The sequence below is a fragment of the Dactylosporangium sp. CA-092794 genome (genome assembly GCF_050948465.1).
In the GTDB taxonomy this organism is placed as follows: domain Bacteria; phylum Actinomycetota; class Actinomycetes; order Mycobacteriales; family Micromonosporaceae; genus Dactylosporangium.
The window spans coordinates 1,771,022-2,693,767 of the sequence record NZ_CP192044.1; the positions used below are offsets into that span (position 1 = coordinate 1,771,022).

Consider the following 922,746-nt stretch of genomic DNA (forward strand, 5'->3'; position numbering starts at 1 on the left):
CATGCGAATCGGGTTCGGACTGCCGGTGTCGGGCGCGTGGGCCACGCCGGGGGCGCTGGGGCGGGTGGCGGCGGAGGCGGAGCGGCTGGGGTACGACTCCCTCTGGACCTTCCAGCGGCTGCTCGTCGGCGTGGAGCAGCGGGTCGACCCCGTCTACCGCAGCGTGCTCGACCCGCTGGTGGCGCTCGGGTTCGCGGCCGCGCGTACCGAACGGATCAGGCTCGGCGTCGCGGTGGTCAACCTGCCGTTCCTGTCGCCGGCCTACCTGGCCAAGCAGGTGGCCACGCTCGACGTGCTCAGCGACGGGCGGGCCGACCTCGGGCTGGGCACCGGCTGGTCGGACGCCGAGTACGCGGCCACCGGCGGCGACGGCGAGCGGCGCGGCGCGCGGGCGCGGGAGTACGTCGCGGCGCTGCGCACCCTGTGGCGGGACGAGGTCAGCGCGTTCGACGGCGAGTTCTACACCGTGCCACCGAGCCGCATGGCGCCCAAGCCGGTGCAACCGGGCGGGGTGCCGATCCTGCTCGGCGGCTCCGTCCCGGGCGCGCTGCGGCGGGCCGGGGAGATCGCCGACGGGTGGGTCAGCCGCAGCGCGCACGACCTGCGGCAGATCGCCAAGGACGTCGAGCTGGTGCGCGCGGGCGCGGAGCGGGCCGGGCGCGACCCGGACACCGTGCGCATCGTGTGCCGGGGCGTGCCGTTCCGGGCCGACCGGGACCTGCTGGCCGGGTCCTACGAGCGGATCCGCGAGGACGTCGCGTGGCTCGGCACGCAGGGCGTCACCGAGGTGTTCTACGACCTGAACTTCGTGCCGGAGATCGCCGGGCCGGACGTGGACAGTACCGCGGCGGAAGCCCGAGCGATGGACATTTTGCACAACCTCACCCCCGTAGGGCTAAGTTGAGGGGCATGTCGCGACCGGTCATCGGCCTGACCACCTATGCCGAGGAAACCCGCTTCGGCCTCAACGACACCTTCTCCGCGGTCCTGCCGCTCTCCTACGTGCACGCGGTGCACGCCTCGGGCGGCCGGGCGGTGCTCGTCACCCCCGACGACCCCGACGTGGACGTCCTCGACGGCCTCGACGGCATCATGTTCACCGGCGGCTCCGACGTGAACCCCGACCTCTACGGCGAGCCCCCGCACGCCACGACCAAGGTGAAGCCGGAGCGCGACGCCGCCGAGCTGCTGCTCATGCGCGCCGCCCTCGACGCCGACCTGCCGCTGTTCGGCATCTGCCGGGGCATGCAGCTCATGTGCGTCGCCTACGGCGGGCGGCTGCACCAGCACCTGCCCGACGTGCTCGGCCACCACAACCACCGCCCGGTCAGCGGGCCGAAGTTCGGCGAGCACCCGGTGCGGCTCTCCCGCGGCTCCCGCGCGGCGCGGATTCTCGGCGACGCGGTGATCGTCAACTCGTTCCACCACCAGGGCTGCGCGGACGCGGGCCGGCTGGTGCCGACCGGCTGGTGCCCGGAGGACAATCTGATCGAGGTGGTCGAGGACCCGGCCAAGACGTTCGCGGTCGGCGTGCAGTGGCACCCGGAGGACACCACGGACTTCCGCCTGTTCGCCGCGTTCATCGAGGCGGCCCGCGCCCGCCGACACAATGTGGCCACACGGCCCTAATCTCTGATATCGTCGCCGCCGTGAGGACAGCCGAGATGTACTTCAGTCTCCCCGACGTGATTCGGCCACCCGGCTTGTTCACGCTCGATGACGTCATCGCCATCGACGCCACCGAAGGCCTCCGGTTCGAGCTGCATGAGGGGATCATCCTGATGGCGCCGCCGCCCAGCCCGGCTCACCAGGAGGTCGACCTCGACCTGGCCCTCTACTTCAGACGGCAGGGTCGCACGGTGTACCAGGGCATCGGCGTCGTCATCGACCAGTTCAACTACCGCATTCCGGACGTCGTCGTGCTCCGGCCGGAGCGCTCGATCGACCCGGACCGGAACGAGCAGTCGGCGGACATCGTGGACATCGCGGTCGAGATCGTCTCGCCGAGCTCGGGCGATCTGGACCGGATCGTGAAGCCCAAGACATACGCCCAGGCCGGGATTGCGCAGTATTGGCGCGTCGAGCCCGGCCCCGGCGGCTACGTCGTCTTCATGCACACCCTGCGCGACGGCGCGTATGCGCAGACCCGCGAGGTGCCGCTGCGCGACCTCGTCCAGTAGGGCGCTGCCGGTGAGGCCGGGTCAGGAGGCGGCCTCGTCGGCGGTGCGGTGCTCGATGCGCAGGTCGGGCGTGGTCTCCCGGTAGTCCTCGCGGTCGTCGGAGTCGTGCAGCACGGCCTCGGCCTGGGCCTGCCAGTCGTCGCTGCCCGCCGCGCGCTCCTCCGGGAGCGGCTCGGCGGCCCGGGCGCGGATGCGGTCGTCGTCGATCATGGTGGTGGGTTACCCAGACCACCGGGTGTTGATGCGCGTTAGGCTTCTGGGCATGAAGGTTCGTGCACCGCTCGCCCCCGGCACGCAGACGCCGTGGCGCCACGTCCCCGCCGCGATCGCGCGCCCCGAGTATGTCGGCAAGCGGGGGCCCGCCAAGCACCGCGGCTCCGATGTGCAGACGCCCGAGACCATCGAGCGGATGCGGGTCGCGGCGAAGCTGGCGGCGCAGGCCACCGTCCTGGCCGGCGAGCACGCGCAGCCCGGCGTCACCACCGACGAGGTCGACCGGGTCGTGCACGAGTACCTGTGCGATCACGGGGCGTATCCGTCGACCCTGGGATACAAGGGCTTCTCCAAGTCCTGCTGCACCTCGCTCAACGAGGTGATCTGCCACGGCATCCCCGACTCCACGGTCATCGAGGACGGCGACATCCTCAACGTCGACGTGACCGCGTTCATCGGCGGCGTGCACGGCGACACCAACCAGACCTTCTGCGTCGGCGACGTCGCCGAGGAGGACCGGCTGCTCGTCGAGCGGACCCACGAGGCGATGATGCGCGGCATCCGCGCGGTCGCCCCCGGGCGGCCGCTCAACGCGATCGGGCGGGTCATCGAGGCCTACGCCAAGCGCTTCAACTACGGCGTCGTGCGCGACTTCACCGGGCATGGCATCAACGAGGTCTTCCACACCGGGCTCTACGTGCCCCACTACGACAACCCGCGGCTCACCACGATCATGGAGCCCGGGATGACGTTCACCATCGAGCCGATGATCACGCTGGGCACCCACGAGTACGACATCTGGAAGGACGGCTGGACCGTCGTCACCAAGGACCGCAAGTGGACGGCCCAGTTCGAGCACACCATCGTGGTGACCGAGGACGGGTACGAGATCCTCACCCTGCCGTGAGTCACCCGGCGGCGGACGATGCGCATCATCACGCCGACGTCTCCGGCGGCTGGCTGCGGGCCGCGGTGTTCGGCGCGATGGACGGGCTGGTCACCAACATCGCGCTGATCGCCGGCGTGGGCGGGGGCGGCGCGGCCGCGCGCGAGATCGTGCTCACCGGCACCGCCGGACTGGTCGCCGGGGCGATCTCGATGGGGCTGGGCGAGTTCACCAGCGTCCGCGCGCAGAACGAACAGGTCGCGGCCGAGGTCTTCAAAGAGCGTCAGGAGCTTCAGCGGTACCCGGAGGCAGAGGCGGCCGAGCTCGCCCGCATCTGGCAGGCCCGCGGCGTGCCCGGGCCGCTGGCCCTCGAGGTGGCCACCATCCTCGGGCAGAACCCGGAGGCGGCCGTGCGCGTCCACGCGCAGGAGGAGCTCGGCGTCGACCCGGCCGACGTGCCCTCGCCGTGGACGGCGGCGGGCTCGTCGTTCGTCTGCTTCTCGGTCGGCGCACTGGTGCCGCTGGCGCCGTACCTGCTCGGGGCGGCGTCGTTGCCGCTGTCCCTCGGCGCGGGCGGCGCGGGGCTGTTCGCGGCGGGCGCGCTCGTCGCCCGCTTCACCCGGCAGGCGTGGTGGTGGTCAGGGACCCGGCAGCTGCTGCTGGGGGCGGCGGCGGCCGGGGCTACCTATCTGGTCGGGCGGTTCATCGGTCTCGTGGCCTGAGCTGTTTGGAGCCCTGAACCGTCTCGGGGGCCGGGTGGTTCCCCGAGACGGCAGGCTCACGAGACGGCGTACTCGTTAACGACGCGGCTGCATCGTCGGACCGGCCCACGCGGTGCGGCGCATGATCGGGTCCTCCTCTCGTTTAGACGCTCGTGGCGTGATGCATCGATCGTCGCGGAGCGGACAGCCCGATGGGGCCTTGCGCCCTTGCTGTGGCACGCTTTCGGGAGTATCGGTTCGCCGTCCGGTTCAGCCTGCTTTGTCGGCGCTCAACACAGCCGCCGACGTGGCATTTTGTCCGGATTTATCGGTACCTATGATGGTTTGCCGGGAAACGCGGCCACCAGCGGCGTCAGGTTGCCCGCCTCGCGGAACCCGGCCGCGCGCGTCGTGCAGTCGATCAGCGCGTCGAGCGCGATCCGCCGGACCTCGCCGTCGGTGGCCGGCAACGCCAGGCGCCACTGCGCCCCCGTGCGATCCTCGAGCAGCACCGCCAGCTTCAGCGCGGACGCCCGGTCGGTGAGCGCGAACGGCAGCTGATAGGACGCGGCCGTCGGCGGCGGCGTCACCCCGGCCGAGGCCAGCCGCACGATGAGCGCATCCCGTCGCGCCCGGTGCGCGTTGTCCGCGTTGTGAGCCAGCCCGACGGTCGCCCCGTCCAGCTTCGGCCCCAGCACCCCGTAGCCGTAGATGGCGGCGTGCTCGGCCTCCAGCGCCGCCACGAGCCGCTCGTCGGCGGGTGTCACGTCAGCACCTCCTGGTGGCCCGCCCGGCAGGCGGCGATCGAACCGAGCAGCGCGGCCCGATACGACGGCGCCGCCAGGCACGCCGCCTCGGCGTCCTGGCGCCCTTGCTTCTCCAGCGCGACCAGCTCGCTCACCGCCGCCCCCTGATCGCCCGGCACCGTCCCCACGGCCGTCGCACTGGTCCCGGCGGACGGCGTACCGGTTCCCGCGGACGGCGTGCTGGTCCCGGCAGACGGTGTGCTGGCCCCGACGGACGGCGTGTTGGTCGCGCCGGTCCCCGCGGAGGTGCTGGCACCGCCGGACGGCGTGCCGGCCCCGGCGGAGGTGCCGGCGCCGGTGGACGGCACGCCGGGCCCGGTGGACGGCTTGGCACCGGCGGACGGCGAACGGCCACCGGCGGACGGCGTGCCGGCTCCGGCGGACGGCGTCACGGACGGGAACGGCCCCGCCTCGGGCAGCCCGATCTCCCGCGCCAGCGCGATCACATGCTGCGCATGGTCGTCCCGCAACGGCCCGAGCCGGTCCCGCAGGCCGGGAAACGCGTCGAGCACCGCCGAATACCGATCCCGCAGCGCGACGGTCCCCGACAGCAGCGGCAGCAGGACGTCGGGCGCACCGTGCCACTCCGCGGGCTCGCCACCACCCACGTCGCAAGCGGCGACCGAGCCGGTCGCCACCACAACGACAGCGGCGAGCAAGGTGCGTCGGCGGATAGGCACGCGCATAGTCAACACCATCCGGGCGTTTTGCCGCGCACCCACCTCGCCGCGCCACCCGGCCCCTAGCCACCCGCGCCCGTGCCTTCGCGCCGTGCGCCGGAACGCACGGTGACGCCCGGCCGGCCGGGCGTTTGTCTCCGTGATCATGACGCCCGCCATGGCCGCGGCGCGTCAGGTTGCCGCGTGCGGGCGGCGCCTCCGGGTTCGGGTCCCAGGTTGTCGCCGGCGGATGGTGCCTTCGGGTTCGGGCCCCACGTCGGCGCGTCCGGGCGGGGGCGTGAGCTGGTCGGCGGCGCCGGCGGGTGGCCTTCGGAGCGCCGCCGGGACGACCCGACTCACCTCGCGTTACGCTCTGCACGAGCCGCCCGCGCGAAGAGACGCAGGCGGCGTTGAGCCGTGCGCCCGAGCGGGTGCCTTGAAGGAGGGGTGTCGATCATGGCCCAGCAGCATCGACAGCGCCTCCTCGCGGTGGTGGAGCCGGTCGTGACGGCGGGCGGGTACGACCTCGAGGATCTCAGCGTCACCCGGGTCGGCCGGCGCCATCTGTTGCGCATCGCGGTGGACAGCGACGCCGGCGTGGACCTCGACGCGGTCGCCGAGCTGTCGCGGGGCATCTCCAGCGCGCTGGACGACGCCGAGGCCGGCGGGGACGAGCTGATCGCGGGGGAGTACGAACTGGAGGTCGGCTCGCCCGGTGTCGATCGGCCGCTGACGCTGCCGCGGCACTGGCGGCGCAACCGGGCGCGGCTGGTGAAGGTGCGCGCGGGTGGGCAAGAGGTGACCGGGCGGGTGGTCGCGGTCGACGACGCGGCAGTGACCCTCGACGTGGACGGGGACCGGCAGACCCACACCTACGGCGACCTCGGGCCGGGCCGAGTCCAGGTGGAGCTCAAGCGCCTCGCCGAGCTGCCCGACCCGGACGACCAGGATTTTGACGAAGCAGAAGACGAAGCAGAAGACGATGAGGAAGGGGAGGACGGGGAGTGAACATCGACCTTGCGGCCCTCCGCGCACTGGAGCGCGAGCGCGAGATCCCGTTCGAGACCATCCTCGCGGCGATCGAGACTGCGCTGCTCACGGCGTACCGGCACACCGAGGGGGCCAACCCGCACGCCCGCGTGGAGATCGACCGTCGCACGGGGGCGGCGTCCGTGCTCGCCCAGGACGTCGACGAGGACGGCGCCATCATCCGCGAGTACGACGACACCCCGCACGACTTCGGCCGGATCGCGGCGATGACCGCCAAGCAGGTCATCCTGCAGCGGCTGCGCGAGGCGACCGACGAGGCGCACTTCGGCGAATACGTCGGCCGCGACGGCGACCTGGTCACGGGCGTGATCCAGGCCCACGAGGCGCGGGCCGAGAAGGGCATCGTCACCATCGATCTGGGCAAGATCGAAGGCATGCTGCCCGCGGCCGAGCAGGTGCCCGGCGAGCGCTACGAGCACGGTCAGCGGATCAAGGCGATCGTGGTGCACGTGGCCAAGGGCTTCCGCGGACCGCAGGTCACGCTGTCGCGGTCGCACCCGAATCTGGTGAAGCGGCTGTTCGCATTGGAAGTTCCGGAGATTGCCGACGGTACCGTCGAAATCGCGGCAATCGCCCGTGAAGCCGGACATCGGACCAAGATCGCTGTGCGGTCGACGGTGGCCGGGGTGAACGCCAAGGGGGCGTGCATCGGCCCAATGGGGCAGCGGGTTCGGGCCGTCATGAGCGAATTGCACGGCGAAAAGATCGATATCATCGACTGGTCGGATGATCCCGCGCAATTTGTCGGAAATGCCCTTTCTCCCGCCAAAGCGCTCAACGTCGAGGTCGTCGACGCGGCCAACCGGGCGGCCCGGGTGACGGTCCCGGACTTCCAGCTTTCCCTGGCCATCGGCAGAGAGGGCCAGAACGCGCGGCTCGCCGCGCGGCTCACGGGATGGCGGATCGACATCAGACCCGACAATGCCGCGGATGGCAACGTCGATCACGTCACCGGACCGGGCGCGGCGCGCGCCGAAAGTGCAGGGTAGACTTCTTGACGGTACGTCGCACGCCCCCGGCTGGCATGCCCGCGATCCCGGCTGCGCCGGTTCGCACCTGTATCGGATGCCGGAAGCGTGCGTCATCCTCCGAGTTGCTGCGATTTGTCGCGATCGAGTTCGGCCCAGGGCAGTTCAGGGCTGTGCCCGATCCGGCTCGCAGACGGCCGGGCCGGGGCGCGCACCTGCATCCCGATCCGGCTTGCCTCGCGCTAGCGGAGCGTCGGCGCGCCTTCGGGCGGGCTCTACGCGTCACCGGGGTCCTCGACACCGGACCGCTGGCCGAAGCCGTCGCTCCGGCGACGGTGACGGAGCCGGAGCATGCGCAGTGACTGGAACCGCCGATGGTGGGAGCGCGACGCCCCACCCGGATCACGCAAGGTAGGACGACGGACATGAGCACACGATGAAGTCCCTGAGATGACCAGGCTTCAAGTGCACGAGTGAGGTCGGAGCGGAACTTGCCGCCCGGCCTCGAGGTGAGGAGTGTAGTGGCAGGCAAGGCCCGCGTACACGAGCTGGCGAAAGAGCTCGGGGTCGAAAGCAAGACCGTGCTCGCGAAGCTGCAGGAGCTTGGCGAATACGTGAAGTCCGCATCCAGCACGGTCGAGGCGCCGGTGGCGCGCCGGCTGCGTGCGAGCTTCGAAAACGGTGGAGGGTCCGCTCCGGCGCCCTCGGCACCTCCTGCGCCGGCCCCGTCGGCCCAGTCGTCGGCTCCCGTACCGACGGCCCCACGACCGACGCCGTCCCCGGCGGCCAAGCCCTTTGCGCCCCCGAAGCGGCCCCAGCCGCAGGCGAGCGGAGGACCCGGCGGTTCCGGAGGCGGGGGCGGCCGTGGCCCCGTTCCCGGCCCGCCGCGCCCGAGCGCGCCCGCGGTCCGGCCGACGAGCGCGCACGACATCGAGGTGGCGGCCGCGGAGCAGCGTGCCGCCGCGCTGAAGGCTGAGCAGGATGCGGCCCTGAAGGCCGCCCAGCAGGCCCGGCAGCGCGAGCACACCCGGCGCGACGCCCCGCAGCCGCCCAGCGGCGGCGGCAGTGGCGGCGGCGGTGCTCCCGCGCCCACGCCCGGTCCGCGTCCGAGCCCGGCGCCCGGCCCGTCCGGTGGTGGCGGCGGTTCGTCCGGCCCGTCACCGCGTCCCGGCCAGGGTCCGCGCCCCGGCGGCGGCCGTCCGCCGGCCCGGTCCCCGGGCAACAACCCGTTCGGCGTGTCCGGCGGCGCGTCCCCGCGTCCGCCGTCGCCGGGCAACATCCCGCGGCCCAACCCGTCCTCCATGCCCCCGCGGCCCAACCCGGCCTCGATGGGCGGCCCCCGGCCCAACCCGTCGCAGATGCCGAGCCAGCGGCCCGGTCGTCCGGGCGGCGGCCCCGGCGGTGACCGTCCCGGTCGTCCGGGCGGCGGCGGTGGCGGCGGTGGCGGCTTCCGTGGCGGCCCCGGCGGCGGCGCCGGTCGTCCCGGTGGTCCGGGCGGCGGCGGCGGCGGCGGCGGTGGCTTCCGTGGCGGTCCCGGTGGGGGCGGCGGCGGTGGCGGCGGCTTCCGTGGCGGTCCCGGTGGGGGCGGCGGCGGTGGCGGTGGCTTCCGCGGTGGTCCCGGCGGTGGCGGTGGCGGCGCGCCCGCGGGTGCCGGCGCTGCCGGTCGCCCGGGCGGCGGCGGCGCGGGCGGTCGCGGCCGTGGCGGCGGCGCGGCGGGTGCCTTCGGGCGTCCCGGCGGCCGGCCGACGCGTGGCCGCAAGTCGAAGAAGCAGCGCAGACAGGAGTTCGACAACCTCTCCGCGCCCACCATGGGCTCGGGCGCCCCGCGCGGGCAGGGTCAGGCGATCCGCCTGCCGCAGGGTGCGTCGCTGTCGGACTTCGCCGACCGGATCAACGCCAACCCGGGCTCGCTCGTCCAGGAGATGTTCAACCTGGGCGAGATGGTGACGGCCACCCAGTCGTGCACCGACGACACGCTCAAGCTGCTCGGCGAGCACCTCGGCTTCGACGTGCAGATCGTCAGCCCCGAGGACGAGGACCGCGAGCTGCTGGCCCGCTTCGACATCGACCTCGACGCCGACGTCGACGAGGAGCGCCTGGTGGTGCGTCCACCGGTGGTGACCGTCATGGGTCACGTCGACCACGGCAAGACGAAGCTGCTGGACGCGATCCGGCAGACCAACGTCGCCGGGGGTGAGGCCGGTGGCATCACCCAGCACATCGGTGCCTACCAGGTGCGCGTCGACCACGACGGCGAGGACCGGGCGATCACCTTCATCGACACCCCGGGTCACGAGGCGTTCACCGCCATGCGTGCCCGTGGTGCGCAGGCCACGGACATCGTGGTCCTGGTGGTCGCGGCCGACGACGGCGTGATGCCCCAGACGATCGAGGCGCTCAACCACGCCCAGGCGGCCGACGTGCCGATCGTGGTCGCGGTGAACAAGATCGACAAGCCCGAGGCCAACCCGGGCAAGGTGCGGCAGGAGCTCACGCAGTATGGCCTGGTCGCCGAGGAGTACGGCGGCGACACCATGTTCGTCGACATCTCCGCGAAGAGCCGGATCAACATCGACGGCCTGCTCGAGGCCGTCCTGCTGACCGCCGACGCCGCGCTCGACCTGCGCGCGCCCATCGACGGCCAGGCCCAGGGCATCGCGATCGAGTCGCACCTCGACCGCGGCCGCGGCCCGGTCGCCACCGTCCTGGTGGAGAAGGGCACGCTCAACGTCGGTGACTCGATCGTCGCCGGGCGGGCCTACGGCCGCGTCCGCGCGATGCTCGACGAGAACGGCAAGCCCGTGCCGCACGCGGGTCCGGCCCGTCCGGTCCTCGTGCTCGGCCTGACCTCGGTGCCCGGCGCCGGCGACACGTTCCTCGCCGCCGACGACGACCGCACCGCGCGTCAGATCGCCGAGCAGCGGCAGGCCCGCCGCCGCGCGGCCGAGATGGCGGCGCGCACCGGCCGGGTCACCCTGGAGACGCTGTTCGACCAGCTCAAGCAGGGCGAGAAGACCACGCTCAACCTCATCCTCAAGGGTGACGGCTCGGGCTCGGTCGAGGCGCTCGAGGACGCGCTGGTCAAGATCGTCGTCTCCGACGAGGTCCAGCTGCGGATCATCCACCGCGGTGTCGGTGCGGTCACGCAGGACGACGTCAACCTGGCCAGCGCCTCCGACGCGATCATCATCGGGTTCAACGTGCGGGCCGAGGGCCGCACGCGCGACCTGGCCGACCGCGAGGGCGTGGAGATCCGGTACTACACCGTCATCTACCAGGCCATCGAGGACATCGAGTCGTCGCTGAAGGGCCTGCTCAAGCCGGTGTACGAGGAGGTCGAGCTCGGCCAGGCGGAGATCCGCGAGATCTTCCGCTCGTCGCGCTTCGGCAACATCGCGGGCTGCATCGTCCGCACCGGCCTGATCCGGCGCAACAGCAAGGCGCGCCTGATCCGCGACGGTGCGGTGGTGACCGACAACCTGTCGATCGCCGGCCTGCGCCGCTTCAAGGACGACGCGACCGAGGTCCGTGAGGGCTTCGAGTGCGGTATCACGCTCGGGACGTACAACGACATCCAGATCGGCGACGTCATCGAGACGTGGGAGCTGCGGGAGAAGCCGCGCACCTGATGTTCGGACAGCCCCGAGGGCCGTGGACGGCTTGCCGTCCGCGGCCCTTTTGGCATCGACTTCGCTCCGGCCGCGGCGTACCGTCGGACGCACTATGGACCTGTCCTGGTGGTCGATCGAAGTCCGCGACGGGGACTACCCGGCACGGCAGTGGCGCGACGCCCACAGCGCCGCACTCATCGAGTCCGCCGTGACCCACGGGGCCTGCGACTGGGCCTGGCGGTCGGAGGACTTCGGGGTCGTCTTCGAGATCGGTTTCGCCGACGCGGACGACTGGCTGCGCTTCCGGCGGCTGCCGGCGGTGGTGGCCGCCCTGGACGCGGTGGCGCCCGACTCCCTTTACGTCTACCGCGGCCGCGGCGGCAGCTCCGGCGCCGTCCAGCCGCGCCGCCGGGGCCCGCTGCCCGCCGCGGGCGCGGCCGCGCTGCCCGTGGAGCCCGAGCCGCAGCTGGTGGCCCGCCCGCCGCTGATGGTCGCCTGACGCTGATGGTCGCCTGACGCCGTCCAGTTCCGGCCGGTTCGGCTTCGGCCGTTTCGGTTCCGGCCGTTTCGGTTCTGGCCGTTTCGGTTCTGGCCGGGTCGGTTCCGGCCGTTTCGGTTCCGGCTGGGTCGGTTTCGCCTGCGGATCGCTCGAAGGGCGGTTTGCCGCTTCTTTCATGACCTGAGCCCCGCGCCCGGGAGCGGAATGGTTGCCGATCGCCGGGGCGGGAATATCAACGGCGAGAACTCGGCGCGCGGGCTAAGATCTTGCGCCGTGTATATCGGTACCGCGGTCTTCGATCTGCTCCTGCCCGGTGACTCGCGATCGCTCAAGACCAAGCGCTCATATGTGCGCCCGCTGATCGCGCAGTTGCGCAAGTTCGAGATCTCCGTCGCCGAGGTCGGGGCCCTGGACCTGGTGGGACGGGCCGAGGTGGGCGTCGGCGTCGTCGCCGCGGAGCCGGGGCATGTGCGCGAGGTGCTCGACACCTGTGAGCGTGCCGTTGCCGGGCGCCCCGAGTTCGAGCTGCTGTCCGTGCGCCGGCGGTTGCACGGGGGCGACGACGAGTAATCCCGCCTTCTCGACGCGGCCTCGCGGGCGGGGCGCGGGTACTGTCAAGGCGTTGGTCAGATATGCAGGTCCGCGACCGGCCGGAAGGCCGCCGGCGGACCGCTTGGCTGCGGAGGTGTTCGAGATGACGGATCCGGCGAAGGTGCGGCGGCACGCCGAGCGCGTGCGCGAACTGGTCGCATCGGTGGTGCGGACGCAGATCAAGGACCCGCGGCTCGGCATGATCACGATCACCGACGCGCGGATCACCGCAGATCTTCGCGAGGCGACCGTGTTCTACACGGTGCTGGGCGACGCCGCGGCGCAGGCCGGCACGGCGGCGGCCCTGGAGAGCGCCAAGGGCCTGCTGCGCTCGACCGTCGGCAAGGCCCTCGGCCTGCGACACTCGCCGAGCCTGGCGTTCGTGCACGACGACGTTTCGGAGCACGCCAAGCACATCGACGAACTGCTGGCGAGCGCCCGCGACGCCGACGCCGAGGTCCAGCGCCTCGCCGCCGGCGCACGCTACGCGGGCGACCCCCAGCCCTACAAGCTGGACGACGACGATCAGGCCGACGCCGACGACCTGGCCGCCGACGCCGCCGACGACGAGGTGGTCGTCGGCCAGGACCGGCGGTGAGCCGGCTCGCGCCCGGCCACGTATCGGGCGCGGGCCACCAACCCGGCACGGCGGCCCCGTCCCGGGCCGCCAAAGTGCCCCGTCCCGCGTCCGCGCCCGCGCCCGGCCGTCCAGGCGCGGAGACCGGCCGCGCTCCCGTGGCTCCGCCTCCGCGCGCGACGGCCGCCGCCACGCCGGCAACGCCCCGCCCCAACGCGGAGGCGGCGCGTCCGCGCGCTGAGGTGGCGGCCCCGGACGGCGAGCGCGGGGAGGCGGTGGCTGCCGACGGCGGCCGCGCGGAGGCGATGACCGTGGGCGGTGGAGCCGTGGAGCCGATTGCCCGCGCGGAGGCCGCCGTGGGCGGTGGGGCCGTGGACGGTGGGCGCGTGGAGGCGGGCGTGGGCGGTGGAGCCGTGGAGCCGATTGCCCGCGCGGAGGCCGCCGTGGGCGGTGGAGCCGTGGACGGTGGGCGCGTGGAGGCCGGCGTGGGCGGTGGAGCCGTGGGGGCGGTGGACGTGGACGGTGGGCGCGCGGAGGCGGCGGGTTCGGGCGGGCCGGCGTCGGCGGCGGGCGGAACGGGGCGGGTGCGGGAGGCCGGCGGGGAGCAGCGGCCGTCCGAGGCCGAGTGGGACGCGGCCGTCGCGGCGTTGCGCGGGCTGCCCGACCGGGCGCGGGTGCTGCTGGCGTGTCACGTGAATCCCGACGGCGACGCGCTCGGCAGCATGCTCGGCTTCGCGCTCGGGCTGGGGCGCATCGCCGGGGAGCTGCGCATCGAGCGGCTGGCGGCGACGTTCCCCGGGCCGATGCGGCTGCCGGCGCCGTTCGACCGGCTGCCGGGCGTCGAGCTGCTCGTCGCCGAGGCCGACGCCGATCCGGCGCCCGACGCGATGCTCGTGTTCGACGTGGCCAGCATCGAACGGCTCGGCGGGCTCGCCGAGCGGCTGCTCGCCGCGCCGGTCGGCATCGTGCTCGACCACCACGCCTCGAACCCGGGGTTCGGCGGCATCAGCCTCGTGGACCCCGCGGCGGCCGCGACGTCGGTGCTGTCGGACGGATTGCTGCGCCGGCTCGGAGTACCACTCAATCCAGAAATCGCCGAATGCCTCTATGTGGCGCTGGCCACCGACACCGGCTCGTTCAAGTTCGCCTCGACCACGCCCGCGGTGCACGAGTTCGCGGCGCGGCTGATCGCGACCGGCATCCCGGTGGGCGAGATCTCGCGGCGGTTGTTCGACACGCGACCCGTCGGCGCGCTGCGGCTCTTCGGCGTCGCGCTCGCGCGGATGGTGCTCGAGCGCGAGGGCGCGGGCGGGCTCGGGTTCGCGTGGACGTACCTCACGCTGGACGACCTCGCCGCCCACGAGCAGCCGCCGTCCGCGGTCGAGGCGCTCATCGACACGGTGCGCGCGGTCGCGGAGGCGGACGTCGCGTGCGTGGTCAAGCCGGTGCGGCCGGGGGAGTGGTCGGTGTCGCTGCGCAGCAAGGGCGCGGTCGACGTCAGCGCCGTGGCCGTCGCGCTCGGCGGGGGCGGGCACCGGTTCGCCGCGGGGTTCAGCTCCGGCGGTACCGTCGCGGAAATCATCGACGCCATCCGGGCACTGCTGCCGGCCGCCGCCCATCAGGGTTAACTCCGGGAGAATCTCCGGGGGACTGCAGCTGGCCGGCGGGCATCCGGTCCGGTGACAATCGATGGATGGACCGCCCCGAGGTCGTCGCGGAGGTTGACCGGGCCTGGGCTCGGCCGGCTGTCCTCACCCCCGTCTTTGCCCTGGTCTCGCTCGTGGGCGGCGCCCTTCCGTCGTTCAGCCAGCGGGCCAACCTGCTGGTGCTCGGCGCCGGCGGCGCGCTGTTCTGGCTGGGGATTTCGGCGGCGGTACCGCGCCGTCCCGCGCCCGCGCGGCTCCCGCGCGCGGCCGCGTGGTGGCTGCTGCCGGTGCTGCTGTTCGCCGTGGTGGAAGGGGCGACGTTCCTCAACGGCTCGAGCGCGTATCCGACGCTGTCCCGCCTGGCCGACCCGGTGCTGGAGCACTACTGGGCCCGCGCGGGCGCGTACTTCGGGTGGCTGTGGGCGTTCTGGGCGATGGTCCGCCGGTGAGCGCGGGTCAGGTGCTCGCCGGCGCACTGTTCATGGTCGCGCTCGGGCTCTTCGCCGCCGTCGAGGTCGCGTCGCGGCGCGAGGGCTCCCGCGTGCCGAGCCTGGGCGAGGTGTGCGGGGTCGTCATGCGTTACCGCGTCGGGCCGCTGCCCGTCGGCCGGATCGCGCTGTTCGGCTTCTGGTGGTGGCTCGGCTGGCACTTCCTGGCGCGCTGAGCCCCGCCGCGGCTTCCTGAGCTGGGGATTGATCGTGACGCCTGTGCGACACGCCGTTCCAAATCGCGGGATATCGTCGCACATGATGGAACTGAACGATAGCTTAGTCCGTATGCGCACAGTACGAATTCTTCGCTGCCCGCCCCGGGCCGACCGCTTCTGACGCGGCTCCCGGCGGCGGGTGACCGGCCCGACCACTTTTCCGCCGGAAGCGAGGAACCACGTGCGCCGCAACCTGTGTGACCAGGCCGACACCACCCACGTCGGTCTCCTTGCCGTGCGTTGCGCGTGTCTACCGGCGACCCCGGCGCGACCGAGCGCGCACCGACCACCAGCACCATGCATCAGAGGAGACCAGCGTCATGGCTGACCAGCCCAAACCCCAGCCCAAGCCGCAGGAGCCGGCCAACGACAGCCGCGAGCGCGCCCGCGCCGCGCTGCAGATGTCGATGGACCGTCGCGGCTGAGCCCGACCCACGAGCCGACACAAGCTCCGGGAAGCCGGGACGCCCCCGCCCGACGTCACGGTTTCCCGGAGGTTGTGCCGTAAGTGATCCACAGCGAAACAGGCCTTACGATAACCGGATGACGGTCGATCAGGCTTCCACCGCGCGCCGGGTCGCCACGCTGGCGCTCCCGGCGCTCGTGGTGCTCGCCGCCGAGCCGCTCTACGTCCTGGTCGACACCGCCGTCGTCGGTCACCTCGGCCGCACCCAGCTCGCCGGCCTGGCCATCGGCGGCTCGGTCATGTCGTTCGCCGTCTGGCTCGGCACCGTCCTGGCCTACGGCACGACCGGCCGCGCGGCCCGCCGCTTCGGCGCCGGCCAGCGCGCGGAGGCGGTCGAGGAGGGCGTCCAGGCGTCCTGGCTCGCCGTGGCCGGCGGCGTCACCATCCTGATCGTCCTCGAGGCGGTCGCCGGCCCGCTCACCCGCGCCCTCGCCGGCGGCGCGGGCGACGTCGCCGACAACGCGGCCCGCTGGCTGCGCATCGCCGCGCTCGGCGCGCCCGGCCTCATGCTCGGCACGGCCGGCAACGGCTGGATGCGCGGCGTGCAGGACACCCGCCGCCCGCTGTATTACGTCCTCGCCGCCAACGCGCTCTCGGCCGCGCTGTGCCCGCTGCTGGTGTACCCGGCGGGCCTCGGCCTCATCGGCTCCGCGGTGGCCAACGCGACCGCGCAGAGCGTCGTCGGCCTGCTGTTCGTGCTGGCGCTGATCAGCGAGCGGGTGCCGCTGCGCCCGCAACCCGCGGTCATCGGCCGCCAGATCGCGCTCGGCCGCGACCTCCTGCTGCGCGGCGCCGCGTTCCAGGCGTGCTTCCTGTCCGCCTCCGCGGTCGCCGCCCGCTTCGGCGAGGCCGCGCTCGCCGCGCACCAGATCGCCATCCAGTTGTTCTTCTTCACCGCCCTGGCCCTCGACGCGATCGCCATCGCCGCACAGGCCCTCGTCGGCGCGGCGCTCGGCGGCGACCGGGTCGCCGAGGCCCGCGACCTGGCCCGCCGCCTCACCGTGGCCGGCCTCGTCGCCGGGGTGGCGTTCGCCGGCCTCGTGGCCGCGGCCCTCCTCGCGGTGCGACCTTGGTTCGGCGCGGATCCGCAGGTGTACTCCGAGGCAAGGCACGCCTGGTGGTTCTTCGTCGCCATGATGCCCGCGGCGGGCGTGGTGTTCGCCCTGGACGGCGTGTTCCTGGGCGCCGGTGATGTGCGCTACCTGCGCAACCTCACGCTGGTCAGCGCCTTGGGCGGCTTCCTGCCCGGAATCTGGCTGGCCTACCTGCTCGACTTCGGCCTGCGCGGCATCTGGGCGGCGCTGACCCTCTTCATCGCGCTCCGCCTGGCCGGCTTGCTGTACCGCCTCGCCGGCGACGCCTGGGCCGTCGGCGGCGCGGTCCGCTAGCCCGCCCTTCCGCGCGTGCGCTTCCGCGCGTCGGCCGCGCGCCTGCGCTTCTGCGTCCTGGCGTCGCTTTCTCGCGTCTGCGCCTCTGTCTTAGGGGTCGGCCCACCGTTCGCCTCCGCGCCCGCGCCTCCGCGCCTCCGGTCGCGCCCGTGCCTTCGCGCCCGTGCCTTCGCGCCCGCGCCTTGCTCTCCACGCTTGCGCGCGGGACTTCGTGTTCGGGGGTCGGTCCCGCGTCCGCGCGTGGACTGTGGCGTTGGCGGTCGGTGACGCGCGGGTGGGGCGGTGGGAATGCGTCTTCCTGAGGGAGGGTCGCGCGCCGGCACTGGCCGCGCGGGCCGTCGTGGCCGAGCCGGCGGTGTGGCGGGCTGAAGGAGAGAGCGGCCGAGGTTCGGCAGCTGCTGAAGGAGCTATGGCGCTGCCTGGTGCGGTTCGGGTGAGCCACTAGGGTGGCGCGCATGGCACAGAAGGTGGCGACCCAGGGCGGCCTCGTGGTCGTCGACAAGCCCGGCGGCATGACGTCGCACGACGTGGTGTCCCGGATGCGCCGCCTCGCTCGGACGCGGCGGGTCGGGCACGGCGGCACGCTCGACCCGATGGCGACCGGCGTGCTGATCATCGGCGTGGAGAAGGCGACGCGGCTGCTCACGTACGTCATCGGCAGCACCAAGCAGTACACGGCCACCATCCGGCTGGGCGAGTCGACCGTCACCGACGACGCCGAGGGGGAGGTGGTCGCGCGCGCGGACGCGTCGGGGGTCGGCGACGAGGCGGTCGCGGCCGCGCTCGGGCCGCTGCGGGGCGAGATCCTGCAGGTGCCGAGCTCGGTGTCGGCCATCAAAATCAACGGCGTCCGGTCGTACCATCGCGTCCGGGCGGGGGAATCGGTCGACCTCGCCGCCCGGCCGGTCACCGTCACGCGCCTCGACGTGCTGGCCACCCGTCGCGCGGGGGCGCACATCGACCTCGACGTGGATGTGGCCTGCTCGTCCGGCACGTACATCCGCGCCCTCGCGCGCGACCTCGGTGCCGCTCTCGGCGTCGGCGGGCACCTGACGGCGCTGCGGCGGACCGCCGTCGGCGCGTTCACCCTGGCCGAGGCCGTCACGCTGGACGAGCTCGCCGAGCGGCCCGACCCGGTGACGCTCCCGCTGCAGGCGGCGGCGGACCGCTGCTTCCCGCGCCGCGACGCCACCGAGGACGAGGCGCGGACACTCTCCCACGGCGGGCCGCTCGACCCGGCCGGCATCCCGGGGCCGTATGCGGTCTTCGCCCCGGACGGCACGGTGCTGGCGATCGTCAGTGAGCGCGAGGGCAAGGCCCGTCCGGAGATCGTCCTGGTCCCGTAACCCGCCGCGACTCGCCGCGACCGGGCGGCGCGGAAGCCAGGAGCGGGTGGCGCGCGGGAGCGCGGACGGGTGGCGCCGCGCGGGGGCCAGAAGCGAGCGACGTGTGTGGAGGCGCGGTCGGCGATCACGTCCCACGCGCAGGGCATCGGCCGCCGCGGAGCACGGCGCAGCGACCGGAAGTCTCCGTGATCATGCGCAACCCGGCATCGACACCAACGGTTTTTCATGATCGCGGAGTGGTGATGTACCCCTGCGTACCACAAGTCTCCGGGATCATGGCAAACCCGGTGTGCGGCCACGACGGGCATCATGATCACGGAGACATACGTCCGGCCCGGGCCGCGCAGATCGGATGGTCCGCCCGACGGGTGCGACAGCCGCAAAGTCCACCCCCACCGCGCCGCCAAGGGGGTCGGCGTCGATGGCCACCGGCGGCTATCGACGCCCAGCCGGCGGCGGCCGCCCGAACATGAACCACCACCATCCGGCGCTGCCCTCATGCATCACGCCAGCGGACGCGACCGGGGGCGGGGGGTGACGTGTGCGGAGGCGCGGGCACGGGCGCCCAAAGAGGGAGGTGCGGGGCGGGTGACGCGCGGGGGAGGGGCGGGGTGAGGCAGTAGGCTCGGTGCCATGCAGCGGTGGCGGGGAACGCAGGCGGCGCCCGGTGGTTGGGGGCGCGCGGTCGCGACGATCGGCGTGTTCGACGGGGTCCACCGGGGGCACCAGCAGATCATCGGGCACGCCGTGAAGCGGGCCGGGGAGCTCGGTGTCCAGTCGGTCGTCATCACGTTCGACCCGCACCCGTCCGAGGTGGTGCGGCCCGGGTCGCATCCGGCGGTGCTGACCGAGCCGGGGCGCAAGGCCGAGCTGATCGAGGCGCTCGGCGTCGACGTGCTGTGCGTCATTCCGTTCACCGTCGAGTTCTCCCGGCTGTCGCCCGAGGCGTTCGTGCACGACGCGCTCGTCGAGCACCTGCACACGGCGCTGATCGTGGTCGGGGAGAACTTCCGGTTCGGGCACAAGCAGCACGGCGACGTGGAGCTGCTGCGGCGGCTCGGGCGCACGTTCGGCTTCGCCGTCGAGGGGGCGAAGCTGGTCGCCGACGAGGGGACGGTGTTCTCCTCGACGTACATCCGCAGCTGTGTGGACGCCGGCGACGTGTTGGCGGCGGCCCGGGCGCTGGGGCGGCCGCACCGGCTGGACGGGATCGTGGTCCGCGGTGACCAGCGCGGCCGGGAGCTCGGGTTCCCGACCGCAAACCTGCTGGTCCCGGCCAACGCGGCGGTGCCGGCGGACGGCATCTACGCGGCCTGGCTCGACCGGGACCGCGACGGCGCGCGGCACCCGGCGGCGGTGTCGATCGGCACCAACCCCACCTTCTCCGGCAAGGAGCGGCGGGTCGAGGCGTTCGTGCTGGACTTCGAGGGCGACCTCTACGGCGAGCGGGTCAGCCTCGACTTCGTCGAGCGGCTCCGTGAACAGCGCACCTACCAGGGCATCGAGCCGCTGGTCGCGCAGATCACCGAGGATGTGGCGCAGACCCGCGACGTGCTGCGCAACGGTCCGATGCGGGGCTGAGCCGACCGGTCTGTTAGCCTTGGATAGACGCCGGGTGACCGGCGGGGGTCAGGCTGCCTGCACGACGCCGCGGGAGCCGGCCGACGAATCCACGGTAAAGGGAGAACATGGCGCTCGATTCTGCGCAGAAGACCGAGATCATGTCGAAGTATGCGACCACCGAGGGCGACACCGGATCGCCGGAAGTCCAGGTGGCGATGCTGACGAAGCGGATCGCGGACCTCACCGAACACCTCAAGCAGCACAAGCACGACCACCACAGCCGGCGCGGCCTGCTGCTGCTGGTCGGCCGTCGCCGCCGCCTGCTCAACTACCTGCAGCGCAGCGACATCGCGCGCTACCGCTCGCTGATCGAGCGGCTCGGCCTGCGGCGATAACGACGCACCGGCGCAGGAGCGGCGACAATTCGCCGCTCCTGCCCGCAGTAGTGACACACTGGAATGGCAGCGCCCCGCCGAGCGGGTCGGCGCACCGGTCCTCGGTAGTGGCTTCCGGGCAGCCCAGCAGGGCTCACCGCCCCGTGAGCTTCGATCGAAGACCGGCCGCAGACAGCTCCGCCGAGGGCGAACCACGACCCAAAGGGAGCAACAAACCAACATGACCGAGCAGAACACTCTCGGTACTCACAGCAGCACCGCGGTCATCGACAACGGCTCGTTCGGTACCCGGGAGATCACCTTCTCCACCGGGCGCCTGGCGCGTCAGGCGGCGGGCTCGGCGCTCGCGCAGCTCGGGGAGACCGTGGTCCTGTCCGCGACCACCGCCGGGAAGCAGCCCAAGGACCAGTTCGACTTCTTCCCGCTGACGGTGGACGTCGAGGAGCGCATGTACGCGGCCGGGCGCATCCCCGGCTCCTTCTTCCGCCGCGAGGGCCGCCCCAGCGAGGACGCGATCCTCACCTGCCGGCTCATCGACCGGCCGCTGCGCCCGAGCTTCGTCAAGGGCCTGCGCAACGAGGTCCAGGTGGTCGAGACCGTCCTCGCGCTGGACCCGGCCCACCCGTATGACGTCGTCGCGATCAACGCCGCGTCGTTGTCGACGAAGCTGTCCGGCCTGCCGTTCTCCGGCCCGATCGGCGCGACCCGCATGGCGCACGTCGACGGCCAGTGGGTGGCCTTCCCGACCGTCGAGGAGCTCGGCCGGGCCACGTTCGACATGGTCGTGGCCGGGCGCGTGCTGCCCGACGGCGACGTGGCGATCATGATGGTGGAGGCCGAGGCGACCGAGCACACGGTCGGCCTGATCGCCGGCGGCGCGCCCGCGCCGACCGAGGAGGTCGTGGCCGGCGGCCTGGAGGCCGCCAAGCCGGCCATCCGCGAGCTGTGCCGGGCCCAGGCCCAGCTGGCCGAGGTGGCCGCGAAGCCGGTCCAGGAGTTCCCGGTCTTCCTCGACTACCAGCCCGACGCCTACGACGCCGTCGCCGGCGCGCTCAAGGACGAGGTGGCCGAGGCCCTGCGCATCGCCGCCAAGGCGGAGCGCGAGGACGCCCTCGACCGGATCAAGGACGCCGCGTTCCAGCGGCTCGCCGGGCAGTTCGAGGGGCGCGAGAAGGAGATCGGCGCCGCGCTGCGCTCGCTGACCAAGAACGAGGTCCGCGCCCGCGTGCTGCGTGAGCAGGTCCGCATCGACGGCCGCGGCCCGCGCGACATCCGGCCGCTGACCGCCGAGGTGCAGGTGCTGCCCCGGGTGCACGGCTCGGCGCTGTTCGAGCGCGGCGAGACCCAGATCCTGGGCGTGACCACCCTGAACATGCTGCGCATGGAGCAGACGCTGGACACCCTCGCCCCCGAGAAGTCCAAGCGGTACATGCACAACTACAACTTCCCGCCGTATTCCACCGGCGAGACCGGTCGTGTCGGCGCTCCGAAGCGGCGCGAGATCGGCCACGGCGCGCTCGCCGAGCGGGCCCTGATCCCGGTGCTGCCGGCCCGCGAGGAGTTCCCCTACGCGATCCGCCAGGTCTCCGAGGCGCTGGGCTCCAACGGCTCGACCAGCATGGGCTCGGTCTGCGCCTCCACCATGGCGCTGCTGTCCGCCGGTGTGCCGCTCAAGGCTCCGGTCGCCGGCATCGCGATGGGCCTGATCTCCGACGAGGTCGACGGCAAGACGCAGTACGTCACCCTCACCGACATCCTCGGCGCCGAGGACGCGTTCGGCGACATGGACTTCAAGGTCGCCGGCACCCGCGAGTTCGTCACCGCGCTGCAGCTGGACACCAAGCTCGACGGCATCCCGTCCGACGTGCTGGCCGGCGCCCTGCAGCAGGCCCACGACGCGCGGCACGTCATCCTCGACGTGATGGCCGAGGCGATCGAGTCGCCGGCCGGCATGAGCCAGTACGCGCCGCGGGTGACCACGGTCCGCATCCCGGTCGACAAGATCGGCATGGTGATCGGGCCCAAGGGCCAGACCATCAACGCGATCCAGGACGAGACCGGCGCCGAGATCAGCATCGAGGACGACGGCACGATCTACGTCGGTGCGACCGACGGCCCGTCGGCCGAGGCCGCGGTGGAGCGGATCAACGCGATCGCCAACCCGACCATGCCGAAGGTCGGGGACAAGTTCCTCGGCACCGTGGTCAAGACGGCCGCGTTCGGCGCGTTCATCTCGCTGCTGCCCGGCCGCGACGGCCTGCTGCACATCTCGAAGGTGGGCAACGGCAAGCGGGTCGAGAAGGTCGAGGACTTCCTCAACGTCGGCGACAAGGTCGAGGTGCAGATCGCGGACATCGACAACCGCGGCAAGATCTACCTCGACAAGGTGCTGGCCGAGGGCGAGGTCGCGGCGGCGCCCGCCGAGGGTGCCGAGCGGCCGCCCGCGCGTGACCGCGGCGACCGCGGCGACCGGGGCCCGCGCCGCGACCGCGGCGGTGACCGGGGCGAGCGCGCCCCGCGCCCGGCCGCGGCCGAGGGCGGCGGCGAGGACGCCCCGGCCGGTGACGAGGGCGAGGGCGGGGAGTTCCGTCGCCGGCGCAACCGGCACAGCAGCTGACCCATGGCGAGCCGAGCAATCACCCAGACGCTGTCCGACGACCCGCTGGGCGGCACCGTGCGCCGCACGGTGCTGCCCAACGGGCTGCGGATCCTGACCGAGTCCATCCCGGCGATGCGCAGCGTGTCGTTCGGCGTCTGGGTCGGCATCGGCTCGCGGGACGAGACGCCCGCCCTGTCGGGCGTCTCGCACTTCCTCGAGCACCTGCTGTTCAAGGGCACCAAGCGGCGCTCCGCGCTGGACATCTCCGCGGAGATCGAGGCGGTCGGCGGGGAGACCAACGCGTTCACCGCGAAGGAGTACACGTGCTACTACGCGCGGGTGCTCGACGCGGACCTGCCGCTGGCCATCGACGTCGTCTGTGACCTCATCACCGACTCGGTGCTCACCGAGGCCGACGTGGAGACCGAGCGTGGCGTGATCCTCGAGGAGATCGCCATGCACGACGACGAGCCCGGCGACGAGGTCCACGACGTCTTCACCGAGGCCGTGTACGGCCACCACCCGCTCGGCCGGCAGATCTCCGGCACGGTGACGAGCATCTCGGCGCTGAGCCGCAAGCAGATCGACGGCTTCTACCGCAAGCGGTACCGCCCGGAGACCATGGTCGTCACCGCCGCCGGCAACCTCGACCACGCCAAGGTCGTGCGGGCCGTGCGCGCGGCGTTCGACCAGGCCGGCTGGGGCGACACCGCGGGCGTGCCGGCGCCGCGGCGCGTCCGCGCCAACCGGGTGCCGACCCGCTCCGGGCAGGTCGTGGTGCGCAACAAGGACACCGAGCAGGCGCACATGGTGCTCGGCTGCACCGGCTACCCGCGCCAGCACGACGACCGCTTCGCCCTCGGTGCGCTCAACAACGTGCTCGGCGGCGGCATGTCCAGCCGGCTGTTCCAGCAGATCCGCGAGCAGCGCGGACTCGCCTACTCGGTGTACTCCTTCACCTCGCAGTACAGCGACTCGGGCCTCTTCGGCGTCTACGCCGGGTGCGCCCCGGGCAAGGTCGAGGAGGTCCTCGCGATCACCCGCGACGAGCTCACCCGGGTGGCCGCGGAGGGCGTCACCGACGCCGAGGTCGAGCGCGGCAAGGGCATGCTCAAGGGCGCCGTCGTGCTCGGCCTGGAGGACACCGGGTCGCGGATGAGCCGCCTGGGCAAGGGCGAACTGCTCTACGACGAGCTGCTCTCCGTCGACGAGATCCTGCGCCGGGTCGACGCGGTCACCCCGGAGCAGGTCCGCAAGGTGGCGGGTGAGCTGCTCAACCGGCCCATGTCACTCGCGGTGATCGGCGACTTCGAGGACGGCGCGTTCGACCGGGCTCTCCTCTGACGATAGGTTGAGCGGCGTGACCGAAGACGTAACGCCGATCCGGGTCGCAGTGCTGGGCGCCCGCGGCCGCATGGGTGCCGAGGTGTGCCGGGCCGTCACCGCGAGCGACGGCCTGGAGCTCGTCGCCGCCCTTGACGCCGGTGACCGGCTCGACGACCTGACCGAGGCCCGCACCGGGGTCGTCGTGGACTTCACCACGCCCGACGTGGTGATGGACCACGTGCGGTGGTGTGCCGAGCACGACATCAACGTGGTCGTCGGCACGTCGGGCTTCACCGCCGAGCGGATCGAGCGGGTGCGGGGCCTGATCGCCGGCAAGCCCGGCCTCGGCGTGATCATCGCCCCGAACTTCGCCATCGGCGCCGTGCTGATGATGGAGTTCGCCGCCCGCGCCGCCCGGTTCTTCGAATCCGCCGAGATCGTCGAGCTGCACCACCCGCAGAAGGTCGACGCGCCCAGCGGCACGTCGCTGCGCACCGCGCAGCTCATCGCCGAGGCCCGGGCCGCGGCCGGCCTGGGCGCCGTGCCGGACGCCACCAAGGAGGAGATGGCCGGCGCGCGCGGCACCGACGTCGAGGGGATCCGGGTGCACTCGGTGCGCTCGACCGGGCTCGTCGCCCACCAGGAGGTGCTCTTCGGCACCGCGGGCGAGACCCTCACGATCCGGCACGACTCCTACGAGCGGACGTCGTTCATGCCGGGGGTACTGCTGGCCGTCCGGTCGGTCGTCAAGCGCCCCGGGCTGACCGTGGGACTCGGGCCGCTGCTCGGCTGAGTGTCCCATTTTGTGGGATATGACGGCTTCAATTGCGTCGCAACAGCGTCACGTGCCGGTAACGGGTTCCTCGGAAAGCGACACGTGCCACCTGATTTGCGGTACCAGCAAATCATCGACATCTAGCGATCGAGTGACGCCGTCGGGTGCCCACCCGGCACCTTCCAGAAACCGGCCTGTTACACGGTCGTCAGCGAACGTCCAGGCCAGCGCTGTCGTGAATCCGTCAGTTCGCCATAAATCCACACTTGCCGCCAGCAATCGGCTGCCGTGTCCGCGCCGCCCCCAGCGCGGCTCCACCAGCACGTCCGTGATTGCCGCGGTGGCCTCAAATGCCTTGTCAAGGGTGGTGTGATCTTCATTGGGTGCAAGGACGCTGTCGTCTGCCGGACCTGACGCCGCGAACCCCACCACGTATGCTGATTCGGGTCCGGCCGCCGGCTCCGAAACGGGCGAATCGACCTGTTCGATCGCCACGAGGACCCGGTGCGCAGGACTGGGCGGCTCCGCGATTGCGTCCCGCCACCTGCGGGTAATCCAATCCTCGTCCAGCTGGTCGAGGATGTGTTTGGGCAGCAGTCGTCGGTAGGCGACCCGCCAGGTCGTGAGTTGGATGCGCGTGATCTCGGCGACGTCGTCGAGTCGCGCCGGACGGACGAACCCGAGCGTCATGAAGCAGCAGCCTACGGATTTTGTGTGAAGCGCGACGCGGCGGGGTAGCGCCCGCTCGTCACAGTTGGACCTGCGCGAGCGTTGAGTCTGACGGGGTAACTTCCGGCGAGACCGAGCAGTAGCGAGTGGGAGGGCAGAGCAGGTGGCGGAGCGAGGGCGAGTCGCCGTTTCGACGGCCGTCCGGCCCAAGCTGCGGCCCGGAGTCAGGAAGACGCTCATCGTGGTGGCCGTGTGGGCCGTCGTGTGGGCGTTCCTGTCCGTGGCGGCCGCGCACAACGGGTTCTTCGACCTCAAGGTCTACTACGGCGCGATGGACTACTGGGTCAACCGCGGCGGCGACATCTACGACTACCTGACCCCGGGCACGCCCTACGGCTTCACCTACCCGCCGTTCGCGGCCGCGCTGATGACACCGATGTCGCTCATCAGCTGGAACACCGCGATCGTCATCAGCGTGACCATGAACGTGCTGGCCATGGCCGCCATCCTCACCTGGCTGCTCGGGCCGGTGATCAAGCGGCAGGGCTGGTCGTACTGGTATGCGATGGGCATCGCCGGCGCGCTCGCCGCCGCCTTCGAGCCGGTCCGCGAGACGGTCAACTTCGGGCAGGTCAACATCCTGCTGCTGTTCCTCGTCGTCGCCGACGTGATGGTGCTGCTGCGCCGCGGCCACAAGCTGGCCGGCATCGGCATCGGCCTGGCCACCGCGATCAAGCTCACCCCGGGCATCTTCATCCTCTACCTGCTGCTCACCCGCCGCTGGCGGGCGGCCGCCGTGTCCGCCGCCACCGCCACCGCCGCGACCTGGGCCGCGGCCACGTTCGCCCCGGACGCCTCGCGCGTGTTCTGGACCGACGCGATGTGGAACACCGACCGGGTGGGCTCGCCGACCTTCGTGTCCAACCAGGCGCTCACCGGCCTCGTCGGGCGGATCTTCAACCCCGACCCGATGAAGCCGCTGTGGGCGCTGCTCGTGCTGCTCACGCTCATCGTGTGGTACTGGCGGGTCCGCCGCGCGATCCGCAACCGCGACGAGGTCGCCGGCCTCGCGCTCACCGGCATCGTCGGCTGCATGGTGAGCCCGATCACCTGGATCCACCACCTGGTGTGGGTGCTGCCGTCGATCATCGTGCTCTTCGACTACGCCACCGACCGCTCGCTCGACCAGCGCCGCCGGCGCAACCTGGCGATCGCCTTCGGCTTCTCGTTCGCGCTGCTGTGCAGCCGCACCCCGTGGGCCTTCCACGAGAAGTTCGACGGGCTCGGGCTCGTCGGCAGCAACGCGTACATCCTCCTCATGATCGGCCTGCTCTTCGGCCTGCCGATCCGGGAACCGGCCGACACCGGCTCGGGCCAGGGGCTCTCCAGCGAGCCCGGGCGCTCCAGCGGGCCCGCCGTCGAGGACGTGCCGGACCTCGTCGAGATCGACCGGAACGTGAACGCCGCCTTCCACGCGGTCGGTGCCGGTGGCGCAGTCCGGGGCGAACCCGGCCCGGGCGTAGAACCGGCGCGCCCGCTCGTCGGCGCCTAGCACTTAGCAGCCTGACCCGACCGGCGGCCCAGCGCAGCTCGCGCAGGGCCGCCGGCCGGGTGTCGTGGCCGAAATTTTGTCGTACCCCCGCGTTAGCCTCCTTGGCGATGACCGACTTTCTGACGCTCACGCAGGCACGGCGGGTCGCCCTCGCCGCGCAAGGCTTCGCCGACCGCGCTCCGGCCGGCCCGCCGGAGCGGCGCCACCTGCGCCGGGTGGTGGAGCGCACCGGCCTGCTGCAGATCGACTCCGTGAATGTCGTCCAGCGGGCGCACTACCTGCCCGCCTACAGCCGGCTCGGGCCCTATGAGCCGGCCCTGCTCGACCGGCTCGCCTACCGCCGGCCCCGGGAGCTGTTCGAGTATTGGGCGCACGAGGCCTCCCTGGTCCCGGTCCACCTGCACCCGATGCTGCGCTGGCGGATGCGCTCCGGCGCGGCCTGGGGCCGGATGGTGCGCATCGCCCGCGAGCAGCCCGACCTGGTGCGCTGGGTGCTCGAGGAGATCCGCGCCAAGGGTCCGGTCAGCGCCGCCGAGGTCGAGGGCGACCTGATCCAGCCGCGGCGCAAGGACCACTGGGGGTGGAACTGGTCGGACACCAAGACCGCGATCGAGTGGCTGTTCTACTCCGGCGAGGTGAGCGTGGCCCGGCGCAACTCGTCGTTCGCCCGGGTGTATGACGTGCCGGAGCGCATCCTGCCGCCCGACGTCATCGCCGCGCCGACGCCCGAGCCCGCCGACGCCTACCGGGAGCTGGTCCGGGTCGCCGCCCGCGGCCTGGGCGTGGCCGCCGAGGCCGAGCTGCGCGACTACTTCCGGCTCCCGCTGGCCGGCGCGCGCACCGCGATCGCCGAGCTGGTCGAGGCCGGGGAGCTGGTGCCGGTCGAGGTGGAGGGCTGGACACCGCGCGCCTACCTGCACGCCGAGGCCCGCATCCCGCGCCGCATCGCGGCCGCGACGCTGGTCAGCCCGTTTGACCCGCTGATGTGGGAGCGGGCCCGGGTCCAGCGGCTGTTCGGGTTCAACTACCGGATCGAGATCTACGTGCCGCCGCTGCAGCGGCTGTATGGGTATTACGTGCTGCCGTTCCTGCTCGGCGACCGGCTGGTCGCGCGCGTGGACCTGAAGGCGGACCGGAAGGCCGGGGTGCTGCAGGTGCCGGCGGCGTGGGCGGAGCCGGTGGCAGGCCGCGGGGCACCGTCGGGCGGGGAGGTGGCGGAGCGGCTGGCGGGTGAGCTGCGGCGGTTCGCGGGGTGGCTGGGGCTGGGCTCGGTCGAGCTGCCGCAGCGCGGGGATTTCGCGGAGGCGCTGTCGAAGGCGCTGGCGGCCGGGGCTTGAGCTCGACCGCCAGCATGCTCTAGCCCGCACCGACCGAGCGGAGGCCCTCGCCGGGCGGGGTGAGGCGGCATCGGGACGGGCGAGGCGGCATCGGCGCGGCCGCGTTGCTGCGTATGCGGTCGGTGTGGCTGGCCCGCGGCCGCCGTGCCGCGCGCCGCCCCGCGCCGACCCGTTCCGGCCCGCGCGCGCCGGACCTGCGCGCCCGACCCGTCCGTGCCCTGCGCCGGCCCGCGAGAATTCGCGCCGCCCCGCGCGCCCGACCCGTGCCCGGCCCGCGCGCACTCGCTCCGACCCGCGCCGGCCCGCGCGCCTGACCGCGCGCGCCTCGTTCCGGCCCGCACGCCCCGCGCAGGCCCGCGCACCCGACCCGTGCGCGATCCGCCCCGACCTGCGCCGACCCCCGCGACCCGCGCCGCCCCGCGCGCATCCGCGCCGCCCCCCGCGACCCGCGCGCATCCGCGCCGACCCGCGTGCCGCCGTGCCGCGCGGACCCCGCCGCCCCGCGCCGAGCTGCGCGCACTCGCGCCGAGCCGCCCCGGCCCGCGCGCACTCGCTCCGACCCGCGCCGGCCCGCGCGCCTGACCGCGCGCGCCTCGTTCCGGCCCGCACGCCCCGCGCAGGCCCGCGCACCCGACCCGTGCGCGATCCGCCCCGACCTGCGCCGACCCCCGCGACCCGCGCCGCCCCGCGCGCATCCGCGCCGCCCCCGCGACCCGCGCGCATCCGCGCCGCCCCCGCGACCCGCGCGCATCCGCGCCGACCCGCGTGCCGCCGTGCCGCGCGGACCCCGCCGCCCCGCGGCGAGCTGCGCGCACTCGCGCCGAGCCGCCCCGGCCCGCGCGCATCCGCGCCGACGCGCCGGCGCCGCCGGCCGGCGTGCCGCGCGTATCCCGCCGCCCCGCGCCGAGCCGCGCGCATCCGCGCCGTGCCGCGCGCCGCCGAGCCGCGCGCACCCCGCCGCCCCGCGGCGAGCTGCGCGCACTCGCGCCGACCCGCCCCGGCCCCGCGTGTATACCCGCCCCGGCCCCGCGCGCATCCGCGCCGACGCGCGCCGGCGCCGCCGGCCTGCGTGCCGCGGTGCCGCGCATCGCGCCGACCCGTGCCGAGCCGCGCACTCGCGCGCATCCGCGCCGGTCTGTTCCGGCCCGCGCGTGAACCGCGCCGGCTCGCAGCCGCCGTGCCGCGCGCGCCCCGCGCCGGCCCGCAGCTATCCGGGAAGCGGCACCACCTGGCCGTCGTGCCCGCCGATGACCGCGATGTCCGGCCTGCGCGTCGCGCCGGTCACGGCGAGCGCGGGCGGCGGGTCCCGCGCGGGGGGCTCCACGCCGCGGAGCACGGCGCAGTGACCGGAAGTCTCCGCGATCATGCGGCACCCGCCGCCGACACCAACGGTTTTTCATGATCACGGAGTGAACGTGTACCCCTGTGTACTACAAGTCTCCGGGATCATGGCAAACCCGCGGTGCGGCCACTACGGACATCATGATCGCGGAGACATTCCGTCCGGGCCCTGCCGCGCCGGCTTTCTCCGTGACGGCCGGGGTGATGCCGGCCTGCCCCAAGCGCTGGTCGACGGGCTCGGCGGGCTGGTCCACGAGACGCCGCACGCCGACGATATGTCCGAAGTCGCTGCACATGATCGTGCTGGGCCGCTCCATGGCCGAAGCCGTCGTCGCGGCCGGCCTGGGACGAGCGGGCCGCCGGGCGGCACCCGGGGAGGCTCACGGGTGGGGTGAGGGGTCGACCTTGGGGTGTAGCTTATTGAGCGTGACGTCACCTCTGCCTGCCGTTGTCCCGGGTGTGCTGCCCGAGATCGGGCATCAGGATGTGCAGGAGTCCGCCGGGGTGTTTCCGCCCGGGTTTGTGCCGCCGGTGTATCAGTATGCGTACCAGCCGCCGCCCAAGGGGCGGTTTGCGCGGTTCGTCGACCGGCTGCCGGGGTGGGTGGCGCCTGCCGGGCTCGGGGGCGTCATTTCCGGCGGCATTGCGTACACGCTGCTGATGAAGCCCGCCTCCGCCGGGGCCAGCGACTCGCCGACGTGCATCGTGAAGCTGCTCACCGGGTTCGACTGCCCGGGGTGCGGTGGCACGCGGGCCGCCTGGTATCTGTTGCACGGTGACATCCCGGCGGCGGCGCATCACCACGCGCCGTTCGTCTTCGCGGTGCCGTTCCTCGCGTATTTGTACGTCGCCTGGACGGTGAATCGGCTCAACCTGCCGTTCAAGCTGCCGATGCTGCGGATCTCCAACCGGGCGCTGATCATCTTCCTGGTGGCCTGGCTGGCGTTCTCCGTGCTGCGCAACCTGCCCTGGGCGCCGTTCACCTACTTCTTCGTTTAGGGCGGGTACGCTCGGCGAATGCTGTCCGTCAGAGCGATCGCCTGGACCCACTTCGAACCGCCGGCCGACGTGCCCTGGTCGACTGACGCCGACGGAGGGCAGGCGCTGGCCGAGTTCGCGGGGCGGGCCTGCTACCAGTCGTGGGGCAAGCCGAATCCGGCCACCGCCACCAACGCCGGCTACCTGCGGCACATCCTGGAGGTCGGGCACCTCTCGGTGCTCGAGCACGGGTCGGTGACGTTCTACCTGACCGGCGTGTCGCGGTCGTTCACGCACGAGCTGATCCGGCACCGCCACTTCTCGTACTCGCAGCTCTCCCAGCGCTACGTGCCGGGGCGGGAGACGCAGATGGTCGAGCCCGCCGTCGTCGCCGAGGACCCGGCGCTGCACAAGACGTTCGTCGAGGCGAGCGAGGCGGCGCTGCGGGCGTACAACGAACTGCTCGAGGGGCTCGAGGCGAAGTTCGCCGACGTAGAGAACGGCACGCTGCGGCGCAAGCAGGCGCGGCAGGCGGCGCGGGCGGTGCTGCCCAACGCGGCGGAGACGCGGGTCGTGGTGACCGGCAACTACCGGGCCTGGCGGCACTTCGTGACCATGCGGGCCACCGAGGCGGCCGACGTGGAGATCCGCGAGGTGGCCGTCGCCTGCCTGCGGGAACTGCAGCGGATCGCGCCCAGCGTGTTCGGGGATTTCACGATCTCGGTGCTATCTGACGGGACAGCGGTGGCGTCCCCGCAGTACACCTGGGAATCTTGAGAAATGCTCGGCGCGAGCTTCCGCTAGGTTGTGCGTATGACACGCACCGGTTCCGTCCCCGGCCGGCCGTTCGGCCGGTTGCTCAGCGCGATGGTCACGCCCTTCGGGCCTGACTGCTCGCTCGACGTCGACGGCGCCGCCCGACTCGCCACCTGGCTGGTCGACGAGCAGGACCACGACGGCCTGGTGATCAACGGCACCACCGGCGAGTCGGCGACGACCAGCGACGCGGAGAAGGACCGGCTGCTGCGCGCCGTCGTGGAGGCCGTCGGCGACCGGGCCACCGTGATCGCCGGCGTCGGCACCAACGACACCGCGCACACCGTCGAGCTCGCCCGGGCCGCCGAGAAGGCCGGCGCCGACGGTCTGCTCGTGGTGACGCCGTATTACAACAAGCCGCCCCAGGCCGGCCTGGTCCAGCACTTCCGGACCGTCGCCGACGCCTCCGGGCTGCCCGTGATGCTGTATGACATCCCCGGCCGGGCCGGGGTGGCGATCGAGACCGAGACGCTGTGCCGGCTCGCCGAGCACGCGCGGATCATCGCCGTAAAGGACGCCAAGGGCGACCTCGGGGAGAGCGCCTGGGTCATCAAGCGCACCGACCTGGCGTACTACTCGGGCGAGGACAAGCTCACGCTGCCGCTGCTGTCGGTGGGCGCCGTCGGCGTGGTGGGCGTGCCCACGCACGTGTTCGGCCCCGAGACCAAGCGCATGATCCTCGCCTACGAGTCCGGCGACAACGAGCAGGCCCGCGAGCTGCACCTGAAGCTGCTGCCGGCGTTCTGCGGGTTCTTCCGCACCCAGGGCGTCATGCTGACCAAGGCGGCGCTGACGCTGCTCGGCCTGCCGTCCGGCCCGGTCCGCCCGCCGCTGGTGCCGGCGAATGCGGCGGAGCTCGGCCGGTTGCGGGAGGATTGTGCCGAGGCGGGGCGAACGATCGGTACCGCCGAACAAATGGCCCACCACAACGAACTTGGAGTGGCCCTATGACGGTGCAGCACGTCGAGCTCGATCCGCCGCCCCCGGCCGGGCCCGGCACCCTGCGGGTCACCCCCCTGGGCGGGCTCGGCGCGATCGGCCGCAACATGACGCTGCTGGAGTTCGACGGCAAGCTGCTCGTCATCGACTGCGGCGTGCTGTTCCCCGACGTGGAGCAGCCCGGTGTCGACCTCATCCTGCCCGACTTCTCCTCGATTCTCGACCGGCTGGGGGAGGTTCAGGCGATCGTGCTCACCCACGGGCACGAGGACCACATCGGGGCGGTGCCGTATCTGCTCGCCCACAAGCCCGACATCCCGCTGGTCGGCTCCAAGTTCACGCTCGCGCTGGTCGAGGCGAAGCTCGCCGAGCGGCGCATCGAGCCCTACTCGCTCACCGTCCGTGAGGGGCAGGTGGAGCGGCTCGGCCCGTTCGAGTGCGAGTTCTTCGCGGTCAACCACTCGATCCCCGACGCGCTCGCGGTCGCCGTCACCACGCCGGCCGGCACGCTGCTGCACACCGGCGACTTCAAGATGGACCAGCTGCCGCTGGACGGGCGCATCACCGACCTGGCCGGGTTCGCCCGGCTCGGCGCCGACGGCGTCGACCTGCTGCTGTCGGACTCGACCAACGCCGAGATCCCCGGGTTCGTCGCCCCGGAGCGGGAGATCGGGCCGGTGCTGGCCGGCATCTTCGGCCGGGCCACCGGGCGGATCATCGTCGCCTCGTTCGCCTCCCACGTGCACCGCGTGCAGCAGGTCTTCGACGCGGCGCACGCGCACGGGCGCAAGGTCGCGCTCATCGGCCGGTCGATGGTGCGCAACATGGGCATCGCCCGCGACCTGGGCCTGCTGCGCATCCCGCACGGGCTGGTCATCGCGATCGACGAGGCGATGAACCTGCCGCCGGACCGGATCGTGCTCATGTCGACCGGGTCGCAGGGCGAGCCGATGAGCGCGCTGGGCCGCATGGCCAACGGCGACCACCGGCACGTGGTCATCGGCGACGGCGACACCGTCGTGCTGGCCTCGTCGCTGGTGCCCGGCAACGAGACCGCGGTGTACCGGGTGATCAACCAGCTGTCCCGGGCCGGCGCGATCGTCGTGCACAAGGACGTCGCGAAGGTGCACGTCTCCGGGCACTCCCCGGCCGGCGAGCTGCTTTACCTGCTCAACGTCGTCAAGCCGCGCAACTTCATGCCGGTGCACGGCGAGTGGCGGCACTTGCGCGCCCACGCCCAGCTGGCCCGGGAGGCCGGCGTGCCCGACGAGCGGGTGGTGCTGTGCGAGGACGGCGACGTGGTCGACCTGGTCGACGGCGAGGCCAAGCTGGTCGGGCACATCCGTTCCCGTTATGTGTACGTCGACGGCCTGGCCATCGGCGATGTCGGCGAGTCGCTGCTGACCGAGCGGCGCATCCTCGGCGACGGCGGGTTCATCGCCGCGACCGTGGTCATCGACTCGGTCACCGGCAAGGTCGTCGCCGGCCCGACGGTGTCGGCGAAGGGCTTCTCCGACGATCCGGCGGTGTTCAACGCGGTGCTGCCGCTGGTCACCGAGGCGCTGAACAAGGCGGCGACGGAGGGCATCACCGACCCGCACCAGCTGCAGCAGATCGTGCGCAGAACGGTCGGGCGCTGGGTCAACGAGGCCTACCGGCGCCGGCCGATGATCGTGCCCACGGTGGTCGAGGTCTGAGTGGTCGAGGTCTGAGATGTATGCGGCACTCGCCACGACGGTGCTGGTGCTGCACTTCTGCTTCCTCGCGTATGTCGTGCTCGGCGGGTTCCTCGTCTGGCGGTGGCCGACGGCCTTCTGGCCGCACCTGGCCGCCGCCGCGTGGGGGCTCGCCGTGGTCTCCATCCCGCTCACCTGCCCGCTGACCGTCCTGGAGCACTGGGCCCGGCGGCGGGCCGGGCAGAGCGTCGACGAGCGCGGCTTCATCGACCACTACATCGAAAACGTGCTCTATCCCGAGCGCTACACCCACTTGCTGCAGGTCCTGGTGGGTGTGCTCGTCGTCGGGTCGTATGCGGTGGCGCTCGCGCGGTACCGGCACCGGCGTGCCGAGCGAAAAATGTCGTAGCCCCCCGCTACGGTGTGACCATGGCGGGCCGCACCTCCCAGGCCGGCCGCGGCGGAGGTGCGTCCAACGCCCGCGGCGGTTCGAACACGCGTGCTACCCCGCAGAAGCGCGCCGCACCGCGCACCCGCACCGCGGCGCCGACCCCGGCGGCGAAGGCCACGCCCGCCGCCCGCGGCCGCGGCCGGGCCGCGCCCCGGGCCACCACCCGCACCGCGACCCCGGTCCGCCGCCGGCGGACCGGCGCGATGGTCGCCACCCCGCTCGGGCTGTTCGGCCGGGGCATGATCGCGGTCTGGATGGGGCTCGCGCACAGCGTCGGCTGGGGCGCCCGGGCGATCGGCCGGCAGGCGGCCACCGCCCGCGAGCTCGACCCGGAGCACCGCCGCGACGGCGCCGGCCTGGCCGTCATCGGCCTCGCCGTGCTGCTCACCGCGGCCCTGTGGTTCCAGGCGGCCGGGCCGGTCGGGCGCTGGCTGGCCGGCATGTGCCACACGTTCATCGGCGCCGCCTCCGCCGTGCTGCCCGTCCTGCTGGTCATCGGCGGCGTCCGGATCATGCGCTCCGGCGGCGACGCCGAGGAGCACCGCGGCCGCGGCATCGTCGGCTGGGGCGCGCTGTTCATCGGCGGCACCGGCCTGATGCACCTCGCCGCCGGCAGCCCCACCCTGCCCGCGCGGATGGACCGGGCCGGCGGCCTGCTGGGCCGCGGCGGCGGCGGGCTGCTGGAGATGGCGGTGACGTCCTGGGTGGCGGTGCCGCTCCTGCTGCTGCTGTCCGGCTTCGGCCTGCTCGTCGTCACGTCCACGCCGATCAGCCGCATCCCGCACCGCTGGCGGCAGCTGCGCGACCTCGCCCTGGGCCGGGTCGAGGACCCGGCGCTCGCCGACGACGAGGAGTTCGACGACCTCTACGACGAGCCGGAGGAGACGCCCGCGCGGCGCTCGCCGGCCCGGCGCCGGCAGGGCTCCCGGACCGGCGAGCCCGAGCCGCTGCCGCACCCGCTCGGCCTCGACCCCGACGAGTTCGACGCCGCCGCGCCCGACCTGGAGCCGGAGCTCATCCACGACACCGTCGTGCTACAGCGCATGCCGACCCCGGCGCGGAAGGCGAAGAAGGAGCCCAGGGAGAAGGAGCCGCCGGAGCACTCGCCGCAGCCCACCCGGGCCGAGCAGCTCGCGCTCACCGACGCCGACTACAAGCTGCCCCCGCCCACCCTGCTCGGCACCGGCGACGCCCCGCGCGGGCGCACCCGGGCCAACGACGAGGTGATGGGCGCGCTGCAGGGGGTGTTCGAGCAGTTCGGCGTCGACGCCATGGTGACCGGCTTCACCCGGGGGCCGACGGTCACCCGCTACGAGGTGGAGATCGGCCACGGCGTCAAGGTCGAGCGGATCACCGCCCTGTCCAAGAACATCGCCTACGCGGTGAAGTCGGCCGACGTGCGCATCCAGAGCCCGATCCCGGGCAAGAGCGCGGTCGGCGTGGAGATTCCCAACCCCGACCGGGAGAACGTCGCGCTCGGCGACGTGCTGCGCTCCCGGGTCGCGACCGGCGACCACCACCCGCTGATCGTCGCGCTGGGCAAGGACATCGAGGGCGGCTACGTGGTGGCCAACCTGGCCAAGATGCCGCACATCCTCATCGCGGGCGCCACCGGCGCCGGCAAGTCCTCCTGCCTCAACAGCCTGCTGGTGTCGCTGCTGACCCGAGCCACGCCCGACGAGGTCCGGCTGCTGCTGGTCGACCCCAAGCGGGTGGAGCTGACCAGCTACGAGGGCGTCCCGCACCTGGTCACGCCGATCGTCACCAACCCGAAGAAGGCCGCCGACGCGCTCGACTGGGTCGTCGGCGAGATGGACATGCGCTACGACGACCTGGCCGCGGCCGGGGTCCGGCACATCGACGACTACAACCGCAAGGTCCGGGCCGGGCAGATCACCGCGCCGCCGGGCAGCGAGCGGGTGATCCGGCCGTATCCGTATCTGCTGGTCGTCGTCGACGAGCTCGCCGACCTGATGATGGTCGCGCCGCGCGACGTCGAGGACTCGGTGGTGCGCATCACCCAGCTGGCCCGTGCCGCCGGCATCCACCTGGTGCTGGCTACCCAGCGGCCCAGCGTCGACGTCGTGACCGGCCTGATCAAGGCCAACGTGCCGTCCCGCCTGGCGTTCGCCACGTCCAGCCTGGCCGACTCGCGGGTCATCCTCGACCAGCCCGGCGCGGAGAAGCTCATCGGCCGCGGCGACGCGCTGTTCCTGCCGATGGGCGCGTCGAAGCCGATCCGCATCCAGGGCGCCTGGGTCTCCGAGACCGAGATCAGCGACGTCGTCAAGTTCTGCAAGGACCAGCGCGAGCCCGAGTTCCGGCCCGACGTCACGGTCAAGCGCGACGAGGGCAAGAAGAAGATCGACGAGGAGATCGGCGACGACCTCGAGCTGCTCGTGCAGGCCATCGAGCTGGTCGTGACCAGCCAGTTCGGCTCGACCAGCATGCTGCAGCGCAAGCTGCGGGTCGGCTTCGCCAAGGCCGGGCGGCTCATGGATCTCATGGAGACCCGCGGCATCGTCGGGCCGTCCGAGGGCTCCAAGGCCCGCGACGTGCTGATCAAGCCGGACGCGCTGCCCGAGGTGCTCGGCGCCCTCCAGGCCGCCGAAGACGACGACTGACGCGTGCTCGCCGCGTTCGTGCCCATCTGGGCGCTGACCGCGGTCGGCTATCTGACCGGCCGCACCCGGGTGCTCGGCCCGGCCGCCGTCGACGTGCTCGGCGCGTTCGTCTTCTACGTCGCCATGCCCGCGGCGCTGCTCGACACGCTGACCCGCCAGCCGCTCGGCGGCCCGGCCGGGCGCGCGGTCGCCGCCTTCGCGACCGCCACCCTGATCATCGGCGCCGTCGGCTTCTGCGCCGCCCGCTGGGTGTTCCGCCGCTCCCTGGCCGAGCAGACGGTCGCCGCGATGGCCTCCGCCTACGTCAACGCCGGCAACCTGGGCATCCCGGTCGCCGTGCGGGTGCTGGGCGACGCGAGCTTCATCGCGGTGGTCCTGCTCATCCAGACCACCATCCTCACCCCGATCATCCTCGGTACTCTGGACATCGCGCAGAGTGAGCATTCGGCCGGTCGCTGGCGGCGCCTGCTGACCGTGCCGCTGCGCAGCCCCGTCATGCTCGCCTGCCTGGCCGGCGTGATCCTGGGCGCCGCCGGCGTCCACCTGCCCAGTCTGATGGGCGACACCGTGGCGCTGCTCGGCGACGCCGCGGTGCCCTCGGCGCTCATCGCTCTGGGGCTTTCCCTGGTACCGCGTGGTCCCGCCGACGGCGAGCCCCGGCGCCCGGCCGAGGTCGCCCTCTCCGTGCTGCTCAAGTCGTGCGTGCAGCCCGCGCTGTGCTTCGCGCTGGGCCGGTTCGTGTTCGGCCTGAGCGGTCCGGCCCTGCTCGCGGTGGTGCTGTGCTCGGCGCTGCCGACGGCGCAGAACACGTTCGTCTACGGCCGCGCGTACGGCGTCGACGGCACGTTCGCCCGGGATGTGATCGTCGCCTCAACCGCCCTGTCGATGGCGACCCTCAGCATCACCGCCGCGCTGCTGCGGTAGCCCGGCGTCGCCCGTGCGGACCGGACCTGGAGCGGATCCGGCCCGCAAAATGTCAGCCCCGGTCGGTACCCTCGACAGCATGTCCACCAACGCCGACCGCCGCGTAGCCCTGCTCACCCTGGGCTGCGCCCGCAACGAGGTGGACTCCGAGGAGCTCGCCGCCCGCCTCGCCGACGGTGGCTGGCAGGTGACCACCGACGGCACCGACGCCGACGTCGTGCTCGTCAACACCTGCGGCTTCGTCGCCAAGGCCAAGCAGGACTCGATCGACACCCTGCTGGCCGCGGCCGACACCGGCGGCGCCAAGGTGGTCGCCACCGGATGCCTCGCCGAGCGCTATGGGGAGGAGCTCGCGGGTGAACTGCCCGAGGCCCACGCCGTGCTCGGCTTCGACCACTACCCCGACATGGCGGCCCGGCTCGACGCCGTCCTGGCCGGCGAGACGATCCCGTCCCACGCCCCCCGCGACCGGCGCACCCTGCTGCCGATCACCCCGGTCGCGCGGCGTACCGCGCCCGTCGTGACGCCCGGTCACCTCCCCGCCCACCTGCGCGGGGTGATGCGGCAACGGCTCGACTCGGGGCCAGTGGCGCCGCTGAAGCTGGCCAGCGGCTGCGACCGGCGGTGCGCGTTCTGCGCCATTCCGTCCTTCCGCGGCGCGTTCGTCTCGCGGACCCCCGACGAGGTGCTCGCCGAGGCCGAGTGGCTGGGCGCCAACGGGGTGCGCGAGCTCGTCCTGGTCAGCGAGAATTCGACCTCCTACGGCAAGGACCTCGGCGACCCCCGCCTGCTGGAGAAGCTCCTGCCCCAGCTGGCTGCCGTCTCCGGCATCGTGCGGGTTCGGGTCTCCTACCTGCAGCCCGCCGAGACCCGCCCCGGCCTGATCGAGGCGATCGCGACCACCCCGGGCGTCGCGCCGTATTTCGACCTGTCCTTCCAGCACTCCAGCGAGCCCGTCCTGCGCCGCATGCGCCGCTTCGGCTCCACCGAGCGCTTCCTCGACCTGCTCCGCTCGGTCCGCCGCCTCGACCCCGACGCCGGCGCGCGCAGCAACGTCATCGTCGGCTTCCCCGGCGAGACCCGCGAGGACATCGACGAGCTCGCCCGCTTCCTCACCGAGGCCCGCCTGGACGCGGTCGGCGTCTTCGACTACAGCGACGAGGACGGCACCGAGGCCGCCGGCCTGCCGGACAAGGTGCCCGCCGACACGATCAAGAAGCGGTACGACTGGATGAGCGCCCTGGCCGAGGAGCTGTGCGCCCAGCGCGCCGGCGACCGCGTCGGCACCGTCGTCGAGGTGCTCGTCGACACGGTGGACCACCACGCCGACGGCACCGAGGTCGAGGGCCGCGGCGCCCACCAGGCCCCCGAGGTCGACGGCTCCACCACCCTCGTGCCCGGCGGCGCCGTCGACCCGGCCACCCTCCGCCCCGGCGACCTGGTCCGCGCGAAGGTCACCGAGAGCATCGGCGTCGACCTGATCGCGACGCCGATCGAGCTGATCGGCCCGGCGGCGCGATGACGGCGGCCAAGCCCGTCCCGCTGCTCAACGCGGCCAACGTCCTCACGGTCGCGCGGATGGTGCTCGTCCCCGTCTTCGTCCTCTGCGTCGTGGCCAGCCGCATGACGCACGACGCCTGGCAGATCGCGGCCGGCCTCATCTTCGTCGTGGCCTCCGCCACCGACTACGTCGACGGCTGGATCGCCCGCGCGCACAACCTGGTGACGTCGTTCGGCAAGGTCGCCGACCCGATCGCGGACAAGGCCCTCACCGGCGCCGCCCTGGTCCTGCTCTCCATCTACGACCGCCTCCCGTGGTGGGTGACGCTGGTCATCCTGATCCGCGAGTGGGGCGTGACCGCGCTGCGCTTCTGGGTGCTCCGCCACGGCGTGATCGCGGCCAGCCGCGGCGGCAAGGTCAAGACCGCCCTGCAGATCCTCGGCATCGGCTGGTACCTCGCACCGCTGCCCGCCGCCTTCGCCGCCGTCGGCCCCTGGATCATGTTCGCCGCCGTCGCCGTGACCGTCGTCACGGGCCTGGACTACGTGGCCCGCGCGATCCGCATCCGGCGCGCTTCGCTCTCCACGGCCGGTGGCGCCCCCCACCCGGCGCCGGCGGAGGCCCCGGCCGTCGCCCCCCAGGCGGACGAGCCGGTCGCATGACCCCGGGCCGCCCCGCCCGGCCCGCGCCCGCGGCGAGGCGTCCAGCGTCGCGAGCGGTGCGGCCCGCCTCGTCGGGTGGTTTCGGCGAGACGTTTCCGCGCCGAACGGCCGTGGTCGTGCTCGGGCCTGGTGCGTTGCCGTCGTGCTCGGCGGGCTCTTCGGCGTTTCCGTTGCTCGGGGCGGCGTTTCCGGGTTTCGCCGCGGTCGTGTTCGGCATCGCCCAGTGCGGCGCGGCCACCCGGGAACGCCCTCCGGCGAGAGGCCGAACCGGCGGCGTGGTGCTGCCCGGCGTGCTGCAGGCTGCGCGATCATGTGGTGCGTTCGGAGCGGATATGTCCGCCACTTCGTGACGGACATATCCGACATTTCGGTTATCTGAGTTTTGGCGGATAGACAGTGCTCTGGGTGTGCAGGTCCTTGGGGCCCGATGATGGTGCGCGGGAAAGGGGACGGCGTGACTGATAGTTCGGGGCGGGACAAGCGGGCGGGCGCGATTCTCGAGGCGCTCGAGCGGCGCGGGGAGACGCTGGCCGTGGCCGAGTCGTTGACGGGCGGGTTGCTGGCGGCCGCCTTCGTGGAGGTGCCGGGGGCGAGCCGGGTGTTCCGGGGCGGGATCGTGGCGTACGCGACAGAACTCAAGGCGAAGCTCCTCGGGGTGCCTCCGCCGCTGCTCGCGGCGCACGGGCCGGTCGACCCGTCGGTCGCCGCGGCGCTCGCCGCCGGGGCGCGGGAGCGGTGCGGGTCGGACTGGGCCGCGTCCACGACCGGGGTCGCCGGGCCGGACCCGCAGGGAGGCCAGCCGGTCGGGCGGGTGTATGTGGCGGTGGTCGGGCCGCCGCCCGTCCGCGGCGAGCCGGACCGCGTTGAAGTGCGCGAACTCACCCTGCCGGGCGATCGCGCGGCGGTGCGGACGGGCGCGGTGTCGGCCGCCGTGATGCTGCTCGCAGATACCCTCGCCGTCTTGTAACGGCGGGGCAGGGTGTCGATCGGCTCCGCACCAGGTACCGTGACGAGTACCAGTTTTTCGCGGTCTTGCCAGCTGCGTCAGAGGGGGTGCCGCCGTGCTGCTTCGTCGGGTGATCGGTGACGCGCTGCGAGCGCGACGGCAGGCCCAGCATCGGACGCTGCGGCAGGTTTCGACCGCGGCCAATGTGAGCCTGGGGTATTTGTCCGAGATCGAGCGGGGCCAGAAGGAGGCGTCCAGCGAGCTGCTGGCCGCGATCTGCGAGGCCCTGGGAGCGGCGCTGTCCGAGGTGCTGCGTGACGTGAGCGACACCCTAGCCCTCGCCGAAGACCTGCCGCCGGTGCTCGTGCCGGTCGGCGCCCCCGAGCCGGGGCCCGACGAGGCGTCGACCTCGGCCGTCGCGCCGTCCACCGCCTCGGCTCCCGCCGGCGTGCCGGTGCCTGTGCCGGCCGGGGCTCCGTCGGGCGATGCGGCCGCGAGCGGGCCGGCCGACGGGCCGCAGGCGCGCCTGGTGCGCAAAGCGGGCCGGCCGAAGATCGCCGCCGATGCCAAGCTGTCGGTCGCAGTGCATCACGACGGGCCGCTTCGCACGACGCTGCGGGCGACTCGCGGGACGTCCGACCGGGAGCGCGACGTCGTCTTCGCTGCCTGAGCTCGCCGCCTCCTGGGTCGCGGGGTCGGCCGTTTCCGGGGCCGGGGAGGGCCGGGGGAGAGGGTGGCCCGGGCCGGGTCGGGGAGAGTGCGGGCCGGTCAAGGAGGAGTCCGCGGTCGGGAGTTGAGTCCTCGAACGCCGAGTGGCGCGGTGCGGAACCGTAGACGATCACGAAACCCTGCGGCGGCCCTACAACGGCCTTGACCGTCCGTGATCACGTGGCCAATAGCGGGCCGGTTGGCGGGGAATTCGCCACTATCGGGCGCACGCCGCCCCGTCGCGCTGCGCACGCCGCCCCGTCGCGCTGCGCACGCCGCCCCGTCGCGCTGCGCACGCCGCCCCGTCGCGCTGCGCACGTCCTCCGCCGCGAGCGCGTTCGCTGCCGCGCTTCGCAGGGCTTCCGCTACGGTTCGCACGGCAGACGTTGCGGTGTGTAGCACTTCCACCGCTGTCGCGGCCCGCGCTCGGGACTGGGCGGACGTAAGTCTCCGTGATCATGAGGTGCTCGCCCCGAAAGTGGCGGTTTGCGGTGATCTTGGAGACATATGGTACCTATAGGTACATTTTCGCTCCGCGATCATGAAAAACCCTTGGTGCTCGGGCGAGTTCGGCATGATCGTGGAGAGTTCTCGTCGCGGGCTGGTTGCCGCGCGGTGAACGGGCGGGTTCGACGTGGTCTGACACACTGGGGCCGCGCCCGTTCCGGGCGATGAAAGCGCGCAGCAGCGTGGAGGCGAGCGACCCGTGAGCTACCCGGCACCCAACCGGCGGCGTAATCCACTCCCGGTCGTCATCGCTGCGGTGATCGGCGTGTTCGCGGTCTGCGGTGTGTACCTCGTGCTGGCCAACCGGGGCGGGGACGACAACGGCGGGCCGGCCGGTGCGCCGCGGCGGGAAGGGTGCATCGCGCTCAACGTCACCGCCTCCAGCGAGAAGGCCGCGCTCATGCAGGAGCTGGCCAAGAGCTACATCCGGTCCGACCGGCGGTTCGACGGCAAGTGTGCCGACCCCGTCGTGCAGTCCAAGGCGTCCGGCGCGGCGCTCGACGCGCTCGCCAGCGGGTGGGACGTGGGGCGCGACGGGCCTCAGCCGGCGGTGTGGACGCCCGCTTCGGCGTCGTGGGTGGCGCTGCTGACGCAGCGGCTGGCCGGCGGCGACAAGGGCGCGCTGGTACCGGACGGGAAGCTGCCGATGATCGCGCAGTCCCCGCTCGTGCTCGCGATGCCCAAGCCGATGGCCGAGGCGCTCGGGTGGCCGGACAAGCCGATCGGCTGGGGCGACGTGCTCGGGCTCAGCAACGATCCCAACGGGTGGGGCGCCAAGGGACACCCGGAGTGGGGGCGGTTCAAGCTCGGCAAGACCAATCCGCACTTCTCGACCTCGGGGCTGAACGCGACCGTCGGCGCGTACTTCGCCGCCACCGGGCGGTCGACCGACCTCACCGAGAAGGACCTCGCCGACCCCAACGTGCTCAACTACGTCAAGTCGGTCGAGTCGGGCGTGGTCCACTACGGCGACACCTCGCTGACGTTCCTGTCCAACTTCGCCGCCGCCGACCAGGCCGGGCGCGGGCTGAACTACATCAGCGCGGTCGCGATCGAAGAGAAGTCGGTGTACGACTACAACACGGGAAACCCCACGGGCGACCCGGCCCTGGCCGGCAAGGGGCCCAAGCCGCGGGTGCCGCTCGTCGCGGTGTACCCGAAGGAAGGCACTTTGATCAGCGACCACCCATATGTGGTGCTGACCAACGCCAGCGACGAGCAGCGGGCGGCCGCGGCGGACTTCCTGGCCTACGTGCGCGACGCCCCGCAGCAGCAGCGGTTCACCGACCTGGCCTTCCGCTCCTCCGAGGGCAAGGCCGGCGCCGGGCTGACCCGGGAGAACGGGCTGACGCCCGACGCGAAGTACACCGTGATCGACCCGCCGGCGCCGCAGGTGCTGGAGAAGGCGCTGAGCACGTGGGACGCCCAGCGCAAGCGGGCCAAGGTGCTGCTCGTGCTGGACGTCTCCGGGTCGATGACCACCCCCGCCGGCAACGGCCAGACCCGTATCGAGCTGGCCAAGCAGGCCGCGCTGCAGTCGCTGTCGCTGTTCGCGCCGGACGACGAGGTCGGGCTGTGGACGTTCTCGACCGAGGTCGGCGGGGCCAGCACGCCCTACACCGAGCAGGTGCCGGTCGGGGCGCTGAGCGGCAACCGGGCGCCGCTGGAGCAGGTGATCAGGTCGCTGAGCGCGGAGGGCGGCACGGCGCTGTACGCGACCACGCGGGCCGCCCAGTCCAAGATGGCGGAGCTGGCCGACCCGGCCCGGATCAACGCGGTCGTGGTGCTCACCGACGGCAAGAACGAGTACCCGAAGGACAGCGATCTCGACGCCCTCATCCGTGACGTGGACACCGCCGACAAGGAGATCCCGGTCCGGGTGTTCACCATCGCGTACGGCGGGCAGGCCGACCTCGGCACCCTGCAGAAGATCTCGGCGGCCTCGCGCGCGGCGGCCTACGACGCGAGCGACCCGACGACCATCGACAAGGTGCTCGTCAACGTCCTGAGCAACTTCTGATCCGCATCCGGACAAGGCACACTTACGGCGTGGGCGTCAAGGAGCAGCTGACCGAGCCGTGGGGTCTCGTCGCGGCCGGGGTCCTGGGCGGCATGGGCGGAGCGGTCGCGGCCGCCCTGGCCCCGGCCGGCCTGCTGGTCGGGTTGCCGGTCGGCATCGTGGTCGCGGGCGCCGTCTACGGCGTCAGGGTCGGCCTCGGCGCGCTCGCCGACCGCGGCCGCTCGCCCCGCCCGCTGACCGCGCCCGCCCCGCAGAGCCTGCCCACGCCGCCGCGCGGCAGCGACGCGGAGCGCTGGCTGCGCCGGGCCGAGGCGGCGGTGCGCACGCTGCGCAAGCAGTCCGAGGGCACCGGCGACCCGCTCCTGGGCGCACAGGTCGCGGAGGTCGACGACCAGGCCGCGGGCGCGCTCGCGGACCTCGCCCGGTTCGCCGGGCAGGTGACGCTGATCGCGCAGACCGAGTCGGGGATCAACGTCCAGCGGCTGCGGCAGGACCACAACCAGCTGCAGCGCGGCCTGTCCGGCACGCCGGCCGGGCCGCTGCGCGACGAGCGCGAGCGGGCCCTGCGGGCCGTGTCCGATCAGCTCGACGTGGGCAAGCGGCTGCGCGAGGCCCGGGAGATGCTGCTGGCCCGCATGCAATCGGCCGTTCTGGGCATGGAAGGTTTGGTGGCTCGCATGGCGGAGCTGGTGGCGTTGCATGCGACGACGGTCGGGGGTACCCCGCTGACCGCGACGAAGGTGGCGGAGCTCACCAACGACCTCGAGGGGTTGCGGGCGGGACTGGCCGAGGCCGAGCGACTGTCCCGCTCGGCGCTGTCCGGCGGGGATCCCCCGGGTGGACAGCCCTGACTTCTCCCTGACTTGCGTCCGGATTGGTGGGTTATGGTGGTAATTTCCCGCCTATTGCCCTACCGGTGGGCGTGACGCTCTAGCGCGAGCCTGACACCATGGAAGCCTGCACGTTCAAGTGCTGGCCGAGAGAGGACCGCGAGATGGCGAATCCGTTCGCTAAGGGCTGGAAGTACCTCATGGCGCTGTTCGGTGCCAAGATCGACGAGTACGCCGATCCGAAGGTGCAGATCCAGCAGGCGATCGAGGATGCGCAGCGTCAGCACCAGGCGCTGGTCCAGCAGGCCGCGGCCGTGATCGGCAACCAGCGCCAGCTGGAGATGCGGCTGTCCAGGCAGATGTCCGAGGTCGAGAAGTTGCAGGGGTCGGCCCGCCAGGCGCTGGTGCTCGCCGACAAGTCGCGCGCCGAGGGTGACGAGGCCAAGGCCGCGCAATATGAGCAGACCGCCCAGGTGTTCGCCACCCAGCTGGTCGCCGCCGAGCAGGGCATGGAGGATCTCAAGACCCTCCACGACCAGTCGCTCAACGCGGCCGCGCAGGCGCGCAAGGCGGTCGAGAACAACGCGATGATGCTCCAGCAGAAGCTCGCCGAGCGCACCAAGCTGCTCAGCCAGCTGGAGCAGGCGAAGATGCAGGAGAGCGTCGCCAAGTCGCTGGAGTCCATGAGCGGCCTGGCCGCCCCGGGTAACACCCCGTCGCTCGACGAGGTCCGGGAGAAGATCGAGCGGCGGTATGCCAACGCCATGGGCCGGGCCGAGCTCGCCTCCAACTCCGTCGAGGGCCGCATGCTGGAGGTCCAGCGCTCGAGCCTCGACATGGCCGGCAGCTCCCGCCTCGACCAGATCCGCGCGAGCATGGCCGGCGAGCAGCTCGCGGCCGCGCCCGGGTCGCCCGCCGTGGCCGCGTCGGGGCAGAAGGACGCCAGCGTCTCCCGCCTGGACGAGATCCGCGCGAGCCTCAAGGACAAGCAGGCGGGAGACTCGGCCAGCGCCAGCTGACCGGACGGGAAGCGAACCGGGGGCGGTCATGACCAGCGATCGGACCAGGCACCTGAAGCGGCTGCGGAAGCTGCACCGCTCGGCGCGCGGCTGGTCCGTGCGCGCCGGGCTGCTCACCGGCGCGACCGCCGTCCTGGTGCCCTACAGCGGCCTCGGCCTGCCCGACGCGTTCTGGGCGGCCGCGGCCGGCGGCTCGATCGCCATCACCTGGTGGCGATGGCTGGACTACCGGGCGTTCCGCGCGCTGCCGGTCCCGCCCGAGCCCGACCCGGCCCTGGCCGGCGCCCTCGCCCGCGAAAAACTCGTCGGCCTGGTCCAGCGGCTCCCGGCCGGCCGCACCGCGATCGCCGAGTTCGACCGCCAGCGCGATTCGTTCAAGCTGCGCGGCCTGACCGTCGCCGAGCCGTGGCGCCGCCTCGACCGCGCCGCCACCATGCTCAGCGGCCTGGTCGGCCGCCTCGGCCCGGCCGCGGAGTCGGCCGTCCTCGACGCCACCGTCGCCGAGCGCCAGCTCCGCGACCTGGCCCAGCGCTGCGCCTCGGTCGAGCGCGCGATGCGCATCGGTCCGGCCGGCGACGGCCTGCGCCCCGCCCACCAGGCCCTCGCCCAGCAACTGGAGCAGGGCGTGACGGCTTATGAGCAGTTCGTGACCGCGGCCGCCGGCTGCGTGGCCGAGGACAACACCGCGGTCGGCAACCTCACCGACGCGACCGCCTTCCTGCGCGGCGTCGCCGAGGGCCTCGCCGACCTGCGCGGCACGACCCCGACCGCCCACCCCCAGACCGCCTGACCTCCGCCACGTCCGCTCCGCCCCCCCCGTCGGCCGCCCCCCGTCGGCCGCCCCCGTCGGCCGTCGCGCCGTCGGCCGCCCCCCGTCGGCCGTCGCGCCGGACATTTCGGATTTGTCCGAAAAATATGGACTCGGGTCCGCGTCACTTCCAGACCGTTGCTCCCGCCAGACACCGGGCCGGGGCCTGCCCTGAACGGGCGGCCCCGACCCTGCCAGGTCCGCGGTGCCAAGGTGCACCGGTGGGCGCGGCCTGGCCGGCTGTATGTCTCCGTGATCATGATGCCCGCGGTGACCGCACACCGGGTTTGCCATGATCCCGGAGACTTGTGGTACACGGGGGTACATCAGCACTCCGTGATCATGAAAAACCGTTGGTGTCGATGCCGCGATGCTCATGATCACGGAGACTTCCGGTCGCTGCGCCGTGCAGCTCCCGACAGGTGGGACGCGATCGCCGGCCGCGCCACAAGTGTCGGGAAGGGCACCACGTGATCGCCGGCGGGCATCGCGGCCAGCGGTGCCGGTTCCCGGGCGTCGCTGGCCGGTGCCGCGTCGCTCATACACCACGTCGGCGGACGTGACCTGCGCGGTGGCAGGGCCCGGCCGGGTCCGGGGTGCCGACTAGGGGCGGCTACTCGTTGGGGAGCAGGTAGCGCCAGCAGGCGCGGACGGCGGTGCCGTCGGGCAGCTGGTAGGAGGGCCAGGCGCCGCGCTGGTCGAGGTCCCGGGTCAGGATCCGCATGGCCGCGCGGGCCGGGTCGCCGTCGAGGTCGGCCTGGCGCAGGCCCTCCGAGTTGGGCGGGGGCAGCTGTACGCCGGTGGGCCACGCGGCCAGGGTGGGCGACGCGCTCGGGTCGCCGGTGGTGATCGGGGAGCCGCCGCCGGTGCCCGACGTGGTGTCCAGGGCCGGGACGGCGACCACGCGGACGCGCGTGGCCAGGTACGGCTGCGCGGTCGCGGACACCGTCTTGTGCACCGTGGCCAGGCGGTCGCGGGCGTTGTAGAGCACGTCGGCGTACACATGGTCGGGTTTGAGCTCGTCGAACGCGACCGCCGTGAACGACAGCGGACCGGTCGGCGTCCACACCGTGACCCTGGTGACGGGGGCATCCATGATCGTCGGGGTCACCGTCGGCTGCTTCTGGGCCGCGTCCGAGCGCAGGTCGCCGGTCAGGCCGGTGGCCAGGGCCTGCAGCTTGTCCGGGTCCAGGCGGGACAGGTAGGCGGCGTCGGCGATGGTGTCGCCGTCGCCGTACACCACCAGGCGCGGCGGGCGCAGGGCCGCGATCCCCGGGGCGGTGAGGCCGCCGGTGAGCTCCCACACGGCGAGCGGCACGTCCTCGGGCGGGACCAGCGACGGGGTGGGCGAAGGGGCGGCCGCCGGGGCGCTGTCGCAGGCCGAGAGGGCGGCCGACGCGAGCACGCCGGCGAGCAGGCCGCGGCGGGTCAGCCGGAGGTGCACCGGCTCGCCGCCCCGTGCGCGGTCGCGGACCCCGTTGTGCACATCGCCCCTCCCCATGAGACGTCATCCGCACGCACACTATCGCGCGTCACCGAATCGACGGGCGCCGGTAACCCGACGGTCCCACTTGGGCGGGTGATAAGGGAGCGTGAAGTGTTCCTTAGGCATGGTGCCGCCGGCGCGCCCGATGCATACCGTTTGGGCACATGGGGTACCACAACCAAGGCTTTTGGCTTTTGAACATCGACGCCGATGGCGACCTCGCCCTCGTCTGGCAGCGCGATCAGTCCGGAAGCGGCTCGGGTCCCGGCTGGCAGGCGGGGCACCAGTATGTGATGCGCTCGTGGTCGCCGCCCGTCCAGCGCCGGATGACGGTGCGGCACCTGCGGCAGGGCTGACCGGCGCGCTCGAACACCCAGTTGGTCTCGCCCCGGCGCAGCGACCCGGTCGTCGCCTGCGTCCAGCGGCCGCGGTTGGCGTTCATCAGCGCGTGCGCCCGCGCCACCAGGGCGGGCAGGTCGGCGACCTCGCCCACCGGCGTCCACGGCCACACGCCGCGCAGGAACAGCGTCTCGGCCTTGTAAAGATTGCCGATGCCGGCCAGGTTGCGCTGGTCGAGCAGCGCGTCGGCGATCGGGCGCTCGGGTCGCGCCTCCAGGCGCCGCACCGCCTCGGCGGCGTCCCAGTCGGCGCCCATGAGATCGGGGCCGAGGTGCCCGACCAGCCGCGCCTCGTCGCGGGTCGGCACGATCGCCAGCTCGTGCAGGTGGTAACCGACGGCGACGACGGCCGGGGTGTGCAGCGCGACCCGGATCAGGTGGGCGGGGCGGCCGGTCCAGCGCTCGCCCGGCGCATACGTGCGCCAGGTCCCGTCCATGCGCAGGTGCGAGTGCAGCGTGAGCGGCTCGCGGCCCTCGCGGGTGAAGCGCAGCAGCAGGTGCTTGCCCCGGCAGGCGGGCTCGGCGACGGTCCAGCCGGACAGGTCGCTCGTGGCCAGCCGCGGCACCCGGAAGTCGCTGCGCGTGACGACCTGGCCCGCGATCGCCTCGCCCAGGATGCGCGCGGTGTTCCAGACGGTGTCACCCTCGGGCACGGCTCACTCGCCGGCCGGCGCTACCGAGTAGCGGTCCAGGTGCCCGCGCGCCTCGAGGGCGGCCACCACCGACTCCGCGTCCGCGCGGGACTCCAGGCGGGCCACCTCGTACGGATCGCCGTCGTCGCCCTGCCGCAGCACCAGCCACAGCCCGGCCTCGACCTTGGCCTGCACCTTCCGCGCGCCTTGCTCGGCCTGGCGGAGGTGGTCGGCGGCCTGCTGCTCGGCCAGCCGGAGGATCTGCTCGACCCGCGTGCCCAGCCCGGGCAGCGCCGGCCGGTTGTTGTCGGGATCGGCGGGGTCCCACGGCGGCTCGGGCTGGCTCGCCGCGAACATGACCAGCCCGACGACGGTGGCGGCCACGCCGACCCAGAGCGCCGCCGTGTGCGCGCTCGACGAGGCGAGCTGCGACCCGGCGAACAGTCCGGCGCCCAGCCCGATCACGAGTATTGACCAACGCCTCATAACGGTTTGAGGCTAGCGGCAACGGGCAACGCGCGGGGGCCCGCGTCAGGTGGTCAGCACCTGGCGCGCCAGCGGGGTGAGCCGCTGGCAGTGCGCGGGCGGCGGCCAGGTCACGCTGCGCAGCTCGTCGGCGTAGGTCATCCAGTAGTGGCCGCTGCCGTCGTGGTCGAAGTACGCGTGCGACTCGTAGGCCACGCGGTGCACCGGGTCGCGGATCCACGCCGTCGGGTGCATCTCGCCCCACGACGGCGGCCCCATCGGCACGTACCCGCTGACCAGGATCGCCCGCCGGTCCCCGTTGGCGCGGATGGCGTCGACCGCCTCCTGGGCGGCGCGCTCCCAGATCAGCGCGCCCGCGCGCCCGTCGGCGGCCAGCCGGGTCGGCTCGTTGAGCAGCCCCAGCCCGATGACGGCGGGGTTGTCCACGGCGGTGCTCATCCGCCGCCAGAAGTCGGCCAGGGCGGTCGTGGGCAGCCGGAACTCGCCCAGCCGGAGCATCCGCGGCGGCCCCTGCGGACCGCCCCCGAGCGCGTAGTCGCCGTAGTTGTGCAGGTCGATGATCACCGCCAGGCCGGCCTCCCGCGCGTGCCGCAGGGCGGCGCGCACCCGGGCGAGCTCGGCCTGGTCCAGCGGCCCGAACGGCCGGGGCTGCAGCCGCTCCCAGTTCACCGCGAGCCGCACCAGCCGCACGCCGCGCCCGGCCAGGAATGTGTAGCTCGACGGGGTCTCGTACGTGTAGTCCTGCCCGTAGTGCCCGGGGTTGCCGGTGCCGAAGCCGCCGTTGCTGTCCGAGGCGGCGAACGACCCGGCGGCGAGGTTGACGCCGCGCAGATATCCGGGGGTACTGCCGTGGTTCTCGACGATGCGCGCCTGCGGCCCGGCCACGTCGACCTGCAGGCCGTGCGCGACCGGGCGGTACACCGCCATCGGGTAGTTCGCCGGCCAGGTGCCCGCCGCCCACGCGGTGACCGGCAGCCCGACCGCGTCAGCGGCCTCGTACCAGGCCTCGGCGACGCCGCTCCACTGCGCCGCGTCCTTGTCCGACGGCCACCCGATCTCGCCGATGAACCCGGTCGCGTGGTTGCGCCGCAGCCAGGCGGAGAAGTTGGCGAGCCCCGCCACGGCTCGGGCCTTCACGTCATCGTCCACGCACAGCACACGCTCCGGCCGTGGATTCTGCAGTGGTACCGCCAGTGCCGCCACGATCAGCACGCCCACCGCCAGCAGGGCCGCCGATTTGCGCACGACGACGTGCTTGCGCGGGATCGGCCGCCTCGTCCCGACCCGCCCCGGCGGCCTCCGCCCGGCCGCGTTTTCCGGCCCGTGCTCTTCCGGCCCGTGCTCTTCCGGCTCTTGCACTTGCGGGCCGTGCTCTTCCGGGCTCTGCTCTTCCGGCTCTTGCTCTTGCGGGCCTTGCGCCGCCGCGGCGCTGTCCGGCAATGCGGCCTCGTCCGGGTGGGTGGACTCGGGTCCGGTCGGCGTCGTGTCTGTCGGGGGCGGTTCGCCGGGTGGCGGCTCGTCGATCGGCCCCTCACCCGGCGGCGACCCCTTCCGCGGCAGCACCACGCGCGGTTTCTGCCCGGATTTTTCGTGACTTACCCGCCTTCGACCCGATTAGCGTGGCCGTGCGGCCTCGTGGCCGTGCGGCCTCGCGGCCGCGGGGTCAGGGCAGCAGCGGCGCCACCTCGGCCGCGATCAGCTCCACGTGCTCCAGGTCCCGCAGGTCGAGCAGCTGCAGGAACGCCCGCGACGCGCCCGCCTTCACGAAGCCGTGCAACTGCTCGGCGATGCGCTCGGGCGTGCCGTACAGCTGCCCGCCCTGCGGCCCCTTCGGGTCCAGCCCGACCGCCTCGGCCCGGCGCCGCACCTCGGCCTCGGTGGCGCCGCACACGATCGTCTGCGCGAACGAGAACACGATCGGCGCCCGACCGTCGCGCCCTTCGCGCTCGATCGCATCGACCACCCGCTGGTACTGCGCCTCGGTCTCGCCCAGCGTCGAGAACGGCACGTTGAACTCGTCGGCGAACCGCGCCGCCAGCCGCGGCGTGCGGTTGGGCCCCTTGCCGCCGATGATGATCGGCGGCCCCGGCTGCTGCACCGGCTTGGGCAGCGCCGGGGAGTCGACGAGGTCGTAGTAGCGCCCCTCGAAGGTGTATGTCGACCCGGCCGGCGTGGACCACAGCCCGGTGAGGATCTCCAGCTGCTCGCTGAGCCGGTCGAACCGCTCGCCCCGCGGCGGGAACGGGATGCCGTAGGCGGTGTGCTCCCGCTCGTACCATCCGGCCCCGAGCCCGACCTCGACCCGCCCGCCACTCATCGCGTCAACCTGCGCGACGGCGATGGCCAGCGGCCCCGGGTATCGGAACGTGGCCGAGCTCACGAGCGTGCCGAGCCGAATCGTCGACGTCTCCCGCGCCAGCCCGGCGAGCGTCACCCACGAGTCGGTCGGCCCCGGCAGCCCGTCACCGGAGAAGTTGACAAAGTGATCGGACCGGAAGAACGCCTCGAACCCCAGCCGCTCAGCCCGCTGCGCGATGGCAAGCTGATCCTCATACGTCGCGCCCAGCTGGGGCTCGACGAACACGCAAAGCCGCATGAGACCCGACACTATCGTGATGACGCCCAGCATGATCTCGTTCACCACCGACTACGGCCTGTCGGACGGCTTCGTCGCGGCTTGTCACGGCGCGATCGCCCGCCTGGCCCCCCAGGCCCGCGTGCTCGACGTCACCCACCTGATCCCCCCGGGCGACGTCCGCCGCGCCGCCGCCGTGCTGGCGCAGACCGTCCCGTCCTTGCCGCAGTCGGTCCACCTGGCCGTGGTGGACCCCGGCGTGGGCACGTCCCGCCGCCCGATAGCCCTGCGAACCGCGGACGGCAGCCTGCTGGTCGGCCCGGACAACGGCCTACTCCTCCCCGCCGCCGACGCCCTGGGCGGCCCGACGGTCGCGGTCCACCTGACGAACCGGACCTGGTTCGCCGACCGGGTCTCGCACACCTTCCACGGCCGCGACATCTTCGCCCCGGTAGCCGCCCGCCTGTGGTCCGGCGCCGACCTACGCGAGGCCGGCGCGGACATCGACGACCCGGTCCGCCTCCCGGCGCCGCTCGTCTCCCGGTCCGAGGGAACCTTGACCGCGGAAGTCCTGACCATCGACCACTTCGGCAACGTCCAACTGGCCGCCACCGCGGACCTGCTGGCCGACACCCCACGCGAACTCCAGGTCAACGGCGAGCCGGCCACCCGCACAACAACCTTCGCCGAGGCCCCCGAGGGCACCCTGGTAGTCCTCGCGGACTCGGCCGGCCACGTAGCGGTAGCCGTCAACGGCGGCAACGCGGCAACCCGCCTGGCCGCAGCCCCTGGCACGCCGATAACCCTGACCTGGCCCAGCCCGACCCCGCACCGAACCTGACAGCGGCCCGCGAACGCCGCCACCGCGCTCCGCGCCGGCCGTGACAGGGCGCACGACGAACCACGCCCATGCCCGTGTGTGGGCGCGCCCCCGCCCTGTCCTGGCCCCTGAGCCCCCGCTCCGAGCATCACCCCCGCAACCGCAAACCCCGAGGCGTGCTGCGGAACCCCGCCCCCGCCAGCGCGTCCCGCAGCGGCGAGTGCAGGATCGACTCCCCGTCCGCCCGCTCCACCGACAACGCGCCCAAGGCCCCGCCGTGCACCGCGTCCGCGAGCGCCTTCGCCGCCAGCGCCAGCAACTCCGGATCGTCCGCGTAGGACAGCAAGGTGCGCCCACCGCGCTCGACGTAGAGCACCAGGTCGCCGCCGACGGTGACGACCAGCGCCCCGGCCTTGCGCCCGGCGCGGTGCCCGGCCCGCTCCCCGTCGCCGGCGTCGACGACCCGCTCCGGCCACGGCAGGGCCGCGCCGTAAGGGCTCGCGGGATCCGTGGCGGCCAGCACCAGCGCGTCGCGGTGCTCGGTGCCGCCCCGCAGCCGGTCGACCGCGCCCGGCAGCGCGAACTGGGCCGCGCCCAGGCCCTCCACGAAGTATCCGCGGCGGGCCGCGCCGCGCTCCTCCATGGCGGCCAGGACCGGGTAGACACCGGCGAACGCGCCCGGCAGGTCCTCGGCCATGACCGCGCCGCGGGTGACCACGCCGTGCCGGTCGAGCAGCAGCTCGGCGTTGGCGGTGGCGCGCCGGGTCGGGTCGAGGTCGCGGCCGGGCAGCAGATACCACCGGCCGGCCGCCTGTGGCGGGCCGGTGCGCGCGACGGCCAGCGAGGCCCGGTTGAGCGACAGGCCGCCGGGGCGCCGGTATCGCGAGCGGGGCGCCGACGGCCGTGATCGGTGCGCCCCGCCCCCGCCGAGCTTGGCGCGCAGCGGGGCGACGGTGTCGTTGGAGATCCGGCCCGCCCAGACCAGATCCCACAGCGCGGCGATGAGCTCCTCGTCGGGGGCGTGGATGTGCTCGGCGAGGTTGCGGAAGAACAGCGCCTGCCCGCCCTCCAGCGCGCCCAGGACGGCGTCGTGCAGCGGCCCGCCGACGTCGGACGGCGGGGGCAGCAGCAGCGGCGCGGCGTCGGCGAAGGCCAGGCTGACCCAGCCGTCGTGCTCGCCGATGGCGCCGCCGCCCGCCCACAGCAGGTCGCCGGAGGCGGTCAGCTCGTCCAGATACGCCGCGCTGTAGTCCGCGACCCGGGCCGGCAGGATGAGCCGCTCCAGCGCCGAGGCCGGCATCGCGATCCCCTGCAACTGCTCGATCGCGGACGCGACCGCCTCGACGCCGCGGGCCCGCGACGAGCCGATGTGGTGCCACTGCGGCAGGAACCGGGCCAGCGCGCGGGGCGGCACGGGCTCGATCTCGCGGCGCAGGGCGGCCAGCGACCGGCGGCGCAGCAGGCGCAGGATCTCCGCGTCGCACCACTCGGTGCCGGCACCGCCCGGGGAGAACTCGCCGGAGACGACCGACGGCAGCCGGCGCAGCGCCTGCTCGACGACGAACACCCCGAGCCCGAACCGGGCCGCGCCGGCCGCGGCGGTGAACGGCCCGCGGGTGCGCGCATAGCGGCCGACCAGGTCGCCGAGCGGGTCGGCGACCGGCTCGAGATAGGCGGTGGGCAGCCCGACCGGCAGCGCCACGCCGAGCGCGTCGCGGTAGCGCCCGGCATCCTCGACCGACACCCAGCGCGGCTCGCCGGCGACGCGGACCTGGATCGCCCGGCGCTGGGCGGCGAGCTCGGCGGCCCACGCCGGGTCGGCGCCGCGGGCGGCGAGCTCGGCGTCGGACAGGTCGCCGAGCACCCGCAGCATCTCGGCCACGTCCTCGGCGTCGCGCGGCGTGCGCTGCGCGCCGAGCCACTGCAGGGACAGCTGGGTCTCGGCCACGACCGCGGGGTCGAGCAGCTCGCGCAGCTCCACCCGGCCGAGCAGCTCGGCCAGCAGGGTCGGGTCGAGCGCGAGCGCGGCGGCCCGCCGCTCCGCCAGCGGCGCGTCGCCCTCGTAGAGGAACGCCCCGACGTAGCCGAACAGCAGCGACCGGGCGAACGGCGACGGCCGCTGCGTCTCCACCTCGACGAGGCGCAGCTTGCGCCCGGCGATGTCGCGCATGACCCCGACGAGGCCGGCGACGTCGAACACGTCCTGCAGGCACTCCCGGGCCGCCTCGAGCGTGATCGGGAAGTCGGCGTAGTCGCGGGCCACGTCGAGCAACTGCGCGGAGCGCTGCCGCTGCTGCCATAACGGCTGCCGCCGGCGCGGGTCGCGGCGCGGCAGCAGCAGCGCCCGGGCCGCGCACTCGCGGAACCGGGCGGCGAACATCGCCGAGGTGCCGACCGTCTCCTCCACGATCCCGGCGATCTCGTCGGGGTCGAACGCGACCAGGTCGGCGCCGGGCGGCTCGTCGGCGACGTCGGGCAGCCGGACCACGATGCCGTCGTCGCTGGGCATGACCTGGGCGTCGAGGCCATACCGCTCGCTCAGCCGGCGCCCGATCGCCAGGGCCCACGGCGCGTTGACCCGCGCGCCGAGGACGCAGTGCACGGTCATCCGCCAGTCGCCGAGCTCGTCGCGGAACCGCTCCACCAGCACCGTGCGGTCGTCGGGCAGGTGCCGGGTCGCCTCGCGCTGCTCGCGCAGATAGGCCAGCAGGTTGTCGGCGGCCCAGTCGTCGAGCCCGCCGGTGCGCAGGTGGGCCCGGGCCGCCTCGTCGCCGGACTTGACGAACCCGCGCAGCCGCGCGCCGATCGCCCGGCCCAGCTCGATCGGCCGGCCCGGCGAGTCGCCCTTCCAGAACGGCATCTTGGCGGCTGCGCCGGGCGCGGGGGAGACCAGCACCCGGTCGGGCGTGATGTCCTCGATCCGCCACGACGTCGAGCCGAGCAGGAACACGTCGCCGACCCGCGACTCGTAGACCATCTCCTCGTCGAGCTCGCCGACCCGCGCCGCCTTCTCCGCGCCGGCCAGGAACACCCCGAACAGTCCCCGGTCGGGGATCGTGCCGCCGCTGGTGACGGCGAGCCGCTGCGCTCCCGGCCGGGCGGTCAGCACGCCCTCCGAGCGGTCCCACACCACGCGCGGGCGCAGCTCGGCGAACGCGGTCGACGGATAGCGCCCGGCCAGCATGTCGAGCACCGCGAACAGCGCCGAGTCGGGCAGGTCGGCGAAGGCCGCGGCGCGGCGCACCAGCGCGGCCAGGCCGGCCACCGGCCAGGGCTCCATCGCCACCATCGCCACGACGTGCTGGGCCAGCACGTCGAGCGGGTTGCGCGGATAGCGCAGCTCCTCGATGCCGCCCTCCACCATCCGCTCGGCGACCACCGCGCAGGAGACCAGGTCGCCGCGGTGCTTGGGGAAGACCACGCCGCGGGAGACCGCGCCGACCTGGTGCCCGGCCCGGCCGACCCGCTGCAGCCCGGCCGCGACGCTCGGCGGCGCCTCGATCTGCACCACCAGGTCGACCGAGCCCATGTCGATGCCCAGCTCCAGGCTGGAGGTGGCGACCACGGCCGGCAGCTGCCCGGACTTGAGCGCCTCCTCGATCTGCTTGCGCTCCTCCCGCGAGACGCTGCCGTGGTGGGCGCGGGCCACCACCGGCGGTGCCCCGTTGGCCTGCCCGGCCTGGGCCATCATCTCCGCCGGGGTGCGCGGCGACGCCGGCTGCGGTATCCCGGCCCGCGCCCCGGCCAGCTCGTTGATCCGCGCGCAGAGCCGCTCGGCGCCGCGCCGCGAGTTGGTGAACACGATCGTGGACCGGTGACCCTCGATCAGGTCGAGCACCCGCTCCTCGACCGCCGGCCAGATCGAGGCCTGCCGCGGTGCCCCGTCGTCGTCCTCGCCGGGCGCGGTCTCGCCGAGCGCCGTCATGTCCTCGACCGGCACCTGCACCTCGACCTCGATCGTCTTCGCGCTGGGCGGCTGGACGATCTCGACCGGCGCGGCCCCGCCGAGGAACCGCGCGGTCTCGTCGATCGGCCGCACCGTCGCCGACAGCCCCACCCGCTGCGCGGGCCGCTCCAGCAGCGCGTCGAGCCGCTCCAGCGACAGGGCCAGGTGGGCGCCGCGCTTCGTCGCGCAGACCGCGTGCACCTCGTCGACGATGACCGTCTCCACCCCGCGCAGCGCGTCGCGCGCCTGGGAGGTCAGCAGCAGATACAGCGACTCGGGCGTGGTGATCAGGATGTCGGGCGGGGTGCGGCTGAACGCCCGGCGCTCGTCGGCCGGCGTGTCGCCGGTGCGCATGCCGACCCGGATGTCGGGCGGCTCCTGGCCGAGCCGGGCGGCGGCCTGCCGGATGCCGGCGAGCGGGGCCCGCAGATTGCGCTCCACGTCGACGGCCAGTGCCTTGAGCGGGCTGACATAGAGCACCCGGCAGCGCCGGGCCGGCTCGGCCGGCGGCCGGGCGGCCAGCTGGTCGAGCGACCACAGGAACGCGGCCAGGGTCTTGCCGGAGCCGGTCGGCGCCACCACCAGCGCGTGCCGGCCGGCGCTGATCGCCTGCCACGCGCCCGCCTGCGCCGCGGTCGGCGCCGCGAACGCCGCGCGGAACCACTCGCGCGTCGCCGCCCCGAAGCCCTCCAGCTCTGCCATGCCCCCATCCTGCCGCGGGGGTACGACATTTTTTGAAGCCCAGTGGCGATTTGCCGGAATTGAACCGGTTAGCTACTGTGTCCCCACCCAACTTGCCTGGCCGGGCAGCGAAGGGGTCCCCTGCCGCGGCAGGGGACCCCCAGTGCGCCTCGGTCACGCCGAGCGCGCCGCCAGCGCTCCTGTCAGCCGCTCCCGCGCGGCGGGCCATTCGCCGGCGATCATGGAATACAGCACGGTGTCACGCTGACTGCCGTCGGGACGGCGCCGGTGGGCCCGCAGCACCCCCTCCCGCTGCACGCCGAGCCGCTCGATCGCCGCCTGCGAGCGCGCGTTGCGGATGTCGGTGTGCCACTCCACGCGCAGCGCGCCGAGCGTGTCGAACGCGTGCGCCATGAGCAGCAGCTTCGACTCGGTGTTGACCCCGGTACGCCACCAGGGACGGCCGAGCATCGTGTGTCCGATCGCGATCGAGCGGCTGTGCGCGTTGGCGCTGTAGTAGGACGTGCTGCCGATCACGCGCCCGGTCGCGGCCTCGAGCTGCACGAACGGCACCCGGTCGGGATCGGCCAGGGCCGCCGCCACCAGCTGCGCCATCTCGGCCACGGACGCGGGCCGGGCGCTGGTCAGGTGCGTCCACACCGCCTCGTCGTCGAGCGCCGCGAAGAGCGCGGGAGCGTGCGGGTGATCCAGCGGTTCGAGCACCACGTGCCGGCCCGCCAGCCGCGCCGGACGATGCCAGGAGTCCTGCTGCGCCCGCAGATAATCCGGCAGCGGTACTCCGAGTGCGTCCGCCGGTTCCGGTTGCCCCCGGGTGAGCTTGAGCGGTACCACTCCGGCCCAATGGGGCAGATCGAGGTCTTCGGGGTCGTCGTTGACGCCGCCCGTGCGCACCTTGGCGGAGACCTCTGCCAGCGGCAGCGCCAGCACGGCCGTCTGCGCCGACTCCTTGCGGTCCGGCGGCCGGCTGTCGGCGGCCCGCCCGGGCGCGACCTTGTCGACCAGCGCCGTGAACGCGCGCGCCCGCTCCGCCTCGTCGGCGACCAGCCGCGCCGTGCCGTGCACGACCACGGAGCGGTAGTTGACGCTGTGGTGGAACTGCGATCGGGCCAGCACCAGCCCGTCGATGAGCGTCACCGTGACGCAGACCGGCAGGCCGCCGTCGCGGGCCGCGAGCAGCGCCCGGCTGCCGGTCGATCCGTGCAGGTAGAGCGTGTCGCCGACGCGGGCGTGCAGGGTCGGCAGCACGCGCGGCTCGCCGTCGGCGACGTAGCCGAGGTGGCACACGTACGCCTCGTCGAGCACGGCATGCACGAGCGCGACGTCGTAGGTCGCCCGCTCGGGCAGGCGCCTGGGAGTGGTCCGGGCCGTCTGCTGGAACATGCTGGCCTCTTTTGTACTAGTACGAAACTCGGACTGTGCCGGCACAATAGCAGTCCGCCCCTGACCAGCGACAACCAAAAATGTCAGACCCTCCCGCTACTGTCCCCAGGCATCGGGCACCGCCCGCAATACGGGGGCGGGCGGTGCCTCACCCAGGGGAGGAACGACCGTGAAGACCATCCTCGGCAGCTCCATCCGGCCGACCCTGATCGGCCACGCCGGCGACGTATGCGGCCCTCGGTGCCCCGGTCGCGCCCCGGCTCCGGCCGCGTCCGCGGCGGCCTATGAGCTGTTGAAGGGTTCATAGGCGGCGACCGCCGCGGGGCCCGGCCACACGCCGGTCTGGCCCGGGGCCGCGCCGCACGCTCATTCAAGGAGGAAGAGCTTGCGCCACGACTGCCCCCCGCCGCCCGCACCTGCCGCCGCGTCGCCCGCGCCCGCGTCATCCGCGCCCGGGGCCGCCGTCACGTCGCCCGCATCTGCGTCCGCGTCGTCCAGGCCCGCGCCGGGGGCTGCGTCCGCGTCATCCGCGCTTGGCGTCGCCGCCGCGTCGTCCGCGCCCGGGGTCGCGTCGTCCGCGTCCGGGGTCGCGTCGTCCGCGTCCGGGGTCGCGTTGTCGGTCGGATTTGGTGGCGCGTCGGCTTCGGCCGTGTCGCCGGGCGTCGCGTCGTTCGCGTCCGGGCCGCTCATCGGGCCGCAGAGTCCGGGGAGTGTGGCGGCGTCGCCCGCGCCCGGCGGCGTGCTGCCCGCGTCCGGGCCGGCGTTGGTTGGTGCGGGCGGGCGCGGTGGCGTGGGTTCGGCGGGGGTGCAGGGTGCGCTGATGGCTCGGGCAGGCGACGACGTTGCCGGGGCCGTGGCGGTCGCGGTGGGCGAACCGGGGGCGCTGCGCGAACCGGGCGCGGTTGGCGGGTTCGGGGCGGCTGGTGGGTCGGGGGCGTCGGCTGGGTGTGGGAGGGCGGCGGTTGTGGGGGAGTTCTCCGCGCCAGTGGCTGGGCGGCCGGGGTCGAGGTGGCGCGGGCTTGTGGGCGTCGTGGTTGCGGTGCTCGCGGTGCTGGTGGCCGGTGGGTGTGGCGGCGGGGGCGAGCGGGGCGGGGCCACGTCCGCGGCCGCGTCGCCGGAGGGGCGGGGGCGGCAGGTGCTGGTGGCGGCCGTCAAAGGGCTTGAGGAGGGCGGGTATTCGTACACGATGACGATCGACCAGGGGACCGTGACGGGGGCGGTCGATCCCTCGGGGAAGCGGCGGGCGCGGCTGGAGTCCGTGGCGTCGGGGGTGCGGTTCTCGCTGGAGGGGATCGTGCTGGGCGGGGGTGAGCGGTACTTCCGCACCAGCATTCCGGCGAAGGGGGTCAGCTCCGCCAAGTGGTACCGGTTCGATCGGACCAAGGTGGCCAAGCTCGGGATCATCGGGCTGTTCGAGACCGACGATCCGACGAGCAGTCAGCAGCTGGCCGACCGGGTCAGTGGGGCGCGGGTCGACGGGCAAGGGCGGATCGTGGGCGAGTACGACCTCACGCGCGGCGGGGATCTCGGGGTGGCGGACGGGGAAGGGCTGGCGGTGCTCGGGGAGCGGGCGAAGGGGGTGCCGTTCGTGGCGACCGTGGATGGGCAGGGGCGGCTCGGGTCGGTGCGGATCACGGTGCCGGCCTACGGGCGGCATGCGGCGCGGACGATTGCCGTGGACTACCGCGACCAGGGGCGGCCCGTGGCGATCGTCGCGCCCAAGGCCGGCGAAGTGTTGCCGGCGACGGCGGCTGTGTACAGCCTGTTGAACAACTGAACTTTGGCTTTGCCCGGTCGGCTCGGTCGTTCGCGCCGGGTACGCTCCCGCAGCTATGAGGTGGAGCGCCGTCGTGGGCGTGGTGCTGGTGGCAGCGGGGATGGCCGGGTGCACCGGCGGCGGGCCCGGTGGCGGGGGCGCCGCGCCGCGGGTCAGTGTGCGGGCGTCGCCGAGCGGGCTGGCGGCCGGGGCCGGCGGGCTCGCGCTGAGCAGCTACCGGTTCCGGGTGACCGCGAACGAAGGGAGCTACGCCGGCGCCATCGACCCGATCGCCGACGTGCTGGACGCCTCGGTGAGCGTGAGCTCGGGCGGGAACTCGCTGAAGATCGATACCGTGTCGGTGCGCGGGGCCGTGTACACGCGGCTGACCGGGCTGCCGTTGCCCGGGTTCGACGGCGGGACCTGGTATCGGGTCGATCCGGCGCGGGTGACCCGGCCGGGGGCGCTCGGGCTGAGCGCGATCAAGGACCCGACCGGCGTGCAGGCGCTGGTGGCGGCGACGCACGACGTGACGCGGGGCGGCCGGAAGTACACCGGCACCGTCGACATGACGCGGGTCGCCGCGTGGGGGCCGGTCAACGTCGGCCAGGTGCTGCAGCTCGGCGACGCGGCGCGGGCGGTGCCGTTCGAGGCGGCCGTCGACGACCGGGACCGCCTGACCGCCCTGACGGTGAACATCCCGGGGGACACCGTCGCGGCCACGTACTCGGACTTCGGGGGGCCGGTCACCGTGGAGGAGCCCAAGGGCGCCGAGCCGCTGCCCGACCACCTCTACGGAATGCTGGGGCTTTAGGCGCACACTGGCCCGTATGGAGCAGCACCTGTACGAGGCCGAGCACCGCGCGTTTCGAGACCTCTGCCGCGAGTTCCTGGCCCGGGAGGCCGTGCCGCACAACGACGAGTGGGAGCAGGCCGGGATCGTCGACCGGGAGGTCTGGCGCAAGGCCGGCGCCGCCGGGCTGCTCGGCATGGACGTGCCCGAGGAGTACGGCGGGGGCGGGCAGAAAGACTTCCGGTTCAACGCCGTGCTGGTCGAGGAGATCATGGCCGCGGGCGCGTTCGGGCTCGGGTTCGGCCTGCACAACGACGTCGTCGCGCCGTACCTCACCGAACTGACGACGCATGACCAGCGCAAACGATGGTTGCCCGGGTTCTGCTCCGGCGACATCGTGACCGCCATCGCCATGAGCGAGCCGGGGGCCGGCAGCGACCTGGCCGGCATCCGGACGACCGCCGTGCGCGACGGCGACGCCTGGGTGCTCAACGGGCAGAAGACGTTCATCACCAACGGCGAGATGGCCGGCCTGGTGGTCGTCGTGGCCAAGACCGACCAGGCGAAGGGCGCGCACGGCATCAGCCTGTTCGCGGTGGAGACGGGCACGCCCGGCTTCAGCCGCGGGCGGCGGCTGGAGAAGGTCGGGCTCAAGGCCAACGACACCGCCGAGCTGTTCTTCGACGACTGCCGCATTCCGGCCGACCACCTGATCGGCCAGGAGAACGCCGGTTTCTACCACCTGATGGCCAACCTGCCGCGGGAGCGGCTCGGCATCGCCGTCGCGGCCGTCGCGGCGGCCGAGCACATTCTCAAGATCACGCTGGAGTACGCCACGACGCGGGAGGCCTTCGGCCGGCCCATCGGCACGTTCCAGCACAACCGGTTCCTGCTCGCCGAGCTCGACACCGAGGTCACGATCGCGCGCACGTTCCTCAACCACTGCATCCTGGAGCACAACGCGGGGCGGCTGAGCGTCGCCGACGCGGCCAAGGCGAAGTGGTGGACGACCGAGCTGCAGAACCGGGTCGCCGACCGGTGCGTGCAGCTGCACGGCGGCTACGGCTTCATGCTGGAGTACCCGGTCGCCAAGGCGTGGCTCAACAGCCGGGTCCAGACCATCTACGGCGGCACCACCGAGATCATGAAGGAGATCATCGGGCGGAGCCTCGGGCTGTGACGTCGGCGAGCGCGGCCAGGATCAGCGCCGTGGACGTCGCGCCCGGGTCGGGGTGGCCGATGCTGCGCTCGCCCAGGTAGGAGGCGCGGCCCTTGCGCGCCTGCAGGGGCACGGTGGCCAGGACGCCCTCGGCCGCCGCGTCCGCCGCGGCCCGGGCGGCGGCCGCCTCGCCCGCGCCGGCCGCGGCGGCGTAGGCGGCCACCGCCGGGGACAGCGCGTCGACCATGGTCTTGTCGCCCACGACGGCCTTGCCCAGCTTCTGTACCCCGTCCAGCGCCGCCCGCAGGCCGTCGGCGAGCGAGCCGCCGTCGCGCAGGGTCTTGCCCAGGGCGCGGAAGACCGTGCCGTACAACGGCCCGGACGCGCCGCCGACCTTCGACAGCAGCGTCGTGCCGGTCTTGCCCAGCACGTCGCCGGCGGTGGTGGACGGCAGCGGGCCGAGCGCGGCGACCGCGGCGTCGAAGCCGCGGCGCAGGTTGACGCCGTGGTCGCCGTCGCCGATCGCCGCGTCGAGGTCGGTGAGCCGGTCCGCCTCCGCGCGCACGACCTCGGCGGCGGCGGCGATCCAGGCCCGGGCCAGCGCCTCGTCCATGCTCACGCCCCCCAGCGCAGCGCCGGGGTGCGGACGGGTGCGTCCCACAGCCGCAGCAGCTCGTCGTCGGCCCGGCATACGGTGAGCGACAGGCCGGCCATGTCGAGGCTGGTCACGTAGTTGCCGACCAGCGAACGCGCGATCCGCGCCCCGGCGTCGTCCAGCCGGCGCGAAATCTCGCCGAACATGAGGTACAACTCCATCAAAGGCGTGCCGCCGAGGCCGTTGACCAGGACGATCAGCGGCTCGCCGGCAGCCACCGGCTTGGCGCCCAGCACCGCGTCGACGACGAGCGCGGCGACCTCGCGCGCCGGGCGCATGTGCTGCCGGCTGCGGCCGGGCTCGCCGTGGATGCCGACCCCGACCTCCATCTCGTCGTCGGCGAGGTCGAAGCCGGGCTTGCCGGCGGCGGGCGTGGTGCCCGCGGTGAGCGCGACCGCGAACGACGCCGAGCGCTCGTTGACGGTGCGGCCGATCTCGGCCACGGCCCGCAGCGAGCCGCCCTCCTCGGCCAGCGCGCCGGCGATCTTCTCGACCAGGAGCGTGGCGCCGGTACCGCGGCGCCCGGCGGTCCAGGTGGAGTCCTCCACGGCCACGTCGTCGTCGACGAGCACCGTCTCGACCTGGATCCGCTCCTCGTCGGCCAGCTCGGCGGCCATCTCGAAGTTCATCACGTCGCCGGTGTAGTTCTTCACGATGTGCACCACGCCGGCGCCCGCGTGGACCGCCAGGGTGGCGGCCAGGATCTGGTCCGGCACGGGTGAGGTGAACACCTCGCCGGGGCAGGCGGCGTCGAGCATCCCCGGCCCGACGAACCCGGCGTGCAGCGGCTCGTGCCCGGAGCCGCCGCCCGAGACCAGCGCGACCTTGCCCGGGCGGGGCGCGCCGGCCCGCGCCACGAACCCCGCCTCGACGTCCACCCGCAGCTCCGGGTGCGCGGCGGCGAGCCCGGCGAGCGCCTCCCGGACCACGTCGGCCGGGTCGTTGATGAACTTCTTCATGCCTGCCATTTTGGCGGTACGGCGGGCACATAGCATTGCCTGACATGGGGCAACTCGTTGGGATCGTGCTGGTCTCCCACAGCGAACGGCTGGCGCACGGGCTGCGCGACATGCTCGTCCAGGTCGCGGGCGAGGAGGTGCCGATCGAGGCCGCGGGCGGCACCGACGACGGCGGGCTGGGCACCAGCTACGACCGCATCCTGGTGGCCATCGACCGGGCCGACCGGGGCGCCGGGGTCCTCGTGCTCACCGACCTGGGCAGTGCCGTCCTCACCGCCCGCACGGTGCTGGAGGACCGGGTCGCCAACGACGCCGTGCTCGTCGACGCGCCGTTCGTCGAGGGCGCGGTCGCGGCGGCCGTGCTGGCCGGGACCGGGGCCGGCCTCGAGGAGGTCACGCAGGCGGCGGTGGAGGCCCGCGATGTCCGTAAGCTCTGAGCGGTCCGTGGTGCTGCCCGGGGATCTGCACGCCCGGCCCGCCGGGGCGCTGGTCCGGGTGGTGGCGGGCTTCCGCAGTACCGTCGAAGTGATCTTCGGCGAGAAGCGGGCCAATGCCCGCAGCGTGCTCGCGATCATGGGGCTGAACGCGACCGCGGGCTCCACGGTCCTCGTGCGGGCCGCCGGCGACGACGCGGCCGAGGCGGCCACGGCGGTTGTGCTGCTACTGTCCTCGACCGGATGACCCTCGTCGAACCGGCCGTCGGTGTCGCCGCCCTGCAGCGACGCACCCTCGGGCTGCTCGTCGGCACGCAGATCGTGGGCGGGCTCGGCGTGGCCAGCGGCGTCTCCGTCGGCGCCCTGCTCGCCGCGTCGCTGGCCGGGCCGTGGGCGGCGGGGCTGACCGGCAGCTGCTCGGTGATCGGCGCGGCGCTGATCGCGATCCCGGCGACCCGGCTGATGCGCTCCGGCGGGCGGCGGCCCGGGCTGGTGTTCGCCTACGTCGCGGGCACGCTCGGGGCGCTGCTGGTCGGGCTCGCGGTGTACCTCGCCAGCGTGCCCTTGCTGTTCCTGGGCTCCCTGCTGTTCGGCGGGGCGAGCGCGGCCAACCTGCAGGCGCGGTACTCGGCCGTGGACCTCGCCGCGCCCGACCGGCGGGCCCGCCACCTGTCGATCGTGGTGTGGGTGAGCACCGTCGGCGCGGTCGCCGGGCCCAACCTCGCCCCGCTCACGGATCGGCTGCTCGGGCGGTGGGGTGTGCCCGAATACGGCGGGCCGTACCTGTTCAGCGCGGTCGCCTTCGGCCTGACCGGGTTCGTGATCTTCCTGGCGCTGCGCCCCGATCCGCTGCTGACCGCGCGCGCCCTCGCCGGCGGGCCGGTCCCCGCCGGGCGGGGCGTCTGGCGGGAGGCGGCCCGGACCGTGCGGGACAGCGCCGGCGCGCGGACGGGTGTCGCCGCCGTCGCCGTCGGTCACGTGGTGATGGTCGGAGTGATGTCGATGACCCCGGTCCACATCGGTGGGTACATCCACGATCACGGCGACCTGCTGCGCCTCGTCGGCCTGGTGATCAGCATCCACATCACCGGCATGTACGCCCTGTCACCGCTGGCCGGCTGGCTCGCCGATCGCTTCGGCCGCCGCCCGGTGATCCTCGGCGGCGTGGGGCTGCTGGTGCTCGCCTGCGCGCTCAGCGGCGCCGCCGGGGACCGGACGTGGCTGCTCTCGATCGGCATGTTCCTGCTGGGGCTGGGCTGGAGCGCGACGATGGTCGCCGGTTCGACCCTGCTTTCCGAGTCGGTACCGGTGGAGCGGCGCGCCGGCGTCCAAGGACTCTCCGACGTCGTCATGGGCGTGGCCGGCGCCTCGGCGGGCGCCCTGTCGGGGCTCGTCGTCGACCTTTTCGGGTACCCCGTGCTGACCATCCTCGCCGGGGTGGCGGTGGTACCGCTGCTCGCCCGGGTCCTCCGTTAGCGTGGTCGTGTGCGTCTGACGGATTTCTGGCAGCGGCTGGAGCAGGTGTTCGGGGTGGGATATGCGCACAGCATCGCCCACGATCAGGTGTTTTCGCAGCTCGGCGGCCGCACCATCGAGGAGGCGCTGGCGGGCGGCGTCGAGACGGCGGACGTGTGGCGCGCCGTAGTCGCCACTTACCCGGAGCGTGTTCCTGCCCGCCTACGATGAGGTTTTTCGGCGTGTCGCCGTGCGAATCGTACAGATGTACGGGTAACCTTCTCGCTCGTTGGGCGCCCGCGGCAGATTTTTGTCATACCCGGCGCTTAGCGTGTCAGCGTGACCAAACGAACGCCGACGAAGACCGCGAACGCAGGGGTGACGAACATGGCAGTGCAACCTGACCGGGAGAAGGCGCTGGGGCTCGCCCTCTCACAGATCGACAAGCAGTTCGGCAAGGGCTCCGTGATGCGGCTCGGCGAGCGGGTCCAGCAGCCCCAGGCGGTGATCCCGACCGGCTCCATCGCCCTCGACGTGGCGCTGGGCATCGGCGGCCTGCCGCGCGGCCGGGTGATCGAGGTCTTCGGCCCGGAGTCCAGCGGTAAGACCACCGTCGCCCTGCACGCGATCGCCAACGCGCAGGCCGCCGGCGGCATCGCGGCGTTCATCGACGCCGAGCACGCGCTCGACCCCGACTACGCCAAGGCACTGGGCGTCGACACCGACGCGCTGCTGGTCTCCCAGCCCGACACCGGCGAGCAGGCGCTCGAGATCGTCGACATGCTGGTGCGCTCCGGCGCCCTCGACATCATCGTCATCGACTCCGTCGCCGCCCTCGTGCCGCGCGCCGAGATCGAGGGCGAGATGGGCGACAGCCACGTCGGCCTCCAGGCCCGCCTCATGAGCCAGGCGCTGCGCAAGATCACCGGTGCCCTCAACAACTCCGGCACCACGGCGATCTTCATCAACCAGCTGCGCGAGAAGATCGGCGTGATGTTCGGCAGCCCCGAGACCACGACCGGTGGCCGCGCCCTGAAGTTCTACGCCTCGGTCCGCCTCGACGTGCGCCGCATCGAGAGCCTCAAGGACGGCACCGACGTGGTCGGCAACCGCACCCGCGTCAAGGTCGTCAAGAACAAGGTCGCCTCGCCGTTCAAGCAGGCCGAGTTCGACATCATGTATGGCAAGGGCATCTCGCGCGAGGGCTCCCTGATCGACGTCGGCGTCGAGCAGACGATCATCCGCAAGTCCGGCGCGTGGTATACGTACGACGGCGACCAGCTCGGCCAGGGCAAGGAGAACTCGCGCAAGTTCCTGCGCGAAAACCCCGACGTCGCCGCCGAGATCGAGAAGAAGATCAAGGAAAAGCTCGGCGTCGGCGTCGGCCAGGCCTCCGACGCGGCCAGCGGCCCCGAGGTCACCCCGGTCGACTTCTGACCACCGCCACCCAACTGCCCGGTGCCGGCCTTCGCGGGCCAAGCCGCCAAGGCCGGCCCCGGGTCCTTGCCCTTGCCCTTGCTCGCTGCTCGCTTGCGGGTTCGCGGCCTTGCGGGTTCGCGGTTCCGCGGGCCTGCGGGTCGTGGCTCCGCGGCTCGGCCGCGGTGCTGGAGGTCGGAGTGGCTCGTGACTGCGGGTTCGTGGGCTTTGTGATTCGTGGGCCTTGGGGTCGGTTTGCTGTGCTTGAGACGGTTTCGCGGCCGGAGGTGTGCTGATGTCCGGCGGGGATGACGCGACCGCTGCCGGTCTGCCCTGGGATTCCTCGGGCGACGAGGAGAATCCGTGGCTGGCCGCGGGCGACCCGGCGCCGGCCGCTCGGCCACACCGTCCTGCGCCGCCCGCGCCGCCACCGTCATTCGAACCGTCCGCGCCGGCGGCGCCGTGGGACGACCCGGGCGGCGAGAACCCTTGGACGACCACCGGTGACGTCGGCGCGTCCGCCCCGCCCCGGCCGGCTTGGCAGCCCGGCCCCGGCAATCCCTGGGCCGCCACCGAGGAGCCGCAGCCCGCGCCGCCACGCTCTCAGCCTGAGCCATCGCGCGGCCGGTCTGTCCCATCCGGCTCGGGGTCCGCGCCGTCTCGCTCGGAGGCTGAGCCGTCGCGCGGCCGGTCTGTGCCACCTCGCTCGGAGGTTGGGTCGTCGCGGGGTGGATTTGCGCCGTTTCGGCCGGACTCTGCGTCGTCGCGTTCGGAGGCTGGGTCGTCGCGGGGCCGGTCTGTGCCGTCTCGGTCGGAGGCTGTCCCGTCTCGTGCGGAGTCCGCGCCGTCGCGTTCGGAGACCGGGTTGTCGCGTGGCGGGTCGGGGCCGTCGCGTTCGCGGGCTGCGTCGTTTCGTTCGGGGCGTGTGCTGCCCGGCTCGGAGCCTTCGGGTGCGCCACTTTCGGACATTTCCGATAGTTCGGAACCGGCCCGAAAGCCGCGGGCGGAGGAGCGGCGCGGTGACGGGGCGCCGGCGAAGCCGGTCGATCCTCGGCAAGCAGCGCGGGACTTCTGCCTGCGGCAGTTGGCGGCGCGCCCCCGGACCCGCGCCGAGCTCGCCACCGCGATGCGCAAGCGCGGGGTGGAGGACGAGATCATCGCGGAGATCCTCGACCGATACGACGAGGTCGGCATCATCGACGACGCGGCGTTCGCCCAGGCGTGGGTCACCAGCCGCCACCACGGCCGCGGCCTGTCCCGCCGCGCGCTCGCCGGCGAGCTCCGGCGCAAGGGCGTCTCGCCCAACGAGGTCGGCGAGGCGCTGGAGCAGGTCGCCCCGGACGTGGAGGAACAGACCGCCCGCGAGCTGGTCGCCCGCCGCCTGCGGACCGAGACCCGGGGAGCACCGGAGGCCGTGTTCCGCCGGCTGGTCGGCATGCTCGGGCGCAAGGGGTACCCGCCCGGCCTGGCCTTCCGCCTGGTGAAGGAGGCGATGGCCGAGCGCGAGGACGCCGCCGAGTTCGCGGACGGCATCGACCCCGACGCCCTCGCCGACGCCGCTTCCGACCCTGACGCCGCCTCCGACCCCTCCACGCAGTAACGCCTCGTCCGCGCTCCGCGCTCCGCGCTCCGCGGTCCGCCGTCCTGCCAATTGATGCCAGGCGGCCGTCGCGGGCTGGGCGTCGGTGGCCACTAGCGGCGACATCACCATGGCCGTTGCCAATGCGCGCGGCGACAGTGCGGCGCGGCGCGGTGCGGCGCGGTGCGGTGCGGCGCGGTGCGGTGCGGCGCGGTGCGGCGCGGCGCGGTGCGGCGCGGTGCGCCCGGACGGCGCGGTGCGCCCGGACGGTGCGGTGCGCCCGGACGGTGCGGTGCGGCGACAGTGCGGCGCGGCGCGCCCGGACGGTGCGGATGTCGCACCGGCCGGGCCGGACGTATGTCTCCGTGATCATGATGTCCGCGGTGGCCGCACACCGGGTTTGCCATGATCCCGGAGCCTTTCGGTACACAGGGGTACATCACCACTCCACGATCATGAAAAACCGGTGTGTCGACGCCGGGTTGTGCATGATCACGGAGACTTCCGGCCGCTGCGTCACAGCCGTGCGGTGCCGGTGCCGGTCCGCCGCCGTGCGCGTCCGTCGTTTGTTGCTCGTCCGGTTGTCGTCCGGATGTCAGCTGTGGGAGCGTGCGTTTGCCTTATGGCGTTCTGCTCGGTGGCGAACGTCGCGATTTTGTGACTGGTCGGCGAGGTCGGGGCCGTGCCGGTTCGTGGTTGGTGGTGATGATCGTCGATGGATTGGTTGGCGGCGCCACGCAGTGTGGTGGAATGACTGCGCTGTTCGGCTGGCGGTCGCTTCGCTCTGTGTGTGCGGCGTTGCGGCGGGTTGATGCTGGCGGGAGTTGAGCGGTTGACATGCCGGAAACATCCGGCCAAATGTTGCCGCTGGGACGTTTCGGCTGGCGACGGTACTTGGCGGACTTACGTCCCGTATGGTGCCCGATCATGAGTCCTTGACCGAAGCGCCCTTCAAGACCTAGCCTCGGCGTTACCAGATGGAGACCGCCCAACCACCGCGGGTTTACCGCACAACATAGATCGCGTCACAGATCAGCAACACTTACTCAACGTTCATAGCGGACACGAGCGCCACGCCTTGCGGGAGGCGATGGCGCTAGCGGCGACCCAGCAGCGGGGCTCTCTACGCCTCAATATCGACATACCTTGATGCGCGGTTGGTCGGGCGTCTCCTCCACATCACCCGCCGTCGCAGATGCGCGGCGCTGAGCGGAGCGAGGTGACGTCGTGACGGAGAGCGCCCGTGTCATCCTCTGCGACCCCGAAAACCCCTCTGGCCTCTCGGCCGGGCGAGGCCGTGCCGGCGAGCGGTCCGGCGGTGGCCAAGGAGCCTCCGATGGCGACGGCGACGAAGCCGGCGAAAGAGGCCGGCCTCCGGCCGCGCGGCGCCGGGCGGAGGACCCGGGAGGGCGGGGAAGCCTTGAGCCGCGTACCCGGACGGCCGACCCAAGTAGGGTTGCAACCGGGGGCGGGACCGCCCGGATCGACAGGGCGGCGGTGGCTGTGAACGAAGCGTGGGGTGCGAACCGGTCGAATGCCGGCCGGCCGGACGCGCGCCGCAACGGCGCGGGCCCGGTCGGTGCGAGCGGCGACGGCACCACCCGGGAGGCCGCCGACCGCGTGCGCGCCGACCGCGCCGACCGCGTGCGCGCCGACCTCGGGCGCATGGGCCGGAACGGTGCGGGCCGGAGCGGCGTGGGCCGGAGCGGCGTGGGCCGGAGCGGCGTGGGCCGGAGCGGCGTGGGCCGGAGCGGCGTGGGCCCGAGCGCTGTGGGCCGGAGCGTTGCGAGCTGGAGCGGCGTGGGCCGGAGCGGCGTGGGCCCGAGCGCTGCGAGCCGGAACGGTGCGAGCTGGAACGGCGTGCGCCGCAGCGCTGTGAGCTGGAGCGGCGTGGGCCGGAGCGCTGTGAGCTGGAACGGTGCGGGCGGGCGCTACGCGACCGGGAGCTGGGCGGCGGGGCGCTCCGCGGACCGGGTGCGCGCGGGTGGGCGCGGCGGGTGCCGCGCGGCGGTTGGTGAGGTGGCGGCGTGAGCGGGTTTCAGATTGCGATGACGGTGGCGATGACCGTGCTCGGGGTCGTCGTGATCGTCGCGCTCGTGGTCGCGCTCAAGGTGGTGCGGCGGCTCGGGGTGAGCGTGCCGGGCACGGTGTCCGCGACGACGGTTGACGATCCGGTCTTCCTCGCCGAGAAGGACCGGCAGGAGCACTCGCTGGCCTCGCTGCGGACCGCGGCCGAGGACGCTACGGCGGCGGTGGACGAGGCTCGGGGGGCGGCGGCTGCCGCTCGTACCGAAGCGGCGGCGGCAAAGGCCGAGGCGAGCGCCGCGCGGTCGGAGGCGCGGCGGATTCTGGATGGGGCGCGGGCCGATGCCGACTCGTTGCTGGAGCGCGCGCACCGGCAGGCCGAGGCCGACGCCGAGCAGGCGCGGGCCACGGCGCGGCGGGCCGGGGAGCGCGAGGTCAGCCAGCTGACCGCGGTGGCGAAGGAGCAGTCGCAGGACGCGGAGCGCCGGCAGCGCCGATTGGACGAGCGGGAGCGGCTGCTGGCCGAGGAGGCCGAACGGCTGGCGGAGCGGGATCGGCGCATCAGCAGTACCGAAGCGGATCTTTTGGACCGCGAAGCGTCCTTCGCGCGCCGGGAGGGCGAGCTCGCGGAGGGCGAGGAGCGGCACCGCGAGGAACTCCAGCGGATTGCCGGGCTGACCGCCGACGCGGCGCGGGTCGAGGTCGTGGAGGGGATCGAGGCGCAGGCCAAGCGCGAGGCGGCGCTGCTCGTGCGGGACATCGAGAACGACGCGCGCAACACCGCCGAGCAGCGGGCCCGGCACATCGTCGTCGACGCCATCCAGCGGGTCGCCAGCGAGCAGACCGCGGAGAGCGTGGTCAGCGTCCTGCACCTGCCCAGCGACGAGATGAAGGGCCGGATCATCGGGCGCGAGGGGCGCAACATCCGGGCGTTCGAGTCGACGACCGGGGTGAACCTGATCATCGACGACACGCCGGAGGCGGTTCTCCTCTCCTGCTTCGATCCGGTGCGCCGGGAGATCGGGCGGCTCACCCTGGAGAAACTGGTCCTCGACGGGCGGATCCACCCGCACCGTATCGAGGAGGTCTTCGAGCAGGCCAAGCACGAGGTCGAGCGGCTGTGCCAGCGGGCCGCCGAGGACGCGCTGGTCGAGGTCGGCATCACCGACCTGCACCCGGAGCTGATGACGCTGCTGGGCCGGCTGCGGTATCGCACCTCGTACGGCCAGAATGTCCTCAAGCACCTCGTCGAGACCGCCCACATCGCCGGCATCATGGCCTCCGAGCTGCGGCTGGATCCGGCGCTGATCAAGCGGTGCGCGTTCCTGCACGACATCGGCAAGGCGCTGACCCACGAGGTGGAGGGCAGTCACGCGCTGATCGGGGCGGACGTGGCGCGCAAGTACGGCGAGCACGACGACGTGGTCCACGCGATCGAGGCGCACCACAACGAGGTGCTGCCGCAGACCATCGAGGCCGTGCTGACCCAGGCGTCGGACGCCTGCTCGGGCGGCCGGCCGGGCGCGCGCCGGGAGAGCCTCGAGGCGTACGTCAAGCGGCTCGAGCGCATCGAGGAGATCGCCGGCGGCAAGTCCGGCGTGGAGAAGGTCTTCGCGATGCAGGCCGGGCGCGAGATCCGGGTCATGGTCCGGCCCGACGACGTCGACGACATCGGCGCGGCGGTGCTCGCCCGCGACGTGGCGAAGCAGATCGAGGAGGAGCTGACCTACCCCGGCCAGATCCGCGTCACGGTCGTGCGCGAGTCGCGCGTCACCGAGATCGCCCGCTGACGCCTTCGTACCGATTCACCGCCTACCCTCCCGCCGGGCGCGCGGAGTCCGCCTACCCGGCTGCCGGACGCGTAGAGTCCGACTTTCCACCCGCCGGGGTATAAATCCGAAATGTCGGGCGCGCCAGCGCCCGACATTTCGGTTATTGCGGGTTTGAGCGCTCCTGCCCCGCTTGCGGGGCACGTCCTCCGGCGTGGGTGTTTGCGGTGGCCAACGCGTGATCGTGGTGGTTCCTGCGGCCACCGGCGGAGCGCAGTGCTCGTCGACCGGGTGCGGCAGGGCTTCTGGATGCGTCTCCGTCCGGGCGGAACGTCCATGGCATGGCCGAGGCGGACGGATGTCTCCGTGATCATGATGCTCGCGCGGTCCGCACCAACGGTATTTCATGATCCTGGAGAGTCTTGGTACACAGGGGTACATCAGCGCTCCGTGATCATGAAAAACCGTTGGTGTCGCGGCGAGTTCCGCATGATCACGGAGACTTCCGGTCGCGGTGCTGTGCTCCGCGGCCGGCATCGGGGCGCGCCCGCCGGGCGTCACCGGTCGTCGGGTGGCGCGGACCAGCGCGGGTGCCGCCGCAGCGAGACCGGGGGTCAGGAGGGCTTGATGACCGAGTCGCTCACGACGTAGTCGCCCTTGATCTTGTAGGCCCAGATCAGGGGGTCGGGGGCGGAGAGGTTGCCGCTGCCGTCGAACTTGATCTGGCGGCCCGTGGTGGCGCCCTTGGCGTTGTAGGTCGACAGGTATTTCAGCATGTCCGCGCGGGTGCCCTTGCCCGCCAGGAAGCCGGCCAGGAAGACGCCGGCCGCGTCGTACGCCTCCGGGCCGTAGTAGCTCGACGGTGCACTGAACGCTGCCTGGTACTTCGCGGAGAAGTCGGCGCCCGCGTCCTTCGATGGGACGCAGGGGCAGGTGACCACGACGCCCTCGGCCTTGGTTTCGGTCTTGGTCACGAAGCTCTGGGTGAACAGCTTGTCCGAGCCCACGATCGGCATGTCGGACTTGGCCGTGCGCATCGCCTTGACGAAGAGGATGCCGTCGTCGGACTGGCCCGCGAAGTACACCGCGTCGGCGTTCGCTTCCGTGACCCGTTTGACGGCCGAGGTGAAGTCGGTCGTGTCCTCGGTGATCTGGACGTTCGCCCCGACGGCGGTGCCGAGCGTGTCGGAGACCTGCCGCTGGCCGATGGTGCCGTAGTCCGAGTCGTCGTAGACGATCGCGACCTTCTTCGCCTTGAGCGTGTTCTTCAGGTACAGCGCGCCGGCCTTGGCCTGGTCGGAGTCGGAGCCGATGATCCGGTGGAAGACCTCCCAGCCGCGCGCGGCGAGCTTGTCGTCCGGCGCGAACGGCGTGATCATCGGCAGCTTCGCCTGCTCCAGCAGCGGGCCCGCGGCGAGGATCTCGTTGTCGTAGACCGGGCCGACCACGCCGATGACGTCTGGGTCGTCGATCGCGTTCTGCGCCTTGGCCTTGCTGCCGTCGTCGGTGCCGGTGGTGTCGAACTCCTTGAAGTCGACGTGGCAGGACGGGTTCTTCTCGTTGAATTCGTCGATCGCCAGCTTGACGCTGTTGCGCATCATGACGCCGTCGTCGGAGTTGTCGCCGCTGGACATGCCCAGGTAGCCGATCTTGTGCCCGCAGGCCGGCGACACCGCCGGGCCCGCCGCCTGGCCGGACGGGTCGCCGCCCGGCTCGCCGCCGCCACCGCCGGTGAGCCGGACGACCAGGACGATGACGAGGATCAGGGCGAGCACGCCGCCGCCGACGCCGGCCAGCAGTGCCCCGGTCCTCCGTTTTGGCGGCGGGGGTACCACGGGAGCCGACACCGGCTGGCCGAACCCGCCCGACACCGGGAGCGCCGACACCGGCTGGCCCGGCAGGCCCGAGACCGGCATTCCGGACACGGGCTGGGCCGGAGTCTGCCAGGCCGTGACCGGCTGCTGCTGGGGATACGCCGGCGGCTGGACCGGCGGGCGGTGCTGCGGCGGGTAGCCGGCGGGCGGGGGCGAGGTCGGCGGCACCGGCGGCACGGCCGGCATCGTGCCGGTCTGCAGCAGCGGCGGCAGGTGCGGCGTGTTGGACGGCATGCTGAACGACGGCGACACCGGCTGGCCCGAGACCGGCGAGCCGGACACCGGCGCCGCGGCCACGTCGCCGCTGGGCTCCAGGCCCGTGCCCGAGATCGGCGGGCCGGAGATCGGCGAGGAGGAGCCGCCGGCGGCGCCGGACACGGGAGCGCGTCCGGTCGGCGGGGCCAGGTGCAGCGCGCCCTCGGCGACGACGAGCTCCGGCTGCTCGATCGCGGTCGGGGCGAGGCCGAAGCCGCGGTGCAGCAGCGTGGCGGCGAGCGGGATCCGGCTCGAGCCGCCGACGAGGAACACGGCGGAGACGGGCCGGCCGCCCAGGGCCGCGGAGGTCACCGCGATCTGCGTCGCGGTCACCGTGCGGTCGAGGATCGGGCGGGCCAGCTGCTCGAGCTGCTCCCGGCCGATCGGGACGCTCTCGTCGAAGAGGGGCACGTGGACATACGTCGTCGCGGCCCGGCTGAGCATCTCCTTGGCCAGCCGCGCGTCCTCCCACAGCTGCCAGGCGGCCCGCCGGTCGGCCTCGCTCTCCGGGTTGGTCAGCCGGCGCCACCGGTCGTCCTCGCGGCCGGCGAAGTTGCGCCCGAGGTAGGCCACCACGGCCGCGTCGACGTCGAGCCCGCCGGCGTCCGGCAGGCCCTCGCTGGCCAGCACGTCGAAGCCGCCGCCCGCGTTGCGGCGCACGACGCTCGCGTCGAAGGTGCCGGCGCCGAAGTCGTAGACGACCGCGACCCCGCCGACCGGCACGTGGGTGCCGACGGTGCCGACGAAGTAGGAGGCGGCGGCGACCGGCTCCGAGGACAGCAGCGGCGCGGGGAGTCCGGCGGCCACGGCGGCCTGGGCGAGGGTCTGGCGCCGCTGCGGCGGCCAGGTCGCCGGGTGGGTCATCATGACCTGGCCGGGCTTGGCGCCGGCGACCCGCTCGGCCTCGGCCGCGACCCGGCGCAGCACGCTGGTGACCAGCTCGCTCACGGGGACGTCCCGCTCGCCGAGCCAGACGGTGCCCTCCTCGATCCGGCGCTTCGGGTAGGGCTCGAACCGGTGCGGCTGCAGCCGCGCGGAGTGCACGGCGTCGCGGCCGGTCAGGATGGTGCCGTCGGCGTTGACGTAGACCGCCGACGGCAGCAACGGGGAGCCGTCGAAGAGCAGGGGCTTGGTGCGCCCGTCCGGCCAGCGCAGGACCGCGACCGTGTTCGAGGTGCCGAAGTCGATGCCCAACCTGAAGCCGGTGTCCGCCACTCGCGCAGCGTACGCATCGGGCGCAACGTTGCCAATCGCCTCAGACGACCATGCCCGCTCCCATCTCGGTGGTCAGCGGAACCTCCTTGGCCGTCGTCCGGCGGCGCGGGCCTCCGGTGAGGCGTTTCTGCAGCCAGAACGCGAACCAGGACAGCAGGCCGCAGGTTGTGATGTAGATCGCGGCGACCACCAGGTAGCTCGGCACGTACGGCAGGCCGAAGGGCAGGCGCCCGCCGATCTGCTTGCCGACGTACAGCAGCTCCGGCAGCTGGATGATGAAGCCCAGCGCCGTGTCCTTGAGCAGCACGACGACCTGGCTGACGATGGCCGGCAGCATGGCGCGCACCGCCTGCGGCAGCAGGATCGAGGTCATCGCCTGGGTCTTGCGCAGGCCCAGTGCGTAGGCCGCCTCCGACTGGCCCTTGGCCACGGCCAGGATGCCGGCCCGGAAGATCTCGGCCAGCACCGCGCCGTTGTAGAGCGTGAGGCCCACGACCAGCGGCCAGAACGGCCCGACCTTGTAGTTGAGCTGGATCGGCCCGTAGTAGGCGAAGAAGATGAGCACCAGCAGCGGGATCGCCCGGAACAGCTCGACCACCAGCGTGGCCGGGGCCCGGAACACGGCGTGGTCGCTCAGCCGGCCGGTGGCCAGCAGCGCGCCGAACACCAGCGCCAGCACGGCCGCGGTGCCCGCCGCGCGCAGTGTGGTCAGGTAGCCGTCGAGCAGCTGTTTCTGGATTTCGGTGTACTCGAACTGCTCCCACTTCACCGCATCGAACTGGCCCGTCTCGTAGAAGCGCCAGACGATGTACGCCAGCAGCGCCACGATCGCCAGCCCGCTCACCACGCCGATGAGCCGGTAGCGCAGCCGCGCCCGCGGGCCGGGCAGGTCGTAGAGGACGTTGGTCATCGGGCCACCTGCCAGCGCCGTTCGAGCACCCGTTGCAGCGCGACCAGCGGTACCACCAAAATCAGGAAGCCGATGGCGACCCATAGCAGCACGTAGATCTGATTCTCGCTCCGCTCGGAGAGGTAGGCCTGGATCGCGCCCGCCTCGGCGACCGAGAAGCCGGCCGCGATGGTGGTGTTCTTCAGCATGGCGTTCAGCACGTTGATCATCGGCGGCACCACGCTGCGGAACGCCTGGGGCAGCACGACCGAGCCGAGCACCTGGATGAAGGTCAGGCCCAGGGCACGGGCGGCCTCGGCCTGCCCGACGGGCACCGTGTTGATCCCGGAGCGCAGCGCCTCGCACACGAACGCGCTGGTGTAGGCGGTGAGCGCGACGCACGCGCTGGGGAAGTAGTCGAGGTTGACGTCGAGCTTCGGCACGGCGAAGACCAGCAGCGCGAAGACCAGCGTCAGCGGGCAGTTGCGCAGCAGCAGGACGTAGGTGGTGCCGAAGCCGCGCAGGGCCGGCACCGGCGAGACCCGCATCGCGGTCAGCAGGGTGCCCAGGACCAGCGACCCCACCGCGGCGATCAGGAACAGCTCGATCGTCGTGAGGAAGTGTGGCCCGATGATGTCCCAGTTGTCGGTCAGGACGTGAAGAAAGCTGTTCATCCACTGCCCATCGGGGGGAAAGAAGGGCGGGACGCCGCCCCCGTTCGCTGGGGCGGCGTCCCGGTCTGCAGGGTCAGTACTTCTCGAGCGCCGGGGGCTTGGCCGGGGTGCCGGACTTGCCCAGCGTGCCGTTGTAGATCTTCTGCCAGGTGCCGTCCGACTCGGCCGACTCCAGCGCGGCGTTGACGAAGTCGCGCAGCGCCTTGTCGTCGTGGGGCAGGCCGATGCCGTACTTCTCCGGGTACGGCTGCCCGGTCTGCGGGTTGATGAACGGCTTGCCGACGACCTTGAGCGCGCTCGGGTTCTGCGCCGCGTAGCCGGCGAGGATCGCGTCGTCGGTGGTGACCGCGTCGACCTTCTTGTCGATCAGCTGGGAGACGCATTCCGAGTACGTCTTGAACTCCACGATGTTGCTGTCCTCGGTGAGCTTCTGGTCGCGCACCCGCTGGATCGGCGTCGAGCCGGTCGCCGAGCAGATCTTCTTGCCCCTGAGCGAGTCCCCGCCGGTGATGGACGTCTCGTCCTTGCGGACGAGGAGATCCTGGGCCGCGACGAAATAGGGGCCGGCGAAGGAGACGTCGGCCTTGCGCTTGTCGGTGATCGAGTACGACCCGACGTAGTAGTCGACCTCGCCGCCCTTGATCGCCGTCTCGCGGTTGGCGGAGACGATCTCCTTGTACTCGATCTTGGCCGGGTCGACGCCGAGCTTCGACGCGATCAGCTGGGCGATCTCGATGTCGAAGCCGCAGCGCTTGCCCGAGGCGTCCTTGTAGCCGAGGTTCGGCTGGTCGAACTTGACGCCGATGACGACCTTGCCGGCCGACTTGATCTTCGCGAAGGTCGGGCTGCCCGCGATGTCCACGCCGCTGGCCGGCGTGAACGTCGTGCCGGACGAGGTGCAGGCGTCGCTCTGGGCCGCCGGGGCGCCGGAACCGCCACCCGTGCTCGGAGCGGGGGTGCCCTCCTTGCCGCAGGCGGCGACGCCGAGGGAAAGCGTGGCGACTGCGGCGATTGCCGCGATCCGCGTGATTCGCATGATCGTGCTGCTCCTTCCATTACCTCATGGCCGCTCGGTGGTACGGCGGCCTGATCTCGAATGCGGAACGTCAGTGCGTGAGGATCTTGGACAGGAAGTCCTTGGCCCGGTCGCTGCGCGGGTTGGCGAAGAACTCGGCCGGCGCCGCCTCCTCCACCAGTTGGCCGTCGGCCATGAACACGACCCGGTTGGCCGCGTGCCGCGCGAAGCCCATCTCGTGGGTGACGACGACCATGGTCATGCCCTCGCGGGCCAGGCCGGTCATCACGTCGAGCACCTCGCCGACCATCTCCGGGTCGAGCGCGCTCGTCGGCTCGTCGAACAGCATCGCCTTGGGCTGCATGGCCAGCGCCCGCGCGATCGCCGCCCGCTGCTGCTGGCCGCCGGAGATCTGGGCCGGGTACTTCTGCGCCTGCTTGGCGATGCCGACCCGCTCCAGCAGGGCCATCGCCCGCTCGCGGACCACCGCCGACTTCTCCTTGCGCACCTTGACCGGCGCGAGCATCACATTCTCGAGCACGGTGCGGTGCGCGAACAGGTTGAACGACTGGAAGACCATGCCGACCTCGCTGCGCAGCCGCGCCAGCGCGCGGCCCTCCTCGGGCAGCCGGGTGCCGTCGAAGATGATCTCGCCCTGCTGGATCGGCTCCAGGCGGTTGATCGCCCGGCACATCGTCGACTTGCCCGAGCCCGACGGACCCACCACGACGACGACTTCGCCACGTTCGATCGATAGGTTGATGTCATTCAATACGTGTAATTCGCCGAACCACTTGTTCACGCCTCTGAGCACGATCAACGGCTCGTCCGTCATCCCGTCTCCCTTTCCGGTGCGAACGACGTTAGCGGCGCGAAGGGACCTGATTCGCGACACAGCGGTCACGGGCGGATAACGAAGGGTGGTTTGTCCGACGTGCCCCTGACGGGTTCCGCCGCATACGGCCGCTGACCTCAGCGCGGGCTAGTATTCGTCCTGCCATGACTGAGAACCGCACCTTCCGCGTGATCACCTACGGCTGCCAGATGAACGCGCACGACTCCGAGCGCATCTCCGGGCTGTTGGAGGAGGCCGGCTACGTGCCGGCGGCCGGCGACGGCGATCCCGACGTCGTCGTGTTCAACACGTGCGCGGTGCGGGAGAACGCCGACAACCGCCTCTACGGCAACCTCGGCCACCTGCGCCCGACGAAGCTGGCCCGCCCCGGCATGCAGATCGCCGTCGGCGGCTGCCTGGCGCAGAAGGATCGCGGCGAGATCGTCAGGAAGGCGCCCTGGGTCGACGTCGTCTTCGGCACGCACAACATCGGCTCCCTGCCCGTGCTGCTGGAGCGGGCCCGGCACAACGCCGCCGCCGAGGTGGAGATCCTCGAGTCGCTCGAGGTCTTCCCGTCGACGCTGCCCACCCGCCGCGAGTCGACCTACGCCGGCTGGGTGTCGATCTCCGTGGGCTGCAACAACACCTGCACGTTCTGCATCGTGCCGGCGCTGCGCGGCAAGGAGAAGGACCGCCGCCCGGGCGACATCCTGGCCGAGGTCCGGGCGTTGGCCGCCGAAGGGGTACTCGAGGTGACGCTCCTCGGGCAGAACGTGAACTCCTACGGCGTCGAGTTCGGCGACCGCTACGCGTTCGGCAAGCTGCTGCGCGCCTGCGGCGACGTGGAGGGCCTGGAGCGGGTCCGGTTCACCAGCCCGCACCCGAAGGACTTCACCGACGACGTGATCGCGGCGATGGCCGAGACCGCCAACGTCTGCCACTCGCTGCACATGCCCCTGCAGTCGGGTTCCGATGCGGTACTGCGCGCCATGCGCCGCTCGTACCGCTCGGAGAAGTACCTCGGGATCATCGACAAGGTCCGCGCCGCCATGCCGGACGCCGCGATCACCACCGACATCATCGTCGGCTTCCCGGGCGAGACCGACGCCGACTTCGAGCAGACCCTGGAGGTCGTGCGGGCGGCGCGCTATTCCAGCGCGTTCACGTTCCAGTACTCCAAGCGCCCAGGCACGCCAGCGGCGACGATGGAGAGCCAGGTGCCCAAGCAGGTCGTGCGGGAGCGGTACGACCGGCTGATCGACACCCTCGAGGACATCAGCTGGGCGGAGAACAAGCGGCTGGTCGGCGAGACGCTCGAGGTCCTGGTGGCCGTCGGCGAGGGCCGCAAGGACACCAGCACCGGCCGCCTCTCCGGCCGGGCCCGCGACGGCCGGCTGGTCCACTTCGCCGCCCCGGCGGACGCGGGCATCCGCCCCGGCGACATCGTCCACACGACGGTGACCTACGCCGCCCCGCACCACCTCAACGCCGACGGCCCGCTGGTGTCGCACCGCCGCACCCGCGCCGGCGACGCCTGGGAGGCCGGCCGCGTGACCCGCACCCCCGGCGTCTCCCTGGGCATGCCGACCATCGGCGCCCCGCCGCCCCAGCCCGCCGCCCACTGCTGACCCGCCCGCCCGCCCTTTCCGGTTCGCGGCCGGAGCGATTTCCGGCCGCCCTCGCCGGTGGCGGCTCGGTGGCGGCTCGGTGGCGGCTCGGTGGCGCAGCCGTCCTCGCCGTCTCGTCGCCAGGCGCCGTGGCCTGTCGGCCGCGGGCCGGAGCGGACGAATCTCTCCGTGATCATGCGACTCTCGCCGGCGCGCGGCGAGTTTCTCATGATCGCGGAACCTTAAGGTACCTCTGGGTACATCGACTATCCGTGATCATGAAAAACGCGTGGTGCGGGTGCGACTACGGCATGATCGCGGAGAGTTCTGGTCGCGATGCCTGCTTGAATCAGACCGATCGACGGGCTGGCCCGAAGGTGGGCACCACTCGGCCGTCAAAAGGGCCAACCGCCTGGCCGCTAACCGATAAGTCGGGCACTTCGTGCCACGACTTATCGGATTTATCTCCTGACGGGGTATAAGTCCGAAAAGTCCGGACACGAAGTGTCTGGACTTTTCGTCCGGAAGCCGGTCGACTGGTCGGAGCTTCTCGTCCGGAACCTGGTCGACGGGTCACGACTTCATCGTCCGGAACCTGGTCGACGGGTCACGACTTCATCGTCCGGAACCTGGTCGACGGGTCACGACTTCATCGTCCGGAACCTGGTCGACGGGTCACGACTTCATCGTCCGGAACCTGGTCGACGGGTCACGACTTCATCGTCCGGAACCTGGTCGACGGGTCACGACTTTATCGCTCGAAGGCCGGTCGACGGGTCACCGACTTTATCGTTCGGAGGCTGGTCGACGGGGTCAGCGCTTTCGTCCGGAGGCCGGTCGACGGGTCAGGGGGTCGGCGCCACGTCCGCGGCGTCGAGCAGGGCCTGCAGCTGGTCGCGGCAGCGCAGCAGCCGCCCGGCGATCTCGTCGAAGGTCGCCGCGTCCACCCGGCCGTTGTCGAACCACATCGCCCGCAGGGCCGTCTGGCTCTGGGTCAGGTACATGGCCGCGGCCTCGACCAGCCCGATGAACTGGTCCCGCTGCGGCGGGGGCGCGAACTGGACCGACCCGCGGGCGGCCCGCAGCGGCTCGCCAGGCGTCGCGAACACCGCCGCCGGATCGCCGCCGGCCTGGTCGGCGCCGATCCAGGCGAGGATGTACTCCAGCTCGGTCGCGGCCAGGGTCAGCCGGCCGACCGCCAGGACCGTCTCGTCGGTGAGCCGCCGCACCGGCTCACCCTACCGACTGCGGCGGGCGGGGCCGAAAACCCGCGCCGTTGCGCGGTAAAGTACCTGTTCCGCGCCGGCCGGAGCGGGGGCGGCGGAGCAGAGGGGGGGTGCGTGATGGCGCGGGTCTTCAGGGGCCGGACCCTGGAAGCGGCGTACACCGGGCGGGACAACGCGCTCAACTTCATGCGGCTCTGCTTCGCGCTGCTCGTCATGGTCGGCCACGCCGGCGTGATCGGCTGGGGGCCGGCGGCCAATCCGGTGCGGTTGCCGATCGACGCCGGCGGCGTCGCGGTCACGGGCTTCTTCGGGCTGTCCGGGTTTCTGATCTCGCGCAGCGGGCGGCGGAGCGGGGCGCTGCGGTTCGTCTGGCACCGGGTGCTGCGGATCTTCCCGGGCTACTGGGTGTGCCTGGTGGTGACGGCGTTCGGGCTGGCGCCGCTGCTGTTCTGGTACGAGCACGGCACGACCGGCGGCTTCCTGCACAGCGGCCCCGGGCCCGCAGGCTACGTCTACCACAACTTCCTGACCGACCAGCTGCAGTCCGACGTGTCGCGCGTGACCGGCGACGCGCCGTTCGGCAATGCGCTGAACGGGTCACTGTGGACGCTGAAGTCCGAGCTGAGCTGCTATCTGCTGGTGCTCGTGCTCGCGGCGACCACGCTGCTGCGCCGGGCGCGGTGGGTGGTGCTGCTGCCCGGCGCGGGGCTGCTGTCGGTGATCGTCTGGGACACGTTCCACGAGCCGGTGGTGCCGGGGCCGATCGCCGCGGTGACTCCATTCCACGTCCCGGTGCTCGGCTGGTACCTGCGCTACTACGTGGTCGCGTTCGGGCTGGCGTTCGTGCTGGGCATGGCGGCGGACGTGTACCGGTCGGTGATCCCGCTCAACGACGTGCTCGGGGCCGCGTCGCTGGCGCTGACGGCGGTGTCGCTGTGGCTGGGCTGGCCGCTGTTCGGGCCGTTCATCGTGGCCTACGTGTACCTGCTGCTGTGGGCCGGCGCGCGGCTGCCCGGGCCGCTGCGGCGGATCGGGCGGCGCAACGACTACTCCTACGGCGTCTACATCTACGCGTTCCCGATCCAGCAGGCGCTCGCGATCCTCGGGGTGCCGCGGTTCGGCTGGACGGTGTACCTGCTGACCTCGGTCGCGGCGGTGGCCGTCGTGGCCGGCTGCTCCTGGCATCTCGTGGAGCGGCCGGCGATGACGGCCAGGAACTGGACGCCGCGGCGCTTCCGCCGGCCGCCGGAGGCTGCGGCCACGGCACCCGCTCCGGCACCCGATGTGCCGGCGCCGAGGGCGCCCGCTCCCGGCGATCTCGAGCCGGTCTGAGGGCCACCGCCGGGGTAAAAGCCGGTCTGAGGCCACCGCCGGGGTAAAAGACGTTGACCACTACACGCAGGCGGCGTGTAGTGGTCAACTTTTCTATGTCGGACGGGTGGCCCCGTCACTGGGGAAATGCGTCAGCCGGTGTGCTCCGCCATCGCGAGGAACTTGCGCTTGGACTCCAGGGCCTTCTCGGCGTCCTTGATGCGGCGCTGGTCGCCGGCGGCCTGGGCGCTGGCCAGTTGCTGCTCGGCCCGCGCGACCTGCTCGCGCATCTGGGCCAGCAGCGGGCTGGCCTCCGGCGGGGTGCGCCGCCAGGCGGCGTCCATCGCGGACTTGACCTTGTCCTCCACCGTGCGCAGGCGGCGGTCCAGGCCGGCCTGGGCCTCGCGGGGGACGCGGCCGACATCGTGCCAGGTGCCCTGGATGTCGCGGAGCTTGTTCTGCGCGGCCTTCGGGTCGGCGTCGATGTCCAGCGCCTCGGCCTGGGCCAGGAGCTCCTGCTTGCGCTCCAGGTTGCCCTTGAACTCGGCGTCGCGGGCCGAGAAGACCTCGCTGCGGCGCTTGAAGAAGGCGTCCTGGGCGGCCCGGAACCGCTCCCAGAGCTTCTGCTCGGTGTCCTTCGCGGCGCGCGGTGCGGCCTTCCACTCGGTCATGAGGTCCTTGAGCCGGGCGGCCGTGGCATTCCACTCGGTGGACTCCGACAGCGACTCGGCCTCGACGACGAGCTCCTCCTTGCGGCCCTGCGCCTGCTTGCGGCTGGCGTCGAGGGTGGCGAAGTGCGCGCCCCGGCGGCGGGTGAAGGCGTCGCGGGCGGCCGCGTAGCGCTTCCACAGCTCGCTCTCGGCCTTCTTCTCCACGCCGTGGATCGACTTCCACTCGTCGAGGATCTCCTTGAGCCGGTCGCCGGCCGTCTTCCAGCCGGTCGCGTCGGCGGCGATCGACTCGGCCTCCTCGACCAGGGTGGTCTTGCGCGCGAGGGCCTCGGCGCGGGCCGCGTCGCGGGCGGCGCGGGCCGCGCCCGCCTTCTCCTCGGCGATCCCGGTGAGCTTGTCGAGCCGGGCGGCGAGCCCGTCGATGTCGCCGATGACGTGGGCCTCGTCGAGGCCGCTGCGCAGGCGCCGGATGGTGGACAGGGACTGGCCGGCGTCGGCGGCGCCGGTGCCGAGCCGGGCCTCGATCAGGTCGACCTCGGTCACCAGGTCGGCGAACCGGCGGGCGAAGTGGGCAAGGCCCTCGTCGGGCGTCCCGGCCTGCCAGGACCCGATGGCCCGCTCGCCGGAGGCAGTCTTGACGAAGACGTTGCCCTCGGCGTCGATCCGTCCAAACTCAGTAGGGTCGCTCATCTGCCCATCCTCGCTCCCGGCGCCCGCAGGATCGGGTATCCCACCGTCACGCCGCCATCGCACAGCAAAGTTCCCCAGGGCATTCTCACAGGTGTGCCCCGGGGCCGGTCGAGTGCCTGCGGCCGAACCGTGACCATTCCGGTGCCATTCACGGGTCGCGCGGCTGCGCAGAGACCGTCCCCGATAACGTTAGGTCGTGTCACTCGTCGTCGCCGCGGTCTGCCCACATCCGCCGTTGCTCGTGCCGGAGGTGGCCGCTGGAGCGGCGAGCGAGCTCGACGACCTACGGGCTGCCTGCCGCGCCGCGGTGGCGCACCTGGCGAATGCCTCGGTCGACTCGCTCATCGTCGTCGGTTCCGATACCACGACGGTACGCCGTGTGCCCCCCTTCGGGGGAACCCTGTCCCCGTGGGGTATCGATCTGCCGGTGGGTGACCCGTCGGGCGATCCGCTCCCGCTGAGCCTGCTCATCGGCGCCTGGCTCGTCCCGGCGGCGTCGAACTTCCAGTCCGTCGCCGCCGGCGCCACCCCCGCCGAGTGCGCTGAGCTGGGCCGGGAGCTTGCCGGCGAGGCGGCGCGGGTCGGGTTGCTGGTGCTCGGCGACGGCTCTGCCCGGCGTACCGAAAAGGCTCCCGGATTCTTCGACGCCCGCGCCGAAGGCTTCGACGCCGCCGTCGCGGATGCCCTGGCCCGGGCCGACGCCGCGGCGCTGGCCGCGATCGACCCCGGCGAGGCGGCCGAGCTGATGGCCGCCGGCCGGCCGGCGTGGCAGGTCCTGGCCGGTGCGGCGGGCCCGGCCACCACCGATGCGCTGGCCGGTGAGCTGCTGTACGACGCCGCCCCCTACGGCGTCGGATACTTCGTGGCGTGCTGGAGATGAACAGTTCATGAAGCGGGTCGTGGCGGTCGTCGGGCCCACCGCCGCGGGCAAGTCGGCGCTGAGCCTGCGGCTGGCCGAGGCCCTCGGCGGCGAGGTCGTGAACGCCGACTCGATGCAGCTGTACCGCGGCATGGACATCGGCACCGCCAAGCTCACCCCGGCCGAGCGGGCCGGCGTGCCGCACCACGTCCTGGACATCTGGGACGTCACCGAGCCCGCCAGCGTCGCGGTCTACCAGCGGCTGGCCCGGGCCGCGATCGACGACATCGCCGCCCGCGGCCGGGTGCCGCTGCTCGTCGGCGGCTCCGGGCTCTACGTGCGCGCTGTCCTGGAGGACTTCGACTTCCCCGGCACCGATCCGGGCCTGCGTGCCGAGCTGGAGCAGGAGCTCGCCGAGGCCGGGCCGGCGCCGCTCTACGCCCGGCTGCGGGCCGCGGATCCGGTCGCCGCCGGGCGCATCCTGCCCAGCAACGGGCGGCGGATCGTGCGGGCGCTCGAGGTCAACGCGCTGACCGGCACGGCGTTCACCGCCGAGCTGCCCGAGCCCCGGCCGGTGTACGACGCGGTGCAGGTCGGCGTCGACGTCGACACCGCCGTGCTCGACGCGCGGATCGAGGCGCGGGTCTCCTCGATGTGGGCGGCGGGCTTCGTGGCGGAGGTGCGCGGGCTGCTCGACGCGGGGCTGCGGGAGGGACGCACGGCGCGTGGCGCCCTGGGGTACCGCCAAATCATGCAATTTCTGGACAGAGAGTGCGACGAACCGCAGGCCCGCGCCGAGACGGTGCGCGCCACCCGGCGGTTCGTGCGCCGGCAGCGCTCCTGGTTCCGGCGTGACCAGCGGATCGTCTGGCTCGACGGGGCGGCGGCGGACGTCACGGCAGCGGCGCTGGGCGTGGTGGGGCAAGATTGACGCCATGCGCTTCGCGAAAGGCCACGGCACGGGCAACGACTTCGTCATCCTGCCCGACCCCGACGGCACCCTGCCGCTGACCCCGGCCCTGGTCGCCGCCCTGTGCGACCGGCGCCGCGGCATCGGCGCCGACGGCGTGCTGCGCGTGGTGCGCAGCGCCGCCCACCCGGAGGCGGAGGCGTCCGCGGCCGGCGCGGAGTGGTTCATGGACTACTGGAACGCCGACGGCTCGCAGTCGGAGATGTGCGGCAACGGGGTGCGCGTCTACGCGCGATACCTGGCCGAGGCCGGCCTGGCCGACCCGGAGGGATCGTTCGACCTCGTCACCCGCGCGGGTGTGGTGCCGGTCACCATGGGCGAGGAGATCACCGCCGGAATGCCGGTTCCGCGGGTGTACGTCGAGAGTGAGGCCGCGACCAACGGGGCGACCTTCCGCGGCACGGCGGTCGACGTCGGCAACCCGCACCTGGTCTGCCCGGTCGACGAGCCGACGCTGGAGGGCCTCGACCTGGCCCGCGCGCCCTCGGTCGACCCGCTGATCTTCCCGGCCGGGGTCAACGTCGAGTTCGCCGCGGTGGGCTCGGCGCCGGTCGGCGCGGACCTCTACCGGCGGATGCGCGTCTACGAGCGCGGCTCCGGCGAGACCCAGTCCTGCGGCTCCGGCGCGTGCGCGGTCGCCGCGGTGGCGCTGCACCACGCGGGCCTCGAGGCCGGCGTGGTCGTCGTCGACCTGCCCGGCGGGCGGCTGACGGTGACCTCGACGCCGAGCGAGTGCCTGCTGCGGGGGCCCGCGGTCATCGTCGCCCACGGCGACGTCGACGCGCAGGCCATCCGGCAGCTCGCGCCCACCTACTCCTCGTAGGGCTTTTCGATCCCGTCGGGGGTCGAGTCCAGCACCGGCCCCTTCGCCGCGGCCCGCACGGCGGCGGCGACGGCCGGTGCCACGCGCGCGTCGAAGACGCTCGGCACGATGACCGTCGGGTTGAGCTTGTCCTCGCCCACCGTGTCGGCGATCGCCCGGGCCGCGGCCAGGGCCATCGCGTCGGTGAACTCGCGCGCCTGCGCGTCGAGCATGCCCCGGAACACCCCGGGGAAGGCCAGCACGTTGTTGATCTGGTTCGGCTGGTCGGAGCGGCCGGTCGCGACGATCGCGGCGTGCTCGCGGGCCTCCCGCGGGTCGACCTCCGGGTCGGGGTTGGCCAGCGCGAACACGATCGAGTCGGGCGCCATCGTGGCGATGTCGGCGCCGGTGAGCAGGTTGGGCGCGCTCACCCCGATGAACACGTCGGCGCCGCGCAGCGCCCCGCGCAGGTCGCCCGCGTAGTTGTCCTTGTTCGTGTTCTCCGCCAGCCACTGCCAGGCGTCGCTCAGCCCGGTCATGCCGCGGTGCAGCGCGCCCGGCCGGTCGGTGGCGATCACGTCGCCGACGCCCTGCTTGAGCAGCAGCTTCATGATCGCGGTGCCGGCCGCGCCGGCGCCGCTGACCACCACGCGGACCTGGCCGATCGGCTTGCCGACCACGCGCAGCGCGTTGGTGAGCGCGGCCAGCACGCAGATCGCGGTGCCGTGCTGGTCGTCGTGGAAGACCGGGATGTCGAGCTGGTCGCGCAGCCGCTGCTCGATCTCGAAGCAGCGCGGGGCGGCGATGTCCTCGAGGTTGATTCCGCCGTACGCCGGGGCGATCGCCCGGACGATCGAGATGATCTCTTCGGTGTCCTGCGTGTCGAGCACGACCGGCCAGGCGTCGACCCCGCCGAAGCGCTTGAACAGCGCGGCCTTGCCCTCCATGACCGGCATGGCGGCATAGGGCCCGATGTTGCCCAGGCCTAGCACCGCCGAGCCGTCGGTGACCACGGCGACCGTGTTGCGCTTGATGGTCAGCCGGCGGGCGTCGTCCGGGTTCTCGGCGATGGCCAGGCAGACCCGGGCCACGCCGGGCGTGTACGCCCGGGAGAGCTCGTCGCGGTTGCGCAGTGCGACCTTGGGGGCGACCTCGATCTTGCCGCCGAGGTGCAGCAGGAACGTGCGGTCGGAGACCTTGCGCACGTCGACCCCGTCGAGCTTCTCCAGGCCGGCGACGACCTGCTCGGCGTGGGAGGAGTCGGCGGTGTCGCAGGTGAGGTCGACGACGACGTTGTTGCTGTCGGAGTCGACGACGTCGACGGCGGTCACGATCCCGCCGGCGTCGCCGACGGCGGTGGTGAGGCGGCCGATGGCGGTGGCGTCGGCGATGACGGAGACGCGGATGGTGATCGAAAACCCGGCGCTGGGCAGTCTGTGTGTAACAGGTGTCACGGACCCATTCTCACCCCGCCGATCACCCGCCGGCCGCACCGGGTGGGCGCCGTGTGGATATCAAGTGCCACCACGGGCCGGAGGTGTCAGGATTGACGGGTTGAGCGTTACCCCACCGAGGAGATCATCTTGCGTTTTTCCGCGGACGCCTACGACGCGACGGACTTCGTCGACGACGTCGAGCTCGATCTGGAGCTCGAGGAGCGGCACGCCCTGCGGCGGGTCGCCGGACTGTCCACGGAGCTCGCCGACGTCACCGAGGTCGAGTACCGGCAGCTGCGCCTGGAGCGGGTCGTGCTCGTCGGGGTGTGGACCGAGGGGACCGTCACCGACGCCGAGAACTCCCTGACCGAGCTGGCCGCGCTTGCCGAGACCGCCGGCTCCCAGGTGCTCGACGGCCTCATCCAGCGCCGCGGCCGGCCCGACCCGTCCACGTTCATCGGCCGGGGCAAGGTCGACGAGCTGCGCTCGGTCGTGCGGGTCAGCGGCGCCGACACCGTCATCTGCGACGGCGAGCTGTCCCCCTCGCAGCTGCGCACGCTGGAGTCGCAGGTCAACGTCAAGGTCATCGACCGCACGGCGCTGATCCTGGACATCTTCGCCCAGCACGCCAAGAGCAAGGAGGGCAAGGCCCAGGTCGAGCTGGCGCAGCTGCAGTATTTCCTGCCGAGGCTGCGCGGCTGGGGTGAGGCGCTCAGCCGCCAGGCCGGCGGCTCGGCCAGCGGCAACGGCGGCGTGGGCCTGCGCGGCCCGGGTGAGACCAAGCTGGAGATCGACCGGCGGCGCATCCGCACCCGCATCGCGCGGCTCAAGCGCGAGATCGCCGCGATGGCGACGATCCGCGACACCAAGCGCGCCACCCGCCGGCGCAACCGGGTGCCCGCGGTGGCCATCGCCGGCTACACCAACGCGGGCAAGTCCAGCCTGCTCAACCGGCTGACCGGGGCGGGCGTGCTGGTCGAGGACGCGCTGTTCGCCACCCTGGACACCACCACCCGGCGGGCCCGCGCCGCGGACGGGCGGATCTACACGCTGTCCGACACGGTCGGGTTCGTCCGCCACCTGCCCCACCAGCTGGTCGAGGCCTTCCGGTCCACCCTGGAGGAGGTCGCCGAGGCCGACCTGGTGCTGCACGTGGTCGACGGCTCGCACCCGGACCCCGAGGCCCAGGTGCGGGCGGTCCGCGAGGTGCTGGCCGAGGTCGGCGCCGACGCGGTGCCGGAGCTGCTGGTGATCAACAAGCTGGACGCCGCCGACGAGGAGACCCAGCTGCGGCTCAAGGGCCTGTGGCCCGAGGCGGTCCTCGCCTCCGCGCGCACCGGCGCTGGCATCGACGACGTTCGCGCGGCGGTGGAGCGCAAGCTGCCCTGGCCGGCGATCGAGCTGACCGCGGTGGTGCCCTACGAGCGCGGCGACCTGGTCGCCCGGGTGCACTCGATCGGCGAGGTCCTGGAGACCTCCCACCTGGCCGAGGGCACCCGCATCCGGGCCCGGGTCACCGAGGGGCTCGCCGCGGAGCTTGCCCCATTTGCCATGTCCTCATAGCGTTTTCCCGATTACCGTGGGTGACAGCCGGACCGCGTGCCCCCAATCCCGGTCCGGCTCTGCCAAACTTGTGCGATGCGAGTTCGGGTGGTGCTCTGTGCGAGTGCGGTGATTTGTCTGTCGGCCGGGGTGTCCGCACCGGCCGCGGCTCACGCACCGTCACCCGCGGCGGGCACGTCGGTCTGCGCGCCCAACCCGAAGGACGTCAATGAGATCTCCGGGCTGGTGGCCACCCAGAGCGGCTACTACGCGGTCCAGGACAGCCAGCTCGCCCCGGCCAAGCCCAAGATCTATGTGCTGGACAACGCCTGCAAGCTGACCAAGACGATCGCCTATCCGTTCCCGGCCCGCGACCCCGAGGACCTCGCCCTCGACAAGAACGGCACGCTCTACATCGCCGACATCGGCGACAACGACGAGGCGAGCGGCGGCCAGAAGGAGGCCCGCTCCTCGGTCGCGATCTGGACCATGGCGGCCAACGCCGGCCAGCCCACCATCAACCGCCTCACCTATCCGGACGGCAAGAAGCACGACGCCGAGGCCCTGCTCATCAACGGCGACGGCCTGCCGGTGATCATCACCAAGACGCCGCCGATCGAGGTGTATGTCCCCGAGGGCCCGCTCGTGCCCGGCGTCGAGAAGCCCAGCTCCGCGCAGATGGTCAAGCTCAAGAAGGTCGGCACCTTCACCACGCAGGACACCAAGACCGCCAACCCGTTCGGCCTGGTCGGCGAGAAGGTGGTGACCGGCGCGGCGGCCTCGCCCGACGGCTCGAAGGTCGTCGTGCGCACCTACTCGGACGCCTACGAGTTCGACGTCCCCGGCGGCGACGTGGTCAAGGCGATCACCAGCGGCAAGCCGCGCATCACCCCGCTGCCCAACGAGCCACAGGGCGAGTCGATCACCTACACGCCGGACGGCAAGAACTACGTCACCGCCTCCGACCAGGACACGACGAAGAAGACGCCGCTGTTGAAGTACACGCCGACGGACTTCCAGGTGGCTGCCGCCGGCACCGGCACGGGCGGCAGCTCGCCGACCTCCAAGCCGAAAGACAAGTCGTTCCTGCAGTCGGTGACGCTGCAGGACATCACCTACGCGGTCTCCGCCATCGGCCTGCTGGGCCTGGGCCTGGTTATCGCCGGCGTCATCGGCATCCGCCGCTCCCGCGCCGCCCGCCGCCTGGCCGGCCCCGCCACGCCTTCCCGCACCCCCGCCGACGACCCGGAGCACGAGTTCGGCATGCCGGCCACGGTCGGCGGCCCTCCCGGCGCCCCCGGCGGCAACGTCTACGGCGGCTCCGCCCGCCCCGCCGCCAACTCGGCCCCCGGCAACGTCTACGGCGGCGCCGCCCCCGCCGGCGCCCCCGGCTCCCCTGGCGCCGCCGGCGGCAACGTCTACGGCGCCGCCTCCCCGGGCAACGCCCGCTCCTCCGGCCGCGCCCCCACCGCCCCAGGCCCCGGCGGCCCCGGCGGCCCCGGCGGCGGCAACGTCTACGGCGGCTCCTCCGGCAACGCCCCACCCGGCGGCCGCAGTCCCGGCAGCGGCGGCGGCCCGGGCGGCGGCGGTCCCGGCCCGGGCGGCGGTGGTCCCGGCGGCGGCGCGGGCGGTGGCGGCGCGGGCGGCGCGGGCGGCGGCAACGTCTACGGCGGCGGCTCTTCCGGCAACGCCCCGTCCGGCGGCCGAGGCGCCGGCGGTCCGGGCGGAGGTGGCCAGCCGGGCAGCGGTCCCGGCGGCGGCAACGTCTATGGCGCCGGTCCAGGAGGCGGCGGCGGTGGCTCGGGTAGCGGCCGCGGCTCTGCCAGCGTCGGCGGAGGCGGCCGCGGCTCCGGCTCCGGTTCCGGCGGCGGTCGCGGCTCCGGCGGCTCCGGCTCTGGCGGCGGTCGCGGCCCGAGCGGCGGTGGCTCCGGCGGCGGTCGCGGCGGCGGTGGCTCCGGCGGCGGTGGCTCGGGCGGCGATGGCGGTGATGGCGGCCCTGGCGGTGGCGGACCGACGGGCGGCAACGTCTACGGCGGCGGAGGCAGCCCAGGCGCCGGCGACCGCGGCGGCTACGGCCCACAGTCCGACTACGACCGCCAATCACCGCGCGGCTTCGCCCAGGGCCCTCCGCCGTCGAACCACGACCAGCGCGGCGGCTACGCCCCTCACCGCTGACCAGCCACCCTCCACCCGCGAGCCCCGTGCGGGAGGCGCCGCTCGTGCGGGCGGGGCGTCGCTCGTGCGGGCGGGGCGTCGCTCGTGCGGGCGGGGCGTCGCTCGTGCGGGCGGGGCGTCGCTCGTGCGGGCGGGGCGTCGCTCGTGCGGGCGGGGCGTCGCTCGTGCGGGCGGGGCGTCGCTCGTGCGGGCGGGGCGTCGCTCCGTGTGGGCGGCGTCGCTCGCGTCAGAGGTGTCGCCGGCGGTTGGGGTTGGCCTTGCGCGAGCTGACGGCAGGACCCGGCCCGTTGAGGCGAGCCGGTTCCTTGAGGTCTGCTCCTTGAGGGGTGCGCGCCTAGCGGGTCTGCCGTCGCTGCGGACCGTTCGACGGCGTGACGCCGGTGCGGTCTCTCAGCGGCGCCGCGAGGTCGCTGAGCCCGGCCGACCAGAAGTCTCCGGGATCATGCGTGCCACCATCGCGGAACGGCGTTTTGCGCTGATCTTGGAGACATAAGGTACCTATGTGTACACGTTCGCTCCGCGATCATGAAAAAGCCGTGGTGCGGGCGCGCGTGCGGCATGATCACGGAGACTTTTGGTTGCGCGGGACCTGCCCGGCCGATGCTGGCTGACGGACGGCCATCCAATCGCCGCGGCATGAGGGGCGCACCGGCGGCCGCTGGTGTAGCAGTGTGCCCGGCGACAGAACGGTGCCGCCCAGGGATGGATGGTGAGGCGGGGCTCGGGCGGCGGCTGGGGTGTCCGGCGTGCAGTGGTCGCGGCGGTGGGCCCAGGCGCGTATGGCGTGCGGCGGCCGCTTGCTGGGCCGGGTCGCCTGAGGGCGGGCGGCCCGCTCCGGGGGTGACCTCGGCGGTCGCGCTCGTCGCCGAGCCGATCGCAGCCGCGGCCAGCACGCCACGCCGCCGCCCTGTCGCGCCTGCCCCACGGCGGGTCGGCGGTGCGCTGCGCCCCACACTGGCGGTGCGCTGCGCCGCGGTGGGCGGTGCGGTGGGGCGGCGGTGCGCCGGGTCCGGCGGGGCTAGGCGCTGGCGGTGCGCTGCGGTGCGGTGGTGCGCTGCGCCGCGGCGGGGCGGGGCGGGGCGGTGGGGTGCGGCGCGCCGGGTCCGGTGGTGCGGGGCGGTGCGGCGGTGCGGTGCGCCCGGTCCGGTGGGGCGCTCGGTGCTGGCGGTGCACTGCGGTGGGCGGTGCGGGGGCGCTGGGGGTCGGTAGGGCGCGGCGAGCCGGCCGGGTGCTGGGGCCGGGGGCCCGGGGCCCGGGGGGGGGGAGAGAGAGAGAGAGGGAGAGCCCCGGGGTCAGATGCGGCGGACGACTGTGACGACGCGGCCCAGGATGGTGGCGTGGTCGCCGGGGATGGGGTCGAAGGCGGCGTTCTGGGGCATGAGCCAGACGTGGCCGTCGCGGTTGCGGTAGGTCTTCACGGTGGCCTCGCCCTCCAGCATGGCGGCGACGATGTCGCCGTTGTTGGCGGTGGGCTGTTGGCGGACCACTACCCAGTCGCCGTCGCAGATGGCGGCGTCGAGCATTGAGTCGCCCTTGACTTGCAGCATGAAGAGGGTGCCCTCGCCGACCAGTTCGCGGGGGAGGGGGAAGACGTCCTCGACGGCCTGCTCGGCGAGGATCGGGCCGCCGGCGGCGATGCGGCCGAGGACCGGGACGTAGGCGGGAGCGGGGCGGGCGGCGCGGGCGGCCTCCTCGTCGACGGTGACGAGCTCGCTCGGGGGGCGGACGTCGACGGCGCGGGGGCGGTTGGGGTCGCGGCGCAGGTAGCCCTTGCGCTCCAGTTCCTTGAGTTGGTAGGCGACGCTGGACGGGGAGACCAGGCCGACGGCCTCGCCGATCTCGCGGACGCTCGGCGGGTAGCCGTTGCGCTCGACGGCGGCGCGGATGAACTCCAGGATGCGGCGCTGGCGGACGGTCAGGTCGGCGGCGAACAGGTCGGGGAAGGCGCTGACCACGGCGGTGACCGCGCGCATCTCCGGCTCGCCGCCGCGGCGGCGGGTGGCGCGCCGGGAGCCGGAGCGGCCGCCGATGGCGGTGACCTCGGCGCCGGGGGCGTCGATCATCTCGTCCGGCTCGCTCGCGGATGCGCCGGTGATGTCGTCGGCTGACACGTCGTCCTCCCTCGTGTTGGCAGGGCGGGCCGGCGCCGCGCCTGCGGACGGGCCGTGGGGCGGCCCGTCACCCGGGCTCCGCGGCGGGTGCGACGGAGCCGGTTGTCGCATTCGGTCGTGTTGTCCAGTTTGCTGCGGTACTAGATGCGGTTGTGCCGATCGCGATGCGCGCCGGACGAGTTGTCCGATCCGCGTTGGGATCGTGTGTGGATCACCGTATCGCCGAGGTACGACAGTTTCAAACATCTGTACTACGTGGCGCGCCAAATTTTCGGCGAGTTGGCTCGACATCGGTCTCCCCGCTCTGGTAGACCATCGTACGGCTGTTCTATCGAACGGATGTACGGACGAGGGGGCCGACATGGGACGATGGGCCGCAAACACGCATGAAAAGCCGCCGATCCGGCTGACCCGGCGGGGGCGGGTCGTCCTGTTCTGCCTCCTGCTCGGTCTCGTGGGCGGGCTCGCCGCGCTGCTGTCGGCGCCCGGTCAGGCGGCCGACCCGCCGGGGCCGGCTCCGGTGGTCATCGTCCAGCCGGGCGACACGCTGTGGGACATCGCGAGCCGCAGTCGCGGACGGCAAGGGCGCGACGCGACGGTCGAGGAGATCCGCCGTCTCAACCATCTGGACGGCTACAGTATCGACGCCGGGCAGCGGCTCGTCCTGCCTCGCACGCGCTGACCTGCGGTGATTCCGCGCCGGTGGCGTCCGGCCTGTTGAGACGCGCGACACAAACGGGTCGGTATCGGCGTTTGACTTGCGCCGGCGTAGGCGTCGGCATAGCGTCTACCCCTAGATGTAGTAGTTACAGGGGTGTAAGTCGACCACAGGTTGTGGAATCGGCAGACACCGATCACCGACCGTAGTTGTTCGGCGGAGTTCGCCTCGGCGGGCGCCCGCCCGGCTCTGCGTGCCGTCAAACCGGATATTTCCGGCGTACTATGAGAGAGGTCCATCGACATGCGGTGTCCGTACTGCCGGCACGCCGACTCGCGAGTCGTCGACTCGCGGGAGGCCGAGGATGGCCAGATCATCCGTCGGCGCCGGTCCTGCCCGGAGTGCGGCCGGCGGTTCACCACCGTCGAGGAGGCGGTGCTCGCCGTGGTCAAGCGCAGTGGGGTGACCGAGCCGTTCAGCCGGTCGAAGATCATCGCCGGGGTGCGCAAGGCGTGCCAGGGCCGGCCGGTCGACGAGGATTCCATCGCGCTGCTGGCCCAGAAGGTCGAGGAGACGGTGCGCGCCCGCGGCGCCGCCGAGCTGCCCAGCCACGAGGTCGGCCTGGCCATCCTGGCGCCGCTGCGGGAGCTCGACGAGGTCGCGTATCTGCGGTTCGCCAGCGTCTACCGGTCGTTCGACTCGCTCGGCGACTTCGAGCGCGAGATCGCCGCCCTGCGGGCCGGGTCCCAGGCGGCCAAAGGGCCGGGTCGCGAGGCTGGGGCGGGTCACGAGGCCGGGGCGGCCAAAGGGCCGGGTCACGAGGCCGGGCCGGGTCGCGAGGCTGGGGCGGGTCGCGAGGCTGGGGCGGCCGGCCGGGGCGAGCCGCCGAGCCACCATCCACACGACGGAGGGCCGCCGGTCGACGGGGCCTTGAGCGCCGCCGGGCGCGGCGGGCGCGGGGCGGGCTGACGCGGCGACGCAACACGGGCCGCACTCGCGCGAGGCGGACGAAACTTCACGAGAGCGAACGGGGCCGGCCCGGTGACGGGCGGGCCTTTGCCGGGGGAGCGCGGAAGAACGAGGGGCCATGGCCGGGCGGGAGACTGTCCCGGCCGCGGACAAAAGCGAAAAACGCTCACAAAGTGAGCATGCGCGGCGGTAGGCAGTGGCCGTACCGAAGCCGCGAAAACGAACAAACGTGAACACAACGCTGATGAGGGGGCCGCGGATGGCGGGGGAGACGAAGACGAAGGCGTCGGCACGCAAGGATCAGCGGGAGGGGCTGCGGATCGAGCGGGTCTGGACGACGGCGGGTGTGCACCCGTACGACGAGGTGGCGTGGGAGCGCCGCGACGTCGTCATGACGAACTGGCGGGACGGCTCGATCAACTTCGAGCAGCGGGGGGTCGAGTTTCCGACGGCGTGGAGCGTCAACGCCGCCAACATCGTCACCACCAAGTACTTCCGCGGTGCGGTCGGCACCCCGGCGCGCGAGCAGTCGCTGCGCCAGCTGATCGACCGGGTCGTGTCGACCTACCAGCGGGCCGGGCAGGAGTACGGCTACTTCGCCACCGAGCAGGACGCCGAGATCTTCGGCCATGAGCTGACCTGGATGCTGCTGCACCAGGTGTTCAGCTTCAACTCGCCGGTGTGGTTCAACGTCGGCACGCCGTCGCCGCAGCAGGTCAGCGCCTGCTTCATCCTGGCCGTCGACGACTCGATGGACTCGATCCTCGACTGGTACAAGGAGGAGGGCTTGATCTTCAAGGGCGGCTCCGGCTCCGGCGTCAACCTGTCCCGGATCCGCTCGTCCAAGGAGCTGCTGACCAGCGGCGGCACCGCGAGCGGGCCGGTGTCGTTCATGCGCGGCGCGGACGCCTCCGCCGGCACCATCAAGAGCGGCGGCGCCACCCGGCGGGCGGCGAAGATGGTCATCCTCGACGTCGACCACCCCGACGTGGAGGAGTTCATCGAGACGAAGGCGCGCGAGGAGGACAAGATCCGCGCGCTGCGCGACGCCGGGTTCGACATGGACCTCGGCGGCAAGGACATCGTCAGCGTTCAGTACCAGAACGCCAACAACTCCGTGCGGGTCTCCGGCGAGTTCATGCGCTCGGTCGAGGACGACACCGAGTTCGGGCTGCGGGCCCGGCTCGACGGCAGCGTCGTGTCGACCGTCAAGGGCAAGCAGCTGTTCCACAAGATCGCCCAGGCGGCGTGGGAGTGCGCCGACCCCGGCATCCAGTACGACGACACGATCAACGACTGGCACACCTGCCCGGAGACCGGGCGGATCACCGCGTCGAACCCGTGCAGCGAGTACATGCACCTGGACAACTCCAGCTGCAACCTGGCCTCGCTCAACCTGCTGAAGTACCTGGGCACCGACGGCACGTTCGACGTCGAGAAGTTCGTCAAGTCGGTCGAGCTCGTGATCACGGCGATGGACATCTCGATCTGCTTCGCCGACTTCCCGACCGAGAAGATCGGTGAGACCAGCCGCGCGTACCGCCAGCTCGGCATCGGCTACGCCAACCTGGGCGCGCTCCTCATGGCCAGCGGCCTCGCCTACGACTCCGAGGGCGGCCGGGCCGTCGCGGCGGCGATCAGCAGCCTGATGTCGGGCACCGCCTACCGCCGCTCGGCCGAGCTGGCCGGCGTGGTTGGCGCCTACGACGGCTACGCGCGCAACGCGACCGCCCACCAGCGGGTCATGCACAAGCACGCCGCCGCCAACGATGCCATCGGTACCGTCGGTGCCGTCGACATCGCCGTCAAGGAGGCCGCGACGGCGCAGTGGGCCCTGGGCAACGAGATCGGCGCCAAGAACGGCTGGCGTAACGCGCAGGCCAGCGTGCTCGCCCCGACCGGCACCATCGGGCTGATGATGGACTGCGACACCACCGGCGTCGAGCCCGACCTGGCCCTGGTGAAGTTCAAGAAGCTCGTCGGCGGCGGGTCGATGCAGATCGTCAACCAGACCGTGCCGCGGGCGCTGCGCACCCTGGGGTACCAGGAAGAACAGATCGAAGCGATCGTCGAGCACATCTCGTCGCACGGCCACGTCGTCGACGCCCCGGGGCTGCGCCCCGAGCACTACAGCGTCTTCGACTGCGCCATGGGCGAGCGGACCATCGCGCCGATGGGCCACGTGCGGATGATGGCGGCGATCCAGCCGTTCATCTCCGGCGCCATCTCCAAGACGGTCAACATGCCGGAGTCGGCGACCGTCGAGGACGTCGAGGAGATCTACTACCAGGGCTGGAAGCTCGGCATCAAGGCCCTGGCCATCTACCGCGACAACTGCAAGGTCGGCCAGCCCCTGTCCGCGGTCTCGTCCAAGAAGGCGGAGGAGCCCGCGCCGGTCGTCCAGGAGGTCGTGAAGACCGAGAAGGTGATCGAGTACCGCCCGGTCCGCAAGCGGCTGCCGAAGAAGCGTCCGAGCTCCACGGTCTCGTTCTCCGTCGCCGGCGCCGAGGGCTACCTGACCGCGTCGTCCTACCCGGACGACGGCCTCGGCGAGGTCTTCCTGAAGATGTCGAAGCAGGGCTCCACCCTGGCCGGCGTCATGGACGCCTTCTCGGTGGCGATCTCGATCGGCCTGCAGTACGGCGTGCCGCTGGAGACCTACGTCACGAAGTTCGTGAACATGCGCTTCGAGCCGGCCGGCATGACCGACGACCCGGACATCCGGCTGGCCAGTTCGGTCATGGACTACATCTTCCGCCGCCTGGCGCTGGACTTCCTGGACTTCGACACCCGCTCGGAGCTGGGCATCCTGACGTCGTCCGAGCGCTCGGCCCAGCTGCGCGCCGAGGCCGGCGGCGGCGAGTCCGACATCGACCTGACCGAGATGCGCAACTCGGCCCCGGTGGAGAAGCACGCACCGGCGAACCCGAAGCCGGTCGAGGTGGCCATCGAGTCCCCGCGCCGCGCCGGCTCCTCGACGGAACTGCTGGAACTGGTCCAGGGCAAGGCCGCCGACGCACCGCTGTGCTTCACCTGCGGCACGAAGATGCGCCCCGCCGGCTCCTGCTACGTCTGCGAGGGCTGCGGCTCCACCAGCGGCTGCAGCTGACGCCCAACCCCGCCGACCGCCCGGGCCCGCACGGGTCCGGGCGGTCGCGTCGCCGGGCCGCCAGCGGCCCGGCTACCGCTCGATGCCGCAGCGCTCCAGGTCGAACGGCGGCGCCGATCGGAGCTGTTCGACCATCGGTCCGGACGGGCCGAATCCGGGATTGATGTGGCGGCCCAGCACCACGGCCGCGACGGCGGCCGCGCCGGCTTCCTTGAGCGCGGCGGCCAGCGACTGCAGCCGGCCACCACTGGTCCAGGTGTCGTCGAGCAGCAGCACGCGGGCTCGCGCCGCCGCTCCCGGGGCGACGAAGAAGCGGTCGCGGTGGAAGTCTCGGTTGTCGTTGGAGTAGGCCGAGCTGGCCGTCGCCCGGACCAGCGGCAGGCCGACGCGCCCGGCGAGAACGGTCTCCAGCGGATGCGGACCCGACCGTCCCCTCGTCGAGGGGACGGTCGCCGCGTGCGTCAGCGCTCCGCCGGTGGCGGCGGTCAGGCATTGCCAGTGCCGCCGGAGGAACATCAGGCCGAGCGCCGAAAGGCTGAACTGGGCCCGGCGGGACGGATACGGCGCCTTGTAGGCCGCCAGATTGTGCGCGTGCTGCCCGTTCTTGATGGCATAGGCGACGGGCACCACGACGTCCGCCAGGTCGCTGCCCGCCGCATTGCGATGCTGCCGACATTGGTAGCACAGGTCGTAGCGTGGGTCGATCGGCCCGCGGCAGACCGCGCAGATGCCAGGGCCCGCCGGAAGCGGATTCCGCAGGAAAATGCGCTGCGTTTCGACGGACCGCCGGGCGACGGCCCAGTATTCGTCGTTATTGGCGGTGGACAAGGGGCGGCAGGCCCTCCAGCGGATCCAAAGGATCGGGGATCTGGCTGACGATGTCGTCGACGGCCGCGAGCAGCTCGTCCACGTTGCCGACCACATACACGCCGGGCCGGGTGGCGTAGTCGCGTGCCCAGTCGTGCTCGAGCAGCGAGTCGACCAGCACGACCGGGCGGCCGTGCTGGAGGGCCAGCCGGGCCTGCATCCGGGCGCCGCTCTGGTAGGTGGCTTCGACGACCACGGTCGCCGCGGCGTATCCGCTCATGACCGCGTTGCGCATCGGGAACGTCTGCTTCGTCGGAGCGGCATCGGGCCAGAATTGGCTCAGCACGAGCCCTTCTCGCACGATGCGGTCCTGGAGCGGCCGGTTCGCCGCCGGGTAGGAGCGGTTGACGCCGGTGCCGATGATCGCGACCGTCCGGCCGCCCGCCTCCAACGCTGCCTCGTGCGCGGCGGTGTCGATGCCCTTGGCCAGGCCGGACACGACCGTCACGGCGCTCCGGGCGAGCGCGGTCGCCGCCCGCCGCGCTGTCCGCACGCCGCGCTCGGACGGGTTGCGCGTGCCGACCACGGCGACCGCGCGCCGGTCGTCGGCCAAGCTTCCGCGGGTGAACACCACCGGCGGCATCTGGTGGATGTCGCGCAGGGGAGCCGGATACGACTCGTCGAAGAGGCAGTGCACGGCGATGCCCTCGGTCAGCCAGCCGCGGACCTCGTCGGCGGCGGCATCGAGCGCCGCGTCGAAGGCGTCGTCGTCATCGAACAGCGTCGCGCCCGAGTACAGCGCCCGGCGCAGCACCGGCATGGCCCGCCCCTCGGCGAGCACGTCCGCCGCGATGTCCGCCCAGCGGGCGCCCGGCCGCCGCAGCAGCGCCACCAGGGCGGCGGCCTCGGCCAGGCGATCTTCCGGCATGGTTCCGATCTTAGGAGCCATACCGGCTGAGGTCAGCGGCACGGCGCTCATGGCGGCTCCTTTCCGCGGCTGAAATCACCACCTTCGGTATACGCCTTGGCACAAGTGTTCGACAAGATCTCGGCTAGCTGGACCAGGCGGTGGCGAGGCGGGTGAGGTCGGGGCGGTACTCGATGCGGGAGTACCAGTCGGCGGGCCAGGCTTCCTCGCCGTGGATGGCGCCGGCGAAGGTGCCGGTCAAGGAGGCGATCGAGTCTGAGTCGCCGGAGGAGGCGGCGGCGCGGGCTATGGCGTCCACCGGGGCGTCGGGGAAGAGCAGCAGGCAGAATACCGCGGTGGCCAGGGCCTCCTCGGCTACCCAGCCGGCGCCGGCGGCGGTGCAGGGGTCGGCGTCGGGGCCTACGTGGCGGGCGGCGTCCTCCAGGCCGGTCAGGGCCTGCTTGCACTCGTCCCAGCCCTGGGCGATGAAGTCTTCCGGGGTCTCGATGCCTGGGCGGCGCCACAGGGTGTCGCCCAGCCAGTCGGCGCGGTAGAGCTTGCGCTGGGTGTCGCAGCGGGCTCGCAGGGCGGCCGGGAGCTCGGCGACCGGCAGGCCGTCCAGGAGCCAGCGGACGGCCAGGGCCGTCAGTTCCGAGGCGGCCAGGCCCGTCGGGTGGCCGTGGGTCAGGGCGGCCTGGAGCTGGGCGGAGCCGGCGCGTTCGTCGTCCGTCAAGGTTGGCGCCAGGCCCATGGGGGCCACGCGCATGTTGGCGCCGCAGCCCTTCGACTCGGCGACCGTCGCCTGCCACCAGGGCTTGCCGTCGGCCATGGCGGCGCAGGCGTCCATGCAGGTGCGGCCGGGGGCGCGGTCGTTCTCGTCGGAGCTCCACCACTGCAGGAAACGGCCGCGCAGGCGGGGCTCCAGGCGCTCGGCGGTGAACGGCGGCGCCTCCTGGGCGCTCAGCACGGCGTCGGCGACCGCCAAGGCCATCTGCGTGTCGTCGGTGACCGTGGCGCGCGGGGGCAGGTCGTGGGGGCCCCTCGGGCCGTACCGCCGCAGAATCTCCTCGTAGCTCAGGAACTCCGTCGGCGCGCCGAGCGCGTCGCCGAATGCGAGACCGAACAGGGAGCCTTTCACCTTCGACATGGCGACCTCCACAGGGACAGCCGTCGCACGCTATACCCGGACGACCTCGATGCGCGACCCCGGATGGCGGGCGCGGGTCGCGCGGGCGCGCCGCTCGGCGGCGTCGGTGAGAGCGAGCAGACGGACCGGGCCGCGGACCGAGGTCACCGAGGCGTCCAGGCGGCCGGGGGAGGTCACCGGCAGGTGGTTGTAGATCGCGCCGGCGGTGTCGCCGCTGGTGCGCTGGAGGGTGGAGAGGAACAGCGTGAGCCGGTACGACTCGTAGCCGGGGTCGTCGCCCACCACGATCGTCGGGATCGGGGCCGGGAAGCGGGCGGCGGCGGCCAGCAGCAGCGCCGCCTGGGCGGTGCGGGCCGGGTCCGGGCCGTCCAGCCAGGCCCGGGCCCAGTCGGTGGCCGGTTGCGGGCGGTCGGCGCGGGCGGCGCCGGTGAGCGCGACGATCGCGATCAGGGCCGGGACCGCGGCCGGCAACGACCGGCGCCGGCGGGCGGCGGCGGGCGAGGGCAGGTGCAGGGCGACCGCGCCGGCGCCGGCCAGCAGCAGGGCGAGGACGAGGTACAGCGCCTTGCTCGCGTAGTAGCCGCTGCCCACGCCGAACAGGCGCTGGCCGGCCAGCAGGACGCCGGCGAACGCGGCGACCGGGACGAACGTCACGGCGTACCCCCGCCAGATCCGGCTCCGCCGGGCCCGCCCGGTGAGCAGCCCGGTGGCGATGAGCGCGGCCAGGGCCAGCAGGGTGCCCCGGCCGAGCACCAGGTAGCCGGTCGCGAACAGCGCGCTCGCCTGGTCGGCGACGAGCACGCCGTAGGTCATCGGGGCGGCCGCGGCGGCGCCGCACAGCGCGGCCAGGACCAGCGCGACCGGGCGGCGGGTCAGCCGGCGCCACCGCAGCGCCAGCCAGATCAGGGCGGCCAGGGCGACCGGCGGCAGGTACAGGTAGTAGACGAACCCGACCGCGGCCAGCAGCGCGGCGACCAGCAGCAGCTGGTCGCGGGTGCGCGCGACCGGGCGGATCAGCACCGCCAGCAGCAGCACCGCGGCGGCCAGGCCGAGGACCTGGCTGGGGTACCCGAAGCTCAGCAGCTCCAGCATCGGCCCGGCGGCGCAGGCGGCGGCGACGAGCGCGGCGAGGACCAGCCGCCGGGCCGTGGTCAGCGCGCCCGCGCCGATCCACTGCGCGGCCCAGGCCAGGGCCAGGGCGAGCACCACGTACCCGCCGAGGACGTAGGCCAGGTAGTGGGTCAGCATGCCGGTACCACTGCCGAATGAACGATCGGACGAGCGCACGAATCCGTCGAGGAGCCCGGCCAGCAGGTGCGAACCCTGCGGGTAGTCGATCATGCCGCCGTAGACGAGGCGGCCCGCCCGCGCGCGGTCGGCGAACAGGTAGCCGCCGGTGTGCCGGATCGCGTCGAACACCGCGGCGTGCCGGGCCAGGTCCTCGCCCTCGAGCATGATCGCCAGGCGGCGCTGCGGGCCGGCGTGCCAGACCGGCCACGCGGCGACCAGGCCGACGCCCCCGGCCACCGCCGCCGCGACCGCGTCCGGCCAGCCGGGCCGGGGCAGGTTCGGCCGGCGGCCCGACCACGCGGCCAGCAGGATCAGCGCGGTCGCGGCGGTGCCCGCGACGGCGACCGGGTGCAGGCCCCACGGCCACACCGCGAAGACCAGCCCGGCCGCGCAGGTCGCGCCCAGCAGCAGGCCGAACGCGAGCATCAGCCGGTCGAGCAGCGTCCGGCCGCCGCGCAGCAGCGACGCGGTGGCCAGCAGCAGCAGCGGCGGCAGGGCGACCGCGGCCCCGGCGGTGTACAGGGCGGCGACGATCAGCCAGGCGAGCGCGATCAGCGCGAAAGTCCGCACCTCCATATAACGACATGTCCGAAAACTTCGTTATACCCGCGTGGCCACCCTTCGCGACCGGTACGACCCCCGCAGCAACGGACTCGGCCTGCTGCGGCTGCTCCTCGCGCTGTCCGTGCTCGTGGCGCACGCCTGGCCGCTCGGGTTCGGCGCCCCGAGCCCGGGCCAGCGGATCAGCCGCGGCCAGACCGACCTCGGCGCGCTGGCCGTCGACGGGTTCTTCGTGCTCTCCGGCTTCCTGGTCGCGGCCGGCCGCGGCGGCGCGCTGCGCTTCGCCTGGCACCGGTTCCTGCGCATCTTCCCCGGCCTGTGGGTGTGTCTGCTCGGCATCGCGCTGGCGGCGACGCTGACCGGCCACGCGGGCGGGCTCGAGTTCGCCCGGCGGAACTGGTCCGGCGCGGTGCACCGGTGGGGGATCGGCACGCTGTTCCTCGACACGCCCTACGGCCGGCTGGTGCACGGCAGCGTCGTCAACGGTTCGCTCTGGAGCCTGGTGTACGAGCTGCTGTGCTACTGCGGCCTCGCCGCGCTGGTCGCCGCCGGCCTGCCCCGCCGCGCGCCGTGGCTGGTGCCGGCGCTGGCCGGGGCCGCGTTCGCGGTCATCGTCGCCGACGCCCTGCACGACCCGACCACGCCGCGCTACCACGGCGGCCTCGGCCCGCTGCCGGTGTTCGGCTACGTGGACGCGCAGCTGGCCTGCTACCTCGGGTTCCTGTTCCTGCTCGGCGCGTCGGCCCAGCTCTACGCCCACCGCATCCCGCTGCACCCGGCGCTCGCCGCGGCGAGCGGGCTCGCGCTGGCCGTCACGCTCCTCGGCGGCGGTTTCTCCGTGGTGGGGTACCCCGCGCTGGCCTACCTGCTGCTGTACGCCGCCTGCGCGCTCCCGCGCCGCCTGCACCGCATCGGGCGGGAGCGCGACTACTCCTACGGCGTCTACATCTACGCGTTCCCGATCCAGCAGCTGGTGGCCCACTACGGCGGGGCGGCGTGGGGCGTGCTGCCGTACCTGGCGCTGTGCCTGCCCGTCGTGCTGCTCGCCGCGGCCGCCTCGTGGCACCTGGTCGAGCGGCCGGCGCTGTCGCTGAAGGACATCCGGCCCGCGGTCCGGCTCCTAACCTTGGCCCGGTGACCATCTCCTACGCCTGGCGCGCCCCCTTCACCTCCGCTGAGCTGTCGGCCCTGCACGCCGAGGGCTTCGGCCACCCGGACGACCGGGAGGAGCACCGGTGGGAGCGGGTGAACCGGCACAGCCTCGGCTGGGTCTGCGCCCGCGCCGCCGGCGGCGGGCTGGCCGGCTTCGTCAACGTGGCCTGGGACGGCGGCGAGCACGCCTTCGTCCTCGACACGCTGGTCGCCGCCGCGCACCGCCGGGCTGGCGTCGGCACCCGGCTGGTGGAGCTGGCCGCGTCCGGGGCGCGGGCGGCGGGCTGCGCCTGGCTGCACGTGGACTTCGAGCCGCACCTGACCGGCTTCTACCTCGACGCCTGCGGCTTCACCCCGACCGGGGCCGGGGTGCAGCGGCTACGTGGTCTTTCGTAGGGCCTTGAGGTCGGTGTGGGCCGTGCGCGCGGCCTGGCGGACCGGGGCGACCTGCCCGCGGATCGCCTCGCCGTCCGGGCCCGGCTTGACCGCCAGCAGCGCGTCGGCCTTGCCCTGCAGGGACTGGGCGATCGCGTCCAGCTTCGCGGTGTCCGCGCCCGGCTCGGCCTTCATCTTCGCGACCACCGCCAGTTCGGTGTCGATCGCCGCGGTGAGGCGCACCTTCGGGCCGGTCAGCAGGAAGACCCGGTAGTCGTACACCATGCTCTGCGCGTCGGCCTTGACCGCCGCGACGGTGGTCTCGCCCTGCACCTTGGTCTTCAGCGCGGTGAGGCCCGAGCGCTGGTCGGCGATGAGCCCGGTCAGCGCCGACTTGTGGCCGGAGGTCAGCTGGCCGGCTTTGCCGACCGTCGCCTCGAACTTGGTCAGGGCGTCGAGCCGCTTGTCGATGCGGGCCACGACGGCGTTGCGGGCCGGGTCCAGGCCGGCACCGGGCGACGGGGCGGCACCCGCGGGCGCGGCGGCCACCAGGGTGGCGGCGAGCGATGCCGTCAGGACGGCGGCGGTACGTGCGAATCGGTGCATGGCTTCAGTCCTCGTCCTCGGCGGGCTGGGCGTCGTTGCTGAGCTGCTGCCCTGCCTGATCGAGCAGCTGATCTACGTCGTCTTGCGCGGGATTACCGGCTTTGTTTTTGCTTGCCGCCGGCGCGGGCACCGAGACGGCCGGGGCCGGGACGGAGCCGGCCGGAGCGGCCGGCTGGTGGATGCGCGCCCGGCCGCAGCCGCCCAGGAAGAGCAGCCCGGCCGCCAGCGCGATGGCGAGGGTTCGTCTCATGCGGACCATGCTGCGAGCGGCGGGTAAGCATGAGCGTCGGCCCGATGTAAGAGCATTGTCATTTTGCTCGGCGGTACCGTCCGAGGCGACATGACGACATCAACGATCCTGGTCACCGGGGCCACCGGGCGGCTCGGCCGGGTGCTCATGTCGGCGACTCGGCGACTCGGCGACTCGGCGACTCGGCGACTCGGCCGCGAGGGCTTCCCGGCGACGATGGGGCGGCTCGGCTACGGCGGGGGCTCGGCTGCGGCAGGGCGGCTACTGCGGGCGGTTCGGCTTCGGCGGGGCAGCCCGACGGCTCGGCTATTGCGGGGTGGTTCGGTGGCTCGGCTACTGCGGGGCGGCTCGCGTGCTGTGGCCGGGTCGGGGACTCGCGTGCTGTAGCCGGGTCGGTGAAGAGCCAAGGGCGGCCGGCGTTTCGGTGAATCGGCCAAATCGGGCGTAGCGGTCACGGGATTCGCCTGCGCGGCTGTTGCTCGCGGACGCTCCGCGTTCGTTGCTCCGGATTGCCGCTGGAGCCGGTTCGGTGTGCTTCGCGGCGGTGCTACCGATCGTGGGGAGCGCGGCCCCGCACGGCTGTGGCGGCAGGAAGTCTCCGCGATCATGTTGGAGCCGTCGTCGGCACCGCCGGTTTTTCGTGATCGTGGAGCGATTATGTACACCTGTGTACCAAATGTCTCCGTGATCATGGCGAACTCGTGGTGTGGCTGGGGTGAGACGCATGACGCTTCTATAGGGAAGGTGATCGGGCCCGGGGTTCGTGATCCGCTAGGTTCGATGCCGGTGATCTTGGATGACTCTTCCGTGATCTGACCACCGTGTGGTGTGTCTTTCGCATGACGTGTCGACAAGGTCACCGGCGTCGGCCCAGCTCGCTGTCCCTTGGCCTGATCAGAAGCCTGTCCGTGCTCAACCACGTGACTCATCACAGATGTGCCATGGCCAGCACCGTGTTCCCGGGCCGACGCCGTTGCAACGGCAGCGCTCATGGAAGGAACCACCGTAATGACCATGGTGACAGATCGTCGGGGCCGGCGTCGCCGGGCAGCGCCCGCCGGCCAGGGCGGCCGGGCTGTGTCCACCGCGTGGGTGGTCGGGGTCGACACCCACACCGACACCCACACCGCGACCCTGGTCGACGAGGTGAGTGCGGTCCTGGCCCAGACCGAGGTCCCGGCCACCCCGGCCGGCTACGCGCAGGTGCAGGCCTGGGCGCAGCGGCAGATCCCGGCCGGGCAGCGGATGTTCTGGGCGGTGGAGGGCACCCGTTCGCACGGGCACGGCCTGACCCGGCACCTGCAGGCCGCCGGGTACCGGGTCGTGGAGGCCGTGAAACCCGAGCCGGCCCGCCGGCGGCGGGGCAAGTCCGACCCGATGGACGCCACCCACGCCGCCCTGGCCGCGCAGGCCGTGGAGCGGGACCCCGCCGCCCGGCACGCCGAACCCCGCGCCGACGGCCGGCGGGAGGCGCTGCGGATGCTGCTGGTCACCCGCCGGCACGACTCCGACGTGCGCACCGCCACGGTCAACCTGTTCAAATCGCTGCTGCTCGGCGCCGGGCAGCTGCGCGAGACGCTGCGCGGGCTGACTACCACCCGGCAGGTCCGCGCCGTGGCGGGCCTGCCCGACGACCCGGCCGCCGACCTGGAGACCCGGGTCCGGCTGCAGGCCCTGCGCCGGGCCGCGGCCACCATCGCCGAGCTGGACCGGGCCATCGCCGCGGCCGAGAAACAGCTCGCCGGGCTGGTCAAGCAGGCCTGTCCCGGCCTGCTCGACCAGCCCGGCGTCGGCCCGGTCACCGCCGCGACCCTGCTCACCGTCTGGTCCCACCACGGCCGTATCCACAGCGAGGCCGCGTTCGCCGCGATCGGCGGGATCAGCCCCCTACCAGCCAGCTCCGGCCGGGTCGTCCGGCACCGGCTCAACCGCGGCGGTGACCGCGCCCTCAACACCGCCCTGCACACCATCGTCACCGCCCGCCGGCGGATGAAACACCCACCAACCAGCGACTACATCACCCGCCGCACCACCGAAGGCCTCTCCAACAAAGAAATCCTTCGATGCCTCAAACGCTACGCCATCCGCCAGCTCTACCGCTTCCTGGAAGCCAACGCCGTCGACGCTTGACAAAACCCTTCACAGATCACGGAGAGTTCGTGCCGGGCCATCGGATGCTTTATAGGGACTTAATGGGATATGTCGTGTGTCGGGGTATATGTCCGAAAAGTCGTGGCGCGGAGCGCCCGACTTTTCGTGTGTTCTTGGCGGCTCGGGGCTGGCAGGGAGGGCCGCCAGGCCCGAGTGGTGTCTGGCGGGAGCTACGGTCTGTATGTGATGCGGCCCGAGTCATCGGGTTTTGGCGTTTATAGGGGGGTTTCGGGGTTTTCTGGGTGGTGGAGGCGGCGGAGGCCTACGGCGGCGGAGACGCCGGCGGCGGCTACGTCGGCGATCGTGAAGAGCAGGCGGGAGACCAGCGTGAGCGCCCAGGCGGTCGGCCACGGCACGCCCAGGCCGGCCAGGGCGATCGCCATCAGGAACTCGCGGGCGCCCAGGCCCGAGGGGGCCACGATGACGAACGTGCTGATGCTCATCGCCAGCGCCATCGCGAAGACGCTGCCGACCAGGCCGTGGAAGCCGGGCAGGTGGGCCCGGACCAGCAGCCAGACGTGCAGGCCCGCGGCCAGGTAGCCGACCGCGCACCAGCCGCTGCTGATCAGGATCGGCCGCCAGGTGATCGGGCGGTCCAGCGCCGGGCGGCGCAGGATGCGCATCGCCCGGCCGACCAGCCAGGTCAGCAGCGGCGGGTAGCAGCAGGCCAGGCCGAACGGCAGCAGGACCACCGCGCACCAGACGGCGATCGCGGCGAACTTGCGGTGCTCGCTCGCGTCGGCGCCGTCGAAGGCGATGCCGAAGCCGGGGGAGGTGAGCACCAGGCCGACGGTCACGCCGAGGCCGGTGACCACGGCCGAGCCGATGAAGACCTTGGCCCGGGAGACGCCGACCCGCCGGCCCAGCTCCATCTGGACGACGTACGCCCACACGGTCCCCGGCAGATACTTGCCGAGGGCGCCGATGAGCTGGATCGGCGCCGCGTCGCGGATGCGCAGCGGATGGTCGAGGCTGCCGACCATCGCCCGCCAGGCCATCATCGTCGCCCACAGGCAGGCGACGGCGGCGGCGAGCGAGGCGGCCAGCGACGGCCAGGACAGGTGGCGGAACGTGGCCGACACGTCGGACCACTGCTGGACGGTGGTGGCGACGATGAAGTAGGCGATGCCGATCGCGGCCAGGATGCGCACCGCCTGCACGGCGCGGCTCCGCCACGGCCGCTTCGGCCGGGTGGCCGCGGGAGCGGGGATGACCAGCTCGTCGTCCATCGCCACTCCGGTCGTCGCCTCGACCTCACTCACGGTCGGTCACGCTAGCACGCCGCCCCCGGGCCCCTAAGATGCAGCGAACCGCCTTCGAAGGAGTCAGCGTGCGGTACGTCGTCATCGGTGGGGGAATTGTCGGGCTGGCCACCGCGCACCGGCTGGTGCTCGACCACCCCGACGCGCGGGTCACCGTCGTGGAGAAGGAGGCCGGCTGGGGCGCCCACCAGACCGGGCACAACTCCGGCGTCATCCACGCCGGGGTGTACTACAAGCCGGGCAGCCTCAAGGCGACGCTGTGCAAGGCCGGCAGCGCCTCCATGGTGCGGTTCTGCGAAGAGCACGACATCGAGCACAAGGTCACCGGCAAGCTGATCGTCGCCACCGACGACGCCGAGCTGCCCCGGCTGCACGCGCTGTTCGAGCGGGCGGAGGCCAACGGGCTGCCGGTGCGGATGGTGAGCCAGGCCGAGGCGCGCGAGTTCGAGCCGGAGGTCGCCTGCGTCGAGGGCATCCACGTCGCCTCCACCGGGATCGCCGACTACAAGGCCGTGTGCCGCACCCTCGCCGCGATCGCCGAGCAGGCGGGCGCGACGCTGCGGCTCAACACCGCGGTCGTGGGCATCCGGGCCGGCGAGCACGAGGTCGTGGTGCGCACCACCACCGGGGACATCGTCGCGGACGTGCTGGTCAACTGCGCCGGGCTGCAGGCCGACCGGGTCGCCCGGATGGCCGGCATCCACCCGCCGGCGCGGATCATCCCGTTCCGCGGGGAGTACTACGAGCTGCGCCCCGACCGCCGGCACCTGGTCAACGGACTGATCTATCCGGTGCCCGATCCGCAGTTTCCGTTTTTGGGGGTACACCTCACAAAAATGGTCGACGGGAGCGTCCACGCCGGACCGAACGCCGTGCTGGCGCTGGCCCGGGAGGGGTACACCTGGGGCAAGATCCGGCCCCGCGACGTCGCCGACGCCGCCACCTACTCCGGGCTGTGGCACCTGGCGCGCAAGCACCTGCGGTACGGCATCACGGAGGTCCGCCGCTCGCTGTCGAAGCGGCGCTTCGCGCAGAGCCTGGCCCGGCTCGTGCCGGCGGTGACCGCCGCGGACCTGGTGCCGGCCGAGGCGGGCGTGCGGGCGCAGGCGATCACCCCGGCCGGCGAGCTCGTCGACGACTTCCTCATCGTCGCCGAGGGGCGTCAGGTGCATGTGCTCAACGCCCCGTCGCCGGCCGCGACGAGCTCGCTGGAGATCGCCAAGTACATCACTGCGCGCCTGCCGGTATAGGGTGCCCGCTGTGCGCAGGCTGCCGCTCGCCATCCTTGCCATTGCCCTGTTGGTCGCCGGCTGCGACGACGCCGGCGCGAGCCCGGCCGCCCAGGGCTCGACCGCTCCCGCCGCGTCCGCCGGCGGAGCCTGCCAGCTGCTCGACTTCGGCATGGTCAACGCCAAGCTGGGCCTCGACCTGAGCGTGGCGGCCGGCGCGTCGCTGGACAACACGTTCACCTGCGTGCTGCAGGCCAAGGGCGTCAGCTACCCGGACCTGGTGCTGGCGGTCAGCTCGACCACCATCGACGCCGACGTCTTCGGCGACATGATCCAGCCGAAGAACGCGACGGCCGTGCAGGGCCTGGGCGTGGCCGGCTACCAGATGCCGACCCCGGCCGCGGGCAAGGCCGGCCCCGGCGTCGAGGTCGGCTGGCTGGCCGGCAACAAGCGGATCATCGAGCTGTCGCTGCGCTTCGCACCTGGCACCCCCGACCAGCGCGCCGCGGACGCGGTGCCGAAGGTCGTGGAGCTCGCGAAACTCATCGATCTGAGCAGCCTCTAGCATCGTGGTTACGCTGTGTGACGCGGTCGTACGGCGATTTGTCGGCACGGGGTAAGGTGAGGAGTCACGACGGGCCGCACCACCGGGATGCGCGGTGTTTCCTCTTTTTTCCTGGTCACGTCCCTGGTCACGGCGTCAGCCCGACGGCCCGGCGAGCCGAGGCGAACTGTTTCTCGTGATCGCCGAAGTAGCGCCACGGCCACACGGCGGCCCGGTCGCCGGACAGCTCCAGGTGCGTCCGGGCCCGGTGAGCGTCGCCGGCCTGGTGGTAGAGCGCCGCGAACGCCTGGTGCGCGCTCATCGTCCACGGGTGCTGGGCGTATTCGTCTGCCCCGGCCAGCAGCCGGTCCGCGGCCGCGTCGACCTCGCGGCGGATGGCGCCGTCGGCGAAGTAGCGCCACGCGCGCCAGAACCGTCCGACCAGGTTGCCGTGGAGGACCCCTTCGACGTAGCCCTCGAGGTGCGCGAGCGCGATGAGGGCGTGGAGCGGATGGCCGTCGGGCCGGTCCTGGGCGCGGAGGCGGGCGAAGGCGAGGACCTTGTCCTGGTTGCCGTACCACTTGCCGCTCAGCGTGACCAGGTGGCGGGTGTGCGCCCGGTACAGGTCGTTGCCGAGCACGACGGCCCGCCGGAACACGTCGTCGGGCTCGCTCGGGTGCTGCGGCGCGGCGAGCACCACCCCGGTCAGCTCGCTCCACGGCACCGCGTCGTCACGCCCGAGCGCCGCCGCCTGCCGCAGCGCGCCGCGCGCCTCGGCGACGAGTTGCTGCTGCCGCTGGATGCGCCGGTCCACCTCCCGGTCGCGGGTCCGCGCGCGGCGCCCGGAGCCGCGCGCCTCCCAGGCCGCCGCGGCGAGCGCGGCGCCGAGCAGGAGCCACCGCTCGCCGTGGTACGCCCGCTGCCGGGTCAGCTCCCGCAGTTCCTCCAGCCGCCCGGCGCCCGCCGCGCCGAGCACGCTCACCGCGTGTTCGCGCCGGTGGACGTCCGCCGCGCCCGCGATCAGGTCCAGCGCCGGGCGGGCCTGGCCGTCGTCCGCGAGGGTGTCCGCAGCGGTTTTGAGGGATTCGTCCGCAAATGCGAGGTCGTGCACCACCAACTCAGGCTAGGCACGACGGGCCGTCTCAGGAGGCGTGGCCGTCGTATCGGAGCCGCGATATCACCCTGAGCCGCCGCGCTGTGGCCGGGCCGGCGCTTGATCGTGGTGGTTGCGGACGACGGCCAGGCCCGCCCGGCGCTGGAGCCGTCCGGTGGCCCCGCTGCACGCCGCGCAGCGCGGTGCAGTGACCAGAAGTCTCCGCGATCATGCCGAACCGGGCGCCGACACCAACGGTTTTTCATGATCACGGAGTGATCATGTACACCTGGGCACCAGAAGTCTCCGGGATCATGGCAAACCCGTGGTGCGGTCGCGGCGGGGATCATGATCACGGAGACATACGTCCGTCCCGGCCGCGCCGCTCGGCTGTTCGCGCCCGGCGGGCGAGGCATCCGCGACGCCCGGCTGACCGCGACGCCCGGCTGACCGCGACGCCCGGCTGACCGCGACGCCCGGCTGACCGCGACGCCCGGCTGACCGCGACGCCCCGCTGACGGCGACGCCCGGCTGACCGCGACGCCCCGCCGGCCGTGCCGCACCCGGGGGCACCGCGCGGGGGCGGGGCCGATGACCCCGCCGTGCCCCAGTGGCGGCCATCGATGCCCGGCTGCGGTCGCTGCAACATCAACCAGCACGATCAGGGGCTGGCCGGCTCATGCACCACGCCAGCGGGCTTGACCCGCCGTCACGAGGTGGGCGAGACCCGCCGCCACTAGGCCGGGGCGCCGGCGGGCTTGACCCGCCGTCACGAGGTGGGCGAGACCCGCCGCCACTAGGTCGGGGGCGCCGGAGGCGCGGGCGTTGGTCGGGGCCGCGGCGGCCCCAAGACGCTGGTGCGCATTCAGGCGGTGCGGCCGTCGTATCGGAGGCGTGCGGCGGCGACGTCGGCCTGGTGCCGGCGCGCCCACGAGGCGAGGGCGGCCAGGGCGGCCTGCAGCTCGAAGGCCATGGGGGTCAGTGAGTACTCGACCCGGGGTGGCACGGTCGGGTAGGCGGTGCGGACCAGGAGGCCGTCGCGCTCCAGGTTGCGCAGCGTGAGCGTGAGCATCCGCCGGCTGATCGGGGCGACGGCCCGCTCGAGCTCGCCGAACCGGATCGGGCCGCCGGCCGCGGCGAGGAGGATCCCGACGCTCCACTTGGAACCGACCCGGTCGACGAGGTCCTCGAAGGAGCACACCGCGGAAGCGGCAGTCGAATCGTGCCCCGGTGCCGCGTCGGGCCAAGGAGCGTGCGTGGCCCCCACCTCCCCTGGATCTGCCCCCCCCCGGAGCTCAGGCGGCCGCGACGAAGACCCGCGACGCGACCTCCCGGGGTAGCCGGATCCGCTCGCCTTCGCGGTCGATGCTGACGCCGTCGCGCTCTTGGGCCACCGTCACCGTCGCGCCCGGGTCGATGCCGGCGGTGTGGAGTTGGCGCAGGACGTCGGCGTCGGTCTGGACGCTTTCGCAGATGCGGCTCACCACGACCGAGCCGGCCAGGCCGGGGAAGGCCAGGTTGCGCTCGCGGTCGCCGGCCTCGTCGCTGGTGCCGGCGCCCTGCAGGGCGTCCAGGCCGGGGATCGGGTTGCCATACGGCGAGCGGGTCGGGCGGCCCAGCAGCTCGTAGACCCGCTGCTCGACGGCGTCGCTCATGACGTGCTCCCAGCGGCACGCCTCCTCGTGGGCCTCCTCGTAGGGCAGGCCGATGACGTTGACGAGGAGCAGCTCGGCGAGGCGGTGCTTGCGCATGACGGCGACCGCGTGCTCGCGGCCGTCGTCGGTCAGTGCCAGGTGGCGGTCGCCCTCGACGATGAGCAGACCGTCGCGCTCCATGCGGGCGACGGTCTGGCTGACGGTGGGCCCGCTCTGGTGCAGCCGCTCCGCGATTCGGGCGCGCTTGGGAACGACGCCCTCCTCCTCGAGCTCGAGGATCGTCTTCAGATACATCTCGGTGGTGTCAACCAGGTCGTTCACTGCCTTGCCCTCCCGGTACGCGATGCTACCCGCTGCGTACGACAAGATTGGAACGTGACAGCCAACCGGGCGATCTTGAACGTATCCGTGCTCGCCGAGCTGGTGCGGTCAGCCCAACCGCCGACTCTTCTCGATGTGCGCTGGACCCTTGCGAAGGACGGCCGGGCCGCCTATGCGGCCGGACATCTGCCTGGCGCGGTCTTCGCCGATCTCGACGAAGACCTGTGTGGGCAGCCGGGCGCCGGTGGCCGGCATCCGCTGCCCGATCCCGCAGCCCTCGAGGCCGCGCTGCGGAGACTGGGGGTCCGCGCCGGGCACCCGGTGGTGGTGTACGACGCAGGCGGCTCCAATCCTACCGGTGCCGCGGCGCGCGCCTGGTGGACGCTGCGCTGGGCGGGCGTGGACAATGTCCAGGTGCTTGACGGCGGCTACGCGGCGTGGGTGGCCGCCGGGCAGCCGGTGACAACCGACACGGTGGAACCGGTCGAAGGGAACATTACGGTCACGCCCGGCGGAATGCCAGTCTGGACCGCGGCCGAGGCCGCCGATCCGGCCAACACGCTGCTCGATGCGCGGATTCCCCAGCGGTACCGCGGAGAGATCGAGCCGGTCGATGCCGTCGCCGGCCACATCCCGGGCGCGCGCAACCTGCCCGCGGCCGAGACCGTCGACGCCGGCGGGCTGCTGCGCCCGCTGGACGTCGCCGGGGAGCGCGTCGGCGCCTACTGCGGGTCGGGGGTCACCGCCGCGCAACTGGTCCTGGCGCTGCACGAGCAGGGGGTGCCGGCGGCCCTGTACGTGGGCTCCTGGAGCCACTGGATCACCGACCCGGCCCGGCCGGTCGCGCAGAGCCGGCCAGAGAAGGGCGAAACTCCATGAACTCGCTGGTGGTGTGGGACGAGCGGCTCCTGAAGTACGACATGGGGGATCATCCGATGGATCCCGTCCGCGTCGAGCTGACCATGGACCTCGCCCGCCGCCTCGGCGTGCTCGACCGGCCCGGCGTCGTCGTGGAGCGGCCGGAGCCGGCGACCGACGACGTGCTCGCCACCGTCCACGACCCCGACTACATCGCGGTGGTCAAGGCCGCCTCCACCGGGCGGCGGATCGGCGTGATGGGGCTCGGTACCAGCGACAATCCCACGTTCGTCGGCATGCACGACGCCAGCGCCCTCATCGCCGGCGCGACCCGCCGGGCCGCCGAGGCGGTGTGGCTGGGCGAGGCCGAGCGCGCGGTGAGCATCTCCGGCGGCCTGCACCACGCGATGCCGGACCGGGCGTCGGGCTTCTGCGTGTACAACGACCCGGCGATCGCGATCAAGCGCGTGCTGGAGCTGGGCGCCGAGCGCGTGGCGTACGTCGACATCGACGTCCATCACGGCGACGGCGTGCAGCAGGTCTTCTACGACGACCCCCGGGTGCTCACGGTCAGCCTGCACGAGTCGCCGCGCACGCTGTTTCCCGGCACGGGGTACCCGGACGAGACCGGCGGCCCGGCCGCCCCCGGCTCCGCGGTGAACGTGGCCCTGCCGCCGGGCACCGACGACGCCCGCTGGCTGCGCGCGTTCCACGCCGTCGTGCCGGGCGTGCTGCGCGCCTTCCGCCCCCAGTTGCTGTTCACCCAGTGCGGCGCCGACACCTATCGTGACGACCCGCTCGCCAATCTGCAGCTCACCGTCGACGGGCAGCGCGCGGCGTACCTGGCGCTGCGCGACCTGGCCGGTGAGGTAGCCGGCGGCAAGTGGGTGGCCAGCGGTGGCGGCGGCTATGCGGTGGTGGAGTGCGTGCCGCGGGCCTGGACGCACCTGATGGCCGTGCTGACCGGCGACCCGATCGACCCGTCGCGGCCGGTGCCGGACGAGTGGCGGGCCCTCGCCGCGAGCCGCCGGCCGGGCCGGCCGCTGCCGGCCACCATGACCGACGGCGGCGCCACCGCGTGGGCGCCGTGGATCCCGGGCGACTCACCGGACGCGGTCGACCGCACGATCATGGCGACCCGCAACGCGGTGTACCCCTATTTCGGCCTGGACCCGCACGACCCCCGCGACTGAGCGCCGGCTCAGCGCTGGACGACGGCCTCCAGGCGGGCCAGGCGCTGCTTGATCCGGTCCAGCTCGGCGAGCATCTCGGTCTCGGCGGCCGAGGAGGTGCCGAAGGCGCTCTCGCGGGTGGTGCCGCGGCCGCCACCGCGCAGCGTGGCGATCTCGTCGTGCAGCGCGGTCAGGGTCTGCGCGACCACGTCGATGAACTGGTCGACCTCGTCCTCGTCGTAGCCGCGCTTGCCGAACGGCGCCTTGGCGAACCGTAGGGCCTGCACATCCGCCGGGGTCAGCATCATGCGAGACACGGTAACCCAAACGGGTGCGAGACTAGGCGAGTGAACGACGTTTCGGAGCGCGCCGCCGACGTGCTGCTTTCGGACGGCACCACCGTCCACTTGCGACCGATCCGCCCGGACGACGCGGACCGGATCGTCGCGCTGCACTCGCGCTTCTCCGAGCGGACGCGGTATCTGCGGTACTTCTCGGCCTATCCGCGGATCCCGCAGCGGGACCTGGACCGGTTCGTCAACGTCGACCACCACGACCGCGAGGCGTTCGTGGTCGAGCACGCCGGCGAGCTGATCGCGGTCGGCCGCTACGACCGGCTCGGCGCGGGCTCCCACCAGGCCGAGGTGGCGTTCGTGGTCGAGGACGCGCATCAGGGCCGCGGCATCGGCTCGGTGCTGATCGAGCACCTGATCGCGGCGGCGAGCGGGGAGGGCATCACCGAGTTCGAGGCGGATGTACTCCCGGTCAACCAGGCGATGCTGCGCGTGTTCATGGCGGCCGGATTCCACATCGAGCGCGAGTTCGCCGACGGGGTCGTGCACCTGTGGTTCCCGATCGCGGCCACCCCCGACTCGCTGCGCGTGCAGCAGGCCCGCGAGCAGACGGCCGACGCCCGCTCGATCGGCCGGCTGCTCAACCCGCGCGGGGTCGCGGTCTACGGCGTCCGCGCCGACGGCTCCGGCATCGGCGCGGCCCTGCTGTCGCACCTCAAGGGCGCCGGCTTCGCCGGCGAGCTGGTCCCGGTCCATCCGAGCGCCGAGGTGGTCGGTGGGTTGCCCGCCGTTTCGAGTCTTGGGGGTACCGCCGGAATCGACCTCGCCGTCGTGGCGGTCCCCGCCGACGCCGTTCCCGGTGTCGTCGCCGACTGCGCCGCGGCCGGCGTGCACGGCGTGGTCGTCGTCTCCGCCGGCTTCGCCGAGGCCGGCCCGGACGGCGCGCAGGCCCAGGCGGCGCTGCTGCGCGCGGTGCGGGACTCGGGCATGCGGCTGGTCGGGCCGAACTGCCTCGGCATCGCCAACACCGACCCGGGCGTCCGGCTCAACGCGACCCTCGCGCCGCTGCTGCCGCGCGCCGGGCGGGTCGGGTTCTTCAGCCAGTCCGCCGCCCTGGGCACCGCGCTGCTGGCCGAGGCCGACCGCCGCGGCCTGGGCCTGTCGACGTTCGTCTCGGCCGGCAACCGGGCCGACGTGTCCGGCAACGACGCCCTGCAGTACTGGCGCGAGGACCCGCACACCGACGCCGTCCTGCTGTACCTGGAGACCTTCGGCAACCCGCGCAAGTTCGCCCGGATCGCCCGCGAGCTGGCCCGCCGCAAGCCGGTGGCCGCGGTCGCGAGCCCGGTCCGCACGCCGGCCCTGGCCGCCGTGACCACCGGCCCGGACGCCCGCGGCGTCGCCGCGCTGTTCGCCAGCTCCGGCGTGATCCGGGTGGACACCGTCGCCGAGCTCTTCGACGTGGGCCTGCTCATCGCCGGCCACCCGCTGCCGACCGGCGACCGCATCGCCGTGGTCACCAACGCCGCCGCCCTGGGCGTCCTCACCGTCGCCAAGGCTCCCGCGGCCGGCCTGCGCATCGCCGAGGGGTACCCCCGGGATCTCGGCCCGGCCGTCACCGACCTCGACTTCGTGCGGGCCGTCCACGAGGCCCTCGACGACGAGGCCGTCGACGCGGTCGTCGCCGCCTACGCGCCGGCCCTGGCCGAGGGCGACAAGCTGGGCGTCGCCGAACTGCTGCGCGTCTCCACGGCCGGCGCCCCGCGCCCCCTCGCCCTGGTCGCGCCGGCCGACCCGGCGTTCACGGTCGCCCCCGCCTACAGCGACGACGACCCGGCCCCGCTGCCGATGTTCCCGGCGATCGAGGAGGCGGTCCGCGCCCTGGGCCGGGTGGCCCGCTACGCGGCATGGCGCCGCGAGCCGATCGGCACCGTCCCGCCCCTGCCCGGCGTCGACACCGCGCGCGGCACCGCGATCGCCGCCCGCCTGGCCGCGGAGGGCCTGGGGGAGCGCGGCGAGGCCGACGAACTGCTCGCCGCCTACGGCGTCACGGTCGTGCCGTCGCGCTGGGCCGCGGGCGAGCGGGTCGCGCCGGTCGCCGCGGAGATCGGCTTCCCGGTGGCCCTCAAGGTCGCCACCCGCCAGTGGCGGCACCGCATCGACCTGGGCGCGGTCCGGCTCAACCTCACCTCGGCCGCGCTGGTGGAGGAGGCGTACCGGGAGCTGGAGCGCCTCTTCGGCCTCGGCGTCGAGGTGGTCGTCCAGCCGATGGTCGCCCCCGGCGTGGCCTGCGTGGTCGAGGTCGTCGACGACCCGTCGTTCGGCCCGGTCGTCGGCTTCGGCCTGGGCGGCGAGGCGGCGGACCTGCTCGGCGACCGCGCGTGGCGCCCGGTCCCGCTCACCGACCGCGACGCGGCCGCGCTGGTCCGCGCCCCGCGCGCCGCGCCGCTGCTCACCGGCTACCGCGGCGCCGCCCCGGTCGACCTGGACGCCCTGGCCGACCTGCTGCTGCGGGTCGGCCGCCTGGTGGACGAGCAGCCGTCCCTGTCGTCGCTGACCCTGAACCCGATCCTGGCCCGCCCGTCGGGCCTGGCCGTCCTGCACGCGACCGCGAAGCTGGCCCCGCACCAGCCCCGCCCCGACCAGGGCCCGCGCCGCCTCTAGCGCCGGCCCTCCGCGCGGCGCTTGAGCGCCTCGTTCATGGTGTGGAAGCCCGCCTCGCTCTTCTCCACCAGGTGGAAGACCAGGCCGGTCAGCACGCCGGAGACGCGCTCGCCCTGGACGAACCGGGTCGACGCCGGCGAGAGCGCCTCGGCCCGGAAGTAGTGCGTGGCGTGCAGCAGGCCGGGGACCGGGAGCTTGACCTCCCAGCTGAGCTCCGGGAGGTCCACGTTCACCAGGGTCGCCTTGAGGTCGCGCTGGCCCAGCCGCGGGGTGTGCGTGACCGCGGTGACCCGGCCGCCGCGCACCAGGGGAGCCGCGATCGATCTGATGTACTCGTTCCAGTTGTCCCGCGCGTAGCTGGGAAAGTCGGTGAGCGCCTGCCAGACCGTGCCGGCGGGCGCCGCGATGTTGATGTGGGTCTCGATCAGTCTCATGGTCCGTGCCGCCTTCGAAGAAGTGGGAGTGGTACTTCCATATCGAAGGTAGCAGGGAAGTGGGAGTAGTACTTTCATTTTGTGGTGGGGGTCATGCGGAAGGATCTGGTGCGCAACCGGCAGCGCCTCGTCGAAGCCGCGGCGGCGGCGTTCGCCGAGGCGGGCCCGGGGGTCAGCCTGGACGAGGTCGCGCGGCGCGCCGGGGTGGGGCCGTCCACGCTGTACCGGCACTTCCCGGCCCGCGACGACCTGGTCGAGGCGGTGCTCGATCACCTGGCCGGCGGGGTCCGGGAGCGCAGCGCGCGGGCGGGGGCGATCGACGACCCGCGCGAGGCCTTCCGGGTCACACTCGCGGAGATCTGCGTCAACGAGGGCCCGGACGTCGACGCCTTCGCCCGGCTGGCCGCCACCAGCCCTCGCGCCGGGACCCGCGCGCGCGACATCGTCGCGGACCTGGTGGGCCCGGCCACGACGCGCCTGCGCGACGCCGGGGGCCTGCGTGCCGGCATCACCACCGACGACATCGTGACGTTCCTGCGCATGGTCGAGTCCGTCCCGAGCACCCCGGACCAGCGCCGGAAGGCGATCGAAGTCCTGTACGAGGGCCTCACGAAGCTCTAGCCGGCTGGTCGCGGCCGCGTTGTGGCGCAGCGGACAGAACTCTCCGCGATCATGCGCGCCCCCGCGTCGAAACCGCGACTTTTCATGATCGTGGAGACATATGGTACCCATGGGTACATTAACATTCCGCGATCATGGAAAACCCGTGGTGCGCGAGGCGATCGGGCATGATCGCGGAGACTTGAGGTCGCGTCACCGGCTGTCGGCGGCCCGGCCCCACGGCGCCGACTGGAGCGGCGACCCGGCGGGTGTGGGCAATGGGGCTGACACGGTCGCCGGTTGGGCGCCGACGGTGACAGTGTCACGGTCGTTCGTTCGCGCCGACGGTGACAGTGTCACGGTCGCTCGTTCGCGCCGACGGTGACAGTGTCACGGTCGCTCGTCCGCGCCGACGGTGACAGTGTCACGAGGTCTGTGGGTAGCGACGGTGACAGTGTCGTCGCGGCGGTGGCAGTGTTGCGAGGGTGTTGGCGCTGGTTGTGGGGGTGTCGGGCGGTTGGGGCCGTGACCGCGACGGTGACAGTGTCACGGTCGTTCGTCCGCGCCGACGGTGACAGTGTCACGAGGGCTGTGGGCAGCGACGGTGACAGTGTCACAAGGGCTGTTGGCGGCGACGGTGACAGTGTCGTCGCGGCGGTGGCAGTGTTGCGAGGGTGTTGGCGCTGGTTGTGGGGGTGTCGGGCGGTTGGGGCCGTGACCGCGACGGTGACAGTGTCACGGTCGTTCGTCCGCGCCGACGGTGACAGTGTCAGGGTCGTTCGTCCGCGCCGACGGTGACAGTGTCACGAGGTCTGTCGGCGGCGACGGTGACAGTGTCGTGCGGGTGTGCGTGGGGCGGGGCTGTGTGGGGCGGCTGGCGGGAGTGGCGGGCGCTGGTGGGCGCGGCGGACGAGTAGCTTCGGCGCATGCGTGCGCTTGTGCAGACCGTCAGCCGGGCCAGCGTGACGGTGGACGGGTCGGTCGTCGGGGCCGTCGAGGACGGCCTGCTGGTGCTGGTCGGCGTCACCCATTCCGACACTTCCGAAATTTCCGTCACGCTCGCTCATAAGGTGCACGAGCTGCGGATTCTCGACGACGAGCGGTCGGCCGCCGAGACCGGAGCGCCGGTGCTCGTCGTCTCGCAGTTCACGCTGTACGGCGACGCGCGCAAGGGGCGGCGGCCGACGTGGGCCGCGGCGGCCCGGCCCGAGGTCGCCGAGCCGCTGATCGAGGCCTTCTGCGCCGCGCTGCGAGAACGGGGCGCAACCGTACAAACCGGCAGATTCCGCGCCCACATGCTGGTCGAAAGCGTGAACGTCGGACCGCGGACAGTACTGCTCGAGCTGTAAGACTCACGGTTTCGTGCCACGGCTCCGCCGCCTCACCGCCACTTCACGCCCGCTCAGCGAAGCTACTTCTCGCAGGAATGATCGCGCCACTTGTCAAACCACGGGAGGCGAGCGAAAGTGGCCCAGCCGCTGAGTGACACCACGGAGTTCAACGCGATCGACGTCGAGGTCGACGAGGAGCACGAGCAGGAGCCCGGTGCGCTCGACAACGCGGGCGTCTCAGCGGATCTCGTTCGCGCGTATCTCAACACGATCGGCCGCACCAAGCTGCTGACCGCCGAGCAGGAGGTCGAGCTCTCGAAGAAGATCGAGGCCGGCCTGTATGCCGAGGAGAAGCTCTCCACCGGCATGGTCCACCCGGCGTGGATGCCCACGTACGAGATCGTGGTCCGCGAGGGCCGCGCCGCCAAGGCCCACCTGCTGGAGGCGAACCTCCGCCTGGTGGTGAGCATCGCCAAGCGGTACACCGGCCGCGGCATGGCCTTCCTGGACCTCATCCAGGAGGGCAACCTGGGCCTGATCCGCGCCGTGGAGAAGTTCGACTACACCAAGGGCTACAAGTTCTCCACCTACGCCACCTGGTGGATCCGCCAGGCCATCACCCGCGCCATGGCCGACCAGGCCCGCACCATCCGCATCCCGGTGCACATGGTCGAGCAGGTCAACCGGATGGTCCGGGTGCGCCGCGACCTGTCGGCGTCGCTGGGCCGGGAGCCGGTCGTGGCCGAGGTCGCCGCGGCGCTGGGCATCGAGGAGTACCAGGTCATCGAGCTGATCTCCTACGACCGCGAGCCGGTCAGCCTCGACCAGGCCGTCGGCGAGGACGGCGAGAGCGCCCTGGGCGACTTCGTGGCCCGGGTCGACCCGCGCGAGGAGCCGGGCGACAGCGTGTCGCAGGGCATGCTCCGCTCCGAGGTGGAGATCGTGCTGTCCACCCTCTCCCAGCGCGAGCAGGCGGTCATCCGGCTGCGCTTCGGCCTGGACGACGGCCGCCAGCGCACGCTCGACGAGGTCGGCCGCGAGTTCGGCCTGTCCCGCGAGCGGATCCGCCAGATCGAGAAGGTGACCCTGCTCAAGCTGCGCCACCCGTCGCGCGCCAAGCGCCTCGAGGCCTACGCCTCCTGAGCGACGGCGAACGGAAAGAGGCCGCCCTCCGGGGCGGCCTTTTCGCCGTCGTGGGTCAGGCGGGCCGGAGGATCCCGCGTTCGACCAGGTGCGCCACCAGGGGGACGGCGACCTCGGCGAGGACTTCCGGCGGTACCGAATGCGCGGCCGCCAGCAGGTCCACCTGGGCCTGCAGGGTGACCGACCCGTCGCACCCGCCGACCAGGGACAGCGCCACCGGGTCGACCTCCTCGATCCAGCGCAGGCCGTCGGGGAGCACGAGCAGTTGCCGCTCGACCTCCCAGCCCTCCGCGCCCAGCCCGGCCTCCTGGCGCAGCCGCAGGCCCGGCGCCGCGGTCAGCCGGCTGGCCAGCAGGTCGGCGTGGCGCAGGAAGTCCTGCCGGTCGAACCAGTCGCCGATCAGCGGGCCGAGCGGGCCGTCGACGCCCTGCCGCAGGTCCTCCAGCCGCACCGTCGGGTCGTCGTGCCCGGCCGCGCGCAGCGTGATGAGGCCGAACCCGACCGCGTCGACCTTCTGCGCGTCGAACCAGTCCAGCCACGCCGCGGCCAGCGCCGGCTGGGCCGCCGGGTCCTCGGAGGCGTCGGCGAGCCACAGGTTGACGTAGGCGAGCGGGTCGGACACCTCGCGCTGGATGACCCAGGCGTCCAGCCCGGTGCCGGCCAGCCAGTCGTTGACCCGGTCCCGCCAGTCCTCGCCGGCCACGTGCAGCCAGTTGGCCAGGAACTGCATGTGCCCGCCCTCGGCGAGCAGCCCGGGCGCGGCGGTGACCAGCTCGGCGCAGACCGCGTCGCCGGGGCGGCCGGAGTCGCGGTAGGTGTGCGCGGTGGTGCCCGGGCCGGCCACGAACGGCGGGTTGCTGACCACCAGGTCGAAGCGGCGGCCCGCGACCGGGCGGGTCAGGTCGCCCTCCAGCAGCTCCCAGTCCAGCCCGTTGAGCGCGGCGGTGGTGGCGGCGAAGCGCAGCGCCCGGTGCGACAGGTCGGTCGCGGTGACCCGGCCGGCGTGGGTGGACAGGTGCAGGGCCTGCACGCCGCAGCCGGTGCCGAGGTCCAGCGCGGTGCCGGCCGGGCGGCGCAGGGTCGCCGCGGCCAGGGTGGTGGACGCGCCGCCGATGCCGAGCACGTGGTCGGCGGGCAGCGGCCGGCCCGGGCGCATGCCGGCGGAGAGGTCGGCCACCACCCACCAGTCGCCGTAGGGCTCCAGCTCCAGCGCCGCGCGCACGCCGTCGCCGTCGGCCTCCAGCAGCGCCGCGGCGGACTCCAGCGGCAACGGCGCCAGGGCCGCGGCCACCCGGTCCAGCGGCTCGGTCTGCCCGCAGATGAACAGGCGGATCAGCGTGGCGAGCCGGTCACCCTGGGCCTGCGTGATCCGCAGCGCGGCGCGGAAGTCGTTGCGCGCGCACGCGGCGGCCGCTTCCTCGCCCAGGTGCCGTTTGATGCCTTCCGAGGTGTACCGCGCTGAGGCCAGCGCCTCGCGCAGGAGCGCCACGGCGGCGGGGTCGAGCAGTGTGTCCACCGGCCCATCCTGGTACTTCAGCGTTGGTCGATGCCTATGCAGGCCACCACCCGCGAGGCGTCCGCGGTCAGGAACAGCTGGAAGTGGGTCGGCGGATCTTCGATCCTCGCCTCGCCGACCCGCAGGAGCCGGTCGCCGGAGGTGCGCAGCTGCTCGATCGCCTCGGCGCCGCCGAGCATCGGGTTGCCGATCTTCGCCAGGTGCTGCGCGCGCCTGGAGTAGCTGCTGGCGAGCTGGTCGGCGGGCAGGGTGTGGTCCCACACGACATATTCCGCACCGGCGCGGATCGCGGCGCGGCACGCCTCGAACGCCGCTCCCGGCTCCTCGGCGAGGAGCCGGAGCAGTGCATCACGCTCCATGGCCTATATGACCATAACGCGAGGATTTGTACCAGACCTCAGCCGCAGTTCTTGAGCTCTTTGCGGATCTCCGCCGGAGCCTTGTCGCATGCATTGGACGTACCCCCCGCAAGCGCGAGCCACATCTTCTGGGCGGTGTCGTAGTTGAACAGCACCGTCGCCCGGTCGCCCTCGGTGTGTGCGGTGGCGTAGTCCTGCGCGCAGCTGATGTCGGTGAGGCCCTTGCCCAGCTGGACGGCGGAGACGAGCTGCGCGTTCGCGGCGAGGGCCTTCTCGAGGGTGGCCGCGTCGACCGGGCAGCCGGCCTGCGGGCTCGCGCCGGGCTTGAGCGGCGCCGGGCCGGTCTGCGGCGGCGGGGACACCTCGGCGGGGCTGAACGTAGTGCTGGGGATGGGCGACCCGCCGGAGCAGGCCGCAAGGGTGGCGGCCGCTCCGGCGAGCACAGCGAGGAGTGTGTATCTCACCCCGGCAATCTACGACACTCGATCCACTAGTTCTGGCATCCCTTGAGGTGTGTCGCGATGTCCGCGGGCACCCCGTACCGGCATACGCCGTCGGTGCCGCCGCTCTGCGCCACCCACGTCTTCTTGGCGGCGTCGTACTTGAAGACCACCACCGCCACGTCGACGTCGGTCGGCTGGGTGTTCGCGGTGGCCCACCCCGCGTAGCAGCTGATGTTGTTGAGCCCCTTGCCGAGCACCAGCGCGCTCATGATCTCGGGGCTGGCCTTGAACGCCTTCTCCAGCACGGCCGCGGTGACCGGGCAGCCGGGCCCGGACGCGCCGGCCGACGGCGCGGCGCTGGTGGGCGCCGCGCTGCTCGGGGCGGCCGCCGGCGCCGGGCTCGACGCGGGCACCGTGGTCGCGGGCGGTTCGGCGATGTCGACCGGCGTGTCGTCGGAGCAGCCGGCCAGGGCGACGGCCGCGAAGATGCCCGGCACGACCATCGATAACGCAATGCGTGTATTCACACGCGGCATCGTGCGGCCTTACCGCCGCAAGCGCCTTATCGGGATCACGACACCTGGCCGAGGAACCGCCCGAGCACCTCCACGACCAGCGCATGATCGTCCGCCTGCGGCAGCCCGGACACGGTGACCACGCCGACGACGCCCACATCGCGGACGCGGATGGGGAACGCGCCCCCGTGCGTGGCGTAGTCTGCGGGATCCACGCCGTACGCCGCGTCGAACACCCGGCCGCGCGCCTCCAGCCGGCGCCCGACCAGGAACGAGGAGGCGTGCAGCCGCTCCACCACCCGGATCTTGCGCTCGATCCACCGGTCGTTGTCCGGCGCCGTGCCCGGCCGCGCGGCGTGGAACAGCTGCTGACCGCCCCGGCGCACGTCGATCGTGATCGGCAGCGACCGCTCCTTGGCCACCTCGACGAGCAGGCAACCCAGCGCCCACGCGTCCTCGTTGTCGAACCGGTCGAACAGCAGGCGCTCCTCATGCGCCTCCAACTCCCGGATGAGATCCTCCATGCGCCGTTCCTCCGTGTGTCGCGTCCTGGTCTGTGTCGGGTTTCTCGCGCCGCTGCGCAAATAGATCTCAAGTTTGTGCCAAGCGGAGCACGGAAGATTCTGCGGTATGCGTACCCAGACCTTCACGCTCTACATCGCCGCCACGCCCGACCGGGTCTGGCGCGCCCTCACCGAGCCGGACGAGACCCGCCGGTACTACCTCGGCCTGGCCGTCGAGTCGCAGTGGTGCCCCGGCGCCCCGATCGTGTTCCGCACCACACAGGGGCCGGTGCCCGACGCGCTGCACGGCGAGATCCTGCACGCCGCGCCCGGCGCCCAACTCGTCCACAGCCTGCTCACCGGCGTCGGCCCGGAGCCGGACGCGCACTGCTGGCTGACCTGGGACCTGTCCGCGGCGGAGCCGGGCCTCACCCGGGTCGCCCTGACCTGTGACGACCTCGATCCGCGGCCGGATCCGGAGCGCGACGAGGCGTGGGCGCGGGTCCTCAGCGGCCTCAAGACCTTGCTGGAGACCGGGGCCTCGCTGCCGAGCCAACCATAGGCCGGACATCGGCCCAGCCAAGCACCCGGCGACGCAATGTCCGGCGTAGATTGACGCCATGATCCAGCTGTTGGCGCCGGACGGCACGCTGCGTGCCGACGAGCGCGCGCCCCTGGAGGTAACGCCCGAATTGTGCCGCGCACTGCTGCGCGACATGGTCCTGGCCCGCCGCTTCGACGAGGAGGCGCTGGCCCTGCAGCGCCAGGGCGAGCTGGGCCTGTGGCTGATGTGCCTGGGTCAGGAGGCCGCCCAGGTCGGGTCGATCCGCGCCCTGGACCCGGGCGACTACGTCTTCCCCAGCTACCGGGAGCACGCCGCCGCGCGCTGCCGCGGCGTCACCCCGGCCGAGTTGCTGGCCCAGTGGCGCGGGGTGACCCACGGCGGCTGGGACCCGGCGCGGTACCGCTTCCACATCTACAGCCTCGTGCTGGGCACCCAGGCGCTGCACGCCGCCGGCTACGCGGTCGGCGTCCGCCTCGACGGCTCGTCCGAGGTCGTCCTGGCGTATTTCGGCGACGGCGCGAGCAGCCAGGGCGACGTGAGCGAGGCGCTGAACTGGGCCGCGGTCGCCGGCGCCCCGGTGGTCTTCTTCTGCCAGAACAACCAGTGGGCCATCTCCACCGCGACGACCCGCCAGATGGCCGCCCCGCTGCACCGGCGGGCCGAGGGCTTCGGCCTGGAGGGGTACCTCGTCGACGGCAACGACGTGTTGGCCGTCCACGCGGTCACCGCGGTTGCTGCGGAGTCGGTGCGCCAGGGCGGGCGGCCGGCCTTCATCGAGGCGACGACGTACCGCATCGCCGGGCACAGCACCTCGGACGACCCGCGCCGGTACCGCTCGGAGGACGAGGTGGACCTGTGGCGCGCCCGCGACCCGATCGCCCGCGTGGAGCGGCTCGTGCGCGCCCAGGGCTGGGCCGACGAGCGGTTCTTCACCGACCTGGCCGACGAGGCGGCGCAGGTGGCCGCGGAGACCCGCTCGGCGTGCCTGGCCCTGCCCGACCCGCCGTCCGAGCAGATCTTCAGCAACACGCTGGCCGAGGAGACCGACCTGATCCGCGAGCAGCGCGACTGGATGGCCTCCTACCGGGCCAGCTTCGCCTCCTCGGGCTGACGCTCTTCGGCGCTCACTCCGCCGTCCCGGTTCTTTACTGCTGAGCATGCGCATTTGGAATTGGTATGTGTGATCGTCGTCGCCGTTTATGGCGCGGCATTGTTCGGTGACCGCGGAGCATCAGTTCTGGCGCAGGGCGGGCAATGGGATCGGGATCTGGTACGCCGTCGCGCCGGCTCCCACACCGCCCTCGCAGGTGTTCGGCGGAATGGTGCCGACGCCCCGGGTCGAGGGCTTTTCCGCGGCCCAGAACATGTAGCCGAGCATGCCCGTCGACTGCACGAAGGAACCGGTCGACTGCTGCAGCGAGGCGGCGAAATCGTTGCACTCGGGGCGGACCTTGCTGCCCTCGGCGACGTACAGGCTGCCGGTGAACTTCGCCGGGGACAGCGGCGGGATCGGGGGCGAGTACTGGGGCTTGCCGTCGAGGTGCTCCTGCCAGTTCGAGGTCGCGCCGCCGGCCGCGGGCTGCTTGGAGGGCACCATCGCGTTGGCGTAGTCGAGGACCGGCGCGTCGGTGCGCAGCCAGTCGGCGGTCGCCTTGCGGTCGAGGTCGATCAGCCAGTGGTTCTTGCTGTCGAACTCGGCGACCGTGCGCACCGTGCCCCACGTGCAGGCGTCGTTGCCGCAGTGCCACGCCCCGTAGACCTGGACCGGGTAGGTCGCCGCTGATGCCGGTACCCCCGGAATCACGACGAACGCGGCGAAGAACAGGAGAACGGTCAGGAATCGGCGCATTGGGTGCTCCCTTGACCGCAAACCGTTAAGTGGAAAGAAGGTTAACGGTTTGCCTGCCGCCCGTCACCGGCCTGTGAAATGTCCCGCAAAGCCGTAACGCCGGGGCGGTATCCATCGCCGTTTATGGTTTCGGGTCACGGGTGGTCGCGGGGTTGTCCTGGTGAGCTATCTGCGGCTCGCCGACCCCGCGCTGATCGGCAGTGAGCGCAGCCGCTCCGCGTAGTGCCTGGTGAGTGGCTCGAACCGCCCGCGCGCTTCGTCCAGTAGCTCACCGGCCCAGGTGGCCCGCATACGCTCGACGGTCTCGCGGACAGTGCCGACCGTCGCCTCGGGGTCCTCGCCGATCCGCTCGGCCATCCGCCGGAAGTCGTCCGGCGTGATTCCGTTGGGCTCTTTCTGGCCGTTGATGCTCAGCGAGAGCGGTTGGTACCGGTACCGGCTGTAAATCGTGAGTGAGTGAAAGTCGTACACGGGCGCGAGGCTGGGCGTCCGTCCGTCGGCGTAGCGCAGTGCCCAGTTCTTGAGATGAGCGTCGGTGTTGCCGATGACGATCATTGCGGTCAGGCGCCGGATGAAGTCGAAGTACCCCTCCGGGCCGCACAACCGGGCGATGGCCGCGCCGAGGCCGTCGTAGGACTGGCCGGGCTCGCCGTACTTGAACATCGGCCCGACGTCCGCGACCTGCGCGAAATCCTCGACGTGTACCCGCCCGGCCGGGGTCCGGTCGAACCGCTCGATGATGTAGAGCCGCTCGCTCGGGTCCGCCAGCCCGTCCGGGATGCCCGCGATGTCCTTCGCCGCCACGAGGTCGATCGCCGGCACCTCGCAGCCGATCGCGGCCAGCCACCGCATGGTCAGGTACTCATTCGCGGGCAGATCGAGGAACGTCCGGTCGGGCAGCTTGACGATCCACCAGCCGCCCGCTCCGCTCACCCGCGTGGTCAAGCGGTCGGTGGAGACGGAGAACTTCAGCTGAACCCCCGCGAGCGAGTGCCGCAGCGGATAGTCCGGCACGTCGCGCGGCGCCTGGAGTGCGACGTCGTCGGCCGGCACGGTGTCGGAGTGGACCGTGACCGCACCAGGCAGGTCTGCGCCCAGCTTCAGCAGCAGGGTGAAGTTCCCGATGTTGCCGCCGCCCAACTCGCGGATGATCTGCCGGCGGAGCGCGCCTTCAGGCAGCAGGTTCGCGAACCAGTCGGGAACGCCTGTTCTCGCCCGGCGCACGGTCCGCGGGTCGTCCTCGAAGATCTGCCCGAGCGTCCGGTGGCTCGGGGAGTCGAGATCGTCTTCGTACACGAATTCGGTGCGGCCCTTGTTGTAGTGCAGAAGCCCGACGTGCCGTCCGTGCAGGCGGACCTCGGCCGTCGTCGTCACTCAGCCCGTCCTCAACAGATCGGCGATCGACCGGCCGTCGCGCGCCCCCCACTCCGCCATGCGATCGACATGTCGTTCGAACGCGGCGGTCAACGTGTCGGCGCGCCGTTCGAGAAATGCGGCGGGTGACGGCTTGGCCAACAGATTCTGGGTCCTTTTGTCGAGCAGGTGGCTCTCGGCCACCTCAGGGGATGCCTTGGCCAATTCCTTCCGCAGGATCGAAGCCGGGCCGGAGGCGGCGCCGATGATGCGGTTGGCGATCGTGCCGGCCAAGGCGAGGTTGGTGCTGTCGAAGATCGGCCGTAGTGGGTTGCCCTCGTCCAGCAGCCGGGCGATGTCGACCGGTATGCCGGTTGTGGGCTCGCGTGGCTCGGCGGACCAGAGGCAGAGTACGTTGATCTTGGTCATCGCCTGGTTGAAATGAACCTTGTCAAGCTCGGCGGTGAAGCGGATGTCGGTGGGCACTCGTTCGAGCAGGGCGCCGGCGGCTGCCACCGGATCCGATCGCTTCACAGCGCTGATCTGCCCGCGCATGTCGGCGACACTCTGGCCGCGGGCACGGGTGCCGACCACCGCGCCGCGCCAGACCCACCGCCGCAGCAGCGTCGCCGCTCGGCCCTCCGGGGCGCCGTGCAGCCTGACGAAGCGGACGAGCACTGGGACCACGTGGGAGTACGGCAGCAGCTTCACGTGCGGGATCTCGGCCACGTCTCGCAGGAACGCGACCACGTCCCGCAGGTTCGCGGCCAACGCGCGGAACGTCTCGGCCTGGTCCGCAGCCGACTCGAACTCGCCCTCGAAGTCGGTGCGGAAGATGTCGCCACCGCGGTAGGCGAGCACACAGCGGAGCACGAGTTGGTCGTCGAGCGCACCGAAGCCGAGCTCAGCTGGCCCGCGGCCGATCGCCGCCAGGGTCATCGGCGCGTCGCCGGCGGTCTGGGAGTGCAGGGCCTGGAAGATCTCGGCCTTCGTGAGCCGCTTTCCGGCATTGTTCATCCGGGTGAAGATGTCCAGCAGTGGCTTCTCGTCGTCCGTTGTCACCACATAGGTGGGGATCTGGTACTCCCGGATCGCCTTCGCCGCCTGGTCCGCCAGCTTGAGTTGCTCGTCCGAGAGCCACTCGCCGTTTTCCCGCATCCAGCGCAGCAGGGTCGCGGTGTCGAGCAGGAAGCTGACCGGGATCCAGGTGTTCGGCGGCTGCTGCCGGGTGCCCGCAGTGTGGAATTCGCCGGAGTCCAGGTCCAGATGCACCCGGAAGCGCAGGTCCGTGGCGGCGTGCGCCGCGCACAGGGCACCGACGAGCGAGGTGATGCGCTGCTGGCCGTCCACCACCCACAGGGCCGAGTCGAGCTCCGGCGCCTCGATGGTCAGCGGCCCGACGTGGAGCGTCTGAGCGGGCGCGGGGCGCCGCCACAGCAGGAGGTTGCCGATCGGGAAGCCGCGGAGAATGCTGTCGAACAGCTTGACGACGTCCCCCGCCTCCCACTTGAACCCTCGCTGGAACTGGGGGATCCGCACCACACCGCGCTGGACGTCGCGAACCAGATCCTCCGGGGTGCGCTGTTCGATCCGGGGTCGATCGAGCGTTGCCATGTCACCTCCAGCCTCGTGTGTGCCAAGCGTAGTCGTGAGGTACGGCGAATCACGTGACGATAGGGGCGCCCCGCGGGCAGGATGTCGGTATGGCCATCACGTTGCCGATCGATGACGCCGCGAACGAGTACCTGACCCGCAGCCCCCTCGGGATGCTGATCGGCATGACGCTCGATCAACAGATAACGCTGGAGAAGGCGTTCACGTCGCCGTGGGTGCTGGCGCAGCGGCTCGGGCACGAGCCGACCGCGCCGGAGCTCGCTGGCTTCGACCCCGGCGCGCTGGTCGAGATCTTCGCGACGCCGCCGGCGCTGCATCGCTTCCCCAAGGCGATGGCGGCCCGGGTGCAGGAGGTCTGCCGGGTGATCGTCGAGCGCTACGACGGCGACCCGGCCGGGATCTGGGCCGGCGCCGACGACGGCGCGGAGCTGCTGAGCCGGGTGCTGGGCCTGCCGGGCTTCGGCAAGCAGAAGGCGCAGATCTTCGTGGCCCTGCTGGGCAAGCAGTGCGGCGTGCGGCCGGAGGGCTGGCGGGAGGCGGCCGGGGGGTACGGCGAGGACGGCTCCTACCGCTCGGTCGCCGACATCGTGGACGACTCGTCCCTGGCCAAGGTCCGGGAGTACAAGAAACAGATGAAGGCGGAAGCGAAGGCCGGCAAGGGATAGATCGTCCCGCGCACGGGCGGCTCGCCGGGCGCGCCACGGCGGCATCAGGTGCGTGGCGGGCCGACCGGTCGTAAGGTGCCTACGTGCTGAAGGGATTCCGGGATTTCATCTCGCGCGGCAATGTCATCGAGCTTGCCGTCGCCGTCGTCATCGGCGCCGCCTTCAACGGCGTCGTCACCGCGTTCACCGAGGGCTTCCTCCAACCGCTGATCAAGCTGACCGGCGGCATCGGCATCGAGGGAGCGCAGGGCCTGAAGGTCGGCAAGCAGGTCCTCGACTGGCCGACCTTCATCAATGCCGTGATCACGTTCGTGCTGACCGCCGCGACCGTGTACTTCCTGGTCGTCCTGCCGATGAACAAGCTCGCCGAGCGCCGCAAGCGGGGCCTCGAGCCGGAGCCGGAGGCGCCCAGCGACGAGATCCGCCTGCTCACCGAGATCCGCGACCTGCTGGCCACCGGCACCACGGCCCGCGACGCCGGGGTCGGCGCGGGCGCGGGCGCGGTCGCGGGGGCGAAGCCACCCACGAAACCCACCGACATCTGAGTCATCATCGTCCGGACGGTCGTGGCAGACTCGACGTAATGGCCCGCAGGGTACGTCCACAGCTGATCACCGACGCGCCGCGCAGCCCCGAGCAGGAGCTCCGCGCTCGCGAGGTGAGGTATGTGATCATGATGGTGCTGCGCGCCCTGTGCATCGTGGTCGCCGCGATCCTGGTCGCCACCCGGCCGCCGCTGTTGTGGCTGTGGCTCACCCTCTGTCTGATGGGCGGCGTCGGTCTGCCGATGGTCGCGGTCCTCCTCGCGAACGACGCCGCCCCCCGCCCCGAGCACCAGCTGCGCAACCGGCTCCGGCGGCGGTCGCCGACCTCGCACCCCGACCCGTCGCGGGCCCTGCACGACCGCGAGCACCGGATCATCGACTCCGAGTAGACCGGCCCGTGCCTCCAGCGCCGCGCGCCGGAACCGATCCGGGCTGCGCTGCGCTGCCGTAGGCCGTGGCGAGTGCCGCCTCGGCGTCCGCTGCGACTGGAAGTCTCCGCGATCATGCAGGTGCGCGCCTCGACGGTGCGGGTTTTGCGTGATCTTGGAGAAATATTGTGCCTATGGGTACATTTTGTCTCCGCGATCATGGAAAACGCGTGGTGTGTGCTGCGGTTCTGCGTGATCGCGGAGACTTCCGGTCGCGCCGGAGCGAGGTCACGGCCGTTCGGGTTCCGGTCTGCCGCCCAGCTGGGTCACCGCCCGGGCGCCGAGCTCGTTGCCGCGGCGCAGTGCCGCGGCCGGTCCTTGACCGGTCAGCCAGGCCGCCAGGAAGCCGGCGGCGAAGGCGTCGCCCGCGCCCGTCGGGTCGATCACCTCGGGCACCGCCACCCCGCGGGCGTGGACGTCCTCGTTGCCGTCCGTCCAGGTGGCGCCGTCCGCGCCGGACTTGACCACGGCCGCGTCCGCGTATTGCAGCAGGGCCCTCGCCAGGCGTCGCGTCTCCTCGGCGGTGCCTTCGCGCTCGGCGGTGCCTTCGCGCTCGGCGGTGCCTTCGCGCCCGGCGGCGGCTTCGCGCCCGGCGGTGCCCTCCGGCCCGGCGGCGGCTTCGGGCGCGGCGGCGGCTTCGGGCACGAGGGTGGTTCGCGGCGCGGGGGTGGTTCGCGGCACGGCGGTGGATGGGGACGGGGTCGCTCGCGGCGTGGCGGGGGACGGGGTGGTGGATGGGGACGGGGTGGTTCGCGGCGTGGCGGGGGACGGGGGCGGGGTGGCTAGCACGCGGGCCTCGTCGAGGTTGGCGAAGAGGATGCCGGGTCTGGGGATCGCGGCCAGGAAGGCGCCGGCCCCCAGGCGTTCGAGCGGGGCGGCGGATGCGGCGTCCAGGCTGGTCGTCAGGCCTCGGCGGCGGGCCTCGGCGAGCGCGTAGCGGCCGGCGGGGGCGCAGTCGGGGTCGAAGAGGACGTATGCCGAGAGATGGAGGTGGTACACGCCCGGGGTGTTCAGGGCGCGGTCGACGTCGGCGGGGGCCAGGAGGCGGTTCGCGCCGCGGTCGGTGAACATGGTGCGCTCGGCGTCGGAGGTCAGGACGACGACGGTGCCCGTGGGGGCGCCGGGGGCGCGGCGCACGCTGGTCGTGACGCCGGCGGCGTGCAGTTCGGCTACGCGGGCTTCGCCGGGCTCGTCGTCGCCCGCGACGCCGGTGAAGAGCACGGGGCAGCCGGCGGCGGCCAGCCAGGCGGCGGTGTTCGCGGCCGAGCCGCCGCCGCGGATGCGCACGCTCGCGATCGTGTCCGAGCCGATGGCCAGCGGGCCCTCGTGCACGGTCAGGATGTCCGTGACGACGTCGCCGATGACGACGACCGTCCCGCCCGCCCCGCGGCCCGCGGACCCGCCTGCGCCTGAGTCGGCCGTGGCCGAGGCGGCGGCCCCAGGCCGGATGGCCTCGGCCGCAGCGGCTGGGGTGGCGGCGGCAGAGGTGGCGGCGGCAGAGGTGGCGGCGGCAGAGGTGGCTGCGATCGCGGGTGCGGCGCCGGTCGTCGGTCCGACGCCGGATGGTGGCCCTGTCGTGCTCGCAGGTGCGGGGACAAGCGCGGTTCCGGCGGTGGTCGTTGGTCCCCTACCCGTTGCCCGTGGGGCGGTGGTGGCGGCGCGGGCGGTGGGGGTTGGGCCGCCGGTGGGGGAGGGGGCGGGGGTGGTCACAGGGCGGCGGCGATGCGGGCGGCCAGGTCGGCGTTGCGCAGGATGATGCGGACGTTGACGTCGAGGCTGCGGCCCTCGGTCGCGGTGTGGAAGTGCGACAGGAGGTACGGGGTCACGTCCTTGCCGGTGATGCCGTCGCGCTCCAGGCCGGCCAGGCCCTCGGTCAGGACTCGGTCGTGCAAGGCCGGGTCGAGTTGTTCGCCGGCGGGTAGCGGGTTGGCCACGATCAGGGCGCCGCGGTGCACGTCGTGGGTGCTGGCGGCGCGGATGACCTCGGCGACCGCTTCCGGGTCGTCGGCGGACCAGTCCAGGTCGTAGCCGGCGTCGGTGAGGTAGAAGCCGGGGAAGCGGCGGGTACCGTAGCCGATCACGCTGACGCCCAGCGTCTCCAGGCGCTCCAGGGTGGCGCCGACGTCGAGGATCGACTTCACGCCCGCGCAGACGATCGCGATGGGCAGCCTGGACAGGGCGGTCAGGTCGGCGGACTCGTCGAAGGTGGTGGCGGCGCCGCGGTGGACGCCGCCCAGGCCGCCGGTGGCGAATACGGCGATGCCGGCGCGGGTGGCGATGGCGGAGGTGGCGGCGACCGTCGTGGCGCCGTCGGCGCGGGCGGCGGCGGCCGGGGCCAGGTCGCGCACGGAGAGCTTGACCACGTCGTCGCTGGCGGCCAGGTGTGTGATCTCGGCCTCGTCCAGGCCGACGACGATCTCGCCGCGGATCATGCCGATGGTGGCCGGCACGGCGCCCGCCGCGCGGACCGTCGCCTCGATCTCCTTCGCGACCCGCAGGTTGTCCGGGCGGGGCAGGCCGTGCGAGATGATGGTGCTCTCCAGCGCCACGATCGGCGCGCCGGAGGTGCGGGCGGCCTCGACGTCGGCGCCGAACCGGATGGCGTGGTTGATCACGTGCCCACGATAGCCCCGCCCGTGCGGGCCAATTCTCGCCGAGCCTGGCAGACTGGGACCGTGACGACCACTCCCGAGCACGGTGGCGGGACTCTCACCGACGAGCGCGTCGATGAGCAGACCAGCACCGACTATCGCTACGACGAAGGCGACCACGAGAAGTTCTCGCACTACGCGCCGAAGGACAAGATCATGCAGGCCATGATCGAGGGAACGCCGGTGCGGGCGCTGTGCGGCAAGCTTTGGGTGCCCTCGCGCGACCCCAGCCGGTTCCCGGTCTGCCCGGTGTGCAAGGACATCTACGAAAACGTGGTCCAGAACGACGACCCGACTTCGTGACTTGCGGCTCGGTTCGGCGCGCCGCCGGCCGACGCCCGCTAGGCTGTCAACGCCTTCGCGGTCCGCGCTGACGCGAGGGCGTTTTCATGCGCCCAAGGTCGGACCAAACGGACAAATCACCGATCATGGGCCGGGTAAGTCCGGACCAAACGGACAAACCGTTGATCGCGGGCCGAGTAAGCCTGGGTCAAACGGACGAACTGCCGAGTATGGGCCGAGCACGCTCGGGCCAGCCAGACAAACCGCCGGCTACGGGCCGCGATACGGGAGGGGTGCCGCATGCCGCCGCGGCCGGTGGTGCAGCAAGGGCAGACGCTTCGGGTGTGGCAGCGCAGGGCGCTCATGGAGTATCTGCGTGGCAAGCGCGAGGACTTCCTCGCCGTCGCGACGCCCGGCGCCGGGAAGACCACGTTCGCGCTGCGCGTCGCCCTTGAGCTGTTCGGTGACGGTACCGTCGACAACCTCACCGTGGTCACCCCCACCGAGCACCTCAAGACGCAGTGGGCGCAGGCGGCGGCCCGGGTCGGCATCGACCTCGACGCCGGGTTCCGCAACTCCGACGTGCACGCCGCCGCCGACTTCCACGGGACCGTGGTCACCTACGCACAGGTGGGCATCGCCCCCGCGGTGCACAAGCGGCGCACCCTGACCCGGCGCACCCTGGTCGTGCTGGACGAGATCCACCACGCCGGCGACTCCAAGTCGTGGGGCGATGGCGTGAAGGCGGCGTTCGAGCCGGCGGTGCGGCGGCTGATGCTCACCGGTACCCCGTTCCGCTCGGACGACAACCCGATCCCGTTCGTGGAGTATGAGCGCGGGCCCGACGGCATCGCCCGGTCGCGCTCGGACACCGTCTACGGCTACTCGGACGCGCTGCGCGACGGTGTCGTCCGCCCGGTGATCTTCCTGGCGTACTCCGGCGAGACCCGCTGGCGCACCTCGGCCGGCGACGAGCTGGCCGCCCGGCTGGGCGAGCCGATGACGCAGGACCTCATCGCGCAGGCGTGGCGTACCGCGCTGGATCCCACCGGCGACTGGATGCCGCAGGTGCTGCGCGCCGCCGACGCCCGCCTGCAGAACCTGCGCGCCGGGGGCATGCCCGACGCCGGCGGCCTGGTGATCGCGAGCGACCAGCAGTCCGCCCGCGCCTACGCGAAGGTGCTCGGCGAGATCAGCGGCGAGAAGGCGGTCGTGGTCCTGTCCGACGACGTGGGCGCCTCGGGCCGGATCGCCGCGTTCGCCGCGTCGGCCGAGCGCTGGATGGTCGCGGTCCGCATGGTGTCCGAGGGCGTGGACATCCCGCGCCTCGCTGTCGGCGTCTACGCCACCAGCGCGTCGACCCCGCTGTTCTTCGCCCAGGCGATCGGCCGCTTCGTGCGGGCCCGCCGGACCGGCGAGACGGCCACGGTGTTCGTGCCCAGCGTGCCGCACCTGCTCGAGCTCGCCAGCGAGCTGGAGGCGCAGCGCAACCACGTGCTGGGCGAGCCGAAGACCAAGGACGGCTTCGACGACGACGAGCTGGCCCGGGCCAACCGGGAGGAGAAGGCGAGCGGCGAGCTCGAGAAGACCTTCGAGGCGCTGTCCGCGACCGCCGAGCTCGACCAGGTCATCTTCGACGGGGCCACCTTCGGCGTGCCGGCCCAGACCGGGACGCCCGAGGAGGAGGAGTACCTCGGGCTGCCGGGCCTGCTGACCCCGGACCAGGTCTCCGCCCTGCTCTCCAAGCGGCAGGCCGAGCAGGTCGCCGCCGAGCGCCGCAAGTCCCCGACGACCGCCACCGCGGCCCCGGAGGCCCCGCCCCAGCCGCGGACGGCGGGGGAGCGGCGCATCGTCCTGCGCCGCCAGCTCAACACCCTGGTCGCCGCGCACCACCACCGCACGGGCCTGCCGCACGGCAAGATCCACGCCGAGCTGCGCCGGCTCTGCGGCGGCCCGCCCAGCGCCCAGGCGACGATCGAGCAGCTGGAAGAGCGCATCGCCACGATTCAGACCCTGTAGCCCACGGCGTCGGCTACGCTGCGTAGTAGATTGGTGACGAAAACGTCAGATCTGGCGTAGCTCCCCAAAGGCGCGGGGCCGCCAAGAGCGGCGCAGTGGGGACAGGATCGGCCTAGACGGTCCAAGCCGCCCAAAGCCGGCGCCGAGGGAGCGCCGAAGGCCGAAAAACGACCGCAGGGCATCCCGGAGGGACGCCCTGCGGTAACCGTATCGGTCTCAGCCGGCCAGGAGCTCCGTGCCGCGCCATGAGAAGTCCGGGGCCACGGCATACTCGACGGCGATCTTCACCAGCTGGTCGGCGTACTTGTTGGCGTGATGTCCACAAAAGATCAGATCGCCGCCTTCGGCGAGTCTGACCCGGAGTTTCCCTGCCGCGTTGCAGCGGTCGCACCGTTCCTCGGCGGCGGGGGGCGCCGCCGTCTCCGGCGGCGGCGTGAGGGTCGGGGTCATCGCCTTCCTCCTCTGATCGTCACCGACGAACGCTTCCTTGCGTCGTTCACAGACGGTTCAACACCGTGTTGCCCGACATCGTTCCCGCTCGGTGTGCGGGACCGATGTCACATTTTCCAACGTGCGGCGGGGCCGGTCCAGGTAGGAGACGAATACCCGCTACGTGCTTCCTATCGCGCCGGGCTTGCGATCACAAGTGGGCCGGCGCGCCGCCACGGCTGTTGTAATGCCCGCGGTGACCGGAAACACACCCGGGTCGCCCCAAAGGGGCGACCCGGGTTCGCGCACAGCGGAAAAACGGCCGTTCAGTCGAGGTAGTCCCGCAGCACCTGAGAACGCGAGGGATGGCGCAGCTTCGACATCGTCTTGGACTCGATCTGGCGAATTCGCTCCCGGGTCACGCCATAGACCTGGCCGATCTCGTCCAGGGTCCGCGGCTGGCCGTCGGTGAGGCCGAACCGCAGCCGCACGACGCCCGCCTCGCGCTCCGACAGCGTCTGCAGGACCTGCTGAAGCTGGTCCTGCAGCAGCGAGAAGGAGACCGCGTCGACCGCGACGACGGCCTCGGAGTCCTCGATGAAGTCGCCGAGCTGGCTGTCGCCCTCGTCGCCGATGGTCTGGTCGAGGGAGATGGGCTCGCGCGCATACTGCTGGATCTCCAGCACCTTCTCCGGCGTGATGTCCATCTCCTTGGCCAGCTCCTCCGGGGTGGGCTCGCGGCCCAGGTCCTGGAGCAGCTCGCGCTGGATGCGGCCGAGCTTGTTGATCACCTCGACCATGTGCACCGGGATGCGGATGGTGCGGGCCTGGTCGGCCATGGCGCGGGTGATGGCCTGGCGGATCCACCAGGTGGCGTAGGTGGAGAACTTGTAGCCCTTGGTGTAGTCGAACTTCTCCACGGCGCGGATCAGGCCCAGGTTGCCCTCCTGGATGAGGTCCAGGAAGGCCATGCCGCGGCCGGTGTACCGCTTGGCGAGCGAGACGACCAGCCGGAGGTTGGCCTCGAGCAGGTGGTTCTTGGCCCGCTCGCCGTCGCGGGAGATCCACAGGAAGTCGCGGACGGCCGGGAAGACCATCGGCTCGCCGGCCTCCTCGGCCGCGCGCAGGCGCTCGGCCGCATACAGCCCGGCCTCGATGCGCTTGGCGAGCTCGACCTCCTGCTCGGCGTTGAGCAGCGGCACCTTGCCGATCTGCTTCAGATACGCCCGCACGGAGTCGGCGGACGCGGTGAGCTCGGCGTCGCGCCGGGCCTGCTTGAGCGCCTCGGACTCGTCGTCGTCCCACGCGAAGTCGTCGTCGGTGGCGGTCGCCTCGGCGTCGGCCTCGGCGGCCTTGGTCTCCTCGACCGGCTCGTCGATGACGACGTCCTCGATCTCCGCGGCCAGGGCCTCGGCGTCGAGCTCCTCGATGTCCGGCTCCTCGCCGGGGGCCGTGGCCGGAGCGGCCGGCTCGGCGGCCGCCTCGGGCGCCGCCTTCTTCGCCGGGGGCGGCGGGGCCGCCTTCGCCGGCGCGGCCTTCTTCACCGCCGCCTTCTTGGCCGGCGGGGCCTTCTTCGCCGGGGCCGCGACGGGCGCGGTCGAGGCGGCGGGCGCGGCAGCTGCCGCGGCGGATGCGGTGGGCGCCGATGGCGCGGCCTTCTTCACGGGGACCTTCTTCGCCGCCGCCGGCTCGGGAATGGGCTCGACGGCTGTGAGCGGCATGGCAGCGGGTGCCGCCTTGCGGGTCGGCGCGGCCTTCGCGGTGGCCGCCTTGGACGCGGGAGTGGCGGACCGGGCCGCGGCGACGCGGCGCCGGCCGTTGGCGGAGTCGTCGACCACGACGGTCACGCCCGCCTCGGCCAGGCTCCTCAGCAGCTTCTTGGCATGTGCCGGAGTCACGTCTGCGGTCTCGACCGCCTTCGCGACCTCCGCCGAGGTGAGATGCCCCCCGTTGGCGGCGGCACGCGCGATCAGCGTGTCTGCGAGGGAGCGAACGTCAACGCTGGGCTGGTGAGCTGCTGTCACGAACGACCTTCCGGTGCGATGAGCGAGCGACGGCCGGTGCGGCCGGAGTTCGCGCACGGCGCGGCCGTGCTGAGGTGGCCGGGTTGCTTTGGTAGCGCCCGTGCGCCGTGGGTCCTTGGCGGATTCACTAACGACAGCGGGCAGCGCGTGAATTGTAACGCTCTCTCGCCCCAACATCCCCTCTTGAGGGCGCCGGACGCGCGTCTTGTGACCGAACGGATGGGCTGTGCCGGGCGCGAGGTGGCTTTGAAAGGATGGTGACCATGGACCAATCGGCCGAACTTCTGGCCCTCGCCGTCTCCGTCGCCCGCTCCGCGAGCGACCTGGCCGCCCGCATGCGGGCCGATGGCGTCGCGGCCGTCGCGACCAAGTCGACCGCCACCGATGTGGTGACCGCCGCGGACCGCGCCGTCGAACAATTCGTGCGCGATGCCCTCCGCGAGGCCCGTCCGGACGATGCGGTACTCGGGGAAGAGTACGGCGGCGGCCGCGACGGCGCCCGGGTGCGCTGGATCCTCGACCCGATCGACGGCACCGTGAACTACCTCTACGGCCTGCCACAGTACGCGGTCTCGCTGGCCGCCGAGGTCGACGGCGTGGTGGAGGCCGGCGTGGTCCGCAACGCCGCGACCGGCCGGGAGTGGACCGCGACCCGGGGCGGCGGCGCGTTCGCCGGGGACGCCCGGCTGGCCGTATCCGGCGAGACCGACCTCGGCCAGGCGCTGGTCGGCACCGGCTTCGGCTACGCCGCGCCGCGCCGGCTGCACCAGGCCCAGGTGCTGGCCGGGCTGATCGGGCACATCCGCGACATCCGCCGGTTCGGCGCCGCGTCGATCGACCTGTGCCTGGTCGCCGAGGGGACCCTGGACGCCTACTACGAGCAGGGCCTCAACCCCTGGGACCACGCCGCCGGGGGCCTCATCGCCGCCGAGGCGGGCGCGCTGGTCACCGGGCTGGACGGCGCCCCACCCGGCCCGGACATGCTGGTCGCGGCCCCGCCGGCGCTGCACGGCCAGCTCCACGACCGCCTCAGCGCCCTGGGCGCCGCCGAGGGCCCCTGACCGGGATCCCTCACCCGCCGCGGTCCTGGGACCGTGACTACCCGCGGACGGTGAGGCCACGGGAGTTACGGTCCGGACCACGACGGACATCGCGGTAGCTCTGAAAATCCCCCGGCCCGGATCAGCCCTCATCTTTGGCGCAGGTGCCCTCGGGCAGCTCGGGGTTGCCCAGGGCGGCGATGGCCTGGTTGACCTCGGTCGTCGTGGGCAGCTGTTTGAACTTGCCGCCCAGAATGATCTCCACCTTGTCGTCCTGGCGGGCCTTGTCGAACTCGGGCCGGGCCTGGTCCAGGAAGTACGCCCGCACCAGCCACGCCGCGCCGACCGTCTGCGGTCCGAAGCGGATCACCGCCACCACGTCGCCGGCCTTGTTCACCGGCGGGTTGGGGGCGTTGGTGACCACCTTGGCCTCCTTGAACTGGCGGCTGAGGAAGTCGTTGGCCACATCGGAGGCCACGCCGGTACGGTTGGTGGCGTTGTAAATGGTGACCTTGACTTCTTGCTGCGTGGGCAGCTTCGCGTTGGCCATGACCGCGCCCTCGGCGCACTTGCCGCCCTGCGCGACCGGGCCGGTTTGGTGGTCCTTCACCACGGCCACGATCACGAACACGGCCGCGGCCACGATGAGGACGCCGACCACCACGAGTGCTCTCACTCGCGCAAAACTCATGGCTCGCTCCCCGCGCCCGCCGCATTTCGCCGATCCGTCACCAGAGAAGACGCTCTGGCTGCCCGCAGAGGTTAGCGCCTGGGCGGAGGTGTTGCTGAAGTCCCCACCGGACATACCACGAAGTTCCTCCTCGCTGTTGCGGGACGACTCCCCGCACGAACCGCGAGGGGGCGGTATCGTCGCATCGCCGCGGCGCGGGTCTTGTGGGCACGCCGGGCAAGATCGTTGTGTCGCCTCGGTCACAGTGGGAACAAGTTTCCGCGCGTGGGCGTACAACAAACGGCACAAGAGCGGTAAGGTACGCCGCCCTTGGACGTCACAGACGACGCTGCCAAGGGCGCCCGACCCTACCCGGCGACACGAAATTGGAGTGTGAACACCGATGGCCACCGACTACGACGCGCCACGTCGCGACGAGGTCGACCTCGGGGAGGACAGCCTCGAGGAGCTCAAGTCCCGCCGTACCGACGCGCAGTCCGCGACCGTCGACGTCGACGACTCCGACCTCGCCGAGAACTTCGAGCTGCCGGGCGCCGACCTCGCCGACGAGGACATGACGGTCAAGGTCCTGCCGATGCAGGCCGACGAGTTCCGCTGCTCGCGCTGCTTCCTGGTGCATCACCGCAGCCAGCTGGCCGTCGAGCGCAACGGCGAGCTCATCTGCCGCGAGTGCGTGTGACGCCCCGTCCCGCCTGAGTTGATCAAGCGGAACTGGCGCCGGCGTGCTTCAGTGAGAAGCGGCGGCCGAATCAGAAGCCTCGGAGGTTCATGATGGTCGAGCCGGTGCCCGCCGACGAAGCGGCAGAGAACGCGCCCGTCCAGCCGGAAGGGCAGGCCGGCCCGATGGCCGGCCCGGCTGACGAGGCGGAGCTGTCGCAGGCCGTCGTCGCGCTGACCGAGGACGACGTCCCCGCCAAGGACCGCCGGCGCCTGCTGGGCCGGCTCGTCCGCATCGAGATCGGCGAGCGCGGCGTGCGCGACCTGTTCAAGCCGCGCAAGGCGCTGAGCTGGATCACCGACACGGTGACCCGGGTCGCGCCGCACGTTCCGGTCCGCGACCTGGACACGCTCCGGGCGCACTATCCGGGCCTGGAGGGCGACGCCCTGGCCGAGCGGCTCATCCGCAACGCCTCGCGGGTAACCGCGGGCATCGGCGCGGCCGGCGGCGGGGTCGCCGCGGTCGAGTGGGTGGCCACGCCCACCCTGCTGTCCGCCCCCGTGCTGCTGGCCGCCGAGACGGTGGCCGTGGTGGCGGTGGAGATGAAGCTCATCGGCGAGCTGCACGCGGTCTACGGCCGGTCCATTCCCGGCAGCGGCACGCAGCGGGCGATCGCGCTCGTGCAGGCCTGGGCGCAGCGGCGCGGGATCAACCCGATGCGGGTCGGCGGCAGCGTCGCCGCCGCGATGGGCACCGCGCTGCGCAAGGAGCTGCGCGACCGGCTGCTGAAGCGGTTCGGGCGCAACCTGAGCACCATGGGGCCGTTCCTGACCGGGGCCGCGGTCGGCGGCTTCCTCAATCGCCGGGCGACCGTCGCGCTCGGCAACGACATCCGCAAGGACCTGACCGCACAGCAGGATCAGCGGGTGATCGAGGCCTGAGCCTCGCGCAGCGCCGCCGCCAGGGCTTCCGGGCGGCGGGTGCTGACCAGCCAGTACGGCGTCGGATCGGCGTCGTCGCGGACCTCCACCCGCACCGCGGTCCCGATCCACGGCCGCTGCACGACGAATGCCTCCGGATCCGAGTACGGCCCCAGCAGGTCGTGCTTGTCGTCCGCGGAGACCGGGGTCACCTCGCCGACGTACCGCAGCGGGATGTGCGCGTCGTCGACCCGCAGCTCGCCGTTGGACACCTCGATGCGGATGCGCCCGAGCCACCACAGCCCGGCGCCGGTCAGCGGCAGGAGCACCAGGTAGGCGACCCAGGTCGCCGAGCCCGGGGCGCCCAGCTTGACCTCGGCGGCGAGCGCCGCGGCGATGGCCACCGAGGGCAGCCAGAGCCACCAGGACAAGCTGAGCCGCTCGCGATAGGGATTCGGCTGTGCCATGTGGGCGAGGGTACGTGTTCGCGCCCGCGGCGGACCCGGCAGGATGGAGGCATGGGGATGGACGTGCTCGTGCGGCGGCTCGACCCGGGCCTGCCGCTGCCCGCCTACGCGCACCCGGGTGACGCCGGCGCCGATCTCTACGCGGCGCAGGACGTGACGATCGGGCCGGGCGAGCGGGCGCTGGTCCGCACCGGGATCGCGATCGCGCTGCCCGAGGGGTACGTCGGCCTCGTGCACCCGCGTTCCGGGCTCGCGGCGAAGATGGGGGTGACGGTGCTCAACGCGCCGGGCACCGTCGATGCGGGGTACCGGGGGGAAATCCTGGTGAACCTCATCAATCACGATCGAGTGATACCGGCGAAGATATCCCGTGGTGACCGAATTGCGCAGCTTGTGATTCAGCGCGTGGAGCGGGCACACTTCCTCGACGTCGAGGACCTTCCCGATACTGTGCGCGGGGCTGGTGGCCACGGGTCGACCGGCGGGCACGCCGGACTCGTCCCGGCAGCGAACCTGGAGGCAGAGCAGTGATCTTCTCGCGCAATCGCGGGAGCGGGCGGCACGCCAAGTCCGATGCGCGCGGCCGGCAGGACCGCCTCGACGAGGATCTCGACCTCGACGCGGACGCCGGGCTCGACCCGGCCGACGACGACGAGCCCCGCGCCGCCAAGCCGGAGCGGGCCGAGGGGCCCTACGACATCACCGAGGCGCCCGAGGGCATCGCCCAGCTCGACCTCGGCTCGCTCAAGGTGCCCGCGGTCGACGGCGTCGAGGTGCGGGTGCAGGCCGACAACGACGGCAAGATCCAGCAGATCGTCCTGGTCTCCGGCGAGAGCGCGCTGCAGCTGGGCGTGTTCGCCGCGCCGCGCACCGAGGGCATCTGGGAAGAGGTCCGCGGCGAGATCCGCAAGCAGCTGTTCAACGACGGCGTCGCGGCCGAGGAGGTCTCCGGGGACTACGGCGCCGAGCTGCGCGCCCGGGTCCGCTCGCCCGAGGGGCTGACCGACATCCGCTTCGTCGGCGTCGACGGGCCCCGCTGGCTGGTCCGGGCCGTGTTCCAGGGCCCGGCCGCGGTCGACCCGCAGGTCGCCCCGGCGCTGCTGGAGTGCCTGCGCAACCTGGTCGTCGATCGCGGCCACGAGGCCATGCCGGTGCGCGAGCCGCTGCCGCTGCACCTGCCCAAGGAGGTCGCCGAGGCCGGCGCCGCGCAGGCCGCCGCCGGCGCGGACGATCCGGTCGGCGCGAACGGCGCCGACGGTGCCGCCGCCCCGCGCCGCAAGCCGTCCCCCCGCCCCCGCCGCAAGTGACGAAAGCCGTCATCCCGCCCTCGCCGCAAGTACACCAAAAGCGCGTACCGTCGTAATGAAGGTGTCATGACGGCCGAACGGAAGGGTGGCACCGTCATCATGGCCACGGACAGTGAGAACGCGGTCAGCACGAGCACGATGGAGGAGCGGGGCCTGCGGAAGTTTCTGCGCCGGCTCACCGCCAGCGACTCCGAGCTCGATGCCGAGGAGCTCCAGCGCGATGCCAAGCAGTGCGGCAGCATGCCCGCGCTGACCTGCCGGCGGGGGCAGGTGGTGAGCCTCAAGGGGCGGCTGCGCACGGTGGTGTACACGCCGCGCACCAACCTGCCGACCCTGGAGGCGGAGCTGTTCGACGGCAGCGACCTGGTCACGCTCGTGTGGCTGGGCCGGCGGCACATCGCGGGCATCGAGCCGGGTCGAGCGATCACGGCGAAGGGCCGCATCGCGGTCCGCGATGGCCGTAAGGTGCTCTACAACCCGTACTACGAGCTCGAGACCCCACGATGAGGCCGGATGCAGCCTGGTAACGAGACCGCGACCGAGAAGGCAGCGCCCGAGGAGGAGCCGCTCCCACCGTTCTCGGTCCAGATGGCCCAGCAGCTCGGCGGCGTGCGCGGCCTCATCGAGTCCAGCGTCCCGATCACGCTGTTCATCGTGGTCAACTTCCTGGGCGACCATTTCAACTGGTGGTCGCTGCGCACCTCGCTGATCGTCGCCGTCGGGGCAGCGCTGTCGATGGCCGTCTACCGGCTGGCCCGCCGCGAGCCGACCCGGCACGCGCTCAACGGCGTGTTCGGCATCGCGATCGGCGCGTACATCGCCTGGAAGAGCGGCGACGCCAAGGACGTCTACCTGCCCGGCATGCTGCTGACCGTCGGCTACGTGGTCGGCATGCTGGTCTCGGTGGTCATCCGCCGGCCGCTGGTGGGCTGGCTGTGGTCGGTGACCCTGGACGGCGGCACCACCCGGTGGTACGACAACGTCCGGCTACGCCGCGCCTTCGTCTGGCTGACCGTGCTCTGGGCCGTCGTCTACGCGCTCAAGCTCGGCATCCAGGTGCTGCTCTACCGCGACAGCAGCGCCGACTCCGACGACCTGCTCGGCATCGCCCGGCTGGCCCTGGGCTGGCCGCCCTACGCCCTGCTCGCCGCCCTGACCGTCTGGCAGGCCCGCCGCATCCTGCGCGCCTCGGACCCCTCCCCAACCCCCACCGACCCCGACCCCCGCTGACCCCACCCACCCAAGCGGACCAGGGCCACCGTGGCCCCGGCGGACGCAGGGGCCGCGAAGCCCGAAGGTAAGTGTCCGCGCAGCGGGCATGGTGTATGAGGGCAGCGCCTGCTCGTGATGCTTCATGCCGGGCGGCCGCCGGCGGCCGCCGCGGGCTGGCGGTGCGGATGTCGCACTCTTGGGCCGCACCATCCGATCTGCGCGAGGCGCGGCGGACGTATGTCTCCGTGATCATGATGCCCGCGGTGGCCGCACCGCGGGTTTGCCATGATCCCGGAGACTTCTGGTACACGGGGGTACATCAGCGCTCCGTGATCATGAAAAACCGATGGTGTCGGTGCCAGTTATGCATGATCGCGGAGACTTCCGGTCGCTACGCCGTGCTCCGCCGCGGCCAGCGCCCGGCAGGTGAGACGTGATCGCCGACCGCGCCAGGCCCAAGCGAGTCGGGCCGCGGGCCCCGCCGGTGCTTGAGCGGAGCGAAAGAAAAAAGCTCGAAACAGTGAGTGGACGCAGGGGCGCGTAGCGCAGGAGAAGTGTCCGCGGAGCGGGCATGGGGGGTGTGGGGTGGGAACCCCCCACCGGTGTTCGAGCGAAGCGAGAGCCAGAGACTAGGAACAGCCTAGAAACAGCTATCTCCCTAGGATCACGGAGCGGACCGTCTCCTCCATCTCGGACGTGACGACGAACACCAGCTCGTCGCCGGCCTCCAGCGGGTCGTCAGGGGTTGGCACCAGCACCCGGCGGCCGCGTAGCACCGCGACCAGGGCCGTGTCGTGCGGCAGCGGCACGTCGCGGACCGGGTGCCCGACGTAGGGGGCGTTGTCCGGCAGCGTGATCTCCACCAGGTTGGCCTCGGACTGCCGGAAGGTCATCAGCCGGACCAGGTCGCCGACCGACACCGCCTCCTCGACCAAGGCTGCCATCAGCCGTGGCTTGCTGACCGAGACGTCGACGCCCCACTGCTCGTTGAACAGCCACTCGTTCTCGGCGCGGTTGATGCGGGCCACCACCCGTGGTACCGCGAACTCGGTCTTGGCCAGCAGCGAGACCACCAGGTTGACCTTGTCGTCGCCGGTGGCGGCCACCACCACGTCGCACGAGGAGAGGTCGGCCTCCTGCAGGCTGGACAGCTCGCACGCGTCGGCCAGGATCCACTCGGCGGCCGGCACCCGCTCGGGGCGGACCATCCGCGGCACCCGCTCGATGAGCATGACCTGGTGGCCGTTGTCGACGAGCTCTTTGGCGATGGACCGGCCTACGTTGCCGGCCCCGGCGATGGCGATCCGCATGATCAATGTCCCCCCTCCGGGGCCCGGCCGGTGACCTTTGTCACCGATGTCGTCAGCTCGTCGGTCAGCAGCATGAAGGCCAGGTCGCCGTCCTGGATCACGGTGGACTCCGTCGGCAGCATCGCCAGGCCGAAGCGCATGAGGTACGCCAGGCGGGCCCCGCTGCGCTGCTCCAGGTGCCCGACGGTGTGCCCGATCCAGTCCGGGTGCAGCGGCACCTCCACGATGGACACCGTGCTGGTCGGGTCGCGCCAGATCTCCACGTTGCCCTCGGGCACCAGGTGGCGCAGCATCCGGTCGGCGGTCCAGCGCACCGTCGCCACGGTCGGTATGCCGAGGCGCTCGTAGACCTCCGCGCGTTTCGGGTCGTAGATGCGGGCCACGACCCGGCCGACGCCGAACGTTTCGCGGGCCACCCGGGCGGAGATGATGTTCGAGTTGTCGCCGGAGGAGACCGCGGCGAACGCGTCCGCGCGCTCGATGCCGGCCTGTAGCAGGACATCCCGGTCGAACCCGACGCCGGTCACCGTGGTGCCGTGGAAATCGCCGCCCAGGCGCCGGAACGCGTCCGCGTCGACGTCGACCACCGCGACGGAGTGGCCGCGCTGCTCAAGACTCTGCGCCAGCGTGGAACCCACGCGGCCGCAACCCATGATCACGACGTGCACGTCCCAGCCTCCGTGTCCTGTGGCACTCAACGTCGAGGATGTCATGCGCGGCGCCGACCGGTGCACCGGGAGGCGGGAGGCGCCGTACGCTTAGGCGTCGTGGCCAGTCCCACCTCCCTCATGAAGCGGCTGCTCCTGGGCCGTCCGTTCCGCTCGGACCGGCTGCAACACACGCTGCTGCCCAAGCGCATCGCGTTGCCGGTCTTCGCCTCCGACGCGCTGTCCTCGGTGGCCTACGCGCCGGACGAGATCCTGCTGACGCTGTCCATCGCGGGCGCCTCGGCGTTTGTGATCTCCCCCTGGATCGGCGTCGCGGTCGCAGTGGTGATGCTCACAGTCGTCGCCAGCTATCGGCAGAACGTGCACGCCTACCCCTCCGGCGGCGGCGACTACGAGGTGGCCACGGTCAACCTGGGCTCCCGCTTCGGCGTCGCGGTGGCCAGCGCCCTGCTGGTCGACTACGTGCTCACCGTGGCGGTGTCGACCGCCTCCGGCGTGGCCAACCTGGGCTCGGTCGTGCCGTGGGTCGCCACCCACAAGGTGGCCATATCGATCATCGCGATCGCCATCCTCACCGCCATGAACCTGCGCGGCATCCGGGAGTCGGGCGCGGCGTTCGCGGTCCCGACGTACGGCTTCATGATCGTCATGATCGGCATGGTCCTCACCGGCTTCTTCAAGATCTTCGTGCTCGGCGATCATCTGCAGGCGCCCAGCGCGGGCCTGGTCATCCACGCCGAGCACGCCAACATGACGGCACTGGCGATGGGCTTCCTGCTCTTGCGGACGTTCTCCTCCGGCTGCGCCGCGCTGACCGGTGTCGAGGCGATCTCCAACGGCGTGCCGGCGTTCAAGGAGCCCAAGAGCAAGAACGCGGCCACGACGCTGCTGCTGCTCGGCACGATCTCGATCACCATGCTGCTCGGCATCATCCTGCTGGCCAACAAGACCGGCCTGAAGTTCGTCGAGAACTCCAGCCAGATCGAGAGCGGCCCGGCCGGCTACGTGCAGAAGACGGTCACCACGCAGCTGGGCCAGACCGTCTTCGGCGAGGGCTCGATCATGCTCTACGTGGTCGCGGTCATCACCGCGCTGATCCTGTTCCTGGCCGCCAACACCGCGTTCAACGGCTTCCCGGTGCTCGGCTCGATCCTCGCCCAGGACCGCTACCTGCCCCGCCAGCTGCACACCCGCGGCGACCGGCTGGCCTTCTCCAACGGCATCATCCTGCTGGCGCTGGCCGCCATGGTGCTCATCGTCGGCTTCCACGGCGAGGTGACGCGGCTGATCCAGCTGTACATCGTCGGCGTCTTCGTGTCCTTCACGCTCTCCCAGGCCGGCATGATCCGGCACTGGAACCGGCTGCTGCGCACCGTGCGTGACCAGCAGGTCCGCAACCGGATGATCCGATCGCGGACGATCAACATGATCGGCCTGACCCTGACCGGCGCCGTGCTGATCGTGGTGCTCATCACCAAGTTCCTGCTCGGGGCGTACATCGCCATCATCGCGATGATCGTCATCTACTTCCTGATGGTCGGCATCAAGAAGCACTACGACACCGTCGCCCGCGAGCTGACGCCGTCGGAGGACCGCCCGGTGCTGCCCGCCCGCAACCACGCGGTGGTCCTGGTGAGCAAGGTGCACCGCCCGACGCTGCGCGCGGTCGCCTACGCGCAGGCCACCCGCCCCGACAGCCTCACCGCGCTGACCGTCAACGTCGACGACCACGACACCCGGGCGCTGCAGGAGGAGTGGGAGCGCCGCGACATCCCGGTGCCGCTGACCGTCGTCGAGAGCCCGTTCCGCGAGATCAACCGCCCGATCCTCGACTTCGTGCGCGGCAAGCGCCGCGACTCCCCGCGCGACGTGGTGACCGTGTTCATTCCCGAGTACGTGGTCGGGCGCTGGTGGGAGCACCTGCTGCACAACCAGAGCGCGCTGCGGCTCAAGGGCCGGCTGCTGTTCGAGCCGGGCGTCATGGTGACCAGCGTGCCGTGGCAGCTCAGCTCCACCGGCGACGTGGACATCGACCGCATGGACGCCACCCTCATCCGAGGGCCGAAGCGCGGCCCGCGCACCAGCACCCACGAGCGCTGATGGAGCTCGAGCTCGAGGTCGGCGCGGTCGCGCACGGCGGGATCTGCGTGGCCCGGCACGAGGGCCAGGTGGTGTTCGTGCGCCACGCCCTGCCCGGCGAGCGCGTCCGCGCCCGGGTCACGGACCGGCGCAAGGGCTTCCTGCGCGCGGACGCGGTCGAGATCCTGCTGCCCTCGCCGGACCGCGTGATCCCGCCCTGCCCCTTCGCCGGCCCGGGCGCCTGCGGCGGCTGCGACTGGCAGCACGCCGCCTGGCCGGCACAGCGTGCGCTGAAGTCGCAGGTCCTGGCGGAGCAGCTGGAGCGCCTGGGTGGAATTTCCGATGTTTCTGATTTATCGGTACGGGTGGAGCCGCTCCCGGGCGGGCCGCTCGCCTGGCGCACCCGGGTCCAGTACACGGTCGGCCCCGACGGGCGGCCCGGCTTCCACCGGCACCGCTCCGCCGACGTCATCCCCGTCGACCGCTGCCGCATCGCCCACCCCGCCGTCCAGGCGCTGCCGATCCTCGACCGCACCTGGCCGCCCGGCTCGGTCGTCGAGGCGGCGGTGTCCTCGGAGGGCGACACGGCCGTGCTGAGCCGCTCGTCGCGCACCGCGCCGGTCGCCGGCGGCGCCACCCGGATCCGCGAGCGCGCCGCCGGCCACGAGTGGGCGCTGGACGCCGCCGGCTTCTGGCAGGTGCACCCGCACGCCGTCGAGGCGTTCACCGCCACGGTCCTGGACCAGCTGCGCCCGGCCGCCGGGGAGCGCGCCTGGGACCTCTACGGCGGCGCCGGGGTCTTCGCCGCCGCCCTGGCCCCGCACTGCGGCCCGATCACCGTGGTCGAGGCCGACCGCGCCGCGGTGGCGGCCGGCCGCCGCGCCCTGCGCGACCTGCGCAACGTGACCTTCGCCCGCTCCGACGTCGCCCAGGCCCTGTCGAACCCGGCCTGGCGCTCGGTCGACCTGGTGGTCCTGGACCCGCCCCGCTCGGGCGCGGGCCGCGACGTGGTCGCCGCGATCGCGGCCCGGCGCCCGCGCGCGGTCTCGTACGTGGCCTGCGACCCGGCCGCCTTCGCCCGCGACGTGCGCACGTTCGGGGAGCTGGGCTACGCCCTGACCGCGCTGCGGGCCTTCGACAGCTTTCCCATGACCCAGCACTTCGAGACGATCGGGCTGCTGAGCCCGCGCTGACCCCGGGCTCTAGACTCGCCGTGTCGGGAATGGCTGGGGGAGTGCATGGCAACGCTGCGGGAGCGGCTGGCCGGTGAGGTGCCGATCGTCGCGGTCAGCTTCGGCGACGACGACGCCGAGGGGCACGCGGCGCGGGCGCGCGAGCTGGGCGTCGACCTGGCGGAGCTGCGCATCGACTGGTACGGCGACACCGACCCCGGCCACGTCCGGCGCGCGATCGCGCCGTTCCGGGCGGCCGGGCTGGCGACGCTCGCCACGATTCGCTCGAAAGCGGAGGGCGGTTACTGGCCGGGGGACGACGCGGAGCGGCTGCGGCTCTTCGAGGCGGTGCTGCCCGAGGTCGACGCCGTCGACATCGAGCTCTCCTCGGCCGGGATCCTGCCCGGCGTCGTCGCCGCGGCGCGCACTGCGGACCGCCCGGTGATCGTGTCGTACCACGACTTCGCCCGGACGCCGGAGGAGCCCGCGCTGCGGGCAACCGTCGAGGCGGCCGCGGCCGCGGGCGCCGACCTGGTCAAGATCAGCACGATGGTGCACCGGCCGGCCGACCTGCGGGTGCTGGCCGGCCTGCTCATGCGGTACCCCTCGATGATCGTTATCGGCATGGGCACCGAGGGCGCCGGGTCCCGCGTCTTCTTCCCCCTGCTCGGCTCCCGGATCACCTATTCGGCCATCGGCGGGCGGCCGGCGCCGGGGCAGCTGCCCTTCGCCGAGACGGTGCGGCTGCTGGAGACCTTCTCGCCGGGGTACGCCGCGCGCCGCTCTGCCGGGGTCACCGCGTGACGCTCTTTGTTGCCGGGTGCGCCCGGTGCCGCCGTGTGGGGGTCACCGCGTGACGCTCTTTCTTGCCGGGTGCGCCCGGTGCCGCCGCGCGGGGGTCACCGCGTGACGCGGCCGGATTCCGCCGGGGATGGCGAGGAGGCGCCGCGCGATCCGTGGCGGGCGCTGCGCCGGACCGTGTCGCAGACCGTGGTGGTGTTCACGATCCCGTTCGGGTTCGCCTTCGGCCGCGCCGCGCTGGGCCTGAGCCGGCTGAAGGTCGACCGTACCCCCGCCGCCTGGACCGTGTGGGGCGCCGGCGTGGCGCTGATGCTCGTCGCGTCGGTGCTGGCCGTGCTGGCTTTGCGCGGCCGCGCGCCGCAGCGGCTCGGGAAGGCGACCGCCTGGTGGTGCGCCGGCCTCTGGCTGGCCGGTCTCGTCCTGTCCATCGTGTACTCCGAGATGGTGCCCGCGCCGTCGCGCTGACCGGCGGGGTCCACACGCGTGGCGGGTTGCCCCTATCTTCTGTGTCGTGCCGTACGGCACCGGTCCGCGATACGGAGGCGACATGACCCACCCCCCGACGACACCGGGACCCGACGAGCCGTCCCCTGACGCCGACTTTGTGGCGCCGGCGCCGCCCCCGCCGGGCCCGGACGCGGCGTACGACCCGTCGCAGTCGTACGTGGTGTACCAGGCCGCGCCCGGGGGCTATGGTCCGCCGGCCGGCGGCTACGGGGTGCCGGTCCTCGGCGCGCAGGCCGGCTACGACCCGATGATCAGCCCCGACTACTCCGGCTGGTGGGCGCGCAGCTTCGCCATCCTGCGCAACGCCTGGCCGCAGCTGCTGGTCCTGCAGGCGATCGGCTTCCTGCTGGCGGTGGCCGTGGCGATCCCCGAGGCGTTCTACAGCGTCGGCGTCCTGGACGATCTCAACGCGAGCATGAGCAACTCCAGCGACCCCAACTTCGACGGGTCGGCGCTGTTCGGCGTCTTCGGGCTGGTCGTCCTCGGCCTCCTGGCGAGCAGCCTGATCGCCTGCGTGATCACGGTGGCCGGCAACCACATCGCGGTCTCCGCGGCCATCGGCGCCCCCAAGCGCCTCGGCGCCGCCTTCGCTCTGGCCGGCCGCCGCTTCCTGCCGCTGTGGGGCTGGCAGTTGCTCGCCGGCATCATCACCCTGGTCGGCTTCTGCGCCTGTGTCCTGCCGGGCATTTACGTGTACGCGGCGCTCCTCGTCATACCGGCCGTGGTCACCTTCGAACGCGGCGGCAGCGCGATCGGCCGCTGCTTCCAGCTATTCCACCGCGACCTGGGCAGCTCCGTCGCCCGCGTCGCCACCATCGTGGGTTTGTCGCTGGTGGTGGCTTTCGTGTCGTACCTCGTCGGCCAGATCGTCGAACTGGCGATCGGCGGCTCGACGGTGAGCTCCGTGGGCGCCGACGGCCCGGTCGTGACCACCGCCACGACCACTGCCCTGATCGCCAGCTCGGTCGTCACGGGCCTGCTGGACGCCGGCATGAAGCTGGTCACCGACGTGCTCCTGGTGACCGCGTACGCCGACATGCGCGCCCGCACCGAACCCCTCTCCTCGGCGACCCTGGCCACCGAGATCGGCATTGCGGACGCGGCCACGCCTTCGGCCTGGATCGCACCGCCGATGCCGCCGCTCGCCTGACCCGTTTCGCTCGCCTGACCCGTTTCGATCGCTCTGTGCCGGCCAGCCGCCTTCGGGCGGACTGGCCGGCCGCGCTTGTGGGGCTCACATCGACGGCTCCGGGTCCTTGACGGTCCGCGACTTTTCGGACTTATGCCGTGCCGATGGGCTCCACCGTGCTGCTACCGATCGTGGCGAGTGCCACCCGCCTGTCCTCGGTGACCGGAAGTCTCCGTGATCATGCTGCACCTGCTGCTGACACCAACGGTTTTTCATGATCACGGAGTGATCATGTACACCTGTGTACCGGATGTCTCCACGATCATGGCGAACCCGTGGTGCGGCCGCGGCGCCATGCATGATCACGGAGACATCATGTTCGCCCGGCATCGAGGTTCCTGCCCGCAGGTGAGCAATCCGGCGCGACATCGAAAAGTCGGGCGCTCCGCGCCACGACTTTTCGGACTTATGCCCTGACAGGCGAAAAATCCGTTAAGTCGTGGCGCGGAGCGCCCGACTTAACGGAATAGCGGGGGCCGTCGCGGACCGGCGCCCGGCAGCGCGCCGTAGGCGCCGGGTTTTTCGAGCGGCCCGCCCGGCTGGCCGGCGGCCAGCCGCGGCGAGCAGCGCGCCCGAGTGGTCCAAGGCGTCGCTTCCGCGCGGCGGTGACTTCGGGTCGTCTCGCGTCCGTGCGGTGCCGCGTCCGTGCGGTGCCGCGTCCGTGCAGGGGTGGGCGGCGCGGGGGGCCGGGCGGGGGTGCGACGTGGGCGGGGGCGGTGCGAGGGGTGGGGCGGGGAGGAGGGAGCGGGGCGGGTGCGGGCGGGTGCGGGTTCGGTGTAGGGCGGGTGCCGCCCGATTTGTCGGTCAATACTGCATGAATGGGACTAAGCCGCAGGAGTCTGCTCGCTGCCGGGCTGGCGACGTTGGCGCTGCCCGGGTGCTCGGCGGGCGTGCCGGAAGCGGCGGTCGATCGGAAGGTTGAGGTCTTCTCGTGGTGGGCGGGGCCGGGGGAGAAGGAGGGGCTCGAGGCGCTCGTCGGCGACTTCGCCGCGCACAATCCCGGGGTCGCGTTCGACAACGCGGCCGTCGCCGGCGGGGCCGGGACCATCGCGCGGACCGTGCTGGCCACGCGGCTGGAGAACGGGGATCCGCCCGATTCGTACCAGGCCCACGCCGGGCTCGAGCTCACCGACGACATCCAGGCCGGATACGTCGAGGATCTCCGCGAGTTGTACCAGGAGCAAGGCTGGCTGGCCAAGCTGCCGGGCGGGCTGGTCGACGCGATCACCGTCGGCACGAAGATCTACTGCGTGCCGGTGAACATTCATCGGTCCAATTTGTTGTGGTACAACCCGAAGACCCTGAGCGGGCTCGGGCTTACGCCGCCCAAGTCGTGGGCCGAGTTTCTTGAGCAAGGGGACGTCATCGCGAAGCGGGGGCTCACGCCGCTGTCGATCGGGCCGGCCTGGACGCAGAAGCATCTGCTGGAGAACGTGCTGCTCGGGGAGTTGGGGGCGGACGGGTACACGGGGCTGTTCAGCGGGCGCACCGACTGGACCGGCGTGCCCGTGCGGCAGGCGCTCGACCTCTGCACCGAGGTGCTGGCGCGCTCCGACCTCGCCGCCGCGGCCGCCGACTGGCAGCCGGCGCTCGATCGGGTGGTGGCGGGCACCGCGGCGTACAACGTCATGGGCGACTGGGCGGACGGCTATCTGCGCACCAACGGGCTGACCTTCACCCAGGGCTACGGTTGTATCACGGCGCCGGGGACGGAGCGGGTCTACAACTTCCTGTCGGACTCGTTCACGTTGCCCAAGGGGGCCCCGCATCCGGGGGCGGCGCGGAAGTGGCTGATCGAGTGCGGGTCGGTCGCGGGCCAGGATGCGTTCAACCCGCAGAAGGGGTCGGTACCGGCGCGCACCGACACCGATCGATCGAAATACACCGGCTACCTCGCGTCGGCGGTGGCCGAGTGGGCCGACGGGGGTACCCGGGTGGTGGGCTCGCTCACCCACGGGGTGGTCGCGGGGAGCGCCTGGAACGCCAAGATCGACACCGCGCTCGCCGCGTTCGTGCAGGACAAGGACGCCGCGAAGTTCGCCGCAGCGGTGGCGGCCGGGCGTGCCTGACCGGGCCGCGGGGAGCAGGCGCGCTGGAGGCCGGGGCGATGCCGGACCGGCCCGCACAAAGCGGGCGAGCGGTGGTGGCCAGGGGTGCCGGACCGGCCCGCGTGGAGCAGGCGAGCGGTGGTGGCCGGGGTGCCGGACCGGCCTGAAGGACACGGGTGAGCTGGATGTGGGGAACCTGTCGAGATTCGATCCGCCAGGGTGCGCTGCGGCGCGGCACTACTAGACTCGGCGGGCATGAGCACAGAAGAGATCGAGGCCGCGTCCCTGCTGAGCACGGTCCGGGCCCCGGGCGATCTTCGCAACCTGACCGCCGAGCAGCTCGATGTGCTCGCCGCGGAGATCCGCGACTTCCTCATCGCGAAGGTCTCGCGCACCGGCGGTCATTTGGGTCCGAACCTTGGCGTGGTCGAGCTGACCCTCGCCCTGCACCGCGTCTTCGACTCGCCGAAGGATCGGATTCTCTTCGACACCGGCCACCAGGCCTATGTTCACAAGATCGTCACCGGTCGCCAGGACGGCTTCGACCTGTTGCGCCGGCGTGGCGGGCTCACCGGCTACCCGAGCCGGGCCGAGAGCGAGCACGACATCATCGAGAACTCGCACGCCTCGACCGCGCTGTCGTATGCCGACGGGCTGTCCAAGGCGTTCGCGCTGCGCGGTGAGCCGCGTCACGTGGTCGCGGTCGTGGGTGACGGCGCGCTGACCGGCGGCATGTGCTGGGAGGCGCTGAACAACATCGCCGCGGCCAAGAACCCGCTGGTCATCGTGGTCAACGACAACGGCCGCTCCTACTCGCCCACCATCGGCGGGCTGGCCGACCACCTGTCCAACCTGCGGCTCAACCCCGGCTACGAGAAGGTGCTCGACCTGGTCAAGGACTCGCTGGGGCGCACCCCGCTGGTCGGGCCGCCGCTCTTCGAGGTGCTGCACGCGGTCAAGAAGGGCATCAAGGACGCGGTCGCGCCGCAGGCCATGTTCGAGGACCTCGGGATCAAGTACGTCGGGCCGGTCGACGGCCACGACCGCGAGGCGGTCGAGTGGGCGCTGCGGCGGGCCAAGAACTTCGGCGGCCCGGTGATCGTGCACGCGGTGACCCGCAAGGGCTTCGGGTACCGCCCGGCCGAGGAGGACGAGGCCGACTGCCTGCACGGGCCCAGCAGCGCCTTCGACATCGAGACCGGCAAGCTGCTCGCGCCCGCGTCGCTCAAGTGGACCGGCGTGTTCGCCGACGAGCTGGTGGCGATCGCCGACGAGCGGGCCGACGTGGTGGGCATCACCGCGGCGATGGCGGAGCCGACCGGCATCGCCAAGCTGATGCGGAAGTACCCCGAGCGCGCTTATGACGTCGGCATCGCCGAGCAGCACGCCGCCACCTCGGCGGCCGGCCTCGCCATCGGCGGCCTGCACCCGGTCGTGGCGGTCTACGCGACGTTCCTCAACCGCGCGTTCGACCAGGTCCTGCTCGACGTGGCCATGCACAAGCTGCCGGTCACCTTCGTGCTCGACCGGGCGGGCATCACCGGCCCCGACGGGCCGTCGCACTACGGCATCTGGGACATGTCAGTCTTCGGCGTCGTCCCCGGCCTGCGCCTGGCCGCCCCGCGCGACGCGCAGACGGTTCGCGAGGAGCTGCGCGAGGCGGTCGGCATCGAGGACGGCCCGACGATCCTGCGCTTCCCGACCGGCTCCGTCCCGCCCGACCTGCCGGCGCTGCGCCGCGTCGGCGGCGTGGACGGCTTCGGCGGCATCGACGTGCTCGCCGAGCACGTGCGCAAGGACGTCCTGCTGGTCAGCGTGGGTGCCTTCGCCCACATGGCCGTCGACGTGGCGGCCCGCCTGGCCGAGCAGGGTTACGGTGTCACGGTCGTGGATCCCCGATGGGTACGTCCCGTGCCGGTCGAACTCGTCGCCCTGGCCCGCGATCACCGCCTGGTGGTCACGCTGGAGGACGGCGTGCGCACCGGCGGCGTGGGCGACGCGATCGCCAAGTCCCTGCGCGACGCCGACGTCTGGGTGCCGCTGCGCGACCTCGGCATCCCCCAGGGCTGGCACCCGCACGGCGCGCGCAACGAGATCCTGGCCGACCTCGGCCTCACCGCGCAGGACGTGGCCCGCCAGGTCACCGAGTGGGTCAGCCGCATCGAGCAGCCGGCCCCGCTGCCCGGCGCCCCCTCCGCAAGGGCCCGCGCCCCGCGCCGCTGACCCCCGCACCGCCACCGACCGAACCGCCCCGAACCGCCCCGAACCGAACCGCCCCGAACCGAACCGAACCGCCCGAACCGAACCGGCGCGACCGACCGACCTGGTCGGCCGCGCGGCCGCGCGCGCCCGGCCGACGGACCGAACATCGACGGGGCGGCAACCCGGCGGGTAGGCGTGGGACTCTCTTGTGGCGAGGAGAGGGGACCCGTGCCCGACGCGATGATCGAGCTCGACATCAGCACGCCGTGGGAGCCGGGCCGTGCGGCGGGGGTGCCGGTCGGGCGGCGGGGGCGGCGGCGGGTGGCCGGGGTCGCCGGGATGCTGGCGGTGGCCGTCCTGGTGCTGGGCGCGAGCGCGGCCGGGCGGGGCCTGGCGCCGGTGTACCACGCGGACTTCCAGGTGCTGACGCTCGACGGGGCCGGCGGGCGGTTCTTCATGACGCGGTATCCGATGGGCGGCGGCGGGCGGCAGGTGCTCGAGGCCGTCGCCGCCGGTGACGGGCGGCTGCTGTGGCGGCGGGACCTCGGCGGCGGCGAGTCGTTCGCCGCGGTCACGGACCGGGTGGTGCTGCTGCAGAGCCACGAGGGCGACGAGGGCGGCGACGACGGCGGTGGCGGGCTGATCGCGCTCGACGCGGCGAGCGGGGCGGAGCGGTGGGAGCGCGCGCGGGCGCGGTTCGCCGGGCTGGCCGGCGGGCGGGTGCTGGTCGAGGACCGGGCGTGGCCGCGGGAGGAGGTCGGGTTCGACCCGGCCTACGGGGACCCGGAGGACCCCTCGGTGGCGCTGCCCATGCTGCCGCACCACGAGCGCTACCTCGCGCTGGAGCAGCCGACCGGCGGTGTCGCCTGGAGCGTCGAGACGCCGCCGGGCACGCTGCCGAGCCTGGACGTGCGCGACTACCCGGAAGTCCTCGGCCTGACCGATCTGGATGCCGATGGGGTACTGCGGGTGCGGGACCCGGTCACCGGCGCGCTCAGGGCCACCTATCGGCTGGACGCGCGCGGACCGGTCGCCCGGCACCAGGACGGGGTGCCGGGGCAGGAGGTCGTCTTCCCGGCCGGCGGGCGGGGCGCGGACGTCTACGACCGCGCGTCCGGGCGGCGGCTGTGGCACTGGGACGGGCCCGACGCGGCCTACAACGGGCCGTACCCCTGCCTCGGCGACCGCTACTGCGTCTTCGACGGCGCCGGCACCGCGGTGCTCGACGCGGCCACCGGCGCGCCCGTGCGGCGGATCGACCGGTATGCCGGCCTGCTCGACGGCGCCGGCGAGCGCATGGTCCTGTATGCGCAGGGCATCGTCGGCTACCACCCCAACGACGTCGCGGCGTTCGCCGGGCCGGGCGCCGCGGTCGCCTGGCGGCTCGACGGCTGGTTCGTCGCCGGGGGCTACGGCACGGCCCGCGCCCCGGGCGGGTACTTCGTCTGGCACCCGCTCGGGCGCACCGACTCGATGGTCGGCCGGCTCGACCCGCGCGACGGCACCGTGCGGGTCTTCGGCGTGGCCGACAACTTCTACGGCTCCCCGCAATGCGTCGCGACCGCGGGCCGGGTCGCCTGCCTCGCCATCGGCGCCGTCTACGTCTGGAGGCTCCCATGACCGGCGCTCAGCCCGGGGAAGTCGTGATCGACCTCGGGATGCTCGCGGCGGGGACACCGCCACCGCCGGCACCGCCGGCGGCATGGCGGCCGCGGCGGCTCGGGGCGCGGGGGCGCGCGGTGGCGCTGCTCGCCGTGGTCGCGGCCGGGCTGGCCCTGCCGGGCGCGGACGCGCGGGCGGACGGCGGCCCGGTATTGCACCTCGGCTCGGTGCCCAACGTGCTGCTGGGCGACGGCGTGGTGTATCTGGAGACCTGGACCCGCGCCGGCGCCCTCGACCGGCTGGAGGCCCGCGACACCGCCTCCGGGCGCCTGCGGTGGGCCGTCGACCTGGAGCAGTGGGAGTCGGCGGTGGCCGTGGCGACGGGCGTGGTCGTGCTGGGCCGCCCGAACGGTTCGCCGGACGGGGGGTACTCCCTGCTCGTCCGCGACGGGCGCACGGGCGCGCCGCTGTGGCGGCGCGACGGGGCGCTGATCCTCGGCGCGGCCGGCGGTCTGGTGCTGCTGCAGGACGGTTGGCCGGCGGGGCCGTCGACCGAGGCGCTGCCGGGACTGGACACCCAGCCCGCGGACACCCATGTCTTCGGCGTGGACGCGCGCACCGGCGCGGAGGCGTGGACGGTCGCCGTGCCGGCCGGCGCGGCGCTGTCGTTCGCGAGCGACAAGACCCGGCCGTACGAGCTCGCCTGGTTCGCCGACCTGCGCGCCGGTGGGGAGCTGCGCACCTACGACGTGGCCACCGGCCGGGTGACCCGCACCGACCGGCTGGCGGTGAGCGGCCCCGCCGCCGCGTTCACCGTTGGCGACGCACCGGGCCTCACCCTCGCGCCCGGCTCCCGCGCCGGGCAGGTCCTCGTCTCGGTGCTGGGCCGCCCGGGGGCCCCGCAGCAGGGCGACGTGCCGCAGCGCGTCGAGGCGTTCGACCGGGCAACCGGGCGCCTGCTGTGGAGCCGCGACGCCGCTAGGACGAGGGTCTTCGCCTGCGCGCCCGGGCGCTGGTGCCAGAACGACACCGGCGGCATCGCCGCCCTCGACGCGCCGACCGGCCGCGAGGTGTGGCGGGCGGACGGCTTCGACACGGTGCTCGGCGGCGCGGGGGACACCGTGGTCCTCGCCGGGCGCGGCCTCGACAACCTGCAGCGGGCGGAGCTGCTGCTCGTCGACGGGCGCACCGGCGCGCCGCGGGCGCGCGTCGAGGGCTGGCACGGGCTGACCGCGCTCGGCGGCGCGGTGGTGGTGTGGCGGCGGGCGGCGGAGGAGCGCGACACGACGCTGGGCATCCTCGACCCGGCGACGGGGCGGATCGCGGTGTTCGGCCACGGCGACTCCTGGGCCGGCCAGCCCCGCTGCGCGACGGACGGCCGGGTCGTCGGCTGCATCCCGGTCGGCGACCTGACCGTCTGGAGGCTCCCGGCGGTCGCCCGCCGTTAGCACAATGGATGCGTGCTGCTCAGCACGACGCATACGTTCGATGCCGCCGTGATCGACCTGGGCCCGGTGGGCGAGGCCCGGGCGCCCGACGCCGACCGGGGGCCCGAGGGGCTGCCCCGGGGCTGGGGGCTGCTGCTGGCACTGGGGCTGGTGTTGTCGCTCGTGTCGGCGGTACCACTGCCGGAAGCTCCGCGCGAGGTGACCCGGCAGCCGCTGCGCAACGGCGCGTTCCACCTGGTCGGCGGGGCACTGCTGGTGCTGCAGAGCGACCGCACCCCGACGCCCGTGGCGGCGTTCGACGGCGCCGACGGCAGCACGCGCTGGACCTACACGCCCGACGGGCTGGCCACTCTGTCCTACGCGGCGGCCGGCGGCGACCTCGTGGTGCTCTCGCCCGACCTGTGCCGCTCCGGCGTGACCGGGCTGACCGTCGCGGTCGACCTGCGCAGCGGGGCCCAGCGCTGGCAGGCCATCGGCGTGCCGGTGCGCACCGCGCCGGGCGTGGCCGGCACCGTCGTGCTGCGCAGCCTGTGGTCCGACGGCTGCGGCGCCCTCGCGGCCAACGCCCCGATCGGCGGTGCGCTGCGCTGGCAGGCCCTCGACGCCGACGGGCGCACCCGGTGGGAGATCCCGGTCGACGCCGGCACCCGGGTCGCGGTCGACACCGCCGAGGCCGGCGCGGCCTGGGCGGCGCTGGCCGACCGGCAAGGCGCGGTGAGCGTCGCCGACTTCGCCACCGGCACCCGCACGAGCGCCGGCGCGCTGCGGGCCGGCCCCGACGACCTGGTCGCCGCCGCCGGCGACCTGCTGGTGCTGGCGAGCTTCGACCTGTCCGGGGCGGCGCTGACCGCCTACCGGCGCGGTGCGTGGGCGGCGCCGGCCTGGCGCGCGCGGGTGCCGGCGCGGCCCGCGTCCGGGCGCACCGACCGGTTCACCGTGCGGCCCTGCGGCCGGGTGCTGTGCGTGGCCGGGGAGCGCACCGTCGTGCTCGACCCGGCGACCGGGGCGGTCCTGTGGAGCGCCGCCGACCGGACCGACCTCACCGCCGTGCCCGGCGGGCTGCTCGCCGCGGCCGGCGCCCGCCCGGCCGTGCTGCTCGACCCGGCCACCGGCGCGCCCGCCGCGCGGCTCACCGGCTGGGACGTGCTCGGCGCGGACGCGCACCGGGTGCTGCTCGGCGCGGTCACCGGCGACCGGACGCTGCTCGGGTTCGGCGCCGGCACGGGCGTGGCGCCGTTCGCCACCGTCGATGCCCGGCTCGACGGGTGCGAGCTCGACGGGCCGCTCGTCGCCTGCCGGACCGGCGCCGACGAGGTACTCCTGCTGCGGCTGGCGGCATAGCCCAGCCGCGGGGGACGCTGGAAGGCGTGGGCGAACTGATCGACCTGGGCGAGACGCGCGGCGCCGTCGAGGACCGGCTGGCGGCATAGCTCGGCTGCGGGGACGCTGGAAGGCGTGGGCGAACTGATCGACCTGGGCGAGACGCGCGGCGCCGTCGAGGACCGGCTGGCGGCATAGCCCGGCTGCGGGGACGCTGGAAGGCGTGGGCGAACTGATCGACCTGGGCGAGACGCGCGGCGCCGTCGAGGACCAGCTGGCGGACTGGCCCGAGCGGGGCGCGCCCGGGCGCCGGCAGTGGCCGATCGTCGCCGTGCTGACCCTCGTGGTGCTGTTCGCGGCCGGATCCGAGCCGGCCATCGGCATCGAGGAGGCTGGCGTGCTCGCCGAGCACGCGTCGGACTTCGTCGCCGACCGCGGGGCCGTGTATGCGCTGCGCGAGGAGCCCGCGGTCACCGCCTACGACTGGAGCACCGGCCGGGCCCGCTGGAGCCGCTCGCTGCCCGCCGGCTCCGGGCAGGTGTACCTCGCCGCCGACCGCGCCTACCTGCGCCACCGCCCGTGCACCGAGACCGTCGGCTGGAGCCTGGAGCGGCTCGACCCCGCGACCGGGCGCCGGCTGTGGTCGCGCTCCGGCGGGCCGATCGCCGTGCTGGCCGGCCCGCCCGGCGCGCCGCCCGGGCTGCTCACCATCGACGACCCGGGCGCGGTCTGCCCGCCGGTCACGCCCCTGCGCGGCGCGCCGCCCGCCCCGATCCACCTCTCCGGCCTGGACGCCGAGACCGGCGGCATCCGGTGGTCCTTCGAGCTGCCCGGCGGGGCCCGCCTGGTGGCACCGGACGTGCCCGGCAGCGCCTGGTTCGCGGTGTGGTACCCGGGCGGCCGGGCCGAGATCCGGGCCGCGGCGACGGGCGCGGTGACCGCCGCGGCCGACCTGCCCGAACTCGCCGGCAATCCGCCGACCGGCCTGCGCATCGTCGGCGACCTGCTCGTGCTGGTGAGCGTGGGCGCGGACGGGGCGCTGATCACCGCGTACCACCGCGACGGCCTGCGGTACCAATGGCATCGGCTCTTCTCCTCCTCCGACCCGGCACCGATCGCCGAGATCGCCTACGGCCCGGTCGTCGTGGCCTGCGGGCCGATGGTGTGCGTGCCGAACTGGCGCGACCTGGCGGTGCTCGACCCGGCCACCGGCGATCCGGTCTGGCGGCGCCCGGTGCAGCTCGACGCGGCCGGGCGCGGCGTGCTGGTGGCCCGCGACCGCGACGACTTCACCACCGTGCGGGTGCTGGACTGGCGCACCGGGGCCGACCGCGCGGACCTGGCCGGCTGGGCGATCGTGCCCACCGCGAGCGCCGGCACGGACGACGACGAGCTCGGCACCGCCCCGGTCGGCACCGCCATCGTCCAGCGCCCGGACGGCGACGGCGCCCGGCTGGCCACGATCGACCTGAACACCGGCGCGATCGCCCCGCTCGGGCGGATCGGCGCCGTCCCGGACCGCTGCGCGATCCGCCACCATCGGCTCTCGTGCCTGTCCGCACTGGACTCGGTGCGCCTCTGGCGCTTGCCGGGATAGTTACATTGGCTCCACGGGGCCTTTCACGGGGACTTCACGTCCCCTGCACGAGACTGGCCCGGATCTGGGGGTGAGAGGCGTGCGCGTGCTGGTCATCGAGGACGAGACCAATCTCGCCGACGCGATCGTGCGGGGGCTGCGCCGGCAGGGCATGGCCGTCGACGTCGCCTACGACGGCACCACCGGGCAGGAGATGGCCATGGTCACCCGCTACGACGTCGTGGTGCTCGACCGGGACCTGCCCGGCGTGCACGGCGACGAGATCTGCGCCGACCTGGTCGCCTCGGGCGCGCTGACCCGGGTGCTGATGCTGACCGCCAGCGGCAGCGTCGCCGACCGGGTCGAGGGCCTGCAGATCGGCGCCGACGACTACCTGCCCAAGCCGTTCGCCTTCGACGAGCTCGTCGCCCGGGTGCAGGCGCTGGGCCGGCGCGCCACCCCGGCCGCGCCGCCCGTGCTCACCATCGGCGACCTCGTGCTCGACCAGGCCCGCCGGGTCGCCACCAGGGCCGGGCAGCCGCTCGACCTGACCCGCAAGGAGTTCGGCCTGCTGGAGGAGCTGCTCAAGGCCCGGGGCGCGGTCGTGTCCAGCGAGGAGCTGCTGGAGCGGGTCTGGGACGCCAACGCCGACCCGTTCACCACCACGGTGCGGGTGACGATGATGACCTTACGCAAGAAGCTCGGCGAGCCCGCCCTCATCGAGACCGTCGTCGGCGCCGGATACCGCACGAGACCACCCCGATGAGGCACCCGCGATGACCATCTACGACGCGCGCCGCACCGCCATCTTCCGGCCCACATTGCGGCTGCGCCTCACGCTGCTCAACGGCATCCTGCTGATCGGGGCCGGGCTGGTCCTGGTGATCCTCGCCTACATCCTCGTCGACGGCGCGCTCAAGCCCGCCGACCAGCTGCAGCCGGGCACCCGCGTGGTGCTGGCCAACGGCGCCGAGGTCGACGCGCACACCTGGCAGACCGAGCTGGTCGACGCCGCCGAGTGGGAGCTGCTCACCCGGGGCAGCCTGGCGCTGCTGCTCATCGGCGCGGTCGGGGTGGCCGGCGCCTACGTCGTGGCCGGGCGGGCGCTGCGACCCCTGCAGCGGGTCACCAGCACCGCGCAGCGGCTCTCCGGCGAGTCCCTCGACGCCCGTATCAACTACGACGGCGCCGACGACGAGGTGGCGGAGCTGGCGAAGACCTTCGACGCGATGCTGGACCGGATCGCCACCACGTTCGAGACGCAGAAGCGCTTCGTCGCCAACGCCTCGCACGAGCTGCGCACGCCGCTGGCGGTGATGCGCACCGAGGTCGACGTGACGCTCGACGATCCCGAGGCGGACGTGGCGGAGTACCGCCGGATGGCCACCGTCGTGCGCGACGCCTCCATGCGCGCCAACGCGCTGGTCGAGTCGCTGCTGCTGCTGGCCCGCACGGAGGCGCAGGCCGGCCGCCGGCTCGGCCGCAAGGTCAACACCGACCTGGCCACCGGGGTCACCGTCGCGCTGTCGGCGATGAGCAAGGAGATCCAGCGGATCAACCTCGACGTCAGCACCGACCTCGCGCCGGCCTACGTCGTGGGCGATCCCGGCCTGCTGGAGCGGCTGGCCGGCAACCTGGTCGAGAACGCGGTGCGGTACAACCACCTCGCCGGCCGGATGTGGGTGCGCAGCGGCACCGACGAGACGCTCGCCTGGCTCGTGGTCGGCAACACCGGCTTCGAGGTCGAGCCGGCCGACCTGCCGGCGCTGTTCGAGCCGTTCCGCCGGGGCGGGCGCGAGCGGACCGGGGCCCGCGGCACCGGGCTCGGCCTGTCGATCGTGCGGGCGATCTGCGAGGCGCACGGCGGCGGGGTCAGCGCGGTCGCCCTCGACGGCGGCGGCCTGGAGGTCACCGTGTCGCTGCCGGCCGCCGCGGTCACGCCGGTGCTGAGCGGCACCGCCGCGGTGCGCCCGGCCGCCTGATACGCGCGGGGCATGTGATCATGTCCACACCCGCTCAGTAAGGACCCCGGCGGCGCCGATGTGTGCGGTATCCGCCGGCGGCGGCAGGGGATGGAGGCGTCGATGCGGCTGCGCGGCTGGCTCGTCGCCGGCATTCTCATGGCGCTGCTGCTCGCCGTCGGTGGCGTCGGCCTCTCCGTCAACCGCTCCGCGCTGCGCGCCGCCGAGAACGTGCACCGCGCCGACTCGCTGGCCCTCGCCACCAACAACGGTGGCCTCGCCGCGGAGCTGCTGCGCGTCTCCGCCAAGGAGCTCAACGACTTCATCACCAACCACCCGCTGTCGCTGACCCCGGGCGACGAGGGCGACACGGCCGCCCTGCAGGACTACGCCGCGAAGTCGACGTACTTCGGCTACGGCCTGGTGCTCACCGACCTCGTCGGCCATCCGCTCAACGCCACCGACACCGCGAACATGTTCCCCGACCCGGAGTCGATCGGCTTCAAGCCGCTGATCTCCGGGCTGGCCCTCGGCGAGCCCGGCTTCTCCTCGATTATGACCGTCAAGGACACGCTGGTGCAGGCCGTGGCCGTGCCGATCGTGGTGGGCAGCGCGCCGGTGGCGATCCTCTACGGGTTCATCCCGGTGGTGAAGAGCCAGATCCAGGAGTACCTGGTGAAGCTGCGCGACGACTCGCACGTGTCGATGCTCGTCGACTCCGCCGGCACGGTCGGCGCGTCCAGCAGCCCCGAGCTGGTCGGCACGCTCGTCGACTCGGCGATCATCGCCAGGATCGGCTCCACCGACTCGGTGTTCGTGAGCTACACCGAGAACGGCCGCTCGATGATCGCCACCGTGCACGGCGGGCTGCCCGGCGGCTGGGCCTACGTGCGCACCCAGTCCACCGCCACCTTCGACGGCCCGGTGCGCAACCGCAGCCTCACGATCAACCTCGCGCTGCTCACCATGCTCGTCGTCGCGGTCGCCGGGCTGGCCGTGCTCGCCTACCGCTCGCAGCTCGTGCGCCGCCGCGCGGAGGAGCGCTTCTCGGCCCTGGTCGAGCACGCCCCCGACGTCGTCACCGTCCTCGACGCCGAGGGGCTGGTGGCGTACTCCAGCCCGAGCGCCGAGCGCATCCTGGGCGCCGTCGCCGTGGGCTCCCCTGTGTTCGACCTCATCCACCCCGACGAGCGCGACCACGTCCGGGAGCGCTTCGCCGGGCTGCTGCAGCAGCGCGGCGGGGTGGAGCGCATGCAGGTGCGGGTACGCCACGCTGACGGCAATCACCGCTGGTTCGACCTCACCGCCTCCAACCAGCTGCACAACCCGGCCCTGAACGGGGTGGTCGTCAACGCCCGCGACATCACCGACAGCCGCGAGATGCAGGACCGCCTGGCCCACGACGCCCACCACGACCCGCTCACCGGCCTGCCGAACCGCCGCCGGCTGCACCAGCGCCTCAGCGCCTCGCTGCCGGACACCCCGGTCGGGGTGCTCTTCGTCGACCTCGACGGCTTCAAGCCGGTCAACGACGCCCTCGGCCACGAGGCCGGCGACGAGCTGCTACGCCAGGTGGGCGCCCGGCTGTCCGACTGCCTGCGCCCGGCCGACGTGCTGGCCCGCGTCGGCGGCGACGAGTTCGTGCTGCTGCTGCCCGGCGTCGGCCCGGGCGATGACGCCGGCCCGTTGCTCGAGCGGCTCCGGGCGCAGATCGGGGAACCGTTCGAGATCTACGGGCACGAGGTGCGCATCGGCGCGAGCATCGGGGTGCACCTTGCGGCGGCGGGGGAGCACCCAGACGCCGTCCTGCGCACCGCCGACGAGGCCATGTACGCCGTCAAGCACGGCACCGACCGCCCCGGCCGCCACCGCGCCTGAATCGGGTCGCGCGCGCACCGTCAGCGCGCGCTGAACGACGCCCCCCTGCACGATTTCGATCTCCAGCACCGTGACACGTGTCGGCGTCAACTGGTCCCCTTCGGATCCGTTCTGCACTGTCTACCGCCCCCGGACGTGCGTGCGCACCGTAATCATCATGGGCGAGCGCACCCGAGGAGTTCGCTTACTCGCCGTAGAGTGATCCCCCCTCTACGGACCGTGGAACACGCTCATCAGCGCTCACTACCTTATGGTCTATATCACAGAGCGTTATGTGGGTCCCTGATACGTCGCGTTACCGACGGTCACGAACGCAAGAGCATTCGGGCCTTTTTGCCCATGCGGCGAAAAACCGGGCCGGGGCTACCGGATGGGGCCGTACCACTCCTAGGTTCTGCGGACATGGCCGTGAGCGACGAGGTGGCGCCCGACGAGTGGGAGTGCCGCGTGTTCCTCGCCGTCGCCGAGCACCGCCAGCACACGAAGGCCGCCGAGGCGCTGTCGCCGAGCCGTCCGCGGCACCTGCGCGACCGGCCGTATGCGCGGCAGCTGGTCGGCAAGACGATCCAGCGGATCGAGCGGTGGTGCGGCGAGCCGCTGTTCGAGGGCAGCCGGGGCCAGCTGCGGCTGACCGAGCGCGGCCGCGAGTTCGAGCGGGCCGCGCGCAGCGTCGTGGGGGAGTATCAGCTGATGCGCCGGGTGGCCCGGGAGGAGGGCCTGCCGCGGCTGGCCTGCCTGCCGCACCACGCGGCGTTCGTCGCCCCCGCGCAGGCCCGGCTGCGGGAGCGCTTCGGCCGGCCCCGGATCGCGGTGCAGTATCTGCACGACGACGCCGGCCTGCGCGGCCCCGCCCTGCTCGTCGGCGCGGCGCGGCCGGCTCCGGACGCCCGCGCGATCCCGCTCTACACGGCGCGCCTGGAGGCGATGGTGCCGGCCGGGCGCTTCCCGGCCGAGGGGCTCGCCCTGCCCGAGCTGCTGCAGCGGTACCACCCGTTGCTCCACCTCACCGGCGTGCCCGCCGACCGGATCGACGCGTGGGGGCTGCGCGGCCCGGCGGCGGCCCCGGCGGGCGGCTCGGCCGACATCGCGACCACGGTGGTGCACCTGCGGCACGAGGCCGGCGCGGCGTGGGACGGGCGGATCCTGGTGGCGCCGTCGGACGTGGCGCTGGCCTTCAAGCCCGGCATGGAGTTCGGCGGGCGGCACGCCGACCGGTTCACGTGGGTGCCGCTGGTCCTCGACGGCCCGCTGACCCATGAGGTGCGCCTGACCGTGCGCCGCGGCGCCGAGGACGACGAGGCGGTGCCGGCCGCCATCGTCGCACTGCAGTCGGCGGTCCGCGCCCTGCCCGCCCTCGCCGGCGGCAATCCCTGACATTCGTTGTTCGATACCGGGCGGATCCTGTCCGGTATCGCTCCTAGCGTGGTGCCTGCCAACACCGAGGAGGAGCAACATCATGCACTTCGCGTCAGTCCGCCTGATCACCGACCAGGTCGGCCGGCTCGCCGACTTCTACGAGCACGTCACCGGCCGGGCCGCCCGCCGGTACTCGCCCGACTTCGCCGAGGTCGTCCTGCCCGGGGCGACGCTGGCGATCGGCAGCACCGCCACGGTCAAGCTGTTCGGCGAGGGCTCGGCGGCGCCGGCCGCCAACCGGACCGCGATCGTCGAGTTCCGGGTGGACGACGTGGACGCCGAGTTCGCCCGGCTGCGCGACCTGATCGGCGAGCTCGTGCAGGAGCCGACCACCATGCCCTGGGGCAACCGGTCGCTGCTGTTCCGCGACCCCGACGGGACCCTGGTCAACCTGTTCACGCCGGTCACCGCCGAGGCGATCGCCCGCCAGCACCGCTGAGGGCATCTGGGTATCGTCGGTGCTGTGACCGCAGTGTTCGTCAACGGCAATCCCGAGTCGTCCGCGATCTGGGGGCCACTGCTCGCCGCGCTCGGCCGGACCGATGTCGTGCTGCTGTCGCCGCCCGGGTTCGGCGCCGCGGTGCCCGAGGGGTTCCAGTGCACCCTGACCGGCTACCGCGACTGGCTGATCGGCCGGCTGGAGGTGCTGGACGGGCCGGTCGACCTGGTGGGCCACGATGTCGGGGGCAGCACCGTGGTCTCCGTCGCCATGGCCCGGCCCGACCTGCTGCGGACCTGGGTCAGCGACTCGCTGGGCGTGTTCGACCCGGACTACCGCTGGCATGATCTCGCCCAGCAGTGGCAGACCCCGGGCGCCGGCGAGGCGTCGGTCGCCGAGCTGCTGGGCGGCTCCCTGGGGGAGCGGGCCGAGCGGATGGTCGCGCTCGGCATCCCGCCGGCGGTGGCCGAGGAGCTGGCCGCGGCCCAGGGGCCGGAGATGGGCCGGGCCATCCTCGCGTTCTACCGGTCCGCGGCGCAGCCGGCGATGGCCGACCTCGGCAAGCAGCTGGAGGCGGCCGCGGCCCGGCCGGGCCTCGCCATGATCGGCACCGAGGACCGCTTCGTCGGCACCGAGGCGCTCCGCCGCCGCTCCGCGGCCCGGGCCGGCGCCCGCGCGGAGCTCCTCGACGGCCTCGGCCACTGGTGGATGGTCCAGGACCCCGAGCGCTGCGCGCGCATCCTCGCGGCATTCTGGGCCGGGCAGTAGGCCGGCGACGCCGGGCCTGCCCTCGGACCGGGATGTTCCCGCCGCACCCCGCGCGGGGACCGGAAGTCTCCGTGATCATGCGCAACCCGGCGTCGACACCAACGGTTTTCATGATCGTGGAGTCGTGATGTACCCCCGTGTACCACAAGTCTCCGGGATCATGGCAAACCCGGTGTGCGGTCAGCGCGGGCGTCATGATCACGGAGACATACGTCCGGCCCGGCCGCGCAGATCGCAGGTCTCAGGGGTGGGTGCTCTGGCGCAGCACCAGTTCTACCGGGAAACGCTCCCGGTGGCCGGCCGGGACGTCGCCGGAGAGCAGGAGCCGGGCCGCCGCGGCCGCCATCTCCTCGACCGGCAGGCGCATGGTGGAAAGGGGCGGGTTCGTGCACTCCGCAGCCACGCTGTCGTCGAAGCCGATGATGGCGACGTCCTGCGGCACGCGCCGGCCGGTGGCGGTGATCGCCTGGACCGCTCCGGCGGCCATCAGGTCGCAGGCCACGAACATCGCGTCGAGGTCCGGGTGGCGCTCCAGCAGCCGGCGCGCCGCGCGGTGGCCGTCCTCGCGGCGGAACTCGCCGCCCTCGCCGAGGTCCGCCAGGCCCAGCTCGCGCACCGCGCGCCGGTAGCCGGCCCGGCGGTCGATCGCGCAGGTGTTGGTCGCCGGCCCGTGAATCGCGGCGATCCGGCGGCGGCCCAGCCGGTGGAGCTGCTCGACCGCCGCATGCGCGCCGCCGGCGTTGTCCGCCTCCACCGCCGGTACCGCCGCGGCCGTGGCAACCAGCGACACCACGCGCGGGCAGCGGCGGTGGAAGCGCGCCGCGAGCTCCGGCGTGACGTTGGCCAGCACCGCGCCGACCGTGGTCTCCGCCGCGATCGCGTCGATCGCCTCGCCCGCGCCGTCCCGGCCCACGGCCCGGACCCGCAGGTGCACGTCCACCCGCTCGAGCTCCGACATGAGCCCGGCCAGGATGCGGCTGTAGTACGGATGCGCGCCCAGCCACCCGTGGGCCGGGCCGTAGGCGACGGCGACGATGTCCACGGCCCGCCGGCGGCCGGAGGCGAGCGCCCGCGCGGTCTGGTTCGGCCGGTAGCCCAGCTCGGCGACGGCCGCCCGCACCCGGGCCCGCAGGTCGCCGGACGCGCCGGGCACGTCGTTGATCACCCGCGACACCGTCGCCCGGGAGACCCCGGCCGCCTGGGCGACGTCCTCGATGGTCGGTCTTGACCTGCTCACACACTCGAACGATAGACGAGAGAGCGCTCTCATGGGAAGCGATGTGCTACCTTTGGTTGCACGTTCTTGTGAAAGGAGTCCGTCGTGAACCGCACCACACCGATGCCCGCGATCGTCGACCGCGACGCCTTCCAGGCCGAGCTGGACGCGCTGCGGGTCCGTGAGAAGGCGCACACCCGCGAGGGTGACGCGATCGCCGCGGCGCGCCGGCGCCTGCCCATGGTCGAAGTGGACGCCGGCATCGAGCTGACCGGCCCCGACGGCCCGGTCAGCCTGCTGGACGCGTTCGAGGGTCGCCGGCAGCTGATCGCCTACTACTTCATGTGGTACCCGGGCCGGCCCGCGGCCGAGCAGTGCGAGGGCTGCACGTGGATCACCGGGCAGGTCACGGAGCTGTCCTACCTGCACTCGCGCGACATCACCTACGCGGTGCTCTGCCAGGGTCCGTTCGAGGAGAGCATGCGGTACCGCGATTTCATGGGCTGGCGCCTGCCGTGGTACTCCGCCCAGGCCGCCGCCCCGGCGCTGCTCGCCGGCCGCCGGGTCGGCATGTTCCACCTCGTGTGCTACCTGCGCGACGGCGACCGCGTCTTCGAGACCTACTGGACCACCGGCCGCGGCGCCGAGGTCATGGACTACAGCTACGCGCTCATGGACCGCACCGTCTACGGCCGCCAGGAGCCGTGGGAGGACTCGCCGCCCGGCTGGCCGCAGGGCTGCAGCTACACCCGCACCGCGGCCGGCGAGCCCGGCTGGCCACCGGCGCAGCGTCCAGCTGGGCGCCCGATCGCCCAGTGGTCGCGCCTGTCGGCCGGCCGCTCCGACGACCTCGGCCCCGCCGGTTCGCACGGCTGACCCGGCGGGCGGCGTCAGGCATCGCGCCGCAGCGCGGACAGGCCCCACAGCTCGGCGATGCGGCCGTCGCGCACCCGGAAGATCTCCAGCATGGTCGGCGGCCGCTGTCCCGGAATGCCGTGCACGCTCGTGCGGACAGCGGCCCGGTCGCCCTCGACGATCATTTCCTCGACGACGACCCAGGCGTCGGGATACGCCTCGTGGAAGCGCTGCCAGGACCGGGTGACGGCCTCCGGCCCGGTGACATCGAGCGGATGACTGTAGAAATCGGCGGTGAAGATCTCGTTCGCGGCGGCGTGGTCATGAGCGTTGAAGGCGGCATACATGCGCCGGGCCGTCGCGCGCACGTCGTCGGTCATCGGTTCTCCTGTTCGCTGACGTTCGCGCGAATGCGCCGGAGCACGCGCAGCACGGTTTCCCGCTCGCCGGCCGGGACGCCGTCGAGCAGCCGCTCCTGGTAGGAGCGGTGCGACCGCACCAGCTCATCGGCCGCCCGCTCGCCGGTGGGCGTCAGGGCGGCCAGGGTGTAGCGGTTGTCCGCCGGGTCGAGGCGGCGGCGGACCAGCCCTTCCGCCTCGAACTCCTTGACCAGCCGGGTGACGCTCGCGCCGTCGATGGCGAGCGCCTGACGCAGGTCGCTGTGGCTGGTCTCGCCGTCGCGCCGCAGCCGGACCAGCACCTGCACCCGCTGGGCGCTCAGGCCCACGTGCCGGGCGAACGCCTGCCGCAGCTCGGCGCAGGCGCCGCCGATCTCGCGGAAGAACTCGTCCTCGGCCGTCTCGTCACGCACGATCAATTTATACCGTCAACTCTTGATGCCATCAAGAGATGTATGGTGCTCCCGTGGATGCCAAGACCGACGAGTTGCGGGCCGCGCACGACGTGCTGGCGGAGTTCTATGCCGAGCGCCTGGCCGGGGCGCTGGAGCGGATGCCGGTCGAGCGGGCGGTGCTCGGCCTGTTCGCCGAGCTGACCCGGGCCGCCGGCCTGGGCACCGACGTGGGCGACATCGGCTGCGGGACCGGCCGGCTCGCCCCGTTCCTGGCGGCGCAGGGCCTGTCCCCGCACGGGGTCGATCTGTCTCCCGAGATGGTCCGGGTGGCCCGGCGCGACCAGCCCGGCTTCCCGTTCGAGGTCGGCGACCTGCGCCGCCTGCCCTTCGCCGACGGCTCGCTGGCCGGGGTCGTCTGCTGGTACTCGCTGATCTTCCTGGCCCCGGCCGACCGGGAGACCGCCTTCGCCGAGCTGGCCCGCGTCGTCAAGCCGGGCGGCCACCTGGTGACCGCGTTCAAGGCCGGCGACGGGACGCTGCGCCGCTCCGGCCGCCTGACCGGGCTCGGCGTCGAGTTCGACGCCTACTGGCTCTCGCCGGAGGAGATGCGGCGCCGGACCGCCGAAGCCGGCTTCGAGACGGTCTTCTGGGCCGGTCGCCCCGCCGAGGAGCCGGAGACCACCCCGCAGGGGTACCTCGTCGCCCGCCGGACCGGCCCGTGAGCGAGGCTCAGCCCAGGGGCGGCGGTCGCGCCGCGCGGCTCGTCGAGGGCCTCGCGGGCGAGGCTCAGCGCGGGCGAGGCTCAGGGCGGGCGAGGCTCAGGGCGGGCGAGGCTCAGGGCGGGCGAGGCTCAGGGCGGGCGAGGCTCAGGGCGGGCGAGGCTCAGGGCGGCGGTCGCACCGCGCAGCTCGTCGAGGGCCTCGTGGGCGAGGTCGGCGAAGGCCGCATCGCTCGCCGGCGCGAGCCAGCGGGTGTAGGTCATGGCCAGGGCGAGGTCGCCGAGCTCGGCGGCCACGGTGCTGTCGCTGTCCACCGCGGCCACCGGGCTGTTCCAGGCCGACCATCTCGGCCTGCCGCTGCCCACCATCGACCCGCCCGAGCGCGGCGAGACGGTGCTCGTGTGGGGCGGCTCGACCAGCGTCGGCAGCAACGGCATCCAGCTGGCCCGGGGCGCCGGATACCGGGTCGTGACCACCGCCTCCCGGCGCAACTTCGACTACGTGCGCTCGCTCGGCGCCGAGGCGGCGGTCGACTACCACGACCGGGACGCGGTCGACCAGGTCATCGCGGCGATCGGCCCCGGCCCGCTGGCCGGCACGCTCGCCATCGGCAACGGCTCGGTGCTGCGGACCCTGACGGGCCCGGGTCCCCGGCCCGCGGCGCGTCGCGGCCGCCCAGCCGGCCGTGTTCACCCGCGCCCAGCTGCTCTTCCGCCGCCGCCACGGCGTCCACGTGAGCGCGATCTTGGGGCGGCACGCTGAAGGACAACGAGGTCGGCCCCGGCGTCAACGTCGACTGCCTGCCCGCCGCCCTGGCCGCCAAGGCCTACCGGGCGGCGCCGGAGGCGGTCGTCGTCGGCGACGGCCTGGACCAGATCCCGGCCGCCCTGGCCCAGCTCCGCCGCGGCGTCTCCGCGAAGAAGCTCGTCGTGCGGGTCTGACCCGCCGCGTCAGGCCGTGTGGACCAGGTCGACCAGGCGGGTGAGGACATCGGGGTCGGTCTCCGGGAGGACGCCGTGGCCCAGGTTGAAGATGTGGCCGGGGGCCTTCTGGCCTTCGGCCAGCACCCGGCGGGACTCCTGCTCGACGACCTCCCACGGGGCCAGCAGCACGCAGGGGTCGAGGTTGCCTTGCAGCGGCTTGCCGGGGACGCGGGCGGCGGCGGCGTCCAGCGGGGTGTGCCAGTCGACCCCGATGACGTCGGCGCCGGCCTCGGACATGGCGGGGAGCAGTTCCGCCGTACCGACGCCGAAATGGATGCGGGGGACGGAGGCCTCGAGGCCGGTCAGCACCGCACGGGAGTGGGGCATCACGTAGCGGCGGTAGTCGGCCTCCGACAGCGCGCCCGCCCACGAGTCGAACAGCTGGATCGCCTCCGCGCCCGCGTCGACCTGGACCCGCAGGAAGGTGCGGGTGATGGCGGCGAGGCGGGTGCACAGGGCGTGCCACACGTCCGGTGCGCCGTACATCAGGGCCTTGGTCTTGGCGTGGTGGCGCGACGGCCCGCCCTCGATCAGGTAGCTGGCCAGGGTGAACGGCGCGCCGGCGAAGCCGATCAGGGCCGTGTCGCCGAGCTCGGCGAGCAGCAGGCGGATCGCCTCGGCGATGAAGGCCACGGCCGCGGGGTCGAGCGGGCGGATCGCCTCCACGTCGGCCATCGTGGCGACCGGGTGGGCCACGACCGGGCCGGTGCCCGCGACGATGTCCAGGTCGATGCCGGCCGCCTGCAGCGGCACCACGATGTCGCTGAACACGATCGCCCCGTCGACGCCGTGCCGGCGCACGGGCTGGAGGGTGATCTCGCAGACCAGGTCGGGGCGGCGGCAGGACTCCAGCATGCCGATCCCGGCCCGCAGGGCGCGGTACTCCGGCAGCGATCGGCCGGCCTGCCGCATGAACCAGACCGGGGCGTGCGGCACCGCCTCGCCGCGCGCGGCCCGCAGGAGCAGCTTCGTCGTGTCGTCCATAGCGTGCCCATCGTTTCACTCAGTGCGCATCGGCGGCGCGGCGGCACCCCATGCGCTCGTTTCGGTCTTAGTCTTCCCTTATGGCGCCATCGACCGCGACTCCCCCCACGTTCGCCCGGGCGGTGGAGGAGCTGCGCGCCGTGACCACCCGGCCGGAGATCACGCTCGAGGAGGTCCCGGCCCCGCAGCGGCTGGCCCCGTATTCGTACGCGATCGGCGGCACGGTCCTGCGCCACGGCGACGAGGTGGCCACCGGCCGGCTGATCCTGCTGCACGACCCGGCCGGCCACGAGGCGTGGGACGGCACGAGCCGCCTGGTGACCTACGTGACCGCCGAGCTGGAGGCGGAGCTGGCCACCGACCCGCTGCTGCCCGCGGTCGGCTGGAGCTGGCTGGTGGACGCCCTGGACGGGCACCGCGCGGCGTATACCGCGATCGGCGGCACCGTCACCCAGACCATGTCCACCCGCTTCGGTGACCTCGCCGGGCCGCCCGCCGCGGCCGACCTGGAGATCCGCGCCTCCTGGACGCCGACCGACGACGACATGCAGGCCCACGTCCACGCCTGGTGCGCGCTGCTCGCCTCGACGGCCGGTCTGCCGCCGCCCGGCGTCACCGCCCTGCACGCCTGAGCAAACGCCGAAGGGCCGGCCATATCGAGGCCGGCCCTTCCAAGGAACCGAAGATCAGATGCCGAGCAGGGTCTGTGCCTCGTTACAGGGCTTTTCCAGCTCGTTGAGCTTGTTCTGGGTGGTCGTCTTGTCGCCGTTCGCCGACGCGTCGAGGGCCTCCAGCAGCAGCTTCAGGCAGTTGCCGATGACGTCGCGCTGGCGCTTGGCCTCCGTGCTGTCGGCCTGGGTGCCGCGCAGGTCCTGCTGGGCCTTGGTCAGCTCGTCGGCCTTCGCCTTGAGGTCGGTCTTGGTCTGATCGAGGTCCTTGTTGGTCTGGTCGAGCGCCGCCTGGCGCTGCTGCGAGGTCTTCTCCGACGAGTCCAGCTTCGAGGACTTGTCGACGTACAACCCAACGAAGACACCGGCGGCGATGACCGCCAGCGCCAGCAGGCTCGCCAGCAGCGGCACCGCGACGCCGCGCTTCTTCGGCGGCTGGATCGGCGGGTAGCCGACCGGCTGGCCGGGGAAGCCCATCGGCGGGGCCGACACCGGGCCGTAGGCGGTGGGCGGGCCGGACATCGGCGGGCCCGACATGGGCGGCGCGGACATCGGCGGGACCGGCGGCTGCTGCAGGGGCGCGGTCGGCGGCGCCGAGACCGACGGGTCGAGGCTGTAGGACGCCTCGCCGTAGGCCGGCAGCTGCGACGTGCCCTGGTCGTGGGTCGGCATGGGCTGCGGCGGCACGGGCTGGCCGTAGGGGGACACGGGCGCGGCCGGGTCGACGTAGGACGGCTGGCCCGGGTAGGGCGGCGGGGACTGGGGCGGCGGCCCGTAGCCGGGCGGGGTCTGCTGGGGCGGCGGCGGGTAGGCGCCGGTCGGGGCGTTGGGGTCGGGGTAGCCGTATCCGTCGCCGGGGTTGGGGTTCGGGGGGTATGTCATCGTTCTCTTCTTTCCTTCTCCTGGTCCCGCCGGGGGACGAGGGCCGGGGGGACGGTCAGCAGACGGGCACGGTGTCGCAGACGACCGAGATCGGGATGGCCAGGCCGATGCCCTCGGCCTGCTGGGCCTTGAGTGTGGCTACGCCGACCACCTCTTTCTTGGCGTTGAACACGGGGCCGCCGGAGTTGCCCGGGTTGATGGCCGCGTCGAACTGCATGAGGGACTCGCCGTTGAGCGTGCGGAACGCGCTCACGACGCCGGTGGTGACCGTGTCTTCGAGGCCGAGCGGAGAGCCGATGACCAGGACCGGCTCGCCGACCTTGGGCACGGCGGCGGCCGGGGTCAGCCGCGGGAACACCTCGTCGGTGTGCAGCACGGCCAGGTCCATGTCGGGGTGGACCTCGACGATCGTGCCGGCGAAGCGCTGGTCGGTGCGCTCCAGGCTGACGTTCTTCTCGCCCTTCTCGTAGGCGTCCTGCACCACGTGGTAGTTGGTGATCAGGTCGGTGCCGCCGCCGGCCGGGGCCTTGCCCAGGGCGAAGCCGGTGCCGGTCGCGTACTTCGTGGCGACCCGGAACACGCTGGGGCGCACGCTCGCGGAGACCTCGGCGGCGTCGAGGGAGCCGCCGGTCTTCTGCTCGAGCTTGTCGGCGCGGTCCTCGAGGGCCTTGAGCCGGGAGGCGTCGCCGGCCTGGGCGGTCTTGACCGCGGCGTCGGCGCTGTCGGCCCGCCGCTCCAGCTGGACGATGAAGGCGGTCTGCACGCCGACCACGATCAGCAGCAGGACGACGAGCGTGAGGGCGATGGCGCCGAGCGGGCTGCGGCGGGTCGCGACCGGCATCGGCGGGACGCCGGGCGGGGACTGGGGCGCCGTGGCGGGCGCGGAGACCGGCCACGCGCTGGTCGGCTGCGCCGGGACCGGGCCGGTGACCGGCGGGAACGAGCCGGTCGGGGTGATCCTGGGGGGAAGTGGGCCGAGTCGCTCCGAGTCGTCGCCGGCCGCGTGGCGCGGGCGGTCCTGGTCGTATTCGGAGTTGCCGGAAGCCACCGGGTTGGAGGGGTCATACCCGGCCGTCATGCGTGCCGTTTCCTTCCTGTCACGGTTCACCCGTTTCGACGGACATGTGGGCCTCCTGCAGGAGGTCGTCCGGCGATACCGCGGTCGGCCCTCACCCTAGACGGCCTGCACAAGTGCCGCGACCTCCGAGCCAACCACTGGACACAACCGCCGCCGACATCGGACTGCGCATCGGGGGCCAGCGAACCGTACCGGTAAGGAAGCCCCGCTGTCCGTCCCGTTCCCGGGTCGTTCGGGTCGCCGAAGATCCCAAGAACGCCGACGCGCCGGACCGGCTGCACCGGGGGGCCTATGGCGCAACGTACGGTTGTGGCGTGACCGACGAACCCCCCGCGCGGCGTCGGGACGAGGAGCCAGACAGTCCGGGTAAACCGGACGACACGACCGAGCCCGTCCTGCTGACCGCCCCCTTAGACGGGACCCCCGAGCCGATCACGGACCGGGCCGAGCTCGCGCGCGCCGTCGAACGCTTCGCCAACGGCACCGGACCGGTGGCCGTGGACGCCGAGCGCGCCTCCGGCTACCGGTACACCCACCGGGCCTATCTGGTGCAGCTGCGCCGGGCCGGCGCCGGAACGGTGCTCATCGACCCGATGCCCTTCGGCCAGCTGCCCGAGCTCGACGAGGTGATCTCGCCCACCGAGTGGGTGCTGCACGCCGCCAGCCAGGACCTGCCCTGCCTGACCGAGCTCGGCCTGCGCCCCACCCGGCTGTTCGACACCGAGCTGGCGGCCCGGCTGTGCGGCTTCGAGCGGGTCGGGCTCGCCGCGCTGACCGAGTCGCTGCTGGGGTACACCCTGGAAAAGCACCACTCCGCGGCCGACTGGTCGACCCGGCCGCTACCCCCGGCCTGGCTGACCTACGCGGCGCTGGACGTCGAGCTGCTGCTGCAGCTGCGCGACACGCTCGCGGCGGAGCTGGCCCGGCAGGGCAAGACCGAGTGGGCGGCGCAGGAGTTCGCCGCGCTGGTCGCCTCGGCCGGCGACCCGCCCCGGGTGCGTGCGGACCCGTGGCGGCGCACGTCGGGCATCCACCGGGTGCGCGGCGCCCGGGCGCTGGCCCGGGTGCGCGCGCTGTGGACGGCCCGGGACGAGATCGCCCAGCGCCGCGACGCGAGCCCGGGCCGGGTCCTCGCCGACGCCGCGATCATCGCCGCCGCCGAGGCCGACCCGAAGGACGAGCGCTCGCTGCTGGCCCTGGCCGGGTTCGGCGGGCGGTCGGTGCGCCGGCTCGCCCCGACGTGGCTGAGCGCGCTGTCCGACGCCCGGGCGCTGTCGGACAAGGACCTGCCCACCACGCCGCCCTCGGAGGGCCCGCCCCCGCCGCACCGGTGGGCCGAGCGCGACCCGGTCGCGGCCGGGCGCCTGGCCCGCTGCCGGGAGCTGGTGACCGGGCTGGCCGCCGCGCACCAGCTGCCCCCGGAGAACCTCATCACCCCCGATTCGGTACGCCGCCTGGCCTGGTCGCCGCCGGAGGAGCTCGCCGAGGACGCGGTCGCCGCGGTGCTCGCCGGCTACGGCGCCCGCCCCTGGCAGGTCGCCCTGGTCACCCCCGGCCTCACCAATGCGTTGAAACCGCCGCAATAGCGGCGTGAAGGGGTTCACAGCACGGCGCGACCTACTGGCAAGTAACATTGGCCGTAATTCGTCGCTAGGAGGACTCCCGTGCCCCGTGCTGTCCGCGACGTCGTCTTCGTCGACGGCGTCCGCACCCCGTTCGGCAAGGCCGGTGGGATGTATGCCAACACCCGCGCCGACGACCTCGTCATCCGCTGCATCCGGGAGCTGCTGCGGCGCAACCCGCAGCTGCCGCCCGAGCGGGTGGACGAGGTCGCCATCGCCGCCACCACGCAGACCGGCGACCAGGGCCTGACCATCGGGCGGACCGCCGCCCTGCTGGCCGGGCTGCCCAAGACCGTGCCCGGCTACGCGATCGACCGCATGTGCGCGGGCGCGCTGACCGCGGTGACCACCGTCGCCGGCGGCATCGCGTTCGGCGCCTACGACGTGGCCATCGCCGGCGGCGTCGAGCACATGGGGCGCCACCCGATGGGCGAGGGCGTCGACCCCAACCCGCGCATCCTCGCCGAGAAACTCGTCGACCCCTCCGCGCTGGTCATGGGCTCCACCGCGGAGAACCTGCACGACCGGCTGCCCGGCATCACCAAGGAGCGGGCCGACCGGTTCGGCTACGCCTCGCAGGTCCGCACCGCCGCCGCGTACGCCGCCGGCAAGCTCCAGCCGGACCTGGTCAGCGTGGCCACCCGCGACCCGGAGACGGGCTGGGGCCTGGCCACCGTCGACGAGGCGCCGCGCGAGACCAGCCTGGAGAAGCTCGCCACGCTCAAGACGCCGTTCCGCCCGCACGGCCGGGTCACCGCGGGCAACGCGGCCGGCCTCAACGACGGCGCCACCGCCTCGATCATCGCCGCCGAGGAGGTCGCCCGGGAGCTGGGCCTGCCGATCGGCATGCGGCTGGTCTCCTACGGCTTCGTCGGCGTCGAGCCCGAGGTCATGGGCTTCGGCCCGGTGCCCGCCACGGAGAAGGCGCTGCGCCTGGCCGGGCTCAGCATCGACGACATCGGGCTGTTCGAGCTCAACGAGGCCTTCGCCGTGCAGGTGCTGGCCTTCCTCGACCACTTCGGCATCGCCGACGACGACCCGCGGGTCAACCAGTGGGGCGGCGCGATCGCCGTCGGCCACCCGCTCGCCTCCTCGGGCGTGCGGCTCATGACGCAGCTGTCGCGGCAGTTCGCCGAGCGGCCCGACGTGCGCTACGGCCTCACCGCCATGTGCGTCGGCATCGGCATGGGCGCGTCGGTCATCTGGGAGAACCCGAACTGGGAGGGCGGCAAGTGACCGCGACACTGACCAACCCCAACGAGGTCGTGACCAAGGCGCTGCTGCGCTTCGTCACGCTGCCCGGCCGCGAGCGGGCCGCGCTCATCACCCTCGACAACGGTCTCGACCACACCAAGCCCAACTCGTTCGGCCCGGCCGGGCTGGCCAGCCTCGACGCCGCCATCGACGAGGCGATCGCGGCGGCGCCGAAGTTCATCGCGCTGACCGGCAAGCCCTACATCTTCTGCGTCGGCGCCGACATCACCGCCATGCCGCTGCTCACCGAGCGCGCGCAGGCGCTGGAGCTCGGGCGCTTCGGCCACCGGGTCTTCAAGAAGCTGCGCGACTCGCCGGTCCCCACGTTCGCGTTCGTCAACGGCGCGGCCATGGGCGGCGGCCTCGAGGTGGCGCTGCACTGCCACTACCGGACCGTCTCCTCGGGCGCCGCGGCCCTCGCCCTGCCCGAGGTCGCGATCGGCCTCGTCCCCGGCTGGGGCGGCACCCAGCTGCTGCCCAACCTCATCGGCATCGCCGGCGCGGCGCAGGTCATCATCTCCAACCCGCTGACCCAGAAGCAGCTCAGGCCCGCCCAGGCGCACGAGCTGGGCATCGCCGACGCGATCTTCGAGCCGGCCGACTACCTCGAGCGCTCGCTGGAGTGGGCCGAGGGCGTGGTCGACGGCACGATCACCGTCACCCGCCCGGAGGTCGACCGGGAGATGTGGGACGGCGTGCTGTACTTCGCCAAGCACCAGCTCGACGAGCGGCTCCACGGCGCCGTGAACAGCGCGAACAAGGCTCTCGAGCTGCTGGCGCTGGCCAAGGAGGCCACGTTCGAGGACGGCACCGCGGCCGAGGACGAGGCGCTGGCCGACCTGCTCATGGGCGACCAGTCGCGGGCCAGCCTGTATGCGTTCGACCTGGTGCAACGGCGGGCGAAGCGGCCGGCGGGCGCGCCGGACAAGAGCCTGTCCCGCGAGGTCACCAAGGTCGGCATCGTCGGCGCGGGCCTGATGGCCTCGCAGCTCGCCCTGCTGTTCGTCCGCCGCCTGGAGGTACCGGTGGTGCTCACCGACCTCGACCAGGAGCGCGTCGACAAGGGCGTCGGCTACGTGCACGCCGAGATCGAGAAGCTCGTGTCGAAGGGGCGCCTCGACGCGGGGAAGGCGGCGAAGTACCGCGGCCTCGTCGGCGGCTCCGTCGACAAGGCCGCGTTCGCCGACGCCGACCTCGTGCTGGAGGCGGTGTTCGAGGACCTCAAGGTCAAGAAGCAGGTCTGGGCCGAGGTCGAGGCCATCGTCCGCGACGACTGCGTGCTGGCCACCAACACCTCCTCGCTGTCGGTCACCGAGCAGGCCGCCGACCTGGCCCACCCGGAGCGCGTGGTCGGGCTGCACTTCTTCAACCCGGTCGCGATGATGCCGCTGCTGGAGATCGTGCGGGCGGCGCAGACCGACGACGCGACCCTGGCCACCGCGTTCGCCGTGGGCAAGGCCTTGAAGAAGTCGTCGGTACTGGTCAAGGACGCCCCGGCGTTCGTGGTCAACCGGCTGCTGACCCGCTTCCTCGGCGTGGTCACCAAGGCCGTGGACGACGGCACCCCGATCGAGGTCGCCGACTCCGCCCTCGACCCGCTCGGCCTGCCGATGCGGCCGATGGCGCTGCTCGCCATGGTCGGCCCGGCCGTCGCGCACCACGTCTCGGAGACGCTGCACCACGCGTTCCCGGACCGCTTCGGCGTCTCGGCCAACCTGGCGAAGGTGGTCGGCGCCGGCAAGCGCGGCTTCACCGACGCCGACGGCAACCCCGACCCGGAGGTGCTGGCGCTGCTGGAGGTCGGCGACTCGCCGTCGACCGCGGAGCAGCTGCGGGCGGCCGCGACCGAGGCCCTGGCCCAGGAGGTCCGGCTGATGCTCGACGAGGGCGTCGTTGCCGATCCGCGGGACATCGACCTGTGCCTGATCCTGGGCGCCGGCTGGCCGTTCCACCTGGGCGGCGTGACGCCCTACCTGGACCGCGAGGGTATCTCGGAACGGGTGACCGGGGCGCGGTTCCTGCCCCAAGGCGTGGCTAACGCCCCAATAGGGTGAACAAATCCTGATATTTCGGATCCGGTACCCCGCCGACGCCTAGCGTTGGCGGGGTTCTCGGTCCCCCCGGCCGACCACACGTCGTCCTCCGGGGGTGCACCATGCGCAAAACGATCTTCGTGGTGGCGGTTGTCGCCGCATTGGTACCGTCGGTGAATGCGCAGGCCGCGACCACAGCGGCCACGGTGGTCTCCCCGAAGCGCCCGCTGAACGTGCGGGCCGGCGCGGCGGTGTGGACCACGTCGCTGCGCACGCTGCCCGACGGCACCCCGATCGCCATCGAGTGCCAGGTGCAGGGCCAGCTCATCGACCAGGGCCCGGTCCGGGTCACCGACAAGTGGGACCGGCTCACCGACGGCGCCTTCGTGAGCGACGCGTGGGTGCGGCGGGCTCAAGCGGTACCGCCGCCGTGCGCTGAAGCGCAACGGCAGGCGGCGCCGCAGGCCGCCGCGGCCTCGACCACGGCGGGCGCCGTCGGCTCCGGGACCATCCCGCTCAAGGTCCGCAGCGCCCCCGCCCGCGCGGCGCAGCTGCTGAGTGCCCTCGCCGACGGCACGGCCCTGGCGATCGCCTGCCAGCAGCACGGCGAGCCGATCGCCGGCGCCGTGCGGACCACCGACCTGTGGGACCGGCTCACCGACGGCACCTACGTCTCCGACGCCTACGTGCGCCGCACGGCCGAGCCGCCCGCCTGCCCCGGCAGCGCCCCGGCGCCGCACGCCCCGGCCGCCGAGTCGGCCCAGTGGGTCAGCCCGCTGCCGGGCTTCACCGCGCGGCCGGGCTTCCGCACCCCCACCAACCCCAACCACCTGGGCGTCGACATCATGAGCTTCGTCGGCACCCCGATCCGCGCCGCCTCCGCCGGCACGGTCGTCGAGGTCGTCTGCAACATCGAGGCCGGCCATAGCTGCGACCAGCCCGGCAGCGCGTCGATCGGCGGCTGCGGCTGGTACGTGAAGCTCCAGCACGCGGGCGGCATCTCCACCCTGTACTGCCACATGGTCCGCCGCGGCGCGGTCCGCCCCGGCCAGCGCGTCGCGGCGGGCCAGGTGATCGGCTACGTCGGCAGCTCGGGCAACTCCTCGGCCCCGCACCTGCACTTCGAGGTCCACGTGAACACCCCGCCGACCTCACCGGCCAACGCCGTCGACCCCCTGCCCTTCATGCGCGCCCACGGCGCCCCGATCGGCTGAGCCGCCGGCCCGCCCATGCCTCTAGTGCGGGTGGCCGTGCCTCGATCGGTGTGGCCGGGCGGCCGTATGTCTCCGTGATCATGATGCTCGCGGTGGGCGCACCACGGGTTTGTCATGATCCCGGAGACTTGTGGTACACGGGGGTACATCAGCGCTCCGTGATCATGAAAAACCGCGGTGTCGGCAGTGGGTGCTGCATGATCGCGGAGACTTCTGGTCGCTGCGCTGGGCTCTGCGGCGTGCGGCGTGCGGCGTGCGGCGTGCGGCGTGCGGCGTGCGGCGTGCGGCGTGCGGCGTGCGGCGTGCGCAGTGTGGAACCGCGACCGCGGATCACGCTCGCCGTGGGCGCGTGGGCGCGTGGGCGCGTGGGCGCGTGGGCGCGCAGGCCGGGCATGGCGGCGCTGGCGGCGCTGGTGGCGCTGGTGGCGCCAGCATCCGGGGGGTAGATGTCGGAAATATCCGCCACTTCGTGACGGATATTTCCGACATTTCGGTTATGTGCCGAATGGGGTAAGTCCGCGGAGTGCGGCGGGGGGGGGGACTCAGTAGCGGCGACGCCGGGGGTCTGCGGGCCCGCCGTGGTCACCGGCGAAGCTCGGACCGGCGGGAGGCGGTCGGCAGAGGCGGTCGGGTCGAGGGCCTGCCGTTGTCGGCGGCGGGATCGGACGCGCGGAGTGGGCGCCGTCGGGTGGGCCAGCAGGCCCGCCGTGGTTGGCGTCGGGAGGGGGCGGTGGGGCCCGCCGTGGTCGGTGGGGGAATGGGCGGTGGGAGGGTCAGTAGGAGGGGCGCCAGCGGGGCCAGCCGTGGTCGCCGGCGAGTTGGGACAGGCGGGAGGCCAGCATCAGGGTTGTTGCCGGTTCCGCATACTGCAGGCGGTAGTGGACCTGCTCGGCGATCTCCGGGGCGCGGTACTCCGCGTGCTCCATCAGCTGGAGGGTCACCGACCACCAGTAGCGGTCCTCGTCAGTCGCGTGCGGAGCGCCGGCGCGGAACCAGTCGGCCAGGCCGTCCAGCAGGTCGTCGCCCACGCCGTCCGGGTCGGTCAGGCGCAGGGCGGCGCAGACTCGGGCGACCACGTCGTCGTCCCAGCCGGCGAGGTGGCCGCGGATCAGGGTGTGCAGGGAGGCGTGGCCGAGGGCGCCCGCGGCGTCGATCTCCAGGGAGTACACGTTGTCGCGGGACAGTCGCTCGTGCAGGACCGGCAGGGCGCGGGCGTCGCGGCGGCGGGCCAGGCCCAGCAGGGCCTCGCACCTGGTGTCGTCGTGCGGGTCGTCCAGGCGGGCGACGAGGGCGTCGCGGATGGCCGGGTCGTCGACCTCCGACAGCTGCGTACCGAGGGCGAAGCAGGCCCAGTCGCGCACGTCGTCGTCCGGGTCGGCGCTCAGGGCGAGCAGGGCGCGGACCGTCTCGTCAGGGATCGCCTCGCCCAGCACGCTGGGCAGGGCCTGGGCCACCGCGCGGCGCACGCCCGGGTCCGGGTGGGCGGCCAGGGGCAGCAGCAGGGGCAGGGCCGCGTCGTCGTAGCACCAGGCGACCGCGTCGGCGAGCTCCGCCGGGGACGTGGCCGGGGCGTCCAGCAGCGCGGCGATGGTGCGCGCGGTCGGCTCGAGCTCGTCGGGCGGCACGGAGCCGGGCCCGCGCAGGTCAGCGATGAGCTCATCCGGCAGTGCGGAGCCGGAAGCAGGCGTGGCATCGGGAGCGGACGCGGAACCCGGAGCGGATGCCGAACCGGGAGCGGATGCCGAACCCGGAGCGGGCGCGGAGTCGGGAGCAGGCACCGAGCCGGGGCCGTGCAAGTCGGCGAGGTCGGCGATGACCTCGGCGAGCGGGTTCAGTGCCAACCCGTCCAGGCCGTCCGGCAGCGACTCACCCGGCTCGCGGGCGGCCGGGACGTAGGGCTCCCAGGCGCGCGGATACAGGCCGGAGACATCGGCCGGGCCACTTGGGCGCCGGTCCGGCGGCTCGTCCGGCACGGGGCGGGAGGACGAGAGGTCGCTCATCCCCGAGAGTGTGCGCGCCTTCGGGGCGTTCTTCCAGAGGGGTTCGCCCCCCAGTAGGACATCGCGGGGCGGACGATCACCCTACTCGCCGACATATCGACGCACTTCGGCACCCGAAAACGCCTCAGCGGGAGCGGGTCTCCAGCCGCAGGGACTGCCAGGAGCCGTCGGCCGCCCAGCCGCCGTCGACCGACAGGGAGGCGCCGTTGACGAAGCCGCTGCGGGCCGGGTCGGCCAGGAAGGCCACGGCGCGGGCGATGTCGTCCGGCTGGGCGAAGCGGGCCAGCGGCACGTGGTCGGTGATGTCGTGGTCGCCGTAGGCGCCGGAGGCCTGGGACTCGTCGTCCATCTCCGTCTTGACCCAGCCGGGGCAGACCGCGTTGACCCGCACGCCGCGGCCGCCCCACTCCACCGCCAGGGTGCGGGTCAGGCCGATCAGGCCGTGCTTGCTCGCGTTGTAGGCGACCCGGTCGGCGACGCCCATGAGGCCCGCGACCGAGGCGATGTTGACGATCGAGCCGGCGCCGCGGGCGAGCATGCCCCGGCCGAACGCCTGGCACAGCAGGAACGGGCCGGTCAGGTTGACCTCCAGCACCTGCCGCCACTGCGCGGCGGACGTTTCCTCGGCGGGCGCGATCGAGGCGATCCCGGCGTTGTTGACCAGGACGTCGGCGCCGCCGTAGCGGGCCTCGACCTCGGCCGCGAAGCGCCGCACGTCGTCGTCGGCGGAGACGTCGCCGTGGAAGGTGAGCGCCTCGCCGGGCAGGGGCGGGACCGGCTCGCGGTCGATGACGGCCAGGCGGTACCCCTCCTCGGAAAGGACCTCGGCCGTGCGCCGCCCGATGCCGTGTGCTGCGCCGGTGATCACTGCCACTCGCTGCTCACCCATGCCGCGACAATAGACTGGCGGGCATGACACAACGCGTCGTGGTCGTCGGTGGTGGCATCTCCGGGCTGGCCGCGGCGCACCGGCTGCGCACCCTGCGCCCCGAGCTCGACGTGGTCCTGCTGGAGCAGCGCGACCGGCCCGGCGGCAAGCTGGCCACCGGCACGCTGGCCGGGGGGCGGGTGGAGCGGGGCGCGGAGTCGTTCCTGGTCGGCGGGCCGAGTGCGGCGCTGCGGCTGGCCGAGGAGGTGGGGCTCGGGGCCGAGGTCGTGCACCCCACCACCGCCCGGGCGGCGGTCGCGCTGGACGGCGGCCTGCGGGACCTGCCGGCCGGGACGCTGATGGGCATCCCCCTGCAGGGCGGCGAGACGGCCGACGAGCCCGCCGCGGTGCCGCTGCTGGGCCCGGGCGAGGACGTCTCGGTCGGCGCGCTGGTGCGCCCGCGCCGGGGCGACGCGGTCGTCGACCGCTACGTGGAGCCGCTGCTGGGCGGGGTCTACGCGGGCCGCGCCGACCGGCTGTCGGTGCGCATGGCGCTGCCCGCGCTCGCCGCCGCGGCCGAGCACAGCCACACGCTCACCGACGCGCTGCGGGAGGCCGTCGCCGGGAGCCGGCGCGCCCCGGGGGCGCCGGTGTTCGGGGCGATCGAGGGCGGCATGAGCCGGTTCGTCGGCGCGGTCGCGGCTACGCTGCCCGACGTGCGCTGCGGCGTCACCGTGCGCGAGCTGCACCGGCGGGGCGGCGGGTGGCGGCTCACGCTCGGCTCGACCCGCGACGCGGAGGCGCTCGACGCCGACGGGGTGGTGCTGGCCGTGCCGGGCCGGCCCGCCGAGCGGCTGCTGGGCGGGCTGGCCGGGGTCGAGCCGGTGGAGCTGGAGTATGCGAGCGTCGCCCTGGTCGCGCTGGCGCTGCCGAAGGAGCAGGCCAAACTGCCCGAGCTGTCCGGCTTTCTCGTGCCGGCGACGGAGGGCCTGGCGGTCAAGGCCGTCACGTTCTTCGACCAGAAGTGGGCCCACCTGCGCCGCCCCGGGGTGACCGTGCTGCGCGCCTCCGTGGGCCGCCACGGCGACGAGGAGCAGCTGCAGCGCACCGACGCCGGGCTGGTCGAGGTGGTGCGGGCCGAGGTGGCCCGGCTGATCGGCGTGGACGCGCTGCCCGAGGAGCTCGACCGGGGGGTCTTCCGCTGGGGCGGGGCTCTCCCGCAGTACCAACCCCATCATCAGGACCGGGTGCGGACGCTGCGCGCCGGCCTGGCCGCGCACCCGGCGATCGCCGTGGCCGGGGCGGCCTACGACGGCGTCGGCATCCCGGCGTGCGTCACGTCGGGCCGGGCCGCCGCCGAAGCGGTGCTGGCACAACTGGGAGGATAGGGACATGACGACCACCAACGCGGCGCGCATCCGCGAGATCAACGAGACCATTCGGTACACCATGTGGTCGGTCTTCCGGCTCGAGACGCCCTACGGCACGGATCAGCGCGACGCGACCGCGGTGTCGGCGTTCCTCGCCGACCTCGCCGCCAAGGACGTGGTGGTGCGCGGCACCTACGACGTGGCCGGGCTGCGCGCCGACGCCGACCTGATGATCTGGTGGCACGCGCCGAGCGCGGAGGCGCTGCAGGAGGCCTATGCCGGCTTCCGCCGCACCGACGTCGGCCGCCGCTTGGCGCCGGTCTGGTCGCAGCTGGCCCTGCACCGCCCGGCCGAGTTCAACAAGAGCCACATCCCGGCGTTCCTCGCCGACGAGCACGTCCGCGAGTGGGTGTGCGTGTATCCGTTCGTGCGTTCCTACGAGTGGTACCTGCTGCCCGACGAGGAGCGCCGCGCGATGCTCTCCGAGCACGGCCAGATGGCCCGCGACTTCCCGGACGTGCGGGCCAACACCGTGGCCAGCTTCGCCCTCGGCGACTACGAGTGGATCCTCGCCTTCGAGGCCGACGAGCTGCACCGCATCGTCGACCTGATGCGCGAGCTGCGCGCCTCCCGGGCCCGCCGGCACGTGCGCGAGGAGGTCCCGTTCTACACGGGCCGCCGCCGCGACATCGCCGACCTGGTCGCCAACCTGCCGTAGCGAGCGGAGTCGCCGGTCAGGCCGGGTTGGTCATGATGGTCGACCAGCCCGACCAGACGGCGGGGCCGCGCAGCCAGAGCTGGGTGACCAGGTTGCCGCCGGAGACGGCGTAGATCTCGGTGTTGCCGGTGTAGGGATTGGCGATCACGGCCGGGTCGGTGTCCAGCGCGCCGCCGATCGCGGTCCAGGGCGTCCACCCGCCGCCGGGCATGACGAAGGTGTACTCCAGGGTGCCGCCGTCGCGGGCGTAGATCTCGGTCGAGCGGTACCACGGGTTGTAGAACACCGCCGGATCGCCGCTGAGCGAGCCGCCGAGGTCCTGCCACGCCGACCACTGCGTGCCCGAGTAGTACCGCTGCACGAGGTGCCCGCCGGCGCCGCGGGCGTAGATCTCGGTCGTGCCCCACACCGGGCTGCGGAACACCGCCGGGTCGCCGGCGAGGGCCCCGCCGAGGTCCTGCCACGCCGACCAGCCCGAGGCGTAGAACTTCTGCATCAGGTGCCCGTCGGTCCCGCGCGCGTAGATCTCCGTCGTGCGGTACACCGGGTTGTAGAGCACCTCGGCCGGGTCGCCGGCGAGGTCGCCGCCCAGGTCGGTCCAGCCCGACCAGCCGCCGGCGTAGAAGCGCTGCCACAGGTGCCCGTCGCGGCCCCGGGCGTAGATCTCGGTCGAGCCGTAGCGCGGGCTGTAGAACACCACCGGGTCGCCGGCCAGGTCCCCGCCCAGGTCGGTCCAGTCCGACCAGCGCCCGGCCTGCCAGTACTTCTGCGCCAGCCGGCCGTCGCGGGTGCGGGCGTACACCTCGACCGTGCCGGCCGCGGGGTTCTGCAGCACGTGCGGGGTTCCGGCGATCCCGCCGCCGAAGTTGCTCCAGCTCGACCAGCCGTAGCCGGGGCTCCAGAAGCGCTGGGACAGGCCGTGGCCGGCGTCGGTGTACACCTGTACCTGCTTGGTCGGCGCGTGCGCGATCACGGTCGGCTCGGCGATCAGCGCCGCCGGCGGGTCGATGCCGGCCAGCCGGCGCAGCTGGTCGAGGTCGCCGTTGAACACGTCCTTGTCGTAGTTGCCCGGCTGGGCGTTGTCGCCGCCGGCGTACTGCCACAGCGTCCACTTCGACCAGCCCTTGGGCAGCTTCGGCGCGGTCCCGCTCCAGCTGGCCACGTCGAGCGGGTACTCGGCGAACTGGGTGGTGTCGCCGACGCACTGGTTCCACCAGCCGGCCGCCGTGTAGATCATCGCCTTGCGGCCGATGCGCGCCTGGATCTGGTCGAGGAAGGCCTGGATCCAGGCGCGCATGGCGGCCTGGTCGAGGTTGTAGCAGGGGCCGACGGTCGTGAAGTAGGGCCACTCGAGGTCGACGAACGGCACCAGGGTCTTCGAGTCGTTCGCCCAGGCGGCGTGGTCGACGAAGAGGTTCGCGTCGCCGACCGGGTCGTGGTGGTCGGGCCGGGCGAAGGTGTACGCCCCGGCGAGCAGCCCGGCCCGCTTGGCGTCGGCGATGTCCTTGGCGAAGTACGGGTTGACGTAGTTGTTCGTCTCGGTCGCCTTGACGTACGCGAACGACACGCCCTGCGCGGCCTGCCCGGCCCAGTCGATGGTCTTGAACGTGCTGTGGTCGTGGCTGGACACGTCGATGCCCCGCACGGAGTACTGCGGCCCGGGCGTCGCGCCGGTCGCCTCCGCGCGCGCCCCGGCCTGCGCGTGCCCGCCCCCGTCGCTGGTTCCGCCCGGGGCCGCCGGGTTGATCAGAAGCAGGCTCGTCAGCAGGCCGGTCACGAAAACGCGCACGGCTCAGGTTATCCGGCGATCTGCTCCAAAACCGCCTAAAAGCCACCATCGCGACCCACCGGCCGGCGTCCGAGCGACATGAAGTCTCCGTGATCATGCTGCACGCGCGGCCCCGACCGTGCGTTTTTCATGATCGCGGAGTGTCCGTGTACCCATGGGTACCGTATGTCTCCACGATCGTGAGAAACCCGGTGCGCGCGGCCGTTCGACGCATGATCACGGAGACTTTGTGCCGGGCTAATCGGTATATGACGGATTTATCGCCTGTCGGAGTATAAATCCGAAAAGTCGTGGCGCGGAGCGCCCGACTTTTCGGGCCAAGGCCGGTCAGGCGCGGGTCTTGTGCCGGAAGAGCAGGGCCGCGGCGGCGACGGCGACGATCGCGATGGCGGCGCACCAGGCCGCCGCGCGCCAGGGGGCGGAGCCGACCGGCTGGTCGAGCAGCAGGCCGCGCAGGCTCTCGGTGATCGGGGTGACCGGCTGGTTGCCGGCGAAGCCGCGCAGCCACGAGGGCATGGTGCCGATCGGGACGAAGGCGCTGCTGGCGTACGGCAGGAAGGTGATCACGAAGGTGTAGCCGCTGGCCGCCTCGGGGGAGCCGGCGAGCAGGCCCAGGGCCGCGGACAGCCACGACACCGCGGCGATGGTCAGCAGCAGGATGCCGGCGGCGGCGAGCCACTGCCCGGCGTCCGCGTGCGGGCGGAAGCCGATCGCGAACGCGACGGCGAGGACCAGCGCGCTGGACACGACGTTGCGGGCCAGGCTGGCCGCGACGTGCCCGGACAGCAGGGCGGCGCCGCCCACGTCCAGCGAGCGGAAGCGGTCCACGATCCCGGCGGACACGTCGGTCGCGACCGAGACGGCGGTCATCGCCGAGCCGAACGAGACGCACAGCAGCATGACGCCGGGGACGACGTACGTGACGTACTCGGTGCCGGTCTGGATGGCGCCGCCGAAGAGGTACACGAAGACGACCATCAGCAGCATGGGCAGCGCCACCGACATGATGAGCGCCTCGAGGTTGCGCCGGCCCAGGCGCAGCGATCGGGCGCCGAGGACGGACCACTGGGTGAGGGTGCTAGCGGACACCGGCGGGCTCCTTGCGGGCGGTGAGGGACAGGAAGACGTCGTCGAGGGTGGCGCTGTGCAGCGAGAACCGGCGCACGCCGGTGCCCGCCGGGTCGACCTCGGCCAGCACCGAGCGCACGTGCGCGGCGCTGCCGTCGGTGGTCACGCCGAGCGTGAGCCGGGCCTCGTCGCGCTGCACGACCCGGGCGCCGAGCCGGGCCGCGGCCGCGTCGAACGCGTCCCGGCCGGCGAGGTCGAGGTCGAGGCGCTGGTCGCCGAAGCGGGCCTTGAGCTCGGCCGGGGTGCCTTCGGCGACGACCCGGCCGTGGTCCACCACGGCGATGCGGGCGGCCAGGCGGTCGGCCTCTTCGAGGTACTGCGTCGTGAGGAAGACGGTCGTGCCCGAGCCCACCAGCCCGTCGACCATGTCCCACATCGCCTGCCGGCTGGTCAGGTCCAGGCCGGTGGTCGGCTCGTCGAGGAAGATGACCGACGCCCGCCCGGCGAGCCCGGCGGCGAGGTCGAGCCGGCGCCGCATGCCGCCGGAGTAGGTGCCGGCCCGCCGGTGCGCCGCGCCGGTCAGGTCGAAGCGCTCGAGCAGCTCGTCCGCGCGGCGGCGGGCGTCGCGCCGGGACAGGCCCGAGAGTCGGGCCATCATCCGCAGGTTCTCGGCGCCGGTCTGCAGCGCGTCGACCGCGGCGTACTGCCCGGTGAGGCTGATCGCGCGGCGCACCAGGTGCCGCTCGCGCACCACGTCGTGGCCGGCCACCCGGGCGGTGCCCCGGTCGGGCCGGGTGAGCGTGGTCAGGATGCGCACGGTCGTGGTCTTGCCGGCCCCGTTCGGGCCGAGCAGGCAGTACACCGAGCCGGCCGGCACCCGCAGGTCGACCCCGGTGAGCACCGCCAGCTTGCCGTAGGACTTCGCGAGGCCCGCGGCCTCGATCGCCGGTCCGTCCATCGGTTCCCCCATCTTCTGCGTATGGCGTACGCTTCTGTGTACGTTATACGCAGAAGTAGAATCCGGAGTCAATGAGCGAGCAGGAAGACGACATGCCGCCGGTCCTCGCCGCCGCGTGGGGGCTGCGCGGCCGGGCGGGGAAGGGGCCCCGGCCCGGGCTCACGCTGGAGCGGATCGTCGCCGCCGGCGTGAAGGTCGCCGCGACCGCCGGCCTCGGCGCCGTGTCGATGGCCCGGGTGGCCGGCGAGCTCGGCGCGTCGACCATGTCGCTGTACCGGTACGTCACCGCCAAGGAGGAACTGCTCGACCTCATGGTGGACGCGGCGATCGGGCAGCCGCCGCCGCTGGACCCGGACACCCACTGGCGTGCGGGCCTGCACCGATTCGCCCACGACTACCTCGACCTGCTGCGCCGCCAGCCGTGGATGGTCCGGGTGCCGATCAACAACCCGCCGCTCACGCCCAACCAGATCGCCTGGATGAACTACGGGCTGGCGATCCTGCGCGACACCGCGCTGCGGCACCACGAGCGGCTCTCCACGATCATGGTCATCAGCGGGCTGACCCGGAACTGGGTCCTGCTGACCGCCGACATCACCGCCGCCGCCCAGGCCGGCGGGGGCACCACCGAGCAGGCGATGGCCGGCTACGGCCGGCTGCTGCGGCGGCTGGTCGACCCGGCCCGGTTCCCCGCGATCGGCGAGCTCATCGCCTCCGGCGCGCTGGACCGGCCGGACGAGGTGCCCGACGACGACTTCGAGTTCGGCCTGGCCCGCCTCTTCGACGGCCTCGATGCGCTCATGGCCGGGCGTACCGGGTAGCCGGGAGCAGCGCGGGAGTTTCGTACCCCATCGGGTGGAATTCACCCGGTGCCTCACCCCGCCGTCCGCCGTTGCATACGTTGCGGCAGACACCCATGAGAAACGGCGGGAAGCGTGACAGCGACGGTCGAGAGGCAGACCCCGGTGGCGGTCACCGCCCCCCGTTCGCGGCCGATGTCCGGCGCCTGGGTGCCCCCGGCGCTGCTGGTCGCGCCGATCGCCGCCGGCTTGCAGTTCTACGGCGTGCCGTACCTCACCACGGCCGCCTTCGCGGTGTACGTCCTGGCCGGCATCGTCGCACCCGGCACCCTGATCTGGCGGGCGATCCGCGGCCGCTCCGGCTGGCTGGTCGAGGACCTCGCCGCCGGCCTGGCCATCGGCTACGCGGGCGAGGTGCTCGCCTATATCCCGGCCCGGGCGGCCGGCGCGCCGCTGCTCGTGCTGGCCTGGCCGATCGCGGTGCTCGGCACGTTCCTGGTGGTGCCGGGGCTGCGGCGGTACTGGCGGGGCAGCGCCGCCCCCGACGACCGCACCCCGCTGTGGTTCTCCACCGTCCTGTCCGGCACCGCCGCGGTGGTCTTCTACTGGAGCTGCGTGCGCTTCTTCCGCACGCACGACCTGCGCGAGCCGGGCATGCTCAGCCCCGACGCCGACTCGCCGTTCCACCTCGCGCTCATCGGTGACGCCAAGCACCACATGCCGCTGATGTCGCCGTGGCTGTCCGACCAGCCGGTGCTGTACCACTGGTTCGTCTACGCCGAGATGGCCGCCACCTCCTGGGTCACCGGGATCGAGCCGCACGTGCTGCTGGTCCGCCTGGCCCCGCTGCCGATGCTGTTCGGGCTGGTCGCGCTGCTCGGCGTGCTCGGCCGGCGGCTCACCGGCGTGTGGTGGGCCGGTGCGGCCGCCGCCGTCGTCACGTTCTTCGTGCTCACGCCGCTGCCCTACCACTGGCCGCTGGAGGGCTGGTTCTCCGCCTTCGGCACCAACGCCTACGAGGACGGCTCGTCGCTGCGGGCCCAGCTGTGGACCAGCCCGACCCAGACCTTCGGCGCGCTGCTCTTCGCCGGCCTCGCCCTCGCCCTGGTCGAGGCGATGGCGCTGCCCGGCCGAGCCCGCTGGGCCCTGGTCGTCGTGCTCATCGCCGCCGTCACCGGGGCCAAGGCGACCTTCCTGCCGATGCTGCTGGCCGGGCTGCTGCTCGTGGTCGCGGTGCGGCTGGTGACCCGCAAGCGCGTGTATCCGGGCGCGCTGTTCGCCGCCGGGGTGACCCTGCTCGGGCTGCTCTTCGCCCAGTTCGTGCTCTTCGGCGGCGCCTCGCAGGGCATGGCGGTCGACCCGCTGCACTTCGCGCAGATCTCCGGCGCGCCGTACACGCTGAAGTTCGCCGCGCCCGAGTACCCCCACCCGCTGTGGCGGCTGCTCGTCGTCACCGCCATCACGGTCAGCTGCTGGGCGTGCATCTGGCCCGGCCTGCTCGGGCTGTCCCGGCTCGCGCCGCGCCTGCAGCAGGCCCGCCGGCTGCGCCGCGGCCTGGGCATCACCGCCGACCCGGTGATCCTCATGTTCGGCATCGGCGTCTCCGGCGTCGGCGCGCTGATGGTCTTCGGGCACGAGGCCGGCGCCGAGGGCTGGTTCATGGTCTCCGCCCGGCCCTACCTGTCCCTCGCCTCGGTCGTCGGCCTGGTCCTGCTCACGCCCCGCGAGCTGCCCACGCGGCGCACGTTGCGGCAGGTGTACCTCGCGATCGCCGCCGGTGCGCTGGTCCTCTTCGGCGTGTACAAGACGGGCTCGATGCACACCCCGAAGCTGCAGAACACCGGCAGCCTGTGGGTGACCCTGTGGTACCTCGTCTGGCCCTACCTGCTCGTCTACGCACTCCTCGGGATCGTCGGCTACGGGATGTACCGCCGCGCGATGCCCGCCTGGCGCACGCTCGTCGCCGCCATGCTCGCCGGCGCCTGCATGATCACCGCGGTACAGCACGTCTACCTCATGACCCGCGCGTCGCGCCTCGGCGGCTGGCGCGGGGTCGTGCAGATCGCCACCTTCGTCACGCCCGGCACCCAGGAGGCCGGCCGCTGGCTGCGCGACCACTCCGCCCCGGACGACCTGGTGGCCACCAACGCCCACTGCGTCGGCGACCCCTACTCGCTGCAGGGCTGCGACAACCGGCACTTCTGGTTCTCCGCCTACAGCGAGCGCCGGTTCCTGGTCGAGGGCTGGGGCTTCACCGACCGCGCGCACCGGGAGGCGGCCGGCGCCGGGGTCAACGCCATCTTCGCGCCCTACTGGGACCAGCGGAAACTGGCCGACAACGACGCCGCCTTCTACCACCCGACCGCGCAGACCGTCGGCAAGCTGCGCGACGAGTACGGCGTGAAGTGGCTCATGGTCGACGAGGGCTACCTGCTACTGCCCTCGACCTGGATCCAGGACTACGCGCGGTTCCGCTACCGCGCCGGCCGGATCGCCGTCTACCAGTTGGGGAGCTGATGTACGACACCATCGCCGGCACCCGCCAGGACCGCCTCCTGGAGGTGCTCGCCTGCCCCCGCTGCCGCGCACGGCTCGACGCCTCGCTCGTCTGCGCCGTGTGCGGCACCGCCGGGCGGCGCGACGGCGACCGGCTCGACTTCGGCGGGTTCGGCGCGGCAGAGCTGACCGCCGACCCGCTCAACCGGATCAAGGAGCTGGTCAAGACCCGCTTCCACCGGCTCTACCCGGCCGCGATCCGGCTGCTGTCGCCGGTGCTGGAGCGGCCCGGGCTGATCGCGCCGTTCCTGGCGAGCTTCGACCTGGACCGCGACCTCGTCGCCGACCTCGGCTGCGGCACCCACCGCCGCGACGAGCGGATCGTCTGCGTCGACGGCGGCGCCTACGGCAACGTCGACGTTGTCACCGACCTGCGCCGGCTGCCGCTCGCCGACGGCTGCCTGGCCGGCGGGGTGAGCATCGCGGTGCTGGAGCACGTGCCGGACCCGGCCGCGCACATCGCCGAGATGCACCGGGTGCTGCGCCCGGGCGGGCGGATGCTCGTGTTCGTGCCGTTCATGCAGCCGTTCCACGCCTCGCCGTTCGACTTCCAGCGGTACACCGAGGTCGGCCTGCGCGAGCAGTTCGGCGCCTTCGAGGTGCGCTCGGTGCGGGTGGGCGCCGGCCCGACGTCGGGCATGCTGTGGGTGCTGCAGGAGTGGCTGGCCATGGTGCTGTCCTTCGGCAGCCGCCGGCTCTACCGGGCGATCCTTCCCCTCACCTGGGTACTGTCCCCGCTCAAGCTGCTGGACCTGCTGCTCGTCCACCATCCGATGGCCGCGCAGGCCGCCAGCGGATTCGTGATCGAGGTCGAAAAGCCCGGCTGATAGAACTGGGTGATGGACGACCAGCGCGCGCAGCGGCTCTTCGGCGGGGCCGTGGTGGCCCCGGGCGACCTTTCCGGCAGCCCCTTCCGGGTGGACCGGGACCGGATCGTCGCCTCGCCGTTCTTCGCCCGGCTGGCCGGCGTCACGCAGGTGATCAGCCCCGGCGGCTCCGGCCTGCTGGTGCACAACCGGCTCACGCACAGCCTCAAGGTGGCCAGCGTCGCCCGCGGCATCGCCGAGCGGCTCGGCACCGACACCGAGCAGCGGGAGCTGCTGGACAAGCTCGGCGGCTGCGACGCCGACGTGGTCGAGGCCGCCGCGCTCGCCCACGACCTGGGCCACCCGCCCTTCGGCCACCTCGGCGAGCGGGTCCTGGACCGGCTGGCCCGCGAGCGGCTCGGGCTGCCCGACGGCTTCGAGGGCAACGCCCAGTCGTACCGCATCGTCACCAGCACCCAGGTCCGCGGCGCCGCCATCGGGCTGGACCTGACCGCGGCGGTGCGGGCCGCGCTGCTGAAGTACCCGTGGACCCGCCGCACCTACCCGGACCCGCACCCGATGCACCTGCACCCGACCCCGCGCGGCGCCGGCGGCGACCCGGTGATCGGCTCAGCGAAGTTCGGCGCCTACGTCACCGAGCTCGCCGACGTCCGCCAGGCCCGGGCGCCCTTCGCCGGTCGGCTCGCCGACTGGCAGCAGACCGCCGAGGCGTCGGTCATGGACACCGCCGACGACATCGCCTACGCCATCCACGACCTGGAGGACTTCCATCGGGTCGGCGTGCTGCAGCAGGGCGCCGTCGCCGCCGAGCTGATCGCCTGGCAGCGCGACGCGGTCGTGCTGCGCGCCCTCGGCGAGGTGCAGCTGCGGGCCACCGCCCGCCACCCCGGCCGCTCGGTCGAGCAGCTGCGCCGCGAGATGCACCGCAAGGACGGCTGGATCTGCGACGACGACGCGTTCGCGGCCGCGGTCGAGCACGTGCGCACCGAGCTCGCCGACGGGCTGCTCGCCGCGCCGTTCGACGGCTCGATCGACGCCGAGCAGGCGGTCGCCCGGTTCTCGGCCCGCTGGACCCGCCGGTTCATCGACGCCGTCCACGTGCGCCCCGACCCGGCGGTGCGCTCCGGGCACGTGCTGCTCGCCCGGGCGCAGTGGCACGAGGTGCAGGTGCTCAAGTTCATCCACCACCGGTTCGTGCTGGAGCGGCCCGACCTGGCCCTGCACCAGCGCGGCCAGGCCCGGCTGCTGGCCGCCCTGGTCGAGGCGCTGCACGCCTGGCTCACCGACCCCGACGAGGAGGCGCGGCTGCCGCGCCGGCTGCACGACCTGGTGGAGCTGGCCGAGGCGGAGGCGAGCACGCTCACCGCCGCCGACTACGGCCTGGAGACGCTCGACGTGGCGGCGACGGCCCGCGGCCGGGCGATCGTCGACTTCGTCGCCGCCCTCACCGACGGCCAGGCGGTCGGCCTGCTGGACGCGCTGTCCGGCCGCTCCCGCCAGCTCTGGACCGACGCGTTCGTACTGTGACGGGCTTCGCGGCCAGGCCGAATACATATGTCGAAAGAACCGGCATAGGGCCCGAACCGCCCGCAAGCTTTGCATTGTCACTTCAGCCCCACTAGAAACAACAGGGTGACGACCGTTCCGGGGCGGTTGCGGAGACTGCCGTGGGCGCCGATCGGGGTCGCCACCGGCGGCGTGACCGTGATCTTCGTGGCCACGCTGCTGCTCTACCCGCTGACCCAGCCCGCGCCGCGCCCGCCGGCCGGCGCCGCGGCCGAGCGCACCGCCGAGATGGCCGCGCCGGCCGGCCCGTCCTCCGCGCCGCCCGGCTCCGCCTCGGCATCGGCTTCCGCGTCGCCCGCGCCCAGCCCGTCGCCGTCGCGGTCGGCGACGCCGACCCGACCCGCCCGGCCCGGTGGCCGCCCGTCCGCGGCGAACACCGGCGCCATCCCCGGCGTGGCGCTCACCGTCGTGAACGGCGACCAGACCTTCGGTACCGACGGGAAAATCGTCGAAGACGTCGACATCCACGGCTATGTGCGGATCACCGGCAAGCGCGTCACCATCCGCAACGCGATCGTGCGCGGCGGGGCCGCCCGGTGCGGCGCGGTGGTGCAGATCGAGGCGGGCGCCAGCGCGGTGCTGGAGGACGTCGAGGTCGCCCCGGCCGCCGCCGGGCCGTGCCTCGACGGGATCTGGGCCACCGCGGCGACGCTCACCCGGGTCAACGTCCACGGCGGCGTCAACGGCGTCAAGGCCACCGGGCCCGACGTGCTGCTGCAGGACTCGTGGGTGCACGACGGGGCGTTCTTCGCCCGCGGCGCGCCCGGGGGCGGCGGCACCGAGACCGACGCCGTGGAGAGCGTCGGCGAGCGCCGGATCACGCTGCGGCGCAACGTGCTCGTCGTCGGCGCCCACGGCAACGCCGCCTACCAGGTCCGCCAGACCGGCGGCGGGACCAGCACCGAGCTGCGGGTGGAGGGCAACTGGCTGGACGGCGGGGCCTGCACGCTCAACTTCGCCCACCAGGGCGGGCCGCCGATGACCGGCATCGCCGTGGTGAACAACCGCTTCGGCCACAACACGACGTTCGCCTGCCCGATCCTGGTCAGCACGCAGACCACGCTCACGCAGAACACCGGCAACGTCTTCGACGACACCGGCGCGCCGATCCCCGCCCCCAATCGCCACGACTGACCAGAATGGATCTATGACCGAGCGTCTTGTTGTCATCGGCGGCGACGCCGCCGGGATGAGCGCGGCGTCGCAGGCCAGGCGCCGGCGGGCCCCCGACGACCTGAGCATCGTCGCGTTCGAGCGCGGGCAGCACGTGTCCTACTCGGCGTGCGGCATCCCGTACCTCGTGGCCGGCGACGTCGGCGACCCCGCCGACCTCGTCGCCCGCACCCCGGCCGAGTTCCGCGAGCGGCACATCGACCTGCGGCTGCGCAGCGAGGTCACCGCCATCGACACCGAGCGGCGCGAGGTCGTGGTGCGCGGGGACGACCGGGAGTACCGCGAGCCGTTCGACCAGCTCGTCATCGCCACCGGCGGGGCGCCGCGCCGCCCCGACGTGCCCGGCGCCGGGACGCCCGGCATTCACGGCGTGCAGACCCTCGAGGACGGCATCCGGCTGCTCGGCTACCTCGACCGGCACGCGCCCCGCCGGGCGGTCGTGGTCGGCGGCGGGTACATCGGCCTGGAGATGGCCGAGGCGATGCTGCGCCACGGCCTCGAGGTCACCCTGGTCGACGCGGCCGAGCAGCCGATGCGCACCCTGGACCCGGACATGGGCGCGCTCGTCGCCGACGCGCTGCGGGCCGAGGGCGTGACGCTGCGCCTCGGCGAGTCGCTGGAGGGCTTCGCCGCCGGCGCCGGCGGGCGGGTCGGCGCCGTGCACACCACCGGCGGCGAGATCCCGGCCGACCTCGTCATCCTCGGGCTGGGCACCCGGCCGTACAGCGACCTCGCCCGGGCGGCGGGCATCGCGATCGGCGAGACCGGCGGCATCCGGGTCGACCGCCGCATGCGCACCTCGGTCGACGGGATCTGGGCGGCCGGCGACTGCGTCGAGACGTTCCACCTCGTCTCGCAGCGCCCGGTGGCGATTGCCCTCGGTACCCACGCGAACAAACAGGGCCGCGCCGCCGGCATCAACATCGGCGGCGGCTATGCCACCTTCCCCGGCGTCGTGGGCACCGCGGCCTCGAAGGTGTGCGCGAACGAGGTGGCCCGCACCGGCCTGAGCACCGCCGAGGCCGAGGCGGCCGGGTTCGCCCCGTTCGGCGTGGTGACGGAGTCCACGACGCGCGCGGGCTATTTCCCGGGAGCCAGCCCGATCAAAACCAAGATCATTGCCGAGCGTACGTCGGGACGCCTGCTCGGCGCGCAGATCGTCGGCCGCGAGGGCGCGGCCAAGCGCATCGACGCCCTGGCCGTCGCGCTCTGGCACGGCATGACGGTGGAGGAGATGACGTCGCTCGACCTGTCGTACGCCCCGCCGTTCGCGCCGGTGTGGGACCCGGTCCTCATCGCCGCGCGTAAGGCCGCGGAGGCGCTGCCGCTACATTCGGCACCGTGATCTCGGATTTCGCCGGCCTCGACGCGCCTACGCTGTACCGGCTGCTCAAGCTGCGCTGCGACGTCTTCGTGGTCGAGCAGCACTGCCCCTATCCGGAGCTGGACGGCCGCGACACCGAGCCGGGCACCCTGCACCTGTGGCTCGACGCGCCCGACGGCTCCGTCGCGGCGTACCTGCGGGTGCTCGCCGAGCCCGACGGCACCGCGCGCATCGGCCGGGTGGTGACCGCCGCACCGGCCCGCGGGCAGGGGCTGGCCGGGAAGCTGCTGGCCGCGGCCCTGGAGCGGATCGGGCCGGGCCGGGCCGTGGTGCTCGACGCGCAGACCTCGGCGACCGGGGTGTACTCCCGTTTCGGCTTCGAGGTGTGCGGGCCGCCCTTCGACGAGGACGGCATCGAGCACGTGCCGATGCGCCGGATAGTCTAGGTACTTGTCGATGTCTAGGGTTACCAGGATCGCTCTGATCGCGGGGGCCGGGGCGGTGCTCGTCCTGGTGGCGGTGCGGTGGTTCTTCTGGGGCGGCGACGGCATCTCGCGGGCCGCGGCCGGCGACTGTGTCGACGCCGCGCAGGTGGTGGACTGCTCGTCGGCGGGCGCCCGGTTCAAGGTGCTGGCGGTGCTGCCGGCGGCCGGCTCGTGCGCGGACGTGGCCGGTGCGGTGTCCTTCACCGCGGCGGGTTCGCGGCGGGTGTGCCTGGGCCCGGTCGGCGCCGACCCGGCGAAGGCGGTGAACGTGGCGAAGGAGGGCGACTGCGTGGACCTGGACCCGGCCGAGCCGCAGCGGGTCGCCTGCGACTCGCCGGACGCCGATCATCGGGTGCTGCGCCGCTTGACGAACGTGCCGTCCGCGCAGACCGACGGCGCCTGCCGCGAGGTGGCAGGCGCCGACAAGAGCTACGGCTGGGACCTGCAGGGCACCGACGACGGCGCGACGGTGGACGTCGTGCTGTGTTTCGGCCCCCTGCAGCGTTAGGCCCCGTTTACTCCTTGGGTCCCCAGCTTGCTTATTCCTTGGGCCCCGGGCTTGCTTACTCCTTGGGCCCCAGGCTTGCTTACTCCTTGGGGCTCCAGCTTGTTACTCCTTGGGCTCCAGCTTGATCGACAGCGAGTTGACGCAGTGGCGCGTGTTCTTCGCGGTCATGCGCTCGCCCCGGAACACGTGCCCGAGGTGGGAGTCGCAGCGCGCGCAGCGGATCTCGGTGCGCACCATGCCGTGCGAGCTGTCCTCGATCTCCTTGACGGTGCCGGGGATCGCATCGTCGAACGAGGGCCAGCCGCAGTGCGAGTCAAACTTGGTGTTGCTGTCGAAGAGCTGCTCGCCGCAGGCGCGGCAGCGGTACACCCCTTCGGTCTTGGTATTGACATACTCCCCGCTCCACGGCGCCTCGGTGCCGGCGAGGCGCAGCACCCGGAACTCGTCCGGGGACAGCCGCACCCGCCACTCCGCGTCGGTCGTGGGCAGGCTGACAAGTGGCTCGGTCATGCCTCCACGGTAGGCCGCACCCTGCCCGGCGACCATTACGGCCCACGAACGCCACTCCGCCGCCTGGCTCAGGCGGCTTAGGCGCCGCTCCGCCGCCGGGCTCAGGCGGCTTAGGCGCCGCTCCGCCGCCGGGCTCAGGCGGCTTAGGCGCCGCTCCGCCGCCGGGCTCAGCCGGCTTTTGGCGCCGCTCCGCCGCCGGGCTCACGTGGCTTTTGCCGCCGCTCCGCCGCTTGGCTCGGCTGGCTTAGGCGCCGCTCCGCCACCTGGCTCACCTGGCTCGGGCCGCCACGAACGCAGCTCTACCGCCTGGCTCAGCTGGCTCGGGCCGCCACGAACGCCGTTCCGCCGCCTGGCTCAGCCCCCACGAACGTCGCCTCCTCGCCCGGGGTCTTTGTCCGTTTCGCCCCGAGTCGCCGACGCTCCCCGCTCGTTGGCTCCCACGAAAGCCACGATTCGGACTTTTGTGTGTGCAACGGACGGGGGCGCGATGAGGCTGCTGTACAAGGCCGTGGCGGTGGGCGCGATGGGCGCCGCGGGCCTCACCCCGCTCGGCACCCCGGCACAAGCGGCGGCGATGGGTCCTACCTGGCACCCGGACACAACCCTCGGCCCGCTGACCGGCGCCCTGGAGTTGCTGACGGAGACCTCGTATCCGGGCCCGGCGCCTCAGGACTCGCCGACCGCCACCGGCTACGGCGCCGGCACCCACGCCAAGACCTGGGGCGCCGCGAATGACCACGCCGGTGACTACGGCGCCCCAGTCTTGGGCGGCGGTGGCTCGATGACCAGCGCCGGCCCGACGGCCGGTGGTGGCCTGATGGCCAGTGCTGGCTCGATGACCGGTGCTGGACCGTTGACCGGCGCCGGCTCGACGGTTGGTAACGGTCCGACTGCTGGACTTCGCCCGACTACTGGGCGCGGCCCGACTACTGGGCGCGGCCCGACTGCTGGGCGCGGTGCGGCGGCTGGGCGCGGCGTGGCGGCTGGCGGCGACGGCTCGGCGGCTGGCGGCGACGGCTCGGCGGCTGGCGGCGACGGCTCGGCGGCCGGCGACGACGGTTACGGGAGCGGGGGTGGCGGCACTTCCGGCATTTCCGACTTTTCGGCATCCGGCCCGGTTACCGCGACCTCGGCCGCCGACGTCGGGGTGTCGTCGATGGCCGAGCTCCCGGTGACCGGGCCGTCCTCGTCGCTCATGACGACGATCGGGTTCGCGTTCATCATCGGCGGCGCCGGGATTCTCTACCTGACCCGCCTGGGGGACCGCGATGACGACGAGACCGGGTCACGGCCGACCCGCGTGCCGGGGCCGCGCAGCCGCCGCCGTGACGACCCGGAAACCGACCGGGCCGAGGCCGGCGGCGATCGCCGGCCGCGTCCTCAGCCCAGCCGCCGGGCGCGCTGATCGGCCGCGGAGTGGGCGGCCTCGGGCGTGGGTGCGGTGATCGGGCGCGGAATGGGTGGCCCCGGGCTTGGGTGCGGTGACCTGGGCGGCGGCGGCCGCGGGGCCGGAGTTCGCGGCGTATGGTCCCTAGCATGGCCGATGCGCTGGAGATCGAGGTGGCCGGGCGGGCGGTGCGGCTGACCAGCCCGGAGCGGGTCGTGTTTCCCGACCGGGGGTTCACCAAGCGGGACGTGTTCGAGTACTACCTCGCGGTCGGCGACGGGATCATGCGGGCGCTGGGTGAGCGGCCGACCACGCTGCAGCGGTTTCCCGAGGGCATCGGCGGGGAGGCGTTCTTCCAGAAGCGGGTGCCGACCCGCGGGGTACCACCGTGGATCGAGACCGCGCAGATCGCGTTCCCGAGCGGGCGAAAGGCCGCCGAGCTGTGCCCGGTCGACCTCGCGCACGTGGCGTGGGCGGCGCAGATGGGCACCATCGTGTTCCACCCCTGGCCGGTGCGGCGCGGGCACGTCGACCACCCCGACGAACTGCGGATCGACCTCGACCCCCAGCCCGGCACCGACTTCGCCGACGCCGCCGTGGTCGCCGGCGAGCTCAAGGCCGTGCTCGACGAGCTGGGTTTCACCGGCTGGCCGAAGACCTCGGGCGGGCGGGGCATCCACGTGTACGTCCGGATCAAGCCCCAGTGGACCTTCGTCGAGGCCCGGCGGGCGGTCATCGCGCTGGCTCGCGAGGTTGAGCGCCGCCGCCCGGACCTGGTGACGACGAAGTGGTGGAAGGAGGAGCGCGGCCGCCGCGTGTTCGTGGACTTCAACCAGATGGCCCGCGACCGCACCATCGCCTGCGCCTACTCCCTGCGCGCCAACGCCCGCGCCACCGCGTCGACCCCGCTGCGCTGGGACGAACTGTCCGACGCCGACCCGGACGACTTCGACCTCCGCACCGTCCCGGACCGCTTCGCCAAGCTCGGCGACCCGCACGCCGGAATCGACGAGGTGGCGCACGATATCACGGAGCTGCTGGAGTGGTCCGCCCGAGACGCGGCGAACGGCGAGGGCGACATGCCCTACCCGCCGGAGTACCCGAAGATGGAGGGCGAGCCGATGCGCGTCCAACCGAGCCGGGCCCGCAACAAGCAGGAAACCGCATAGCGCAACGCCTCACCACGGCGCCCCCCTCGGCGACGCGCCGAACCCGGCGTCTCGGTGGCGCCGCCGAGGGCCTGTGTTCGAAGTCGGCGGTGGCGGCGGACCGCTCCGAGGTTCGGGCGTGTCGAGATCGACAATGAGCGAGGTCTCCGGTCGTTGGTTTACCGACCAAGAACCGTAAGGGGCCCCGGCGGCGCTTTCTTTCCGCGATCATGCCGAGGAGCGTTCCGAATGGCGGGATCTCCATGATCGTGGAGCGATGATGTACCAGGAGCGGCACTATCACTCCGCGATCATGAGGATCCCAGCCAGTGGACGCGTCCGGCGCATGATCACGGAAGCAAAACGCCGCACCGGCGCGCGCCGCACCGGTCGCGCGCCGCACCGGCCGCAGGGGGCACCAGCGCCGCGCGCGGCGGGCGGAGCCGCTGGGGGGTCGCGCCGCTCTGGATCGACGGGGTTGAGCCGGCCCCTAGATCTGGCGGCGTGGGAGGGGCGCAAGCCGGCGTCGAAGGTGGCCGGCCAGGCCAGCCCGGCGCGGCCGGCCCTTCCAGGTCCGGTAGGCCGGCGCTCGGTGCGGTGCGGCCGGCGCTCCGTCGGCGGGGCTGGTGCTCCGTCCGGCCGGGTTCGGCGCGTAGGTGGTCGCCACCGCTGCGGACGACGCCGTCGGCCTACTTCTCGCAGGTGGTGCCGGTCGGCGGCACCCTCAGATCGATCAGGTAGCGGTTCACCGCGTCGATGATGCAGCCCGTCTGCGGGTATGCGGTGTGGCCCTCGCCCTTCCAGGTCACGACGGTGCCGACGCCCAGCATCTTGGCCAGGGCCGGGGCCTGCTCGTATGGGGTGGCGGGGTCGTTGAGCGTGCCGACGACGACGATCGGCGCGGAGCCGGTGGCCGGGCCGGTCGGATACGGGTCGCGCTTGCCCGGCCATTGGGCGCAGATCAGGTTCAGCGCCAAGGGGCCCCCGAACAGCGGATACTTCTGGCGCCACTGGCTTTGCAGCGTGCGGGCCGCCTCGACGGTCGGGGTGTCGTCGCTGTCGGCGCAGCCCACGGCGGAGTTGGCGTCGAACATGTTGCTGTAGTGGCCGTCCGGGTCGCGCTCGGCATAGGAGTCGGCCAGCTGGAACATCTTGTCGGGCTTGCCGTTGCGCAGGTCCTGCATGGCCTGGGCGAGCAGGCGCCACGACGACTCGCTGTAGAGCGAGGAGACCACGGCGGTGAACACCCAGCCGGAGGTCGCCGCGCGGCCCTTGCCCTGCACGGGCGACGTGCGGGCGTCGGCGATCGCCTTCATCACCACCGAGCGGGCGTCCGGCCCGATCGGGCACGAGGTGGCGTTGGCGGCGCACCAGGTGTTGAAGTTCGAGAACGCCAGCTCGAAGCCGGCCGCCTGCTTCTCCGCCGATTCCTGTGAGCTCAGCGTCGGGTCGACGGCGCCGTCGAGGACGAGGGCGCGCACGTTCTTCGGGAACAGCTGCGCGTAGACGGCGCCGAGCAGCGTGCCGTAGCTGTAGCCGAGGTAGGTCAGCTGCTGCTCGCCGACCGACGCCCGCAGCGCGTCCATGTCGCGGGCGGCCTGCTCGGTGGAGAACAGCGGCAGCTTGTCGCCGTACTTGTCGCCGCAGCTCTGGGCGAGCTTGCGGGTCAGCGTCACGGTCTGCTGGAACCCCGCGTCGCTGACCGGGTCGGGATCGATGCCGAAGTTCTGGTCGAGGTCGGCGTCGGAGAAGCACTTCACCGGCGAGGAGCGGCCCACCCCGCGCGGGTCGAAGCCGATGATGTCGAACCGCCGCAGGATCTCCGCGGGCAGGTAGACCGACCGGTAGACGCCGTAGTCGAAGCCGGAGCCGCCCGGCCCGCCCGGGTTGATGAACAGCGACCCGACCCGGTCGCGCTGCGTCGTGGACCGGCCCCGCACCATCGCGATGTCGAACGTGCCGGAGTCCTTCGGGTGCGCCCAGTCCTGCGGCACCTTGACCGTGGCGCAGGTGAAGTTCACATTCTGTGGCGCGGACGGGAAGATCCCCTTCCACGCGTCGCACGGCTTCCAGTCGGCCGGCGGAACGTCGATGACGCTGGACGGCCTCGCCGCCGCCGACGGCGTGCCCAGCGCGCGGCCGGACGTCGGCGTGGTGAACCGCGGCGGGCTGGTGCACCCGGCCACCAGCGCCAGCACCAGGAGCAGCGGCGCGAGCAACGGCCGCACCCGTCGCCACCGAACCACCCCGGTCCGAGCGGCGGCGCGCGGCGGCGCGGTGGCCGACGGCCTTGCGGGTCGGAGGGCGACGGCAGACGGCGCGGGCCGACCGGCGGCGAGCGGCAGCGCGGTGATCGGCCGGGCGCTGGCGGGCGACGGCGCGGTGGGCTGGGCGGTGGTGGCGGGCGGCAGCGCGGTGATCGGCCGGGCGCTGGCGGGCGACGGCGCGGTGGGTCGAGCGCCGGCGGGCTGCGGTGCGGCGGAAGGCGGGAGCGCGGCGGCGGGTAGTGGCATGGCGGGTGACGGCATGGCGACTGGCGGCATGGCGGATAGCGGCATGGTGGGTAGCGGTGTTTCGGGCCGGGCGGTGGCGGAGGGCGGCAGCGGTGCGGCGGGCGGCGGCACGGGCGAGGGGGAGTGGGTCACGGACGGCCCGCCAGCACCGACTCGACGTCGAACCGCAAGGGGCGGTCGAGCTGGTCATACGTGCAGGAGCGCGGGTCGCGGTCGGGGCGCCAGCGCTTGAACTGGGCGGTGTGGCGGAAGCGGTCGCCCTCCATGGCGTCGTAGCCGACCTCGACGACCAGCTCCGGGCGCAGGGGGACGAAGGAGAGGTCCTTCTTGCCGGTCCAGCGGCTCACGCCGCCGGGCAGGCGGGTGGCGGCGTCGCCGGCCGGGACGGCGTCGATGGTGGCGGGGGTGGTGCCGGGGGCCAGGCCGGCCCAGTTCCACGGGTGGTCGGCGATGTCCTGGCGATACTGCGCGAGCTCCTCGACCAGCTCGGCGCGGCGCTCGCGGGTGAAGGAGGCGGCGACGCCGACGTGGTGCAGGCGGCCCTCGTCGTCGTAGAGGCCGAGGAGCAGGGAGCCGACGATCGGGCCCTCCTTGTGCCAGCGGAAGCCGGCGACCACCGCGTCGGCCGTCCGCGAGTGCTTGATCTTGAACATGGTGCGCTTGCCCGGCTCGTAGACACCGTCGGCGGGCTTGGCGATGACGCCGTCGAGGCCGGCGCCCTCGAAGCGCTCGAACCAGTCGCGGGCCACCTCAATGTCGGTGGTGACCGGTGTGACGTGCACCGGGGCCTTGACCCCGGCGAGGGCCTCGGCCAGGCGGGCCCGGCGCTGCGCGTAGCCGGTGGCGACCAGCGCCTCGTCGCCGAGGGCCAGCAGGTCAAAGGCCACGAACGACGCCGGGGTCTGCTCGGCGAGCAGGCGGACCCGCGACGCGGCCGGGTGGATGCGCTGGCCGAGCAGCTCGAAGTCGAGCCGCGGGGCGCCGGTGTCGCGGCGGATCACGATAATCTCGCCGTCGACCACGCAGCGGGACGGCAGCTGGGCCCGCACCTCTTCGACGACCTCGGGGAAATACCTGGTCAGGGTCTTGCCGCCGCGGCTGGCGAGCTCGACCTCATCCCCGTCGCGGAAGACGATGCAGCGGAACCCGTCCCACTTCGGCTCATAGCTCATGCCGGGCGCGCTGGGCAGGCTGGGGATGCTCTTGGCGAGCATCGGCTCGACGGGGGGCAGGACTGGCAGCTCCACGAGGGTCAGTCAACCACACGGGTACGACAAGTTTGGCGAGCAGCAGCGGGCGCGGAACCTGGCACGGCGATCCCGGCCGCCGGATGGGCGGCCCGGACGCTGAACTGCGTGCACATCCCGTCGGGCTACCGCGTTTCGCCCGACGGGCGAAAAATCCGATAAGTCCGGACACGAAGTGTCTGGACTTATCGGCAGGCCATCGATCGGCTCATGCGAGGCGTCGGCTGGATGAGGGCGCAGTGGGCGGGCATCGCGACCGGAACTCTCCGCGATCATGCCGGAGCCGCCACCCGCTGCGCGCCAGGGGACTCGCATGATCACGGAGAGATTCGGTCGCTCCAGCGGCAAGCCCAGGCCGAGCGGGCGAAGGGATCAGAAGTGGGCGAAGGAGCGGAGCGGCATCCGCGGGCCGAAGCGTGGCGCGGCGATGCCGGCGGCTGAGATCAGGGCGCAGACCCGGCCCCGGTGCGGCGCGAACGGGGCGAGGAGTTCCAGCATGTGCTCGTCGGTGCCGCGGGCGGCGCCGGTCAGCGCGAACGCCACCTGGTTCTTGATGTTGTAGTCGCCGACCGAGACGGTGTCGGCGTCGCCGTACGCCACCCTGGTGACCTCGGCCGCCGTCCACGGGCCGATGCCGGGGATGCTGACCAGGCGGGCCGTGGCCGTGGACGCGTCGGTGCACCGCTCCAGCGCGACGGCCTGGGCGGCGGCCCGGCGTAGCGTCTCGGCCCGTTTCTGTTCGATGCCGAAGGGGTGGAACGCCCAGTACGGCGTCCGGGCGATCACCTCCGGGTCGGGCGGGAGGAGGAGGCCGGGGCGCGGGCCGGGTGCGGGCTCGGACAGCCGGCGCAGCACCCGCACGTAGCCGTGGTGGGCCTCCTTGCCGCTCACCTTCTGGCCGAGGATCGTCGGCACCAGCGGGTGGAAGATCCTGCCGGTCGCGCCCATCCGCAGGCCGGCGTGCTCGCGGGCGAGCCGATGCACGACCGGGTGCTGCCGGGCCAGTTCGGCGAAGCCGGTGACGTCGTCGCGCAGGCCGGCGATGGCGGGGGCGCGGTCCAGGAGCCAGTCGGCCCCGGGGCCGAACGCCTCCCAGGTGAGATCTGGGCCGGCGAGCGTGAAGTGCAGGGTGCCGGGGCCGTCCGGCGTGCGGGTGGCGAACCAGCCGGAGCCCGGTGACAGGGACAGCGTGGGATCGCCCTGGATCGGGGCGAGGCCGCGCAGGGTGCGGACCAGGTCGTAGCGTTCGGGCACCTTCATGCGGCGGCCCGGGACAGTGCGCGGTGCAGCAGGCGGGCGTCGCCGAGCATGGCGCGCAGCTTACGCTCCAGGCCGGCGATCGGCACCAGGTTCTGCGGCGCCCTCGGGTCCTTGTAGGCCTGGGAGGCGAACCGCGGCAGCGTCACCGCCGACAGGTGGGCCAGGGCCACCGCGTCGGACGGGGTCAGGTCGGCGGAGCACTCCGCGCGCACGATGCCGGACCAGGGGGAGCCGGCCGGGCCGGGCAGCCGCAGGTACCACGCGAAGCGGTGCCAGGACGTGCCGAGCAGGAACACCGGCGTGCGCTGGCCGCCGTGCAGGGAGGTGACCACGGCGGTGAGGGCGGCCGGGAGGTACTCCACCCGGTGCGTCTTGATGTAGCCCAGCGCCCGGGGCAGGTGGGCGCGCTCCTGCAGCGGGCCGTCGACGATGAGCAGGTCGCCGTCGGTGCGCTCGGCGCCGGAGACGCCGACCTCCAGCGCCCGCATGTGGCGCTGGACGCCGAGCGCCAGGTCTTTTGGCTCGCCGCGGGAGACCCGGCGGCCGGGGTACCGCACGCTGCCCGCCACGATCGGCGGCAACGGCTCGACGGGCGTGAACAGCCCCCGCTCGATCCGGGTCGTCGCCACCTGCGCCACTCCCCGGTCGAGCTCGCAGCGCACGACCCCGGCGGCGTAGGAGGCGGCCACGCCCGGGTGGGTGGTGCCCTCGTCGTCGGTGATCCACACCCGGGCGTCGATGCGCTGGACGCCGTCGACGATGAGCACGGTGCCGGGCGGGCGCAGGCCGGCCGGCGGGTCGACGGGGCGCCACGAAGCGGCCGGCAGTTCGGTGTCCGGCTCGATCTGGGCGCTGCTCGGCGCCTGCGGCCCGGACGCCTCGCCCGCCTCGAACGACTGCCCGTAGGCCGGATCCCAGGCGTCGACGTGCAGCTTCACAGGCCCACCCGCTCGATGCGGGCGGTGCGGGCGTCGCGGCGGACCTCGAAGCGCACCGGGATCCGTTCGGCGAGCGCGCCGACGTGGGTCACCACGCCGACCATGCGGTCGCCGCGGGCGGCCAGGTTCTCCAGGGTCGCGGTGACGGTGTCCAGGGTGGTCGTGTCCAGGGTGCCGAAGCCCTCGTCCAGGACGATCGACTCCAGGCTCGCCGAGGCCGTCGACAGGCCGGCCAGCTGCTCGGACAGTGCGAGCGCGAGGGCCAGGGAGGCCTGGAACGTCTCGCCGCCGGACAGGGTGCGCACCGCGCGGCGCAGGCCCGCGTCGTGGTGGTCGATGACGTAGAACTCGCCCTTGTCGTGGCCGAGGTCGTACTGGCCGCTGGACAGCTCCCGCAGGGTCCGCGAAGCGCCCTGCACCAGCGTGTCGAGGGCCTCGGCGAGCAGCCAGCGCTCGAACCGGTCGGCCCGCAGGTGCTGGGCGAGGGCCTTGGCGACCTGGGCCTCGCGGGCCAGGCCGTCGCGCTGCTCGCGCATCCGGTCGGCGTCGGCGCGCCGCTCCTCGATGCGCCGCCGGTCGGCGTCGGCGCGCTCGAGCGCCACCGCGGCCTCGCGGGCCGGGTCGCCGCCGGGCGGGGCCAGGCCAGCCCTGGTGAACAGCTCCGCCAGCTCGCCGCGGACGTCGGCGGCCCGCCGCTCGGCGGCGCGGACCGCGTCCTGCGCCTCCGGGCGTCCGGCCCGGCGCCGCCCGGCCTCGCCGGTCGCCCAGCCGTGCAGCGTGGCCCACGCGTCGCTGAGGTCGTCGCGGTTGGCCGGGGGCGGCCCGAACGCGGCCAAGGCATCGCGGGCGGCGTCGAAGGCCCGCCACGCGGCGCGCAGCCGCTCCTCGGCCCGCTCGGCGCCGGTCGCGGCGGTGCGGTGCGCCTCGCGGGCCTTCCGCACGTCGGTGCCGGCCCGCTCCAGCGACTTCTGCAGCGCGGCGATGCCGTCGAGGTCGCGGCGCAGCGCCTCGGCCGGCGGCGCGCCGTCGAGCTCGGTGTCCAGGGCGGCGATGCGCTTGTCGACCTGCTCGGCGTGGGCCCGGGCGGCGGCCAGGGACCGGTCCAGCTCGCGCACGGTACGGTCGCGGTCGGCGACCACCCGGTCCGCCGCCTCGCTGCGCTTGCGGGCGGCCTTGCCGGCGGCCTCGGCGGCGGCGACGGCCGGCTCGTGCGGCACGACGGGGAGCTCGTGGACGGTCTGCGCGCACACCGGGCACGCCTCGCCGACCCGCAGGTGCGGCCGCAGCGCGACGGCTCGGTCGGCCGCCACCGCCGTCTGGTAGGCCTCCCGGGCCGCCTCCAGGGCGGTGAGCGTGGCCGCGGCGTCGGCGCGGGCCGTCTCCAGCGTGGCCGCCGCCCGCTCGTGCTCCGCGGCCGCCGACGCGACCGTCTCGTGCACGGTGGTGGCTTCGGCGGCGAGGCGGGCGCGCTCGGCGTGGCGGTCCAGCAGCCGGCGCAGCGCCGCGGCGTCGCCGGCCGCCTGCAGTTCGCCGCGGACCTTCTCCTCGCGCTCCTCGGCGGCCCGGGCGGCGTCGACGGCCTCGGCGACGGCGGCCCGCGCTTTCGCGGCGGCCGCGGCCAGGCCGGCCGCCTCCGCGGGCACGGTCACGCCGGCCAGCCGGTCGATCTCGGCGTCGAGGGCGGCCAGCGCGGCCCGGGCCTGCTCGGCGAGCCGGCCCGCGTCGGCGAGCTGGGGCGCGATCCGGTCGACGGCGCCGGCCAGCTCGCGCAGCGCCTCCGCGCGCGCCGTCGCCGCCGACAGCGCGGCGTCGTCGATGCCGGACAGCGCGGCGAGCTGGTCGTCGAGCACCTTGAGCTTCGTCTCGGCGGTCGCGCCCTCGGCCGCGGCCCGCTCCCGGATCTTGCCGTAGACGTCCAGGCCGAGCAGGTTGACCAGGATCTTCTGCCGCTCGGCGGGCTTGGCGTGCAGGAACGCGGCGAACTCGCCCTGCGGGAGCACCACGCACTTGGTGAACTGCTCGTACGGCAGGCCGATCACGGTCAGCACGGCCTCGTCGACCTCGCTCGGCGTGCCGGCCAGGACCTCGGCGATGTCGTCCTGCTCCAGGCCGTGCTCCAGCTTGCCCAGGTCCAGCCCGGGCGCGAGGGCCTCCAGCCCGGCGTGCTTGGTGGTGACGGCGCCCTTGGCGTCGCGGCGGACGACCCGGGTCAGCACGTAGCGCACGCCCGCCGACTCGAACACCAGCCGTACCCGGGCCTCGGCCGCGGACGGCGCGAGCGCGTTGGCGATCGCGCGCCGGTCGCCCCAGCGCGGCACGGTGCCGTAGAGGGCGAAGCAGATCGCGTCGAGGACCGTCGACTTGCCCGAGCCGGTCGGCCCGACCAGGGCGAAGAAGTCGGTGTCGGTGAAGTCCACCGTGGTCGGCTCGCGGAAGACGGTGAACCCGTCGAGGTCCAGCCGGATCGGCCTCATGCGTGCATCACCTCGTCGTGCAGCCGGTGGAACAGGGCCACGGTCGCCTCGTCGGCGTGCCCGCGCTGGACGAGGTAGTCGGCGAAGAGCTCCCCGGCGGACCGCCCGGCCCGGGCCGCCTCCGCCTTGCCCGCGCCCGGGTTCGGCAGCAGCTTCGGATCGATGCGTACCTCGAGAGCCTTGGGCAGCAGCTCCTGCACCTCCTCGCGCAGGCCGGCCCGGGGCGCCTCCTGGACGTACACCCGCAGCCACGCCTCGCCGGTGGTGAGCGTGGCCAGCTGGGCCAGCGTGCCACGGACCGTGCGCAGCGGGGTCGACACGGGCAGGGTCACCTCCCGCACCCGGGCCGCCGTGGTGGCGCTGACGTCCACGACGCACGCGGTGGAGACGTTCTCCTCCTCGCCGAAGTCGATGGGCAGCGGGCTGCCGCTGTAGCGGATCGGGCACGGTCCGGCGACCGACTGCGCGCGGTGCAGGTGGCCCAGGGCCGCGTAGTGCACCGAGGACGGGAACACGGTGGCCGGCACCGCGTAGCCCATGATGGTGTGCGCCTCCCGCTCCCCGCCGCCCATCGTGGCGCCGATGACCGTCAGGTGCGCGGTGAGCAGGTTGACGGTGTCGCCGCCGAACCCCTGCGCGAGGCGGCCGATCAGCTCGCCGACGTAGTGGGCGTACGACTGCGTGACCTCGGCGGCGGAGAGCTCGAACAGCTCGCTGGCGCGCACGGCGTACCGCTGGGAGAGGAACGGCAGCGCGACCAGGCGCCACGGCTCGCCGTCGCGGGTCGTGCCGGACAGCAGGTGCTCCTCGGGCCGGCCGACCGCGCCGCGGATGGTGATCCCGGCCGCGTCGGCCCACGGCCGCAGGGCGTCGAGGGCCTTGCCGTTGTCGTGGTTGCCGCCGATGACGACCACTTCGGCGCCGCTCTTGTGCAGCGCGGACAGCCCGCGGGTCACGATCTTCGTGGAGTCGGCGGTCGGCGTGGCGGTGTCATACAGGTCGCCGGCGACGATCACCAGGTCGGGCCGCTCGGCCTCGGCCACGTCGACGAGCGCCTTGAGCGCCGCGATGTGGTCGTCGGCCCGGGACTGTCCCTTGAGGACCTTGCCGACGTGCCAGTCCGAGGTGTGGAGGATCCGCACGGTACCCCTTCTAGAACGGAATGTCGTCGTCGGAGATGCCGCCGGCGCCCACGCGCGCGACCACGGCGAACGGGTCGGTGGCGTGCTGCGCGATCGAGCGCAGCGTCGAACTGGGCGGAGGCCCGGCCTCGGCGGGGCGGGTGGCCCACGACGGGAACGGGAACTCGATGCACAGCGGCACCGGGATCTCCGGCTGGGACACGAACATCGTGCCGGGCTTGGCCAGCAGGGCGCGCTGGCGCTGGGCGGGCGGCAGGAAGCCGTACTCCGGGCGGGACGCCTCGGCCGGGTCGAGCCGCCCGACGACCCGGATCGCCGAGTTGGCCACGATCCGCCGCTCCACCTCGCTCGCGGTCTGCTGCGCGCCGATCAGCACCACGCCGAGGGACCGGCCCCGCTCGGCGATGTCCAGCAGCACCTCCTTGATCGGGCTGCTGCCCTCCCGGGGGGCGTACTTGTTCAGCTCGTCGAGCACCACGAACAGCAGCGGCTTGGCGGTGCCCGCCTTCTCTTTGCGCTCGAACTCGGTGCGCAGCGTCACGCCGACCACGAAGCGCTGCGCGCGGTCCGGCAGGTTGTGCAGGTCGACGACGGTCACCTGGGCCGACTCGGCGGTGTTGATCTGGTGCGGCCTGCGCGTGGCGAGGTCGCCGCGGATGAGCCGGGACAGGTCCTTCTTGCTGCCGATGAGCCGCCGCGCGAACGCGTTGACCGTGCCGAGCCCGACCGCGCTGCCGGCCCACTGCCCGCGGGTGGCGTCGTCGTTGAGCTGCTCGACCAGGTAGTCGACCAGGTCGGCGTAGGAGTTGAGCCGGGTGCCGTCGACGGCCACGCCGCCCTCCGCCGGCTGCGCGATGCGGGCCAGATGCGCGGTCACCGAGTGCACGACCATGGTGTACTGCTGCCGCTCGTCGTCGGCGTCGGCGAACACGTAGGGCAGCAGCCGGTCGGTGCAGAACTCCTGCAGCGTCCAATAGAAGGCGTCGACGCCGGACAGGCGGCTGCTGACGTCGGGGGTACCGGAGGAGTCGCCGGCCCGCGGCGGGGCGTAGACGCGCACGTCGGGGAAGGGGCCGGCGACCAGCCCGAGCCGCGCGTAGGCGTCCTCGGTGGCCTGGTCGAGCCGGCTGTTGGGGTGATCGAGGAAGAGCAGGTCCTCGCCCTTGACGTTGAAGATCAGCGCCCGGGTGTTGGCGGTCTCGCCGGCGCCGCCCAGGACGCCGGAGCGGAACACGGAGTACAGCAGGAAGGTGGCGAAGCTGGTCTTCGTCGCCACCCCGGAGATGCCGGAGATCGACACGTGGGCGCCGCGCGAGCCGTCGAGGAAGTCGGCGTTGAGGAACATCGGCGCGCCGTCGCGGCCGAAGCCCATCGGGATCGTGCGGTCCATCCGGTCGAAGTACAGCGCGCCGGCCCGGGCGTCGCCCTGCGCCCGGTGCACCAGCGCGCCCGGGGTCGGCGGCACGTACACCTCCGGGTCGACCCGGGTGGTGGTGATCTCGGCGGCCTCCTGGATGGTCGCCGGGAGCGTGCCGTCAGCGACGAGGAACACGTCGGAGTCGAACACGACGCCCTCGTGGCGGGCCCGGACGGCGGTCACCACCCCCGCGATCGTGATCGGATCGTGCTCGGGAAGGTCACGCTCGGTGACGACGACGTCGTCGAGTTGGAGGTACGCGCCGTCCTCCACCGCGACCCAGAAGGTCAGCGGGGTCGCATCGGCGGTGCCGAGCACCCGGCCGACGACGGGACCGCTCGGCGCGGGCGCGGATTCGTCCTCCATGGTCTGGACCCCCAGTACATGTGTTCGCCTGTGCATCGTGCCCCACCGGCGCCCGCCGGTCGAAGACACCACGCCAGATGAGTTCGATTCACGCTGACTAATTGGACATATCGGTGCGCAACACGCCGCTGTCCACAGGGTTCGGGGCAGTTGTCCACAGGCTTGTGGATGACGTTGTGGATTTCCGGCTCACCGGGTGTACCGCAGCAGCAGCAATCCCTCGGCGAGCAACGCGTGACGCAGGGTGAGCGTTGCGGGCGCTTCGAGCGGTGGGCCGTCGGTGATCCGTCCGGCGCCCGGGCCGGCGAGCAGGGGTGAGAGCGTCAGGCACAGCTCGTCGACGAGGCCGGCCGCGGTGAGCGAGCCGAACAGCCGCGGGCCGCCCTCGCTGAGGATCTGCCGGAGCCCCCGCTCCCGCAGCTGTCGTATGGCCTCGGGGAGGTCCAGGCCCTCGTCGCCGGTGGTGATGACGTCGGCGACGCCGGCCAGGTGGCCCGCGTCGGTGCCGGCCCGGGTGATGACGATCGGGCGGACCGGGGCGTCGGCCAGGGCCCGGTGCGTGGGGTCGAGGCCGGCGCGGCCGGAGACGACGACCAGGGTGGGGTACTCGGGCAGCCCTCGTGCGAGTCGCCAGGCCCGGCGCTCCTCGCTCAGTCGCAGCGCGTGGTAGTTCTCCTCACGCACGGTGCCGGCGCCGACCACCAGCGCGTCGCAGAGCATGCGCAGCAGGCCGAAGACCCGCTTGTCCGCCGGGCCCGACAGCGGCTCGCTCTTGCCGCCCACGTGCCCGGCGCCGTCGAGGCTGGACACGAAGTTGAGCCGCAGCCAGGGCTCGGGCGGGGTCCGGTAGAGCTCGACGAGGTCGGGTTCGTCCGCGGGCGCGGGCCAGAGCAGCTGCACCCGATGACCCTACTCGCCAGGTGGCCCCGTCACGGGCGGTGTCGGCTGCGGCGGCTTGTGCTGGCAGTCGCACCAGCTCCCGCCGCGGCAGTCGGCATGCCGCTTCTCGCGGCACGCTTGACAGATCATGGTTCCTATTCTGGCGCGCGGCTTCGCCGCGGGGGCTCCCGGCGCACAGGCCGGGCGCGAAGAACGTGGTGTCATGCTGCGCTTTCAGCCCCCGGCGGTCAACAATGTCTCCACCATGGCTCGCATGATCTATCAGCTGCGCATCGCGCTGGACGGGGTCGACCCGTTGGTCTGGCGCCGCGTCCTGGTGCCCGGCGGCTTCACCCTCGATCGCCTGCACCGGGTGATTCAGTACGCGATGGGCTGGCGCGACCGGCACCTGCACGTGTTCGACATCGACGGCGTGCAGTACGGCGTGCCCGACCCCGACGGCCTGCTCGAGGTGCGCGACGAGCTCGACACCAGGCTGGACGCGGTGGCGCTGAAGGGCACGCGGCTGCGGTACACCTACGACTTCGGCGACTGGTGGGAGCACGAGATCGCGGTCGAGGACGTGGTGCCGGCCGACCCTGACACCCGCTACCCGATGTGCACCGGCGGGGAGCGGGCCTGCCCGCCCGACGACGTCGGCGGGCCGGAGGGCTACCGCGACTTCCTGTCCGCCTACGCCGACCCCGCCCACCCCGACCACGCCGCCATGCGCGCCTGGCTGGGCCACGACTTCGACCCGTCGTTCTTCGACCCGTCCCCGCCCACGACCCTGCTGCGCCGCATGACCTGACCCGACCCGACCCGCCACGACGGCGTCGCCGGCCACGAAAGTTCCACCGCCGCCGCCCGGCTTCCGCCACGACTCGTCCCCGTCACCGCCAGGCGCGGTGGGTGTCGGGCGGGGCGGGGATAAGTGCTGATCACTGCGGGTCGGCGGATGGGCGCGGCGCGGGGAGGGTGAAGGGGCGTGGCGCGATAAAGCGGTACAAAGCCGGGCGTTGAAATCTTGCGGTAACGAAATGGGAACGCTCCCATTGCCCCATTGACACGTCGTCGTTCGCGGTTCAGGCTCATGGGAGCGCTCCCGCGGCTGTGGCCGGTGCCACACCCCCCGGTCGCGGGAGGCATCAATTCGCATGTCCGCCATACCCCGGCGGGGCTCCACCCTGCCCTGCCGCAGCGCATCAACACCCCCCACACCCACACCCATCACGCATCCACCTGAGAGAGGGGTCAGGATGAGCTTCACCTCGCGCCGCATGCGATCCGTCGCCGCGGCTGCGCTGACCGTCGGGCTCGCCCTCGGCATCGGCGCCTGTAGCGCCAAGAAGGACGACGCCGGGTCCGACGGCAGCAACGGCGGGCCGGTCACGATCTCGCTGTCCTACTTCGGCACCCCCGGCTTCACCCAGGCGGTCAAGGACTTCGAGGCCGCTAACCCGAACATCAAGGTCGACGTCAAGAACGAAGGCCAGACCAAGGACTTCGTGCCGAAGCTGGCCCAGCAGCTGTCCGCGGGCAGCGGCGCGAGCGACGTGGTCATGCTCGAAGAGGGCATGCTCCTGCAGTACCTCAAGGACAACAAGCCCTTCGCGAACCTCCTCGACCTGGGCGCGCAGTCGCTGGAGAGCGAATACCTGTCGTTCAAGTGGAAGAACGCGTTCACCGCGGACGGCAAGAAGCTCGTCGGCCTCGGCACCGACGTCGGCCCCCTCGCCATGTGCTACCGCACCGACCTCTTCGCCAAGGCCAACCTGCCGACCGCCCGTGACCAGGTCAGCGCCCTGTGGCCGACCTGGGACGACTACGTGAAGACCGGCGAGAAGTTCAAGGCCGCCAACCCGGGCGCCGCCTGGCTCGACTCGGCCACGAGCGTCATGCAGCCGTACATCATGCAGAACAGCGAGACCTGGTTCTACGACAAGAACGACAAGTACATCGGCGACACCAACCCGGTCGTGAAGCAGGCCTACGACATCGGCATGGACATGGCCGCCAAGGGCCTGACCGCGAAGCTGGTGCGCTGGCAGGCGGACTGGGACACCGCGTTCAAGAACGCCGCGTTCGCGACCGTGCCGTGCCCGCCGTGGTACACCGGCGTGATCAAGGAGCGGGCCGGCGACGCCGGCAAGAACAAGTGGGACATCGCCACCATCCCCGGTAAGGGCGGTAACTGGGGCGGCTCCTACCTGGCGATCCCGGAGCAGAGCAAGAACAAGAAGGCCGCGTTCGAGCTCATCAAGTTCCTGACCGGCAAGCAGGGTGGCCTGGACGCCTTCAAGGAGGCGGGCCCGCTGCCGTCGTCGGTGTCGGCCCTGGCCGACCCGTCGCTGACCGGCGCCACGAACGACTACTTCAACAACGCCCCGGTCGGCCAGATCTACGCCGGTGCGGCGAAGGACCTCAAGCCGATCTACCTGGGCCCGAAGCACCAGGCCCTGTGGGAGAGCGGCTTCGAGCCGGCCATGCAGGCCGCCGAGCAGGGCAAGCTGACCCCGCAGGCGGGCTGGGACAAGGCCATCAAGGACAGCAAGGCGCTGGCCGAGGGCTGATCGGGATCCGATCGACACCGGGCGGAGGCGGCGTCCCGACGCCGCCTCCGCCTCTGGCGAATGCTCGTAACGGAAGGACCACCATGACCACCAACGTCGAGGCCGCCCGGCCTCGCCAGCGGCGAGCGCCGGACCCGCCGTCGCAGCGGCGGACGGTGCGCATCGGCCGGCTGGACCTGAAGGTCTCGCCGTATCTGTTCGTCGCGCCGTTCTTCCTGCTGTTCGCGGTGTTCGGGGCGTACCCGCTCGTCTACACGGCCGTGCTCTCGCTGCGCAAGAACACGCTGACCGGCGGCGACCAGGGCTTCGTCGGCCTCGAGAACTACCGCAAGGTCCTCACCGACGAGCACTTCTGGACCGTCATCGGCAACACGTTCGGGCTGTTCGTCGTGTCCACCGTGCCGCAGCTCATCGCGGCGCTGATGATCGCGAGCTGGCTGAACAAGCAGATGCGCGCCCGCACCGCGATCCGGATGGGCGTGCTGATCCCGAACATCACCTCGGTCGCCGCCGTCGGCATCGTCTTCGGCCTGATCTTCGCCGACCGCTACGGCCTGGCGAACTGGCTGATCCAGTCCGTCGGTCTCCACCCGGTCGAGTGGCGCAACCACCGCTGGTCGTCCTGGACCGCGATCGCGTTCATGGTCGACTGGCGCTGGACCGGCTACAACGCGCTGATCTACCTCGCCGCGATGCAGGCGATCCCGAAGGAGCTCTACGAGTCGGCCGCGCTCGACGGTGCCTCGGCGTTCCGGCGGTTCTGGCGGATCACGGTACCGCTGATCCAGCCCACCATCCTGTTCACGGTGATCATCTCGACCATCGGCGGCATGCAGCTGTTCACCGAGCCGCTGCTGTTCAACTACGGCCGCATCAACGGCGGCTCGCTGAACGAGTTCCAGACGGTCGCCATGTACATCTACGAGACCACGTTCACGAACAACTTCAACGTGGGCCGCGGCTCCGCGGTCTCGTGGCTGCTGTTCCTCATCATCCTCATCTTCGCGCTGGTCAACTTCCTGCTGGTGCGCCGCTCGCTGCGGGGGAACACCCAATGAGCACGATGACTCACCTCGCCCCGTCCCGCCCGTCGCGGAGCACGCCGCCGCCGAAGCGGATCGGCCGCGTGCGCAGCGCTTCGGCCGCGCTGTGGCAGGCCAGCCCGCTGACGTACCTCGCACTGATCATCACGATCGTGCTGTCGGTCTTCCCGATCCTGTGGTCGTTCATCGTCGCCTCGCGCGACAACAGCGCGGTGACGGCGATCCCGCCGCCGCTGACCCCGGGGCCGAACTTCTTCTCCAACGCCTCGCGGGTGCTGCAGAACACCGACGCCAACTTCGTCTACGGCCTGGTCAACTCCGCGATCGTGGCCAGCTGCGTGACGGTGTCGGTGGTGTTCTTCTCCACGCTGGCCGGCTTCGCCTTTGCCAAGCTCAAGTTCCGCGGCAAGAACGCGCTGCTGCTGGTCATCATCCTGACGATGATGATCCCGACGCAGGTCAACATCATCCCGCTGTACCTGCTGATGGTGAAGTTCGGCTGGACCGAGACGCTGCAGGCCGTCATCGTGCCGTTCCTGGTGAAGGGCTTCGGCGTCTTCATGATCCGGCAGTACGCCCAGTCCGCGATCAGCGACGAGCTGATCGAGGCGGCCCGGGTCGACGGCGCGTCGACCTGGCGCACCTACTGGAGCGTCGTGCTCCCGGCGCTGCGCCCGGCCGCCGCCGTGCTGGGCCTGCTGACCTTCATGGAGACCTGGAACGACTTCCTCTGGCCGTACGTGGTGCTCAACGGTGACACCCCGACCGTGCAGGTATCGCTGAACATCCTGGCGACCGGTTACTACAAGACCGACTACGTGCAAGTCTTTACCGGGACAGCGCTGGCGATCGTGCCGCTGCTCATCGTGTTCATCGCATTCGGCCGCCAGATCATCGGCGGCATCATGGAAGGTTCGGTCAAGGCGTGACCATCATCGACCCGCTGACGTTCCCACCCGGTTTCCTCTGGGGGGCGGCCACCGCGTCGTACCAGATCGAGGGTGCGGCCGCCGAGGACGGCCGCACTCCGTCCATCTGGGACACGTTCAGCCACACCCCCGGCCGGACCCGGGGCGGCGACACCGGCGACGTGGCGTGCGACCACTACCACCGCTACCGCGAGGACGTCGCGCTGATGACCGATCTGGGGCTGGCAGCCTATCGGTTCTCCGTCGCGTGGCCCCGCGTGCAGCCGGGCGGACGCGGGCCGATGAACGCCAAGGGCCTCGACTTCTACCGCCGGCTCGTCGACGAGCTGCTGGAGCGCGACATCGTCCCGTGGGTCACGCTGTACCACTGGGATCTGCCCCAGGAGCTCGAGGACGCCGGCGGCTGGCCGGCCCGCGACACCGCCGCCCGGTTCGCAGACTACGCCGCGGCCGTCCACGGCGCGCTCGGCGACCGGGTCCGGCACTGGACGACCTTCAACGAGCCGTGGTGCTCGGCGTTCCTGGGCTACGCCTCCGGCGTGCACGCCCCCGGCCGCCAGCACGCCCCCGACGCCCTCGCCGCCATGCACCACCTGCTGCTCGGCCACGGCGAGGCGGTCCGCGCGATCCGCGCGAACGACCCGGAGGCGCAGCTCGGCATCACGCTGAACCTCTACGCGATCTCGGCCGCCGACCCGGCCAAGCCCGGCGACCTCGACGCCGTCCGGCGCATCGACGGCCTGGCCAACCGCATCTTCCTCGACCCGGTGCTGCTCGGGCGCTACCCCGAGGACGTGCGGGCCGACCTGGCCGGGGTCAGCGACTTCGGCTTCGTGCGCGACGGCGACCTGGAAACCATCGCCGCGCCGCTGGACCTGCTGGGCATCAACTACTACAGCCGGCATGTCGTGGCCGCGCCCGACCCGGACGCGCCCGCCGAGCCCTACTGGCGGGCGCCCACCTCGTGGCCGGGCAGCGAGACCGTGCGCTTCCTCAAGCGGCCCGGCTACTCCGTCACCGACATGGACTGGGAGGTCGACGCGCCCGGGCTCACCGAGACCCTGGTGCGGGTCGCGCGTGACTACCCGGCCGTCCCGCTCTACGTCACCGAGAACGGGGCGGCCTACGTCGACACCCCCGGTACCGATGGCGCGATCGACGACCAGGAGCGGGTGGCCTATTTCGACGCCCACTTCCGGGCCTGCCTCGCCGCGATCGCCGAGGGCGCGCCGCTCAAGGGCTACTTCGCCTGGTCGCTGCTGGACAACTTCGAGTGGGCGTGGGGCTACTCGAAGCGCTTCGGCATGGTGGGGGTCGACTACGCCACCCAGCGGCGCACGGTGAAGGCCAGCGGTCACCGGTACCGCGAGGTCATCAAGCGCAACGGCCTGGCCGAGTAGCGTGCACCGCCCGACACTTGACGAGGTCGCTGCCCTGGCCGGTGTCGGGCGTGGCACGGTCTCCCGGGTCATCAACGGCTCGCCCCAGGTGAGCCCGGAGGCCCGGGCGGCCGTGCGTAAGGCGATCGAGGAGCTGGGCTACGTGCCCAACCGCGCCGCCCGCGCGCTGGTGACCCGCCGCACCGACTCGGTGGCGCTGGTCGTCTCCGAGTCGGAGGAGCGGGTCTTCGGCGAGCCGTTCTTCGCCGGCATCGTCCGCGGCGTCAGCTCGCACCTGGCCGACACCCGGATGCAGCTGTGGCTGGCGATGGCGCAGTCCTCCGCGGAGCGGCAACTGGTCGAGCGGCACCTCTCCGACCAGCACGTCGACGGCGTGCTCCTGCTGTCGCTGCACGACGACGACCCGCTGCCCGGGCTGCTGGCCTCGCGCGGGCTGCCGACCGTCCTGGGCGGGCGGCCGGCGCACATGCTCTCCGGCGTTGCCCACACGCTCGATACCAAGGACGGGCACGGCCTCGCCTTCGTCGACAACGACAACGAGGGCGGCGCCCGCACCGCCGTCGAGCACCTGCTCAACCTGGGGCGCCGCGGCGTGGCGGCGATCGCCGGCCCGCAGGACATGGGGGTCGGCAAGGCCCGCCTGCGCGGCTACCGCGAGGCGCTGCTGCTGGCCGGGCACCCCGACGACGAACGACTCATCGCGTACGGCGACTTCAGCGAGGCCAGCGGCGCCGAAGCGATGTACCGCCTGCTGCATCTCAACCCGGGCCTGGACGCCGTCTTCGCCGCCTCCGACCTGATGGCCGCCGGGGCCATCCGCGCCCTGCGCGAGCAAGGCAAGCGCATTCCCGGCGACGTCGCCGTGGTCGGATTCGAGGACTCCGCCGTGGCCCGCCAGACCCTGCCGCCGCTCACCACCGTGCACCAGTCGGTGGAGGGCATGGGTCGCGAGATGGCGAGGCTCCTGCTGGCCCGCATCGCCGGCGGGCCGGCCCACTCGACCGTGCTCGACACGCACCTGGTGGTGCGCGAGTCGGCCTGACACCGCAGGAGGCACCACGTGCGCTTCGGCCACTTCGACGACGACCGTCGCGAGTATGTGATCGACCGGCCCGACACCCCGCTGCCCTGGATCAACTATCTGGGCACCGAGGCGTACTTCGGCATCATCTCCAACACCGCCGGCGGCTACTCGTTCTACCGCGACGCCCGGCTGCGCCGGATCACCCGGTACCGCTACAACAACGCCCCCTTCGATTTCGGCGGGCGCTACCTGTACCTGCGCGACACCGCGTCCGGCGAGTACTGGTCGCCGACCTGGCAGCCGACGCAGACCGAGCTGGACGACTACGAATGCCGGCACGGGCTGTCCTACACGCGGATCGCGTCGGCCTACCGCGGCATCCGGGCGCGGGTGACGTACTTCGTCCCGCTCGGCGAAACCCTCGAGGTCTGGCGGCTGCGGCTGACCAACGAGCGGTCCGAGCCGGCGGAGCTGTCGGTCTTCTCCTCGGTGGAGTTCTGCCTCTGGGACGCCCAGGACGACGCCACGAACTTCCAGCGCAACTTCAGCACCGGCCAGGTCGAGGTCGAGGGCGGGGTCATCTACCACAAGACGGAGTACCGCGAGCGGCGCGACCACTTCGCCTACTTCGCCTGCAGCGAGCCCCTGGCCGGCTTCGACACGTCGCGCGAGGCGTTTCTCGGGCCGTACCGCTCCTGGGACCGCCCGATCGCGGTGGAGCGCGGCGGCTCGTCGGACTCGATCGCGCACGGCTGGCAGCCGCACGGCTCGCACCACGTGCGGGTCACGCTGCGGCCGGGGGAGACCCGCGAGATCGGCTTCGTGCTGGGCTACTGGGAGAACCCGCAGGACGCCAAGTTCGACCCGCCCGGCTCGCAGACGGTCAACAAGCGGCTGGTCCGCCCGGTCATCGAGCGCTGGCTGACCCGGGACGCCGCCGACGCGGGCCTGCGGGAGCTGCGCGAGAACTGGGACCGGCTGCTCGGCGGCCTGCAGGTGAGCACGCCCGACGGCGACACGAACCGCATGGTCAACATCTGGAACATCTACCAGAACATGGTCACGTTCAACCTGAGCCGATCGACGTCGTTCTACGAGTCGGGCATCGGCCGCGGCATGGGCTTCCGCGACTCCAACCAGGACCTGATCGGCTTCGTGCACCTGGTGCCGGAGCGGGCCCGGGAGCGGATCCTCGACATCGCCGCCACGCAGCTGGCCACCGGCGGGGCGTATCACCAGTACCAGCCGCTGACCAAGCGCGGGAACAACGACATCGGGTCGGGCTTCAACGACGACCCGCTGTGGCTGGTGCTCGGCGTGGCCTCCTACCTCAAGGAGACCGGCGACACCTCGATCCTGGCCGAGCCGGTGCCCTACGACAACGAGCCGGGCAGCGAGCAGCCGCTCTACGAGCACCTGCAGCGGTCCCTGCGGTACACCCTGGAGCGCCTCGGCCCGCACGGGCTGCCGCTGATCGGGCGGGCCGACTGGAACGACTGCCTCAACCTGAACTGCTTCTCCGACACCCCGGGCGAGCCGTTCCAGACCACCGAGAACGCCACCGGCGGGGTCGCCGAGTCGGTCTTCATCGCCGGCCAGTTCGTGCTGGCCGCCAAGGAGATGGCCGGGATCGCGCAGGGCGTCGGGCGGCCCGCGCAGGAGTACCTGGACGCGGCCGAGAAGATGGCCGGCACGATCGCCGAGCACGGCTGGGACGGGGCGTGGTTCCGCCGGGCGTACGACTTCCACGGCAACGTGATCGGCTCGGCGTCCAACGACGAGGGGCAGATCTACGTCGAGCCGCAGGGCATGTGCGTCATGGGCGGCGTCGGGGTCGACGACGGCACCGCCGCCAGGGCCCTGGCCAGCGTGCGCGAGCGGCTGGCGTCGGCGCACGGGATCGTGCTGCAGCAGCCGGCGTACACCTCGTATCGGCTGGAGCTGGGCGAGATCAGCTCGTACCCGCCCGGCTACAAGGAGAACGCCGGCATCTTCTGCCACACCAACCCGTGGCTCATGATCGCCGAGGCGATCACCGGCAACGGCGACGGCGCGTTCGACTACTACCGGCGGATCAACCCCTCCGCCCGCGAGGCGATCAGCGAGGTACACCGCTGCGAGCCCTACGTCTACGCGCAGATGATCGCCGGCCCGGACGCGCCGACCCACGGCGAGGCCAAGAACTCCTGGCTGACCGGGACCGCGGCGTGGAACTACGCGGCGGTCACGCAGTGGATCCTCGGCATCCGCCCGCAGCTCACCGGCCTGCGGGTGGCCCCGGTGCTGCCCGCGGACTGGCCCGGCTTCACCGCCGTGCGCCGGTTCCGCGGCGCGACCTACCGCATCGAGGTGCGGCGGGGTGCACCGTCGCTGACGGTCGACGGTGTCGCTTTTGATCCTGATTCGGTACTTCCCGTGGCCCCCGCAGGCGCCGTAGTTGAGGTGTACCTGACGGTTCGTTGAAAAAGATCGCCGCACCGGCGGGTGGCCCGATGACGGGATGTGCGCACAATGGGGCGTGAGCATCCCGTCCCCGGGCCGCCCGCGCTCCGCCGGCCGGCCGACGCTCGACGAGGTCGCGTTACGCGCCGGCGTCGGCCGCGGCACCGTGTCGCGCGTGGTCAACGGCTCGCCCCAGGTGAGCCCGGAGGCCCGCGCGGCCGTGCAGAAGGCGATCGACGAACTGGGGTACGTGCCCAACCGGGCCGCCCGGGCGCTGGTCACGCAGCGCACCGATTCGGTCGCGCTGGTGGTCTCCGAGTCGGAGGAGCGCGTCTTCGGCGAGCCGTTCTTCGCCGGCATCGTCCGCGGCATCAGCTCGGCCCTCGCCGACACCCAGCTGCAGCTGTGGCTCGCCATGGCGCAGTCCCCGGCCGAGCGCGAGCGCGTCGAGCACCACCTCACCAACCAGCATGTCGACGGCGTGATGCTGCTGTCGCTGCACGACGCCGACCCGCTGCCGCTGCTGCTGGAGCGCCGCGGCCTGCCGGTCGTGCTCGGCGGCCGCCCGGCCCAGATGCTCGCCGACGACGAGCAGCTCAACTTCACCGCCCAGCTGTCGCAGCTGTCCTACGTCGACGCCGACAACGAGGGCGGCGCACGCATCGCCGTCGGCCACCTGCTGGACCGCAAGCGGCGGCGCATCGCGGCGATCGCCGGCCCGCAGGACATGGCCGTGGGCGTCTCCCGGCTCACCGGCTACCGGGAGGCGCTGGAGCGGGCCGGCATCGGCGTCGACGAGCGGCTCATCGCCTACGGCGACTTCTCCGAGGCCAGCGGGGAGCGCGCGATCCACGAGCTGCTGGCCGTCGACCCGTCGATCGACGCGGTGTTCGCCGCGTCGGACCTGATGGCCGTGGGCGCCCTGCGCGGCCTGCGCGATCTGGGCAAGAAGGTCCCGGACGACGTGGCCCTGGTCGGCTTCGACGACGTGGCGATCGCCCGGCAGACCGACCCGCCACTGACCACCGTCCACCAGCCGGTGGAGGCGATGGGCCGGGAGATGGCCCGGCTGCTCATCGCCCGCATCGGCGGCGCCGCGTCGTCCTCGGTGATGGTCGAGACCCACCTGATCCGCCGGGCCTCCGCTTGAGCCGTTTGTGAATCGTTCCCCGGGGGCACCCGGATTTTGGAGGAGGTGGCGCATCATGAGCAACGACTGGAAGCAGCGGCGCCGGCGCGCGGAGAGCGTGGCCGAGGAGGCCTGGGACCATCTGGTGTCGGCCCTGGACAGTGCGAAGTCCTTCGGCGGCACGGTGAAGGGCCGCGCCTACGACCTGAAGGGCCGCGCGTCGGACCTGGCCGACGAGGCCACGGACCGGTATGGCGTGGCGTCGCAGCGGGTGGGCTCGGTGGGCTCGGAGGCGTGGCGCCGGGCGAACCTGGCCCTGGACGCCCTGTCGGGCCGCAAGCCGCGCAAGCCTTGGGGCTGGATCGCGGTGGCGGTGCTGGGCGGCGTGGCGGTGGGCTGGGCGGCGGCGGCCTCGGCCCCGAAGGTCATCCGCGCGGCGACCGACCGGCTGGCCCTCGACCCGGACGAGCCGGACGAGTTCCCGGCCACGGCCGAGCCCCCGGCCCCCTACGAGCCCGCCGGCTGACCCTTCGGCGCCACCTGCGGTCCGGTCCGTTTGCCGGTGGCTCGGGGCAAATCGGACGGCGTCGCCCGCGCTCCGACCGATCCGGATAAGTCATGACACCTCCGGCGTCACGACTTATCCGGATTTTTCGGTTATGTCCGCTTGTGCTGCATCCGCACCCCACTGTGCGCCGCGACCGTATGTCTCCGTGATCATGCGTGCGCCGCTTCGACACCACGCGTTTGCGCTGATCTTGGAGACAAACCGTACCTATACGGGTGCTTTCACTCCGCGATCATGGAAAACCCCTGTTGTCGACGGCGGGTTGAGCATGATCGCGGAGACATTCGTCCGCCTGCCCGGCGACTCCGCCGCGGTCGGGCCAGATAAGCCGCAGCGGCGGGGTTGGTGGTTCGGGTGCGCCGGAGGTGGACCGGCGCGGCACCGCACCGCGCTGGACGGTGGGCGCCGGCACGCCGGGGGTGGTCGGGCGCCGCGCGGCACGGCGCTGGACGGTGGGCGCTGGCGCGCCGGGCGGCTGTGGGAGCTGCGGGTGGTCAAGCCGCGGCGGCGGGGTTGGTGGTCGGGCCGTCGGTCGCGGCGGCGGGGTTGGTGGTCGGGCCGTCGGTCGCGGCGGCGGGGTTGGTGGTCGGGCTGTTGGCCGTGGCGGGTTGGTGGTGGGTCAGCTGTAGCGGCGGAGTTCGCGGCGGGCCAGGGAGGCGCGGTGGACCTCGTCCGGGCCGTCGGCCAGGCGGAGGGTGCGGGCCTGGGCCCACAGGGCGGCCAGTGGCGTGTCCTGGCTGACGCCGGCCGCGCCGTGGGCCTGGATGGCCTTGTCGATCACCCACTCGGCCATGGACGGGACCGCGATCTTGATCGCCTGGATCTCCGTGTGGGCGCCCTTGTTGCCGAAGCGGTCCATCAGCCAGGCGGTCTTGAGCACGAGCAGGCGGGCCTGCTCGATGCGTACCCGGGACTCGGCGATCCACTCCTGGATCACGCCCTGCTCGGCGAGCGGGCGGCCGAACGCCACCCGCTGGCTGACCCGGCCGCACAGCAGCTCCAGCGCGCGCTCGGCCATGCCGATCAGGCGCATGCAGTGGTGGATACGGCCCGGGCCCAGGCGGGCCTGCGCGATCGCGAAGCCCTCGCCCTCGCCGGCGATCAGGGCGTCGGCGGGGACACGGACGTCGTCGAAGATCACCTCGGCGTGGCCGCCGTGTGGGCCGTCGGTGTAGCCGAAGACGTGCATGCCGCGGCGGATGGTGATGCCGGGGGTGTCGCGCGGTACACACACCATGCTTTGTTGTTTGTGCCGCTCGGCCGTCGGGTCGGTCTTGCCCATCACGATGAGCAGGGCGCAGTTGGGGTTCATCGCGCCCGACGACCACCACTTGCGGCCGTTGATGACGTAGCCGGCGCCGACGCGCTCGATGCTCGTGGCGATGTTCGTCGCGTCCGACGAGGCCACGTCGGGCTCGGTCATGCAGAAGGCGGAGCGGATCTGGCCCTCCAGCAGCGGCTTGAGCCAGCGGTCCTGCTGCTCCGGCGTGCCGAACTGGGCGAGTACCTCCATGTTGCCGGTGTCCGGCGCGGCGCAGTTGAGCGCCTCGGGGGCCAGGTGCGGGCTGCGGCCGGTGATCTCGGCCAGCGGGGCGTACTGCAGGTTCGTGAGCCCGGCCCCGTGAGTGTCGTCGGGGAGGAAGAGGTTCCACAGGCCCCGGTCGCGGGCGGAGCGCTTGAGGTCCTCGATGATCGGCGGGCGCGCCCACGGGTCGGCCAGGGCCGCGATCTGTGCCGGCAGGACGTGCTCCGCGGGGTACACCTCCTCCTCCATGAAATCGGTGAGCTTCTCGTGCAGTTCGGCCGTGCGCTCGTCGAAACCGAAGTCCATCAGCTCTCTCCGTTGATCGCTGCGATGCCCGCTTCGAGCAGGGGCGGCACGAGGTTGCCGATCTGGTCGAAGCCGGCGCCGACGGTCTGGCCACGCGTGTAGCGGTAGTGGATGCCCTCCAGTACGACCGCCAGTTTGAAGCAGGCCAGACCGAGGTACCAGTCGAGGTCGTCACTGAGCGGCGCCGAGCGGGCGTAGCGGGCCAGCAGCTCGTCGCCGGTGGGGAAGCCGGCCCCGGCGCCGAGGCCGTCGGCGATCGGGTTGGCGTCGAGGCGGATCCGTTCCAGGATGTTCCAGTACGCCAGCAAGAGGCCCAGGTCGGTGAGCGGGTCGCCGAGCGTGGCCATCTCCCAGTCGAGCACGGCGGCGATGCGCAGCGTGTCCGGGTCGACGATGAGGTTGTCGAGCCGGTAGTCGCCGTGCACGATGGCGGTCCGCGAGCCGGCCGGGATGGACGCGGCGAGCCGGTCGCGCAGCGCGTCGGCGGCGGGCAGGTCGCGGCTGCGCGACTTGTCCAGCTGCGCGGTCCAGCGCCGGACCTGCCGCTCCAGGAAGCCCTCCGGCCGGCCGAACTCGGCCAGGCCGACGTCGGCCGGGTCGACCAGGTGCAGGTCGGCCAGGGTGTCCATCATCGCGAAGGCGACCTTGCGCCGGCCGGCCTCGCCGAGCGGGTCGGTCTGCTCGCGGCGGCGCAGCACCACGCCGGGGACGCGGGCCATGAGGTAGAACGGCGCGCCGAGCACGGCGTCGTCCTCGCACAGCAGCAGCGCCTCCGGCACCGGCACCGGGGTCGGGCCCAGCGCCGAGATCACCCGGAACTCGCGGCTCATGTCGTGCGCCGTGGCCAGCACGTGGCCCAGGGGCGGGCGGCGCAGCACGAAGACCTCATTGATGATGTACGTCAGGTTGGAGCGCCCGCCCGCCACGAGCTCGGCCGTCAGCGGGGGATCGACCAGGCCCGGGGCCTTGTCGTCGAGATATTGGGCGAGCCGGGAAAGATCGAGACCTGGCGGCGTGGTCATCCGCTCAGTCCAGGGCCGATCCGCACACCCTGTCAAGCTTCCGTCCGCCATTTAGGGCCCATTGTCGGGTTTGAGGACGGGCCAAACGTTCCGGCATCGACACCACCGCGAAACGGACAGGAAACCCGGGGTAGGCAACCTGTTCGTCGTACCGGAGAGCAAAAGGCGTACACCAACGGCGGCGTACATCTCAGCCCAGGACGAACGGGAGGTCGACTCTATGCTGCTCAGGCTGCGGGTTGTGCTGCCCGACCGTCCCGGCTCGCTCGGGCAGGTTGCCCGGACGCTGGGTGTGGTCGGCGCTGACATCGTTTCCGTCGTTGTACTGGAACGGGTCAGCGGCCGTGCGGTGGACGACTTCACCGTCGTGTGGCCGGCTTCGGCCCCGGTCGATCGCGTGCTCACCGGCCTCGCGGCGATCCCAGGCGTTCGCGTGGACGGTGTGTGGCGCGGCACCGAGCTTTCGGAGCCGAGCAGCGGCCGCGAGGTCGCGCTGATCGGACAGGTAGCGGCGAATCCCGATCACGGCCTGGCGACGGTCGTGGACGCGACGCCCGCACTGTTCGGCGCGGACTGGGCGGTTGCGATCCTTGTGGGATCCGACTGGGCGGGCGGCGGCGCGCGTGCCCAGGCATGGTCCGACACTTCGGTGGTTTGCGCCTCTTGGCGCGCTCCGGTTGTCCCCCCATCGGTGGACATCGCACCACTCCGGCCCCGTGCGTTGAGCGCAGCTGACGGCGTTCATCTCGCTGTCGCGCCTTTTCAGCGCGGAGGCCTGGTCCTTGTTGTCGGACGCGGCGGGGCGGACGGCGACGCTGGAGCACCACCGTTCCACGGTTCCGAAGTGGAGCGGCTGGCGCAGCTGGTCGGTGCAACAGCATCGGTGCTCGGGGAACGGCTGGCGGGGCCCGGTTTGGCGGAACCGGGTAAAGCGGGCGGCGCCGTTGCCGGCACGCCCGCTCCCGCCGGCACAAGGTCATGGGCGGCCTAGCCGCAGAGGCGGGAGTTCCGGGCATGACGCTCTGGCGTATCCGGGCGACGGTCGACGACCGTCCGGGATTCCTGTCCGTGCTGACCGCGAGCCTCGCGCTGCGCAAGGTCAACATCCTCTCCGTGCAGGTGCACACCACCGAGTCCGGCGCGGTCGACGACTTCCTGGTCGAGGCGCCCGGCGCGCTCACCCGTGCGGACCTCGTCGACGCCGTCCAGCGCGGCCGCGGCCGCGACCCGTGGGTCGCCCCGGCCGACGTGCGCGGGCTGATCGACGAGCCGACCCGGGCCCTGGCGCTGGCCGCGAAGGTGCTCGACGAGTCGGCGACGCTGGAGGAGGCGCTCGCGGCGCTGCTCGGCGACTGCGACATCTCCTGGCGGGCCGAGACGTCCACCGGCGCGGTCGGCTTCACGTCCACCGGCATGCAGCTGCAGGACCCGGCCGGCGGCACCCTCTACGTGCGGCGGCCCGCGCCGGCGTTCACCCCGGCCGAGTATGCCCGGGCCCAGGCCCTGGTGGAGCTGGCCCGCGTCGCCGGGAAGCGCACCGTAGCCTGAGTTTCCGTGTGTGGCGCTACAGGTAGAGTGGCGACACATGGACCCAAGGCTGCTGCGCCTCGGCCCGGTGCGCCGCTACGCGGCGGTGCTCGCGGGATCGGCGCTGCTGGCCGCCGTGCTCGTGGTGGCGCAGGCGGTGAGCCTCGCCACACTCCTGGCCGCGGCCGCGGACGGCAGGCTCGACCGGACCGCGCTGGTGGTCTTTTCGGCGGCGGTACTGCTCCGTGCCCTGCAGGCCGGCCTGCTCACCGCGGCCACCGGGCGAGCCGCCGCCGGGATCAAGGCCCACCTGCGCGAACGGCTGCTCGACGCCGCCGCCCGGCGCGGCCCGGCCTGGCTCACCGGCACGCGCGCCGGTGAACTGGCCACCCTCGCCGGCCGCGGGGTCGACGGGCTCGACGGCTACCTGACCGGCTATCTGCCGCAGGTGTTCCTCGCCGCGTTCGTACCCCTCGCCATCCTCGGCTGGCTCGCCCGCACCGATTTCGCCTCGGCCGTCGTGGTGGCGCTGACCCTGCCGCTCATCCCCGTCCTCGGCGTCCTCGTCGGCAAGTCCACCGGCGCCCGCACCCAGCGGCAGTGGGCGCAGCTGCGCCGGCTCGGCGGCCACTTCCTCGACACGGTGCGCGGCCTGCCGACGCTGCGCGCGTTCGGCCGCGAGCTCGACCAGGTGCGCCGGGTGCGCGAGACCGCCGAGGCGTACCGTAGCGCCACCATGCGCACCCTGCGCCTGGCGTTCCTGTCCGCGCTCGTGCTGGAACTCGTCGCGACCGTCTCGGTGGCGCTGGTCGCGGTGCCGGTCGGCATGCGCCTGCTGCACGGCGGGCTGACGCTGTCCGCCGCGCTGGTCGTGCTGCTGCTCGCACCGGAGGCCTACCTCCCGCTGCGGGCGCTGGGCACCAAGTTCCACGCCAGCCAGGAGGGGCTCGCCGCTTCCGCCGAGATTTTCCGGGCACTCCTGGATGCTCCGCCGGCGACGACCGCCCCACGCCTGCCGCCGCCGGACGCCGGCCTGGTGCTCGAACGGGTCGAGGTGCGCTACGGCGACGTGGTCGCGCTGCGCGACGCCAGCCTCGAAGTTGCCCCCGGCGACCGGGTCGCGCTGGTCGGCCCCAGCGGCGGCGGCAAGTCCACCCTGCTGTCGCTGATCCTCGGCTTCACCGCCCCGACCGCCGGCCGGGTGCTGGTCGGCGGCGCCGACCTGGCCACCCTCGACCTGGCCGCGTGGCGCGCCCGGCTGGCCTGGATGCCGCAGCGGCCGCACCTGTTCGCCGGCACGGTCGCCGACAACATCCGCCTCGGCGCGCCCGGCGCCCCGCTCGACGCGGTGGTGGCGGCCGCGGTGGCCGCCGAGGCGGACGGGTTCGTGCGGGCGCTGCCGGCCGGCTACGACACCGACCTGGCCGCCCACGGCCTGTCCAGCGGCCAGCGGCAGCGGCTCGCGATGGCCCGCGCCTGGCTGCGCCGGGACGCGGCGCTGCTGCTGTTCGACGAGCCGACCGCCCGGCTCGACCCGGCCAGCGAGGCCGCGGTGGTGGCCTCCGCCGCCCGCCTCGCCGCGGGCCGCACCGCGCTGCTGGTGGCCCACCGCCCGGCGCTGCTGACCATCGCCACCCGCACGGTCGCGGTCGACGGCACCCTCACCGAGCTCCGGCCGGCGGTGATCGCGTGAGCCCCTCGGTGGTCGCGCGGCTGCTCTTCGCCGGGCTGCTCGGGGTGCTCACCGAGGCCGCGCTCCGGCCGGCGGTGATCGCGTGAGCCCCTCGGTGGCGGCGCGGCTGCTTTTCGCTGGGCTGCTTGGGGTGCTCACCGAGGCCGCCGGGATCGGCCTCGTCGGCACCGCCGCCTGGATGATCGTGCGCGCCGCCGACCGGCCGCCGCTGGCCGCGCTCGCCGTGGCCATCGCCGCGGTGCGGGCGTTCGCGCTGGTGAAGGGCCTGGCGCGGTACTCCGAGCGGCTCGCCAGCCACGACGTGGTGCTGCGGGTCCTGGCCGGCCTGCGCGCCCGGGCGTTCGCTGCCCTCGCCGCCCGGCGCGGCCCGGCGCCGGACAGCCACGGCGACGCGCTCAGCCGGGTGGTGTCCGATGTGGACGCCGTCCAGGACCTGCTGTTGCGCGCGGTGCTGCCGGCCGGCGTGGCCGCGCTCGTCGGCCTGGCCGCGGTGGCCGGCGCCGGCGCCGTCTCCCCGGCGGCCGGGCTGGTGCTCGCCGCCGGCCTGCTGCTCGGCGGCGTCGCGCTGCCCCTGGCCGGCAACGCGCTCGGGCGCACCGCCGGTGCTTCGCTCGCGCGGGCCCGCTACACCGAGGCGGCCGTCGACCTGGTGCACGGGGCCGCGGAGCTGACCGCGTTCGGCGCCATGCCGGCCGCCCTCGCGGAGGCGGGGGAGCGCGGGCGGCGCCTGGCCCGGCTGGAGGCGCGGGCGGCCGCGGTGGGCGGGCTGGTGGCCGGGGTGGCCGCGCTCGTCCCGGCCGGGACCGCCCTGGCGGTCGCGGTGCTGGTGCGCGGCCCGGCCGCGCCGGTGCTCGCGCTCGTGGCGCTGACCGTCGGGGAGGTGGTGGTGCCGCTCGCGGCGGCGGCCGCCCGGCAGGGCGAGGTACGCGCGGCCGTGCGGCGCGTGCGGGCCCTCACCGACGCCGCTCCGGCGGTCGTCTTCGTCGGTCGGGCCCCGGCTCTGCTGGAAGGCCCGCACGGCCCGCTCGAGGGCCCGCCGGAGGGGCGGGTGCTGCGCGGGCCGGTGAGCGTGCGGCTGTGCGGGGTCACGGTGCGCTACGAGCACGGGACGCGCGCGGCCCTCGACGGGGTGGATCTCGACCTGCCGGCCGGGCGGCGTGTCGCGGTCGTCGGCAGCAGCGGGGCCGGGAAGTCGACGCTGCTGGACGCGATCGCCGGCCGTTTGCCGCTGGCGGGCGGGCGGCTGGAAGGGCCGCCCGACGGGGTCGAGCCGTGGCGCGTGGCCGGGGGCGTCTTCGCCGACGCGCACGTGTTCCACGCCACCGTGCGGGAGAACCTCGCGCTCGGCCGGGACTGGTTCGGCGACGACGACCTGCGGGCGGCGTTGGAGGCGGCGGGCTTGGGGGAGTACACCGGCCGCCTCGACGAAATCGTCGGTGAGGACGGCGGGCGGCTGTCCGGCGGTCAGCGGCAGCGGCTGCTGCTGGCCCGGGCGCTCGTGGACGCGCCGCCGGTACTGCTGCTGGACGAGCCGACCGAAGGCCTCGACCCGGCTGCGGCCGGCGCGGTGCTCGCCACGGCGCTGCGAGCGGCCGGCGGCCGGACCGTGGTCGTCGTCACGCACCGCCACGCCGACCTCGCGCTCTTCGACGAGGTCGTGACCGTCGAGGGCGGCCGTTTGGCGGTATCGCCGGCCGCGGCGGACGGTTGACGCTTGCTTTGGCGGCGTGCCGCCGTCGGTTGACGCGGGCTTTGGCCTGGATGTGGCTCTGGGCGGTCTTTGGTGGTTGGGGCCGGCTTGGGTGGTTGAGGCTTGCTGTTGGCGGTGTGGCTGGTGGTTGAGGCCGGCTTCGGTGGTTGAGGCCGGCTTCGGTGGTTGGGGCCGGCTTCGGTGGTTGGGGCCGGCTTCGGCTTCGGTGGTTGAGGCTCGCTGTTGGCGGTGTGGCTGGCGGTTGACGCCGGCGCCGGTGGGTGTGCGACCCTTGTTCGGGTGGAGGGGGTGCCGCGAAGTATCGCCGACCGTCCGATCGACGACTACGTCGAGGGACTCGCCGCCGCCCTGCGCGGCCCGCGCCGCACGCGCGCGGAGATGATCACCGAGGCGCGGCACAGCCTGCAGGACGCGGCCGCCGCCTTCGAGGACGCGGGCCTGCCGCCGCTTGCGGCCGAGCGCCGCGCGGTGGCCGAGTTCGGCACGCTCCGCCAGGTCGCGCCCGGCTACCAGGCCGAGCTCGCCATCCACCAGGGCCGCCGCACGGCGACCTGGATCGCGCTGGCCCTGCCCGCGGTCAACGTCCTGACGCTGCTGATGTGGTGGGACAGCCCGTGGACCATCGCGGACGCCAGCCACCTGTACCGGACCGTCCTCGAACACTTCCGCTCCACGTCGTTCCTGGCCGCCGCCATCGCCGCGCTCGCGGTCGCCGGCTTCTCGTGGCCCGGCCGCTACCTGGGCATCGGCGACGGCGTGCGGTACTCCCGCGTCGTCGGCCTCGGCACGGTCACCTTCCTGGGACTGCACGGCCTGGTGGGCGCCGCGATGTTCGGCCTGAGCATCTACCAGTGGCCGGCCGCCGCGACCTGGCCGCCGGTGTTGCTGGGCATGGCGGTGAGCGTCGCCGCGTTCGGCTACGCGGGGCTGCTCGCCCTGCACTGCGTGTCGGTCGCACGCACCGCCTTGCGCAACCGCGAGGCGCCGGCCTGACCATCCGGCCACACCAGCACCGCACCGTCTCCCCGCACCGAGTCGTCACTGCGCCGCGTCGCCTCCGCGCGCTGCGCCCGCACCATGCGCTGTCTCCGTGTCCGCGCGCTGTGCCGTTTTCGCGTCCGCGCGCTGCGTCGCCTCAGCGTCCGCGCGCTGCGCTGTCTCCGCGTCCGCGCGCTGCCGCTCGCCGGGCTTGGCTGGACGCTGCGCTGTCTCCGCGTCCGCGCGGTGCCGCTCGCCGGGCTTGGCTGGGCGCGCGCCGTTGCGTGCATTCCCGACATATCCGAAATGTCGGGCGGGGTGCGGACAGAGTGCGGCGACGGTCGGGCGCGGGTGGTGGCTCGGTGCGGTGGGGGTCAGGCGGAGGTGGGTGGGGAGCAGGACGGCGCCGCGTGAACTCCTGGCGGAGGTGGTCAGGCGGAGGCGGGCGGGGGGAGCAGGACGGCGCCGATGGTGGCGGTGAACTCCTGCCAGGCCGAGCGCTCCTCGGCCAGGACCTTACGGCCGGCGTTGGTCAGGCGGTAGGTGCGCCGCTCGCGGCCGCCGACGGTGGACCAGGCGCTCTCCACGTAGCCGGCGCGCTCGAGCCGGCGCAGGGCCGGATACACCGTGCCGGTGGGCAGGGCCAGCGAGCCGCCGCTGCGCTGTTGCAAAGCCTCGATGATGGCGTAGCCGTGGCGGGGTTCGCCGTCGAGCACCGCGAGCAGGAGTGCGTCGAGATGCCCGCGTAGCGCGTCCGCCTTCATGTGTAGCGAGTCTACGGGTTAGCCTCTCGCCGCGCCACGGCAGGGGTTTAGGCGCGCGGGGCGTGGGCAGTCCCGTCGCACACTACGGGGGACGGGAGCGCGGGCGGGCATGGGGGCACAGACATGAGGCGGCGGGCGGAGGCCGCGGGAGACGTCGATCTGCAGTGGCCGACCGGGCTGGGTACCGCCCTCGCCGTCGCCTCCGGGCGCGCCCTGTCCTACCGCCGCGGCGTACCCCGGCCGGTCGTGGCGGCGCCCCGCTGGAGCACGCCCCGTGGCCGGCACGCGCGCCGGGACCCGGAGAACACCCTCGACGCCGGCGCGGTCGCCCGCTGGCTGGTCGGACAGCTGCCGCCGGGGCGCTTCAACGGCCTGGTGCTCGGCTCGCCGCACGGTGCGGCCGTGCACCTCGCCGCGGCGCTGGGCGTGCCCTGGCTGCCGGTGGCGTTCGAGCTGCCCACGCCGGACATCGCGGCCGCCGACGGTACCGCCGCCGGACCGGCCGGCGAACGGCTCGCCCGGGCGGTCCTGGCCGCGAACCCCGACGTGACGGTCCGGCAGGTCTACGACCCGGTGTGGCGGGGCTGGTCGCCGGCCGCGACCGCGTACGCGGTGGTGCGCTGGCAGCGGCTGCCGGCCGCCTACCGGGACCTCATCGCCGACCGGCTGCGGCCCGGGGCCCCGCTCGTGGTGACCCGGGACGTGAGCCGCTGGCTGACCGTGCCGGCCGCAGGCACCGTGGGGTACACCTTCCAACTCGGCGGACCGGCGGCCGGCCTGACTCCGCCCGACTACTACGAGCGCCCCGGCCGCGAGCCGGAGCCCGGCGCCGAGCGGCCCGAGGACAGCGACGGGGAGCGCAGCGTCGATCGGGGTCTGGTCGAGGACCTGCGCCGGTACGCCTCGGCGCACGGCCACCCGGTCCGCCAGATCCTCTACCGCCACCCCGACGTGCTCAGCGGCGCGGTCGCCGACCTCTACCGGGAGTGGCTGCGGGCCGGCGACCGGACCGGCAACCGGCTGGTGGTGGAGTCCGGCCGGCTGCTCGATCCGTGGCACGTGGTGCGGGCGGGGCTGGTGCCCTACTGGTGCGAGTACCCGCTGCGCTCCGTGGTCCGGACGCTGTCGTGGTGGCTGGCCGGCAGCGAGCCGTTCACCGCCATCGACGTGCTGCCCGAACCGCCGGGCGGCCCGCTGCCGACGACCGCGCCGCTGGCCGAGTGGGAGGGGGTGGCCGCGTTCGCGACCCGGTTCTCGCGGGTGGACCCGCGCTGCGCCCGCGTGTATCCCTCGGGTGCGGTGCCGGCCCACCACGCGACGCAGGTGATGCGTTCGTTTCCGCACGACCTGCCGTACCTGCCGTTCCTGGAAGCCGACGCGGCGCTGACCACGCTGACCCAGCGCGGCCAGAGCGACGGGCTGCTGGTGCTGTGACTACGCCGACGTGGTGTCCTCCGACTTCTCCTTGTTCTTCTGGACCTTGCTGATCACGTCGTGCAGGGGCTTGGTACCGCTGCCGACGACCACGCCGGTGATGACCGCGTCGATCCAGACCGGGATGCCCTGCCAGCCGTCGCCGGCGATGGAGTGCAGCAGGTAGAGGCCGCCCGACGCGGAGGCGACGGTGGCCAGGGCGACCGCGATGCCCCATGAGACCAGGCCCCGGTTGGCCCGGCCGCGGTCGACCATCGACTTGGCGTGTGCGACCTGGACGAGGTCGTCGAGGGTGGCGTCGTGGTACTTGTTCGCCATGTTCGCCACCGCCGTCTCCAGTTCGCCCTTGGCGTGCTGACCGGGCATGAACCGGGCGAAGGGCTCCAGCACGCGCTCGACCGCGGTGGCGAACGCGAACAGCACCCCGAAGAGCGCGGTCGCGTCGGGCAGGTGGATCTCGTCGGCGTTGACGTTGAAGTGGTACAGCGCCCAGGAGCCCGCCCCGCCGGCCGCGATCAGCAGGAAGGCGGAGATGAGCGCGCCGATGCTGGCCGGCTCGGTGGCCACGGCGGCGGCCGCGCCACCGGGCGCGGGCGCCGCGTCGCCCCCGATGGCCGCGACAGCGGCGCCGATCCCGCCGGGCGGCGCCCCGCTGGGCGCACCGGGCGCGCCGGGCACCTGCAGCCGCAGGGTGGGGTCGTCTTGCGCGGTGGGCTGCGCCGGGATCGGTGCCGGCGCGAGGTTGGATGGTGCGACCGCGGCCGCGGCCACGACGCGATCGCTGCTGGTGCCGAGGACGGCGGTACGACGGACCAATGCCATGCGCGCAGGTTAATGCCCTGCGCCAAGCCGTTTACTCCGGGTCGCGCGGTCGGTCCTCACCACCGCGGACCTGGCACTCCTTGCCCCGCAAGCCCTGCCCGCCGGCCACGCCCGCACCGCGGCGTCGCGGTCCGGCGATGTCGGCTTCGCGACGGCGCGCTGTCCCGAAAAGTCGGGCGCTCCGCGCCACGACTTTTCGGATTTATACCCCGACAGGTCATATATCCGATTCGGTGACCATAAGGCTCCACGATCATGCACACGACCACGGCGATACCCCGGTTTCTCATGATCGCGGAAAGTTATGGTACCCCCGTGTACATCAGGACTCCGTGATCATGAAAAACCCTTAGTGCGCACCGCCGGTCGAGCATGATCCCGGAGACATAAAGCGCGTTGGGTGACTGGCCGGTTGTTCCGCCGGTTGTCGGTGGCCAGAGCCGCGGCGTGCGGCGGCGCCGGCCCGGCGGCGGGCTGAGGTCGCGGCCCGGGGTGGCTGGGGTCGTGGCCCGGCGGTGGGTGGTGGACGTGCGGCCGGGCGGCGGCCCGGGGTCGCGGCCCGGGGTGGCTGGGGTCGTGGCCCGGCGGTGGGTGGTGGACGTGCGGCCGGGCGGAGGCCGCGGCCCGGGGCGGCGTGGGTCGTGGCCCGGCGGTGGGCGGCGGCGTGGCCCGGCGGTGGCTGAGGTCGCGGTCCGGCGGTGGCATCTCGGCGGCGTGCGGCGGCGCCAGCCCGGCGGCGCGGCCCGGCGGCGCGGCCCGGCGGCGCGGCCCGGGGTGGCTGGGGTCGTGGCCCGGCGGTGGCATCTCGGCGTCGACCGTGGCCGGGGCGATGGCGGGGGTTGCGGCCCCGGCGGCGGATCGTGGCCGGTGAAGTGGCTGAATACGCCCAATAAGGGCTGGGCGCGATAAATCGTGATATGTCCGATAAGTCTGGCGCGCCAGCGCCGGACTTATCGTTTTGGCTCGGGTCCGCGTCACCGGCTGACCGTTGCTCCCGCCAGACACCGGGTCCGGCCTGCCCTGGACGGGCGGCCGGGCCCTGCCGGGTCCGCGGTGCCAAGAACACAGCGGCGGCGGGGCCGCCGTCCGTGGTGGACGACGGCCCCGCCGAAAGCGATTGCTGCCCTTGCGGTGTTCCCTTGTGTTCCCTTGCTTACGCGGCCGGAGCGGACGCCGGTGCCGAGGCCGAGGCCGGCGCGGAGTCCGAGGTGCTCGGCGCCGCGGTGTCGGCCGGTGGCGGCAGGGCGCTGCCCTTGACGTAGTCGGTCCAGGACTTGTCCCAGTCGGTCCAGCCGTTGCCCCACGCGAGCTTGCGGGTCGTGTTCTTGACGATCACGACGTCGCCGATCTTGGTGAGGTTGTACAGGTACTTCGCGTTCGTCTCCGAGACGTTGGTGCAGCCGTGCGAGACGTTGCGCTTGCCCTGGTCGCCGACCGACCACGGGGCCGAGTGGATGTACTCGCCGCCGCTGGTCATGCGCTGCGTCCAGTAGACGGTCTCGCGGTACGGGTCGGAGGGGTCGGTGCCGACGAACAGCTCGGACTGGTTCTTGTCCATGACCACCATGTTCCCGCTGGAGGAGGGGGTCTTGGCCTTGCCGAGGCTGACCGGCATCGTCTTGATGACCTGACCGTTCTGTTCGACCGTCATCTGGTGGGTCTTGTCGTCCGTGGTCATGACGATCTTGTCGCCGATGCTGAACGTGCTGGTGACGTCCCGGGTGCCCCAGCCGTTCTTGGTGAGCTGGAGGCCGCCGACCGCGAGCCGGACGTTGATCTTCGTGCCGGACTGCCAGTACTCCTTCGGGCGGTAGTGCACCTCGCCGCCGTTGAACCAGTACCAGGTGCCGACCTGCGGCGGGTTGGAGGTGACGATCAGCCGCTGCTCCACCGCGGCCCGCATGTCCTGCGGCACGCTGGAGCCGAAGCGCACGACGATGGGCATGCCCACGCCGTAGACCTTGTTGTCGGTGATCGCCGTCGAGACGTTGACCGTCTTGCCGGGTTTTGCCATCGTGGTGAACGTGATCTTCTTGCCGGCGGTGTCGCCGGCCGAGGTCACGGTTGCGGTGTACTGCGTGCCGTATTTCAGCTGCGACCCTGGGATCCAGGCCGTCCCGTCGGCGCGGAGCGCGCCCGCCACCTGCGCACCGGAGCCGTCCGTCAGCGTGACCGCGGCGTTGGAGCCGGGGGCACCCTGCAGGGCGAGTTCGGTGGCGGTGGAGACGTTGTTCGCACCGTCGGCGGGAGCGGCGAAGGCCGCCTTGGGCAGCTCGGCGGACGCGGAAGCCGAGGGGCCGCCGGCACTGCTGTCAGCGCCGGTCCATTTCGGCTTGACCTCGTCGTCGTTGCTGCAGCCCGCTGCGAGAACGACGACGCTGGTGAGGGCGGCGATCGTGGCCAGTGCGCGTGCGGAGACTCCCATGTCCACACCTCCTTCGTTGGGCTAGAGCATGCACCGGTTACAAGGCCGGTGTATCCCTGGTTTGTGCCACTGGTTCACGTTTAACGGAAACCACGCCGTGGCGGGCGATCTTGCCGTGCAACATCGTAGGAAGTAACGGATGATTGCATCCATCCGCTCCTTGGACGTCTTCCCGACCGTCCAGGGTTGCGTGACAGTTCGGTAACAGCGCCGCTACCTCGTGGGATTTGTCACGATCTCACCCTGTAGGTCGCCCGCCGGTACAGACGGTACTTTGGTCGGCACGCAGACAGCGGGCGCGCCCGGCATGTGGTACTGGACTCGAGTACCGAGCATGCAACTTGCGCCCGCTCTTCGCGTACACTGGCAAGACCGCTTCCCAGGGCCGACGTTGTCCCGATTCGCATTCGATGACGTCAGGAGGCCCGATGGGTTACCCCGGACCGCAGCAGCAGGGGCTCTACGACCCTGCCTTTGAGCACGACGCCTGCGGGGTCGCCTTCGTCGCCGACATTCACGGCCGCAAGTCGCACGACGTCGTGTTCAAGGGACTCTCCGCGCTGCGGCGGATGGACCACCGAGGTGCCCGGGGCGCCGAGCCCAACACCGGCGACGGGGCCGGCATCATGATCCAGATCCCGGACGCCTTCCTGCGCGAGGTGGTGCCGTTCGAGCTGCCGCCCGCCGGGCAGTATGCGACCGGCCTGGCCTTCCTGCCCACCGACGACGACGCCGCACGGCGCGCACAGCGGGTGCTGGAGAAGTACGCCCTGGTCGAGGGCGCCCTGGTGCTCGGCTGGCGGGACGTGGCGGTCGACGCCACCGACCTGGGCGCCACGGCGCTGGCCGCCATGCCGCGCATCCGCCAGGTGTTCGTGAGCGCCGAGCGGCTCGGCTCGCCCGGCACCGTGCTGTCCGGCCTGGAGCTGGACCGGGTCGTCTACTGCGTGCGCAAGCAGGCGGAGCGGGAGACCCGGGAGCGGGGCATCGAGCTGTACCTGCCGTCGCTGTCCTCGCGGACCATCACCTACAAGGGCATGCTGACCCCGGACCAGGTCGTGTCGTTCTACCCCGACCTGTCCGACGAGCGGGTCGCCTCGGCGATCGCCCTGGTGCACTCGCGCTTCTCGACCAACACGTTCCCGTCGTGGGAGCTCTCCCACCCGTACCGCATCATCGCCCACAACGGCGAGATCAACACGATCCGCGGCAACCGCAACTGGATGGCCGCCCGCGAAGCGCTGCTGGCCACCGAGAACCTGCCCGGCAACATCCGCCGGCTGTTCCCGATCTGCACCCCGGAGGCGTCGGACTCGGCGAACTTCGACGAGGTGCTGGAGCTGCTGCACCTGGCCGGGCGGAGCCTGCCGCACGCGGTGCTCATGATGATCCCGGAGGCCTGGGAGAACGACCCGCGGATGGACCCGCTGCGCCGCGCGTTCTACCGCTTCCACGCCTGTCTGATGGAGCCGTGGGACGGCCCGGCCAGCGTCGCGTTCACCGACGGCACGGTCGTCGGCGCGGTGCTGGACCGTAACGGCCTGCGCCCGGGCCGCTGGTGGCAGACCAGCGACGGGCTGATCGTGCTGGCCAGCGAGGCCGGCGTGCTCGACCTGGACCCGGCCACGATCGTGGCCAAGGGCCGCTCGGCGCCGGGCAAGATGCTGCTGGTCGACACCGCCGCCGGGCGCATCCGCACCGACGACGAGATCAAGGCCGAGCTCGCCGGGGCGCAGCCCTACGAGGAGTGGCTGCACGCCGGGCTGATGGACCTCGACGAGCTGCCGGAGCGCGAGCACGTCGTCTACACGCACGACTCGGTGCAGCGGCGGCAGCAGACGTTCGGGTACACGGAGGAAGAGCTCAAGATCCTCATCGCGCCGATGGCCCGGGCCGGCGCCGAGCCGCTGGGCTCCATGGGCACCGACACCCCGGTCGCCGTGCTCTCCACCCGCCCGCGGCTGATGTACGACTACTTCACCCAGCTCTTCGCGCAGGTCACCAACCCGCCGCTGGACGCGATCCGCGAGGAGCTGGTCACCAGCGTCGCGGCCACCATCGGCCCGGAGGGCAACCTGCTGCGGCCCGGGCCGGCCTCCTGCCGGCAGATCGCCCTGCCGTACCCGGTGATCGACAACGACGACCTCGCCAAGCTGCTGCACATCGACGAGGACGGCGACCTGCCCGGCTTCAAGGCGGTGCGGGTGTCCGGGCTGTATCCGGTCCGCGACGGCGAGACCGGCCTCAAGCGCCGCCTGGTCGAGATCATGCGCGGGGTGTCCGAGGCCATCGAGGACGGCGTGCGCATCCTGGTGCTCTCCGACCGCGACTCCACCGCCGACCTCGCCCCGATCCCGTCGCTGCTGCTCACCGCCGCCGTGCACCAGCACCTGGTGCGCGAGCAGACCCGCACCCAGGTGTCGCTGGTCGTCGAGTCCGGCGACTGCCGCGAGGTGCACCACGTGGCGCTGCTGGTCGGCTTCGGCGCCTCGGCGGTCAACCCGTACCTCGCCTTCGAGACCGTCGAGGACCTCATCACCACCGGCGCGCTGCCGGCCATCGACCCCGACACGGCGGTCCACAACTACGTCAAGGCGCTCGGCAAGGGCGTGCTGAAGATCATGTCCAAGATGGGCATCTCGACCGTCTCGTCGTACTGCGGCGCCCAGGTCTTCGAGGCCGTCGGGCTCGACCCGCGGCTCGTCGAGCGGTACTTCACCGGCACCCCGAGCAAGATCGGCGGCATCGGCCTGGCCGAGATCCACGCCGAGATCGCCGCCCGGCACGCCCGGGCCTACCCGGCCAACGACGCCGAGCGGGCGCACCGCCGGCTGGAGGTCGGCGGCGAGTACCAGTGGCGGCGCGAGGGCGAGCTGCACCTGTTCAACCCCGAGACCGTGTTCCTGCTGCAGCACGCGACCCGGTCCCGGCAGTACGACGTGTTCCGCCGCTACACCGCCAAGGTCGACGAGCTGGCCGGCCGGGCCGGCTCCCTGCGCGGCCTGTTCGAGCTGCGGGCCGGGCTCCGCCCGCCGGTGAGCATCGACGAGGTCGAGCCGGTCGCGGAGATCGTCAAGCGGTTCGCCACCGGCGCGATGTCCTACGGCTCGATCTCGGCCGAGGCCCACGAGACGCTCGCCATCGCGATGAACAACATCGGCGGCAAGTCCAACACCGGCGAGGGCGGCGAGGACCCGGACCGGCTGCACGACCCGCGCCGCCGCTCCGCGGTCAAGCAGGTGGCCAGCGGCCGCTTCGGGGTGACCACGGAGTACCTCGTCAACGCCGACGATCTGCAGATCAAGATGGCCCAGGGCGCCAAGCCGGGCGAGGGCGGGCAGCTGCCGGGCAACAAGGTGTGGCCGTGGATCGCCAAGACCCGCCACGCGACCCCCGGCGTCGGGCTCATCTCGCCCCCGCCGCACCACGACATCTACTCCATCGAGGACCTCGCGCAGCTCGTCTTCGACCTCAAGAACGTCAACCCCGAGGCGCGCGTGCACGTCAAGCTCGTCTCCGAGGTGGGCGTGGGCACCGTGGCGGCCGGCGTGGCCAAGACCAAGGCCGACGTCATCCTCATCTCCGGTCACGATGGGGGTACGGGCGCGTCGCCGCTCAACTCGCTCAAGCACGCCGGCACGCCGTGGGAGCTGGGCCTGGCCGAGACGCAGCAGACCCTGCTGCTGTCCGGCCTGCGCGACCGGGTCAGCGTGCAGGTCGACGGCCAGCTCAAGACCGGCCGCGACGTGGTCGTGGCGGCGCTGCTGGGCGCCGAGGAGTTCGGCTTCGCCACCGCGCCGCTCATCGTCTCCGGCTGTATCATGATGCGGGTCTGCCACCTCGACACCTGTCCGGTCGGCATCGCCACGCAGAATCCGGTGCTGCGCAAGCGGTTCACCGGCTCGCCGGAGTTCGTCGAGAACTTCTTCTGGTTCCTGGCCGAGGAGGTCCGGGGGTACCTCGCCGAGCTGGGCTTCCGCACCCTGGACGAGGCGATCGGGCACACCGAGCTGCTCGACGTGCGCGCCGCCGTCGACCACTGGAAGGCCGGCGGGCTGGACCTGTCCCCGCTGCTGCACGTGCCTCCCCTCGCCGACGGCGCCGCCCGCCGGCAGACCACCAAGCAGGACCACCGGCTGGAGCGGGCGCTGGACAACCAGCTCATCGCCGCCGTGTCGCCCGCCCTGGACGCCGGCGAGTCGATCCGGCTCGAGGTCGCGGTGCGCAACGAGCACCGCTCGGTGGGAGCGATGCTCGGCGGCGAGATCGTCCGGCGGGTCGGCGGCGCGGGCCTGCCCGACGACACCGTGGACATTACGCTGCGCGGTACCGCCGGACAGTCCTTCGGCGCGTGGGTCCCCCGTGGAATCACCCTGCGGCTGCTCGGCGACGCCAACGACTACGTCGGCAAGGGCCTGTCCGGCGGGCGGCTCATCGTGCGCCCCGACGAGCGCGCCCCGTTCGTCGCCGAGGACCAGATCATCGGCGGCAACACCGTGCTCTACGGCGCGACCGCCGGCAAGCTGTTCATGCGCGGCCGGGCCGGGGAGCGCTTCGCGGTGCGCAACTCGGGCGCGACCGCGGTCGTCGAGGGCGTCGGCGACCACGGGTGCGAGTACATGACCGGCGGCACGGTCGTCGTCCTCGGGCTCACCGGCCGCAACTTCGCGGCGGGCATGTCCGGTGGCGTGGCGTACGTCTGGAAACTCGACCGGACCCTGGTGAACTCGGAGCTGGTCGACCTGCGCCCGGTGGCCGACCCCGACGCCCTGCGCGCCCTCGTCGCCGAGCACCACGCCACGACCGGCTCGCCCGTCGCCGAGCGGCTGCTCGCCGCCTGGGACACCGCGGTCGGCGAGTTCATCGAGGTCATGCCGCGCGACTTCGAGCGCGCGATGGAGGCGATGCGGGCCGCCGAGGCTGCCGGCCGCGACGTGGATGCGGCTGTCATGGAGGTGGCACGTGCCTGACCCCAACGGTTTCCTGCGCTACGAGCGCCGGTTGCCGGCCCGCCGGCCGGTGCCGGTGCGGCTGCGGGACTGGCGGGAGGTGTACCCGTCCGCCTCCGACGAGCTGATCCGGGAGCAGGCCAGCCGCTGCATGGACTGCGGCATCCCGTTCTGCCACGACGGCTGCCCGCTCGGCAACCGCATCCCGGACTGGAACGACCTGGTCCGCACCGGCGACTGGGACTTCGCGATCGAGGCGCTGCACGCCACCAACAACTTCCCGGAGTTCACCGGCCGGCTCTGCCCGGCGCCGTGCGAGGCGGCCTGCGTGCTGTCCATCGCCGGCGGCCAGGCGGTGACCATCAAGCAGGTCGAGGTCGAGATCATCAACCGGGCGGTGGCGGCCGGGCGGGTCATCCCGCGCCCCGCCCCGGAGCCCTCCGGCAAGAGCGTCGGCGTCGTGGGCTCCGGACCCGCCGGCCTCGCCGCCGCGCAGCAGCTGGCCCGGGCCGGGCACGCCGTCACCGTCTACGAGCGCGACGACGAGCTGGGCGGCCTGCTGCGGTACGGCATCCCGGACTTCAAGCTCGAGAAGGAGCACATCGACCGCCGGCTGGAGCAGCTGCGCGCGGAGGGTGTGCGGTTCCGCACCGGCGTCCACGTGGGCGTGACGGTGTCCGTCGAGGAGCTGCAGGCGTCGCACGACGCGCTGCTGCTGGCCTGCGGCGCCCTCGCCGGCCGGGACACCCCCGGCACGCCGGGCCGGGCGCTGCGCGGCATCCACCTGGCCATGGAGCACCTCGTCGAGTCCAACCGGGTGGTCGCCGGCAAGCAGCCCTCGCCCGCCATCACCGCCGAGGGCAAGAACGTCGTCATCATCGGCGGCGGCGACACGGCCGCCGACTGCCTCGGCGTGGCCCACCGCCAGGGCGCCCGCTCGGTGCTGCAGCTCGACCAGTACCCGCTGCCGCCGGAGTCCCGCGACGAGTCCCGCGACCCGTGGCCCACCTGGCCGTGGATCCTGCGCAGCTACCCGGCCCACGAGGAGGGCGGCGAGCGCGCCTTCGCCGTCGCGGTCACCTCGTTCGAGGGCGACGCCGAGGGCAACCTCACCGCGGTGCGCATCGCCGAGGTGCAGGTGTCCAGGGTGGACGGACAGCGGGTCGTCAGCATCGTCGAGGGGACCGAGCGCGAGTACCCGGCCGACCTGGTCCTGCTGGCGATCGGCTTCGAGGGCACCGAGGAGGGCCCGCTGCTGACCTCGCTGGACCTGACCCGCAACCGCCGCGGCGGCATCGACACCGGCGCCGACTGGCAGACCACCGCCCCCGGCGTGTTCGTCGCCGGCGACATGCACCGCGGCGCGTCGCTGATCGTGTGGGCGATCGCCGAGGGCCGCGCCGCCGCCGCGTCGATCCACGCCTACCTCGGCGGCGACGGCACCCTGCCCAGCCCGGTCGACCCCTCCGCGGCGGCCTTGTCGGCCTGAGGTGCCGTTCGGGAGCGAACCAGGTAGCGGGTTCGCTCCCGGGTACCTCCCGGCCATGCGTTTGCGCTGTTTGTTCCTGGCCTGTGCCATCCTCGCCTGGCTCCCGGCCCGTCCCGCCCACGCCGACGACCCGGCCGGCTTCTCCAGCGACGTGAACGTGGCGATCCGCGTCACCGAGCACTACTGGAGCACGAAGATCGTCGGCTTCCGCCCGATCTCCCGCATCATCCCGTACACCGCCGACGGCGAGGTGCTCTGCGGCCTCCAGCCGATCCCCGCGCAGAACGCGGCCTACTGCCCGATCGGCGACTTCATCGCCTACGATGCCCACTGGTCCGAACAGGTCTACGACGAGATGGGCGACGCCTTCGTCTTCTACCTGCTGGGCCACGAGTACGGCCACGGCATCCAGCAGCGCCTGGGCATCCAGTACACCTTCACCATCTACCAGGAACTCCAGGCCGACTGCTTCGCCGGCGCCATGATCGGCGACTCCATCCGCACCGGCGACCTGACCCTGGAGACCGGCGACCTGCAGGAGCTGAAGGCCGGCCTGTTCTCGGTCGGCGACCCCCCGGACGAGCCCTGGTTCCAGGAGGGCGCCCACGGCTCTCCCGCCCAACGCACGGCCTCGTTCTTCGGCGGGTACGACCAGGGCCTGACCGCCTGCGACCTGCCCACTTCCGCCCCTCCAGCCTGACCTTCGCGTCTGCCGGGCGTGCTGGCGGTCGGCGGTAGCGACCGCGCCGGCAACCACGCGGCGATCTCGGCGACGGGGCCCGAGATGGTGGTGGCCGCGCCCGCGGTGGACATCGTCTCGACAAGGCCGTCCGGCAACTACGGCGTCGCTTCGGGCACGAGCGATGCGACGGCGATCGTGGCGGGGGTGGTGGCGCTGGTGCGGGCCAGGTATCCCGGGCTCGCGGCCGCTGAGGTGGTGCGGCGGATCGCGGTGACCGCTACCGACCGGGGGCGGCCCGGGCGGGACGACGAGTTCGGGTTCGGGATTGTGAATCCGGTTGCGGCGCTCACCGCCGACGTCGGGCCGGTCTCGCCCGGGCCGGTCGGGTCGGTGGCCGGCGGTACCAATGTGCCCGGTGAGGGTGGGGAGAGCGCTGCTCGGGCCGGAGGGGTGGGCTGGGTGGTCGGGGCGGGGGTTGTCGTGGTGATCGTGGCCGGGGTGGTCGTGGCGCGGCGGCGTGGGCGGCGAGATTGATCACCTCCGGGTCGGGTGTGGTGGTCACCCACGGCGGGTAAGGCGGGCGGCATGCGGGACACTGTCATCGGGACGCTGGCGCCGCTGGGGATCGCGCTGGGAGTTGCGCTGCTGGCGTTGGTCGTGGTGGAGGTCGTGCACCGGATTCTGCTGCGGGCCGGGCGGAGGTCCCGGTTTGTCACCGAGCTTGCCAACCGGTCGCACCGGCCCGTGCAGTGGGTCGTGGTGCTGTGTTCGGTGTACTACGCGGTGCGGGCCTACGCCGGGCAGACCTCGTGGCGGCACGCGTTTCTGCATGCCGATCAGCTGATCATCATCGGGGCGGTGGCGTGGCTCGCGGCGGCGCTGCTGGTGGTCGGCGAGGAGCTGGCGCTGTCGCGGTTCCGGACCGATGTGCCGGACAACCGGACGGCTCGGCGGGTGCACACGCAGGTAGTGATGAGCCGGCGGGTGACGGTCGCCGTGGTCGCGGTGCTGGCGGCGGCGGTGATGCTCATGACGATTCCGGAGGCGCGGCTGCTCGGGACCAGCGTGCTGGCCTCGGCCGGGTTCGCCGGGATCATCGCCGGTCTGGCGGCGCAGAGCGTGTTGCGCAACGTGTTCGCGGGGCTGCAGCTCGCGTTCTCCGACGCGGTGCGGCTCGGGGACGTGGTCATCGTGGAGGACGAGTGGGGGAGGGTTCAGGAGATCACGCTGACGTACGTCGTCGTGCACGTCTGGGACGATCGCCGGCTGATTCTCCCGACGTCGTACTTCACGGATCGGCCGTTCCAGAACTGGACCCGGACGGAGTCCGCCCTGCTGGGCGCGGTGATGTTCGACGTGGACTGGTGGCTGCCGGTGCCGGAGATGCGCGAGGAGCTGCGGCGGACGCTCGAGTCCACCGACCTGTGGGACGGGCGGGTCTCGGTGCTGCAGGTGGTCGAGGCGACCGGCCCCGCCATGCAGATCCGGGCGCTGGTCAGTGCCTCGGACGCGCCGAAGCTGTGGGACCTGCGCTGCTTCGTGCGCGAGCACCTGGTGTCCTGGCTGCGCGATGCGCACCCGGCGGCGCTGCCGCGGGTGCGGGCGGAGGTGACCTCGGCGATGCCACTGCACGCGACGCTGACCGGACAGACCGTGACGACCGACAGCGACTCGCGGGTGTTCAGCCACAGCGCGGACGGGCGGGCCCGGGCCGAGGCGTTCACCGGACCGGAGCCTTGACGGCACCCGGCGGATCGCCGTGGCGCGGCCCGCCGGCAACCCCACGACGGCGTGACCGGCGGGAAACGGGCCGGTGGACAGAGTCTCAACTGATGGCTTGCGACCGGGGCAGCCGATACGGCCCGTGGTCGAGGGGCTAGCCTCGTGGATGTGACTCGACGCGCCAAAATCGTCTGTACGCTCGGCCCCGCCACATCGTCGGCCGAGCGGCTCCGTGGCCTTGTCGACGCCGGTATGGACGTCGCGCGGCTCAACTTCAGCCACGGCAGCCACGAGGACCACGCCTCGGTGTACAACCTTGTCCGGGAGGCCGCCATTGCCGCCGGCCGCCCCGTGGGCATCCTCGCGGACCTGCAGGGTCCCAAGATCCGGCTCGGTCGGTTCGCCGACGGGCCGCACGAGTGGGCTACCGGTGACACCGCTGTCATCACCAGTGACGACATCCTCGGCACCGCCGACCGGGTGTCGTGCACGTACAAGAAGCTTCCGGAAGAGGTCAAGCCCGGCGACCGGCTGCTCATCGACGACGGCAAGGTCGCCGTCGAGGTGACGAGCGTCACCGGCAACGACATCTCGGTGCTGGTCACCGAGGGTGGCATGGTCTCCAACAACAAGGGCGTCTCGCTGCCGAACGTGGCGGTGAGCGTGCCGGCGCTGTCCGAGAAGGACGCCGAGGACCTGCGCTTCGCGCTGCGGCTCGGCGCGGACTGGATCGCGCTGTCCTTCGTGCGCTCGCCCGAAGACATCAAGCTCGTCCGCGAGATCATGGCGGAGGAGGGCATCCACCGCCCGGTCATCGCCAAGGTCGAGAAGCCCGAGGCGGTGGCGGCGCTGGAGGCGATCGTCAACGCGTTCGACGGGGTCATGGTGGCCCGCGGCGACCTGGGCGTGGAGATGCCGCTGGAGCAGGTGCCGCTGGTGCAGAAGCGCGCCGTGCAGCTGTGCCGCGAGCAGGCCAAGCCGGTCATCGTCGCGACCCAGATGCTCGACTCGATGATCGAGAACGCGCGGCCGACCCGGGCCGAGGCCTCCGACGTGGCCAACGCGGTGCTCGACGGCGCCGACGCCGTGATGCTCTCGGGCGAGACGAGCGTCGGGAAGTACCCCATCCTGACCGTGGCGACGATGGCCCGCATCGTCGCGACGACGGAGGGCGGCTCGCTGTCGGTGCCGCGGCTGCAGCACGACCCGCGCACCAAGGGTGGCGCGCTCACCTCGGCGGCGTCCAACATCGCGCGCAACATCGGCGCGAAGGCGCTCGTCGCGTTCTCCCAGACGGGTGACACCGTGCGCCGGCTGGCCCGGCTGCACTGCGAGCTGCCGCTGCTGGCCTTCACCCCGGAGCCCACGGTGCGCAACCAGCTCACTCTCAGCTGGGGCGTGCAGACCTTCGACGTGCCGTTCGTGCAGCACACGGACGAGATGTTCCAGCAGGTCGATCTGGCCCTCGTCGGCCTGCCGTGGCTCTCGCCCGGCGACGACGTGGTCATCGTCGCCGGCTCCCCGCCCGGCACCCCGGGCTCGACGAACACGCTGCGCGTCCACCAGCTGGGAGCACTGTCACAGGGCTGACCGCGGCCTGGCGAGCCACCACTTGCGTAGATTGTCCGTGTGACCCAACTGGTTAGCGGGCAAGCGGCGGTGGACGCGCTCGTCCGGCTCCTGGATCTCGAGGCGTTGGGGGACGACCGGTTCCTGGGCATGAGCCCGCCGGACGGCCCCCAACGCATCTTCGGCGGGCAGGTCGCCGCCCAGGCGCTGGTCGCCGCCGGCCGCACGGTCGACCCGCTGCGACAGGTCCACTCGCTGCACGGCTACTTCGTCCGCCCCGGCGACCCCACCGTGCCGATCACGTACTCGGTGGAGAACATCCGCGACGGCCGCTCCTTCTCGGTGCGCCGCTCCGTGGCCCGCCAGCACGACCAGGTCATCTTCTTCATGTCGGCGTCGTTCCACCGCGCCGAGCAGGGCCTGGACCACCACGAGCCGGCCCCGGTCGACGTGCCCGGCCCCGACGAGGTGCCCACGATGCTGGAGCGGATGGCGAAGTACCCGGACCGGGCCAGCGTCATCTCCGTCATCGCGCGCCCGATCGACGTGCGCTACGTCGGCGAGTCCGGCTTCGTCCCGGCCGGCGACCGACCGGCCGAGGCCCGGCAGCGAGTCTGGATGCGCCTGGACGGCAAGCTGCCCGACGACCCGCTGCTGCACACCTGCGTGCTGACCTTCGCCTCCGACATGACTCTGCTCGACTCGGTGCTGTCCGCGCACGGCGCCGTCTGGGGCGAGGGCGGCTTCGTCGGCGCCAGCCTCGACCACGCGATGTGGTTTCACCGCCCGTTCCGCGCCGACGAGTGGTTCCTCTACGACGCGGTGAGCCCGTCCGCCTCCGGCGCCCGCGGCCTGGCCACCGGCCGGATGTTCACACAGGACGGCCGGCACATCGCGACGGCCGTGCAGGAAGGCCTGTTGCGCCGCGTGGGAGGATAAGGACATGCGCCTTTCGGCCCGAGTTGACTATGCGCTGCGCGCGGTGGCAGAGCTGGCGGCCATTTCCGCGGACGGCAAGCTGGTGACCGCGGACCGCCTGGCCTCCGCCCAGCAGATCCCCCCGAAGTTCCTGGAGAGCATCCTGCTCCAGCTGCGCCGCGGCGGCATCGTCGTGGCCCAGCGTGGCCCGGAGGGCGGCTACCGCCTGGCCCGCCCGGCCGCCGACATCTCGCTGGCCGAGATCATCCGCGTGATCGACGGCCCCCTCGCCAACGTGCGCGGGCAGCGCCCGGAGGAGCTCGGCTACCACGGCGCCGCCGCCGCCCTGCAGGACGTGTGGATCGCCCTGCGCGCCAGCGAGCGGCTGATCCTCGAGACGGTGACGATCGAGGACGTGGTCACGGGCGAACTGCCCGAGCGGGTGCGAGACCTGGTCGCCGATCCGCGCGCCTGGGTCTGAGCAAATTCTGACTCCGGTCCGTGCAACGCACGACCGTTGCTCCCGTCAGACACCGGGCCGGGGCCCAGCTTCGCTGGCCCTGGCCCTGCCATGTCCGCGGTGCCAAGTGCCAAGAGCCCGGATAAATCCAGCCACTCCGTGACCGGATTTATCCGACATTCCGCATATGTCCGTTTGTCGGCCGCTCGGTCCGTCCCGCCCCGATTCGATCACCAGTCCGCCGCCCCGGCCCCTCTGCCCGGGCCCGAGCTCGCAGCGCTGGCCTCGCCCGGAGCGATTCGCCGCAGCCGAGTTCCACGTGCCGGGAGCGCACCGTGCTGGAGCTGGAGCCGGAGCTGGAGCTGGAGCCGGAGCTGGGGTCGGAGCCGGAGCTGGGGTCGAGCCGGAGCTGGAGCCGGGGTCGGGGTCGGTCTCGGGGTCGGTCTCGGGCGCAGGCCGCACCCTGCTGCGCCCGCTGTGACCGGAAGTCTCCGTGATCATGCCGAACTGGCCACCGACACCATCGATTTTTCATGATCGCGGAGTGAACATGTACACCCGTGTACCAAATGTCTCCACGATCATGGCAAACCCGGGGTGCGGCCGTGGCGACACGCATGATCGCGGAGACTTATGGCCGGTCCATAAGCCGATTTGTGGTGACTTAATCGGATACATCGCCTGTCAGGGTATAAGTCCGATATGTCGTGGCGCGGAGCGCCCGACATATCGTTTTGCTCTTGGCGGTGCGGGTGGTGGGGGGCTTGGTATTCTCTATCGGATTGATAGGAGATAGGATCTCGGCATGATCGTTGTGCTTTCGGGGAACCCGCGCCCGCACTCGCGTACCCTGCACCTCGCCGAGGAGGTCGGCGCCGCGCTCGCCGAGCGGCTCTCGCAGCCGGTGCCGCACACCATCGACGTCGCCGCGCTCGGCACGCGGCTGCTGCAGCCCGGTGACGGGGTCGTCCTCGACGCGATCGGCCGGCTGCGCCGGGCCAGCCTGCTGGTGGTGGCCACCCCGACCTACAAGGGCACCTACACCGGCGTGCTCAAGGTCCTGCTCGACCAGCTCCCCGCCGACGGGCTGCGCGACGTCGCCGCGGTCACGGTGGTCACCGCCGGGGTCCGGCCGCAGGCCGAGGCGACCGAGCGGCACCTGCACGAGCTGCTCACCGAGCTCGGCGCCGTCCCGGTCGTGCCCGGGCTGGCCGTGGTCGAGCCGGAGCTGGCCAACGCCGGCACCGCCGCCGCCGAATACGTGACGCGCATCGGCGACTCGTTCACCGCCGCCGGCGTCTGATCATGGAGCGGCGACCAGCGCGGCGGCCGAGGGCTGCTCGATCAGCTCGTTGAGCGAGCGGGCGATGGAGACCAGCGCGTAGGTCTGCGTGACCTGCAGCGTCCGGTCCATCTCCAGGTTGTCGGCCATGTCCAGCTCGGCGCGGATGCTGTGGAGGAACCCCTCGGCGGCCTGCAGGTAGGGGTCGTGGGCTTTCGACATGATCCGAGCGTAGGCGCCGCCCGGCGGCGCCGCGGCCGGTTGGCGCAGATGGCCGGTCAGCGGGGCTGCCAGGCGGCAGAGGCCGGTCAGCGGGGCTGTCAGGCGGCAGAGGCCGGTCAGCGGGGCTGCCAGGCGGCGGGCGGGGTGGTGAGGCGGCGCACGTGGGCGGGCATCCGGCCGCGGACCACGTCGGCGAGGCTGACCTCGTCGAGCACGTTGCGCACCGCGGCCCGCACCGCCACCCACAGCTGCTGCAGGTGCTCGGCGGTCCCGGAGTACATCGCCTCCTCGGGCCGCACGCCCCGCACCTCCGCCAGCGGTCCGTCGACGGCGCGCAGCACGTCGCCGACCATGATCTCCGACGGCTGGCGGGTCAGGACGTACCCGCCGTCGACACCCCGCTGACCGCGCACGAGGCCGGCCCGGCGCAGGTCGCCGAGCACCGCCTCCAGAAACTTGCGGGGCATGTCCTGTTCGTCGGCGAGGCCGGCGGCCGACACCACCGCCGGATAGGCGGCCGCGAGGCCGAGGGAGGCCCGCACCGCATAATCCCCGCGCGCCGAGATGTGCATCGAAAGACTGCCTTTCCGGCCGGGCTTATGGCATAGGTTGTCCGATACCAATGTAGGGTGCCGGCCCGCGCCTGATCTCCGGGGTAGCGTTGTCGGATTATGCGATCCGATGAGCCGCGCCGCGGCGCCGACCACAACGTGATGCGGGAGGTCAACCGCTCGCTGGTGCTGGCCCTGGTCAAAGAGGGCGGTCCGGTCTCCCGGGCCAGTATCGCGCGCTCGACGACCTTGGCGAAACCGACGGTCTCCGCGATCGTCGACGAGCTCATCGCCGAAGGCCTGGTCCGCGAGATCGGCCCCGGCTCCACCGCGGTCAGCGGCGGCCGCCCGCCGATCCTGCTGGAGTTCAACGCCCGTTCCCAGCTCGTGGTCGGCGTGCACATCGGCGCCCGGCGCACCACCATCGCGATCGGCGACGCGGCGGGCGAGGAGGTCGCCCGGCGCGAGTTCCCCACCCCGCGCCCGACCGGCGGCACGCTGCGCGACGGGCCCGCGCCGGCCGACCCGGCCGTCGTGCTCGGCCGGGTGGCGAGCGAGGCGCGGGCCGCGATCGCCGGGGCCGGGCTGCCCGCCGCGAAGATCGCCGCGGTCGGGGCGGTGCTGCCCGGCCTCACCGACTTCCACACCGGCGTGTGCCTGCTCGCGCCCAACCTGGGCTGGCGGGACGTGCCGGTCCGGGAGATCCTCGCCGCCGGTCTCGATGCTCCGGTGTACGTCCACAACGCCGGCCAGGCCGCGGCCGTCGCCGAGAACCTCGAGGGTGCCGGCGAGCGGGTCGGCGACCTGGCACTGCTCTACGCCGGCACCGGCCTGTCCGCCGGGGTCCTCTCCGACGGCCGGGTCTTCCACGGCGTGGGCGGCACGGCCGGCGAGATCGGCCACAACGCCGTGCCCGGCCTCGACGAGCCCTGCAACTGCGGCAACATCGGCTGCCTGGAGACGGTCGCGTCCGGCCCGGCGATCGTGCGGGCCGCGCGCCGCGCCCTGGCCGCGGGGGAGCGCTCGACGCTGGCCGAGCTCGACGGGTTCGACGCCCGGGACGTGACCGCCGCCGCCCAGGCCGGCGACGCCGTGGCCGGCCGGGTCATCGCGGCGGTCGGCGAGCACCTCGGGCTGGCCGCCTCGTGGCTGATCAACGCGTACAACCCGGCGCTCGTCGTGGTGGGCGGCGGCCTCGCGGCCATCGGCGACCTGCTGCTCGAGCCGCTGCGCGCCGCCGCCGCCCGGCACGCCCTCGCCCCGGCCCTGCGCGGGGTGGAGATCCGGGCCTCGGTGCTGGGGCCCGACGCCGAGGTCCGCGGCGCGGTACTGCTCGCCCTGCAGCACTCCGAGACCTACTACCGCGTGGTCTTCCGCGCCTGAAGCGCCTTGAAGCGCCTTGAAGGGCCTTTGGAGGGCCTTGAAGGGCCCGGGGGCGGGGGGTTAGTTCTGTTCTTGAACTAACCCCGTCCGGCGGCGTAACGTGGCCCCGACACCCGCCAACACCCCGCCCCAAGAGGTAGGTCATGAACGATTACCAGCCCACGCGCGATGACAAGTTCTCCTTCGGACTGTGGACCGTCGGCTGGCAGGCCCAGGACGTGTTCGGCGGGCCCACCCGGGCGCCGCTGGACTCGGTCGAGGCGGTGCACCGGCTGTCCGAGCTCGGCGCCGCCGCGGTGACGTTCCACGACGACGACCTGTTCCCGTTCGGCAGCGACGACGCCACCCGCGACAAGCTCATCGCGCGGTTCAAGGACGCCCTGACCGAGACCGGCGTGCGGGTGGAGATGGTCACCACCAACCTGTTCAGCCACCCGATCTTCAAGGACGGCGGGTTCACCTCCAACGACCGGGCCGTGCGCCGGTTCGCGATCAAGAAGGTGCTGCGCAACATCGACCTCGCTGTCGAGCTCGGCGCCGAGACCTACGTGCTGTGGGGCGGCCGCGAGGGCGCCGAGTCCGGCGGAGCCAAGGACGTGGCCGCGGCCCTGGACCGCTACCGCGAGGGGCTCAACCTGCTCTGTGCCTATGTCCGCGAGCAGGGGTACGACATCCGCTTCGCCCTGGAGCCCAAGCCCAACGAGCCGCGCGGCGACATCCTGCTGCCCACGATCGGCCACGCCCTCGCGCTCATCTCCACGCTCGAGGAGCCGGACCGGGTCGGGCTCAACCCGGAGGTCGGGCACGAGGAGATGGCCGGGCTGAACTTCGCGCACGGCATCGCGCAGGCGCTGTGGCACGGCAAGCTGTTCCACATCGACCTCAACGGCCAGCACGGGCCGCGCTTCGACCAGGACCTGCGCTTCGGCGCCGGCAACCTGCGCGGCGCGTTCTGGACCGTCGACGTGCTGGAGACCGGCGGCTACACCGGCTTCCGTCACTTCGACTACAAGCCCCCGCGCACCGAGGACTACGACGGGGTGTGGGAGAGCGCCCGCGCCTGCATGCGCAACTACCTGATCCTGCGCGAGCGGGTCCGCTCGTTCCGCGCCGACCCGGACGTGGCCGCGGCCCTGGCGGCGGCCCGCGTCGACGAGCTGCACCAGCCGACCCTCGCCGAGGGCGAGACGATCGCCACGCTGCGCGCCGAGGAGTTCGACGTGGACAAGCTCGCCGCCCGCGGCGGCGCGTTCGAGGCGCTCGACCAGCTCGCCATGGAGCACCTGCTCGGCGTGCGCTCATGACCCTCGTCGCCGGGGTGGACACCTCCACCCAGTCGACCAAGGTCCTCGTGTGCGACGCGGACACCGGCGCGGTCCTGCGGGAGGGCCGCGCCGTCCACCCCGACGGCACCGAGGTCGCGCCCGTCTACTGGTGGCGCGCCTTCGAGGAGGCGACCACCGGCGGCCTGCTCGACGGGGTCGCCGCGATCGGCGTCGGCGGCCAGCAGCACGGCATGGTCCTGCTCGACGAGGCCGGCGCGGTGATCCGCGACGCGCTGCTGTGGAACGACACCCGCTCCGCCGGCGCCGCCGAGGACCTCATCGCCGAGCTGCCCGGCGGCGCGGCCGGCTGGGCCGAGGCGGTCGGGCTGGTGCCGGTGGCCAGCTTCACCGTCACGAAGCTGCGCTGGGTGGCCCGGCACGAGCCGGCGATCGCCGCCCGCGCCGCGTCCGTGCTGCTGCCGCACGACTGGATCACCCACCGGCTGCGCGCCGACCCGGCCACCGGCCCGACCACGGACCGCGGCGACGCCTCCGGCACCGGGTACTGGTCGCCGGCGACCGGGCAGTACCGCACCGACCTGCTCCGCCTGGCGTTCGGCCGGGATCTCGCCCTGCCCCGGGTCGCCGCCCCGGCCGAGGCGGTCGGCGAGACCGCCGGCGGCGCGCTGCTCGCCCCCGGCACCGGCGACAACATGGCCGCGGCGCTGGGCCTGGGCCTGCGCCCCGGCGACGTCGTGGTCTCCCTCGGCACCTCCGGCACCGTCTTCGGCGTGGCCGAGGCCCCGGTGGCCGACCCGACCGGCACCGTGGCCGGCTTCGCCGACGCGACCGGCCGGCACCTGCCGCTCGTCGCCACGCTGAACGCGGCCCGGGTGCTGACCGCGGTCGCGGGCCTGCTCGGGGTACCACTGTCCGAACTGGACGATCTGGCGCTGACCGCCGAACCGGGCGCCGGCGGGCTCACCCTGCTGCCGTATCTCGACGGCGAGCGCACCCCCAACCTGCCCGCCGCCCGCGGCCTGCTCAACGGCCTGACCCGGGGCAACGCCAACCCTGCCAACCTGGCCCGGGCCGCCTACGAGGGCATGCTGTGCGGCCTCGCCGACGGCCTGGACGCGGTCCGCTCGCTCGGCGTGCCGGTCGAGCGCATCCTGCTCATCGGCGGCGCCGCCGCGTCGGCGGCGGTGCGGGCGATCGCCCCGTCGCTGCTCGGGATGCCGGTCGGCGTGCCGGCCCCGGGGGAGTACGTCGCGCTGGGCGCCGCCCGGCAGGCGGCCTGGACGCTGCACGGCACGGCCGAGCCGCCGCAGTGGCCGGTCTCCACGGCCGAGGCCACCGCCGCCCCTGCCGAGGGTGTCCGGAAGGTGTACGCCGACGTCCGCGACCGCGCGCAGGCCCTGCTGAAGTGAGCGCACCGGGCCGTTCCCTCGTGCGGCCCGGTGCTGCAACGACTGTGCGGCCGTGGAGTTGCGCGGCGTGGTGTCCACAGGGGAGTGCGCGGGTTGCCGGCGGCGCAGCCGGCGAGGGCCTCCCGCGGCAGCGGGAGACCCTCCGTCAAGCGGCCGGCGCGGCTCAGTCGGGCCAGTCGCCGGTGAGGCGGCGCACGCCGGCGGCGCCGCCGCGGTCGATGGCGGCCTTGATCGCGGCGAAGATCGCGCCCTGCAGTGCGGCGGCGGCCAGGACCTCGCCCCAGCCGTACTCGCGCGAGGTCGCCTCCGGCGCCTCCTCCTCGCCGGAGAGCCGCTTCCACACCTGCTTGAAGACGAAACCCGCCGCTACGCCGCCGGCGACGCTGAACGCGATGCTGAACGGCTTGTACAGGAGCTTGTTCACGGTGGGCCCACTCCCTCAGCAGTCGTTGGCGCGGCGGCTGCGGTAGCCGACGAGCGCGGCCAGTACCAGCAGGGCGGAGCCGACCACCCAGGGCGCCGGGCGCTCCCGGGCCGAGCGGGCCAGCCGCCGCATGCCCTCCTGGAAGCTCTGCCGCGGGTGGGTGCGCAGCTCCCGGCCGGCGTACGCGGCGTTGACCGCCACCTGCTCGGCCCCCTCGCGCAGGCGGAGCTTCGCCGCGGTGACCGAGGATTGCACGGTCTCCTTGGCCCGGGCCTTGACATCGGCCTTCGCGGCGAGCGCCTCCACGGTCCGGCCGAGGCCGGCCCGGGTGCGGGCGATCTCGTCGCGCAGCGCCTCGGGATCGGCCGTCGTGTTGTACCCGTTGGTCGCGGCGTGGCGGCCGTGCCCGGGCTCAGCGGTCATCGGTGGCTCCCGTTCTTGACCGAGGCGGTGATGGTGTCGATGTCGGCGCGCACGCCGGCGACGGTCTCCTGCGGCATCGGCGGCACCGCCTTGCGGACCTGGCCGCGGCCGAGCAGCGCCAGCACCCCGGCGATGGCGAGCAGCACCACGCCGACGATGAGCGCCGACAGCCACGCCGGTATGACCGCCGCGAGGCCGATGATCAGGGCGGCGAGCAGCGCGCCGACGCCGTAGAGCGCGATCAGGCCCGCCCCGCCGAACATGCCGGCCCCGACGCCGGCCCGCTTACCCTTCCGGGTGAGCTCCAGCTGGGCGAGCTTGAGCTCGTCGCGCACCAGCGTGGAAACCTGCTCGGCGGCCAGCTTCACCAGCTCGGCCGTGGACCGCTCACCGACCGGCGGCGCCGGAGCGGTGATCGGATTCTGCACGCGCGGCGAAGCGGCCGGGCGGTCATTCAAGGTGTACGTCATGGCTTCTCCTCTCGGCCGTATTTCCCTGATTCCCCGCCGAGGCCGGGGCTAACCCGCAACTGTGGCCACCCGGGCCCCAGCCGCCTCCCGGCACCCGCCCAGTCCCGCCCGAGTGGCCGGAGCGGCCGACCTCGGCGAACGGTGTTCGTGTGAGTAATATTGCCGCGTGCCAGCCGCCGCCATACCCGCCCCACCGGGGCAGACACCGAAGCAGTTACCGGCCCGCCACGCGAAACGGGCCACCGGCGGCGGGGGAGCGGCATGACCGCCATCGTCGGCCTCGTCCACCGGGGCACGGTCTACATCGGCGGCGACAGCGCCGGCGCCTCGGGCTGGAGCCTGACGGTGCGGGCCGACACGAAGGTTTTCCACAACAATGGGTACCTGTTCGGCTTCACCACCTCGTTTCGAATGGGCCAGCTCATCCGGTACTCGTTGAAGCCGCCGAAACCGGTCGGCGACATCGAGCGATTCATGGCCACGAAGTTCATCGACGCCGTCCGCGAGTGCCTTAAGACCGGCGGCTGGGCCCGCCGCGACAGCGAGCGCGAAGAAGGCGGCACGTTCCTCGTCGGCGTCAAGGGCCGGCTCTTCACCGTGCACGACGACTACCAGGTGGCCGAGGCCGCCGACGGGTATGCCGCGGTCGGCGTCGGCGACGAGATCGCCCTCGGCGCCCTGTTCGCCACCGCCCAGTCCCGCATGTCCCCCGAGCGCCGCGTCGAGACGGCCCTGCGCGCCGCCGAGCGGTTCAGCGCCGGCGTGCGCGGCCCGTTCGTCTGCCTGTCCCAGCCGCCGAGTGTGCTCCCGGAGTAACCATGACGTTCTCGATCGTCGGCCGCTCCGCGGACGGGCAGTCCCTCGGCATCGCCGTGGCCAGCAAGTTCCTCGCCGTCGGCGCCGCCGTCCCGGCCGCCGAGGCCGGCGTCGGCGCGCTGGCCACGCAGGCGTTGGCCAACCTCGCCTACCGCCCGCAGGGCCTCGCCCTGCTGCGCACGGGCACTGCGGCCGCCGACGTCGTGGCCGGGCTCACCGCCGCCGACCCCGGCCGCGCCGAACGGCAGCTCGGCGTCGTCGGCCCGGCGGGCCCCGGCGCCACCTACACCGGCGCCGAGTGTTTCGCCTGGGCCGGCGGGGTCGCGGGCGACGGGTACGCCATCCAAGGCAACATCCTCGCCGGCCAGGCCGTCGTGACCGAGATGGAGCGCGCCTGGCTGGCCGCGCCCGCCCTGCCCCTGGCCCGCCGCCTGCACGCGGCCCTGGCGGCCGGCGACGCCGCGGGCGGCGACCGCCGCGGCCGGCAGAGCGCGGCCCTGTTCGTGGTCCGCCGGGGCGCCGGATACGGCGGCCTGAGCGACGTGGAGGTCGACCTGCGCGTCGACGACGACCCGGACCCGGTCACCCGCATCGGGGCGTTGTTGAGCCTTTGGGAGTTGTACTTCGGCAAGCCCGACCCGGCCACGCTGCTGCCCCTGGAGGGCCCGCTGGCCGACGAGGTGCGCGAGCACCTGGCCGCCCTCGGCCACACCGACCTGGCCGCCTGGGCCGGCGTGGAAAACCTGGAGGAGCGCCTCGTCGACGGCGCGATCGACCCCCTGGTCCTGTCTCATCTCCGTACAGCCGCAGGGTAACCACTCCCGTCTATATCGACTACCATCACTGATGTGCGCATCGTGATGACCCTGACGGTCGCCGCCGCCGGCCTGGCCGTCGCGGCTCCTCAGGCGGCCGCCGCCGCCGACGCGACCGTGAAGGTCATGCCGCTCGGCGCGTCGATCACCTGGGGTACCAATTCCAGCGACGGCAACGGCTATCGCGAGACCTTGCGCAGGCATCTGACCGGCGAGGCCGGCCTGTCGATCGACTACGTCGGCTCGCAGCGGTCCGGCACGGCCGCGGACAACGACAACGAGGGCCATCCCGGCTACCGCATCGATCAGGTCGCCGCCGGCGCCACCGGCTGGCTCACCACCTACCGGCCCGACGTCGTGCTGCTCAACGTCGGCACCAACGACACGATCCAGAACTACGACCTGCCGAACGCCCCGGCCCGGCTGCGCGCCCTGATCGATCAGATCATCGCCGCCGACCCCGGCGTCTCGGTCATCTTCTCCACGCTGGTCCCGTCCCGCGACGCCACCAACAACGCCCGCGTGCAGGCCTTCAACGCCGCCCTGCCCGCGATCGCCCAGGCCGAGGCCGCCGCCGGCCACGACGTGCACCTCGCCGACCTGAACGGCACGCTCACCGCCGCCGACATCGGCGCGGACGGGATCCACCCGACCGACGCCGGCTACGTCAAGCTGGCCGACCTGTGGTTCGCGGCGGCGCGTCCCGTCCTCGGCGCCGGCCGCGACTGGCCGCTGTTCAACGCCGACTTCGGCAACGGCGCCAAACCCTTGCCGACGTGGACGGACAGCGTCGACAGCTCGCTGAACGTCGGCGGCTACTGCTGCAACCTGCCCGGCATGGAGAGCGGCCGCCGGCAGGAGATCGCCCACGGCGGCGTCTACGCGCTGATGTATTCCGGCACCGACACCAGCGCTTCGCGGTCATACTCGTACAACCGGGTCTTCGACGTGCACATCCCGATCGCCTCCGGGACGCGGCTGACCTACTGGATCTACCCGCAGACGCAGAACGCGACCTCGGTCGCCCTCGACCTGGCCCTGCTCGACCACCGCAGCCTGCGCGACTCCGGCGCCGTCGACCAGTGGGGCGTGCGCGCCCACCCCCAGTTCCAGGGCGAAGGCGGCCACCTCGTGCTCAACCAGTGGAACCAGGTGCAGGTGAACCTCACCCCGCTCGCCGGCGGCACCATCGACCAGATCTGGATCGGCTACGACCAGCCGGCGAACACCGGCCAGTTCCGCGGTTACGTCGACGACATCCTGATCACGGCCGGTTAGGCCGGGCGGACGTATGTCTCCGTGATCATGATGCCTGCGCTGGCCGCACCACGGGTTTGTCATGATCCCGGAGTCTTTCGGTACACGGGGGTACATCAGCGCTCCGTGATCATGAAAAACCGTTGGTGTCGATGCCGGTTGCGCATGATCGCGGAGAGTTCCGGTCGCTGCGCCGCGCTCGGTGGCGGCCGGCGCCCGGCGGGTGGGACGTGACCGCCGGCCGCGGCCCCGCTCGGCGCATCGGGACGCGCGGGCCGGGCACCACTCGGCCGCCATGCCCGTCGGCGGCCGGCTGTGCCGGCGGCCGAGTGGTGCCGGCGGCGTGGTGCCGGTGTGCCGGTGCCGGTCCGTGGCGGGCACACCAAGGTCGCTCCACGCCGGGCACCGCCCCATCAGCCGTGGCGGAGGCGGTCCAGGCCGTCGAGGATGAAGTCCAGGGCGAACGCGAACTCGGCGTCGTCGTCGCAGGGGCCGAGGGTGCCGCTGTGGGTGACCGCGAGGGCCATCTCCACGGCGTAGGGGTGGGTCGCGCCGAGGTGGCTCGCGAAGGTGGCGGCCGCCGCCGGGTCGAGGTCGCCGGAGTCGTCGAAGAGCGCCTGGGTGAACCCGAGCGCGCGGCTGCCGAGAATGTGCAGGGCGTGGTGCGCCTGCGCGACGGAGAAGCCGCCCTCGCGGAGGATGCCGAGCACCGCGTTGACGTAGCCCAGCGCCGCCGGGCCGGCCGCGCTGCGCGTCTCCACCGTGCCGGGCGCCCAGGTGTGGCGCAGGACCACCGTGCGCGCGGCGAACACCATGCCGCGCAGTGACGCCTTCCAGTCGGCTCCGGCGGCACTCAGCGGGATCTCGCCGATCACGGCGTCGACCATGCCGTCCAGGAGGTCGTCCTTGTTGCGCACGTGCGTGTAGAGGGACATCGCCTCGACGCCCAGCTCCTGCGCGAGCTTGCGCATGCTGATCGACTCGATGCCGTCACGGTCGGCCAGCTCGATGGCGGCCGCCACCACGCGTTCCCGGGTCAGCTGCGCGCGGCGTTCCGGGCCGGTCTCGCCCGGCGCGGAGAACTTCACATCGTGCCTTCCGTTGACGCCCTTACGATGTAAGGAATAGCCTTACGCTGTATCGTAAACCTTACTACGTAAGGGTACTCCATGATCATGCAGGCCGTCATCCAAGCAGGTTACGGCCCGCCGGAGCGTGTGCTACGGCTGGCAGAGATCCCGGTGCCTCCGGTCGGCGGCGACGACGTCCTGATCCGGGTGCGGGCCACCAGCGTCAACACCCCGGACTGGGCCACGGTCGTCGGCGCGCCGTACATCCTGCGCCCGGCCTTCGGGCTGCGCGGGCCGAGGCGCCCGGTCCGCGGCAGCGACGTCGCGGGCGTGGTGGAGGCCGTCGGGTCGCGCGTCACCGACCTGGCGCCCGGCGACGAGGTGTTCGGCTCCACCGGAGACCGGGCCGGCGCCTTCGCGCAGTATGCGGTCGCACCGGCGGCTCAGCTGCTCAAGAAGCCGGCCGGGCTCCCGTTCGCCGACGCCGCGGCCTCGGTGATGAGCGGGCTCGCCGCCCTGGTCGCCATGCGGGACGTGGCGAAGGTGGGCGCCGGCCAGCGGGTCCTGGTCAACGGCGCCTCGGGCGGGGTCGGGATCATGGCGGTCCAGATCGCCAAGGCGCTGGGCGCGGAGGTGACCGGCGTGTGCGGTACCCAAAACATCGAAATGGTCCGGTCGCTCGGCGCCGACCATGTCATCGACTACACCAGGGAAGACTTCACCCGGGGACGGCAGCGGTTCGACGTCATCCTCGACAACGTGCTGAACCACCCGCCCAAGGCGACCGCCCGGGTGCTGGCGCCGGGCGGAAACCTCATGCCCAACAGCATCGGCAACACCGGCGGCCTCCTCGCCGGCCTGCCTAGGACGGCGCGGGCGGCCCTGATGGGGCTCGGCTCCACGAACGTGAAGCTCGTGACCCCGGCCGTGAACCGCGAGAACCTGGCCGCGCTCCTCGCGCTGCTCGAGTCCGGCGAGGTCAGGGTGGTCATCGACCGGACCTACCCGCTCGACCGGGCGGCGAGCGCCGTCTCGCACATGCTCGCGCATCACGCCAGGGGCAAGATCGCGATCACGGTCGACGGGGGGAGTACCTCATGACCGGCGCGCGGCCGCCCGCGCCCGTGGGCCTCAGCGAGCCGGCGCGGCGCGCCCTCGACGCGCTGCCGCCGGTGCCGGTGCGCCAGCCCGAGCCCGACCTCGCCGACACCCAGGGCTGGCTGCGCTGGATCGAAACGCGCGAGGCGGGCGGCCGCGAAATGCTCGCCCCGCTGATGCCGCCGGAGGATCGGCTCGCGCGCACCCGGGCCGAGCTGAACGGGGTACCCACCTACATCCTCAGGCCGGACCACGTCACCGACGACGGCGCGGCACCGGTCGTCATCGAGATGCACGGCGGCGCCCTCGTCACGGGCGGCGGGGACCTCGCCTGGATGATGACCGCCGGCAAGGCCATGGACCGCGCCGCCGTCACCTGGGTCCCGGACTACCGGATGCCGCCCCTGCATCCGTACCCGGCGGCGCTGGACGACTGTCTCGCCGTCTACCGCCACGCCCTGACCGAACGCCCGCCCGGCAGGATCCTCGTGAGCGGTCTGTCGGCGGGCGGCAATCTCGCCGCCGCGCTCCTGCTGCGGGCCGGGGAGGAGCGCCTGCCGATGCCCGCGGCGCTGGTGCTGCTGACGCCCCAGCTGGACCTCACCGAGTCCGGCGACTCGTTCCGGACCAACGACGGGATCGACGTCCTCGGCCCGCTCATGCCGATGAACCGGCTGTACGCCAACGGCCACGACCTCGCCGACCCGCACCTGTCGCCGCTGTTCGGTGACGTGACCGGCTTCCCGCCGACCTTCCTGCAGACCGGGACCCGCGACCTGTTCCTGTCCAACACGGTCCGGATGCACCGCAAGCTGCTGGCCGCCGGCGTCACGACCGAGCTCCACGTCTTCGAGGCCATGCCGCACGGCGGCTTCGGCGGCAACACGCCCGAGGACGCCGACCTCGCCGCCGAGGTACGCCGCTTCGAGGACCGGCACCTGGATCAGCGCTGAGAATCGGGGCTCTGGACCGCGCGGTGGAGGGTGGCGAATTCCTCGGCCAGGCGGGGGAGGGTGAAGTGGGCGTTGAGGCCGCTCGGGTTCGGTAGGACCCACAGCCTGGTCGGGCCGAGTTCCGGGAGCTCGAGGGACTGCGGGCCGACCCGGGCGGCCGGGGTGCCGAAGGCGGTGCGGAACGCGGTCACGCCCAGGACCGCGAGCCAGCGCGGGGCGAAGCGGGCCACCTTGGCCCGCAGGACGGCGCCGCCGGTGGTCAGTTCCTCGCGGGTCAGTTCGTCGGCGCGGGCGGTGGCCCGGGCCGCCAGGTTGGTGATGCCCAGGCCCCAGCCGGGCAACAGTTCCTGCTCGTCCGGGCGCAGCTGGCGCGGCGTGAAGCCGCCCAGGTGCAGGGCCGGCCAGAAGCGGTTGCCGGGGCGGGCGAAGTGGTGGCCGGTCGCCGCCGACCACAGGCCCGGGTTGATGCCGCACAGCAGCACGTCCAGGCCGGGCGCGATGACGTCGGGCAGCAGCTTGCCGGCGGCGGCGATCAGGTCCTCGCGCGAGGGACCGGAGCGGTTCACTGTCGACGGCATGCGGACAAGCATGCCAGGAGCGGGGCGCCGGACCGGCACAGTGGAGGCATGCAGCCGTACACCCCCGTCGATCTCGATGCGGTCCTCGAACTGTGGGATCGGCCGGTCGGCGACCGGCCGGACCCGGCGGCCGACTTCCGGCGCCACTATGCCGACCCGGTGCCGGTCAACGGCGTGCCGGTCGGCGCGGACGGGCTCGTGGCGCGGGCGCGGGCGCTGCAGGCGGCGTTCGCGCAGCGGCGTACCGAACTCGTCCACCGGGTCGAGACCGCCGATCGGCTGGTGATCGGGTTCTACCTGCACGCGCGGCACGCCGGGGCGTATGACACCGCGCTCGGCCGGGTCGAGGCGACCGGGCGGCCGGTACGCATCCGGGTCAACGACATCCTTACCGTGCGCGACGGGCTCATCACCGACATCTGGGTCATGTCCGACGAGGTGGACCTGCTGCGCCAACTCGGGCGGCTGCCGTCTAGCGTTTGACGCATGGGCGAGCGGCGGCTGATTTCGAGCGGTTCGGTGTTCGAGCGGGAAATCGGGTACTCCCGGGCGGTCGCCGACGGCGACTGGGTGCACGTGTCGGGGACGACCGGGTTCGACTACGCGGCGATGACGATCTCCGGCGATGTCGTGGAACAGGCCGAGCAGTGCTGGCGCAACATCGACGCGGCGCTCAGGGAGGCCGGGGCGGCGGTCTCCGACGTGGTGCGGGTGCGCTACCTGCTGACCGACGCCGCCGACTTCGAGCCGTGCTGGCCGGTGCTGCGGCGCTGGCTGGACGAGGTGCGGCCGGCCGCGACGATGCAGGTGTGCGGGCTGTCCGACCCGCGGATGCGGATCGAGATCGAGGTCACCGCGCGGCGCTCGGGGAGCCGGGTGGCGCCGGGTCTGGGCTGGCCGCGGTAGCTTCCAGCGAAATGCCGAGGCCGGCGGCCAGCAGGCGGGAGAGTTCGCCAAGATCTTGCGCGGCGATCGTGGCCCCGGCCAGGCCGTCGACGCTGGTGAGCGTGCACGCCTCGAAGCGGGCGCCGGTCGCGGTGGCGCCGGTGAAGCGGGCGCCGCTCAGGTCGCACCGCACGAACGCGGCGCCGGAGAGGTCGGCGCCGGAGAAATCGGCGCCGGTCAGGTCGGTGGCGGTGAACACGACGGCGCGCATGGCGGTGCCGCGGTAGACGCTGCCGGCCGCCTGGCAGTCGCGGACGGTCACGTCGCGCAGCGTGCCGTCGGCCCAGTGCAGGCCGGTCAGGCGCGAGCCGCGGACCGCGACCCGCTCCAGGCCGCAGCGGTCGGCGCGCAGGTCGGCCAGGCCGGTGTCCTCGACCAGGCAGTCGGTGAGGGTCGCCTCGATCAGGGCGGTGCCGGCGAGGTCGGCCCGGTTGAACCGGCACTGGACGAACTCGGCGCCCTTCGCGGTGCGGCCGGTCAGGGCCAGGTCGTAGAAGCCGACGGCCCGGTGAACCCCGCCGTCGCGCAGGTCGTCCTCGTCGGCGGTGGCGAGCACCAGGCTCCGTGGCGGCCGGGGCCGGGCCGGGGGCTGGATGGACATACCTGTGACGGTAGTGGCAGAAGTGACGGTGCGCCGAGGCGGGCACCCGGGCGGGGAAAATCACCGGGCAATCCGGCCCGCGCGTGCCTATCCTTGCGAGCGACATGTCTGAGGTCTCCCCGCCCACCACGCTGGGTGAACTGCGCGCTCGTCTCGCCGGGCTGATGCCGCAGGACCAGCACCGGCTCCGCAAGCGCATCGACGGGGCGAAGCGGTCCCGCAACGCCGACGGGATCGCCGAGGCGATCCGGGCCGACGTGGAGCGGGCCGAGCGGCGGGTCGAGGCGCGCCGGTCGGCGGTGCCCGAGATCAGCTATCCCGAGCAGCTGCCGGTCAGCCAGCGCAAGGACGAGATCCTCGCCGCGATCCGCGACCACCAGGTGGTCATCGTGGCCGGCGAGACCGGCTCCGGCAAGACGACCCAGCTGCCGAAGATCTGCCTGGAGCTGGGCCGCGGCGTCACCGGGCAGGTCGGGCACACCCAGCCCCGGCGGATCGCGGCGCGCACGGTCGCGGAGCGGGTCGCCGAGGAACTCGGCACCGAGCTGGGCGCCACGGTCGGGTTCAAGGTCCGCTTCACCGACCAGTCGAGCGACCAGACGATGATCAAGGTGATGACCGACGGCATCCTGCTGGCCGAGATCCAGCAGGATCGGCTCCTCCGGCGGTATGACACCCTGATCATCGACGAGGCGCACGAGCGCAGCCTCAACATCGATTTCATTCTGGGGTACCTCAAACAGCTGCTCCCGCGCCGGCCCGACCTCAAGCTGATCATCACCTCGGCGACCATCGACCCCGAGCGGTTCTCCCGGCACTTCGGTGACGCCCCGATCGTGGAGGTGTCCGGCCGCACCTATCCGGTCGAGGTGCGCTACCGCCCGATCGAGTCCGCGGACGAGGGCGCCGAGGAGACCGACCAGTTCGACGCGATCGGCACCGCCGTGCTCGAGCTGCAGGCCGAGGGGCCCGGCGACGTGCTGGTGTTCCTCTCCGGCGAGCGGGAGATCCGCGACACCGCCGACGCGCTCGGCCGGCTCGAGCTGCCTAACACCGAGATCCTGCCGCTGTATGCCCGGCTCTCCTTCGCCGAGCAGCACCGGGTGTTCCAGCCGCACAACGGGCGGCGGATCGTGCTGGCGACCAACGTGGCCGAGACGTCGCTGACCGTCCCCGGCATCAAGTACGTCGTCGACCCCGGCACGGCGCGCATCTCGCGGTACAGCCACCGCCTCAAGGTGCAGCGGCTGCCCATCGAGCCCGTCTCGCAGGCCTCGGCCAACCAGCGCAAGGGCCGCTGCGGCCGCACGTCCGACGGCGTCTGCATCCGGCTGTACAGCGAAGACGACTTCAACGCCCGGCCCGAGTTCACCGACCCGGAGATCCTGCGCACCAACCTCGCCTCCGTGATCCTGCAGATGATCTCGCTGGGCCTCGGCGACCTGGCCGCGTTCCCGTTCATCGACCCGCCCGACCGGCGCAACGTCACCGCCGGCGTGCAGCTGCTGGAGGAGCTCGGGGCGCTGGAGAGCGGTGCGCAGCCGCGGCTGACCGAGCTCGGCCGGCGCCTCGCCCAGCTGCCCGTCGACCCGCGGCTGGCCCGCATGGTGCTCGAGGCCGAGCGCAACGGCTGCGTCCGCGAGGTCATGGTCATCACCGCCGCGCTGTCCATCCAGGACCCGCGGGAGCGGCCCGCCGACAAGCAGGCCCAGGCGCAGCAACTGCACGCCCGGTTCGCCGACAAGGAATCCGACTTCACCGGGTTCCTCAATTTGTGGGGGTACCTCCAGGAGAAGCAGCAGGAGCTGTCCAGCAACCAGTTCCGCAAGCTGTGCCGGGCCGAGTTCCTCAACTACCTGCGCGTGCGCGAGTGGCAGGACATCTACAGCCAGCTGCGCCAGGTGCTCAAGACGATGGACGTCACGCCCAACGAGGAGCCGGCCGCGCCGCTCAAGGTGCACGTGTCGCTGCTGGCCGGGCTGCTGTCGCACATCGGGCTCAAGGACGCGGAGAAGAACGAGTATCTCGGCGCCCGCAACGCCCGCTTCGCGGTGTTCCCCGGCTCCGCCCTGTTCCGCAGGACGCCCCGCTGGGTCATGGCCGCCGAGCTGGTCGAGACCTCCAGGCTGTGGGCGCGGGTGGCCGCCCGCATCGAGCCCGAGTGGATCGAGCCGCTGGCCCAGCACCTGGTGAAGCGGCAGTACAGCGAGCCACACTGGGAGCGCAAACAGGCCGCCGTGATGGCCTCCGAGAAGGTGACCCTCTACGGCGTGCCGATCGTCACCAACCGCAAGGTCAACTACGGGCGGATCGACCCGGCCCTGTCCCGCGAGCTGTTCATCCGGCACGCCCTGGTCGAGGGCGACTGGGAGACCCAGCACGCGTTCTTCGCCGAGAACCGGCGCCTCCTCGACGAGGTCGAGGAGCTGGAGAACCGGGCCCGCCGCCGCGACCTGCTCGTCGACGACGAGACCCTGTTCGAGTTCTACGACGGCCGGATCGACGAAGAGGTCGTCTCCGGCCGGCACTTCGACACCTGGTGGAAGCGCACCCGCCGGGAGCAGCCCGACCTGCTCACCTTCGACCCGGCGATGCTGGTCAACGCCGGCGCCGGCGCGGTGCGCCAGGAGCAGTATCCGGACGCGTGGGAGCAGGACGGCCACCGGTTCCCGCTGACGTACCAGTTCGAGCCCGGCACCGACGCCGACGGCGTCACCGTCCACATCGGACTGCCGCTGCTCGGCACCGTCCGCGACGCCGACTTCGGCTGGCAGGTGCCGGGCCTGCGCGAGGACCTCGTCACCGCGCTCATCAAGTCGCTGCCCAAGACGCTGCGGCGCAACTTCGTCCCCGCCCCCGACACCGCCCGGGACACGCTGGCCGCCATGCCCGCCCGCGACGGCGACCTGCTCGAGGCCCTGGAGCTGCAGCTGCGCCGGATGACCGGGGTGTCGGTGCCGCGCCAGGAGTGGGACCTCGCCCGGGTGCCGGAGCACCTCAAGATGACGTTCCGGATCGTCGACGACGCCGGCACCGCGCTCGGCGAGGGCAAGGACCTCGCCGAGCTGCGCCGGCGGCTGGCCCCCAAGGTGCGCGAGACGGTCGCCGAGGCGGCCGTCGACGTCACCCGCAAGGGCGCGACCAGCTGGGACTTCGGCACCCTGCCCCGCCGCCTGTCGCGGACCGTCGCCGGGCACACCCTCACCGTCTATCCGGCGCTCGTCGACGAGGGCACCTCGGTCGCGGTCCAGGCCTTCGACCTGCCGGCGCGCAGCGAGCTGGAGATGTGGGCCGGCACCCGCCGGCTGCTGCTGCTCACCCTGCCGCCCGCCGCCCGGTTCGTGCAGGGCCGGCTGAGCAACGCGGACAAGCTGGCGCTCAGCCGCAACCCGCACCGCAACGCCGTCGACCTGCTGGAGGACTGCGCCGCCTGCGCCGTCGACCAGCTGATGACCGACGCCGGCGGCCCGGCCTGGGACGAGGCCGGCTTCACGGCGCTGCGCGACAAGGTCCGCGCCGACGTCGTCGACCTGACCCTCGACGTCGTCGGCAGCGTCCGCAAGATCCTCGCCGCCGCCTACGACGTCGAGCAGCGCCTGGCCCGCACGAAGAACCCGCTGCTGCTGCCCGCGCTCACCGACATGCGCACCCAGCTGGCCCGGCTGGTGTACCGCGGCTTCGTCACCGAGACCGGCTGGCAGCGGCTGCCCGATCTCGAGCGGTACCTCCGCGGCATCGAACGCCGCCTCGACAAGCTGCCCACCGATCCCGCGCGCGACCGCGAGCGGATGCTCACCGTGCAGGAGGTCCAGCGGGAGTACGACCAGCTGGTCGCCACCATGACCATGACACCTCAGCTGCGCGAGATCCGCTGGATGATCGAGGAGCTGCGGGTCGGCCTGTTCGCGCAGGCGCTCGGCACCGCCTACCCCGTCTCCGACGTGCGCATTTACCGCGCGATGGACGCGCTGCCGTCCTGAACCCGCGCCCCCGGCCCCGCGGGCGCGCGCACTGCCCTGTCTCCGACGTGCGTATCTACCGGGCGATGGACGCGCTGCCGTCCTGAAGCCGCGCGCCCGGCCCCGCGGGCGCGCGCACGACCGGCGCGAGCAGCGCGATGGCGGCCCCGAGCCCGGCCAGGCCGAGCAGGGCCGGCCCCAGCCCGGTCATGTCCGCGATCGCGCCGATCAGCGGCGGGCCGACCAGGATCGAGCCGTAGCCGATGCTCGTGACCAGCGCGATCGCCTCCGCCGGCCGGGCCGTCTCCCCGGCGGCGCTCACCGCCGCCGGGAACACCAGGCAGATGCCCAGCCCCCACAGCAGCGCCCCGGCGTAGGTCAGCGCCGTCCACGGTGCCAGCACCGTCCCGGCCACCCCGGCGACCGCGAGCACCCCGCCCAGCCGCACCGCCCCGGCCCGCCCGAGCCGCGCCACCGCGGTGCTGCCGGCGAACCGCCCGCCGGTCATGGCGACGGCGAAGACGGTGTACCCGAGCGCCGCCGACGCCTGCGACAGCCCGCGGCCGGTGTCGAGGTAGAGCGCGAGCCAGTCCCCGGCCGCCCCCTCGGCCACCGTCGAGCAGAACGTGAGCAGCCCGATCAGCAACAGCCCCCGCCCGGCCACGAACCGCCGCCGCCCCCGCCGATCCGCCGCATCCGGCCCGGCCGGAGCCAGCGGGACCGCGCGCTCGTCGAGGTAGCCGGCGAGCCCGGCGCAGGCGGCGGCGAGCGACACGCCCGCGGCGACCGCCAGGTGCGGCCCCGGCGCCAGCCCGGCCCGCGCGGCCACCGACCCGGCCCCGGCACCGAGGATCGACCCGAGACTCCAGCAGGCGTGGTACCGCGGCATCCACTCCCGCCCCACCACCCGATCCACGGCGCTGCCCTGCACGTTCATCGCCACGTCCCACGACCCGAACGCGAACCCGAACCCGAACAGCGCCGCCCCCAGCGCCCACACCCCCGGCGCGAAGCCGGCCAGCCCGAGCATGACCGCGGACACGACGGCGGTGACCCCGACCCACGTCCGGCTGCCGACCCGCCGGCAGACGTGCCCGGTGAGCGGCATCGACAGCAGTGAGCCGACGCCGAGCGCGAACAGCGCCCGCCCCAGCTGCCCGGCGCTGAGGTCGAGGTCGCGCACGACCGCCGGGATCCGCGAGACCCAGGCGCCGACCAGGGCACCGCTCGCGGTGAAGACCAGCGCCGTGCCGAGCACCGCCTGGTTTGGGATGTGGTACCGCCGGAAGCCCCCCATGGGCCCCATCCTCGCCATCGGCGGCCATCGCTGCCACCCCGGCCGCCGCCCACCGGCGCCGATTCGCGGCATCCGCGAGTTTCGGATCCTGCGGTCGCCGGAGCAGCCGGACCCCGTCGCCGGGTCGACGGCGAGATCGTCGTCCCGTCCGTCACCGTCGAGGTCCGCGAAGCGGGCCTGCCGCAGCCCGGCCCCGGTGTCCGCGGTCACGTCCCAGACGGCGGGCGCTGCACCCCGCGCAGCGCGGTGCAGGGACCGGAAGTCTCCGTGATCATGCCCAGCCCGCGTCGACACCAACGGTTTTTCATGATCACGGAGTGCTGATGTACCCCCGTGTACCACAAGTCTCCGGGATCATGGCAAACCCGGTGTGCGGTCACCGCGGGCATCATGATCACGGAGACATCCGTCCGGTCCGGCCGCGCAGATCGCAGGTTGCGCCCGCCCGGTGCGACATTCGCACCGGGGCCCGCGCCGATGACCGCTTGTGCCCCGCATGTGCCGGCGGCGCGTCGAGTCACCGCTTCGGCATAGGCCACTAGCCCACAACGATGGACAGCAACCCGTGGCAGCCGATTGCCGATCATGAGAGTAGGTGCGGGCACTCGATAACTGCCGAGAAGGTCGTCCGGTTCGAGTCGAACCCGCGACCTTGGGATTAGAAGTCCCCTGCTCCGACCTGCCGAACGGATGGCAGGGTGCGGGTGGTTTCGGTCAGGGCGGCGAGCACGGTGGCGACCGAAGGTCGGGTCGCGGCGGTGGCGCGGGCGGCGGCGGTGATGTGGCGCTCCAGCGGGTCGCGCAGCGGGTGGGCGACCACGTCGTAGCGCGGGTCGACCGCCAGCTCCGGCAGCAGGGTCACCGACAGGCCGGCCTCCACGTGGGCCAGCAGCGGGCCGTACGAGGCGAACAACGCCCCGATGTCCGGCTCAAAACCGGACCGGCGGCAGGCCCGAGTGACCAGGTCGTGGGTCCAGGTGCCGGGGCGCTCCGCCGACCAGATCCGGCCGGCGTGCGCGGCCAGGTCGACCGGCGATACGGGCGACGACGAGCCGGAGGCGGTGACCAGCACGATGCGGTCCGTGGCCAGCGGGGTGTGGACGATGTCGGCGTCGATCGGGGACGAGCCGTCGAAGACGTCGGCCGTCACCACCACGTCGCAGTCGCCGCGGCGTAATGCTGGCAGGCTCTCCACCGGGTCGAGCTCCCACACGTCGGCGCGCAGTCGGGGGTGGCGGCGGGCCAGCAGGGACAGCGCCGCCAGGACGAAGGTGTTGGCGGCGCTGGTGAAGGCGCCGATGGTGACGCGGCCGGCGTCGGACAGGGCGGCCACCTCGGCGCGGGCGGCCTCCATCTGGTCGAGGATGGTGCGGGCGTGCCTGGACAGCGCGGCGCCGGCCTCGGTCAGGCGCAGGCGGCGGCCGGAGCGCTCGAACAGGCGGGCGCCCGCCTCCCGCTCCAGGACCGCCAGCTGCTGCGACACCGTGGACGGGCTCAGGTGGGCGGCCTGGGCGACGGCGCGGACCGTGCCCAGCGACGCCAGGTCGCCGAGCAGCTTCAGGCGCCACGGGTCGAGCACAGCACACATCGTCCATTGTTCGGTACGCGCGGACAAGCTGTGCGGGAATGTGCGCTGGAAATGGACAAAGCACCGGTCGTACCGTCGACAACCATGACGGACTTCTGGGGTGACGTCGATCGTCACGTCCTGCGTTACGGCGGCGGCTTCACGCCGGAGATCATCGTGCGGGCCGAGGGCAGCCACGTCTTCACCGAGGACGGCCGGGCCATCCTCGACTTCACGTCCGGGCAGATGAGCGCCATCCTCGGGCACTCCCACCCGGAGATCGTGGCGACCGTGCGGCGCCAGATCGGCGAGCTCGACCACCTCTTCAGCGGCATGCTGTCGCGGCCGGTCGTCGAGCTTTCCCGCAGGCTGGCCGAGTCGCTCGGCGCCGCCGCCCAAAATACGGAACAGCCGCTGGAGAAGGTGCTGCTGCTGACCACCGGAGCCGAATCCAATGAGGCGGCGGTACGCCTGGCCAAGCTCGTCACCGGCGGCCACGAGATCGTCTCGTTCGCCCGCTCGTGGCACGGCATGACCCAGGCCGCGGCCGGGGCCACCTACAGCGCCGGGCGGCGCGGCTACGGGCCGGCGGCGCCCGGCAACTTCGCCATCCCGGCGCCGAACGCCTACCGGCCCGACTTCGTCGGCGCCGACGGCGGGCTGGACTGGCAGCGGCAGCTCGACCACGGCTTCGAGCTCTTCGACGCGCAGTCCGTCGGGGCGCCCGCCGCCTGCCTGGTCGAGCCGATCCTCAGCTCCGGCGGGGTCATCGAGCCGCCGCCCGGGTACCTCGCCGCCCTGCACCGCAAGTGCCGGGAGCGCGGCATGCTGCTGATCCTCGACGAGGCGCAGACCGGGCTGTGCCGCACCGGCACCTGGTACGCCTTCCAGCGCGACGGCGTCGTCCCCGACATCATCACGCTGTCCAAGACGCTCGGCGCGGGGCTGCCCCTGGCCGCGGTGGTCACCACGGCCGAGATCGAGCAGCGGGGGTACGAGCGGGGCTTCCTCTTCTACACCACCCACGTCAGCGACCCGCTGCCCGCCGCCGTCGGCAACACCGTGCTGGACATCCTCGAGCGCGACGCGCTCGACCAGCGCGCCGCCAAGCTCGGCGAGCAGCTGCGGCGCGGCCTGCTGGAGCTGCGGGAGCGGCACGCCGTCGTGGGGGACGTGCGCGGCCGCGGGCTGCTGCAGGGGCTCGAGCTGGTCACCGACCGGGCCACGAAGGCCGGCGCCGACCGGCTCGGCGCCGACGTCACCCGGCGGTGCCTGGCGCTCGGGCTGCACATGAACGTCGTGCAGCTGCCCGGGATGGGCGGGATCTTCCGCATCGCCCCGCCGCTGACCAGCACCGAGGAGGAGATCGCGCGCGGGCTGGAGATCCTCGACGAAGCCCTGACCCAGGCCGTCCGGCACTAGGCGGTCGCGGAGATCCAGGCCTCGGTCATGCCGGCGCCCGCGAGCTCCACGGTGACCGGCCGGAAGTCGGATGCGCGCAGGTGGCGGGGCTCCTCCTGGACCACGTCCCGGTAGAACGCGGGCGACACGGCCACGACGAGGTCCGTGACCGGATCCTCCCGCAGCAGCGCGCGGACCGGGCCGCAGTCGCGCAGCCGGCACGCGGCGATGACGGCCGAGCCGCCGAAGCCGTTGGCGGCCTGCACCACGAGGCCGAGGTGCAGGCCGAGGCGCAGCCGCACCCGCGCCTCGGCCCGCACGAACCGGTTGGTTTCCTTCAACGCGATGCGCAGCTCGTGCAGCAGGTCCGGCACGAACCGCAGCGGGTTGAGCGCGGCCGGCAGCACCGCCAGCAGGCCGTCGCCCTGGGGCTGGCTCTGCCACAGCTCCCGGCCCACGCCGGCGGTCTCGGCCGCGGCGTCGAGCGCCTCGACGAGCCGGCGCTGGGCGTCGCAGTGGCCGAAGGTGCTGCGGGCGCTGTACGACTCGATGTCGACGGCGAGGCAGAGCCGCTGCGCGCCGTCCTCCAGGTCGTCCAAGGGCGGCTCCGCGACGACGGCGGCGGCCGGGGCCGGGGCCGGGGCCGGCGGCGGTGCGTCGGGGAGGCGGACGATGGGCACCTCGAACGGCACCTTCTCCAGCGTCCAGGCGGGCACCGGGCGGCGCAGGCGCACCAGCGGCCGCACCGCCGTCGCCTGCGGCGCCAGCTCGCCCGAGAACGTCGTGCGGTCCCGGGGCAGCTGCACGACGCCCGCGACCACGAAGCCGCCGGCCGGCAGCGCGCCGCCGCGGGCCTGCGACAGCGTCCAGCGCATCACGTTGAAGCCCTGCCCGGAGGTACGGACGGCAATGCCGGGGCGCAGCGCGCGCGGGCTGTCCGCCGGGTCGAACGCCACCGGCACCGGCGCCGGGCCGAGCGCCCGGATCAGCCCGCCGTCCTCGGCCCGCCGGGGCGGCTCGAGGTCCAGGACCACCGCGTCCGGGCCGGGGTAGAGGATCGCGACGGTCGCGTCGCCGAACTCGGTGGCCTCGCCCGCGATCGGGGTCAGCTCGAAGGGGATCACGACCCGCACGAAGCACCAGTCGGCGTAGTCGCTGAGCGCCCGGAACGCGGGCGGGAAGAGCTCCGGGTGTACCTCCCGGGCGTGGATCCGGCCGAAGCGGATCGTGCCCTCCGGGGCCGAGCGCACGCCGGTCGGGCCGAGCACCTGCTCGAACGAGCGCAGCTCGGCGGTGGCGAAGAGGTCGCCGGCGGAGATCGGTGCGTCGTCGGGCTCCGTCACACCATGACCCTAGCCGGGGAGTCCAGACAGGACCGCTAGCCGGGCAGTCCGAACAGGACGAACGGCGCCCAGGCGTGGTGGCGGGCCGTCCGGGCCAGGTCCCGCTGGGCCCGGCGCCAGGCGACGGCGAGGTCGAGGCCGTCGCCGAGCCAGTAGGCGTGCAGCACGGTGAGCAGATCCAGGGCCGACTCCTCGCCGACCTCGCCGAGCGCGGTGATGAGCACGTGCGGGCCGGCGGCCAGGAACGCCCGGCTCAGCCCGACGACCCCGTCGGCCCCGGCGGCGCCGCGCCCGCTGCGGCACATCGCCAGGATCACCAGACCGGCGGCGATGCGCAGGCCGGCGATCCGGGCGACGTGCAACCGCCCGTCGTCGGCGGCGGTGCGGGCCAGGGAGACGAAGCCCTGACCGTCGTCGTCCGCCACGTGGGCGTGCGTGCCGAGGTAGAGCACGGTGCCGCGGCCGCACTCCCGGCGCAGCGTCTCCGCCGACGCCCGCCGGCCGGCGAACACGGTCGCGGCGCCCGGCGGGTACTGCTCGGCGATGTCGGGAAACAGCGCCTCGGTCCGGTCCAGCCGGGGGTCGCCGCCGGCGGTCGGGGCGGGATTGACCAGCGCCACCAGCTCGGGCGGGCGGCCGGCGGCGGCGTCGCGGCGGGCGGCCAGACCGGGCAGCACGGCCAGGGCCGGCAGCACCGCGATCGCGTGCCGCTCGACCAGCGGCCGGCCGCCGGAGCGCAGCGCGGCGAACGGCAGCAGCAGGAGCTCCCGGTGCGGTACGACGACGACCAGGGCGTCGGGGTCGTCGGGCAGCAGCCGGGTGGCCACCGGTCCCCACAGCGTCGCGCCGAGCCGGGTCAGCACCGCCACCAGCTCCGCCTCGGTCGCAGCGCCGGCGACCGGCGCCTCCAGCAGGGCACGGACCGCGTCGACGTCGGCGCGCAGCCGGTCGGGGTCGACGTCGGTCACGGCGGCCTCGAGCGCGCCCCGGCCGTCGCCGGTCCAGACGGTGAGCCGGCGGCCGGACATGAAGTACTCGACGAACGGCCGGTCGACGCCGTCGAGCGTCGCCCGGGTCACCGGCGGCGTCCGGGCCGGCCGGTGCAGCAGGTCGGCGAAGGCCCGCGCCCGGCTCTGCTCGCTCGCGACCAGCGCCGCGTGCGGGTCGCCCAGCGCCGCCAGCAGCCCCACCAGCCGGTCGAAGACCGGTGCCGAGCGCTCCAGCGCGTCGATGCGCTCGGCGTCGGCGGCGAGCATGTCCCGCCAGCTCTCCAGCACGCCGGTCACGTCGGTCAGCTCGCGGGCCGGGCCGCCCCGGGCGAGCTCGACCAGCCGCGGCTGCAGGTCCAGCGCCGCGACGATGCCGTCGACCAGCGCCGGATAGTCCGCCGCGCGGTAGGCGCCGCGGATCCGGGCGTTGGCCATGAGCAGCCGGCTGACGTCGGCGGAGACGTCGTCCCGCGCGGCGTAGAGCGGCTCGGCCGCGGCCCGCAGCGCCGCGGCGACGGCCTCCTGCCCGGCCACGGCCGCGTCGGTGGCGAGGAAGCGCAGCGCGGTGCGCTCCTCGGCGGTGTACTCGCCGGGCGGATCGAGCACCCGCCCCAGCCGCACGGGCGCCCAGCCACCCCCGGCCGCGACCAGCCCGACGGCGTCGTCCACGGTCGCGCCGAGGCGCACGAACCCGCGCGGCGCGAGCGCGGCCCGCTCGCCGTCGCCCAGCCCGATGATGTCCGGCAGTCCCGGCGGCGCCGGCACCCCGGCGATCGGCGCCCAGTCGCCGCGCAGGGAGGGCCTCGCCAGCCGGCGGCGCAGCGCCTCCACCCGGTGGCCGCGCACCCGGCCGGTGTACCGCAGCACCCAGTGATGGCCGCCCGCCTCGGCCCGCAGCTCGCCCTCGACGGCGAGCCGCTCACCGTCGAAGCGCAGTTCGAGTGTTCCGGGTACGTCGAACGCCTGGTCCCAGTCGCGGTAGAGGGTCAGTTCGCCGGTGTCCCGCGGCCCGTCGCCGCCCGCCGGGAACCCGGTGGCGAACCAGCGCACCCAGCCCGGCCCGATCGGCCCGTCCGTCGTCCACGACACCGTCCACGCGCCGCCCTCCGGCAGCAGCTGGAGCGTCGCGGCGAGGGTGGGATGGCGAACGCCGTCCTGCTCCGGGTGTACCACTACATCGAACACCGGCTCCAGCAGGTCTTCCGGCGTCGCGGGCGCGGCGGCCAGGGCCGGCGCCGGGGCGTCCAGCGGGCCGAGCCCGGCCACGGCGAGCAGGGCCGGCGGCACCTCGCCTTCCGGCACCGGGCTCAGCCGCAGCGCCAGCCAGCCGGAGCCCGCCCCGGCCGCGCGCCGGTCGACCGCGGTCCCGTCGAACGCCCACCGGCCCGGCGCGGCCGGCGCGGGCGAGAGGTAGCCGTCCACGGCGCGGCCGGCCCCGCCGAGCGCCAGCAGCCGCTCCTCGCCGTCGCGGGTCCAGCCGCCGGCCAGGTCGAGCGCCCCGAACCGCATGGCCGCCGTGCCGTCGTCGGCGATCACCACCAGTTCGCCGGTCGACGAGCGCAGCGCGAGCATGCTGTGATCCTGGCATGGAGCTGTATTCGCGCGCGGAGCCGGCGCTGACCGTGCGGGCCGGGACCCGGCACACCGAGCGGCTCGCGGCGCGGCTGCGCGAGGCCCGCTGGCACTTCGCCCCGGACGGCCGGCTCGACGTCACCGGCCCGTCGTTCGCCTACGCCGGCCGGTACCGCGCCGCGGACCCGCAGACCCTGATGTTCTCGGTGATCAGCGACTCCGGCGCGACGATGGCCGGCCGGCTCGCCGCCGACCCCGCCGGCGGGACCTGGTCGGCCGAGCTGACCTACCACGCGTCCGGCGACACCGGCGACCACACGGTCGACGTCCGCCACCGGCTCGGCCCGCCCCCGCCCGGCGCGGGCGCCGGCCAGGAGATCGGCGGCATCCGCGTCCCCGCCGCCTACCGGGTCGCGCTGACCGGCCACACCGGCGGCGCCGCGTTCGGCCCGATCGAGCTCGACCTGTCGGTCGCGCGGCTGCCGGCGCCGGACCCGCGCTTCGCCCTGGACCTGACCATCGGCGGCGAGGACCTGTTCCGGATCGGCGAGCTGACCTGGATCGCGTCGGCGATCGGCGGCGACGCGGGCGACGGCGGCCGCTACTCGGTCACGGCCGCGGGCGGCGAGCTGGTCGCCCGGGCCGACGCCCCGGCCGGCACCTTGGCGGTCACGTTCACGACCCGCAACCCGGCGCCGCCGGGCCTGAGCGCGTTCCCGGTCCTGGGCGCGACGCCGGTCTACGCCACGACCGCCGTGATCCGCCTGCGCTTCGCCGGCTCCCGGGTCACCGGCGAGGCGACCGCGACCGGCCTGCTGCCGCTGGGCGGCACCACCCGCTACGAGGCGACCCTGTCGGGCACCGCGACGCCCGGATGACCCCGACACCATTCTGTTACATGATTGCCGATCTGGGGCGGTCGTTACGTTGATACGGTCCCGCGTTGATGGACGCCAATTCCCAGCCACCTGGGCCGCAGCAGCAGGACGTCAATGCGGCCAGGGCGGCCACGCTGCTGCGCCTGCGGGGTCCGCTGAGCCGCTACGTCGCGGGTCTGCTCGCGCCCAACGGCAATCACGTCGAGGACATCGTCCAGGAGACCCTGCTGCGCGCGTGGGTCCGGGCGGCGCACGTCGACTGGCGGGAGTCGCAGCTGCGGCCCTGGCTGTTCCGGATCGCGCACAATCTCGTCATCGACGCGTGGCGTAAGGAGCGCTCGGTGCCGGTCGGGGTCGGCGGCGACGCCTTCGACGAGCCGGCCGTCGGCGAGGACGTCGCCGACGTGGTGGCCGACCGGCACCTGCTGGTCCGCGCGTTGCGCCGGATTCCGCCGGCCCAGCAGGAGATCCTGGTGCACGTACACCTGCTGGACCGGGCCGGCGAGGAGGTGGCGCGGCGGCTCGGCATCCCGGTCGGGACGGTGAAGTCGCGCACCTACACGGCGATCCGTTCGCTACGCCAGGAGCTCGCCGAGGGCGAGGCCGCGGCGTGAGCGGCCGGCCGAGCGCCGGTCCGCTCATCGGCTGGCTGGGCGTCGCCGGCGGCATCATCCTGCTGCTGCTCGCGGTGCAGCTGCTGGCCCGTACCGCGGGCGGCTGGCGGGCGATCCTGCGCGGGCTGCGCCGGGAGCTGGCGCTGACCGGCCGGGCGTTCGCCGAGCCGGTGCGGCGGTGGGTGCGCTACCGGCGCGGCCTGCGCCTGCTGGTGCGGGTCCTGGGCGACGCGCAGGCGTGGCGCGCCGCCGAGCTGGCCGTCGCCCGGGTGCACGCGCTGTTCCCGGCCGCGGCCGACCGGCCGCGGCTGCGCCCCGTGGCCGTGCTCCTCGACCGGGACCTGGTCGGCGTGCTCGTGGCCGGCGCCGAGGTGCCCGCACCGCCGCAGCCCTGGATTCCCGACGACACCGACCCGCGGCTGTGGTGGATCGGCCGGGCCGACGCGGCCGAGGGCGGCGAACCCGGTGCCGGCGGCGTGCTGCTCGCCGCGATCGGGGTGGCCGGCGGCCGGGCCGTGCTGCTGGACCTGCTGACCGGGCCGGCCGTCACCGCGGTCGAGGGCGACCCGCGGGCCGGGCGGGCCGTCGTCCAGGCCGTCGCCGCCCAGCTCGCCCGCCGGTGGCCGGAGCGCACCGCGGTCGGCGCCGGCATCCACCCCCGCTACGCCGGTCCGTCCACTTCGGACACTGTGCGGGCCGCGGCGGCGCTCGGCGACGGCGGGTTCGCGATCTGCGCCGCCCCGGTGCCGCCGGTGGCAACCGGCGTGCGGGTGGTGGCGCTCGGCGCGGGCCGCGGCCGGGTCCGGCGCCTGGTCGTGGACCGCCGGGCCGGGCTCGCCGTCCATGGCCTCCCGCTCGACGTCGACGCGCTCCCGCTGGCCCGCGCGGTGGCGCGGACGATCGAGGGGCTGCCGCCGGCCGAGGCGCCGCCACCGCCGCCCGGCGCGGCGCCGCAGGCGGCGGCCGAGGCGGCGCTGGGGCGTTCGGCGGCGGGCGCGGACCGCGCCGCGGCGGGTGCGATCGCGGCGGCCGGCGCGCTGGCGGCGGCGGGAACGGCGGCGGCGACCACGGCCGTCGCGGAGCACGAGAGAGCGAGCGGCCCGACCGGATGAACCTCACCTTCACGACGATCGACGCCGACGGCACGCGGCGCGACAGCATGGTCCGGCTGGCCGACACGAGCACCGTCGGGGACCTGCGGCACGCGATCGGCGACCGGACGCTCTTCCTCGGCGCCGAGGCCCTGGACCCGGCCGCGCCGGTCGCCGGCAGCGGGATCCGCGAGGGCGTGGTGCTGGGGCTGGACCGGCCCGCGCCGGTGGCCGAACCGGTGTGGGCGGGCGGGCCGACCGGCGGCGAGCCGGTCCTCGCCGAGCTGCACCAGGTCGGCGGCCCCGGGGCCGGGCGCTGCTGGCGGCTGGGCACCGGCAGCTACGAGATCGGCGCCGACGCCGAGTGCGCCATCCGGCTGCCGGGGCCGGGCACCGTCGAGCGCGGGCTGTGGCTGACGATCGGCCTCGACGGCGCGGCGACCTGGCACCTCGACCCGGACACGGTCGGCGAGGGCGACGAGCCGGTCACCCCGGCCGTCGTGGTCGCACCGCCGGACGCCGACGCGCCGCACCTGTCCCGGCCGCCGGACGGCGAGCCGCTCGCCGGGCTCGACGGCGCCGGTGCCGCGCCGGCCGGCGGCGAACCGGTGCCCTGGCCGCCCGGCGGCGACCTGGCGGCCGGCACCGCACTGCTGCGCCTGACCCCGCCGACCGAGCCCGACGCCGCGGTGAGCCGCTCGGCGGACGGCATCGGTATCGACTACAACCGGCCGCCGCGGATCGCGCCGCACCTGGAGAGCGCCCGGATCCGGCTGCCGGGCCGGCCGCCGGCGGCCAGCCGCGCGCCGTTCCCGTTTCTGCTCATGGTGGCGCCGGTGGGGCTCGGCCTGGTGATGGTCGGGCTGTTCAACTCGTACTTCTACCTCGTCTTCATCCTCTTCACGCCGGTCATGGCGGCGTCGAACTGGCTGATGAGCCGGCGCGGCAACCGGCGCAACCAGCGCGAGGCGTGGCGCTCCTACCGCTCCCGGGTGACGGCGCTGCGCCGGGAGATCCGCGCGTCGGTCGAGCAGGAGCGGGCGGTGCGCTGCTTCACCGGCCCCGATCCCGCCACGGTCGGCCTGGTCGCCACCGGCCCCGGCGGGCGGCTGTGGGAGCGGCGCCGCACCGACGCCGACCACCTGCTGATGCGGGTCGGCACGGCCGACCTGCCGTCGGTGAAGGAGATCGAGGATTCCGGCCGCGACGAGCATCAGCGCACCGTGCGGTGGAACGTGCCCGACGTGCCGGTGGCGATGGAGCTGCAGGAGTACGGCGTCGTGGGGATCGCCGGCACCCCGGCGACGGTGCGCGGGCTGGCCCGCTGGTGGGCCGTGCAGGCGGCGGTCCTGCACAGCCCCCGCGACCTGCGCATCGTGGTCCTCACCACGGACACCGACCGGACGTCGTGGGACTGGATCCGCTGGCTGCAGCACGCCCGGCCGGGCGGTGCGGACGGTCCGCTCGTGGCGATCGGCAACGATCCGGAGAGCGTCGCCAACCGCGTCAACGAGCTCGTCGCCGACATCGAGGCGCGGGAGCGGGCGCTCGGCTCGTCGATGGGCCGGGCGATGTTCGCCGATCCCGACGTCCTCGTCATCGCCGACGGCGCGCGGCGGCTGCGCGACGTGCCCGGCATGGTGCGGGTGCTGTCCGGCGGGCCGCGCGTGCGCGTGTTCGCCTTCTGCCTCGACGAGCAGGAGCGGCTGCTGCCCGAGGAGTGCGCCGCGGTCGTCGTGGCCGCCGGCACCGAGGTCACGGTGCGCCGCTCGGGCCTGCCGGACCTGACCGCGATCCGCGCCGACCTGGTCGACGCCGGCTGGTGCGAGCAGGTCGCCCGCGCGCTGGCGCCGATCCGCGACGTCAGCCCCGAGCACGACAGCGGCCTGCCGCGCCAGGTGCGCCTGCTGGAGCTGGTCGAGGCCGAGCCGCCGGAGGCGGAGCGGATCGCCGCCCGCTGGCGGGCGGTCCCGGCCACGACCACGTTCACCATCGGCACGGGCTACGAGGGGCCGCTGCGGCTGGACCTGGTGCGCGACGGCCCGCACGGGCTGGTCGCCGGGACCACCGGCGCCGGCAAGTCGGAGCTGCTGCAGACGCTCGTGGCGGCGCTCGCCCTGACCAACCGGCCCGACGAGCTGACCTTCGTGCTCGTGGACTACAAGGGCGGCAGCGCCTTCCACGAGTGCGCCGACCTGCCGCACACCCTGGGCATGGTCACCGACCTCGACGGGTACCTCGTCCAGCGGGCCCTGGACTCGCTCGCCGCGGAGCTGCGCCGGCGGGAGCGGCTGCTCGCCGCCGCCGGCGCCAAGGACCTGCCGGCGCTGCAGGCGATGCGGCGGGCCGACCCGAGCCTGCCCCGGCTGCCCCGGCTGGTCCTGGTCATCGACGAGTTCGCGACCCTGGTGCGGGAGCTGCCCGACTTCGTGCCGGGCCTCATCGGCATCGCCCAGCGCGGCCGGTCGCTCGGCATCCACCTGATCCTCGCCACCCAGCGGCCGGCCGGCGCGGTCAGCACGGACATCCGGGCCAACACCAACCTGCGCATCGCGCTGCGGGTGACCGACCCGTCGGAGAGCCAGGACGTCATCGACACCAACGAGGCGGCCCACATCCCGGCGTCCACCCCCGGGCGCGCGCTGGTGCGGCTGGCGCTCAAGACGGCGATACCGTTCCAGACCGCCTGGGTCGGCGCACCGCGCGACGACGCCGAGGACAGCGAGGACGCCGCCGCGCCGCCGGAGCCGGAGGCCGAACCGGTGCCGCTGCAGGCGATCGAGATCGGCTGGCAGGGGCTGGGCCGCCCGGTCCGCCCGGCCGCCGAGGAGGCCGTCCGGCAGACCCGCGGGCTCGCCCCGACCGACCTCGGCGCCCTGGTCGCCGCGGTGCGCGACGCGACCGCGCGGCTGGAGGACTTCGCGCCGCAGCCCAGCCCGTGGCTGCCCGCGCTGGCCGAGCGGGTGCTCGTCGACGACCTGCCGGCGATCGAGCGGGGCGAGCGCGACATCCCGCCGATCCCTTACGGCCTGGAGGACATCCCGGCGCTGCAGGAGCGCCGGGTGGCCACGGTGGACCTGTCCGTCTTCGGGCACCTGTACGTCATCGGCGCGCCGCGGTCCGGGCGCACCCAGGTCCTGCGCACGATCGCCGGCTCGGCGGCGCGCACCGTGCCGGCATCCGACGTGCACATCTACGGCATCGACGCGGCCGGTGGCGGCCTGGCCGCGCTCGAGGCGCTGCCGCACTGCGCCGCGGTCGTCTCCCGGCACGACCTGGAGCGGCTGGAGCGCCTGGTGCACCGGCTGATCGGCGAGCTCAACCAGCGGCAGGAGGCGTGCGCGGCCCGCGGCTGCGCCGGCCTGGTGGAGCTGCGCCGAATGCTGCCGGCCGGCGAGCGCCCGCCGCACATCCTGCTGCTCGTCGACGGCTGGGACGCGATCGCCCCGGTCTTCGACGAGCACGACAACGGGCGGCTGCTCACCGAGATGGTCCGGCTGCTGCGCGAGGGCGCGGCCGCCGGCATCCACGTCGTCGCCACCTCCGAGCGGACCCTCCTCAGTGGACGGTTCGCCACCTACAACGACCACAAGCTGCTGCTGCGCCAGGGCGACCGCAGCGACTACCAGCTCGTCGGGCTCACCCCGGCGAAGGTGCCGGTGTCGGTGCCGCCCGGGCGCGGATGGCACCTGGTCAGCCGGACCGAGACCCAGATCGCCCAGCTCGTGGCGGGCGAGGACGGCCGGCGGCAGGCCGACGAGCTGCGCCGCATCGGCACCGTGGCGGCGGCCCGCGACGCCGGGATCCCGGCCGCCCGCCGCCCGGCCCCGGTCGCGCCGCTGCCCTCGTCGGTCTCGTTCCAGGAGGCGTACGAGCGGGTGCCGGCCGCGCTGGTCCGTCCGCTGTGGGGCCTGCTCGGCGTCGGCGGCGACGACGGCGCCCCGGTCGGCGCGGACCTCGCCGCGACCGGATGCTCGTTCCTGGTCGCCGGCCCGGCCGGCAGCGGCCGCAGCAACGCCCTCGCCTGCCTGGCCGTGTCGCTGCTGGCCGGGGGCACCTCGCTGGTCGTGCTGACCCCGCGCGAGTCGCCGCTGCGCGCGCTGGCCCAGCACGCCTCGGTGCGGCTCATCGCCGACGCCGAGCCGACGGCCGAGGCGGTCGACGAGGCGCTGGCCGCGCTGAGCGGCCCCAAGGTGGTGGTCGTCGACGACGCCGACCTGCTCGCCGCCACCGCCGCCGACCGGGCGCTGCGCGCGGTGGCGCTGTCCGGCCGCGACCACAACCTCGGGCTGCTCTATGCCGGCGGGGCCGACACGATCGGCTCGGCGATGAGCGCCTGGCTGACGGCGGCGAAGCGGTCCCGGCGGGGGCTGCTGCTCGCGCCGCGGGGCTTCCAGGAGGGCGAGCTCATCGGGGTGCGGCTGCCCGGCAGTGTGGTGCGCGCCACCCATCCGCTCGGCCGCGCCTGGACCGGCGGGCCCGGCGGCCGGCCGGTCACGCTGCAGGTGCCGCTGGCGGCGCTGCGGGACTGACCCGGCAGCGCCGCCGGACGGGGCCGATCGGCCGGATCAGCCGCCGTTGCGGATGGACGCCGCCATGGTGGTGTCCATCTCCTCCATCTGCGTCTTGATGTTGGTGAACTGTTCGGCGAACATCGTGATGCCGCTGATCGCCTGGGCCAGGCTGGTGTTGAACTTCTCGTAGGCCTCCTGCAGCGCCGGGCTGGAGTGCTCGAAGACCAGCCCGTCGCCGAGCAGCGTGCTCACGTCGCTCTTCAGCGTGGCCAGCATCGGCGTGATGGTCGTGACGGCCGAGTTGAGCTTCCCGGCGGTGGCGGTGATCTTCTCGTAGTCGAGGGAAATGCTGGGCATGCTGACCTCCGTGCTCAGGCGATGTCCGGGCTGGTGCCGGACGGTGGGTGGGGCTCCGGATGGGGCCGGTCGTCGGGCTGGTCGCCGGGCTGGTCGCCGGACCCGCCGCCGACCTCCTGCCAGCCGCTGTCGGGGCCGGACCGCGTGTACTGCGTGACCTTGCCGTCGCTGCCGGTCACCGACATCGTTCCCGACCGGTCGGGGTTGAGATGGACGACCGTCGTGTTGGTCGAGCCGTCGGCGAACGTGGTGACGGTCGTGTAGTCGTTGCGGTCGTTGGTGTAGTTGGTCACCGAGTGGTAGCTGTGCCCGTCGTGGGTGATCCAGCTCTCCTCCCGGATCACGTTGCCCTGGTCGTCGAGGGTGAGCTGGGTGCGCACCGAGCCGTTGCCGGTGCTCGTCGTGACGTCCAGCGGCGGGGCGCCGGGGTCGGTGGCCGAGCAGAAGTAGGGCATCGAGCCGTCCGGCCCGGCCACGCACTGGTCGAGGTGGGCCTGCTTGTAGTCCCACAGCGACTTCTCGTAGCGCCAGTTGCTCAGGCCGAAGCTGCCGCCGAGGATGCCCAGGCCGTCGGCGATCTGCGCGTCGACGTTGAAGTAGGCGTCGGCGACCGCCCCGAACAGGTCGCCGAGCTGCTTGAGGCGCTCCTCGGCCCGGTTCATCGGATCCTCGGCCATCGTGTACAGCAGCCGGAACGACTCGGCCAGCGACGAGTTGCCGAACGTGGCGTCCGACTCGCCGTAGTCCTTGTTGCCCTCGGCGGCGAACGCGGTGTCCTTGAGCTGCGGCCCGATCTGGTCGGCGAGCGTGTGCAGGTTCGACTGGATCTGATACAGCGTGTTGTAGTCGAGACTGAAATCAGGCAATCTGATCCACCCCCAGAATCCACCTACTCGTCACTCACCTCACCTGGACAACGGGACAACCCCCGGTCCGGTTCGTCGAACCGGATGGGAGGGACAAACGTTGTCCGAATGAACGGCGCGAGTCCGGGAGGTGTCACGATGCCGCGTCCGACCGACTGGGACGTGCTCGGCCTGGACAGCGACCCGACCCCCGGCGATCCCGACCGCATCGACCAGGTCATCGCCTCGCTCAACGCCATCGGCGGCGTCGCCAACGACATCGACGCCGGCCTCGCCTCGCTGATCACCGACACCGAGGGCAACTTCATCAGCCAGACCGCCACCGAGCTGCGCAACAAGGTCGACAAGCACCTGCGCGGCTTCGTGCAGAGCCTCGGCGCCGCGCTCACCAGCTCGGCCACCGCGCTCACCACCTACGTGGCGGTGATGCGGGACAAGCAGTTCACCGCCGACAACGCGCTCAGCCAGGCCCGGGGCGTGGCCGAGGACGAGCGGGACTCCTACCGCAACACGGCGCAGACCGCCGGCTCGGAGATGGCCGGCGCCGCCGGCGCCGCGAGCGCGACCATCGGCGACGTCGCCTACGACATCCAGCAGCCGGTGTCGGGGTGCGAGCTGTTCTGGGAGGCGTTCCAGTGGCTCGCGATCATCCTGATCGTCCCGGCGCTGATCTTCGGCGGGCCGGTGGCGCTGCTGGCCATCGCCGTCAACCTGACGCTGTTCATCAAGGCCGCGGTCGACTTCGCCAACGGCCGGATCGGCTTCCTGGACCTGTTCCTGGCCGGGCTCGGCCTGATCGCGCCGACCACCCGGGCGGTACCGATCTTCCAGCTGCTCGGCCGGGCGCTCTCGTTCACCTGGAACGGCCTGCGCGCGTTCGCGATCGGCGCGTTCAACATGTTCCGCGGCATCGCGCAGGGCATCGTGAGCCGCCCGTTCGCGTTCCTGCCCGGCATCCGCGACTTCGCCCGGCTCGCCGGCGGCTGGGTGCGCGATGGCGCCCTGTGGGTCCGCAACGGCATCGGCAACCTGCCGGCGTTCGCCAACATCGCCGTCACCAGGGGCGGCCTGTGGGCGATCAACGGCATCCGCGGCATCCCCGGCATGCTGACCGGCCGGGTGTGGCCGGCCATCCAGAACGGCTGGCGGGCCACGACCGGCTTCCTGGACCGGGAGCTGGGCGGCAACCGCTGGCTGCGGATCTTCCTGCCGGTCGAGGTGGACGAGCTCGGCCAGGGCGTGTGGCGGGCGCTGCGGCTGTCGGTCTTCGAGCGCGGCGTCCTCGGCCAGCATCTCTACGGCATGCCGATCCTGCGCGGCATCGGCACCGCGGTGGGCGCGATCCCGACCCCGCCGGTGGCCGGCCACACCGCGCACGCGCTGGTCGACATGTCGCTGCAGGACCTCTCGCGGATCCGGCTCGGCGACTGGGCGGGCGGCCACGACCTGTCGATGCCGAGCTTCGCGCTGCCCCAGGGCGGCGCGCTGCACGCGCCCGCGCCGCCGTCGCTGACCATCAACACCAGCCTCGGCGACGCGTTCACGCTCGGCCGCGACGCGGTGCGCCGGGTCGATGCGCTGCTGGACATGCCGGTCGCGAAGCTGGTGTCCACGACGATCGGGGATTGGGCGACGGTACGGCTGAGCGCCGCCGGCCGGGTGACGCTCGACGACAGCCTCGGCATCAGCGCGCTCGCGGCGACCCGGCCGGTGGACACCGCCGCGATGAACCTCCTCGGCCCGGCCACGCCCACCCTGCCCACCGTGCACGCCATGCCGTCACCGGTCCTCGCCGGCGGCCACGCCATGCCGGGCCCGGGGCGCCTCGACCTCACCGGCAACGTCACCGGAGCCCACTTCGCCGGCGGCACCCCGACGCTCGACCAGACCCTCGGCGTGCTGCTCAACGCGCCGCGCACGCCCGAGCCGGCCGGGCTCGGCGTCCACCGCGCCGACGGCCTCCACATCGGACAGTCCAGCGTGGCACCGCCGCCGCTCGCCGCCGGGCCGCACCTCACCACGGTCGCCGCGACCGGCGCCGCCGCGCCGCCCGGGCCGGCCCTGGCCGGGCGGATCGACGCCGCGCTCAACCTGCTCGCCGGCGCCGGCCGCCCCGCGCACGCCGCGACGGACCTCGGCGGTGCTGGCCGCGCCGCTACCGACCTCGGCGCCGGCCGCGCCACCGTGGACCTGGGCGCCGGGCGCCCTGGTGCCCTCACGCCGCCGCGCCCGCCGGACGGGCCGGCGGGCGGTCCGGGCCTGCCCGACGCGCTCGCCGGCGCCGGTTCGCCCGGCCCGCTCACCCGCCCGGCGGATCCGGCCCTCGCCGGCGCGTCCCGTGGCACCGCCACCGCGGCGCCGGTGACGCCGCTGTCCCCGATGCCGATGCACCTCGCGGCCGCGCCCGCGCCGCCGCACCCGCCCGGGCGCCCGCCGGCGGACCCGCCCGCCGGGCCGCCGCCGCCCCGCCGGCCGGGCGACGGGCGGACCTTCGGGCAGCTCACGCCGGCCGAGCGGATGCAGGCCTGGGAGTACGACGCCGGCCGGGTCCTGCGGCTCTTCGGCGACGAGGGCGACCCGCTGCGCGAGGTGCGGCTGCGGGCCTGGCGCGGCTACACCGCCGCCCAGACGGACCTGCGGCGGGCCGAGCACCTGGTGGAGCTGCGCGGCCCCCGGCCGGACCCGGGGCAGCCGGTGCCGGGCGGATCGAGCCCCCGGCCGGCCGGCCTCGCCGAGCAACTCGTCGCCAACGCCGCCGACCGCCTCGACAGCCGTACCCGGGCGCTCACCGCCCTCGGCATCGACCCGTCCGCGATGGAGCGGCGCATCGCCGCGATCGCCGCCGAGTCCCAGCTCACCCGCCCGCGGCTCGACGCCGGAATGCTCGGCCGGCAAGACGGGGCCGGCACGGCGGTGGGCCAGCCGAACCCGGGCCTGCCGAACCCGGGCCAGCCGGCGCAGGTCGTGACGAGCCTGCCGCTGGCCGACCTTGGCAACGCCCGCATCGTCCGCGATGCCACCGGGCCGCGCATCGCGGGACCGGGCGGGGGCGCCAGCCCGTGGGTCGTCGTCAGGCATGGGGCCAACGGCTCCGTCCTGCACGTGCACAACCCGGGCACGGGCGCTCGGTTCCGGATAGCGAACGACGCGATCACCCACCGGCTGGGCCCGCCGATCGCCGCGCCCGGGACCGGTGGCATCGCCGGACACCACGTCGCAACCCCCTTCCCCGGCGGTGGCGCGGCGAGCCTCGTCGACGGCGCGGGCGCGCTGCTCGCCACCCACACCGTGCGCGCCGAGGGCGGCAGCTTCGACATCGTCGAGGTGGCCGCCGACTCGCTGGTGCGGGTGAACGCCGACGGTGCGTTCGCGGGGCGGGGGACGCGGCAGATCGCGGGCGCGGGGCCCGGCGCGGACGGCAACCGCGTCTTCACCGGCGCCGGGGCTCCGCGGCTGGTGGCCCAGGACGGCGGGGCGGTCGCCAACGCCCCGCAGGTGCGGGCACTCCCCGGCGGCGGGTTCCGGCTCACCTGGGCCGACGGCCGGTTCGCGCGGCTCGACGGCACCGGTGCGTTCGTGGAGCGGGCGACGCCGCGGATCACCGGCGCGGGGCCCGGGCTGAACGGCCACCGGGTCTTCGTCGCCGCGAACGGTGCGGTCCGCTTCGCCGACAACCACGGCACCGTGGTCGCCACGCACACGGCCGCGGCCGCCGCCGGCGGCGGATTCCGGCTCACTGCGGACGGCGGCTCGCTGGTGCGGGTGAGCGCGGATGGCGCGTTCGTGGAGCGGGCCACGCCGCTGATCACCAACGCGGGACCCGGGCTGGACGGCAACCGGGTCTTCGTCGACGCCAACGGTCCCCGGTTCGCCGACGACCAGGGCAACATGATCGCCACGCATACCGTTGCGGCCGCGGGCAACGGGTTCCGGTTCACGTCGGTGGCCGACAACTCGCTGGTGCGGGTGAACGGTGCCGGGGTGTTCGCCGAGCGGGCGACGCCGCCGATCACCGGCGCGGGACCCGGGCTGAACGGTCACCGGGTCCTTTTCGATGCGGACGGTCCGTGGCTGGCCGACGGTGGAGGCGCCGCGATCGCCGATGCCCCGCACGTGCGTGCGCTCAATGGCGGCGAGTTCCGGCTCACGGCGGCCGACGGGTCGTTCGTGCGGGTGAACGGCACCGGTGCGTTCGTGGAGCGGGCGACGGCACAGATCCGGGGCGCGGGACCCAGGCTGGACGGCAACCGGGTCTTCGTCGACGCCAACGGTCCCCGGTTCGCCGACGACCAGGGCGCCCCGATCGGCACCCACCAGGTCCACGCGCAGGTGGGTGGCGAGTTCCGGCTCGACGGCGCCGCCGGCGACTGGGCCCGCGTCGGCCGCGACGGCCGGCGCACCGCGGTCAGGACAGCACCGGTCAACCAGCCTGGCGGGCTGTTGCACCAGCACCTGATAGAGCAGCCGCGGGGCGGGCCGCCGGTCCTGCTCGACGCCGCCGGCGATCAGGTCCCCGGCGCCGTCGTGCGGCCGGTGCCGGACGGCTCGTTCGACGTCGTGCCGCCACCCGCGGCCGCGCCGGCCGCTGCGCCCGGCCCCGCGCCGGTGCCCGGCCCCGTCCACCGCATCGACGGCGCCGGCACGGTCACCCACCTCGAGGCCGCGAACCCCGCGAACCGCCACCTGCCGCTGCACCAGCCGCGCGGGTTGCTGGACGGTCACCTGATCATCGACTCGACCCAGCCGAACGGCGCCGCGGCCCTGATCGGCGACAACGCCGCGCGGTTCCGGCTCGAAACGCAGGGCAACGGGTTCTTCAAGATCACCGACGACATCGGCGCCGAGGTGTTCCAGCGCCGCCCACGCCCGGCGGGCGGGGTGCTGGACTCGTACCGGCCGATCAACTTCGGCCGGTTCACCCAGCGGGCCCGCTGGGTCGAGGTCGGCGGGAACGGCGTGGAGATCGGCCACGGGGTGCGTCACTACGACACGTCCGGCCGGGCCTGGTACGACATGGACAACCACGGCCACGTCGTGCACGAGTACCGGGACGCCATCGACGGCGGCCACATCTTCGCCACGCGCGAGAACGCCGGGTGGCGCTGGTACCGCTACGGCGCGGACCGCGCGAACATCGCCCACGGCGACCGCCAGGTGAACTGGTGGTGGGGTGGCCAGCACATCGGCGCGTACCGCCGGGGCGGCTGGGTGGACCGGCTACCCAACGGCGGGGGCGTTGCCCAGCAGCAGCGGGGCGTCATGCACCTGCCGGCGCTGGCCCGCACCTACGACGAGCACGTGTTCGACCAGACCGGCCGCACCGAGGACTTCGCCCGGCAGTCGCCGCAGGGCAAGGACATGGGCGGGTCGTCCGTGCTGAACGGGCAGGCGCCGCAGACCCACCGGCTGACCGTGATCCGGTGGGCGGAGCAGCGGTCCCCGGACTTGTTCCGCCGGATCGTGTGGCGCGGCAACGACTCGCGGCTGGGCGGGGAGTTCCAGTGGCTGCACGGCGACAACCGGCCCCGTTACGCGTTCTGGAGCCGCGAGCAGCTCACGCCGCCGCCGGCCCAGGGTGCCGCGCCGGCCCGGGCGCAGGGCTTCCGGTTCATCAGCATCTCCGACTCCCGGCTGGACATCGACAGCGCCGGGAACTTCGCCCGGTACAGCGGCAACCTGCACCACGGCGACCGGCTCCACGTCGGCGACGATCTGGTCGCCGCGAACGGGGCGGCACCGGCGGCGGACGCCATCCCGTGGCGGGAGCAGAACAGCGGGCTCACCGGCTTCCGGGTGCGTATGGGCGACGGCCAGGCCGCGATCGCCCACGGCGGAGGCTGGGGGCGACCGGTGGCCTGGGAGGACCGGTTCACCGACGCCGCCAACCCGGCGCAGTGGCGGGTCGCCCGGCTGGGCCTCGACGACGGCACGGTGGTCGAGTTCGGGCCGCCGCGCAACGCCGCCGCGAACGGCACGCTCGCCAGCCGCCAGCAGGCCTACTGGGAGGCCGGCCGCGACTGGATCCGCAAGGACTTCCACGGCCGCGTCATCGGCCGCGGCGACAGCTGGTCGGATCTGGCCGGTGGGCACGTCCAGATCACCGCACACGGGCCGCAGGAGCGCGGGCGCTTCAGCTCCCTGGTCGGCCGGGACGAGCGGGCCGACCACCGGCGGTGGACCTGGCAGGACGGCCAGGGCGGGCAGGGTGACCGGGTCATCTGGCGGGGCAACCTCGGCAGCCGCCAGCCGTTCGACGACTCCTTCCGCGACTTCAACGCCAACCACGAGGCCATCCGCGACCGGCGGATGCTCGACGGCGGCGAGTACGTGGACGCGTGGCACGACGGGGCCCGCTGGGAGTGGCAGCGCTACGACCGGTTCGGCAACGTCAAGCCGGTGCCGGGCGGCATCGCCGGGCAGCAGATCCGGCGGTGGGCGGGCGTCGACGGCCGGTGGCAGGACGACTGGTTCGCCGGCGCGGTCCGCTTCCGCGACGAGATCGTCACCGGCGACATCCGGCTGATCGCCCGCGAGGTGCCCGGCAACCAGCCGATCTTCCGGATCCGCGAGTACGACACACCCATCGCCGTCCGGGACACGCCGGCGTCGCTGACCTGGCGGGAGCTGGACCACGGCAGCGTGGTGCGCTTCCGCGAGGAGCGGCTGAACCCGGTCGACCCCGCCGCGCCGGCCCGGTTCTTCGAGAAGGACAACTGGTGGGGGCAGTGGCGGCTGTACGACCAGGCCGGCCTGGTCATCGCCAAGCGCACCGACACGCTGTTCGTCCACAGCGGCGACGGCCTGGACAACCTGCACGTCGTGGGCCGGGAGATGGAGTTTCGCGGGCCGCTCACCGAGCTGCGCGGCTGGGGCCGGCGCACCCGCGAGCCCAACCGGATGCAGTGGAGCAACACCCCGGGGCGGGGCGAGGCGCTCTACAAGAGCTACCCCGTCCTGGTGCTGGAGAAGGTGCTCGTCGACCTCGGCCAGGAGCTCGTGCTGGAGTTCGCGGCCAACATCATCATCAACGCCATCGTGGAGAAGATCCGCGGCGGCAAGTTCGACGGCCAGGACGTGCTCAAGTCGTTCGCGAACGCGGCCCTCGGCGGCGTGACCCGCACGGTGACGACCACGCTGCTGCACGACACCAAGTGGTGGGTGTTCGACAAGACCCGCAACCTCAAGCACGGCGTGGCCAACATCGACCTCGGTCAGCCGTACTACCGGCGGCCGATCAACCACGACGACTACTACACCAACGAGTGGGCGACCAACGGGTTCACGCTGCGCTGGCGCGCCGGGAGCTACGACTTCCTCTCCGGCCTGCCGGTCGGCGCGCTCGGCGGCTTCGTCAACGGCTCCTTCAACGCGGCCGTCTTCGGCGTCACCGACTCCAACGGGCAGGTGCACCACCTCCACGGCGGCGACGCGGCGCGCGAGGGGGCGATCGGGATGGCGACGGGCCTCAGCGGGGCGGTCACCGGCGGCGCGCTGCGCTTCGCCGCCTTCGGCTTCGCCGGCAGCCGGTTCTTCGCCCGCCAGGGCCTCAACGACTTCCTGCTCAACCTCGTCGCCCGGCCGCTGGACAAGGGGATGTCGGCGTTCCTGACCGACCTGATCCGCACCCACCTCGGGCTCAAGCAGGACTACGACAAACTTCCGGACGAGTGAGGAAACAACGACAGTGACCGTCTCCGTCACCGGCCAGGTGCACCGGGTCGCCGCCCGCGGCCGGGGCGCCCACCGCGGCATCGCCGCGGCGCTCAAGGCCGCCCGGCCGGGCGAGACCGTCCTGGTGGAGCCCGGCGACTACACCGAGAACCTGCGGCTGGACCGGCGCGTGCGGATCATCGCCGAGCAGGGCCCGGGCACCGTCCGGCTGGCCCCGGCGGCCGGGCACCTGCCGGCGGTCACCGTGACGGTCCCGGACTGCGCGCTGCACGGGTTCGTCGTCACCGGCGGCGCCCCGGCCGCGCCGGCGGTGCTGGTCAGCGGCGCCGCCGGGCTGGTGCTGCAGGACTGCCTGGTGCGCGACGGCCGGGTCGAGGTGCGCGGCCCCGAGCCCGGCGCCGACGGAGCCGGCGCCGGCGGGCTGCTGGTGCGCGAGTGCCGGATCGAGTCCGCACCGCAGGCCGGCCTGCTGCTCGCCGGCGACTGCCGGGTCCAGGTCGCCGACACCGTCATCCGGCAGCCGGACGGCGCCGGGATCTCGGCGTCCGGCGGCGCCCGGGTCGCGCTCGACGGCGTGCGGGTCGAGCGGCCGGCCGGGGCCGGGCTCCTCGCCACCGGCGACGCCGCCGTCACCGCCGCCGACACCACCGTGACCGCGGCGGGCGGAGCGGGCGTGCAGGCCGGCGACGCCGCCCGGGTGGAGCTGGCCGGGTGCCGGATCGCCGGCTCGGCCGCCACCGGCGTGGCCGCCCAGCAGGGCGCGCGGATCACCGCGGACGGCTGCGCGGTCACCGCGTCGGGCGCCAACGGCCTGCTCCTGCTCGGCTCCGCCGCGGCCACGCTCACCGAGTGCCGCATCGCGGGGACCCGGTTCAGCGCGGTGCACCTCGCCGACGCGGCGAGCCTGCGGCTGTCCCGCAGCTGGCTGCGCGACAGCGCCGAGCACGGCCTGCACGCCATCGGCACTGCCGGCGCCGAGCTCGACGGCTGCGTCGTCGCGGGCGCGGCGATGACCGGCCTGCACACCGCCGACGACGCCCGGCTCACCGCCCGGGACCTGCAAATATGGGGCGGGAGCACCGGCGTGCACGCTGGATCCGGCGGTACCACCCTGGAAGGCTTCCTGATCGCCGAGCCGGCCCGGATCGGCATCGAGGTGGCCGCGGGGGCGACGGCCCGGTGCGCCGACGGCCGGGTGGTCGGCGCCGGCGCCGCGGGCATCGTGCTCGACGGCGACGCGACGGCCACCATCGAACGGTGCGGCGTGAGCCGCAGCGCCGGGTCGGGGATGGTGGTCTGGACCGGCGCCGCGCCGGAGGTGACCGACCTGCGCGTCGACGGGCCGACCAAGAACGGCGTCTACTTCGCGGAGCGCTCCGGCGGCACGTTCACCGACTGCGAGGTGACCCGCGCCGGATTCCCGGCCATCCACGTCGGCGAGGGCGCCGACCCGGTCCTGCGCCGGTGCCGGGTCAGCCACTGCGCCGAGGACCTGAGCCTGGACACCGGCGCCGCGCCCGTCTTCGAGGAGTGCACCGTCCACGACGTGCAGCGCTCGACGCTGCCCGCCGGGGGCGGCGCCCGGCTCGCGCAGGGCACGCCCGGTGCGGCATCGAGCGTCGGCCCCGCCCCGGCGCGGGCCGAGCCGGCCGGGCCGGAGCGGCTGGAAGACCTGCTCGCCGAGCTGGACACGCTGGTCGGCCTCGACGGCGTCAAGCGCGACGTCAACGGCCTCGTCAAGCTGATGCAGACGGTCCGCCGCCGGCAGGAGGCCGGCCTGCCGCCGCCCCCGCTCAGCCGCCACCTCGTCTTCACCGGCAACCCCGGCACCGGCAAGACCACGGTCGCCCGCCTGTACGGGCGGCTGCTGCACGCGCTGGGGCTGCTGCGCACCGGCCACCTGGTCGAGGTGGACCGCAGCGCGCTCGTCGGCGAGTACGTCGGGCACACCGCCCCGCGTACCACCGCCGCCTTCAACCGGGCGCTCGGCGGGGTGCTGTTCATCGACGAGGCCTACGCGCTGGTCTCCGCGCCGGGCGGCAACGACTTCGGCCAGGAGGCGGTGAACACGCTGGTCAAGCTCATGGAGGACCACCGCGACGACGCCGTGGTCATCGCCGCCGGCTATCCCGCCGAGATGACCCGGTTCGTGCAGTCCAACCCCGGCCTGTCCTCGCGGTTCGCCCGCACGCTGCACTTCGCCGACTACACGCCGGCGCAGCTGGCCGCCATCATCGAGCAGCAGGCCGCCCAGCACAGCTACGAGCTCAGCCCCGCCGCCCGCGCCGCGCTGACCGACCTGCTGCACCGGATCCCGCGCGGCGAGGGCTTCGGCAACGGCCGCCTCGCCCGGCAGCTGTTCCAGGAGATGACGGTACGCCAGGCCCAGCGGCTGGCCGAGCTGCCCGACCACGACCCGGCGGACCTCGTCGTCGTGGAGGCCGCCGACCTGGTGTACGACCCCCCGATCTCGACCCGCTGAAGGGAAGCCCATGGACACCGACTTCGCGGAGACCTTCCGCCGCCGCCCGGCGCCGCTGCTGCGGGGGCAGTTCGTCCCCGGCCGGCGGGCCTGGGTCGCGCTCGCGGTGGTCGGCGCGGTCGCGCTGGGCGCTCCCTCCGGGGCCCGCTGGGTCGCGGGCGTCGCCGACCGGCCCGGCGCCCCGGCGGAGCGGACGGTCGCGGCCGGGGACACCGACGTCCCGGCCGCCGCGCCGGTCGTGGCGGCGTCCGGGGAGCCCTCGGCCGCGGCGAGCCAGCCGGCCACCGGCGGGGGGACGCAGCCGGCCACCGGTGGCGGGGCTCCGCCGCCCGCGGCCGCCGGGGGCGCACAGCCACCCGCGGCCGGTGGCGGGGCACAGCCCCCGGCGGCCGATGGTGGCGCGCAGCCCCCGGCGGCGGGCGGTGGCACGCAGCCCCCGGCCGGTGGCGGGGCGCAGCCGCCCGCGACCGGCGGCGGCCAGCCGCCCGCGGCGCCGCCGGCCGTCCAGCCGGCGACCGTGACGACGACCGGCGCGCAGGCGGCCGCCCCGAAGACGACGGCGCCGACGACCGCGGCCGCCCCCGACGGCAAGCAGATCGTGGGCCACGCCTCCGGGCGCTGCCTCACCGCGTCGGCCGCCGCCGACGGCTCGCGGCTGATCCTGAAGGACTGCGCGCGGCTGAGCACCCAGCTGTGGACGTTCCGCTCCGACGGCACGATCCGGGTGGCCGGCTACTGCATGGACGCGGCGTGGGGAGACACCGCCAACGGCACCGCGCTGCAGATCGCCCGCTGCAACGGCGGCTCGGCCCAGCAGTTCCGGCTCAACACCGCGCACGACCTGACCAGTTCCTGGAACAAGTGCGCCGACGTCGTGGATTTCAGCACCGGCAACGGCGCGCCCGTGCAGCTGTGGACCTGCGGCGGCACCTCCAACCAGAAGTGGAGCGCCTGACCGGCAGGACGGTTCAGCCGCCCAGCTCGACCGCACGGCGCAGGTCGCCGGCGTAAGCCTCGGGCTGTTCCCAGGCGGCGAAGTGACCGCCTTCCGGGTGTACCACATATTCGCGAACGTTCAGGAACGCCTCGGCGTAGCTTCGCGGCTCCGGTTTGATGTCGCGCGGGAACACGGAGAGCACGGTCGGCGTGTCGATCCGGCCGGGGAGGGCGACCGGTTCGGCATAGGTGGTGAACGAGGTGCCGATCGTGCCGGTGACCCAGTAGGCGGTGACCCAGGTGAGCAGCTCGTCCGCGGTGAAGGCCGACTCGTCGGACCAGGACCGCAGTTTTTCGGCGATCCACGCCGCGAGGCCGGCGGGTGAGTCGCCGAGGGCGACGGCGAGCGTGTTCGGCCGCGTCGACTGCTCGGCGATGTACCCGCCCTCGGTCCGGAACCACTGCGCCGACCGGGCGAGGTAGGCCGCCGCGTCGGGCGCGAGCTTCGCCGGGTCCGCCGTGAGCGCACGCTGCGGGGCGACGTTCGTGAGGTGCAGGGCGGCCACCCGGTCCGGGTGCTCGGCCGCGAGGAGCTCCGCGATGGTGCCGCCCACGTCGCCGCCGGACACCGTGTACCTGGAGTACCCGAGCTCGTCGAGCGCGCCCGCGACGATCCCGGCGATCCGGTTGGCCGACATGCCGGGCGCGGTGAGCGGGGGTGCGAACGGGAAGCCCGGCAGCGCGGGCACCACCACGTGCAGGTCCGCGAGCAACGGCAGGACGCGCTCGAACCGCAGCACCGAGTCCGGCCAGCCGTGCAGCAGCACGACAACCGGAGCGCCGGGATCCGCGGACCGCTGGTGGATCACCCGCAGGCCGGCGCCGCCCGCCGGCACCGTCACCCAGGGCAACGCGTCGATGCGGCGCTCGTGCACGCTCCAGTCGTAGCCGTTCGCCCAGCGTTCGAGCAGTGCGTCGAGGTCGGTGCCGCCGATGCCGCGCGTCCTGTCGTCATTCCACGGCGTCGCGACCCGCCGCGTCCGCCGGAGTCGTTCCCGTATCTCGTCGGTCATGTGTATCAGCGTACACATGATGTGTATGCTCGTACACATGACTTCGCGCAACGCGGCCGCCACCAGGCAGCGGATCCTGGAGCACGCGCAACGCCAGTTCGCCCAGCACGGGTACACGGCGATCACGGTCAAAGGCGTGGCCGACGCGGCCGGCGTGTCGCCCAACCTCATCACGCGCTACTTCGGCGGCAAGGACGGCCTGTTCCTGGCCGCGACCCGGGTGGAGATCCCGGTCTCGAACTCCTTCGACGGCGACCGTTCCGGGCTGGGCTCGCGCCTCGCGGCGAGCATCGTCCAGCGCTGGTTCGGCGCACCCGGGGAGGATCCGCTGCTCGTGCTGCAGCGCGCGTCCGGCGAACGCCCGGAGGCGGCGGAGGCACTGGCCGCCTTCCTCGACACGAACTCGCTGGAGCCGCTGCACCGCTACCTGCGCGACGGCGGCCTGGCCGACGCGGAAGCCCGCGGCCGGGCCGCGGCGATCGACGCCTTCGTGCTCGGCGTCTCGACCCGCCGCCGGGTCCTGCGTGCCGAACTCGGCGACCCCGCCGACCTCGAAGCCTGGCTGAGCACCACCATCCAACGCCTCGCCGACGGCTGACGCCCCAGCGCGGGTGCCGGGGTCAGGGGCGGATGTATGTCTCCGTGATCATGATGTCCGCGGTGGTCGTGCGCCGGGTTTGCCATGATCCCGGAGACATTTGGTACACGGGTGTACATCAGCACTCCGTGATCATGAAAAACCGTTGGTGTCGGTGCTGGATGCGCATGATCGCGGAGACTTCCGGTCGCTGCGCCGCGCTTCGCGGCGTGCAACACACAATGCGCTCCACGATGCCGCGTTCAGTCAACGGCTTCTGTCGATTTCGTCAGTATCTTTTCACCGAATCAACAAAAGTTAACGGTGGTCGAAAAGAAGATGTAGACATTCGAGCGGAAGTTGGCTTAGCGTAGGCGAGCATCGACGGCTGTCTTCGGCAAAGGTGGAGCGGCCGGCGGTGCCCGCGTTGCACTTCGGCGAGCGCGCGGGGGTCCTGGCGGTCCTCGAAGTGGCAGGGGCCGTCCGACAACTGCTACCTCTGGAGCGCCCCGATGAAGCGACGGATGCCCACCTGGCTGCGCCCGCCCGAAATGCTCTGTGCCGCGGCCGTTCTGCTCGCCGGACTACTGACCGCGGCCGGTCCCGCGGCCGCCGACGTCCCGCCCCAGCAACCCGGGGTCACGCTGCGCGTCTTCGACCTGCAGCAGACGCCGCAGGACGCGATCTGCATCCTGAAACCGGGTCAGACGCCCAATGTCGACAAGCTCATGCCGGTGGTCAACTGGACCACCGCGGCCGACTTCGGGCAGGAGGACAACTTCCAGGCCCAGGTGCTCGGCTATGTGAACATCGCGACCGCCGGGTCGTATACGTTCCGGCTGACCAGTGACGACGGGTCGCGGCTGCTGGTCGACGGCGGGACGGTGGTGAACAACGACGGGCTGCACGGCGCGGCCAGCGTTGAAGGCACCGTCAACCTGACCACCGGCTACCACGCCCTGCACATCGACTACTTCGAGAAGACCGGCGGGCAGCAGCTCACCCTCGAGTGGCGGCCGCCGGGGGCCTCCTCGTTCGCCGTGGTGCCCAACTCGGTGCTGAGCACCGACGCGGGCGTGGTGCGGGTGACCGCGCCGGGGGCCAAGCAGTGCGAAGGGGCGGCGGACAGTCCGGGGGACGGGCTGCCGCTGAACTCCGTGTACCCGGGCTACACGCTGACCAACCTGCGGCCCGACGGGTTCCAGCCGCAGGTCAGCGCGATGGACTGGTTCCCCGACGGGCGGCTGGCGATCGCGACCTGGGGCGGCAGCAACAACGTCGTGGGGGAGGTGTACGTGCTCAGCGGGGTCACCGGGAACACCTCGCCGAGTCAGGTCACCTACCAGCGGATCGCGACCGGGCTGCGGGAGCCGATGGGGCTGAAGATCGTCGACGGGAAGATCTACGTCTCGCAGAAGCACGAGCTGACCGAGCTCAACGACACCAACGGCGACGGGGTGATCGACCAGTACCGCACCGTGGCGACGTGGCCGTTCGACGGCAACTTCCACGAGTTCGCGTTCGGGCTGCTCTACCAGGACGGGTACTTCTACCTCAACCTCTCCGTGTCGATCAACGAGGGCGGGGCGACGACCGAGCCGCAGGGGTCGGCGAACCGGGGGACCAGCCTGAAGATCAACCGCTCGACCGGCGCGGTGCAGTACGTCGCCGGCGGGCTGCGTACCCCCGACGGGCTCGGCTGGGGGCCCGGGGGCGGGCTCTTCGTGACCGACAACCAGGGCGGCTGGCTGCCCGCCTCGAAGCTGGTGCAGATCAAGCAGGACCGTTTCTTCGGCCACTACACCAACCCCGACGGGCCGTTCGACGGCCAGCCGATCACCCAGCCGGTGCTCTGGCTGCCGCAGAACGAGATCGCCAACTCGCCGAGCACGCCGCTGCTGCTCGACAGCGGGCCGTTCGCGGGGCAGATGCTCTTCGGTGACGTCACCTACGGCGGCATTCAGCGCGCCTACCTGGAGAAGGTCAACGGGGAGTATCAGGGCGCGGTGTTCCGCCTGACGCAAGGTCTGGAGATGGGGGTACTGCGGATCAGCCAAGGTCCGGACGGCGCGCTCTACGCCGGCGGGCTCGGCGCCGGCGGCAACTGGGGCCAGGAGGGCAAGCTCACCTACGGCCTGCAGAAGCTGACGCCCAACGGCGCGAGCGTGTTCGACATCAAGGCCATGCGGGCGATCGCCGGCGGCTTCGAGTTCGAGTACACGCAGCCCGTCTCGGCCGCCACCGTCGCCCAGCTCGCCTCGCGCTACCAGGCCGAGCAGTGGCGGTACGTGCCGACCCCGGCCTACGGCGGGCCGAAGGTCGACCAGGAGACGCTGCCGGTCGCGTCGGCGACGCTCTCGGTGGACGGGCTGAAGGTGACCCTCAAGCTGTCCGGCCTCAAGCCGGGCCGGGTCGTGCACGTCCGCTCGCCCCGGCCGTTCACCTCGTCCTCCGGCCAGTCGCTGTGGAGCACCGAGGCGTGGTACACCCTCAACAGCCTGGTCGACGGGACCATCCTGGGCTCCGGTCAGCTCGAGGCGGAGTATGCGGGGCTGAGCGGCAGCGCGGGCGTGGCGAGCGACCACGGCGGCTACACCGGTGGCGGGTTCGTGGCCGGCTACGGCAGCACCGGCGCCGCGACCACGTTCAGCGTCACCGTGCCGTCGGCCGGGTCGTATCCGGTGGCGCTGCGCTACAGCAACGGGCCGAACCCGAGCGCGGGCACCAAGACGGTCAGCCTGTACGTCAACGGCAGCAAGGTGCGGCAGGTGAGCCTCGCCAGCACCGGGGACTGGGAGACCTGGGCCACCCAGACCGACACGGTGAGCCTGCGGGCCGGCGGCAACACCGTGGCCTACAAGGTGGACAGCGGCGACGTCGGGCACGTGAACCTCGACAACGTCGTCGTGGGCGCGGCGAGCGGCGACCACACCGGCACCATCACCGGCATCGGCGGCAAGTGCCTCGACGTGGACAACGCCGGCACCGCCGACCACACCAAGATCCAGCTGCACACCTGCAACAACTCGAGCGCGCAGAGCTGGACCCGGATCGGTGACACGCTGCGGGCGCTGGGCAAGTGCCTCGACGTGGACAACGCCGGCACCGCCAACGGCACCAAGGTCCAGCTGTACACCTGCAACGGCAGCGCCGCGCAGGTCTGGCAGGCCCAGCCCAACGGCTCGCTGCTCAACCCGCAGTCGGGCAAGGTGCTCGACGCGGCGGGCGGGGCCAGCGCGGACGGCACGCAGATCCAGATCTGGGCGTGGGCCGACGTCGCGCAGCAGCGCTGGGCGCACAACGGGCCGAGCCGGGTGACCCTGTTCGACGGGGGCGGGCTCGGCGCCTTCCAGAATGCCGACGGCACGGCGCCGGCCTGGCCGGTGTCCGGCGGCTCGGCCGAGGTGCTCGGCGGCGACATCCGCACCAAGCAGACGTACGGCGACTTCAAGCTGCACGTCGAGTTCTGGCTGCCGAACTTCCCGCCCGACGTGACCGGGCAGGCCCGGGCCAACAGCGGGGTGTACCTCCAGGACCGCTACGAGGTGCAGGTGCTCGACAGCTACGGCAAGGCGACCCCGGCCGCCGACGACTGCGCGGCCATCTACCTGAAACGGGCCCCGTCGGTCAACGCGGCGACCGCGCCGGAGACGTGGCAGACCTACGACATCACCTTCCGCGCGGCCCGCTACACCGGCACCACGAAGACCGAGAACGCCCGGGTCACCGTGGTCTGGAACGGCGTGCTGGTCCACGACACCGTGGCCGTGGACGGCCCGACCGGCGCCGGGGCGGCGGAGAGCCCGGCGTTCCTGCCGATCCGCCTGCAGGATCACGGGGATGCCGGGGCGAACGTGCGCTACCGCAACATCTGGATCGAGCCGGCGTAGGAACCGGGGTCAGTACTGGTCGGGGCGGCGGAAGATGACCGTTTGGTCGGCGCCGCCGCCCTGCGGCCCGATGACCTGCGTCGGCGATGACTGCGGGGGCGAGCCGTACACCCCCGGCGTGCCGTAGGTCGCCGGCTGGCCGAACGGCGGCGGGTCGACGTCGGGGTCGTCGCGGTCCTTGCGCCGGAAATAGAACAGGCTGCCGACCAGACCGAGGGCGCCGACGATGGCGACGATGCCGATCCAGAAGCCGATCGACAGGCCGCCACCGCCGGAGGAGGCCCGGTTGGTCGCCGGCTCGGTGGTGGTCTGCGGGATGGCGCCGTTGCCGGCCTGCGGCGGCGCCAGGGTCTCGTCGGGGAAGGCCGGGGTGTCGCTGACCGACGCGCTGGCGGTCCGGGACGGCTTTTCCCGCCCGCTCGCGGTCGGCGTCGGGCCGCCCGAGGCGCGCAGGACGAAGTTGTCGGCGTTGCCGTGCTCCACCTGGACCCGGCCGCCGGCCTGCCCGGCCGTGCGCGCGGTGATCACGATCTGGCCCGCGGCGCTCCGCCCCGCGGCCAGGGCCTCGGTGGAGCGGCAGCTGACGGCGCGCCCGCCGCCGCCGACGGAGCAGCCCGGGTTGTCGGCGCCGTCGACGACGGCGTTGGCCGGCGCCTGCATGACGACGGTGATCCCGGCCACCGGCTGCTTGGTGTTGTTCTTCACCGTGAACCGGACCGGGATCTTGTCGCCGACCTTGCCCTGCACGCTGTTGTCGACCCGGATCTCGAGCGGGTCGGCGGCCCAGGCGGGCGTCGCGACCAGCGCGGACACGCCGAACGCGGCCACGCCGACGGCCGCGGCGGTGACCACCGCCGCGCTCCAGCGCCTCAGTTCCCGGACGTTTCCCATAGCCTCGGCGGACACTAGCAGGATTCGTCAACGATCGCCGAGCGGCGGGGTCTGGAAGAGGCGGAACAGCCACCACAGCGACGGTGCCAGGATCGCGGCGCCGCCGAGCACCGCCCACAGCGTGGCCCGCATCACGGCCGGGTCGGCCGCCGCCAGGGACACGGTCGTGGCGGGCGGCAGCAGGTACGGGTACTGGGCGGCCGCCCACCCGCACAGCACCGCGGCGACCGCGAGCCCGCCGGTGACCCGGACCGCGAGGTACCGCCCGGCGGCGAGCAGCCCGATCGAGGCCAGCCCGGCCAGCGCCGACACCGCGATCAGCGCGGCCGGGACGGGCCGCCACAGCCGGTCGGCGAGCCATCCGGCGTCGAGCGAGACGACGAGCAGGCCGGCCGCGGCGAGGACCCCGGCGCCGGCCCCGGCCCACAGGGCGGAGCGGCGCATGCGCGGTACCAGATCGGGATCCTCACGGCGGGCGTCGAGGGTCAGGAACACCGCGGCCAGGTAGGCGCAGACCGCCACGGCCAGGGCGCCGGTGGCCACCGAGGTCGGGTTCCACCACGAGGTGAGCAGGTCGCCCCGGCCGGCGGTCCACGGCGGCACCCGGCCGGAGGCGATCCCGCCCGCGACCGCGCCGAGGAAGAACGGCGTCACCACCGAGGAGAACGCGAACAGGGCACCGAAGATCCGCTGCCGGGCGAGGGTGTCGCTGGTCTTGCGGAACGCGAACCCGGCGCCGCGGCCGATGATGCCCAGCGCCGCGCCGGTCAGCGGGATGTACATGGTGGCCGCGACGCCCGCGAACACGGCCGGGAACCCGGTCCACAGCAGCACCACGGCGAAGATCAGCCACACGTGGTTGGCCTCCCACACCGGCCCGATCGCGTGCTCGATGAGCTTGCGCCGGCGCAGGCCGGTGCGGGCGCCGCCGGCGAACAGGTCCCAGAACCCGGCGCCGAAGTCGGCGCCGCCGAAGAGGGCGTAGGCGGTGACGGCGGCGAAGAGCACCCCGAGGAGCGCGTCGGTGGCGCTCATCACGGCACCGGAAAGGCGGCGACGTCGGATTCCTGTGGCGCTATGGGTACCGGCTGGTCGCGGGCCAGCCGGCGCAGGACATACACGGTGGCGACGGTGAGCAGCGTGTAGACGACGAGCAGCACGACCAGCCCGGTCCGCAGGCCCGGCGCGGTGTTGACCGCGTCGTGGGTGCGCAGGATGCCGTAGACGACCCACGGCTGGCGCCCGGTCTCGGTGGTGGTCCAGCCGGCCTCGAGGGCGAGGACGGCGGCGGGCCCGCACAGCGCGGCGGCGCGCAGGAACCAGCGGTTGGTCAGCAGCCCGCGCCGCCATCGCCAGATGACCGCGAACGCGGCGGCGACGGCCAGCATCGCGAACCCGGCGCCGACCATGAGCTGGAACGACCAGTGCACGACGTTGACCGGTGGCCGCTGATCCGGCGGTACCGTATCCAGACCGGCGATCTCCGCGTCGGGGTCCCAGTGCGCCAGCAGCGACAGCGCGTTGGGGATCTCGATGGCGTAGCGCAGCTCCCCGTCGACGGCCACGCCGCCCAGGTGCAGTGGGGCGCCGCGCTCGGTCTCGTAGAGGCCCTCCATGGCGGCGAGCTTCACCGGCTGGTAGTCGGCGACGTAGTGGGCGGCCCAGTCGCCGACGCCGACCTGCACGGGCGTCATCACGGCGGCGACGGTGAAGGGCACGAGGAAGCCGAGCCGGTGGTACCGGTCCGTGCGCCCCCGCAGCATGCCGACCGCGTAGACGGAGGCGATGCAGAAGCCGGTGACCATGAACGCGGCGACCATCATGTGCACCGACTGCGGGCCGGTGGCCCGGTTGAACATGGCGCCGAGCGGGTCGACCCCGGCGATCTTGCCGTCGACGAGGTCGAAGCCCTTCGGCTGGTTCATCCAGGCGTTGGCGCTGACCACGCAGAACGTGCCGACGATCCCGGCCACCAGGATCGGCACCCCGGACCACAGGTGCACGCGCGGGGTCAGGCGATCCCAGCCGTACAGATAGATGCCGAGAAAGATGGCCTCGACGAAGAACGCGAATCCCTCGAGGGTGAACGGCAGCCCGATCACCTGGCCGTAGGTGCCCATCAGGCCCGGCCACAGCAGCCCCATCTCGAAGCTCAGGATGGTGCCGGAGACCGCGCCCACGGCGAACAGCACGCCCATCGCCCGGGCCCAGCGGCGGGCCAGCAGCCGGTAGTGCACGTCGCCGGTGCGGTGCCCGCGCCACTCCATGTAGAGCGTGATGGCCGGCATGGCGACGCCGAAGCTCGCGATGATGATGTGCCAGCCCAGCGAGAGCGCCATCTGGGTGCGGGCGGCGGCGAAGTCGCCCGGCGTGGCCGCCTCAGCAAGATAGGTGATGGACGGTGACAGCAGCGTTTCCACGGACGCCCCCCTCGTACCGCACGGATTGCCTGCCACCGTTCTAGCCCCGCGCCGGCCCGGGCCGCTCGTCACCGGCCGCGAAAGCGGCGTTGAACACGTTGGGGAACTTTTCCGGCGTATCAAGAGTAGGGTGGCTACATGTGTCGTGCCTACCGGTAGGGCTTTGCCCGTGCGTGCGGTCGTGATGGAGCCGACCCGGCGCTCGTGGGCGCGCGCGGTCGGCGATCACATCGCACTCGTCGAGCGCTGCACGCCGCAGCGGCCGGAAGTCTCCGTGATCATGCGCAACCCGGCATCGGCACCACCGGTTTTTCATGATCGTGGAGTGGTGATGTACCCCTGTGTACCGAAAGGTTCCGGGATCATGGCAAACCCGGTGCGCGGTCACCGCGGACAGCATGATCACGGAGACATACATCCGGCCCGGCCGCGCAGATCGGCGGTTGCGCCCCGGGGGCGGGCCAGCAGCACCCCGGCCTGCCAGGGCGCGGCGCGTGCTGGGCGCGGGCGAGGCAGAGCGGTTCCTGCGCCACCTCGCGCTACAGACCGGCCCGATCAGGCGAGCGACAGGGCCGCGGCGATGTCCGCGGTGGTGGTGACCGGGTGCAGGTCGCCTGGGCACAGGGGCTCGTACATGCCCTCGGCGTAGTGGCCGGTGCCGTGCACGACCACGTCGCGGTCCGGCTGGAGCAGGCCGCGGTCGGCGGCGTTCAGGAAACCGGTGAACGCCATCACCGTCGACCACTCGTGCAGCCGCCGCAGGTCGGCCGGCAGTTCGACGCCGGCGGCGGACAGCCATGCGCGCAGGTGGGGATACCGCTCGATGCACTCCGCCAGCGACACCACGATCCCGTCGCCGCCGTGCCGGGCGATCAGGTCGTTCATCGCGGCCGAGGTTGGCGGCCGGTGCGTGTAGAAGGTCGGGTCGAGCACCTCGGCCGGGTCGTAGGTCACCGCCGGGTAGTGCGGGTCGTCGCCGACCCGCCGGAACAGCCCGCCGGCCTCGTCGCGCGCGTAGGCGGGCAGCAGGGCCCGGTCCCGCAGGGAGAGCACCATGTCGGGCGCCGCGAGGTGCTGCACGAGGAGGCTGGCCGGGCGGCTGGCCGGGCTGGCCTCGCCGGTCGACTCCAGCAGGGCGCGGCCGGTGTGGTACCCCAGCAGGCCGAAGGCCGACGAGACGGCATGGGCGTGCAGCCGGGGCCGGGCGGCGGCGTCGATCGGGTCGGCCCGCTGCTCGAAGAGCGCCCGCGCGGCGTCGGCGATCATGTAGTTGGCGAGCTCCAGCGAGAACCACACGTCGGTGTCGTAGCGACGGGCATAGTCGGCGGCGTGGTCGCGGGCGAACTCGCGGGCGAGGGCTTTGACGGTTTCGGGGTCTGTCCCGGAGTACGACAGCTGGGGGTTGAGCCGGCGCAGCCGAGGGTCCGTGGAGAGCCGGGTGGCCCGCAGCTTGTGCCGGCCCGTCGTGGGAGCCAGCGTCGCCACGCGCAGCTGCTCGGGCGTGGCGAGGCCGGCGTCCAGGGCCCGCAGGACCGCGTCGCGCAGGGCGACGCCCTTGTTGCCCGACGTCGGGGAGAAGATCAGGATGTTGCGGCCGGTGCGGCGGATGTGCTCGACCGCCCGGGCGACGATGAGCAGCGACGCGTAGGTCTTCGTGGTGTGCGTGCCCGGGTTGCCGGTGAGGTCGAGCAGCGTCACCCGGTGGCCGCGGTAGTCCGCCAGCGGCCGCCAGCGCGCCGTCGCGACCGCGAAGTAGGCCCGCACGGCGTCGTCCAGCTCCGGCAGGGCGAAGCCGGGCGTGAAGGCCGCCGGCGCCGGGTCGGTCGCGCAGCGGGCCACGATCTCGGGCATCCGGTCGTAGAAGTCCAGCACCAGGTTGCCGGTCCCGGTGGGCGCCGCGGTCGAAGTGTGCACCGGATCTACTCCTTGCTTGAGCCGCGGAGCCGCTGGCGCACCGCGTGCAGGGCCGTGATGACGTCGTCGAGGTCGCCGGCCGCGAAGCCCTCGGCATACCGCGGCAGGACGGGAGCGAGCGCGGTGGAGACCGGCGCTGAGAACCGTACCCGTTCGGGCTCGAACGACACGCCCTCGCGCGCCGACCACGCGCGGTTGGCCCGCTCCGCCGCGGCTGCGTCGAGGCCGGCGGGCAGCCGCAGGGTCACCGAACCGCCGTCGATGCGCACCGGGTACCCCCCGGGCCGCCCGCCGACGCCGGGCAGGTGCGTGTCCCGGGCCGCCCCGGTGGCCAGGTCGGCCAGCAGCCGGGCGCAGAGGGCGCCGGTGAGGTCGTTCGTGCCGCGCCGGTCGGCGCCGCGCTGGGCCGAGAGCAGGTCCGCGACGCCGTCGACCGGCAGGTCGTCGAGCCAGGCGAGGGCCTCGTCCTCGGGGTCGGCGGGGCCGCGCAGGTGCAGGTGGTGGGCGAGGACGTGCAGGCGGCCCTCGTCGGGCAGGCCGAGGGCGGCCTGCAGGGCGGTGGCCAGAATGCCGATGTTGCCCGCGCCGGTCAGCACCGGCGCGCCGGCCAGCGCGAGCAGCGGGTTGACCAGGTCGGGCAGGCAGGCGTTGACGACGAACGCGTCCGGGCGGGTCCGCGCGACGGCCCGCACGGTGGCCAGCGCGATCTGGGCCTGCAGCGGCAGGGCGGTGACGAGGCCGCCGGCCCGCAGCAGCTCGGTCCACGCCGACGGGCGGTCCATCGGCTCCCACGGCGACTGGGTGGACGCGCAGACCAGCACCCCGTGCGGGCCGAACACGGCGAAGACCGCGACGAGCGCGGCCGGGTCGGTGGGGTCGGTGACGACCGGGACGAAGCGCAGCGACCGGCCGGCCGCGGCGGCGCGCAGCTGGGCGACGTGGCAGAGGTCGGTGACGGCCGGGCGGTCGCGGGCCAGCACGGCCACCTCGGCGGCGTATCCGTCCAGGGTGGACACCGCGGAGAGGGCCAGGCAGGTGGCGCGGGCCAGCGAGCCGCTGCCCACGACGGCCAGCCGCACCCGCCGGGGCGAGGGCTCAGCCGGACGCTGGGCGAAGGCCGACGAATGCGTGAGCTTGGACGTCGTATTTCTCCACGAACGCGAGTTGGAGTAGCTGGTGCAACTCCGGGTCCTGGCTGTCCACGATAAACAGGTCGTGCAACCGGGACGGGTCGCCGCGCAGGAACACCTGCAGGCGGGCCGGGCGGCGGGCCATCGCGGCCAGGATCTCGGTGTGGATCACGTAGCAGTCGCCCTCGTGCTCGACGTAGCGGGCCTGCAGCTGGCGGGCGGTGTGCTCGTCCTCGACGAGGGTGACGGTGAGGTCGAGGAACTCGGCCATGCCGACCGTGGTCCGGCTGCCCCACAGCTCGTCGAAACGCTGCTGGATGAACTCGCCCAGCGGCGAGCGCATGGTGACCTCGAGCTGGGCGCCGAGCTCGGAGAACCGCCCGATCGGCAGGAAGGACACGAGGGCACGGTCGTCCCAGCGGTACAGCGTGATCGAGGCGGAGGCGTCGTAGAGGCGCACTTCGAAGCCGGACCGCTCGCGCTCGCCGAGGTCGGCGGTGAACCGCGACAGCCGGCGCAGGTTGCGCATGATCTCGCGCTGCACCGACAGCCGCACGTCGCCGCCCTCGAGCTCCTGCTGGCGCAGGTCGGCCGCGATCGAGCCGGGGTTGAGCAGCAGGATGCGCACCCGGGCGCCGCGGCTCAGGGCGGTGCGCACGCCGCGCAGGAAGGCGTCGGTGGCGGCGTGGTCGAGCACGTTGGAGAAGGTGGTCAGGATCTGCACGTGCTGGGTGGCGGTGGCGACCTGCTCGCTGAACCACGCGTAGTCGAGCCGGCCGTGCTCGCGGACGGTGCCTTCCTGGACGTACCGGATGATCGGCCCGATGATGGCGACCGTGATCAGCGCGCCCAGCATGCTGGTGCCCGCGTTGAGGGCCGCGTTGGCCACGCCGTCCTGGGTGTGGGTGGCGCCGTAGCCGAGCAGGCCGCCGGAGACGAGCAGGCCGAGGATGAGCACGAGCACCCAGCCCGGGCGGCGGGCGAGGGCGCGGATGCCACGGACGAAGCGCGTGAGCGACATCCTGCGCACGCGACCCCTCCCCGCCTTCGTGTGCTAGCGACAGTAGCCGATCCGCCACGGGGCACACGATGGGAAGTACCGGCCGAACATTTTCCAACACGAACTATCAAAGACCACCGTGACTACGCATACTGAGGCATCAACGTGCGTCCCTGGCCACCGCCATCGCCCAGGGACCAGCTCCCCCGACCGAAAGAGGTCCTCCCGTGGTCGATCGATCACGCCCACGGCTGCGCCGGCGGATACTGCTCGCCGCCGCCGCCAGCCTGGCCCTCACCGCCGCCGGCCTGGTCGGGCTGCCCGGCCCCGCGCAGGCCGCCGGCCCGCTGCCCTGCGACATCTACGCCTCGGCCGGCACGGCCTGCGTGGCCGCGCACAGCACCACCCGGGCGCTGTTCGCCGCCTACAACGGCCCGCTGTACCAGCTCCAGCGCGCCTCCGACGGCGCCACGCACAACGTCAACGTGCTGGAGGCCGGCGGCTACGCCAACGCCGGCGACCACGACGCCTTCTGCAACGGCACGACGTGCGCGATCATCCGCATCTACGACCAGACCAGCCGGCACAGCGACCTCACGCCGGGCCCGGCGGGCACCGCGGGCATGGGCGCGGACAAGCCGGCCGACGCGAGCGTCATCGCGGTCACCGCGGGCGGCCACAAGGTCTACGGGATCTGGATCTCGCCGCTGCACGGGTACCGCTACACCGGCGTCGCCTCCGGCGTGGCCGTCAACGGCCAGCCCGAGGGCGTCTACATGGTGGCCAGCGGCACGCACGTCGGCTCCGCCTGCTGCTTCGACTACGGCAACGCCGAGTCGACCCCGGCCGACACCGGCAACGGGCACATGGACGCGATCAGCATCGCGACCACCTGCTACTTCCCGCCGTGCACGGGCTCCGGCCCGTGGATCGAGGCCGACCTGGAGAACGGCATGTTCCAGGGCGCCAACGGCTCCAACACCGCCAACCTGGGCAACAGCTCGACGTACGTGACGGCGACGCTGAAGAACAACGGCCAGACCACGTACGCGCTCAAGGGCGGCAACGCGCAGTCCGGCGGCCTGTCGACCTGGTGGAGCGGCGCACTGCCCAACCGGGGCGGCTACATCCCGATGCACCAGGAGGGCGGCATCATCCTGGGCACCGGCGGCGACAACAGCAACTGGAACATGGGCACGTTCTTCGAAGGCGCGATGGTGTACGGCTACCCGACCGACGCCGCCGAGAGCTCGGTGCAGGCGAACGTGGTGTCGGTGGGGTACAGCGGCCAGACCAACGTGCCCAACGGCCCGCAGGGCACGGTGGGTGGCCCGGGCGGCAAGTGCGTGGACGTCGCCGCCGACGACACGGCCGGCAACGGCGGCGCGGTGCAGCTCTGGGACTGCCAGACCTACGCCGAGGACCAGCACTGGCAGCACTACGCCGACAACAGCCTGCGCACCCTCGGCCGCTGCCTGGACATCAACGGCAACGGCACGGCCAACGGCACCCAGGTCGAGCTGTGGGACTGCAACGGCGTCGGCGGCCAGAAGTGGGTCCAGCAGGCCGACGGCTCGCTGCGCAACCCGCAGTCCGGCCGCTGCCTGGACTCGCCCAGCGGCGCCACCGGCAACGGCACCCGCCTGCAGATCTGGGACTGCAACGGCTCGGCCGCCCAGAAGTTCGCGGTCAACGGCGGCGGCACCACCGTCGGCCCCGGCGGCAAGTGCGCCGACGTCATCGGCGACGACAACGGCGGCAACGGCACCGGCGTGAACCTCTGGGACTGCCAGTCCTACGCGGTCGACCAGCACTGGTTCCACCAGTCCAACGGCGCCCTGCGCACCCTGGGCCGCTGCCTGGACATCATCGGCAACGGCACGGCCAACGGCACCCAGGTCGAGCTGTGGGACTGCAACGGCGTCGGCGGCCAGGTCTGGCAGCAGCAGGCCGACGGCTCCCTGCTCAACCCGCAGTCGGGCCGCTGCCTGGACTCCCCGAACGGCGCGACCGCCAACGGCACGCGCCTGCAGATCTGGGACTGCAACGGCGCGGCGGCCCAGAAGTTCGCCCTGAGCTGACCCACCGCGGGGCGCGGGGGACTTCCCCCGCGCCCCGCGGAAATAGCCGGAATGGCATCCTACGATCGTCGATACCCCCCGACCGGGCGCCCGGGTTACGGTCATACGCCGGTAGCGGTGCTCGGCGGATCGGGGGCGAGCACCCGGACGTTTCTACAGGTAGGCGGGCAGGTCCGCGCGCAGGCAGGCGAGCATCGCGGCGCGTTCGCCCGGAGACATGGCGGTCGCGGCCCGGCGGACGCCGGACAGGATGTCGTCGAGCGGGACCGAGGCGTCCGCGCCCGGAGCGTGGTAGCGGACCTGGGCCACCAGGTCGGCCACGTAGGTCAACACGTCGTCGGGGCCGGCGGTGCTCTCCCACAGCCACGCGAGCACGCGGCCGAAGGCCTCGCCGGCGTGCGGCGTGGCGCCCCGGGTCCGCTGGGCCAGCATCGCCGCCGCAGACTCGCAGATCAGCGCGCCGATGAGCTTCTCGAAGATGTGGTCAGGCACCTCACGGGTTCGCACATCGCACTCCCGCCGATCGATGTGTAACGACGGGTGATGTTACCGCCTCAACGTGTCACGGACGAGTCGTCGTCCGTGTAAATCACGACGCCCGCGGGCGGGACGGTCAGCTGCACGGCCCGGCCGTTGCGGGCCGAGACCGACACCCGGCCGCCGGCGAAGGCCGGCTCGCTGGAATAGACGCAGGTCAGCAGGGTGCCCTCGGCGTGCAGGCCGGCGTCGACGGTGACCCAGGTGGTCCGCACCCGGTTCGGGTCGGTGTTGACGGCGACGAGAACCTCGCGGCCGGCGAAGATCCGCGACCACGGCAGCACGCCGGGCGCGGCCGGCATGGCGAAGACGACCCCGTCGGCGGAGGCCGGCCGCAGGTACTGCCGGCCCCGGCGCAGGGCGGGCAGCGCGCGGCGCACCGCCAGGATGTCGCTGAGCTGGCGGAAGGTCTCGTGGTCCTCGTCGAACGCGTGCCCGCCCCGGCTGCGGAACGGCCCGAACTCGCCGCCGAACATGGCCTCGCGGATGTAGCGGTCGTTGCCGCCCTCGCCGTCGAACTCCTGCTCGCTGCCGTAGTAGACGCACGGGATGCCCAGCGTCGTGGCGTTGATCGCGAGCGCCACCAGGGCCAGCCGCCGGCCCGGCTCGCCGGCCGCGAAGCGCGCCTTCCACCAGCCCTTGCGGACCTGGTCGTGGTCGTCGCAGGCGGTCACCACCTTGTCCCGGAACCAGGCGTGCGACTCCCGGCCGACCTGCAGCGAGTTGCGGAACAGCGCGAAGTACCCCGAAGGATCCTCGACGCCCTTGGCCGTGCCCTCCAGCCGGTCCTGCACGTCGGCGAGGCCGAGCGCGGCGTCCATGCCGACCGCGTCGAGGGTGCCGAAGGCGAACGCCCGGTCGCCGGTGATCTCGGCCACGAGGTAGAAGCGCTCCTTGCCGATGGACTGCGCGAACTCGTGGACGGCGGAGGCGAAGAACCGGGCCGCGCCGGGGTCGAGGTGCTTGACCGTGTCGACGCGCAGGCCGTCGAGGTCGGCGTAGGCGATCCAGAACTGGTAGGCGCGCACGAGGGCCAGCAGCGCCGCGGAGGGCCGGTAGTCGTCGGCGGGCCCTTCGCCGAGCGCGATGTCCTTCAGGTTTTCGAAGTCGCCTTCGAGGTACTCCGGGAAGCGGTCCCAGTCGGCGATGCGCCCCTTGCCGGTGAAGGTGGCCGTGCTCTGCAGCTCGGCCGGCCACACCCCGCCGTCGGGGTAGGCGGCCGGCACCGGCCCGACGGGCAGCACCGCGGCGCCGGTGGCGTCCCGCAGGCCCTGCACCGGGTAGCGCTGCCCGGTCCACACCGGCCGCGGATCGCCGGCGTAGGCGAACACGTCGCCGGCATGGTTGAGCACCACGTCGAGGATCACCCGCAGCCCGTTGGCGTGCGCGTCGGCGACGAGCCCGCGCAGCTCGGCGGCGGTGCCGAAGTGCGGGTCGACGGCGAGGAAGTCCTGGATGGCGTACCCGTGATAGGTGGGCTGCCCGGCGACCTGCTTGAGCACCGGGCTGACCCAGATCGCGGTGACCCCCAGCCGGCGCAGGTAGCCGAGCTTGCTGCGCAGCCCGGCCAGCGTGCCACCGGCCCAGCCCGCCCCGGCCTCCCGCCACCGGGCGGCGTCGTCCTCGGTGCGCACCGCGTTGCCGTGGTCGGCCGGGGTGAGCGGCGGGGTGGTGCCCTCGGCGACGAGCGCGCCGTCGACATCGCGGTAGCCGCGCTCGGCGCCGTCGGAGAACCGGTCGACGAGCAGGAAGTAGAGCACCTCGTCGGACCAGTCGTCCGGGGATGGGTGGAACGGCCCTTGGGTGAGCGCGGCGAAGTCGATGTCATCGATGCGGCGGTACGGCACGTACCGATCGTGCCATGGCCCCTGCGTGGAAGACTGCTGGCCATGACGACGCTGGGTACCGTGTTCCTGCCGCAGCGGCCGCCGGAGCGGCTGCGCGAGCTCGTGCAGGCCGCCGACGACGCCGGGCTCGAGGAACTGTGGCTGTGGGAGGACTGCTTCCTCGAAGGCGGCCTGACCACCGCGGCCGCGGCGCTGGCGTGGTCGTCCCGGCTGCGGGTCGGGATCGGGCTGCTGCCGGTGCCGCTGCGCAACGTGGCGGTGGCCGCGATGGAGGCCGCGACCCTGTTCCGGATGTTCCCGGGCCGGCCGGTCATCGCCGCCGGGCACGGCGTGCAGGACTGGATGGGCCAGGTCGGCGCGCGGGTGGAGTCGCCGCTGACACTGCTGCGGGAGTACACGGTCGCGCTGCGCCGGCTGCTCGCCGGCGAGGAGGTCAGCACCGGCGGCCGCTACGTGCGCCTGGACAAGGTGGCGCTGGACTGGCCGCCGCCGGGGCCGGCGCCGATCCTGCTCGGCGCGACCGGCCCGAAGACGCTGCGGCTGTCGGGCGAGGTGTCCGACGGGACGGTGCTGACCGGAGGCACGGATCCCGAAGGGGTACGCCGCGCCCGCGCGCTGATCGACGAGGGCCGCGCGGCGGCCGGGCGGACCGGCCCGCACCCGATCGTCGTCTACCTGCAGGCCGCCACCGGAGAGCGCGCCGAGGAGCGGATGGCGGCGGAGCGGCAGCGCTGGGGCTATGCGGACCGCGACGTGACCCTGACCGGCGACGAGCACGCGATCGCCGACGGGGTGGCCCGCTGGGCCGAGGCGGGCGCCGACCACATCATCCTGCAGCCCAGCCCGGACGACCCGGACCCGGAGGGCTTCGTGCGCTTCGTCGCGCAGCGGGTGCGCCCGCTGGTGGCGTCATGACCGACGGGCCGGACAACCCGGCGGTCGCCGGGATCGCCGCGAGCGGCATCGACTACCGGGTCGTCGAGCACGGCCCGGTGCGCAGCCTGGCCGAGGCGGCGGCGGTGCGCGGCATGGCGGTCGCCGACGTGGTCAAGACGATCGTGGTCCGCGTCGCCGACGGCGACTTCCGCTTCGTCCTCGTGCCCGGCGACCGGGTGATCTCCTGGCCGAAGCTGCGGGCCTTGCTGGGCGTGACCCGCATGTCCATGCCGGACGCCGCGACCGCCAAGGCGGCGACCGGCTTCGAGCGCGGCACGATCACGCCGTTCGGCTCCACCACGGCGTGGCCGGTGATCGCCGACGAGCGCATCCGGGGCCGCGAGATCACCCTGGGCGGCGGCCGGCACGGCGTGGCCCTGGCCGTCGGCGCCGACGCCGCGATCGCCGCGCTGGAGGCCACCGTGGCCGACATCTCGGACCAGGAATGAGCACCCACCCGTCGCCAATTTGCCGGGAAATACCGGGAAAATAGGAAAAATCGGCTAATTTGGCGTCGTCAGCGATCATTGCCCGGGTTCCCGGAGCCGGCGCCGGACGAAGCGGGTACTACCCGCCGCCCTGCGCCGGCCAGCCCGCACACACCGTCGTGCGCGGGCGCCCGGGAAGCGCATGCCGAGCCCCGGGCCGAACGGGGAGCTCCATCTGTCCACACATCCGTTACGCCGCAACATGGCCGCGCTGTTTCTAGCCTGGCGCTCGCTTCGCTCGGGCGCGGCCGTGGGGTTCCCACCCCGGACCCCCCATGGCCGCTGCGCGGCCACCGGCCGCGCTTCGCTGCCGGGCCGCTCACTGTCCGCGCTGGACCGCGTCAGGCTCGTCAGCCTTACTCCGCCCCCCGCGTGCCCGGTCGCTCGTCGGGGACTCCCGCCTCGGACTCTCCGTGCCGCTTCGCGCCACCGGGTGCATTGCTGGACGGCCGCCATCGTCTGCACCGTCCTGGGCGGCGCCCTGATGAGCGCCAACTCGACCCCGGCCACCACGGTGCCGCTCGCCGCCACCCACGACCGCGCCGCCCCGTCCATCACCGGCGCTCTGTCGCGGACCGCCGCCTCGTCCGCGCCCGGCATCCCCGACCGCCTGGCCGAACTCCGCGGCGCCCGTCCACCGGGCCTCGCCGCCGCCCTGGCCGCGCCCGCGACGGTCGGCACCGAGTCCGCGACCACCCGGGGCGAGGCGGCCCGCGCATCCCGCTCGACCGCCACCCGGACCGCCGGCCCGGCCACCGCGGGTCGCGCCGGCCGCACCGCCGGCGCGCGGCCGGGCACGCCGGGACCGGGCCGATCCCGGCCGGCCCGCCGACCGGCGAGCAGCGCGCCGCCCGGCCGCCCGCCGAACCGCACCCGGCCGCCGGCCGGTCCCGCCACCCTGGCGGCCGGCCCGGCGAACTCCGGTGGCGTGGTCGGGTTCGCCCTCGCGCAGGTCGGCAAGGCCTATGCGTTCGGTTCCACCGGCCCGGACGCCTACGACTGCTCCGGCCTGGTGGTCGCCGCCTACCGCCGGATCGGCCTGTCCCTGCCACGCTCCACCTACGCGCTGGCCGGCTGGGGCCACCCGGTGTCGCGCGCCGACCTGCGCCCCGGCGACCTGGTGTTCCCGTCGTCCGGCCACGTCGGCATCTACATCGGCGGCGGCCGCATGGTCCACGCCTCGACCGAGCGGGGCGGCGTGAAGGTCTCCGGCATCTACGCCTTCGCCTTCGCCCGCCGCCCCTGACCACCGGCGGCGCGCCGGTCCCGGCCGGGGCCGGCGCGCCGTGACCACCCGGCCCGCGGCCGCCGCCCGCGGCGCCGCGTGCCGGGTCAGTGCCGCCCGCGACGACGCGTGCCGGGTCAGCGCGGGCCGGGTCAGTGCGGGGAGTCGGCGAGGCGGAAGTCGGCGAAGTCGAAGCCGGGTGCGACGACGCAGCTGACCAGGACCGGATCTTCGGCGGCCGGCGCGGCCGCCTGCCAGACACCGCCCGGGATCAGGACCTGGGGGCGCTGGCCGGCGGTCACGTCGGCGCCGAGCAGGAACTCCGGGCCGGGCTCGGGGCTCTCGCCGGAGCCGCCGAGGCGCAGGGCGAGCGGGCCGCCCGAGTGCCAGAACCACAGCTCGTCGGAGCGGACCACGTGCCAGGCGGACTCCTCGCCCGGGTGGAGCAGGAAGTAGATGGCGGTCGCGGCGCTGCGCGGGCCGTCGTAGCCGGCGGGGGTGAACGTCGCCGCGGAGCGCCAGGTCTCGCGGTACCAGCCGCCCTCGGGGTGCGGTCGCATGTCGAGCTGCTCGGCCAGGTGCGGTCTCATGGGGGTACCGTATCCGGCCTAACGAACCATGCCCGGCGCGCTGATCCTTTGCGATGCTGAGCCGGTGAAACTGCGATCGCGCACCGGGGCCTCCGTCGAGCTGCGGGCGGCGGCCGGGGAGGCCGACGGCCGGTTGACCGTCGAGGGTGTCGTCGACGCGCTGGACGGGCGGGCCTGGTCGTTCCGGGCCGCGTGCCTGACCGGAGGCGAGGCGCGGCGGCTCGGCGAGTGGCTGCTGCGGGCCGCGAAGGGGCGGGCGGAGCCGCAGGCGCGGCTCACGTTCCCGGTGCTGTCCTTCACGCTGGACGAGCACGACTACGGCCAGCCGCGGCTCGTCGTCGGCTTCTCCGGGGAGACGGCGCCGGCGTGGCTCGGCGAGGAGCGGGAGCGCACGTTCGACTACCCGGTGACGCTGGACCTGACGCCGGAGTCGCTGGAGGCCGCCGCCGTGGATTGGGACCACGAGATCAACCGTTCGCGCTCCTGAGGGCTTACCATCGCCCGATGCGACGCTTCGGGGTCATGCTGCTGGTGGCGGCGTTCGGGCTGGCGGGCTGCATCGAGGAGCCCCAGCCGGTCGACTCGAGCGAGCTGCCGCCGATCGCCACCACGGCGGCGGCGGACTCGCCGAGCGCCGCGTCCGCGCCGGCGTCGGCCGCCCCCGAGGTGTACACCAACGGAAACCCGGCCGGCAAAGCGCCGGTGCCGCCGGAGGCCCGGGCGGTGGACACGTCGACGCCGACCTGGGTGGTCGGCGACGGCACGCCGGCCGGCTGCACATCGGAGAAGTTCGTGGCGGCGGTGGCCGCGGGCGGGCTGATCCGCTTCGACTGCGGGCCCGACCCGGTGACGATCGTGGTCAAGGAGACCGCGAAGGTGCACAACCGCGCGCCGCGGGTCGTGATCGACGGCGGCGGCAAGGTCACGCTGAGCGGCGAGGGCAAGCGCCGCATCCTGTACCAGAACACCTGCGACCAGTCGCTGGAGTGGACGAGCACGCACTGCCAGGATCAGGAGACGCCGCAGTTGACCGTGCAGAACATCACGTTCGCCGACGGCAACTCCACCGGCGACAAGACCGAGGGCGGTGGCGGCGGCGCGATCTTCGTGCGGGGCGGCCAGTTCAAGGCGGTCAACGCCCGGTTCGTGCGCAACCGCTGCGACGCCGGCGGGCCCGACCTGGGCGGCGCCGCGGTGCGGGTGCTCAGCCAGTTTCACGGCCAGCCGGTGTACATCGTCAGCAGCACCTTCGGCGGCGCCGCCGGCCAGGGCGGGACGTGCGCCAACGGGGGCGCGCTGAGCAGCATCGGGGTGTCCTGGACGGTGCTCAACAGCGTGTTCTCCTACAACTCCGCGGTGGGCCGGGGTGCCAACCCGGCCCGGGCCGGCACCCCCGGCGGCGGCAGCGGCGGCGCGATCTACTGCGACGGCAACAATTTCACGGTGCGCATCGCGGGCACGCTGATCGAGCAGAACAAGGCCAACGAGGGCGGCGGTGCGGTGTTCTTCGTCAGCAACGACCGCACCGGCACCATGTCGATCGAGAGCTCGACGCTGCGGAAGAACCCGAGCGCGGGCTTCGAGACCCAGGGCTTCCCGGGCATCTTCTTCCAGGGCGCCAAGCCCCCGTCGGTCTCCGGGTCGACGCTGTCGAAGTGAGACCTACGAGCGCAGGCAGGCGCAGAACGGGTGGCCGGCCGGGTCGAGCAGGACCGTGTACCGCCCGGCGCCGGGCTGGAACTCGGGCCTGGTGGCGCCGAGCTTGAGCGCGCGCTCCTCGGCCTCGCCCAGGTCGTCGACGTAGAAGTCGAGGTGGAACTGCTTGGGCACGGGGCCCTCGGGCCAGGTGGGCGCGGCGTAGCCGGGCACCTGGCCGAAGCCGATCGACGTCGTGCCGTCGCTGATCATCGCGTACTCCGCCTGGCTGTGCGTGACGTCCCAGCCCAGCACCTCGCCGTAGAAGCTCGCCAGCACGGGCGGCTCGGCGCAGTCGATGTTCACCATGATGAGACTCGCGAATCCGGTCATGCGCCCATCCTCGCGGGTATTCCTGCCATCTTATGTCAGGAATCGTGGGGCGTCGGCGCCGACCAGTTGCGGCGGATGGCGACCAGCCGCAGCACGAAGGTGAGGGTGGCGGCGAGCGCGATGCCGGCCGGCCGCTGGACGTGCAGCCGGTCCAGGGCCGCCACCGAGGCGCAGCCGAGCAGGCCGGCGACCGCGTAGATCTCGCGCCGCAGCACCGTCGGGATCTCGCCGGTGAGCAGGTCGCGAGCGAGGCCGCCGCCGATGCCGGTGATCATGCCGATGATGCAGGCGCCGATCGGCGGGATGCCCGCGTCGAGGGCCTTCAGCGTGCCGGTGGCGACGAACAGCCCGAGGCCGGCGGCGTCGAGCACGAGCACCGTCCAGCGCAGCCGGCTGACCGCGGGGTGCAGCCAGAACGTGGCGGCGGCGGTGACCACCGCGACGACCGAGTACCGCCAGTCGACGAACGCGAACGGCGGCACGTTGACGAAGACGTCCCGCATGATCCCGCCGCCGAGCGCGGCGACGAACCCGACGAAGACCACGCCGAAGAGGTCGAGCCGCTTGGCCACGGCGGCCGTGGCGCCGGACGCGGCGAACACGGCGATGCCGGCCAGGTCGACGACGAGCAGGGGGCTGAGCGATGCCATCGGGATCATGTATACCGGCCGCCCGGCGCCGCGGATGCCGGCCCACGTCACGGCCGGGGTTTGCCGCGGCGAGCGCCCTGGGTATCAATGCGTCGATCGGAGAAGGAGGTACACAGTGGGCAGGGGATCCTCGATCGGCGGGATCATCGTCGCCGTCTGGCTGATCATCGGCGTGATCGCCGCGGGCCAGCGCGGCTACTTCAACAGCGATGACGCGAACTGCGCCAAGGCCGGCACGATCGTGGTGACGATCATCGCCGGGCCGCTCAACTACGTCGGGCTCAACCCCAAGATCAAGTGCGAGCTGCCGCAGCCGTCGCCGTGAGCGGCGCCCAGGCCGCGGCGGCCCGGCGTTCAGCCGGCTCACAGGGTTCGGCGCTAACGTTCCGGGATGGACGAGTTCGAGGCGCGACGGGTGGTCGACGCGCTGCGTGAGCGGGGCGTGCCGGCGCACCTGGAGATGGCGAAGGCCGGGCTGTCGCAGTTCGGCGTGCGGGTGACACTGTTCGACGGCCGGGTCGCCGTGTGGGACACGGACGGCACGGCCGGGCTCGAGGCACAGGTGATGCGGGACGGGATCCTGGTCGGGTTCGTGCCGATGATCGAGGGGTCGGAGCACTTCACGGAGGCGCAGATCGTGGACGCGATCGCGCGGACCGACTACGACCGCCCGATCGCCCGCCAGCGGGCCACGGCACCCCCGGCCGCCCCTCCGCTACCCCAGGAGGGCGGCTTCTTCCGCCGCTTCCGCAGCGGCTTCCGGGGCTGACGCGCCCTCAGGCGTCGTGCAGCTCGGCGCGCTGGATCTCGGCGAAGGCGCTTTCGAGGTACCCATCCAGGCCACGCGACTGCAGCAGATCGGCGATCAGCAGCGGGGCGTGCGCGGCCAGGGCGAGCGGCGTGACGGGTGACTCCTCGTCCGTCTCGTGAATGCCCAGGGCCCCGATCAGCAGCACCACCATGACCTGCGGGTCGACGTCCCGCCAGGCGCCGGCCGCGCGCACCGCGTGCTCGAGCGCGGCCCGCACGTCGTCGCCGTCGAGGCCGTCCGGGTGGCGCTCCTCCAGCAGGGCCCGGACGACGGCGCCGAGCACGCGGCCGGTCTGCTCCGGGTCGAGGGCGGCGAGCCGGTCGACGGCGGCCGGATAGGCCTCCGGGTCGTGGGCCCGGGCCGCGTCGACGGCCTCGACGGCGGCCACCGCGATCGCCCGGGCGACCGGCGGCAGGTGGCGCCAGGTGGTGGTCATCGTCAAGACATTGCCAGGTGAGGCGGACCACCACCAAACCGGCCCGGATAAGTCGTGCACGACTGAATCGTGCGCTATGGTTCCGGTGTGGACGTCCTCCCGCTCGACCGCCAGGTCTGCTTCGCGCTCTACACCGCCACCCGGGCGGTCACCGCGCGCTACCGGCCGGTCCTCGACGAGCTCGGCCTGACCTACCCGCAATATCTGGTCCTGCTCGCGCTGTGGGAGCGCGACGCGCGGACCGTGAAGGACCTCGGCGCGGCGCTGCGGCTGGACTCCAGCACGCTGTCGCCGCTGTTGAAGCGCCTCGAGGCGGCCGGCCTCGTGGCGCGGGAGCGGCGGGCCGACGACGAGCGGTCGGTCGTCGTGCGCCTCACCGGCGACGGCGCGGCCCTGCGGGAGCGGGCGTCCGCCGTCCCGGCCCGGCTGCTCTGCGCCGACGGGCTCGACGCCGACGAGCTCGGGCAGCTCCGCGACACCCTCGTGCGGCTGACCGCCGCACTCCAGCGACAGGGAGAAATCGATGCAGGTGCTCTACACGGCTGACGTGACCTCTACCGGCGACGGCCGCAACGGCCACGTCGCCAGCTCCGACGGGATTCTCGACTTCAACGTGGCCCTGCCGAAGGAGATGGGCGGCGCGGGCGGGGCGACCAACCCGGAGCAGCTGTTCGCCGCCGGCTACTCGGCCTGTTACCACAGCGCCCTGCGCGGCGTCGCCCGGCGGGACCAGGTGTCGGTGGAGGGCTCGCAGGTCAACGCCCGGGTCGGCATCGGGCCCAACGGCAGCGGCGGCTACGGCCTGGAGGTGTGGCTGACCGTGACCCTGCCCGGCCTGGAGCCCGGCAAGGCGCAGGAGCTGGCCGACGCCGCCCACCAGGTCTGCCCCTATTCCAACGCCACCCGCGGCAACATCGAGGTGCACATCGAGGTCGCCCAGTGACGGTCAACCGGGTCTGGCACCTCGCCAACCGGCCGACCGGCTTCCCGTCGCCCGGCGACTTCGACCTCCGCGAGGAGGCGGTGCCCGAGCCCGGCCCGGGCCAGGTGGTGGTCCGCAACGAGGTGATGTCGGTCGACCCGGCGATGCGCGGCCGGATGAACGACGTGCCCTCTTACGCCCCGCCGTTCCGGCTCGACGCGCCGATGGAGGGCGGCGCGGTCGGCACCGTGGTGGCGTCGGCGAGCGACGCGGTCAAGGTCGGCGACAGCGTCCTGCACGGCCTGGGCTGGCGGGAGTATTCGCTGCTCGACGCCGAGCGGGTGCGGGTGGTCGACACCGCGGCGGCGCCCGCCTCGGCGTATCTCGGCGTCCTCGGCATGCCGGGCCTGACCGCCTACGCGGGCCTGCTCGACGTGGCCCGGCTGCGCCCGGAGGAGACGGTGTTCGTCTCGGGCGCGGCCGGCGCGGTCGGCTCGCTCGCCGGGCAGATCGCCCGGCTGCGCGGCGCCCGGCTGGTCATCGGCTCCGCCGGGTCGGCCGAGAAGGTGCGCTATCTCGTCGACGAGTGCGGCTTCGACGCCGCGTTCAACTACCGCGACGGGGACATCCGCGCGCAGCTCAGGCGGCTCACGCCGGACGGCATCGACGTGTTCTTCGACAACGTCGGCGGCGAGCAGCTGGAGGAGGCGCTGTTCCGGATGAACCTGCACGGGCGGGTCGCGGTCTGCGGCGCGATCTCGCAGTACAACACCCCGGACCGCACCGGCATCCGCAACCTCAGCCTGCTGATCAGCAAGCGGCTGACCCTCCAGGGATTCCTGGTGATGGACCACTGGTCGCGCCGGGAGGCGTTCACCGAGGAGATGACCACCTGGCTGCGGGAGGACCGGATCAAGGTCGCGGAGACCTTCGTCGACGGCATCGACAACGCCGTCGAGGCCTTCCTGGGCATGCTCCGCGGCGCCAACCTGGGCAAGATGATCGTCCGCCTCACCTAGCCGCCCCGGCCCGTCACACCCGGCCCGTCACGCGTGGACGGGCAGGTGGAGCTGGAAGGTGATCTCCGTGTAGCGGATCGTCGGGGGCGGCAGCGCCTGCAGCTGCCGCTCCAGGACGACCAGCAGCTCCCGGGGCGGTGCCTCGGGGCGGGCCATGATGCGGACCTCGACCGGGCGGTTCGGGGCCAGCCGGAACTCGACCATGAGCTCCTCGGTGTGGTGGCGCACCCCGGCGAAGAGCCGGTCGACGACCCGCCGGGCCCGGTCCAGGAAGTCGCTGAGCTCGGCCGGGGTGGTCGCCCGGCGCAGCTGCTCCTCGCTGCTCACCAGCACGATCCGGCCGCGGGCGGGCTCCTGGCCGGCGGCCGGGCCGGACCGGGTGAGCTCATGCAGGTCGCCGCCGGCCATCGTGGTCGCCGCCGGCACGCCGTTGAGCAGCCGCGGCGGCAGGGCGTTGACGGCGTCCGGGCCGGGCTCGGCCTCCACCTCCGGGTCGCCGTCCTTGGCGTCGGCGACCCGGAAGGCGAGCGCCCGGACGGCCCCGCCGGGCAGGCCGATCTCCACCGGGCGGCCGGCCTCGACCGCCTGCAGCAGCCGGGCGTGCATGGCGCCGGTCAGCAGCACCGCGAAGCCGTCCTCGACCTGCCGGGCCGTCGGCTGCTGCCCCGCGCTCCCGCCGCTGCGGACGATCAGCAGGAAGTTGCAGGCGAGCCGGCTGGCCCGCTCGCCGCCGGGCGCGACGATTGCGGCCGGGCCGTTCTGGCCGGGCGCCCACACATAGGTCTTCGGGGTGCCGGCCAGCCCGGGGAGGTACGCACAGACGTCCGGCGCCTCCCGCATCGCCTCCCGCAGCGCGGGCAGCTCCTCGGCCGGCGCCGACAGCTCCAGCCGGTCGCCGTCGTGCACGACGTGCAGGAACGGCAGGTTGTAGGCGGGCGCCCGGGACAGCATGGTGGCGGCGCGGAACTCGGCGTCGTCGAGCACGGGCGCCCGGCCGGGCCGGAACCACCACGGGTGCGGGTAGTAGCGCTCCTGCGCGCCGAGCAGGGCCAGCACCCGGGCGTGGCCGAAGCGCTGCACGACCGCGGTCTCGCCGCCCAGCAGCGGCAGGGCGATCAGCGGCGGCCGGGAAAGATCCACTGTGGACGGCAGGGCGGCCGGCGGGTCGGCGTAGACGAACCCGGTGACCCGCTCGTCGGCGTCGAGGCCGGGGCGGCCGAAGACGCTCACGTCGCCGGCGTCGACCAGCCGCCCCTCGGCGGCGAAGCGGTGCACGGTGCGGGCCATGGTGAACGGGAACCCGGGCGCGGGCGCCCCGGTGCGGGCGACCGCGAACACCATCTCGCGCTGGCCGTGCCGCGCCAGGCCGTCGGTGGTGTACAGCAGCGCGGGCAGCATGCCGCCGGCCGTGCGGATGCCACCCTCGTCGATGGCGACCGACAGCTCGCCGGGGATGAGGATCTCCCGGCCCACGGGTAACGCGGAGCCCACGGGGCCGATCATCCCACTCGCACGCAACCCCTTCGGGCCCCTCGACGGCGGCCCCGGATGCCTGGCGCCGCCCGGCCCGGGCGGCGACGATGAGGACATGCGCGTTGGTGTGATGCGTATGACGTCGGTGCCGCCGCCCGGCTATGTCGCGTTCGTCACCCGCCACCTGGAGCCGCTACGCCGCGACGCGGTGCGGGTGGTCGGCGGCGAGGAGGAGGCCGACCACCTCTACGTGGAGGTGCTCACCGACGTCGCCGCCCACTGGTCGTGGCTTGAGCTGCGGCGCACCCGCCTGCGCCAGCCACGGGCCGCCGACGACTTCCTCAACCAGGTGTTCCGGCGCCGGGCCGAGCGCTTCTACGCCGACGAGCACCCGTACTCCGCCGGGCCGGACGACGACCGGCAGATCACGGTGACGCCGGAGCGGGTGCAGGAGCGCCCGGCCCGCCGGGTCTACGTGAGCACGGCGGTGCGCCTGGCCCCGATCGTGGCCCCGCGGCGGACCCGGACGCTGTTCGTGGCGGGCCCGGTGTCGGAGGCGGCGATCGCCTGGTGGCACGCCTACGAGAACATCCGCCGCCGCCGGCTCGTCTACGTGGGCTTCGTGGCCCTCGCGCTGCTGATGCTCCTCGCCCAGTTCTCCGCCCCGGCCGACCTCTAGTCGCCGGCTCCAACCCTGCTCGCCGAGCGCGGCTGGACCGGGCATCGCGACCGGAACTCTCCGCGATCATGCCGGAGTCGCCGCCGCACCACGCGTTTTTCATGATCGCGGAAGGTCGATGTACCCACTGGTACCTTAAGGTTCCGCGATCATGAGAAACCCGCCGTTCGCCGGCGAGACGTGCATGATCACGGAGAGATTCGGTCGCTCCGGCTGTGGCCGGACGGGGCGGCGGCGCTCGTTGGGGCGGCGGCGCTCGTTGGGTCGGCTGCTCGACGAAAAGTCCGGACACTTCGTGTCCGGACTTTTCGGATTTATACCCTGGCGGGGTGTAAATCAGCGCACGTGTCCGAATTTTCGGACTTATCGGTCCTTGTCAGTCGGTGCCGGATTCCATGGCGGCGGCGTCGAGCAGCTCCGCGTCGGCCGGCTCCGCGCCGCGCGAGGCGATCGCCGCCGCGCCGCCGGCCGGCATCGCGCCGATCAGGTCCGCGGACGGCGTCTGCAGCGCGCCGGGCAGCATGGGGCCGCCGATCACGTTGAGCGTGACGTACTGCTCGAGCTTCGAGCGCGAGTCCGCGATGTCGAGGTTGCGCATGGTCAGCTGGCCGATCCGGTCGATCGGGCCGAACGCCGCGTCCTCGGTGCGCTCCATCGACAGCTTGTCCGGGTGGTACGACAGCGCGGGCCCGGTGGTGTCGAGGATCGAGTAGTCCTCGCCCCGGCGCAGGCGCAGCGTGACCTCGCCGCTCACCGCGGTGCCGACCCAGCGCTGCAGGGCCTCGCGCAGCATCAGCGCCTGCGGGTCGAGCCACCGGCCCTCGTAGAGCAGCCGGCCGAGCTTGCGTCCTTCGTTGTGGTACGCCGCGACGGTGTCCTCGTTGTGGATGGCGTTGACCAGCCGCTCGTAGGCCGCGTGCAGCAACGCCATGCCGGGCGCCTCGTAGATGCCGCGGCTCTTCGCCTCGATGATCCGGTTCTCGATCTGGTCCGACATGCCCAGCCCGTGCCGGCCGCCGATGGCGTTGGCCTCCAGCACCAGGTCGACCGCCGAGGCGAACTCCTTGCCGTTGATCGTCACCGGCCGCCCCTGGGCGAAGCCGATGGTGACGTCCTCCGCCGGGATCTCCACCGCCGGGTCCCAGAACCGCACGCCCATGATCGGCTCGACCAGCTCGATGCCGTTGTCGAGGTGCTCCAGCGACTTCGCCTCGTGCGTCGCGCCCCAGATGTTGGCGTCGGTCGAGTAGGCCTTCTCCGTGCTGTCGCGGTACGGCAAAGCATGAGCGAGCAGCCACTCCGACATTTCCTTGCGCCCGCCCAGCTCGCCCACGAACGCGGCGTCGAGCCACGGCTTGTAGATGCGCAGCGACGGGTTGGCCAGCAGCCCGTAGCGGTAGAACCGCTCGATGTCGTTGCCCTTGAAGGTGGAGCCGTCGCCCCAGATCTGCACGTCGTCGGCGAGCATGGCGCGCACCAGCAGGGTGCCCGCGACCGCCCGTCCGAGCGGGGTGGTGTTGAAATACGCCCGGCCGCCGGAGCGGATGTGGAACGCCCCGCAGGCCAGCGCCGCGAGGCCCTCCTCGACGAGGCTCGCCCGGCAGTCGACGAGCCGCGCGATCTCGGCGCCGTAGGCGGTGGCCCGCCCCGGCACGGAGGCGATGTCGGGCTCGTCGTACTGGCCGATGTCGGCGGTGTAGGTGCACGGGATGGCACCCTTCTCGCGCATCCACGCGACCGCCACCGAGGTGTCGAGGCCGCCGGAGAAGGCGATCCCGACGCGTTCACCGACAGGCAGGGAGTTGAGGACCTTGGACACATGGAGAGCATATACGACGTACTGCATAACCATGCAACCCCTTGCGGGTTTCCCGTAGGTTCCGTCGCCCGAACGGACAGTTGACCTTGCCGGTCCGCGGCGGTGCGATCGACGGTTGTGATGGAAAGTCCTTCGGAAAAGGGAAGCGGTTCATGACGGACGCGCACGACCAGGGCCTCACGCTGCACCTCATCACCCACGTGCCGGCCCACGAGCCGCGCGAGGAGGACCCCCACTACCACCTGTTCGAGCAGGTGAAAGGCAGAATGAAACGCCAGGGCCTGTGGCGGTGCGCGATCGGCGACAACTACTGCGGCGGCAACGTCGAGCTGCACCACTCGCACATCGAGTTCTCCCAGACCGGCAGCGTCGACCTGGACAAGATCAACCAGCAGCTCGGCCTGCACCTCGACAGCGACGACGACTTCCAGGAGTGGATCGAGTCGCCGGGCAACCTGGAGCCGTTGTGCGCGGTCCACCACCGCACGCATTTCGGGGTACACGTGATTCCCGGGCCGCTGTGGGAACCGCTGCGCTACCGGGCCGCCGAGGCCAAGCCGGCGGCCGAGTTCATCCCGGCCGACGACGTCGACGACGACGAGGAGACGGTCGTCAAGACCACCCGGACGACGACGGTCCGCCGCCGCCCCACCAAGTCGGGTGAGGTCGAGGTGGACAAGATCGAGGACGAGAAGACCAAGGTGAAGGTGATGGCCGGCCACCATACGGTCGAGGAGCACGTCGAGCGACGCCACAGCGTGGACAAGGCGGCAGTACCGCGCAAGAGCGCCCCCCGCAAGCCCAAGGCCGGCTTCTTCGCCCGCCTGTTCGGCCGTGACTAAGCCGTTCGGGGACGCGGGGCGTACCGGCTAGTTGGCGCTCTGCTGCGCGGTCTCGTCGTCCGGCTTGCGCAGCAGGGCCGTCACCTCCTGGCGCACGCCGAAGGACGGGCCGCCGATCAGTTCCCAGGCCCGGGAGACGCCGAGCAGGAAGCACACCACCACCAGGACGGCGATCGAGTCGACGATGCCGCTGTCCTGGGGGTGCTCGCCCAGCTGCAGTCCGCGTACCAACTGGAAAGCGAACGCGACGAGCAGCCCGACCAGGAACAGCGCGTCGCGCACGCGCCGCGACCAGAGCAGCCGGAGGCGCGCCAGGGACAGCAGCGCCGCCACGACGAACGCGATCCCGGTCCCGCCCACGGCGACGGTGGCCCAGGCCACGTCATCACCCGGAATCAGCGCGAACAGCGACACCGTCAGCGCGTCGGTGAACGCGGTCAACGCCGCCGCGGCCCGGATGCGATGCACCGGCGCCGCCTCCTCCGTGGCCGCCAGCCGATCCGCGGACACCGACATCGCCACGAACAACAAACCGATCAGCGCACCGGCCACGCCGGCACTCGCGACGAAGAAGTCGCGGAGATCCTCGGGCACCATGCCCTTATCCTCGCACCCACGCCGGGTCGCGGTAGGTCGACGGCGGTCGCTGAAAGCAGGGGCGTCGCCTCGGGTCGCACCGGCCCGCCGGTGGCGGCCCCGGCGTGGCCCGCCCGCCCCGGCATGGTCGCCGCGCTGACCGGGGCGGTCACCGGTGTGCCGCTGGTCCTCGTCCTGCTGGTGCTGGTCGTGCGCGCCCGGGCTACGCGGCGCGGGTGATCACGTCGTTCATGCGGCTGCGGGCGAGCTCCATGCGGATGCGCCGGTCGCTGCGCGGATCGGTCGTCGTCGGGTCGATGGGCTCGCCGATGACGACGACCATCGTGGGCTTGCGGCGGAAGGCCCGGCCCAGTCCCTTCGGCGGGTCGAATCGGATCGACAGCGGCAGGACGGGCACCCGCGCCTGGGCGGCGACGTGGAACGCGCCCCGCTTGAAGTCGCGCAAACCGGTGTCGTAGGGCTTCAGCTCCCCCTCGGGGAAGAAGTGCACGATTCTTCCCTGGGCGAGCAGGAGTTCGATCTCGGAGAAGAACAGCGGCAGTTCCGCCGGAGTGTGTGGTACTGCGACGCCGCCCAGCAATTTCACGAGGCCGCCGTACCACCGGTGCTCGAGGTTCATCGGCGCCGCCGTGAAGACGGGCCGGCGCGGGAACAACGCCAGCCCGACGAGCGCGCTGTCGAGCAGATGCACGTGGTTGCACACCGTCAGTGCGCCGCTGGCGCGGGGGAGCCGGTTCTCGCCTTCGGTGCGGACTCCCAGGATCACCCGGGTGAAGAGAAAGAGCAGCGGAATCGCTATCACGTAGTAGAAGGCGTTCGACAGCAGCCGGTATATGCGCCCGGCGTATCCGGCGGGCGGCTCCGGGGCGTGGCCGGCCCGCGCGTAGACGCGCTCGATCGCCTTGACGCTCCGGTCGACCGCATACAGTTCGGCGTAGCGGGTGTACGTTTCCGACGCGGCTTCGAGCCCCGCCGGGTCGTCGATCCAGCCGTCGATCCGCTCGGCGAGCGATGACGGGTCACCGGCGTGGAAGAGGTTCGCCGGCCCGAGGGCGAACTGGCCGGTGGCGCTGCGCCGGCTGTCGGAGATGACCGGCACGAGTCCGCACGAGAACGCCTCCATGCACGACATTCCCTCGATCTCGACGTCGGAGGCGTGCACGTACAAATCGGAGCCTCGGATGAGCTCGATGAGCGATTCCTGCGAGTAATAGCCGAACTCCGCCGGATTCGGCAGCTTCGCCGCCATCCGGCGGAGGCGTTTCTCCCGCGGTCCGTGCCCCGCGAAGTGCAACTGGATGCGCGCGGCGTGGCGCGATCGGCGTACCGCCCGGATCAGCACATCCTGCCGTTTCTCGGCGGAGAATCGCCCGACCATGAGGATCCGGAACGGCTCGCCGTCGCCCCGGACCCGGGCCGGCCCCGGCCGGAAGCCGCTGCCGACGCCGTTGGAAATCACGTGCAGCCGGGCCCGGTAGCCGTGCTTGCGCAGCTGCGCGGCGATGAAGGTGGAGGGGCAGTGGATGTCGGCGAAGCGCCGGTAGAAAGCGAGCCGCAGCAGGACGTAAACGAGGTGCGCGGCCGGCGGGAACCAGCCCAGGCCGATGTTGTAGGTGATGTTCTCGGGCTGAATGTGGAATGCGGCGATGACCGGCACGCCCAGCCGGCGGGCGACGCGCTCCGCGGCCCGCCCCAGCGGCCAGGGCTGGTAGATGTGGACGACGTCGGCGCCTTCGATGGCGGCCAGCAGTACCTCGCGGACGGGCTTGGCGAAAACGGTGCTCTGGCGGTGTGCGAGGCGGCTCGCGATCGGCACCACGAGCTCCGGAACCCAGAACATTTCGGGTCCGTCACGGGCCGGCTCGGCCGCGTCGTCCGCTTCGCCGCACGCGACCACGCGCACCGTGTGCCCGCGCGCGATGAGACCGGTGGCGAACCGCATCGCCGATATCGTGGTCCCGTTGTTGTTGACCTCGAACGTGTCGATGACCAGCGTGATAATCATTGCCGCGCCGCCGCTCCCCGCGTCGTTTCCGCGCCGGCCCGTCCCTGATGGCCGGCCTGGTCTACTTCCCCTCGACCGATGGATCTTGACAAGCGGTTACGGATTATGGCGGTGGCGCCGGCCTCGGTGAATCGGCTTCGTGCGTGAGGAACATGCGGACATCCCTGGCCGAAACAAGTGATCAGCACGCTATCCAACACGAATCGGCGGGTCAATCCTTCCCGGCCGCCCAGCGCCCGTGATCATCATTACCGTGCACGCCTCTGGCCGGCGCTCGATCCGGCCGGGAAACCGCGCGTCCGGTGATGACCTACCGCCGGGTCGAGCTCGCGGTCACGCGGAATTCGCGCCGCCGTGGCCGGTCCGCCCGGCGCGCCGTGGCGTGGGCAGCGTGCCGTAGGTGATCGCATGGACGATGAACGCCGGGGCGGGTGAGATCGGCACGAAGCCTTGGTGCCCTATGTGTCCCACCCGGGTGACCAGGTCGGACCATGGCGCTCCGCGGGGGCGACCGGAAACCGTGGGCGCGGGTCGTGGTCATAGCTGCGGTCCGACGCTCGGTGCCGCGGCTGGGGTTCTTGCCGCGGCCGGTCACTGCCGCGGCATCGCCGGTGACCAGCGCACCGGTGGCGTCCCGGCCGCCACGAGCGCCGCGTTGATCCGGCTGAACGGCCGGCTGCCGAGAAACCCGGCCGGGTTCATCGGGCTGGGGTGCCCGGCCCGCAGTACCACATGTTGGTTATTCGTCACCAGCGGCGCCTTCATCTTCGCCGCCGCGCCCCACAGCACGAACACGACCCGGTCCGCCTTGTCGTTCAGCGCCCGGATCGTGGCGTCGGTGATGTTCTCCCAGCCGCGCCCCTTGTGCGAGTTCGGGGTGCCGGCGCGGACGGTCAGCACGGAGTTCAGCAGCATCACCCCCTGCCGGCACCACGCGGTCAGGTCGCCGGACGGCGGCGGCTCCACCGCCAGATCGTCGCGCATCTCCTGGTACACGTTGCGCAGGGACGGCGGGACCGGGACGCCCGGCGGCACGCTGAAGCTCAGCCCGTGGGCCTGCCCCGGCCGGATGTACGGGTCCTGGCCGAGGATGAGGACCCGGGTGGCCGCGAGCGGGCACAATCGGTACGCCGCATAGATGTCTTGCTTCCGCGGGTACACCGTGGCGGACCGGTACTGCTCGACAACGAACGAGGACAGCGCCGCGACGACGTCGGGGTCGACATACGGGCCGACCGCCTCGCGCCAGTCCTCGGGCAGGAAGTCCAGGAGGTAGACGGGCTTCGTCGATCCGGTCATGGCCCGCAATCTATCGTCCGGCCGGCTCGCCGCCTCCGGAGGCGAGCCGCCGCCTGCCACCGGGCGCGGACCTCGCGGTCGCGCAGCAGGCGGACCACCGCGCTGGTGTCGATCAGGAACGACGGACGGCCAGCGTCGGCTACTCTGCCGGGGCGGTGACGGTGTGGCCGAGCGTCCGGAGTGCCCGGCGGAACTGTGTTTCGTGTTCGACGGGTACGGCGAGGTGGCGGTCGCCCACCAGGGTGCACAGGCCGCGCAGTTTTCCGTCGCGGGCGATGAGGGTCGCGAGCGGCGCGTCGGCACATTCGATGAGGCGAACGACTCCTCGGTCGCGGACCTTGGAGGCGCGGGCGGTCACGTCGGTGACCAGGGTGGTGAGCGCCTCCGGCAGGTCGTGTGTTGCCCGATCCTTCAGGAAGTCGGTGAGCTGGTCGAGTTGCCGGCCGGCGTCGACCGCGTCGAGCAGCGTCTCGGCGTTGACGGTCCACACCCGGTCGCTCGTGTGCTTGGCGTGCGCGTCGAGCACCAACCGGTCGGTGGGGGAGATGTCGCCGACGGCGACGATGTCGAGGTTGGGCAGGATCTTCAGGGACTGCTCCGGCGGGCTGCTCTTCGCCGGCGGCTGGTAGTCGTCGGCCAGGCCGAGCGCATAGGCGCCGAGCGGGTTGAGGCGTACCGCGAGCAGGCCGTCGTAGCGGCTGAGGTAGTCGAGGTAGTCGGCGCCCCAGTTGGCGTGGTAGTCGGTGCGGGCGCCGGCCGGGTCGGTGTACTCGACGTCGACGAGTCCGAGGGTTGCGGCGTACTCGAACAGCACGGCCAGGGTGTACCGGCCTTCCAGGAGTGCCCAGTCGGCGAAGCCGGTGTATCCGAGGCTGCCGTACTGCGGGTCGATGAGGTAGAGCTTCCACAGTCCGCGCTCGCTGCGGGCGATGGTCGGTGAGGTCTCGCGACGGCGGCACATCATGTTGAACAGGGCGTCGATCGCGATCCACTCGTCGCGCGGACAGCCTTCCAAGGCGTTGACGACGGCTTTGCGGCGGGTCTTCACGGATGTGAGGACGTTCGCGGCGCGCTGGCCCTTGATGTGCTCGACCCGGTTGAACTCGTCGATCACGGTGGTACTGATCCAGGATCGCCACAGCTTGCGGATCGTCGCGGCGGGTGGCTGGGCCAGCGCGGTGCGCCCGCGGTCGGTGAGCCGGAGCCGCCCACCGGCGAGTTCGGCCAGTCCGCCGGCCTGCAGCAGTAGCGGCCAGGCGAACGCCGCGATCGGCTCGGCCGGGTAGAAGTCGCCGCCTTCCAGGACTTCGGTGACCGCGGCCACGGTCGCGGCGGCCGGTCGGCGGGTCGTCTCGCTGCACCGCAGCCGGCCGCTGGCCGTGAGCTGCAGGACCGCGTGAAGGTCGGCCTGCGCCGGAGTGGCGGTCAGCCGTACGGTCTCAGGAACGGTGAGTTGTTCATCGTCGCTGTCCGCGTCGACGGTGGCTTCTTCGATCATCGCCTCGAGATCCGACGCTCGCTTCGATGCCATCGGCGGAGAATAGCCGACCGAGGGACAGCGGCGGTTCGCTGGAGGCACTGCGGAGCTCTCGGGCTGTCCGAGCCGGACTTTCCGCAGAACGGCGGGCGGGCTAAAATCTAGACTGTCTAGATGGTGAGGTGGCATCATGCATTGGCAAGTTCAAGAGGCCAAGCAGCGGTTCAGCGAGGTGCTTCGAGCGGCCGAGTCCGGTGAGCCGCAGATCGTGACCAAACACGGTGAAGAGGTCGCGGTCGTGATCGACATTGCCGAGTATCGCCGGCTGCGCGGTGAGTCGATGACGTTCATGGAGTTTCTTCGCGAGGAACCGGTAGACGACGCCGATATTGACGCCGCGATGGAACGGGCGTCGGATTCGCCACGCCAGGTAGATCTCGCCGGCTGATGGCCTACCTGCTCGACACCAACGTCGTCTCCGAGCTCCGCAAGCAAGCGCCGGACGAGAACGTCGCCGCGTGGCATCGGCGGAATGCCGCTGCGGATGCTTACGTCAGTGTGCTGACCCTGGGCGAAATTCGGCAGGGAATCGAGCGGATCCGCCGACGGGACGCCCCCCACGCGGGCGTCCTGGATCGGTGGCTCGAGCGGCTCGCCACGGTTTACCGGGATCGTGTTCTTACCGTTTCCGCCGACATCGCCGATGAGTGGGGGCGACTCCAAGCGTTCGATCCTCCACCGGCCATCGACGGGTTGATCGCTGCGACCGCGAAGGTCCACCACCTCGTGCTGGTGACGCGCAACGTCCGGGACGTCGCACGTACCGGTGTGCAGCTTGTCAATCCCTTCGAGCCGACGTAGGCCGGTATCGAGGTCTCAGTATGCCGCATCACCATGATCGGTGGTTAGCTGGTCGCCATGGATGTGGTCATCCAGCCGCCGAGGGCGTGGTCATTTGGACGCTACGATGACGGTCACCTGGACGCCGCGGTTCTGAAATCTTGAGCCGCCCTGCGCGTCGACGCCCACAGCCGACCAGTCACCAGCCGACGCCGGGGACGGCTAACCGAGATCGTTTGCGCAGGCCTTGTACAGTAGCTGGCCATGGGCCGATGATGGGGTGACCTCATGAGTGCCAGCTCGTTCCACGTCGGCGTATATCTGACCGGGCTGTTCCTGAAGGACCCCTTTGCCGCTCATCACAACTTGCTGATTCCTCTGTGCACACTGATAGGTGATCGGCTACGGGTCACCGACGAGGGCGAACGAGCCCTTCGGCTATGGCTCGACAGTCCGTTGAGTGAAAGTGCCCAAGGTGCGGTTACTGCGCTCCTCCTGAAGGAGCCGGATTCCGGTGGCGAACTGGAGCAAACCTTTCGCGCACTGATTGATTCGTATTTCGTCGAGGCGACCCCTGCGGCGTCCGGAGCGCCTACCGAGGCCCGGCGCCGGCGCCAACTGTTGGAGTCGATGTCACTGCACGAGCGCACGGCGGAGTTCGACAGATCACGATGGTCCACGGTCGTGCAGCACTTCGCCGCCTTCAGTTCCGATCACAAGCGTGATATCAGCCTGGTCGAGGCCGTGGTCGTCGAGAGCGAGGACCCGGGGGCATTCGCAGCCTTGTGCGATGACGGATCGTCGCTCATTGTTCTGCAAAGCCGCTTCCAGGAGTGGCTGTACTTCCAGGACGATCTGCGGGCGCTTGCACGCTACGGAGAGCCCTGGACGGGCATTCCAAGTTCGAAGCGTAACGCACGTCTGCAGGCAGTCTTCCTCGCCTTGGCCCGGTCGAGGCTGTTTTGCCTTCGTTTCATCAAGGGCTGGGGCCTGGTCATCGACACGGACCAAGCTTTTCGCGCCGAGCGCACTCCGGCAAGCTTTGCCGTGGCGGGTGATGCTCTCAATTTCATTCTGTCGCACGAGATAGCCCATTGCGTGCTCGGCCATGCAGGACATGAGAGGCGCCTGTTCGGGCTGGGTGGGCCGTCGGCTGCGACGCCTGGAAGTGTGTACGCCGAGCTTGAAGCTGATCAGTTGGCAGCCGAGGTCATGAGGAAGTGGTCTCGTGATCGAGCCAAGTTACTGGGAACCCACGAGACCACCGATTATTACATGACATGGATGGCGGCGGTGGCTGCGGCGGTGGCGATTGCCGTGTATGAACGCGGGACGTTCATACGTCTACCCGATACGCATCCTCCGGCAGAACAGCGACTGCAACTGATATCCGACGCTTTTGCTAGAAAGTGGCGGCTTACGCGTCCGCTTCGCACTGCGACAATCCGGCTTCTGGCGGAAGCCTCAGGGCTGCAGGCGGTCTACTCGGCTGCGGACATCGACCAGCCCTTACCGCCGAGCGTGTGGCAGGATGCCATGTCCATGCCTTGCCTGAGTCAGTCGGAGCGAGACGGCCTTGCTGCGGCCGCGGTGGCAGATTATCTGCTGGCCGGCGCCATGGCCTCACCGGAAGCCTTTCAGCAAGATGATCTGCCGCCTCCAGTGACCCCTTTCCCCGCCGGTCTGTCGCGGCATGAGTTTCAGGAGTACCTCACAGACATTGGGGTACCCGAGCCACGGCGGCACGTGCTCTTCGATACGCGGAAACCTCTCTCCTACATGACTGCCGTCGACATCATCTCGGCGGCATCAGGACTGTCCGCAATCGAACCGGAGAACATGCGGCGAACGATCGCGTACTTCATCGCTTCGAGAAACCTGTCGGCTATGAGTTCGAGGGACAACAGTGACCACTCCCGACAATGACCTGGGACGAACGACCGAGCACTTGATTGCCCTGAGTGACGATGATCTTTATCTTGAGCTCGGCAACGTCATTCTCGGACTGGGGCCCGGCGCTTCCCCGAAAGATCCCGAAGCCAACCGCAGATTTGGACTCCAGTGGTTCAACAGCCGGCGAGAGCAGTTTCAACAGACCGTATGTTCGAACGAACGAGTCATAGCGATCCGTCGCTCCAGTGACAGCGAGCAGCTGATCGCCGTAGCGACGATCGCCGACGCGTTGATGGCGATCGTGGGATTGCCCGCGTCAACGGTGGTGAGCATTCTGATCATTCGGCTGGGGTTGGACTCCTATTGCGATCGGTACTGGAGTTAGGTCTTGATCGGGGTTCGCACGCGCGCGTCACCTCGCGACGGCTGGTGACAGCCAGCCGTACGAGGTGAGTGTGCGCAACGCCTGGAGGGTGACAATGCCGCGCCACTCCAGACGCGATGCCTCGCTCGGGGGTGTCCACGTGATGAGCCAGCCGCCGTCAGGCTGCTGCGCCGTGGCGAGGTGGTCGAGGTGGGCCTCGATCTGGCCGTCATCGAACAGGCGCCGCCACGGCGAGTCTGTGGTCGGTGCCACGGTCAGCGGCGACAGCCCGTACTCGCCGTCCTTCGGCACTGCCTGATACGCCGGCGAGGCGGCCATCCGCTCCAGTACGCCCGGGGCGTACCGCTCGGCCCGCTCCCGGTCCGGCACGTGTGCCAGGAACGCCAGCATCTCCGCCAGCGCGTGCACTTCGTCGGGCAGCGCATCGGTTTGGACGGCGTGCCAGCAGAAGCGGCTTGCCGCCTCCCGCCACGGATGGTCGAAGTCAAGCCGGTACAGCAGAGCGGCCAGGCCGGCCGTGGGGTTGACGCCCGGCTCGTAGGTCCAGTCCGACCAGTGTTCGGCGCGGGGGAAGGACTCGATGACCGGGAAGGCGAGCGGAACCGCGCCACCGGCGTCGACCTCGGCCGCGGTACGGCTGAGAAAGTCACACGCCCGGCCGAGCATCCGCGCATCGGCAGCACCGGCGGCGGCCAGCGCCTGGAACGCGACCTCCACGTCGATCGGCAGGCTGGCCGGGCAGCGCTTGTCCGGCTCCAGCCCGTGGCCGAAGCCGCCGTCGGCGTTCTGGTACCCGCGCAGGACATCGACCACAGCGTCCGCGGGCTCGCCCAGGAACAGGGTGGCGAACAGGCGGCGCTCCAGCAGACGCGCCTCGGCCAGCAGGAATCGGTCTGCCGAGAAAAATGCATCGGTCATGTACCGGAGGCTAGGCGCCGGCTCCAGACGCGTCTTGAACAAAACGGACGGCCGCTCGCGCTCGCCGGCTCGGGCAGGGCGCTCGCTTGTCAGGTGATGGCGCCTGGAGGAGCGAGCCACGCGGCCGGCTGACCCGTTGCCTTGACGATCTCGTCGAAGTCGTGGTCGTAGTGCACGAGGGTCAGTCCGCTCAGTTCGGCGGTGGCGGCGAGGAGCAGGTCGACCGCGCCGGCCGAGCGGTGTGTGCCGCGCGCCGTCATGGCGGCCTGGACTTCGGTCGCGCGGCCGTAGATCCCGTCCGGCATCGTGACCCATGCGAATGTGGCGTCGAACAGCTCCAGCCATTCTTCGCGATCGGCCTTCGATCGGGCGCTGTACAGCAGTTCCAGCTCAGTGATAGGGCAGATGCCGATGACGCCGGCGGTGATCTGCGGCTGCCACCGGGCGCGGACCTCGCGGTCGCGCAGCAGGCGGACCACCGCACTGGTGTCGACCAGGAACCGCGCCGGGGTCATGCCCGGTACGTCGACTTGTCCAGCAGCTCGTCGAAGGCGCCGGCCTCGCCGAGCTCGGCGAGGCGCGTGAGCGCTTTGGCTCGACGCAACTGTTGCGCGGTCGATCGCAGCGCGGTGTTGACCGTGTCCTTCTTGGTCTTGGTGCCGAGGAGCTCGGATGCCTCGGCGAGCGCTTCGTCGTCAATGTCGATGAGGACCTTGGTCATGGTGCACCACCTTCGTATATATGTCTACCGCCGGAAGTATATACGACGACGGTGTTACGCGGGTGTTGCCGACGCCGCCGGGGAACACCGGTGGGTCTGAGCGGGCAATAGCCGCTCAGAGGTCGAGGAAGTACCGCATCACCTTGCGGATCTCGGTCAGGTCGTCGTTGCTGACATAGCCCAGTCGGCGCTGGAGACGGCTGGCGTCGATGGCCCGCATGTCCTCCGGTCTGGCGAAGCTGGCTTGGCGAAGGCCCGAGTTGCCGCTGGTGATCCTCGGTTGAGTTACCAAGCCGCGGTCGTGGCTGGTGAGCGGGACCACGATCACCATGTTGATCGGCAACGCGTGCAGCCCGTTTGACGACACCACGACGACCGGGCGACGGCCGCCCTGCTCGTGTCCAACCGTGGGATCGAGTTCGGCAAGCCAGATCTCGCCGGTACGGATGTCGCTCACTCCCACCAGCCGGCTTCGTCATCGGCGGTGAGCGTGTCGCGATCCGTGCCCGCCTGCCAGGACCGCGACTCGGCCCGGTCCGCCGCCCAAGCGGCTGGGTCCTCCTGGCGGAGCCGTTCGAGTTGTTCCTGCGCACGCGCGAAGAAGGTCTGCCGTTCGAGCGTTTCCGTGGCCTCGGCCAGCAGGGCTCCCATGGTGGTGCCGCGCTCCCGCGCCAGGACCGCTAGCCTGTCGCGGACCGCAGAGTCGACCTTGATCGTGGTGCTGCTCATACTCAACAGTCTACCGTGCGGTATACCTGACCAGGTGGCTTGAGGTCGCTCAACCCGGATCTCCACTCGTGGGGGACTTGCGGCCGAGTCGAGGACGCTACCAGCCTCTGGAGCGCCACTCCGGCAGCGACGGGCGCTCGGTGCCGATCGTGGAGTTCTTGCCGTGGCCCGGGTAGAAGGTGACCTCGTCCGGCAGGCGGTCGAAGAGCTTGGTGGTCACGTCGTGGTAGAGGGAGTCGAAGTCCTTCGCGTTGCCGCGGGTGTTGCCGACGCCGCCGGGGAACAGTGACGGGTCTTGAGGGGCAATAGTTAGCTGCGGCCTGTCTGCGCGGACGGCAGGGTGCCCCAGGGAGCCGGCGCCAAGTCTGCTTTCGTCCTCAGTTGACGGAGCCTGTGCCCGCCGCCGGGGATTTCGGGCGATCTTGAACTGGATTCCCCGGCGGCGGTTACTGCTCAGCGGATGGACTGCAGTATTTCGCCGTTGTCGGACAAGATCCAGAAAGACCACCCGTTTCGGTTCGGGTTCACCGACGGGTTGTATGCGGAAACAACTGCGGCCGCAGCGCCGCTGGGTGTGGAGTATGTCCTGCCATTCAGCTTGCCGCTCGTAATCGTTACTCCCTTGGTGTTGGAGTCGTAGACGGCCTCGATCCGGGTGGCCTCGTAGATCGCGTAAATCGGTACCTGGCCGTTCTGGCGTTCGTCCTTGGGTTTCGCCGAGGAGGGCGCATTGGCGAAATGCTCGACCAGGCGGGCAACCGCCTCGCCCTCGCTGACTTCCCAGGCGTTTGCGAGGAGTTGGACCTTGCTGTGAGCGTCGTTGGGAACGTCTTTGATTGTGGCCATGGGGCTCCTGCTCCTCCCCGTGAGCTGATAGCAGCAAAAGTAGCAAATCAGAGTATTTCAAGTCAAACAGAGAACCTAAGATTGCCTCACGTCCCGGCAGATACGGAACTCATGGCATGAAGATGCGGAAGAAAGCTTGCTCAAACGCGGAACTGGTGCCACGGTCCAAGGGTGGATGGTGCACTGACGGGCCTGGCTGACCGCCGCTTGACTGCCGTGCTTACCGATCGGTTGACCGAGGAGCCGACCGTGGTGCTGAACGGACCACGAACGGTTGGCAAGAGCACGCTGCTGAGCAAGTTCGGGGAACACGTTGGTAGGACGGTGATCGATTGTGATGATCCTGCCACCCGTGGTGCGGTTCGTAACGACCCAGGGCGCTTCGTCACCGGCCCGAGCCCGGTGCTCATCGACGAGTTTCAGCATGTTCCGGAACTCCTCGACGCCATCAAGGCCGAGCTCAACCGTGACCTGCGCCCTGGGCGCTTCGTACTTGCCGGATCCACCCGATACTCGACGTTGCCGCAGGCTGGTCAGTCGCTGACCGGCCGGGTCGACATCATCGAGGTGCTACCGCTCGCTCAGACGGAGATCGACGGTAGCCGGGGGGAGCCGTTCGTTCACCAGCTCCTTCGCGGGGCGATGCCAGCCCAATCGGCCGAGCCGTCACCGACCAGCCGGGATGAGTACGCGCGACGGGTGACCTCAGGGGGCATGCCCGTCGCGTTGCGGCGTCCGCCGGGGCGGTCACGCTCACGCTGGTTCAGCAACTACCTCGACCTGGTCATCGAACGCGATGTCATTGAGCTCAGCCGCGTCCGCCAGCGAGAGATGCTTCCCCGGTTGCTGAACCAGCTCGTCGCGAGGTCGGGGCAGGTGCTGAACATTGCAGCGACCGCACAGGCGGTGGGCATGGAGAAGAGCAGCGCGGAGAACTATCTGCGGCTCTTGGAAGCGGTGTTTCTGATCCAGCGGCTGCCCGCTTGGGGAACAACGTTGGGTTCACGGGTTGCCCGTCAGCCAAAGGTCCATCTCATCGATGCCGGCGTCATGGCGTGGCTGCTCGGACTGACGCCCGAAAAAATCTCGAAGTCTGATCCGGCAGCCCTGACCGAATACGGCCATCTCATCGAGACTTTTGCGGTTGGCGAGATCCTCAAGCAGGTCAGTTGGTGGGATTCGCCGGTCTCCGTCGGTCACTTCCGCACTGCGGCCGCTGATGAGGTGGACCTCGTTCTTGAGCGCGACGACGGAGACGTCATCGCCTTCGAGATCAAGGCGGGGACGCGCATCCATGGCGAGGATCTGCGGGGGATGCGAGCGCTCCGGGCCAGGCTCGGCGACCGCCTGATCGCAGGGCTCGTCCTGTACACGGGCGCGCTGCCCTACACGCATGACGATGGAACGCATGTCGTGCCCCTCGACACGCTGTGGAGATAACAGCCTCACCAACCGCGTTGGCGCCACTCCGGCAAGGACGGGCGCTCGGTGCCGATCGTGGAGTTCTTGCCGTGGCCCGGGTAGAAGGTGACCTCGTCCGGCAGGCGGTCGAAGAGCTTGGTGGTCACGTCGTGGAAGAGGGAGTCGAAGTCCTTCGCGTTGCCGCGGGTGTTGCCGACGCCGCCGGGAAAAAGGGAGTCGCCGGTGAAGAGGTGGCCGCCGTCGGGTTCGTAGTACAGGGCGATCGAGCCCGGGGTGTGGCCCACCAGGTGGATGACCGTGAGTTCGCAGTCGCCGATGGTGAGGGTGTCGGACTCCGTCAGGGTGCCGGTCACCACCGGGATCTCCGGGGCGTCGGCCGGGTGGGCCAGGGAGGCGGCGCCGGTGGCCGTGATCACTTCCTCCAGGGCCATCCAGTGGTCCTGGTGGCGGTGGGTGGTCACCACGGCCTGGATGCCCTCCGGTTCGATGAGGGACAGCAGGCGGTGGGCCTCGTTGGCCGCGTCGACGAGCACGCCGTCGCCCGTCGCGCGGCAGCGCAGGAGGTAGGCGTTGTTGTCCATCGGGCCGACCGACAGCTTCGTGATGGTGAGTCCGCTGGTCATTTCCAGGCCTCCAGGCTCGGTAGGTCGCCGGTCAGGCCGGTGCCGTCGCCGCGGCCGGTGAGCCAGGCGGCCAGCAGGTGGGGCGGGCCCGAGACGGTGGGGGTTGCCGACGGTACCGACAACAGAACACTGCCGTCCTCGTCGGTCAGGGTGGCCACGTGGGGCGTGGCCGGGTCGTGCAGGAGTCGCCGGGTGAACGCCGGTGGCCAGTCCGCGGGGGCGTAGCCGGCGGCCAGGTCGACGTGGTGCAGCTCGACCTCGCAGATGCGCGACCACACGACGCGGGCGGCGGGAATCTCGGTGCCCGAGGGCAGCGCTACCGTCGCGGACCAGGCCTCGGCGGGGGTGGCGTCGATCGCGGCGGCCAGGGCGTCGGTGGCGTTGGCCAGGTCCTTGAGCTGCTCGGTCAGCGGGCGGGTGGCGCCCGCCTCGATGGCGGCGTCGCGGGCCGCGGGGCTGGGGTAGGCGGGGGTGCGCACGCCGGTGCGGGCCCAGGTGAGCAGGTTGACGTAGGCGTCGGCGTTGCGGGCCAGGTGCGTGAGGACGTGGCCGCGGGTCCAGCCGGGGCACAGGGACGGGGCCGTCAGGTCGGCTTCCTCCAGCGTGCGCAGCGTGGCGCGCAGGCGGGCGTCGGCGCGCTCGAGCTCGGCGTTGAGGACCAGTGGGTCGGCGGTCACGTCACGACATTATCGCTGGCGTACCCCGACCGCGGGGGGCAGGTCGCCGGCCGCCCAGTGCAGCTCGTCCTCCCAGTCGGCGACGCTGAGATCCAGGGTCTCGAAGGACAGGCGGGCGCCGATGGGCTTTCCGAGGTACCCCGCGAAAAGATCATGGACCACGACGAGGCGCTGGCCCACCGCGGGCGCCGCGGGGTCACGGCCGGCGGCGGCTCTTACCTCGAGCCTTCCGTAGACTCCCATGTCCGCGTCGGTGCCGCGGTCCTCGACGATCACGTCCAGGATCTCGTCCTCGGCGCCGACGTGGAAGCCGTAGGTGGTGTCGCCGAAGGTCAGCCAGAACCGCATCAGCGAGTCGTCCTGGCCGGGTGAGACGTGCCACTGCACGTCGGCCCGCTCGAGGCGGAGTCCGACGGCGCCGGCCAGCACATGCGAGGGGAGCACGCCCCCGACCATAGCCCCGATATTCGGTTTCGCGGCATGGACGCGCTACCTACCGTGGATTTCCGAACGCCAGTTCGGACCAGGGAAGGACCTCATGAGCATCGACCTGTCGGCCCTGGGCTGGGACGACGCCTTCGCCGCGGACTTCGCGCGCGGGTTCGCCGCGCCGGGGCAGCGGCCCGCGCGGGTCAGCCGGGTGGATCGGGGCGTCTGCACCGCGCTCGCGGCGGACGGGCCGGTCCGGGCCAGCCTGGCCGGCGGGCTGCTCGCGCAGGCCGCCAGGGACCCGGGCGCGCTGCCGTGCGCCGGCGACTGGCTGGTCGTGCGGACCTGGCCGGACGGGCGGTTGACGGCCGAAGCGGTGCTGCCCAGACGCACCGCGATCGTCCGCGCGGTGGCCGGCGAGGAGTCGTTCGGGCAGGTCCTGGCCGCGAACATCGACGCGGTGGCGGTCGTGGAGCCGGTCGACCCGTCCCCTGACCTGGGGCGCATCGAGCGGCTGCTGGCCCTGGCCTGGGAGTCCGGGGCGCGACCGCACCTGGTGCTGACCAAGGCCGACCTGGCCGCGGACCCGGAGGCGCTGGCCGCGCAGATGCCGGGGCGTGCGTCGGGAGTGGCCGTGCACGCGGTGAGCGCGCGCACCGGGCTGGGGCTGGACGGGCTGCGGCCGCTGGTCGCGCACGGCCGCACGCTGGGGCTGCTCGGGCAGTCCGGGGCGGGCAAGTCGAGCCTGGTCAACGCGCTGGCCGGGGCGCCGGTGATGCAGACCCGGGCGCTGCGGGCGGACGGGCGCGGGCGGCACACCACGACGTACCGTGCGCTCATCGCGATGCCGGGCGGCGGCGCGGTGCTGGACACCCCCGGCGTGCGGCTCGTCGGCATGTTCGACACGGCGACCGGCCTGGACCGGGCGTTCGAGGATGTGACCGGGCTCGCTCGGCAGTGCCGCTTCCGGGACTGCCGCCACGGCGCGGAGCCCGGCTGCGCGGTGCGGGCCGCGGTCGAGGCGGGCGAGCTGAGCCCGCGGCGCTACGGCAGTTGGCAGAAACTGCAGAAAGAGCAGATGCTGGCGGCGGTACGGCGGGTGAGGCGGGAGAACCGCGAGCGTCGCCGGCCGGCAGGGTCGTAGCCGTGGGGCATCCCCCGTTCGAGCACCACTCGGGCGGGCTGGTGCCGAAAAATGTCATACCCCCTGGCTAGAGTTGTCGGCTGGCACCGTAAGTGTGTTCGAACGGCGCACCGAACCGGACGAATGCCGTTTCACCGGACGAATCTGCCGAGGGGAAGCATGTCCGACCGTTTGATCATCCGTGGCGCGCGGGAGCACAACCTCCGCGACGTCAGTCTCGACCTGCCGCGCGACGCGATGATCGTCTTCACCGGGCTCTCCGGCTCGGGCAAGTCGAGCCTGGCGTTCGACACGATCTTCGCCGAGGGACAGCGGCGGTATGTCGAGTCCCTGTCCTCATATGCGCGCCAGTTCCTCGGCCAGATGGACAAGCCCGACGTGGACTTCATCGAGGGCCTGTCCCCGGCGGTCTCGATCGACCAGAAGTCGACCTCGCGCAACCCGCGCTCGACGGTCGGCACGATCACCGAGGTCTACGACTACCTCCGGCTGCTGTATGCCCGGGTGGGCGAGCCGCACTGCCCGGTCTGCGGCGAGCCGATCACGAAGCAGACGCCGCAGCAGATCGTCGACCGGGTCCTCGCCATGGACGAGGGCACCCGCTTCCAGGTCCTCGCGCCGGTGATCCGGGGGCGCAAGGGGGAGTATGTCGACCTGTTCAGCGAGCTGCAGTCCAAGGGTTACGCCCGGGCCCGGGTCGACGGGGTCGTGCACGCGCTGACCGACCCGCCGAAGCTGAAGAAGCAGGAGAAGCACACCATCGAGGTGGTCGTCGACCGGCTCGCGGTGAAGGCCTCGGCCAAGCAGCGGCTCACCGACTCCGTCGAGACCGCCCTGAAGCTGGCCGCCGGCATCGTGATCCTCGAGTTCGTCGACCTGTCCGAGGACGACGAGCACCGGGAGCGGCTGTTCTCCGAGCACCTGGCCTGCCCCAACGAACACCCGCTGTCGATCGAGGACCTCGAGCCGCGCTCCTTCTCGTTCAACGCGCCCTATGGGGCCTGCCCCGACTGCACGGGCATCGGCACCAAGAAGGAGGTCGACCCGGAGCTCATCGTGCCCGACCCGGAGCGCACGCTGCGCGAGGGCGCGGTCGCGCCGTGGGCGACCGGCCACACGCTGGAGTATTTCCTGCGGCTGCTGGAGGCGCTCGGCGACGAGGAGGGGTTCAACCTCGACACGCCGTGGCGGGCGCTGTCCTCGCGGGGGCAGAAGGCGATCCTCTACGGGTCCGAGGACCAGGTCCACGTGCGGTATCGCAACAAGTACGGCCGCGAGCGCTCCTACTACACCGGCTTCGAGGGCGTGGTGCAGTGGATCGAGCGGCGGCACGCCGACACGGAGAGCGACTGGTCGCGGGACAAGTACGAAGGGTACATGCGCGACGTGCCCTGCCCGACCTGCGGCGGCACCCGGCTCAAGCCCGAGATCCTCGCCGTGACGATCGCCGGGCGCAGCATCGCCGACGTGTGCAACCTGTCCGTGGGGGAGTGCGCGGAGCTGCTCGGCGCGATGGAGCTCACCGACCGGCAGAAGCTGATCGCCGAGCGGGTGCTCAAGGAGATCAACGCCCGGCTGCGCTTCCTGGTCGACGTCGGGCTGGACTACCTCTCCCTGGACCGGGCCGCCGGCACGCTGTCCGGCGGCGAGGCCCAGCGCATCCGCCTCGCCACCCAGATCGGCTCCGGGCTGGTCGGCGTGCTTTACGTGCTCGACGAGCCGAGCATCGGGCTGCACCAGCGGGACAACCACCGGCTGATCGAGACGCTGGTGCGGCTGAAGAAGCTCGGCAACACGCTGATCGTCGTCGAGCACGACGAGGACACGATCCGCACCGCCGACTGGATCGTCGACATCGGCCCGGGCGCGGGCGAGCACGGCGGCCGGGTCGTGCACAGCGGGCCCTACGAGCAGCTCATCAAGACCGAGGAGTCGGTGACCGGGTCGTATCTGTCCGGCCGGCGCAGCATCCCGACGCCGGAGATCCGCCGCCCCCGCACGCCCGGCCGCGAGCTGGTCGTCGTCGGCGCGCGCGAGCACAACCTGCGCAACCTGACCGTGCCGTTCCCGCTCGGGCAGCTGGTCGCGGTCACCGGGGTGTCCGGGTCGGGCAAGTCGACGCTGGTCAACGACATCCTGCACGCGGTGCTGGCCAACACGGTCAACGGCGCGCGGATGGTGCCGGGCCGGCACACCCGCATCTCCGGGCTCGACCAGGTCGACAAGGTGGTCGGGGTCGACCAGTCGCCGATCGGGCGCACGCCGCGGTCCAACCCGGCGACCTACACGGGCGTCTTCGACAACATCCGCAAGCTCTTCGCCGAGACGACCGAGGCCAAGGTCCGCGGCTACGGACCGGGGCGCTTCTCGTTCAACGTCAAGGGCGGCCGCTGCGAGGCGTGCGCCGGTGACGGCACGATCAAGATCGAGATGAACTTCCTCCCCGACGTGTATGTCCCGTGTGAGGTGTGCAAGGGCGCGCGGTACAACCGCGAGACCCTCGAGGTGCACTACAAGAGCCGCACCATCGCCGAGGTCCTCGACATGCCGATCGACGAGGCGGCCGGGTTCTTCGAGGCGATCCCGGCGATCCACCGGCACCTCAAGACGCTGGTCGACGTCGGCCTCGGCTACGTGCGGCTGGGCCAGCCGGCCCCGACGCTGTCCGGCGGCGAGGCGCAGCGCGTGAAGCTCGCCTCGGAGCTGCAGAAGCGCTCGACCGGCCGCACGGTCTACGTGCTCGACGAGCCGACCACGGGCCTGCACTTCGAGGACATCCGCAAGCTGCTGCTGGTCCTGCAGGGGCTGGTGGACAAGGGCAACACGGTCATCGTGATCGAGCACAACCTCGACGTCATCAAGACCGCCGACTGGCTGATCGACATGGGCCCGGAGGGCGGGCACAAGGGCGGCGCGCTGGTCGCGGCCGGCACCCCGGAGGAGGTCGCGGAGCTGCCGGAGAGCTACACCGGGCAGTTCCTGCGCCACGTGCTGGGCCTGTCCGGGCCGGCGAGCGGCGACCCGGCCGCCCGCGACCGGGCGGCGAAGGCCAACGACACCAAGGCGCCGGCCGCGCCGAAGAAGGCCACCGCCCGGGCCGCGACGGCCGAGCCGGCGGCGGCTCCCGCCCGGGCCCGCAAGACCACGACCGCCACCAAGGCGGCGGCCACGACCAAGGCGGCCGCTTCTGCCAGGGCCGCCGCCACCGCCACGGCCGCGAAGGCGGCGCCCCGGAAGGCGGCGGCGAAGAAGGCGGCGGCGCAGGGCTGAGGCTGGCCGCGGTCCGCGGCCGCGGCGGTCGGGCCGGCGGCGGTCGGGCCGGCGGCGGCTCGCGCCCCGGGCCGTAGGAGCGCGAGTGTCACCAATGCGGCGGGCACGGCCAAGGCGGCCGCTTCGGCCGGGGCCGCTTCGGCTCGGGCTGCGGCGGCTCGGGCTGCGGCGGCTCGGGCTGCGGCGGCCCGGGCAGCGCCGCGGAAGGCGGCGCCGAGGGCTGAGGGTGGGCCGCGGGTCAGGGCGCGCCGCAGCCGCGGCCGCGGCGCAAAGCGCGGCGCGGCGCAAAGCGCGGCGCGGCGCAAAGCGCGGCGCGGCGCGGCGACCGGAAGTCTCCGCGATCATGCGGATCCGTCGCCGGCACCAACGGTTTTTCATGATCACGGAGCGGTGATGTACCCCTGTGTACGACAGGTCTCCGTGATCATGAAAAACTCGTGTGCAGTCGCCGTGGACGTCATGATCACGGAGACATTCCTCCGCCCGGGACGGGTGCCGCGCCCGAGGGGTGAGACATCCGCAACGTCCACCCGAACCGCGTCGCCCACGTGGCCGACACCGACGACCACCGTCGCCCACCGGTGTCCGTGTTGACGTCCAGCGCGCGGTGGCGAGGCCGTCCGGCCGCCCCCTCAGTCAGCGCGATCAGGCGTCGGCCTCATGCACCACGCCGGCGGACTTGACCGGTGGGTGCGGGGCTGAGTTCGCAGCGCCGCGCAAGGTGGCGGCGCGGGGCTGAGGATGGGTGCGGGGCCAGGGCCGCGGCGGTGCGGGCGGCGGCGGGCACGACCTTCCCGGCCGGTCGCCAGGGGCGGTAGGTGGCGGCGGGCACGGCCCTGCTGGCCGGTCGCCGGGGGCGGTGGGTGGCGGCGGGCACGGCCTTCCCGGCCGGTCGCCGGGGCGGTGGGCGGCGGCGGGCACGGCCCTGCTGGCCGGTCGCCGGGGTCGGCGGGCGGCGCTGCTACGGTGGCCGCTGGCGAGGCTGATCTCAGGAGGTATACGTGCCGGACGAGAAGGTCTTCAATCTCTGCTCCGCGCGGCGCACGCTGCTGCTCGGCGCGGGCGCGCTGGGCATCGCCGTGCTGACCGGCTGCGGCGGCGACGAGCCCGCGCCCGGCGCCGGCGGCGCGCCCGGCGGGTCCGCCGCGCCGTCCGCGCCTGCCACCACCGGCGGCAATCCGTTCGACGACACCGGATCCGGCGGGGGCGGCGGGCCGCAGGTGCCGTCCGACGCGCTGGTCGCCGCCGACGAGGTGCCGGTCGGCGGCGGGCTCGTCGTCAAGGACACGGTGCTCGTGCTGCAGCCGACGAAGGGGACGTTCAAGGCGTATGACGCGGTCTGCCCGCACCAGGGGGCGGTCGTCGACCCGCCGTACGACGGTAACCCGATCATCATGTGCCCGCGGCACAACTCGAAGTTCAAGGTGGCCGACGGCAGCCGCGTGGAGGGCCCGGCCCCGCGCGGGCTCAAGGGCATCAAGGTCGCGGTGCGCAGCGGTTACGTGGTGCGTGCCTGAACGTGGCCGGCCGGTGACGAGGAGTTGTGGTATTCGTACCGGATTCTCAGTTTTCGTTGAGCATTGAACCGTACCCTCCAGGTTCTGTGTATTCCAGGGCGCAGCCGTATTCCCGGCCCGACGCCGGGACCACGACCGATGGAGGAGCTTGATGAGTGAGACGACCCGCCGCGCGGTGCTCGCCGGGGCGGTCGGCGTGACGGCCGTGTCCGTGCTCGCCGCCTGTGGGAACGACAGCGGATCGAACAACACCGCCAGTGACTCCAGCGCGGGCTCGAGCGGCCCGCTGGCGAAGAAGGCCGACATCCCGGTCGGGGGCGGCAAGATCGTCGAGGCCGGCGGCGGCACGGTGGTGACCCAGCCGGAGGCGGGCACGTTCAAGGCGTTCACGGCCATCTGCACGCACCAGCAGTGCGTGGTGGCCGAGGTGGCGAACAACTCGATCGTGTGCCGGTGTCACGGCAGCGCGTTCTCGGCGGCGGACGGCACGGTCACGAACCCGCCGGCCGTGCGCCCCTTGGAGGAGAAGAAGCTGCGCATGGACGGGGACGACATCTACCTGGCGTCCTGATCGTTGCTCGTGTTTCTTCAGTGTCCGAAAAATCCCGATGCCTGGCGGCATCAGGATTTTTCGGACATATCATGATTTCGCGGTATGTGAGCCAACTCCGGCATGGGCGGGCGGCCCTCCCGATTTTTGTCGTACCCCCCGGATAGTCTCGAACCGTGCCTGACCCGTCCACGTATCGGCCCGCTCCGGGGACCATTCCCGACGCGCCGGGGGTGTATCGCTTCTACGACCCCTCCGGCCGGGTCATCTACGTGGGCAAGGCCAAGAGCCTGCGGCAGCGGCTCAGCAGCTACTTCGCCGATCTGTGGACGCTGCACTCGCGCACGCAGCAGATGGTCACCACGGCGTCGAAGGTCGACTGGGTCACCGTCGGCACCGAGGTCGAGGCGCTCCAGCTGGAGTACAACTGGATCAAGGCCTACGACCCGCGGTTCAACGTCCGGTATCGAGACGACAAGAGCTATCCGTATCTGGCCGTCACGCTCGACGAGGCGTATCCGCGGCTGCAGGTCATGCGCGGCGCCAAGCGCAAGGGTGTGCGGTATTTCGGGCCCTATGCGCACGCCTGGGCCATCCGCGAGGTGCTCGACCTGCTGTTGCGGGTCTTCCCGGCTCGCACCTGCTCGTCGGGCGTGTTCAAGCGGGCCGGGCAGATCGGGCGGCCGTGCCTGCTGGGGTATATCGGCAAGTGCTCCGCGCCGTGCGTCGAGCGGGTCAGCGAGGAGGAGCACCGGCAGATCGTCGAGAGCTTCTGCGACTTCATGGCCGGGCGCACCGACACGATGGTCAAGCAGCTCGAGCGGGAGATGTATCAGGCCTCCGACGAGCTGGACTTCGAGCGCGCGGCGCGGCTGCGCGACGACCTCGGTGCGCTGCGCCGGGCCGTGGAGAAGCAGGCGGTGGTGCTCGGCGACGGCACCGACGCCGACGTCGTCGCGTTCGCCGACGACCCGCTCGAGGCCGCCGTGCAGGTGTTCCACGTGCGCGGCGGGCGGGTGCGCGGGCAGCGCGGCTGGATCGTGGAGAAGACCGAGGACCTGACCGCCGGCGACCTCGTGCACCACTTCTGCACGCAGATCTACGGCAGCGAGGCTGGCGCCGAGGCGGCCGACCTGCCCCGCGAGCTGCTCGTGCCCGAGCTGCCGGCCGACGTCGACGCGCTCGCCGACTGGCTGAGCCGGCTGCGCGGCAGCCGGGTCTCGATCCGCGTGCCGCAGCGCGGCGACAAGAAGGCGCTCGCCGAGACCGTGGCGCGCAACGCCGAGCAGGCGCTGCAGCAGCACAAGCTGCGCCGGGCCGGCGACCTGAGCACCCGCAGCAAGGCCCTGGAGGAGATCGCCGAGGCGCTGGGCATGCAGACCGCGCCGCTGCGCATCGAGTGTTACGACATTTCGCAGATTCAGGGCACCGACGTGGTCGCCAGCATGGTGGTGTTCGAGGACGGGCTGTCGCGCAAGAGCGAGTATCGGCGCTTCGCGATCAACGGCGCGACCGACGACGTGTCGGCCATCTCGGAGGTGCTGCGCCGGCGGTTCGCCCGCTATCTCGAGGCCAAGGTGGAGATCGACGAGGCCGGCGAGATCGACCCGTCCCGCCCCGGGATCGACCCGACGACCGGGCGCCCGCGCAAGTTCGCCTATCCGCCGCAGCTGGTCGTCGTCGACGGCGGCCAGCCCCAGGTCAACGCCGCCGCCCAGGTCCTGCTCGACCTCGGCATCGACGACATCACCATCTGCGGCCTGGCCAAGCGGCTCGAGGAGGTCTGGCTGCCCGACGACGAGTTCCCGGTGATCATGCCGCGCGCCTCCGAGGGCCTCTACCTGCTACAGCGGGTCCGCGACGAGGCCCACCGCTTCGCCATCACGTATCACCGCCAGAAGCGCTCGAAGCGCATGACCGTCTCGGCCCTCGACTCGGTTCCCGGCCTCGGCGAGATCCGCCGCAAGGCCCTGCTGCGCCACTTCGGTTCACTCAAACGGCTGAAAGCGGCGAGCATCGAGGAGATCGCGGAGGTCCCGGGCATCGGCCGCCGCACCGCGGAGGCGATCCTGTCCGCGCTCAACGGCCCCGCCCGGGCCGCCCCCGGAGACGCTCCCGCGGACGCGAACGCGCCCTCGCCTGCCGCGGACTCGGAGCGGTTCCCGCCTCCCGCGGTCGCGGGGCAGGTCTCGCCTTCCGCGGAGACCGACCGGTCCCAGCCTTCCGCGGACACCGAGCCGACGGACGCCGACGCGACGGCAGGGGACCGGCCGCCGGGCGCGGGGCCACACGGGTCGGCGGACGCCGCCGCCAACGGAAAGCCGCAGGCAGCCAGGCCAAACGAGCCGGCCCGGCGCGGCGGCGGCGAGCCGGGCGGGCCGCCTGCGGGCTTCGGGTTGGCCGGGCGTGGCGGTGGGGAGGCGGCGGCGCGGCAGGAGGGCCGCGGGCCGGACGACGGACCGGGCGAGTGGGACGACGGCCGCGCGGTGGCGGCGCGGGAGGAGCGGCACGACGACATGCTGGACGAGGGGCGGATCGAGGCGGCGAGGTTCGCGGCGCAGCGGTTCGGGGGAGGACACGGGACGGAGGGAGCGGATACCGCGAAGTAGTGCAAACCGACTGTCCGTCCGATGCGGCGCGCGCGAAGACATAAACTCGTCGACGTGTCGAGAGAAGGCGACGTGCCGAGTGACGTCAGTGGCGCTCCGGCCGCCGACGTCGGGCCGGGCGACGGCCTGGCCGCAGGGACGGGGCCGGGTGCGCGCGGCGGCCCGGGCGAGGGTCCGGACGGGGTGTCGGGCGTCGGGAACGGCGAGGTGTCGGGCGTCGGGAACGATGCCGCCGCACGGAGCGACCTCAGCGCGACGGGCGACCTGGGCTCACGGGACGAGGCCGGCGCGGGCGGCGAGGTCGGTGCCGGCGGCGATCTCGGTCGCGTCGCCGGTGAGCCTGGCGACCGTGGGCCCGGTGCCGGCGGTGGGCTCGGTGGTGGTGAGTTGGGCGGCGGCGGTGGCGACCGCGGGCCCGGTGTGGACGGTGGGCTTGGGGGTGGCGAGCGCGGCGGCGGTGGCGTCCGTGGGCCCGGTGCCGACGGTGGGCTCGGTGGTGGTGAGTTGGGCGGCGGCGGTGACGACCGCGGGCCCGGTGTGGACAGTGGGCTTGGGGGTGGCGAGCGCGGCGGCGGTGACGACCGCGGGCTCGGCGGGGACAGTGGGCTCGGCGTGGGCGGGGGGCTTGGGGCAGGGGGGCTCGGGGTCGGCGGGGGACTTGGGGCCGGGGGTGTGTTCGGCGCCGGGGGTGAGCTTCGCCGCGGGGTTGGTGGCGACGGGGATGCCGGGGAGGGGAGCGAATCCGGGGGGCTGCCTGGGCGGAACACCACCGATCTGGTCATCGTGACCGGGGTGTCCGGGGGTGGGCGCAGCACCGTGGCGCGGGCGCTGGAGAACGTCGGGTACTACGTGGTCGACAACCTGCCGCAGGCGTTGCTGCTGGACATGGCGGAGCTCGCGTATGCGGCGCGGGGGGCGGCTCGGCGGACGGCGATGGTGCTTGATGTGCGTAGCCACGCCTTTTCCACCGATCTTCCGGGGGCGGTCAAGGCGCTTCGGGAGCGTGGGTTCAATCCGCGGATGGTGTTTGTCGACGCGGATGACGAGGTGCTCATTCGGCGGTTTGAGAGTGTGCGGCGGTCGCATCCGTTGCAGGGGGCCGGGCGGCTCTCCGACGGGATCGCGGCCGAGCGGAAGTTGCTGCAAGAAGCGCGCGAGCAGGCGGATGTGCTGATCGATACGAGCCATCTGAATGTCAACCAGCTGCGTGGGCGGATCGAGGAGATGTTCGGGGAGGAGGACACGACCCAGATCCGGGTCACCGTGCTCTCCTTCGGCTTCAAGTACGGGCTGCCGCCGGATGCGGATTTTGTGCTCGACGCTCGGTTCCTGCCCAATCCGTACTGGGTGCCTGAGCTGCGGGATCACACCGGCAAGGAGACCGAGGTGTCGCGGTATGTGCTCGGGCAGCGGGGGGCGATCACGTTCGTCGAGACGTATGCGCGGCTGATCAACGCCACGGCGCCCGGGTTCGAGCGGGAAGGGAAGCGGTACCTCACGATTGCCGTGGGATGTACCGGGGGCAAGCATCGCAGCGTGGCCATCGCCGAGGAGTTGGCGCGGCGGCTGCGGGAGATGCGGCTCGCGGCCTCGCCGCAGCACCGCGACCTGGGACGCGAATGACGGGGGAACGCGCGATCGATTACGTGAACGCGGGCCGGGATGCGCGGGACGACGCGCGCTCGCGGGCCGGCGGCCGGAAGAGTCCGCACAAGAGCTTGCAGAGGGTGCCGGTGAAGGTTGTCGCGTTCGGGGGTGGGCACGGGCTGTCCGCGAAGCTGCGGGCGCTGCGGATCCTGCAGCGTGACCTGCCGCTCGACATCACCGCCGTGGTCACCGTCGCCGATGACGGGGGGTCCAGCGGGCGGCTGCGGGCCACGCGGGACATCCTGCCGCCCGGGGATCTGCGGCAGGCGCTCGCGGCGCTCGCCGACGAGACGGACACCGCGGATCTCTTCCAGCACCGGTTCTCCGGTGCGGACGAGATCGCCGGGCATCCCGTCGGTAACCTCGTGCTGCTGGCGCTGATGGAGCTGGCCGGGGATCCGGTCGTCGCGCTCGATCGGGCGGCGCAGATGTTGCGGTGCGGGGGGCGGGTGCTGCCGATGTCCCGCGATCCGCTGCACATCGAGGCGGATCTGTCCGAGGGTGGTGAGGTCGTCACCGTTCGTGGTCAGCATGAGGTGGCGGTCACCACGAAGAAGATCGACCGGGTTCGGCTCACGCCGGACGAGCCGGAGGCGTGTGCGGAGGCGGTCCGGGCCGTGCTCGACGCCGACTGGCTGCTCTTCGGGCCCGGGTCCTGGTTCACCAGCGTGATTCCGCACCTGCTGGTGCCGGGGCTGGCCGCGGCGATCCGGGACACCGCGGCCCGGCGGCTGGTCACGCTCAACCTCGCCGCGGACAGCGAGACGGCGGGGCTGACCCTGCCGGAGCACCTCGCCGCGCTGCGTCGTTACCTACCCGGGCTACGCGTCGATGTAGTTCTTGCCGACGGGAAAGCCGTAGGCGACCCCGAACCGGTCCATCGTGCGGCAGAATCGCTTGGTGCCCGACTGGTGCTCGCGCCGGTCGCCGTCGGTGACGGGGCGCCCCGGCACGATCCGCAGGCGCTCGCGACGGCGCTCGGACCGCTGCTGGGTGCCGCCGCTGCGGAGCACAGTTCGACGCAACACGGCGGTGCCGAGTCCGGCGCCGCGGCGAAGGACAGCGCGGCCGCGAAGGGCGGTGGCGAGTCCGGCGCCGCGGCGAAGGGAAGCGCGGCGCAAAACCGCGGTGCCGAGGCCGGTGCCGCCGCAAAGAGCAGCGTCAACGGCGCGGCGCCGCACGGCACGGGCGCGCGCGTGGACGACATGACCTTGAACACGAAAACCGCGAGGTGACGACAGAATGGCGATGACCGCTGCGGTCAAGGACGAGTTGAGCCGCGTGGACGTGGCGAAACCCTGCTGCCGGCGGGCCGAGATGGCCGCGCTGCTGCGCTTCGCCGGCGGATTGCACATCGTCTCCGGCCGGGTGGTCGTCGAGGCCGAGCTCGACACCAACGCCGCCGCTCGACGGCTGCGCCGTGAGGTTTCCGAGGTGTACGGCTACAGCAGCGAGATCCACGTGCTCGCCTCCGGCGGCCTGCGCAAGAACAGCCACTTCATCGTGCGCGTGGTCAAGGACGGCGAGGCGCTGGCCCGCCAGACGGGGCTGCTCGACGTACGCGGACGGCCGGTGCGCGGGCTCCCGCCGCACGTGGTCTCGGCGAACATGTGCTGCGCGGTCGCCGCCTGGCGCGGGGCGTTCCTGGCCCACGGCTCGCTGACCGAGCCGGGCCGCAGCTGCGCGCTGGAGATCACCTGCCCGGGGCCGGAGGCCGCGCTCGCGCTGGTCGGGGCGGCCCGGCGGATCGGGATCACCGCCAAGGCCCGCGAGGTGCGCGGGGTGGACCGGGTCGTGGTCAAGGACGGCGACGCGATCGCCGCGCTGCTGACCCGCATCGGCGCCCACCAGAGCGTGCTGACCTGGGAGGAGCGGCGGGTCCGGCGCGAGGTGCGGGCCACCGCCAACCGGCTGGCCAACTTCGACGACGCCAACCTGCGCCGCTCGGCGCGGGCCGCGGTCGCCGCCGCCGCGCGGGTCGCCCGGGCCATGGAGATCCTCGCCGAGAACGCTCCGGAGCATCTGTTCAGCGCGGGTACCCTGCGGCTCGAGCACCGGCAGGCGTCGCTGGAGGAGCTCGGCGCGCTCGCCGACCCGCCGCTGACCAAGGACGCGATCGCCGGGCGGATCCGCCGGCTGCTGGCGCTCGCCGACAAGCGGGCCCGCGATCTGGGCATTCCGGACACCGAGTCCGCGGTCACCCCGGAGATGCTCGTCGGGTGATGTTCGGGATCCGGCACGCGGCGCCAGCCGGACCGTGACTATCCGCGGAGGGTGAGGCCACGGGAGTTACGGTCCGCACCACCGCGGACATCGCGGTAGCTCTGAAATTCCTGAGAACCGCGGGCCGTTAGGCTGGGAAACGGCGGGCCGTTGGACTCCAAATCGTGGGTTCGGACACCCCCGGGGGATCGTGACCCGTTCGAGACGATAGGGTTTCCTTGTTCGGCGATGAGGCCGACTCGGGTCGCTCCTCGCTGTTCGATCGCCGCCGCACCACGCGGCCGGGACCTGCGCCAACGGGTGGGTCCGGACCGGCGGTTCCAGGGTGGGCGAGCCAATAACACTCATCTGGCGCCCGGCACCGGTAACCACGGCCCGGGGCGCGACGAGACGAGGAGATGTGTCGAAGTGACCATCCGGGTTGGCATCAACGGCTTCGGCCGGATCGGCCGCAACTTCTTCCGTGCGGCCCTCGCCAAGGGCGCTGATATCGAGGTCGTCGGCGTGAACGACCTCACCGACAACGCGACCCTGGCGCACCTGCTCAAGTACGACAGCATCCTCGGCCGCCTGGGCGAGGAGGTCAAGGCGACGGCGGACGAGATCACCGTGGCCGGCAAGACGTTCAAGGCCCTGGCCGAGCGCGACCCGTCGAAGCTGCCCTGGGGCGACCTCGGCGCGGACGTCGTCATCGAGTCCACCGGCATCTTCACCGATGCCGAGAAGGCCAAGGTCCACGTGGCCGGCGGCGCCAAGAAGGTCATCATCTCGGCGCCGGCCAAGAACGAGGACCTCACGATCGTCTTCGGCGTGAACGAGGGTCAGTATGACCCGGCGAAGCACACGATCATCTCGAACGCTTCGTGCACCACCAACTGCCTCGCGCCGATGGCCAAGGTCATCAACGACACGTTCGGCATCGAGCGTGGCCTCATGACCACGATCCACGCCTACACGCAGGACCAGAACCTGCAGGACGGCCCGCACAAGGACCTGCGCCGCGCCCGCGCCGCCGCGCTGAACATCGTGCCGACCTCGACCGGCGCCGCCAAGGCGCTCGGCCTGGTCCTGCCGGAGCTCAAGGGCAAGCTCGACGGTTACGCGCTGCGCGTGCCGGTCCCGACCGGCTCGGCCACCGACCTGACCGTGACCGTCTCGCGCGACACCAGCGTCGAGGAGGTCAACGCCGCGCTCAAGGCCGCCGCCGAGGGCCCGCTGGCCGGCATCCTCACCTACACCGAGGACCCGATCGTGTCGACCGACATCGTCACCGACCCGTCGTCGTGCATCTTCGACTCGGGCCTGACCAAGGTCATCGGCAACCAGGTCAAGGTCGTCGGCTGGTACGACAACGAGTGGGGTTACAGCAACCGCCTCGTCGACGCCGTCACGCTGGTCGGCACCGGCCTGTGATGAAAACGCTCGACGACCTCCTCAGCGAGGGCGTCTCGGGTCGGCGCGTGCTGCTGCGCGCCGACCTCAACGTCCCGCTCGACGGGGAGAAGATCACCGACGACGGCCGGATCCGCGCCGTGCTGCCGACCCTCAACGCGCTGCGCGAGGGCGGCGCCCGGGTGACCGTCGTGTCGCACCTGGGCCGGCCGAAGGGCGCGCCCGACCCGAAGTACAGCCTGGCCCCCGTCGCGGCCCGGCTGAGCGAGTTGCTGGGCGCGCCGGTCGCCTTCGGCGAGGGTGCCGAGGGTGACGTGACGTTGCTGGAGAACCTGCGGTTCAACGCCGGGGAGACCAGCAAGGACGAGGCCGAGCGGGCCGCGTTCGCGCGGGAGCTGGCCGCCTACGGCGACGTCTACGTCGACGACGCGTTCGGCGCCGTGCACCGCAAGCACGCCAGCGTCTACGACGTGGCCGCGCTGCTGCCGCACTACACCGGCTACCTGGTGCGCCGCGAGCTCGAGGTCCTCTCGAAGCTCACCGGCGAGGCCGAGCGGCCGTATGTCGTCGTGCTCGGCGGCTCGAAGGTCTCCGACAAGCTCGCCGTCATCGAGGCGCTGCTGCCGAAGGTCGACAAGCTGCTCATCGGCGGCGGCATGTGCTTCACCTTCCTCAAGGCCCAGGGCCACGAGGTCGGCAAGAGCCTGCTGCAGGCGGAGATGGTCGAGACCTGCGCCGAGCTGCTCCAGCGGGGCGACGGCAAGATCGTGCTGCCGGTCGACGTGGTCACCGCCACCGAGATCAGCGACGACGCCGCCACCAAGACGGTCGGCATCGCCGGGATCCCGGCCGGCGAGATCGGCCTCGACATCGGCCCGGAGACGGTCGCCGAGTTCACGGGCATCCTGGCCGGGGCGAAGACGGTCTTCTGGAACGGCCCGATGGGCGTGTTCGAGAAGCGCCCGTTCGAGGCCGGCACCCGGGGCGTCGCCGAGGCGATCACCAAGGTCGACGGCTTCACCGTCGTCGGCGGCGGCGACTCGGCCGCGGCCGTGCGGGCGCTGGGCATCCCCGAGGACGGCTTCAGCCACATCTCGACCGGCGGCGGTGCTTCCCTGGAGTACCTCGAGGGCAAGACCCTGCCGGGCATCGCCGCGCTGGAGGCCTGAGCCGATGGCCGAGGTCACCGGGCGCCGGCCGCTGATGGCCGGCAACTGGAAGATGAACCTGAACCACCTCGAGGCGATCGCGCTGGTGCAGAAGCTGGCGTTCAGCCTGAACGAGCAGCAGCTCAACGACGTCGAGACGGTGGTCCTGCCCCCGTTCGTGGACATCCGCAGCATCCAGACGCTGGTGGACGGCGACAAGCTGCTCATCGGCTACGGCGCCCAGGACCTCTCCGCGCACCCGTCCGGTGCGTACACCGGCGAGGTGTCCGGGCCGATGCTGGCCAAGCTCGGCTGCCAGTACGTGGTCGTCGGGCACTCGGAGCGGCGGCAGTACCACCGCGAGGACGACGCCCTGGTCAACGCCAAGGTCAAGGCGGCGCTGGCCAACGGCATCGCGCCGATCCTGTGCGTCGGCGAGGGGCTCGAGGTGCGCGAGGCGGGCGAGCACGTGGGGTACACCCTCGCGCAGCTCGACGCGGCGCTGGAGAAGATCAAGACCGACGAGGTCGAGAAGATCGTGGTCGCCTACGAGCCGGTCTGGGCGATCGGCACCGGCAAGGTGGCCACGCCGCAGGATGCGCAGGAGGTCATCGGGGCGATCCGCACCCGGCTGGCCGAGAAGTACACCGGCGGCACCGCCGACCGGGTGCGCATCCTCTACGGCGGCTCGGTGAAGCACGACAACATCGCGGCGATCATCGAGCAGCCCGACATCGACGGTGCGCTCGTCGGCGGCGCCAGCATCGACGCCGAAGGCTTCGTCCGGATCGTGCGCCTGGGTAAGTAGGCAGGTTTTTTCCGTCGGCCACCCGCCGTTTCGCGGCGGGTGGCCGACGCCTATTGTGGCTCCGTCCACCACCCCTTGACCTGGCGTCACACCACCGGACGGGTGACCCCCGCCCGCGGGGCCACGCCGTGAGGACCGGCAGCATGTTGTTCGACGCGCGCCACGGCCGTGCCCTCGTCGCGACCCTGGCCGGGCTGGCGCTGCTGGCGGCCGCCGGGTGCAGCGATGCCGACGCCCAGCATCGGCCCAAGCCCCCGCGGACCGGCGGCACCCTGCGCGTCGTGGTCGCCGCCAAGCCGGCCCACCTGGACCCGCAGCGGGTCGCCACGGCGACCGAGGCCAACGTCAACCGGCTGGTCTCCCGCACGCTCACCACGTTCAAGTCCGAGCCGGGCGCGGCCTCCAGCGAGATCGTCGGCGACCTCGCCACCGACGCGGGCCGCCCGAGCGAGGGCAACCGGGTCTGGGACTTCCAGCTCAAGGACGGCGTGCGGTGGGAGGACGGCACCCCGATCACCTGCGCCGACGTGAAGTACGGCGTCGAGCGGAGCTTCTCCGAGCTGTTGTCGGTGTCCCAGCCGTACACCAAGACGTACCTCAGCGGCACGGACGGCTACGCCGGCCCGTTCGACGGCGGCAAGGAACTCTCGTCCGTGCAGTGCGTGGACACCAAGAACATCCGGTTCGTGCTCAACCAGCCGATCGGCGACTTCGGCTACACCGTGGCGATGTCGGTCTTCGCGCCGGTACCGCTCAAGCAGGACACCAGGGCCGACTACGACAAGCGCCCGTTCTCCAATGGCCCGTACAAGCTGCAGGAGGTCACCGACCAGCAGCTGGTCTACGTGCGCAACCCGTACTGGGACCGGCGTACCGACAGCGTCCGCAAGGCCTACCCGGACAAGATCATTATTGCCGCCGACGACGACCTGCCCACCGTCACCTCCGACCTCATCACCAGCGAGGGCGACGCCGCCGACACGATCGACCTGGACAAGAACATCGCGCCGAACTTCGTCCAGCAGGTCATCAACGACCCGGACCTGTCGGCCCGTGCGGTCCAGGGCAGCTACGGCGGCATCCGGTACCTGGCGATCAACACCAAGCGCATCCCCGACCTGGCCTGCCGCCAGGCGCTGATCTACGCCTTCGACAAGCGCAAGTTCCGGGCCGCGGCCGGCGGCTCGGTCTACGGCGACTACGCGACCACGATGATCGCCCCGCAGCTCAAGGCCCACAAGAATTTCGACGTGTACGACAGCGCCAACAACGTCGAGGGCAAGCCCGACGTGGCGCTCAAGCTCCTGGACGACCGGCAGAAACAGGGCAAGCCGTGCCCGGCCACGCTCACCCTGTCGATCCCCGACCAGAAGGACATCCGCCGGCTGGCCACCACCATGGTCGAGACGTACCAGCAGATCGGCGTCCAGCTCCAGGTCAACGGCATCGACCCGGAGACGTACTTCGACGTCATCGGCGACCCGGCCAACGCCAACGACCTGCTGTGGGCGGGCTGGATTCCCGACTGGGCGAACGGCTCGGCGGTCATCCCGCCGCTGTTCGACGGCCGGCTCATCCCCACCCAGCCGGGCGCCACGAACAACCAGAACTACGCGCTGCTCAACGCCCCGGACATCAACGACGCGATCTCCGCGGCGCTGGCCGAGTCGGTGCCCGAACGGCAGTACCGCCTCTGGGGCGAACTGGACGAGAAGATCCAGCGACAGGCGGTGACGATCCCGATCGTGTACATGAAGGCGCTGCGCATGGCCGGCACGAACGTCCGCGGCGGCTTCATCCACCCGCAGTTCGGCCAGCCCGACCTGTGCGCTCTCGGTCTCGTTTAGTAAGCTCCCCTGGTACTGCCCCGAACACCAGCTTGCGAGAGGACTACCGCGCCATGACGGCGTTCGCCTACACCCTGATCGTGCTGCTGGTCATCACCAGCGTGCTGCTGACCATGCTCGTGCTGCTGCACCGCGGCAAGGGCGGCGGCATGTCGAGCATGTTCGGCGGCGGCGTGTCCTCGAGCCTCGCCGGCTCGTCGGTCGCCGAGAAGAACCTCGACCGCTACACGCTGCTGGTGGGCATCATCTGGTTCGCCTGCATCGTCGGCCTGGGACTTTGGTTGAAAATTGTTGAGAACGGTGGTGCCTGAGCACCTGGGCGAGTCCTAGACTCATGCGCGCGGTCCGTGCCGATACGGGCCGCGCGCAGGTGTTTTCGCCCACACTCCTGCACTCCGCACGACGTCGTGCCCCCCGACGAACAGGAGCGAGCAGCCGTGGCAACTGGCAACGCCATCCGCGGAACCCGAGTCGGCTCAGGCCCCGTGCGCTGGGCCGAGCGCGGTGAACAGGCCCCCCGCCGCAGCGTCACCTACTGGTGCGCCAACGGGCACGTGACCGAGCCGGCGTTCGCCGCCGAGATCACGGCCCCGGACACCTGGGACTGCCCCAGGTGCGGCCTCCCGGCCGGGCAGAACGAGCAGGCGCCCCCGGAGCGTCCTCGGCCCGAGCCTTACAAGACCCACCTCGCGTACGTCAAGGAACGCCGCAGCGAAGCCGACGGCGAGGCCATCCTCCAGGAGGCCCTCACCCGCCTGCGCCAGCGACGCAACTAGACAACGCCCTCTTCAACGGCGCCGGCGCTTCAACCGCACCGGCGCCGTTGCTTTGCGCCCACGCCGCCCCAGCGCCGCGGCCCAGCGCCGCGGCCCGGCGGCGCGGCGGCCCGGCGTGGCGTGGTGGCGGGGCGTCGGTGGCGGCGCGGTGGCGGGGCGGCGCGGTGGCGGGGCGGCGCGGTGGCGGGGCGGCGCGGTGGCGGGGCGCGGCGGGGCGGCAACGGCGGCCCGGCGGCTCAACCCGGTGGCGCGGCTCAGCGGCGGGGCCGGCCCGGCGGCGGTGGCCGGCCCAGCTCAGCCCGGCGGCCCGGCCCAGCTCAGCCCGGCGGCCCGGCCCAGCTCAGCCCGGCGGCTCAACCCGGTGGCGCGGCTCAGCGGCGGGGCCGGCCCGGCGGCGGTGACCGGCCCGGCTCAGCCCGGCGGCCCGGCCCAGCTCAGCCCGGCGGTGCGGAGCGGCCCGGCGGTGCGGCGGGAGGGCCCGTCCGGGCGCGAAGACCCCGAAGTGGCCGCCGTTGTCGGGTGCCAAACCGAGGCGGCGGCGCATTTTCTCTCCGTGATCATGCGAATCGCGCGTCGACGCCATCGGTTTTCCATGATCACGGAGACATATGGTACCTATGGGTACATTAAGACTCCGTGATCATGAAAAACCCCGTGGTGCGGACGATGGTCGCGCATGATCACGGAGAGTTTGCGTTGGGGTGGCCGGCCGCCCAATGGGCCAGGCCGTGGGACCGTGCCGGGCTGAGCCAGGCCATGTGGCTGGGCCATGTGGCTGGGCTGTTGGGTTTGGGCTTTGCGACCCGCAGTCGGCGGGGTAAATCGGGCATTGCCGGAGCAACCGGGCGTCGTGCGGGCGAGGTCGGTGGTTGGTCGGCGTCCGGCGAGGTGGGTTTCGGGGGCGGGCGCTGCGGCGACGTTAGACCAGGCTGCGGAACTTCGGGGGGAGTTCGTGGGCGGCGGCGGAGTCCAGGAGCCACAGCGTCAGGTCCCGGCCGTGGACGCCCGCGGCGGGGACCTGGCGGGGACCGGCGTCGGCCAGAGCGAGGCCGACGGCGCTCGCCTTGCCGGAGCCGGAGGCGATCAGCCAGGCCTCGTCGGTGGTGTTGATGGCCGGCAGGGTGAGGGTGATGCGGACCGGCGGCGGCTTCGGGCTGCCGCGGACCGCCGAGACCGGGCGGGTCTCGAAGGTTACCGGGTGCTCCGGGAAGACCGAGGCCACGTGGCCGTCCTCGCCGATGCCGAGGAGTACCACGTCGAAGTGCGGGAGCTCGGCGCTGCCGGGGCGGGTGGCCTCGGCCAATTCTGCAGCGTAGCGGGCGGCGGCCGCCTCGGCGTCGGTGCCGTCCGGGCCGTCGGACGGTGCCATCGGGTGGACCCGGGCCGGGTCGAGCTTCAGGGCGTCGAGCAGCGCCGCGCGGGCCTGCGTCTCGTTGCGCTCCGGGTCGCCCGAGGGCAGGAACCGTTCGTCGCCCCACCAGAGGTTCACCCGCGACCAGTCCACGGCGTCGCGGGCCGGGCTCTCGCGGATCGCCTGGTAGATCTGGGCGGCGATCCGGCCGCCGGTGAGGACGAGGGTGGCCTCGCCGCGCTCGGCCTGGGCGTCGGTGAGCCGCACGATGAGCCGCGCGGCGGCGGCCTCGGCCAGCAGGCGGGCCTCGGTGTGTACCACCACCTTGCTCTGCGTCATGATGCCACGCTCTCCGGCAGCGGCGCGGCGGCGCTCGCCTCGGGCTGCTCGGCCAGGGCCGGGTCCTTCCAGATGTGCACCCGCGGGGTCGTGCGCTCGTCGAGCCGCCGCTTGCCGGTCCCCGCCGCCAGGGCGGCCGCGTACGGCTGGTCCGGGTCGAGCCGGCGCAGCTCCTCGGCCAGCTCGTCGCCGAGCGGGCGGCGGGCCAGCGGCAGCACCCGGTCCGGCTGGCCGGAGCGCTGCAGGGTGGCGACGCCCGAGGTGAGGTCGCGGATCAGGTTCATGCTGCTGCCGTCCTCCAGCTGCAGCTCGACCGCCTCCATGATCTTGCCGGAGCCGGTCCGGCGGGACGGGTGGACGCCCAGGCGGGCCTCCAGCCAGCCGCCGAGCAGCAGGGCGGTCGGGTCCTTGTCCGGGGCCACGATCGTCGCGGCGCGCACGCCGACCCGGTTGGCGTCGAACGCGCCGGCCAGCAGCGTGCGCCACGGGGTGATCCGCGACCAGGCCAGGTCGGTGTCGCCGGGCACGTAGTCGTCGGAGCGCACCTTCAGCGCGACGACCGGGTCGTCGGACTGGGCGCTGTCGGTGATCCGGCGGTCGGCGACGACGCCCAGGGGGTCGTAGGCGATGCGCTCCGGCGGCGCACACTGCCACCACGTCACCACCGGTACATCCGGGGCGAGCAGCGGCATGACGACCGACTCCGCGTGCAGCGCCAGCCGGCCCTGCATGCGCATCACGACCGCCTCGCACGGGCCGAGCCGGCCGCCGACGACGATCTCCGCGTCGAGCCGGGACCGCTGCTGGGTCACGTCCGCCCGCACGATGATGAGCAGCCGGCACGGGTGCGCGGAGGCGGCGATGGTGGCGGCCGCCTCGGCCTCGCGGACCTGCCGTTCGTCGACCACCGCGATGAGCGTCAGGGCCAGGCCGCTGGTCAGGCCGCCGGCGCTGCGCCGCTCGTTGGCCAGGGCCTTGACCACCTCGATGCCGGTGGTGTCCCACAAACCGATCATGTCGAAAGTCTCCCTCTCAGGCCCGGCGCCAGGCGCGGCCCTCGCGGGCCAGCATCTCGTCGGCGGCCCGGGGTCCCCATTCGCCCGCGCGGTACGGCTCGGGCGTCGATCCGGCCCACGCCTCCTCCAGCGGGTCGACCACGTTCCAGCTCGCCTCGACCTCGGCGGAGTCCGGGAACAGCGTCTTGTCGCCGACCAGCACGTCGAGGATCAGCCGCTCGTAGGCTTCGGGGCTCGCGTCGGTGAACGCCTCGCCGTACTGGAAGTCCATCGCGATGTCGCGGACCTCCATGGTGGTGCCCGGCACTTTCGAGCCGAACTTCAGCATCACGCCCTCGTCCGGCTGGACCCGGATGACGAGCTGGTTGTGGCCGAGCATCTCCACGTCGGCGTCGTTGAACGGCAGGTGCGGGGCCTTCTTGAACAGCACCCCCAGCTCGGTGACCCGGCGCGGCAGGCGCTTGCCGGCCCGGATGTAGAACGGTACCCCGGCCCAGCGGCGGTTCTGGATGCCCAGCCGCACGGCGACATACGTCTCGGTCTTGGAGTCCCCCGGCACGTCCTTCTCTTCGAGGTACCCCGGCACGCGCTCGCCGGCCACCCATCCGGTCAGGTACTGCCCGCGGACCGTGTTCGTGAACACGTCGGTCGGCACCTTGATGGCGTTGAGCACCTTGAGCTTCTCGGTGCGGATCGCGTCGGCGTCGAACGCGGTCGGCTCCTCCATCGCCACCAGCGCCAGCAACTGCAGCAGGTGGTTCTGCAGCACGTCGCGGGCGGTACCCACCTTGTCGTAGAACCCGGCGCGGGTGCCGATGCCGACGTCCTCGGCCATCGTGATCTGCACCGAGTCGACGTAGTTGGAGTTCCACACCGGCTCGAACAGGTTGTTGGCGAACCGCAGCGCCATGATGTTCTGGACGGTCTCCTTGCCCAGGTAGTGGTCGATGCGGAAGACGTCCTGCGCGGTGAACGCGTCATCGACGAGGTCGTTGAGCTGCTTGGCGGAGGCCAGGTCGTAGCCGAACGGCTTCTCCACCACGACCCGCCGCCAGCCGCCGGACTTCGCGTTGTCCGACATGCCGGTGCGCTCGAGCTGCTTGAGCACGACCGGGAACGCCGAGGGCGGGATCGACAGGTAGAAGGCCGCGTTGCCCGGGATGCCGGACTCGTCGTGCAGGTCGTCGAGGGTCTGCGCCAGGTGGTCGAAGGCCGTGTCGTCCTCGAACGAGCCGGGTACGAACTTGATGTTGCTCGCCAGCCGCGACCACACCTCTTCCCGCCAGGTGGTGCGGGCGCCGTTCTGGGCCGCCTTGCGGGCCAGGTCCTCGAAGTCGCCGTCGCCCCAGTCGCGCCGGGCGAAGCCGAGCACGGCGAAGCTGGGCGGCAGCAGACCCCGGTTGGCCAGGTCGTAGACGGCCGGGATGAGCTTCTTGCGGGCCAGGTCACCGGTGACGCCGAAGATGACCAGCGCGCACGGCTCGGGAATCCGAGGCAGTCGCCGGTCCTGCGGGTCCCGCAGCGGATTGGTCATCAGTTCTCACCCTCCGAGGGCGGCCAGGAGTTGTTCGATACCGGTTGCCCGGTCGGTCAGATGCAAACGCAGCGCGGGGCGGTCATCGCCGCGGCCCGGGCGCTCGGCGGCGGCCGCCGACGCCTGCAGCTCGCCGAAGGTGTACGGCCGGCCGGGCACCCGCACGTCGTGCGTCACCGCGCCGGTGATCTGCAGCAGCGAGACCGCGCCGGCCAGGCGGGCGCGCGGCCCCCAGCCGAACGTGACGGCCCGGGCGACCCGCCCGGCGAGCGCGTCGCGCACTTCGGCCGCGGCCGCGTCGCCGTCGCGGTCGAGATGGGCGGCGATCGCCAGGCAGCCGCCCTCCGGCACGCCGTGGGCGAGCTCGTCGATCGCGCCGATGAGCGTCGTGGCGGTCGTCTCGCCGTACACCTCGATGGCCCCTTCGACCAGCGTCGGCGTCGGGGTCTGCGGCACCTCGCCCGGCGTTTCCGCGGGCGGGGCCGGCAGCGGGGGCAGCAGTGTACCGGCCACCCGGGCGGCCTGCGCCCAGGCCAGCAGTTGGGCGCCGAGCGGCCCGTTGACGGACAGGTCGGGTGCGATGCCGCCGCCGGGCATCACGCCCCGGCCGAGCGCCCCGCCCACCGTGACGCTGAGCACGTCTGGCCCGGCATGCCCCCACGACGCCGGGTTTTCCAAGATTATCGGTACTACCCGGGGCGCGGCCACCGCGAACACGTGCTCGATCCACTCGCCGAGCCCCTCGATGCCGGTCCCGTCCGCCGCGACGGCGAGCTTGTCCCGCCCCTCGCGGACCGCAGCGGCGATGGCCGCCCCGAGCGCCACTCCCGGACCGTTCGCTTGCCCGGTCTCGTCGGACAAACCGGAAATTTCCGATTTGTGCGCAGAAGCGACCGGCGGGGCGGTCCCGGGAGTGAAGCTGGCGGACGGCGCGGCGGACGGAAAGCCGGTGGGCGAGCCGGGCGTGGAGCGGGCAGGCGGCGGGCCGGGCGGGAAACCAGGTGGCGGCGCGGGGGCGAGGCCAGGTGGCGACGCCGGGGCAAGGCCAGGTGGCGGCGCGGGGGTGAAGCCAGGTGGCGGCGGCGCGGGCGCGAAGCCGGTGGGCAGCGGTGCGGGCGGGGAGGCCGGCGCCGGCTCCGCGAGCAGTCCGGAGGCCTCGGCGAGCAGCTCGGCCACGTCGGCGCCGGCCAGGCCCGCGGCGATCAGGGCGGGCGCCGGCAGGGCGGAGCGGGACTCGTCCGGGGTGAGGACGAAGGGGTGAGCCGAGGGCTCGGGGGTCGAGTCGGGGGTGGCGACCACGACGAAGTGGCGGGTCGGGTCGGGGAGGCCGGCGGCCTCGAACGCTTGGTGGAACGCCCGGCGGTGGGCGTCCGTCTCGGCCGCCGGGCCCGCCGGTTCGCTCGCCGCGGCGAGGACCACCACCGTCCTGGGCAGGTTGCCGGCCAGGGCCGCATGGGCGCGGTGCGGGTCGGCGGTGTCGAGCACGGTCAGGCGCAGGCCCAGGGTGCGGGCGATCGCGGCGGCCGCCGGGGCCGCGGCGCCGGTGGTGACGAGCACGACCCGGTCCAGGCCCTGCGCGCGCAGGTCGGCCCGCAGGGCGGTGATGCGGTCGGCGAGCCCGGGGCCCGGCAGGGCGAGCGGGGCAGCGGTGCCGACCCGGCCGGGGGCCGGAACGGCACCGAACAGCGTGAGTCCGGCCGCCGCGACGACGTGGTCGAGCAGATCAGACACCGCCACCCCCTGCATGCCCCTCATCTTGGCGCCCGTGCGTGGCGGGCGCGTCAAGAACCAGTGAAACCTCAGGCCCGCGGGCAGCCCCGGCGAAGCGCCCGTGGACGGTCCCCGTGAAACCGGCGAAGCGCCCGCGGACCGTCGCCGGGAAGCCGGCGAAGAGTCCGTGGACGGTTGCCGCCGAACCGGCGAAGGGCCCGCGGGCGGCCCGGGCGCCCGCGCGTGGCGAGCGCCGCGGAACCGGCGCGGGGCCGTGGGCGGGTCAGGACGCGGACGAAGCGTCGAGCGCCTGCTGCACCGTGTCGATCATCTCCTTGCCGCTGACCGTGAACTTCTCCACGCCCTCGCGCTCGAGCACCTCGACGACGTCGTTGTAGTCGATGCCGAGCGCGGCGAGGGAGTCCATGACCTGCTGCGCCTCGGCGTAGCCGCCGGTCACCGCGTCCAGGCGCACCTCGCCGTGGTCGGCGAAGGCGTGGATCACCGACTCCGGCATGGTGTTGACGGTGCCGGGGGCGACCAGCTCCTCGACGTAGATCACGTCGCGGTACTCCGGGTTCTTGGTCGAGGTCGACGCCCACAGCGGCCGCTGCGGCTGGGCGCCCGCGTCGGCCAGGGCCTGCCAGCGCTCGGAGGAGAACAGCTCCTCGTAGAGCTTGTAGGCGAGCTTCGCGTTGGCGATGGCCGCCTTGCCCTTGAGCGCCTTCGCCTCGGGGGTGCCGATCTTGTCGAGGCGCTTGTCGTACTCGGTGTCGACGCGCGAGACGAAGAACGACGCCACCGAGCCGATCTTCGACAGGTCGTGGCCGTTGGCCTTGGCCTGCTCCAGGCCGGTGAAGAAGGCGTTGATGACCGCCTCGTACCGCTCGAGGGAGAAGATCAGCGTCACGTTGACGCTGATGCCCGCCCCGATCGTCGCGGTGATCGCCGGCAGGCCCGCCTCGGTCGCCGGGATCTTGATGAACAGGTTGTCGCGGTTGACGAGCCACCACAGGGCCTTGGCCTCGGCGCTGGTGCGCGCGGTGTCGTGGGCGAGCGTCGGGTCCACCTCGATCGAGACCCGGCCGTCGATGCCCTTGCTGGCGTCGGCGGCGGGCTTCATCACGTCACAGGCCCAGCGGACGTCGTACCCCATGATGGAGCGCATCGCCTCGCCGACCGACGTCTGGCGCAGGGACAGGTCCTTGACCTGGTCGGCGTAGTCCTCGGCCGACGTGACGGCCTTGGCGAAGATCGTCGGGTTGGTGGTCACCCCGACGACGTGCTGCTCCCGGCGCAGCTTGTCCAGGCCGCCGCTGGTCAGCCGCTGCCGGGAAAGATCATCGAGCCAGATCGCCACCCCAGCGGCGGCGAGCTCGGCCAGCCGATCGGAACTCATCGCGGTTCTCCTTCTTCGGGTCTAGTTGCCGGTGGTGCTGCCGGTGATCTCGCCCACCTTGGCCAGGGAGGCGTGCGCGGCCGCGACGACCTTGTCGACGGTGAAGCCGAACTGCTCGAACAGCACCGTGTAGGGGGCGCTCGCGCCGTAGTGCTCGATGCTCACCGGCACGCCGGAGTCGCCGAGCAGCTTGTGCCAGGACATGGCGATGCCGGCCTCGACGGTGACCCGCGCCTTGACGCCGGTCGGGATGACCTGCTGGCGGTACGCGAGGTCCTGCTCCTCGAACCACTCCTGGCACGGCATCGACACGACCCGGGTCGGCGTGCCCTCGGCCTCCAGCCGCTCCTGGGCCTTGACCGCGAGCTGCACCTCGGAGCCGGTGGCGATGATGATCACCTTCGGCTGGGCGTCGGAGGCGTCCTTCAGGATGTAGCCGCCCTTGGCCACGTTGTCGGCCGGGGCGTAGACGGTGCGGTCCAGCACCGGCAGGTTCTGCCGGGTCAGGGCGAGGGCCACCGGCTGGTCGCGGCGCTCGAGCGCGACCTTCCAGGCCTGCGCGGTCTCGTTGGCGTCGCCGGGGCGGACCACGGCCAGGCCGGGGATGGCCCGCAGCGCCGAGAGGTGCTCGATCGGCTGGTGGGTCGGGCCGTCCTCGCCGAGGCCGATCGAGTCGTGCGTCCACACGTAGACGACCGGCTGCCCCATGAGCGAGGCCAGCCGCACCGCCGGGCGCATGTAGTCGGAGAAGACGAGGAACGTGCCGCCGTACGGCCGGGTGGGGCCGTGCAGCTTGATCCCGTTGAGGATCGCGCCCATGCCGTGCTCGCGGATGCCGAAGTGCAGCGTGCGGCCGTACTCGTCGCCGGGGAAGAGCTTGGTGGAGTACTCCGCCGGAATGAACGACGGCTCGCCCTCCATCGTGGTGTTGTTGCTCTCGGCGAGGTCGGCCGAGCCGCCCCACAGCTCCGGCAGCACCGGGGCGAGCGCGTTCAGGGTGTCGCCGGACGCCTTGCGGGTGGCGACGCCCTTCTCGCTCGGCGGGAACTCCGGCAGCGCCTTCTCCCAGTGCTCGGGCAGCCGGCCCGCGAAGAGCCGGTCGAACAGCTCGGCCCGCTCGCCGGCGCCGTCGTGCCACGCCTGGAAGGTCTTGTTCCACTCCTCGTGCTTGGCCTTGCCCCGCTCGATGGCCCCGCGGGTGTGTGCGAGCACCTCGTCGGCGACGGCGAAGGACAGCTCGGGGTCGAAGCCGAGGATCTGCTTGGTCGCGGCGATCTCGTCGGCGCCCGCCGCCGAGCCGTGGATCTTGCCGGTGTTCTGCTTCTTCGGCGCCGGCCAGCCGATGATGGTGCGCAGCGCGATGAACGACGGGCGGTCGGTCACGGCCTTGGCGGCCTGGATCGCGTCCCACAGCGCGTGGACGTCCTCGGCGTAGACGCCGTCGCCCGCGTCGTGGCCCTTGCGCCAGTCGACGACCTGCACGTGGAAGCCGTAGGCCTCGTACCGCTTCGCCACGTCCTCGCTCTTGGCGACCTTCGTGTCGTCCTCGATCGAGATCTCGTTGTCGTCGTAGATGACGACGAGGTTGCCCAGCTTCTGGTGCCCGGCGAGGGCGCTGACCTCGTGGCTGATGCCCTCCTCGATGTCACCGTCGGAGCACAGCACGTAGACGAAGTGGTCGAAGAGGCTCTCGCCGACGGCCGGCTCGGGGTCGAACAGGCCCCGCTCGCGGCGGGCGGCCATCGCCATGCCGACCGCGTTGCCGACGCCCTGGCCGAGCGGGCCGGTGGTGGTCTCCACGCCGGCGGTGTGGCCGTGCTCGGGGTGGCCGGGGGTCAGCGAGCCCCACTGCCGCAGCGACTTGAGGTCGTCCAGGCTCAGGCCGTAGCCGGCCAGGTACAACTGAATGTAGAGGGTGAGGCTGGAGTGACCGCACGAGAGCACGAAGCGGTCGCGGCCGACCCAGGCCGGGTCGGTGGGGTCGTGCTGCATGACCTTCTGGAAGAGCAGGTAGGCGGCCGGCGCCAGGCTCATCGCCGTGCCGGGGTGGCCGTTGCCGGCCTTCTCGACGGCGTCCAGCGCCAGCACCCGGACCGTGTCGACCGCGCGCCGGTCGACGTCGGACCAGGACAGCTCGGGACCCTTGACCTCTTCAACGCTCACGGCGGTGCTGCTCCTGTCGAACGGCGAGGTTGCGGAAAAGCCTCGGAGGGTTTGATCGTCGAATGTTGTCAAGTCGACCCTACCCACGATCGGATGGCGCCACGCGGGGTCGACCGGGTTTCGGACATCGGCGACACTGCCTGCGACAACCGTAGTCGATGGCCACATCCGCCCCGGGCGGCGCGGATGAGCGGCGATGCCCTCGGCCCCGGCAAACCGTGATCGGTTCAGCCCTGAGCGAAATCAAGGGGCCCGCGCCCTGTCCCGGGGGTGCCGTCCGACCTGCGTTGATCCTGTTCTACGATGCGGAGGCTCGCCGGTCTCGGCGGGCCCCTCGCTCCGCCACGCTTCCCCGGGCCACCGAAGCCGGGACCGGGCGTGGCCGATGCCGGAAGGTGGCAATCCAGACGTGACGCAGCTCGTCGACCATGCAGTCGTTGATCAGCGCGCGTCGGGGCCGGTCCGTCCCACCTCGGCGGCGGCCCTGGCCCGGGCACAGCAGGCACAGGCGGCCGGGCGGCGGGCCGGGCTCGCCGCGGTGGTGAAGGCATACATCTCGCTCACCAAGCCGCGCATCATCGAGCTGCTGCTGATCACCACCGTCCCGACGATGTTCCTGGCCGACCGCGGCCTGCCGGACCTGTGGCTGGTCCTCGTCGTGCTCGTCGGCGGCTCGCTCGCCGCCGGCGCCGCCAACGCGCTGAACTGCTACATCGACCGCGACATCGACCAGGTGATGAAGCGCACGTCGCGCCGGCCGCTGGCCACGCACACCGTGTCGCCGCGCGCCGCGCTCATCTTCGGCCTGACCCTCGCCGCCGTCTCCACGGTGCTGATGGGCGCCTTCACCAACCTGCTCGCCACGCTGCTCACCGCCGGCGCGATCGCCTACTACGACCTCGTCTACACGCTGTGGCTCAAGCGGACCACCCCGCAGAACACGGTCTGGGGCGGGGCCTGCGGCGCGGCGCCGGTGCTCATCGGCTGGGCCGCGGTCACCGGCGGGCTGTCCTGGCCGGCGTGGGTGCTCTTCGCCGTGGTGTTCCTGTGGCAGCCGCCGCACTTCTACGCCCTGGCCATCAAGTTCAAGGACGACTACGCCCGGGCCGGCATCCCGATGCTGCCCGTGGTGGCGAGCATGCGCCGGGTGGGCCTGGAGACGGTGGTGTACAGCTGGCTCACCGTCGCCGCCTCGGTCGCGCTCTGGCCGCTCGGCATGACCCCGATCTACGGCGTGGTCGCGATCGTCACCGGCGCGCTGCTGCTGGTCGAGGCGCACCGCCTCGACGGCCGGGCCCGGCGCGGGGAGCCGCTCAAGCCGATGCGGCTCTTCCACTGGTCGGTGACGTACCTGACGCTGCTCTTCGTCGCCGTCGCGGTCGACGCGCTGATCCACTGAAGGCTAGGGCCCGAACCCCGCGCGAAATGGGCGCCTAAGCGAAAGTTAAACCAGAAACGCCCGAATTTTTTGGGTACTCCGGTCACCGTGCACGCCACGTGATCCACGTCTCGCTTTGCGCGCCAGGCAACCCCGAAAAAAATCCGGATATTTGCGGACATAGTCCTCCAAACATCGCGGCGAGTCGGCTAAACCTCTTCGTAACTACGATCACAACCGCCATCTGGTTCACCCGCACGTGGTCAGCAGTGGCTTTAGTGTGGCCGACATGGCAGATGGTTCCGATACGACGATGACCCTGAACCGCCCGGTCCCGGGCGGCCTGATCGCCGGGCTCAAGTCCTTCGCGGAGGACCACGGCGGCGCCAAGGCGGTCATCGAGTACGTCGGCCGGCGCGGTGCCCGCATCGTGCTCGTCGGAGAGGACGGCGTCTGGGGCGACCAGTTCGCCGAGGGCACGGACATCGCACGATCCGCCTGTGCCCAGGCCGGGGTCACGATCGAGAACGCCTGGGAGCGCGAGCTCCTCGAGCAGATGCGACCGAGCAACGACCTCTGGCGCTCGATGGGGCGCCGCACGCTGTCCCGCTAGCGCCGGACCCGCCCCGCCGCGGGTATCTTCCCTGCGTGAATCAAGATCGTCCGATTTCCCCGTCAGCCGCGACCCGGGCCGCCGCCCGGGTCGCTCTCGTTACCTGCGCCGACCTGCCCGGCCTCGACGAGGACGACCAGGCCCTGATCCCCGCCCTCGCTGCCCGCGGCATCGCCGCCGAGCCGGTCGCCTGGGACGCCACCGGCGCCGACTGGACCGGCTACGACCTGGCGATCGTGCGCAACACCTGGGACTACGCCAAGCGCCGCGCCGAGTTCCTCGCCTGGGCGCACGCCGTGCCGCGGCTGGCCAACCCGGCCGCCGTGCTCGAGTGGAACACCGACAAGCGCTACCTGCGCGAGCTCGCCGCCGCCGGCATCCCGGTCGTCCCCACCGACTGGGTCGAGCCCGGCGCCGCCTGGACGCCCGCCGCCTCCGGCGAGATCGTGGTGAAGCCGGCGATCAGCGCCGGCAGCATCGACACCGGCCGGTACGACCTCGCCACCCAGGCGGAGCCGGCCGCCGCACACGTGCGGCGGCTGCAGGACGCCGGTCGCCTGGTGATGGTGCAGCCGTACCTCGGCGAGGTCGACACCGCGGGGGAGACCGCACTGCTGTACCTGGGCGGCGCGTTCAGCCACGCGATCCGTAAGGGCGCCATCCTCACCGGGCCCTACGAGGCGGCGGCGGAGCTGTACCAGGAGGAGCACATCGAGCCGCGCACCCCGGCGGCGGCGGAGCGCGCCCTGGCCGACCGCGTGCTCGGCGCGCTGCCGGGGCCGGCCGGCGACCTGCTGTACATCCGCGTCGACCTGCTGCCCTCGGCGGACGGCCCGGTGGTGATCGAGGTGGAGCTCACCGAGCCGTCGCTGTTCTTCGCCACCGCGCCGGGCTCGGCGGACCGCTTCGCCGCGGCCGTGGAGCGCCGGCTCAAGTAGGGCGGGCCCGCGCCGATGTGTGGTTGGTGACCCGGCGCATCGGCGCGGCGCTCGCGCTCGCCTCGGCCCTGACCGCCTGCCTGGCGGGCTGCGGCGCGCTGCCCGGCGCGGGCGGCAACGGTACCGCCACACCGGCGACGGCACCCGCGACGATCGTCAACCTGCCGGAGGACACGGTGTACCTGCCGGGCGAGGCGGTGAACCCGTCCGCCGGGCTGACCACGGGCGCGCCGGTGCGGGGACCGATCGCCTCGCTCTCCCCGCTGCCCAGCCGGACGGCGTCCACCGCGAGCCCCGGCCCGCGGCCCGACGAGTGCTCGGGCACGGTGCGGACCGGCGTCGTCAACGGCGCCGACGTCGTGCCGGGCACCAACTCCGCAGTGGTGAGCTGGTGGAACATCGGCGACCCGGCGATCGTCGACTACCAGCTCGCCACCGTCCCGCAGGACCTGTACTACGGCCCGCAGCCGGCCTGGACCTGGCAGACCGTCGCGCCGGGCACCGGCTGCACCCGGGTCAGCGCCACCGTCACCGGCCTGACCTCCGGCGCGCCCTACGTGTTCGTCGTCCATGCGCTGCTGCGCAAGTACGAGTCGCTGCCGCCGGTCGCGCCCGAGGTGGCCCGCAGCTCCGCGGTGCGCATGCTGTGAGCCATAGGCTGTCCCGCATGAGTGAGAACCCCGTGCTGCTCGGGGCGCAGGCGCCGGACGGCGTCGACGCGCCCTTGCTGACCTACTGCGACGCGACCACCGGTGAGCGCACCGAGCTGTCCGCCACCGCGCTCGGCGGCTGGGCCGCCCGGGCCGCCGGGCTGCTGCACGAGGGCTGCGGCCTCGGCCCCGGCAGCCGGGCCGCGGTGCTGCTGCCGCCGCACTGGCTCACCGCCGCGGCGCTGCTGGGCGCCTGGTCCGCGGGGATCGCGGTGTCGTTCCGGCTGCGGGCGACCGCCGGGCTGGACCCGCTGGAGCCCGCCGGCGACTTCGACGCGACCTTCGTCGCCGCCGACCGGATCGGCTCGTGGCTCGAGGACATCCCGGAGGCCACGCACAGGTTCTCGTTCTTCGCCGAGGTTCCCGCCGAGGGGTACCGCGACTTCCTGGCCGAGATCCGCGCGTACCCGCAGCACACGCCGGCCTACGGGCGCACCCGCCGTACCGATGCCGCGAGCGTCGACGGGACCAGCTACGGCGACTGGGGCCGGTTGGCCGCCGGCCTCGCCGAGGAGCTCGGCCTGCGGGCGGGGGACCGGCTGATGATCGACCCCGCGGAGCACGAGCACCCGGTGCGGTGGCTGCTCGCCCCGCTGGCCGCGGGCGCCTCGGTGGTGATCTGCGCCGATCCGAATCACAACCATTAGGTTGTAAAAACGATTGGTTGTGGGTACCGTCGCAGCATGACGGTCGTCACCGACGAGCTGAGCCTCGTCTTCGCGGCGCTGGCCGACCCGACCCGGCGGGCGATCCTGGAACGGCTCGCCGAGGGCCAGGCGACGGTGCATCAGCTCGCCGAGCCCTTCGCGATGACCCAGCAGGCCGTGTCCAAGCACCTCAAGGTGCTGGAGCAGGCCCGGCTGATCTCGCGCACGCGCAGCGCCCAGTCGCGCCCGTGCGCGCTGGAGGCGGGCCGGCTGGCCGAGGCGGCCGGCTGGATCGAGCGGCACCGGCGCGTCTGGGCGGACCGTCACGACCGCCTGGCCGCGCACCTGGAGCGGCTGCAGGGATGAGCGACGTCGGAGAGCTCACCTTCAGCCGCATCCACCGGGCGTCGCCGGAGCTGCTGTTCGACTGCATGACGACGCCCGAGCACCTGACCCACTTCTGGGGCCCGACCGGTACCACGACCCCGCTCGACGGCATCGTGGTCGACCTGCGCCCGGGCGGCTCCTTCGAGACCACGATGGTCGGCGCCGACGGCGGCACCTACACCATGCGCGCCGTCTACGCCGAGATCGACCGCCCGCACAAGCTCGTGTGGATCGAGCCGGGCGTCGAGGGCGGGATGCGCACCGAGATCACGTTCCGCGACCTCGGCGACGGGCGCACCGAGGTGATCACCCACCAGACCAACGCGCCGGCCGCCTACCGCAGCGCCGAGGCCCGGGCCGGCTTCGCCACCAGCCTCGACCGCTTCGACGCCTATCTGGCCACCCTGTAGGAGCTGCCATGCCTTTCGTTACATCCGCTGACGGTACCGAGATCGGCTACGACCGGGCCGGCGCCGGCCCCGCGTTGGTGCTCGTGGACGGTGCCATGTGCTACCGCGCCGCCGGCCCGATGCGCCCCTTGGCCGCGCTGTTGCAGGAGCATTTCACGGTGTACTCCTACGATCGGCGCGGTCGCGGCGAGAGCGGCGACACCCAGCCCTACGCGGTGCGGCGCGAGGTCGAGGACCTGCAGGCGGTGATCTCGGCCGCCGGCGGCTCGGCGGCGGTCTACACCATGTCTTCCGGCGGCGCGCTCGCCCTCTCCGCGGCCGCGCAGGGCTCCGGCATCACCGCGCTCGCGCTCTACGAGCCGCCGTTCGTCGGGGCGGATCCCCGCTACACCGCCGAGCTGACCGACCTGCTGGCGCAGGGCCGTCGCGGCGACGCGGTGGCGCTGTTCATGAGCCGGGTCGGCATGCCGGCCGAGGCGATCGCGGGCTTTCGCGCCTCGCCCGGGTTCGCCACGCTGGAGGCGATCGCGCCGACGCTGGCCTACGACGACGCGGTGCTCGACCCGGGCAAGGTCCGGCCGGAGGTGGCGGCCGCGGTCCGCGTGCCCACCGTCGTGATCGCCGGCGGCGCCAGCCCGGCGATGCTGCGGGACGCGGCCCGCGAGACGGCGGCCGCGCTGCCGTCGGCGACGCTCGAGGTGCTCGACGGCCAGACCCACGACGTGGACCCGGCCGCCCTGGCCCCGCTGCTGGTCAAGCTGCTGGGCTGATCACGCCGTCGGCCGATCACCGCGGCGCTCATCGCTTCGCTCCCAGGGCGTCCAGGGCGCGGTCGACCAGCGGGCCGGCGGTAGTGAGGTCGCCGGTCAGGCCGCTGCGGGCCAGGTTCTCGCGCATCACGTCCGGGTTCACCCGCAGCCGGTCGAGGGCCGCGCGCAGCCAGGACGCGGCCGAGCCGGTCGTCACGAGCAGTTCGCGCATCGGGCGCCACTCGGCGTGCCAGGCGCCGGCCGCGCGCTCGTGCTCGTGGGCCATCGCCGCGAGCAGGTTCGCCACCAGCCCGGGCGCGGAGGCGGCGCAGCCCACCGCGCAGATCGCGGCGACCGGGTTGCGCTTGCCGGGCAGCGCCGACGAACCGCCGGGCGCCGCGTCGGCGACCTCGTTCACCTCGTCCTGGGCCAGCAGCGTCAGGTCGCGGGCCACCTTCGCCACCGCCCCGGCCGCGCCGCCGAGCGCGCCGGCCAGGTCCGCGATCCGGGTCCGCTCGGTGTGCCAGGGCAGCGCCGGCTCGGCCAGCCCCAGCATCGTGGCCAGCCCCTCCACGAGATCGGGCCCCGCGTCGCCGAACGCGCCCAGGGTCCCGGCCGCCCCGCCCAACTGCACCGCGAGCCGCTCCCGCTGCACCTGCTCCAGCCGGCGCCGGGCGGCGTCGAGCCCACCGAGCCAGCCGGCCGCCTTCAGCCCGAACGTGGTCGGCGCCGCCTGGCGCAGCAGCGTGCGGCCCACCATCGCGGTGTCCCGGTGCTCGCGGGCCAGCCGCGCCGCGTGGTCGGCGCACGCACCGAGGTCGGCCAGCAGCGGCCGCAGCGCCCGGGTGGCGACCAGCATCCCGGCCGTGTCGAGGATGTCCTGGCTGGTGGCACCCCGGTGCACGGCGCCGGCCGCGGCCTCGGGCACGGCCGCCCGCAGAGCTTCCACCAGCGGGATCACGGGATTCCCGCTCGCCGCCGCGCCCGCACCGATCACCCCCACGGCGAACGTCTCCGGCCGCGCACAGACCGCCGCGACGGCGTCGGCGGCGGCCGGGTCGAGCAGGCCGGTGAACGCCTGCACCTGCGCCAGGGCGGCCTCGACCTGCAGCATCGCGGTCAGCCAGGCGTCGTCACCGACCGCCGCGGCGACCTCGCCACGGGCCAGCACGGCGCCGAACAGGCTTGCAGAAGGGGTCATGGCGATTCCCGCGGGGGTCGTGGTCCGACCCGGTGACTGTACCGAGCCACCCACCCCCGGCGGGCCCGAACGCCCGCCACTCCCGTCGCGCATCCTGCGGCCGCGGAGCGCGCGATCCAAGCCGTTGTATCGGACTTCGCGCCTGGCGGCCTCGATCCGGGCAGGCGTACGGATGTCTCCGTGATCATGCGTGTTGCGCCGCCGCACCACGGGTTTGCCACGATCGTGGAGACATTTGGTACACGGGTGTACATGTTCGCTCCGTGATCATGAAAAACCGGTGGTGTCGGTGGCGGGTCCGGCATGATCGCGGAGACTTCCGGTCGCGGCGGGCCTGCGGGGCGGTGGTCGCCGCGATCGGGTGGCGGTGCGGTGGAGCGTCGCGGTGGTGACCAGCCGCTCGCCGAGGGCCGCGCGCACCGGATCGCCGGGGACGGGCGCGATCGAACGTGGGGGATCGGTCCTCGCGGCGGCGGTGGAGGTGGGCGCGGAGCGTCCCGCGACGGCGGCGGCGGCAGCAGCGACGGCGACGGCGGCGGCGGCGGCGGCGACGGCGACGGCGACGGTGGTGGCGGCGGCGGCGGCGACGGTGGCGGCGGCGACGGTGGCGGCGGCGACGGTGGCGGCGGCGGCGACGGTGGCGGCGACGGCGACGGCGACGGCGACGGCGACGGCGACGGCGGTGGCGGTGGCGGTGGCGGTGGTGGAGGTGGGCGCGGAGCGCCCTGTGGCGGTGGTGGAGGCGGAGCGTCCTGTCGGTCGCGGGGCGTTCACGCTGACTTTTCGCCCGTCGGGCGAAAAATCCGATAAGTCCGGACACGAAGTGTCTGGACTTATCGGTAGGCGGTCGTCAATGTGCGGTGCGCCCAATGTGCGGACGCATGCGCCCAATTTGCGGACACCGGCGGCAAAAATGCGCGGCGCCGGCCCACGATGGCCGGCGCCGCGTTCGTACTGTGTCGTGTTGTGTGGCCTTTTGTGCGGGTCCTACAGAAAGTCGGTGAAGCCCGGGCGGAAACGGTCATCGGGCTTGCCGAATGTGGTGAACGCCAGCCCGCCGCGCGGTTCCACGCCCGGCAGATGTTCGATCATCCGATCGTGCTCAATCACACACGCCAATGCTTGTGTGAGATCGGACTCAAGCTGGTGGACCGCCTCATCGAGGTCCTCTTCCCGCCGTGACCAGTCGATGTCTGCCTCGCGAAGCTGCTGGCCGGCCAGCTTCGCAACGGCCTCCGGATCGGTGACCGCGACCTCAAGGCGGCAGTAAATCTGCATGATGAGCGGTTCCGTGTGCCCCATTGCAGAAGGGTGGCATACCAATGATCCGACTCCATAGAAAGTGCAGATGAATTTACAACTTGGCAATCTGCAGGGCGGCTTCGGGTGATCTCGTGGTGTGAAAGGTTCGTGATGATCCGGTGCACGCCGGACCTTCCGGCCGCAGTCGCTGACAGCATCGGCGCGTGCCTTCCACGTTGCCGACGCATCCGCTTGCCGTTCTGCCGCTGAAGCTGTGGCGGCCCCGCTGGTTCGACGGGGTCGCACTCGCCACCGGGGCGTGCGCGCCCGACATGGCCTATGCGCTCCACGGGATCGGCGTGCGGATCCCCAGCCACACCGTCCCGGCCCTGCTGTGGTGGAGCCTGCCCTGCGCGGTCGCGACCGCCTGGCTGATCCGCCGCGGCGCACCCGCGGTCGCCGCGCACCTGCCGGGCTGGCTGCGGGAGTACGGCGTGCTGGCCGGCGTCCGCCACCGCTGGTGGGTCACCGCCGGCTCGGCGTTGCTCGGTGCGATCAGCCACCTGCTGTGGGACCTCGTCACGCACCCGGGCCCGGTGGCGGCGTGGTGGCCGATCCGCCAGGTCAGCGACGACAGCGCGGTGCTGCTGCTGCCGCTGTTCCTGTGGTACTGCGGGAGCCGTCACCTCCTGCGCGCCTGGCACGGCGACCCGCCGCCGGTGCCGCGCCGCCCCCTGCTGTTCTGGGGCGTCTCGGCCGCCGTCACCGCCGCCGGCGTGCTGCTGACCTGGGCGTTGGGCAACCACCGGCTCGCCTGGCTCGGCTACCCCGGGTATCCGCACGTGGTCGGGGTGCGCCTGATCGTGTCGCTGACCGTGGGGCTGCTGGCCGGGGCGTTCGCCGTACAGTCGGCTCGTGCTGGAGACCGATCGACTGCTGCTGCGCCGGTTCCGAGCCGATGACGCGCCGGTCGTGGCCGCCTACCGCTCCGATCCCGGCGTCGCGCGGTACCAGAGCTGGGAGGCCCCGTTCCCGCTGGCGGCCGCCGAGGCGTTCGTGGCCGGGCTGGCCGGGTGCGACCCGCGCGACGAGGGCTGGTTCCAGTACGCGCTGGAACGCCGCGCCGACGGGGCGCTGATCGGCGACATCGGGGTTCGCCGCCACGACGAGGGCCGGCAGGCGGAGATCGGCTTCACGCTCGCGACCGCCTTCCAGCGCCGGGGGTACGCCACGGAGGCCGTCCGGCGCGTCGTGGAGTACCTCCTCATCGAAGAGGGACTCCACCGGGTGCACGCGTCGCTGGACGGCCGCAACGCGCGCTCGGCGGCGCTGCTTTCGCGGGCCGGTTTCCGCCGGGAGGGGCTGGAGCTGCAGAGCAGCTGGTGGAAGGGGGAATGGACCGACGACCTGCGCTACGCCGTGCTGGCCAGCGAGTGGGTCCGTTCCCTCGACCCGGCCTGAGCCGGCGCTACGCCGTGCTGGCCAGCGAGTGGTCGCGGTCGCCGGATTCGGCCTGAGCCTGTCGCGGGGTCAGGGCGAGCAGCAGGTTCAGCGTCGCCGTCCAGACCAGGCAGGCGCCCAGCATGTGCAGGATCACGACCGGCCAGGGCAGGCCGGTGAAGTACTGCACGAAGCCGACCACCCCTTGGGCGAGCTCGACGACCACCAGGATCGCGGCCGCCCGGGTGACCCGCAGCGGGGCGCCGAGCGCGCGCAGCCCGAACCACACCGCCAGGCTCAGCCCGACGAGCACGAACACGGCGTCGGAGTGCAACTGCGACACCGCCTCGGGGTCGAAGCCGGTCCGGCTGGCCTTGGTGTCGCCGGAGTGCGGCCCGCTGCCGGTGACCACCGTCCCGAGCACGAGCACGACGGCCGACACGGCGGTGACGACGGCTCCGCCGGCGGTGCGCATCGCCCGGGGCGCGGTCCATCGCGGTGGCTCTTCACGGGTGCGGTACCAGAACAGGAACGCGACCGCGATGAGCGCCATGGACAGCAGGAAGTGCGCCGCCACCGTCCACGGGTTGAGCGCCATCCGCACCGTGATCCCGCCCAGCACGCCCTGCGCCGCGATCCCGGCCAGCACCCACGCCGCCCCGCCCAGCGCCCCCTTGGCCCGCCGCCGCTGCCGCCACGCCGCCGCGAGCGCCACCAGCGCGAACACGCTGAGCACGAACGTCAGCGTGCGGTTGCCGAACTCGATCACGCCGTGGTAGCCCATCGCGGCGGTGGTCACGTAGGAGCCGTCGGTGGTGCACTGCGGCCAGGTCGGGCAGCCCAGCCCCGACCCGGTCAGCCGCACCAGCCCGCCGGTGCACACGATCCCGACGTTCGCCACGAGCAGCGCCAACGCCGCCCGCCGCAGCGTGGCGGGCCGGTCCAGCCACTCGGTCACCAAGCTCACGATTCGCCCCACCCGCGCGATATTACGCGCGGCTACATATGGCCCCGCGCGGCGGCGCCCGGTCCCCGCGGTGGGCGCTGTTTCTTGTTGCGCCTTTGGCGCAGTGGTTGGGGTCCGTAAGCTAGCCACGCGCGACTTCGTCGCGGCGCTGTTGGCCGGTGTGCGGGTCCGCGGCCGCCGTGGTCTGCCCGCGCCGGGCACTGGCCAGCGCCACGCGGAAACCGGCACCGCTGGCCGCCATGCCCGCCGGCGACCAAGCGGTGCCTGGCCCGCGCGTCTCAACGCCCCGGGGTGGGCACGATCGGCGATCACTTCCTACACGTTGGGCGACTGCACCGCCGCGGGGCGGGGCGCAGGGACAGGAAGTCTCCGTGATCATGCGCATCCCGGCATCGACACCAAGGGTTTTTCATGATCACGGAGTGCTGATGTACCCCCGTGTACCACAAGTCTCCTGGATCATGGCAAACCCGGTGTGCGGTCACCGCGGACATCATGATCACGGAGACATACGTCCGGCCCGGCCGCGCGGATCGGAGGTTGCGCCCGACGGGTGCGACATCCGCACCGGTCCGCTGCGCCGCCCCCGGGGTCGGCGTCGATGATCGCTGGTGCCCCGCCGATGGCCACCGAGGCCCAGCCCGCGGCGGGCGCCAGCGGCCATTCGACATCAACTAGCACGATCAGGCGCTGGCCTCGTACACCACGCCAGCGGACGCGACCGTCACGGTTCCCTATTGCGCCTGCGGCGCAGTGCGCGCCGTCCTGTGTCGGGCGCTGCCCCTTTTGTCGCGCCTCCGGCGCAGTGGTTGCGGCCCCCTTGTGGCGCCTTCGGCGCGGGGGTTGGGGGTTTTGTTGCGCCTTTGGCGCGTTTGGTTGGGGTTCGTAAGCTAGCCACGCGCGACTTCGTCGCGGCGCTGTGCCTGGGGGGTTCCCACCCCAGACCCCCCATGGCCGCTGCGCGGCCACTTTTTGCCGCGCTGCGCGCCCCTGGCGTCCTTGGCGCGGTTCCCTATTGCGCCTGCGGCGCAGTGCGCGCCGTCCTGTGTCGGCGCTGCCCCTTTTGTCGCGCCTCCGGCGCAGTGGTTGCGGCCCCCTTGTGGCGCCTTCGGCGCGGGGGCTGGGGGTTTTGTTGCGCCTTTGGCGCATTTGGTTGGGGTTCGAAAGCTAGCCACGCGCGACTTCGTCGCGGCGCTGTGCCTGGGGGGTTCCCACCCCAGACCCCCCATGGTCGCTGCGCGGCCACTTTTTGCCGCGCTGCGCGCCCCTGGCGTCCTGCCGCGCTCCGCGGCGCTGGCGTTCTGCCGTGGAACCGCCGCCTGGCGCGCCTGCGGCGTGGGCGGGGGCGGGGTGGTTTGGTTAGGGTTACCTTTCGTGCGGTGGATCACCCGGGCGGTGGTTTGCTCGGTCTCCGCGAATTACGTAACGTTGGTGTTGTGAAAAACGCCGACGCGACGACGCGGGCTGCTGAGGTGCAGTCCGCTGACGGCGCCGAGGTGTGTCCGCCTGCCGGTGCGCTCGACGTGCGGACCCGGGATCGGGTCAGCGAGCTGTTGCTGCAGGAAGGTTCCGCCACGGCGACCGAGCTGGGGCTCGCCCTCGGGCTGAGCCCGGCCGGCGTGCGCCGTCATCTGGACGCCATGCTGGCCGAGGGGCTCGTCGAGAGCCGGGAGCGGCCCGAGCGCGGCCGGCGCGGGCGGGGGCGGCCGGCACGCGTGTTCACCCTGACGGCGGCCGCGCGGGAAGCGCTGCCGCACACCTACGACGGGCTCGCCGCCGCCGCGCTGCGGTGGATCGCCGAGCACGACGGGCCGGGCGCGGTCAGCGCGTTCGCCGCGGCGCAGGTGGCCGGGCTCGAGGAGCGTTGCAAGGCGGCGATGGCCGAGGCCGGCGCCGACCCCCTGGCGCGGGCCGACGCGCTCGCCCGGGCGCTGACCGCGGAGGGCTACGCCGCCGGCGCGACGACCATCGCCACCGGCGGTCAGCTGTGCCAGCATCACTGCCCGGTGGCCCATGTCGCCGCCGAGTTCTCCCAGTTGTGCGAGGCCGAGACCGAGGTGATCTCGCGGCTCGTCGGCACGCACGTCCAGCGGCTCGCCACCATCGCCAACGGCGACGGCATCTGCACCACCCATATTCCGGCCCCGGTACAGCCCGGAGCCCGTCCCGATAGGCAAAGGATCGTGAGATGACGACTGCCGATCAGCTTGCCGGTCTCGGCCGGTACGAGTACGGCTGGGCCGACTCCGACACGGCGGGGGCCTCGGCGCGCCGGGGCCTCGACGAGGACGTCGTGCGCGACATCTCGGCGAAGAAGCACGAGCCCCAGTGGATGCTCGACCTCCGGCTCAAGGGCCTGCGGCTGTTCGACCGCAAGCCGATGCCCGCCTGGGGCGCGGACCTGTCGCACATCGACTTCGACAACATCAAGTATTTCGTCCGCTCCACCGAGAAGCAGGCCGCCAGCTGGGACGACCTGCCCGCGGACATCAGGAACACCTACGACAAGCTGGGCATCCCCGAGGCCGAGAAGCAGCGGCTGATCGCGGGCGTCGCCGCGCAGTACGAGTCCGAGGTGGTGTACCACAAGATCCGCGAGGACCTCGAGGAGCAGGGCGTCGTCTTCCTCGACACCGACACCGCGCTGAAGGAGCACGAGGAGCTCTTCAAGGAGTACTTCGGCACCGTCATCCCGGTCGGGGACAACAAGTTCTCCGCCCTGAACACCTCCGTGTGGTCCGGCGGCAGCTTCATCTACGTGCCGAAGGGCGTGCACGTGGAGATCCCGCTCCAGGCGTACTTCCGGATCAACACCGAGAACATGGGCCAGTTCGAGCGGACCCTGATCATCGTCGACGAGGGTGCCTACGTGCACTACGTCGAGGGCTGCACGGCGCCGATCTACTCGTCGGACTCGCTGCACTCCGCGGTCGTCGAGATCATCGTGAAGAAGAACGCCCGCTGCCGGTACACCACCATCCAGAACTGGTCGACCAACGTCTACAACCTGGTCACCAAGCGGGCCGTCTGCCACGAGGGCGCGACCATGGAGTGGATCGACGGCAACCTCGGCTCCAAGGTGACGATGAAGTACCCGTCGGTCTACATGCTCGGCGAGTACGCCAAGGGCGAGGTCCTGAGCGTCGCGATGGCCGGCGAGGGCCAGCACCAGGACGCGGGCGCCAAGATGGTGCACAGCGCGCCGCACACGTCCTCGACCATCGTGTCGAAGTCGATCGCGCGGGGCGGCGGGCGCACGTCGTACCGCGGTCTCGTGCAGGTGATGGAGGGCTCGCACCACTCGAAGTCCACGGTCAAGTGCGACGCGCTGCTGGTGGACACCATCTCCCGCTCGGACACCTACCCGTATGTCGACATCCGCGAGGACGACGTGTCGATGGGGCACGAGGCGACGGTGTCGAAGATCAGCGACGACCAGCTGTTCTACCTGATGTCGCGCGGTCTCACCGAGGACGAGGCGATGGCGATGATCGTGCGCGGCTTCATCGAGCCGATCGCCAAGGAACTGCCCATGGAGTACGCGTTGGAGCTCAACCGGCTCATCGAGCTGCAGATGGAGGGCGCGGTCGGATGAGCGCACCCGCTCTGGTTCCGCCCAAGACCCGCGCCCAGCAGGTGCGCTCGTTCGACGTCGCCGACTTCCCGGTGCTCACCGGCCGCGAGGAGGAGTGGCGCTTCACGCCGCTCAAGCGGCTGCGCGGGCTGGGGTCGGCGACCGCCGGGCCCGGTGCCACCGCGCCGAAGGCGCTGGCCGGGGAGCTGCCCGCCGGGGTCGAGGTCACGACGGTGGAGCGCACCGACCCGCGGGTCGGCTCGGCGCTGATCCCGTTCGACCGGATCAGCGCCCTGGCCGCCGGCGCGGCCGCGGAGGCGCTGGTCGTGTCGGTCGCGCGCGGCGCGGTCCTCGACGCGCCGGCCCAGATCCGGCTGACCGGGTCGACGACCGAGCTCGCCTACGGCCACACCGTGGTCGACGTCGGGCAGTTCGCCGAGGCCACGGTCGTGATCGAGCAGGTCGGCACGGTCACCCTCGCCGACAACGTCGAGGTGCTCGTCGGCGACGGGGCCCAGCTGACGCTGGTCACCGTGACCGACTGGGACGCCGACGCGGTGCAGGCGCAGCACGTGCGGTTCCGGCTGGGCCGCGACGCGAAGGTCCGGCACGTGCAGGTCACCCTCGGCGGCAACCTCGTGCGGCAGTACACCAGCGTCGACTACGCCGGCCGGGGCGGGGAGATCGACGCCTACGGGCTCTACTTCGCCGACGCCGGCCAGCACCTGGAGCACCGGCTGCTGGTCGACCACTCGGTCCCCGACTGCCGCAGCTACGTCGCCTACCGCGGCGCGCTGCAGGGCGACGACGCGCACACGGTGTGGGTCGGCGACGTGCTGATCCGGGCCGAGGCGACCGGCACCGACACGTACGAGATCAACCGCAACCTGGTGCTCACCGACGGGGCGCGCGCCGACTCGGTGCCCAACCTGGAGATCGAGACCGGCGAGGTGGCCGGCGCCGGGCACGCGAGCGCCACCGGCCGCTTCGACGACGAGCAGCTGTTCTACCTGATGTCCCGCGGCATTCCGGACGAGCAGGCCCGCAAGCTTGTGGTCCGCGGCTTCTTCGGCGAGCTGCTGGCGAAGATCCCGGTCGAGGAGCTGCGCGACCGCCTCGGCGCCGCGATCGAGACCCGGCTGGAGGAGGCCGGCGCATGATCAAGGTGTGTGCGGCCACCGAGGTGGCCAAGGGCGAGGCTGTGCAGGTCACGGTCGAGGGGACCGAGATCGCGCTGGTGCACGCCGACGACGACAACTTCTACGCCGTCTACGACGAGTGCTCGCACGCCGCGGTCGCGCTGTCGGAGGGTGAGATCGAGGGCTGCACCCTGGAGTGCTGGCTGCACGGCTCCCGCTTCGACCTGCGCACCGGCGAGCCGACCGGGCTGCCGGCCACCGAGCCGGTCCCGGTGTACCCAGTCGAGGTCCGCGACGGCGACGTGTACATCGACCCGAACCCGAGCAACGGAGTTACCAAGTGAGCGAGCTCTCGATCAGCAACCTGCAGGTCTCGGTCAAGCTGCCCGACGGTGAGCTCAAGCCGATCCTGCACGGCGTCGACCTGACCGTCCGGGCGGGGGAGACCCACGCCATCATGGGGCCGAACGGCTCCGGCAAGTCCACGCTGGCGTACTCGGTCGCCGGCCACCCGCGCTACCAGGTCACCGGCGGCACGGTGACCCTCGACGGGCAGGACGTGCTCGCGATGACGGTCGACGAGCGGGCCCGGGCCGGGCTGTTCCTGGCCATGCAGTACCCGGTGGAGGTCCCTGGCGTCTCGGTGGCCAACTTCCTGCGCACCGCCAAGACGGCCGTGGACGGGCAGGCGCCGAAGCTGCGCACCTGGGCCGGCGAGCTGCGCGGCGCGATGGAGAAGCTGCAGATGGACCCGGCGTTCGCCCAGCGCAACGTCAACGAGGGCTTCTCCGGCGGCGAGAAGAAGCGGCACGAGATCATGCAGCTGGAGCTGCTCAGGCCGAAGATCGCCGTGCTCGACGAGACCGACTCGGGCCTGGACATCGACGCGCTGCGGATCGTCAGCGAGGGCGTCAACCGGGTCCGCGCGGCGGGCGACACCGGCCTGCTGCTCATCACGCACTACACGCGCATCCTGCGGTACATCACGCCGGACTACGTCCACGTGTTCGTCGGCGGGCGGATCGTGGAAGAGGGCGGCCCGGAGCTGGCCGAGGATCTGGAGAACACCGGCTACGAGCGCTACCTCGCCGGTGCCGGCCCGGCATCCATCGCATAGAAGGACACGTTTCATGAGCGCACTCGATGCCAGTGCTTCCCGGAGCCGGCCGGCGCCTTCGGCGCTTGACCTGGAGACGATCCGCAAGGACTTCCCGATCCTGGACCGCCTGATCAACGGCAACCCGCTGGTCTACCTGGACTCCGGGAACACCTCGCAGAAACCGCGCCAGGTGATCGACGCGGTGCGTGAGCACTACGAGCGGCACAACGCGAACGTGGCCCGGTCGGTGCACACCCTGGGCACGGAGTCCACGGAGGCCTACGAGGGGGCCCGCGAGCGGATCGCGGGCTTCGTCGGCGCCCCGACGGCGGCCGAGATCGTCTTCACGAAGAACTCGACCGAGGCGATCAACCTGGTCGCCCACGCGTTCACCAGCGTCTCCGACGACCCGCGCTTCCGGCTCGGCCCCGGCGACGAGATCGTCGTGACCGAGATGGAGCACCACTCCAACATCGTGCCGTGGCAGCTGCTCGCCCAGCGCACCGGCGCGACGCTGCGCTGGTTCGGCATCACCGACGAGGGCCGGCTCGACCTGTCGAACATCGACGAGCTGATCACGCCGCGCACCAAGCTGGTGGCGTTCGTGCACTACTCCAACATCCTGGGCACGATCAACCCGGTCGACGTCATCGTCGCCAAGGCCCGCGAGGTCGGCGCGCTGGTGCTGCTCGACGGCTCGCAGTCGGTGCCGCACCTGCCGATCGACGTCGTCGCGCTCGGCGTGGACTTCGTCGCCTTCACCGGCCACAAGATGGTCGGCCCGACCGGCATCGGCGCGCTGTGGGGCCGCCTGGAGCTGCTCGACGCGATGCCCCCGTTCCTCGGCGGCGGCTCGATGATCGAGACGGTGTCGATGACCGGCACGACGTTCATGCCGCCGCCGGCCCGCTTCGAGGCCGGCACCCCGCCGATCGCCGAGGCGGTCGGGCTCGGCGCGGCCGTGGACTACCTGACCGCGGTGGGCATGGAGAACATCGTCGCGCACGAGAAGGCGCTCACCGCCTACGCGCTGGACGCGCTCGGCTCCGTGCCCGGCGTGCGGATCATCGGCCCGGCCACGACCGCCGACCGCGGCGCGACCATCTCCTTCGCCGTCGACGGCGTGCACCCGCACGACGTCGGGCAGATCCTCGACGACGACGGCGTGCAGGTGCGCGTCGGCCACCACTGCGCCCGCCCGACCTGCGTGCGCTTCGGCGTGCCGGCCACCACCCGGGCGTCGTTCTACCTCTACACCACCACCGACGAGATCGACGCGCTGATCCGCGGCGTCGAGCGGGTCCGGAAGGTGTTCGGCTGATGCAGATCGACCAGCTGTACCAGGAAATCATTCTGGACCACTACAAGCACCCGCACGGCCGGGGACTGCGCGAGCCCTTCGACGCCGAGGCGCACCACGTCAACCCCACCTGCGGCGACGAGGTGACCCTGCGCGTGCAGCTCAAGGCCGGCAGCGTCGCCGACATCTCCTACGAGGGCATGGGCTGCTCGATCAGCCAGGCCTCGGCGAGCGTCCTCTACGATCTGGTCAAGGGCGCCACGGTCACCGACTCGCTGCGCCGGCACGAGGCGTTCGCCGAGCTCATGGGCGGCCGCGGGCAGGTCGAGCCGGACGAGGCGGTGCTGGAGGACGCGGTGGCGTTCGCCGGCGTGGCGAAGTACCCGGCCCGCGTGAAATGCGCGCTGCTGCCCTGGATGGCCTACAAGGACGCGCTGGCTCGCGCTTCTTCTTCCCCCGAGGAGTCTTCATGACCGCGGCCCTGGCTGACATCGAAGAGGCGATGAAGGACGTCGTCGACCCCGAACTCGGGATCAACGTCGTCGACCTGGGCCTCGTCTACGGCATGCACGTCGACGAGGAGAATGTCGCCACGCTGGACATGACCCTGACGTCGGCGGCCTGCCCGTTGACCGACGTCATCGAGGACCAGGCCCGCCAGGCGCTGTGCACCGGCCCGGGCGGCGGCCTGGTGTCCGACGTCCGGATCAACTGGGTCTGGCTGCCGCCGTGGGGCCCGGACAAGATCACCGACGAGGGCCGCGACCAGCTGCGCTCCCTCGGCTTCAACGTTTAGCGCCTGTTTCCATAGCTGCCTCGGGGCTGCGGCGGGCCCAGATTCCTCGCCCAGGCCGACCCGGCGCGCTGCGCCAGGCCGGGTCGCCCGAGGCGCCGGCGGCGTCCCGGTTACTGAAACAGGCGCTAAATCGCTGGCGGACTCGCGCTCGTGCCGGGCATCATGCCCGGCATGAGTCGTCTCCACGCAGCCGCCACGCGACAGACCGGCGTCCGGGCGGAGGCGAGCCGCAAGCAGCAGGCGTGAGCGCGGCGGTGCTCGGCGGCCTGCTCGCCGGGTATGGCGTCGCCGTGCCGGTCGGGGCGATCGGGGCGCTCATCGTCAGCCTCGCCGCGCGCGGCTCGTGGAAGGTCGGGGCCGCGGCGGCGCTCGGGGTGGCCACCGCGGACGGGCTCTACGCCGTCGTGGCGGTGCTCGGCGGGGCCGCGCTCGCGGGCCTGATCGCGCCGATCTCCGGGCCGCTGCGGTGGATCGCCGCCGTGGTGCTGCTCGGGCTGGCGGTGAAGACGGCGCGCGACGCGCTGCGGCACCGGGGCGAGCCGGCCACCGCGCGGCGCTCGGACGGGCGGATGGGCCGGCCCCTGAGCGCCTATTTCGCGCTGCTGGGCCTCACCCTGCTCAATCCCGCCACCATCGTGTACTTCGGGGCGCTGGTCCTCGGCCGGCGCGCCGACGACGGGCTCTCCGCCGGCGCCGAGGCGGTGTGGGTCGCCGCCGCGTTCGCCGCCTCCGCGAGCTGGCAGCTGCTGCTGGCCGGCGGCGGCACCCTGCTCGGCCGGCTGCTCACCGGCCCGCGCGGGCGCCTGTGGACCGCCCTGACCTCCAGCGCGGTCATCGCGGCGCTGGCGATCCTGCTGCTGGTCCGACGTTCTTGAGCGCCTCGCGGGCGGAGAGGCCGGACAGGGCGGGGTGGGTGGCCACGAAGGCGCGGACGGCGTCCGGGTCCGTCTTGGCGTACTCGCGCAGCGCCCAGCCGATGCCCTTGCGGATGAAGAAGTCGCGCTCGCCGGCCCAGCGGGCGCAGTAGTCGAACAGGCGGTCCCGGTCGGTCTTTTCGCGGTACCGCAGCTGATGCAGGATCGCCGTGCGCACCAGCCACAGGTCGGTGCCCGGCGCGGTCCACTCGTCCATCGTGGACAGCAGCGCCGGGTGGGCGGCGACCATGGGGCCGGCGACGTGGGCGGCGAGGGCGTCGACGGTGTCCCACCACGACTTGGTGGTGACCAGCTCGCGAAGCACGGGCAGCGCGGCGGGGGAGAGCAGGCCGGCGTGGCGGCGCAGGTGGTCGCAGGCGAAGTACTGGTACTCCCGCTCCGGCAGCGCCCAGCACGCGAGCACGATGTCGGCGAGGCCGGCCTCGTCGGGCTTCGGCGCGCCGCGCAGCACCTCGCGGTCCAGCGCCCGCCGGGCCGGGCTGGAGATGCCCAGGAACGGGAACTTGTCCTTCATGTAGGCGCGCATCGGCGCGGCGCGCGAAGGATCCGCGGCCGCGCCGTACACGTTCTGCAGGCGCTCCAGTACAGCGTCGCTCATAGGTTCGTGGCGTGGAACGTGTCGCACTGGCGCGGGTCGCCGGTGTTGAAGCCCTGCAGGAACCACTTCTTGCGCTGCGCGGACGTGCCGTGGGTGAACGCGTCCGGGTTGACCTTGCCGCCCGCCTTCTTCTGGATCGTGTCGTCGCCGATGGACTCCGCCGCCTGCACCGCCTCGGCGACGTCCTGGTCGGTGATGGACTTGAACAGCGCGTCGCCCTGCGGGTCCTTCGTCTCCGTGGCGTGGTTGGCCCAGGTGCCGGCGAAGCAGTCGGCCTGCAGCTCCAGGCGCACCGACGCGGAGCTCGCCCCCTGCTGCGCGCCCTGCTGGGCCTGGGCGTTGATGCCGAGCAGGTTCTGCACGTGGTGGCCGTACTCGTGGGCGAGCACATACGGCGCGGCGAACTCACCCGAGGCGCCGAAGCGGCTGGACAGCTCGTTGTAGAAGGTCAGGTCGATGTAGACCTCGCTGTCGGCCGGGCAGTAGAAGGGCCCGACGCCCGAGTCGGCGGCGCCGCACCCGGTGTTGACGGAGCGGCTGAAGAAGTTGGTCTTGGCGGTCTTGTACTGCTTGCCGAACGCCGCCGGCAGCTCGGTCTTCCAGTAGGCCTGGACGGAGTTGATGTACAGCACGTTGCGGCAGTCGGCGTTCTGGAACCGGTTCGGGTTCGACTTGTCGCACTGCTGGTTGATCTTCGAGTTGTCCGGCGTCTGGCTGCCGCCCCCGCCGAGCATGTTGCGGCCGAAGTACCCTCCGCCGCACAGCACGACCGCGAGGATGACGATCGTGATCAGGCAGCCGACCCGGCCGCCGCCGATCGGGATCGGGATCGGCAGCCCGCCGAGGCCGCCGAAGCCGCCACCGCCGCCGCCACCGCCCGACCCGCGCAGGTCGTCGACCTGGCTGGTATCGAGATCGGCATCGTCGTTGAACTCCATCGCACACCTCGGGGGTTGGGGATCGACCGGCGTCTGCTTGAGCGGCAAGGTACCCGATGATCATGTGACGTAATCGTGTGGCGGGTCTACGGGGGACGCACGGTAGAATATCGCCGTGATCACGCAGAGGGAGTGACCCGCGGTCCCGCACCCGGAGTCTGTATTTTTCCGACCTCTGCCCGAGAGTGAGTCTGCGCTGTGATCACGACCACCGGACTTGAGCTGCGCGCCGGTGCGCGCATTCTGCTCAGCGACATCAACCTGCGCGTGCAGCCCGGAGACCGCATCGGTCTCGTCGGGCGCAACGGCGCCGGTAAGACCACCACCCTCAAGGTCCTGGCCGGCGAGGGCACCCCGCACGCCGGCCAGGTGGAGCGCCGCGGCCCGGTCGGCTACCTGCCGCAGGACCCGCGCACCGGCGACCTCGGCGTCACCGCCCGCGACCGGGTGCTCTCCGCCCGCGGCCTGGACACCATCTACGCCGAGATGAAGGCCCTGGAGGCGCAGCTCGGCGACGACGAGCGGCTCATCCGCCGCTACGGGCAGCTCGAGGACCAGTTCGCCGGCCTGGGCGGCTACGCGGCCGAGGCCGAGGCCGCCCGCATCTGCGCCAACCTGGGCCTGCCCGACCGCGTGCTCGGCCAGACGATCGGCACCATGTCCGGCGGCCAGCGGCGCCGCATCGAGCTGGCCCGCATCCTGTTCCGCGACGCGAGCGCCACCGGCGGCGGCATCCTGCTGCTCGACGAGCCGACCAACCACCTCGACGCCGACAGTATCAGCTGGCTGCGCGGGTTCCTGTCCAGCCACAAGGGCGGCCTGGTCGTGATCTCGCACGACGTCGACCTGCTCGACGCGATCGTCAACAAGGTGTGGTATCTCGACGCCAACCGGGCGACCATCGACTCCTACAACGTCGGCTGGAAGCTCTACCAGCAGCAGCGCGAGACCGACGAGAAGCGCCGCCGCCGGGAGCGGGCCAACGCCGAGAAGAAGGCCGGCGCGCTGCTGGCCCAGGCCGACAAGATGCGGGCCAAGGCCACCAAGACGGTCGCGGCGCAGAACATGGCCCGCCGGGCCGAGCGCATGCTCGACGGCCTGGAGGACGTGCGCACCGCCGACAAGGTCGCCAAGGTGCGCTTCCCCGAGCCCAAGCCGTGCGGCAAGACCCCGCTGACCGCTCGCGGCCTGTCGAAGTCCTACGGCTCGCTGGAAATCTTCATGGACGTCAACGTCGCCGTGGACCGCGGCTCACGGGTGGCCATCCTGGGCCTCAACGGCGCCGGCAAGACCACCCTGCTGCGGATGCTCGCCGGCGAGCTGGACCCCGACACCGGCGAGGTCACCCCGGGCCATGGTCTGCAGCGGGGGTACTACGCACAGGAGCACGAGCAGCTCGACGTCGACCGCACCATCCTGGAGATCATGCGCTCCGCCGCCCCGGAGCAGAACGACACCGAGCTCCGCAAGATCCTCGGCGCGTTCCTCTTCACCGGCGACGACGTCGACAAGCCCGCCGGCGTGCTCTCCGGCGGCGAGAAGACCCGCCTGGCCCTCGCCACGCTGGTCTGTTCGGGCGCCAACGTCCTGCTGCTCGACGAGCCGACCAACAACCTCGACCCGGTGAGCCGCGAGCAGGTGCTGGACGCGATCGCCCGCTACCCGGGCGCGATCGTCCTGGTCACCCACGACTCGGGCGCCGTGCAGGCCCTGAAGCCCGACCGCGCCATCCTGCTGCCCGACGGCGTCGAGGACGCCTGGAGCGACGACCTGCTGGAGCTGGTCGAACTCGCCTGACCCCCTGCGGGCCGTGTTCCACGACCCGGCGGCGCGCACGGGTGCTGCGGGCCGGTCCGGCGGGCGGGTCATCCGGCGGCGGCCGGCCAGGCCGGCGGGCAGCTGCCGGGGCCGGGTCCACTCCGGCGGGCGGCCGAGCGGGGCCGGTCGAGCGGGCGGGTCTGGTCCGGCGGGCGGTCGGGGCCGGTCGAGCGGGCGGGCTGTCGAGCGGGCGGGCTGGCGAGCGGGCGGGCTGGCGAGCGGGCGGGCTGGCGAGCGGGCGGGCTGGCGAGCGGGCGGGCTGGTGTGGCGGGTGGCCGGGCGGGTCCGGTGGTCCGGCGGGCGGTCAGGCGGGGTCGGTCCGGTGGGCGGGTCGGGGTGGTGGGCGGGTCGGGGTGGTGGTCGCTGCGGAGAGCTGGACGATCTTCTGCTGGCGGCGCTGGTTGATCAAGTCGACCTCGTGCGACCGGGTGCGGTGGATTCCGGGCGGATCGTTGGCGGCGCGCGGTGTCCTACCGGTGCCCGGGCAGCTGCCCCGACCGGATGTCTCCGTGATCATGCGTGTTGCCGTGGCCGCACCGGGGTTTTTCATGATCGTGGAGACTTTTGGTACACAGGTGTACATATTTCTTCCGTGATCATGAGAAACCGGTGTGTCGTCGGTGCGTCCGGCATGATCGTGGAGACTTCTGGTCGCCTCGGGTGCCGGGTGATGGCGGCGCGGACAAGTGTGGCTAGGTGCATATAAGTCCAGGTAAAGCCGGATAAGTCCAGACGCTCCGCGTCCGGACTTATCCGATTTATCTCCTGACAGGCGATAAATCGTGATCAGGGCGGTTGCGCGCACTCGCGCCGCACTCGTGCCGCACTCGCGCCGCACTCGTGCTGCGTTCGACGGGTCCGGTCGGCGTGGCCGGTGGGGGTCGCCTGGCATGCGGGGCGCCGTCGCGGGGCGGGCTCCATGCCCGGCGCTACGCTTGCAAGATCGACTTCGGTGGGTCTTGGCACCGCGGGCCTGGCAGGGCCTGGCCGCCCGTTCAGGGCAGGCCGGGCCCGGTGTCTGGCGGGAGCGACGGTCTGTATGTGACGCGGCCCGAGTCATCGGTTTTATTACCAGGGGGTGATCAGGACGCCCTCGACGATCACGGCGACCACCGCGCCGAGGCCGACCAGGAGCAGGGGGCTCGGGGGTGGATCGCCGGCCGGGCGTTCCGGGGCGACGGCGGCCACCGTCAGCCATGGGAAGAACGGTAGCCAGGCGTGCTCGGCGCCGCCGCGGGCCAGGCCGGCCACGATGGAGAAGACGATGGCCGCGCCGGCGCCGACGAGAAAGGGCCACATCGCGGTGTTGCGGACTTTGCGGGCGCTGGCGAAGATCGGAGGGCCGGCGGCCAGGAGGAGTGCCACCACGCTGATGGCGCTCCACCACAGTACCGAGCGGTAGGGCGCCACCCGGTGCGCGTAGTCGGTCTCCGCGGCCAAGAGGCCCTCCGTCCAGCCGAAGCCGAGCAGTTGCACGCCGAGCACCGGTAGCAGGGCGCCGATGCCGCTGAGCATGTTCAGGGCCGGGCGGCGGCGGGCGAAGTACACGCACACCAGTGACAGGCCCAGCCACGGCGCGGAGTAGGAGAACAGCGACGCCAGGCCGACCAGCAGGCCGGCCAGGATGCCCCAGCCGGTGGAGGCCCAGCCGCGCATCCTCCGGCGGCTGGCGCGCAGGCCGGAGACGATCGCGGCCGCCCCGAGCAGGGCGACCAGGCCGTCCAGGCTGACCGCGGTCCAGATGGCGTAAGGGGCCAGCGCGAGCACCGGCAGATACCGGCGGGCGGCCTCCTCGCCGACCGAGTCGCGCACCGCGGCGAGCACCAGCGGAATCGTCAGCACCGATACGGCGGTGATCAGGAATCCCAGGACAATGTGGTCGGTAACACCGATTTTCTGCAGCGCCCACAAAAAGAGTACGGGGCCCGGGGGATGGCCGCGGGACGCGACCGAGTGGTACGCCGCGTCGGACGTGAAATGTCTGAGGTATGTCAGTGGTTCGTCACCCGCCCGCCTTACGTCGCCCAGGTATTCCTCGGGCGAGCCTAGGGCTTTCGTAAGGCCCGACCATCCATCGACAAGCGCCAAAGCAATTGCCCACGCGAGCCCGGCGGTGTACCCGAATAGCTGAATTTCGTGCCACCGTAGCCGGGTGAGGCGGCCGGACGCGGCGGTCCACAGCGTCGCGGCGGCGACCGCGGGCGCCAGGACGGTGCCCGCGCCGACCCTGATCTTGTACCTGCCGAGGAAGGGGGCGCTGGCGGTACCCAGACGGGCGTCCAGCTGCACCGCGAGGGCCGTCAGCGCGAGGCCGCCGAGCGCCAGCAGGAGCCAACACAGCGCATCGCGGCGCTCACGGTGGGCTGACAGCGGTCGGTCGGCGGGCGGTTCGCTCATCACGGCGCATCACGGTATCGGGTAGGCGACAATGCTCTGCGTGTCGGTTGGCGTCCCGTCGATATCTAGCGCATGATCGTTCGAGGCGGTCTAATAGGTGGGACCGCACCAACCGCTCTGTCTGGGACGTGAGGGATCAGCATGGCAGCCACCGCCACCACCAGCACCGAGAAGGGTCGCCGGATCGTCGGCGCCGAAAGGCAGACGCTGGCGAAGGACCTCGTGAAGCGGTACACGAACGGTGAGAGTATCCGCGCGCTCGCCGCTTCCACCGGCCGTTCCTACGGATTCGTGCACCGGGTGCTGACCGAATCCGGCGTTCAGCTTCGTCAGCGTGGCGGCGCCCGGCGCCGCAAGAAGGCGTGAACGCCAACATCTCCTCGGCAAGCGCCGATCCCGGTTCGGGAGAGGCGCGATTCGACCTCAACGGGCCGGTCGCGACGGTGACGTTGTGCCGGCCCCAGGTCCTCAACGCGCAGACCCCCGAGCTGTGGGGCGCACTGCGCGAGTTCGGCCGGTCCCTCCCGGGTGACGTGCGCGTCGTGATCGTGCGCGGCGAGGGCCGGGCCTTCTCGTCGGGCCTCGACACCACCGCCGCGGCGAAGAGCCTCGGCGGGATCCGCGACGAGCACATCGCCGGGTTTCAGGAGGCGTTCGCCTGGCTGCGCCGGCCGTCGATCGTTTCGATCGCCGCGGTGCAGGGGCACGCGATCGGCGCCGGCTTCCAGCTGGCGCTGGCCTGCGACTTGCGGGTCGTCGCCGAGGACGTCTCGTTCAGCATGGCCGAGATCAAGCTGGGCCTGGTGCCCGACCTCGGCGGCACCAAGCGCCTGGTCGAGCTGGTCGGCTACGCCCGGGCGCTCGAGTTGTGCGTGACCGCGCGGCGCGTGCCGGCCGCGGAGGCCGCCCAGATCGGTCTGGCCAATGTGGTGGTACCGCGGGCAGAGCTCGACGGCGCCGCCGACGACCTGGCGGCGGCCGTGCTGGCCGCACCGCGGGACGCGGTGATCGAGATCAAGGCCCTCATCGCGCAGGCGGCCGGCAACACGTTCGCGGCGCAGGAGGCGGCCGAGCGGGCCGCGCAACTGCGCCGTGTGGCCGATCTCTTCGGCCAGGGCGAATAAGCGGCACCCAAAAGTTGTCGTACCCACCGGGCACACTGAGCCCCGGTGGGTACTTCGCCTTCAAGGGATGTGACGCATGGCTTCGCCGATGAGCAGCATGGCCGGGTGGGAGACCCTGCGCGCGCTGCGCAAGGCCGACGAGCTGGCCGGCAAGCGGCTCAGCCGGGACACCACGCGGCGGATCATGCGCTTCGCCCGGCCGTATCGGCGCGACATCGCCGTCTTCCTGGTCACCGTGGTGCTCGGGGCGGCCATCGGCGTCGCCACGCCGTATCTGGCCGGCGACGTGGTCAACAAGATCAGCGCGGGCGGGCCGGGCGCCGGGGCGGCGGTGGTGCGGGTCGCGCTGCTCATCGGCGGCCTCGCCGTGGCCGACTCGCTGCTGTCACTGGCCCAGCGGTGGTATTCGGCCCGCATCGGCGAGGGCATCATCCTGGCGCTGCGCAAGCTGGTGTATGACCACGTCCAGCGCATGCCGCTGCAGTTCTTCACCCGCACGCAGACCGGCGCGCTGGTCAGCCGGCTCAACAACGACGTGCAGGGCGCGCAGCGGGCGTTCACCTCGACCCTGTCCGGGGTCGTCAGCAACGTCATCCAGCTGATCCTGACCGCCGCCGTGATGCTCACCCTGTCCTGGCCGATCACGCTGCTGTCGCTGGTCATGCTCCCGCTGTTCATCCTGCCCGCGCGGCGCGTCGGGCGGCGGCTGGCCGCGATCACCCGGGAGTCGTATCAGCTCGACGCGAAGATGAACGCGACCATGACCGAGCGGTTCGGAGTGGCCGGCGCGCTGCTGGTGAAGCTGTTCGGCCGCCCCGACGACGAGGCCGCCCGCTTCGCCGAGCGGGCCGGGCGGGTGCGCGACATCGGCATCCAGACCGCGATGTACAGCCGCGTCTTCTTCGTCAGCATGCTCCTCGTCGCCTCGCTCGCGCAGGCCCTGACCTACGGCCTCGGCGGCTGGCTCGCCGTGCGCGGCCAGCTCACCGCCGGCACCGTCGTCGCCCTCGCGCTGCTGCTCACCCGGCTCTACGGCCCGCTGACCGCGCTGTCCAACGTTCGCGTCGACGTGATGAGCGCACTGGTCAGCTTCGAGCGCGTCTTCGAGGTGCTCGACCTGGCCCCGTCCATCGCCGAGCGCCCCGACGCCCGGCCGCTGCCCAGGGGCGCGGCCACCGTCGAGTTCCGCGACGTGCACTTCCGCTACCCCAGCGCCGCCGAGGTCAGCCTCGCCTCCCTCGAGGACGTCGCCGCCCTGGACCGCACGGTCACCGAGGAGGTCCTGCGCGGCGTCACGTTCTCGGTCGCGCCGGGCCAGATGGTCGCCCTGGTCGGCCCGTCCGGCGCCGGCAAGTCCACCACGGCGATGCTCCTGCCCCGCATCTACGACGCCACGTCGGGCAGCGTCCTCGTCGGCGGCGTCGACGTCCGCGACGCGACCCTGCAGTCCCTGCGCGACACGATCGGCGTCGTCACCCAGGACTCGCACCTGTTCCACGAGACGATCGCCGAAAACCTGCGGTATGCCAAGCCCGGCGCCACCGACGACGAGCTGTGGACCGCCCTGCGCCGCGCCCAGGTCGGCGACCTCGTCGCCGCCCTCCCCGACGGCCTCGACACCGTCGTGGGCGAGCGCGGCTACCGCTTCTCGGGCGGCGAGAAGCAACGCATCGCCATCGCCCGCCTCCTGCTCAAGGCCCCGTCGATCGTCATCCTGGACGAGGCCACCGCCCACCTCGACTCGGAGTCCGAGGCCGCCGTCCAGCGCGCCCTGTCCGAGGCCCTGACCGGCCGCACCGCCCTCGTCATCGCCCACCGCCTCTCAACGATCCGCGACGCCGACCAAATCCTGGTCGTCGACGCCGGCCGCATCGTCGAACGCGGCACCCACGACGCCCTGGTCGCCGCCGCCGGCCTGTATGCCGAGCTGTACCGCACCCAATTCGCCGTCGCCGACTCCCCCGTACCCCACGACCAACTCCCCCCACCCATCCCAACCCCATAGCCCCGCGTCGGCCCGCGCCTGCGCCTGCGTCGGCCCGCGCCTGCGCCTGCGTCGGCCTGCGCCTGCGTCGGCCTGCGCCTGCGTCGGCCTGCGCCTGCGTCGGCCCGCGCCTGCGCCCGCGCCGGTCTTGGCTTTCGTGTGTTCGGGCCTGCGGCGGCCGGGCTTCTGCTGGTTTTGGCGTGCGTCGGTCCGCGTCCGTGCTGGTCCGCTTCGGTCGCGTCCGCTGGCGTGGTGTACGAGGGCAGCGCCTGATCGCGGTGGTTCGTGTCGGGCGGCCGCCGCCGGCTGGGCGTCGATGGCCGCCGGTGGGGCACAAGCGGTCATCGGCGCTGGCTCCGCGCGGCGCGGCGGGGCGAACGTTGCGGATCCGGCGGCCGGACGTCGTGGATGTCGCACTGTCGGGCGGAACATCCGATCTGCGCGGCCGGGCCGGACGTATGTCTCCGTGATCATGATGCTCGCGGTGCCGCACACCGGGTTTGTCATGATCCCGGAGACTTGTGGTACACGGGGGTACATCAGCGCTCCGTGATCATGAAAAACTGTTGGTGTCGGTGCCGGTTGCGCATGATCGCGGAGACTTCCGGTCGGTGCGCTGTGTTTCGCGGCGGCCAGTGCCCGGCGGGTGGGACGTGATCGCCGATCGTGCCGGGCACCGGCCCGTCGGCAGGGCGCAGCCGCCACCTAGCCGACCGCCGCGTGGGGTGAGGGCCGGCTGGGCGGCCCTCACGACGGGGTGTGGTCAGGCCAGGATGGGCCAGGCGAGTTGGGGCTTGGTGGCCTGCAGGGCTGGGGTCTGGGGGTAGTCCTGGCTCGGGAGGCGGCCGCGGATGGCGCGCATCCAGTCGCGGTAGGTGGCCGTCTCCGGCAGGGTCGCCAGGGCCGACAACGCCACGTAGGTGAAGGCGCCGTTGGGGCGGCCGTCGAAGGTGGCGTCGTAGGAGTATTCGGTGTCGCGGCAGCCCGAGAGGAGCAAGGCCGTGGGGCGCGGGTCGGGCTTGCGGGGGTTGGTGGTGAGCAGGGCGGCGCGCAGGCGCTGCTGCGGGGTCAGGAACGACGACGGCGGCAGGAAGCGGGTGCGGCCGGGGTGGTCGCCGATCGGGTGGTTGAGTCTGGTCAGGGTGCCGGAGTGGCACGAGTCGGAGATGAGGACCGTCCGCACGCCGGGGGCGGCCAGGGCGAACAGCTCGTGCAGTTCGTCGTCGAGGAGCGGGCCGTTCTCCATGGTGTCGTGCGGGCACAGGGCCTCGTCGCGGTGGTCGGGCTCGTCGCCGTTCGCGTCGGGGACCCAGGTGCCGTGGCCGGAGTAGGTGATCACGACCGCGTCGCCGGCTGTCGAACGGGTCAGCATTTCGCGGATGCCGGTGCGGATGGCGGCGCCCGAGGCGGCGCTGTCGATGAGGCGGCGGGTGTCGAAGCCGCGGGCCATGAGCGCGCCGGCCCAGTCGTCGGCGTCGTTGCGGCAGCCGGAGAGGTCGTTCTCGGTGCCCGGGTAGTCGTTGATGCCGATACACAGTGCGAGTTTCATCGTTCCCCCCGTGGGATCGAATCGAGACCTTACGCACAGAAGGCGTTACCGAGGGCATTCGAGGTTTGGCGACGGTACCCCCGGAATCACCATGTCGTGGAAACCGTCAAATGCCGCATCAGGGACCCGGTGGGCGGCGCCGGGGCGGTGGGACCGGTCGCTCCCGGTGCGGCATCGGGTCGGCCAGGGCGATCACCCGGCGCAGTTCGGCCAGCAGCGCGTCGTCGGCGTCGTCGTCGGCGCTCCGGGACTCGCCGGGGTCGGGCGGGACGGCGTGCCGTTGCTGCATGGGGGGTACTCCGACCGTGGAAGCCGATTTTCAGGGGAGTAGAGGGCCGGTCGGGCGGTGCTGATACACAGGATCCGAGATTGCCCGGATCCGATCGTTCGGGCCCGGACAAACCGCGTGATCCGTCGTCAGGGGGCGATGGCGCGGCGGACGCAGTCGCGCAGCAGGGCCCGGCGGCGCTCGTGGTCGGCCTCGGGCTCGTCGGGGGTGGCGGTGTAGATGCCGCTGACCGGCGACCAGGCGCACGACATGGCGATGATCATGGCCATCAGGTCGACCGGGTCGCCGGCGCGCACCGTGCCGGCCGCCTGGGCCGCGGCGATGGCGGCGACCTTCGCGTGGTTCTCGGGGTGGTCGAAGAGCAGGCCGGCCGGGCGGCGCTCCAGCCGGACCCACGTGGTGAGCCGGACCAGCTCGGGATGGATCAGGTACTGGTCGTACAACCGCACTGCCCACTCGGCCAGGTCGTTGCCGTCGAAGGGCGCGGCGGTGGTGATGCGGTCCACGCAGTCGGCGACGACCGCGTCGAACAGGCCCTCCTTGCTGCCGAAGTAGCCATACAGCTGGGCCTTGTTCGTCCGCGCCGCCTCGATGATGCGCTCGACGCGGGCGCCGGCGATGCCGCGCCGGGCGAACTCCTCGGCGGCGGCGTCGAGGATGCGCCGGCTGGTCGCGGTGCCGCGGGCGGTCGACGGCGGTTCGGGCATGCGACCAGCATAACAAACAGACCAGTCGGTTTGTCTTCCGCCCCGGAACGGTCCTATGCTGAGCAGACCGAATAGTCTGTCTAGAACGTCCTGGAGGATCCATGCGCACGACAACCGGGTGGCAGAGCAGCGGAGGTTCCACCGCGCTGGAGCGGGTCGCGCTCGAGCGCCGCGAGCTGCGCGCCGACGACATCGCGGTACGCGTCGACTTCTGCGGCGTCTGCCACAGCGACCTGCACGCGATTCACCGCACGGCCGGCCGGTCGCTGGTTCCCGGGCACGAGCTCACCGGCACGGTGACCGCCGCCGGGCCCGAGGTGACCCGCTTCGCCGCCGGGGACCGGGTCGCGGTCGGCACCATCGTCGACTCCTGCGGGGTCTGCCCGATGTGCCGCGCCGGCCAGGAGAACTACTGCTACGAGTACCCCACCCTGACGTACGGCGGCGTCGACCGCGTCGACGGCCTGCCGACGCTGGGCGGGTACAGCCGCGAGTACGTGCTGCGGGAGGGCTTCGCCTACCCGCTGCCCGAGGGGCTCGACCCGGCCGCCGCCGCGCCGCTGCTGTGCGCCGGGATCACCGTCTGGGAGCCCATGCGCGCGGCCGGGATCGGGCCGGGCGCCCGGGTCGCCGTGGCCGGGCTGGGCGGGCTCGGGCACCTCGCGGTGAAGTTCGCCGCCGCGCTCGGCGCCGAGGTCACCGTGCTCAGCCGCACGCCGGACAAGGCCGCCGACGCCCGCGCGCTCGGCGCCGCCGACCTGCTGCTCACCACCGACGACCAGCAGATGGAGCAGGCCCGGGACCGGTTCGACCTCGTGCTGGACACCATCTCCGCCCCGCACGACCTCAAGCCACTGGTGCGCGTGGTCGCCCTGGACGGCACGCTCAGCCTGCTCGGGTACCTTGCCGAGCTTTCGCTGACCGCCATGGACCTGCTGCCCGGCCGCAAGAAGATCACCTCGGCCGGCACCGGCGGCCGCACGGGCACGGCCGAGATGCTCGCCTTCGCCGCCGAGCGCGGCATTGTCGCCGACGTCGAGGTGCTGCCCTCGGCCAAGGTGGAGGAGGCGCTGACCCGCCTGGAGCGCGGCGACGTCCGGTACCGCTTCGTGCTGGACCTGTCCGACCTGGCCTAGCGCCACCGCGTCGCCCTCGCGGCGCGGAATCTACAAATACGGATATTTCCGAAATGTCGGTTTTGCGGGCAGGGACGGAGGTGCGGCGAAGGCCGCGGGCGCGCGAGCCGCGCAAGCGCGGGGCGCAAGCGCGGGGCGCAAGCGCGGGGCGCAAGCGCGGGGCGCAAGCGCGGGGCGCAAGCGCGGGGCGCAAGCGCGGGCGTAAGCGCGGGGTGCAAGCGCGGGAAGGAGCGGCGGGGCTGGCGGCGTCGGGCGGGGCTAGCGGCGTCGGGCCGTCGGGCGGGGTTAGCGGCGGCGGAGGCGGGCGAGGAGGCCGCGACGGCGGGGGACCGGGGCGGACTCGCCGTCGTAGCGGTAGGCGGCCTCGCGGGCGGCGAGTTCCTCCCGGGCCAGCGCCGGCAGCGCGGAGCCGGCGGCCCGGGCGAAGTCCCAGCCGTCGCGCAGCGAGCCGTTCGGCGGGCGGTCCGCGGCCCAGGCGGCGAAGGCCGGCGTCCAGTCCGCGCCGTAGGAGGCGGCCAGGAACGGCCACGCGCGGGCCACCTCGCCCGCGCGTTTGCGGCGCAGGGCGGCCTTTGTCGCGTGTACCGCCGCCGGATCAAAACCCTCCGGCAGCTCGCCGCCCGCGACCAGGGCCGCGACGAGGGCCTGCTGCCGGGCACCGAGGTCGCTCACGTGATCGCCGGCCAGCCCGCCGCGGCGGCGATCGCGTCGAGCTCGGTGGTCAGGGCGGCGGCCGGCGGGTAGTCGCCGTCGCGCTCCAGCATCAGGGCCGGCGGCGTGGTGCGCGCGCACAGCTCCTTGACCAGGGCCAGCACCTCCGGCGGGGTCGGGTCGGTGTGGGTGTCGTGGTAGTAGCCGCCCCGGTGCGTGCCGCCGGCGACGTGGACGTACGCGATGCGCTCCAGCGGCAGCTCGTCCAGCAACGCGGTGGGCGGTTCGCCGCGATTGCGGGCGTTGGCGTACACGTTGGCGATGTCGAGCAGCAGCCCGCACCCGGTGCGATCGAGGATCTCGACGAGGAACTCGGCCTCGGTCAGCTCGGCGCCGGGCCAGTCGAAGAGGGCCGCGATCGGTTCCAGCGCCAGGGGTACCCCGCCCAGCGCCGCCTGTGCACGCCGGACGTTGGCCACGATCGCGTCGATGGCCTCGCGGGTGCGCGGGACCGGCAACAGGTGCCCGGCCTCCAGCCCGCCCGCCCGCACGAACGCGATGTGCTCGCTCACCAGCGGCGCGCCGAGCCGTTCCGCGCACCGGGCCAGGTGCGCGGCCCGGGCGTCCTCGATCGGCTCGGCGCCGCCGAGGGAGAGCTTGACCCCGTGCGGTATCACGCAGACCCCGCGCCCGACGAGCTCGGCGAGCCCGTCGGGCAGGGGCGCGTGCGTGTGCAGCGACTCGGCGACGACCTCGGTGAACCGCAGGCCGGGCAGGCCGGCCACGTAGCCGGCGATCTCGGGGCGCCAGCCGATGCCGACGCCGTACCCCGGACTCGTCATCCCCCGCATCCTCCGCCGCCGCCGCAGCTGGAACCGCCGCCGCAGCTCGAGCCGCTGGAGCAACTGCTCGACGACGAGCAGCTGCTGGCGGATGAGGAGCCGGAGCCGGAGTCGTAGTAGCCGCTGCCGGACTGCGCGATGTGCCGCTGCAGCTCGGCCTCCTCGGCGAAGGCCGGGTCGGCCAGCCAGAACGCGCCGACGCCGAACAGCCCGACGCTCAGCGCCGCGGCCTGCGGGCCGTAGGTGGCCCAGGACGGCGACTGCCGCGGCGAGAGGTGGCGCACGTCGCGGCGCATCTTGGTGAGCAGCCGCTTGCCGTTGCGGGTCACCCGCGGCACGGCCAGCAGCGCGAACGCGGCGATGAGGACCGGGATGAGCAGCAGCACCAGGTTGCCGACCGGCTTTTCGTTGCTGATCCCGGCGACCAGCCTGGCGATGCCCAGCGCCAGGACGGCGAAGACGACCAGGGCGCCCATCCGCACGCCGCGGCGGGTCTGCTCGTCGAGGATCCAGCCGGCGGAGGCGAGGTCGGCCTCGGTACGGTCGAGCACCTCCCGGACGCTGTGGTGGGTCAGTACCCCGGTGGTGGTGATCCCGCTGCGGGTGACCGCGTGCACGGCCCGGTCCAGCTCGGAGGCGCCGGTGGGCGCGGGCGCGGCCTGCTTGAGGTAGCCGCGCTTGTCGCTCTCGACGGCGCCGGCGGCGCGCAGGGCGGCGAGCGAGGAGTAGACGGCGAGGCGACGATCTCCGTTGATCAGCGCGGCCTGGGTGGCAGTGAGGTCGCGAGCGGTGCGCAGCGACGGGCCGGCGGTGTATCCGCGCCGCCAGACGAGCACACCGATGATCGCTATGGCGGCGAGGCCGAAGTACAGCCACAGGAACTGCGGGCCCGGGATCCCCCAGGTGTCGCCCGGCCCCGCCACGATCGATGTCGGCATGCGCCCAGTGTGGGTGTGGGTGTCGAGTGCTTCATGTCACCCGCCGGACACTTGAGGAAACCTTGTGCCGGCCTACTTGCGGCGCACGGCCCCTTCGACCAGGTTGAGCACGGCCTCCAGGTCCTGCACCGGGCGCCCGGTGGCCAGGTGCAGCACCAGGCCGTCGTAGGCCAGCTCCAGGAACTGGGCGAGGATTCCGATCGGGACGTCGTCGCGCAGTACCCCCGCCTCACGCTGACGCTGCAGGCGCTCCCGGGTGGCCGCGGCCACCGCCTCGGAGCGGGCCGCCCAGCGCTTGGCGAACTCGGGGTCGGTGCGCAGCCGCCGGGAGACCTCCAGCTGGCTGCCGAGCCAGCCGGAGACGTCGGGCTCGCCGGTGTCGGTGGCCGTGGCGGAGGCCGACGCGAGCAGGTCGCGCATGACCTGCACGAGGCCGTGCTCGGCGACGGTCGCTACCATGGTGGCGGCGTCGTCCTCGGCGACGGCCAGGAAGAGCGAGTCCTTGTCGCGGAAGTGGTGGAAGATCGCGCCACGGGACAGGCCGATCTCCTCCTCGAGCCGCCGCACGGTCGCGCCCTCGTAGCCGTGCCGGGCGAAACAGGTCCGCGCGCCGGTGAGGATCTCCTTGCGGCGCGCGTCCAGCTGGTCCTGGCTCACCCTGGGCACAGGGTCGATTATGCAAGCCGTACATACGGTTTGCATACGGGGGCGTTTCGGTCATGTTTCCCTCCGGCGATAGATCCCCGTTTGTGGGGGTTTGCCGAGGCCGGGACAGCGATCAGCGAAAATGAGGATCTGTTACATATCAATCCGGTCACGTAACCTGCCCGCGTGCCCCTGTTGTTGCTCAGCCTGGACGACACCCTGCTCGATAGGGCCGGGGCGTTCCGAGGGTGGGCGAGCGAGTTTCTCGGGCGGCTCGGCGCGCCGGAGTACGACCTGGACTGGCTGCTGTCCGTCGACGCGGACGGCATGGGCTCGGCGTGGGACGTGGCGGAGGCCCTGCGGGAGCGCTACGGCCTGCGGTATTCCGCCCTCGACCTGGTCGAGGAGATCCGCGGCGCCATCATGGAGCGGATCCGGCTGGACCCGCTCAACGCGTGTGCCCTGGCGATCGCCGAGGACTCCGGCTGGGTGCCGGTGGTCGTGACCAACGGCGAGTCACGGCTGCAGGAGGAGAAACTCAGAAAGACCGGGCTCGATCGGTACCTCGCCGACTGGGTCATTTCCGAAGAGGCCGGGGTGCGCAAGCCCAACCCGCGCATCTTCGCCATCGCCGCCGAGCGCGCCCGGATGGGTCTGCGCGGCGCGTGGCTGATCGGCGACAGCCCGGAGGCGGACATCGGCGGCGCCGACGCGGCCGGGGTACGCAGCGTCTGGCTGCACCGGGGCCGCCGCTGGAGCGAGCGGCGCTACGCGCCCACGCGCACCGCCGACGGCGTGATCGCCGCGATCGCCGAGGTCATGGCCTCGCGCTGGTAATTCGGTTGCGTCATCCCGCGGTGGTACGTCATGTTCACTCCGCACGGGTTGCTCCGAGTCGGAAGGGGGTTGGTTCGCATGGTTGCCGTCACGGCGCGCTTCCGCATGCCCAAGCCCTTTCCTTCCTTGACTCAGGAGAACTCGCGTTGCGCGACCATAAGCCCACGTCCCGTCGCCGCCGCTTCGACGACGACGATCTGACCTTTCTGAAGCGCCTCTCCCACGACTTCGACACAGCCTGGGACGCCTCCGACTCTCCCTCCCCTTCCTCGGCTTCGGGCTCGGCCTCCGACGACGGGGAGTGGACCAGCTGGGACTCGCCCGGCGTCCTGCACGGTCCCGACCCCGTGCCCGGCTGGGTGATCACCGAGCTCGCCGCCCGCGACGTCGACCGCGGCGTGCTCAAGACCGGCAAGGAGGCCGACGTCCACCTGGTGGAGCGCGCCGTGCCGGGCACCGAACGGCGGGCGCTGCTGGCCGCCAAGCGGTACCGGGCGGCCGAGCACCGGATGTTCCACCGCGACGCCGGGTACCTTGAGGGCCGCCGGGTCCGCGCCACCCGGGTCACCCGCGCGATGGCCAACCGCACCGCCTTCGGCCGGGAGGCGATCGCCGGGCAGTGGGCGGCGGCCGAGTTCGCGGCGCTGGCTCAGCTGTGGGGCTTGGGGGTCAGCGTGCCGTACCCGGTGCAGCTGCTCGGCACGGAGCTGATGCTCGAATTCATCGGCGCCGCCGACGGCACCGGGGCTCCGCGGCTCGCCCAGACCCGCCCTTCCCAGGCGGAGCTGGAGCACCTGTGGTGGCAGCTCGTCGACGCGCTGCGCATCCTGGCCCGGGCCGGCCTGGCACACGGCGACCTGTCGCCGTACAACTTGCTGGTCGACGCCGAACGGCTGGTCCTCATCGACCTGCCCCAGATCGTCGACGTGGTGATCAACCCGAACGGCGCGGACTTCCTGGCCCGCGACGTCGCCAACGTGGCGCGGTGGTTCACCGGCAAGGGCCTGCCCATCGACCCGGAACCGCTGACCGTCGAGCTCCTGCACGACGCCGGCCTCCGCTGACCCGCCCGGGCCCAGCCACGCACCCCGCGCGATCGGCCCGGGATGGGCCGTGCGCGGGGCGCTGGCTCGGCTCAGCTCAGCTCAGCTCGGCCTGGCCCGGCTCGGCCTGGCCTGGCCTGGCCTGGCCCGGCCTGGCCTGGCTCGGCTCGGCCCAGCTCGGCCCGGGTCAGCTCGGGCCGAGCTGACCCGAGGCAATCTTCAGGGCGGCGGGGCTGGCGCGGACATTTCGGATATTTCGCCTGACGGGAGAAATATCACGATCCGGGTGGCTCGGGGTGGACGCAATGTCTCCGTGATCATGCTCCCCGCTGTAGCCGCATCGCGGGTTTTTCATGATCCCGGAGACTTGCGGTACACGGGTGTACATGTTTGCTCCGTGATCATGAAAAACCGTTGGTGTCGATGGCGGGTTCGGCATGATCGCGGAGACTTTTCGCTTTTCGCGCTCGCTGGGGGCGTTGCGGCGGCGGCCCAACCGTGCGGCGGCGCTTGGGCAGCGCGGTGGTCGCGCGAAGAGACGCTGCGGCCCGCCCGGGTTTGTGGCCGAGCGGGCCGCAGCTACGCGGGTGGCGGGGAGGGTTTACCGCCATCCGCCGAATCGGACAGAAGTCATTTTATGATGATATGTCGGATAAATCTGGACGCGAAGCGGCCGGATTTATCCGGAAAAGCCGACCGCCCGGCGTCCGTCCGACGGTCGCTCATAAAGAGCTTGCGGCACGTCGTCGCGGACGCGTCCGGGCGGGTCGGCCGGGGGTGATGCCCGCCACCCGCCACCCGCCACCCGACGCCTCAGCCGATGTGGGCGGTGGTGCCGGCGGCGGGGGCGTCGCGCTTCGTGGCCTTGATGAACACGATCACGACCACCGCGGCCACCACCAGCAGGGCCGAGCCCCACCAGAACGCGGTCACGTAGCCGTGCACCATCGACTGGGCCTGCAGCAGCTGCATCGACTGCGGGTCGGGGGTCTTGGGCAGGTGGTCGCGGCCGTAAGCGGTCGCCGCCGTGATGGCCACCGTGTTGAGCAGCGCGGTGCCGAGCGAGCCGCCGACCTGCTGGCTCGCGTTCACCACAGCGCTCGCGGCGCCGGCGTCGTGCTCGTCGACGCCGACCAGGGCGACGTTGCCCAGGGGCACGAAGGTGCAGCCCAGCCCGAAGCCGAGGATGAGCATCGCGGGCAGGACGTGGGTGGTGTACGAGGTGTCGACGCCGATGCGGGTCATCAGGATCATGCCGAGCGCCGCGATCACGCCGCCGAAGGCCATGATCGGCTTGGGGCCGAGGCGGGGGAGCAGGCCGCTGGCGAGGCCGGCGGCGGCCACCACGCCGACGGAGACGGGCAGGGAGTGCACGCCGGACTTGAGCGGGCTGTAGTGCAGCACCAACTGGAAGTACAGGCTGACGAAGAACACCGCGCCGATGAAGCCCGCGCCGATCAAGGTGGAGGCCAGGTAGGCGCCGCCGCGGGTGCGCTGGGCGAGGATGCGCAACGGTAGCAGCGGGTTGCGGATGCGCGCCTCCACGATCACGAACAGCGCGAGCAGGACCACCGCCACGCCGACGAACCCGAGCGTGACGGGGGAATCCCAGCCGTACTTGAGCCGCATCTGCGCATCGGTCTCGCCGGCCTTGGTGAAGCCGTAGACGAGCAGGCCCAGACCGAGGGTGGCCAGCACCGCGCCCGGGATGTCGTAGCGGGTGTTGCCGTGCGCCCGGCTCTCCGGCACCAGCGGCACGGCGAGCGCGATCGCCACCAGCGCGACCGGGATGTTGACCAGCAGGCACCAGCGCCAGTTCGCGTACTCGGTCAGCACCCCGCCGAGGACCAGGCCCAGCGCGGCGCCGCCGCCGGCGATCGCGCCGTAGACGCCGAATGCCCGGGCCCGCTCCCGCGCGTCGACGAACAGCACGCTGAGCAGCGCGAGGGAGGCCGGGGCGAGCAGCGCGCCGAACACGCCCTGCAGCGCGCGGGCGGCGAACAGCGAGGCCTCGTTCCAGGCGCCGCCGCCCAGCGCCGAGGCGAGCGCGAAGCCCAGGATGCCGACCACGAACGTGCGCTTGCGGCCCCAGTAGTCGGCGATGCGCCCGCCGAGCAGCAGCAGGCCGCCGAAGGTGAGCGTGTATGCCGTGACCACCCACTGCTGGTTGGAGTCGCTGATGCCGAGGTCCGCCTTGGCGTGCGGGAGCGCGACGTTCACGACGGTCGCGTCGAGCACGACCATGAGCTGGGCGACGGCGATGATCGCCAGGGCGAACCAGCGCCGCGGGTAGGCGTGCAGCGGCGCGGGGGCGGCGCCGGACGCGGTGGCCTCGGCGCGGGCCGCGCCCGGCTCGTGCTTGCCCGGGCCCGTGGAGACGTGACTCATTGCGGCTTCCCCCTCCGCGAGTTTGTGGCTGCGTGACCTTTGCAGGTCTAGCGCGGCAGCGGCTCGCGGATTCGGCTCATGCGCGATATTGAGACCACGGTCACGGAACAATCAGCAGTTTTCCGGTCGTGTGGCGACCCTCCAGCGCCGCGTATGCGTCCGCCACCGCATCCAGCGGATAACGCCCGGTAGCGGTCGCGTCGACAACACCCTCGGCGACCCATCCGAAGAGCGTTTCGGCGCGGTCGAGCAATTCCGCCCGGGTGGCGACGAAATGGGTCAGCGTGGGGCGGGTGAGGAAATACGAGCCGGCCATCAGCCGCCGCGGGTCGAACGGCGGCACCTTGCCGCTGGCGGCGCCGAAGAGCACGAGGGTGCCGCGCGGGCGCAGCGCCTGCAGGCTGGTGTCGAACGTGTCCGCGCCGACCCCGTCGTAGACAGCGTCGACGCCGGCACCGCCGGTGAGGTCGCGCACGGCGTCCAGCGCCGCGGCGTACTCGACGGCGCGTACCGCACCCGCCGCCTCGGCCAGGTCCCGCTTCCGCGCCGTGGAGGCGGTCGCGATCACCCGGCCGCCGAGGTGGGTCACGATCCGGGTCAGCAACTGCCCCATGCCCCCGGCCGCGGCGTGGACCAGGACCGTCGATCCGGGCCGCACGGCGAACGAGTCGTGGGTCAGGTAGTGCGCGGTGAGTCCCTGCAGCAGCACGGCCGCCGCCTGTTCTGTCGTTATTGCCGCCGGTACGGGCACGAGCCGGTCGGCGGGCACGAGCGCCTGCTCGGCATGGCTGCCCGGCACGTTGGTCCAGGCGACCCGGTCGCCGGCGGCCAGCCCCGCCACGCCGTCGCCCACCGCCAGCACCGTGCCGGCGCCCTCGCTGCCCAGCGCCGCCGGCAGCGGCACCTGGTAGACGCCGGCGCGCTGGTAGACGTCCATGTAGTTCACCCCGCTGGCGCCCACCAGCACCAGCGCCTCACCCGGGCCGGGGACCGGGTCCGGGCGATCCTGCACGTGCAGTACCGAAGGATCGCCATATTCGTCGAACACCACGGCGCGCATCGGGTTGCCTCCTCGGTTTGTCAGGTTCTTGTCTACCCCAATCCGCCGATCAGAAATGTCGTACCCCTGCCGTAGCATCCGGGGGTCTTTGGAGGTGAGCGCGTGGGGCCGACCCCGACCCATCGTCTCGCGATCGACCTGGGCACCTGCCACACCGTCGCGGTCGTGCACCGCGGCGACGAGGCGCCCCGGGCGCTGTTGTTCGACGGCTCGCCCGTCATGCCGTCGGGCATCTATGCCGACGAGCATGGCCGGCTGACCGTCGGCCGCGACGCCGAGCGGCTGTCCCAGCTGGCGCCGGAGCGGTTCGAGCCGTTTCCGAAGCGCAGCATCGACGAGGGCGCCGTGCTGCTCGGGCAGGTCGAGGTCACCGTCGTGGAGATGCTGGCCTCGCTGCTGCGCCGGGCGGCGGAGGAGTCGCTGCAGGCCGGCGTCAACCCGGTCGGCTCGACGGTGCTCACCTGCCCGGCCGACTGGGGCGGCCAGCGCCGCGGCGTGCTGCTGGAGGCCGCGCGGGCGGCCAACCTCGGCCCGGTCGTGCTCGTCGACGAGCCGATCGCCGCCGCGACCTACTGCCTGCGCGTCCTCGGCCAGCAGGTCGCCCCGCTGCAGTCCCTGGCCGTGTTCGACTTCGGCGGCGGCACGCTGGACGTGTCCGTGGTGCGCCGCGAGTTCGACGGGCTGCGCGTGCTCGGCGTCGGCGGCCTCGACGACCTCGGCGGCGTCGACATCGACGCGGCGCTCGTCGGCCACCTCGGCCAGCTGATCAACCTGCGCTACCCGGAGCTGTGGCAGCGACTGTCCAACCCGGACAGCACCGCCGCGCACCGCGACCGCCGCGAGCTGTGGACGGAGGTCCGCGCCGCCAAGGAGATGCTGTCCCGCGCCGCCTCCGCGCCCGTGCACCTGCCCGGCACCGACGAGGCGCTGCACCTGACCCGCGAGGAGCTGGAGCGGGTCGCCGGCCCCCTGGTCGACCGGGCCGTCGACGAGACCCGCCGCGTGCTCGAGCGCGCCGGCGTCGACGTGCGCCAGCTCGCCGGCCTGTTCCTGGTCGGCGGCTCCAGCCGCATCCCGCTGGTGGCCAGCCGCCTGCACGCCCGCTTCGGCGTCGCCCCGGTCGTGCCCGAGCAGCCCGAGCTCCCGGTCGCCTACGGCGGCATGCTGGCCGTCGGCACCACACCCCAGCAGCAGTTCGACGCCCCGCCGGTGCCCCGCCCCCGCCCGGTCTCCGGCACGCCCGCCGTCCCGGGCCAGTCCCCGGCCTTCCAGCAGCCCGCGGGGATCCCGGTCTCCAACACCTGGCCGTCCTCGTCGATCCCCACCTCGCCCGGCGCCTACGGCTCCCCGGCCGCCTTCACCTCGCAGGCGTTCCCAGCCGCCCCCGCCTCCCCGGCCACCGCACCCGGCGCCCCGATCACCCCGCCGGGCGGCCAGCCGCCGTTCAACCCGCAGCGCCCGATGAGCCCCCCCGGCGCCCCGGCCGGCCCCGCCGGTCCGGGCGTCATCCCGCCCCCGGCACCCCCGGGGATCGGCCCGATGCCCCCCGGTGCGATGCCACCGGGGACGATGCCGCCGGGTGCGCCGCCGTCATACGGGCCGCCGGTGGTGGTTCGCCCGCGCCGCCGGGTCGGCCCGTGGATCGCGCTCGTCATCGTGCTGGCGATCATCGGCTCATGCGTGTGGGGCGGCAACAAGATCTTCACCTGGTTCGGCAACCAGGTCGACTCGGCCCGCAACAGCATCCCCGGCCTCGGCGGCACCGACGGGCCGGGGAAGGTCGACGGGCTCAAGGCCGGCACGCCGATCCAGCTCAGCTCCGACGGCGCCGCGTCCGCCGTGGCCGGCGCCGGCAGCATCTACACGGCACAGGTCAGCACCGGCTCGACGGTCGTCACGGCCTACGAGACCGCCGGCGGCCAGTCGTGGACCGCACAGGTGCAGATGGAGCCGGCCAAGCTGCAGATGTCGGTCGTCGGCAACCTGCTCATCATCGACGGCGAGGACGACGCCAAGCTCGGCGGCGACGGCAAGCAGGACTCGCGGACCGTGATCGACGTCGGCACCCACCAGGTCAAGTGGACGAAGGCGTGGGACTCCAGCCGGATCGACATGATGTACCTCGGCACCGACGCGATCGTCGAGGTCCGCGACTGGGACAAGCCGAAGGTGGAGCGGGTCAACCTGGCCGACGGCGCGGTCAAGTGGACCAGCAACGGCGACCCGGGCGCCACCTACTCCGCCGGCGAGCGCGGCGCGCGCCCGTCGGTGCACTGGCCGGGCGGCAACGCCCCGGCCGACGTGCGAGTGCCCTCCTACGGCCTGGACTTCAGCGGCCTCCGGCCGTTCCAGGAGTCGCTGTGGGCCGACACCGGCAAGGCGGTGCAGATGATCAGCGACACCAAGGCGCAGACCATCGACCTCAACACCGGCAAGGCCACCGCCAGCGGCACGGTCGCGAAGGACAGCAGCTCCGACTCGTGGCTGGTCTACAACGACCTGGCCATGTTCAAGCCGCAGAACGAGAGCAGCGTCGTGGCGTACCGGATCTCGGACTGGGGCAAGGCCTGGGAGTACAAGGCCAACTCCGGCACCACCGTCGATGACCTGCGCCCGTGTGGCGAGAAGCTGGTCTGTGTCGCGGGCAAGCAGAACAGCGCCAAGGACCTGTTCATCGGCATCGACACCACCAACGGCCAGGCCAAGTGGTCCAACACGGTGACCCGCGACCGCAAGGGCGTCATCACCGGCACCGAGCAGCCCAACTGGTATGTCATGGGCAACGGCAAGCTCGTCGGTGGCCATGGCGTGTTCGACTCCGTCGAGGACGCGGCCATCCTGGACCCGGCCACCGGCCACGACCAGACGATCCTCGGTGAGGGCTTGGCCGCGCAGAACGTCTACGCCGGCTACGGCAACAACGTCGTGATCGAGAGCGTCAAGCCCGGCACCGGCCAGTTCGCCGTCTACGTGGTCTCGCTGGACGGCAAGATCCTTGGCTCCGCCGACATCCGCACCGTGCTGCAGGACCTCTCGATCAGCGGCGACTCCCTGGTCGTGCTAGACACCGAGCAGTCCAAGGTCTACCGGTATTCGATCCCGGACTCCAAGTAGCGCAGACGGCGAGCGGCGGGCCGTGCCGACGGATGCGGTGCGGTCCCCGCGAGCGGCGCGGTGTGCTGGGCTGCGCTGTCGTGCCGGTGCGCGGCCGGGCCGCTGAGGCTGGGTGTGGTGCGGTCTGGCGTTTGCCCGCGCTCGCGGCAGCGAGGAGCTGATCACCCAGTCCTGGCGAACCGGTTCGAGATCTGCCCGCGACATCGACGGCGTCACCGCGCATCATCTCTATCGTCTGGCAGACCTCGACCGGCCGAGACGGCCAATCCGCGTGGGTGGCGCACATGGCACGACGACGACGCAAGACCCTCGGAGTCCGCCGTTCCTGTCACGACGCTACCCACACCGGGCAGCCAACTGACGTCGCCAAGAGCGGCGTAGTGGGAGCACGTTTCGCCATCACAACGACAGTTGACGATGATCTTTCAGTATGATGAGATACATTCATGGCCCTGAGTGGGAGCCTGAACATACGCCAGGCTCTGCTGTGCTGGACTCCAATGATAATCGTGGTGACACTATTGGTGTCTGCGTGCGGAGATTTAGATGTACAACACGCAGCTATGCCTCCCGAATCTCCGGTTCCGTGCCCGCAGCAGGATGTGTCCACACGGGTTAGTGAGCTGAAGTTTGCCAAACAAAGACACAGTATCGCACCCGACGGGGCGGCGCCCGCCAACGCTGGAGACTTTGCATATCCTTCCCTGCCTCAAGAGATCGCGGGTCCCGGAACCTATGTCTTCCGTTTCGGCCCTCTTGCGGCCGACTTCGATTATCCTCGATCACCTAAAGCCCTCGCATTCGACAAGCCATGCGACTTTCCCGGTCGGATGAAGCTGACCTCTCAGCCCACTGTCGTGCGGGGAGACGACGGGCTTCGCTATATTGACGCTGGCTTCAGCATCACTGGGGCATTTTCCAAGGCATCTCCGACTATCGTGGTCTACTGAGGACGGGCTGTTAACGGAACGGGAGGGCTCATGTTTCGAGGGTCGCGCTCGACGCGATGGATTTCCACAGTGGCCGCGTTGACACTCTTTGGTGCTCTGATTCCCGAAGCGGCTGAAGCGGCTGATCCAATGTGTGCTGCCAGCATCTACATCAACGGCTACGTTCCTGCCGGTGACACGGTTTCCGTCCACTTCCCCGGCAGTTATTACGTCACTTCGGTTTCCTTCAACGCTGATGGCGGCCATACAACAGGAATCCTAGCAACCGGCTTTCAGCAATCGAGTCCCCCCGGTGAATACGTTTATTTGTACAGGGCGGACCCCTATGGCGGGGACATCAGTGGTTGGGGCCAGATGATTTACAAGTGCTAAGCGTGTTGTTTACCCGCGGCGGCCGGTGGTGACCTCGGGGGCCTAGCGTGATCGCGCGCCATGTGGCAACGGGCTCACTGCGGGCCGCGTCGACCTGCAGCGGCTGCGGACGTCGCGGCAGGTTGTCACTGCCCGGTCGCGCGATGGACGGCTCATGCTGTGGCGGTCGATGTCAGCCGGTGGCTGTGCCCAAACGCCGTCACCGGCCCGGATCGGCTGTAAGGACGGCCTGCCCGACGAAGCAATTTACGCCCGCAACGAGTACGGCACCCGCGACTCCGGCGGCTCCGCGCCACCGGAGCCGGACGCGCCGCACCGCTGCTGCTTCGTGGCGCACGCCCTGACACCGGCACCCTAGGTGTGGGGCGCGGACGCCTTACCGAACTTGGTCGGCTTCAACCTGACCTTCCATACTCCGGCCCGCGCCATCCTGCCTGAGCGCCAGCGCGGCCTGTGCGTTCGAATTGACGCTGTCCGGCGACCTGCGCGAGGCCAGTTGCCGCCCGGGCGCGAACGGCCGGGAGGTCGTCGAGCAGCGGCGACTCGCTGGTCGTCCTCGACGCCAAGCAGTCCAGGGTCTACCGATACACGATCCCCGCCGCCGAGTAGCGCCCCGACCATAAACCTCGCGTCTGCCGGGCTGCGCCTGTCTGCATTGCGCATGCATTGGGCCTCCCGCGCTGTGTTGGACCCCCTGCGTTGCACCCGGGCTGCGCCGGCGTTGCGTTCGCCTGCGCCGGGTCGCCCGCGTGTTGATCTTGCACCTGTGGTGCCGGCGAAGGCGGACGTTTGCGGACCGCTCGGGCGCGGCAATTGCGAGATCGGCGAGGTGGGCGAGAGCCGCGAACGGCTGCGGCGGGCGTCCGTGGGACGCCCGCCGCTTCGTGGGTTGACGGGTCAGGCCGCGATCATCTTGCGGAGGACGAACTGCAGGATGCCGCCGTGGCGGTAGTAGTCGGCCTCGCCGGGGGTGTCGATGCGGACGACCGCGTCGAACTCGGTGCCCGTGTCGGTGGTCACCTTCACCGTGCGCGGGGTGGTGCCCGCGTTGAGCTGCTCGACGCCGGTGATGGTGAACGTCTCCGTGCCGGACAGGCCCAGCGAGTCGGCCGACTCGCCCTGCGGGAACTGCAGCGGCAGGACGCCCATGCCGATGAGGTTGGAGCGGTGGATCCGCTCGTACGACTCGGCGATGACGGCGCGGACGCCCAGCAGGGCGGTGCCCTTGGCGGCCCAGTCGCGGGAAGAGCCGGAACCGTACTCCTTGCCGGCGAGGATGACCAGCGGCACGCCCGCCTCGGCGTAGGACACCGAGGCGTCGTAGATGGTGGTCTGCTCGCCGGTGAGGTGGTTGACCGTCACGCCGCCCTCGGTGCCGGGGGCGAGCTGGTTGCGCAGGCGGATGTTGGCGAAGGTGCCGCGGATCATCACCTCGTGGTTGCCGCGCCGCGAGCCGTAGGAGTTGAAGTCCTTGCGCTCGACGCCGTGGTCGGCGAGGTACTTCCCGGCGGGGGAGTCGGCCTTGATCGAGCCGGCCGGCGAGATGTGGTCGGTGGTGACCGAGTCGCCGAGCTTGGCCAGGACCCGGGCGCCGGCGATGTCGCTCACCGCGGACGGCTCGGTGGCCATGCCCTCGAAGTACGGGGGCTTGCGCACGTAGGTGGAGTCGCCCGCCCAGTCGAACGTGTCGCCGGTCGGGGTCGGCAGCGACCGCCACTGCTCGTCGCCGTGGAACACGTCGGCGTAGCGGGTGGAGAACAGGTCGGCGCCGATCGCGGCGGCGATGGTGTCCTCGATCTCCTTCGGGCTGGGCCAGAGGTCGCGCAGGTACACCGGCTGGCCGTCCGAGCCAGTGCCGAGCGGCTCGGAGGTGAGGTCGATGTCCATCGTCCCGGCGAGCGCGTAGGCGACGACCAGCGGCGGCGACGCCAGGTAGTTCATCTTGACGTCGGGGTTGATGCGGCCCTCGAAGTTGCGGTTTCCGGACAGTACCGAAACAACAGTGAGATCCTGCTCGTTGACGGCAGCGCTGATCGGCTCCGGCAGCGGGCCGGAGTTGCCGATGCACGTGGTGCAGCCGTAGCCGACCAGGTTGAAGCCGAGTTTGTCGAGGTACGGCGTGAGGCCGGCGCGCTCGTAGTAGTCGGTGACGACCTTCGAGCCGGGGGCGAGCGTGGTCTTCACCCACGGCTTGCGGGACAGGCCGCGCTCCACCGCGTTGCGGGCCAGCAGCGCCGCGCCGATCATGACCTGCGGGTTTGAGGTGTTGGTACACGAGGTGATGGCCGCGATCACGACCGCGCCGTGGTCGAGCTCGAAGTCCTCGACCTTGACCGGCTTGGACACCCGCCCGTTGGATCCGGCGGCGGCCGACACCAGGTCGTGCGGGCGGTCCCCGTTGGCGGTCTGGGTGTTGGCCGGCGGGTCACTGGCCGGGAACGACTCGGCGCTGGCCTCGTCGGCCGGCCCCTCGATGCCGTCGCCGCCGACGTAATCCTTCAGTGCCGAACGGAACAGGGGTTTCGCGCTCTTCAACGGCACCCGGTCCTGGGGCCGCTTCGGGCCGGCCAGCGACGGCTCGATGGTGCTCAGGTCGAGCTCCAGCCGCTCGGAGTAGCTGGGCTCGGCGGCCGGGTCGTGCCAGAGGCCCTGCTCCCGGGCGTAGGCCTCGACCAGGGCGACCTGCGCCTCGTCGCGGCCGGTGAGCCGCAGGTACTTGATGGTCTCGTCGTCGATCGGGAAGATCGCGACGGTCGAGCCGTACTCGGGGCTCATGTTGCCGATCGTGGCCCGGTTGGCCAGCGGCACCGCGCTCACGCCGGGGCCGTAGAACTCCACGAACTTGCCGACCACGCCGTGCTTGCGCAGCATTTCGGTGATGACCAGCACCAGGTCGGTGGCGGTGGTGCCCTCGGGCAGCTCACCGGAGAGCTTGAAGCCCACGACCCGCGGGATGAGCATCGACACCGGCTGGCCGAGCATCGCGGCCTCGGCCTCGATGCCGCCGACGCCCCAGCCGAGCACGCCGAGGCCGTTGACCATCGTGGTGTGCGAGTCGGTGCCCACGACCGTGTCGGGGTAGGCCTGGCCGCCGCGGGCCATGATCACCCGGGCGAGGTACTCGATGTTGACCTGGTGCACGATGCCGGTGCCCGGCGGGACGACCTTGAACTCGTTGAACGCGGTCTGGCCCCAGCGCAGGAACTGGTAGCGCTCCCGGTTGCGGCCGTACTCCAGCTCGACGTTGCGCTCGAAGGCGTCCGGCCGGCCGAAGAGGTCGGCGATGACGGAGTGGTCGATGACCAGCTCGGCCGGGGCGAGCGGGTTGACGCGCTTCGGGTCGCCGCCCAGCTCCACCACCGCCTCGCGCATGGTGGCCAGGTCGACGACACACGGCACGCCGGTGAAGTCCTGCATCAGCACGCGGCCGGGCGTGAACTGGATCTCGACGCTGGGCTCGGCCGCGGCGTCCCACCCGCCGAGGGCACGGATGTGCTCGGCGGTGATGTTCGCGCCGTCCTCGGTGCGCAGCAGGTTCTCCAGGAGGATCTTCAGGCTGTACGGCAGCCGATCGGCGCCCTCGACCTGAGCGATCCGGTAGATTTCGTAGCTCGCGTCACCGACGCTGAGCTGGCTTTTTGCTCCGAAGGAGTCGAGGCTCGCCACGGCGTGCTCCTCTTGTCGTCAGTCTGGTTCCCGTCCGCCAGTCTTCCCCAGCGGGCGGCGGCGCGGGTCGCGGGGTTCGGGATACTCAAGAAAACCGTACGTCCGTCTTGTTAAGAAGGCAAGGTTGTACCAAGCTGTGGACCATGATTCACCACGCCCGGATCGCCTGCCCGGCGGGCTCGGCGGCGGCGCTGCGCGCCACCCGTACGGCAAACCGCCTGAAGTTCGTGGAACCGGCCTAGCCGCTACAGCTCGACGACCTCCCGGCCGTCCGCGCCCGGCCGGAACCCCGCCTCGCGCAGGATGGTGAGCAGCTCGCCGGACGGCGCGGCTTCGAGGCTGCGGGCCGCGGTGGCCCGCAGGGCATCCACCAGGGCCATCAGCACCTGAACGGCGCAGTCCCGCCGCCCCGGCGGCGTGGCGACCGTGACCAGCCGGACGACGCCGTCCTCACCCTCACCCTCGCCCCGCACCGCGGCCAGCGCCGCCGCCGGCAGCCGGTCCTCGGCGGCCGGGTCGACCAGCTCCCACCACTGCAGCGTCGCGTCGCCGGCCAGCCGGCCGTTCCACTGGTGCGCGGTCACCCGGGTGAGTTCGAGCCGGCCGGGCGGCACCCGGCGTACCAACAGCAAAGCGGTCACGACAGCAAGCCTCCACCGCGCGGCTTGCAAACGACTTGCCCCGGCCGCCCCTGGAATTTCCGCGACGCGTCTCCTAACGTGTGCCTCGCCGCGGGGCACGCTGCAGTCCACGACCAGCGCCGCGACAGGCCTGCTGGCCACGACGGCGGACGCGTTCGGCCAGATCGTGCAGCAGCTCACGAGTTCGACGGCGTCGCAGTCGTACACCTACGACGGTCTGGGCCGCCAGACGCGCACCGGCCTGTCGTACACCGGCCTGGACAACGACCTGGCCGCAGACACCACGGCGACGTACACCCGCGATCCGTCCGGCCGCGTGGTCGGAGTGAAGGGCACCTCGGCGCAGTACGCGTTCACGGATCGGCACGACGACGTCACGGGCCTGTTCACCGCGACCGGGACGGCACTGTCGGGCACGACGGTGTACGACCCGCTGGGCAAGGTTTTGGCGACCACCGGGATGCAGGGCAGCCTCGGCTACCAGTCCGAGTGGACGGACACGAGCACCGGCCGGGTCAACATGATGGCCCGCTGGTACAACACGGACACCGGCCAGTTCGACACCCGCGACACGGCGGGCAACAGCCCGGTGCCGGACTCGGTGGCCGCCAACCGGTTCGCCTACGGCGACGACAATCCGCTGACCACGACCGACCCGACCGGCCACTGGGGTATCAGCACGCTGAAAAAGGCGTGGAACGCGACCACCAACTTTGTCAAGGCGGTCACGCCGCCGGTCATCTACAACGCGGTGAGCAGCGTGGTGTCGGCCACGATCAGCCTGGCCAGGGAGGCCATCCACGCGATCGGCAACGTGGTCAGCGCGGTGGCGCAGGTGGCCGCGCCGGTGCTGAACGCGGGCAGGAAGTTCGCCGCGCAGGCCGCTCACACGGCGATGCGCAAGCTCGACAGGGGCGTCGCACTCGCTAGACAGGCGGGCAAGGCCGCGGAGTCGCGGGCGATGAAGGTCGCGTTGGTGAAGAAGATCGCCGACGCCAAGCAGCATGCCGTGCAGTTCGTTCAGGAACACAAAAAGGCGATCATCGAGGGCCTGGCCATCGTCGGTGGCATCGCGGCCGGTCTGGCCTGCACGGCGGCGACCGCGGGCGCCGGGGCCGTGGCGTGCATGGTGGGCGCGTCGGCGCTGATCAACCTGGCCAAGGACGCCGCCGAGGGCAACATCCACAGCTGGAAGGACGCCTTGGGCTCGGCCGGCACCGGCGCCCTGCAGGGCCTGGCCGGCGCCGCGGGCGGCTACCTGGGTGGCGTGGTCGGGGGCAAGGTGGCCTGCTGGGCCGCGACGAAGCTCACCGGCCTGGCGGTCAACACCTTCGGCAAGATCGCCGCTGGCGCTATCTCGGGCGGCCTGAGCGGCGCGGTGAGCGGCGCCGTGTCGGACGCGGTGTCGCAGTTCGGCACGACCGGCCACGTGGACTGGGGTTCGGTCGGCACGAGCGCGGTGATCGGCGGTATCACCGGCGCCTTCACCGGCGGTAGGGCCGGCAAGAACTCGCCGTGTGGCAGACACAGCTTCGATCCGCAGACCACCGTGCTCATGGCGGACGGGTCGACGAAGAAGATCGAGGACGTCAAGGTCGGCGACCAGGTCGCGGCCACGGACCCGGAGACGGGCGCGACGCAGGCCAAGCCGGTCACGAAGCTGTGGCTGAACCACGACACGGAGCTGACTGACGTCACGGTGAAGACCACGGCGGCCGCGGACGCGAAGCCGGTCGCGTCCGCGGGCCGGTCGACGGTGGCGAAGGCGGCGGTGGCGCTGGTCGCGGCGGCTGCGGTGGTGGTCGGCACGACGACGGTGCTGCACACGACCCAGCACCACCCGTTCTGGAACCGCACCACCGGCGAGTGGGTCAACGCGGCGGACCTGAAGCCGGGCGACGCCCTGAAGACCGACGACGGCGCGAGCGTCGAGGTCACCGCCGTCCACAACTTCACGTCCGCCAAGGACATGCGCGACCTCACCGTCGCCGACGTCCACACCTACTACGTCCTCACCGCTGCCGAAGCGGTCCTCGTCCACAACATGGGCTGTGGAGTCGAGGGCGACGGTGGGTCTGCTGGCGGAGGCGCGGACGAGTCAGGGGTCTTTGATCGTGACGCAGACGCAGCCACGCTTCCGCGCTACGAAGAGGGCGATCACACATTTGGCACAGGTGTCGTCTCCACGTCCGACTATTCGCCGGCTAGAGCCACGACGGGCACACGGTACGACGTTACGAGCGGTTCAAGTGACCGTAAGGACCTGCAAGAAGTAGCGAATGAGAGGCTGCGAAACGGCGGGGTGCTACCGGGACGAGCGAAATCTGGAGATGCCCATCACGCGGAGCAAAAGTTCGCGTCTATAATGGCCAGCGATCCCACCATCAGGTCTGGAGAGATGGTCATCAACAAACCGGGCGGACCATGTGGTTCTTCCAGACTCAGCTGCTCAAACGCAGTTAATTCCATTCTGCTACCGCATCAGACGTTGAATGTGCACTGGCGTGACGCGGCTGGAGTTTGGCAGCGCATGCCATTCAGAGGGCGAGGTTGACGTTGCCACGGGTAGAAGCCCGCTATCGAAGCGAGCGCGGCGAGCGCCGAGTGCTGATCACGGCGCCCGAGGATGTCGATGTCCTTGTCGATGGTTTGTTGGCGGGGTCTGCTTACTCGAACGTGGCTGTACTTTATTCGCTAGAACGGACAGAGTTGCCGTCCGGATTTCCTGATCACGAGTTGCGGGTGGGGGTGGATCGGGACCGGGAAGTCGGAGTGGTCGCCTTTATGGATGAGACGGGCAACTGGGTGCCCGACGGCTCGCTGGAAGGGCCAGCGGATATTCGATACTTCCTCGACGGTGAGCCAGTGGAGTTTCCGCCATGTTCTGAGGTTCCGTTGGTTGTCGTCCGGGAGGCGTTGCGGGAGTTTCTGACGACCCGCGGCAATCGACCAAAGTCTATTGGCGCATGGAAAGATCAATATCCGGACGAGTAGGTTGACGCATCCATCGTGCGGGTCCGACCCGATTTCGCTACGATGACCGGTCTGAATTAAATGGATCTTCGGTTTGCCATGAGCGCGATGCCGAACTGGTTAGTGGACGACGTGCTTGTCATGATCGGCCATCCTTGGGGTGATTTCGAGGAGCCGCTGGTCAAGTGGATGGCCAGTAGTCCCGGTCCTCGGCATGGGATTCATCCGGAGTCGGCGCGGTCTCGGTCGACAGGTGGGCGGCGTTGCCGCTGGCGGTGATTCCTCTGGCGTACCGCAATGATCGCGAGTCGCGGGGGCGGCGGGAATTGTCGAATTTGGCGTTCGACGGGATAGAGTTGGCGATTCCCGTGTTTGATCCGCCCTTTGCCGAGTTCTTTCCGCCGGACCGCGTCGCGTTGGTCGCCATGGTGATTGAAGGCAGAAGGCGGCATCCCGACGACTGGTATGTGCGCAATGAGCTCCATGGCGAGGTCCTGGCCCGTTACGACGACCTTGCGGCGGTAGCTGTCCGGCCGTCCGTCGGTCCCTTCAGGTGAGCTCGGGTGCCGGACATGCGGAGAGTCGCTGAGTCGGCATTCGGCGCTCATCGACTCCTACGCGAGAGGGGCCTTTCACACGCAAGCTCGACAGGGGCGTCGCACTCGCTAGACAGGCGGGCAAGGCCGCGGAGTCGCGGGCGATGAAGGTCGCGTTGGTGAAGAAGATCGCCGACGCCAAGCAGCATGCCGTGCAGTTCGTTCAGGAACACAGAAAGGCGATCATCGAGGGCCTGGCCATCGTCGGTGGCATCGCGGCCGGTCTGGCCTGCACGGCGGCGACCGCGGGCGCCGGGGCCGTGGCGTGCATGGTGGGCGCGTCGGCGCTGATCAACCTGGCCAAGGACGCCGCCGAGGGCAACATCCACAGCTGGAAGGACGCCCTGGGCTCGGCCGGCACCGGCGCCCTGCAGGGCCTGGCCGGCGCCGCGGGCGGCTACCTGGGTGGCGTGGTCGGCGGCAAGGTGGCCTGCTGGGCCGCGACGAAGCTCACCGGCCTGGCGGTCAACACCTTCGGCAAGATCGCCGCTGGCGCCATCTCGGGCGGCCTGAGCGGCGCGGTGAGCGGCGCCGTGTCGGACGCGGTGTCGCAGTTCGGCACGACCGGCCACGTGGACTGGGGTTCGGTCGGCACGAGCGCGGTGATCGGCGGTATCACCGGCGCCTTCACCGGCGGTAGGGCCGGCAAGGATTCGATATGCAACAAGGTGAACCGGCATAGTTTTGATCCGCAGACCAGGGTGTTGATGGCCGATGGGTCGACGAAGAAGCTAGAGGACGTCGAGGTCGGCGACCAGGTCGCGGCCACGGATCCTGAGACGGGTGCGGCGCGGGCCAAGCCCGTCACGAAGCTGTGGCTTAACCACGACACCGACCTGACCGACGTCACTGTCAAGGTCACCGCGTCAGCCAACGCCAAGCCGACCGCCTCCACGCATAAGTCGACGGTGGGCAAGGCGACGGTGGCGCTGGTCGCGGCGGCCGCGGTGGTGGTCGGCACGACGACGACGGTGCTGCATACGACCCAGCACCACCCGTTCTGGAACCGCACCACCGGCGAGTGGGTCAACGCGGCGGACCTGAAGCCGGGCGACGACCTGAAGACCGACGACGGTGCCACGGTCGAGGTCACCGACGTCTACAACTTCACGTCCGCCAAGGACATGCGCGACCTCACCGTCGCCGACATCCACACCTACTATGTGATGGCCGGTACCACACCCGTACTCGTACATAACTGTGATGTAACTCCAACTGAACATGTCCATCGAACAGACAGGGACCCACTAACGCGTGTAGACAACCGTCATCCTGATGAGATATTCCAAGATGGTTTCAAACCGTGGAACTCGAACGGGAACAATGATCTTCAGGTTCATGTCGACGATTCCCCGCGCGGTAACCTGGTAAGTGCATCACGCAACCCTGAGGGTGTTGGTGCGTACCCGTGGCTGTATGACATTGATGCGCCCGGCGGTATCGACCTGAATGCGACGGCGCTAGAGCATGGTAATCTTGAACCGAACTGGGGCGAGAACGAAGTGACTTTTCCGGGCGGAATCCCGGCACGATACATCCGTGGAGCTCAGCAGTATGACGAATTCGACAACCCCATCGGTGATTATTTGTCTAGCCCGAATTATCGACCATGAGCGCTAGTGGGATTAGTGAGAGTTGGGAGCGAACGGTTCCTGTCCTCCGTAGTGGCGAACGGGTAAAGTGTAAGTTGTCATGGGCTCGATTCCATGACCGAACGTATCGAATTAGTATCGACAGTCCTGCAGGTCCGATTAGCGCCACAGCAGATGATCTCTTCTCGGCACTCCAGCAGATACGGAGCGCCTTGGGGAGTCAAGATTGGTTGATCGGAGTGCAGGGCGCGCGGAAAGATGCATACCCTTCCGGCATGTTGCGGGACACTGTCGGTGCGCGCCGCGTCTATATACTTTACTTCGGAAAAGACATGGATCGGAACGACCTTGTGGATATCTTCGCGGAAGCAGATGTCAGTCTGCTTGGAACGGTTGACCAACAGGTTGAGTATTATCGGAACTGGCGCCTAAGCGTGGCGCGACGAACGCGAAAGGAAGATTAGTAATCTTACTGTCAACGACCACGAACCAGTAGGGTGAGAGGACCGTCAGGCCGCTGACCGGGCTGCGAGACCTGGAGATCTCGTCTCGATCAGCATCAGGAGCAGGCCTACCGATGTCATTCCGGTTGATCTGCTGGATCTGCTGCTCACTACGGGTGTCTGGTCGGCGTCGCAGGCGCTGTCCCACGCGCAGGCACTCCCGGGTCCCTGGGACCGAGGCGAGGCGCTCATACGCATCGCGGCGCATCTGACGCCCGCCCAGCTCGGTCAGGCCTTGTCCACGGCAGTTGCTATCGGCGTGGAATCAGCTCGGGCGGAGGCGTTGACCGGCCTCGCTCCGCATTTGCCGGCAGAGTTGCTTGCCGAGGCGGTAGATGCGGCCAATGCCATCAATGACGACCGGTGGCGAACTGAGGCGTTGACCGGAGTCGCCGCATACCTGCCTGACGAACAGCGCCCTGCCGCACTGGGTCTGGCAGTGTCTGCGGCGCGCGCCGTGACGGACGTGAGCCGCAGGGCTGCGGCGCTGACAAAACTAGCACCGCTTCTGCCAGACGAGAAACGCGTACTAACGCTGCGGGAGGCACTGGCCGCTACCGGCGCAGTCACCTTCGAAGACCTGCGCAGTGGGGAGCTGATCGCTCTTGCGCCGTATCTGTCGCTCGACCTTCTTGCGGAAGCAGTAGGCATGGCGTGCGACATCAACTCCGTGGGCTGGCGGTCTCGCGCATTGGCTGGGCTGGCACCGTTCCTGCCGGCGGATCTGGTCACCCGAGCATGGGCCGTGGCCAGTATGACCGCCCGCGATGCAGCGCGGGCGCAGGCATTGGCATGGCTGGCTCCGTACATGCCAGCCGGAGAACGTCCTGCCGCCTTGGATCAAGCGTTGGCCGCTGCCGTGGCCGTAGCCGACCCGGGGAGCAAGGTGGAAACCTTGGCGGGGCTCATCCCGCATCTACCAGACCGGCAGCGGATCGTCGCTATCCGCGAATCGTTGGCCGCGGTCAGTAACTTTGAGCACTCGCCTACAGACGGTGGCTCGCGCGTCGAGGCGTTGATCGCACTCATCCCGCACCTGCCGGACGAGCAGCGCACTCGCGCGGTGCAACAGGCGCTGACTACCGCCACCGCTATCGGGCGAGAGAATGGGCGCGTATACCGCCTCGTCAGCCTCGTACCGCACCTGGCCCACAGCATGCTGGCCCAGGCGTTGACCACGATCACCGCTACTCGATACGAGCAATGGCGGGCGCAAGGGCTGGCGGCAATCGCGCCGCATTTGCCGGCAGACCTGTTGACGCAAGCGGTGGTCGCAGCCACCGCCATCGATGATCCGTACTGGCAGGCTTACGCGTTCACCGGCCTTGCACCGCGCCTGCCTGCCGGTGAACGCGCTCAAGCGGTAGCTACGCTGAAGATCCTCACCCATGAGGACTAGCCCCCGTCCGGCCTGCTCGTGACAAATTCGTTCGGTCTCGACGGTGGACTGGCATTATTCGCGCCGGACCTTTCGCTGGGCACGCCAGACGGGTCAGGCGGCGTCGGTGGGCGTTTTACGAGCGCGACGCCGAACTCCTTGTCAACAGTGGTTCGGTGCGAGGGTGGGGCTGGTGGTGGACGGCGACTGGGATGTGGACGACGTGCTCGTCAAGATCGGCCATCCTTGGGGTGACTTCGAGAAGCCGCTGGTCAAGTGGATGGCCAGTGGTCCCGGTCCGCGGCACGGGATTCATCCGGAGCTGGCGCGGTCTCGGTCGACGGGTGAGGTGTTGCCGTTGACGGTGATTCCGCCGGCGTACCGCAATGATCGCGAGTCGCGGGCGTTGATCGCGGCTGGCAAGATTGTGTCGCCGTGGCGGGACTTGCCATGGTTGGTCGACGATTGGGGCGAGCGGTCCTGTGAGATCGGCGGTCCCCGGGATTTCGACCGGTCGGTTCCGGATCCGGAACGCGTGGACCGGCTGGCCGCGCGGGTCCTTGGCGTGGTGCCGCCGTCGGGCCCGGTCGAGGCGGAGACTGCGGCTCGGGTGCTTGCCCAAGTGCCGGAGTTCGCTGCCGCGGCGCCGATTATGGTGCGCCGGCCGGCGGCGGAGGGGCGGTGGGCGGAGTTTGACGCGGTCATCAGGCTTGCGGGTGCGGCCGGGCTGGCCGACGTCGGCTCGGTGTTGTGTGAGCTGCTGGAGTCCGACGTTGTGATGCCCAGGCCTGGGAATGTCGTGGATGTGCTGGGGGAGCTCAGGCTCGATGCGGCGGCCGACCTGTTGGACAGCCAGGTCGCGCAGTTCGTCTATGCATACGGGGACGCGGCGACCGCTCGGCGGTGTCTGCGCGCGATGGCGGTGATGGGCACGAACTCCCGTGTGAGGCTGACGCTGCTGCACTGGAGCGAGGGGTGGCCGGTGCCCGTGCCGGAGTGGGCGGGTGAGGAAGTGGAGGCCACCGGTGAACGAATTCCGCCGCCCGGCGGCGAAACCTACCGGCGCGATGCGACGGACGGCCGTGATTGACACTCTGGGACGAGCGGGAATTTCAAATATCAACGTCAGGGTGCCTTCCATAAACTTCGACCCCGTAATTGTTGCCATGGTCTCCGCCATTCAAATGCTGGACCATGCTACTGAGGAGGAAGCTGACCCGGGCTTCGCGGTCGAGGTCCAACAGATCATGGGTGACTATCTGGGCGAACTGACCGGTGACGATGTGCGTGAGTTCCGAGAAATCCTGCTCCGCATCGCCGACGAACGTTCCTCCGGGGACCCGTTGATCTCGCAGTACCTCCGGAGGCTTGCCGACGGGTATGGGCCGAGAGAATAGATAGGTAATGAGCCGAGGCGTGTGGTGGTAATCTGGGATGAGCGGATTTATCGACGGGATAGAGTCGGCGATTCCCTTGTTTGATCCGCCCTTTGCCGAGTTCTTTCCGCCGGATCGCGTCGCGTTGGTCGCCATGGCGATTGACGGCAGAAGGCGGTATCCCGGCGACTGGTATGTGCGCCATGAGCTCCATGGTGAGGTCCTGGCCCGTTACGACGGCAGCCCTGTCGCTCGGAGCTGGGTGGACTTTTCCAGGGGCTTGACCCAGTGGCGGAGGCCGAGGTCTGAGCGTGTCCCCACCCAGCGAACCGAGGCGGATCAGGCGGTGCCGGTGAGGCGGGCGTATTCCGCTGGGGTGCCGATGGCGTCGCGGTGGTCGGGGTGTTCCACGTAGTGCTCGACGATTGAGCCGAGGAAGACCGGCTCTATGGCGAGGAGTTCCAGGGGGATCAGGAGCCAGCCGGGGTCTGAGCGGCCGGGGCGGCGGATGCTCAGGGCGAGTTTCGGGGCGCGGACGGTCAGTGGCAGTGGGGTGGCGGGGACGCGGATGAGGTCGTCCCAGGTCAGGGTGCGGCGGCCGCCGGCGCGGATGTTGAGGCCGGCGGGGGTGACGACGATGCGGGGACCGCGGAACAGGGGCAGGGCGGCGCCGGCGATGACCAGGGCGGCGCCCGTGTTGATGCCGGCGCGGGTGGTCGTGGACAGTGCCGGGTCGCTCTCCAGGAAGACCGTGCCCAGCAGGGCCCAGCCCATGGTGAGGCGGCCCAGCAGGATGGGGGAGCCGGGGACCACGAAGGCGTCGCCGCGGACCCGTAGGGCGGCGGGGGGTGGGTTTTGCAGGGGGCGGAAGACGATGCCGAAGGCCAGGAATGCGGCGCTGAGCACGACGATCGGGGCGAAGAGCAGCATCACCGCCAGCCAGACCGGGGTGTTGGACGGGGCCACGGCGAACTCGTAGAGGACGCGGAGCACGACGATGAGCAGGGCGACCGCGGCGGCCGTTGCCCTGCACGCGGTCACGTAGCGGCCCAACCGCCCGGGCGTCACACGGCCAAGTCTACGAAGCGGGTGCGGAGGTCGGCGAGGGTCGGCATGGAGACGGCGCCGCCGGGGGACTCGCAGACCAGGCCCGCCACGTGGACGGCCACGCGGGTCAGGGTGGCCCAGCCGCCCAGGTCGTGCGGGCGGCCCTGGGTCAGGATGCCCCAGCTCAGGCCCGCCATGGTGGCGTCGCCGGCGCCGGTGGCGTCGACCGGGGCGATGCGGGGGGCCGGTACGAGGACCGTCCCGGAGCCCTGGGCCACCAGGGCACCCTGGGCGCCCAGGGTCACCACCACCGCGCCGGCGCCCAGGTCCAGCAGGCGGCCGGCGGCGGCCTCCGGGGAGTCGCCCCAGAGGGCCGTGGCGTCGGCGGAGCTCAGCTTGACCAGGTCCGCGGTGGCGGCGAACTCGGCGACGACCTCCGGGTTGACGCCGACGACCGGGCGGACGTTGGGGTCGAAGACGCGGATCGGGCCGGGGATCGACCAGGCGCGGCGGGCGGCGGCGAGCACCGGCGGGGCGAGCAGGCACATCGAGCCGCAGTAGAGCAGGGCGGCGCCGGCGATCAGGGACTCGTCCACGTCGGGGGCGTCCAGCAGGCCGTAGGAGGGGGGCTCGCCGTAGAACCGGAAGGTGGGCTCGTGGCCCTGGAACGTGGTGACGGCCAGGGTGGTGGCGACGCCCGGAACGGTCACGGCTCCCTCGGTACCGACGCCGTTCTTGTCCAGGAAGTCGAGCAGGCGGTTGCCGAACGGGTCGTCGCCGAAGGAGCCGAGGAAGTCCACGGGGGCGCCGAGGCGGGCGATGCCGACCGCCACGTTGAACGGGGCGCCGCCCACGGCCGGGCGGTAGACGAGCTCACCCCCCGACGTCGACTCGAGCAGATCGATCAGTGCCTCGCCGAGTACCACGCCGTAGCCCGTCATCCGGCCAGTATCACGGTGCCGGACGCTGCTTGGCCAGCCACAGCTCACGGGCCAGCTCGCCGGGGGCGAGGCCGGCGCCGCGGGGTTCGCGCAGCAGGCGGGTGGCGCCGTCGGACTTGACGGCGTACCACCGCTGGGACTCCGCGGTCGTGGGCGGCACGGCCCGCGCGGTGAAGACGAGCTGGGCGCGGGCGGTGTTGAGCCGCGGGTCGCCGAGCAGGCGCAGCGCCTCGGCGGCCAGGCTGGGGTGCAGGATCGCGTCGAGGTCGTCGACCAGCAGCAGGCCGCCGCGGTCCAGGGCGGGCAGGAGCGCGGCGAGCAGGTCGAGCCAGGCGATGGTGCCGTCGGACTCGCCGTAGGCGCCGAGCGGGTGGGCGCCGGTGCGGGCGTCGTGCACGAGCCGGATGGTGCCGCCGGCGGTGTCGACGCCGGCGATGCCGAGGCCGGCCCGGGAGACCAGCAGGGTGAGCTGGTCGCTCCAGCGGTCGGCGAGGTGGTCGAGGTCGGGGACCAGGCGGGTGCCGGGCGCGACCCGGACCGGGGCGATCGCGGCCAGGGCGGCGGCGACCGGGGCGAGCCAGGGGTGCTCCGCGTCGGCGCCGAGGGCCAGCAGGGTGGTGCCGGGGTCGGCGGCGACCGCCACGGCGAGCCGCTCCAGTTGCGCCTGGGGCAGGGTGCGCACGCCGGCCCGGTCGCGCTCGTACCACACGGTGCGCCGGTCCCGGCCGTAGCCGTGCAGCCACTCGGCGACCACCTCGCCCGCCTTGTAGGCGCAGCCCCACACGTGCCGGGCCCCGCCGGCCAGGAACTCCGCCTCGAGCCGGGTCGGCAGCAGCCGGGCCGCCGGGTCCAGCGCGAACGGCTCGAACCGGCGCACCGCGTCGCGGGCGTCGCTGCCGGCCGCGGCCAGGCCGCGCAGGGTGCCCAGGGCGCGCAGCACCGTGGAGCGGCCGGACGCGTTCGCGCCGAAGACGCCGGCCAGCGGCGAGACGCGCACGGCCGGGCCGTGCGACAGCGGCACGGCGAAACCCGCGTCGGGCGGTGTGGCCAGCAGCGTGAGCTCCTGGATGTCGCGGACCGAGCGGAAGTTCTGGACGCGGAACGTGAGCAGCATCGCCGATCACGCTAGAGGCGGCTCTCCTGTTCCCACCGGGCCTCCGTGCCCGCTTCACCACTCCAGTCACTACGGAAATAGCCCGGCCTCATGGTCCCGGTCACGAAGACGGCGTGCCAGACGCAGAAGACGAGTACCGTCCAAATCTTGCGGGAATGGTCGGCCTCCTTCTTGCGGTGGGCGCGCAGCAGGCCCCGGACGACGTCGAGGTCGAGCAGGTCGCCGGCGCCGGACGTGTCGAGCAGGCCGTGCGCCCAGTCATACATCTCCCCGCGCAGCCACGGCCGGATCGGCACCGGGAAGCCGAGCTTCTTGCGGTGCACGATCGGCTCCGGCACCACCCCGGCCAGGGCCCGGCGCAGCGCCACCTTGGTCTCGTGGGAGCGCGGGGGCACCTTGAGCTCGGTGGGCAGCGCGGCGGCGACCTCGAACACGGCCCGGTCCAGGAACGGGGTGCGCAGCTGCAGCGAGTGCGCCATCGTCATCCGGTCGGCCTTGACCAGGATGTCGCCGCGGAGCCAGGTGTACAGGTCGATGTACTGCATGGTGGTGACGTCGTCGAGCGCCCCGGCCTCCTTGAAGACCGGCGCCGTCACGTCGGTGTGCCGCACGTCGGGCTCGTAGTGGCGCAGCAGGGCGGCCTTCTCCTCGTCGGTGAAGATCCGCGCGTTGCCGTAGTAGCGCTCCTCGATCGGGGTGGTACCGCGCTCCAGGAAGCTCTTGCCCTTCACACCCTGCGGGATCACCCGGGACACGGCCCGCAGCCCGCGCTGCATCGAGTCGGGCAGGTGGCTGACCGTGGACAGCGACAGCGGCTCGCGATAGATCGGATACCCGCCGAACAGCTCGTCGGCGCCGTCGCCGCCGAGCACCACCGTCACGTCCTGCGCCGCCCGCTCGGCCAGGAAGAACAGCGGCACCAGGGCCGGGTCGGCGACCGGGTCGTCGAGGTGCCACACGATGCGCGGCAGGGCCCGCATGAAGTCGGCGGCGGTGACCACGGTCGCGGTCAGCGGCACGCCCAGGGCCCGGGCCGACTGCTCGGCGACGTCGATCTCGGAGTACTGCGCGCCGGGGCCGATCGCGTCGTACCCCACCGTGTAAGTGCGCAGGCCGGGGTCCTTCTCGGCGGCCAGGGCGACGATCGCGGTCGAGTCGATGCCGCTGGACAGGAACGCCCCGACCGGCACGTCGGCGTGCAGGTGGGCGTGGACGCTGTCGCGCAGCGCGTCGATGATCCGCCGGACCATCGCCTGCTCGTCGGTGACCGGGGCCGGGTGGAAGGTGAGCTGGCTGTACCGCCGGTTGGCCAGCGCCCCGCCCGGCGTGTAGACGAACGACTCGCCGGCGCCGAGCCGCCGCACGTCGGGATGCATGGTGGCGGGCTCGGGGACGTACTGCATCGTCAGGTAGTGCTGCAGGCGCACCGCGTCGACGGCGGCCGGGTCGGCCACGAACGGCAGCAGCGCCTTCTTCTCGCTGGCCAGGTAGACGCCGTCGGGGGTCTGCAGCTGGTACAGCGGCTTCACGCCGAACGGGTCGCGGGCGCCGAACGCCCGGCGGGCCGAGGAGTCCCAGATGACGAACGCGAAACTGCCGCGCAGCCGGTTGACGGCGCTGGGTCCCCAGTGGTGGTACGCGGCGAGGATGACCTCGGCCTCGGAGTCGGTGGCGAACTCGGCGCCGCGCTCCTCGACCAGCTCGTCGCGCAGCTCGGCGGCGTTGGTCACGGCGCCGTCGAGGACGATGAGATACCGCCCGGCGGTGACCCCGCTCGGCGGATAGGACAGCGGCTGGCGCCCGGCCGCCGGGTCGCTGACCGCGAGCCGCTCGGCGCCGAAGACGACGTCGTCGGTCGCGACGATCCGCTCGTCGTCGGGGCCGCGGTGGCGCATGAGCCCGAGGGCCTCGGCGATCGCATCCCGGTGTGTCGCCGCGGCTCCCCGCGCGCTGACATACGTGAGAAGACCCGCCATGGCATGCATCCTCGCACGCGGTACGGTCGCAGGTGGAGCACCAATTCGCGGCGACGGGAACGGGGTCACGATGGACACAGCAGGTCAGGCGCCGGTTGGCAGCCAGTCGCACGACCCTGACTTCCCCGAGCGGTTCCGCGCTTTCATGCGCACGGGCTGGCGCGAGACCGCCCTCGACGTGACCCCCCGCGCCGAGGCGCCCGACCACGCCAAGCGCCGCGCCGACCTGTCCGCCGCGTTCCCCGGTGAGACATTGGTCATTCCGGCCGGGGTCGAGTCGGTCCGCAACAACGACGTCCACCACGCCTTCCGCCCCGCCAGCGACCACGTGTGGCTCACCGGCGGGCACGACCCGGCGGCGGTGCTGGTGCTGCGCCCGACCGGCGGCGGGCACGACGCCACCCTCTACCTGCATCCCCGCTCGCCGCGCGACACCGACGAGTTCTTCACCGACCGCAACCTCGGCGAGCTGTGGATCGGCCGCCGGCACACCCTCGCCGAGAAGTCCGTCGAGCTGCAGCTGCACACCGCCCACCTGGACGAGCTGGCCGCGGTCCTGGACGACTGCGCGCCGGGCCGCACCCGGGTGCTGCGCGGCTACGACTCCGCCGTCGACGCGCGGGTGCGCTCCGCCGCGCCCGAGCGCGACCAGGAGCTCGCCTGGGTGCTCGGCGAGCTGCGGCTGGTCAAGGACGCCTGGGAGCTGGAGCAGCTGCAAGACGCGATCGACGCCACCGTGCGCGGCTTCGAGGACGCCGCGCGGGCCCTGCCGGCCGACCGCCCGGTCAGCGAGCGGCTCATCGAGGGCGTCTTCTGGCTGCGCGCCCGCCACGACGGCAACGACGTCGGCTACTCCTCGATCGTCGGCGCCGGCGCGCACGCCGCCATCCTGCACTGGACGCGCAACGACGGGCAGACCCGCCCGGGCGAGCTGCTGCTGCTGGACATGGGCGTGGAGAACCGCAACCTCTACACCGCCGACGTGACCCGCACGGTGCCGGTTTCGGGCGCTTTCACCCCGTTGCAGCGGGAGGTGTACGACCTCGTGCACCGCTCCCAGCAGGCCGGCATCGACGCGGTACGCCCCGGTGTCGCCTTCGACGACGTGCACCAGGCGTGCATGCGGGTGCTGGCCGAGGGGCTGGCGGGGCTGGGCGTGCTGCCGGTGAGCGTCGACGAGGCGATGGAGAAGGACAGCATCCTGTACCGCCGGTGGACCCTCCACGGCTTCGGCCACATGCTGGGCCTGGACGTCCACGACTGCGCGGCGGCCCGCAAGGAGCGCTACCGGGAGGGCCACCTCGAGGCCGGCTTCGTGCTGACCGTCGAGCCGGGCCTGTACTTCCAGCCCGAGGACGACCTGATCCCGGCCGAGCTGCGCGGTCTCGCGGTGCGCATCGAGGACGACGTCCTGGTGACCCCGACCGGCGCCCGCAACCTCTCCGCCGGGCTGCCGCGCACCGCCGACGAGGTCGAGTCCTGGCTGGCCGCGCGGCGTGGCGAGGAGTTCCGCCTCCCGTAACCTGTCCGATCGGCGACTGAGCCCGGCAGCGGCAACCCGCAGCCGTCACCATGCGGGCATGAATGCTTTGATCGTGCTCGGCGTCGTCGTCTTACTCGTGATCGTGATCTTGTGGTGGGCGGTGGCGACGTACAACGCGCTGGTGAAGGCCCGCACCCAGGTCGACGCCTCGTGGGCGCAGATCGACGTGCAGCTCAAGCGGCGGCACTCGCTGATCCCCAACCTGGTCGAGACCGTCAAGGGCTACGCCGCGCACGAGCGCGGCACGCTGGAGGCGGTCATCGCGGCCCGCAACGCCGCGGCCGGCTCGGCGCCGGCCGGCCCCGCGCAGCAGGCCCAGGCGGAGGGGTTCCTGACCCAGGCGCTGGGGCGGCTGTTCGCCCTGGCCGAGGCCTACCCGGACCTCAAGGCCAACCAGAACTTCCTGCAGCTGCAGGGTGAGCTGGGCAACACCGAGGAGAAGATCGCCTACGCCCGGCAGTTCTACAACAGCGCGATCCAGACGTACAACCAGAAGATCCAGACCGTGCCGACGGCCATCATCGCCGGCATCGGCGGGTTCCGGGCGCGGCCGTACTTCGAGGCGGCCGGCGGCGAGCGCGCCGACGTCAACGTCCGGTTCTGAGCCTCCCGATGGGCATCGACCCGGCCATCCTCGCCGAGATCGGCATCGCCGCGGCCGGCCTCGCCATCTGGGCCGTGGCGTTCTGGGCGGCGCTGGCCCTGACCGCGCCGCGGCCGATCGCGGCGCCGCCGCCGACCCAGGACTTCGGCGGCCCGGAGTCACCGGCCGTGGTCAGCCTCATCACCGGGCGCTGGGAGCTGACCGAGGACGCCGCCGAGTCGACCCTGATCGACCTCGCGGCGCGGCGGATCCTCGAGTTCCGCCAGCCGGGCAACGACCCGCTGCAGACCACGGTGCACGTGCGCGAGCAGCAGCCGTCCGGGCTGAACGCCTACGAGACCATGATCTTCGAGCGGGTCCGTGCCCTGGCCATGGGCGGCGTCGTGCCGCTGACCGCGCTGACCTTCCGCAACGAGGCGGAGGCCAAGGGCTGGACGAAGCGGCTCAACGCCACGATCATCGCCGACGCCCGCGCGCAGGGCATGTCGCAGCGCCGCTTCAGCTCCGCGGTCGTCACCGCGCTCACCATCGTCGCCGCGATCCCGTCCTTCGCCCTCGGCCTGGCCGTGGCCCTGGACATCCAGCGCCGCCACGACGGCGACGTCTTCGGCGCCGTGTGGGTGATCGTCTTCGCCTGGGCGGCCTTCGGCTACTTCGCGGGCAAGTCCCGCGGCGAGCGCGACACGCCGACCGGCCGCGCCGCCGCCACCCGCTGGCTCGGTCTCAAGACATTCTTGCGCAACCACGAGAGCTTCGCCGACCTCCCACCCGCCGCGGTCACGGTCTGGGACCGCTACCTGTCATACGGTGACGCCGTCGGCGCGACCCGCGTGTGCAGCGCCGTCATCGACCTCGGCATGGGCAACCGGCGCCGGGTCTGGTCCTCGTTCGGGGGCACCTGGCACCGGGTGCGGGTCCGATATCCCGGATTTTTCCCACGGTACGGCCAGAAAGCGGTCCGCCTGATCCTCAAGGCCCTGGCGGGTCTCGCCATCACCGCGCTGCTCGTCCGCGGCAGTTCCACCTCCGTGGTCGCCAGCTTCGACATCGCCGACATCGTGCGCCTGGTCGTCCTGCTGCCGTTCATCTATGGGGGGTACACCCTCATCGCCACGATCGTGGATCTGCTCACTCCCGTGACCGTCACCGGCGAGGTGCTCTGGCTCGAGACCTGGAAGAGCCGCAGCCAGGGCGAGAACAACCCCTCCATCCCGTGGCTGCACTACCTCGCCGTCGACGCGGGCACCTCCGACCGGACGGCCGCCTGGGCCTGCCCGAGCGAGCTGACCCGCGGCGCCGGGATCGGCGACGTCGTGACCCTGACCGCCCGCCGCTGGACCCGCCGCGTGCTCACGGTCAAGGTGGAGTCGACCGCGCGTTCCCGGGCCACGGTGTACGAGGACGAGAAGACCGACCAGCTCATCCTGAAGGCGATGGGCGCCGGCGCCCCGGCGCTGGCCACCGCCGTGCGCCCGGCCCGGCTGGTGCCGGCCCACCTGGTCACCCCCGAGGAGGTCGGCCGGGTCCTCGGCAAGCCGGTCACCCTGAGCGGGGCGGACCGCGCGGTGGCGATCGGCCCGATGTCGATCGCGGAGTACCGGGCGGCGGACGGCTCGGCGATCCTGCTCGCGGTCACCACCGGTATGGCCGCCAAGCTGGCCATGCGGGTCCACCGGGGCGGCACGCCGGTCACCGGGGTGGGTGAGGAGGCGTTCGCGTCCGGGCAGTGGGCGGTCGCCCGCCGGGGGGAGACGGTGGTGAGCCTGGAGCAGCGCACCGCCGGCCCGGTGCACCAGCCGCACCTGGTGTGGCTGCTCGGACTCGCCGTGAACCGCCTCACTTGAGACTGCCGGTCGTTGGGTAAGAGGATTCCGGTAGACCGCGTACTCGCATTCGCAAACCGCAAGGAGATTGCGCATGTCCGACCGTCCCCGCCCGCCGTCGCCGTACGACTTCCTGCCGCCGGTGCCGGCGTTCACCTTGACCAGCGAGGACCTGACCGAGGGCGGCACGCTGCCCGACGCCCAGGTCTTCGAGCGCGGCAACACCTCCCCGCATCTGTCCTGGTCGGGCTTCCCGGCCGACACCCGCGGGTTCGCGGTGACGTGCTACGACCCGGACGCCCCGACGGGCGGCGGCTTCTGGCACTGGCTGGTGTACGACCTGCCCGCCACCGCCACGGAACTGCCCACCGGCGCCGGCACGGGCGACAAGGACGGCCTGCCCGACGAGGCCATCCACGCCCGCAGCGACTACGGCACCCGCGACTTCGGCGGCGCCGCGCCCCCGAAGTCCGACGCACCGCACCGCTACTTCTTCGTCGTCCACGCCCTGGACACCGACACCCTGGGCGTCGACGCGGACGCGTCACCCAACGTGGTCGGCTTCAACCTCACGTTCCACACCCTGGCCCGCGCCATCCTGGTCGCCGAGTTCGGCTTCTAGGCTCCGGCCTTCCACGGCCCGCCGGCGTTGGCCGGCGGGCCGTGCCCACGCCGCCCCGGGTGCGCTGGGTGGACTGCGTGATCGCGGAGGACAGGGCCTCGGGGCTTACCCGGTTCCGTCGCTCGTGACCCGGCGGCGTACCGGCGGACGCCGGAGGTCCGCCGGTCCGTGGGGGAGGCGCGGATCGGGTAAGGTTGGGACCCCATGACCACCGTCGACCGCCCGCTCCGGATCGTGCGGACCTATCACCCGCGCCGCGGGCGGCTGAGCGGCCGGCATTTTGACGCGCTCGAGCGGCTCGCGCAGCGGTATGCGTTCGTGCCCGGGGAGCCGGTCGACGTGCTGGAGATCGGGTCCGGGATGGGCGACGCGACCGCCGAGATGGCCGCCGCCGACCCGGACCGGCGCTACCTGGCGGTCGAGGTCCACACGCCGGGGGTGGCCAACCTGCTGCGGCTGATCGAGGCGCGCGGGCTGAGCAACCTGCGGGTCGCCGCCGTCGACGCGATCGACCTCCTGCACGCCGACATCCCGGCCGGCTCCCTGGCCGCGGTGCACGTGTTCTTCCCCGACCCGTGGCCCAAGGCGCGTCACCACAAGCGGCGGCTGATCGTGCCGTGGCGGGTGGCGCTGGTGCGCGACCGGCTGCGGGGCGGCGGGCTGCTGCACTGCGCCACCGACGACGCCGGCTACGCGCTGGCGATGCTGGAGACGCTCGACGCCGATCCGGGGCTGCGCAACCGGTTCGACGGGTTCGCGCCCCGGCCCGACCACCGGCCCGTGACCAAGTTCGAGCTGCGCGCGGTGCGCGACGGGCGGCCGAGCTTCGAGCTGATGTACGAGCGAGCATGAAGAATCTGGCCGCACGAGTGCCGCGGGGCGGGGACCCCGACGCGGTCTTCGAGGCGTTCTCCGGGTGGGCGGCGGAGCAGGGGCTCAACCTCTATCCGCACCAGGAGGAGTCGCTCATCGAGATCGTCTCCGGCGCCAACGTCATCCTCAACACCCCGACCGGCTCCGGCAAGAGCCTGGTGGCCGCCGGTGCGCACTTCGCGGCGCTGGCCACCGGCCGCACCACGTTCTACACCGCGCCGATCAAGGCGCTGGTGTCGGAGAAGTTCTTCGCGCTGGTCGACATGTTCGGCCCGGAGAACGTGGGCATGCTCACCGGCGACGCCAGCGTCAACGCCGATGCGCCAATCATTTGTTGTACCGCCGAAATCCTGGCCAACATCGCGTTGCGCGACGGCGATCAGGCCGACGTCGGCATCGTGGTGATGGACGAGTTCCACTTCTACGCCGACCCCGATCGGGGCTGGGCCTGGCAGGTGCCGCTGATCGAGCTGCCGCAGGCGCAGTTCGTGCTCATGTCGGCCACGCTCGGCGACGTCACGCGCTTCGAGGACGACCTGACCCGGCGCACGGGGCGGCCGACGGCCGTGGTCAAGAACGCCGAGCGCCCCGTGCCGCTCATGTTCACGTACTCCATGGATCCCCTGCACGAGACCATCGAGGAACTGCTGGGCACCCGCCAGGCGCCGATCTACATCGTGCACTTCACCCAGGCGGCGGCGCTTGAGCGGGCGCAGGCGCTGATGAGCATCAACGTGTCCACGCGCGCCGAGAAGGACATGATCGCCGAGGCCATCGGCAACTTCCGGTTCACCGCCGGCTTCGGCAAGACGCTGTCCCGCCTCGTGCGGCACGGGATCGGGGTGCACCACGCCGGCATGCTCCCGAAGTACCGCCGCCTCGTGGAAACGCTGGCCCAGGCCGGGCTGCTGAAGGTGATCTGCGGCACCGACACCCTCGGCGTCGGCATCAACGTGCCGATCCGCACGGTGCTCTTCACCGCGCTGTCCAAGTACGACGGGACGAAGACCCGGCTGCTGTACGCGCGGGAGTTCCACCAGATCGCCGGCCGGGCCGGCCGCGCCGGGTTCGACACCGTCGGCACCGTCGTGGTGCAGGCGCCCGAGCACGTCATCGACAACGAGCGCGCCCTCGCCAAGGCCGGCGACGACCCGAAGAAGCGGCGCAAAGTGGTCAAGAAGAAGCCGCCGGAGGGCTCGATCGGCTGGGGCCGGCCCACCTTCGACCGGCTCGTCGACGCCGAGCCCGAGCCGCTGAAGTCGAGCTTCCAGGTGTCGCACGCGATGCTGCTCAACGTGATCAGCCGCCCCGGCGACGCGTTCGCGGCCATGCGCCACCTGCTCACCGACAACCACGAGGACCGCCCCGCGCAGCTCCGCCTGATCCGCCGCGCCATCGCCATCTACCGGGCCCTGCTCGCCGGCGGCGTCGTCGAGCAGCTGCCCGAGCCCGACGAGGAGGGCCGCCGCGTCCGGCTCACCGTCGACCTGCAGATGGACTTCGCCCTCAACCAGCCGCTGTCGCCCTTCGCCCTCGCCGCGATCGAGCTGCTCGACCGCGAGGCCCCCGGCTACGCGCTCGACGTCCTGTCCGTCATCGAGTCCACATTGGACGACCCCCGGCAGGTGCTCTCCGCGCAGCAGTTCAAGGCCCGCGGCGAGGCGGTCGCGGCGATGAAGGCCGACGGCATCGAATACGAGGAGCGGATCGAGCTGCTCGAGTCGGTCACCCACCCCCGGCCGCTGGCCGACATCCTCGACAACGCCTACCACCTGTACAAGCAGGGACACCCGTGGGTCGCCGACTACGCGCTGTCGCCCAAGTCGGTGGTGCGCGACATGTACGAGCGGGCCATGACGTTCGTCGAGTACGTCGGGTTCTACTCGCTGTCGCGCTCGGAGGGGCTGGTGCTGCGGTACCTCGCCGACGCCTACAAGGCGCTGCGCCAGACGGTGCCGGAGGACGCCCGCACCGAGGACCTCACCGACGTCATCGAGTGGCTGGGCGAGCTGGTGCGGCAGGTCGACTCGAGCCTCATCGACGAGTGGGAGCGGCTGCGCAACCCCACCGACGAGCCGGTCGCGCTGCGCGACGAGCGCCCGCCCGCCGTCACCCGCAACCTGCGCGCCTTCCGGGTGCTGGTGCGCAACGCCCTGTTCCGCCGGGTCGAGCTCGCCGCACTGAGCCGCTACGACGAACTGGGCGAGCTGGACGGCGAGCACGGCTTCACCGCGTCCGCTTGGCAGGACGCGATCGAGGGGTACTTCGAGGAGTACGACTCCCTCGGCGTCGGCCCCGACGCGCGCGGCCCGGCCCTGCTGGTGATCGACCAGAAGCCGGACCGCTGGCAGGTCAGGCAGATCTTCGACGACCCGGAAGGCGACCGGGACTGGGCGATCGTGGCCGAGGTCGACCTGGCCGAGTCGGACGCCCAGGGCGCCGCCGCGGTCCGCGTTCTCTCGGTCGGCCCCGCCCCCGCCTAGCCGCCCGCTCTCGGAAAGTCGAGGGTGCTCCCCGCCACGACCAGCGCGGTGGCCAGAAACGATGACCGGTTTCCTGTCGGCTGTCGCCGCTGCTCAGTGGCCTCGCCGAAGCCGGCGGAGGTTGGCGGACACCGCACCAGCGCCCCGTCGCGCCGCTCGCTGTCCGAAAGCCGGGGTCCTCCGCGCGACGATGAGCGGCCCCGGTCGCGCCGCTCGCTGTCCGAAAAGTCGGTCGGCCCCGCCTCCGGCTCGCCGCTCGTCGCGCCGCTCGCTGACCACCGTCCCGTCACGCGCTCGCTGTCCGAAAAGTCGGGCACTCCGTGCCACGACTTTTCGGATTTATACCCCGACAGGGCATAAGTCCGAAAAATCCGGATGCGGAGCATCTGGATTTTTCGTGACGACCATAAGTCTCCGCGATCATGCAGGTCACTCCGCCGAAACCCCGGTTTGCCATGATCGCGGAGACTTACGGTACACATGGGTACATAGAGGCTCCGTGATCATGAAAAACGCGTGGTGCACACTCCGGTCGAGCATGATCACGGAGACATAGCGCGCGTCGGGGGATCGGCCGGTCGCGGGCGTGCGACTTCTCGGTCAGCGTGGTGTCTGTTCGGTCAGCGGCAGGAGGGCGAGCACGCGGAGGGCCTGCGTCACGGTCTCGGCCATGTCGTGGCGGGCGGTCTTGAGGTACTTGCGCGGGTCGACCACCGTCGCGTCGTGCGCGATGGCGGTGCGGATCGCGCCGGTGAAGGCGACGTTGAGCGCCGTGCCGATGTTGACCTTCACCAGGCCGCCGCGGACCGCGGCGCGGAGCTCGTCGTCGGGCACGCCCGAGGAGCCGTGCAGGACCAGCGGCACGGCCACGGCGGCCCGCAGCCGGGCGATCAGGTCGTGGTCGAGCCGGGCGTCGCGGCTGGTCATCGCGTGCGAGGAGCCGACCGCGACGGCCAGCGCGTCGACGCCGGTGGCCGCGACGTACGCCGCCGCCTCGGCCGGGTCGGTGCGCGCCCCGGGAGCGTGCGCGCCGTCCTTGCCGCCCACCTCGCCCAGCTCGCTCTCCACCCACAGGCCCTGCGCCTGCCCGCGGCGGACGGCGTCGGCGGTGGCGGCGACGTTCGCGGCGTAGTCCAGCTTGGACGCGTCGTACATCGCCGAGCCGAAACCGTTGGCCGCGGCCTGGTCGAACAGCTCGTCGCTCTCCACGTGGTCCAGGTGCAGGCCGACCGGCACGGCGGACAGCTGCGCGACCGCGCGGGTGGCGGCCGCGATCGGGCCCAGCCGGCCGTGGTGGAAGCGGACCGCGTTCTCGCTGATCTGCAGGATGACCGCGCAGCCGGCGGCCTCGGCGCCGGTCACGATGGCCTCGGCGTGCTCGACGGTGATCACGTTGAACGCGCCGGCGCCGACCCCCTTGCGCTGCGCGTCCGCGACGATCTCACCGGTGGGAGTCAACATGGGTCGTGTTCCTCCAAGACGGGGGTGACGGTGACAAGGGGGCGCGCGTCGCGGTAGAAGTCCTGGTCGACGGCGCCGGCGACGGGGGCCGCGACCGCCGCCGCCGACAGGGCGACCGCGTCGGCGAGCAGCTCCGGCCAGGGGGTCTCGTCGCGCAGGCCGCGGGCGAGCGCGGCCACGCAGGCGTCCCCGGCGCCGGTCGGGTTGCCGGAGACGGGCGCCGGCGGGGCCGCCGACCAGCTCCCGGCCTCGGTGACGGCCAGCAGGCCCCGCGCGCCGAGCGAGACGACAACCGCGCCACAGCCGCCTACGCCGGAAGCGCCAAGCAGGCCGGAGGCGCCGAGCAGGCCGGAGGCGCCGAGCAGGCCGGAGGCGCCGAGCAGGCCGGACAGATCGCCGGCAGCATCGGTGCCGAGGAGCGCGGCGAGCTCCTCGGCGTTGGGTTTGACCAGGTCCGGGCCGGCCGCCAGGCCCAGGCGCAGGGGTTCGCCGCTGGTGTCCAGGACCGTCCGGGCGCCGCGGTCGCGGGCGGCGCGGATCAGCACGGCGTAGGCGTCCGGCGGCAGGCCCCGGGGCAGCGAGCCGGAGAGCGCCACCACGTCGGACTCCTCCAGCAGCGCCGAGTACCGCTCGACGAAAGCCGCCCACTCCGCGCCGCCGACGACCGGGCCGGGCTCCCACAACCCGGTCGCGTCCGCGCCGTCGGCGACGGTCACCGTGCGCCGGGTCTCGCCGGCGATCGGGGCGAACGCCGACGGCAGGCCGGCCGCGTCGAGCAGGGCCTGGACCCCCGCGCCGGTGGCGCCGCCGAGCAGGCCGGTGGCCAGCACCGGCTCGCCCTGCGCGTGCAGCACGCTCGCCACGTTCAGGCCCTTGCCGCCCGGGCGTTCGTGCACCGCCCGCACGCGGTGCGTGGTGTGCGGGCGGAGCTCGTCGACGGCGTAGGTGAGGTCGAGGGCCGGGTTCAGGGTCACGGTGAGGATCACCCGGCACCTCCACGGCGGCGGATCAGCAGGCGTCGTACTTGTAGCTGCCGCTGCCGGGTGCCGTGACGTTGAGGTCGCGCAGCACGATCGACAGTGACGGGCCGTAGCCGTTGCACGCCTTGGTGAAGGCGTTCTTGGTGTACTCGATGACGATGACGTTGTTGCCGTAGACCGACGTGTAGTCGCCGCACTCGTTGTAGCGGCCGCACTCCTCGGCGATGGCGAAGTCCAGGCCCGCGCTCTTGCCGGCCGTACCCAGATCGGTGGTGTTCTTCTGGGCGATGGCCAGGCCCTTGTCGTGCGCGTGCGGCGCGATCAGCTTCAGCAGCGCGATCGCGTTGGCCTTGGTGAGCCGGCCCTCCGAGCGCTCGTAGGAGTCGATGTTGTCCGGCTCGACCGCCTTGAAGCCCTTGCTCGCGCAGCCGTCGATCCAGCCGTTGACGATCGAGGCCACCGCCGTGCGCTTGGCCGCGGTGGAGACGTCGATGAGGTTCTCGCCCCAGTCGCCGTCGATGATGTAGTCGCCGCCCGCATCCCGCAGGAGCAGGTCGTCGTGGTTCGCCTGCCACCAGTCGATCTCGTTCGGCTGGGTCTGGAACACGTTGACGTAGCAGATGTTGTAGAGGCCGGACGCCGGGGTGGCGGTCCGGTCCCGGCTGACCACCGTGACCCCCGAGGGCGGCGTGTAGGCGCCGCCGATCTGGTAGTCGAACTTGGCGTTGGCCGTGGGCAGGGTGTAGGTGGCGGCATTCGCGGTACCGATGCCGAGACCGATGACGGCGAGAACCGTCAGGGCGGGGACGCCGATGCGGCGCAGGACGGGATTCACAGGGACGACTCCGAGGGATTTCGGGATCTGCCCCGCCTCGGGCGCAGCGCACCCTGGCGACCTGTGTGCCGGACTCGGGAGGGGTTCCGCTACCGGCTGGGCTCGACCGTTCCCTCGGATTCAACGGTACGAACAGACAACTGTCAATGGTCGTTTGTGCGCGAATGACGCCAATATGCGCGCAAGCGTGCAGCTGATAATGTCCAGCCATGCAATTCGACGTGCTCGTGGTCGGCGACGCCAACCCCGACCTGGTCCTGCGCGGCGACGTGCGGCCCCGGTTCGGCCAGGAGGAGCAGCTGCTCGACGGGGCCGACCTGGTGCTCGGCGGCTCGGCCGCGATCACCGCGGCCGGCTGCGCCCGGCTCGGGCTGCGCACCGGGCTGCTCGCCGCGGTCGGCGCCGACGTGTTCGGCGCGTTCGTCCGGGAGCGCCTCGCCGAGCGCGGGGTGGAGCTGATCGTGCCCGCCGCCGACGACGGGTCGGTGCCGACCGGGCTCAGCGTGATCCTGTCCGCCCCCGGCGACCGCGCGATCCTGACGCTGCCGGGCACGATCCCGGCGCTGCGCCCCGCCGACGTCACCGACGAGCTGCTCGCCGCCGCCCGCCACGTGCACGTGGCGTCGCTGTTCCTGCAGCCGGGGCTGCAGGCGGGGCTGGCCGGCGTGTTCGCCCGGGCCCGGCGGCTGGGGCGCGGCACGTCGCTCGACACCAACTGGGACCCGACCGGCCGCTGGGAGCTGGGGGAGGTCCTGGCCGGGACCGACGTGTTCCTGCCCAACGCGGCCGAGCTGTTCGCGGTGACCGGCACCGACCCGGCCGCGGGCGTCGAGGCGGCCGCCGCCCGCCTCACCGCCGCCGGCACCACCGTCGTGCTCAAGGACGGGGCCCGGGGCGGCCGCGCCTGGTGGCCGGGCGGCGGGTCGGCCGCCGCGCCCGCGGTGGCCGTCGACGTGGTCGACACCACCGGCGCCGGCGACAGCTTCAACGCCGGCTTCCTGGCCGCCCGGCTGGCCGGCAAGGAGCTGCCCGAGGCGCTGGCCTGGGCCGCCGTGGCGGGCTCGCTGAGCGCCCGGGCCGCGGGCGGCACGGCCGCCCAGGCCACGATCGACGAGGTCATCCCTTCAGCCCGCTGAACGCCATCGTGGCGATGAACCGCTTCTGCGCCACCAGGAACGCCAGGATCAGCGGCATGGTGGCGACCACGTTGCCGGCCATCAGCTGCGACCACTGGGTGCGCCGCATGCCCTGGAAGGTGGCCAGCCCGACCTGCAGCGTGTACTTGTGGTCGTCGCTGATCGCCACCAGCGGCCACAGCAGGTCGTTCCAGCTCGACAGCAGCGTGAACACGGCCAGCGTGGCCAGCGCCGGGCGGGCCAGCGGCAGCACGATGTTGAGGAAGATGCGCCACACCCCGGCGCCGTCGATGACCGCCGCCTCCTCCAGCTCCGCCGGCAGCGACAGGAAGAACTGCCGCATCAGGAAGATGCCGAACGCCGACGCCAGCCACGGCACGAAGGCCGCCGCGAGGGTGTCGACGATGCCGAGGCGGGCGAACATGAGGTACGTCGGAATCATGAGCAGCTGGATCGGGATCATCACGGTGGCGATGACCGCGATGAACGCCACGCCCCGCCCGGCAAACCGCAGCCGGGCGAACCCGTAGCCGGCCATCGAGCACAGCACCAGGTGCGACCCGACCGACACGGCCGAGACCAGCACCGTGTTGCCCAGCCACAGCAGGATGTGCGACTGCGCGAACAGCTGCCGGTAGCCGTCCAGGTGCAGCCCGCTGGGCACCAGCCGGGGCGGGAACCGGTTGATCTCCCGCTCCGTCATGAACGAGGTCAGCACCATGTGCACCAGCGGCAGCACGAAGACCAGCGCCGCGGGCATGAGCAGCAGGTGCCAGGGGCTGAACGGAAGCCACTTCCGCCGCATCAGAAGGCCTCCTCGCCGCTGCGCCGGCTGCGCCAGATGACCAGCGCGGTGAGCGCCAGCGTCACCGCGAACAGCACGTAGGCCACGGCCGCGCCGTAGCCGAGCCGCCTGGTCTGGAAGGCCAGCTCGTAGACGTAGTAGACGACCGTCTGCGTGCTGTTCATCGGCCCGCCGCGGGTCGTGGTGTAGATGAGGTCGAACATCTGCAGGGCGGTGATGGTCTGCCAGACGGTGGTGAACAGCGTGACCGGGCGCAGCTGCGGCAGCGTGACGCTGCGCAGGATCCGCCAGCGCCCGGCGCCGTCCACGATCGCCGCCTCGACCAGCTCCCGCGGCACGTCCTGCAGCGCCGCGAGGTACACCACGGTGGTGAACCCGACCTCGCCCCACAGCGCGATGAGGACCACCACGAGCAGCGCCTGCCGGGGGTTCTCCAGGAACTGCTGGGCGGGCAGCCCGGCCCGGCGCAGCACCTCGTTCGCCGCGCCGAACTGCGGGTTGAACACGTATCCGGCGAGGATGCCGGTGGCCGCCGCGGACGCCACGTAGGGCACGAAGATGCAGGTCCGGTAGAACCAGATCAGCCGGATCCGCCGGTTCAGCGCGATCGCGAGGAGCAGGCCCAGCGCGATCGACGCGGGCACGAACAGCACCGTGAGCACGGCCGTGTGCTGCGCGGCGGCGGCGAGGTCCGGGTCCTGCGCCAGCTGCTCGTAGTTGCGCCATCCGATGTCCCGCGGCTGGGCGACGCCGTTCCACCGGGTGCGGGAGATGAAGAACGCCCACACGGCCGGGAACAGCGACAGCCCGACCACGACCAGCGTCGCCGGTCCGGCGAACGCCCACCCGGTGAGCGTCCGCCGGACGGCCCGCGCGCGGGTCCGGGGTTTGGGGCCGACGGCGCCGGGCCGGGCCGGCGCCGCGAACGTGAGCGTCACTCCAGCGCCCCGGCCGACTTCTTGGCCGCCTCGTCCAGCGCCTCCTTCGGCTTGGCGGCGCCCTGCAGCACCTTGGCGATGGCGTCGCCGACGTTGCGCGACATCTCCTCGTAGCCGGCCAGGGTGGGGCGCGCCTGCTTGGCGTTGGTGAGGTTCTCGAAGAACTTCTGGCCGCCGGGGTACTCCTTGACGTACTCGGCGAACTCGGGCGTGCCCTGCTCGCTGGAGCGCAGCGGGAGGTTGCCGATCGCGAGGTTCCACTTCGCGTCGGTCTCCTTGCTGGTCAGCCACTTGATGAAATCGCGCGAGGCGCCGGCCCGGTTGGCGTCGCCGTGGTCGAACAGCACCCACAGGTCGGGGCCGGAGACCGTCTGGTGGTCGCCGTTGTAGCCGGGCAGCTGCACGACGCCGTAGTCGAGCCCGGCCTCCTTGATGTCCAGCAGCGCCCACGGCCCGGACAGCATCATCGCGAGGTGCCCGTCGTTGAAGAGCGGGCCGTACTTCTCGTCGGTCTGGTCGAGGTACATCGACTTGTCGTCGACCGCCATCGCGCGCAGCAGCTCGAGCGCGCCGACCCCGGCGTCGGAGTTGAACGCCGGCTTGCGCCCGTCGAGGATCTTCCCGCCCCGCTGCCACAGCATCGGCCACAGGTGCCAGGTGGTGTCCTCGCTGCCCGACACCGAGTACGCCGTGCCGTAGACGTTCTGCGCCGCGTTGGTGAGCCGCTTCGCCGCCGCCCGGTAGTCGTCCCACGACCACTGGTCAGTCGGATACGCCACGCCGGCGTCGTCGAAGAGCTTCTTGTTGTAGATCAGCGCCAGGTTGTCCACCAGCGACGGCACGCCGATGACCTTGCCCTCGTAGGTCGCGGTGTCCCGGGCCGCGGCCGGCATCTCCGTCCAGCCGAACGACGGGTCCGCCACGTACTTGGCCAGGTCCTGGGTCTTGCCGCTGGTGGCCAGCTCGCCGGCCCAGCTGCCGTAGGCGTAGGACACGTCGGGGTAGCTGCCGGCGGTGAACCCGGCCGAGAGCTTGGTGAGCAGGTCGTCGGTGGTCGAGGCGCCGGCCGAGGTCTTGATCGTGACGTTGGGATGGGCCTTGGTGTACTCCGCGGCGAGCTCCTCCGCCTTGGCCTCGGCGTCGGTCGTCTGCCCGGTCCACCAGGTCAGGGTCACCTGGGCGGCGGGGTCGTAGCCCTCGGCCGCGTCCTTGCCGTCGCCGGTCGTACCGCCGCCGCCTCCGCACGCGCCGAGCAGCAGCGCGACGCCGGCCGCGCCCGCCGCCAGTCTCATCCGTCGATTACCTCGGGTGGGAATCATCATCTTCGATGCACCTCTTCACTGGGGGTTGCCGAGGGGCCTTTGGGTTCGGGCGGCGGGGAATTGCGCGAGGTTCAGGCGGTGACGACGGACCGGGTGAGCAGGCGGGGGTGGTCCGGGTCGAGGCCGCGGTGCTCGGCGAGGGCGACCGCGAACCGCTGGGCGAGCAGCAACTGGGCGAGAGGGTCGCGGCCGTCCCGGTACGGCAACGCCCCGGCCTGCTGCGCGGCCTCGTCGAGGGCGTCCGGCACGGCGCCGAACGACCAGACCAGGCTGCGCGGCCCGGCGACGGCGACCGGGCCGTGCCGGTAGTCCATCGCCGGGTACGACTCCGACCAGAACTGCGCGGCCTCGCGCACCTTGAGCGCCGCCTCGTGCGCCAGCCCGATGGTCCAGCCGGTGCCCAGGAACACCAGGTGCTCGATCGCGGCCGGGTCGGCCGGCAGGGCGGCGGCGAGCGCGTCGACGCCGTCGGCGACGAGGTGGCCGAGGTCCTCGCCGAACCCGGCGCGGGCCATCGCCAGCACGGTGGTGGGGAAGCGCGTCTGCACGACGCTGCGCTCGTCGGCGAAGTCGAGCAGAATCCGGGTGTCGACCAGGTCGTCGACCGGCTCACCGGCCACGGCGGTGACCGCCACCCGGTGCACGCCGGCGGGCAGCCGGCGCAGCGCGTCGAGGACCTCGGTGGACGTGCCCGACCGGGTGATGGCGACGACCCGGTCGTAGCGGCGGCGCGGGACGAACTCCGAGGCGCACACGGCGTCGGTCTCGCCGAGGCCGGCCGCCTCCCTGAGCTCGGCCAGGCTCTGGGCGACGAACCAGGAGGTGCCGCAGCCCAGCAGGAGCATCCGTTCCCCGGACGCCCCGAGCGCGGCCCGGGCCTCGTCGGCCAGCGCGAGCCCGCGGCTCCACATGTCCGGCTGGCTGGCGATTTCGAGCGCAGTGTCGTTCATGCGCGAACGCTATGTGCATTCGCGCACTTGACACAAGCTTCGCTGCGCAACTGGACATTCAACATTGCGCGTTTGCCGCCCCCGGATAAATCCAGGCACTCCGTGCCCGGATTTATCCGACTTATCGCCTGACGGGCGATTTGTCGGGTGAAACGGCGCCGAACGGCGCGACGGCGCCACGCGCGGCGTCCTTGGCCAGTTGCTTGCCAGTGCCAGTGCCAGTGCCAGTGCCGGGGCCGGGGCCGGGGCCGGTGGTGCTGGCGGGTGCTGGCGCTGGCGGGTGCCGGGTGGCGGTGCCCAGGTGGCGGTGCCCAGGTGGCGGTGCCCAGGTGGCGGTGCCCAGGTGGCGGTGCCCAGGTGGCGGTGCCCAGGTGGCGGTGCCCAGGTCGGGATGTCGGGTGCTGGGGTCGGGGTCGGGGTGCCCTGGGTCGGGGTGCCGGGGCCGGGGTGGCGGTGCCAGGTGCCGGTGCCTTGGCGGTGGCGATGTCAGGTGTCGGGTGGCGGTGCCGGGGTCGCGTTGCCGGCCACCGCCACCCTGGGCGGCGAAAAGTCTCCGCGATCATGCCGAACCGGCGGCGCGCACCACGAGTTTTCATGATCACGGAGCGACGATGTACTCATAGGTACCGAAAGTCTCCGTGATCATGACAAACCGGCCGTTCCGAGGCGGCACCCGCATGATCGCGGAGACTTCTGGTCGCGGTCGCGGCTAGAGGAGGGCTGGTGCGCGCAGCGGGTCGGGGAGGAGGTCGCCGTGGGCCTCGGTCAGGGCGTCGCACAGGGACCAGATCTGGTCGAGCGTGAGGGTGGCCGCGGCGTTCGGGTCGACCATCGCGGCCTGGCGAACCAGCCGCGGGTCGCCGTCGAGCATCGCGCGGACGGTGAGCTCGCCGACGCTCACGAAGCCCCGGTTGACCGCCGCGCACTGCGGCGGCAGCGACCCCACGCGCTCGGGGCGCAGGCCCAGGCGGTCGACCACGCACGGTACCTCCACCGCGAAACCCTCCGGCAGGTTGGCGATCAGGCCCCGGTTGGCCACGTTGGCGTGGATGCGGCGCAGGGTGCCGGTCTCGATGCTGTGGATGACCTGCGGCGCGTACTCGGTGGCCTCGCGGTGCAGGTCGAGCGGCTCGCCGGCCAGGACCGCGGTTCGAGTGGCGGCGTACTCGGCCAGGTTGCCCTCGCTGATGCGTAGGTAGTCGCCGACCGGGATGCGTAGCCGCTCGACCTCGCTGTCGTGGTGGAGGTACCACGGTACGTACTCCGAGGAGTGCTCGCTGGTCTCGGTCGGGAAGTAGCCGAGGCGGCGGTACATGTCCATGCGTACCCGGCGGCGCAGTTCGGGGTCCTCGGCGATGCGCGCGTCGAGGCGCGGGTACAGGCTCTCGCCGCGGTGCTCCCAGCGCAGCAGCCACGCCTGGTGGTTGACGCCCGCCGCGCTGTAGTCGACCTCGTCCAGTGGCACCCCGACGAGCTTGCACAGGTCGTGCACGGTCCAGAAGACCGAGTGGCACAGGCCGGCCACCTTGAGGTCGGGCGCGATCGCGGCCAGGTAGGCGACGTTCATCGCCATCGGGTTGGTGTAGTTGAGCAGCCAGGCGTCCGGGCACAGCTCGCGCATGTCGGCGGCGATCCCGGCCAGCACCGGGAAGGTGCGCAGCGCGCGGAAGATGCCGCCGATGCCGACCGTGTCGCCGATGGTCTGGCGCAGGCCGTACGCTGCGGGGACGTTGAAGTCGCGCACGGTCGCGGCGTACATGCCGACCTGGATGGCGTTGATGACGTAGGTGGCGCCGTCCAGCGCGGCCCGCCGGTCGAGGCTCGCCACGATCTTCGGGGTGGCGCCGAGTTGTTCGGCGGTACGGCGGGCGATCGCCTCGGCGGTCTCCAGCCGCTCCGGGTCGATGTCGTGCAGGACGAGGGTCACGCCGCGCAGCTCGTCGAAGGAGAGCAGGTCGGCGAGCAGTTCGCGGGTGAACACCACGCTGCCCGCGCCGAGGAACGTGATCACAGTCATGCTTCGGATTGTCGGCAGCGAACGCAGAACCGCACAAGGTTCTTTGACGTTTCGCGCGCAAACGAACTATCATCGTTGCGCGTTTGATCATTGAGCCTGAAGCCGGAGCCGGGATTGCCACAGAGTTCGCTGCGCCGGGCCGATCGCATGTCGGCCATCCTCGACCGCGTGTCCCGGCTCGGCTCCGTCGACGCGGGCGTCCTCGCCGAGGAGTTCGACGTCTCGACCGCCACGATCCGCCGCGACCTGCAGGTGCTGGAGGAGCAGCGGCTGCTCTCGCGCACCCACGGCGGCGCGGTCGCCGTCGACGTGGCCTATGAGCTGCCGGTGCGCTACCGGGTGAGCCAGCGCCGCGAGGAGAAGGCCCTCGTCGCCCAGCGGGCCGCGGCACTGCTGCCGCGCGGCCCGCTGACGCTCGGCCTCACCGGCGGCACGACCACGCTCATCCTGGCCCGGCTGCTCGCCGACCGGGTCGACCTCACGGTGGTGACGAATGCCCTCAACATCGCCTCCGAGCTGGCGTTGCGCCCGCGGCTCAAGCTGATCATGACCGGCGGTGTCTCCCGGACGCAGTCGTACGAGCTGGTCGGCCCCATCGCGGACCAGGCGCTCTCCGGCCTCAACATGGAGCTGGCCGTGGTCGGCGTCGACGGGATCAGCGCCCGCGGCGGCCTGACCACGCACGACGAGATCGAGGCGCACACCAACGCGGCGATGATCCGCCGGGCCGACCGGGTGATGGTGGTCGCCGACGGGTCCAAGGTGGGCCGCAACTGCCTGGCCGGCATCTGCGCGATCACCGGCGTGGCCACCCTGGTGACCGACGCCAGCGCCGACGCCGAGCAGGTCGAGGCGATCCGCCGGGCCGGCACCGAGGTGGTGATCGCGGAATGAGCGACGCGACCGTGCGGCTCCTGGTGGCCGGGGCCGGGCAGCGCGGCCTGACCTACGCCCGGCACGCCGTGCGCGGCGGTCGGGCCAAGGTGGTGGCGGTGGCCGAGCCCGACCCGGCCCGGCGGCTGGCCTTCGCCCGCGAGTTCGACATCCCCGACGAGCTCACCTTCGACGGCTGGGAGCGGCTGCGCGACCGCGACCGGCTCGCCGACGGCGCCGTGGTGGCGACCCAGGACACCGACCACGTCGGCCCGGCGGTGCTGCTGGCCGGCCAGGGGTATCACCTCTTGCTCGAGAAACCGATGGCGCCGGCCGACGCCGAGGCGACCCGCATCGCCGAGGCCGTGCTGCGCTCCGGCGTCATGGCGGCCGTTTGTCATGTTTTGCGGTACACCCCATACACCGCGATGCTCAAAGAGCTGCTCGACACCGGCCGGATCGGCACGCTGGTCAGCATCCAGCACCTGGAGCCGGTCGGCTGGTGGCACCAGGCGCACTCGTTCGTCCGCGGCAACTGGCGCGACTCGGCGACGTCCTCGCCGATGCTGCTGTCGAAGGCCTGCCACGACGTCGACTGGCTGCTGTACCTCAGCGGGAAGACGGTCCACCGGGTCAGCTCGTTCGGCGGCCTGGCGCATTTCCGGGCGGAGCAGCGCCCCGCCGGCGCCGCCGAGCGCTGCCTGGACTGTGCGCTCGAGCCCGGCTGCGCCTACTCCGCGCCCCGGCTCTACCTGGGCGCGCTGGCCCGGATGACGCCCGGCGAGCCGGTGCCGTGGCCGCTGTCGGTGGTGACCGCCGAGCCGTCCGAGGCGGCGGTGCGCGAGGCGCTGCGCACCGGGCCCTACGGCCGCTGCGTCTACGACTGCGACAACGACGTCGTCGACCACCAGGTGGTCGCGATGGAGCTGGCCGGCGGCGCCTCGGTGTCGCTGACGATGACCGCCTTCACCCCGGCCGAGCAGCGCAAGACCCGGCTTTTCGGTACCCACGGCTACATCGACGGCGACGGCGCCCGGCTGCGCGTGGTCGACTTCCGCACCGGCGCCGACACGACGCTCGCCGTCGCCGCCGGCATGGACGCGGGCCACGCCGACGGCGACCAGGGCCTGGTCGAGGCGTTCGTGGCGGCGGTGGCGACCGGCGACCCGGCGCTGCTGCGCTCCGACGTCACCGAGAGCCTGGCCGGGCACCGCGTGGTGTGGGCGGCGGAGCGGGCCCGGCTCACCGGCACGGTCGTCACGCTCTGATCTCACCCTGGCGCGGGAGCGGCGTCTCTCACCCTGGCGCGGGAGCGGCGCCGATGCGGCGAACGCCTCGGACAAAAGGTGTAAAACGGCGCGGACGTGGTAGCCAACGGGGATGACCGCGAAGGACCGGCAGATCGCCGCGAGCAGGCGCCCGTTCAGCGAGGGGGCGCTGACCACCGATCAGGGCATCCCGGTGGGGGACACCGACAACTCGCTGCGGGCCGGCGCGCGCGGGCCGACCCTGCTCGAGGACTTCCACCTGCGCGAGAAGCTCATGCGCTTCGACCACGAGCGCATCCCGGAGCGGGTGGTGCACGCCCGCGGGGCCGGGGCGCACGGGTATTTCCAGGTGTACGAACCGCTGGACGAATTCACGACGGCGGACTTCCTGACCGATCCGGACGCGCACACGCCCGTGTTCGTGCGCTTCTCGACCGTGCAGGGCTCGCGCGGCTCCACCGACACGCCGCGGGACGTGCGCGGCTTCGCCGTGAAGTTCTACACCCGCGAGGGCAACTTCGACCTGGTCGGCAACAACATGCCGGTCTTCTTCATCCAGGACGGCATCAAGTTCCCCGACCTGGTGCACGCGCTCAAGCCGGAGCCGCAGCACGAGATGCCGCAAGCGGCGTCGGCGCACGACTCGTTCTGGGACTTCGTCACGCTGCAGCCGGAGACCATGCACCACGTCATGTGGCTCATGTCGGACCGGGCCCTGCCGCGCAGCTACCGGATGATGCAGGGCTTCGGCGTGCACACGTTCCGGCTGGTCAACGGCCACGGCCGGAGCACGTTCGTGAAGTTCCACTGGACGCCGACGCTCGGTACCCACTCGCTGGTCTTCGACGAGGCCCAGCTGATCTCCGGCCGCGACCCCGACTTCAACCGCCGCGACCTGTGGGAGACGATCGCGGCGGGCGAGCGCCCGTCCTGGGAGCTGGGCCTCCAGCTGATCCCGGAGGAGCGCGCGTTCGAGTTCGAGGACCTGGACATCCTCGACCCCACGAAGATCATTCCCGAAGAAGTGGTACCGGTGACCCCGGTCGGCCGGCTCACGCTGGACCGCAACCCGGACAACTTCTTCGCCGAGACCGAGCAGGTCGCGTTCTGCGTGGGCAACATCGTGCCCGGCATCGACTTCACCGACGACCCGCTGCTGCAGGCCCGCCTCTTCTCCTACCTGGACACCCAGCTCACCCGCCTCGGCGGCCCCAACTTCGCGCAGCTGCCGATCAACCGCCCGCTCGCCGCGGTGCACAACCACCAGCAGGACGGCCTGCACCAGGCGACGGTGCCGGCCGGCCGCGGCAACTACCACCCGAACTCCCTCGGTGGGCCTTACCAGGTCGGGCCGGGCTTCACGTCGTACCCGGAAAGCATCGACGGCCCGAAGGAGCGCAAGCGCAGCGAGACGTTCGCCGACCACTACGGCCAGGCCACGCTGTTCTGGAACAGCATGTCGGCGTGGGAGCAGGAGCACATCATCGCGGCGTACCGCTTCGAGCTCGGCAAGGTCACCGAGATGCCGATCCGGGTCCGCCTGGTCGAGCACCTGAACCGCATCGACCACGACCTGGCCGTCGCCGTGGCGCAGGGCATCGGCGTGGAGGAGCCGGTCAAGTCCCGGGACAACCACGGCCGCCGTTCCCCGGCCCTGTCCCAGGCTGTGCGCGACGGCGCCGCGGCGTCCCCCCGCACCCGCAAGGTCGCCCTGCTCGTCGCCGACGGCGCCGACGCCCGCGTGCTGGGCGAACTCCGCGACGCCCTGACCGGCGCGGGCGCGACCGTGGAGCTCCTGGCCGCCGTCGACGGCGCGATCACCACCTCGGACGGCCTGCCGATGGAGGTGAGCCGGGCAATCCTGACCACGGCGTCGGTACTGTACGACGCGGTGGTGATCCCGGCGGCGACGGCCGACCTGTCGGTGGACGGCGCCGCGGTGCACTTCGCGGCGGAGGCCTACAAGCACGGCAAGCCGGTCGGCGCGTTCGGTACCGGCCTGGGCGTGCTGCAGCGGGCCCAGATCCCGCTGACGACGGCCGAGGCCGACCCGGCCCTGATCGCGGACGACGAGTTCAGTGCGCGGTTCCCGCAGTCGCTGCTGGCGGCCCTGGCCCTGCACCGCAACTTCGACCGCGACGTGAGCGCCGTCCCGGCCTGACCCGACCCGGCGCCGCCCGCGCGTCCGCGCCTCGCGCCGGGCGTCCGCGCCTCGTGCCGGGCGTCCGCGCCTCGTGCCACACGCCTCGCGTCGGCGCTACCCGCCGCGCGCCACGCGTCCCGGGCGTTGCGGCTCGCACCACCCGCCTCGCGTCCGCGCCAGGCGCCACGCGTCCGGCGGCGCCCGCACGAAGCCGCGCCGCGATTCGCTTGTGGGGCGGCGCGGGGCGTGGGCTAAGGCTGGTTGAGCTGCACGTAGCCGCGCTTGACGGCGCAGAGGGAGTGTTCCTGCGGGAACGGGGACTTCGCGGCCACCCGGTCGGGCGGGGCGCCGTCCTGGTCGCCGGCGCGGATCAGCCAGGCCAGGGCGGCGAGCTGTTCGTGCTGGGCGACGACGAAGCGGCGGTCGACCACGGCGCCGTGGCCGGGAACGATCTGGGCGTCCGGGGGCAGCGCGGCCAGCAGGGCGGCGACGGTGTCCGGCCACTCCAGCGGATACGCGTCGTCGAACTGCGGCGGCCCGCTCTGCTCGACCAGGTCCCCGGCGATGGCGACGGCCGCGTCGGGCACCAGCACGACCAGGTCGCCGACCGAGTGGCCGCGGCCGAAGTGGCGCAGCTGGACGGGCCGGTCGCCGAGGTCGGTGTCGGCGACGGTGCGCACCAGGTTGGTCGGCGGGGTCGGGGTGAGGCAGGCCAGGTCGGCGGCGAGGTCGGGGTGCTCCAGGACGGCGCGGTCGCGCAGCGCCGGGCCGATGAGGGCGGCCGCTTCCTCGTGGCCCCAGATCGGGGCGCCGTCGGCGGCGAAGATCATGTTGCCGAAGGTGTGGTCGAAGTGGTGGTGGGTGTTGACCACGATGAGGGGGAGCGGGGTCACACGGCGGACCGCGGCCAGGAGATCCTGGGCCTGGCTCGCGGTGGAGAGGGTGTCGACGACGAGCGCCGCCGCTCCGCCGACGACCAGGGTGGCGGTGACGTCGAGCACCGGGTGGCGCAGCACGTGCACGCCCGCGGCGATCTCGCGCAGCACGGTCATGACTCCTCCCGTGGATCCTCCATGGCCGGGAACCGGGCCCGTCCGGCCCGGCCCTCGGCCGCGCTGGCTGCCCGGCCGTCGCGGGCGGTGATCTCGCGCGGCGCGGTCATGACGCCTCCTGCCCATGATCCATCGCCTTGGCCAGGAACCGGGCGCGCTCGACGATCACCCGCTCGACCCGGCCCTCGGCGACGACCTGCTTGCCGTCGCGGACGGCGATCTCGAACGTCAGGCGGCGCCCGTCGGCCTTGGCCAGCCGGGCCTCGACGACCACCCGGCCGCCGATCGGGGTGGCGGCGCGGTGTTCCAGCTCGGCCCGGGTGCCGACGGTCGTGAAGCCGGGCGGCAGCCGGCTCGCCGTCGCCCCGACCGTCGCCGCCTCCGCCAGGGCCAGCACGCGCGGCGTGGCCAGCACCGGCACGTCGCCCGAGCCGAGGGCCTGCGCGGTGTCGGCATCGGTGACCGTGAGCTCGACGCGGGTGAGGGCCCCGACCCAGGATGCCGCATCGACCGTGGGACGCTCGCTCGGCTGCATGCCTTCCACCCTATAATTTCCGTCCGCCTTTCGGGCGGCCCGATCGGGCCCGGCGGTTCAGGCCGGCCGATCGGGCGGACCGGCCGCGGGCTCCGCCTTCCGCGCGGCCCGCTCGGGCCCCGGCTCAGGCCGGCTGATCCGGCGGGGCGGCCGCGGGCTCCGCCTTCCGCGCGGCCCGCTCGGGCCCCGGCTCAGGCCGGCTGATCCGGCGGGGCGGCCGCGGGTTCCGCCTTTCTGGCGGCCCGCTCGGGCCCCGGGTCAGGCCGGCTGATCCGGCGGGGCGGCCGCGGGCTCCGGCAGCGCGGGCTCCGGCAGCGCGGGCTCCGGCAGCGCGGGCTCCGGCAGCGCGGGTGGCGCGAGCGGGGCAGTGGGTGCGGGGCGGCGGGGCAGGCGGGCGGAGAAGGTGCGCCGGGCGGTGCGGGAGCGGGCGGCGAGGACGTCGGCGAGGTGGTAGGCGTCGGCGGCGTCGCGCAGCCGGGCCGAGGCCCGCATGCCGCCCGCGGTGTCGACGGTGACGGTGGCCAGGGAGAGCAGCCGCTCGAAGGGGCCCTGGGTGACCCGGACGCTCTGCACCCGGGCCAGCGGCACCGCCATCAGCTCCCGGGTCAGCACCCCCTCGCGCACCGCGACCACGTCGTCGGTGACGGCCACGCCGATGCGGTTCCAGGCGAAGGGGGCGAGCCACCGGGCGCGGGCGGGCGGGCCGGTGACCGGCAGGGCGGCGGCGTCGATCGGGGGCGGGGCGGGGCGCGGGTCGACGGCGGCGCCGAGTACCGTCGCGGCAACCTGAGCGGTGCGGGCCGCGGTGTCGACGGGCACGAGCGTGCCGGCCCGCAGCTGTTCCTCGCCGTCGCGGCCGTATCCGGCCACGTCCATGCGGGCCCGGGCCCAGCCGGCGGCCCGCCACAGCAGCGGCCAGGTGAGCTTGACGCCCTGGACCCGCCGCGGCGGCACCGACTGGCTGCGCTTGTTCAGCAGGCCCTGGCGCAGGCGCAGCGCGGCGGCGTCGTCGGCGATGTGGAAGTCCCACTCGTCCAGCACCCGGCGGACGGGCACCTGGAACACGCCGAGGAACGCGGTGATGGTGCTGGCCGCGCCGATGAGGGTCCAGTCGGGGTGGACGGTGGCCGGCCAGACCACGAACGCGAGGCCGACCGGGACGGCGGCGAGCTGCGGGGTGAGCAGCTGGGCGGCGAGCAGCCGGGAGTTGTCCACGGCGAACAGCGGCCGCTCGGCGGCGGGCCCGCCGGGCGCGGCGCCGGTGGCCACCCCCAGCAGCGAGGCGCGCAGCTCGGTGGCGCCGGCGACGGTGAGATACGCCAGCGGCGCCTCCGCCTTGCCGCCCCCGATCACCTCGAGCCGCAGCTCGGCGAGGCCGAACACGCGGGCGACGGCCGGGCGGACGATGTCGATGGCCTGGACCCGCTCCAGCGGGATGGTGCGCACCCGGCGCGACAGCAGCCCCTCGTGGACGCGCAGCTCCCGGCCGACGACCTCGTAGCCGGTCACGGCCCACACGACCGCCGACACCAGCACGGCAGCCACCAGGATCGCGGCCATGGACAGCAGCCAGCGCTCCAGCCCGAGGTCGGACAGGCCCCGCCAGGAGACGGCGACGGCGGCCAGGGCGACCAGCTTCGCACCGCGCACCAGCGGCGTCAGCGGATGCAGCCGCTGCCGGGGCAGGCTCAGCGGTTCGGTCACAGGCCCTCTTCGCGGATCTCGCCGAGGGCGGCGAGCCGGTCCCGTAACCGGGTCGCCTCGGCGGCCTCCAGGCCGGGGACGATGGCGTCGCTCGCCGCGGCCGCGGTGTGCAGGGTGACGGTGGCGAGGCCGGCGGCGCGCTCGATGGGGCCGGCGGTCACGTCGACGAACTGCATCCTGGCATACGGCACGATGGACAGCCGCCGGATCAGCAGCCCGTGGCGGACCAGCAGGTCCTCGGCCCGCTCGGCGTAGCCCCAGGCGCGGATGGAGCGGCGCAGGAACACGGCCCGCAGCGCGCCGGCGACGAGCACGGCGGCGGCGCCGAGCAGGAACCAGGCCGACCACAGCAGCCCGGTGACCAGGCACGCGACGGTGAGCACGAGCACCGAGACTCCCAGCGCGGCCAGCCTGACCAGGAAGTACCGCGGTGAGATCGGCCGCCAGGCCACCGTGTCCGGCCACGGGCGCAGCGGGTCGGGTGCGACCGGAGTGTTCACTCCTCGAGCCTATCCCGATCATCGATCGGCGCGGTCTCGCGCAGGAATCCGCGCACGCTCAGGAACGACGACAACGACTCCCGGTGCTCGTCGCAGGCCAGCCACGTCTTGCGCCGCTCGGGCGTGTGCAGCTTCGGGTTGTTCCACAGCAGCCGCCAGACGGCGGGCTCGCGGCATCCCTTGGCGGAACAGATCAGCTCGTCCACCTGGAAAGTATGTGAGCGCCGGGCGGCCACGGGGGAAGCCGCCCGGCGACGGGGTGAATCGTACCCGCTCCGGTACGGGTGATGTCCAGTCGTGTCGGCGTTCCGATGCGGAAATCCCCAGAATCGATAGCCACATATCCGATATATCGGATGAAGTGAGCGGGCTGACAACTCCCAGTAGGCTCTCAGCAGCGTCGGATCGCGGTCGTTCGCCGCCTCGTGCGACGCTAGATTGGCACAATCGGACATACGCGTGGAGGACCGGTGACCCAGCCGAGCAACCCTGTCTCGAGCAACCCTGTTTCGACCCCAGCTCAGGACGCGACCGTGCTCGAACGGGCCCTCTTCGAGGTCAAGCGGGTCATCGTCGGGCAGGACCGCATGATCGAGCGGATGTTCGTGTCGCTGCTCTGCCGCGGCCACGTGCTGCTGGAGGGCGTGCCGGGCGTCGCCAAGACCCTCGCCGTGGAGACCCTGGCCCGGGTCGTCGGCGGCACCTTCTCCCGCATCCAGTTCACCCCCGACCTGGTGCCCGCCGACATCGTCGGCACCCGCATCTACCGGCAGTCCAGCGAGAAGTTCGACGTCGAGCTCGGCCCGGTGTTCGTCAACTTCCTGCTCGCCGACGAGATCAACCGCGCCCCGGCGAAGGTGCAGTCGGCGCTGCTGGAGGTCATGGCCGAGCAGCAGGTGTCCATCGGCGGCGAGACCTACGAGGTGCCGCGCCCGTTCCTGGTCATGGCCACGCAGAACCCGATCGAGCAGGAGGGCGTCTACCCGCTGCCCGAGGCGCAGCGCGACCGCTTCCTGATGAAGATCCAGGTGGGGTACCCGACCGACGCCGAGGAGCGCGAGATCGTCTACCGGGTCAGCGTGAAGACCCCGGAGCCGGCCGCGGTGCTCACCACCCAGGAGCTCATGGCGCTGCAGGACAAGGCCGACGACGTGTTCGTGCACAACGCGCTCGTCGACTACGCGGTGCGGCTGGTGGTCGCCACCCGCGCGCCCGCCGAGCACGGCCTGAGCGACATCGCGCACCTGATCCAGTACGGTGCCAGCCCCCGCGCCTCGCTGGGCATCGTGCGCGCCTCCCGCGCCCTGTCGCTGCTGCGCGGCCGGGACTACGCGCTGCCGCAGGACGTGCAGGACATCGCGCCCGACATCCTGCGCCACCGGCTGGTGCTGTCCTACGACGCCCTCGCCGACGACATCCCGGCCGACGACATCGTGCGCCGGGTCCTGGCCGCGGTGCCGCCGCCCACGGTCGCGCCCCGCCAGCAGGCCACCACCGCGCCGCCGCCCGGCCAGCCGCAGGCGACCACCACCATCACCACCTGGCCGGGGCGGTGAAGATCCAGGGCGGTACGGGCCTGGACGACGCGCGCGCCGAGGTCGTCCTCAACCGCATGCAGCTGCTCGTCACGCGCAAGCTCGACGGCCTGCTGCAGGGCGACTATCTGGGCCTGCTGCCCGGGCCGGGCACGGAGGCGGGCGAGTCCCGGGAGTACCGCCCGGGCGATGACGTGCGCCGGATGGACTGGCCGGTCACCGCCCGCACGACGCTGCCCCACGTCCGTCAGACCGTCGCCGACCGGGAGCTGGAGACCTGGCTGGCCGTCGATCTGAGCGCCAGCCTGGACTTCGGCACGGCCCGCTACCTCAAGCGCGACCTGGCGATCGCCGCCTCGGCCGCCGTGGCGCATCTCACCGTCCGCGGTGGCAATCGCATCGGGGCCGTCGTCGGTACCGCGGACGCGAGCACCCGCCTGCCCGCGCGCCCCGGCCGCAAGGACGCGCAGGGCCTGCTGCGCACCATCGCGCTCACCCGCGGCCGGCCCGGCCGGGCCGACCTGGGCGAGCTCATCGACATGCTCAACCGCCCGCCCCGCCGGCGCGGCCTGGCGGTGGTGATCTCCGACTTCATGACGCCGTCCGAGCAGTGGGCGCGCCCGCTGCGCAAACTCGGCGTGCGCCACGACCTGCTCGCGGTCGAGGTCGTCGACCCCCGCGAGCTGGAGCTGCCCAACGTCGGCGTGATCGCGCTCGTGGACCCGGAAACCGGCCGGATGCACGAGGTGCAGACCGCCGACCCGAAGCTGCGCCACCGCTATGCCCACGCGGCGGCCGCCCAGCGCGCCGAGATAGCCTCGGCTCTGCGCGGCGCCAACGCGGCACACCTGCGGCTGCGCACCGACTCCGACTGGCTGCTGGACATCGTCCGGTTCGTCGCGGCCCAGCGACACGCCCGAACTCGAGGTACGACCCGATGATCCGACTGCTCTCCCCGTGGTGGCTGCTGTCGCTGATCCCCGTCTTCGCCGTCATCGGCGTCTACGTGTGGCGCCAGTTGCACCGCCGGGCGTTCGCCGTGCGCTTCACCAACGTCGACCTGCTCAGCAGCCTGGTGCCCAAGGGCATCGGCGCGCGCCGGCACGTCGGCGCCGCCGCGTTCCTGCTCAGCCTGGTCATCCTCGCCTTCGGCCTCACCCGCCCGTCGGTCGACACGAAGGAGCCGCTGGAGCGGGCCACGATCATGCTGGCCATCGACGTCTCCCTGTCGATGCAGGCCACCGACGTGGCGCCGACCCGCATCGACGCGGCCAAGTCGGCCGCCATGGACTTCGTCAGGGAACTCCCGGCGAGCTTCAACGTGGGCCTGGTCTCCTTCGCCAAGACCGCCAGCGTGCTGGTATCACCGACGAAAGAGCGCAACTCGATCATGCAGGCCATCAACGGCCTGACCCTGCAGGAGTCGACGGCGACCGGCGAGGCGGTCTTCACCAGCCTCGACGCGATCCGCACCGTGCCCGCCGACGGCGCCGCGGGCCCGCCCCCGGCCCGCATCGTGCTGCTCTCCGACGGCTTCCGCACCGCGGGCCGCTCGCTGGAGGATGCCTCCGCCGCCGCCTCGGCCGCCAACGTGCCGGTCTCGACGATCGCCTTCGGCACCGACGAGGGCGTGGTACGCATCGGCAACTCGCCGCAGCGGGTGCCGGTCGACCGCCCGTCCCTGCAGAAGGTGGCCGAGGTCACCAAGGGCTACTTCTACGAGGCCGCCAGCAAGGACGAGCTCAAGCGGGTCTACTCGGACATGGGCAGCTCGATCGGCTACCGCACCAAGCCCCGCGAGATCACCCAGTGGTACCTGGGCTTCGGCTTCCTGCTGGCCCTGTGCGCGGGCGCGCTGAGCCTGCTGTGGGGCTCCCGCCTGCCCTGAGTTCGACCCGCGATCCGCGCAACTGACGACCGTCGCCCTTGTCAGCACCTGGTCTGGCTCGGTTCCCGCGAAACCCAACCGAGCCAGTCCAGTCCAGTCCAGTCCAGCCCAGTCCAGCCCAGTCCAGCCCAGTCCAGCCCAGTCCAGCCCAGCCCAGTCCAGCCCAGCCCAGCCCAGTCCAGCCCAGCCCAGCCCAGTCCAGCCCAGTCGGCCCGGTCCGGCGCCCGCCTGCCCCGAACGAACGGCCCCGGCCCCGCCAGACCCGAACGGCCGGCCCCGCCAGACCCGCGGCGCCAAGAGTCACGATAAGTCGGGCGCTCCGCGCCACGACTTATCGGACATATCACGATTTTTCGTCATCCCGTGACGCTTCTACGCACTCGGCGGCGCGGGCCTGCGGCGAGACCCCGGCGATGGCGCACCGAGACCGGTGGGACAGCTGGCCAGTCGCCCCGAGGCCGCCGTATGCCGCCTTATGTCTCCGCGATCATGCCGACCGGCCGCGTGCACCACTCGTTTTTCATGATCACGGAGACAAAACGTACTCCCGTGTACCGGATGTCTCCACGATCATGAAAAACCGGGGGTGTCGGCGTGGTGGCGTGCATGATCGCGGAGCGTTATGGTCACGGAATCGGATATATGCCCTGTCAGGGTATATATCCGAAAAGTCGTGGCGCGGAGCGCCCGACTTTTCGGACAGCGGGCGGGCGGCACGCGCCGCGCGGCTGGGCGCGCAGGAGGAGTTGCGGCTGGGCTCAACGGCACGGCGTCGGTTGCCGCGCCGGCTGCGTGGCAGTGGCACGGCGTCGGGCGTCGCGCCGGCTGAGCGGCAGCGGCGCGCCGTCAGTCGCTGCGCCGGCTAGGCGTCAGGGGTGCGGCGTCGGGCGTCGCGCTGGCTGGGAAGTGGCGGCGCGGCGCCGGGTGTAGCGCTGGCTGAGCGGCAGCGACGCGGCGTCGGCCGCTGCGCCGGCTAGGCGTCAGGGTGCGGCGTCGGGCGTCGCGCTGGCTGAGTGGTGGCCGCACGGCGTCAGTCGCCGCGGCGGCTGCGTGGCGCGGCGGCGGGCGTCGCGCGGGCTGGGTGGTGGTGGCGCGGCGGCGGGTGTCGGGCCGGGTGGGGGAGTGGCGTCGGGGAGTGTGGGCGTGCGGTAGCGCCGCGGCGGCGGGGCCGCGGCGGCGGGGCCGGGGCGGTGTGGGGGCCGCCCGGGGGCGGCGGGGCTGGCACGGCGGTGTCAGTGGGCGCCGACGAGGAAGAACAGGGTGGCGACCCAGACCGCGGCCAGGAAAAAGCCAACGGGCGCGACGAAGCGGCTCATGACGTGCTCCCAACGGGTGTTGTCTCAGCGAGGAAAAGAGAACAGACACGCGCGAAAGCCGTGGGCGGTAGAAGTACTGTTACCGGCCACGACTGGAGGGATCGCTACTTCGCACAGCGATCACCTCCTGGGAGCGGCTGCCGTGCCGGACGGGCAGCGAAACGGGCCCGGCCGTTGCGACGGCCGGACATCCAAACCGCCTCATAGTACTGCGCCCCGCCGAGCCCCGGCATCGGCCGCCCGGTGCACTGGGGCCTACCATTCGGTAACGCCTAGTCTCCGTACAGCAATTCTCGGCAGCACCACCATGAGCGCGAAAGGCGGCACCGTGGCGAGGACCGTACTGGTCACCGGGGGTAACCGGGGCATCGGACTGGCGATCGCGCAGGCGTTCGCCAAGCAGGGCGACCGGGTGGCGGTGACGCACCGCGGTTCCGGCGCGCCCGACGGGCTCTTCGGCGTGCAGTGTGACATCACCGACAGTTCCGCCGTCGATGCCGCGTTCACCGAGGTCGAGAAGGCGCTCGGCCCGGTCGAGGTGCTCGTCGCCAACGCCGGCATCACGCAGGACACCCTGCTGCTGCGGATGAGCGAGGAGCAGTTCACCGGGGTGATCGACACCAATCTCACCGGCTCGTTCCGCTGCGCCAAGCGGGCCGCGGGCAAGATGCTGCGGGCCCGCTGGGGCCGGATCATCTTCATTTCCTCCGTCGTCGGGCTGTACGGCAGCCCGGGGCAGGTGAACTACGCCGCGAGCAAGGCCGGGCTGGTCGGCATGGCCCGCTCGATCACCCGGGAGATGGCCAGCCGCAACATCACGGCCAACGTGGTCGCGCCGGGGTTCATCGAGACCGACATGACGGCGGTGCTGCCGGAGGCGACGCAGGCGGAGTACAAGAAGAACATCCCGCTGGGCCGGATGGCGAGGCCGGAGGAGGTCGCCGACGTGGTGACGTTCCTGGCCAGCGACGCCGCCGCGTACATCACGGGCGCCGTCATTCCCGTCGACGGCGGCATGGGCATGGGCCACTGAGGCCAACTGCAGTCGTAGCCCCCGGACACATCATCAGGTAGGGAGTACTGGGAAGAATATGGCCGGACTTCTCGAAGGCAAGCGGTTGCTGATCACCGGGATCATCACCGACCAGTCGATCGCCTTCTCCGCCGCGAAGCTCGCCCAGGAGCAGGGCGCCAAGGTCGTGCTCACCGGCTTCGGCCGGCTGTCGCTGGTCGAGCGGATCGCCAGGCGGCTGCCGCAGGAGGCGCCGGTGATCGAGCTCGACGTGACCAACGCCGAGCACCTCGACGGGCTCGCGGACAAGGTGCGCGAGCACGTCGACGGGCTCGACGGGGTGCTGCACTCGATCGCGTTCGCCCCGGCCAGCTGCCTCGGCGGCGACTTCCTGGCCGCGCCGTGGGAGGACGTGGCCACCGCCGTGCACGTGTCCACGTTCTCGTTCAAGTCCCTCGCCGTCGCGTGCCTGCCGCTGCTCGGCCCCGGCAGCTCCGTGGTGGGCCTGGACTTCGACGCCTCCAAGGCCTGGCCGGTGTACGACTGGATGGGTGTGGCCAAGGCGGGCCTGGAGTCGACCTCCCGCTATCTGGCCCGCGAGCTCGGCCCGCGCGGCGTCCGGGTGAACCTCGTCGCGGCCGGGCCGCTGCGCACCATGGCGGCCAAGTCGATCCCGGGCTTCGAGGTGTTCGAGGACTCGTGGTCCAAGGCCGCCCCGCTCGGCTGGGACCTGCACGACCAGGCGGCCGCGGCCAAGGCCTGCTGCGCGCTGATGTCCGACTGGTTCCCGGCGACGACGGGCGAGATCGTGCACGTCGACGGCGGATATCACGCGGTCGGCTCCGCCTGATTCACCCGCGGTACCCAGGAGCAGAATGAGGAGCGTGGCATATGACGCGTTCCTCCTGCTTTCCTTCGGCGGCCCGGAGGGGCAGGACGACGTCCTGCCCTTCCTGGAGAACGTCACCCGCGGCCGGGGCATCCCGCGCGAGCGCCTGGAGACCGTCGCCGAGCACTACCGGCACTTCGGCGGCGTCTCCCCGATCAACGCCCAGTGCCGCGCCCTGATCGAGGCGCTCCGCCCGCACCTCGATCTGCCGATCTACTGGGGCAACCGCAACTGGCACCCGATGCTCGCCGACACCGTGCGGCGCATGCGCGACGACGGCGTCCAGCGTGCCCTGGCGTTCGTGACCAGCCCGTTCGGGTCGTACTCCTCCTGCCGGCAGTATCTGGACGACATCGCCGTCGCGCGGGCCGGCGTGGCCGACGCGCCGGTCATCGACAAGATCCGCCACTACCACGACCATCCCGGGTACATCGCACCGCACGCCGACGCCGTCCGCGCCGCGCTGGCCGCCCTGCCGTCGCGGATGGCGGCCCGCCTGGTGTTCACCGCCCACTCGATCCCGGTGTCGATGAACGCGGCCAGCGGCCCCGGCGGCACCGGCCGCTACCTGGCCCAGCTGCGCGAGACCGCCGCGCTCGTCGCCGCCGAGGCCGCCCCGGAGCTCGAGTGGGACCTGGTCTGGCAGAGCCGCTCCGGCCCGCCGCAGATGCCGTGGCTGGAGCCCGACGTCAACGACCACCTGGAGGCCCTGGCGAAGGAGGGCGCGACCGAGGTGGTGGTGAGCCCGATCGGGTTCATCTCCGACCATCTCGAGGTGCTGTGGGACCTCGACGAGGAGGCCCGGGCCACCGCCGCCCGGCTCGGCCTCGCCTTCGCCCGGGCGGACACGCCGGGCACCGACCCGCGGTTCGTGGACATGATCCGGCAGCTGGTCGACGAGCGCGTCCTTGCTCACAGTAATGTGCGTCACGCGCTCGGAACGGTCCCCACCTGGGATTTCTGCCCGGACGACTGCTGCGCGTCACCGAAACGCGCATAGGCCCGAAATGTAGCTGAGGGAGTATGTCCCGCGTGAGAGAACGCAAGCCCATCGAGTCCTGGCTCACCGACATGGACGGGGTCCTCGTGCACGAGGGCGAGCCCGTGCCCGGCGCACCGGAGTTCGTCAACCGGCTGCGCTCGTCCGGCAAACCGTTTCTGATCCTGACCAACAACTCCATCTACACCGCCCGCGACCTGCAGGCCCGGCTCCGGCGCATCGGCTTCGACGTGCCCGAGACGGCGATCTGGACCTCGGCGCTGGCCACCGCCCAGTTCCTGGACACCCAGCGGCCGGGCGGCATGGCCTACGTCATCGGCGAGGCCGGCCTGACCACCGCCCTGCACGAGGTGGGGTACATCCTCACCGACACCGAGCCCGACTACGTCGTGCTCGGCGAGACCCGCACCTACAGCTTCGAGGCGATCACCACCGCCATCCGCCTCATCAACAACGGCGCCCGGTTCATCTGCACCAACCCCGACGTGACCGGCCCGTCGAACGAGGGCGCCCTGCCCGCCTGCGGCGCCGTGGCCGCGCTCATCTCGAAGGCGACCGGGATAGAGCCGTACTTCATCGGCAAACCGAACCCGATGATGATGCGCTCGGCCCTCAACAGCATCGACGCGCACTCCGAGACCACGGCCATGATCGGCGACCGGATGGACACCGACGTCCTGTGCGGCCTCGAGGCGGGCCTGGAGACGATCCTGGTCCTCACCGGCATCAGCTCGACGGCGGACGTCGAGCGCTACCCCTACCGCCCGTCCCGGATCATCCCGTCGGTCGCCCACCTGATCGACGAGATCTGACCCCGCCACCCCGTCGGCGGCCTACAGCAGCGGAGCGTTGCAGGCCGCCACCAGGGCCCGGCGGCAGGCCGTGGTCAGCGGGCGCAGCGCCGCGTCGCGCTGCTGCACCTCGTAGCCGTTGATCGCCCCGCCCGGGGCGGCGTGCTCGGCCAGCGCCAGGACCCGGTCCAGGATGCTGGCCCGGGCATACAGGCGGCGGGCCCTGGGGTCGTAGCCCGGCGGCAGATCCGTGGCCCCGTCGGGCTTGCGGATGGCCTCGATGGCACCCGCGAGCTCGGGCCGCCATTGGGCGATGTCGAGTTTGGCGAGGGTACGCGTGGCAGTGGCCAGCTCCGCGGACAGCTCGGCCTCGGCCTCGGCGGTGCCCGGCTCGTGGCCGTGCGGCCGCTCCTCCGGCAGCGCGAACACCTGCCAGCGGACGGTGGAGAACTCGTCGCCCGAGCCGGACGTGTGCAGCCGCAGCTCCGGCACGAACCCCAGGCGGCCGGCGATCACCCCCTCGCCGGCGAGCAGGGCGGCGCCGGTGAACGGGCCCGGGCCGGGCAGGCCGCGCGGGTCGCCGGGGGCCGGCAGCACCAGCCGCACCTCGTCCGGGTGCAGCTTCGACAGCGACGGCAGGGCGTCGGCGAGCGACACGTCGGTCCACGTGCCGGGGACGTCGGAGACCATGTGCTCCTCGTCGCCGGAGATCTCGGCGGCGGCGTCGTCGCACGGCACCAGGCCGGCGCGCCACGCCCGGACCCATGCCACGAAACGCGCCGAGCGGCGCGCCTGGAGGGTCGCCGCGCGTGCTGCGGGGGACATGGGAGCAAGGGTACGTGCTGACGTGCCGGTATGTCTCGCAGGCGGACGGGCCGTCAGCCGATACGCTTCCCGGACATGGACGTCCTGGCGAACAACGACTGGCGGCGCCGGCGCAGCGTACCCGTGGTCGAGGCCGAGCCCGACCTGGTCGTGGAGGACGCCGGCTCGGGATTCTGCGGGGCCGTGGTCGGGTTCGAGTTCGGCGCCGTGGTGCTCGAGGACCGGCACGGCCGGCGGCGCAACTTCCCGCTCGAACCGGCCGCGTTCCTGCTCGACGGCGTGCCGGTGACCCTGGTCCGCCCGGCGCCGGTGCGGGTACCCCAGCGGAGAACGACCGCGTCGGGGTCGATCGCGGTGGCCGGGCACGCCGCCCGGGTGGCCCGCCGCAGCCGGATCTGGGTCGAGGGCGTCCACGACGCCGCCCTGGTGGAGCGGATCTGGGGCGACGACCTGCGCGTCGAGGGCGTGGTGGTGGAGCCGCTGGACGGCATCGACGAGCTGGCGGCCGCCATCGCCGAATTCGGCCCCGGCCCGGTGGCGCGGCTCGGCGTGCTCGTCGACCACCTGGTGCCCGGTTCGAAGGAGAGCCGGATCGTGGCGTCGGTCCAGTCGCCGTACGTCCTGGTGACCGGCCACCCGTTCGTCGACGTGTGGCAGGCCGTGAAACCCGCCGCGGTCGGCATCCGGGCCTGGCCGGTCGTGCCGCCGGGCCGGCCCTGGAAGGAGGGGGTCTGCGCGGCCCTCGGCGTCGCCGAGCCGGCCGAGCTGTGGCGGCGCATCCTGGCCTCGGTGTCGAGCTTCCGCGACGTGGAGACGCCGCTGATCAACTCGATGGAGCGCCTGATCGACTTCGTCACCGAGCCCGACGAGCCCGACCTCACCCCCACGGTTCCCGGGTGAACACCGCGGTCGCGATGTCCAGGGCGGTCACCTCGCCCGCCGCCGAGCGGCGCACCTGCAGGATCTCCCCGTCGTTGTCACCCGAACGGCCGCGCCACCGGTCCGGCGCCGGCCCGTCGGGCTCGAAGCGCCACGGCGCCTCCCCGGTGGTCAGCGGGGTGACGACGAGGGCGTCCCCGGCCCAGCCGGCCTCGAACTCGCGCCCCATCCACCACCAGCGCCCGGTCAGCGGCGCCACGTCCGGCGGGGGCGGCGGGCCCGGCCGCCAGGGTGCGGGGCGGGCCGGCTCGCGGTCGAGGACGGCCTCGATGAGGTCCAGGGCGAAGCCGCCCAATCCGCCGGGGTACTGCACGGTGTAGGCGTTGGCGCAGGTCACGACCGCGGTGCGGGTGGGGCGGTGCACGGCGATGACGCAGACGTAGCCGGGCATCGACCCGGTGTGGCCCACGAACACCCGCTCGCCGCGCCGCCACAGCTGCAGCCCCAGCCCGTAGGCCTCGCGCCACCCGTCGAGGTCGCTCATCACCACCGGGGCGCACATCTCCCCGACCGTCGCCGGGGCGAGCACCGCCGGGTCCGGGTCGGCCAGGAACGCGGCCCACCGCGACAGGTCCCCGACGGTCGACCACAGCTGCCCGGCCGGGGCCATCGCGCCCGCGTCCAGCCGCGGCTCCTCCCGCATCTCGTCCAGCCAGGGATGCATCACGTACCCGCGGGCGAACGGCTCCGCCGGGTCGTACGTGGTCCGCTCCAGGCCCAGCGGGCGCAGCAGCCGCTTGTGGGCCAGCACCCGCCACTCCTCGCCCGCCAGGCGGCTCACCACGGCGCCCAGCAGCCCGTACGCCAGGTTGGAGTAGTGGAACCCGTGCAGCGGCGGGTAGGCGACCTTGTCGGCGGTGAGCGTGGCCAGGAACGTCTCCACGTCGGTGCCGCCGTTGCGCTCCCACCAGTCCCCGTCCGGCTCCCGCTGCACCCCGCCGGCGTGACCGAGCAGCTGGCGCAGCGTCACCGCGCCGACCGGCGTGCCTGGCAGGTGGCGGTACAGCAGGTCGTCGAGCGCCAGACGGCCCTCGTCACGCAGTGCGAGTACCAACGCGGCGGTCATGGTCTTCGTGACGGACCCGATGCGGAACTGCATCCCGGCCTGGTACGGCCCGGCCGACGCCACGTGCGCGGCCTCGCCGTCGCGGACCACGCCCGCGACCAGGGTCGGCACCCGGGCGCCGGCGTGGGCGCGGGCGACCAGCTCGCCGATGCGGGAGACGGTTTCGGGCAGGAGGGGCACGGGGTTCGCCTACTTCCTTCGTCACAGCATTCCGACCTGCCCAACTGTGCACCGCGAGCTCCGGTCGCGGTCCCTTGCGCAAGGATTCCGCAACAGCCGGTGATCAGAGGCGGCAAGACGTGCATCGGCGTGACACGATCGAAGCGTGGATGTCTGGCTGATCGTCTGGTTGATCATCGGCGCCGCCCTCATCGCGGCGGAGATCTTCACGACCACGTTCGTGCTGCTGATGTTCGCGATCGGCGCGTTCGCCGCCGCCGGAGCCGCCGCCCTCGGCGCCGGAGCGCCGGTCCAGGCCATCGTCTTCGCCGTGGTCAGCGCCCTGTCGTTCGTGGCGGTGCGCCCGACGCTGCGCCGCTACATGCAACGCGACGAACGCGACACCCAGATGGGCGTCGAGGCCATCGAGGGCTCGATGGCGCTTGTGCTCGAGGACGTCGACAACGACAGCGGCATGATCAAGATCGAGGGCGAGCTGTGGCGGGCCCGCCCCTACGACGCCACCCAGCGCTTCTCGAAGGGCGAGCGGGTCCGGGTGATCGAGATCAAGGGTGCCACCGCAATGGTGTGGAAGGACTGAGGCTCAGTGGACGCAAGCACGCTCCTGGCCATCTTGGTGATCGCCGTCGCCCTGATCGGCATCATCACCGTGGCCAAGTCGGTGAAGGTCGTACCGCAGCAGGTCGAGTTCGTGGTGGAGCGGCTCGGGAAGTACAGCCGCACCCTGACGCCGGGCCTGAACATCCTGGTGCCCTTCGTCGACTCGGTGCGCAACAAGGTCGACAAGCGCGAGGCGGTGGTCAACTTCCCGCCCCAGCCGGTCATCACCTCCGACAACCTGGTCGTCTCGATCGACACGGTGCTGTATTTCAAGGTCGTCGACTCGGTCCGCGCGACCTACGAGATCTTCTCCTACCTACAGGCGATCGAGCAGCTGACCGTGACCACGCTGCGCAACGTGATCGGCTCCCTCGACCTGGAGAAGGCCCTCACCAGCCGCGACGAGATCAACCGCCACCTCTCCGGCGTGCTGGACGAGACCACCGGCCGCTGGGGCATCAAGGTCACCCGCGTGGAGATCAAGGCGATCGAGCCCCCGCCGAGCATCCGCGACTCCATGGAGAAGCAGATGCGCGCGGAGCGGGACCGGCGCGCCGCCATCCTGCACGCCGAGGGCCTCAAGCAGTCGCAGATCCTCACCGCCGAGGGCGAGAAGCAGGCCGCGGTCCTGCGCGCCGAGGGCGAACGCCAGTCCCGCATCCTGACCGCCGAAGGCCAGGCCAAGGCCATCCGCACGGTCGTCGACTCGATCCACCTGGCCAACCCGGACTCGAAGGTGATGGCCTACCAGTACCTGCAGTCCCTGCCCCAGATCGCCGCCGGCCAGTCCAACAAGCTGTGGATCCTGCCGGTCGAGCTGACCAAGGCCCTCGAGGGCATCGGCGGCGCCCTGGGCGGCATCGGCCAGATGTCCAACGCCGAGCGCACCCGCCACGTCGACGAGAGCTCGATCGCCGAGGCCGAGTCGGAGGAAGTCCAGGAGGCCCGCCGCGCCGCCGAGGAGGCCGCAGCCGCCGCCAACGCGGAGGCCGCCGCAGCCGCCGCCCAGGTCTCGGGCGACCAGTCGGCCCGCGAGCTCACCGGCTCCCCGGGCGTCCCCCCATCGGTCTTCGACCCCGACCCCAACCACGAATCCGCCTGACCCACCCACCCGGGCCGGCCCCCACAGGGCCGGCCTTCTTCCTGCCCGCCCTAGCCCCACCTCGCCGAGGCCCTCGTCCCTCCCGCGCGGCCTTTGCCCCTCGTGCTAGGCCATTCGCCTGATTCGCCTGATTCGCCCGGCTTGCTCGGCCCTTGCTCGGCCCTTTTGCTCATTTTGTCCAGCTTTATCCGATCCACCCGGCTCCGCGATCGTGACAGTGTCACCGTGGGCAGTGGCCGGGCCGCAGCCGTTTTGCGACGTCCGCGATCGTGACACTGTCACCGTCGGACCGTGACAGTGTCACCGTGCGACCGTGACACTGTCACGGTCGTGCGGCGGGAGCGAACGAAATCTCTCCGTGGTCATGCGACTTCCGCTGACGCGCGGCGGGTTTCTCATGATCGCGGAACCTTAAGGTACCTATGAGTCAATGCCACTTAGCTTAAGTTGATCTTTGGGTGGTGGTGTGTTGGTGGTTGGGTTGTGGCGTGGGCGGGTTAGTTTCCGCGGATGGTGCAGCGGTTGGTGCGGGGGTTGTTGACGGACTGGATTTCGTTGGGCGTGCTGGCGTCGTCGGTGCCGCGGGATGTGGTGGATGAGGTGGTGGCGGTGACGGGTCGTGCGGCGCGGCGTTCGGGTGGGAAGTTGCCGCCGCATGTGGTGGTGTATTTCGTGATGGCGTTGGCGTTGTTTGCTGATGAGGACTATGAGGAGGTCGCGGCCCGGTTGGCGGGGACGTTGCTGGGGTGGGGGTGTTGGGATGGTGCGTGGTCGGTGCCGACGTCGGGTGGGTTGACGCAGGCGCGGCAGCGGTTGGGGTCGGCGCCGGTGGTGGAGTTGTTCGATCGGGTGGCGGTGCCGGTGGCGTCGGAGTTGACGCGGGGTGCGTGGCTCGGGCCGTGGCGGTTGATGGCGATTGACGGGTTCGAGTGGGACGCGCCGGACAGCGAGGAGAACGCTGCCCGGTTCGGGTTCGGGTCGGGTGGGGCGGCGTTGTCGAAGGTGCGGGTGGTGACGGTGTCGGAGTGCGGGTCGCATGCGGTGGTCGCTGCGGCGGTGGGGCGGGCGGGTCAGGGTGAGCTGACCGTGGCCCGGGGGTTGCTGACCGGGTTGGGCGGTGGCTGGCTGTTGCTGGCTGACCGGAACTTCTACAGCCTGGCCAATTGGAACGCCGCCCGGCGGGGTGGGACGCAGTTGCTGTGGCGGGTCAAGTCCGGTCTGCTGCTGCCGGTGCTGCGGGAGTTGCCGGACGGGTCGTACCGGTCGGTGCTGATCAACCCGAAGATCCAGAGCCGGTTCCGCCGTCGGGATCTGCAGGCCGCGGCCGCGGCGGGGGCCGGCCTGGACCCGGATGAGGCGGTGGTGGTGCGGGTGGTGGAGTACACCGTCCCTGACCGCGGCTCCAGCGACCGCGAGCCCGGCGCGGAGGTGATCCGGCTGATCACCACGATCGTCGACCCGGCCGCCGCCGCCGCGACGCAACTGGCCGCGGCCTACCACGACCGGTGGGAGCACGAGACCGGTAACGACCAGCTCAAGACCCATCTGCGCGGACCGGGCCGGGTGCTGCGCTCGAAAAGCCCGGACCTGGTCGTCCAGGAGATCTACGGCTACCTGCTGACCCATTACGCGATCAGCGCCCTGATCTGCCACGCCGCGACCGAGGCAGGTATCGACCCCGACCGGGTCAAGTTCCTGCGCACGGTACGGATCGTGCGCCGCCGGATCGACGACCCGGCGGCATTTTCCCCCTGAGCACCAGCCACAACTGCTCGCCAGGGTCCACGCCGACATCACCGACCGCCGGCACCTCAACCCACCACGCCGCCACCGCAGCTACCCCCGCGTGGTCAAACGCGGCCGGCACAACAGCTACCGGGTCAAACGGGCCACCGACATCGGCGTACGCCACGCCGGGCCAGCCACCATCACCCTCACCACAAGATCAACTTAAGCTAAGTGGCATTGACCTATGAGTACATCGATCTTCCACGATCATGAAAAACCCGCGATACGGGCGGCGACTACGGCATGATCGCGGAAAGTTCTGGTCGCCGACCGGCCCCGGTGCGCTCGCCTCAGCCGACTTCGGTCCTCGGATTCGGCGTCGGCCTCGGCCCGTGGCCCTAGGTTGGCCCGCTCCTCGTTTGCGCGGCTGTCGATCCGCCCGGCTCCCGGCCCACCGCGACCCCCGGTTGGCCCCGCTCTCAGTGCGCGCGCGGAAACGATGCGGCGGTAGCGGCCGAACCGGGCGGGCAGTGGCGGTGTGTCGCAGTGGCGGCGCGCGGCGGCGTCGCGGGGCGCACGTCGGTGGGGGTGCGGGGCGTGGAGGCGGGGCGGGCGAACGGGAAGGGGACCGTGGCCTGAGCCACGGTCCCCTCCCGGCACTGATGCGGCGCGGCGGGCTACTTCAGTGCGGCGGCCGGGTCGCTGGCCACTTGGGCAAGCTTGTCCGGCGTGACCGAGCCGATGAGCACCCGGCCGTCGTCGGTGAACAGGACGTTGAAGAGCTTGCTGTTGAAAGTGCGGCCGCCGTTGCCGAGCGGCAGTTGGCCGAGGGCCTCCTGGGCCTTCTGCGCGTCGGGGGAGCCGGTCGCGTTCGCGGCGGCGTCCGAGGTGCGCAGGACCAGGACCGACGACCAGCCGGTACCGATGACAGTGCTCTTGAGGTTGTCGGCAGCGGCACCCGAGTGCTGCTGCGCCTTGTCCTGCTGCTCCTGCTGCGCCTTCGCCGGGTCCTGCTCCGTCACCTTCGTGCCCGCGGGCGGGTTGAAGACGAACTCGGCGTCGTCCGGGCGGGCGAAGCTGACCTGCGTGAACGCCACCTCGAAGGCGGGCTCGGCGGTGCCGCGGGGCACCACCTGGACCCGCAGCGGCAGCTTCTCCTGGGCGTCGATGGCCAGGCGCACCTCACCGACCAGCGCGCTCGTGTCGCGCGGGCGGAGGATGAGCTCGTAGGCGTCGCGGCCCGCGATCTTCGCCGAGTTGCCGGTCGAGACCTGGGTCGTCGGGTCGATCGCCTTCAAGGCCAGGTCGGCCGCCTCCTGCGGGGACTTCGGCAGGTCCGACGGCGACGGTACCGCGCCGGGCTTGCCCTTGTCGGGTTGGCCCGTGAAGTGCTGGGCCTCCTTGGACTGGCTGTCCCAGATCCAAGTGTCGTCGCCGTTGTGGATGACATCGCTCTGGCCCTGCGTGCCCAGCAGCGACACCCGGCCCTTGTCGGGGCCGGAGTACCACACGTGCAGCGTGTGCTTGCCGGACACCAGCGACGTGAGCTTGGCGCTCTGGTCACCGGTCAGCAGCGGGATCGCCGGCAGGCCGAGGTCGGCGCGCTCGACCACCGTGCCGGACAGACCGTCGAGCTGGGCGGTCTGCAGGTCGACCAGCAGCTGCGCGGCGGTGCGCGGCGGCAGGTCGGGCTCGGCGGCGACGGCGAGGGTCTTCGCTGCCACGCCAGCACCGACCACAGCGACCGCAGCAGCCGCGGGCACCGCCCACCGAAGGACGGGTCGTGACGTGAAGTTGGACATTGGTACACCTCCTGTTGCCAACCATCGTGCTCGAAGCCGGCTGTGACATGGCTGAGACTGCCTGTGTCTCACCACAGCGGAGCATGCCACGCTGTGAGGCGTGCGGTTGCTGGTGGTAGAGGATGAGATGCGCATGGCCCACGCGCTGCAGCGGGGCCTGCAGGCGGAGGGCTTCGCCGTCGACGTGGCCGGCGACGGCCCCAACGGCCTGGAGCTGGCCCGGCACGGCGGGTACGACGCCGTGATCCTGGACATCATGCTGCCCGGACTGTCCGGGTACCGGGTGGTGCAGACCCTGCGCGCGGAGAAGAACTGGGTGCCGGTGCTCATGCTCTCGGCGAAGGACGGCGAGTACGACCAGGCCGACGGCCTCGACTGCGGCGCCGACGACTACCTGACCAAGCCGTTCTCGTACGTCGTGCTCGTCGCCCGGCTCCGCGCCCTGCTGCGCCGCGGCGCCCCGGAGCGCCCCAGCGTCCTCACCGTCGGCGACCTGACCCTCGACCCGGCCCGCCGCCGCGTCACCAGCGGCGGCGACGAGATCGTGCTCACCGCCCGGGAGTACGCCCTGCTGGAGTACCTCATGCGCCGCCCCGGCCAGGTCGTGTCCAAGACCGAACTGCTCGACCACGTCTGGGACGCCAGCGTCGACACCGCCCCCAACGCCGTCGAGGTCTACGTCGGCTACCTGCGCCGCAAGCTCGGCCGCGACCTGCTGGAGACCGTCCGCGGCGCCGGATACCGGCTGCGCACATGAAATGGTGGGCATCCCTGTCGCTGCGGGGCCGCCTGGTCCTGCTCGGCACCAGCGGCCTCATCGTCGGCCTGACCATCGCCGGCGTCGCCATGGCGACCGCGATGACGTACAGCTTCCGCGGCACCCTCGACCGCGCCGCCGACAGCACCGCGACCGAGATCGCCGCCCTGCTCGAAGAGGGCGGCAAGCTCCCCGAACCGCTGCCGGCCCCCGCCGGCCAGGTCGTGCAGATCCTCGACACCCAGCACCGCGTGGTGGCCGGCGACCGCAATGCCGATTTATTGGTACCGCTCCTGCGCGGCCCGGAAGTCCAAACCGCCCTCAACGGCCAGCGCGTCAACGTCCCCGGCGACCGCGCCCTGCAGCCCGACCTGCTGCGCGTCACCGCCCGCCAGGTCCCCGACGGCCGGATCATCCTCGTCGGCGTACCACTGAGCGACTACCACCGCAGTCTCACACTGTTGCGCACGGCGCTGTGGGTGACGTACCCCCTCCTCGTCTCGATCCTGGTGATCATCGCCTGGCGTGTCGTCGGCGCCGCACTCTCCCCGCTGGACCGCCTCCGCCTCGGCGCCGAGCGCATCACCGGCGCCGCCACCGACGAACGCCTGCCCGTCCCCCCGTCCAGCGACGAGATCCAGCGCCTGTCCATCACCCTCAACCACATGCTCGACCGCCTCGCGGTGTCCCGCGCCCGCCAGCGCTCGTTCATCGCCGACGCCGCCCACGAGCTGCGCAGCCCCCTCGCCTCGATGCGCATCCAGATCGAGGTGGCCCAGAAACTCGGCGACTGGGCCGCCGTCTCCGACGACGTCCTGGCCGACCTGGACCGCCTCACCCGGCTGGTCGACGACCTGCTCCTGCTGGCCCGCGCCGACGCCTCGGACCCCCGCCGCGCCCCGCGGGAACCGGTGGAACTACGGACGCTGCTGACAACCTTGGCGAAGCGGTACGACACTGTCACCGTCGAGCCCGGCGAGTCCCTGTGGACCGAGGGCGAGCCGGACGCCCTGCACCGCATCGCCCTGAACCTGATCGACAACGCGGTACGCCACGCCCGCCGCCGCGTCGTCCTGGCCGTCACCGCCGAGTCCCAGTCGGAGGTCCTCGTCACGGTCACCGACGACGGCGAGGGCATCCCGGCCCCCCTCCGCGAACGCGTCTTCGACCGCTTCGCCCGCCTCGACGACGCCCGGGCCAGCGACGCCGGCGGCAGCGGCCTGGGCCTGGCCATCGTCCGCGAACTGACCCGCCGCCACGGCGGCACCGTCCGCCTGACCGACGCCCGCCCGGGCGTACGCGCGGAGGTCCGGCTACCCCGCTTGCCGGACAGCACGCTGTAGCCTCCGCCGCCCGGCAGCCTCATCGGCCGCGCCGCCCACGTCGTCCCTCTCCTGCTCTCCGCGCCTTGCTCCTGTCCTCCGCGCCCTGTCCGTGTGCTGTCCCGGGCGCGGCGACCGACACTGTCACGCTCGCCACCGCGGGGCCGCCGGCGTCGACCGTGACAGTGACAGCGACCGTGACAGTGACACTGACCGCGACCGCGACCGCGACCGCGACCGCGACCGCGACCGCGACCGCGACCGCGACCGCGACCGCGACCGCGACCGCGACCGCGACCGCGACAGTGACAGTGACAGTGACAGTGACAGTGACAGCGACACTGTCACGGTGCGGCATCGTGACAGTGTCACGGTGGCTACGCGCGGGTCGTCGACCGTGACACTGTCACGGTCGCTGCTGCGGGTCGCCGATGGTGACACTGTCACGGTCGCCGCACGTGCTCCCGGCCGGCGGCGGCAGCCGCCATCGGTGCGATCTCTGCGACCCCGCGGAGCGCGGAGTGCGGTTTGCCGGCGAACGGGCGCTGCCCCGCACGACCGGCAGGCCGGGCCTAAGGTGGAGGCGCAGCCCAGGACGAGAACCAGGAGACGCCATGACGACCCTGCCCGACCGGCCGCACACCGCGCTGCTCGTCATCGATGTCCAGAACGGGACGGTGAACCACACCCACAACCGTGACAGTGTCATCGCGAACATCAACGCATTGCTCGACAAGGCGCGCGCCGAGCACGTGCCGGTGGTCTGGGTGCAGCACAACGACGAGAACCTGCCGCGGGACAGCGAGAGCTGGCAATACGTGCCCGAACTGGTCCGCCGGGAGAGCGAGCCGCTGGTCCACAAGAGCTACTTCGACTCGTTCGAGGGCACCGACCTGGAGGAGCGCCTGGCCGAGCGTGGGGTGGGCCGGCTCGTGATCACGGGCGCGCAGACCGACGCGTGCATCCGCTCGACGCTGCACGGGGCCCTGGTGCGGGGGTACGACGCCACCCTGGTCGGGGACGCCCACACGACCGAGGACCTCACCGAGTACGGCGCGCCGTCTCCGGAGCAGGTCATCGTGCACACCAACATGTACTGGGACTGGCAGACCGCTCCCGGTCGCCGCGGCGGCACCGTCGAGACGAAGAGCGTCACCTTCGCCCCCGCCGGCAACGGCTGACGCCGACACTGTCACGGTCCCGCCCCGGATCGCATGACACTGTCACGGTCCGGCCCCGGATCGCATGACACTGTCACGGTCCGGCCCCGGATCGCATGACACTGTCACGGTCCGGCCCCGGATCGCATGACACTGTCACGGTCGTGGCCAGCACTTGGCTATCTGACAGTGTCGCATGACGGTGTCGAAGTGGCTGTGACCAGGAAGAACAGCGCTTGGAGGCGTGCGGGGCAAGAGTCTGCGAATCGACGTTGACAGTGTCACGATTACAGTGTCACCATGACAGTATGGCCGCTACGCAGTGGACGCTCGACGAGCTGATCGGCATGGTCGCCGAGTTGCTCGATCGGACCTTCTACGAGGGACCGCCCAACGGGCGGGTGCAAGACGTGCCCGACGCACGGACCGTGCGGTGGTACACGACCCTCGGGCTGGTCGACCGGCCGAATACACGAGGGCGGATGGCGCTTTACGGCGACCGGCAGCTCCTGCAACTCGTGGCGATCAAGCGCAGGCAGTCGCAGGGTTACCGGATCGCGGACATCCAGGCCGAGCTGCTCAACGCGCCCGATGAAGTCCTGCTGCGCATCGCGGACCTGCCGCGCGGGGTGGCATTCAGGGTCCCGCTCACGCCCGCCGAGCAGCTACTGGAGATCATGCCGCCCCCGGGCGAACCGCCACCACCCCAAACGCCGCGGCGGTTCTGGGAGGTGCCGTGGCCGGATTCTGAGCAGGAGGAAGACTCGGCGCCTTGGCGGCCGGAGCCGGATGGGGCGTCCATTGTCGCGCCGTCGCAGGCTGCCTCTGTCGTTGCACCAGAGGCGGCAGTGATCGCACCGAAGAGGGCAGCCGTAGCCACGCCGGATGCTGACACTGTCACCACTGGAAGGGGCCCGACGGGGTCCGACGCTGACACTGTCACCGTCGGGGGCGGCGCGGGACCACTCGATGCTGACACTGTCACGATCGGGGGCGCTGCGGCGCTGCCGGATGCTGACACTGTCACAGGCGCAGGCCGCGAGGGACCGCCGAATGCTGACAGTGTCACGGGCGGAGGCAGCACGAGGCCGCCGGATACTGACAGTGTCACGGGTAGAGGCGGCGAGGGGCCGCTGGAGGCTGACAGTGTCACCGGCAGAGGCGGCGACGGGCTGCTGACCGGGCTGCCGCTCGGCGGAGGAGCCGTGCTGCTGCTGCCGGCCGCGCCGGCCCGCGCGGACCTGCCGGTGATTCGGGCTGCCGCGCGGGACCTGATGGAGGTACTCGCCGCCCGCGGTCTGCTCCGAGTGAATGACAGTGTCAGCGCGAAGGACCGTGACACTGTCAACGACGCGCGAGATGCCGCAGGCGCCCGCGAGGGCACGCCGAAGACAAGCGAGGGCACGCCGAAGACAAGCCAGGGCACGCCGAAGACAACCGACGGCGCGCAGCGAACAAGCCAGGCCGCGCAGAAGACAAGCGACGGCGCACAGAGAACAAGCGACGGCGCGCGGATCAGCAGTGCCACACGCCAAAGCGAAGCAGCAGCCGGACGCAACAAGGCCGCTGGCCAGGACGAACCGGCCGCAGGCAAGGACGAGCAGGCCGCGGGCGAGGACGGGCCGCCGATCACAGCCACGGCGGTAGCGAAGCGACAAGGCCGCCGGAGCGAGGCGGTACGGAAAGGCAGCAGGACCAGGCACCAGGACCCAGACATCGATGACGACAGCAAACCGGCCGGTCGGACGCAGAAGAGAGGGAACGCCGTATGAGACTCGCGACGATGACCGACGAGGAGGCGCGGGCGGTCGCCGCGCCCGTCGCCGATGAGGCCGGGCTCGGTGCGCTGCGCACCGAGCGGGGCAACCTGCCGCTCGACCGGCTCGACGTGCGCGGCGCGATCACCGGGCTGGTCGCGCGGACCGACCTGACCCAGGAGTTCGTCAACGTGCACGGGCAGCCGCTCGAGGCGACGTACATCTTCCCGCTCCCGGACCGGGCCGCCGTCGTGCGGATGGCGATGACCGCCGACGGGCGGGTCATCGAGGCCGAACTGCAGGAGCGGGGCGCGGCGCGCGAGGCCTACGACGCGGCCGTGGCGGCCGGGCAGCGGGCCTCCATCGCCGAGGAGGAGCGGCCCGACGTCTTCACGATGCGGGTCGGCAACATCCTGCCCGGCGAACGGGTCAGCGTCCGGCTCTCGCTGGTCGGACCGCTGGCGTTCGAGGACGGCGAGGCGACGTACCGCTTCCCGCTCGTGGTCGCCCCGCGGTACATCCCCGGCGCCCCGCTCGACGGTGACAATGTCGGCGACGGGTACGCGCTCGACACCGACGCCGTCCCCGACGCCTCGCGGATCAGTCCTCCGGTGCTGCTGTCCGGCTTCCCCAACCCGCTGCGGCTGTCCATCGACGTCGGGATCGACCCGGCCGGGCTGCCGCTCGGCGACGTCCGCTCCAGCCTGCACGCCGTCGCGAATACCGAAAACCACGTTTCGGTACTGCCCGGAGAACGCGCCGACCGCGACTTCGTGCTGCGCCTGGCGTACGGCCCGGGCACCCAGAGCCTGGCCCTGGCCCCGGACGCGGAGAGCGAAGAGGGCACCTACCGCCTGACCGTCCTCCCGCCGGAGGCCGACGCGCCGCCGCGGCCGAAGGACGTCGTACTGCTGCTGGACCGCTCCGGCAGCATGGGCGGCTGGAAGATGGTGGCGGCCCGCCGGGCGGCGGCGCGGATCGTCGACACCCTCGGGGCGTCGGACCGGTTCGCCGTCCTGGCCTTCGACGACCGGGTCGAGACGCCGCCGGCGCTGGGGGAGGGGCTTTCCGGCGGTACCGACCGAAATCGCTATCGCGCGGTGGAACATCTGGCCCGGATGGACGCCCGCGGCGGCACGGAACTGCTCCAGCCGCTGCTCGACGGCCTGCGCCTGCTCAACCACGACGAGAGCGCCGGCCGCGACCGGGTGCTCGTCCTCGTCACCGACGGACAGGTCGGCAACGAGGACCAGATCCTGCGCACCGTGTCGGCGGCGCTGCGCGACGTGCGCGTACACACGGTAGGCATCGATCGTGCCGTCAACGCCGGGTTCCTCGGGCGGCTCGCGATCGCCGGCGGCGGCCGCTGCGAACTGGTCGAGAGCGAGGACCGGCTCGACGAGGCCATGGACCACATCCACCGCCGCATCGGCGCGCCCGCCGTCACCGGCGTGACGATCGACGCCGACGGCCTGCAGCTGATCGACGACACGCGCACACCCGCCCGCCTGCCCGACATTTTCCCGGGGGTACCGTTCGTGCTCGCCGGACGCTACCGCGGCCCGATCGGCGGCACGCTCACCGTGCGCGGCACCACGCGCGACGGCCGGCCCTGGTCGGTCACGGTACCGGCCGAGCGGCACGACAACACGGCCCTGAGCGCGGTGTGGGCGCGGGCGCTGCTGCGCGACCTCGAGGACCGGTACGTCTCCGGCACCCACGACACCGCCCGGCTCGAGCCCCGCATCACCGAGACGTCCCTGCGCTTCGGGGTACTATGCCGGTTCACCGCGTTCGTCGCCGTGGACAGCCGGGTCGTCACCGAGGGCAACGAGCCGCGGAAGGTGACCCAGCCCGTCGAGACGCCCTCGGGCTGGCGGCTGCCGTCCGCGGTACCGCCGCCGCCCCTGCAACCACTCGCCGCGGCCGCGGCCACCGGCGCCTCCTTCGCGGCGATGCCGGTCGCGATGCCGGCCCCGATGGCACCACCGATGCCGACCGGCGCGCCCCCGGCCGGCGCGGGCGGCGGCATGCTGCGCAAGCTCGCCGGCCGAAGCCGCGGCAGCTCGCGAATGATGGCCCCGGCCGCCTCCCGCGTGCCGGCGGCGGAGCCCCGCCCCGCCGAGGCCGACATCCGCGAACTCGCCGCGCAGGAAGCCGCCCGGCTCCGCGCCGCGGAGGACCGCAACGAGTTCGAGCGCCGGGAACTGCTGGAGGACCTGGGCTCCCGGCTGGCCGCACTGGCAATGCCCCAGCTGCAGCCCCTCGCCGAGGCCCTGAAGCCGGCAGCGATCGCGGCCCGCCCCCTGGACGAACTGTGGCGCTTCGTCCTCGAGGAACTCGACAAGGCAACGGGCCGCCAGCCCAACCCCCCGGCCCGCGGAGCGTTCTGGAAGCGCTGAGCCACCACCCACCCGCCGCGACAGCGGGCTCGGTCGCCGCAGTGCACGACGCCGGGCCCGCTCGTCGCGGCGCGCTCGGTCGACCGTGACAGTGTCACGGCGCCGGACGGTGACAGTGTCACGGCGCCGGACGGTGACAGTGTCACGGCGCCGGACCCTGACAGTGTCACGGCGCTGACGGTGACACTGTCACGGTCGGCGCGGCGTAGGGCGTCGGCCCCAGGTTGCGGCGGCGTAGGGCGACGGCGCGTTAGTCGCGTTCGCCGCGGGCTGAGTGGTTGACAGTGTCACGCTGCTGACGGTGACAGTGTCACGGTCACCGCGGCGCAGGGCGTTGCCCCAGGTCGCAGCCCCGCAGCGTGACGGCAGGTTCGTCGCGTTTGGCGCGTTTGTCGCGGGCTGGGTGGTTGACCGTGACAGTGTCACGCCACCGACGCTGACAGTGTCACGGTTACTGCAGCGTAGGGCGTTGGCCCCCAGATCGCGGCGGCGCGGCGCGACGGCGGATTCGCCACGTTGGTCGCATTCGTCGCGGGCTGCGGGTGGTCGACCGTGACAGTGTCACGCTGCTGACGGTGACAGTGTCACGGTTACCGCGGCGCAGGGCGTGGTCCCTCGCCACGGTGCAGCGCGTCGACCTCCTCGCTGGCTGAGCTGCCTCGCGCCGGCTCGCCCACACCGGCCCTGGCCTCGGCCCTGCCCAGCTGCACGCCGCAGAGCACAGCGCAGCGACAGAAAGTCTCCGCGATCATGCCGCACCCGCGGACGACACCAACGGTTTTTCATGATCGTGGAAGGTTGATGTACACCCGTGTACCACAAGTCTCCGGGATCATGAAAAACCCGTGCCGCGGCCACGGCGGGCATCATGATCACGGAGACTTTTGGCCGCCGGGCAGCGTCCGTCGGGCCTGTAGGGCGAGGAAGGCTTGCCGCACCGCCTGGCGCCCAGCCTCGGCTGGCCATCGCCTGCCGCCCGACATCAAACCAACGCCATCAAGCGCTGGCCAGCGCATACACCACCAGCGCGGACCTGGCCCATTCCGCTGACCGTGACACTGTCACGGTGCGCAGCATGACACTGTCACGGTGCGCAGCATGACACTGTCACGGTCAGCAGCGTGACAGTGTCACGGGCAGACGGGTGCAGGCCGTTGGTGAGGTCCGGATGTTCGTCGACGCGGGGGCGGCGAAAAGTGCCCGCACGGGATCAGGCCGAAGCGGGAACCGCCGGCCAGACCGAGGCGAGCAGCGACCGGGTGTCGGTGAGCAACTGTGGCAGCACCTTCGTGCGCCCCACGACCGGCATGAAGTTCGTGTCCCCGCCCCACCGCGGCACGATGTGCTGGTGCAGGTGGGCGGCGATCCCCGCGCCCGCCACCGCGCCCTGGTTCATGCCCAGGTTGAAGCCGTGCGCGCCGCTCACCTTCCGGATGACGCGCATCGCCGTCTGGGTAAACGAGGCCACCTCGGCCGTCTCCGGCACGGTCAGGTCCGTGTAGTCGGCGATGTGCCGGTACGGCACGACCATGAGGTGGCCGGGGTTGTACGGATACAGGTTGAGGATCGCGTAGACCGCCTCGCCGCGCGCCACGACCAGGCTCTCGTCCGGTGGCAGGCCGGGGGCCCGGCAGAACGGGCACCCGGCCGGCTGGTCGTGGTCGTCGGCGCGGTTCTCACCCTGGATGTACGCCATCCGGTGCGGCGTCCACAGCCGCTCCAGCTCGTCGGGGACGCCGGGGTTGGTCACGCGGCCGAGTCCGCGGGTGCGGGGGCGGACGGGCCGTCGTTGGTGCGGGAGCGGACCACCGACACCACGTGGGCGACGGCCTCGTCCAGCGGCACGCCGTTGCGCTGCGAGCCGTCGCGGTACCGGAAGCTCACCGTGCCCGCCGTGACGTCGTCGTCGCCGGCGATGGCCATGAACGGGATCTTCTGCTGCTGGGCGTTGCGGATCTTCTTCTGCATGCGCTCGTCGGAGTGGTCGACCTCGACCCGGATGCCCTCGGCGCGCAGGCGGTCGGCGAAGGCGGCCAGGTAGTCGGCGTGGTCGGCGCGGATCGGGATGCCGACCACCTGCACCGGGGCCAGCCAGGCCGGGAAGGCGCCGGCGTAGTGCTCGGTGAGGACGCCGAAGAAGCGCTCGATCGAGCCGAACAGTGCCCGGTGGATCATGACGGGGCGCTGGCGGGAGCCGTCGGCCGCCTGGTACTCCAGCTCGAAGCGCTCCGGCAGGTTGAAGTCCAGCTGGATGGTGGACATCTGCCAGGTACGGCCGATCGCGTCGCGGGCCTGCACGGAGATCTTCGGGCCGTAGAAGGCGGCGCCGCCCGGGTCGGGCACGAGGTCCAGGCCGGACTCGGTGGCGACCCGGCGCAGGGTTTCCGTGGCGGTCTCCCACACCTCGTCGGAGCCGACGTACTTGTCCGGGTTCTTGGTCGACAGCTCGAGGTAGAAGTCGGTGAGGCCGTAGTCGCGCAGCAGGTCCAGGACGAACTGCAGCAGGGAGGCCAGCTCGCTCTCGATCTGCTCGGGCGTGCAGAAGATGTGGGCGTCGTCCTGGGTCATGCCGCGCACCCGGGTCAGGCCGTGGATCACACCCGACTTCTCATAGCGGTACACCGTGCCGAACTCGAACATGCGCAGCGGCAGCTCGCGGTAGGAGCGGCCCCGGGAGCGGTAGATCAGGTCGTGCATCGGGCAGTTCATCGGCTTGAGGTAGTAGTTCGCGCCCTCGACCTCCATGGGCGGGAACATGCCGTCGGCGTACCAGTCCAGGTGGCCGGAGACCTCGTACAGGTGGCCCTTGGTGATGTGCGGGGTGTTGACGAACGAGTACCCCGCCTCCTCGTGCCGCTGCCGCGAGTAGTTCTCCATCTCGCGGCGGATGATGCCGCCCTTCGGGTGGAACACCGCCAGGCCCGAGCCGAGCTCGTCGGGGAAGCTGAACAGGTCGAGGTCGGCGCCGAGCTTGCGGTGGTCGCGCCGGGCCGCCTCCTCCAGCATCCGCTGGTATTCCTTGAGCGCGTCCCGGGTCGGCCACGCGGTGCCGTAGATGCGCTGCAGCTGCGGGTTCTTCTCCGAGCCGCGCCAATACGCCGCGGCGCTGCGGGTCAGCTTGAACGCCTGGATCAGCCGGGTCGTCGGCAGGTGCGGGCCGCGGCACAGGTCGGACCAGCAGACCTTGTCCGACTGCGCGTCGAGGTTGTCGTAGATGGTCAGCTCGCCGCCGCCGACCTCCATCACCTCGGACGTGTCGACATCGGACTTGACATCGACGAGCTCCAGCTTGAACGGCTCGTCGACGAGCTCGGCCTTGGCCTGCTCGACCGAGTCGAAGCGGCGGCGGCGGAACCGCTGGCCCGACTTGATGATCTCCTGCATGCGCTTCTCGAGCTTGTCGAGGTCCTCGGGCTGGAACGGCTTGCCGACCTGGAAGTCGTAGTAGAAGCCGTTCTCGATCGGCGGGCCGATGCCCAGCTTCGCCTCGGGGAAGACGTCCTGCACGGCCTGGGCGAGCACGTGCGCGGTCGAGTGGCGCAGCACGTTGAGCCCGTCCGGGCTGGCCAGGTCCACCGCCTCGACCTCGGTGTCGGCCTCCGGCGCCCAGTCCAGGTCGCGCAGCCGGCCGCCGTCCTCGCGGACCACCACGATCGCCTTCGGGCCGCTGGCGGGCAGGCCGGCCGCGGCGACCGCGGCCGCCGCCGTCGTGCCGGCCGTGACCACGATGCGCGGTGGGGCTTCGGTATTCGAGCGCACAGCGGACACGGGCTGCTCCCAAGCGTCGGACGGGACGGGTTCACCCCGATGCTATCGGAGCGCGGAGAACACCCCTCCGGCCACCAGCGCGCCGACCACGGTGCCGACCACCACCTGCGCCGCGGTGTGATCCTTGAGCTCCACCCGGGACCAGCCGATCGCGACCGCGAGCGGCGCCGCGGCGAGCATCGGCCAGCCGTACACCAGAGCCAGGATGACGACCGCGCCCGCCGCCACCGCCGAGTGGACCGACATCTTCCACCAGTGGTTGACCGCCGCCGCCACCACCAGCCCGACCCCGCCGGCCACGACCGCGGCCAGCAGCTCCCGGTGGGCGTGGGCGAGCAGCAGCACCGCCAGCCCGGCGACCACCGACCCCAGCCCGACCAGCAGCGGCACCAGGCGCTGCCGCCGGTCGCCGATGTGATGGTCGGTGATCTTGCCGGTGCGGACCCCGCGCAGGATGTACAGGAAGGGCAGCACGCTCTCGAACAGCGCGGCCACCACGCCGAGCGCCAGCCCCCGCCCGAGCCGGCCGGGCTCGCTGTGCACGCCCAGCAGCACCAGCAGCACGGACACCAGCACCGCCGGTGCGAACAGTTCGGTCAGCCACCTCGCGACCCGCTGCCTGATCACCGGCGCACCCTACCGGCCGGGCGGGCTACCGGAAGCGGCGGATCCGCTCCATGCCCGGGTCGAAGTGCCGCTCCACCCGGGCCCGGCCGTCCGGCCACCAGCCGGCCGCCTCGGCCAGGTCGTCGGCGGCGGGGGAGTCGGCGTCGACGTAGTAGTGCAGCGTCCGCGCGCCCCGGCTGGTCTCGTGGGCCAGCAGCACCCCGTCGGAGCCGGCCGCGGTGGACAGCGCCGTGTCCTCGAACTCGCGCAGCGCGGTCAGCGACGCCGACTCGGGCAGCCCGGCCGGGTTGCTGTGCCGGTACGGCAGCGTGATCGCCACGTGCGTGTCGAACCGGGGCCAGCGCACCGGCCGCAGCGGCCGCTGCGCGGTGGCGATCACCGGGCTGCCGTCGGGCAGCTCCGAGCTCATCAACACCCACTGGGGCGTGCGGTACTCCTCCCGCAGCGCCTCCACCGCCGCCGCGAGCTCGGCCGGGACCGCCGCGCCGGGCGGCTCCTTCGTCACCCAGGAGATCGCGCCGATCCACTCCTCGACGCCGTCCTCGCCGAGCAGCCAGTCCAGCGACAGGAACGTCACCTGGCCGCGGGCGCCCTCCTCCAGCATGGCGAAGCCCGGGTGGTAGGCGGCCACGTCGATCTCCGGCGACTCGCCCCCGCGGGCGAAGGCGAACCGCATCCCGGCCAGGTCGAGCTTGACCCCCTGGCCCAGCTCGATCGTCGCCGCGAACACCTCCGGGCTGGCCTTGCGAGCGGTCAGATACTCCCAGGTCGCGTCCGCGGGTGGGGCGAGGGCGCCCCAGCGGGCGGCGACCGGGCGGAGTTCCGCGTCGCCGGCGGGCGACACCACGAGGGCGTGTCTGGCGGTGGTACCGCTGGTGAACTCCCACTGCAGGCCCGGGTGGATCGCCTCGATCCGCCGGTTGAACTGCGGGGTCAGCCGGCCCCAGTCCCCGGTCGAGATCGCGGCCTCGGCGGCGTCGCGGACGGTCGGCCACCACGCCCAGAACTCCACGATCGCCCCGGCGTCCCCGGCCTTGCGCCTCGAGCGCCCGAAGATCACGGCACTCACCCTAGCGGTGATCCCTGTGGCCGGGATCACCGCTAGGCGAATTCCGGTCAGCGGGTGGCGGCGTGCTCCTTCTTCACCGCGTCGGCCAGGTGGGCGGGCATCGGGTCGTGGCGCACGAACACGCGGCTGAACGTGCCCGCGCCCGAGGTCATGGCGCGCAGCTCCACCGCGTAGCGGACCAGCTCCGTGGCCGGCACCTCGGCCCGCACCAGCGTGCGCTCGTGCCCCTCCGGGTCGGGCTCGTTGCCCAGCACCCGGCCGCGGCGGCCGGACAGGTCGCTCATCACCGCGCCGACGAAATCGTCGGGCACCCGGATCGTCACCTCGTCGATCGGCTCCAGCAGCGTCGTCTGGCCCTGCTCGGCGGCCTCGCGCAGGGCGAGGGCGCCCGCGGTCTGGAACGCCGCGTCGGAGGAGTCGACCGAGTGCGCCTTGCCGTCGAAGAGCGTCACCCGCACGTCGACGACCGGGTAGCCGGCCACCATGCCGCGCTCCATCTGGCTGCGCACGCCCTTCTCCACCGACGGGATGTAGTTGTGCGGCACCACCCCGCCCACGATCTTGTCGACGAACTCGAAGCCCGACCCGCGCGGCAGCGGCTCGACCTTGATGTCGCAGACGGCGTACTGGCCGTGCCCGCCCGACTGCTTCACGTGCCGGCCGTGGCCCTGGCTGGCCGCGGCGAACGTCTCGCGCAGCGCCACCTTCACCGGCTCGGTGTCGATCTCCACGCCGCCGGCCCGCAGCCGGTCCAGTACCACGTCGGCGTGCGCCTCACCCATGCACCACAGCACCAGCTGGTGCGTCTCGGCGTTGCGCTCCAGCCGCAGCGTCGGGTCCCCGGCCACCAGCCGGCCCAGGTTCTTGGCCAGGGCGTCCTCGTCGGAGCGGGTCCGGGCCACGATCGCGACCGGCAGCAGCGGCTCGGGCATCTCCCAGGGCGCCATGAGCAGCGGCTCGTCCTTGCCGGAGATCGTGTCGCCGGTCTCCGCGGTGCCCGACTTCGTGATCGCCACCAGGTCGCCGGCGACCGCGTGCGGCACCTCCCGCAGCGTCGAGCCCAGCGGCGAGAACAGGTGCGCGAACCGCTCGTCGGCGTCGTGGTCGGGGTGGCCGCGCTCGGCCATGCCGTGGCCGCAGATGTGCACCGGCTGCTCGGGGCGCAGCGTGCCGGAGAACACCCGGACCAGCGAGACCCGCCCGACGTACGGGTCGATCGTGGTCTTCACCACCTCCGCGACGAGCGGGCCCTCCGGGTCGCAGCGCAGCGGGGCGCGCGGCTCGCCCTCGATGTCGGTGACCGGCGGCACCTCGTGCTCCAGCGGCGACGGGAAGCCGCTGACCAGCACCTCCAGCAGGACGTCGAGGCCGACGCGGGTCTCCGCGCAGACCGGCACCACCGGGTAGAACGTGCCGCGGGCGACGGCCTTCTCCAGGTCGTCGATGATCACCGCGGTCTCGATCGTCTCGCCGCCGAGGTAGCGCTCCATGAGCGTCTCGTCCTCGCTCTCGGCGATGATCCCCTCCAGCAGCGTGTTGCGGGACTCCTCGATCGCGGGCAGGTGCTGCGGGTCGGGGTCGCGCACCGCCGGCGGGTAGCCCGCCGAGTAGTCGAACACCCGCTGGGTGATCAGGCCGATCAGCCCCTCCACGCCGACGCCGTCGTCGCCGAGCATCGGCAGGTACAGCGGCAGCACGTTGTCGCCGAAGACCTCCTGGCAGGTCTGCAGCGTCTCGTCGAAGTCGGCGCGCTGGTGGTCCAGGCGGGTGATCGCCACCGCCCGGGGCATCCCCACGTGGGCGCACTCCTCCCACAGCACGCCCGTGGCCGCGTCCATGCCGTCGACGGCCGACACCACGAACAGGGCCGCGTCGGCGGCGCGCAGCCCGGCCCGCAACTCGCCGACGAAGTCCGCGTAGCCCGGCGTGTCGAGCAGGTTCACCTTCACCCCGTCGTGCACCAGCGGCGCGCAGGACAGCGTGACGGAGCGCTGCTGCTTCACCGCCGCCGGATCGTGGTCGGTGACCGTGGTGCCCTCGGCCACCGCCCCGGCCCGCGCAACCGTGCCGGTCGCCGCCAGCAGCGCCTCGACCAGCGTCGTCTTGCCGGAGCCGGAGTGGCCGACGACGACCACGTTGCGTACCCTGCCGGGGTCATCAACCACCGGCGCGACGCCGGTGACACCCTTCTCCTGGACCTTCTGCGCCATCACGCGCCTCCCGAAAGTCTCTTGACGTCCGTGAGCAGCCCCACGGTCACGTCCCGTTCACCGATACCACACCCGAAACATCACCGACACAAGGCCGTAAGCCTCTTCCTCCGCCAGATTTACTCAAGCATCGTGAGCAGACCCACGTGCCGGTATCGGGCAAGCTCCGCCCCCGTTATCGTGAGAGCGCCATGGCGAAGATCCTCAGCGTAGTCAGCCGGGCCGGACTGGCCCGCGTTCTCGACCCCGTCGCGGCCGCCCTGCTGCGGGCCGGGGTCACGCCGAACGCCGTCACCGTGATCGGCACGATCGGCGTGCTCGTCGGCGCCCTGGGCTTCGCGACGCGAGGCCACCTCATCACCGCCCTCGTCATCATCACTCTAAGCTGCTTCACCGACCTCATCGACGGCGCGATGGCCCGGCGGCGGGGCATCACCAACCGGTTCGGCGCCCTGCTGGACTCCTCGATGGACCGGGTGGCCGACGGGGCGATCTTCGGCTCGGTCGCCTACTACTACGCCGGCCAGCACGAGCAACGCCTGGTCGCGGCCGCGCTGCTGTGCCTGCTCACCGGGCAGGTCGTGTCGTATGTGAAGGCGCGCGCCGAGGGGCTGGGCTACACCGCCAACGTGGGGCTCATCGAGCGTCCCGAGCGGCTCATCGGCATCGGCATCGGCGGCCTGCTGTGGGGCTTCGGCGTGCCCTACGGCCTGGAGATCGTCATGTGGCTGCTCGCCGCCCTGTCGATCGTCACCATCGGGCAGCGGATCGCCACCGTGTACCGGCAGGCGTATGCGGTGCCCGCCGACCCGCCCGCGCCCACGCGGAAGACCGACGTCCGGTGAGCGGCCTCGTCGACCTCGGCTACGGCGCCGGGTTCTGGCTGCTGCCGCGGCTGCCCCGGGCGGCGGTGGCGCCGCTGTTCAACGGCGCGGCCGACCGGGGCTTCCGGGGGTACCGCCGCGGAAAACCGGGGAAGGGCACCGCCACGCTGGCCAGGAACCTGCGCCGGGTCGTCGGCGAGGACCTGCCGCAGCCCGAGTTCGACGCCCTCCTGCGCCGCGCCCTGCGCTCCTACGCCCGCTACTACCTGGAGGCGTTCCGGCTGCCCGGCCGGACGAAGCCGCAGCTGGTGGCCGGGTTCCGGCTGGGCGGCGGCGAGGTGCTCGGCCACAACCACGCGGCCGGCATCGGCTCCATCGTCGCGCTGCCGCACGCCGGCAACTGGGACGCCGCCGGGGCGTGGGTCGCCGCCAACGGCTGGCCCATCACCACGGTCGCCGAGCGGTTGAAACCCGAGAGTGTGTACCTGAAGTTCCTGGCCTTCCGCCGCTCCCTCGGCATGGAGATCCTCCCGCTGACCGGCGGCGACCGCCCGGTCTTCGACGTGCTGGAGGAGCGGGTGCGGGCCGGGTCGGTGGTGCCGCTGCTCGCCGACCGCGACCTCACCCCGCGCGGGATCGACGTCGACTTCTTCGGCGGCCGCACCCGGATGCCGGCCGGCCCGGCGCTGCTCGCGGTGCGCACCGGCGCGCCGCTCTACGTCGCCGACATGTGGTTCGAGCCGGACGCGCCGGTCGGCCGCCTGTCCGCGCCGATCCCGATGCCCGGCGCCGACGAGGGGAGCCTCGACGCCCGCGTCCGGATCGTCACGCAGCGTGTCGCCGACCGGTTCGCCGAGGGCATCGCCCGCCACCCGGAGGACTGGCACATGCTCCAGCGGTTCTGGCTCGACGAGCCGGCCGTCAGCGCCGTCGCGTAGGGAGGGCCCGGTGCGCATCGGGATCGTCTGCCCGTACTCCTTCGACGTCCCCGGCGGCGTGCAGAACCACGTCCGCGACCTCGCCGAGACGCTCATCACCCTCGGCCACCACGTGAGCGTGCTCGCCCCCGGCGACGAGGACGGCAACACCCTGTCCTACGTGGTGCCGGCCGGGCGGGCCGTGCCCGTGCCGTACAACGGGTCCGTCGCCCGCGTCTCCTTCGGCCTGATCTCCGCCACCCGGGTGCGGCGCTGGCTCTCCGCCGGCCGCTTCGACGTGCTGCACGTGCACGAGCCGCTCATCCCCAGCCTGTCGATGCTGGCGGTACTCTCCGCGCGCGGCCCCGTGGTCGCCACCTTTCACACCGCCCTCACCCGCTCCCGCGCCCTCGCCGCCGCGCAGGGCGTCCTCCAGCTGGTCCTGGAGAAGATCACCGGCCGGATCGCGGTCAGCGAGCTGGCGCGCAAGGTCCAGGTCGAGCACCTCGGCGGCAGCGCCTGGGAGATCCCCAACGGCGTGCAGGCCGCCAAGTATCGCGACGCCGTCCCGCTGGACGGCTGGCCCGGCGAGGGCGGGGCGCTCGGGTTCATCGGGCGCTTCACCGAGCCGCGCAAGGGTTTCCGGTACCTGCTGACCGCCTTCGCCGAACTCGCCGCCGCCCGGCCCGGGCTGCGCCTGCTGGTCGCCGGCCCCGGTGACCCCGCCGAGGTCCTCGACGGCGTCCCGGCCGCCCTGCGCGAGCGCATCGTCTTCCTCGGCAAGGTCTCCGAGGAGGACAAGGCGCGGATGCTGCGCAGCGTCGAGCTGTACGTCGCGCCGAACACCGGCGGCGAGTCGTTCGGCATGATCCTCACCGAGGCGATGGCGGCCGGCACCCCCGTGCTGGCCAGCGCCCTGGACGCCTTCCGGCGGGTGCTCGACGGCGGCGCCGCCGGGGCCCTGTTCCCGGTCGGTGACGCGGCCGCCCTGGCCGCCGGGGCCGCCGCGCTGCTGGACGACCCGGACCGGCGGGCCGCGCTGGCCGCCCGGGGCCGCGAGGTCGTCGCCGCCTACGACTGGCCCATCGTCGCCGAGCGGGTGCTCGAGGTCTACGCCACCGCCATCGAGGTTGCCGGAGCGACCGTCGAGGAGTCGGTACCGTAGGCTGCGCCGCATGTGGTGGGTGATCGCCGTGGTGGCCGTGGTGGTCGCGGTGGCCACCTACCTGACGTGGCTCGCCTCCCGGGTCGACCGGTTGCACGCGCGGGCCGCGGCCGCCTACGCCACCCTCGACGCGCACCTCGTGCGCCGCGCCGCCGCCGCGGTCGCCCTCGCCGAGGCCGCCCAGCTGCCCACGCTCATGTATGCGGCCAAGATCGCCCTGGACGCGAAGCCGGACGACCGCGAGGTGGCCGAGAACGACCTCACCCGGCACCTCCGCAACGGCCTCGGGGAGAGCGGGGCGCCACCGGCCGAGGTGGTCCAGCAGCTCACCGGTGTCAGCCGGCGGGTCGCCCTGGCCCGCCAGGTGCACAACGACGTGGTCCGCGACGCCCTCGCCGTGCGCCGCCGGCCCCTGGTCCGGCTGTTCCGGCTGGCCCGCAAGCACCCGGTACCGGCATATTTCGACGTCGACGACCCTTCGCTGTCCTGATCCGTGGGCCGCGAGGTGCCCATTGGCCGTCGGGCGGGTCCGTGGCGCAGGGGTAAACTCACGGGTGAATCCCGCTTTCCGTGTTAGGAGTGCGTCGTCGTGTCCTCACCCAGTTCGCCGGTCACCGGCACCGCCCGCGTCAAGCGCGGCATGGCCGAGATGCTCAAGGGCGGCGTCATCATGGACGTCGTCACCCCCGAGCAGGCCAAGATCGCGGAGGACGCCGGCGCCGTCGCCGTCATGGCGCTCGAGCGGGTCCCGGCCGACATCCGCGCCCAGGGCGGCGTGTCCCGGATGAGCGACCCCGACATGATCGACGCCATCATCGGCGCCGTGTCGATCCCGGTCATGGCCAAGGCCCGGATCGGGCACTTCGTCGAGGCCCAGGTGCTGCAGGCGCTCGGCGTCGACTACGTCGACGAGTCCGAGGTGCTCACCCCCGCCGACTACGCCAACCACATCGACAAGTGGGCGTTCACCGTGCCGTTCGTCTGCGGCGCCACCAACCTCGGCGAGGCGCTGCGCCGGATCAACGAGGGCGCCGCCATGATCCGCTCCAAGGGCGAGGCCGGCACCGGCGACGTCTCCAACGCCACCACCCACATGCGCCAGATCCGCGCCGAGATCCGCCGGCTCACCTCGCTGCCCGAGGACGAGCTGTATGTCGCCGCCAAGGAGCTCCAGGCGCCCTACGAGCTGGTCCGCGAGGTCGCCGAGACCGGCAAGCTGCCGGTCGTGCTGTTCACCGCCGGCGGCATCGCCACCCCGGCCGACGCGGCGATGATGATGCAGCTCGGCGCCGAGGGCGTGTTCGTCGGCTCCGGCATCTTCAAGTCCGGCAACCCGCACCAGCGCGCCGCCGCGATCGTCAAGGCCACCACCTTCCACGACGACCCGGACGTGATCGCCAAGGTCTCCCGCGGCCTGGGCGAGGCCATGGTCGGCATCAACGTCGACGAGATCCCGCAGCCGCACCGGCTCGCCGAGCGGGGCTGGTGACCGCCTCCGTGATCATCGGCGTGCTCGCCCTGCAGGGCGATACCCGCGAACACCTCCACGCGGTAGTCTCCCTCGACGCGATCGGCCGCCCGGTCCGCCGCGCCGAGGAGCTCGACACCGTCGACGCGCTGATCATCCCCGGCGGCGAGTCCACCACGATGAGCAAGCTCGCCGTCGAGTTCGGCCTGCTGGAGCCCATCCGCAAGCGCATCGCCGCCGGCCTGCCCGTCTACGGCTCCTGCGCGGGAATGATCATGCTGGCCTCGACGTTGCTGGACGGTAGACCGGATCAGGTCCCGTTCGGCGGGATCGACATGACGGTCCGCCGCAACGCCTTCGGCCGCCAGGTGGACTCCTTCGAGGGTTCCGTGGACATTTCGGGCATCGAGGGCGGTCCGTTCCACGCGGTCTTCATCCGGGCCCCCTGGGTCGAGTCGGTGGGTGACTCGGTGGAGGTGCTGGGCCGCGTGAATGCTGGACCGGCCGCCGGTAGGATTGTTGCGGTTCGGCAGCAGCACCTGCTCGCGACGGCCTTCCACCCCGAGCTCACCGGCGACCTACGCGTCCATCGGTACTTCGTGGAGATGGCTCGCGAGGCGGGTCAGACGACGGAGGGTTAGGCATGTCGGGGCACTCGAAATGGGCGACCACCAAGCACAAGAAGGCGGTCATCGACGCCAAGCGTGGGAAGCTCTTCGCCCGCCTGATCAAGAACGTCGAGGTGGCCGCCCGCACGGGCGGCGGTGACCCGGCCGGCAACCCGACCCTCTTCGACGCGATCCAGAAGGCGAAGAAGAACTCGGTCCCCAACGACAACATCAACAACGCGGTCAAGCGCGGCTCCGGCCAGATCGCCGGCGGCGCCGACTGGCAGACGGCGATGTACGAGGGCTACGGCCCCAACGGCGTCGCCATCCTCATCGAGTGCCTGACGGACAACCGCAACCGCGCCTCGACGGAGGTCCGCGTCGCCCTCACCCGTAACGGCGGCAACCTGGCCGACGCGGGCAGCGTCTCCTACATGTTCTCCCGCAAGGGCGTCGTCATCGTCCCCAAGGCGGGCGACCTGACCGAGGACGACCTGCTCCTGGCCGTCCTGGACGCCGGCGCCGAGGAGGTCAACGACCTGGGCGAGGCCTTCGAGATCATCAGCGAGGCCTCCGACCTCATCCCGGTCCGCTCCGCCCTGCAGGAGGCCGGCATCGACTACGAGTCGGCCGAGTCCTCCTTCGTCCCGAGCGTGACCGTCCCCTTGGACGAGGAGGGCGCCCGCAAGGTCTTCAAGGTGATCGACGCCCTCGAGGACTGCGACGACGTCCAGAACGTCTACGCCAACTTCGACGTCTCCGACGAGGTCATGGCCCTGGTCGAAGCCTGATCACGGTCCCGCCGCCCGTCCCCGCCCGTCCCTACCCGTCCCCGGCTGGCGCCCCCGCACTCGCGGCGGGCGCCAGCTCACGCCCGCCGTTGTTGGTGCATGCGCCGTTCGACCACCGTTCGTGACGGGCCCGCTGCCAGCCAGCAGACGCCCACCTCCGCACGAACCGCGGCGCAGTGCCGCCGACACGGCGCGCAGCGCGGCCCGGCCCGGCGCGGCCCGGCCCGGCCCGGCGCGCGGTGCGGCCCGGCCCGGCCCGGCGCGCGGTGCGGCCCGGCCCGGCCCGGCCCGGCCCGGCCCGGCCCGGCGCAGCGCGGCCCGGCGCGGCCCGGCGCAGCGCGGCCCGGCGCGGCCCGGCGCGGCGCGGCCCGGCCCGGCGCGGCGCGGCCCGGCGCGGCGCGGCGCGGCCCGGCGCGGCGCGGCCCGGCGCGCGGTGCGGCCCGGCGCGGCCCGGCCCGGCCCGGCCCGGCGCGCAGCGCAGCTGGGCGCCAATGGCCACCGGTGCGGCACGGCGGTGATCGATGCCATCTCGCGCGCGATGCGGCCGACCGCACATTCCGGATATTTCGCCTGACAGGCGAAATATCCGATTTAGTGCAGCCACGAGCCGGACGTATGTCTCCGTGATCATGACCCCCGCCGTAGCCGTGCAGCGGGTTTCCCATGATCCCGGAGACTTGTGGTACACGGGTGTACATGATCACTCCGTGATCATGAAAAACCGTTGGTGTCGGCAGCAGCGCGGCATGATCGCGGAGACTTCTGGTCGCTGCGCTGTGCTCCGCGGGCCGCGGCGCCCGCCGCGTGTGGGACCTGCATCGCGGATCGCGCTCGCACCGCCAGCTGCCAGCAAGCCAACACAATCCAGCGCCGGCCGTCGCGCACACCATGACCGGGCGCCATCGTCGTTTCCGATCTCCGCATGCTGAAAAAAGTGCGGCCGGGGTTTGATTAGGGCCATGTGGCCACATTATCGTGATCGAGGGAGGTGACCATGACCGAAACAGTCGCCCAGCTGGCGACCGAACCCCAGATCGATCAGGAGTTGCTCGCCGAGGCGCGGGACCAGCTCAACGGTGTGACCTCGAACGAGGCCCTCAACGAAGGGCTGCGAATGCTCGTCCGGCACAAGCGCCAGGAGCGCCGGGAGGCACTCAGGGAACGGCGAAGGATGTCCCGAGAGGGCGCCTGCAACTATGCGGCCCTCGACGGGGCGAGCGAGTGAGGTATCTGGCCGACACCAGCGCCCTCGTCCGCCTGCAGCGTGAGCAGGCGCTGCCTGTGCGGGACGATCTCGTCGAGCGCGGCCTGATCGCCGTGTGTGAGCCGACAATGACGGAGGCGATGAAACTCGCCGCCGCCAAGGAATATCTTGCGGTTGAGGACCAGATCCGGGCGGGCCGGCGCTAGTCCAGGGCGACGCGCAGATGGCGGGGCCCGCGGAGGACGGCGCTGATGCGGTACTCCGGCGGGTCCTCCAGCAACCGGGCGCGGGCCAGCACCGGGGCCACCGCGCGCAGCGCCACCTGGGCCTCCAAGCGGGCCAGCGGAGCGCCGAAACAGTAGTGGATGCCGTCGCCGAAGGCCAGGTGCTGGGCCGGGCGGCGCTCCGGATTGAAGCGGTCCGGGTCGGTGAACTGCTCCGGGTCGCGGTTGCCCGAGGCCAGGACCAAGGTCATCGTCGCGCCCGCGGGGATCGTCGTGCCGGCGATCTCGATGTCCGCCAGGGCGGCGCGGTGCGGCAGCATCTGGACCGGCGGGTCGAACCGCAAGACCTCCTCCACCAGCGGCATCACCAGGTCCGGGTCGGCGAGCAGGCGCTCCAGCCACAGCGGCTGGCGCAGGAGTACCAGGCAGCTGTTGGCGATCAGGTTGACGGTCGTCTCGTGGCCGGCGATGAGCAGCAGCACCGCGGTGCTGACCAGCTCGTCGCGGGTCATCCGGCCGTCGGGGCCGTCGTCCGTGGCCAAGGCCGAGAGCATGTCGTCGCCGGGGGCGGCGATGCGGCGGTCGACCAGGTCGCCGAGATAGTCGGCCAGGTCGCCCAGGGCGGCGACGTCCGGGGTCACCCGGGCCAGGGCGGCGTCGATCCAGGCGCGGAAGCGCGGCTCGTCCTCCAGCGGCACGGCGAGCAGCCGGCAGATGACCTGGACCGGCAGCGGATAGGCGAACTGGTCGACGAGGTCCACCGTCGACGGCGGGAAGTCGCCGACCAGGCCGGCGGCGATCTCCTCCAGCGACGGCTGCAGGTCGGCGATCCGGTTCGGGGTGTGCGGCGGGCCGAACGGGCGGGTGGCGAGCCGGCGCAGCCGGTCGTGGTCCGGCGGGTCCCGGTGCAGGAACGACGGGGTCAGGTCCATCAGCTCGTCGGGAGAACGGGTCGAGGTGACCCGTGGGTCGTGCAGCAGGGCGGAGATCTCGCGGAACGTGCTCACGACATAGGTACCGTCCGTCTCCACGCCGACCGGGGTGCGGCGCAGCGAGGTGTAGAGGGGGTACGGGTCGTGCCGGTTCACGGGCGCCAGGATGGCGCTGAAGACGGAGCCCAGGGACGTGGTCATCGGATGCTCCTCACGGTGGTCGGGCGGTGGCCGGTGACGACCACGGTCGCGTCCCGGGCCAAGAAGCGCGGCTCCGGCACCCCGGCCGGGACCGGTCGCAGCTGATCAGGGCGGTCGACGGCGGCGAACTCCGGCGGAACGGCGCGGCCCGATCGGCGGTCGAAGGGCAGATTGGCGCCGTCGCTGAGCTGCACCCGGCGGGTGGGCAGGTCGAGGCCGATCGCGCGGACCCCGAGCCGCCAGCGGGCGTCGAGGTCGGCGCGGCGCGGCAGGCCGGTCGCGTCGCGCCGGATCCGGCCGCTCAGCGCCTGCTTCGACAGCAGCGGCCGGTCGTAGGGGCCGTAGCCCTCCTCGCGCAGCGCCTCGGCGGCGCGCAGGCCGGCCAGGGACGCGCCGACGATGACGATCCGCCCGGCGCGTATCGGCGGCATGTCCATGCGTCCAACGTGCCCCGCGGCGCCGCCGCCCGGGGTCACCCGGTGGGGAGGGCCGCGCGGACCACGGTGCCGGCCCCCGGCGCGCTGTGGATGTCCAGCGTCCCGCCGAGCAGCGCCGCCCGCTCCCGCATCGAGCGCAGGCCGAGCCGGCCCGGGTGCGGCCCGTCGGGGGCGAAGCCGACGCCGTCGTCGATGACCTCCAGCACCACGTGGCTGTCGTCACCGGCCAGCCGCAGCGTGACCTGGGAGGCCGCGGCGTGCCGGGCGGCGTTGCCCAGGGCCTCCAGGGCGATGCGGTACAACGCCTCCTCGACCTGCGGGCTGACCGGCGGGTCGGCGTCCAGCTGCAGGCCCCAGCCGGCCGGCCGTCCGTCCGGGGAGGAATCAGTGAGGCCGGAGGCGGCGTGCAGCGTCTCGAAGACGCCCTTGAGCGCGGTGGCCAGGCCCGCGCCGACCAGCGTCTCCGGGCGCAGCCGCAGGATGATGCCGCGCAGGTCGGTCAGGCCGGCCGCGGCGGTCTCCTTGATCCAGGCCAGCGACGCCTCGGCGTGCGCCGGGTTGCCGTAGAGCAGCTCGGCGGCGGTGCCGGCGCCGAGACTGATGCCGTACAGCGTCTGCACCACCGAGTCGTGCAGGTCCCGGGCCAGCCGGGCCGGCTCGGCGGCGGCGGCGAGCAGCAGCTCGGCCAGCGGCACGAACGGCGTCAGCGCCTCCGGCCGGGGCGCCCGGCGGCCGGTGGCGGCCAGCAGCCCGCCCGGGACCGGGTGGTAGAGCACCCGGCCGGACCGCTCGACCCGGCCGGCGGCCATCGCCCGGATCGCCGTGCCGCGGTCGAGGCCGTCGCCCGGGCCGGCACAGGACAGTACCGTCGCCGAGGCATCCAGGACGTGCACGGCGCGGGCGCCGGACGTGTGCCGGGCCAGCGCGCACAGCGCGTCGAGGGCGGGGGTCAACTGGGTGCCGCCGCATGGACGGGGACCAGGCCCACCCGCATCGCGTAGAGGGCGGCCTGGGTCCGGCTCTCCGCGCCGAGCTTCTGCAGGATGTTGCTCACGTGCGTCTTGACGGTCTGCGGCGCGATGTGCAGCTCGCGGGCGATCTGCCCGTTGGCGCGGCCGCGGGCCAGCAGCGTGAGGACCTCCTCCTCGCGCCGGGTCAGCTGCGGCGGGGTGGCCGGCACGTGCACGTCGCGCACCAGCCGGGCGGCGACCGCCGGGGACAGCTGGACCTGGCCCGCGGCGGCGGCCCGCACCGCCCGGTGCAGCTCCTCGGCGTCGGTGTCCTTGAGCAGGTAGCCGACCGCGCCGGCGTGCAGGGCGTCGGCGATCAGCTGGGGCTCCAGGTAGCCGCTCAGCGCCACGACCTCCACGCTGGGCAGCTCCCGGCGGATGACGGCGATGGCGCTGATGCCGTCCAGGACGGGCATGAGCAGGTCCATCAGCACGATGTCGGGGCGCAGCTCGTGGGTCAGCGCGACGGCCTCGCGCCCGTCGGCGGCCGCGCCGACCGTCTCCAGGTCGCCGCTGAGCGACAGGAAGCTGCGCAGCCCCTCGCGCACCATCGCATGGTCGTCGGCGATCAAGATCCTGATACTCATCGCGCCGCCGTATACCCCGCGAAAGCCGCAAATACCCCAGGCTCCGGAGCCAATCGAACTACGCCGAATGGGGGAGGCCGAAGGTGTGCTCAACCGCCAAACCGCGGCGGGATGTGCCCGGGGGCCGCCTGTCGGCACGGTTGGGAGCGTGACGCACTACTTGCACCGGCTGAGCCGGTTCTCCCTGGTGGGAGTCAGCGGTGTCGTCGTCAACAACGTCGCCCTGCTCGTCCTGCACGGGCTGCTCGGGCTCAACCTGCTGCCCGCGACGGTAGCCGCGGTCGAGCTCGCCCTGGTGTCCAACTACGTCCTGCACGAACTGTGGACCTTCCGTCGCCGGCGCCTGTCCCTGCAGCGCTTCGCCTACTTCAGCCTCGCCGGCCTGGCCGCCCTGCCGGTCAACGTCGTCGTCGTCCAGTTGCTGGTCGCCCTCGGCATGCACTACCTCCCCGCCAACCTGGTCGGCATCGTGGCCGGCTTCGGGGTCAACTTCGCCGTCAGCTCGAAGTGGATTTGGAGTGAACGCACCGATGGAGCAGATGGTGTTGGCCGTCCTCACCCTGATCTCGCTGCTGCTGACGGTGCAGGCGGCTCACGCCCTGTATCTCATGATCTACACGTGGGACCAGCCGGAAGCGGACGCCAAAGCGCGCGTGCCCGATCAACGTGTTACGCCGGAACTCTCCTTCACCGCCATCCTCCCGGCCCGGCACGAGGAGGAGGTCATCCAAGCCACCATCGCCCGCGCCGCGTCCGCTGAATACCCGCCGCACCTCGTGCAGATCCTGGTCGTCTGCTCCGCCGACGATGTCGGCACGATCGAGCAGGCCCGGGTGCAGGTCAACGCGCTGCGCGCGGCCGGGCGGACCAACGTGGACGTGGTCGTCTTCGACGACGGGCCGATCAACAAGCCGCACGGGCTGAACACCGCGCTGCGCTACGCCACCAACGACATCGTCGCGGTCTTCGACGCCGAGGACGAGGTGCAGCCGGAGCTGTTCGACATCGTCAACACCATCATGCTGACCGACGACGTCAGCGTGGTGCAGGCCGGCGTGCAGCTGATGAACTTCGATTCCAACTGGTACTCGACGTTCAACGTCCTGGAGTACTTCTTCTGGTTTCGCAGCCGGCTGCACTACCACGCCAAGAACGGCGCGATCACTCTCGGCGGTAACACCGTGTTCTTCCAGCGCGAGCTCATCGAGCGGCTGGGCGGCTGGGACGAGACGAACCTGACCGAGGACGCCGACATCGGCCTGCGCGTGTCCAGCATGGGGGAGAAGGTCCGGGTGGTCTACGACGACCGCTACGTGACCAAGGAGGAGACGCCGCCGACGCTGCAGAGCTTCATCAAGCAGCGCACCCGGTGGTGCCAGGGGTTCATGCAGACCCTGGGCAAAGGGACCTGGAAGCTCATGCCCAACCGGCGGCAGCGCTTCCTGGCCTGGTACACCCTGGCGTTCCCGCACGCCCAGGCGATGCTCGGCGTCTACCTGCCCTTCGCCCTGCTGCAGGCGTTCGTGCTCAGCGTGCCGGTCCCCGTGGCCATGCTGTCCTGGCTGCCGGTGCTGCTGCTCGGCGCGCACTTCGTCATGTCCGTCGTCGGGCTGTACGAGTTCACCGGCGCGCACGGCCTCAAGGCCGGCCCGGGCACGGTGGTGAAGATGGCGATCACCTGGTTCCCGTACCAGATGGTGCTGTCCTACGCCGCCGCCCGGGCGCTCTACCGCCAGCTCAAGGGCGCCACCAACTGGGAGAAGACCGCCCACGTCGGCGCCCACCGCACCGCCGAGGCCCCGGAGTTGACCAATGTCGGCTGACGTCCTCGCCCGCCCCCGGCCGCCGGCCGCCGGCGCCGTCCGCAAGCCGGACAAGGCGCCCAAGCTGCTGCTCGCGCTGTGCATGCTGATCGGCCTGGTCAGCCACGGGTGGAACATGTTCCGCTACCCGCTGTACCTCACCGACGAGGGCATCTACATGGAGCAGGCCTGGTCGGTGCTCAGGGAGGCCAAGCTCTCGCCGTACACCTACTTCTACGACCACGCCCCGATGGGGTGGCTCGCGCTGTCGGGCTGGGTCGCGGTGCTGCCGGGCGGCTTCAACGCCTTCGGCAACGCCATCAACACCGGCCGCGCGCTGATGCTGATCGTGCACGTGGCGTCGGTGTTGCTGATGTTCGAGACGGTACGGCGGTTCACCGGCAGCAAGCCGGCCGCGTTCCTGGCCACGTTCGTGTACAACCTGTCTCCGCTCGGGGTGTACTACCAGCGCCAGGTCCTGCTCGACAACCTCATGATGTTCTGGATCCTGCTCGGGCTCTACCTGCTGGCCCGCCGGGACGGGCGGATCGTCACCGCGATGGGCGCCGGCTTCTGCTTCGGCCTGTCGCTGGTGACCAAGGAGAACGCGCTGTTCATCCTGCCCGGCTGCGCGTACCTGCTGCACAAGACGATCAAGGAGCAGCCCAACCGGCGCTTCGGGGTGAGCTTCTGGTGGTTCTCCGTGCTCGCGCCGGTCGTCGGCTACCTGCTGTTCGCGCAGATCAAGAACGAGCTGTTCCCGGAAAGCTTCAACTTCAGCCTGGCCACCAACACCCCCGGCGACCACGTGTCGCTGCTGTACACCGTGTGGTGGCAGCTGCACCGCAACTCCAACAGCTCCAACGGCCTGTCCTTCACCTACCTGCTGCACGCCAGCTGGCTGTTCAAGGACCGGTACCTGCTCATCGGCGGCGCCGCGGCGACCGTGCTCGCGCTCATCTCGGGCCGGCGCAACAAGCGGCTGCGCACGCCGATGCTCGCCTGCGCGCTCATGGCCCTGGGCTACGCGTTCTACCTGAGCCGCAGCGCCCTGCTCGACTTCTACATCGCGCCGATGATCCCGCTGTTCGCGCTCAACCTGGGCATGTTCTTCGGCTGGCTCACCCGGCGCACCGCGCAGGCCGGCGCGGCGGTGCTCGTCGCCTGCATCCTGGTGCCGGTGCTGGTCATGCCCGGCGGCTTCATGGTCAAGTACAACACCCGGGGCCAGCTGGAGTTCAGCGACGCCTACCGGCTGCCGCTCACCCAGCTGCAACAGCAGCAGGTGGCCTGGATCAAGGCGAACATCCCGACCAGCGCCCGGCTCATCATCGACGACGACATCTGGGTGGCGCTGCACGACAGCAACCCGCCGTACCGCTACGCGCACCCGCACTACAAGGCCACGTCCGACCCGGACGTGCGGGACAAGGTCTTCCATTCCAGCTGGGAGAACGTCGACTACGTCGTGATGTCGAACAAGATGCGCGACGCCCTCCAGCGCGGCGGCGAGACCTGGATCATCGAGGCGATCGACCAGCACGGCCAGACCGTCTGGCAGGCCACCCGCGGCGACGTCTCGCTGTCAATCGTGAAGATCGGCAACACATCCTAGATCCCCTGGCCGGAGCTCATGGGAGAGTCCTGATGCAACCGCTCAAGCATCGGCCCGCAGTACCGCGCGCCAAGGCACGCCGGAAACGGGCCAACAAGGTCAAGCTGTCGAGGAAGCGCCTGCTGCTGGCCGCGGTGGCGGCCCTGCTGCTGATCATGGCGGGCCGGTCCCTGCTGCCGGCGCTGGGCGTGTCGGCGCCCGGCGTCGGGGGCGGGACGGAGCCGACGCCGACGGAGATCGTGACGAAGGCCCCGAAGGCGCCGTCGGTGGACCTCAACGGGGTCATGGTGCCGGGTGGCGGCTCGCCCATGATCACGCTGAATCCGGGCCTGGTACGGCTGGGCGGCACGGTGACCGTCCAGGGCCAGGGCTTCGACAACGGTTCCATGGTGGACGTGTACCTGGGTCCGTCGACCAGCGCGCAGCAGCCCGGCCAGAAGAAGCCCGCCGGCAAGCCGCACCTGGTGGCCACCGCGAAGGCGAAGAAGTACGGCATCTTCGTCGCCAACTTCTCGATGCCCACCAAGATGTCCGCGCCCGTGCAGGAGGTCACCGCCCAGGCGCGCGGCAGCGACAAGGTCGCCAAGGCCGACGCGTCGGTGGCCCAGGGCTCCGGCCAGGCGACGCTGTCCAAGATCGTCGGTAAGCCCGGGGACACGATCAACTTGACGGTGGAGGGCTTCGCGCCGGGCGAGCAGCTCAACGTGTACTGGGGCCGCATCAGCGGCGACCCGAGCCTCACCCTCAAGGCCGACCAGGATGGTTCCGTGGGTAAGACGCCGATCAGAGTTGGGGTCACGGCGGTCGGCACGACCAGTCTGGTGGTCGTGGGCAAGACGAGTGGTGCGGCGGCCAGCGCGCCGTTCCAGGTGCTGCGGCTGTACCCGTCGATCAAGCTCGCGCCCTACGCGGTGAAGGCCACCCAGACGATCACCTTCTCCGGCTCCGGCTTCGCGCCGGGTGAACGGGTGCTGGTGCGCCTCAACGCGGCCGGCGGCCGGCCGGTGATGGCCATCGAGACCGACGGCGCCGGCGGGTTCAAGGGCGCCGGGCTCACCATGCCGTATGCGCTCAAGGGCGCCCAGATGCTGGTGTTCACCGGTGAGCAGAGCCGGGCGGCGGCCTCGAGCGGGTTCACGATCCTGCCGTACATGCCGCAGGCGCGCACCAACGCCTACGGCGGCCTGCCGGGCACCATGGTGAACTTCTACGCCACCCAGTTCGCGCCCAACGAGGCCGTGCACGTGACCGTGCAGACCGCCAAGGGCGCCAAGCCGGAGCTGGTCGCCGCGTTCCGGGTCGACGCGAAGGGTGCCGCGCGGGCGCAGGGGCAGTACACCATCCCCGGCGACACCGAGGACACCGTGATCTTCAACCTGACCGGCCAGCGCAGCGACGCGACCGCGACGGTCAAGTTCAAGGTCGACAAGTCCGGCGGTCCGGTCGACATCCCGCCGAACAAGCCCTACCACGTCCCGAAGAACCTGGAGAACTGAGGCTGTTGTACTGGCAGGCGTTCCGCGCCGCCCCGGAGGCGTTGATCGTGCTCGACGCCGCCGGGGTGGTGCGCCTGGCCAGCAGCGCCGCCGAGGCCCTCTTCCAGCGATCCACCGCCGATCTGGTCGGCCGCCGGGCGGCCGACCTCTTCGCCGGCGAGCCCGCCTTCAGCGCCGAGGCGCCGGTGGCCGCGGTGGTCCGGCTGCCCGACGGCCGGGAGCTGCCGGTCGACGTGCGCACCCGCACCCTCGCCGGCGACCCCGAGGGCCTGCTCGTGCTCGCCGTGGAGGACCAGAGCGCGCCCGGGCGCAGCCGGGCCAGCCTCGAGCAGCGCATCGCCCGGCTCAAGGTCGCCGGGCAGGAGCAGGACGAGCTGCTCGGCGACCTCATCCTCAACCAGGAGCGGGAGCGGGCCCGCATCGCCGCCGGCGTCCACGACGACAGCCTGCAGGTGATCACCGCCGCCACCCTGCGCGTGCAGCACCTGCGCCGGCGCCTGCGCGACCCCGAGGACCTGCAGATCCTGGACCGGCTGGAGGAGTCCCTGGTCCAGGCCGCCGACCGGCTGCGCCGGCTGATCTTCGACTTCCGCCCGCCGCGGCTGGACAGCGACGGGCTCGCCGCGGCCACCGGCGACCTGCTCGACGACCTTGCCGCGGACCACCATATCGAGGTACGGGTGGAGAACAGGCTCGTCGCGGAGCCCGCGCTGCCGACCCGGATGCTGCTCTACCGGATGCTGCAGGAGGCGGTCGCCAACGTCGGCAAGCACGCCGGCGCCGACCGCTGCACGGTGGTCCTCGGCGAGTCCGAGGGCGGCTACCTGGTCCGGGTCGTCGACGACGGCGTCGGCGCCGAGAACCTGCACACCGATCCGGGCCACCTCGGCCTGGTGCTCATGCGGGAGCGGGCGACGCTGGCCGGCGGGTGGTTCCGGATCAGCAGCGTGCCCGGCAGCGGTACCACCGTCACGTTCTGGGTACCGCGTGGCGCCGACCTGCAGAGCAAAGGAGCCTCATCGTGACCGGTCGTCCGCCCTACCGCGTGCTGATCATCGAGGATCACCAGGTGGTCGCCGAAGGGCTCGCCGCCCTGCTCAACGAGCACCCGGAGCTGCGCGTCGTCGCCCTGGCCAGCAGCGTCGGGGAGGTCGAGCACCTCGCCGACGTGGAGCGGGTCGACGTGGCGCTGTGCGACTTCTGGCTGCCCGACGGCACCGGCGCCGAGGCGGTCGCGGCGCTGCGCGCCCACCAGCCCGACGCGGCCATCGTCTTCCTCAGCGCCGACCAGAGCGACCAGGTGATCCTCACCGCGCTGGAGGCCGGGGCCGCCGGCTACCTGGTCAAGAGCGCCGGCGGGGCCGACGTGGCCGAGGCGGTGCGCCGCGCCGTCGACGGCGAGATCCTGGTGCCGGCCCGCCAGCTGGCGAAGCTCCTGGCCCGCCGGCGCGAGCACGCCCGCCGCTCGCAGGAGCACGCCCGGCGGCTTGATAGCCTCACGCCGCGCGAACGGCAGATCCTCGCCCTGATGACCGAGGGCCGGGACAACCGCGACATCGCGCGCGAGCTGAGCATCAGCTACACCACGGTCCGCAGCCACGTGCGGCACCTGCTGAGCAAGATGGGGGCCCGCTCGAAGCTCGAGGCCGTGGTCCGCGCCGCCGACTGGGACGCGGACACGTCTCCGCCAATTGAGGCATGAACAAATCCGACATTTGTACGCTGACTCCATATTCCCGATATCCGTAGCGTGAGGACCTGCCCCGCCGTCAAACGTGAGGACAGGTCAGCTACATGGGTCGCACGCGCCTTTACTGGATCGCGGCCGTGGTCGCGGTCGCCATCGCAGGAGTGGCAATGGTGCCACTGCTCAGCAGCAAGAAGGTCCACCCGACGATGACGCAGTCCGGCCAGCGGTCGCAGATGCCACTGCATGCCGAGGGCAGCCGCATCGTGGACGCCCGGGGTGAGACCGTGACCTTCACCGGCGTGAACTGGTTCGGTCTGGAAACCAATACGTTCGCCCCGCACGGGCTGTGGTCGCGCGGCCTCGACGCCATGCTCGACCAGATGGCCGCCCAGGGCTTCAACTCGGTCCGGCTGCCGTTCAGCAACGAGCTCTTCGACGCCGCCTCGAAGCCGACCGGCATCGACTATTCGCAGAACCCCGGCCTGCAGGGGCTCACCGGCCCGCAGATCATGGACAAGGTCGTGGAGGGCGCCACCAAGCGCGGCATGATGGTCATCCTCGACCGCCACCGCCCGACGTCGCAGGCGCAGAGCAACCTCTGGTACACCGACAAGATCAGCGAGGACCGCTGGATCTCCGACTGGGTGATGCTCGCCAAGCGCTACAAGAACAACCCGCTCGTGGTCGGCGCCGACCTGCACAACGAGCCGCACGGCGAGGCCACCTGGGGTGACGGCAACGCCAAGACCGACTGGCAGCTCGCCGCGCAGAAGGCCGGCGACGCCGTGCTCAAGGCCAACCCGAACTGGCTCATCATCGTCGAGGGCATCGAGAAGTACCGCAACGACGGCTACTGGTGGGGCGGCAACCTGGAAGGCGCCAAGGACCACCCCGTCAAGCTCTCCGATTCCTCCAAGCTGGTGTATTCCGCGCACGACTACAGCCCGAAGGTCTGGTCGCAGCAGTGGTTCAACGACCCGTCGTTCCCGGCCAACATGCCGGCGCTGTGGGACAAGCAGTTCGGGTACCTGGTGAAGAACAACACCGCCCCGGTCCTGGTCGGCGAGTTCGGCGGCCGCTCGGTGGCCGAGCAGGACGCCAAGGGCGGCAAGGACCTCGAGGGCATCTGGCAGCGCAACCTCGTCGGGTACCTCAAGGACAACGGCCTCAGCTACACCTACTGGGCCTGGAACCCCAACTCCGGTGACACCGGCGGGGTCCTCAAGGACGACTGGAAGACCATCGACGCCGACAAGATGGCCCTCCTGAAGACCTACCAGGCCCCCCTGGCGGCGGCCGGGCAGTAGCCCGCGACCGCACCCGCACGGCCCTCCCCTCGCTGGTACGTTCGCGGGGGGAGGGCCGATCCATGCTTGAAACGGCTACTGTCGTCGACACCGCGATGGGACCGCTGAACGCGATCCTCTGCACGCCCGACGGCCCGGCGAGGGCCGGCCTGGTGCTCTGCGACGGCTCCGGCCCCGCCACCCGCGACGCCTGGCAGGGCGTCCCCGGCTGGCTCGCCGGGCGGGGGATCGCCACGCTGCGCCATGACAAGCCCGGCTGCGGCGGCTCGCCCGGCGACTGGCGGCGGCAGACCTTCGCCGACCGCGCCGCCGAGGGCCTCGCCGCCCTCGCCACGCTGCGCAAGCAGGCCGGCCTGGAGCGGGCCGGCCTCATCGGCTACAGCCAGGGCGGCTGGATCTCCCTGCTCGCCGCGGTCAACGCCCCCGACCAGATCGACTTCGTGGTGACCCTCGGCGGGCCGTTCGTCGGCGTCGAGGAGCAGGAACGCACGCTGCTGGCCCGGGTCATGCGCCGCCGCGGCCTGCCGGAGCCGTCCGTCGAGGCCGGGCTGGCCTGGGCCGACGAGCGGGCCGCCCGGCTCGCCGCGGGCGAGGGCCCCGCGCGCGTCCTCGCCGACCAGGCCCGTCACGCCGGGCGGGACTGGGCCGCGGTCGTGTGCGACCGGCCCTACGACACCCCCGAGGAGCTGGCGTTCTTCGCCCGCTCGCTGAGCTTCGACCCGGGGGCGCTGCTGCCGTTCCTGCCCTGCCCGATCATGGTGTTCCTCGGCGCGGACGACGAGCACGTGCCGGTCGAGCGCAGCCTCGAGGTGCTCGGCCAGCGGCTCCCGCCGCGCCATCGCGGCCGCAACGGGGTCGCGGTGTTACCCGGGGTCGGGCACATGTTGTACCCGGTGCCGCCGCGCCCGGACGTGCCGCTCTTCGACCAGCTGTCGCCGGGCTTCCTGCCGCTGCTCGGCGACTTCCTGGAACGCATCGCCCCATAGGCATAGCCCGATTCTATGTAGTCGGCCCACATAGCAACGTGCCCGACGCCACTTCTAGCGTGTGCGAACACCGCCAGCAGGCGCTGGCCTTAACAAGGCGTTCACACGGAGGAAGCGTTGATCAGGCAGACAGGCGCGCCGCGGCGGGTGTTGTTCGCGGCGCTCGGGTTATCGATCGCCGCGGCGTTCTCGGCCGCGTGCAGCAGCCCCCAGCAGGCCGCCCAGGAGCCGGTCGGCGACGGCGCACCGATCAAGGTCGGACTCGTCTACTCGCAGACCGGGGCGCTGGCCGGTTACGGCAAGCAGTACATCGAGGGCTGGAAGGCCGGCCTCGCCTACGCCACCAAGGGCACCGGCAAGGTCGGCAACCGGCCGATCGAGGTCAAGGAGGTCGACGACGCCGGCGACGCGGCCAAGGCGGTGTCGGCGGGCAAGGACCTCATCGGCCAGGGGTACAAGATCCTCGCCGGCAGCACCTCGTCGGCCGTCGCCGGGCAGATGGCCCCGCTCGCGGCGCAGAACAAGGTCCTGTTCATCTCCGGCCCGGCCGCGACCGACGCGGTGACCGGCATCAACAAGTACACCTTCCGCTCCGGCCGTCAGTCCTACCAGGACGTCCTCGCCGCCAAGTCCTACCTGCCCGCCCCCTCCGGCAAGAAGGTCCTCGTCTTCACCCAGGAGGGCGCGTTCGGCAAGTCCAACGCCGACGCCGTCCAGGCCGTCATCGGCGGCGCCGGCGCCAAGGTCGACACCCTCGCCGTGCCGGCCAACGCCACCGACGTCACCGGCTTCGCCGTGCAGGCCAAGAACGCCAAGGCCGACATGATCTTCGTCGCCTGGGCCGGCACCACCGCCACCGCCATGTGGCAGGCCCTCGATCAGCAGGGCGTGCTCGGCTCGACCCTCGTGGTCACCGGCATCGACCAGCGCGCCTCCTGGCCCGCCTTCGGCGCCGCCGGTTCGAAGATCTCGCTGCTGGCCCACTACTTCGACGGCGCCAGCGACAACGACGCGGTCGCCGCGCTGCGCAAGAGCGTCGACGGCGGCAAGATCGACCTGTTCCACCCCGACGGCTTCACCGCCGCGCAGATGGTCGTGCGGGCCGCGCAGGAGGGCGGCGACGACGTCGACAAGATGATCAGCGCCCTGGAGGGCTGGTCCTTCGACGGGGTCAAGGGCAAGCTCACCGTGCGCAAGGAGGACCACGCCCTGCTCCAGCCGATGTTCCAGGGCAAGTTCTCCGGCACCGGCGCCGACCTCAAGCCCGACCTGGTCAAGGCGATCGACCCGGCCGACGCCGCGCCGCCGGTCGCGCAGATGAAGGGCTGAGCCGGTGTCGCTGCGACCGGCACCGGTGGCCGGGGCGGATGCCCCGGCCACCGGCCTGCTCTCCACCCGCCGGCTGACCTGGAAGGTCGGCGGGGTCGCGATCGTCGACGCGGTCTCCATCGACCTGGCCGAGGGCGAGTTCCTCGCGGTCATCGGCCCGAACGGGGCCGGCAAGACCTCGCTGTTCAACCTCGTCTCGGGGCTGCGCCGGCCCACCGACGGCTCGGTGTCCATCGCCGGGCACGACGTGACCCGGCTGCCGCCGCACCGCCGGGCCCGCCGCGGGCTCGGCCGGACCTTCCAGTCCTCGTCGGTGTTCGGCTCGCTCACCGTCGCCGCCAACGTCGGCCTGGCCGTGCAGGCCCGCCGCGGCGGCTCGATCCGGCCGTTCCCGCTGCCCGGGCGCGACCGGGCCGTCGCCGAGCGGGCCGAGCGGGTGCTCTGGCGGGTCGGGCTCGACCACCGCGCCGGCGCGCTCGCCGGCACCCTCGCCCACGGCGAGAAGCGCAAGCTCGAGATCGCGCTGCTGCTCGCCGGCGAGCCCCGGGTGCTGCTGCTCGACGAGCCGATGGCCGGGGTCAGCGCCGAGGACGTGCCCGGCCTCGTCGCGCTCATCAAGACCCTGACCCGCGAGGAGCGGCGCAGCGTGCTCATGGTGGAGCACCACATGGACGTCGTGCTCGACCTCGCCGACCGGGTCGCGGTCATGCACCACGGGGCGCTGCTGGTCTGCGACACCCCCGACGTGGTCATGGCCGACCGCACCGTGCAGGAGGCGTACCTGGGGGAGAAGCTGTGAACATCCTCGACGTCGACGACCTGTCGGTGCGCATCGCCGGGTCGCACATCCTGCAGGGCGTCACCTTCGCCGTCGCGCCCCGCGGCGTCACCGCGCTGCTCGGGCGCAACGGCGTGGGCAAGACCACCACGCTCAAGGCCGTGCTCGGGCTGCTGCCCCGCGGCGCCGAGGTGGCCGGCGAGGTCCGCTATGCCGGCGCGCCGATCACCCGGCAGCCCACGTTCCGGCTGGTCCGCGACGGCCTCGGCTATGTGCCCGAGGACCGCGGCGTCTTCGCCGGGCTCACCGTCGCGGAGAACCTCCGGCTGGCCGAGCGGCCCGGCGCCGCGCCCGACTACGAGCGGGTCTACGGCCTCTTCCCCGAACTGCAGCGCCGCGGCCGGCAGCGGGCCGGCACCCTCTCCGGCGGCCAGCAGCAGATGCTGGCCATCGGCCGGGTCCTGCTGAACTTCAACCGGCTGCTGCTCGTCGACGAGCCGACCAAGGGCCTCGCGCCGAAGGTGGTCGGCGAGGTCGCCGCCGCCCTGCGGGCCGTCGCCGAGACCGTGCCGATGCTGCTCGTCGAGCAGAACCTGGCCGTGGTCCGCCGGCTGGCCCGGGACGCGGTCGTCATCGCCGCCGGCAAGGTCGCCTACACCGGGGCGGCCGAGGAGCTGCTCGACTACACCGAGAAGACCAAGGCGCTGCTCGGCGTCGGCAAGGAGCACTCATGAGTACGGTCGTGCTGCTCACGCTGACCGGGCTGGGGCTGGCCGCGCTGTACTTCCTGGTCGCCTCCGGCCTGGCGCTCGTCTTCGGCCTCGCCGACGTGCTCAACTTCGCGCACGGGCTGTTCCTCTCCGTCGGCGCCTACGGCACCTGGTGGGCGGCCGGCCACCTGCCCGGCGGCTGGGGCTTCGCGCTCGCCGTCGCCTTCGGCGTGGCCTGCGGCACGGTCGTGGCCACGCTCGTCGAGCTGGTGCTGATCCGGCCGCTGTACCGGCGCACGATCGAGCAGGTGCTGGTCACCGTCGGGCTGTCGCTGGCCGGGGTGGCGCTGCTGCAGGCCTCCTGGGGCAGCGACCCGCGGCCCTTCCCGCGTCCCCGATGGACGCAGACGCTCACCTCGATCGCCGGGGCGCGGGTGCCCAACGACCGCTTCCTGCTCATCGGCGCCGCCGCCGTGGTGCTCGCCGCGATGCTGGCGGTGCTGAAGTACACCCGGATCGGCCTGGTCATCCGGGCCGGCGTCGAGGACCGCTCGATGGTCACCGCCCTCGGCATCGACGTGCGGCGCGCCTTCACGCTGGTGTTCGCCATCGGCGGCGCCGCCGCGGCCCTGGCCGGCGCCCTCTACGGCGTCTACGCCGGCTCGATCTCGCCGACCGGCGGCAGCTCGCTGCTCATCTTCGGCTTCATCGTCGTCGTCATCGGCGGCATGGGCTCGGTCACCGGCGCCGCCTACGCCGCGGTCGCCGTCGGCCTGCTCCAGCAGTTCGTCAACTACACCTCCTCCGGCCTCGGCGACATCTGCGTGGTCGCGCTGCTCGCCGTCGTGCTGCTGGTCCGTCCACAAGGGATCACCGGGAAGGTCGCCACCTCATGACGACGACGCAGACCGTCGCGCCCACCCAGGCCGTCTCGTACGTCCGGCTCCGGCGGTTGTGGCCGGTCGCCGCGCTGGTCGTGTTCGCCGCCCTGCCCTACTGCGGGCTGCGCATCCCGGGCGTGTTCGACTCCCCGGTCAACGCGCCCGGCACGCTGCAACTGCTCGCCCTGTGCCTGGTCTTCGGCGCCCTGGCGACCGGCTACGACCTGCTCTTCGGGCGTACCGGCCTGCTCTCCTTCGGCCACGCCCTCTACTTCGCCGGCGGCGTCTACGGCACCGACATCCTGGTCACCAAGGCCGGCCTGGGCCTGTGGACCGCGATCCTGCTCGCCGTCGCCGGCACCACCGCGCTGGCCCTGCTGCTCGGCGCGGTCGCGCTGCGCACCGGCGGCATCGCCTTCGCCATGGTCACGCTGGCCTTCGCGCAGGTCGCCGCGATCACCATCGGCCGCAACCCGGGCGACGCCACCGGCGGCGAGGAGGGCCTGCCGATGTCGGCCGAGCGGGTGCCCGCGTTCCTCGTCGGCGTCGCCAACACGGTGAACCTGTACTGGCTCGCCCTCGCCGTCGTCGTGATCACCGTGCTCGTCGCCCACGCCATCGCCGGCTCGCCGGCCGGCCGCGTCCTGGCCGCCATCCGCGACGACGAGCGGCGGGTCGGCGTCCTCGGCCTGGACCCCTACCGGTACCGCCTCTTCGCCTTCACCGTCGCGGGCGGCCTCGCGGGCCTGGCCGGGGCGATGTACGCGCTGCTCATCGGCGGCGCGACGCCGCACATCGCGGCCTCCGACCAGACCCTGACCCTGCTCGTCATGGTGGTGCTGGGCGGCCCGGGCACCCGGTGGGGCCCGCTGATCGGCGGCTTCCTGTTCACCTATCTGGACTACCGGCTGGTCGCGCTCGGCAACTCCGACGCGGTCGACGGCCTGCCCGGGGTGCTGCGCGGGCCGCTGTCGCAGCCGCTGTTCATCCTCGGCACCGTCTTCATCCTGGCGGTGTACTTCTTCCCCGGCGGCCTGGTCGGCCTGCGCACCCGCCTGGGTCCCTTGGCGAAGTGGCTCCCCACGCGCCGCTGAGCGCCGGGGCTACCGCCGCGATTCACCGTTAAATGCTGATTTATCCGATAAGTCAGGACATCTCCGATGTCCCGACTTATCGGATTTTTCGGTTATGTCCGAGTCGTGCCGCTCCTGGCCGGGTTTATTCCCCATCGTGCGGGCACTGTGACGGGACGCACTTTTCAATACGATACGGTTCCGTATCGCCCCGCCCGGCGCTACGTTAATACGGAACTGTTCCGTATCGTTTCTCGCGTTCCGAACCAGGGGAGCAACACCGTGGACGCAGCTACCCAGACAGCACCAGTCAACACCGGACATCCTCGACGCTGGGCGATCCTCGGCGTGCTCGTCATCAGCCTGCTCGTGGTGGTGCTGGACAACACCGTCCTCAACGTCGCCATGCGCACCATCGCCGACCCGCAGCGCGGCCTCGGCGCGACTCAGAGCCAGCTCGAGTGGGCGATCAACTCCTACACGCTGGTCTTCGCCGGCCTGCTGTTCACCGCCGGCATCCTCGCCGACCGGCTCGGCCGGCGCATCACCCTCACCGTCGGCCTCGCGCTGTTCGGCATCGCCTCGCTCACCTCGGCGTATGCGGGCTCGGCCGACCAGCTCATCGCCGCCCGCGCCCTGATGGGCCTCGGCGCCGCCGCGGTCATGCCGTCGACGCTGTCGATCATCGCCAACGTGTTCGACCCGCGGGAGCGCGGCCGGGCCATCGGCGTGTGGGCCGGCGCGGTCGGCCTCGGCGTCGCGATCGGCCCGATCGTCGGCGGCCTGCTGCTCGAGCACTTCTGGTGGGGCTCGGTCTTCCTGATCAACGTGCCGATCGTCGTCGTGGGCCTGATCCTGGTCAACTCGCTGATCCCCGAGTCGCGCGACCCGAAGCCGGGCCGCATCGACATCGTCGGCGTGCTGCTGTCCATCGTCGGGCTCACCTTGCTGACGTACGGCGTGATCGAGGGCGGCGACCACGGCTTCGGCAAGATCCAGGCGTGGGGCACGCTGGTCGCCTCGGCGGTCGTGCTCGGCGCGTTCGCGCTCTACGAGCGGCGTATCGAGTACCCGTCGCTGGACGTGCGGCTGTTCGCCAACCGCCGGTTCAGCGCCTCGACCGGCATGATCGGCCTGGTCTTCTTCGCGGCCATGGGCATCATGTTCGTCAGCGCCTTCTACCTGCAGCTGGTCCGCGGCTACGGCCCGCTGGCCTCCGGCGCCCTGTTCGTGCCGTTCGCCGTCGCCCAGATGGTCTTCGCCCCGCGCAGCGCCGCGATGGTCAAGCGCTTCGGCCCGAAGGCGGTCAGCACCACCGGCCTGCTGCTCGTCGCGATCGGCCTGGCCGCGTGGGTGTTCATCACCGCCACGACCCCGATCTGGATCGTCGGCGTGCTGTTCTTCCTCATGGGCGTCGGCATGGCCAACGTGATGCCGCCCGCGACGGAGTCGATCATGTCGTCGCTGCCCCGGGAGAAGGCCGGCGTCGGCTCGGCCGTCAGCAACACCATCCGTCAGGTCGGCGGCGCCCTCGGCGTGGCCGCCCTCGGGGCCGTCATCTCCTCGGTCTACCGCGACAACATCGCCGGCGCCACGGCCGCCCTGCCGGCCGCCGCGAAGGCTGCTGCTGACGAGTCCATCTCCGGTGCGTACGGGGTGGCGGCACACGCCGGGCCCGCCGGGGCGGCACTGATCCAGCACGCCAACAGCGCCTTCCTCACCGCCATGCACGACGCCGCGATCGGCTCCGCGATCTTCGCGGTGCTCGGCGCCGTGGTCGCCCTGGTGTGGCAGCCGGGCAAGCGCCCGGCCGACGCGCCCGCCCCGACCACCGCCGAGAGCCTGGCGGAGGAGCAGGGCGTGGAACTCGTCGCCACGGCGAGCGAGGCGTGAGGCGACCGATGAGTAGCTTCGGTGTGAAAACTCGGTAACAATGGAAACCATGACGCTCAGCGTGGATGTGGTGGCTGACCAGGACCGCAAGGGTCCTGGTCGGCCCCGCAGCGCCCGGGTCGACGAGGCGATCGTCGAGGCGGTGTTCGAGCTGCTCAGCGCCGGTCAGAGCGCGGACGCCATCTCCATCGAGGCGGTCGCCGCGAAGGCCGGCGTTGGCAAGGCGACGATCTACCGCCGCTGGCCCAACAAGGAGGCGCTGCTCATCGACGCCGTGCTGGCGATGAAGGGCCCACCCCCGGAGCTGCGCGGCGAATCGGTTCGCGACGACCTGATCACCCTGGTCGCCGCGATGCGCAACAAGCGCATGGCGCAATACGGCAAGGTCGCCGCCTGCCTGATGCCGGAAGTCTTCAAGAGCCCGGAGATGACCCGCGTCTACCAGGGCATCGTGGAGCCCCGCCGCGAGGCGATGCGCTCGGTGCTGCGCCGCGGCATCGCCCTCGGCGAGCTGCGCGCCGACCTGGACGTGGAGTTCGCCCTGCTGGCCCTGATGGGCCCGACGCTGGCGCAGAGCATGCTGCGCTGGAACCCGAACATCCCCGACGAGGGCTTCGCGGAAAACCTGGTCGACTTCGTCCTCCGCGGCGCCCGCGCCTGACCCTTTCCTCCCGCCGCCCCGCCGCCGTCCTCCCCCCGGCCCCGCCCCGCCCGCCGGGAAGGGTTCAGCACCTCCACCTCTCACGGCGGGAGCGGGAGCGCCATCTTCGCGAACTGCCCGACCTCGTCGGGAGCACCTCTACCTCTCATGGCGGGAGCGGAGCAGCACCTTCACGAACGGCCCGACCGCATCGCCCCCGCCCCGCTGGGGATCGCCGTCGCCCCGCCCCCGCTGGGAGCGCCGCTGCCCTCGCCCAGCCCGGGAGCGGGAGCGGGAGCGCCACCTTCGCGAACTGCCCGACCTCGTCGGGAGCACCTCCACCTCTCACGGCGGGAGCGGAGCAGCACCTTTAACGAACGGCCCGACCGCATCGCCCCCGCCCCGCTGGGGATCGCCGTCGCCCCGCCCCCGCCGGGAGCGCCGCCGCCCTCGCCCAGCCGGGAGCGGAGCAGCACCTTCACGAACGGCCCGCCCCGTCGAGGGGTGGGCCGTTCGTTGCTTCGGCTCGCTCGCGGTTTCGCGCCTCGCAGGCGCCCCGCGAATGCGCAATGACCATAAATCTCCGTGATCATGCATCGACCCAGCCCGACATCCCGGGTTTTTCATGATCGTGGAGACTTATGGTACACATAGGTACATTTTTGTTCCGCGATCATGAAAAACTCGTGTGCACACGACGCCTTGTGCATGATCACGGAGACTTGTCGTCGCTGCGCGACCGCGCTCGCCGCGCTCGCCGCGCTCGCCGCGGTGCGTCACGGCGGGTCGCCGGGCGTCCCGGGGGTTAGGACTGGAGGCGGTGCAGGCGCAGAGCTAGTTGGACCTCCAGGGCGCGCTCCGGCTTCTGCCAGTCGGCGCCGAGGAGTTGGGCGATGCGGTCCAGGCGCTGGGTGACCGTGTTGACGTGGACGTGCAGGAGTTCGGCGGCGCGGGCCAGGCTGCCGCCCACGCCGAAGTAGGCCTCCAAGGTCTTCACCAGAGCCGTGCCGCGGCGGGCGTCGTAGTCCACGACCGGGCCGATCGCCGTGGCCAGGAAGGATCGCACGTCGCGGTCGCGGCCGTCGGGGGCCGAGCCCAGCAGCAGGCCCACGAAGCCCAGCTCGGCCGTGCTGGCGCCGGTGCCGGTGCGGCCCAGCGCGGCCAGGGCCGTCACGCACCGGTCCGCGTCGCGGTAGGCGGCGGCGATGCCCTCCGGGGCGGTGGCGGGGCCGCCGGCGCCCGCGGTGACCGGGCGGGCGAGCAGTTTGCCCAGGTCGCGGGCGACCGAGCGGGCCGCGTTGCCGGGGTGTTCGCCGGGTAGCAGCAGCACGATGTGGCCGTCGCGGGAGGCGGCCAGGCCGGAGCGGGTCTGGGCGTAGGTCTGCGCCCACGAGACCGCTCGCTGCCGGATGGAGCCGCCGGCCAGCGCGTCGGGGCCGATGGCGACGAGGACGTTCGGCGCGTCGAGGTCGACGCCGAGGCGCTTGGCGCGGGTGCGCAGGGAGTCGGCGTCGCGGGCCGGGCGGGTGATGACGTCGTCGAGCAGTTCGCCGCGGACCCGGCCCTCGGCCTCGGCGACGGTACGGCGGAACAGCTGCAGCAGGGCGGTGACCACCGCGGCCCGCTCCAGGATGCGCTGGTCGGCGTCGACCAGGGCGCGGTCGGGGCGCAGGACCAGGGCGCCGAGGTTCTCCGCGCCGGCCACCACCGCGGCCACCCACAGCGGGCCCCGGCGCACGCTGCGGCCCTCGGTCCGGGACGCCGCCAGGGCCTCGGCGACCGCGCTCGGGTCGGGCCGGGTCAGCTCGCCGACCACGGCGAGCTGCCGGCCCTCGGCGTCCAGGACCAGCAGCGCGCCGCCGAGCACCTCGACGACGACCGCGGCCACGTCCTCCACCCCGGCGCCGCGCAGTACCAGCGCGGTCATGCGGTCGTGGGCGGCCGCGGCCCGCTCGACGGAGTCGCTGTGCGCGCGGATGGTGGCGTTGGCGGCGGAGAGCTCCTCCAGGGCGGCCTGCGTCTCGCCGAGCAGCCGGGCCGTGTCGATCGCGACGGCGGCGTTGGCGGCCAGGGAGACCAGCAGCGACACCTCCTCGCGGGCGAACGGGCGGGCCGAGCGGTTGGCGGCGTACAGCACCCCGATGATCCGCGAGCCCAGCCGCAGCGGCACGCCGAGGATCGCGACCAGGCCCTCCTCGCCGACGCCGGCGTCGATGTCGCCGGTGTGGCGGAAGCGGGCGTCGCGCGGGTAGTCGGCGGTGACGTAGGGGCTGCCGGTCTGCGCGACCAGGCCGCCCAGGCCGGCCCCCATCGGCAGGCGGAGCGCCTGGAAGCGGGCCGAGATGGAGCCGTCGGTCACCCGCATGTAGGTGTCGCCGCGGCTCTCGTCGGTGAGCGTCATGTACGCCACGTCGGCCCCCAGCAGGGTCCGCGCCCGGTGCACGATGGCGGCCAGGACCGCGTCGACGTCGCGCAGGCCGGCCAGGTCGCTGGCGGTGTCGAAGAGCCCGGACAGCTCCTCCTCCCGCCGCCGGCGCCGCTCCAGCAGCGCGCGGACGCGCAGGGCGACGACCTTCGCCTCCTCCAGCTCCGCGATGCGCGCCGGCGGCAGGCCCGCGTTGCGGGCGGCGACGAGCGGGCCCTCGAACTCGACCGGCGCGGCCTCCCGCGCGAGCAACTCGAGGAACTCCAGCATCGTCACGAGTCCTAGTGTGCGGTCCAGCCGCCGTCGATCGACAGCGACGTACCGGTGATGAAACCGGCCACGTCGGTGCACAGGTAGGCGACCAGCTCGGCCACCTCGGCCGGCTCGATCAGCCGCTTGATCGCGGCGCTGGTCAGCATGATCTTCTCGACGACCTCGGACTCGGGGATGCCGTGGGTGCGCGCCTGGTCGGCGATCTGCCCCTCGACCAGCGGCGTGCGCACGTACGCGGGGCTGATGCAGTTCGCGGTCACCCCGTGCGGGGCGCCCTCGAGCGCGACCGTCTTGGACAGGCCCTCCAGGGCGTGCTTGGCGCTGACGTAGGCGGCCTTGAAGGGGGACGCGCGCAGGCCGTGCACCGAGCTGATGTTGACGATCCGGCCCCAGTTCCCGGCGTACATGTGCGGCAGGACGGCGCGGACCAGCCGGAACGGGGCCTGCACCATGACCGTGTGGATGTAGCCGAAGCGCTCCGGCGGGAACTCCTCCAGCGCCGCCACGTGCTGCAGCCCGGCGTTGTTGACCAGCACGTCGGCGTCGAGGTACCCGGCCAGGCGCTCCTCGATGGCGTCCAGATCCGACAGGTCGGCAACCACGGGTACCACTGCGGGCTCTGCGACGGCCAGGGCCTCGATCGGCTCTTTGTCGCGGTCGACCGCGATCACCCGCGCCCCGGCTTCGGCCAGCCGCACGGCGACGGCCCGGCCGATGCCGCTGCCCGCCCCGGTGACCAGTGCGGTGCGTCCGCGCAGGTCAAGGGAGACCACGTGGTGCGGTGTGGCGGGCTGCGGCGTCGTCATGGCGGGAAACGTACGAGTCTTGGCGCGCCCGTCCCATGGGGCGCGCCCACATACCTTGACCGTAGTCGGTGTGTGTGTCGCGCGATCGGCGCTCGGCGATCGTCCGATAGGGTGTCGAACACACGTATGAGGGGGTGGCCGGTGCGCGTGCTGGGGGTCGACCCGGGGCTGACCCGGTGCGGCGTCGGGGTCGTCGAGGGGCTGCCGGGGCGGCCGTGCCGGCTGGTGCACTACGAGGTCGTCACCAGCGAGCCCGACACCGACCTGGCGCTGCGCCTGCTCGGCCTCGACGAGCGGCTCGCCGCGCTGCTCGCCGAGCACCGGCCCGAGGCGGTTGCCGTCGAGCGGGTGTTCAGCCAGCACAACGTGCGCACGGTGATGGGCACGGCGCAGGCGGGCGCGGTGGCGATCCTGGCCGCGGCGCGGGCCGGGCTGCCCGTGCGGATGTACACCCCGAGCGAGGTGAAGGCCGCCATCAGCGGCAGCGGCCAGGCGGACAAGGCGCAGGTCACCGCGATGGTGACCCGCCTGCTGCGGCTGGAGGCCGCGCCGCGCCCGGCCGACGCCGCCGACGCCTTAGCCTTGGCCATCTGTCACGTCTGGCGGGGCGGCGCGCAGGAGCGCATCAGCGCCGCATTGAGGAGGGCCCGGTGATCGCGAGCGTTCGCGGCAAGGTGGTGGCGGTGTCGCCCGACGGCGCCGTGATCGAGGTCGGCGGGGTCGGCCTTTCCGTGCAGTGCTCCCCGCACACCATCGCCGACCTGCGGGTGGGCGCGGAGGCCCGGCTGGCGACGTCGCTGGTGGTGCGGGAGGACTCGCTCACGCTCTACGGCTTCGCCGACGACGACGCCCGGCAGCTGTTCGAGCTCCTGCAGACCGCGACCGGGGTGGGGCCCCGGCTGGCTCAGGCCGTGCTGGCCGTGCATTCCCCTGATGTGGTACGCCGGGCCATCTCCGGCGGCGACACCTCGACCCTGACCCGGGTGCCCGGCATCGGCAAGAAGGGCGCCGAGCGGCTCGTGCTGGAGCTGCGCGACAAGATCGGCGCGTTCCCCGGCGACGGCGCGGTCCTGGTCGGCATCGGCGCCGGCGCCGCCTGGGCCGAGCAGGTCCGCCAGGCCCTCGTCGGGCTCGGCTGGACCGCCGGCCAGGCCGACCAGGCGGTCGCCGCCGTCGCCGAGCAGCTCGACGGGCAGGCCCCGCCGGCCGTGCCGGTGCTGCTCAAGCAGGCGATCAAGATGCTGGGCACGATCCGATGACGGATCCCCTCGTCAGTGCCTGGGCCTCCGACGAGGACGCGGTCGCCGACCAGACCGTGCGGCCGAAGCGGCTCGGCGAGCTGATCGGCCAGCACCGGGTCCGCGAGCAGCTCGACCTGCTGCTGCAGAGCGCGCTGCGGCGGGGCAGCCCGCCCGACCACATCCTGCTGTCCGGCCCGCCGGGGCTGGGCAAGACCACCATGGCCATGATCGTCGCCGCGGAGCTGAGCGCCGGGCTGCGGATGACCAGCGGGCCGGCGATCGAGCGGGCCGGCGACCTGGCCGCGGTGCTGACCAGCCTGAGCCAGGGCGACGTGCTGTTCATCGACGAGATCCACCGCATCGCCCGGCCGGCCGAGGAACTGCTGTACAGCGCCATGGAGGACTTCCGGGTCGACGTGGTGGTCGGCAAGGGCCCGGGCGCGACCGCCATCCCGCTCGACGTCGAGCCCTTCACACTGGTCGGCGCGACGACCCGCAGCGGCCTGCTCACCGGCCCGATGCGCGACCGCTTCGGCTTCGTCGGGCAGCTCGACTTCTACGAGCCCGAGGAGCTGGAGCGGATCATCACCCGCTCGGCCCGCATCCTCGACGTGCCGATCACCGAGGACGGCGCGACCGAGATCGGCCGCCGCTCCCGCGGCACCCCGCGCATCGCCAACCGGCTGCTGCGCCGGGTCCGCGACTACGCCGAGGTCCGCGCCGACGGGATCGTGGATCTGATCGCGGCCCGGGCCGCGCTGGCCGTCTACGACGTCGACGAGCTGGGCCTGGACCGGCTCGACCGGGCGGTGCTGCAGGCCCTGCTGCGCCACGGCGGCGGGCCGGTCGGCCTGTCCACCCTGGCGGTGGCGGTCGGTGAGCAGCCGGACACGGTCGAGGAGGTCTGCGAGCCGTTCCTGCTGCGCACGGGGCTCATCGCGCGCACTCCCCGTGGCCGGGTCGCCACTGCGGGCGCATGGCGGCACCTTGGTATTCCAGCTCCCGCTGGTACCGTCGGTGGCGGAAACCAGCCGGGCGGCTTGTCTCAAACGCCCGATCTGTTCAGCTTGGAGCCTTAGCTCCGAGCGTGTCGTGATCGAGCTGTAACGGGACCGCGGTCTGTATGGTCTCCGACACACCCATTAGACTCGCCGCGATCCGCTGCGCGGACATCAGATACCTCGACCGGAAGGCCACCATCGTGTATTTAGCCGCGGAAGGCACAAGCGGCAGCGGTGCATTTCAGATTCTCATCCTCGTCGTGTTCGCCGCGGCGATCTACTTCCTGATGATCCGGCCGCAGCAGCGCCGCCGCCGCGAGGTGCAGAACATGCAGTCCTCGATGGGAATCGGGGACGAGGTCGTGACGGTCGGCGGCCTTTACGGCATCGTGACCGCCTTCGATGATGAGACCGTTCAGCTGGAGATCGCGCCAGGCGTCACCGCCAAGTACGCCCGGGCCGCGATCGGCAAGGTGACCCGCAAGGCGGAGGACGACGAGGACTCCGCCGACACCGAGGAGTCCGCCGGCACCCCGGACGCCGACTGAAAGCCCGCTCGTAGCCCGCATTGTGAAGCATTCACGCCGCGCGGACCCCGCCGGCGTCGTGTAGGGAGACCCGACAGCCGTGGCACAACCTCAGGCACCGATGCGCCCGAGCCGCCAGCTCGCCGTGCTGGCCGCCATCTTCATCGTGCTCGCCGCCATCACGTGGTTCGGCGGCAGCGGCGGATGGCGCAACCGGCTCGAGCCCAAGCTCGGCCTTGATCTGATCGGCGGGACCACGGTCACGCTGCAGGCCCAGAACCTGGAGGGCGGCAAGCCGCCGACCCAGGAGCAGATGGAGACCGCCCGCCGCATCATCGACCAGCGGGTCAACGGCCTGGGTGTCTCCGAGGCCGAGGTGGTGGTCGAGGGCAACAACAACATCGTCGTCTCCCTGCCGGGCAAGAGCGACGACCGGCTCAAGCAGATCGGCCAGACCGCGGAGCTGCGCTTCCGCACGGTGCTGAACCAGACCTCCGACACGGGCGCCACCGACCCGTCGGCGTCGGCCTCTCCCTCGGCGTCCGGGTCGGCGCAGCCGGCCTCGTCGTCGTCCGCGCCGGCCTCGCCGTCGGCCAGCTCCTCCGCCTCCCCGGCGGCGACCCCGAGCGCCACGGGCAGCGCCGCCGCCGCGGCCGCGTCCGCGACGCCGTCGGAGTCCGTCGCGCCGGACATCGCCACCCAGCGCGCCGCCGTGCAGCAGAAGCTGGGCCAGGACGTCTGGGCCGCGGCCCTGGCCGAGCAGGCGCCGGTGGACTTCAGCCAGGACCCTACCAAGGCCGAGCTCTACAAGAAGTTCAAGGACCTGTCGCCGGAAGAGGTCGCGGTACTGCCGGCCTCCATGCAGTACAACATCCCCTACATCACCTGCGACAAGCTCAGCCACCGGCCGGTCGGCTCGATCAGCAACCCGAAGGAGCAGGCGGTCGCCTGCGGCCCTGGCGTGAAGTACCAGCTCGACGTGGCCAAGGTGCTCGGCACCGACGTGTCGAAGGCCAGCTCCGGCATCAACTCGCAGAACGGCAAATGGACGGTCAACCTGTCCTTCCACGCCGACGGGCAGAACCGCTGGACCGACCTGACCCGCGAGGCCTACAACGGCGGCACCGACAGCAAGCAGGTCGCCGTGGTGCTCGACAACGAGGTCGTGTCGGCGCCCACCATCCAGAACGTCATCCCCGGCGACGCCGAGATCAGCGGCACCTTCACCAAGACCGAGGCCCAGCTGCTGGCCAGCCAGCTGCAGTACGGCGCCCTGCCGCTGTCGTTCAAGTCGCAGGACGCGCAGAGCATCTCGGCCACCCTGGGCAGCTCCCACCTGGAGGCCGGCCTGCTCGCCGCCGGCATCGGCATGCTGCTGGTCGTGCTCTACTCGTTCTTCTACTACCGGCTGCTCGGCGGCGTCATCATGATCAGCCTGGTGCTGTCCGGCCTGCTGGTCTTCATGGCGCTGATCATCCTGGGCCGCTGGATCGGCTTCACGCTGAGCCTCGCCGGCTTCGCCGGATTCATCGTCTCGCTCGGTGTGGCCGCCGACTCGTTCGTCATCTACTTCGAGCGGCTCAAGGACGAGATACGCGACGGCCGCAGCCCACGCAGCGCGGTGCCGCGCGCCTGGGTCCGGGCCCGCCGCACGATCATCTCGGCGAACACGATCACCCTGCTGGCCGCCGGGATCCTGTACTTCGTGTCGATCGGCTCGGTGAAGGGCTTCGCCTTCGCGCTGGGCGTGGCCACGATCCTCGACCTGGTGGTCGTGTTCCTGTTCCGCCATCCGATCATGACGCTGTTCGCCCGAAGCAAGGCATTCTTGTCACCACGGGTCAGCGGTCTCGGCCGCGTCCTGGAGCGCTCCGGGTCCGACAGTGGCCCGGCGCCCACGACCACCCGTCGTAACCGCCCGAAGGAGGCCTGACGATGAGTGCAGGTGGCTTCGCAGCCCGGCTGTACCGCGGTGAGGCCGGCGTCGACATCGTCGGCCGCCGCCGGATCTGGTTCATCGTCGCCGGCGTCGCGATCGTGATCGCCATCGCCAGCATGCTGCTGCGCGGCTTCACGCTGGGCATCGAGTTCGAGGGCGGCAACCAGTACAACGTGCCGGTCAAGGTGGGCACGCTGGACCAGGTCGAGCAGGCGTTCACCGAGGCCGGCGTCTCGGTCAAGACCGGCCAGACGGTCGGCGACAGCCAGTACATCATCAAGACCGAGCTGATCAACGACGCCGCCCGGCAGACCGAGATCAAGGAGTCGGTCGCCCAGCACTTCAACATCGCCCCGGAGCAGATCTCCGACAGCGCGGTGAGCACCTCGTGGGGCGGCCAGGTCACCCAGAAGGCGGCGCTGAGCCTCGCGATCTTCCTCGCCGCGGTGCTGGTCTACCTGATCGTGCGGTTCGAGTGGCGGATGGCCGCGGCGGCGATCGCCTCGCTGCTGCTCGACCTCGTGCTCACCGGCGGCGTGTATTCGCTCGTCGGCTTCGAGGTCACCCCGTCGACCGTCATCGGCTTCCTGACGATCCTCGGTTTCGCCCTCTACGACGTCGTCGTGGTGTTCGACAAGGTGCAGGAGAACACCCGGGGCATCACCGGCTCCAGCACCTCGACCTACACCGAGGCGGCCAACCTGGCCGTCAACCAGACGCTGATGCGCTCCATCAACACCGGCCTGGTGGCGCTGCTGCCGGTCGGCGGCCTGCTGTTCATCGGCGCCGGCCTGCTCGGCGCCGGCACTCTGAAGGACCTGGGTCTCGTGCTGTTCATCGGCATGGGTGTCGCGGTGTACTCCTCGATCTTCTTCGCCACGCCGGTGCTCGCCGAGCTCAAGAGCCGCGAGCCGCGGCTGCAGGCGCACGCCAACCGGGTCGCCTCCCGGCGCGCGGCGCTGGCCAAGGAGCAGGCGAACAGGGCGCAGACGGTGGCCCGCGACAGCGACGGCGTGCCGATCGGCAGCGGCGGCAAGGCCAAGACCACCGAGCGCTCGGAGCTCGCCGGCGCGGCGCCCCGCCCGGGCGCCCGCCCGTCGTCCCGGCCCGGCCAGGGCAAGCGCCCGCGCGCGGGCGGCCGCCCCGGCGGCAGCGGGCGGCGCTAGCACGTCGCCGTAACGCCGATCTGTTGTACTCGTGCACGGGCGCCGCGACCGCGGCGCCCGTGCCTGTCTGTCTGTAGGGGAGCCCGGATTGGATATCGCTGAGCTGGTCGCGAGCAAGGTGCTGGACGTGCCGGACTTTCCCAAGCCCGGCATCCTGTTCAAGGACCTGATGCCGCTGTTCGCCGACGGCCCCGCCTTCGCCGCGGCCGTCGACGCGATCGTGGCCGAGCAGGGCGCGGACACCTTCGACGTCGTCGCCGGCATCGAGGCGCGCGGGTTCGTCATCGCCGCCGCGATCGCCTACGCGACCGGGCGCGGCGTGGTGCCGATCCGCAAGGCCGGCAAGCTGCCGCGGGCCACGGTGTCGGCCACCTACGCGCTGGAATACGGCGAGGCGACCCTGGAGGTCCACGCCGACGCCTTCATCGCCGGGGAGCGGGTCCTGGTCGTCGACGACGTGCTCGCCACCGGCGGCACCGCCGCGGCCACCCTGGAGCTGGTGGAGCGGGCCGGCGGCATGGTGAGCGGCTTCAGCGTCCTGCTGGAGCTGTCGTTCCTGGACGGGCGGGCACGACTGGCACCGCGTCCGGTTCATGCCCTGTTGACCGTCTGAAGGCGGTCAGCGGCGGTTTTCCGGCCCATTCCGTTGGCGGGAATTGTCGGTGGGGGCGGGTAAGCTTGCGGTTCGAAACGTTGTCGGCGATGAGGAGCGGCCGGTGACCGGCGACATCGCACCCCCCATTGAGGGTACGGTCGACCACGTGCAGGATGAACCGCAGGACGCCCGTGAGCAGGCCCCGCCGGAGACGGCGGAGGCGGGCGGCGTGGTGCTGCAGTTCCCCGTCGCCCCCTCCGGCCCGCCCCAGCGCCGGGCGAGCGACCTCACCGGCGACCGGCACATCGAGCAGCAGCCGCGCCGCGCGCCCGAGGAGATCCTGGGCGAGGACACCGAGGACCTCACCGACGCCGCGAGCGGCGTGACCGGGGCCGTCGCCGGGTTCGTCGGCGCCGCGCCGACCGGCCGCCGGGTGCGGGCCCGGCTGGCCCGGTTCAACGCGCCCTGGCAGAGCCCGTCGGTCAGCGAGGTGCTCGAGCCGCTGATCGCCCAGCACAAGGCCAGCCACCCCAAGGCCGACGTCCGGCTGCTCCAGCGGGCCTATGACATGGCCGAGCACTTCCACAAGGGGCAGTACCGCAAGTCCGGCGACCCCTACATCACGCACCCGCTCGCCGTCGCCACGATCCTCGCCGACCTGGGCATGGACACCACCACCCTGGTCGCGGCGCTGCTGCACGACACCATCGAGGACACCGAATACACCATCGAGCGCATGCAGGTCGACTTCGGCGGCGAGGTCACGCTGCTCGTCGACGGCGTCACCAAGCTCGACAAGGTCAAGCTCGGCGACGCGGCGAAGGCGGAGACGATCCGCAAGATGGTCGTGGCCATGGCCAAGGACCCGCGGGTGCTGGTGATCAAGCTCGCCGACCGGCTGCACAACATGCGCACCCTGACCTTCCTGCCCCGCCCGAAGCAGGAGCAGAAGGCCAAGGAGACCCTGGAGATCCTGGCGCCGCTGGCGCACCGCCTGGGCATGAACACGATCAAGTGGGAGCTGGAGGACCTGGCGTTCCGCACGCTGTTCCCCAAGCGCTTCGACGAGATCAGCCGGCTCATCGCCGAGCACACGCCCCAGCGCGACTCGCTGCTGCGCACCGTGACCCAGAAGGTCGCCAACGACCTCAAGACCTCCAAGATCAAGTCGGAGGTCACCGGCCGGCCGAAGCACCTCTACTCCGTCTACCAGAAGATGATCGTCCGCGGCCGCGACTTCGGCGACATCTACGACCTGGTCGGCGTGCGCATCCTGGTCGACACCGTCCGCGACTGCTACGCGGCACTCGGCGTGATCCACGCGAACTGGCAGCCCGTTCCGGGCCGGTTCAAGGACTACATCGCCATGCCGAAGTTCAACATGTATCAGTCGCTGCACACGACGGTCATCGGCCCCACCGGCAAGCCCGTCGAGCTGCAGATCCGCACCTACGCCATGCACCGCACGGCGGAGTATGGCATCGCCGCGCACTGGCGGTACAAGGAAACCAAGAACGCGACCATCGCGGGCCCGCCGGCGCACATCGACGAGATGACCTGGCTGCGGCAGCTGCTGGACTGGCAGCGCGAGGCGAGCGACCCCAGCGAGTTCCTCGACGCGCTGCGCTTCGACCTGTCCAGCCAGGAGGTGTACGTCTTCACGCCGAAGGGCGACGTGATCGCGCTGCCCACCGGCTCGACCCCGGTCGACTTCGCCTACGCCGTGCACACCGAGGTCGGCCACAAGTGCATCGGCGCCAGGGTCAACGGCAAGCTCGTGCCGCTGGAGAGCAACCTGTCCAACGGCGACGTGATCGAGATCTTCACGTCGAAGTCCGAGACGGCCGGCCCCACCCAGGACTGGCTGGGCTTCGTCAAGAGCCCGCGGGCCCGCACCAAGATCCGGCAGTATTTCAACAAGGAGCGCCGCGAGGAGGCGATCGAGGCCGGCAAGGAAGCGATCGTCAAGGCGATGCGCAAGCAGGGCCTGCCGCTGCAGCGCCTGCTCACGTCCGAGTCGCTGATGACGATCGCCCGCGAGCTGCACCTGGCCGACGTGGCCGCGCTCTACGCCGCGGTCGGCGAGGGCCAGGTCTCGGCGCAGTCGATCGTGCAGCGCCTGGTCGCCGGCTACGGCGGCGAGGAGGGCGCCGTCGAGGACATCGCCGAGACCGCGATCCCGACCCGCCCCGCCCGCGCCCGCACCGCCGCCACCGACCCCGGCGTCGAGGTCCTCGGCGTCGACGACGTCTGGATCAAGCTCGCCCGCTGCTGCACCCCCGTCCCGGGCGACGCCGTCTTCGGCTTCGTGACCCGCTCGGGCGGCGTCAGCGTCCACCGCGACGACTGCGCCAACGCGGCCGACCTGAAGGAGCAGCCCGAGCGCGTCCTCGAGGTCAGCTGGAAGCCCACCAGCGCCTCAACCTTCCTGGTCGCCATCCAGGTAGAGGCCCTGGACCGCCACAAGCTCCTCGCGGACGTGACCCGCGTCCTCTCCGACGAGAAGGTCAACATCCTCTCCGCCACCGTGACCACCACCCGCGACCGAGTCGCCATCAGCCGCTTCTCCTTCGAGATGGCCGACCCGAAGCACCTCAACCACTTGCTCGCCGCCGTCCGCCGCATCGACGGCGTCTACGACGCCTACCGCGTGACCTCCGGAGCCTGACCCCTTCTCTCCCTTCTCTCCCGTCCCGGGCGGGGGAGTGTGCCCCTCGGCTCTCTCCCGTTCTCTTCCGGGCCGGGCGGGGGAGGAGCGTGCCCCTCGGCGCCGGGTTTGGAACTGGGCGCGGTTTGTGGCCGACGTCGCTGCCACTCGCGGCGCCGGGACCGCCGCGCCGACGGCTCAAGCACAGCTCGCGCCCGCGAAGCCGCGCGGAGGCGGCGCGGTTCCCGCCCGGGCCGCTGCCGGCGGTCTGGGTGCCCGCTCGTTGTCCGAGCGGCGGGGCCGCGGTTCGGTCGCAGCTCGCGCCTGCCCGCCTGCCTGCCGCGCGCCTGCCCGCCTGCCCGCCTGCCGCGCGCCCGTTTGTCGTGCGCCCGCCCGTTTGTCGTGCGCCCGTCGGCCGCGCGCCCGCCGCGCGCCTGCCGCGCGCCCGCCTGCCTGTCGTGCGCCCGTCAGTCGCCCGCCCCTCTGTCGTGCGGCCGTCAGTCGCCCCCCCGCCTGCTGCCCGCTTCGCTGTTTGACAGGCGGGTGGGCTGTCGCCGCTCGCTGTCCGAAAAGTCGGGCGCTCCGCGCCACGACTTTTCGGATTTATACCCCGACAGGTCATATATCCGATTCGGCCGGAGAATGGCTGCGGGGCGACCGGCAAGGCGACAACAACGCTCCACGATCATGCAGGTGACCACTCCGACACCCCGGGTTTTCCATGATCGTGGAAACTTTTGGTACGCGGGCGTACATTTTGTCTCCGCGATCATGAAAAACATGGGTGCACAAAGCGGGTTGCGCATGATCACGGAAACATACGGCGGCGTCGGGTGACTGGGCCGGCCTGCGATATGCCGGAGCTCGGCCGACCGGCCTGCGCTGTCGCCGGGGTTGTGGGCCGGCGGCGGCAGACTTCCCGACCCGGCGGCAGGTCGTGGTTGCGCAACCAGCCCGGCGCGTCGACGTGCACGCGCTCTGCGCGCCCCACGCGCCCCACGCGCCCCACGCGCTCCGCGCGCCCCACGCGCTCCGCGCGCCCCACGCGCTCCGCGCGCCCCACGCGCTCCGCGCGCCGCATGGGCTCCGCGCGCCCGATATGTCCCGGATGTGCGGATCCACCCGAATTGGCGGGCCGGACGCGGTTTGCGGCAACGAGCGGGAGCCGCTGCGGTCAGGTCATACGCGGTTTGCGGCAGCGAGCGGTAGCCGCTGTGGTCAATAGCAAGGCCGCCCCGCGAAAGAGTGGGGCGGCCTTGGCTACCGCTTCGCGCGAACCCGTTACGGGGTGGGGGCGCTCATGGTGAGGGACTTGATGCGGACCTCGGTCTTGGGCTTGCCCTCCGAGGGCGGGGCCGAGGGGTCGGCGGACGGGTCGGCGATGACGCCCGCGTCGGCCACCTTCTTGATCAGGTCCAGGCCCTCGGTGACCCGGCCGATGACGGTGTAGTTCGGGTCCAGCTGGGCGATGTCCTTGTACACGATGAAGAACTGGCTGCCCGTCGAGGCCGGCTGGCCGTTGTTGGCCATGGCCACCACGCCCTCGCCGTAGGCGGGGCGCTTGTCGGTCGGGAGGTTCTCCTCGGCGTAGCGGTAGGAGGGGCCGCCGTAGCCGGTGGCCGACGGGTCGCCGCACTGCAGGACGTAGATGCTCTGCACGACGAGGCGGTGGCAGACCGTGTCGTCGAAGAACTTCTTGCTGGCCAGGTACGTGAAACTTTCCGCGGTGCACGGGGCGTGTGCCGTGTCGACCTCGATCTTCACCGTGCCGACGCTGGTGTCCAGGGTCATCGTCTGGGTGCCCGTGCGGGCCTCGCCGGACGCGGGGGGCATGCCGACGTCCTTCGTGGCCTTCTGTACCTCCGGGTCCGGCGCCGGGCTGGCGCTCGGGTCGATCGCCGGCAGCCAGGTGCAGCTGGTCGGGGTGGCCGACGTCGACGGGCTGGCGGCGGCCTCGGTGCCCTTGCTGTCGTCGCTGGTCACGGCGACCACCACCCAGGCCGCGGCGAGCAGGACGATCAGGGCGCCCGCTCCGGCGGCGATCGTCGTGTTCCTGCGCCGCCGCAGCCGGGACTGCTCGGCGCGAAGGGCCATCTCCCGCTCCAGCCGCGAACGCGCTGCGGCGCGTTGACGGTCCCGGTTGGTGGTCACGGTTGGTACTCCTTGCTCAACAGGGATGGGTGAGTATTGCTGGTCAACCTCAGGAATTGCTCGACGCGCCGGCCGAGGGGGTGGCCGGGGCCGACGACGAGGGCGGCTGGCTGGCCGCCGACGGGACCGGCTCGGGGGCGGACTCGTCGGGGGCGGTGTCGGTGACCGTCAGGGAGCTGATCTTGACTTCCTGGTTGGGCTTGCCGCCGCCGGCCTCGTTGCTGCCGTCGTTGCCCGCGGCGCCGATCTTCTCCAGTACGTCGAGGCCGCCGGTGATGGTGCCGAAGATGGTGTAGTCGGCCGGGAACTGCGTGTCCTTGAAGACCAGGAAGAACTGGCTGCTGTTGCTGTCCGGCTGCGAGGAGTGCGCCATCGCCACCGTGCCGGCCGGATAGAGCGCGTTGTTGCTCGGCGGGGTGCTCGGGTCGGCGGAGGCGCTCGGGTCGGCCGACGGGGCGATCGGGGCCGGCACGTTCTCGTTGGGGAAGCGGTAGGCCGGGCCGCCGCTGCCGGTGCCGGACGGGTCGCCGCACTGCAGGATCGAGTCGGTCACCCGGTGACAGGTGGTGTTGTCGAAGAACTTCTTGCCGGCCAGGTAGCTCATGCTGTTGACGGTGCAGGGCGCCTTGGCGGGGTCGAGCTTCGCGGTCACCGTGCCCTGGCCCAGCGCGATCGTCATCGTCTTGACGCCGCTCTTGATCACGTCGGTCGCCTGGGGCTTGCCCACGTCGGTGACGCCGGAGCCGGCGTCGACCGCGGTGTACGCGCAGTCGTCGGCCTTGATCGGCGCGGGGGAGAAGCCTCCGGTCTTCCAGATCACGACCACGACCAGCAGCGCGAGGACCACGGCGATGCCGATCCCCGCTTGCCACTGGCGGCGCCTGCGCGCCGCGGCCGCCCTCCGGGCGATCTGCCGCTCGGTCTTAGCCCGCGCCAGAGCGCGCTGCCGGCTCTTACTGGAAGCCACCGGTGCTCCCCTCCAGGAAAATACATTTGGGTGCCACGTCACACGCCCGCCAGAGTGTACGGGTAGAAGCCGGAATGCGGGTCGCCGCCCGGTCACGGTTGGCTGTGCCTGAGCTCCGGATAGGGTCTAGCTGGACCTGACAGGACCATGTGCCAGGACATCGACAGGGAGGTGCGCCGTGCTGGTCGCCGGGTTCCCCGCCGAGGCGTTCGGGACCAACTGCTTCGTGGTGGCCCCCGCGCCGGGCGAGCAATGTGTGGTCATCGATCCAGGCATCGGGGTCGCCGACCGCCTGGACGCCGTGCTCGCCGAGCACCGGCTCCAGCCGGTCGCCGTGCTGCTCACCCATGGTCACCTCGACCATACGTTCTCCGTGACGCCGGTCTGCAAGGCCCGCGGGATCACCGCCTACATCCACCCGGACGACGGCGAGATGCTCGCCGACCCGGCCAAGGGCCTGAGCACCGACCTCACCGCGCTCTTCGGCGGTCGGCTGGTCTGGAGCGAGCCCGACGACGTGGCGCCGCTCGACGACGGCCTGGTGCTCAAGCTCGCCGGGCTGGAGCTGACCGTCGACCACGCGCCCGGCCACACCCGCGGCTCGGTCATGTTCCGCACCGGCTCCCAGGCCGCCGCCGGCGAGCACCTCTGCTTTTCGGGGGACGTGCTCTTCCGCGACTCGATCGGCCGCACCGACCTGCCCGGCGGCAGCATGACCCAGATGCTGGCCAGCCTGCGTGACAAGGTGCTGACGCTGCCCGACGAGACGGTCGTGCTGCCCGGCCACGGCGAGCAGACCACGATCGGGCGCGAGCGGGCCCGCAATCCGTTCCTCCGTGAGGCGCAGCAGGCGCCGCGGAAAGGCTGGTAGACACCGATGACCCGACCCACGCCGCTGTCCGGCTTCCCGGAGTGGCTCCCCGCGCAGCGCCTCGCCGAGCAGCAGGTGCTGGACCGCCTCCGGCGCACCTTCGAGCTCTACGGCTTCTCGCCGCTGGAGACCCGCGCCGTCGAGCCGCTCGACCAGCTGCTGCGCAAGGGGGAGACCTCCAAGGAGGTCTATACCCTGCGCCGGCTCCAGGCGGCCGAAGGCGACGAGGAGCAGAGCCTGGGGTTGCACTTCGACCTGACCGTCCCGTTCGCGCGCTATGTGCTGGAAAATGCCGGCAAGTTGCAGTTTCCCTTCCGGCGGTACCAGATCCAAAAGGTGTGGCGGGGCGAGAAACCGCAGGCCGGCCGTTACCGCGAGTTTCTGCAGGCCGACATCGACATCGTCGACCGGGACACCCTCCCGCCCCACTATGAGGCCGAGATCCCCCTGGTCATCGGCGACGCGCTGCGCTCGCTGCCGATTCCCGGCGTGCGGATCATGGTCAACAACCGCAAGCTCTGCGAGGGCTTCTACCGCGGCCTCGGCCTGGCCGATCCGGAGGAGATCCTCAGGATAGTCGACAAGCTGGACAAGATCGGCCCGAACGCCGTCTCCCAGCTCATCGTCCAGGCCGGCGGCAGCGAGTCACAGGCCAAGGCGTGCCTCGCGCTGGCCGAGATCCGGGCCGGGGACGCCTCCTTCGCCGACGCCGTGCGGGCCCTGGGCGTCGAGCACCCGCTGCTGGACGAGGGCATCGCCGAGCTGGCCGCGGTCGTGGAGACCGCCCGCGAGCACGCGCCCGGCCTGGTCGAGGCCACGCTCAAGATCGCCCGCGGTCTCGACTACTACACCGGCACCGTCTACGAGACCGAGCTGATCGGCTATGAGCAGTACGGCTCGATCTGCTCCGGCGGCCGGTACGACAACCTCGCCAGCGCCGGCAAGGACGTCTTCCCCGGCGTCGGCATCTCCATCGGCGTGTCCCGCCTGCTCGGCCTGCTCTTCGACGCCGACGCGCTCGGGGTGAGCCGGCCCACGCCGACCGCGGTGCTGGTCGCGCTGTGGAGCGAGGAGGAGCGGACCGCCAGCAACCGCATCGCCGCCGACCTGCGCGCCCGCGGCATCGCCACCGAGGTGGCGCCGGTGCCGGCCAAGCTCGGCAAGCAGATCCGCTACGCCGAGCGGCGCGGGATCCCGTTCGTGTGGTTCCCGGCCAGCGCCTCGGCCGAGGGCGGCGACCAGGTCAAGGACATCCGCTCCGGCGACCAGGTGCCCGCCTCCAGCACCGCGTGGACCCCCCCGGCCGAGGATCTGACGCCGACGCTGCGGTGACAGAATGTCAGGTGTTTCGTAGCTCGCCGAAGGAGATCTCGTGATCCGATCCCATGAGTCCGGCACCCTGCGTGGCGCCGACGCCGGAACGACCGTGACGCTGGCCGGCTGGGTGGCCCGCCGCCGCGACCACGGCGGGGTCATCTTCGTCGACCTGCGCGACGCTTCCGGCGTGGTCCAGGTGGTCTTCCGCGAGGAGATGGCGGCCGCGCACGCCCTGCGCAACGAGTACTGCGTGCTCGTCACCGGCGAGGTGCGCGCCCGGCCCGCCGGTAACGAGAACCCGGACCTGCCCACCGGCGCGGTCGAGGTCGTCGCGAGCACCCTCGAGGTGCTGTCCGAGGCCGCGCCGCTGCCGCTGCCGATCGACGACAACGAGGTCGCCAGCGACGACGTGCGGTACCGCTACCGCTATCTCGACCTGCGCCGCTCGGGCCCGCACAAGGCCATGAAGCTGCGTTCACGGGCCAACCAGATCGCCCGCAACCTGCTCGCCGAGCGCGACTTCGTCGAGGTCGAGACCCCGACGCTGACCCGGTCCACGCCCGAGGGCGCCCGCGACTTCCTGGTGCCCGTGCGGCTGCAGCCCGGCACCTGGTATGCCCTGCCCCAGTCCCCGCAGCTGTTCAAGCAGCTGCTCATGGTCGGCGGCCTGGAGCGCTACTACCAGATCGCCCGCTGCTACCGCGACGAGGGCTTCCGCGCCGACCGCCAGCCGGAGTTCACCCAGCTCGACATCGAGATGTCCTTCGTGACCCAGGAGGACGTCATCGAGCTCGGCACGTCGATCGTCCAGGCGCTGTGGTCCGACCTCGCCGGGCACCGGGTCACCGCCGAGATCCCGCGCCTGACCTGGCACGACGCGATGAACCGCTACGGTTCCGACAAGCCCGATCTGCGGTACTCCGTGGAGCTGACCGAGCTGACCGAGTACCTGCGCGGCACCGAGTTCCGCGTGTTCGCCGGCGCCATCGACGCGGGCGGCTATGTGGGCGCGGTCGTGATGCCCGGCGGCGCCGCGCAGACCCGCAAGGAGCTCGACGGCTGGCAGGACTGGGCCAAGGCGCGCGGTGCCAAGGGTCTGGCCTATGTGGTACTCGACGCGAAGACCGGCGAGGCGCGCGGCCCGGTCGCCAAGAACCTCTCCGAGGAGCACCTGGCCGGCCTGGCCGACTACGTGGGCGCCAAGCCCGGCGACGCCGTCTTCTTCGCCGCCTCCACCGAGCGGCGCGAGGCCCAGGAGCTGCTCGGCGCGGCCCGCATCGAGATCGCCAGGCGGGCCGGCCTGGTGGACGAGAGCGCCTGGGCGTTCTGCTGGATCGTCGACGCCCCGATGTTCGAGCCCACCGACCCCGAGGCCGGCGGCACCGGCGGCGGCGCGAAGGGCTGGACGGCCGTGCACCACCCGTTCACCTCGCCCAACGCCGACTGGATCGACCGGTTCGAGGAGGCGCCGGGCGAGGCCCTCGCCTACGCGTACGACATCGTGTGCAACGGCAACGAGATCGGCGGCGGCTCGGTGCGTATCCACCGCGCCGACGTGCAGCGCCGGGTCTTCGACATGCTCGGCATCACGCCCGAGGACGCCGCCGACAAGTTCGGCTTCCTGCTGGAGGCGTTCAAGTACGGCCCGCCCCCGCACGCCGGCATCGCCTTCGGCTGGGACCGCATCTGCATGCTGCTGGCCGGCGCCGACTCGATCCGTGAGGTGATCGCATTCCCCAAGACCGGCGGCGGCTACGACCCGCTGACCGGCGCGCCCACGCCGATCACCCCGCAGCAGCGGGCCGAGGCCGGCGTCGACGCCAAGCCCAAGGCCCCGGTGCCGGCCGCGACGACGGTTCCGGTCGAGCGCTCCAACTGATGACCGGCCTGTAGGGTCGGGTTCCGTGGACGGCTTGTTCGACGTACCGACCGGTGGCGGCGGAGACCCCGCCGTCACCGGCAGCTTCACCGACGTGCCGGCCGACGCACCGCTCGCGGTGCGGATGCGCCCGGCCAGCCTCGACGAGCTGGTCGGCCAGCAGCACCTGCTGGCACCCGGCGCGCCGCTGCGCCAGCTCGTCGGCGGCGCCTCGCCGATGTCGGTGATCCTGTGGGGCCCGCCCGGCTCCGGCAAGACCACCATCGCCCACCTCGTCGCCGGCGCCACCGACCGCAACTTCGTCGCCCTGTCCGCCCTGTCGGCCGGGGTCAAGGACGTGCGCGCGGTCATCGACACCGCCCGCAAGGAGCGCCGCCGCGGCGGCCCGCCGACCGTGCTGTTCATCGACGAGGTGCACCGGTTCTCCAAGACGCAGCAGGACTCCCTGCTCGCCGCCGTCGAGGACCGGACCGTGACGCTGCTCGCCGCCACTACCGAGAACCCGTACTTCTCCGTCATCTCGCCGCTGCTGTCCCGCTGCGTGCTGCTTACCCTGCAGCCGCTCACCGACGACGACGTGCGCACCCTGCTGCGCCGGGCGGTCGCCGACGCCCGCGGGCTGGACGGCGCCGTGACGCTCGACGACGATGCCGAGGCCCATCTGGTACGCCTGGCCGGCGGCGACGTGCGCAAGGCCCTCACCGCGCTCGAGGCGGCCGCCGGCGCCGCCCTCGCCCAGGGCCATCCGATCGTCGACCTGGCCACCGCGGAGAAGGCGATCGACGTCGCCGCGCTGCGCTACGACCGCGACGGCGACGAGCACTACGACGTGGTCAGCGCGTTCATCAAGAGCCTGCGCGGGTCCGATGTGGACGCCGCCCTGCACTACCTGGCCCGCATGATCAACGCGGGGGAGGACGCCCGGTTCATCGCCCGCCGCATGGTGATCTTCGCCAGCGAGGACGTCGGCATGGCCGACCCGACCGCGCTGACGATCGCGACGGCGGCGGCGCACGCGGTCGAGTACGTCGGCCTGCCCGAGGTCCAGATCAACCTCGCCCAGGCGGTGATCCACCTGGCCCTCGCCCCGAAGTCCAACGCGGTGATCACGGCGATCGGCGCCGCCATGGCCGACGTGCGCGCCGGGCACGGCGGTGCAGTACCCGCGCATTTACGCGATTCGCACTACAAGGGGGCGAGCCGGGTCGGCCACGGGCAGGGGTACAAATACCCTCACGACGACCCCAGGGGCGTTGTGCAGCAGCAGTACGCCCCGGAAGGGATCGGCGACCGGGAGTACTACCGCCCCAAGGGCCATGGCGCGGAGCGCGCAGTGGCGGAACGATTGCCCAAGCTGCGGCGTATCGTGCGGGGAACCGGAGCTGACGCTGCGGACGAGAACAGCATGGTGGAGGAGCGACACCGGTGAGTTCGGGTCGAGACGAGGCCAAGAAGCGGCGCGGCCGCGGCAAGGCCGAAGAAGGCCCGACCGACGACGACTTCGGCTGGCTGGCGGAGCTGCGCAGCGCCGGCCGGTCCGCGGACGACGACCTCGGCACGTTCGGCGGACCGCCCGCGCCCGGTGACGTGCTCGATCAGGTGAACCCGCGGCGCTCGGCCCTGTCCGGGCCGCCCTCGTCACCGACCGTGCCACCCCAGTCACGCGGCCAGTCCGCGCCCTCCGGCCCACTCTCGACCCCGGCCCCGCCCCGCGCCGCCGCTCCCGTCCCCCCCCGCGCCGCCGCCGCTCCCGTGCCGCCGCGCGCGGCCTCGGCCGTGGTGCCGCCCCGCTCGGCTCCGGCTCCCGCCGGGCCCGGCTCCGCCTCGGCGCCGGTCCAGCCGGGTCCTGGCTCGGCGCCGCTCGGGTCCGGTCCGGCCGCCGCGTCCGCCGGGTCCCGCTCGGCCTCGGCGTCGGGTTCCGCCGGGTCCCGCTCGGCCTCAGCGCCGGGCTCCGCTGGGCCGCGCTCGGCCTCAGCGCCGGGCTCTGCTGGGCCGCGTTCGGCCTCGACGCCGGTGCCGCCGCGGTCGGCCGGGGCGCCTCCGGCCGAGCCGACGCAGGCCTGGCGGGTGCCGCGGGATTCCTCCCGCGAGTCGTCGTCCGGGGCGAGACCGGCGGCGCCTTCCGCGCCGCCTCCGCCGCCGGCGGGCGCCTCCGCGGTGGCCTCGGCGCCCGCAGGCGCGAACGCCCCCCTCGGCCCGGAGTTCAACCGCGCCTGGCGGAATCCGAACGAGTCCCCCTCCGCCTCCCGGCCTCCGACCCAGCCCGATCCGCGCCGCGAGTCGCCGTCGGGCTCCCGCCCGTCGGCACCCGCCGAGCCCTGGCGCGAGTCGCCGTCCGGCTCCCGCCCGTCGGCACCCGCCGAGCCCTGGCGCGAGTCGCCGTCCGGCTCGCGCGCCGCCGCGCCGGCCGAGCCCTGGCGCGAGTCGCCGTCCGGCTCGCGCGCCGCCGCGCCGGCCGAGCCCTGGCGTGAGTCGCCCTCTGGTTCCCGTGCCGCGACTCCGCCTGATTCGCGGCGCGAGTCGTCGTCGGGTTCCCGTCCGGCCGTTCCGGCGGAGCCGTGGCGTGAGTCGCCGTCGGGGTCGCGTCGGGCGGCGCCGGCGGAGCCGTGGGACGAGTCGCCGTCGCGTGGGCGGCGGGCCGCTCGTGAGGGTGCCGAGGGCTGGAGTCCCGGCGGCGGTGCTTCGACGGTGAGCGGTGGTGGCGGGCGGCGGCGGGCGCCCGAGGACGGGCAGGAGTCGCCGACCGGTGGGCGGCGGCCCGCGCACAGTGCCGAGCCGGACGACGGTTCCGGGCCCTCCGACGACGCCGCCGGCCGTGGGCGGCGCGGACTGCCGGAGCCACGGCGCGGCGAGCCCGATATGCCGGGCGCCGGTGCGCGGGCCGATGGTGGTGCCGGCGTCGGCCGCATCGACGGTGGTGGCGGCGGCCGGGGCGATGGTGGTGGCGGTCGTGCCGGTGATGGTCGGGCCGGTGGTGGTGCCGGCCCCGGTCGGGGCGATGGTGGTGCCGGCGGTCGGGGCGATGGCGGCGGCGGGCGGCGGCGGGCGGCCGAACCCGAGGGGACGACGGCCTTCCGGGCCGGTGGCGGTCCTGGTGAACCTCGCGTGCCCGAGGCGCGCGGCGGGCGCGGTGGTGCCCCATCGGGGCCCGGCGATGGTCCGCGCGGCGGCGGCGTTGGTGTACAAGGGCCCGGTAGCGCTCCGCAGGGCCCCGGTGCTCGTGGCGGTGGTGCCGGTCCGCAGGTTCCCGGTGGGGGTCCTCGTGGCGGTGGTGCCGGTCCCCAGGTTCCCGGTGGCGGTCCTCGTGGTGGCGGTGGTGGGCCGCAGGGGCCTGGCGGTGGTGTGCGCGGCGGTGGGGGTCCGCAGGGGCCCGGTGCGGGGCCGCGCGGTGGTGGGCCGCAGGGGCCCGGGGGAGGGCCGGGGCGGCCGTCGCCGTATGCGGGCGGGCGGGCGCCGGGTGGGCGGTTCACCGGTGACGGGCCGCCGGCGAAGCCGTTCGTGGACCTGGCGCGGTTCGACCCGAACCCGGTGACGTTCCGGGCCACCGCCAGTTCGCCGGCCTCGTTCGACTGGGAGCAGACGACGCTGATCGCGCCGTTCGGGCTGCTGCAGCTGGCGCAGGCCAAGCGGGTGCGGCAGCTGCGCATGGCGACGATCATCTTCGTGGTGCTGGCCGTGGTCAGCGCGCCGGCCGCGTTCTTCGTCATCCGGGAGCTCTCGCGCGACCCGGTGTTCGTCGAGCTCGACGACCTCAAGCTGCCCGAGTGGGCGGCCCAGAACCCGGTCGACGGGGCGCTGGGCAGCCGGTGGTGCATCCGCGAGTGCCGGTCCCGGCAGCGGACCTGGGAGTCGGCCCGCGGGCCGGAGGAGACCAACCGGGCGTTCGTCGGCAAGCTGCGCGACGCCGGCTGGGTGGACTGGGACATCCCGGACTGCCAGTCCGAGGGCGTGGACGGCTTCGAGACCTGCTGGGAGCGCGACGAGTACGTGCTCGACCTGTGGGTGCGTGACGCCGTCTGCGACGTGAAGAGCACCCGGCCGACGGTCAACCCCGTGCCCGAGCCGACCGGCAAGGCCCCGTCCGGCAAGGCCACGACCAAGCCCGCCGCCGGCGCGTCCGGGCCGCCGGGCCAGTCCCCGCCGGCCGGCGGCGAGTCGCCGGGGCCCGCGCCGACGGCCATCTGCCCGCTCGCCGTCACGACCATCAAGGTGTTCAACCGCATCAGTTACGACCCAGCCGCGCCCTGATCGCCGGCTGGCCAATGGGCGAAAAGCGGCAGAGCGGCCGGTCGAGGGGCGGGGACGCATAACGGAGGGTAGGGTTCCTCCGTTGGAAATGCGCTTCCGCATGGGTAATGGCCGAATGCGCGTGAAGTTCAATTTCGGGTCAAGTTCGGGTCAAGGAGGACGGCGTGACCGTGTCCCTGGGCGGTATCGCGGCGCTCGTGGCGTCGGGTGGGTTCTTTGTGCTCGTGCTGGTGCTCGCCGTGCCGATCCTGCGGGTCCGGCACACCATCGACGCCGCCACCGGGGCGCTGCGTGATGCCGCCAACCAGACCACGCCCATGCTGGAGCGGGTCAACAGCACCATCGACAACGTCAACACAGCGCTGGTCCAGGTGCACACGACCCTGGACGGGGTCAACATGCAGCTGGCCCGGATCGACACCATCACCGAAAACGTGTCGCACGTCAGCGCTAACGTTGCGAATCTGTCCACGGTGGTCAGCGCCGCCGCGGCCAACCCGCTGGTGAAGGTCGCCGCGTTCGGCTACGGCGTGCGCAAGGCCGCCGCGAACCGGCGGCGTGAGGCCGACGAGGCCGAGGTGCGCGAGCAGCTCAAGCAGCGTCGCCGCCGGGGCTGACGCGGGCCGGCGCTGCCTCCCGCGGTACAACTTCCATAATTGACAGAGAAAGGTTGAGCCATGCGGCGTCTGCTGTGGCTCGGAATCGGACTTGCCGTGGGGGCACTGGTGGTGCGGGCCGTCACCAAGAAGGCCCGGGCCTTCACCCCGCAGGGCATCGCGGCGTCGGCGCGCGACTCGGCCGTGGGCATCGCCGCCACGGTGCGCGACTTCGTCGACGACGTGCGCGACGGCATGGCCGAGCGCGAGGCCGAGATCCACGCCGCGTTCGCCGAAGGCTTGACCCTGGACGAGGACCTATACCCGGAAGGCCGGCAGCACGGATGAGAACCGCGGAGATCAAGCGTCGTTTCCTGGCCCACTTCGAGGCCAACGGGCACACGGTGGTGCCCTCCGCCCCGCTGCCCGCCGTCGACGACCCCAACCTGCTGTTCATCAACGCGGGCATGGTGCAGTTCGTGCCGTTCTTCCTCGGCCAGCGCACCCCGCCGTACCCCCGCGCCACGAGCGTGCAGAAATGCATCCGCACGCCCGACATCGACGAGGTCGGCAAGACCAGCCGGCACGGCACCTTCTTCCAGATGAACGGCAACTTCAGCTTCGGCGACTACTTCAAGGAAGGCGCCATCAAGCTGGCCTGGGAGCTGTCGACCAAATCCGCGGCCGACGGCGGGTTCGGGCTGGACCCGGAGCGGATCTGGGCCACGGTGTACCTCGACGACGAAGAGGCCATCGACATCTGGAAGCGCACCGGAATGCCCGCCGAGCGGATCGTGCGCCGGGGCAAGAAGGACAACTTCTGGTCGATGGGCATCCCCGGCCCGGCCGGCCCGTGCTCCGAGCTGTACTACGACCGCGGCGACGCCTACGGCAAGCAGGGCGGGCCGGAGGTCGACGAGGACCGCTACCTGGAGTACTGGAACCTCGTCTTCATGCAGCACGAGATCACCAACGTGAAGTCGAAGGAGATCTTCGACATCGTCGGTGACCTGCCCAACAAGAACATCGACACCGGCATGGGCCTGGAGCGGATCGCCTCCATGCTGCAGGGCGTCGACAACCTCTACGAGATCGACGAGGTACGGCCGATCCTGGCCAAGGCGGCCGAGCTGACCGGCAAGCGCTACGGCCAGGCGGTCTCCCACGTCGCCGCCGAGTCGCACCCCGACGACGTGCGGCTGCGGGTCATCGCCGACCACGTGCGCACCGCGCTCATGGTGATCTCCGACGGGGTCATCCCGTCCAACGAGGGCCGTGGCTACGTGCTGCGCCGCATCCTGCGCCGGGCGATCCGCTCCATGCGCCTGCTGGGCTGGCAGGAAGGCCCGTCGCTGCCGCTGCTGCTGCCGATCGCCCGCGACTGCATGGCGCCGTCGTATCCGGAGGTCGCGGCCGAGTACGACCGGATCTCGCAGTACGCCTACGGCGAGGAGGAGCGCTTCCTGGCCACGCTGTCGGCCGGCACCACGATCCTCGACCTGGCCGTCACCGACACCAAGGCCAAGGGCGGGCAGGTCCTCGCCGGGGACAAGGCGTTCCAGCTGCACGACACGTATGGCTTCCCGATCGACCTGACCCTGGAGATCGCCGCCGAGCAGGGCCTGACCGTCGACGAGGACGGCTTCCGCCGGCTCATGGCCGAGCAGAAGGCCAACGCCAAGGCCGACGCCCAGGCCCGCAAGACCGGTCACGCCGACCTGTCGGTCTACCGGTCGGTGCTCGAGCAGGGCGGTCCCGTCGAGTTCACGGGGTACCGCGAGGTCTCCCGCGAGACCCGGGTCCGCTCCCTGCTGGGCCTGCCGGTGGCCGGCGAGGGCGACGAGGTCTCGATCGTGCTCGACGCCACGCCGTTCTATGCCGAGAGCGGCGGCCAGCTCGCCGACGGCGGCTTCATCACGCTCGGCGGCGGCAAGGTCGAGGTCCTCGACGTCCAGTCCCCGCTGCCCGGCCTGATCGTCCACCGGACCCGCGTCGTGGCCGGCGAGGTGCGCTCCGGCGACACCGCGTTCGCCGAGATCGACATCGACCGGCGCCGGGCGGTCTCGCGCGCCCACACCGCGACCCACCTGATCCACCAGACGATGCGCAACTTCCTCGGCGAGTCGGCGACCCAGGCGGGCTCGCTCAACGCACCCGGCCGGCTGCGCTTCGACTTCAACACCCCGTCGGCCGTCCCGCCGAGCGTCCTGCACGACGTGGAGCAGCAGGTCAACGAGGTACTCCTGCGCGACCTGCTGGTGCACGCGTTCATCACCTCCCAGGAGGAGGCCCGCAAGCTCGGCGCGATGGCGCTGTTCGGCGAGAAGTACGGCGACGAGGTCCGCGTCGTCGAGGTCGGCGACTACGCCCGCGAGCTGTGCGGTGGCACGCACGTCGAGCGCTCGTCGCAGCTCGGCCTAGTGAAGATCCTCTCCGAGGCTTCGGTCGGTTCCGGGGTACGCCGGGTCGAGGCCCTCGTCGGCCTGGACGCCTTCAGCCACCTCGCCCGCGAGCATCTCCTGGTCTCGCGCCTGGCCGAGCTCTTCCGCGTCCCCGGCGACCAGGTCGCCGACCGCGTCGAGCAGACTGTCGCCCAGCTGCGCGACGCCGAGCGCGAGCTGGAGAAGCTGCGCACCCAGGTCGTCCTGGCCGGCGCCGGCGCACTGGCGGAGGCCGCGCGGGACGTGCGCGGTGTCGCCTATGTCGGCACCGAGGCCCCCGAGGGCACCTCGGCCAACGAGGTCCGCACGCTGGCCCAGGAGATCCGCGGCCGCATTCCGGCCGACCGCCCGGCGGTCGTCGCCGTGACCGCCCGCGCCGGCGGCAAGGCGTCGCTGGTCGTGGCCGTCAACGCCACCGCCAAGTCCCGCGGCCTGTCCGCCGGCGCCTTGGTCAAGGGCGCCCTGTCCGGCCGCGGCGGCGGCAACGCCGACCTGGCCCAGGGCGGCGGCGTCCCGGCCACCGAGGCCCCGAACCTCCTGCTAGCCGTCGAGAAGTCCCTGTAACGCCCCCTTCCGGCCCGCCCCAACCTCTCCCGGGGCGGGCCGACCGGAGCCTTCCTGGGGCGGGCCGGCACCTCCCCGCCCTGAGCTCTCCTGGGCGGGCCCCGAGCCTCCCGTCCGAGCGCTCTTGGGCGGGACGTCCCCTTCGCGGTCGGAGCTTCCTCGGGGCCGCGCCGGCCCGGGCTTTCCTGGGGGCGGGCCGGCGCCGGCCCGAGTTCTCCCGGGGCGGGGTCGGCGCCATTCCGTCCGGAGCATCTCCCCGGGCAGGCTGCCTTCCCGCCGCAAGGTCCTCCGCCCGAGGTCCACCCGGCGCACTTCCGCCCTCGCAACCGGCCGCCTTCCGCCGTCGCAGTGCTTGCGACCTGGAGCGCCCGCCCCGCAAGTCGACCCCCGCGCGTGGAGATCCGATAAGTCGGGCGCTCCGCGCCACGACTTATCGGATTTATACCCCGACAGGGCATAAGTCCGAAAAGTCCGGACACGAAGTGTCTGGACTTTTCGCGCCAAATCGCAAATCCCGCTCCGCGCCCATGCCGCGCATCATCACCAAGCCGCCGCGGCCAGCCGACCCGAACATAAGCATCCGTGATCATGCGCGCCGACCATCCGGCACCACCGGTTTTTCATGATCGTGGAGACATACGGTACCAATAGGTACATTCAAACTCCGCGATCATGAAAAACCCGGGGTGCGCACGGCCAGTCGGGCATGATCGCGGAGACTTCCGGTCGGCTGGAGCCGGCGAAACGCCCTCGCGGACCCGAGGGGCGGCCCGCGAAAAGCCCACAGAAATGGATATAAGGCCCGTCGGGGTATAAATCCGAAAAGTCCGGACATGAAGTGTCTGGACTTTTCGTGAGAGGCGCGGGCGACACGGGCGGGCGTCGAGCGGCTAGGGTGCGCGTGTGGGGCAGGTGCAGTGGGTGCGGGGAAGACGGCTCGGGGTCGACGTCGGGTCGGTCCGGGTCGGCGTCGCCGTGTGCGATCCGGACGGCATCCTCGCCAGCCCCGTGGCCACCCTCGCGCGCGACCAAACTACCGACAGTGACGCCACTCCATCCGACATGTCGGAAATCCTGCGGTACGTCCGTGAATATGAGGCAGTGGCGATCGTCGTCGGACTGCCGATCAACCTCGCCGGCAAAGAAGGCCCGGCGGCGGCTCTGATCAGGCAATATGCGGATCGGCTGGCGGCCGTGTCGGCGCCGGTGCCGGTCGTGCTGACAGACGAGAGGATGTCCACGGCGGCGGCAACACGTAGGCTGTCGGAGCGTGGCGTCCGAGGCAGGCGCCAGCGGGCGGTCATCGACCAGGTGGCCGCGGTGGAGATCCTGCAGGGTTGGCTCGACGCCAGACGGGCCGGAGCAGTGCACGGCTGAGCGCCAGGAGGCAGAGTGCAGATGGACGAGCTGGATCTGGCCTGGGAGGACGAGGACCGGCCGCGTCACCGGCGCCGCGCCTCCGGTCCTCCGGCCAGGAGCAGGAAGAAGAAGGGGCGCGGCGGAAAGACCTTCCTGGCACTCCTCATCAGCCTGCTGGTCGTCGGCGGCCTGGCGTATGGTGTCTACGCCGGCATCGATCGAATCCAGGGAATGTTCAGCGCCCCGGACTACAGCGGCGGAGGCACCGGCCAGGTCACGATCGAGGTGATCTCCGGGCAGCTCGCCGCCGACATCGCCGCGACGCTGCAGGAGAAGGACGTCGTCAAGAGCGCCAAGGCGTTCGTCGAGGCGGCCAAGAAGGACGAGCGCAGCAAGAAGCTGCAGCCCGGCTTCTACAGCCTGCACAAGCAGATGAAGGCGAGCGCCGCGCTGTCGCTGATGCTCGATCCGCGCAGCCGGCTGGTCAACAAGGTCACGCTCGCCGAGGGGCTGACGTACCAGGACACCTTCAAGAAGCTCGCCGAGGCCACGAAGCTGCCGTATGACGACTTCGAAAACGCCGCGAAGGACCCGAAGGCGCTCGGCGTCGGCGATGTCTGGTATGCGCGCCAGGACGGCAAGCAGCGCTCGCCCGGGATCGAGGGCTTCCTGTTCCCGGCGACCTACGACTTCCCGCCCAACCTCGACGCGACCGGGGTGCTGAAGATCATCGTGGCCCGGTTCAACGAGGAGATCGAGAAGATCGGGTTCATCGAGGCGGTGCAGAACAACTTGCACATATCGCCGTTCGAGGCGCTGGTGGCGTCGTCGATCGCACAGGTCGAGGGGCTCGACAAGGACCAGCCCGGGATCGTGCGGGTGCTGTACAACCGCGTCTACTCCGGCAAGTTCCCGTGCAACTGCCTGCAGGTGGACAGCACGGTCAACTACTACCTGCGGATCACCGGCAAGGGCGCCAAGCCCTCGACCGAGCTGCTGCAGTCCGAGCTGCACAACAAGAACGACCCGTACAACACCCACGACGTGGCCGGCTTGCCGATCGGGCCGATCAGCAACCCCGGCAGCAGCGCGCTGAGCGCGGCGATGAACCCGCCGAAGAGCGACTTCTACTACTTCCTCGCCATCGACACGGCGGGCAACACCGCCTACGCCAAGACCTACGCGGAGTTCCAGAAGCTGTGGGAACAGGCGCAGAAGAACGGCGTGAAGTAGGCATGCGCGCGGCGGTGCTCGGCAAGCCGGTGGGCCACTCGCGCTCACCGGCGATCCACAACGCCGGCTACGCCGCGGCCGGCCTCGCGGGGTGGGCGTACACCGCCATCGAATGCGGCGAGGACGAGCTCGCCGGGCTGGTCGGCGGGCTCGGCCCCGAGTGGGCCGGGCTGTCGCTGACCATGCCGCTCAAGGAGGTCGCGCTGAGCGCCGCCGCCCTCGTCGATCCGTTCGCGGCGGCGATCGGCGCGGCCAACACGCTGGTCCGCCGGCCGTATGGCTGGCACGCCTACAACACCGACGCGCCCGGCATGGTCCGGGCCCTGCTGGAGGCGGGCGTGAGCCGCATCCCGCGGCTGGCGCTGCTCGGCGCCGGCGGCACGGCCCGGGCGGCGATCGCGGCCGCGGCGAGCCTGGCCGCCGACGTCACCGTCTACACCCGCCGCCCGGAGGCGGCCGAGGAGCTGCGCCCGGTCGCGGAGGCGCTGGACGTGGCGCTGACCGCCGCGCCGTGGGAGGCCGCCGTGGAGGCCACCGCTGTGCCGGTGGTCATTTCGACGGTACCCAAGGGAGCCGCCGACCATCTCGCCGTCGCCGACTGGTCCGCCCGGCCGGTCGTGTTCGACGCCATCTACGACCCGTGGCCCACCCCGCTCGCCGCCGCCGCGTCCGCCGCCGGCTGCCCGATCGTGTCCGGCTTGGACCTGCTGCTGTGGCAGGCCGTCGACCAGTTCGAACTGTTCACCGGCGTCAAGGCGCCAGTGGGTGAGATGCGCGCGGCCCTGTCCGGCTGAGGGCGAGGCCGCGTGACAGACTTGCTGACGTGCTGCGCTGGTTGACCGCTGGAGAATCCCATGGCCCGGCGCTCGTCGCGATCCTCGAGGGCGTGCCCGCCGGGATCGAGCTGACGAGCGCGTCCGTGGCGGCCGAGCTGGCCCGCCGACGCCTCGGCTACGGCCGCGGCGCGCGGATGAGCTTCGAGCAGGACGTCGTGGAGTTCATCGGCGGCCTGCGGCACGGCCGGACGCTCGGCAGCCCCGTCGCCATCCGGGTCGCCAACAGCGAGTGGCCCAAGTGGGAGACCGTCATGGCGGCCGACCCGGTCGACCCGGAGGTGCTCGCCGCGCAGGCGCGCAACGCCCCGCTGACCCGCCCCCGGCCCGGCCACGCCGACCTCGCCGGCATGCAGAAGTACGGCCACACCGACGCCCGGCCGATCCTGGAGCGGGCCAGCGCGCGGGAGACCGCCGCCCGGGTCGCGGTCGGCAGCGTAGCCAAGGCACTGCTGCGCCAGGCGCTCGACGTCGAGATCGTCTCGCACGTGATCGAGCTCGGCTCGGTCGCCGCCAAGCCCGGGCTGCTGCCCCGCCCCGAGGACGCCGAGCGCATCGACGCCGACCCGCTGCGCTGCCTCGACCCGGACGCGAGCGCCCGGATGGTCGAGGAGGTCGACGCGGCCAAGCGGGACGCCGACACGCTCGGCGGGATCGTCGAGGTCCTGGCGTACGGCGTGCCACCCGGCCTCGGCAGCCACGTCCAGTGGGACCGCAAGCTCGACGCCCGGCTCGCCACCGCGCTCATGTCGATCCAGGCGATCAAGGGCGTGGAGATCGGCGACGCGTTCACCCAGGCCCGCTCCCGCGGCTCGGTCGCCCACGACGAGATCATCAACACCCCCGACGGCGTGCGCCGGATCACCGACCGGGCCGGCGGCCTGGAGGGCGGCATGACCACCGGCGAGCCGCTGCGCGTGCGGGCCGCGATGAAGCCGATCTCGTCGCTCAACCGGGCCCTGCAGACCGTCGACGTGACCACCGGCGAGCCGGCGACCGCGATCAACCAGCGCTCCGACGTCTGCGCCGTGCCGGCCGCGGCCGTGGTCGCCGAGGCGATGGTGGCGCTGGTCCTCGCCGAGGCGGCGCTGGAGAAGTTCGGCGGCGACTCCATCCCCGAGATCCGTCGCAATGTCACGGGGTACCTAGAAAATCTGGTGATCCGATGAGTCCCCGGGCGGTGCTCGTCGGCGCGCCCGGCGCCGGCAAGACGACGGTCGGCGAACTGCTCGCGGCCCGGCTCGGCGTGGCCTTCCGCGACGTGGACGCCGACATCGAGGCCGCGGCCGGCAAGCCGATCCCGGAGATCTTCTTCGACGAGGGCGAGGATCACTTCCGGGCCCTGGAGCGGGCGGCGATCGCGACCGCGCTGCGGGAGTTCGACGGGGTGCTGGCCCTGGGCGGCGGCGCGATCCTGGCCGAGGAGACCCGCAAGGCCCTGGTCGGTCAGCCGGTGGTGTACCTCTCCGTCGAGTTCGCCGACGCGGTGTCCCGGGTCGGCCTGGGCGCCGGCCGGCCGCTGCTCGCCCTGAATCCGCGCGCCACCCTCAAGCACCTGCTCGACCAGCGCCGCCCGCTGTACGAGGAGGTCGCGACGGTCACCGTGGTGACGGACGGCCGCACGCCGGAGGAGATCGCCGACTATCTGGCCGGTGAACTATGAAATATGTCGATGTAGACGGATATGCCGTACAAATCGGTCAGCATGCTTCCGATGGCGTCGCCGACCTGGTCAAAGGCGCCAACCAGGTCGCGGTGATCTTCGCCGGCCCGGTGCGCGCACACGCCGAGCGCGTCGAGGCGCGGCTCACCGCGGCCGGCGCCAAGGTGCTGCCGATCGAGGTGCCCGACGCCGAGGCCGGCAAGGACATCGAGGTCGCCGCCCGCTGCTGGGACACCCTCGGCGAGGCCGCGTTCACCCGCTCCGACGCCGTCGTCGGCGTCGGCGGCGGCGCCGTCACCGACCTGGCCGGCTTCGTCGCCGCGTGCTGGCTGCGCGGCGTGCGCCTGGTGACCGTGCCGACCAGCCTGCTCGGCATGGTCGACGCCGCCGTCGGCGGCAAGACCGGCGTCAACACCAGCGCCGGCAAGAACCTGGTCGGCGCCTTCTACCCGCCCGCCGGCGTGCTGTGCGATCTGGACGCCCTCGAAACGCTCCCTGCCGACGACCTGCTGGCCGGGATGGCCGAGGTGGTCAAGTGCGGCTTCATCGCCGACCCGGCGATCCTCGACCTCATCGAGGCCGACCCGGCCGCCGCCCTCGAGCCCGGCGGCCCGGCGCTCGCCGAGCTGGTCGAGCGCTCGGTCGCGGTCAAGGCGCGGGTGGTCTCCGCCGACCTGCGCGAGAGCGGCCTGCGCGAGATCCTCAACTACGGCCACACCCTCGGCCACGCGATCGAGCGCCGCGAGCGGTACCACTGGAAGCACGGCCACGCCGTGAGCGTCGGCCTGATCTACGCCGCCGCCCTCGGCCGCCTCTCCGGCCGCCTCGCGCCCGAGGTCGCCGCCCGGCACCGCACCGTGCTGGAGCGCCTCGGCCTCCCGGTGTCGTATCCGGCCGACGCCTGGCCCGACCTCCACGCCGCGATGCGGGTCGACAAGAAGGCCCGCGGCTCGATGCTGCGCTTCGTCGTGCTCGACGACCTCGCCGTCCCCGGCACCCTGGACGGCCCGCCCGACGAACTCCTGGAGTCCGCCTACAGGGAGCTCGCCACCGACCGCTGACGTCGGCCCGCCAGGCGACCGGCCACGGCCGCCGCAGGCTGGGCGCCGACGACCACCGGCGGCGCACCGCGGTCATCGCGCCGCCCCGCGGTCGGCATGGCGGGCCGGACATAAGTCTCCGTGATCATGATGCTCGCGGTGGCCGTTCCGCGGGTTTTTCATGATCCAGGAGACTTGTGGTACACGGGTGTACATCAGCACTCCGTGATCATGAAAAACCGTTGGTGTCAGTGCCAGTTGCGCATGATCACGGAGACTTCCGGTCGCTGCGCCGCGCTTCGCGGCACGCAGCGCCCGAAATGTGGGACCTGATCGCCGACCGTGCCCCGTCAATGGGCGCGTTTGGGTCGCCCCGGCCGGACACCGCCGCCCCGGGCGGGCATGGCGACCGGCGGCGGGCCCACAGCGTGCGCGGCTGGCGGCGGGCCCCACGGCGGGCGGGGCTGGCGGCGGCCTCACGGCGCGGGGCTGATGGCGGGCGGGCCCCGCGGCGGGCCGGGCGGGTCAGTACGTCGCGGCGGCGAGGGCCGGGACCGGCGGGCGCAGCCGCAGGTAGAGCACCCCGGCGACGGTGCCGACCGAGGCGGCGACCACCGCCTGCGGGTAGCCGGGCGCGCCGGTCGGGAGCAGGAACAACGCGAGCCCCACCGAGCCCCACACGGCGGCCTGCGGCACCCGGCGCAGGCCGGCCGCGAGCGGTACGAAGGCCCACAGCAGGTACCACGGATGCACCACCGGGCCGAGCACGATGATCGACGCCAGCGCCAGGCCCAGCCCGGCGACCGGGTTCGGTGCCCGCAGCAGCGCCCAGCCGGCGAGCAGGAAGCCGGCCACGGCCGCGACGGTGCGGATCACCTGCATCGGGCCGGGCCAGCCGACCGCCGCCAGCAGCATCCCCAGGTCGGTGCTGAAGGACAGGCCGTTGCGGACCGACGTCGGGGTGCGCATCCCGGAGATCCAGCCCGTGCCCAGGCCCGAGGCCAGCTGCAAGCCGGCGAACGAGACGCCGCCGGCCACGATGATGCGGACCCAGGCCCACGCGCGCGGGCTCAGTATCAGGATCGCGACCAGGGCGAGTGCGGCCGGGGCCTTGATCAGTGCGGCGGCGCTGATGAGCACGGCGCCGAGGGCGGGATGGCGGCGTACCGCCGCGTAGATCCCAGCGGTCATCAGGCCGATCATCAGCGCGTCGTTGTGCATGCCGGCCACCAGGTGCAGCAGCAGCAGCGGGTTCAGGGCGCCGAACCACAGCGCCCGCTGGACCGGGACGCCGAAGCGGGTGGCGATGGCCGGCAGGCACAGGACCACCAGGGCCACGCCGGCCAGCGCGATCAGCCGGAACGCCCAGACGCCGAACACCACGTTCTGGCCGGTCAGGTTGACCACCGCGGCCGCGCCGCGCAGGAACAGCGGGCCGTAGGGGGCCGGCGTGTTCTGCCAGATCGCGGGCACGTCGTCGGCGAAGCGGCCGCCGAGCATCGCGGGGCCGAACTTGTAGGCGTCGATGCCCTCGTGGACCATCGCGCCCTGGGCGAGGTAGCTGTACACATCCTGGCTGAACATCGGCGGCAGGAGCACCAGCGGCGCGGTCCAGCACAGCAGGGTGCGGACGAGGTCGGCCGGGCGCTGCTCGTCGAGCGTCCCGCGCAGGCGCAGCCAGGCGCCGCACAGCAGGGCCAGCCCGACGTAGGTGCCGGCGATCGACACCAGCGGGTACGAGCGCAGCTCACGGATCAGGGGCCAGTGCTCGAACGGGTCGCTTTTGGGAAGCGCTCCGACCGCCAGGCCACACAGCGCGATCGCGACGGATCCGGCGAAGCCCAGGGTACGGTTGAGGAGGTCTGGTCTTCCCACCCCGGCACGCTGGCAGAGCTAGGTGTATGGAAGGTTAACGATCGGTGAACTGGGCCCTCCTTGTCCGGTACACTGTTTCGGGCCGTTTCCGCTCGCCCGGTACACTTCACCGGGCCTTTTTCCGCATCGGCTGCTCGCGAGCCGTTGGGGACCTTCAATCTTCCCGGTCTGCGGGCCGGCAGCGACGAAAGTGACGTCACCAGATGGCAACCACGAACGACCTGAAGAACGGCCTGGTGCTCAATCTCGACGGCGACCTGTGGACCGTCGTGGAGTTCCAGCATGTCAAGCCGGGCAAGGGCGGCGCGTTCGTGCGGACCACCCTCAAGAACGTGCTCTCCGGCAAGGTGGTCGACCGCACGTTCAACGCCGGCACCAAGGTCGACACCGCCACCGTCGACAAGCGCACGATGCAGTATCTGTACGCCGACGGCGAGGACTTCGTGTTCATGGACCTGGACACGTATGACCAGATCACCGTCCCCGGCGGCACCGTCGGCGAGGCGAGCAAGTTCCTGCTCCCCGAGGCCGGGGTGACCGTGGCCACCCACGAGGGCGCCCCGCTCTACGTCGAGCTGCCGACCTCGGTCATCGTCGAGGTCACCTACACCGAGCCGGGCCTGCAGGGCGACCGCTCCACCGGCGGCACCAAGCCGGCCACGGTGGAGACCGGCGCCACGGTCAACGTGCCGCTGTTCATCTCGACCGGCGAGAAGATCAAGGTCGACACCCGCGACAGCCGATACCTGGGCCGGGCGTGAGCAGTAATACGAACTGGAACTCGGGCTCCTTTCTGGGCGGTGACGTCACCGCCCAGATGACGGCCCGGCGCAAGGCGCGCAAGCGGGCGCTCGACGTGCTCTACCAGGCCGACCTGCGCCGCGAGCCGCGGGCGACGGTGCTGGCCGCCTACGTGGCCAACCTGGAGGAGCCGCGGCCGAGCTACCTGCCCTACACGGTCCAACTCGTGGAGGGCGTGGAGAGCCACGCGGCGCGCATCGACGAGCTGCTGTCGAGCTATGCCGAGGGCTGGACGCTGGAGCGGATGCCGGTGGTGGACCGCAACCTCGCCCGCATCGCCGTCTACGAGCTGCTGTACAACGACGAGGTCGACAACCCGGTGGCGATCACCGAGGCGGTCGAGCTCGCCGAGACGCTGTCCACGGACGACTCGCCGCGCTTCCTCAACGGCATCCTGGGCCGCATCGCCGACTACGCCACCTGACCTTTTTCCGGGCTCGGGCCCGCGTCACCTGCGGACCGTTCCTCCCGCGAGACAACGGGCCTGGCCTGCCCTGAACGGGCGGCCAGGCCCTGCCAGGTGCGCGGTGCCAAGAACAAAAAACGCGGCAAAGGGCCGCACCCGGACCGGCCCCGGGTGCGGCCCTTTGCCGCCGTAGATCAGCTCTGGAACAGGCTGCGCGGGTCGGTGACCAGCACACCGTGCTCGTTGAGGCGCTCGACCAGGCCCGACGGCGAAGCGTCGTAGACGATCGCCAGGGCGCGCAGGTCGTCGGCGCGGATCGACAGCACGCGGCCGTTGTAGTCGCCCCGCTGCTGCTGGATGGCCCGGGCGTAGCGGGCGACGTAGGCGAGGTCCTCGGCGCCGGCGTCGTAGAGGCGCTCCAGGTCGAGGACGATCTTGTTGGTGGGCTCGTGGCGCACGCCGCTGCCGTCGGGCAGCAGCTCGGCGACGGGCACTCGGTAGAACTCGGCCAGCTCCGCCAGGCGAGAGACGGTGACGGCACGGTCGCCACGCTCATACGACCCGACGACGACGGCCTTCCAACGCCCTGCCGACTTCTCCTCGACACCCTGCAGAGACAGCCCCTGCTGCTGTCGGATGGAGCGCAGGCGAGCACCAAGAGACTTGGCGTACTCAGACGGCATACGGACACTCCCAGTCACTGGCCTGGGGGGTTCCCCCAGCGATCGCTACGGAGCGTGACCGTAACTGGCTCGCGACGCGTGGTCAAGTGGTCGAGACCCTTCCGTTGCCCTGGTCAGGACGGTTGTTAGGGTAGTCGGAGTTCGGCGTCCTTTAACAACCCGTCCGGTGAGGCGGGGAAGGAGGTCAGGTCTTGTCGTCTCCGACAACCGGCACTGAGCTGGGAAAAACCATCCTAACGGCGACCGATGTCGCCCGGGTGGTTGACCGGATTGCCCACCAGATTCTGGAAAAGACGTCCGGCGCGGCCGAAACGGTGCTGCTCGGCATACCTACACGTGGCGTTCCGCTGGCTCGCCGCCTAGCCGCCCGGATCGCGGCCTTCGAGGGTTTTGACGTTCCGGTAGGTGTGTTGGATATCACGCTCTATCGGGACGATCTGCGCCTGCAGGCCACCCGTGCCGTTGGTCACACGGAGATACCGCCGGGCGGCATCGACGGCCGCCGGGTGATCCTCGTCGACGACGTGCTCTTCTCCGGCCGCACCGTGCGGGCCGCGCTCGACGCGCTCAAGGACCTCGGCCGGCCGCGCGCCGTCCAGCTGGCCGTCCTCGTCGACCGCGGCCACCGCGAGCTGCCGATCCGCGCCGACTACGTCGGCAAGAACGTCCCGACCTCGATGCAGGAGAGCGTGCGGGTGCTGACCGCCGAGATCGACGGCGAGGACGCCGTCGTGATCAGGAGCAGGGGGAACCGGTCATGATCAAGCATCTGCTCAGCGCCGCCGACCTCGACGCGCCCACCGCCACGCTGGTGCTGGACACGGCCGAGGAGATGGCGAGCCTGGCCGCGCGTGAGGTGAAGAAGCTGCCCACGCTGCGCGGGCGCACGGTGGTGAACCTGTTCTACGAGGACTCCACCCGGACCCGGATCTCGTTCGAGGCGGCGGCCAAGCGGCTCAGCGCCGATGTGATCAACTTCTCGGCCAAGGGCTCCAGCGTCTCCAAGGGCGAGAGCCTCAAGGACACCGCGCTGACCCTGCAGGCGATGGGCGCCGACGCCGTCGTGGTGCGCCACCCGGCCAGCGGCGCGCCGCACCGGCTGGCCAACTGGGTCGAGGGCAGCGTGGTCAACGCCGGCGACGGCACGCACGAGCACCCGACCCAGGCCCTGCTCGACGCCTACACCATGCGCAGCCGGCTGCACCGCCTCGCCGGCCTGCGGGTCACCATCGTCGGCGACGTGCTGCACTCCCGGGTCGCCCGCTCCAACGTGCAGCTGCTGCACACGCTGGGCGCCAAGGTGACGCTGGTCGCGCCGCCGACCCTGCTGCCGGTGGGCGTCGCCGCGTGGCCGGCCGCGACCTGCTACGACCTCGACGCCGTGGTGCCGGACTCCGATGTCGTCATGATGCTGCGGGTGCAGCGGGAGCGCATGAACCAGGCGTACTTCCCCTCCGAGCGCGAGTACTCCCGCCGCTACGGCCTCGACGTCCCCCGCATGCGCCGCCTGCCGGAGCACGCGATCGTCATGCACCCGGGCCCGATGAACCGCGGCATGGAGATCTCGCCCGACGTCGCCGACTCGGCCCGCTCCACGATCGTCGAACAGGTCGCCAACGGCGTCTCCGTGCGCATGGCGGTTCTCTACCTGCTGCTTGGTGGCAAGTCGTGAGCGAGGAGCGAGCTTGCGAGCCCCGCAGTCCACGACCAGGAGGAACAGCATGAAGATCTCGGGCACCAGCGTGGGGGAGATCACCGTCGAGGACGGGGTGATCGTCGCCATCGACCCGGTTAAACCGGGGCCGCTGATCGCGCTGCCCGGCCTGGTCGACCTGCACACGCACCTGCGCGAGCCGGGCCGCGAGGACGCCGAGACCGTCGAGTCCGGCTCCCGGGCCGCGGCCCTGGGCGGCTACACCGCCGTCTGCGCGATGGCCAACACCTCGCCGGTCGCCGACACCGCCGGCGTGGTCGAGCAGGTCTGGCGGCTCGGCCGCGAGGCCGGGCTGGTCGACGTGCAGCCCGTCGGCGCGGTCACCGTCGGCCTGGGCGGCGAGCAGCTGGCCGAGCTCGGCGCGATGGCCGACTCGGCCGCCCGGGTGCGGGTCTTCTCCGACGACGGGCACTGCGTGGCCGACCCGCGGCTCATGCGCCGCGCGCTGGAGTACGTCAAGGCCTTCGACGGGGTGATCGCCCAGCACGCCGAGGAGCCACGGCTGACCACCGGCGCACAGATGAACGAGGGCGAGGTCGCGGCCCGGCTCGGGCTGACCGGCTGGCCGGCCGTGGCCGAGGAGGCGATCATCGCCCGCGACGTGCTGCTCGCCGGGCACGTCGGCGCCCGCCTGCACATCTGCCACGTCTCCACCGCGGGCAGCGTCGAGCTGATCCGCTGGGCCAAGTCCAAGGGCTGGCGGGTCACCGCCGAGGTCACCCCGCACCACCTGCTGCTCACCGAGGAGCGCGCCACCCGGTACGACCCGGTCTTCAAGGTCAACCCGCCGCTGCGCACCGAGGCCGACGTGCTCGCGCTGCGCGAGGGCCTGCTCGACGGCACGATCGACTGCGTGGCCACCGACCACGCCCCGCACAGCGTCGAGGACAAGGAGTGCGAGTGGGAGGGCGCCCGGCCCGGCATGCTGGGGCTGGAGACGGCGCTCGCGATCGTGATCCAGACCATGGGCCCGCGCTGGGACCGCATCGCCGAGTGGATGTCGGCCGCCCCGGCCCGCATCGCCGGGCTGTCCGGCGGCGGGTCTGGACAAGGCGGCGGGTCCGGACAAGGCGGCGGCCTCGCGGTGGGGCAGCCGGCCAACATCGCGATCCTCGACCCGGGCGTGCGCTGGACCGTCGACCCGACGGCGCTGGCCAGCCGCTCCCGCAACACCCCCTACGCCGGAATGGAACTGCGCGGCCGCATCGAGGCGACCTACCTGCGCGGGGAGCCGACGGTGCTCAACGGAAAGGCGACACGGTGAGGCGCAGCGAGGCCCTGCTCGTCCTGGAGGACGGGCGCACCTTCCGGGGCGAGGCGTTCGGCGCGGCCGGCGAGACGTTCGGCGAGGCCGTCTTCAACACCGGTATGACCGGTTACCAGGAGACGCTGACCGACCCGTCGTACCACCGCCAGGTCGTCGTGCAGACCGCGCCCCAGATCGGCAACACCGGCGTCAACGGCGAGGACGACGAGTCGGGCCGGATCTGGGTCGCCGGGTACGTGGTGCGCGACCCCTCCCGGTCGTACTCGAACTGGCGGGCCTCCGGCGGACTGCAGGAGCGGCTGGCCGAGGAGGGCGTGGTCGGCATCAGCGGCATCGACACCCGCGCGCTGACCCGGCACCTGCGGGAGCGGGGCGCCATGCGGGTGGGGGTGTCCAGCGTCGACGACGACCGCGACGGGCTGCTGAGCCGGGTCCGCGAGCAGCCGCAGATGCTCGGCGCCGATCTGTCCGCCGAGGTCACCACGCCCGAGCGGTACACGGTGCCGGCCCAGGGCGAGCACCGCCTGACGGTCGCCGCGATCGACCTCGGCATCAAGCGCAACGTCCCGCGCCGGCTCGCCGCCCGCGGCGTCACCACCCACGTGCTGCCGGCCTCGGCGACCCTGGCCGACATCCGGGCGGTCGGCGCCGACGCGGTGTTCTTCTCGCCGGGCCCGGGCGACCCGGCCACGGCCGACAAGCCGGTCGCGCTGGCCCGGGCGGTCATGACCGAGCGGATCCCGCTGTTCGGCATCTGCTTCGGCAGCCAGATCCTCGGCCGGGCGCTGGGCTTCGGCACGTACAAGCTCGGCTACGGCCACCGCGGCATCAACCAGCCCGTCCTCGACCGGACCACCGGCAAGGTCGAGGTGACCAGCCACAACCACGGCTTCGCCGTCGACGCCCCGCTGCAGGGCCGGGCGGACACCGACTTCGGCGCCGTCGAGGTGAGCCACGTCTGCCTCAACGACGACGTCGTCGAGGGGCTGCGCTGCCTGGACGTGCCGGCCTTCACCGTGCAGTACCACCCGGAGGCGGCAGCGGGGCCGCACGACGCGGATTACCTGTTCGACCGATTCGCGGAGCTGATGCAGAGCCATGCCTAAGCGCACCGACCTCCGGCACGTCCTCGTCATCGGCTCCGGCCCGATCGTCATCGGCCAGGCGTGCGAGTTCGACTACTCCGGCACCCAGGCCTGCCGCGTGCTGCGCGCCGAGGGCCTGCGGGTCAGCCTGGTCAACAGCAACCCGGCGACGATCATGACCGACCCCGAGTTCGCCGACGCCACCTACGTCGAGCCGATCACCCCGGAGTTCGTCGAGCAGGTCATCGCCCGCGAGCGGCCCGACGCGCTGCTGGCCACGCTGGGCGGGCAGACCGCGCTGAACACCGCCGTGGCGCTGCACGAGGCCGGGGTGCTGGACAAGTACGGCGTCGAGCTGATCGGCGCGGACATCGAGGCGATCCGCCGCGGCGAGGACCGGCAGCTGTTCAAGGACATCGTGGCCCGGGCCGGCGGCGAGACGCCCCGCTCGCGGGTCTGCCACTCCATGGACGAGGTGCACGAGACCGTCGCCGAGCTCGGCCTGCCGGTCGTGATCCGGCCCTCGTTCACCATGGGCGGGCTCGGCTCCGGCATGGCGCACACCGCCACCGACCTCGACCGGCTGGCCGGCGGCGGGCTGGCCGCCTCCCCGGTGCACGAGGTGCTCATCGAGGAGAGCGTGCTCGGCTGGAAGGAGTTCGAGCTCGAGCTCATGCGCGACAAGCACGACAACGTCGTGGTCGTGTGCTCGATCGAGAACGTCGACGCGATGGGCGTGCACACCGGCGACTCGGTGACCGTGGCGCCGGCGATGACCCTCACCGACGTGGAGTACCAGCGGCTGCGCGACCTCGGCATCGCGGTGCTGCGCGAGGTCGGGGTCGACACCGGCGGCTGCAACATCCAGTTCGCGGTCAACCCGGCCACCGGCCGCCTCGTCGTCATCGAGATGAACCCGCGGGTGTCGCGCTCCAGCGCCCTCGCGAGCAAGGCGACCGGCTTCCCGATCGCCAAGATCGCCGCGAAGCTGGCCATCGGCTACACCCTCGACGAGATCCCCAACGACATCACCCTCAAGACGCCGGCCGCCTTCGAGCCGTCGCTGGACTACGTGGTGGTGAAGATCCCGCGCTTCGCCTTCGAGAAGTTCCCCGGCGCCGACCCGGAGCTGACCACCACGATGAAGTCCGTCGGCGAGGCGATGTCGCTCGGCCGCACCTTCGCCGAGGCGCTGGGCAAGGCCATGCGCTCGCTGGAGACGAAAGCCGCGGGATTCTGGACGGTACCCGATAAATCCGATAAATCAGTGCTATCAGACCTCAGCACGCCGCACGACGGGCGGCTCTACACCGCGGAGCTGGCGTTGCGCCAGGGGCACACGGTCGACGAGGTGGCCGAGGCGTCCGGCTTCGACCCGTGGTTCGTCGACCAGCTCGCCGCCCTGGTGGAGCTGCGCGCCGAGATCGTCGACGCGGCCGTGCTCGACGCGCCGCTGCTGCGCCGGGCCAAGCGGGCCGGCCTCTCCGACCGGCAGGTCGCGGCGCTACGGCCCGAGTTCGCCGGCGAGGACGGGGTGCGCAGCCTGCGCCACCGCCTCGGGCTGCGGCCGGTGTACAAGACCGTGGACACGTGCGCCGCGGAGTTCGCCGCCGGCACGCCGTACCACTACAGCACCTACGAGGACGAGACCGAGGTCACGCCGTCGGCCCAGCCGAAGGTGATCATCCTGGGCTCCGGGCCGAACCGCATCGGCCAGGGCATCGAGTTCGACTACTCGTGCGTGCACGCGGTCATGGCGCTGCGTGACAAGGGCTTCGAGACCGTCATGATCAACTGCAACCCGGAGACCGTCTCGACCGACTACGACACCGCCGACCGGCTCTACTTCGAGCCGCTGACCTTCGAGGACGTGCTCGAGGTCGTGCACGCCGAGGACACCTCCGGGCGGGCCGCCGGCGGCCCCGGCGTCGTCGGCGTGATCGTGCAGCTGGGCGGGCAGACGCCGCTGGGCCTGGCCGAGCGCCTGGCGCGGGCCGGGGTGCCGATCGTGGGCACCTCGCCGGCCGCCATCGACCTGGCCGAGGACCGCGGGCGCTTCGGCGCGCTGCTGGCCGAGGCCGGGCTGCGCGCGCCCGAGCACGGCACCGCGACCGCGTTCGCGGAGGCCAAGCGGATCGCCGACGCGATCGGCTACCCGGTGCTGGTGCGCCCGTCCTACGTGCTCGGCGGCCGCGGCATGGAGATCGTCTACGACGAGCCGACGCTGCGCGACTACATCGGCCGGGCCACCGAGATCTCCCCGGAGCACCCGGTGCTCGTCGACCGGTTCCTCGACGACGCCATCGAGATCGACGTCGACGCGCTGTGCGACGCCACCGGCGAGGTGTACCTCGGCGGCGTCATGGAACACATCGAGGAGGCCGGCGTCCACTCCGGGGACTCCTCCTGCGCGCTGCCGCCGATCACGCTCGCCGCGGTCCACCTCGCGGAGGTGCGCCGCTACACGGCCGCCATCGCCCGGGGGGTCGGGGTGCGCGGGCTGCTCAACGTGCAGTACGCGCTCAAGGACGACGTGCTCTACGTGCTGGAGGCCAACCCGCGGGCGTCGCGCACCGTCCCGTTCGTTTCGAAGGCGACGGCGGTACCGCTGGCCAAGGCGGCCGCCCGCATCGCGCTCGGCGCCACCGTCGCCGAGCTGCGCGACGAGGGCCTGCTCCCGCCCACCGGCGACGGCGGCACACTGCCCGAGCACGCGCCGATCGCGGTCAAGGAGGCGGTACTGCCCTTCAAGCGCTTCCGTACCACCGAGGGCAAGGGCGTGGACAACCTGCTCGGCCCGGAGATGAAGTCCACCGGCGAGGTGATGGGCATCGACCCGTCCTTCGGCCACGCCTTCGCCAAGTCGCAGGCGGCCGCCTACGGCTCCCTGCCCACCGCCGGCACCGTGCTCGTCACCGTCGCCAACCGGGACAAGCGCGGGATCGTCTTCCCGGTCAAGCGCCTGGCCGATCTCGGCTTCGCGATCGTGGCCACGGCCGGCACCGGCGAGGTCCTGCGCCGCTACGGCGTGGCCTGCGAGATCGTGCCCAAACACTTCGCCGAGCCCGGCGTCGGCGCCCGCAACGCGGTGTCGCTCATCGCCGCCGGCGAGGTCGACCTGGTCATCAACACGCCGCAGGGCTCCAGCGGCCGCCAGGACGGCTACGAGATCCGCAGCGCGGCGGTGGTCAGCGACATCCCGTGCATCACCACGCTGCCGGGCGCCGCGGCCGCCGTGATGGGCATCGAGGCGCTGATCCGCGGCGAGATGTCGGTGCGGCCGCTGCAGGAGCTGCACGCCGCCTTGCGGGAGGCCAGATGACCCTTTACGAGCGGGCGCTGCGCCCGGTGCTGTTCCGGCTCGGCGGCGGCGACGCCGAGACCGCGCACGAGCGCACCCTGCGCTGGCTGGCGCGGCTGCCCGCGGCCCGGCGGCCGTTCAGCCCGCCCGGCGCCCGCCGCACGGTGTTCGGCGTCGACTTCCCCAACCCGGTGGGCCTGGCCGCCGGGATGGACAAGGACGGCCGGGCGCTGCGCGCGTGGCCGCGGCTGGGCTTCGGCTTCGTCGAGGTCGGCACCGTGACCCGGCACGCCCAGCCCGGCAACGACCGGCCCCGGCTGTTCCGCCTGCCGGCGGCCGGGGCGATCGTCAACCGGATGGGCTTCAACAACGCCGGCGCCGCCGCGCTCGCGGCCCGGCTGCGCGCCCTGGGGCCGCTGCCCGTGCCGCTGGGCATCAGCCTGGGCAAGTCGAAGGTGACCCCGCTGACCGGCGCGGTGCAGGACTATGTGGCGAGCTTCCGGCTGCTGTACGGCCTGGGCTCCTACTTCGCCGTCAACGTCAGCTCGCCGAACACGCCCGGCCTGCGCGAGCTGCAGGACCGGGCGCACCTGTCGGCGCTGCTGGGCGCACTGCGGGCCGAGGCGCTGGCCCTGGGCGGCCCGGTGCCGGTCCTGGTCAAGGTGGCCCCGGACCTCACCGACACCGCGCTGGGCGAACTGCTCGACGTGTGCCTGGGGTTCGGCGTGGCCGGGCTCATCGCCACCAACACGACCGTGGAGCGGCCGGGGGTGTCGACCGCCGAGGCCGGGGGCCTGTCCGGGCGGCCGCTCGCCCCGCGGGCGCTGGAGGTCGTGCGGTTCGTGGCCAAGGAGAGCGGGCTGCCGGTCATCGGCGTGGGCGGGATCACCCGGCCCGAGGACGCCCAGCGGATGCTCGAGGCCGGCGCCGCGCTGGTCCAGCTCTACACCGGCTTCATCTACCACGGTCCCCGGCTCGTCCAGGGTGCCGTCGCTGCGACGAGGAGCATGCCGTGACCGAACCCTTCGGGGCCCGCCTGCGGGCCGCCATGGACGCCCAGGGGCCGCTGTGCGTGGGGATCGACCCCCACCCCTCCCTGTTGCTCTCCTGGGGCCTCTCCGACGATGTCAAGGGCCTGGAAGCGTTCAGTCGGACGGCGGGGGAGGCCCTGGCCGGACGGGTCGCGGCGGTCAAGCCCCAGTCTGCCTTTTTTGAGCGTTTCGGCTCCAGAGGCATAGCCGTCCTTGAGTCGGTTATCCGACAGTTGCGCGAGGCGGGAACCCTGGTGATCCTCGACGTCAAACGGGGTGACATCGGCTCCACGGCGGCCGCCTATGCCGATGCCTACGTGGATCCGGCCTCACCGCTGTGCTCCGACGCGGTCACCGTCAGCCCATACCTCGGCTTCGGCGCGCTGCGCCCGATCATCGACAAAGCCCAGCGCCACGGCCTCGGCGCGTTCGTGTTGGCGCTCACTTCCAATCCCGAAGGCGCCGCCGTCCAGCGGGCCATCGCGGCCGGCGGGCGCACCGTCGCGCAGACCATCATCGACGAGATTTCGCAGGTCAACGCGGGTGTGGAGCCCCTGGGGGACGTCGGCGTGGTGATCGGCGCGACGGTCGGGCCGACCGGGCACGAGCTGACGCATCTCAATGGACCGATCCTCGCGCCGGGGCTCGGCGCGCAGGGCGGGCGAGCCGAGGACCTCCGCGCCGTGTTCGGCGACGCCCTGGGCGACGTACTCCCTTCGTGGTCGCGCGAAGTCCTCGCCGCGGGCCCCGATCCGGCGGCCCTGCGTGCCGCGGTGGAGCGAGCCCGCGATTCCTGTGCGTCCGCAATTGCGGTCACTGCGTGATCATCGAATCTTCACAAGGCGTCGATCTTGTCTTCCGACGTTGCCGAAATGGCTTCTGAACCGCTAGTTTTCCCCGCGCTAGACCATCAACACTTTTTTCAAGGGACCTGAGGAGACCTGGTGCCGCTCCCGTCACTGAGCCCGGAACAGCGCGCGGCCGCTTTGGAAAAGGCGGCTGAGATCCGCAAGGCTCGCGCTGAGCTGAAGGAGCAACTCAAGCAGGGCAAGACGACGCTTGCTGCCGTGATCGACCGTGCGGAGTCCGACGATGTCGTCGGAAAGCTGAAGGTCTCGGCCGTGCTGCAGGCGATGCCTGGCATCGGCAAGATCCGGGCAACGCAGATCATGGAGAAGCTGAAGATCGCCGAGAGCCGTCGCCTGCGCGGCCTGGGCGACCAGCAGCGCAAGGCCCTGCTCGGGGAGTTCGCCGGCGGCAAGTGACCCCGCCGGCGGTCCCCCCGGACCGGTGCAACGACTCGACGCGCCCGGACCTCGGTCCGGGCGCGTCGGCGTTGTCCCAGCTCTGGTAAGGTTGTCAGGTTCGTGAGCTGTCAATTGCGAGAGTTTTGAGGTTGTATCCGTGGCCGGAACCGTGGCAGACCCGCAGGGGATCACCAACCCGCCGATCGACGAGCTGCTGGAAAAGACGACGTCGAAGTATGCCTTGGTGATTTTCGCGGCGAAGCGTGCCCGCCAGGTCAATGCCTACTACAGCCAGCTGGGCGAGGGGCTCCTCGAATACGTGGGCCCGCTCGTGGAGACCACGCCGCAGGAGAAGCCGCTCTCCATCGCCCTGCGCGAGATCAACAGCGGGCTGCTGACCGCCGAGCGTATCGAAGAGACGCCCTGATCCGATGACCGATCGCCACGCCGGGGCGCGGCCCCGGGTCGTTCTCGGCGTGGCCGGTGGCATCGCCGCCTACAAGGCCTGCGAGCTGCTGCGACTGCTGACCGAGTCCGGTCACCTGGTGCGGGTCGTGCCCACCGCCGCGGCGCTCACCTTCGTCGGCGAGGCCACCTGGGCCGCGCTCTCCGGCCAGCCGGTCAGCACCGACGTCTGGACCGGCGCCCACGAGGTGCCGCACGTCCGCCTCGGCCGCGAGGCCGAGCTGGTGGTGGTCGCGCCGGCCACCGCCGACCTGCTCGCCAAGGCCGCCACGGGCCTCGCCGACGACCTGCTCACGAACACGCTGCTGACCGCGCGCTGCCCGGTGCTCTTCGCCCCGGCGATGCACACCGAGATGTGGGAGCACCCGGCCACCCGGGCCAACGTCGCCACCCTCCGCGCCCGCGGCGCCGTGGTCCTGGAGCCCGCCGTCGGGCGGCTCACCGGCGCCGACACCGGCAAGGGCCGGCTGCCCGAGCCCGCCGAGATCTTCGCCGCCGCCACCCGCCTGCTGCGCCGCGGCCCGGTCGCGCCCGACCTGGTGGGGCGGCACGTGGTGGTCACCGCCGGCGGCACGCGCGAGCCCATCGATCCGGTGCGGTTCATCGGCAACCGGTCCTCGGGCAAGCAGGGGTATGCCATCGCCCGCGCCGCCGTCGCCCGCGGCGCCCGGGTCACCCTCATCGCCGCCAACGTCGCCCTGCCCGACCCGGCCGGCGCCGACGTGGTGCGGGTGGAGACGACCGAGCAGCTGCGGCAGGCCGTCACGGCCGCCGCGAAGGTGGCCGACGTGGTGGTCATGGCCGCCGCTCCCGCGGATTTCCGGCCGGCCGCGTTCGCGGAGAGCAAGATTAAGAAGGTGGACGGCGCGGCGCCCACGCTCGAGCTGGTCACCAACCCGGACATCGCCGCCGAGCTCGGCGCGGCCAAGGCTGAAGGCCAGGTGCTGGTCGCGTTCGCCGCCGAGACCGCCGAGCTCGACCGCGCCGAGGCGGCCGGGCACGAGAAGCTGCTGCGCAAGCGGGCCGACCTGATCGTCGTCAACCAGGTCGGGCTGGACAAGACGTTCGGCGCCGAGCGCAACCAGGCCGTGATCCTGGCCGCAGACGGCGGCCGGGAGGCCTTGCCCGAGCTGTCCAAAGACGACCTTGCTGATAGGATTTGGGATCGAGTGGCCGACCGTTTTGCCTGATCCTGGGCCGCGTTCGGGGCTAGTGTGCTGCACAACTCTTGAGGCGCTCTGGACCGTCGCCCGGACGTCAGGCCGTACACTTCTGGCCTAACTTTCCCTTGTCCACCGCCGTGACCCAGAGGAGCACCATTGGCCCGCCGCCTGTTCACGTCAGAGTCGGTCACCGAAGGCCACCCCGACAAGATCGCCGATCAGATCAGTGACGGCGTTCTCGATGCGCTGCTCTCCCAGGACGCGCGCAGCCGGGTGGCGGTCGAGACGCTCATCACGACCGGCCAGGTCCACGTCGCCGGCGAGGTGACCACAACCGCGTATGCCGACATCGCCAAGATCGTCCGCGAGACGATCCTCGGCATCGGGTACGACTCCTCCAAGAAGGGATTCGACGGCGCTTCCTGCGGCGTGAGCGTGTCGATCGGCTCCCAGTCACCCGACATCGCGCAGGGCGTCGACTCGGCCATCGAGGCCCGGGAGGGCGTCGGCGGCGACGCGCTCGACCTGCAGGGCGCCGGCGACCAGGGCATGATGTTCGGCTTCGCGTGCAGCGAGACGCCCGAGCTGATGCCGCTGCCGATCGCGCTGGCCCACCGCCTGGCCCGGCGCCTGTCGGCGGTGCGCAAGGACGGCACCATCCCCTACCTGCGCCCGGACGGCAAGACGCAGGTCACCATCGAGTACGACGGGCTGCGCCCGGTGCGCCTGCACACCGTGGTGGTGTCCAGCCAGCACGCGCCGGACATCTCCCTCGATTCGCTGCTCACCCCCGACGTGCGCGAGCACGTCATCGCCCCCGAACTCGACGGCCTCGGCCTGGACACCGAGGGCTATCGCCTGCTCGTCAACCCGACCGGCCGCTTCGAGATCGGCGGCCCGATGGGCGACGCCGGCCTGACCGGCCGCAAGATCATCGTCGACACCTACGGCGGCTACGCCCGCCACGGCGGCGGCGCCTTCTCCGGCAAGGACCCGTCCAAGGTCGACCGCTCCGCGGCGTATGCGATGCGCTGGGTGGCCAAGAACGTCGTGGCCGCCGGCCTGGCCGAGCGCTGCGAGGCCCAGGTCGCCTACGCGATCGGCAAGGCCCACCCGGTCTCGCTGTTCGTGGAGACCTTCGGCACCGAGACCGTGCCGGTCGAGCGCATCGAGAAGGCCATCGGCGAGGTCTTCGACCTGCGCCCGGCCGCGATCATCCGCGACCTCGACCTGCTCAAGCCGGTCTACCAGCAGACGGCCGCCTACGGCCACTTCGGCCGCGAGCTACCCGGCTTCACCTGGGAGCAGACCTCCCGCACGGCCGAGCTGAAGTCCGCCGCCGGCGCCTGACGTTCCCGCCCACCCACCCGCCGACGTTGGCCGATCAGCCCGGATCCCGGATTGATCGGCCGACGCCATTGTCTGAGCCCGCACGCAATCGACCAGAGCCTATTGAGCCGGCACTCTTCGCGGAGTCCGAGTTGCAACCGCGCGCCGCCGCCGGACGCATCGCCGGAAATGCCGGCGGCCGGGCCCGAGCCGCCCGCTCCGCACCTCCCGCGAAACACGCGGCCGCCGATCTGCCGATCGCCCGAATCTGCGTCGACAGCCCCCTGCCACATCTGGACCGACCCTTCGACTACCTCGTCCCGGAATCGGCCGCCACCACTGCCCAGCCCGGCACTCGGGTGCGAGTCCGCTTCGCCGGCCAACTCGTGGACGGCTACCTCCTGTCCCGCGCCGCCTCCTCCTCCCACGAGGGCAAGCTGTCCTTCCTGGAGCGCGTGGTCTCGCCCGAACGGGTGCTGACGCCGGAGGTGGCCCGGCTGGCCCGCGAGATCGCGGACCGCTACGCCGGCACCCTCTCCGACGTGCTGCGCCTGGCCGTGCCGCCACGCCACGCCAAGACCGAGACCACTGCTGGACCCCCGGCCGAGCCTGCTGCGGCGCCCCCGGCGGAGCCTGCTTCGGCACCCCTGGCCGGGCCTGCTCCGGCACCGCCCGGCCCGGCTGCGCCCGACTCGCCGCCTTCGACCGGCCCCGCCTCCGCCGCCCCGCCGGCTTCCGCTTCGACTGATTCCACCTTCACCGCGCCGGCTGAGCCCGGCGGTGCCGGGTCGGTCTCCGCCTCCGCTGTCCCGGCTGAGCCCGGCACCGCCGGGTCGGTCTCCGCTGCCCCGGCTGAGCCCGGCTCCACTGAGTCTGGCTCCGCTGGGCCAGCCACTGCCTCCGACATTCCGGAAATATCCGAAATGTCGGTCACGGGGTCGGCGGGTTCCGCGGGGGTTCGCGGCTTCGATGTGCGCGTGGACCCGGCGGGGTGGGTGCGGTATGCGGCCGGGGCGGCGCTGCTGCGGGCCCTCGGCAACGGGCGGATGGCCCGGGCGGTGTGGACGGCGCTGCCCGGCGAGGACTGGCCGGCCCGGCTCGCCGAGGCGGCCGCGACCGCCCTCGCCGCCGGGCGCGGCAGCCTCATCGTCGTGGCCGACGCGCGCGATCTCGACCGGCTCGACGCGGCCCTGCGGCGGGTCCTCGGCGGCCCCGGCCACCACGTGGCGCTGTCCGCCGCGCTGGGGCCGGCCGAGCGGTACCGGCGATTCCTGGCCGCCTGCCGCGGCACGGCCCGGATCGTCATCGGCACCCGGGCCGCGTCCTTCGCCCCGGTCGCCGGCCTCGGCCTCGTCGCGATCTGGGACGACGGCGACGACCTGCACAGCGAGCCGCGCGCCCCCTACCCGCACGCGCGGCAGGTCCTGCTGGCCCGCGCCGAACTGGAGGGGTGCGCGGCGATCGTGGGGGGCTTCGGACGTACCACCGAAGCACAACAACTCGTCGAAACCGGCTGGGCCATCGAGGTCGCCGCGACCCGAGCCGAACTGCGCCGCCGCATGCCCCGCGTGCTCACCGTCGGCGAGCACGAGCAGGGCCGCGACCCCCAGGCCGCGGCCGCGCGGCTGCCCTCGATCGCATGGCGCGCCGCCCGGGACGCCCTGGCCGGCGCCGCGCCCGTGCTCGTCCAGGTGCCGCGGCGCGGGTACCTGCCGGCCGTCTCCTGCGCCGACTGCTACACGCCCTCCCGGTGCATCCACTGCTCCGGCCCCCTCGCCCTGCCCGCCGCCGCCGGCGTGCCCGTCTGCCGCTGGTGCGGCCGCCCCGCCGCCGGCCACACCTGCCCCGAGTGCGGCGGCCGCCGCCTGCGCGCCGCGGTCGTCGGCGCCCGGCGCACCGCCGAGGAGCTGGCCCGCGCCTTCCCCGACACGCCGGTGCGCACCTCGGGCCGCGATGAGATCCTCGCTTCGGTACCCTCCGAGCCCGCCCTCGTCGTCGCCACCCCCGGCGCCGAACCGCTGGCGACCGGCGGCTACGGCGCCGTGCTCCTGCTCGACACCTGGGCCTTCCTGACCCGCGCCGACCTGCGCGGCACCGAGGAGGCGCTGCGCCGCTGGTTCGCCGCCGCGGCCCTGGCCCGCCCGGCCGCCCCGGTCGTCGTCGTGGCCGACGGCGGCTTGGCCGCGGTGCAGGCCCTGCTGCGCTTCGACCCGGCCTGGCTGGCCGCCCGCGAACTGGCCGACCGCCGCGACCTGGGCTTCCCTCCGGCGGCGCGGATCGCCGCCCTGACCGGCGCCCCGACGGCGGTGGCCGAACTGCTCTCCCTGGCCTCCCTGCCGCCCGGCGCCGAGGTCCTCGGCCCGGTACCGGCCGCCGAAGAGGGTCAGGAGCGCATGCTCGTGCGAACCGCCCGCTCGTCGGGGAAGGCCCTGGCCCTGGCCCTGAAGGCGGCGGCCGGCGCCCGGTCGGTCCGCCGCGCCCCCGATCCCGTCCGGATCCAGATCGACCCGCTGGAGCTGTAACCCCGACCCCGCGCCCGTTCGCTCGCCCGCTCGCGCCCGGTTGGGTCGGCCGCCCGCGCCCGCGCCTTCGCGCCTTCGCTTCCACGCCTGCGCCGCGTCCGTTCGCGCCCGCGCCTTCGCGCCGACTGGCCACACCGTCCGCCCGCCCGTGCTTCCGCGCCCGTGCTTCCGCGCCCGTGCTTCCGCGCCCGTGCTTCCGCGCGTGCGCTTCCGCGCGTGCGCTTCCGCGCGTGCGCTTCCGCGCGTGCGCTTCCGCGCGTGCGCTTCCGCGCGTGCGCTTCCGCGCGTGCGCTTCCGCGCCGCCGGGCCGGGCTCGCGGAGGCCGCAGCGTGATCGCGAAGGCGTTCCGCGCCTCCGTCCGGGGCATTGCGACGAGAACTCTCCGCGATCATGCGGAAGTCGCCGCCTGCATCACGCTTTTCGATGATCGTGGAGAGAATATGTACACATAGGTACCATATGTCTCCGTGATCATGGAAAAGCGCCGTGCGCCAGTGGGCGCGAGCATGATCACGGAGGGATTCGTTCGCTCCGGTCGCAGCCGGTAAGTCACGACGCCTGGCGGCGTCATGACTTACCGGACATTTCGCCTGACAGGCGATAAGTCGGATAAGTCCGGACACGGAGTGTCTGGACTTATCCGAGCTGGCATCCCGCAAATGTGCGGGGCTAAAGGTGCAGGACCGCTTCCAGCGATTGGCGCAGCGGCGGGGCGCCCGCGCGGTTGTCGACCTCCAGGTGCGGCACCGCCGGCGGCCGGTCCGGTGGGATCGCGGCCAGGAACTCCGGCCAGCGGGCCAGCTTCTGCCCGTCGCGGTGCGACCCGCGCGCCTCCAGCCGCTCGCGCAGCGTCTCGGCGTCCGAGCGGATCCAGACCAAGCGAACCGGCTCGCCGCCCAGCGCCGTCACGAACGACGTCCAGCGGGCCGGGTCCGAGATCTGGCCGGTGAACGGGCCCGACAGCAGCACCGGGCAGCCGTGCGAGCGGATCTCGCGAGCCGTTCCGGCCAGGCCGGAGTACTCGTGCACCTTGATGTTCGCGTCGTACCACGGGCCCTCCCGCTCGCCCGGCGGGCGGCCCGCGGCGGCCAGGGTGGCCGCGACGAAGTCGCCGTAGACGGTGTCCTTGTCCAGCAGGGCCGGGGTGGGGGAGAGCAGGCGCAGCAGCAGGGCGGCGACCGTCGACTTGCCGGCGCCGGGCGGGCCGGCCACGACCCAGGCGGGGGCGGTCGTCATGCCACGAGGAGCTGGTTGGTGGCCAGCTCGCGGTAGAGCGGGCTGATCTCCAGCAGCTCGTCGTGGCGGCCGACGGCGGCGACCCGGCCGGCCTCCAGGACCACGATCTGGTCGGCGTCGACGACCGTGGAGAGGCGGTGGGCCACGACGATCATGGTGCGGTCGCGGGCCACGGTGTCGATCGCCTCGCGCAGGGCCACCTCGTTGCGGGCGTCGAGGTTGGAGGTCGGCTCGTCCAGCAGCAGGATCGGCGGCGCGGCGAGCAGGGTCCGGGCGATCGCCAGCCGCTGCCGCTCGCCGCCGGACAGCAGCACGCCGCCCTCGCCGACCTGGGCGTCCAGGCCGAGCTCGGTGCGCCCGACGATGTCGGTGAGGTTGACCGCCGCCAGCACGGCGAGCATCTGCGCCTCGATCGCCGACGGCAGGGTCAGGCGCAGGTTCTCCCGCAGGGTGCCGGCCAGGACCGGGGCCTCCTGCTCGACGTATCCGAGCTGCGAGCGCAGCACCCGCCGCGGCAGGTCGCGCACGTCGGTGCCGGCCACCCGCACCGCGCCACCGGTCACGTCGTAGAAACGCTCGACCAGTTGCAGCAGCGTCGACTTGCCGGCGCCGGAAGGGCCGACCAGGGCGGTCCGGGTGCCGTAGGGGACGGCGAACGACACGTCCTGCAGCACCGGGGCGGCCGCGCCCGCATAGGCGAACGTGACCCCGTCGAAGGCAACCGCGACGACACCGCCGGCGGGGGTCGCGGTGCCGGCGTCGGCTTCCAGGGGTACCGCCAAAATGTCTTCCATCCGTTGCAACGCGCCCAGGCCCGTCTGTAGCTGGGTGTAGGCGTTCAGGGCCTGGCCCAGCGGCATGACCAGGAAGAACAGGTAGAGCACGAAGGCGATGAGGTCGCCGACGGAGATCGTCCCGGCGGCCACGCGGGCGCCGCCGACGCCGAGCAGCAGCAGAAACGCCCCCTGGATCGCCGCGACCCCGGCCGGGCCGACGAGGGCCTGGAGGCGGGCGATGCGCACGCCGGCGCGGTAGGCCTCCTCGGCGCCGGTCTCGACCGTGGCGATCTCGCGCTCCTCGGCGTTGCTGGCCCGGATGGTCCGGGCGGCGGACAGCGCCCGCTCGACCGCGCTGGTCATGTCGCCGATGCGGGCCTGGGCCGCCTCCGAGGCCGGGCGCACCCGCCGCGCGAAGACCAGCCCGAACGACAGGCCCAGCGACAACCCGGCGGCCGCGGTGAGGAACAGGATCGGGTCGAGCAGCACCATCGCGGTCGCCGCGCCGAGCACCATGACGCTGCCGGTGGCGACCTCGAACAGGCCCGAGGTGACCACGGCGCGCAGCAGCGTCGTGTCGGCGCCCACCCGGGACAGCAGGTCGCCGGTGCGGCGCTGGTCGTACTCCTGGATCGGCAGCCGCAGCAGGTGCCGCGTCAGCCGTCGCCGGGCGGTGAGGACGAGCCCCTCGGCGGTGCGCTGGAGCAGGAAGTCGCGCGACGCGCTGATCACCGCGACGGCCGCGAGCACGCCGACGAGCAGCGCCACGGTCGCCCAGACGGACCGCGCGGCCTGGATCTGGTCGAGGATCCGCCGGGTGAGCAGCGGCTGGGCGAGGGTGGTGACGGAGCTGAACAGGGAGAGGACACCGACGACGACGAGGGTGCCCCGGTGATCGCGAAGGTATGGCAGCAGTGACCGCAGCGAGACGCGAGGCGTTTCGGACACGCTCCAAAGCTAACCTAGACTTGTACGACCGGATTCCGGGTGAACTCGCATATCGGATAAATGAGGTGCCGCTTGACCGTCCAGTCCGTCCGCCTGTTCGGCGACCCGGTGTTGCGCACGCCCGCCGACCCGGTCGTCGACTTCGACAAGGAGCTGCGCCGGCTGGTGAGCGACCTGCTGGACACCATGAAACAGCAGAACGGCACCGGCCTCGCCGCCCCGCAGATCGGGGTCGGGCTGCGGGTGTTCAGCTTCGACGTCGACGACGTCGTCGGGCACCTGATCAACCCGGTGCTCGAGTTCCCCGACGAGGAGGAGCAGGACGGGCCCGAGGGCTGCCTGTCCATCCCCGGGGTGTACGTCGACACCAAGCGGCGCCAGCACGTCATCGCCAAGGGCGTGAACCAGCACGGCGAGGAGATCCAGATCGTCGGCACCGGGCTGATGGCCCGCTGCGCGCAGCACGAGACCGACCACCTCGACGGCGTGCTGTTCCTCGACCGGCTCGACGCCGAGCGGCGCAAGCAGGCGATGAAGGAGATCCGGGCGGCGGAGTGGTACAACCCCGAGGCCCCGCCGGTGGTCAAGGCGAGCCCGCACGGGCCGTTCGGGCTCCGATGAGGCTGGTCTTCGCGGGCACGCCGGCCGTGGCCCTGCCCGCCCTCGACGCCATCGCCGCCTCGGAGCACGAGCTCGTGGCGGTCGTCACCCGGCCCGACGCGCCCTCGGGCCGGGGCCGGCAGCTGGTGCCCTCGCCGGTCAGCGCCTGGGCGAGCGAGCGCGGCATCCCGGTGCTGACCCCGGCGAAGCCGCGCGACCCGGAGTTCCTGAAGGAGCTGGGCGCCCTGGAGCCCGATTGCGCCCCCGTGGTCGCGTATGGCGCCCTGGTACCGCGGGCCGCCCTCGACATCCCCCGCTTCGGCTGGGTCAACCTGCACTTCTCGCTGCTGCCGGCGTGGCGGGGCGCCGCGCCGGTGCAGCACGCGGTCCTGCACGGCGACGAGATCACCGGGGCGAGCGTCTTCCTGCTGGAGGAGGGGCTGGACACCGGGCCGGTGCTGGGCACGCTCACCGAGCCGATCGGGCCCCGCGACACCTCCGGCGACCTGTTGGAGCGCCTGGCCCGCTCGGGGGCGGAGCTGCTGGTCCGGGTCCTGGACGGGATCGCGACCGGGCAGCTGTCGGCGGTACCGCAGCCGCATGAAGGTATTTCGCTGGCGCCCAAGCTGACCGTGGAGGACGCCGCGGTGCGCTGGGCCGATCCGGCGTTCGCCGTCGACCGGCGGATCCGGGCCTGCACGCCGGCGCCGGGGGCGTGGACGACGTTCCGGGGCGAGCGGCTCAAGCTCGGGCCGGTCACCCCGCTCACCGCCGCCACCGTCATCGGCGGCGCGCCCACCCCGGACCCGGGCGTGGTCACCGTCGAGCGCAACCGCGTGCTCGTCGGCACCGGCACCGTGCCCGTCGTGCTCGGCACCGTCACCGCGCCGGGCAAGAAGGCGATGCCAGCCGACGCGTGGGCCCGCGGTGCGCGCGTCGAGTCCGGGGAGCGCGTGTCTTGATCCGGCCCGCACCCCGGCGCGGCCCCGGTCAGCGGCCCGCCGGCGGTCGCGACGACCGGCTGGCCCGCCCGCCGCGGGGCGGCCGCCCGGCGATCGACCCGGCCCGGGAGGCCGCCTACGAGGCGGTCGCGGCCGTGCACCGCGACGACGCCTACGCCAACCTGGTGCTGCCCCGGCTGCTGCGCGAGAACGGCGTGACCGGGCGCGACGCGGCGTTCGCGACCGAGCTGACCTACGGCACGCTGCGCCAGACCGGCACCCTCGACGCGATCGTCGCGGCGGCCGCGGACCGCGCCGTGGAGCGGATCGACCCGCCGGTGCGCGACGCGCTGCGCATCGGGGCGTACCAGCTGCTGCACATGCGCGTCGGCGCGCACGCCGCCGTCGCGACCACGGTCGACCTGGTCCGTTCCCTGGTGCCGGGCGCGGCCGGGTTCGCCAACGCGGTGCTGCGCCGGGTGGGGGAGGCCGACCGGGCCGCGTGGCTGGACCGGCTGGCCCCGGCCGATCCGGTGGCCCGGGCCGCGCTCGTGCACGCCCACCCGGAGTGGATCGTCAACGCCTTCGCGGACGCGCTGGGGTCGCTCGACGAGGCCGAGCTGGCCCTCGATGCCGACAATCTTCCGCCGCCGGTACACCTCTGTGCCCGCCCGGGCCTCATCACGCCCGCCGATCTCTCCGGTGCGCTGCCGGGGGCCTCCCCGGGCCGGTACTCGCCCTACGCGGTCGTCCTGGCCGGCGGCGGCGACCCGGCCGCGATCCCCGCCATCCGCCAGGGCCACGCCCACGTGCAGGACGAGGGCAGCCAGCTGGTCGCCGGCGTCCTCGCCGACGCCCCGGTCACCGGCCCGGACGAGCGCTGGCTCGACCTGTGCGCCGGCCCGGGCGGCAAGGCGGGCCTGCTCGGCGCCCTGGCCGCCGAGCGCGGCGCGCACGTCACGGCCGTCGAGGTGGCCCATCACCGGGCCGCCCTCGTCGCGCAGGCCACCAAGGGCCTGCCGGTGTACACCATCAACGCCGACGGCCGCGACGTCGGCAAGGACCCCGACCTGCCCGAGCGCGGCTTCGACCGGGTCCTGGTCGACGCGCCCTGCACCGGCCTCGGCGCCCTGCGCCGCCGCCCCGAGGCGCGCTGGCGGCGCCGCCCCGCCGACCTGCCGCCGCTGACCCGCCTGCAGCGGGAACTGCTGCAGGCCGCCTTCCGCGCGGTGCGCCCGGGCGGCGTGGTCGCCTACGTCACCTGCTCGCCCCACCAGGCCGAGACCGAGGTGTCGGTCACCGAGGCGGCCCGGCGGTCGCCGATCGAGATGGACCTGGTTGACGCGCGCCCCTACCTGCCGGCCGCGCTGCCCGAGACCGGCACCGGCCCGACGGTGCAGCTGTGGCCGCACCGCCACGGCACCGACGCGATGTTCGTCGCCCTGCTGCGCCGCACCTCCTGACTCGGCTGGCGGCGCTGCCCTCGGCTGGCGGCGCTGCCCTCGGCTGGCGGCGCTGCCCTCGGCTGGCGGCGTCGCCCTCGGCTGGCGGCGTCGCCCTCGGCCGGCGGTGCTGCCCGAGACCGGCAGGGGCCTGGCGGTTCAGCTGTGGCCGCACGGCCTGACCCGGCGCCGCTTTCAGCCGGCGGCGTCCGGGATGAGCGCGGCGACGGCGTCGCGCCGGCCGCAGCCCGAGGCGATCAGCCGGTCCCGCTCGGCGACCCAGGCCGCGCCGAGCGCCGCGCGGGTCGGCGCGTCCAGCTGCGTGCGGGCGTCGTTGAGCAGCGTCCGCTCCTCCTCGTCGAGGTGGTGCGCGAGAGAGTTGGACAGCTTGCCCACGGCCCGCTCGAACTCGGCCGACAGCACGTCGGCGACGTCGAGCAGCGCGAGGAGCTTGCGATGCCCGTCGATGTGTTCGTCCGCACCGTGCTCGGCATGGGCCCCGCCCCCGGCGAGTTCGCGCAGCTTCGGGTACACCTCGGACTCCTCGGCCATCGCGTGCCCGACGAGCAGACCGGCCAGCTCGCCCCGCGCCGCGATCCGCCGCGCCCGCACGGCCCCGGCGTCGGTATCGCGCGCCCGCAACACCCGCAGCAGCTGCTCGAACCGTACGTGATCGGCCACGATCGCCTCGACGACATCCATGCCGGCCATTCTCGCAGCCCGCCCGCCCCCGCCGCGCCGCCCCGAAGACGCGGGAGGCAGCGCGGCCAGGGACCGGATGAAAGTCTCCGTGATCATGCTGCCCGCGTTGACTGAACCACGGGTTTGCCATGATCCCGGAACCTTTCGGTACACGGGGGTACATCACCACTCCACGATCACGAAAAACCGTTGGTGCCGATGCCGGGCTGCGCATGATCACGGAGACTTCCGGCCGCTGCGCCGTGCCTCGCGGGCTGCGGCGCCCGACGGGTGGGACGTGATCGCCGATCGCGCCCGCCCCAGAGCGTTGGGGCGCGCAGGCCGCTGCCGGTCCGCGACGGGCACGCCATGCCACTACCCGCCGAGCGCCACCACACACGCACGGCACAGCCCGCCGCGCCGGAGGCGCCGCTGACGAGTGCACGCCAGGGGCGCGAAGCGCGGGAGAAGTGGCGCTTGCGCCATGGGGGGGTGTGGGGTGGGAACCCCCCGCCGCGCCGCGCCGGAGGCGCCGCTGACTAGTGACAGCAGAAGTGGCGCGCTTGCGTCATGGGGGGTGTGGGGTGGGAACCCCCCGCCGCGCCGCGCCGGAGGCGCCGCTGACTAGTGACAGCAGAAGTGGCGCGCTTGCGTCATGGGGGGTGTGGGGTGGGAACCCCCCGCCGCGCCGCGCCGCGCCGGAGGCGCCGCTGACTAATGACAGAATCGAGCCGTGCCCGAAATCGTTCTTGCGCCGTCCATCCTCGCTGCGGACTTCGCCCGGCTGGCCGAGGAGGCCCGGGCCGTCGAAGGGGCCGCGGACTGGCTGCACGTGGATGTCATGGACTACCACTTCGTGCCCAACCTCACGATCGGGCTGCCGGTGGTGCAGAGCCTGAAGCAGGCGACCACGCTGCCGTTCGACTGCCACCTCATGATCGCCGATCCGGCGCGGTGGGCGACCGGCTACGCGGAGGCGGGGGCCTACAACGTCACGTTCCACGCCGAGGCGTCCACCGATCCCGTCGCCCTCGCCAAGGACCTGCGGGCGGCCGGGAGCCGGGCCGGGCTGGCCATCGACCGCGACACGCCGGTGGAGGGGTATCTCGAGCTGCTGCCGCACTTCGACCTGCTGCTCATCATGACGATCAAGGCCGGGTTCGGCGGGCAGAAGTTCATCCCCGAGCTGCTGGAGAAGGTCCGCACCGCGCGCCGGCACGTCGACGCCGGGCAGCTCGAGCTGCGCATCGAGGTCGACGGCGGGGTGGCCGAGGACACCATCGCGGCCTGTGCCGAGGCGGGGGCCGACACCTTCGTGGCCGGGACGGCCGTCTACGGCGCCGAGGACCCCGCCGCGGCCGTGCGCAAGCTGCGCGGGATCGCGGCCGGCGGCTGAGCGGCGCGGCCCGGGGGAAACCCAGGGCGATCGGACCGCGACGGATCCGGGGGTGGCACGGTACCGTGCCAACTGCGCGGGCGTTCCGGGCCGCGCTGCGGTGGCACAGACGGGACGGTCCAGGTGGGCGAGCGCGATGTCATTCTCGTGGTCGACGACGATGTCGACATCGCCCGGTTCATCAAGGTCAATCTCGACCTCGAGGGGTTCGAGGTGCTGCTGGCCCACGACGGGGCGACCGCGCTCGGGCTCATCCACCAGCACCAGCCGGCGCTGGTCGTGGTCGACTGGATGATGCCGCAGCTCGACGGGCTGGAGCTGACCCGGCGGCTGCGGGCCGACCCGATGACCGCGTCGATGCCGGTGATCCTGCTGACCGCCCGCGGCAAGACCGCCGACAAGGTGATCGGGCTGCAGGCCGGGGCCGACGACTACCTGGTCAAGCCGTTCGACACCATGGAGCTGGTCGCCCGGGTGCGCTCGACGCTGCGGCGCAACCAGGAGAACCGGGAGGTCTCGCCGCTGACCGGGCTGCCCGGCAACACCCGGATCCTGCGGGAGATCACCGACCGGGCCCGGGCCGGCACCGACTTCGCCGTGTCGCACGTCGACATCGACCGGTTCAAGCCGGTCAACGACGTCTACGGCTTCGCCCGCGGCGACGAGTTCATCATCGCGCTCGCCCGGGCGCTGCACCGGGCCGTGGTCGAGGTCGGGCTGCCGCCGGCGTTCCTCGGGCACATCGGCGGCGACGACTTCCTCCTCGTGTGCACGCCCGAGCAGCTCAAGGAGCTCACCACCAAGGCGATCCTGGAGTTCCAGGCCGCCTCCGACGCGCTCTACGACCCGGTCGACGCCCAGCGCGGCTACATCGAGGTCATCTCCCGCGCCGGCGAGGTCCAGTACCCGAACCTGGTCACGCTGTCGATCGGGGTGGCCATCGGCACCCCGGCCAGCGGCCACTTCACCGACCCGCGGGAGATCATCGCCATCGCCACCGAGATGAAGAAGGTGGCCAAGAAGCACAACGGCAACTACGTGGCGGTCGACCGGCGCAGCGCGGTCGAGCTGTGACGCACATCCCGGCTCGAGGCCCGGTAAGGACCGCTGGTTCTGTGTAAGACTCAAGGCAAGTACCCACCACGCGCTGGCGGGGCTCGGTGAAATTCCGAACCGGCGGTGATCGGCCTGTTACAGGCCGGCAGCCCGCGACCCGGTCGAAGCCATCGGCCGGTGGACCTGGTGTGACTCCAGGGCCGACGGTCATAGTCCGGATGGGAGTTCAGCGCGCGGGATCCGGTGCCGTCCTCGTGGCGGTCCGGTGGGCTACCGTGCGCATCCCGGCGCCGCAGGTGCCGGATCGTCCGGCCGTCCCGCCCGCGTGTGATTTCGGACCACGCGGGAGAGGGCCATGGCAGACGACGAGACGTTCATGCGACGCGCCATCGAGCTGGCGCGGCTGAGCCTCGGCGAGACCAGCCCCAACCCCAACGTCGGCTGTGTCATCGTGGCGCCCGGCGGCGACATCGTCGGCGAGGGCCGCACCGCGCCCGCCGGCGGGCCGCACGCCGAGGTCAGGGCGCTCCACCAGGCGGGCGAGCGGGCCCGCGGCGCCACCGCATACGTCACCCTGGAGCCCTGCAACCACACCGGCCGCACCGGCCCCTGCTCCCTCGCCCTGGTCGCGGCCGGGGTGGCCCGCGTCGTGGTCGCCGTGCGCGACCCCAACCCGGTGGCCGCGGGCGGCGCCGAGACGTTACGGTCCGCCGGGGTCGCCGTCGATCTGGGTTCGGTACTGCACGAGCCGGCCCACGACGCCATGGAGGGCTGGCTCACCGCCGTGTCCCGGGGCACCCCTTACGTCATCTGGAAGTTCGCGGCCACCCTCGACGGGCGCTCCGCCGCCGCCGACGGCACCAGCAAGTGGATCACCTCGCCCGACGCCCGCGCCGACGTGCACCGGCTGCGCGCCGGCGTCGACGCGATCATCGCCGGCGTCGGCACCGTGCTGGCCGACGACCCGCAGCTCACCGTGCGCTCCCCGGCCGGCGAGCTCGCCGCCCGCCAGCCGCTGCGGGTCGTCGTCGCCGGCTCCCGCTCCCTCGCCCTCGCCGGGACCACCGCGCGCCCCCTCGCCGGCACCGCCACCGCCCCGCCCAACGGCACCGCCCCACTCGACAGCGCCGGTCCCCTCAACGGCGCCGCCCCGCCCAACGGTGCCGGCCCACTCGACGGCGCGGGTCCCCTCAACGGCGCCGGTCCGCTCAACGGCAACGGTGCCGGTCCGCTCAACGGCGCCGCCTCCGGCACTCTCGGGGGCAGGGGCTTGCGGGTCTTCGACGCATCGGCGCCGACCTGGGTCGTGTCACCGGGCCCGGACGGCCGGGTCGACCTGGCCGCCATGCTCCGCGCGCTGTATGCCCGCGACGTGCGGGTCGCGCTGCTGGAGGGCGGCCCGACGCTGGCCGGCGCGTTCCTGGCCGCGGGGCTGGTCGACCGGGTGGTCGCCTACCTCGCGCCCAAGCTGCTCGGCGCCGGCCCGGCCGCGCTGGGCTTCGCGGGAATTTCCAGCATCGCCGAGGCATTGACGCTCGACGTTGTCGATCTCGCCCGGGTCGGGCCCGATGTGCGCCTGACGGCGACAGTGAAAGGTGCGTGAGCAGTGTTCACCGGCATCATCGAAGAGCTCGGGACGGTCGTCGGCATCGACGAGCTGGGCGACTCCGCCCGCCTCGCGATCCGCGGGACGACCGTGACCTCCGACGCCGCCCACGGCGACTCGATCTCGGTCAACGGCGTCTGCCTGACCGTCGTCGACACCGCCGACGGCGTGTTCACCGCCGACGTGATGGGGGAGACGCTCAAGCGCTCGACGCTCGGCGCGCTGCGCGCCGGCGCCCCGGTCAACCTGGAGCGCGCCGCGACCGTCGCCACCCGCCTCGGCGGCCACATCGTGCAGGGCCACGTCGACGGGGTCGGCGCGATCCTGTCCCGGGAGGCCGGCGACCAGTGGGAGACGGTGACGTTCTCGCTGCCCGCCGGGCTTGGCCGCTACGTGGTCGAGAAGGGCTCCATCACCGTGGACGGGATCTCGCTCACCGTCACGGCCGTCACCGACGACACGTTCTCGGTCGGGCTGATCCCGACCACGCTCAAGCTCACCACGCTCGGCGCCAAGGGCGTCGGGGAACGGGTCAACCTGGAGGTCGACATCATGGCGAAATACGTAGAGAAGCTGCTCGCAAAGGCACAGTCATGAGCGCCCCGGAGCGGAGCGGAGGGGACGCTCATCAGCTGGCTCAGGGCGCTTTCGGCCTCGGGGCGGCGCCGGAGCGGAGCGGAGACGACGTCCCGACGGGGCCCGTCACCGATCTGGACCCGATCGAGCGGGCCGTCAAGGAGATCGCGGCCGGTCGGCCGGTGCTCGTCGTCGACGACGAGGACCGGGAGAACGAGGGCGACCTGATCTTCGCGGCCGAGTTCGCCACCCCCGAGCTGGTCGCGTTCATGGTCCGCTACACGTCCGGCTACATCTGCGTGCCGATCACCGAGGCGGAGGCCGACCGCCTCGACCTCCCCCCGATGTACCGCACCAACCAGGACCGGCGCGGCACCGCGTACACGGTGACCGTCGACGCGCGATTCGGCGGTACCACCGGCATCTCCGCGGCCGATCGGGCCCGCACGATCAGGCTGCTCTCCTCGCCCGACACGCAACCCACCGACCTGTCGCGCCCGGGCCACATCGTGCCGCTGCGCGCCAAGGACGGCGGGGTGCTGCGCCGGGCCGGCCACACCGAGGCCGCCATCGACCTCACCACCATGGCGGGGCTGCGCCCGGCCGGCGTGCTCTGCGAGATGGTCAACGACGACGGCACCATGATGCGCCTGCCCGACCTGCGCAAGTTCGCCGCCGAGCACGACCTGGCGCTGATCAGCATCGCCGACCTGATCGCCTACCGCCGGCACACCGAGAAGCAGGTCGAGCGCGTCGCCGAGACCCGGCTGCCGACCGAGCACGGCGTGTTCCGGGCCGTCGGCTACACGCAGCAGTACGGCACCGGCGAGCACATCGCGCTCGTCTACGGCGACCTCGGCGACGGCGAGGACGTCCTGGTCCGGGTGCACTCCGAGTGCCTGACCGGCGACGTGTTCAGCTCGGTGCGCTGCGACTGCGGCCCGCAGCTGGAGGCGTCCATGAAGATGGTCGCCGCCGAGGGCCGGGGCGTCGTGCTCTACATGCGCGGCCACGAGGGCCGGGGCATCGGCCTCATCCACAAGCTGCAGGCCTACCAGCTGCAGGACCTCGGCCGGGACACGGTCGACGCCAACCTCGACCTCGGCCTGCCCGCCGACGCGCGCGACTACGGCGTGGGCGCGCAGATCCTGGTCGACCTCGGCATCAAAACGATGCGGCTTCTCACGAACAACCCCGCCAAGCGGGCCGGCCTGGAAGGGTACGGTCTGTCCGTGCTGACTCGGGTGCCCCTGCCCACCCGGCCCAACCCGGAGAACGTGCGCTACCTGCGCACCAAGCGGGACCGGATGGGGCACCTGCTGGACGAGCTCGACGAGGTCGCGGAGGGACTTGCGTAATGGCTGGTACTGGTGTTCCCGTCCGGGAGCGCGTGGACGGCACGGGACTGACGCTGGGCGTCGTCGCGACCCGGTGGCACAACGAACTCGTCGACCACATGCTCGACCGGGCGATCGAGGCCGGCGAGGCCTCCAACGTCGACCACATCACGGTCGCCCGGGTCGACGGCGCGGTCGAGCTGCCGGTGCTCGCCCAGGCCCTGGCCCGCCGCGTCGACGCCGTGGTCGCCCTCGGCGTGGTGATCCGGGGCGACACGTCCCACTTCGAGTACGTCTGCCAGTCCGTCACCGACGGCCTGACCCGGGTGGCCCTGGACGAGTCCACCCCGGTGGCGCACGGCGTGCTGACCGTCGACAACTACGCCCAGGCCAGGGCCCGGGCCGGCTTCGAGGACTCGGCCGAGGACAAGGGCTACGCCGCCACCCTGGCCGCCCTCGACGCCGCCTGCGCCCTGCGCCAGGTCGCCAAGTCCTGACGCGGCGGGGCGTCGCGGCGCGCTAAGGCCTGTGTCGAAGTCGGCGGTATTGGCGGACCGCGCTGAGGTTCGGGCGTGTCGAGATCGGCGATGAGCGAGGTCCCTGGTCGTTGGTTGAACGACCAAGAACCGTAAAGGGCCCGCGGTGCGGCGCTTTCTCTCCGTGATCATGCCGAGAAGCGTCCCGAATGGCGGGATCTCCATGATCGTGGAGCGATGATGTACCAGGAGCGGCACTATCGCTCCGCGATCATGAGGATCCCAGCCGGTGGACGCGTCCGGTGCATGATCGCGGAAGCAAAACGCCGCGCCGGCCGCCCGCCGCGCCGGCCGCAGGGCCACCAGCGCCGCGCGCGGCGGGGCGGGGCCGCTGGGGGCGCGCCGTTGTGGATCGGCGGGGTTGAGTCGGCCGCTGGATCCTGGCGGCGTGGGAGGGCGCAAGCCGGGGTCGAGGGCGGCCGGGCACCGGCTTCGACCCCGTAACCTCGCCAGCGGTGCCACGCGGTGGAGTGCGGGTCGAGCGCATCCGCGCCGCCGCGGCCCGGGGTGGCGCACCTGGGGGCTACGAAGCCGCGGTGCACATCGCCGCGATCAACGAATGGCTGTGACCGACTGTGATACAGGCGCTAGACCTCCAGCGCGGCGGCCAGTTCGTCGCGGAAGGTGCGCTCGGCCGGGGTCACCTGCTCGCCGCCCACGCCCAGGACGCCGCCGGTGCGGGCCGCGCCGACCACCTCGTCGGCCATCGTGACCAGCCAGAAGCGGTAGGCCTCGGCGTCGGCGGGCGCGGCCTTGGCGGCCAGCAGCTCGTGGGCGGCCTTCGCCCGGGCGATCACGTCGGCGAGGCCGGCGTCGCGGTCCGGGAACTCGATGACCGGCGGCTCGTCGCCGTGCGTGACGTCGCCCTGGCGCGCGACGACCTCCGCCGCGACCAGCTTCACCAGGGGGCTGGCCGAGCCGCGGCCGTCCGCGATCGTGGTCATGCCGGCCGTCCACTCCTCGCGGGTGCGGCGGCTGCCGTCCGCCTCGGCCTGGGACGCGGCGATCAGGACGGACTGGGGGAGGCCGACGAGCAGGCCCCACTCTTCGTCGGTGTACTTCGGCTCCGTATCCACGATCGACAGGGTAACCAGGTGATCGCGACGGTAAACCGATGGGCGTACCCGCGCGTCGTCCGTGTGTGATGGCCGACGCCGCGCCAGCGGCATGGGACGGTGGGCCGGTGCAGGTGGCGACCCCCAGGGAACCCGCGCGGGACGAGGACGCGCGGGTGTGGAGCGCGGACGACGCGATCGCCGCGCTGTTCTCCGCGCACTACCGCGGGCTGGTGCGGATGGCGGTGCTGCTGCTGCACGACGACGGGGTGGCCGAGGACGTGGTCCAGGACGCCTACGTCGCCCTCCACCGCCGCTGGTGGCGCCTGCGCGACGCGGACAAGGCCCTCGCCTACCTGCGCACCAGCGTGGTGAACGGGGCCCGTTCGGCGCTGCGCCGCCGCGGGGTCGCCGAGCGGCATCTCGCCCGCGGTCCGGCCGAGCCGCTGGTCGTGGCCAGCGCGGAGACCGGCGCGCTGAGCCTCCTGCGGCACCGCGAGGTTCTGGACGCGGTACGCCGCCTGCCCACTCGCCAGCGCGAGGCCATCGTGCTGCGGTACTACGCGGAGCTGTCCGAGTCCGAGATCGCCGACGCCATGGGCGTCAGCCGGGGCGCCGTCAAGAGCCACGCGGCGCGCGGGATGGCCGCGCTGCGGCAGAGTCTGGAGCAAGCGCCATGAGGCCGTCGGGCCAGACCCCGGAGGACCGCCTGCGCGAGGCCCTGCGCGCCCGCGCCGACGAGGCGGAGCCGTCGCCGGACGCCCTGCCGCGCATCCGGATGCGCACCGCCCGCCGGCGCCCCGGCCTGCTGGCCCTCGTCGCCGCGTCCGCCGCCGTCGCCACGGCGGTCGCGGCCGGGGCGGTAGCCGTCGCCGTGGCCGATCGCGACCCGCATCGGCCGCAGGTACCTAGTACCACGAAATCCGAAAAACCGGACAGCTCGCCCAGTGTGCCGCCGACCAGCGGCGCCCCCGTCACGGGGCCGAAGGCGGTGAATCTGCCCGTGTACTTTGCCCGCAATGCCCGGCTGTACCGCGAGTTCCGGCCCACCGTCCTCGCGCCGGACGACGACGCGAGCCGGATCGCCGCGGCCGTGCGCAAGTCGCTGGCCGGGGACGCGGCCGACCCCGACTACCGCAGCCTGTGGCCGCCGACCGTCACCGTCCGTTCGGTCACCGTCCAGGGGACCCAGGTGACCGTCGACCTCGGCGACGTGGGCCCGGCCCCGCCCGCCGGCGGGCCGCCCGACCTGGCGGTACAGCAGCTCGTGTACACGGTCGCCGCGGCCGCGACGTACACCTCGATCAAGAGGGCGGACGGCGTCCGGCTGCTGATCGACGGCCGGCCGGCCGCCAGCCTGTGGGGCACGGACATCTCCGGATCGCTGCACCAGGCCCCGATGGTCGACGTCCAGGCCCCCGTCTGGGTGATCGAGCCGGCCCAGGGCGCGCAGGTCGGCAAGACGTTCACGGTGTACCTGGCCGGGATCGTGTTCGAGGGCACCGTCACCCTGCGCATCCGCGACGCCACCGGCACCCTGCTGCACGAGCAGGTGGTCCAGCTCAGCGCCGGCGCGCCGGCCCTCGGCGAGGCCCGGGTGACGCTGCAGTTGCCGGCCGGCCACTACGCGGTGGAGGCCTACTACGTCGCGATGAAGGACGGCACGGCCCAGTGGGTGGACGACCACGACTTCACCGTCGGGTGAGTGACGGTGGGCACGCGTGTCGGTAACCGGATTCCGTTTCCGCCCCGCGGCCTGCGAGAATTCCAGCCCGTGAAGACCTTCGACGAGCTGTTCGCCGAGCTGTCCGCCAAGGCGGCGGCCGGCACTCCCGGTTCCGGCACCGTGGCGGCGCTGGAGAAGGGCGTGCATTTCATCGGCAAGAAGGTCGTCGAGGAGGCCGCCGAGAGCTGGATGGCGGCCGAGCACGAGGGCCAGGAGCGCACCGCCGAGGAGTTGTCGCAGCTGCTGTACCAGGTGCAATGCCTGATGCTGGCGACCGGGCTGTCGCTGGAAGACGTCTACCGACATCTGTAGTTCGGTCCCGTCCTTCCCCGGCAAACCCCGTCACCCGTCAGGAGACCAGCCGAAATGCTTCGCATCGCCGTGCCCAACAAGGGCACCCTCGCCCTGCCCGCCGCCCAGATGCTGCAGGAGGCCGGCTACCGCCAGCGCTCCGACCCCAAGGACCTGCTCTGCCGCGACGAGCCCAACGGCGTCGAGTTCTTCTACCTGCGGCCCCGCGACATCGCCACCTACGTCGGCTCGGGCGATCTCGACCTCGGGATCACCGGCCGTGACCTGCTCATCGACGCCGGCAGCCCGGCCGTGGAGGTGCTCGACCTGAACTTCGGCCGGGCCACCTTCCGGTTCGCCGCCGTGCCCGGCTCGGTCAAGGGCTCCGCCCCGGCCGACCTGGAGGGCCTGCGGGTCGCCACCGCCTACCCGGGCGTCATGGAGCGATATTTCGCCGAGCACGGCGTGCGCGCCGAGGTCATCCGCCTGGACGGCGCCGTGGAGAACGCCATCCGCCTCGGCGTCGCCGACGTCATCGCCGACGTGGTCGAGACCGGCCGGACCCTGCGCCAGGCCGGCCTGGACACGCTCGGCGACCCCATCCTCAAGTCCTCGGCGGTGCTGATCCGCCGCGCCTCCGAGGAGCTCCCGCCGGGCGTGCCGCAACTGCTCCGCCGGCTGCAGGGCGTGCTCGTGGCCCGGCAGTACGTGATGCTCGCCTACGACGTGAAGGCCGACGCGCTGGACGCCGCGGTCGCGCTGACCCCCGGCATCGAGTCGCCGACCATCTCCCCGCTGCACCGCGAGGGCTGGGTGGCGGTCCAGGCCATGGTGCCGCAGGTCGACGTGCACCGGATCATGGACGAGCTCTACGAGGTCGGCGCCCGCGCGATCCTGGTGACCGGAATCCACGCCTGCCGCCTGTAGTGGCAGACTGGGCGGCGTGAGCAGCACGCCTTCAGCGGTCCGGGCCCGGCCTCAGCGGGCCCGGTTCATCGCGTATGTCCTGGCGCTCGTCGTGGTCGTGGTCTTCACCCTGATCGCGTTCGGGCTGCACGGCAAGACCGGCGACGGGCCGGGCTACTTCCAGCGCGGCGACCAGGCGGCGATGATCGGCCTGGGCCTGTGCGCCGCGGCCGGCATCCTCATGATGACCCGGCCGCGGGTCGAGGCCGACGCGCACGGGGTCCGGGTGCGCAACATCATCGGCGGCTACGACCTGCCGTGGGAGGTGGTGCGGGCGGTGACGTTCGGCCGCGGCGCGCCCTGGCTCACCCTTGACCTGCACGACGACGAGCGGATCGCGGTCATGGCGGTGCAACTGGCCGACAAGGACTACGCCGTGAAGGCCGCCCGTGGGTTGCGGTCCCTGCACGCCGCGAGCTTGTCACCGACCGTGGTAGAGTAGTCGGCGTCGACCGCATCCCGTCCCGACGGGGTGTCCGAAGCGGGACCGTCAGAGGTCCCCACCCGTGCGGCTCATCGAGGCGGCCGGGTCCGGTCCGGCCGTGTCGCACAGCAGTGCGGGGCGGTCGAAGCGGCCCTCGCCTGCGCACGCGCGGCGGGGGTTTTTGGCGTTGCCCGTGGCAAGCCAAGCTCGGGCCGGTGCCCGGGCGGAAATGCCGGACACGTGGGATGCGTTGACCACAGGAGTTGAAACACCTATTGAGGAGGCCACATCAGCGTCGAGCCACGCGTCAACGAGCAGATCCGGGCACGTGAGGTCCGGCTGGTCGGCCCGGAGGGTGAGCAGGTGGGCATCGTCCCGCTCGAGCGCGCGCTCCAGCTGGCCGCCGACGTGGACTTGGACCTGGTCGAAGTTGCGCCCATGGCACGCCCGCCTGTTTGCAAGCTCATGGACTTCGGCAAGTTCAAGTACGAGAGCGCGCTCAAGGCCCGGGAAGCCCGGCGTAACCAGCAGCAGACCGTCATCAAGGAGATGAAGCTCCGCCCGAAGATCGATCCGCACGACTACGAGACCAAGAAGGGTCACGTGGTGCGGTTCCTGAAGGCGGGCGACAAGGTCAAGGTAACGATCATGTTCCGTGGCCGCGAGCAGAGCCGCCCGGAGCTTGGTTTCCGGCTGCTGCGCAAGCTCTCGGAGGAAATCTCGGAGCTGGGCTTCGTCGAGGCCGCGCCCAAGCAGGACGGCCGCAACATGATCATGGTCTTGGCCCCTCACCGCAACGTGAAGGCCGCGGCCTCCCAGAACCGGGAGGCCAAGGCAGACGGCGGCGCAAGCTCGGAGGGCGAACCAGCCATCGAGCTGCCCGAGGTCGTCACCGCCGACCAGGCGTAATACAGCACCGTCATATCAACCACCGCGTCGTGCGGGCGGGCCCCGCACTGGCGCGGTCCCCGGCGGCGTGCGTCGCGCCGCGGCACCCTGACGCCATCGCGCAGGGTGCCGGCGCACCCGATGAATGAAGGGCAACACAAGCATGCCGAAGTTCAAACCGCACTCCGGGATGAAGAAGCGCGTGAAGATCACCGGTCGCGGCAAGATCCTCAGCGAACCGGCTGGCAAGCGCCACCTGCTCGAGGTCAAGCCCAGCCGGCGCACCCGGCGGCTGAGCGGCAACGTCGAGCTCGGACACTCCGAAACCCGCAAGGTCAACAAGCTCCTCGGCCGATAAGACGCGGCGCTGCAGTTCCCCCCAGCAATCCCGACGTTCATTCGGCTTTAGAATCCCGACCGGCCTCCTTCCGGGCACTGCCCGAGCCGGTCTCGCATGAGGAGTAATCGAACCGTGGCACGCGTGAAGCGGGCAGTGAATGCCCAGAAGAAGCGCCGCACCGTCCTGGAGACCGCCAGCGGCTACCGCGGGCAGCGCTCGCGGCTGTACCGCAAGGCCAAGGAGCAGGTGCTGCACTCGATGCAGTACGCCTACCGCGACCGTCGCGACCGCAAGGGTGACTTCCGCCAGCTGTGGATCACCCGGATCAACGCCGCGGCCCGCGCCAACGGCATGACCTACAACCGGCTCATCCAGGGCCTGCGCCTCGCCGGCGTCGAGGTCGACCGCAAGATCCTCGCCGAGCTCGCCGTCAGCGACGAGAAGGCGTTCAGCGGCCTGGTCCAGGTGGCGAAGACGGCCGTTGCCGCAGCCTGACCGGCGCACCGAGCAGTCGCGACCCGGGGTGTTCACCATTCGGACGCCCCGGGTCGTCGCTGCCCGGCGCCTGCACCGCCGCCGGGACCGCGACGAGACCGGCCGCTTCCTGGCCGAAGGACCGCAGGCCGTGCGCGAGGCGCTCAGGACCGGCGCCGTCGCCGAGACCTTCGCCACCGCCGAGGCCGCCGCCCGCTACCCGGAGCTGACCGCCGGCGCCTCCCTCGTCGACGAGGCCGCGATCCAGGCGCTCGCCGACACCGTCCAGCCCCAGGGCCTGGTCGCCGTCTGCCGCCAGCGGGACGTCCCGCTCGCCGCCGCCATCGACCGCGCGCCCCGCCTCACCGCCGTCTGCGTCGACATCCGCGACCCCGGCAACGCCGGCACCGTCCTGCGCACCGCCGACGCCGCCGGCGCCACCGCCGTCGTCTTCGCCGGCGAATCCGTCGACCCGTACAACGGCAAGGCCGTGCGCGCCTCCGCCGGCAGCCTCTTCCACGTCGACGTGGTCCGGGTCCGCGACGCCGCCGCCTGCGTCGAGGCGCTGCGCGCGGCCGGCATCCAGGTGCTCGCCGCCGACGGCTACGGCGACACCGACCTGTTCGACCTCGACACCCTCGACCGGCCCACCGCCTGGCTGTTCGGCTCCGAGGCCCACGGGCTGCCCAGGGACCTCGACGCCGACCGGCGGGTCCGGGTGCCGCTGTACGGTGGAGCCGAGAGCCTGAACCTGGCGGCGGCCGCGGCCGTCTGCCTGTATACTTCGGCGCAAGCGTTGAGGAGGCAGTCGTGAGCCTGTTTATCTGGCCCGCCGGCGACGGTGGGCTGATGATGGATGGGCGACTGGGAACTCACCCCTCCTGACTCCTTCCCACGGCCGGCGGGCGGACCTCACTACACTGTCCGAGGCCAATCTCCCGTGGGAAGAGTCCGATGACGTACCGCAATGATCCGTACGATCCGAAACAGGCCGCGCTGCTGGACCAGGCCGCCCTCGACGACGCCGTCGCCGCGGCCGGTAAGGCGTTCGCCGGCGCCGGCGACCTCGACGCCCTCGCCGCCCTGAAATCCCAGCACCTCGGCGACCGCGCTCCCGTGTCGCTGGCCCGCCGCGAGATCGGCGCGCTGCCCCCGGCCGCCAAGGCCGACGCCGGCAAGCGCGTCAACGTCGCCCGCGCCGCGATCCAGGCGGCCTACGACACCCGGCTGGCGGACCTCACCGCCGAGCGCGAGGAGCGGGTCCTGCGCGAGGAGGCCGTGGACGTCACCCTGCCGGCCGCCCGCCGCCCGTCCGGCGCCCAGCACCCGCTGACCAAGATCATGGAGCGGGTCGGCGACCTGTTCGTGAGCATGGGCTACGAGGTCGCCGAGGGCCCCGAGGTCGAGTGGGAGTGGTACAACTTCGACGCCCTCAACATGCACCCCGACCACCCCGCCCGCTCGATGATGGACACGTTCTTCGTCCAGGCCGGGGGAGCCCACCGGGAGGAGGACTCGCGTGTGGTGCTGCGCACCCACACCTCGCCGGTGCAGGCGCGCACGATGACCACCCGCAAGCCGCCGATCTACATCATCTGTCCCGGCCGGGTGTACCGCACCGACGAGCTCGACGCGACCCACACCCCGGTCTTCCACCAGGTCGAGGGCCTGGTCGTGGACAAGGGCATCACCATGGGCCACCTCAAGGGCACCCTCGACAACTTCGTCAAGGGCATGTTCGGCCCGCAGGCCCGCACCCGGCTGCGCCCGTCGTACTTCCCGTTCGTCGAGCCCGGCGCCGAGGTCGACCTGTGGTTCCCGCAGCACCGCGACGGCCCGCGCTGGGTCGAGTGGGGCGGCTGCGGCATGGTCAACCCGCGGGTGCTGCGCGCCTGCGGGATCGACCCGGAGGAGTATTCCGGCTTCGCCTTCGGCATGGGCATCGAGCGGGCGCTGATGTTCCGCAACGAGGCGGCCGACATGCGTGACATGGTGGAGGGCGACGTGCGCTACGCGCGGGCCTTCGGATGGGAGGCCTGAGGTGCGCGTTTCGCTCTCCTGGCTGCGCGAGCACGTCGACACCCCGGCCGAGCTCGACGCCGACGGGCTGGAGAAGGCCCTGGTCAAGGTCGGCCTCGAGGTCGAGGAGCTGGTCGACGCCGGTGCCACCGTCACCGGGCCGCTGCTCGTCGGGCGGGTCGAGTCGATCGAGGAGCTGCAGGGGCTGAAGAAGCCCATCCGGTACTGCCTCGTCGACGTCGGCGGCGAACAGCCCCAGGGCATCATCTGCGGCGCGCGCAACTTCGCCGAGGGTGACCTGGTCGTCGTCGCGCTGCCCGGCGCGGTGCTGCCCGGCGGCTTCGCCATCGCCGCGCGCAAGACCTACGGGCACATCTCCAACGGCATGATCTGCTCCGGTCGCGAGCTGGGCGTCAGCGACGACCACGAGGGGATCATCGTGCTGCCCCCGGACACGGCGAAGCCCGGCGACGAGGCGCGGCCGATCGTCGGGCTCGACGACGTCGTCGTCGACATCAACGTGACGCCCGACCGCGGGTACTGCTTCTCCGTGCGCGGGATCGCCCGCGAGCTGTCGCACTCCCTCGGCGGCGCCTACCGCGACCCGGTCGCGGCCGTGGTGCCGCTCGAGGGCGACGGCACCGAGGCGTACCCCATCGAGGTCCTCGACAGCATCGCCTGCGACCGGTTCACCGCCGTCGCCGTGCGCGGCGTCGACCCGGCCGCGGCCACCCCGCAGTGGATCAAGAACCGGCTGGCCACGGCCGGCATCCGGGCGATCTCGCTGCCGGTCGACATCACCAACTACGTGATGATCGAGATGGGCCAGCCGATGCACGCCTGGGACCTCGGGCAGCTCACCGGCCCGCTCGTGGTCCGCCGCGCGCGGGCCGGCGAGAAGCTCACCACGCTCGACGGCGTCACCCGCGGGCTCGACCCGGAGGACATCGTCATCGCCGACGCCACCGGCGTGGTCTCGCTCGCCGCCGTCATGGGCGGCACCACCACCGAGGTCTCGCCGGCCACGGTCGACGTGCTCTTCGAGGCCGCGCACTGGGAGCCGCGCTCGGTCGCCCGCACCATCCGCCGGCACAAGCTGCCCAGCGAGGCCGGCAAGCGCTACGAGCGCGGCGTCGACCCGCAGATCACCGCGGCCGCCTGTGCCCGGGCGGCGGCGCTGCTGGCGGAGCACGGCGGCGGCACGGTGTCCGCCGGTGTGACCGATGTCTATGCGGTGGTACCGCCCGAGCCGATCACGATGTCCGTGACGCGCCCGTCGGAGCTCGCCGGGGTCGACTACCCGGCCGGGCGGGTGCTGGAGATCCTCGCCATGATCGGCACCCAGGTCGTGGCCGCCGGCGACACGCTCACGGTCACCCCGCCGAGCTGGCGGCACGACCTCAACGACCCGGCCGACCTCGCCGAGGAGGTGCTGCGCCTCGACGGGTACGACCGGATCCCCAGCGTGCTGCCGATCGCCCCGCCCGGGCGGGGGCTCACCGCCACGCAGCGGCGCCGGCGCACCGTCGGTCGGGCGCTCGCCGACGCGGGCTACGTCGAGACGCTGTGCTACCCGTTCGTCGGCGCGGCCGCGCTCGACGCGCTGCGCCTGCCGGAGGACGACCCGCGCCGCGCCGCCGTGCTGCTGCGCAACCCGCTCTCCGACGAGGAGCCGCAGCTGCGCACCACGCTGCTGCCGCCGCTGCTCGCCGCGCTGCGCCGCAACCTCGGCCGGGGCCTGCGCGACCTGGCGCTGTTCGAGATCGGGCTGGTCTTCCTGCCCGGCGGGCCGCTGCGGGTCGCCCCGGCGGCCGGCAACGACGGGCCGCCGAGCACCGAGGAGCTCGCCGCCGTCGACGAGCTGCTGCCGCACCAGCCGTGGCACGTCGCCACCGTCATCGCCGGCGACGCCGAGCCGGCCGGCTGGTGGGGCGGCGGGCGCCCGGCCGACTGGGCCGACGCGGTCGAGTCGGCCCGTGCGGTCGCCGCGGCGGCCGGCGTCGAGCTGACCGTCCGGGCCGCGGCGCAGGCGCCCTGGCACCCGGGCCGCTGCGCGGCGCTGCTGGTCGGCGACACCGTCGTCGGGCACGCCGGCGAGCTGCACCCGGCGGTCTGCGCCGACCTCGACCTGCCCCGCCGGACCGTGGCGATGGAGCTGGACCTCGACGCGGTGCCGATCCCGCCCGTGTCGATCGCCCCGCGGCTGTCGAGCTTCCCGGCGGCCTTGATCGACGTCGCGCTCGTCGTCGACGCGGCCACCCCGGCCGCCGAGGTGGAGACGGCGCTGGCCGAGGGCGCCGGGGAACTGCTCGAGTCCGTCCGGCTCTTCGACGTGTACTCCGGGCAGCAGCTCGGCGAGGGCCGCAAGTCGCTGGCGTACAAGCTCACGCTGCGCGCCGCCGACCGCACCCTCACCGGCGAGGAGGCGCTCGCCGCCCGCGACGCCGCCGTGGCGGTCGCCGCCGACCGGCTGGGGGCGGTGCTGCGCGGCGCCTGACCCGGCGCCCGGTTTCGCGACGGCGGCCACGGGGCATACTGTGGCCGCCGTCACGTATGTCCGATGACGGACTGTCGCGGCCGTGCTGGTTCGGGCCGCTGTGTGCCGGAGGTGGTACCGTCACGGCGCCGTGCGGGTTTCCCTGGTGGCGGCCGGTATCGATCACATTTTTCCGAAGGGGTGGCGCGTGTCAGACGTCAGTGCATCGACGGGGTTCACCACCGACGTCGTCGTCATCGGCGGCTGTGGCCGGGTGGGGCTGCCCCTCGGCATCGCCCTGGCCTCCCGTGGCCTGCAGGTGACGCTGTACGACATCAACCAGGCCGCGGTCGACGTGGTCAACAGCGGGCGGCTGCCGTTCGACGAGGAGGGCGCCGCCGCGCCGCTCGCGACCGCGGTCGCCGAGGGCCGGCTCAAGGCGAGCGTCGACCCGGCCACCGTCGCCACGGCCGAGCACCTGATCGTGATCGTGGGCACGCCGGTCGACGAGCACCTCAACCCCAACATCGCGGCGGTGCCCAAGGCGATCGAGCGCTGCGCGGAGTACCTCCGCGACGGTCAGCTGATCGTGCTGCGCAGCACCGTCCACCCGGGGGTGACCGCGCTCACGGAGAAGCTGATCAAGCGCCTTGGCGTCGACGCGGACGTGGCCTTCTGCCCGGAGCGCATCGCCGAGGGTAAGGCGATGACCGAGCTGTTCGAGCTGCCGCAGATCGTCGCCGCCCGCACCCCGGAGGCGACCGAGCGCGCCGAGAAGCTCTTCCGCAACCTGGCCAGCCAGATCGTCATCCTCGAGCCGGAGGAGGCGGAGCTGGCCAAGCTGTTCACCAACACCTGGCGGTACATCAAGTTCGCCGCCGCCAACCAGTTCTGGATGATGTCCAACGACTTCGGCCTGGACTTCGAGCGGATCCGCCACGCGATCCGGTTCCAGTACCCGCGCGCCGCCGATATGCCCGGCGCCGGCTTCGCCGCCGGCCCGTGCCTGCTCAAGGACACCATGCAGCTGGCGGCGTTCAACAACAACAACTTCGTCCTCGGCCACAGCGCCATGCTGATCAACGAGGGCCTGCCGCTGTATGTCGTCTCCAAGCTCCAGGAGCGCTTCGACCTGTCCGAGCTGACGGTCGGCATCCTGGGCATGGCGTTCAAGGGCGGCAGCGACGACATCCGCGAGTCCCTGGCCTACAAGCTGCGCAAAGTCGTCATGCTGCGGGCCAAGGAGACGCTGTGCACCGACCCCTACGTCAAGGATGACCGGCTGGTCCCGCTCGACGAGGTGCTCACCCGGGCCGACCTGCTCATCATCGCCGCGCCCCACCCGGAGTACCGTGACCTCCGGACGGAAATTCCCGTTGCGGACATGTGGGGCGTGACGAACAAGGGCGTGCGTATATGAGCTTTGTGCCACAGATCTCTGTGGTCATCCCGGTCTACAACGAGGGCGAGGCGATCGTTCGCTGCCTCGACCGCATTCTCCGCGAGGTCATGATGCCGGCGGAGATCCTCGTCGTGCACGACATGCCCGAGGACACGACCGTGCCCTTCGCGCAGGAGGTGCAGGCCCGCGACGCGCGGGTCCGGCCGGTGCTCAACACCTACGGCCGCGGCCCGGCCAACGCGATCCGGTTCGGCATCGACGTGGCCCGGGCGCCGGTCGCGGTGGTCACCATGGCCGACGGCTCCGACGACCCGCGCCAGATCGAGGACCTCGCCCGGCTCGTCGACCGGGGCGTGGTGGTGGCCGCGGCGTCGCGGTACATGCCCGGCGGCCAGCAGGTCGGCGGGCCGCGGTTCAAGCGGTTCCTGTCCCGCAATGCCGGGCGCACCCTGCACTGGTTCGCCCGGGTCGGCACCCGGGACGCGACCAACAGCTTCAAGGCCTACTCGACGCGGTTCGTCCGGGAGGTCGGCATCGAGTCGAAGACCGGCTTCGAGATCGGCATCGAGCTGACCGCGAAGGCGAACCGGCTGCGGCTGCCCGTCGCCGAGATCCCGACGATCTGGCTCGACCGGCAGCTCGGGGAGTCCCGCTTCGACGTGGGCCGGTTCATGCCGAGCTACCTCAAGTGGTATCGCTTCGCGTTCGGCCGCAGACTGACCATGGAACAGTTGACGAGGCGCCCGGCCTCGTCGGCGGCCCGCGACGACGCGCAGGCCGCGCGCGAGAGCACTTCCGCAACACAAGGCTGATAAGGAGCATTTGTGGCAAAGGTCCTGGTCACCGGCTCGGCCGGCTTCATCGGTGGTTATGTCGTCGAGGAGCTGCTCGCCCGCGGCTACCAGGTAGTCGGCCTGGACAACTACTCGAAGTACGGGCCGGTCACGCGCAGCTACGACTCCCACCCGGACTACCGGTTCGTCGAGGGCGACGCCCGCGACGCCGACCTGGTCTCCGAGCTGCTGGAGGGCTGCGAGCACTTCATCGCGGGCGCGGCGCTCATCGGCGGCATCTCCTACTTCCACGCCTACGCCTACGACCTGCTCGCCACCAACGAGCGGATCATGGCCTCCTCCTGCGACGCCGCCATCAAGGCGCACCAGGCCGGCACGCTGAAGAAGATGACCTACATGTCGTCGTCGATGGTCTTCGAGTCGACCACGCACTGGCCCTCGAAGGAGGGCGACGAGCGCGCCGTTCCCCCGCCGCTGTCGTCCTACGGCTTCCAGAAGCTGGCCGTGGAGTACTTCGCCAAGGCAGCCTGGGACCAGTACAAGCTGCCCTACACGATCGTGCGCCCGTTCAACTGCGTCGGCGTCGGCGAGGGCCGCGCCCTCGGCGACGTCGAGGTCCTGTCGGGCAACGTCAAACTGGCCATGTCCCACGTCGTGCCCGACCTCGTGCAGAAGATCATCAAGGGCCAGGACCCGCTGCACATCCTCGGCTCCGGCGAGCAGGTCCGCCACTACACCTACGGCGGCGACCTGGCCAAGGGCATCCTCGCGGCCATGGAGTCCGACCAGGCCCGCAACCAGGACTTCAACATCTCCACCGAGGAGTCGACCACCGTCCTGCAACTCGCCGAGGTGATCTGGCGCAAGATCAAGGGCCCCGACGCCCCGCTGCGCGTGGTCTCCGACGACCCCTACGAGTACGACGTCCAGAAGCGCGTGCCGGACTGCACCAAGGCGCGCGAGGTGCTCGGCTTCGAGGCCACCACGTCGCTGGACAAGATGCTCGACGAGGTCATCCCATGGGTCACCGAGGCGGTCAAGGAAGGCCGCCTGTAGCGCCGAACCGCACCAGGGCCCCGCTTCGGCGGGGCCTAGCCCTCTCCCCACCTCCGCCTCCGCGGCCCTCCGTCCGCCGCCCTCCGCGGCCCACCGCCTTCACCTCCGAGGCCCTCCGCCTGCGCGGCGCTCCGTCCGCCACCGCCTCCACCTCCGCGGCCCGCCGCCCTCCGCCGCCCTCCTCCGCCCTCCGCCTGCGCGGCGCTCCGTCCGCCACCGCCTCCACCTCCGCGGCCCGCCGCCCTCCGCCGCCCTCCTCCGCCCTCCGCCTGCGCGGCGCTCCGTCCGCCACCGCCTCCACCTCCGCGGCCCGCCGCCCTCCGCCGCCCTCCTCCGCCCTCCGCCTCCGCGGCGCTCCGCTCTCGCGGCGCTCCGCTCTCGCGGCGTTCTGTTTTCGCGGCGTTCTGTTTTCGCAGCGTTCTGCCTTCGGGGCTCTTCGTCTTCGCGGCGTTCTATCGTGGCCTGGCGATCGCGTCCCACATGGCGGACACTGCATGGCGCGGCGACGAGAAGTCTCCGTGATCATGCAGTACCGCCATCGACACCAACGGTTTTTCATGATCGTGGAGTGTTGATGTACCCCTGTGTACCAAATGTCTCCAGGATCATGAAAAACCCGTGGTTCGGACACCGCGAGCATCATGATCACGGAGACATTCGTCCGCCCCGGCCGTGCCGATCGGATGCGCTCCCCGCCCTTGGCCAGGGATCGCGTTGCCTCGGCTGGTTCCCGCGCCCCTTTGGGGGCACCGTTTCGTTGAATAAGCGTGGCCGTCGTCCAACATCACGAAATTTCCGGAAATATCCGGCGCGGAGCGACGGATATTTCAGGATCTGCTGAACCGGATATTTCCGAATCGGGCCGCTTCGGTAGTCGTGGTCGTCGAGGGTGCGCCGGCCGGGCGCTCGGGCTCGGGGCGGGGGCCGTGGTCGCCGGGGCCGTTGTGGGGCTGTGCCGGACCCGTGCGCCGGGGGCGCTGGACTCCATCTGGGCCGAGGACGGGCAGAACTTCCTGACCGACGCGCTCAACCGGCCGTGGTATGAGGCGATATTCACCCCTTTCAACGGATATTTCCACGTCGTCGCGCGGCTGTGCTGGGCCGGGATCGCGCTGTTCCCCGTCGGGTGGGCGGCCGCGCTCAACGCGGGGGTCGACGCGGTGCTGACCAGCCTGCTGGCGCTCGCCGTGTACGGCGCCGCGCGGTCGCGGCTCGAGCGGTTCCCGGCCGTCGTCATCGGGGTCAGCGCGGCGCTGCCGATGGGCTTCGTGCCGAACGCGCTCGCGCAGCTGCAGTTTCCGCTGGTGTACGCCGGGCTCTGGATGCTGCTCTGGCGGCGCACCACCGCGCTGACCGTCGGGCTGCCCGGGCTCGCCGCGCTCAACTCCATGCTCGGCGTCCTGCTGCTGCCGGTCGCCGTGGCCGGGCTCGTGCGGTACCGCAGCCGGGAATGGCTCTGCAAGCTCCTCGGCCTGCTCCCGGGAACGCTGCTGCAGCTGATCCCGCTGCTCGCCGGCGCGACCCGGCGCGGGCTGGGGGAGCGGCCCGAGCGCGACCCGGTCGCGGTCGCCGGGATGTACCTGCGCTGGGGCGTGCCGCGCTCGTTCCTCGGGCCCGCCTGGCTCGGCCCGCCCTACGCCGACCCGTGGGGCCACCGGGCCCTGGTCGCGGCCGGGCTGCTGATCCCGGCCGGGCTGGCGGGCCTGGCGCTGTGGCGGCGGGCGTGGGGCCCGGCCCGGCTCGCCGCCGTCCTGGCCGGGTTCGCCGTGCTCGCCGGGGCGCTCCAGATCGCCGTGCACGGCCACGGCGAGGACCGCTACCTGGTGCTGGTGAGCCTGCCCAACATCGCCGCGGGGGTCTGCCTGGCGACCGCCCGGCAACGCTCCGGCGGCGCCCGCGGTTGCCTGCGCGATCGGATTCCGCTTGTCGTGTTCGCGACACTTGTGGGCGTCGTCGCCGCCGCCAACCTGTGCCCGGCGGGGCCCCGGGACGGCGGCCCGCGCTGGAGCGGCGCGGTGGCCCGGGCTCGGGCGGAATGCCTTGTACAGCCCGGTTCGGCGCGGGTCAGGGTGCACACCGCGCGGTGGCCGGTGCTCGGCTGGGAGGCGGTGCTGCCCTGCTCCCGGCTGGGATGATTCACGGTCGGCCGGGCTTCACGCGGGCGTACCGCACAATTCTCCCGCCGTTGCGACGAAAGGGCGTTCGTTAGAGACTCGGCGTCGTGGTGAGCACCTCGTCGGCGCCCATCGGCCGGGCCGATCTCCTGAACCACGCCCGGGAGCGGCTCGCGGCGGGGGGCAGCGTCGTGCTCTGCGGGCCCGCGGGGATCGGCAAGTCGACCATCCTCGACGCCCTCGCCGCCGCCGAGACCGAGGCGCTGGTGCTGCGCGCCGCCGCCGCGGAGGCCGAGGCCGACCTGCCGTATCTGGCGCTGGTCGATCTCTTCGACGGCGCGCCGGCCGCCTTCGACGTGCTCCCGGCCCACCTGCGCGCGGCCCTGGACGGGGCGCTGCTGCGCAGCGCGCTGCCGGCCACCCCGCACGACCAGCTGGCGGTGCGCCTGGCGGTGCTGGAGCTGTTCCGCTCGCTCGCCGGCGAGCGGCCCGTGCTGCTGATCCTCGACGACGTGCAGTGGATCGACGAGCCCAGCGCCGGGGTGCTGCGCTTCGTGTCCCGCCGGCTCGGGGAGGTGCCGGTGCGGGTCCTGGCGGCCGAGCGCGTGCCCGACGGCGGCGCACCCAGCCGGCTCGACCTGTGCCCGCCGCCGAGCGCCACGCTGCCGGTGCCGCCGCTGCCCCAGGGCGACGTGGCCGACCTGCTGCGGGCCCGCTTCGGCGCCGAGGCCGGCCGGGCCCACGTGCAGCGCATCTACGAGGCGAGCGCCGGCAACCCGCTCTACGCCGTCGAGCTCGGCCGGGCGATCGGCAACAGCCTGTTCCCGGCGACCGACCCGCTGCCCGTCCCGGAGCGGCTGCGCGAGCTGCTCGCCGCGCGCCTGGCCTCCCTGCCCGCCGACGACTGGCCGGCGCTGCTGGTCGTCGCCGCGGCGGCCCGGCCCAGCCTGAGTCTGCTGGGCGCGTGCGGGCTCGGCGAAGGGCACGTCGAGGCCGCCGTCGCTTCGGGGGTACTGCACGTGGAGCCGGACGGCGCGATCCGGTTCTCCCACCCGTTACTGCGCGAGATGGTCTACGCCGACGCCACCGCCGCCGCCCGGCGGGAGACCCACGAGCGGCTCGCCGACACCGTCACCGACCCGGTCGACCGGGCCCGGCACCTCGCCGCCGCCCGCCCCGAGCCCGACGAGGGCCTGGCCGAGTGCCTCGCCGACGCCGCGTCCGCGGCCCGGCTGCGCGGCGCCCCGGCGATGGCCGCCGACCTGGCCGCGCTCGCGGCCGACCGCACTCCCCGCGACACGCCGGGCGTGGCCGCGGTGCGCCGGCTCAGCGCCGCGCAGTATGCGTACTCGGCCGGCTCGCCCGCCGACGCGCGCCGGCACGCGGCCGCCGCGCTGCGCGACGCGGCCGACCGGCGGACCCGGGTCGGGGCCCGGCTGCTGCTGGTGGAGATGTCCGGCGAGGACCACTCCAACTCCGGCCCGCTGCTCGACGCCGCGTTCGTCGAGGCCGTCGACACCCCCGACCTGCTGGCCCACGTCCGGCTGTACAAGGCGATCAAGGCCTACTGGGACGGCGACAGCGAGGCCGCCCTGGCCGAGCTCAAGCGCGCCGAGGAGGCCGCGGAGCTGTGCGGCGACATGGAGCGGCTGGTCGAGGTGCTCAGCTGGCGGGGCAACATCCTGCTCGGCACCGAGGGCGACGAGTATCTCGAGCGGGCCGGCAAGCTCGCCCGCGGCCTGTCGCTCACCCCGGCCACGGTCGCCGCCCGCCAGGTCGCGGCGATGAGCCGGCTGTTCAAGGGCGAGACCGCCGAGGCGGTGCGGCGCATCGAGGCGCTGCGGATCGCGGTCGAGCGGGCCGGCACCGTGCGCGACCTCGCCGCCGTGCTGGTCTCGGTGGCGGGCATCTACTGGCGGGCCGGCCGGTGCGCCGACGCGGTCGTGGCCGGCCGCGACTGCGTGCGCCTCTACGTCGACGTGGAGACCACTCCCGGCCCCGGGTACCTGGTCGCCGCCCTGGTCGAGTACGCGGGCGGCACGGCCACCGCCGCCGCCGGCTACGCCGAGCGCGGGGTCGCGGCCTGCCTCGCCGCCGGCGACGAGGACTGGATCAAGCTGGCGTACGCGACCAGCGGCCTGGTGCACATGCTGCGCGGCGACCCGGTCGCCGCGGCCGAGGCGATGCGCGAGGCGTATGCGCTCGACCAGCGCCTGGGCCGGATGGACCCGGGCGTGCTGCCCTGGCACGCCGACTTCGTCGAGGCGCTCGTCGGCGCCGGGGCCCGGGCCGAGGCGGCCGAGGTCCTGGAGGAGGTCGAGCAGCGGGCCCGGCACCTCGACCGCAAGGTGGTGCTGCTGGGCCTGGCCCGGGCCCGGGCGGTGCTCACCGCGGCCACCGGCGAGGCCCGGGAGGGCGCGGAGGCGCTGCACCGGGCGCTCGAGGAGTGGAGCGAGCACCCGTACCCGCTCGAGGTGGCCCGCGCCCACTACACGCTCGGCGGCCTGGAGCGGCGCGCGCACCGCCGGGGCGCGGCCCGCGCGGCGCTGTCCGAGTCGGTCCGCCGCTACGGGCTGGCCGACGCCCACCCGTGGCGCGAGGTCGCCGCGGCCGACCTGGCGCGGCTCGACGGCGGGCGGGGCGCGGGGCTGTCGGAGACCGAGCGGCGCATCGTCGAGCTGGTGCGGGCGGGCGCCACCAACCGGGAGATCGCCCGGGCGCTGTTCCTGTCGATCAAGGCGGTCGAGGCGAACCTCACCCGGCTGTACCGCCGCCTCAACGTCCGCAACCGCTCACAGCTCGCGCGCTTCCTGGATCCCGAGTAGGGTCCCTCGCCTAACCCGCGGTTCACGCTCGGGGCGCCCTGGCGCCCATAGACTCCCTCCGATTCCTTCTATCGGAGGTCGTCGTGTTCAAACGCGCCCTGCTCGCCGTCGCGCTGATGACGGCGGGTATCACCTACCTGGCGGGTGCGGCCACATCCCAGGCCGCCACCGTGCACCGGGTCCTCTTCGACAACACCAAGGCCGAGACCGCGGGCAACGCGGACTGGATCATCAGCACCTCGCAGCCCGACCCCCTCGGGCAGAACGCCAACCCGACCAGCGAGACGTCGTGGACCGGCGCGCTGTCCTCGTGGGGCGTGGCCCTGCAGCGCACCGGGGAGTACAGCCTCAAGACGCTGCCGGCCGGGAACACCATCACCTACGGCGGGTCGGGCGCGCTCGACCTCAGCAAGTTCGACGAGTTCGTCATGCCCGAGCCCAACGCGCCGCTCAGCAGCGCGGAGAAGACCGCGATCATGCGGTTCATCCAGAACGGCGGCGGGTTCTTCCTGATCGTCGACCACACCGGCAGCGACCGCAACAGCGACGGCTGGGACTCGGTGAAGGTCGCCAACGACCTGCTGACGAACAACGGCGTCGACAACACCGACCCGTTCGGCTTCAGCGTCGACGTCAACAACATCGACACCGAGAACCCGGCCGCGATCAGCAGCTCGACCGACCCGGTCATCAACGGCCCGTTCGGCAAGGTGCGGGGCAGCATCATCCGCAACGGCAGCACCCAGACGCTGCACCCGTCGAACAACTCGTCGGTGAAGGGGCTGGTCTACCGGTCCGGGTTCACTCCCGGGGGTACCACCGGCGCGTTCTTCACCACGAGCACGTTCGGCTCCGGCCGGGTGGCGGTCTGGGGCGACAGCTCGCCGATCGACGACGGCACCGGGCAGTCGGGCAACACGCTGTACGACGGCTGGAACGACACCGCGGGCACCAACGCGGCGCTGGCCCTGAACGCGACCGCGTGGCTGGCCGGCACGGGCACCACCACCCCGCCCACCACCACGCCGCCGACCACCCCGCCGGGTGGCGGTACCTGCCCGGGCGGCCAGCTGTTCGGCAACCCCGGCTTCGAGACCGGCTCGGCCGGCCCGTGGACGGCGACCTCCGGCGTGGTCTCCAGCAGTTCCTCGGAGCCCGCGCACAGCGGCTCGTGGAAGGCGTGGCTGGACGGTTACGGCGCGGCGCACACCGACACGCTGTCGCAGACGGTGACCATCCCGTCCGGCTGCACCCGGGCGACGCTGTCGTTCTGGCTGCTGGTGGACACCGACGAGACGGGCTCGACGGCCTACGACACGCTGACCGTGACCGCCGGCTCGACCACCCTGGCGACGTACTCGAACGTGAACGCCTCGACCTCGTACCAGCAGAAGACGCTGACCGTGACCGGCACCGGCTCGGTGAAGGTGACGTTCACCGGGGTAGAGGGCACCAAGATCGCGACCTCGTTCGTGCTCGACGACCTGAGCCTCGTCCCGTCCGCGTGAAGCCCCGCGCAACGCGCTTGAAACCTGGGGCTGCATAGCGATACAGTCGACCGTATGGGAATACGTGTCGCCGTAGCGGGCGCCTCAGGGTACGCCGGCGGTGAGCTCCTGCGGCTCATCGCCGGCCACCCCAACCTCGAGCTTGCCGCCGCCACCGGGTTCGCGCAGGCCGGATCGACGATCGGCAGTGTCCACCCACACGTGCGATCGCTCGCGGGCGTGGTGCTCGCCAAGACCGAAGCGGCCGCGCTCGCCGACGCCGACCTGGTGTTCCTCGCGCTGCCGCACGGCGAGTCCGCGGCGATCGCCGCGCAGCTGCCCGAGTCGGTGAAGATCGTCGACCTCGGCGCCGACTTCCGGCTGCGCGACGCCGCGGCCTGGACCAAGTACTACCCGGGCCCGCACGCCGGCACCTGGACCTACGGCCTGCCCGAGCTGCCCGGCCAGCGCGAGCTGATCGCCGCGTCGAGCCGGGTCGCCAACACCGGCTGCTACGCCGTCACGACGATCCTCGCGCTGGCGCCGCTGATCGCGGCCGGGCTGGCCGACCCCGACGACGTCGTGGTGGTCGCCGCCTCCGGCACCTCCGGCGCGGGCCGCTCGGCCAAGCAGCACCTGCTGGCCACCGAGGTCATGGGGTCGATGTCGACCTACAAGACCGGCGCCCACCAGCACGTGCCGGAGATCAAGCAGGCCAGCGGCGCCCGCAGCCTGTCGATGACGCCGATGCTGGCCCCGATGCCCCGGGGCATCCTCGCCACGGTCACCGCCCGGCCGCTCGGCGGCGCCGACCCGCGGGCCGTGCTCGCCGCCGCCTACGAGGGCGAGCCGTTCGTCCACGTCCTGCCCGAGGGCCAGTGGCCGCTGACCGGCGCCACCTTCGGCTCCAACTCCGCCCACCTACAGGCGACGGCCGACGTCGACAGCGGCCGGATCGTCGTCGTCTCCGCCACCGACAACCTGGTCAAGGGCGCGGCCGGTCAGGCGATCCAGAACGCCAACCTCATGCTCGGCCTGCCCGAGACCGCCGGCCTCGCGATCGACGGGATCGCGCCGTGAGTGTTACCGCACCGAAGGGCTTCCGGGCCTCGGGGGTTGCCGCGGGCATCAAGGCGGCCGGGGCGCTCGACGTGGCGCTCGTCGTCAACGACGGGCCCGACACCACCGCCGCCGCGGTGTTCACCGGCAACCGCATCAAGGCCGCGCCCGTGCTGTGGAGCCAGCAGGTGCTGCGGGCCGGGATCGTGCGGGCCGTCATCCTCAACTCCGGCGGCGCCAACGCCTGCACCGGCCCGGCCGGCTTCCAGGACACCCACGCCACCGCCGAGCACACCGCCGCGGTGCTGTCCGGGCGGGCCTCCCGCTTCCCGGTCGGCCCCGGCGACGTCGCGGTCTGCTCGACCGGGCTGATCGGCGAGCGGCTGCCGCTGCCCAAGCTGCTCTCCGGCGTCGACGCGGCCGCCCGCGCCCTCGCCCGCGACGGCGGGCCCGACGCGGCCAAGGCCATCATGACCACCGACACGGTGCCGAAGACCGCCGTCCACGCCGGCGAGGGCTTCACCGTCGGCGGGATGGCCAAGGGCGCCGGCATGCTCGCCCCGGGCCTGGCCACCATGCTCGTGGTGCTCACCACCGACGCCGTCGCCGACGCGTCCACACTGGACGGCGCGCTGCGCACGGCCACCGCGGTCACCTTCGACCGGATCGACTCCGACGGCTGCATGTCGACCAACGACACCGTGCTGCTGATGGCCAGCGGCGCGTCGCGGATCGAGCCGACGCCCGACGAGCTCACCGCGGCGGTCACCGCGGTCTGCGCCGACCTGGCCCGGCAGCTCATCGCCGACGCCGAGGGCGCCACGAAGGAGATCGCCATCGCGGTGACCGGCGCGGCCTCGGTCGCCGACGCGGTCGAGGTCGGCCGGTCCATCGCCCGCAACAACCTGGTGAAGACCGCGTTCTTCGGCAACGATCCGAACTGGGGCCGGATCCTGGCCGCGATCGGCACCACGGCCGCGCAGTTCGAGCCCGACGAGGTCGACGTCGCCATCAACGGCGTGTGGATCTGCAAGGGCGGCGCCGCCGGCGAGGACCGCTCCAAAGTGGACCTGAGCGCCCGGGCGGTCGCCGTCACGGTCGGGCTCAACGCCGGCGAGGAGTCCGCGACGATCTGGACGAACGACCTTTCCCTGGGGTACGTCCACGAGAACTCGGCGTACAGCTCGTGAGGGGCCGCATCAACGGCCGGGACCTGGGCATCGCGCTGGGCAAGGCCAACACGCTGATCGAGGCGCTGCCGTGGCTGGAGCGCTTCTCCGGCTCGACGATCGTGGTGAAGTACGGCGGCAACGCGATGCTCGACAACGAGCTCAAGCGCGCGTTCGCGGCCGACATGGTGTTTCTGCGCCACGCCGGGATGCATCCGGTCGTCGTGCACGGCGGCGGCCCGCAGATCTCGGCCATGCTCAAGCGGCTCGGCATCGAAAGCGAGTTCAAGGGCGGCCTGCGGGTCACCACCGCGGAGACCGCCGACGTGGTGCGGATGGTCCTCGTCGGGCAGGTCGGCCGGGAGCTGGTCGGGCTGATCAACGAGCACGGCCCGCACGCGGTCGGCATGTCGGGGGAGGACGCCGGGCTGTTCACCGCCGTGCGCCGGCCCGCCATCGTCGACGGCGCCCCGGTCGACATCGGCCAGGTCGGCGACGTCGAGCGGGTCAACGTCTCGGCCGTCGCCGACCTCATCGCCGCCGGGCGGATCCCGGTGGTGTCGACGGTCGCGCCGGACGCCGACGGGGTCCTGCACAACCTCAACGCCGACACCGCCGCCGGCGCCCTGGCCGTGGCGCTGCAGGCGCGCAAGCTCGTCGTGCTCACCGACGTCGAGGGGTTGTACCGCAGCTACCCCGACCCGTCGACGCTGATCTCGCAGCTGACCGCCGATGAGCTCGCGGAGCTGCTGCCGTCCCTGGAGTCGGGGATGGTGCCGAAGATGGAGGCCTGCCTGCGGGCGGTCAAGGGCGGGGTGCCGGCCGCGCACGTCGTCGACGGGCGGGTGCCGCACTCGCTGTTGCTGGAAGTGTTCACGTCGGAGGGTTTCGGGACCATGGTGGTGGCGCAATGACGGGCTCGCTCACTGACCGCTTCGAGGCGTCGGTGATGAACACCTACGGCCCGCCGTCGCTGGGGCTGGTCAGCGGCAGCGGCGCGGTCGTGGTCGACGAGGCCGGCCGGTCGTACGTCGACTTTCTCGGCGGCATCGCCGTCAACCTCCTCGGCCACGCCCACCCCGCCGTCGTCGCCGCGGTCAGCCGGCAGATCGCCACCCTCGGCCACGTGTCGAACCTCTTCGCCTCGCCTCCGGTCGTCGCCCTCGCCGAGCGGCTGCTCGCGCTGGCCGGCCGCCCCGGCGCGGTGTTCTTCGGCAACTCCGGCGCGGAGGCGAACGAGGCCGCGTTCAAGCTGTCCCGGCGCACCGGCCGGACGAAGATCGTCGCGACCGAGGGCGGCTTCCACGGCCGCACCATGGGCGCCCTCGCGCTCACCGGCCAGCCCGCCAAGCAGCAGCCGTTCCTGCCCCTGCCCGGCGAGGTCGTGCACGTGCCCTACGGCGACGCCGAGGCGCTCGCCGCCGTGGTCGACGACGCGACCGCGATGGTGCTGCTGGAGCCGATCCAGGGCGAGTCGGGTGTGGTGGTACCGCCGGCCGGGTATCTGACGGCCGCCCGGGAGCTCACCGCGCGGCACGGCGCCCTGCTCGCCCTCGACGAGGTGCAGACCGGCATCGGCCGGACCGGGTACTGGTTCGCCCACCAGGCCGAGGGGGTGCGCCCCGACGTCGTCACGCTCGCCAAGGGCCTCGGCGGCGGCCTGCCGCTCGGCGCGATGATCGCCTTCGACGACGCCGCGACCCTGCTCGGCCCCGGCATGCACGCCTCCACCTTCGGCGGCAACCCGGTCTGCTGCGCGGCCGCCCTCGCCGTGCTCGACACCATCGAGGCCGAGCACCTGCTCGACGCGGCCAAGCGGCAGGGCGAGCGGCTCCGCCGCGGCGTCGAGGCCCTCGGCCACCCCCTCGTCACCGGCGTGCGCGGCGCCGGCCTGCTGCTCGGCATCGTGCTGCGCGGCCCGGCCGCCGGCGCGCTCGCCGCCGTCCTGCGCGACCAGGGCTTCCTCGCCCAGGCGGCCCAGCCTGACGTGCTGCGCATCGCCCCGCCGCTGATCCTCAGCGACGAGCAGGCCGACGCCTTCCTGGCCGCCCTCGGCCCGGCCCTGAACGCGGTGCGGCCGTCATGACCCGCCATTTCTTACGCGACGACGACCTCAGCCCCGCCGAGCAGCTGGAGATCCTCGAGCTGGCCGCGGCCATGAAGGGCGACCGCACCGGCTTCCGCCCCCTCGCGGGCCGGTCGGTGGCGGTCATCTTCGAGAAGCAGTCGCTGCGCACCCGGGTCTCCTTCGAGGTCGGCATCGCCCAGCTCGGCGGTACCCCGCTCATCATCGACGCGCTCAGCACCCACTTCGGCCGCGGCGAGACGCTCGGCGACGCGGCCAAGGTGCTGTCGCGCTACGTCGACGCGATCGTCATCCGCTCCACCGCCGACGCCCGGGTCGCCGACCTGGCCGCCGCCGCGACCGTCCCCGTCGTCAACGCCCTCACCGACGGCTTCCACCCCTGCCAGCTGCTGGCCGACCTGCAGACCATCCGCGAGCGGCTCGGCGGGACGCGGGGCCGCACCCTGACGTACCTCGGCGACACCGGCAACAACATGGCGCACTCCTACGCCCTCGCGGGCACGATCGCCGGCCTGCGCGTCAGGCTGTGCGGGCCCGCCGGGTTCGAGCCCGACCCGGCCGTGCTCACGGCGGCCCGCCGGCACGGCGTGGTCGAGCTGATCGCCGACCCGGCCGAGGCCGCCAAGGGCGCCGACGTGCTGGTCACCGACACGTGGACGTCGATGGGACAGGAGAGCGACGGGCTGGACCGGCTGACCCCGTTCCGGCCGTACCAGATCAACGGCTCCTTGCTGGTCAACGCCAAGCCCGGCGCGATCGTGCTGCACTGCCTGCCCGCACACCGCGGCGAGGAGATCACCGACGAGGTGATGGACGGCCCGCAGTCCGCGATCTGGGACGAGGCCGAGAACCGCCTGCACGCCCAGAAGGCCCTGCTGGCCTGGCTGCTGGAGCGCCAGTCATGAGCGCCCCGACGACCAAGGCGGCGCGGCTGGACCGGATCTCGGCACTCATCCGCGGCGCCGCCGTGCGCTCCCAGACCGAGCTCGCCGAACTCCTGGCCGGCGACGGCATCCAGGTCACCCAGGCGACGCTCTCGCGCGACCTGGAGGAACTGCGCGCGGTGAAGGTCCGCGGCGCGTACCTCATCCCGGAGGACGGCGAGCGCGCGCTGCGCCCGGCCGAGCCGGCGCCGACCCGGCTGATCCGCCTGCTGCGGGAGCTGCTGACGGGCGTGGACTGCTCCGGCAACCTGGTGGTGTTACGCACGCCGCCGGGCGCGGCGCAGTTCCTGGCCAGCGCCATCGACCGGACCGGGCTGCCGGACATCGTGGGGACGATCGCGGGGGACGACACGATCCTGGTCGTGGCCCGCGAGTCCCCGGACCCGTCCCGGCCGCCGTCGGCGGGGGAGCTGCTGGCCGCCAAGCTCACCGCGTGGAGCCAGCCGGGCGAGGACCACTGACCGCCGCCGCCCCACCCTCGCCGGACGAAAAGTCCAGACACTTCGTGTCCGGACTTTTCGGACTTATACCCCGACGGCGTATAAGTCCGAAAAGAGCGAATTTCTCGTGGCTGATTCGAGGTGTCGGGTGGCGGGCCGGCTGTGCGTTCGGGCTGCCGGTCGGGCGCCGCGACCGGAAGTCTCCGTGATCATGCGCGAATCGCCGTGCGCACCACGGGTTTTTCATGATCGCGGAAGGGCGATGTACCCATGGGTACCTTAAGTCTCCGCGATCATGAGAAACCGGCCCTGTGCCGGACGGAGTCGCATGATCACGGAGAGATTCGTTCGCTCCGGCCACGGCTGCGGCCACGGCCACGGCCACGGCCACGGCCACGGCCACGGCTGCAGAGCGCCCGACTTGTCGGTTTCGCGGCGGTGCGTGAGGTGACGGGCTCGAGTTCGGGCTGGCGTCCCGAAGTGGCCTGCGGAGCGTGGCGGTAAAGCGCCGTAGTCGGATATTTCGGAAATGTCATTCTTGTCGATGACGGATCGCACCGAGGCGATCTTGCGAAGGTGTTGTGGAAGGATCGTTGCGTGGCTTCTGAGACTCCGACCCGCCTGTGGGGCGGACGCTTCGCCGGCGGGCCCGCCGAGGCGCTCGCCCGCCTGTCCGTGAGCGTGCAGTTCGACTGGCGGCTCGCCCCGTACGACCTCGCCGGCTCCCGCTCCCACGCCCGCGTCCTGGCCCGGGCCGGCCTGCTCGACGCCGAGGAGCTCGGCCGCATGCTCGCCGCCCTCGACGACCTCGAGTCGGCGTGCGCCACCGGCGAGTTCCGCCCGACCGTCGACGACGAGGACGTCCACACCGCCCTGGAGCGGGGGCTGCTGGAGCGGCTCGGCGCCCTCGGTGGCAAGCTGCGCGCCGGGCGCTCCCGCAACGACCAGGTCGCCACCGACCTGCGGCTGTACCTGCGCGATCACGCCCGCGGCGTCGCGGCCCGCATCGTCGAGCTCGCCGACGCGCTGCTGGAGCAGGCCGCCCGGCACGTCGAGACGCCCGCGCCCGGCTTCACGCACATGCAGCCGGCCCAGCCGATCGCGTTCGGCCACCAGCTGTTGGCCCACGTCCAGGCGCTGCTGCGCGACCTCGACCGGCTGCGCGACTGGGACGCCCGGGCCGCGGTCAGCCCGCTCGGCGCCGGCGCGCTGGCCGGTTCGTCGCTGCCGCTCGACCCGACGCAGGTGGCCAAGGAGCTGGGCTTCACCTCCGCCGCGCAGAACTCGATCGACGCCGTCGCCGACCGCGACTTCGTGGCCGAGTTCCTGTTCGTGGCCGCGCTCACCGGCGTGCACCTGTCCCGCCTCGGCGAGGAGGTGGTGCTGTGGACCACGCCCGCCTTCGGCTGGGTGCAGCTCGACGACGCGTTCGCCACCGGCTCGTCGATCATGCCGCAGAAGAAGAACCCCGACATCGCCGAGCTCGCGCGCGGCAAGTCGGGCCGGCTCGTCGGGCACCTCACCGGCGTGCTGACGATGCTGAAGGGGCTTGCCCTGGCGTACGACCGCGACCTCCAGGAGGACAAGGAACCGGTCTTCGACGCCGTGGACACGCTGGAGCTGGTACTACCCGCCCTGGCCGGCATGATCGCCACGATGACGGTCCGCGTCGACCGGCTCGCCGCGCAGGCCCCGGTGGGGTACACCCTGGCCACGGAGGTCGCCGAATGGCTGGTCCGGCAGGGTGTCGCGTTCCGGGATGCGCACGAGATCACCGGCAAGCTCGTCATGATCTGCGCCGCCCGCGACATCGGCCTGGACGAGGCCACCGACGAGGACTTGGCGGCGGTCAGCCCGCACCTGACCCCGGCCGTCCGCGATGTGTTCTCGGTCCCCGGCGCCCTGGCCGCCCGCACCACCCCCGGCTCCACCGGCCCCGGCCCGGTCAGCGACCAGCTCGCCATCGCCGCCGACCGCCTCGACCGCTGGCGCGACTGGTCCGCCGAACAGGTGATTCCCCGGGACTGAGCTGGGCATAACCGAGATCATGCGCAAGATCACTCAGGACGAGCTGGGCGGCCCGGAGGTCGAGGGTCGGGCCGAGCAGCGTCGGTGGCCGCCGAGCGTTTCCGGCGAGCCCTCGATCGGCTCGACCCAGCGGGCGCCGGGCGTCGCGACCAGAACTCTCCGCGATCATGCGGTAGTCGCCGCCGTATCGCCCGTTTTCCATGATCGCGGAAGAATTATGTACCCATAGGTACCATATGGTTCCGCGATCATGAGAAACCCGCCGCGCGTCGGCGGGAGGCGCATGATCGCGGAGAGATTTTGTCGCCGCCGCAAGCGTCGACCTCCGACCGGCGGACGAAGCCTCATCGAACGCGGCACGTAGCGCGCTTGGCTTGCCGGGAGCGGCACGGCACCGACTCGGCACCCGATGGCTGATTGGGCGCGGCGATGACCGGGGCCGGCGCGTAGCACGGCGAACGCAGCACGGCCAACGCCGCCCAGGCCGCTGGCCGCCCGCCCGCCGGCCGCCCGCCGGCCGCCCGCCGGCCGCCCGCCGGCCGCCCGCCGGCCGCCCGCCGGCCGCCCGCCGGCCGCCCGCCGGCCGCCCGCCGGCCGCCGGCCGGCCGGCCGGCCGGCCGCCCGCTGCCCGCCGCCGCCCGCTGGCCGCTGGCCGCCCGCTGGCCGCTGGCCGCCCGCTGGCCGCTGGCCCGAGGTGCTGCTGCCCGCCAGCGTGACCGAGCCGCTGTCGATCGCGTGCCGGCTGTGCCTGCGCGGCGTAATGCTGGAGCGGCGAAGCGGCGAAGCGGTGGCGAGGCCGAGTCGGTGCCGGACAGATGCCCCGATGGCACTTGAGTCTCGATTTATCGCCCGGCAGGGGATAAGTCGGTTAAATCCGGACGCGCCAGCGTCCGGATTTAACCGAAATCACCGATGTATACGAGAGCTACCAGCAGGCCTCGCGGGTCGGGACGCGGTCCTCGTCGGGCATGCGGATCGCGGCGGAGCGGGGTGGCTGCTGGTACTCGGCGTCGGTGACCTGCTCGCCCCACTCGGTCTCGGCGCCGTCCGGGTCGGTCTCGTGCGTGGAGACGACGGCGACGAACGTGTGCGGAGCGGCGCCGTGCCAGTGCCACTCGCCCCCCGCCACCACCACCGTGTCGCCGGCGCGGACCTCGTGGACCGGGCCGCCGCGGCGCTGGACGCGGCCCACGCCGTGCAGGATGTGCAGGACGCGGCCGTACGGGCAGCGGTGCCACGCCGTACGGGCGCCGGGGTTGAACTGGGCGTGGAACGTCGACAAGCGTGACGGCTCCAGCGCGGTCACGTCCCGGCCGATCCAGGCCACGCCCGAGTAGCGCTGTTGCGGCGCGGGGCGGCTGGTGGTCGGTGCGCGCAGGACTTCCATGTTGTGTTCCTCCTATCAGGCCTTGGTGTAGTCGGCCCAGGACATGTCCCAGGCGGTCCAGCCGTCGCCCGGGTCGAGCGGCACCCCGGTATTGCGGGTGACGACCGGGTCGCCGACGAGCGTGTTCTCGTAGAGCCAGCGGGCGTTGGCGGTGGACACGTTGGTGCAGCCGTGCGAGACGTTGCGCCTGCCCTGGTCGCCGACCGACCACGGGGCGGCGTGGATGTACTGGCCGCCCCAGGTGAGCCGCATGGCGTACTGGACCGGCGTGGTGTACTCGGGCGTGCGGAACACCGTCGAGGCCTCCCGCGACATGATCACGGTGGTGCCGCTCGAGCTGGGTGTCGACGCCTTGCCCAGGCTGACCGGCATGGCCTTGATCGGGGCGTCGTTCTGGTACACCGTCAGCTGCTTGGTGTTGTCGTCGATGTCGATGGTGAGCTTGCGGCCGATGGTGATCGACGCGGAGAAGTCCTCGTCGGCGTGGCCGTCGCCGATCTTGACGCCGTTGAGGAGCTTCCGGGCGGTGATCTTCGTGCCCGGCTGCCAGTACTGCTCCGGGCGGTACATGACCTGCCGGCCGTTGAACCAGTGCCAGGCGCCGGGCTGCGGCGGGTCGCTGGTGACGAACAGGCGTTGCTGGACGGCGGCGCGCGACTCCGGCGGTACCTCCTCGCCGAACTCCACGACGATCGGCATGCCGACGCCGTAGGTGCCGCCGTTGGTTAGCTGCAGGTCGGACGTGACGGCCTGGCCCGTGGGCTTGGCCGCCGTGGTGAAGGTCACCTGGCGGGTGACGGGCTTGCCGTCCGCGCCGACCGCCGTCACCTTCGCGGTGTACGACGTGCCGTAGCGCAGCGCCCCCGAGGGCACCCACGACGAGCCGTCCGTCCGGGCCTCACCGGCCACCTGCTGGCCCCCCGCATCAACCAGGGTGACGTCGGTGATCCGCCCGTCTTGGACCTTGGTGCCGATCTCGGTGCTGATCGGTACCGCGGCGTCGCCCGCCGCCGGCGTGATGGCCAGCCCCGCCGGCTTGGGCGGGGGCGCGGTGGACTTGGTCGCCGTGTGCTTCTTCGGGAAGCCGTGGCACGCGGTCAGGGCCGGCTGTACGACTACCGCGAGCACGAGCAGCGCGGTCGCGGTCCGCCGGCCGGACCCCTTCATGTTTTCTGCCGTTGTCTGTGCATAAGGGGCATCGTGGTGCCGACCCGGGCGAGCGCGGCAGCCGCAAACGGGTGAGCCCGGGTGGGAATTACCGAACTCGATGACCACCCCTGCGGTGCCGGGGTGGCGGGCATGGGTCATCCTGAATGGCGGACACCATCCCCGAGGAGGACCCGTTGCCGATCCTGTTCCGTAAGGCGTTCCGCATCGGCCCGCTGATGCTGAACTTCACCCCGAAGGGGTTCTCCTCGTGGGGGCTGAAGATCGGCCGCTGGTCGTGGAACTCGCGCACCCGGGCGCACCGCTACGACCTGCCCGGGCCGTTCTCCTGGCGCAGCAAGGGCAAGCGCAGCAGCTGAGGCCGGCGAAAAGGGCGGCCGCGCGTGGATCGCGGCCGCCCTTCGCCATGCGGAAGATTATTCGGGCGCGGGTACCGCCGCGATATGTAACGACGCCACGGGCAGTGCGCGCGGGTCGACGCTCCACTCCGCCGCGATCCGGAACACGTCCTGCTCGTCGACCAGCGCGTCCTCGTCGGACATGAAGACGTCCGCGCCGTAGGCCCGCGCCCACCGGTGCACGACCAGGCTGCGGTCGGTGGCGAAATACTGCACCTCGGCCCCGAGCCGCATCGACAGCGCCGCGATGCCGCTCCAGCGGAACAGCCACTTCCCCGCGACCAGCGTCCACTTCTCGACCGTGGCGACCACCACCCGGTCGTCGGTGAAGTGCGCCAGGTCGAGCCCGGTGCGCGGGTCCACGACCCCCAGGTCGCGCAGCCCGAGGGCCGCCATCACCGGCTCGGCCTCGGCCCGCACCGCCAGCCACGCCATCTTCGGCCCGAACCCCACTGTCGCCATGCATCGAACATAGCCCTTGACACCCGGGTTCGTCGGTTGCATGGTTAGTTACATGAGTAATGAACCGATGAACCCGGACCGCTGATGGACGACGGGCGGCCGATCTTCCTGCAGATCGCGGAGCAGATCGAAAACTCGATCATCGACGGGGGCCTGGCCGAGGAGTCGCAGGTGCCGTCGACGAACGAGCTCGCCGCCTTCCACCGGATCAACCCGGCGACCGCCGCCAAGGGCGTCAACCAGCTCGTCGACGACGGGATCCTCTACAAGAAGCGAGGCATCGGCATGTTCGTCTCCCCCGGCGCGCAGGCCAAGCTCCGGCAGCGCCGCCGCGACCAGTTCGCCGAGCAGTTCCTGCAGCCGCTGCTCGCGGAGGCGGCGAAGCTCGGCATCCACACCACCGAGTTGAAGTCGATGATCGAGCGGTACGAGGAGACCCGATGAGCCCGATCGTGAGCGCCCGCGGCGTGACCAAGCGCTTCGGCTCCGTCACCGCCCTCGACGGCGTGACGTTCGACCTGCGCGAAGGCGGCATCTACGGCCTGCTCGGGCGCAACGGCGCGGGCAAGACCACCCTCATGCAGGTGCTGACCGGTCAGCTGATCGCCTCGGGCGGCACGGTCGAGCTGTTCGGCGCGCACCCCTACGAGAACGAGCAGGTCCTCCGGCAGGTGTCGTTCATCAAGGAGAGCCAGCGGTACCCGGACAGCTTCCGCGTCCGCGACGCGCTCCTCGCCGGCCGGCTGCTGTTCCCGCACTGGGACGAGGCGTTCGCCCGCCGGCTGATGGACGACTTCGCCCTGCCGGCCAAGCGCGAGATCAAGAAGCTGTCCCGGGGCATGCTGTCGGCCCTCGGCGTCACGCTCGGGCTGGCCTCGCGCGCGCCGCTCACGTTCTTCGACGAGCCGTACCTGGGCCTGGACGCCGTCGCCCGCCAGCTCTTCTACGACCGGCTGCTGGCCGACTACGCCGAGCACCCGCGCACGGTGGTGCTCTCCACGCACCTCATCGACGAGGTGAGCGACCTCATCGAGCACGTCCTGCTCATCGAGCGCGGCCGGCTCGTGCTCGACGAGAGCGCCGACGCGCTGCGGGGCCAGGTGGTCACGCTGACCGGCCCGGCCGGCGCCGTCGACGCCCTCACCGTCAACACCGACGAGCTGCACCGCGAGCGCCTCGGCACGCTGACCCGCGCGACGGTGCGCGGCCGCGTCGAGCCCGGCCAGGCCCGCGCCGCCGGCGTCGAGCTGCAGCCGGTGTCGCTGCAGCAGCTGGTCGTCCGCATCACCACCGCCGACGCGAAGGAGCACGTGTCATGAACCGGATCGTGGCGATCGCCCGCCTGCAGGCTCTCGGCCGCCGTGACGCCCTGCTGTGGCCGGTGGCGATCCTGAGCATCGCGTTCGCCGTCAACCTGGTCCTGTTCGCCTCGATCGCGGAGCAGGTCCCGGACGACCCGATCACCGGCGCCCTGGCCAGCATCTACATCACCGCCCTGGTGTTCGGCGCGGTCTCGGTGACGCAGCAGTTCCCGTTCGCGCTGGGCATGAGCGTGACCCGCCGCGAGTTCACCGCCGGCCTGGGCCTGTTCGTGGCCGCGCAGACCGTCAGCTATTCGGTGCTCCTGGTGCTCCTGCAGGCGATCGAGGCCGCCACCAACGGCTGGGGCCTGCGGCTGCGCTTCTTCGGCCTGGGCTTCATCGGTGAGCACTCGATCCCCGCCCAGCTGGCCATCTATGCGGTGCCGATGCTGCTGATGACCCTGATCGGCGTGACGATCGGCGTCGTGTACCACCGCTGGCGCACCAACGGCGTCTTCACCGCTTCGGCCGTGCTGACCGTGGTCCTGGGCGGCGGCTCGGCCCTGCTGTACAAGTTCAACGGCTGGCCGGCCATCGGCCGCTGGCTGACCCACGCGAACCCGCTGGCGCTGTTCGCGGGCTGGCCCCTGCTGCTGGTGGCCCTGCTGGCCGCGGCCGGCTGGCTGTTCCTGCGCCGCGCCACCCCCTGACCAGGCTCCCGAAGCCGATGAGGCTCTCCAACCCGATGAGTCCGGCGCCGGCGCGCCGGACTTGCCGGCCGCGGCCGCGGTCCAGCCCGTCGCCCCGGCCACGGCCGCGGTCCAGCCCGTCGCCCCGGCCACGGCCGCGGTCCAGCCCGTCGCCGGAGAGGCAGAAGTGGCCGGCGATTGCGGCGGCGACGAAATCTCTCCGCGATCATGCGACTCCCGTCGGCGCGCGGCGGGTTTCTCGTGATCGTGGAACCATATTGTACCTATGGGTACATAATTCTTCCGCGATCATGGAAAACGGGCGATACGGCGGCGACTACCGCATGATCGCGGAGAGTTCTGGTCGCGATGCCGCGAGTCAGATCTTGCGCAGTCTTGGGGTGTGGCGGCGGTACTCGCTCACGGTCGGATCGTCGGTCAGCCAGTAGCGCCAGGGGAGGTCGTGTGCGCCGGTGACGCCGACGCGCGGGCCGGTCGAGATCGGGCCGGGCGGGGCGGCCGGCGCGCTCAGGTGGCCCTCCAGCAGGTACGTGCCGTAGAACGACCGGTCGATCGCCAGCGTGGTGCACAGCCGGGCGGGGCCGCGGGCCAGCTCGGCGTCGGTGCGCGCGGTCGGGCGGCGGGACCGCGCCCGCTCCAGGCCGGCGACCACCTCGCCGGCGCGCAGCAGGACGGCCGACGCGGTGCCCTCCGTGCCGGTCACGACATTGAGGCAGTAGTGCATGCCGTAGGTGAAGTAGACGTATGCGTACCCCGCCGGACCGAACATGATGGCGTTGCGCGGGGTGCGGCCGCGGTGTGCGTGCGAGGCAGGATCTTCCCCGGTGCCCGAGTAGGCCTCCACCTCGGTCAGCCGCACCGTCACCGGGCCGACCGTGAGGCGGCAGCCCAGCAAGGCGCGGGCGGCCGCCTCGACCGGTCCGGTCAGCGCGTCGAGCAGGGTCACGGGCGGATCTGCCCGATGCGCCGCACCAGATCGTCGACGGTCCGGTCCAGCGGCGGCAGCGGCATGCCGGGGCAGAACTGGCGGATCGTGACCGCCCCGTGCAGCGACGTCCAGAGCGTGGTGGCGTCGGCGAACAGGTCGGTGCTGGCCGACCGGCCCGCCTTCACGCACGCGGCCAGCGCGTCGACCAGAACTTTGAACGCGGCGAGCCGGCGCTCCCAGATCTCGGGCAGCGCGCCGAGGTCGGTGAAGGGGGCGATCTGCAGGCGGTTGGCCGCCTGCCGGCCGAACAGCACGCGGTAGCGCGCCGGATCGTTCATCGCGAAGCCGGCGTACGCCTGGCAGCCCGCCAGCAGCCGCTCCACCGGGTCGCTCGCGTCCTCGGCGGCGTCCAGGACCAGCCGGCGCAGCCGCTCGAAGGCGATGTCGAGCACGGCCTCGATGATCGCCTGGCGGTCGGCGAAGTGGCTGTAGATCGACGGGGCCGAGATGCCCGCCTCCCGCGCCACCGAGCGGAGGGTGAGCGCCTCCTCGTCGCCCTCCCGCTCCAGCAGCCGCTCCGCCGCCGCCACGATCTCGTCGCGCAGCAGGGCGCCTTCGCCGCGCCGGTTCCGGGTGCGGTGTTGTTGGACCTCCATGCGACCCATCATGCCGCCTGGGCGGCGAGCTCCGGCGCGGGCGCCGGGGCCGGGCCGGTCGCGGCGCGCGGAGGGCGGACCACCAGGACCGTCACCGCCATCAGCAGGGCGATCCCGGCCGCGATCAGCGCGCCGCGGTCCATCGCGTCGGTGAAGGCGCGGTCGGCGACCTCGATGACGTGCTGCGCGGCGGGCGCCGGCAGGGCGGCCGCGACGCCGTGGGCGGTGGGCAGGTCGGCACCGGCGGCGCCGATGGAGTCGCCGACCGAGGAGCGGTACGCCGAGGAGACCACGGTGCCGATCACCGCGATGCCCAGCACGCCGCCCAGCTCGCGGATCACGCCGTTGAGGGCGCTGGCCATCGAGGCGTACCGCGCCGGGACCGACCCGCTGATCTGCAGGCTGGCCGGCGCCATCAGCATGCCCATGCCGAGGCCGATGACCGCGGTACCGGCGGCGATCACCCAGAACCGCGTGTGCACGCCGGTGGTGGACAGCTGCACCAGGCCGGCCGCGGCCAGCAGCAGGCCCAGCGCCAGGGTGCCGCGCACGCCGAGGAGGCGGGTGATGAGCGGCGAGGTGGCCGAGGTCAGCGCCATGGCCACGGCGAACGGCATGGCGCCCAGGCCGGCGACGAGCGGGCTGTAGCCGTGCACCAGCTGGAGGTACTGCGAAAGCTCGAACAGCGTCCCGAAGAGCGCGAAGAACACCACGGCCAGCGACAGTGCGGCGACGGCGAAGGTCCGGTTGGCGAAGAGGTCCAGCCGCACCAGCGGCGCGGCCGCCCGGCGCTGCCACAGCAGGAACGCGGCGAGCAGCACGGCCGAGGCGGCGAACTCGGCCAGCGTCACGGCGTCGGCCCAGCCCCGCGACGGGGCCTGGATGATCGCGTCGACCAGGGCGGCGACGGCGGCCGTGGACAGCACCGCGCCGAGGATGTCGAGGCGCTCGCCGCGTACCGCCGGCACGGCGGGGACGACGGCGAACACGGCGGCGACGGCGAAGGCGACCAGCGGCACGTTGATCCAGAAGGCGCTGCTCCAGGAGAAGTGTTCCAGCAGGGCGCCGCCGGTGACCGGGCCGACGAGCACGCCGACGCCGGCCGCGGCCGACCAGGCGGCGAACGCCTTGGGCCGCTCCTGCGGGGAGAAGATCCGGGTGATGATCGCCAGGGTGGCCGGCATGACGAACGCGGCGCCGAGGCCCATCACCGCCCGCCAGGCGATCAGCTGGCCGGGCGAGTCGGACAGGGCCGCCACCGCGGAGCCGCCGCCGAAGACGACCAGCCCGCCGAGCAGGGCGTTGCGCGAGCCGAGGCGGGCGCCGAGGGTGCCGGCCAGGATCAGTGCCGAGGCGAAGACGAGGGTGTACGCGTCGGTGATCCACTGCAGGTCGGAGGTGCCCGCGTGCAGGGCGCGGGCCAGGGACGGCAGGGCGGTGTTGAGCACGGAGGTGTCGAGGCTGACGGCGATGAGCGCCAGGCTGAGCACCGCCAGGGCGGCCCAGCGGCGGGGGTACTCGGGCATCACAGAGACTCCTTACGGACGTGTGTTTACGTCCGTAAGATTAGGCACGTCAGTTAACGGCTGTAAAGTCAGTCCGTTCTGTGGTGGTCGTCACACTGTCTTCACGCGCCTCCCAGCAGGTAGCGCCCGTCGCGGGAGATGCCGGTGACCCGCAGCCCGGCGGCCAGACCGTCCAGGATCGCGTCGCGGACCGCGTGCCGCCAGCGCAGCGCCGCGCCCGGGTCGCGCAGGCGCAGGTCCTCCGCGTCGGCGGGCACGGCCACCGTGCGTACCCCCGCCGCGGCAACGGCGTGCGCGACCGGCTCGGTCCCGTCCGGCGAGGGCGAGACCGCGGCCACCGCGCCGGTCAGGTCGGCCTCCGCGAGCCGGCCCGCGGCCGCCGCCTCGGCCCGCGCGCCGGCGAGGCGCCACACCACGAGGATGCGGTCGCTCAGGTCGCCGCTGTTGATGCCGTCGGTCATCGCGTCATAGAACTCCGGCAGGTACTCGGCCGCGTCGGCGCCGAGCTTCTGCAGGTTGAAGTACGCATTGCGCCGGATGAGCGGGTCGTAGGTCCAGTGCACCTCGGGCACGCCCCGGGCCAGCGTCCAGGCCCGCTGGTGCAGCTTCAGGGCGAAGCCGACGCCCTGGCCGTGGCCGCCGCGCTCGACCCCGGCCAGGTGCGAGTGCAGGTGCCAGCCGGCGGCCCCGGCGTCGCCGCCCCGGCCGAAGAAGCCGATCGCGGTGCCGACCAGCGCCTCGCCGCGGTACGCACCGGCGACGTAGTTACCGGAGTGCGCATACGTACGCAGGATCACGGTGGAGGCGACCTCGGCCGGGTGGTCGGCCCGCCAGACCCGCTGCAGCAGCGCCGAGCACTCGGTCAGCTCCGCGGCCGAGGACAGCTCCACCACCTTGACCCCGACGCGGTCCGCGGCCTGCGCGGCCTGGGCCCAGGCCCGGGCGACCTCGCCGGTCACTCGTCCCGCCCGATGGCCGCGGTCAGGGTCGCGACCAGGGCGGCCCGCTCCGGCAGGCTCGACAGCTCGATCCACTCGCCCTCCGCGTGCGCGTTGCCGCCGATCGCGCCCAGCCCGTCGAGGGTCCGCACGCCGATGCCGGCGGTGAGGTTGCCGTCGGAGCCGCCGCCGACCGCCTCCGCGGTCACCGCGTCGCCGGTCAGCCGCCGGGCCAGCGCGAACAGCTCCGCCGAGGCCGACTCCGGCAGCGCCGGGCGGGCCGGGCCGAGGTCCACCTCGACCGCGGCGCCGGGCAGCACGGGGGCCAGGCCGCGCAGGGCCTCGTCGACCCGGCGCAGCTCGTCCTGGTCGAACGAGCGCGCGTCGACGCTGATCCGGGCCGCCGCCGGCACGGTGTTGCTGGTCGTGCCGATGACGGCGTCGGTCGGCGTGACGGTCGTGCTCCGCCCGGCGTCGCCGAGCGCGGCGATGCGCAGGATCTGGTGGGCCAGCTCGACGCCGGCGTTGATGCCGCGGTGCGGTGCGTTGCCGGCGTGGGCGGCCCGCCCGGTGACCCGGACCGTGTAGTGGGCGATGCCCTTGCGGGCCACCTTGAGCCGCCCGCCGGAGCTGCCCTCCAGCACCAGCGCCCCGGCCGCGCCGCGGGCGGTGTCCTCGATGAGCGCGGTCGAGGTCGGCGAGCCGATCTCCTCGTCGGCGTTGACCACGACCGCCACCCCGTCGAGGTCGGGCAGCGCGCTGAGGGCGTGGAACAGCACCACCAGCCCGCCCTTCATGTCGACCACACCGGGCCCGGTGGCCCGGTCGCCGTCGACCGAGAACGGCCAGCGGGCCAGCGTGCCGCGCGGCCAGACGGTGTCGTAGTGCCCGATGAGCACGACCCGCGGCGGCCCGTCGCCGAACCGCCAGCGCAGGTGGGGCCGGTCGGCGACGAGGATCCGCTCCGGCGCCTCGCCGATGTGGCGCCGGCCGAGCGCGGCGACCACGTCGGCGCAGCGGGCCAGCGCCTCGGGATCGGCGGAGGGCGATTCGACGCCGACCAGTTCGGCCAGATCGTCGCGCATGATGGGGGCATCGTCGGAAAGCTTGACCCGTAAGGTGTCCAGCGCCGTCATCCCCCCACGGTAGCGGCCCGGGCGCATGTTGATGGGGGTCGGTACGTTGGGGTCATGGCACAGCAGGCGAAGTACGACCGCCGCGAGCAGTACGAGCAGATCGCGTCGGGCCTGCTGCCCGGCGAGAGCATCATCGCCGTCTACGACGCCGTCGGGGTCGGCACGGGCTTCATCGGCCTGACCGATCGGCGGGTCATCCTGCAGGACCGGTCGTTCGTCGGCAAGCGGGTCGCCATCACCTCCATCCCCTACGGCAAGGTCACCGCGGTCTCGGTGGTGAGCAACAAGTCGTGGGCGGGCAGCTTCTTCAGCAGCGGCACGGTGGCCGTGCACGTCGGCACGCACACCTACGAGGTCGACGTCCGCGGGGTCGAGAAGACCCAGCACATCCACAACGTGATCCTGCACTACGCCGGGCAGTAGACGGCCCGGCCCGGCGCACCGCGCGCCGGGCCGGGGTCAGGGATTCAGGGGTCTACGGGTCTACGGATCTCGGGATTCAGCAGGTCCTACAGCAGCTGGTCGACGATCTGCTCGGCCAGGCCCTGCCACTTGGCGTAGGCGTCGGGGAAGGCCGAACGCTGGACCATCTGCGCGGCGACGGTCACCGCGTAGTCGCCCCAGCCGGGGATCGACAGCAGCGCCGCGTAGAAGCGGCGGGCCGACTCGTGCGGGTTCATCAGCTGGTCGACGCTGCCCCAGCTCGGCCGCTGCTGGAACAGCCCGACCGAGTCGTAGTCGTAGCCCACGCCCTCGTTCGGGTGCTGCAGCGACGCGGGCAGGTTGGCGTTGGCCAGGTTGCGCAGGTGGCTCTCCTGCAGGGCGGTGGAGACCGCGATGACCGCGGCCTTGGCCGGCAGCCGCTCGTGGCGGGCCACGTCGACGATCGCCGCCGCGTTGTCCATCTCGGCCTGCGTCAGGCCGCCGACCGGCACCGGCGGCTTCGCCGCGGGCGCGGGACTCGACGCGGCCGGCGCCGGCGCCTTGGAAGATCGCGTGGCCGGGTCGGTGGCGCGCTTCGCCCGGTCGTAGTCGCGCGAGGCGGGGCCGGTGCTGGCCCGGTCGGCGTCGGCGACCAGCGCCGATCCTGAGCCCGCCGGGCCGCCGCGGCCGGCCGGAGTGCTCAGCGTCGTGGACAACCCGAAGGCGGCCATCGCGACCACCAGCGCGGCCACCGCGCCCTGGCGGGCACCGGCCGGCATTGCCCCGAGCCGGGAGGGCAGCGTCGCACCGAGCCGGGAGGGCAGTGCGGCACCGAGCCGGGAGGGGAGGGCCGAGGTGAGGCGAGCCGGGAGGGCCGAGCCGAGCCGGTTCGGGACGGCGGCTTTGAACCGGCCGGTTTGGGCCGCGAGGCCCCGGGCCGCCCGGATCAGGCGGCGGGGCGGCAAGAACGCCACCAGCCAGTGGGTCGCGTGCCGGAATCGGCGGAGCCGCAGGTGCCGCGGCTTGCCGTTGGCACCATCGCTGAGCTGCGGTTTTTCGTCGGCGCTGTCGTGCATCCGGGCAGGCTAGCCCGGCCTCCCGAGCGGGTGATTCCGGGCATGAGAAACGGCCCGGCGGCCTATGGGCACAGCCCCGTCCGCGCGCCTCCGATGTCCCGGGCGGCCTGTGGTCATAGGGCCGTCCGCGTTCCTTGCATTTCGCGCATTCCGTACAAAGGCGGCGGCCCGGCGGCCTCCGGGCAGGCGGCGGGCCGCGCGGCTCCGGATCGCGCGGTGGCCGAATCACCCGGGGGGTGAAATGGCCTCTGACCGGCCCGTTTACCGTCTACGCACCCGTCGTGGCCCATGTTCGCCGCGGGGCGACTCCGCGGCGGATCCGCCGAGTCGTGCCCTGGGCACGAGCCGGGGACCCAGGTACCTGGGGTGAATCCGCCGTCCGCGGTAGGGCGATCTTCCCGCCCGAACCCGTCAGCTAACCCGGTAGGCGGTCCCGGAAGGAGCAGGTACCCGTGCCGTACCTCTACAAACCCCGGCATTCGCCCACCAAACCCACCTCCGCCCGCCGGCTGCCGATCGCGGCCGCCTCCGCCGTCCTCGCCGTCGCCGCGGGCGTCGGCGTCGCCGCTCTCCAGCAGTCGGGCGGCGCCGCCACGACCGCGACCGCCGCCGACGCCCAGTCCCTCTCCGAGGCGGAGTCATCCGCCGGGGCGGCGACCGCGGCCGAGCTCGCCAGGCAGCGCGGACAGGCCCCGCCCGACCCGGCGAAGACCGGCACGAAGGGCGGCACCGCCACCACCGGCAAGCCGACCGCCGCGGCCAAGGCCGCGCCCACCCCGGCCGCGACGACCGCCGCGGCGGCACCGTCGCCGTCGGCCCCGGCCAGCACGGCGCCGCCGGCCCAGAAGGACGTGTCGTACCAGTTCGCCTGGCAGGAGAACTATTACTTCTGCGGGCCGGCGGCGACGCGGATCGCGCTCACCGCGCGCGGGCTGACCCCGTCGCAGTCGGAGGTCGCGCAGAAGCTCGGCACCACGGTCAACGGCACGAACTCGGCGGACGACACGACCCGGGCGCTGAACGGGTACCTCGGCACGTCCTTCTACAAGTCGCACTTCATCCGCGGGCAGTCGGCGACCCAGTCCGACGTCGACCAGCTGCGCGCCGACCTCGTCAACGCGATCTCGCAGGGCTACGCGGTGGTGGCCAACATCGCCGGGTCGACGACCGACGAGAACGGGCACGCGCACTCGTATCCGGACGGGCACTTCCTGACCGTCGTCGGCTACCGCGACAACGGGCAGATCGCCCAGATCGCCGACCCCGCCGACGCGCTGGGCGTCGGCTCGTACCCGCTGACCACGGCCAAGCTGGCCGACTGGATCGCCCTCCGCGGCTATTCAGCCTGATTGCCAACATATGCGGAAATATCGGATAAATCCGGACGCGCCAGCGTCTGGATTTATCCGCCCGCAAGGGCTCAGCCACGTCGCGTCCGCCGGCGCGGTGGATGAGGCCAGCGCCTGATCGTGCCAGTTGATATCCGGCGGGACACAAGCGATCATCGACGCCGACCCCCGGGCGGCACGGCAAACCGGTGCGGATGTCGCACCCGTCGGGCGCACCCTGCGATCCGCGCGGCCGGGCCGGACGTATGTCTCCGTGATCATGATGTCTGCGGTGACCGCACACCGGGTTTGCCATGATCCCGGAGACTTGTGGTACACGGGGGTACATCAGCACTCCGTGATCATGAAAAACCGTTGGTGTCGGTGCCAGTTGCGCATGATCACGGAGACTTCCGGTCGCTGCGCCGCGTGCAGCGCCCGACGTGCGGGATGTGGGCGTCAGCCGCCCAGTGCGCGAGCCCGGGTGGGGGCGGGGAAGCCCTTGACCGGCTGGCCGCGCACCGCGGCCGCCATCGTCACCGCGACCGCCTGGTTGACCGAGCTGGACACGCCGCCGCCGACCGAGTCGTTGGGGTTGTCCGGGTTCACCGCGATCCCGGCCGCCGCCACCTGCGGCGTGAAGCCGACGAACGTCTCCGTCGAGTTGTACTCCGAGCTGCCCGTCTTGCCGGCGACCGGGCGCCCGCCGAGGATGCCGGACACGGCCTCCGCCGTACCGCCGTCGCACTTGCCGTAGACCGAGCCCTTGCCGACCGGGCAGCGCGCCGCGTCGGTCGCGGCCGCGGCCACGTCGGGGTCGACCGCCTGCTTGCACTTCGGCGCGGCCGCCTCGACCGGCTTGCCGGCCTGGTCGGTGATCGACAGCACCGGCAGGGGCTGGCAGTACAGCCCGCCGGCGGCGACCGTCGCGTAGGCGTTGGCCAGCTCCAGCGGCGTGGTCGAGGCGTTGCCGAGCGTGAACGAGCCCCACTCGTCAGCCTTGCCGGCCATCGTCTGGTCGCCCTCGGCCCGGAACGTGATGCCGAGCCGCTGCGCCATCTCCACTACGCGTTTCGCGCCGACCCGCTGCTCCAGCCACACGAAGTACGTGTTCACGGAGCGGCCGAACCCCGTCCACATCGACCGGTTGCCGTCCATCCAGCTCGGGCTGTCGTTGGCCGGGCACCACCGGCCGCCGCAGGAGCCGGCGCCGCTGCCGGGCCAGATGGTCACCAGCCGGGCCGGCGCGTTGAAGGAGGTGCTCAGCGGCAGGCCGTTCTCGAGCGCGGTGAGCATCGTGAACATCTTGAACGTCGAGCCGGCCTGGTAGCCCTGGACCCCGGCGCCGCCCCCGACGAGCTGGTTCACGGTGTTGGGGTACGCCGGGTGCTGATCCGGGTTCGCCTCGAGGCTGTAGTGGCGGTTGACGGCCATGGCGAGGACCCGCCCGGTGCCCGGCGTGACGACGGCGAGGGGGAGCGAGCGGGCGTTGCCGTAGCCGTACACCCGCAGCGACTGCTCCAGCGCGGTGGCCTGGATGCCCGGGTCCAGCGAGGTGACGACCGTGTAGCCGCCGGTGCGCAGCTTCTCGTCGCGCTCGGACGTGGAGGCGCCGAACTCGGGCTGGCTGTTCCACCACTGGCGGAAGTAGTCGCAGAAGAAGCCCCAGTCGTTGTGCTCCTGCGCCACCGACGCGCAGTCGTTGGGCAGCCGCTGCTGGCTGATCTTGAGCTCGCCGGCCTTGGCCGCCTCCGCCTCGGCGGGCGTGATCGTCTTCATCTTCGCCATCGCGTCGAGCGTGTAGGCGCGCCGCTGCAGGGCGGCGGCCTTGTCGCCGGTGATCGGGTTGTCGGCGTCGGGGGACTGCAGCAGGCCGGCCAGCAGCGCCGCCTCGGGCAGGGTGAGGTCGGCCGGGGTCTTGCCGAAGTACGTCGCGGCGGCGGCGTAGATGCCGTAGGCGCCCGCCCCGAAGTAGGAGATGTTGAGGTACTGCTGCAAAATCTGCTGCTTGCTGATCTGCTTCTCCAGCGCGCCGGCGTAGCGCATCTCGCGCAGCTTGCGCGCCGGGGTGTCCGCGAGCGCGTCCAGGTGCTGCTGCGGCGTGAGGCTCGCGTCGTTCTTGAGCACATTGCGCACGTACTGCATGGTCAGCGTCGACGCGCCCTGCTGCGCCTGGCCGCGGCTGTTGGACACGAAGGCGCGCAGCACGCCCCGCGCGTCGACGCCGTGGTGCTGGTAGAAGCGGGTGTCCTCGGCCGCGACGACGGCCTGTTGCAGTACCGTCGCCACCTGATCAAGCGGAATGTCACGCCGGTTCTCGTCGTAGAACGTGGTGATGAGCGTCTTGCCGTCGCTCGCGTAGACGTAGGTCGTCTGCGCCGGCGGCGGCATGGCCAGGTCGGTCGGCAGGTTCTCCCACGTGTCGCTGCCCGCCTTCGCCGCGCCCCCGGTCGCCAGCGCCAGCGGCAGCGTGGCCGCGGCGACCACCAGCCCGGCGAGGATCCCGCACAGCAGCAGCCGCAGGACCTTGCCGCCGAAGCGGAGCAACGTGATACCGGCACGGGCGAGGCGCATTGCGTGGTCTCCCAGCTACGACGGGCGGTTCGCGAGCAGCGCGGCGGCTACCCGGCGGGCCTTCGGGCTAACCGCCGCGGCGCCGACTTCACCCGTGGCACCTTGCCGGGCGAGCGTCCGGATGGGCGGCCGGGCAACCGCCCGTCCATGTGCCTGGCCTCTGTTCGGCTGGACGCCATGTGCGGCTTCCTGATGTACGTCGGCAACTCCACCATCACCGCCGAGACCCTCGGCCACATGGAGCGTCAGCTCGGCCTGCTCGACCACCGCGGCCCCGACGACATGGCGCTGGAACGGATCGGTCTCGGCGTGGCGGCCGGCTTCAAGCGATTGGCCATCATCGACCGGCAGGGTAGCCGTCAGCCGCTGCGCTACCCGCCGACCGGCCCGGACGCGGGCCGCTGGACGCTGGTCTTCAACGGCGAGATCTACAACTTCGAGGCGCTGCGCGCGGAGCTGATCCGGGACCACGGCGCGGTTTTCGCCACCGACGGCGACTCGGAGGTGCTCGCCGCGGCGTTCCACCACTGGGGCGAGGCCGCCCTGGACCGGTTCCGGGGCATGTTCGCGTTCGCGCTGTGGGACTCCGAGAACGACACGCTCTACGCGGCCCGCGACCCGTTCGGCATCAAGCCGCTCTACTACGTGGCGGACCCGCGCGGGCTGTGGCTGTGCAGCGAGAAGGCGCCGCTGCTGGAGCACGCGTCGGCGGAGCTGGACGGCACGGCGCTGTCGCTGTACCTGACCATGCAGTACGTGCCGGAGCCGTACACCCTGCACCGGGACGTGGCCCGGCTGCCCGCCGGCGGCCTGCTGGTGCGCGAGCTCGGCCGGGCCCCGATCGTGCGCCGCTACGCCCGCCCGACCTTCCGCCCCGACCCGACGATCACCGAGACCGCCGCCGTCGCCGAGCTGCGCGCGGCACTGCGCGACAGCGTCCGCGCCCACCTGCGCGCCGACGTGCCGGTGGGCGCCTTCCTGTCCAGCGGCATCGACTCGACCGCGATCGTCGCCCTGGCCGCCGAGATCCACCCCCGCCTGCAGGCCTTCACCGCCGGCTTCGACACCGCCACCGCCTACTCGGAGCTGGAGATCGCCGAACGCTCCGCGAAGCGCCTCGGCGTCGAGCTCATCCCCGCGATCGTCCGCCCGGAGCAGGTCATGGAGGCCCTGCCGAGGATTGTCTGGCACCTGGGCGACCCGGTCGCCGACCCGTCGATCGTGCCGCTGTACTTCCTGGCCCGCACCGCCGCGGAACACGTGACGGTCGTCCTGTCCGGCGAGGGCGCCGACGAGCTGGCCGGCGGCTACACCATCTACCGCGAGCCGAGATCAGTGGCCCCGGTCCAGCACCTGGGCGCTCCCCTCCAGCGCGCCTTGCGCACCCTGGCGAGGGCCATGCCCGCCGGCGTCCGCGGCAAGAGTTACCTCGAGCGCGCCACCACGCCGATGCCGCAGCGGTACTTCGGCAACGCCCGCGTCCTGTCCGACCCCGAGAAGGCCAGGCTCCTGCGCGGCACCCCGGCCATCGGCCACCCGCACGTGACGGCGGTCCTCTACGCGGAGGCCGCTCTCCTGGACGACGTGGCCACGATGCAGCACATCGACGTCAACACCTGGCTGCCCGGCGACATCCTCACCAAGGCCGACCGCATGTCGATGGCCCACTCCCTGGAACTGCGCGTGCCGTTCCTGGACCGCCGCGTCTTCGAGGTCCTCTCCCGCCTCCCGGAAACCCTGAAGGTCCCCAAACGCGGCCGCACCACGAAGTACGCCCTCCGCCGCGCGATGGAGGGCATCGTCCCCGACTTCATCACCGACCGCCCGAAGCTGGGCTTCCCCACGCCGGCCCGCCGCTGGCTGCGCACGGAACTGGCCGAATGGGCCCACCACGTCCTCTCCACCTCGGGCGCCGGCCACCTGCTGGACCTGGACTACGCCCATGAGCTCCTCAAGGAACACGAACGCGGCGACGCCGATCATGCGAGAAAGCTCTGGATTCTCCTCTCCTTCTGCCTGTGGCACGGCATCTTCGTCGACGGCTCGGTGACGATCCCCGTCCAGAAACCGCGGAGCGAACCGCGCAAGACCACGGTCTGATCCCCGGTCTCAGGACACCTCCGCTAAAGCCGACAGAATCTGCGACCCGAACTTGGCCAGCTTGCTCTCCCCGACCCCGCTGACGGTGGCCAGCGCCTCCAGCGACTCCGGCCGCTCGGCCGCGATCTGCCGCAGCGTCGCGTCATGGAAGATCACATACGCCGGCACGCCCTGCTCCTTCGCCGTGGCCGCCCGCCACGCCCGGAGGTGCTCGAAGACCGGCGCCACCTCGGCCGGCAGCTCGGCGGCCTCCCGCTGCCGAGCCGTCTTCGCCGTCTTCGCCACCGACACGGGGCGCTCGGGCTCGCGCCGGAGCATGACCGGCCGGCGGCGGCCCAGGACCTCGGCGCTGCCGTCGGTAAGGACCAGCGTGCCGTAGTCGCCCTCGACCGCCAGCAGCCCCTGGGCGAGCAGCTGGCGGATCACCGCCCGCCACTCCGCCTCGCGCAGGTCGGCGCCGACGCCGAAGACGGTCAGCTCGTCGTGGTGCCACTGGACGACCTTGTCGGTCTTCTTGCCGAGCAGGATGTCGATGCACTGGCCGGCGCCGAACTTCTGGTTGCGCTCCCGGTGCAGCCGGTAGACGGTGGACAGCAGCTTCTGCGCGGCGATCGTGCCGTCCCAGGACTCGGGCGGGGCCAGGCACGTGTCGCAGTTGTCGCACGACTTGCCCAGCTCCTGGCCGAAGTAGGCGAGCAGCCGGGCCCGCCGGCACTCGACCGTCTCGCATAGGGCGAGCATCGCGTCGAGGTGCTGCGAGAGGTTGCGGCGGTGGGCGGCGTCGCCCTCCGAGGTGTCGATCATCTTGCGCTGCTGGACCACGTCCTGCAGGCCGTAGGCGAGCCAGGCCACCGACGGCTCGCCGTCGCGCCCGGCCCGGCCGGTCTCCTGGTAGTAGCCCTCGATCGACTTCGGCAGGTCGAGGTGGGCGACGAAGCGCACGTCGGGCTTGTCGATGCCCATCCCGAACGCGATCGTGGCGACCATGACCAGGCCGTCCTCGCGCAGGAAGCGGGACTGGTTGCCGGCCCGGATCCGGTCGTCGAGGCCGGCGTGATACGGCAGCGCGGGGATCCCGTTGTCCTTGAGGAACTCGGCGATCTTCTCCACCGAGTTGCGGGACAGGCAGTAGACGATCCCGGCCTCGCCGCGGTGCTCGCCGCGCAGGAACTCCAGCAGCTGGCGGCGCGGATCCTGCTTGGCGACGATCCGATACTGAATGTTGGGCCGGTCGAAGCTGGACACGAAGTGCCGCGCCTCGGTGAGCCCCAGCCGGGTGGCGATCTCCTGGTGCGTGGCGGTGGTCGCGGTCGCGGTGAGCGCGATGCGCGGCACGTCGGGCCAGCGCTCGTGCAGCATCGACAGGCCGAGGTAGTCGGGGCGGAAGTCGTGGCCCCACTGTGACACGCAGTGCGCCTCGTCGATGGCGAAGAGCGCGATCCGGCCCCGCTCCAGCATCCGCAGGGTGCCCTGCCCGGCCAGCCGCTCCGGGGCCAGGTAGAGCAGGTCGAGCTCGCCCGCGGCGAACTCCGCCTCGACCACCCGCCGCTCGTCGGGGTCGAGCGTGGAGTTGATGAACCCGGCCCGCACGCCCAGCTCGCGCAGCGCGTCGACCTGGTTCTGCATCAGGGCGATCAGCGGCGAGATCACCACCGCCGTGCCGGGCCGGACCAGGGCCGGGATCTGGTAGCACAGCGACTTGCCGGCGCCGGTGGGCATGAGCACGAGCGCGTCGCCGCCGCCGATCACGTGCTCGATGATTTCCTGCTGGCTGCCCCGGAACTCGTCATAGCCGAACACCCTGCGTAACACATCGAGCGCGCTCATCCCGCTGTCCACGCCGGAGATTCTACGGACACCCACCGACAGAAATGGGGCGGCCGATCCGCACGGTGACGGACCGGCCGTGGCCGACTACCTTGCGTCATGCCTCCTGGGTGTACACGATCGGGCGCACCTCGATCGCGTTCCACTTCGCGTCCGGGATCATGGCCGCCAGCTCCACGGCGCGCTCCTTGGACGCGCACTCGACCAGGTAGAACCCGGCCAGGAACTCCTTGGCCTCGACGTACGGCCCGTCGGTCACGGTCTGCGCGCCGGACCGCACGCGCACGACCGCGCTCTCCGCCGGCTGCCCCAGCGCGTCGGTCCGGATCAGCTCGCCGGACTCGGTGATGGTCTTGATGAACTGCTCGTGCCCGGCCATCACGTCGTCGATGTCGGCCTGGGTCAGCGTCGCCCAGATCTCGGGGTTCATGTGGATCAGCAGCAGGTACTTCACGACGATCAACTCCTCACGAGGAACGGAACTCGCCCGATGGTCGGAGCCGCCCGGCCGGTCTCGACACGCTCCCGTGGAATCACAACTTCGTCGACGCGGGCAGCGGCAGCGACTTGGTGATTTTCGTCAGCGCCGCGGCCGCCTTCGCGAACTGCGTGCCGTCGGGGTGCACGGTCAGCACCGCCACGATGTACCGGTCGTCCGCCCCGACGGTCCCGGTGGTGTGCAGCACCTCGCCCATCATGTCCGGCGGATTGGTACCCCCGGCCGGCACGAACTCGGCGCCGCCGGCTCCGGCGGGCAGGCCGGCGCCCGCGACGCACGGGGTGGCCGGGTTGTCGCCGAAGCCCGACCAGCCCTGCTTCGCCGCGCGCGGCTGCTTGAACGTGCTGGGGATGCCGAACGACTGGTCGTAATGGTCGGTGCCGCACTTCGTGGTGGCGTGCAGGTTGCTCAGGATGAACTCGCGCACCGGCGCCGGCGCCTTTTCCAGGATGTACCGATAAATCCGGACCAGATCCCCGGCACTGACCGCGGTGTAGCCCCAGTAGCCGGGCTGGCTCGCCGGCGGCAGCGCCGTGTCCTGCAGCCCGAGCCGCTGCACCATGCGGGTCACCACGTCGCGTTGCCCGGCCGCCTTCCAGAACCCGGTCGCCGCCGAGTCGTCGCTGCTGCGCAGCATGATCTCGAGCTTCGGCTGGTCGGCGGCGGGCACCGAGTACGACGGGCCCTTGTTCCAGAAGTAGTCCAGCGCGATCAGCAGCTTGACCAGCGACGCCGACCGGAAGCGCCAGGAGGCCCGCTGCTGCACCAGGTAGGCGCCGGCCTGCCGGTCGTAGATCACGATGCCCGCGGTGACCCCGGCCGGCACCGGCACCGCGGTCGCGGCCGGCGACGAGGCCGCTACGCCGAGCGACTGCACTTCGCCGGGGGTGGGGTCCACCGAGGCCGGCGCCGACGGGGCCGGCGCGGCGGCCTGCGGCACGGCGGCGGGCTCCTCACCCTTCCCGCCGCACCCGGCCACGGCGAGGACGGCGGCGGCGGTCGCGGCCGTCACCAGCAGCCGGACGGGGGTCGCAGAGCGCATGCGCCCCATCCTGACCGGCGGGGGCGGCCAGCACAAACCCGGGTCCGCGTAGCCTTCTTGGTGTGCGGGGGCGCGGCTGGTGGCTGTTCCTCGCCGCCGCGGTACCCGTCGGTCTGCCGCTGCTCGGACGCTGGCCGGCCGCCCTGGCCTTCGCCGGCCTCGCCGCGGCCGCGATCGGACCGCTCTTCCTCGCCCAGTGGTGGGCGCGGCGGCGCCAGCGCGCCGCGCACCAGGCCGGCGCCGAGCGCTGGTCCGGTCACGTCCCGCTGCACCGTGCCGCCCTGATCTGGGATCTCGGCGCCGGCTTCGCGCTGCTCTTCGGCGGCGGGGTCCCGGTCCGCATCACCGCCGGTGCGGACGGGCTCACCCTGCGCCCGCGCCGCCCCGCCTCGAGCCGTCACCCGCCGGTGACCGTGCTGTGGCGGGACATCGCCGCCGTGCGCGCCAAGCCGGCCGGGCACTTCACCGAGTGGGGCCGGGTCGCGGTGCTGCCGCAGACCGCCGTCACACTGGAACTACCCCGCGACACCTTCGGTTCGCTCGTCGTGACAACCCACGACGCCGCCGGACTCGTCGAATCGGTGCGGGCCCACAAGATAGCCGAAACCGCGGGCCCCGGGGACGAAACGGCGGACAGGTGATGGAGTCTGCACGATCCGTGGTTGAGTTGCGCCCTTTTCTGGCGGTTCCGTACGGTGGTCTTCCATGGCGGAGTTGATCGAGGTTGGTGTCTGGTACGAGGCCCGGCCGATCACGGTTGACCAGGGCGTCGACCGGTATGAGGCGTTGCGGCGGGGCGACGCGGGATGGGCGATCGTCGATCACGGCATCGAGCGGTTCCATCGTGGGGCGCGCGCGGGGGTCGATCCGGCGCTGTGGGCCGAGCCGATCGTCGGGGCTGACACGCACGTGCTGCTGACCCTGCGTGCCGAGACGCCGCGGGAGGCTCTGCACTTCATCCACAAGCTCGCCGACGAGTGCGAGCTGCTGTGCTTCCAGCGCCCGGGCCGCCACCGCCCGGCCGCGCTGTGGCAGCCGCGGCGCCTGCTACGGGTACCGGTGCCGCGCCTGACGACGGAGGACGGCTCCCTCGCGCACCACCCGACCGGCGACGACATCCGCGACTTCATCGGCCGGCTCGACGCGGACAACCCCTCGGCCCAGCTGTGGCGGGAGGACGGCTCGTCGATCCGGGTCGCGTTCGTGCCCGCCCAGCGCCGCTGGCGGGTCTCCACCACGGTGGGGGAGCACACCCTGGAGTCGGACCAGGACGACCTGACCGGCGTCGCGGAGCGCTTCGAGGCCTTCGCCGCCGCCCACTAGCGACGCGCCGCCGCGAGGCTGGCGGCGACCTCGTCCGTCGCCTCGCGGATCCGCGCCGGGAAGTCCGCGTCGTGCGGCCGGTCGGTCCAGCGCTCGAACGCGGTCTGGAAGATGGCGACGCCGACGTGCGCCAGCAGCCGCGCCTCGGACTCGCCCGGCCCGCGCCGCGCGAGCGCCCCGGCCAGCGCGTCGGTCACGGCCGCGAACTTGGTGCGCTCCCGCTCCTGCAGCTCCGGGCTGGCCCGGATGACCGCCCGGCGCCGGGCGGCGTGCGGCACCCGCGCGACCAGTTGCTCACCGACCTCCATGAGGGCGCTCAGCAGCGCCTCGATCGGTGTCCGCCCGACGCCCGGGGCCGCGCTCGGGGCCGGCGGCGCCGGCGCCATCGAGGGCCTGACCCGGGGGCTGGCCGTGGAGCTGGCGCCGGTGCGCGTCAACGCGGTCCGCCCGGGTGTGATCCGCACGCCGATGTGGGACGGGATTGCGCAGCCGCAGCGGGAGGCGGTGTTCGCGACGCTCGCCGAGCGCACCCTGCCCAGGACGGTGGGGGAGGCGGACCAGATCGCCGCCACGCACCTCTACCTGATGGAGAACCGCTTCGTCACGGCGGCTTCCTCCTGACCTGAGTTTCCGACCGGATCTCTCCGGGCCAGGCGGCCGTGCCGCGCTGCGCCGCGGTGCGTGCGGGCGGGAACAGCGCGATCTCTCCGTGATCATGCGACTCCTGCCAGCGCGTGACGGGTTTCCCATGATCACGGAGACATATGGTACCTATGTGTACATAATCCTTCCGCGATCATGGAAAACGCGTGGTGCGGGCGGCGACTACGGCATGATCGCGGAGAGTTCTGTCCGCGGGCGCTCTGATCGGAGTTTCCGGCCTGGGCCAGCTGCCCGAAATGCCCAGCCCCTCCACCGGTAACTGCGACGAAACCAGGGCACGCGTTACGGTGGGGCGGTGCCCGAACCGCTGCCGCCGGACCCGTTCGACCCGGCCTGCCCGTCGACCGTGACGCCGTTCCAGATCAGCGACAAGCGGGCCGGCATGGTGCTGACCAGCCTGCACGCCGCCACGGATCTCGGCCGCTCGCTGTTCCCCGCGATGGACGCGTGCAGCGCCCGGGCCCGCGAACACCGGCCCGCGGTCGAGCCGGCCCGCGCCGCATACGCGCAGCGTCGCCCATGATTCCGAAGGGGTACCGCCGGTACGTGGCCATCGGCGACAGCACCACGGAAGGCATGGACGACCGCGACGGCAACGGCGGCTACCGCGGCTGGGCCGACCGCTTCGCCGAGCACGTCGCCCGGGCCCAGTCCGCCCCGCTGGAGTACGCCAACCTGGCCATCCGCGGCCGCACCACCGCCCGCATCCGGGCCGAGCAGCTCGAGCCCGCCCTCAAGCTGGAGCCGGACCTGGCCACGGTCGTGGCCGGGATGAACGACATCCTGCGCGCCTCCTTCGACCTGTCCGCCGTGGCCGCCCACATCGAGGACATGCAGCGCGCCCTGGTGGAGTCCGGCGCCACGGTCCTCACCTTCACCCTGCCCGACCCGGCCCCCGTGATGCCGATCGCCAAGCCGCTGCGCGGCCGAGTGCTGGCCCTCAACGAGGCCATCCGCACCGCCTCGGCCTCCAGCGGCGCGATCCTGCTCGACCTGGGCGCCTACCCGGTGGCCTCCGACCCTCGCCTGTGGAGCGACGACCGCCTGCACGCCAACACCGCCGGCCACGAGCGCATCGGCCGCGCCCTGGCCTACTCGCTCGGCCTGCCCGGCTTCGACGACTCCTGGACGGCCGAACTCCCACCACCCCCGGCCCGGCGCCGCCACGAAACCCTGGCCGCGGAACTCACCTGGATCCGCCTCCACATGCTCCCGTGGGCCGGCCGCCACCTGCTGGGCCGCTCCTCGGGCGACAACCGCGTCTGCAAGCGCGCCACCCCCACCCCGGTCATCCTGGAACCCTGACCCCGCAGCCCCGCTCGGCACGACCCGGCTCTTCACCGTGATTGCCCGGCCGGGTCGGCATGGCTCCGTTCACGGGTGATTGCCTGGCCCGGCCTCGCCCTCGCGCATCTGGTCCCGCCCGAACCGTGACTGCCTCCGGCCGCTCCACCCACGAGCCTCGCCGAACCGAAGCCGCCTCGGCCACACGGCCACACGGCCACACGCTTTCCGGCCGCTCCACCCACGAGCCTCGCCGAACCGAAGCCGCCTCGGCCACACGGCCACACGGCCACACGCTTCCCGGCCGCTCGACCCACGAGCCCTGGCCGAACCGAAGCCGCCTCGGCCCCTCGGCCCCTCGGCCACACCGCCTCACGCCCACCGCGTCCGGCTCTGCACCCGGCGCGAGCGGGCTGCCCGCATCGCGCCACTGTGCGACCGCGCTGTCGCACCGTCGTGCGGCCGCCCGACCGTGCCGCCGCGCGGTCGTTACGCCGTGACGCCGCGCGGTCGTGCCGCCGCGCGGTCGTGCCGCCGCGCGGTCGTGCGGCGCGCCGTTGGACCAGGCGGTCGGGCCAGGCGGGCGGTCGGCCGCTGGGCTCCAGCCGTGCGGTCGGGCCAGGCTGCCGCGCCACGGGAGTCAGAGGGCCAGCACCACCTTTCCCCGGACGTGGCCGGACTCGCTCAGGTCGTGGGCGGCTGCGGCCTCCGCCAAGGGGAACGTGCGCTCGACCGGCATCGTGAAGCGGCCCTCCGCGAAGAGGGCGGCGGCCTCGGCGAGGGTCTGCCACGCGCGGCCCTCCGAACCGTCGGTCACGCGGGCGCCCAGCCGCGGGGCGTCGAAGTCGGCGATGCTGACCACGGCCGCCGGGGCCGGGGTGAGGGTGATCAGGTCGGCCACCGCGCCGCGGCCGGCGGTGTCGAGGGCCACGTCGACGCCGCCCGGCGCGACCGCCCGGACGCGGTCGGGCAGGCCCGGGCCGTAGGTCACCGGCGTGGCGCCCAGCGATCGCAGGAACTCGTGGTTGCGCTCGCTCGCCGTGCCGATCACCGCCGCACCCCGGGCGACGGCCAACTGGACGGCGGCGATGCCGACCCCTCCGGCCGCGCCGTTGACGACCAGCGTCTGGCCCTTCTCGACGCCCAGCAGGTCGAGGGCCCGCCCGGCCGTCTCGACCACGTTGGGCAGGCCGGCCGCCTCGGCGAACGACATCCCGGCCGGCTTCGCCGCCCAGAACCGCAGCACCGCCCGCTCGGCGGCGCCGCCGCCCACGGCGATGCCGAACACCTCGTCGCCGACCGCCACGCCGGTCACCCCCTCGCCGACGGCGTCGACCACGCCGGCCACGTCGGAATGCGGAACGACCGGCAGACGGCTCGGCGTGGTGTCGCCGAACAGACCCTTGCGGACCTTCCAGTCGAACGGGTTGATGCCGACGGCGCGCACCACGATGCGCACCTTGCCCGCCGGTGGCTGCGGCTCGGGCAGGTCGACGACCTCCAGGACGCTCGACGGGCCGTACTCCGAATACTGCAACGCCTTCACGATCGGCTCCGAATCAGGTGTTGAGCGGCCGGCGGGCGACCAGCAGGATGTGGGTGTCGGGCCAGTCCAGCGGCGCACCGTCCACTGTGGACAGCTGGGCGAACGGCCGGATCCGGTGCTCCACGATCCAGTCGTTGCGCCACGAGTGCGAGGCGGCGTCGACCTCGAAGCCGACGTCGGTGAGCAGCGCCTTCCAGTCGGCGAACTCCAGGCCGCAGAACTGCTCGTGGGCCTCGGAGAGCCAGTTGTCGGGATAGTCCTTGTGGGTGAGGTACTCCATGGCGTCGCCCAGCGCGATCTCCACCGCACCCGGGTCGGACACGTCCGCGAGGTCCTTGAACGGCACGGGGAAGTGGAAGTCGGCGGCGAACCGGTCGAGCCGGGCCCGGGTCGACAGCCCCTCGACCAGCGCCGCCACCTCGTCGCGGGTCAGCCCGTCCAGCGGCCCGGCCGCGCCGGGCGCGCCCTGCAGCGACAGGCGGACCGTGCGGTCGCGGCCGTCGGGCCCGCACACGTCGGAGTTGATCCACACGCCGCCCGGAACCGTGTGCTCGTAGATCGCCTCGGCGAAGGCGCGCAGGGAGGCCATGCGTTCCCCGTACGACCAAATCTCATGCGTCAGCGCGAACGTCAGCGTCGTGTCGATCGAGCGCGGCGCGAAGACGGCGCCGCCGAGCACGTTGCGGCAGTAGAAATACACGTTGGGGTTGGTGAACCAGCCCTGCGCCTTGCGGTGCACGCACTCCTCGTAGAGGTGGCGGGCCACCTCGACGCCGATCAGGTCGCTCTCGCGCAGCGCCGGCTCGCGATCGGCCAGGGCCAGCACCGCCCCCGCGCCGCAGCCGACGTCGACGATGCGGCCCGGCCGCACGTGCCGTTTCACCAGCTCCCACTTGCGCTCGGCGCTCGCCTCGAACGCCTCCGCGTAGGTGCGGTAGTCGCGGGTCGTGGTGAGCCCGCCCTCCTCGCCGACCACCGGGTCGTTGACGACCAGCGCGACCTGCTCGTCGAGCCGGTAGCGGTCGAACACGTCGACCGTCGCCGGATGGGCCAGGTCGCGCCACGACCGGTCGCCGGCCGCCAGGCGCAGCAGCACGTCCCACGGCCGCTCCGGCGCCCGCTCGAGCGCGGGATCCGCCTCGACCGCGGCGATCCGGAAGCCCAGCGCCGCATACAGCGCGGCCACCTCCGGGGTCGAGCAGGCCACGACCGTGTCCTGCGGGGTGAGCCGCCGGCCGAGCACCGACTCGACGCTCTTCAGCGTCACCTCGGCGAACCGCTCGGTGTGCGCGGTGTCGAAGACCGGCACCACCAGCGAACGCAGGCCCTCCTGCGCGCTGAACCGCTCGATCGCCGCCTCCCGCCGGTCGTAGGCGACCGGGTTGCGCTTGGTGTTCTGATGATTGGCGCTGGTCACGGCCCACACGATCGTCGCGTCCCGAGCGACGGCGTCCTCGGCCAGACCGCGCAGGTACAACCCCTGGAAGCGGGTCAGCAGGTGATGCCGGCCGGGAAAGAGGACGAAGGGCGCCACGGTCAGTCCTGCGGGTCCGCGTGCTGCACGACCTCGAACTCCAGCAGGCTCGACCCGCTCGCCACGGGCTTCGCGCGCTCCCCGGAGTGCGCCTCCCGGGCCGGCCCGTCGGACCACGCCCGGAAATGCTCCTCCGACTCCCACTTCGTGTAGACGAAATAGCGGGTCTCACCCTTAACCGGCCGCAGCAGCTCGAAGCCGAGGAAACCCGGCGAGCCCTCGACGGCTCCGTGCCGCGCGGCGAAGCGGCGCTCCAGCTCCGGCCCCGCGCCCTCGGGGACCTCGATCGCGTTGATCTTCACGACTGCCATGCCCCAACCCTAGCGGCCGGGTATGACAAAACCCCGTCACCAGGGCGGGCGGCAACGCGGTGGGGCCGGACTCGGGCCGAGTGGGACAATCGCGCCATGACCGATGTGCTCGAAGATCTGCAGTGGCGCGGCCTGATCGCGCTCTCGACCGACCTCGACGAACTCCGCGCGGAGATGGCGAAGGGGCCGATCACCTATTACTGCGGCTTCGACCCGACCGCGCCGAGCCTGCACATCGGCCACCTGTTCCAGGTGCTCACGGTGCGCCGGCTGCAGCTGGCCGGGCACCGGCCGCTCGCCCTCGTGGGCGGCGCCACCGGCCTGATCGGCGACCCGCGGCCGTCCGCCGAGCGGCAGCTGCACTCCCGCGACCAGGTCGAGGAGTGGGTGGACAAGCTGCGCGCGCAGATCGAGCCATTCCTGGACTTCACCGGCAGCAACGCGGCGCGGATGGTCAACAACTACGAGTGGACCGCCCCGATGTCCGCCATCGACTTCCTGCGCGACATCGGCAAGCACTTCCGGGTCAACAAGATGCTCACCAAGGACGCCGTCAGCGCCCGGCTGAACTCCGATGCGGGCATCAGCTACACGGAGTTCAGCTACCAGATCCTTCAGGGCATGGACTTCCTGGAGCTGTACCGGCGCTACGGCTGCAAACTGCAGACGGGCGGCAGCGACCAGTGGGGCAACCTGACGGCGGGCACCGACCTGATTCACCGAGTTGAGGGTGCTTCGGTACACCTCCTGGCGACGCCACTCCTGGTGAACTCGGCCGGCGAGAAGCTCGGCAAGTCCACGGGCGGCGGCAGTCTGTGGATGGACGCGTCGATGACCAGTCCGTACGCCTTGTACCAGTACTTCGTGAACCTTGAGGACGCGCTCGTGGGCGGCCTGCTGCGCAAGCTGACGTTCCTGGAGCGCGAGGAGATCGAGGCGATCGAGAAGGAGACCGCGGATCGCCCCGCGGCCCGGATGGGGCAGCGCCGGCTGGCGGAGGAGATGACCCGGCTGGTGCACGGTCCCGAGGAGACCACGCAGGTGATCGCGGCGAGCCAGGCGTTGTTCGGGCGGGGTTCGCTCGGCGAGCTGTCGGCGTCGACGCTGCGCGCCGCGCTGAGCGAGGCCGGCCTGGTGACTGCGCCGCCGGGCTCGACCGTCGCCGACCTGTTCATCGCCGCCGGCCTGGTCGCCAGCCGCAACGAGGCGCGGCGGACGGTCAGCGAGGGCGGGGCGTACGTGAACAACGAGCGGGTGTCGGACGCCGAGGAGGTCGTGCCCGCCGACCGGGCCCTCGCCGACGGGCTGCTGGTGCTGCGCAAGGGCAAGCGCACCTTCGCGGGTGTCGAGCTCGTCGCGGGCTGACCAGCCGATTTGGCGACGCCGCCGGGCGCCGTGTAACTTTTGACCTCGCTACGGCGCCCGGCGCCCGGCATCACCGCTTATCGATTTGGTGGAGATCCGGAAGCCGAGTAATGTAGACGGTCGGCAGGGAAACGAACGAGACAGCGGAGCGCTTGACGCGCCGCGGCGGACGTCTTGCCGAAGCCCCAAAAACGATCACAGACCGGGTGACCGGCGAGCGATCGTGCCCGTGAAACGGCTGGCGAACACGATTTGGACGCCAGACGCCAAGCGGGTAAGGTAGAAGACCGGCAGGGACACGGACGAAGCACGCGGGTCGCGAAAGCGAGCCGCAGCGGACGTCCTGCCGACACCCTACGACACTCGACCGGGTTACCGGAAGAGCTGTTGTGTGTTCGCAAAACGGGACAAAGTACGGCGAACCGGACTTGACACCGCAAAGCGGACCTGCTAGACTGAAGCGGTACGAAACGCCCCGGGCGGACTGAGCCGGAAACGGCAAGGTTCGGCGGTGTGTGTTGGTTGTTTGAGAACTCAACAGGGTGCTTGTTAAGCCAGTGCCAATTGAAATTTACCCCGTGGCACGGTGGTCCCTTTCGGGGGATTGGTCGTGTCTGGGATTCCTTTGGTGACAACATGTTTGTTGCCGGGTGATTGATTCACCAACGTTGGTTTTGTTGGAGAGTTTGATCCTGGCTCAGGACGAACGCTGGCGGCGTGCTTAACACATGCAAGTCGAGCGGAAAGGCCCTTCGGGGTACTCGAGCGGCGAACGGGTGAGTAACACGTGAGTAACCTGCCCCAGGCTTTGGGATAACCCTCGGAAACGGGGGCTAATACCGGATATTCATATCGGACGGCATCGTCGGGTGTGGAAAGTTTTTCGGCGTGGGATGGGCTCGCGGCCTATCAGCTTGTTGGTGGGGTGATGGCCTACCAAGGCGACGACGGGTAGCCGGCCTGAGAGGGCGACCGGCCACACTGGGACTGAGACACGGCCCAGACTCCTACGGGAGGCAGCAGTGGGGAATATTGCACAATGGGCGGAAGCCTGATGCAGCGACGCCGCGTGAGGGATGAAGGCCTTCGGGTTGTAAACCTCTTTCGACAGGGACGAAGCGTGAGTGACGGTACCTGGAGAAGAAGCGCCGGCCAACTACGTGCCAGCAGCCGCGGTAAGACGTAGGGCGCGAGCGTTGTCCGGATTTATTGGGCGTAAAGAGCTCGTAGGCGGCTTGTTGCGTCAGCTGTGAAAACCCGCAGCTCAACTGTGGGCTTGCAGCTGATACGGGCAGGCTTGAGTTCGGTAGGGGAGACTGGAATTCCTGGTGTAGCGGTGAAATGCGCAGATATCAGGAGGAACACCGGTGGCGAAGGCGGGTCTCTGGGCCGATACTGACGCTGAGGAGCGAAAGCGTGGGGAGCGAACAGGATTAGATACCCTGGTAGTCCACGCTGTAAACGTTGGGCGCTAGGTGTGGGGGGCCTCTCCGGTTCTCTGTGCCGCAGCTAACGCATTAAGCGCCCCGCCTGGGGAGTACGGCCGCAAGGCTAAAACTCAAAGGAATTGACGGGGGCCCGCACAAGCGGCGGAGCATGCGGATTAATTCGATGCAACGCGAAGAACCTTACCTGGGTTTGACATGTTCGGTAATCCGGCAGAGATGTCGGGTCCTTCGGGGCCGTTCACAGGTGGTGCATGGCTGTCGTCAGCTCGTGTCGTGAGATGTTGGGTTAAGTCCCGCAACGAGCGCAACCCTTGTTCGATGTTGCCAGCGGTTCGGCCGGGGACTCATCGAAGACTGCCGGGGTCAACTCGGAGGAAGGTGGGGATGACGTCAAGTCATCATGCCCCTTATGTCCAGGGCTTCACGCATGCTACAATGGCCGGTACAAAGGGCTGCGATACCGTGAGGTGGAGCGAATCCCAAAAAGCCGGTCTCAGTTCGGATCGGGGTCTGCAACTCGACCCCGTGAAGTCGGAGTCGCTAGTAATCGCAGATCAGCAACGCTGCGGTGAATACGTTCCCGGGCCTTGTACACACCGCCCGTCACGTCACGAAAGTCGGCAACACCCGAAGCCGGTGGCCCAACCCTTGTGGAGGGAGCCGTCGAAGGTGGGGCTGGCGATTGGGACGAAGTCGTAACAAGGTAGCCGTACCGGAAGGTGCGGCTGGATCACCTCCTTTCTAAGGAGCGCCTTCCACCGAACGGTGGTAAGGAGCCCACACCGGCCGAGTGTGCTGGTGGGGTGCTCGATGGCGGAGACACTGGCGAAGTTCTGTTCGGCAACGGCCGGCGCGGTTAGTACTGCCACGTGAGTGGTGTGGAACGCGGCTGGTGCGGCTGGAGGAGAGCGTATAGGCACCCTGTTGGGTCCTGAAACAACCAGCGATGGTGTGTTTCGGACGTGAATCCAGAATGGTTCGGGGACCTCGGTCGGATGGCCGGAGGCTTGGACAGTCAACGTTCTGGGTTTGGTGTTGGTTGAGAATTGCACAGTGGATGCGAGCATCTTTATTGCTTTGTGGTCAAGTTGCTGAGGGCGTACGGTGGATGCCTTGGCACCAGGAGCCGATGAAGGACGTGGGAGGCCGCGATAGGCCTGGGGGAGCTGTCAACCGAGCTGTGATCCCAGGGTGTCCGAATGGGGGAACCCGGCACCAGTCATGTGGTGTCACTCCTGTCTGAATACATAGGGCAGGTAGAGGGAACGCGGGGAAGTGAAACATCTCAGTACCCGCAGGAAGAGAAAACAATTGTGATTCCGTGAGTAGTGGCGAGCGAAAGCGGATGAGGCTAAACCGGGCACGTGTGATACCTGGCAGGGGTTGCGTGTTCGGGGTTGTGGGACGCACAGTTTCCGGGCTGCCATCCGGGACGGCAGTGAGAAAACCGGTGGTTAGTTGAAGTTCGCTGGAAAGCGGCACCGTAGACGGTGAGAGTCCGGTAGGCGAAAACTGCTGGTCTGTTGTGTGTGTTCCCGAGTAGCGGCGGACTCCTGAAATCTGCCGTGAATCTGCCAGGACCACCTGGTAAGCCTAAATACTCCCTGGTGACCGATAGCGGACGAGTACCGTGAGGGAAAGGTGAAAAGTACCCCGGGAGGGGAGTGAAATAGTACCTGAAACCGTGCGCCTACAATCCGTCGGAGCGTCCTGCCTTTTGGTGGGGGTGACGGCGTGCCTTTTGAAGAATGAGCCTGCGAGTTAGTGATACGTGGCGAGGTTAACCCGTGTGGGGGAGCCGTAGCGAAAGCGAGTCTGAATAGGGCGTTCAGTCGCGTGTCCTAGACCCGAAGCGGAGTGATCTAGCCATGGGCAGGCTGAAGCGCGGGTAAGACCGCGTGGAGGGCCGAACCCACCAACGTTGAAAAGTTGGGGGATGATCTGTGGTTAGGGGTGAAAGGCCAATCAAACTCCGTGATAGCTGGTTCTCCCCGAAATGCATTTAGGTGCAGCGTTGCGCGTTTCTTGCCGGAGGTAGAGCACTGGATGGCCTAGGGGGCCTACAAGCTTACTGAAGTCAACTAAACTCCGAATGCCGGTAAGTGAGAGCGTGGCAGTGAGACTGCGGGGGATAAGCTTCGTAGTCGAGAGGGAAACAGCCCAGATCACCAGCTAAGGCCCCTAAGCGTGTGCTAAGTGGTAAAGGATGTGGGGTCGCATAGACAACCAGGAGGTTGGCTTAGAAGCAGCCACCCTTGAAAGAGTGCGTAATAGCTCACTGGTCAAGTGGTTCCGCGCCGACAATGTAGCGGGGCTCAAGCACACCGCCGAAGCTGTGGCATTCACGCGTGTACCCGGCCCCTTTTTTGGGGTCCAGGTGTGTGGATGGGTAGGGGAGCGTCGTGTCACCGGTGAAGCGGCGGAGTGATCCAGCCGTGGAGGTGGCGCGAGTGAGAATGCAGGCATGAGTAGCGAAAGCAGGGTGAGAAACCCTGCCGCCGGATGACCAAGGGTTCCAGGGCCAGGCTAATCCGCCCTGGGTGAGTCGGGGCCTAAGGCGAGGCCGAGAGGCGTAGTCGATGGACAACGGGTTGATATTCCCGTACCCGCGTAGAAGCGTCCATGCTGAACCTGCTTGTACTAACCTTGCGATGGTCTGAACCTTTCGGGGGGATGGCTGGAGTTTGGGAACTTGGGTGGTAGTAGGCAAGCGATGGGGTGACGCAGGAGGGTAGCTGGGCCCGGCCGGTGGTTGTGCCGGGGCAAGCGTGTAGCCCGTGTCATAGGTAAATCCGTGGCACATGGTGGGTGAGGCGTGATGCGGAGCCGTTTCAGGTGAAGCCAGTGATCCCATGCTGCCGAGAAAAGCCTCTAGCGAGTTTCGAGCGGCCCGTACCCGAAACCGACACAGGTGGTCAGGTAGAGAATACCGAGGCGATCGGGCGAACTGTGGTTAAGGAACTCGGCAAATTGCCCCCGTAACTTCGGGAGAAGGGGGGCCACCGATGGTGAGACCACGTGCTGGTGGAGCGGTTGGTGGCCGCAGAGACCAGGGGGAAGCGACTGTTTACTAAAAACACAGGTCCATGCTAAGTCGTAAGACGACGTATATGGACTGACGCCTGCCCGGTGCTGGAACGTTAAGGGGACCTGTTAGTCTTTCGGGGCGAAGCGGAGAACTTAAGCGCCAGTAAACGGCGGTGGTAACTATAACCATCCTAAGGTAGCGAAATTCCTTGTCGGGTAAGTTCCGACCTGCACGAATGGCGTAACGACTTCCCCACTGTCTCAACCACAGGCCCGGCGAAATTGCAGTACGAGTAAAGATGCTCGTTACGCGCGGCAGGACGGAAAGACCCCGGGACCTTCACTATAGCTTGACATTGGTACTCGAATTCGCTTGTGTAGGATAGGTGGGAGCCGGTGAAGCGGTCACGCCAGTGACTGTCGGAGGCAAGCTTGAAATACCACTCTGGTGGATTTGGGTATCTAACCTTGGGCCGTGAGCCGGTTCAGGGACAGTGTCTGGTGGGTAGTTTAACTGGGGCGGTTGCCTCCTAAAATGTAACGGAGGCGCCCAAAGGTTCCCTCAGCCTGGTTGGCAATCAGGTGTTGAGTGCAAGTGCACAAGGGGGCTTGACTGTGAGACTGACAGGTCGAGCAGGGACGAAAGTCGGGACTAGTGATCCGGCACTGGCAGGTGGAAGCGGTGTCGCTCAACGGATAAAAGGTACCCCGGGGATAACAGGCTGATCTTCCCCAAGAGTCCATATCGACGGGATGGTTTGGCACCTCGATGTCGGCTCGTCGCATCCTGGGGCTGGAGTAGGTCCCAAGGGTTGGGCTGTTCGCCCATTAAAGCGGTACGCGAGCTGGGTTTAGAACGTCGTGAGACAGTTCGGTCCCTATCCGCCGCGCGCGTAGGATACTTGAGAAGGGCTGTCCCTAGTACGAGAGGACCGGGACGGACGAACCTCTGGTGTGCCAGTTGTTCTGCCAAGAGCACGGCTGGTTGGCTACGTTCGGAAGGGATAACCGCTGAAAGCATCTAAGCGGGAAGCTCGCTTCGAGATGAGGTATCCCACCCCTTGAGGGTTAAGGCCCCCAGCGAGACTACTGGGTTGATAGGCCGGAAGTGGAAGCCTGGTAACAGGTTTGAGCTGACCGGTACTAATAGGCCGAGGACTTGACCTCATATACAGCTGTAAGGGCTGTTTCGCATCCACTGTGTGATTCTGAACCAATACCGTTCGCACCCCGGACCCCTCGGGAAAGGTGGGGGGTTGGGTGTGCGGGGTTGACAGGTTCATAGTGTTTCGGTGGCCATAGCGGAGGGGAAACGCCCGGTCCCATTCCGAACCCGGAAGCTAAGCCCTCCAGCGCCGATGGTACTGCACCCGTGAGAGTGTGGGAGAGTAGGACGCCGCCGGACAAACTTTCGATCGAGGGTCGCCCTGTTGGGCGGCCCTCGACTCGTTTACCGGGTCGAGCGCATGCCGCGCACCCCGGTTGGGAAGGATGAAAGCCGTGAACGCAACGCCACACGACGGCAACGGCCAGGACGGGCCGGAGCGGCCGCGTAGGGACGACGGGCCGGCTCGTGACGGGTCCCGCGCCGGCTCCGGACGGGACGGCCAGGGCGCGCCGCGCGACCGTGGCGGGTTCCGCGACCGCGACGCTGGCGGGCACCGTGGCCGTGAGGGCGGCGGGTTCCGCGACCGTGACGGCGGCGCGCACCGCGGCCGCGAAGGCGGCGGGTTCCGCGACCGGGACGGTGGCGGGCACCGCGACCGCGACGGTGGTGGGTCCCGTGGCCGTGAGGGCGGCGGGTTCCGTGACCGGGACGGTGGCGGATACCGCGGCCGTGAAGGTGGCGGATTCCGCGGCCGTGAGGGCGGCGGGTTCCGCAATCGTGACGCGGTCGGTCGTGATCGCGACGGCGGAGCTCCGGACCGTGGCCGCGAGGGCGGCGGGTTCCGCGACCGCGACGGCGGCGGACACCGTGAGGGTGGCTTCCGCGACGGTGCCGGCCGTGGCCGGGACGCGCGCGGCCGCGACGAGCGCGGTCAGGGTGGCTACCGGCCGGGTGGCCGGGACGGTGGCGGCGGCGAACGCCGGGACTCGGGCGAGCGCGGGTATCGCGGCGCCGGCGGCTACCGGGGTGGTTCCGCGGGTGGTCCGCGCGATGGCGGCTTCCGCGACCGGGACGGTTCCCGTGATGGTGCGCCGCGCGATCGCGACCGGGGTGGCTTCCCCGCGCGTGACGGAGAGCGGGGCGGGTTCCGCGATCGTTCCGGCCCTCCTCGCGATCGCGACCGTGGCGGGTTCCGCGAGCGGGAAGGGTTCCGTGACCGCGACGGTGCGCCGCGCGACCGGGACGGCGACAGTGGTCGCCGCGGCGGTGACGGTGGCGGGTTCCGGCCTCGTGAGAGTGGCGGGTTCCGCGACCGGGATCGCGGCGGGTATCGGGATCGCGATGGTGGCTTCCGCGGTGGCGACCGGCCGTCGGGCTTCCGGGATCGGGATGGCGGGCCGCGCGGCGGTGACCGCCCGTCCGGGTTCCGCGATCGGGACCGGGACGGCGGGCCGCGCGGTGAGCGGCCGTCCGGGTTCCGTGATCGGGACCGTGACGGCGGGCCGCGTGGGGACCGGCCGTCCGGGTTCCGTGATCGGGACCGGGATGGCGGGCCGCGTGGCGACCGGCCGTCCGGCTATCGCGACCGTGACGGTGGGTTCCGTGGTGGCGATCGGCCGTCGGGCTTCCGGGATCGGGATGGCGGGCCGCGCGGCGGTGACCGCCCGTCCGGGTTCCGGGATCGGGATGGCGGGGCTCGTGGAGACCGTCCGGGTGGATATCGCGACCGGGACGGCGGGCCGCGTGGTGAGCGGCCGTCCGGCAATCGGGACCGTGAGGGTGGGTTCCGTGGTGGCGATCGGCCGTCGGGCTTCCGGGACCGGGACGGCGGGCCGCGCGGCGGTGACCGCCCGTCCGGCTATCGCGATCGGGACGGCGGGGCTCGTGGTGAGCGGCCGTCCGGGTATCGGGACGGCGGGCCGCGCGGGTACCGTGACGGCGGGCGCGATCGGGACGGTGGGTCGCGGGACCGGGGCGGGAATCGGCCCGGGTACCGGGATCGGGACGGCGAGTCGCGCGGTGGCGGGTTCCGGGATCGGGACTCCGGCGGGCGCGGTGCTGCGTCTGAGCGGCCCGACGGGCTGCGGCGCAGCGACGCCGGCGGGTATCGGCCGCGGACCAGTGATCCCGGGTTCGTCAGCGGTGAGGAAGGCGGCGAGGAGACCGTCAGCCGGGTTGCCGACCCGGTGCTCGCCGACGACATCGACGCGTCGGAGCTGGACCGGGAGGTGCGGGCGGAGCTGAGCTCGCTCGCGCGGCCGGTGGCCGAGGAGGTGGCGCGGCGGCTCGTCGCGGCCGGGCAGCTGATCGACGACGACCCGGAGCTGGCGCTCGCGCATGCGCTCGTGGCGCGGCGGAAGGCGTCGCGGATCGCGGTGGTTCGGGAGGCGGCGGGGCTCGCGGCGTACCACGCCGGGGAGTGGCAGACGGCGCTGGGGGAGCTGCGGACGTACCACCGGATGACCGGACGGCAGACGCACATCGCTGTCATCGCCGACTGCGAGCGGGCGCTCGGGCGGCCGGAGAAGGCGATCGACCTGTTCCGGACGGCGGATCGGGAGCGGCTGTCGGCCGAGGAGATCGTGGAACTGCTCATCGTCGCCGCGGGGGCCCGTGGGGACATGGGGCAGCATGACGCGGCCGTGGCGATGCTGCAGGTGCGGGAGCTCACGTCGGCGCCGGATGCGCCGTGGGCGGCGCGGCTGCGGTATGCGTACGCGGATGCGCTGCTGCGGGCCGGGCGGCGGGAAGAGGCGCGCGAGTGGTTCGCGCGGGCTGCGGACCTGGACGAGGACCTGCGTACCGACGCGGCGGAGCGGCTGCTCGAGCTCGACGGGATCACGCTCGACGGCGACGCCGACGAGGACGACGAGGAGCGCGACGACCCGGAGGCGCGCGGCGCCGCCGACGACGGGGACGACCGCGAGGACGACGACGAAGACCGGGACGACGACGACCTCGACGATGAGGACGAGTTCGACGACGACGAGGACGAAGACGACCGGGACGACTTCGACGACGAAGACGACGAAGGCGAAGACGACGACGAGTTCGGCGACGACGAGGACGACGAGGACGAGGACTACGACGACGAAGACGACGACCTCGACGACGATGAAGACGACGAGGACGATGACTTCGACGGCGATGAGGACGACGACTTCGACGACGAAGACGACCAAGACCGGGACGAGGGCGACGACCTCGGCGGCGAAGACGACGACCGCGAAGACCGCGAAGGCGGCGAGGACGACGAAGAGGCCGGCGAGGACGACGACCGCGATGCGTTTGACGACGAGCGCGACGGGGACGCCGAGACCGGTGGCGAGGACGACGAGGACGACGCCGAGGGCGGCGAGGAACGCGGGGACGCCGAGGGGGCGGTGGGCGACGACGAGCGGGACAGCGACTTCGGCGATACTGAGCCCGTGACGACGCGAGACGATGCCCGGCCGGCCGGTGGAAGCGACGCGAAGGGCTCGGCGTGAGCGCTGACGGCGCCGGCTCCGGGGACGGAGCCGGCGAGGCGGGGCCGGCAGCAGGCGGCGTGACCGCGACCGGCGCCGAACGGCCCAGCGCCGCCGCGGACAATTCCGCCCGGACCGGCGCGGCCGCGGACAGCGCCGCCCGGATCGGCGCCGCCCGGGACGGCGCTGCGGGCGACAGCGCCGGCCGAATCGGCGCAGCCCGGGACAGCGCGGTGGGCGACAGCGCTGCGGGGAGCGGTGCGGTCCGCGACAGAGCTGCCGCAAGCGACAGAGCTGCCGCAAGCGACAGCGCTGCGGGGAGCGGCGGCGGTGGGGACCTCGTTGGGGGGTATGACCTCGTCGTCTTCGATTTGGACGGGGTGCTGTACCTGGCCGATCAGGTCATTCCAGGCGCGGCGGAGGCCTGTGCGCGGCTGCGGGAGCGGGGGATTCCCAGCGCGTACGCGACGAACAACGCCTCGCGGCTGCCCGGCGACGTGGCCGCTCTGCTCACGCGGATCGGGATTCCGGCCGACCCGCGCGAGGTCGTCACGTCCGCGCACGCGACGGCGCTGCTGATGGCGGAGCGGTTTCCGGCGGGTACGCCGGTGCTCGTGCTCGGTGCGCCCGCGCTGCGCGAGGAGGTCGTCGCGGTGGGGCTCACGCCGGTGAGCGAGGCGGAGCGGGCGCGGGTCGTCGTTCAGGGGTACGGGCCGGATGTGCGCATGCGCGACCTGGCCGACGCCGCGGTGGCGATCCGCGGCGGGGCGGCCTGGATCGCGACGAACGCCGACAAGACGCTGCCGTCGCCGCGTGGGCCGGTGCCCGGCAACGGGTCGCTGGTGGTGGCGCTGACCACGGCGCTGGGGCGGCCGCCGGACACGATCGTGGGCAAGCCGGACCCGGGGCTGTTCCTGGAGGCGGCGCGGGAGCGCAACGGGCAGCGGCCGCTCGTGGTCGGGGACCGGCTCGACACCGACATCGAGGGGGCTTTCCGGGCCGGCATGGACAGCATGCTCGTGCTGACCGGGGTCTCCGACGCGGCCGAGGTGCTCGCGGCCCCGGTTGAGCGGCGTCCGACGTTCGTGGCCGAGGACCTGGGCGGGCTGTTCGCCCGGCCTTTGTCGCGGCCGGGTGAGTGGCGGGTCACGGAGCTCGACGGGCGGTGGGAACTGTCCGGCGGCGGTCGCCGCGTCGACGCGCTGTCGGCGCTGTGCGCGGTCGCGTGGGCGGCGGACGAGCCGCGGCCCATCGTGGGCGACGGCGAGGCCGCCCAGGCCGCCCTGAAGTGGCTCAGGCTGGCCTGAACGAGCTTAAGGCTGGGCTGAAAACGGGCTTCCAGCGTGAGCCGACGCGGCTGGGCTCCCGCCGAAGCGGCTCAAGTCGGCCTGACGAGCCGGGGGCTGGCCCTGGGCTCCGCCGAAGCGGGTTCGAGCCGACGAGCCGGGGGCTGGCTCTGGGGCTGCCGAAGCGGGTTCGGGCTGGCCTGACGAGCTGGGGGCTGGCCCTGGCGCGGCCGAAGCGGTTCAAGCTGGCCGGGGGCGGGGCTATGGCGCCGCCGAAGTGGCTGAAGCCGGTCTGGCTGAGCTGCCGTCGGGTCGTGTCACGCCGACTGCTTGAGGCGCGACCGGAACTCTCCGCGATCATGCTGTAGTCGCTGGCCGCACCGCGGTTTTTCGTGATTGCGGAAGGATTGTGTACGCATAGGTACCGGAAGGTTCCGTGATCATGGGAAAGTCGCTGTGCGATGGTTCGAGTCGCATGATCGCGGAGAGAATTCGTCGGGGCGCGTCAGTCGCGATGCCGGGTGGCGTTGTGAGTCGATCGGGGGCGGGGCGCCGGTTGGTTCTTGGCACCGCGGACCTGGCAGGGCCCGGCCGCCCGTTCAGGGCAGGCTGGGCCCGGTGTCTGACGGGAGCAACGGTCGTGTGTTGCACGGGCCGGAGTCAGCTTCAGGATTTTGGGTTTTTCACAGCAGCTTGCGGAGTTTCAGCAGGTCAAGGACGCCGGCCTCGATCTTGATGCGGCCGCTGGTCCAGGCGGACATCACGTTGAGGTTGCCGTCGACCAGGGCGACGAGGTCGTCGCTCGACGAGATCAGCTTGAGCTTCGCGCGGGGGTCGTCGCCGTCGGTGAGGTCGACGATCTGGCCGTCCTTGAGCCGGCCGTGGAAGGCGATGCCGAGGTCGGTGACGCGGCAGACCAGTGAACGGTCGAAGTCGAGCTTGTCGCGGGCCTCGGCCGCGTTGGCCGCCAGCCGGTCGGAGAGTTTCTGCAGTGCGACCCGACACTCGTCCACCGTTGCCATTGCGCGAATCCCCGTCTTTCTGCGGTTCCGTGGAATGTGACGGTACCGTACGGCACCGCGGCGCGCCCGGTAGCGTGATGTCGTACACCACTTGGAGGAGAGACGCAATATGGCGCAGGAAGCATGGCGGGCCTATCTTGAGCTCGCCTACGGCATGACCGAGGCCACCACGAAAAAGGCGACCAAGACGGTCCGGCGCCTGGTGGGCAAGAGCGGGGCGACCGCCGAGCAGCTGCAGTCGATGGCCGAGGACCTGCTCCGGGCCGGCTCGGCGAACCGGGAGGCCCTGACGAAGCTGGTGCGCTACGAGCTGGACCGGGCGCTCGGCGCGGTCGGGCTGGCCACCGCCGAGGAGGTCTCGGCGCTCACCACCCGCGTGCACGAGCTCGAGGCGCAGCTGCGGGAGGCGACCGTCAACGCCGTCGCGCCGCCGCACGAGCCGGCGCCGCCGGTCGGGGCCGAGGCGATCCCGGCCGCGCCGGTGGTGGCCAAGAAGACCGTGGCGAAGAAGGTCGCGGCTCCGGTCAAGACCGCCGCCAAGGCGGTGCCGGCGAAGGCGGCGGCCCCGGCCAAGGCGGCCACGCCGGCGAAGGTCGCGGCGGCGGCCAAGGCGGCGCCGGCCCGGCGGACGCCGGCGAAGAAGGCGGCGGCGATCGAGGCGATCGAGACCGTCGCGGCGGCGTCGGAGGCCGGGCCGGCCTCGGACAAGCTGCCGGTGAAGAAGGCCACCCGCGCGCCGCGGAAGACCGCGTCGTGACCGCCCCGGCGGAAGGCTCCGTGCCTGTTCCCGGGCCCGTTCCGGGGCCGGGCGCGGTGCCCGGGCCGCCCGGTGCGGCGGTCGTCGGGCGGGTCGAGGCGGCGGTCGCGGCCCTCGGCGAGGTAGCGTCGCTTCCGCTGCGGCAACAGGTCGCCGTCTACACCGACGCGCATCGCACGCTGCAGGAGACGCTGGCCACGATCGAGGAACGCTGAACCTTCAGGGAGCTGCATGGCGCGCCGGAACCGTCTCGACGCCGAGCTGGTGCGTCGCGGGCTGGCCCGCTCGCGGGAGCAGGCGGCGGCGCTGATCGCCGCGGGCCGGGTGGAGGTGCGTGGCACCCCGGCGGGCAAGGCCGCGGCCCAGGTCGACCCGGCGGACCCGGTGCGGGTGCTGGAGGCGGCGGAGGACGAGTACGTCTCGCGCGGCGGGCACAAGCTCGCCGGGGCGCTGGACGCGTTCGCGGGGCTGCCGGTCGCGGGGCGCCGCTGCCTCGACGCGGGCGCCTCGACCGGCGGGTTCACCGACGTGTTGCTGCGCCGGGGCGCGGCCGCGGTGGTCGCGGTCGACGTCGGGTACGGCCAGATCGCCTGGTCGCTGCGCACCGACCCGCGGGTGCGGGTGGTGGAGCGGACCAACGTGCGCACGCTGACCGCCGAGCAGATCGGCGGGCCGTGCGAGCTGACCGTGGCCGACCTGTCGTTCATCTCACTGCGCCTGGTGCTGCCCGCGCTCGCCGCCTGCACGGACCCCGGCGGTGATCTCGTGCCGATGGTGAAGCCGCAGTTCGAGGTGGGTCGCGAGGCGCTGGGCGAGCGGGGCGTGGTGCGTTCGTCGCAGCTGCGCGCCTCGGCGGTGCTCGACGTCGCCGCGGCCGCCGCCGGTCTGGGGCTGGGCGTGGCCGGGGTGGCGCGTAGCCCGCTGCCGGGGCCGCAGGGCAACGTGGAATTCTTTCTGTGGCTGCGGCGCGACGCCCCGCCGGTCGACCCGGCGATCGTGCACGACGTGGTGGAGGGGGTGTCGGCATGAGCGTCCGCGAGGCGTTGCTGGTCGCGCACACGGGCAAGGCCAGCAACAACGACCATGCCCGGACGGTGGCGGCCGATCTGCTCGACAACGGCTTCACCGTGCGGGTGCTCGCCGAGGAGGCCGCGCAGCTGGCGATCCCGCGGGCGGTGCCGGTCAGCGGTGAGACGGCGGCGCAGGGCGTGGAGATCGTCTTCGCCCTGGGCGGCGACGGCACGCTGCTGCGCGCCGCCGAGCTGGCCCGGCCGGCGAAGGCGCCGCTGCTCGGCATCAACCTGGGCAAGGTCGGGTTCCTCGCGGAGGCCGAGATCGGCGACGTGGACAAGGCGGTCCGGGAGGTCGTCGAGGGCACGTACACGGTCGACGAGCGGCTCACGATCGACGTCACCGCCGAGCACGACGGGCGGCCGGTCGGCAGCTCATGGGCGCTGAACGAGGTCACGGTCGAGAAGGGCGCCCGGGAGAAGATGCTGGAGCTGCTCGTCGAGGTCGACGGGCGTCCCCTGTCGCGGTACGGGTGCGACGGCGTGGTGTGCGCCACCCCGACGGGCTCGACGGCCTACGCGTTCTCCGCCGGCGGGCCGGTCGTGTGGCCGGAGCTGGAGGCGCTGCTGCTGGTGCCGATCTCGGCGCACGCCCTGTTCAGCCGCCCCCTGGTGATCGCGCCGACGTCGACCATCACGGTGAACGTCGAGCCCTTCACCAGCTTCGCCCTGCTCTCGTGCGACGGCCGCCGGGTGATGGACCTGGCGCCTGGTTCGACGGTGACGGTACGCCGGGGAGCCCTCCCGGTCCGGGTCGTGCGCCTGCGTGAGCGGCCGTTCACGGATCGTCTCGTGGCGAAGTTCGGGCTGCCGGTCGATGGATGGCGGCATCTCCGGCGGCATGGCTGACTGGAGAATTGTCGTACCCCGCGGCTAGTGTTCCTCACGTGCTGGAGGAACTCCGCATTACCGGACTGGGCGTGATCGAAGACGCCACACTGCCCCTCGGCCCGGGCCTGACCGTCATCACGGGCGAGACCGGCGCGGGCAAGACCATGGTCGTGACGAGCCTCAACCTGCTGTTCGGCGGCCGCGCCGACGCGGGCCGGGTGCGCGCCGACCCCGGGCGGGCCACCGTCGACGGCCGGTTGACGCTGCCCGCGCACGTGCGGGCCGCGGTGGAGAGCCGGATCGCCGACGCCGGCGCCGAGATCGACGACGACGGCACGCTGCTGATGAGTCGCACGCTGACCGCTGAGGGCCGCTCCCGCGCCCACGTCGGCGGGCGCACCGTGCCGGTGTCGCTGCTGTCGGAGGTCGGCGAGCGGGTGTTCGCCCTGCACGGCCAGTCCGACCAGCTGCGGCTGCTGCGCCCGGCCGAGCAGCGGGCCGCGCTGGACCGCTACGCCGGGCCCGAGCACGAGAAGCTGCTCGGCCAGTTCACCGAGCTGTATTCGCGCTGGCGGGCGGTCGAGGACGACCTCGCCGACCGGCGGGCCAACGCCCGGCAGCGCAGCCAGGAGGCCGACCTGCTGCGGCTCGGCCTCGACGAGATCAGCCGGGTCGACCCGCAGCCGGGCGAGGACGAGCTGCTGCGCGAGGAGGCGCAGCGGCTGGAGCACGTCGAGGGCCTGCGCACGGCCTCGCAGCTGGCGCACGTCGCGCTGGCCGGCACCGGCGAGGGCGACGACGTCGCCGACGTGCTCAGCCTGATCGCGACCGCGCGGCGCACCCTGGAGGCCCAGGCCAGCGTCGACCGGGTCCTCGGCGAGCTGGCCGAGCGCCTCGACGAGGTCGCCACGCTCGCCGGCGACGTCTCCACCGAGCTCGGCACCTACCTGGCCTCGCTCGACGCCGACCCGGGCCGGCTGCAGGAGGTCTACGAGCGGCGGGCCGCCCTGCGGGCGCTGACCCGCAAGTATGCCGAGGACGTCGACGGGGTCGTGGCCTGGGCCGACCACGCCCGCACCCGCCTGGCCGAGCTCGACACCTCCGACGAGCTGCTGGAGGAGCTCGACCGGGAGCGGCAGCGGCTGCACGGCGAGGTCGCCGAGCTGGCCGCGGTGCTGTCCGCGGCCCGGCACGAGGCGGCCGGCCGCTTCGCCGCCGACGTCACCGTCGAGCTGGCCGGGCTGGCGATGCCGCACGCGCGCATCGAGGTCGTCGTGGTGCCCAAGCCGGCCGGCTCCGGCCCGACGATCCCCGGCCCCGGCGACGGCGGCGGCGAGGTCGGCGTCGGCCCCGACGGCGCCGACGACATCGAGCTGCGGCTCCTGCCGCACCCGGGCGCCCCGGCCCAGCCACTGCAGAAGGGCGCCTCGGGCGGCGAGCTGTCCCGCGTGATGCTCGCGATCGAGGTCGTGTTCGCGGGCGCCGGCGGCCCGCCGACCCTCGTCTTCGACGAGGTGGACTCCGGCGTCGGCGGGACGGCGGCGGTGGAGATCGGCAAGCGCCTGGCCCGGCTGGCCCGCGAGCACCAGGTCTTGGTCGTGACCCACCTGCCGCAGGTGGCGGCGTTCGCCGACCGGCACCTCGTGGTGGCGAAGGACACGGGCGGGGCGGTGACGACGAGCGGCGTGCGCCCGGTGGAGCGCACGGATCGGGCTCGCGAGCTGGCCCGGATGCTGGCCGGCCTGCCGGACTCCGACCTGGGGATCGCGCACGCGGAGGAGCTGCTGTCGGTGGCCGACCGGGAGAAGGCCCGCTGACCGCTCGCCGCTGACCGCTCCCCGCTCCGAGGCCGGGCGGCCCCGCGGCCACGTGCCTTCCGGCCGTGAGCCCGCACCGGTCCGCCTCCGAGCCGCCGTGAGCCGGGGCGCGCCCGGCTAACGGCGCTTCGGGTGCTCCGGGCGCTTCGGGCATTTCGGGCGCTTCGGGCGCTTCGGGCGGTGAGTCGGCGCGGTCCGGCTTCGGGCGGTGCGCTGGGGCGGTCGGCCGTTGGGCGGTGCGCTGAGCGGTCGGTTTTCGGGCGGGGAGCTGTGGCGGCCTGACTTCGGTCGGTGAGCCGGGGTGTTCGGCTGTCGAGCGGTCGGTTTTCGGGCGGTGAGCGGCGGTCGGTGGAGGATCGTCGGCGGCGGTCTTCGGCCGTCTTCGGCCGGCGAGGCCCTGGGCCGGTCGGGTCCGACCGGAAGTCTCCGCGATCATGCCGAACCCACCACCGACACCATCGGTTTTTCATGATCACGGAGAGAATATGTACACCTGTGTACCTTATGTCTCCACGATCATGGCGAACCCGTGGTGCGGCCGCGGCGACATGCATGATCACGGAACATTGGGGATTTAAGTCTTTGGTTTGGTTGTGGCGTTGGGGTTGCGGCCTTTGGGGTGGCCGGTGTTGGCGGGTCGGCCCTTCTTGATCACGGGTTGGCGGGTTCGGGGATTCTTGTTGGTCGATCCTTTGGGTCGGCCGGGGCCGGGCCGGGCGGGTTTCGGCGCACGGGCCGGGGTGGGCAGGGCGGCGACAGTATGGCGAAATACCCGGCGGACCCGGCGGGGGGAGAGCCGGTCGGGGTGGCAGGGTTGTTCCCAGGGCAGGCGCCGGTCGGCGGCCAGGGGTCTGGCCAGGTGGAGTTGGGCGAGGGCGAGGGCGACCAGCCAGGTCCACCGTTCGGCCTGGTCTGGATCGAGGGGGGTGTGCCGGGTCCAGCCGAGGTCTTGTTTGGCGAAGCGGAAGACGTGTTCGATGGTGTAGCGGTGTTGGTAGGCCTCGGCGAGCATGGGCAGGTCGAAGCTGCCTGGCGGGCCGGCCCACCACAGCCACCAGACTTGGGTGCGCCCGGCGGGGGTGGTGTGGTCCTGGCGGATCAGGGTGCCCTCGATGATGTCGGTGCCGGTCCATTTGCGGCGTTGGCGGGGTTCGGGGTGGTAGTGGTGCCAGGCCCGGGTCCGCACCGTGCCGCCGGCGCCGGCGCCGGCGCTGGTGGTGGTGGTGTGTTCGGCGTCGGGGGTGGGCCAGGTGTCGGGCTCGTCGAGGGCGAAGCGGGGGCCGTGTTTGCGGGCCCGGCCGGGCGTGCCCGGCTGTTTTGCTGGGGGGCGGGCGAAGAACACCCGGTCGCTGCGCAGCCGCACGAGCAGTTGGGCGCTGTCGGGGCGGTGCTGGGTGAGGTAGATCGGGCAGTAGCGGGCGTCGAGCAGGAACACCAGCGGCACCCCGGCGGTCGCGGTGCCGGCGGCGTGCAGCCGGGTGGTCACGTCGGTGATCTGGGCGGCGGTGACCTCGTTGGCGTTGTCGGCGGTGCCGATCCGCCGCACGTCCACCGGCAGGCCCCACGACCCCCGCCTCACCCGGCCGGCCCCGCCGGTCGCGGGGGATGCGGCGCCGGGGCCGGTGTCGAGGCCGACCTGGCAGGCCCACTGCATCGACCAGCCCGGCACTGCCGGCGACCCGCCGGTGTGGTCGCGTTCGGCGGCGTACTGCATGCCGATGTCCGGGACGTACCGGGTGTCCGGCCGGGGGAACTTCGAGCTGTCCACCCCCAGCAGCAGTACCCGGCCGGGCCGGACCTGCCCGGCCAGCAGCGTCCCCGCCGCGGCCGGGTGCACCTGGCCGTGTTCCAGGGCCTGGTACACGCTGCCGTGCCCGCGGCGCAGCACCGGCTCGAACGTCAGTTCTGCCACCGACCCCACCCGCCCGCCCCCGGCCAGGGCATCGACCAGCTCGAACAGGGTGTCCGCCCACCGGCCGAAACAGCGGTACACCGCGGTGCGGAACTCGGCCAGCGCCCGCAGTGCCTGGTCGGGGGCGGATGATGGGACACCCAGCGGGTGCGGCACAATGATCTCCAACGGCTGGCTTGGCGTTTCCTGATCTTGGTCGATCTGGATCATGCCAAGACAGCCGCCCTTTTTGCACCCCCGTTACCGATCCGCAACCAAGATCACCGATGGCGCTTAAATCCCCAAGGAACATTCGTGCACCAGCCCGCCGCATCGCCGGAGCCCGGGGCCCAGACCGGCACCCGGGTTCCGAGCGCTGGCCGATGGGAGCTTGGGCAGCGGCGCCGCGCGGGTCGACAGGGGCACGCCGCGCAGCGGACGTGACCCCGCGGCCCGGTGGGTCTGCGACCGGGTGGTCGGCGGGCTGGCGCGGCGGGGCCTTGGTGGCGGGGCCTTGGTGGCGGGGGTGAGGGTCGGCTCAGCCGTGCAGGCACGAGTCGGTGAACGCGTGGTCGGCGGCCGGGATCACGGCGACCGGGCACTGGGCGTCGCGCAGCAGGCCGCTCGTGATCGGGCCGAGGATCCGTTCGCCGGTCTCGAGCCGGCCCCGCGCGGCGGCCACGATCATGCAGGCGTCGTGGGTCAGCGCCGCGATGCCGTGCTCTACGTCCGGGCCGTGGACCACGCGGCGGTCGATCTGCACGTCGGGGTACTTGGACGGCCAGCCGGCGAGTGCCTCGGCCAGGAGTCGGTCGGCCAGGTCGGCCGGGGTGAAACCGATCGTCGGTGGTGCCGGTGCGGCCAGGCCGGCGATGGTGTCGAAACGGTCCAGCGGCGCCGGGCCGGTGTGGGTGAGGTGGACCGCGCGCAGTGGTACGCCCCGGCGGGCGGCCTCGTCGAAAGCGAACTCCAGCAAGGCGTCGTTCGCGGCGCCGCCGGACAGGCCGGCCACCACCGGGCCGCCGGGGGTGGCGGGCCGGGGCGGCACCACGAACACCGGCGCGGCGCTGCGGGACGCCACCTCGTAGACGCGCGCCTCGGCCGCGTGGCGTCCCAGGTCACCGCCGGCCAGGGCACGCGCCTCGGCGGCGTGGTGTTCCAGGTCGCCGCTGGCCAGGGCACGGGCCTCGGCGGCGTGGTGTTCCAGGTCGCCGCGGGCCACGGCGCGTGCCTCGGCGCCTTGGTGTTCCAGGTCACCGCCGGCCACGGCGCGGGCCTCGGCGGTGTGGCGTCCCGGCTCGCCGCGGGCCAGGTCGCGCGGCTGGGCGGCGTGGTGGTCCAGGTCGCCGCGGGCCACGACGACCAGCGATGCGTGCGGGGAGCGCTCGACCAGGAGCTCGACGAGGTCGCCGGGGAGCATGCGGGCGTCGAGGTCCAGCGCCCGGTACGCGGCGGTGACCGCGTCGGCGGCGCGCATCATCCGGGCGCGGGCCGCGTCGCGGGGCGGCCACGGGGCGTCCGGGAGTGCCTCGGGCGGCGGGGCGAACGCGGAGAGCAGGTGCAGCGGCCGGTCGCGCAGGCGCGCCTCGGCGGCGCCGACCCGGACGGCCAGCAGGCTTTCGTCGGTGTCATCGATGCCGACCAGTACCGGCGGCAGAGAACGGACGGTCACGGCTCGGCTCCTCTCCACGTCGGATCGCACCGGTGGGTAGAACCCCTGCTTCCACCGTGGCACGGGCCGGCCGGGGGCGACATGGCCGAAAGTCCCGGGTCCACTGTTGGCTGCGGGGACTCCTTGCGTTTGGGTGATCGCTTTACGTTGAGAGGGTGGTCGATGTTGTTGCCGGGTCGCCGTGGGTGTTGTTTGTCGTGTTTTTCGTGGCCGGGCTGGACGCGATCGTGCCGCTGTCGCCGTCCGAGTCGACGCTGATCGCGGTGTCGGTGCTGGCCGGGACGCATGGGGAGCCGCACATCGGGCTGGTGATCCTGGCGGCGGCCGGCGGGGCGTTCTGCGGGGACCTGGTGTCGTACCGCATCGGGGTGCGGGCCGGGGCCGGCGTGTTGCGGCGGCTGCAAGGCAAGTCGCGGGGGCTGGCCGCCTACGAGTGGGCGCGGCGGACGTTGCGGCGGCGCGGGGGACAGGTGCTGGTGTTCGCGCGGTACCTGCCGGGTGGGCGCTCGGCGTCGGCGCTGGCCGCCGGGGTGGTCGGCTACCCGGCGGCGCGCTTTCAGGCCTGGACGGCGGTCGGGGTGAGCGTCTGGGCGTCGATGGCCGGGCTCATCGGGTACACCTGCGGGATCTACTTCGACGGCCGGCCCTGGAAGGCGCTGCTGGCCGCCTACGCCGGGGCGGGGCTGCTGCTGGTCACCGCCGAGGTGGTACGGCGCTGCTCAGCGGCGGCCGACGAGCAGGTTGACCCGGGTGCCGACGGGGGCGACGGTCGTGGCCAGGGTGGACTGTTCGAGCACGACCATGGTGCCGGGCGGGCCGATCTCGCGGATCACTCCGAGCTCGAGCCCGGCGGTGCGTAGTGCGGCGCTCGCCTCGGCCGGGGTCTTTCCGGCGAGGTTCGGCACGCGGGTCAGGCGGATCGACGATAATGTTTCCATCTGGCGACTCCTCACGATGGACCCTTGTGCTGACCTGACGGGTCGCGGGCGGTCGTAAATACGCGGCCGTCGTGTCAGGTGGGCGACACCGCTGGCTCGCCCGGGTGGGTGAGCGGCGTCACGTCGAAAGTGAAATGGGGCGTACCACCTGCTCGTGGACATGTCGCGCACGGCGTTCGGCCCTGGTCCATGCCAGGATGGTGCTGATGCGACTTCCAACCTTGCGCCGCACCCGGCCCGCCGAGCCGGGTGTCATCGGTGGCGTCGTGCGGCTCGATCGGCGGACGAAGCGCCTGGTGGGACGGCTGCGGCCGGGTGACATCGCGGTCATCGACCACGTGGATCTCGACCGGGTGGCGGCCGACTCGCTGGCCGCCTCGGGCGTGGCGGCGGTGCTCAACGCGAAGCCGTCGGTCTCCGGGCGGTATCCGAACCTGGGCCCCGAGGGGTTGGTCAAGGCCGGCATCCCGCTCGTCGACGGGCTCGGCGAGGAGCTGTTCGAGCGGCTGCGCGAGGGTGACGCGGTGCGCATCGAGGGCGACACCGTCTTCGTCGGCGAGGAGGCCGTGGCCAAGGGCGTGCGGCAGGACGCCGACTCGGTGGCCGAGTCGATGGCCGACGCGCGGGAGGGCCTGTCGGTCCAGCTCGAGGCGTTCGCCGCCAACACGATGGAGTACCTCAAGCAGGAGCGCGGGCTGCTGCTCGACGGCGTCGGCGTGCCCGAGGTGCAGACCCAGTTCGCCGGGCGGCACTGCCTGATCGTGGTCCGCGGCTACGACTACAAGGCCGACATCGACGTGCTGCGGCCCTACATCCGGGAGTACAAACCGGTCCTGGTGGGCGTCGACGGCGGGGCCGACGCCCTGGTCGAGGCCGGATACACCCCAGACATGATCATCGGCGACATGGACTCGGTCAGCGACGACGTGCTGCGCTGCGGGGCCGAGATCGTCGTGCACGCCTACCCCGACGGGCGCGCGCCGGGGCTGGCCCGGGTGCAGCGGCTCGGGGTGGAGGCGGTCACCTTCCCGGCCGCGGCGACCAGCGAGGACATCGCGATGCTGCTCGCCGACGAGAAGGGCGCCTCGCTGCTGGTGGCGGTGGGCACGCACTTCACCCTCATCGAGTTCCTCGACAAGGGCCGCGCCGGCATGGCCTCGACCTTCCTGACCCGGCTGAAGCTCGGCGGGAAACTCGTCGACGCCAAGGGGGTCAGTAGGCTGTATCGGCAGAGCCTGTCCGGATCGTCGCTGGTCCTGCTGCTCGCCTCGGCGATCGCCGCGATGGCCGCCGCCCTCGCGGTCACCACGATCGGCCGGGCCTACCTCAGCGTCATCGCCGAGTGGTGGGACAACCTGATCTTCACGCTGTTCTCGTAGACGGGCCGTCAGGTGATCAACTTCCGATATCACGTCGTGTCGCTGGCCGCCGTATTCCTGGCGCTGGCCATCGGGCTCGTCGTCGGTACCGCGGCGGCGAACGGCCCGCTCACCGAGAACCTCAACGACCAGGTCACCAAGCTCACCGACGACAAGCAGCAACTGCGCGACGACCTGGAGCAGTCCCGGGCCGAGCTGAAGAAGAACGCCGACTTCGCCAATGAGGTCGCGCCGATGCTGCTGACCGGCAAGCTGACCGGCAAGAACGTGCTGCTCATCCGGCTCGACGGCAGCGACGCCTCCGACGTGGGCACCGCCGCCGACGGGGTGGGCACCATGCTCGGCACGGCCGGCGCCAAGGTCGTCGGCACCGTCACCGTCAAGGAGAAGTTCACCGCCCCGGCCAGCAACTCGCTGCTGCTCGACCTCGCCGAGACCTCCGCCCCGCCGAGCATCAGCGGCGCCCTGCCCACCCGGGCCGACGGCGTGGAGACCACGGCCGCGCTGCTCGCCGCCGTGCTGGTCGGCCGGGCCGGCACGCCGCAGGTCGAGGGTGCCCGCACCGTGCTGAGCGCCTACGAGGCCCAGGGCTTCGTCGGTCTCGACGGCGACTTCAAGGTCCCGGCCGAGGCGGTGATCATCCTGGCCGGCGCGCCCGCCAGCGGCAAGGACGCCAAGGACCGCAACACCGCCGCGCTCACCCTGACCAGCCGGTTCGACCTCGCCGGCCGGGTCGTGGTGGCCGGGCTGACCGCGGGCGGCCTGGTGTCGTCGGTGCGCGGCGACGCCTCGATCGCCAAGTCCGTCTCCACGGTCGACAACGCGGTCACCGCCTACGGCCAGGTCGCCGCCGTGATGGCCCTGGTCGAGCGGATCGGCGGCAAGACCGGCCACTACGGCATCGGCGACGGGGCGAGCAGCCTGCTGCCGAAGACGGCGAGCGTGACGAATGGCTCGTAGGCTGCTGCGGCACACGCTCGCCGGCCCGGTCGCCGGCGCCGTCGCCCGGGCGGCGCTGCGCGCCCTGTCCGGCCGGCCGGCGCTCGAGCGCACCAACTTCCGCGGCCGCACCGTCTCGCTGGCCGGCGGGCCGGCGCTTGCCCTCGGCGCCACCGCCGGCGCCGTCGTGCACCGCCCCGAGCACGCCGCCGCGGCCGTGGTCGCCGGCCTCGGCTCCGGCGCCGTCGGGCTCTACGACGACCTGGTCGGCGGGCGGCCGGAGCACGCCGCCAAGGGCTTCCGCGGGCACCTCGGCGCGCTGCGGCAGGGCCGGGTGACCAGCGGCCTGGTGAAGATCGCCGGCGTGGGCGCGGCCGGGCTGGCCGCGGCGGCGTTGCTGCCCCGCAAGCGTGGTGTGGATGTACTGCTCGGAGCCGGCGTCATCGCCGGCGCCGCGAACCTGTTCAACCTGCTCGACCTGCGGCCCGGCCGGGCGCTGAAGGCCGGGATCGCGGCCGGCACGCCGCTGGGGGCCGCCGGCCCGCTCGGCGCGGCGGGCGCGCTGCTGCCCGCCGACCTCGGCGAGGAGATCATGCTCGGCGACGCCGGGGCGAACGCGCTCGGCGCGCTGCTCGGGGTCGCGTACACGGCGCGCGCCGGCACGTTCGGGCGGCTCGCCGCGCTGGCCGGGATCGTGGCGCTGACCGCGGCGAGCGAGAAGGTCAGCTTCACGAAGGTCATCGAGGCCAACCCGCTCCTCAACACGATCGACCAGTGGGGCCGGACCCGCCCGGAACCACCCACCATCGGCGACATTTCCGACATTTCGGGAATGTCGGAAACGGCCGCGCGAATGGGTGACGCGGTCGACGCTGCCGGCGTGGCCGGGGATCGCGACGGGGCGGTCGGCGGCGTGGGCCGGGACGGCAGTGCGGGTGGTGGCGGGGCCGAGGACGGCGGCGGCGAGGCGCCGCAGCCGCGCAAGCCCTCGCCGTATCCGCGCGGGTGACGGCAAAGAGGATCTTCGGGGCGGCGGCGCTTGTCGCGAGCCTGACAATTTTGAGCAGGATTGCCGGATTTGCGCGCATTCTGGTCTTCAACTCGTCGGTGGGCACGACGCAGCTGGGTGATGCGTACCAGGCCGCCAACACCATCCCGAACATCATCTTCGAGCTGGTCGCCGGGGGAGCGCTGGCCAGTCTCGTCGTCCCGCTGCTGGCCGGCAAGGACCGGGAGACCGTCGGGCGGACCGTGAGCGCGCTGCTCACCTGGGTCGTGCTGCTGCTCACGCCGGTGGCCGTGCTCGTCGCCGTCTTCGCCCACCCGCTCGTGCAACTGCTCACCAGCGGCAAGCCGGCGCCCGTCATCGACGCCGGGGCGGACCTGCTGCGGGTGTTCGCGCCGCAGCTGCCGCTGTACGGGGTGGGGATCGTGCTCGCCGGGGCGCTGCAGACCTACCGCCGCTTCGCCTGGCCGGTGATCGCGCCGCTGCTGTCCAGCGTGACGGTGATGGCGGTGTACGTCGGGTTCGGCGTGCTGGCCGGGCGCGGCGCGGCGCTGCCGAGCGTGTCCGGGGGCGAGCTGCTGCTGCTCTCCGGCGGTACCACCCTGGCCGTCGCCGTGCTGTCGCTGTGCCTGGTCGCGCCGGTGAGCCGGCTCGGGCTCGCGATCCGGCCCGCGATCCGGCTCGACGTCGGCGCGATCGCCACCCTCAAGCCCCTCGCCGTCGCCGGGATCGTCACCGTCGGCACCCAGCAGCTCGTGCTCGGGCTCGCGATCCGGCTGGTCAGCTACGCGCACGACGACGGCGTGATCGTGGTGTACAGCCTCGCCCAGACGATCTTTCTCCTGCCCTGGGCGGTGCTGGCGGTGCCGGTGGCGACCACGACGTACCCGGCGCTGGCCGAGCGGGGGGCGGCCGGGGACGCCGGCGGCTTCGCCGCGGCGCTGGCGCCCGCCGTGCGGGCCGTGGTCCTGCTCAGCTGCCTCGGCGCGGCCGGGCTGATCGTGCTCGCCCGGCCCATCGCGGTGCTGCTCGCCGCCGCCTCCTCGCACCCGCCGGCGATCGGGCCGCTGGCCGGCGGGATCGCCTGGTTCGCGCCCGGCCTGCTCGGGTACGGCCTGTTCGCGCTGCTGTCCCGGGCGCTCTACGCCGGCGGCAACGCCTACCCGGCGGCCGTGGCCACCGCGACCGGCTGGGCGGCGGCCGCGGTCGCCGCGCTGGCGCTGTCCGCGGCGCTGCCCGTCGCCGACCGGGTGCCGGCGGTCGCCGCCGCGAACTCGGCCGGCATGCTGGTGCTGGGGGCGGCGCTGCTCGTCGCGGTGCACCGCAGGGCCGGGGGCGCGGCGTTGCGCGGCACCTGGCGTACCACCTCCATATCGATCTTGTCGGCGGCCGCCGCCACGGGAGTCGGGCTGCTCGTCCGGCCACTCGTGACAACCCCGGGTGCGGCCGGTGCGGTCGTGCAGGGCATGCTGTGCGGAGTCGCGGTGGCGGTGGTGTTCCTCGCCGGGGCGGCCGTCGCGGACCGGCGGACCCTGCAGCGACTCGTCCGCCGCAGGCGGCTCGCCGGCAGAAGGGAAGGGTAGTGGGCGCCCGCATCGCCTTGGTCCTGGCGTCGAGCACGGGCGGCATCGGCCGGCACGTCGGTATGCTCGCCGAGGGCCTGGCCGCGCGCGGCCACCAGGTCAGCGTGCACGGCCCGGCCGACACCGAGGCGCAGTTCGGCTTCGCCGCGCGCGGCGCGCGGTTCGTGCCGGTGGAGATCCCGGCCAGCCCGCAGCCCGGCGACGTGCTCGCCGTCCGCGCGTTGCGCCGCTCGGTGCGCGGCGCCGACGTGATCCACGCCCACAGCCTGCGCGCCGGGCTGGTCGCGGCCCTCGCCCGGCCGGCCGGCACCCCGCTCGTCGTCACCTGGCACAACCTGGTGCTCGCCACCGGCCTGCGGGCCACGCTGTACCAGCCGCTGGAGCGGCGGGTCGCCCGCGCCGCCGACGTCACCCTCGCCGTCTCCACCGACCTGGCCGACCGGGCCCGCGAGCTCGGCGCCCGCGACGTGCGGCTGGCCAAGGTGCCGGCCCCGGCGCCGCGGCCGGTGGCCCGTGGCCGGGACCAGGTGCGCGAGGACCTGGGCGCGGAGCCCGATCAGCCGTTGGTACTGGCGGTGGGCCGGCTGCACCCGCAGAAAGGCTTCGAGACGCTCGTCTCCGCCGCGGCCCGCTGGCGCGACCGCAAGCCCGAGCCGTTCGTGGCGATCGCCGGCAGCGGCCCGTCGTACATGTCGCTCGCCCAGCGCATCTCCGTCGAGGACGCCCCCGTGCACCTGCTGGGCTACCGCGACGACGTGCCCGACCTACTCGCCGCCGCCGACCTCGTGGTGGCCACCAGCGTGTGGGAGGGCCAGCCGCTGTTCATCCAGGAGACCCTGGCCGCCGGCCGGCCGCTGGTCTCCACCGCCGTCGGCGGCGTGCCCGAGGTCGTCGGCCCGGCCGCCCGGCTGGTCGAGCCGCACGACGTCGACGCCGTCGACACGGCCGTGCAGGCCCTGCTCGACGACCCCGACGCCCGCGCCGAGCTGAGCCGGCTCGGGCTCGCCCGGGCCGCCACCTGGCCGACCGAGCGGGACACCATTGACCAGGTCGAGGCGGTGTACGCGGGGCTGCGCGCCCGCGGGGAGGGCTGATGCGGCACTGGCTGCACCGGTTCGCGCCGGTGCTGCTGGCGCTGCTGGCCGGCCTGCTCGGGCTGGTCGCGCTCGTGCCCCGGCCGGCCGCCGCACCCGCCGCGCCCACCGCCGACTACGTGATCGTCGTCGGCGTCGCCGGGCTGCGCTGGGACGACGTCACCGCCGCCGACACCCCGGCGATGTGGCAGCTGGCCCAGGAGGGCGCGATCGGGGCGCTGTCGGTGCGCTCCGCCCGGCGGATCACCTGCGCCGGCGACGGCTGGCTCACCCTCGGCTCCGGCAACTTCGCCGTCTACACGCCCGGCTCGGTGACGCCGACCTGCCCGCACCTCAACGTCACGATCGACCGCGACGCCAACGGCGGGGCGTCGCTGCCCGACGAGGGCGACATCGTCGCTCGCAACCGCGGCCTGCACTGGGGCGCGCAGCCCGGCGCGCTCGCCGAGGGCGTGCGGTGCACCAGCGCGATCGGGCCGGGGGCGGCGCTCGCCGCGGCCCGCCCGTACGGCCGGGTCGACCGCTACTCCGACAACCTCGACGCCGGGCTGCTCTCCGCCTGCGCGCTCTCGCTGGTCGACCTCGGCGAGATCGCCGGCGACGACCCGGTCGCGCGGGCCGCCGACGCGCACCGCGCCGACGCCGCGCTGGCCGACGTGCTCGCCGCCCGGCCCGAACACTCCGTCGTGATCCTCGCCGGCCTGTCCGACCTCGACGCCACCAGCCGGCTGCACGTGGCGATCGCGCAGGGCCCCGGCTTCACCCGCGGCTGGCTGACCTCGCCGTCGACGTCCCGGCCGGGGTACGTCCAGGTCGTCGACCTCGCCCCGACCGCCCTGGCGGCGCTGGACCGGCCGGTGCCCGGCAAGCTCTTCGCCGGCGGCGCCGCCTCCACCAGCGACAGCGGCCGCCCCGCCGACGTCACCGCGGCGGTCAGCCGGCTCGCCGACGCCGACCGGGAGGCGAGCGTCCAGCGGCGGGTCGGCACCAACTTCTTCGCCACCCTGGTCGTCGCCGAGCTGGCGTTGTTCGTTTCGGTGGTACCGCTGCTGCGCCGCGCCCGCCGCCCGCCCGGCCCGCTGCCGTTCCGTCCAGTGCCGGGGCCGGTGGTGCGCGCCGCCGAGGTGCTGCTCATCGCCGCCTCGCTGGCCGTCCCCGCCGCCCTCGTCGCCGACCTGCTGCCCTGGTGGCGCTGGGCCCGGCCGGGCCTCGGTTTCGCCGGAGTGACCCTGGCGGTGCTCGCCGTCGCCACGTTCGCCGTCGCGTACGTCACCGCCCGCAGCCGGGCCATCGCGCCGCTGGGCGGGGTGTCCGCGCTCGCCGCCCTGGCCGTCACGTTCGACGTGCTCACCGGGTCGCGGCTGCAGCTCAACGGCGTCGCCGGCTACTCCGCCGCGGTCGGCGGCCGCTACGCCGGCGTCGGCGTCATCGGCCTCGGCCTGCTCGTCACCGGCGCGCTGCTCGGCGGGGCGGCCATGGCCCAGCGCTTCGACCGCCGCTGGCGCCCGTTCGTCATGGCCCTCATCGGCGCGGTCGGCATGATCGTCATCGGCAGCCCGTACCTCGGCGCCGACGCCTCCGGCGCGGTCGCCCTCACCCTCGGCGTGTGCGTGGCCGCGGCGATGGCCGTCGGCGGCTGGCTCACCATCACCCGCCTGGTCTGGGCCGCCGGCGCCGCGCTGGTCGTGACCGCGGGCTTCGCCGTGCTCGACCTGTTCCGCCCCGAGGAGCAGCGCAGCAGCGTGGGCCGGCTGCTGGTGCGCACCCAGGACGGCACGGCCGGGTACATCGCCCGCCGCATCGCCGAGGCCGACGTGGTGACCACGGTGACCAGCCCGCTCACGGTGCTGGTGCTGGGCTCGGTGCTGTTCGCCACGTTCGTGCTGCTGCGCGACTGGGGCGGCCTGCGCCGGCTGCTCGGCGTGTTCCCACCGGTCCGCGGCGCCCTGTCCGGCCTGGTCCTGGCCGGCCTGCTGGCCGGCATCATCGAGGGCGTCTCGTTCAACGTCCTCGGCGCCGCCCTGGCCACGGCCCTGCCGCTGACGGTCCTGTCCTGCCTGCGCGTCCTCGACCACGCCGACGACCGCAGCCAGCCACCCCCACGCATCCCCGAATCCGCCCTGGAGAGCTGACGGCTCCCGGTCAGGCGGCGAGCGGGCCGTGCGGCCGGAACGCGATGTCGAGGTCCGCGTCGAGGGCCGCCGCCAGGCGGGCGAGCAGGGGAACGGTCGGGGTGGCCCCGCCCGACTCGAGCCGGGAGAGCTGCGGCTGCGTCATGCCGGCCCGCTCGGACAGCTCGGCCTGGGTGAGCCCCAACTCGGTGCGGCGGTCGTGCACCATCTGCCCGAGCAGCAGCGCCGCGCGCGCCTCCTCGTAGGCGGCGGCGTGCTCGTCGGCCCCGGTGCGCTCCCAGCGAATGTGACGCGTCGTCATCGTCCGGCCCTTCCGTTGCGCCTCAATGCCACTTCCGTTCGTAGGTCTCCGTAGCGGGAGCGTGGGCCTCGTGCCCCGACTCGCATGTCCGCTGCGCGGCCACGGCCCGCGTAACCTCGGCCCGCTCCACCTGGCGCGTCTTGCGGAACACGGTCAGCAGCACTATGCGTGCACCCGGGGCAAGCCAATAACTGATTCGGACGGCCGAGCGGTCGAGGTGGAACCTCAGTTCGCGGGTCTTCCCGTCGAGATGGCGCGAATACGGTTCGCCGAGGGTCTCGGCGAACTCTGCGAGGATGTCCGCCATTGCCTCGACCTTCACATAATCCCTGAGCGGCAGCGTTTCCAGCCAGTCCCGCACCTCTGGTTCCAGCTCGATCACATATCGGCCGCTCACCCAGCAACGATATACCATTCTCGGTATATCGGCCACGAGGTTCGAGAGCGCCCCGCGTGGTGGTGTTCAGGGGCTGAGGATCGGGGTGTCGAGGGAGCGGGAGCGGCCGCGGAACTCGGCGAGGATGGTGCCGTCGGTGCGGCGGACGGTGACGTCGTAGAGGCCCGAGCGGGCCCGGCGGGTGCGTTCCACCGCGGTGGCGGTGAGCTCGTCGCCCGCGCGGGCCGGCTCCAGGAAGGTCACGTCGGCGCCGGCGGCGACCGTGACGCGGTCGTAGGTGTTGCAGGCGAACGCGAACGCCGTGTCGGCCAGCAGGAAGACGTAGCCGCCGTGGCCGATGGCGTGGCCGTTGAGCATGGCGGCGGTCACCGTCATCCGCGCCGTCGCCGTGCCCGGGCCGACCGCGGTGATCGTGATGCCCAGGGCACGGGAGGCGGTGTCGGTGGCGTACAGGCGGTCGGCGCAGGCGGTGGCGAGGTCCTGCGGGGTCATGTGGCGGCGGTCGGCGGGCGCAGGGTCTTCCAGTCGCGGTCGCGGGCGGCGGCGGCACCCAGCACGCCGACGAGGCAGGCGGCGTTGGTGATCTCGCCGGACAGGGCCATGGCCACGGCCTCGTCGAGGGCGATCCAGTGCAGCTCCAGCTCCGCCTCCTCGTGGGTGCGCTCGTGGCGCTGATCCGGCGGTACCTCCGCGATCTCCCGGGCCAGGAAGAGCCGGATCCGCTCGTTGGAGCAGCCGGGGGTGGGGTGCACCTCGGCCAGCAGGTCCCAGCGGGCGGCGACCAGGTCGACCTCCTCGGCCAGCTCGCGGGCGGCGGCGTCGACCAGCGACTCGCCCGGCACGTCGATGAGGCCGGCGGGCAGCTCCCACAGCACCTGGCGGACCGCCGGACGGTACTGCCGCACCAGCGCCACCCGGCCCTCGGCGTCCAGCGCCACCACGCCGACGGCGCCCACGTGGACCAGGTAGTCGCGGTCGACGACCTCGCCGCCGGGCATCTCGATGGCGTCGGTGACGACGGAGAACACGCGGTTGCGCAGCCGCTCGGTGTGCGAGCGGACATCGTAAGTGCTCATGCCGACACCTCGCTGGCGCTCGGCGTCGTCATGAGGCACGACGCGGGCTGCAACATGATTCGCTCGCTGCGCTCGCTCATGCGTCCACCGTCTCCAGCTCGACGGGCAGGCGGTCGGCGGCGTTGTAGGTGACCGCGGCGCCGACGAACGCGGCGAACAGCGGGTGGGCCCGGGTCGGGCGGCTCTTGAGCTCCGGGTGGGCCTGGGTGGCCACGAAGAACGGGTGCCGCTCCCGGTCGAGCTCGACGAACTCGACGAGGCGGCCGTCCGGCGACGTGCCGGAGATGACCAGGCCGGCCTGGGTCATCGCGTCGCGGTAGGCGTTGTTGACCTCGTAGCGGTGGCGGTGGCGCTCGGAGACCTCGGCGGTGCCGTAGGCGTCGAAGGTGAGCGTGCCGGGGACCAGCACCGCCGGGTAGGCGCCGAGCCGCATGGTGCCGCCCAGGTCGCCCTTGCCGGCGACGATGTCCTCCTGGTCGGCCATGGTGGCGATGACCGGGTCGGACGCGTCCGGGTCGAACTCGAGCGAGTTGGCGCCGGGCAGGCCGGCCACGTGGCGCAGCACCTCGATCGTCATGCACTGCAGGCCCAGGCACAGGCCGAGGGTCGGGATGCCGCGCTCGCGGGTGTACTGCGCCGCGCCGATCTTGCCCTCGATGCCCCGCACGCCGAAGCCGCCGGGGATGATCACGCCGTCGACGCCGGCCAGGGCCTGGGCCGCCCCGGCCGGGGTGGTACAGGCGTCGCTGGGCACCCAGCGGATCTCGACCCGGGCCCGGTGCGCGAAGCCGGCGGCGCGCACCGCCTCGGTGACCGACAGGTACGCGTCGGGGAGGTCGACGTACTTGCCGACGATCGCCACGGTGACCGTCTGCCGCGGGTGGTGCACCCGGTCGAGCAGGTCGTCCCACTTCTTCCAGGCCACGTCCCGGAACGACAGGCCCAGGCGGCGCACGACGTAGGCGTCGAGGCCCTCCTCGTGCAGCACGCGCGGGATGTCGTAGATCGACGGGGCGTCAGGGGCGGACACGACCGCCTCGGCGTCGACGTCGCAGTACAACGCGAGCTTGTTCTTCGTCTTGTCGGGGATCTCCCGGTCGGAGCGGCAGACCAGCGCGTCCGGCTGGATGCCGATGCTGCGCAGGGCGGCGACCGAGTGCTGGGTCGGCTTCGTCTTGAGCTCGCCGCTCGGCACGAGGTAGGGCACCAGCGACACGTGCAGGAAGAAGCAGTTGTCCCGGCCGATGTCGTGGCGCACCTGGCGGATCGCCTCCAGGAACGGCAGCGACTCGATGTCGCCGACGGTGCCGCCGACCTCGGTGATGACCACGTCGGGCGCCACGCCGTCGGCGTCGGGCTCCGACATCGCCCGGATCCGGGCCTTGATCTCGTTGGTGACGTGCGGGATCACCTGGACGGTATCGCCGAGGTACTCCCCGCGGCGCTCCTTGGCGATCACCGCCGAGTAGATCTGGCCCGTCGTCACGTTGGCGTTGCGGGACAGGTCCTGGTCGAGGAAGCGCTCGTAGTGCCCGATGTCGAGGTCGGTCTCCGCGCCATCTTCGGTGACGAACACCTCGCCGTGCTGGAACGGGTTCATCGTTCCGGGGTCGACGTTGAGATACGGGTCGAGCTTCTGCATCACGACCCGCAACCCGCGGGCGCTGAGCAGGCTGCCCAGGCTGGACCCGGTGAGGCCCTTGCCGAGTGAGGAGGCGACGCCCCCGGTGACGAAGATGTGCTTAGCCTGCCGGCTGGCACCGGAACGTGCTGATGAGGACAAAGCCTGCTCCCGTGGGGTTCGTCACGCTGCCGAGTCAGCGATCCACGGGAGTCCAGCCTAACACCAGGTAAACGGGGGTGCAGAAGACGCACCGGGGGTCACTCACGTCACACGTCCGCAATGTCTCGGGGCGCCCACACCCGCCGCTCCGGCCTGGTGCGCGCGACCTCCAGCATGGCCCGGCCGACCTGGGAGGTGGTGGTCGCGAAGCCGGGGGCGAAGCGCACCAGCAGCGCGGAGACCGGCGACAGCACCGTGTAGAGGGCGTTGATGAACCCGGCCTTGGCGCGGGCGCCGTGCTGGGGGCGGATGAAGCCGGGGCGGAACGCATACGCGCGCAGGTCGAGCGCGGCCACGTCGTCCTCGGTCCGGCCCTTGACCCGCGCCCACATTTGCCGGCCGTCGGTGTCCGTGCCGACGCCCGAGACGTAGATGAACACCATGCCGGGGGCCTGCTCGGCCATCCGCCGGGCAGCGGCGAGCGTGTAGTCGTAGGTGATCCGGCGGTAGTCGGCCTCGCTCATGCCGATCGAGCTCACGCCCAGGCAGAAGAAGCAGGCGTCGTACCCGGAGAAGTCCACGGCGGAGAAGCCGGAGAAGTCGGCGTGGCGGATCTCGCGCAGCTTCGGGTCGGTCACGCCGGTCGGGGTGCGGGCCAGCACCAGGACCTCCGTGACGTCGCCGGCGAGCAGGGACTCGCGCAGCACGCCGTGGCCGACCATGCCGGTCGCGCCGAAGACGATCACCTTCATGCCGACCATCATGCCCGGATCGCCGACAGCGTGGCGTTCTCCAGGGTGGTGTACAGGTCGGAGTCGGTGAAATCGGGGCCGGTCTCCTCGCCGATGTAGAGGTCGACGTGGCGGCTGCCGCCCAGGCCGGGGGTGAACTCGTCGACGATCGTCCAGGTCGGGGCCTTGAGCCGGGCGCACACCTCGGCGGTGACCTCGGCGGTGCCGCAGCGCAGGATCGTGAACCGGGTGCCGGCCCGCAGCGCGCCGGTGTCGGCGGCGGCCGAGCTCCACGGCTGCAGGGGACGGCCGGCGGTGTCGCGGGGCGCGGAGTCCATCCAGTAGCCGGTGTCGTAGGACCAGTTGAGGTACCGGCCGTCGGCGGTGCGGCCGGTGCCCTCGTCCTTGACGGCCTTGACGAACGACGCCGGGAAGCTGCCGAGGGTCTGCTGGTGGCGGTGCTGCTCGCAGTCGATGGTGGGGCAGCCGGTCACCGTCGTGGCCGCGTCGGTGTGCAGGGACTCGACGGCGGTGTAGTAGACGGTGGCCTCCCAGCCGGACAGCTCCACCGGCGCCCCGCTCGCCGGCGCGATCGACGGCGAGCCCGGGTAGCTGCCGGTCTGCGGCGGATGGCCCGGGCTCTCGCTGGACGCGGCCCCGGGGGCCGGCGGCGGGTCCCCGCACCCGGCGAGCAGGAGCGCGGCCGTCAGGAAGGCGGCGATTGGACGTACCATATCCGGATTTTGACCGAAATATGGTCACTCCGCGGGCGGCCGCCGTTGTTGCTTGCGCTGGGCGGTGTGGCGCTTGTCGGTCAGGCGCCGCTCGACGGCACCCTTGGACGGTTTCGTCCGTTTCCGCGGCCGCGGCGGCGGGGCGATCGCCGCGGCGATGGTCGCCACCAGGCGCTCCTCGGCCGCGCGCCGGTTCTGCAGCTGCGAGCGGTGCTCCGAGGCCACGATCGACAACACCCCGTCGACGAGCCGTCCGGCCAGCCGCTCCAGCGCCCGGTTCTTCAGCGGCTCGGGCAGCGCGTCCGTCGCGGCCACGTCGAAGCGCAACTCGACCCGCGAGTCGGTGGTGTTCACCGACTGCCCGCCCGGCCCGCCGGAGCGGCTGAACCGCCACATGAGCTCCGCCCGGGGCAGGGCTATGGTGTCGGTCACCTGCAGGTCGTCGTCCACCCGCATAGCATGCGGGGCACAGGATGCATCTTGCACCGCAGGGTGACATGGCGACGGCCCCGCGGTGGCTGGGGGTAGTGTCAGCGAGGCGAGACGCGGCGGAAAGGTGGCACCGTGGCTGAAGCCGTTCAGACAACGGCGCTGCTGGTCGAGGAGTTCGACGTCGCGCAGATCACCCCGGTGCGGCACGCCGTGAGCCGGGGCGCCGAGCGGGCCGGGCTGAGCGGGCAGCGGCTCGAGGACTTCGTGCTCGCGGTCAACGAGATCGTCACCAACGCCGTGCGGCACGCGGGCGGCGGCGGGCGGCTGCGGCTGTGGCTCGCCAGCGGCGTGGTGCTGTGCGAGGTGACCGACAAGGGCGCGGGCATCCCGCCGGAGCGGCTCGACGGGGAGGCGCTGCCGCCCAGCTACGCGATCAGCGGCCGGGGCCTGTGGCTGGCCCGCCACCTGGTCGACAAGGTCAGCGTCGACTCCAGCGACGCCGGCACCGTTGTGACCTTGAGCACGGCCGTCGCGGCCTGACCCGCCGGCTTTGTTCCTCGGCTTTGCTTCTCGCGGTCTGACCTGCCGGCTTTGCCCCGGGCCGGGCGATCGGTGCCTGGGCGGGGCGCCCGGGGGCGGGCACTATCGGTGCGCCCGGGCGCACCGGGCCGGGCAGGATTGGGGCGGGCAGGATCGGCGATCGCGTCCCACACGCCAGGCACTGCGCGGAGCCCGGCCCAACGCGCGGCGCGCCGACCGAAAGTCTCCGCGATCATGCGGATCCGGCGTCGGCGCCAACGGTTTCTCATGATCACGGAGTGTTGATGTACCCCTGCGTACAACAACACTCCGTGATCATGAGAAACCCGGGTGCGGTCATCGTGAACGTCATGATCACGGAGACATCCGTCCGTCCGGGCCGCGCGGAACGGATGCCGCTCGCCCGACATTTCGGAAATATCCGTTTTGGCCGTGCCATCGGCGAAAACGGTGCGGATCAGGCGATTTCGTCCAGGTAGCGCCAGGCGCCGCCGACCTTCACGAAGCGGCTCCGGTCGTGCATGGCGCCTCGGCGGCCGTCGGCGACGTACCGGGCCCGGAACTCCACGATCCCCTCGGAGTCCAGCAGGCCGCCGCCCTCCCGGCCGAGGATGGTCAGCCCGAGCCAGTTCTGCTCCTCCTCCAGGCTGAACGCCCGGGGCCGGGTCTTCTCGTGCCAGGTGCGCAGCAGGAACTTCCGATCGCCGACCACATACGCGCTGTAGCGGGCCCGCATGAGCAGCTCGGCGCTCGGTGGCTCTTCTCCGCGGTGGTACCGCCCGCAGCACTCGTCGTAAGGCTCGCCGAGCCCGCACGGGCAGTTGTTCATACCGGGCAGTTCCTCGCTCACCGCAACATTGTTCCCGACGGTTCCGGGGTGGTGCGGCCCGGGCCCGTGACGATTATGGCCTTCGCCCTGGTGGCGGCCCGACCGGCGGCTAGAGCTGCTGGAACTGCCAGCGCTGGTTGGTCGAGCCGTCGCAGTCCCACTGCCGGGCCACCGCGCCCGGGGCCGGGTTGCCGTTGTCGATGCCGATGCACTTGTTGCTGTTGAGGCTCAGCAAGCGGTAGCCGTCGCCGTCGCGGACCAGCCGCCAGACCTGGTTGGCGCCGCCGTTGCAGTCCCAGATCAGGATCTGCGCGCCGTTGTCCTTCGACGCGCCGTTGACGTCCAGGCAGCGGTTGTCGGCGGCGTTGACGAACCGGAACACGTCCTGGGTGCCGGTGATCAACTGCGGTACCCACAGCATCGTCGCGTTGTTGCCGTCGCACGGCACCTGGTTGGCGTTGCCGCCGTTGCCCGGGTTGGCCTGCAGGCACAGGCCCGAGTGGTCGGGGCGCATCAGCGTCGGCCGGGCGGCCAGCAGCGCGGCCGTGGCCTGGGTGGGCGTCGGCGACGGGGTCGGGCTGGGCGGCGGGGGAGCGGCCGAGGACGGCGCGACCGACGGCGGCCCGTCGGAAGGCGCGGCGGCGGACGGCGGCGGCCCGGCCGGCGCGCTGGTCGCCTTCGACGCGTCCGACGTGAACGCCTGGACCCCGAAGACGATGCCGACGACGACCGCCAGCACCAGGAACCCGGCCGCGGCGAGCAGCACCCTGTCGGGCTTCGGCGCGGGCGGCGTGGGCCGGGGCCCGCCGTAGACGGTCACGGTCGCACAGCATAGATCAGGGTCGCCGCGCCCGGCCCCTACCGCCCGACAGTCTGTCAATCCGGCCAGGCAGGAGTTCACAGTGTGCAGCCAGCGGACGGGCCGGACGGGCCATAAACTTCCCGATTGTGCACACAGCGTGACGGTACGCTGAGTGGAGAGGGGTCCGAACGTGAAGGTCGCAATTCCGCGCGAGGTCAAGAACCACGAGTACCGCGTGGCGATCACCCCGGCCGGCGTCCACGAGCTCACCGGCCACGGGCACGAGGTGATCGTCGAGGCCGGGGCGGGCGAGGGGTCGTCGATCACCGACCAGGAGTTCCGCGAGGCCGGCGCCACCATCCTGCCGGGCGCCGACGATGTCTGGGCCGAGGGCGAGCTGGTGCTCAAGGTCAAGGAGCCGATCGCCGAGGAGTACCACCGGATGCGCCCCGGCCAGGTCCTCTTCACCTACCTCCACCTGGCCGCCTCCCGCGAGTGCACCCAGGCCCTCATCGACGCCAAGGTCACCGGCATCGCCTACGAGACGGTGGAGCTGCCCGACCGCTCGCTGCCGCTGCTCGCCCCGATGTCCGAGGTCGCCGGGCGGCTGGCCCCGCAGGTCGGCGCCTACCACCTGATGCGCGCCGGCGGCGGCCGCGGCGTGCTGCTCGGCGGCGTGTCCGGCGTCTACGCGGCCAAGGTCGTCGTCATCGGCGCCGGCGTCTCCGGGCTCAACGCGGCCGCGATCGCGGTGGGCATGCAGGCCGAGGTACTGCTGCTGGACAAGAACATCACCCGGCTGCGCGGCGCCGACGCGATCTACCAGGGCCACGTGCAGACCGTCGCGTCCAACAGCTACGAGATCGAGCGGGCCGTCCTCGACGCCGACCTGGTCATCGGCGCGGTGCTGGTGCCCGGCGCGAAGGCCCCCAAGCTCATCAGCAACGACCTGGTCAAGCGCATGAAGCCGGGCAGCGTGCTGGTCGACATCTCGATCGACCAGGGCGGCTGCTTCGAGGACTCGCGCCCGACCACGCACGCCGAGCCGACCTACCGGGTCCACGACTCGATCTTCTACTGCGTGGCGAACATGCCCGGCGCGGTACCGCACACCAGCACGTACGCGCTGACCAACGTCACCCTGCCGTACGCCCTCGAGCTCGCCGACCGCGGCTGGGCCGAGGCGCTGCGCCGCGACCCGGCCCTCGCGCTCGGGCTCAACACGCACGACGGCCACGTCACCTACGGCCCGGTCGCCGACGCGCACGGCATGAGCCACGTTGCCCTCGCGGACGTTCTGGCATAAAACAGCCCGGTGGGAGTCGACGCCGGGGCCGCCTCGGGCGGGCCGTCCTTGCGAAGCGCTGACGGGCCGGCCTCGGCGGCCGCGGGCGAGCAGCTGCGCCGCGCCGTCGACACCTACCTGGACCACCTGACCGTCGAGCGCGCCCTCGCGGCGAACACGCTCGCGTCGTACCGCCGCGACCTCGACCGCTATGTCGAATGGCTGGTCGGCTCCGGCGTCACCGCTCTGCCGGACGTGGCCGCGCGCGACATCGCCGGCCACGTCGCGGCGCTGCGCGCCCCGGACGGTGACGCCCCGCCGCTGTCCGCGTCCTCGGCCGCCCGCGCCGCCAGCGCCGTGCGCGGCCTGCACCGCTTCGCCCTGCTGGAGGGCCTCGCCCCGGCCGATCCGTCGCGCGAGGTGAAGCCGCCGGCACTGCCCAAGCGGCTGCCGAAGGCGCTCGACGTCGACCAGGTGTCGCGGCTGCTGGCCGGCCCCGCCGACGGCCCCCTCGCGCTGCGCGACCGCGCCCTGCTGGAGTTCCTCTACGGCACCGGCGCGCGCATTTCGGAGGCGGTCGGCCTCGCCGTCGACGACCTGGACCTCGCCGCCCGCCCCGGCATGGTCGTGCTGCACGGCAAGGGCGGCAAGACCCGGCTGGTGCCGATGGGCAGCTACGCGCGCTCGGCGCTGGACGCCTACCTGGTCCGCGGCCGCCCGGCGCTGTCCGCCAACGGCACCGGCCGGCCCACGGTGTTCCTCAACGCCCGCGGCGGCACCCTGTCACGGCAGAGCGCCTGGACGATCCTGCGCAAGGCGGCGCAGCGGGCCGGGCTACCGGTCGACGGGCCGGGCGGCGTCTCGCCGCACACGCTGCGGCACTCGTTCGCCACCCACCTGCTCGACGGCGGCGCCGACATCCGGGTCGTGCAGGAGCTGCTCGGCCACGCCTCGGTGACCACGACGCAGGTGTACACGCTGGTCACCGTCGACCGGCTGCGCGAGGTCTACGCCACCGCCCACCCGCGCGCCCGCTGACCCTGGTTCCGAAAAATCCAGACGCTTCGCATCCGGATTTTTCGGACTTATACCCTGACAGGCGAAAAATCCGATAGAAGCGGTTTTGCTGCGGCCTTTCGGGTGCTGGGTCGTCCGACTCGGCGCCGGGGCGAACGGATGTCTCCGTGATCATGCGTGTTGCCGCAACCGCACCGCGGGTTCGCCATGATCACGGAGACTTGTGGTACACGGGTGTACATCTTCGCTCCGTGATCATGAAAAACCGTTGGTGTCGATAGTGCGTTCGGCATGATCGCGGAGAGTTTCGGTCGCGGTGGGCGGTGCGGAGGCGTGTCCCGTGGGCGGTGCGGAGGCGTGTCCCGTGGGCGGTGCGGAGGCGTGTCCGGTGGGCGGTGCGGAGGGCGGTGCGGAGGGCGGTGCGGAGGCGCGCGTGGCTGGTGCGTCCCTGGCCAAGCTCACCGCCGGCCGACTCGCGCCGACCGACTCACCGACGGCCGATTCGCGCTGGCCGATTCGCGCTGGCCGACTCATCGACGGCCGACTCGCCGCTCGCCGACTCGTCGTCGCCCGCAGGCGAATGCCTGGAGCGGGCGCCGATCGGACGAAAAATCCAGACGCTTCGCATCCAGATTTTTCGGACTTATACCCTGTCAGGGTATAAGTCCGATAAGTCGTGGCGCGGAGCGCCCGACTTATCGTTTTCGCGGCGGTTGGCGCCCGCGTCCGTCCGACCGACCGGGTCGGCGGGGCGGCCGAGCGGTTGGCGTCGGCGGGTTTGGTCGCGGGCGGGCGGCGGTTGGGAGCGTCAACGGGTGTTGGCCTACAGTTGTGGGCATGAGCCCCGACGTGCCGCGGCGATCCGATGCCACCCGGGCCGCCATCCTGCGGGCCGCCCGGGCGCGGTTCGCCGCCGACGGCTACCAGCGGGCCACCATCCGTGCGATCGCCGCCGATGCCGCGATCGACCCGTCGATGGTGATGCGGTACTACGGCAGCAAGGCCGGGCTCTTCGCCGCCGCCGTCGATGTCGACCTGCGCCTGCCCGACGTGGGCGGCATCCCGCCCGAGCGGCTCGGTGCCGAACTGGTGCGGCACTTCCTGCGCCGCTGGGAGGACAGTGCGGCCGAGGACGACGCGCTGCTCACCCTGCTGCGCTCCGCGGCCACCGACGAGGACGCGGCGCAGCGGCTGCGTGGCGTCTTCCGCGAGCAGGTCCAGCCGGTCGCGCTGCGGCTGGCCGGCGGCGACCCGGACAAAGCCGGGCGGCGGGCCGGGCTGGTCGCCACGCAACTGCTCGGCCTGGCGCTGTGCCGGCACATCCTGCGGCTGCCGCCGGTCGCCGCGTTGAGTGCGGAGACGATCGTCGAGGAGATCGGGCCGACCGTTCAGCGTTACCTGACCGGCGCCCGCTGAGCTGCCGCCGGTCGCCGCGTTGAGTGCGGAGACGATCGTCGGCTGACCGGCTCGCCAGGACGCTCGGATCATGGTGACGGACCGGCCGAATGTCTGGTGGAGTCCGGTTCCGGCTTCGCTAGAAGTGACGCATGACCGCATCCCCGCAACCGCAGCGGCGCATCCTTGTCGCGGTTGACGTCGAACGATATTCGCAGCGGGAGAATCTCCAGCAGTACCACATCCAGCGCGCCTTCCAGCGCGCGCTCGCCGACGCGGCCGACCGGCTGGGGCTGCGTCGCGCCGAGTGGCTGACCCAGCCGAGCGGGGACGGCGAGCTCGCGATCCTGCCGGCCGGCACGTCCGAGCCGCTGGTCGTGGCGCATTTGGGCGCCACGCTCGACGCGCTGCTGCGCGAGCGCAACCGGGATCTGGGAGCCGACCTGCGAATCCGTCTTCGTTTGGCGGTACACGTGGGGCTGGTCCACCTCGACGGCGCCAACGGCTTCCCCGGCGCGGCGGCGGTGACCGTCTGCCGGCTCGTCGAGGCCCGGCCGCTCAAGGACGCCCTGGCCGCGTTCCCGTCCGCGGGCGCCGCGCTGATCGTGTCCGAGCAGGTGTACGACGACGTCGTCGCCCAGCGGTACGAGGGGCTGCGGCCCGATTCGTACACCCGGGTCCGCATCGAGCTGCCCGAGAAGCGGTTCGAGGCGGGGGCCTGGATCGCCGTGCCGGGCGTGGCGGTGCAGGACGTGGCGCGCGTCGTCGCCCCGCCGGCCGCGCCCGCGGTGCCCGCCGCGCCGGTCGCGGCCGCCGGCGGCTTCTCGTTCGGCAACCTGACGACCAACGGCCCCGCGGCGTTCGGCACGAACAGCCGCGCGGTCTCGGCCTGGCCGGAGGCACAGCAATGACCGTCACCACCACCGCGTCCACCGGGGGCCTCATGCCGAGCGCGGCCGGGCCGCCGCCGTTCGCCCACCCGCTGGTGACCGCCCGCCCGCCGATCAACGACACGACCCGCCGCCTGTGCGCCGCCGCGTATCTCGATGACGACTACGCGTACCGCGTCATCGAGGAAACGACCGGCGATGATCAGCGGGCGGTGCCGCCGTCGCTCGGCTTCGACGTCGAGCCGGTCGTGCGGCACTCCTTCCGTGCCCGCGGCATGCTGCTGCTGCGCGACGGGCTGCTGACCCTGGTCCTGGTGGCCGCGTTCGTGCTGCTGCCCTTCGCCACGATCGGCTGGCTGTCCTTCGCGTTCGGCCTGCGCCAGCTGCGGCGGGCCCGCCGGCTGCGCCGCGCCGGGCTGCGGGCCGACCCGCAGCGGGCCGCCTGGGGCGCGATCGCCGGCTCGGTGGTGCTCTACTGCTGCGGCGCCCAGTTCAGCCCGCTGCTCCTGCTGCTGCAGGTCGGCTCCGACGCGACGACGCAGGCCGGGTCGTCCTACGACCAGCAGACCACCGGCGGCAACCCGATCGACGACCTCGCGGCGCGGGTGACCTCGGCGTACAACACCTCGCTGGTGCTGCTCGTCGCGGGGCTGCCGATCCTGTTCGCGCTGGCGACGCTCGGCGTGGCGCTGGGCGCCCGGATCCGCACCTTCCGCTCGCTGACCCGGACCCTCGGCCCGGCCGCTCCCGGGACGCTGCCGCCGCTGCCGGGCGGGCGGATCGAGCGGCGGGTCGCCTGGCTCGCCGCCGCCCAGCGCGGCAACGTGTCGCTGCACTCGAAGAACCCGCTGATGGGCGCCGGGGACACGGTGATGTTCTGGTCGATGGCGGTACTGCTGCAGGGACTCGCGGTGCGCGGTGCCGCCCGGCCCGGCGAGACGGGCGAGCGGTTCAGCCGCGACACCACGTTCGACCCGCGGTCGGTCTCCGCGCTCGCGCTGCAGCGCTCCATCAGCGCCGCCATCCTGCGGCTGCAGGAGGCCGGGCTGCCGCCGCACCAGCGGGTGCCCGGCGTCTACGTGATGGACCGGATCATCGCCGACGGCGAGCGGTACCAGGGCGACCCGCTCATCGACCAGGCCACCCGCACGCCGCTGCAGATGGCCTCGCCGGACGCGGTGGCCGCGATCGTCGAGCAGCCGCAGGGCGGGGTGCGGCACTACCTGCACGTGATCGTCGGCGTCGACGGCCGCGAGGTGCGCCTCAGCGACGGCCGTGTGGCCCTGCCGGCGCAGTCGCAGGACATCGTCATCTCCGCGTTCGTGCACGTGGCGATCGAGGGCGGGAAGCTCTACCTGGAGTTCCTCGGCGCCGTCCTGCCCCCGCTGCGCGACGACCTGCGGGTCGTCGACCGGCTCCGCCCGGAGCTCGGCCGGCTGCTCCAGCGCGCGGTGCCCGGCCTGATGAGCGACTGGCTGCACTCCGTCGCGGCGCCGGGCCGGATGCTGCGCACGCTGCGCCAGATGGTCTCGACCAAACGCCGGGCGCGGCGGGCCCGCGAGGACGCGACCGAGTTCAAGTCCTACGAGCACGGCGCCCGGCTGTGCGTGCGGGAGCTGGCCGCCGAGTCCGAGGTACGCACCTTCATGCAGGACCTCGACGCGAAGAAGTACCTCAAGCTCGTCGAGCGCACCGTCCTGGACACGGTGCTGGACTACCTGGAGCGGGCCGGGGTCGACACCTCGGAGTACCGGATGCAGATGAACATCGTCCAGAACACCCAGAACACCTTCAACAGCCCCACCTTCAACGGGCCCGCCGCCATCGGTGCCGGCGCCTTCGCGCAGCAGGTGGGGCCCCAGCAGGCGGGAGCCCTGGTATGACCTCCGCGAGCGGCGGCGACTCGTTCACGTTCAACAACGTCACGACCAACGGCCCGGCCGCTTTCGGCACCGGCGCCACCGCGATCTCGGGCGCGCCCAGCGCGGAGTGGATCGCGCAGCTGCACCGGATCCTCGCCGACTTCAACCGGCAGTGGCCGCAGTCGCCGGCCGCGGCCGAGCCGGTGCAGGCGGCCCGGGTGCAGGAGGCCCTCACCGGCGTCAACCAGGAGCTGCAGCGCTCGCCGGTCGACAAGGAGGCGCTGCGGGACCGGCTGGGCCGGTTTTCGGCGGTGGTGGCCACTTTGGCGGGCCTGGCCGGCATCGCCGACCGCATCCGCGAGTGGATGAGCTGAGCCGAGGCGGCGGCCCGGTCCGAGCGATCGGACCGGGCCGCTTCCCCTCACTTGTGGCGGTTGTACATCCTCGGGGCCTTCGGGGTGCTGCCCTTGCCGCCGCCGCGCCCGGCGGTCCGGTTGCCCGAGCCGGGCGGGAGCGAGCGGTTGGCCTGGGCGCGCCGGATGGCCTCCAGCGGATTGGCGGGCTTGTCGTCGTCGGTGTCGTCGGTGTCGTTCGCGGGCGGGTCTGACTGGGGCACGGCGTCTCCTCGGCAGAAGGGCTCAACGGGGCAGGCGGCTGCCGCGCGACACGCGAAGCGGGGAATGTGGAACCCACAACGGGGGCCCGGCCGGCTGCGCCTGGAATCGGCGGTCAGCGGCGGGCGCGCGCGGCGTCGGTGGGCTCAGAAACGCATACCGGAACGGTAACACGAATCGCCGCGTCGCGGGTTTCGCCGCTCAGCCGAACACGTCGGTCGCCGCCGGCCAGCCCTCCATGTCGTCCGGGTCGAGGCTCTTCAGGCCGAGCATGACCTGCGCCAGGGACACCGCAGGGGTCGGTTTGATCCCGTCGAGGTCGCCCTGCACGAACACGCCGCCGTCGTCGACGTAGCGCGTGCAGCTGGTCGGGGCCGAGCAGTCGAGCTTGCCGGCCAGGCCGATCTTCGGGTCGGTGCGGCCCAGGGTCAGTGTCAGCGCCGGGTACTCCGCGAAGTCGATCGGCCGGGTCAGCGGCGTGCGCGGCACGGTGGGCGCCAGCCGGACGGCGGACACGATCGGGGGATCGCCGGCGGCCGGGTCGGTGCCGTAGCCGGCGCTCAGCAGCTGGTAGCCCTTCGGCCGGTACGACGGGACCAAGCCGACCGGGAACGGCCGCGGCGTGGCCGGCGCCAGCCCGTCGGCGATCGCGACCAGGGTGTCGCGGCGAGGCACGGTCTCCCATGACGACCAGTACACGACCGCCCAGGAGTTGTCGGCGTACTGCCACGCGAGCGTCGGGATCTGCGGCTGTGACTTGAGCATGAGGGCCCGGTTGGCGTCGGTCGCGGCCGGGTCGCCCGTGCCGCCGGAGTAGTACAGCAGGCCGGTGCCGGCGCGCAGGTCGATCCGCTCGGCCTTGACGAACTCGCGCGGGTCGAAGTTGCCGGCCCGGTACACCACCAGGATCCCGCCGCGCAGCAGCCCCGGGATGCGCGACGTCGCCACCGGGTCGGCGGTCTTCGCCGCCTTCGTCGACGGGGACGCCGGGACCGGGGGCAGGGCGATGCCGGCGTCGATCGAGGACTGCTGGTAGGCGGTCGTCACCAGGTCGGGGTCGCTGACCAGGAAGCTGCCGGCCTCGTAGCCGCGGTACGTCGTCATGAACGGCTGCGTGTCGGTGAACGCCGGCGGCCCCGCGCTCGCCGCCACGCTGTTCGCCGGCCCGCTCGGCACCTGCGGCGTGACCCCGGACGGCGCCGCGATGATCAGCGCGGCGGTGACGGCCGCCACCGCCGTGACCGCGCCCCCGGAGACGGAGGACAGCAGGGCGAGCCGCTTGCGGCGCCGGGCCAGATGCCGGCCCGCGGCGGTGATGTCGTCAACGCTGAGCCGTGGTGGTGGCGCGTCGTCGCGCACCGACGTCAGCAGCGTGTGCAGATCCTGATCCATGCCCTTCCCTCCCGTCCTGGTCCACAGCGATACCGATGCCCGACCCGCCACGCGTTGCAGCGCTCGCTCCGCCGCCGTCCGATACCCGGAGCTCCTCGGTGCCGAGGAGGGCACGGAGCGCGGCGAGCCCCCGGGCGGTCTGGCTCTTGACGGTGCCCGGCTGGCGGCCGAGTACCTCGGCGGTCTCCTCAACGCTCAGCCCCTCGTAGTACCGCAGCACCAGCACGGCGCGCTGGCCGGGCGCCATGCGGGCCAGCGCCGCCCGGATGCGGATGCGCTCGTCGACCTGGTCGGCGTGGTCGGGCCCGGGCAGATCGGGTAACGCATACCCGGCCGAGCGCTCCCGCCGCCGCCACGGCCGCCGCGACTCGTCGACCAGCGCGTGCACGATCGCCCGCCGCACGTAGGCCAGCGGCGTGTCCACCTTGTGCCAGCGCACGTACAGCTTGGCCAGGGAAGCCGCGACGGCGTCCTCGGCCGCGTGCCAGTCCCCGCACGTCAGGTAGGCGAGCGAGCGCAGCCCGTCGAATCGCGCGGTGACGAATTCCCGGAAGTGCGCCTCGTCGTCTTCGTTCAACCGTCCGGGCTCCCTTCGCGTCCGGGGGGTAGACGGAACCGCCGAACGAAGGGTTGCACACGGTTGCGGACCGATTTTCCGGCGCCGGTGACTCTTCGGACAAACCAGGCGCGAATCGGCCCGTTCGGATGAAGGCGATAAGTCCGGCTCGCAACCAAAACTCTCCGCGATCATGCGGCAGTCGCCGCCCGCACCACGCGTTTTCCGTGATCACGGAAGGTCGATGTACCTATAGGTACCTTAAGGCTCCGCGATCATGAGAAACCCGCCCCGCGCCAGCGGGACTCGCATGATCACGGAGAGATACGTTCGCTCGGCTGCTGCCGGCAGGTCACGGTGCCCGGTCGCGGAGTATGGGCGCGACCCTGGTCTCGCTGACCCTCACCCCGCTGCACATCAGCGACGGGCTGCGCGCTGCGCGTCGAACCGGTTATCGGCGCGCTTTATCACGAAATATCGGATAAATCCGGACGCCGGAGGTGTCTGGATTTATCCGTGCCCGGGCTTCCGTGCCCGGGCTTCCGTGCCCGGGCTTCCGTGCCCGGGCTTCCGTGCCCGCGCGGCTCAGGGGACGGCGCCGTTGGTGGCCTCGACCGAGGCCGGAGGCGGAGTCTTGGGCGCCGCCGTCGTGGTGGGATCGGCGGGCGGGTTGCTGGTCGGCGGGGCCGGGGGCGTGGACCGGGGTGCGTTGGTGGGCGGCGCCGTGGTGGTCGGGGCCACGCTCGGGGGAGCGGCGCTGGTCGGGTTGGCCGAGGGGGCCTGCGTCTGGGTGCGGGTGGCCGCCGGGCCGCCGCCCGGGGCCTTGCCGGTCGCCGAAACGGTCACCGTGACCGAGTTGGTCGGGCCGGCGCCGTCGGGGCCGGACGGGCCGGTGATCTTGCGGCTGAGGGCGACCACGGCCAGCACGACGCCGGTCACCAGGGTCACGATCGCGATGCCCGCCACGATCGGCACCCAGGCCGGGCGGCCCGGCGAGATGTCGTCGGGCTCGTCGGGCGGCATCGGCGCCGCGACCACCGCGGGCGCGGAGGCGCGCACCGGGAGTACCCCCGCCGCCTCTTCCAACGTCCCCGACCGGGCACTGCGGGCGGCCGCGGCCATGGCGGCGGCCGTGGGGAAGCGGTCCTTCGGGTCCTTGGCCATCGCCCGCTCCACGAGGGCGCGAGTGGCGACCGGCAGCGTCGCCGGCAAGGGCGGCGGCTCGTCCTGCAGGTGCTTGAGCGCGATCTCCAGCGGCGCGTTGCCGTTGAACGGCGGCGCGCCGGTGAGGCAGTGGTAGGCGACCACGCCCAGCGCGTAGATGTCCGCCGATGGCGAGATCGGCCGGCCGGAGGCCTGCTCCGGCGACATGTACAGCGCGGTGCCAATGACCGCGTTGACTTTCGTGACGGCGGTCACCTCGGCCGAACGGGCCACGCCGAAGTCGACCAGCGTCACCGCGCCGTTGTCGGCGACGAGCAGGTTGTTGGGCTTCACGTCGCGGTGGATGATCCCCTTGGCGTGGGCGGCGTGCAGCGCGTCGGCGGCCTGGGCCACGATGTCCAGGGTCTCGTCGACCGACAGCGCGCCCTCGGCGGTGATCCGCTCGCCCAGCGGGCGGCCCTCGACGAAGGCCATGACCAGGAACAGCGTGCCCTCGGGGCTCTCGCCGTAGTCGTACACGCCGACGACGCCCGGGTGGCCGATGGAGGCCATGATCCGGGCCTCGGAGCGGAAGCGGCTGCCGAACTCCGTGTTGCTCATATGGCCGGGCAGCAGCACTTTCACGGCCACCGTCCGGCCGAGCGTCTTGTCGGTGGCGCGGAACACCTGCCCCATGCCGCCGCTGGCGACGAACTCCTCGAGGCGGTACCGGTCGCCGAGCACGTCCCCTGGTCCCAACACGTGCATGAAGGTACCCAACGACGAGCTTCGCGACACGCCGGGCGCGCAGTGCGATCTGTACCCTGCAGTGTCGTAGAGTCGGTCAACGGCTGACTCGCTTCCCCCCAAAGGCCGACGCCGACTCGGTCCCGGGGTGGAGTGAAAGCCGCCGGGAGGGGCGCAGACAGCGATGACAGGCATGGGCGACCAGGCGGAGTCGTGGACCACCACGATGCGCGCCGAGCAGGCCTCGCTTGACCTCGGTGCGGAGCTCGGGCCGGCGGACCCGACCGCGTACACGATGCGCAAGCCGATCCCCGAGCCGATGCCGATGGACCGGCACGGCCCGGCGCGGATCATCGCCATGGCCAACCAAAAGGGCGGTGTCGGAAAGACGACGTCGACCATCAACCTGGGCGCGGCACTCGCGGAGTACGGGCGGCGGGTGCTGCTCGTCGACTTCGACCCCCAGGGCGCCCTCTCGGTCGGCCTCGGCGTCAACCCCCACAACCTCGATCTCACGATTTACAACGTCCTGATGGACTCGGACGTGACGGTCGAGGACATCAGGATCAAGACGGACATCGCCGGCCTGCACCTGCTGCCCGCCAACATCGACCTGTCGGCCGCCGAGATCCAGCTGGTCACCGAGGTCGCCCGCGAGATGGCTCTGGCGCGCGTGCTGCGGCCGGTCCTCAAGGAGTACGACTTCATCCTGATCGACTGCCAGCCCTCGCTGGGCCTCCTCGCCATCAACGCGCTGACCGTGGCCCACGGCGTGATGATCCCGCTGGAGTGCGAGTTCTTCTCGCTGCGCGGCGTGGCGCTGCTGCTCGACACCATCGACAAGGTCCGCGAGCGGCTCAACTTCGACCTCGAGCTCGAGGGCATCCTCGCCACGATGTACGACAGCCGCACCACGCACTGCCGCCAGGTGCTGCAGCGGGTCGTCGAGGCGTTCGGCGACAAGGTGTACCAGACCGTCATCACCAAGACCGTGAAGTTCCCGGAGTCGACCGTCGCCGGCGCGCCGATCACGACCCTCGACCCGTCCTCGTCCGGCGCGCGCAACTACCGGCAGCTCGCCCGAGAGGTGATCGCGCAGCAGGCCGAGCGGCGGTTGTAGGGGCTTTCCGCTGTTCGTGCGCTACGTTCTTTGGCGTGACTGAGCCGGTTTTGGATGCGGCGTTCGCGGATTCGGCGGGTGGCGACGCGCCGTCGTCCACTGTCGTATCTCCGGGCGCGGTGCCCGCGCCGCGCTCGTCGCCCGCCTCCGGGCCGCCCGCCGTGTCGGTGGCCGACGCGGACGTCGCCGACCCGACGGTTTCCTCCGATGCGGCCGCCAGCTCCGGGTTCCAGGTCAAGCTGGCGAACTTCACCGGCCCGTTCGACCTGCTGCTGCAGCTGATCGGCAAGCACAAGCTGGACGTGACCGAGGTCGCCCTGCACACGGTGACCGACGACTTCATCGCGTACATCCGCTCGATGGGCGACGACTGGGATCTCGACGAGGCATCCGAGTTCCTGGTCGTCGCCGCCACGCTGCTCGACCTCAAGGCCGCCCGGCTGCTGCCCTCCGCGACCGTCGAGAACGAGGAGGACCTGGCGCTGCTGGAGGCGCGGGACCTGCTGTTCGCGCGGCTGCTGCAGTACAAGGCGTTCAAGGAGGCGGCCGCGCACATCGCCGGCCTGGAGGCGGTAGGCTCACGCCGCTACCCGCGCGCCGTGACCCTCGAACCGCGCTACGCCGAGGCGCTGCCGGACCTGGTCCTGGGCGTCGGCCCGCAGCGGCTGCTCAAGCTCGCGCTCAAGGCCTTCACGCCCAAGTTGCCGCCGGTAGTGTCGATCGCGCACATCCACATGGTGCGCGTCAGCGTGCGCGAGCACGCGAACATCATGCGTGATCGGCTCATGCAGCAGCGCGTGGCCTCCTTCACCGACCTGTGCATCGATTGTGAATCGACGCTCGAGGTGGTGGCCCGCTTCCTGGCCTTGCTTGAGTTGTACCGTGAGGATCTGGTCAGCTTCGAGCAGGTCCAGGCCCTCGGCGAGCTGATCGTCCGCTGGACCGCCCTGGAAGACGCCGACGTCGACATCGAGGTCGAGGAGTACGAGGGTTCGCCCGCCCCCGCTCCCACCCCGCCCGCCGCTTCCGACTCGGACTCCGTCTCCGATTTGGACTCGGACTCGGTTTCGGACTCGGACGCCGGCTCGGACTCGGACTCGGATGCTGGCTCAGACTTGGACGCTGGCTCGGACTTGGATTCCGGCTTCGCTTCGGACTTGGGCGCGATTTCGGACTTGGACTCCGATTTTGCTTTGGACTCCGATTTTGCTTTGGACTCGGACTCGGACTCGGACTCGGACTCCGGTGACGCCGTTTCGGTTTCGGCCGATGATGCCGACGCCGGCGTCCGATTTGCCGACGGTGACGCCGGGGGCGATGATGCGCTGCACGCCGGAGGCGGTCCCGAGCGCGACGATGCTGCCCAGACCGATAGTTCGCACGGCGCGGAGGAGCCGGCGGCCGGGCATGCCGCGGTGGAAGACGACGAGGTGGACCAGTGAACCAGGACGACAAGCCGACGGGGTCGCTCGCCGACCAGGCCGCGAACTGGATTCCGCCCTGGGCCCGCCCGAAGCCCGAGCCGCAGCCCCAGTCGTTCCCCGAACTGCAATGGCAGTCCGACGCGGAGGAGCCACCGCCGGACCCGTCAGAGCCGCCGACCCCGGCCCGGGACATCGAGCCGACCGACATCGAGCCGACCGACACCGAGCCGACCGACGACCTGGAGACGTCGCCGGAACCCATCGCCGAGCCCACGGAGTCACCGGCCGAGCCGCAACCGGAAGCCGCACCCGAACCGGAAGCCGTCACCGAGCCTGAGCCTGCGCTCGAGCCCGAGCCTGAACCCGAGGCGGCGGTGGAGCCCGAGCCCGCACCCGAGACCGCGGTGGAGCCCGAGCCCGCACCCGAGACCGCGGTGGAGCCCGAGGCGGCGGTCGAGCCCGCGACCGTAGTCGAGCCCGAGCCTGAACTCGAACCCGAGGCGGCAGTCGAGCCTGAGACCGAGGCGGAGCCGGCCGTCGAGCCCGAGGCCGTGCCGGTAGCCGAGGTTGAGTCCGAGCCGGAGCCTGTGGCCCCAGCCGAGCCTGAGGCGGCGGTCGAGCCCGAGGCCGACGCGGAGCCGGCCGTCGAGTCCGAGCCCGTGTCGCCGGCCGAGCCCGAGTTGGCTATCGAGCCGGCGGCTGAGCCCGAGCCGGAGGGCCAGCTGGCGACTGAGCCCGAGCCGGAGGCGGCGGGGGCCGAAGCCGAGGGTGACCTTGACGGCGAGGCAGACGCTGAGGCTGAGGTTGCGGCTGCTGAGGCTGTTGAGACCGGTGTGCCTGAGGCGGCTTCTGAGGTTGTGGCCGAGACGCTGCCGGGTATCGAGGTGGGTGCGGAGGGTGACGGGGAGGCTCCGGCCGAGGCCGTTCGGGCGGAGATGTCGGAGAGTGAGCTCCGCGGGGCGGTCGAGGCGATTCTGCTCGTTGTCGACGAGCCCACCAGCGAGGTGACCCTGGCCCAGGTCCTCGAGCAACCCGTCGATCGGGTGGTGGCGGCGCTGGAGGCGGCTTCCCGGGAGTACACCTCGCTGGGGTTTGGGTTTGATCTTCGGCGGGTGGCCGGGGGGTGGCGGCTCTACACCCGGCCCGAATATGCCGCGTATGTGGAGAAGTTCGTGCTTGACGGGCAGCAGATCCGGCTGACCCAGGCGGCGTTGGAGACACTCGCCGTGGTCGCCTACAAGCAGCCCGTGACCAGGTCGCGGATCTCGGCCATCCGCGGTGTGAACTGTGACGGTGTGGTACGTACGCTGGTTACGCGGGGTCTGATCGAAGAGACCGGGAGTGAGCCCGAGAGCGGCGCATTCCTCTATCGGACGACCACGCTGTTTCTGGAGAAGCTCGGCCTGGACAGTGTCGACCAGCTCCCGCCGCTCGCCCCGTTCCTACCCGACGACATAGATGAGATCGCCGATGCCCAGCGTTGACCCGTCCGTTGACCCCGACTACGCCGCCGCCGAGTTCGAGGGTTCCGCCTTCGACGCGCCGCCGGACGCCGAGCCGCCACGCCACGAGGAGCGGCTGCAGAAGATCCTGGCCGCGGCCGGGCTGGGGTCGCGGCGCACCTGCGAGCGCATGATCGACGAGGGGCGGGTCACCGTCAACGGCAAGGAAGCCACGCTCGGCGACAAGGCCGACGCGGTGCGCGACGCGATCCACGTCGACGGGCAGCGGCTCGTCACGGACGCGCGCATGGTGTACCTGGCGATGAACAAGCCGCAGGGCGTCGTCTCGACCATGGACGACGAGAAGGGCCGCGACGCGATCGCCGACTTCCTGCCGAACATCACCACGCGGGTGTTCCACGTCGGCCGGCTCGACCAGGACAGCGAGGGCCTGCTGCTGCTCACCAACGACGGGGGACTGGCGCACAAGCTCATGCACCCGTCGTACGAGGTGGCCAAGACCTACCAGGTCGAAATCCCGGGGCCGGTCCCGCGCGCGATGGGCCGGCAGCTCAAGGCCGGCGTCACCCTGGAGGACGGCCCGGTGAAGGTCGACTCGTTCCGGGTCGTGGACGCCTACGGCAAGGTGGCGCTGGTCGAGGTCATCCTCCACGAGGGCCGCAACCACATCGTGCGGCGCATGTTCGACGCGGTCGGATTCCCGGTGCAGCGGCTGATCCGCACCCAGATCGGCCCGATCCGCCTCGGTGACCTGCGGCCCGGCCGCACACGCCACCTGTCGCAGGCGGAGGTCGGCGCCCTCTTCAAGGCGGTCGGCGAGTAGTCGCCCTGGCGTGCGCGTCGCCCTGGCGTGCGCGTCGCCCTGGCGTGCGCGTCGCCCTGGCGTGCGCGTCGCCCTGGCGTGCGCGTCGCCCTGGCGTGCGCGTCGCCCTGGCGTGCGCGTCGCCCCGGCCGCCGCCCTGGCCCCGAGGCCGTGGTGTATGAGGTGAGCTCAGCGCCTGATCATGGTGGCAGGCGGAGGTCACCGCAGTTGGGCGTCGCTGGCCTCCGGCGGGGCGCAGCGGTCGTCGGCGCCGTCCCCAGCGTGTCGCGGATGCCTCACCCGTCGGGCGAACGTCCGATTGGTGTGGCCCGGGCGGACGTATGTCTCCGTGATCATGCTGTCCGTCGTGGCGAATCACGGGTTTGCCATGATCCCGGAGACTTTCGGTACACGGGTGTACATGGACACTCCGTGATCATGAAAAACCCTTGGTGTCGGTGGCGGGTGGGGCATGATCGCGGAGAGTTCCGGTCGGTGCACTGTGCTCCCGCGGGCCGCTCTGGTCCCGCGCCAGCTCTTGGCTGGGCGCCGGCTTGGCTCCGCGTCGGCTTGGCCCCCGTCGGCTTGGCCCCCGTCGGCTCGGCCCCCGTCGGCTCGGCCGCCCGCCGGCTCGGTCGGTGTCCGCGCGCCCAGGTCGGCCGGTGTCCGCGCCCCGGGTCGGCCGCCGTCCGCGCGCCCGGGCCGGCCGCCGTCCGCGCGCCCGGGCCGGCCGCCGTCCGCGCGCCGAGGTCGGTCGGTGTCCGCGCGCCCGGGTCGGTCGGTGTCCGTCCGCCAGGTCGGCCGTCCGACCGGTTGCGCCGGGCCTCCGCCGCGCTTCGCGCGGGTTCGGGTGCGCTGCGGCGTGATGCGGACAGGATCTGGCCGCATCGGGCGGTGATACTGAGGGCATGCTGGAGACCTCGGCCCGCCTGCTCGCGCTGCTGTCGCTGCTGCAGGCGCGCCGGGACTGGCCCGGTCGCACGCTCGCCGACCGGCTCGAGGTCAGCCCGCGTACCGTCCGTCGCGACGTCGACCGGCTCCGTGAGCTCGGCTATCCGGTGCAGGCGACGCGCGGGCCGGACGGCGGGTATCGGCTCGACGCCGGCTCCGAACTGCCGCCCCTGCTCTTCGACGACGACCAGGCCGTGGCCGTGGCGGTGGCATTGCAGACGGCGACGATGTCCGTGCAGGGCGTCGAGGAGGCGGCGCTGCGGGCGCTCGCCACGGTCCGCCAGGTGATGCCGGCGCGGCTGCGGCACCGGGTCGACGCGCTGCAGGTCACCCGGGTCGTGAAGAACACCTGGCGGGAGGCGGATATCGACGCCGAGCATCTCCTCGCCATCGGTACGGCGGTCCGCGCGCGCGAGGTGTTGCGGTTCGACTACGCGGGGCGGCGGGAGCTGGCCGAGGGGCCCGGTGGCGAGCGGCCGCCCAGGCGCACGGAGCCGCACCATCTGGTCACGTGGGGTGGCCGGTGGTACCTCGTGGGGTGGGATCTCGACCGTAAGGACTGGCGGACGTACCGTGTCGATCGCATGACGCTGCGCACGCCCAACGGGCCCCGGTTCGCGCCGCGGGCCCTGCCGGCGCCGGACGTGGCCGCGTTCATCGCCGAGCGGTTCGAGGGCCACGAGCCGTTTCCGTGCCGGGGGACGTGCATCCTGCACGCGCCGGCCGGAGCGGTGAAGGACTGGGTGCGCGGCCAGGGCGTGGTAGAGGTCATCGGGCCGGACCGCTGCCGGGTCACCGCCGGTTCCTGGTCGTGGACCGGGCTGGCCGGCTGGTTCGGGATGTTCGGTGTCGACTTCGAGCTGGTCGGGCCGCCGGAACTGCGCGAGGCCGCCGCCGTGCTCGTGAGTCGGTTGACAAACTCGCTTGATTATTCGGTACCGCCCGAGGCGCCGAATATTGACGTACCCAATAATCAATAAAGGCCGGGCGGAAACCCTCCCCCTGGTCTCCGGCCCGGCCGGGATTATCGGCGGCCGCCGGTCAGGCCTTGCGGACAGCCTCCAGCGCCTTGCCCCACCGCACCGTCTGGTCGATCACGGTGGTGAGCGTGGCCTCGTGCTGCTCGTTGGGCTTGAAGACGCTGAAGTTCTCGAAGTCGTTGAACAGCGAGAGGGCCAGCTGGGCGCGCACGTCGGCGATCTGCAGCTCGCCCGCGATGAGCCGCAGATGCTCGACGGCGCGGGTGCCGCCGGCGGAGCCATAGCTGACGAAGCCGGCCGCCTTGTTGTTCCACTCGGCGTAGAGGAAGTCGATCGCGTTCTTCAGGGCGCCGCTGGTGGAGTGGTTGTACTCCGGCGTGACGAAGATGTAGGCGTCGAACTCGGCGATCTTGGCCGACCATTGCTTGGTGTGCTCGTTCGCATACTGCCCGAACGACGGCGGCATCGCCTCGTCCAGGTGTGGCAGGTTGTAGTCGAGCAGGTCGACCAGCTCGAACTCCGCGTCGCCGCGGCGGCTGGCGATGTCGTACACCCACTTGGCAACGGCCTCGCCGTTCCGGCCCGGGCGAGTGCTGCCGAGGATGATTCCGACCTTGGTCATTTCCGTGCTTCCTCTTCCTGAAGGCCGCCACCGCGGATGGGTGACGTGTCACCGAGACGATAACGCACAACCACGGTGACATGTCACCCACTCCCGTAGACTTTCGGTGTGACGGATCCGAACTGGCTCGACGAGCGGCAGCAGCGGGCCTGGCGCGGATACTTGGCCCTCCACGCCGAGGTGCAACGGCGCGTGGCGCGGCAGTTGCTGCGCGAGACCGGCCTGACCAGCGCCGAGTACGCCGTTCTGGCGAGTTTGTCCGAGGCGCCGAGTGGCCGGCTGCGGGTTTTCCAGCTGCGGCACGCCGCGGAGTGGGAGAAGACGCGGCTCACGCACCAGATCACCCGGATGACGGCGCGGGGGCTCGTGGCGCGGGAGCCGTGCGAGGACGACCCGCGCGGGGCGTTCGTCGTGCTGACCGAGGCCGGCTGGGACGCGGTCACCGCGGCGGCGCCGCGGCATGTTGCTCACGTTCGGAACTGGTTCTTTGACGCGCTGCGACCGGAGCAGATCGAGGCGCTGGTCGATATTTCGCAATCCGTGTTGTCGCGGCTGCCCGAGGCGGACCGGTTGATGGGGCAGCCGTGCCCGCCGCCGGACAGCTCCTTCCCGGCCGCGGAACTCGCGGTGATGGCGGGGTTCGCGGCCGACTCGGCTTCGTGCGGCGTGGCGGACCCGGACGGGGGACCGTGCGGGACGACGGACCCGGGCAGCGAGATATGTGGCACGGAGACCGACATTTCCGACATTTCGAAAATATCGGAATCATGCGCCTCTGCGCCATGCGGTGGTGACGACGACGGCTGCCGGGAGACGCTCTCGTAACGGGCCAGCCGAGGTCGGCGGCTTGTGGGGCGGTTGAAGGTGCCCGGCTGAGGCGCGGGACCGACACGGGCGGCCGGGCGGCTGAGGTGCGCACCGGGCGCGGGCGGACTGAGGTGGCGGCTGGACGGCTGAGGTGCGCTGATGCGGTGTGCCATACCGCGCAAACTGGGTGTGACGGCGGCCTCCCGTGGGTGGGCGTCATCGGCGGGTCAAGTACTGTTTTGAAGGGCTTCATCGAGTCATCTGCGTGAGGAGACGGGCGTGCACGACGAGGGCCGGCAATTGGTGGTTGCGGTCGACGGGCCCTCCGGCTCCGGCAAGTCCACGATCTCCCGGCGGGTCGCCCAGGCGCTGCACGCCCGCTACCTGGACACCGGCGCGATGTACCGGGCCGTGACCTACGCGGTGCTGCGCGACAACGTCGACCTCGCCGACGTCGACAAGATCGCCGCGGTGGCCGAGGACATCCACGTGGCCATCGGCACCGACCCGGTGGCGCCGCACGTCAGCGTCGACGGCGTCGGCGTTGACAGGGAGATCCGCGGGCCCGAGGTGACCCGGGCGGTGTCGGCGGTCTCCGCCGTGCCGGCCGTGCGCGCGATCCTCGTGGCGCAGCAGCGGGCGATCATCGCCGACGCCGAGCGGATCGTGGTCGAGGGGCGCGACATCGGCACGGTGGTGGCGCCGGACGCCGACCTCAAGGTGTATCTGACCGCCGACGCCGAGGAGCGGGCCCGCCGCCGCAGCAGCGAGAACGCGACCAGCCAGGCGGCGACCGCGGCCGACCTCGCCCGGCGTGACCGGCTCGACTCGACCCGGTCCGCCGACCCGCTGCGGCAGGCCGAGGACGCCGTCGTGCTCGACACCACCACGCTCGGTATCGACGAGGTCGTCGAGCGGTTGCAACGCATGCTCGACAAGGTGACAGCGTGAACGCAACGCCCGCGGACGTGTCCCGCGAGGCCGTCGACGACGAGCCCGAGCTGAGCATGCCCATCGTCGCGGTCGTCGGCCGGCCCAACGTCGGCAAGTCCACGCTGGTCAACCGCATCCTCGGGCGCCGGCAGGCGGTCGTGGAGGACGTCGCCGGCGTGACGCGCGACCGGGTCGCCTACGACGCGGAGTGGACCGGCCGCAACTTCACGATCGTCGACACCGGCGGCTGGATGCCCGACGCGCGCGAGCGCGCCAAGGCCATCGCCACGCAGGCGGAGATCGCCGCGCAGACCGCCGACGTGGTGCTCTTCGTCGTCGACGCCACGATCCCGCCGACCTCCGACGACGAGGCGGCCGTGCGCATGCTCCGGCGCAACGGCAGCAAGGTCATCCTGGTCGCGAACAAGGCCGACAACGACCGTATCGAGAACGAGATCGCCGGCCTGTGGGGCCTGGGCCTCGGCGAACCCTTCCCGGTCTCGGCCCTGCACGGCCGCGGTTCGGGAGACCTTCTCGACAAGATCCTGGAATACCTTCCAGAAGCCAAGCCGGTGGTACCCCGCGAAGCCGGCCCGCGCCGCATCGCACTCGTCGGCCGTCCCAACGTCGGCAAGTCCAGCCTGCTCAACAAGCTCGCGAAAGAGGAGCGGGCGGTGGTCGACTCGGTCGCCGGAACGACCGTCGACCCGGTCGACAGCCTGGTCGACTTCGGCGGCGAGACGTGGCACCTGGTCGATACCGCCGGCCTGCGCAAGCGCGTCGCACACGCCAACGGCACCGAGTATTACGCATCGCTGCGCACCAATGCCGCGATCGAGGCGGCGGAGGTCGCGATCGTCCTGCTGGACGCGAGCGAACCCATTTCCGAGCAGGACCAGCGCATCATCTCAATGGTGATCGACGCCGGCCGCGCGCTGGTCATCGCGTTCAACAAATGGGACCTCGTCGACGACGACCGGCGGTACACCCTCGGCAAGGAAATCGACCGGGAACTGCGCCGCGTGCCGTGGGCCGTGCGGGTCAACGTCTCCGCGCTGACCGGCCGCGCGGTCGACAAGCTCGCCCCGGCGCTGCGCACCGCCCTCGCCAACTGGGAGCGCCGCGTGCCGACCGGCCAGCTCAACCAGTGGCTGACCGCGCTCGTCCAGGCGACACCCCACCCGATCCGCGGCGGCCGCGCCCCGCGCGTGCTGTTCGCGACCCAGGCCGGCGTTTCCCCGCCGAAGTTCGTGCTGTTCACCACCGGCGCGCTCGACCCGGGCTACGTCCGATTCGTGGAGCGCCGGCTGCGCGAGGAGTTCGAGTTCACCGGCACCCCGATCCACATCACGGTCAAGCCGCGGAAAAAGAACAAGAAATAGCTCGGCGGTCAGTCGGCCAGCGCGAAGATCTCGTAGTGCAGCTGGGCGCGGGGCACGCCGAGCCCGCGCAGCGTTTCGAGGACCGCGTTCGTCATTGCCGACGGCCCGCAGACGTATATGTCGCGTTGCCGTATATCCGGAACGAGCGACAGCAAATGCTCGGCGCCGAGCGGTGTCGGCTTCGTCGCGCCGGTGCGGCCGGTCACCAGGTGCAGCTGCGCGCCCTTGGCGGCGGCCAGCCGGCGCAGTTCGCCGAGCAGCGGGGCGTCGGCCTCGGAGCGGGCCCGGTACAGCACCACGATCGAGCCCTCGAGCTCCTCCAGCAGCGACCGGATTGGCGTCACCCCGACCCCGCCGGCAATCAATAATGTCGCCGTTTGCGTACGGTGCTGGCTCGTGAACGCACCGTACGGGCCCTCGACGAATACGCGCGTGCCGACGCGGAGGTGCCGCAGGCCCGCGCTGCCGGAGCCGACCGCCTTCGCGGTGAGCCGCAAGCCGCGCCCGTCGGGGGCCGTCGACAGCGAGAACGGGTTGACCTGCCACCAGCGGGCCGGCGTGAGGAAGCGCCAGAGCATGAACTGCCCGGCCTGCGCCGGCATCCGGTCGAGGTCACGCCCCGTGACGTGCACCGACACCACGTCGTCGGACTCGGGTACCACCGCCGAGACGCGCAGGCCGTGGCGCGCGTTGCGCCATAGCGGCAGCGCGATCCGGCCGAGCACGAACGCGCCGATCGCCGCCGTCCACAGCACCCACCAGTACACCTTCGCCCAGGTCGCGGGCTGCGAGATCGGGTTCTCGACGGTCTGGTGGACGATCGCGAACCCCACCACCGCGTACATGCCCAGGTGCAGCGCGTGCCACAGCTCGTACGGTAGCCGTCGGCGCACTGTGCGTATCGAGGTGAGCACGATAATGAGCAGCAGGGTGCCGGCGATAATCCCGGCGAGCGTGCCGAGCGAGCCGAGCCACGCGTCGGCCAGCTTCCCGAAGGGCCAGTTGCGAATCCGGGCGTACGCCCACGAAGCGAGCGTCGCGTGCACGACCACCGTCCACGCGAGGGTGATTCCGACCCAGCGGTGCCAGGCGGTGAGCTGACCCATCCCGAGCCGGCGATCGAGCCAGGGAATCCGGGCCACGAGCACGAGCTGTAACGCGAGGAGCACCGCGGCGTGCAGGCCGAGGAACCGCCCGACGGACAGCATCGGCTCGGGCGTGTCGGCGGCAGTGAAGAACAGCACCTCGACGACGATGGCGTTGGCGATCGCCACGGCGAGTACCGCCAGTGTCGCGCGCTGCGGGCCGGTCATGATGCGGCGTCGGGTCGTGCGTGCGCGCGGCGCGGCGGTGATCATAAGGCCTCGAATCGGTCGGACAGGGCGTACCGCAGCAGAACGACGTCATCCATCTGGCGCACCTCCGCCATGGTGGCGCGGTGGCCCGGGTGCCAGGGGAAACGGCCGTCGCCGACGAACCGCGTCGCCCGCCCGTCACCCACGAAGAATGGTGCGATCACCAGCTGCAGTTCGTCAACGAGGCCGGCGGTCAGGAACATGGTGTGGATCGTGCTGCCGCCCTCGACCAGCAGCCGCCGCACGCCGCGCGCCGCCAGGTCCTCGAGCGCGAGGGCGAGATCGACCGGCTCGCCGCCGTCGACGACGGTCGCCCGCCCGTCGAGCCGTTCGCGGTTGTGACACGCCGTTTTCGTCGCGCAATAAACGATTTTCTCGGTGTCGCCGTCGGTGAAGAACCGTGACTCCGGGTCGACGTCGCCGTGACCGACGATCGCGACCTTGGCCGGCAACGGCGGCAGCCCGTTCTCGGCCCGCCGTTCGCGCCGCTCGGCCGCCCGCACCATGAGCCGCGGGTTGTCGCGCCGGATCGTGTTGGCCCCGACGAGGATCGCGTCGCACTCGGCCCGCATGGCGTCGACGCGGTCGAGGTCCTCGCTGTTGGAGAGCACGAGCCGCTCGTCGGTGGCGTCGTCGAGGTAGCCGTCCAGCGACATCGCGCAGCTCAGCAGCACGTAGGGCCGTGCCCGCTCGCCCGCGCCGCCGCTCCGGACCGCGTCACCCTCGCCCCGGGTAGTGCCGCCCTCGCCCCGGACGGCCATATCGCCGTTGCTCCGGGCCGCGATGGTGCCCTCCTGCCGGACGGCCACGTTGCCGTCGCCACGGAGGGCTGCGTTGCCCTCGCCCCGGGTGGTGCCGCTCTCGCCCCGGACGGCCATGTCGCCGTTGCTCCGGGCCGCCACGGTGCCCTCCTGCCGGACGGCCACGTTGCCGTCGTCCCGGGCGGCCGTGCTGTCGTCGCTCGGGGCGGCTGCGTTGTCGTCGCTATGGAGGGCCGCGTTGCCCTCGCCCCGGGCCGCAATGTTGCCGCTTTCGGTGGTCGAGCGGTTGCCCTGAGTTACTGAATTGCCGGTTTGCGGATTATCGCCATTGCCGGGATGGATTTCGGGATTACCGTCGATCGGCGCGGGGGCTGGGAGCGCCGCGATGGTTCGGCCATCACCCTGCACACTTGGATCATAACTGTGTGTCAATGATGCGTCGACCCGTATTGCGTCGGCCCGCGGCGGGGCGGTTGTGTCAGCGCGCGGCGGCACGGTTGGCCTTCGCCGCCAGGTAGCCCGCGTTGGCCGAGCTCAGGAACACGCCGGTCGGCACCACGCTGGCCACGGTCACGCCGAGCCGGTCGAGCTGGTCGGCCTTGTCCGGGTTGTTGGTCAGGAGTGCGATCCGCGACACGCCGAGCGCGTCGAGCATCTGCGCCGCCGCCGAGTAGTCGCGCTCATCTTCCGCGTGACCGAGGGCGATATTGGCCTCGTACGTGTCCAGGCCGGTGTCCTGCAGCGCGTATGCGTCGAGCTTCGAGTACAGGCCGATGCCGCGGCCCTCCTGGCGCAGGTACAGCAGGAAACCACCCGCCTCGGAGATGCGCTCGATCGCCTCGCGCAGCTGCGGGCCGCAGTCGCAGCGCTCGCTGCCGAAGATGTCACCGGTCAGGCACTCGCTGTGCAGGCGGACCAGCGGCGGCACCCCGCCGCCGGCGCTGCGGCGCACCGCGGCGGCCCAGTCACCCAGGCCGAAAGCGACGTGTTCGCGCCCGTCGACCAGGCCGTTGAACGAGAACAAGCGGGCGGTGGTGGAGTATCCGTCGAGGAGTCGCAGCGGCACCGTCACCTGCGTGCGCATCGTTGCCCCGGGCAAAGTTTCGAACATCCTTCTCCTTCAGCTGGCCACGGCGCGTCGGCGGAAGAGCAGCACCGCGACGCCGGGAAGGCTCGACACCAACACCAGTACCCCGTAGACGGTCGCCGTCGCGACGCCCTGTGCGGCGGTCAGACCGGCCGCCCCGAACGCCCAGGCGGCCACGCCCTCCCGCGGCCCGAACCCGCCCACGTTCGCGGGCACGCCCATCGCGAGCAGCGCGAGCAGTGTGAGCGGCAGCAACTGGGCGGCCGGCGCGGTCAGGCCGGCGGTCCGCGCGGCGACCAGGAACGTCACGAGATGCCCACCGACCGCGACCGCCGAGAACAATACGACGCCCGGCCAGATGCGCCGCGCCATGAGCACGGTCCGCACATCCTTGCGCGCGGTCTGTACCGCCCGCCGCCACACCCGCGGCCCGCGCCGCCCGGCGACCAGCGCCAGCAGCGCCACGACCAGCACGCCCCCGCCGACGGCGGCGGCGATCCGCGGCATGTACGGCCGCACCGGCGACGGCAGCGCCCACAGCAGCCCGACGGCGAGCGCACACTGCACGACCTGCCCCGCGCTGCGTTCCCACACCACGGCCCGAATGCCCCGCCCGACGTCGCCACGCTCGCGCCCGTGACCGACCGCACGGTCGACGTCACCGAGCACGCCTCCGGGCAGCGTCGAGTTGATGAGCACCGCCCGGTAACAGTCCGCGACCGCGGTGTGCAGCGGCAGGTGCAGCCCCAGCCCGCGCGCGACCAGCCGCCACCGCCACGCGCACGCCACGATCGTGGCGGCCCCCACCAGCAGCGCCGCGGCCAGCGCCCACGCGTCGATCATCCGCAGCCCGGCGAGGAACGGCCCGCTACCGAGCCGCCACACCAGCAGCCCGAGCACGGCAATGCCGGCAACCGTCCGGACCAGCCCCCACGGGCTTCGCCGCGCGCGCTTCCCGGATTGACCCGGCGTGTCCGTCGCATCACCCTCGGAAGCCAACCGTGTGGCGGAAGGCGAAGACTCGGCGGCCGGCGAGGACGTGGCGGCCGCGGCTCGCGACGGCGCGACAGACGGTGGCGGCGCGATGACGCCGGACCGCGCGGCCGTGGTGGTGGATGGCGGGGCGGTGGCGTTGGACCGCGCGGCCGTGGTCGCCGTGGCGGTGGACCGCGCCGCTGTGGTGGCGGACGGCGGCGCTGTGGTGGCGGACGGCGGCGCGGTGGCGGCGGAGGGTGAGGGCCCGGCGGGTGACGGCAGCGCGGCGGCCGGCGGCGCTTCGGGGCGCGCGGGCACGTCAATGCGCTGCATGGTGGAACTCCTCCCGGGGATCTCTCAAGTCCATACGCCCCTCGTGGCAATCGGGTTCAGTCGTTCGCCGGTGGCGCTCGGATGTATCAGAAATCACGTACGGGGGTCGTGAGGGTTCAATGTGTGACCGAATAATCGTCGCCGATCGGGTTGGCGGGCAGATTGCGGAGCGTGTCGGAGACCTGGCGGGTCGTTACGGACCAGTCGGTCAGGGTGTCGCGGCGGGCGCGGGCGGCGGCGCGGAGCCGGGCGCGTAGCGGGGGGTCGGTGAGCCAGTTACGGAGCGCTGCGGCGAGTGCCGCCGGGTCGTCCGGTGGGATCAGGAAGCCCGGCACCGCGCCGTCGGGGGCGCGGCCGACGGCCTCCGGCAGGCCCTTCGCCGTTGTGGCCAGGACCGGGATGCCGCGGGCGAGGGCCTCGGCGGCGACCATGCCGTAGGTCTCGCCGCGGGACGGGTGGACCAGCAGGCCGGCGCCGGCGTACAGGCCGTCGAGCTCGGCGCCGACGCGTGGGCCTTCCAGTCGCAGTCGGTTGCCGATGTGGTACTCCTCGATGCGCGCCCCAAGCGTCTCCACGAAGGGCGCGTCGCGGTCGATGGCACCCGCGCAGACGCAGGTCCACGGTAGGTCCGCCACCTGGGCCAGGGCCTCCACCAGCACGTCGTGGCCCTTGTGCGGTGCGACCACGCCCACGCACAGGAAAGAGGCTTCGGGACCCGTCGACAATTCCGCCGGAGCGACGCCTGGAGTGGCGACCCGGACGCGGTCCGTGGGCAGGTCGTACAGGGCGGTCAGGTGCCGGCGGGTCCACTCGCCGGTCGCGACGATCGCGCGGGCGGTGCGCAATGCCGCGGCCTCGGGTCGGCGGGCCGACGGGTCGGTGTCCCCGAACGGCATGTGCACCAGGAGCACCAGGCGGAGCCGGTACGCGTGGGTGGTCAGGACCGTCGGTGCGCACGACGCGATCAGGCCGTCGACCAGCACCGGCGCGTCGTCGGGCACGCCGGCCAGAATCGCGTTCAGGGCGGCCAGGTCCGCCGTCGTCGGGCGGGGCCACGCTCCGTAGGCGGGGTGTTCGTGTACCCGCCAACCCTGGGTGACGAGGCCGGAGCAGAGTTCGCGGTCGTACCGGTTGCCGCCGCTCGGTGACTGTGGGTCGTCGATGTTGTCGGGCAGGATTACCTGCAAATCCATTGCCGGTAAATGGGTCACAGAGGGCGCTCGTAGGTTGCCCAGGCTACGTGGGACTCGCGCAGCGTCACCGAGATGCGCTCCAGGCCGGCCGCGCCCGGGCCCAGGGCGCCGACCTTCACTCGGGCGGCCAGGCGGTCGGCCACTACCGCGGCGAGCATTTCGGTCGAGGTGTTCACGCCCGCGAAGTCCGGCTCGTCGTCCAGGTTGCGGTAATTCATGGCGGCCAGCACCGACTTGAGCTCCGCCGACGCCAGACCGATGTCGACGACCAGGTTGTCGGCGTCCAGTTCGGTGCGGAAGAACGACACGTCGACCACGTACGTGGCGCCGTGCAGGCGCTGGGCCGGGCCGAACACCTCGCCGCGGAAGCTGTGGGCGATCATCATGTGGTCACGGACGGTGAGGCTATACACGAGCAGGGCTCCTGACGGGTCGGCGATGAGGCGGGACCGAATTACCGGGCGCTTGCGGCGCGACCGGGATTAGCGGATTGCGGTGGGACCAGGATTAGCGGATTGCGGTGGGACCGGGAATAGCGATTGCCGTGGGACCGGGATTAGCAGATTGCCGTGGGACCGGGATTAGCGGATTGCCGTGGGACCAAATGGTGGAGTTGTGGTGGGACGGGATCAGTCGGTCATGGGGACGGAACACGGGGATCAGTAGGTGATGAGATGGCACAGGGCCGGCAGGGTGCCGTCGGCGAGGCGTGGCAGCACGGCGGGTAGCTCCTCGAACGGCGACTCGCCGGTGATCAGGGCGTCGAACGCCGGGTCGCGCAGTAGCCGGAGCGCCAGGGCCAGCCGATCCGCGTAGGTCCGCGAAGCCTGCCGGGCCGGTGACACGGTGCCGACCTGGCTACTACGAATGGTGAGGCGGCGCGAGTGGAACGCGCCGCCGAGGGCCAAGGTGACGGGGCGGTCGCCGTACCAGCTCAGTTCCAGCACGGTTCCCTCCGGGGCGAGCAGCTCCAGGGAACGCTGCAGGCCGGACTGCGTGGCACTGGCGTGCACCACCAGGTCGCGGTCGGGCGACGCGGTGTCCGGGGTCGCGTACCGGATGCCGAGTGCCTCGGCGATCGCGGCGCGGGACGGGTCGACGTCCACCAGCTCGACCTCGGCGCCCGGGAGCCGGGCCAGCAGCGCGGCGGCGCAGCAGCCGACCATGCCGGCGCCGAGCACGGTGACCCGGTCGCCGACCAGCGGGGCGGCGTCCCACAGGGCGTTCACCGCGGTCTCCACCGTCCCGGCGAGGACGGCGCGGCGCGGTGGCACGCCGTCGGGCACCTCGACGACCGACTCGCGCGGTACCACATAGGCGGTTTGATGCGGAAACAGGCAGAAAACCGCGCGGCCGACCAGCGACGGCGGGCCCGCCTCCACCAGGCCCACGTTGAGGTATCCGTACTTCACCGGATACGGGAAGTCGCCCTCCTGGAACGGAGCGCGCATGATCGCGTGCTGGTCCGGCGGGACCTTGCCGGCGAACACCAGGGTTTCCGTGCCGCGGCTCACGCCCGAATAGAGGGCTCGGACGAGCACTTCGCCGTCGCTCGGTGTGGGTAACGCGACGGAGCGTATCTCTCCGCGCGCCGGCGGGCCCGCTGCGGTCGCGGCGGTGATCCAGAAGGCACGGGCGTCAGGCATCGCGGCCCTCACCGGCAGTAATGGCGTTCATCGGTACCTCGTCTGGGTCGTTCGTGCCCGAACGCTCACGGTGCGTGCGGATCGCGGGTTGCAATGCGATCGAACCGTCTCGGCGCCATGCGCGTATGCACTGTCGGGTCCATGGTCAGCAGGCACAGCCACGTATACGGAGCGACAATGCCGAGGGTTCGAACCGGTCCGATCATCGGACTCATCTTCCATGTCACCGTGCTCATCGGGCTCGCGGCGAGTGTCGGGCTCGGCGCGGCGGGCTGGGCGGTCGGGCTGCTCAGCGGGATCGTCACCTGCGTGGCGCTCGGTAGCGGGCTGCAACGCTCCGGGGCCACGGGGCTCGGGGCGGCCAACGCGGTCACGCTGGCCCGGGCCGGGCTCGCCGGCGGGGTGGCCGCGCTGACCGCCGATTCCTTCACCCGGCCCGCGCCGGTGGCGGTGCTGTGCGCGCTGAGTGCCGTCGCGCTCGCGCTGGACGCCGTCGACGGCAAGGTCGCGCGGCGTATCGGCGGGGTCACCGCCCTGGGGGCGCGGTTCGACATGGAGACCGATGCCTGGCTGATTCTGGTGCTCAGCGCGTACGTCGCGGAGTCCGTCGGGGCGTGGGTGCTCGTCATCGGGCTGATGCGGTACGCGATCGGCGTGGCGACCTGGCTCGTGCCGTGGCTGCGGGGGCCGGTTCCGCCGCGGTACTGGCGCAAGGTGGTCGCGGCCATGCAGGGCGTGACGCTGGCCGTGGCCGCCTCGGGGCTGCTGCCGATCGCCGTGACGACCACGGTGGTGGCGATCTCCCTCGTGTTCCTGCTGGAGTCGTTCGGGTCCGAACTGGTGTGGCGCTGGCGCCGGCAGTCGCTCAGGCCGGCGGTGGCGTCCTGATGGCCATCCTGTCGCGCTCCGTGAGCGCCACCAGCGAGGAAGAAAAACCACAAGAGGAAATACCGGCAAAACCGGCCGCGGAAACAACGGCGGCGAAACCATCCGTGGTCAGGCGGGTGCTGCGCGGGATCGGGCTCCTCGCGGGAGCCGCCGTGGTGCTGTTCACGCTCGTCACGCCGGACAAGCTGACGCAGTTCGGGCCGCTCGCGTTCGTGCGGGTCCCGATCGAGGGGCTGCTGCTGGTCGCGCTGTACCTGGCCGCGCGGGGGCGGTTGCGGACCGTGGTCCTCGTGCTCGCCGGCGTGGCGCTCGGGCTCCTGCTGCTGGTGCGGCTGTTCAACCTCGGCTTCTACACCGCGCTCAACCGGCCGTTCGACCCGGTGCTCGACTGGGTCCTCATGGAGCCGGCGTTCGGCGTGCTCAGCTCGTCGGTCGGGCGGACGGCGGCGATCGCCGTCGCCGTGGTGCTCGGGCTGATCCTGCTCGCGGTGCCCGTGGTCATGACGTTCGCGGTGCGCGGGCTCGGCCGGCTCGCGCTGCGGCACCCCACCGGCGCGGCGCGCGGCACCGCCGTGCTGGCCGCGGTGTGGGCGGTGTGCGCGATCTTCAACCTGCAGTTCGCCAACGGGCTGCCGGTCGCCACCGACAGCGCCACCGGGGCGCTGGGCGACCAGGTCTCGCTGGTGCGGCGGGACATCAACGACGGCGAGAAGTTCGGCCGGCAGGCCTCCATCGACGCGTTCCGCGACAAGACGGGCTCCCAACTGCTGAACGGGCTGCGCGGCAAGGACGTGCTGCTCGCGTTCGTGGAGAGCTACGGGCGCGACGCGGTCGAGAACCCGCAGTTCGCGCCGCAGGTCGGGGCCACGCTCGACGATGGCACGCGGCGGCTCGCGGCGCTCGGCTACGGTGCGCGCAGCGCGTTCCTGACCTCGTCGACGTTCGGCGGCGGCAGCTGGCTCGCCCACGACACGCTGCTGTCCGGGCTGTGGGTCGACAACCAGCAGCGCAGCGACGCGCTGCTGGAGAGCGACCGGTTCACGCTCAACGCCGCCTTCCGCCGGGCCGGCTGGCACGTGGCCGGGGTCATGCCGGCCAACGATCGGGACTGGCCCGAGGGGCAGTTCTTCCAGTACCACGACTACTACGACTCGCGCACGATGGGCTACAAGGGCCCCAAGTTCGCCTACGTGCCGGTGCCGGACCAGTTCACGCTCGCGGCGTTCCAGCGCCTCGAGCGCCAGCCCGGCCACGCGCCGGTGTTCGGCGAGGTGCCGCTGGTCTCCAGCCACGCGCCGTGGACGCCGATCCCGCAGCTGGTGGGCTGGGACCAGGTCGGCGACGGCACGGTGTACAGCTCGATGAGTACCGCCGGCGATCCGCCGGACGTGGCCTGGCGCACGTCGGAGAAGATCCGCACCGCCTATCGCAACGCCACGGTCTACTCGCTGAGCAGCCTCATCTCCTACATCGAGACCTACGGCGACGACAACCTCGTCGTGGTGTTCCTGGGCGATCACCAGCCGTCACCGGTCATCGTCGGCGACACGAAGAACCGCGACGTGCCGATCACGATCGTCGCCCACGACCCGAAGGTCCTCGACCGCATCTCCGGCTGGGGCTGGGAGAGCGGCCTGCGGCCGGACGGCGGCGCGCCGGTGTGGCGGATGGATGCCTTCCGGGACAAGTTCTTGACCGCGTTCGCATAACGGACTGCCGTATCCTCGATCGCGGCGCGCGGACGGCGCCGACGATCGCGGACGGAGCAACGGATGCCGAAAGGAACGCGCCGCCTCGGCGAGCGCGGGCGGATCGGCCCGTTCCCGCTGTGGGCGGTCGTCGTGGTGGCGATCGCCGTGGTCGCCGCGGGTGTCACCGTCGCTATCTCCGGAATGTCCGAAAAATCCGACAAATCCGGCCAAGCGCCGCCAGCGGCGCAAAACGCCACCAAGCCGGACGGGACCAAGCAAAACGGCACAGGCGGCGAAAGCCAGCCCAGCCAAGACTGCGCCACAAGCATCGTGGCCAAGATGCCACTGGAGCAGCAGGCCGGACAGCTGCTCATGATCGGCACCCCGATCGCGACGCCGCTCAACGCGACGCAGACCATCCAGAAGTACCATCTCGGCGGCATCTTCCTGGCGGGGCGCAGTTCGGCGTCGGCCGCCTCGCTGCGCCAGGCGACCGGCCAACTGCAGGACGCGGCCAAACAGGGCGGCGGCATCATGCTCCAGATCGGCATCGACCAGGAGGGCGGGCAGGTCCAGACGCTCAAGGGCGCCGACTTCCCGGCCATCCCGTCCGCGGTCAGCCAGGGCAAGCTCGACCGCGGCAAGCTCACCGCCGACACCGCCGACTGGGCCGGTCGGCTCAAGAACATCGGCGTCACCATCGACCTCGCCCCGGTCGCCGACGTGGTCCCGGCCTCCGTCGGCAAGGCCAACCCGCCCATCGGCGGCTTCGACCGGCAGTACGGCTCGACGCCCGACCCGGTCGCCGAGGACGTCGCGACCGTGGTCTCCGCGGTCCAGGGCGCCGGCGTGCTGACCACCCTGAAACACTTCCCGGGCCTGGGCCGGGTGCGGGTCAACACCGACACGTCCACCGGCGCGCGCGACGACCTCACCACCGCCGACGACCCGTCGCTGAAGCCGTTCGGCAGCGGCATCGCGGCCGGTTCCGCGGCGGTGATGATCTCCTCGGCGACGTACCCGAAGCTGGATCCGGACAACGTGGCCGCGTTCTCCGCCCCGATCGTCACCGGCCTGCTGCGCGGCAAGATGGGCTTCACCGGCCTGGTGCTCTCCGACGACCTCGGCGCCGCCACGGCGGTCAGCGGCGTGCCGCTGGGTCAGCGCGCGGTGAAGTTCGTGGCGGCCGGCGGGGACGTGGTGCTCAGCGTCCGGCTCGCCGACGCCGGCCCGATGTCCGAGGCCCTGATCGCCGCCGCCAAGGCCGACCCGGCCTTCGCCGCGAAGGTCACCGAGTCCGCGACCAGGGTGGTGCAGAGCAAGATCAAGGCCGGCCTCACTCACTGCTAGGACTTGTGTCACAGTCGGTCACAGCCATTCGTTGATCGCGGCGATGTGCACCGCGGCTTCGTAGCCCCCAGGTGCGCCACCCCGGGCCGCGACGGCGCGGTGGCGCTCGACCCGCACTCCACCGCGTGGCACTGCTGGCGAGGTTACGGGGTCGAAGCCGGTGCCCGGCCGCCCTCGACCCCGGCTTGCGCCCTCCCACGCCGCCAGGATCCAGCGGCCGGCTCAACCCCGCCGATCCACAACGGCGCGCCCCCAGCGGCCCCGCCCCGCCGCGCGCGGCGCTGGTGGCCCTGCGGCCGGCGCGGCGGGCGGCCGGCGCGGCGTTTTGCTTCCGCGATCATGCACCGGACGCGTCCACGAGCTGGGATCCTCATGATCGCGGAGCGATAGTGCCGCTCCTGGTACATCATCGCTCCACGATCATGGAGATCCCGCCATTCGGGACGCTCCTCGGCATGATCACGGAGAGAAAGCGCCGCCGGGGGCCGTTCACCAACGACCGGAGACCTCGCTCATTGCCGATCTCGACACGCCCGAACCTCAGCGCGGTCCGCCAATACCCGACTTCGACACAGGCCCTAGACCAGCGAGACCCGCGGCTAGACCAGCGAGGGCTCCAGCGACACGTCCAGGCCGTCCGCGCCCAGGTCGACCGTGATCTCGCCGGAGTCGGCCCCGGTGACCAGCAGCTGCCGGCCGATGCGGGTCTCCAGCTGGCGCTGCAGGAACCGGCGCAGCGGCCGGGCGCCGAAGACCGGATCGTAGCCGGCCTCCGCGATGAAGTGCCGGGCCTCCGGCGTCACGCGCAGCCCGACCCGGCGCTCGGCGAGCCGGCCGCGCAGGTCGTCGAGCAGCAGGTCGACGATCTGCTCCAGCTCGGCCAGGGTGAGCGGCTTGAACAGCACCGTCTCGTCGATGCGGTTGAGAAACTCCGGCCGGAACGCGCCGCGCAGCAGGTCCAGCACCCCGGTCCGGGCCGCCTCGGTCAGCTCGCCGCCGGCGGTCACGCCCTCCAGCAGCAGCTGCGAGCCCAGGTTGCTGGTCATGATGATGACGGTGTTGCGGAAGCCGACCGTGCGGCCCTGCGCGTCGGTCAGCCGGCCGTCGTCGAGCAGCTGCAGCAGGATGTTGAAGACGTCCGGGTGGGCCTTCTCGATCTCGTCGAGCAGGATCACGGAGTAGGGCTTGCGCCGGACGGCCTCGGTCAGCTGGCCGCCCTCCTCGTAGCCGACGTACCCCGGGGGCGCGCCGACCAGGCGGGAGACCGTGTGCCGCTCCTGGTACTCGCTCATGTCGAGCCGGATCAGGTTGTCCTCGGTGTCGAACAGCGCCGCCGCCAGGGTCTTGGCCAGCTCGGTCTTGCCGACCCCGGTCGGGCCCAGGAACAGGAACGAGCCGATCGGCCGGCGCGGATCCTTGATGCCGGATCGGGCCCGGATCACCGCGTCGGCGACGACCTGGACCGCCTCGTCCTGGCCGACCACGCGCTCGTGCAGGATGTCGGTCAGGCGCAGCAGCTTGTCGCGCTCGGCCTCCAGCAGGCGGGCGGTCGGGATGCCGGTCCACCGGCCCACGATGCCGGCGATCTCGTCCGGCGTGACCACCTCGCGCAGCAGCCGGTGCCCGCCCTGCTTGTCGGCGAGCCGCTCCTCCTCGGCGTGCAGCCGCCGCTCGAGCTCCGGCAGCCGGCCGAGGCGCAGCTGGGCGGCCAGGTCGAGGTCGTACTGCCGCTCGGCGAGGTCGGCCTCCCGGCGGGCCCGCTCGATCTCCTCGCGCAGCTGCTGCACCTTGCGGATGGCCTGCCGCTCGGCGTTCCACTGCGCGCGCATCGCGTCGACCTCGCCGCGCAGGTCGGTGATCTCCCGGCGGATCTGGTCGTGCCGGGCGATGCTGCCCGGGTCGCTCTCCTTGGCCAGCGCCGACTCCTCCATCTCCAGCCGCATCAGCCGCCGGGCCGCCTCGTCGAGCTCGGCCGGCTGCGAGTCGATCTCGGTGCGCAGCATCGCGCACGCCTCGTCGACGAGGTCGATCGCCTTGTCCGGCAGGAAACGGTCGGCGATGTAGCGGTGGGAAAGCCGGACGGCGGCAACCAGCGCCGCGTCCTGGATGCGGACGCCGTGGTACACCTCGAGCCGCTCCCGCAGCCCGCGCAGGATCGTCACGGCGTCCTCCGGGCTCGGCTCGTCGACCAGGATCGGCTGGACCCGCCGCTCGAACGCGGCGTCCTTCTCGATGTGCTTGCGGTACTCCGCGAGCGTCGTCGCGCCGATCATGCGCAGGTCGCCGCGGGCCAGCATCGGCTTGAGCAGGTTCCCGGCGTCCATCGCGCCCTCGGCCGCCCCGGCGCCGATCACGGTGTGCAACTCGTCGACGAACAGCAGGATGCCGCCCTGCGCGGCGATCACCTCGGCGAGCACCGCCTTGAGCCGCTCCTCGAACTCGCCGCGGTACTTCGCGCCGGCGATCAGCGCGCCCATGTCGAGCGCGAAGATCGTCTTCTCGCGCAGCCCCTCCGGTACGTCATGGTCGACGATCCGCTGCGCCAGGCCCTCGACGATGGCGGTCTTGCCCACACCCGGGTCGCCGACGAGCACCGGGTTGTTCTTCGTCTTGCGCGACACGATCTGCACCACCCGGCGGATCTCCTCGTCGCGGCCGATGACCGGGTCGAGCCGGCCGGCCCGGGCGTCGGCGACGAGATCCCGCCCGTACTTCGACAGCGCCTCGTAGGCGGCCTCCGGGTTGGCGGAGCTGACCCGCTGGGCGCCGCGCACCGAGGTCAGCTCGCTCAGCAGCCGTTCCCGGTTGACGCCGGCCGCCTGCAGCCGCCGCCCGGCCGCGGTGGTGCCGCCCTCGTCGACGAGTGCCAGCAGCAGGTGTTCGACCGAGACGTACTCGTCGTTGAGCCGCCCCGCCTCGCGCTCGGCGGCGTCGAGGACCCGGGCCAGCCGCTGGGTGATCGCCACCTGCCCGGGCGGCACGCCGGGCCCGGTGACGCTGGGCCGCCGGTCGAGGTCGGCCCGCACCTGGGCCCGCAGGTCCTCGACGTCGGCGCCGCAGCCGGCCAGCAGCCGCACCGCGATCCCGTCGGGCTGCTCCAGCAGGGCGAGCAGCAGGTGCTCGCCGTCGACCTCGGCGTGCCCGGCCCGGGTCGCCATGCCCTGCGCCTCCAGCAGCGCCTGCTGGGACTTCTCGGTGAGCCGGTTCAGGTCCACGGCTGCCTCCGCAGTTGTGCCTCGAGCTCGTCGATGCGGGCGAGCAGGTCCAGTACCACGCCGACCGCGGCGTAGTTGAGCGGCAGTTCGGCCCGCAGCCGGCGGATTCGGGCCAGCCGGGCCAGCTGCGCGCCGGGGAACGTGGGCTCGCCGCGCTCGCCGGGCACCGGCTCCAGCAGGCCCAGCGCGACGAGCCGTGTGACGAGCTGCGGGTGGACGCCGCCGGCCGCGGCGAACGCCTCCAGCGACAGCGTCGAGGCCGGGCGATGCACGATCGCATAGTTCATTCGGTACTCCGGGGATCGAACGACGACGTTCGCGAAAGCTCCTCGAAGAGCCGTAGTTCCTGCGCCGCCGGCTTCGGCGGGACCATGATCCGGATCTCGGCGTAGAGGTCGCCGGGGTCGCCGCGCGGGTTGGGCAGCCCCTGGCCGCGCAGGCGCAGCCGCCGCCCCGAGGACGAGCCGGGCGGCACCCCCACCCGCTTCTCGCCGCCCGGCGTCCGCAGCGGCACGGTCGCGCCGAGCGCCGCCTCCCAGGGCGTGACCGGCAGCTGGACGGTGACGTCCCGGCCCGAGACCTTGTAGCGCGAGTCCTCGGCGATGTGCACGACCAGGTACAGGTCGCCGGCCGGCCCACCGCCGAGGCCCCCGGATCCCTGCCCGGGCAGGCGGATCCGCTGCCCCTCGGTGATCCCGCGCGGGATCGTCACCTCGTAGCGGCGGGGGTCCCGGCCGCCCCCGCCGGGCAGCGTGACGGTGCGGTCGCCGCCCCGGTAGGCGTCCTCCAGGCGGATCGTCAGCTCCGCCTCGGCGTCCGCGCCCTGCACTGGCCCGCGGCCGAACCCGCCGCCCCGGCCGCCGAAGATGCTGCCGAGCAGGTCGTCGAGGCCGATGTCGAACTCGACGCCGCCGCGCGGCCCGGTGCCGGTGCGGGCGTAGCGGCGGCCGGTCCGGCGGTCCTGCCGCTCGAAGTCGTCGGGGACCTGCCGCCACCGCTCGCCGAACCGGTCGTACTTGCGCCGGCTGCCGGGGTCGGAGAGCACGTGGTACGCCTCGGTGATCTCCTTGAACCGCTCCTCCGCGCCGGGCTCCTTGTTGACGTCGGGGTGGGCGCGGCGGGCGAGCTTGCGGTAGGCGCGCTGGATGTCCTCGGCCGTGGCGTCCCGCGACACGCCGAGGACCCGGTAGTAGTCATCCGCCATCGTCGTGGTGCTCCTCGGCCGTGGCCGGCCGCTGCTCGGCCGCGGAGGACGGCGTCGCGGCGACCGCGACGACGGCCGGGCGCAGCAGCCCGGCCGGGCCGCCGTAGCCGGGCCGCACCACGCGCACCACGGTGCCGGGCGGCGCGGCCGGGTCGGCGACCGCCTCGGCGGCCTCGTGCCGGCTCGGGTCGAACGCCTCGCCCTCGGCGCCGACCGGGGCGAACCCGAGCCGCCGCAGCACCGCCTGCGCCTCCTCGCGCACCTGCGTCACGCCGGCCACGATCGCCTGCGGGTCGGCGCCGGCGTGGCGCAGCGCGAGGTCGAGGTGGTCGAGCATCGGCAGGAACTCCGCGGCGACCCGCTGCCGCTCGGCCGCGGTCCGCTCGGCGACCAGCCGGTCGCAGCGCTTGCGGGTGTTCTCGACCTCGGCGGCGGCCCGCTGCCACCGCTCCCGCCACTCGTCGGCCTCCGCCGCGGGGACCTGCTCGGCCGGTTCGTCCGGGGCGTCCACGGCTCATCACCCGCCCGTGAAGTCGGCGTCGACCACGTCGTCGTCGCCCGCGCCCGCGCCGGCCCGCTGTCCCGCCTGCCCCGGCGCGCCCTGCGGCTGCTGGCCGGCGCCGGCCAGCGAGTACGAGATCTGGCGCAGGTCCTCGGTCAGGCTCCGCAGCCGCTGCGGGTCGGCGTCGGGGTCCTTGACCGCGTCGCGGGCCTGCTGGACGAGCATGTCCGCGCGGGCGCGCTCGTGCTCGGGCACCTGGTCGCCGCGCTCGGTGATCATGCGCTGCACCTGGTACGCCGCGCTGTCCAGCTCGTTGCGCGCCTCGACCGCCCGGCGCATCCGCTCGTCCTCGGTGCGGTGCTGCTCGGCCTCCCGTACCATTCGCTCGACCTCGGACTTGTCCAGCGTGCCGCTCTCGGTGATGGTGATCTGCTGCTCGCCACCGGTGTCCTTGTCCCGGGCCGACACGTTGAGGATGCCGTTGGCGTCGATGTCGTAGGTGACCTCGATCTGCGGGATGCCGCGCGGGGCGGGCCGGATGTTCTCCAGGCGCAGCCGGCCCAGCACGCGGTTGTCCGCGGCGCGTTCGCGCTCGCCCTGCAGTACCACCACCTCGACCGCGGGCTGGTTGTCCTCCGCGGTCGTGAAGGTCTCCGCGCGCCGCGTCGGGATGGTCGTGTTGCGGTCGATGACCTTCGTCATGAGCCCGCCGAGCGTCTCCACGCCCAGCGACAGCGGGGTGACGTCGAGCAGCACCACGTCGCGCACATCGCCCTTGAGCACGCCGGCCTGGATCGCCGCGCCGAGCGCGACCACCTCGTCCGGGTTGACGCTCATGTTGGGGTCCTTGCCGCCGGTGAGCCGCCGCACGAGGGACTGCACGGCCGGCATGCGGGTCGCCCCGCCGACGAGGATGACCTCGTCCAGGTCGTTGTCGCTGACCTTCGCGTCGCTCATCGCCTGGCGGACCGGGCCCATCGTGCGCTCCAGCAGGTCGCTGGTGAGGTCCTCGAACGTCGCCCGGGTGACGGTCATCGTCAGGTGCTTGGGGCCGTTGGCGTCGGCGGTGATGAACGGCAGGTTCACCTGGGTCTGCGGCACCGAGGACAGCTCGATCTTCGCCCGCTCGGCCGCCTCGATGAGCCGCTGCAGGGCCTGCGGGTCCCGGCGCAGGTCGATGCCCTGCTCGCGCTTGAACTCGTCGGCGATGTGGTCGACCAGGCGGTGGTCGAAGTTGTCGCCGCCCAGGTGCGTGTCGCCGGCGGTCGCCCGCACCTCCACCACGCCATCGCCGACGTCGAGGATGCTTACGTCGAACGTGCCGCCGCCGAGGTCGAAGACGAGTACCGTCTCGTGACCCTTTTTGTCCAGGCCGTAGGCGAGCGCGGCGGCCGTCGGCTCGTTGATGATCCGCAGCACCTCGAGCCCGGCGATCCGCCCGGCGTCCTTGGTGGCCTGCCGCTGCGCGTCGTTGAAGTAGGCGGGGACGGTGACGACGGCCTGCGTCACCTTCTCGCCGAGGTACTTCGCGGCGTCGTCGGCGAGCTTTCGCAGTACCTGTGCGGAAACCTCCTCCGGCGAGATCGCCTTGCCGCGCACGTCGAACCGGACCGCGCCCTCCGGCCCGGACCCGACCTTGTAGGTCACCGTCTTGATCTCCTCGGTGACCTCTTCGAACCGGCGGCCGATGAAGCGCTTCGCCGAGGTGATGGTGCCCTCGGGGTTGAGCGCCGCCTGGCGCTTGGCGAGGTGCCCGACCAGGCGCTCGCCGGTGGGCGTGTACGCGACGACGGACGGCGTGGTCCGGCTGCCCTCGGCATTGGTGATCACCGTGGGCCGGCCGGCCTCGAACGCGGCGATCACCGAGTTGGTCGTCCCGAGATCGATGCCTACTGCCCTGGCCATGGGTCTCAGATCCTTCCGGCGCGTGACGTTCCTTCCGACGCGATGACGTCTCGTCTTCGACCCTGCGCGCGGCGGGCGCGCGCGTGCTTCCTGCGCCCGGGATGAGGTGATGTCAGTCCAGGTCGACGACCTCCCGGCCGAGCGGCCAGAACGCGACCGGCACGAGCTTGAAGTGGGCGATGCCGAACGGGATGCCGATGATGCTCACGCACAGCGTCACGCCCGCGGTGATGTGGGTGAGCGCGAGCCACCAGCCGGCGAGCAGCACCCAGATGATGTTGGCCACGCCGGTGACGACGCCGGCGCCGCCCGGCTTGGCGCGCACGGTCCGGCCGAACGGCCACAGCGAGTAGACGGCCAGCCGCCACGAGGCGATCGCGAACGGGATCGTCACGACCAGGACGAAGCAGATGAGGGCGGCGAACGCGTAGCCGACGAACAGCAGCAGGCCGCCGCCGAAGATCAGCCACAGCACGTTGAGAATGAAACGCATCACCCATCGATCATTTCGTACCCCCGCAATGCGGACGTGCGCCGGGTGGCCGTTGCCCGGGCCGGGCGCCCATCGAACACCCTGCAATCCCAATAATTCCGGCATGCGCCTCCGGTTCGTGTCCTGCCTCGTGATGGCCGGTGCGCTGGTCGCCTCGTGCGCCCACGCCGCCCCCGCGCCGCCGGTCTCCGCCGCGGCCCCGCCACCGTCCTCGCCAGCACCGTCTTCCGCGCCGGCACCGTCTTTGCCGTCGCCACGCCCGGCCGAGGCCGCGCTGCCGCAGGGTTTCGTCGGGCTGTCCGATGTGGACGGCAGCATTTTGAGTGATATGCGGTACGCCACGCCGCACAACTTCGTCGGCCGGGTCGTCAACGGCTACGTGCGCCCGCGCTGCATCGTCACCCGCCAGGCGGCCGAGGCGCTGCACCGCGTGCAGCAGAGCGCCCTCGCCCGCGGGTTCAGCCTGAAGATGTACGACTGCTATCGCCCGCAACGCGCCGTCGACGACTTCGTGTCCTGGTCACACGACGCCGACCAGCGCATGAAGGGCGAGTTCTACCCGCGCGTGGCCAAGTCGGAGCTGTTCGACGACGGCTACATCGGCGGTCCCACCGCCCACAGCCGCGGCAGCACCGTCGACCTCACCATCGCCGCGCTGCCGGCCCGCGCCGAGCGCGCCTACGCTCCCGGCGAGCCGCTGGTGTCCTGCACCGCGCCGGCCGATCGGCGGTTCCCGGACGACAGCGCCGACATGGGGACCGGCTTCGACTGCTTCGACCCGCTCGCCCACACCGCCGCCGACGGCATCACCCAGGCCGAGGCCGCCAACCGCGCCCTGCTCAAGGACCTGATGGCCGCCCAGGGGTTCACCAACTACCCGAAGGAATGGTGGCACTACACCCTGTCCCAGGAACCGTTCCCGGACACGTACTTCGACTTCCCGGTCGCCTGACGCAGGGGCAGCGGGTCACCCCGCTTCGAGGGCGGAGAGGGTCGCCTCGTCGAGGGCGATCGTCGCGGCCGCCAGGTTGGCCTCGAGGTGGCCGGCGTCGGCGGTCCCGGGGATGAGCAGCACGTTCGGGGCGTGGTGCAGCAGCCAGGCGAGGCCGACCTGCGCCGGGGTGGCGCCCACCGCTTCGGCGGCGGCGACGACGGCCGGCTGGTCGGTCACCTTCGCCCGGCCGGGCGCCTCGCCACCGAGCGGGAAGTATGGTACCCAGGCGATCCGCTCCGCCGTGCAGAGCCGCAGCAGGTCCTCGTCGTCCCGGGCCACGAGGCTGTAGGCGTTCTGCACGCAGACGATGCCGGCCGGCAGCGCGCGGCGCAGGACCTCGAGGCTCACAGCGCTGAGCCCGATCGCGCCGATCTTGCCCTCGTCGCGCAGCGCGATCATCTCGGCGAGCTGGTCGTCGACGTCGACCACCTGGTCGCCCTGGGCACGCAGCGCCGCGGGACCGACGTCGGTGCGGCGCAGGTTGACCACCGGGATCCGGTCGAGACCCAGCGAGGCGAGGTTGTCTTCGACGGAGGCCCGCAGCTGCTCCGGCCGCTGCGCCATGCGGATCGGGTGCGGGCCGTCCGGGTCCGGGTCGCCGCCGACCTTGCTGACCACCATGACGTTGTCGCAGGGGCTCAGCGCCTCGCGCAGCAGCCCGTTGACGAAGCCGTTGCCGTAGAACTGGGCGGTGTCGACGTGGTCGACGCCCAGCTCCACGGCCCGGCGCAGCACCGCCAGGGCGGCGGCGCGGTCCCGGTGCAGGCGGCGGAGCTGCATCGCACCGTAGCCGACCCGGCTGACGGCGCGACCGGCCAGCGGACCGCGTGGGTTGTGCATGACGACCTGCCCTCGTGCGAGGATGGAGAAAGCGGAGGTGCCTCCGCGATGAGCACTGTAGCACTGCCGGAGGTGCCTCCGTTTTGAGCCAGCCCGAGCCGGCCCCCACCCGGGCCCACGCGCGCCGCAACCGCGAGAAGCTCGTCACCGTCGCCCGCGCTGCCTTCGCGGCCGCCGGCGGCCCGGTCACGCTGGAAGCCATCGCCCGTGCGGCTGGCGTCGGCATCGGCACCCTCTACCGGCACTTCCCGACGCGGGAGGCGCTCGTCGAGGCCGTCTACGCCGCCGAGCTCGATGACGTCTCCGCGAGCGTGGCCGACCTGCTGGAGCGGTACCCGCCCGACGTGGCCCTGCGCGCCTGGCTGGACCGCTACGCGAGGTTCACCACCACGAAGAGCGGCATGCTGGACACCCTCCGCGCCGCCGCTGCCGCCGGCCGTATCACCCCGCAGACCCGCGAGCGCGTCACCACGGCGATCCGCACGTTCCTCGACCGCGCGGCCCGGACCGGCGCGCTGCGCACGGACGTCGCCGCCGAGGACGTCGCCACCATGCTCTACGGCGTCTTCCTCGCCACCGGCGGCGAGACCTCCGACCAGCTCGGCCGCCTGCTGGACCTGATCGTCGACGCCCTCGCCCCGCGCGCCGCGACCCGTCAGCCGGCCGGCTCGGCGACTTCGTGAATCGCCTGCGCCACCCCGCGCAGGTCGTTGTCCCCGCACCGGCCCGCGCCGCGCGGGAACCGGCACCGCTGGCCGCGGTGCCCGCTGGCGGCCACATGGTGCCCGTCCCGACGCGCCGGGCGCGGTCGGCGATCACGTCTCACCCGCCGGGCGCCGGCCACCGCGGAGCACGGCGTAGCGACCGGAAGTCTCCGCGATCATGCGCAACCCGGCATCGACACCAACGGTTTTTCATGATCGCGGAGTGGTGATGTACCCCCGTGTACCGAAAGGTTCCGGGATCATGGCAAACCCGTGGTGCGGTCATCGCGGGCATAACGATCACGGAGACATATGTCCGCCCCACGGCGCCGGTGACCGCGCAAGGCGGTGGATGCGGCTCGCCGGACCGTTACGGGACCAGGACCAGGCGGCGGGTGGCGCGGCCGTCGACCTGGGTGGTCCAGGCCTCGGCGACGTCGGCCATGGGGACCTCCAGGTGGTCGACCGTGAGGCGGCCGGCCAGGGCGTGGTCGGCGATGAGGCGCATGGTGGCGCCCTTCTCGGCGGCGCTCAGTTCGTTGTTGGTGTAGCCGAGGACTCGTAGCGAACCGCTGCGCAGGGTTGCGGAGTCGATCGGGGCGGTTTCGGCGGCGGAGCTGCCGAGGTTCACCAGGCGGCCGTGGGGGGCCAGGACGCGCAGGGCGGCCGCGGCGGGGATGCCGAACAGCGGGTCCAGGACCAGCTCTAGCGGGCCGTCCAGGGCGTCGCGGAGGCGCTTGGCGAGGGCCGCCACGTCGTCGTTGTCGTCGAGCGGCACGACGGCGTCGGCGCCGAGGCGGCGGGCCCGTTCCTGGGCGGCCTGGGAGCGGCAGGCGGCGACGACCCGCCGTGCGCCGTGCAAGCGGGCGACCTGCAGGGCGACCTGGCCGACGATTCCGCCGCCGCCGAGGACCAGGACCTGTTCGCCGGTGCGGAGCTCGCCGCGCCAGGTCAGGGCCTTCCAGGCGGCGACGGCGGAGAGGCCGAGGGCGGCGACGAGCCGTGGGTCGACGCCGTCGGGCAGGGTCACGACGTCGGCGGCCGGCACGACGGCCCGCTCGGCCATGGAGCCGTCGCCGGGGCGCATGCCGGCGCTGGTCGGGAACCACACGGTGGTGCCGTCGGCGAGGGTGCCGACGCCCTGCACGCCGGGAACGTAGGGCAGGGCCGGCACCCCGAAGTACGAGGTGCCGGAGGCGCACAGCAGGTCGAGCGGCGTGATCGGCGCGGCGGTGAGGCTGACGGACACCTCGCCGTCGCCGGGGGCCGGCTCGGGCCGGTCCACGACGACGGGGGGCTGTCCACACTGGACGATGGTGACGGCGCGCATCAGGTGGCGATGTCGGGGTAGGGCAGGCTGTAGCCGGCCAGGCGTTCGGCGTAAAGCTTCTGAAACGCGAGGGGCTCGGTGTAGTCGCGTTCGAACATGGCGATGAACAGCGTCAACGTCAGGAACGGGTGCGCGCCGAGCTCGAACAGTTTCGGGTAGTCGTGCGAGGCCAGGGCCTGCCGCTCGGTGTCGTCCAGCCGCAGCCAGGTGGTCGCCTCACCGGTGTGGCAGTTGAGCACCGCCCCACCCAGGTTGGCCTCCCACCACGCCACCGTCCCCGCCGGGTCCTCCCGATACCGCTCCACCAACGCCGGATCCCGGTCCACCGTATACAGGAACTTGTCCAACAAATATTTGCTCATGCCGGCGCTCCGTTGGGATACCAGGTGAAGTACGCCTCCATCGTGTGGAACAGGTCGTAGGTGTCGACGTAGTCCGCCTTCGCCCCCGCCCCGGCCACCCCCATCATCAGCATGAAATCCATGAACCCGTGCGTGGCATTCCCCGGCGCGTGCAAACTGTCCAGGGTCACCTCGGCCAGACACCCATCCAGATCCCCACCCGCGATCCACTCCACCGCCCTGGCATCGAACTGCGGGTCCGGGCCGTGCGGCCCGAACTGCCGCGGCCCACCCAACTCCAGGGACAGATGCCCCGTCCCGATCACCGCCACCCGCAGATCACTCGGCCACGACTCGATCATGCCGCGCAGCGCCTGACCCAACTGGACGAACCGTTTCGGCTGCGGCAACGGCGGCGCGAAAATATTCGTATACACCGGCACGATCGGCAGATCCGCCTCCGGCCGCAACGTGATGATCGGACACGTCACCGAATGATCAATCCGCAACTCGTTGCTAAACGCCAGATCAAACCCGGCGTCCAACCCGGCCCGCAACAGATACCCCGACAGATCCTCCTGACCCGCCAGGAGCATCCGCGGCAGCCCGAACTCCCGCTCCTCGTTGTACCAGTTCGCGTCATACATCGGCGCCTTACCGATCAGAAACTGCGGCATATTGTCCAGCCACAACTGGTGAAAATGATCCGACCCCACCATGACCAGGACATCCGGGTTCGCCCGCGTCAGCGTCTCCCGGAACCGCACAATCTTGCGCACCCACTCATCAGCAAACGGCGGACGATCCTCCCCCACCGCCGTACTCGCCTTGTAATAGAACGGATGATGCGTCGAGGCGATCACCGCGACCAGCTCAGCCACGATGCCCTCCTTCCTCAGCTGGGGTGTACACCGCGTTGCGATCCACCGTGCGGTAAATCTCCAAACCCAACCCGGTCCGCTGCTCCTCCGCCAAATGCCCCAACAACCCCGCCGCCCGCGCCAGCAACGCAAACCCCCGCAACATCCCCACCGGCAACCCCAGATCCGCCAGCGCCGCACCACACACCCCGGCGCCGTTGAGCGGCAACGCCCGGCCCAGAATCGCCGGGTGGACCCGCCCGACCGCCTCGAACAACCGCAGATGCGGCCCCCGCAACCCCTCCTCCTCCGCAATCCCGATCAGCACCGGGGTCCGCGGGTCCCGCACCTTGTGCACCGGATGCCCCAACCCCGGCACGAACCGCTTCGCCGCCCGCGCCTCGGTCACTGCGGTCGTGGCGAGGGCGTCCCAGCCGGCGTCGTCGGTGGGCAGCGCCTCGACCCCGGCGAGGACGTCGGCGAGGAACCGGCCGCAGTCCTCCGTCACCCCCAGGAAGCGCGACCCACCACCCAGCAGGCCCGCGGCCAGGGCGCCCTGCAGGGCTTCGGGGGCGCTCGCGTAGGTGACCCGGGCGGCGATCGCGGTCGGGGTGAACCCGTGATCCGCCAACGCCACCAGCACCGTCTCGAACACCCGGCACTGCCCCCGGGTCGGACGCCGCCCGGCCACCAGCCAGAACGCCAGCTCACCGAACCCGACCTTGCCCATCAGATCGGCGGCCAGATCCTGCCCCAGCACCCGGATCTCATCCGCCTCCGACGTGCCGATCCCGGTCGGGAACCTCAACCCTTCAACCACTGCCGGATCTCCTCCCCATGCTCATCCAACCCCGGCGGCGGCAACTCATACCGCGCCGCACTCCCCGAAAACCGGATCGGATGCCGAATCCCCGGCACCCCACCCGTCACCACCACCGGCGCCAACCCCAACTCCTCCGCCAACGCCACCCCACCATCAATCGTGTTGATCGGCGCACACGCCACCCCCGCCGCCGTCAACACCCGAAACCACTCCTCCTTCGACCGCGTGGCGAGGCGCTCCACCAGGATCGGGCGCAGCGCCTCCCGGTTCGCGGTCCGGTCCTGATTCCGGCCGAACCGCGGATCCGACAGCAGTTCCTCCAACCCGAGGACCTGGCACAGTTTCGCGAACTGCCCGTCATTCCCGGCGATCACGATCAGCTCCCCGTCCGCGGTGGGGAGCGGTTCGTAGGGGAACAGGCTCGGGTGGGCGTTACCCATCCGGAACGGCACCGTCCCACCCGCCACATACCCACTGGCATGATTCACCAGGCCGGACAGGGCTGAGGACAACAGATTCACCTCGACATGCTGCCCCACACCCGCCGACTCCCGATGCCGCAACGCCGCCAAAATCCCGATCGTCGCATGCAACCCCGCCATCACATCAAACACCGAAATCCCCGCCCGGAACGGCGGCCCATCCGCATCCCCGGTCAAACTCATCAACCCCGAGACCGCCTGCACCATCAGGTCATAGCCCGGCAACGACGCCCCCGCACCCGACCCGAAACCACTGATCGACGCGTACACCAGGCCAGGGTTCGTCTCCGCGAGCGTGTCGAAGTCCAAACCGAAGCGACGCAACCCACCCGGCTTGAAATTCTCGATCAACACATCCGCGCGGGCCGCCAACTCACGCGCCGCGGCCAGATCCTCCGCCACCCGAAAATCCAACACGATCGACCGCTTGTTCCGATTGATCCCCAGGTAGTACGTCGACACCCCATCCCGCACCGGCGGCATCCACGTCCGCGTGTCATCACCACCCGGACCCTCCACCTTGATCACATCGGCGCCCAGGTCGGCCAGCAGCATCGTCGCATACGGACCCGCGAGAATTCTGGAGAAATCGGCCACCAGCAGGCCGCTCAGCGGCCCTCGTGGCTCCGGTGCCGTCATCAGCTGCCTCTCCTGCTGGCCGGCGGTGCCGGCCGGTAGGACCCGTCCGGTAGGGGTGTCCGTTGTGCGGACGATCGTCCGCGCCTCGTCAGTCTCAGTCTCCGATGGGGCGCTGTCAACCGCCCACCGCCGCGGTACGGAAGATGTTTCGACTTCGAGGCTTGACATCACGTGGTACCCGGAACATTGTGATGGACAGCCGTCCGTCTGACGGACGATCGTCCGCCACGGTCGCGCCCTGAGCACTCAGGACCCCTCTCCCACCGCCGAAACACCCCACGGCGCTGCACAACGCGCACCTCATCGCACGGCCCTGCGCAGGCCGTGCGACCGCTCCGGCACGCACTCCACACGACTCCAGGAGCAGGACACTCATGGCAGACAAACGCGAATCGGAATCCGGCCTCTCGCGCCGCGGCCTCATCGCCGGCGCCGGCGCGGGCGTGGTCGCGGCGGCCGCGTTCGGCGCCGCCCCGGCGAGCGCCGGCGATGCCAACGACGACGAGGACGACTTACTCCTCGAAAACGGCAACATCCACACCATGGACGACCGCAACTCGGTCGTCTCGGCCGTGCGGATCAACAACGGCGTCATCATCGCGGTGGGCAAGGAGGCCGAGCACGGCCACGCCCTGGTGAAGGTCGACCTGCGCGGGCGCACGGTCGTGCCGGGGCTGATCGAGAGCCACAGCCACTTCGTGAGCCTGGCCAACCGGCCCGGCTACCACGTGGCCCAGTGGGAGCTCGCGAAGAACGTCAACGAGGTGCTCGGCTACCTCAAGGCACGCCGCCAGGCGGGCGTGCCCGTGGGCGCGTTCATCACGGCGATGGGCGCCGGCACGCCCCGGATGTTCGCCGAGCAGCGGCTGCCCACCCTGGCCGAGATCGACGCGGTGGTGTCGGACCGGCCGGTGTTTCTCTATCAGAGCGGCTTCGGCCCGGCCCGGGTCAACACGCTGGGCAAGCAGTTCTTCGAGTCGCTGGTGACCGACGTGCCGGTGACCGTCGGCGCGGACGGCACGATCGCCGGCGGCAGCCCGAACATGGCCAACCGGGCGCTGTACCACCTGCGCATCCGCCAGACGTTCGAGGACAAGAAGCGCAGCGCGCTGGACGCGATGGCGTTCACGGCGAGCGTCGGGCTCACCACGATCCTGGACCAGACGCTCGTGGCGGCCGCGACGGGCACGCTGAACCCGGCGTCGCTCGACCCGCAGCCGACCGACGGCCTGCCGACGCTGAACCATTTCCGGATGTACGACGCGTGGCTCGCCCTGCACCGCGAGGGCAAGGCCTTCGTGCGGCTGCAGATGAACTTCCTGCACAACCAGGGCTTCATCGCCGAGCTCGGCGGGCTGGACAAGCAGCTGCCGGAGCTCAAGGAGCGGCTGAAGAACCAGTTCCCGTTCTTCGGCGACGACGACATGCTGCGCACCGGCGGCATCGGCGAGTGGGCCGCGCCGTTCGCGCTGCCGTCGAACGCCAACGGCTACGCGGTCTGGCTCGAGTCGCAGCGGCAGGTGGCCAAGGCCCGCTGGCGCAACGAGAACGCCCAGCCGGGCAGCGCCACCAACGTCGACTCCATCGAGCAGGTGGTGGCCACCTACGAGCAGATGGACCTCGAGTTCGGCATCAAGGACCTGCGCTGGGGCCTGCAGCACGCGGACTACATCACGCCCGGGCAGCTGGCCCGGCTCAAGGCGCTCAACTGCGGCGTCTCGGCCTCGGGCTTCCGCTGGCTCAACGGCACGCCGCGCGCCGACGGGCTGCCCAACGGCCCGCTGTACCCGCAGATCTGGGCCAGCGGCATCCCGATGGGCATGCACGAGGACGGCATCCACATCGCCCCGCACAACCCGTGGTACGCCCTGCACTACGCGACCACCGGCCTGAACGTGCTCGGCCAGCAGATCAACCCGGGCCAGCAGCTCAACCGGCAGCAGGCGCTGCACTGCTACACCCGGGGCAACGCGTGGTACATCAACCGCGAGAACGAGCTGGGCTCGATCGAGACCGGCAAGTTCGCCGACCTGGTGGTCCTGGACAAGGACTACTTCACGGTCAGCGACGCCGAAATGCGCGACATCCGTCCGATCCTGACGGTGATCGACGGCAAGATCGTGCACGACACCGGCGCACTGCCTGTCCGCCGCTGACACTGTCGCAGGATCCGGTGGGGGGTGCCGCTGCCGCGGCATCCCCCACCCGCGCGTGACTACCGGCGGACGGTGAGGCCACGGGAGTTACGGTCCGGACCACGGCGGACATCGCGGTAGCTCTCTGGATTTTATGGTTTTTCCAGGGCTTCATACAGCGCCCGCGGCGGCGGCCCGGCGGGTAGTGCGGCGCTGCCCGGCGCGGCGGCGGCCTGCAGCAGGTAGCCGACCAGGCGCTCGGCGGCCGTGGCGAGCGCCTCCGTGTGCGTGCGCGCGACGCCCGCGGCGGCCATGAGGAACAGCGGCAGGTCGTGCGGCGAGAAGTCCGCGCGCAGCCGCCCGGCCGCCTTGGCCCGGCGCACCAGCCGCACGAAGTCGCGGAACGCCCGCTGCCGCTGCGCCTCCAGCGCCGCCACGCCCGGGAACATCGTGGTGAGGACCTGCGCGAAGCCGCGGTCGGTGCACGGCACCCGGCACACGTAGCCGATGAAGTCGCAGAACCCGCGCCACGGATCCGGGTCGTCGGCGGCGGCCGCGGCGGCGGCGGCGTAGGCGGCCATCGCGTCGGCGAACACCGCCGCCACCAGGTCCTCGCGGGCCGGGAAGTTGCGCATGAGCGTGGCGATGCCGACCTCGGCCCGGCGCGCGACGTCGCTCATCGGCGCGTCGATGCCGGCCTCCGCGAACACCTCCGCCGCCGCCACCAGCGCCCGCTGCCGGTTGCGCTCCGCGTCCGCGCGCCGTGCCACCGTCACACCACTCACCCATCTGGAAGAGGTCTTCCGGATATGGTACCGTCGGTGAAATGGAAGATGGCTTCCAGTTGAGCGCGAAGGAGTTCGCCATGCCCATCCCCGAGCCCGATGCCCGCCTGCGGGAGCTGGACTACTTCGTCGGCGCCTGGCAGGCCGCCGGCCGGTTCCACGAGACGCCGTTCGGCCCGGCGAAGCCCATCGCGATGCGGATCGTCGCCAGCAGCGAGGACCGCGGGTTCTGGCGGGTGGTGCGCACCGAGGAACTGCCCAGCGCCGACAACCCGACGCCGCTGACCGCGCGGTACCTGTGGGGCTACGACGCCGCCGCCGGCGAGTTCGTCGCGGAGTGGTTCGACAGCAACGGCGGCCGCGCCACCCAGCGCTCGGCGGGCTGGGACGGCGACCGGCTGGCGTTCCTCGGCGCCATGACGATGGGTGGCTACACGGTGCCGCTCCGCGACACCTTCACCCGCAGCGGACCGGACCGGTATCACCACATCGGCGAGGTCGACCTCGGCGGCGGCTGGCAGGCCGTGGACGACGAGGACGTCACCCGGGTCCAGCCGCCGCGATGAGCGTCGAGATCGGCGTGGCCACGCTGAGCGACCGGCAGCCGCGGACCGTCGACGGGCGGGTCGTGTCCGTGGCGGCCCGCCTGGCCCAGATCGTGGAGCTGGGGATGCGGGCCGACGCGCTGGGGCTGGACGTGTTCGGCGTCGGCGAGCACCACGGCCCCGGCTTCGTGGTCTCCTCGCCGGTGCCGGTGCTGTCCGCGATCGCCGCCCGCACCGAGCGCATCCGGCTCACCAGCGCGGTCACGGTGCTCGGGGTGCACGACCCGGTCCGGCTGTACCAGGACTTCGCCACCCTCGACCTGCTCAGCTCCGGCCGGGCCGAGATCGCGGTGGGCCGCAGCGCCTACCCGGAGCCGTTCGCGCTGTTCGGCGCCGACATCGCCCGCTACGACGAGCTGTTCGCCGAGCGCCTCGAACTGCTGCTGCGGCTGCGCGCGGAGCCGGTCGTGACCTGGCGCGGCGCGTTCCGCCCGGCGCTGCACGGCGCCGAGGTGATCCCGCGCGCCGTGCAGGATCCGCTGCCGGTGTGGATCGGCGCGGGCGGCTCCCCGGGCAGCGTGATCCGGGCCGGGGCGCTGGGCCTGCCGCTGACGTTGGGTTATCTGGGCGGTACCCCGGAGCATCTGCGCCGCCTGGTCGACCTCTACCGGGAGGCGGGCCGCCGCGCCGGCCACGCCGATGCGCTGCGGGTCGGCATCGCCGCCCACTACCTGAGCACCGACGCGCCGGCCGACGCCTACCCGCACTACCACGACTTCCTGCGACCCAAGCGCCCCGGCGGCCCCGGCTACGAGGTGTCGAGGGAGGCCTTCACCGCCGGCCTCGACGCCGGTCAACCACTGATGATCGGCACCGCCGAGCACGTGACGGAGAAGCTGCGGGAGTTGTACGACGCGGTCACCTTCGACCGCATCCTGCTGCTCGTCGACTGGGGCGGCCTGCCCGGGCCGGCGGTCGAGGAGTCCCTGGACCGCCTCGGCACGCGGATCGCGCCCGCCCTGCGCCGGACCCTCACCGCCGCGGCGGTTTGACGCCGGCCCGGTCGGCGGTCTTGTAGGTGACCAGGGGCACCGTCACCGCGACCGGCGTGGCGAGCCGGTGCGCGACGAGGTCCCCGATCACCTGCTCGATCCGCTTGTACGCGGTGGGCGCCTCCTCGAACAGCAGCTGGCGGTCGCCGCACACCACCACCGATCCGACCGGGGTGCGGCGCAGCTCTTCGACGGTGTGCTTGGCCTTCCCCCGCCGCAGCGCGTCGGCCCGGGACATCTTGCGCCCCGCCCCGTGCGCCACGGAGTAGCCCGCCTCCGCCCCCGCCGTCCCCGCCACGAGGTACGACTCGGTGCCGCGCGTCCCGGCGACCAGCACGTCCCGCCCGTCGCCGGGCGCCGCGCCCTTGCGGTGCAGGTACATCCCGTCCCGCACCTCGACCAGGTTGTGGCACTGGTCGACGATCGGCTCGCCCGGCCGCGCCCCCAGCGCCTCGGCCACCCGGGCGGCCAGCAGCCGCCGGTTCAGCGACCCCCACCGCACCGCGTCGTCGTGCGCGGCGAGATACGCGGCCGGGTCCCGCGCCGGCCCGGCCCCGTGCACGTCGGTGTGCGCGCGCAGGATGCTCTCCCCAAGCCCGCGCGATCCACTGTGGACGATGAGCACGAGGTCGCCCTCGGCCACCCCGAGCCGCTCCGCGTGCGCGGCGTCCAGCACGGAGCGGACCCGGGCCAGCTCCACGAAGTGGTTGCCGCGCCCGACCGTGCCGAGCCCCTCGACGTGGCCCCCGGGAATAGGGTCGGGCACGTCGCCGGGGTCGAGCGCCCGGTCGAGGTCGGGAAAGCGCGCGGCCAGCCGCTCGGGCACGGCCCGGCGCAGCGCGATCGGAAACACGGCGATGCCGCAGCCGATGTCGGAGCCGACGAGGTACGGATACAACACCCGCGACACCATGGCCGCCCCGATCGGCGCCCCCTTGCCGGGGTGCAGGTCGGGCATGCCGGCCACGTGGACCATGCCGTCGAGCCCGGCCACCTGCCGGCACTGGTCAACGGCATCGGACTCGACCCAGCTACCGGGCGACGCGAACACGGTGACACTGGCGGTCGTCGCAGACAATGACGCTCATTCCTCACGGGCGGGAACGGACAGGACAGGCGAGACTTCCGTCAGAGCGTCATGCCGTCAGCGTCCGGCATCCCGCCGGCCCCGGCAAGCGATTTTGCCGATCGCCCGGCCGCGAGCTGCGGGTCAGCAGGTGCGGACGAACCGGCCGTGGCCGCCGGAGGCGTAGTACAGATCGGGGACGCGGCCGAGCTCGGCGGCGGCCGGCTTCAGGTCGGTGCAGGCGTTGGCCTGGACCGTGGCGTCGCGGGTGTCGAGGTACACGATGAACGCCCCGTGGTAGGTGTTCGCCGCGACCAGATGCGGATACCACGGCGCACCGCCGAACCGGGCCGTCAGCCGCTCGTGTGCCGGCGTTTCGTCGTAGATGGGGTCGCGGCCCAGCAGGAGCGAGGCACCGGCCAGGGCCGCGCCGACGACGACGAAAGCCACCACCGCGAACCGGTAGGACCGGCGGCCGGTCCCCGGCTCCCGCGCCTGCCGGGCGCCGTAGTGCAGCGCCGTCCCCACGGCGGTGAGCCACACCGCGACGGCGGCGAACGTCCGCTCGAAGCCCACGTCGGTCTGCGGGCCGACCTGTGAGAACAGCATCTGCGCGACGGTGGTCAGGAACACCAGCCCGAGCCCGGCCTGGACCCAGCGCGGCAGGGCGACGAGCGCGTCCCAGAGCGGCTCCCACTCCAGCCGCCCCAGCCGGCCTCCGTTGAGGACGAGGATCGCGGAGCCGAACGTCACGAACGCGACGAGGAACGGCAGGAAGGAGATCGGCTGGGGGTACGACGCGCCGGGAACGTACAGCGCGGCCAGCACGCCGGCGTTGAACACCAGACCGCACACCGCCAGCAACGGCACGACCCTGCGCACGACAGCAATCTATGCCCGCCGGGCCGGTTCCCGCTATTCAGCGTGATGGCTGGTGCTGCTGGTAGGTCCACATCTCGGCCATGCGACCGTGGACGAGGCGGATCAGCCAGATCAGTTGGCCGGGCGAGCCGGTGGCCTGCTGCGGCGGGCCGACGGAGCCCGCGACGGCGATGAGGTCGTTGTCGCCGAGGATGGTGTGGATGGTGAAGTGCAGGTCCGGACGGGCGGCCCGGATGCTCCGCACCGCCTGCCGCACGGCGGCGGGTCCGGCGACTTCTGGGTGGGCGTGGTCGACCCAGTCGGGGTGCAGGATCTGGTCGGCGATCGTGGTGTCGCCGGTGTTCCACATGTCGAAATAGCGCGCGACCACGCTGTGGCCCGGTCTGTCGTCCGTCAAGGTGTTCCCCGTTCCTCGGCGATGTGCCCGGACAACCCGTGGCCGGTGGAGGCGCTCACCCGCCCGCCACGACCGTAAGTCTCCGCGATCACGCCAATTCCACCCGGGCTCCGGCACTTTTCCATGATCGCGGAGAGAATGCGTACCTATGAGTACATTAGGTCTCCACGATCATGACAAACCCACCGAAACGCCGAGTCCCCTCGCATGATCGCGGAGACTTATGGTCGCCGCGAAAAGTCCAGACACTTCGTGTCCGGACTTTTCGGACTTATACCCTGACAGGCGAAAAATCCGATAAGTCGTGGCGCGGAGCGCCCGACTTATCGAAAAGCGGACTACATCGGCGGCTGAATATGGCAGAGACCCGGCAGATCCTGTTCATCCAGGGCGGCGGCGCGGGTGTGCACGACGAATGGGACAACAGGTTGTGTGAGAGCCTGCGGCGGGAGCTTGGGGACGGCTACGAGGTCCGCTATCCGCGCATGCCCGGCGAGGACGACCCGAGCTACGCCCGGTGGAGTGCGGCCATCCGGGGTGAGCTGGCGGCCCTGGACGACGGCGCGGTCGTGGCGGGCCATTCGGTGGGCGGGACGATCCTCGTCAACGCGCTCGCCGAGCGGGCGCCGCAGCGGCGGCTCGGGGCGATCGTGATGATCGCCGCGCCGTTCGTCGGTGCCGGTGGGTGGGCCGGCGCCGGGTTCGAGTTGCCACCAGACCTCGGCGTGCGGCTGCCGGGAGGCGTGCCGGTGCACGTGTTCCACGGGCTCGAGGACGAAACCGTCCCGCCGTCGCATGCCGACCTGTATGCCCGCGTCATCCCGCGGGCACGGCTGCACCGGCTGCCCGGGCGCGACCATCAGCTGGACAACGACCTGCGCGAGGTGGCGCAGGCGATTCACGAAGTCGTCGAGCCGGCCGGCTGACGGGTCGCGGCGCGCGGGGCGAGGGCGTCGACGATCAGGCCGAGCAGGCGGCCGAGCTGGTCGGAGGTCTCGCCGCCGGTGGCGAGGAAGACGCCGTAGAGCATGGCGGCGACGTCCTCGGCGGTGACGTCCGTGCGCAGCGCGCCGGTCTGGGCCGCGCGGTCGAGGAACGTGCGGATCGCCGTGGTGACGCGCTCGCGGGTCTGCGGGGTGATACGGCCGGCGGCAGCGGCGGCGCGGAGGGTGTCCAGCATGCCGCTCTTCGTGGTGGTGAACCTCGCGTAGCGGTCCAGCCAGGCGCGCAGGGCCACGTCGGGCGGGTACCGCTCCAGCAGGTCGGCCACGCTCGCGGAGACGTCATCGAGCTCGGCGGCGTAGACGGCCTCGACGAGCGCCTCCCGCGTCGGGAAGTGCCGGTAGAGGGTGCCGATGCCGACGCCAGCCGCGCGAGCGATGGCTTCCAGCGTGACCGGGCCGCCGGCGGCCGCGAAGGCGGCGCGGGCGACGGTAAGGATGTGGGGTCGCATAGACAACCAGGAGGTTGGCCTAGAAGCAGCCACCCTTGAAAGAGTGCGTAATAGCTCACTGGTCAAGTGGTTCCGCGCCGACAATGTAGCGGGGCTCGAGCACACCGCCGAAGCGGCAACGAGGGTCGAACCAGCAGCTCAGGCGACGTACAGGAACCGTCGTCCGAGGCGGCGGGCCGGCCGTCCGCTGGCGTGGTGTACGAGGGCACCATCCGATCTGCGCGGCCGGGGCGGCCGTATGTCTCCGTGATCATGATGCGCGCGGTGGCCGCACCGCGGGTTTGCCATGATCCCGGAACCTTTCGGTACACAGGGGTACATCAGCACTCCGTGATCATGAAAAACCGTGGTGTCGGTGCCGGGCACAGCATGATCGCGGAGACTTCCGGTCGCTGCGCCGTGCTTCGCGGCGGCCAATGCCCGGCGGGTGAGACGTGATCGTCGACCGAGCCCGGCGCGTCGGGACGGCACCGCGTGGCCGCCACGCCCGCCGGGAGACGGCGGGGCCGGTTCCCCGGTGACGTCGGCGGTCTCGCGGACAATGCTGATGCCTGCGAACGGGGAGAGCAGCACGCGGCTACAGGCGGTTGGGGCTGGCCTCCAGCGCGGCCCGCAGCGCCGCCGGCATCGCCTCCAGGGCCGCGGCCGGGTACTCGACCCGATGGCCGCCCGCGCGCACCGCGAGCGCCGGCGGTGAGCTCGCGTAGCAGGCGTCGCAGCGGCCCAGGTGCCCGGTCGGCACGAAGCGGCGGCACTCGGGGCAGCGATCGCGCTGCCGATGCGGGCGGCGGGACGGGTTGCGCCGCCACACGGTCAGCCGGTCGGGGATGCCCGGCCACGACGGTAGCGCCAGGTCGTCGGTCGGGGTCCAGTTGAGGTCCAGCTCGCGGTGCAGCCGCGCGGTGCCCGTGGGGCCCTCCGCGTCGCCGCCGACGTAGAGCAGCGTCCCGCCCCGGTAGGCGCGCAGCGCCGCGTAGCCGGCCGCGTCGTCCTCGGGCGGCGGCCAGCACAGCAGCAGCGTCCGGTCGCGATGGCGGCGGACCGCGGCGACGCTCGGCAGCCGCTCCACCGGCGCCCAGGTGGCCCGCTCGCGGTGAAACGGGTTGCCGCCCCCGTCCGGCGGGGTCGCGTCGGTCGCCACCACGTCGGCGCCGCGGGCGCGCAGCAAGGCGGCCCAATAGCCGGTGCCGGCGCCCGCGTCCAGGATCGGGCCGTGGTCGGCGATCAGGCCCAGCGCCGCCTCGGTGGGCACCGACCACGCCAGCCGCGACGAGAGCTCGCGGCGGCGGCCGGGCAGGTCGAGCACGCGGGCCAGGCCGGGCGGCATGCGCGGCGGGCCGGGGGTGGCGCGGCCGCCGGCCAAGATCGAGATCAGCTCCAGCAGCGGGTTCGTGGCCGGGTCGAGCGGGGCCGCGAGCCGGGCGTGGTAGTCCTCCAGGCGCCGCCGGCCCTCCAGCCACTCGCCGGGGGTCACCGCGGCGTCGGGGTAGCGCGCGGCGAACGCCTCGAACGTTTCCAGGCGGCGCAATTCGGTCAGGGTGATCGGGGCGAGCCACTTCGAGCCGTGCGGGTAGGGGCGGCCGGGCGGCACGTGCCGCCACCGGTCCGGTGCCGTCGGCGCGACCGCCGCCCCGCACCCGCCGCAGATCGGGTGGCCGTCGACGCTCACCCGGCGGCCCCCGGACAGCAGGGGCCGCACCGGGTGAGCCACCGTCACAGGCCCAGCACGCTGCGGCGGACCTCGGGGCTGTCGCGCAGCTCCGCCGCCGGGCCCGAGGCCACCACCCGGCCCTCGCCGAGCAGGTAGGCACGGTCGGCGATGGCCAGGGCGCGCTCCACGTCCTGCTCCACCACGACCACGCTCACGCCGTCGGCGGCGATCCGCTCGATGGCCTCGTACACCTCATCGACCCGCACCGGCGCCAGGCCCAGCGACGGCTCGTCGAGCAACAACAGCCGCGGGCGGGCCATCAAGGCCCGGCCGATGGCGACCATCTGCTGCTCGCCGCCGCTCAGGCTGCCCGCCAGCTGGGTGGTGCGCTCGGCCAGGCGGGGGAACATGTCGTAGACCGTGGCCAGGGTGGCCTTGTGCTCGCGGCGCGCGCCCCGGCGGTACGCCCCCAGCACCAGGTTGTCGAAGACCGTCATCCTCGGGAAGATCCGCCGGCCCTCCGGGACCACCGCCACGCCGTGGGCGCCGACCCGGTGGCCGGCCAGCGACGTGGTGTCGGCGCCGGAGACGCTGATCCGGCCGGCCGACGCCGGGTGAATCCCGGCGATGGCGTTGACCAGCGTGGACTTGCCGGCACCGTTGGGGCCGACCACGCAGACCGTCTCGCCGGCCCGCACCTGCAGCCCGACGCCCCACAGCGCCTGGGCGTCGCCGTAGCGCACGTCGAGGTCCACGACCTCCAGCACGGTGTCAGACATGGGCCTGCTTCCCCAGGTAGGCGCGGACGACGGCCGGGTCGCTCATCACCGTCTGCGGATCGCCGTCGGCGAGCAGGGTGCCGCGGTCCAGCACGACGATCCGGGTGGCGAGCTGGTTGAGCACCCGCAGCAGGTGCTCGACGATGACGATGGTGATGCCGCTGCGGTGGATGCGCTGCACCACCCGCACGGCGTTGTCGACCTCGGCCGGGTTGAGGCCGGCCAGGGCCTCGTCCAGCAGCAGTACCTTCGGGTCCGACGCGATCGCGCGGGCCATCTCCAGCAGCTGCCGCTGGTGCAGGTTGAGGTTGCCGGGGTGGGCGTCGGCGAGGTGGCCGAGGGCGACCGTCGCCAGGTGCCGCTCGGCGAGCGGGCGGGCCTGGCGCAGCGACATCGGGGTCCGGCCGAACATGATGGCGGTGGCGACGTTGTCGCGCACGGTCATCGAGTCGAAGGGTTTCGGGATCTGGTACGTCCGGGCGAGCCCCACGTGCGCGATGCGGTGCGGCGGCAGCTTGGTGATGTCGTGCCCGTCGATGCGGATCACGCCCTTGGTCGGCCGGGTCGCCCCGGAGAGCAGGTTGACCAGCGTGGTCTTGCCCGACCCGTTGGGCCCGACGAGGCCGATCAGCTCGCCGGCGCGGATGTCGAGGGTGACGTCCTCGAGCGCGTGCACGCCGCCGAAGTACTTGGCCACGTTGCGGCATTCGATGAGCACCGGGCCGAGGTCCGGCGCCGGCAGGTCCTCGTCCGGCGCCGCCGCCGGGGTCTCCGCCTCCGCCGGCTCGGCGGCCACCCGGGCCGGAGCCCGCCGGCTGCCCCGCACGATCGCGGCGAGGGCGGCGGCGAGCAGCCCGGCGACGATCCAGTCCAGGTAGTCGCCCCACACGTTGAGCGTGAACAGCACGCCGAAGACGACCACGAACGCGACCAGCGCGGTGACCGGCCGGGCCCGCAGCCGGGCGTAGAGGCCCGCGGGCGCGGTGGCCACCAGCACGGCGAGGATCGCGCCCAGGAAGATGGCGTTCCACTCGTCGAGGCCGTAGGAGGACAGCCGGTCCTGCAGGGTCACGATGAGCACGGCGCCGATGACCGGGCCCAGCCAGTGCGCCCGCCCGCCGAGGACGCCCATGACGATGACGAACAGCGGGATGGTCAGGCCGAACACGCTCTCGACGGTGACGAAGCCGATCTGCAGCGCGTAGACGCTGCCGGCCACGCCGCCGAGGACGCCGCTGGCGATGATGGCGAGCATCTTGTACCGGAAGGTCGGCACCCCCAGCACCTCGGCCACGTCCTCGTTGTCGTGGATGGCGGCCAGCGCGGAGCCCGCGCGGCTGTGCTGCACGGCGAAGGCCACGGCCACCGCGACCGCCGCGACGACCAGCGCCAGCAGGTACTGGAACTGCTGGAAGGAGCCCAGCGCGTCGGGGAACTCCGGCAGCGGCAGCGTCGTGCCCTGCCCGCCGTCGATCGACCGGTTGATCCGGGCGAACGCCGACAGGATGAACGGCACGGCCAGGGTCAGCAGCGCGAAGATCTCGCCGCGCAGCGAGCCCAGCCGGAACGCGACCGCGCCGATGCCCGCCGCGAGCAGCCCGCACAGGACGGCGGCGACCGGCACGCTCCAGAAGAAGTTGACGCCGTGCCGGCCGGTGAGCACCGCCGTGCTGTAGGCGCCGACGCCGACGTAGGCGGCCTGGCCGAAGCTGAAGTACCCGCTGTAGCCCGACAGCAGGTTCCAGCTGGTCGCCTGCGCGATCCAGAAGCACACCGAGCCGAGCAGCACGAGGTAGAACGAGGCCAAGCCCAGGTCCGGCGCGAACTCGCCCAGGGCGACCAGCAGCAGGAACGCCACCAGGAGGCCGAGGGCGCCGCGCCTCATCGGACCGCTCCGACCGTGAACAGCCCGCGCGGGCGGACCAGCAGGGCCAGGATGATCGCCGAGAACAGCACGAACGGCGCGGTGGCCGGCGACCAGATCACCGACACCACGCCGGAGAGCACGCCGACGAGGATGCCGGCGACGAAGGTACCGAGGACCTCACCGATGCCGCCCAGGATGACCACCGCGAACACGGTGCCGAACCACTCGTAGGCGGTCTCCGGGGTGAGCGCGTTGGACAGCGAGAACACGCCGCCGGCCAGCGCCGCGGTCGCCCCGACCACGCCGCCGAGCAGCAGGCTGAGCTTGCGGTGGTCGACGCCGAACGCCCCGGCGACCGCGCTGTCCTGGGAGATCGCCCGCATCGCCCGGCCGGCGAAGGTGCGCCGCAGCACGAGGTGGCCGCCGATCACGACCACGATCGCCAGGGCGAAGGCGATGAGGGTGGTGACCGGGAAGACCAGCCGGCCGATCGAGAAGGACTCGGTGGCGTAGGGGTTGACGTCGGCGGTCATCCGCCGGAAGTCGGCGGTCCACACGTTGCTGGCCACCTGGATGGTGATGATCAGCAGACCGAAGCTGACCAGCAGCGAGTTGAACTCGGTGAGGTTGAGCCGGTCGAACAGCCATTGCAGGGCGGCCCCGGCGACGAACATCAGTGGCACCGTGACCAGCAGCGTCAGCAGCGGGTCGATGCCCCAGGACGTGGCGAACTGCAGGGTGAGGTACGCCCCGACCAAAATGAGCCCGAAGTGGGCCAGGTTGATGACGCGCAGCACCCCCCAGGTCACGGACAGGCCGATGGCCATCAAGGCGTAAAGGCCACCGATCAGCACTCCGCTGAGGGTGGCCTGGACAACGTTCATTCGGGGCAGCCGCCTCTGATCGTAGGGAGGCGCCGGCGGGCGAGATCGGCTCGCCCGCCGGCGCACTGAGGGTCAGGAACGGGGTGGAGCGAGCGGCGCGGCGGCCTTGTCCGCCGGCCACACGGTGACCCAGTCACCCTTCTGGATCTGCTTGAGCGTCTGGGTCGTCGGCCAGAAGTTGAAGGTCTTCGGGTCGAAGGTCAGGTGGCCGCTGAACGTGGTGTCCACGCCCTTGGCGTGCAGCGTGTCGCACATCTTCTTCTGGTCCGTGCCGCCGGACGCCTTGACCGCGCCGGTCAGGATGTCCCAGGCGTTCCAGGACGCGGTGGCCTGGGTCTCGAAGACGGTGTACGGCAGCTTCGCCGCCTTGGCCCGCTCGGTGAAGTTGCTGACGATCTCCGTCGCCGGGGCGCCCATCTTGTCGAGGATCGCCTTGTTGGGCTCGAACATCGACACCGACAGCAAGCCCTCGGACAGCGGGCCCAGGGCCAGCAGCGGCCCGGGCGCCGGGAACAGCGCGAACATCTGCTTCGGCTGGTAGTTGAGCTGCTTCATCGCCTGCAGGACGTTGACCGCGTCCACGCCCAGGCCGTTGTCGATGACCAGGTCGGGGTTGGCGTCGCGGACCTGGGTGGCGATCGGCGCCCAGTCCGTCGTCGTCGGCGGGTAGTGCACGTCCGCCACGACGTTGATGCCGCGCTGCTTGGCGATGCTCAGCGCGCCGGACTTGTCGTTGCCGAAACCGTCGGAGACGAACGCCGCGGAGCCGCTCTGGCTGGTCAGCACCGCGACCGACTTCGGCGGGCTGGGCAGGCTGGCCAGGGCGTCGAACAGCTGGTTGGGGATGAAGCTGTTCGGCGTGGGCCCGATCGACCAGGCCGGGAACTGGCACTCGTAGGTCAGCTGCGGCGCCAGCACGGCCGAGTGCTGCGGCAGGACGAAGCCGTGCCGCTGGGCGACCGCCATCGCCGAGAGGATGTTCGGGGTCGCGTAGGGGCCGAGGATCAGGTCGACCTTGTCCTGGGTGATCAGCCGCTCGTAGAGCTGGCTGACCTTGGCCTGGTCGGACTGGTCGTCGAGCACCTTCCACTCGACCTTGCGCCCGAGCAGCCCGCCGGCCGCGTTGAGCCGGTCGACGTACTCCTCTCCGGCGAGCTTGTGGATCTGTCCGGTCGCGGCGAACGCGCCGGTCAGCGACAGCGTCGAGCCGACCACGATCGGCGCGCTGTTACTGCTCGACGACCCGCCACCGGAACCCCGGTTGCAGCCGGTGACGGCGACCACGACGGCGATCGCCGCCGCGGCCGCCGCGAATGAACGCCTGCGCATCTGCAAATCTCCTCCCGAAGAAGCGGTGCGCGCTCAGCGCACGTCGCCGGTGTCGTGCACCACCGCGCCGCCGACGACGGTCAGCACGGAGTGCAGCTGCTTGAGCTTTTCGTCGGGCACGGTGAAGTAGTCGTCGTTGAGCACGACCACGTCGCCGAGGCGCCCGACCTCGAGCGAGCCGAGCAGGTCCTCGTCCTCGCCACCGAGGAACCACTGGTTGGCGCGGGTGTAGAGGTGCAGCAGCTCCTGCCGGCTGATCTGCTGTCCGGCGTTGATCTGGTTGCCCAGCGCGTTCTTGCCGGTCACTGCGTAGTACGCGTGGATCCACGGGTTCATCGGGGCGATCTGCATGCCGTCGGAGCTCATGCCGGCCGGGATGCCGTTGTCCACGATCGTCCGGAACGGCGGGCCCGATGTCGGCCCGGTCCCGGCGAGGTACTGGTAACTGGTGAGGTTGACGCCGCCGCCGATGGCCTTGAAGCGGTCGAGGTACTCCGTGCTGATCCGCGGCACGTGCGCGATCACCCAGCGCAGGTCCTTGATGCCGATCTCGGTGTTGACCGTCTCGAACGCCTGGATCTGCGTCTGGAAGTCGGTGCCGGTCAGCGAGTGCACCTCGATCCGCCAGCCGGCCTTGGCGGACTTGCGCGCGGCCTCCAGGAACACCGGGCCGCCGAAGTAGGACAGCGCGATGAACTCGCCGATCGCGCCGGTGCGGACCATGTCGTTGCCGAAGAACTTGAACGCGTTCTGGATCCGCTGCGTCAGGGTCGTCACGTTGGTGTCGGCGTCCTGGTGCAGGTAGTTGATCCGCAGCCGCACGGCGGCCAGGCCGTCGTCGTAGAGCTTCAGGAACGGCAGGTTCATCGTGTAGTTGTCCTCGTGGGCGGCGCCGTCCGACGGGGTGTCGGTCTTCTGGAACGCGCCCTGGTCGAGGTGGGTGGTCACGCCGAGGCTGACCGCGTAGGCCATCGCGTCGAGCGCGCTGCGGCGGCGGTCGGCGTCGGTGAGGGTGTGACGCAATGCGAGGGTGGCCTTGCCGGTCTCGGTGCCGCCGGCGATGGACCCGTCGGCGCCGACCGTCACCGCCAGCGGCGCGGCCTCGAAGAACTTCTTGCCGAGGGTGTTGGTGACGCTCGGGCCGGTGAAGCCGATGGAGATGTACGCCGGGTGGTTCGGCACCGCCTTGTCGAGCTCGGCGAGCGTGGGCAGGCGTACCTCTTTGAACTGGTTGAAGTGGAATCCGCCGATCGTGCTGATGAACTTGCCGGCCGGCACGTGCTTGGCCCGGTCCCGGTAGATGTTCTGCACGTCCGCGACGGAGTAGGCGTTCTCCAGCGGGGTGTGGTAGCCGGGCCGGTTGCCCATCAGCACGATGTGGTTGTGGCAGTCGATGAGGCCCGGGATCGCGGTACGGCCGCGCAGGTTGATCGTGCGCGGGTTGCCCTCGAAGCCGCGCTTCGCGGCCCGGTCGTCGTTGCCGACGTAGACGATCTTCCCGTCCTGGATCGCCACCACGCTCGCGATGCGGTTCCGCGCGTCCATGGTGTGGATCCGGCCGTTGTACAGCACCAGGTCGGCGCGCAGCGCCCCGTCGCGGTACTGCCCGTGCGCGGACGCCGCCGATTCGCCGCCGAAGGCACTGACGGCGGCCGCGGCGCCGGCCACGGCGCCACCGCGCAGGATGCTGCGCCGGGATAAGGGACCGCTGGTTTGGTCTTCGCTCATTGCTGTGGTTCACCTTTTCCTTGCGGATACGCGTCGGCCGGGCCGCCGCCCTTGGGGCGCGGCCGGGTGCGGCGCGAAGATGGTGCCGGGGTGTCAGCGTTTGTGGGGGTGTTGGCAGCGGACAGCGGTCCGGCGCCGGGACCGGGGTCGCCTGCGGTGGAGCGGTGGGGTGAAAGCTGCGGCGGGGTAAGGGATATGGGGGGCGGGAGAGGCACGGACCGCGGCCGACGGTGTCGTGTTCCCTCCCGAGCGTCGAACCTCGACGCACCATCTGGCGGACGATCGTCCGTCTGACGGACGGCTGACATCACAATGTTCCCGCCACTACGTGATGTCAAGACTCAGGTTCGAAACAATTGCGCGACCGCGGCGGACTAGTGTTCGCTGTGCGGACCAACTATGAGCTACGACTTTGGGGCGGCGATGGCACAACGTGGAGAAGGACCCGACTTCATCGAGGCCCTCGCGCGGGGATTGGACGTCATCCGGGCGTTCCACGCCGACCGCCCGCGCCTGAGCCTCACCGAGGTCGCCGCCGCCACCGGGCTCGCCCGCCCCACCGCGCGCCGCATCCTGCTGACCCTGGAGGAGCTCGGCTACGTGCGCACCGGCCCCGGCGGCCACGAGCTCACGGCCCGGGTGCTGGAGCTCGGCATGGCCTACGTCGGCGCGCTGTCGCTGTGGGACATCGCCCGGCCGCACATGGAGACACTGGTCGCCGCGACCGGGGAGTCGTCCTCCATCACCCAGCTCGACGGCTCCGACATCGTCTACCTGGCGCGCGTCGCGGTCCCGAAGATCATCGCGCTGCGGGTCGAGATCGGCACCCGCTTCCCGGCCACCGCCACCTCGCAGGGCAAGGTCCTGCTCGCCGCGCTGCCGCCGGAGCGGCTCGACGAGGTCCTCGCGACGCCCAGCCGCTCCGGCGTGCAGCCCTGGGCGCAGCCCGCCCGCCCGGCCGTCGACGCCATGCTGCGCGAGGTCAACGCGCGCGGCTGGGCCCTCGCCGACAACGAGCTGGCCCCGGGGATCCGGTCGGTGGCGGTGCCGATCCGCGACGGCCGCGGCGCGGTGCGGGCGGCCATGAACGTCACCGTCAACTCCGCCGAGACGAGCACCAAGACGCTGGTCGAGCAGCACCTGCCGCACCTGCTGCGGGCGGCCAGCGCGATCAGCTCGGACTGGGCGCTGTGGCAGTCGCGGCCGTTCCTAGAGCTGCCCGCCGCCGACGCCTCGCCGGCGGTCGCCGGGCGCTGACAAGTCCGCATACAGCGCGATCGCCGGGATGGGGGGCGGTCGCGCCATATTGACGTGTGCCAGTTGGCCTGAGTACCGTCTCTGGAATTAAGCAACTTTCTTTAGAGTAAGTCGCACGGCTCCGTACACCCCCATCCACTGTTCTTCGGAGCGCGAGGAGCGCGACATGAGGCACAGAATCCCGTTCCGGCGCGCGGCGATGGCCGGCGCCCTGCTGCTGGCGGCCGCCGGCCTGGTGGCCCTGCCCAACGCGGCCGCCGCGGCGACCGCACCCATCCGCGCCAACTCCGGCGGCGCGGCGTTCACCGACGGCTCGGGCACGGCGTGGTCGGCCGACCAGGCCTACAGCTCCGGCAACTGGGGCTACGACACGCTCTACGGCGGCTCGACGACGTCCTCGCCGATCGCTGGCACGACCGACGACTCGCTGTACCAGTCGTACAACCTCTTCAACGGCTGGACCGGCTACAAGTTCGACGTGCCCAACGGCACCTACCAGGTCACCCTGAAGATGGTCGAGGACTGGGCCAACGCGGCCGGCCAGCGCAAGTTCGACGTGCGCGCCGAGGGCACGACGGTGCTCAGCGCGTTCGACATCTTCGCCGCCTGCGGTGCGCTCACCGCCTGCGACCGCACGTTCAGCACGACCGTCTCCGACGGCCAGCTCAACGTGCAGTTCAACATGAACGGCGGAGCCAACTACGCGACCGTGTCCGCGATCGCGGTGACCGGCGGCACCGGCGGCGGCGACACCACGGCGCCGAGCGTGCCGTCCGGGCTGACGGTCACGGGCACGACGTCGTCGAGCGTGTCGCTGTCGTGGGGCGCGTCGACGGACAACGTGGGTGTCACCGGTTATGACGTTCTGCGTGGTGGTACGACCATCGCGACGGTGACCGGTACCTCCTACACCAACACCGGTCTGTCGGCGAGCACGACGTACACGTACACGGTGAAGGCGCGGGACGCGGCCGGAAACCTGTCCGGGGCGAGCAACCAGGTCTCGGCCACCACGCAGGGCACCACCGGCGGCGACACCACGGCGCCGAGCGTGCCGTCCGGGCTGACGGTCACGGGCACGACGTCGTCGAGCGTGTCGCTGTCGTGGGGCGCGTCGACGGACAACGTGGGTGTCACCGGTTATGACGTTCTGCGTGGTGGTACGACCATCGCGACGGTGACCGGTACCTCCTACACCAACACGGGTCTCGCGGCGAGCACGACCTACACCTACACCGTCAAGGCCAGGGACGCGGCCGGAAACCTCTCCGGCGCCAGCAATCAGGTCTCGGCCACCACGCAGGGCACCACCGGTGGCGGCGGCAACCGGGTGGTCGGCTACTTCGTCGACTGGGGCGTCTACGCCCGCAACTACCACGTCAAGAACATCGACACCAGCGGCACCGCCGCCAAGCTCAACGTCATCAACTTCGCCTTCGGCAACGTCACCAACGGCCAGTGCGCCATCGGCGACAGCTACGCCGACTACGACCGGTTCTACGACGCCGCGTCCAGTGTGGACGGCGTCGCGGACACCTGGGACGCGGGCGCCCTGCGCGGCAGCTTCAACCAGCTGCGCAAGCTCAAGCACAAGTACCCCAACCTCAAGGTGGTCTGGTCGTTCGGCGGCTGGTCCTGGTCCGGCGGCTTCGGCCAGGCGGCGGCGAACCCGACGGCGTTCGCCAACTCCTGCTACAACCTGGTCGAGGACCCGCGCTGGGCCGACGTGTTCGACGGCATCGACATCGACTGGGAGTACCCGAACGCCTGCGGGCTCAGCTGCGACAGCAGCGGCTCGGCCAGCTTCCGCAACCTGATGTCCGCGGTGCGCTCCCGCTTCGGCTCCGGCAACCTGGTCACCGCGGCGATCACCGCCGACGGCACCAGCGGCGGCAAGATCGACGCGGCCGACTACGGCGGCGCCGCGCAGTACGTCGACTGGTACAACGTCATGACCTATGACTACTTCGGCGCCTTCAACCCGCAGGGCCCCACCGCCCCGCACTCGCCGCTGAACTCCTACACCGGCATCCCGACGCCCGGGTTCTACTCCGACGCGGCCATCCAGAAGCTCAAGAGCAAGGGGATCCCGGGCAGCAAGCTGCTGCTGGGCATCGGCTTCTACGGCCGCGGCTGGACCGGTGTCACGCAGAGCGCACCCGGCGGCAGCGCCAGCGGTCCCGCGCCCGGCACCTACGAGCAGGGCATCGAGGACTACAAGGTGCTCAAGAACAGCTGCCCGGCCAACGGCACCGTGGCCGGCACCGCCTACGCGTACTGCGGCAACAACTGGTGGAGCTACGACACGCCCAGCACCATCGCGGGCAAGATGAGCTACGCCAAGAGCCAGGGCCTCGCCGGCTCCTTCTTCTGGGAGATGTCCGGCGACACCACCGGCGGTGAGCTGATCACCGCGATGCGCAACGGTCTCGGCTAACCACTACGCACCGACGCCCGCGGGCCGGCGGCTCCACCTCGGAGCCGCCGGCCCGCGCCGTTTCGTGGGCCCGCTTCGTGAACGGCGGCGGTCCGGCCAACGTCGAGTGGGCTGGACACCCCCGGCTCCCCGGATGAGCCCTCGCCTGGGCCCATCTGGGCATTTCGACTCACTCGGCCCGATCCCCGCATTCGTTAGCGTCCATGGCAGAGCCGGTATAGATCAACCGGGCGGTGGCGCGCACCGGCGTCGGTCCGCGCGCCCGGGAAGGAGCTGCCATGACCCCGCGGTTGTCCGCGATGACGCCGGACCGGGAGCGGCGGATGCGCGAGACGTTCGACGACAACGCCAAGCCGCTGCTGCGCTTCCTGCTCCGGCTGACCCACGGCCAGCGCGAGACGGCCGAGGACCTGCTCCAGGAGACGATGCTGCGGGCCTGGCGCAAGGTGGACGAGCTGCCCGATAATCCGCTGTCGGTACGTCGCTGGCTGTTCATCGTGGCCCGGCACCTCACCATCGACGCCGTCCGCGCGCGGCTGTCCCGGCCCACCGAGATCAGCGGCGAGTCCGTCGCGTGGGTGCCCACCGTGGACGACGAGGTCGACGTCCTGCTCGAGCGCCACGCGCTGCGCCACGCGCTGCTGCAGCTGTCCCCGGCGCACCGGGTCGTGCTCGTGGAGATCTACTACCGCGGCGCGTCGGTCGCGGAGGTCGCGTCACGCATCGGCGTGCCGGAGGGCACGGTGCGGTCCCGCTCGTTCTACGCCCTGCGCACCATCCGCGACGTGCTCAGCCGCGCCGGTGAGCCGGTCGCGGCCGCGTAGCGGCGCCCGGGCTTTCAGGCGACGGCGACCATGTCGACGTCCGGGGCGGGGCCGTGATCGTTGAAGAACATCAGGGTGAACGGGCCTTGCGGGATGTAGGCGGTGAAGCCGACGTACACCGGCTCCGTCCACCCCTTGCCGGTGGCGCTGAGCGTGATCGGGGCGCCGTTGTTGACCGAGATCCGCAGCGTGCGCGGGCCGTCGGTCTCCAGCGACACCACTGCGGTCCGGTAGCCGCCGGAGGAGGCGACGGCGCGCACGATCAGCCGGCTCCCGCCCGTGATGTAGCGCACCCGGCCGCCGCCGTTGCAGGTGGGGCAGGCGACGACGGCGGCGCCGCCGACCAGGGTGTTGCCCGGATCCTCGGCCTCGACGTTGACCGGCGTGAACTGCTCGGACGGCACCGCGGGGGCCGGCGCGGTCTCGGCCGCCGCGGGTGGCAACGACGGCGGGGCGGCGTCGTCTGGCGCGGAGGCGCTGGCCGGCGGCCGCGGCGACCCGGCGATGGTGAGGGCGACCGCGGCGGGCGTGCGGCGCGGTGCACCGGGCAACTGCACCGCCGACCAGAGCACCATCCCGGCCAGCGCGGCCAGCGCCGCCGCGCACGTCCACAGCCATCGGGCCGGCAGCCGCCAACCCCCGGCCGGGAAGCCCGTCCACTGCATGTGACAGACAGTAGGGCGCCGGGCGGTGAGCCGTCGTGGGCCCAAAGGCCCAGGGCGGGGGCCCAAGCACGGGCGTCGCGCGGGTATTCCGGGAAATCCGGCGCCGCGATGAACTTTGGCGCCCGCCCAGGCGTCGATTCGTCTGGCGGGCACAGTCCCCGGCAACCGTGATCGCGAAGGGGGAATCCGTGGTGGCGAGGTTGGGCGCCGGCCGGCGGCTCACAGCCTGGTGGACCGGCATGAGCCGACGCATGTCGATCGTGGTGTACGCGGTGCTGTCGCTGACGGTCGTGGCGGCCGGGGCGGTCTGCTACGAGGTCACCGCGGTGGGCGCCGGCGCGCTGCAGGGCGATCCGATCGACGACGAGACCGCGCGGACCGTGTCGCTCGCGGCGCTGTCGTGCCCCCAGCTGTCCGGACCGCGGCTCGCCGGGCAGCTCATGGCGAACGCGGAGCTCGAGGCCGGCGGCGCCGGCCCCGGGCCGGCCGACACCGCGGTCGCCGCGCTGAACGACAAGGTGTTCAAGGTGTGGAAGCCGTGGCCGAACGCGATGCCGCAGGACCACTCGGCCACCGTCTTCGCGCTGGCCCACTACATGTGCGACCTCGCCGGCCAGGTGCGCCTGACCAAGGCCCCCGGCGACCGGTGGCGGCTCGCGCTGGCCGCCTACCGCTCGGGCGTGCCGGCGGTGCAGGCGGCCAAGGGCATCCCGGCCGGCGCGCGGAGCTACGTCGACGAGGTCGAGAGCTACACGGCCTGGTACGAGCAGCAGCCCGCCTTCGGCAGCGGGGACAAGACGCCCGCGACGGCCTCCACGGCGGGGCTCGTCGTCGGCGCCTCGCCGGTCTCGCCGGCCGCGATCCCCGACGACTACCTGCCGGCCGTGCGCGCCGCCGGGGCCACCTGCGCGCAGGTCACCCCGGCCCGGATCGCGGCGCAGCTGATGGCCGCCTCCGGCTTCGACCCCAACCGCCGCTCCGCCGAGGGGGCGATGGGCATCGCCGGCTTCCGCACCGACGTGTGGAGCGACTACGCGCCGCGGTCCGCCTCGCCGTGGGATCCGGACTCCGCCGTCTCGGTGCTCGGCATCGCGCTGTGCGACCTGGTCGCCACGTTCACGCCGATGGGCGGCAACGCCTTCGACACCGCGCTGGCGGCCTTCCGCACCGGCACCACGGCCGTGCGCCAGGCCGGCGGGGTGCCGCGCGTGCCCGGCGTCGCGGACTACGTGCGGCGGGTGGACGGCTTCGCCGACTTCTACCTCACCGTCGGCCCGCTCGCGTCCGCCTCGCCGCCGGCCGCTCCCTCCGCGTCGCCGTCCAGCGCGTCCCCGTCGGCCCCGGCGCCGAGCGCGTCGGCGGCCGCGCCCGGTAGCCGGCCGCCGGCTCCGCCGAAGAAGTCGTCGCCACCGGCCGCCTCGAAGCCCCCGGCGCCCGTGCAGTACAAAATCATCAATGTGCTGAGCGGCAAGGTGGTCGCCGTCGCCGGCTCGTCGCGCAACGCGGGCGACGTCCTGGTGCAGGAGCCCGACGCCGCCGACCCCTCCCGGCGCTGGCTGCTGGTCACCGACGCGGACGGCACCGTGCGCATCCGCAGCGCGTTCAACGGCCTCGTGCTCTCGCCCCAGGACGCCTCGACCGGCGACTACGCGTTCATCACGCAGGTCCCCGACGCGAGCACGCCGGCGACCCGCTGGCGGCTGCTCGACACCGGCGGCGGGGTGTACAAGATCAAGAATGCGGGCAGCGGCTACCTGCTCGCCCTGCAGTGGATGGTCGACACCGACGGCACCAAGCTGTTCCAGCACGACGACAACGGCACGGCCGACCACCTCTGGCGCATCGTCCCGGCGAGCTGAGCGACGCGCCGTCCCCGGCGCATTCCGCTGCCGCCGGGGACGCCGCTCAACCGGGGCCGGGCGGGCCGTCCTCGCCGCGGGTGAGGAGCAGGATGGCCTCGGCGCGGTTGCGCACGCCCAGTTTGGCGTAGCTGTGGTTGAGCTGGTTGCGGAGGGTCTTCTCGCTCACCCCGAGCCTTGCGGCGATGGCGGCGCCGGACAGGCCCTGGCAGAGCAGTTCCAGCATGTCGCGCTGGCGGGGGGTGAGGCGGCCGGCGGACGTGTGCTGGCGCAGCCGGCCGGTGACGGCCGCGGCCGAGCGGCCGGCGTCCTCGTGCAGGGCGGCGGCCGCGACGGCGGCGGCGACGGGACAGAGCCAGGCCAGGCCCCGGGCGACGGCGGTGACGGCGGGGACGAGGTCCTCCGGCTCGAAGTGGCCGTAGACGAGGCAGCCGTGGACCGGTCCGCGCAGCAGAGCGCCGATGGCCTGCGGATCGGTGTGGGCGGTGAGCGCGATGACGCGGCCGTGGCGGGCGACCGCCTCGAACAGGCCGGGCGCGCCGGGCTGGTCGAGGCGGTCGTCGAACAGGATGACCGCGGGGCGCGTCCGGCGGACGGCCGTGATCGCCTCGGCGGCGGTGGTGGCCAGCGCGACGAGGGTGACCGCGCGGCCCGCGGTGAGTTCGGCCGCGAGGCCGCCCGGGTCGGGGTGGGCGATCGCGACGGTAATGGGGGCCGCCTCGGCCGGGGCGTGTGCTGGCCATTCGTTCATGCGTACGCCGTCCGCCGTCCGCCGTCGGGGCGCGGCCGGGCGGGCCGCGGCGGTTACCCGCTCGTATCACGACGATGCCGCCGCCCGCCGCGTTCATCGGGCCGGGCCGGCGCCTGATTTCTGCCGGGTTACTGCCGGCCCGTCCAGCGCATCGCGGCCTCGGTGCGGTTGCTCGCGTCGAGCTTGGTGAAGATGTGGTTGAGGTGGTTCTTGACCGTCTTCTCGGTCAGCAGCATCCGGCGGGCGATCGCCGCGTTGGAGTGCCCCGAGCACAGCAGGTCGAGCACTTCCCGCTCGCGCTGGGTCAGGCCGAAGCGCTCCCGCATCTGGCGCAGCTCGTCGGCCCGGTCCAGCTCGGCGCGGTCGCGGGCGGCCTGCTTGCGCATCGTGGAGATGGTGATCGCGGCGACCGCCGGGGACAGCCAGCCCCGGCCGGTGGCCACGGCCTGCACGGCCCGCAGCAGCTCCGGCGGGTCGAACTCGCCGTGCACCAGGTAGCCCCGGGCGCCGCCGCGCAGCATCGAGGCGATCAGCTCCTCGTCGGAGTCGCTGGTCAGCACCAGAACCGCGGTGTGCTCGCAGAGCGCGCCGATGACGCTCAGCCCGTCGGCGATCGGCATCCGGTGGTCGAGCAGGGTGACGGTGGGCCGCACCCGCCGGGCAGTGGTGACCGCGGTGCGGCCGTCGGAGGCCTCGCCGACGACCCGGATGTCGTCGGCGGCGGTGAGGAAGCCGCGCAGCGCGGCCCGCACGATCGGGTTGTCGTCGACGATCAGGACATCGATCATCGGGGTACCGTCCTCGTGGCCACGCCGGCCGGGGCGCTCGCCGCCGGGACCTGCGCCACCAGCAGCGTGCCCGCGCCCTGGTGCGACCGGATGTCCAGCGTGCCGCCCGCCGCCTGGGCGCGCTCGGCCATGCCGACGATGCCGAAGCTGCCGGCGGCGGACAGCGCGGTCAGCTCCGCGGGGACGGCGAAGCCGGCGCCGTTGTCGCGCACGGACAGCGAGATCGTGCCGCCCGCGGTGGCGAGCACGACCGTGACCAGCGTGGCGTGGCCGTGGTTCGTGGCGTTGCGCAGGGCCTCGTGCAGGATCTGGGTCAGCTCGTAGCGCGCGGCGAGCGAGGGCTCGACCGGCGCCGCGGTCAGATCGACGCGGACGCCGGTGGTGCGCTGCCACGTCTCGCACACACTGCGCAGGGTCTCGGCGAACGGCCGGTCGGGCATGTCGCGGCGCAGCGCCGCGAGCAGCTCGCGGGACTCCCGCACGGCGGCGTCCGCGCCCTCGGAGACGGTCATCGCGAGCTGCTCGGCCAGGTCGGGGTGGCGGCGCAGCGAGGTGGGCAGCGCCAGCGCGGCGAAGGACACCCCGCGCAGGGTCTTGGTCACCGAGTCGTGCAGCTCGCGGGCCAGCCGGGCCCGCTCGGACGCGGCGGCGGAGCGCTGCGCCGCCGCCATCGCCGCGACCGACATGTCGATGTAGCGGGCCACCGCGCCGGTCAGCGCCGCCGCGCCGAGCCCGCACACGATGTCGGTCATCGGCAGCGCGACCACGAACTGGGCGAGGTGCCCGGGCGCGGCGAGCGGCTCGGCGCCGCGCAGCAGCTGCACCGAGACCGCGGAGCCCAGCGCCGCGTGCGCGACCCACAGCGGCAGGCCGCCGGTGCCCAGCAGCGAGCCGGCCAGGGCGGCGGAGCCGGCCGCGTAGCAGAAGTAGGCCACCCCGCCGTCGCTGAGCAGCAGCACGCACAGTACCAATGCGGCATCGACGGCAAGCACCGGCAACCGCCACCGCACGATGTGCGGAAACCGGCTCAGCGCCCAGACCTGGGCGAGTGTGGTGACGCCGATCAGGACCAGCGTGGCGATCGCCCGCCAACGGTCGTCGACCAGCCGGATGCCCACGCCCACCGCGGCGAACGAGATCGCGAGCCGGCCGAGCAGCAGCGCCCGGCAGAGCGCGGCGTAGGCGACGAACCGGTCCATCGGGCCACTCCCTCAGGAGATGGTGACTTTGTCGATGTCCGGCGCCGGGCCCTCATCGTTGTAGAGCCGCATGGTGACCACGCCCTGTGGAACGACGGCGACGAAGGAGAACGCACTGGGCTTGTCCCAGCTGTGGCCGGTGAGGACCTGCTTGACCGGCGGCCCGCCGTTGATGGACACCTTGAGCTTGCGGTCGCCGTCGAGCTCATAGAGGACCGTGATCTCACGGCGGCCGGCGGAGGGCACGACGAAGTGCAGCGTCACGCTGGCCTGCAAGTCGATGTAGCGCACCCGGGCGCCGCCATCGCACGTGTCGCAGTCGGCCACCGAGGCGCTGCCGGCCAGGCTGCTCGTCGGGTCCTCCGCCTGCAGGCTGATCGGCTCGAACGGTGCGGCCGTGACCGCCGGGGGCGCCGACGACGGTGCGGAGCTCGGGCCCGGCGATCCGGCGGTGAGGGCGGGCTCGGTGCCGGTCACCCCGAGGGTCGCCGACGTGGAGGTCACCGAGCCGGGGCCGGGACCGGCCGCGCCTCGGGGCGCCGGCGAGCCGCCGCCGGACGACCCGATCAGGGGCGGCAGGATGAACGCCGCGATGCCGACGGCCACGGCCAGGATGCCGATACCGACCCAGTGCCGGGGGCGTAGCCGCCGGTCCAGGTCAGCCGGATCGGCGACCGATGGGTCGGTCAGATCATCGGTTGCCTTCGGGACGGTCACGACACGTCCTCCTCGGGCACGAACTATTCACACCTGCCCCGTTACCGTACTTACGGATGGGAATGGATGCAAACAGAACCTGAGGACGCTACCCGCGCAGCGGCCGGCGGGTCAGGTAATGGTCAGCTTGTCGACATCCGGCGCCGGCCCCTCGTCATTGAAGAACGACACGTTGACCGCGCCCGCCGGGATCGTCGCCGTGAACGTGAGCTGCAGCGGCGCCGTCCAACTCGTGCCGTCGAGCCGCACGACGCGCGGCGATCCGTCGTTGATCGCGATCTTGAGGATGCGCACCCCGTCGGTCTCGTAGAGGACGGTCACGGTGCGGGTGCCGGCCACATTGGCGGTGGCGTGGATCACCACCCGGTTCTCGCCGCCGACGTAGCGCACCCGGGCGCCGCCGTCGCAGGTGTCGCAGCCGGTGGCTTCGGCGCCGCCGTAGAGGGTGTTGCCGCCGTTCTCGGCCTGCACGCTGATCGGCGCGAACGCGGGCGGCGGGGGTGGCGGCGGTGGCGGAGCGGCCGCCGTGGTCCGGGTCGGCGCGCCGCCCCCGACGGCGCCGGTGACAACCCCGTTGGCCGCCGGGGCCCCGGCGGCGCTGGCCGGTGGCGGGATGGCGCTGGTGTCCGCCGCCAGGGTGGCCGGGCCCAGCCCGTCCGGCGCGCCGGACGCCGGAATGTGGTCGGCCGGGGCCGCGACGTCCGCCGCGGGCGGCGGCGCGACCTCCGGCGTCCCGGTCTCGGTCGTCCGCGGGGTCTCGGTCCCGGACGAGCCGGCCATGACCATCCCCAGCGCCAGGGCGGTCGCCACCACCAGCACCGTCTGGGCAACCGATCGCCAGATGGGCCGTCCCCGGGGTGCCCGGTGCCGGCCGTAGAGCCAGTCAGACATATTCGGGACGGTATCGGCCGCGCGGATGGACAATCTTGGGCCTAAAGGCCCATTGAGGCCCGGACGCGTACCCACAGCGGCCTGCCCACCGCCGGGCCCGTGCAACAGCGCGGGACCCCCACCGCGTGCAATGGGGGACGGTACGGCGACGGGGAGGGGCTCCGCGTGGAGTTCGACGACTACGTACGGCAGCGCGGCGCCGCGCTGGTGCGGCTCGGGCGGCTGCTCACCGGCGACCGGCACCAGGGCGAGGACCTCGCCCAGGAGGTGCTCGCCCGGGCGTTCGTGCGCTGGGACCGGATCGCGGCCGACCCGCCCGAGCCGTACCTGCGCCGGATGCTCGTCAACGCCGCCATCTCCCGCCGGCGCCTGGCCGCCAGCCGGGAGGTCGTGATGGCCGAGCCGCGCGACACCCCCGGCCGCGACGACCTCGGCGCCGAGACCGCCGAGCGCGACGCCGTCTGGCGGATCGTCCGCGACCTGCCGCCCAAGCAGCGCGCCGCGGTCGTGCTGCGCTACTACGAGGACCTCGACGACGCGGCGATCGCCGCGCTGCTGCGCTGCAGCCGGGAGACCGTGCGCAGCCAGGTCAAGCGCGCCCTGGACACGCTGCGGGCCCGGCTCGCCGCCGCCGGGACCGACGCCGGCCCGGCCGGCACCGCGCAAGCCCGGACCGCCCACGGCGGCCTGACACTCAACGGGGGGAAGCCGTGACCGGACTCGACCGGATGGTCAGCGACACGCTCACCCGGATCGCCGACGACGACGTGCACGTCGAGCGGCTGCTGGCCGGGGCGCGGGCGGGCGGGCTGCGGCTGCGCCGGCGCCGCCGCCTGGCGATCGTGGCCGGCGCGGCGCTGTCCGTGGCCGCGGTGGGCACGGGCATCGCCCTGGCCGCCGCGCTGCTGCCCGCCGCCCCCGGCGGGGTGCCGGCCGCGCCGCCCGTCACGAGCGGCCCGGCGCCGGTCTCCGCCGGCCCGGCGCCCTCGGCCACCGCCCGCACGCTCCCGCCGCCGCTGGAGTCCCTGCCGGCCCTGCCGGTCGCCGCCGGCGAGCCGACCGCGCTGAGCGACCCCTCCGCGGTCGGCCGGCCGCTGCGGATACACCTCGGCCTGGACGCGCTGCCGTTCCCGGTCGACCTCGTGCAGTACCTGTCGTCCACCGACGGCGAGCGCCTGAACGTGCAGGGCCGGGCCTCCGCCGGGTCCGGCACGATGCCGGAGATGACCGTCCGGCTCGCCCGCTCCACCACCGACTTCGAGCCGCTCGAGGGCACCCGGAAGTCCGTCACCGTCGGCGGGCGCCCGGGCACGTTCGCTTACCTGGCGAAGTACGGCGCCGGCACCCTGCGCTGGCGCCTGGCCAACGGGCTCTGGCTGCAGGTGTCGGGCCCGTTCGACGAGCCCGCGGCGCTTGCCGTGGGCAACGGCGTGCGCCTGGACCGCACGTTCCGCTGCGCCGTGCCGTTGCGCCTGCCGTCCGCCCCCGCGGCCGCCAAGCCGGAGACGTGCACCATAACTTTCATCGCCGGCGAAGACGTCATCACCGGCCTGACCGTCGCGATCGGCGGCTCCTACATCAGTTTCACCACGGAGCACGGCAACGGGCCGCCCGCCGCGGACCTCAACGAGACGCTGGGCGGCCGCCCGGCCCGGGTCGTCGAACACCCCGGCGACGGCGGCAACCAGATCCTGGAGGTCCTCATGGCCGTGGGCGGCGGCGCGGAGGTGTCGGTGACCGCCGAGGGCCACTACGACGGCGCGGTCGTGCGCGGCCTCACCGCCGGCCTGCAGTGGCTGGGCGGCGCCGATCCGAGCTCCTGGCCGGAGAATCCGCTGCCGGGTTCGTGATTTTCGCTCTTGGCACCACGGACCTGGCAGGGCCGGGCCGCCCGTTCAGGGCAGGCCCGGCCCGTTCTCTGACGGGAGCAGCGGTCGTCAGTTGCGCGGACCGGAGTCCCAAGCACTATCAGGCTCCGACGTAGTCGGCCAGATGTTCGCCGGTGAGCGTCGAGCGGGCGGCGACCAGGTCCGCGGGCGTGCCCTCGAACACGATCCGGCCGCCGTCGTGGCCCGCGCCCGGGCCCAGGTCGATGATCCAGTCGGCGTGCGCCATGACCGCCTGGTGGTGCTCGACCACGATGACCGACTTGCCGGCGTCAACGAGCCGGTCGAGCAGGCCGAGCAGTTGCTCGACGTCGGCCAGGTGCAGGCCGGTGGTCGGCTCGTCGAGGATGTAGACGCCGCCCTTGTCGCCCATGTGGGTGGCCAGCTTCAGCCGCTGCCGCTCGCCGCCGGACAGCGTGGTGAGCGGCTGACCGATGGTGAGGTAGCCGAGCCCGACGTCGGCGAGCCGGTCGAGGATCGTGTGCGCGGCCGGCGTGCGCGCCTCGCCGGCGCCGAAGAACGCCTCGGCCTCGGTCACCGGCATCGCGAGCACCTCGCTGATGTCCCGGCCGCCCAGGTGGTACTCGAGCACCGCGGCGCCGAACCGCTTGCCCTCGCACTCCTCGCACGTGGTGGCCACGCCGGCCATCATCGCCAGGTCGGTGTAGATGACGCCGGCGCCGTTGCAGGTGGGGCAGGCGCCCTCGGAGTTGGCGCTGAACAGCGCCGGCTTCACGCCGTTGGCCTTGGCGAACGCCTTGCGGATCGGCTCCAGCAGCCCGGTGTAGGTCGCCGGGTTGCTGCGCCGCGAGCCGCGGATCGGGCTCTGGTCGATCGACACCACCCCGGCGCCGGCCGGGATCGAGCCGTGGATCAGCGAGCTCTTGCCGGAGCCGGCCACGCCGGTGACCACGCACAGCACCCCGAGCGGGACGTCGACGTCGACGGCGCGCAGGTTGTGGGTGGTCGCGCCGCGGATCTGCAGGGCGCCGGTGGCCGTGCGCACGGTCTTTTTCAGGGAGGTACGGTCGCCGAAGTGCCGCCCGGTGATCGTCCCGCTGCCCCGCAGTCCCTCGACGGTGCCCTCGAAGCAGACCGTGCCGCCCGCCGCGCCGGCGCCCGGGCCGAGGTCCACGACGTGGTCGGCGATCGAGATGGTCTCCGGCTTGTGCTCCACGACCAGCACCGTGTTGCCCTTGTCGCGCAGCCGCAGCAGCAGGTCGTTCATCCGCTGGATGTCGTGCGGGTGCAGGCCGATGGTCGGCTCGTCGAAGACGTAGGTGACGTCGGTGAGCGAGGAGCCGAGGTGGCGGATCATCTTCACCCGCTGCGCCTCGCCGCCGGACAGGGTGCCCGAGGGCCGCTCCAGCGCGAGGTACCCCAGCCCGATCTCCACGAACGAGTCGAGGGTCTGCCGCAGCGCGGCGAGCAGCGGCGCCACCGACGGCTCGTCCAGCCCGCGGATCCACCCGGCCAGGTCGCTGATCTGCATCGAGCAGGCGTCGGCGATGCTGATTCCCTTGATCTTCGACGACCGGGCCAGCTCGCTCAGCCGGGTACCGCCGCACTCCGGGCACGTGGTGAAGGTGACCGCCCGCTCCACGAAGGCGCGGATGTGCGGCTGCAGCGAGTCGACGTCCTTGGACAGCATCGACTTCTGGATCCGCGGGATCAGCCCCTCGTACGTCAGGTTGATCCCCTCGACCTTGATCTTGGTCGGCTCCTTGTAGACCAGGTCGTGCAGCTGCTTCTTGGTGAACTTGTTGATCGGCTTGTCCGGGTCGAAGAAGCCGCAGCCGGCGAAGATGCGCCCGAACCAGCCGTCCATGCTGTAGCCGGGGATCTTCAGCGCGCCCTCGTTGAGCGACTTGGTGTCGTCGTAGAGCTCGGTCAGGTCGATGTCGTTGACCGCACCCCGCCCCTCGCAGCGCGAGCACATGCCGCCGGTGATGCTGAAGCTGCGCCGCTCCTTCGTGGTCTGCCCGGCGCGCTCGACGGTGACCGCGCCCGCCCCGCTGATCGAGGCGACGTTGAAGGAGAACGCCTGCGGCGAGCCGACGTGCGGCTGCCCGAGCCGGCTGAACAGGATGCGCAGCATCGCGTTGGCGTCGGTGGCGGTGCCGACGGTGGAGCGCGGGTCGGACCCGATCCGCTGCTGGTCGACGATGATCGCGGTGGTCAGCCCGTCGAGCACGTCGACGTCGGGCCGGGACAGCGTCGGCATGAACCCTTGGATGAAGGCGCTGTACGTCTCGTTGATCAGCCGCTGCGACTCCGCGGCGATCGTGCTGAACACCAGCGAGCTCTTGCCCGAGCCGGACACGCCGGTGAACACCGTCAGCCGCCGCTTCGGAATCTCGATGCTGACGTCCTTGAGGTTGTTCTCGCGCGCGCCGTGCACGCGGATCAGGTCATGGCTGTCAGCAGCGTGCGACGCCTCGCTCATCGTGTCTCCGTCCTGTCTCGGGCCACCGACGGTAACAACACCCCCTGGTCAACGCCCACTCCGGTGAGGCTATGCGGTCCCGCGGCGAGCGCGCTTCTCCAATCCTGCCCGTTTCGCGCGAACGATAGCCGCCAAAGCCCCACGCTCAGCAGCCCGCCACGGATCGCGCACGCTCAGCGACGCCCCCAACGACCGGCATCCCGGACAACCGGCGTCGCGGCCCACGCGCCCCGCGCCCCGCGCCCCGCGCCCCGCGCCCCGCGCCCGCGCCCCGCGCCCCGCGCCCGCGCCCCGCGCCCCGCGCTTCCGCGCCCGCGCTTCCGCGCCCGCGCTTCCGCGCCCGCGCTTCCGCGCCCGCGCTTCCGCGCCCGCGCTTCCGCGCCCGCGCTTCCGCGCCCGCGCTTCCGCGCCCGCGCTTCCGCGCCCGCGCTTCCGCGCCCGCGCTTCCGCGCCCGCGCTTCCGCGCCCGCGCTTCCGCGCCCGCGCTTCCGCGCCCGCGCTTCCGCGCCCGCGCTTCCGCGCCCGCGCTTCCGCGCCCGCGCTTTTGCGCCCGCGCTTTTGCGCCCGCGCTTTTGCGCCCGCGCTTTTGCGCCCGCGCTTTTGCGCCCGCGCTTTTGCGCCCGCGCTTTTGCGCCCGCGCTTTTGCGCCCGCGCTTTTGCGCCCGCGCTTTTGCGCCCGCGCTTTTGCGCCCGCGCTTTTGCGCCCGCGCTTTTGCGCCCGCGCTTTGCGCCCGCGCTTTGCGCCCGCGCTTTTGCGCCCGCGCTTTGCGCCCGCGCTTTGCGCCCGCGCTTTTGCGCCCGCGCTTTTGCGCCCGCGCTTTTGCGCCCGCGCTTTTGCGCCCGCGCTTTTGCGCCCGCGCTTTTGCGCCCGCGCTTTTGCGCCCGCGCTTTTGCGCCCGCGCTTCCGCGCCCGCGCTTCCGCGCCCGCGCTTCCGCGCCCGCGCTTCCGCGCCCGCGCTTCCGCGCCCGCGCTTCCGCGCCCGCGCTTCCGCGCCCGCGCTTCCGCGCCCGCGCTTCCGCGCCCGCGCTTCCGCGCCCGCGCTTCCGCGCCCGCGCTTCCGCGCCCGCGCTTCCGCGCCCGCGCTTCCGCGCCCGCGCTTCCGCGCCCGCGCTTCCGCGCCCGCGCTTCCGCGCCCGCGCTTCCGCGCCCGCGCTTCCGCGCCCGCGCTTCCGCGCCCGCGCTTCCGCGCCCGCGCTTCCGCGTCGAGGGCGAGGCGGACGTATGTCTCCGTGATCATGCGTGGCGCCGCAGCCGCACCACGGGTTTGCCATGATCCCGGAGACTTCTGGTACACGGGTGTACATGATCACTCCGCGATCATGAAAAACCCTTGGTGTCAGCGGCGGGTGCGGCATGATCGCGGAGACTTCTGGTCGCTGCGCTGTGCTCCGCGGCGTGCAGCGCCGGCCGCCGGGCCCGCCGCCCACCGCGCCCGCCGGGCCCGCCGCCCACCGCGCCCGCCGCCCACCGCGCCCACCGGGCCCGCCGCCCGCCGCGCCCGCCGGGCCTGCCGCCCGCCGCCCGCCGCGCCCGCCGGGCCTGCCGCCCGCCGGGCCTGCCGCCCGCCGGGCCTGCCGCCCGCCGGGCCTGCCGGCCGCGCGGCCTGTGGCCCCGCCCGCGGCCATCCAGTCCAGGAAAATCGGAAATATCCGATTTGCTCGGCGGCGCGGCGCGGCGGGGGAGGTGGTGGGGGTCAGTGGCAGGCGACGGCCACCTGCAGGCCCAGGCAGCATGAGGCCGTCACGGACAAGGCCAGCGCGGCCGTCGCGCGCAGGGCCGTCTCGGCGCGGGTGCGGTGCCGCCAGGTCACCGGCAAAGCCTGCTCCACGGCGATCGACACGATCCAGCAAAGCAGCACCAGCGGAAAATACAGGTCCCACGCGGGATCGGCGAAGGCGCTCGCGTTGCCCGCCGCCCCGGCGTTCGGGCAGGCCGACGGGTCCAGGATCGGATGGAGGAACACCAGCAGGGCGGCGATCGCGGCGCCTCCCACCAGCAGCGCCCACAGGCCGCCGAGCCGGGACGGGCGGGCATCTCGCACGCGGCGACCCTATCGTTCGGTGGCGCCGCGGCAAGCCGCGGCGCCGTGGTGGGCTACAGGCCGGCGGCGTCGTGCCAGGTGTCCGGCCGGGTCAGGTCGTCGAAGACGAGGTGTTCGGCGATGTTGGCGAGTTCGTCGGCCGGCAGCGCCCCGGAAACGACCTCGACGTAGTAGTCGGTGCCGGTGATCGGGTACTGGCAGAAGTGCTCCCCGGGCGGGCACGGCGTGCTGACCGGGTTCTCGGTGCCGCGCCGGCCCACGACGATCGAAAGCGACGGCACGCCCAGCAGGTCGACGGGCTCGGTCAGGCCGGTGAACGACACGCCGGACCGGGTGAAGGCGACCCACGAGATCGTCGAGCCGTCCTCGTTGTCGATCGGCAGGTGCGGGCCGGCCGAGGCGAGCGCCCACCCGGCCGGCAGGTAGCCGGCGGTGTAGGGCACCTTGACCGCCGCGGACGTGCCCGGCGCGAACCGCTCGGCCAGCCGCAGCAGCGTGGCGGCCGGCACGTCGAAGCCCGGGGCGGTGCCGCCACGGATGACCGCCCACGCGTCGTCGGCGTACTGCCAGGCGATGGCGACATCGACATGCGGCACCGGCGTCGGCGTCCCGGTGCCGGTGCGCCGGTCGAGCTGGTTGACCGTGTAGCTGATCTCCGCCTGGAAGGCCGGGCGGCCGTTCACGGTGAGCGCCGTGCCGTGCTGGAACACCTCGGGGCGGAAGGCGCCGGGGCGGTACACGCTCAGCGAGCCGACCTGGCGGGTGATCGGGTCGCCCTCGCCGACGACCATGTTGTCGTGGAACACCGTCGCCGTCTGGTAGCCGGGCGTCACCTGGGCCGGCGCCCCGACCCGGAAGTCGCCGACCGCGTAGCCGGCGAACGTGGTGACGAACGCCGGTCCGCCGCCGGGCCGGTCCGCCGCGATCGGGGCCCGGTCGCCGGCGCCGGCCCGCGGGACGGCGCTCTGCCACACCAGCGCGGCCGCGACGGCCACGGCCACGACGCCGCCCAGCACGCCGGTCCGCTGGGCGAGCGCCCGGCGGGTGCGCCGGCGGCCCGCGGCGACGACGTGGTCAACGGTGTCGCGCGGCGGCGGCTGGTCGGACGTGGCTACGTCCAGCAGCTCGTGCATGTCGATGTTCATCGGTCTCGTCTCCTGGTTCGGTCAGGTGGATGTCGTGGGTGGACAGCCGTTCGCGGAGGGTGGCCAGCCCCCGCGCGGTCTGGCTCTTGACGGTGCCTTCGCTGCGCCCGATGATCTCGGCGACCTCGCCGACGCTGAGCTCCGCGTAGAAGCGCAGCACCAGCACGGCCCGCTGGCCGGGCGGCAGTTCCCGCAGCGCGCCGCGGATCCTCAGCCGCTCGTCGACCACGTCGGACTGGTCCGGCTCGGCGCGCTCGAGCTGCTCGGTGCGGGTGGACCGCTCCCGCCGCCACGGCCGGCGCACCTCGTCGATCGCGGCGCGGACGACCATGCGGTAGGCGTACCGCTCCGGCGAGCCGACCTTGTGCCACCGGGTGTACAGCCGGGCCAGGCTGTCCGACACGGCGTCCTCGGCGTGCTGCCAGTCGCCACAGGTGAGATACGCCAGCGCCCGCAGCGCGCCCATGCGCGCGGCGACGAACTGCCGGAATTCCTCCTCCTCGGCCTGCTTCACGTGATGTCGCTCCTCTCGTCGGGGCCCAAGACGGCGCCGGCCCGGCCGCAGGTTGCACGGCCGGGCCAAATTTCTCCGAGAGTCGGAGCGTCAGCGGGTCAGAAGATGGTCACCGGGAAGAAGGACTCGTCGCGCCGCCCGTCCCACGGCTGCGTGTCGACGATCGTGCCGCCGGAGTCCAGGTGCAGGTACAGGTTGCTGGCCGGGTTGCGGACCCACGAGATGCTCTCGCCGCCGAAGTCCGACCCGGTCTGCCAGATCTGGCCCCTGCCGCCGGTGCAGGGCGCCTGGTACACCGCATCGCCGGCCACCCCGTCCGTGGCGAGGCACAGGCCGGTGGCCCGGTTGGCGATCTGGTAGGTCCCGCCGGGCTGGTCCGGGCGGAGCGGCGTGAAGGTCCACACCGCGTCCGGCACCGTGGCGTCGGGCGTGCGGATCACCGTGGCCCCCGGCGCCTCGGATCCGCCGGTGATCGTGACCGGCCAGGGTTCGCCGCCCGACTCGGGATCAAGCTGGGCGGTCAGGGCGGACAGCGACTCCACGATGATGAACAGCACGTCCACGTCGTGTGCCTGCCCGTCCGCGTCGTTCACCCGCAGCGTCGCGTAGGACAGCCCGGCGCCGGCCGGAGTGCCGGCGAGGGTGCCGTCCGGCGCCAGGGTCACGCCGGCCGGCAGGGTGCTGCCCGGCGCCACCGACCAGGTATAGCGGCCGGTCCCGCCCCAGGCGACCAGCGACATCGCGTACGGGCTGGCCACGACGCCGAAGGGCAGCGACGTCACGGAGGCGTCCAGCGGAGGGTCGACGTCGATGGATATGTTCCCGCCGGCCGTGGCGCCGTCGAAGTCCGTGAGCCTGACCTCGAGGTCGGTGTGACCGGTCTGCGCCGGGGTGCCGGTGACCGTGCCGTCGTAATTCACCGTCAGCCCCGGCGGCGGGGTGCTGCCCGGCGCCACCGACCAGGTGTAGGCCTCGTAACCGCCGGTGCCGGCCAGTTGCGCGTGGTAGGCCCGGCCCACCACCGCGGCCGGCAGGGCGCCGCCGGTGACCGCCGGTGGGGTGTGGTCGATCACCAGGTTGAGCGGCGCGGTGACCACCGGGCTGCCGTCGGCCGGCAGCGCGCTGACGATGTAGTGGTGCACGCCCGCGGCGCTTGCCGGCGGCGTCCCGTGCAGCTCACCGGTCTGCCAGTTCATCGCCGGCAGCCACGTCTCGTGGTCCGGGTCCGCGCTTTTCAAGCCGTAGCTCGCGGCCTTGAAACAGTTCCCGGCGGGCATCTGCCAGCTCCAGGGCTTATCGCTGGACGCGGTGAGGTAGCGCGGGTGGCGTGGCCATTCGATGAACCACGGGACCGAGCGCGACACGGTGAAGTCCTGGGTGGCCGTGCCGAGGCTGTTCGTGGCGACGACCTGGAACTGGAATTCACCGCTCGGAATGCTGCCGGGGTAGGTGGGTGGTACGTACAGGATCGCGGTGCCGTCGCCCTGGTCGCCGACGGCCAGCCAGGGCGGGGCGCCGACGAGGCTGAACGCCGGCGCCGGGTAGCCGGTGGCGGAGAAGGTGAAGCGGACGGTCGGCATGCCCGCGGCGGCCACGCAGCCGCCCGAGGTGATCACCGGCTTGGCCGCCGGCGGCGGCAGGAAGCTCACCTGTGCCTGACCGTCGCCCGTGTTCGTGGTCACGGAGAACGCCGTCTCGCCCAGGGCGGCGTAGCTGCCGCCCGCGCCGCCGCCTCCGCCGCCTCCGCCGAGGTTGCCGCCGTGGTCCCCGCTGCCGCCGCCAAGCCCCCCGCAGGCGCCTCCGCCTCCGCCGCCCCCGCCGCCTCCGGTGCTGCCCGAGGCGGCGCTCTCGCCCTTGGTACCGAAGGTCAGCCCGGAAGTGCCACAGGTGATGTCCAGGCCGTAGGTCCCGCCCATCCCGGCCGACACCGAGCCGGCGTGGCCGGCACTGCCGCTGCCGCCCGCGCCGCCGGAGAGGAACACGAACGCGGGGCCGCCGCCGCCTCCGCCGCCCCCGCCGCCCGCGACCAGGAGCAGCTTTCCGGTGGTCAGGTCGACGATGTAGCTCGCGCCGCCGCCGTTGCCGCCATTGCCCCCGTGAAAGGCCCCGACGGCAGCGCCGTAGCCGCGGGCGGCGCCGCCGCCCAGGGCGCCGACGACGACCTGGAGCACGTGGCCCGGCTGCACCATGGTGCCGACCGGAAACACGGTGGCCATCCGGCTGCCCGAGCCGCCCGCGCCGCCCAGGGAGGCGTCGGTGGCCCGGTCGCCCGGGTAGCCCGCGGCGCCGATGGCGAGCAGCGAGATCCGGCTGGCGCCGGCGGGCACGGTCACCGTGTACGTGCCGGGCGTGCTCCAGCTGTACGCCGACGGTTCCGCGGCGGCGGCCGGGCGGCCGGTGCCGGCGAGCACCGCACTCGTGGCCGCTAGGCCGAGCGCCGCCACCGCGGCGAGCGGCCGCCCGCCGACCGGCCGGAACAGACTCCTGGACATCTGCGTGCTCCTCCTCTGCAATGTCGCAGCGCCGACGCTAGGCCCTAAGGCACCGGGCCTACCTTGGGCAGTCGCCTTATTTCCGGCGCGCCGCTACCTCAGATCGGGGCGTGAGAGGCTGTCGGCATGCGGATCGCGGGCAGCGTGGCGCTGGTCACCGGGGCGTCGTCGGGGCTTGGCCGGGAGGTGGCGCTGGGGCTGGCCGGGGCCGGGGCCCGGGTGCTCGCGCACGGGCGGGACACCGCGGCGCTGGACGAGCTGGCCGGCCGGATCGATGCGGTACCGCTGCCGCTCGACCTCGCTGAGCCCGGCGCCGGGCCGCGGCTGGCCGAGTCCGCCCTGCAGGCCGCCGGCCGGGTCGACATCGTGGTCCACAACGCCGGCCAGGGCTGGGCCGGGCGGTTCGCCGACATGCCCCAGGACGCGGCGGAACGGCTGCTCGCCGTCAACCTCGCCGCGCCCGTCGCGCTCACCCGGGCCCTGCTGCCCCAGCTGCTGGCGCGTGGCGAGGGTCACCTGCTGTTCGTGACCTCGATCGCCGGGCGGATGGGGGTGGCCGGCGAGGCGGTGTACTCGGCGACCAAGGCGGGCCTGGACAGCTTCGCCGAGAGCCTGCGCTTCGAGCTGGCCGGCACCCGCATCGGGGTGGGCGTGTTCGTGCCGGGCGTGGTCCAGACCGCGTTCTTCGAGCGGCGCGGCCGGCCCTACGACCGCCGCCGGCCGAGGCCGCTCCCGGCGGGCGTGGTGGCCGGCGCCGTGGTGCGCATGATCGCCTCCGGCCGCCCGGAGCGCTACGCGCCCGCCTGGCTACGGCTGCCGGTGGCGGTGCGAGGAACGCTGCCGGGCATGTACCGTCGGCTCGGTTCGCGGTTCGGAGGCGTCGCGCGCTGAGACGGAGATTTCCTTTTGCAGTTCGTGGTGCTGCTCGGTCTGCTGGCCGGCTTTCTGTTCGCGGCCGCCGCGTCCCTGCAGCAGCATGCCGCCCGGCGGACGGTGACCCGGACGAAGAACCCCGGCCCGCTGGCCGGCCGCGCCCTCGTGGGGCCGCTGCTCAGGCTGATCCGGCGGCTGGTGCGCGATCCGCTGTGGCTGGTCGGCTGGTGCACCAACCTGGTCGGCTTCCTGGTCCAGGCGGCGGCGCTGCACCTCGGCACGGTCGCACTGGTCCAACCGCTGCTCGTCACCCAGCTGCTCTTCGCGATGCCGCTGTCCACCGCCTGGGCGCGGCGCTGGCCCAGGCCGATCGAGTGGCTCGGCGCCGTCGCGGTGAGCGCCGGCGTCGCGGTGTTCCTGTCGGTGCGCTCGGTGGCGCCGATGAACGGCCATACCGACCGGTTGCGGGTGCTCGCCGCCCTCGTCGTGGTGGCCGGGGTGGTCGCCCTGCTGAGCTTCGCCTCGGCCGGACGGCCGCCCCTGGTCCGGGCCACGGTCGTGTCGGTGGCGGCCGGACTGTGCTTCGCGATGAGCGCCGTGCTCATGAAGCTCACCGCCGAGGACCTGCTCGAGCGGGGTGTGGCCGCGACGGCGGTGGACTGGCCGGGCTACATTCTGGCGGTGACCACGCTCAGTGGCCTGCTGCTGGAACAGGGCGCCTTCGCGACCGGCTCGCTGTCGGCCGCGGTCGCCGCGATGACCATCACCAATCCGGTGGCCAGCTACCTGCTCGGCGTGATGCTGTTCCGGGTCACGCCGCCGACGGGCCCGGGTGCGCTGGCCGCCCTGGCCGGCTCGGCGGCACTGCTGTTCATCGGCGTGTCGGCGCTGGCCCGCTCGCCGAGCATCCGCCGGCCCGACGCGGTTGGAGACACCGCGTGAGGGCATCACGCCAATTCCGTCCGACTCGTCCGATCCGGGGGCCGAGATGACCGAACTGTCGCAACACCCGGCCGCGGCGCCGGAGCACGAGCACGAAGTGGTGATCGAGCTGGGTCACCTCAAGCCACAGCTGGTGCGCGGGGCCCGGATGTTCGCCGAGACGGTGGCCGCACCGACGCTGCTGCTGTTCGTGCTGCTGCACACCGTCGGCCTGGTGGCCGGGCTCTGCGCGGTGATGGGCTGGTGCGTCGTCACGCTCGGTGTGCGCCGCCTCACCGGCCGGCAGGTCCCGGGCACCCTGCTGCTCTGCGCGGGCATGCTGTGCGGCCGGGCCGCCCTGGCGCTGGTGCTCTCCAGCGCGCTGGTCTACGTGCTGCAGCCGGTGTTCGGCTCGATCGTGATGGCCGCGCTGTTCCTCGGCAGCGCCGCGATCGGCCGGCCGGTGACGATCCGGCTCGCCCGGGACTTCGTCGCGCTGCCCGTACACCTGTTCCAGCGCCGCGCCGTGCGGCGGATGTTCACGCAGGTCGCCCTGGTCTGGGGGGTGTCGCGGCTGATCGACGCCGGGATGAGCGTCGGGCTGCTGCACTGGGGCCTCGACTTCGGGCTACTCTCCCGCGGCCTGTTCAGCGGGCTGCTCACCGCATTGACGATCGCCGTTTGCGCGGCGTGGGGGGTGCGGGCGCTGCGCCGCATGCCCGGCGTGACGTTGCGGCTGCGGCCGGCCGCCTGACAGCCAGGTGATATGGCGAGGTTAACACTCGCTGTCGCGGGGGAGTCGTGCTAGTAGTCAAATGTGACCGCAGGGCGTTTCGGTAGTCGACCCGCCCGAACGGAACGCCCGTCATTCTGGCCGGAACTGCTCCTCGGGCTCGCGATTTTCGCGGTGTACAGCTTCGTCGCGGGCCTGGACAACTCCGACCGGCGGGCGGCGGCCGACCGCAACGGCCGGTCGATCTTCGTCTTCGAGCGCCGCCTGCACATCGATCTCGAGCCCGCGCTCAACCGCTGGCTCTCCGGGCACGAGCTGCTGCGCACGGTCGCCAACTACGAGTACGCGACCAGTTACGTGCTCGCGGCGTTCGCCCTGCTCGGCTGGCTCTACCTGCGCCGGCCGGCCTACTACCGGCCGGCCCGCACCACGTTCGTCGCGCTCAACCTGATCGGCATCGCCTGCTTCGCGATCCTGCCGGTCACCCCGCCCCGGCTGCTCGGCGACGGCCAGTTCGTCGACACCGTCGCCGACGGCCGCACCTGGGCCTCCTGGGGCTCGCCGCTGGTCGCCCACGCCAACCAGCTGGCGGCGATGCCGTCGCTGCACGTCGCGTGGGCGCTGTGGGTGAGCGTGGCGCTCGCCCGGATCGGTGCCGGCCGGGCGGTACAGCTGGCCAGCGCGGCCCACGTGACGATCACCATGTTCGTCATCGTGGCGACCGCCAACCACTACCTGCTCGACGCGGTCGGTGGGATCATCGCGGTCTGGCTGGCGTTCGTGCCGTGGCACCGGGCGCGCCCGGGGCGCCCCGACCGGGTGCCCGCCGCCGACGCCTTCTTCCTGCACGTCGAGTCGCCGATCGCGGCTCAACACGTGGGCGGCCTGGCCGTGTTGGACACCTCGGTCGCCCGGTTCAGCCGGGAGGCGCTGGCCGCCGTGGTCCGGGCCCACCTGCACGAGCTGCCGCGGTTCCGCCAGCAGCTGTCGGCGGCGTCGTCCCGGTGGCGCCGCCCGCGCTGGGTGGAGCGGGACGAGCTGGACTGGGAGTGGCACGTGCCGGTCCGCGACCTCACCCGGCCGGACGGGCGCCCGGGTGGCACCGCGGCGCTGCATGAGCTCGTCGCCGAGCTGGCGGCCACGCCGCTGCCCCGCGACCGTCCGCTGTGGAGGTTCGTGGCCGTGCTCGGCGTGGAGGCGGACCGGGCCGCCGCGGTGCTGATCGTGCACCACGTCATCGCCGACGGGGTGGGCACCGTGGCCCAGGCGCTGACGCTGCTGGAGCCGCGGATCGTGCCCGAGCTGCCGGCGGCGGGCGCCGGACCGGGGCCGCTGGCCCGGGCGGGCGGCACCGTGGCCGGGCTGGCGCAGCTGGCCACCGACGGGTTCCCGCGCCTGCGGCTGCCGACCGGGGACGCGCCGCGGCGCACCTTCGCCACCGCGGAGCTGCCGCTCGATGCCGTGCGCACGGTCGCCCGGCGCACCGGCACGCGGGTGAGCGACGTGCTGATGACCGCGGTGGCCGGCGGGCTGTCGCGGATCCGCCCGGCCTTCCAGGGGCCGCTGCGGGTCGCCGTGCCGCTCATGGTGCGCCGGCCCGGCTCGGCGGCGGAGGGCAACCTGACCGCCGCCGTGATGACCGACGTGCCGCTGGGCGTGATGAGCGAGCCGGAACGCCTGCTGGCCGTCTCCCGGCGCAGCCGTTCGCTGTACAGCGGCACCCGCGCGCTCGCGTCCAACTTCGTGATGCGCCGCATCGGCGGGCTGCTGCCGGTCCCGCTGCACCGCTGGTTCGCCCGGACCGTCTACGGCCGCCGGTTCTTCCAGGCCATCGTGTCCAACATGCCGGGCCCGTCCGGGCAGCTGAGCCTCACCGGTGTGCCGCTGGCCGGCGTGTTTCCGATCCTGCCGCTGGCCCCGGGCGCGCCGCTCGCCGTCGGCGCCCTGGGCTGGAACGGCACGCTGTCGGTCGGGCTGTGCGCCGACCCGGTCCTGGTGCCCGACGCGCGGCTGCTCACCGACGCGATGGCCGCCGCCTTCGCCGAGCTGCGCGCCGTGGCCGCCCCGCAGGCCGAGCCGCGCGGGCGGGAGGGCGGGGGATCAGCTGGCGTGCCGGCGGCGGTGCGGGACCAGACGGGCTCCGGGCTCTGACTTCTGCGCCGGGCGGCAGTTGGGGTTTCCGGCGGTACCCCAGGCCAGAGCCAGCGTCAGTCGCGCCCGGGTCGCCGGGTCGTCCAGCGCGGGGCCGAACAGGTCGTGCAGCTGGCTCATGCGGTAGCGCACGGTCTGCGGGTGGATGTGCAGGTCGGCGGCGACCGCCTGCCGGTCGCCCATGTGCCGCAGCCAGGCCGCGAGCGTGTCGGTCAGCCGCTCCTGCACCGGCGGGGTGAGCCGGGCCAGGGGAGCCAGCGTCTGCCGGCGCAGCGCCTCCAGCAGCCGGTGGTCGCGGTGCACGATGAGGGCGTCGAGGTGGTCCTCGACGAACACCGGGTCGTCGGCCAGCACGCCGGACGCCTTGAGCCGCCAGGTCAGCTCGGCGAACTGCATGCTGACCGGCAGCTGCTCCAGCCCCACCGGGTGACCCACCACCGCGCCGGCCCCGGCCAGCGCCTTGACCAGCCGCTGCCGGCGCCCCGGGCGGACCGGGTCGGGCACGACCGCGCCGAGCAGCGTGCGGCGGCGGATGAGCAGGCAGGTGCTGTCCAGCCGCTGCAGCACCTCCTCGCCGATCGGATTGTCGGCCGGCACCAGGATCACCGCCGCGGCGCGCGGCAGGGTCCAGCCGGCCCGGTTCGCCGCGGCCCGCACCGAGGTGCTGTCCGAGCGGTCCGACAGCAGCAGCTCGACCAGCTCGTCGCGCAGCCGGCCGCGCTCGACCACACTTTGGGACTGCTCCATCACGTAGCCGCGGGCCGACGCCGACGAGAGCTGGTCGACGAAGGCGAACACCGCCTCGGCGAGCGCCGCGAGCGTCTGTGGCGGCAGGCCGGTCTCCAGCGCGGCGGCGGAGACGTAGTGCCAAGCCACCCGGGCGCCCACCTGGTAGGCCGACAGCAGCGTCGAGACCTCCCGGCCCTCGCGCCACTGGATGCGGCCGATCTCCTCGAACAGCGCGAGCTGGGTGACCTCCGCGGATTCACCCGGCGGGTGGTCGAGCCCGTGCTCGGCGCTGTCCACCAGCCACCGCGCGAACGCCTCGGCCGCGATGCTGACCTCGGCGTGCTCCTCGGCGAGGAACTTAGCGTAGTCGGGCCACTCGCGTTCCAGCAGCTCACGAACCTCGTTGAGCATGTCGGGCACGCGCTGGAACAGCACCGGCAGCAGCCGCTGCAGGTGCGGGACCTCCTCGATCCGGTCCAGATACGCGCGCAGTGCGGCCGGGTGTCCGGCCTGAACGACCGGCGCGCCCTCGCCCTCCCCAGCATCAGTTGAGCGCATTCTTCCCTGTTTACCTCATGGACGTTACGGGTTGCACCGTTGCCGCTGTTTTGTGCGCTCGTGACAAACCTCGCCGCCAGAACTACTCCCGTTTGCGCAGATCATTTGCCGGTCGGCGGCGCAGCATCGATACCGTGGCGCAGCACATCGGCACACCGGATCCGGCCGCCCTGCTGCAGCGGCGGCAGGCGGAGAACTTCCCGGTCGCGCTGCGGGTTCTGCCCAGGCGGCTGCGGGAACATCTCGTCGCCGTCTACGACTTCGCCCGGGTCGTGGACGACCTGGGCGACGTGGACCAGGGTGGTGACCGTCTGGCGAAACTGGACGAGTTCGGCGCCGACCTCGCTACGATCTGGGCGGGGGGCGAGACGCGCTCGCCGGTCCTGGTGCGCCTGGCCGGGACCGTTCACGCCTGCCGGCTGCCGCAGGAGCCGTTTCAGCGGCTCGTGGAGGCGAACCGGCAGGACCAGAAGGTCTTCCGCTATCGCAGTTTCGAGGATCTGCGGCGGTACTGCACGCTGTCGGCCGATCCGGTCGGGCGGATCGTGCTGGGCATCTTCGGCGCCACCACCGAGGAGCGCATCGCGCTGTCCGACCAGGTGTGCACGGGGCTGCAACTCGTCGAGCACTGGCAGGACGTCGCCGAGGACCGCCAGGCCGGGCGGGTATATCTGCCGCAGGAGGATCTCGACCGCTTCGGGGTGAGCGAGCCGGACCTGGACGCGGCGTCCGCCGGTGCGCCGCTGCGGCGGCTGCTGGAATTCGAGACAGAGCGGGCCGAGGCGCTGCTGCGCGGCGGTTCGCCACTGGTCGGCGGGCTGCGCGGCTGGGCCCGGCTGGCGGTCGCCGGCTATGTGGCCGGCGGCCTGGCGGCGGCAGATGCGCTGCGGCGGGCGCGCTTCGACGTGCTCGCCGGCACGCCCCGGCCCCGCCGCCGCGACGTGCTGCGGCACCTGATCCGCCTGCTGCTACGAGGTGAAGGGTGACACGTTGGCCGACACGATGAAGGGCAGCCTGGGTGAGGCCTACCTGCACTGCGTGGCGATCACCCGCAACGAGGCGCGCAACTTCTACTACGGCATCCGGTTGCTCCCCGCGGACAAGCGGGCGGTGCTCTGCGCGGTCTACGCGCTGGCCCGCCGCATCGACGACATCGGCGACGGCGACCTGCCCACCGCCGACAAGCTCGCCGCGCTGCAGTCGCTGCGCGACGACCTCGCCGCCCACGCGACCAGCACCGACCCGGTGCTCGTCGCGGTGGCCGACGCCGCCCGCCGCTACCCGGTCCCGCTGGGCGCGTTCGGCGAGCTCATCGACGGCGTCGAGATGGACGTGACCGGCCGCACCTACACCACGTTCGACGAGCTCGAGGTGTACTGCCGGTGCGTGGCCGGCTCGGTCGGCCGGCTCTGCCTCGGCGTCTTCGGCAGCCGGCCCCACCCGGAGGCGGCGCGCTACGCCGACGCGCTCGGCATCGCCCTGCAGCAGACCAACATCCTGCGCGACATCCGCGAGGACCTCGGCAACGGCCGGGTGTACCTGCCGCAGGACGACCTCGACCAGTTCGGCGTCACCCTCGCCTTCGACGAGCGCGGCGCGCTGACCGACAAGGAGGGCGGCCTGGCCGCGCTGATCAGGTTCAGCGCCGAGCGGGCCCGCGGGTGGTATTCCGACGGCCTGCGCCTGGTCCCGCTGCTCGACCGCCGCAGCGCCGCCTCCTGCCTGGCCATGGCCGGCATCTACCGGCGGCTGCTGGCGCGCATCGAGGCGGCGCCGCAGCTGGTGTACGACCGGCGGCTGTCGCTGTCGGCCTGGGCGAAGGCCGGCGTGGCGGCCCGCGCCCTGTCGGGGGTGGCCTCGTGACGACGGTCGCCGTCGTCGGCGGTGGGCTCGCCGGCATCACCGCGGCGCTGCGCTGCGCGGACGCCGGCGCCTCGGTGACCCTCTTCGAGAGCCGCTCGAAGCTCGGCGGGCTCACCCACTCGTTCCGCCGCGGCGAGCTCGACGTGGACAACGGCCAGCACGTCTTCCTGCGATGTTGCACCTCCTACCTGGCCTTGCTGGAGCGGCTCGGAGTGGACGGCAAGGTGACCCTGCAACCGCGGCTGGCGATCCCGGTCCGCGCCCCCGGCCACGCCACGACGACCTGGCTGCGCCGCTCCGGCCTGCCGGCACCCGGCCACCTGGCCGCCACCCTGCTGCGGTATTCGCCGCTGCGCCCCGCCGAGCGGCTGCGCTTCGTCCGCGCCGCCCTCGCCCTGCGCCGGGTCGACCCGGCCGCGGCCGCCACCGACGCGCAGAGCTTCGGCGCGTGGCTCGCCGCGCACGGGCAGAGCCCGCGCGCCGTGGAGCGGCTCTGGGACCTCGTCGGGGTGGCCACGCTCAACGCGCGGGCCGGCGACGCCTCGCTCGCCCTCGCCGCGACGGTGTTCCAGATCGGGCTGCTCACCCGGGCCGGCGCGGCCGACCTGGGCTGGTCGCTGGTGCCCCTCGGCGAGTTGCACGGCCGGGCGGCGCTGGCGGCCCTGGAGGCCGCCGGCGTCGACGTGCGCACCGGCGCCAAGGTGCTCGCCGTCGAGCCGGCCGGCCGCGGCTGGTCCGTGCGGACCGGCGGCGCGGAGCACCCGGCCGACCAGGTGATCGTCGCGGCACCGCCGGACGTCGCCGAGCGGCTCCTGCCGCCCGGCGGCGTGGCGGTCGCGCCGGGCTGGTCGGCGCGGCTGGGCAGCTCGCCGATCGTCAACCTGCACGTGGTGTACGACCGGACGGTCCTCGAGGGCGGCTTCCTCGCCGCCGTCGGCTCCCCGATCCAATGGGTCTTCGACCGGACCCGGCAGTCCGGGCTCGCCGAGGGGCAGTATCTGGCCGTCTCCCTGTCGGCCGCCGACGGCCTGATCGACGCGCCGGTGGCGCAGCTGCGCGCGATCATGATGCCGGCGCTGGCCGACCTGCTGCCGGCGGCGCGCGACGCCCGGGTGCGCGACTTCTTCGTCACCCGCGAGCGCCACGCGACGTTCCGGCCGGCGCCGGGCAGCGCGGCGGACCGGCCCGGCCCGGCCACGGCGCTGCCGGGGCTGTGGCTGGCCGGTGCGTGGACCGCGACCGGGTGGCCGGCCACGATGGAGGGCGCGGTGCGCAGCGGCGAGTCGGCCGCGGCCGGCGCCCTCAGTCCGCGGATGTCTACTTTGGACGGTGTGGCGTCATGACGACCATGTTGGAAAGCCTGCATCGCAGCCGCGACGCGATCACCCCGGCGATGCGCGCCGCGCTCGACCGGCTCGACGCGTCGACCCGCAAGCAGGCCGCCTATCACCTCGGCTGGATCGACGTCGACGGCCGGCCCACCGCCAGCCACGGCAAGGCGGTCCGGCCGGCGCTGGCCCTGCTCTCCGCGCAGGCGGCGGGCGGGCCGGAGGAGATCGGCCTGCCCGGCGCGGTCGCCGTCGAGCTGGTGCACAACTTCTCGCTGCTGCACGACGACTACATGGACCGCGACCTCGAGCGGCGGCACCGCCGCACGGTCTGGGCGGTGTGGGGGCCGTCCAGCGCGATCCTCACCGGCGACGCCCTGCTCGCGCTCGCCCAGGAGGTCCTGCTCGACAGTGGGCTGCCCACCGCCGCGCCGGCGGCGCTGCGGCTGGCCCGGGCCACCCGCGAGCTCATCCGCGGCCAGGTCCAGGACCTCGCGTTCGAGCAGCGCGACCGGGTGACGCTGCCCGAGTGCGTCGACATGGCCGGCGGCAAGACCGGCGCGCTGATGTCGGCCAGCGCCGCGATCGGCGCGGTGCTCGCCGGCGCCCCGGAGGCCACCGTCGACGGGCTGGCCACCTTCGGCGCCCAGCTCGGGCTCGCCTTCCAGCTGGTCGACGACGTGCTGGGGATCTGGGGCGACCCCGCGGTCACCGGCAAGCCGGTCCACTCCGACCTGCGGGCGCACAAGAAGTCGCTGCCGGTGACCTACGCGCTGGAGCAGGGCGCCGACATCGACCCGGGCGACGACGAGGAGTCGGTGCGGCGGGCGGCCGAGGCCGTCGAGGCCGCGGGCGGGCGGGACTGGGCCCTGGCCGAGGCGGAGCGGCGCCTGGCCCTGGGCGAGGCCGCGCTGGGCCGCCTCGACCTGCCCGGCCGGGTCCGCGACGAGCTGTTCGCCCTGGGCCGTTTCATGATCGACCGGGAGGTGTGAATGACCAGCTCCGTGAAGTCCGGCGCCACCACGCGGGAGCGCGCCGAGGAGGCGCTGGCGGCCGCCGTCGCGCACCTGCGCGGGCTGCAGGACGAGCAGGGCTGGTGGAAGGGCGAGCTGGCCACCAACGTCACGATGGACGCCGAGGACCTGCTGCTGCGCGAGTTCCTCGGCATCCGGCAGGCCGGCGAGACCGAAGAGGCGGCCCGGTGGATCCGCTCCCAGCAGCGCGACGACGGCAGCTGGGCGACGTTCCACGGCGGGCCGGGTGACCTGTCCACGACGGTCGAGGCGTGGGTGGCATTGCGGCTGGCCGGCGACCCGGCCGGCGCGGCCCACCTGCGGCTGGCCCAGGAGTTCGTCCACGCGCACGGCGGGCTCGAGCGCACCCGCGTCTTCACCCGGATCTGGCTGGCGCTGTTCGGGCTGTGGTCGTGGGACGAGCTGCCGGACATGCCCCCGGAGATGATCTTCCTGCCCCGCTGGTTCCCGCTCAACATCTACGACTGGGCCTGCTGGGCCCGCCAGACCGTGGTACCGCTGACCGTGGTGAACGCCCTGCGGCCGGTCCGTCCGCTGCCGTTCGGCGTCGATGAGCTGCGCACCGGCGCGCCCGCGCCGCGCCCGGCCGCCCCGTGGACCTGGCCGGGTGCCTTCCAGCGGGTCGACCGGGCACTGCACGCCTACGGCCGGCGGCCGGCGCGCCGGCTGCGCCGCAAGGCGATGGACCGGGCCGCGCAGTGGATCCTGGACCGGCAGGAGGCCGACGGGGGCTGGGGCGGCATCCAGCCGCCGTGGGTGTATTCCCTCCTCGCCCTGCACCTGCTCGGCTACTCCGACGACCACCCGGCGATGAAGGCCGGGCTGGCCGGCCTGGACGGCTTCCTGGTCCGCGAGGAAACCCCGCACGGCACCGTGCGCCGGCTGGAGGCCTGCCAGTCGCCGGTGTGGGACACCGGCCTCGCGGTCATCGCGCTGCTCGACGCCGGCGTGCCCGCCGACGACCCGGCCGTGCGGGCCGCGGCCGACTGGCTGCTCGGCGAGGAGATCAGCGAGCGCGGCGACTGGGCGGTGCGCCGGCCCCGGCTGGCCCCCGGCGGCTGGGCCTTCGAGTTCGCCAACGACCTCTACCCGGACACCGACGACACCGCCGAGATCGTGCTCGGCCTGCGCCGGGTGGCCCACCCCGACCCCGCCGCGGTGCGGGCCGCCGTGGAGCGCGGCGTCGCCTGGACCGTCGGCATGCAGTCCCGCGACGGCGGGTGGGGCGCGTTCGACGCCGACAACACCCGGCTGATGCCGACCCGGCTGCCGTTCTGCGACTTCGGCGCGGTCGTCGACCCGCCCACGGCGGACGTCACCGCGCACGTCGTGGAGATGCTCGCGGCGGTCGGCGCGGCCGGCGGCGAGCCGGCCCGCCGGGGCGTGCTCTGGCTGCTGCGCCACCAGGAGGCCGACGGGTCGTGGTTCGGCCGGTGGGGCGCCAACCACGTCTACGGCACCGGCGCGGTGGTGCCGGCGCTCGTCGCCGCCGGGGTGCGGCGCGGCTCGGCGCCGATCCGCCGGGCGGTGCGGTGGCTCGTCGAGCACCAGAACCCGGACGGCGGCTGGGGCGAGGACCTGCGCTCCTACCGCGACCCGGCGTGGATCGGCCGGGGCGCCTCGACCGCGTCGCAGACCGCGTGGGCCCTGCTCGCGCTGCACGCCGCGGGCGGCGCCGACGCCGACGCGGCGGCGGAGCGCGGCGTCGACTGGCTGGTGCGCACCCAGCGCGACGACGGCACCTGGGACGAGCCGGAGTTCACCGGCACCGGGTTCCCCGGCGACTTCTACATCAACTACCACCTGTACCGCCTGGTCTTCCCGGTCACCGCGCTCGGGCGCCACCTGGCGGGCCGCTCATGACCGCGACCGTCTACGCGCCGCTGGGCGTGGAGCGGCGGGCGGTCACGGTCGCCGGCTCCCCGCTGCGGGTCGTCCGCACCGGCATGGGGCCGGTGCGCAACGCCGTGGAGCTGCTCGCCGGCGCCGACGCGGTCATCGTGGCCGGCGTCGCCGGCGGCCTCAGCGCGGAGGTCCGCAGCGGCGACCTGGTCGTCGGCGCAGGCCCGTCGGCGCCGCTGCTCGCCGCCGCGCTGCGCCGGCTCGGGCTGACCGTCCACGTCGGCCCGCTGCACACCAGCGACCGGCTCGTCACCGGCGCCGCCCGGGCCCGGCTCGCGGCCACCGGGGCTCTCGCCGCGGACCTGGAGACCGCCACGCTCGAGCGCGCCGCCGACGGCCGCCCGTTCGTGGCCGTGCGGGCCGTCGTCGACACGGTCGGCGCGCCGCTGTGGTCGCCCGCCACCACCGTGCGGGGGGTGCGCGCGCTGCGGTCGCTGCGCCGCAGTGTGCCGGCCCTGCAGCAGTGGGCGGCCGCGGTCGGCCCGCGGGAGGTGCTGCTCGCCGGGCCGCGGTCGTTCTGCGCCGGGGTCGAGCGCTCCATCGAGATCGTCGAGCGGGCCCTGGAAATGCGCCCTCACCCGGTGTACGTCCGCCGCCAGATCGTGCACAACGCCCACGTCGTGCGGCGGCTCAGCGAGCGCGGGGCGATCTTCGTCGAGGAGGTGGAGCAGGTGCCGCGCGGCGCCACGGTGGTCCTCGCCGCGCACGGCGTGTCGCCGGCCGTCCGCACCGCCGCGCAGGAGCGCGAGCTCGACGTCATCGACGCCACCTGCCCGCTCGTCACGAAGGTGCACAACGAGGTCCGCCGCTACGCCGCCCGCGGCGAGACGGTCTTCCTCATCGGCCACCACGACCACGAGGAGGTCGAGGGCACGGTCGGCGAGGCGCCGGGCAATGTCGTCGTGGTCGGCGACATGGCCGCCGCGGCCCGGGTGAGCGCGCCCGACCCGGAGCGGGTGGCCTACGCCATGCAGACCACCCTCGCCGTCGACGAGGCCGAGCAGATCGCCGGTGCGCTGCGCGAGCGGTTCCCGGCGCTGGCCGGCCCGCGCCGCGAGGACATCTGCTACGCGACCACCAACCGCCAGCAGGCCGTGCGCGCCGTCGCCCGGCAGAGTGATCTCGTGCTGGTGCTCGGCTCCGGCAACTCGTCGAACTCGCTGCGCCTGGTCGAGGTCGCGCAGCGCGAGGGCGCGCGGGCGCACCTGGTCGAGGACATCGGCGCGGTCGACCTGGAATGGTTGGCCGGCGCCGGGAGGGTAGGCATCACGGCTGGGGCATCCGCCCCGCCGCACCTCGTCGACGACGTCGTCGCGGGGCTGGCCGGGTTCGGCCCGGTCACCACCCGCGAGGTCACCGTCGCCACCGAGGACGTCCGGTTCACGCTGCCGAAGGAGGTGAGCTGAGTATGGCCATGCCGCTGCGACAGACCATCAGGCTCGGCGGTTATCTGGTGAAGCAGAAGCTGCTGCGCCGGGAGAAGTTCCCGCTGCTGGTCGAGCTGGAACCGCTGTTCGCGTGCAACCTCAAGTGCGTCGGCTGCGGCAAGATCCAGCAGCCGCACACGCTGCTCAAGCAGCGCATGCCGGTCGAGCAGGCGGTCGGCGCCATCGAGGAGAGCGGCGCGCCGATGGTGTCCATCGCCGGCGGCGAGCCGCTGATGCACCCGCAGATCGACGAGATCGTGCGGCAGCTGCTCGCCCGCCGCAAGATTGTCTTCCTGTGCACCAACGCGGTCCTGCTGCCCAAGCACCTGCACAAGTTCAAGCCGCACCGCAACTTCGCCTGGATGGTGCACATCGACGGGCTGCGCGAGCGCCACGACGAGTCGGTGTCGAAGGAGGGCGTGTTCGACCAGGCGGTCGAGGCGATCAAGCAGGCCAAGGCGGCCGGCTTCCGGGTGATGACCAACACCACGTTCTTCAACACCGACACGCCGCAGAGCGTCATCGAGGTCCTGGACTACCTCAACAACGAGCTGGGCGTCGACAATATGCAGATTTCCCCGGGGTACGCCTACGAGAAGGCCCCGGACCAGGAGCACTGGCTGGGCGTGCAGGAGACCCGGGAGCTTTTCGCCAAGGCCTTCGGCGGCGACCGGCGGCGCCAGTGGCGGCTCAACCACTCGCCGGTCTTCCTGGACTTCCTGGAGGGCAAGCGGGACCTCGAGTGCACGCCCTGGGGCATCCCGTCGTACTCGCTGCTGGGCTGGCAGCGCCCGTGCTACCTGCTCGCCGACGGCTACGCCAAGACCTACAAGGAGCTCATCGACTCCACCGAGTGGGACAAGTTCGGCCGGGGCAAGGATCCGCGCTGCGCCAACTGCATGGCCCACTGCGGCTACGAGCCGACCGCCGTGATCGCTACGATGGGGTCGCTGCGGGAGTCCATCCGCGCTGCCGTGGGCGGGTGAGTCGATGGCGATCGACGTGTCCGAGGGCGTGGTAACCCCCGTCGTCGAGGTGGTGGAGTCGCTGCTGGACGGCGTCCGCTGCCCGGCCGACCTGCGCGCCCTGCCGGCCACCGCGCTGCCCGCGCTCGCCGAGGAGATCCGCCGGCGGCTGATCGCCACGGTGAGCCGCACCGGCGGCCACCTCGGGCCCAACCTCGGCGTGGTGGAGCTGACCCTCGCGCTGCACCGCGTGTTCGACTCCCCGCGCGACGCGATCGTGTGGGACACCGGCCACCAGAGCTACGTGCACAAGATGCTCACCGGCCGGGCGGCGGCGCTGCCCAGCCTGCGCCAGGCCGGCGGGCTGTCCGGCTACCCCCGCCGGGCCGAGAGCGAGCACGACCTGGTGGAGAACTCGCACGCGTCCACCGCACTGTCCTATGCGGACGGTCTGGCAAAGGCGTTCGCGTTACGCGGCGAGCCGCACCGCGCGGTGGTCGCCGTCGTCGGCGACGGCGCGCTGACCGGCGGGATGTGCTGGGAGGCGCTGAACAACATCGGCGGCGCCGTCGACCGGCCGGTCATCGTGGTGCTCAACGACAACGGCCGCTCGTACTCGCCGACCGTCGGTGTCATCGGCGCCCACCTCGCCGGGCTGCGCTCGGGCACCGCCGTGCCGGCGCTCACCGAGGCGCTCGGCCTGGCCTACCTCGGGCCGGTCGACGGGCACGACACCGGCGCGGTCGAGGAGGCCCTCGCCGCCGCCCGGGCCAAGGGCGTGCCGGTCCTCGTGCACTGCATCACCCGCAAGGGCAAGGGGTACCCGGCGGCGGAGGCCGAGGAATTCGACCGGATGCACACGGTCAGCCCGTCCAGCCGCAACTCCCGCCGCTCGTGGACCGACGTGCTGGGCGAGGAGCTGGCCGAGCTCGCCGGCGCGCGGGCGGACCTGGTCGCGGTGACCGCGGCGATGCTGCACCCGACCGGGCTGGGCCGCTTCGCCCGCGCGTTCCCCGACCGGGTGTTCGACGTCGGCATCGCCGAGCAGCACGCCGTCACGTCCGCCGCCGGGCTCGCCCTGGGCGGGCTGCACCCGGTGGTCTGCCTCTACGCCACGTTTCTCAACCGCGCCTTCGACCAGGTGCTGATGGACGTCGCGCTGCACCGGCTGCCGGTCACCTTCGTGCTCGACCGGGCCGGGATCACCGGCAGCGACGGCCCGTCGCACAACGGCATGTGGGACCTGTCGCTGCTCGGCATCGTCCCCGGCATGCACGTCGCCGCGCCCCGTGACGGCCAGTCGCTGCGCACCCTGCTGCGCGAGGCGGTCGAGCTGCCCGGCCCGAGCGCGATCCGGTTCCCCAAGGCCGACGTGGCCGAGCCGGTGCCGGCGGTCGGCCGGATCGGCCGGGCCGACGTGCTGCGCGACCCGCCGGACGCCGACGTGCTGCTGATCGTCGCCGGCCCGCTCGCGGACGCCGCGCTGGCCGCGGCCGAGGAGCTGGCCGCCGACGGCGTGCGGGTGCGGGTGGCCGACCCGCGCTGGCTGCTGCCGGTCGACCCGGCCCTGGCCGAGGCCGCGGCCCGGCACCGGCTCACGGTCACCGTGGAGGACGGCGGGGTCGCCGGCGGCTTCGGCGACGCCCTGGCCCGGGCCGCCCGGGCGGTGGGCGCGCCGCTGGTCCGCACGGTCGGGCTGGCCCAGGAGTTCCTGGACCACGGCTCGCGCGGCGCGCTGCTGGCCGAGCACGGGCTGGACGCCCGGGAGATCGCCCGGCAGGTCCGCGAGGCCTTGCCGCCGCGCTGAAAACGACGGAGGGCGGCGGCGCGTCATCGCGCCGCCGCCCCCGCTCATCGGCGACCGTCAGTGGTCGCCGTAGTCGATCCAGGTCGCCGGCCGCTGGTTCTGGCCGGGGCCGGGCCGGGTGTAGTCGCACACGCCCGCCGGGAAGGCCGCGCGCAGCCGCGCCTGCTCGGCCTTGGTGAACCGCACCTGGTAGTCGGCGAAGTCGATCGGCCGCAGCGCGCACTTGAGGGCGGTCTGGGCCAGGTTCTCGCCGGCCTGCAGGCGCGGGGACGAACCGATCGGGTAGCTCGCCGCGCACGGCCCGGTGGCCGGATAGGTCAGCGGAGTCTGGATGCGGTGGTCCGCCGACTGGTAGCAGCCGTCGCCGACGTCGGCCGGCTTGTCGGCGATGACCTTCGCCTGCCGGCTGCGCGCCGAGCGGTCGGCCTCGATGCCGGTGAGCCAGCGGTCCATGGCCGACAGCACGTAGGCGCCCGAGGCGGCGGCCTGGTCGGGCGTGGTGTGGCTCTCCACGATCACCTGGTTGGCGGCGGTACCGTTGGCCGCCTGCAGCCGCGCCCGCATGACATAGGACCACTGGGCCGTGTGCACGTCGTTGATCGGGCCGTCGAAGTCCATGAACAGGCGGTAGTCGATGATCGGCGTCGCGCGCAGCCCGAGTCCCGCGCTGTTGCGCAGGTCGTCGCGGTAGGCCGCGCGCAGCGCGCCGTCGTCGGCCCGGGTGCGGGCCGGCACCGTCGCGCCGTAGGCGTCGTAGCCGCCGATGCCGGCGTTGAGCGCGACGAACTGGGCGGCGCTGATCTCGCCGCCGCGCAGCGCCGCCAGGCCGTACTGCACGCCGACGTTGTCCAGCGTGCCGCGCACGAAGCCGGTCGCCGGGTCCCGGCCGAACTGGTTGGCGTATGCCTCGGCCAGCGTGCACTTCACGCCGCCCGGGTTGGTGGTGGCATTCCACAGCGCGGCCGCGGGGATCGCGGTGGAGCACCGGCCGGTCGGCGTGACCAGGTCGAAGTAGGTGTCCCAGGAGGTGCAGGTGTCGTAGTCCTCGAAGCCCGCCACCGCGCGGCGCTGCCGCTCGGTGAAGGAGCCGCCGGCACCGGCGAAGAAGCGGTCGAGCAGCCGGCAGTCGGAGGCGTCCTTGAGCGCGGTGAACGCGTCGGGGAAGCCGACGGTGGGGATGATCCCGTCGAGGATGCCCGGGTAGGAGTCGGCGATGGTGTACTGCTGGATCCCGCCGCCGGACGCGCCCCAGCCGATGGTGTGCGCCACCGGCCCGTAGACCTCGATGAAGTGCTCCTTGACCATCATCGCGGCCTCGGCCGAGGTCGGGATGTTGCAGTTGGTCTCCAGCACGTTGAGGGTGGAGGAGGCCACCGCGTAGCCCCGGGACAGGAACAGGTCGTTGAGCACGCCGCCGGTGGCGGAGCCCTGATGGTGCCCGCCCGAGCAGCCGCCGCCGAAGGCGTAGACCAGGCGGCCGTTCCAGCTGGTGTCGGGGCGCAGCGGCGACGGGGCGGAGCCGTCGTAGAGCGCGGCGGTCTGGTAGACGGCCCGGTCGATGGTGCCGGTCTCGATCCGCACGAGGTAAGGCACCGCGCGGCCGCCGACGGTGGTGGTGGCGAGGTCGGCCGGGCGGGCGGCCGGGTCGGCGAGCGGGGCGAAGGCGCCGGCCGTGGTGTGGTACTGGTAGCTGACGACGGCAGGGGCGGCGCAGGACGGCTGCGTGGCGGGGGCGAGACCGAAGGCGGTGGTCTCGCAGTAGAACGGCATCGGCTGCGGGCCGGCGAAGATCGGGCCGGTGGCGGGGTGGTTGATCACGGTCAGGGTGGCGGCCCGGCCGTGCGACTCGGCGGTGATGCGGTTGGCCCCGTCGCGCAGGCCGGTGACGAGGCCGAGCAGGGTGCCGTCGGGCTGGCGGGCGAACCCGTCGGCGACCCGCCCGTTCACGGTCAGCCGCACCGGGCGGGTGCCGGCCGGCGTGATCCGCAGCAGCGCGTCCCCGCCGCTGATCAGGCCCGGATCCGGGTTGGACACGACGGCGATCTGCGGCTGGGACCGATCGGGGCCGGAGGCGGCGGCCGCCGAGCTCGCGCCGGTCAGGGCCACGGCCGTCGCGAGGACGGTGCCGGTGGCGGTCAGCATGGGCAATCGCAAGATCAGTTCCCTTCTTGGCGGTACTGCTGGCGCAGCTCGCGCTTGAGGACCTTGCCGGCGGCGGAGATGGGCAGTGCGCCGGCGAACGTGATGCTGCGGGGGATCTTGTAACCGGCGATGTCGGCGCGGCAGAAGTCGCGCAGCTCATCGGGGGTGGCGCTGGCGCCCTGGGCGAGCACGACCACGGCGTGGACGCGCTCGCCCCAGTCCGGGTCGGGCAGGCCGATGACCGCGCACTGGGCGACGGCGGGGTGCTTGGCGAGGGCGTTCTCGACCTCGATCGAGTAGACGTTCTCCCCGCCGGTGATGATCATGTCCTTGATCCGGTCGGCGATGTAGACGTAGCCGCGCTCGTCCATGTAGCCGCCGTCGCCGGTGTGCATCCAGCCGTCGCGCAGCGCGGCGGCGGTCTCCTCGGGCTTGTTCCAGTAGCCCCGCATCACGTGGTCGCCGCGGACGGCGATCTCGCCGACCACGCCGCGGGGCACCTCGACGCCGGCCGGGTCGACGATGCGGATCTCGGCGTGGGCGACGGCCCGGCCGGCGGATCGCGCCAGCACCGGGTCGTCGTGGTCGGCCGGGCTCAGCAGGGTGGCGATGGGTGAGAGCTCGGTCATGCCGTAGGACTGGGTGAAGGCGGCGCTGGGCAGCCTCTCCCGGGCCCGGCGCAGGAGCGCCTCGGAAATCGGCGAGGCGCCGTAGAGCACGCCGCGCAGGGCGCCGAGGTCGGCGTCGGCCGCCTGCGGCGAGTCGACCAGCAGCTGGATCATCGTCGGCACCAGCAGGGCATCGGTGGCGTCGTGCTTCACGATCGCCTCGACGACGAGGGCCGGGCTGAACGCGGGCACGATGACGTGGGTGGACCCGGCGAGCAGGCCCATGGACCACGCGGCGATGTCCGCCAGGTGGAACATCGGGGCGGCGTGCAGCAGCCGGCCGCCGCGGGAGACCACCGGCAGCGTGGCCAGGCCGCCCATCGCCGAGGTGACGATGTTGCGGTGGGTGAGCATGACGCCCTTGGGCCGCCCGGTCGTGCCGCCGGTGTAGAAGATGCCGTAGAGCTCGTCGTCGGCCCGGTGGGCGTCCTCGACCGGCTCGTGGGCGGCGACCAGGTCCTCGAAGCTCAGCGCCCCCTCGGGGGTGGGGCCGTCGCCGCAGAAGATCACGGTCGCCAGGTTGGGCACGTGCCGGCGCAGCTCGGCCGCCGCGCCCGCGAAGGTGTCGTCGACGAGCAGGATGTCGGTGCGGCAGTCGACGAGCGAGTAGGCCACCTCGGGGACGCTCCAGCGCACGTTCACCGGGTTGACCACCCCGCCGGCCCAGGGGACGGCGAGCAGGAATTCGTGGTACCGGTCGCTGTTGAGTGCCAGGATGCCGACCCGGTCGCCGGGCCGCACCCCCAGTGAGCGCAGCGCGGCGGCGAACCGGGCTACGCGGTCGGCGGATTCGGCGACGGTGCGGGTCCGTTCGCCAAAGACGGTGAGGGCGCGCCGGGGGTCGTGCTGCACGGCGCGGTGCAGGAATTGGGTCAGATACATGGGACGCCTCCGGATTCGCCATTTGTGAATCGCGGTACGTGTGACGATTCCGACATCGTCATCCCGCCCTTGCTTGTCGTCAAGGTCTCTGGTCTCCTAAGTGAAGATTGGTTCGTAAGACGGAGGTGCTGGCAATGGGACGGGTCCTGGTCGCGGGCGTGGGCATGGTGCCCTTCGCCACGCCCAGTCGCAGCGAGACGTATGACGTGATGGCGCGCGGGGCGATCCGCGCCGCCCTCGCCGACTCGGGCGTCGAGATCGGGCAGGTGCAGCAGTCGTACGCCGGCTATGTGTACGGCGACTCGACCAGCGGCCAGAAGGCGCTGTACGGCGTCGGCCTGACCGGCGGGCCGGTGGTCAACGTGAACAACAACTGCTCCACCGGCTCCTCGGCGCTGTGGCTGGCCCGCCAGGCGGTGGCCGGCGGCGCCGACTGCGTGCTCGCCTTCGGCTTCGAGCAGATGGAGCGCGGCGCGCTGACCATGAAGTGGGCCGACCGGCCCAGCCCGTTCGCCGGCTTCATGGACGTCGCGGAACGGCAGCAGGGGGAGAGCGACGCGCCGTTCGCCGCCCAGCTGTTCGGCGGGGCCGGCGCGGCGTATGCGGAGAAGTACGGCACGAAGCCCGAGACCTTCGCCCAGATCTCGGTCAAGGCCCGCCGGCACGCCGCGCACAACCCCTACGCGGTGTTCCGCGACCCGGTGACCGTGGAGCAGGTGCTCGCCTCGCCGCACATCTACGGCCCGCTGACCCGGCTGCAGTGCTGCCCGCCCACCTGCGGCGCGGCCGCGGCGGTGCTGGTCAGCGAGGACTTCGCGCGCCGGCACGGGCTGCGGACGTCCGTGTCGATCGCCGCGCAGGCGATGACCACCGACACGGCGTCGAGCTTCGACGGCGACATGGGCCGGCTCGTGGGCTACGACATGGCCAAGTCGGCGGCCGACCAGGTCTACGCGGCGGCCGGGGTGGACCCGCGCGACATCCGCGTCGCCGAGCTGCACGACTGCTTCACCGCCAACGAACTGCTGAGCTACGAGGCGCTCGGGCTCACCCCGGAGGGCACGGCGGAGCAGTTCGTCCTCGACGGTGACAACACCTACGGCGGCCGGGTCGTGGTCAACCCGTCCGGCGGCCTGCTGTCCAAGGGGCACCCCCTCGGCGCCACCGGCCTGGCCCAGTGCGCGGAGCTGACCTGGCAGCTGCGCGGCGAGGCCGGCGACCGCCAGGTCGAGGGCGTCAACCTCGCCCTGCAGCACAACATCGGCCTCGGCGGGGCCGCGGTCGTCACCCTCTACGAGAAGCTGGGCTGAGCCGTGCCGATCGACGTGGAAAAGGCCAAGGCGCTGCCGTTCGACCCGCTGACCGTCGACCTGGAGCGGGGCCGCCTGCGCTTCTTCGCCCGCGCGACCGGGCAGAGCGACCCGGTGTACCTCGACGTCGACGCCGCCCGCGCCGCCGGCCACCCCGACCTGCCCGTCCCGCCGACGTTCTTCTTCAGCCTGGAGCTGGAGGCGCCCGACCCGTTCGGATACCTCGACCGGCTCGGCGTCGACCTGCGCTTCGTCCTGCACGGCGAGCAGTCCTTCACCTACCACCGCCTGGCCTACGCCGGGGACCAGCTCACCCTGACCCAGCGGATCGTCGACGTCTACGCCAAGCGCGGCGGCGCCCTGGAGTTCCTGGTCCGCGAGACCGACGTCACCCGCGCCGGGGAGCCGGTCGCGCAGGGCCGCTCGGTGCTCGTGGTTCGCCATCCGGAGGGGGAACGGTGAACCTCACCGACATCACGCCCGGCACCCCGCTCCCGCGGCTGGAGCTGCCGCCGATCTCCCGCACCACCCTCGCCCTGTTCGCCGGCGCCAGCGGGGATCACAACGCGATCCACATCGATCTCGACGTGGCCCGCAGCGCCGGGCTGGACGACGTGTTCGCCCAGGGCATGCTGTCGATGGCCTACCTCGGGCGGCTGCTGACCGACCTGGTGCCGCAGGAGCGCATCCGGTCCTGGTCCGTGCGGTTCGCCGCGATCACGCCGCTCGGCGCCGCGCCGGTCTGCAGGGCGACCGTGGCCGCGGCCGAGGACGGCCTGGCCACGCTCGAGCTCGCGGTGACGCTGGCCGACGGCACCGTCACCCTCGCCGGCACCGCCCTCGTCGACATCTCCTGACCCCGACACACCTAGCCAGGAAACGGAAGAACATGGCAAATCTGGACGGCAAGGTCGCCATCGTCACCGGCTCCGGCCGCGGCATCGGGCGGGAGATCGCCCTGAAGCTCGCCGCGAACGGCGCCGCCGTGGTGGTCAACGACCTCGACGAGGCCCCGGCCAAGGGGACCGTCGCCGACATCGAGGCGGCCGGCGGCCGGGCGCTGGCCTGCACCGGCAGCGTGACCGACGGCGACTTCGCGCAGCGTTTCGTGCAGGCCGCCGTCGACGGCTTCGGCGGCGTGGACATCATCGTCAACAACGCCGGCTACACCTGGGACTCGGTGATCCAGAAGATGACCGACGAGCAGTGGGACGCGATCCTCGACGTGCACCTCAAGGCCCCCTTCCGGATCCTGCGCGCCGCGCAGCCGGTCATCGCGGCCGCGGTCAAGCGGGCCCGGGAGTCCGGCGCGACGGTACCGTGCCGCAAGGTCGTCAACATCTCCTCCGTCGCCGGGCTGGGCGGCAACGCGGGCCAGGCCAACTACGCCGCGGCCAAGGCCGGCGTCACCGGCCTGACCAAGGCGCTGGCCAAGGAGTGGGGCCGCTACAACGTCACGGTCAACACCGTCGCGTTCGGCCTGATCCGCACCCGGCTCACCGACGCGCCGGCGGACGGCTCCAGCACCATCGACGTGCAGGGCCACCAGATCCGGGTCGGGCTCAGCCCGCAGCTGATGGAGATCATGGAGTCGTCGATCCCGCTCGGCCGCGCCGGCACCCCCGCCGAGGCGGCCGGCGCCGTGTACATGTTCTGCATCCCCGAGTCCGACTACGTCAGCGCGCAGACCGTGGTCTGCGGCGGCGGCTTCACGATGTGAGCGCCCATGGACCGTGACGTCTTCACCCCCGACCACGACGCCTACCGCGACAGCGTCCGCTCCTTCCTGCAGAAAGAGGTCGTGCCGCACTACGACGACTGGGAGCGGGCCGGGATCGTGGACCGCGAGCTGTTCGTCCGGTCCGCCGCGCTCGGCGTCTTCGCCGCCGTGCCGGAGCGGTTCGGCGGCGCCGGGGTGCGCGACTTCCGCTACAACGCCGTCTGGGCGGAGGAGGCCGCGCACGCCGGCGTGGCGCCGGCCGCGCTCGGTCCGGCGCTGCAGGCCGACGTGTGCCTGCCCTACCTGCTGGACCTGACCAGCGAGGAGCAGAAAGCCCGCTGGCTGCCCGGCGTCGCCTCCGGCACGACCGTCACCGCGGTCGCGATGACCGAGCCGGGCGCCGGGTCGGACCTGTCGGGCATCCGCACCCGGGCGGTGCGCGAGGGCGAGCACTACGTCGTCAACGGGGCCAAGACCTTCATCACCAACGGCATCAACGCCGACCTGGTCATCACCGCGGTACGCACCGGGGAACATCCGCATCGGGGCCTGAGCCTGCTCGTGATCGAGCGGGGCATGCCGGGGTTCGAGCGGGGCCGCCGGCTGGCGAAGCTGGGCCTGCACGCCCAGGACACGGCGGAGCTGGCCTTCACCGACGTGCGGGTGCCGGTCGCCAACCGGCTCGGCGAGGAGGGCGCCGGGTTCCTCGGGCTGGTCGGCAACCTGCCCCAGGAGCGGCTCTCGCTCGCCGTCCAGTCGATCGCCCACGCCACGGCCGCCCTGCGCTGGACGATGGAGCACGTCCGGCAGCGCCAGGCCTTCGGGGCGCCGATCGGCGCGCTGCAGGCGACCCGGTTCCGGCTGGCCGAGCTGGTCACCGAGGTGGACGTCGTCCAGGCCTACGTGGACCGCTGCCTGCTGGCACTCAACGCCGGGCGGCTGAGCGCGGTCGACGCGGCCAAGGCGAAGCTCGCCGGCACGGAGCTGCAGGGCCGGGTCGTCGACGCCTGCCTGCAACTGCACGGCGGCTACGGTTACATGCTGGAGTACCCCATCGCCAGGGCCTTCATCGATGCCCGGGTCTCGCGCATCTATGGTGGCACCAGCGAGATCATGAAGGAGATCATCGGCCGCTCACTCGAGCTGGGCTGAGCCGTTCGGTCCGAGCGGTCCGGCGGAACGTTCGAGCGGTCCTGCGGAAGGACCGAGCGGTCCTGCGGAAGGTTCGAGCGGTTTTGTGGAAAGGCCGAGCGGTCTTGCGGAAAGGCGAGGAATGGCCATCGTCGATCGACCGGCGCGCGGCACGCGGCCGGCCAACCGGCGGCAGCTGATCCTGACCGCCGCGACCCGGCTGTTCGGGGCGCGGGGCTACGAGCACGTCAGCATCGGCGACGTGGCCGAGGCGGTCGCGGTCGGGCCGTCCGCCCTCTACCGGCACTTCGCGGGCAAGGACGAGCTGCTCGCCGAGGTCATCAAGGACATCGTCGACGGGTTCACCGCGCAGATCGAGTCCCAGACCGACCTCGCCCGGACGCTGTCCGCCGCGGCCTCCTTCACCCTCGACCAGCGCCCCATCGGCGTGCTGTGGGAGCGCGAGGCGCGGCACCTGCCCGCGGAGGCGCAGGCCGCCATCCGCGAGCGGATCCGCCACGCGCGCCGCCGGCTCATCCACGGCGTGCACGCGGCCCGCCCGGAGCTGCCCGCCCACCACGCGGACCCGATCGGCGCCGCGGTGGTCGCGGTGCTGATCAGCCCGTCGTTCCACGCCATCGACCTGCCCCGCCCCGGCTACGACGCGCTGCTCACCCAGCTGGCGAACCGCGCGCTGGGGGCCTCGCTGCCCGAGCCGCCCGATCCCGCGCCCGCCCCGCCCGCCGGTGGGCTGCGCCGCTCGGCCAAGCGGGAGCGGCTCCTCGGTGCGGCGGTCCGGCTGTTCGCCGAGCGCACCTACCCCCGGGTCAGCATGGAGGACGTCGCGGTGTCGGTCGGCATCAGCGCGTCCAGCGTCTACAACTACTTCCCCAACAAGGCCACCATGCTGGTCGTCGCCCTCGACCGGGCAAACGGCTACCTCCAGGTCATGCTCGACGACACCCTCGCCGGCGCGCGGGACCCGGTCGGCGCACTGCACGGCCTCGTGTCGTACTACGGCCGGTTCGCCCTCGCGCACCCGCACCTGCTGGACCTGCTCATCACCGAGACCCGCAACATCCCGCGTGAGCAGGCGGCGGCGCTGGTCCAGGCCCAGCAGGAGTACGTCGACGAGTGGGTCCACCTGCTGCGGCAGGTCCACCCCGGCCTCGACGCCCCGCGCGCCCGGGTCACCGTGCAGGCCGCCCTCACCGTCGTCAACGACCTGGCCCGCACCCCGAGCATCCGTTCCCGCCCGGGCGTCGCCGCCGAGCTGGCCGCGCTCTGCCGGCACGTCCTCGCCATCTGACCCGGCTCGCCATCGGCCCTGCTCCGGCCGCCGCCGGGGCCGCCCGGCAGTGCTGTCGTGCGTGCCGGCCGAATCCCGATGGCTCAGGAGGCGCGATGGCACCCGGCTTCGAGGGGATCCGCGGCGACCTGCCTGACGGTATCTCCCTGACCGTCATCGGCCCGCTCGACGCGTTCACCGCCCCCGGCCTCGACCAGGCGATCGGTGACGCGCTCGGCGCGGTCCCGGGCGGCGGATCGGTGGCCATCGACCTGCGCCGGCTGGAGTTCATCGCCGCCGCCGGCGTCCGGGCCCTGTTCCGCGCCGCCGACGCGGCCGACCGGGCCGGGGTGGCGAACCGCGTCGTCGTGGCCGCCGGACAGCACGCCCGCACGATCATCGACCGCATCGACGTCGACGGCCGGCTGCCGCTCGTCGAGCGCCTCTACCAGGTCACCGACGCCGGTGAGCGGCGGCCGTGAGCGGCCCGCACCACCACGACGTCCTGCTGTACGACGACGGCGACGAACTGCGGGCCGGCGTGCTGGCCGCGCCAGGCCTGCGACGACATCGACATCTGGCGTACCCCGGGCCGGTTCGTGGTCCGGCTGGCCACCGCCACCACCGCCGAACGGGCCCTGCACACCCACGGCGCCGTGGCCCGCGCGGAGACCGCGCGCGCCCGGGCCGCCCTCATCCATCGCCGGGTTTCGTTCGCGGACCAACGGGCACGATGACAGGGTGAGCGGCTCGTTCCGCGCCACCCGGTGCACCGTATCGCGCGACGGCACCACGCTGACACTGGCCGGCGTCATCGACGAAGGTAACCGCGCCGAGATCGCCGACCGGTTGGTGAGCGAGGTCGCCGCCGGCGCCGACCGGCTGGATCTGACCGCGGTGACCGTGTTCGGCGCCGCCGGGGTGCACGCGCTGCTCCGCGGCCACCGGGCGCTTCCCGCGGGCGGTCGCCTGCGCGTGACGTGCGGGGCGCTGACGTACCGTGTGCTGGACATGTGCGGCGTGCTCAAGCTCGACGGCCTGACCGTCACGCCCGCGGCGCTGGATCTGACCGTGATCGACTACCCGACCCTGGACCGGGCCCGCACCGCCGCCCGGGACTGGGCGGCACACGAGGGCTACCCGGCCGCCGCGGCCGCCGACGTGATGGTCGCCGTCGGCGAGGTCGTCACCAACGGCCTGATCCACGGCGCCGCCCCGGTGCGGGTGCGCGGCTGGCGCGCCGGCCGCGTCCTCGTGGTCCAGGTCGACGACGCCGGCGGCCGGCCGCTGCCCCCGGACGCCGGTTTCGCGCTGCGGCCCTCCGCGCCCGACGCCCGCTACGGCCTGTGGCTGGCCCGCCGGCTCACCGAGAGTCTCACCACGCACTCCGCCGCCGGCACCACCACCGTGCGGCTGCATTTCCCCGCGCCCTGACCCGCGGGCGCGCGCGTGAACAACTTGGATGTTTGGCGGGTCGCGGAGTGGACAGGGAGGACTCGCCTCCGGCACAGGCCATGACTCGAGCGGACACGTGGCCTGGTCCGGCCGGAGGCAACCCACTCCGCCTCGAAAGGACCAGCCACCCGTATGTCCGCTCAGCCTCATGTTCGTGGTCGCAACCGGCGGCAAGCCGCGCTCATCGGCGTGCCGCTCGCGCTCGGCATCGTGCTCGTCGCGGCGCTCGTCAGGTACATCACGCAGACCGGCGAACCGGCGGCGCCGCCCCGGGCTCAGGCCACCCCCACCGCCGCGCCGGTGAAGGCCGAGCCGGTGTTCGACCCGAGCGCCGGCGCGGCGCTGCCCACCAGCCGGGTCGTGGCCTACTACGCGGTGCCGGGCGCGGCGGCGACCGGGCCCGCCTACCGGCTCGGCGCCGACATGCTGGCCCGGCTGAAGGACCAGGCCGCGCAGTACCAGGCCCTCGATCCCGCGCATCCGGTCGTGGCCGGGATCGACCTGGTGGTCAGCGTCCCCGATCGCTACCCCGGGCCGGTGGGCACCTACAGCCACCACGTCGACAAGGCGACCATCGACAGCTACGTCGAGTTCTGCCGGGCCAACGGCCTGGTGCTGTTCCTGGACCTGAACTTCGGCTGGACCGACCCGCTCACCGAGCTCAACGCCTTCGCCGACTACCTCAAGCTGCCCTTCGTGCACGTCGCCGTCGACCCGGAGTGGATGTTCCCGCGGCGCAACGGCATTCCCGGCGAGAACCTGTCGAACGTGCGCGCCGCCGATCTCAACCCGCTCATCCAGGCCGTCGCCGAGATGCCGGCGCAGTACCACGTGCCGCGCAAGATGTTCATCATTCACCAGTACCGCCCGGACGGCGACGACCTCACCGACCCGTACAACCCGGGCAAGGCGCTCATCGCCGACAAGCGGAACCTGGTCAACGACAGCCGCGTCGACGTCGTGGTCCACGTGGACTCCGTCGGCGGCTGGGACGGGGACATCGAGACCAAGACCGAGCAGTACAACGACTGGGTCGCGCAGGGCATGCAGCGGTACGGCAACTTCCGGTACGGCGGCTTCAAGATCTTCTATCAGCTGGAGTCGAAGCACCGGTTGATGACGCCGGCCGAGGTGATGGCGCTGCAACCCCCGCCGATGGTGATCACCTACGGCAACTGATCAGGCCGCCAGCGGCGTCGGCACCCAGCCCGTGGCGAGGTCGGGGGCCGGCGCCGAGCGGCCCGGCGCGGCGGCCAGGACCAGGTCGGCGTGCCGGGCGGTGGAGCACGGCGCCGGCGTCTCGCAGGCCGGGCACACGCCGCCGCCGTGTGTGGGCGGGGTGTGCCGGGCGAGCAGTTCGGCGGCGGTACGGGCCAGGACGCTATCGGCTTGAACGATATGAGACACGGGACGCTCCAACTGCGCGACGGGATGCGGGGCCCTCACCCCGCCGCGCCGCGGCAGAGCCCCTCGCCCCGCCACGACGCTGCCGGGCCCCTTACCCCACCGCGGGCGGGGTGAATCATCGGGTGATCTGGTTCCCAAACCGGCAGTTCATCCGGCGTTGCGCCGCCCTCGCGAAGGTGATGTGTGCGACCATCCGCGCCGCCCGCCCGCTCAGGGCTTGAGCCGGCGGCTCTCGTCCCGCTCCAGTGCGGCGGTGACGCCCCGGTAGACCGGCACGTCGCCGCCGAAGCCGACGATCGAGAACGACTCCGCGACGAGCGGGCCGGGCCCGGCCAGCCGCAGCGACCCGCCGAGCGCGGTCGCGGCGCGGTAGGCCCGCAGCAGGCCGCCCATCGCCGCCGCGTCGCAGATGCGGATCCCGGCGAGGTCCACGACGATCTGCACCGTCCCGGCGCTGAGCAGCTCCAGCACCTCGCGCTCCAGCAGGGCGATCGTGTGGATGTCGAGCACGCCCGAGGCGACCACCACGCCGACCGGCCCCGCCCGCCGCAGCTCGAGCCGCAGCGACCGCCGGCCGCCGCGATGCGGAGGCTCCGACGGAGCCGTTCCACCCATATACGTTGGATACCCGCTCGACCGGCCCGCGGGAGCCGGCCGGTCAGTGACCCGCGTCACTCCTCGCGGGCTGCAGGGCGTCGAGGAACTCCCGGGCCCAGTCGTCGACCGTGCGGGAGAGCACCGCGGCGCGCATGGCCCGCATCCGGGTCGCCCGGTCGTCCGGGCCGGCCCGCAGCGCCGCGCGGACGCCCCGCTTGAGGTCGGCCACGTCGTGCGGGTTGGCCAGGAAGGCGTCGCCGAGCTCAGCCGCCGAGCCGGTGAACTCGCCGAGCTCCTGCCGCAGGCGGCGGGCGCGGTCGCGCACGGCCGGGTCGGCGGCCAGCCGGTCGATCTCCTTGACGCCGATCGAGATCGTAAAGGCCCGGGCGGTGACGGTCCGGCCGCCGGCCTCGACCCGGTCGCCGTCGGGCCGCAGGTCGAGCAGCACCCGGGTCAGCTGCAGGAAGTTAGGGGTCGGTGGGAAGCCCACGAGGTCGGCGCCGAGCAGCCCGCGCAGCACCTCGGCCCGCCCCGGCAGCTCGGGCATATATCCGATTCAGCGACCATAAGTCTCCGCGATCATGCAAGCGACCACGCCGACACCCCGGGTTTCTCATGATCGCGGAGACATACGGTACCCCTGCGTACCGTATGTCTCCGCGATCACGAAAAACGCGTGGTGCACTGGGCCGGTTGAGCATGATCACGGAGACATAAGTCCGAAGTGCCCCGCGGCGGCCGCGCTCCGGCAAGCCCGGCGCTCCTACGGCGGTCGCACATCACCGCCGCCGACCGCCCCTACGCCACGCGACCCCGTGTTGTAACCGTTGGTCGACACGACGACGCCGGGCGGGCTACCAGCCGAAGCGGCGGCGCTGCGGCTGGCGGCCGGTCAGCCGCTGGGCGGTGTCCACGCCCTGGCGGAGCAGGCGGCTGGTGCGCGTCGGGCCGTGCCGGGCCTCGATCCGCTCGCTGACCTTCCGGGCGCCGGCGACGGCCACGGGTACCGCGACCGCGACGACCGCCCACCGGGCAACCGTTTTGCGCAGCATGGCTCCCCTCCCAACGCTTGACGGACGTACCAGTGCGACCTACCCCGCCGGCGGGCCGTCAACCGGTTTAGGGCCGCGGCGGCTTGGTAGAGAAGGCCGGTGCTCAAGGGCTTCAAGAACTTCCTGATGCAGGGCGACCTGATCGTTGTCGCGGTCGGGCTGGTCGTGGCCCTGGCGTTCAGTACCCTGATCAAGGCGTTCACCGACAGCGTCATCACGCCGCTGATCAACGCGCTGGGCGGCGGCGGGGCGGCCGGGAAAGGGGTCGGCTGGACGATCAACGGTCAGCGGATCGACCTCGGCGGGTTCATCGGCGCGCTGGTGTACTTCATCATCTTCATGGCCGTGGTCTACTTTCTGATCGTGGTGCCCTACCGCGCCTACATGCGCCGGCGCGGCAAGACCGTCTTCGGCGACCCGCCGCCGACCAAGACCTGCCCGAGCTGCCGGCTCAATGACCTGCACGTCGACGCGGCCCGGTGCCCGCACTGCACCACCGAGCTCACCCGCACCGGCTGAGCCACCCGCCGGGAGCCTCAGGCGAGCAGGCCGATCAGGCTGTGGGGCGTGTCGTCGCCGAACAGCAGATTGTGCATGTGGGCGCCGTCGGCGGCGGCCTCGGCGCTGCGGGGGAACAGGGCCCGCTCGTATTCGGCGAGCGCGGCCTCGACATCGCCGGGGTGCGCGGCGATGGCCTTGCCGAGTTCGGCGCCGTCGTACATGGCCAGGTTGGCGCCTTCGCCGTTCGGGGCCGAGAGGTGGGCGGCGTCGCCGAGCAGGGTCACCCCCGGCACCCGGTCCCACCGGTGCCCGATCGGCAGGGCGTTGAGGACGCGCAGGACCGGCGCGGTGTCGCTGTCGGTGATCAGCGCGGTGAGCTCCGGCGCCCAGCCGTCGAACTCGCGCGCGATCCGCGCGGTCGCTGCGGCGGTATCGGTGAAGTCGATGCCGGCGAACCAGTCCTGCGGCTTGGACAGCGCCACGTAGGTGTGGAGGGTCCCGCCGCTCTCCCGGTGGGCCTGGATCCCCTTGCCCGGCGCGAGCGCGAAGAACGATCCGCCGCCGACCGTCCGGGCGCTGGCGGGGTGCCGGGTGTCGCCGTCGAACAGGTAGGTCTCGACGAACGACCGGCCGACGTACTCGGGTACCGCGTCGGAGAGCACCGGCCGGACCCGTGACCACGCGCCGTCCGCGCCGACCAGCAGGGTCGCGACGACGCCGGTGCCGTCGGCGAAGGTCACCTCGTGGCGGCCCCCGCCGAGGGCGCGGACGCCGCTGACCTTGTGCCCCCACCGGACGGTGCCGGGCGGGAGCGAGTCGAGCAGGACCTGGCGCAACTCGCCGCGCTGCACCTCGGGGCGTCCGCCCGTGCCGTCGTCGGGCTGGTCGAGCAGGACGGTCCCGTCCCGGTCGAGGACCCGCATCGCCTGGCGGCCCTCCAGGATGAGGGCGCGGAACTCGTCGAACAGGCCCGCCGCCCGCAGGGCCGGTTGGCCGTTGTCGTCGTGGATGTCGAGCATCCCGCCCTGCGTGCGCGCGGTCGGGGAGGGCTCCGCCTCGTAGACCGTGGCCGGGATCCCGTGGACGTGCAGGACGCGGGCCAGCGTGAGGCCGCCGAGGCCGGCGCCGATGATCGTGACGTGGGTGTGCATGGTGGCCGCCCCTTTCGCGGTCGAGGCCGCCTCTGGAATGTTGTTCCACTCATGCTGGAACGACATTCCATAACTGTCAAGGGCGGCTGCTACCGGAGGCCGGCGATGCCCGCGAGGATGAGATCGAGGCCGGCCAGGAACTGCGCGCGGTCGTCGTGGTCGCGCAACTGGCCGGCGATGTTGCGGATGAAGGGGTACCTGCCGGGATCGAGGCTTGCCCACACGGCCGACTCGGCGCCGAGGACGTCGCTGCGGTTCGTGCCCGGCTCCTGCGCGCGGGCGTTCGCGGCGTTCTGCCCGGCGACGCCGAGGATGTAGTTGAGCAACGCCGATGCCGCGTCGAACTGGGCGGTGCCGGGAACGCCGAGCGCCTGGACCTGCTGCCCGATCCGTTCGAAGATCTGCAGCGTCGCCGACTGTGACGCGACCCGGGCCAGCTGCGCGCCGATCCAGGGGTGCGCGTCGATGGCGTCGAAGACGCCGAGCGCGACCGTGCGGATCGTGGCCTCCGGCGTGTCCCCGGCGGCGTCCGCGGTCGTCACGCCGGCGAGGACGGCGTCGGTGGCGGCGGCGAGCAGCTCGCTCTTGTTCGTCACGTGCCAGTAGATCGCGCCCGGACCGGTCCGCAGCTGCGCGCTGAGCGCGCGGAAGGTCAACCCGCCCTCTCCCGCCGTGTCGAGCATCTCGACGGCGGCGTCGACGATGCGCTCCCGGGAGAGGGCGTCCTCGCGCCGCTCGGTGTGCCGCGTCCTGGTCGCCATGCACCCATCTTGACATGCCTGGAACGCCGATCCAAACTGGCATTGGAACGCCGCTCCAGAGGTATGTCCGAATAATTGCCGTTTCCCGAAGGGGGTCTCCCGATGACTGTCAACGCCGCGCGCGCCACCTCGCTGCGGGCCGTGTGGCCCGCGCTCCTCGGCCTGTCGGTCGTCTTCCTGGTGGAGATGCTCGACAACTCCGTGCTCAACGTGGCGCTGCCGACCATCGCGCGCGACCTGCACGCCTCGGCCTCGGACCTGCAGTGGATCGCCTCCGGGTACTCACTGCTCTTCGGCGGCCTGATGATCGCATTCGGCGCCGTCGCCGACCGGTTCGGCACCCGCCGGGTGCTGCTGATCGGGCTGTGCCTGTTCGCCCTCGCCAGCCTCGCCGTCCTGGCGGTGCGCACGCCGGGCGAGCTCGTCGCCGTCCGGGCCGCGATCGGCGTCGCCGCCGCCATGACCGCGCCCGGGACCATGGCCCTGTGCTTCCGCCTGTTCGACGAGGAGAACCTCCTGATGCGGGCGACCGCCCTGATCTCCACGGTCGGCCTCGTCGGCCTGGCCGTGGGACCCACCCTGGGCGGCCTGGTCCTGCAGGTCCTGCCCTGGCCGGCGCTGCTGGCGCTCAACGTGCCCGTCGCCGTGCTCGCGGCGATGTGCATCCGCTTCGGCATCCCGGCCGACGACCCGGCCCACCGCAATCCCGCGCCGCTCGACCTGCCCGGCGCCCTGCTCGGCACGGTCACGATCATCCTCGCACTGTGGACGGCCACCCTGGCCGTCGAGGACGGATGGAGCCGGGCCACGCCCTGGCTGGCCGGCGCCGGCGCCCTGGCCGGCGCGCTCGCCTTCGTCGTGCGTGAGCGGCGCACGGCCCACCCGATGTTCGACTTCGCCCTGCTCCGGCGCCCGCAGGTGTCGGCCAGCCTCGCCTACCAGGCCGCGCTCGGCCTCGGCCTGGCCGCCCTCTCCTTCAGCGTCTCGCTCCAGCTCCAGCTGGTCTGGGGATGGTCACCGGCGGAGGCCGCGCTCGGCAACCTCCCGCAGGTCGTCACCATGATCGCGATCGGGCCGCTCGTGGAGAGGTTCGCGGCGAAACTCGGCACCCACCGCGCCGGTCCCATCGGCGCGGCGGCGGTCATCGCCGGCCTGCTCCTCTACGCCTTCCTCGGCCGGTACCACTACGTGTGGATCGCCGTCGCGCTCGTGCTCGCCGCCGCCGGCATGCGCGTCGTCATGATCATCGCGACCGTCACCGTCATGCGCGGCCTCCCGGAGGACCGGACCTCCATCGGCGCCGCCCTCATCGACACCAGCCAGGAGGTCGCGACCAGCATCGGCATGGCCGTCACCGGCACCATCGTCGCCGCCGCCCTCGCCGGCTCGCTGGCGGACATCGGCACCAGCGCGGCCGGCGCCCACACCTTCGAGAACGCCGTCACCGTCGCGACCGTGGCCCTCACCGCCGTCTGCGCCGCGCTCGTCATCTGGGCCGCCATCCGCAGCGCCAAGGCCCCCGCCGGCAGTGAGGGCACTTCCGCGTAAGGGATGGTGCTGCATGTCACGGCGCGCTCCTTACTGAGACTTGTATCCTGACGGAAATCGTTCAGCAATGCGCGCCGAACGATCAAGCCGAAGGATGGTCGCGATGAGCGCCGCACCAGCAACCCCGGGCCGGCCCCGCGACCCGGACGTGGACCGCCGGATCGCCCGGGCCGCCCTGGAGGTGTTCGGCGACGCGGGCTGGGCCGGATTCGCGATGGAGACCGTCGCGCGCCGCGCCGGCGTCGGCAAGGCCTCGCTCTACCTGCGCTGGAGCACCAAGGAGGCGCTGCTGACCGACGCGCTGGTCAACGGGCTGCCGCGGATCAGCGACGTCGACACCGGGACCATCCACGGCGACCTGGTGGAGCTGGCCACCCAGATGCTCGGCCTCTACGCGGGCGGCTTCAGCCGGGCCGCGCTACGCCTCGCCCTGGAGGCGGGCGCGATCCCGGGGGTCGGCGAGCACTACGAGGCGATGCGGCGGGAACAGATCCGGGCCGCCCGGGCCATCGTCCGCCGGGGCATCGCCCGCGGCGAGCTGCCCGGCACCGCCTCGGTCACCATGCTGCTGGACACCCTGACCGGAGGCGCGATGATGCACGCACTGAGCAGCCCGCCGGACCGGCGCGCGGCCCTGGCCAACGACACGGCGGGCCACGCCCGGCGGCTGGTCGACTTCCTGCTGCACGCCGTCACCGCGCCCGTGGGGAGCGGCGCATGATCGTCACCGGAACCGGGCAGCGCGAGGCCTGGCAGCGCGGGGTCCTGCCGGCGGTCGAAGAGGTCCGCCCCGACGTGTGGTCGATCCCGGTGCCGATCCCGCGCAGCCCGCTGCGGTACACCCTGAGCTACGCCTTCCTCGACGACGACGGCGTCATCGTGGTCGACCCCGGCTGGGACAGCCCCGAGGGCCGGGCGGCGGTGACGGCCGGCCTCGAGGCGGCCGGCGCTGGCCTCGGCGACGTGGCCGGCGTCGTCGTCACCCACGTGCACCCCGACCACCACGGGCTCAGCGGATGGCTGCGCGAGCGGAGCGGTGCCTGGATCGGCATGCACCCGATCGAGGCGCGGACGCTGCCCGGCCGGTTGTGGCGGGAGCACCGGCCGGAGACCGACCGGGCCTGGCTGGTGGAGAACGGGGTACCCGACGAGGAACTGCCGAAGCTGACCCTGGATCCGGAGCGGATCGGCGGCATCCTCGACATGGCCGAGCCGGACCGGATGATCGAGGACGGCGACCTGCTGCCGATCGCCCGGCACGAAGTGCGCGCGATCTGGACTCCCGGGCACACGCCCGGCCACCTCTGCCTGCACGAGGCCGGCGCCGGCATCCTGCTCACCGGCGACCACATGCTGCCCCGGATCAGCCCCAACATCGGCGTGCAGACCGCCGCCGACGGCGACCCGCTCGGCGCCTACCTGGCGTCGCTGGAGCAGACCGCCAAGTTCGCCGCGGACGAGGCGCTGCCGGCGCACGAGTACCGCTTCCGCGGCATCGACGCCCGCGCCGCCGACCTGATCCGCCACCACGACGAGCGCGGCCAGGAGCTGCTGGGCGTGATCGACGCTCAGGGGTCGCCGACCACCTGGGCCGTCGCGTCCGCGCTGACCTGGTCGCGCGGCTGGGACACGCTGCAGGGCGTGATGCGCCGCATGGCCCTCGCCGAGACCCTCGCGCACCTGCACCGCCTGGTGGCCGCGGGCGTCGTGCGCCGCGTCGAGGGCCCTTCGGCCCGCTGGCACCGCCTGCCCCGCGACTGACACCGCCGCGCGGCGCGGTCCCCCCTTTGGCGCGCCCCGGTCATGGCCGCCGCCCGGCCGCGGCGGGCATGCTGCGGCGAGGCGGAGTTCCGAGGAGGCGCGGTGGACACGGTTGACCGGCTGGCTGCAGCACGCAGCCTGTGCGAGCTGTTCCAGGGCACGGCGGCGGCCCAGGCCGACCGCGTCGCCCTGCGCGACGCCGAAGGCACCGTCGAGCTGACCTGGCGCGGCTATGCCGACCGGGTCCGCAGCGTCGCGGCCGGGCTGGCCCGGGCCGGGGTGCGCCGCGGCGACACCGTCGCGCTGATGCTCACCAACCGGCCCGAGTTCCACCTCGTCGACCTGGCGGTGCTGCACCTGGGCGCGACGCCGTTCTCGGTGTACAACACCAGCGCGCCCGAGCAGGTCGCCTACCTGTTCGCCAACGCCGGCAACCGGGTCGTGGTCACCGAGGGCCAGTTCCTGCCGGCGATCCGCGCGGCCGGCGGCGCGATCGAGCGGATCGTCTGCGTCGACGACACCGCCGGCGACGGCGTGGAGCGCCTCGCCGACCTCGAGGCGGCCCCCGGCCCGGTGCCCGATCTCGACGCCGCCTGGCGGGCCGTCGGGCCGGACGACGTGGCCACCGTCATCTACACCTCCGGCACGACCGGCCGGCCGAAGGGCGTCGAGCTGACCCACGGCGCGGTGCTGGCCAGCCTGCGCGCCGGGCAGGAGCTGCCCTTCCTGGCCGCCGGCTCGGACCGGGGCCGGCTGGTCTCCTACCTGCCGGACGCGCACGTCGCCAACCGCCACCTCGGCCACTACCTGGCGCTGGCCGCCGGCGCGTCGATCACCACCGTCGCCGACGGCCGGCAGGTCGCGGCCGCGCTCACCGGCATCCGGCCGACCGTGTTCCTCGGCGTACCGGCGCTGTGGAACCGGCTCAAGGCGGCGATCGAGCAGTCCCTGGACGCGCTGCCGCCCAGGCGCCGCCGGCTCGCCCGCTGGGCCCTGGCCACCGGCCGCGCCGCCGCCGAGCGCGAGACGTCCGGCCGCCGCCTGCCCGGGCCGCTGCGGGCGCGGCGGTTCGCCGCCGACCGGCTGGTGCTGCGCCGGATGCGCCGCCGCCTCGGCCTGGACGAGTCGCTGGCCACGATCACCGGTGCCGCGCCGATCTCCCCGGACGTGGTCATGTTCTTCCTGTCGCTGGGCATCGAGCTGTGCGAGGGCTGGGCGATGTCGGAGACGTCCGCCGCCGGCGCGATCAACGAGCCCGGCACCATCCGGCCCGGCAGCGTCGGCCGGCCGATGGCCGGGCTCGAGGTGCGCGTGGCCGAGGACGGCGAGCTGCTGCTGCGCGGGCCGTCATTGATGCGGGGGTACCGCGGGGAGCCCGCCCTGACCGCCGAGGCGATCGACGCCGAGGGCTGGCTGCACACCGGCGACGTGGGCACGGTCGACGCCGGCGGCTACGTGACGATCCTCGACCGCAAGAAAGAGCTGATCATCAACACCAGCGGCAAGAACATGTCGCCGAGCGCGATCGAGAACGCGGTGCTCGCCGCCTGCCCGCTGGCCGGCGCGGTCATGGCCGTCGGCGACCGGCGCAAGTACGTGGTCGCGCTCATCACGCTGGACCCCGACGCGGCGCGCCGCCTGGCCGGCCCGGGCGTGGACGGCGCCGCGCTCGCCGCCGACCCGCGGGTGCTCGCCGCCGTGCGCGACGGCGTGGCCAAGGCCAACGCGAAGCTCTCCCGGGTCGAGCAGATCAAGACCTTCACGGTCCTGCCCGGCCCGTGGGCGCCCGGCGGGGACGAGCTCACCCCGACCATGAAGCTGCGCCGCCAGGCGATCCTGGCCAAGTACGCGGCCGAGATCGACGCCCTCTACGACCCGCCCACGCGCGAAGGGACAACCGCCATGACCACGACCGTCCGGCCGGACCGGGCCGAGCCGCGGGGGAGGGCGGCATGAGGCTCGGGATCTCGCTCGGCTACGCCGGCTCGCCCGCCCCGGAGCTGGCCGGCGCCATCGCCGGCGCCCAGCGGCTGGGCTACGAGTCGATCTGGGCCTCCGAGGCCTACGGCGCCGACGCCCTCACGCCGCTGAGCTGGTACGGCAGCGCCGCCCCCGGCATGCGGCTGGGCACGGCCATCGTGCAGATGTCGGCGCGCACCCCGACGGCGACCGCGATGGCGGCCATGACCCTGGACCACCTCAGCGGCGGCCGGGCGGTGCTCGGCCTCGGCGTGTCCGGGCCGCAGGTGGTCGAGGGCTGGTACGGCCAGCCGTACCGGCAGCCGCTGGCCCGCACCCGCGAGTACGTCGACGTGGTCCGCCGGGTCGTGCGCCGCGAGGTGGTCGAGACGTCCGGCGCGCACTATCCGGTGCCGCTGCCCGGCGGCACCGGGCTGGGCAAGCCGCTGCGCTCGACGATCCACCCGCTGCGGCCGCGGATCCCGATCCTGCTCGCCGCCGAGGGGCCGAAGAACGTCGCGCTCGCCGCGGAGATCGCCGACGGCTGGATCCCGCTGTTCTACTGCCCGTACGACGACGCGCTGTACCGCGAGAGCCTCCGGGAGGGCTTCGCCCGCCGCGACGGCGGGGCGCCCGCCGACTTCGAGGTCGCCTGCCTGGTCAGCGTCGAGTTCGCCGACGACGTCGAGGAGGCCGCCGACCGGGTGCGGCCGATGCTGGCGCTCTACATCGGCGGCATGGGCGCGCGCGGCGCCAACTTCCACTACGAGGTCTTCGCGCGGATGGGCTTCGAGGAGCAGTGCGTGAAGATCCAGGACGCCTACCTGGCCGGCCGCCGGGCCGACGCGATCGCCGCCGTGACCACGCCGATGGTCGAGCGGGTGGCGCTGGTCGGGCCGCCGGCGAAGGTCGCCGACGAGCTGGCCGCCTGGAAGGATTCGCTGGTCACCACGATGCTCGTCTGGGGCGGCGAGGACAAGCTCGCCACCCTCGCGGAACTCGTTCTCTGAAAGGGCAAGCATGCGCCGAGTGCTCTACGAACCCGACCACGAGACGTACCGCGAGAGCGTGCGCGCCTTCCTGCACAAGGAGGTCGTGCCGAACTACGCCGAGTGGGAGCGGGCCGGGATCGTCCCGCGCTCGCTGTTCACCACCGCCGCCGACCTCGGCATGTTCGCCGCGGTGCCGGTCGAGTACGGCGGGGCGGGCGTCGAGGACTTCCGCTACAACGCCGTCGTGCTGGAGGAGGCGGCCGACGCGGCCGTGGCGGGCGCGATCGCCGGACCGTCGCTGCAGTCGGACATCGTCCTGCCGTACCTGCTGAAGCTCACCGACGACGAGCAGCGGCGGCGCTGGCTGCCCGGCGTCGCCGCGGGCACGACCATCACCGCGGTGGCCATGACCGAGCCCGGCACCGGCTCCGACCTGGCCGGCATCCGCACCACGGCGGTCCGCGACGGCGACCACTACGTCGTCGACGGGGCGAAGACGTTCATCAGCAACGGCATCAACGCCGACCTGGTCGTGGCCGCGGTGCGCACCGGCGAGCACCCGCACCGCGGGCTGAGCCTGCTGGTGATCGAGCGCGGCATGCCGGGCTTCGCCCGCGGCCGCAACCTCGACAAGGCCGGCAACCACGCCCAGGACACCGCCGAGCTGTTCTTCGACGGCGTGCGGGTGCCGGTCGCCAACCGGCTCGGCGCGGAGGGCGCCGGCTTCGCCGGGCTCGCCGGCAACCTGGTCCGCGAGCGGGTGGCGATCGCGGTGTCGGCCGTCGCCCAGGCGAGCGCGGCGCTGGACTGGACCGTGGACTACGTGCGGCAGCGCAAGGTGTTCGGCGCGCCGATCGGCGCCCTGCAGAACACCCGGTTCCGCCTGGCGGAGCTGGCCACCGAGGTCGAGCTGGCCCGGCACTTCGTGGACCGCTGCGTGCTGGAGCTCAACGCCGGCGCGCTCGGCGCGGTCGACGCGGCGAAGGCGAAGTGGTGGACGACCGAGATGCTGGGCCGGGTCGTGGACGCGTGCGTGCAGCTGCACGGCGGCTACGGCTACATGCTGGAGTACCCCATCGCCCGGGCGTTCCTCGACGCGCGGATCAGCCGCATCTACGGCGGGAGTACCGAAATCATGAAGGAGATCATCGGCCGCTCGCTGGACCTGGCCGGGGCGGAGCCGCGGTGACCGGCCCGCTGGACGGCGTCACCGTGGTCGAGCTGGCCGGCATCGGGCCGTGCCCGTTCGCCGGCATGCTCCTGGCCGAGATGGGCGCCGACGTGATCCGGGTCGACCGGCCCGGCGGCAACTTCCTCACCCCGCGCGCCCCGGAGGCGGACCTGCTCGGCCGGGGCAAGCGCACGGTCGAGCTGGACCTGAAGACGCCCGAGGGGCGGGAGCGGCTGGCCGCCCTGTGCGACGGCGCGGACGTGCTCATCGAAGGTTTCCGGCCCGGGGTGGCCGAGCGGCTCGGCCTGGCCCCGGAGGCGCTGTGGGAGCGCAATCCGCGGCTGGTGTACGGCCGGATGACCGGCTGGGGCCAGACCGGCCCGGCCGCGCACACCGCCGGCCACGACATCGCCTACCTCGCGCCCACCGGCGCGCTGCACGCGATCGGCCCGGCCGGCGGAGCGCCGCAGATCCCGCTCAACGTCGTCGGCGACCTCGGCGGCGGCGCGACCTACCTGGTCATGGGTGTGCTCGCGGCGCTGCTGGAGGCCCGCCGCACCGGCCGCGGCCAGGTCGTCGACGCGGCGATCGTGGACGGCGCGGCACACCTGCTCGGCATCGTCCACAGCCTGCTCGCCGACGGGCGCTGGCGCGACGAGCGCGGCGCCAACCTGCTCGACGGCGGCGCCCCGTTCTACGCCGTCTACGAGACCGCCGACGCCCGGCACATGGCCGTCGGCGCGATCGAGCCGCAGTTCTTCGCCGAGCTGGTCCGGGTGCTCGGCATCGACGCCGGCCCCGCCGACCAGCTGGACGAGGCCCGCTGGCCGGCCCTGCGCGAGCGGCTCGCCGCCGCGTTCGCCACCCGCACCCAGGCCGAGTGGACCGCGGCGTTCGACGGCACCGACGCCTGCGTGGCCCCGGTCCTGTCGCTGCGCGAGGCCGCCACCCACCCACACCTGGCCGCCCGGCGGTCGCTGGTCGAGGTCGAGGGGGTACTCCAGGCGATGCCCGCCCCGCGCTTCTCCCGGCACCCGCAGGAGCACCCGGCGCCCCTGTCCCGGCCGGTACCCCCGTGAACAGGCAAACTGGACCGATGGACCTCGGCGAGCTGGGCACGTTTCTCAAATCACGGCGCGACCGGATCGACCCCACGGACGTGGGGCTCGGCGCCGGCGCCCGGCGCCGGGTGCGCGGCCTGCGGCGGGAGGAGGTCGCGCTGCTCGCCGGCGCGTCCGTCGACTACTACACCCAGCTCGAGCAGGGCCGCGGCGCCCAGCCGTCGGAGCAGATGCTCGACGCGCTGGCCCGCACCCTGCGGCTGGGCCCCGACGAGCGGGAATACCTCTACAACCTCGCCGGCCGCCCCCTCCCGGCCGCCGCGGGCCCGGTGGCGACCATCCAGCCGGCCATGCTGGACCTGCTCGACCGGCTGGCGGGCACCCCGGCACAGGTCATGACCGACCTGGGCGTGACCCTCGTGCAGAACCCGCTCGCGGTCGCCCTGCTCGGCCGGCCACATCCCGGCCCGGGCGCGATGGCGAGCGACATCTACCGGTGGTTCACGGAACCGTCGTTTCGCCGGCGGTACCACCCGGAAGAGCACGAACACCAGTCGCGCGTCTTCGTGGCGGACCTGCGGGCGGCGGTCGGCCGCCGCGGGCCCGACCCCATGGCCGGCGAGCTCGTGTCGGCCCTGCGGCGCGACAGCCCCGAGTTCGACGCGCTCTGGCGCCGCCACGACGTCGCCGTCCGCCGGCGGGACCGCAAGCGGCTCGTGCACCAGGCGCTGGGCGTCATGGAGCTGATCTGCCACTCGCTGCTGAGCGAGGACCGCACGCAGCGGCTCCTGTGGTTCACCGCCCCGCCCGGCACCGAGGCGGTCGACCAGCTCGAGCTGCTGTCGGTGATCGGCGCGCCGGACGCGCCCGCCGCGACCGGCGCGGAGCGTGAGTCGCCGGTGCGGTGAGCGGATCCTGGTGCCGGCAACGCTAGGACAAACGCCGCCTGTTCACCGCCGGCCGCCCGGGCCAGCCTTGAGGGCGTGAAGATCTCCGGAAACACCATCTTCGTCCCCGGCGCCACCGCCGGTATCGGTCTCGCCCTCGCCCTGGAGCTGCGGGCCCGGGGCAACACGGTCATCGTCGGCGGCCGCCGCGCCGAGGCGCTGGAGCGCATCGCCGGCGAGCACCCCGGCATCGACACGGTGCGGATCGACACCGCCGACCCGGCGAGCATCGCCGGCGCCGTCCGGCAGGTCCTGGACCGCCACCCCGACCTCAACGTGCTGGTCGCGATGGCCGGCATCGCCAACGTCGAGGACTGGCACCGGCCCGGGTCGTTCCTCGCCTCGGCCGAGCAGGTGATCACCACCAACGTGCTCGGCCCGATCCGGCTGATCGCCGCGTTCATCGAGCACCTGCGGGCGCAGCCGGACGCCACCGTCGTCACCGTCTCCTCGGGCCTGGCCTTCGCGCCGCTGGCCGCGACCCCGAGCTACAACGCCTCCAAGGCCGCCATCCACATGCTGAGCGAGTCGATCCGGCTACAGCTGGCCGACACCAGCGTGCGGGTGGTGGAGCTGGTGCCGCCGGCGGTGCGGACCGCCCTGCTGCCCGGCCAGGAGAACTCCGCGACCGCGATGCCGCTGGACGAGTACATCGCCGAGGCCACGGCGCTGCTGGAGTCGCAGCCCGACGCCCGGGAGATTCTCGTCGAGCGGGTGAAGTTCCTGCGCTACGGCGAGGCCCGCGGCGACTACGACCACGTCGTGAAGGTCCTCAACGCCAGCGACCCGCACGGCAAATAGGCCACGTCCCGGTCGGGAAGGCGTCACGGCTGCGGGAGGAGGCGGTCGATGCCGAACTCGAAGCGGCCGTCGAACGACGCCTCGGTCAGCATGGGTAGCACCCGCCGCAGCGCAGGCCGGTCGCCCACGGACAGGTCGTCGCTGAAGCGGCCGGGCAGGGCCTGCTCCTCCTGGGTCAGGCCGAGGATGAAGTAGACGAGGCTCCAGCAGGTCCAGGCGGCCTCCCCTGCCGAGAGGCCGCCGGCGAGCAGCGCGGCGACCAGGGTCTCGGCGAAGTCCAGGGTGGCCGGCTCGGCCGCATACGTGCCGGCCACCACGGCGGCGCCGTCGCGGTGGGCGAGCAGGCCGCGCCGGTAGCGGCGGGCGATCTCGGCGGCCCGGTCCCGCCAGTGCTCCGGCAGGTCGTCGAGCGCGATGCCGCCGACGATCGCGTCGGCCATCAGCTCCAGCAGCCGGGCCTTGCTCTTGGCGTGCCACAGCACGGTGTTCATCCGGACGCCGAGCCGCTGCGCGATGGCGCGCATCGTCACATGGTCGGCGCCGTGCTCGTCGAGGATCGCCAGGGCGGCGCGTACCACATCCGCTTGACTCTTGGTCACTGACCTAGTGTACTCGGGCCTACCGGTATTGGTCAGTGACCAAGGGAGGAACCCATGCAGGACGTCGTCATCGTGGGCGCCGGGCCGACCGGCCTGTGGCTCGCCGGGGAGCTGCGGCTGGGCGGGGCGTCCGTCACGGTGCTGGAAACCAGGCCGGCCCGCGACCCCAACTCCAAGGCGCTCACGATCCATCCCCGCACGATCGAGCTCCTCGACTGCCGCGGCATCGTGGAGCCGTTCCTGGCCGAGGGCATCCGCATCCCGAACGGGCACTTCGGCGGGCTGCCGGACCGGATGGACTTCTCGGTGCTCGACACGCCCTTCCCGTTCACCCTCGCCCTGCTGCAGGCCCGCACCGAGGAACTGCTGGAGGCCCGGGCCGCCGGCCTCGGTGCGACCATCCGGCGCGGCCGCGAGGTCACCGGCCTGACCGGCGGCGGCGTCGAGCTGGCCGGCGGCGAGACCGTCGCGGCCCGCTACGTGGTCGGCTGCGACGGCGCCCGCAGCACGGTCCGGGCCGCCGCCGGCATCGACTTCCCGGGCACCGACGCCACCGCGTGGGGCTGGCTCGGCGACGTCGTGCTCGGCGCGCCGCCCGAGCGCGGCTTCGCCAGCATCGCCGGCGTGGCCGGCGGCCTGATGGTCGTGCCGCTGCCCGGCGGGATCCACCGCATCGTCGGCGGGGACCCCTCCGGCAACCGGCCCGACTGGCCCGGCGAGCTCACCATGGACGAGTTCCGGGCGACGGTCACCCGCATCGCCGGCACCGACTTCGGCATGCGCGACCCCGTGTGGCTGTCCCGGTTCGGCAACGCGACCCGGCAGGCGGCCGCCTACCGCAAGGGCCGCGTCCTGCTGGCCGGGGACGCCGCCCACGTGCACTTCCCGACCGGCGGCGTCGGCATGAACGTCGGCATCCAGGACGCACACAACCTCGGCTGGAAGCTCGCCGCAGTGGTCGCCGGCCGCGCGGACGAGGCGCTGCTCGACACCTACCACGAGGAGCGCCACCCGGTCGGCGCGGAGCTGCTGCGGCACACCCGGGCGCAGACCGCGCTGATGACCACGTACTCGCCCGAGGGGCAGGCGCTGCGGTCCGTGCTGAGCGGGCTGATCGCCGCCGCGCCCGACATGTCACGGGAGCTCGCCGAGCGGCTGTCCGGGCTGAGCGTCGCCTACGCGACCGGCAAACGCGTCCGCAACCTGCGGCTCGCCGGCGGCGGCACGCTGTTCGAGCGGCTGCGGGCCGGCACGCACGTCGAGACCGAGGAGGGACTCGTGCGACCCGACGGCCACCTCGCGTGACGGCCGGCCGGGCGGGCGCGGGTCAGCCGCCGGTGAATGCCGGCGGGACCTCGATCTGCACCGCGATGCGGCTGGCCGCCATCGGGCCGATGACCCGGGTCGCCACGTCGCGGTGCCGCGGGTCGTCCAGGTAGGCGTCCAGGCCCGCGGCGTCGGCGACCACGGCGACCACGCCGAAGTCGCCGCCCTGGCGCAGGCCCAGCGCCGGGCCGCACTCGTACCGGTGCAGCGACGGCATCCGCGCGGTGAGCTCGCGCAGCGTGCGGACGAGCTCGTCGACCTGGCCGGCGGTCACCGCCGGCCGCCAGGTCCAGATGACCAGGTGAGCGATCACCGGGCAACTGTACGAAAGTGATGAGTCAAACTCAACACTCGTGTACAGTCCGCGGCGACGAGGAGGTGGGCGATGGGTCCGCGGATCGCCGTGGTGGGCTCGGGCGCGAACGGCGGCTCGGTCGCGGCCGACCTGATCCGGGCCGGGCACGACGTGGTGCTGATCGAGCAGTGGCCGGAGCACGTCGAGGCCATGCGCCGCGCCGGCCTGCGCATCGAGATGCCCGGCGAGACGGTCACCGTCGACGTGCGGGCGCACCACCTGTGCGAGGTGTGCACGCTGCGCGACCGGTTCGACCTGGTTCTGGTGCTCATGAAGGCCTACGACACCCGCTGGGCCTGCCAGCTCGTCGAGCCGTACCTGCGCCCGGACGGCCTGGTCGTCGGCCTGCAGAACGGGATGACGGCCGACGTGATCGCCGACGTCGTCGGCGCGCGGCGCACGCTCGGCGCGGTCATCGAGGTCTCCTCGATGATGGTCGATCCGGGAGTGGTACGGCGATACACGCCGCCGGCGCGCTCGTGGTTCGCCCTCGGCGGGCTGGACGACTCCGCCGCCGCGAGGTCGCCGGAGGTCGCCGGGCTGGACGACTCGGCCGCCGCGAGGTCGCCGGAGATCGCCGGGCAGGACGACTCCGCCGCCGCGAGGGCGCCGGAGGTCGCCGGGCTGCTGCGCGCCGCCGGGACCGTCGAGGTGGTCGGCGACATCCGCTCGGCCAAGTGGATGAAGCTGGTCAGCAACGCCACGACGCTGGCGAGCACGGCGATGCTCGGCCTGCCCATGCTCGACGCCCTGGCCGTGCCCGGCATGCGGGAGCTCATGCTGCGGGCCGGCCGGGAGGCGGCGGCCGTCGGCGCCGCGCTGGGCCACCGCCCGCTGCCCATCTTCGGGCTGACCCCGCAGGACATGACCGGCGCCGGCCCCGCCCGGATCGCCGAGCTGCTGCTCGACACGCTCTACGCCGGCTTCGTGCGGCCCGGCGCCACCACGACGATCCTGCACGACTGGCGCAAGGGCCGGCGCAGCGAGACCGGCGACATCAACGGCCGGGTGGTCGGCGGCGCCGCGCTGGTGCCCGGCGGGGCGCCGGTCAACGCCGCGATCGTGGCGATCGCCGAGCGCATCGAGCGGGGCGAGCTGCGGCCCGGCCCGGCCGTGCGGGACCTGCTGGCCGAGCTGGCCGGGCCGGTGCCCGTTGACAGCGCTGTTGAGTGAGACTAGAACTTTGCTGAACACCGCAGCCCTGTGAAACGTGTCGCGACCATACTTCAGGCTGGCAGGCGACCGCCGGACGAACCGTGGCGGCGCGTAAGCTGGCCTTGACGTTTGGGCGACATGTTGTGAAGGGGCATTGAACGTGAGCGAGATGGACGCCGTCGGTAGCCGGATCCGCGCCGCGCGCCAGGCCCGAGGGATGTCCCTGCGCGCGCTCGCCGAGAAGGTGGGCGTCTCGGCCAGCATGCTGTCGCTGCTGGAGACCGGTCGCTCCCGATCCTCGATCCCCACGCTCTACGCCGTGGTCGAGGCCCTGGACATGTCGATGGACGAGCTCTTCTCCGGCACGTCGATCAGGCCCTTCCCGGCCGAGGCGCCCGGTGCGCCCGCCGGCCCGGCCGGGCGCGACCCGGCGCCGCCGGGCTCCGAGCTGACCGTGGTGCGGGCGCACAACCGGCGCCGCATCGAGATGGAGAGCGGCGTCGTGTGGGAGCAGATCGGCCACAACGACGAGGACGGCGTGGAGTTCATGCTCGTCACCTACCCGCCGGGGGCCTGCTCCAGCGACTCCGGTCGCTACCAGCGGCACAACGGCCTGGAGTGCGCCCACGTCATGCAGGGCGAGCTGACCTGCAAGGTGGCCTTCGAGGAGGTCACGCTGTATGCGGGGGACAGCATCACCTTCGACTCCTCGCGCCCGCACCTGCTGGAGAACAACGGCAGCGTCGACATGCGCGCGGTGTGGCTCGTGCTGAGCCACCGCGCGGCGGCCGCGCCGGACGTGCTGGCGGCCGAGCGGCTGGCCCAGCACCTGCCCAACGTCGTCGCCATGGGCCGGCCCCGCACCGAGGGCCGGCGCCGCCCGTAGGCATTCACGTTGATAAACGCAGGTCAACGAGTGTCAAGTGAGACTTGACATGGTGTGACCTGCCTCCCATGATTGGTGCCACCGGTCCCGCGTCCACCGCCAGCGACGGACCGGCAACCGACACCCCTGGCGCCGTCTGAGGAGGTTCAGCCTCACATGACCAACCTGCTTCTCGCCGGCGGCATCGTCGTCACCTGCGCCGGCCGGCACGACGTGCTGTGGCCCGGTGACGTTCTGATCCGCGACGGCCGGATCGCGGCGATCGGCCGCGACCTCGCGGTCACCGACGCGGAGCGGATCGACGTGAGCGGGCGGATCGTGATGCCCGGCCTGGTCGACACCCACCGGCACACCTGGCAGTCCGTCGTGCGCAACATCGCCTCGGACTGGACCCTCGACCAGTACCTCGTCGGCCTGCACGCGGGCCTGAGCCGCTACTTCCGCCCCGAGGACACCTACGCGGGCAACCTCGTCGGCGCGCTGGAGGCGCTCGACGCGGGCATCACCACGCTGCTGGACTGGTCGCACAACCTGTTCACCCCGCAGCACGCCGACGCCGCGGCCGACGCGCTGCAGGAGGCCGGCCTGCGGGCGGTGTTCGCCCACGGCGGCGGCGCCAACCAGTGGGGCGGCGTGATGCCCTCGCCGGTGCCGCACCCGGGCGACGACGTGCGCCGGCTGCGCGCCGGCCGCTTCGCCTCCGACGACGGCCTGGTCACCCTGGCCGTCGCCCTGCGCGGCCCGCAGTTCTCCACGATGGAGGTCACCACCGGCGACTTCCTGCTCGCCCGGGAGCTCGGCCTGCGCGTCTCCGTGCACGTCGGCGACGGGCACTGGGGCAAGACCAAGCCGATCCACCAGCTCGACGCGGCCGGCCTGCTCGCGCCCACCACGACCTACGTGCACTGCAACACGATCGCCGAGGACGAGCTGAAGCTGATCGCCGACAGCGGCGGCAGCGCCTCGATCGCCCCGGACGTCGAGATGCAGATGGGCCACGGCTGGCCCGCGACCGGCCGGCTGCTCGCGGTGGGCATCACCCCGTCGCTGTCGGTCGACGTGTGCAGCTCGATCGGCGGCGACATGTTCACCACCATGCGCACCACCCTGGCCGTGCAGCGGGCCACCGACAACAGCGCGGCGGTCGAGGCCGGCGAAGCCCCCGACCGGGTCAAGCTCAGCTGCGAGGATGTGCTGCGCTTCGCCACGATCGAGGGCGCCCGGGCCAACGGGCTCGGCCACGTCACCGGCTCGCTGGAGGTCGGCAAGGCGGCCGACATCGTCATCCTGTCCAACGACACGCTCGCCACCACGCCGATCAACAACCCGTTCGGCACCATCGTCTACAGCGCCCACCCCGGGCTGGTCCGCGACGTGCTCGTCGCCGGGCGGTTCGTCAAGCGCGACGGCCGGCTCGTCGGCGTCGACCTGGACCGGCTGCGCTCGCTCGCCGAGGCGTCCCGCGACCACGTCATCGGCTCCCTGGAGGGCGCCGCGATCGGCGGCCGCTGGCAGCCCGAGCCGAAGCTGAACCTGGCGTGAGCGTGCTCGGACTGGCCCGCCCCGACGCCTCGTCGGACGCACCGTCGGTGCGCCCGACCGACCCGGTCGGCCGCCGCCTGCTCGGCTGGCCGACCACCCGGGCGGCGGCCGCGGTGGTGGTGCTGTTCGCGGTGAGCGCGGCGCTGTCCGACGCTAGCGTCGGGCGCACCGCGCTGCTGGCGATGCTGCCCTTCGCCGCGCTCACCGCGATCGTCGCCGCCGGGCAGACCCTCGTCGTGCAGCAGGCCGGGCTGGACCTCTCGGTCGCCGGCGGCATCTCGCTCGGCGCGCTGATCGTGGCGAAGTACGGCGGCCCGCACCACCTCGGCGCCGCGCTCGCGGTGACCCTCGCGCTGGCCGCCGCGCTGCTCGCCGGGCTGGTCAGCGGCCTGGTCATCACCGCCTTCGGGCTGCCGCCGCTGGTCGTGACGATCGCCGTCAACGCGCTGCTGATCGGTCTGGTGCAGTACCTCTCCGGCGGCTACAGCGCGCAGGCCCCGCCGGTCCTCACCGACTTCGCGGTCGGCCGCACCGCCGGCGTGCCCAACCTCGTCCTGGTGGCCGTCGCCGTGATCGCGCTGGCGCAGCTGGCGCTGAAGACCACCGTGGTCGGCCGGCGGTTCGAGCTCGTCGGCGCCAACCCGCGGGCCGCGCACGCCGCGGGCATCGGCACCCGCCGGTACATCGTCTCGGCCTACGCACTGTCCGCGGTGCTCGCCGGCGGCACCGGGGTCCTGCTCGCCGGCTTCCTGCGCACCACGACGCTGACCGCCGGCGACGCCTACCTGCTGCCGTCGGTGGCCGCCGTCGTGCTCGGCGGCACCGCGCTGAGCGGCGGCCGGGGCAGCCTGACCGGCACCGCGCTCGGCGCGCTGTTCCTCGGCCAGCTCAACCAGCTCGTGCAGACCTACACCCAGACCACCGCCGTGCAGAACATCGTGCAGGCCGTGATCATCGGCGTCGGGATCGTCGTGCAGCTCAACCTCGCCGCCCGGCTGCGGCGCCGCGCGGTCCGCCGCAACCCCACCTGATCCTCGCAACTCTGCTCCGCGGTCCGGCCCCCTGCCGCACCGCCGTCAGCCCCTGCCCGAAAACACTGCCCGAAAACACCCCCCTTGGAGTTTCCATGTCCGCATTCAGACGTGCCGCGCTCGCCGCCGGCACCGCCGCACTCCTCGCGGCCGCCGGCTGCTCCACCACCAACAAGACCGGGCCCGCCGCCGGCGGCGACCCGAGCGCCGCCGCCCAGGTCGCCGTCGGCAACTCCGGCCCCGTCTCGGCCCTGGTCGCGATGGACTCGGTCTGCGGTACCAAACCGATCAAGGTCGGCCTCGTCGACGGCTTCGGCACCAACTCGTGGTCCAAGATCGTGCGGGCCGAGGTCGAGGACGAGGCGAAGAAGTGCCCGGCCGTCACCGGCGTCGAGTACGTCGCCGGCCGCGGCGACCTGCAGGCCACCCTGGCCGGCATCACCAGCCTCACCAGCAAGGGCGTCAACGTGCTGCTGGTGATCCCCGACGCCGGCCCGGGCGCCTCGCACCTGTCGGCGCTGCGCGCGGCGGCCAAGGCCGGCGTCACGGTCATCCCGATCGCCTCCGACCCGACCGGCAAGGCGGGCGCGGACTACTTCGACTACGTCGACTGGGACACCGAATACTCCGGCGAGGTGTGGGCCCGGTGGATGGTCGCCCGGCTCGGCCCGAAGGGCGGCAACATCGTGCTGCTGGGCGGCCCGGCCGGCAACGCCGTCTCCGCCGCCGAGCTGGCCGGCATCAAGAAGGTCCTCGCCGGCGCGCCGCAGGTGAAACTGCTGACCGAGGAGCCGGTGACCACGAACTGGGACCCGGCGATGGAGCAGCAGGCGATGAGCGGGCTGCTCGCGAAGTACCCCCAGATCGACGGCGTCATCGGCGACTACGGCGCCTCCGTCGCGGGCGCCATCCGCGCCTTCGAGAGCGCCGGACGGCCGCTGGTGCCGATCGCGACCACCGACGACAACGAGCTCAGCTGCGGGTTCGACGCGCTGAAGGCGAAGCACAGCGGCTACGAGCTGGCGACGGTGTCCTCGCGGACCTGGATCGGCCGGGTCGGGCTGCGCAAGGGCGTCGCCGTCGCCAACGGCAAGGCCGACGCCGAGCCGTCGCTGCTGCAGCTGGACCTCTACGAGGACTCGACCGGCACCGGCCAGGGCGCGCTCGCGCCGGCCAAGGCCTGCAAGTCCGGCGTGCCCAACGACGCGCCGCCGTCCTCCCAGCTCAGCGGCGCCCAGCTCGGCGCGCTGTTCACCGGCTGATGGGTACCGCGGCATCGCCGGCGCTCGCGCTGACCGGGATCGTCAAGCAGTACCCGGGCGTGCGCGCCCTGGACGGGGTGGACCTGACCGTGTGGCCGGGCCGGGTCCACGCCGTCCTCGGCGAGAACGGCGCCGGCAAGTCCACGCTCGTCGGCGTGGCGGCCGGCTCGGTCACCCCGGACGAGGGGCGGATCACGATCCTGGGCCGCGACTACCCGGCCATGACGCCCGCCGTCGCCCGCGAGCACGGCCTGGCGCTGGTGTACCAGACGCCGGCGCTGGCCCGCAGCCTGACCGTCGCCGAGTCGATGCTGGTGCTGCTGCCCGAGCAGGTGCGCCCCAAGGTCGGCGCGGCGGCCGCGTGGACCGGCGCCCACCTGCGCGGGCTCGGCCTGGACATCGACCCCGGCCTGCCGGTCGGCGAGCTGACCGGGCGCGAGGCGCACCTGGTCGAGATCGCCGCGGCGCTGGCCACCGACCCGAAGGTGCTGGTCCTCGACGAGCCGACCGAGGCCCTCGGCCCGGACGAGACGGCGTGGCTGTTCGAGCGGATCCGGGAGCTGGTCGAGCGCGGTACCGCCGTCGTCTACATCACCCACCGGATCCCCGAGATCCGCGAGATCGCGCAGACCATGACGGTGATGCGCGACGGGCGGGTGGTCGGCGGGGGAGCGGTCGGCGACCACACCGACGAGCAGATCGTCGAGATGATCGTCGGCCGGTCCCTGGACACCACGTTCCCCGGCAAGCCCGACCTGAGCGCCGCGCCCGTTGTCCTGGCCGTCGAGGCGCTCTCCGGCACCGGCTTCCACGACGTCGGCGTCCGGGTGTCGGCCGGCGAGATCGTCGGCTTCGCCGGCGTGGAGGGCAACGGGCAGCGCCAGGCGCTGCGCGCGCTGGCCGGGCTGGTCCGCTCCCACGGCCGGGTCACGCTCGCCGGCCGGGCGGTGTCGCTGTCCGGCCCGGCGGCCGCGGCCCGCCACGGCATCGCGTTCCTGTCCGGGGAGCGGCTGCGGGAGGCCGTGTTCGGCGACCTGAGCGTGCGGGAGAACGTCGCCGCGCTCTCCCTGTCGCGGGTGTCGCTGCTGCGCACCCTGCTCCTGGCGGGCAAGGAGCGGGCCCTCGTGTCGTCCGCGGTCGGCGGGCTGCGGGTGAAGGCGGCGAGCCTGGAGACACCGGTCGGTACCCTCTCCGGCGGCAACCAGCAGAAGGTGCTGCTGGCCCGGGCCAGCCTCGGCCACCCCACGGTGCTGCTGGTCGAGGACCCGACCCAGGGCGTCGACGCCGGCGCCCGGCTGGAGATCTACCGCGTGCTGCGGGACCTGGCCGGCCACGGCACGGCGGTGATCGTGCTGTCCACCGACGCGGTCGAGCTGGAGGGGCTCTGCGACCGGGTGCTCGTCTTCTCCCGCGGCCGCATCCAGGCCGAGCTGGCCGCCGCCACCCTGTCCGAGCGGGACATCACCGGCGCGGCGGTGCTCGCCACCGAGCGGACGGTGGCCGCTCCAGCGGCCTCCGTCCACCGGGCCCGGCGCCGGCGGCCGCTGGGCGGCGAGACCAACGCGGTGCTGATGCTGGCGCTCACCGTGCTGGTCGGTGGGGTCACCGCCGGGAACTCACCGGCGTTCCTCGGCGCGCTGAACGTCGGGCAATTGCTGCTCGCGACCGCGTCGCTGGCCATGGTCAGCCTGGGGCAGCTGCTGGTGGTGATGACCGGCGGGATCGACCTGTCGGTCGGCTCGGTGGTCGCGCTGTCGGTGGTCACCGCGTCGTTCTTCGGCGGCGGCCCGCCGGCGCTGTTCGCCGTGGGCGTGCTGGCCGCGGCCGCGGCCGGGGCGCTGGTCGGGCTGGTCAACGGCGTGCTGGTCACCCGGGTCGGCCTGCCGGCGGTGGTGGCGACGCTGATCACCTCGATCGGCGTGCTCGGCGTGGCGCAGCTGCTGCGGCCGCTGCCGGGCGGGCAGGCCGGCGACACGCTGCTGGCCGCGCTGGGCACCACGGTCGGCGGGGTGCCGGTCGTGTTCGCCGTCGTCGTCCTGGTCGGGGTCGGCGGGCACGTGCTCGTGCGCCGGGCCCGGGCGGGCCGGGCGCTGCGGGCGACCGGCTCGGATCCGGTGTCCGCGGCCCGGATGGGCGTCGCGACCGTCCCCGCCCGGCTGCTGTCCTACCTGGTCGCCGGCGCGCTGGCGGCCGGCGGCGGGGTGGCGCTCTACGCGCAGACCGGCGTCGGCGACGCCTCGGTCGGCCAGGCCCTCACGCTGGCCTCGGTGACGGTCGTGGTGCTGGGCGGGGCGAGCATCTTCGGCGGTTCCGGATCGGCGCTGGCGACCCTGGTCACGGCGCTGTTCCTGCAGACCATCACCAGCTCGCTGAGCTTCCTGTCGGTCAGCCTGGCCTGGCAGTACTGGATTCAGGGCGTCCTTGTCGTCGCCGCGGCCGGCATCCCGTTGCTGCGCCGCCGCCGCGCCGTGGTGGCCCTCACCGCCGCGTAGCTCTCTACCGAAAGGCGCATTCATGTACCACGTCACCCGGATCGACGACGCGCTCGCCGCGACACCGGACGACTATCGCGGGCACAGCACCGGGTTCCGCCGGCAGGACTTCATCGGCCGCCAGTTCGGCTCGCACCACATGACGATGAGCGCCGCCGCGCTGGACGCCGGCGGCCGCGTCGGCGCGACCGTGCACTCCTACGAGAAGAGCCTGTGGATCCTCGGCGGCGAGCTGATCCTGACCATGCTGGGCCAGACGCTCACGCTGCGCCGCAACGACTGCGCGGTGGTGCCGGTCGCGGTGGCGCATCAGCTCACCACCGGCGGCGCCGGCGCCCGATGGCTGGAGATGTCGGCGCCGGTCCGGCTGCTGCTCGACAACCGCCGCCGGGACACCTTCTTCCTGCCCGACGACCTCGTCGCGGGGCAGGCGCAGCCGGTCGACCTGCGCGACCCGCGCAACCGGCACTTCTTCCGCTTCGACGAGAACTCGATGGACCTGCGGCGGCTGGCCCACGGCAGCGACCCGGCCGCGCCGGAGGTGTCGGCGAGCATGGCGACGGCGATGCTCGCCTACAGCGGCATCGGCATCCGGATGCTCGCCGACCAGCGCGTCAGCGCCCAGCTGCACACCATGTTCATGGTCGAGTACCAGCCCACCGCGGCGGCGCACCCGCACGACCACCCGTTCGAGGAGGCGTACGTCTTCACCGAGGGCGAGACCGAGGCGGTCGTCGAGGGCCGGCAGTTCGTCATGCGCCCGGGCGACGTGCTGTGGACCGGCTCCGGCTGCGAGCACGCGTTCTACAACCGCACCGAGGGCAAGACCCAGTGGATCGAGACGCAGGCGCCGCAGCCGCCGGCCCAGCACTCCTACCGGTTCAGCCGCGACTGGGAGTACCTCGGCGACCGGCTGTGCGTCGGCACCCGGGTCGAGCCCGCGAAGGTGGCCGGCGATGCGTGAGCCGGTCGGCCTGCTCGGCACCGGCCGGATGGGCACCGCGATCGGGCGCCGGCTGCTCGCCGCGGGCGAGGCGCTGACCGTCTGGAACCGCACGCCGGAAAAGGCCGGGCCGCTGGTGGCCGAGGGCGCGACGGCCGCCGGATCGGCCGCCGATCTGGCCGCCTGTCCGGTGGTTTTCGTGGTGGTCTCCGCCTCCGACGACCTGCTGGCCGTGCTGGGCGGGCCGGACGGCCTGCTGGCCCGGCCGGCCGGGCTGCGGGTGGTGGTCGACTGCTCGACCGTCTCGGAGGCGGCGTCGGCGCGGGCGCGCTCGCTCGCCGCCGCGGCCGGGGCCGGCTTCGTGGCCGCCCCGGTCAGCGGCAACCCGTCGGTGGTGGCCGCCGGCGAGGCGTGCTTCGTCGCCTCCGCCCCGCCGGATCAGTTCGCGCTCGCCGAGCCGCTGCTGCGGCGGATCGGCAAGCTCGCGGTGCGGGTCGGCGACGGCGAGCAGAGCCGGCTGGTGAAGCTGTGCCACAACCTGTACCTGGGCGTGATGGTCCAGGCGCTGGCCGAGGTGACCGTGCTGGCCGAGAAGAGCGGCGCCGACCGGGCGGCGTTCCTGCGGTTCATCGGCGAGACCGTGGTCGGCTCCGCGTGGGTGCGCGGCCGGGCGCCGGCGCTCGCCGCGGGGGACTGGACGCCGACGTTCACCAACACGTTGCTGCGCAAGGACTTCGACCTCGGGCTCGCCGCCGCGCGGGAGCACGAGGTCCCGATGGCCGTCGCCGGCCTGACGCACCAGCTGATCCAGGCCGCGGTCGGCCGCGGACTGGGCGAGCTCGATCTGCTGGCGCTGTACACGATGCAGGCCGAGTCGGCGGGGTTGCCCCGATGATGACGGCGGCCGTGTACCACGGCGTGGGGGACGTGCGCCTGGAGGAGCGGGAGCGGCCCGCACCGGCGCCCGGCGAGGTGCTGGTGCGGGTCCGCGCGGCCGGCGTGTGCGGCAGCGACGCCGCCGAGTACCTCCACGCGCCGACCCTGATCCGCGGCGACGGGCGGCGCGCGCTGGCGCCGGTGACCCTCGGCCACGAGTTCGCCGGCGAGATCGTCGAGGTGGGCGCCGGCGTCGACCCGGCCCGGGCCGGCGAGCTGGTCGCCTGCGGCGCCGGCATCAGCTGCGGCGACTGCCGCATGTGCCGGCTCGGCCGGACCAACCTGTGCGCGGGCTATCACACCATCGGCTTCCACCGCGACGGCGGGCTGGCCGGGTACGTCACCGCGCCCGCCGCCATCTGCGTCGGCGTCGGCGACCGCCGGCTCGGCCCGGACACCGCCGCGCTCGCCCAGCCGATGGCGGTGGCCGTGCACGCCCGGCGGCGCGGCGGGGCCGGCCCCGGCGACCTCGCGATCGTCGTGGGCGTCGGCGGCATCGGCGCGTTCCTGACCTACGCGTGCGCGGCCGCCGGGCTGCGCGTCTGGGCCGCGGACGTCGACCCGCGGCGCCTCGGCCTGGCCCGCGCGCTCGGCGCCGAGCGGGTGATCGACGCCCGCACGGACGCGCCCGCGCGGGTCCTCGCCGACGCCGGGCAACGCGCCGACGCGGTCTTCGAGGTCACCGGTCGGGCCACGGGCCTCGACGCCGCCGCGGACGCGACCCCGCCGGGCGGCCGCCTCGTGCTCGTCGGCATCCAGCACGCGGCCCCGGCCGTGCCGGCGGCCCGCTGGACCCTGCAGGAGGTCGACGTCGTCGGCACCGTGGCGCACGCGTGCGCGAGCGACCTGCCGGCGGCCCTGGACGCGCTCGCCGCCCGTCCGTCCTGGGACGACATCGCCCCGACCGTCCACCCGCTGGCGCGGCTGGTGGGGGAGGGGCTCACGCCCGCCCCGCCGGGGACGCCGCGCCCCACCAAGGTCCTCTTCGATCCCGCCGCGGTCGAGGCCCGCCCGGCGGACCACCGCCGCACCGGCAAGGAGTCCCGATGACGACGAACGAGTTCGACGGCGCGCCGGCGCTGGTGTTCCGGCACGCCACGGTCGTGACCGTCGACGAGGCGGGCGTGATCGCCGACGGCGACGTGCTCGTCGTCGGCGACCGCATCGCGGCCGTCGGCACCGGGCTCGCCGTGCCCGAGGGCACCGTCGAGATCGACGGCCGCGACGGCATCCTGATGCCGGGCATGATCGACACCCACCGGCACATGTGGCAGGCCAACCTGCGCGGCCTGGGCGCCGACTGGACGCTCAGCGAGTACTTCACCTTCTACTACCTCAAGTGGGGCCGCTACACCCGCCCGCGCGACATCTACGCCGGCAACCTGCTGTCCGGCGTGGAGTCGGTGGACGCCGGGGTCACCACCACCGTCGACTGGTCGCACGGCCTGCGCACGGTCGAGCACGCCGAGGCGGCGGCCGACGCCCTGCTCGCCGCGGGCGGCCGGTTCGTGCTCGCCTGCGGCAACCTGCTCGGCGGGCCGTGGGAGTGGGCCAACGATCCGGCGTTCCGGGCGTTCGTGGCCCGCCGCGCGGCCGGCGACACCGACCGGCTGGCGCTGCAACTGGCCTTCGACGTCACCAGCGACCCGGCGTTCCCGGAGCGCGCCGCCTTCGCGGCGGCCCGGGAGCTGGGGCTGCGGGTGACCACGCACGCGGGGGTGTGGCAGGCCACCAACGACGTCGGCATCCGGCAGATGTGGGACGCCGGGTTCATGGACGAGACGGTCACCTACGTGCACTGCTCGACGCTGTCGGAGGAGTCGTACCAGAAGATCGCGGCCAGCGGCGGCACCGCCTCGGTGGCCACGGAGAGCGAGATGAACGCCGGGCAGGGCTACCCGCCCACGTTCCTGCTGCGCCGCTACGACATCCCGGTGTCGCTGTCGCAGGACACCAGCGTCTGGTGGAGCGGCGACATGTTCGCCGCGATGCGGGCCACGCTCAACGCCGACCGGGCCCGCTGCCACCTCGAGGCGCACCGCGCGGGCAGCACGGTGACCGCCAACGAGGCCCGCGCCGAGGACGTGGTGCGGTGGGCCACCCTCGGCGGCGCGCGGGCCATCGGCCGCGAGGCCGACCTCGGCAGCATCCGGCCCGGCAAGAAGGCCGACCTGGTGCTGGTGAAGAACGACCGGTCGCCGGCCATGCGCCCGATCCTGCATCCCTACGGGCACCTGGTCTTCCAGGCCGGCCGCGGCGACGTGCACACGGTGCTCGTCGACGGCCGGGTGGTCAAGCACGCCCACCGCCTGCGCGGCGTCGACCTCGGCGCGGTCCACGACGACGTCGAGCGCACCGTGGAGTTCTTCCGCTCGACCATGGGCGACGAGGCGTGGCACGAGGCGATGGCGCCGCCGCTGCCGGTCGGCGAGCGCATCGACAACCCCTACACGTATTCGGCCGTCGACGGCCGGGACGCGAAGTAACACAGGAAGCGAGACAACCATGGGTACCGCCACCTTCGGCATGAACGTCGTGGACTGGGAGAGCCGGGTCGACCCCGACCGGCTGCGCCGGGAGCGGCTGGCGAGGCTGAAGCACCGGCTGGCGGAGTCGGAGGTGGGCGCGCTGCTCACCTTCGACTTCCACAACATCCGGTACATGACCGCCACGCACATCGGCACCTGGGCGATGGACAAGCTGATCCGGTTCGCGCTGCTGCCGCGCGGCGGCGAGCCGGTGCTGTGGGACTTCGGCTCGGCCGCCCGCCACCACCAGCTCTACGCGCCGTGGCTGGATTACCGCACCGGCGACGGGGTCGCCGAGGGCGCCCGCGGCACGAGCGGCGCGCGGGCCGGCATCTCGGTGCTGCGCGGCGCGTTCCACCCCGACGCGGGCGTGGCCGAGTCGGTCGCCCAGAAGATCTACGAGGAGCTGGAGCGCTACGGCCTGCACACCGCGCCGGTCGGCGTGGACGTGGTGGAGATGCCGATCCTGCAGGCGTTGCGGGCCAAGGGCCTGGAGGTCGTCGACGGGCAGCAGGTGTTCCTCGAAGCTCGGCGGATCAAGACGCCCGACGAGATCACGCTGCTGACCACGGCGGCGTCCATGGTGGACGCGGCCTACGACGAGCTCTACGGCTTCCTGCGCCCGGGGGTGCGGGAGAACGAGACCGTCGGCCTGGTCGCCCGGCGCCTGTTCGACCTGGGATCCGAGCACGTCGAGGGGGTCAACGCGATCTCGGGCGAGCGGTGCTCGCCGCACCCCCACGTGTTCAGCGACCGGCTCATCCGCCCCGGCGACCCGGCGTTCTTCGACATCCTGCACAGCTTCATGGGGTACCGCACCTGCTACTACCGCACCTTCGCGGTGGGCAGCGCATCGCGCGCGCAGGTGGACGCCTACCGGCGCTGCCGCGAGTATATGGACCGGGCGATCGAGCTGGTGAAGCCGGGCGCGACCACGGCCGACATCGTGAGCGTGTGGCCGGCCGCGCAGGAGTTCGGCTTCGCCGACGAGGAGGCCGCCTTCGCGCTGCAGTACGGCCACGGCGTGGGCCTGTCGATCTGGGAGAAGCCCATCTTCAGCCGGCTGGTGTCGCTGGATCACCCGGAGGTGCTGGAGGAGGGCATGGTGTTCGCGCTGGAGACCTACTGGCCGTCGGCCGACGGCGTGGGCGCCGCCCGCATCGAGGAGGAGATCGTCGTGACCGCCGACGGCGCCGAGGTCATCACCAAGTTCCCGGCCGAGCAACTGCTGGTCGCCGGGCAGCGCTACTACACCACGGCCGGCCCGCTGCCGCTGCAGCGCCACGCCCAGTCGCACATCAACAACCGCGACGGGGCGGAGGGCTGATGGCGATCGCGACGCTGAACCCGGCCACCGGCGTGGTCGAGCGCACCTTCGCGCCGATGACGGAAGGCGAGGTCGAGGCCGCGCTGGCCGCCGCCGCGGGGGCGGCCGCCGCCCTGCGCCGCACGGGCTTCGCCGAGCGCGCCGCCTGGATGCGGGCGGCGGCCGACCTGCTGGAGGCCGACGCGCCGGCGCTCGCGGCGACGCTGACCCGGGAGATGGGCAAGACGCTCGCCGCCGCCGAGGCGGAGGTGCGCAAGTCGGCCCGCGGCTGCCGGTTCTACGCCGAGCACGCCGAGGCGATGCTGGCCCCCGAGCCGGCCGACGCCGCCGGGGTCGGTGCCGCCGCGGCCTGGTCGGTCTACCAGCCGCTGGGCGTGGTGCTCGCGGTCATGCCGTGGAACTTCCCGGTCTGGCAGGTGCTGCGCTTCGCCGCGCCGGCCCTGATGGCGGGCAACGCCGGGCTGCTCAAGCACGCGTCGAACGTGCCGCAGACCGCCCTGTACCTCGGCGCGCTCTTCGAGCGGGCCGGGTTCCCGCCCGGCGCGTTCGGCACGCTGCTGATCGGCTCGGCCGGCGTCGAGCGGGTGCTGCGCGACGACCGGGTCGCCGCGGCCACGCTCACCGGCAGCGAGGCGGCCGGCCGGTCGGTGGCCCGCATCGCCGGCGACGCGCTGAAGAAGACCGTCCTGGAGCTCGGCGGCTCCGACCCGTTCCTGGTCCTGCCCAGCGCCGACGTCTCCCGGGCGGCGGCCACCGCGGTCACCGCGCGGTGCCAGAACAACGGGCAGTCGTGCATCGCCGCCAAGCGGTTCATCGTGCACGCTGGCGTCTACGACGAGTTCCTCGACGCCTTCACCCGGGGCATGGCGGCGCTGCGGGTCGGCGACCCGGCCGGCCCGGGCACCGACGTCGGGCCGATCGCCACCGAACAGGGCCGGGCGGAGCTGGAGGAGCTGGTCGCCGACGCGGTGGCCAAGGGCGCGAAGCTGCTGACCGGCGGCGAACGGCCGGCCGGGCCGGGCTGGTTCTACCCGCCGACGGTGCTGGCCGGCGTCGACGCCTCGATGCGCCTGTACCGCGAGGAGACGTTCGGCCCGATCGCCGCCGTCTACCGGGTCGACGACCTCGACGAGGCCCTCGCCCTGGCCAACGCGACCGCCTTCGGCCTCGGCGCGGTCGTGTGGACCACCGACGAGGCCGAGCGGGCCCGGTGCATCGCCGAGCTGGAGTCCGGCGCCGTCACCGTCAACGGCATGACGGTGTCGTACCCCGAGCTGCCCTTCGGCGGCATCAAGACCAGCGGCTACGGCCGGGAGCTGGCCGCCGCCGGCATCCGCGAGTTCTGCAACCTCAAGGCGGTGTGGGTGGGCCGGTGAAGATCTCCGGGTGATGTGACAGCTCGACCCGGGTGCGGCGGATGTGGCCCTCCAGCACCCGGCCGGCGTCCACGGCGTCACGGCGGCGCACGGCGTCGAGCAGCAGCCGGTGCTCGGCGTTGACGACCCAGCGGCGGGCGTCGCCGGTGAGCGTCATGAACAGCCGGCGGTAGTGCTGGGTGGAGTTCCACAGCCGGACCACGATGCCCGCCAGGGGCTCGACGTCGCAGCGCGAGTAGGTCAGCAGGTGGAACTCGCGGTCCAGGCGCAGGAACTCGGTCACGTCGGTGTACCGCTCGATCGCCTCCTGCAGCCCCTCCAGCTCGGCGACGGCCGCGTCGTCGAGCCGGGGGAGGCTCTCGGCGAGAGCGAGGGGCTCCAGCCGCTCGCGCATCTGGTAGACGACGTCGACCTCGCGGGGGCCCAGCCGGGGCACCCGGGCGCCCTTGTTCGGCTCCAGCTCGGTGAGGCCCTCCGCGGTGAGCATGCGCAGGGCCTCGCGGACCGGCAGCCGGCTGGAGCCGAGCCGCTCGGCGATCTCCTCCTGGCGGATCCGCTCGCCGGGCGCGATCTCCCCGTCGAGGATGGCCTGGCGCAGCCGCGCGGCCACCCGCACGCTGGCCGGGTCAGTCACGTCCATCCGGCGCCGCACCGGTCCGGTCGAACGCCTTGCCGTGCGGATACGACACGAGCTCGAACTGCATTCCCCACGGTGCCAGAAAGTACACCCACCGCTGCCCGGCGCTGGGACCCGAGCTGGCGGTCGGGTCGCCGAGCACGGTCACGCCGCCGCGGCGCAGGTAGTCGACGGCGGCGTCGAGGTCCTCGACGTACAGGGCGACGTGGTGGCCGCCGATGTCGCTGTTGCGCGGCTGGTTCGGGTCCTGGTCGGGCGCCTCGTACTGGAACACCTCGAAGATCGCCCGGTCGCCGCAGCGGAAGAAGTGCAGCCGCCGCATCACCGCGCGCGGGTCCACCCCCAGGTGCTCGGCCATCCAGTCGTCGTCGTGCTGGAACGGGCCGAGCGAGTACATGTACTCGCAGCCGAGCACGTCCACCAGGAACCGCCTCGCCTGCTCCAGGTCGGGCACGGTGAAGCCGATGTGGTCGACCCCGGTCAACCCCGGCAGTGTTCCCATGCGTACCTCCAAATGGATCCGTTTCTGCGCCAATCCTAGGCTCGCAGGGCCTTGACCGGCCATATTGGATCCATTTTACTGAGGCGAGTCCCGCTAGCCCGAAGGGGTGCAGTCATATGCCTGAGCGCCGCCCGCTCACACCGGACCAGCCGTGGGTCGAGTTCACCGTCACCGACGCCGACTGGGACGCCGCCGCGCCGGAACTGCTGACCTCGATGTACAGCCAGCTGATCCTGATCCGGACCTTCGAGCAGTCTGTGCTCGAACTGGCCGCCGAGGGGCTGGTCCACGGCCCCGCCCACTCCTCCATCGGGCAGGAGGGCGGCGCGGTCGGCTCGGTTCTCGCCCTGCGGGCCGGGGACACCGTCAACGGCTCGCACCGCGGCCACCACCAGTTCCTGGCCAAGGCGCTCGCCCACGTCGAGCCGAAGGGCATCGACCCGGCCGCCGACTACTCGCCGGAGGTGCGCGACGTGGTCCTGCGCACCCTGGCCGAGATCTGCGGCCTGGACCGCGGCTGGAGCCACGGCCGCGGCGGCTCGATGCACCTGCAGTGGAAGCCGGCCGGCGCGATCGGCACCAACGCTATCGTCGGCGGCGGCGTCCCGCTCGCGGCCGGCTCCGCCTGGGCGCACCGGCACTCCGGCACCGACGCCGTCGCGGTGACCTACTTCGGCGACGGCGCCATCAACATCGGCTCCACCCTGGAGACGTTCAACCTGGCCGCCGCCTGGCGCCTGCCGCTGTGCTTCTTCGTGGAGAACAACCACTACGCGGTGTCCACGACCGTCGAGGAGTCGACCGCCGAGCCGCGGCTGTCGGCCCGCGGTCCCGGCTTCGGCATCCGCAGCTGGCGGGTGGACGGCATGAACGTGCTCGCCGTGCACCTCGCGATGCGGGAGGCCGTGTCGGCGATGCGCGCCGGTGAGGGTCCGACCTTGGTGGAGGCCGACGTGTATCGGTACTACCACCAGAACGGCCCCTTCCCGGGCAGCGCCTTTCGCTACCGCACCCGGGCCGAGGAGGACACCTGGCGGGCCCGCGACCCGATCACCCAGCTGGAGGCGCACCTGGCCCGGCGCGGCATCCTGGCGCCGGAGCAGCAGCAGGCCGCCGTCGCGCGGGCGAAGGAGTTGCTCGCCGAGGCCGGCGCCGTGCTGCTCGAGCCGGCGCCGGGCGGCAAACCGCGGGAGCGGCGCATCCGGCCGGGCGAGTGGCCCGATCCCGCCTTCGTCGACGTCGGCGTCCGCGGCGACCTGTCGGAGTTCGCCGGCGCGCGCACCGCCGACCGCGCCGACTACGGCCCGACCGTCCCGGTGAAGTTCGTCGACGCCGTCGCGAAGGTGATGGAGCGGCGGATGGCCACCGACGAGCGGATCGTGGTGATGGGGGAGGACGTGCACCGCCTCAGCGGCGGCACCAACGGCGCCACCCGCGGCCTCACCGACACCTACCCCGGCCGGGTGCTCGGCACGCCGATCAGCGAGAACGCGTTCGCCGGCCTGGGCGGCGGGCTGGCCCTGGACGGCCGCTACCGCCCGGTCGTGGAGTTCATGTACGCCGACTTCATGTGGGTCGCCGCCGACCAGCTGTTCAACCAGATCGGCAAGGCCCGGCACATGTTCGGCGGTGACGACCCGGTGCCGCTGGTGCTGCGCGCCAAGGTGGCCATGGGCACCGGTTACGGCTCCCAGCACTCGATGGACCCGGCCGGCGTGTTCGCCACCGCGGCCGGCTGGCGGATCGTCGCGCCGTCCACGCCGTTCGACTACGTCGGCCTGATGAACAGCGCGCTGCGCTGCCAGGACCCGGTGCTCGTGCTCGAACACGTCGACCTCTACGCCGCCACCGGCGACGGCCCGGCCGACGACTGGGACTACTGCCTGCCGGTCGGGCGCGCCGCGGTGCGCCGGACCGGCTCCGCCGTCACCGTGCTCACGTACCTTGCGATGACCGGCACGGTGCTCGACACCGTCGAGCGGACCGGGGTCGACGCGGAGGTGATCGACCTGCGCTGGCTCGACCGGGCCAGCATCGACTGGGACACCATCGGGGCGAGCGTGCGCAAGACCAACCGGGTGCTGATCGCCGAGCAGGGTGCGCTCGGCACCTCCTACGGCGGCTGGCTGGCCGACGAGATACAACGCCGCTGGTTCGACTGGCTCGACGCGCCCGTCGAGCGGGTCACCGGCGGCGTCGCCTCACCCAGCATCAGCAAGGTGCTGGAGCGCGCCGCCATCGCCGGCCCCGACGACGTCGCCCGCCGCCTCGCCGAGCTGACCGCCGGGGGCCGCAATGCCTGAGCTGCTGCGCATGCCGGAGATCGCGGCCAACACCGAGGAGGCGATCCTGGCCGGCTGGCCGGTCGCGGTGGGCGAGCCGTTCGCGGCCGGCGCCGTCATCGCGACCATCGAGACCGCCAAGGCCGCCGTCGACGTCGAGGCCCCCGCGCCCGGCGTGCTCCTGCGCGCCTTGGTCGCCGAGGGCGCCAACGTGTCCGTGGGCGACCCGATCGCGCTGCTCGGCTCCCCGGGCGAGACGGTGGACGACATCGACGCGGCCCTTGCGGGCCTGGGGCTCGCCGCCCCGCCGGCCCGGGTCTTCGCCAGTCCCTTGGCACGCAAGATGGCCCGCGAGGCCGGCATCGCCTTCGAGACCCTTGAGGGTACGGGTCCGCAGGGCCGGGTGGTGCGAGCCGACGTCGAGCGGGCCCTGGCCGAGCGCGCCCCGGCCCCTTTGCCCGCTCCGGCCCCTTTGCCCGGCCCGGCCCCGGCCCCTTTGCCTGCTCCGGCCCCTTTGCCCGGCCCGGTCGTTGCCCCGGCGGCGGTGGATTCCACATTGGTGCCGCACTCGCGGGTGAGGCGGGCCATCGCGCGCCGGCTCACCGAGAGCAAGTCCACCGTCCCGCACTTCTACCTGCGCGGCAGCGCCCGGGTCGATGCCCTGCTGGCGCTGCGGGCGGAGCTCAACGCCGCCGCCGCGGTGAAGATCTCGGTCAACGACCTGATCGTCAAGGCGGTCGCCCAGGCGCACACCGCGGTCCCGGACGTCAACGTGCTGTGGACCGACGACGGCATGCGGCCGTTCCCGGCCGTCGACGTCGGCATCGCCGTGGCCACCGACGGCGGCCTGGTGACCCCGGTGCTGCGGGAAGCCGACCGGATGAGCGTGAGCCAGGTCGCCGCGGCCACCCGGGACTTCGCCGAGCGCGCCCGGCGCGGCGGGCTCAGGCCGGACGAGCTGGAGGGCGGCAGCACCACCGTGACCAACCTCGGCATGTACGGCACCGAGGAGTTCGCCGCGATCATCAACCCTCCACAGTCGACGATCCTCGCCGTCGGCGCGGCCCGCCGGGAGCCGGTCGTCACCGACTCCGGCGAGCTCGCCGCCGCCACGGTCCTGCGGGTGACCCTGTCGGTCGACCACCGCGCCATCGACGGCGCCCTGGCCGCGCAGTGGATGCGCGCCTTCGTCGCGATCCTGGAGCGGCCGCTGCGGATCGTCTGTTAGCTGTAGGCGACGGTGAGCCTCCCGTCTCGCTGGGCGGGGGCGTGCACGGTGAGCGTGCGGGTGGTGCCGTTCCACGTCCAGGCGTCCGGGCTCAGCTTGCGGCCGTTGACCCGGACGGCCTTCGGGGGCGTGGCGTTGGCGAACGTGACCGTCCAGGCCCGGTGCGCCGCGGACCGGGCCGGCGCGATCGTCACCGTGTGCCGGTCGTAGGTGATGCCGGTGGCGCCGCCGTCCTCGGACAGCGTGAACCGGCCGGGCCGGCCCTCGGCGACGGTGACCGTCAGGTCGCCGACCGGCTGCGCGTCGCCCGCCACGTCGGCGCTGCGGGTGACGAGCATCCCGCCCGAGCGGATGAACACCGGCATGGTGTCCAGCGTGGTGGTGACCTCCGCGGTCGTGCCGCCCTGGTAGGTGCGGCCGGTGAAATAGTCGGTCCACGTGCTGCCGGCCGGGAACCAGACCTTCGTCGTGGCGCTCGGGCCCGGATCGGTCGCCGGGGCCACGAGCACGTCCGGGCCGTAGAGGTACTCGCTCGACGCGTTGGCGTAGGCCTCCTGATCGTCCGGGTACTGCAGGTAGAGCGGCCGGGCGATCGGTAGCCCCGCGGCGCTGGCCTGCCGGGCGAGCGTGTAGGTGTAGGGCACGAGCCGCTCCCGCAGGTTCAGGAACGCCGTCGCCGACCGCCGCGCGTCCGGGCCGTACTGCCAGGGCAGCCGGTCGCTGTGGTTGGAGTGCAGCCGGTCGATCGGCTGGAAGGTGCCGAACTGCACCCAGCGCGCGTAGAGGTCGTCGGGCAGCTTGGTGCTGCCGGGCTCGCTGCCCGGCTCCTGCAGGCCCATGGTGTGGCCGCCGATGTCGTGGCTGACCGAGGGCAGCCCGGTCGCGACCGACTCGCCCGGGGTGTACCCGACCTCGTACTTGAGCGTCTTCCAGTCGGAGATGGTGTCGCCGGTGAAGTGCAGCGTGGTGCGCTTCTCGGCCCACGGCCCGGTCGGCACGCCGACCTGGCCGCCGTAGCCGCCGGCCTGCAGCGACCCATATCCGCGGGAGAACGCGAAGCTGTCGTCGCCGGCATACGCCAGGTTGATCCAGCTGTCCGGGGTGACCCCGGCGAGGCCGGAGTACGACCCGTCGCAGCACCAGTCCAGCCACCAGAAGTCGACGCCGTACTGCTCCATCGTGCGGTGCAGCCCGAGGTACGCGGCGAGCTGGTCCGGGTCGCCGAAGTCGAACACGTAGCAGTCGCCGCCCCCGCCGCCGCAGCCGCCGCGGGCCAGCTTGCCCTTCGCCGTCGCCTGCGCCTGCGGGAACAGCGGGTCGGCGGCCAGGATGCTCGGGTGCACGTTGAGGGTCGTGTGCAGGCCCTGCGCGTGCGCCCAGGCGAAGAACGCCGCCGGGTCGGGGAACTTCTGCGGGTCGATCGCCCAGCTGTTCCACCGGTTGGGCGCCTTGAAGTCGGTGTCGACCACGAGCACGTCCAGCGGGACCCGCTCGGCGCGGAACCGGGGCACGATCGTCTGCTGGAAGTCGGCGGCGGTGCGGTCGTAGTACTCGGAGTACCACACGCCGTAGGCCCAGCGAGGCAGGAGCTTGGCCGGGCCGGTGAGGGTGGCCAGATCGGCCAGGCCCCGCTGGTAGTCGTGGCCGTAGCCGAAGACGTAGCCGTCCAGGTACGGCAGACCGCCGTGGGCCGGCCGCGGGGTCACCGCGCGGGTCGCCGGGTCGTAGAGCGCCGAGGGGGTGTCGTCGATGAGCGTCCAGCCGTCCTGGTACAGCAGGCCGGGCGTGGTGACCGCGGTGCCGTCGACGCCGTCGAGGCCGCGCCGGTAGCCGCCGAGCGGGGCGTGCGGGGCCAGCAGCGGGCTGCCCCGGCCCACGACGGCGACCGTGTCGAAGTTGACGTGGCAGCTGGTCGCGTCCGGGCAGCCCAGCGTCACCGTGTTGTCACCGGCGGCCAGGTCGACCGGGACGGCGATCGTGCGCCAGGCGTCCCAGCCGCTCGTCGGGGCGAGCGTGACCGTCGCCGGGGCGGCGGAGCCGGCCTGCACCGAGATCCGCCGCGGCTGGATCGGGTCGGGCGTGGCCTCGGCGTTGGCGTAGCGCAGCTGCAGCGTGTACGAGCCGGCCGCCGGTACCCCCGTGATGTGAATGGCGGTGCCCGCGCCGGCCCGCTCGAGCCCGGCCAGGAAGCCCAGCCCGGAGTAGCCGTCGTGGTCGTTCGCGAGCTTGGCGCCGCCGGTGAGCGCGCCGGTGTCGGCCTCGCAGATCGCGCCGAACCGGCACGCCGCCGGCTCGGGCGGCGTCGGGGCGGGGTAGCCGGCCCCGGGCGCGAGCACGGCCAGGCTGTCGACGTTGACATTGCCGGAGTCGCTCGCGGACCGCACGATCGTCACCGTGTGCCGGCCGGCCGGCAGGGTGAGCGGCACGGCCGCGACGGCCCAGGTGTCCCAGCTCCCGGTGACCGGCAGCGTCAGCGTTTGGGCCGACCCGCCGTCGATGGTCACGGTGAGGGTACGCGTGGTGTTCTGCCCGTCGCCGCCCTGGCTGTTGGCGTAACGGACCGCGAGCTGGTGCTCCCCGGCGGCGTCCACGTCGAAGCCGATCGCGTGGCCGGTGGCGACGAACCCGGCGGCGAAGCCGCGGCCGGTGTACCCGGCGTGGTCCGTGGCGACCGCCGGGCCGTCCAGCTTCAGGTCCTCGGCCTCGCACAGCCGCCCGGCCGGGCAGCGCGGGCCGGCCTGGGCCGCCCACGGCCGGGCGGCGACGCTCTGCCCGGCCACCCGCAGGCTGAGCTGCAGGTTCTCGTCGGTGAACGGCCCTGAGCCGGCCTGGTAGCGCAGCGTCACCGCGCCGGTGTCGATGGTCAGCCAGCCGTTGATCGTCTTCGCCGTGAACGGCGTCCGGCGGAAGTCGTCGCGGCCGACCGCGTTGAACGTCGCCGCGTCGACGAACCGGCTGTCGCCGGCGTACTCGGTGCGGATCAGCGTGGGGGAGAGCACCTCGAAGCGGGCCTTACCCGACACGACGGCCGAGTCACTCGCCGGCCGGGGCGGCGGCGCGGCGAGCGCGGGCGGGGCCGGCAGCAGCCCGGCGATGACGGCGAGGACGGCGGCGACGGTGAGGAAGCGTGGCGACGTCGGCGGGCGCAGAACCATGGACGGCTCCTCGGCTCGGCCGAGGGCCCGAGTGGGATGGCTGTGGCCATCGACCGAGAAGTATCGGGCAGATCCATCCGCATCGCTGGACGCGGACGTCCGAAATTTTCACATTGCCGGAACAACGTTGTAAAGAGGGCTTTACCGCCGGGGGACCACGCCGTGCCGCCGAACCGGCCGATCAGGCCGCGAAGGGCTACCCTCGAATCATGAGGACGGAGCCCCGATGAGGACGGGCGCCGCGGCCGACCACACCGGATACTTCCACGAGGCGATCCGCTACGACTCCGACGAGCACCTGCTCGCGGTCGTGGTGCCGTTCCTGCTCGGCGGGGTCGCCGCCGGCGAGCCCACCATGGTCGCCTTCGGCGAGCGCAACGCCGCCCTGGTCCGCGCCGCCCTGCCCACCGGCTGCCCGGTCACGTTCCTCACCGGCGGCGACGTCTACGCCCGCCCGGCCGGCGCGATCCGCTCGTACCGCCGCCTCCTGACCGACCACGTCGCCGCCGGCGCCGGGCAGATCCGTATCGTGGGCGAGCTGTCCCGCGAGTCGCTCGGCGCGACCTGGGACTGGTGGGCCCGCTACGAGTCGGCCATCAACCATGCTTACGACGAGTTCCCGCTGTGGAGCATGTGCGCCTACGACACGCGCACCACCCCACCGGCGGTCCTCGCCGACGTGGCCCGCACCCACCCGCGCACCGCGGGCCCGCACGGCCGGCACGAAGCGAATCCGCAGTACACCGACCCCGAACAGTTCCTGCTGGAGAACCGCCCGGCCCCGGCCGACCCGATCCAGCAGGCCCCGCCGGTCGCCGACCTGCGAGACGCGTCTCCCGCCGAGGCTCGCGCGGCGGTCCGCGCCGCCGACGACGGCAGCCTGCCCGCCGCCGAGGTCGAGCACCTCGTGCTGGCGGTGAGCGAGGCCGTCACCAACGCCCAGGTCCACGGCCACCCCCCGCTGCGCATGCGGGTGTGGCGCGGCGCGGGCCGCATGGTCGTCACCGTGGCCGACCGCGGCCCCGGCCCGAGGCATCCCTACGCCGGCCTGCTCCCGGTCGCGGGCGGCGGCGCCACCGGCGGCACTTCCGCCGGCCTGGGCCTGTGGATCGCGCACCAGGTGTGCAGCCACGTGAGCCTGCACCGCGACCCGGACGGCTTCACCATCCGCCTGACCGCCGGCCCGCCCCACACCGGCTGACCAGCGCATTTCAGCGGCCACAGGCACCTTCGCCGGAGGAGGCGGCCGCGGCCATCCTGTTGCAGCGTCGCCGCGACACCGGCCAATGGACATTGCCCGGCGGCGCCCCGGACATCGGCGAAAGCGCCGCTCAGCGCGCGGCACACGACGAGACCGGCATCCTCGCCGAGGTCACGGGCCGCCGGTGGGCACGAGCGGTCATCGGCGCCGACCCGGGGCGGCGCGACGGTGCGGATGTCGCACCCGTCGGGCGCGCGCCATCCGATCCGCGCGGCCGAACACGACGTATGTCTCCGTGATCATGATGCCTGCGGTGACCGCACACCGGGTTTGCCATGATCCCGGAGAGTTGTGGTACACGGGGGTACATCAGCGCTCCGTGATCATGAAAAACCGGTGGTGTCGATGCCGGTTGCGCATGATCGCGGAGACTTCCGGTCGCTGCGCCGCGGTGTGCAGCGCCCGGCGCTTCGATCGCGGCTGACGATACCGGGACGGTATTGCCCGAACGGGATCGGACTTGGACGTCCGCCGCCGGACCGCGGTTGGCTCAGGGGGAACTGTGACTTCCCCGCGGAGGAGAGCCGTGACCGACTACCCATACCCCGATCCCGACATCGACCCGGCGGCGGCGATCGACGTCGCCAGCGACGTCGTCGTGATCTCGAACCGCAACGTCCCCCTGGTGCCCAACGTGGGCATCGTCGGGGGTACCGAAGCGGTCCTCGTCGTCGACACCGGCCTGGGCCCCGGCAACGCCGACAAGGTGCTGAAGTTCGCCCTCGACCACGCACGCGGCCGGAAGCTGTACCTCACCACCACCCATTTCCATCCCGAGCACGCGTTCGGCGCGAGCTCGTTCGCGGGCCAGGCGACCTGGATCGTCAACGCCGGCCAGGCGCGGGACCTGGCGATGAAGGGCCCCGGCTACCTGCGGCAGTTCCGGACGCTCGGCGAGCCGGTCGCCAAGGCCCTCGACGGGGCCGCGCTCGCGACACCGGACGTCGTGTACGACGGGGATTACGACCTCGACCTCGGCGGGCGCGTGGTGTCGCTGCGGCCCACCGGTCGCGCCCACACCCGCAGCGACCAGGTGGTCACCGTGCCGGACAGCGGGGTGCTCTTCACCGGAGACCTCGCCGAGCCCGGCCAGTTCGCGATCTTCCCGTGGTTTCCGCCGTACGACGTGGACGTCTCCGGCCTCGGCTGGATCGAGGTGATGCGGTCGCTGCGCGCCGGCGACCCGTCCGTCGTCGTCCCGGGACACAACGCCATCGGCGACGCCGCCATCCTGGACGAGGTCCGGACGTACCTCGAATGGCTGCGCGACGCGACCTGGCGCCGCCGCGACTCGGGGCTGCGCCAGGAGACCCTGACCGAGGAGATCATTGCCGAGGCCATCGCCCGGCACCCGCAGTGGGAGGGCCGGGAGTGGATCGCCCCCGCCGTCGCCTGCCTGTGCCAGGAGCACGCCCACTAGCGGCCGGGGTGCCGCGGCAGCGCCGGGCGAGTCTCGCCCGGCGCTGCGCGATCGGCGAATCAGCCCACCGGCACCCGGCCGCGGGCCAGGGCCGGGACCCGCATGCGCTGCAGGGGGACGCCGATGCCGTACGTCACGAACCACCCCTCCGGGCTGATCTCGACGATCCGGCCGTCGGCGCGGCGCTCCGGCGGCAGCAGGCGCCCCAGCGCCTCCGCCGCCGGGCTGCCGGCCAGCGCACCGGGCCGGGACACCGTCGCCGGGCCGTGGAAGCTGACCGTCGCGGGCGGGATCGGGAACAGCAGCGACAGCGGGCCGCCGCGGGTGACCGGCACGGTGACCGAGACCCGCCCGGCCAGTTCGATGTGCCGCGCCTTCCAGCTGTTCTCCGCGACCGCCACGTAGAGCCGCCGCCCGGCGACGGCGTACACCACGCCGCTCGAGCGCGGCTGGCCGTCGGGCGTGACGTAGCCGATCACGGCGAACGACGCCTTCTCCAGGGCCCGCCAGACCTCTGCGGTGCTCGGCCCCAGGACCGTCATCGTGGACACTGCCGCTCCTTCGGTCGCTCAGAGCTCGAACACGAGCCGGGCAGGCACGCGGCCGGCCAGCACGTCCTCGAAGCAGGCGTTGACGTCGTCGAGCTTGCGGGTCTCGGCGATGACCCGGGTACGCCCGGCCGCGTGCAGCGCGAACACCTCCACCAGGTCCTGGCGGGTGCCGACGATGGAGCCGATGACCGACTTGCCGCCCAGTACCGTGTCGAAGATCGGCAGCGACACGCTGCCGCTCGCGGGCAGCCCGACGCAGACCAGCCGGCCGCCCCGGGCCAGCGATTGCAGCGCCTGCTCGAACGGCTTCGCGGCGGCGGTCAGCACGATCGCGACGTCGGCGCCGCCGGCCTCGCGGATGGCCGCGACCGGGTCGGTGGTGGCCGCGTTCACCAGCTGATCGGCGCCGAGCCGCCCGGCCAGCTCCAGCTTCGCGGGCTCCACGTCGACCGCGGTGACCAGCCCGCCGACGATCCGGGCGTACTGCACCGCCAGGTGCCCCAGGCCGCCGACGCCGAACACCGCGACCCGCTCCGCCGGCGTCACCCGCGCCACCTTGACCGCCTTGTACGTGGTCACCCCGGCGCAGGTCAGCGGCGCCGCGTCCAGCGTCGGCACGGCGTCGGGCACCTCGACCACGCCGCGGGCGAAGGCGGCCGCGTACTGCGCGTACGAGCCGTTGACCGAGTAGCCGCTGTTGAGCTGGTGCTCGCACAGCGTCTCCCAGCCGGTCAGGCAGTAGCGGCACCGCCCGCACGCCACGGCCAGCCACGGGATGGCGACCCGCTTGCCGAGCCAGTCCGGCTCGACGCCCGCACCGACCCGCTCGACGATGCCGATGCCCTCGTGGCCGGGAATGAACGGCGGCGTCGGCTTGACCGGCCAGTCACCCCGGGCCGCGTGGATGTCGGTGTGACACAGCCCGGAGGCCTCGATCCGGACCAGCAACTGGTCCGGCCCGGGGGTCGGGACCGGCACCTCCTGCAGCTCCAGCGGCTTGTCGAATGCGGTGACGACGGCGGCTTTCATGGTCCTCTCCCTTCTCGTTCGTGTCGCGCCCATCGTCCGGCGCCGACCCGGCCGCCGGCCGGGCCGAAGGTCCCGCCGCGGTGCGCCCAACGTCCCGCTCAGCAGAGCGGCCGCGGCCGGACGCCCGGTGCGTAGGTGCTCCACAGCGAGGCGGGCATGGCCGGTCCGGCCTGCGCGCACGCCACGGCGACCGGGTCGGTGACGGCGGCGAGGACGCCCGCGACGTTCCACAGCCACACGCCGGTGCCGTCGGCGGTGGCCAGGGTGCGCTGATCCGCGGTCAGCGCCATGGCGTCGATGCCGCCCGGTGTGCCGACGCTGAGCACCTCCGGCGGCGTGGACGCGCGCGTGTCCCAGAACGAAAGGGTGTCGTCCTCGCCGGCTTCGACAAAGACCCCGCCGCCGCTCAGCAGCGTCGTGTCGGCCGCGGAGCCGTGGTCCATCGACGCGAACGGCTCGCTGGGGCGGCCGCGGTCGAGCCGCCACAGGTCGGTGATGCCGTTGGCGTACGAGGTGGCCATCACCGTGCCGTCGGCGGAGACGGCCTTGCCGATGCCGGGCCCGGCCGGGTCCATCGCGGCGTTCTCGGTGCTGGTCTCGATGGTGCCCAGCTCGCGCGGGCCGGCCGGATCGGACACGTCCCAGCTCGTGATGCCGCCCTCGCTCAGCACGAGCAGGATTCGCCCACCGTCGCGAAACGCGAGCATGTCGACAAGGCCGACCTTTTGGGGGTACGGCAGCGAGGCCACCTTGGCCGGTGTGGCGCCGGCCGGCATCGACCACAGGGTGAGGCCGTCGGTCGTCCCCAGCGCGAGGAGGTCACCGGCGGGATTGACGGCGACGCCGTCGATCAGCGGCTGCGGGTCCGGGCCCGACCACGGCGACCAGGCCGCGACGCGGGTGGGGTGACTCGGGTCGGTGAGGTCCAGCACGGCGGCCGAGGCGCCGATGACCAGGAGCCGGCGGCCGGTGGGCGCGAACCCGACCCACCGCGCGCCGGGCACCCCGGTGTCGAGCGTCGTCACCAGCCGCGGGTGGGCCGGATCCGAGATTTGCCATACGGCGACCGCGGCGGGTCGCGGCGGGTCGTCGCCGGTCTCGTCGTCGCCGGTCTCGGCGAGGCCGGCCAGCAGGTCGCCGTCCGGACTGATCGCGGGATCGCCGATCCGGTCCAGCCGGGCGACCAGGTTGGGAGCTCCCACGTCGAGCAGCACGGTCTTGCCGGAGCCGCGGGCGATCACCGTGCGCCCGTCGGCGGCGAACCCCACCAGCCGGCCGTAGTCCGGCACGCCGACGGTGCCGAGCGGCGCGGCCGACTCGGGCCGGTCGACGGACCACAGGCCGACGACGCCCTGGGCGGTCTGCGCGGCGAGGATCGTGCCGGTGGAGTTGAACGCCACCGACCAGTAGCTGTCCGCCCCGGCGCCGAGATCCGTGAGCCGCACCGGGCGGTCGAGCTGGTCGAGGTTCCACAGCTGCACGGCGTGGTCGGCGCCGACCGCGACCACCCGGCCGGACGACCGGAAGGCGATCGCGTAGGCCGCGCCCGGCCGGCCACCGGTGGAGATGTCGACGGCCGCCGCGCGTCTCGGCGACCCGGGACCGGCCAGGTCGTAGACCACGAGCACCGCGCCGTACTTGATGTCCCGCCCCGGCGAGCGGTCGAAGACGGCGGCGAGCACCTGCCCGTCGGCGCTGAACGCGGCCGCCGCGAAGGCACCGTCGGCGCTCTCGTCCGGCGCTTCCGGCGGCGGCCGCGGCAGCGCGACCGTCCCGCCGGTGGCCGTGTCGACCAGCGTGAGCGGCCCGCCGAAGCCGCCCGCGACGGCGACGCGGTGGCCGTCCGGGCTGAAGACCGTGGTGTCACCGACCAGTTGGTACGGGTGGCCCACGTCCGCGGTGCCGACGACCCTGGTGACGCTCACCGGTTTCGCGTCCGGCCGGTCGAGGTCGCACAGGACCAGATCGGTGCCGGCGTACTGCGTCGTCCCGGCCGGCACGGTGCCGTCGTAGTCGATGCCGTGCAGGTAGCCGGCGAGGTGGCCGCCGGGGCTGATCGCCGCGGGCGTCGCCGTCTCGCCGCCGGGGAGCCGGTCGCACGCCGGCGTCGACTTCGCCTGCGGACGGCGGGGATCGGTCAGGTCCCACACGGCGCCGTCCCCCGCCGGGCCGGAGGACACCAGTGCGGTCGCGCTGACCGGGTCGTACGCCTCGACCGCTCCGTCGAAGCCGGCCACGTAGTGCGGGCCGGTGAGGGTGGTGCGCAGCGCGTCCGTCGCGGCCCGGCCACCGCCCAGCCGTACCGCCGCGAGACCGGCCTGCTGCGCGGCGAGCGAGTCGGTGGTGCGCAGCCGCGCCTCGGCCGACAGCAGGTTTCGCACCGTCGCGTCGGCCCGCTGGTCGGCCAGGGAGTGCCGTTGTTGCAGCGCGTACACGGCCACGCCGGCCACCAGCGCGACGGCGACGGTGAGCGCGCCGGCGACCGCGTAGCGACGCGCGACGCGCCGGCGGGCGGCCCGGACGCTCGCGGTCAGGAACTCCCGTTCCAGGGTGCTCAGCCCGGGCCGGTCCAGCCAGGGCCGGACGGCGGCGAGGCGCGGCCCGGCGTAGAGCCCGGCGTCGTGGCGTCCCTCGCCGTCCCAGGCCTGCGCCGCGGCGCCCACCTGCCGGCGCAGCGCCAGGTCGGCGGCGTTCTCGCGGATCCAGGCGTCCAGCCGGGCCCACTCCCGGATCAGCGCCTCGTGGGCGATCTCCACATACGTGTCGTCGACCGTGACCAGCCGGAGCTTGATCAGCCGGTCGAGCACCCCGCCGCGGGCCAGGTCGGCGCGCCGGACCCGGTTGCGGGTCGGCGGAGCGTCGTCCGTGACGGCCACCAGGCGCAGCAGCAGCCGTTGCAGGGCGGCCCGGCCCTCGGCATCCAGATCGTGGTACAGCGTCTCGGCCGTCTGCGCGATCGCGCCGGCGATGCCGCCGCTCGCCTGGTACGCCTCGACGGTCAGCAGGTCGCCCCGCCGGCCCTGCCACGTGGCGAGCAGCGCGTGCGACAGCAGTGGCAGGACGCCGGCCTCCCGGCTGGCGCCCGCGGCGGCGCCCGCGTCGCGCAGGACGACCTCGGTGAGCCCGGCCTCGACGCGCAGCCCGGCGACGCCGGCCGGCCCGGTGACGACGTCGTGGAGCTGCGCGCGGGTCATCGGCGCCATCAGCACCTGCGAGTCGCGCAGAGCCCCGGCCAGCCAGGCGTAGCCGGCGCACCGGGCGTAGAAGTCCGCACGCACGCCGAGGACCACCAGCACCGGCGGCTCGGCACCGTCGGGCGCCGGCTCGGCGAGGGCACGCAGCGCGGCGACGAACCGCCGCCGGCGGGTGGTCGACCGGCACAGCGAGAACATCTCCTCCAGCTGGTCGACCACGAGCATCAGGCGCCACGGTGCGGACCCGGCGGTCCCCGGCCGCCGGCTGGACAGCCGGCGGGCCGTCCGCGCGGGCGCGGTGCGCAACTCCTCCGCGACCGTCGCGGCCGGGCGCGCCAGGATCGGGGCGAGCCGCCGCGCGAGGGCCGCCACCGGATCGCTGCCCGGTGTCATCAGCGCGGTCGGCCACGCCACCGATCCGGGCACGCCGAGCTCACCGCGCCGGACCGCGCTGAGCAGGCCGGCCCGCAGCAGCGACGACTTGCCCGAGCCGGAGCCGCCGACCAGCACCAGCGGCCGGGGCCGGTAGACCCGGGCGGCCGTCAGCTCCAGCAGCGACCGCGTCTGCTCCGTCCGGCCGAAGAACACCGCCGCGTCGTCGACGCCGTATCCGGCGAGGCCCCGGTACGGCGACTCGGCGTCGTTCGCCGGCGCCGGTGGTTCCCCGCCGGTGTCGCCGGCATCGGCCGCATACCCGGCGTTACCGGCGAGCACCAGGTCGGCGGCCGAGCCGACACTGGTGATGTACGGCAGCGGCGCTCCGGACGCCTCGTGGCGGCGCCGTAGCCAGCGCACGGCGTGGCCGACCGTCAGCCACCGCGGCCCCGCCGGGTCGCCTCGCTCCAGCAGCTCGACGAGGCCACCGGTGAACGTCGTCAGCTCGGCGTCCGGCGGCGCGAGCGCGACCTCCTCGCCGCCCGCGGAGGCCAGCACCACGCATTCGCGCCGCCGTGGTGGTCCGGCCCGGCCGGAGAAACAGCAGTCGAGCACCACCGCCACCGAACGGGCCGGGGACGCGACCAGGGCGTCGCGCACGGCCGAGTACGGCAGCGCCTCGTACGCCGCCACGGCGCCGGGTCGCAGCGCGTCGGTGTCATGGACGGCGAGATAGAGCTCGCCGCTGAGGGACAGCACGCCGTGGCCGATGTAGTAGACCAGCAGGACGTCGGCGGCGTCGGCGGCCGTCTCCATGATCGCCGTCGCGGCGTCCTGCGGCGTGCGCGGGTCGTGGACGATGCGCAGGGCGCCCGGCGCGAGCCCGCATCGCTCGACCAGCACCCGTCCGAGCCGTTCGGCGGTGGTGGCGACCGACGGTACCGACGGCAGCAGCGAATGCCCGGGATGACTGGCCGTCGCGATGATCACGGCACGGCAGCCCGGCGAGGCGAGGCTGGGCAGGGGTCCGCCCGGCACGGGTCAGTCCAGCTCCGGCCGCTCGGGCGGCGCCGCGCCGTCGAGGTCGGCCCGCATCCGATCGATCTCACCCAGCAGCTCGTCGGCGCGCAGGCCGCGGACCCGCTTCGCGGAGACGGTCACGTTGCGGCCGTCGGACGCGGTCATCGTCACGTCGAGGTCGGCGCTGCGGTGCCGGATCCACGTGATCACCGCCGCCGCGACGCTCGACACCGCGGCCCCGGAGCCGAGCGCCACCTGCAGCACATCGACGACCGGGCCGAGCGTGCCCGGGTCCGGCGCCCGTTCCCCGAGCGTCACCCCGGGCACGTCGCGCTCGAGCAGCTCGGCCCGCAGGGAACGGTAGTCGTCTCCGGTGGGCGCGCCGACCAATCGGATCTCCACGCGCTCACCGTATCGATCCGGAAACCCCGGGCAGTATCGGTTGAACGACCCAGGCCGTCCGACATCACGCCGGCCGGCTCATGCTGTCCAGGTGCCGTCGCGCTACCCTGGGGGGTATCGGAGGCGGGCGGACAGGAGGCGCGCGGTGGAGATCGACAGCGATGCGGCCGGTGACGTGATCAAGCGGCTGCGCCGGGCGGAGGGGCAGATCCGCGGGGTGATCGCGATGCTGGAGAGCGGCCGCGACTGCGCCGACGTCGTCACCCAGCTCGCCGCGGTCTCCCGGGCGCTGGACCGGGCCGGCTTCAAGATCATCGCCACCGGGCTGCGGCAGTGCGTCGCCGCGCAGGAGGCCGGCGAGGAGCCGCAGCTCGACGTCGCCCAGCTGGAGAAGCTCTTCCTCTCCCTGGCGTGACGGCGGACGGGGCGGTCAGGCCGCGGCCCGGTCGTCGGCGATGCGCCACGCCCTGAAGCCGCCGAGCAGGTCGGAGACGTCGGCCCGGCCGGCGCGGCGGAGCAGGCTCGCGGCGACCGAGGAGCGGTAACCGCCGGCGCAGTACACGACCACCGGGCGGTCGGCGGGCACCTCGGCGAGCCGCCCGGGCAGCTGCGCGAGGGGGATGCGCAGCGACCCGTCGATCGCGCCGGCCTCGACCTCGCCGGGGTTGCGGACGTCCAGCAGCACCGGCGGCCGGTCGGCGGCCAGCGCGGTGCGCAGGGCGGCGGCGGTGAGCCGGCCGGCCCGGTCCATGTCGCCGGCCATCGCCAGGAAGGCGCCTTCCGGTTCGCGCAGGTAGCCCGCGACGTTGTCCAGGCCGATGCGGGCCAGGCGGGTGACGATCTCCTCCTCGCGGTCCTGCGGCGCGACCACCAGCACCCGGTCGTCGGGGCGCACCACCATGCCGGCCGTCTCGGCGAACCGGCCGTCCGCCGGCACGTTCACCGCACCGCGCAGGTGGCCGGCGGCGAACTCCCGCGGGTCGCGTGCGTCGAGCACCACGGCGCCCTCGGCCCGCCGGGCGGCGAACTCCTCGCCGGTCAGCGGCGCCGGCCCGGTGGCGGCGTCGAACAGTTCGTGGCGGCGGCGGTTGAGCACCGCGTCGTGCACGAAGTAGGCGGGCGCGGCCGGCTGGCCGGCGGTGACCAGCGCCAGGAAATCCTCCCGCGACATCGGGGCGCAGGCGTAGTTGGTGGCGCGCTGCTCGCCGATCGTCGAGACCCGCTCGGTGGACAGGTTCTTGCCGCAGGCCGAGCCGGCGCCGTGCGCGGGGAAGACCCGCACCTCGTCGGGGAGCGTCATGAGCTTGTGCCGCACGGTGTCGTAGAGCATCGCGCCGAGCTGCTCCGCGGTGTGGCCGAGGGAGGCGAGCAGGTCGGGGCGGCCGACGTCGCCGATGAACAGCGCGTCGCCGGTCAGCACCGCATACGGCACCGGGTCGGCCGCCCGCTCGTAGACCAGCACGCTGATCGACTCGGGCGTGTGACCCGGCGTCTCCATGATCTGCAGGGTCACGTCGCCGAGGGTGATCCGCTCGCCGTCGGTGAGCTTGCGGATCGGATAGTCGGCCTCGGCGCGCTGCCCGTATCCGATCCAGGCGCCGGTGCGGGCGGCGAGCTCGAGATGGCCGGCGATGAAGTCCGCGTGGAAATGCGTGTTGATCACGGCCTCGATCGTGACGCCGTGGGCTTCGGCGTCGGCGAGATATTCCGAAACATCGCGGCGCGGATCGACGACGACGCCGCGGCCGGTGCGCTCGTCGGCGATGAGATACGACGCCTGGGACAGGCATTCCAGGTAGTACTGCGTGAAGAACACGGACGCCTCCTCGAAACGGCGATGAGACCTCGACTATACCCCTGGGGGTATCCACTGGTAGGGTACCCGGCAGGGTATACGCCACCGCCTAGCGATTGAGGAGCCGTGAGCGCTGACGACACCGCCCTGATCCTCACCGCGGTGCTGGCCATCGGGATCGGGGTCAGCCTCGGCATGCTCGGCGGCGGCGGCTCGATCCTCGCCGTCCCGCTGCTGGTCTACGTCACCGGCCTGCCCACCAAGGAGGCCATCGCCACCTCGCTGCTCGTCGTGGGCGCCACCAGCGCCGTGGCCGTCGTGCCCCACCTGCGGTCCGGCCGGGTCCGCTGGCGCACCGGCCTCGTCTTCGGCCTGGCCGGCATGGCCGGCGCCTACACCGGCGGCCGTATCGCCGGGTACATCCCGGCGGGCGTGCTGCTCACGGCCTTCGCCCTCATGATGCTCGCCACCGCGGCAGCGATGATCCGCGGCCGCCGGGCCACCGCGGGCTGGCCCGCGCCGCACGAGCTGCCGGTCCTGCGGGTCGTCGCCGACGGCGTCGCGGTCGGCCTGGTCACCGGCCTCGTCGGCGCGGGCGGCGGATTCCTCGTCGTGCCAGCCCTCGCGTTGCTCGGCGGGCTGCCGATGCCGGTCGCGGTCGGCACGTCGCTCGTCATCATCGCCATGAAGTCGTTCGCCGGGTTCGCCGGCTACCTGTCGAGCGTCCGCGTCGACTGGGGCGTGGCGGTCGTCGTCACCATCGCCGCGATCGCCGGCAGCCTCATCGGGGCCAGGCTGGCCGGCCGAATTCCGGCCGACACCCTGCGCAAGGCCTTCGGCTGGTTCGTCGTCGCCATGGGCCTGTTCGTCCTCGGCCAGCAACTCCCCGCGCACCTGCGCACCAGCCCGCTGCTGTGGGGCGGCCTGGCCGCGGCGTTCGCCGCCGCGGCGGGCATCGCCGCCATCCGTATCCACCAACACCACCTTGGAGCGACGAATGTGTCAACGAGTCACCTGCGGCACGTGCGGCAAGGCCACCTACGCCGGATGTGGCAACCACGTCGATGAAGTGCTCGCCGGCGTGCCCGAGTCCCAGCGGTGCGCCTGCCCGCCCAAGCCGAAGACCGTGCGCCTGCCCTCGTGGCTGCGCCGGCGTTGACGTCCGGCCGGGGCCACTACGACGCGATTGCCGCCGGACGAAGCCGTGGCGATCACCGGGTCCACCGATCCGGAGGTCCCGTCCCGGCCGGGACCTCGTCCCCTACGCCCTCGGCGCCGCCGCGAATACCGTGGGGGGTATCAGAGACCGGTTGGAGGTGGGCGCGATGCGGCGGCTCCTCGTCCTCGGCGCCGGGACCGCGGGCACGATGGTGGTCAACAAGCTGCGCCGCCGGCTGGACCGCGCGCAGTGGCGGATCACCGTGGTCGAGGCCGGCGAGCGCCACTTCTACCAGCCGGGGTACCTGTTCCTGCCGTTCGGCGCGTACACCCCGGAACAGGTCGTCAAGCCGGTCCGCCCCCTGCTCGCCGACGGGGTCGAGTTGGTCCGGGGCGAGGTGGACCGGGTCGTCCCGGACGACCACCGGGTGCTGCTGAGCGACGGCCGGTCGGTGCCGTACGACTACCTGGTGATCGCGACCGGGGTGACGCCGCGCCCGGACCAGACGCCGGGCATGCTGGACGGCGGGCAGTGGCGCAGGCGGATCTTCGACTTCTACACCTACGACGGCGCGCTCGCGCTCCGCCCGGCCCTGGCGGCCTTCGACGGCGGCCGGCTGGTCGTGCACATCACCGACGTGCCGATCAAGTGCCCGGTCGCGCCGCTGGAGTTCGCCTTCCTGGCCGACGCCTGGCTGCGAAGGCGCGGCCTGCGGGACCGGGTCGAACTGGTCTACGCCACCCCGCTGCCGGGCGCGTTCACCAAGCCGGTCGCCTCCGACCGGCTGGGCTCGATGCTGGACGACCGCGGGATTCTGGTCGAGTCCGACTTTCTCGTCGAGCGCATCGACGGCACGTCGCTCATCTCGTACGACGAGCGAGCGGTCCCGTTCGACCTGCTGGTGACCGTGCCGCTGAACATGGGCGCGGACTACGTGGCCCGCTCCGGGCTGGGCGACGAGCTCAACCTGGTGCCGGTCGACAAGCAGACCCTGCTGGCCAAGGCCGACGACCACATCTTCGCGCTGGGCGACGCCAACGACATCCCGACCTCCAAGGCCGGATCGGTGGCGCACTTCTCCGTCGAGGTCTTCACGGACAACTTCCTGGAGCACGCCGCCGGCCGGCCGATGACCGGCCGGTTCGACGGGCACGCCAACTGCTTCGTCGAGTCCGGCGACGGCAAGGCCCTCCTCATCGACTTCAACTACGACACCGAACCACTGCCCGGGACGTACCCGGTGCCGGGCGTCGGACCGTTCCGGCTCGTGCGGGAGGCCGCGGTCAACCACTGGGGCAAGCTCGCGTTCCGCTGGATGTACTGGAACGTGCTGCTGCCGGGACGCCCGATCCCGCTGCCGGCGCACATGTCGATGGCCGGCAAGCACGTCCCGCCCTCGAAGGAGTGATCACCATGCCCGTGACGAGCATCGCCGGCCACGACATCCACGTCGACGCCGAAGGGTTCCTCACCGTCTACGACGAGTGGGACCCCGATCTGGCCGAGCACCTGGCGGCCGGGATCGGCATCGAGCTGACCGACGCGCACTGGAGGGCGATCCGATTCCTCCGCGAGGACTACGCCGCCCAGGGCGAGACCGCGACCCTGCGCCGGGTCTCCGCGACCGGCGGCATCCCGACCAAGGAACTGTTCGCACTGTTTCCGAAGAAGCCGGCGAAGAAGATGGCGTACATCGCCGGCCTGCCCAAGCCGCACGGCTGTGTGTGAAAGGGAGCACCGCCATGACTACCGACGCCGTCCCGGCGATCGTCCCGAACTTCGGCGACGAGGCCACCACGGGACGTAAACTCGCCATCATCTGCTCCAAGGGCGACCTCGACATGGCCTACCCCGGCCTCGTCCTGGCCAACGCGGCGCTCGGTGAGGGCGTGGAGACCCACCTGTTCTTCACCTTCTGGGGCTTCGACATCATCACCAAGTCCCGGATGGGGCACCTGCGGTTCACCCCGCTCGGCAACACCGCCACCCACCTGCCGCAGGGCCTGGGCGGGCTGCCCGGCATGACCGCGATGGCCACCCGCATGATGCGCAAGCAGATCGCCGAGGTCGGCGTGCCCGAGGTCCCCGACTTCCTCGACCAGATCGTCGCCTCCGGCGGTCACCTGTGGGCCTGCCGGATGTCCGCGGACATGATGCGCCTGACCAAGGCCGACCTCTACGACGCGGTCGAGGACATCATCAACGCCGCCGACTTCATCGAGAAGACCGACGGCGCCCAGTTGCTCTTCATCTGACGCACCGAGCGGGAGCGGCCGCGTTTCGCGTAACCCAGTCGTCACCGTCACACAGTTCAATACGGCGATGCGTCGCGCTATGCTCTCGTCCGAGCGTCACACCGAGGGCGGTGATAGTCGTTCTGCGTCCAGGGGCCATGATTGGCCGTGACGGGGAGTTACGCACCATCGAATCGATGGTGACCGAAACACGCGACGGCGGGTTTCGCGCGCTGCTCGTGCACGGCCAGCCGGGAATCGGCAAGACCCGGCTGCTTTCCGAGCTGGCCGCCGTGGCGCGGCACCACGACTACACCGTCTGCCGCGGGCAGGCCACGGAGTTCGAGCGGCACGTGCCGTTCGGGGTCTACCTGGCCGCGTTCGAGCCGCTCGCCGGCTCCGCCGACGGTGCCGTCGACCCGCTCACCACGATGATGGCCGAGGTCAACGGCCGGCCCGCGGCGGCGGGGATCGACCGGTATCGGCTCTTCCACCGGGTGCGCCGGCTCCTGGAGCGCCAGGCCGCCGGCCGGCCCGTGCTCGTCGTCCTCGACGACCTGCAGTGGGCCGACCAGTCCTCGGTGGAGCTGACCGAGTATCTGCTGCGGCGACCGCCGAGCGGGCCGCTGCTGATCGCCATCGGGTACCGCTCGGCCCAGGCGCCGGCCGGTGTGGTCGACGCCGCCGCGCACCTGGGCGACGCGGCCGGCGTGCTCGCGCTCGCCCCGCTCACCGAGCAGGACGTGGCGGCGCTCGTGCCCGACCAGCCGGTCGCGCGGCGGCGGCTGCTCCACCTGACCTCCGGCGGCAACCCGCTCTACCTGCAGGCGCTCATCGACGCCGGCGACGAGACGCTGGCCCACCTCGCCGGCACCGGCGACGACCGCGGCACGCCGGAGAGCGCGCTGCTCGACGTGCTCAGCGCCGAGCTGCGCAACCTGGAGCCGGAGCTGCGGCACGTCGCGCACGCCGCCGCGGTCGCCGGGGACCCGGTCGCGCTCGACCTCGTGGCCTGGATCGCCGACCGGCCCGAGCCGTCCGTGGCCTCCGCGGTCGATCATCTCAACCAGCTCGGGGTGGTCACCACCACCGACTCGCGGCTGCGGTTCCGCCACCCGCTGGTGCGGGCGGCCGCCTACTGGATGTCCGGCCCCGGCTGGCGCACCCAGGCGCACGCCCGGGCCGCCGACTTCCTGCGCGCCGGGCACGGGCCCCTGCAGGTGCTCGCCCACCACACCGAGCTGTCCGCCCGCCACGGCGACGAGGCGGCGGTCAGCACCCTGGCCAAGGCCGGTGCGGCCTCCCTGCACACCGCGCCGGTGACGGCGGCGCGCCTGCTGCGCACCGCCCTGCGGCTCATGCCGGAGCGGCACGACCTCGACGCCCGCCGGGCCGAGCTGCAGATGGCCCTCGCCCGGGCGCTCGGCATGTCCGGCGAGCTGGTCGAGAGCCGGCGGCTGCTGCAGGACGTCATGCGGGTGCGCGGGGCGCGCCGGGTCGAGGCGGTGGCCTTCTCGTCGGTGGTGTGCCGGCTGCTCGGCCAGTTCGACGAGGCCAAGGCCTTACTGACCACCGAGGTCGTGCGGGCACCCGACCACGGCTGGCCGGCCGCGCACGCCCTGGTCGAGCTGGCCGCCGTCGAGCTCGCGCGCAAGGACCCGGCCGGGGCGAGCCACTACGCGCTGCGGGCGCTGCGGGCCGTCGCGGGCATCGACGACACCGCGCTGGAGTCCGCGGCCTACGGCCTGCTCGCGCTCAGCCACCTGCAGCGCGGTGAGATCGCCGACGCCCAGCAGTATGCGGACCGCAGCGCCTGGCTGGTCGACGCGGCCAGCGACGCGGTCGTGCTGCCCTACATCGAGCTCGTCGCGCCCCTGGCCTGGGTGGAGATGCACCTGCAGCGGTATGACACCGCCGCGCGCCACCTCGACCGGGGCACCGACATCGCCTACCGCAACGGCCGCAGCCACAGCATCCCGTATCTGCTGATCGTCGCCGCCGCGCTGCACACCCGGCGCGGCCGGCTCCACGACGCGGTCAACGCGGCGTCGGAGGCGCAGGAGGCGTCGCGGCTCGTGCACAGCCCGGAGACGTCGGCGATGGCGAGCGCGCTCCGATTACGCCCGGTGCTGTGGCGCGAGGGGCCGCGCCACGCCCTCGCGCTGGCCGAGCAGCTCGGCCCGGCCGAGCGTCCGCGGTCGGGCTGGTGGTCCGAGCTCGTGCACCTGGACCTCGCCACCGTCTACCAGGCCGCCGGCAACGCCGAGATGTGCCTGGCCGAACTGGACCGCAGCGAGTCGCAGCAGACGACCACCGACGCCGTCGCCTACCGCCTCGCCTTACGGGCCCTGGCGACCACCGACCTCGGATCGCCGAAACTGGGCCGCGACCTGGCCGAGGACGCCGTCGCCGAGGCCGAGCGGATGGGCCTGTCCCACCAGCTCGGCGCCGCCTACGACGCCCGGGCCCGGGTGCTCGCCCAGTCCGGGGCCGTCGACGACGCCGCCCGGGACGCGGCCGACGCCGCGGCGTATTTCGCCGACGCCGGCACCCGGGTCGAGGAGGCCAGCGCCCGGCACCTGGCCGGCGAGCAGTACGCCCGGGCCGGCAAGCAGGACCTGGCCGGTGAGGAACTGGGCCGGGCCAAGGTACTCTACGCCGCGTGCGACGCGGCCTGGCTGTCGAGCACCCTCGGGCGCGACGAGCGCCGGCTGGCGGCGATGCGACCGCGGCGCTCCCGGGCGGCCGACGGCGACACCGGTGCCGGCGACGGCCTGGACACGCTGACCGAGCGCGAGCGCGAGGTGGCCGACCTCGCCGGGTTGGGCCTGACCAACCGGGAGATCGCCGGGCGGCTCTACCTGAGCCAGAAGACCGTCGAGGCCCACGTGTCGCGGGTCTTCGCCAAGCTCGGCGTGCGCTCCCGGGCGGCGCTCGCCCGCCGCCTGGCCGGCTGATCCGCCCCCGCTCACGACCCGGGCAAGGGTAGGGGATACGGGCATCGCCCGATGCTCCACGGCGTGACGCGCCTCGATGATGCTGGCATCCGTCGAGCCCGCGCCAAGGGAGCCAGTCGTGTCCGAAGCCCCGGTCGCCTCGCCCGTACCTCCCACCCTCCCCGAACTCGCCGGGCCCGCCTGGGCCCGCGCGCTGACGCTCGCCGAGCGGGTTGCCGCCGCGGGCCTGGCAGCGCCCGACGCCGGCGCCGACCCGGCGCGGGCCCGGCGCCGGCTGGAGCGGTGGGAACGCGAGCACGACCTGGCCGAGCGCGGGGCGTTCGAGCACCGCCTGGCCGACCTGGCCCGGCTCGCCGGGCCAGCGGCCGGTCCGAGCGCCGGGGCGGGGGCGGGCCGGGCTACGCTGCGGGCGCTGCTCGGCGAGTCGGCCGCGCACCTCGCCGGCCGGGCCGGGACGCCACCGGCGTGGGCGGCGACCCTGCACGAGATCCTCGCCACCGTGCCCGCAGCGCCGCCGGCCACCGACACGGCGGCGGACTGGCAGGCCGGGATGGCCCGGATCGTCGCGCCGTTCGTGCACCACGCGGCCCACCGGCTGCGGCACCGGCTGGCGGCGGACCCCGCCGGCATCGACCCGGACGCCCTGCTGCCCGCGGTCACCGGAGAGCTGTCCGCGGCACTGAGCCACCTCGCCGGGCGCACGCTGGTGCTCGAGCTCAACGTGCTGCGGCTGCAGGGCCGCCTGCACGGGGAGACCCCGGCCGAGCGCTTCTGGTCCTTCGTCGAGCACTTCGCCGGCCGCGCGGGCCGGGAAGCGCTGTTCGCCGAGTATCCGGTGCTGGCCAGGCTGCTGGTGCAGCGGGCCGAGCACACCGCCGAGGCGGTGTGGGAGTTCAGCGAGCGCTGGCGCCGCGACCGGGCCGAGATCGCCGGCGCGCTGTTCGACGGGGCGCCGCCGGGGCCGGTGACGTCCATCGGCCTGAGCGCCGGCGACGGCCACCAGCGCGGCCGCTGCGTCTACATCGTCGAGCTGGCCGGCGGGCGGCGGGTGGTCTACAAACCCCGCCCGCTCGCCGTGCACGAGCGCTTCAACGAGCTGGTGCGCTGGTTCGACCGGCGGGCCGGCGGCCTGGGCCTGCGCACCCTGCGCGTGCTCGACCGCGGCGCCTACGGCTGGATCGAGTTCGCCGCGCACGCCCCGTGCGAGCGCCCGGAGGACGTCGAGCGCTACTACCGCCGGCTCGGCGCGCTGCTCGCGTTGCTGTACGCGGTGGACGGGTCCGACTTCCACTTCGAGAACCTCGTCGCCTGCGGTGACCAGCCGGTGCTGATCGACCTGGAGACGCTGTTCCACCCGCGCCCGGCCGAGGCGATCGGCGACCCGGCGCAGGCCCTGCTGGACTCCTCGGTCATGCGCATCGGGCTCCTGCCCACCGTGATGTCCACGCAGGACGGTGCGATCGACCTGGGCGGCATCGGCGGCGACCAGGGGGCCGTGCTGCCCTACGCGCTGCCCGCCTGGGAGCGGGCGGGCACCGACGCCATGCACCTGGTCCGTAAGCGCCCGCAGCTCGGCGGCGGCCGGAACCGGCCGGTCCTCGACGGCGCCGTCGCCGACCCGGCCCGCTACGCCGGTCCGCTGCTGGCCGGGTTCCGCGACGGCTACCGGACGATCGTCGCCCACCGCGACGAGCTGGCCGGCCCGGCCGGCCCCCTGGCGGGGTTCGCCGGCGTCGAGGTGCGGGCGGTGCTGCGGGCCACCCGGGTGTACGGCGCGGTGCTGGCCGAGGGCACCCACCCCGACGTCCTGCGCGACGCCCTCGACCTGGACCGCCATCTCGACTTCCTCTGGTCGGTCTCGGCCGACCAGGACGACCTGCGCCGGGTCGTACCCCACGAGATCGACGATCTCTGGAGCGGCGACATTCCGCTGTTCACCGCCCGCCCGGACACCCGCGACCTGTGGACCAGCCGGGGAGAACGGATCGGCGAGCACTTCCCGGCGGCGTCGCTGGACCGGGTCCGCGCCAAACTGGCCGAGCTCGGGGACGCCGACCGGGACCGCCAGGAGTGGCTGATCCAGGCGTCGCTGGCGACCCGGCCCGGCACCGCGGACGTGGTACCGCGCCCGGATCCCGGCACGCCGCTGACCCCGCGGGCGGCGGCGGTGCCCGTCGACGCCTGCGTCGCCGCCGCCCGTGACCTCGGCGACCGCATCGCCGCCCTCGCCGTGCGCCGCGGCGCCCGCGCCTCCTGGCTCGGCCTCGACCTCGTCGGGACGCGCTGGCGGGTGAACCCGCTGCGCTGGGACCTGTACTCGGGCTACCCGGGCGTGGCGCTGTTCCTCGCCCAGCTGGCCGCGATCACCGGCGAGGACCGCTACGCCCGGCTGTGCCGGGACGCCCTCTGGCCGCTGCCGGACCTGGTGGACCGGCTCGCCGCCATGGCGCCGGAGCAGCGCCGGACGGTGATCGACGCCGGCGGCTTCACCGGACTGGCCGGCCTCGCCTACGCCCTCACCCACGTGGCCGCCGGCACCGGCGAGGCGTCCTGGCTCGCGCTCGCCGAGCGGGTGCTCGGGCTCGCACCGTCCACGATGGACGACGACGAGACGCTCGACGTCGTCGGCGGCTCGGCCGGAGTCATCGCGGCGGCGCTCGCCGTGCACTCGGGCACCGGGTCGGCGCGGGCGCTTGAGCTGGCCGGTCACGCGGGCCGGCGGCTGCTGGAGCGCGCCCGGCCCGATGGCCGCGGCGTCGCCTGGCCGGCCACGGTCGACGTCCGCCGCCCGCTCACCGGCTTCTCGCACGGCGCCGCCGGGGCCGGCTGGGCGCTGATCCGGCTGGGCGCGGCCACCGGCGAGGGCCGGTACACCGAGACCGGGCTCGCCGCGTTCGCCTACGAGCGCGAGCAGTACCGTCCGGAGTGGGAGAACTGGCCGGACTTCCGCCGCGATCCGCTGCGGCCCGACGCCGAGCTCTCGCACATGTTCGCCTGGTGCCACGGCGCGCCCGGGATCGGGCTGGCCCGCGCCGACGCGCTGGGCGTGCTCGACGACCCGGCCCTGCACACGGATCTCGGCCTGGCGCTCGGCGGTACCCTCCGGCACGGCTTCGGCACGAACCACTCGCTGTGCCACGGCGACCTCGGCAACGCCGAGCTGCTGCTGGCCGCGCGCGAGCACACCGGCGGCGACCAGCTGGACCTGGCGCTGGCCGAGGTGGCGGAACGGGTGCTGGCGTCGCTCGCGGCGCAGGGCCCGCGGTGCGGCACGCCGCAGGCGATCGACTCGCCCGGGCTGCTGACCGGGCTGGCCGGGATCGGCCACGGGCTGCTGCGGCTGGCCTGCCCGGACCGGGTGGCGTCCGTGCTGCGGCTGCAGCCGCCGCGCGAGGCGGGGCGGGCATGAGGCGCCGGGTACCGCTGCGGCAACAGCTCACCATCACCGAGTGCGCCGCCGCGTGCCTGGCGATGGTCGCCAGCTACCACGGCCGGTTCACCACCGTCTCCGGGTGCCGCGGCGAATTGGCCGCCGGCCGCAACGGGCTCACGGTCGCCCAGATCGTGCGGGCCGCCGACCGGATGGGCCTGGCCGCCGAGGTGACCGCGGACCTGCCCGAGGACCCGGCGCTACCGGCGATCGTCTTCTGGCGTCGCCGCCACTTCGTGGTGGTGGAGCGCGTGGGCCGCGACTGGGTCCGCATCGCCGACCCCGGGAACGGACGGCGCCGGATCCCGCGCACCGAGTTCGCCGAGCACTTCAGCGGCGTGGCGATGACGCTGCGCCCGACCGAGGACTTCGTCCGCCGCCGGTCCCGGGTGCGGGACTGGCCGCTGGTGCGGTACCTGCGCGACGTGCTCGCCGTGCCGGGCACCCGCACCCGCATGGCCGGCATCCTCGCCGCGTCCGCCGCGCTGCAGCTGGTCGGCCTCGCGTTTCCGGTGGCCACCGGCTTCACCGTGGACCGGCTCATCCCGCGGCAGCGGTGGGAGCTGGTGCCGCTGCTGATCACCGCGGTCACGACGACCGTGCTGCTGTTCGGCGCCACGTCGTTCCTGCGCGCCCGGCTGCTGGTGAACCTGCGGGCCCGGGCCAACGTCGTGCTCACCCGCGCGTTCGTCACCCACCTGCTCCGGCTGCCGCTGCGGTTCTTCCTCCAGCGCTCGCGCGGCGACCTGCTGATGCGGCTGTCCAGCGTGGCGACCACCCGCGAGGCGCTCACCGGGCAGCTGTTCACCGTGCTGTTCGACGCCGTGCTGCTCGGCCTGTACCTCGGCGGGCTGGTGGTGCTCTCCCCGGCCTACCTCGGCCTCACCCTGGCCATCGGCGCCGCCCAGGGCGCCATCCTGCTCGGCTCCTACCGCCGGTCGCGGCGGCTGGCCCAGCGGGAGATCAGCGCCATGGCCGAGGAGCAGAGCTACCTCGTGGAGACGCTGGAGGCGATGCTGCCGCTGAAGGCCAACGGCGCCGAACCGAGCGCCCTGCGCCGCTGGAGCGAGCTGTTCGACAAGTTTCAGGACGCGACGGTACGACGCGGACGGACCTCCGCCACGGTCGAGTCGCTGCAGGCCGCGCTGCGCACCCTCGCGCCGCTCGCGCTGCTGACCCTGGGCGTGGTGATGGTGCTGCGCGGCGAGCTGACGGTCGGCACGATGCTCGCCGCCAACAGCATCGCCGCGTCGGTGCTCGCCCCGCTGGGCTCCTTCATCAGCGCCGGTCAGTCCCTGCAGCTGGTACGCGCACAGGTGGAGCGGATGTACGACGTGCTCGACGCGCCGGTGGAGCCGGTCGGCGCCGCCGAGGCGGCGCAGCGGCACCGCCCGGCGGCGGTCGAGCTGACCGACGTGAGCTTCAGCTACGACCAGGACGGCGAGCCGGTGCTGCGCGACGTCTGCCTGACCCTGGCGCCCGGGCGGAAGGTCGGGGTGGCCGGGCGCACCGGCTCCGGCAAGAGCACGCTCGCGCTGCTCGTGCTCGGCCTGCTCCGGCCGGGCCAGGGGGAGGTGCGGGTCGACGGGCTGACGCTGGACGCGATCGACCTGCACCAGTTGCGGGGCAGCTGCGGCGCGGTACTGCAGGACCTGTCGCTGTTCAGCGGCTCCATCGAGGAGAACATCCGCCTCGGCCGGCCCGACGCCGGCCCCGCCGAGATCGAGGCGGCCGCCCAGGTCGCCGGCCTCGACGACGACGTGGCCCGGATGCCGATGGGCTACCACACCCAGGTCGGCGAGGGCGGCCTGGCCCTGTCCGCCGGCCAGCGCCAGCGGGTCGCGCTCGCCCGGGCCCTGGTGCACCGGCCGAGGCTGCTCGTGCTCGACGAGGCCACCAGCCATCTCGACCCCGCCACCGAGCGGCGGGTGGACGAGGCGCTGAACCGGCTGGAGGTGACCCGGCTGGTCATCTCGCACCGGCGGTCGGCGATCGAGAACGCCGACGAGATCCTCGTGCTCGACGGCGCCCGCGTCGTCGAGCGCGGCCGGCACGGCGACCTGATGCGCCGGCGCGGGCACTACTTCGCCCTCTTCGGCGACCACCGGGCTTCCCGAGAGGAGGTCAGCGACACCGTCCCGGCTCCCCGGGCCGGGCTGCATTCGACCAGACCGTGATCGAGGCAAGGGAGTGACGCGATGGACAACGACGACATCATCCGCGCCTGGAAGGACCCCGACCTGCGGGCCGCCGGGCTGACGCTGCCGCATCCGGCCGGCGACATCGACCTGGAGGTGGCCGGCGCGACCGCGCCCGCCGAGGGCACGTTCACCTGTACGTTCCTCATCTGCACGTGGGCCCACCCGTGCGACCCCACGGCGTACTTCTCCTGCAACGGCGGATGCGAGGAGATGTAAGGCACCCGGATCCCCGCACGACCAGGGCCATGCCGCGGCACCCGCCGCGGCATGGCCCTCCGCCGTTTCCAATCGACGCCAGCGAATGTTGGGGTGGCACCCTAGGGGATCTCCCGATGCTGCGCACCCCGGCGGCCGGGAACCCTGCTCCCATGACGACCTCGCTCTCACCGGCATCGACCGCGCTGCGCGCCCGGCCCCGGCTCAGGGACGACGTGGTGTGGCTCGAAAGCGACCAGGGAGTCTACGTGCGCAGCGCGCACGCCGCGATGATGATGCGCGGCGCCGGCGCCTACCGGCTGATGACGACGGTGAGCCAGTACCTCACCGGCGAACACTCCCTCGCCGAGCTCTGCGACGGGCTGCCCGAAGGGCAGGCCCGCGCGGTCACCTCCCTCGTCGGCGCCCTCCTCGAACGCGGGATGGCCCGCGACTTCCAGGGCGAGACCGGCGTGACCCTGCCGGAGCCGGTGGCCGAGCGCTTCGCCGCCCAGGTGGCGTTCCTCGGCCACTTCACCGACGAGCCGGTCACCCGGTTCCTTTCCTTCCGCACCGCGCGGGTGCTGCTCCTCGGCGCCGGCCACGCGCTGGACGCCGCCGCGACCGGCCTGCTGCGCAACGGCCTCGGCCGGCTGCACCTGCCGCCGGCCGCCGGCGGCGATGCGCACCGCGACGGCATCGCGGCGACCGCCCGTACCCTCGGCGCCGACATCGCGACCGGCGACGCCGTCGTCGGCTTCGACCTGGTGCTCTATTGCGCCGACGAACCCGACCTCGCGCAGGTGGCCGACCTGGCCCGGCGGTGCCTGGCCGCGGGCGTGGCGTTCCTGCCCGCCGTGCTGCGCGAGGAGCGGGCCGTGCTCGGTCCGCTGTGGCGCCCGGGCACCACCGGGTGCTGGATGTGTGCCCAGCTCCGGCTGACCGCCAACGATCCGGCCGGCCTGGCCGCGCGGCTGTGGCAGGACGTCGCGCTCGGCCGCGGGCCCGGCGGCGAGTCGGGCGGGACCGAGGCGGTGGCCCGGATGATCGGCAATGCCGCGGCGTTCGACGCGTTCCGGGAGCTGACCGGGGCGCTCGAGCCGGACACCGCGGGCGCCGTGCTGGTCCAGGACCCGGTGACCCTGGAGGCCGGCCTGGCGCCGCTGCTGGCCCACCCCCGCTGCACCCTGTGCGGCGAGCAGCGCCGGCCCGCCCCTGAACCGCCGTCCGGCCTCACCGACGAGGACCGGTACCGCCGGCTGAGCCGTCTCGTCGATCAGCACACCGGGGTGTTCGCCCGGTTCACCGACGACGAGCTGCGCCAGTCGCCCCTGCCGACCGCCCGGCTGCGGATCGGGCCCGCGGACGCGGGCCGGCAACTGTCCGCCTTCGACGTGGAAACCGTCCTGCAGGCCCGGCTCGCGGTGCTGCGCACGGCCCTGGGGTGGTACGCCGACCGGCTGGCCGTGGCCCCGGTCGTGCGGGCCCACGCCGCCGACCTGGACGCCCCGGCGGTCGCGCCGGGCGCGCTGGACACCTGGGCCGGGCTGACCGCGCCGGAGGCGGCCCTGCCCGGCGCCTGGTTGGCGGCGACCTCGCTGCTGACCGGCGAGCGCCGGTACGTCCCGGCGGCGGCGGTCTTCCCGCACGGCGCCGCCAACCGCGAGCGGATCTTCGAGACCACCCCCGCGGGCCTCGCGGTGGGTACCGACGCCGAGGACGTGACGTTCGCCGGGCTCCGCGGCGCGCTGGCCTACCGCGCCCTCGACGCGTTGGTCCGCGGCACCGCGCGGGTCACCGAGCTCGACCCGGACCGGCTGACCGGGCAGCGGCTGGAGTTCCTCCGCGACTGCCTGGGCCACCTGGGTCACCGGCCCGTGCTGCGGCTGGTCGACGCGGGAGCGCCGGTGAGCGTGGTCCTGGCCGGGCTCGACGGCCCCGGTGACCCCGGCTGGCGGGTCGGCTTCGCCGCCGGCCGCGCCGACGCGGTGGAGCACGCCCTGCGCGACCTGCTCGGCGCGGCCCAGCTCGCCGCCTACCACGGCGAACCGGCCGATCTCGGCGACCCGCTGCTGGCGGGGCTGCCGGACCGGATCGCGGCCGCCGGGGAGCCGGCGCCCGAGGGCGCCCCCGCCACCCGTGCGGACCTGCTCGACCACCTCGCCGGCACCGAGGGCGACGCCCTCTATGTACCGACCACGCCGGACGACGTCGCCGAGGTCGGCGGCTACCAGACCGGTCGGATCCTGCTCCTGCACCGCTGAGGACGCACCCGACCGTACGTATGGCAAGCGGTCCGTACGCGCCGAAGGGAGGTGAACTCATGCCCGCTCACCAGCTCAAGACCGATCTGCTCCAGGTCGAGGCCGAGACGTTCGAGATCCTCGACGTCGCCACCACGACCCAGGACCTGGCGGACGCCCCCGTCGACTTCCCGATCGTCGATGACGGATCCATGTCTGTGTGGTGCAGCTCGAGCTGCTCCTGCTCCAGCTGCTGTTCCTGTTCCACGTCGAGCTGCTGCTCCACCAGCACCAGCACGTCCAGCTGCGGCTGATCGAACCGGATATGCCCGCCGCCGGCCGTACCCGGGCACGGCCGGCGACGGGTGCCCGCCCTCGCCACAGGATCAGGTGACATGTACGCCAGCACCGAGCACCTTCCCGACCCCGCCGGCACCGTCGCCGAGTACCTGTCCGAGCGGTTCGCCGGGCTCGCCCTCCCGGTCACCGCCGATGTCGGCCACCTCGGCCTGCGGGACAACCTGGCGCCGTCCGCGCCGGCACCGGCGCGGACGGCGGCGGTACCCGTGCGCGTCTACGGCCGGACCGTCTACATCGGACCGTTCGGCACCCGGCCCTGCGCGCGCTGCTTCGAGCGGCGCTGGCAGGAGCTGCGCCCGGCCGAGGAACGCCACGCGATGCACCGGGGCACCGCCGGGGGCGCCGGCGCGATCCCCCCGCTGCCCACCGCCCTGGAGCGGGTCTGGCAGGTGGTGCGCCACCTGGTCAGCAGCCCGCCGGCCGCGCCCGACGCGGCCGCCGTCTACGAGGTCGGGCTGGACTCGGCGGCGGTACGCCGGCACACCCTGCTGGCCGACTCGCTGTGCCCGGCCTGCGCCACGCCGCGGCCGGACACTCCCGCGGGGGCCGCCCTCAAGCCGGCCCCGCGCCCCAAACCGGCACCCGACCGGCACCGGCTGCGTTCCGTGGACGAATACCTCCTCGACGGCTACGTCGACCCGGCCTGCGGCGCCCTCGGCACGTCGGCCATGCGCGCCTACCAGCTCGGCGCCACCGCGCCGGTGAGCGGCCGGTTCCAGGTGCAGAGCAAGTACAACCTGCACGACGTGTGGTGGAGCGGGCACGCCGGCAGCTACGCGGCCAGCGAACGCCTCGGCATCCTGGAGGGCCTGGAGCGGTACGCCGGCCAGCAGCCCCGCGCCCGGACGGTGGACGTCTTCGACAGCTACGCGAACCTCGCCGGACAGGCGCTGGATCCCCGCGACTGCGGCGTCTACCGGCCCGAGTTCTACGCCGGCCGGGCGCACTACCGGCCGTTCGACGAGGAACTGCCGATGCACTGGGTGTGGGGCTGGTCGCTGCGCGACGAGCGGCCGCTGCTGGTCCCCGAGCAACTGGTGTACTACCTCGACCGGCGGCCCGGCCACGACAACTTCGTGCAGGAGTGCTCCAACGGCTGCGCCAGCGGCAGCTGCCCGGAGGAGGCTGTCCTGCACGGGCTGCTCGAGCTCGTCGAGCGCGACGCGTTCCTGCTCGCCTGGTTCTCGGCGCAGACCCTGCCCGAGATCGACATCCGCTCCGTCCGCAGCCCCGACGTGCAATTCATGCACGAGCGGGTCGGCCTGCTCGGCTACGACGTCCGCCTCTTCGACCTGCGGGCCGACCTGCCCGTGCCGGCGGTGCTGGCGGTCGGCGTGCGCCGGGAGCCCGGGATCGGGATGCTGTGCTTCGCGGCCGGCAGCGGGCTCGAGCCGGAGGAGGCGATCCGCGCCGCGCTGTGCGAGACGGCGTCCTACGTGGCCGGCTTCCCCGAGCGGGTCGCGGCGAGCGTGGACGACGCGCGCGCGATGGCGGCGGACTACCGCCGGGTGACCGAGCTGCCCCATCACGCCCTGCTCTACGGGCTGCCGGAGATGGCGGCGCACGCCGCCTTCCTCTTCGACGACCCGCCGCTGGCGACGGTGGACGACCTGTATGCCGGCTGGCGGCGCGACCGGCCGGTGACCGACGACCTGACCGACGACCTGCGGATGCTGGTCGACCAGGTGGTACGGCTGGGCAGCGACGTCATCGTCGTGGACCAGACCTGCCCGGAGCAGCACCGCGCGGGCGTCCACACGACCGCGGTGATCGCGCCCGGCCTCCTGCCGATCGACTTCGGCTGGGCCCGCCAGCGCGCCCCGCACCACCCCCGGCTGCTCGCCCGGCTGGCCGGGCGGTCCCCGCACCCGCACCCGCATCCGTTCCCGTGACGACCGTGCAACGCAGACGAGGTGAGCATGATGACTGTTGACACGACCGCGGACTCGGCGGCGCGGACCGTGCGCGACTACGTGCGGGCGGTCTTCACCCGGGGGCGGAACCCGATGGCACCCGCCGACTTCGCCCCCGACTGGGACGACGCCCCCTCGAAGTACAAGACCTACCCGGCCGTGCCCCGGCTGGCCGCGCCGGGCTGGACCGGCGGGCCACTCGGCACGCTGCCGGGGCTGCTCGCCGCCGGGCCGGACGTCGACGGTCCACCGTGGACGGCCGACGCGATCTCCGCGCTGGCCGGCCTCGCCTACGGCGTCCAGGACCGCCGGCTCGCCGCCAACTGGAACCAGGACCTGCACAACCGGGTGCACTACCCGGGTGCCGTCTGGGGCCGGGCGACCGCGTCCGGCGGCGGCATGTACCCCTTGGAGATCTACTGGGTGGCGGGCGCCGGCGCGGCCGTGCGGCCCGGGGTGTACCACTTCCACACCGGACACCGCGGGTGGCAGCGGCTCGCCACCGGCGACCGCGTCGACGCGGTGCGCGCCGCGTGCCTCGGCGACCCGGGCGCGGCCCGGGCCGGCCAGTTCCTCGTGGTGACCACCCGGTTCTGGAAGAACGCGTTCAAGTACCACGACTTCTGCGTGCACGTGGTGACCCAGGACCTCGGCGCGCTGCTCGGTTCCTGGCACCTCATCGCCCGCGGGCTCGGCCGGCGGCTGCGGCCCGTGCTCTGGTTCGCCGACGAGGCCGTCAACGCCGAGCTGGGCCTGGCCACCGACGAGGAGAGCGCGCTGGCCGTGGTGCCGCTGCAGGCCCCGGACGGGCCCGCGCGCACCGCACCGGATCCGGCCGGGGAGGTGGCCGCGGTCGCCTTCGAGCGGTCCCGGCGGGTGCTGCGGCTCGACCGGGTGACCGCCGTGCACCGCTCGATGCTGGTGCACGAGGAGCCGCGACCGCCCGCACCGCCGGCGCCGGCCGACATCGCGTCCACTGTGGACGGTGTGGTCCTGCCCGAGCTGCCGGCGGGGCGGTGGGAGACCGACCTGACCGTCGCGCTGCGCCGCCGCCGGTCCAGCTTCGGCCGGTTCGGGCTGCAGGACCGGCTCACCGCGGCCGATCTGGGCGGCGTGCTGGGCGCCGCCGCCACGGCCGGCGACCTGCCGGACGATCTCGGCGGGCCGCCGCGCACCGGCCTGCACGTGCTCGTGAACGAGGTCGACGGTGTCCCGGCCGGCGCGTACGCCTACGATCCGGCGGGCCGGCGCCTCCGGCAGATCCGGGTGGCGCCGATGGCCGCCACCCTGCAGCGGGCGTACTTCCTCACCAACTACAACCTCGCCCAGGCCGGCGCCGTCGTGGCCATCTCGGCCCCGCTCGACGCGGCGCTCGAGCACTACGGGCCCCGCGGCTACCGGCTGGTCAACGCCGAGGCGGGCGCGGCCGCGCAGCTGGCCTACGTCGCCGCGGCGGCGCTGGGCGTGGGCTGCGGCGCGGTGCTCGGCTTCGACAACGAGGTGATCGACGACGCGCTGGAGCTGACCGGCACCGGCCACCACAGCGTGCTGTTCCTCCTGCTCGGCCAGGACCGCGCCACCGTCGGCGCGATCGACTCCCCGGTCGCGCCGCCGGCCGGCTGAACTTTTCCGACCCCTCGCTGGAGGACCAGATGACCATCACCGCAACCCAACCGCGAGCCCCCCGGGCCCGGCTGGCCACGCCCGGCCGGTTCCTGGTCCGCGTCGGAGGCCTGCCCCTGGCGGCGGCCGAGTCGCTGGCCTTCCCGGACACCGCCGCCTGGGCCGCCCGGCTGATCGAGGCGGAGGAGGACCTGCGCGGGCGCGGCGTGCGCATCGCCGACCGGCTGGCCGTCACGATCGGGTCGCTGCCGGATCCCGCCGAGGGCCGGGCCCGGCTGATCAAGCTGCGGCGGGACGTGTTCAACGGCCGGCCGCCCCGGGACCCGGCCGCCGCGCGGGCGGTGCTCGCCGAGGCGGCCCCGGAGGTGCTGGCCGACTACGAGGACTGGCTGGCCGCCCGCGAGGCGCATGACGAGCGGCTCGCCGCCGGCCCGGCCGTGTTCGAGGCCGAGCTGCGCACCCGCCAGGCGGCGCTGCGCGCGCTCGCCACGACCGTTGAGCTGCGCCACGGCCTGCTGCTGTCGTCCCGGGTCCTCGACCGCCAGCTGCCCGGATACCTGGACCGGTCCGGCGACCGGCTGGACAAGCGGGGCCGGCGGATGGAGCGCTCGCTGGTCGAGTACGCCTACCGGGCGTCGACGAAGACGAGCCCGTTCGCCACCTTCACCACGGTCTGCGGCGGCGAGTTCGCCGGCGAAGGGGCCGGCGGGCTGCTGCGCCTGCACCGGGACGGGCCCGGCCGTCACCACCACGTCCGGCTCAACATGGCCGCCCTGGTCCGGCTGGCCGGCGTCGTGCTCGGCCGCGACGACCTGCGCGCCGAGCTGCCCGTCCGGCTCGTCACCGGGCTGCGCCCCGGCGCCGAGCGCACGTCGTACCTGCGGCGGCGGCAGGTCGCGGTGGGCGCCAGCGGCCCGGTCGAGCTGGACCTGGTCCAGGAGAACCTCTTCCACCTGCCCTCCAGCCCCGTCCTGCACGAGCTGACCGAGCTGCTCGCCGGCGGTCGGACCCGGCCGCTGCGGGAGGTCGCCGCCGCGCTGGTCGCCGCCGACCCGGACGACCGGGCGCCGCGCGACGTCGAGGAGTACCTGCACCACCTGATCCGGCTGGGGGTGCTCGTCGCGCCGTCGCTGCGGGTCGACATCCACGACCCGGACCCGCTCGCCCGGTTCCGCGCCGGCGTGCGGGCGCTCGGCCGGCCCTGGGCGGAGACGCTCGCCGACCGGCTGGACACCGTGGACGGTCACCTCGCCGCCTATCCCGGCGGCGACCTGGACGACCGGCGGCGGCTGCTCGACGCGGTCGGCGACGAGCTGGCCGCGGCCCATGCCGACCTCGACCGGCCCGAGGTGAGCCCGCCCGGCACGCTCGTCTACGAGGACGTGGCGCTGCCCGGGCGGGTGCTGGCCGATCGGGGCGCCTGGGCCGGCATGGTCGGCGACCTGGCGCGGGTCGCGACGATCCTGCCCGTCTTCGACATCTCCATCGCCCGCCGGCTCGTGACGAAGGGGTACTTCCGCGCCCGGTACGGCGCCGGCGGCCGCTGCGACGACCTGCTCACCTTCGCGCACGAGTACCGCGACGACTTCTTCGACCACTTCGTGCGCACCCAGATGCGCCGCCGCCCGTTCGACGCCGACAACCGCTACGTCCGCCAGGCCAACACCTTCCACCTGAGCGAGGTCGACGCGCTCGACGACGCGCGGGAACTGGCCGCGCGCCTGGTCAACGAGGCCTACCGGGCGTTGCCCGCCGGCGCCGAGGAGCTCGTCCTCGACGACGACTTCGTCGACCGGGTCGCCGAGCGGGTGCCCGGCACCCTCGGCCCGGTCGAGGCGCACGGGTTCTTCGTGCAGGTCGCCCGCCGACCCACCCCGCTGGCCGTGGTCAACCGGGGCTTCACCGGCCCGGCGCTCATGCTGTCCCGGTTCGAGGACTGCCTGACCGGTGCCGGCGCCGGGCTGCTGGAGCACGCGCTGACCGCGGCGCAGCCCGACGGCGTCGTCCTGGCCGAGCTCAAGGGCGGCTACGAGGCCAGCAACCTCAACCTGCACCCGGCGGTCACCCCCTACGAGCTGGTCTGCCCCGGCGACATCAGCACCCGCCCCGCGGCCCAGCAGATCCCGATCGACGACCTGGTCCTGCACGACGACCCGGACCAGGACCGCCTGGTGCTGCGCTCGGCGCGGCTCGGGGTCGAGGTCGTGCCGGTGTACCTGGGCTTCCTGCTGCCCCTGGCCCTGCCCGAGGTGCAGCAGGTGCTGCTCACGTTCTCGCCGACCGGGCTGGCCGCGATGGACCTGTGGGCCGGCACCGACGTGCCGCTGCCCGGCGAGGGCATCGTCGCCTACCCCCGCATCCGCTACCGCGACGCGGTCCTGCAGCGGCGGATGTGGAAGGCGCACCCGGCCTGCCTGCCGGCCCCGGCCGGCGACGCCGACGGCAGCGCCGTGGTGCTGGAGTGGGCGCGCTGGCGGCGCCAACACGGCCTGCCCCGGCGGGTCTTCGCCACGCTGGACGGCGCCGGCGGCCGGGTGGTCAAGGCGGCCGCCGAGACCGCGGGCGGCCCCGGGATCGGCGCCAACAAGCCGCTGTACGTCGACTTCGACAGCTACTTCTCGGTCAACCTGCTCGCCTCGGTGGCCCGCGCGGCCGGCCGCCGGCTGGTGTTCACCGAGATGCTGCCCGACCACCACGAGCAGGCCCTGACCGAGAACGGCTCGGCCCACGTCAGCGAGCTGATCCTGGCCTTCAACGCAGCACACGACGCAGCCCGGGAGGAACGATGACCGACTGGATCGGCCTGCACATCTACTACGCCAGCAACGCCGACCCGCTGCTGCTGCAGTGCGTCGCGCCGCTGGTGGCCCGGCTGCGGGAGCGCGGGCTGCTGCGGCGCTGGTTCTTCATCCGCTACTGGGTGGAGGGGCCGCACATCCGGCTGCGGCTCCTGCCCGCGAGCGAGGCCGTCGCGGCCGAGGTGCGCACGGTCGCGCAGGAGGCGATCGCGGCCTTCCTCAAGCGCCGCCCGGCGCTCTACGACGCGTCCACCGCGAACAGCGGCGACGTGTACCGCCGGCTCTACGTCGCCGAGTACGGCGAGGAGCGCTGGGAGCAGGAGTACGGCGAGTCCGGCATGCCGTTCCGCGCCAACAACTCGGTGCACGAGATGGCCTACGAGCCGGAGTACGACCGCTACGGCGGGCCGGCCGGCATCGAGCTCGCCGAGTGGAACTTCGAGGCCTCGAGCGACCTCGTGCTGCGGCTGCTGGCCACGACCAACACCCACGTCCGGTCGGTGCTGCTGGGCACGTCCGCGCAGATGAGCGCCGCGCTGTGCTTCGCGTTCCTGCGCGAGCCGCCCCGGGTCGCGGACTTCTTCACCAGCTACCGCGCCTTCTGGCAGGCGTCCTTCGGCGAGCCCGGCGACGCCATGCAGGACCGCTTCGACGCCAACTTCGCCCGGATCGGCAGCGAGCTGGGCCACCACCTGTCCCGGCTGGGCGCGGGCGCGGCCGATCCGGGGGCGGGCCGGCTGACCGCGGTCGAGCGCGGCTGGATCGACCACGCGATCGAGCTGCGGGCCGAGGTCGTGAAGCTGGCGGAGGCCGGGCAGCTGGTGTTCCGCCGCGGGCCCGACGCCGAGCCGACCGTGGTCCACGACCTCGACGTCGCGTTCACCGTGCTGCTCAGCTCGTACGTCCACATGACCAACAACCGGCTGGGCGCCAGCATCCTGGACGAGACCTACCTGTCCTATCTGATGACCCTGGCCCTGCGGCCCGTCGAGGCGGAGGTGGCGGCGTGACCGAGGCGACCGTCACCGAGGCGGTTCCCGAAGCGGGCGACTGGGACCAGCGGCTGCGGCCGGACATCGTGCTGGGCGCGCCGCTGCGGCAGGGCGACACGGTCGTGCACTACCTGAAGGACCCGCGCACCGGCTGGTACTACCGCCTCGGCAGCCGGGAGTTCTTCCTCGCCTCCCGGCTCGACGGGCGGCACAGCCGCGAGGAGATCGAGCAGGCCTACGCCGACCGGTTCGGCCGCCGGCTCACCCCGGCGCACTGGGACAGCCTGTTCCAGCTGCTGCGGACCCGGCAGCTGCTCACCGGCGGCGCGGAGGCCGGGCTCGACGAGCTCAAGGCCAAGGCGCAGCGGGAGCGCCGGTCGGGCCGGTGGCGCCTGCTCTACGCCCGCATCCCGCTGGTCGACCCGGACCCGTTCCTGCGGTGGCTGGCCGCGCGCGCCGGCGCGATCTACTCGCCGTGGTTCGTCCTGCCGGCGTTGCTGGCCGCGGCCCTCGCGGTCGGGATCGGCCTGGCCGACCTGCCGGCGCTGTACGCCGCGTCCCGGATGAACGTGGGGCACCCCCTGGCGATCGTCTCGTTCACGACCACCTGGCTGGTCGTCGCGCTGCACGAGGCGGCGCACGGGCTGACCAGCCGGCGGTTCGGGGGAGCGGTCACCGAGATGGGCCTGATGTGGCGGTTCCCGCTCATCACGCCGTACTGCAAAACCGACGACGTGGTGCTGTTCGCCAAGCGCCGCCACCGGGTCTACACCGCCTTCGCCGGCGTGTTCGTCAACCTCCTCGCGCTGGTGCCCTTCGCCGCCGCCTGGAAGCTGAGCACCCCCGGCACGCACGGGCACGCCCTCGCCGGCTCGCTGCTGCTGTACGGCATGCTGACGGCCGGCCTCAACCTGCTGCCGCTGCTGCGGCTGGACGGCTACTTCATGCTCAACCACGCGATCGGCATGGCCGACCTGCGCCGCGAGGCCTACCGCTTCTGGGGCGCCGTGCTGCGCCAGCGCGGCGTCGGTGCCTACCGCCGCGCGGACCGGTGGGCCTACGGCGTCTACGGGCTGGCCATGTTCGCACTGTTCGGCGCGATGCTGTGCGGCATCGTCGGGGTGTGGTACTGGAGCCTCAACCGCTGGATCGGCCCGGTCGGCGCGGTGGCGCTGCTGAGCACCGAGGCGGTCCTGGTCGCGGCGCTGATCGTGTTCCTCAACCGGCGCCGGGCCCGCAAGCGGGCGCTGCGCGAATCCGGCGAGGCCGGCGACGAGACCCGTCGCCGGCCCTAGCGCCTTACCGCGCCCGGCGGCCGGGCAGCAGCCGGCGCAGCACGCCCTTCGTCGCCGCGCCGGCGCGGTAGGACTGCGCCAGGTACGAGCCGCAGACGATGTTGGCGCCGGCCAGCACGGGCACCGCGACCTGCGTCACCCGCTGGCGGCGCTGCCACTTCGCGATCTCCGGTGGCGTTGCCGGGGTCGGCGCGGTGGCGTCCTGCACCTCGATGCGGTCGCCCCGCGCGGCGGCCTGCTCGGCGGCCTTGCCGATCCGCATGCCGCAGTACGCGGCGTACGCCGTGGCGGCGGCGCCGAGGACGGTGATGCCGGCCTTCGCCGCCCCGACCGGGGCGAAGCCCTTCTGCAAGGCCAGCCGCCGGCCGCTCGTGCGGGTCAGCTGCAGCCCGGCCAGCGTGGTGGCGGCGACGCCGGCCCACTGCAGGGGGCTGAAGCGAACCCAGGCCGACTCGGCCACCCTGATCCGGTCGATGCCCTGCTCCAGGTCGCTGCCGGACTTGTTCACGCCGGTCACCCCCATGACCGTGCCGCCGAACCACAGCGCCGAACCCACGTCGTGCACGGCCTGGGCGATCGCGTGGTTGTCCGACTCCAACGTCTGCAACATATGTCCCCCGATAGAGAAAGAGCGGTGCGTCCGATGGCGGTCCCGCTTCCCCGGCCGAGCGGAACCAAACGAGCGGCGACGTCCGGCCAACGGCCCGGCGCGACGGCCGGGCCGGTGTTTGCCCCGGAGCCAACCGGGTAGACCCGTCCGGCCCGGACGCATGTCTTCGTGATCATGCGCGGTACCGCGTCCGCACCACGGGTTTGCCACGATCCCGGAGACTTCCGGTCGCTCCGCCGGGGCATTCGCCTCAGGTCGGCGCCGCGGCTGCCGACTGGAGGCGGTGAGACAGCCGTGGCCGGGTGCGCGGGCCGTCGTCGCGCACCCTCCGCGGCGGGGACGCGGAGGTGGCGATGGTCGGCGGGTCGGCTCGGGCCTCGGCGGTCGCCCGGGGCGCGGTGCATGTCGCCGGCCTGGAGGTCCTGGGCGAGATCGGGCGGGGGGCCCACGCGGTCGTCTACCGCGCCCGCCGCGACGGCGCCGACTATGCGCTGAAGGTCCTGCGCGGCGACGTCGGCGAGCACGAGGAGGTGTCGCGGGCGATCCGGCGCGAGGCCGGCCTGCTGGCCTGCGTGTCGCATCCGTGCGTCGGCCGGGTGTACGAGGTCGGTACCGCCGGCGGCCGGCCGTACCTGGTCCTGGAGCTGCTGCACGGGCGCCCGCTCGCCGATGTCCTCGACGCCGGTCCGCTGCCGGTGCCGCACGCGATCCGGCTGGCCGCCGATCTGGCGGGGGCGCTGGCGGCGGCGCACCGGGTCGGGGTCGTGCACCGTGACGTCACGCCGCAGAACGTGATGGTGGACTCGGGCGGCCGGCCGATGCTGGTCGACTTCGGGCTCGCCGTGCACACCTACCGGGCGGCCGGGGACGAGACGGCGGGCACGTTCGCATACGCCGCGCCGGAGCAGACCGCCATGCTCGCCCGGACCGTCGACGGGCGCGCCGACCTGTACGCGCTCGGCGTGGTGCTCTTCGAGTGCCTGACCGGCCGCCGCCCGTTCGAGGCGCCCGACGTGGGGGAGCTGATCCGGCTGCACGCGGTCGCGCCGCCGCCGGACGTGCCGGCGCTGCGGCCCGAGGTACCGCCCGAGCTGGCCGCCATCGTCGGCCGGCTGCTGGCGAAGGACCCCGACGACCGGTACCAGGACGGGGAAGCCCTCGCCAAGGATCTGCGGGCGCTGCTCGGCGCGCGGTACGCGCTGTCCGCCGGCTCCGCCGTCACGGCCGGCCCCGCGCGCCGCCCGCTCGTCGGACGGCAGGCCGAGCTGGCCCGGCTGGAGGCGCTGTGGCATCAGGCCCGGCTGGGCAGCGGCACCGCCGTCCGGCTGGTCGGCCCGTCCGGCATCGGCAAGACCCGCCTCGCCGACGAACTGGCCGACCGGGTCCGCGGCGGCGGCCGGACCGTGCTGGAGCTGCCGTGCACGCCCGGGGCGCCGCCGCTGGCCCCGATCCGCACGGCGCTCGAGCGGCACGTCCGGGGCCTGGACCGGCTGCCGGCGGCCGAGCGCGACGACGCGATCCGCCGGCTGCGGACGGCGGCCGGGACCTCGGCCGCGGTCCTGCAGCTGCTGTCGCCGGCGCTGGCCGACGTCCTGCACGCGCCGCGGCTCACCGACGAGGACCGCCAGGAGCAGCTCGGCACGGCCGTCACCGCGTTCCTCGGCGACCTCGCCCGGGCCGAGGGCGGCCTGCTGCTCTACGTCGACGACGCCCAGTGGCTCGACGGCGGCAGCGCCCGCGTGCTGCGCGAGCTGGCGTCCGCGCCGCGCGGTGCTCCGCTGCTGCTGCTCACCACCGAGCCGGACGACCCGGCCGCCTCCGCCCACGACACCCGCATCCGGCTGCGACCGCTGGCCGAGTCACAGGTCGTGGAGCTGGCCTCCACCCAGCTCGGCGGCACCCCGGTCGCGGCCCGGCTCGGCACGCAGCTGACGAACCGCAGCGAGGGCAACCCGTTCGCGGTCCTGGAGTACCTCCGCGCCATGCTCGACGCGTGTGTCATCCGCCCGGCGTGGGGCAGCTGGCTGCTCGACGAGCGGGCGCTCGATCGCCTCGCCCTGCCCGCGGACGTGCTGGACCTGATCGTCGGCCGGGTCGGCGCGCTGCCCGCCGCGAGCCGCCGGCTGCTGGTCGCCGCCGCCGTGATCGGCGCCCCGTTCCGGCCCGGACTGCTCGCCGAGGCCGGCGGCGTCGGGCCGGCCGAGGCGGTGAGCGCGGTCGAGGACGCCGTGTCCCGCGGCATTCTCGAGCGTGACGGCGGCACCTACGCGTTCCTCCACGTCCGGGTCAGCGACGCGATTCTCGCCGACCGGGACGCGGCGGAGATCCGCGCCCTGCATCAGCGCGTCGCCACGGCGCTGGACGGCGCCGGGCCCGTGGAACCGGACCAGTGGTACGTGATCGCCGCGCACTACGCCCGGGGCGACCGCGACGAGCGGCCCGACCGGATGTACCGGGCCTGCCTCGCCGCGGCGCGCACGGCGATGGCCGAGCAGGCGCCGGCCCGGGCCCTGGAGTATCTCGACCTGGCCGCCGACGCGGCGCAGCGCGGCGACGTCATGCTGGACAGCGCATACCACCGGGCGGTCGGCCTGGCCCGGCTGCGCACCGGCGGGCTGGCCGCGGCCCGGGAGAGCCTCGCGACCGCGGCCTCGATCGAGCCGGACCCATTCCGCCGGGCCGAGATCCTCGGCCTCGTCGCCGAGGCCCAGCAGCACGACTTCGCGGCCAACGACTCGGTCGAGACGGTCCGCCAGGCGCTCGCCGAGGCCGGCCACCGCCTGCCCGCCAACCGCCTGCTGCTGCTCGGATCGACGCTGTGGTTCGTGCTCCTGGGCATCGTCGGCCGGCGCCGCGGGATCGCGAGCGGGCCGGATCTCGACCGCTTCCGCACGCAGGCGGCACTGTTCGACATCGGCTCGCTCGGCGCCGGCGTGGCCATGCGGCCGCTGCTGTCCCTGTGCCTGCTGCTGCGTTCCGGGTACGTGGTGAACCGGGTCGGTCCCGGGCCGCAATACGTCCGGCTGCAGACCGGATACGGCATGGTCGCCGGTTACGGCGGAGCCCGCCGGCGGGCGCGGCGATGCTTCGCCCGGGCCGCCGCGAGCGCCGAGCTCACCGGCGATCCCGGGCTGCGGGCATACGTGGCGTGGGCCGAGGCCATGGCCACCGACGGGATCCGCCGGATCGGGCCGTCCTCCGGCGCCGCGCTCCGCTCGGTGCTGCAGGAGCACGGGCGCTGGCTGGAGCTGGGGCACTACCAGTTCGCCGTGTCGGCCCTCGGTGCGATTCTCATGTTCCGGGGGTACGCGCACGAGGCGTCGCACTGGTACGAGCGCGCCCGGGCCCGGATGGACGCCGCCGTGGCGACGCCGCGCAATCCGGTGGCGACGCTCGGCGTGCTGGTCGCGGCGTGCGCCGGCAACCGGGCGCTGCTCGAGCGGCGGCTCGCCGAGATGCGCGACACGGTCGAGCAGGAGCGCGACGACCCGTCGCAGCGGCTCAACCTGGTGGTGGCGGCCGCGCACACGGCGGCGCACTACGGCGACGAGGGCCATGACATCCGGTCCGTCGTCGCGCAGGTCCGGCGGCTGCGCCTCACGCCGCGCAAGGTCTGGGTCATCCAGCGCCAGCTCTGGCTGGAACTGGCCCGCGGCCTGCTCGCGTCGCTGCGCTCGGCGGAGCCCGGGGACCGGCCGGCCCTGGCCCGCTCGGCCCGGTGGGCGTTGCGGACCCTCCGCCGGGCCAGGGGCGGCCCGGCATTGCGCGCCTACCACCACGTCGTCTGCGCGGAGTACCTCCGGCTCACCGGCGCTCCCCGCCGCGCCCTGCGCCGTCTGGCCCGCGCCGAGCTGCTCGGGCAAACGCTCGACCTGCCGCTGCTGAGCTGCGAGGCGGCGACGATCCGGGCGCGGGTCCTCAACGGCCTCGGTCATCGGGCCGAGGCCGACCGCCAGGCCGGGCAGGCGCTGCGCCTGGCCACCCAGCTGGGCCTGGAACACCGGGCCCGGGCCCTGCGGGCCGAGTTCCGCATCGCCGAGACCGGCAGTCCCGCCCATGCCGCCCGGACCGCCGGGGCCGGCCGGACCAGCTCGCCGGTCGCCGGCCCGGCCGCCCGGCGGCTGGCGGCGGTCCAGCAGATCAGCGTCGCGGCCGCGACCGTCCTCGACGTGGACCAGCTCGCCCGGGTCGCGCTGGACGAGACCATCGGCATCTTCGCCGCGGAACGGGCGATCCTGTTCGTGCCCGACCCCGCCACCGGCCGCCTCGTTCCCCACCTCGGCCGGGGCCCGCGGCGCACCGACCTCGACGAGCTGACCAGCTACGGCTCGACCTTCGTCGAGCAGGTGCGGCAGAGCGGCGAGGCGGTCGTGGTCACCAGCGGCGAGCACGGCGTGGCGCTCGGCTCGCACAGCGTCGTCACCCACGGCCTGCGCAGCGTCATGGTCGCGCCGCTGCAGCTGCAGGGGGAGCTCCTCGGCGCCGTGTACCTCGACAGCCGCGTGGCGAAGGGCGTGTTCACCGCCGACGACGTCGACATCCTCACCACCATCACCAACCAGATCGCGGCGTCGATGGTGACCGCGCAGGCGGCCCAGCTGGAGCTGACCGTCCGCACGGCCGAGCGCCGCAGCGAGCTGGCCGACATCATGCGGACCTCGATGGCCGAGGTCAGCGAGACGCTGGACCCGCAGGCGGTGACCGCCAGGCTGCTCGCCACCCTGGTCCGGACGATCGGCGCGGATCTCGGCGTCGTGCTGCACGACGACGGCACCTGCACGAGCACCGCCACGCCCGGCGCGCGGCCGGTCGCCGACCCCGCGGCGCTGGACCTGCTCGACCTGTTCGACTCTCCGGGTCACGGCGCGGTCGAGACGCCGGACGCGCCCGTCGTGGCGCTGCTGCCGGCGGCGCGCGCCTGGCTGGCGATCCCGCTGGCGGGCCGGCAGCACCGCGTCGGGCTGCTCCTGCTGCTCTCCGCCGGCGAGCCCTACGACGACGGGCGGCTGCGCGTCGCGGTCGCCCTCGCCGAACAGGGCATGGTCGCCCACGACAACGCGCTGCTGTACCGCCAGGTCCGGCGGCTGGCGAGCACCGATCCGCTGACCGGGCTGTACAACCGCCGGACGTTCTTCGAGCTCAGCGACGAGCTGTTCGCCGCGGCCGGCGACGATGAGCCCAGCGCGGCCGTGATGCTCGACATCGACCACTTCAAACGCGTCAACGACACCCACGGCCACGCCGCCGGCGACGACGTCATCCGCGAGGTCGCCGCCCGGCTGCGCCGCGCGCTCCGCCACGGCGACGTGCTCGGCCGGCACGGCGGCGAGGAGTTCGCGCTGTGGCTGCCGCGGACGACCGCCGCCGAAACGGCGGAGGTCGCCGAACGACTCCGGCACCTCGTCACGGCGACGCCCGTCGCGACGCGCGCCGGTCCGCTGCGCGTGACCATGAGCGCGGGCTGCACCCAACGGCACGCCGCCGACCGCAACGTCGAGGACACGCTCGCCCGCGCCGACAAGGCGCTCTACGAGGCGAAGCAGAACGGCCGGGACCGCGTTGCCACCCGATGACCGCGGCGCGACAGCGGCTCACGACGCCGCCCTGTGCTTGCCGATGAGGCCGAGGGCCCTCCACGGGCGGAGGGCGGGTGCGTCGCTGGCGTGCGGTCGGTACAGTTCGAGTATCGAACCCGGTCAGCACGAGATCCACACCAACGACGGCCGCCGACTGCTCGTTGCCGTCTCGAGCGCGGAAACCGGCATTCCCGTGTTCCTGCTGCACGGCACGCCCGGCAGTCGTTCCGGCCCCCGGCCGCGCTCCGACAAGCTCTATATGCTCGGGATCCGGCTCATCTCCTACGATCGTCCCGGCTACGGCGGATCGTCGCGTCATCCGGGGCGCAGCGTCGCGGACGCGGCCGACGACGTCCGGGCGATCGCCGACGCGCTTGGGCTCGACCGGTTCGCGGTCGTCGGACGATCCGGCGGGGCTCCGCACGCGCTGGCGTGCGCCGCGCGGATGCCGGACCGGGTCACCCGCACCGCCGCGCTGGTCGGCCTCGCGCCCGCCAACGCCGAGGGGCTGGACTGGTATGACGGGATGACCGACGGCAATGTGCAGGAGTACACCACCGCGGAGGCCGATCTCGTCGCGCTGACCGAGCAACTGCACGAGCGGGCGCGCCGCACGGCGGACGACCCGGATTGGTTTCTCGACTTCCTGCGCGACCAGATGACCGAGGCGGACAAGCGCGTGGTCCGCGGGCTGCCGATCCGGCGCCAGCTGCTGCACTCCTACCGTGAGGCGCTGCGGTGCGGGCCGTATGGCTGGGTCGACGACGTGCTCGCCTTCGGCAAGGACTGGGGCTTCGACTTCGCCGACATCACCGGGCCGGTCCTGCTCTGGCACGGGGCCGAGGACAACTTCTCGCCGGCCGGCCACACCCGCTGGCTCGCCCGGCAGATTCCGCATGCCGAGGTCCGGGTGCAACTGCGCACGGCCCACTTCGGCGCGCTGGAAGTGCTGCCGGAGATCCTGTCCTGGCTGGCCAGCGGCCCGGTGCACTCCGGCGACGGGCCGCGCCGGAGTGCGGGGGACCGCCGTCCCTGACGGGTCAGTAGGGATGCGGGTCGATGATCCGGTGCACGAGCTGGCCATCCCGCAGCGTGTTCACGGTCGGGTGCTCGTCGCCGATTCGCTCGCCCAGCTCGGCGATACGCGCGTCGAGGTCGGCCCGCTGCTCCAGCAGGGCGAGGTTGGCCCGGCACCGAAGCGTGTTGGGGTGCTCCGGCCCGAGGACGTCGTGCATGCGGCCGGCGAGGTCGGTCAGCTCCGCGATGGCGGTGGACCGGCCGTCGAGGGTTTCGGCGATGCAGACGGCCCAGTTCATCCGGGCCGACAGCGTGTACGGATGATCGTCCTTGAGCTGCCGGTCCAGCCCGTCGGCGGCCTGCCGCGCCAGCCGGACCGCCCGCTCGTGGTCGCCCTCCGCCCGGGCCAGCAGCGCGAGGTTGCCGACGCAGACGATGGTGTGCGGATGCTCGGCGCCGAGGTTGTCCTCGTAGGCCGCGTGCACCGCGTGCAGTTTGACGCCCGACTCCGAGTGCCGGCCCAGCGAGAGCAGCGTCATGGCGAGGCTCAACTGGCTGCTCAGCGCGTCCGGGTTGGTCTCGCCGAGGTCGTTGGACAGTTGTGTGGCGGCCGTTTCGAGCAGTTCGGCCGCCTCCTCGGCGTGGCCGTGGCTGTGCAGGGACACCGCGAGATTGGTCTGGCACAGCAGTGTGTTGCGGGTGTCGTCGGCCCGCATCGTCTTGTACTGGTTGAGCACGGTCTTGAGCCACTCCACCGCCTGCTCGTAGTCGCCGGCGTCGCGGATGTCCCGGCCCAGATTGGTCGCCGAGTACAGCGTGTACGGGTGGGTCTCGCCGAGGATCGACTTGCGGGAGTTGTACACCGTGTCGTCCCGCTTCCGGGCTTCCCGGAAATCGCCCATCAGGCGGTAGGAGATGGCGAGGTTGTTCAGCGCCACGAGGGAGCGTGGATGATCCTCGCCGAAGTCCTCGGACCAGACCGTGTGGGTCTCCTCGTCGGCGCGCAGGGCCTCGCCGTAGCGGCCCAGCCCGCGCAGGTCGCGGGCCAGGCCGCCGGCCGTCATCAAGGTGTGCGGGTGGCGCGGCCCGAGCAGCTCGCGCTGCGCCTCGAGCACGACGCTGTCCAGCTCCAGCGAGTCGGCGAAGTTGCCCTGTGAGCCGAGGATGTTGGCGAGGTTGAACCGCAGGTGCAGCAGTTGCCGCCGCAGTGTCCGGTGCGCCTCCGGGTCGGTGGTCTCCGCCAGCATCCCGGACCAGGTCGCGTCGAGCTGCTCCGCGTTGCGGCGGGCGCCCTCGAGGTCGAAGCGCAGCCAGTCGAATCGCACGCGGTCGATCATCAGCGCGCGGACGGATTCGTCGTCGCTGGTCGCCGCCTTGGTGACCTCGAGGTGGGGCCAGAGCATGCGGTACTGCGGCCAGGCGTCCGGATCGTCCACCTCCTGGTTGCGCGGGCGGGCGTCGGCGAGCACCCGGTGCACCTGGCGGCGGGTCAGCTGCAGTTCCTCCTCACTCATCCGGCTGCGCACGGCGTGCTGCAGCAGGCGGTGCACGAACACGATGCCGGGGCGTTCGCGGCTGCCGGGCTCGCCGCGCAGGTCGATGCGCAGCAGCGCCAGGCGGTGGACCTGCTGCACCAGCGAGGCCCGGAACATGTAGTCCGAGACGTTCGGGTTGAACGGGTGCAGCGCCGCCGCGAACGAGTCGCTGTACACGAGGTCGAGGGCGATCTCCGGCGCGAAGACCGAGCACAGCTGCAGCAGCCGGTACGCCGCCGGGGAACGCTCGTGGAGCCGCCGCAACGAGAGGTCCCAGGTCGCTTCGATCGGGGTGTCGGACTGCGGCTCGAGCAGAGCCCGCGGGCCGGATCGGGCGATGTACTTCAGGTAGTCGTTGACGGAGTTGCCGGTGTCGGCGAGCCAGGCCGCCGCGGCGGCCACCGCGATCGGCAGGTCGCCCAGTTGCTCGGCGATCCGGTCGGCGTCCTCGTCGGACATGGCCGGCACCCGGTGCTGGATGTGTTCCCGGCTTTCCCGGCGGGTGAACACGTTGACCGGCAGCAGCTTCACGCGCTCGCCCCAGGTCGACACCCGCGACGTGATGATCACATGACCGGCACCGGTCGGCAGGTAGTCCTCGATTCCCGGGGCGTCCTCGGCGTTGTCGAACACGACGAGCCAGCGCTTTTCGGTGTGCTGGAGTTCCTGCAGTACCGCGCGGGCGTACTCCTGCACGGTCGAGCGCGACGGCACGCCGAGCAGGCTACCGAGGTCGGCGAGCTCGCTCTCGATCGTGTTCGCCTGCTCGACGTTCAGCCAGAACACGATGTCGTAGGCGGCCCGGAAGCGGTACGCGTATTCGATCGCCAGCTGCGTCTTGCCGATGCCGCCCATGCCCTGCAGCGCGACCGGCTCGCCGCCGCCCAGCACGACCGCGGTGCCGGCCCGCAGCTGGTCGCGCAGCTGGTGGAGGTCCTGCTCGCGGCCGGTGAAGCGGATGTTGCGCCCGGGCACGCTGAAGACGAGGTTTTCCCGGCCCGGATAGCGCGGGCCGCCCGCCACCTCCGGTTCCACCCCGTCCGCGTTCGCCCCGATCAACCGCAGGAGCCGCTGGGCCGCGACCGCGGCGGTCTGCGCGCCGAGCACGGTGGCGGTGTTGGCCTGCGGGATGCCCGGCAGCCGGCGCACGTCGGCGACGTAGAACACGAGCGGCGCCCAGTCCGCGGCCCGGTCCGACGACGCGGCCTCGCGCTCGACGTTGTACGGCGAGACGATCATCAGTGTCCGGGAGAACTCGCCCGGCGCCGGGTCCGCCTCCCACTGGTCGATGACCTGGACGTCGGCCTTCCCGAGCACGTGGGCGATCCACTCGGCCCAGACCCGGTCCTGGTTGGCGTAGCGCAGCACGATCTCGCGCTCGGCCACGGCGGCATGGCGGACGTACCGGGCCCGGACCTGCTGGCGGGTGACCTCGTCCATCGGGGGCAGGCTGGTCACCGCCGAGTCGGTGATCTGCGTCGTGAGCGCCTCGTAGGCCGACAGCAGCGAGGTGCGCACGCCGGGCTCGTCGCCGAAGACCGCCAGGACCTCCTCGTAGGCGTAGAACGCCCGGTACGGGATCTCGACCTTCTTCCAGTACTCGCCACGGGCCTCCCGGTCGAACCCGGCCGGCAGTCCGGCGAAGCGTTGTACGGCGACCTTCCGCCCGGCGTCGGCTTTCTCCTGCTCCGACGGATCGACGCGCATCGGCACCGGCAGGACCCGGATCTGCCGGTGCTGCCGGTAGCGCTGGTCGACCAGCCGCGCGACGTGGGCCGCGCCGTCGATGCCCTGGTCGTTGAGGGTGAAGCAGGTGACCAGGGTGTCGGGCAGGTGGATCGTGCAGATGTCGGCGACGTCGCTGAAGCCGGTCCGGCTGTCGATCAGCGTGTAGTCGTAGTGGCGCTTCATGTCGGCACGCAGGGCGTCGAGGAACAGCCCGCCGCGCTGGCGCTCGTAGAACGCGTCCCAGTCCATCGCCGCGAGGTTGGTGGAGTAGTCGTTGTTCTGCTGACCGGCGGAGAGGAAGTCCAGCGTGCCGCCGTCGGGGAAGTGCGGCCAGCGCAGCGAGAACGAGTACTTGCGGACCCGGGCGTACTCCTCGTACCAACGTTCGTCGTCGCCCCGCTGTCGTGTGGTGGCCCACTCGTACTCGCGGATCAGCTCGATGACACCCTCGGTCGTGTCCAGCGCGGCATGGTCGATGAACGGGGCGAAGTACCGCGCCAGCCCGGGCGACTCGAGATCCCAGTCGACCATGAGCACACGCTTGCCGTTGGCGGCCAGAATCCACGCGACGTTGGCGAGGGCCATCGTCCGGCCTGTCCCGCCTTTGTACGAGTAGAAGGTGACGACCTTCCCGTTGCGCTGGTCACTCATCGTGCGCTCCCGTTATCGGGTGGATGCGGGCCGAGGCGGCCGAGCCGGGGGCGGCGGCCGGGCGGGCCGGCGGGTGCGTAGCTCGGGCCGTCTTTCATGTATTCGCGCCGCATGCGGTTGACGACCTCGGGCATGTCGCTGCGCCAGTCCGCCACGGTGGTGAAGCGCACGAACCGGCGAGTGCCGCGCAGGCGGCGCTCCAGCTCGCCGAGGTAGCGCGCGCCGTGCGGCTCGAACTGCGGGTCGTGCTCGTCGGCGACGGCGGCGACGGTCACCCAGGAGTACTCGTGGCGGCCCATCCACTGCTGCATCCACTGGACCTGCCGTCTGCCGTTGTCGGTGGCGAGGCTCCACGGGTCGACGAGGATGATCCCGGGAAAGTCGCTGAACAGCGTGTCGTCGGTGACGTAGCCGATGATGTCCACGGGCAGCCGGATCCGCGCGGCCTCGGCGGCGACGGCGTCGGCGACCGGGTTCATGCCCTCGAACGGCTGCCAATGCTCGGCCCGCGGGCCGTAGCCGGCGCCCGACCCGCGGCCGTTCGGCCCGGGCAGCTCCCCGCTGGTCGGCGCGAGGACCGCCACCGTGAACGGCGCGGTCGGCCACGCCCACACGCGCTGCGGCTCCACCAGGTCGACCGCTGTCGCCAGCGCGACCGGGGAGTCGCCGGCGATCCGGATGATCTCCCGGGCCAGCCGCTCCAGGACCTGCGTGTACTGCTCCCGGAAGGTCGCGAGCCGGCACAGGACGCTCAGCCCGTTGGCCACATACTCCGGGATGTCCTCGGCAAGGTGGCGGGCGCGGCTGAGGTCCACCCGGAAATCGTCGATCCCCGGGGGCGGCGCCCAGAGCACGTGCAGGATGTGGGCCTGCGCGACCGCGGGCGAGTCGGCCTTGGCGAGCCGGCGATGGAAGGTCGCGCGCTCGCTGTTGGCCTCCCGGCTGGTGAGGTACTGCTCGGAGTAGAGCGCCACGAGGACGTCCGCGGAGGCCAGCGCCGCCCGGATCTCCTGCTGCCGGTCCGTGCCGGGCGGGAGGGCGACGTCGGCGAACCCGATGTGCGCCCGGTCGAGCCCGGTCAACTCGTGGATCTTCGTCACCAGGTCGTCGAACACCTGGCGCACCCAATGGCTGGGCACGAACGTCGCCTCGTCGACGCGCGGTCGGGCGTAGTTGAGGAAGAACAACCGGCGGATCGGCTCTTCGGCGTCGTGGGCCATCGGCCGGCTCATGGGGAGTTCCCGGCAGTCACCTGCGGCTCTCCCCTCGTCACCCAACGCAAAGGTATGACCAGAGTAGAGGTGGAGTCTGGGTGCCGCCAGTCCGCGAATACGGGTTGCTCAGCGCCGGGACGGCCGGCCCGGTGACCGCCGTGCGGGTGTGGTGGAGGCTCGGCGGAGGCTCAGTGCGGCCAGCCGGCCATCGACCGGCCGATGTTGGCGACGAACCGCTCGCCGGTCGTGGTCAGGGCGCCGCTGCCCTGCAGCTGCGCGACCGCGTCGACGGTCCAGTCGCGGTACATCCGGTAGTTCCGCAACGCGACCGGCGCGTCCGCGTCCCCGCGAATGGCGCGGACACGCCATTGATCGGCGACCGCCTGGTGTGCGAACGTGCCATGGAGCGCGCCCTCGATCGGGCGCGGATCCGGCCGCCAGCCGACCTTGAGCCGCCGCGGGTCGTCGTGGTCGACGAGCTGGTGCGCGTCGAGGATCGCGTTGAGCTTGCCGTGCTGGAACTCGTGCACGAGGACGATCGCGAGCTCGTCGGCCGGCGCGGGCGTCGAGGCCACCGTGCCGAAGGCGTTGCGGGCGGTTGACGCCCGGGTGTCCTCACCCGGCCCGGCGTGCAGCGGCACGACCGTGCGCAGCGCGATTCGCAGGCCCTCGGCCCGGTCCGGCACCTCCTCGGCGACCAGCCGCCAGGCCGCGTTCAACCGCTCCCGCCACTCCTGCGCACCCGCGTCGTCGAGCCGGTCGGTCGGCTTCCACTGGTGACAGTCGCGGTGCGGGTCGCCGTCCTCGAGCCACAGCCCGGGCCGCATCGCCCGGATCGGCAACCAGCCGGTGGGCGGCGGCGCGTCGTGGCGGACGACGATGCGGTCGTCACCGGTGGTCACGACGAACCCGTCCGCGGTGGTGTCGATGACCGCGGAGGCGTGCGAGTAGCTGCTCGGCACGACGGTGCCGAGCGTCGGCAGATGGATCTGACCGGCCTGCACGGCGACCGGCACCGACAGCGGCAGACCGGCGTGCACGGCCGCGGCGGCGGCGATGCCGGCCAGATAGCCCGGGGAGCCGGAGTGGGTGTGGCCGCCGTCGGCCGCGCACCTCGCGGCCCAGCCGCGGATATACGGATGCCGCAGCACCTCGTCGACGGCGTCGGGAGCCTCCTCGTCGAGGGCGCACAGCAGCTCCCAGCCGGCGCCCACGTGCGGCCGACCGGCATGCCGTTCGGCAACGCTACGGACGAGCAGCCGGGTCAGCTCCAGTTGCGCCGCGGCGAGCTCGGCGACGGCGGCCGTGTCGTCGCCGGCCGACGCGATGCGGTCCAGGTGCTCGGCCGAGATCGTGAAACCCTCGGGCGGCGGCTCCGCCGTCACCGGCCGGGGCGGGTGCTGCGACATGTGATCGATCACCGCTTTGAGATCCGCACAGTAGACGGAGGGGTTGTCGAAACCGCGGGAGGTACTGTACCGGTGGGCGAAGAGCCCGCCACCGCACTGGGTGACGACCGGGCACGCGCGGCAGGTCGCCGACAGCCCGGCGAGCCCCTGCAGCCGGCGCGTGACGGCCGGCAGCGCGGCGACCTCGTCGACGCTGTGGTCGAACACGTTCAGGCCGGTCGCCGCGACGCCGTCGAAAGCGATCTTGAGACTGTCCGCCTGCTCCCACTCGCCGTTCGTCTCCACCACGACGAGGTCGGCCGGGTCCAGCCCGACCCACTCGCTGAGGCTGGGACCACCCCCGGCGGTGGACAGGAGCGACTCGAACAGGCGGATGCCGACGGGCCGGCCGTCGCGCAGCCAGCGGTCGTAGATCCGGGTGAGCCAGTCGGCATAGGGGGCCGGCGCGCCGCCGGGCCGGGGCGGCGGCTGGTCCCAGGTGCCGTGCGGGAGCAGGAAGTCGATGCGCGGCGGCTCGTGGCGCAGCAGTTCCTCGTAGACCGCGATCGGGTCGTTGTTGAGGTCCACCGTGCACAGCAGGCCGGCGTAGCTGCGGCGGTTCTCGGGGCGGCGCAGCAGCGACAGGCCGGCGGCGACCCGATCGTAGCTACCGGAGCCGTTGCGGAACCGCCGGTGCCGGTCGTTCGCGTCCGGGCCGCCGTCCAGCGAGACGCCCACCCGGACGTCGAACCGGCCGAAGAGTGCGCAGAACTCCGGTGAGAGCCGCACGCCGTTGGTCTGCATCCGCAGGTCCACGCCGACGTGCGGGCCCAGCGCGGCGCGCAGCTCGCTCAGCAGTTCCCCCATCACCCGGGGGCCGAGCAGCAGTGGCTCCCCGCCGTGCAACACGATGCGCACGGCAGGCAGTCGGTGCGCCGTCGCGTGCTGGGCGATCCGCCGCCCGGCCGCCCGAACGACGTCGGCGCTCATGGCGAGCGGCTGACGGCGCCACGACTGGTCGGCGTGCTCGTAGACGTAGCAGTGATCACAGGCAAGATCGCAGCGCGAGTGGACCTTGAGCACATACTGGCTCAACGTCGCGCCGCTGTGCCTGTGATCGGACATGGCCGCCGAATCCGGTCAGATCGACGAATTGAAGGCGGCCACGATCAACGTCGTCCCGGCGTTGCCGTCGGTGATGAGCCGGTTGACGTACAGGTTTTCGGTGGGGCTGAGTTGCCGCCGGAGTGGAACGCGTCGCGTGGACCTGGGTGCCGGGCGGTCGGTCGTCGTCCGGTCCTGAACGTCGGTGTTCATCGAGTCGTCCTTCGTGGAAGCTGTGGGTGCCCGGTGCGGGCGGTTGTCAGGGTGAACCAGAAGCGCTACGGGTTCCGCTAAACTGTTGGAACCCGACTGATGCCCAGTCTGCGACCGATCTTTACCTGGAACTTGGCAACAATATCTGACTCGGGTCGGCTCCGCCGGGCACCCCTCGCCGCCACACCGAAGGGGTTATGCGCAGTTTGGCCGATCATGGCGGCGAATGGCGGGAACCTGCGGGGTTCTTACTTCTGGATCATCGCACCGGGCATCCGTTCCGGGGGTTTTTTTGCGGTTTCGGCGCCGCGGTCGGCGGGGCCGGTCACGATCGGTCCGGCAGCCGGGTCAGCAGGTACAGGGCACCACAATCACCCAGCTGAGCGGCCTCGGACCACAACTCCTCCGCCTCGACGAGCCGCCCGTCGAGATACGCGTCGAGGCCGAGGAAGTTGATCGTGTCGGTGTCGGCCGGTCCACCGACGGCGCGGAGATGGTGTCGCTGCGCTTCGGTGAGCCGGCGCCCGACCACGTCGAGATATGAACGGCGAAGGATAAGTCCGTCGCTCTCTCGCTGTAATAGACCTTCGGCCCCTTCGAGATCGCCGAGGACCGCGGCGATCGGCACGTATTTCGCGACGGCCCGGACATTGCCCTCGTAGGCCTCCTCCCGCCAGATGTGCAGGCCGTCGGCAAAGACGCCGCGGCGCATCGCCAGCGCCCCGCGCTCCGCGCCGAGGTTCCCGGCCGGTTGCAGCGCGTCCAGCAGCCTTTCGGCCTCCTCCAACGAGCCGTCGTCCCCGCGCGTCAGCAGGATGTTGAGCAGCACCCGCATCTGCTCGACATCACCCTGCGCGGCGTGCATGCGGGCCCACTGCTCAACGTGCCGGCAGTTCCACCGCAGCCCGTGCTGGCGCAGCTCGTGCTCGCGCATCGGCCGGGTCATCACCTGCAGCGCGCGCTCGATGAGCAGGCCCGGGTCGACCTCGAAGCTCCGGGCGAACGCGTCCCGGCTGGCGGTGGCGACGGTGCTGCCGTCGGGCGCGAACGCCACCGCGGTCACCCACTCGTCATGGTCGAAGCGGGCCAGTTCGGCGCCGGTCGCCACCTCGAACACCCGGGCCGTCCGGTCGTGGCTCGCCGTCGCGATCCGCTCGCCGTCGGCGGAGAAGACGACCGCGACGACCGCTTCCCAATGGTTGATCCGGAACCGCTCCGCCCCGGCGGCCACGTCGAACAGGCGCAGCGCCTGGTCGTATCCGCCCGTGGCGAGGTACCCACCGTCGGGGGAGAAGGCGACGCACGCCACCTCGCGGTCGTGGGCGAAGACCGCCCGCACGCGGCCGGTCGCCGCATCGAAGATGCGCGCGGTGTGATCGTAGCTGGCCGTTGCGACGAAGGCGCCGTCGGGCGAGAAGGTCACCGCGGCCACCGTCCCGCCGTGGTCGACGCGGGTGATCCGCGCGCCGGAGCCGGCGTCGAACACGCAGGCGACGCCGTGGCGGTCGCCGGCCTCGCCGCCGGTGGCCAGGCGGGCGCCCCTGCGGTCGAACGTCACGGCGGAGACCGCGCCGTCATGTTCCAGGTTGAGGTGTTCGGCGCCGGTCGCGGCGTCGAACACGCGCACCGTGCGGTCCTTGCTCGCGCTGGCGACCCGGTCGCCGCCCGGCGCGAACGCCACCATCGTCACCTCCGCGCCATGCTCGATCCGGGTCACCTCGCGGCCGTAGCCCCGGCCCGGTTCGGCGTCGAAGACCCGGGCGATCCCGGCACGGTCGCCCGTCGCGACCCGTCGCCCGTCCCGGCTGAAGGTCAGCGCCAGTACCGCGTCGTGGTGGTGCATCCGGGCCAGCTCGCCACCGCCGGCACAGTCGAACAGCCGGACCGTCATGTCGCTGGACGCGGTGGCGAGCCGCTTGCCGCCCGGATCGAACGCGACCGCCCGGACCTCGCTCGGCGCATGGAAGGAGTGAAAGGCGGAGTGCGCGAAGCGGAGGCGTTCGGCACCGGTCGGGATCTGCAGGATGAAGGCAGATCCGTTGATGGCCGCGGCCATCACCCGATCTCCGCGGCCGGTGAAGCTGACCGCGATGAAGTCGCTGTCGTGGTCGAACCGGGCCTGCTCGGCGCCGGTGACCGCGCTGAAGACCCGCAGCGAGCGGGCGCTGATCGTGGCCACCCGCAGCCCGTCCGGCGAGAAGTCCACCGCCAGCACCGGGCCGCCATGCTTGAGTACCACGGGTGAGTTCACGCCCGTCGTGTCGAGGATCCGGGCGGTCCAGTCCATCCCGGCCGCCACCACCCGGCCGCCGTCGGGGCTGAAGGTCACCGACGTGACCGACCGGTCGAGGTCGCAGCGTGCCTGCAGCTCGCCCGAGACGGCGTCGAACACCTGCGCCGACCCGCCACTGGCGGTGGCCATCAGCGAGCCGTCCTCGGAGTAGGCGACGTCCAGCACCTCGCGGTGGTGGGGCAGGCGGGAGACCTCGAGCCCGTCGCGGAACTCGAAGATCCGCACCTCGCGGTCGCGCGAGGCGGTCGCGAGCCGGTCGTCGGTCGGGACGAAGGCCACCTTCGAAACCGCCCCGTTGTGCTCGAACCGCACGAGCTCCGTGCCGTCGGCGGTGTCGAAGACCCGGGCCAGGCCGTCGCGGCCGGCCGTGGCCAGCAGCGTGCCGCCCGGGTCGAACGCGAGGTGGACCACCTCGTCCGCATGCGGCAGGGTGAGCAGCTCGGCGGCGGTGAGGCAGTCGTACACGCGCACCACGTTGTCCTGGCCCGCGGCGGCGACCCGCACGCCTTCGGCGTCGAACGCCAGGCCGAGCACCACCGGACCGTGGGACAGCGCGACCCGGACGGCGCCGGTGCCCGTGTCGAGCACGTGGATCTCGCCGCCGGAGCCGCCCACCGCCATCAGCCGGCCGCCGCGCCCGACGGCCACGGCCGTGTGGTACTGGTCGCCCTCGATCTGGACCAGCGCGCGCGGGTGCCGGCCGAGGATCTGCTGCAGCGCGAGCCGGCCCTGGAGGGTGGGCGTCGTCAGCACCGACTCGACGGCCAGCGCGAGCGCCACCTGCATCGGCAGGGGCCGGTCCGTGGCCGAGGCCTGCTCGCAGTCCGCGGCGAGCCGCAGCGCCTTGGCCCGGTCGGTCGCCGCGCTCGCCTGCCGGCGCGCGATCTCGGCCTGGACCTGGGCGATCGTGGCCTCCAGCCGGTCCTGGACCTGCCGGTCGGCCGCGGCTCGGCTGCGCTGGACGAACTCCAGCAGCCGGGCCGGGATGTCGTCGGCCCGTTGCGTGATCCACGCCTCTGCCTCGGCGATCCGGGCCTGCGGCAGCGGGTCACCCTCGTCGGCGCGCCGCCGGGTGGCCTGCAGCCATTCCAGGAACTCGGCGTTGCCGCGCACCAGCTCGCGCAGCCGCTCCCACGAGGTGATGAGCGCCTCGTGGGCGAGCTCGGCGAACCGGCCGTGCCGGGGCTCGTCGTCGAGGACCACCAGCCGGGCCTCGGCGAGGTGCTGAAGGACCTGGGCGTCGCGATCGGTCAGGTCGCTCAGGTAGACGCGGCGGCGGATCGCCCGGTCGAGGTCGTCACCGACGAGCTGTACCAGTTTCAGCAGCACGCTGTCCAGCAGGGCCGGTGGCGTGGCGGAGAGCCGGATGACCTGCTCGTCGGCGAATCGGTCGAGGGCGGTACCGATCTTGCCGGCCGCGCGGTACACGGTGAAGTCGATCGTCCGGCGCCGCTGTGTCCCCCACAGCCGGGTCAGCGCGAACTCCAGCAGCGGCAGCGTCCCCTGGGCCGCGTCCTCGACGATCTCGTCGACCAGCCCCGGCTGGTAGGTCACCCCCAGGGCCTCGGCCGGACGCACGATCGCCTCGCGCATCTCGCCGGCCGTCATCGGCGAGAGCGGGAAGAGCCGGCCCTCCAGCCGCGGCCCGACGCCGGGAATCTCCAGCAGGGCGCGCATGAAGTCGGCCCGCAGCGTGTGGACCAGCCGGTGGCCGTCGTCGTGGTCGGAGCGCTCCGGCAGCAGCACTTCCAGCAGCCGCACCTCGGGAGCGTCGCCGACGAGCAGCTGCTCGAACTGGTCGACGATCAGCAGCAGCGGCCGGTCCTGACCACCCGTCAGCCGGGCGGCCCAGCCGAGGCCCTCGGCGCGCAGCCGTTCGACCGTGTGCTCGATCTCGGCCGCGCTCCACGCCGGCGGACTGCCCTCACCCGGATGGTTCAGCGCCCTGAGGATGCCGATGGCCAGGCGGTGCCAGGGTTCGCGCCCCGGCCGGACCAGCGCGACCGACCAGGGGCCGGTGCCGCGCAGCCGGGGGATGAGCCCGGCCTGGACCAGCGACGACTTGCCGACGCCGGACGGCCCGACGAGCATCGTGACCGCCCGGCGCCGCACCCGTTCGGTGAGGCTCGCGATGGCCCGCTCCCGGCCGAAGAACATCCCGGCGTGCCGGGCGGTGAAGGTTTCCAGCCCGCGGTACGGGTTGGGCGGGATCAGCAGATAGTCCAGCTGTTCCGGCCAGGCCGCGGCGACGAGCTCGGGCGGCAGCAGATAGGCGTCGCGGTACGGCTGATCGGGCGCCGCCGCCGCGTGCAGCAGTCCGATGATCTTGTCGTCCTGCCAGACCGGCGACCCGCTGTAGCCGGGCTGCGCGCGGATGCTCTGGTCGCTGCGGCTCTCCACCTGGATGAGGCCGCCCTCGACCGTGCCGATCCGCCGCACATGCACCCAGACGCCGTCGTTGCGGGTGACTTCCTGGGGATACCCGAAGACCTGCAGCTCGGCGGCGGCCCCGGCCGGCCCCGCGGCGAACCGTGCCGGCCGCGCGGCCAGCGGTGCATCCTCGGTGAGCTCCAGACCCGCCACGTCGCCGCCGGAGCCGCGGGCCGCCGGTGCGGTCCACGCCACGACCCGCGCGTTGCGGACCGGCTTGCCGGAGATCAGCGGAAACTCGACCTGGACGAGCTGTTCGGGCTCGGGGCGCGGCTGGTGGCGATGCTCGCGCCGCAGCGCCGCGTTGACCACGTGGGCGCAGGTGACGACGTGCCGCGAACCGACGAGCGCGCCCATGCCGGCCGTGGCCCGGGCGCCGCCGAGCAGGCCGTAGATGCGAACGACGGCGAGGTCACGGCTTGGCATCGGCGCCGGTCGTCTCCGGCGCCTCGCGTTTCCACACCATGGTGACCTTGAAGTTCACTTCGGTGGTGCCCTTGGTGAGGATGATGCCGGTCTCGCCGCCGAGCTTCAGCCCGAACTCGACGGACAGCTGGTCCGGCGCGGCCGTGAGGAGGTGCGCCTTGATCACGCGCAGCACCGGCTGGATCTGGCGCAGCGCCTGGGCGAGGCTGGTCGCCGAGCGGATGATCCGCTCGCCGGGCGAGGCGAGCACCAGATCGTCGGGCAGCTCCGAGGGATCGGACTCGACGAGCAGGTCCACCCCGTCCTCGACCGGGACCTTCAACAGCACTGTCATGCATCACCCCCGGGACCGGACCGCGATTGCACTGTAGCAACGACGATCACGGATCGAACACGCGAAAGTGCTCGATGTAGGCAACCGAATGGCTGGTGCATTCCGCGTGGCGTGAGTGTGATCGAACGGGGTAGTGCGCTGCTCCCCGACAACGCAGGAGGTGTGCCGAATGGCCGGCTACCCCGCAGCAGAGCGCGCCCGTGGCGCCGCCATCACCGTCAGCTGGCCGGTCCTCGGGCCGGCATTCGTCGCCGCGCTCGGTGGCTTTCTGTTCGGCTACGACACCGGTGTCATCTCCGCCGCCCTGCTGTACCTCACGGCGATGTTCGGCCTGTCGAGCACGCTGCAGGAGGTGGTCGTCGCCGCGCTGCTGCTCGGCGCGATCGGCGGTGTGGCCGGCGGCGGCCCGCTCGTCGACCGTTTCGGCCGCCGGCGGATGCTCATCGTCTCCGCCGCGGTGTTCTGCGCCGGCGCGCTCGCCTCGGCCTTCACCCCCAACCCGGCGGTCCTCATCGCCGCCCGCTTCGTGCTCGGCCTGGCGATCGGCACGTCGTCGCTGGTGGTGCCCACGTACATCGCCGAGATGGCGCCGCGGCAGGTGCGCGGGCGCCTGGTGTCGTTACAGCAGCTGATGATCACCGTCGGCATCTTCGTGTCGTACCTCGTCGGCTTCGCGTTCTCCGGGGTGGACCAGGGCTGGCGCTGGATGCTGGGGCTTGCCGTCGTGCCGGCCGCGGTGATGCTCCTCGGCCTGCTCGGCCTGGCCGAGAGCCCGCGCTGGCTGCTCTCACGCGGCCGCGACGACGAGGCGCGGGCCGTCATGCTGCGCTCCCGCGGCCCGCGCGAGACCGACCAGGAACTGGCCGAGATCCGCGAAATCAGCGCGGCGGAGCGCGGCATGTCGATCCGCGACGTATTCGGCCGCCAACTGCGCCCGGCCGTGCTGCTCGGCGTCGCCGTCGCCGCGACCAACCAGCTCGTCGGCGTCAACGCGGTCATCTACTACACGCCGACCCTGCTCACCCGGGCCGGCTTCGGCGACTCCGCGGCGCTGCTGTCCACCGTCGGCATCGGGCTGGTCAACATGCTCGTCACGATCGCGGCGCTGCTCGCCATCGACCGGTTCGGCCGGCGCCCGCTGCTGCTCGGCGGTACCGCGATCGTCGTGGTCAGCCTGGTCGTGCTCGGCGTCCTCTACCTGCTGCCGAGCCAGACCGGCCTGACCGGGGCCTTCCTGGTGGGCGTGCTGTGCGTGTACGTCGCCGCGTTCGCCGCGAGCCTCGGCCTCGGCATCTGGCTCATCAACAGCGAGATCTTCCCGACCGCGGTGCGCGGCAAGGCGGCCGGCGCCGGCACCGTCACCCACTGGACGCTGGACTTCCTCATCTCGCTGACCGTGCTCACCGCGATCGGCGCGCTGACCGCCACCGGGCTGTTCTGGCTCTACGCCTTCTTCGGCGTGCTGGGCTTCCTGTACCTCTTCCGCAACCTGCCGGAGACCAAGGGCCGCAGCCTGGAGGACATCGAACGAACCCTACGCCGCCGCACCGGCGCGGTCTGCTGACCAGACCCACCGCCCGCTGTCCGAAAAGTCGGGCGCTCCGCACCACGACTTTTCGGATTTATACCCCGACAGGGCATTTATCCGATTCGGCGGCGATATTGCTCCGTGATCATGCTCGATCGGCCGCGTGCATCACGGTTTTTCATGATCACGGAGTCTCAATGTACTCCCAGGTGCGGTATCTCTCCGTGATCACGAAAAAGTCGGGTATCGCCGTGGTGGCCCGCATGATCACGGAGACTTCTGGTCGCCGAATCGCGTGTATGCGCAGAAGGCGAAGATCCGCCGCGATGACGTGCGGCATCCGGTGAAACGGATATATCCGTCGTCAGGGTATAAATCCGAAAAGTCGTGGCACGGAGTGCCCGACTTTTCGGACAGCGGGCGGTCGGCGGGTGCCGTTGCTGGCACTCGCCACGTCGGGACTCGCCGTGGGCGATCCTGAACAAGCCCGAATTCAGAGCTACCGCGATGTCCGCGGTGCTGCGGACCGTAACTCCCGTGGCCTCACCGTCCGCGGATAGTCGCGCTTTCCCTGGCGGCGCGGCGACGGTTTGCCGGTGGTGGCGACGAGAAGCGGGGCCCGGCCTCGTCGCCGTGCATGGCGCCGCCCTGGGCGCCAACCTCAGCTCGGTGCACGCCGGCGGCTGGCCCGGAGTCGGGGTGGAGATGCCGCCGCTGGTGGGGGCGCTGCCGACCGGCGACGAGGACGCGCTGCCGGGGTGGCGAAGAAGCCCGGAGTGAGCGGGCCGGGCCGGTGCGGCGACGAAGCGGCCCGACCCGCGACCGAACGGCGCGACCGGCCCCGAACCGCGGATAGCGCCGGCGCCTGCCGAGCCGCGGAGCGACCGGCCCCGAGCCGCGGAGCGACCGGGCCCGAGCCGCGGGTAGCGCCGACGACTGCTGGGCCGCCTCGACCGGCGCCGCGTCGCGGGTAGCGTTCACGCCTGCTGGGTCGCCTTGACCGGCTCGGGCCGAGTGCCGAGCCGGGGGAGCGGCGCCGAGACGCGGGGTAGGAAGAACTGCACGAGCGGGCCGATGGCCAGGGCGTAGGCGACCGTGCCGACGCCCGCCGTGCCGCCGAGTGCGATGCCGGCCGCGAGCACGCTCAGCTCGATGCCGGTGCGGATCACGCGGAGCGAGAGTCGCGGGAACCGGCCGGCCAGCCCGGTCATCAGCCCGTCGCGCGGGCCCGCGCCGAACCGGCTGCCCAGGTACAGCGCGGTGGCCAGCCCGTTGAGGAGGATGCCGGCGATCAGGTAGCCGATCCGCGCCGGCAGCGTGCCGCCGGTCGGCAGCACGGCGAGCGCCCCGTCGACGGCCAGGCCGACCAGCACGAGGTTGGCGAGGGTGCCGAAGCCGGGGCGCTGCCGCAGTGGGAGCCACAGCAGCATCACCGGCACGCCGACCAGGATCACCACGGTGCCGAGGCCGATCCCGGTGACCCTGGACAGGCCCTGGTGGAACACGTCCCACGGGTTGAGCCCGAGGTCCGACTCGACCATGAACGCCGTGCTCACCCCGTAGAGGGCGAGCCCGGCGAACAGTTGGCCGAGGCGGCGCGAAATAGCTCTCATGTCTGCCACTCTTCGGGCCAATTGTGCGAGGCTGAAGAGCCAATCCGACGGAGGTGGATATGACGACCTCGGTGCGCGGGAGCCAATTGGCCCGATTGCTGGGTCAGTGGCACGCTCTGCCCGGGCGGCACCGCCGCCCCGACTACGCCGCGCTGGCCGCGGCCGTGCGCGGGCTGGTCGCCGACGGCCGCCTCGCGCTGGGCGTGCGCCTGCCCGCGGAGCGGGAGCTGGCCGAGTCGCTGAGCGTGAGCCGCACGACGGTCACCGCCGCATACCGGGCCTTGCGCGAGAGCGGGCACCTGACCAGCCGGCGCGGCGCCGGCAGCTGGACCGCCATGCCCGGCGGCCACCGGGTCGGCACCTCGGGCCTGTGGGCGTGGAACCGCGATAACCGCGACAACCACGACGACCGCGACGACCGCGACGACCCCGACACGATCGACCTCGGCGTGGCGGCCTCGCCGGCGCCGGTCGAGCTGGTCGCGGCGACCCGCGACGTCGCCGACGACCTGCCGCGCTACCTGAGCAGCACGGGGTACCACCCGGCCGGCCTGATCGAGCTGCGGGAGGCGGTCGCCGACGGGTATGCGGCCCGCGGCGTGCGCACCTCGCCGGAGCAGATCCTCATCACGGCCGGCACCCAGCAGGCCCTCGACCTGGTGCTGCGCCTGTCGGTGCCGGCGGGCGCGCCGGTGCTGGTGGAGTCGCCGACCTACCCCAACGCGCTCGCCGCGCTCGCCGCCCGCCGGGCCCGGATCGCCACCCACGGCATGGACCGGGCGACCGGGTGGGACGCCGAGCTGCTGCCGGCGGCGCTGCGCCAGACCCGGCCGCGGCTGGCGTACCTCATCCCCGAGTTCCACAACCCGACCGGCCACCTCATGCCGGTCGGGCTGCGCGAGCGAGTGGTCGCGGCCGCGCACACGGCCGGCACCGAGCTGGTCGTCGATGAGTCCTTTGTGGACCTTCCGCTGGACGGCGAGACGATGCCGCCGCCGGTGGCGGCCTTCGACCGGCACTCGCGGGTGCTGTCGATCGGCGGGATGAGCAAGGCCTACTGGGGCGGCCTGCGGATCGGCTGGGTGCGCGCCTCGGCCCCGCTGGTGCAGCGGCTCGCCGCGATCCGGGTCGGCGTGGACATGGCCAACCCGCTGCTGGAGCAGCTGGTGGCGGTGCGGCTGCTGCGCCAGGCCGGGACGATCGTGCCGGGCCTGCGGCGCCGGCTGCGGGAGCGCCGCGACGCGCTGGCCGCCGCGCTGCGCGAGCGGCTGCCGGAGTGGAGCTTCACGACGCCGGCGGGCGGCAAGTCGCTCTGGGTCGAGCTGGACGGGCCGATCTCGAGCGCGCTGGCCCGGGCGGCCGAGGACGTGGGCGTGCGCCTGGCCCCGGGCCCGCGGTTCGGGCTGGACGGCACGCTGGAGCGCTTCCTGCGGCTGCCGTTCTCGCTGGACGAGGACGACCTGCTGGAGGCGGTGCGCCGGATCGCGGCCGTGCGCAACGACCTGGACCGCGCGGCGCGGCCGTCGTGGCGTACCCCGGTCGTGATCGCCTAGGCGGGTTGAACGAGATCGCCGAGAACGGTGAACTCGGCGTCGGTGACGGACCTGCCCTGGATCACCAGGCTGACCCGATAGATCGGCGTGGCATCGCGCGGCAGCTCCAGCGCGAACGGCGTGGGGTCGTCGTCCAGGACGACGGAAAGGACCGCCACCGTCCGGCCGGTGGACAGGTCGACGACCTGGAGTTCGGCGGCGCCGCCATAGGATGCCTGGACGGTACCGGTGATGTCCTCGGACGGGCCGAAGGCATCGGCGATCTGGATGACGCCGCTGAGCGGGGACGGGGTGCGATCCGGGCCGCTCGGGACCGTCGTGCGGGCGCTCACCGCGGCGGCGATGAAGTCGATGACGCGGGGATCGGCGTGCAGCGCCCCGTGCCGCCCCGCGACGTAGAACGCGAGGGGATCATCGGCGAAGTCCGGCGGTAGCGCGGCGAACCGGGGGATTACCCCGTCGCCGTCCTGCTTCGCGGCGCCGGTCTCCAGCCGCTCGCCGACGCGCCGGACGATCTGCGAGGTGGGCTGGCCGATGCCGACGACCGGCAGGACGGCACTGTCGCCGGACGGCACGGTCATCACGTCCAGCCCGTCGAGAAACCGGCGACCGTCGAGCACCCGCTGCTGATCGACCACGGGTACCACCACCTGATCCAGCCGGCGCGGCTGACCGTCGCCGGTGTCGACGGCGGGGTACGCCGGCAGCAGCTGGTACAGCGGCTGGAGCGAGCGGATGAACGTGGTCAGGTCCGGCCGGAGCGGGCCGATGCCCGGGCGTGCGCCGTTGACGAGTTGTTCGAGGGCCCGGACGTTACCGCGGAAGGGGGTGGCGATCGGGATGAAGAGCCGGGTGAACTCCCATCCGCCGAGGTGGGCGAGGAAGTGGGCGGCGACCAGGCCGCCCTCACCGTGCCCGACGATGACCAGTCGCGCGTCGGGACCGCCCTCGGACGTCCGCCACTGCTCCAGCTGTTCGATCATCTCGGTGCGCAGCCGTTCCGCGGCCTGCCGCATGTCCCGGCGCCAGTCCCACGCGAATTCGACGACGTTGTGGCCGTCCCGCGTGCCGAGCGTGTCGATCAGCCGGTTGTAGCCGGTGACCGACCACAATCCCGGCAGCAGCCAGGCGTCTCGCAGCACGCCGACCGGCGTGATCCCGTCATCGGCGCCGTCGGCGGGGAGCGCGAGGTCGCCGAGGCTCTGCAGTGTCCGCGCGATCTGCGGTCCCGAGCCGCCCCACAGCACGCGGCCCTGTCGTTGCAGTCGACTACCGAACAGGCCCGGAACGACGACGACCAGATCGCGGGAGGTCGCCGGGACCGGCATGGCGGTCGGTATGCCCGTCAAGATGTATGTGGTCGCCGGGAGGTGGTAGATGTCGCCGTTGAGCGTACGGAGCTCGACCGGGCCGGATCCGACCTCGACGGTTCGCGACTCGCCGGAGGAGAAGGTGAGGACCTCGGTGCGATCCGCCGTCGTCACCGCGACGTGGAACGGGCGGGTGGCCGGCAGCCGGATGCCGAGCGCGCGCTTCGCCGCGAAGGTGCCGACGTCGAGCGATGAACGTCGCCGGCGAACCGCCACCTCCACGGTCGGCAGCTCGAGGTCAATCTCGTCGAACGCGCCGGCCGGGGGTGCGACGGCATCGATGTCCGCCTGGAGCACGTACGACGCCCGCGCCGCCAGCTCGGCCACGGCGGCGACCGATCGCGCGGCGCCGGGCAGGGTCGTCACCGTCCGGCGCGCCCATCGGGCGTGCCCGCTGCTGCCCGAGCGCAACGCCGCCAGGACCGGAGCGAGTTCCGCCTCGATGCGATCCGCCGTGTCGTCACCCGGTCGCAGCGACCACCACGTCACCCGCTCCGCGACCAGCCGAAGGTCCGGCGCCTCCCGGCCGAGGATGGTCGCCGCGGCCCGCTCGGCCCGGTCCCGGGCCGGCCCGCCCGCCTCGAGCCAGGAGCGGAGGCGCCGGTGGAGAGCCGGAACGGCGGCCGGCTCGAACGATATGCCGTCGGCGGTGCGATCCCGCACGAGCGGGCTGAACCACAGATCGGCCTCGGTCTCGGCGGCGAGGTGCGAGAGCGCGTCGAGGCGGACGGCGCGGGCCAGCGAGGGCTCGACGAAGGCCGCCAGCGAGACGGCGACGGCGAGCTCGCAGGCGGCGGTGGCGACCGGGTCGGTTCGTCCGAGGTACGCCAGAGCCAGGTCGTCGGTGACGGATCGCGGCTCCACGGGCGAGGCGTAGCGACTCAGCGCCGCCAGGAGCTTGCGGCGGAGATCTTCGGGAGTGGTGAAGTAGGCGACCAGCCGCTGCGCCGTGAGCTGGTCCACGAACTGCTCGAGTGCTTCACCGGCGGCGCCGCGGTCGATCTGGTTCGCGGGCCAGGGATGTGCGGGGTCGACGACGAAGGCCAGCAGCGGCCGGTTCCGCTCGAGCGCCCATTGGTACTCGAGCTCGGTGACGGATCGGCTTTCGCCCGCAGGGATGTATCCGTATCGATGCCCGACCACGAGAACGACCACGTCGCTCGCGTCAATGGCGGGCAGGTCGCCGCCGGCCTCCGCGGGGAGCAGCTCCATGCCGAGCCGCGAACAGGCGTCGCTGACGGCTTCCCGGTAGGCCTCCGTGCCGCTGTTCGTGCCGCTCAGATAGACGCGGGTCATCGGAGGCGGCGCGTTCGTTCGCGGACCATGCCGGTGATGGACCGGGGAGCGAGCCCGCCGTCCCACTGGACGATCAGCGCGCGCCGACGCAGCGCGGCCGGCACCCGGGCGGGCCGGTACGGCGTGAGTACCACCGGCACGACGTCGCGACGGGCGAGGTGGTCGAACAGCTCCGCCCATTCGAACGCGGCCGCGGGCACCGCGTCCGGCAGCGGCGCGGAGACGCCCAGGTCGGTCACGAAGACGACCGCGACCCGCCGCGGTGGCAGACGGTAGGCCGTCCAGGTCCACACCGGCCCGGTCCCGGCGCCGGCGGGTCGCGTCGGGACCTGCCGGAACCGCACCGTCCGGAGGTGGGCGCCGCCGGCCAGCCGGTACGCCGCCCGAATCAGGTCGTCGGCGTCGGCGTCGAACGGCTGCATCCCGGCGCCGATGTCGACCAGCAGCTCGGACCCCGCCACCAGCCCCGCATGCGCCTCGACCGGGACGGGGTCGAGGCTGCGGATGCGGACCACCCGCTCGACGGCTCTGGCGACATCGAGCCGGTGCGTCGGCCGCGCGCGGGCGAGGGCGGCGTGCAGCACGCGCCGGTCCCGCCCGGGTGCCAGCAGCGGGCGATGAGCGAGCGGCGCGACCGGGACCGGCGCGGGCTCGGCGCGGACCGGAGCGTCGGCCGACGCCGGCCGCGGGGCGGTCCGGCGGATCGGCTCCAGCATGTTGAGCCTCGGCAGCTCGGTCGGCGACAGCGGCTCGGGCGGCCGGGCGGCTTCCCGATCGGGCTCGGGCGGCGGTGCCGCCGGCGGCGGGCCGGCCGGGCGGCGTTCGCCGCCGAGCAGTTCGAGCAGGGTCCGGCGGTCCTCCCCGGGGAACGCCGCGAGCGCACGGACGGCGTCCGCCATCCAGACCTGCGGCCGGGGAGACGGCATTTCAGTACCCCTCGTGCAGGGACTTCGTCACGGTCAGCTCCTCGACGACGGCCCAGTCGCCGGCGGACAGCAGATGACCGAGGTCGAGCATGGCGCGCACGGCGTCCAGGAACTCCGCCACGCTCGGCACATGGTCGTCCGGCGACGGCGAGGCCGGTCGTGCCGCCGCGACCCGCTCGGCGATCTGCCGAATCCTGGCCTGCTGCTCCTCGGTGGGCACCCGTCCCTCGGACCGCAGGTGACGGCTCGCGATCTCGACCAGGCCGTCGACGCCGGGCAGTTCCAGCCGCAGGACGATGCACCGCCGCACGAACGCGGTGGGCAGGTCCCGCTCCTCGTTGCTCGTCACGATCACGAGCCGCCGCGGCCCTTGCTCGCCGGAATCCGGGACCGCCACCTCCGCGCCGGTCTCGGTGACGGTGAACCGCAGGGAGCCGAGCGGCACGAGCAAGCCGCTCGGCACGTCCGGGTCGGCCTTGTCCAGCTCGTCGATGAGGACCACCGCGCCCTGCTCATCGCGGTCCGGATTGACCGTCGGGAACGGGTCCTCGGCCCGCGTCGCCGGCTCGGGACCCCGGCGCCAGCCGCGGACCCGCGCCGACGCCGGATCGATCGCCCACCACAGCGGTCCGGGCTCGACGTAGTCGATGTCGTTCAGCTCGGCGCCCTTGCGGACCTGAGCGTCCGCGAGCCGATGCACCATGTCGAACCGCCAGAGCAGGTCGCGGGCCTCGGTACGCGCGGTGACCACCAGCTCGTAGTAGCGCCAGCCGAGGTTGCGAGCCACGTACGCGGCGATGGAGGACTTGCCGGACCCCGGGTAGCCGAGCAGGAGCAGCGGCCGTCCCGTGACCAGCGCCACGCGCAGGGCGAGCCGCAGCTTCGGCGGGCACACGTAGACGCTGCCGTCGCGCAGGTCGGGCTGAGCCAGGTGACGTCTGCCGGACGGCACGTCCTCCAGCGCCTCGATGCGCTCCAGCACGTCGGTCAGCCCGGACATCGGGTTCACCTCTCCGCTCCCTCGATGCGGTTGGCCGCGGCGCCGCCCTCCTCCTCCACCGCTCGGGGCAAAGGCGGGATCAGCTCCACGGCACGAACGTTGCTCAGCGACTCCGCGGGCCCGGCGCAGACGAACACGACGCCGTCGAAGCGGGGTTTCAGCCGCTCCAGGACCCCCGCCTCGAGCGCCTCCCGGCCGAGGATGACGAACACCGAGCGGTCCCGTGCCTTCCGCAGCGACGCCATCGCGGCCGCCCACTGCTCCTCGCTGGAGGCGCCCACCTCGCGCACGATCGCGTTGGCGTATCGGGTCGCCAGCTCGCCACCGTCGTCCAGCCCGGCGCCCGCGCTGCTGAACGGGCCGACGATGACGTAACGGTTGTCGCAACAGGTCACCCGGGCGAGCAGCCGCCGCGCCGTTCTGGGCAGGGTCAGCGTGGCGCGCGCCACCCGCGGTCCCGCCTCGGCCGCCGCGACCGCGAAGAGCGCGTCGCCCATGTCGGCGGGCAGCCAGGCACTGCTGATCAGCGGCGCGAAGCTCGCCGGACTCAGCTTCGGATCGCGGATCAGCTCCAGGAACGCCTGTTCGATGGCGACGGCGTTGCTGTGCAGCAACCGGTGCGCGACCGCCTGCGCCAGCGGGAGGTCGTCCTGGCCGATGCCGAGGCACTCGGCGGCCTCCTCGAGGAAGGCGTTCCGGTCGAGGTGCACGAGCACGGTCTTGAGCCAGCGGGCCATCGGGTCCTGGGTGGACCGGCCGGCGGCATAGGCGGCGAACCGCCCGGCGATCGCCTCGGCCAGCGAGTCGGCGCTGTCGCCGTCGACCTCGGTCGCCTTGAGCACCTGGATGTCGCGCAGCTGCACCGGGCGCAGCCCGAGCCCGTCCAGCGTCGCGGACGAGGCGCCCGCGTCGAGCAGGACCGGCACCACGCGCATCGCCGGGTTGAGCCACGCGCGCCAGCCGAGGATCGTCGCCTCCGCGCGCACCCAGTCGCTGTCCGCGGCGCGGCTGGTGATCAGCACGACCGCGGCGTCGCAGCTGCCGAGCCAGCCGAGCAGCGTCGCGCGCCACCGGTCGCCCGGGTGGATCAGCTCGGCGTCGACCAGCGGAGTGTGGCCCAGGGCGCGCAGCTTGTCGGCGACCGCGTCGCGGACGCCGGCCGCGAAGGGATCCCCGTTCGCGCTGTGGCTGATGAAGATCCGCGCCAACGCGACTCCCTGTGTTCTGCGGCTCGGATGCGGAACGTTAGCACGGTGTTACCAGGTTTGCCGGCGACCCGCTTCGGTCAGGCGTTGTAGAGGCCGAGGCCGCGAGCCCGGGTGACGATCGCGTCGGCCGTTCGGGCGAGGTCTGGCACCGGCTGGCAGTACGGGCAGCCGGGCAGCGATTCCACCAGGCCGTCCTGGGTGGCGATGACGAGCCTCGTCCCGTCGGCCGTGCCGGCCATGCCGCGCACCGGCGCGCCGGCCTCGCGGTAGACGCCCGCCGCCAGGAGGTTGCCGCCGGCCGGGCCGGGCTGCCAGACGTCGATCTCGCCGGTGGACCGGCCGAATGCCAGGGCGGTTCCCTCGCCGGTGATCGCGACCGACTGCACGCGCGTGCCGAAGCCCGAGGTCGGCGGCAGATAGGTTGTCTGCCAGGCGCCGCCGCCGCGACGGTACACCTCGAGCCCGCACCAGTTCGCGCCGTCCCCCGCCCCGAGCACGGCGGTGCCCGACGGCACGACCGCGACGCCGGCGATCGCCAGGCCGCACGTCTGTCCTATCTGGACGGCGTCGGCCGGTGCACCGGCGGGGAACACGGCGACATAGCCCGCGGCGTTGCCGAAGAAGACCCGGCCGTCGCGGGCCGTCCGCAGCGGTGTGGTCGCGGCGGCGCGCAGCGTGTGCGTCACCACGAGGCGACCGCTGGCCACGTCGTACTGACGCAGGTCGCGGCCGCACACGGAGGAGACCGTGGCGGCGTCCGGGCTCAGCGCGACCCCGGTGACCGGACACCCGGTGCTGATCGTCGCCGCGGTGCCGCTCGTCGGCTGGATGCGGATGCCGTCCGCGGTGCCGATCGCGAACGCCGTGCCGTCCGCGGACCACGCCGCCGACAGGGCACCGGTGGCGCCGGTCGTCACTCGGTCCAGGACCTGCGTCCCGGCCGGGTCGAGCACGGTGACGGTGCCGTCGCCGCCGACGACCGCCAGCCGGCCGTCGTTGCCGGGGCCGAGCAGGTCGACGAAGGAGCGTCCCGGCTCGTCCAGCACCACGCGGCCCTTGCGCCACGGCCAGCCGACGACCCGGTCCGGGCCGGCAAGCGCCCACACCCGCGAGCCGTCGGACGACCAGGCGAGATCGCGAACGGCGCCGACGGAGCCGGTGAGCCGGTTCGCGAGGAGCCCGGTCGCGGCGTCGAAGACCACAACATCGGCCGAGGTACCAACGGCGAGAAACCGCCCGCCCGGGCTGAACGCCATCGCCCCCGGCACCCCGCCGACCAGCGCGTGCCGCTGCTCCAGCCGCTCACCGGTGAGGAGATGCACGGCGCCGTCCGAGCGCGCCGACACCGCGACCAGGCCGCCGTCGCCGGACACGGCGATCCCGGTGACCGCCGAGGTGCCTCGGGCGGTCCAGGACGCCACGGCGGGCGCGCGGTTCACCGCGAAGGTGAGCAGCCGGCCGTCGTCGGTGCCGACGATGGCGGTACCGCCGTTCAGCGCCGCGGCCGTGTAGGAGTGCGCGGGCAGCGCCACCGTGGTCCGGGTTCCCTTCGGCAGGGAGTACAGCTGAGCCGCCTGCGCGGTCACGACGAGCGCCCACGTACCGTCGGCCGACACCGCCGTCACGTTCGCCGGCGGCAGCGCGATGGACCTGCCCGGGTAGCTGATGACGGTCTGCGCGCCGGTCGTGCGGATCTGCACCGAGCCGTCGGCGGACCGGGTCAGCGCCCGCGGGTCCGGCCCGCCCGGCACGGCTTGCGGGTCGCCGGAGACCGTGGACGCCCCGAAGGCGGCGAAGCCCGCATCCGACGTCCACGACTCGTCCGGAACGGTTGCCGACAGCGCCGAGATCAGCTGGTTCCGCAGGACGGACCCGGTGCCCTGCTGCGCCAGCAGCGCGGCGTGCCGCAGCTCGGTGTACGGATCCGCGCTCTCGTCGTAGGCCAGGCCGATGAAGCTGGCGAGGCTGTTGTCGTGGCTCGCGACCGTGTCCGGGCCGAACGACAGCAGGACCATGGTCATCAGCAGTACCAGGCCGATCACGACGGCACCCCCGATGGCCGCTCCCAGGCGAAGCCACCACCACCGGCGGCGCCGCCGGCCCTCCCGCAGGTATTCGAGCGCGGCCGGCGGCAGCGGGAACCGGCCCGAGCGAGTGAGCGCCAGCCCCTGCCGCAGCAAGTCTCGTTCGGGCAGGATGTACCGGTTGCGGTGCTGCCCGACCCACGCGTCGGCGCTGACCGTGACGGCGGTCTGCGTCCGCCGCTCGGCGGGCAGGGCACGGACCGCCTGCTCCACCAGCGCGGCGGCCTCCGCCGGGGCCCGGTCGGCGAGCGGGACGATCACGATCGCCTTGTGGGTCTTCCCGGCCTCGTCGAGCTCCCTCCGGCAGGGTTCCGACGCCATCGAGTGCGGCGACTCGCAGACGACGAACAGGTCCGCGCCGTGGATCGCCTTGGTCGCCTCCTCCCACCATTTGACCGAGACCGGGATGTCGTTCCAGTCCACCCAGAGCGCGATGCCTTGCCGGTGCAGGATTCCGGCGATCTCGCGGACGGCCGGCGTGTCTTCGCGGGCATAGGAGATGAACACGTGATGCATGGCTCAGCCCGCCTCGGTCGATGGCGCGGGGGCGCAGGTCCGCACACCGAGCCGCCGCAGCACCGCGGGGTCGATGTCGCTCAGGGCGCTCCGGGGGTAGCAGGTCATCAGATGTGCGCGCAGCGCGCCGAGCAGTCCGCTGTCCGTGTCGCACCCCTCGCACGACTCGGGGTGCCACCAGATCCCGTCGGCCGTCCGAATCATCAGGTGGCCCGTCCCGGACCAGCCCACCCGCTCGACGGCCGCGCCGCTGGGCGCCGTCCATCGCCGCAATGCCGTCAGGTTGTCGTCCGCGGTGGTGCTCGTGAGGCTCACCTGGGTGACTTCGCCGCCGGCCGACCCGACCAGCAGCTCCCGGCCGTCGGCGCTGACCGCGGACGCGGTCACGGTGCCCCGGACCGTTTGGAGCCCGTGGGCGCCGCCGGAGGGATCCTCGAGCGACAGCGAGCCGTCCGCGCGCAACGTACCGCCCGGGACGGCCGCGAGCGCCGGACCGGCCGAGGCGGAGCCGGAGTCGTCGCCCGCCACCGAACCGAGCCCCGCGGTGGACCACGTCGTCACCCCGGTGGCCTCCACGGCGGCGACCGCCGTGCCGTCGTCGTCGGTCCGTAGCCGGACCGCGGCCCCGGCGGTCGGGCCGAGCCGGTCGGTCACGATCCCGCTGCGCACGTCGAACACCGCAGGCGCCGCGCCGAGGCCTGCCACGACGATCCGATCGCCGGGCAGGACGGCGATCTCGGCGGCCCCGTCCGGTATCACCTGCCCGGTCGGGCGGAGGTCCGTGGCGCTGCCGTAGAACAGCCGCCGGTCGTTCTGGACGACCGCGATGTGGGTGCCACCGGGGTCGAGCGCGCCGATCACGGTCGTCGCCGGCGCCGCGACGGCCACCGCGCCGCCGGCGCCGAGCGGGTCGATCTCCTTGACTGCGCCGGCCGTCGTGACCAGTGCGCGCAGTCCGCCCGAGCCGGCGAGGTGACGAAGGGTCAGTACCCGGTCGAAGGTTCCCGCCGGCCGCACGGCGTAGGGCGGGTCCAGCCCGATCGTGACGAGCCGGTTGCCGCCGACCACGGCGGCCGCCTGCCGGGACGCCGGGTCGACGGCGACGGCGGCCACGGGCCCGTCCACCGCCACGGCCTGGCGCTGCCATGGCGCGGTGCGGATCAGCTGAACGGTGTGGTCGCCACCGACGACGACCGCGCTGGCGTCCGGGGCGGCGTCGAGTGCGGTACCGCCGGGTGCGATGGAACGGATCCACTCGGCCGAGCCGGTGCCGGCGCCGGCGAAGGCGAGCGTGTCCGGGGCCACGAGGAGCAGGGTGCCGTCGTGGACCATGGCGACGTCGCGGGCCGGGTTGTCCGCGGACGCGGTGAGGACGCCACTCGGCCACGGCTGCCGGTCCAGCAGCCGCAACAGGGCCAGCCGGGCCGCGCCCTTCTCGATCGCGTTGCCCCGCAGCACTCCGGTCCCGGCCTTCACGCCGGCGAGCGCCGGGTTGAGGTGCGTGTCGGCCGGCACCGCCGCGACGACCGTGGCCACCTGGTTCTGGTCGCGATCGTCGAGCAGGCCGGCGACCGTGTAGATACCCGCGCCGGCCAGCAGCGCGACGGCGGCCACGACGACCGCCCCCAGCGCCCGCGACCGGCGCTGCCGGCGGCGACCGAGGGCCAGCGACGCCTGGACGAACTCGTTCAGCAGCGGTCCGGGCCGCGACAGCGGATCGTCGGCGGTCTGCATGAGATGGTCCGCCGCCCGCCGGGCCTCGCGACGATCGCCGATCAGCAGCGCGGGGTCTCGCCGGGCCGCGACCCACCCGCGCGCCTGGTACACGAGGTCGCGGTGCACGACGTACTCCTGCGGATCCGAGGTGATGGCCACGAACAGATCCGCCCTGGACCGGACGCCGTCCTCCGCGGACCACCGCACCCAGTTGAGCCCCGCCAGCTCCTCGGGCAGCGCCGAGTTGGCGGTGGTACCGATGCGGATGCCGACGATGCGCAGACCCTTCGCCCGCTCGAACTCGGCGCGCCATCGCGGGTCCGCCGCGGCGGCGGCGGAGAGGACGACCGCCACGGCCCGCACCGGTATCCGGCCGATCTCGGCCGTACCGCAGACGGGCAGGCCCATCCCCACCAGGCTCGCCGCGATCTGGTCGGCCGTGGCCCGGTCGGCGTCGCCGGCCAGCACCGCGATGGCGGGCTGCCCGGTCAGGTCCGCATCGTCCGGGAGACGGGGTACCACGACGTGGTCACCCGGCCGGACTTCGCGATCCGCATTGAGAAACACGTGGGCCAGCGCGTCGTTGACCGCTCTGGCGTAGGTCCATTCGTCCCGGCGCCCTGCGCCCCAACCGGTCCACCGGGTGCCGGGCAGGTGGACCAGCACGTGCGTGCCGCTCGGTACGACGGGCAGCTGGGAGAACGGCGCGATGTCACGCACCGCGGCCCGCCACTGCGCATACCGGCGGCCGACGTCGTGGGTCGTGCCCGGGCCGAGCACGACCATGATCGGTTTGCTCGTCGACTCCGCTCCCACCACCGCCAGCTCGCGCAGCGGGCTGCCGGCACGGTCGAGCCCGGCACAGATCACGACCACGCGGCTGTCGCGGATCAGCGCCCGCAGCCGCGGCTCCCAGTCGGCGAGCCCGAGCGCCGCCGTGGCCGCCGGGCCCTTGACGGGCCGGCCGGGCGCACCGGCCGTCAGCACCGGGCCGTGGCCGGCGAGCAGCGTCAGCAGCAGTTTGCGGAACGACTGCGGTTTCGCGCGGACGGCGAGTTGCGTGATCCGGTTCGAGGGGCCTCCTGACCGAGGCCGGCGGGCCCAGAGCCAGCCCGCCGACTCCCCGAAGCCACCGAGCAGCAGCGCGGGCCGGCCGGTCCGGGCGTTGCGGCGCCGCCACGCGTCGGACTCGCCCAGCCACGCGAGCCACCAGCTCAGCGGCCACAGCGGCAGGGCGAGCAGGAATGACAGGGCCAGCAGCGTGGTTCCCACCTGGTCACCGATGAACAGATCGCCGAAGTCCAGCACCAGCACCAGGGCCAGCAGCGCGCCGGTCACGATGGTCAACGCGAGCCACAGGACGACCCGGCCGGCGGGCCGGCGGACCCCGCCCCGCGGGGGCGCGTCGGACGGGGAGGCGTCGTGGCCGGACATGAGCAGCACAACGCCCACCAACCCGACGAACAGCGGCAGGACCAGCTCCGCGACGTCGTCCGTGCTGACCGTGCTGACCAGGTACTCCGTGCCGAGCACCAGGCCGTAGAGGACCGCCGGCAGGATGAGCAGCCAGCCGTGACGGCGTAGCCGCGCCCGGCGGCGAAGGTCCCGCGCGTCGCGGTCCACGGCGAACCATTCGGGCGCTTGCGGATCGGTGCGGGGGAATGCGAAGCGGGACCAGGCGAGCCCCACCAGGAGCCGCCCGAGCGCGACCGCGCCGAGCGCCCCTTCGAGGATGAGGACCCAGCTGAGGATCGAGGTGAAGTAGCCGCGTCCGCGGTTGCCCGCGAGCTTTGTCGGCGCGATGCCGATCCGGTCGGCGAGATCGCTGGCCGCCGCGCGGGACACCTCGGCGCAGTCGAACCTCGTCATCGACGGGCAGGCGGTGTTGAGGATCAGCACATAGGCGCCCTGGATCCAGTACCGCTGGTTGCCGGCGACGAGACCGCCGACGACCTCGCTGCCGGTCGCGAAGGCCGTCGGCATCGCCCGCCAGCCGGCCGGTTCGCTCCGGCGTTGCCGCTCGAAGTACGCCGCCCAGGCCCGGGCACCGGCCGAGGCGCAGCGGATCCAGGTCAGCCTCATGTCGAGCCGCCGGGACGCGTCGCTCCCGTCCCGTTGCCGGCCGGAGCAGGTGTGCAGGTCCCGGGTCACCGTGACCGGCGTGTCGGGGGCGCTGGTCGTCCAGCCGCCCGACACGTTCCGCGGCGACCAGGTGTCGAGCACGGCGACCGGATCTTCGGCATAGGCGGCGCCGGCGCCCGGCAGGCACACGACCACCGCGGCCGCGACGACGGCCAGCCGGACCCACCAGCGTAAGCCCGTAGACATGAGAAGTGAGTACCTGACGACCGTCGATTGTCACAGTGCTGCGCGCCGACTCACGCCTAACGGCCGGTGAGCGTGGCCCGTTCGTGCCAAGGCTTCCGGCTGATCGTGTCACCGGCGCGGTCAGGCATCAAGCCGCGCATGGCGCCTCCCGCACTCGCGCTACGACCGGTGGGCGCCGGGGTGGGCGACCAGCTTCAGGGCGAGGTCGGCGTAGAACTCGCCGACCTGCTCGGGGGAGTCCGAGCCTTCGAGCCGGTACCAGCGGACGAGGTCGATGCTGAGCGACAGCATCGCGCGGGTGACCCGCTTGACGTCGACCTGCGCGAACGACCCGTCGGCGACGCCGCGGGCGACGGTGTCGCGGAAGAACTCGTTGGTCCGGTGGCGCAGCTCGAGCACCGCGCCGTAGTGCTCGGCGGTGAGGCCGGCCAGCTCGTACTGGCTGACCCGGGCGGCCACGTGGTGCCGGGCGTGCCACGCCGTGTACCGGCAGATGACCTGCCGCAGCCGGTCGGCGGAGCCCTCGACGGCGAGCACGGACGGCTCCTGCACGTAGGCCAGCGCCCGCTCGTGACCGGCCCGGATGATCTCGAACAGGACCAGCTCCTTGGACGGGAAGTGCACGTACATCGCCGCCGGGCTGAGCCCGACGCCCTCGCTGATGTCGCGCGTGGTCGTCGCATGGAACCCGTTCGCGGCGAAGCAGCGGACCGCGGACGTCAACAGCCCGCGGGGCACCTCGCCGAGGTCCGCGCGCCACAGGCCGGGGGAGTCGTCCTTCAGCCGAGGATCGTCCGCCAGGTCCTGCGCGGTCCACCGGGCCTGCCGTTTGGGCATGCGCGACCATCGCCTCCTTTGTCCCGTGAACAGTACCGATGGGCCGGCGGGGCCGGTCCGCCGCGCCTCTGGATCACGATCCGGTCGCACTGGTTGTGACCCTTGACACACACCGGCCCACGCGGTGACTATGCGCTTAGTCAGTGCGCCGACGCAAGCCCGAACACGTCAGAAACACCCGAGAAAACAATCGGTCCGCTCAAAGGAGAGCGCATGTTACGCACCGGATCGCTTCGCGTCGGCGTCCTCGCCGGCGCGCTCGGCCTGACCCTGCTGACCACGGCCTGCGGCGGCGCCGCGGGCGACGCGCCGTCCTCGGGCGGCGCGTCCACGACGTCGCTCAAGGGCAAGACGATCGCCCTGGTCGGCTACGGGAGCGCGAACCCCTGGGGCGCCTACTTCAACAAGGTCTTCACGGACCAGCTCGCGGGGACCGGCGTCAAGATCAACGACCTGACGACGATGGACCCGGGCACCCAGGTGCAGAAGTTCAACCAGGCCGTCGCGCAGAAGCCCGACCTGATCGTGCTGGCCGTCCTGGACACGCAGGCGATGGTCGTACCGATCAAGAAGGCGAAGGCGGCCGGTGTGCCCGTGCTCGCCTTCGACGGCCCGACGGACCCGTCGGTCGCCGGTGAGGTCATGTCGGTGCTGTCCGACAACGAGAAGCTCGGCGAGTTCGCCGCGCAGAACCTCATCGAGGGGCTCAAGGCGCAGGGCCGTGACTCGGCCAAGATCTTCGTCCTGACCGGTACCAAGTCGATGCTCGTCACCCAGGACCGGATGAAGGGCTTCAACAAGGTGATGGCCACCGCGCCGCAGTACACGGTCGTCGACGAGCAGGACGCCAACTGGGACCCGCAGCTGTCCGGCACCATCGCCCAGCAGTTGCTGGCCAAGCACGGCCGCGACGGCGTGCAGGCCGCCTACGGCATGGCCGACTACATGGCCCTGCCCATCATCCAGGCGGCCAAGCAGGCCGGCTTCCCGATCGGCCGCAAGGACGGCCTGATCGTCACCAGCAGCAACTGCTTCAAGGCGGGCATCGACTCCATCAAGGCGGGCGAGCTCTACGGCACCGCCACGGAGGACCCCGGCACGATCGCCAAGCAGACCGCCGACTACGCCGTGCGGTTCCTGACCGGGCAGAAACCGCCGCAGAGCGAGCTGGTCAACGAGGAGCGCGTCACGGCCGCCAACGTGGACCAGTTCGCCGAGCAGTGCAGCCACGCATGAACGACCCGATCACCGGCCCGGTCCTCGACGCCTTCCAGGTGCGCGCCGAGGGCCTGGCCCGCTCCTTCGACGGCGTCCCCGCGGTCCGCGACGCGTCCTTCACCGTGGCGGCCGGCGAGATCCACGGCCTGTGCGGGCACAACGGGGCCGGCAAGAGCACGGTGGTGAAGATGCTCTCCGGGCAGCTCCCGCCGGACGGCGGCCGCATCCTCATCGGCGGCGAGGCGGTCCAGCTCGGCAGCCGGCAGGTCGCCCAGCGCATGGGCGTCGCGCTGGTCGACCAGGAGCTGAGCACGGTGCCGGCGCTGACCGTCGTGGAGAACATGCTCCTCGGCGACATCGAGGTGCCGTTCGTCAACCGCCGTCGCCGGGCCGCCGCCCGGGCCCGCCAGATCCTCGACGGCATGGGGCTGGAGCGGATCGACCCGGACCAGCCGCTGTCCGCGCTCAGCATCGGCGAGCGGCAGCTGGTCGAGATCGCCAAGGCGCTGAGCCAGAACGCCCGGCTGGTGATCCTCGACGAGCCCACCGCCACCCTCGGCGACGTGGAGAGCGCGCGCGTCTTCACGGCCATCCGGCGGGTCGCGGCCGCCGGCTGCGCGGTCATCTTCGTCTCGCACCGGCTGTCCGAGGTGCTCGACCTCTGCGACCGCGTGACCGTCCTGCGGGACGGCCGCACCGTCGCCACCACGCCGGCCAAGGACCTCACCGTCGACGAGCTGATCGTGCGGATGCTCGGCGAGACGCCGCACCGCCTCGCCGAGGCCGCGCGGCCGGACCGCGACCGCCCGCCCGCGCTGCGCATCGAGCACCTGCGCGTGCCCGGCCGGCTGGGGGACTTCTCCCTAGCCGCGCGGGCGGGCCGGATCCACGCCCTGGCCGGGCAGCTCGGCAGCGGGGCGTCCGACGTGCTGCGCGCCCTGGCCGGGCTGCACCCGAAGGCGACCGGGAGGGTCGTGCTGAACGACCGGAGGGTCACCTTCGGCGACCCGGTGCGCGCCGCGCGGAGCGGGATCGCGTTCGTCTCCAACGACCGCAAGTCCGAGGGACTGTTCCTCGGCCGGTCGGTCGCCTGGAACCTCGTCGCGACCCGGCTGCCCGGCCTCGCCCGGGCCGGCGTCCTGCGGCCGCGCCGGGAGCGGGTCGCCGCCCGGTCCCTCGCGCAGTGGTCGGGCCTGCCGGAGCGGCGGCTCGGCGAGCCGGCGGCGGCGCTGAGCGGCGGCAACCAGCAGAAGGTATTCGTGGGCCGGTGCCTCGAGCGGCCGGACGTCTTCGCCCTCCTGCTGGACGAGCCCACCCGCGGTGTCGACGTCGGCGGTCGCGTGGCGATCCACCGGCTGCTGCGCCGGGCCGCCGACGCCGGGCTCGTCGTCATCATCGCGTCCACTGAGCTGGAGGAGGTGCTCGAGCTGGGCGACGTGATCGTCACGATGCGGGACGGCCACGCCGTCGGGGTGTACGAGGGCGGCGCCGACGGCTCGCGGCTGATGCGCGACATGACCCACGGGGCGGCGGCATGACGACCGCCGACCGCACCCGCGACGCGCGGGCCACCGCGTCGGACCCGCCGCGGCCCGGCTCGTCCGGCCGGCGCCGGCCGGGCGCGTCCGCCGTCGTGCTGGCCGTGCTGTTGCTGCTGTTCGCCGCGCTGGCCGTCACCACCAACCGGTTCCTCAGCCTCGACAACGCGCGGGCCATCCTCGCCTCGGCCGCGTTCGTGGGCATCACCGCGGTCGGCGCGACGCTGGTGATGGTCTCCGGGTCGGCGGTGTCGCTGGCCACCTCCCAGACCGCGACCGTCGTCGCGATGGCCTTCCTGGCCTCGTCCCGGCTCGGGCTGGCGGCCGCCGTGCTGATCGCGCTCGCCTGCGGTGCCGCGCTCACCGCAATGCAGGGCGCGATCATCGGCTTCTGGGGCGCCAACCCGATCGTGCTGACCATCGCGGCCGGGTTCGCGACCGGCGGTGCCGCGACCTGGTTCAGCGGCGGTACCCCGGTCTACCCCGCCGCGCGCGCGTACGAGGCGCTCAACGCGACCTGGCTGGGCCTGCCCGTGGCCGTGTACGTCCTGCTCGCGGTCACGGTGATCGCGCAGTGGACGCTGCGGCGCACCACCGCCGGCCGGCAGATGTACCTGGTGGGCGAGAACCGCGCCGCAGCCCGCGCGGCCGGCCTGCCCGTCGGCCGGGTGACCGTCCTGGCCTGGGCGTTCTTCGGCGCGTGCACCGCGCTGACCGGCGTGTTCCTCGCGTCGTTCAACACGTCCGCCACGGTGACGCTCGGCGGCACCCTCACCCTCGACGCCATCGCCGCGGTCCTGGTGGGCGGCACCGCGATCGCCGGCGGCCACGGCTCCGCGCTGCAGACCCTCGGCGGCGCGGTGCTCATCTCCGTGCTCTCCGACGTGCTCCTGCTGCGCGGGTTCGCCACCGGAACGCAGATCCTCGTGAAAGGGGTCCTCGTGCTCGCCGTCGTCATCGCGGTGCACCTGCGCACGCACAGGAGCCGGCGGTGACCCGCCGGCTGTTGCGGCCGGACCGGCTGATGCCGCTGGTCTCCCTGCTCGTCGCGGTGCTCGCCTTCGCGGCCTCGCCCCTGGTCAGCGGCCGGCCCCTGCAGCTGTTCGACGCCTACAACGCGCTGCAGGGCTTCGCCCAGCTGGGCCTCCTGGCGCTGGCGATCGGCATCACGATGATCGCGGGCGAGTTCGACCTGTCGGTCGCCGGCACCTACGCGCTGGGCGGGATGGTGGCGGTGAGCGCCGGCGCGGCGCACCCCGTCCTGGGCGTCCTGGCCGCCGTCGGGGCGGGCGCCGCGATCGGGGCGGTGCAGGGCGGGCTCATCGCGCGTCTGCGCATCCCGTCGATGCCGGTCACCCTGGCGACCTACATCGCGCTGCTGGGGCTGACGTACGCGATGTCGGGCGGCCTGAGCAAGACGTTCCCCAACAGCGACGCGACCCTGTGGGTCGACCAGACCATCGCCGGCGTCCTCTCGCCGCGCAGCCTGCTGACGCTCGCCGCGTTCCTCGCCGCCGCGGTCGTGCTGGGCTTCACCAAGCTGGGGCGCGAACTGCGCGCCATCGGCGGCGACCGGCGGGCCAGCCGGGTCGCCGGCGTCCGGGTGGACCGCCTGCTCGTCGCGGTGTTCACCACGTCCGGCACGCTGGCCGCGCTGGGCGGCGCCCTGCTCAGCTACAGCTACGCGTCGGCCAACCCCGATCCCGGCCTGCAGCCGCTGATCCTCGCCGCGGTGGCCGCGCTGCTCGGCGGGGTGTCACTGGCCGGCGGCCGCGGAACCGCCCTGGGCCTGCTGGCCGGGGGCCTGTCGGTGGCGCTGCTCGCGCAGGTCGTGGCGACCACCGCCCTGCCCGACTTCTCCACCCAGCTGCTCTACGCGGCGCTGCTCGCGGTGATCGTCGCGATCGAGAGCCCGGGCCTGCACCAGATGGTCGACCGGCTCCGCGCCCGCCGGGCGGATCCGGACGGCGCGGCGACCGGCGGAGCGACCACGGAGGGGCTGTCCTGATGGGAAACCTCAGCTTCGACTTCACCGGGCGGACGGTGGTCGTCACCGGCGCGGCCCGCGGCGTGGGGCGCGCCGTCGGCGAGCACTTCCGGGCCGCGGGTGCGGCCGTCTACCTCGTCGACCTCGAGGCGGGACCGGTCCGGGCGGCGGCCGGCGAGATCGGCGCGGTCGGCCTCGTCGCCGACGTGTCCGACACGGGCCAGGTCGCCGAGGCGGTGGAGCGGGTGGTCGCGGAGACCGGCCGGATCGACGTCCTGGTCAACAACGCCGGGATCCTGCGCGACGGCGTAGTGTGGAAGCTCAGCGACGACGACTACGAGTCGGTGATGGCCGTGCACGCCGGCGGCACGTTCCGCTGCACCCGTGCGGTGGTGCCCCACCTCCGGCGCCAGGGCGGCGGGCGCATCATCAACGTCACCTCCTACACCGGCCTGCGGGGCAACCCCGGCCAGTCCAACTACGCGATGGCCAAGGCCGGGATCATCGGCTTCACCAAGACGGCCGCCAAGGAACTCGCCCGGTTCGGCATCACGGTCAACGCCATCTCGCCCAACGCGCACACCCGGATGATCTCCTCCGTCCCGGAGGAGAAGCTCGCCCAGCTGACCGCCGGCATCCCCATGGGCCGCTTCGCCGACGCGTCGGAGATGGCGGCGGCCGTCGCGTTCCTCGCCTCCGACGAGGCCGCCTACATCACCGGCGTGGTGCTGCCCGTGGACGGCGGCCTGTCGCTGTGAACACACCCCTCACCCCACGATCCCTCACCAGATGCGGAGGACGGACATGACCACGGAGATGACCACGGTGGCCGAGGGCTACCACTTCCTGGAGGCACCCCGCTGGCGCGACGGGCGGCTCTGGTTCTCCGACTTCTACGGCTACCGGGTCCGCTCGATGCTGGAGGACGGTGCGGACGTGCGCGAGGAGGCGCACGTCCCCGAGCAGCCCTCCGGCCTGGGCTGGCTCCCCGACGGCCGGCTGCTGATCGTCTCCATGCGTGACCGCAAGATCCTGCGCCGGGAGCCGGACGGCACCCTCGCCGTCCACGCCGACCTCGGCAAGCACGCCACCGGGCACGTCAACGACATGGTCGTGGACGCACAGGGCCGGGCCTACGTGGGCAACTTCGGCTTCGACCTGATGGGCGGCGCGCCGCTGGAGCCGGCCGCGCTGCACCGGGTCGACCCGGACGGCCACGTCACCCTGGTCGCCGACGATCTGTGGTTCCCCAACGGCAGCGCCATCACGCCGGACAACGTGCTGCTGGTCGTGGAGACGTTCGGCAACCGGGTCAGCGCGTTCGACCTCACCGCCGACGGCGAGCTCACCAACCGGCGGGTGTGGGCCGAGTTCGGGCCGCTGCCGACCGAGCGGGACATCGCGGCGGTGCTGGGGCAGATCCGGGTCGCCGGCGACGGTGCCTGCCTGGACGCCGCCGGTGCGCTGTGGATCGCCGACGCCACCGGCGACCGGCTCGTGCGGGTGATCGAGGGCGGCACGATCACCGACGAGATCAAGCCGGGCTCGCCGGTGTACGCCTGCGCCCTCGGCGGCGCCGCCGGCACGACCCTCTACGCGTGCGCCGCCCCCGACTTCTTGGAGGACGCCCGCGCGGCGGCGCACGAGGGTCGCATGCTCGCCGTCCGGGTCGCCGTCCCCGGCGCGGCATGAACGCTCAGGCCGTCAACCGGGCGAGCGCCGCCATCTCGCGTTCGGGATCCACGACGGGCTGGATGACGATCTCGTCGATGCCGGCCTTCTCCAGCGCCGCGATCCGCTCCGACAGTTCGTCGCGGGTACCGATCAACCCCAGCTTGTCCACGAGCGAGGGAACGATCAGGTCCCGGTCCTCGGGATCGATGCGGCCGAGGTAGTTGCGGTACAGGTACCTGTGCCGGTCAGCGGCTGTCGCGGTGGTGCCCCGCCGCCGCAGCAGCCGCTGCACGGCCTCGGCCTCGTCGGGCTCCAGGGACTCGCCGAACGCCGGGTTGTCGGCCGCGAAGGTCAGCAGCGCCATCGCCACGTGCCCCATCGAGTCCCGGGCCAGGTCGCCGTGGCGGTCCTCGCCGTCGCCGAGCACGTGCAGCGACGTCATCACGTAGGAGTCGGCGCTGCCAGTCCGGCCGGCCTCGCGCGCCGCCTCCCGGCGCGTCTGCTGGAACGCCTCCCACACGGCCGGGGCGAGCAGCCCGAACGAGATGAGGCCGGTGCCGCGGCGCCCGGCGATCGCCGCCGCCTTGAGCCCGAAGGCCGCGACGACGAACTCGACCGGATCCTCGGTGTTGACGTACGGTCCGACGTGCAGAAACCTGACGTCGCGGGTGCGGCTGCCCTCCGTGTACTCGGTCTCCCGGCCGGCGGTCAGGTCCTGCAGCGCGCGGGTGAACGCCTCCAGCCGCGCCATCGTCGTCGGCAGCATGCCGAGCGTGCGCCGGGCGGTGTTGCCGGTGCCGACGCCGCAGATCACCCGGCCGGGCGCGATCGCGTTCAGGCTGGACACCGCGGCCGCGGCCGCCGGCGCCGAGCGCAGCGCCGGGGAGGTGACCCCGATCCCCAGCTTGATCGCGCTGGTCGCCTTGGCGCACAGGGCCAGGGCGACGAACGGATCCCCGTTCACCATCGGCGTGTCGTACACCCAGAAGCTCGTGAATCCCAGGTCCTCGGCGCGCGCGGCGAGCTCCTCGATCCCCGGTCGCGCGGTAACCACAATTCCGGTGCGCATGGTGTTCTCCTCGTCGTTGAAGGAGATGACTAAGCGCATAGTCACCCCGTCCCGCGGGTGTGTCAAGGGTCACACCGGGCCGCCGCGCGGCGAGGGCTCAAGGGCAGAGGTGGTTGTGCGCCGCGTCCACGATCAGGGCGGCCTTCGCCCGGTCGGCCGCCCCCGCGCCGAGGCGGAAGCGCCGCGTCACGTTGCCGAGCACGGTCTCGTCCGGCTGGTGCGCCGCGAGGTCCTGACATGCGGCCTGACCGCCGGCCAGCGCCTGGCCCGGGTCGCTCGCCAGGGCCGGGTCGATCGCGCCCAGCTCGGTCAGGAAGGCGGTGGCGGCGCGGCCGGCCGGATCCGTGCCGCCGGTCACGACGGGACGCGCGGACCCGCCGCCGGCCGGTGCCGATCCGGTCGGTGCCGATCCGGTCGGGCCGGTCGGGCCGGTCCCGGACGCGGACGTGGGTGCCGTCGCCGGGGCCGGCGCGCTGGGCACCAGCCCCGTCGGGTACCCGCCGGACCGGCCGGAATCGTCGCGCAGCGACCACCAGAGCACCCCGGCCATCACGAGCGCGACCAGGACGCCGGCGCCGATCGCGGCCCGGCGCCCGCCCGGAACCGAGCGGGCCCGGGCGGCGGGCCGGGCTAGAGGGCCTGGCACTGCCCGGCCTTCGGGCCGGCCGCCGTATTGGGCAGTCCGTCGTTGACCGGTGCCGGGTTGTTGCCGACGCAGCTCAGCGGCCCGCCGACGCGGTTGCCCGCGAGCAGCGCCGGCAGGTCCGGCCCGCCGGCGTTGCCGACCAGGGACACCGGGCCGCCGATCGTCGAGTCCTCCAGGCTCAGCTCGCCGGTCGTGCCGGTGACCGAGACCGGCCCGGCGACCGCGGTGTGCACGAGGACGACCGCGGCGGCGCCGGACGCGGACAGCGGGCCGCCGACGGTCGCGTCGAACGCCAGCAGCTGCGCGCCGGAGCGGACCGTGACCGGGCCGGTGACCGTCGAGCCGGGCGCCAGGCAGGTGATCCCGGAGGAGACGGTCAGCGGTCCGTCGTGCTTGCCGGACACGGTGCTCGTGCACGCCGGGTCCGGCTTGGCCAGCAGCTCCACCTCGGCCAGCGTCGTCGTGGTGTCGCCGGTGTTGCCGGTGACCTGCAGGCGGTACTGGCTGAACCGGCCCGGCTTGCTCACCGCGAACGCGCGCGTCTGCAGCCGCCACGGGAAGGTCTCGCCGGCGCGCTCGTCGACGGTGCTCCAGGTCTTGCCGTCGTACGAACCCTGCAGCTTCCAGCCGGTCGGATCGCCCGACGTGACCCCGTCGGAAAGGCCGAGGTCGGCCAGCTGCAACAGGTTCACCCCGCCCGCGTTGGCGGTGATGCTCAGCTGGAAGTACTGGTACTGCGCCGGGCTGGCCAAGGTGTAGTCCTTGGCCTGGAACCGGTCGCCGAACGCCTGCCCGGTCCGGGTGTCCAGGAGGGTCCAGTGCTGCCCGTCGGCGGAGCCGGACAGCGTCCAGTCCCGCGGATCCCGCTCCGGTGCGTCGTTGGCGGAGGTGAGCGAGTAGCGCACGACGTCGGTGGGCTCGGCGAGCCGGACCGTGATCGTGGCCGTCGGCTGGAACGCCAGCCACTTCGTGCCGGCGTTGCCGTCGGCGAGGTTCGCCGCGACCTCGTTGGGCGGGTTCTGCGCGGTCGCCGTCACCTGCGTGCCGGGGCCGACCACGCTGCGCGGCTCGTGCAGGGTCGGACCGGAGGTCAGCGTGTAGTGGGTGACCCGGTCGCGCGTTGCCCCCGATGGGAACTGGTACTGCACCGACGGCGTGGCCCCGGGGAAGGTGACGCGGGTGGCCGAGGTGTTGTCGAACAAACCGGTGCCGGCGCCGGTCACGTCCCGCAGCGGCCGGGGCACGGCCTGATCCTGGGTGATGGACAGCGGCGCGGCGGCCGCGCCGGTGCCCCAGGTCGACGGCTGGGCGCCCATCGTGAAGTCCAGCGTCGCGCCGGCGGCCAGGATGTCGTGCGGCAGGTAGGTCTTGTCGTACGCCTTGCCGTTGACCTTGAGGCTCTGGACGTACACGTTGCGGCGGCTGTTGTTCGGCGCGTTGATGACGAGCTTCTTGCCGTTCTCCAGGTTCACCGTCGCCTTCGTGAACAGCGGCGAGCCGATCGCGTAGTACGGGCTGCCCATCTGCAGCGGGTAGAAGCCGAGCGAGCTGAACACGCTCCACGCCGACATCTCGCCGTTGTCCTCGTCGCCGGCGTAGCCCTGCCCGATGTCGCTGCCCAGGTAGAGCCGCGACAGCGACTCGCGGACCAGGGCCTGGGCCTTCCACGGCTGCCCGGCGTAGTCGTACATGTAGATGATGTGGTGCGACGGCTGGTTGCTGTGGCCGTACTGGCCCAGCCGCACGTCCCGCGCCTCGAGCATCTCGTGGATGGTGCCGCCGTAGGCGCCGACGTGCGTCGCGTCCTCCGGCGTGGCGAAGAACGTGTCGAGCTTGGCGGCCAGC

Annotated in this window: 779 protein-coding genes, 3 rRNA genes, 14 pseudogenes, 2 riboswitches and 1 other annotated feature (1 of these 799 running past the window's edge); of the genes and pseudogenes, 494 read left to right on the forward strand and 302 right to left on the reverse strand. The window is 72.7% G+C overall.

Translation table 11 applies throughout. The annotated features are described in order from the left end of the window. Position 1 precedes the first annotated feature (1 nt). From ACQPXD_RS07810 to ACQPXD_RS07820, 3 genes are read left to right on the forward strand one after another with little or no spacing between them, the layout of a single operon-like run. Positions 2–904 carry an LLM class flavin-dependent oxidoreductase gene (locus ACQPXD_RS07810; RefSeq protein ID WP_432836221.1) on the forward strand — a complete coding sequence of 301 codons (903 nt, stop codon included), beginning with the start codon at positions 2–4 and terminating at the stop codon, positions 902–904. Between the two features lie 5 nt (positions 905–909). Continuing rightward, entirely contained in the window at positions 910–1,629 is a 720-nt protein-coding gene (locus ACQPXD_RS07815) for a gamma-glutamyl-gamma-aminobutyrate hydrolase family protein (RefSeq protein WP_432836223.1), read from the forward strand. Between the two features lie 20 nt (positions 1,630–1,649). Next, on the forward strand, positions 1,650–2,180 hold the full coding sequence (locus ACQPXD_RS07820; RefSeq protein ID WP_432836225.1) for a Uma2 family endonuclease: 531 nt from the start codon (positions 1,650–1,652) through the stop codon (positions 2,178–2,180). 21 nt (positions 2,181–2,201) lie between these two features. On the opposite strand, the gene ACQPXD_RS07825 is transcribed toward ACQPXD_RS07820, so the two are convergent. Next, a complete protein-coding gene (locus ACQPXD_RS07825; protein WP_432836227.1) occupies positions 2,202–2,390 on the reverse strand; it encodes a hypothetical protein in 189 nt (62 codons plus the stop codon). Positions 2,391–2,442: 52 nt separating this feature from the next. Here ACQPXD_RS07825 and map point away from each other — a divergent pair, with 52 nt between their 5' ends. Next, positions 2,443–3,300 carry a type I methionyl aminopeptidase gene (gene map / locus ACQPXD_RS07830; RefSeq protein ID WP_432836229.1) on the forward strand — a complete coding sequence of 286 codons (858 nt, stop codon included), beginning with the start codon at positions 2,443–2,445 and terminating at the stop codon, positions 3,298–3,300. After that, positions 3,297–4,001: a VIT1/CCC1 transporter family protein gene (locus tag ACQPXD_RS07835; RefSeq protein ID WP_432836231.1), complete on the forward strand. Its 705-nt coding sequence runs from the start codon at positions 3,297–3,299 to the stop codon at positions 3,999–4,001. The genes map and ACQPXD_RS07835 overlap by 4 nt, the downstream gene beginning before the upstream one ends. A gap of 314 nt (positions 4,002–4,315) precedes the next feature. On the opposite strand, the gene ACQPXD_RS07840 is transcribed toward ACQPXD_RS07835, so the two are convergent. Then, positions 4,316–4,747: a ferritin-like domain-containing protein gene (locus ACQPXD_RS07840; RefSeq protein ID WP_432836233.1), complete on the reverse strand. Its 432-nt coding sequence runs from the start codon at positions 4,745–4,747 to the stop codon at positions 4,316–4,318. Next, the gene (locus ACQPXD_RS07845) at positions 4,744–5,472 is read right to left on the reverse strand and encodes a hypothetical protein (protein ID WP_432836235.1); all 729 of its coding nucleotides are present in this window, start codon (positions 5,470–5,472) and stop codon (positions 4,744–4,746) included. The genes ACQPXD_RS07840 and ACQPXD_RS07845 overlap by 4 nt, the downstream gene beginning before the upstream one ends. A 429-nt stretch (positions 5,473–5,901) precedes the next feature. Here ACQPXD_RS07845 and rimP point away from each other — a divergent pair, with 429 nt between their 5' ends. The 17 genes from rimP (at position 5,902) to dapB (ending at position 24,969) form a co-directional block, all read left to right on the forward strand. Further along, positions 5,902–6,453, forward strand: coding sequence for a ribosome maturation factor RimP (gene rimP, locus ACQPXD_RS07850; RefSeq protein ID WP_432836237.1), 552 nt, complete (start codon positions 5,902–5,904; stop codon positions 6,451–6,453). Then, on the forward strand, positions 6,450–7,484 hold the full coding sequence (gene nusA, locus ACQPXD_RS07855) for a transcription termination factor NusA (RefSeq protein ID WP_432836239.1): 1,035 nt from the start codon (positions 6,450–6,452) through the stop codon (positions 7,482–7,484). Before rimP ends, nusA begins: the two co-directional genes overlap by 4 nt. 35 nt (positions 7,485–7,519) lie before the next feature. Next, positions 7,520–7,825: a YlxR family protein gene (locus tag ACQPXD_RS07860; RefSeq protein ID WP_432843705.1), complete on the forward strand. Its 306-nt coding sequence runs from the start codon at positions 7,520–7,522 to the stop codon at positions 7,823–7,825. A 159-nt stretch (positions 7,826–7,984) separates the two neighbouring features. Next, on the forward strand, positions 7,985–11,092 hold the full coding sequence (gene infB / locus ACQPXD_RS07865; protein WP_432836241.1) for a translation initiation factor IF-2: 3,108 nt from the start codon (positions 7,985–7,987) through the stop codon (positions 11,090–11,092). A gap of 94 nt (positions 11,093–11,186) precedes the next feature. Next, positions 11,187–11,573 (forward strand): hypothetical protein, encoded by a 387-nt coding sequence (locus ACQPXD_RS07870; protein ID WP_432836242.1) that lies wholly within the window; start codon positions 11,187–11,189, stop codon positions 11,571–11,573. 273 nt (positions 11,574–11,846) lie between these two features. Beyond that, on the forward strand, positions 11,847–12,143 hold the full coding sequence (locus ACQPXD_RS07875) for a DUF503 domain-containing protein (RefSeq protein ID WP_432836244.1): 297 nt from the start codon (positions 11,847–11,849) through the stop codon (positions 12,141–12,143). 124 nt (positions 12,144–12,267) lie between these two features. Then, positions 12,268–12,762, forward strand: a complete 495-nt coding sequence (gene rbfA, locus ACQPXD_RS07880; protein WP_432836246.1) for a 30S ribosome-binding factor RbfA — start codon at positions 12,268–12,270, stop codon at positions 12,760–12,762. Positions 12,763–13,325: 563 nt separating this feature from the next. Continuing rightward, positions 13,326–14,369: a DHH family phosphoesterase gene (locus ACQPXD_RS07885; RefSeq protein ID WP_432843707.1), complete on the forward strand. Its 1,044-nt coding sequence runs from the start codon at positions 13,326–13,328 to the stop codon at positions 14,367–14,369. Positions 14,370–14,434: 65 nt separating this feature from the next. Further along, complete coding sequence (locus tag ACQPXD_RS07890) at positions 14,435–14,836, forward strand: hypothetical protein (RefSeq protein WP_432836248.1); 402 nt, start codon at positions 14,435–14,437, stop codon at positions 14,834–14,836. A 32-nt stretch (positions 14,837–14,868) separates the two neighbouring features. Continuing rightward, positions 14,869–15,051, forward strand: coding sequence for a DUF6186 family protein (locus ACQPXD_RS07895; RefSeq protein WP_432843709.1), 183 nt, complete (start codon positions 14,869–14,871; stop codon positions 15,049–15,051). A gap of 585 nt (positions 15,052–15,636) precedes the next feature. Next, positions 15,637–16,947, forward strand: a complete 1,311-nt coding sequence (locus ACQPXD_RS07900; protein ID WP_432836250.1) for an MATE family efflux transporter — start codon at positions 15,637–15,639, stop codon at positions 16,945–16,947. Positions 16,948–17,402: 455 nt separating this feature from the next. Beyond that, positions 17,403–18,293, forward strand: coding sequence for a tRNA pseudouridine(55) synthase TruB (gene truB, locus ACQPXD_RS07905; RefSeq protein WP_432836252.1), 891 nt, complete (start codon positions 17,403–17,405; stop codon positions 18,291–18,293). A gap of 633 nt (positions 18,294–18,926) precedes the next feature. Further along, positions 18,927–19,874: a bifunctional riboflavin kinase/FAD synthetase gene (locus tag ACQPXD_RS07910; protein ID WP_432836254.1), complete on the forward strand. Its 948-nt coding sequence runs from the start codon at positions 18,927–18,929 to the stop codon at positions 19,872–19,874. Positions 19,875–19,981: 107 nt separating this feature from the next. Beyond that, positions 19,982–20,251 (forward strand): 30S ribosomal protein S15, encoded by a 270-nt coding sequence (gene rpsO, locus ACQPXD_RS07915; RefSeq protein ID WP_432836256.1) that lies wholly within the window; start codon positions 19,982–19,984, stop codon positions 20,249–20,251. Positions 20,252–20,471: 220 nt separating this feature from the next. After that, positions 20,472–22,868: a polyribonucleotide nucleotidyltransferase gene (locus tag ACQPXD_RS07920; RefSeq protein ID WP_432836258.1), complete on the forward strand. Its 2,397-nt coding sequence runs from the start codon at positions 20,472–20,474 to the stop codon at positions 22,866–22,868. Positions 22,869–22,871: 3 nt separating this feature from the next. Further along, positions 22,872–24,194, forward strand: a complete 1,323-nt coding sequence (locus ACQPXD_RS07925; RefSeq protein ID WP_432836260.1) for a M16 family metallopeptidase — start codon at positions 22,872–22,874, stop codon at positions 24,192–24,194. 70 nt (positions 24,195–24,264) lie between these two features. Continuing rightward, a complete protein-coding gene (dapB, locus tag ACQPXD_RS07930) occupies positions 24,265–24,969 on the forward strand; it encodes a 4-hydroxy-tetrahydrodipicolinate reductase (RefSeq protein WP_432843711.1) in 705 nt (234 codons plus the stop codon). Between the two features lie 48 nt (positions 24,970–25,017). On the opposite strand, the gene ACQPXD_RS07935 is transcribed toward dapB, so the two are convergent. After that, on the reverse strand, positions 25,018–25,641 hold the full coding sequence (locus tag ACQPXD_RS07935) for an N-acetyltransferase family protein (protein WP_432836262.1): 624 nt from the start codon (positions 25,639–25,641) through the stop codon (positions 25,018–25,020). 223 nt (positions 25,642–25,864) lie between these two features. On the opposite strand from ACQPXD_RS07935, the gene ACQPXD_RS07940 reads away from it, so the two are divergent. Both ACQPXD_RS07940 and ACQPXD_RS07945 read left to right on the forward strand, forming a co-directional pair. Next, entirely contained in the window at positions 25,865–27,172 is a 1,308-nt protein-coding gene (locus ACQPXD_RS07940; protein ID WP_432836264.1) for a glycosyltransferase 87 family protein, read from the forward strand. Between the two features lie 101 nt (positions 27,173–27,273). Continuing rightward, entirely contained in the window at positions 27,274–28,509 is a 1,236-nt protein-coding gene (locus ACQPXD_RS07945) for a winged helix-turn-helix domain-containing protein (protein WP_432836266.1), read from the forward strand. A 1,207-nt stretch (positions 28,510–29,716) separates the two neighbouring features. Here ACQPXD_RS07945 and ACQPXD_RS07950 read toward each other — a convergent pair. Beyond that, positions 29,717–29,875, reverse strand: a complete 159-nt coding sequence (locus ACQPXD_RS07950; RefSeq protein ID WP_432836268.1) for a hypothetical protein — start codon at positions 29,873–29,875, stop codon at positions 29,717–29,719. A gap of 116 nt (positions 29,876–29,991) precedes the next feature. On the opposite strand from ACQPXD_RS07950, the gene ACQPXD_RS07955 reads away from it, so the two are divergent. The 15 genes from ACQPXD_RS07955 to pspM all read left to right on the forward strand — a co-directional run bounded on the left by ACQPXD_RS07955 (position 29,992) and on the right by pspM (position 47,241). Beyond that, positions 29,992–30,849, forward strand: a complete 858-nt coding sequence (locus ACQPXD_RS07955) for a DUF2752 domain-containing protein (protein WP_432836270.1) — start codon at positions 29,992–29,994, stop codon at positions 30,847–30,849. 18 nt (positions 30,850–30,867) lie between these two features. After that, positions 30,868–31,605 (forward strand): FAD-dependent thymidylate synthase, encoded by a 738-nt coding sequence (gene thyX / locus ACQPXD_RS07960; RefSeq protein ID WP_432836272.1) that lies wholly within the window; start codon positions 30,868–30,870, stop codon positions 31,603–31,605. A 36-nt stretch (positions 31,606–31,641) separates the two neighbouring features. Then, positions 31,642–32,595, forward strand: coding sequence for a 4-hydroxy-tetrahydrodipicolinate synthase (gene dapA / locus ACQPXD_RS07965; RefSeq protein ID WP_432836274.1), 954 nt, complete (start codon positions 31,642–31,644; stop codon positions 32,593–32,595). Next, positions 32,592–34,280: a ribonuclease J gene (locus ACQPXD_RS07970; RefSeq protein ID WP_432836276.1), complete on the forward strand. Its 1,689-nt coding sequence runs from the start codon at positions 32,592–32,594 to the stop codon at positions 34,278–34,280. The genes dapA and ACQPXD_RS07970 overlap by 4 nt, the downstream gene beginning before the upstream one ends. Positions 34,281–34,296: 16 nt before the next feature. Beyond that, positions 34,297–34,668 carry a DUF2784 domain-containing protein gene (locus ACQPXD_RS07975; RefSeq protein WP_432836278.1) on the forward strand — a complete coding sequence of 124 codons (372 nt, stop codon included), beginning with the start codon at positions 34,297–34,299 and terminating at the stop codon, positions 34,666–34,668. A gap of 20 nt (positions 34,669–34,688) precedes the next feature. Further along, on the forward strand, positions 34,689–37,334 hold the full coding sequence (locus tag ACQPXD_RS07980) for a DNA translocase FtsK 4TM domain-containing protein (protein WP_432836280.1): 2,646 nt from the start codon (positions 34,689–34,691) through the stop codon (positions 37,332–37,334). Positions 37,335–37,337: 3 nt separating this feature from the next. Continuing rightward, entirely contained in the window at positions 37,338–38,258 is a 921-nt protein-coding gene (locus ACQPXD_RS07985) for an AEC family transporter (protein WP_432836282.1), read from the forward strand. A 79-nt stretch (positions 38,259–38,337) separates the two neighbouring features. After that, positions 38,338–39,780: a 30S ribosomal protein S12 methylthiotransferase RimO gene (rimO, locus tag ACQPXD_RS07990; protein WP_432836284.1), complete on the forward strand. Its 1,443-nt coding sequence runs from the start codon at positions 38,338–38,340 to the stop codon at positions 39,778–39,780. Further along, positions 39,777–40,421 carry a CDP-diacylglycerol--glycerol-3-phosphate 3-phosphatidyltransferase gene (gene pgsA / locus ACQPXD_RS07995; protein WP_432836286.1) on the forward strand — a complete coding sequence of 215 codons (645 nt, stop codon included), beginning with the start codon at positions 39,777–39,779 and terminating at the stop codon, positions 40,419–40,421. Before rimO ends, pgsA (ACQPXD_RS07995) begins: the two co-directional genes overlap by 4 nt. Positions 40,422–40,851: 430 nt before the next feature. Further along, complete coding sequence (locus ACQPXD_RS08000; protein ID WP_432843713.1) at positions 40,852–41,388, forward strand: CinA family protein; 537 nt, start codon at positions 40,852–40,854, stop codon at positions 41,386–41,388. Positions 41,389–41,482: 94 nt separating this feature from the next. Then, complete coding sequence (locus ACQPXD_RS08005) at positions 41,483–42,037, forward strand: helix-turn-helix domain-containing protein (RefSeq protein ID WP_432836288.1); 555 nt, start codon at positions 41,483–41,485, stop codon at positions 42,035–42,037. A 744-nt stretch (positions 42,038–42,781) separates the two neighbouring features. Next, a complete protein-coding gene (locus tag ACQPXD_RS08010; protein WP_432836290.1) occupies positions 42,782–44,602 on the forward strand; it encodes a substrate-binding and VWA domain-containing protein in 1,821 nt (606 codons plus the stop codon). Between the two features lie 29 nt (positions 44,603–44,631). Continuing rightward, on the forward strand, positions 44,632–45,453 hold the full coding sequence (locus tag ACQPXD_RS08015) for a hypothetical protein (protein WP_432836292.1): 822 nt from the start codon (positions 44,632–44,634) through the stop codon (positions 45,451–45,453). A gap of 143 nt (positions 45,454–45,596) precedes the next feature. Next, entirely contained in the window at positions 45,597–46,451 is an 855-nt protein-coding gene (locus ACQPXD_RS08020; RefSeq protein ID WP_432836294.1) for a PspA/IM30 family protein, read from the forward strand. Positions 46,452–46,479: 28 nt separating this feature from the next. Next, positions 46,480–47,241 (forward strand): phage shock envelope stress response protein PspM, encoded by a 762-nt coding sequence (gene pspM, locus ACQPXD_RS08025; protein ID WP_432836296.1) that lies wholly within the window; start codon positions 46,480–46,482, stop codon positions 47,239–47,241. A gap of 631 nt (positions 47,242–47,872) precedes the next feature. On the opposite strand, the gene ACQPXD_RS08030 is transcribed toward pspM, so the two are convergent. The 5 genes from ACQPXD_RS08030 to ACQPXD_RS08050 form a co-directional block, all read right to left on the reverse strand. Then, complete coding sequence (locus tag ACQPXD_RS08030) at positions 47,873–48,760, reverse strand: hypothetical protein (protein WP_432836298.1); 888 nt, start codon at positions 48,758–48,760, stop codon at positions 47,873–47,875. Between the two features lie 226 nt (positions 48,761–48,986). Continuing rightward, entirely contained in the window at positions 48,987–49,796 is an 810-nt protein-coding gene (locus ACQPXD_RS08035; protein ID WP_432836300.1) for a DNA-formamidopyrimidine glycosylase family protein, read from the reverse strand. A 3-nt stretch (positions 49,797–49,799) separates the two neighbouring features. Then, on the reverse strand, positions 49,800–50,240 hold the full coding sequence (locus ACQPXD_RS08040; protein WP_432836302.1) for a hypothetical protein: 441 nt from the start codon (positions 50,238–50,240) through the stop codon (positions 49,800–49,802). A gap of 66 nt (positions 50,241–50,306) precedes the next feature. Then, positions 50,307–51,506: a glycoside hydrolase family 5 protein gene (locus ACQPXD_RS08045; protein WP_432836304.1), complete on the reverse strand. Its 1,200-nt coding sequence runs from the start codon at positions 51,504–51,506 to the stop codon at positions 50,307–50,309. 418 nt (positions 51,507–51,924) lie between these two features. After that, on the reverse strand, positions 51,925–52,857 hold the full coding sequence (locus ACQPXD_RS08050) for an LLM class F420-dependent oxidoreductase (RefSeq protein WP_432836306.1): 933 nt from the start codon (positions 52,855–52,857) through the stop codon (positions 51,925–51,927). Positions 52,858–52,876: 19 nt separating this feature from the next. Between ACQPXD_RS08050 and ACQPXD_RS08055 the strand changes: the two genes are divergently transcribed. Continuing rightward, entirely contained in the window at positions 52,877–53,677 is an 801-nt protein-coding gene (locus tag ACQPXD_RS08055; protein ID WP_432836308.1) for an SAM hydrolase/SAM-dependent halogenase family protein, read from the forward strand. 127 nt (positions 53,678–53,804) lie between these two features. On the opposite strand, the gene ACQPXD_RS08060 is transcribed toward ACQPXD_RS08055, so the two are convergent. The 3 genes from ACQPXD_RS08060 to ACQPXD_RS08070 all read right to left on the reverse strand — a co-directional run bounded on the left by ACQPXD_RS08060 (position 53,805) and on the right by ACQPXD_RS08070 (position 60,374). Beyond that, positions 53,805–58,304 carry an ATP-dependent helicase gene (locus tag ACQPXD_RS08060; protein WP_432836310.1) on the reverse strand — a complete coding sequence of 1,500 codons (4,500 nt, stop codon included), beginning with the start codon at positions 58,302–58,304 and terminating at the stop codon, positions 53,805–53,807. A gap of 153 nt (positions 58,305–58,457) precedes the next feature. Beyond that, positions 58,458–59,684 (reverse strand): bifunctional pyridoxamine 5'-phosphate oxidase family protein/GNAT family N-acetyltransferase, encoded by a 1,227-nt coding sequence (locus ACQPXD_RS08065; protein ID WP_432836312.1) that lies wholly within the window; start codon positions 59,682–59,684, stop codon positions 58,458–58,460. A 366-nt stretch (positions 59,685–60,050) separates the two neighbouring features. Next, positions 60,051–60,374: a hypothetical protein gene (locus ACQPXD_RS08070; protein WP_432836314.1), complete on the reverse strand. Its 324-nt coding sequence runs from the start codon at positions 60,372–60,374 to the stop codon at positions 60,051–60,053. A gap of 349 nt (positions 60,375–60,723) precedes the next feature. On the opposite strand from ACQPXD_RS08070, the gene ACQPXD_RS08075 reads away from it, so the two are divergent. Genes ACQPXD_RS08075 through ACQPXD_RS08085 form a run of 3 tightly spaced genes read left to right on the forward strand, consistent with a single transcriptional unit; the run spans position 60,724 to position 63,413 of the window. Then, positions 60,724–61,461, forward strand: coding sequence for a hypothetical protein (locus tag ACQPXD_RS08075; RefSeq protein WP_432836316.1), 738 nt, complete (start codon positions 60,724–60,726; stop codon positions 61,459–61,461). 55 nt (positions 61,462–61,516) lie between these two features. Continuing rightward, positions 61,517–62,254 (forward strand): hypothetical protein, encoded by a 738-nt coding sequence (locus ACQPXD_RS08080; protein WP_432836318.1) that lies wholly within the window; start codon positions 61,517–61,519, stop codon positions 62,252–62,254. Positions 62,255–62,270: 16 nt separating this feature from the next. Then, positions 62,271–63,413, forward strand: coding sequence for an acyl-CoA dehydrogenase family protein (locus tag ACQPXD_RS08085; RefSeq protein WP_432836320.1), 1,143 nt, complete (start codon positions 62,271–62,273; stop codon positions 63,411–63,413). Here the strand turns inward: ACQPXD_RS08085 and dhaL are convergent. Beyond that, a complete protein-coding gene (gene dhaL, locus ACQPXD_RS08090; RefSeq protein WP_432843715.1) occupies positions 63,388–64,005 on the reverse strand; it encodes a dihydroxyacetone kinase subunit DhaL in 618 nt (205 codons plus the stop codon). The two genes, ACQPXD_RS08085 and dhaL, sit on opposite strands and share 26 nt — an antisense overlap. 2 nt (positions 64,006–64,007) lie before the next feature. After that, positions 64,008–65,006, reverse strand: a complete 999-nt coding sequence (gene dhaK / locus ACQPXD_RS08095; RefSeq protein ID WP_432836322.1) for a dihydroxyacetone kinase subunit DhaK — start codon at positions 65,004–65,006, stop codon at positions 64,008–64,010. Between the two features lie 44 nt (positions 65,007–65,050). Between dhaK and dhaM the strand changes: the two genes are divergently transcribed. From dhaM to rny, 7 genes and pseudogenes are all read left to right on the forward strand, one after another. Next, the gene (dhaM, locus tag ACQPXD_RS08100) at positions 65,051–65,443 is read left to right on the forward strand and encodes a dihydroxyacetone kinase phosphoryl donor subunit DhaM (protein ID WP_432836324.1); all 393 of its coding nucleotides are present in this window, start codon (positions 65,051–65,053) and stop codon (positions 65,441–65,443) included. Next, a complete protein-coding gene (locus ACQPXD_RS08105) occupies positions 65,427–65,687 on the forward strand; it encodes an HPr family phosphocarrier protein (RefSeq protein WP_432836326.1) in 261 nt (86 codons plus the stop codon). Before dhaM ends, ACQPXD_RS08105 begins: the two co-directional genes overlap by 17 nt. Beyond that, positions 65,684–66,916 carry an MFS transporter gene (locus tag ACQPXD_RS08110; protein WP_432836328.1) on the forward strand — a complete coding sequence of 411 codons (1,233 nt, stop codon included), beginning with the start codon at positions 65,684–65,686 and terminating at the stop codon, positions 66,914–66,916. The genes ACQPXD_RS08105 and ACQPXD_RS08110 overlap by 4 nt, the downstream gene beginning before the upstream one ends. Positions 66,917–66,925: 9 nt before the next feature. Further along, positions 66,926–67,126, forward strand: coding sequence for a DUF3046 domain-containing protein (locus ACQPXD_RS08115; protein WP_432836330.1), 201 nt, complete (start codon positions 66,926–66,928; stop codon positions 67,124–67,126). Positions 67,127–67,282: 156 nt separating this feature from the next. Next, complete coding sequence (gene recA, locus ACQPXD_RS08120; RefSeq protein ID WP_432836332.1) at positions 67,283–68,332, forward strand: recombinase RecA; 1,050 nt, start codon at positions 67,283–67,285, stop codon at positions 68,330–68,332. 946 nt (positions 68,333–69,278) lie between these two features. Continuing rightward, positions 69,279–69,911 (forward strand): recombination regulator RecX, encoded by a 633-nt coding sequence (gene recX, locus ACQPXD_RS08125; protein WP_432843717.1) that lies wholly within the window; start codon positions 69,279–69,281, stop codon positions 69,909–69,911. 2,252 nt (positions 69,912–72,163) lie between these two features. Beyond that, positions 72,164–73,705 (forward strand): annotated as a pseudogene (gene rny, locus ACQPXD_RS08130) (ribonuclease Y); the annotation flags it as partial. A 593-nt stretch (positions 73,706–74,298) separates the two neighbouring features. Here the strand turns inward: rny and ACQPXD_RS08135 are convergent. The 5 genes from ACQPXD_RS08135 to ACQPXD_RS08155 all read right to left on the reverse strand — a co-directional run bounded on the left by ACQPXD_RS08135 (position 74,299) and on the right by ACQPXD_RS08155 (position 80,441). Then, on the reverse strand, positions 74,299–77,028 hold the full coding sequence (locus tag ACQPXD_RS08135; RefSeq protein WP_432836334.1) for an ABC transporter substrate-binding protein: 2,730 nt from the start codon (positions 77,026–77,028) through the stop codon (positions 74,299–74,301). Positions 77,029–77,068: 40 nt separating this feature from the next. Continuing rightward, complete coding sequence (locus tag ACQPXD_RS08140; protein ID WP_432836336.1) at positions 77,069–77,938, reverse strand: amino acid ABC transporter permease; 870 nt, start codon at positions 77,936–77,938, stop codon at positions 77,069–77,071. Next, positions 77,935–78,591 carry an amino acid ABC transporter permease gene (locus tag ACQPXD_RS08145; RefSeq protein WP_432836338.1) on the reverse strand — a complete coding sequence of 219 codons (657 nt, stop codon included), beginning with the start codon at positions 78,589–78,591 and terminating at the stop codon, positions 77,935–77,937. Before ACQPXD_RS08145 ends, ACQPXD_RS08140 begins: the two co-directional genes overlap by 4 nt. Before the next feature lie 73 nt (positions 78,592–78,664). Then, positions 78,665–79,627: a transporter substrate-binding domain-containing protein gene (locus ACQPXD_RS08150; RefSeq protein WP_432836340.1), complete on the reverse strand. Its 963-nt coding sequence runs from the start codon at positions 79,625–79,627 to the stop codon at positions 78,665–78,667. A gap of 70 nt (positions 79,628–79,697) precedes the next feature. After that, on the reverse strand, positions 79,698–80,441 hold the full coding sequence (locus tag ACQPXD_RS08155) for an amino acid ABC transporter ATP-binding protein (RefSeq protein WP_432836342.1): 744 nt from the start codon (positions 80,439–80,441) through the stop codon (positions 79,698–79,700). Between the two features lie 164 nt (positions 80,442–80,605). On the opposite strand from ACQPXD_RS08155, the gene miaB reads away from it, so the two are divergent. Beyond that, positions 80,606–82,069, forward strand: coding sequence for a tRNA (N6-isopentenyl adenosine(37)-C2)-methylthiotransferase MiaB (miaB, locus tag ACQPXD_RS08160; protein WP_432836344.1), 1,464 nt, complete (start codon positions 80,606–80,608; stop codon positions 82,067–82,069). 824 nt (positions 82,070–82,893) lie between these two features. Here the strand turns inward: miaB and ACQPXD_RS08165 are convergent. Beyond that, a complete protein-coding gene (locus ACQPXD_RS08165) occupies positions 82,894–83,277 on the reverse strand; it encodes a hypothetical protein (RefSeq protein ID WP_432836346.1) in 384 nt (127 codons plus the stop codon). A gap of 114 nt (positions 83,278–83,391) precedes the next feature. Here ACQPXD_RS08165 and ACQPXD_RS08170 point away from each other — a divergent pair, with 114 nt between their 5' ends. Further along, on the forward strand, positions 83,392–84,606 hold the full coding sequence (locus ACQPXD_RS08170) for an acyltransferase family protein (RefSeq protein WP_432843719.1): 1,215 nt from the start codon (positions 83,392–83,394) through the stop codon (positions 84,604–84,606). A 131-nt stretch (positions 84,607–84,737) separates the two neighbouring features. On the opposite strand, the gene ACQPXD_RS08175 is transcribed toward ACQPXD_RS08170, so the two are convergent. Beyond that, complete coding sequence (locus ACQPXD_RS08175) at positions 84,738–85,946, reverse strand: DUF349 domain-containing protein (protein WP_432836348.1); 1,209 nt, start codon at positions 85,944–85,946, stop codon at positions 84,738–84,740. Positions 85,947–86,142: 196 nt separating this feature from the next. Here ACQPXD_RS08175 and ACQPXD_RS08180 point away from each other — a divergent pair, with 196 nt between their 5' ends. The 3 genes from ACQPXD_RS08180 to dapF are packed head-to-tail and all read left to right on the forward strand — an operon-like array spanning position 86,143 to position 88,598. Further along, entirely contained in the window at positions 86,143–86,826 is a 684-nt protein-coding gene (locus ACQPXD_RS08180; RefSeq protein WP_432836350.1) for a class III extradiol dioxygenase subunit B-like domain-containing protein, read from the forward strand. Between the two features lie 7 nt (positions 86,827–86,833). Next, positions 86,834–87,736, forward strand: a complete 903-nt coding sequence (gene miaA / locus ACQPXD_RS08185; RefSeq protein WP_432836352.1) for a tRNA (adenosine(37)-N6)-dimethylallyltransferase MiaA — start codon at positions 86,834–86,836, stop codon at positions 87,734–87,736. 4 nt (positions 87,737–87,740) lie between these two features. Continuing rightward, complete coding sequence (gene dapF / locus ACQPXD_RS08190) at positions 87,741–88,598, forward strand: diaminopimelate epimerase (RefSeq protein ID WP_432836354.1); 858 nt, start codon at positions 87,741–87,743, stop codon at positions 88,596–88,598. Here dapF and ACQPXD_RS08195 read toward each other — a convergent pair. Further along, the gene (locus tag ACQPXD_RS08195; protein ID WP_432836356.1) at positions 88,586–90,031 is read right to left on the reverse strand and encodes an NAD-dependent malic enzyme; all 1,446 of its coding nucleotides are present in this window, start codon (positions 90,029–90,031) and stop codon (positions 88,586–88,588) included. The genes dapF and ACQPXD_RS08195 overlap by 13 nt on opposite strands. 189 nt (positions 90,032–90,220) lie before the next feature. Between ACQPXD_RS08195 and hflX the strand changes: the two genes are divergently transcribed. Together hflX and ACQPXD_RS08205 are read left to right on the forward strand one after the other, a co-directional pair. After that, the gene (gene hflX, locus ACQPXD_RS08200; protein WP_432843721.1) at positions 90,221–91,576 is read left to right on the forward strand and encodes a GTPase HflX; all 1,356 of its coding nucleotides are present in this window, start codon (positions 90,221–90,223) and stop codon (positions 91,574–91,576) included. 75 nt (positions 91,577–91,651) lie between these two features. Further along, positions 91,652–93,730 (forward strand): hypothetical protein, encoded by a 2,079-nt coding sequence (locus tag ACQPXD_RS08205; protein WP_432836358.1) that lies wholly within the window; start codon positions 91,652–91,654, stop codon positions 93,728–93,730. 1,292 nt (positions 93,731–95,022) lie between these two features. Here ACQPXD_RS08205 and lexA read toward each other — a convergent pair. Further along, positions 95,023–95,793: a transcriptional repressor LexA gene (gene lexA / locus ACQPXD_RS08210; RefSeq protein ID WP_432843723.1), complete on the reverse strand. Its 771-nt coding sequence runs from the start codon at positions 95,791–95,793 to the stop codon at positions 95,023–95,025. Between the two features lie 409 nt (positions 95,794–96,202). Between lexA and ACQPXD_RS08215 the strand changes: the two genes are divergently transcribed. The 3 genes and pseudogenes from ACQPXD_RS08215 to ACQPXD_RS08225 all read left to right on the forward strand — a co-directional run bounded on the left by ACQPXD_RS08215 (position 96,203) and on the right by ACQPXD_RS08225 (position 100,577). After that, entirely contained in the window at positions 96,203–96,523 is a 321-nt protein-coding gene (locus tag ACQPXD_RS08215; protein WP_432836360.1) for a LysM peptidoglycan-binding domain-containing protein, read from the forward strand. A gap of 279 nt (positions 96,524–96,802) precedes the next feature. After that, positions 96,803–97,261 (forward strand): annotated as a pseudogene (nrdR, locus tag ACQPXD_RS08220) (transcriptional regulator NrdR); the annotation flags it as partial. A 466-nt stretch (positions 97,262–97,727) separates the two neighbouring features. Next, the gene (locus ACQPXD_RS08225; RefSeq protein ID WP_432836362.1) at positions 97,728–100,577 is read left to right on the forward strand and encodes a vitamin B12-dependent ribonucleotide reductase; all 2,850 of its coding nucleotides are present in this window, start codon (positions 97,728–97,730) and stop codon (positions 100,575–100,577) included. A 72-nt stretch (positions 100,578–100,649) separates the two neighbouring features. On the opposite strand, the gene ACQPXD_RS08230 is transcribed toward ACQPXD_RS08225, so the two are convergent. The 4 genes from ACQPXD_RS08230 to ACQPXD_RS08245 all read right to left on the reverse strand — a co-directional run bounded on the left by ACQPXD_RS08230 (position 100,650) and on the right by ACQPXD_RS08245 (position 105,304). Next, positions 100,650–101,204: a hypothetical protein gene (locus ACQPXD_RS08230; protein ID WP_432836364.1), complete on the reverse strand. Its 555-nt coding sequence runs from the start codon at positions 101,202–101,204 to the stop codon at positions 100,650–100,652. A 184-nt stretch (positions 101,205–101,388) separates the two neighbouring features. Continuing rightward, a complete protein-coding gene (locus tag ACQPXD_RS08235; RefSeq protein ID WP_432836366.1) occupies positions 101,389–102,312 on the reverse strand; it encodes a DNA-processing protein DprA in 924 nt (307 codons plus the stop codon). 124 nt (positions 102,313–102,436) lie between these two features. Further along, positions 102,437–103,438 (reverse strand): ADP-ribosylglycohydrolase family protein, encoded by a 1,002-nt coding sequence (locus ACQPXD_RS08240; RefSeq protein ID WP_432836368.1) that lies wholly within the window; start codon positions 103,436–103,438, stop codon positions 102,437–102,439. Between the two features lie 30 nt (positions 103,439–103,468). Beyond that, positions 103,469–105,304 carry a hypothetical protein gene (locus tag ACQPXD_RS08245; protein ID WP_432836370.1) on the reverse strand — a complete coding sequence of 612 codons (1,836 nt, stop codon included), beginning with the start codon at positions 105,302–105,304 and terminating at the stop codon, positions 103,469–103,471. A gap of 34 nt (positions 105,305–105,338) precedes the next feature. Between ACQPXD_RS08245 and ACQPXD_RS08250 the strand changes: the two genes are divergently transcribed. Beyond that, on the forward strand, positions 105,339–106,427 hold the full coding sequence (locus tag ACQPXD_RS08250; RefSeq protein ID WP_432836372.1) for an acyltransferase family protein: 1,089 nt from the start codon (positions 105,339–105,341) through the stop codon (positions 106,425–106,427). Continuing rightward, on the forward strand, positions 106,424–106,837 hold the full coding sequence (locus ACQPXD_RS08255; RefSeq protein ID WP_432836374.1) for a GNAT family N-acetyltransferase: 414 nt from the start codon (positions 106,424–106,426) through the stop codon (positions 106,835–106,837). Before ACQPXD_RS08250 ends, ACQPXD_RS08255 begins: the two co-directional genes overlap by 4 nt. On the opposite strand, the gene ACQPXD_RS08260 is transcribed toward ACQPXD_RS08255, so the two are convergent. Continuing rightward, a complete protein-coding gene (locus ACQPXD_RS08260; RefSeq protein WP_432836376.1) occupies positions 106,820–107,422 on the reverse strand; it encodes a hypothetical protein in 603 nt (200 codons plus the stop codon). The two genes, ACQPXD_RS08255 and ACQPXD_RS08260, sit on opposite strands and share 18 nt — an antisense overlap. A 4-nt stretch (positions 107,423–107,426) precedes the next feature. Further along, entirely contained in the window at positions 107,427–107,672 is a 246-nt protein-coding gene (locus ACQPXD_RS08265; protein WP_432836378.1) for a hypothetical protein, read from the reverse strand. A 1,077-nt stretch (positions 107,673–108,749) separates the two neighbouring features. On the opposite strand from ACQPXD_RS08265, the gene ACQPXD_RS08270 reads away from it, so the two are divergent. Next, on the forward strand, positions 108,750–109,802 hold the full coding sequence (locus tag ACQPXD_RS08270) for an IS110 family transposase (protein ID WP_432824726.1): 1,053 nt from the start codon (positions 108,750–108,752) through the stop codon (positions 109,800–109,802). 236 nt (positions 109,803–110,038) lie between these two features. Here the strand turns inward: ACQPXD_RS08270 and ACQPXD_RS08275 are convergent, their stop codons facing one another. Then, on the reverse strand, positions 110,039–111,085 hold the full coding sequence (locus tag ACQPXD_RS08275; RefSeq protein WP_432836380.1) for a lysylphosphatidylglycerol synthase transmembrane domain-containing protein: 1,047 nt from the start codon (positions 111,083–111,085) through the stop codon (positions 110,039–110,041). 68 nt (positions 111,086–111,153) lie between these two features. Between ACQPXD_RS08275 and lhgO the strand changes: the two genes are divergently transcribed. Then, a complete protein-coding gene (gene lhgO, locus ACQPXD_RS08280) occupies positions 111,154–112,335 on the forward strand; it encodes an L-2-hydroxyglutarate oxidase (protein ID WP_432836382.1) in 1,182 nt (393 codons plus the stop codon). A gap of 10 nt (positions 112,336–112,345) precedes the next feature. Next, the gene (locus tag ACQPXD_RS08285; protein WP_432836384.1) at positions 112,346–112,879 is read left to right on the forward strand and encodes a hypothetical protein; all 534 of its coding nucleotides are present in this window, start codon (positions 112,346–112,348) and stop codon (positions 112,877–112,879) included. 127 nt (positions 112,880–113,006) lie between these two features. Here ACQPXD_RS08285 and ACQPXD_RS08290 read toward each other — a convergent pair whose 3' ends face one another. From ACQPXD_RS08290 to ACQPXD_RS08300, 3 genes are all read right to left on the reverse strand, one after another. After that, the gene (locus ACQPXD_RS08290) at positions 113,007–113,972 is read right to left on the reverse strand and encodes a hypothetical protein (RefSeq protein ID WP_432836386.1); all 966 of its coding nucleotides are present in this window, start codon (positions 113,970–113,972) and stop codon (positions 113,007–113,009) included. Between the two features lie 844 nt (positions 113,973–114,816). Next, positions 114,817–115,152 carry a winged helix-turn-helix transcriptional regulator gene (locus ACQPXD_RS08295; RefSeq protein ID WP_432836388.1) on the reverse strand — a complete coding sequence of 112 codons (336 nt, stop codon included), beginning with the start codon at positions 115,150–115,152 and terminating at the stop codon, positions 114,817–114,819. 94 nt (positions 115,153–115,246) lie between these two features. Continuing rightward, positions 115,247–115,900: a metal-dependent transcriptional regulator gene (locus ACQPXD_RS08300; RefSeq protein ID WP_432843725.1), complete on the reverse strand. Its 654-nt coding sequence runs from the start codon at positions 115,898–115,900 to the stop codon at positions 115,247–115,249. A gap of 81 nt (positions 115,901–115,981) precedes the next feature. Here ACQPXD_RS08300 and ACQPXD_RS08305 point away from each other — a divergent pair, with 81 nt between their 5' ends. Continuing rightward, positions 115,982–116,806, forward strand: a complete 825-nt coding sequence (locus ACQPXD_RS08305; protein ID WP_432836390.1) for a sulfurtransferase — start codon at positions 115,982–115,984, stop codon at positions 116,804–116,806. Continuing rightward, a complete protein-coding gene (locus ACQPXD_RS08310; RefSeq protein ID WP_432836392.1) occupies positions 116,803–117,978 on the forward strand; it encodes an acetoin utilization protein AcuC in 1,176 nt (391 codons plus the stop codon). The genes ACQPXD_RS08305 and ACQPXD_RS08310 overlap by 4 nt, the downstream gene beginning before the upstream one ends. Before the next feature lie 8 nt (positions 117,979–117,986). On the opposite strand, the gene ACQPXD_RS08315 is transcribed toward ACQPXD_RS08310, so the two are convergent. Continuing rightward, positions 117,987–118,265 carry a DivIVA domain-containing protein gene (locus ACQPXD_RS08315; protein ID WP_432836394.1) on the reverse strand — a complete coding sequence of 93 codons (279 nt, stop codon included), beginning with the start codon at positions 118,263–118,265 and terminating at the stop codon, positions 117,987–117,989. A gap of 39 nt (positions 118,266–118,304) precedes the next feature. Here ACQPXD_RS08315 and ACQPXD_RS08320 point away from each other — a divergent pair, with 39 nt between their 5' ends. Then, positions 118,305–120,914: a GNAT family N-acetyltransferase gene (locus ACQPXD_RS08320; RefSeq protein ID WP_432836396.1), complete on the forward strand. Its 2,610-nt coding sequence runs from the start codon at positions 118,305–118,307 to the stop codon at positions 120,912–120,914. Here the strand turns inward: ACQPXD_RS08320 and ACQPXD_RS08325 are convergent. After that, complete coding sequence (locus tag ACQPXD_RS08325; protein ID WP_432836398.1) at positions 120,911–121,348, reverse strand: SRPBCC family protein; 438 nt, start codon at positions 121,346–121,348, stop codon at positions 120,911–120,913. The two genes, ACQPXD_RS08320 and ACQPXD_RS08325, sit on opposite strands and share 4 nt — an antisense overlap. A 93-nt stretch (positions 121,349–121,441) precedes the next feature. Here ACQPXD_RS08325 and ACQPXD_RS08330 point away from each other — a divergent pair, with 93 nt between their 5' ends. The 3 genes from ACQPXD_RS08330 (at position 121,442) to sigB (ending at position 124,422) form a co-directional block, all read left to right on the forward strand. Continuing rightward, a complete protein-coding gene (locus tag ACQPXD_RS08330; protein WP_432836400.1) occupies positions 121,442–121,969 on the forward strand; it encodes a TetR/AcrR family transcriptional regulator in 528 nt (175 codons plus the stop codon). Between the two features lie 905 nt (positions 121,970–122,874). Further along, positions 122,875–123,297 carry a D-aminoacyl-tRNA deacylase gene (dtd, locus tag ACQPXD_RS08335; RefSeq protein ID WP_432836402.1) on the forward strand — a complete coding sequence of 141 codons (423 nt, stop codon included), beginning with the start codon at positions 122,875–122,877 and terminating at the stop codon, positions 123,295–123,297. Between the two features lie 156 nt (positions 123,298–123,453). Then, positions 123,454–124,422 (forward strand): RNA polymerase sigma factor SigB, encoded by a 969-nt coding sequence (sigB, locus tag ACQPXD_RS08340; protein ID WP_432843727.1) that lies wholly within the window; start codon positions 123,454–123,456, stop codon positions 124,420–124,422. Positions 124,423–124,477: 55 nt separating this feature from the next. Here the strand turns inward: sigB and ACQPXD_RS08345 are convergent, their stop codons facing one another. Genes ACQPXD_RS08345 through ACQPXD_RS08365 form a run of 5 tightly spaced genes read right to left on the reverse strand, consistent with a single transcriptional unit; the run spans position 124,478 to position 127,779 of the window. Continuing rightward, positions 124,478–125,980, reverse strand: coding sequence for a DUF7059 domain-containing protein (locus tag ACQPXD_RS08345; RefSeq protein WP_432843729.1), 1,503 nt, complete (start codon positions 125,978–125,980; stop codon positions 124,478–124,480). Continuing rightward, a complete protein-coding gene (locus tag ACQPXD_RS08350) occupies positions 125,956–126,297 on the reverse strand; it encodes a hypothetical protein (RefSeq protein ID WP_432836404.1) in 342 nt (113 codons plus the stop codon). The genes ACQPXD_RS08345 and ACQPXD_RS08350 overlap by 25 nt, the downstream gene beginning before the upstream one ends. A 38-nt stretch (positions 126,298–126,335) precedes the next feature. After that, positions 126,336–126,761, reverse strand: coding sequence for a hypothetical protein (locus ACQPXD_RS08355; RefSeq protein WP_432836405.1), 426 nt, complete (start codon positions 126,759–126,761; stop codon positions 126,336–126,338). 26 nt (positions 126,762–126,787) lie between these two features. After that, positions 126,788–127,267: a hypothetical protein gene (locus tag ACQPXD_RS08360; RefSeq protein WP_432836407.1), complete on the reverse strand. Its 480-nt coding sequence runs from the start codon at positions 127,265–127,267 to the stop codon at positions 126,788–126,790. 44 nt (positions 127,268–127,311) lie between these two features. Continuing rightward, positions 127,312–127,779, reverse strand: coding sequence for a heme-degrading domain-containing protein (locus ACQPXD_RS08365; protein WP_432836409.1), 468 nt, complete (start codon positions 127,777–127,779; stop codon positions 127,312–127,314). 106 nt (positions 127,780–127,885) lie between these two features. Here ACQPXD_RS08365 and ACQPXD_RS08370 point away from each other — a divergent pair, with 106 nt between their 5' ends. Both ACQPXD_RS08370 and ACQPXD_RS08375 read left to right on the forward strand, forming a co-directional pair. Continuing rightward, the gene (locus ACQPXD_RS08370) at positions 127,886–128,320 is read left to right on the forward strand and encodes an SRPBCC domain-containing protein (protein WP_432836411.1); all 435 of its coding nucleotides are present in this window, start codon (positions 127,886–127,888) and stop codon (positions 128,318–128,320) included. 58 nt (positions 128,321–128,378) lie between these two features. After that, on the forward strand, positions 128,379–129,434 hold the full coding sequence (locus tag ACQPXD_RS08375) for a thiamine pyrophosphate-dependent enzyme (RefSeq protein ID WP_432836413.1): 1,056 nt from the start codon (positions 128,379–128,381) through the stop codon (positions 129,432–129,434). A 120-nt stretch (positions 129,435–129,554) separates the two neighbouring features. On the opposite strand, the gene ACQPXD_RS08380 is transcribed toward ACQPXD_RS08375, so the two are convergent. The 3 genes from ACQPXD_RS08380 to ACQPXD_RS08390 all read right to left on the reverse strand — a co-directional run bounded on the left by ACQPXD_RS08380 (position 129,555) and on the right by ACQPXD_RS08390 (position 133,139). Continuing rightward, the gene (locus tag ACQPXD_RS08380) at positions 129,555–130,172 is read right to left on the reverse strand and encodes a hypothetical protein (protein ID WP_432836415.1); all 618 of its coding nucleotides are present in this window, start codon (positions 130,170–130,172) and stop codon (positions 129,555–129,557) included. A 165-nt stretch (positions 130,173–130,337) separates the two neighbouring features. Then, the gene (locus ACQPXD_RS08385; protein ID WP_432836417.1) at positions 130,338–131,546 is read right to left on the reverse strand and encodes a type II toxin-antitoxin system HipA family toxin; all 1,209 of its coding nucleotides are present in this window, start codon (positions 131,544–131,546) and stop codon (positions 130,338–130,340) included. Then, positions 131,547–133,139: a GmrSD restriction endonuclease domain-containing protein gene (locus ACQPXD_RS08390; RefSeq protein ID WP_432836419.1), complete on the reverse strand. Its 1,593-nt coding sequence runs from the start codon at positions 133,137–133,139 to the stop codon at positions 131,547–131,549. Between the two features lie 89 nt (positions 133,140–133,228). Here ACQPXD_RS08390 and ACQPXD_RS08395 point away from each other — a divergent pair, with 89 nt between their 5' ends. The 3 genes from ACQPXD_RS08395 (at position 133,229) to ACQPXD_RS08405 (ending at position 134,738) form a co-directional block, all read left to right on the forward strand. Beyond that, positions 133,229–133,804 carry an HhH-GPD-type base excision DNA repair protein gene (locus ACQPXD_RS08395; protein WP_432836421.1) on the forward strand — a complete coding sequence of 192 codons (576 nt, stop codon included), beginning with the start codon at positions 133,229–133,231 and terminating at the stop codon, positions 133,802–133,804. 83 nt (positions 133,805–133,887) lie between these two features. After that, positions 133,888–134,349, forward strand: a complete 462-nt coding sequence (gene mscL / locus ACQPXD_RS08400; RefSeq protein ID WP_432836423.1) for a large conductance mechanosensitive channel protein MscL — start codon at positions 133,888–133,890, stop codon at positions 134,347–134,349. A 38-nt stretch (positions 134,350–134,387) separates the two neighbouring features. After that, positions 134,388–134,738: a DUF3099 domain-containing protein gene (locus tag ACQPXD_RS08405; RefSeq protein WP_432836425.1), complete on the forward strand. Its 351-nt coding sequence runs from the start codon at positions 134,388–134,390 to the stop codon at positions 134,736–134,738. Between the two features lie 267 nt (positions 134,739–135,005). On the opposite strand, the gene ACQPXD_RS08410 is transcribed toward ACQPXD_RS08405, so the two are convergent. Both ACQPXD_RS08410 and ACQPXD_RS08415 read right to left on the reverse strand, forming a co-directional pair. Continuing rightward, entirely contained in the window at positions 135,006–136,109 is a 1,104-nt protein-coding gene (locus ACQPXD_RS08410) for a carbohydrate kinase family protein (protein WP_432836427.1), read from the reverse strand. A 374-nt stretch (positions 136,110–136,483) separates the two neighbouring features. Then, positions 136,484–137,392, reverse strand: a complete 909-nt coding sequence (locus ACQPXD_RS08415; protein WP_432836429.1) for a pseudouridine-5'-phosphate glycosidase — start codon at positions 137,390–137,392, stop codon at positions 136,484–136,486. Between the two features lie 60 nt (positions 137,393–137,452). Here ACQPXD_RS08415 and ACQPXD_RS08420 point away from each other — a divergent pair, with 60 nt between their 5' ends. Both ACQPXD_RS08420 and ACQPXD_RS08425 read left to right on the forward strand, forming a co-directional pair. Continuing rightward, a complete protein-coding gene (locus ACQPXD_RS08420) occupies positions 137,453–137,731 on the forward strand; it encodes a DUF3039 domain-containing protein (RefSeq protein WP_432836431.1) in 279 nt (92 codons plus the stop codon). Positions 137,732–138,010: 279 nt separating this feature from the next. Beyond that, complete coding sequence (locus tag ACQPXD_RS08425) at positions 138,011–139,729, forward strand: DEAD/DEAH box helicase (protein WP_432836433.1); 1,719 nt, start codon at positions 138,011–138,013, stop codon at positions 139,727–139,729. Positions 139,730–139,945: 216 nt separating this feature from the next. Here ACQPXD_RS08425 and ACQPXD_RS08430 read toward each other — a convergent pair whose 3' ends face one another. Further along, positions 139,946–140,179, reverse strand: a complete 234-nt coding sequence (locus ACQPXD_RS08430; RefSeq protein WP_432836434.1) for a DUF7455 domain-containing protein — start codon at positions 140,177–140,179, stop codon at positions 139,946–139,948. 305 nt (positions 140,180–140,484) lie between these two features. Then, entirely contained in the window at positions 140,485–142,182 is a 1,698-nt protein-coding gene (locus ACQPXD_RS08435) for an RNA polymerase sigma factor (protein ID WP_432836436.1), read from the reverse strand. 254 nt (positions 142,183–142,436) lie between these two features. Here ACQPXD_RS08435 and ACQPXD_RS08440 point away from each other — a divergent pair, with 254 nt between their 5' ends. Then, entirely contained in the window at positions 142,437–143,243 is an 807-nt protein-coding gene (locus ACQPXD_RS08440) for an inositol monophosphatase family protein (RefSeq protein WP_432836438.1), read from the forward strand. 121 nt (positions 143,244–143,364) lie between these two features. Here ACQPXD_RS08440 and ACQPXD_RS08445 read toward each other — a convergent pair whose 3' ends face one another. Further along, positions 143,365–143,898: a LytR C-terminal domain-containing protein gene (locus tag ACQPXD_RS08445; RefSeq protein WP_432836440.1), complete on the reverse strand. Its 534-nt coding sequence runs from the start codon at positions 143,896–143,898 to the stop codon at positions 143,365–143,367. A gap of 397 nt (positions 143,899–144,295) precedes the next feature. Here ACQPXD_RS08445 and ACQPXD_RS08450 point away from each other — a divergent pair, with 397 nt between their 5' ends. Then, on the forward strand, positions 144,296–144,592 hold the full coding sequence (locus ACQPXD_RS08450) for a DUF4193 domain-containing protein (RefSeq protein ID WP_432836442.1): 297 nt from the start codon (positions 144,296–144,298) through the stop codon (positions 144,590–144,592). 92 nt (positions 144,593–144,684) lie between these two features. Continuing rightward, positions 144,685–145,512, forward strand: a complete 828-nt coding sequence (locus tag ACQPXD_RS08455) for a hypothetical protein (RefSeq protein WP_432843731.1) — start codon at positions 144,685–144,687, stop codon at positions 145,510–145,512. On the opposite strand, the gene ACQPXD_RS08460 is transcribed toward ACQPXD_RS08455, so the two are convergent. Continuing rightward, positions 145,491–145,958, reverse strand: a complete 468-nt coding sequence (locus tag ACQPXD_RS08460) for a DUF3093 domain-containing protein (protein WP_432836444.1) — start codon at positions 145,956–145,958, stop codon at positions 145,491–145,493. The two genes, ACQPXD_RS08455 and ACQPXD_RS08460, sit on opposite strands and share 22 nt — an antisense overlap. 51 nt (positions 145,959–146,009) lie before the next feature. On the opposite strand from ACQPXD_RS08460, the gene dut reads away from it, so the two are divergent. From dut to ACQPXD_RS08480, 4 genes are all read left to right on the forward strand, one after another. Continuing rightward, the gene (gene dut / locus ACQPXD_RS08465) at positions 146,010–146,489 is read left to right on the forward strand and encodes a dUTP diphosphatase (protein WP_432836446.1); all 480 of its coding nucleotides are present in this window, start codon (positions 146,010–146,012) and stop codon (positions 146,487–146,489) included. Then, positions 146,486–147,265 carry a DUF3710 domain-containing protein gene (locus ACQPXD_RS08470; RefSeq protein ID WP_432836448.1) on the forward strand — a complete coding sequence of 260 codons (780 nt, stop codon included), beginning with the start codon at positions 146,486–146,488 and terminating at the stop codon, positions 147,263–147,265. The genes dut and ACQPXD_RS08470 overlap by 4 nt, the downstream gene beginning before the upstream one ends. A gap of 99 nt (positions 147,266–147,364) precedes the next feature. Next, positions 147,365–147,772, forward strand: a complete 408-nt coding sequence (locus ACQPXD_RS08475; protein ID WP_432843733.1) for an OB-fold nucleic acid binding domain-containing protein — start codon at positions 147,365–147,367, stop codon at positions 147,770–147,772. 6 nt (positions 147,773–147,778) lie between these two features. Then, on the forward strand, positions 147,779–148,495 hold the full coding sequence (locus tag ACQPXD_RS08480; RefSeq protein ID WP_432836450.1) for a DUF3159 domain-containing protein: 717 nt from the start codon (positions 147,779–147,781) through the stop codon (positions 148,493–148,495). 632 nt (positions 148,496–149,127) lie between these two features. Here ACQPXD_RS08480 and ACQPXD_RS08485 read toward each other — a convergent pair. Both ACQPXD_RS08485 and ACQPXD_RS08490 read right to left on the reverse strand, forming a co-directional pair. Then, complete coding sequence (locus ACQPXD_RS08485; RefSeq protein WP_432836452.1) at positions 149,128–149,787, reverse strand: potassium channel family protein; 660 nt, start codon at positions 149,785–149,787, stop codon at positions 149,128–149,130. A gap of 2 nt (positions 149,788–149,789) precedes the next feature. After that, a complete protein-coding gene (locus tag ACQPXD_RS08490) occupies positions 149,790–150,455 on the reverse strand; it encodes a potassium channel family protein (protein ID WP_432836454.1) in 666 nt (221 codons plus the stop codon). A 99-nt stretch (positions 150,456–150,554) separates the two neighbouring features. On the opposite strand from ACQPXD_RS08490, the gene ACQPXD_RS08495 reads away from it, so the two are divergent. The 18 genes from ACQPXD_RS08495 to ACQPXD_RS08580 all read left to right on the forward strand — a co-directional run bounded on the left by ACQPXD_RS08495 (position 150,555) and on the right by ACQPXD_RS08580 (position 172,861). Then, positions 150,555–152,555 (forward strand): APC family permease, encoded by a 2,001-nt coding sequence (locus ACQPXD_RS08495; protein WP_432836456.1) that lies wholly within the window; start codon positions 150,555–150,557, stop codon positions 152,553–152,555. Beyond that, positions 152,555–153,727: a class I SAM-dependent RNA methyltransferase gene (locus ACQPXD_RS08500; protein WP_432836458.1), complete on the forward strand. Its 1,173-nt coding sequence runs from the start codon at positions 152,555–152,557 to the stop codon at positions 153,725–153,727. Before ACQPXD_RS08495 ends, ACQPXD_RS08500 begins: the two co-directional genes overlap by 1 nt. Positions 153,728–153,772: 45 nt before the next feature. Further along, a complete protein-coding gene (locus ACQPXD_RS08505; protein WP_432836460.1) occupies positions 153,773–154,510 on the forward strand; it encodes a type I 3-dehydroquinate dehydratase in 738 nt (245 codons plus the stop codon). Between the two features lie 102 nt (positions 154,511–154,612). After that, a complete protein-coding gene (locus ACQPXD_RS08510) occupies positions 154,613–154,972 on the forward strand; it encodes a hypothetical protein (RefSeq protein ID WP_432836462.1) in 360 nt (119 codons plus the stop codon). 82 nt (positions 154,973–155,054) lie between these two features. Continuing rightward, entirely contained in the window at positions 155,055–156,164 is a 1,110-nt protein-coding gene (locus ACQPXD_RS08515) for a hypothetical protein (RefSeq protein ID WP_432836464.1), read from the forward strand. A gap of 219 nt (positions 156,165–156,383) precedes the next feature. Next, positions 156,384–156,620 (forward strand): hypothetical protein, encoded by a 237-nt coding sequence (locus ACQPXD_RS08520; RefSeq protein ID WP_432836466.1) that lies wholly within the window; start codon positions 156,384–156,386, stop codon positions 156,618–156,620. 401 nt (positions 156,621–157,021) lie between these two features. After that, the gene (locus ACQPXD_RS08525; RefSeq protein WP_432836468.1) at positions 157,022–158,272 is read left to right on the forward strand and encodes an ABC transporter substrate-binding protein; all 1,251 of its coding nucleotides are present in this window, start codon (positions 157,022–157,024) and stop codon (positions 158,270–158,272) included. Between the two features lie 234 nt (positions 158,273–158,506). Then, positions 158,507–160,474, forward strand: coding sequence for a 1-deoxy-D-xylulose-5-phosphate synthase (gene dxs, locus ACQPXD_RS08530; protein ID WP_432836470.1), 1,968 nt, complete (start codon positions 158,507–158,509; stop codon positions 160,472–160,474). A 207-nt stretch (positions 160,475–160,681) separates the two neighbouring features. Continuing rightward, positions 160,682–162,073, forward strand: coding sequence for a PQQ-binding-like beta-propeller repeat protein (locus ACQPXD_RS08535; protein ID WP_432836471.1), 1,392 nt, complete (start codon positions 160,682–160,684; stop codon positions 162,071–162,073). Next, on the forward strand, positions 162,070–163,503 hold the full coding sequence (locus ACQPXD_RS08540; protein ID WP_432836473.1) for a PQQ-binding-like beta-propeller repeat protein: 1,434 nt from the start codon (positions 162,070–162,072) through the stop codon (positions 163,501–163,503). The genes ACQPXD_RS08535 and ACQPXD_RS08540 overlap by 4 nt, the downstream gene beginning before the upstream one ends. 12 nt (positions 163,504–163,515) lie before the next feature. Beyond that, positions 163,516–164,844: a PQQ-binding-like beta-propeller repeat protein gene (locus ACQPXD_RS08545; RefSeq protein WP_432836475.1), complete on the forward strand. Its 1,329-nt coding sequence runs from the start codon at positions 163,516–163,518 to the stop codon at positions 164,842–164,844. Between the two features lie 202 nt (positions 164,845–165,046). Continuing rightward, positions 165,047–166,420: a PQQ-binding-like beta-propeller repeat protein gene (locus ACQPXD_RS08550; protein ID WP_432836477.1), complete on the forward strand. Its 1,374-nt coding sequence runs from the start codon at positions 165,047–165,049 to the stop codon at positions 166,418–166,420. Positions 166,421–166,499: 79 nt separating this feature from the next. Further along, a complete protein-coding gene (locus tag ACQPXD_RS08555; protein ID WP_432836479.1) occupies positions 166,500–167,165 on the forward strand; it encodes a response regulator transcription factor in 666 nt (221 codons plus the stop codon). 10 nt (positions 167,166–167,175) lie between these two features. Beyond that, a complete protein-coding gene (locus ACQPXD_RS08560) occupies positions 167,176–168,381 on the forward strand; it encodes a sensor histidine kinase (protein ID WP_432836481.1) in 1,206 nt (401 codons plus the stop codon). 102 nt (positions 168,382–168,483) lie between these two features. Next, a complete protein-coding gene (locus ACQPXD_RS08565) occupies positions 168,484–170,238 on the forward strand; it encodes a diguanylate cyclase domain-containing protein (protein WP_432836483.1) in 1,755 nt (584 codons plus the stop codon). Between the two features lie 402 nt (positions 170,239–170,640). After that, positions 170,641–171,612, forward strand: coding sequence for a hypothetical protein (locus tag ACQPXD_RS08570; RefSeq protein WP_432836485.1), 972 nt, complete (start codon positions 170,641–170,643; stop codon positions 171,610–171,612). A gap of 82 nt (positions 171,613–171,694) precedes the next feature. Next, positions 171,695–172,093 (forward strand): VOC family protein, encoded by a 399-nt coding sequence (locus tag ACQPXD_RS08575; RefSeq protein ID WP_432836487.1) that lies wholly within the window; start codon positions 171,695–171,697, stop codon positions 172,091–172,093. A 24-nt stretch (positions 172,094–172,117) separates the two neighbouring features. Next, positions 172,118–172,861: an alpha/beta fold hydrolase gene (locus ACQPXD_RS08580; RefSeq protein ID WP_432836489.1), complete on the forward strand. Its 744-nt coding sequence runs from the start codon at positions 172,118–172,120 to the stop codon at positions 172,859–172,861. Between the two features lie 241 nt (positions 172,862–173,102). On the opposite strand, the gene ACQPXD_RS08585 is transcribed toward ACQPXD_RS08580, so the two are convergent. Beyond that, a complete protein-coding gene (locus ACQPXD_RS08585; protein ID WP_432836491.1) occupies positions 173,103–174,098 on the reverse strand; it encodes a LacI family DNA-binding transcriptional regulator in 996 nt (331 codons plus the stop codon). A gap of 84 nt (positions 174,099–174,182) precedes the next feature. Here ACQPXD_RS08585 and ACQPXD_RS08590 point away from each other — a divergent pair, with 84 nt between their 5' ends. Continuing rightward, the gene (locus ACQPXD_RS08590; protein WP_432836493.1) at positions 174,183–174,953 is read left to right on the forward strand and encodes a DUF899 family protein; all 771 of its coding nucleotides are present in this window, start codon (positions 174,183–174,185) and stop codon (positions 174,951–174,953) included. 14 nt (positions 174,954–174,967) lie between these two features. On the opposite strand, the gene ACQPXD_RS08595 is transcribed toward ACQPXD_RS08590, so the two are convergent. Together ACQPXD_RS08595 and ACQPXD_RS08600 are read right to left on the reverse strand one after the other, a co-directional pair. Then, complete coding sequence (locus ACQPXD_RS08595; protein ID WP_432836495.1) at positions 174,968–175,312, reverse strand: ester cyclase; 345 nt, start codon at positions 175,310–175,312, stop codon at positions 174,968–174,970. After that, entirely contained in the window at positions 175,309–175,743 is a 435-nt protein-coding gene (locus tag ACQPXD_RS08600; RefSeq protein ID WP_432836497.1) for a MarR family winged helix-turn-helix transcriptional regulator, read from the reverse strand. Before ACQPXD_RS08600 ends, ACQPXD_RS08595 begins: the two co-directional genes overlap by 4 nt. A 53-nt stretch (positions 175,744–175,796) precedes the next feature. Between ACQPXD_RS08600 and ACQPXD_RS08605 the strand changes: the two genes are divergently transcribed. Next, a complete protein-coding gene (locus ACQPXD_RS08605; protein ID WP_432836499.1) occupies positions 175,797–176,447 on the forward strand; it encodes a class I SAM-dependent methyltransferase in 651 nt (216 codons plus the stop codon). Positions 176,448–176,575: 128 nt separating this feature from the next. Here ACQPXD_RS08605 and ACQPXD_RS08610 read toward each other — a convergent pair whose 3' ends face one another. Continuing rightward, positions 176,576–176,758 (reverse strand): hypothetical protein, encoded by a 183-nt coding sequence (locus ACQPXD_RS08610; RefSeq protein WP_432836501.1) that lies wholly within the window; start codon positions 176,756–176,758, stop codon positions 176,576–176,578. Here ACQPXD_RS08610 and ACQPXD_RS08615 point away from each other — a divergent pair. Further along, positions 176,742–177,206, forward strand: coding sequence for a zinc-binding dehydrogenase (locus tag ACQPXD_RS08615; protein WP_432836503.1), 465 nt, complete (start codon positions 176,742–176,744; stop codon positions 177,204–177,206). The two genes, ACQPXD_RS08610 and ACQPXD_RS08615, sit on opposite strands and share 17 nt — an antisense overlap. 188 nt (positions 177,207–177,394) lie before the next feature. On the opposite strand, the gene hemE is transcribed toward ACQPXD_RS08615, so the two are convergent. Next, positions 177,395–178,411, reverse strand: a complete 1,017-nt coding sequence (gene hemE, locus ACQPXD_RS08620) for a uroporphyrinogen decarboxylase (RefSeq protein ID WP_432836505.1) — start codon at positions 178,409–178,411, stop codon at positions 177,395–177,397. 80 nt (positions 178,412–178,491) lie between these two features. On the opposite strand from hemE, the gene ACQPXD_RS08625 reads away from it, so the two are divergent. Continuing rightward, positions 178,492–179,043 carry a DUF3000 domain-containing protein gene (locus tag ACQPXD_RS08625; RefSeq protein ID WP_432836507.1) on the forward strand — a complete coding sequence of 184 codons (552 nt, stop codon included), beginning with the start codon at positions 178,492–178,494 and terminating at the stop codon, positions 179,041–179,043. Positions 179,044–179,097: 54 nt separating this feature from the next. Here ACQPXD_RS08625 and ACQPXD_RS08630 read toward each other — a convergent pair whose 3' ends face one another. Both ACQPXD_RS08630 and ACQPXD_RS08635 read right to left on the reverse strand, forming a co-directional pair. Continuing rightward, positions 179,098–179,961, reverse strand: coding sequence for a hypothetical protein (locus ACQPXD_RS08630; RefSeq protein WP_432836509.1), 864 nt, complete (start codon positions 179,959–179,961; stop codon positions 179,098–179,100). A 55-nt stretch (positions 179,962–180,016) separates the two neighbouring features. Continuing rightward, positions 180,017–181,039, reverse strand: a complete 1,023-nt coding sequence (locus ACQPXD_RS08635) for a trypsin-like peptidase domain-containing protein (RefSeq protein WP_432836511.1) — start codon at positions 181,037–181,039, stop codon at positions 180,017–180,019. Between the two features lie 314 nt (positions 181,040–181,353). Here ACQPXD_RS08635 and ACQPXD_RS08640 point away from each other — a divergent pair, with 314 nt between their 5' ends. The 4 genes from ACQPXD_RS08640 to ACQPXD_RS08655 all read left to right on the forward strand — a co-directional run bounded on the left by ACQPXD_RS08640 (position 181,354) and on the right by ACQPXD_RS08655 (position 187,162). Continuing rightward, a complete protein-coding gene (locus ACQPXD_RS08640) occupies positions 181,354–182,625 on the forward strand; it encodes an HRDC domain-containing protein (protein ID WP_432836513.1) in 1,272 nt (423 codons plus the stop codon). A gap of 78 nt (positions 182,626–182,703) precedes the next feature. Continuing rightward, on the forward strand, positions 182,704–183,897 hold the full coding sequence (locus ACQPXD_RS08645; protein WP_432836515.1) for a thiolase family protein: 1,194 nt from the start codon (positions 182,704–182,706) through the stop codon (positions 183,895–183,897). Beyond that, positions 183,894–185,969: a 3-hydroxyacyl-CoA dehydrogenase NAD-binding domain-containing protein gene (locus ACQPXD_RS08650; RefSeq protein WP_432836517.1), complete on the forward strand. Its 2,076-nt coding sequence runs from the start codon at positions 183,894–183,896 to the stop codon at positions 185,967–185,969. The genes ACQPXD_RS08645 and ACQPXD_RS08650 overlap by 4 nt, the downstream gene beginning before the upstream one ends. Before the next feature lie 101 nt (positions 185,970–186,070). Next, positions 186,071–187,162: a peptidoglycan DD-metalloendopeptidase family protein gene (locus ACQPXD_RS08655; protein ID WP_432836519.1), complete on the forward strand. Its 1,092-nt coding sequence runs from the start codon at positions 186,071–186,073 to the stop codon at positions 187,160–187,162. Between the two features lie 773 nt (positions 187,163–187,935). Here the strand turns inward: ACQPXD_RS08655 and ACQPXD_RS08660 are convergent. Both ACQPXD_RS08660 and ACQPXD_RS08665 read right to left on the reverse strand, forming a co-directional pair. Beyond that, on the reverse strand, positions 187,936–189,162 hold the full coding sequence (locus ACQPXD_RS08660; protein WP_432836521.1) for a HEAT repeat domain-containing protein: 1,227 nt from the start codon (positions 189,160–189,162) through the stop codon (positions 187,936–187,938). 124 nt (positions 189,163–189,286) lie between these two features. Beyond that, positions 189,287–190,051, reverse strand: a complete 765-nt coding sequence (locus ACQPXD_RS08665) for an SDR family NAD(P)-dependent oxidoreductase (protein ID WP_432836523.1) — start codon at positions 190,049–190,051, stop codon at positions 189,287–189,289. Positions 190,052–190,074: 23 nt separating this feature from the next. On the opposite strand from ACQPXD_RS08665, the gene hemG reads away from it, so the two are divergent. Further along, entirely contained in the window at positions 190,075–191,418 is a 1,344-nt protein-coding gene (gene hemG, locus ACQPXD_RS08670) for a protoporphyrinogen oxidase (RefSeq protein ID WP_432836525.1), read from the forward strand. A gap of 4 nt (positions 191,419–191,422) precedes the next feature. Then, positions 191,423–192,118, forward strand: coding sequence for a hydrogen peroxide-dependent heme synthase (gene hemQ / locus ACQPXD_RS08675; protein ID WP_432836527.1), 696 nt, complete (start codon positions 191,423–191,425; stop codon positions 192,116–192,118). Positions 192,119–192,134: 16 nt separating this feature from the next. On the opposite strand, the gene ACQPXD_RS08680 is transcribed toward hemQ, so the two are convergent. The 3 genes from ACQPXD_RS08680 to ACQPXD_RS08690 form a co-directional block, all read right to left on the reverse strand. Then, positions 192,135–193,907 (reverse strand): GH25 family lysozyme, encoded by a 1,773-nt coding sequence (locus tag ACQPXD_RS08680; protein ID WP_432836529.1) that lies wholly within the window; start codon positions 193,905–193,907, stop codon positions 192,135–192,137. Between the two features lie 327 nt (positions 193,908–194,234). Next, positions 194,235–194,996, reverse strand: a complete 762-nt coding sequence (locus tag ACQPXD_RS08685) for an ABC transporter permease (RefSeq protein ID WP_432836531.1) — start codon at positions 194,994–194,996, stop codon at positions 194,235–194,237. After that, a complete protein-coding gene (locus ACQPXD_RS08690; RefSeq protein ID WP_432836533.1) occupies positions 194,986–195,933 on the reverse strand; it encodes an ATP-binding cassette domain-containing protein in 948 nt (315 codons plus the stop codon). The genes ACQPXD_RS08685 and ACQPXD_RS08690 overlap by 11 nt, the downstream gene beginning before the upstream one ends. Before the next feature lie 71 nt (positions 195,934–196,004). On the opposite strand from ACQPXD_RS08690, the gene ACQPXD_RS08695 reads away from it, so the two are divergent. The 8 genes from ACQPXD_RS08695 (at position 196,005) to ACQPXD_RS08730 (ending at position 205,172) form a co-directional block, all read left to right on the forward strand. After that, positions 196,005–196,754, forward strand: coding sequence for a TetR/AcrR family transcriptional regulator (locus ACQPXD_RS08695; RefSeq protein ID WP_432836535.1), 750 nt, complete (start codon positions 196,005–196,007; stop codon positions 196,752–196,754). 114 nt (positions 196,755–196,868) lie between these two features. After that, entirely contained in the window at positions 196,869–199,250 is a 2,382-nt protein-coding gene (locus ACQPXD_RS08700; RefSeq protein WP_432836537.1) for a hypothetical protein, read from the forward strand. Further along, positions 199,250–200,116 (forward strand): methyltransferase domain-containing protein, encoded by an 867-nt coding sequence (locus ACQPXD_RS08705; protein ID WP_432836539.1) that lies wholly within the window; start codon positions 199,250–199,252, stop codon positions 200,114–200,116. The genes ACQPXD_RS08700 and ACQPXD_RS08705 overlap by 1 nt, the downstream gene beginning before the upstream one ends. Positions 200,117–200,128: 12 nt before the next feature. After that, positions 200,129–201,643, forward strand: a complete 1,515-nt coding sequence (locus tag ACQPXD_RS08710; protein WP_432836541.1) for a deoxyguanosinetriphosphate triphosphohydrolase family protein — start codon at positions 200,129–200,131, stop codon at positions 201,641–201,643. A gap of 105 nt (positions 201,644–201,748) precedes the next feature. Continuing rightward, a complete protein-coding gene (locus ACQPXD_RS08715; RefSeq protein ID WP_432836543.1) occupies positions 201,749–202,816 on the forward strand; it encodes a hypothetical protein in 1,068 nt (355 codons plus the stop codon). Positions 202,817–202,829: 13 nt separating this feature from the next. Continuing rightward, positions 202,830–204,200 (forward strand): FAD-dependent oxidoreductase, encoded by a 1,371-nt coding sequence (locus ACQPXD_RS08720; protein WP_432836545.1) that lies wholly within the window; start codon positions 202,830–202,832, stop codon positions 204,198–204,200. Continuing rightward, a complete protein-coding gene (locus ACQPXD_RS08725; RefSeq protein WP_432836547.1) occupies positions 204,197–204,625 on the forward strand; it encodes a GNAT family N-acetyltransferase in 429 nt (142 codons plus the stop codon). The genes ACQPXD_RS08720 and ACQPXD_RS08725 overlap by 4 nt, the downstream gene beginning before the upstream one ends. A gap of 10 nt (positions 204,626–204,635) precedes the next feature. Next, positions 204,636–205,172 carry an LppU/SCO3897 family protein gene (locus ACQPXD_RS08730; protein ID WP_432836549.1) on the forward strand — a complete coding sequence of 179 codons (537 nt, stop codon included), beginning with the start codon at positions 204,636–204,638 and terminating at the stop codon, positions 205,170–205,172. A 102-nt stretch (positions 205,173–205,274) separates the two neighbouring features. On the opposite strand, the gene msrB is transcribed toward ACQPXD_RS08730, so the two are convergent. Continuing rightward, complete coding sequence (msrB, locus tag ACQPXD_RS08735; protein WP_432836551.1) at positions 205,275–205,682, reverse strand: peptide-methionine (R)-S-oxide reductase MsrB; 408 nt, start codon at positions 205,680–205,682, stop codon at positions 205,275–205,277. Between the two features lie 487 nt (positions 205,683–206,169). Here msrB and ACQPXD_RS08740 point away from each other — a divergent pair, with 487 nt between their 5' ends. Together ACQPXD_RS08740 and ligD are read left to right on the forward strand one after the other, a co-directional pair. Beyond that, positions 206,170–207,087, forward strand: a complete 918-nt coding sequence (locus ACQPXD_RS08740; protein WP_432836553.1) for a hypothetical protein — start codon at positions 206,170–206,172, stop codon at positions 207,085–207,087. Between the two features lie 131 nt (positions 207,088–207,218). Further along, entirely contained in the window at positions 207,219–208,238 is a 1,020-nt protein-coding gene (ligD, locus tag ACQPXD_RS08745) for a non-homologous end-joining DNA ligase (protein ID WP_432836555.1), read from the forward strand. A 668-nt stretch (positions 208,239–208,906) separates the two neighbouring features. Here the strand turns inward: ligD and ACQPXD_RS08750 are convergent. The 8 genes from ACQPXD_RS08750 to ACQPXD_RS08785 all read right to left on the reverse strand — a co-directional run bounded on the left by ACQPXD_RS08750 (position 208,907) and on the right by ACQPXD_RS08785 (position 220,474). Beyond that, on the reverse strand, positions 208,907–210,445 hold the full coding sequence (locus ACQPXD_RS08750; protein WP_432836557.1) for an alpha/beta hydrolase: 1,539 nt from the start codon (positions 210,443–210,445) through the stop codon (positions 208,907–208,909). Positions 210,446–210,858: 413 nt separating this feature from the next. Next, entirely contained in the window at positions 210,859–211,944 is a 1,086-nt protein-coding gene (locus tag ACQPXD_RS08755) for an ATP-dependent DNA ligase (RefSeq protein WP_432843735.1), read from the reverse strand. 405 nt (positions 211,945–212,349) lie between these two features. Next, a complete protein-coding gene (locus tag ACQPXD_RS08760) occupies positions 212,350–213,237 on the reverse strand; it encodes a DNA-3-methyladenine glycosylase family protein (protein WP_432836559.1) in 888 nt (295 codons plus the stop codon). Next, positions 213,234–214,175 (reverse strand): hypothetical protein, encoded by a 942-nt coding sequence (locus ACQPXD_RS08765; RefSeq protein WP_432836561.1) that lies wholly within the window; start codon positions 214,173–214,175, stop codon positions 213,234–213,236. Before ACQPXD_RS08765 ends, ACQPXD_RS08760 begins: the two co-directional genes overlap by 4 nt. Continuing rightward, the gene (locus ACQPXD_RS08770) at positions 214,172–216,649 is read right to left on the reverse strand and encodes an AAA family ATPase (RefSeq protein WP_432836563.1); all 2,478 of its coding nucleotides are present in this window, start codon (positions 216,647–216,649) and stop codon (positions 214,172–214,174) included. The genes ACQPXD_RS08765 and ACQPXD_RS08770 overlap by 4 nt, the downstream gene beginning before the upstream one ends. Further along, positions 216,646–217,791 carry an exonuclease SbcCD subunit D gene (locus ACQPXD_RS08775; protein ID WP_432836565.1) on the reverse strand — a complete coding sequence of 382 codons (1,146 nt, stop codon included), beginning with the start codon at positions 217,789–217,791 and terminating at the stop codon, positions 216,646–216,648. The genes ACQPXD_RS08770 and ACQPXD_RS08775 overlap by 4 nt, the downstream gene beginning before the upstream one ends. Before the next feature lie 10 nt (positions 217,792–217,801). Then, complete coding sequence (locus ACQPXD_RS08780; protein ID WP_432836567.1) at positions 217,802–219,574, reverse strand: ATP-binding protein; 1,773 nt, start codon at positions 219,572–219,574, stop codon at positions 217,802–217,804. A 189-nt stretch (positions 219,575–219,763) separates the two neighbouring features. Next, positions 219,764–220,474, reverse strand: a complete 711-nt coding sequence (locus ACQPXD_RS08785) for a pyrimidine reductase family protein (RefSeq protein ID WP_432836568.1) — start codon at positions 220,472–220,474, stop codon at positions 219,764–219,766. A gap of 244 nt (positions 220,475–220,718) precedes the next feature. Between ACQPXD_RS08785 and ACQPXD_RS08790 the strand changes: the two genes are divergently transcribed. From ACQPXD_RS08790 to ACQPXD_RS08830, 9 genes are all read left to right on the forward strand, one after another. Then, complete coding sequence (locus ACQPXD_RS08790; protein WP_432843737.1) at positions 220,719–221,264, forward strand: plasmid pRiA4b ORF-3 family protein; 546 nt, start codon at positions 220,719–220,721, stop codon at positions 221,262–221,264. Between the two features lie 448 nt (positions 221,265–221,712). After that, a complete protein-coding gene (locus ACQPXD_RS08795; protein WP_432836570.1) occupies positions 221,713–223,026 on the forward strand; it encodes an ABC transporter substrate-binding protein in 1,314 nt (437 codons plus the stop codon). 83 nt (positions 223,027–223,109) lie between these two features. Continuing rightward, positions 223,110–224,084, forward strand: a complete 975-nt coding sequence (locus ACQPXD_RS08800; RefSeq protein ID WP_432836572.1) for a carbohydrate ABC transporter permease — start codon at positions 223,110–223,112, stop codon at positions 224,082–224,084. Positions 224,085–224,152: 68 nt separating this feature from the next. Beyond that, positions 224,153–224,998 carry a carbohydrate ABC transporter permease gene (locus ACQPXD_RS08805; protein ID WP_432843739.1) on the forward strand — a complete coding sequence of 282 codons (846 nt, stop codon included), beginning with the start codon at positions 224,153–224,155 and terminating at the stop codon, positions 224,996–224,998. Then, a complete protein-coding gene (locus tag ACQPXD_RS08810) occupies positions 224,995–226,398 on the forward strand; it encodes a GH1 family beta-glucosidase (RefSeq protein WP_432836574.1) in 1,404 nt (467 codons plus the stop codon). Before ACQPXD_RS08805 ends, ACQPXD_RS08810 begins: the two co-directional genes overlap by 4 nt. A 1-nt stretch (position 226,399) precedes the next feature. Beyond that, on the forward strand, positions 226,400–227,440 hold the full coding sequence (locus ACQPXD_RS08815) for a LacI family DNA-binding transcriptional regulator (protein WP_432836576.1): 1,041 nt from the start codon (positions 226,400–226,402) through the stop codon (positions 227,438–227,440). A gap of 18 nt (positions 227,441–227,458) precedes the next feature. After that, on the forward strand, positions 227,459–229,885 hold the full coding sequence (locus ACQPXD_RS08820) for a GH36-type glycosyl hydrolase domain-containing protein (RefSeq protein ID WP_432836578.1): 2,427 nt from the start codon (positions 227,459–227,461) through the stop codon (positions 229,883–229,885). A 61-nt stretch (positions 229,886–229,946) separates the two neighbouring features. Beyond that, entirely contained in the window at positions 229,947–231,014 is a 1,068-nt protein-coding gene (locus ACQPXD_RS08825; protein ID WP_432843741.1) for a LacI family DNA-binding transcriptional regulator, read from the forward strand. 55 nt (positions 231,015–231,069) lie between these two features. Beyond that, complete coding sequence (locus tag ACQPXD_RS08830; protein WP_432836580.1) at positions 231,070–231,519, forward strand: hypothetical protein; 450 nt, start codon at positions 231,070–231,072, stop codon at positions 231,517–231,519. 661 nt (positions 231,520–232,180) lie between these two features. Here ACQPXD_RS08830 and ACQPXD_RS08835 read toward each other — a convergent pair. Both ACQPXD_RS08835 and ACQPXD_RS08840 read right to left on the reverse strand, forming a co-directional pair. Next, a complete protein-coding gene (locus ACQPXD_RS08835; protein ID WP_432836582.1) occupies positions 232,181–233,392 on the reverse strand; it encodes an acyl-CoA dehydrogenase family protein in 1,212 nt (403 codons plus the stop codon). Further along, the gene (locus tag ACQPXD_RS08840) at positions 233,392–234,414 is read right to left on the reverse strand and encodes a phosphotransferase family protein (RefSeq protein WP_432836584.1); all 1,023 of its coding nucleotides are present in this window, start codon (positions 234,412–234,414) and stop codon (positions 233,392–233,394) included. Before ACQPXD_RS08840 ends, ACQPXD_RS08835 begins: the two co-directional genes overlap by 1 nt. 220 nt (positions 234,415–234,634) lie before the next feature. On the opposite strand from ACQPXD_RS08840, the gene ACQPXD_RS08845 reads away from it, so the two are divergent. The 5 genes from ACQPXD_RS08845 (at position 234,635) to ACQPXD_RS08865 (ending at position 240,338) form a co-directional block, all read left to right on the forward strand. Further along, positions 234,635–235,405, forward strand: coding sequence for an amino acid-binding protein (locus ACQPXD_RS08845; protein ID WP_432836586.1), 771 nt, complete (start codon positions 234,635–234,637; stop codon positions 235,403–235,405). A gap of 23 nt (positions 235,406–235,428) precedes the next feature. Beyond that, entirely contained in the window at positions 235,429–235,962 is a 534-nt protein-coding gene (locus ACQPXD_RS08850; protein WP_432836588.1) for a hypothetical protein, read from the forward strand. A gap of 37 nt (positions 235,963–235,999) precedes the next feature. Continuing rightward, positions 236,000–237,634 (forward strand): thiol reductant ABC exporter subunit CydD, encoded by a 1,635-nt coding sequence (gene cydD / locus ACQPXD_RS08855; protein WP_432836590.1) that lies wholly within the window; start codon positions 236,000–236,002, stop codon positions 237,632–237,634. An 82-nt stretch (positions 237,635–237,716) separates the two neighbouring features. Beyond that, positions 237,717–239,345, forward strand: coding sequence for a thiol reductant ABC exporter subunit CydC (cydC, locus tag ACQPXD_RS08860; protein ID WP_432836592.1), 1,629 nt, complete (start codon positions 237,717–237,719; stop codon positions 239,343–239,345). A 288-nt stretch (positions 239,346–239,633) separates the two neighbouring features. After that, on the forward strand, positions 239,634–240,338 hold the full coding sequence (locus tag ACQPXD_RS08865; protein ID WP_432836594.1) for a permease prefix domain 1-containing protein: 705 nt from the start codon (positions 239,634–239,636) through the stop codon (positions 240,336–240,338). Positions 240,339–240,754: 416 nt separating this feature from the next. Here the strand turns inward: ACQPXD_RS08865 and ACQPXD_RS08870 are convergent, their stop codons facing one another. Then, positions 240,755–241,087 (reverse strand): PadR family transcriptional regulator, encoded by a 333-nt coding sequence (locus ACQPXD_RS08870; RefSeq protein ID WP_432836596.1) that lies wholly within the window; start codon positions 241,085–241,087, stop codon positions 240,755–240,757. 123 nt (positions 241,088–241,210) lie between these two features. Here ACQPXD_RS08870 and ACQPXD_RS08875 point away from each other — a divergent pair, with 123 nt between their 5' ends. Further along, positions 241,211–242,521 (forward strand): hypothetical protein, encoded by a 1,311-nt coding sequence (locus tag ACQPXD_RS08875; RefSeq protein ID WP_432836598.1) that lies wholly within the window; start codon positions 241,211–241,213, stop codon positions 242,519–242,521. Here ACQPXD_RS08875 and ACQPXD_RS08880 read toward each other — a convergent pair whose 3' ends face one another. Further along, positions 242,522–243,343 (reverse strand): hypothetical protein, encoded by an 822-nt coding sequence (locus tag ACQPXD_RS08880; RefSeq protein WP_432836600.1) that lies wholly within the window; start codon positions 243,341–243,343, stop codon positions 242,522–242,524. It lies immediately after the preceding gene. Between the two features lie 1,153 nt (positions 243,344–244,496). After that, positions 244,497–245,768 (reverse strand): Ig-like domain-containing protein, encoded by a 1,272-nt coding sequence (locus ACQPXD_RS08885; RefSeq protein WP_432836602.1) that lies wholly within the window; start codon positions 245,766–245,768, stop codon positions 244,497–244,499. 428 nt (positions 245,769–246,196) lie between these two features. On the opposite strand from ACQPXD_RS08885, the gene gltB reads away from it, so the two are divergent. From gltB to ACQPXD_RS08930, 9 genes are all read left to right on the forward strand, one after another. Next, positions 246,197–250,738, forward strand: coding sequence for a glutamate synthase large subunit (gene gltB, locus ACQPXD_RS08890; protein ID WP_432836604.1), 4,542 nt, complete (start codon positions 246,197–246,199; stop codon positions 250,736–250,738). Further along, on the forward strand, positions 250,731–252,206 hold the full coding sequence (locus ACQPXD_RS08895; RefSeq protein WP_432836606.1) for a glutamate synthase subunit beta: 1,476 nt from the start codon (positions 250,731–250,733) through the stop codon (positions 252,204–252,206). The genes gltB and ACQPXD_RS08895 overlap by 8 nt, the downstream gene beginning before the upstream one ends. A gap of 55 nt (positions 252,207–252,261) precedes the next feature. Beyond that, the gene (locus tag ACQPXD_RS08900; protein WP_432836608.1) at positions 252,262–252,906 is read left to right on the forward strand and encodes a neutral zinc metallopeptidase; all 645 of its coding nucleotides are present in this window, start codon (positions 252,262–252,264) and stop codon (positions 252,904–252,906) included. Positions 252,907–252,924: 18 nt separating this feature from the next. Beyond that, complete coding sequence (locus tag ACQPXD_RS08905) at positions 252,925–253,422, forward strand: S8 family serine peptidase (RefSeq protein ID WP_432836610.1); 498 nt, start codon at positions 252,925–252,927, stop codon at positions 253,420–253,422. Between the two features lie 51 nt (positions 253,423–253,473). Further along, positions 253,474–254,628: a mechanosensitive ion channel family protein gene (locus tag ACQPXD_RS08910; RefSeq protein WP_432836612.1), complete on the forward strand. Its 1,155-nt coding sequence runs from the start codon at positions 253,474–253,476 to the stop codon at positions 254,626–254,628. 144 nt (positions 254,629–254,772) lie between these two features. Beyond that, a complete protein-coding gene (pyk, locus tag ACQPXD_RS08915; protein WP_432836614.1) occupies positions 254,773–256,200 on the forward strand; it encodes a pyruvate kinase in 1,428 nt (475 codons plus the stop codon). Between the two features lie 48 nt (positions 256,201–256,248). Further along, positions 256,249–257,118 carry an acyl-CoA thioesterase gene (locus ACQPXD_RS08920; protein ID WP_432843743.1) on the forward strand — a complete coding sequence of 290 codons (870 nt, stop codon included), beginning with the start codon at positions 256,249–256,251 and terminating at the stop codon, positions 257,116–257,118. 4 nt (positions 257,119–257,122) lie between these two features. Then, on the forward strand, positions 257,123–257,578 hold the full coding sequence (locus ACQPXD_RS08925) for an RrF2 family transcriptional regulator (RefSeq protein ID WP_432836616.1): 456 nt from the start codon (positions 257,123–257,125) through the stop codon (positions 257,576–257,578). Positions 257,579–258,362: 784 nt separating this feature from the next. Further along, positions 258,363–258,860, forward strand: coding sequence for an NADPH-dependent FMN reductase (locus ACQPXD_RS08930; RefSeq protein WP_432836618.1), 498 nt, complete (start codon positions 258,363–258,365; stop codon positions 258,858–258,860). Here ACQPXD_RS08930 and ACQPXD_RS08935 read toward each other — a convergent pair whose 3' ends face one another. Next, on the reverse strand, positions 258,861–259,061 hold the full coding sequence (locus ACQPXD_RS08935; RefSeq protein WP_432836620.1) for a hypothetical protein: 201 nt from the start codon (positions 259,059–259,061) through the stop codon (positions 258,861–258,863). It lies immediately after the preceding gene. 116 nt (positions 259,062–259,177) lie between these two features. Continuing rightward, entirely contained in the window at positions 259,178–259,633 is a 456-nt protein-coding gene (locus tag ACQPXD_RS08940) for an RrF2 family transcriptional regulator (protein WP_223102116.1), read from the reverse strand. A gap of 99 nt (positions 259,634–259,732) precedes the next feature. Between ACQPXD_RS08940 and ACQPXD_RS08945 the strand changes: the two genes are divergently transcribed. From ACQPXD_RS08945 to xylB, 3 genes are all read left to right on the forward strand, one after another. Continuing rightward, positions 259,733–260,995: an ROK family protein gene (locus ACQPXD_RS08945; protein WP_432836623.1), complete on the forward strand. Its 1,263-nt coding sequence runs from the start codon at positions 259,733–259,735 to the stop codon at positions 260,993–260,995. A 143-nt stretch (positions 260,996–261,138) separates the two neighbouring features. Beyond that, on the forward strand, positions 261,139–262,299 hold the full coding sequence (xylA, locus tag ACQPXD_RS08950; protein ID WP_432836625.1) for a xylose isomerase: 1,161 nt from the start codon (positions 261,139–261,141) through the stop codon (positions 262,297–262,299). Then, positions 262,296–263,690 (forward strand): xylulokinase, encoded by a 1,395-nt coding sequence (gene xylB / locus ACQPXD_RS08955; RefSeq protein ID WP_432836627.1) that lies wholly within the window; start codon positions 262,296–262,298, stop codon positions 263,688–263,690. Before xylA ends, xylB begins: the two co-directional genes overlap by 4 nt. A gap of 163 nt (positions 263,691–263,853) precedes the next feature. Here xylB and ACQPXD_RS08960 read toward each other — a convergent pair whose 3' ends face one another. From ACQPXD_RS08960 to ACQPXD_RS08970, 3 genes are read right to left on the reverse strand one after another with little or no spacing between them, the layout of a single operon-like run. Then, positions 263,854–264,114: a DUF4235 domain-containing protein gene (locus tag ACQPXD_RS08960; RefSeq protein ID WP_432836629.1), complete on the reverse strand. Its 261-nt coding sequence runs from the start codon at positions 264,112–264,114 to the stop codon at positions 263,854–263,856. A 15-nt stretch (positions 264,115–264,129) separates the two neighbouring features. Further along, a complete protein-coding gene (locus tag ACQPXD_RS08965) occupies positions 264,130–264,537 on the reverse strand; it encodes a DUF3618 domain-containing protein (protein WP_432836631.1) in 408 nt (135 codons plus the stop codon). Next, complete coding sequence (locus ACQPXD_RS08970) at positions 264,534–265,007, reverse strand: phage holin family protein (protein ID WP_432836633.1); 474 nt, start codon at positions 265,005–265,007, stop codon at positions 264,534–264,536. Before ACQPXD_RS08970 ends, ACQPXD_RS08965 begins: the two co-directional genes overlap by 4 nt. A gap of 261 nt (positions 265,008–265,268) precedes the next feature. Here ACQPXD_RS08970 and ACQPXD_RS08975 point away from each other — a divergent pair, with 261 nt between their 5' ends. Genes ACQPXD_RS08975 through ACQPXD_RS08985 form a run of 3 tightly spaced genes read left to right on the forward strand, consistent with a single transcriptional unit; the run spans position 265,269 to position 267,916 of the window. Continuing rightward, positions 265,269–265,823: a hypothetical protein gene (locus ACQPXD_RS08975; protein WP_432836635.1), complete on the forward strand. Its 555-nt coding sequence runs from the start codon at positions 265,269–265,271 to the stop codon at positions 265,821–265,823. Positions 265,824–265,825: 2 nt separating this feature from the next. After that, positions 265,826–266,638 (forward strand): DUF1028 domain-containing protein, encoded by an 813-nt coding sequence (locus ACQPXD_RS08980; RefSeq protein WP_432836637.1) that lies wholly within the window; start codon positions 265,826–265,828, stop codon positions 266,636–266,638. 33 nt (positions 266,639–266,671) lie between these two features. Continuing rightward, entirely contained in the window at positions 266,672–267,916 is a 1,245-nt protein-coding gene (locus ACQPXD_RS08985) for an SGNH/GDSL hydrolase family protein (protein WP_432836639.1), read from the forward strand. A 392-nt stretch (positions 267,917–268,308) separates the two neighbouring features. On the opposite strand, the gene ACQPXD_RS08990 is transcribed toward ACQPXD_RS08985, so the two are convergent. Beyond that, entirely contained in the window at positions 268,309–268,983 is a 675-nt protein-coding gene (locus ACQPXD_RS08990; RefSeq protein ID WP_432836641.1) for a TetR/AcrR family transcriptional regulator C-terminal domain-containing protein, read from the reverse strand. A gap of 87 nt (positions 268,984–269,070) precedes the next feature. Between ACQPXD_RS08990 and ACQPXD_RS08995 the strand changes: the two genes are divergently transcribed. Both ACQPXD_RS08995 and ACQPXD_RS09000 read left to right on the forward strand, forming a co-directional pair. After that, positions 269,071–270,066: an NAD(P)-dependent alcohol dehydrogenase gene (locus ACQPXD_RS08995; protein WP_432843745.1), complete on the forward strand. Its 996-nt coding sequence runs from the start codon at positions 269,071–269,073 to the stop codon at positions 270,064–270,066. Continuing rightward, the gene (locus tag ACQPXD_RS09000) at positions 270,063–271,016 is read left to right on the forward strand and encodes an alpha/beta hydrolase fold domain-containing protein (protein ID WP_432836643.1); all 954 of its coding nucleotides are present in this window, start codon (positions 270,063–270,065) and stop codon (positions 271,014–271,016) included. Before ACQPXD_RS08995 ends, ACQPXD_RS09000 begins: the two co-directional genes overlap by 4 nt. Here the strand turns inward: ACQPXD_RS09000 and mug are convergent. Continuing rightward, positions 271,007–271,594, reverse strand: coding sequence for a G/U mismatch-specific DNA glycosylase (gene mug, locus ACQPXD_RS09005; protein ID WP_432836645.1), 588 nt, complete (start codon positions 271,592–271,594; stop codon positions 271,007–271,009). The genes ACQPXD_RS09000 and mug overlap by 10 nt on opposite strands. A gap of 48 nt (positions 271,595–271,642) precedes the next feature. On the opposite strand from mug, the gene ACQPXD_RS09010 reads away from it, so the two are divergent. After that, positions 271,643–272,077, forward strand: coding sequence for an ester cyclase (locus ACQPXD_RS09010; protein WP_432836647.1), 435 nt, complete (start codon positions 271,643–271,645; stop codon positions 272,075–272,077). Between the two features lie 3 nt (positions 272,078–272,080). Beyond that, positions 272,081–272,500, forward strand: a complete 420-nt coding sequence (locus ACQPXD_RS09015) for a RidA family protein (protein WP_432836649.1) — start codon at positions 272,081–272,083, stop codon at positions 272,498–272,500. Here the strand turns inward: ACQPXD_RS09015 and ACQPXD_RS09020 are convergent. Continuing rightward, positions 272,445–273,140, reverse strand: a complete 696-nt coding sequence (locus tag ACQPXD_RS09020) for a pentapeptide repeat-containing protein (protein ID WP_432836651.1) — start codon at positions 273,138–273,140, stop codon at positions 272,445–272,447. The two genes, ACQPXD_RS09015 and ACQPXD_RS09020, sit on opposite strands and share 56 nt — an antisense overlap. Before the next feature lie 104 nt (positions 273,141–273,244). On the opposite strand from ACQPXD_RS09020, the gene hrpA reads away from it, so the two are divergent. After that, entirely contained in the window at positions 273,245–277,120 is a 3,876-nt protein-coding gene (gene hrpA / locus ACQPXD_RS09025; RefSeq protein WP_432836653.1) for an ATP-dependent RNA helicase HrpA, read from the forward strand. 55 nt (positions 277,121–277,175) lie between these two features. Here hrpA and ACQPXD_RS09030 read toward each other — a convergent pair whose 3' ends face one another. Both ACQPXD_RS09030 and ACQPXD_RS09035 read right to left on the reverse strand, forming a co-directional pair. Then, positions 277,176–278,396, reverse strand: a complete 1,221-nt coding sequence (locus ACQPXD_RS09030; RefSeq protein WP_432836655.1) for an MFS transporter — start codon at positions 278,394–278,396, stop codon at positions 277,176–277,178. 658 nt (positions 278,397–279,054) lie between these two features. Further along, positions 279,055–279,975, reverse strand: coding sequence for a LysR family transcriptional regulator (locus ACQPXD_RS09035; RefSeq protein WP_432836657.1), 921 nt, complete (start codon positions 279,973–279,975; stop codon positions 279,055–279,057). Between the two features lie 93 nt (positions 279,976–280,068). Between ACQPXD_RS09035 and ACQPXD_RS09040 the strand changes: the two genes are divergently transcribed. Further along, positions 280,069–281,385: an aspartate aminotransferase family protein gene (locus ACQPXD_RS09040; protein WP_432836659.1), complete on the forward strand. Its 1,317-nt coding sequence runs from the start codon at positions 280,069–280,071 to the stop codon at positions 281,383–281,385. Here the strand turns inward: ACQPXD_RS09040 and ACQPXD_RS09045 are convergent. Beyond that, positions 281,382–282,707 carry a hypothetical protein gene (locus tag ACQPXD_RS09045; RefSeq protein ID WP_432836661.1) on the reverse strand — a complete coding sequence of 442 codons (1,326 nt, stop codon included), beginning with the start codon at positions 282,705–282,707 and terminating at the stop codon, positions 281,382–281,384. The two genes, ACQPXD_RS09040 and ACQPXD_RS09045, sit on opposite strands and share 4 nt — an antisense overlap. Positions 282,708–282,742: 35 nt before the next feature. Next, positions 282,743–285,268 (reverse strand): CHAT domain-containing protein, encoded by a 2,526-nt coding sequence (locus ACQPXD_RS09050; RefSeq protein WP_432836663.1) that lies wholly within the window; start codon positions 285,266–285,268, stop codon positions 282,743–282,745. Between the two features lie 14 nt (positions 285,269–285,282). Between ACQPXD_RS09050 and ACQPXD_RS09055 the strand changes: the two genes are divergently transcribed. From ACQPXD_RS09055 to ACQPXD_RS09070, 4 genes are all read left to right on the forward strand, one after another. Continuing rightward, positions 285,283–286,146 carry a hypothetical protein gene (locus ACQPXD_RS09055; RefSeq protein WP_432836665.1) on the forward strand — a complete coding sequence of 288 codons (864 nt, stop codon included), beginning with the start codon at positions 285,283–285,285 and terminating at the stop codon, positions 286,144–286,146. 68 nt (positions 286,147–286,214) lie between these two features. Next, on the forward strand, positions 286,215–286,760 hold the full coding sequence (locus ACQPXD_RS09060) for an RNA polymerase sigma factor (protein ID WP_432836667.1): 546 nt from the start codon (positions 286,215–286,217) through the stop codon (positions 286,758–286,760). Then, a complete protein-coding gene (locus ACQPXD_RS09065; protein ID WP_432836669.1) occupies positions 286,757–287,872 on the forward strand; it encodes a hypothetical protein in 1,116 nt (371 codons plus the stop codon). The genes ACQPXD_RS09060 and ACQPXD_RS09065 overlap by 4 nt, the downstream gene beginning before the upstream one ends. Then, positions 287,869–292,383, forward strand: a complete 4,515-nt coding sequence (locus ACQPXD_RS09070; protein WP_432836670.1) for an FtsK/SpoIIIE domain-containing protein — start codon at positions 287,869–287,871, stop codon at positions 292,381–292,383. The genes ACQPXD_RS09065 and ACQPXD_RS09070 overlap by 4 nt, the downstream gene beginning before the upstream one ends. Positions 292,384–292,419: 36 nt before the next feature. On the opposite strand, the gene ACQPXD_RS09075 is transcribed toward ACQPXD_RS09070, so the two are convergent. Next, positions 292,420–292,722, reverse strand: coding sequence for a WXG100 family type VII secretion target (locus ACQPXD_RS09075; protein WP_432836672.1), 303 nt, complete (start codon positions 292,720–292,722; stop codon positions 292,420–292,422). Positions 292,723–292,736: 14 nt separating this feature from the next. Further along, positions 292,737–293,588 carry a hypothetical protein gene (locus ACQPXD_RS09080; RefSeq protein ID WP_432836674.1) on the reverse strand — a complete coding sequence of 284 codons (852 nt, stop codon included), beginning with the start codon at positions 293,586–293,588 and terminating at the stop codon, positions 292,737–292,739. A 138-nt stretch (positions 293,589–293,726) separates the two neighbouring features. Between ACQPXD_RS09080 and ACQPXD_RS09085 the strand changes: the two genes are divergently transcribed. The 3 genes from ACQPXD_RS09085 to ACQPXD_RS09095 are packed head-to-tail and all read left to right on the forward strand — an operon-like array spanning position 293,727 to position 304,696. Beyond that, positions 293,727–301,259 carry a hypothetical protein gene (locus ACQPXD_RS09085; RefSeq protein ID WP_432836676.1) on the forward strand — a complete coding sequence of 2,511 codons (7,533 nt, stop codon included), beginning with the start codon at positions 293,727–293,729 and terminating at the stop codon, positions 301,257–301,259. A gap of 13 nt (positions 301,260–301,272) precedes the next feature. After that, positions 301,273–303,741 carry a right-handed parallel beta-helix repeat-containing protein gene (locus tag ACQPXD_RS09090; RefSeq protein ID WP_432836678.1) on the forward strand — a complete coding sequence of 823 codons (2,469 nt, stop codon included), beginning with the start codon at positions 301,273–301,275 and terminating at the stop codon, positions 303,739–303,741. Between the two features lie 10 nt (positions 303,742–303,751). After that, positions 303,752–304,696: a ricin-type beta-trefoil lectin domain protein gene (locus tag ACQPXD_RS09095; protein ID WP_432836680.1), complete on the forward strand. Its 945-nt coding sequence runs from the start codon at positions 303,752–303,754 to the stop codon at positions 304,694–304,696. A 13-nt stretch (positions 304,697–304,709) separates the two neighbouring features. Here ACQPXD_RS09095 and ACQPXD_RS09100 read toward each other — a convergent pair whose 3' ends face one another. Beyond that, positions 304,710–305,750, reverse strand: coding sequence for an epoxide hydrolase family protein (locus ACQPXD_RS09100; protein WP_432836682.1), 1,041 nt, complete (start codon positions 305,748–305,750; stop codon positions 304,710–304,712). 37 nt (positions 305,751–305,787) lie between these two features. Between ACQPXD_RS09100 and ACQPXD_RS09105 the strand changes: the two genes are divergently transcribed. Further along, the gene (locus tag ACQPXD_RS09105; RefSeq protein WP_432836684.1) at positions 305,788–306,348 is read left to right on the forward strand and encodes a TetR/AcrR family transcriptional regulator; all 561 of its coding nucleotides are present in this window, start codon (positions 305,788–305,790) and stop codon (positions 306,346–306,348) included. Between the two features lie 491 nt (positions 306,349–306,839). After that, positions 306,840–310,217 (forward strand): family 16 glycoside hydrolase, encoded by a 3,378-nt coding sequence (locus tag ACQPXD_RS09110; RefSeq protein WP_432836686.1) that lies wholly within the window; start codon positions 306,840–306,842, stop codon positions 310,215–310,217. Positions 310,218–310,226: 9 nt separating this feature from the next. On the opposite strand, the gene ACQPXD_RS09115 is transcribed toward ACQPXD_RS09110, so the two are convergent. From ACQPXD_RS09115 to ACQPXD_RS09140, 6 genes are all read right to left on the reverse strand, one after another. Beyond that, complete coding sequence (locus tag ACQPXD_RS09115) at positions 310,227–311,069, reverse strand: hypothetical protein (RefSeq protein ID WP_432836688.1); 843 nt, start codon at positions 311,067–311,069, stop codon at positions 310,227–310,229. Between the two features lie 66 nt (positions 311,070–311,135). Beyond that, positions 311,136–312,143 carry a cytochrome d ubiquinol oxidase subunit II gene (locus tag ACQPXD_RS09120; RefSeq protein ID WP_432836690.1) on the reverse strand — a complete coding sequence of 336 codons (1,008 nt, stop codon included), beginning with the start codon at positions 312,141–312,143 and terminating at the stop codon, positions 311,136–311,138. Further along, entirely contained in the window at positions 312,143–313,528 is a 1,386-nt protein-coding gene (locus ACQPXD_RS09125) for a cytochrome ubiquinol oxidase subunit I (protein ID WP_432836692.1), read from the reverse strand. Before ACQPXD_RS09125 ends, ACQPXD_RS09120 begins: the two co-directional genes overlap by 1 nt. A 555-nt stretch (positions 313,529–314,083) precedes the next feature. After that, positions 314,084–315,442: a DUF6002 family protein gene (locus ACQPXD_RS09130; RefSeq protein ID WP_432836694.1), complete on the reverse strand. Its 1,359-nt coding sequence runs from the start codon at positions 315,440–315,442 to the stop codon at positions 314,084–314,086. Positions 315,443–315,447: 5 nt separating this feature from the next. Continuing rightward, positions 315,448–316,521, reverse strand: a complete 1,074-nt coding sequence (locus ACQPXD_RS09135; RefSeq protein ID WP_432836696.1) for a potassium transporter TrkA — start codon at positions 316,519–316,521, stop codon at positions 315,448–315,450. 16 nt (positions 316,522–316,537) lie between these two features. Further along, positions 316,538–317,593: a DUF5919 domain-containing protein gene (locus ACQPXD_RS09140; RefSeq protein WP_432836698.1), complete on the reverse strand. Its 1,056-nt coding sequence runs from the start codon at positions 317,591–317,593 to the stop codon at positions 316,538–316,540. A gap of 206 nt (positions 317,594–317,799) precedes the next feature. On the opposite strand from ACQPXD_RS09140, the gene ACQPXD_RS09145 reads away from it, so the two are divergent. Beyond that, complete coding sequence (locus ACQPXD_RS09145; protein WP_432836700.1) at positions 317,800–319,653, forward strand: arabinofuranosidase catalytic domain-containing protein; 1,854 nt, start codon at positions 317,800–317,802, stop codon at positions 319,651–319,653. 153 nt (positions 319,654–319,806) lie between these two features. On the opposite strand, the gene ACQPXD_RS09150 is transcribed toward ACQPXD_RS09145, so the two are convergent. Both ACQPXD_RS09150 and ACQPXD_RS09155 read right to left on the reverse strand, forming a co-directional pair. After that, positions 319,807–320,160 carry a hypothetical protein gene (locus ACQPXD_RS09150; RefSeq protein ID WP_432836702.1) on the reverse strand — a complete coding sequence of 118 codons (354 nt, stop codon included), beginning with the start codon at positions 320,158–320,160 and terminating at the stop codon, positions 319,807–319,809. Between the two features lie 47 nt (positions 320,161–320,207). Beyond that, positions 320,208–322,037 carry an alpha-amylase family glycosyl hydrolase gene (locus ACQPXD_RS09155; protein ID WP_432836704.1) on the reverse strand — a complete coding sequence of 610 codons (1,830 nt, stop codon included), beginning with the start codon at positions 322,035–322,037 and terminating at the stop codon, positions 320,208–320,210. A 42-nt stretch (positions 322,038–322,079) separates the two neighbouring features. On the opposite strand from ACQPXD_RS09155, the gene ACQPXD_RS09160 reads away from it, so the two are divergent. The 3 genes from ACQPXD_RS09160 to ACQPXD_RS09170 all read left to right on the forward strand — a co-directional run bounded on the left by ACQPXD_RS09160 (position 322,080) and on the right by ACQPXD_RS09170 (position 324,707). Continuing rightward, positions 322,080–322,952, forward strand: a complete 873-nt coding sequence (locus ACQPXD_RS09160; RefSeq protein ID WP_432836706.1) for an LLM class flavin-dependent oxidoreductase — start codon at positions 322,080–322,082, stop codon at positions 322,950–322,952. Further along, entirely contained in the window at positions 322,949–323,422 is a 474-nt protein-coding gene (locus ACQPXD_RS09165) for an aminoacyl-tRNA deacylase (protein WP_432836708.1), read from the forward strand. The genes ACQPXD_RS09160 and ACQPXD_RS09165 overlap by 4 nt, the downstream gene beginning before the upstream one ends. Before the next feature lie 472 nt (positions 323,423–323,894). Next, a complete protein-coding gene (locus ACQPXD_RS09170; RefSeq protein WP_432836710.1) occupies positions 323,895–324,707 on the forward strand; it encodes a C40 family peptidase in 813 nt (270 codons plus the stop codon). Positions 324,708–324,838: 131 nt separating this feature from the next. Here the strand turns inward: ACQPXD_RS09170 and ACQPXD_RS09175 are convergent, their stop codons facing one another. Next, positions 324,839–325,276: a cupin domain-containing protein gene (locus tag ACQPXD_RS09175; RefSeq protein WP_432836712.1), complete on the reverse strand. Its 438-nt coding sequence runs from the start codon at positions 325,274–325,276 to the stop codon at positions 324,839–324,841. Between the two features lie 64 nt (positions 325,277–325,340). On the opposite strand from ACQPXD_RS09175, the gene ACQPXD_RS09180 reads away from it, so the two are divergent. Together ACQPXD_RS09180 and ACQPXD_RS09185 are read left to right on the forward strand one after the other, a co-directional pair. Further along, positions 325,341–325,763 (forward strand): WapI family immunity protein, encoded by a 423-nt coding sequence (locus ACQPXD_RS09180; RefSeq protein ID WP_432836714.1) that lies wholly within the window; start codon positions 325,341–325,343, stop codon positions 325,761–325,763. Positions 325,764–325,780: 17 nt separating this feature from the next. Then, the gene (locus ACQPXD_RS09185) at positions 325,781–326,935 is read left to right on the forward strand and encodes a hypothetical protein (RefSeq protein ID WP_432836716.1); all 1,155 of its coding nucleotides are present in this window, start codon (positions 325,781–325,783) and stop codon (positions 326,933–326,935) included. 3 nt (positions 326,936–326,938) lie between these two features. Here ACQPXD_RS09185 and ACQPXD_RS09190 read toward each other — a convergent pair whose 3' ends face one another. Together ACQPXD_RS09190 and ACQPXD_RS09195 are read right to left on the reverse strand one after the other, a co-directional pair. Next, positions 326,939–327,304 (reverse strand): VOC family protein, encoded by a 366-nt coding sequence (locus ACQPXD_RS09190; protein ID WP_432836718.1) that lies wholly within the window; start codon positions 327,302–327,304, stop codon positions 326,939–326,941. Positions 327,305–327,339: 35 nt separating this feature from the next. Beyond that, entirely contained in the window at positions 327,340–327,954 is a 615-nt protein-coding gene (locus ACQPXD_RS09195) for a trimeric intracellular cation channel family protein (RefSeq protein ID WP_432836720.1), read from the reverse strand. A gap of 115 nt (positions 327,955–328,069) precedes the next feature. Here ACQPXD_RS09195 and ACQPXD_RS09200 point away from each other — a divergent pair, with 115 nt between their 5' ends. Together ACQPXD_RS09200 and ACQPXD_RS09205 are read left to right on the forward strand one after the other, a co-directional pair. Beyond that, positions 328,070–328,279, forward strand: a complete 210-nt coding sequence (locus tag ACQPXD_RS09200) for a hypothetical protein (RefSeq protein ID WP_432836722.1) — start codon at positions 328,070–328,072, stop codon at positions 328,277–328,279. 66 nt (positions 328,280–328,345) lie between these two features. Beyond that, complete coding sequence (locus tag ACQPXD_RS09205) at positions 328,346–328,723, forward strand: hypothetical protein (RefSeq protein ID WP_432836724.1); 378 nt, start codon at positions 328,346–328,348, stop codon at positions 328,721–328,723. Between the two features lie 7 nt (positions 328,724–328,730). On the opposite strand, the gene ACQPXD_RS09210 is transcribed toward ACQPXD_RS09205, so the two are convergent. Next, a complete protein-coding gene (locus ACQPXD_RS09210; protein WP_432836726.1) occupies positions 328,731–329,201 on the reverse strand; it encodes a hypothetical protein in 471 nt (156 codons plus the stop codon). Positions 329,202–329,288: 87 nt separating this feature from the next. Between ACQPXD_RS09210 and ACQPXD_RS09215 the strand changes: the two genes are divergently transcribed. Genes ACQPXD_RS09215 through ACQPXD_RS09225 form a run of 3 tightly spaced genes read left to right on the forward strand, consistent with a single transcriptional unit; the run spans position 329,289 to position 331,142 of the window. Next, entirely contained in the window at positions 329,289–329,747 is a 459-nt protein-coding gene (locus ACQPXD_RS09215; protein ID WP_432836728.1) for a MarR family winged helix-turn-helix transcriptional regulator, read from the forward strand. Further along, positions 329,725–330,144 carry an organic hydroperoxide resistance protein gene (locus ACQPXD_RS09220; protein ID WP_432836730.1) on the forward strand — a complete coding sequence of 140 codons (420 nt, stop codon included), beginning with the start codon at positions 329,725–329,727 and terminating at the stop codon, positions 330,142–330,144. Before ACQPXD_RS09215 ends, ACQPXD_RS09220 begins: the two co-directional genes overlap by 23 nt. Further along, positions 330,141–331,142: an NADP-dependent oxidoreductase gene (locus ACQPXD_RS09225; RefSeq protein WP_432836732.1), complete on the forward strand. Its 1,002-nt coding sequence runs from the start codon at positions 330,141–330,143 to the stop codon at positions 331,140–331,142. The genes ACQPXD_RS09220 and ACQPXD_RS09225 overlap by 4 nt, the downstream gene beginning before the upstream one ends. A gap of 27 nt (positions 331,143–331,169) precedes the next feature. Here ACQPXD_RS09225 and ACQPXD_RS09230 read toward each other — a convergent pair whose 3' ends face one another. Further along, positions 331,170–332,633 carry a hypothetical protein gene (locus tag ACQPXD_RS09230; protein ID WP_432836734.1) on the reverse strand — a complete coding sequence of 488 codons (1,464 nt, stop codon included), beginning with the start codon at positions 332,631–332,633 and terminating at the stop codon, positions 331,170–331,172. Between the two features lie 97 nt (positions 332,634–332,730). Between ACQPXD_RS09230 and ACQPXD_RS09235 the strand changes: the two genes are divergently transcribed. Beyond that, positions 332,731–333,294 carry a hypothetical protein gene (locus tag ACQPXD_RS09235; protein ID WP_432836736.1) on the forward strand — a complete coding sequence of 188 codons (564 nt, stop codon included), beginning with the start codon at positions 332,731–332,733 and terminating at the stop codon, positions 333,292–333,294. Between the two features lie 376 nt (positions 333,295–333,670). Here the strand turns inward: ACQPXD_RS09235 and argG are convergent, their stop codons facing one another. Beyond that, positions 333,671–335,113: an argininosuccinate synthase gene (gene argG, locus ACQPXD_RS09240; RefSeq protein ID WP_432836738.1), complete on the reverse strand. Its 1,443-nt coding sequence runs from the start codon at positions 335,111–335,113 to the stop codon at positions 333,671–333,673. Positions 335,114–335,265: 152 nt separating this feature from the next. On the opposite strand from argG, the gene ACQPXD_RS09245 reads away from it, so the two are divergent. Further along, a complete protein-coding gene (locus tag ACQPXD_RS09245) occupies positions 335,266–335,955 on the forward strand; it encodes a hypothetical protein (protein ID WP_432836740.1) in 690 nt (229 codons plus the stop codon). Between the two features lie 27 nt (positions 335,956–335,982). Here the strand turns inward: ACQPXD_RS09245 and ACQPXD_RS09250 are convergent, their stop codons facing one another. Continuing rightward, positions 335,983–336,552: a hypothetical protein gene (locus tag ACQPXD_RS09250; RefSeq protein WP_432836742.1), complete on the reverse strand. Its 570-nt coding sequence runs from the start codon at positions 336,550–336,552 to the stop codon at positions 335,983–335,985. Positions 336,553–336,642: 90 nt separating this feature from the next. Here ACQPXD_RS09250 and ACQPXD_RS09255 point away from each other — a divergent pair, with 90 nt between their 5' ends. Beyond that, positions 336,643–336,771 carry a hypothetical protein gene (locus tag ACQPXD_RS09255; RefSeq protein ID WP_432836744.1) on the forward strand — a complete coding sequence of 43 codons (129 nt, stop codon included), beginning with the start codon at positions 336,643–336,645 and terminating at the stop codon, positions 336,769–336,771. Here ACQPXD_RS09255 and ACQPXD_RS09260 read toward each other — a convergent pair. The 3 genes from ACQPXD_RS09260 to ACQPXD_RS09270 form a co-directional block, all read right to left on the reverse strand. Further along, on the reverse strand, positions 336,755–338,557 hold the full coding sequence (locus ACQPXD_RS09260; RefSeq protein WP_432836746.1) for a glycosyltransferase: 1,803 nt from the start codon (positions 338,555–338,557) through the stop codon (positions 336,755–336,757). The two genes, ACQPXD_RS09255 and ACQPXD_RS09260, sit on opposite strands and share 17 nt — an antisense overlap. Before the next feature lie 591 nt (positions 338,558–339,148). Next, positions 339,149–339,856 (reverse strand): uracil-DNA glycosylase, encoded by a 708-nt coding sequence (locus ACQPXD_RS09265; protein ID WP_432836748.1) that lies wholly within the window; start codon positions 339,854–339,856, stop codon positions 339,149–339,151. A 139-nt stretch (positions 339,857–339,995) separates the two neighbouring features. Next, positions 339,996–341,387, reverse strand: coding sequence for a helicase-associated domain-containing protein (locus ACQPXD_RS09270; RefSeq protein ID WP_432836750.1), 1,392 nt, complete (start codon positions 341,385–341,387; stop codon positions 339,996–339,998). A 136-nt stretch (positions 341,388–341,523) separates the two neighbouring features. Between ACQPXD_RS09270 and ACQPXD_RS09275 the strand changes: the two genes are divergently transcribed. From ACQPXD_RS09275 to ACQPXD_RS09290, 4 genes are all read left to right on the forward strand, one after another. Continuing rightward, positions 341,524–341,781: a type II toxin-antitoxin system Phd/YefM family antitoxin gene (locus ACQPXD_RS09275; RefSeq protein ID WP_432836752.1), complete on the forward strand. Its 258-nt coding sequence runs from the start codon at positions 341,524–341,526 to the stop codon at positions 341,779–341,781. Beyond that, positions 341,781–342,194, forward strand: a complete 414-nt coding sequence (locus ACQPXD_RS09280) for a type II toxin-antitoxin system VapC family toxin (RefSeq protein WP_432836754.1) — start codon at positions 341,781–341,783, stop codon at positions 342,192–342,194. The genes ACQPXD_RS09275 and ACQPXD_RS09280 overlap by 1 nt, the downstream gene beginning before the upstream one ends. A 267-nt stretch (positions 342,195–342,461) precedes the next feature. Beyond that, entirely contained in the window at positions 342,462–344,099 is a 1,638-nt protein-coding gene (locus ACQPXD_RS09285; protein WP_432836756.1) for a hypothetical protein, read from the forward strand. Continuing rightward, a complete protein-coding gene (locus tag ACQPXD_RS09290) occupies positions 344,080–344,451 on the forward strand; it encodes a hypothetical protein (RefSeq protein WP_432836758.1) in 372 nt (123 codons plus the stop codon). Before ACQPXD_RS09285 ends, ACQPXD_RS09290 begins: the two co-directional genes overlap by 20 nt. 27 nt (positions 344,452–344,478) lie before the next feature. Here ACQPXD_RS09290 and ACQPXD_RS09295 read toward each other — a convergent pair whose 3' ends face one another. From ACQPXD_RS09295 to ACQPXD_RS09325, 7 genes and pseudogenes are all read right to left on the reverse strand, one after another. Then, a complete protein-coding gene (locus ACQPXD_RS09295) occupies positions 344,479–345,369 on the reverse strand; it encodes a hypothetical protein (protein ID WP_432836760.1) in 891 nt (296 codons plus the stop codon). A gap of 89 nt (positions 345,370–345,458) precedes the next feature. Beyond that, positions 345,459–345,848: a PIN domain nuclease gene (locus ACQPXD_RS09300; RefSeq protein WP_432836762.1), complete on the reverse strand. Its 390-nt coding sequence runs from the start codon at positions 345,846–345,848 to the stop codon at positions 345,459–345,461. A gap of 32 nt (positions 345,849–345,880) precedes the next feature. Beyond that, positions 345,881–346,090, reverse strand: coding sequence for a type II toxin-antitoxin system VapB family antitoxin (locus ACQPXD_RS09305; protein ID WP_190248716.1), 210 nt, complete (start codon positions 346,088–346,090; stop codon positions 345,881–345,883). 115 nt (positions 346,091–346,205) lie between these two features. Beyond that, complete coding sequence (locus ACQPXD_RS09310) at positions 346,206–346,547, reverse strand: type II toxin-antitoxin system PemK/MazF family toxin (RefSeq protein WP_432836764.1); 342 nt, start codon at positions 346,545–346,547, stop codon at positions 346,206–346,208. Beyond that, on the reverse strand, positions 346,544–346,819 hold the full coding sequence (locus tag ACQPXD_RS09315; protein ID WP_432836766.1) for a hypothetical protein: 276 nt from the start codon (positions 346,817–346,819) through the stop codon (positions 346,544–346,546). The genes ACQPXD_RS09310 and ACQPXD_RS09315 overlap by 4 nt, the downstream gene beginning before the upstream one ends. 97 nt (positions 346,820–346,916) lie before the next feature. Then, a pseudogene (locus ACQPXD_RS09320) lies at positions 346,917–347,108 on the reverse strand (MBL fold metallo-hydrolase); the annotation flags it as partial. Between the two features lie 164 nt (positions 347,109–347,272). Then, entirely contained in the window at positions 347,273–347,665 is a 393-nt protein-coding gene (locus ACQPXD_RS09325; protein WP_432836768.1) for a hypothetical protein, read from the reverse strand. Between the two features lie 171 nt (positions 347,666–347,836). On the opposite strand from ACQPXD_RS09325, the gene ACQPXD_RS09330 reads away from it, so the two are divergent. After that, complete coding sequence (locus ACQPXD_RS09330; protein WP_432836770.1) at positions 347,837–349,105, forward strand: ATP-binding protein; 1,269 nt, start codon at positions 347,837–347,839, stop codon at positions 349,103–349,105. Between the two features lie 5 nt (positions 349,106–349,110). On the opposite strand, the gene ACQPXD_RS09335 is transcribed toward ACQPXD_RS09330, so the two are convergent. The 3 genes from ACQPXD_RS09335 to ACQPXD_RS09345 are packed head-to-tail and all read right to left on the reverse strand — an operon-like array spanning position 349,111 to position 350,831. After that, on the reverse strand, positions 349,111–349,710 hold the full coding sequence (locus ACQPXD_RS09335; RefSeq protein WP_432836772.1) for an MBL fold metallo-hydrolase: 600 nt from the start codon (positions 349,708–349,710) through the stop codon (positions 349,111–349,113). Beyond that, entirely contained in the window at positions 349,707–350,387 is a 681-nt protein-coding gene (locus ACQPXD_RS09340; protein WP_432836774.1) for a maleylpyruvate isomerase family mycothiol-dependent enzyme, read from the reverse strand. Before ACQPXD_RS09340 ends, ACQPXD_RS09335 begins: the two co-directional genes overlap by 4 nt. A gap of 9 nt (positions 350,388–350,396) precedes the next feature. Continuing rightward, complete coding sequence (locus tag ACQPXD_RS09345) at positions 350,397–350,831, reverse strand: hypothetical protein (RefSeq protein ID WP_432836776.1); 435 nt, start codon at positions 350,829–350,831, stop codon at positions 350,397–350,399. Positions 350,832–350,925: 94 nt separating this feature from the next. On the opposite strand from ACQPXD_RS09345, the gene rsgA reads away from it, so the two are divergent. The 14 genes and pseudogenes from rsgA to ACQPXD_RS09415 all read left to right on the forward strand — a co-directional run bounded on the left by rsgA (position 350,926) and on the right by ACQPXD_RS09415 (position 369,747). Beyond that, positions 350,926–351,960, forward strand: coding sequence for a ribosome small subunit-dependent GTPase A (gene rsgA, locus ACQPXD_RS09350; protein WP_432836778.1), 1,035 nt, complete (start codon positions 350,926–350,928; stop codon positions 351,958–351,960). Between the two features lie 159 nt (positions 351,961–352,119). Then, positions 352,120–355,083: pseudogene (uvrA, locus tag ACQPXD_RS09355) on the forward strand (excinuclease ABC subunit UvrA); the annotation flags it as partial. Between the two features lie 1,148 nt (positions 355,084–356,231). Continuing rightward, positions 356,232–356,747 carry a Rieske (2Fe-2S) protein gene (locus ACQPXD_RS09360; protein WP_432836780.1) on the forward strand — a complete coding sequence of 172 codons (516 nt, stop codon included), beginning with the start codon at positions 356,232–356,234 and terminating at the stop codon, positions 356,745–356,747. 151 nt (positions 356,748–356,898) lie between these two features. Continuing rightward, positions 356,899–357,318, forward strand: a complete 420-nt coding sequence (locus ACQPXD_RS09365; RefSeq protein WP_432836782.1) for a ubiquinol-cytochrome c reductase iron-sulfur subunit — start codon at positions 356,899–356,901, stop codon at positions 357,316–357,318. A gap of 155 nt (positions 357,319–357,473) precedes the next feature. After that, positions 357,474–359,387: pseudogene (gene uvrC, locus ACQPXD_RS09370) on the forward strand (excinuclease ABC subunit UvrC); the annotation flags it as partial. A gap of 1,269 nt (positions 359,388–360,656) precedes the next feature. After that, positions 360,657–361,529 carry an RNase adapter RapZ gene (gene rapZ, locus ACQPXD_RS09375; RefSeq protein WP_432843747.1) on the forward strand — a complete coding sequence of 291 codons (873 nt, stop codon included), beginning with the start codon at positions 360,657–360,659 and terminating at the stop codon, positions 361,527–361,529. A gap of 104 nt (positions 361,530–361,633) precedes the next feature. After that, positions 361,634–362,554, forward strand: a pseudogene (locus ACQPXD_RS09380) (gluconeogenesis factor YvcK family protein); the annotation flags it as partial. Positions 362,555–362,795: 241 nt separating this feature from the next. After that, positions 362,796–363,776 (forward strand): DNA-binding protein WhiA, encoded by a 981-nt coding sequence (gene whiA / locus ACQPXD_RS09385; RefSeq protein ID WP_432836784.1) that lies wholly within the window; start codon positions 362,796–362,798, stop codon positions 363,774–363,776. A gap of 408 nt (positions 363,777–364,184) precedes the next feature. Then, positions 364,185–365,189 (forward strand): type I glyceraldehyde-3-phosphate dehydrogenase, encoded by a 1,005-nt coding sequence (gene gap, locus ACQPXD_RS09390; RefSeq protein WP_432836786.1) that lies wholly within the window; start codon positions 364,185–364,187, stop codon positions 365,187–365,189. After that, positions 365,189–366,337: a phosphoglycerate kinase gene (locus tag ACQPXD_RS09395; RefSeq protein WP_432836788.1), complete on the forward strand. Its 1,149-nt coding sequence runs from the start codon at positions 365,189–365,191 to the stop codon at positions 366,335–366,337. Before gap ends, ACQPXD_RS09395 begins: the two co-directional genes overlap by 1 nt. A gap of 4 nt (positions 366,338–366,341) precedes the next feature. Next, complete coding sequence (gene tpiA, locus ACQPXD_RS09400) at positions 366,342–367,124, forward strand: triose-phosphate isomerase (RefSeq protein WP_432836790.1); 783 nt, start codon at positions 366,342–366,344, stop codon at positions 367,122–367,124. A gap of 143 nt (positions 367,125–367,267) precedes the next feature. Next, positions 367,268–368,971 (forward strand): ABC transporter substrate-binding protein, encoded by a 1,704-nt coding sequence (locus ACQPXD_RS09405; protein WP_432836792.1) that lies wholly within the window; start codon positions 367,268–367,270, stop codon positions 368,969–368,971. Positions 368,972–369,024: 53 nt separating this feature from the next. Beyond that, positions 369,025–369,282, forward strand: a complete 258-nt coding sequence (gene secG, locus ACQPXD_RS09410; protein WP_432836795.1) for a preprotein translocase subunit SecG — start codon at positions 369,025–369,027, stop codon at positions 369,280–369,282. Between the two features lie 126 nt (positions 369,283–369,408). Beyond that, positions 369,409–369,747: an RNA polymerase-binding protein RbpA gene (locus tag ACQPXD_RS09415; RefSeq protein WP_432836797.1), complete on the forward strand. Its 339-nt coding sequence runs from the start codon at positions 369,409–369,411 to the stop codon at positions 369,745–369,747. A gap of 919 nt (positions 369,748–370,666) precedes the next feature. Here ACQPXD_RS09415 and pgl read toward each other — a convergent pair. From pgl to tkt, 6 genes are all read right to left on the reverse strand, one after another. Continuing rightward, on the reverse strand, positions 370,667–371,437 hold the full coding sequence (gene pgl, locus ACQPXD_RS09420; RefSeq protein ID WP_432836799.1) for a 6-phosphogluconolactonase: 771 nt from the start codon (positions 371,435–371,437) through the stop codon (positions 370,667–370,669). Continuing rightward, the gene (locus tag ACQPXD_RS09425) at positions 371,434–372,453 is read right to left on the reverse strand and encodes a glucose-6-phosphate dehydrogenase assembly protein OpcA (protein WP_432836801.1); all 1,020 of its coding nucleotides are present in this window, start codon (positions 372,451–372,453) and stop codon (positions 371,434–371,436) included. The genes pgl and ACQPXD_RS09425 overlap by 4 nt, the downstream gene beginning before the upstream one ends. A 16-nt stretch (positions 372,454–372,469) precedes the next feature. After that, positions 372,470–373,987: a glucose-6-phosphate dehydrogenase gene (gene zwf, locus ACQPXD_RS09430; protein ID WP_432836803.1), complete on the reverse strand. Its 1,518-nt coding sequence runs from the start codon at positions 373,985–373,987 to the stop codon at positions 372,470–372,472. Positions 373,988–373,993: 6 nt separating this feature from the next. Beyond that, positions 373,994–375,733: a hypothetical protein gene (locus ACQPXD_RS09435; RefSeq protein ID WP_432836805.1), complete on the reverse strand. Its 1,740-nt coding sequence runs from the start codon at positions 375,731–375,733 to the stop codon at positions 373,994–373,996. A gap of 247 nt (positions 375,734–375,980) precedes the next feature. Next, positions 375,981–377,096: a transaldolase gene (gene tal, locus ACQPXD_RS09440; protein ID WP_432836807.1), complete on the reverse strand. Its 1,116-nt coding sequence runs from the start codon at positions 377,094–377,096 to the stop codon at positions 375,981–375,983. 21 nt (positions 377,097–377,117) lie between these two features. Continuing rightward, positions 377,118–379,259 carry a transketolase gene (gene tkt / locus ACQPXD_RS09445; protein WP_432836809.1) on the reverse strand — a complete coding sequence of 714 codons (2,142 nt, stop codon included), beginning with the start codon at positions 379,257–379,259 and terminating at the stop codon, positions 377,118–377,120. A 484-nt stretch (positions 379,260–379,743) separates the two neighbouring features. Between tkt and ACQPXD_RS09450 the strand changes: the two genes are divergently transcribed. The 8 genes from ACQPXD_RS09450 (at position 379,744) to ACQPXD_RS09485 (ending at position 385,112) form a co-directional block, all read left to right on the forward strand. After that, positions 379,744–380,658: a heme o synthase gene (locus ACQPXD_RS09450; RefSeq protein WP_432843749.1), complete on the forward strand. Its 915-nt coding sequence runs from the start codon at positions 379,744–379,746 to the stop codon at positions 380,656–380,658. A 268-nt stretch (positions 380,659–380,926) separates the two neighbouring features. Continuing rightward, the gene (locus ACQPXD_RS09455) at positions 380,927–381,250 is read left to right on the forward strand and encodes a hypothetical protein (RefSeq protein WP_432836811.1); all 324 of its coding nucleotides are present in this window, start codon (positions 380,927–380,929) and stop codon (positions 381,248–381,250) included. A gap of 35 nt (positions 381,251–381,285) precedes the next feature. Beyond that, a complete protein-coding gene (locus ACQPXD_RS09460) occupies positions 381,286–382,188 on the forward strand; it encodes an ATP-grasp domain-containing protein (protein WP_432836813.1) in 903 nt (300 codons plus the stop codon). Positions 382,189–382,214: 26 nt separating this feature from the next. Continuing rightward, positions 382,215–382,838 carry a hypothetical protein gene (locus ACQPXD_RS09465; RefSeq protein WP_432836815.1) on the forward strand — a complete coding sequence of 208 codons (624 nt, stop codon included), beginning with the start codon at positions 382,215–382,217 and terminating at the stop codon, positions 382,836–382,838. Positions 382,839–382,855: 17 nt separating this feature from the next. Next, positions 382,856–383,545: a TIGR03089 family protein gene (locus ACQPXD_RS09470; RefSeq protein WP_432836817.1), complete on the forward strand. Its 690-nt coding sequence runs from the start codon at positions 382,856–382,858 to the stop codon at positions 383,543–383,545. Positions 383,546–383,581: 36 nt separating this feature from the next. Then, positions 383,582–383,911: an ArsR/SmtB family transcription factor gene (locus tag ACQPXD_RS09475; protein WP_432836819.1), complete on the forward strand. Its 330-nt coding sequence runs from the start codon at positions 383,582–383,584 to the stop codon at positions 383,909–383,911. Beyond that, complete coding sequence (locus ACQPXD_RS09480) at positions 383,908–384,342, forward strand: SRPBCC family protein (RefSeq protein WP_432836821.1); 435 nt, start codon at positions 383,908–383,910, stop codon at positions 384,340–384,342. Before ACQPXD_RS09475 ends, ACQPXD_RS09480 begins: the two co-directional genes overlap by 4 nt. An 8-nt stretch (positions 384,343–384,350) precedes the next feature. Further along, a complete protein-coding gene (locus ACQPXD_RS09485; RefSeq protein WP_432836823.1) occupies positions 384,351–385,112 on the forward strand; it encodes an alpha/beta fold hydrolase in 762 nt (253 codons plus the stop codon). A gap of 28 nt (positions 385,113–385,140) precedes the next feature. Here the strand turns inward: ACQPXD_RS09485 and pcaB are convergent, their stop codons facing one another. The 3 genes from pcaB to ACQPXD_RS09500 form a co-directional block, all read right to left on the reverse strand. Continuing rightward, entirely contained in the window at positions 385,141–386,292 is a 1,152-nt protein-coding gene (gene pcaB, locus ACQPXD_RS09490) for a 3-carboxy-cis,cis-muconate cycloisomerase (RefSeq protein WP_432836825.1), read from the reverse strand. Positions 386,293–386,559: 267 nt separating this feature from the next. Beyond that, the gene (locus ACQPXD_RS09495; protein WP_432836827.1) at positions 386,560–387,066 is read right to left on the reverse strand and encodes a hypothetical protein; all 507 of its coding nucleotides are present in this window, start codon (positions 387,064–387,066) and stop codon (positions 386,560–386,562) included. 213 nt (positions 387,067–387,279) lie between these two features. After that, on the reverse strand, positions 387,280–387,594 hold the full coding sequence (locus ACQPXD_RS09500; protein WP_432836829.1) for a hypothetical protein: 315 nt from the start codon (positions 387,592–387,594) through the stop codon (positions 387,280–387,282). A gap of 164 nt (positions 387,595–387,758) precedes the next feature. Here ACQPXD_RS09500 and ACQPXD_RS09505 point away from each other — a divergent pair, with 164 nt between their 5' ends. Together ACQPXD_RS09505 and ACQPXD_RS09510 are read left to right on the forward strand one after the other, a co-directional pair. Then, on the forward strand, positions 387,759–388,496 hold the full coding sequence (locus ACQPXD_RS09505; protein ID WP_432836831.1) for a DUF4184 family protein: 738 nt from the start codon (positions 387,759–387,761) through the stop codon (positions 388,494–388,496). Next, positions 388,450–388,995 (forward strand): GNAT family N-acetyltransferase, encoded by a 546-nt coding sequence (locus ACQPXD_RS09510; protein WP_432836833.1) that lies wholly within the window; start codon positions 388,450–388,452, stop codon positions 388,993–388,995. Before ACQPXD_RS09505 ends, ACQPXD_RS09510 begins: the two co-directional genes overlap by 47 nt. Before the next feature lie 7 nt (positions 388,996–389,002). Here the strand turns inward: ACQPXD_RS09510 and ACQPXD_RS09515 are convergent, their stop codons facing one another. Beyond that, the gene (locus ACQPXD_RS09515; RefSeq protein ID WP_432836835.1) at positions 389,003–389,932 is read right to left on the reverse strand and encodes a COX15/CtaA family protein; all 930 of its coding nucleotides are present in this window, start codon (positions 389,930–389,932) and stop codon (positions 389,003–389,005) included. Between the two features lie 1,445 nt (positions 389,933–391,377). Here ACQPXD_RS09515 and ACQPXD_RS09520 point away from each other — a divergent pair. From ACQPXD_RS09520 to ACQPXD_RS09560, 9 genes are all read left to right on the forward strand, one after another. Further along, positions 391,378–392,133, forward strand: a complete 756-nt coding sequence (locus ACQPXD_RS09520) for a helix-turn-helix transcriptional regulator (protein ID WP_432843751.1) — start codon at positions 391,378–391,380, stop codon at positions 392,131–392,133. Continuing rightward, entirely contained in the window at positions 392,130–393,536 is a 1,407-nt protein-coding gene (sufB, locus tag ACQPXD_RS09525) for a Fe-S cluster assembly protein SufB (protein ID WP_432836837.1), read from the forward strand. Before ACQPXD_RS09520 ends, sufB begins: the two co-directional genes overlap by 4 nt. Beyond that, complete coding sequence (gene sufD / locus ACQPXD_RS09530; protein ID WP_432836839.1) at positions 393,533–394,675, forward strand: Fe-S cluster assembly protein SufD; 1,143 nt, start codon at positions 393,533–393,535, stop codon at positions 394,673–394,675. Before sufB ends, sufD begins: the two co-directional genes overlap by 4 nt. After that, on the forward strand, positions 394,672–394,998 hold the full coding sequence (locus ACQPXD_RS09535; RefSeq protein WP_432836841.1) for a non-heme iron oxygenase ferredoxin subunit: 327 nt from the start codon (positions 394,672–394,674) through the stop codon (positions 394,996–394,998). The genes sufD and ACQPXD_RS09535 overlap by 4 nt, the downstream gene beginning before the upstream one ends. Beyond that, positions 394,995–395,771, forward strand: coding sequence for a Fe-S cluster assembly ATPase SufC (gene sufC / locus ACQPXD_RS09540; protein ID WP_432836843.1), 777 nt, complete (start codon positions 394,995–394,997; stop codon positions 395,769–395,771). Before ACQPXD_RS09535 ends, sufC begins: the two co-directional genes overlap by 4 nt. A gap of 13 nt (positions 395,772–395,784) precedes the next feature. Next, entirely contained in the window at positions 395,785–397,074 is a 1,290-nt protein-coding gene (locus ACQPXD_RS09545; RefSeq protein WP_432836845.1) for a cysteine desulfurase, read from the forward strand. Then, positions 397,074–397,526 carry a Fe-S cluster assembly sulfur transfer protein SufU gene (sufU, locus tag ACQPXD_RS09550; RefSeq protein WP_432836847.1) on the forward strand — a complete coding sequence of 151 codons (453 nt, stop codon included), beginning with the start codon at positions 397,074–397,076 and terminating at the stop codon, positions 397,524–397,526. Before ACQPXD_RS09545 ends, sufU begins: the two co-directional genes overlap by 1 nt. Beyond that, a complete protein-coding gene (locus ACQPXD_RS09555) occupies positions 397,451–397,849 on the forward strand; it encodes a metal-sulfur cluster assembly factor (RefSeq protein ID WP_432836849.1) in 399 nt (132 codons plus the stop codon). The genes sufU and ACQPXD_RS09555 overlap by 76 nt, the downstream gene beginning before the upstream one ends. 242 nt (positions 397,850–398,091) lie before the next feature. Continuing rightward, the gene (locus ACQPXD_RS09560; RefSeq protein WP_432836851.1) at positions 398,092–398,724 is read left to right on the forward strand and encodes a LysE family transporter; all 633 of its coding nucleotides are present in this window, start codon (positions 398,092–398,094) and stop codon (positions 398,722–398,724) included. On the opposite strand, the gene ACQPXD_RS09565 is transcribed toward ACQPXD_RS09560, so the two are convergent. Both ACQPXD_RS09565 and ypfJ read right to left on the reverse strand, forming a co-directional pair. Then, positions 398,681–399,382 (reverse strand): DNA alkylation repair protein, encoded by a 702-nt coding sequence (locus tag ACQPXD_RS09565; RefSeq protein WP_432836853.1) that lies wholly within the window; start codon positions 399,380–399,382, stop codon positions 398,681–398,683. The two genes, ACQPXD_RS09560 and ACQPXD_RS09565, sit on opposite strands and share 44 nt — an antisense overlap. Continuing rightward, positions 399,379–400,320 carry a KPN_02809 family neutral zinc metallopeptidase gene (gene ypfJ, locus ACQPXD_RS09570; RefSeq protein ID WP_432836855.1) on the reverse strand — a complete coding sequence of 314 codons (942 nt, stop codon included), beginning with the start codon at positions 400,318–400,320 and terminating at the stop codon, positions 399,379–399,381. Before ypfJ ends, ACQPXD_RS09565 begins: the two co-directional genes overlap by 4 nt. A 198-nt stretch (positions 400,321–400,518) precedes the next feature. On the opposite strand from ypfJ, the gene ACQPXD_RS09575 reads away from it, so the two are divergent. Continuing rightward, positions 400,519–402,117 carry an ABC-F family ATP-binding cassette domain-containing protein gene (locus ACQPXD_RS09575; protein ID WP_432836857.1) on the forward strand — a complete coding sequence of 533 codons (1,599 nt, stop codon included), beginning with the start codon at positions 400,519–400,521 and terminating at the stop codon, positions 402,115–402,117. A gap of 1,089 nt (positions 402,118–403,206) precedes the next feature. Here the strand turns inward: ACQPXD_RS09575 and ACQPXD_RS09580 are convergent. Beyond that, positions 403,207–403,980, reverse strand: coding sequence for a hypothetical protein (locus ACQPXD_RS09580; protein ID WP_432836859.1), 774 nt, complete (start codon positions 403,978–403,980; stop codon positions 403,207–403,209). 696 nt (positions 403,981–404,676) lie between these two features. Here ACQPXD_RS09580 and ACQPXD_RS09585 point away from each other — a divergent pair. The 3 genes from ACQPXD_RS09585 (at position 404,677) to ACQPXD_RS09595 (ending at position 407,664) form a co-directional block, all read left to right on the forward strand. After that, positions 404,677–404,901 (forward strand): helix-turn-helix domain-containing protein, encoded by a 225-nt coding sequence (locus ACQPXD_RS09585; protein ID WP_033359767.1) that lies wholly within the window; start codon positions 404,677–404,679, stop codon positions 404,899–404,901. 8 nt (positions 404,902–404,909) lie between these two features. Beyond that, positions 404,910–405,659, forward strand: coding sequence for an enoyl-CoA hydratase/isomerase family protein (locus ACQPXD_RS09590; RefSeq protein WP_432843753.1), 750 nt, complete (start codon positions 404,910–404,912; stop codon positions 405,657–405,659). A gap of 76 nt (positions 405,660–405,735) precedes the next feature. Next, positions 405,736–407,664 (forward strand): ABC transporter ATP-binding protein, encoded by a 1,929-nt coding sequence (locus tag ACQPXD_RS09595; RefSeq protein WP_432836862.1) that lies wholly within the window; start codon positions 405,736–405,738, stop codon positions 407,662–407,664. 742 nt (positions 407,665–408,406) lie between these two features. Here the strand turns inward: ACQPXD_RS09595 and ACQPXD_RS09600 are convergent. The 3 genes from ACQPXD_RS09600 to ACQPXD_RS09610 form a co-directional block, all read right to left on the reverse strand. Next, on the reverse strand, positions 408,407–409,192 hold the full coding sequence (locus ACQPXD_RS09600) for a caspase family protein (RefSeq protein ID WP_432836864.1): 786 nt from the start codon (positions 409,190–409,192) through the stop codon (positions 408,407–408,409). Between the two features lie 118 nt (positions 409,193–409,310). Beyond that, positions 409,311–409,481, reverse strand: a complete 171-nt coding sequence (locus ACQPXD_RS09605; protein ID WP_432836866.1) for a hypothetical protein — start codon at positions 409,479–409,481, stop codon at positions 409,311–409,313. 128 nt (positions 409,482–409,609) lie between these two features. Continuing rightward, on the reverse strand, positions 409,610–410,188 hold the full coding sequence (locus ACQPXD_RS09610) for a TetR family transcriptional regulator (RefSeq protein WP_432836868.1): 579 nt from the start codon (positions 410,186–410,188) through the stop codon (positions 409,610–409,612). Positions 410,189–410,289: 101 nt separating this feature from the next. Between ACQPXD_RS09610 and ACQPXD_RS09615 the strand changes: the two genes are divergently transcribed. Continuing rightward, positions 410,290–411,324: an NAD(P)-dependent alcohol dehydrogenase gene (locus ACQPXD_RS09615; RefSeq protein WP_432836870.1), complete on the forward strand. Its 1,035-nt coding sequence runs from the start codon at positions 410,290–410,292 to the stop codon at positions 411,322–411,324. A 285-nt stretch (positions 411,325–411,609) separates the two neighbouring features. Here ACQPXD_RS09615 and ACQPXD_RS09620 read toward each other — a convergent pair whose 3' ends face one another. From ACQPXD_RS09620 to ACQPXD_RS09635, 4 genes are all read right to left on the reverse strand, one after another. Then, positions 411,610–411,996, reverse strand: a complete 387-nt coding sequence (locus ACQPXD_RS09620) for a hypothetical protein (protein WP_432836871.1) — start codon at positions 411,994–411,996, stop codon at positions 411,610–411,612. After that, the gene (locus tag ACQPXD_RS09625) at positions 411,993–412,817 is read right to left on the reverse strand and encodes a DUF692 domain-containing protein (protein ID WP_432836873.1); all 825 of its coding nucleotides are present in this window, start codon (positions 412,815–412,817) and stop codon (positions 411,993–411,995) included. The genes ACQPXD_RS09620 and ACQPXD_RS09625 overlap by 4 nt, the downstream gene beginning before the upstream one ends. Further along, positions 412,814–413,755, reverse strand: a complete 942-nt coding sequence (locus tag ACQPXD_RS09630) for a TIGR04222 domain-containing membrane protein (protein ID WP_432836875.1) — start codon at positions 413,753–413,755, stop codon at positions 412,814–412,816. The genes ACQPXD_RS09625 and ACQPXD_RS09630 overlap by 4 nt, the downstream gene beginning before the upstream one ends. Before the next feature lie 72 nt (positions 413,756–413,827). Beyond that, positions 413,828–414,421: a TetR/AcrR family transcriptional regulator gene (locus ACQPXD_RS09635; RefSeq protein ID WP_432836877.1), complete on the reverse strand. Its 594-nt coding sequence runs from the start codon at positions 414,419–414,421 to the stop codon at positions 413,828–413,830. A 165-nt stretch (positions 414,422–414,586) separates the two neighbouring features. Here ACQPXD_RS09635 and ACQPXD_RS09640 point away from each other — a divergent pair, with 165 nt between their 5' ends. Beyond that, the gene (locus ACQPXD_RS09640) at positions 414,587–415,237 is read left to right on the forward strand and encodes an HAD family hydrolase (protein ID WP_432836879.1); all 651 of its coding nucleotides are present in this window, start codon (positions 414,587–414,589) and stop codon (positions 415,235–415,237) included. A gap of 146 nt (positions 415,238–415,383) precedes the next feature. After that, positions 415,384–416,301 (forward strand): RIO1 family regulatory kinase/ATPase domain-containing protein, encoded by a 918-nt coding sequence (locus ACQPXD_RS09645; RefSeq protein WP_432836881.1) that lies wholly within the window; start codon positions 415,384–415,386, stop codon positions 416,299–416,301. 792 nt (positions 416,302–417,093) lie between these two features. Here ACQPXD_RS09645 and ACQPXD_RS09650 read toward each other — a convergent pair. After that, positions 417,094–418,668, reverse strand: a complete 1,575-nt coding sequence (locus tag ACQPXD_RS09650; RefSeq protein WP_432836883.1) for a DHA2 family efflux MFS transporter permease subunit — start codon at positions 418,666–418,668, stop codon at positions 417,094–417,096. Positions 418,669–418,768: 100 nt separating this feature from the next. Next, positions 418,769–419,728: a quinone oxidoreductase family protein gene (locus tag ACQPXD_RS09655; protein ID WP_432836885.1), complete on the reverse strand. Its 960-nt coding sequence runs from the start codon at positions 419,726–419,728 to the stop codon at positions 418,769–418,771. A gap of 102 nt (positions 419,729–419,830) precedes the next feature. On the opposite strand from ACQPXD_RS09655, the gene ACQPXD_RS09660 reads away from it, so the two are divergent. Both ACQPXD_RS09660 and ACQPXD_RS09665 read left to right on the forward strand, forming a co-directional pair. Continuing rightward, positions 419,831–422,842, forward strand: a complete 3,012-nt coding sequence (locus ACQPXD_RS09660; protein ID WP_432836887.1) for an Hsp70 family protein — start codon at positions 419,831–419,833, stop codon at positions 422,840–422,842. 1,019 nt (positions 422,843–423,861) lie between these two features. After that, positions 423,862–424,164 carry a hypothetical protein gene (locus ACQPXD_RS09665; protein ID WP_432836889.1) on the forward strand — a complete coding sequence of 101 codons (303 nt, stop codon included), beginning with the start codon at positions 423,862–423,864 and terminating at the stop codon, positions 424,162–424,164. A gap of 897 nt (positions 424,165–425,061) precedes the next feature. Here the strand turns inward: ACQPXD_RS09665 and acnA are convergent. Continuing rightward, positions 425,062–427,830: an aconitate hydratase AcnA gene (gene acnA / locus ACQPXD_RS09670; protein ID WP_432836891.1), complete on the reverse strand. Its 2,769-nt coding sequence runs from the start codon at positions 427,828–427,830 to the stop codon at positions 425,062–425,064. Positions 427,831–428,075: 245 nt separating this feature from the next. Next, positions 428,076–428,471, reverse strand: a complete 396-nt coding sequence (locus tag ACQPXD_RS09675; RefSeq protein ID WP_432836893.1) for a hypothetical protein — start codon at positions 428,469–428,471, stop codon at positions 428,076–428,078. Between the two features lie 166 nt (positions 428,472–428,637). On the opposite strand from ACQPXD_RS09675, the gene ACQPXD_RS09680 reads away from it, so the two are divergent. The 6 genes from ACQPXD_RS09680 to ACQPXD_RS09705 all read left to right on the forward strand — a co-directional run bounded on the left by ACQPXD_RS09680 (position 428,638) and on the right by ACQPXD_RS09705 (position 436,603). Continuing rightward, entirely contained in the window at positions 428,638–431,025 is a 2,388-nt protein-coding gene (locus tag ACQPXD_RS09680; RefSeq protein ID WP_432836895.1) for a polymorphic toxin-type HINT domain-containing protein, read from the forward strand. 50 nt (positions 431,026–431,075) lie between these two features. Beyond that, on the forward strand, positions 431,076–431,465 hold the full coding sequence (locus ACQPXD_RS09685) for an Imm1 family immunity protein (RefSeq protein WP_432836897.1): 390 nt from the start codon (positions 431,076–431,078) through the stop codon (positions 431,463–431,465). Positions 431,466–431,707: 242 nt separating this feature from the next. After that, positions 431,708–432,001, forward strand: a complete 294-nt coding sequence (locus ACQPXD_RS09690; protein ID WP_432836899.1) for a hypothetical protein — start codon at positions 431,708–431,710, stop codon at positions 431,999–432,001. Positions 432,002–432,144: 143 nt separating this feature from the next. Continuing rightward, entirely contained in the window at positions 432,145–433,653 is a 1,509-nt protein-coding gene (locus ACQPXD_RS09695) for a scabin-related ADP-ribosyltransferase (protein WP_432836901.1), read from the forward strand. 765 nt (positions 433,654–434,418) lie between these two features. After that, positions 434,419–435,534, forward strand: a complete 1,116-nt coding sequence (locus ACQPXD_RS09700; RefSeq protein WP_432836903.1) for a hypothetical protein — start codon at positions 434,419–434,421, stop codon at positions 435,532–435,534. A gap of 163 nt (positions 435,535–435,697) precedes the next feature. Continuing rightward, complete coding sequence (locus ACQPXD_RS09705) at positions 435,698–436,603, forward strand: hypothetical protein (protein WP_432836905.1); 906 nt, start codon at positions 435,698–435,700, stop codon at positions 436,601–436,603. A gap of 22 nt (positions 436,604–436,625) precedes the next feature. Here ACQPXD_RS09705 and ACQPXD_RS09710 read toward each other — a convergent pair whose 3' ends face one another. From ACQPXD_RS09710 to asnB (ACQPXD_RS09730), 5 genes are all read right to left on the reverse strand, one after another. Further along, the gene (locus tag ACQPXD_RS09710; protein ID WP_432836907.1) at positions 436,626–437,045 is read right to left on the reverse strand and encodes a hypothetical protein; all 420 of its coding nucleotides are present in this window, start codon (positions 437,043–437,045) and stop codon (positions 436,626–436,628) included. Positions 437,046–437,228: 183 nt separating this feature from the next. Beyond that, entirely contained in the window at positions 437,229–437,957 is a 729-nt protein-coding gene (locus tag ACQPXD_RS09715; protein WP_432836909.1) for a hypothetical protein, read from the reverse strand. Then, entirely contained in the window at positions 437,954–438,877 is a 924-nt protein-coding gene (locus ACQPXD_RS09720; RefSeq protein ID WP_432836911.1) for a carbohydrate kinase family protein, read from the reverse strand. The genes ACQPXD_RS09715 and ACQPXD_RS09720 overlap by 4 nt, the downstream gene beginning before the upstream one ends. Positions 438,878–438,887: 10 nt before the next feature. Beyond that, positions 438,888–439,991 (reverse strand): AAA family ATPase, encoded by a 1,104-nt coding sequence (locus ACQPXD_RS09725; RefSeq protein ID WP_432836913.1) that lies wholly within the window; start codon positions 439,989–439,991, stop codon positions 438,888–438,890. 11 nt (positions 439,992–440,002) lie between these two features. After that, the gene (gene asnB, locus ACQPXD_RS09730) at positions 440,003–441,967 is read right to left on the reverse strand and encodes an asparagine synthase (glutamine-hydrolyzing) (RefSeq protein WP_432836915.1); all 1,965 of its coding nucleotides are present in this window, start codon (positions 441,965–441,967) and stop codon (positions 440,003–440,005) included. A 70-nt stretch (positions 441,968–442,037) separates the two neighbouring features. Between asnB (ACQPXD_RS09730) and ACQPXD_RS09735 the strand changes: the two genes are divergently transcribed. The 6 genes from ACQPXD_RS09735 to ACQPXD_RS09760 all read left to right on the forward strand — a co-directional run bounded on the left by ACQPXD_RS09735 (position 442,038) and on the right by ACQPXD_RS09760 (position 449,915). Further along, positions 442,038–443,489: an aminopeptidase P family protein gene (locus ACQPXD_RS09735; protein ID WP_432836917.1), complete on the forward strand. Its 1,452-nt coding sequence runs from the start codon at positions 442,038–442,040 to the stop codon at positions 443,487–443,489. A gap of 58 nt (positions 443,490–443,547) precedes the next feature. Next, positions 443,548–444,114, forward strand: a complete 567-nt coding sequence (locus ACQPXD_RS09740) for a LemA family protein (protein ID WP_432836919.1) — start codon at positions 443,548–443,550, stop codon at positions 444,112–444,114. An 8-nt stretch (positions 444,115–444,122) separates the two neighbouring features. Then, a complete protein-coding gene (locus ACQPXD_RS09745; RefSeq protein WP_432836921.1) occupies positions 444,123–445,958 on the forward strand; it encodes a DUF2207 family protein in 1,836 nt (611 codons plus the stop codon). Between the two features lie 73 nt (positions 445,959–446,031). After that, a complete protein-coding gene (locus ACQPXD_RS09750; protein WP_432836923.1) occupies positions 446,032–446,559 on the forward strand; it encodes a YbhB/YbcL family Raf kinase inhibitor-like protein in 528 nt (175 codons plus the stop codon). Between the two features lie 204 nt (positions 446,560–446,763). Further along, positions 446,764–447,411: a tRNA (guanosine(46)-N7)-methyltransferase TrmB gene (gene trmB / locus ACQPXD_RS09755; RefSeq protein WP_432836925.1), complete on the forward strand. Its 648-nt coding sequence runs from the start codon at positions 446,764–446,766 to the stop codon at positions 447,409–447,411. After that, positions 447,408–449,915 carry a DEAD/DEAH box helicase gene (locus tag ACQPXD_RS09760; RefSeq protein WP_432836927.1) on the forward strand — a complete coding sequence of 836 codons (2,508 nt, stop codon included), beginning with the start codon at positions 447,408–447,410 and terminating at the stop codon, positions 449,913–449,915. Before trmB ends, ACQPXD_RS09760 begins: the two co-directional genes overlap by 4 nt. A gap of 600 nt (positions 449,916–450,515) precedes the next feature. On the opposite strand, the gene ACQPXD_RS09765 is transcribed toward ACQPXD_RS09760, so the two are convergent. From ACQPXD_RS09765 to ACQPXD_RS09775, 3 genes are read right to left on the reverse strand one after another with little or no spacing between them, the layout of a single operon-like run. Further along, positions 450,516–451,376 carry a class II fructose-bisphosphate aldolase gene (locus ACQPXD_RS09765; protein WP_432836929.1) on the reverse strand — a complete coding sequence of 287 codons (861 nt, stop codon included), beginning with the start codon at positions 451,374–451,376 and terminating at the stop codon, positions 450,516–450,518. Beyond that, positions 451,370–452,362, reverse strand: coding sequence for a 1-phosphofructokinase family hexose kinase (locus tag ACQPXD_RS09770; protein WP_432836931.1), 993 nt, complete (start codon positions 452,360–452,362; stop codon positions 451,370–451,372). The genes ACQPXD_RS09765 and ACQPXD_RS09770 overlap by 7 nt, the downstream gene beginning before the upstream one ends. Positions 452,363–452,384: 22 nt before the next feature. Then, positions 452,385–453,170 (reverse strand): endo alpha-1,4 polygalactosaminidase, encoded by a 786-nt coding sequence (locus ACQPXD_RS09775; RefSeq protein ID WP_432843755.1) that lies wholly within the window; start codon positions 453,168–453,170, stop codon positions 452,385–452,387. Positions 453,171–453,400: 230 nt separating this feature from the next. Between ACQPXD_RS09775 and ACQPXD_RS09780 the strand changes: the two genes are divergently transcribed. After that, the gene (locus ACQPXD_RS09780) at positions 453,401–454,327 is read left to right on the forward strand and encodes a carbohydrate kinase family protein (protein ID WP_432836933.1); all 927 of its coding nucleotides are present in this window, start codon (positions 453,401–453,403) and stop codon (positions 454,325–454,327) included. On the opposite strand, the gene ACQPXD_RS09785 is transcribed toward ACQPXD_RS09780, so the two are convergent. From ACQPXD_RS09785 to ACQPXD_RS09805, 5 genes are all read right to left on the reverse strand, one after another. Further along, a complete protein-coding gene (locus ACQPXD_RS09785; RefSeq protein WP_432836935.1) occupies positions 454,308–455,132 on the reverse strand; it encodes a carbohydrate ABC transporter permease in 825 nt (274 codons plus the stop codon). The genes ACQPXD_RS09780 and ACQPXD_RS09785 overlap by 20 nt on opposite strands. Continuing rightward, positions 455,132–456,070 (reverse strand): carbohydrate ABC transporter permease, encoded by a 939-nt coding sequence (locus ACQPXD_RS09790; protein ID WP_432836937.1) that lies wholly within the window; start codon positions 456,068–456,070, stop codon positions 455,132–455,134. Before ACQPXD_RS09790 ends, ACQPXD_RS09785 begins: the two co-directional genes overlap by 1 nt. After that, a complete protein-coding gene (locus ACQPXD_RS09795) occupies positions 456,067–457,362 on the reverse strand; it encodes an ABC transporter substrate-binding protein (protein ID WP_432836939.1) in 1,296 nt (431 codons plus the stop codon). Before ACQPXD_RS09795 ends, ACQPXD_RS09790 begins: the two co-directional genes overlap by 4 nt. A gap of 101 nt (positions 457,363–457,463) precedes the next feature. Beyond that, positions 457,464–458,342 (reverse strand): SIS domain-containing protein, encoded by an 879-nt coding sequence (locus tag ACQPXD_RS09800; RefSeq protein WP_432836941.1) that lies wholly within the window; start codon positions 458,340–458,342, stop codon positions 457,464–457,466. A gap of 709 nt (positions 458,343–459,051) precedes the next feature. After that, a complete protein-coding gene (locus ACQPXD_RS09805; RefSeq protein ID WP_432836943.1) occupies positions 459,052–460,359 on the reverse strand; it encodes an alpha-glucosidase/alpha-galactosidase in 1,308 nt (435 codons plus the stop codon). 114 nt (positions 460,360–460,473) lie between these two features. Here ACQPXD_RS09805 and ACQPXD_RS09810 point away from each other — a divergent pair, with 114 nt between their 5' ends. The 3 genes from ACQPXD_RS09810 (at position 460,474) to ACQPXD_RS09820 (ending at position 464,661) form a co-directional block, all read left to right on the forward strand. After that, the gene (locus ACQPXD_RS09810; RefSeq protein WP_432836945.1) at positions 460,474–461,253 is read left to right on the forward strand and encodes a DeoR/GlpR family DNA-binding transcription regulator; all 780 of its coding nucleotides are present in this window, start codon (positions 460,474–460,476) and stop codon (positions 461,251–461,253) included. Further along, on the forward strand, positions 461,250–462,500 hold the full coding sequence (locus ACQPXD_RS09815) for a Gfo/Idh/MocA family protein (protein ID WP_432836947.1): 1,251 nt from the start codon (positions 461,250–461,252) through the stop codon (positions 462,498–462,500). The genes ACQPXD_RS09810 and ACQPXD_RS09815 overlap by 4 nt, the downstream gene beginning before the upstream one ends. Positions 462,501–462,612: 112 nt before the next feature. After that, positions 462,613–464,661, forward strand: a complete 2,049-nt coding sequence (locus tag ACQPXD_RS09820; RefSeq protein WP_432836949.1) for a catalase — start codon at positions 462,613–462,615, stop codon at positions 464,659–464,661. Between the two features lie 233 nt (positions 464,662–464,894). Here ACQPXD_RS09820 and ACQPXD_RS09825 read toward each other — a convergent pair whose 3' ends face one another. From ACQPXD_RS09825 to ACQPXD_RS09845, 5 genes are all read right to left on the reverse strand, one after another. Continuing rightward, positions 464,895–465,695, reverse strand: a complete 801-nt coding sequence (locus ACQPXD_RS09825) for an MBL fold metallo-hydrolase (RefSeq protein ID WP_432836951.1) — start codon at positions 465,693–465,695, stop codon at positions 464,895–464,897. 106 nt (positions 465,696–465,801) lie between these two features. Further along, positions 465,802–466,230 (reverse strand): thioesterase family protein, encoded by a 429-nt coding sequence (locus tag ACQPXD_RS09830; RefSeq protein WP_432836953.1) that lies wholly within the window; start codon positions 466,228–466,230, stop codon positions 465,802–465,804. Positions 466,231–466,488: 258 nt separating this feature from the next. Continuing rightward, a complete protein-coding gene (locus tag ACQPXD_RS09835; protein WP_432836955.1) occupies positions 466,489–467,934 on the reverse strand; it encodes a PH domain-containing protein in 1,446 nt (481 codons plus the stop codon). Beyond that, complete coding sequence (locus tag ACQPXD_RS09840; RefSeq protein ID WP_432836957.1) at positions 467,931–468,434, reverse strand: PH domain-containing protein; 504 nt, start codon at positions 468,432–468,434, stop codon at positions 467,931–467,933. The genes ACQPXD_RS09835 and ACQPXD_RS09840 overlap by 4 nt, the downstream gene beginning before the upstream one ends. Next, positions 468,431–468,640 (reverse strand): acetone carboxylase, encoded by a 210-nt coding sequence (locus ACQPXD_RS09845; RefSeq protein ID WP_432836959.1) that lies wholly within the window; start codon positions 468,638–468,640, stop codon positions 468,431–468,433. Before ACQPXD_RS09845 ends, ACQPXD_RS09840 begins: the two co-directional genes overlap by 4 nt. A gap of 264 nt (positions 468,641–468,904) precedes the next feature. On the opposite strand from ACQPXD_RS09845, the gene ACQPXD_RS09850 reads away from it, so the two are divergent. The 7 genes from ACQPXD_RS09850 to ACQPXD_RS09880 all read left to right on the forward strand — a co-directional run bounded on the left by ACQPXD_RS09850 (position 468,905) and on the right by ACQPXD_RS09880 (position 476,886). Then, positions 468,905–469,990, forward strand: coding sequence for an AAA family ATPase (locus tag ACQPXD_RS09850; protein ID WP_432836961.1), 1,086 nt, complete (start codon positions 468,905–468,907; stop codon positions 469,988–469,990). Positions 469,991–470,046: 56 nt separating this feature from the next. After that, positions 470,047–470,910 (forward strand): DUF58 domain-containing protein, encoded by an 864-nt coding sequence (locus ACQPXD_RS09855; RefSeq protein WP_432843757.1) that lies wholly within the window; start codon positions 470,047–470,049, stop codon positions 470,908–470,910. Beyond that, positions 470,907–471,857, forward strand: coding sequence for a VWA domain-containing protein (locus ACQPXD_RS09860; protein WP_432836963.1), 951 nt, complete (start codon positions 470,907–470,909; stop codon positions 471,855–471,857). The genes ACQPXD_RS09855 and ACQPXD_RS09860 overlap by 4 nt, the downstream gene beginning before the upstream one ends. Positions 471,858–473,501: 1,644 nt before the next feature. Then, a complete protein-coding gene (gene fabG, locus ACQPXD_RS09865) occupies positions 473,502–474,206 on the forward strand; it encodes a 3-oxoacyl-[acyl-carrier-protein] reductase (RefSeq protein ID WP_432836965.1) in 705 nt (234 codons plus the stop codon). A 58-nt stretch (positions 474,207–474,264) separates the two neighbouring features. Next, positions 474,265–475,035: an enoyl-ACP reductase FabI gene (gene fabI / locus ACQPXD_RS09870; RefSeq protein ID WP_432836967.1), complete on the forward strand. Its 771-nt coding sequence runs from the start codon at positions 474,265–474,267 to the stop codon at positions 475,033–475,035. Positions 475,036–475,069: 34 nt separating this feature from the next. Continuing rightward, positions 475,070–476,074 carry a ferrochelatase gene (locus ACQPXD_RS09875; protein WP_432836969.1) on the forward strand — a complete coding sequence of 335 codons (1,005 nt, stop codon included), beginning with the start codon at positions 475,070–475,072 and terminating at the stop codon, positions 476,072–476,074. A gap of 32 nt (positions 476,075–476,106) precedes the next feature. Next, positions 476,107–476,886, forward strand: a complete 780-nt coding sequence (locus tag ACQPXD_RS09880; RefSeq protein WP_432836971.1) for an HAD-IIA family hydrolase — start codon at positions 476,107–476,109, stop codon at positions 476,884–476,886. Positions 476,887–476,907: 21 nt separating this feature from the next. On the opposite strand, the gene ACQPXD_RS09885 is transcribed toward ACQPXD_RS09880, so the two are convergent. Next, positions 476,908–477,690, reverse strand: coding sequence for a hypothetical protein (locus tag ACQPXD_RS09885; protein ID WP_432836973.1), 783 nt, complete (start codon positions 477,688–477,690; stop codon positions 476,908–476,910). A gap of 75 nt (positions 477,691–477,765) precedes the next feature. On the opposite strand from ACQPXD_RS09885, the gene ACQPXD_RS09890 reads away from it, so the two are divergent. After that, on the forward strand, positions 477,766–478,590 hold the full coding sequence (locus ACQPXD_RS09890) for a DUF3097 domain-containing protein (RefSeq protein ID WP_432836975.1): 825 nt from the start codon (positions 477,766–477,768) through the stop codon (positions 478,588–478,590). Here the strand turns inward: ACQPXD_RS09890 and ACQPXD_RS09895 are convergent. Beyond that, the gene (locus ACQPXD_RS09895) at positions 478,568–479,875 is read right to left on the reverse strand and encodes a serine hydrolase domain-containing protein (RefSeq protein ID WP_432836977.1); all 1,308 of its coding nucleotides are present in this window, start codon (positions 479,873–479,875) and stop codon (positions 478,568–478,570) included. The genes ACQPXD_RS09890 and ACQPXD_RS09895 overlap by 23 nt on opposite strands. A 145-nt stretch (positions 479,876–480,020) precedes the next feature. Between ACQPXD_RS09895 and ACQPXD_RS09900 the strand changes: the two genes are divergently transcribed. The 3 genes from ACQPXD_RS09900 to ACQPXD_RS09910 all read left to right on the forward strand — a co-directional run bounded on the left by ACQPXD_RS09900 (position 480,021) and on the right by ACQPXD_RS09910 (position 483,332). After that, the gene (locus ACQPXD_RS09900) at positions 480,021–480,455 is read left to right on the forward strand and encodes an NfeD family protein (protein ID WP_432836979.1); all 435 of its coding nucleotides are present in this window, start codon (positions 480,021–480,023) and stop codon (positions 480,453–480,455) included. A gap of 6 nt (positions 480,456–480,461) precedes the next feature. Further along, positions 480,462–481,577 carry an SPFH domain-containing protein gene (locus ACQPXD_RS09905; protein WP_432836981.1) on the forward strand — a complete coding sequence of 372 codons (1,116 nt, stop codon included), beginning with the start codon at positions 480,462–480,464 and terminating at the stop codon, positions 481,575–481,577. Positions 481,578–482,087: 510 nt separating this feature from the next. Further along, a complete protein-coding gene (locus tag ACQPXD_RS09910; RefSeq protein WP_432827932.1) occupies positions 482,088–483,332 on the forward strand; it encodes an IS4 family transposase in 1,245 nt (414 codons plus the stop codon). Positions 483,333–483,982: 650 nt separating this feature from the next. Here the strand turns inward: ACQPXD_RS09910 and ACQPXD_RS09915 are convergent. Further along, a complete protein-coding gene (locus ACQPXD_RS09915; protein ID WP_432836983.1) occupies positions 483,983–485,029 on the reverse strand; it encodes a LolA family protein in 1,047 nt (348 codons plus the stop codon). Positions 485,030–485,207: 178 nt separating this feature from the next. Here ACQPXD_RS09915 and ACQPXD_RS09920 point away from each other — a divergent pair, with 178 nt between their 5' ends. Together ACQPXD_RS09920 and ACQPXD_RS09925 are read left to right on the forward strand one after the other, a co-directional pair. After that, positions 485,208–485,864: a response regulator transcription factor gene (locus tag ACQPXD_RS09920; protein WP_432836985.1), complete on the forward strand. Its 657-nt coding sequence runs from the start codon at positions 485,208–485,210 to the stop codon at positions 485,862–485,864. Beyond that, positions 485,861–487,207 (forward strand): ATP-binding protein, encoded by a 1,347-nt coding sequence (locus tag ACQPXD_RS09925; RefSeq protein ID WP_432836987.1) that lies wholly within the window; start codon positions 485,861–485,863, stop codon positions 487,205–487,207. Before ACQPXD_RS09920 ends, ACQPXD_RS09925 begins: the two co-directional genes overlap by 4 nt. A gap of 19 nt (positions 487,208–487,226) precedes the next feature. On the opposite strand, the gene ACQPXD_RS09930 is transcribed toward ACQPXD_RS09925, so the two are convergent. After that, complete coding sequence (locus ACQPXD_RS09930) at positions 487,227–487,544, reverse strand: hypothetical protein (RefSeq protein WP_432836989.1); 318 nt, start codon at positions 487,542–487,544, stop codon at positions 487,227–487,229. Between the two features lie 256 nt (positions 487,545–487,800). On the opposite strand from ACQPXD_RS09930, the gene ACQPXD_RS09935 reads away from it, so the two are divergent. The 3 genes from ACQPXD_RS09935 (at position 487,801) to ACQPXD_RS09945 (ending at position 492,505) form a co-directional block, all read left to right on the forward strand. Next, positions 487,801–488,367, forward strand: a complete 567-nt coding sequence (locus ACQPXD_RS09935) for a cysteine hydrolase family protein (RefSeq protein ID WP_432836991.1) — start codon at positions 487,801–487,803, stop codon at positions 488,365–488,367. Positions 488,368–488,654: 287 nt separating this feature from the next. After that, positions 488,655–490,118, forward strand: coding sequence for a MerR family transcriptional regulator (locus ACQPXD_RS09940; RefSeq protein WP_432836993.1), 1,464 nt, complete (start codon positions 488,655–488,657; stop codon positions 490,116–490,118). After that, complete coding sequence (locus ACQPXD_RS09945) at positions 490,115–492,505, forward strand: VIT domain-containing protein (protein ID WP_432836995.1); 2,391 nt, start codon at positions 490,115–490,117, stop codon at positions 492,503–492,505. The genes ACQPXD_RS09940 and ACQPXD_RS09945 overlap by 4 nt, the downstream gene beginning before the upstream one ends. A 1,210-nt stretch (positions 492,506–493,715) precedes the next feature. Here the strand turns inward: ACQPXD_RS09945 and ACQPXD_RS09950 are convergent. From ACQPXD_RS09950 to ACQPXD_RS09970, 5 genes are read right to left on the reverse strand one after another with little or no spacing between them, the layout of a single operon-like run. Then, complete coding sequence (locus tag ACQPXD_RS09950) at positions 493,716–494,201, reverse strand: HIT family protein (RefSeq protein WP_432843758.1); 486 nt, start codon at positions 494,199–494,201, stop codon at positions 493,716–493,718. Positions 494,202–494,251: 50 nt separating this feature from the next. Next, positions 494,252–496,264 (reverse strand): threonine--tRNA ligase, encoded by a 2,013-nt coding sequence (thrS, locus tag ACQPXD_RS09955; RefSeq protein WP_432843759.1) that lies wholly within the window; start codon positions 496,262–496,264, stop codon positions 494,252–494,254. Positions 496,265–496,315: 51 nt separating this feature from the next. Beyond that, positions 496,316–496,900: a phosphatase PAP2 family protein gene (locus ACQPXD_RS09960; protein WP_432836997.1), complete on the reverse strand. Its 585-nt coding sequence runs from the start codon at positions 496,898–496,900 to the stop codon at positions 496,316–496,318. A gap of 25 nt (positions 496,901–496,925) precedes the next feature. Further along, the gene (locus ACQPXD_RS09965) at positions 496,926–497,960 is read right to left on the reverse strand and encodes a DUF695 domain-containing protein (protein ID WP_432836999.1); all 1,035 of its coding nucleotides are present in this window, start codon (positions 497,958–497,960) and stop codon (positions 496,926–496,928) included. A gap of 56 nt (positions 497,961–498,016) precedes the next feature. After that, entirely contained in the window at positions 498,017–500,179 is a 2,163-nt protein-coding gene (locus ACQPXD_RS09970) for an elongation factor G-like protein EF-G2 (protein ID WP_432837001.1), read from the reverse strand. A gap of 191 nt (positions 500,180–500,370) precedes the next feature. Here ACQPXD_RS09970 and pgsA (ACQPXD_RS09975) point away from each other — a divergent pair, with 191 nt between their 5' ends. The 9 genes from pgsA (ACQPXD_RS09975) to ACQPXD_RS10015 all read left to right on the forward strand — a co-directional run bounded on the left by pgsA (ACQPXD_RS09975) (position 500,371) and on the right by ACQPXD_RS10015 (position 507,362). After that, positions 500,371–501,024 (forward strand): phosphatidylinositol phosphate synthase, encoded by a 654-nt coding sequence (gene pgsA / locus ACQPXD_RS09975; protein ID WP_432837003.1) that lies wholly within the window; start codon positions 500,371–500,373, stop codon positions 501,022–501,024. Further along, the gene (locus ACQPXD_RS09980; RefSeq protein ID WP_432837005.1) at positions 501,021–501,941 is read left to right on the forward strand and encodes a phosphatidylinositol mannoside acyltransferase; all 921 of its coding nucleotides are present in this window, start codon (positions 501,021–501,023) and stop codon (positions 501,939–501,941) included. The genes pgsA (ACQPXD_RS09975) and ACQPXD_RS09980 overlap by 4 nt, the downstream gene beginning before the upstream one ends. A 10-nt stretch (positions 501,942–501,951) precedes the next feature. Further along, on the forward strand, positions 501,952–503,085 hold the full coding sequence (locus ACQPXD_RS09985; protein ID WP_432837007.1) for a glycosyltransferase family 4 protein: 1,134 nt from the start codon (positions 501,952–501,954) through the stop codon (positions 503,083–503,085). A 10-nt stretch (positions 503,086–503,095) separates the two neighbouring features. After that, the gene (locus tag ACQPXD_RS09990; RefSeq protein ID WP_432837009.1) at positions 503,096–503,575 is read left to right on the forward strand and encodes a hypothetical protein; all 480 of its coding nucleotides are present in this window, start codon (positions 503,096–503,098) and stop codon (positions 503,573–503,575) included. Between the two features lie 150 nt (positions 503,576–503,725). Beyond that, entirely contained in the window at positions 503,726–504,574 is an 849-nt protein-coding gene (gene pdxS, locus ACQPXD_RS09995) for a pyridoxal 5'-phosphate synthase lyase subunit PdxS (RefSeq protein WP_432843761.1), read from the forward strand. Then, positions 504,571–505,194, forward strand: coding sequence for a pyridoxal 5'-phosphate synthase glutaminase subunit PdxT (pdxT, locus tag ACQPXD_RS10000; RefSeq protein WP_432837011.1), 624 nt, complete (start codon positions 504,571–504,573; stop codon positions 505,192–505,194). The genes pdxS and pdxT overlap by 4 nt, the downstream gene beginning before the upstream one ends. A 2-nt stretch (positions 505,195–505,196) precedes the next feature. Then, positions 505,197–505,952, forward strand: a complete 756-nt coding sequence (locus tag ACQPXD_RS10005) for a YebC/PmpR family DNA-binding transcriptional regulator (protein ID WP_432837013.1) — start codon at positions 505,197–505,199, stop codon at positions 505,950–505,952. A gap of 994 nt (positions 505,953–506,946) precedes the next feature. Next, positions 506,947–507,177, forward strand: a complete 231-nt coding sequence (locus ACQPXD_RS10010) for a hypothetical protein (RefSeq protein WP_432837015.1) — start codon at positions 506,947–506,949, stop codon at positions 507,175–507,177. Next, positions 507,174–507,362: a hypothetical protein gene (locus ACQPXD_RS10015; protein WP_432837017.1), complete on the forward strand. Its 189-nt coding sequence runs from the start codon at positions 507,174–507,176 to the stop codon at positions 507,360–507,362. Before ACQPXD_RS10010 ends, ACQPXD_RS10015 begins: the two co-directional genes overlap by 4 nt. On the opposite strand, the gene ACQPXD_RS10020 is transcribed toward ACQPXD_RS10015, so the two are convergent. From ACQPXD_RS10020 to ACQPXD_RS10035, 4 genes are read right to left on the reverse strand one after another with little or no spacing between them, the layout of a single operon-like run. Further along, positions 507,359–508,513, reverse strand: coding sequence for a cytochrome P450 (locus tag ACQPXD_RS10020; RefSeq protein ID WP_432837019.1), 1,155 nt, complete (start codon positions 508,511–508,513; stop codon positions 507,359–507,361). The genes ACQPXD_RS10015 and ACQPXD_RS10020 overlap by 4 nt on opposite strands. Then, positions 508,510–508,950 (reverse strand): hypothetical protein, encoded by a 441-nt coding sequence (locus ACQPXD_RS10025; RefSeq protein ID WP_432837021.1) that lies wholly within the window; start codon positions 508,948–508,950, stop codon positions 508,510–508,512. The genes ACQPXD_RS10020 and ACQPXD_RS10025 overlap by 4 nt, the downstream gene beginning before the upstream one ends. A gap of 35 nt (positions 508,951–508,985) precedes the next feature. After that, a complete protein-coding gene (locus ACQPXD_RS10030) occupies positions 508,986–509,903 on the reverse strand; it encodes a sensor histidine kinase (RefSeq protein WP_432837023.1) in 918 nt (305 codons plus the stop codon). Continuing rightward, positions 509,900–510,547 (reverse strand): response regulator, encoded by a 648-nt coding sequence (locus tag ACQPXD_RS10035; RefSeq protein WP_432837025.1) that lies wholly within the window; start codon positions 510,545–510,547, stop codon positions 509,900–509,902. Before ACQPXD_RS10035 ends, ACQPXD_RS10030 begins: the two co-directional genes overlap by 4 nt. 67 nt (positions 510,548–510,614) lie before the next feature. Between ACQPXD_RS10035 and ACQPXD_RS10040 the strand changes: the two are divergent. The 15 genes and pseudogenes from ACQPXD_RS10040 to ACQPXD_RS10110 all read left to right on the forward strand — a co-directional run. Continuing rightward, positions 510,615–511,004 (forward strand): annotated as a pseudogene (locus tag ACQPXD_RS10040) (GtrA family protein); the annotation flags it as partial. A gap of 82 nt (positions 511,005–511,086) precedes the next feature. Beyond that, on the forward strand, positions 511,087–512,370 hold the full coding sequence (locus ACQPXD_RS10045) for a glycosyltransferase (RefSeq protein WP_432837027.1): 1,284 nt from the start codon (positions 511,087–511,089) through the stop codon (positions 512,368–512,370). Next, positions 512,360–513,964, forward strand: a complete 1,605-nt coding sequence (locus ACQPXD_RS10050; protein ID WP_432837029.1) for an ArnT family glycosyltransferase — start codon at positions 512,360–512,362, stop codon at positions 513,962–513,964. The genes ACQPXD_RS10045 and ACQPXD_RS10050 overlap by 11 nt, the downstream gene beginning before the upstream one ends. Positions 513,965–513,996: 32 nt before the next feature. After that, positions 513,997–515,460 (forward strand): hypothetical protein, encoded by a 1,464-nt coding sequence (locus ACQPXD_RS10055; protein WP_432837031.1) that lies wholly within the window; start codon positions 513,997–513,999, stop codon positions 515,458–515,460. 5 nt (positions 515,461–515,465) lie between these two features. Continuing rightward, complete coding sequence (locus tag ACQPXD_RS10060) at positions 515,466–516,485, forward strand: ATP-binding protein (RefSeq protein WP_432837033.1); 1,020 nt, start codon at positions 515,466–515,468, stop codon at positions 516,483–516,485. Continuing rightward, complete coding sequence (locus ACQPXD_RS10065; protein WP_432837035.1) at positions 516,482–517,162, forward strand: response regulator; 681 nt, start codon at positions 516,482–516,484, stop codon at positions 517,160–517,162. Before ACQPXD_RS10060 ends, ACQPXD_RS10065 begins: the two co-directional genes overlap by 4 nt. Before the next feature lie 155 nt (positions 517,163–517,317). Continuing rightward, positions 517,318–518,457 carry a glycoside hydrolase family 5 protein gene (locus ACQPXD_RS10070; RefSeq protein ID WP_432837037.1) on the forward strand — a complete coding sequence of 380 codons (1,140 nt, stop codon included), beginning with the start codon at positions 517,318–517,320 and terminating at the stop codon, positions 518,455–518,457. Positions 518,458–518,519: 62 nt separating this feature from the next. Beyond that, on the forward strand, positions 518,520–519,443 hold the full coding sequence (locus tag ACQPXD_RS10075; protein ID WP_432837039.1) for an alpha/beta hydrolase family protein: 924 nt from the start codon (positions 518,520–518,522) through the stop codon (positions 519,441–519,443). Between the two features lie 120 nt (positions 519,444–519,563). Further along, complete coding sequence (locus tag ACQPXD_RS10080) at positions 519,564–520,772, forward strand: substrate-binding domain-containing protein (protein ID WP_432843763.1); 1,209 nt, start codon at positions 519,564–519,566, stop codon at positions 520,770–520,772. A gap of 55 nt (positions 520,773–520,827) precedes the next feature. Then, positions 520,828–521,571, forward strand: a complete 744-nt coding sequence (locus ACQPXD_RS10085) for an ABC transporter ATP-binding protein (RefSeq protein WP_432843765.1) — start codon at positions 520,828–520,830, stop codon at positions 521,569–521,571. Beyond that, a complete protein-coding gene (locus ACQPXD_RS10090) occupies positions 521,568–522,284 on the forward strand; it encodes an ABC transporter ATP-binding protein (protein WP_432837041.1) in 717 nt (238 codons plus the stop codon). The genes ACQPXD_RS10085 and ACQPXD_RS10090 overlap by 4 nt, the downstream gene beginning before the upstream one ends. Next, entirely contained in the window at positions 522,281–523,156 is an 876-nt protein-coding gene (locus ACQPXD_RS10095; protein WP_432837043.1) for a branched-chain amino acid ABC transporter permease, read from the forward strand. Before ACQPXD_RS10090 ends, ACQPXD_RS10095 begins: the two co-directional genes overlap by 4 nt. Further along, a complete protein-coding gene (locus tag ACQPXD_RS10100; protein ID WP_432837045.1) occupies positions 523,153–524,235 on the forward strand; it encodes a branched-chain amino acid ABC transporter permease in 1,083 nt (360 codons plus the stop codon). The genes ACQPXD_RS10095 and ACQPXD_RS10100 overlap by 4 nt, the downstream gene beginning before the upstream one ends. Before the next feature lie 261 nt (positions 524,236–524,496). Further along, entirely contained in the window at positions 524,497–526,107 is a 1,611-nt protein-coding gene (locus ACQPXD_RS10105) for an MFS transporter (protein WP_432837047.1), read from the forward strand. Between the two features lie 49 nt (positions 526,108–526,156). Further along, positions 526,157–526,768 (forward strand): TetR/AcrR family transcriptional regulator, encoded by a 612-nt coding sequence (locus ACQPXD_RS10110; RefSeq protein WP_432837049.1) that lies wholly within the window; start codon positions 526,157–526,159, stop codon positions 526,766–526,768. A 784-nt stretch (positions 526,769–527,552) separates the two neighbouring features. On the opposite strand, the gene ACQPXD_RS10115 is transcribed toward ACQPXD_RS10110, so the two are convergent. Beyond that, positions 527,553–529,442, reverse strand: a complete 1,890-nt coding sequence (locus ACQPXD_RS10115) for a helix-turn-helix domain-containing protein (protein WP_432843767.1) — start codon at positions 529,440–529,442, stop codon at positions 527,553–527,555. Positions 529,443–529,453: 11 nt separating this feature from the next. Continuing rightward, complete coding sequence (locus tag ACQPXD_RS10120) at positions 529,454–530,251, reverse strand: 3-hydroxybutyrate dehydrogenase (RefSeq protein WP_432837051.1); 798 nt, start codon at positions 530,249–530,251, stop codon at positions 529,454–529,456. A 141-nt stretch (positions 530,252–530,392) separates the two neighbouring features. On the opposite strand from ACQPXD_RS10120, the gene ruvC reads away from it, so the two are divergent. From ruvC to ACQPXD_RS10160, 8 genes are all read left to right on the forward strand, one after another. Continuing rightward, positions 530,393–530,905: a crossover junction endodeoxyribonuclease RuvC gene (gene ruvC, locus ACQPXD_RS10125; RefSeq protein ID WP_432837053.1), complete on the forward strand. Its 513-nt coding sequence runs from the start codon at positions 530,393–530,395 to the stop codon at positions 530,903–530,905. Beyond that, on the forward strand, positions 530,902–531,510 hold the full coding sequence (ruvA, locus tag ACQPXD_RS10130) for a Holliday junction branch migration protein RuvA (protein WP_432837055.1): 609 nt from the start codon (positions 530,902–530,904) through the stop codon (positions 531,508–531,510). Before ruvC ends, ruvA begins: the two co-directional genes overlap by 4 nt. Beyond that, complete coding sequence (gene ruvB / locus ACQPXD_RS10135) at positions 531,507–532,571, forward strand: Holliday junction branch migration DNA helicase RuvB (RefSeq protein ID WP_432837057.1); 1,065 nt, start codon at positions 531,507–531,509, stop codon at positions 532,569–532,571. Before ruvA ends, ruvB begins: the two co-directional genes overlap by 4 nt. 122 nt (positions 532,572–532,693) lie before the next feature. Beyond that, on the forward strand, positions 532,694–533,041 hold the full coding sequence (yajC, locus tag ACQPXD_RS10140; RefSeq protein WP_432843769.1) for a preprotein translocase subunit YajC: 348 nt from the start codon (positions 532,694–532,696) through the stop codon (positions 533,039–533,041). A gap of 79 nt (positions 533,042–533,120) precedes the next feature. After that, the gene (gene secD / locus ACQPXD_RS10145; RefSeq protein WP_432837059.1) at positions 533,121–534,953 is read left to right on the forward strand and encodes a protein translocase subunit SecD; all 1,833 of its coding nucleotides are present in this window, start codon (positions 533,121–533,123) and stop codon (positions 534,951–534,953) included. A 2-nt stretch (positions 534,954–534,955) separates the two neighbouring features. Then, on the forward strand, positions 534,956–536,125 hold the full coding sequence (secF, locus tag ACQPXD_RS10150; protein WP_432837061.1) for a protein translocase subunit SecF: 1,170 nt from the start codon (positions 534,956–534,958) through the stop codon (positions 536,123–536,125). 88 nt (positions 536,126–536,213) lie between these two features. Then, the gene (locus tag ACQPXD_RS10155; RefSeq protein ID WP_432837063.1) at positions 536,214–536,738 is read left to right on the forward strand and encodes an adenine phosphoribosyltransferase; all 525 of its coding nucleotides are present in this window, start codon (positions 536,214–536,216) and stop codon (positions 536,736–536,738) included. Between the two features lie 217 nt (positions 536,739–536,955). Beyond that, the gene (locus ACQPXD_RS10160) at positions 536,956–539,388 is read left to right on the forward strand and encodes a RelA/SpoT family protein (protein WP_432843771.1); all 2,433 of its coding nucleotides are present in this window, start codon (positions 536,956–536,958) and stop codon (positions 539,386–539,388) included. A gap of 1,260 nt (positions 539,389–540,648) precedes the next feature. Here ACQPXD_RS10160 and ACQPXD_RS10165 read toward each other — a convergent pair. Next, positions 540,649–541,518 carry a peptidylprolyl isomerase gene (locus tag ACQPXD_RS10165; RefSeq protein WP_432837065.1) on the reverse strand — a complete coding sequence of 290 codons (870 nt, stop codon included), beginning with the start codon at positions 541,516–541,518 and terminating at the stop codon, positions 540,649–540,651. Positions 541,519–541,567: 49 nt separating this feature from the next. Then, positions 541,568–542,485, reverse strand: a complete 918-nt coding sequence (locus ACQPXD_RS10170) for a peptidylprolyl isomerase (protein WP_432837067.1) — start codon at positions 542,483–542,485, stop codon at positions 541,568–541,570. Between the two features lie 178 nt (positions 542,486–542,663). Here ACQPXD_RS10170 and ACQPXD_RS10175 point away from each other — a divergent pair, with 178 nt between their 5' ends. The 4 genes and pseudogenes from ACQPXD_RS10175 (at position 542,664) to ACQPXD_RS10190 (ending at position 548,155) form a co-directional block, all read left to right on the forward strand. Further along, positions 542,664–543,356, forward strand: a complete 693-nt coding sequence (locus ACQPXD_RS10175) for an MBL fold metallo-hydrolase (protein ID WP_432837071.1) — start codon at positions 542,664–542,666, stop codon at positions 543,354–543,356. A gap of 6 nt (positions 543,357–543,362) precedes the next feature. Beyond that, positions 543,363–544,688 (forward strand): histidine--tRNA ligase, encoded by a 1,326-nt coding sequence (hisS, locus tag ACQPXD_RS10180; RefSeq protein WP_432837073.1) that lies wholly within the window; start codon positions 543,363–543,365, stop codon positions 544,686–544,688. A gap of 40 nt (positions 544,689–544,728) precedes the next feature. After that, complete coding sequence (gene aspS / locus ACQPXD_RS10185; protein WP_432837075.1) at positions 544,729–546,552, forward strand: aspartate--tRNA ligase; 1,824 nt, start codon at positions 544,729–544,731, stop codon at positions 546,550–546,552. Positions 546,553–546,577: 25 nt separating this feature from the next. Continuing rightward, positions 546,578–548,155: pseudogene (locus ACQPXD_RS10190) on the forward strand (replication-associated recombination protein A). Here the strand turns inward: ACQPXD_RS10190 and ACQPXD_RS10195 are convergent. Then, positions 548,148–548,759 (reverse strand): hypothetical protein, encoded by a 612-nt coding sequence (locus ACQPXD_RS10195; protein ID WP_432837077.1) that lies wholly within the window; start codon positions 548,757–548,759, stop codon positions 548,148–548,150. The pseudogene ACQPXD_RS10190 and the gene ACQPXD_RS10195 overlap by 8 nt on opposite strands. A 1,291-nt stretch (positions 548,760–550,050) precedes the next feature. Between ACQPXD_RS10195 and ACQPXD_RS10200 the strand changes: the two genes are divergently transcribed. The 10 genes from ACQPXD_RS10200 to aroB all read left to right on the forward strand — a co-directional run bounded on the left by ACQPXD_RS10200 (position 550,051) and on the right by aroB (position 560,550). Next, a complete protein-coding gene (locus ACQPXD_RS10200) occupies positions 550,051–550,800 on the forward strand; it encodes a hypothetical protein (RefSeq protein ID WP_432837079.1) in 750 nt (249 codons plus the stop codon). Between the two features lie 170 nt (positions 550,801–550,970). Beyond that, entirely contained in the window at positions 550,971–551,417 is a 447-nt protein-coding gene (locus ACQPXD_RS10205; RefSeq protein ID WP_432843773.1) for a DUF948 domain-containing protein, read from the forward strand. 60 nt (positions 551,418–551,477) lie between these two features. Further along, positions 551,478–551,744, forward strand: coding sequence for a hypothetical protein (locus tag ACQPXD_RS10210; protein ID WP_432837081.1), 267 nt, complete (start codon positions 551,478–551,480; stop codon positions 551,742–551,744). Beyond that, positions 551,741–554,401: an alanine--tRNA ligase gene (alaS, locus tag ACQPXD_RS10215; RefSeq protein ID WP_432837083.1), complete on the forward strand. Its 2,661-nt coding sequence runs from the start codon at positions 551,741–551,743 to the stop codon at positions 554,399–554,401. The genes ACQPXD_RS10210 and alaS overlap by 4 nt, the downstream gene beginning before the upstream one ends. A 903-nt stretch (positions 554,402–555,304) precedes the next feature. Continuing rightward, positions 555,305–555,778 carry a Holliday junction resolvase RuvX gene (gene ruvX / locus ACQPXD_RS10220; protein ID WP_432837085.1) on the forward strand — a complete coding sequence of 158 codons (474 nt, stop codon included), beginning with the start codon at positions 555,305–555,307 and terminating at the stop codon, positions 555,776–555,778. 21 nt (positions 555,779–555,799) lie between these two features. Further along, the gene (gene mltG, locus ACQPXD_RS10225) at positions 555,800–556,993 is read left to right on the forward strand and encodes an endolytic transglycosylase MltG (RefSeq protein ID WP_432837087.1); all 1,194 of its coding nucleotides are present in this window, start codon (positions 555,800–555,802) and stop codon (positions 556,991–556,993) included. 2 nt (positions 556,994–556,995) lie between these two features. Further along, entirely contained in the window at positions 556,996–557,787 is a 792-nt protein-coding gene (locus ACQPXD_RS10230; RefSeq protein WP_432837089.1) for a shikimate dehydrogenase, read from the forward strand. 29 nt (positions 557,788–557,816) lie between these two features. Next, positions 557,817–558,995, forward strand: a complete 1,179-nt coding sequence (aroC, locus tag ACQPXD_RS10235) for a chorismate synthase (RefSeq protein WP_432837091.1) — start codon at positions 557,817–557,819, stop codon at positions 558,993–558,995. Continuing rightward, entirely contained in the window at positions 558,992–559,489 is a 498-nt protein-coding gene (locus ACQPXD_RS10240) for a shikimate kinase (protein ID WP_432837093.1), read from the forward strand. The genes aroC and ACQPXD_RS10240 overlap by 4 nt, the downstream gene beginning before the upstream one ends. Next, positions 559,486–560,550, forward strand: a complete 1,065-nt coding sequence (gene aroB / locus ACQPXD_RS10245) for a 3-dehydroquinate synthase (protein ID WP_432837095.1) — start codon at positions 559,486–559,488, stop codon at positions 560,548–560,550. The genes ACQPXD_RS10240 and aroB overlap by 4 nt, the downstream gene beginning before the upstream one ends. Before the next feature lie 504 nt (positions 560,551–561,054). On the opposite strand, the gene mptB is transcribed toward aroB, so the two are convergent. Beyond that, on the reverse strand, positions 561,055–562,404 hold the full coding sequence (gene mptB, locus ACQPXD_RS10250; RefSeq protein WP_432837097.1) for a polyprenol phosphomannose-dependent alpha 1,6 mannosyltransferase MptB: 1,350 nt from the start codon (positions 562,402–562,404) through the stop codon (positions 561,055–561,057). A 203-nt stretch (positions 562,405–562,607) separates the two neighbouring features. Here mptB and efp point away from each other — a divergent pair, with 203 nt between their 5' ends. Together efp and nusB are read left to right on the forward strand one after the other, a co-directional pair. Further along, positions 562,608–563,165 (forward strand): elongation factor P, encoded by a 558-nt coding sequence (gene efp, locus ACQPXD_RS10255; RefSeq protein ID WP_432837099.1) that lies wholly within the window; start codon positions 562,608–562,610, stop codon positions 563,163–563,165. Positions 563,166–563,221: 56 nt separating this feature from the next. Next, on the forward strand, positions 563,222–563,629 hold the full coding sequence (gene nusB / locus ACQPXD_RS10260) for a transcription antitermination factor NusB (protein WP_432843775.1): 408 nt from the start codon (positions 563,222–563,224) through the stop codon (positions 563,627–563,629). A gap of 176 nt (positions 563,630–563,805) precedes the next feature. On the opposite strand, the gene bldD is transcribed toward nusB, so the two are convergent. Next, on the reverse strand, positions 563,806–564,294 hold the full coding sequence (bldD, locus tag ACQPXD_RS10265) for a transcriptional regulator BldD (protein ID WP_432837101.1): 489 nt from the start codon (positions 564,292–564,294) through the stop codon (positions 563,806–563,808). A 191-nt stretch (positions 564,295–564,485) separates the two neighbouring features. Here bldD and pyrR point away from each other — a divergent pair, with 191 nt between their 5' ends. The 12 genes from pyrR (at position 564,486) to ACQPXD_RS10325 (ending at position 579,418) form a co-directional block, all read left to right on the forward strand. Next, positions 564,486–565,055, forward strand: a complete 570-nt coding sequence (gene pyrR / locus ACQPXD_RS10270) for a bifunctional pyr operon transcriptional regulator/uracil phosphoribosyltransferase PyrR (RefSeq protein ID WP_432837103.1) — start codon at positions 564,486–564,488, stop codon at positions 565,053–565,055. Beyond that, a complete protein-coding gene (locus ACQPXD_RS10275) occupies positions 565,052–565,966 on the forward strand; it encodes an aspartate carbamoyltransferase catalytic subunit (RefSeq protein WP_432837105.1) in 915 nt (304 codons plus the stop codon). Before pyrR ends, ACQPXD_RS10275 begins: the two co-directional genes overlap by 4 nt. 49 nt (positions 565,967–566,015) lie before the next feature. Next, on the forward strand, positions 566,016–567,272 hold the full coding sequence (locus tag ACQPXD_RS10280) for a dihydroorotase (protein WP_432837107.1): 1,257 nt from the start codon (positions 566,016–566,018) through the stop codon (positions 567,270–567,272). Further along, entirely contained in the window at positions 567,269–568,381 is a 1,113-nt protein-coding gene (carA, locus tag ACQPXD_RS10285; RefSeq protein ID WP_432837109.1) for a glutamine-hydrolyzing carbamoyl-phosphate synthase small subunit, read from the forward strand. The genes ACQPXD_RS10280 and carA overlap by 4 nt, the downstream gene beginning before the upstream one ends. Then, on the forward strand, positions 568,374–571,682 hold the full coding sequence (gene carB / locus ACQPXD_RS10290) for a carbamoyl-phosphate synthase large subunit (protein WP_432837111.1): 3,309 nt from the start codon (positions 568,374–568,376) through the stop codon (positions 571,680–571,682). Before carA ends, carB begins: the two co-directional genes overlap by 8 nt. Next, positions 571,679–572,677: a quinone-dependent dihydroorotate dehydrogenase gene (locus ACQPXD_RS10295; protein ID WP_432837113.1), complete on the forward strand. Its 999-nt coding sequence runs from the start codon at positions 571,679–571,681 to the stop codon at positions 572,675–572,677. Before carB ends, ACQPXD_RS10295 begins: the two co-directional genes overlap by 4 nt. Before the next feature lie 32 nt (positions 572,678–572,709). Then, on the forward strand, positions 572,710–573,516 hold the full coding sequence (gene pyrF, locus ACQPXD_RS10300; protein WP_432843777.1) for an orotidine-5'-phosphate decarboxylase: 807 nt from the start codon (positions 572,710–572,712) through the stop codon (positions 573,514–573,516). A gap of 120 nt (positions 573,517–573,636) precedes the next feature. Further along, complete coding sequence (mihF, locus tag ACQPXD_RS10305; RefSeq protein ID WP_190253177.1) at positions 573,637–573,957, forward strand: integration host factor, actinobacterial type; 321 nt, start codon at positions 573,637–573,639, stop codon at positions 573,955–573,957. Between the two features lie 139 nt (positions 573,958–574,096). Beyond that, the gene (rpoZ, locus tag ACQPXD_RS10310; protein WP_344616982.1) at positions 574,097–574,366 is read left to right on the forward strand and encodes a DNA-directed RNA polymerase subunit omega; all 270 of its coding nucleotides are present in this window, start codon (positions 574,097–574,099) and stop codon (positions 574,364–574,366) included. 4 nt (positions 574,367–574,370) lie between these two features. Then, positions 574,371–575,594 (forward strand): bifunctional phosphopantothenoylcysteine decarboxylase/phosphopantothenate--cysteine ligase CoaBC, encoded by a 1,224-nt coding sequence (coaBC, locus tag ACQPXD_RS10315; RefSeq protein ID WP_432837116.1) that lies wholly within the window; start codon positions 574,371–574,373, stop codon positions 575,592–575,594. 129 nt (positions 575,595–575,723) lie between these two features. After that, complete coding sequence (gene metK, locus ACQPXD_RS10320; protein ID WP_432837118.1) at positions 575,724–576,917, forward strand: methionine adenosyltransferase; 1,194 nt, start codon at positions 575,724–575,726, stop codon at positions 576,915–576,917. A 245-nt stretch (positions 576,918–577,162) separates the two neighbouring features. Further along, complete coding sequence (locus ACQPXD_RS10325) at positions 577,163–579,418, forward strand: primosomal protein N' (RefSeq protein WP_432843779.1); 2,256 nt, start codon at positions 577,163–577,165, stop codon at positions 579,416–579,418. A gap of 669 nt (positions 579,419–580,087) precedes the next feature. On the opposite strand, the gene ACQPXD_RS10330 is transcribed toward ACQPXD_RS10325, so the two are convergent. Together ACQPXD_RS10330 and ACQPXD_RS10335 are read right to left on the reverse strand one after the other, a co-directional pair. Then, positions 580,088–580,654 carry an AAA family ATPase gene (locus tag ACQPXD_RS10330; protein WP_432837120.1) on the reverse strand — a complete coding sequence of 189 codons (567 nt, stop codon included), beginning with the start codon at positions 580,652–580,654 and terminating at the stop codon, positions 580,088–580,090. Continuing rightward, positions 580,651–582,378: an ABC transporter ATP-binding protein gene (locus ACQPXD_RS10335; RefSeq protein WP_432837122.1), complete on the reverse strand. Its 1,728-nt coding sequence runs from the start codon at positions 582,376–582,378 to the stop codon at positions 580,651–580,653. The genes ACQPXD_RS10330 and ACQPXD_RS10335 overlap by 4 nt, the downstream gene beginning before the upstream one ends. 72 nt (positions 582,379–582,450) lie before the next feature. Between ACQPXD_RS10335 and def the strand changes: the two genes are divergently transcribed. From def to ACQPXD_RS10350, 3 genes are read left to right on the forward strand one after another with little or no spacing between them, the layout of a single operon-like run. After that, positions 582,451–582,999, forward strand: a complete 549-nt coding sequence (gene def, locus ACQPXD_RS10340) for a peptide deformylase (RefSeq protein ID WP_432837124.1) — start codon at positions 582,451–582,453, stop codon at positions 582,997–582,999. Beyond that, on the forward strand, positions 582,996–583,940 hold the full coding sequence (gene fmt / locus ACQPXD_RS10345; RefSeq protein ID WP_432837126.1) for a methionyl-tRNA formyltransferase: 945 nt from the start codon (positions 582,996–582,998) through the stop codon (positions 583,938–583,940). Before def ends, fmt begins: the two co-directional genes overlap by 4 nt. After that, positions 583,937–585,382, forward strand: coding sequence for an RsmB/NOP family class I SAM-dependent RNA methyltransferase (locus ACQPXD_RS10350; RefSeq protein ID WP_432837128.1), 1,446 nt, complete (start codon positions 583,937–583,939; stop codon positions 585,380–585,382). The genes fmt and ACQPXD_RS10350 overlap by 4 nt, the downstream gene beginning before the upstream one ends. Positions 585,383–585,556: 174 nt before the next feature. Here ACQPXD_RS10350 and ACQPXD_RS10355 read toward each other — a convergent pair whose 3' ends face one another. Next, positions 585,557–586,063, reverse strand: a complete 507-nt coding sequence (locus ACQPXD_RS10355) for a hemerythrin domain-containing protein (protein WP_432837130.1) — start codon at positions 586,061–586,063, stop codon at positions 585,557–585,559. A 712-nt stretch (positions 586,064–586,775) separates the two neighbouring features. Between ACQPXD_RS10355 and rpe the strand changes: the two genes are divergently transcribed. The 6 genes from rpe to ribH all read left to right on the forward strand — a co-directional run bounded on the left by rpe (position 586,776) and on the right by ribH (position 592,510). After that, on the forward strand, positions 586,776–587,438 hold the full coding sequence (gene rpe, locus ACQPXD_RS10360; protein WP_432837132.1) for a ribulose-phosphate 3-epimerase: 663 nt from the start codon (positions 586,776–586,778) through the stop codon (positions 587,436–587,438). 123 nt (positions 587,439–587,561) lie between these two features. Next, entirely contained in the window at positions 587,562–588,512 is a 951-nt protein-coding gene (locus ACQPXD_RS10365) for a GGDEF domain-containing response regulator (RefSeq protein WP_432837134.1), read from the forward strand. Between the two features lie 68 nt (positions 588,513–588,580). Beyond that, a riboswitch (FMN riboswitch) is annotated at positions 588,581–588,729 on the forward strand. 120 nt (positions 588,730–588,849) lie between these two features. Further along, positions 588,850–590,097, forward strand: a complete 1,248-nt coding sequence (gene ribD / locus ACQPXD_RS10370; protein WP_432837136.1) for a bifunctional diaminohydroxyphosphoribosylaminopyrimidine deaminase/5-amino-6-(5-phosphoribosylamino)uracil reductase RibD — start codon at positions 588,850–588,852, stop codon at positions 590,095–590,097. Between the two features lie 3 nt (positions 590,098–590,100). Beyond that, positions 590,101–590,697 (forward strand): riboflavin synthase, encoded by a 597-nt coding sequence (locus ACQPXD_RS10375; protein WP_432837138.1) that lies wholly within the window; start codon positions 590,101–590,103, stop codon positions 590,695–590,697. Next, positions 590,694–592,034, forward strand: a complete 1,341-nt coding sequence (locus tag ACQPXD_RS10380; RefSeq protein WP_432837140.1) for a bifunctional 3,4-dihydroxy-2-butanone-4-phosphate synthase/GTP cyclohydrolase II — start codon at positions 590,694–590,696, stop codon at positions 592,032–592,034. Before ACQPXD_RS10375 ends, ACQPXD_RS10380 begins: the two co-directional genes overlap by 4 nt. Continuing rightward, the gene (gene ribH, locus ACQPXD_RS10385; RefSeq protein WP_432837142.1) at positions 592,034–592,510 is read left to right on the forward strand and encodes a 6,7-dimethyl-8-ribityllumazine synthase; all 477 of its coding nucleotides are present in this window, start codon (positions 592,034–592,036) and stop codon (positions 592,508–592,510) included. Before ACQPXD_RS10380 ends, ribH begins: the two co-directional genes overlap by 1 nt. Before the next feature lie 626 nt (positions 592,511–593,136). Here the strand turns inward: ribH and ACQPXD_RS10390 are convergent. Then, positions 593,137–593,625, reverse strand: a complete 489-nt coding sequence (locus tag ACQPXD_RS10390) for a hypothetical protein (protein ID WP_432837144.1) — start codon at positions 593,623–593,625, stop codon at positions 593,137–593,139. 107 nt (positions 593,626–593,732) lie between these two features. On the opposite strand from ACQPXD_RS10390, the gene ACQPXD_RS10395 reads away from it, so the two are divergent. The 24 genes from ACQPXD_RS10395 (at position 593,733) to argH (ending at position 620,612) form a co-directional block, all read left to right on the forward strand. Then, complete coding sequence (locus ACQPXD_RS10395; protein WP_432837146.1) at positions 593,733–594,284, forward strand: SigE family RNA polymerase sigma factor; 552 nt, start codon at positions 593,733–593,735, stop codon at positions 594,282–594,284. A gap of 311 nt (positions 594,285–594,595) precedes the next feature. Continuing rightward, positions 594,596–595,309 (forward strand): Gmad2 immunoglobulin-like domain-containing protein, encoded by a 714-nt coding sequence (locus ACQPXD_RS10400; RefSeq protein WP_432837148.1) that lies wholly within the window; start codon positions 594,596–594,598, stop codon positions 595,307–595,309. Positions 595,310–595,378: 69 nt separating this feature from the next. Next, entirely contained in the window at positions 595,379–595,642 is a 264-nt protein-coding gene (locus tag ACQPXD_RS10405) for a phosphoribosyl-ATP diphosphatase (RefSeq protein WP_432837150.1), read from the forward strand. A gap of 54 nt (positions 595,643–595,696) precedes the next feature. Then, positions 595,697–596,548, forward strand: coding sequence for an ATP phosphoribosyltransferase (gene hisG, locus ACQPXD_RS10410; protein ID WP_432837152.1), 852 nt, complete (start codon positions 595,697–595,699; stop codon positions 596,546–596,548). Between the two features lie 16 nt (positions 596,549–596,564). Continuing rightward, positions 596,565–597,029 (forward strand): PH domain-containing protein, encoded by a 465-nt coding sequence (locus ACQPXD_RS10415; protein WP_432837154.1) that lies wholly within the window; start codon positions 596,565–596,567, stop codon positions 597,027–597,029. 270 nt (positions 597,030–597,299) lie between these two features. Continuing rightward, positions 597,300–597,920 carry a translation initiation factor IF-3 gene (gene infC, locus ACQPXD_RS10420; protein ID WP_432843781.1) on the forward strand — a complete coding sequence of 207 codons (621 nt, stop codon included), beginning with the start codon at positions 597,300–597,302 and terminating at the stop codon, positions 597,918–597,920. Positions 597,921–598,062: 142 nt separating this feature from the next. Next, positions 598,063–598,257: a 50S ribosomal protein L35 gene (gene rpmI, locus ACQPXD_RS10425; protein WP_432837156.1), complete on the forward strand. Its 195-nt coding sequence runs from the start codon at positions 598,063–598,065 to the stop codon at positions 598,255–598,257. Between the two features lie 114 nt (positions 598,258–598,371). Next, a complete protein-coding gene (gene rplT / locus ACQPXD_RS10430; protein WP_432837158.1) occupies positions 598,372–598,734 on the forward strand; it encodes a 50S ribosomal protein L20 in 363 nt (120 codons plus the stop codon). Next, a complete protein-coding gene (locus ACQPXD_RS10435) occupies positions 598,721–599,527 on the forward strand; it encodes a TrmH family RNA methyltransferase (RefSeq protein WP_432837160.1) in 807 nt (268 codons plus the stop codon). The genes rplT and ACQPXD_RS10435 overlap by 14 nt, the downstream gene beginning before the upstream one ends. A 140-nt stretch (positions 599,528–599,667) precedes the next feature. Next, entirely contained in the window at positions 599,668–600,753 is a 1,086-nt protein-coding gene (pheS, locus tag ACQPXD_RS10440; protein WP_432837162.1) for a phenylalanine--tRNA ligase subunit alpha, read from the forward strand. Between the two features lies 1 nt (position 600,754). Further along, a complete protein-coding gene (gene pheT, locus ACQPXD_RS10445) occupies positions 600,755–603,229 on the forward strand; it encodes a phenylalanine--tRNA ligase subunit beta (RefSeq protein WP_432837164.1) in 2,475 nt (824 codons plus the stop codon). 187 nt (positions 603,230–603,416) lie between these two features. Further along, positions 603,417–604,628, forward strand: coding sequence for a nucleotide sugar dehydrogenase (locus ACQPXD_RS10450; protein WP_432837166.1), 1,212 nt, complete (start codon positions 603,417–603,419; stop codon positions 604,626–604,628). After that, complete coding sequence (locus ACQPXD_RS10455) at positions 604,625–605,422, forward strand: glycosyltransferase family 2 protein (protein ID WP_432837168.1); 798 nt, start codon at positions 604,625–604,627, stop codon at positions 605,420–605,422. The genes ACQPXD_RS10450 and ACQPXD_RS10455 overlap by 4 nt, the downstream gene beginning before the upstream one ends. A 12-nt stretch (positions 605,423–605,434) precedes the next feature. Continuing rightward, entirely contained in the window at positions 605,435–606,460 is a 1,026-nt protein-coding gene (locus ACQPXD_RS10460; RefSeq protein WP_432837170.1) for an NAD-dependent epimerase/dehydratase family protein, read from the forward strand. Positions 606,461–607,386: 926 nt separating this feature from the next. Next, entirely contained in the window at positions 607,387–608,595 is a 1,209-nt protein-coding gene (locus tag ACQPXD_RS10465; protein ID WP_432837172.1) for a hypothetical protein, read from the forward strand. A gap of 86 nt (positions 608,596–608,681) precedes the next feature. After that, the gene (locus tag ACQPXD_RS10470) at positions 608,682–611,399 is read left to right on the forward strand and encodes an AAA family ATPase (RefSeq protein ID WP_432837174.1); all 2,718 of its coding nucleotides are present in this window, start codon (positions 608,682–608,684) and stop codon (positions 611,397–611,399) included. Between the two features lie 83 nt (positions 611,400–611,482). Continuing rightward, complete coding sequence (locus ACQPXD_RS10475) at positions 611,483–612,907, forward strand: hydrolase (RefSeq protein ID WP_432837176.1); 1,425 nt, start codon at positions 611,483–611,485, stop codon at positions 612,905–612,907. A gap of 54 nt (positions 612,908–612,961) precedes the next feature. Further along, entirely contained in the window at positions 612,962–613,966 is a 1,005-nt protein-coding gene (gene argC / locus ACQPXD_RS10480; protein ID WP_432837178.1) for an N-acetyl-gamma-glutamyl-phosphate reductase, read from the forward strand. Beyond that, entirely contained in the window at positions 613,963–615,135 is a 1,173-nt protein-coding gene (gene argJ, locus ACQPXD_RS10485; RefSeq protein ID WP_432837179.1) for a bifunctional glutamate N-acetyltransferase/amino-acid acetyltransferase ArgJ, read from the forward strand. The genes argC and argJ overlap by 4 nt, the downstream gene beginning before the upstream one ends. After that, positions 615,132–616,028 (forward strand): acetylglutamate kinase, encoded by an 897-nt coding sequence (gene argB, locus ACQPXD_RS10490; protein ID WP_432837181.1) that lies wholly within the window; start codon positions 615,132–615,134, stop codon positions 616,026–616,028. Before argJ ends, argB begins: the two co-directional genes overlap by 4 nt. After that, positions 616,025–617,200, forward strand: a complete 1,176-nt coding sequence (locus ACQPXD_RS10495) for an acetylornithine transaminase (protein ID WP_432837183.1) — start codon at positions 616,025–616,027, stop codon at positions 617,198–617,200. Before argB ends, ACQPXD_RS10495 begins: the two co-directional genes overlap by 4 nt. Further along, entirely contained in the window at positions 617,197–618,105 is a 909-nt protein-coding gene (gene argF / locus ACQPXD_RS10500; RefSeq protein WP_432837185.1) for an ornithine carbamoyltransferase, read from the forward strand. Before ACQPXD_RS10495 ends, argF begins: the two co-directional genes overlap by 4 nt. Further along, on the forward strand, positions 618,102–618,605 hold the full coding sequence (gene argR, locus ACQPXD_RS10505; RefSeq protein ID WP_432837187.1) for an arginine repressor: 504 nt from the start codon (positions 618,102–618,104) through the stop codon (positions 618,603–618,605). The genes argF and argR overlap by 4 nt, the downstream gene beginning before the upstream one ends. Positions 618,606–619,181: 576 nt before the next feature. Further along, positions 619,182–620,612 (forward strand): argininosuccinate lyase, encoded by a 1,431-nt coding sequence (gene argH / locus ACQPXD_RS10510; RefSeq protein ID WP_432837189.1) that lies wholly within the window; start codon positions 619,182–619,184, stop codon positions 620,610–620,612. A 925-nt stretch (positions 620,613–621,537) separates the two neighbouring features. Here the strand turns inward: argH and ACQPXD_RS10515 are convergent. Both ACQPXD_RS10515 and ACQPXD_RS10520 read right to left on the reverse strand, forming a co-directional pair. After that, complete coding sequence (locus ACQPXD_RS10515) at positions 621,538–621,999, reverse strand: cupin domain-containing protein (RefSeq protein WP_432837191.1); 462 nt, start codon at positions 621,997–621,999, stop codon at positions 621,538–621,540. A 15-nt stretch (positions 622,000–622,014) separates the two neighbouring features. Beyond that, positions 622,015–623,166, reverse strand: a complete 1,152-nt coding sequence (locus ACQPXD_RS10520; protein ID WP_432837193.1) for an Ig-like domain-containing protein — start codon at positions 623,164–623,166, stop codon at positions 622,015–622,017. 146 nt (positions 623,167–623,312) lie between these two features. Here ACQPXD_RS10520 and ACQPXD_RS10525 point away from each other — a divergent pair, with 146 nt between their 5' ends. Continuing rightward, on the forward strand, positions 623,313–623,525 hold the full coding sequence (locus tag ACQPXD_RS10525) for a DUF4236 domain-containing protein (RefSeq protein ID WP_432837195.1): 213 nt from the start codon (positions 623,313–623,315) through the stop codon (positions 623,523–623,525). 57 nt (positions 623,526–623,582) lie between these two features. Here ACQPXD_RS10525 and ACQPXD_RS10530 read toward each other — a convergent pair whose 3' ends face one another. Next, positions 623,583–624,026 (reverse strand): hypothetical protein, encoded by a 444-nt coding sequence (locus tag ACQPXD_RS10530; RefSeq protein ID WP_432837196.1) that lies wholly within the window; start codon positions 624,024–624,026, stop codon positions 623,583–623,585. 84 nt (positions 624,027–624,110) lie between these two features. Between ACQPXD_RS10530 and ACQPXD_RS10535 the strand changes: the two genes are divergently transcribed. Genes ACQPXD_RS10535 through ACQPXD_RS10545 form a run of 3 tightly spaced genes read left to right on the forward strand, consistent with a single transcriptional unit; the run spans position 624,111 to position 626,037 of the window. Continuing rightward, positions 624,111–624,470, forward strand: a complete 360-nt coding sequence (locus ACQPXD_RS10535; RefSeq protein WP_432837198.1) for a GntR family transcriptional regulator — start codon at positions 624,111–624,113, stop codon at positions 624,468–624,470. Further along, entirely contained in the window at positions 624,467–625,345 is an 879-nt protein-coding gene (locus ACQPXD_RS10540) for an ABC transporter ATP-binding protein (RefSeq protein ID WP_432837200.1), read from the forward strand. The genes ACQPXD_RS10535 and ACQPXD_RS10540 overlap by 4 nt, the downstream gene beginning before the upstream one ends. Continuing rightward, the gene (locus ACQPXD_RS10545; RefSeq protein ID WP_432837202.1) at positions 625,342–626,037 is read left to right on the forward strand and encodes an ABC transporter permease; all 696 of its coding nucleotides are present in this window, start codon (positions 625,342–625,344) and stop codon (positions 626,035–626,037) included. The genes ACQPXD_RS10540 and ACQPXD_RS10545 overlap by 4 nt, the downstream gene beginning before the upstream one ends. A gap of 358 nt (positions 626,038–626,395) precedes the next feature. Here the strand turns inward: ACQPXD_RS10545 and ACQPXD_RS10550 are convergent, their stop codons facing one another. The 5 genes from ACQPXD_RS10550 to ACQPXD_RS10570 form a co-directional block, all read right to left on the reverse strand. Beyond that, a complete protein-coding gene (locus tag ACQPXD_RS10550) occupies positions 626,396–626,983 on the reverse strand; it encodes a DNA-3-methyladenine glycosylase (RefSeq protein WP_432837204.1) in 588 nt (195 codons plus the stop codon). Further along, complete coding sequence (locus tag ACQPXD_RS10555) at positions 626,980–627,621, reverse strand: TetR/AcrR family transcriptional regulator (protein WP_432837206.1); 642 nt, start codon at positions 627,619–627,621, stop codon at positions 626,980–626,982. Before ACQPXD_RS10555 ends, ACQPXD_RS10550 begins: the two co-directional genes overlap by 4 nt. 8 nt (positions 627,622–627,629) lie before the next feature. Continuing rightward, positions 627,630–629,147 (reverse strand): MFS transporter, encoded by a 1,518-nt coding sequence (locus ACQPXD_RS10560; RefSeq protein ID WP_432837208.1) that lies wholly within the window; start codon positions 629,145–629,147, stop codon positions 627,630–627,632. A gap of 101 nt (positions 629,148–629,248) precedes the next feature. Continuing rightward, entirely contained in the window at positions 629,249–630,106 is an 858-nt protein-coding gene (locus ACQPXD_RS10565; protein ID WP_432837210.1) for a GNAT family N-acetyltransferase, read from the reverse strand. Further along, positions 630,103–631,221 carry a M20 family metallopeptidase gene (locus tag ACQPXD_RS10570; protein ID WP_432837212.1) on the reverse strand — a complete coding sequence of 373 codons (1,119 nt, stop codon included), beginning with the start codon at positions 631,219–631,221 and terminating at the stop codon, positions 630,103–630,105. Before ACQPXD_RS10570 ends, ACQPXD_RS10565 begins: the two co-directional genes overlap by 4 nt. A 54-nt stretch (positions 631,222–631,275) precedes the next feature. On the opposite strand from ACQPXD_RS10570, the gene ACQPXD_RS10575 reads away from it, so the two are divergent. After that, a complete protein-coding gene (locus tag ACQPXD_RS10575; RefSeq protein WP_432837213.1) occupies positions 631,276–631,644 on the forward strand; it encodes a PH domain-containing protein in 369 nt (122 codons plus the stop codon). A gap of 86 nt (positions 631,645–631,730) precedes the next feature. On the opposite strand, the gene ACQPXD_RS10580 is transcribed toward ACQPXD_RS10575, so the two are convergent. After that, the gene (locus ACQPXD_RS10580; RefSeq protein WP_432837215.1) at positions 631,731–632,720 is read right to left on the reverse strand and encodes a peptidase M23; all 990 of its coding nucleotides are present in this window, start codon (positions 632,718–632,720) and stop codon (positions 631,731–631,733) included. Positions 632,721–633,030: 310 nt separating this feature from the next. Next, a riboswitch (cyclic di-AMP (ydaO/yuaA leader) is annotated at positions 633,031–633,165 on the forward strand. A 7-nt stretch (positions 633,166–633,172) separates the two neighbouring features. Between ACQPXD_RS10580 and ACQPXD_RS10585 the strand changes: the two genes are divergently transcribed. Continuing rightward, positions 633,173–634,069, forward strand: a complete 897-nt coding sequence (locus ACQPXD_RS10585) for a C39 family peptidase (protein WP_432837217.1) — start codon at positions 633,173–633,175, stop codon at positions 634,067–634,069. A gap of 438 nt (positions 634,070–634,507) precedes the next feature. Here the strand turns inward: ACQPXD_RS10585 and ACQPXD_RS10590 are convergent, their stop codons facing one another. Beyond that, complete coding sequence (locus ACQPXD_RS10590; RefSeq protein ID WP_432837219.1) at positions 634,508–636,622, reverse strand: transglycosylase domain-containing protein; 2,115 nt, start codon at positions 636,620–636,622, stop codon at positions 634,508–634,510. A 177-nt stretch (positions 636,623–636,799) separates the two neighbouring features. Here ACQPXD_RS10590 and asnB (ACQPXD_RS10595) point away from each other — a divergent pair, with 177 nt between their 5' ends. Further along, entirely contained in the window at positions 636,800–638,722 is a 1,923-nt protein-coding gene (asnB, locus tag ACQPXD_RS10595) for an asparagine synthase (glutamine-hydrolyzing) (protein WP_432837221.1), read from the forward strand. Positions 638,723–638,731: 9 nt separating this feature from the next. Here asnB (ACQPXD_RS10595) and recQ read toward each other — a convergent pair whose 3' ends face one another. From recQ to ACQPXD_RS10610, 3 genes are all read right to left on the reverse strand, one after another. After that, on the reverse strand, positions 638,732–640,549 hold the full coding sequence (gene recQ, locus ACQPXD_RS10600; protein WP_432843783.1) for a DNA helicase RecQ: 1,818 nt from the start codon (positions 640,547–640,549) through the stop codon (positions 638,732–638,734). Between the two features lie 97 nt (positions 640,550–640,646). Beyond that, the gene (locus ACQPXD_RS10605; RefSeq protein ID WP_432837223.1) at positions 640,647–641,003 is read right to left on the reverse strand and encodes a YciI family protein; all 357 of its coding nucleotides are present in this window, start codon (positions 641,001–641,003) and stop codon (positions 640,647–640,649) included. Positions 641,004–641,082: 79 nt separating this feature from the next. Beyond that, on the reverse strand, positions 641,083–642,090 hold the full coding sequence (locus tag ACQPXD_RS10610; RefSeq protein ID WP_432837225.1) for a hypothetical protein: 1,008 nt from the start codon (positions 642,088–642,090) through the stop codon (positions 641,083–641,085). Between the two features lie 62 nt (positions 642,091–642,152). Between ACQPXD_RS10610 and ACQPXD_RS10615 the strand changes: the two genes are divergently transcribed. Together ACQPXD_RS10615 and ACQPXD_RS10620 are read left to right on the forward strand one after the other, a co-directional pair. Next, positions 642,153–642,731, forward strand: a complete 579-nt coding sequence (locus tag ACQPXD_RS10615; RefSeq protein ID WP_432837227.1) for a hypothetical protein — start codon at positions 642,153–642,155, stop codon at positions 642,729–642,731. A gap of 64 nt (positions 642,732–642,795) precedes the next feature. Then, on the forward strand, positions 642,796–643,413 hold the full coding sequence (locus tag ACQPXD_RS10620) for a hypothetical protein (RefSeq protein WP_432837229.1): 618 nt from the start codon (positions 642,796–642,798) through the stop codon (positions 643,411–643,413). Here ACQPXD_RS10620 and ACQPXD_RS10625 read toward each other — a convergent pair. Continuing rightward, entirely contained in the window at positions 643,410–643,721 is a 312-nt protein-coding gene (locus ACQPXD_RS10625; RefSeq protein ID WP_432837231.1) for a hypothetical protein, read from the reverse strand. The genes ACQPXD_RS10620 and ACQPXD_RS10625 overlap by 4 nt on opposite strands. Between ACQPXD_RS10625 and ACQPXD_RS10630 the strand changes: the two genes are divergently transcribed. The 3 genes from ACQPXD_RS10630 to ACQPXD_RS10640 all read left to right on the forward strand — a co-directional run bounded on the left by ACQPXD_RS10630 (position 643,720) and on the right by ACQPXD_RS10640 (position 645,381). Then, positions 643,720–644,034: an SDR family oxidoreductase gene (locus ACQPXD_RS10630; protein WP_432837233.1), complete on the forward strand. Its 315-nt coding sequence runs from the start codon at positions 643,720–643,722 to the stop codon at positions 644,032–644,034. The two genes, ACQPXD_RS10625 and ACQPXD_RS10630, sit on opposite strands and share 2 nt — an antisense overlap. 337 nt (positions 644,035–644,371) lie before the next feature. Next, on the forward strand, positions 644,372–644,599 hold the full coding sequence (locus tag ACQPXD_RS10635; RefSeq protein WP_432837235.1) for a hypothetical protein: 228 nt from the start codon (positions 644,372–644,374) through the stop codon (positions 644,597–644,599). Beyond that, complete coding sequence (locus tag ACQPXD_RS10640; protein WP_432837237.1) at positions 644,596–645,381, forward strand: SGNH/GDSL hydrolase family protein; 786 nt, start codon at positions 644,596–644,598, stop codon at positions 645,379–645,381. The genes ACQPXD_RS10635 and ACQPXD_RS10640 overlap by 4 nt, the downstream gene beginning before the upstream one ends. Positions 645,382–646,000: 619 nt before the next feature. Here the strand turns inward: ACQPXD_RS10640 and ACQPXD_RS10645 are convergent. The 3 genes from ACQPXD_RS10645 to ACQPXD_RS10655 are packed head-to-tail and all read right to left on the reverse strand — an operon-like array spanning position 646,001 to position 648,751. Then, the gene (locus ACQPXD_RS10645; protein WP_432837239.1) at positions 646,001–646,906 is read right to left on the reverse strand and encodes an NADP-dependent oxidoreductase; all 906 of its coding nucleotides are present in this window, start codon (positions 646,904–646,906) and stop codon (positions 646,001–646,003) included. Positions 646,907–646,919: 13 nt separating this feature from the next. Further along, on the reverse strand, positions 646,920–648,440 hold the full coding sequence (locus ACQPXD_RS10650) for a class I SAM-dependent methyltransferase (protein ID WP_432837241.1): 1,521 nt from the start codon (positions 648,438–648,440) through the stop codon (positions 646,920–646,922). Between the two features lie 2 nt (positions 648,441–648,442). After that, positions 648,443–648,751, reverse strand: coding sequence for an antibiotic biosynthesis monooxygenase family protein (locus ACQPXD_RS10655; protein ID WP_432837243.1), 309 nt, complete (start codon positions 648,749–648,751; stop codon positions 648,443–648,445). Between the two features lie 96 nt (positions 648,752–648,847). Between ACQPXD_RS10655 and tyrS the strand changes: the two genes are divergently transcribed. The 7 genes from tyrS (at position 648,848) to ACQPXD_RS10690 (ending at position 660,473) form a co-directional block, all read left to right on the forward strand. Next, positions 648,848–650,116: a tyrosine--tRNA ligase gene (gene tyrS / locus ACQPXD_RS10660; protein ID WP_432837245.1), complete on the forward strand. Its 1,269-nt coding sequence runs from the start codon at positions 648,848–648,850 to the stop codon at positions 650,114–650,116. Between the two features lie 674 nt (positions 650,117–650,790). After that, positions 650,791–652,305 (forward strand): 16S ribosomal RNA (locus ACQPXD_RS10665). 340 nt (positions 652,306–652,645) lie between these two features. Further along, positions 652,646–655,758 (forward strand): 23S ribosomal RNA (locus tag ACQPXD_RS10670). Positions 655,759–655,879: 121 nt separating this feature from the next. Further along, positions 655,880–655,996, forward strand: a 5S ribosomal RNA gene (gene rrf / locus ACQPXD_RS10675). Together the 16S, 23S and 5S rRNA genes form the textbook arrangement of a ribosomal RNA operon. Positions 655,997–656,284: 288 nt before the next feature. Beyond that, positions 656,285–657,943 carry a hypothetical protein gene (locus tag ACQPXD_RS10680; protein ID WP_432837247.1) on the forward strand — a complete coding sequence of 553 codons (1,659 nt, stop codon included), beginning with the start codon at positions 656,285–656,287 and terminating at the stop codon, positions 657,941–657,943. Next, a complete protein-coding gene (locus ACQPXD_RS10685; protein WP_432837249.1) occupies positions 657,886–659,187 on the forward strand; it encodes a hypothetical protein in 1,302 nt (433 codons plus the stop codon). The genes ACQPXD_RS10680 and ACQPXD_RS10685 overlap by 58 nt, the downstream gene beginning before the upstream one ends. A 212-nt stretch (positions 659,188–659,399) precedes the next feature. Beyond that, a complete protein-coding gene (locus tag ACQPXD_RS10690; RefSeq protein ID WP_432843785.1) occupies positions 659,400–660,473 on the forward strand; it encodes an HAD-IIA family hydrolase in 1,074 nt (357 codons plus the stop codon). Between the two features lie 662 nt (positions 660,474–661,135). On the opposite strand, the gene ACQPXD_RS10695 is transcribed toward ACQPXD_RS10690, so the two are convergent. Beyond that, the gene (locus tag ACQPXD_RS10695) at positions 661,136–661,474 is read right to left on the reverse strand and encodes an SCP2 sterol-binding domain-containing protein (RefSeq protein ID WP_432837251.1); all 339 of its coding nucleotides are present in this window, start codon (positions 661,472–661,474) and stop codon (positions 661,136–661,138) included. A 109-nt stretch (positions 661,475–661,583) separates the two neighbouring features. On the opposite strand from ACQPXD_RS10695, the gene ACQPXD_RS10700 reads away from it, so the two are divergent. The 5 genes from ACQPXD_RS10700 to recN are packed head-to-tail and all read left to right on the forward strand — an operon-like array spanning position 661,584 to position 665,949. After that, complete coding sequence (locus ACQPXD_RS10700) at positions 661,584–662,231, forward strand: phasin family protein (RefSeq protein ID WP_432837253.1); 648 nt, start codon at positions 661,584–661,586, stop codon at positions 662,229–662,231. 20 nt (positions 662,232–662,251) lie between these two features. Then, positions 662,252–662,446 (forward strand): hypothetical protein, encoded by a 195-nt coding sequence (locus ACQPXD_RS10705; RefSeq protein WP_432837255.1) that lies wholly within the window; start codon positions 662,252–662,254, stop codon positions 662,444–662,446. Between the two features lie 16 nt (positions 662,447–662,462). Then, on the forward strand, positions 662,463–663,260 hold the full coding sequence (locus ACQPXD_RS10710) for a TlyA family RNA methyltransferase (RefSeq protein WP_432837257.1): 798 nt from the start codon (positions 662,463–662,465) through the stop codon (positions 663,258–663,260). Then, positions 663,257–664,150, forward strand: coding sequence for an NAD kinase (locus ACQPXD_RS10715; RefSeq protein WP_432837259.1), 894 nt, complete (start codon positions 663,257–663,259; stop codon positions 664,148–664,150). The genes ACQPXD_RS10710 and ACQPXD_RS10715 overlap by 4 nt, the downstream gene beginning before the upstream one ends. A gap of 38 nt (positions 664,151–664,188) precedes the next feature. Continuing rightward, positions 664,189–665,949 (forward strand): DNA repair protein RecN, encoded by a 1,761-nt coding sequence (recN, locus tag ACQPXD_RS10720; RefSeq protein WP_432837261.1) that lies wholly within the window; start codon positions 664,189–664,191, stop codon positions 665,947–665,949. A gap of 574 nt (positions 665,950–666,523) precedes the next feature. On the opposite strand, the gene ACQPXD_RS10725 is transcribed toward recN, so the two are convergent. Both ACQPXD_RS10725 and ACQPXD_RS10730 read right to left on the reverse strand, forming a co-directional pair. Continuing rightward, entirely contained in the window at positions 666,524–668,017 is a 1,494-nt protein-coding gene (locus ACQPXD_RS10725; protein WP_432837263.1) for a transposase, read from the reverse strand. Between the two features lie 361 nt (positions 668,018–668,378). Next, positions 668,379–669,512, reverse strand: coding sequence for a universal stress protein (locus ACQPXD_RS10730; protein ID WP_432837265.1), 1,134 nt, complete (start codon positions 669,510–669,512; stop codon positions 668,379–668,381). 269 nt (positions 669,513–669,781) lie between these two features. On the opposite strand from ACQPXD_RS10730, the gene ACQPXD_RS10735 reads away from it, so the two are divergent. Then, positions 669,782–670,372, forward strand: coding sequence for a DedA family protein (locus ACQPXD_RS10735; RefSeq protein WP_432843786.1), 591 nt, complete (start codon positions 669,782–669,784; stop codon positions 670,370–670,372). On the opposite strand, the pseudogene ACQPXD_RS10740 reads toward ACQPXD_RS10735, so the two are convergent. Next, a pseudogene (locus tag ACQPXD_RS10740) lies at positions 670,301–670,612 on the reverse strand (PASTA domain-containing protein); the annotation flags it as partial. The gene ACQPXD_RS10735 and the pseudogene ACQPXD_RS10740 overlap by 72 nt on opposite strands. A 44-nt stretch (positions 670,613–670,656) precedes the next feature. Here ACQPXD_RS10740 and steA point away from each other — a divergent pair. The 6 genes and pseudogenes from steA (at position 670,657) to ACQPXD_RS10770 (ending at position 678,583) form a co-directional block, all read left to right on the forward strand. Further along, the gene (gene steA / locus ACQPXD_RS10745) at positions 670,657–671,829 is read left to right on the forward strand and encodes a putative cytokinetic ring protein SteA (protein WP_432837267.1); all 1,173 of its coding nucleotides are present in this window, start codon (positions 670,657–670,659) and stop codon (positions 671,827–671,829) included. 12 nt (positions 671,830–671,841) lie between these two features. Further along, a complete protein-coding gene (locus tag ACQPXD_RS10750; RefSeq protein ID WP_432837269.1) occupies positions 671,842–672,789 on the forward strand; it encodes a copper transporter in 948 nt (315 codons plus the stop codon). Then, a pseudogene (locus ACQPXD_RS10755) lies at positions 672,779–673,561 on the forward strand (hypothetical protein); the annotation flags it as partial. The gene ACQPXD_RS10750 and the pseudogene ACQPXD_RS10755, both read left to right, overlap by 11 nt. A gap of 266 nt (positions 673,562–673,827) precedes the next feature. Beyond that, the gene (gene murJ, locus ACQPXD_RS10760) at positions 673,828–675,357 is read left to right on the forward strand and encodes a murein biosynthesis integral membrane protein MurJ (RefSeq protein WP_432837271.1); all 1,530 of its coding nucleotides are present in this window, start codon (positions 673,828–673,830) and stop codon (positions 675,355–675,357) included. Next, positions 675,357–676,451 carry a glycosyltransferase family 4 protein gene (locus ACQPXD_RS10765; protein ID WP_432837273.1) on the forward strand — a complete coding sequence of 365 codons (1,095 nt, stop codon included), beginning with the start codon at positions 675,357–675,359 and terminating at the stop codon, positions 676,449–676,451. Before murJ ends, ACQPXD_RS10765 begins: the two co-directional genes overlap by 1 nt. Then, the gene (locus ACQPXD_RS10770) at positions 676,451–678,583 is read left to right on the forward strand and encodes a hypothetical protein (RefSeq protein WP_432837275.1); all 2,133 of its coding nucleotides are present in this window, start codon (positions 676,451–676,453) and stop codon (positions 678,581–678,583) included. Before ACQPXD_RS10765 ends, ACQPXD_RS10770 begins: the two co-directional genes overlap by 1 nt. Before the next feature lie 10 nt (positions 678,584–678,593). Here ACQPXD_RS10770 and ACQPXD_RS10775 read toward each other — a convergent pair whose 3' ends face one another. The 8 genes from ACQPXD_RS10775 to arfB all read right to left on the reverse strand — a co-directional run bounded on the left by ACQPXD_RS10775 (position 678,594) and on the right by arfB (position 684,055). Then, positions 678,594–678,884 carry a helix-turn-helix domain-containing protein gene (locus ACQPXD_RS10775; protein WP_432837277.1) on the reverse strand — a complete coding sequence of 97 codons (291 nt, stop codon included), beginning with the start codon at positions 678,882–678,884 and terminating at the stop codon, positions 678,594–678,596. Positions 678,885–678,906: 22 nt separating this feature from the next. Continuing rightward, positions 678,907–679,281, reverse strand: a complete 375-nt coding sequence (locus tag ACQPXD_RS10780) for a type II toxin-antitoxin system RelE/ParE family toxin (protein ID WP_432837279.1) — start codon at positions 679,279–679,281, stop codon at positions 678,907–678,909. A gap of 66 nt (positions 679,282–679,347) precedes the next feature. Further along, positions 679,348–679,773: a hydroxyphenylacetyl-CoA thioesterase PaaI gene (gene paaI, locus ACQPXD_RS10785; protein WP_432837281.1), complete on the reverse strand. Its 426-nt coding sequence runs from the start codon at positions 679,771–679,773 to the stop codon at positions 679,348–679,350. Beyond that, positions 679,770–680,357 carry an NUDIX domain-containing protein gene (locus tag ACQPXD_RS10790; RefSeq protein WP_432837283.1) on the reverse strand — a complete coding sequence of 196 codons (588 nt, stop codon included), beginning with the start codon at positions 680,355–680,357 and terminating at the stop codon, positions 679,770–679,772. The genes paaI and ACQPXD_RS10790 overlap by 4 nt, the downstream gene beginning before the upstream one ends. Positions 680,358–680,433: 76 nt before the next feature. Continuing rightward, entirely contained in the window at positions 680,434–682,140 is a 1,707-nt protein-coding gene (locus tag ACQPXD_RS10795) for a CTP synthase (protein ID WP_432837285.1), read from the reverse strand. 107 nt (positions 682,141–682,247) lie between these two features. After that, positions 682,248–682,892, reverse strand: a complete 645-nt coding sequence (locus tag ACQPXD_RS10800) for an epimerase (RefSeq protein ID WP_432837287.1) — start codon at positions 682,890–682,892, stop codon at positions 682,248–682,250. An 8-nt stretch (positions 682,893–682,900) separates the two neighbouring features. Beyond that, complete coding sequence (locus tag ACQPXD_RS10805; RefSeq protein WP_432837289.1) at positions 682,901–683,605, reverse strand: hypothetical protein; 705 nt, start codon at positions 683,603–683,605, stop codon at positions 682,901–682,903. A 24-nt stretch (positions 683,606–683,629) separates the two neighbouring features. Further along, positions 683,630–684,055, reverse strand: coding sequence for an alternative ribosome rescue aminoacyl-tRNA hydrolase ArfB (gene arfB / locus ACQPXD_RS10810; RefSeq protein WP_432837291.1), 426 nt, complete (start codon positions 684,053–684,055; stop codon positions 683,630–683,632). Positions 684,056–684,169: 114 nt separating this feature from the next. On the opposite strand from arfB, the gene ACQPXD_RS10815 reads away from it, so the two are divergent. After that, positions 684,170–684,577 (forward strand): ATP-binding protein, encoded by a 408-nt coding sequence (locus ACQPXD_RS10815; RefSeq protein ID WP_432837293.1) that lies wholly within the window; start codon positions 684,170–684,172, stop codon positions 684,575–684,577. A gap of 457 nt (positions 684,578–685,034) precedes the next feature. Here the strand turns inward: ACQPXD_RS10815 and ACQPXD_RS10820 are convergent, their stop codons facing one another. Together ACQPXD_RS10820 and ACQPXD_RS10825 are read right to left on the reverse strand one after the other, a co-directional pair. Continuing rightward, positions 685,035–685,427, reverse strand: coding sequence for a YchJ family protein (locus tag ACQPXD_RS10820; RefSeq protein ID WP_432837295.1), 393 nt, complete (start codon positions 685,425–685,427; stop codon positions 685,035–685,037). 88 nt (positions 685,428–685,515) lie between these two features. Next, positions 685,516–686,226 carry an RICIN domain-containing protein gene (locus ACQPXD_RS10825; RefSeq protein ID WP_432837297.1) on the reverse strand — a complete coding sequence of 237 codons (711 nt, stop codon included), beginning with the start codon at positions 686,224–686,226 and terminating at the stop codon, positions 685,516–685,518. Positions 686,227–686,398: 172 nt separating this feature from the next. Between ACQPXD_RS10825 and ald the strand changes: the two genes are divergently transcribed. The 6 genes from ald (at position 686,399) to ACQPXD_RS10855 (ending at position 693,031) form a co-directional block, all read left to right on the forward strand. Continuing rightward, the gene (gene ald, locus ACQPXD_RS10830) at positions 686,399–687,514 is read left to right on the forward strand and encodes an alanine dehydrogenase (RefSeq protein WP_432837299.1); all 1,116 of its coding nucleotides are present in this window, start codon (positions 686,399–686,401) and stop codon (positions 687,512–687,514) included. A gap of 48 nt (positions 687,515–687,562) precedes the next feature. Next, positions 687,563–688,531, forward strand: coding sequence for a site-specific tyrosine recombinase XerD (locus tag ACQPXD_RS10835; protein WP_432843788.1), 969 nt, complete (start codon positions 687,563–687,565; stop codon positions 688,529–688,531). Between the two features lie 816 nt (positions 688,532–689,347). Next, positions 689,348–689,926 carry a TetR family transcriptional regulator gene (locus ACQPXD_RS10840; RefSeq protein ID WP_432837301.1) on the forward strand — a complete coding sequence of 193 codons (579 nt, stop codon included), beginning with the start codon at positions 689,348–689,350 and terminating at the stop codon, positions 689,924–689,926. A gap of 131 nt (positions 689,927–690,057) precedes the next feature. Beyond that, positions 690,058–690,816: a hypothetical protein gene (locus tag ACQPXD_RS10845; RefSeq protein WP_432837302.1), complete on the forward strand. Its 759-nt coding sequence runs from the start codon at positions 690,058–690,060 to the stop codon at positions 690,814–690,816. After that, the gene (locus ACQPXD_RS10850; RefSeq protein ID WP_432837304.1) at positions 690,813–692,678 is read left to right on the forward strand and encodes a hypothetical protein; all 1,866 of its coding nucleotides are present in this window, start codon (positions 690,813–690,815) and stop codon (positions 692,676–692,678) included. The genes ACQPXD_RS10845 and ACQPXD_RS10850 overlap by 4 nt, the downstream gene beginning before the upstream one ends. Further along, the gene (locus tag ACQPXD_RS10855) at positions 692,675–693,031 is read left to right on the forward strand and encodes a hypothetical protein (RefSeq protein ID WP_432837306.1); all 357 of its coding nucleotides are present in this window, start codon (positions 692,675–692,677) and stop codon (positions 693,029–693,031) included. The genes ACQPXD_RS10850 and ACQPXD_RS10855 overlap by 4 nt, the downstream gene beginning before the upstream one ends. Positions 693,032–693,078: 47 nt before the next feature. On the opposite strand, the gene ACQPXD_RS10860 is transcribed toward ACQPXD_RS10855, so the two are convergent. From ACQPXD_RS10860 to ACQPXD_RS10875, 4 genes are all read right to left on the reverse strand, one after another. Beyond that, positions 693,079–693,273, reverse strand: a complete 195-nt coding sequence (locus ACQPXD_RS10860; RefSeq protein WP_432837308.1) for a hypothetical protein — start codon at positions 693,271–693,273, stop codon at positions 693,079–693,081. A gap of 199 nt (positions 693,274–693,472) precedes the next feature. Next, positions 693,473–694,663, reverse strand: a complete 1,191-nt coding sequence (locus ACQPXD_RS10865) for a hypothetical protein (protein ID WP_432837310.1) — start codon at positions 694,661–694,663, stop codon at positions 693,473–693,475. Then, the gene (locus ACQPXD_RS10870; RefSeq protein ID WP_432837312.1) at positions 694,593–695,240 is read right to left on the reverse strand and encodes a SigE family RNA polymerase sigma factor; all 648 of its coding nucleotides are present in this window, start codon (positions 695,238–695,240) and stop codon (positions 694,593–694,595) included. Before ACQPXD_RS10870 ends, ACQPXD_RS10865 begins: the two co-directional genes overlap by 71 nt. A gap of 564 nt (positions 695,241–695,804) precedes the next feature. After that, positions 695,805–697,130, reverse strand: a complete 1,326-nt coding sequence (locus tag ACQPXD_RS10875; RefSeq protein WP_432837314.1) for a protein kinase domain-containing protein — start codon at positions 697,128–697,130, stop codon at positions 695,805–695,807. A gap of 163 nt (positions 697,131–697,293) precedes the next feature. Here ACQPXD_RS10875 and ACQPXD_RS10880 point away from each other — a divergent pair, with 163 nt between their 5' ends. The 5 genes and pseudogenes from ACQPXD_RS10880 to ACQPXD_RS10900 all read left to right on the forward strand — a co-directional run bounded on the left by ACQPXD_RS10880 (position 697,294) and on the right by ACQPXD_RS10900 (position 703,849). Continuing rightward, on the forward strand, positions 697,294–698,229 hold the full coding sequence (locus tag ACQPXD_RS10880; RefSeq protein ID WP_432837316.1) for a ParA family protein: 936 nt from the start codon (positions 697,294–697,296) through the stop codon (positions 698,227–698,229). A gap of 119 nt (positions 698,230–698,348) precedes the next feature. Then, a pseudogene (locus ACQPXD_RS10885) lies at positions 698,349–699,266 on the forward strand (segregation and condensation protein A); the annotation flags it as partial. 974 nt (positions 699,267–700,240) lie between these two features. Continuing rightward, a complete protein-coding gene (gene scpB, locus ACQPXD_RS10890; protein WP_432843790.1) occupies positions 700,241–701,137 on the forward strand; it encodes an SMC-Scp complex subunit ScpB in 897 nt (298 codons plus the stop codon). Further along, positions 701,124–701,939, forward strand: coding sequence for a pseudouridine synthase (locus ACQPXD_RS10895; RefSeq protein WP_432837318.1), 816 nt, complete (start codon positions 701,124–701,126; stop codon positions 701,937–701,939). The genes scpB and ACQPXD_RS10895 overlap by 14 nt, the downstream gene beginning before the upstream one ends. 887 nt (positions 701,940–702,826) lie before the next feature. Beyond that, on the forward strand, positions 702,827–703,849 hold the full coding sequence (locus ACQPXD_RS10900) for a helix-turn-helix transcriptional regulator (RefSeq protein ID WP_432837320.1): 1,023 nt from the start codon (positions 702,827–702,829) through the stop codon (positions 703,847–703,849). 61 nt (positions 703,850–703,910) lie between these two features. Here the strand turns inward: ACQPXD_RS10900 and ACQPXD_RS10905 are convergent, their stop codons facing one another. After that, positions 703,911–704,471, reverse strand: a complete 561-nt coding sequence (locus tag ACQPXD_RS10905) for an NADPH-dependent FMN reductase (protein ID WP_432837322.1) — start codon at positions 704,469–704,471, stop codon at positions 703,911–703,913. Positions 704,472–704,579: 108 nt separating this feature from the next. On the opposite strand from ACQPXD_RS10905, the gene ACQPXD_RS10910 reads away from it, so the two are divergent. The 3 genes from ACQPXD_RS10910 (at position 704,580) to der (ending at position 707,593) form a co-directional block, all read left to right on the forward strand. After that, positions 704,580–705,296, forward strand: coding sequence for a MarR family winged helix-turn-helix transcriptional regulator (locus ACQPXD_RS10910; RefSeq protein WP_432837323.1), 717 nt, complete (start codon positions 704,580–704,582; stop codon positions 705,294–705,296). Positions 705,297–705,557: 261 nt separating this feature from the next. Continuing rightward, positions 705,558–706,229 (forward strand): (d)CMP kinase, encoded by a 672-nt coding sequence (gene cmk, locus ACQPXD_RS10915; protein WP_432837325.1) that lies wholly within the window; start codon positions 705,558–705,560, stop codon positions 706,227–706,229. A gap of 17 nt (positions 706,230–706,246) precedes the next feature. Continuing rightward, the gene (der, locus tag ACQPXD_RS10920; RefSeq protein WP_432843792.1) at positions 706,247–707,593 is read left to right on the forward strand and encodes a ribosome biogenesis GTPase Der; all 1,347 of its coding nucleotides are present in this window, start codon (positions 706,247–706,249) and stop codon (positions 707,591–707,593) included. An 8-nt stretch (positions 707,594–707,601) separates the two neighbouring features. On the opposite strand, the gene ACQPXD_RS10925 is transcribed toward der, so the two are convergent. The 4 genes from ACQPXD_RS10925 to ACQPXD_RS10940 form a co-directional block, all read right to left on the reverse strand. Beyond that, positions 707,602–708,906 carry a ferredoxin reductase family protein gene (locus tag ACQPXD_RS10925; RefSeq protein ID WP_432837327.1) on the reverse strand — a complete coding sequence of 435 codons (1,305 nt, stop codon included), beginning with the start codon at positions 708,904–708,906 and terminating at the stop codon, positions 707,602–707,604. A gap of 41 nt (positions 708,907–708,947) precedes the next feature. Then, complete coding sequence (locus ACQPXD_RS10930; RefSeq protein WP_432843794.1) at positions 708,948–709,604, reverse strand: RibD family protein; 657 nt, start codon at positions 709,602–709,604, stop codon at positions 708,948–708,950. A gap of 583 nt (positions 709,605–710,187) precedes the next feature. Further along, on the reverse strand, positions 710,188–710,820 hold the full coding sequence (locus ACQPXD_RS10935; RefSeq protein WP_432837329.1) for a GTP cyclohydrolase II: 633 nt from the start codon (positions 710,818–710,820) through the stop codon (positions 710,188–710,190). A 9-nt stretch (positions 710,821–710,829) separates the two neighbouring features. Then, positions 710,830–711,702, reverse strand: a complete 873-nt coding sequence (locus tag ACQPXD_RS10940; RefSeq protein ID WP_432843796.1) for a lysylphosphatidylglycerol synthase transmembrane domain-containing protein — start codon at positions 711,700–711,702, stop codon at positions 710,830–710,832. A gap of 64 nt (positions 711,703–711,766) precedes the next feature. On the opposite strand from ACQPXD_RS10940, the gene ACQPXD_RS10945 reads away from it, so the two are divergent. Continuing rightward, positions 711,767–712,216: a hypothetical protein gene (locus ACQPXD_RS10945; protein ID WP_432844388.1), complete on the forward strand. Its 450-nt coding sequence runs from the start codon at positions 711,767–711,769 to the stop codon at positions 712,214–712,216. 4 nt (positions 712,217–712,220) lie between these two features. Here the strand turns inward: ACQPXD_RS10945 and ACQPXD_RS10950 are convergent, their stop codons facing one another. The 3 genes from ACQPXD_RS10950 to ACQPXD_RS10960 all read right to left on the reverse strand — a co-directional run bounded on the left by ACQPXD_RS10950 (position 712,221) and on the right by ACQPXD_RS10960 (position 714,943). Further along, positions 712,221–713,297: a glycosyltransferase family 4 protein gene (locus ACQPXD_RS10950; protein WP_432837331.1), complete on the reverse strand. Its 1,077-nt coding sequence runs from the start codon at positions 713,295–713,297 to the stop codon at positions 712,221–712,223. Between the two features lie 14 nt (positions 713,298–713,311). After that, positions 713,312–713,710, reverse strand: coding sequence for a 6-pyruvoyl trahydropterin synthase family protein (locus ACQPXD_RS10955; RefSeq protein WP_432837333.1), 399 nt, complete (start codon positions 713,708–713,710; stop codon positions 713,312–713,314). 246 nt (positions 713,711–713,956) lie between these two features. Continuing rightward, positions 713,957–714,943: a zinc-dependent alcohol dehydrogenase gene (locus ACQPXD_RS10960; protein WP_432837335.1), complete on the reverse strand. Its 987-nt coding sequence runs from the start codon at positions 714,941–714,943 to the stop codon at positions 713,957–713,959. Between the two features lie 177 nt (positions 714,944–715,120). Between ACQPXD_RS10960 and ACQPXD_RS10965 the strand changes: the two genes are divergently transcribed. The 3 genes from ACQPXD_RS10965 (at position 715,121) to ACQPXD_RS10975 (ending at position 718,872) form a co-directional block, all read left to right on the forward strand. Then, positions 715,121–715,831 carry a CDP-alcohol phosphatidyltransferase family protein gene (locus ACQPXD_RS10965; protein WP_432837337.1) on the forward strand — a complete coding sequence of 237 codons (711 nt, stop codon included), beginning with the start codon at positions 715,121–715,123 and terminating at the stop codon, positions 715,829–715,831. Between the two features lie 104 nt (positions 715,832–715,935). Further along, complete coding sequence (locus ACQPXD_RS10970; protein ID WP_432837339.1) at positions 715,936–717,540, forward strand: sulfatase; 1,605 nt, start codon at positions 715,936–715,938, stop codon at positions 717,538–717,540. A gap of 321 nt (positions 717,541–717,861) precedes the next feature. Further along, on the forward strand, positions 717,862–718,872 hold the full coding sequence (locus tag ACQPXD_RS10975; RefSeq protein ID WP_432837341.1) for a glycoside hydrolase family 3 N-terminal domain-containing protein: 1,011 nt from the start codon (positions 717,862–717,864) through the stop codon (positions 718,870–718,872). Positions 718,873–719,471: 599 nt separating this feature from the next. Here ACQPXD_RS10975 and clpB read toward each other — a convergent pair. From clpB to ACQPXD_RS11005, 6 genes are all read right to left on the reverse strand, one after another. Next, positions 719,472–722,087 carry an ATP-dependent chaperone ClpB gene (gene clpB, locus ACQPXD_RS10980; protein WP_432837343.1) on the reverse strand — a complete coding sequence of 872 codons (2,616 nt, stop codon included), beginning with the start codon at positions 722,085–722,087 and terminating at the stop codon, positions 719,472–719,474. Further along, complete coding sequence (locus tag ACQPXD_RS10985) at positions 722,078–722,374, reverse strand: chaperone modulator CbpM (protein ID WP_432837345.1); 297 nt, start codon at positions 722,372–722,374, stop codon at positions 722,078–722,080. Before ACQPXD_RS10985 ends, clpB begins: the two co-directional genes overlap by 10 nt. Then, positions 722,371–723,291 (reverse strand): DnaJ C-terminal domain-containing protein, encoded by a 921-nt coding sequence (locus ACQPXD_RS10990; RefSeq protein WP_432837347.1) that lies wholly within the window; start codon positions 723,289–723,291, stop codon positions 722,371–722,373. The genes ACQPXD_RS10985 and ACQPXD_RS10990 overlap by 4 nt, the downstream gene beginning before the upstream one ends. Next, positions 723,281–723,802, reverse strand: coding sequence for a nucleotide exchange factor GrpE (locus tag ACQPXD_RS10995; RefSeq protein WP_432837349.1), 522 nt, complete (start codon positions 723,800–723,802; stop codon positions 723,281–723,283). Before ACQPXD_RS10995 ends, ACQPXD_RS10990 begins: the two co-directional genes overlap by 11 nt. A 6-nt stretch (positions 723,803–723,808) precedes the next feature. Then, positions 723,809–725,698: a molecular chaperone DnaK gene (gene dnaK / locus ACQPXD_RS11000; RefSeq protein ID WP_432837351.1), complete on the reverse strand. Its 1,890-nt coding sequence runs from the start codon at positions 725,696–725,698 to the stop codon at positions 723,809–723,811. A 112-nt stretch (positions 725,699–725,810) separates the two neighbouring features. Beyond that, entirely contained in the window at positions 725,811–726,194 is a 384-nt protein-coding gene (locus ACQPXD_RS11005) for a YccF domain-containing protein (protein ID WP_432837353.1), read from the reverse strand. Between the two features lie 100 nt (positions 726,195–726,294). Between ACQPXD_RS11005 and ACQPXD_RS11010 the strand changes: the two genes are divergently transcribed. Next, a complete protein-coding gene (locus ACQPXD_RS11010) occupies positions 726,295–727,143 on the forward strand; it encodes a M15 family metallopeptidase (RefSeq protein ID WP_432837355.1) in 849 nt (282 codons plus the stop codon). Positions 727,144–727,158: 15 nt separating this feature from the next. Here the strand turns inward: ACQPXD_RS11010 and ACQPXD_RS11015 are convergent, their stop codons facing one another. Beyond that, positions 727,159–728,025: an aldo/keto reductase gene (locus tag ACQPXD_RS11015; RefSeq protein ID WP_432837357.1), complete on the reverse strand. Its 867-nt coding sequence runs from the start codon at positions 728,023–728,025 to the stop codon at positions 727,159–727,161. Between the two features lie 83 nt (positions 728,026–728,108). On the opposite strand from ACQPXD_RS11015, the gene ACQPXD_RS11020 reads away from it, so the two are divergent. Beyond that, the gene (locus ACQPXD_RS11020; protein WP_432837359.1) at positions 728,109–728,708 is read left to right on the forward strand and encodes a TetR/AcrR family transcriptional regulator; all 600 of its coding nucleotides are present in this window, start codon (positions 728,109–728,111) and stop codon (positions 728,706–728,708) included. A gap of 391 nt (positions 728,709–729,099) precedes the next feature. Here the strand turns inward: ACQPXD_RS11020 and ACQPXD_RS11025 are convergent, their stop codons facing one another. From ACQPXD_RS11025 to ACQPXD_RS11045, 5 genes are read right to left on the reverse strand one after another with little or no spacing between them, the layout of a single operon-like run. Beyond that, on the reverse strand, positions 729,100–730,059 hold the full coding sequence (locus ACQPXD_RS11025; protein ID WP_432837361.1) for a quinone oxidoreductase family protein: 960 nt from the start codon (positions 730,057–730,059) through the stop codon (positions 729,100–729,102). Continuing rightward, positions 730,059–730,421, reverse strand: coding sequence for a hypothetical protein (locus ACQPXD_RS11030; RefSeq protein ID WP_432837363.1), 363 nt, complete (start codon positions 730,419–730,421; stop codon positions 730,059–730,061). The genes ACQPXD_RS11025 and ACQPXD_RS11030 overlap by 1 nt, the downstream gene beginning before the upstream one ends. Next, a complete protein-coding gene (locus tag ACQPXD_RS11035; RefSeq protein WP_432837365.1) occupies positions 730,418–731,281 on the reverse strand; it encodes an extradiol ring-cleavage dioxygenase in 864 nt (287 codons plus the stop codon). Before ACQPXD_RS11035 ends, ACQPXD_RS11030 begins: the two co-directional genes overlap by 4 nt. Continuing rightward, positions 731,274–732,080 (reverse strand): citryl-CoA lyase, encoded by an 807-nt coding sequence (locus ACQPXD_RS11040; protein ID WP_432837367.1) that lies wholly within the window; start codon positions 732,078–732,080, stop codon positions 731,274–731,276. Before ACQPXD_RS11040 ends, ACQPXD_RS11035 begins: the two co-directional genes overlap by 8 nt. Beyond that, positions 732,065–733,204, reverse strand: a complete 1,140-nt coding sequence (locus ACQPXD_RS11045; protein ID WP_432837369.1) for a CaiB/BaiF CoA transferase family protein — start codon at positions 733,202–733,204, stop codon at positions 732,065–732,067. The genes ACQPXD_RS11040 and ACQPXD_RS11045 overlap by 16 nt, the downstream gene beginning before the upstream one ends. Positions 733,205–733,578: 374 nt before the next feature. On the opposite strand from ACQPXD_RS11045, the gene ACQPXD_RS11050 reads away from it, so the two are divergent. After that, the gene (locus ACQPXD_RS11050; RefSeq protein WP_432837371.1) at positions 733,579–735,360 is read left to right on the forward strand and encodes an amidohydrolase; all 1,782 of its coding nucleotides are present in this window, start codon (positions 733,579–733,581) and stop codon (positions 735,358–735,360) included. Between the two features lie 131 nt (positions 735,361–735,491). On the opposite strand, the gene ACQPXD_RS11055 is transcribed toward ACQPXD_RS11050, so the two are convergent. Next, a complete protein-coding gene (locus ACQPXD_RS11055) occupies positions 735,492–736,115 on the reverse strand; it encodes a TetR/AcrR family transcriptional regulator (protein ID WP_432837373.1) in 624 nt (207 codons plus the stop codon). A gap of 50 nt (positions 736,116–736,165) precedes the next feature. On the opposite strand from ACQPXD_RS11055, the gene ACQPXD_RS11060 reads away from it, so the two are divergent. Together ACQPXD_RS11060 and ACQPXD_RS11065 are read left to right on the forward strand one after the other, a co-directional pair. Continuing rightward, positions 736,166–736,690 carry a hypothetical protein gene (locus tag ACQPXD_RS11060; RefSeq protein ID WP_432837375.1) on the forward strand — a complete coding sequence of 175 codons (525 nt, stop codon included), beginning with the start codon at positions 736,166–736,168 and terminating at the stop codon, positions 736,688–736,690. Then, positions 736,687–737,721 carry an LLM class flavin-dependent oxidoreductase gene (locus tag ACQPXD_RS11065; RefSeq protein WP_432837377.1) on the forward strand — a complete coding sequence of 345 codons (1,035 nt, stop codon included), beginning with the start codon at positions 736,687–736,689 and terminating at the stop codon, positions 737,719–737,721. Before ACQPXD_RS11060 ends, ACQPXD_RS11065 begins: the two co-directional genes overlap by 4 nt. Here ACQPXD_RS11065 and ACQPXD_RS11070 read toward each other — a convergent pair. From ACQPXD_RS11070 to ACQPXD_RS11080, 3 genes are all read right to left on the reverse strand, one after another. Further along, a complete protein-coding gene (locus ACQPXD_RS11070) occupies positions 737,702–738,799 on the reverse strand; it encodes an RNA ligase RtcB family protein (protein ID WP_432837379.1) in 1,098 nt (365 codons plus the stop codon). The two genes, ACQPXD_RS11065 and ACQPXD_RS11070, sit on opposite strands and share 20 nt — an antisense overlap. A 132-nt stretch (positions 738,800–738,931) precedes the next feature. After that, positions 738,932–739,669: a hypothetical protein gene (locus ACQPXD_RS11075; protein ID WP_432837381.1), complete on the reverse strand. Its 738-nt coding sequence runs from the start codon at positions 739,667–739,669 to the stop codon at positions 738,932–738,934. Positions 739,670–739,706: 37 nt separating this feature from the next. After that, the gene (locus tag ACQPXD_RS11080) at positions 739,707–740,066 is read right to left on the reverse strand and encodes an ester cyclase (RefSeq protein ID WP_432837382.1); all 360 of its coding nucleotides are present in this window, start codon (positions 740,064–740,066) and stop codon (positions 739,707–739,709) included. A gap of 356 nt (positions 740,067–740,422) precedes the next feature. On the opposite strand from ACQPXD_RS11080, the gene ACQPXD_RS11085 reads away from it, so the two are divergent. Continuing rightward, complete coding sequence (locus ACQPXD_RS11085; protein WP_432837384.1) at positions 740,423–740,992, forward strand: alpha/beta fold hydrolase; 570 nt, start codon at positions 740,423–740,425, stop codon at positions 740,990–740,992. Here ACQPXD_RS11085 and ACQPXD_RS11090 read toward each other — a convergent pair. From ACQPXD_RS11090 to ACQPXD_RS11120, 7 genes are all read right to left on the reverse strand, one after another. Then, complete coding sequence (locus tag ACQPXD_RS11090; RefSeq protein WP_432843798.1) at positions 740,965–741,336, reverse strand: hypothetical protein; 372 nt, start codon at positions 741,334–741,336, stop codon at positions 740,965–740,967. The genes ACQPXD_RS11085 and ACQPXD_RS11090 overlap by 28 nt on opposite strands. A 140-nt stretch (positions 741,337–741,476) precedes the next feature. Further along, positions 741,477–741,634 (forward strand) — a sequence feature (23S ribosomal RNA rRNA prediction is too short). Between the two features lie 462 nt (positions 741,635–742,096). Next, the gene (locus ACQPXD_RS11095) at positions 742,097–743,218 is read right to left on the reverse strand and encodes a hypothetical protein (RefSeq protein WP_432837386.1); all 1,122 of its coding nucleotides are present in this window, start codon (positions 743,216–743,218) and stop codon (positions 742,097–742,099) included. 14 nt (positions 743,219–743,232) lie between these two features. Further along, a complete protein-coding gene (locus ACQPXD_RS11100) occupies positions 743,233–743,949 on the reverse strand; it encodes an ABC transporter ATP-binding protein (protein WP_432837388.1) in 717 nt (238 codons plus the stop codon). Next, the gene (locus ACQPXD_RS11105) at positions 743,942–745,834 is read right to left on the reverse strand and encodes a branched-chain amino acid ABC transporter ATP-binding protein/permease (protein WP_432837390.1); all 1,893 of its coding nucleotides are present in this window, start codon (positions 745,832–745,834) and stop codon (positions 743,942–743,944) included. The genes ACQPXD_RS11100 and ACQPXD_RS11105 overlap by 8 nt, the downstream gene beginning before the upstream one ends. Continuing rightward, the gene (locus ACQPXD_RS11110) at positions 745,831–746,700 is read right to left on the reverse strand and encodes a branched-chain amino acid ABC transporter permease (RefSeq protein ID WP_432837392.1); all 870 of its coding nucleotides are present in this window, start codon (positions 746,698–746,700) and stop codon (positions 745,831–745,833) included. Before ACQPXD_RS11110 ends, ACQPXD_RS11105 begins: the two co-directional genes overlap by 4 nt. A 72-nt stretch (positions 746,701–746,772) precedes the next feature. Further along, a complete protein-coding gene (locus ACQPXD_RS11115) occupies positions 746,773–748,029 on the reverse strand; it encodes an amino acid ABC transporter substrate-binding protein (protein WP_432837393.1) in 1,257 nt (418 codons plus the stop codon). Between the two features lie 33 nt (positions 748,030–748,062). Continuing rightward, positions 748,063–749,757: an amidohydrolase gene (locus ACQPXD_RS11120; protein WP_432837395.1), complete on the reverse strand. Its 1,695-nt coding sequence runs from the start codon at positions 749,755–749,757 to the stop codon at positions 748,063–748,065. A gap of 399 nt (positions 749,758–750,156) precedes the next feature. Between ACQPXD_RS11120 and ACQPXD_RS11125 the strand changes: the two genes are divergently transcribed. The 4 genes and pseudogenes from ACQPXD_RS11125 (at position 750,157) to ACQPXD_RS11140 (ending at position 754,275) form a co-directional block, all read left to right on the forward strand. Beyond that, positions 750,157–751,014, forward strand: a complete 858-nt coding sequence (locus tag ACQPXD_RS11125) for an IclR family transcriptional regulator domain-containing protein (protein WP_432837397.1) — start codon at positions 750,157–750,159, stop codon at positions 751,012–751,014. Between the two features lie 199 nt (positions 751,015–751,213). Next, positions 751,214–752,248, forward strand: a pseudogene (locus ACQPXD_RS11130) (malectin domain-containing carbohydrate-binding protein); the annotation flags it as partial. Further along, positions 752,202–753,451 (forward strand): annotated as a pseudogene (locus tag ACQPXD_RS11135) (glycoside hydrolase family 18 protein); the annotation flags it as partial. The pseudogenes ACQPXD_RS11130 and ACQPXD_RS11135, both read left to right, overlap by 47 nt. Positions 753,452–753,729: 278 nt before the next feature. Beyond that, the gene (locus ACQPXD_RS11140) at positions 753,730–754,275 is read left to right on the forward strand and encodes a sigma-70 family RNA polymerase sigma factor (protein WP_432837399.1); all 546 of its coding nucleotides are present in this window, start codon (positions 753,730–753,732) and stop codon (positions 754,273–754,275) included. Positions 754,276–754,289: 14 nt separating this feature from the next. Here the strand turns inward: ACQPXD_RS11140 and ACQPXD_RS11145 are convergent, their stop codons facing one another. Then, a complete protein-coding gene (locus ACQPXD_RS11145; protein ID WP_432837401.1) occupies positions 754,290–754,940 on the reverse strand; it encodes a hypothetical protein in 651 nt (216 codons plus the stop codon). Positions 754,941–755,179: 239 nt separating this feature from the next. On the opposite strand from ACQPXD_RS11145, the gene ACQPXD_RS11150 reads away from it, so the two are divergent. Further along, positions 755,180–756,799: an RICIN domain-containing protein gene (locus tag ACQPXD_RS11150; protein ID WP_432837403.1), complete on the forward strand. Its 1,620-nt coding sequence runs from the start codon at positions 755,180–755,182 to the stop codon at positions 756,797–756,799. Positions 756,800–756,845: 46 nt separating this feature from the next. Here ACQPXD_RS11150 and ACQPXD_RS11155 read toward each other — a convergent pair whose 3' ends face one another. The 5 genes from ACQPXD_RS11155 to ACQPXD_RS11175 form a co-directional block, all read right to left on the reverse strand. Continuing rightward, positions 756,846–757,550 (reverse strand): LuxR C-terminal-related transcriptional regulator, encoded by a 705-nt coding sequence (locus ACQPXD_RS11155; protein ID WP_432837405.1) that lies wholly within the window; start codon positions 757,548–757,550, stop codon positions 756,846–756,848. Between the two features lie 128 nt (positions 757,551–757,678). Next, positions 757,679–758,338 carry a LuxR C-terminal-related transcriptional regulator gene (locus tag ACQPXD_RS11160; protein ID WP_432837407.1) on the reverse strand — a complete coding sequence of 220 codons (660 nt, stop codon included), beginning with the start codon at positions 758,336–758,338 and terminating at the stop codon, positions 757,679–757,681. Then, on the reverse strand, positions 758,335–759,537 hold the full coding sequence (locus ACQPXD_RS11165; RefSeq protein ID WP_432837409.1) for a sensor histidine kinase: 1,203 nt from the start codon (positions 759,535–759,537) through the stop codon (positions 758,335–758,337). Before ACQPXD_RS11165 ends, ACQPXD_RS11160 begins: the two co-directional genes overlap by 4 nt. 12 nt (positions 759,538–759,549) lie before the next feature. After that, positions 759,550–760,254, reverse strand: a complete 705-nt coding sequence (locus tag ACQPXD_RS11170) for a hypothetical protein (protein WP_432837411.1) — start codon at positions 760,252–760,254, stop codon at positions 759,550–759,552. Between the two features lie 111 nt (positions 760,255–760,365). Continuing rightward, positions 760,366–761,145: a hypothetical protein gene (locus ACQPXD_RS11175; RefSeq protein ID WP_432837413.1), complete on the reverse strand. Its 780-nt coding sequence runs from the start codon at positions 761,143–761,145 to the stop codon at positions 760,366–760,368. 165 nt (positions 761,146–761,310) lie between these two features. Here ACQPXD_RS11175 and ACQPXD_RS11180 point away from each other — a divergent pair, with 165 nt between their 5' ends. Then, complete coding sequence (locus ACQPXD_RS11180) at positions 761,311–761,859, forward strand: SigE family RNA polymerase sigma factor (RefSeq protein WP_432837415.1); 549 nt, start codon at positions 761,311–761,313, stop codon at positions 761,857–761,859. Beyond that, positions 761,856–762,995 (forward strand): hypothetical protein, encoded by a 1,140-nt coding sequence (locus ACQPXD_RS11185; protein WP_432837417.1) that lies wholly within the window; start codon positions 761,856–761,858, stop codon positions 762,993–762,995. Before ACQPXD_RS11180 ends, ACQPXD_RS11185 begins: the two co-directional genes overlap by 4 nt. Before the next feature lie 118 nt (positions 762,996–763,113). Here the strand turns inward: ACQPXD_RS11185 and ACQPXD_RS11190 are convergent, their stop codons facing one another. The 5 genes from ACQPXD_RS11190 to ACQPXD_RS11210 all read right to left on the reverse strand — a co-directional run bounded on the left by ACQPXD_RS11190 (position 763,114) and on the right by ACQPXD_RS11210 (position 771,670). Then, a complete protein-coding gene (locus ACQPXD_RS11190) occupies positions 763,114–765,477 on the reverse strand; it encodes an ATP-binding cassette domain-containing protein (RefSeq protein WP_432837419.1) in 2,364 nt (787 codons plus the stop codon). Positions 765,478–767,171: 1,694 nt separating this feature from the next. After that, a complete protein-coding gene (locus ACQPXD_RS11195) occupies positions 767,172–767,519 on the reverse strand; it encodes a hypothetical protein (protein ID WP_432837421.1) in 348 nt (115 codons plus the stop codon). 53 nt (positions 767,520–767,572) lie between these two features. Beyond that, positions 767,573–768,664, reverse strand: a complete 1,092-nt coding sequence (locus ACQPXD_RS11200) for a hypothetical protein (protein ID WP_432837423.1) — start codon at positions 768,662–768,664, stop codon at positions 767,573–767,575. Then, positions 768,594–769,178: a SigE family RNA polymerase sigma factor gene (locus ACQPXD_RS11205; protein ID WP_432837425.1), complete on the reverse strand. Its 585-nt coding sequence runs from the start codon at positions 769,176–769,178 to the stop codon at positions 768,594–768,596. The genes ACQPXD_RS11200 and ACQPXD_RS11205 overlap by 71 nt, the downstream gene beginning before the upstream one ends. A 98-nt stretch (positions 769,179–769,276) precedes the next feature. Beyond that, positions 769,277–771,670 (reverse strand): RICIN domain-containing protein, encoded by a 2,394-nt coding sequence (locus ACQPXD_RS11210; RefSeq protein ID WP_432837427.1) that lies wholly within the window; start codon positions 771,668–771,670, stop codon positions 769,277–769,279. A 126-nt stretch (positions 771,671–771,796) separates the two neighbouring features. Here ACQPXD_RS11210 and ACQPXD_RS11215 point away from each other — a divergent pair, with 126 nt between their 5' ends. The 4 genes from ACQPXD_RS11215 to ACQPXD_RS11230 all read left to right on the forward strand — a co-directional run bounded on the left by ACQPXD_RS11215 (position 771,797) and on the right by ACQPXD_RS11230 (position 776,348). Then, the gene (locus ACQPXD_RS11215) at positions 771,797–772,561 is read left to right on the forward strand and encodes an SDR family NAD(P)-dependent oxidoreductase (RefSeq protein WP_432837429.1); all 765 of its coding nucleotides are present in this window, start codon (positions 771,797–771,799) and stop codon (positions 772,559–772,561) included. Positions 772,562–772,585: 24 nt separating this feature from the next. Continuing rightward, positions 772,586–773,485 (forward strand): DMT family transporter, encoded by a 900-nt coding sequence (locus ACQPXD_RS11220; RefSeq protein ID WP_432843800.1) that lies wholly within the window; start codon positions 772,586–772,588, stop codon positions 773,483–773,485. A 46-nt stretch (positions 773,486–773,531) separates the two neighbouring features. Continuing rightward, on the forward strand, positions 773,532–774,218 hold the full coding sequence (locus ACQPXD_RS11225) for a hypothetical protein (protein ID WP_432837431.1): 687 nt from the start codon (positions 773,532–773,534) through the stop codon (positions 774,216–774,218). A 153-nt stretch (positions 774,219–774,371) separates the two neighbouring features. Further along, positions 774,372–776,348 (forward strand): phosphatase PAP2 family protein, encoded by a 1,977-nt coding sequence (locus ACQPXD_RS11230; protein ID WP_432837432.1) that lies wholly within the window; start codon positions 774,372–774,374, stop codon positions 776,346–776,348. Here the strand turns inward: ACQPXD_RS11230 and ACQPXD_RS11235 are convergent. Then, positions 776,298–777,635: a PucR family transcriptional regulator gene (locus tag ACQPXD_RS11235; protein ID WP_432837434.1), complete on the reverse strand. Its 1,338-nt coding sequence runs from the start codon at positions 777,633–777,635 to the stop codon at positions 776,298–776,300. The genes ACQPXD_RS11230 and ACQPXD_RS11235 overlap by 51 nt on opposite strands. A 134-nt stretch (positions 777,636–777,769) precedes the next feature. Between ACQPXD_RS11235 and hpnC the strand changes: the two genes are divergently transcribed. The 9 genes and pseudogenes from hpnC to ACQPXD_RS11280 all read left to right on the forward strand — a co-directional run bounded on the left by hpnC (position 777,770) and on the right by ACQPXD_RS11280 (position 787,961). Continuing rightward, a complete protein-coding gene (gene hpnC / locus ACQPXD_RS11240) occupies positions 777,770–778,621 on the forward strand; it encodes a squalene synthase HpnC (protein WP_432837436.1) in 852 nt (283 codons plus the stop codon). A gap of 4 nt (positions 778,622–778,625) precedes the next feature. Then, complete coding sequence (hpnD, locus tag ACQPXD_RS11245; RefSeq protein ID WP_432837438.1) at positions 778,626–779,498, forward strand: presqualene diphosphate synthase HpnD; 873 nt, start codon at positions 778,626–778,628, stop codon at positions 779,496–779,498. After that, positions 779,495–780,841 carry a hydroxysqualene dehydroxylase HpnE gene (hpnE, locus tag ACQPXD_RS11250; protein ID WP_432837440.1) on the forward strand — a complete coding sequence of 449 codons (1,347 nt, stop codon included), beginning with the start codon at positions 779,495–779,497 and terminating at the stop codon, positions 780,839–780,841. The genes hpnD and hpnE overlap by 4 nt, the downstream gene beginning before the upstream one ends. Continuing rightward, complete coding sequence (locus ACQPXD_RS11255; protein ID WP_432837442.1) at positions 780,838–781,818, forward strand: polyprenyl synthetase family protein; 981 nt, start codon at positions 780,838–780,840, stop codon at positions 781,816–781,818. The genes hpnE and ACQPXD_RS11255 overlap by 4 nt, the downstream gene beginning before the upstream one ends. After that, on the forward strand, positions 781,819–783,723 hold the full coding sequence (shc, locus tag ACQPXD_RS11260; protein WP_432837444.1) for a squalene--hopene cyclase: 1,905 nt from the start codon (positions 781,819–781,821) through the stop codon (positions 783,721–783,723). Next, positions 783,720–783,908, forward strand: a pseudogene (locus ACQPXD_RS11265) (hypothetical protein); the annotation flags it as partial. The gene shc and the pseudogene ACQPXD_RS11265, both read left to right, overlap by 4 nt. A 309-nt stretch (positions 783,909–784,217) precedes the next feature. After that, on the forward strand, positions 784,218–785,168 hold the full coding sequence (gene ispH, locus ACQPXD_RS11270) for a 4-hydroxy-3-methylbut-2-enyl diphosphate reductase (protein ID WP_432843802.1): 951 nt from the start codon (positions 784,218–784,220) through the stop codon (positions 785,166–785,168). Between the two features lie 2 nt (positions 785,169–785,170). Then, positions 785,171–786,175: an adenosyl-hopene transferase HpnH gene (gene hpnH / locus ACQPXD_RS11275; RefSeq protein WP_432837446.1), complete on the forward strand. Its 1,005-nt coding sequence runs from the start codon at positions 785,171–785,173 to the stop codon at positions 786,173–786,175. Positions 786,176–786,179: 4 nt separating this feature from the next. Continuing rightward, positions 786,180–787,961 (forward strand): 1-deoxy-D-xylulose-5-phosphate synthase, encoded by a 1,782-nt coding sequence (locus ACQPXD_RS11280; protein ID WP_432837448.1) that lies wholly within the window; start codon positions 786,180–786,182, stop codon positions 787,959–787,961. 57 nt (positions 787,962–788,018) lie between these two features. Here ACQPXD_RS11280 and ACQPXD_RS11285 read toward each other — a convergent pair whose 3' ends face one another. Continuing rightward, positions 788,019–790,115, reverse strand: a complete 2,097-nt coding sequence (locus ACQPXD_RS11285) for a DUF6351 family protein (protein ID WP_432837450.1) — start codon at positions 790,113–790,115, stop codon at positions 788,019–788,021. Positions 790,116–790,117: 2 nt separating this feature from the next. Then, positions 790,118–791,653, reverse strand: a complete 1,536-nt coding sequence (locus tag ACQPXD_RS11290; protein ID WP_432837452.1) for a long-chain-fatty-acid--CoA ligase — start codon at positions 791,651–791,653, stop codon at positions 790,118–790,120. Between the two features lie 134 nt (positions 791,654–791,787). Between ACQPXD_RS11290 and ACQPXD_RS11295 the strand changes: the two genes are divergently transcribed. From ACQPXD_RS11295 to ACQPXD_RS11325, 7 genes are all read left to right on the forward strand, one after another. Next, positions 791,788–792,963 carry a lipid-transfer protein gene (locus ACQPXD_RS11295; RefSeq protein ID WP_432837453.1) on the forward strand — a complete coding sequence of 392 codons (1,176 nt, stop codon included), beginning with the start codon at positions 791,788–791,790 and terminating at the stop codon, positions 792,961–792,963. Between the two features lie 3 nt (positions 792,964–792,966). Further along, a complete protein-coding gene (locus tag ACQPXD_RS11300) occupies positions 792,967–793,425 on the forward strand; it encodes a MaoC family dehydratase N-terminal domain-containing protein (RefSeq protein ID WP_432837455.1) in 459 nt (152 codons plus the stop codon). Next, positions 793,422–793,820 carry a MaoC/PaaZ C-terminal domain-containing protein gene (locus ACQPXD_RS11305; RefSeq protein WP_432837457.1) on the forward strand — a complete coding sequence of 133 codons (399 nt, stop codon included), beginning with the start codon at positions 793,422–793,424 and terminating at the stop codon, positions 793,818–793,820. Before ACQPXD_RS11300 ends, ACQPXD_RS11305 begins: the two co-directional genes overlap by 4 nt. Before the next feature lie 32 nt (positions 793,821–793,852). Next, positions 793,853–794,683: an SDR family NAD(P)-dependent oxidoreductase gene (locus ACQPXD_RS11310; protein ID WP_432837458.1), complete on the forward strand. Its 831-nt coding sequence runs from the start codon at positions 793,853–793,855 to the stop codon at positions 794,681–794,683. Between the two features lie 6 nt (positions 794,684–794,689). Next, positions 794,690–795,835, forward strand: coding sequence for an acyl-CoA dehydrogenase family protein (locus tag ACQPXD_RS11315; protein WP_432837460.1), 1,146 nt, complete (start codon positions 794,690–794,692; stop codon positions 795,833–795,835). 121 nt (positions 795,836–795,956) lie between these two features. Continuing rightward, positions 795,957–797,123 carry a TetR/AcrR family transcriptional regulator gene (locus ACQPXD_RS11320; protein ID WP_432837462.1) on the forward strand — a complete coding sequence of 389 codons (1,167 nt, stop codon included), beginning with the start codon at positions 795,957–795,959 and terminating at the stop codon, positions 797,121–797,123. A gap of 95 nt (positions 797,124–797,218) precedes the next feature. Continuing rightward, positions 797,219–797,584, forward strand: a complete 366-nt coding sequence (locus ACQPXD_RS11325; protein ID WP_432837464.1) for an STAS domain-containing protein — start codon at positions 797,219–797,221, stop codon at positions 797,582–797,584. Here the strand turns inward: ACQPXD_RS11325 and ACQPXD_RS11330 are convergent. Further along, positions 797,548–797,718, reverse strand: a complete 171-nt coding sequence (locus ACQPXD_RS11330; RefSeq protein WP_432837466.1) for a hypothetical protein — start codon at positions 797,716–797,718, stop codon at positions 797,548–797,550. The two genes, ACQPXD_RS11325 and ACQPXD_RS11330, sit on opposite strands and share 37 nt — an antisense overlap. A 125-nt stretch (positions 797,719–797,843) precedes the next feature. Here ACQPXD_RS11330 and ACQPXD_RS11335 point away from each other — a divergent pair, with 125 nt between their 5' ends. After that, on the forward strand, positions 797,844–798,536 hold the full coding sequence (locus ACQPXD_RS11335; protein WP_432837468.1) for an ATP-binding protein: 693 nt from the start codon (positions 797,844–797,846) through the stop codon (positions 798,534–798,536). A gap of 153 nt (positions 798,537–798,689) precedes the next feature. Further along, entirely contained in the window at positions 798,690–799,736 is a 1,047-nt protein-coding gene (locus tag ACQPXD_RS11340; RefSeq protein WP_432837470.1) for a hypothetical protein, read from the forward strand. On the opposite strand, the gene ACQPXD_RS11345 is transcribed toward ACQPXD_RS11340, so the two are convergent. From ACQPXD_RS11345 to ACQPXD_RS11360, 4 genes are all read right to left on the reverse strand, one after another. Then, positions 799,737–799,964, reverse strand: coding sequence for a hypothetical protein (locus tag ACQPXD_RS11345; protein WP_432837471.1), 228 nt, complete (start codon positions 799,962–799,964; stop codon positions 799,737–799,739). Between the two features lie 210 nt (positions 799,965–800,174). Beyond that, a complete protein-coding gene (locus tag ACQPXD_RS11350; RefSeq protein WP_432837473.1) occupies positions 800,175–800,579 on the reverse strand; it encodes an STAS domain-containing protein in 405 nt (134 codons plus the stop codon). Between the two features lie 43 nt (positions 800,580–800,622). Then, complete coding sequence (locus ACQPXD_RS11355) at positions 800,623–801,108, reverse strand: trehalose-6-phosphate synthase (RefSeq protein ID WP_432837475.1); 486 nt, start codon at positions 801,106–801,108, stop codon at positions 800,623–800,625. A gap of 307 nt (positions 801,109–801,415) precedes the next feature. Continuing rightward, the gene (locus ACQPXD_RS11360; RefSeq protein ID WP_432837477.1) at positions 801,416–801,613 is read right to left on the reverse strand and encodes a hypothetical protein; all 198 of its coding nucleotides are present in this window, start codon (positions 801,611–801,613) and stop codon (positions 801,416–801,418) included. A gap of 99 nt (positions 801,614–801,712) precedes the next feature. On the opposite strand from ACQPXD_RS11360, the gene ACQPXD_RS11365 reads away from it, so the two are divergent. Then, positions 801,713–802,132 (forward strand): MscL family protein, encoded by a 420-nt coding sequence (locus ACQPXD_RS11365; protein WP_432837479.1) that lies wholly within the window; start codon positions 801,713–801,715, stop codon positions 802,130–802,132. Between the two features lie 17 nt (positions 802,133–802,149). Here the strand turns inward: ACQPXD_RS11365 and ACQPXD_RS11370 are convergent, their stop codons facing one another. After that, the gene (locus tag ACQPXD_RS11370; protein ID WP_432837481.1) at positions 802,150–803,331 is read right to left on the reverse strand and encodes an FAD-dependent oxidoreductase; all 1,182 of its coding nucleotides are present in this window, start codon (positions 803,329–803,331) and stop codon (positions 802,150–802,152) included. Positions 803,332–803,354: 23 nt separating this feature from the next. Continuing rightward, positions 803,355–804,026 carry a TetR/AcrR family transcriptional regulator gene (locus tag ACQPXD_RS11375; RefSeq protein ID WP_432837483.1) on the reverse strand — a complete coding sequence of 224 codons (672 nt, stop codon included), beginning with the start codon at positions 804,024–804,026 and terminating at the stop codon, positions 803,355–803,357. 102 nt (positions 804,027–804,128) lie between these two features. On the opposite strand from ACQPXD_RS11375, the gene ACQPXD_RS11380 reads away from it, so the two are divergent. The 9 genes from ACQPXD_RS11380 to ACQPXD_RS11420 all read left to right on the forward strand — a co-directional run bounded on the left by ACQPXD_RS11380 (position 804,129) and on the right by ACQPXD_RS11420 (position 814,266). After that, positions 804,129–805,574: an MFS transporter gene (locus ACQPXD_RS11380; RefSeq protein ID WP_432837485.1), complete on the forward strand. Its 1,446-nt coding sequence runs from the start codon at positions 804,129–804,131 to the stop codon at positions 805,572–805,574. Positions 805,575–805,677: 103 nt separating this feature from the next. Next, the gene (locus ACQPXD_RS11385) at positions 805,678–806,295 is read left to right on the forward strand and encodes a TetR/AcrR family transcriptional regulator (RefSeq protein ID WP_432837487.1); all 618 of its coding nucleotides are present in this window, start codon (positions 805,678–805,680) and stop codon (positions 806,293–806,295) included. After that, a complete protein-coding gene (locus tag ACQPXD_RS11390; protein WP_432837489.1) occupies positions 806,292–807,335 on the forward strand; it encodes an MBL fold metallo-hydrolase in 1,044 nt (347 codons plus the stop codon). Before ACQPXD_RS11385 ends, ACQPXD_RS11390 begins: the two co-directional genes overlap by 4 nt. Positions 807,336–807,437: 102 nt before the next feature. Then, positions 807,438–809,291, forward strand: a complete 1,854-nt coding sequence (locus tag ACQPXD_RS11395; protein ID WP_432837491.1) for an AMP-dependent synthetase/ligase — start codon at positions 807,438–807,440, stop codon at positions 809,289–809,291. Continuing rightward, on the forward strand, positions 809,288–810,304 hold the full coding sequence (locus ACQPXD_RS11400; protein ID WP_432837493.1) for an LLM class F420-dependent oxidoreductase: 1,017 nt from the start codon (positions 809,288–809,290) through the stop codon (positions 810,302–810,304). Before ACQPXD_RS11395 ends, ACQPXD_RS11400 begins: the two co-directional genes overlap by 4 nt. 10 nt (positions 810,305–810,314) lie before the next feature. After that, positions 810,315–811,475: an acyl-CoA dehydrogenase family protein gene (locus ACQPXD_RS11405; protein ID WP_432837495.1), complete on the forward strand. Its 1,161-nt coding sequence runs from the start codon at positions 810,315–810,317 to the stop codon at positions 811,473–811,475. After that, positions 811,472–812,536: a CaiB/BaiF CoA transferase family protein gene (locus tag ACQPXD_RS11410; RefSeq protein ID WP_432837496.1), complete on the forward strand. Its 1,065-nt coding sequence runs from the start codon at positions 811,472–811,474 to the stop codon at positions 812,534–812,536. The genes ACQPXD_RS11405 and ACQPXD_RS11410 overlap by 4 nt, the downstream gene beginning before the upstream one ends. Positions 812,537–812,553: 17 nt before the next feature. After that, positions 812,554–813,426: a helix-turn-helix transcriptional regulator gene (locus ACQPXD_RS11415; protein WP_432837498.1), complete on the forward strand. Its 873-nt coding sequence runs from the start codon at positions 812,554–812,556 to the stop codon at positions 813,424–813,426. Between the two features lie 75 nt (positions 813,427–813,501). Then, positions 813,502–814,266 carry an SDR family oxidoreductase gene (locus ACQPXD_RS11420; protein WP_432837500.1) on the forward strand — a complete coding sequence of 255 codons (765 nt, stop codon included), beginning with the start codon at positions 813,502–813,504 and terminating at the stop codon, positions 814,264–814,266. A gap of 23 nt (positions 814,267–814,289) precedes the next feature. Here the strand turns inward: ACQPXD_RS11420 and ACQPXD_RS11425 are convergent, their stop codons facing one another. Next, a complete protein-coding gene (locus tag ACQPXD_RS11425; RefSeq protein ID WP_432837502.1) occupies positions 814,290–814,865 on the reverse strand; it encodes a TetR/AcrR family transcriptional regulator C-terminal domain-containing protein in 576 nt (191 codons plus the stop codon). Between the two features lie 54 nt (positions 814,866–814,919). Here ACQPXD_RS11425 and ACQPXD_RS11430 point away from each other — a divergent pair, with 54 nt between their 5' ends. Continuing rightward, positions 814,920–816,170, forward strand: coding sequence for an FAD-dependent monooxygenase (locus ACQPXD_RS11430; RefSeq protein WP_432837504.1), 1,251 nt, complete (start codon positions 814,920–814,922; stop codon positions 816,168–816,170). Between the two features lie 22 nt (positions 816,171–816,192). On the opposite strand, the gene ACQPXD_RS11435 is transcribed toward ACQPXD_RS11430, so the two are convergent. Beyond that, positions 816,193–816,504, reverse strand: a complete 312-nt coding sequence (locus tag ACQPXD_RS11435) for a Dabb family protein (protein WP_432837506.1) — start codon at positions 816,502–816,504, stop codon at positions 816,193–816,195. Between the two features lie 72 nt (positions 816,505–816,576). Between ACQPXD_RS11435 and ACQPXD_RS11440 the strand changes: the two genes are divergently transcribed. The 12 genes from ACQPXD_RS11440 to ACQPXD_RS11495 all read left to right on the forward strand — a co-directional run bounded on the left by ACQPXD_RS11440 (position 816,577) and on the right by ACQPXD_RS11495 (position 832,024). After that, positions 816,577–817,719, forward strand: a complete 1,143-nt coding sequence (locus tag ACQPXD_RS11440; protein WP_432837508.1) for a ketopantoate reductase family protein — start codon at positions 816,577–816,579, stop codon at positions 817,717–817,719. A 151-nt stretch (positions 817,720–817,870) separates the two neighbouring features. Then, on the forward strand, positions 817,871–818,587 hold the full coding sequence (locus tag ACQPXD_RS11445; protein WP_432843804.1) for a helix-turn-helix domain-containing protein: 717 nt from the start codon (positions 817,871–817,873) through the stop codon (positions 818,585–818,587). 156 nt (positions 818,588–818,743) lie between these two features. Beyond that, positions 818,744–820,129, forward strand: coding sequence for an amidohydrolase family protein (locus tag ACQPXD_RS11450; RefSeq protein ID WP_432837510.1), 1,386 nt, complete (start codon positions 818,744–818,746; stop codon positions 820,127–820,129). Continuing rightward, entirely contained in the window at positions 820,126–821,160 is a 1,035-nt protein-coding gene (locus ACQPXD_RS11455) for an ABC transporter permease (protein WP_432837512.1), read from the forward strand. Before ACQPXD_RS11450 ends, ACQPXD_RS11455 begins: the two co-directional genes overlap by 4 nt. A gap of 95 nt (positions 821,161–821,255) precedes the next feature. After that, on the forward strand, positions 821,256–822,422 hold the full coding sequence (locus ACQPXD_RS11460; protein ID WP_432837514.1) for a substrate-binding domain-containing protein: 1,167 nt from the start codon (positions 821,256–821,258) through the stop codon (positions 822,420–822,422). After that, a complete protein-coding gene (locus ACQPXD_RS11465) occupies positions 822,422–824,914 on the forward strand; it encodes an ATP-binding cassette domain-containing protein (RefSeq protein ID WP_432837516.1) in 2,493 nt (830 codons plus the stop codon). The genes ACQPXD_RS11460 and ACQPXD_RS11465 overlap by 1 nt, the downstream gene beginning before the upstream one ends. A 22-nt stretch (positions 824,915–824,936) precedes the next feature. Next, on the forward strand, positions 824,937–825,878 hold the full coding sequence (locus ACQPXD_RS11470) for a cupin domain-containing protein (protein WP_432837518.1): 942 nt from the start codon (positions 824,937–824,939) through the stop codon (positions 825,876–825,878). Further along, entirely contained in the window at positions 825,871–826,752 is an 882-nt protein-coding gene (locus ACQPXD_RS11475) for an NAD(P)-dependent oxidoreductase (protein WP_432837520.1), read from the forward strand. The genes ACQPXD_RS11470 and ACQPXD_RS11475 overlap by 8 nt, the downstream gene beginning before the upstream one ends. After that, entirely contained in the window at positions 826,749–827,843 is a 1,095-nt protein-coding gene (locus ACQPXD_RS11480; RefSeq protein ID WP_432837522.1) for a zinc-dependent alcohol dehydrogenase, read from the forward strand. Before ACQPXD_RS11475 ends, ACQPXD_RS11480 begins: the two co-directional genes overlap by 4 nt. Next, complete coding sequence (locus tag ACQPXD_RS11485; protein WP_432837524.1) at positions 827,840–829,279, forward strand: amidohydrolase family protein; 1,440 nt, start codon at positions 827,840–827,842, stop codon at positions 829,277–829,279. Before ACQPXD_RS11480 ends, ACQPXD_RS11485 begins: the two co-directional genes overlap by 4 nt. A gap of 19 nt (positions 829,280–829,298) precedes the next feature. Next, on the forward strand, positions 829,299–830,648 hold the full coding sequence (locus ACQPXD_RS11490; protein ID WP_432837526.1) for a M24 family metallopeptidase: 1,350 nt from the start codon (positions 829,299–829,301) through the stop codon (positions 830,646–830,648). Then, positions 830,648–832,024, forward strand: a complete 1,377-nt coding sequence (locus ACQPXD_RS11495) for an NADP-dependent succinic semialdehyde dehydrogenase (RefSeq protein WP_432837528.1) — start codon at positions 830,648–830,650, stop codon at positions 832,022–832,024. Before ACQPXD_RS11490 ends, ACQPXD_RS11495 begins: the two co-directional genes overlap by 1 nt. Here ACQPXD_RS11495 and ACQPXD_RS11500 read toward each other — a convergent pair. Next, the gene (locus ACQPXD_RS11500) at positions 831,999–832,664 is read right to left on the reverse strand and encodes a GntR family transcriptional regulator (RefSeq protein ID WP_432837530.1); all 666 of its coding nucleotides are present in this window, start codon (positions 832,662–832,664) and stop codon (positions 831,999–832,001) included. The genes ACQPXD_RS11495 and ACQPXD_RS11500 overlap by 26 nt on opposite strands. Further along, positions 832,651–833,163 carry a VOC family protein gene (locus ACQPXD_RS11505; RefSeq protein ID WP_432837532.1) on the reverse strand — a complete coding sequence of 171 codons (513 nt, stop codon included), beginning with the start codon at positions 833,161–833,163 and terminating at the stop codon, positions 832,651–832,653. Before ACQPXD_RS11505 ends, ACQPXD_RS11500 begins: the two co-directional genes overlap by 14 nt. Before the next feature lie 116 nt (positions 833,164–833,279). Here ACQPXD_RS11505 and ACQPXD_RS11510 point away from each other — a divergent pair, with 116 nt between their 5' ends. Both ACQPXD_RS11510 and ACQPXD_RS11515 read left to right on the forward strand, forming a co-directional pair. Then, the gene (locus tag ACQPXD_RS11510) at positions 833,280–835,466 is read left to right on the forward strand and encodes an alpha-ketoacid dehydrogenase subunit alpha/beta (protein ID WP_432837534.1); all 2,187 of its coding nucleotides are present in this window, start codon (positions 833,280–833,282) and stop codon (positions 835,464–835,466) included. Next, positions 835,459–836,673 (forward strand): dihydrolipoamide acetyltransferase family protein, encoded by a 1,215-nt coding sequence (locus ACQPXD_RS11515; protein ID WP_432837536.1) that lies wholly within the window; start codon positions 835,459–835,461, stop codon positions 836,671–836,673. The genes ACQPXD_RS11510 and ACQPXD_RS11515 overlap by 8 nt, the downstream gene beginning before the upstream one ends. On the opposite strand, the gene ACQPXD_RS11520 is transcribed toward ACQPXD_RS11515, so the two are convergent. Next, the gene (locus tag ACQPXD_RS11520) at positions 836,670–839,828 is read right to left on the reverse strand and encodes a TIM-barrel domain-containing protein (protein WP_432837538.1); all 3,159 of its coding nucleotides are present in this window, start codon (positions 839,826–839,828) and stop codon (positions 836,670–836,672) included. The genes ACQPXD_RS11515 and ACQPXD_RS11520 overlap by 4 nt on opposite strands. Positions 839,829–840,054: 226 nt before the next feature. Between ACQPXD_RS11520 and ACQPXD_RS11525 the strand changes: the two genes are divergently transcribed. From ACQPXD_RS11525 to ACQPXD_RS11535, 3 genes are all read left to right on the forward strand, one after another. Beyond that, the gene (locus ACQPXD_RS11525; RefSeq protein WP_432837540.1) at positions 840,055–841,029 is read left to right on the forward strand and encodes an anti-sigma factor RsbA family regulatory protein; all 975 of its coding nucleotides are present in this window, start codon (positions 840,055–840,057) and stop codon (positions 841,027–841,029) included. Further along, the gene (locus tag ACQPXD_RS11530) at positions 840,951–841,328 is read left to right on the forward strand and encodes an NUDIX domain-containing protein (RefSeq protein ID WP_432837542.1); all 378 of its coding nucleotides are present in this window, start codon (positions 840,951–840,953) and stop codon (positions 841,326–841,328) included. Before ACQPXD_RS11525 ends, ACQPXD_RS11530 begins: the two co-directional genes overlap by 79 nt. Positions 841,329–841,615: 287 nt before the next feature. Next, positions 841,616–842,509 (forward strand): MBL fold metallo-hydrolase, encoded by an 894-nt coding sequence (locus tag ACQPXD_RS11535; RefSeq protein ID WP_432837544.1) that lies wholly within the window; start codon positions 841,616–841,618, stop codon positions 842,507–842,509. Between the two features lie 59 nt (positions 842,510–842,568). Here ACQPXD_RS11535 and ACQPXD_RS11540 read toward each other — a convergent pair whose 3' ends face one another. The 4 genes from ACQPXD_RS11540 to ACQPXD_RS11555 form a co-directional block, all read right to left on the reverse strand. Next, positions 842,569–843,051 carry a pyridoxamine 5'-phosphate oxidase family protein gene (locus ACQPXD_RS11540; RefSeq protein ID WP_432843806.1) on the reverse strand — a complete coding sequence of 161 codons (483 nt, stop codon included), beginning with the start codon at positions 843,049–843,051 and terminating at the stop codon, positions 842,569–842,571. Between the two features lie 27 nt (positions 843,052–843,078). Next, complete coding sequence (locus tag ACQPXD_RS11545; RefSeq protein ID WP_432837546.1) at positions 843,079–844,089, reverse strand: zinc-dependent alcohol dehydrogenase; 1,011 nt, start codon at positions 844,087–844,089, stop codon at positions 843,079–843,081. 98 nt (positions 844,090–844,187) lie between these two features. Beyond that, positions 844,188–848,696, reverse strand: a complete 4,509-nt coding sequence (locus ACQPXD_RS11550; RefSeq protein ID WP_432837548.1) for a caspase, EACC1-associated type — start codon at positions 848,694–848,696, stop codon at positions 844,188–844,190. Positions 848,697–848,699: 3 nt separating this feature from the next. Continuing rightward, positions 848,700–849,080 (reverse strand): effector-associated constant component EACC1, encoded by a 381-nt coding sequence (locus ACQPXD_RS11555; RefSeq protein ID WP_432837549.1) that lies wholly within the window; start codon positions 849,078–849,080, stop codon positions 848,700–848,702. A 145-nt stretch (positions 849,081–849,225) separates the two neighbouring features. Here ACQPXD_RS11555 and ACQPXD_RS11560 point away from each other — a divergent pair, with 145 nt between their 5' ends. Further along, entirely contained in the window at positions 849,226–849,495 is a 270-nt protein-coding gene (locus ACQPXD_RS11560) for a metal-sensitive transcriptional regulator (RefSeq protein WP_432837551.1), read from the forward strand. Positions 849,496–849,510: 15 nt separating this feature from the next. Here the strand turns inward: ACQPXD_RS11560 and ACQPXD_RS11565 are convergent, their stop codons facing one another. Continuing rightward, entirely contained in the window at positions 849,511–850,896 is a 1,386-nt protein-coding gene (locus ACQPXD_RS11565; RefSeq protein ID WP_432837553.1) for an MBL fold metallo-hydrolase, read from the reverse strand. 174 nt (positions 850,897–851,070) lie between these two features. Here ACQPXD_RS11565 and ACQPXD_RS11570 point away from each other — a divergent pair, with 174 nt between their 5' ends. The 15 genes from ACQPXD_RS11570 to ACQPXD_RS11640 all read left to right on the forward strand — a co-directional run bounded on the left by ACQPXD_RS11570 (position 851,071) and on the right by ACQPXD_RS11640 (position 874,275). Next, the gene (locus ACQPXD_RS11570) at positions 851,071–851,943 is read left to right on the forward strand and encodes a sulfite exporter TauE/SafE family protein (protein WP_432843808.1); all 873 of its coding nucleotides are present in this window, start codon (positions 851,071–851,073) and stop codon (positions 851,941–851,943) included. Positions 851,944–852,200: 257 nt separating this feature from the next. Continuing rightward, positions 852,201–853,442, forward strand: coding sequence for a type III sulfide quinone reductase, selenoprotein subtype (gene sqr / locus ACQPXD_RS11575; protein ID WP_432837555.1), 1,242 nt, complete (start codon positions 852,201–852,203; stop codon positions 853,440–853,442). A 5-nt stretch (positions 853,443–853,447) separates the two neighbouring features. Next, positions 853,448–853,762 carry a TusE/DsrC/DsvC family sulfur relay protein gene (locus ACQPXD_RS11580; protein WP_432837557.1) on the forward strand — a complete coding sequence of 105 codons (315 nt, stop codon included), beginning with the start codon at positions 853,448–853,450 and terminating at the stop codon, positions 853,760–853,762. Positions 853,763–853,776: 14 nt separating this feature from the next. Then, on the forward strand, positions 853,777–854,289 hold the full coding sequence (locus tag ACQPXD_RS11585) for a DsrE/DsrF/DrsH-like family protein (protein ID WP_432837559.1): 513 nt from the start codon (positions 853,777–853,779) through the stop codon (positions 854,287–854,289). Between the two features lie 137 nt (positions 854,290–854,426). Then, entirely contained in the window at positions 854,427–857,225 is a 2,799-nt protein-coding gene (locus tag ACQPXD_RS11590; RefSeq protein ID WP_432837561.1) for an AAA family ATPase, read from the forward strand. A 118-nt stretch (positions 857,226–857,343) separates the two neighbouring features. Next, entirely contained in the window at positions 857,344–860,634 is a 3,291-nt protein-coding gene (locus ACQPXD_RS11595) for a type 2 lanthipeptide synthetase LanM family protein (protein WP_432837563.1), read from the forward strand. Continuing rightward, positions 860,631–862,832, forward strand: coding sequence for a peptidase domain-containing ABC transporter (locus ACQPXD_RS11600; protein WP_432837565.1), 2,202 nt, complete (start codon positions 860,631–860,633; stop codon positions 862,830–862,832). Before ACQPXD_RS11595 ends, ACQPXD_RS11600 begins: the two co-directional genes overlap by 4 nt. Positions 862,833–862,853: 21 nt before the next feature. Beyond that, positions 862,854–863,072 (forward strand): hypothetical protein, encoded by a 219-nt coding sequence (locus tag ACQPXD_RS11605; RefSeq protein ID WP_432837567.1) that lies wholly within the window; start codon positions 862,854–862,856, stop codon positions 863,070–863,072. A 152-nt stretch (positions 863,073–863,224) separates the two neighbouring features. Next, complete coding sequence (locus tag ACQPXD_RS11610; RefSeq protein WP_432837569.1) at positions 863,225–865,315, forward strand: TOMM precursor leader peptide-binding protein; 2,091 nt, start codon at positions 863,225–863,227, stop codon at positions 865,313–865,315. A gap of 59 nt (positions 865,316–865,374) precedes the next feature. Next, complete coding sequence (locus tag ACQPXD_RS11615; protein ID WP_432837571.1) at positions 865,375–865,608, forward strand: thiazolylpeptide-type bacteriocin; 234 nt, start codon at positions 865,375–865,377, stop codon at positions 865,606–865,608. Between the two features lie 81 nt (positions 865,609–865,689). Next, on the forward strand, positions 865,690–867,546 hold the full coding sequence (locus ACQPXD_RS11620; RefSeq protein WP_432837573.1) for a TOMM precursor leader peptide-binding protein: 1,857 nt from the start codon (positions 865,690–865,692) through the stop codon (positions 867,544–867,546). 27 nt (positions 867,547–867,573) lie between these two features. After that, entirely contained in the window at positions 867,574–869,190 is a 1,617-nt protein-coding gene (locus ACQPXD_RS11625) for a nitroreductase family protein (RefSeq protein WP_432837575.1), read from the forward strand. A 29-nt stretch (positions 869,191–869,219) separates the two neighbouring features. After that, the gene (locus tag ACQPXD_RS11630) at positions 869,220–871,979 is read left to right on the forward strand and encodes a lantibiotic dehydratase (protein WP_432837577.1); all 2,760 of its coding nucleotides are present in this window, start codon (positions 869,220–869,222) and stop codon (positions 871,977–871,979) included. Continuing rightward, the gene (locus ACQPXD_RS11635; RefSeq protein ID WP_432837579.1) at positions 871,976–872,998 is read left to right on the forward strand and encodes a thiopeptide-type bacteriocin biosynthesis protein; all 1,023 of its coding nucleotides are present in this window, start codon (positions 871,976–871,978) and stop codon (positions 872,996–872,998) included. The genes ACQPXD_RS11630 and ACQPXD_RS11635 overlap by 4 nt, the downstream gene beginning before the upstream one ends. Beyond that, positions 872,995–874,275, forward strand: coding sequence for a hypothetical protein (locus ACQPXD_RS11640; RefSeq protein ID WP_432837581.1), 1,281 nt, complete (start codon positions 872,995–872,997; stop codon positions 874,273–874,275). The genes ACQPXD_RS11635 and ACQPXD_RS11640 overlap by 4 nt, the downstream gene beginning before the upstream one ends. 4 nt (positions 874,276–874,279) lie before the next feature. Here ACQPXD_RS11640 and ACQPXD_RS11645 read toward each other — a convergent pair whose 3' ends face one another. Beyond that, positions 874,280–874,885: a hypothetical protein gene (locus tag ACQPXD_RS11645; protein WP_432837583.1), complete on the reverse strand. Its 606-nt coding sequence runs from the start codon at positions 874,883–874,885 to the stop codon at positions 874,280–874,282. Between the two features lie 353 nt (positions 874,886–875,238). Between ACQPXD_RS11645 and ACQPXD_RS11650 the strand changes: the two genes are divergently transcribed. Next, a complete protein-coding gene (locus ACQPXD_RS11650; protein WP_432837585.1) occupies positions 875,239–880,458 on the forward strand; it encodes a diguanylate cyclase in 5,220 nt (1,739 codons plus the stop codon). Positions 880,459–880,615: 157 nt separating this feature from the next. Then, a complete protein-coding gene (locus ACQPXD_RS11655; protein ID WP_432843810.1) occupies positions 880,616–881,497 on the forward strand; it encodes an alpha/beta fold hydrolase in 882 nt (293 codons plus the stop codon). 4 nt (positions 881,498–881,501) lie between these two features. Here ACQPXD_RS11655 and fxsT read toward each other — a convergent pair whose 3' ends face one another. The 6 genes from fxsT to ACQPXD_RS11685 form a co-directional block, all read right to left on the reverse strand. Further along, positions 881,502–885,392, reverse strand: a complete 3,891-nt coding sequence (gene fxsT, locus ACQPXD_RS11660) for an FxSxx-COOH system tetratricopeptide repeat protein (protein ID WP_432837587.1) — start codon at positions 885,390–885,392, stop codon at positions 881,502–881,504. Beyond that, the gene (locus ACQPXD_RS11665; RefSeq protein WP_432837589.1) at positions 885,389–886,624 is read right to left on the reverse strand and encodes a TIR domain-containing protein; all 1,236 of its coding nucleotides are present in this window, start codon (positions 886,622–886,624) and stop codon (positions 885,389–885,391) included. Before ACQPXD_RS11665 ends, fxsT begins: the two co-directional genes overlap by 4 nt. Positions 886,625–886,794: 170 nt before the next feature. Further along, on the reverse strand, positions 886,795–889,119 hold the full coding sequence (locus ACQPXD_RS11670) for an FxsB family cyclophane-forming radical SAM/SPASM peptide maturase (protein WP_432837591.1): 2,325 nt from the start codon (positions 889,117–889,119) through the stop codon (positions 886,795–886,797). 15 nt (positions 889,120–889,134) lie between these two features. Then, positions 889,135–889,311, reverse strand: coding sequence for a hypothetical protein (locus ACQPXD_RS11675; RefSeq protein WP_432837593.1), 177 nt, complete (start codon positions 889,309–889,311; stop codon positions 889,135–889,137). 325 nt (positions 889,312–889,636) lie between these two features. After that, the gene (locus ACQPXD_RS11680) at positions 889,637–894,460 is read right to left on the reverse strand and encodes a trypsin-like peptidase domain-containing protein (protein WP_432837595.1); all 4,824 of its coding nucleotides are present in this window, start codon (positions 894,458–894,460) and stop codon (positions 889,637–889,639) included. Continuing rightward, entirely contained in the window at positions 894,447–894,794 is a 348-nt protein-coding gene (locus ACQPXD_RS11685) for a CU044_2847 family protein (protein ID WP_432837596.1), read from the reverse strand. The genes ACQPXD_RS11680 and ACQPXD_RS11685 overlap by 14 nt, the downstream gene beginning before the upstream one ends. A 169-nt stretch (positions 894,795–894,963) precedes the next feature. Here ACQPXD_RS11685 and ACQPXD_RS11690 point away from each other — a divergent pair, with 169 nt between their 5' ends. Both ACQPXD_RS11690 and ACQPXD_RS11695 read left to right on the forward strand, forming a co-directional pair. Beyond that, positions 894,964–896,358 carry a sugar porter family MFS transporter gene (locus tag ACQPXD_RS11690; protein WP_432837598.1) on the forward strand — a complete coding sequence of 465 codons (1,395 nt, stop codon included), beginning with the start codon at positions 894,964–894,966 and terminating at the stop codon, positions 896,356–896,358. Positions 896,359–896,955: 597 nt separating this feature from the next. Then, entirely contained in the window at positions 896,956–897,102 is a 147-nt protein-coding gene (locus tag ACQPXD_RS11695) for a hypothetical protein (RefSeq protein ID WP_432837600.1), read from the forward strand. 197 nt (positions 897,103–897,299) lie between these two features. On the opposite strand, the gene ACQPXD_RS11700 is transcribed toward ACQPXD_RS11695, so the two are convergent. Then, positions 897,300–897,935 carry a YczE/YyaS/YitT family protein gene (locus tag ACQPXD_RS11700; protein ID WP_432837602.1) on the reverse strand — a complete coding sequence of 212 codons (636 nt, stop codon included), beginning with the start codon at positions 897,933–897,935 and terminating at the stop codon, positions 897,300–897,302. Between the two features lie 59 nt (positions 897,936–897,994). Here ACQPXD_RS11700 and ACQPXD_RS11705 point away from each other — a divergent pair, with 59 nt between their 5' ends. Further along, positions 897,995–899,488, forward strand: coding sequence for a PLP-dependent aminotransferase family protein (locus tag ACQPXD_RS11705; RefSeq protein WP_432837603.1), 1,494 nt, complete (start codon positions 897,995–897,997; stop codon positions 899,486–899,488). Here the strand turns inward: ACQPXD_RS11705 and ACQPXD_RS11710 are convergent. The 7 genes from ACQPXD_RS11710 to ACQPXD_RS11740 all read right to left on the reverse strand — a co-directional run bounded on the left by ACQPXD_RS11710 (position 899,485) and on the right by ACQPXD_RS11740 (position 912,769). Continuing rightward, a complete protein-coding gene (locus ACQPXD_RS11710; protein WP_432837605.1) occupies positions 899,485–902,154 on the reverse strand; it encodes a DUF4062 domain-containing protein in 2,670 nt (889 codons plus the stop codon). The two genes, ACQPXD_RS11705 and ACQPXD_RS11710, sit on opposite strands and share 4 nt — an antisense overlap. Further along, positions 902,151–903,080: a hypothetical protein gene (locus ACQPXD_RS11715; RefSeq protein WP_432837607.1), complete on the reverse strand. Its 930-nt coding sequence runs from the start codon at positions 903,078–903,080 to the stop codon at positions 902,151–902,153. Before ACQPXD_RS11715 ends, ACQPXD_RS11710 begins: the two co-directional genes overlap by 4 nt. A 1-nt stretch (position 903,081) precedes the next feature. Then, on the reverse strand, positions 903,082–904,080 hold the full coding sequence (locus tag ACQPXD_RS11720; RefSeq protein WP_432837609.1) for an AAA family ATPase: 999 nt from the start codon (positions 904,078–904,080) through the stop codon (positions 903,082–903,084). 5 nt (positions 904,081–904,085) lie between these two features. Next, positions 904,086–905,288 (reverse strand): toll/interleukin-1 receptor domain-containing protein, encoded by a 1,203-nt coding sequence (locus ACQPXD_RS11725; protein WP_432837611.1) that lies wholly within the window; start codon positions 905,286–905,288, stop codon positions 904,086–904,088. 77 nt (positions 905,289–905,365) lie between these two features. Next, the gene (locus ACQPXD_RS11730) at positions 905,366–907,888 is read right to left on the reverse strand and encodes a toll/interleukin-1 receptor domain-containing protein (RefSeq protein ID WP_432837613.1); all 2,523 of its coding nucleotides are present in this window, start codon (positions 907,886–907,888) and stop codon (positions 905,366–905,368) included. A 3-nt stretch (positions 907,889–907,891) separates the two neighbouring features. Then, positions 907,892–911,932 carry a hypothetical protein gene (locus ACQPXD_RS11735; protein WP_432837615.1) on the reverse strand — a complete coding sequence of 1,347 codons (4,041 nt, stop codon included), beginning with the start codon at positions 911,930–911,932 and terminating at the stop codon, positions 907,892–907,894. Positions 911,933–912,091: 159 nt separating this feature from the next. Next, positions 912,092–912,769 carry a TetR/AcrR family transcriptional regulator gene (locus tag ACQPXD_RS11740; protein WP_432837617.1) on the reverse strand — a complete coding sequence of 226 codons (678 nt, stop codon included), beginning with the start codon at positions 912,767–912,769 and terminating at the stop codon, positions 912,092–912,094. Positions 912,770–912,982: 213 nt separating this feature from the next. Between ACQPXD_RS11740 and ACQPXD_RS11745 the strand changes: the two genes are divergently transcribed. Genes ACQPXD_RS11745 through ACQPXD_RS11770 form a run of 6 tightly spaced genes read left to right on the forward strand, consistent with a single transcriptional unit; the run spans position 912,983 to position 919,204 of the window. After that, the gene (locus ACQPXD_RS11745) at positions 912,983–914,005 is read left to right on the forward strand and encodes a sugar ABC transporter substrate-binding protein (RefSeq protein ID WP_432837619.1); all 1,023 of its coding nucleotides are present in this window, start codon (positions 912,983–912,985) and stop codon (positions 914,003–914,005) included. After that, on the forward strand, positions 914,002–915,525 hold the full coding sequence (locus ACQPXD_RS11750; protein WP_432837621.1) for a sugar ABC transporter ATP-binding protein: 1,524 nt from the start codon (positions 914,002–914,004) through the stop codon (positions 915,523–915,525). The genes ACQPXD_RS11745 and ACQPXD_RS11750 overlap by 4 nt, the downstream gene beginning before the upstream one ends. Continuing rightward, positions 915,522–916,520: an ABC transporter permease gene (locus tag ACQPXD_RS11755; RefSeq protein WP_432837623.1), complete on the forward strand. Its 999-nt coding sequence runs from the start codon at positions 915,522–915,524 to the stop codon at positions 916,518–916,520. The genes ACQPXD_RS11750 and ACQPXD_RS11755 overlap by 4 nt, the downstream gene beginning before the upstream one ends. Beyond that, positions 916,517–917,533: an ABC transporter permease gene (locus tag ACQPXD_RS11760; RefSeq protein ID WP_432837625.1), complete on the forward strand. Its 1,017-nt coding sequence runs from the start codon at positions 916,517–916,519 to the stop codon at positions 917,531–917,533. The genes ACQPXD_RS11755 and ACQPXD_RS11760 overlap by 4 nt, the downstream gene beginning before the upstream one ends. Continuing rightward, the gene (locus tag ACQPXD_RS11765) at positions 917,533–918,270 is read left to right on the forward strand and encodes an SDR family NAD(P)-dependent oxidoreductase (protein ID WP_432837627.1); all 738 of its coding nucleotides are present in this window, start codon (positions 917,533–917,535) and stop codon (positions 918,268–918,270) included. The genes ACQPXD_RS11760 and ACQPXD_RS11765 overlap by 1 nt, the downstream gene beginning before the upstream one ends. Positions 918,271–918,316: 46 nt before the next feature. Next, positions 918,317–919,204, forward strand: coding sequence for an SMP-30/gluconolactonase/LRE family protein (locus ACQPXD_RS11770; protein ID WP_432837629.1), 888 nt, complete (start codon positions 918,317–918,319; stop codon positions 919,202–919,204). Between the two features lie 4 nt (positions 919,205–919,208). Here ACQPXD_RS11770 and ACQPXD_RS11775 read toward each other — a convergent pair whose 3' ends face one another. The 3 genes in view from ACQPXD_RS11775 to ACQPXD_RS11785 are tightly spaced (at most 58 nt apart) and all read right to left on the reverse strand, a layout consistent with a single transcriptional unit that may run on beyond the window. Further along, on the reverse strand, positions 919,209–920,294 hold the full coding sequence (locus ACQPXD_RS11775; protein ID WP_432837631.1) for an LLM class flavin-dependent oxidoreductase: 1,086 nt from the start codon (positions 920,292–920,294) through the stop codon (positions 919,209–919,211). A 58-nt stretch (positions 920,295–920,352) separates the two neighbouring features. Further along, positions 920,353–920,901, reverse strand: coding sequence for a DUF732 domain-containing protein (locus ACQPXD_RS11780; RefSeq protein ID WP_432837633.1), 549 nt, complete (start codon positions 920,899–920,901; stop codon positions 920,353–920,355). Beyond that, positions 920,886–922,746: the 3' end of a GH92 family glycosyl hydrolase gene (locus ACQPXD_RS11785; protein ID WP_432837635.1), read on the reverse strand. 2,903 nt of this gene lie beyond the right edge of the window; only the last 1,861 of its 4,764 coding nucleotides appear in the window; the start codon falls outside the window, past its right edge — the gene reads right to left on this strand; it ends in the stop codon at positions 920,886–920,888. The genes ACQPXD_RS11780 and ACQPXD_RS11785 overlap by 16 nt, the downstream gene beginning before the upstream one ends.

Coding starts and splice junctions, on each gene's coding strand:
- ACQPXD_RS11520 (WP_432837538.1), bottom strand. CDS start 839,828: ATGGTTCTGCGCCCGCCGACGTCGCCACGCTTCCTCACCGTCGCCGCC.
- ACQPXD_RS10020 (WP_432837019.1), bottom strand. CDS start 508,513: ATGACCACGTCCCTGGGCTCCGTCTTCAGCGCCATCCTGGCGCCCGTG.
- ACQPXD_RS11050 (WP_432837371.1), top strand. CDS start 733,579: ATGGCAGACAAACGCGAATCGGAATCCGGCCTCTCGCGCCGCGGCCTC.
- ACQPXD_RS09260 (WP_432836746.1), bottom strand. CDS start 338,557: ATGATTATCACGCTGGTCATCGACACGTTCGAGGTCAACAACAACGGG.
- ACQPXD_RS08225 (WP_432836362.1), top strand. CDS start 97,728: ATGGCGGGGGAGACGAAGACGAAGGCGTCGGCACGCAAGGATCAGCGG.
- ACQPXD_RS09250 (WP_432836742.1), bottom strand. CDS start 336,552: ATGGTGCCCGAGGATCTCCGCGACTTCTTCGTCGCGAGTGCCGGCGTG.
- ACQPXD_RS08450 (WP_432836442.1), top strand. CDS start 144,296: ATGGCCACCGACTACGACGCGCCACGTCGCGACGAGGTCGACCTCGGG.
- ACQPXD_RS11710 (WP_432837605.1), bottom strand. CDS start 902,154: ATGACCCGCGTCTATCTGAGCGGCACGAACAGCGGCACGGAGGCCTAC.
- ACQPXD_RS08205 (WP_432836358.1), top strand. CDS start 91,652: ATGCGAGTTCGGGTGGTGCTCTGTGCGAGTGCGGTGATTTGTCTGTCG.
- ACQPXD_RS08690 (WP_432836533.1), bottom strand. CDS start 195,933: ATGGACGGACCGGCGATCGAGGCCGCGGGCCTCGCGAAGTCCTACGGC.
- ACQPXD_RS11375 (WP_432837483.1), bottom strand. CDS start 804,026: ATGGCGACCAGGACGCGGCACACCGAGCGGCGCGAGGACGCCCTCTCC.
- ACQPXD_RS10070 (WP_432837037.1), top strand. CDS start 517,318: ATGGTGCCACTGCTCAGCAGCAAGAAGGTCCACCCGACGATGACGCAG.
- ACQPXD_RS10880 (WP_432837316.1), top strand. CDS start 697,294: ATGACAGGCATGGGCGACCAGGCGGAGTCGTGGACCACCACGATGCGC.
- ACQPXD_RS09630 (WP_432836875.1), bottom strand. CDS start 413,755: ATGCCGACATCGATCGTGGCGGGGCCGGGCGACACCTGGGGGATCCCG.
- ACQPXD_RS09470 (WP_432836817.1), top strand. CDS start 382,856: ATGAGTGAGAACCCCGTGCTGCTCGGGGCGCAGGCGCCGGACGGCGTC.
- ACQPXD_RS11705 (WP_432837603.1), top strand. CDS start 897,995: ATGACGACCTCGGTGCGCGGGAGCCAATTGGCCCGATTGCTGGGTCAG.
- ACQPXD_RS09395 (WP_432836788.1), top strand. CDS start 365,189: ATGAAAACGCTCGACGACCTCCTCAGCGAGGGCGTCTCGGGTCGGCGC.
- ACQPXD_RS10925 (WP_432837327.1), bottom strand. CDS start 708,906: ATGACCGGCCCGCAGCGCGCGACACTGGCGGTACTCGCCGTGGCGATC.
- ACQPXD_RS10850 (WP_432837304.1), top strand. CDS start 690,813: ATGACCGTCACCACCACCGCGTCCACCGGGGGCCTCATGCCGAGCGCG.
- ACQPXD_RS10640 (WP_432837237.1), top strand. CDS start 644,596: ATGATTCCGAAGGGGTACCGCCGGTACGTGGCCATCGGCGACAGCACC.
- ACQPXD_RS11065 (WP_432837377.1), top strand. CDS start 736,687: ATGAGCGTCGAGATCGGCGTGGCCACGCTGAGCGACCGGCAGCCGCGG.
- ACQPXD_RS11140 (WP_432837399.1), top strand. CDS start 753,730: ATGACCCCGCGGTTGTCCGCGATGACGCCGGACCGGGAGCGGCGGATG.
- ACQPXD_RS10525 (WP_432837195.1), top strand. CDS start 623,313: ATGGCGGACACCATCCCCGAGGAGGACCCGTTGCCGATCCTGTTCCGT.
- tyrS (WP_432837245.1), top strand. CDS start 648,848: ATGACCGATGTGCTCGAAGATCTGCAGTGGCGCGGCCTGATCGCGCTC.
- ACQPXD_RS11570 (WP_432843808.1), top strand. CDS start 851,071: ATGCTCGGCGGCGGCGGCTCGATCCTCGCCGTCCCGCTGCTGGTCTAC.
- ACQPXD_RS11450 (WP_432837510.1), top strand. CDS start 818,744: ATGACCAACCTGCTTCTCGCCGGCGGCATCGTCGTCACCTGCGCCGGC.
- ACQPXD_RS08110 (WP_432836328.1), top strand. CDS start 65,684: ATGACCCTCGTCGAACCGGCCGTCGGTGTCGCCGCCCTGCAGCGACGC.
- ACQPXD_RS08830 (WP_432836580.1), top strand. CDS start 231,070: ATGAGCAACGACTGGAAGCAGCGGCGCCGGCGCGCGGAGAGCGTGGCC.
- cydD (WP_432836590.1), top strand. CDS start 236,000: ATGGACCCAAGGCTGCTGCGCCTCGGCCCGGTGCGCCGCTACGCGGCG.
- ACQPXD_RS10800 (WP_432837287.1), bottom strand. CDS start 682,892: ATGAAGGTGATCGTCTTCGGCGCGACCGGCATGGTCGGCCACGGCGTG.
- ACQPXD_RS11085 (WP_432837384.1), top strand. CDS start 740,423: ATGGCAGAGACCCGGCAGATCCTGTTCATCCAGGGCGGCGGCGCGGGT.
- ACQPXD_RS11470 (WP_432837518.1), top strand. CDS start 824,937: ATGTACCACGTCACCCGGATCGACGACGCGCTCGCCGCGACACCGGAC.
- ACQPXD_RS11635 (WP_432837579.1), top strand. CDS start 871,976: ATGACCGACTGGATCGGCCTGCACATCTACTACGCCAGCAACGCCGAC.
- ACQPXD_RS08315 (WP_432836394.1), bottom strand. CDS start 118,265: ATGATGCTGACCCCGGCGGATGTGCAGGCCCTACGGTTCGCCAAGGCG.
- ACQPXD_RS10790 (WP_432837283.1), bottom strand. CDS start 680,357: ATGAGCACTTACGATGTCCGCTCGCACACCGAGCGGCTGCGCAACCGC.
- efp (WP_432837099.1), top strand. CDS start 562,608: ATGGCAACCACGAACGACCTGAAGAACGGCCTGGTGCTCAATCTCGAC.
- ACQPXD_RS10965 (WP_432837337.1), top strand. CDS start 715,121: ATGCCGAGGGTTCGAACCGGTCCGATCATCGGACTCATCTTCCATGTC.
- whiA (WP_432836784.1), top strand. CDS start 362,796: ATGGCGATGACCGCTGCGGTCAAGGACGAGTTGAGCCGCGTGGACGTG.
- ACQPXD_RS10380 (WP_432837140.1), top strand. CDS start 590,694: ATGAGCGCCCCGGAGCGGAGCGGAGGGGACGCTCATCAGCTGGCTCAG.
- ACQPXD_RS09160 (WP_432836706.1), top strand. CDS start 322,080: ATGACGACGCTGGGTACCGTGTTCCTGCCGCAGCGGCCGCCGGAGCGG.
- recA (WP_432836332.1), top strand. CDS start 67,283: ATGGCAGTGCAACCTGACCGGGAGAAGGCGCTGGGGCTCGCCCTCTCA.
- ACQPXD_RS10555 (WP_432837206.1), bottom strand. CDS start 627,621: ATGGAGGTCCAACAACACCGCACCCGGAACCGGCGCGGCGAAGGCGCC.
- ACQPXD_RS08310 (WP_432836392.1), top strand. CDS start 116,803: ATGAACTCGCTGGTGGTGTGGGACGAGCGGCTCCTGAAGTACGACATG.
- ACQPXD_RS10950 (WP_432837331.1), bottom strand. CDS start 713,297: ATGGATTTGCAGGTAATCCTGCCCGACAACATCGACGACCCACAGTCA.
- ACQPXD_RS08055 (WP_432836308.1), top strand. CDS start 52,877: ATGACGCCCAGCATGATCTCGTTCACCACCGACTACGGCCTGTCGGAC.
- ACQPXD_RS08885 (WP_432836602.1), bottom strand. CDS start 245,768: ATGGGAGTCTCCGCACGCGCACTGGCCACGATCGCCGCCCTCACCAGC.
- ACQPXD_RS10455 (WP_432837168.1), top strand. CDS start 604,625: ATGAGCTTTGTGCCACAGATCTCTGTGGTCATCCCGGTCTACAACGAG.
- ACQPXD_RS07925 (WP_432836260.1), top strand. CDS start 22,872: ATGGCGAGCCGAGCAATCACCCAGACGCTGTCCGACGACCCGCTGGGC.
- pcaB (WP_432836825.1), bottom strand. CDS start 386,292: ATGACCCCTTCTGCAAGCCTGTTCGGCGCCGTGCTGGCCCGTGGCGAG.
- ACQPXD_RS11485 (WP_432837524.1), top strand. CDS start 827,840: ATGACGACGAACGAGTTCGACGGCGCGCCGGCGCTGGTGTTCCGGCAC.
- ACQPXD_RS08850 (WP_432836588.1), top strand. CDS start 235,429: ATGACGCTCTGGCGTATCCGGGCGACGGTCGACGACCGTCCGGGATTC.
- ACQPXD_RS11405 (WP_432837495.1), top strand. CDS start 810,315: ATGCGCCGAGTGCTCTACGAACCCGACCACGAGACGTACCGCGAGAGC.
- ACQPXD_RS11385 (WP_432837487.1), top strand. CDS start 805,678: ATGAGCGCCGCACCAGCAACCCCGGGCCGGCCCCGCGACCCGGACGTG.
- ACQPXD_RS09040 (WP_432836659.1), top strand. CDS start 280,069: ATGACGGACTTCTGGGGTGACGTCGATCGTCACGTCCTGCGTTACGGC.
- miaA (WP_432836352.1), top strand. CDS start 86,834: ATGAAGCGGGTCGTGGCGGTCGTCGGGCCCACCGCCGCGGGCAAGTCG.
- ACQPXD_RS10055 (WP_432837031.1), top strand. CDS start 513,997: ATGCAACCGCTCAAGCATCGGCCCGCAGTACCGCGCGCCAAGGCACGC.
- ACQPXD_RS08635 (WP_432836511.1), bottom strand. CDS start 181,039: ATGACGGCCGGGTATGACCCCTCCAACCCGGTGGCTTCCGGCAACTCC.
- ACQPXD_RS08980 (WP_432836637.1), top strand. CDS start 265,826: ATGACGTTCTCGATCGTCGGCCGCTCCGCGGACGGGCAGTCCCTCGGC.
- ACQPXD_RS08000 (WP_432843713.1), top strand. CDS start 40,852: ATGGTGCGCGGGAAAGGGGACGGCGTGACTGATAGTTCGGGGCGGGAC.
- ACQPXD_RS10120 (WP_432837051.1), bottom strand. CDS start 530,251: ATGACGACGCCGCAGCCCGCCACACCGCACCACGTGGTCTCCCTTGAC.
- ACQPXD_RS08170 (WP_432843719.1), top strand. CDS start 83,392: ATGGCGCGGGTCTTCAGGGGCCGGACCCTGGAAGCGGCGTACACCGGG.
- map (WP_432836229.1), top strand. CDS start 2,443: ATGAAGGTTCGTGCACCGCTCGCCCCCGGCACGCAGACGCCGTGGCGC.
- ACQPXD_RS08740 (WP_432836553.1), top strand. CDS start 206,170: ATGAGGCTGCTGTACAAGGCCGTGGCGGTGGGCGCGATGGGCGCCGCG.
- rpsO (WP_432836256.1), top strand. CDS start 19,982: ATGGCGCTCGATTCTGCGCAGAAGACCGAGATCATGTCGAAGTATGCG.
- ACQPXD_RS08175 (WP_432836348.1), bottom strand. CDS start 85,946: ATGAGCGACCCTACTGAGTTTGGACGGATCGACGCCGAGGGCAACGTC.
- ACQPXD_RS08835 (WP_432836582.1), bottom strand. CDS start 233,392: ATGGACTTCGGTTTCGACGAGCGCACGGCCGAACTGCACGAGAAGCTC.
- ACQPXD_RS09075 (WP_432836672.1), bottom strand. CDS start 292,722: ATGCCCAGCATTTCCCTCGACTACGAGAAGATCACCGCCACCGCCGGG.
- rimP (WP_432836237.1), top strand. CDS start 5,902: ATGGCCCAGCAGCATCGACAGCGCCTCCTCGCGGTGGTGGAGCCGGTC.
- ACQPXD_RS09935 (WP_432836991.1), top strand. CDS start 487,801: ATGACGACCCTGCCCGACCGGCCGCACACCGCGCTGCTCGTCATCGAT.
- hemE (WP_432836505.1), bottom strand. CDS start 178,411: ATGGACGACACGACGAAGCTGCTCCTGCGGGCCGCGCGCGGCGAGGCG.
- ACQPXD_RS08940 (WP_223102116.1), bottom strand. CDS start 259,633: ATGCACATCTCGGCGCGCGGGGATTATGCGGTGCGGGCCTCCCTCGGC.
- ACQPXD_RS10075 (WP_432837039.1), top strand. CDS start 518,520: ATGCTTGAAACGGCTACTGTCGTCGACACCGCGATGGGACCGCTGAAC.
- ACQPXD_RS09000 (WP_432836643.1), top strand. CDS start 270,063: ATGACCGGCGCGCGGCCGCCCGCGCCCGTGGGCCTCAGCGAGCCGGCG.
- ACQPXD_RS08560 (WP_432836481.1), top strand. CDS start 167,176: ATGACCATCTACGACGCGCGCCGCACCGCCATCTTCCGGCCCACATTG.
- steA (WP_432837267.1), top strand. CDS start 670,657: ATGCGACTTCCAACCTTGCGCCGCACCCGGCCCGCCGAGCCGGGTGTC.
- pheS (WP_432837162.1), top strand. CDS start 599,668: ATGACGTACCGCAATGATCCGTACGATCCGAAACAGGCCGCGCTGCTG.
- ACQPXD_RS09140 (WP_432836698.1), bottom strand. CDS start 317,593: ATGTCGCTCACGCGCTTCGTCCGTGGCATCCGCGCCCTCGCCCGCCGC.
- ACQPXD_RS11715 (WP_432837607.1), bottom strand. CDS start 903,080: ATGCCGTCTCCCCGGCCGCAGGTCTGGATGGCGGACGCCGTCCGTGCG.
- ACQPXD_RS09605 (WP_432836866.1), bottom strand. CDS start 409,481: ATGCAGCAACGGCACGCCGTCCCGCCCGACCCCGGCGAGTCCCGGAGC.
- ACQPXD_RS08440 (WP_432836438.1), top strand. CDS start 142,437: ATGGTGACCATGGACCAATCGGCCGAACTTCTGGCCCTCGCCGTCTCC.
- ACQPXD_RS11770 (WP_432837629.1), top strand. CDS start 918,317: ATGACCACGGAGATGACCACGGTGGCCGAGGGCTACCACTTCCTGGAG.
- ACQPXD_RS10095 (WP_432837043.1), top strand. CDS start 522,281: ATGAGTACGGTCGTGCTGCTCACGCTGACCGGGCTGGGGCTGGCCGCG.
- ACQPXD_RS08995 (WP_432843745.1), top strand. CDS start 269,071: ATGCAGGCCGTCATCCAAGCAGGTTACGGCCCGCCGGAGCGTGTGCTA.
- ACQPXD_RS09020 (WP_432836651.1), bottom strand. CDS start 273,140: ATGTCCATCCAGCCCCCGGCCCGGCCCCGGCCGCCACGGAGCCTGGTG.
- ACQPXD_RS08760 (WP_432836559.1), bottom strand. CDS start 213,237: ATGAAGGTGCCCGAACGCTACGACCTGGTCCGCACCCTGCGCGGCCTC.
- ACQPXD_RS08695 (WP_432836535.1), top strand. CDS start 196,005: ATGAGCGAGCAGGAAGACGACATGCCGCCGGTCCTCGCCGCCGCGTGG.
- ACQPXD_RS09055 (WP_432836665.1), top strand. CDS start 285,283: ATGGAGCTGTATTCGCGCGCGGAGCCGGCGCTGACCGTGCGGGCCGGG.
- ACQPXD_RS08565 (WP_432836483.1), top strand. CDS start 168,484: ATGCGGCTGCGCGGCTGGCTCGTCGCCGGCATTCTCATGGCGCTGCTG.
- ACQPXD_RS11350 (WP_432837473.1), bottom strand. CDS start 800,579: ATGGGTGGAACGGCTCCGTCGGAGCCTCCGCATCGCGGCGGCCGGCGG.
- ACQPXD_RS10115 (WP_432843767.1), bottom strand. CDS start 529,442: ATGCTGGAGTTCCTCGAGTTGCTCGCGCGGGAGGCCGCGCCGGTCGAG.
- truB (WP_432836252.1), top strand. CDS start 17,403: ATGGCACAGAAGGTGGCGACCCAGGGCGGCCTCGTGGTCGTCGACAAG.
- ACQPXD_RS09455 (WP_432836811.1), top strand. CDS start 380,927: ATGGCAGATGGTTCCGATACGACGATGACCCTGAACCGCCCGGTCCCG.
- ACQPXD_RS10240 (WP_432837093.1), top strand. CDS start 558,992: ATGAGTCCCCGGGCGGTGCTCGTCGGCGCGCCCGGCGCCGGCAAGACG.
- ACQPXD_RS09855 (WP_432843757.1), top strand. CDS start 470,047: ATGCAGCTGCTCGTCACGCGCAAGCTCGACGGCCTGCTGCAGGGCGAC.
- ACQPXD_RS11325 (WP_432837464.1), top strand. CDS start 797,219: ATGGCACCCGGCTTCGAGGGGATCCGCGGCGACCTGCCTGACGGTATC.
- ACQPXD_RS09655 (WP_432836885.1), bottom strand. CDS start 419,728: ATGCGCGCCGTGGTGTTCGACGAATATGGCGATCCTTCGGTACTGCAC.
- ACQPXD_RS08375 (WP_432836413.1), top strand. CDS start 128,379: ATGATCCAGCTGTTGGCGCCGGACGGCACGCTGCGTGCCGACGAGCGC.
- ACQPXD_RS10990 (WP_432837347.1), bottom strand. CDS start 723,291: ATGGCGGATGACTACTACCGGGTCCTCGGCGTGTCGCGGGACGCCACG.
- ACQPXD_RS09545 (WP_432836845.1), top strand. CDS start 395,785: ATGAGCGCACTCGATGCCAGTGCTTCCCGGAGCCGGCCGGCGCCTTCG.
- pgsA (WP_432836286.1), top strand. CDS start 39,777: ATGACGGCGGCCAAGCCCGTCCCGCTGCTCAACGCGGCCAACGTCCTC.
- ACQPXD_RS11745 (WP_432837619.1), top strand. CDS start 912,983: ATGTTACGCACCGGATCGCTTCGCGTCGGCGTCCTCGCCGGCGCGCTC.
- ACQPXD_RS09825 (WP_432836951.1), bottom strand. CDS start 465,695: ATGACCGTGCTGCGCGAGATCGCCGCGGGCGTGCACGTGCTGCGCCAC.
- ACQPXD_RS07860 (WP_432843705.1), top strand. CDS start 7,520: ATGCCCGCGATCCCGGCTGCGCCGGTTCGCACCTGTATCGGATGCCGG.
- ACQPXD_RS11340 (WP_432837470.1), top strand. CDS start 798,690: ATGTCCGCTCAGCCTCATGTTCGTGGTCGCAACCGGCGGCAAGCCGCG.
- secF (WP_432837061.1), top strand. CDS start 534,956: ATGAGTGCAGGTGGCTTCGCAGCCCGGCTGTACCGCGGTGAGGCCGGC.
- ACQPXD_RS08330 (WP_432836400.1), top strand. CDS start 121,442: ATGCGGAAGGATCTGGTGCGCAACCGGCAGCGCCTCGTCGAAGCCGCG.
- ACQPXD_RS10845 (WP_432837302.1), top strand. CDS start 690,058: ATGACCGCATCCCCGCAACCGCAGCGGCGCATCCTTGTCGCGGTTGAC.
- ACQPXD_RS07870 (WP_432836242.1), top strand. CDS start 11,187: ATGGACCTGTCCTGGTGGTCGATCGAAGTCCGCGACGGGGACTACCCG.
- ACQPXD_RS08350 (WP_432836404.1), bottom strand. CDS start 126,297: ATGGAGCGTGATGCACTGCTCCGGCTCCTCGCCGAGGAGCCGGGAGCG.
- ACQPXD_RS08945 (WP_432836623.1), top strand. CDS start 259,733: ATGCGATCCGATGAGCCGCGCCGCGGCGCCGACCACAACGTGATGCGG.
- ACQPXD_RS08155 (WP_432836342.1), bottom strand. CDS start 80,441: ATGACGGACGAGCCGTTGATCGTGCTCAGAGGCGTGAACAAGTGGTTC.
- nusB (WP_432843775.1), top strand. CDS start 563,222: ATGACGGCCCGGCGCAAGGCGCGCAAGCGGGCGCTCGACGTGCTCTAC.
- ACQPXD_RS10535 (WP_432837198.1), top strand. CDS start 624,111: ATGGACGACGGGCGGCCGATCTTCCTGCAGATCGCGGAGCAGATCGAA.
- sufB (WP_432836837.1), top strand. CDS start 392,130: ATGACGACTGCCGATCAGCTTGCCGGTCTCGGCCGGTACGAGTACGGC.
- thyX (WP_432836272.1), top strand. CDS start 30,868: ATGCTGTCCGTCAGAGCGATCGCCTGGACCCACTTCGAACCGCCGGCC.
- ACQPXD_RS11525 (WP_432837540.1), top strand. CDS start 840,055: ATGAGGACGGGCGCCGCGGCCGACCACACCGGATACTTCCACGAGGCG.
- ACQPXD_RS10540 (WP_432837200.1), top strand. CDS start 624,467: ATGAGCCCGATCGTGAGCGCCCGCGGCGTGACCAAGCGCTTCGGCTCC.
- ACQPXD_RS09305 (WP_190248716.1), bottom strand. CDS start 346,090: ATGACCAAGGTCCTCATCGACATTGACGACGAAGCGCTCGCCGAGGCA.
- ACQPXD_RS11115 (WP_432837393.1), bottom strand. CDS start 748,029: ATGCGCAGGCGTTCATTCGCGGCGGCCGCGGCGGCGATCGCCGTCGTG.
- ACQPXD_RS10050 (WP_432837029.1), top strand. CDS start 512,360: ATGTCGGCTGACGTCCTCGCCCGCCCCCGGCCGCCGGCCGCCGGCGCC.
- ACQPXD_RS08730 (WP_432836549.1), top strand. CDS start 204,636: ATGTCTAGGGTTACCAGGATCGCTCTGATCGCGGGGGCCGGGGCGGTG.
- ACQPXD_RS09010 (WP_432836647.1), top strand. CDS start 271,643: ATGCAGCCGTACACCCCCGTCGATCTCGATGCGGTCCTCGAACTGTGG.
- ACQPXD_RS09205 (WP_432836724.1), top strand. CDS start 328,346: ATGGACGAGTTCGAGGCGCGACGGGTGGTCGACGCGCTGCGTGAGCGG.
- ACQPXD_RS08475 (WP_432843733.1), top strand. CDS start 147,365: ATGGCCACGGACAGTGAGAACGCGGTCAGCACGAGCACGATGGAGGAG.
- ACQPXD_RS09860 (WP_432836963.1), top strand. CDS start 470,907: ATGATCCGACTGCTCTCCCCGTGGTGGCTGCTGTCGCTGATCCCCGTC.
- alaS (WP_432837083.1), top strand. CDS start 551,741: ATGAGAACCGCGGAGATCAAGCGTCGTTTCCTGGCCCACTTCGAGGCC.
- ACQPXD_RS11100 (WP_432837388.1), bottom strand. CDS start 743,949: ATGTCTGACACCGTGCTGGAGGTCGTGGACCTCGACGTGCGCTACGGC.
- ACQPXD_RS09885 (WP_432836973.1), bottom strand. CDS start 477,690: ATGTCCCCCGCAGCACGCGCGGCGACCCTCCAGGCGCGCCGCTCGGCG.
- hrpA (WP_432836653.1), top strand. CDS start 273,245: ATGTCTGAGGTCTCCCCGCCCACCACGCTGGGTGAACTGCGCGCTCGT.
- ACQPXD_RS11645 (WP_432837583.1), bottom strand. CDS start 874,885: ATGTTGCAGACGTTGGAGTCGGACAACCACGCGATCGCCCAGGCCGTG.
- ACQPXD_RS10230 (WP_432837089.1), top strand. CDS start 556,996: ATGCGCGCGGCGGTGCTCGGCAAGCCGGTGGGCCACTCGCGCTCACCG.
- ACQPXD_RS11475 (WP_432837520.1), top strand. CDS start 825,871: ATGCGTGAGCCGGTCGGCCTGCTCGGCACCGGCCGGATGGGCACCGCG.
- ACQPXD_RS08630 (WP_432836509.1), bottom strand. CDS start 179,961: ATGACATACCCCCCGAACCCCAACCCCGGCGACGGATACGGCTACCCC.
- ACQPXD_RS11540 (WP_432843806.1), bottom strand. CDS start 843,051: ATGACGGTCCTGGGGCCGAGCACCGCAGAGGTCTGGCGGGCCCTGGAG.
- ACQPXD_RS09335 (WP_432836772.1), bottom strand. CDS start 349,710: ATGACCAGCGGACTCACCATCACGAAGCTGTCGGTCGGCCCGATGGAC.
- ACQPXD_RS11465 (WP_432837516.1), top strand. CDS start 822,422: ATGGGTACCGCGGCATCGCCGGCGCTCGCGCTGACCGGGATCGTCAAG.
- ACQPXD_RS09615 (WP_432836870.1), top strand. CDS start 410,290: ATGCGCACGACAACCGGGTGGCAGAGCAGCGGAGGTTCCACCGCGCTG.
- ACQPXD_RS10280 (WP_432837107.1), top strand. CDS start 566,016: ATGAAGATCTCGGGCACCAGCGTGGGGGAGATCACCGTCGAGGACGGG.
- ACQPXD_RS08900 (WP_432836608.1), top strand. CDS start 252,262: ATGCGTTTGCGCTGTTTGTTCCTGGCCTGTGCCATCCTCGCCTGGCTC.
- ACQPXD_RS09800 (WP_432836941.1), bottom strand. CDS start 458,342: ATGAACGACACTGCGCTCGAAATCGCCAGCCAGCCGGACATGTGGAGC.
- ACQPXD_RS08755 (WP_432843735.1), bottom strand. CDS start 211,944: ATGCTCGCCAAGAGCATCCCCAGCCTGCCCAGCGCGCCCGGCATGAGC.
- mltG (WP_432837087.1), top strand. CDS start 555,800: ATGGACGAGCTGGATCTGGCCTGGGAGGACGAGGACCGGCCGCGTCAC.
- ACQPXD_RS10900 (WP_432837320.1), top strand. CDS start 702,827: ATGCTGGAGACCTCGGCCCGCCTGCTCGCGCTGCTGTCGCTGCTGCAG.
- ACQPXD_RS08300 (WP_432843725.1), bottom strand. CDS start 115,900: ATGTATCTGAAGACGATCCTCGAGCTCGAGGAGGAGGGCGTCGTTCCC.
- asnB (WP_432837221.1), top strand. CDS start 636,800: ATGTGCGGCTTCCTGATGTACGTCGGCAACTCCACCATCACCGCCGAG.
- ACQPXD_RS10010 (WP_432837015.1), top strand. CDS start 506,947: ATGACCGAAACAGTCGCCCAGCTGGCGACCGAACCCCAGATCGATCAG.
- ACQPXD_RS10520 (WP_432837193.1), bottom strand. CDS start 623,166: ATGAAGGGGTCCGGCCGGCGGACCGCGACCGCGCTGCTCGTGCTCGCG.
- ACQPXD_RS11585 (WP_432837559.1), top strand. CDS start 853,777: ATGACTACCGACGCCGTCCCGGCGATCGTCCCGAACTTCGGCGACGAG.
- hemG (WP_432836525.1), top strand. CDS start 190,075: ATGACACAACGCGTCGTGGTCGTCGGTGGTGGCATCTCCGGGCTGGCC.
- ACQPXD_RS08720 (WP_432836545.1), top strand. CDS start 202,830: ATGACCGAGCGTCTTGTTGTCATCGGCGGCGACGCCGCCGGGATGAGC.
- ACQPXD_RS11155 (WP_432837405.1), bottom strand. CDS start 757,550: ATGAACGAATGGCCAGCACACGCCCCGGCCGAGGCGGCCCCCATTACC.
- ACQPXD_RS10985 (WP_432837345.1), bottom strand. CDS start 722,374: ATGAACTATGCGATCGTGCATCGCCCGGCCTCGACGCTGTCGCTGGAG.
- ACQPXD_RS10495 (WP_432837183.1), top strand. CDS start 616,025: ATGACGGGCTCGCTCACTGACCGCTTCGAGGCGTCGGTGATGAACACC.
- ACQPXD_RS08485 (WP_432836452.1), bottom strand. CDS start 149,787: ATGCGGATCGCCATCGCCGGGGCCGGCAACGTAGGCCGGTCCATCGCC.
- ACQPXD_RS11120 (WP_432837395.1), bottom strand. CDS start 749,757: ATGAGCGAAGACCAAACCAGCGGTCCCTTATCCCGGCGCAGCATCCTG.
- ACQPXD_RS08020 (WP_432836294.1), top strand. CDS start 45,597: ATGGCGAATCCGTTCGCTAAGGGCTGGAAGTACCTCATGGCGCTGTTC.
- ACQPXD_RS11610 (WP_432837569.1), top strand. CDS start 863,225: ATGACGACCTCGCTCTCACCGGCATCGACCGCGCTGCGCGCCCGGCCC.
- ACQPXD_RS10625 (WP_432837231.1), bottom strand. CDS start 643,721: ATGGAGGTCGGTGAGCAACTGGTCGCGCGGGTGCCGCACGCCGCCCGG.
- ACQPXD_RS10610 (WP_432837225.1), bottom strand. CDS start 642,090: ATGCGCTCTGCGACCCCCGTCCGGCTGCTGGTGACGGCCGCGACCGCC.
- ACQPXD_RS08080 (WP_432836318.1), top strand. CDS start 61,517: ATGAGGTGGAGCGCCGTCGTGGGCGTGGTGCTGGTGGCAGCGGGGATG.
- ACQPXD_RS07825 (WP_432836227.1), bottom strand. CDS start 2,390: ATGATCGACGACGACCGCATCCGCGCCCGGGCCGCCGAGCCGCTCCCG.
- ACQPXD_RS11495 (WP_432837528.1), top strand. CDS start 830,648: ATGGCGATCGCGACGCTGAACCCGGCCACCGGCGTGGTCGAGCGCACC.
- ACQPXD_RS10695 (WP_432837251.1), bottom strand. CDS start 661,474: ATGGCAACGGTGGACGAGTGTCGGGTCGCACTGCAGAAACTCTCCGAC.
- ACQPXD_RS08395 (WP_432836421.1), top strand. CDS start 133,229: ATGGCCATCACGTTGCCGATCGATGACGCCGCGAACGAGTACCTGACC.
- ACQPXD_RS09105 (WP_432836684.1), top strand. CDS start 305,788: ATGACTTCGCGCAACGCGGCCGCCACCAGGCAGCGGATCCTGGAGCAC.
- ACQPXD_RS11060 (WP_432837375.1), top strand. CDS start 736,166: ATGGAAGATGGCTTCCAGTTGAGCGCGAAGGAGTTCGCCATGCCCATC.
- pdxS (WP_432843761.1), top strand. CDS start 503,726: ATGGCCGAGATGCTCAAGGGCGGCGTCATCATGGACGTCGTCACCCCC.
- dhaK (WP_432836322.1), bottom strand. CDS start 65,006: ATGAAGAAGTTCATCAACGACCCGGCCGACGTGGTCCGGGAGGCGCTC.
- ACQPXD_RS07920 (WP_432836258.1), top strand. CDS start 20,472: ATGACCGAGCAGAACACTCTCGGTACTCACAGCAGCACCGCGGTCATC.
- ACQPXD_RS07900 (WP_432836250.1), top strand. CDS start 15,637: ATGACGGTCGATCAGGCTTCCACCGCGCGCCGGGTCGCCACGCTGGCG.
- ACQPXD_RS11145 (WP_432837401.1), bottom strand. CDS start 754,940: ATGCAGTGGACGGGCTTCCCGGCCGGGGGTTGGCGGCTGCCGGCCCGA.
- ACQPXD_RS09585 (WP_033359767.1), top strand. CDS start 404,677: ATGGCAGCCACCGCCACCACCAGCACCGAGAAGGGTCGCCGGATCGTC.
- ACQPXD_RS11175 (WP_432837413.1), bottom strand. CDS start 761,145: ATGTCTGACTGGCTCTACGGCCGGCACCGGGCACCCCGGGGACGGCCC.
- ACQPXD_RS11605 (WP_432837567.1), top strand. CDS start 862,854: ATGGACAACGACGACATCATCCGCGCCTGGAAGGACCCCGACCTGCGG.
- ACQPXD_RS09820 (WP_432836949.1), top strand. CDS start 462,613: ATGACCGCGAAGGACCGGCAGATCGCCGCGAGCAGGCGCCCGTTCAGC.
- ACQPXD_RS09315 (WP_432836766.1), bottom strand. CDS start 346,819: ATGAGCAGCACCACGATCAAGGTCGACTCTGCGGTCCGCGACAGGCTA.
- ACQPXD_RS11675 (WP_432837593.1), bottom strand. CDS start 889,311: ATGAACACCGACGTTCAGGACCGGACGACGACCGACCGCCCGGCACCC.
- ACQPXD_RS09735 (WP_432836917.1), top strand. CDS start 442,038: ATGGACACAGCAGGTCAGGCGCCGGTTGGCAGCCAGTCGCACGACCCT.
- ACQPXD_RS11445 (WP_432843804.1), top strand. CDS start 817,871: ATGGACGCCGTCGGTAGCCGGATCCGCGCCGCGCGCCAGGCCCGAGGG.
- ACQPXD_RS08150 (WP_432836340.1), bottom strand. CDS start 79,627: ATGCGAATCACGCGGATCGCGGCAATCGCCGCAGTCGCCACGCTTTCC.
- ACQPXD_RS08795 (WP_432836570.1), top strand. CDS start 221,713: ATGAGCTTCACCTCGCGCCGCATGCGATCCGTCGCCGCGGCTGCGCTG.
- ACQPXD_RS07810 (WP_432836221.1), top strand. CDS start 2: ATGCGAATCGGGTTCGGACTGCCGGTGTCGGGCGCGTGGGCCACGCCG.
- argC (WP_432837178.1), top strand. CDS start 612,962: ATGGGAATACGTGTCGCCGTAGCGGGCGCCTCAGGGTACGCCGGCGGT.
- ACQPXD_RS08625 (WP_432836507.1), top strand. CDS start 178,492: ATGGCGCCATCGACCGCGACTCCCCCCACGTTCGCCCGGGCGGTGGAG.
- ACQPXD_RS11030 (WP_432837363.1), bottom strand. CDS start 730,421: ATGAGCAAATATTTGTTGGACAAGTTCCTGTATACGGTGGACCGGGAT.
- miaB (WP_432836344.1), top strand. CDS start 80,606: ATGACTGAGAACCGCACCTTCCGCGTGATCACCTACGGCTGCCAGATG.
- ACQPXD_RS11390 (WP_432837489.1), top strand. CDS start 806,292: ATGATCGTCACCGGAACCGGGCAGCGCGAGGCCTGGCAGCGCGGGGTC.
- ACQPXD_RS11150 (WP_432837403.1), top strand. CDS start 755,180: ATGAGCCGACGCATGTCGATCGTGGTGTACGCGGTGCTGTCGCTGACG.
- ACQPXD_RS09795 (WP_432836939.1), bottom strand. CDS start 457,362: ATGAGACTGGCGGCGGGCGCGGCCGGCGTCGCGCTGCTGCTCGGCGCG.
- ACQPXD_RS11620 (WP_432837573.1), top strand. CDS start 865,690: ATGTACGCCAGCACCGAGCACCTTCCCGACCCCGCCGGCACCGTCGCC.
- ACQPXD_RS09295 (WP_432836760.1), bottom strand. CDS start 345,369: ATGACCGATGCATTTTTCTCGGCAGACCGATTCCTGCTGGCCGAGGCG.
- ACQPXD_RS11125 (WP_432837397.1), top strand. CDS start 750,157: ATGAGCTACGACTTTGGGGCGGCGATGGCACAACGTGGAGAAGGACCC.
- ACQPXD_RS11430 (WP_432837504.1), top strand. CDS start 814,920: ATGCAGGACGTCGTCATCGTGGGCGCCGGGCCGACCGGCCTGTGGCTC.
- ACQPXD_RS08770 (WP_432836563.1), bottom strand. CDS start 216,649: ATGAGGCCGATCCGGCTGGACCTCGACGGGTTCACCGTCTTCCGCGAG.
- ACQPXD_RS08065 (WP_432836312.1), bottom strand. CDS start 59,684: ATGTTCCAGCAGACGGCCCGGACCACTCCCAGGCGCCTGCCCGAGCGG.
- mug (WP_432836645.1), bottom strand. CDS start 271,594: ATGCCGTCGACAGTGAACCGCTCCGGTCCCTCGCGCGAGGACCTGATC.
- ACQPXD_RS10930 (WP_432843794.1), bottom strand. CDS start 709,604: ATGTCGCTGGACGGCTACCTCGACGACGCCACCGACGAGCGGCTCGTG.
- fabI (WP_432836967.1), top strand. CDS start 474,265: ATGGCCGGACTTCTCGAAGGCAAGCGGTTGCTGATCACCGGGATCATC.
- ACQPXD_RS11190 (WP_432837419.1), bottom strand. CDS start 765,477: ATGAGCGAGGCGTCGCACGCTGCTGACAGCCATGACCTGATCCGCGTG.
- ACQPXD_RS10770 (WP_432837275.1), top strand. CDS start 676,451: ATGCGGCACTGGCTGCACCGGTTCGCGCCGGTGCTGCTGGCGCTGCTG.
- ACQPXD_RS09235 (WP_432836736.1), top strand. CDS start 332,731: ATGCGCGTTGGTGTGATGCGTATGACGTCGGTGCCGCCGCCCGGCTAT.
- ACQPXD_RS07970 (WP_432836276.1), top strand. CDS start 32,592: ATGACGGTGCAGCACGTCGAGCTCGATCCGCCGCCCCCGGCCGGGCCC.
- ACQPXD_RS07845 (WP_432836235.1), bottom strand. CDS start 5,472: ATGCGCGTGCCTATCCGCCGACGCACCTTGCTCGCCGCTGTCGTTGTG.
- secG (WP_432836795.1), top strand. CDS start 369,025: ATGACGGCGTTCGCCTACACCCTGATCGTGCTGCTGGTCATCACCAGC.
- ACQPXD_RS09195 (WP_432836720.1), bottom strand. CDS start 327,954: ATGGCATCGCTCAGCCCCCTGCTCGTCGTCGACCTGGCCGGCATCGCC.
- sufD (WP_432836839.1), top strand. CDS start 393,533: ATGAGCGCACCCGCTCTGGTTCCGCCCAAGACCCGCGCCCAGCAGGTG.
- ACQPXD_RS09425 (WP_432836801.1), bottom strand. CDS start 372,453: ATGATCGGTTTGTGGGACACCACCGGCATCGAGGTGGTCAAGGCCCTG.
- coaBC (WP_432837116.1), top strand. CDS start 574,371: ATGACCGATCGCCACGCCGGGGCGCGGCCCCGGGTCGTTCTCGGCGTG.
- ACQPXD_RS09265 (WP_432836748.1), bottom strand. CDS start 339,856: ATGACCGGATCGACGAAGCCCGTCTACCTCCTGGACTTCCTGCCCGAG.
- ACQPXD_RS09015 (WP_432836649.1), top strand. CDS start 272,081: ATGGGCGAGCGGCGGCTGATTTCGAGCGGTTCGGTGTTCGAGCGGGAA.
- ACQPXD_RS11615 (WP_432837571.1), top strand. CDS start 865,375: ATGCCCGCTCACCAGCTCAAGACCGATCTGCTCCAGGTCGAGGCCGAG.
- ACQPXD_RS10570 (WP_432837212.1), bottom strand. CDS start 631,221: ATGACGGCGCTGGACACCTTACGGGTCAAGCTTTCCGACGATGCCCCC.
- ACQPXD_RS11505 (WP_432837532.1), bottom strand. CDS start 833,163: ATGGGAACACTGCCGGGGTTGACCGGGGTCGACCACATCGGCTTCACC.
- ACQPXD_RS09210 (WP_432836726.1), bottom strand. CDS start 329,201: ATGACCACCACCTGGCGCCACCTGCCGCCGGTCGCCCGGGCGATCGCG.
- dhaM (WP_432836324.1), top strand. CDS start 65,051: ATGGGGCAACTCGTTGGGATCGTGCTGGTCTCCCACAGCGAACGGCTG.
- ACQPXD_RS08085 (WP_432836320.1), top strand. CDS start 62,271: ATGGAGCAGCACCTGTACGAGGCCGAGCACCGCGCGTTTCGAGACCTC.
- argR (WP_432837187.1), top strand. CDS start 618,102: ATGAGCGCCCCGACGACCAAGGCGGCGCGGCTGGACCGGATCTCGGCA.
- hemQ (WP_432836527.1), top strand. CDS start 191,423: ATGACGACCACCAACGCGGCGCGCATCCGCGAGATCAACGAGACCATT.
- ACQPXD_RS09480 (WP_432836821.1), top strand. CDS start 383,908: ATGAGCGACGTCGGAGAGCTCACCTTCAGCCGCATCCACCGGGCGTCG.
- ACQPXD_RS10045 (WP_432837027.1), top strand. CDS start 511,087: ATGGTGTTGGCCGTCCTCACCCTGATCTCGCTGCTGCTGACGGTGCAG.
- ACQPXD_RS09740 (WP_432836919.1), top strand. CDS start 443,548: ATGAATGCTTTGATCGTGCTCGGCGTCGTCGTCTTACTCGTGATCGTG.
- ACQPXD_RS08425 (WP_432836433.1), top strand. CDS start 138,011: ATGCCGCCGCGGCCGGTGGTGCAGCAAGGGCAGACGCTTCGGGTGTGG.
- ACQPXD_RS09710 (WP_432836907.1), bottom strand. CDS start 437,045: ATGGCGACCAACGCGACGCGATCCGGCGGAAAGAACTCGGCAAAGGGC.
- dxs (WP_432836470.1), top strand. CDS start 158,507: ATGAGCACAGAAGAGATCGAGGCCGCGTCCCTGCTGAGCACGGTCCGG.
- msrB (WP_432836551.1), bottom strand. CDS start 205,682: ATGACCGAGCCACTTGTCAGCCTGCCCACGACCGACGCGGAGTGGCGG.
- ACQPXD_RS11545 (WP_432837546.1), bottom strand. CDS start 844,089: ATGAAAGCCGCCGTCGTCACCGCATTCGACAAGCCGCTGGAGCTGCAG.
- carB (WP_432837111.1), top strand. CDS start 568,374: ATGCCTAAGCGCACCGACCTCCGGCACGTCCTCGTCATCGGCTCCGGC.
- ACQPXD_RS08705 (WP_432836539.1), top strand. CDS start 199,250: ATGTACGACACCATCGCCGGCACCCGCCAGGACCGCCTCCTGGAGGTG.
- ACQPXD_RS07955 (WP_432836270.1), top strand. CDS start 29,992: ATGATCGCGGAGACATTCCGTCCGGGCCCTGCCGCGCCGGCTTTCTCC.
- hpnH (WP_432837446.1), top strand. CDS start 785,171: ATGGCCATGCCGCTGCGACAGACCATCAGGCTCGGCGGTTATCTGGTG.
- ribH (WP_432837142.1), top strand. CDS start 592,034: ATGGCTGGTACTGGTGTTCCCGTCCGGGAGCGCGTGGACGGCACGGGA.
- ACQPXD_RS08365 (WP_432836409.1), bottom strand. CDS start 127,779: ATGGAGGATCTCATCCGGGAGTTGGAGGCGCATGAGGAGCGCCTGCTG.
- ACQPXD_RS11500 (WP_432837530.1), bottom strand. CDS start 832,664: ATGGACGTGACTGACCCGGCCAGCGTGCGGGTGGCCGCGCGGCTGCGC.
- ACQPXD_RS11490 (WP_432837526.1), top strand. CDS start 829,299: ATGGGTACCGCCACCTTCGGCATGAACGTCGTGGACTGGGAGAGCCGG.
- ACQPXD_RS08390 (WP_432836419.1), bottom strand. CDS start 133,139: ATGGCAACGCTCGATCGACCCCGGATCGAACAGCGCACCCCGGAGGAT.
- rpmI (WP_432837156.1), top strand. CDS start 598,063: ATGCCGAAGTTCAAACCGCACTCCGGGATGAAGAAGCGCGTGAAGATC.
- dtd (WP_432836402.1), top strand. CDS start 122,875: ATGCGTGCGCTTGTGCAGACCGTCAGCCGGGCCAGCGTGACGGTGGAC.
- ACQPXD_RS09405 (WP_432836792.1), top strand. CDS start 367,268: ATGTTGTTCGACGCGCGCCACGGCCGTGCCCTCGTCGCGACCCTGGCC.
- ACQPXD_RS11355 (WP_432837475.1), bottom strand. CDS start 801,108: ATGCCCGAGCTGCCGGGGCGGGCCGAGGTGCTGCGCGGGCTGCTCGGC.
- ACQPXD_RS10960 (WP_432837335.1), bottom strand. CDS start 714,943: ATGCCTGACGCCCGTGCCTTCTGGATCACCGCCGCGACCGCAGCGGGC.
- ACQPXD_RS08790 (WP_432843737.1), top strand. CDS start 220,719: ATGGCTCGCATGATCTATCAGCTGCGCATCGCGCTGGACGGGGTCGAC.
- ACQPXD_RS11730 (WP_432837613.1), bottom strand. CDS start 907,888: ATGCATCACGTGTTCATCTCCTATGCCCGCGAAGACACGCCGGCCGTC.
- ACQPXD_RS08105 (WP_432836326.1), top strand. CDS start 65,427: ATGTCCGTAAGCTCTGAGCGGTCCGTGGTGCTGCCCGGGGATCTGCAC.
- ACQPXD_RS09165 (WP_432836708.1), top strand. CDS start 322,949: ATGACCGACGGGCCGGACAACCCGGCGGTCGCCGGGATCGCCGCGAGC.
- ACQPXD_RS07950 (WP_432836268.1), bottom strand. CDS start 29,875: ATGATCGCGGAGACTTCCGGTCACTGCGCCGTGCTCCGCGGCGTGGAG.
- ACQPXD_RS08520 (WP_432836466.1), top strand. CDS start 156,384: ATGCTGCACCTGCTGCTGACACCAACGGTTTTTCATGATCACGGAGTG.
- ACQPXD_RS10035 (WP_432837025.1), bottom strand. CDS start 510,547: ATGAGTATCAGGATCTTGATCGCCGACGACCATGCGATGGTGCGCGAG.
- ACQPXD_RS11755 (WP_432837623.1), top strand. CDS start 915,522: ATGACGACCGCCGACCGCACCCGCGACGCGCGGGCCACCGCGTCGGAC.
- ACQPXD_RS09760 (WP_432836927.1), top strand. CDS start 447,408: ATGAAGAATCTGGCCGCACGAGTGCCGCGGGGCGGGGACCCCGACGCG.
- ACQPXD_RS10560 (WP_432837208.1), bottom strand. CDS start 629,147: ATGCCCGAGTACCCCCGCCGCTGGGCCGCCCTGGCGGTGCTCAGCCTG.
- ACQPXD_RS11160 (WP_432837407.1), bottom strand. CDS start 758,338: ATGATCGATGTCCTGATCGTCGACGACAACCCGATCGTGCGGGCCGCG.
- ACQPXD_RS10895 (WP_432837318.1), top strand. CDS start 701,124: ATGCCCAGCGTTGACCCGTCCGTTGACCCCGACTACGCCGCCGCCGAG.
- sqr (WP_432837555.1), top strand. CDS start 852,201: ATGCGGCGGCTCCTCGTCCTCGGCGCCGGGACCGCGGGCACGATGGTG.
- ACQPXD_RS09050 (WP_432836663.1), bottom strand. CDS start 285,268: ATGCTCGCGCTGCGCTCGTCGACCGGCGAACTGGTGGTGATCGCCGAC.
- ACQPXD_RS11680 (WP_432837595.1), bottom strand. CDS start 894,460: ATGCCAAGCCGTGACCTCGCCGTCGTTCGCATCTACGGCCTGCTCGGC.
- aroB (WP_432837095.1), top strand. CDS start 559,486: ATGAAATATGTCGATGTAGACGGATATGCCGTACAAATCGGTCAGCAT.
- ACQPXD_RS10905 (WP_432837322.1), bottom strand. CDS start 704,471: ATGACCAAGGTCGGAATCATCCTCGGCAGCACTCGCCCGGGCCGGAAC.
- ACQPXD_RS09625 (WP_432836873.1), bottom strand. CDS start 412,817: ATGACGAGTCCGGGGTACGGCGTCGGCATCGGCTGGCGCCCCGAGATC.
- ACQPXD_RS11280 (WP_432837448.1), top strand. CDS start 786,180: ATGGCGATCGACGTGTCCGAGGGCGTGGTAACCCCCGTCGTCGAGGTG.
- ACQPXD_RS09175 (WP_432836712.1), bottom strand. CDS start 325,276: ATGAGACCGCACCTGGCCGAGCAGCTCGACATGCGACCGCACCCCGAG.
- ACQPXD_RS11210 (WP_432837427.1), bottom strand. CDS start 771,670: ATGTCCAGGAGTCTGTTCCGGCCGGTCGGCGGGCGGCCGCTCGCCGCG.
- ACQPXD_RS10330 (WP_432837120.1), bottom strand. CDS start 580,654: ATGACGACCGCCCCCGCCTGGGTCGTGGCCGGCCCGCCCGGCGCCGGC.
- ACQPXD_RS08480 (WP_432836450.1), top strand. CDS start 147,779: ATGCAGCCTGGTAACGAGACCGCGACCGAGAAGGCAGCGCCCGAGGAG.
- ACQPXD_RS11735 (WP_432837615.1), bottom strand. CDS start 911,932: ATGTCTACGGGCTTACGCTGGTGGGTCCGGCTGGCCGTCGTCGCGGCC.
- ACQPXD_RS09785 (WP_432836935.1), bottom strand. CDS start 455,132: ATGCGGCGGAAGTGGCTTCCGTTCAGCCCCTGGCACCTGCTGCTCATG.
- ACQPXD_RS10875 (WP_432837314.1), bottom strand. CDS start 697,130: ATGCACGTGTTGGGACCAGGGGACGTGCTCGGCGACCGGTACCGCCTC.
- ACQPXD_RS08140 (WP_432836336.1), bottom strand. CDS start 77,938: ATGACCAACGTCCTCTACGACCTGCCCGGCCCGCGGGCGCGGCTGCGC.
- ACQPXD_RS08240 (WP_432836368.1), bottom strand. CDS start 103,438: ATGTCGAAGGTGAAAGGCTCCCTGTTCGGTCTCGCATTCGGCGACGCG.
- ACQPXD_RS09555 (WP_432836849.1), top strand. CDS start 397,451: ATGCGCGCTGCTGCCCTGGATGGCCTACAAGGACGCGCTGGCTCGCGC.
- ACQPXD_RS09120 (WP_432836690.1), bottom strand. CDS start 312,143: ATGAGCGCCACCGACGCGCTCCTCGGGGTGCTCTTCGCCGCCGTCACC.
- ACQPXD_RS11415 (WP_432837498.1), top strand. CDS start 812,554: ATGGACCTCGGCGAGCTGGGCACGTTTCTCAAATCACGGCGCGACCGG.
- ACQPXD_RS08405 (WP_432836425.1), top strand. CDS start 134,388: ATGGCCCGCAGGGTACGTCCACAGCTGATCACCGACGCGCCGCGCAGC.
- hisS (WP_432837073.1), top strand. CDS start 543,363: ATGACCCGACCCACGCCGCTGTCCGGCTTCCCGGAGTGGCTCCCCGCG.
- ACQPXD_RS10005 (WP_432837013.1), top strand. CDS start 505,197: ATGTCGGGGCACTCGAAATGGGCGACCACCAAGCACAAGAAGGCGGTC.
- ACQPXD_RS07975 (WP_432836278.1), top strand. CDS start 34,297: ATGTATGCGGCACTCGCCACGACGGTGCTGGTGCTGCACTTCTGCTTC.
- dapF (WP_432836354.1), top strand. CDS start 87,741: ATGCGCTTCGCGAAAGGCCACGGCACGGGCAACGACTTCGTCATCCTG.
- fmt (WP_432837126.1), top strand. CDS start 582,996: ATGAGGCTGGTCTTCGCGGGCACGCCGGCCGTGGCCCTGCCCGCCCTC.
- ACQPXD_RS08430 (WP_432836434.1), bottom strand. CDS start 140,179: ATGACCCCGACCCTCACGCCGCCGCCGGAGACGGCGGCGCCCCCCGCC.
- ACQPXD_RS11685 (WP_432837596.1), bottom strand. CDS start 894,794: ATGACAGTGCTGTTGAAGGTCCCGGTCGAGGACGGGGTGGACCTGCTC.
- ACQPXD_RS09830 (WP_432836953.1), bottom strand. CDS start 466,230: ATGCAGCCGAGCGAGCGTCCCACGGTCGATGCGGCATCCTGGGTCGGG.
- ACQPXD_RS09650 (WP_432836883.1), bottom strand. CDS start 418,668: ATGAGTCACGTCTCCACGGGCCCGGGCAAGCACGAGCCGGGCGCGGCC.
- ACQPXD_RS09435 (WP_432836805.1), bottom strand. CDS start 375,733: ATGCAGGGGGTGGCGGTGTCTGATCTGCTCGACCACGTCGTCGCGGCG.
- ACQPXD_RS11235 (WP_432837434.1), bottom strand. CDS start 777,635: ATGCGCTCAACTGATGCTGGGGAGGGCGAGGGCGCGCCGGTCGTTCAG.
- ACQPXD_RS11225 (WP_432837431.1), top strand. CDS start 773,532: ATGACCGAACTGTCGCAACACCCGGCCGCGGCGCCGGAGCACGAGCAC.
- ACQPXD_RS09745 (WP_432836921.1), top strand. CDS start 444,123: ATGGGCATCGACCCGGCCATCCTCGCCGAGATCGGCATCGCCGCGGCC.
- gltB (WP_432836604.1), top strand. CDS start 246,197: ATGGGTTACCCCGGACCGCAGCAGCAGGGGCTCTACGACCCTGCCTTT.
- ACQPXD_RS09595 (WP_432836862.1), top strand. CDS start 405,736: ATGGCTTCGCCGATGAGCAGCATGGCCGGGTGGGAGACCCTGCGCGCG.
- ACQPXD_RS10620 (WP_432837229.1), top strand. CDS start 642,796: ATGGCGGAGTTGATCGAGGTTGGTGTCTGGTACGAGGCCCGGCCGATC.
- ACQPXD_RS07815 (WP_432836223.1), top strand. CDS start 910: ATGTCGCGACCGGTCATCGGCCTGACCACCTATGCCGAGGAAACCCGC.
- ypfJ (WP_432836855.1), bottom strand. CDS start 400,320: ATGGAGTTCAACGACGATGCCGATCTCGATACCAGCCAGGTCGACGAC.
- pyrF (WP_432843777.1), top strand. CDS start 572,710: ATGGACGCCCAGGGGCCGCTGTGCGTGGGGATCGACCCCCACCCCTCC.
- dapB (WP_432843711.1), top strand. CDS start 24,265: ATGGGTGCCGAGGTGTGCCGGGCCGTCACCGCGAGCGACGGCCTGGAG.
- ACQPXD_RS08975 (WP_432836635.1), top strand. CDS start 265,269: ATGACCGCCATCGTCGGCCTCGTCCACCGGGGCACGGTCTACATCGGC.
- ACQPXD_RS10700 (WP_432837253.1), top strand. CDS start 661,584: ATGGCGCAGGAAGCATGGCGGGCCTATCTTGAGCTCGCCTACGGCATG.
- ACQPXD_RS10935 (WP_432837329.1), bottom strand. CDS start 710,820: ATGTTCGAAACTTTGCCCGGGGCAACGATGCGCACGCAGGTGACGGTG.
- ACQPXD_RS10295 (WP_432837113.1), top strand. CDS start 571,679: ATGACCCTTTACGAGCGGGCGCTGCGCCCGGTGCTGTTCCGGCTCGGC.
- ACQPXD_RS08800 (WP_432836572.1), top strand. CDS start 223,110: ATGACCACCAACGTCGAGGCCGCCCGGCCTCGCCAGCGGCGAGCGCCG.
- zwf (WP_432836803.1), bottom strand. CDS start 373,987: ATGACCAATCCGCTGCGGGACCCGCAGGACCGGCGACTGCCTCGGATT.
- ACQPXD_RS08575 (WP_432836487.1), top strand. CDS start 171,695: ATGCACTTCGCGTCAGTCCGCCTGATCACCGACCAGGTCGGCCGGCTC.
- ACQPXD_RS08145 (WP_432836338.1), bottom strand. CDS start 78,591: ATGAACAGCTTTCTTCACGTCCTGACCGACAACTGGGACATCATCGGG.
- ACQPXD_RS09245 (WP_432836740.1), top strand. CDS start 335,266: ATGACGGACGCGCACGACCAGGGCCTCACGCTGCACCTCATCACCCAC.
- ACQPXD_RS09325 (WP_432836768.1), bottom strand. CDS start 347,665: ATGGCCACAATCAAAGACGTTCCCAACGACGCTCACAGCAAGGTCCAA.
- ACQPXD_RS08665 (WP_432836523.1), bottom strand. CDS start 190,051: ATGGGTGAGCAGCGAGTGGCAGTGATCACCGGCGCAGCACACGGCATC.
- ACQPXD_RS11400 (WP_432837493.1), top strand. CDS start 809,288: ATGAGGCTCGGGATCTCGCTCGGCTACGCCGGCTCGCCCGCCCCGGAG.
- ACQPXD_RS11360 (WP_432837477.1), bottom strand. CDS start 801,613: ATGCTGCGCAAAACGGTTGCCCGGTGGGCGGTCGTCGCGGTCGCGGTA.
- ACQPXD_RS11215 (WP_432837429.1), top strand. CDS start 771,797: ATGCGGATCGCGGGCAGCGTGGCGCTGGTCACCGGGGCGTCGTCGGGG.
- ACQPXD_RS11045 (WP_432837369.1), bottom strand. CDS start 733,204: ATGACGGCACCGGAGCCACGAGGGCCGCTGAGCGGCCTGCTGGTGGCC.
- ACQPXD_RS11310 (WP_432837458.1), top strand. CDS start 793,853: ATGGCAAATCTGGACGGCAAGGTCGCCATCGTCACCGGCTCCGGCCGC.
- ACQPXD_RS08215 (WP_432836360.1), top strand. CDS start 96,203: ATGGGACGATGGGCCGCAAACACGCATGAAAAGCCGCCGATCCGGCTG.
- ACQPXD_RS11765 (WP_432837627.1), top strand. CDS start 917,533: ATGGGAAACCTCAGCTTCGACTTCACCGGGCGGACGGTGGTCGTCACC.
- ACQPXD_RS11165 (WP_432837409.1), bottom strand. CDS start 759,537: ATGGACCGGTTCGTCGCCTACGCCGCGCTCTGCCGGGCGCTGCTGCTC.
- ACQPXD_RS09815 (WP_432836947.1), top strand. CDS start 461,250: ATGAGCGACGCGACCGTGCGGCTCCTGGTGGCCGGGGCCGGGCAGCGC.
- ACQPXD_RS08930 (WP_432836618.1), top strand. CDS start 258,363: ATGATCGTTGTGCTTTCGGGGAACCCGCGCCCGCACTCGCGTACCCTG.
- ACQPXD_RS09600 (WP_432836864.1), bottom strand. CDS start 409,192: ATGAAACTCGCACTGTGTATCGGCATCAACGACTACCCGGGCACCGAG.
- ACQPXD_RS08925 (WP_432836616.1), top strand. CDS start 257,123: ATGCGCCTTTCGGCCCGAGTTGACTATGCGCTGCGCGCGGTGGCAGAG.
- ACQPXD_RS09100 (WP_432836682.1), bottom strand. CDS start 305,750: ATGACCGACGAGATACGGGAACGACTCCGGCGGACGCGGCGGGTCGCG.
- ACQPXD_RS08570 (WP_432836485.1), top strand. CDS start 170,641: ATGGCCGTGAGCGACGAGGTGGCGCCCGACGAGTGGGAGTGCCGCGTG.
- ACQPXD_RS08935 (WP_432836620.1), bottom strand. CDS start 259,061: ATGTCGAAAGCCCACGACCCCTACCTGCAGGCCGCCGAGGGGTTCCTC.
- dut (WP_432836446.1), top strand. CDS start 146,010: ATGGGGATGGACGTGCTCGTGCGGCGGCTCGACCCGGGCCTGCCGCTG.
- ACQPXD_RS09940 (WP_432836993.1), top strand. CDS start 488,655: ATGGCCGCTACGCAGTGGACGCTCGACGAGCTGATCGGCATGGTCGCC.
- ligD (WP_432836555.1), top strand. CDS start 207,219: ATGGCCGATGCGCTGGAGATCGAGGTGGCCGGGCGGGCGGTGCGGCTG.
- ACQPXD_RS09110 (WP_432836686.1), top strand. CDS start 306,840: ATGAAGCGACGGATGCCCACCTGGCTGCGCCCGCCCGAAATGCTCTGT.
- ACQPXD_RS10715 (WP_432837259.1), top strand. CDS start 663,257: ATGAGCGTCCGCGAGGCGTTGCTGGTCGCGCACACGGGCAAGGCCAGC.
- ACQPXD_RS10545 (WP_432837202.1), top strand. CDS start 625,342: ATGAACCGGATCGTGGCGATCGCCCGCCTGCAGGCTCTCGGCCGCCGT.
- ACQPXD_RS11370 (WP_432837481.1), bottom strand. CDS start 803,331: ATGTCGTTCCAGCATGAGTGGAACAACATTCCAGAGGCGGCCTCGACC.
- ACQPXD_RS11580 (WP_432837557.1), top strand. CDS start 853,448: ATGCCCGTGACGAGCATCGCCGGCCACGACATCCACGTCGACGCCGAA.
- ACQPXD_RS10775 (WP_432837277.1), bottom strand. CDS start 678,884: ATGACGACGCGTCACATTCGCTGGGAGCGCACCGGGGCCGACGAGCAC.
- ACQPXD_RS11630 (WP_432837577.1), top strand. CDS start 869,220: ATGACCATCACCGCAACCCAACCGCGAGCCCCCCGGGCCCGGCTGGCC.
- ACQPXD_RS09270 (WP_432836750.1), bottom strand. CDS start 341,387: ATGGCATCGAAGCGAGCGTCGGATCTCGAGGCGATGATCGAAGAAGCC.
- ACQPXD_RS09060 (WP_432836667.1), top strand. CDS start 286,215: ATGGACGCCAATTCCCAGCCACCTGGGCCGCAGCAGCAGGACGTCAAT.
- ACQPXD_RS09535 (WP_432836841.1), top strand. CDS start 394,672: ATGATCAAGGTGTGTGCGGCCACCGAGGTGGCCAAGGGCGAGGCTGTG.
- ACQPXD_RS10805 (WP_432837289.1), bottom strand. CDS start 683,605: ATGGTACGTCCAATCGCCGCCTTCCTGACGGCCGCGCTCCTGCTCGCC.
- ACQPXD_RS08265 (WP_432836378.1), bottom strand. CDS start 107,672: ATGAGACGAACCCTCGCCATCGCGCTGGCGGCCGGGCTGCTCTTCCTG.
- ACQPXD_RS11025 (WP_432837361.1), bottom strand. CDS start 730,059: ATGCGCGCCGTCACCATCGTCCAGTGTGGACAGCCCCCCGTCGTCGTG.
- xylB (WP_432836627.1), top strand. CDS start 262,296: ATGACCCTCGTCGCCGGGGTGGACACCTCCACCCAGTCGACCAAGGTC.
- ACQPXD_RS09280 (WP_432836754.1), top strand. CDS start 341,781: ATGGCCTACCTGCTCGACACCAACGTCGTCTCCGAGCTCCGCAAGCAA.
- ACQPXD_RS10630 (WP_432837233.1), top strand. CDS start 643,720: ATGAGGGCGCTCAGCAGCGCCTCGATCGGTGTCCGCCCGACGCCCGGG.
- ACQPXD_RS07895 (WP_432843709.1), top strand. CDS start 14,869: ATGGTCGCGCTCGGGCTCTTCGCCGCCGTCGAGGTCGCGTCGCGGCGC.
- ACQPXD_RS08260 (WP_432836376.1), bottom strand. CDS start 107,422: ATGCACCGATTCGCACGTACCGCCGCCGTCCTGACGGCATCGCTCGCC.
- shc (WP_432837444.1), top strand. CDS start 781,819: ATGACCAGCTCCGTGAAGTCCGGCGCCACCACGCGGGAGCGCGCCGAG.
- ACQPXD_RS10100 (WP_432837045.1), top strand. CDS start 523,153: ATGACGACGACGCAGACCGTCGCGCCCACCCAGGCCGTCTCGTACGTC.
- ACQPXD_RS08710 (WP_432836541.1), top strand. CDS start 200,129: ATGGACGACCAGCGCGCGCAGCGGCTCTTCGGCGGGGCCGTGGTGGCC.
- ACQPXD_RS08505 (WP_432836460.1), top strand. CDS start 153,773: ATGGCAACGCTGCGGGAGCGGCTGGCCGGTGAGGTGCCGATCGTCGCG.
- hisG (WP_432837152.1), top strand. CDS start 595,697: ATGCTTCGCATCGCCGTGCCCAACAAGGGCACCCTCGCCCTGCCCGCC.
- ACQPXD_RS11380 (WP_432837485.1), top strand. CDS start 804,129: ATGACTGTCAACGCCGCGCGCGCCACCTCGCTGCGGGCCGTGTGGCCC.
- ACQPXD_RS11665 (WP_432837589.1), bottom strand. CDS start 886,624: ATGAGCCGGCCGATGGCCCACGACGCCGAAGAGCCGATCCGCCGGTTG.
- ACQPXD_RS08875 (WP_432836598.1), top strand. CDS start 241,211: ATGAGGCGGCGGGCGGAGGCCGCGGGAGACGTCGATCTGCAGTGGCCG.
- ACQPXD_RS10575 (WP_432837213.1), top strand. CDS start 631,276: ATGGCACAGCAGGCGAAGTACGACCGCCGCGAGCAGTACGAGCAGATC.
- dnaK (WP_432837351.1), bottom strand. CDS start 725,698: ATGGCCAGGGCAGTAGGCATCGATCTCGGGACGACCAACTCGGTGATC.
- ACQPXD_RS11720 (WP_432837609.1), bottom strand. CDS start 904,080: ATGTCCGGGCTGACCGACGTGCTGGAGCGCATCGAGGCGCTGGAGGAC.
- ACQPXD_RS08455 (WP_432843731.1), top strand. CDS start 144,685: ATGGTCGAGCCGGTGCCCGCCGACGAAGCGGCAGAGAACGCGCCCGTC.
- ACQPXD_RS11295 (WP_432837453.1), top strand. CDS start 791,788: ATGGGACGGGTCCTGGTCGCGGGCGTGGGCATGGTGCCCTTCGCCACG.
- ACQPXD_RS11600 (WP_432837565.1), top strand. CDS start 860,631: ATGAGGCGCCGGGTACCGCTGCGGCAACAGCTCACCATCACCGAGTGC.
- ACQPXD_RS11015 (WP_432837357.1), bottom strand. CDS start 728,025: ATGCACAACCCACGCGGTCCGCTGGCCGGTCGCGCCGTCAGCCGGGTC.
- ACQPXD_RS11775 (WP_432837631.1), bottom strand. CDS start 920,294: ATGCGCTTAGTCATCTCCTTCAACGACGAGGAGAACACCATGCGCACC.
- ACQPXD_RS09085 (WP_432836676.1), top strand. CDS start 293,727: ATGCCGCGTCCGACCGACTGGGACGTGCTCGGCCTGGACAGCGACCCG.
- ACQPXD_RS10655 (WP_432837243.1), bottom strand. CDS start 648,751: ATGGCAGTCGTGAAGATCAACGCGATCGAGGTCCCCGAGGGCGCGGGG.
- paaI (WP_432837281.1), bottom strand. CDS start 679,773: ATGACCCCGCAGGACCTCGCCACCGCCTGCGCCGACCGCCTGTACGCC.
- argF (WP_432837185.1), top strand. CDS start 617,197: ATGACCCGCCATTTCTTACGCGACGACGACCTCAGCCCCGCCGAGCAG.
- ACQPXD_RS11110 (WP_432837392.1), bottom strand. CDS start 746,700: ATGAACGTTGTCCAGGCCACCCTCAGCGGAGTGCTGATCGGTGGCCTT.
- ACQPXD_RS11255 (WP_432837442.1), top strand. CDS start 780,838: ATGACGACCATGTTGGAAAGCCTGCATCGCAGCCGCGACGCGATCACC.
- trmB (WP_432836925.1), top strand. CDS start 446,764: ATGACCACCGTCGACCGCCCGCTCCGGATCGTGCGGACCTATCACCCG.
- fxsT (WP_432837587.1), bottom strand. CDS start 885,392: ATGAGTGACCAGCGCAACGGGAAGGTCGTCACCTTCTACTCGTACAAA.
- recQ (WP_432843783.1), bottom strand. CDS start 640,549: ATGAGCGCGCTCGATGTGTTACGCAGGGTGTTCGGCTATGACGAGTTC.
- ACQPXD_RS08050 (WP_432836306.1), bottom strand. CDS start 52,857: ATGCGGCTTTGCGTGTTCGTCGAGCCCCAGCTGGGCGCGACGTATGAG.
- bldD (WP_432837101.1), bottom strand. CDS start 564,294: ATGCCGTCTGAGTACGCCAAGTCTCTTGGTGCTCGCCTGCGCTCCATC.
- ACQPXD_RS10855 (WP_432837306.1), top strand. CDS start 692,675: ATGACCTCCGCGAGCGGCGGCGACTCGTTCACGTTCAACAACGTCACG.
- ACQPXD_RS09750 (WP_432836923.1), top strand. CDS start 446,032: ATGTCCGACCGTCCCCGCCCGCCGTCGCCGTACGACTTCCTGCCGCCG.
- ribD (WP_432837136.1), top strand. CDS start 588,850: ATGGCAGACGACGAGACGTTCATGCGACGCGCCATCGAGCTGGCGCGG.
- ACQPXD_RS08840 (WP_432836584.1), bottom strand. CDS start 234,414: ATGACCACGCCGCCAGGTCTCGATCTTTCCCGGCTCGCCCAATATCTC.
- ACQPXD_RS09285 (WP_432836756.1), top strand. CDS start 342,462: ATGAGTGCCAGCTCGTTCCACGTCGGCGTATATCTGACCGGGCTGTTC.
- ACQPXD_RS09095 (WP_432836680.1), top strand. CDS start 303,752: ATGGACACCGACTTCGCGGAGACCTTCCGCCGCCGCCCGGCGCCGCTG.
- ACQPXD_RS08325 (WP_432836398.1), bottom strand. CDS start 121,348: ATGAGACTGATCGAGACCCACATCAACATCGCGGCGCCCGCCGGCACG.
- ACQPXD_RS09780 (WP_432836933.1), top strand. CDS start 453,401: ATGCAATTCGACGTGCTCGTGGTCGGCGACGCCAACCCCGACCTGGTC.
- ruvB (WP_432837057.1), top strand. CDS start 531,507: ATGACGGATCCCCTCGTCAGTGCCTGGGCCTCCGACGAGGACGCGGTC.
- ACQPXD_RS11670 (WP_432837591.1), bottom strand. CDS start 889,119: ATGTCCGATCACAGGCACAGCGGCGCGACGTTGAGCCAGTATGTGCTC.
- ACQPXD_RS09805 (WP_432836943.1), bottom strand. CDS start 460,359: ATGACTGTGATCACGTTCCTCGGCGCGGGCAGCGTGGTGTTCACCCGC.
- ACQPXD_RS09220 (WP_432836730.1), top strand. CDS start 329,725: ATGCAGGTGCTCTACACGGCTGACGTGACCTCTACCGGCGACGGCCGC.
- ACQPXD_RS10515 (WP_432837191.1), bottom strand. CDS start 621,999: ATGGAAGTCCTGCGCGCACCGACCACCAGCCGCCCCGCGCCGCAACAG.
- ACQPXD_RS09365 (WP_432836782.1), top strand. CDS start 356,899: ATGAGTGAGACGACCCGCCGCGCGGTGCTCGCCGGGGCGGTCGGCGTG.
- ACQPXD_RS11105 (WP_432837390.1), bottom strand. CDS start 745,834: ATGAGGCGCGGCGCCCTCGGCCTCCTGGTGGCGTTCCTGCTGCTGGTC.
- ACQPXD_RS09945 (WP_432836995.1), top strand. CDS start 490,115: ATGAGACTCGCGACGATGACCGACGAGGAGGCGCGGGCGGTCGCCGCG.
- ACQPXD_RS11700 (WP_432837602.1), bottom strand. CDS start 897,935: ATGAGAGCTATTTCGCGCCGCCTCGGCCAACTGTTCGCCGGGCTCGCC.
- ACQPXD_RS11320 (WP_432837462.1), top strand. CDS start 795,957: ATGGCCATCGTCGATCGACCGGCGCGCGGCACGCGGCCGGCCAACCGG.
- ACQPXD_RS08245 (WP_432836370.1), bottom strand. CDS start 105,304: ATGGAGGTGCGGACTTTCGCGCTGATCGCGCTCGCCTGGCTGATCGTC.
- tal (WP_432836807.1), bottom strand. CDS start 377,096: ATGAGTTCCGATCGGCTGGCCGAGCTCGCCGCCGCTGGGGTGGCGATC.
- ACQPXD_RS10355 (WP_432837130.1), bottom strand. CDS start 586,063: ATGGATGTCGTCGAGGCGATCGTGGCCGATCACGTACGGTTCGAGCAG.
- ACQPXD_RS07935 (WP_432836262.1), bottom strand. CDS start 25,641: ATGACGCTCGGGTTCGTCCGTCCGGCGCGACTCGACGACGTCGCCGAG.
- ACQPXD_RS08660 (WP_432836521.1), bottom strand. CDS start 189,162: ATGAGCGACCTCTCGTCCTCCCGCCCCGTGCCGGACGAGCCGCCGGAC.
- ACQPXD_RS09610 (WP_432836868.1), bottom strand. CDS start 410,188: ATGCCCGAACCGCCGTCGACCGCCCGCGGCACCGCGACCAGCCGGCGC.
- ACQPXD_RS09190 (WP_432836718.1), bottom strand. CDS start 327,304: ATGACCGGATTCGCGAGTCTCATCATGGTGAACATCGACTGCGCCGAG.
- ACQPXD_RS09890 (WP_432836975.1), top strand. CDS start 477,766: ATGGACGTCCTGGCGAACAACGACTGGCGGCGCCGGCGCAGCGTACCC.
- ACQPXD_RS10975 (WP_432837341.1), top strand. CDS start 717,862: ATGCCACTGGAGCAGCAGGCCGGACAGCTGCTCATGATCGGCACCCCG.
- sufU (WP_432836847.1), top strand. CDS start 397,074: ATGCAGATCGACCAGCTGTACCAGGAAATCATTCTGGACCACTACAAG.
- ACQPXD_RS08500 (WP_432836458.1), top strand. CDS start 152,555: ATGGAGCTCGAGCTCGAGGTCGGCGCGGTCGCGCACGGCGGGATCTGC.
- ACQPXD_RS09475 (WP_432836819.1), top strand. CDS start 383,582: ATGACGGTCGTCACCGACGAGCTGAGCCTCGTCTTCGCGGCGCTGGCC.
- ACQPXD_RS08380 (WP_432836415.1), bottom strand. CDS start 130,172: ATGCGCCGATTCCTGACCGTTCTCCTGTTCTTCGCCGCGTTCGTCGTG.
- ACQPXD_RS08780 (WP_432836567.1), bottom strand. CDS start 219,574: ATGGAGGACGAATCCGCGCCCGCGCCGAGCGGTCCCGTCGTCGGCCGG.
- ACQPXD_RS08655 (WP_432836519.1), top strand. CDS start 186,071: ATGCGCAAAACGATCTTCGTGGTGGCGGTTGTCGCCGCATTGGTACCG.
- ACQPXD_RS08060 (WP_432836310.1), bottom strand. CDS start 58,304: ATGGCAGAGCTGGAGGGCTTCGGGGCGGCGACGCGCGAGTGGTTCCGC.
- ACQPXD_RS10530 (WP_432837196.1), bottom strand. CDS start 624,026: ATGGCGACAGTGGGGTTCGGGCCGAAGATGGCGTGGCTGGCGGTGCGG.
- ACQPXD_RS10580 (WP_432837215.1), bottom strand. CDS start 632,720: ATGCACGACAGCGCCGACGAAAAACCGCAGCTCAGCGATGGTGCCAAC.
- ACQPXD_RS10025 (WP_432837021.1), bottom strand. CDS start 508,950: ATGGACATGCCGCCGATACGCGCCGGGCGGATCGTCATCGTCGGCGCG.
- ACQPXD_RS10840 (WP_432837301.1), top strand. CDS start 689,348: ATGAGCCCCGACGTGCCGCGGCGATCCGATGCCACCCGGGCCGCCATC.
- ACQPXD_RS08460 (WP_432836444.1), bottom strand. CDS start 145,958: ATGGCACAGCCGAATCCCTATCGCGAGCGGCTCAGCTTGTCCTGGTGG.
- ACQPXD_RS08370 (WP_432836411.1), top strand. CDS start 127,886: ATGCGTACCCAGACCTTCACGCTCTACATCGCCGCCACGCCCGACCGG.
- ACQPXD_RS09925 (WP_432836987.1), top strand. CDS start 485,861: ATGAAATGGTGGGCATCCCTGTCGCTGCGGGGCCGCCTGGTCCTGCTC.
- ACQPXD_RS09725 (WP_432836913.1), bottom strand. CDS start 439,991: ATGCTGCTCACGTTCCGCGTCCAGAACTTCCGCTCGGTCCGCGACATC.
- ACQPXD_RS11510 (WP_432837534.1), top strand. CDS start 833,280: ATGCCTGAGCGCCGCCCGCTCACACCGGACCAGCCGTGGGTCGAGTTC.
- ACQPXD_RS10110 (WP_432837049.1), top strand. CDS start 526,157: ATGACGCTCAGCGTGGATGTGGTGGCTGACCAGGACCGCAAGGGTCCT.
- ACQPXD_RS11625 (WP_432837575.1), top strand. CDS start 867,574: ATGATGACTGTTGACACGACCGCGGACTCGGCGGCGCGGACCGTGCGC.
- ACQPXD_RS08965 (WP_432836631.1), bottom strand. CDS start 264,537: ATGACCGCTGAGCCCGGGCACGGCCGCCACGCCGCGACCAACGGGTAC.
- rsgA (WP_432836778.1), top strand. CDS start 350,926: ATGAGCATCGACCTGTCGGCCCTGGGCTGGGACGACGCCTTCGCCGCG.
- ACQPXD_RS11460 (WP_432837514.1), top strand. CDS start 821,256: ATGTCCGCATTCAGACGTGCCGCGCTCGCCGCCGGCACCGCCGCACTC.
- ACQPXD_RS09565 (WP_432836853.1), bottom strand. CDS start 399,382: ATGAGCGACGCTGTACTGGAGCGCCTGCAGAACGTGTACGGCGCGGCC.
- ACQPXD_RS09695 (WP_432836901.1), top strand. CDS start 432,145: ATGAAGGTCGCGTTGGTGAAGAAGATCGCCGACGCCAAGCAGCATGCC.
- ACQPXD_RS08970 (WP_432836633.1), bottom strand. CDS start 265,007: ATGACGTACACCTTGAATGACCGCCCGGCCGCTTCGCCGCGCGTGCAG.
- ACQPXD_RS08540 (WP_432836473.1), top strand. CDS start 162,070: ATGACCGGCGCTCAGCCCGGGGAAGTCGTGATCGACCTCGGGATGCTC.
- rimO (WP_432836284.1), top strand. CDS start 38,338: ATGTCCACCAACGCCGACCGCCGCGTAGCCCTGCTCACCCTGGGCTGC.
- ACQPXD_RS11480 (WP_432837522.1), top strand. CDS start 826,749: ATGATGACGGCGGCCGTGTACCACGGCGTGGGGGACGTGCGCCTGGAG.
- asnB (WP_432836915.1), bottom strand. CDS start 441,967: ATGGCGGGTCTTCTCACGTATGTCAGCGCGCGGGGAGCCGCGGCGACA.
- ACQPXD_RS10275 (WP_432837105.1), top strand. CDS start 565,052: ATGATCAAGCATCTGCTCAGCGCCGCCGACCTCGACGCGCCCACCGCC.
- ACQPXD_RS11690 (WP_432837598.1), top strand. CDS start 894,964: ATGGCCGGCTACCCCGCAGCAGAGCGCGCCCGTGGCGCCGCCATCACC.
- ACQPXD_RS09185 (WP_432836716.1), top strand. CDS start 325,781: ATGCGACGCTTCGGGGTCATGCTGCTGGTGGCGGCGTTCGGGCTGGCG.
- lexA (WP_432843723.1), bottom strand. CDS start 95,793: ATGATCGACGCCCCCGGCGCCGAGGTCACCGCCATCGGCGGCCGCTCC.
- ACQPXD_RS08070 (WP_432836314.1), bottom strand. CDS start 60,374: ATGAGCGGCCCGGACGCGAACGACGCGACGCCCGGCGACACGGCCGAA.
- ACQPXD_RS07910 (WP_432836254.1), top strand. CDS start 18,927: ATGCAGCGGTGGCGGGGAACGCAGGCGGCGCCCGGTGGTTGGGGGCGC.
- ACQPXD_RS09950 (WP_432843758.1), bottom strand. CDS start 494,201: ATGGCGTACATCCAGGGTGAGAACCGCGCCGACGACCACGACCAGCCG.
- ACQPXD_RS09970 (WP_432837001.1), bottom strand. CDS start 500,179: ATGGCGCAGAAGGTCCAGGAGAAGGGTGTCACCGGCGTCGCGCCGGTG.
- ACQPXD_RS11740 (WP_432837617.1), bottom strand. CDS start 912,769: ATGCCCAAACGGCAGGCCCGGTGGACCGCGCAGGACCTGGCGGACGAT.
- pgsA (WP_432837003.1), top strand. CDS start 500,371: ATGGCGAAGATCCTCAGCGTAGTCAGCCGGGCCGGACTGGCCCGCGTT.
- ACQPXD_RS10590 (WP_432837219.1), bottom strand. CDS start 636,622: ATGCGCCTCGCCCGTGCCGGTATCACGTTGCTCCGCTTCGGCGGCAAG.
- ACQPXD_RS11010 (WP_432837355.1), top strand. CDS start 726,295: ATGCGCCTCCGGTTCGTGTCCTGCCTCGTGATGGCCGGTGCGCTGGTC.
- ACQPXD_RS11440 (WP_432837508.1), top strand. CDS start 816,577: ATGGGTCCGCGGATCGCCGTGGTGGGCTCGGGCGCGAACGGCGGCTCG.
- ACQPXD_RS10710 (WP_432837257.1), top strand. CDS start 662,463: ATGGCGCGCCGGAACCGTCTCGACGCCGAGCTGGTGCGTCGCGGGCTG.
- ACQPXD_RS11290 (WP_432837452.1), bottom strand. CDS start 791,653: ATGTATCTGACCCAATTCCTGCACCGCGCCGTGCAGCACGACCCCCGG.
- ACQPXD_RS08910 (WP_432836612.1), top strand. CDS start 253,474: ATGCGGGACACTGTCATCGGGACGCTGGCGCCGCTGGGGATCGCGCTG.
- ACQPXD_RS07980 (WP_432836280.1), top strand. CDS start 34,689: ATGGCGGGCCGCACCTCCCAGGCCGGCCGCGGCGGAGGTGCGTCCAAC.
- ACQPXD_RS10865 (WP_432837310.1), bottom strand. CDS start 694,663: ATGGATCAGGATCTGCACACGCTGCTGACGTCGGTGCGCGACGACGCG.
- tpiA (WP_432836790.1), top strand. CDS start 366,342: ATGGCCGAGGTCACCGGGCGCCGGCCGCTGATGGCCGGCAACTGGAAG.
- ACQPXD_RS09720 (WP_432836911.1), bottom strand. CDS start 438,877: ATGACGGGCTACGGCGTGGTACTCGGCGAGGCACTGATCGATCTGCTC.
- dapA (WP_432836274.1), top strand. CDS start 31,642: ATGACACGCACCGGTTCCGTCCCCGGCCGGCCGTTCGGCCGGTTGCTC.
- ACQPXD_RS11515 (WP_432837536.1), top strand. CDS start 835,459: ATGCCTGAGCTGCTGCGCATGCCGGAGATCGCGGCCAACACCGAGGAG.
- ACQPXD_RS09070 (WP_432836670.1), top strand. CDS start 287,869: ATGAACCTCACCTTCACGACGATCGACGCCGACGGCACGCGGCGCGAC.
- ACQPXD_RS11750 (WP_432837621.1), top strand. CDS start 914,002: ATGAACGACCCGATCACCGGCCCGGTCCTCGACGCCTTCCAGGTGCGC.
- ACQPXD_RS11590 (WP_432837561.1), top strand. CDS start 854,427: ATGATTGGCCGTGACGGGGAGTTACGCACCATCGAATCGATGGTGACC.
- pgl (WP_432836799.1), bottom strand. CDS start 371,437: ATGACGCAGAGCAAGGTGGTGGTACACACCGAGGCCCGCCTGCTGGCC.
- ACQPXD_RS08030 (WP_432836298.1), bottom strand. CDS start 48,760: ATGGGGAGGGGCGATGTGCACAACGGGGTCCGCGACCGCGCACGGGGC.
- ACQPXD_RS09500 (WP_432836829.1), bottom strand. CDS start 387,594: ATGGGGCACACGGAACCGCTCATCATGCAGATTTACTGCCGCCTTGAG.
- ACQPXD_RS09485 (WP_432836823.1), top strand. CDS start 384,351: ATGCCTTTCGTTACATCCGCTGACGGTACCGAGATCGGCTACGACCGG.
- ACQPXD_RS08845 (WP_432836586.1), top strand. CDS start 234,635: ATGCTGCTCAGGCTGCGGGTTGTGCTGCCCGACCGTCCCGGCTCGCTC.
- ACQPXD_RS08515 (WP_432836464.1), top strand. CDS start 155,055: ATGACCCACCCCCCGACGACACCGGGACCCGACGAGCCGTCCCCTGAC.
- dhaL (WP_432843715.1), bottom strand. CDS start 64,005: ATGGACGAGGCGCTGGCCCGGGCCTGGATCGCCGCCGCCGCCGAGGTC.
- ACQPXD_RS07890 (WP_432836248.1), top strand. CDS start 14,435: ATGGACCGCCCCGAGGTCGTCGCGGAGGTTGACCGGGCCTGGGCTCGG.
- pspM (WP_432836296.1), top strand. CDS start 46,480: ATGACCAGCGATCGGACCAGGCACCTGAAGCGGCTGCGGAAGCTGCAC.
- ACQPXD_RS08880 (WP_432836600.1), bottom strand. CDS start 243,343: ATGGCATTGGTCCGTCGTACCGCCGTCCTCGGCACCAGCAGCGATCGC.
- ACQPXD_RS09990 (WP_432837009.1), top strand. CDS start 503,096: ATGTGGTGGGTGATCGCCGTGGTGGCCGTGGTGGTCGCGGTGGCCACC.
- ACQPXD_RS09910 (WP_432827932.1), top strand. CDS start 482,088: ATGGTGCAGCGGTTGGTGCGGGGGTTGTTGACGGACTGGATTTCGTTG.
- ACQPXD_RS11315 (WP_432837460.1), top strand. CDS start 794,690: ATGGACCGTGACGTCTTCACCCCCGACCACGACGCCTACCGCGACAGC.
- ACQPXD_RS08525 (WP_432836468.1), top strand. CDS start 157,022: ATGGGACTAAGCCGCAGGAGTCTGCTCGCTGCCGGGCTGGCGACGTTG.
- rbfA (WP_432836246.1), top strand. CDS start 12,268: ATGACGGATCCGGCGAAGGTGCGGCGGCACGCCGAGCGCGTGCGCGAA.
- ACQPXD_RS08235 (WP_432836366.1), bottom strand. CDS start 102,312: ATGCCGGAAGATCGCCTGGCCGAGGCCGCCGCCCTGGTGGCGCTGCTG.
- ACQPXD_RS09765 (WP_432836929.1), bottom strand. CDS start 451,376: ATGTTGACTCCCACCGGTGAGATCGTCGCGGACGCGCAGCGCAAGGGG.
- ACQPXD_RS09930 (WP_432836989.1), bottom strand. CDS start 487,544: ATGCCGCACCGTGACAGTGTCGCTGTCACTGTCACTGTCACTGTCACT.
- xylA (WP_432836625.1), top strand. CDS start 261,139: ATGAACGATTACCAGCCCACGCGCGATGACAAGTTCTCCTTCGGACTG.
- ACQPXD_RS09275 (WP_432836752.1), top strand. CDS start 341,524: ATGCATTGGCAAGTTCAAGAGGCCAAGCAGCGGTTCAGCGAGGTGCTT.
- ACQPXD_RS08595 (WP_432836495.1), bottom strand. CDS start 175,312: ATGACCGACGACGTGCGCGCGACGGCCCGGCGCATGTATGCCGCCTTC.
- ACQPXD_RS09030 (WP_432836655.1), bottom strand. CDS start 278,396: ATGGGGGGCTTCCGGCGGTACCACATCCCAAACCAGGCGGTGCTCGGC.
- ACQPXD_RS11200 (WP_432837423.1), bottom strand. CDS start 768,664: ATGAACATCGACATGCACGAGCTGCTGGACGTAGCCACGTCCGACCAG.
- ACQPXD_RS11650 (WP_432837585.1), top strand. CDS start 875,239: ATGGTCGGCGGGTCGGCTCGGGCCTCGGCGGTCGCCCGGGGCGCGGTG.
- ACQPXD_RS08870 (WP_432836596.1), bottom strand. CDS start 241,087: ATGAAGGCGGACGCGCTACGCGGGCATCTCGACGCACTCCTGCTCGCG.
- ACQPXD_RS10210 (WP_432837081.1), top strand. CDS start 551,478: ATGCGGCGTCTGCTGTGGCTCGGAATCGGACTTGCCGTGGGGGCACTG.